The organism is Pseudomonas sp. H1_F01 (genome assembly GCF_054681425.1).
This window is the reverse complement of record NZ_CP162823.1, coordinates 5,388,065-6,310,810: the sequence shown is the minus strand read 5'-3', so window position 1 is coordinate 6,310,810 and position 922,746 is coordinate 5,388,065. Positions and strand designations below refer to the sequence as shown.

Sequence of the window (922,746 nt, the reverse complement as noted above, 5' to 3'; positions counted from 1 at the left end):
CCAATGAAACCGTCGCGCCCCTGTATCTGGAACGTCTGACCCGCAGCCTGTCGGCCTTCTCGGTCATTTCCGTGGTATTGCCCGACGGCGAAGCCTTCAAGAACTGGGAAACCCTGCAACTTATTTTCGATGGCCTGCTGACTGCGCGCCACGATCGCCGCACCACGGTGGTTGCCTTGGGTGGCGGTGTGATCGGCGACATGGCCGGTTTTGCAGCCGCCTGCTATCAGCGCGGCGTCGATTTCATCCAGATCCCCACCACGCTGCTGTCGCAGGTCGACTCGTCGGTGGGCGGCAAGACCGGGATCAACCATCCGCTGGGCAAGAACATGGTAGGTGCTTTCTATCAGCCCAACGTGGTGCTGATCGACACCGCCACCCTCAATACCTTGCCGGCTCGCGAACTGTCTGCGGGGCTGGCGGAAGTCATCAAGTACGGGCTGATCTGCGACGAGCCGTTCCTGGGCTGGCTCGAGGAGAACGTCGACCGCCTGCGGGCACTGGATCAAGTGGCCCTGACCTACGCCATCGAACGCTCCTGCGCCGCCAAGGCTGCCGTGGTGGGGGCCGATGAGCGTGAGTCGGGGGTGCGCGCCACCCTCAACTTGGGGCACACCTTCGGCCATGCCATCGAAACCCACATGGGCTATGGTGTCTGGCTGCACGGTGAAGCGGTTGCGGCCGGTACGGTCATGGCCCTGGAGATGTCTGCGCGCCTGGGCTGGATCAGCGAACAGGAGCGTGATCGCGGTATTCGTCTGTTCCAGCGCGCCGGGTTGCCGGTGGTTCCGCCCGAGGAAATGAGCGAGGCGGATTTTCTTGAACACATGGCAATCGACAAAAAAGTGATCGACGGTCGTCTGCGTCTGGTGCTGCTGCGCCACATGGGCGAAGCGGTGGTGACCGACGATTATCCGAAAGAAGTTCTACAGGCCACGCTGGGAGCGGACTACCGCGCCCTGGCTCAGCTTAAAGGTTAATAAGATCCGATGACTAGTTTGCATGCCGACGAGGCTTTCCTCGGCCATTTCCAATTGAGTCATGACCCTTTTGCACCGCGGGTCCCGGGCTTCAAGTTCTTCCCTGCTCAGCGCAAACCGGTACTGGGCCAGTTGCATCACCTGGCGCGCTACAGCCAGTTGCTGCTGGTGGTCACCGGTCCCCAGGGCAGCGGCAAGACCTTGCTGCGCCAGGCCCTAGTGGCCAGCACCAACAAGCAGTCCGTGCAAAGCGTGGTGGTATCGGCCCGTGGCGCCGGCGATGCAGCCGGTATATTGCGTCAGGTGGCCCAGGCGCTGAACGTCGCGCAGGCCGAAGTCGGTGCAATTCTCGATCAGATCGTGCAACTGGCGCTGACCGGGCAGGAAGTCTATCTGCTGGTGGACGATGCCGAGCAACTCGACGAGTCGGCCCTCGAGGCCCTGCTGGCCTTGGCGGCCGGTGCGCCGGAGGGTCGCCCTCATGTGTTCCTGTTCGGCGAGTCGTCGCTGATCGCTGATCTGGACCAATTGAACCTTGAGGAAGAGCGCTTCCACGTCATCGAGCTGGCGCCCTACACCGAGGAAGAAACGCGTGAATACCTGGCCCAGCGTCTTGAGGGTGCGGGCCGGGGTATCGAACTTTTTACCGCCGATCAGATCTCTGAGATTCACGAAAGCGCCGACGGTTGGCCTGGCAACATCAACCAGGTCGCCCGCGATGCTCTGATCGAAGTCATGATTGCCAGCCGCTCAGCGGTGAAGCGTCCAAGTATGGGGTTCAACATGCCGAAGAAACACGTATTGGCAATTTCCGCCGTCGTCGTGGTCGCGGTTGCCGCCGCCTGGCTGATGCCGGGTCGCACCAAGGCACCCACCACGGGTGCCCCTGCCAACGAACAGGCGCAACTGCCTCTCGGCCAGGGGACGCCGCAACCCAACGGTGGTGCGCCGGCAGTGGAATTCGCCGGCAACACTCAGCCGATGCCACTGCCGCTGGTCGGCCAGTCGCAACCGGTCATGCGCGGTCCGCTGGCTGAAGCGGCCGGTGGCATCACCGAAGGCGACGACGGCGCAGCGCCACCGGTCGACGACAGCAGCGACGTGCCGCCGACCGTGACCACCACCGCACCGCCTGTGGGCGTGCCCGCCGGTCCTGCCCCGACGCCTGCCCCGGCCGCCAAGCCGACTCCGGCGCCCACCCAGGTGGCCACCGCCAAGCCTGCCCCGGTTCCAACGCCTGCCAAGCCGGCGGCGCCAGCACCCGCAGCCAAGCCTGCTGCTCCGGCCAAGGCCACGGGCGGTAGCTGGTACGCTGGCCAGGCACCGGGCAACTACGTAGTGCAGATCCTCGGCACCAGTTCCGAAGCCGCGGCACAGAACTTCGTCAAGGAGCAGGGCGGCGAGTACCGCTATTTCAAGAAAGTCCTCAATGGCAAGCCGCTGTATGTCATCACCTATGGCAGCTTTGCCAACCGTGATGCAGCCGTTTCCGCCATCAAGGCCTTGCCAGCGAAGGTTCAGGCTGGTAAACCTTGGCCTCGCACTGTCGCCAGCGTCCAACAGGAACTGGCAGCAACTCGCTGAAGATTCGGCGGCCTTACCCAGGCCGCCTCTCCCGGCAACCTCAAAATTTCCGCAGGGGCGGGCGACCTTTCAGGCCGCGCGCCTTGTGGTGTCTGCGTCACAGTAGTGTTTGAGTCGTAGCGGTCGAACCCAAAAAAGTTTTGACTAGCACAGCATATAGCTTTAAACCTTTCACAAATGCGACATGGATTTGCGACAGTTCGTCGTCAAATTTGTGAGCCTCTGTGTCGGTGTGTACAATGACCTCCCTTTTGCCCCCGCAAAGCTGGCGTACGTTCGGCGCGGCATGCAACTGGTTGAATTGAAAAGAAATTTGCCTCGATTAGAGGCAGCCTGGTGAGAAAGTGTCTATGAAAGCAGGTCTGTACCAACCAGATGAATTCAAGGATAACTGCGGTTTCGGCCTGATAGCTCATATGCAGGGCGAGCCCAGCCACACCCTTTTGCAAACGGCCATTGAGGCCCTGACCTGCATGACCCACCGTGGTGGGATCAACGCCGACGGCAAGACCGGCGACGGTTGTGGCTTGCTGATTCAAAAACCCGACGAGTTCCTGCGTGCCATTGCCCAGGAAACGTTTGGCGTGACCCTGCCCAAGCAGTACGCCGTGGGCATGGTGTTCTTCAACCAGGATCCGGTGAAGGCCCAAGCGGCTCGCGAGAACATGAATCGCGAGATCCTGGCCGCCGGCCTGCAACTGGTAGGCTGGCGCAAAGTGCCGATCGACACCAGTGTCCTCGGCCGTCTGGCGCTCGAGCGCCTGCCGCAGATCGAACAGGTGTTCATCGCCGGCGACGGCCTGAGCGACCAGGACATGTCGATCAAGCTGTTCAGTTCCCGTCGTCGTTCGTCCGTGGCCAATGCCGCCGACACCGATCACTACATCTGCAGCTTTTCCCACAAGACCATTATCTACAAAGGCCTGATGATGCCGGCGGACCTCACCGCCTTCTATCCGGACCTGAGCGACGAGCGCCTGAAAACCGCGATCTGCGTGTTCCACCAGCGCTTCTCCACCAACACCCTGCCGAAATGGCCGCTGGCCCAGCCATTCCGCTTCCTCGCCCACAACGGCGAGATCAACACCATCACCGGCAACCGCAACTGGGCCGTGGCCCGTCGCACCAAGTTCGCCAACGACCTGATGCCCGACCTTGAAGAACTCGGCCCGCTGGTCAACCGCGTGGGCTCGGACTCCTCGAGCATGGACAACATGCTGGAACTGATGGTGACCGGTGGTATCGACCTGTTCCGTGGCGTGCGCATGCTCGTGCCGCCAGCATGGCAGAACGTCGAGACCATGGACCCGGACCTGCGCGCGTTCTACGAATACAACTCCATGCACATGGAACCGTGGGATGGCCCGGCCGGTATCGTCATGACCGACGGTCGCTACGCCGTGTGCCTGCTGGACCGTAACGGCCTGCGTCCGGCGCGTTGGGTCACCACCACCAACGGGTTCATCACCCTGGCGTCGGAAATCGGCGTCTGGAACTATCAGCCTGAAGACGTCATCGCCAAGGGCCGCGTAGGCCCGGGCCAGATCTTTGCCGTGGACACCGAGACCGGCCAGATCCTCGACACCGACGCCATCGACAACCGCCTCAAGTCCCGTCATCCGTACAAACAATGGCTGCGCAAGAATGCCCTGCGCATCCAGGCGACCATGGAAGACAACGACCACGGCTCGGCTTTCTACGACGTCGACCAGCTCAAGCAGTACATGAAGATGTACCAGGTGACGTTCGAAGAGCGTGACCAGGTGCTGCGTCCGCTCGGCGAGCAGGGTTACGAAGCGGTCGGCTCCATGGGTGATGATACGCCGATGGCCGTGCTGTCGCAGCGCGTGCGTACGCCGTACGACTATTTCCGCCAGCAGTTCGCCCAGGTGACCAACCCACCGATCGACCCACTGCGCGAAGCGATCGTGATGTCCCTGGAAATCTGCCTCGGTGCCGAGCGCAACATTTTCCAGGAGTCGCCGGAACACGCCTCGCGGGTGATCCTCAGCTCGCCGGTCATTTCCCCGGCCAAGTGGCGCTCGTTGACCAACCTCGACCGCCCGGGTTTTGCGCGCCAGGTCATCGACCTGAACTATGACGAAAGCGTCGGCCTGGAAGCGGCGATCCGCAACGTTGCCGATCAGGCTGAAGAAGCCGCGCGCGCCGGTCGTACCCAGATCGTGCTGAGCGACCGTCACATCGCGCCGGGCAAGCTGCCGATCCATGCCTCGCTGGCCACCGGCGCGGTGCACCATCGCCTGACCGAAAAAGGCCTGCGCTGCGACTCCAACATCCTGGTGGAAACCGCCACCGCCCGCGATCCGCATCACTTCGCGGTGCTGATCGGTTTCGGTGCCTCGGCGGTGTATCCGTTCCTGGCCTATGAAGTGCTGGGCGACCTGATCCGTACCGGTGAAGTGCTGGGCGACCTCTACGAGGTGTTCAAGAACTACCGCAAGGGCATCACCAAGGGGCTGCTCAAGATCCTGTCGAAGATGGGTATCTCGACCATCGCCTCGTACCGTGGCGCGCAACTGTTCGAGGCCATCGGCCTGTCGGAAGAAGTCTGCGAGCTGAGCTTCCGTGGCGTGCCGAGCCGCATCAAAGGTGCGCGTTTCGTCGACATCGAAGCCGAACAGAAAGCCCTGGCGGCCGAAGCCTGGAGCCCGCGCAAGCCGATCCAGCAAGGCGGCCTGTTGAAGTTCGTCCATGGTGGCGAGTACCACGCCTATAACCCGGACGTGGTCAGCACCTTGCAAGCCGCCGTGCAGCAGGGCGACTACAGCAAGTTCAAGGAATACACCTCGCTGGTGGACAACCGTCCGGTGTCGATGATTCGCGACCTGCTCAAGGTCAAGACCCTCGACACGCCGCTGGACATCAGTGAAATAGAGCCGCTGGAATCGGTGCTCAAGCGCTTCGATTCGGCCGGTATTTCCCTGGGCGCCTTGTCCCCGGAAGCCCACGAAGCCCTGGCCGAAGCCATGAACCGCCTCGGTGCGCGTTCCAACTCCGGTGAAGGCGGCGAAGACCCGGCGCGCTACGGCACCATCAAGAGTTCGAAAATCAAGCAGGTGGCAACCGGCCGCTTCGGTGTGACGCCGGAATACCTGGTCAACGCTGAAGTGCTGCAGATCAAGGTTGCCCAGGGCGCCAAGCCCGGCGAAGGCGGCCAGTTGCCCGGCGGCAAGGTCAACGGCCTGATCGCCAAGCTGCGCTACGCGGTACCTGGCGTGACCCTGATCTCGCCACCGCCGCACCACGACATCTACTCGATCGAAGACTTGTCGCAACTGATCTTCGACCTCAAGCAGGTGAACCCGAAGGCGCTGGTCTCGGTGAAACTGGTGGCGGAAGCGGGCGTTGGCACCATCGCGGCCGGCGTGGCCAAGGCCTATGCCGACCTGATCACCATCTCCGGCTACGACGGCGGCACCGGCGCATCGCCGCTGACCTCGATCAAGTACGCTGGCGCGCCGTGGGAACTGGGCCTGGCTGAAACCCACCAGACCCTGCGCGGCAACGATTTGCGCGGCAAGGTCCGGGTGCAGACCGACGGTGGCCTGAAAACCGGCCTGGACGTGATCAAGGCCGCCATCCTCGGCGCCGAGAGCTTCGGCTTCGGTACCGCGCCGATGATCGCCCTGGGCTGCAAATACCTGCGCATCTGCCACCTGAACAACTGCGCCACCGGCGTGGCGACCCAGAACGACAAGCTGCGCAAGGACCACTACATCGGTACCGTCGACATGGTGGTGAACTTCTTCACCTACGTGGCCGAAGAGACCCGTGAGTGGTTGGCGAAGCTGGGCGTGCGCTCGCTTGAAGAGCTGATCGGCCGTACCGATCTGCTGGAAGTGATCGAAGGCCAGACCGCCAAGCAGCAACACCTGGACCTGACCCCGTTGTTGGGCAGCGATCTCATTCCGGCAGACAAGCCACAGTTCTGCCAGGTCGACCGCAACCCGCCGTTCGACAAGGGGGAGCTGGCCGAGAAGATGGTTGACATGGCCGCTGCGGCGATCAACGACCTGAGCGGTGCCGAGTTCGACCTGGACATCTGCAACTGCGACCGTTCCATCGGCGCACGGATCTCCGGCGAAATCGCGCGCAAGCACGGCAACCAGGGCATGGCCAAGGTGCCGGTCACCTTCCGCTTCAAAGGCACCGCAGGCCAGAGCTTCGGCGTCTGGAACGCCGGTGGCCTGAACATGTACCTGGAAGGCGATGCCAACGACTACGTGGGCAAGGGCATGACCGGTGGCAAGCTGGTCATCGTTCCGCCCAAGGGCAGCGTCTACAAGACCCAGGACAGTGCCATCATCGGCAACACCTGCCTCTACGGCGCCACGGGCGGCAAGCTGTTCGCCGCCGGCACCGCAGGCGAGCGTTTTGCCGTGCGTAACTCCGGGGCCCACACTGTGGTGGAAGGCACCGGCGATCACTGCTGCGAGTACATGACCGGTGGTTTTGTCTGCGTGCTGGGCAAGACCGGTTATAACTTCGGCTCTGGCATGACCGGCGGTTTCGCCTACGTGCTCGACCAGGACAACACCTTCGTTGACCGGGTCAACCACGAACTGGTGGAAATCCAGCGGATCAGCGGCGAGGCGATGGAAGCCTATCGCAGCCACCTGCAAAACGTGCTGAACGAGTACGTCGCGGAAACCGACAGCGAGTGGGGTCGTGAACTCGCCGAGAACCTCGATGACTACTTGCGCCGTTTCTGGCTGGTCAAGCCCAAGGCTGCCAACCTGAAATCGTTGCTTTCCAGCACTCGTGCCAACCCGCAGTGATATGCGCCTGAAGAGTTTGATGAGGTTTTAACAATGGCTGAACGTCTGAATAACGACTTCCAGTTCATCGATGTCGGGCGCAAGGATCCGAAGAAGAAACTGTTGCGTCAACGCAAGAAAGAGTTCGTGGAAATCTACGAACCTTTCAAACCCCAGCAGTCGGCCGACCAGGCCCACCGCTGCCTGGGCTGCGGTAACCCGTATTGCGAGTGGAAGTGCCCGGTGCACAACTTCATTCCCAACTGGCTGAAACTGGTGGCCGAGGGCAACATCCTCCAGGCCGCCGAGCTGTCCCACCAGACCAACACCCTGCCGGAAGTCTGCGGCCGGGTGTGCCCGCAGGATCGTCTGTGCGAAGGTGCGTGCACCCTCAACGACGGTTTTGGCGCGGTGACCATCGGTTCGGTGGAGAAGTACATCACCGACACCGCGTTTGCCATGGGCTGGCGTCCGGACATGTCCAAGGTCAAGCCGACCGGCAAGCGCGTGGCGATCATCGGTGCCGGCCCGGCGGGCCTGGGCTGTGCCGATGTGCTGGTGCGTGGTGGCGTGACCCCGGTGGTGTTCGACAAGAACCCGGAAATCGGCGGTCTGCTGACCTTTGGCATTCCCGAGTTCAAGCTGGAAAAGACTGTGCTGAGCAATCGTCGCGAAGTCTTCACCGGCATGGGCATCGAGTTCCGCCTGAACACCGAGGTGGGCAAGGACGTGACCATGGAGCAACTGCTCGAAGAATACGATGCGGTATTCATGGGCATGGGCACCTACACCTACATGAAGGGCGGCTTTGCCGGTGAGGACCTGCCAGGTGTCTACGACGCACTCGACTTCCTGATCGCCAACGTCAACCGCAACCTGGGCTTTGAAAAGTCGCCGGAAGATTTCGTCGACATGAAAGGCAAGAAGGTCGTGGTACTCGGCGGTGGCGACACGGCGATGGACTGCAACCGCACCTCGATTCGCCAGGGCGCCAAGTCGGTGACCTGTGCCTACCGTCGTGACGAAGCCAACATGCCCGGTTCGCGTAAAGAGGTGAAGAACGCCAAGGAAGAAGGCGTGAAGTTCCTCTACAACCGCCAACCGATCGCCATTGTCGGTGAAGACAAGGTCGAAGGCGTGAAGGTGGTCGAGACCCGTCTCGGCGAACCGGACGCCCGTGGCCGCCGCAGCCCCGAGCCGATTCCCGGTTCCGAAGAGATCATCCCGGCCGACGCCGTGGTCATCGCCTTCGGCTTCCGCCCAAGCCCGGCGCCGTGGTTCGAGCAGTTCAGCATCCAGACCGATAGCCAGGGCCGCGTCGTGGCCCCAGAGCAGGGCCAGTACAAGCACCAGACCAGCAACCCGAAGATCTTCGCCGGTGGCGACATGGTCCGGGGTTCCGACCTGGTGGTGACGGCGATCTTCGAAGGCCGCAATGCGGCGGAAGGGATCCTGGATTACCTGCAAGTCTGATCAAGCGACACCAAACCCTGTGGGCGAGCTTTGTGGGAGCAAAGCTTGCTCGCGATCCAGGCGCCTCGGTACTCAAGAGACCGCGGTGTCTTCATCGCGGGCAAGCCTTGCTCCCACAAAAAAAGCTCCCACAGTTGTTTTGTGGTGCTGCTGAACTTCATTGCACCGCGACAAATTGCCCCGATAGATAAAAGGCACGGCTCTTGCCGTGCCTTTTGCCTCGCGCTCTGAGAAAATGCCCGCACTTTTTTTCCGGATGCCGACATGACTGCCCTGAAGAACGACCGTTTCCTTCGCGCCCTGCTCAAGCAACCCGTAGACGTCACCCCGGTGTGGATGATGCGCCAGGCTGGTCGCTACCTGCCGGAGTACCGCGCCAGCCGCGCCAAGGCCGGTGACTTCATGAGCCTGTGCATGAACCCCCAGTTCGCCTGCGAAGTGACGATGCAGCCGCTGGATCGGTATCCGCAGCTGGACGCGGCCATCCTGTTCTCCGACATCCTGACCATTCCCGATGCCATGGGCCAAGGCCTGTACTTCGAGACCGGCGAAGGTCCGCGCTTCAAGAAAGTCATCAGCACCCTGGCCGACATCGAGGCCCTGCCGATCCCAGATCCGCAGAAAGACCTGGGCTACGTCATGGACGCAGTCAGCACCATTCGCCGTGAACTCAACGGTCGCGTGCCACTGATCGGCTTCTCCGGCAGCCCATGGACCCTGGCCACCTACATGGTCGAAGGCGGCTCGTCGAAGGACTTCCGCAAGACCAAGGCGATGCTCTACGACAACCCGCAGGCCATGCACCTGTTGCTGGACAAACTGGCCCAGTCGGTCACGTCCTACCTCAACGGCCAGATCCTGGCCGGTGCGCAAGCGGTACAGATCTTCGATACCTGGGGCGGCAACCTGTCGGCGGCGGCGTACCAGGAGTTCTCCCTGGCCTACATGCGCAAGATTGTCAGCGGCCTGATCCGCGAGCACGAGGGGCGCAAAGTCCCGGTGATCCTGTTCACCAAGAACGGCGGCCTGTGGCTGGAAAGCATCGCCGATGCCGGCGCCGACGCTCTGGGCCTGGATTGGACCTGCGACATTGGCAACGCTCGCGAGCGCGTCGGTCACAAGGTCGCTCTGCAAGGCAACATGGACCCGACCGTGCTCTACGCCAAGCCTGACGCCATTCGTGCTGAAGTCGGGCGTATCCTGGCCAGCTACGGCAGCGGCAGCGGCCACGTGTTCAACCTAGGCCATGGCATTACCCCGGAAGTCGACCCCGAACACGCCGGTGCCTTCCTGCGGGCGGTGCATGAGTTGTCGGCGCAATATCACGTCTGATTGCAACCCTGTCACCCAGCCTGTCCGGCCTCGTGTCGGACAGGCTTTTTATTGCCCGGTCGTTGATGTTTCCGGCGCCTGCGCCACCCAGCGGGAGCAAGCTCCCTCGCCACAAAGGGTCCACGCTGTCCCTGGTTGGGTCGTGAAGTCGTGATGGCTTAAACCTGCACATTTCCCGGCAGCAACGGTAATTTCGCCAGCTTCACCGCCACCCACAATGCGACCACCAGCAAGCCACCGATGAACAAGCCGACACCGTTCCACCCACCCAGGTGCCAGGCCACGCCGCCCGCCGTACCCGCAACGCTGGATCCGGCGTAATAGCTGAACAGATAAAGTGACGAAGCCTGGCCCTTGGCCTTGAGGGCGCGGCGGCCGATCCAACTGCTGGCGACCGAGTGGGCGCCGAAGAAACCGAAGGTGAACACCAGCATGCCCAGCACTACCAGCCACAGCGGGGTGGCCATGGTCAGCGTGAGGCCGGCCAGCATCAGTGCAATGGTCGCCCAGAGCATTTTGCGTCGGCCGAGCCTGTCCGCCAGTGCACCGACTTTTGCCGAGCTGTAGATGCCCGACAGGTACACCACCGACAGCAACCCGACAAAGGCCTGGTCCAAGTGATAAGGCTCGGCCAGCAGGCGGTAGCCGATGTAGTTGAACAGCGTCACGAACGCGCCCATCAATACGAAAGCTTCAAGAAACAGCAGCGGCAAGCCGGCGTCGCGAAAGTGCATGGTGAAGCCGTCCAGCAGGCTGCGCGGGTGCAGCGAACGAGGACGGAAGTTGCGTGACTCAGGCAGGATTCTCCAGAACACCGCTGCCGCGATCAGCGCCAGGCCGCCAATCACCAGCATCGCGGTGTGCCAGCTGACAAAGTCGATCAAGACCCCGGTGATCAGGCGTCCGCACATGCCGCCGATGGCGTTGCCGGCGATGTACAACCCCATCGCCAGGCCGATGTGCTTGGGATGGATTTCTTCGCTCAAATACGTCATCGCGACCGCTGCCAACCCGCTCAACGACAGCCCCACCAAGGCACGTAGCAGCAATACACCCTGCCAGGTCGGCATCATGGCGCTGGCAATCGTACACGCCGAGGCGGCGAACAGCGCCGCGACCATCACCGACTTGCGCCCGATGCGGTCGGAAATCGGGCCGGTGATCAACAGGCCGATGGCGAGCAGGCCGGTCGCCACTGACAGGATCAGGCTGCTCTGCGCCGCGTTGATGGAAAATTCCTTGGACAACAGCGGCATCATCGGTTGCACGCAATACAGCAGGGCAAAGGTCGCAAAGCCACCGCTGAACAGCGCCAGCACCGTGCGCATGAACATCGGCGTGCCCTTCTCGATATAGATGTCCTTGAGTTCGGCGACGACATCATCCTGCACACGCGGCGGGATTTCATGGGTCAGTGGAGCGACAGCAGTTTTCACGGTGGACCTCGCAAGGGCACGTTCTGGCAGGCAATGAAAAAAGCATATAGCCGGCTAATGATTCTATCCAATATATTGTTCGACCTGTTTAAGACGTTATACGACCTATTGGATTGCCCATGGAATTGCGACACCTGCGTTACTTCATCGCCGTTGCCGAAGAACTGCATTTCGGCCGTGCCGCGCTGGCCCTGGGCATCTCCCAGCCGCCCTTGAGCCAGCAGATCCAGGCGCTGGAGCAGGAGATTGGCGCACGGTTGTTCGAGCGTACCAATCGTCGGGTCGAATTGAGCGAGGCCGGGCGGTTGTTCCTTGAAGAAGCGCGACGGGTATTGGTCCAGGTCGATAAAGCCGCTGACGTCGCCCGCCGCGCCCAACTGGGGGAGTTGGGCGAGCTGAAAATCGGCTTCACCTCCTCGGCGCCTTTCAACTCCACCATCCCCCAGGCGATTTTTTCATTCCGGCAACGCTTCCCGGCGGTGCACCTGAACCTGCGGGAAATGAGCAGTACCCAAGTGGCCGACGCACTGGTGGATGAAGAGATCGAGGTGGGCATCATGCGACCCTTGCCGTTGCCCGACTCCTTGGTGGAAATCGAACTCAGCCGCGAACCGCTGGTAGCCGTGCTCAGTGCCAAGCATCCCCTGGCCCAGGGCAATGAAGACGGCCTGTTCCTCTCGGCCTTGGCCCAGGAGCCGTTCGTGTTCTTCCCCCGCAGCTACGGCAGCGGCCTCTATGCCCAGCTCCTGAACCTGGCCCGCGACGCCGGCTTCAGCCCGCACTTCGCCCAGGAAGCCGGCGAAGCCATGACCATCATCGGCTTGGTGGCGGCGGGGCTGGGTGTCTCGGTATTGCCGGCGTCTTACCAGCGCATGCGTATCGATGGGGTGGTGTATCGACCGCTACTCGATCCGGCAGCGGTGTCGGCGGTGTGGCTGGTCCAGCGCAAGGACCAGCGTTCGCCGATGGCGAAGGCGTTTGTGGCGTTGTTGACAGGTAATACCGAGTAGCGGGTCAAGCGGAAAAACGCCTGTGGGAGCGAGCTTGATCGCGATGCAGATATTGGATGTGCCGACGCCATCGCGAGCAAGCTCGCTCCCACCCTTGATCGTCGGTGGTCGCAGAACCTTCAATCACCGCAAATCTCCTGTGGGAGCGAGCTTGCTCGCGTTAGCGGTGCATCAGCCACCAAAGATGTTGGACGTGCCTACGCCTTCTGGGCTCTCTATCTCAATCCCCCCAGACGGTCGCCGGTTTGTTTACGTGATAATTATAGAAACCCTGGAGTGTCCACGTATCGCCCTGGCGTTCGAACGCGGCGCGCCACAAGCCCCGGCCACCTCCTGGAACCAGTCGAGCCATGTCGTACCAGTAATACTGATTGATTTTCTTCGTCGTCACCCTGCCAGCACGAATGTCATCCATGATTTCTACTACTTTCGCCCTGGCTGTTTCAGGGAAGTTATCGTAGGACATTTGCGTGTCCGCCAGTGGGCTGGTATCGACCATGAACTTGTCGGCCGCAGGCGACGGAACCGCTGAAGTAGGTGGCGTGGTTGGAGGTCGGATGCCGGTCACCCTGTTTGTCCGGGCCTGTGTCACGACCTCGATGTCGAACGCATCATAGCGGGATAAGTTTCGGGTGAATTTTGTAATCTCCTCTTCGGTAACAACCATCATCCTGCGTTGCGACTTGCCTTTGTTGGCGATGATGTAAGGGATTTCATGTTGCCTGATTTCTGTCAGTAGCCCGAGTCTGTTTCTGCGGCGCATTTCCGTACTGAAGGCATTGATGAATTTTCTTTTGTATTCGTCTTGGCGTTCGGCGGCGTTAACGTATCTTCTCCTGGCGGCCTCTACATCCGGGCCGCTCCCTGGGAATAGCGGTTCCAGCTCGGCGAGGAGTTTGGCTTGTGCGACTTCCAATATTTCGGTATGGGTATCTGCAATATTACGGACGGCGTCTCGCTTTTTTCCTCGTTCGGGGGTGATCGCTAGAAATACAGCCCCGGTGACGTTATCTGGCAATATGGTGATGGCCGTATTGAACTCACCTCGGTGATTGAACAGCTTTGGACCAAGTATTTCTATCTTGTCAAATATCAGTATTTGTTGGGCGGCTGTAAGGTTGAAGCCATCACCTCTTGATTCGATGACTTTGGTCGCAGTATCGACGTGCATCCATATGTTGATTTTATGCTTCATGTTTGCGTGGGGAATTACCTGCGTTTGATAGAGGGAGGTTATTTGTGCGCGATAAGAATCCAAGTCGCGCATGCCAACATCCTCCATGCTCTCATGGAGTATTCGTACAACCAGCTCATCAGGCATTGAATCAACAAGATTCTTTACGGTGTTGACCAATTCAACGGAGGGCCTGCGTTGGTCCGCCAAAGCACCTTCCAGCAATATGTTGCATCGCTTCTGTTGCAGGGTCTCTGGAGATCGACCGATCAGACTCTGTAAAGCCCCGCCACCCAGCAACCGCTGTCGTGCTTCAACCTGCCAACTGCCGTTTTTCCAGGTCACCGTCCGCTGGTTTGTACGGTTGTTAGGCGCGTAGATAATCCGTTCGCCTCCCTGAATCGCCGATTTGTAGAAGTACTTTCCTATGGTCAGGTAACCCTGCCCGCTGGTGTCCCTGTACCGATTGCGGCCTTCGGGGATCAACCCCTTGCTGTCAAAGCCCCTGAGGTGAAAAGCCTCCAACTCCGGATCCGGCATGCGGGGCAGGGAGGACAGCGCCGGGCGTGCCTGATGACGCCTTGCACGCGCCATGATCAGATCCTGCCCGGCTTCGGCGATGACCTCGCCCAGTCCGCTGATAAAATCACGTGTCCACTGGCTGAAGTGACCGTCTTCGACATCGATTGCCGCCACCGCCGTCCCTCCGGCCATCGTTGGCAGGATCGCACGTCCCAGTATTCCGCCCAGCCGGCCCGCAGGCGCCATCGACATCGCCCCGGTCAACAACATGACGCCGTTTCTGCGCCCCTCCCGCGCGGCTGCGCTGTCGCGTTCGGCGTTGGTCACCGTCAACATGTCCGCGGTTTTCATCGCGTGGGTTATTTGCGTTTCATACAGTGCTTGGAGCAAGTTCCCTCCAACCACGGGCGAGGAGATTTTCGTCGCAAAGTCGTTCTGTGCCCTGGTCCTCGCCCAGACGAAAGCCGACTGTGTGACTTTTCTTATCTTCTCCTCGAACGTCAGCTTTTCCGAGGCCGGCACCATGCTGGCAAGCTGTACGGCCTGCTCCAGCAGCGGCAGTTGCGAAATGAGCCAGCGGGTCATTTGTGGCGTGGCAGTGAGCGTCTGCGCCAAGGTGCTTTCCAACGTTCGACCGCTGGCCGCATCCACGTCCCTGAACACCTTGCCGTCCGGTGCTCCCGGCGTGTACAGCGTCAGCGACGGGCGGCTCGACACGGTTTTCACCCCAAACGCCAGTATCGACCTGAGCACGCTGTTGCCCCACTGCAGTTGACGGACCACCACGTCGTGCCCGTTGACCTTGGCGCGCCGATCCGGTGTCGGACTGTCCAACGCTGCCAGCACCAGGTTCAGTCCGATACTGTCCTTGTCGTGCCTCAGGTCGCCCGAGATATGGGCGGTCCACGCCTGGGCCCGTATCTGTTGCGCTTTCAGGGTCATCCATTGCGCTTGTGATTGGCGGGCGGCGAGTTGCACATCGGTCGCCAGCCGGGTGCCGATGTCTGCCCGCTCGATGGTCTCTATAATCTGCGCAAAGCTCAGCGGCCCGACGACGCTAGGCTGAGCGGCGTTGCGTTCGTCCTGGGTCAGGTTGGACATCGCCCACTCGGTCATGGAACGGCGGTCATCCATGACCCCCCTCACGCCACCTTGCGAAACCCCGGACCCGAACGGTGAGGCGCCCGTTGGTGCATGCGGGTCAGTCAGTTGTTTTCTGATACTCAGCGACACATCTTCAGGGTCGGCTGGCGGGTATTTCTCCCCGATGAAGCCGGCGAGCAGGCGACGGGTCCGCTCCCGAAGCGCCTGCGCGGTGGCCAGCGTCACCGGGTCCGCTGGGGGCGGTGTATCGACCAGGCTGCTGTGCAGGGCCTGCGCCGCCCGCCACCATGCCAGGCGGTCGTCACCGGTGATGTGGGGGAGGTCGTGCAGCCAGTCATTCAAGTTTTTCAGGTTCAGCCGCAGCTCGCGCTCGTCCATGGCGCCCGCCAGGTCCAGCTTATCGCCGATGTCCGCCGCGGCATCCAGCCTGCTCACCCAGGCGGCGATTTCCTCTTCCTCGGTCGGGCCGTTCAACAAGGTATTGCTCACGGCTGCTTTCTGCACCGCCCGCAAATCGCTGACCAAATGAACAAGGAAATTCCCTGCTATTGGTGCGGTGTCCAACCGGTCCTCAACGTTATCGTCCTCCATCAGGCTGGCCTTCAGTTCCGTCAGGCTGCCATGCACCTCCAGCGGATGACCCGGACGGTACAGCACGGCGTCCGCCGAATGATCGGTATGGTCGGGCCGTGTCAGCACGACGGCACCCGGCACCGGCAGGCTGAATCCCCAACCTTGGAGAGTGAGGCTCAGGTTGAAAACCCCGGGTCTGGTGGCCTGCGCCGCCAGATGGTCTGTCACTGCCTTGTGCATTGCCTGGCTCAGCGTTGTATCCAGCAAATGAAGATCCGCTTGTACCTGCAGTTGCGTGCCCAGTTCTTCCGCCAGCCAGTCACCGACGTTGCGGCCTCGGGTGAAATCGGCCGGTTTACTCCAGAAGTCGTCCAGGACCCGCGCCAGCAGCCGTTCATAAGACGCTGGCGTGGTGTTCAGCAGGCGTTTGATTTCCTCCTTTGCTTCACGACTGTTCAGGGCGCTGGGCACTTGGGTGATGTTGTCTTTCGTCACGACAACCTCGAGGTTGTCGATTTCGAGGAAAAACTCACGGGTATTCATCTGACCGGCAACGGCGCGCCAGAAAAGGGTCTCGAGGAAAACGATATCTTTCACTGTCCGCCGGGACATCGGCCCGTCGGGGACTCGTTTCGAAGGGGGGATAGGCTCCTCTTGCAGCGTGCACACCGACAACGTTTCGACGGCCATGGTGCCCGCCAAGGCGGGGAAGGTTCTTTTGAACCAGTAGTCCAGATGCTGTCTCGTGGCCGTCGAGGGCCAGGGAACGGCACTGTTCAAGCGGATCATGTGCTGCTGCGAGGTCGTGAGCCGGCTTGTCAGTAGGGCGCTGGCGTCAGTGACGCTATCGGCCTGCGGAAGGTTGAAAGACGGTATGGGGGCGGTATCTTCCTGCATGTGCTCTTCCTGAGAGTTTTTCGGAAGGGCAACCTATTGAAGGCAGGCGACGATAGGGTGGTAGATAGATACCGCACATACAAAGGAAGGTGCTGTACGAGCGCCTGTGACAAAGCGAATTTGACTGATTGTTTATTGTGCAAGAAAGGTCAGGATAGCGTCGCGGGTAGCCTGCGGTTGTTCTTCCAATACCCAATGTCCGGTATTGACCAGTATTAATGAGTGCGGTTGCGTAGCAATGTGCAAGGCCTGCTCGGCCAAGGTTTTACCTCTCGAATTGTCGCCGCCGATGGTGAGCAGCGGAACCGTCAACTTATTCTGGGCAAAAGCCAGGTTGTCATTCACATCATGCTCTACCCAGGCCGAATAAAGCTTGAATGCCGCCTCCATGCGCCCAGGTCGGGAGTAGTCCTCCACCAGCGCCTGGCGCACCTCTTCACGTACCGTACCGTTGCCCGCGAAGACAAAATTATCAAAAAACATGTCCAGGTAGGTTTTCTCCTGCCTCTGGATCATGGACAGGGCCGTTTTACCAAAAAAGCGAAAGTGCCATTTACTTGCCACGCCCGCTTCAATATTTCCGTTGTAAGCGGTTTCCCATCCAGGGATGCCAGGAATGAATCCATCCATCAAGATGATATGTTTGGTTTCATCGGAGTAAAGCGCGCCGTAGGCATAGGCAATGATTAAACCCATGTCGTGACCAATAATATCGACCTGCTTGATGTTCAGGAGGGATACCAGTTGGTGTAGGTCATGCGCCATGCTTTTTTTGTCATAGCCACCTGTTGAAATATCAGTTTCGCCAGCACCGCGATAATCAGGAACGATCGGGGTAAAACCAGCACGCACCAATGGCCCCATCAACGTCTCCCAGCTGCGCCAACTTCCCGGAAACCCATGCACCAGCAAAACCGGGTGTTCGCCATTACCGCTCATAAGATAGTGAAGGCGAATGCCATTCACCTGCGCATGGGCGCGGGTAAATAGCACACCGTCCACAACAATGCCGCCTTGTTCCAAGGAGGGCGATGTGGCGTGGCGTTGAGAAGACACGGCTGTGACGCCTGACCAGGCGATCGTATTCATCAATTTTTTATCCATTTTTGAAACCGGGTTTAAACATCTGAAAATGGAAAGGCAATTTTTCAAGTGGTTAAAGCCTGATGGGATCCGGAACCCCACCGATACTGTCGAAGATGACAGTTCCGACAAACGGCAAAAACAGGATTGGACTGTCAGATTCCTCTTGGCTGTAGGAAAGTGCGCATTTTCTTTTCCGAAATTTCCTGTTCGCTCCTAATGCCGTGCTGCCGGGATTGCGACTTGCTAGCGCTGCAACGTCTTATTCATTGCTCCGAAATTCGTCCGGCTTAGCGTTCAGTCCAAAGGCCAACGGATAACGTCCCTTGAACAGGAGCCTTAGTAATGAATGAACTCTTGCTGTCCCCATACACCAACGAAGTCTCTGCTGAATACCTCCGCCATTTGGACGACTTGTACTTGGAGCAACGGCAACTCGACGGTTACAGCAAAGAAGTCGTGGCATGGATTAATCGACAAAAGGCGCACGTCCAGGCTCATCCTCCCATCGCTATTTACCGAGTGGCCACCGAGGGCAGCCAGACGCGTAACGGCGGAACGATCCAGCAAGTGTCATCGTCGTTGACGTTCACCCTGGATAATGGCTGGAAAGTACGAGCCGCGCAGAAAGGCGATCAGGTTGTGTATGCCGATGGCACCACGGCACGGATCATAACCGCCGCCGGGGAAGCCAACAGCAACATCGCACTGGTCGGCAGCCGCCTGAGCAATGGCGACGAGATCATCAATACACTTCAGAGACGTTTCCTGATCATCGTGCGTGAAGGTGTGCCGATGGCAGAGGATTTTTTGCCTGCTCTCAGGCTGGCGGATGTTCATCACCTGCACTCGAATGCGATGAAGGAGAACATCCAATGAACAGGGGTTACTTCATCGGCCAGGGTGACAAGACCACGTGCGGTGGGAAAGTGCTGGATGGCGATGGCAAGGTGAACATGTTTGGCCTGCAGCATGCCCGCGAAGGTGACCGCGTCTCTTGTGGAAAGGACGGGAACACCTATCAGATCAGGGGCGGTATCGGGCACATGGTCAGCCATGGCAGGCATATGGCCGGCACCCTGGATAGCCACGTACCTGCCCCTGCAAAGCACGACTGATCCCCTCGGTATTCTGGGTCACCTACAAAAATGCAGACCCCGCACCGCAAGCCAGCCGAGTCGCTCAACTGGCTTGACGTCCCTGTGGGAGCTGCCGAAGGCTCGGGCCGCGTTCGGACGATCTTTTGATCTTTCGCTTGGGACTCAAGTGTCTGGGGAAAGATCGCAGCCTCGTTGCACTCGACAGCTCCTACACAGTTCCTATACCCCAGCGGGGACTTCAAAAGGTGCTTTTTTATTGCACCTTCGCCAAATCCCCTTTCAACGCAACACCCGCCATGATCGCGCCGGCGTGGCATTCGTAGGTGGTGGGGTCCTTGCGTTCGTTGCTCTTGTAGAAGCTGACGATGTTGGTGACGGCATTGGCGCCGGCGTTCTTGGCGGCTTGGTGCAGGCTGATCAGGGCCGATTGCAGGACCCATTCGCAGGCTACTTCATCGGATTTGTTGAAGGCGTTGGTTTTCTTGTTGGTCACCGCCCCTGGGCTGACCACGGTGACGTTGCCGGCCGGTTTGTTGCCGGCCAGGTAGAACTTCACGCTGCCGTCGATCTTGCCGGTGCGGATGGCTTCGGCGACGACTTTGTCGAACGGCAGGAACAGCGCGGTATCACGGGCCTGGCTGAGGCTTGGCAGGGTGCTGAGCAACAGGGCGGCGGTCACGGCGATTTTCTTCAACGACATCATGGTCTCCTTGACGAGGGGTAACAGGGTTTTGAATCCGATTCAGTGCCAGCGGCGGAAAATCAGCGAGGTGTTGACCCCACCAAAGGCGAAGTTGTTGTTCATCACGTATTCGTTGCTCATCGACCTGAACTCGTTACGCAGGTAATCGAGCTTGCCGCATTGGGGATCAACCTCATCGAGGTTGAAGGTGTGCACGTAGAGGTCGCGGTTCATCATTTCGATGCTGAACCAGGACTCCAGCGCGCCGCAGGCGCCCAGGGTGTGACCGAGGAAACTCTTCTGCGAGCTGATGGGCATGTGTTCGCCAAACAGGCTGCTGGTGGCCAGGGTTTCGGCGATGTCACCTTGTTCGGTGGCGGTGCCGTGGCCGTTGACGTAGCCGATGGCCGAGGGTTCGAGGCCGGCATCTTCCAGGGCCAGTTCCATGGCCCGGCGCATGGTGAGCAGTTCGGGGCGGGTGGCGTGCTGGCCGTCGGCGTTGCTGCCAAAGCCGACGATCTCGGCATGGATCCGCGCGCCGCGTGCCAACGCATGTTCCAGTTCTTCAAGCACGAGCATGCCGGCGCCTTCACCGATCACCAGGCCGTCGCGGTCCTTGTCGTAGGGGCGCGGGCTGGTTTGCGGTGCTTCGTTTTTCAGGCTGGTGGCGTAGAGCGCATCGAACACCATCGCTTCGGTCGGGCACAGCTCTTCGGCGCCACCGGCAAGCATCAACGGCAGGCGCCCGAATTTGATGGCCTCGTAGGCATAGCCGATGCCATGGCTGCCGCTGGTGCAGGCGCTGGAGGTGGGGATCAGGCGCCCGGTCAAGCCGAAGAAGATGCTGATGTTGGCCGCCGTGGTGTGGGGCATCATTCGCACGTAGGAGTTGGCGTTCAACCCTTCGGCCACGCTGTTGAGCAGCATGTTGCCAAAGGCCTTGATCTCGTCGGTGCTGCCGGTGGACGAACCGCAGGACACGCCCATGCGCCCGTCCTTGATCGACTCGTCGCCCAGCAGGCCGGCGTCGGCCAGGGCCTGTTCCGCCGACGCAACCGCCAGGCGCGAAACCCGGCCCATGCTGCGCAGTTGCTTGCGGGTCCAGTGGGCGGGGACCTGGAAGTCATCGATGGGCCCGGCCAGGCGGGTGTTAAGTTCGGTGAAACGGTCCCACTCATCCATGCGCCGGATGCCGCTGCGGTTGGCGGCGAAGTTGGCGGCGATGGTTTCCCAGTCGCTGCCTATGGAGGTGATACCGGCCATGCCGGTGACGACGACGCGCTTCATCAGCACAAGCCTCCGTTGACGGCCAGGACCTGCCGGGTGATGTAGCCGGCTTCGGCGGACATCAGGAAATTCACCGCACCCGCCACTTCTTCCGGGGTGCCCATGCGCTGGGCGGGGATCATTTTCATCAGTTCTTCCACGGGTACGTTTTCATCGAGCATGGCGGTGTCGATCAGGCCTGGCGCGACGCAATTGACGGTGATCTTGCGCTTGCCCAGCTCGATTGCCAACGCCTTGGCCGCGCCGATCAACCCGGCCTTCGAGGCGCTGTAGTTGACCTGGCCGCGATTGCCGATCAGCCCGGAAACCGAGGTGATGCAGACGATCCTCCCGGCGGCGCGACGACGGATCATCGGCATCATCACCGGATGCAGCACGTTATAGAAACCGTCGAGGTTGGTGCGCATCACCACATCCCAGTCGTCTTCGCTCAGGGCCGGGAAGGCACCATCGCGGGTCAGGCCGGCGTTGAGCACCACGCCGTAATAGGCGCCGTGGGTTTCGACATCGGCTTCGAGAATGGCCTTGCACGCGGCCCGGTCGGCCACGTCGAATTGCAGCACCCGGGCGTTGCGGCCCAGGGCCTGGATTTGCGCCTGGACCGTCTCGGCCTCGGCGCGGCCGCTGCGGCAGTGCAGCACGATGTCGTGCCCGGCCTGGGCCAGGCGCAGGGCGATGGCGCGGCCGATGCCACGGCTGGAGCCGGTGACCAGTACGGATTCAGTCATGACGGGTTTCCTGTTGCGGACGGTTCATGAAGGTAATGGGCGGCCTGGGGCGGACGGAATACGTTGAGCCGGGCCGAGGCATGGATGCCGGGGGCGTGGATGTGACATTCGAACACGCCCATGCCGTTGTCGTCTTCCAGGGAGCGCACGCCGTGGATGGTCAGCTCGACGCCGGCGGGAAAACACTCGACGTTGCATTCGAACTTGCGGGTGCCGAGCAAAAAGCCCAGGGCCACGGCATCACCCCGTTGGCGTGCATGGCAACCGGCAAACGCCGCGACGCTTTGAGCCATCAGCTCGATGCCGACCCAGGCCGGCAGCGCGCCGTCGTCGCGGTTGAACAAACCGCCGGGCTTGACGGTGGCGTGGGTATGGATCTGTTCGTCATCGAACGACAGGATCCGGTCGATGAGGATCATGTCGCCGGCATGGGGCAGCAGTTCGGCGAGCGGCCAGTCAATCATGGGGCGTCTCCGATAATCAGGCTGACGTTGTTGCCGCCGAATGCAAATGAATTGCTCATCAGGCGGCGCGGGGTGACCGGGTTCAGGTGGGTGCCGGCGGTGACCCAGTCCAGCGCCGGCAGGGCCGGATCGGCCTGGCCGTCCCAGACATGCGGCGGCAGGGCCAGGGCGGTGTTTTCTGCGCTCAGGGCCAACCAGCAGAATGCCGCTTCCAGTGCCCCGGCCGCGCCGAGAGTATGGCCGGTCATGGGCTTGGTGGACGAGCAGGGCACGCCCGCTGGAAACAGCCCGGCCACCGCCTGGCTTTCCATGGCGTCATTGTGTTGCGTGGCGGTGCCGTGCAGGTTCAGGTAGTCGATCTGGCTGGCCTCGAGGCCAGCGCAACGCAGGGCTTTTTCCATGGCCTGGCGGGCGCCGCGACCACTGGGTTCAGGTGCGGAAATATGGTGGGCATCGGAACTGGCACCGTCACCGAGCAAGGCAATCGGTGTCCCGTCACCTGGCGTCTTGCTCATGAGGAACAGCACGGCTGCTTCGCCAATGTTGATGCCGCTGCGGTTCACTGAAAACGGATTGCAGCGTTCGTTCGACACCGCTTCCAGTGCGGAAAAACCGTTGAGGGTCAGTTTGCACAGGCTGTCCACGCCACCACATAGCACGGCATCGCACAGGCCCAGGTCCAGCAGGCGCCGGGCGCTCATCAAGGCGCGGGCGCTGGAGGTGCAGGCCGTGGAAATCACGTAGGACGGACCGCTCAGGCCGAGCCAGTCGGAAAGAAAGTTGGCCGGCGCGCTGAGTTCCTGTTGCTGGTAGTCGTAGCCGTCGGGGAAGTGTTGCTCGCGCAGGTAATGGGCAATGCCCTGGCTGGCCTCATCGATCCCCGAAGTGCTGGTGCCCAACACGATGCCGATGCGGGCGCGACCGTAGGCCTGGATGGCCTGGTCGATCTCGGCGCGAATCTGCAGCCCGGCTTCCAGCAGCAGCTGATTGTTGCGGCTGCGGTGCGCCAACAGGGTTGGGGGGATGGGGGCGAGTTCACCCGGCACCGCGGCAACCGGTAATGCACGTTCGGCGACCCAGCCGTCCTTGATACGCACGCCCGAACAGTCGCCGGCAAACAGGTTGTGCGCGACGGTGTGCTTGTCGCGGCCCAGGGCACAGATCACCCCGAGGGCATTCAAATAGGCGGTCATGGGGCGTTCTCGGTCAACGGTGTGATGCGGTAGCGGGGGCCTTGGGGCAGGCTCATTTCAAAATCCAGCGGCTGCGTGTAGCGCACCTGCCAGCGGGAATCGAGGGTCCGTTGCGACGCTTGTTGCCGGGCGGTCGGGTAGTTGCCCGGCAGTTCGGCTTCGGGGGTCAGGGCGAACAACAGCGCGGCGAACAACTCCCGGGCTTCGGCATTGGGCGGCAGCAGACCGTCGGCCTGCCACTGGCCAGCGACCAGGCGCTGGCGGGCCACGGGAATGCCCAGCGGGTCCATCATCGACCAACGGATGCCGGCGTCTTCGCGCTGGATCACCAGCAGCCAGTCCTGGCGTTGGCCGGCCAATGTCCGCTCGATGTGCAGTTGCATCGGCAAGGCCAGGGTTGGCGTGCGCTCGGGCAGCGGCGCATGGCTGGCGCAGGCACTGAGCAGCAACAGGCAGCCGACAAGCAGGGCACGATTCATCCGATGGCCCCTTCGACGGGCTTGCGAGCCACCACATTGACCAGGGTTTCCTCGCGCTCGCCGAACGGTTTGGCGCGGCGCAGGCCAAAACGCTCCAGCAAGCCGAAGTCCTTGGCGCGGCTCCACCACAGGTACGGGTAGGAGATGTTGCGGGCTTCGAACTGGAAGCCTTGCTCGCGGATCATCTCCAGGTACTGCGCGGCACTTTTCTGTACGTGCATGGGATGGCGGAACAGCCAGCGAATCACCCAGGTGTCGATGTAGGCTTCGGTGGATTCGGCGAACATCAAATAGCCGCCGGGCTTGAGTACGCGATAGAACTCGGCGAGGGCTTTCTCCTGCTCCACCAGGTGATGGAAGGTCTGGTGGCAGAACAACAGGTCGACGCTGGCATCGGGCACCGCCAAGGTCGCGCAGTCGCTGCCGATCAGTTCCACGGCCATGCCTTGGCGTGCGGCTTCCTCCCGGCTCAGGTCCAGGCTGTGAGGGTCGGCATCCACGCCGATCAGGCGCTGTGGCGCGAACACCTGGCGCAGGTACTGGAATGATTTGCCCTGACCGCAGCCAGCGTCGAGCAGCACCGGGTTGCTCGGCAGCGGGGTGCTGAACAGGCTGCGCAGGTCGTTGATCGCCACGCGCAACACATGGTGCTGCCAGGTGTGGCTGCGCAGGAACCAGAAGCCGAAGCGGGTCTCTTCGACGTAGTTGTCGCTCAGGTAGCTCATGGTTGCTGACTCATGGCGCCGGGCTCGCGCAGATTTCCGAGAGCATGCGCAGGCGCCGCTTGGGTTCGCTGACAAACGGATTGCGCTGATCCCAGGCGTAGCCTGCCAGGATCGAGCTGATCATGCGGCGGATGTCGTCCGAACCTTCGGTGTAGAAAATCACGTCCTGGAAGGTGCCGGCGTACCAGCCCTCGACATAGCAGCGGAAGGTGTCGACGCCGCGCTTGAGCGGCTCGGCGAACTCGCTTTGCCAATCCACGCTTTCACCTTGCAACTGCCGGTGGAGCACAGCGGCGGCCATGCTCGCCGAGCGCATGGCAATGGTCACGCCGGAGGAAAACACCGGGTCGAGGAATTCCGCAGCGTTGCCCAGCAGGGCGAAGCCTTGGCCGTGCAGGGTCTTGACGTTGGCCGAGTAGCCGCCGATGGTCCGCGCCGGGGTATCCCACACGGCGTTCTGCAGCACGCCGGCCAGGCTTGGGGTTTCATCGATGAAACTGCGCAGGCAGGCATCGAGGTCGTCGGTGCGGCCGGCGAAATGTTCCGCCGCCGCGACCACGCCCACCGAGCAGCGCCCGCCGCTGAACGGAATGGTCCAGAACCACACGTCGCGTTTGCTCGGGTGGGTGGTGATCAGGATCTTTTCTCGATCGAACGCCGGGGCGTCGATGCGATCCTCGATGTGCGTGAACACCGCCTGGCGCACCGGGAAATTCGACGGTGCTTCAAGGTCCAGCAGGCGCGGCAGAACACGGCCATAGCCGCTGGCATCGAGCACGAAGTCGGCCTCGACGCAGTACTCGCTGCCATCTTCGCGCTGCACGCCCAGTCGTGGCTTGGCGAGGCTGAAGTCGGCGCTGGTGATCGCTTGGCCGTAGCGGATCTCCACGCCTTGCAGGGCGGCCTGGTCGGCCAGCAACTTGTCGAAGTCGGCGCGTTGTACCTGGAAGGTCGTGGGTTTGCCATTGCTGAAGGTATCGCCGAAATCGAAGGCGCTGTAGCGCTCGCCCCAGGCAAATGCGGCGCCGTTCTTGCGCTGGAACCCGGCGGCATTCACCGCGTCGAGCATGCCGGCTTCTTCGACGAAATCCAGGCAATGGGACAACAGGCTCTCACCGATGGAGAACCGGGGGAAATGCTGGCGCTCGATGACCAGCACATCGTGGCCCTTGCGCTTGAGCAGCGCGGCTGCGATGGCGCCGGAAGGGCCTGCGCCGATGATGACGACCTGTCGACGTTCCATTTCAACTGTTGGCACTGGAGCTCCTGGCCGGGACGGCAATCGAGGGAATACGGTGGAAACCGGTCACGGCCGGCAGCAATGTGGCGATCAGTCCCATCAGCATCAGCGTGAAGTACAACGCGGGGCTGATGAGCTGTTGTTGCAAGAGCAGATTGAGGAAGACGATTTCACTCAAGCCGCGAATGTTCAGCAGGACACTTTCGCGCCAGCGACTGGCGCCGGCGAATGACGCGGCGGCCCAACCCAGGCCCAGCCAGTTGCCCAGCAGTTTGCTGGCAATGGGCAACAGCAGCAACGCCGTCAATTGCACCCAGTCGAGGCTGCTCATGGCGCTGTGCACGTCGATCTGCACAATGCCGAACGTGAGGATCAGCGGGATCGCCAGGTATGTCTGCAAGCCCTGCATCCAGGCGATATTGAGCGGCAGCCTCAAGGGCACTTTGAGCGCGGCCATGCACAGCAGATAACCAATGCCGACGATCAGTGCATTGAGCCGGTAGTGCTCGGCCACCACCAGCAGGGCAAAGAACACACCGCTGTACAACAATGGCTGGCGCAGGCCAACCAGGCGCAACAGCAACGGCACACAGGCGCCGGCCAACGGCAACAGCAGGCTGCCCAGGTGGAGGCTGCCCTGGGCCAGGCCGAACAGGCTCCAGCAGGCCAGGTCGATCAGGATCGCCGTTTGCACCAGTCGCCGGGTGGCGGCGGGTGGGTAGTCGATGTGACGCAGGTACAGGTACAGCACCGGGATCGCCGTGATCGCAAACAGCAGTCCCACCGCCAGGGAGCTGATCCAGGGCTGGGGCGGCAGCAGCCAGAACGCTGTCGCCAGACCGCAGGCGAATGGAACGACGAAGCTTGGCAGGGCGATTTTCACGCTCTGGCGGTCCAGGCGCAGGTCGATCACGTCGCTGAGGATGTGCCCCAGCAACAGCGCGAACGCGAGGCTGTAGAGGTTCTTCAGCCACACCGGCGATACCAGTTGTACGCCGCTGAGTTGCCAGCCCGGTTCGATCCAGAAATACATCAGCAGCGGCAGGCCGAAGGTCGCCAGCAACAACTGGCTGACAATTGGGATCAACCCGAAGCGAGCGCCCAGGCGTGTGGCGACTGCGAACAGCCCCAGGGCCATGAGCCAGAACAGCAGGGTCATCATTGGGCGGGCTCCGCGACCGTCGCCGCGTGGGCTTGATGTCCCGCCCACGGCGCCAACATGAAGCTGAAGGCCAGCCCCAGGCTCACCGCCAGGCCGAAGTTGCTCACCGCCGGTGTGCTGGACAGCGCCAGCAGGCCGAACGACAGCCAGGTGGTGACCGCCGCCAGGAACGTGCCCAGCAGGCTCACGGCGGCACCGCCGATCTGCTCGCGCATCAGGATCGCGTAGTCGACGCCGATGGCCGTCACCAGCAACAGGCCGAACAGGCTGAACAAGGTCAGTGGCTGTCCCAGCCAGCCGAGGCTCGCCAGGCTGCACAGTGCGGCCAGCAACGGCAATGCCACGATGCGCAAGGCGCCGCCGACACCAAACGGCCAGATCAGCACCAGCACAATCAGCACGCAGGAGGCCAGTTTCAACTCGGCGGCGCTGACCTGCGTGGCGGCGAAGACTCGGTTCAGGTCGCCCAGGCGATCCACCAGTTGTACGCCTGGCAGATCCACCGCCTGTACCCGCAGCAGCGTCGCATCGTTCAAACCTTGCAAGCTGACCACCGCCGCAACGCCTTGCGCTGTTGGTCCGAGCCAGAGTGTGCGATACGGCTCGGCCAACGGACCGACCAGCGCGGCGTCAATGTCGGTCACTGGCAGGGCCTGTAATTGCTCCAGCTCTGCTTGCAGCGCAGCGACCGGGACGCCCAGGTCCAGCAGCGGTTGCCAGAAGGCTGGCAAGCGGGCCAGGGCCTCACGCACTTTCTGCTGTTCGGCGGGCGGACTGACCAGTTGGTTCAGCGACAGGTAGCCCTGGAGCTTTTCCAGGCCGATCAACTGATCCAGCCGCTCGTTGAGGGCGGTCTGGCGCTCCAGCAGTTGGGATTGATCGTCGGCGCGGATCAGGAAGAACTGACTGGTGGGCTGGAAACCGGTGATGCGCGCGATGTCGCGGGCTTCGTCGGTAAGGTGCTGGGGCGTGCCGATCCACTGGCGGATGTCGTTTTTCGTGGTCAGGTGCCAGAGCCCACCCGCGCAGAACGTCAGCAACAACATCAGCAGGACCGGCGTGCGTACCCGTTTCAGCAGGGCTTCGCGGGCCTTGAGCAGGTATTGGCAGACCTGGAGCGGCCATTGGGCGGGGCGCAACTCTGCGCCCTTGAGCAGCGCCGGCAGCAGGCAGACGGCGCTCAGGTAGGCGCCCACCAGCCCGGCGGCGGAAAAAATCGCGATCTGGGTCAGGGCCGGGAACGGCGTCCAGGCCAGGGCCAGGTAGCCGATGCAGGTGGTCACAAGGCTCAGGCTCAGCCCCGGCAGGGTCAGGCGCAAGGCCGGCCAGCTGCGCCAGGGCTTCAGGCTCCAGCTCTTGGACAGGTAGTGCAGCGGGTAGTCCACGGCTACGCCAATCAGGCTGGAACCCAGGACCAGGGTCATGACATGCATGCGGCCAAACAAGGCCACGCAGGCCACCGCGCCAAACAGCACGCCCACCAGCACCGGCACGAACGCCAGCCATACGCGCAGGCGCCGGAAGGCCAGCAACAGCAGCAGCAAGATGCCGACGGTCGCGCCACCGCCGACCCAGGTGATTTCCCGGGACGCCTGTTGCTGGCCGCTGGCGGCGTACAGCAGGCCGCTGGCCGCCAGCAGTTGACCTTGGGCCTGGTTCGCCTGGTCGCGGCTGCGTTGCAGCAGCTCGGCCACTTGCAGCGGCAGGTTCATGTCGAAGGCGTTGCCCTGGGCGCGGGCCCGCAGCATCACCCAGCTTTTACCGTCGGCATCGGCGACCAACGCACCGCTGCCGATGTCGAACTTTATCGCGCCGCGCTGTGGCTGGCTGTTCTGGATGCGCCCGGTCAGGCCCAGCCAGTCGTCCTGGTTCGGCACCAGGCTGAAGCCGCTGAACGGATCGAACAGAGCCTGCACCCGTTGTTGGATGAATGCCTGGGGCTGCTCGATCAATTGCTCCCGGTCCGCCGCCGAGAGCATCGCCAGCCTCCCGTTGAGCAATTGCGCGCGCAGCGCCGGCAAGTCGGCCTGCAACGTCCATTGCACCTTGTCGAACAGACCGCTGGCCTGCCATTGCTCGCCGAGGGTTTGCGCCAGGGCGATGGCTTGCTGGCGATCGGTGTGACCGACCAGCACCAGCACTTCGCGGTTGAGCGGCTCCTGCATGCGTTGTTCGGCGATGAGCTCCAGGGCATCGGGCGACGTGCCCGGCACCAGCTCCATGAGATTGGCCGACAGCGGCGCGCCGTTACGCCATTGCCAACCGGCGAGCGCGAGCACTGCCAGCAGCAGGATCAGAAACAGCCGGGGCAGCATCCGTTCACTCGGCAAAATCATGTTGCTCCGCTTCGCTCAAGGGTTGTGCGCTGTTGCTGTCCTGCATGCGCAGCACGGTACTGTCGCCTTGGGTTTCCAGCAGTTCGATGCGCTGCACCAGTTCGCCGCCGTCGATGTTGATCTGGTTGAAAACCTGTTTGAGCAGCACCGACCGCGGGGTCAGGGTGAGCTTCCATTGTTGCGGCTCGCCCGACAGGCTCAGTTCGAAATCCCGTTGCAGGCCTGTGCTGTCTCCTTGCAATACCGCCAGGAACAAGCGGTTCTGCTCGGCGCCGGCGCTCTTGTTCGGCAGCATCTGCCAGGCGTTACCGTCTCGCCGGGCGATGCCCTGGGCGGTGATGCGGTAGTCCTGTTGCAGCGGGGTTTGCAGCAGCCACAGCAGCCCGTGGTTTTTCGCCAGCACGAAGCGTCCCTTGCTGGTGAGGGGCTGGGGCAGGGCGCGCAGGTGTTTTTCCTGGATGAACTGCCCGTGGATCACTTCCGGGCGGGCCAGTTGGTCGCTCAACTGTTGCAAGTCGAACGCCTGGGCCACGGGTGCCAGGCAGCACAGCAACAGCCAGGCTGACAGGCGCTTCATGGCAGTTTCCTTTCCACGGCTTCGACAAAGACCCGGGGCGAGGCCAGCAGCATTTCGCGACTGGCGAGGTCCACGGCCACTTGCACCGAACTGGCACGGGTCAAGCGGTCGCCGGTGGTTGCGTCGCTGATCAGGTAATTGATCTTCAGCCGGTTTTCCCACTCCACCAGGCTGGCGCGCACGGTCAGGGCCTGGCCGAACATGGCGCTGCGCACGTAGCGCAGTTGCAGGTCGATGATCGGCCATGCGTGGCCGGATTCGAGCATGTCGTTGTAGTTGTGGCCGATCAGGTCGAGCAAGGCGCAGCGGGCCACTTCCAGGTATTTGACGTAGTGGCCGTGCCAGACCACGTTCATCGAATCGACATCGAAAAATGGCACCACGACCTGCGTGTCGACGTGCAAGACACCTTGGTTACGCATGCAGCCTCCAGTGTTGGTTGGCGATGCGTTGCAGGCACAGGCGCAGTTCACCTTCCAGGGCGCGGTCCTCGATCACTGGCGGGAAATCCTCGGCCAGTTGCTCGTGCATGGCGGCCAGGGCCGGTGGCAGTGGGCGGGCGTCTTCGGCACGGCTGCGCAGCCACACGCCCTGGTTGGCGGCCAGCAAGGTGGCGGCGGCGACTTGTTCGGTCAGCTCCAGTACGCGGATGGCGTCGCGGGCGGCGATGGTGCCCATGCTCACCTTGTCCTGGTTGTGGCACTCGGTGGAACGCGAGAACACGCTGGCCGGCATGGTGTTTTTCAGGGCTTCGGCGGTCCAGGCACTGGTGCCGATCTGCACGGCCTTGAAGCCATGGTTGAGCATCGCCCGGTCGGCGCTGGCGCCGGACAGGTTGCTTGGCAGGCCATGGTTGTAGCGCTCGTCCACCAGCAGCGCGAGCTGGCGGTCCAGCAAGTCGGCGACGTTGGCCACCAGGTTCTTCAGGCTGTCCATGGCGAAGGCGATATGCCCGCCGTAGAAATGCCCGCCGTGCAGCACGCGCTCGGCTTCGGCGTCGATGATCGGGTTGTCGTTGGCACTGTTGAGTTCGGTTTCGATGAACGCGCGCAGCCAGCCCAGGCTGTCGGCCAATACCCCAAGCACATGGGGCGCGCAGCGCAGGGAATAGCGGTCCTGCAGGCGATGCAGCGGCGCGGTTGGAGCGTCGATCGCCAGGTCCTTGCGCAGCCACGCGGCGACTTGCATCTGCCCCGGGTGCGGCTTGGCGGCGAACAGGCGTTCGTCGAAGTGTTCCGGGTTGCCTTGCAGGGCGACGACGTTCAGCGCGGTGATGCGCGTCGCCAGTTGCAGCAGGTAGTCGGCGCGGGCGAAGGCCAGGCAGGCCAGGCCGGTCATCACGGCGGTGCCGTTCATCAGCGCCAGGGCCTCCTTGGGCCGCAGCACCAGCGGGGTCCAGTCCAGTTCGCGGTGCACATCGGCGGCCAGGCGCCGTTCGCCACGGAACATCACTTCCCGCTCGCCCGACAGCGTTGCGGCAACGTAGGACAGCGGCGTCAGGTCACCGCTGGCGCCCACCGAGCCTTCTTCCGGAATCAGCGGCAGGATGTCGTGTTCGAGAAAGGCCTGCAGGCGTTCCAGCAGTTCCACCCGCACCCCCGACACGCCGTGGCACAGCGACTGCAGACGCGCCGCCAGCACCGCACGGGTGGCCTGGGCGTCGAGCAGCTTGCCCAGGCCGCAGCCGTGGAACGTGTACAGGTGACGCGGCAGGGCCTCGACGTGGTGCAACGGCACGGCCACCACGCAGGAGTCGCCGTAACCGGTGGTCACGCCGTAGATAACGCCTTCCTTGTCCAGCAAGGAATCGAGGAATTGCGCACCCTTGGCGATGCGCTGGCGGAACGCCGGGTCATCCTGCAACTGCGTCGGTGCCTGACGGTTGGCCAGGGCCAGCACATCTTCGATGCGCAAGGGGCGTTCGCCGAAGGTTACCGGCTCAAGAGTGGGCATCGTCATCGGTCTTCCAGAAAGGGTAAAAGTTGAACCACTGTTGGGGGGCCTGGAGGCAGTATTGCGCCAGACGCTCGGCATAGCGGCCAGCCCAGTGGGCGATCACTTGCTCGCGGTCGTTGCGTTTCCACACCACGGCATCGGCGAAAGGTTCGAGGGTGACGCGATAGCGCCCCTCGTGCTTGAGGCACATCAGCAGGTTGACCGGGCATTTCAGCAGGCCGGCCAGTAGCCAGGGGCCCTGGGGAAAGGCGGCCGGGTGGCCCATGAAGTCCACGGTCACGCTGCGCCCGCCGTGCAGCGGTACGCGGTCGCCGGCAATTGCCAGCCACTCGCCGCGCTCCAGGCGTTCGCTCAACTGCAACATGATCACCGGGTCCAGCTCGCTGACCTGGATCAGCCGCAGATGCGTGGCACCGGCTTCGCCCAGCAAACGGTTGAACTGCTCGGCGTGCTTGGTGTGCACCAGCACGTTCATGGTCACTTTCTCGCCTAGCTCGGCCAGGGCCCGGCACATTTCCAGGTTGCCCAGGTGCGCGCCCACCAGCATTTGCCCGCGGGTGTCTCGCAAGTGATTGCGCAGCAGCGCCTTATCGACGATTTCGATCTGGTCGATGCTCAGCTTGCCGTTCCAGACGTCGAGCTTGTCCAGCAGGGAGTCGGCAAAGGCCATGAACTGCCCGAACACCCGCCAGCGGGTCGGGCGCAGCTCGGGACGTGCGCTCCAGTCGGCCAGGCGCTGCTGATATTGCCAGGCCGCCTGGCGCGCGCTGCGGCCGAAAATGAAGAAGTACAGGACGATGCCGTACAGCACCGGGGTCAGCAAGCGCCGGCCGAGCACCTTGGCGGCGACTGCGGTGAGTTTCATCAGCCAGAAACTGCCGCGCTCCTGGCGGTCGGCCCAATGTTGCTTGTCTTGCTGAAGGCTCATGCCCGCCACCGTCGCCAGAGAATCAGGGGAAAGCGCACGAGCATGCCGAAGAACAACCGGGTGTGCATGCTGGAAATCAGCACGTTGTCGTGGAACAGGCGAAAGTGCGAGACCCCGTCCTGGGGGTAGTGGACCCGCGTGTGCAGCCAGTGCATCGGCTGATTGCGCCAGGCCAGGCGCACGAGGATGTCCGAATCGAAATCCATGCGCTTGCCGATATTGGCCGAGTCGATCAGCGCCAGGGTCGGTGCCAGCGGATAGACCCGAAAGCCGCACATGGAGTCGCGGATTTGCAAGGACAGGCTGTTGATCCAGACCATCACGTGGGTCAGGTAGCGCGCGTACAGGCGACCTTTCGGCACGCTGGCGTCGTAGCGCGGATAACCACAGATCACCGCGTCCGGGTGGGCACGGGATTGTTCGATGAAGACTTTCACGTCGCCTAGATCGTGCTGCCCGTCGGCGTCCACCTGCAAGGCGTGGCTGAAACCCAGGCGCGAAGCCTCGCGCAGGCCGGTCATTACCGCGCCGCCCTTGCCCTGGTTGACCGCCAGCCTGACCAGATGAACCCGCTCGCCCTCGGCCAGCCGATCGAGCACGGCGGCACACGCCGGGCTGCTGGCGTCATCCACCAGCACGCAGGGCAGGCCGTTGGCGAGCAACGCTTGGACCACCGCCGAGATGGCGGTTTCATGGTTGTAGACCGGTATGACGGCGCAGGGGTTATGCATGCTCATCCCTTTCCCCCAGCACAATCCGCCCGCTGGAGCAGGCCGCCGTGTCATTGCGGTAGGCGAAGTACAGCTTGCCGCGCTCGCGGTCGAAGCGCAGGTGCAGTTGGATTTCATCGCCGGGGCGCACCAGTTGCTGGAATTTCAGCACTTCCATGCCGACGAACCGGGGCGGCAGGTCCAGCAATTGACGGCCCAGGCTCAAGGCCCAATCGACCTGCACCACGCCCGGCAGTACCGGCGCGGTGGGGAAGTGGCCGCTGAAGTACGCCAGGTCTGGCGGCACGACCAGTTGCAGGCTCCACTCACCGTCGGTTTCGACGTGTTCCAACACTTCGGGAGCCTTGGGCCGTGGCGCCATCAGCAGCGCCTCGACTTCGGCCTGGGGCAGCTTGCCCTGGGCGTTGAGCGGCAACTGCCGCAACCAGCGCCAGCGCCGTGGCAGGGCGAGGGTTTCGCAATGTTCGCTCAGGTGCCGGCGCAGGCCTTCGGTAACGGCGCGCCGGCCCTGGTTGCGCAAGGCTCGCAGGCCGGCGTCGCTCAGCACCAGCAGTGCGCCGAGGGAGGCGCGGTTCTCCTGCACCACCCCCAGCCGCGCTTCGCTGACCCAGTCGTGGGCCACCAGCGCTTGTTCGAGCATCGGCAGGGAGATGCGTTTTTCTTCGAGCTTGACGATACGGTCCAGTCGCCCGAGCAACTCAAAGCGCCCATCTTCGGCGATTCGTGCCGCGTCGGCGGTGTGTTCCACATGCCCGGCCGGCAGATAGGGCGACGCGATCAGCAAGGCGCCGTCGCTGTCCTGGCTCAGTTCGACGTCGGCAAAGGGTTGCCACAATCCGCTGCCCTGGCGCCAGGCGATGCCGCCGGTTTCCGAACTGCCGAAAATTTCCGTCGGCCATTGCCCCAGGCGCTGCTGCAAGCTTTGCGCTGCCTCGGGGGGCAAGGCGCCGCCAGAGGAGAACACCCGGCGCACGCAGCTCAAGGCCGGCCAATCGAGGTTGTCGCCCATGCGCTTGAGCAGTGCCGGGCTGGCGACCCAGGCGAAGGTCGGTTGCTCGCGGCTGGCGCGTTGCAGGTCTTCCGGGAAGGCCAATTGCCGACGCACGAACGCACGCCCGGCGCACAGCGGCCACAGCACCCGGAACAGCAACCCGTAGATGTGCTGGGTAGCAACGCTGCCGATCATGCAGGCCGGGCCCAGGTCGGCGCCCCACAGGTGTTCCAGGGCCTGGACCTCGTTGCTTAACTGGCGCAGGGTTTTCTCGATGCGCTTGGGCTCGCCGCTGGAGCCGGAGGTGCACAGGCTCAGCCAGCAGTGATCGAGGTCCAGTTCGGCGGCGTCCATCGGCGCCTGTTGCAAGTTGCCGGGATGTGTATCGCCGGGCTGGTCGGTCAGCCACAGGTCCACGTCCGCCGCCCAGCGCTGGCGTGTCTGCGCTTGCAGGTCGGCCGGAAGCAGGACTCGGACCCCGGCGCGCCAGGCACCGAGCAGGGCGACGGCGAGGTCGGCGGCATCTTCCAGGTGCACCGCCACATGCCGCACGCCCCGAGCTTGCAGGCCAGCCGCCAGGCGCAACGCCGCGTCCCGCAGTTGCGAGTGATTCAGCGCCGGATCGACCGCAACGGCGCGTTCCGGCTGAGCCTTGAGCAGCATCTGCTCAAGTGTTATCCAATTCATGGGCGGCCTCTTACCCGTTGTCGTATGAGCCATTCAATGGCAAACAGCAGCCCCATCAATCCGTAGGAAATCAGGCCGGTGTACAACATCCACCAGCTCAGCGGCGCCCAGAGGGTCAGGGCGGCGGCGAGCAAACCGTTACATAGGAAAAACACACTCCAGGCCACCGTGACCTGGCGCGTATACACCACCGCCTTGGCCGGCAGCTGCGGTTCGCGCAGGCGGGCCAGGCGTTCGATCATCGGCGGGCCGTATTTCAGGCTCAGCACGAACAGCCCGAACATGAACGCGCTGATCAGCACCGGGTACCAGCGCAGCAGGAGCGGGCTGTCGAACAGCGCGAGCAATATACAAAACACGATTGCCGTGGCCGCCATCCAGCGGCTGCCGGCCCCACCCTTGCCAAGCAACGCCCGGGCCAGCCACAGGCTACCCAGCAGCAGCCCGAACTGCCACGGGGCGAAGTGCTCCATGCCGAAATACACCGCAAAGGGGTAGAGCAGGCCCGCCAGCAGCAAGCCGAGGCCAATCAGCCGGGTCATGCGGCCGGTTGAACCAGTCGATAAACTGCCTCGACCACGTCATTGACGGTGCGCACCGACTTGAATTCTTCGGCGGCGATTTTCTTGCCGGTCTGGCGCTTGATGTGGTCGATCAGGTCGACCGCGTCGATGCTGTCGATTTCCAGGTCCTGGTACAGGTTCGATTCCAGCGTCACACGCTCAGGGTCCAGCTCGAAAAGCTCGACCAGAGCATCGCGCAGGGTGTGGAAAATATCGTCACGAGTTTGCATGATCCGGTCTCAGGGGCGTTTTGCAGTGACGAAGGCCGCAAGGCTTGCCACATTGCTGAAATGGTTACGGGTGTCCTTGGCGTCGGCGTCTATCTTGATGCCGTACTTCTTCTGGATCGCCAGGCCTAGTTCCAGGGCATCCACAGAGTCCAGGCCCAAGCCTTCGCCGAACAGGGTCTGATGGTCGCCGATGTCATCGACTTCAATGTCTTCCAGGCCGAGCGCTTCGATGATCAGCTGTTTGATGTCACGGTGCAGATCGCTCATCTTCGGCGAGCTCCTTGATGTAATAGTGATGCAGAAAATCGTTGAGCCTGCGCGAAGCCTGGGGTGGCGGGCCGAGCGCGGCGAACGCCTGTGGGTCTATATCGGCCCCGACGTGAAAACTGAAGTGCACGCGGCGCTGGGGGATGCGATACCAGGGTTCAGCCTTGGTCAGGGTCGTGGGGCAGACCTTGATCGTGACGGGTGTGAGGATTTTCGCACCCCGCAGGGCGATGGCCGCCGCCCCCCGATGAAAGGCCGGCACCTGGCCTGGCTGGGTGCGCGTCCCTTCGGGGAAGACGATCAGCGTCTGGCCCTCTTGCAGGGCGTCGCTGGCGGCATCGAGCATGTCCATGCTGCCGTCGTTGCTGATGTATTGGGTCGAATGCAACGGGCCCCGGGTAAAGGGGTTGTCCCAGAGGCTTTGCTTGACCACGCAGTTGGCGTCGCGCACCAGCCCGATCAGGAACACCACGTCGATCAGCGACGGGTGGTTGGCAATGATCATCTGCCCGGGGCGCCCGAGTCGTTCGGCGCCATCGATTTTGTAGGTGAGCACGCCGGTGCGGGCCATGAACCGGATAAAGAACCAGAACAACCGCCCGACCGTGCGGCGCGCCCTTTGGCGGTGGGCCTGGGCATCGCCGGGCCACCAGGCCAGCAGCGGGAACACCAGCAAACGCAGGCACAGCCCGCCCAGCCCGAACAGGGCGAAGCTTGCAGCGGTCGCGATCAGGCGCCAGTAATAGGCGTCTCGATGTTTCCCGGTCACCGGTTGCGTTGCCAGGTCCATACACGATTCTTCCAGGCATGTTGGCAGGTGGTTTTGTCGTCCAGCAGCGTACGCAATAGATCCAGGGCATGGGGCCAGTCGCTGCCCGGCGATTGGCCGGCCTGCGCGCACAGGTCCAGTTGCCAGTCATCGCCCGGGGTCAGCAGCAGGCCCATGGCATAGGGAAACGGCACGTCATCGACCCACGGTGCATAGACTTGCGGAGGTTGTTCTTCGGTGATCACCAGCAGCACCGCAGGCGACCCTTCGTTCAACAGCGCGACGGCCTCCAGCACGCCGTGTTCCAGGCCATCGCCAGTGGCGGCCAGGGCGGTCATTTCGCTGGTTTCGCCGCGCATGATCGACCACAGGCCAATCACCGCGTTGTGCACCGACAGACTGAATTGGGTCGGCGACAAAGGCTGGTCGGCTGCCAGGTCCTTGAGAATCTCAAAAGTGCGCGGGGTTTCGCCGTGGCGGGAAATAAAGACCAACGGTAGGTCCGGCCGGCCCTCGGCCAGCGGCCAGCCAACACTGAAGGCCATCCGCGCCAGGCGGCTGAGGCGCCGGCGCTGCATGGCCGGCAGGAACGAAACGTCAGGGGCGGCATCGCTGGCCGGCAATACGACCGGCTGTCGGCTCCATGCCTGCCAATCGTCCACGCTTTCGAGCCCAGGGGCCCATGCGCGCCATTGGGCGATATTGAAATTGATCACAAAAATTCATCCCACCCCTGCGGGCTTTTATTGTCACGGTTCAGTGGCTTGACCCGCGTCCATCCCTGCATGGTCTTGAGACCCAAGTGGCGCGCATTATCCCGGTGCGACTGGCTTGTAGCAAATATTGGTTACATTTTGCCCAACGAAATGTACGAGTTGGTCCGCTCAAGGCCAGGCTTGGACCATTGTCGCGATCATCATGAGCCTGTCTGTCGGTTGTTTCTGTCACGGTCTGGACGAATTGACGCCTGAATCGTTGGAAAAGCCACTGTTGCTTGTAGTCCTTCTACGCAGAAGGTAGCTAAGCGGTGTCGCTGCCTACTACACTCGGGAATCTTTGATACACGGAGGTTTTGACATGCGGCGTGTGGTGTTCAATCAGAAAGGTGGCGTGGGCAAATCCAGTATCGCCTGCAATCTGGCGGCAGTGAGCGCCAGCGAAGGCTATCGCACGCTGTTGGTGGACCTGGATGCCCAGGCCAACTCCACTCAATACCTGACTGGTTTGACCGGCGATGACATTCCCATGGGCATTGCCGACTTCTTCAAGCAAACCCTGTCGTCCGGGCCGTTCTCGAAAAAGAACAAGGTGGATATCTACGAAACGCCGTTCGACAACCTGCACGTGATCACCGCCACGGCGGAGCTGACGGATCTGCAGCCCAAGCTTGAGGCCAAGCACAAGATCAACAAGCTGCGCAAACTGCTTGAAGAGCTGGAGGAAGATTACGACCGGATTTACCTGGACACCCCGCCCGCACTGAATTTCTATGCGGTTTCAGCATTGATCGCCGCCGATCGGGTACTGATCCCCTTCGACTGCGACAGCTTCTCCAGGCAGGCGCTGTATGGCCTGCTGGCGGAAATCGAAGAGCTCAAGGACGACCATAACGAAGGCCTGGAAGTCGAAGGCATCGTGGTCAACCAGTTCCAGGCCCGGGCCAGCCTGCCGCAGCAGATTCTCGACGAACTGATCGCCGAAGGGCTGCCGGTATTGCCGGTGTACCTGAGCAGTTCGGTGCGCATGCGCGAATCCCACCAGGCCAGCCTGCCGCTGATCCACCTCGACCCACGGCACAAGCTGACCTTGCAGTTCATGGAGCTGCATAGCCTGCTGGAAAGCGCCTGATCTGGCCTGTGTAAAACCAATGTGGGAGCAACTGTGTGGGAGCAAGGCTTGCCCGCGATGAAAACGCCGCGGTCTCTTGAGGACCGCAGCGCCTGGATCGCGAGCAAGCTTTGCTCCCACAAAGCCCGCTCCCGCATGAGCGATTTGATTCAAATCCCCTGGCTGCGCAACCAAGCCATCAACTGCGGCAACGGCAGCGCCCCACTCTGGCGCGCCACTTCCCGGCCGTTCTTGAACAGGATCAGGCTGGGAATCGAGCGGATTCCCAGCTGCGCCGATAATTGCTGGTTGGCCTCGCTGTCGAGCTTGGCCAAGCGGCATTTGCCCGACAGCTGCGTAGCGGCTTGTTCGAACACGGGCGCGAAGGACTTGCACGGCCCACACCAATCGGCCCATACATCCACCAGCAATGGCAGGTCGCCTTTGATCTGGCTGGCGTAGTCGCCTTGCTTGAGTTCGAACGGTTTGCTCAATAACACCTGGGCCTTGCAGCGCCCGCACTTGGGCTGGTCGCCCAGGCGTTCGGCGGGTATGCGATTGAGCCCGTTGCAATGGGGGCAGGGGATCAGCATCAGGTCAGTCTCCAGAAAATCATGGGTACAGATTGAACACTATATAGAAACCACCACAAAAACTTGTGGGAGCGAGCTCGCTCCCACAGGGGTAAATCGGTGTGGCTGTTATTTGGCGTTGGTCAGCGTGTTGTAGCTGGTCATCAGGTTGCGGTAGTCCGGGATGTGGTTGGAGAACAAGGTCGCCAGCCCTTCCACGTCGTTGCGCCAGTCGCGGTGCAGTTCACAAGCCAGGCCGAACCAGGTCATCAACTGAGCACCCGAGGACGACATGCGGTCCCAGGCCGATTGACGGGTCAGTTCGTTGAACGTGCCGGACGCATCGGTAACCACGAACACGTCGAAACCTTCGGCCAGGGCCGACAGTGCCGGGAAGGCCACGCAGACTTCAGTAACCACACCAGCGATGATCAGTTGCTTCTTGCCGGTGGCCTTGATGGCTTTGACGAAATCTTCGTTGTCCCAGGCGTTGATCTGGCCGGGGCGAGCGATGTACGGCGCGTCCGGGAACAGGCTCTTGAGCTCGGGCATCAACGGGCCGTTGGGGCCGGTTTCGAAGCTGGTGGTGAGGATGGTCGGCAGCTGGAAGTACTTCGCCAGATCGGCCAGGGCCAGCACGTTGTTCTTGAAACGGTCCGGGTCGATGTCGCGCACCAGGGACAGCAGGCCGGCTTGATGGTCCACCAGCAGGACGGCGGCGTTATCTTTGTCGAGACGGTTGTAGGAAGTGGTCATGGCGTAGTCCTCATTAAGTTTTGGTTGCCGAAGGTGTCGGCGTGGTTAAGGTTTTCAATGTCGGTGTAGCGATGTTCGGTGACTCATCCGGTCGAAGCGCCCCGGCTTCAACCCGTGTTGCGTTTCGATGGGTGTAGATTAAAACTGGCACCTTTGATGCGCTAGACTGCAAAAATCCGCCTTAGCGTTCTATTTGGAGAACGATCATCGAAGACCTCAACACGCTTTACTACTTCACCCAGGTGGTCGAGCACCGTGGGTTCGCCGCTGCGGGCCGGGCGCTGGACATGCCAAAGTCCAAGCTCAGCCGGCGTATCGCCCAGTTGGAAGATCGGCTCGGGGTACGCTTGCTCCATCGCACCAGCCGCCACTGCACATTGACGGAGATCGGCCAGGCCTATTACCAGCGCTGCCTGGCGATGCGGGTCGAAGCCGAGAGTGCAGCGGAAGTGATCGAGCGCAATCGCTCCGAGCCCCAAGGGCTGGTGCGCATCAGTTGCCCGACGGCACTGCTCAACAGTTGGGTCGGGCCGATGCTGACCCGCTATATGCTCAAGTATCCGCGGGTGGAGTTGTTCATCGAGAGCACCAACCGCCGGGTGGACCTGATCCATGAAGGGTTCGATATCGCCTTGCGGGTACGCTTTCCGCCGCTGGAAAACACCGACATGGTCATGAAAGTGCTGAGCAACAGTACCCAGTGCCTGGTGGGCAGTCCGGCTTACCTGGAGCGCTTGTCTTCACCGGCTTCCCCGGCAGACCTCAACGGCTTGCCCAGCGTGCATTGGGGCGCGGCGCAGCGTGAATACCAGTGGGAATTGTTCGGCCCGGACGGCACCCGTGCGCTGATCCGCCATGAACCGCGCATGGTCACCGACGACCTGCTCGCCCTGCGTCACGCCGTGCTGGCCGGCATTGGCATTGCCCATCTGCCCACCGTGGTGGTCCGCGAAGACATAGCGGCCGGCCGGCTGGTGGAGCTGGTGCCGGGCTGGACACCCAAGTGCGGGATCGTCCATGCGATCTTTGCTTCACGACGCGGGTTGCTGCCGTCGGTGCGTACGCTGATTGATTTTCTGGCCGAGGAATTCAGTCAGAGTGATATGGCGTAGGGCAGACTCCCTTGAGTGAGCGTGCTTCTGTGGGAGCTGAGCTTGCTCGCGATGAACGATAACGCGGTCTTCCGGTAGGTCGAGGGTGCCTTCATCGCGAGCAAGCTCAGCTCTCACAGGCTGTTCACCGACCTTCCTTCCGGGGTTCGCCAAAGTTATCCAAGGCTGCCATTCATCAGGTGCGCCGCACTGAAAAGGTGTCACGGCCTCAAAAAGACACCACGTACCTGCTTGCAATCTCAGGAGGTCCCATGAGCCATCCTCAAGACCCAGCCACTCCCCAGGCAGTGGACAACCCCAACGACGACGGCTTCGTCCTCGGCACCGCCGGTCGCGACGAAGACCCCAACGCCGCCCCTTCTTATGCCATCGATCGCCGCCACGACCGGGATGAACTGACCCCTGAAGACGCCCGCGGCTTGCCCGGCTACCCGGAGGAGAAGCCCGCGGCCAAACCCAAGGAGAAGGGGGTTGAAGAGGCAGAGCCGGGGATCGAGACGCCTGAGCAGGGGAACGATAAGGTTGGATGAGCAGGACTCATATCTGCTCACATTTCTTACCGAGGCCTAAAGCTTTTGGCGATTAGGCTGGAAACCAGCAAGAGCTAACCATTTGTCTAACTGGCGCTATCGCAATTTGCGATGCGCCAGATTTGTGTTTAACTTCCCCATAGCAAAATGCGATAAGGACGTTGCATGCATGTGATCACTGAGAAACGCATTTGGGAGGCCAAGGATAAATGGCCACATTCAGCGAATGCGTTGGATCAATGGTATCGGCTGATCAAGCGCAATAGTCCGGCTGATTTCGCGGCGATGAAATCCATATTTCCGGCAACCGATAAGGTCGGTCCGCTGCATGTGTTTGACATCGGTGGAAACAAGTTGCGGCTGATTGCGGTGATTCGATACCGAGCGCAGCGTCTGTATATCAAATGCGTGCTTGACCATCGGGAATACGACAGAGGCAAGTGGAAGGAGGAAAAGGGATGAGTGCACTGATCGAACAAGTCGCCGCCCATTGGGAGTTTGTGTCGCCCCTGCTGCGTAAGCCCAGGAGCGAAGAGGATTACGACCGGTTGGTTGCAGCGCTCGATGAATTGTTGGAGTTGGTTGGCGAAGAAGAAGCCCATCCGCTGATGAGCCTGGTGGACATCATCGGTGAATGGATCGAGGCCTGGGATCATCAACACCGGCCGATGCCCAAGGCCACTGGTGTTGAGGCGCTTCGTTATCTGATGCGCGAACACGGTTTGAGCCAGAGCGATTTGCCGGGCATAGGCGCCCAGTCGGTGGTATCGGAGATATTGAGCGGCAAGCGCCAGCTCAATTTAAGGCAGATCCGCTGGTTGGCGGAGCGCTTCGGCGTATCGGTTGAGACCTTTATTTGATGGCTTGGCGCGCTAACTGTGGCGAGGGAGTGGCCGCCGCGTCTTCGACGCTGCGCTGTCGCGCAGGGAACTAGAGCGACATCCACGAGGTATCTGTTTTTGATCGTTCCCACGCTCTGCGTGGGAATGCATCCCGTGACGCTCTGCGTCACACCCCAGAAGCGGAACGCGGAGCGTCCCTGGCGACATTCCCACGCAGGAGCGTGGGAACGATCAATATGTGTTTTCAGCCTTAAAAATCACATGGTTGCAATTTGTTCCATGAGAGCCTGCTCCCGCTCGGCTCTGTAGGAGCTGCCGAAGGCAGCGATCTTTTGATCTTTCGCTTGGGATTCAAGTGTCTGGGGAAAGATCGCAGCCTCGTTGCACTCGACAGCTCCTACAACGCTGCCCAGCGGGAGCAAGCTCCCTCGTCACAGGGTCATGTGTTTGGCGGCAAGGGTTACGACGAGCAACTGATCTCCAGATGCTTGCCCCACTCCGGCGGACGTTGCGCGTAGCTGTCCATGCCGGGTTGTTCCTCGAACGGCTTGCTCAGCACCGTGTGCAGGCGGCGGACTTCTTCGTAGTCGCCGGATTCGGCGGCGTCGATGGCTTTCTGCGCCAGGTAGTTGCGCAGCACATACAGCGGGTTCACCGCGTGCATCCGGGCGCGGCGCTGGTCTTGCTCGACAGCGCCGTCGCGGTTGACGCGGGCGATGTAAAGCTCGCCCCAGGCATCGAATCCCTTGAGGTCGACGAAGTCATCGCGCAGGGTGGCGATGGCTTGCTCGGGGGCTTGGTCGCCCAGCCGGCGGAAGAACAGGCTGTAGTCGACGCCGCTGTTCTGCATCAATTGCAGCAGGCGCTCCAGCAGTTTCTGGTCATCCTCCTCGGCGCGGGTCAGGCCGAGGCGGCGGCGCATCAGGTCCAGGTAGTGGGCCTGGTATAGCGGCAAGTACAGGCCAAGGGTCTCACGCAGGGCTTCGACGCTGATGAACGGCGTCAAGGCCTGGGCCAGGGCGCTGAGGTTCCACTGGCCGATGGGCACCTGGTTGCTGAACGAGTAGCGGCCCTGGTCATCGGAGTGGTTGCAGATGAAGTTGGCGTCGAAGTCGTCGAGGAAGGCGAACGGCCCGAAGTCGAAGGTGATGCCCAGGATCGACATGTTGTCGGTGTTCATCACGCCGTGGCAGAAACCGTAAGCCTGCCATTTGGCAATCAGCTCGGCGTTGCGCTCGACGATCTCGCGGAACATCGCCAGGTACGGCTCCGGTTGTTCACGGCACTCGGCAAAGTGCAGGTTCAACACGTGCTCGGCGAGGGCCGCATGCAGCTCGGGTTTCTTGGTGTAGTAGAAATATTCGAAATGCCCGAAGCGTACGTGGCTGGGTGCCAGGCGCAGCACCATGGCGGCGCGCTCCTGCTTTTCGCGCCACACCGGGGTGTCGGAGCCGATCACGCACAAGGCGCGGGTAGTGGGGATGCCCAGGGCGTGCAGGGCTTCGGAGGCGAGGAATTCGCGGATAGAGGAGCGCAGCACCGCGCGCCCGTCGCCCATCCGTGAGAACGGCGTCTGGCCGGCGCCCTTGAGGTGCAGGTCCCAGTGTTCGCCGGCCTCGTTGTACACCTCGCCCAGCAGCAGCCCGCGGCCATCGCCCAGTTGCGGGTTGTAGTGACCGAACTGATGCCCCGAATACACCATCGCCCGGGGCTCGGTTTCGGCCCAGAGCTTGTGGCCGCCAAAGATCTCGGCAAACAGCGGTGCCTCGGCTTCCACCGGGTCCAGGTCCAGCAGTGCCATGGCGGCCGGGCTGGCGACGACCAGCCGCGGATTGTCGATGGGCTCGGGCAGCACGTGGGTCGATAAACCGTCGCCCAGGCGGGCGAAGCGGTTATCGAAGGTCAAGGTTTCCAGCGTTTTCATGGCCGTCTCCGGCGCGCCGCCCTCAGGCAGCGCGCATCAGTCGAGTGTGTCTTGCGGCGGCTCGGGCACCGGTTTGATGTTGGCTACGGTCGAGGGCACGGGCGTGAGGGTCTTTTTATCAGGCTCGGCGGGCACCAGTTTGTATTCCTGGCCTTGCAGGTTCTTCAGATAGATTTCCATCTGCCGGAAGGAGATGTTGATGTGCTCCTTCTTGAACTCACGGTTGATGAACCGGTTGATCTCGTCCAATACCGGGTTGCGGTCGCCGAGGTCGCGCACGTGCATGCGCAGCTCATGGTCCAGGGTGCTTTCACCGAAGTTGAGGAAGTACACGATCGGTTCCGGTTCCTTCAGCACACGTGGGTTCTCGCGGGCGGCCTTGAGCAGCAATTCGCGCACCCGGTCCAGGTCCGAACCGTAGTCCACGCCCAGTTTCAGGGTTACCCGGGTGACGGTGTCGGTCAGCGACCAGTTGATCAGTTGCCCGGTGATGAAGGTCTTGTTCGGGACGATGATGTCCTTGCGGTCGAAGTCGGTGATGGTGGTCGCCCGAATGCGGATCTTGCTGACCGTGCCCGACAGGTTGCCGATGGTGATGGTGTCGCCGATGCGCACCGGACGCTCGAACAGGATCATGATGCCGGAGATGAAGTTGGCGAAGATCTCCTGCATGCCGAAGCCCAGGCCCACCGACAGCGCGGCCACCAGCCATTGCAGTTTGTCCCAGCTCACACCCAGGGTGGACAGGGTGGTGACGAAACCGACGCCGGCGATCACATAGGACAGCAGCGTGGTGGTGGCATAGGCACTGCCCTGGGCCAGGTTCAGTTTCGACAGCACGAACACTTCCAGCAGGCCCGGCAGGTTGCGCGCCAGGGCGAAGGTGATGCCGATGATGATCAGCGCCCCGAGCATGTCACCGATGCTGATGGGCACCATGCTCATGTTCGCGCCAGTGCCGCTGGTGTATTCGTAGAGAGTGATGTTGTCCAGGTACGAGAACACGCTGATCAGGTCCGACCAGACCCAGTACAGCGCGGCGATGAAACCGCCCAGCAGCGCCAGGCGAATCAGGCGCAGGGACTGCTCGTTGACCTTTTCGATGTCCAGGGTCGGTTCCTCGACCACCGCTTCGCCGTCGCCGGCCTCCTTGGCGGCCTGGCGCTTGGCCAGGGCACGCTGGTAGGCCAGGCGCCGCGCCGCGACCGACAGGCCGCGGACGAAGGTGGCCTCGATCACCAGCCAGAACATCAGCAGGTACAGGGTGTTGATCAACCGGTCGCTGAGCTTCAGCGCGGTGTAGTAGTAGCCGAAGCACACCGCCACGAACAGCGCGATCGGCAGGGCGGTGAACAGCACCCCGACCGCCTTGCGGAACAGCGAGGTGTTCTTGTGTGTAGGGCTGCTCAGCAGCAGGCGGCTGAGCAACCACGCCATCAACGCGTAGCAGGTCAGCACCACCGGCATGCCCAGCACGTCGTCGGCCAGGGCCGAGGGTTGCAGTTCGGCCACGGCCACCACGGCTACCAGCGCCAGCACCACCAGCCCGAGGCGGCGGATCCAGCCCTGGAGGAATTCGACCTGGGGTTTCTCCCAGCGGAAATGCAATTCGGCCACGCCGCCGGGGGCCAGTACTCGATAGGCCGTGTAGAACACCAGCCAGGCTTGGCCGATCTGCAGCAGCGCCGCGCCGAGGTTGGCGTTCTGGCCACGAGCGTCGATCTGCAGGGCGTAGCCGCACAGGGCCAGCGCCAACGCCAACGGCATCGCCAGGAGAATATTGATCAGGATCGCCTGGGGCGTGTGCCATTGGCTGTCGCGCTTGAAGTGGCCAACGTCCTGGTGAACCTTGTTCAGTCGGGCATAGAGACTCTTGCGCCGCCACAGCAACGCACCGATCAGCAGCGCCAGGGGCAGGAACAGCAACGGCCGTTGGGTCAGGCCATCGGCCAGCTCACTGAGGCTCGAAGCCCAGGGCAGTGAGTCGATCTGTTTCTCCAGGCGCAGCGGCACGCCGCGCATCCAGTCGAAATCCAATGGTTTGTTGCTGGGGATCCAGAACATCTGCTCTTCAAGGGTCTCGCGCAGGTTTTGCGCGGTGCTGAGCAGTTGTTTCTGGTTGAGCTGCAGGGTGATGGATTCGTTGAGCACTGCGCTCAATTCGCGGTTCAGGCGTTCCAGCAGGTCGACGCGGGTCAGAGCCAGTTCCAGCAAGGTCTTGCGCAGTTGCGGTGTGGCTTGCTCCGACGGCTGGGAGGCCAGCAGGCTGTCGACATAGGCGCTGGGATTGTTCAGCAGCTCGCGCTGTTGGCTGACTTCGAACTGGTACAGGCGGATGTCGGCGATCTGGTCGGCCAGGTTCTGGTCCAGCTTCAGGCGCGGCAGGGTCTGGCGTTGCTTGTAGAGGATCTTGGAGAGCAGCAGGCTGCCCTTGAGCACGCTGATCTGCTCGTCCAGGGCGGCGTCGGTCTGGGTGACGCTGTCCAACAGTTGCTTGGTCTGCAGGTTCTGCTGGGTGACCTCGTTGAGGCGGTCGGTGCTCTTGAGCAGGTAGTCGGAGAGCTTCAGGTTGGCCGCGCTTTCGGTTGCCAGCAGGCTGCTGCCGCCGGCCTTCTGGGCTTCGATGGATTGCTGGGTCACCGTTTCCTGGGACTGGGCCAGGCGCTTCTGGTTGATCAGGTTTTGCAGGTCCTGGATTTCCTGCTCCGTGCGGGCGATTTTTTCCATCAGCAAATCGTGCTGACCGTTGCCCAGGTCCTGCAGTTGGCTGTTGCCGGCCAGCTCCTGGCGGCGCAGCGGAATCAGCGCATTGAGCGCCGCCAGCTCGGCGTTGAGCTGGTCGCGCTGCTCGGCGCTCAGGGTTTTGCCAGCGTCTCGGCCGGCCTTGAGGATGGCGTTGATCTGCTGGATGCGGGTCTGGCTGTTGGAGATTTCCGCCTGGGCCCGCTCGGGGCGGGTCTGGGCGGTGATGATCAGACTGTTGGCGTCAGCCAGGGCTTTTTGCAGGTCACCCTGCTGGGTGGAGCGATCCGTGAGCATTTGCTCGAGCTGGGGAATCGGCAGGTTGGCGTAGCGTTGCGCCACCGGCACCACCGTGGTGCCCTTGAGCCGCGCCAGTTCGCGCTGGTTCTCGATGTTCTGCTTGGGCGCAGTGGCCAGTTGCTGTTTGAGCGCCTGCAGCTTCTGTTCGTAGTCGGCCTTGTTGCTGAGCTGGGTCAGCGTGTTCTGCAAGATCGCCTGCAGGGCTTTCTGCTCGGCTTCCGGCAGTTTGCGGTCGGCGATTTTGTCCAGGCTGGACTGCACTGAAGCGCTGGCGGGAAGGTCAGCGGCTTGCAGTGTGCAGACGGAGAGACTCAGGCCCAGCAGGGCGATGGCGAAAAAGGAGCGCAGGGTAGGCATAAAGACCGGTCGAGCAAGTGAGAGTGGGAGCAGTTTAGAGGAACAAGCCGGGACCCGGGCGACTTCCTTCGGGGAATCTGACGCCCACTTTGGCGATCTTGTTCCCGTCCATGACCGCGACGGTCCATAGGGTGTTGTTCCAATCCACCTGGTCGCCGACTACCGGCGCACCGCCGACCTTCTGGGCAATGAAGCGGCCCAGGGACATGTCGGGATCGATGCCGTCCAGCTTCAGTCCGTACAGCGCCGCAACCGCGGCCAGCTGGGCGTCTCCTTCGAGTACGAAGTCGCCGAAGAAACGCAGATCCAGGCCCCGTTGCGGCGCCTGGCTGAACAGTTTTCCCAGGGCCGGCAAGTCGTGTTCATGGCCGATAACACACAGTAAATCACCGACTTCCAGCACGGTACTACCCGACGGATGGAGCAATTGCTGGCCACGAAACAGGGCGGCGATGCGCGTGCCGTTCGGCATTTTCAGGTCCCGCAGGGGCGAGCCGATGCACCATTTTTCCGCGCCCAGGCGATAGATGAACAACTCCCACTCGCTGGTGACATGGACTTCCAGCGCCGCCCGGGAAATCGGCAGCGGCTCGGGCGGGACGGTCACGTGCAGCAACTTGGCGACCCACGGCAGGCTGGTGCCCTGCACCAACAGCGAGACCAGCACGATAAAGAACGCCAGGTTGAAATAGAGCTGGGCGTGGGGCAGGCCAGCCATCAACGGGAACACCGCCAGGATGATCGGCACCGCGCCGCGCAGGCCGACCCAGGAGATAAAAGCTTTTTCGCGACCGTGGAACGCCTTGAATGGCAGCAGGCCGACCACGACCGACAGCGGACGTGCAAACAGAATCATCCACAATGCCAGGCCCAGGGCGGGCAGGGCGATGGGCAGCAGGTCGTGGGGGGTGACCAGCAACCCCAGCACCAGGAACATGCCGATCTGTGCCAGCCAGGCCATGCCATCGAGCATATGCAGGATGCCGTGGCGACTGCGCACCGGGCGGTTGCCGATCACCAGGCCGCACAGATACACCGCCAGGAAGCCGCTGCCGTGCAGGGCGTTGGTCAAGGCGAATACCGCCAGGCCGCCGCTGATGACCAGGATCGGGTACAGGCCGTTGGCCAGGTTGATGCGATTGACCAGTTGCAGCATCAGCCAGCCGCCGCCCAGGCCAAGCACCGCGCCGATGCCAAACTCGCGCACCAGATGCCCCAGCAGGCTCCAATGCAGGCCGGTTTCGCCGCTGGCGAGCATACCGATCAGGGTAACGGTCAGGAACACCGCCATGGGGTCGTTGCTGCCGGACTCGATCTCGAGGGTGGCGCTGACCCGTTCGTTCAGGCCCTTGCCGCCCAGCAGCGAGAACACCGCCGCGGCATCGGTGGAACCGACGATGGCGCCGATCAGCAGCCCCTGGATCAGGTTCAGGTTGAACAGCCACGCCGCCGCCAGGCCGGTCAGCCCGGTGGTGATCAATACACCGACGGTGGCCAGCGACAACGCCGGCCACAGTGCGACGCGAAAGCTCGACACCCGCGTGCGCAGGCCACCGTCCAACAGGATGACGGCCAATGCGAGGTTGCCGACCAGGTAGGCCGTGGCGTAGTTATCGAAAAGAATACCGGCGCCGTCGACACCGGCCACCATGCCCACGGCCAGGATGATCACCAGGATCGGGATGCCCAGGCGGGACGAAAGAGAACTCACCAGAATGCTCGCACCTACCAGCAACGCGCCGATCAAGAACAGGCTGTTGATGGTCGTCGCAGTCAAAGGCGTTACTCCGGGAAAACTGAAGGGCGGGCACAGGCTGACCATGCAGTCTGCGTGCCAGCGATTCTAACCTGTTGAAATGTGATGCTGTCAAAAAAGGTTGGGAGGGAGGGGGGCTGATCGGTCCCACGCGGAGCGTGGGACCGATCATCAGGGGTTAAAGGCTGAACCGCCCAACCATGCTGTTCAGATCCACGGCCAGGCGCGACAGTTCGGCACTGGCGGCGCTGGTCTGGTTGGCGCCGGTGGCCGATTGCACCGACAGGTCGCGGATGTTCACCAGGTTGCGGTCCACTTCACGGGCCACCTGGGCCTGTTCTTCGGCGGCACTGGCGATCACCAGGTTGCGTTCGTTGATCTCGACGATGGCGGTGTTGATCGTGTCCAGGGACATGCCGGCACCGCGGGCGATGTTCAGCGTCGACTCCGCGCGTTCGGTGCTGTTGCGCATCGAATCCACAGCGTGTTCGGTGCCGCTCTGGATGCTGCCGATCATGCGCTCGATCTCGCTGGTCGACTGTTGGGTGCGGTGGGCCAGGGCGCGGACTTCGTCGGCGACCACGGCAAAACCACGACCAGCCTCACCGGCACGGGCGGCTTCGATGGCGGCGTTCAGCGCCAACAGGTTGGTCTGGTCGGCCAGGCCGCGGATCACGTCCAGCACCTTGCCGATGTCACGGGACTCATCGGCCAGGTTGCCGATCAAGGCGGCAGTGCTTTGCACATCGGCGCTCATGCGTTCGATGGCGCTGACGGTTTCCTGTACCAGGTCGCGACCATCGCCTGCGGAGGTGGTGGCGTTTTTCGAGGCTTCGGAGGTGCTCACCGCATTGCGCGCGACTTCTTCCACGGCGCTGGTCATTTCGTTGACCGCGGTGGCGGCCTGCTCGATTTCGTTGTTCTGCTGGGTCAGGCCACGAGCACTTTCGTCGGTGACGGCGTTGAGCTCTTCGGCCGCCGACGCAAGCTGTGTGGCCGACCCTGAGATCCGCTGCAAAGTGTCGCGCAGTTTTTCCTGCATGGTCGACATCGCCCGCAGCAGGCGACCGGCTTCGTCGCTGCCATCGACGACAATCGGGCGGGTCAGGTTGCCCTTGGCGATTTCCTCGGCGGCATCCAGCGCGTTGGCAATCGGCTTGGTGATGCTGTTGGTCAGCAGCCAGGCGAACAACAGGGTCAGGCCGGTGGCGATGACCAGCAGCGCGACGACCCAGTTGAAGGCCGTTGAATATTGCTGTGCCGCACCCTGATTGAAGGCCTCGGCTTGTTGGTTATTGAGATCCAGCAGACGGTTGAGAGCCGCGTTGATGGCTTCGGAGTTGCTCAGCAGTTCGGTGTTGAGCAGGGCCCGCAGTTCATCGGTCTGATTGTTGCGCGACAGGGTTTTCATCCGCTCTTCGAGCTGACGGTATTGCCCCAGCAGTTGCACATATTGATCGTAGGCGGCCCGTTCGTCCGGGGCGCTGATGAGTTTCTCGTACGTGAGCTGGGCAGCGCGGATCTGCTGGTTGCGTTGATCGAGCAGATCGAAGGTTTTCTGCTGGGTGTCCGGCTCGCGATTGGTCAGCAAGCGATAGGACAGCACGCGCAGCCGCAGGGTGAGTTGGGTGAACTCGTTCAGTGCCTTGATGCTAGGCACGCTGTTCTGGGTGATGCTTTCGCCGGATGCGCGAATGGTGCTCATCTGGGTCAGGGCAAACACCCCGAGGGCCAGCATCAGGGCGCCGATCAGGGCAAACCCCAGAAACGCCCGCGGCGCGATGTTCATATTACGTAGGGACATGGAAAGTACCGGAAGTAGCCGCGTCCGTGCGGGGCTGTGACTGGTGTTACCTGACTTATCGGTCATACGACTAAAGTCTTGAGTGACATGCGTGCTTTTGTCACAGAGCAAAGGCTGCGGTGCGACGAAGGGTCGGAACCAGATTCCCCATTTGCAGTCTCTAAAACTCGCCGCAAAGCCCTGCTACCCCGTAAAGCGTGGTATTGGCAGTGACTTTTCTTTATCGTACGCGCCCCTTGAAAATGCCTGGAAATCAATATGTTGGAAACATCCCTCAGCCAGTTGGAGCAACTGGTCAATGACCTGGTGCAACAGAACCGTCACCTCACCGGCCTGAACGAAACCCTGGGCGCGGAGCTTGCCAAGGTCAAGGATGAAAACGAAAGCCTGCAACTGAGCCTGATGGAACAGGAAGAACTGCACGGCACCACCGCCGCCCGCATCCAGGCCCTGATCGAGCGCGCCAGCGCCGGGCCTGTCAGCGCATGAAGCACGGCGCCGATGGGGTGACAGTCATCTCGATCCTGGGAGAGGACTATTCAATCAAGGCGCCGGCCGGGCAGGAACAGGCCCTGCTGGACGCCGCTTCGATGCTCAAGGCCGCACTGGCCGACACGAAAAGGAAATACCCGACGCTGATCGGTGATCGCCTGTTGGTATTGGCGGCCATGAACTTGTGTTCGCAGCAGATGGAAATGCAGAAACAACATCAAGCGGAACTCGACCGTTACCAAGAGCAAGTCAGCGCCACGGTCGATGTGATTGCCAAGACGATCCAGCAGGCCTGAAACCGCCAGTTAGGGTTGACTGTGGGAGCGAGCTTGCTCGCGAAGGCGGTATGTCAGTTGCAATTGATTTGCCTGATCCACCGCCTTCGCGAGCAAGCCCGCTCCCACAGTGGATGGTGGTGAACGCAGATGTCGTGTTCACTTGGAACCCCCTGTGGGAGCGAGCCTGCTCGCGATGGGATTCAGCCCCGCTGCATGATCCGGCTCAGAACCACTCATCCCGCATCCCCAGGCACGTATCATCCCGCGCCTCAAGAATCGCCAGCTCATGATGACAACCCGGCACTTCCCAGGTCAGGAAGTAGCGCGCCGCTTGCAGCTTGCCTTTATAGAAGTCGCTGTCTGCGGTATCCCCCTTGGCCAGGCCTTCCTCGGCACGAATCGCCTGTTCCAGCCAGCGCCAGCCGATCACCATGTGCCCAAATACCTTCAGGTACAGCGCCGAGTTGGCGAGGCTGCTGTTGACCTTGCCCTGGGCCAGGTCCGTCAGCAGGCCGAGGGTGACCGTTTGCAGGCGCGCCACCAGCGCTTCCAGCGGCTGGCGCAACGGTGTCAGTGATGCGTGCGCCTGGGCGCGTTCAGTGGTGTTGGCCACCAGGCGGATCAATTGCTTGAGCCCGGCACCGCCGTTCTGCGCCAGTTTGCGCCCCAGCAGGTCCAGGGACTGGATGCCGTGGGTGCCTTCATGGATCGGGTTCAGGCGGTTGTCGCGGTAATACTGCTCCACCGGGTATTCGCGGGTGTAGCCGTGGCCCCCCAGAATCTGGATCGCCAGCTCGTTGGCCTTCAGGCAGAACTCCGAGGGCCAGGATTTGACGATCGGGGTCAGCAAATCCAGCAGCTCATGGGCGCGCCGACGCTCGGCTTCGCTTTCCAGGGTGGTGGTGTCGTCGAACAAGCGCGCGGCGTACAGGCCCAGGTCAAACGAGCCTTCAACGTAGGCCTTCTGGGTCAGCAGCATGCGGCGCACGTCGGCGTGCTGGATGATCGCCACGGGGGCGGTGGTCGGGTCCTTGCTGTCGGGCACCCGGCCCTGCGGGCGTTCGCGGGCGTATTCCAGGGAATACAGGTAGCCGGCGTAACCCAGCATCACCGCACCCATGCCGACGCCGATCCGCGCCTCGTTCATCATCTGGAACATGTAGCTCAGGCCGTGGTGCGGTTTGCCTACGAGGTAACCGACACATTCGCCGTTGTCGCCGAAGTTCAACGCGGTGGAGGTGGTGCCACGCCAGCCCATCTTGTGGAACAGCCCGGCCAGCAGCACGTCGTTACGCGGGCCGAGGCTGCCGTCGTCGTTGACCAGGAATTTGGGCACGATAAACAACGAAATGCCCTTCACGCCCGGCGGCGCGTCCGGCAGTTTCGCCAGGACCATGTGCACGATGTTTTCCGACAACGGATGATCGCCGCCGGAAATGAAGATCTTGTTGCCCTTGAGTCGATAGGTGCCGTCGGATGCAGGCTCCGCGCGCGTACGAATATCCGACAGCGAAGAGCCTGCATGGGGCTCGGTCAGGGCCATGGTGCCGAAGAAACGGCCGTCGATCATCGGTTGCAGGAAGCGTTGCTTCTGCTCCTCGCTGCCGAAGCTTTCGATCAGGTTCGCCGCGCCCATGGTCAGGAACGGATAAGAGGTCGAGGCGGCGTTGGCCGATTGGAAATGCGCGAAGCAGGCCTGGGACAGCAACGTCGGCAGTTGCATGCCGCCCGCCTCGAAGCTGCGTGCTGCGTTGAGAAAACCCGCCTCGAGGAAGGCATCCACCGCCGGTTTTACCTCGGGAATCAGAATCGCCTCGCCGTTCTCGTAGCGCGGTTCGTTTTCATCGTTCTTGCGGTTGTGCGGCGCGAAAAATTTCTCGGCGATGCTGCGGGCCGTACCGATGGCGGCGTCGAAGGTTTCGCGATTGTGCTCGGCAAACCGCTCGCGCTGAGTCAGGCCCTCGGCATCGAGGACTTCATACAGCTCGAAAGCCAGATTGCGGGAACTGAGCAGCGTCTCGGACATGGCGGCTTACCTTTTTTTGGGGTGGGCCGAGTCTAGGCGTGGGAATGGAGGCTGAACAGGATGATTGATGACAGTGATGCAGAGGTGCGGGCGACACTAATCCCAATGTGGGAGTGGGCTTTGTGGGAGCAAGGCTTGCCCGCGATGAAAACGCCGCGGTCTCTTGAGGGCCGCAGCGCCTGGATCGCGAGCAAGCCTTGCTCCCACAAAGCTCGCTCCCACAGGGATTTCCTCCCACAGGGATTTCCTACTACCAGGCACCCATTGCAGGTGCCTGGTTTACAGCGGTTTAGCCGATAGTCATCAGGCTGGCATTACCACCCGCGGCGGCGGTGTTGACGCTCAACGCTCGCTCGATCACCAGGCGCTCCAGCGCCACGCTGGTTTCGCCCTGGGACAGGCCATGGACCCCGACGATGGCGCCGGCGCGCTTGGCAACCTGCTGGCAGACGCTGCGCAGTTGATCCGAATCGCCGTGGTGCAGGACCGCGTCGAACAGCACCTCGTCTTTGTTCCAGTCGGCAACCCGTTGGATGCGTGCCTGAATCTCCTTCGGCAAGCGTGCGAACAAAGCCTTGCTGGTGTCGGTTTCCGGCCACACGGCCGAGCCGCCCACGGCCAGTACGGCCGCCAGTTGTGTCAGCAGGTCGCCTTCCACGTCGGCCAGGCACAACACGTGCTCGCGCGGCAGGATGGCGTAGCTGTTGCGCTCGCCAGTCGGGCCGGTCAGGGTCCGGGTAATACCGCTCTGCGACTGGGCCGCGAACTGCACGCACAGGGCGCTCAGCTCGGCGAGCTTCTGGCTGTCGGCCCAGGCTTGCAGTGCGGTCAGCGGTTTGCTCATGGCGTCGCGTAAACGCAGGTCTGGCGCTGTCAGGGCGTCGCCACGGACGAAGGATTGCTGGATCGCATCGGTAGGACGTGTCGACAGCAGGCGGTACAGGTACAGCGGACCACCGGCCTTGGGACCGGTGCCCGACAGGCCTTCGCCGCCAAACGGCTGCACGCCGACCACAGCACCGACAATGTTGCGGTTCACGTAGACGTTGCCCGCATGCACATTGTCGATGACCTTGGCGATGGTCTCGTCGATGCGCGTGTGCACGCCCAGGGTCAGGCCGTAGCCGGAAGCGTTGATCTGGTTGATCAACTGATCCAGTTCCTTGCGCTTGTAGCGCACCACGTGCAACACCGGGCCGAAGATTTCGCGCTGCAGCTCGTCGAAGCTTTCCAGCTCGATCAGGGTTGGCATGACAAAGGTGCCGCGCTTGCACTCGTCGCTGTCGGCGATTGCCATCTGGTACACGGTGCGACCTTTGTCGCGCATGGCCTGGATGTGTTTCTCGATGCCGGCCTTGGCTTCGGCGTCGATCACTGGGCCGATGTCCACGGACAGACGCTCAGGGTTGCCGAGGCGCGATTCGGCCATGGCGCCCTTGAGCATTTCGATGACGCGGTCGGCGGAATCTTCCTGCAGGCACAGGACCCGCAGGGCCGAGCAACGCTGGCCGGCACTGTCGAAGGCTGACGACACCACGTCGATGACCACTTGTTCGGTCAGCGCCGAGGAGTCGACGATCATGGCGTTCTGGCCGCCGGTTTCGGCGATCAGCGGGATCGGACGGCCCTGGTTGTCCAGGCGACCGGCGATGTTGCGTTGCAGCAGGCGAGCGACTTCGGTGGAGCCGGTGAACATTACGCCTTTGACTCGCTCGTCACCCACCAGGCGGGCGCCGACGGTTTCGCCGCGACCCGGCAGCAGTTGCAGCACGCCTTCCGGAATGCCGGCTTCGAGCATCAGGCGCACAGCCTGGGCAGCCACCAATGGCGTCTGCTCGGCGGGCTTGGCCAAGACCGGGTTGCCGGCGGCCAGGGCAGCGGCGACCTGGCCGCTGAAAATCGCCAGCGGGAAGTTCCACGGGCTGATGCAGACCACCGGACCCAGTGGGCGGTGGGCATCGTTGGTGAAATCGTTGCGCGCCTGCACCGCGTAGTAGCGCAGGAAATCCACGGCTTCACGCACTTCGGCAATGGCGTTGGCGAAGGTCTTGCCAGCTTCGCGGGCCAGCAGGCCCATCAGCGGCTGGATCTCGCCTTCCATCAGGTCAGCGGCACGTTCGAGGATCGCGGCGCGCTCGGCTGGCGGCGTGGCTTGCCAGATCGGTGCGGCGTTGAGGGCGCACTGGATGGCGTTGTCGACGTCGGCGACCGTGGCTTCCTGCACATGGCCAACCACGTCGCGGTGATCGGACGGGTTCAGTACGGGGGCCGGGGTTTCTTCGCTGGCGGCACAGCCGAGCATCGGCACGGCTTTCCAATCGTTATGGGCAGTGGCAAGCAGGGCGCAGGACAGCGACGCCAAGCGATGTTCGTTGGCCAGGTCGATGCCGCTGGAGTTGGCGCGGTCGCTGCCATACAGGTCGCGCGGCAGTGGGATGCGCGGGTGCGGCAGGCCGAAACCGCCTTCCAGCGTCGCCATTTGCTCGATGCTGGCCACTGGATCGGCCACCAGCTCCTGAATCGAGATGGACTGGTCGGCGATACGGTTGACGAACGAAGTGTTCGCGCCGTTTTCCAGCAGGCGACGTACCAGGTACGCCAGCAGTGTTTCGTGAGTGCCGACCGGAGCGTACACACGGCACGGACGGTTCAGCTTGCCTTCGGAAACCTTGCCTACAACCTGTTCGTACAGTGGTTCACCCATGCCGTGCAGGCACTGGAATTCGTACTGGCCCGGATAATAGTTCTGACCGGCGATGTGGTAGATGGCTGCCAGGGTATGGGCGTTGTGCGTGGCGAACTGCGGGTAGATGACTTCCGGCACCGACAGCAACTTGCGGGCGCAAGCGATGTAGGACACGTCGGTGTACACCTTGCGGGTATAGACCGGATAGCCTTCCAGGCCTTCGACCTGGGCGCGCTTGATCTCGCTGTCCCAGTACGCGCCTTTTACCAGGCGAATCATCAACCGGTGGCGGCTACGGCGGGCCAGGTCGATGACGTAGTCGATCACGTATGGGCAACGCTTCTGGTAGGCCTGGATCACGAAACCGATGCCGTTCCAGCCGGTCAGTTGCGGCTCGAAGCACAGACGCTCCAGCAGATCCAGCGACAGCTCAAGGCGGTCGGCTTCTTCGGCGTCGATGTTCAGGCCGATGTCGTATTGCTTGGCCAGCAGGGTCAGCGACAGCAGGCGCGGGTACAGCTCGTCCATGACGCGCTCGTACTGGGCACGGCTGTAACGTGGGTGCAGGGCGGACAGCTTGATGGAAATGCCCGGGCCTTCATAAATCCCGCGACCATGGGACGCTTTGCCGATCGAATGGATGGCTTGTTCGTACGAGGCCAGGTACTTCTGCGCATCATGTTCGGTGAGTGCGGCTTCACCCAGCATGTCGTAGGAATAGCGGAAGCCTTTGGCTTCGAACTTGCTCGCGTTGGCCAGGGCCTCGGCGATGGTTTCGCCGGTGACGAACTGCTCGCCCATCAGACGCATGGCCATGTCGACGCCCTTGCGGATCATCGGCTCGCCGCTCTTGCCGATGATGCGGCTCAGGGAGGAGGTCAGGCCCGCTTCGTTATGGGTGGCGACCAGTTTGCCGGTCAGCAGCAGGCCCCAAGTGGCGGCGTTGACGAACAGCGACGGGCTGTTGCCCAAGTGTGGCTGCCAGTTGCCGGTGCTGATCTTGTCGCGGATCAGCGCGTCACGGGTGCCTTTGTCCGGGATGCGCAGCAGTGCCTCAGCCAGGCACATCAGTGCTACACCTTCCTGGGACGACAGGGAAAATTCCTGCAGCAAACCCTGAACGATACCGGCACGGCCGCCGGCACTTTTCTGATTACGCAGTTTTTCCGCAATCGAAGCAGCCAGCTTATTGGTGGCTTCGGCCATTTGCGCCGGCAGGCGGGCCTGCTCGATCAGCATCGGCACCACTTCGGGTTCCGGGCGACGGTAGGCGGCCGTGATGGAGGCGCGCAGGACCGATTGCGGCAGGATGCTCTCGGCAAATTCGAGGAAGCACTGGTGAGCATGGTCGACCTGTACATCGCCGGCATCATCGCTGTCGGTGCGAGGTGAACCGTTCAGCTCGGTCAGGGTTGCACCACCCTCGAGTTTTTCCAGGTAATTGAAAATTGCCTGCTTGATCAGCCAGTGCGGCGTGCGATCAATCGAGGTTGCGGCCGCCTTGAGGCGTTCGCGGGTCGGGTCATCGAGTTTGACCCCAAGGGTGGTGGTAGCCATATTTTTATCCTCATGTTTACCACGTATCGCGTGGCATCAGCTGGCGGCAAGATTAGCTGCGGGATGATTGAGGTGCAACCGGGTGCAACCCTTTTTTTCTCGAAATGACAGGCAGCTCATCCGGAAGCGAATGTTGCCCCGTGAATCCTGCACCGGCTTAGTGCTTTGGCTTCTAGCTGAGCGCTGGGAGCTGCACTAAAAGGGAGCAAAAAACACAGATTTTGCGATAAAACCGATCAGGTGCAACTTATTCGAGCGAAACTGGTTGCACCTTATTTGATTTGTTGAATAGCATTCGCGGCCAAGGTGCAACCGGTTAAAAACCGAGGGGCATCGGCTGATGGCTTTCCTGGGGAAACATCAGTCATAAATTCGCGGGACTGCAAATCGTCGCTACAACGTCTGTGTTGTCGACGCTTTAAACTGCCACCGCTACATAAAAACAAAGCCAGGGCGTAACTCATGAGTGTAAGTAATCCCACCTTGATCACTTTCGTGATCTACATCGCAGCCATGGTCCTGATCGGTCTGATGGCTTACCGCTCCACCAACAACCTTTCCGATTACATCCTGGGCGGTCGTAGCCTGGGCAGCGTCGTGACGGCACTGTCTGCCGGTGCTTCCGACATGAGCGGCTGGTTGTTGATGGGTTTGCCCGGTGCAATCTACATGTCCGGCCTGTCGGAAAGCTGGATCGCCATCGGCCTGATCGCCGGTGCCTACCTGAACTGGTTGTTCGTGGCTGGTCGCCTGCGGGTACAGACCGAGCACAACGGTGACGCACTGACGCTGCCGGACTACTTCTCCAGCCGTTTCGAAGACAAGAGCGGCGTGCTGCGGATCATCTCTGCGGTGGTGATCCTGGTGTTCTTCACCATCTACTGTGCTTCCGGCATCGTGGCCGGCGCCCGTCTGTTCGAAAGCACCTTCGGCATGTCCTATGAGACCGCGCTGTGGGCCGGTGCTGCAGCGACCATCGCCTACACCTTCGTCGGTGGTTTCCTGGCCGTGAGCTGGACCGACACCGTACAAGCCACCCTGATGATCTTTGCGTTGATCCTCACGCCGATCATTGTGCTGCTGGCTACCGGTGGTGTGGACACCACGTTCCTGGCCATTGAAGCAAAAGATCCTACTTCGTTCGATATGCTGAAAAACACCACCTTCATCGGCGTGATCTCGCTGATGGGCTGGGGCCTGGGTTACTTCGGCCAACCGCACATCCTGGCGCGCTTCATGGCGGCGGATTCGGTCAAGTCGATCGCCAATGCCCGGCGCATTTCCATGACCTGGATGATCCTCTGCCTGGGCGGCACCGTGGCTGTCGGCTTCTTCGGTATCGCTTACTTCTCGGCACACCCAGACGTGGCCGGTCCGGTGACCGAAAACCCTGAGCGCGTGTTCATCGAGCTGGCGAAGATCCTGTTCAACCCATGGGTTGCCGGTGTGTTGCTGTCGGCGATCCTGGCGGCGGTCATGAGTACCCTGAGCTGCCAGTTGCTGGTGTGCTCCAGCGCCCTGACCGAAGACTTCTACAAGACTTTCCTGCGCAAGGGCGCTTCCCAGTTGGAACTCGTCTGGGTCGGCCGCGCCATGGTGCTGTTGGTGGCGTTGATCGCCATCGCCCTGGCCGCCAACCCGGAAAACCGTGTACTGGGCCTGGTGAGCTACGCCTGGGCCGGTTTCGGTGCCGCCTTCGGCCCGGTTGTCCTGATCTCCGTGATCTGGAAGAACATGACCCGCAATGGCGCGCTCGCCGGCATCCTGGTGGGTGCAATCACCGTGATTGTCTGGAAGCATTTCGCCTTGCTGGGCCTGTACGAAATCATCCCGGGCTTCATCTTCGCCAGCCTGGCCATCTACATTGTCAGCAAGATGGGCTCGCCTACCGCGGGTATGCTGCAGCGCTTCGACGCGGCGGAAAAAGATTTTCGCCTGAACCAGTAAGGCCTTCGGCGAGGCCTTGATGGCTCGCAGGGCGACTTGCATAAAAACGGCCCGTCTCCAATGGAGGCGGGCCGTTTTTTTCATGGGCTCAGTCCGGGTTGGCGTCAGGCTGGTTGAGAAAGATCAACACGCCCAGGATCGCCATATAGAACCTGAATGCAGCGTCCTGGCCATTCCAGATTTCTGATTGCCACATCAGGAACCACTCGCCACCGACGACCATGAAACCAAAGAACCAGACGAAGAAGCCCACCGTCAGACCGGCAACGGCCCAGCGCTTGGCGCGGGCGAAAACCGCGGCCTCGGCCTGGCGTGCCAGCCACAGCTCCAGTGCGCCGTAGCCCAGCAACCCTGCCGTCATCGCTTCGCCGAGAATAATCAGCCAATAGGCCCCGTGCCACATCCACGGTTGATTGATAGCCCGATACCGGGCGGCATTGTCGGGAAAGGTGGTATCCATACTCAGTACGTGATGGACGAAATTGAAGTTGGAGCTGTAGTCCGTGATGTTATTGAACACGGTCAGGAAGGCGAATGCGGCGAGCGCCAGGGTCATTGCGATCTTTGCGTAACGTGTCGTCATCTCGTGCGTCCTTTGCTTTTTTTGCGACCAGCGCACGTTATCACGGCTGTCACGGCGCCGAGATCCGTCGTGTTGCAAGAAACGGCTGATTCATTCGTGGGACGGTTGCGGTTGGCTACGATGCCACGCGTGTCTATCGGAAAATGCATCGCATCTTGCCGCTTTTGGCTCATCGGCTGTAAGGCAAATCTGTTTTTCCTGACCTCCAATCCACTCCCCCTATCGCTCGTGCAGAATCGCCCGCTTCCATTTCGCAGAGGCACATCGGATGTTCCCGCCTGCCAACCAACCGCGTTTCACGCTGACGCTCGACAGCGGGCCGAATGAACTCAAGGTGCTCGAGTTCAAGGGTAAGGAAGCCATCAGCCAGCCCTATCGCTTTGATCTGGAACTGATCAGCGAGCGGTCTGACCTGGCGCTGGAAGAGCTCCTGCATCGCCAGGCATTTCTGGGGTTCGATGATTGGGGCAGTGGCGTACACGGTCAGGTCTATAGCGTGGCCCAGGGGGATTCGGGCAAACGCCTGACCCGTTATCAGATCAGCCTGGTGCCTCGCCTGGCCTACTTGCGCCATCGCATCAACCAGCGGATTTTCCAGCACCTGAGCGTGCCCGATATCGTCGCCCAGGTGTTGAAGGAGCACGGGATCCTGGCGGATGCCTGCCAGTTCACGCTTGGCGGGCAATACCCCGAGCGCGAGTATTGCGTGCAGTATGGCGAAAGCGACCTGGCCTTCATCGAGCGGATCTGCGCCGAAGTCGGCATCCATTATCACTTCAGGCATCGCCCTGACGGTCATCTGCTGGTGTTCGGTGACGACCAGACGGTGTTTCCGCGCCTGCCTGAGTCGACGCTATACCTGCCGGACAGCGGCATGGCCGTCGACGAGCCGGCCATCAAGCGCCTGGCGGTGCGGCTCCAGACCCGTACCACTGCCGTGACGTTGCGCGATTACGACTTCCGCAGGCCCGGTTTGTTACTGCAAACCCACCTCGACAATCGACAGCGCCCTGTGCTCGAGGACTATCACTATCCCGGCGGTTTCTGCGCCCGTGACGACGGCAAGCATCTGACCCGACGCGCCCTTGAGCGCCACGGCGCCGACCACTGCGTGGCAGAAGGCGGCAGCGATGAAAGCGCCTTCGTCAGCGGACACTTCATGCGGATCAAGGAACATCCGCGGGAACCGTGGAATGATCTCTGGCTCCTGACGCAGATCGACCATCATGGCCGCCAACCGCAGGTGCTGGAAGAAACGGCCGGCGCCGGCCCGGATGAATTCCAGGGCTACAAAAACACCTTTCTCGCCACGCCATGGGACGTGTTCTTTCGGCCACCCCTGCATCACGAAAAGCCCCGTGCCCATGGTTATCAGTCGGCGGTGGTGACCGGGCCGGTGGACAGCGAGATCCATTGCGATGAATTCGGACGGGTCAAGGTGCAACTGGTCTGGGATCGCGACGGTCAATGCGACGAGCATTCCAGTTGCTGGCTGCGCGTGGCCTCCGGTTGGGCTCACGATCGCTATGGCGCCGTGATGATCCCCCGGGTCGGGATGGAAGTCCTGGTGGGGTTCATCGATGGCGACGTGGACAAGCCGATGGTCGTCGGATGCCTGCCCAACGGCGCCAACCCGGTGCCGCTGGACCTGCCTGCGGACAAGACCCGCAGCGTGTTGCGCAGCCTGAGCAGCCCGGGCGGGGGAGGCTACAACGAATTGCGCATCGAGGATCGCAAGGGCGCCGAGGAGATCTACCTGCGGGCCCAGCGCAACTGGACCCAACATGTGCTGCATGACCAGCGGGTGCAGGTCGATCACGAGCGCAGCATCGTTGTCACCGGTACGGCACGGCACGAGCTCAAGGCCGATGAGCAGCGCCTTACCCACGGTCAACGCCGGGCAGAAGTGCGGCAGGACGATCATCTGCTGGTGAGCGGCGAGCGGCATATTCGTGTCACCAGCCAGGTCCTGAGTGCCAGCCAGCAGTTTCATGTCAGCGCCGGCCAGCAAGTGGTCTTGGACGGGGGCGCGAGCGTGACCCTTCAGGCCGGCGGACATTGGATCAACATCGGCGCTGGCGGGATTTTCAGCAGTGTACCCATCGAGGTCGGTGGGGCGCCGATGGCGGTCATGAGCGCGGCGTCCGGCTCTCCAGGCGGCGCCGAGAAGCTGGTCGCTGCGACGGCACCTGCGCTTTCCCTTGCGCAGATTCTCAGTTTCCAAGGTTCGGCGCCGTTCTGCGAGGAGTGTGAGCGTTGCAGAAGCGGCGCCTGCGCAGCGCCGCTGGCCTTTCGCAAACCTGTCGATCTCCGGGGGCGTGCATGAACAGCGATCAATCTCCTCGCGCCTGGCTTGAGGACTACCCCTTGCGGGCCTCCGAGCAACTTTTCGCCATTTTCAGCAATGCCAGTAGCGCCGGGGCGTTGTCGGCCTGGAGGCGCTCGATGAACTCGACAGCCAGCCCGATCTGGGCCGATACACCGTACGCCGAGTGGGAAGCGGTCATGCCCTATGTAGGGCTGGTCAGCGCAGACAGTGAATTGCTTGATTGGATCGCCGCCACCGACGCCCTCGATTGGGGCTGGCTGGCGGTTTCGTGTGTGAGCCAGGAAACCCTTGCGGAACACTTGCGAGGGCTCACACAGGTGCTGTTGCCCGATGGCAAGCCGGTCTTCCTGCGTTTTTGGGATGGGCGCTTCATGCGGCCTATCCTGCAATCGACGGCGGTGGAGGCCGGGCAACTCTTGCCGGTCATCAAGCGCTGCCTGATCAACGGGCAATCCCTTGAGGTCGTGGGAAATGTCCAGCGGCAGGCCCAGGCTTTTCCCTGGTGGCAAGTGCCCGTCGCGCTGTTGGACGCAATGGCCGAGGGCCCGACGGACTGTCTGCTGGACAACGTGCTCACTTGGCTGGGTGAAGAGCATCCGCATGTGTTCGAGCGGGTCGACGGCAGCGTCCTGCACTGCAAAGTTGCCCACTTTCTTGAGCGATCGGCGGCGGTTGAGGCGAAAATGGTGCCATTGCAGGCGTATTTGCTGCGAGAGCTGGGCTGATGGTGGCCTGTCCGCTGGGCTGCGAACCCCTGACGTCCGACGCGCTTCAAGGTAAACTCGTCGCCCTTCGCAGGAGCCGCCATGAATTATCGCCACGCCTTCCACGCCGGCAATCACGCCGATGTGTTCAAACACCTGACCTTGACCCGCCTCATCGCCTTGATGTCGCGCAAGGAGCAGCCCTTCGCCTACCTCGATACCCATGCGGGTATAGGGTTGTACGACTTGCAGGGTGACCAGGCCAACCGTACCGGTGAGTACCTGGAAGGCATTGCGCGGTTGTGGGGCGAGAGCGATCTGCCGCCGCTGACCGCCGATTACATGAAGGTGCTGCACGAGATGAACCCGGACGGGCAGTTGCGCTACTACCCGGGCTCGCCGGAGTTGGCGCGGCGCCTGACCCGTTCGCAGGACCGTGTGCTGCTCAATGAGAAACACCCTGAAGACGGCGTGTTGCTCAAGGACAACATGAAAGGCGACCGTCGCGTGGCGGTCCACCTGGGTGAGGGCTGGCATGTGCCGCGGGCGCTGCTGCCGGTGGCAGAGAAGCGTGCCCTGATGCTGATCGATCCGCCTTTCGAACAGCTGGACGAGATGCAGCGCTGCGCCGCCTCCCTCAAGGAGGCCATTGGCCGGATGCGCCAGACGGTGGCGGCGATCTGGTACCCGGTGAAGGACCAGCGGATGTTGCGCCGCTTCTACCAGGACCTGGCCGGCACGGGCGCGCCAAAGCTGTTGCGGGTGGAACTGTTGGTGCACCCATTGGCGACGCCCAACAGCCTGAACGGTTCCGGCCTGGCGATTGCCAACCCGCCGTGGGGGCTGGAGGAAGAGTTGCGTGAACTGCTGCCGTGGCTGTCGAAAAAGCTGGGGCAGACCCAGGGTGGGTGGCAGATGGATTGGTTGATCGCTGAGAGCTGATGCATCGATGGCGCCTGGAAAGGCGCCATCGCGAGCAAGCTCGCTCCCACATGGGTTGTGGGGTGTTCACAGAGCTGCAACTGACAAAAATCCCTGTGGGAGCTGAGCTTGCTCGCGATGGCATCGCCTTGGTCTATCGGATGCACCGAGGGTTTGCATCGCGGGCAAGCCTTGCTCCCACAAGCTCAGCTCCCACATGGGTTGTGGGGTGTTCACAGAGCTGCAACTGACAAAAATCCCTGTGGGAGCTGAGCTTGCTCGCGATGGCATCGCCTTGGTCTATCGGATGCACCGAGGGTTTGCATCGCGGGCAAGCCTTGCTCCCACAAGCTCAGCTCCCACATGGGTTGTGGGGTGTTCACAGAGCTGCAACTGACAAAAATCCCTGTGGGAGCTGATCTTGCTCGCGATGGCATCGCCTTGGTCTATCGGGTGCACCGAGGGTTTGCATCGCGGGCAAGCCTTGCTCCCACAAGCTCAGCTCCCACATGGGTTGTGGGGTGTTCACAGAGCTGCAACTGACAAAAATCCCTGTGGGAGCTGAGCTTGCTCGCGATGGCATCGCCTTGGTCTATCAGATGCACCGAGGTGTTTGCATCGCGGGCAAGCCTTGCTCCCACAAGCTCAGCTCCCACATGGGTTGTGGGGTGTTCACAGAGCTGCAACTGACAAAAATCCCTGTGGGAGCTGAGCTTGCTCGCGATGGCATCGCCTTGGTCTATCAGATGCACCGAGGTGTTTGCATCGCGGGCAAGCCTTGCTCCCACAAGCTCAGCTCCCACATGGGTTGTGGGGTATTCACAGAGCTGCAACTGACAAAAATCCCTGTGGGAGCTGAGCTTGCTCGCGATGGCATCGCCTTGGTCTATCAGATGCACCGAGGTGTTTGCATCGCGGGCAAGCCTTGCTCCCACAAGCTCAGCTCCCACACTGGGTCTGGGGTGTAAAGGTCAGATCGGGCAGGTCACGCCCGTACCGCCAATCCCGCAATAGCCTTCAGGGTTTTTCGCCAGGTACTGCTGGTGGTAGGCCTCGGCGAAGTAAAACGTCGGTGCTTCTTCGATTTCGGTCGTGATGGTGCCTTTGCCTGCCTTGGTCAACTCGGCCTGGAATACTTGCTCGCTGTGTTTGGCCGCCGCCAGTTGAGCCGGGTTGGTGGCATAGATCACCGAACGGTACTGGGTGCCAATGTCATTCCCCTGGCGCATGCCCTGGGTCGGGTTGTGCAGTTCCCAGAACATTTTCAGAAGCTGCTCGTAGCTGACTTTTGCCGGTTCATAGACCACCAGTACCACTTCACTGTGGCCGGTCAGCCCCGAACAGACTTCTTCATACGTCGGGTTCGGCGTGAAGCCACCGGCGTAACCCACCGCTGTACTGACCACGCCTTCGTGCTGCCAGAACTTGCGCTCTGCACCCCAGAAGCAGCCGAGGCCGAAGATCGCGAAATCCACGTCCATGGCAAACGGGCCCAGCAGCGGCGCGTCGTGGACGAAGTGTTTTTCCGGCACGGTCATTGGGGTTTCACGGCCAGGCAGGGCTTGTTCTTGAGTAGGGAGCACGTTTTTGTTCACCAGGATTTCCGAGCGCAAGACCATTTATCAGTCCTCTCAGTCAGATTGAGTTGAGCGAAATAGACCGTCAGTGTGCCCAATGCCGATTCGTTAAGAAAGCGACAACCGTGGCGAGGGGATAGACGTAGGGGGGGCTACGGCCGTCAGACGAGCGGCCCGCGGGGGTAGCGCTTGAGCTTTTCGATCAGCTCGGCGCCGGGGATCGGCCGGTCGAACAGGTAGCCCTGGCCGACATCACAGCGGTGGCGTCGCAGAAACGCCAGTTGCTGGGCGGTTTCGATGCCTTCGGCCACGACCTTGAGTTTCAGGTTGTGGGCCATGGCGATCACCGCCGAGGTGATTTCCATGTCGTCCTGGTTGTCCGGGATTTCGTGGATGAAGCTGCGATCGATCTTGATGATGTCGATCGGGAATTTCTTCAGGTAACTGAGCGACGAATAACCGGTGCCGAAGTCGTCCATGGCCAGGGTCAACCCCAAGCGCTTGAGCTGGTCGAGCTGCAAGTGGGTGTCTTCGGTGGCTTCCAGCAACAGGCCTTCGGTCAGCTCCAGTTCCAGCAGCCGGGCCGGCAGTTGTTCTTCCTTGAGGATGCTGGCGATGGAGGCGACCAGGTCCGGGTCGGAAAACTGCTTGGGTGACAGATTGATCGCCACTTGCAGGTTACCCAGGCCGGCTGCGGTCAGCTGTTTGCTCATGCGGCAAGCCTGGCGGGCGATCCATTTGCCGATGGGAATGATCAGGCCGGTTTCTTCGGCCACGCTGATGAACTGGTCCGGGCGGATCATGCCCTTTTCCGGATGGTTCCAGCGCAGCAACGCCTCCATGCCCAGCAGGCGACCGCTGCGCAGGCACAACTTGGGCTGGTAGAACACGTCCAGTTCGTTCTGGGTCAAGGCGCGGCGCAGGTTGTTTTCCACGAACAGCTTGTAGCTGGCCTCGGCATTCAGTGCTTCGGTGAACACCTGGACCTGGTGCTTGCCGTTGGCCTTGGCCTTGTGCAGGGCGAGGCCGGCGTTGCGCATCAGGGTCTGCGGATCGCGGCCGTGCAGCGGCGCGCAGGCCAGGCCGACGGAGCCGGTCACGCTGATCAACTGGTTATCGACGAACATCGGCTTGTCGAGGGTCATCAGCAACTGACTGGCGATCTGCTGCCCGGCTTCCAGGCTCGTGTCGTCCAGCAGGACCGCGAATTCGTTACTGGCGAATCGCGCCAGGCTGCCGCTGGGGCTCAAGCTGTTGCGCAGGCGCCGGGCCAGGCTGATCAGCAGTTTGTCACCGGTCTGGTGGCCGAGGCTGTCGTTGATGCGCTTGAAGTTGTCGATGTCCACCAGCAGCAGGCTGATGGGCGAATCACTGTCCCGGGCGAAGCGTTCATCGAGGTTGCGAATGAACGCCGGACGGTTGCCCAGGTTGGTCAGGTTGTCGGTGTACGCCAGGCGCTCGATGCGCTGCTGGGCCAGCTTGGTCTGGGTAATGTCTTCGTAGATGCCGATGTAGTGGGTCAGCTCGCGGTTATCGCCGTAGACCTTGGAAATCGACAACTGGCCCCAGTAGGGCTCCAGGTTCTTGCGCCGACTCTTGAACTCACCCTGCCAACTGTTGCTCTGGGCCAGCGCCGAGGGTGCGTCGAACAGCAGCTCGCTGAGATTCTCCAGGGCTGGCAGTTCGGAGAGGCGCTGGCCGTGGACTTCCTCGGTGGTGTACTGGGTGATCGCGGTGAAGCTCGGGTTGACGTACTCCACCACACCGTCGCAATTGACCAGCAGGAACGCGTTGGCGCTCTGTTCCACGGCGCGCTGGAACAAGTGCAGGGCGCTGGTGGCGGTGCGTCGGTTGTGGTTGTTGATGACCTGGGCGAACTGGTCCGCCAGCTCGCCGGCAAAAGCGATTTCATCCGACTGCCAGGCGCGGGTGACGCCCACTTGCTCCAGGCACAGCACGCCCACCACCTGGCCGTCGATACGCACGCTGGCGTCGAGAATGGCATTGACGTCACGGGCGCGCAGGCTCTCGGCCATTTCCCGGGTGCGCGGGTCGCGCATCGCATTGTGGGCGTCAATGGCGCGGCAGGTCTGCAGCGCCTCCATGTAGTCGGGAAAGTCGTTGGCATCGATCACCGCAGGCAGGAAATACGCCTGGGACGCGCGGTTGTAGGCGGAAATCGGTACCAGTTTGCCATCGTCCAGGTTCCAGAGGCTGGCGCAGTCGATCTGGTAAATGTCGCAGGCGCTGCGGGTGATGAGTTCGGCGGCTTCGAGCAGGGAGTTGTTGGCGCTGTAGCGCTGACGGGTCAGCAGCAGGATCAGGTCCTGTTGGGCGCGTACCCGGTCCAGGTGCTGGAGCTGCTCTTGCTGGGCGCGCTGGTTCAGTTCCAGGGCGATCTGCAGGCGTGAATTCTGGGTTTCCAGGTCCAGGGCCGGCATAGAGGGTTCGCCCTGCAACAAATTGTCCACCGCCAGCAGGTAGCCGCGCAACAGATGACGATTGTGTTGCTTATAGGCTTCACCCGTCTCCAGCACGTTCATCGGGCCCTTGGCGGTGTGGAGCGTGTAGCGAATCTGGTAATGCGCGGCCTGGGCCAATTGTTGCTGGATGGCGTCGTGCAACTGATAGCGTGCTTCGGGTTCCATCAAGCTGGCGTAGGGCGAACTGACCAGCGAGCACAGCTCTACCGCCGGCAGGCCGAAGTATCGCTCGCAGTTGGGATCGAGGAACAACAGCGCCCAGCTTGCTTCATTCAGCCGTTCGAAACGCAGCATACCGAGCCGCGAGGGCACCGGTAACTGCGTCACTACCTCGGCCGCCATACGGCTGGCGGCATCGGGTTGGCTTTTCATGGGGAAACTCGCTTCGAAAATGCTGATCGCGCCGGGCTGACGCCCTCGTTATTACGGATTGGCGCAAGGTTGCATCATTGCGGCACTGGCTGACAAGAGACATGAAGGCCAAGTGCTATAAACCTTTTATCGGCCGACGAGAGGATTTCTCCAGTCGCCGACCGATCAGAGGGCGTGGAAGATCATTGCAGTGGGATATCGACGGTCTGCAAAGGGTTGCCGTCCCGGTCGTGGAAGGTGACTTGAAGGCTCTGGGCCGTGACCTGCAGATGGGCGAAGTTGTCCTGGCTCACCACTTTGCTGGTCAGTTCATAGCGGTACTCACCGCTTTGGGTACGGGCCATGGGCCTGTGGAAAATAAAATCCGAGGCTTTCGCAAAAGGCAGCAATTTACTGTTGTAGAACGGCGAGGAAACCACGGTGTTGACCTCGAAATCAGGATCCTCGCTGTGACGCAGGCGGCTGGTCATGGAGCCGTGGACATCGCCCGAGACGAAAACCACGTTTTTGATCCGATGGCGACGTATGGTTTCCAGCAGGCGCAGGCGTTGTTCCGGGAAGGCCTGCCAGGCGTCACCGTCATCGTGCTTGCTGTCAGGGAAGAACATGACGCTGGTCACGACGAGTTTGACCCGGGCGGGGCTGTCGATGAGCCATTGGAGCAGGGACTGTTCCTGCTCCTCGTCGAGGATGCGCCGGTCATTCGCCGACAGGTTGCGTTGCGTCCGGCTGTCGGTGACGAACCATTGGATATCGCCGTGGGTGAAGGTGTACCAGTAGCGGGTTAACGACTTGTTCAATGTCCCGTCGCTCGACAGTTCGTGGGCGGGCCCATGGCTGGCCTGATAAAGCCCATAAGCGCCCATGGCATTGGCGTATAGAACATCGTCGTTAGCGGTTTTCCTGGCGGGCCAGTTGTCTTCGATCTCATGGTCGTCAAGGATCATGTAGGTCGGGACGCCAGACATCAGTTTCCGGATATGTGGCTGGCTAAATACCGATCGGTATCTGAAAAGGATGTTCTGATAGGTTTGGTCCGGTCCGATGACATTCAGGTCATCCAGATAAACCTGGTCGCCGGTCATCAATATCGCGCTGATCGGTGGGTCGGCCTGCGCCACGATGCGGTTGATGCCGGCAAAGGTGCGGTCCCCAAGCCCCGGTAGCAACGGGGTGCCGGCGGCGATTCGCAAGTAGCGGCAAGAGCCCACGATATAAGCGCGTGGTGCGTCGGTTTTGCTGGCCGGCGTGCGTAAGCAGTAGGTGTTCCCGGGCCATTGCAGCGGCAGTTCCTGGACGGTTTCCACGGTATGGGTCGGGCTCAAGGGGCTGAACCAGCCGGCCTGGTACTCGTAGGCGGTATCGGGTTGAAGGCCTTTCAACACGATGACATCGGACATGTCGCGGTAGGCCTTCAAATGGACAAAATGCCCTTTCGACCAGCGTGTATCGCCTTGGCGCCGGTGGCGAATACCGGCGAATACCCGGTTGTTGCCGCGATCGCCGCGCAGGAATATCCGCGCGTGGTCCGTTGTCGTGTGGCCGACGATGGGGCCAACGGTAGGTTTGAACATATTCGAATCCATTCGAAGTTTTAGTAGTGGGGGCAAGCATCAAGTTGCCTTGGCGGTCTTGATGCTAAAGCCCGGCGCGCCATAAATATCGATAGGGAAGGGGGCGCAGGTTGTGGGTAATGACTAACAGGGGGTGTAGTCATTTAAAACTTGCGGGGTAGGAAAATGCCGGGGTTGCCTGACAGACCGCCATCGCGAGCAGGCTCCCACAGGGGGAGAGATGCCAGTTTAAAGTGCTGTGCAGCGCCAAAAATCTATTGTGGGAGCGAGCCTGCTCGCGATGGGGCCGGCACAGCCAACATCCATGCACCTGGCCTGAATTCCAGGCAAAAAAAGCCCCGCCAAACGGACGGGGTTGAGGTACGAGCGTGGCGCTCGGAAAAACAGTGCTCCGAATGGCCCTCCGCAAGGGAGGGCCGCTCGGTGTTACAGCAGGATGGTGCGGATGTCGCCCAGCAGGTCGCTCAGACGCTTGGTGAAGCGTGCAGCGGCGGCGCCGTTGATCACACGGTGATCGTAGGACAGCGACAGTGGCAGCATCAGCTTCGGCTGGAAGGCTTTACCGTCCCAGACCGGCTGGATGGTGGCCTTGGAAACACCCAGGATCGCCACTTCCGGCGCGTTGACGATCGGCGTGAAGCCGGTGCCGCCAATGTGGCCGAGACTGGAGATGGTGAAGCAGGCGCCTTGCATGTCGTCGGCGGTGAGCTTCTTGTTCCGGGCTTTTTCGGCCAGGGCAGCGGCTTCGGCAGCCAGTTGCAGCAGGCTCTTCTGGTCGACGTTGCGGATGACCGGTACCAGCAGGCCTTCCGGGGTGTCGACGGCAAAGCCGATGTGCACGTATTTCTTGCGGATCACAGCCTTGCCACTCGGGGCCAGGGAGGCGTTGAAGTCCGGCAGTTCCTTGAGCAGGTGCGCACAGGCCTTGAGCAGCAGCGGCAGCACGGTCAGCTTGACGCCGGCCTTTTCCGCCACGGCCTTCTGCGCAACGCGGAAAGCTTCCAGCTCGGTGATGTCGGCCTGGTCGAACTGAGTCACGTGCGGAATGTTCAGCCAGCTGCGATGCAGGCTCGACGCGCCGATCTGCATCAGGCGAGTCATGGCCACTTCTTCGGTTTCGCCGAAGCGGCTGAAATCCACCGCCGGGATCGGCGGAATGCCTGCGCCGCCAGCAGCGCCTTCGGCTGGTGCGTTCTTGGCCTTCTGCATCATGGCCTTGACGTAGGCTTGCACGTCTTCTTTCAGCACGCGACCGTGAGGGCCGCTTGGGCCGACGGCGGACAGCTCGACACCGAATTCACGGGCCAGCTGACGCACCGCAGGGCCGGCGTGCACCTTGGCACCGCTTGGCGCAGGCGCGGCGGCAACCGGAGCAGCCTCGGCCTCGGCCTTGGCGGCTGGCGCGGCAGCCGGAGCCGGAGCGGCTTCAGCTTTGGCGGCAGGCGCTGCGGCTTGGGCGGGCGCGGCAGGTGCGGCGGCACCGGCTACTTTCAGCTTGAGGATGAAATCGCCTGTGCCCACTTCATCTTCCAGCTTGACCGCGATGCTTTCCACCACGCCGGCAGCCGGCGATGGGATTTCCATGCTGGCCTTGTCGGATTCCAGGGTGATCAGCGACTGGTCGGCTTCGACGGTGTCGCCAACCTTGACCAGCACTTCGATGATCTTGGCCTTGCCCGACGAGCCGATGTCCGGGACATGAATGTCCTGGACCGTGGCAGCGGCAGGCGCAGCAGCTGGCGCGGGAGCCGCTTCGGCAGCCGGTGCGGCGGCAGGCTTTTCAGCCGCGGCCGGGGCAGCAGCAGGGGCGGGCGCTTCAGGCGCCGCAGCGGCGCCCTCGACTTCCAGCTCCAGCAGTTCGTCGCCTTCTTTCAGGCGGTCGCCCAGCTTCACTTTCAGGCTCTTGATGACACCGGCCTTCGGCGCAGGCACTTCCATGCTGGCCTTGTCCGATTCAAGCGTCAGGATGCTCTGGTCGGCTTCGATACGGTCGCCGACCTTCACAAACAGTTCAATTACTTCACCTTCACCGCTGCCGATGTCAGGTACGCGAATGAGTTCGCTCACGAAAATTCTCCTCAGCAGTCCAGTGGGTTGCGTTTTTCCGGATCGATGCCGAACTTGGCGATGGCTTCGGCCACCACTTTAGGTTCGATATCGCCACGGTCAGCCAGGGCTTCCAGGGCTGCCAACACAACGAACTTACGGTCGACTTCGAAGAAGTGACGCAGCTTCTTGCGGCTGTCGCTACGGCCGAAACCGTCGGTGCCCAGCACTTTGAATTCCTTGGAAGGAACCCACTGGCGGATCTGCTCGGCGAACAGCTTCATGTAGTCGGTGGACGCGATGACCGGACCTTTGCGGCCGTTCAGGCATTCTTCGACGTAGCTCAGCTTTGGCTTCTGGCCAGGGTGCAGGCGGTTGCTGCGCTCTACGGCCAGGCCGTCGCGACGCAGTTCGTTGAAGCTGGTGACGCTCCAGACGTCGGCGCCGACGTTGAACTCTTCACGCAGGATCTTCGCTGCCTCACGCACTTCGCGCAGGATGGTGCCCGAGCCCATCAGTTGGACGTGGTGCGCCGCTTCGCGGGTGTCTTCCTCGAGCAGGTACATGCCCTTGACGATGCCTGCCTCGACACCGGCCGGCATGGCTGGCTGCTGGTAGGATTCGTTCATCACAGTGATGTAGTAGAAGACGTCCTGTTGCTCTTCGGTCATCTTCTTCATGCCGTCCTGGATGATCACCGCCAGCTCGTAGCCGTAGGTCGGATCATAGGTGCGGCAGTTCGGGATGGTCCCGGCCAGCATGTGGCTGTGGCCGTCTTCGTGCTGCAGGCCTTCACCGTTGAGCGTGGTCCGGCCCGCGGTACCGCCGATCAGGAAGCCACGGGTACGGCTGTCGCCGGCCGCCCAGGCCAGGTCGCCGATACGCTGGAAGCCGAACATCGAGTAGAAGATGTAGAACGGCAGCATCGGCTGGTTGTGGCTGGAGTACGAAGTACCGGCGGCAATGAAGGAGCTCATGGCGCCCGCTTCGTTGATGCCTTCTTCGAGGATCTGGCCCTTCTTGTCTTCGCGGTAGAACATCACCTGGTCTTTATCGACTGGCTCGTAGAGCTGGCCGACGGACGAGTAGATGCCCAACTGACGGAACATGCCTTCCATACCGAAGGTACGGGCTTCGTCCGGGATGATCGGAACGATGCGCTGGCCAATTTCCTTGTCCTTGACCAGTTGCGCGAGGATCCGCACGAAGGCCATGGTGGTGGAGATTTCACGGTCGCCCGAGCCGTCCAGGATCGCCTTGAGGGTTTCCAGTGGCGGGGTCGGAACGCTGAAGCTCTTGGCGCGACGCTGCGGCACGAAACCGCCCAGTGCGGCACGGCGCTCGGCCAGGTAACGGGCTTCGGCGCTGCCTTCTTCGGGCTTGAAGAACGGCAGGTTTTCCAGCTCGCTGTCCTTGACCGGAATGTCGAAGCGGTCGCGGAACAACTTCAGGCTGTCGACATCGACTTTCTTGGTGTTGTGCGCGGTGTTCTTCGCTTCGCCGGCGCCGGTGCCATAACCCTTGATGGTCTTGGCCAGGATAACGGTTGGCTGCTCTTTGTGGTTGACCGCCTGGTGGTACGCCGCGTAGACCTTGTACGGGTCGTGGCCGCCACGGTTGAGCTTCCAGATCTCGTCGTCGGACAAGTCGGCAACCATGGCCTTGAGTTCAGGCGAGTTGAAGAAGTGCTCGCGGACGAACGCGCCGTCCTTGGCCTTGTAGTTCTGGTATTCGCCGTCGATGACTTCGTCCATGCGGCGTTGCAGGATGCCGTCGACGTCCTTGGCCAGCAGTGGGTCCCAGAAGCGGCCCCAGATGACTTTGTTGACGTTCCATTGGGCGCCACGGAACACGCCTTCGAGTTCCTGGATGATCTTGGCGTTGCCGCGAACCGGGCCGTCGAGGCGCTGCAGGTTGCAGTTGATGACAAAGATCAGGTTGTCCAGCTTCTCGCGGCCGGCCAGGGAGATTGCGCCCAGGGATTCCGGCTCGTCGCACTCGCCGTCACCCATGAAGCACCAGACTTTCTGCTTGCCTGGCTGGATGAAGCCACGGGCTTCCAGGTACTTCATGAAGCGTGCCTGGTAGATCGCCTGGATCGGGCCCAGGCCCATGGAAACGGTCGGGAACTGCCAGAAGTCCGGCATCAGCCAAGGGTGCGGGTACGAAGACAGGCCGTTGCCGTCCACTTCCTGGCGGAAGTTGTTCATCTGGTCTTCGGAAATACGGCCTTCCATGAACGCACGGGCGTAGACGCCTGGCGATGCGTGCCCCTGGAAGTAGATCAGGTCGCCGCCGTGTTCGTCGGTCGGGGCCTGGAAGAAGTAGTTGAAGCCGATGTCATACAGCGTCGCGCTGGAGGCGAAGCTGGAGATGTGACCGCCCAGGTCAGAATCTTTCAGGTTGGTACGCATGACCATGGCCAACGCGTTCCAGCGTACCAGCGAGCGAATGCGGCGTTCCATGAACAGGTCGCCAGGCATGCGTGCTTCGTGGGTAACGGGGATCGTGTTGCGGTACGGCGTGGTGATGGCGTAGGGCAGTTGCGAACCGCTGCGGGTTGCGAGTTCGCCCATACGGGTCATCAGATAATGAGCACGGTCTTCGCCTTCTTTGTCGAGAACCGATTCCAGGGCGTCCAGCCATTCCTGGGTTTCGACGGGATCGAGGTCTTGCATGGCTTGCTCCAGGGCGGAAAGGCTACCAGAATCGGTTGCCTGAGTTTGCGACTGGCCTTGTGGGCAGACGATATAAATTCTTGGATTGCCGAAGGTTGTTTCGGCGGCGTGTAGTTTTACTACAAATCGTCGGCCGTTTCAGCCTTTCGAATGTATAGACGAGTAGTAAAACTACACATGAGCGGCTTATGGCCCCTCGTTTCGTTGTGAGAATAATCGTTACTGTTGGTCTTTAGCCAACTCGAACAGGTAAAAACTTGATGCCGGCTGCCAATAAAATCAGATTTTCAGCTATTTATCATCTTTGTTCGACAGTCGATCAGGTAGTGTCTTTCGAAAAAACACTACATCCAGCCTCCCCCGCGCCGATCAAGGATAGACCATGAGCCTGCCCTCGCTTGCCCCAATACTGGAAACGGTACCGGCCATTCTCCAGTCATTGGTCAGTCGTGCCGAGCAGTCGTTCCGTGCGGTGGTCGCCTTGCTCGACGACGATCACGGGCTATCGGCCTGGACCCCGCAGCGCTGGGAGGCGTTCAACCGTATTGCCGCTGCCAGCGACTTTGTCATCGAGCAGAGTCTCCGTGACCCGGTGATGCTGCTGGAGCTGGTGCGCAGCGGCGAACTGGACCGCAGCCTGGCGCCCGGAGAAATGTGCGCGCAGATCGGTGCCGCCGTGCAGGCCGCCGAGACTGAAGAAGAACTGGGCCGCGTCCTGCGCCGCCAGCGCACCCGCCAGCAGGTACGGATCATCTGGCGCGACCTGACCCGCCAGGCCGACCTGGTCCAGACCTGCCGCGACCTCTCGGACATGGCCGACACCTGCATCGACCAGGCGTATCAATGGTTGTACCGGCGCCTCAGCCAGCAATTCGGCGTACCCACCGGACGGCGCAGCGGCGAGCCGCAGCAGATGGTCATCCTGGGCATGGGCAAGCTGGGTGCCGTGGAGCTGAACCTGTCGTCGGACATCGACCTGATCTTCGCCTACCCCGAGGGCGGCGAAACCGTTGGCGTCAAGCGACCGCTGGATAACCAGGAGTTTTTCATCCGTGTCGGCCAGCGCCTGATCAAGGCCCTGGACCCTATGACCGTCGACGGTTTTGTGTTCCGCGTCGACATGCGCCTGCGCCCCTACGGCTCGGCCGGGGCGCTGGTGCTGAGCTTCAATGCCCTGGAGCAGTATTACCAGGACCAGGGCCGCGACTGGGAACGCTACGCCATGATCAAGGCGCGCGTGGTGGCGGGTGACCAGGTGGCGGGTGCGCAATTGCTCGACATGCTGCGCCCGTTCGTCTATCGCCGTTACCTGGATTTTTCCGCCATCGAAGCGCTGCGCACCATGAAACAACTGATCCAGCAGGAGGTGCGGCGCAAGGGCATGGCCGACAACATCAAGCTGGGCTCGGGCGGCATTCGTGAGGTGGAGTTCATTGCCCAGGCGTTCCAGTTGATCCACGGCGGTCGCGACCTGAGCTTGCAGCAGCGTCCGCTGCTCAAGGTGCTGGGGACTCTGGAAGGCCAGGGCTATCTGCCGGCCAAGGTGATCGACGAGCTGCGCCAGGGTTATGAATTCCTGCGTTATACCGAACATGCGATCCAGGCGATTGCCGACCGCCAGACCCAGATGTTGCCGGACAACCCGCAGGACCAGGCGCGCATTGCGTTCATGCTGGGTTTTGCCGACTGGTCGGCCTTTCACGAGCAATTGATGTACTGGCGCGGGCGTGTGGCCTGGCATTTCGGCCAGGTCATCGCCGACCCTGATGAAGAGGCGGGTGGCGAAAGCGAAGTGGTGGTGGGTGGCGAATGGTTGCCATTGTGGGAAGACAGCCAGGATGAAGAGGCGGCGTGTCGTCAGTTGGAAGAGGGCGGCTTCGTCGATGCACCCAAAGCCCTCAAGGCCTTGGCCGCCCTGCGCGGCAGCCCGCAACTGCGCGCCATGCAGCGCCTGGGGCGCGAGCGTCTGGACGCCTTCATCCCGCGTCTGCTGGCCCAGGCCGTGGAACATGCCGATCCGGACCTGGTGCTGGAGCGGGTGCTGCCTTTGGTGGAGGCGGTGGCCCGCCGTTCGGCCTACCTGGTGCTGTTGACGGAAAACCCCGGCGCCCTGCGTCGTTTGCTGACGTTGTGCGCGGCGAGCCCGTGGATTGCTGAACAAATCACCCGTTTCCCCTTGCTGCTCGATGAATTGCTCAATGAGGGCCGGCTGTTCAAGCCGCCCTTGGCACCGGAGTTGGCGGCGGAGTTGCGAGAGCGCCTGACGCGCATCCCCGAGGATGACCTTGAGCAACAAATGGAGGCGCTGCGGCATTTCAAGCTGGCGCACCGCCTGCGGGTGGCCGCCTCGGAAATCGCCGGCAGCCTGCCGCTGATGAAAGTCAGCGATTACCTGACCTGGCTGGCCGAGGCGATTCTCGAACAAGTGCTGGCCCTGGCCTGGCGCCAGACGGCCGCCAAGCACGGCGTGCCATTGCGCACCGATGGCAGCTTGTGCGATCCGGGCTTCATTATTGTCGGTTATGGGAAAGTCGGCGGCCTGGAATTGGGGCATGGTTCCGACCTGGACCTGGTGTTCATCCACGATGGCGATCCTCAGGCGGAAACCGACGGCCCGAAACCCATTGACGGTGCACAGTTCTTCACCCGGCTCGGCCAGCGGATCATTCACCTGCTGACTGCCCAGACCAACTCCGGGCAGCTGTATGAAGTGGATATGCGCCTGCGGCCATCCGGGGCGTCGGGGTTGCTGGTCAGTTCACTCGGGGCGTTTGCCCGTTACCAGGAGAACGAAGCCTGGACCTGGGAGCATCAGGCGTTGGTGCGGGCGCGGGTGTTGGTGGGCAGCCAGGACGTGGGCCAGGCGTTCGAGAAGGTCCGCGCCCTGGTGTTGGGACGCAAGCGTGACTTGCCGACCCTGCGTCAGGAGGTGAGCGAGATGCGTGCCAAGATGCGCGACAACCTTGGCAGCAAGGCCACCGCCGCCGGGACCGCGCCGAATGCCTTCGAGGCGACGGCGCCCTTCGACCTCAAGCAGGATGCCGGAGGTATCGTCGATATTGAATTTATGGTGCAATACGCGGCCCTGGCGTGGTCCGAGGAACACCCGTCGCTGGTGCGCTACACCGATAACATCCGCATTCTGGACGGGTTGCAGGAGGTCGGGCTGATGCCGGCCGAAGATGCCACGCTGTTGCGCGAAGCCTACAAAGCCTACCGCTCCGCCGCCCACCGCCAGGCCTTGCAGAAAGATGCCGGGGTGATCGCAGGCGACCAGTTCGTGGATGAGCGTCGGCAGGTACTGCGGATCTGGCGGGAGCTGGGGCTGAGCTGAAGATTTAAATGTGGGAGCGAGCTTGCTCGCGATGACGGAGTGTCAGGCGACATTGATGTTGAGTGTGCCGGCCTCATCGCGAGCAAGCTCGCTCCCACAGTGGATTTGCGGTGTTGCACCGTGCTGAAGACATATACAGACCCCTTGTGGAAGCGAGCTTGCTCGCGATAGCGGAGTGTCAGGCAACATTGATGCTGGATGTGCCGGCCTCTTCGCGAGCAAGCCCGCTTCCACAGTAGATGGGTGGTGTGTTGTAGATTAGGGCAACAGGCAACGACCTAAGCCACAGTGATTCTCGAGGCGGGGAGGCGTAGGCCTCCCCGTATCGTTTTTGGAAAGCACATGAATATTCTGATCGTTGGGCCCAGCTGGGTCGGTGACATGGTGATGGCGCAGACACTGTTCCAGTGTCTGAAGCAGCGTCATCCGCAGTGCGAAATCGACGTCCTGGCCCCCGAGTGGAGCCGGCCGATCCTTGAGCGTATGCCCGAGGTACGCAAGGCCTTGAGCTTCCCGCTCGGCCACGGCGTGCTGGAGCTGGCGACCCGCCGGCGCATTGGCAAATCCCTGGCCGGTCAGTACGACCAGGCGATCCTGTTGCCCAATTCGTTGAAATCGGCACTGGTGCCGTTCTTCGCTGGCATCCCCAAGCGCACCGGCTGGCGTGGCGAGTTTCGCTACGGCCTGCTCAACGACGTGCGCACGCTGGACAAAGAACGTTATCCGCTGATGATCGAGCGCTTCATGGCCCTGGCCTACGAGCCTGGGACCGAGTTGCCCAAGCCGTATCCACGACCGAGCCTGCAGATCGACCCGGTCACCCGCGAAGCAGCGCTGGCCAAGTTCGGCCTGAGCCTGGACCGTCCGGTATTGGCCCTGTGTCCGGGCGCCGAGTTCGGTGAGTCCAAGCGCTGGCCGGCCGAGCATTACGCCCAGGTTGCCGAGGCGAAGATTCGCGAAGGCTGGCAGGTCTGGCTGTTCGGCTCGAAAAAAGATCACCCGGTGGGGGAAGACATCCGCTCGCGGCTGATCCCGGGCCTTCGGGAAGAGTCGGTAAACCTCAGCGGCGACACCTCCCTGGCCGAGGCCATCGACCTGCTGTCCTGCGCCGATTCGGTGGTCTCCAACGACTCCGGCCTGATGCACGTGGCCGCGGCCCTGAACCGCCCATTGGTGGCGGTCTACGGTTCCACCTCGCCGGGCTTCACGCCACCGCTGGCCGACAAGGTCGAAGTCGTGCGCCTGGGCATCGAGTGCAGTCCGTGCTTCGACCGCACCTGTCGCTTCGGTCATTACAATTGCTTGCGCCAGCTCATGCCGTCGTCGGTGAACGAGGCCCTGGAGCGTCTGCAGGGCACACCCGTGGAGGTTCGGTAACTTGCGGGTATTGCTGATCAAGACCTCTTCGCTGGGGGATGTGGTCCACACCTTGCCGGCGCTGACCGACGCGGCGCGGGCGATTCCTGGCATCAAGTTCGATTGGGTGGTGGAAGAAGGCTTCGCCGAAATCCCCACCTGGCACCCGGCCGTGGGCAAAGTCATTCCGGTAGCGATCCGTCGCTGGCGCAAGAACCTCTGGCAAACCATCAAGAGTGGCGAATGGCGACGCTTCAAGCAGAGCGTGCGCGCCGAAAAGTACGACCTGGTCATCGACGCCCAAGGCCTGCTGAAAAGTGCCTGGCTGACCCGTTACGTCAAGGCCCCGGTGGCCGGTCTGGATAAAAATTCGGCGCGTGAACCCCTGGCGGCGCGCTTTTATTCCCGGCGCCTGGCGGTGGCTCGCGGTCAGCATGCGGTCGAGCGCGTACGGCAGCTATTTGCCCTGGCGCTGGGCTATGACTTGCCGCAGACGCTGGGTAGCTATGGCCTCAACGTCGACCAATTGGTGGAATTGCCACGCCCCTATCCCTACGTGGTGTTCCTGCACGGCACGACCTGGGAGTCCAAGCATTGGCCCGAGCTCTACTGGCGCCAGCTCACCGAACGCATGGGGCAGTTCGGCGTGGTGGTAAAACTGCCGTGGGGCAACCCCGCCGAGAAGGCCCGGGCCGAACGCATCGCCAACGGGTTGCGCAACGCCCTGGTGCTGCCGAAGCTGAACCTCGGCGGGATGGGCAAGGTGCTTGCCGGTGCCCAGGCCTGTGTGGCGGTGGACACCGGTCTCGGTCATCTGGCCGCGGCCCTGGACGTACCGACCATTTCGCTGCTCGGCCCGACCAATCCGGTGCTGACCGGCGCCTACGGCAAGGGCCAGATTCACCTTGCCAGTGATTTCCCTTGCGCGCCGTGCATGCAGAAACAATGCACTTACCCGCCGACCGCCGAAGATGCCCGGCGGTTTGACCTGAAACGCGAGCAGCCCCTGTGCTTCACGCGTCTGAACCCCGAGCGTGTTGCCAGCCACCTGAGCACGTTATTGGCTGAGGAGCCGCGCTGATGCAATTGGCTTTTGTCCTTTATAAGTACTTCCCCTTCGGTGGCCTGCAGCGTGACTTCATGCGCATCGCCCTGGAGTGCCAGCGACGCGGTCACCAGATCCGCGTCTACACGCTGATCTGGGAAGGCGACGTGCCGCCCGGCTTCGAAGTGCTGGTGGCGCCGGTCAAGGCGCTGTTCAATCATCGCCGCAACGAGAAGCTCAGCGCGTGGATGGAGGCCGACCTGGCCAAGCGCCCGGTGGACCGTTTGATCGGCTTCAACAAAATGCCCGGCCTGGACGTGTACTACGCCGCCGACGGCTGCTTCGAAGACAAGGCGCAGAACCTGCGCAATTCGCTGTACCGGCGCTGGGGCCGCTACCGGCATTTCGCCGAGTACGAGCGGGCAGTGTTCGCCAAGGACGCCAAGACCGACGTGCTGATGATTTCCGAAGTCCAGCAGCCACTGTTCATCAAGCACTACGGCACGCCGCTCGAGCGCTTTCACCTGCTGCCACCGGGCATCGCCCAGGACCGGCGGCGGCCCGCCGACGCCGACCAGATCCGTACGGCGTTCCGGGCCGAATTCGAGCTGGCCGATGACGACCTGCTGCTGGTGCAGATCGGTTCCGGGTTCAAGACCAAGGGCGTGGATCGCAGTCTCAAGGCCCTGGCCGCGCTGCCCGCCGAATTGAGAAAACGCACTCGGCTGTTTGTAATCGGCCAGGACGACCCCAAGGTATTCCAACTGCAGAGCGCCGCACTGGGGCTCGGTGACAACGTGCGGTTCCTCAAGGGCCGCAGTGACATCCCGCGTTTCCTGCTGGGCGCCGACCTGTTGATCCATCCGGCGTACAACGAGAACACCGGCACCGTACTGCTCGAAGCGCTGGTGGCCGGGTTGCCGGTGCTGGTCAGCGCAGTGTGTGGGTACGCTCATTACATCGCGGAGGCCGACAGTGGCCTGGTGCTGGACGAGCCGTTTGAACAAGCGCAACTCACCGAGTACCTGGGTCGCATGTTGAACGATGCCGATGCCCGGGCGGCCTGGAGCCGCAACGGTCTGGCCTTCGCCGAGACGGCCGACCTCTACAGCATGCCGCAGCACGCGGCCGATGTGATTTTGGCGGAGCACGCACAATGAAGTTGATGCTGGCCGAACCGTTCAAGAGCCTTTGGGCCGGGCGCGATGCGTTCGCCGAAGTCGAGGCGCTCAAGGGCGAGGTCTATCGCGAACTGGAAGCCCGGCGCACCTTGCGCACGGAGGTGGACGGTCGTGGATTTTTCGTGAAGATCCATCGCGGCATCGGTTGGGGCGAGATCTTCAAGAACCTGTTCACCGCCAAGCTGCCGGTACTCGGCGCAGGTCAGGAATGGAAAGCGATCCAGCGTTTGCAGGAAGTCGGCGTGCCGACCATGACCGCTGTTGCGTACGGCGAGAAGGGCAGCAACCCGGCAGACCAGCACTCGTTCATCGTCACCGAAGAGCTGGCGCCGACCGTCAGCCTCGAAGACTTCAGCATCGACTGGGTCAAGCAGCCGCCGCAACCGGCACTCAAGCGTGCCCTGATCGCCGAAGTGGCGCGCATGACCGGCATGATGCACCGCGCCGGGGTCAACCATCGTGACTGCTACATCTGCCACTTCCTGCTGCACACCGACAAGCCGGTGACACCTGCCGATTTCAAACTTTCGGTGATCGACCTGCACCGCGCCCAGACCCGTCCAGCCATTACCACTCGCTGGCGCAACAAGGACCTGGCGGCGCTGTATTTCTCGGCGCTGGACATCGGCTTGACCCGCCGCGACAAGCTGCGTTTCCTCAAGGGCTATTTCCAGCAGCCATTGCGCCGGATCCTCGCCGAAGAGGCGTCGTTGCTGGCCTGGCTCGAAGGCAAGGCCAACAAGCTGTATGCCCGCAAGCAGCGATACGGGGACGCGCTCTGATGTCAGGCTGGAAACTGGAACCGGCCTACGCCGATCTGGCGCAGGATTTCGGCAGCCTCGAGGCGGTGTTCGCGTTGCAAGGGGAGCGTTTGACCCGTGATCCGTTGTCGGAGGTGATCCGGGTGCAGCGCAATGGCGTGAATTACTACGTCAAGCGCTACGTCGGGGCCGGCAAAGGCTTGCGGCGTTACCTGGGCAAACCCCGGGTCAAGTCCGAATGGCAGAACCTCAAGCGCTTCGCCAAATGGGGCATTCCCACCGCCGAAGTCGTGGGCTGGGGCTTGGAGCGAAGCGGCGCGACCTATGCCCGTGGCGCGCTGATCACCCGCGAGCTGCCGCATACCGAAGACCTTTCGGCCCTGGCCGACCGTCGCGATCCAAGGCTGGCCGACCGGGCCTGGGTCGAAGGGGTGAGCCGGCAACTGGCCGGTTACACACGGACCATGCACGAGCAGCGCTTCACCCATAATGATCTGAAATGGCGCAACCTGCTGGTCGATGACCAGGCGAAGCTGTTCCTGATCGACTGCCCGAACGGCGACTTCTGGCGCGGCTTCTGGCTCAAGTACCGTATTACCAAGGATTTGGCATGCCTGGACAAGGTGGCCAAGTATCACTTGTCGGCCACGCAGCGCCTGCGGTTCTACCTGCAATACCGCCAGCGCGACCGGCTCGATGCGTGCGACAAGAAACGCATCCGTCACGTGGTGAGATTTTTCGAGGGGCGTGAATGACTGATTTTCTGGCCGCTGAAGACCAGGCGTTGTTGCAACGTCATGGCCTGGACAGCTTCGAGGCCTTGTGGACGCGGCAACTGGACGCGGTGGACGAACCCAACACCTCGGGTGACGGCTGGAGCAGTGTGTTCCGGTTGGACCTGGAGGGGCAGGGTTATTACCTCAAGCGCCAGAGCAATTACCTGACCCGGACCTTGTCCCACCCGTTTGGCGAGCCAAGCTTCTCCCGGGAGTTTCGCAACATCAGCCGCTATCGCCAGTTGGGCATTCCGGCCCTGCAAGCGGTGTTCTATGGTCAGCGCAAGGTGAACGGCGAGGTGCGGGCGGTCCTGCTGACCCGTGCCCTGGACGGCTGGGATGACCTGGATTCACTGGTGCAGCGTTGGTCGAGCCTGACGGCGGCGCAGCGCACCACCATCCTCAACGCCTGCGGTTTGCTGGCGCGGCGCCTGCACGGCATGCATCAGGTGCACGGTTGCTTCTATCCAAAACACATCTTCCTGCAAGCCACCGCCGACGGCTATCAGGCGCAATTGATCGACCTGGAAAAGACCCGGCCGCTATTGTTCGGCCTGCGTGATCGGGTCAAGGACCTGGAGCCTTTGCTGCGGCGCGCCTCTGTCTGGAGTGATGCCGATGTGCGCCAGTTGCTGTCCAGTTATCTGGACCAGCCGCTCGACAGTGGGCTGGTCGACCGCTGGATGACCCGTCTGAACGCTCGGCGCAGCCATAAGGAAGCCCGTTGATGCATCTGTCCGAATTGAAGAATGCCGGCCGCATCCCCAGCCTGCCCATGAGCCTGGAACTGGCCGATGCCGCCGGCCCGGCGAAGTTGCAACTGCTTTCGCTGTTACGGGTGTTGCCGGGGCAGCGTTACGTCGGCGCGGGCGTCTGGCGTGGCCGGCCGGTATTGGCCAAATTATTGGTGGGCAACAAGGCCGCCCGGCATTTCCAGCGGGAACTGCAAGGCGTTCGCCTGCTGGCAGAGCAGGGGCTGACCACGCCGTTGTTGCTGGCCGATGGACTGAAAGAGGGTGAAGGCGGCTGGTTGTTGTTCGAATTGCTCGAAGACGCCGAGAGCCTGGGGGATGCCTGGAAACAGGTCGAACACCTGCCATTGCTGGCCGACGAACAGACGGCGGTGCTGGCCGAAGCCCTGGGCGCTATCGCGCAATTGCACAGCAAAGGCCTGTGGCAGGAAGACTTGCACCTGGACAATCTGCTGCGTCACGACGGCAAGCTCTATTTGATCGACGGCGCCGGCATCCGCGCTGAAACCCCAGGGCAGCCGCTGTCGCGGCAGAAAGTATTGGAGAACCTTGGGGTGTTTTTCGCCCAGCTTCCCAAAGCCCTCCAGCCGTTCAATGAAGAGCTGTTGGTGCATTACCTGCTGGGCAACGCCGAACACGCGCTGCCCATGGAAGCGCTGCAAAAACAGATCGACAAAGTGCAAGCCTGGCGCCTGAAGGATTTCCTCGCGAAAGTCGGGCGCGAATGCAGCCTGTTCAGCGTGCAGCGCGGGGCCTTTGGCCTGCGGGCGATCCGCCGTGATGAAGAAGCGGCCATGATACCGGTGCTGGAGCAGGCCGATGCATTGCTCGACCAGGGCCACCTGTACAAGACCGGCGGCGCGGCCAGTGTTGGCAAAGTCGAGGCGAACGGTCGCACCTTGGTGATCAAGCGCTACAACATCAAGAACTTCGCCCATTGGCTCAAGCGCTTCTGGCGCCCGAGTCGCGCCTGGCATTCCTGGCGCGAAGGCCATCGCCTGGCCTTTCTCGGCATCGCTACGCCCAAGCCCCTGGCGCTGCTGGAAAAGCGTTTCCTGTGGCTGCGCCGCGGCGCTTACCTGGTAACCGAATACCTGGCGGGGCCGGACATCATCGAGCGCTTCGGCCCTTACGTGCAAAACGGTGACGCCCCCGAGGCGGAATTGCTGGCGCTGGATCGCTTGTTCGCCGACCTCATCCGTGAACGTATCAGCCACGGCGACTTCAAGGGCCACAACCTGTTCTGGCAGCACGACCGCTGGGCGCTGATCGACCTCGACTCGATGTGCCAACACCGCACCCACGCCAGCTTCGCCCAGGCCTACGCCCGGGATCGCGCGCGGTTCATGCGCAATTGGCCACAGGACAGTGCGCTGTATCGGGTGATTGATCAGCGGGTGCCCAAAACAGTCGATAGCGCCTCGTCCACCCTATGAACCACAAGTGAAGACCCAGCTGTTCACTTGAGGTCGCCGATGCATCCTCGCCACGGACTGCATAGACCTTCAGGTCGAGAAGCGGGGGCGGATTCAGGTGTGAAATGCACTGCCGCCTTCGCGAGCAAGCTCCCACACTGGGATTGGGTTCATCTGGGAGGACCAGGTCGGCTGACAGGCCGCCTCGCGAGCAAGCTTTGCTCCCTCAGATCTGACAGGTGTACGACCAGGAGAGCCAGGTCGGCCGTTAGGCCGCCTCGCGGTGGACGTTGATCTCGGCGCCCCGTTAACCGCGATGGCCGAACGCGGGCATGCCGAGCCTAGGCGAGGCGCCGAGTGGTGGGGCAAAGCGCTTTTGGTTACTTTTGGCTGGTCCGGCTCCCGGCTCTTCCAAAAGTGACCCGCTGTAAGAGCGGAGCCGTAAGCAGCCGTTACCGAAGAGACGGATATACACCCCACCCCACCCCACCCCATTCCATCCAAAAAAAGACCGTCGCAAGGTACTTCAATGTATTTCAAAAAATGTAGGAGTCTTCTACTCCATGAAAATAAAAAATCTACAGTAAAAGAATAATACCCGTTCCCTGCGTCGCGCTGAGTCAATCTTTGGTAAGGACTGTTAGGTTCCCATTGAGCGTTTTTAACGTCATAGGCGGTAAGTTGCACCCACAAATTATAGTATCCCGCTTTAATTTTTACTGTTCCGTCCCCATGATCTTGCACTTCAAAACTAATCGCCGAGCTGCCGTCTGCGGCGCCTCGTGATGACATTACTCCCCCCCCATCACCTGTTGTGGCTAATACAAGATCGCGTTCAATTGCATTGGTTTTCAAAGGGCTCGCCACTGTCAAAGTTGACAGTGGCGACAAGCAGTTGCTTGAGTTATACAGAGTTATTGATTATTCCGTTGGGCTCTGTTTTTTTGTGTGCCCAGCGCTAGCTGTCGGAATGGATCATATGGCCGTATAGGCTGTCTTTTATTTGTCTTTTGCGGATGTTCAGATACTGCATGGGGGCAGGCATCGCTCGTTGTCGAAAGTGTGTACAAGCGTTTACGTGCCCACAAAACACGACCGGTCGATGTGTTCAAGGTTAAAAATCTTTAGCGCCGTGAGCGTCAATGAGTGCCCGAGCGACAGTGCTCAACAAGCTCCCACTCACTGCTAGAGGTTTAAGGGCGCTTTTAAGCTATAATCCCGCCCTTTAGCTGCCCCGTGCCCCAGGTACGCGGCACATCAATTTTTCGAGGCGCTTGTCGCCCGTATGCAGACATAAGAGGCTAGACCCCTGTGGCATTGACGATTCTTGGCCTGTCCGGCGCCCTTAGCCATGATCCTTCCGCAGCGCTGTACATTGACGGCAAGCTGATCGCGGCGGCCGAGGAAGAGCGCTTCGTACGCGATAAACATGCAAAGAACCGCATGCCTTACGAGTCGGCGAAGTTCTGCCTGGAGCAGGCCGGCATCAAGCCTTCCGACGTCGATGTGGTGGCGATCCCCTTCGCCCCGATCAGCCTGTTCGGCGAGGCGCGCTGGCACTACGCCAAGCGCTACTGGTATGCCCCGGACCGGGCCCTCGACGCGATCCTGATGGGCAACCGTCGCTACAAGCGCTATCGCCGCAAGATCGTCTGGTGCCTGGAGCAACTGGGCTTCGATCCGAAAAAGATCAAGATCGAGCCGGTCGAGCATCACCTGGCCCACGCCTCCAGCGCCTACCACTGCTCGGGCTTCCAGGAGAAAACCGCAATCCTGGGCATCGACGGCAAGGGCGAATACGCCACGACCTTCTTTGGTTATGGCGAAAACGGCAAGATCCACAAGATCAAGGAGTTCTTCGACCCGGACTCCCTGGGCGGCCTGTACGGCGCGATCACCGAGTTCCTGGGCTTTGAAATGCTCGATGGTGAGTTCAAGGTCATGGGCATGGCGCCCTACGGCGATGCCACCAAGTACGATTTCTCGCGCCTGGCCTCTTTTGAAAATGGCGAACTGGTGATCAACACCGACTACGCCAACGTGATCGGCCTGCGTCGCTATAAAGAGAAGGGCAAGGGCTTCTACTTCTCGCCGAAGCTGATCGAATGGCTCGGCCCGAAACGTGAAGGCGACATCGCCGATGAGCCGTACATTCACTACGCGGCGAGCATGCAAGCGCTGTTCGAGAAGCTCGCGCTGCAAATGATCGATCATTACCTGGGCGACGTGCTCAAGGAAACCGGCAAGCTGGCCTTCGCCGGCGGCTGTGCGTTGAACGTCAAGTTGAACCAGAAAATCATCGCCCGTGACGACGTCAAGGAGCTGTTCGTGCAACCGGCTTCCGGCGACGCCGGTACTGCCGTGGGTGCGGCTGCTTATGTGTCCCACGCCCGTGGCGTGCCAGTAGAGAAGATGGAACACGTCTACCTCGGCCCGGCCTACAGCAACGAAGACGTGATCGCTGCGTGCGCCCGTCATCCGAGCAAGCCTGCGTGGCGCAAGATCGACAACACCCCTGAGCGCATCGCCAAGATCATGGTCGACGGCAACCCGGTGGCCTGGTTCCAGGGGCGCATGGAGTTTGGCCCGCGAGCCTTGGGCGGTCGTTCGATCATCGGTTGCCCAAGCGCCAGCGGCGTGGCAGATCGGATCAACGAACAGATCAAGTTCCGCGAACGCTGGAGGCCTTTCTGCCCGTCGATGCTCGACACCGTTGCGCCGCAGATGATCAAGGTCGACCACCCGGCGCCATTCATGACCTTCACCTTCGAAGTGGCCGAAGAATGGAAAACCCGCGTGCCGGAAGTCGTCCATGAAGACGGTACTTCCCGGGCCCAGGTGCTCAAGCGCGAATACAACCCGCGCTACTACGACATGATGAAGGCCCTGGAAGTGCTGACCGGCAACGGCGTGTCGCTGAACACCTCGCTCAACCGTCGTGGCGAACCGATGATCTGCTCGCCGACCGATGCGCTGAACATGTTCTTCGGTTCCGATCTGCAATACTTGATCATGGAAGACATCCTGGTGGTCAAAGACGGCGTGGACGCTTATGACACGCTCGGCTGAGCGACATGTGCTGCAGTTCTGCCACGGTTATGACGGGCCGTTCCTGGACTGCGCCCGTCAGTACGCCAGCCTGTTCGCGGGCACTGGCTATCGCGTGACCACGGTGTTTCTCACCGGGGCGGCGGACGCGCAAGTTGCCGCCGCTTGTGCCTCGGACGAGGTGCTGTTCATGGAGTACCGCTCCAGCGCCATTCGTGGCCTGAAGCTGGGCGCCATCAGCGACCTGCGCAAGATTGCCGCCTCGCGCAATTTCAGTTTCTGCATTGCCCATCGCTTCAAGCCGATCTACATCGCCCTGCTCGGCACTCGCCTGCCGGTGATCGGCGTTCATCATGCCTTCGGTGACTACAAGCGGCGTACCCGCCGGCTGTTCGCCCATGTTTTTCGTAAACGCCTGAGCCTGCTCGGGGTTTCCGATGCGGTGCGTGACGACATGCGCCGCTGCCTGCCGAAATGGCCGGCGGCCCGGATCCAGACTCTCTACAACCGCATCGACCTCGATGTCACGCAGGCCAGCCTGGTTTCTCGGGAGGAGGCGCGGCACACCCTGGGGCTGGACGCACATGCCTGGATTGTCGGCAATGTCGGCCGCCTGCACCCGGACAAGGACCAGGCCACCTTGTTGCGTGGTTTTGCTACGGCGTTGGCATATCTGCCGGCCAACAGCCAGTTGGCGATTCTCGGTGAGGGGCGTCGGGAGCCGGAGCTGCGGGCGTTGGCGCTGAAGCTAGGCATCGCCGACCGCGTGCTGTTGCTCGGCCAGGTGCCCGAGGCGCGTCGTTATTTCCGCGCGTTCGATGTGTTCGCCCTGAGTTCCGACCATGAGCCGTTTGGCATGGTGCTGCTCGAAGCCATGGCCGCCGGTGTACCGTTGCTGGCTACTGCTTGCGGTGGTGCCAAGGAAGTGGTCGAAGGCGTCGGCATCCTGTTTCCGCTCGGTGACGCCGAGCACATGGCTCAGGGGCTGCAACACCTGGCGGCCATGGACGATCTGCAGCGTCGCCAATGCGCCGAGCTGATGCTCGACCGCTTGCGCGAGCGCTTCTCTGATCGCGCCGTACGCGAGGCATTCTGGCGTTTGCCCCAAGTCAACGAACTGGCGCCGAGGGCCTGAATGTTCAATCGATTCCAAGGCTGGCGTGAGCGCGGCTGGACAGCCGTAGACGCGTCGATTTATGCCCAGGCCTGGCAGCGTTTTGGCGGCAGTGTGGCCACCCATCCCCTGGTGGTCGAGCGCCTGGCGGCCCTGGCCGGGATTCCCGTGCGTTATCTGGCGTTCGAGCAGAACGGTGAACTCAAGGCGGCCATACCGACCTGGGGCCGCGACCTGGCGTTGTCCAAGGACGTGCTCAAGCGCAGCGGCAAGAAGGGCTTGTTCGATCTGGGTAATGCCGAGCTGATCCTGCCGGCGGCGCCCGATGCGCAAGCACCGTTGCGTCATCGTGGACGTTACCTGTCGGCCCTCAACGAGGGGCGTTTCAGTGGCTTGAAGTTGCAGCAGGAACAATTGGCCATGGCCCGCACGCCGGAAGAGCTGTCCAAGAAGTTTCGCTACAACCAGCGCCGTGAGCTGCGCTTGCTGGAAGAGGCGGGCGGGGTGGTGCGGCCGGTCGACGAGTTTTCCAGTGCCGAGCTGGCTTCGATCTACTGCGACCTGTTCCTGCGTCGCTGGGGCTTTGCGGCCACCGGTGCCGAGCGCATGGGCGAGGTGATCGAGTTGCTGCGCGAATGGCTGATCGGTTCGGTGATCTTCCTCAACGATGCGCCGATTGCCATCCAATTGGTGTATCGCGTCGAAGCGCCCGAGTGGATCAGCGTCGAGTACATCAACGGTGGTGTCGACCCACAGACTCGCGAATTCAGCCCCGGTAGCGTGTTGAGCTTCCTCAACACCCAGAGCGCCTGGGAACATGCCCGTGCCGCCGGCAAACCGTTACGTTTTTCGTTCGGTCGGGCGGACCGGGAGTACAAGGACCGTTGGTGCAACCCCGTGCCGGTGTTTACCGTATGAATCCACCGATCAGTCGCAAGCAACAGTTGCTCAAGCGCCACCGTCGCAACAAGCGCGTGGGGCTGCTGCTCGCCCTCATCGCACTGGTCTTGCTGGGGGTGGCAGTGGCCTGGTGGTTGCCCCTGGTGTTGGCGGTGCTGGGCTGGATCGCCCATGAGGCGTGGTTCGCCGATCATCTGTTCTATTCGCCCAGGGATGATTACCAGTACAGCTTCCCGCCGTTCACCCAGCAACCCAAGGTGCACCTCAATGCCGGGCGGCTGCGGCTGGACGAAGGCGTGATTCTGGACGATGGCGCGACGTTGATTCTCGCGTTGCGGGTCAAGAGCACCTGGCTGGGGCGCTTCATCGACCCGGTTGTCGAAATGTTGGGCGGTGAAAGGGACCTGCAAACTTTCGAGCGCGGGGTCAACGGCCTGCGCTATCTCAATCTCAGCGAGCAGGGCCCGGCGTTGTCCCGAGGTGAGCTGCGCCTGCGCGGGCGCCATTGCCGTTTGCTGGGCGAGCCGACGCTATGGTCCTTCACGTCGCCGCAAGTGCAGCGCCAGCGGGTGATGGTCATCGCTCCCCATGCCGACGATGCGGAGCTGGCCGCCTACGGCTTGTACAGCCAGGCTGACGAAGCCTGGATCGTCACGCTGACCGCCGGTGAAATCGAAGCCGAACATTATCGACAGATGGGCTTGGACCGCGTTGAAGCTGCGCGGCTCAAGGGCCGTTTGCGCGCCTGGGACAGCATTGCCGTACCGCGTTGGGCGGGAGTGCCTGAAGCGCACTGTGTGCAGTTGGGTTACTTCTGCCTGCAACTGGCCGCCATGCAAGCGGCGCCGAGCCAACCCCAAGGTTCTCGCGAGGCTGACCTGAGCGATACCCGGCTGTTCCGTCAGTTGAACCCGTTCCTCCTGCCCGGCGATGCCGACGGCGCGCCGACCTGGGACAACCTGTTGGCGGACCTGCGCGAACTGCTGCTCAAGGCGCGCCCGGAGGTCATTGTGTTGCCGCATCCGACCCTTGATCCGCACCCCGACCATCTCTGCGCCCATCATGCCGTCCTGCAAGCCCTCGAAGGCCTGGAATGGCAGCCGACCACGCTGTTGGGCTACGCCAATCACTTGCACGACAACGATCGTTGGCCCATGGGCAATACCGGAGAAGGCGTGGCATTGCCGCCGGTCTTCGATCCAGGTCAGTTGATGCAACCCCTGAGCTTGCCTTTGTCATTGGCAGCCCAGCGGGACAAGGCCATGGCCTTGGGAATGATGCATGACCTGCAACCGCCTGCGCCTTTGAAGCGCCGGTTGAGGCGGTGGATACAGTATGTCCTGACCCGTAGAGTGGGGTCTGTTTATGGCGAGAACGATTTTTTCCGCAAAGCGGTCAGGCGTCACGAGCTCCTCTGGCTGCTGACACCTGCGAAGCACAGGTAACACATAAATGACGCATAACCACCTCCAGCGTCCTTCGTCCTTGGTGAATGTGAGCTTGCTGTGATCAATCCATGCCCGCGTATTCTTTTTATCATTCCGTATTTCGGACGCTGGCCGTTCTGGATGCCATTGTTTCTCGAAAGTTGCCGGCGTAATGCTGATATTGATTGGCTGTTGTTCAGTGACTGCGGTGTTCCGGAAAATCTTCCACCGAACGTGACGGTCGAAAGCACCACGTTCGAGGCGTATTGCCAGCTGGTTTCCCGGCGATTGGAGATCGAATTCAGGCCGAAACAGCCCTACAAGCTGTGTGATATCAAGCCTGCCCTCGGGTACATTCATGTCGATCGTCTCGACGGCTATGACTTTTGGGCTTTTGGCGATATCGACCTGGTGTACGGTGATCTTCGGCAGTATTTCACCGCTGAACGCCTGGCCAGCCATGACGTGTTTTCCACCCATGAGCGACGTGTCGCTGGCCATTTGTGCTTGATACGCAACAGCGCCCGTGCGCGTGAAGTGTTCAAGCTGATCAAACACTGGAAAGAACGTTTTACCGATGATCGGCACCACGCGTTGGACGAAGGGGCGTTCAGCCGTATTTTCCTGTGGCGCAAGAATTTTCCCGAGCCGCTGTTTACCCTGGTGGGTAAATTCAATCCATGGCGTCGACGCAGTGAGTTCACAGAAGCGTTCAGCACGCCGGGTGGTTGCATAAAGTGGCATGACGGTTCGGAGAATTTCCCCCTTCGCTGGTACTGGCGTAATGGTCGTCTGACGAATGATCGGGATGGGGACCGCCTTTTCCCTTATTTTCATTTCGTCTGCTGGAAGCGCAACGAGTGGTCGGCCCTGCCCGAGCCAGATCCTGCCGGGATACAACGGCTGGCGACATCGCCTGCCTGGATGATTGATGCGGCGGGTTTGCACCAAGGAGAATTATGAGTCAGCGGTTGAAGGTGCTGCAGCTGCAGCCGGATTACAACGTTAAGCAGCATGATTTCGCCGATCTTGCGGAACAGATCGTCAAGGCCCTGCCCAGTGAGCGCTACGAGGTGACAGCGGCTTTTTTGCGTGGTCGCCCGGGGCCTGGCGAAGCCGTCAGTCGGGCAGACCGTTCGGTTTATTTCGAGTTTTCCGACAAGGCGCTCAAGGGAATGCGCCTTCGAGCGATGTGGCAGTTGTACCAGTTCTGTCGCCGGGAAAAATTCGATGTTGTCGTGTGCAATCGTTTCAAGCCCGTCAACATGATGTTGCAGCTCAATCGATGGCTGAAAATCCCGCTGTGCATCGGCATTTCCCACGGGTTCGGGGAATATGACCGGTTTTATCGTCGCCGCCAGACGCAGCGGCTGGTGGATCGCCACTGGCGGTTTGTCGGCGTGTCGCCGGCCGTCAAGCAGTATCTGCTGGACTGTCGTTGCGGTTTTACCGATTCCAATACCTACGCCATCACCAACGCCATTGATATCCAACAGGCTGAAGCCTTGCAGCACCCGCGAGAGCGCGCCCGTGAACTGTTGGGTATCAGCCCTTCGGTGAGGCTGATTGGTGCCTTGGGTCGGTTGGTTCCGGTCAAGGGGCACACATACCTGCTGCAAGCCTTTGCCGCGCTCAAGGACAAATACCCTACGGCCCAACTGGCGATCATTGGCACCGGACGGGAAGAGTCCCGGCTGGCGGCGCAGATCGATCAGTTGGGGCTGAGGGATCGCGCCCACCTGTTGGGCTTCAAGGAGAACGCTCTGCAATACGTGAGGGCATTCGATATCTGGACCATGCCCTCCCTGGCCGAAGGCTTGGGCCTGGCGCTGCTGGAAGGCATGAGTGGACATCTGCCGGTGATCGCTTCGGACGTACCGGCCATGTTGCCATTGATTGAGGGGGCCGGAGGCCTGGCGGTAACACCCGCCGATGTGCCGAGCCTGATAACGGCACTCGACACCTACCTGGGGCTTTCGGACTCCGAGCTCAAGGCCTGTGGCGAGCGAGCCTATCGATACCTTGTCGAGCAGCACGATATCGAAGTATTCCGTCGGCAATACCTTGAGCTGATCGAGACCGGCCTGAATGAAGCCAAAAAGGAGCAGTCATGAGTGCCGCGCAACCTGTTGTAAGCGTGATCATCGCGTCTTATAACCATGGCCGATACATTGAGGAATGCATCCTCAGTGTCCTGGGGCAGACCTATCCGAACATAGAGCTGCTGGTCATCGATGATGGCTCCACTGATGACAGTGTCGAACGTATCCAGCGCTTGCAGGCGGTGCATGGCTTCGACTTTCGGGTCCAGCAGAACCAGGGGCTGACCAATACGCTTAACGAAGCAGTCGCCCGCTGCAGTGGCAGCTTGATTGTGCCGTTTGGTTCCGACGACATTATGCTGCCCGAGCGGATTGCCGTTCAGGTGGCCTACATGGACGGCAAGCCCGAGGTCGGTATCTGTGCGGGTAATATCGAACTGATCGATGCCGACGGGAATCTTTTTCCCGAGAGTCGTCAGAACCGCGAGGTACCCTTCCGGCGACTGGATTTCGAAGACATGTTCATGGAGCGCAAACCCTACCCGCCGGCACCGACCCTGATGATTCGTCGCGAGGCGCTGGAGAAGGTAGGTGGGTTCGATCCGCAGATTCGCCTGGAAGACCTGTTGATCGAGCTGAAAGTGACCCGGGCCGGTTATTTTATCGATGGCCTGAGCGTCTTGATGGCGCGCTATCGCAAGCACGCAACCAACTCCTACAAGAACCATCGGTTCATGACCGACAGTATTCTGCGCACCTATGCCTTGTTCAGCGATCATCCGCTTTATGACCAGGTACGCTATAAGTTTCTCAATTCCATGTTCCTGAAAACGTCCAACCGCGACCACACGTTCGCCCGTGAATTATTGGCGCAGATTCCCTTCAGGGCCTGGAATAAAAAAACCTGGCGGGGCTTGGGTCGGCTGTTTTTCTGCCCGCTGGAAAAACACTGAAGCCCGACCACCTTTGGCGGAAAAATCCAGGCCGCTACATTCGGTATCGAAGAGCGGCCTGCGCTAAAAGTCTGGGATTCGAGGGGGCATCATGCCCGGGCTGGGTTGCTTCCCGACAAAATACGCTTTTGCAGGTTATCGACGGCCGGTTTTGAGGCAACCTTGGCGTAACCGTCAAGCAGCGCCTCAAGATGTTGTTCGAAAAGCCAGCCGTAATCTTCCTTATAACGCTGCATGTGGCGCAGATTGCGCTGGCGAAGCGCGATCCTGAGGGACGACGGATAGAGATGCAGGTCGGCGACATCGATCAGGCCGAATTCACCGTTTTCCAGCACCAGCACATTGCCCAGATGCAGTGAGCGAAAGTAAACACCTCGCTCGTGCAGTTGCGCCATGAACTTACCAAAGCCTTCGACCAGGGCGTGGCGCTGCGCGGGCGTAGAAGTATCTTGCAGCGCCTGGCGCAAGGTTATCCCTGGGAGGGGAACGTAGTGCACCGCGCTGCTGCCGTCGTTCAGATGGTACACGTGGCGGATTGTCGGGCTCGGTATTCCCAGGTTTTGCAATTGTTGGCTGTGCACCGCAAAGCGCTCGGAATAAGGATTGAAGCCGCCCGAGGTGTACCAGCGGCGTGCGCGAAACAGCTTGAGAAAATCTCCCCCCTCCAGGCGCAGGACTTTTGGTCCCAGACCGTCGGATTCGATCACTTGGGCGCCTGAGGCAAGGCTGTCCAGGGCTTGCGGTGTCAGCCGTTGCACAGGCGTGACCAGCAAGCGCCTGGCGCGATAATTGATGCTCAAGGCGGCGATCAGGGCCAGGGGGATCCACAGCAGGAACCAATGTTCCTTCGGCCGGGAAAGAATGCCGCCACCTTCAGTCAGCCCCGCTGCCATGCCGTATACCAGCCAGGTGGAAGCGACCACCAACAAGGGCTGGACCCGATAACGCCAGCTGCTCAGCAAGCTCCAGGCCTGGAAAAAGATCCATGGAACAAAGCCAATAATCCCGACGTAGTACAGGACGCCGAGGGCAAAGTTATGAGGCTCCGCCAGCATGTAGCCGATGCCTGGATCCACCTCCAGGTCGGCGCCGTAGCCGTGACCGATCCAGGGATGCTCGGCTATCGCCTGCAAGATGATCTGCCAGATCTCGAAGCGGTACGAGTCCCCGCGGGCGAGGATCATCTCGTAAAACAATACGCCTGTGACGCCGCCGCCAATGATCAGGAGACTGAACAAGGCAAGCGAACGACGATTCCAGCAAAGGACGCCTATCCAGATGGCGGCGGCGCACAATGCGACCAAGGGGGTCCGTGAGCCGGTAGCGACGACTGCGGTGAACATGACCAGTGCCGCAGGGACGGTCAGCCAGAAAATATGGCGATTTTTCCAGAGCATGCTCAGGCTTAACCAGTAGACGCAGAAAAAGCCGTACAGGTGTGAGGCGAGCAGTGGATTGTCGAAGGCGCCGCCGCCAATCAGGCGCATTTCCGGCTGATATATCTGGGCAAACGCATATAAGTTGTAGAGCGTGGCGATCAGGGCGACCGTTGCCGCGCAAAACAGTAGAGGATGCAGCAGGTCGCTACGATAGCGCACCAACAGGTAACAGCCGACGAACAAGAACACGGTATGCAATGCGGTTTTGATCGGGCGTGCGATATTTTCGGCCTCGGGTGCCCACGACAGGCTGATCAGCGCCCAGCCCGCGAATATCAAGAGGGCGACGAAAACCGGCTCGCGGATCAGTTCCTTCAACGCGCTCGGCCTCAGGCACACGGCTATGAGGGCGGGGATGCTGAACAAACCGTAGAACAATTTATGGTGCTGGCTGCGCCCCGGCAGAAAGAACAAGGCGCACAGCAGCAGCAAGAAGCCAAGCGGAAGAATCCATTGGCAGATGAAGTCGAAAACTCTATTGGACGTGGCGAGGTGCTTGGATAACATGCTTAGGAATTCATTCCTGAAATCGGTTGGCCATTCAAGGTGATGGCTTTTGGGTGTTTTGCAGACGCGTAACAATAACAGCCTTAGCGGTTTGCCAGAACACCGAAGAAGCTGTGTTAAAGTCAGCCTCCTTTTTATCGATATTCGCGTGATATGGCCGACTCCAGTCTTCCCGCAAGCCCTTCGAGCTTGAAAATCTATTTCCGCCTGCTTGGCTACGTGAAGCCCTATATCGGCTTGTTCGGGCTGAGTATCATCGGGTTCCTGATTTTCGCTTCCACCCAGCCGATGCTCGGCTACATCCTCAAGTATTTCGTCGACGGCCTCTCCAATCCGAACGCGGTGCTGTTTCCGACGGTCCCTTACCTGCGTGACCTGCAGTTGCTACAGGCCGTGCCGCTGCTGATCATCGTCATTGCTGCCTGGCAGGGATTGGGTTCGTACCTGGGCAATTATTTCCTGGCCAGGGTTTCGCTAGGGTTGGTACATGACTTACGGGTGCAGTTGTTCAACAACCTGCTGACCCTGCCCAACCGCTATTTCGACAAACATAACTCGGGTCACCTGATTTCCCGTATCACGTTTAACGTGACCATGGTGACGGGGGCGGCAACGGATGCGATCAAGGTCGTTATCCGTGAAGGCATGACCGTGATCTTCCTGTTCGCGTCACTGTTGTTCATGAACTGGCGCCTGACCCTGGTGATGGTGGCGATCCTGCCATTGATCGCGCTCATGGTCCGTACCGCGAGCAAGAAATTCCGCAAGCAAAGCAAGAAAATCCAGGTTGCGATGGGCGACGTGACGCATGTCGCCTCCGAGACCATCCAGAGTTATCGCGTCGTGCGCAGTTTCGGTGGCGAGGTCTACGAGCAGAAACGCTTCCTCCAGGCCAGCCAGGGCAATACCGACAAGCAGTTGCGCATGACTCGTACCGGTGCGATCTACACGCCGGTGTTGCAACTGGTGATTTACAGCGCCATGGCGGTGCTGATGTTCCTCGTCTTGTATTTGCGTGGAGATGCTTCGGCGGGCGACATGGTGGCCTACATTACCTTGGCCGGTTTGCTGCCCAAGCCGATTCGCCAGCTGTCGGAAGTCAGTTCCACCATCCAGAAAGGCGTGGCGGGGGCCGAAAGCATCTTTGAGCAGTTGGATGTCAAGCCGGAAACCGATACCGGTACCATCGAGCGTGATGCTGTCAGCGGGCGGTTGGACGTGCGCCATCTGAGCTTCACCTACCCGGATACCGACCGGCAGGTACTGAACGACATCAGCTTCTCTGTCGAGCCTGGGCAGATGGTTGCATTGGTGGGGCGTTCGGGCAGTGGTAAATCGACCCTGGCTAATCTGATTCCGCGTTTCTACCACCATGACGAAGGCGAGATACTGCTCGATGGTGTTGAGATCGAACAGTACAAGCTATTGAATCTGCGCCGTCATATTGCCCAGGTGACCCAGCATGTAACGTTGTTCAGCGACACGGTGGCCAACAATATCGCTTATGGCGACCTGGCCGGTGCGCCGCGAGTCGATATCGAGAAAGCGGCTCAAGACGCCTATGCCATGGACTTCATCAGGCAGCTGCCTCAAGGCCTGGACACTCAGGTCGGGGAAAACGGCGTGTTGCTCTCCGGCGGCCAACGCCAGCGCCTGGCCATTGCCAGGGCCTTGTTGAAAAACGCCCCGCTGTTGATTCTGGACGAGGCGACTTCCGCACTGGATACCGAGTCCGAACGACACATCCAGGCTGCGCTGGACCAGGTGATGAAAGGCCGTACGACCCTGGTGATAGCCCACCGTCTTTCGACCATCGAAAAAGCCGATCTGATCCTGGTGATGGATCAGGGGCGCATTGTCGAGCGCGGGACCCATGGCGAACTCCTGGCGCAGAATGGTTATTACGCACGCCTGAATGCCATGGGGCTGGACGCTCCGGCCCAGGATATCGCCTGAATACAAGTGGAACCTGCGGGGCTGGGCCGGCTCAGCCCCCAAAGGCATTTGTAACAAGGTCGATACCCATATTGACCAATCCACCATAAATCTACGACTCGCGCTTGGTAAGGTTCTGGCCACAGGACTTTCCTGGACTCACCTCTGTCATCGAGGGGGCACCCTCTCGCGCGAGTACTTGAATGCTGCAACGTTATCTCTGGAAGCTACTGCCCAAGTCGCAGCGCTCCTTTCTATTGGGGCGCCTGTCGGTTGTCGACCGACAGGTCGTGAACAAATCGATGTCGGCCAATTGCCGTTTCCCCGAAGCTTTCGCCCAGCGCGGCTGCCTGTTCATCCATGTGCCCAAATGCGCCGGCAGCAGTATTTGCGTGGGGCTTTTCGATGGCTACAGCCCGGGTCACCTGCCGTTGTATTGGTACGAAGAGCAGTTCGCAAAGCAGTACGCCGCCAGTTTCAAGTTTGCCTTTGTTCGTGATCCGCTGGAACGTGCATATTCGGCCTATGCTTTCCTGCGTGGCAACACCTTGGGGCCGCGGGATCTTGCGGCCCAGAGACTGGTTGGCCAATACCGCGACTTCGATGATTTCGTCGCGCGTTGGCTGCATCCGGAGAACATCACCCGGCAAATGCATTTCGCTGCCCAGACGGACTTCCTTACCGACTCCCTCGGCCACCTGGCGATGGACTTCATCGGTTATCAGGAATACCTCGGTCGGGACTTTCAGCGAATATGCGAGCATCTGGGGCTGGCCGCGACGTTGCCTCATGTGAACCGCACCCGGCAGCGCGCTGCGGTGCCGGTAAGGGAAATCTGCTCGGTACGGACCCGTCGGCTGGTGCGGCGGGTGTACCAACGTGACTACGAGATGCTTGGTTATGAATGAAACGTCAAAGGTATCGATGCAACAGGTGCAGATTCGTCCTTGTGCGCAGGCGCTCACGCCCGAGGATCGGGCCGCCATCAAAGCCCAGCGCCCCCGCTGTATCTGGCTGACCGGGCTGTCGGGGGCGGGCAAGTCGACACTGGCCAATGCCCTGGAAGTCCAGCTCAACCAGATGGGCCTGCACACGGCCCTGCTCGATGGCGACAACCTGCGCCAGGGGTTGTGCCGGGGCCTGGGCATGGATGCCGAGGCCCGCAAGGAAAATATCCGTCGCATTGCCGAAGTGGCGCGCTTGATGATCGACGCCGGCCTGATCGTCATCGTTGCCGCCATCTCACCGTTTCGCGCTGACCGGGAAGCGGCCCGACAGCTGTTCCCCGAGGGCACCTTCGTGGAGGTTTATGTGAGTACCCCTTTCGGTGTCTGTGCCCAGCGTGACCCGAAGGGGCTGTACCGCGAAGCCCTTGCCGGGCGGATCAAGAACTTCACCGGGCTCGACAGTCCCTACGAGGCGCCGCTTGCGCCGGACTGTGAGATCAACACCAGCGAGGTGGATCTGGCCCAGGCTTGTGCGCGACTAACGGCGTTGCTGCAAATCTGATCGAGCACACATCCTGGCTTCGCGTTGCAGCCATGGACAAGCCTTCGTTCGCCCTGTGCTAATATCCCCGCCCTGTTCATTTTGTATGTGGGATGCTCCATGAAGTTGTCCATGCCGCGATTCGATCAAGCCCCTGTATTGGTGGTCGGCGATGTCATGCTCGACCGCTATTGGCATGGCGGTACCTCACGGATTTCCCCTGAGGCGCCGGTACCGGTAGTCAAGGTCGAACACATCGAGGATCGCCCCGGTGGTGCCGCCAACGTTGCCCTGAACATCGCCGCCCTCGGCGCGCCGGCTTCCCTGGTGGGCGTAACTGGCGACGACGAGGCTGCCGACAGCCTGACCAACAGTCTCAAGGGCGCCGGCGTGCGTGCGATATTCCAGCGCATCGCGCACCAGCCGACCATCGTCAAGCTGCGGGTCATGAGCCGTCACCAGCAACTGCTGCGCATCGACTTCGAAGAACCTTTCGCCACCGATCCCCTGGCCCTCGGTGCCGAGGTCGACAACCTGCTTGAAGGCATCAAGGTGCTGGTGTTGTCGGACTATGGCAAAGGCGCGTTGAAAAACCACCAGTCGCTGATCCAGGCCGCTCGTGCCCGTGGCATTCCGGTCCTGGCCGATCCCAAGGGCAAGGATTTCTCCATCTACCGTGGTGCCAGCCTGATCACGCCGAATCTCAGTGAATTCGAAACCATCGTTGGTGGTTGTGCCGATGAGCACGAACTGGTGAGCAAAGGCGCGCAACTGATGCAAGACCTCGACCTTGGCGCCTTGCTGGTAACCCGTGGCGAGCATGGCATGACCCTGTTGCGCCCCGATCACCCTGCGTTACACCTGCCGGCCCGTGCCCGTGAAGTGTTCGACGTGACGGGTGCTGGCGACACCGTGATTTCCACCCTGGCCGCGGCGATTGCTGCAGGCGAGGAATTGCCCCATGCGGTCGCCCTGGCGAACCTGGCGGCAGGCATTGTCGTCGGCAAGCTCGGCACGGCAGCTATCAGCGCCCCCGAGCTGCGTCGCGCCATCCAGCGCGAGGAAGGCTCCGAGCGAGGCGTGCTGGGCCTGGAGCAACTGCTGCTGGCCGTTGACGACGCCCGTGCCCACAACGAAAGAATCGTCTTCACCAACGGTTGCTTCGACATTCTGCACGCGGGCCACGTGACCTACCTCGAGCAGGCCAGGGCCCAAGGCGATCGCCTGATCGTCGCGGTCAATGACGATGCATCCGTGAGCCGTCTCAAAGGGCCAGGGCGTCCGATCAACAGCGTCGACCGGCGCATGGCGGTCCTGGCCGGCCTGGGTGCGGTGGACTGGGTAATCAGCTTCAGCGAGGGAACGCCGGAAAACCTGCTGCGCCAGGTCAAGCCGGATGTGCTGGTCAAGGGCGGTGACTACGGGATTGATCAGGTCGTGGGTGCGGACATCGTCACGGCCTACGGCGGTACAGTGAAGGTGTTGGGGCTGGTGGCAAATAGTTCGACGACGGCGATTGTCGAGAAGATTCGCAGCCGTTGAAGGGATCATTTTGTATTCCAGAGAAGGCCTTATATGGCAAGCGTTGCCTTTGCGGCCTGAGCTTGCTCATGGGGCCAGCTCGTTTCGTTTCGTGGTTAGTTAACTTATGAAAATCATGCTTCTGGTTATGGATGAACAGCGTGTGATCCTTGATCGATTGTATGCAGTCGTGCGAGAGAATTGCGACGACTGCACAATCTATCGCTTGAGTAAGCCGCAGCAAATGAAACTTGGCAAGTTCCTGGCCTCGGTCAATTATGAAGATTTCGATCGGGTGGTGATTTTTTCGCGGGTCAAGCGCCTGGCACCGCAATTGAGCGTATTGAAGTGTATTCCGGGGCTGATCTTCCTGGAGCACGACGCTTATCAGAACTACATGCCTGAAAGTAAATATCAGGGCGTTTACTCGCGTCTGTACCGTCGTTTGCCCAGTTGCCGCGCCTTGGTGTCAGGGGCTGTGGTGGCTCGCCGGATGCAAGCCGAGAACATCGATGCGGTGTTCGTCTCCAAAGGTTATGACGAACAGATGCTGCGCAATACCGACAGTGTCCGCGATATCCCCATTGGTTTTCTCGGCAGTCTCAAGAGCACTGAATATGCTCAACGCAAAGCGCTGCTTGAATCCCTGGTACAACGCACCGGCATGCTCGTGACACGCACCCAATCGGGGCGCGAGTATCTGGAGACACTCAACCGCATCAAGATCTTTGTCAGCGCCGACCTGGGAATGGGGGAGTTCATGATCAAAAACTTCGAGGCCATGGCCTGCGGTTGCGTGTTATTGGCCTGGAGTCAGGGCGAGGAAGATCGACTGCTGGGCTTTGAGGACATGGAAAACACCGTTTTCTATCGTTCCGAGGACGAGGCGGTGCAGAAGCTCGAGCTGCTGCAGCGTGATCCGGAACTGGCCGCGCGGATCGCCCGCAATGGCCAAGCCTTCGCCGAGAGCCGCTATTCTTTTGCGCGTGTCGGGCGGGCCCTGGCCGAGGAAATCCAGCGTGAAATGCGCCCCTGGCAAGCCCCTTCGGTATTCACTCGCGGATGGGTCAAGCTGCGTTATGGCATGAATGTGCCGGGGTAAACGACATGGCGGATCGTGTACCTCAAATCAATGATGAGATGGCGCTCGATAGATTGCCGGGCGGTCATCAATCGCTGGCGGAGGCGTTGCCCCAGGCGTTGAAGGACTGTTTGGGAAGAGCGTCACGGGTGGTGCTGGTGGCGAATAATCCAGCGATCACTGCGGCCGATTTCCAGGCGCTCGATATCGGCAGTGACGACGTGGTCGTGACCTTCAATACCTGCGTGAAGTCGGCACTGCTCAGCCCGCGCAGCGTTAATGTGTTCGTCCATGGCTTTAATGCCCCCGACGCTTATTTCTTCGGCCTGCCTTACAACGCCGAGGTCCAGCGATTGTTCGACCAGCCCGACGCACGCTGCTTCACAATGTTGGTGGGGTGCACCGGGGATATGTCGCCACTGCCGGGCGTGGCCTTGTTTTGGGAACGCATTCCATTACCGCCTTTGTGGAACTATCCGGTCAACAGGGAGGGTGGCAAGCGCTATGTCGGTCCTTCGACGGGCTTCAATGCACTGGTGCTGTTCGATTGGTTGCGCGGCCATGCCGGTTATACCTATCAAATCATGACCCTGGGTTTTTCCAACGAGGCGGGAAAGTTCTGGAGCGGGCACGCTTGGGAATATGAGCGGCAATGGCTGCTCGAGGCCGATGTGAGTGTTGTGCCGTTGCAACGCTGCCGTTGGTGGCAAAGGTGGTTTCGTCGCCCTTGAGTCGCATTGGCAAGTTGAGCCATTTGATGCGATGCCGCCGGGCAATTCTTTTTTACGACAAGGGCAGGACGCGTGTTGAAAGTTGCGCTGGCTTTTTTTGGTATTCCGAGAAACTCGGAAATCTGTTTTCCCTCTATTCAAGAGAACGTCCTGGCACAGATTCCTGCCGGGAGCGAAGTACAGTGTTTTTATCATCTGTACAAAATCGATGAAATCCGCAATCCGCGCTCGGGGGAGCAAGGTGAACTGAAAGCGGACAACTATGCGCCGTTCAGCACCATGACCGGTCGCCTCGACTCTACCGAGGGAGTCCTGGAACGCTGGGACTTCGAGCGGGTCAAGTCCTTGGGCGATACCTGGGGAGATGAGCATGCTTCGCTCAGAAATCTGATCTACCAGCTCAATTCCCTGAATGCCGTTACGGCCATGATGGAACCGTTTGATCCGGATTTCGTCGTGTTTGTGCGCCCTGACAATTTCTACCACACAGCGCTTCCGGCATATGTGTTCGCTCATCCTGATGCACGCAGATTGAATGCCTACATCCCGGACTGGCAATGGTGGGGGGGCTTGAACGACCGTTTCGCTATTTGCGGGCGTGATGCCTACCGAGCCTATGGCAAGCGTATCGAACGTATTTTCGATTTTTGCGAGGCAACGGGTAGGCAACTGCATTCCGAGCGGCTGCTCAAATACGCATTGCAACAAGCACAGGTGAAGGTTTGCACCCTGCCGACCACGGCGTCACGGGTGCGAATCGATGGCGCCTTCGCCGAAGAGTCTTTCTCGCCCAAGCGTGGCATGGGTAAGCGCGAGAATCGCTATTTCCATCTGTTTGCACGGTGGCGAACCTATCTGGATAAGCGGCGTTCCAGTTGACGCTATTTGTGTAGCGTCCCGCGAACCATGCGCATCAGGCCCATGGCTTTCTTGTGCAAGGTGGTCAGGCCTTGGCGACGAGGCGTGTGCACTTCCAAGCCTTGTTTCACCAGCCAATCCTTCCAGCGGATGCGTTCGTCGCGGACCACCCAGCCCTCTTGGCTGGCGAAGCTTTCGGCCAGGTGCAGGCCTCGGGTGCTGGCCGCAATCAGTTGATCACGTTTAAGCGTATAGAGCTCACCAATCGGCTTGCCATCTTCAAGCGGCATCAGGTACAGATCGGGCCGTTTGCGATCCAGGCGCGCGACCAACTGGTCGCCTTCCAGACGCTCATCGACGTGAAACAGGCTCAGGGACTTGGCTTCCTTGGGCACATCCAGACGCAAGTCATAAATCAGTTGCAGCGATGCCGTCGGCAGGTGCACATAGGCCCGTGGTCGCTCGATCAGTTGCAGGTTGGCGCTGCGCACCGGGCGGGCCGATCCCGAGAGTGGCGTCAGCCGAAACGGCAAGGCTTCGCGGTAATGCAGGGCCGTGGCGTAGGGGGCCGGCAGCCAGGTGTCGTTGAAACGCCCTCCGAGCCAGCCTTCCGGGGTTTCCAGCAGGCATTCTTCGGCAATTTCGCTGATGGCGGTGAGCAGCGGCAGGTTCAGCTCGTGGGCCGGGACGTAGCCGGAAATCAGCTTGAGCACCACATCGCCGCGATCCTGCCGGCGCTGGCGCACCAGTACCCAATAGTCGCGGTTCTGCCAATGCAGGGTCAGGCGCACGGAAACGCCCAGGTTTGCCAACTCCAGGGAAAAACGCTCGGTATCGGCCACGGCTACCGGGCGGCGGCGCTGCAAGGTCTGGGCGAAATTCAGCGGCATCCCGACGCTCTGGTAAGTCAGGCCTTCGGGTGTCGCTTCGACGAACAGGGGCAGGGTCTTGAAGTTGCTGGGATTCTTTCTGATGAGCGTACGCGGCATGTCGGCTCCTTCCTTAAGGCCGCGTAGGGCGGCGTCAGTTTTTACGCAGGACCTTGGCTACGGTCGCGACGTTATGGGCGAGGTGCAGCGGATTGATGGTGCCGACAATAGCACTGGCGACACCAGGATGCTCAAACAACAGTTCGAAGCTGGCGCGAACCGGGTCTACCCCGGGGCTCAGGCAGACGTGACCACTGGCCAGGGCTTTCTTCACCAGGATCGCTTTGCCGTGTTCGCTGGCGTATTCAATGACAGCCTTTTCGTTTCGTTCGTTCAGATTGTAGGTGACCATCGCACAATCGCCTTGCTCCAGGGCTTTCAAGCCACCGTCGACGGTCTTGCCGGAAAAACCGAAGCCGCCGATCTTGCCCTCGCGCTTGAGCGCCGCCAGGGTCGGGTAGACCTCGCTGTCGTTGAGGATCGCCAGGTCGTTGCCATCCGAATGTACCAGGACCAGGTCGATATAGTCGGTTTCCAGGCGCTTGAGGCTGCGTTCCACCGAAAATCGGGTATGGGCGGCACTGAAGTCGTGGCGCGATTGGCCGTCGCTGAATTCTTCGCCGACCTTGCTGACAATCACCCAGTCCTGGCGTTGGCCGCGCAGCAGCGGGCCGAGGCGCTCTTCGCTGCGGCCATAGGCCGGCGCGGTGTCGATCAGGTTGATACCCAGGTCGCGCGCCAGTTTGAGCAACATGCGCGCTTCGTCGTCATCGGGGATCTGAAAGCCGTTGGGGTATTTGACGCCTTGGTCGCGACCGAGCTTGACGGTGCCCAGGCCCAGGGGGGAGACCCGCGGGCCGTCATGGCCCAGGGGGCGATAGAGGTCATGCAGGGTCGGTTGGCTCATGGCAGCAGTTGCTCCCAGGCAGGGACGCCCATGGGCGGCTTCGGCAGGTCCGGCAGTGGGGCCGGGTGGCTTGGCTGGATACCATCGCGTTGCAGGGCATTGACCACCCGATCGGCGAAGTCCGGCGCCAGGGCCAATTTAGTCGGCCAGCCCACCAGCAGGCGATCCTGTTCGGCGAGGAAGGCGTTGTCCGGGCGGGTCAGGCCTGACTGCAACGGTTCGGCGCGGTCAACCCGCAGCGTGGCCCATTGCGCGGTGCTCAGGTCAATCCAAGGCAACAATTGGCCGAGTTCTTTCTGGGCGGCGGCGATCTGCGCGGCAGGCTCGCGGGTCACGCCATCACCTTCGGCCAGATCGCCACCCACGTACCAGACCCATTGGCCATCGGCCGCCGGGTGGGTGGTCACGGTGACGCGCGGCTTCGGTCCGCCGCCCAGACAATGGGCGTAGAGGGGCTTGAGGCTGGGGCCCTTGACCAGGACCATGTGCAACGGTCGGCGCTGCATGGCTGGCTGGTCCAGGCCCAGGGCGCTGAGCAGGTCGGCGGTGCCGCCCCCGGCGCTGAGGACAATGCGCTGGGCACGAATCTCGCGGCCATCGACCTTGAGTCCGATCAGCTCGCCACCTTCGCGCAGCGGTTCGATGTGCTGCCCGGCCAGCAAGCTGTCGCCGGCCAGTTCCGCCAGGCGCGCGATCACACTCGGCACGTCCACCACCAGCTCGGCCAGGCGATAGACCTTGCCCTTGAAGCGCTTGTCTTGCAGGGCCGGTGGCAACTGATCGCCCTTGACCTGATCGATCCGCCCGCGCACGGCCTTGCTGGCAAAGAAACTGGTGAGGTTGCCGGCCAGGGTGCCGGGGGACCAGAGGTAATGGGCATCGGACAGCATGCGCACGCCGGACAGGTCCAGCTCACCTTCACCTTTCAGGGCCTCACGCCAGCGACGCGGCATGTCGGCGATGGCTTCCGAGGCACCGGTCAGGGCGCCGTGCAGGGCGTACTTGGCGCCGCCATGGATGATGCCCTGGGATTTGACACTCTGCCCGCCGCCGAGGCTGGCGCTTTCCACCAGCACGGTCGAAAAACCCTGGCGACGCAGGCGTGCATTCAGCCAGAGGCCGGCGACGCCTGCGCCGACAATCAGAATGTCGGTGGAAATAACGGATGGCATGAGCGACCTCAATGTTCAAGACGAGGGCGCAGTATACAGACTCGATGCAGAGGGAATTTGTTGGCGATCAACCTGTGGGAGCAAAGCTTGCTCGCGATACAGGCAACTTGATTTCTTTAAGACCGCAGAGCCGTCATCGCGGGCAAGCCTTGCTCCCACACAAGCCTTGTTCCCATAGTTTCTGACTCTTGTTAGTGCCCGGCAGTCTTGGAAAAGAGTTGGATCACGACAACCCCGAGAACAATCAACGCCATCCCCAGCATCGCCGGCACGTCCAGTTTCTGCCCGTAGATGAACAGCGCCGCCACACTGACCATGACGATCCCCAGCCCGGCCCAGACCGCATAGGCCACGCCCACCGGTACGGTGCGCACCACCAGCGTCAGCATCCAGAATGCGGTGCCGTAGCCGACGATGACCAGCAGCAAAGGCAGAGGTGTGCTCAGGCCCTTGATCGCTTTCATTGAAACGGTGGCGATGACTTCGGCGCAGATGGCGATGGCCAGGTAGTAGTAGGCGTTCATGAGCGGTTCCTCTTCGACGGTTGCGTCTTTCGATGGGGCCATTCTAGAGATGGGGCAGATGCGGTAAAGTCATTACCTATCTGTAATGGAGATAGGTTGAGCCATGAACGTACAGTGGAACCTGGAGCAATTGCGGCTATTTGTCGGGGTCGCCGAGAAACGTTCGTTTTCAGCCGTGGCCCGGGATCAGCGCAAGGCCCAATCGGCCATCAGCAGTGCGATTGCGTTGCTGGAGACGGATTTGGGCGTGAGCCTGTTCGAGCGCAGCAGCGGTCGTCAGCCCAGGCTCACCGACGCTGGCGAAGCCTTGCTTGAAGAGGCCAGGGAAGTGCTGCGTCAGTGCGAGCGTCTCAATGGCCGGGCCCTGGCCCTGATGCGCGGGCAGGAAGCGTCGCTGCGCCTGGCCCAGGACGAAGCCATGCCCTATCAGCCGGTCATCGACAGCCTGGCGGCCCTGGCCGAGCAATTCCCCACCCTCGAAGTGCAACTGGCCAGCGCCGCCCAAGGCGATGTGGCGCGCAAACTGGTGGAGCGCCGCGCCGACCTCGGCTTGCTGTTCTATCACGACCAGATCCCCGAGGCGCTGGAGCGCCGGGTGCTGGGCAGCGTCGAGATGGTGACGGTGTGCGGCAGGGGCCACCCACTGGCGAACCATGCTTATGTGACCTGCCGGGAAATGGCCCGGCATCGCCAGTTGTTGATGGCGACCCAGTCCAGTGTCTATCCCGGCAGTGAGCAGGCCAGCCCGCAGGTCTGGCGGGCCGACAGTTTCTATGTGCTGGCCGAATGGCTGAGGAGTGGCCTGGGCTGGGCCTGGTTGCCTCGGCATGTGGTGCAATACCCGGCGTACCTGGGCGACATGGTCGAACTCAGCAGCGAATGGACCCCGCCGGCCCTGGTGGTGGAACTGGTCTGGCGCCGCGACGAACCCCTGGGCCCGGCCGCGCGTTGGCTGGCGGAACGTTTTGCCGTGCAGTTGCAGGCGATTGGCTGAAAAACCGATAAACTCCGCCGCCATGAACAGAACTCTCTATAGCGCGTTGTTTTACCTGGGGCTGCCACTGGTAGCGATTCGGCTGTGGTTGCGGGCCCGCAAGGCGCCGGCTTATGCCCGGCGCATTGGCGAGCGGTTCTCCTGGGGGCTGCCGGTCATGGTGCCTGGGGGCATCTGGGTCCACGCGGTGTCGGTGGGCGAGAGCATCGCCGCCGCGCCAATGATCCGCGCCTTGCTGCAACGTTATCCACAGCTGCCGATCACGGTCACGTGCATGACGCCCACCGGTTCGGAGCGGATCCAGGCGTTGTTCGCCAACGAGCCGCGCATCCAGCATTGCTATTTGCCTTACGACTTGCCCTGCGCCGCCAAGCGTTTTCTCGACCGGGTCCGGCCGTCCCTGGCGGTGATCATGGAAACCGAGCTGTGGCCCAACCATATTCACCAATGCGCCAGGCGCGGCATTCCCGTGGCCCTGGCCAACGCGCGGTTGTCGGAGCGCTCGGCGCGGGGCTATGGGCGCTTTCCCAAGCTCACCCGGCCCATGCTCGCCGAGATGAGCCTGTTCGCCGTACAGACCGAAGCCGAAGCCGAGCGTTTTCGCCAATTGGGCGCGCGGGCGGAAACCGTCGAAGTCACCGGTTCCATCAAGTTCGACCTGACCATCGACCCGCAACTGCTCGAAGACGCCAGCGCCTTGCGCCGCCAGTGGCAGGCAACCGAGCGCCCGGTGTGGATCGCCGCCAGTACCCATGAAGGCGAGGACGAAGTGGTGCTGGCCGCCCACCGTCGGTTGCTCGAGAGTTATCCCGATGCGTTGCTGATCCTGGTGCCGCGTCATCCCGAGCGCTTCGACGCAGTGCACCAACTGTGTGTAAGCGAAGGGTTGGCCACGGTGCGGCGCTCCAGCGGCCAGTCCGTGACCGCGCAGGCTTCGGTGTTGCTCGGTGACACCATGGGTGAATTGCTGTTTCTCTATGCGTTGGCCGACAGCGCGTTTGTCGGTGGCAGCCTGGTGCCCAACGGTGGGCACAACCTGCTCGAGCCGGCGGCGCTGGCGAAACCGGTGCTCAGCGGGCCGCACTTGTTCAACTTCCTCGAAATAGCCGCGCAACTGCACGCTGCCGGTGCGCTGGCGGAAGTGGACGATGCCGAAAGCCTGGCCCTGGCGGTACAGCGCCTGTTCGAACTGCCCCGCGATGCCCAGCGTATGGCCGAGGCGGGGTTGAAGGTGATGCGCAGCAACCAGGGCGCATTGCAGCGATTGCTGGAGGGGTTGGGGCGGTTGCTCGCCAGACAGTGATCATTCCCACGCAGAGCGCGGGAATGATCGGCACTTAATTACTGCGTCGGCCGTGAGCGCAATTGCGCCGCTGCCGCTTGCGCCAGGTCCGGCGGCAGGAAGTCGCGGTCCGGGTTGTAGTCGGGCTTGAGGTAGCGCGACAGGTCCTGCAGGTCCGCTGGGCTCAACGTTCCGGCCGCCTGCTTGAGACGCAGGTTGTCGAGGATGTAGTCGTAGCGGGCGTTGTTGTAGTTGCGCACCGAGGTGTACAGCTGACGCTGGGCGTCGAGCACATCAACGATGTTGCGGGTGCCCACCTGGTAGCCGATTTCCGTGGCTTCCACCGCGCTCTGGTTGGAGATGATCGACTGGCGCCGGGCCTGGACCTGTTCCACGTCGGTGTTTACCGCGCGGTGCAGGTTGCGGGTGTTTTCCACCACCTGCCGGCGCAGGCCTTCGCGTTGCTGCTCGGTCTGGGTGAGCTGCGAGTAGGACTCACGCACTTGGGAGCTGGTCAGTCCGCCGCTGTAGATCGGGATGCTCAGTTGCAGGCCGATGGTGCGTTGCTCGGCATCGCCGCCATAACGCTGGCCTGTGGGGTTCGGGTTGGTGAAGCCGAGGCCGTCGTTGTCGCCTTTTTTGTACTGGGCTATCGCATCGAGGGTCGGCGCATGGCCAGCCTTGCGTTGGCGCAGGGTGTCCTCGGCGGCATCGACGGCGTAGTTGCTGGCCAGCAGGTTCAGGTTCTGCTTGGCCGCCGTGTCGACCCAGGCTTTGGCATCGTTCGGTGTCGGCGGCAGGATCGGCAGGGTGTGGACGATGCCCTGGAGCGAGTTGTACTGGCGGTTGGTCAGGGTGATCAAGGCTTCGAAGGCATCGTCGACCTGGCGCTGGGCGAGGATCCGGTTGGCCCGTGCTGTGTCGTAGCTGGCCTGGGATTGCAGCACGTCGGTCTTGTCCGACAGGCCTACGTCGAAGCGTTCGTTGGATTGGTCGAGCTGGCGCTTGAACGCGGCCTCCTCGGCCTTGGTCGAGGCCAGGTTGTCCTGGCTGCGCAGCACGTTGAAGTAGCTCTCGGCGCTTTGCAGGATCATGTTCTGTTCAGTGGCCGACAGTTGCAGCGACGCTTGTTCGTCGACGGACTTTGCCGCCTGGAGCTGGAACCAGCGGTCGGCGCGGAAAATCGGCTGGGACAGCGTCGCCTGGTAAACCGTGGAGCTGCGGGTGGCGGTCATCGCCGGCTGGTCAAGCTCGGTACGCGTGTTGTTCAGGTCGGCGCCGGCCGAAAGGTTGGGCAACAACCCGGCGCGAGCCTGGGGTACCACTTCCTTCTGGGCGCCATACTGGGCGCGGGCCGCGGCCAGGTCGGCGTTGTTGTCCACCGCTTCCTGATACACGCTCACCAGATCGGTTTTGGTGGTCAGGGGCGCTTCGGCAGCCCATGCCATTGCGTTGGACGCACAAGACACGGCAAGGGCCAGTGAAAGTTTGCGCAGCATGAGGCTATCCCTGCTTTATAAAATGAGAGTTCACGAATGAGAGTGCGCATATCGATGTGCGCGGCGTAGCGAGTGTAGTTGCGCCTGCGCGCGGCAACAATCCTGTATATGCGCCATTCATCACGCCTTTTGCCCTGGTGATGGCGTTCTCTCGTGGTTGTGTCTAGACTGGCCGGGTTCTTGTCGGGGTGCCTTGCTATGAGGCTGAGATCGAATAATTTCGGATCCCGTTGAACCTGATCAGGTTAGCGCCTGCGTAGGGAACAAGATTTCTCGTCACCCGGCGAGTCCTCTTGTGCTTCGTCCGGGATGTTGTTCGACCATCGACTTTCGATCTTCGAACATGCTCGAGCAGCAAGCACAGCGTCCGCACTTTCGTGCTGGGACGCGTCCATTCGTTACAGGTTCGCTCCGACAAAAATCCACTGCCTGGATGTGTGTCTGGAGAGCCCGTGATGACGACAAAATCAAAAAACGCGACCAACCTGAGTGAATCGGCCCAGGTCGATCAGCAATCGGTTCAGCCCTTTACCCGCTCGCAAAAAATCTATGTCCAAGGCAGCCGCCCGGATATCCGCGTGCCCATGCGCGAAATCAGCCTCGACGTGACCCCCACCGACTTCGGCGGCGAAATCAACGCGCCGGTCGTGGTGTACGACACCTCGGGCCCCTACACCGACCCGAACGTGATCATCGACGTGCGCAAAGGCCTGGCCGATGTGCGCTCTTCGTGGATCGAAGCCCGTGGCGACACCGAGCGCCTGGCGGGCCTGAGCTCCAGCTTCGGCCAGGAACGCCTGGCCGATCCCGAGCTGACCAAGCTACGCTTCGCCCACGTGAACAACCCGCGTCGCGCCAAGCCGGGTGCCAACGTCAGCCAGATGCACTACGCGCGCAAAGGCATCATCACCGCCGAGATGGAATACGTCGCCATCCGCGAAAACATGAAGCTGGAAGTCGCCCGCGCCGCTGGCCTGCTGGACCAGCAACACGCCGGCCACAGCTTCGGCGCCAGCGTGCCGAAAGTCATTACCCCGGAATTCGTGCGTGACGAAATCGCCCGTGGTCGCGCGATCATCCCGGCCAACATCAACCACACCGAACTGGAACCGATGATCATCGGCCGTAACTTCCTGGTGAAGATCAACGGCAACATCGGCAACAGCGCGTTGGGTTCGTCCATCGAAGAAGAAGTGGCGAAGCTGACCTGGGGCATCCGTTGGGGTTCGGACACGGTCATGGACCTGTCCACCGGCAAGCACATCCATGAAACCCGCGAGTGGATCATCCGCAACTCGCCGGTACCGATCGGCACTGTGCCAATCTACCAGGCCCTGGAAAAAGTCGGCGGCGCGGCCGAAGACCTGACTTGGGAGCTGTTTCGCGACACGCTGATCGAACAGGCCGAGCAGGGCGTCGATTACTTCACCATCCACGCCGGCGTGTTGCTGCGCTATGTGCCGATGACCGCCAAGCGCGTCACCGGTATCGTCAGCCGTGGTGGTTCGATCATGGCCAAGTGGTGCCTGGCGCACCACAAAGAGAACTTCCTCTACACCCACTTCGAAGACATCTGCGAAATCATGAAGGCCTACGACGTCAGCTTCTCGCTGGGCGATGGCCTGCGTCCGGGCTCGATTGCCGACGCCAACGACGAAGCGCAGTTCGGTGAGCTGGAAACCCTCGGCGAGCTGACCAAGATCGCCTGGAAGCACGACGTGCAATGCATGATCGAAGGCCCCGGCCATGTGCCGATGCAACTGATCAAAGAGAACATGGACAAGCAGCTCGAGTGCTGCGACGAGGCGCCGTTCTACACCCTCGGCCCGCTGACCACCGACATTGCGCCGGGCTACGACCACATCACCTCCGGCATCGGTGCGGCGATGATCGGCTGGTTCGGTTGCGCGATGCTCTGCTACGTCACGCCGAAGGAACACCTCGGCTTGCCGAACAAGGATGACGTGAAGACCGGGATCATCACCTACAAGATCGCCGCCCACGCCGCCGACCTTGCCAAGGGCCACCCGGGCGCGCAGATCCGTGACAACGCCTTGAGCAAGGCGCGTTTCGAGTTCCGTTGGGAGGACCAGTTCAACCTCGGCCTGGACCCGGACACCGCCCGCTCGTACCACGACGAAACCCTGCCCAAGGACTCGGCCAAGGTCGCGCATTTCTGCTCGATGTGCGGGCCGAAGTTCTGCTCGATGAAAATCACCCAGGAAGTGCGCGAGTACGCGGCCAACCAACGCATCGAGGCTGTGGACGTGGACGTTGCCCAGGGCTTGGCGGAGCAGGCAGAGCGGTTCAAGAAGGAAGGTAGTCAGCTTTACAAGAAAGTCTGATTTGAGCTGATGGGGGCGGTGTTTTCACCGCCCCCATCGCGAGCAAGCTCGCTCCCACAGTGGGTTTCTGTTGTTCACAAGATTTGTGTTCGCAGCAGGCCCCCTGTGGGAGCGAGCTTGCTCGCGATAGCGGCCCCCAAAACAACAAATATCCCTCTGAGACAACAACCCTTGAACATCCAACCCAGCACCTACTCCCCAGACACCGCCGTGCCCCTGGACAAGCGCGTCTTCGGCGCCCGCGATCTGTTTTCCCTGTGGTTCTCCCTGGGCATCGGCCTGATGGTCTTGCAGGTCGGCGCCTTGCTCGCGCCGGGCCTGGGCTTGAGTGGTTCGTTGCTGGCGATTTTCCTCGGTACGCTGGTGGGCGTCCTGCTGCTGGCGGCCGTCGGCGTGATCGGCAGCGACACCGGCCTGTCGGCCATGGCCGCGCTCAAGCTCAGCCTTGGCGGCAAGGGCGCGAGCGTGCCGGCGGTGTTGAACCTGCTGCAGCTGATCGGCTGGGGCTCGTTCGAAATCATCGTCATGCGTGACGCCGCCAGCCTGCTCGGTGCCCGAGCCTTCAGCGAAGGCAGCCTGGGCTCCAACCCACTGCTGTGGACGCTGTTCTTCGGCGCCCTGGCGACCCTGCTCGCGGTCAGCGGGCCGTTGACGTTCGTGCGCAAGGTCCTGCGCAAGTGGGGCATCTGGCTGCTGCTGGCGGCGTGTATCTGGTTGACCTGGAATCTGTTTGCCAAGGCCGACCTGGCAGCGCTGTGGGCCCAGGCGGGCGACGGCTCGATGCCGTTGGCGGTGGGGTTTGATATCGCCATTGCGATGCCGCTGTCGTGGTTGCCGCTGATCGCCGACTACTCGCGTTTCGGCAAACGCGCCAAAAATGTGTTTGGCGGCACCGCGTTGGGGTTCTTCATCGGTAACTTCTGGCTGATGAGCCTGGGCGTGGCCTACACCCTGGCGTTCGCGCCAAGCGGTGAAGTCAATGCGCTGCTGCTGGCCCTGGCGGGCGCCGGGTTGGGCATTCCGTTGCTGCTGATTCTGCTGGATGAGTCGGAAAACGCCTTCGCCGACATTCACTCGGCGGCGGTCTCCAGTGGCATGTTGTCGGGGCTGAAGGTCGAGCACCTGGCCTTGGCGATCGGCGTACTCTGCACCTTGATCGCCTGCTTCGCGCCGTTGGCGCAATACCAGAACTTCCTGTTGCTGATCGGCTCGGTGTTCGCACCGCTGTTCGGCGTGGTGCTGGTGGACCACTTCATCCTGCGCAAACGCAGCAGCCAAGTGGTGTCAGCCGCGTTGCGCTGGCCGGCCCTGTTGGCCTGGTTGGGTGGGGTGAGCACTTATCACTTGCTGGCCAACTTCTATCCGGACATCGGCGCAACCCTGCCGTCGCTGATCCTGGCAGGGTTGCTGCAACTGTTGCTGGGCCGGGCTTTCAGCTACGGCCGGGGAACAGCTCGGGCTTGAGGATGCCATTGAGGCGTGGGTAAGCGATCTTCAATTCGATGTGGCCCAGGGCGTATGGCGCGATGGTGCTCACTTCGTACTTGAGGATCACCCCGCCGTAGGTCAGCGCCACGTGTGGGGTTTTCTGGAAGGACCACTGTTTCAGGAACTCGGGTTCCTGATCCAGCTTGGTGCTGATCAGCCAACTGTTGTGGGCGACCTGGGCGGCTTTCCAGAACGCTTCTTCCTGGCCCGGCAGGAGCATGTCCGACAGTGTCAGCACCTTGTGTTGCTGGCGCGAATAGTTGATGAAGCCACGGCCCGGCGTACCGTGGGCGCCGCCGGTGTCCAGGTAGCTGGACAATTCGATGATCACCAGGCCGTCATGTTGCTCACGTACCTTGGCCTGCAAATAGCTGCTGTTGCGGGGCGTGGCGTTGCGCAGGAACTGCTCGCGATAGGCGGCAAGCGTCGGCGCAACCGGGGCGTCCGGGGTGGTGCGGGTCATTTGCAGCAGGCGTTTTTCGACGATGCCGTCCAGGGCCGGCTCGGTGGGGAAGTGCAGGGTATCGATGTTCACCAACGGGCAGTCGGCACTGGCGCAACCTTGTTGCAGTTGTTCCGACGCATCGCGGGTGGTTTCCAGCGGTGCGCGGTAATTGGGTTGGAACAGGCTTTGGCAAGCGCCCAGGGTCAGGGCAATGGCGGCCACGGAGGCAGTTTTGAAAAGCGACATGGGCGTCCTTCATGGAACAGGGAAAGGCGAAAAGTTACCCGCTTCGACTGCCAGCAGGACAATCAGTTCGCCACTAAGCTCATTAGAGTTCTTTCACCTTCTGCCGTCCATCCCGATGAGTGGAAAGGGGCTGCATCAAAGGGTACGGGCGCGTTAGGATGGCGCGAAGCCGAGGTTGGAACCTCGTATTGATCCATTGCACACGAGGATTGTCATGACCGATTTCGCCAACGCCGCACCGAGCACCGTGGACATCGTCAAGCGCGAGAGCTGCTTCCAGGGTTTCTACAAACTCGACCGTGTGCACTTGCGTCACGAATTGTTTGCCGGTGGCATGAGCCGCGAAATCAGCCGTGAATTGTTCGTGCGCCATGACGCGGTGTGCGTGTTGCCCTACGACCCGCAGCGCGATGAAGTGGTGTTGATCGAGCAGTTTCGCGTCGGCGCCATGGACAAGATCGCCAACCCTTGGCTGGTGGAATTGGTGGCCGGCCTGATCGACAAGGACGAACAACCGGAAGAAGTTGCTCATCGTGAAGCGCAGGAGGAAGCTGGGCTTGCCTTCGCTGCGCTTTGGCCGATGACCAAGTATTTTCCATCCCCGGGCGGCAGCGATGAATTCGTCCATTTGTACCTGGGGCGTTGCGACAGCACGGGGGCGGGCGGGCTGCATGGCCTGGTGGAAGAGGCGGAAGATATCCGCGTCAAGGTCTGGTCTTTCGAAGATGCCCTGCAAGCTGTGCGCGACGGACAAATCTGCAATGCACCGAGCATCATCGCCCTGCAATGGCTGGCCTTGAACCGCGAGGAAGTGAGGGGGCTATGGTCCTGAACAAGCTGCGCGATCGCTATCGCGTCGATCTGGTGGGGTTGCAGGCCGCCTGCGAGGCCAACTACGCCCGCCTGATGCGCTTGTTGCCGGACATGCGCAACGATCCGGCGCCGCGGCGTATCGCCGTGACCCACGGCGACCAGATGCTGGGCGTGCTGGCTCTGGAAGTGTTGCAGACTTGCCCCTACACCACCACGCTGCAAGTGCGCCAGGAGCACAGCCTGCCCTGGCTGCCGGTGCCGCAGCTGGAGGTCCAGGTCTATCACGATGCGCGCATGGCCGAAGTCGTCAGCGCTGAACATGCACGACGCTTTCGCGGCATCTATCCTTACCCCAATGCGTCAATGCACCAGCCGGATGAAAAAGCCCAGTTGAACCTGTTCCTGGGCGAGTGGCTGAGTCATTGCCTGGCGCTGGGCCACGAGTTCGAAGTCGTTCGGTAGTTGTGAACCGGTTCCGGTTCGCGGGTTTCCCCTTTCGATCATCCCCCAGCATAATTGCGGCTTCATGCAACGGCGTGACTGCGCCTGGGAGAGAGCGATTTGCCGAGCGTATCCAGCTTGACCACTGCCGATGCGGCGTTGCTGGTCCAACTGTCTGACAGCCATTTGTTCGCCGAGGCCGATGCCTCGTTGCTGGGCATGAATACCCGTGACAGTTTGTGGGCGGTCATTGATTTGGTGCTCAAGCAGCAGCCGGACATTGACCTGATGCTCGCCACCGGGGATCTGTCCCAGGACGGCACGCTGGAGTCCTACGCGGCGTTTCGGCAATTGACTGCGCGAATCGATGCGCCGGCGCGGTGGATTCCCGGCAACCATGATGAGCCGCAGGTGATGCTTGAGGCGGCGGTCAAGAGCACGTTGCTCAATCCGGTGGTGGACATTGGCAACTGGCGGGTGACGATGCTGGATTCCGCCGTGCCTGGTTCGGTGCCGGGTTTTTTGGCCGAGGAGCAGTTGATTCTGTTGGCCAATGCCTTGAGCGAGGCGCCGGAGCGGCATCACTTGGTGTGCCTGCATCATCATCCTGTTTCGATTGGGTGTGCGTGGATGGAGCCGATTGGGTTGCGTAATCCTGAGGCGCTGTTTGCGGTGTTGGATCGGTTTCCTCAGGTGCGGGCGGTGTTGTGGGGGCATGTGCACCAGGAGGTTGACCGGATGCGCGAGGGGGTTCGTTTGTTGGCTTCGCCTTCGACCTGTATTCAGTTTGAGCCGGGGAGTGAGGATTTTGCGGTGGGCTCGCAGGCGCCGGGGTATCGGTGGTTGCGGTTGTTGCCGGATGGGCGGTTGGAGACGGGGGTTGAGCGGGTGGTTGGGTTTGCGTTTACCCCTGACTATGGCTCCAACGGTTACTGAGGACGAGGCGGCCTGACAGCCGGCCCGTCTCTCCCGGTTGTACACCCATCAGATCTGTTTGAGCAGGACCTGTGGGAGCAAAGCTTGCTCGCGAGGCGGCCTGATAGCCGACCTGATTCTCCGGTCATACCCCGATCCAATTGTGTGGGCTTGCTCGCGAAGACGGCGGTACATTCAGCATGGATGCAAGCAGACCCACCGCCATCGCGAGCAAGCTTTGCTCCCACAGGGATCGGCGGTGGACACTGATCTTATAAACAGCCAAAAACCTGTGTGGGAGCGAGCTTGCTCGCGATGGCGGCTGACAGCCGACCAGGGTTTGTGGGAATGGTCGGACATCCTTCCTGGTTCAAGCAGATTTTTCCGACGAGCTCTGGCGGTTGCTGGGTGGGAAGGGCTGTCGCTAACCTTTTCCCGTCGCTGAAAGTTCAGCGGCCGGGCCTGGAAACCCGAAAGTAGGAGGGCGTTATTTCAATCCTAGTGGAGCGCCAACATGTCTGAAGATAACTCTGGGCCAACAAAAAAAGATTCCATTTCTCCCGAAGCCAGCCAGATTCCCCCGATACTCGATGAAGCCGCCAAGCGCGCCATCGACCATTATCTTGACCCCAAACCTCAAGCCAAAAAGAAAAAGCCCTCAGGTCAACTGTTCACCGTCGTGGAAGGCGTCGACACCGAAAGCCTGCTGGCCAACCTCAGCGAAACCCTGGCCTCAGCCGATGCCATGGTCAGCGACCTTGCCTTCGACCTGAAAGGCTCGCGACGCCATGTTGCCCTTGGCATTCAGCAACTGATCGAGCTGGGCGCTTTATTGGCGAATCGGATGCTGGACAACGTCAATACACAATCCTGACCACACCGCGCGCAGAGGCGAGCAAGATCGCTCCCACAATTGGACCGGAGTACGACCGGGAGAGCCAGGACGGCTGTAAGGCCGCCTCGCGAGCAAGCTTTGCTCCCACAGATCTGATGGGTGTACGACTGGAAGAACCAGGTCGGCTACTAGGCCGCCTTGTGGTGGACGTTGATCTCGGCGCCCCGTTAACCACGATGGCCGAACGCAGGCATTGTGGAGTGGGCAACCCGGCATGGATGCCGGGTTAGCCGCGCTGGGCCCAGAGTGTGTAAAAACAGAAAAAACATCGTCGGCACGTAGTGCCGACAGGTGTTGGCCAACTGATTAAAACCTGAAGGGTTCCTGTAGCTCCAAGCGGCCCCTACGAACGCTAGCAAGGCTTCATAGCTTGATTAACGGGGCAAAACGGCAGGCTTTCAGGCCGCCAGCGCCTTCATCAGACCCTGCGCACCAAGGATTTTCATCACTCTTTTCCAATTGTAAGCGAGCACATTCAAGCTCATTTCAGTGCTGACCCCAGCCAGCCGCCGTGTCAGAAAATGCGTCGCTCCCATCCATTGCTTCAGCGTCCCGAAGGGGTGCTCGACCGTTCGCTTGCGGATGTTCATCATCTGCGGCTCATTGTTCAGCCGGGCCTGCATTTCCTCCAGTAACGCCTCATGTTCCCAGCGCCGAATTTTTCGCTCTCTGGCCGGTGTGCATTGCGCCTTTATCGAACAGGCTCGGCAGTTGGAGTGCCAGTAAACGTCCAGCTTCTTGCCCTTGTCGACGTAAGAGTTGCGCCAGATCAGCACTTGCTTGGCGGGGCAGACGTAGACATCTTTGTCTGCGTCGTAAACAAACTCGTCATTGCCGAAACGGCCATCAAATTTGGCCCGCGAGCTCAGTGTTTTCGGCACATAAGCTGTGATCCCTGCCTCGTGACAGGCCAGGATTTCTACGCTTTTGTAATACCCTCGGTCCGCCACCACCGACAACGATTCGATTTGCATCGCCTCACGGGCCTGCTGGGCCATCGAGCTAAGCTGATCACGGTCGTGACCGACATTGGTCACCTCGTGCGCAACGATCAAATGGTGTTTGGTATCGACTGCTGTCTGCACGTTGTAGCCCACGATGCCATGACCGCTCGTCATCATCATCGAGCGCGCGTCCGGGTCGGTTAGCGAGATCTGTTTGTCCGGCGATGCTTCAAGCTGTATTTCAATCGCTTGGAGTGCCTTCATCTGCTCCTTCAATTTGGCGATTTTCTCTTCCAGGCCGCCTTTGGGCCCTGAAGACTTGGGCTCTTCCCGATCAGCCTCATCCAGCGCCTTCAGATAACGGGCAATGCTTGACTCGATGTCTTCCATCCGGCGCTTCAGCTTGGCGCTGGTAAAATTGCGGTCGCGGTTGTTCACCGCCTTGAATTTACTGCCGTCGATGGCAACGAAATGCTCCGAGAAAAGCCCAAGTTGTTGACACAGCACGACGAACTGCCGACAGACTCCTCGAATGGCCTTTCCGTTGTCTTTGCGGAAGTTGGCGATGGTCTTGAAATCCGGCATCAGGCGACCGGTCAGCCACATCAGCTCGACGTTGCGCTGCGCCTCGCGCTCAAGGCGCCGGCTTGAATGGATACGGTTGAGATAGCCGTAGATGTAGATCTTCAGCATGACTGCAGGGTGGTAAGCCGGTCGGCCCGTTTTAGCGGGGACAGCGCTGTCAAAACCCAAGCTGATCAGGTCGAGCTCATCCACGAAGACATCGACAACGCGCACCGGATTGGTGTCGCTGACGTAGTCGTCCAAGCTCTCGGGGAGCAAGGTAGTTTGATCTCGGTGTTCACCTTGGATGAAGCGTTTCATGGGCAGCCCTTGCGATGAAGTCCTGGGGAATCATAGCAAGGGTTGGCTTCGGGGTTTTTACACACTCTGGGCCATGGATGGCCCTTCGCGGCGGGCCCACGGAGCAAATGCCTTCGTTCAGGCACACCGAGCCTAGGCGAGGTGCCGAGTGGTGGGGCAAGCCTTTTTTGCTTACTTTTTTTGGCGTTTGAAAAAAAGTGAGCCGCCGTCAGGGCGGAACCCTAAGTGGCCGTTACCGCAGAAATGGATATGTACTCAGTTAAGCCGCCATCGCGAGCAAGCTTTGCTCCCACAGGTGCTGTGATCGACGATTCATGGGAGGCAACAACACGGTCAAATCCCCCCCAATCACCGCAATCTCCCTGTAAACTCCGGCTTTTGCCCAACACCCAGGGAGTCGGCAATGTCGGGTTCGATCCTTTATATCCATGGCTTCAACAGCGCCCCGGCGTCGACCAAGGCCTGTCAATTGACCGAGGTGATGGCACGCCTGGGCCTGAGCGACCAGTTGCAGGTGCCCGCCTTGCATCACCACCCCCGCCAGGCCATCGGTCAGTTGGAGCAGGCGATTACAGAACTGGGGCGCCCGCTGCTGGTCGGCAGCTCGCTCGGCGGCTACTATGCGACTCACTTGGCCGAGCGCCACGGCCTCAAGGCCCTGTTGGTCAACCCTGCCGTCAGCCCACATCGGATGTTTGACGGTTACCTGGGCACGCAAAAGAATTTGTACACCGACGAAACCTGGGAATTGACCCACGACCACGTCACGGCCCTGGCCGAACTGCAAGTGCCGGCGCCCCGGGATCCGCAGCGGTTTCAGGTATGGTTGCAAACCGGTGACGAAACGCTGGATTATCGCCACGCCCAACAGTATTACCGCGCCTGTGCCTTGCGCATCCAGGCCGGCGGCGACCACAGTTTCCAAGGGTTTGCCCAGCAGTTGCCGGCGCTGTTGAGTTTTGCCGGCATTGGCGCCGATTTGTACCAGGCGATCGACTTCACGTCGCTGTGAGCCCATCGCCCCTTTTTCATTGAACACTGACGACGAGACCCCATGGCCACTCCCAGCGCTAGCTCTTATAACGCAGACGCCATCGAAGTCCTCTCGGGCCTCGACCCGGTGCGCAAGCGCCCCGGCATGTACACCGACACCAGTCGGCCGAACCATCTCGCCCAGGAAGTCATCGACAACAGTGTCGACGAAGCCTTGGCCGGGCACGCTCGTTCGGTGCAGGTCATCCTGCACGCCGATCACTCGCTGGAAGTCAGCGATGATGGCCGCGGCATGCCGGTGGACATTCACCCCGAAGAGGGTGTGTCGGGCGTCGAGCTGATCCTCACCAAGCTCCACGCCGGCGGCAAGTTTTCCAACAAGAACTACCAGTTCTCCGGCGGTCTGCACGGGGTGGGTATTTCCGTGGTCAACGCCTTGTCGACCCAGGTGCGGGTGCGGGTCAAGCGTGACGGCAACGAATACCAGATGACCTTCGCCGACGGCTACAAGGCCACCGAGCTGGAAGTGGTCGGCACCGTCGGCAAACGCAACACCGGGACCAGCGTGTATTTCGCTCCGGACCCGAAGTATTTCGATTCGCCGAAGTTTTCCGTCAGCCGCCTCAAGCATGTGCTCAAGGCCAAGGCCGTGCTGTGCCCGGGGTTGCTGGTCAGTTTCGAGGACAAGGCCACTGGCGAGAAAGTCGAGTGGCATTACGAAGACGGCCTGCGTTCTTACCTGGTGGACGCGGTCAACGATTTCGAGCGCCTGCCCAACGAGCCGTTCTGCGGCAGCCTGGCTGGTAACAAGGAAGCCGTGGACTGGGCGCTGTTATGGCTGCCCGAAGGCGGCGAAAGCGTCCAGGAAAGCTACGTCAACCTGATCCCCACGGCCCAGGGCGGCACCCACGTCAACGGGTTGCGCCAGGGTTTGCTCGATGCCATGCGCGAGTTCTGCGAGTTCCGCAATCTGCTGCCCCGTGGCGTGAAGCTGGCGCCGGAAGACGTCTGGGAGCGCATCGCCTTCGTGCTGTCGATGAAGATGCAGGAACCGCAATTCTCCGGCCAGACCAAGGAGCGCCTGTCGTCCCGTGAGGCGGCGGCGTTTGTCTCCGGGGTGGTCAAGGATGCGTTCAGCCTGTGGCTCAACGCCAACCCGGAAACCGGCCTGGCCCTGGCAGAGTTGGCAATCAATAACGCCGGCCGCCGCCTCAAGGCCAGCAAGAAGGTCGAGCGCAAGCGCATCACCCAGGGCCCGGCATTGCCGGGCAAGCTCGCCGATTGCGCCGGGCAGGACCCGATGCGTTCCGAGCTGTTCCTGGTGGAAGGTGACTCCGCCGGCGGCTCGGCCAAGCAGGCGCGGGACAAGGAGTTCCAGGCGATCCTGCCGCTGCGAGGCAAGATCCTCAACACCTGGGAAGTGGACGGCAGCGAAGTGCTGGCCAGCCAGGAAGTGCATAACATCGCGGTGGCCATCGGTGTCGACCCGGGCGCCGCGGACATGAGCCAGCTGCGCTACGGCAAGATCTGCATCCTCGCCGACGCCGACTCCGACGGCCTGCACATCGCCACGTTGCTCTGCGCTTTGTTCGTCCAGCATTTCCGCCCGCTGGTGGACGCCGGCCACGTTTATGTGGCGATGCCGCCGCTGTACCGCATCGACCTGGGCAAGGAAATCTACTACGCCCTGGACGAGGCCGAGCGCGACGGCATTCTCGATCGCCTGGTGGCCGAGAAGAAACGCGGCAAGCCGCAGGTCACTCGATTCAAAGGCCTGGGCGAGATGAACCCGCCGCAACTGCGTGAAACCACCATGGATCCGAACACCCGCCGTCTGGTGCAGTTGACCCTGGATGATTTCGAAGCGACCTCGGAGATGATGGACATGCTACTGGCGAAGAAACGCGCCGGCGATCGCAAGTCCTGGCTCGAATCCAAAGGGGACCTGGCCGAGGTGCTGGCCTGATGCGCAACGGTTTCGCCCTGGCGTTGTTGCTGTGGGCGGGGGTTGTGGTCGCAGGGCCTGCACCGGAGCTGAAGTTGCTGTCCGAGCATGCCGTCGATGGCATGCGCGGCGGTAATCTGTCCGGGTTGGCGCTGTGTGGCAGCGAAATGTGGACGGTATCCGATCGCGACGATGATCGGATCTATCGCCTCGCGCCCTCCGAGTCTTCGCTCTGGCAGGCCGAGGTGGTTGAAATCGAGGTGCCGGCGGTTCCCGACAGCGGTTTGCCCTGGGGTTTGAAGTCCCGAACCTGGGCAGCGTCGTTCCTGCGCGGTGGCGAGCTGGATTTCGAAGGCATCAGTTGCGACAGCGCTGGCAATCGCTATGTGGTCAGCGAGTCCCAAGCCGCCGTGTTGCAGGTACCGCCTGCGGGGCCGGCGTCGTGGTTGAAAATTGCACCAACAATGATCCGCCAGGCCCGTGCCAGCGGCATGTTGTTGCATTTCAATGCGCTATTCGAAGGCTTGGCGGTCAACCCGGCCGGTGACCAACTGTGGTTGGCGGCCGAGCGTGAGCGTCGCGGGCTTTTGTTGATCAAGCGTCAGCAAACGGTGTGGGACTGCGATGGCAACTGTGTGTTGCTGAGTGAAGCGGGGCTGGAGATGCAGCCGGCGCAGTTCCCCAAGGCCAAGGCGGTTTCGCGGGATTTTGCTGATTTGTCATTGTTCAATGGCAAGCTGTTTACCCTGGAGCGCAACGCCTTTCAGATCTGCCGGCGTGACCCGCAGACCGCCCAAGTGGAGCGGTGCTGGTCGTTCGCCGCCGAGGCGTTGCAGGACGGTCGGCGTTATTCCCAGGATTATGGGCTGGCCGAAGCGCTGGTGGTGGACACCGAGGGCGCCTGGATCGGCCTGGACAACAACGACGGTGCTCGCGCCGACGGCGAAACGCGGCCGATCATCTGGCGCTTCGCCGCGCCGGACGGGGGCTGGGGCGCCTCGCCATGAGTCAGTCGCCGCCGGGCAGGCGTGCTGGCAGGGTGTTGATGATATTGGCCTGGTGCGCGGCGCTGTTCCTGGCAACGCGGTTTTTTGCCCAATGGGAGCAGCGCCAGCAAAACCCCAATGCCCAGGTGTATTCGCAAAGAGGCGAAGGGTTTATCGAGGTGAAGTTGGTCGGCAATAGACAGGGCCATTTCGTCGCCAGCGGCCAGATCAACGGTCAGCCGGTAGATTTCATGCTCGACACGGGCGCCACCGATGTGGCGATTCCGGTGGAGTTGGCCGAGCGCCTCAAGCTGGAAAAGGGTTTCGGCGTGACGTTGAGTACCGCCAACGGTTTGAGCGAGGGCTATCGCACCCGCATCGACCGGTTGCAATTGGGTGACATCGTGTTGCGCGATGTCCGTGCCCTGGTGGCGCCAGGCCTGGGTGGCACGCAAGTGCTGCTGGGCATGAGCGCCCTGAACAAACTTGAATTTACCCAGCGCGACGGCACCATGCTGCTGCGCCAGACAACGAACTGATGAGGCCCGCATGAGCGACATTCTTGCAGACAGCTTAGACGGCGTAGAACGCCGATCGCTGGCTGACTTCACCGAAAATGCCTACCTCAATTACTCCATGTACGTGATCATGGACCGTGCCTTGCCGCACATCGGCGATGGTTTGAAGCCGGTTCAGCGGCGGATCATCTATGCCATGAGTGAGCTGGGGCTGGATGCGGATTCCAAGCACAAGAAATCGGCGCGTACCGTCGGTGATGTGCTCGGTAAGTTCCACCCCCACGGCGACTCGGCCTGCTATGAAGCCATGGTGCTGATGGCCCAGCCATTCAGCTATCGCTACACGCTGGTGGACGGGCAGGGTAACTGGGGTGCGCCGGACGATCCCAAGTCTTTCGCGGCCATGCGTTACACCGAGGCGCGGTTGTCGCGCTATTCCGAAGTGCTGCTCAGCGAGCTGGGCCAGGGCACTGCGGACTGGGGGCCGAACTTCGACGGCACCCTCGATGAACCCCTGGTTTTGCCAGCACGTTTGCCGAATATTCTCCTCAATGGCACCACCGGCATTGCCGTGGGCATGGCCACCGACGTGCCGCCTCACAACCTGCGGGAAGTGGCCACGGCGTGCGTGCGTCTGCTGGACGAGCCCAAAGCCACGGTGGAACAACTCTGCGAGCACATCCAGGGCCCGGACTATCCGACCGAAGCGGAAATCATCACCCCGCGTGCCGACCTGCTGAAAATCTATGAGACCGGCCGTGGTTCGGTGCGCATGCGCGCCGTGTATCACGTTGAAGACGGCGACATCATTGTCACGGCGCTGCCGCACCAGGTTTCCGGGGCCAAGGTCTTGGAGCAAATTGCCGCGATGATGCAGGCAAAACCGTCGAAAGCACCACAAGTGGCTGACTTGCGCGACGAATCCGACCACGAAAACCCGTGCCGCATCGTGATCATCCCGGTCAACAGCCGAGTCGACCACGACGCGCTGATGCAGCACCTGTTCGCCAGCACCGACCTGGAGTCCAGCTACCGGGTCAACATCAACATCATCGGCCTGGACGGCAAGCCGCAGTTGAAAAACCTGCGGGCATTGCTGGTGGAGTGGCTGGAGTTCCGGGTCAAGACCGTGCGTCGGCGCCTGCAATTCCGCCTGGACAAGGTCGAGCGTCGCCTGCACCTGTTGGACGGTTTGCTGATCGCCTACCTCAACCTGGATGAAGTGATCCACATCATCCGTACCGAGGAGCACCCCAAGGCCAGCCTGATCGCCCGTTTTGCCCTGAGTGAAATCCAGGCCGACTACATCCTCGACACCCGCCTGCGGCAGTTGGCGCGGTTGGAAGAGATGAAGCTGCGTGCCGAACAGGATGAACTCCTCAAGGAACAGGCCAAGCTGCAAGCCTTGCTGGGCAGCGAAGCCAAACTCAAGAAACTGGTGCGCACCGAACTGCTCAAGGACGCCGAAACCTACGGCGACGACCGTCGCTCGCCAATCGTCGAGCGTGCCGAAGCCAAGGCGCTGAGCGAGCACGATCTGCTGCCGAACGAGAAAGTGACCGTCGTACTGTCAGAAAAAGGTTGGGTACGTTCCGCCAAAGGTCATGATATTGACGCGACGGGGCTTTCCTACAAGGCCGGGGACGGCTTCAAGGCCTTGGCGGCCGGGCGTTCCAACCAGTTTGCGGTGTTCGTTGACTCCACCGGGCGCAGCTATTCGGTGCCGGCCCACACCCTGCCGTCGGCTCGTGGCCAGGGCGAACCGCTGACCGGTCGTTTGACGCCGCCGCCGGGTGCAACTTTTGAATGCGTGCTGATGCCTGATGATGATGGACTGTACGTAATTGCATCGGACGCGGGCTACGGGTTCGTGGTCAAGGGCGAGGATCTGCAAGCCAAGAACAAGGCGGGCAAGGCGTTGTTGAGCCTGCCGAACAACGCCAAGGTGATTGCGCCGCGGCCGGTGGCCGATCGGGAGAGCAACTGGCTGGCTTCGGTCACCACCGAAGGCCGGTTGCTGGTGTTCAAGATCAGCGACCTGCCACAGCTGGGTAAAGGCAAGGGCAACAAGATTATTGGGATTTCCGGCGAACGGGTTGCCAGTCGTGAGGAATATGTCACGGATATTGCAGTGTTGCCGGAAGGCGCCACGCTTGTGCTACAGGCAGGCAAGCGCACGCTTTCGTTAAAGGCGGACGATCTTGAGCATTACAAGGGTGAACGTGGTCGGCGGGGCAACAAGCTCCCAAGGGGGTTTCAGCGAGTCGATGCGCTGCTCGTCGAAAACCTCAATTAGGCGTACTAGAGGGCTCGGTCTGCGATTAAATGCCGCAGATCGATACTTTCGCGCTGGAGTCGGCGCGCATATTCACGGATGATAGGCCCTTTCAAGCGCCGGCGTGGCCGAGCGTTCTTCATAATGACCGAGTATTTTTTCACTGTGGTAAGCCTTGTGGCTGCCACCTGGACGGAACGATGACTGCTCTGCGCCTCCCTATTTTGTGGCTCGCCGGCCTGCTTGGCCTGGCGGGCTGCAGCATGAACCAGCCGGTGTCGCTGTACCAACTGGACAGCGGAACCCCGGCCCAGCCTGCGCAAAGCACAGGCATGGCTGTATTGCTGGGGCCGGTCCTGATCGCCGACTACCTGCAACGCGAAACCTTATTGCAACGCCAACCGGACGGCAGCCTGCAGGCCGCCACTGACGGTCGTTGGGCTGGCAGCCTGTCTTCCGACATCGATCAGTTGCTGCTGCGCCAGGTCGCCGGGCATCTGGACAGCCAGCGTGTAGTGCTGGCACCCGCGACCCAAGGCTTCACCCCGGATGTACAGGTGCTGCTGTCGATTACCCGCCTGGACTCGGGTAAAGCCCAGCCGGCAGTGCTCGATGCCCAATGGCGGTTGATCGACCGTCGTGGCAAGGTGCGTGAGAACCGCATCGTTCATCTGCAAGAGCAACATGCCGGCACCACGGCGGCACAGGTCCAGGCCCAGGGCGTGCTCCTGCAACGCCTGGCCGAACAGCTGTCCGTGTCGCTCAAGCCCCTGGCCAACCAGCCACCTGTCGCAGAAGTCCCACGCAAGGCCGCTCCCGCCCCGGCCAAGCCGGTAGAAAAGGATAAGGACAAGATCCCCATGGCCTTGCCGATTCGTACGGACATGGAAGTGTTCAGGTTCTGACGCCAGGACTGGATGCAAAACAAAGCCCGCGTTGAAGCGGGCTTTGTTGTTTCTGCCGGTTGGGTTTTCCGGTGCCTGTACCGGCCTCATCGCGAGCAAGCTCGCTCCCACAGGAGGATCCTGCAGCCACATATCCAATGTGGGAGCGAGCTTGCTCGCGATGGCGGCGCTAAAGGCAACAAAAAAGCCCGCAGACAATCACTCATCTGCGGGCTTCGTCATTTCAAGTCCTGAGGCTCAGGCCTGGCGCTCATGCATCCGCGCCAACTGCCGCTCCAGCATTGATGGATAAGGTTCCATCAAGCGTTCCACGCAGCACGCGCCTTCGGGGCTGGCGATGGGGCGGATGCGAGCGCGTTGGCGGATCAGGGCGTCGTCGTTGATCTTGCGCTCCACCAGCAGCAGGTTGCGGCTGTGTTGCGACAGTGCCAGGGCGTCCTGGGCGGTTTCGGTCAGCAGCAGGTCGATCTGGCTCAGGCCAAACAAGCCATCGCCCAGGGTCAGGCCCAATTGTAGTTGCAGGGTGATGCCGCTGTCGGCGACTTCGATCTGCAACTGGTGGCCCAAGGCGCGCAGCAACTCACCGCAGCAAATGGCGTTGGTCAGGTAGTCGTCACCGCTGTCTTCGGTGTGAAACAGCATTAGCGTGCTGCCATCGTTCAGGGTGTGCAGTTCGCCCTGATAGAGCGATGCGGCCTGGTCGAGGCAGTCGCGGTAGCGCTCGAGCAATTCCTTCAGGCGCGCCTGGGGCAGGCGGCGCAGTTGGTCCTGGGCGCCCAGTTGCACGGCCAGTACGGCACTGTGCTGGGGCAGGTTCGAGGCGACTGGCCTGGCGACCGGTTGAGGTGTTCCATCGACTGACTCGTCCCGCAGGTCGGCAAACGCGTCGTCGTCTTCATCGTCTTCAACCGTGCGTACCACGTGGCGTGGAGCCGGTTTGGAAGCAGGCATTGGCTGGCTTTCATCGAAGCCCGGGTCGCGCAGGTTACGCACTTCGAAGCCCGGCTCGGCATCGTCGTCGTCCACGTAGTCGATGTCTTCAGGTTCCGGCACGGGCTCAGGCTCCGGCGCGAAGCTGGCGTGCAGTTGCCGGGCCAGATCGCCGATTTCGTCCTGGCGCTGGGTGGCTGGCGTGTGTTCGTCGATGTCCCGCAGCCAGACGCGCAATTGCAACAGCGGCGTGGAGATGTGCCGCCCCAGGCGCAGGCTCAAGGCCAGTGCCAGTGCCAGCAGGATCGCGCTGAGGATACCCATGCTTTGCAGGCTGATGGTCATCGGTTGCTGGAACTGGTCCATGTCCAGGCTGATGCGCAGCTGCCCGGCGGTCACGTCCTGGAAGGTGATCTTGCTCTGGTACATGCCGCCGGACTCGCCCAGCAGGCCTGGCTTGGGACGCTGGCCGGCCTCGGCGAGGATGCGGTTGTCCACGCTGTAGATGGCGGCGTGGGCCACCAGTTTGTTCTTGGTCAGGTTGTTGAGCAGCACGTTGAGGCTGAGGATGTCGTTGGACACCAGCAGCTCGGTGGCGGACGTGGCGGTCTGGGTGGTCAGGCTTTCACCCAGGGCGTCGGCCTGCTCGTGCATCGCCTGCTTGAACTGCAAGCCCATCACGCAGGCGTAGATGACCAGGGCCAGGGCGACCAGGATCACGTTATGGCTGGCAATGCGCAATGCTATCGGCACACGACGGTGACGCAGTGCACGGAAGATCAGCAGGAAGAAGTTGTCGGTTTTGACTGGCGTGGGCCGGTTCACTGAGCTCGGCTCTTTGTCCGTGAAATTGACGCGCAGTATAGCGACAGCCCCATGACCGGCAAAGCACTGGCGGTGCCCGATGGTCACTGAATGTGGGTAGAATGCGGTTTTTTTCCACCTGCGGGGGTGCGCCTTGCGCGAAATCGTCCTGATAAACATCACTGGCAGCGACCGTCCGGGTCTGACTGCGGCCATTACCGGCGTTCTGGCCCAGGGTGGTGTGAACATTCTCGACATCGGTCAGGCGGTGATCCACGACACGTTGTCGTTCGGCATCCTGGTTGAAATCCCGGACGCCGAACAAGGCAAGTCGGTGCTCAAGGACATCCTGTTCACCGCCTACAAGCTCGACCAACAGGTGCGCTTCACCCCGGTGTCCGAGGACGATTACCGACATTGGGTGGCCGGCCAGGGCAAGAAGCGCCACATCGTTACCCTGTTGACCCGCAAGGTTACCGCCGAGCAGTTGCAGCGTGTCAGTTCGATCACCGCCAAATATGACCTGAACATCGACCATATCGACCGATTGTCCGGGCGCATGCCGCTGGACACCCCGGACGACAAGGGCAAGGGTTGCATCGAGTTTTCGGTGCGCGGCGAGCCGGCGGATCCCCAGGCGTTGCGTGCCGAGTTCCTCAGCGTGGCCCAGGAACTGAACGTCGACATCGCCTTCCAGGAAGATTCGCTGTTCCGCCGTAACCGCCGCCTGGCGGTGTTCGACATGGACTCGACGCTGATCGAAGCCGAAGTCATCGACGAACTGGCCAAGGCGGCCGGCGTGGGCGACAAGGTCTCGGCCATCACCGAGCGAGCCATGGCTGGCGAGTTGGATTTCCGGGCCAGCTTCAAGGAGCGCCTGGCGCTGCTCAAGGGGCTGGACGTCAGCGTGTTGGATTCCATTGGTGCTTCGCTGCGCCTGACCGAAGGCGCCGAGACGCTGTTCGCCGAACTCAAGCGCCTGGGCTACAAGACCGCCATCCTGTCCGGCGGCTTCACCTACTTCGCCAAGCAGCTGCAGGCCAAGCTCGGCATCGACTACGTGTTCGCCAACGAACTGGAAGTGGTGGATGGCAAGGTGACCGGCGTGGCCGTCGAGCCGATCGTCGATGCCCAGCGCAAGGCGGACCTGCTGCGTGAACTGGCTGAAAAAGAAGGCCTGCGCCTGGAACAGACCATCGCCGTGGGCGACGGTGCCAACGACTTGCCGATGCTGGCGATAGCGGGCCTGGGCGTGGCGTTCCGCGCCAAGCCGCTGGTCAAGCAGTCGGCCAGACAGGCGATTTCCACCCTGGGGCTGGATGGGGTGTTGTACCTGTTGGGCTTCAGGGATCGTGACGGGCAGCTCTGAGTCTGTCGCAATCTTTGTGGCGAGGAGATCTAGCTGTGGGAGCAAGGCTTGCCCGCGATAAACGATAACGCGGTCTATAAAAGAACCGCGGTGCCAGCATCGCGAGCAAGCTTTGCTCCACAGAGAATTCTCTCTTCACAAAGGGTTACGCGTTGGCTGCCTACAGCGACTTCCACAACGAATCAAAATTCCCTTCTTGCTCGCCGCCATCCCCGTTGGCGGTTGAGTCTTCCGGGTGATAAGCAAACTGATTGAAACTGTGGGTGCTGGTGACCCGGCGGTCCAGGCCGGCGCGGCGTTCCTGGCCGTTGGTGTTGATCAACACCCGCTGGCCCTCCTGGAACGGCAGGCGCGGGGCGATCATGGTGGGGGGGAGATCAATGGCGCTGATCTCGGGGAGTAACAGCCCGCGCAGGTAGTGACCGTGCTCATTTTCTTCGCGGACCAGTTGCAGCCCACAAGGCTGGGCATGCGGTGCGACCAGCTCGATGCCCATTTGCATGGCGCCGTTGCGCACTTGTCGGATCCAGCGCACCACGGCAACGCTCCAGGCTTGGTCGCTGGTGTCCCGGATGCCGATCATTTCCCCGGCTTGCAGTTGTTCCGGCACTTCCTTGGGCCAGCCGAGGCAGTAGCCGCCGGGGCTGTGGTTGATGATTGGCAGGTCGTAGGTGGGGAAGTGATGCTGGTTGTCGGAGCTGGTGCCATCGTCATCGGCCGGGTTGACCGGGTACTCGATTTCTTCATAGGGCAGCAGGTCGCTGTCGCCGGCGGGGGCGGCGTCGAACGCTTGCTTCCAAGTGTCGCTTGTCTTGCTTGGCGAGGCTTCGAAGCGGGCCTTGCGGGTGCCGGGGCTTTTCAGTATCTCGTTGAAAGAGCGCTCGCCGCCGAGGTAGTAGTGCAGCGCGCTCATGCCCACGCACAGGGTCAGCGTGCCGTTGCCCTCGGTGCGCTGGAAGCTGCGTTCGGCCGCTTCGCCCCAGGCGGCTTGCAGGTGATGCAAGGTGTCGACGCTCATGCCGCCCGGTATTGGCAGGCTATGCTCGGCAGGTTGTTCCAGGTGCGTGGCGATTGCGCGCACCAGGGGTTGTGGATCGAAGCCCTGCAAGGTTGGCTGCTGTTCGGCGCGGAACTTGGAGCGGTAGCGTGGCCCGACATCCAGCTCCGGAGCGACCGCGAACAGGCTGGCAGCGCTGGAGGTGGGATCGAGCTTGACCCACTGGCTCCAGGATTCGAGCGCCTGGGTCAGCCACCCGATTTGGCTCTGGCGCAGTTGATTGCTGCGTGACGCTCCCAGCAACAAGGCAACGACATAGGTCTGTTCGGGGTTCAATTGATGAACCTGGCTCGCCAGTTCGTCACTCACGCTCAGGTGCTGCAACCGGTGCAGGCAGGCGATCCGATACAACTGATGTAAATCGAGCCACAGCCCTTCAGGCACTGGGCTGTACAACTGACTGGCGCGCAGCAGCGGGCCATTGAGGGCATGCATCGCCCGTTGCAGCGCGGTGCTCAGCAGGCGGGCCCGGTCCTTGGTGTATTTCGACGCGATACGCGCCACGATCTGTTTGTAGCCCATCGCCAGCTGGGTTTGCAGCGCCTGGCACAGGTTGACGATCTTGCGCGAGCGTTCATCCAGCACGATGGCCTGTTGCAGGAAGTGCCGCTCCAGGTGCTTGCAGACGTAATACACCTCGGGCCGCAGCAGCTCGAGCAGTTGCAGGCGATTGTCGCTGGGCGTGAGCAGTTGGTTGAGTTCGCCAAGGGCTTGGTACAAAAGGCGAGCTGTTTCGCCGATGTTGGCCTTGGGCAGGTTGGCGATCCAGCGCTTGAGGTCCCGTGGCGTGGCGTCGCAGAACGACAAGCGTGCTTGCGTCGGGGTCATGACGCGCAATAGCTGGAGAGGGCTGGTCTCATTCATGCCGTGTACGGGCTCCGGCGGGAAATAAACGTGATGTTTCCAACTCTAGCAGCTGACAGGCCGGCGTGTTGGCCTGAGTGTGCTGTGTGAGCAAAGCTTGCTCGCGATGCAGGCGCCGCAGTTTCTTTTGGACCGCGTCATCGTTCATCGCGGGCAAGCCTTGCTCCCACAGGTCTTGCTCCCACAACCCTGCTTCAAAGGACGGGCGTGAATCAGGCCTTTGGCAGTGCCAGGCCCTGGCCCATCTGCACTGGCGAACCGGCCACCAGGCCTTCGGCCCATTTCACCTGGTCCGGACCGAACAGCACGATGGCTGTCGAACCCAGCTTGAAGCGACCCAGTTCGGCGCCTTTTTCCAGATGAATCGGCGCGCGGGCGGCTTCGTCATAACGGAAGGTTTTCAGCTGGCGCTTGGGAGGTGTCACCAGTCCGGCCCAGACGGTTTCGATGGACGCTACGATCATCGCGCCCACCAGTACAACGGCCATCGGCCCGCGTTCGGTGTCGAAAATGCACGCCACGCGCTCGTTGCGGGCGAACAGCTCAGGAACGTTTTCGGCGGTGGTCTGGTTGACCGAGAAAATCCGTCCAGGGATGTAGACCATCTCCCGCAGGGTGCCGGCCAGTGGCATGTGCACGCGGTGATAGTCCTTGGGGGAGAGGTAGATGGTGGCGAAATCGCCGCCCATGAACGGCGCCGCGTTGGCCGCATTACCGCCCAGCAGCTCCAGCACGCTGAAGCTGTGGCCCTTGGCCTGGAACACCCGGCCATGCTCGATCGGGCCGAGCTGGCTGACGGCACCGTCGGCGGGGCTGAGGATCGCGCCCGGGGTATCGTCCAGCGGGCGTGCGCCGTCTTTCAGGGCGCGGGTGAAGAAGGCGTTGAAGTGCTCGTAGGCAGTCAGGTCTTCCACCAGTGCCTGGGACATGTCCACTTGGTAGCGCTTGGCAAACCATGCGGTGAAGGCGTTCTTGAACCAGCGCACGCGGCATTCGGCAATGCAGCCGGCCAACCGCGACAGCAGGTGGTGGGGCAGCAGGTATTGAGTGAGGATGAACAAACGGTTTTTCATTAACTGTCCTTAAGAACCTTCAAAGCTCGATGGGTGTGTCGGGGTGGTTGCCCCATTCACCCCAGGAACCGGCATAGCCTTTGACTCGTGGATAACCGAGCGCCTTGGCCACCAGGTAGGTGAAGCCGGAGCGGTGGTGAGTCTGGCAGTGGGTGATGATTTCTTTGTCAGGCGTGATGCCCAATTGTTCGAGGATTTGCGGCATGTCCTTGCGGATGCGCAGGTTGCGCGCTTGGTCCATGCCGGCAGTCCATTCGAAATTGACCGCGCCGGGAATGTGTCCGCCTCGGGCTGCGACGACTTTCTCTCCGGAATATTCCAGCGGGCCGCGAGCGTCCCAGATCGCCAGGTCGGCAGCGCCGAGGCGGCTTTGCAGGTACTCGCGGGTGGCGGTGGGGGCTTCGTGCAGCGTCAGGCTGACCGGGCCTGCGACGGGCGCAGGCACTTCGACGGACACCGGCAGGCCTTCGTCCAGCCACGACAGCAAGCCGCCGTCGAGGTAGTGGTAGTTTGAATGGCCGATCACGTCCAGCAGCCAGATAAACCGCCCGGCCCAGCCGCCGCCTTCATCGTCATAGACCACGTAGACCGCATCGGGGTTGTGTCCGAGCTCGCCGAACAGGGCTTCGAGGTCGGCTTTGGCCGGCAGCAGGCCCGGCGCCGGCGGTTGACCGAGCTGGGTACGCTTGGGGTCGACGAAGCGTGCGCCAGGGATATGGCCGGTGCTGTAGCGGGCGGCGCTGGTCAGGTCCACCAGAATCAGTTCGCGGGTGTCGAGGCGCGGCAGCAGCTCGCTCGGCTCGATCACCAGCGGCAAGCCAGAGAAGTCAGGCATGTGAGGTCTCCAGGGGCGCAAAGGGAAAAGATTGTAGCAAGTTCAGCGGCCGCGGTTGGTAAAGGTATGCAGGGCCCGTTCGATGCATTGCACGGTTTTGCCGAAGGCTTGCACGGTCACGTCCGAGAACGGTCCGCCGCCCTGGTCCACCACCACCAGCATGATCACCCGGCCATTGCAGGTCAGCGAGCGCAGCAGCAGGTGCTCCCCGCGAAACAGGCTGCGCAGGCCCGGTGGCAGCAGCGCCGAAAACTGCGCGTTGTTGTCCGGGTTCAGGCGAACCTGGGCCTGCTGGGCCAGCAACCGCTGCACTATTTTGCTCTGGCTGATGGTAAAGCTCATGGCCGCGGCTTCTTTGGGCAGGCCGGCGGTCTGGTGTACGCGCACGCTGGTCTGGTTGCGGTCGGCCATCAGGATCATCACCCGGCGCATGCCGCAAGCCACCAACACGTCCCGTGCCGAGGTGGTCAGGTGCATGGCATTGCTGAAGGGGCTCGGTTCCACCAGCAGTGCGGAACATTGCTTGCGCCACTGGCTCAGGTCCTCGGCGCTGGGTGGGGGAGCAGGTAGCAAGCCGGGGTGGATGCGACGGCTGCCCCAGGGCCAGAGCAACGCCACGGCCGGATGCCAGAGGTCTGGCATGGCGTCATGACGGGCGCTGGTGACGGCTTGTTGGTGCAGCTGTTGCTGAACCTCATCCATCGGCATCTGCAGGTACAAACTGGTGAGGTATTGCCAGCGGGCACTGTGGGGGCCGTCCCAGGCCTGTTGCGCTGAGAGTGCCAGGCCGTTGGCCAGCAACACGGTATTGGCCGGTTGATTGAGCCAGCGCCGCAGGGTTGGGTCGTCGTCCAGGCGATTCTGCTGGCGCAGCGGGTGCTCGCTGTCCCGGGCGATGCGCAGAACCTGCACCAGCTCGCGGCGTTCATTGAGCAGCAGGCGATAACCTTGCGTCACCCAGATCGGCAGGCGCCAGGTCTCTGCCAGCGCCAGGCAGATTTTCATCAGGCTGACGCCGAACAATTCGCGCTCAACCTTGCGCGCGGGCTCGCCTTTGTGGACGACCCGCAATTCCCACTCCCCCAGCAACCGCGGGTGAGTCAGGGCCAGTGGCCAGAGCGGCGAGAGAAACAACAGGCTGCCCCAGTGAATGTCCTGCCACAGTCGCGCCAGGCGGCTGGCAAAAAAGCCATTGGCCTGTTGCGTGGCGTGTTGGCTGATCAATTGCAGCTGGCGCAAGGCGATGGGGATTTCGTGCCCTGGCAACGACGGCAGGCGAGCGAGCAGTTCCTCGGTACGTTTGAGACCGAGGCGGTTGATGGCCACTTCGAGATTTTCCGCAGGTTCAGCAAGGCTGCCATGGGTGTGATGGTTGGCCTCGCGGATGACGCTCAGGGCCAGGGCGGGGCTGTCCTGCATCAGTTCGGCGATGTCACGCAACGAGCGGCGGCTGTCGGCAATGGCCTTGCAGACCAGGTCATGGCTGACCTGGGGCACCGGCAGGTGCACGCCATCGAGCAGCTTCACCCAGCCTTCGAGGGTGGTCGGTCGTGGCGTTGGAACCTTCGTTTCGTTAGTCATGGCTGGACGTGATCATCGTATGAATTCTCTACGCCCGGAACGGGGCAAATTGGCTTTTCGCCAGAACAGCCTATAGTCTGGCGCAGTTTTGCCGATAAGTAGAAGAAGAGATTTTTCAGCTTCCGAATATGACCTTGAACCCGACTTAAATAAGTACTTTCTATCTATGGCTAAAATTATCGGCATCATCGTCGTGTTCGCGAGCGTGCTCGGCGGATACGTGCTTTCCCATGGCAAGATTGCCGCCCTGATCCAACCTTTCGAGGTGATGATCATCGGTGGCGCGGCCCTCGGTGCATTCCTGCAGGCCAACCCCGGCTACATGACGATGCACGTGCTCAAGAAATCCCTGGGCATGTTCAGTTCGCGTTTCAGCCACACCTTCTACCTCGAAGTGCTGGGCCTGATCTACGAGATCCTCAACAAAAGCCGCCGTGAAGGCATGATGGCGATCGAAGGCGATATCGAAGACGCTGCCGCCAGCCCGATTTTCGCCAAGTACCCTGCGGTACTCAAGGACGCTCGCATGACGGCGTTCATCTGTGATTACCTGCGCATCATGTCGTCCGGTAACATGGCGCCCCATGAACTCGAAGGCCTCTTCGACATGGAGTTGTACAGCCTCAAGGAAGACCTGGAGCATCCATCCCACGCGGTCACCGGTATCGCCGACGCCATGCCTGGCTTCGGTATCGTCGCGGCGGTATTGGGTATCGTGGTGACCATGGCGTCCCTGGGCGACGGCGACCAGAAGTCCATCGGCTTGCACGTTGGTGCGGCACTGGTGGGTACCTTCTTCGGTATTTTGGCCGCATACGGTTTCTTCGGCCCGCTGGCCCACTCCCTGGCCCACGACGCCAAGGAAGAACTCAACGTCTACGAAGCCATCAAGGCTTCCCTGGTGGCCTCGGCCTCCGGCATGCCGCCATCGCTGGCGGTGGAGTTCGGTCGCAAGGTCCTGTACCCGGCGCACCGTCCAAGCTTCGCCGAGCTGGAACAAGCGGTTCGCGGTCGTTAGTGCTTTGCTTTGCAAATACGTTCCTTTTTTGGCGAGTGGCTGTTGCTGCCAGACAAGGCGCCGCGACGAGTCATAGCCCGCTATGGCGAGGAGCGGCAACGCCGTATGGCAGCAACAGGCACCGTCAAAATGGAACAGTATTTGTGAAGCAGAGCACCTAGGTCATGGAAAATAACCAGCCGATTATAATCAAGCGCGTCAAGCGCATCGCCGCGGGGCATCACGGGGGCGCCTGGAAAATCGCCTTCGCCGACTTCGCGACGGCGATGATGGCGTTCTTCCTGGTGCTGTGGCTGCTGTCCACGGCAACCCCGGAACAGAAGATCGCCATCGCCGGTTACTTCAAGGACCCGGTCGGTTTTACTGAAAGCGGCACGCCGTACATCATCGACCTGGGCGGATCACCGACCCTGGCACCGGATACGACCCTCAACCCCGAAGTCAAATCCCAGCCCCAGCCCGACAAGGTGACGACGGACACCGAGCAGGTCGAAGGCATGGCCGAGCAGATCGAGCGCGAACGCCTGGAATTGTTGCTGCAGGAATTGCAGAACAAGGTCGAAGAGAACCCGCAACTGCAGAAATTCAAGGACCAGATCCTGTTCGAGATCACGCCGAACGGCTTGCGCATCCAGATCATGGACGCCGAGAACCGGCCGATGTTCGACTCGGGTAGTGCGCGCCTGAAACCTTATTTTGAAGACATTCTGCTGGCCATGGCCGACACCATCAAGGCGGTGCCGAACAAGATCAGCATCAGCGGTCATACCGATGCCAAGCCCTACGTCGGCAAAGGTGATTTCGGCAACTGGGAGCTGTCCGCCAACCGTGCCAACGCGGCACGTCGCGCCCTGGTGGCTGGCAGTTATCCGGACGAGCAGGTGGCGCGGGTGGTGGGTTACGCATCCTCGGCGTTGTTCGACCGCAAGGACCCGTTCAACCCGGTCAACCGGCGTATCGATATCGTGGTGTTGACCAAGAAGGCCCAGCAAGCCATCGAAGGTTCGCAAACCGATGACCCTGCACCGGATCCGGCCCAGGGCCAGGGCGCGCCGGGTGAAGTGCCGGCCACGCCTGGGGCTGCGGTTGATCCGAACGCCTTGCCAGCGGATCAGCAACCCGTGCCGGCCCATGAGCTGCGCGAACGCCTGAACCTGTTCGACGCGGCGCCCAAGCCGGCCGAGCCGCCGGTACAGTGATCTGACTGGCGATAGCAAACCTGTGGCGAGGGGATTTATCCCCGCTGGGTTGCGCAGCAGCCCCTCTTTTCATCTGATACTCGAGATGGAATACAAAGGGGGGCGCTTCGCGCCCCAGCGGGGATAAATCCCCTCGCCACAATTGTGTCCGGCTCACATCCGGGTCAGTAACTGCTTTCCGGCAAGCTGGCGATGATCGAGCGGTAGCTGTTCATCCGCTGCTGATGCACGCGACCTTCTTCCAGCGCCTTGAGCAGGGCACACCCGGGCTCGCGGTCGTGCTTGCAGTCGCGGAAGCGGCAGGTGCCGATCAGCTCATTGAACTCGATGAACCCGGCTTCCACATCGGCCCGGCTGACGTGGCCCAGGCCGAACTCGCGGATGCCCGGTGAGTCGATCAATTCACCGCCGCCGGGGAAGTGGAACAGCCGCGCGGTGGTGGTGGTGTGGGTGCCCTGGCCGGACAGCTCGGACAACGGCCCGACGCGCGTCTCGACGTCCGGCAGCAGGCTGTTGACCAGCGATGACTTGCCGACGCCGGACTGGCCGACGAACACACTGATGTGCCCGTCCAGTTGCTGTTGCAATTGCTCCATGCCGTTGCCGTGGTGGGCCGAGACTTCCAGTACCGGGTAACCCAGATCCCGATAGACCGACAGCAGGGCGTTCAGCGCCGGGGCGTTGTGCTCGTCGATCAGGTCGAATTTGTTGAGCAGCAACAACGGACGGATGCCGGCGTGTTCGGCGGCCACCAGATAACGGTCGATCAGGTTGGCGTGGGGTTCGGGCAGCGGGGCGAACACGATGACGATCATGTCGACGTTGGCGGCCACGGGCTTGAGCTGGCCCCGGCTGTCCGGACGGCACAGTTCGGTGTGGCGCGGCAATTGCGCGACGATCACGCCGATGCCCTGGTTGCCGGCACGCCAGACGACCTGATCGCCCGTCACCAGCGCCGGCAGGTTGGCGCGCAAGTGGCAGCGGAACACTTGGCCGGCCAGCTCGCCTTCCCGGGCTTCGACCTCGACCTGCACGCCGAAGTGGGCGATCACCAGGCCGGTCTGTTCAGGGCCCAGGTCGCCACCCTCCAGGGCTTCGACAGCACTGGATTCGCGTTTGGCGGCGCGGGCGGCGCGCTCGCCCTGGATCTTTTCGATGCGCCAGTTTTGACGACGATTGAGTTGGCGTTTGGCCATGGGTGTTCCGTATGAAGAAATGCAGCGAATAGGGTAAAACGGTCGCGAGTTTAGCACGCCCAAGGGGCGGCCTAGGCTAAACTGCGTGGCTACGCCGAGGAGCTTCCCTATGCAAAACCCGCAGAACCTGATCTGGATCGACCTGGAAATGACCGGTCTGAACCCGGACACCGACGTCATCATCGAAATGGCCACCATCGTCACCGACAGCGACCTCAACACCTTGGCCGAAGGCCCGGTCATTGCGATCCATCACAGCGACGAGATCCTGGCCGGCATGGACGAGTGGAACACTCGCCAGCACGGCGGCTCGGGCCTGACCCAGCGGGTGCGCGAGAGCAAGATCAGCATGGCCGAGGCCGAAGCCCAGACCATCGCCTTCCTGGAGCAGTGGGTGCCCAAGGGCAAGTCGCCGATCTGCGGCAACAGCATCTGCCAGGATCGTCGCTTCCTGTACACCCACATGAAATCCCTGGAAAGCTACTTCCACTACCGCAACCTGGACGTCTCCACCCTCAAGGAACTGGCCGCCCGCTGGGCACCGCAAGTACGCGACAGTTTCCAGAAGGGCGGCAGCCACCTGGCCCTGGACGACATCCGCGAGTCCATTGCCGAGTTGCAGCATTACCGTAAGCACTTCATCAAGTTCTGATTGAAGCGCACGGCGCTCTTGTGGCGCGGGGATTTGTGGGAGCAAAGCTTGCTCGCGAAACAGGCGACTGGGTCCCTGGAAGACCGCATAGCCTTCATCGCGGGCAAGCCTTGCTCCCACGGATATCCTGACCACAGATTCCTTGTTTGGCTTGGTCGATGGCTGCCCTCTTTTGGTGCCTGCCCGAAATGGCTAGACTGCGCGCCTTCTCGTAAGGACCGCCATCATGTTGCTGATGCTTTATCTGATCGCCATCACCGCTGAAGCCATGACTGGCGCCTTGTCTGCCGGGCGTCGGGGTATGGACTGGTTCGGCGTGGTGCTGATCGCCTGTGTCACGGCGCTGGGTGGCGGTTCGGTGCGTGACGTGCTGCTCGGGCATTACCCGCTCACGTGGGTCAAGCACCCCGAATACCTGGTGCTGACCACTGCCGCAGCGATGTTGACGGTGTTCCTGGCGCGCTGGATGCGCCATCTGCGTTCATTGTTCCTGGTGCTCGACGCCGCGGGGCTGGTGGCGTTCACCCTGATCGGCTGCATGACGGCCCTGGAAATGGGCCATGGCATGCTGGTGGCGTCAGTCAGCGGAGTGATCACTGGGGTGTTCGGCGGCATTCTGCGGGACATCTTCTGCAACGATATTCCGTTGATCTTCCGTCGGGAGCTCTACGCCAGCGTTTCGTTTGCCGCTGCGTGGTGTTATCTGCTGTGCGTCTTCCTGCAACTGCCAAGCGAACAGGCGATCCTCATCACTTTGTTCGGCGGTTTCCTGTTGCGGCTCCTGGCGATCCGTTTTCACTGGGAAATGCCGAAGTTCGTCTACAACGACGAGGCTTGACGCTCGGCATGTTGCCGCAACGCCCACTCCACGTGCTCGCGCACCAGCTCCGACGGGTAGTCGCGCCGCGCCTCCAGCGCTTGCAGCACGGGAATCGTTGACGGCGCATTACCCAGGCCCACTGCCAGGTTGCGCAGCCAGCGCTCGTAACCGGCGCGGCGCAGCGGCGAGCCTTCGGTGCTGCTCAGGAACGTCGTTTCGTCCCACATGAACAGCTCGGCCAGCCCGGCATTGTCCAGGTTGTGCCGTGGCTTGAAGTCGCTTTCCCCGGACGGCCGGGCGAAGCGGTTCCATGGGCAGACGATCTGGCAGTCATCGCAGCCGAACACCCGGTTGCCGATCAACGGCCGCAGTTCTTCGGGGATGGCGCTTTTCAGCTCGATGGTCAGGTAGGAAATGCAGCGGCGGGCATCGAGTACGTAGGGCCCGACGAAGGCATTCGTAGGACAGATGTCCAGGCACGCGGTGCATTTTCCGCAATGTTCGCTGGCATGGGGTGGATCCACCGGTAGCGGCAGGTCGACAAACAGCTCGCTCAGGAAGAAATAGCTGCCGGCCTTGCGGTTCAACACCAGGGTATTTTTACCGATCCAGCCCAGGCCGGCCTGTTCGGCGATGGCTTTTTCCAGGACCGGCGCGCTGTCGACGAAGGCGCGATAACCAAAGGGACCGATCACCGCCTGAATTTTTTCTGCCAGTTGCTGTACACGTTTACGGATCAATTTGTGGTAATCGCGGCCCAATGCATAACGCGAGACGTAGGCTTTCTCCGGTTGGCCGAGCATCTGCGCCATGTGCGTGTCGCCCGACAGGTAGTCCATGCGCAGGGAAACCACCCGTAGCGTACCCGGCACCAGTTCCTCGGGATGCGAGCGTTTGCTGCCGTGGGCGCCCATGTAGTCCATTTCGCCGTGGTAGCCGGCATCGAGCCAGCGTTGCAGGTGTTGCTCATGCTCGGCAAGGTCCAGGCCGCTGATGCCGACCTGCTGGAAGCCCAGCTCGCGGCCCCACTCCTTGATGGATTGGGCGAGGGCGGGGAGGTCTGTGGGAATGGCAGGCATGAGGCGAGAGAAACCAGAGCTGAGATGCGTATAATTCTGCCAGACATCGGAGCCCGAAGACGCATGCCGCACACTAAAGATGATTTTCCCGACGCGCTGTACAGCGCCGCGCAGGTCCGGGCCCTCGACGCACAACTGATCGCGGCCGGCACCACCGGTTTCGAATTGATGCAGCGCGCCGCCCGCGCCACCTGGCGAGCGATCGTCCGGCGCTGGCCTGACGCCCAGGAGCTGACGGTGCTGGCCGGGCATGGCAACAACGCTGGCGATGGCTACCTGGTCGCGACCCTGGCCCGGCGCGCCGGCTGGTCGGTGCGGGTGCTGACGGTGGGCGAACCCCGGCGCTTGCAGGGTGACGCCGCCAATGCCCACGCCGAGGCGGTGGCGGTGGGCGTGCCGATGGAACCGTGGTCGGATGAGGCTGAATTGCGCGGTGTGTTGCTGGATGCGCTGCTCGGTACGGGCTTGAGTGGTGATGTGCGCGAGCCTTATGTGCGGGCTATCGATACGATCAATGTCAGCGGTCTGCCGGTCGCAGCGGTGGATATCCCCTCGGGGTTGTGCGCCGATACCGGTCGGGTACTGGGCACGGCGGTGGTGGCCGACCTCACCGTGACCTTTATTGGCTTGAAGCTTGGTCTGTTTACCGGCGAAGCGGCGGACCGGGTCGGTGAACTGGTGTTCAACGACCTGCACGCCGATCCAGATATTGTTGACACGGCACCGGCCAGTGCCCGATTGCTCTCACCCCATAATCTGCCACGTCTGACGCCTCGTGCCGCCACGTCCCACAAAGGCAAGTTCGGTCACGTGCTGTTGATCGGTGGCGACCGGGGCTTTGGCGGCGCGATCCAGATGAGCGCCGAAAGCGCCCTGCGCTGCGGTGCGGGGATGGTTTCGATGGCGACCCGCAGCGAGCATGTATCCGCCGCGCTGACGCGTTTGCCGGAAGTGATGGTGCAAGGCACCCATTCGGCGAACCAATTGATGGGCTTGCTCCAGCAGGCCAGCGTGCTGGTGGTCGGGCCGGGCCTGGGCCAAGCCGCGTGGGGGCGCAGCCTGTTGTCGGCGGCGGCCAATGCGCCGCTGCCGCAAGTATGGGATGCCGATGCGCTGAACGTGTTGAGCAGCGGCGAGGTTCGCTTGCCTGAACAGTGTGTCATCACCCCGCACCCGGGCGAGGCGGCGCGATTGTTGGAGTTATCCACAGCCCAGGTGCAGGCCGACCGTCCGGCGGCGGCCCATGCATTGAGCCAGAAATACACCGCCACGGTGATCCTCAAGGGCGCCGGCAGCCTGATTGCCAGCCCGGACGGTCGCCTGGCGGTTTGCAGTCAGGGCCATCCGGCCATGGCCACGGCAGGCCTGGGGGATGTGCTGGCTGGCGTGGTCGGCGCCTTGCTGGCCCAGGGCATGGAGGGGTTCGAGGCCGCGTGCCTGGCGGTCTGGCTGCATGCCAACGCAGGTGCCCAGGCCGGTCGCTCGGGGCGGGGTGTGGCGGCCACCGATCTGATTCCGGCCATTCGTCAGTTGTTGGAGGAGCATTCACCGTGTCTGAAGTAACCCTGTACGTGGCGGACGAACAAGCCATGACACAATTTGGCGCCCGCATCGCGCAGATCACCGCCGGCCACGGCCTGATTTTTCTCGAAGGCGACCTCGGCGCGGGAAAAACCACCCTGTCCCGTGGCATCATTCGCGGCCTCGGGCACGTCGGCTCCGTCAAGAGCCCTACGTTCACCCTGGTCGAGCCCTACGAGATCGGCGACATTCGCGCCTTCCATTTCGACCTGTATCGACTGGTGGATCCTGAAGAGCTGGAATTCCTCGGTATCCGCGATTATTTCGAAGATGACGCCTTGTGCCTGATCGAATGGCCCCAGAAGGGTGCAGGCTTTTTGCCAAAGCCCGACCTGACCATTACCATTGGCGCGCAGAACGGCGGGCGTTCGCTGAAACTGACGCCGCAAGGCTCGCGTGGCGAGTCGTGGTGTGCCGCTTTGGCATTGGAAAACTAATTGATGATGGGGTTTGGTATGCGCTTTCGCGCGGTGGTTGCTGTCGTAGGACTGTTGCTTACGGCACTGGCCGTCGATGCTGTGGCCGAGACAAAGGTCAACAGCGTTCGCCTCTGGCGGGCGCCGGACAACACACGGCTGGTGTTCGACCTGACGGGCCCGGTGCAGCACAGCGTATTCACCCTGACCGCCCCGGATCGCCTGGTGATCGACATCAACGGTGCGTCCCTGGGCGCGCCATTGAACGTGGCGACCGCCAACACGCCGATTACCGCGATGCGCTCGGCCCAGCGTACGCCGACCGACCTGCGGGTGGTCATCGACCTGAAAAAAGCCGTGACCCCGAAAAGCTTCACCCTGGCCCCCAATGCCCAATACGGCAACCGGCTGGTGGTGGACCTGTTCGACAACCCGGCCGATGCGGCGCCACCTCCGCCGCCGCCGACCAATGTCGCCACGGTACCGGCAGTGCCGGTGACCCCGACCGAACCTGCGCTCAAGCTGCCACCGGCGCCGGCCGGCAAGCGCGACATCATCGTGGTGATCGACGCCGGTCACGGCGGCGAAGACCCGGGCGCCTCGGGCTCGCGCGGGCAGCGGGAAAAAGACGTGGTGCTGTCCATCGCCCGCGAATTGCAGCGCCAGGTCAACGGCATGAAAGGCTTCCGCGCCGAACTGACCCGTACTGGCGACTACTTCATCCCCTTGCGCGGACGTACCGAAATCGCTCGCAAGAAAGGCGCCGATCTGTTCGTCTCCATTCACGCCGACGCCGCACCTTCGGCGGCGGCGTTCGGGGCCTCGGTGTTTGCCCTGTCCGACCGCGGTGCCACGTCCGAGACCGCCCGTTGGCTGGCCGACAGCGAAAACCGTTCCGACCTGATCGGCGGTGCCGGCAACGTCAGTCTCGACGACAAGGACCGGATGCTCGCCGGTGTATTGCTCGATTTGTCGATGACAGCCTCGTTGACCTCCAGCCTGAACGTCGGCCAGAAAGTCCTGAGCAACATCGGTCGCGTCACGCCGCTGCACAAGCAGCGCGTCGAGCAGGCCGGGTTCATGGTGCTCAAGTCGCCGGATATCCCGTCGATCCTGGTGGAAACCGGCTTCATCTCCAACGCCAACGAAGCGTCCAAGCTGTCGTCTTCCAACCACCAGCAGGCGCTGGCCCGTTCCATCAGCAGCGGCGTGCGGCAGTTCTTCCAGCAGAACCCACCGCCAGGCACTTACATTGCCTGGCTGCGCGACTCCGGCAAGATCGCCCAGGGCCCGCGGGACCATAGGGTCAGCCCCGGCGAAACCCTGGCGATGATCGCCGTGCGTTACCAGGTGTCGCCCGCGACCTTGCGCAGCGCCAACAACCTCAAGAGCGACGAGCTCAAGATCGGCCAGACCCTGACCATTCCCGGCAATGACGTGGCGGTCCAGCAATGAGTGATGAAGTGATCGGCAGCAACGCTCGCATCGAACTGCTCAGCCCCCGGCTGGCGAACCAGATCGCCGCCGGTGAAGTGGTCGAGCGCCCGGCGTCGGTCATCAAGGAACTGCTGGAAAACAGCCTCGACTCCGGAGCCAAGCGCATCGACGTGGATGTCGAGCAGGGCGGCGTCAAGCTGCTGCGGGTCCGCGATGACGGTGGCGGTATTTCTTCCGACGACCTGCCGCTGGCCCTGGCGCGTCACGCCACCAGCAAGATCCGCGACCTGGAAGACCTCGAGCGGGTCATGAGCCTGGGGTTTCGGGGCGAGGCGCTGGCATCCATCAGTTCGGTGTCGCGCCTGACCCTCACCTCCCGCACCCGCGACGCCGAGCAGGCCTGGCAGGTCGAGACCGAGGGCCGGGACATGGCCTCCCGTGTGCAGCCTGCGGCTCATCCGGTCGGCACCTCGGTGGAAGTGCGCGACCTGTTCTTCAACACCCCGGCCCGACGCAAATTCCTCAAGGCCGAGAAGACTGAATTCGATCATCTGCAAGAAGTCATCAAGCGCCTGGCCCTGGCGCGTTTTGACGTAGCGTTCCATTTGCGCCACAACGGCAAGACCATCCTCAGCCTGCACGAGGCCCACGATGATGCGGCCCGCGCCCGCCGTGTCGGCGCGGTGTGCGGCGCAGGTTTCCTGGAGCAGGCATTGCCCATCGAGGTGGAGCGCAATGGCCTGCACCTGTGGGGTTGGGTCGGCTTGCCGACCTTCTCGCGCAGCCAGGCGGACTTGCAGTATTTCTACGTGAACGGTCGGGCGGTACGCGACAAGCTGGTGGCCCACGCGGTGCGCCAGGCGTATCGCGATGTGCTGTTCAATGGCCGGCATCCGACATTCGTGCTGTTTTTCGAAGTCGATCCGGCCGTGGTCGACGTCAACGTGCACCCGACCAAGCATGAGGTGCGTTTCCGTGACGGGCGCATGGTCCACGATTTTCTCTACGGCACCTTGCACCGCGCCTTGGGCGATGTGCGCCCGGAAGATCAACTGGCGGCGCCGGCGGCGGTGGGCGGCATGGTCCGGCCAACGGGGTTGGAAGCTGGCGAATTCGGGCCTCAAGGCGAAATGCGCCTGGCGGCCAATGCACTGCTGGAGCAGCCCCAGCCTCAGCCGAGCTACAACACGGCCGGGAGCGGTGCCGGCAGCGGCTATCAGTATCAATACACGCCGCGCCCGCAATCCAACGTACCGGCAGCCGAGGCCCAGGCGGCCTATCGCGAGTTCTTCAAACCCTTGCCGGAAGCCGGAGCTGCGGCGATGCCCGACGGCCAGGGCGATATCCCGCCGCTGGGCTATGCCCTGGCGCAACTCAAAGGCATTTATATCCTCTCGGAAAATGCCCAGGGCCTGGTCCTGGTGGACATGCACGCCGCCCATGAGCGGATCATGTACGAGCGGCTGAAAATCGCCATGGCCAGCGAAGGCTTGAGTGGCCAGCCGCTATTGGTGCCCGAGTCCCTGGCGGTCAGCCAGCGCGAAGCCGATTGCGCCGAAGAACATGTGGCCTGGTTCCAGCGCCTGGGCTTCGAATTGCAGCGCCTGGGCCCGGAAACCCTGGCGATCCGTCAGATCCCGGCCTTGTTGAAGCAGGCCGAGGCCAATCGTCTGGTCAGCGACGTGCTGGCGGACTTGATGGAATACGGCACCAGCGACCGGATCCAGGCGCACCTGAACGAACTGCTCGGCACCATGGCCTGCCACGGCGCGATCCGCGCCAACCGGCGCCTGGCCCTGCCGGAAATGAACGGCCTGCTGCGGGACATGGAAAACACCGAGCGCAGTGGTCAATGCAACCATGGCCGGCCGACCTGGACCCAACTGGGCCTGGACGACCTGGACAAACTGTTCCTGCGCGGTCGTTGATGAGCCAGTTGCCACCCGCGATTTTCCTGATGGGACCGACCGCCGCCGGCAAGACCGACCTGGCCATCGAATTGACCAAGGTCCTGCCCTGCGAGTTGATCAGTGTCGATTCGGCCCTGGTCTACCGGGGCATGGACATCGGCACCGCCAAGCCGTCGAAAGAACTGCTGGCCGAATTTCCCCATCGCTTGATCGACATCCTCGACCCGGCCGAGGCTTATTCGGCGGCCGATTTCCGCCGTGACGCACTCCAGGCCATGGCCGAGATCACCGCGCGGGGCAGGATTCCGCTGCTGGTGGGTGGCACGATGCTGTATTACAAGGCCTTGGTCGACGGGTTGGCGGACATGCCGGCAGCCGATCCCGAGGTGCGTGCGCAGATTGAAGAAGAGGCCGCGCGCCTTGGCTGGCAAGCCCTGCACGAGCAATTGGCGATCATCGACCCGGAATCGGCGGCGCGTATCCACCCCAATGACCCACAGCGGCTCAGTCGGGCCCTGGAGGTTTATCGGGTCAGCGGCCAGAGCATGACGGCCCTGCGCCAGCGACAATCTGCGCAAAGTACTGAAGCAGCCGCTTCGGGACTGCAACAATTGCCCTATACTGTCGCGAATCTGGCCATCGCTCCGGCGAACCGGCAAGTGCTGCATCGGCGAATTGAACAAAGATTCACATTAATGTTGGAACAGGGGTTCATAGACGAGGTCGTAGCCCTGCGTGAGCGAAGTGACCTGCATGCCGGGTTGCCGTCTATACGTGCGGTAGGTTATCGACAAGTCTGGGATTACCTGGACGGCAAGCTGACGTCAGCCGAGATGCAGGAGCGTGGGATCATTGCCACGCGCCAATTGGCGAAACGCCAGTTCACCTGGCTGCGCAGCTGGACTGACTTGCATTGGCTCGACAGTCTCGATTGCGACAATCTGCCACGCGCCTTGAAATACCTTGGGACCATCTCCATATTGAGCTGAGTCCTTGCAATTGCCGTCTATCCTTGGGGGTGTGACGGCCCAAGCCATCTGATTCCGATTTTTATTATTGATCCTTAAAGGAGTGCGGCACATGTCAAAAGGGCATTCGCTACAAGACCCTTACTTGAACACTTTACGTAAAGAGAAAGTTGGGGTGTCCATCTATCTGGTCAACGGGATCAAACTGCAAGGCACGATCGAGTCTTTCGACCAGTTCGTCATCCTTCTGAAAAACACCGTCAGCCAAATGGTCTACAAACACGCGATCTCGACAGTCGTGCCAGTTCGTCCAATTCGTCTGCCTAGCGCAACCGAATCCGAAGGCGGTGACGCTGAACCGGGTAACGCCTGATAGGAGCCTCCTTTGTTCTTTGAGCGCCACGGTGGTGGTGAACGGGCCATTCTCGTTCACTTGGATGGACAGGACCCTGAGGCGCGCGAAGATCCGCAGGAGTTTCAGGAATTGGCACTTTCGGCCGGCGCCGAGACCGTCGCGTTTTTCAACGTGCCGCGTCATCGGCCAACCGCCAAGTTCCTGATCGGCAGTGGCAAGGTCGAGGAGTTGCGCGACCTGGTCAAGGCCGAACAGGTCGATCTGGTGATTTTCAATCACATCCTCACGCCCAGTCAGGAACGTAACCTCGAACGTGTCTTCGAGTGTCGCGTGATCGACCGTACGGGGCTGATTCTCGATATTTTCGCCCAACGCGCCCGCACCCATGAAGGCAAGCTCCAGGTCGAACTGGCCCAGCTTGAGCACATGAGTACGCGGCTGGTTCGCGGCTGGACTCACCTTGAGCGGCAGAAGGGCGGTATCGGCCTGCGCGGCCCGGGTGAAACCCAGCTGGAAACCGACCGACGCCTGTTGCGGGTGCGCCTGCGCCAGATCAAGGGGCGGCTGGAAAAGGTCCGTAGCCAGCGCGAGCAGTCGCGACGCGGCCGCAAGCGCGCGGATATCCCGACGGTTTCACTGGTGGGTTATACCAACGCCGGCAAATCGACCCTGTTCAATAATGTCACCCAATCCGACGTCTACGCCGCCGACCAATTGTTCGCCACGCTCGACCCGACCCTGCGCCGGCTCGACCTGGACGACCTGGGGCCGATCGTGCTGGCCGACACCGTGGGCTTCATCCGTCACCTGCCGCACAAGCTGGTCGAGGCTTTCCGGGCTACGCTCGAAGAGTCGAGCAACTCCGACCTGCTGCTGCACGTGATCGATGCCGCCGAACCGGACCGGATGCTGCAGATCGAGCAGGTGATGGTGGTGCTGGGCGAGATCGGGGCCCAGGACTTGCCGATCCTCGAGGTATACAACAAACTCGATTTGCTCGAAGGCGTGGAGCCGCAGATCCAGCGCGATGCCGACGGCAAGCCGCAACGGGTCTGGCTGTCGGCCCGCGATGGCACCGGCCTGGACCTGCTCAAGCAGGCGGTGGCCGAGCTGTTGGGCAACGATCTGTTTGTTGGCACCCTGAAGTTGCCGCAACGTTTCGCCCGGCTGCGAGCTCAGTTCTTTGAGCTGGGGGCCGTGCAAAAAGAAGAACACGACGACGAAGGCGTCTGCCTGCTGGCTGTTCGCCTGCCTCGGGCGGAGCTCAATCGGCTGGTCAGCCGCGAAGGGCTGCAACCGATGGAATTCATCGAGCAACACACTTTGCAATAAAAGCCTGAGAAAGCTGTGTCAGGCATTCTGTAGCATTGGTCGGCGCGCCGTGGGTGCGTCTTTGCTTTATCAGATGGAGAGCGCTATGGCTTGGAATGAGCCGGGTGGCAACTCGAATAATCAGGATCCTTGGGGTGGCAAGCGTCGTAACAACGGCGACCGCAAGGGGCCGCCGGATCTCGACGAGGCCTTCCGAAAGCTGCAGGAAAGCCTGAACGGTTTGTTCGGTGGTGGTAAAAAACGCGGTGACGAGGGTGGCGGTCGTCCGGGCAAGGGCGGCGGTTTCGGCCTGCTCGGCATCGGTCTGGTCGTGCTGGCGGCTGTCTGGCTGTACAGCGCGGTCTATGTCGTGGACGAGCAGGAGCAGGCCGTGGTGCTGCGTTTCGGCAAGTACTACGAGACGGTTGGGCCGGGCCTGAATATCTATTTCCCGCCGATCGACCAGAAGTACCTGGAAAACGTCACGCGTGAGCGGGCGTACACCAAGCAGGGCCAGATGCTGACCGAAGACGAGAACATCGTCGAAGTGCCGCTGACCGTGCAATACAAGATCACCAACCTGCAGGACTTCGTGCTGAACGTCGACCAGCCGGAAACCAGCCTGCAGCACGCGACCGAAAGTGCCTTGCGCCATGTGGTGGGTTCCACCGCCATGGACCAGGTGCTGACCGAAGGTCGTGAACTGATGGCCAGCGAAATCAAGGAGCGCCTGCAGCGGTTCCTCGATACCTATCGCACCGGTATCACCGTCACCCAGGTCAACGTCCAGAGCGCGGCAGCCCCGCGTGAGGTCCAGGAAGCCTTCGACGACGTGATCCGTGCCCGTGAAGACGAGCAGCGTTCGCGCAACCAGGCCGAAACCTATGCCAACGGCGTCGTGCCGGAAGCCCGTGGTCAGGCCCAGCGCATCATCGAGGATGCCAACGGTTACCGTGACGAAGTGGTCTCCCGTGCCAAGGGTGAGGCTGATCGCTTCACCAAGCTGGTGGCCGAATATCGCAAGGCTCCAGAAGTCACCCGCGAGCGTCTGTACCTGGACACCATGCAGGAAGTCTTCAGCAACACCAGCAAGGTCCTCGTGACCGGCAACAAGAACGGCCAGAGCAATCTGCTGTACCTGCCGCTGGACAAGATGGTCGAGAGCGGGCGCAACACCAGCGCGCCGGCGACCAGTTCGGCGGCCGCCAGCAATGAAGCCAACGCTCGTGCGGCGGCGGACCTGCAGCAACAGCAAGCACGTACCAGGGAGAGTCGCTGATGAGCAATAAATCGCTGATCGCCCTTATTGTCGGTGTCGTCGTGGCGATCGCTGCCTGGAACTGCTTCTACATCGTGGCTCAGACCGAGCGTGCGGTGTTGCTGCAATTCGGTCGCGTGGTCCAGGCTGATGTCCAGCCGGGGCTGCATGTGAAGGTGCCGTACGTCAACAAGGTGCGCAAGTTCGACGGCCGCCTGATGACGCTGGATGCGCCGACGCAACGCTTCCTGACGCTGGAAAAGAAAGCCGTGATGGTGGATGCCTATGCCAAGTGGCGCGTGAAGGATGCCGAGCGCTTCTACACCGCGACCTCGGGCCTGAAGCAGATCGCCGACGAGCGCCTGTCCCGTCGTCTGGAATCGGGCCTGCGTGACCAGTTCGGTAAGCGCACGCTGCATGAAGTAGTGTCCGGTGAGCGTGATGCGCTCATGGCCGACATCACCCGTTCGCTGAACACGATGGCGGAAAAAGAGCTGGGTATCGAAGTGGTCGATGTCCGGGTCAAGGCCATCGACCTGCCGAAGGAAGTGAACCGCAGCGTGTTCGAGCGGATGAGCACCGAGCGTGAGCGTGAAGCCCGCGAGCACCGCGCCAAGGGTAACGAGCTGGCCGAAGGCATCCGTGCCGACGCCGATCGTCAACGCCGTGTGTTGCTGGCCGAAGCCTATCGTGAATCGGAAGAGGTCCGTGGTGATGGTGATGCCCAGGCCGCTGCGATCTACTCCAAGGCTTATGGCCAGGATCAGGAGTTCTACGGGTTCTACCGTAGCCTGCGTGCCTACCGCGAAAGCTTTGCGAACAAATCCGACGTCATGGTCCTGGACCCAAGCAGTGACTTCTTCCGCTACCTGGAAAAGGCCAAGCCTTGATGCGACGTTGACCTGAGGCACTCCGCCCGGCGGCTAAAGCGTCGGGCGGGGTGATCCTTTGGGAAAACGTGTGTATGATGCGGCAGCCGGGAAATTCCCGGCTTTTTTGCGTCTGCACGTTCGATTGCGGTTCACAGGTGCAGGCGTCGGGTTGAACGACTCGACAGGTTTTTCGAGGGAAGTGCTGGGCGAGGCCGATTGCGGGCCATTCGTCACGTCGCTCTTGCGCGTTTTTTGCCCATGATGCGCGCCTGGCGCAGGCATTTTCTGCTTCACTCAAGGCCAGCCCGAAAGCTGGCCGCCCGGACCATAGGGGAATGGCGTAATGGCAACGGTAGACCGCTGGCTGCTGCCAGATGGCATCGAAGAAGTACTGCCACCGGAAGCTGCGCGTATCGAAGTAGCGCGTCGGCAGGTGTTGGATCTGTTCCAGAGTTGGGGTTACGAGTTCGTCGTCACCCCGCATATCGAGTACCTGGAATCCCTGCTCACCGGCGCGGGCCAGGACCTGGACCTGCGCACCTTCAAGGTTATCGACCCGCAGTCGGGCCGGCAGATGGGCTTTCGTGCCGACATCACGCCGCAAGTGGCGCGCATCGACGCCCACACCCTGCGCCGTGAAGGTCCGAGCCGCCTGTGCTACGCCGGCAGTGTGCTGCATGCCCAGCCGCGTGCCTTGTCGTCTTCGCGCAGCCCGATCCAGTTGGGCGCCGAGTTGTATGGCGACGCCAGCCCGAGCAGCGACGTAGAAGTCATCAGCCTGATGTTGGCCATGCTGCAACTGGCTGACGTGCCGGATGTCCACATGGACCTGGGGCATGTCGGCATCTATCGCGGCCTGGCCCGTGCGGCCGGTTTGTCCGGCGAAGTGGAGCAACAGCTGTTCGATGCCCTGCAGCGCAAGGCCATCGACGAAGTCATCAGCCTGACCGAGGGCCTGCCGGCCGATCTGTCGGACATGCTGCGGGCGCTGGTGGGCCTGTGTGGCGGACGTGAAGTATTGGCCGCTGCCCGTGAACGCCTGGCCCATGCGCCGGCGCCCGTGTTGGCGGCGCTGGACGACTTGCTGGCGATTGCCGAGCGTCTGTCGGTGCGTTTCCCCGAGTTGCCGTTGTATTTCGACCTGGGTGAGTTGCGCGGTTATCACTACCACACGGGTGTCGTGTTCGCCGTGTTCGTCCCGGGCGTGGGCCAGTCCATCGCCCAGGGCGGCCGTTATGACGACATCGGTGCCGACTTTGGTCGTGCCCGTCCGGCGACCGGTTTCTCTACCGATTTGAAAACCCTGGTGACCCTGGGGCGTGCTGAAGTCGAGCTACCGTCTGGCGGTATCTGGATGCCTGACAGTACGGATGCGGCACTCTGGCAAGCAGTCTGCCAGTTGCGCAGTGAGGGTCAGCGTGTCGTCCAGGCCTTGCCTGGGCAACCTTTGGCCGCCGCCCGTGAAGCGGACTGCGACCGGCAATTGATTCAGCAGAACGGGCTTTGGCAAGTATTGCCGCTGGCTTCTTGAGTTTTCCTGCCGGCCGCGGCCGGCACCAAGTTTGCGCGAATGAGGACAAGTGTTATGGGTAAGAATGTCGTAGTCCTGGGCACCCAGTGGGGTGATGAGGGCAAAGGCAAGATCGTTGATCTGCTGACCGAACATGCTGCCGCCGTAGTGCGCTACCAGGGTGGCCACAACGCAGGTCACACCTTGGTGATCGACGGTGAAAAAACCGTTCTGCACCTGATTCCGTCGGGCGTACTGCGCGAAGGCGTCCAGTGCCTGATCGGCAACGGTGTGGTGGTTGCTCCCGACGCCTTGCTGCGGGAAATCATCAAGCTGGAAGAAAAAGGCGTACCGGTGCGCGAGCGCCTGCGTATCAGCCCGTCCTGCCCGCTGATCCTGTCCTATCACGTCGCGCTGGACCAGGCCCGTGAAAAGGCCCGTGGCGAGCTGAAGATCGGCACCACCGGTCGCGGCATCGGCCCGGCCTACGAAGATAAAGTAGCCCGTCGTGGCCTGCGCATCGGTGACCTGTTCCACCGTGAGCGTTTCGCCGCCAAGCTGGGCGAGTTGCTGGACTACCACAACTTTGTCCTGGTCAATTACTACAAAGAACCAGCCATCGACTTCCAGAAAACCCTGGACGAGTGCATGGAGTACGCCGAGCTGCTCAAGCCGATGATGCTCGACGTCACTGCCGAGCTGCACGAGCTGCGTCGCGCAGGCAAGGACATCATGTTCGAAGGTGCCCAGGGTTCGTTGCTGGACATCGACCACGGTACCTACCCGTACGTCACCAGCTCCAACACCACCGCCGGCGGCATCGCCACCGGTTCGGGTTTCGGTCCGATGTACCTGGACTACATCCTGGGTATCACCAAGGCCTACACCACTCGCGTGGGTTCGGGTCCGTTCCCGACTGAGCTGTTCGACGACGTCGGCGCCTTCCTGGCCAAGCGTGGCCATGAGTTCGGTGCTACCACCGGCCGTGCCCGTCGTTGTGGCTGGTTCGATGCCGTCATCCTGCGTCGCGCCATCGACGTCAACAGCATCTCGGGCCTGTGCCTGACCAAGCTGGACGTGCTGGACGGCCTGGAAACCATCAACATCTGCGTGGGCTACAAGAACCAGGACGGCGCCGTCATCGACGCACCGACCGACGCCGACAGCTACATCGGCCTGGAGCCGGTGTACGAGCAGATGCCGGGCTGGACCGAATCGACCGTGGGCGCCAAGACCCTGGAAGAGCTGCCATTGGCGGCCCGCAACTACATCAAGCGCGTCGAAGAGTTGGTCGGTGCGCCGATCGACATTATTTCGACGGGGCCGGACCGCAACGAAACCATCGTTCTGCGTCACCCGTTTGCCTGATAAGTCGTTGATGTAAAAAACAAAGGCCCCTCGTTTGGGGCCTTTGTCGTATCTGCCTGTCGAACGGCACGACCTTTGCTATGCATCGTTAACAATAAGTACTTCTTTGAAGTGCCATCAATTTAATGGCGTTTAGTAGAGGGATTCCCCTGTGTCGGCCGTTCTCTCACTGTTACAAAGCCGTCTATTGCGGCCTGTGTTCGTTACCCTGGGTATCGCCCTTTTGGTGCAAGTGCTCGTGGCCGTCGCGCTGACCCGAAGCACGGTCACCGCGCTGGAGGCCGAGCTAGGGGTCCGGCTGGGGGTGGATAGTCAGAAATTGTCTGGCGAACTGGAGCAGGCCGGACGCGAGGTCACCTCAAGCCTGGACAGTTTGTCTGCCAGCACTCGTCAGCGCCTCACCGCCGGTTTGTCGACGCGGCTGAAGGACGAGCAGGCGCAGTTGCGCACGACACTCGAGAAATCGCTCAAGGATTCCGCCAATGATATGGCGCAACTCCTGGCCTCGGTCGCGCCACGCGCCATGTGGGACAGCGACATACCGACCCTTTCCGAATTCGCCCGCCGGGCCCAGCGCAACCCTAATGTGTTGTTCGTTATTTATGACGACGCCAGTGGTGAGCACCTGACTCGTTACCTGAACCGGGAAAACCCGATCAACAAGGCGCTGCTGGAGAAAGGCAAGGGCGAGCGAGCGTTGGATAAAGTGCTGGATGCGGCGAAGAGCGACCCCTCGGTGTATTACCTCGAAGCCTCGATCAGCCCCAACGGCGTAGAGATTGGCAAAGTATTGATGGGCGTTTCCACGGCTTCCGTTGAAGCTGACCTGAAGGCGCTGGACCAACGCTTCTTGGCCTTGATCGCCAGCAGCGACCAGTTGGTCGGTGACAGCCTCAAGGGGGCGGCGGCCGACAGCGCCACCGCCATGCGCGGTCGTCTGGAGTCGGCCCAGGCCACCGCCACACAGATGCAGACCAATACCTCTAGCACTGTGCAGGAAGCCGCAGGCACCTTGCGCTGGCGCATCGGCCTGGGCCTGGCGTTGGTGGGCTTCGGCGTGCTGGTGCTGCTGGCCGTGGTGCTGGGGCGTCGGGTGGTCAATCGCTTGAAGTTGCTGATCGCGGCCATGAACGACTTGGCGGCGGGCGAGGGTGACCTGACCAAGCGTGTGCAAATCAACAGCAAGGACGAAATCGGCGACATGGCCTCAGCGGTCAACCGCTTTGTGGATAAGTTGCAACCCATCGTGCGCGAGGCGGGCGATGTGGCCCAGCGTACCGGTGTGGAAATCGGTGCGATGACCTTGCGCAACTCCGGTGCCGATGCGGCGGCCGGGATGCAGCGTGATGAGGTGGCCGAGAGCCTGCGTGCGCTGTCGCAAATGGCGGATGAGGCTCAATCGGAAAGCCAGGCGATGCAGGCGGCTTTGCAGCAGGTGGTGGAGATCCGCCAGGCCACCGATGAAAACACTCGCACTTCGGCCAAGGTCAGTAGCTTGATCGAGGCGTTGGCCGGGCAGGTAGACACCGGGGCGAAAGTGATCGAGCGGCTGGCGCAGCAGAGCGAACAGATCGAAGTGGTGCTGACGGTGATTCACGGCATCGCCGAGCAGACTAACTTGTTGGCCTTGAACGCGGCCATCGAGGCGGCGCGGGCCGGGGAGACCGGGCGCGGGTTTGCCGTGGTGGCGGATGAGGTGCGGGCCCTGGCGAGCAAGACCCAAAGCTCAACGGGCGATATCCAGGCGCATATCGTGGCCTTGCAGCAGGGGGCTCGCGAAGCGGTGGCCGCTATCGGCCAGGCCGGGCGCCAGGCCAGCGAAGGCTTGTTGGTGCTGCGAGACAGCGCGCGGTTGCAGCAGTCGGTGCAGGCATCCGTGGAGCAGGTGCATGCGGCCATCGGCCTGGCGACTCAGGCAGCGGCTCATCAGGCCCAGGGTGCGCAAGCGGTGCGCGGGCGGGTGGAAACCATTCATGCCCAGGCCGAGAAGGCGGCCCAGGCCGTGGTCGAGACCACCGCCAGCGGCAAGGTGCTCGACAACCTGGCGGCGCAGTTGAAGGCAAGCCTGGGGCAGTTCCGGGCTTGATCAGGCTGCTAGGCTGGCCTCATCGCGAGCAAGCTCGCTCCCACAGGTGATTTTTAGTGGATACAGATTTTGTGTCCGGCATGAATCCCTTGTGGGAGCGAGCTTGCTCGCGATAGCGATGTCAGCGGCTCAGATATATTCCCAGAGGCCAGAAACGCAAAAACCCGCTTTCGCGGGTTTTTGTGAGGTTCAAGGCCGTAACCTTGAAGCTTGAATTGGTGCCCAGAAGAAGACTCGAACTTCCACGACCTTGCGGTCACCAGCACCTGAAGCTGGCGTGTCTACCAATTTCACCATCTGGGCAGCATCTTCAGCGTTGCCGCTGTTGATGTCGCGCACTATACGGAGCGCATTTTGATCTGTAAACCCCTGTTTTTGTTTTAGTAATTGCCAAACGCAATTGCAGGGGCAAAAATGCAAAAACCCGCTTTCGCGGGTTTTTGTTGAGCATGCAGGTCATTGACCTGTTGCTCGAAATTGGTGCCCAGAAGAAGACTCGAACTTCCACGACCTTGCGGTCACCAGCACCTGAAGCTGGCGTGTCTACCAATTTCACCATCTGGGCAATATCGACATCGTGTGTACGTCGTCGATGGCGCGCACTATACGGAGCGTCTTTTTAACTGTAAACCCCTCCTGAGAAAAAAACCGCTAAATTTCACGAGCGGTGCTTTTCCGGGCTTCCAAGGCGGGCCAAATGACTTTAGAAAAGCGATCGGATGCTTGAAATTTCCCGTTTCATTAAGCCTATGCCAAACTAACCCGCATATAGACAAGGTGAAAACTCTCTAATGGCCGATTGGCAGTCCCTCGATCCCGAGGCCGCTCGTGAAGCGGAAAAATATGAAAACCCTATTCCTAGCCGCGAACTGATCCTGGCGCATCTCGCCGATCGGGGGTCGCCTGCTAGCCGCGAGCAGTTGGTCGAAGAGTTCGGTCTGACCACCGAGGACCAACTCGAAGCCCTGCGCCGCCGTCTGCGCGCCATGGAGCGCGACGCTCAACTGATCTACACCCGGCGCGGCACCTATGCGCCGGTGGACAAGCTCGACCTGATCCTGGGCCGCATCGCCGGTCACCGTGACGGCTTCGGTTTCCTGATCCCGGACGACGGCAGCGACGACCTGTTCATGAGCCCGGCGCAAATGCGCCTGGTGTTCGACGGTGACCGGGCCCTGGCCCGTGTTTCCGGCCTGGACCGTCGTGGTCGCCGTGAAGGCGTGATCGTCGAAGTGGTGTCCCGTGCCCACGAGTCCATCGTCGGCCGTTACTTCGAAGAAGGCGGTATCGGTTTTGTTGTGCCGGATAACCCGAAGGTCCAGCAGGAAGTGCTGATTACCCCGGGCCGTAATGGCGCCGCCAAGGTGGGTCAGTTCGTCGAGGTGAAAATCACCCACTGGCCAACTGCGCGCTTCCAGCCACAGGGCGATATCGTTGAAGTGGTCGGCAACTACATGGCGCCGGGCATGGAGATCGACGTCGCGCTGCGCACCTACGACATCCCTCACGTCTGGCCCGAGGCTGTGCTCAAGGAAGCCGCCAAGCTCAAGCCGGAAGTTGAAGAGAAAGATAAAGAAAAACGCATCGACCTGCGCCATCTGCCGTTCGTCACCATCGACGGCGAAGATGCCCGCGACTTCGACGATGCGGTCTACTGCGAAGCCAAGCCTGGCAAGCTGCGCCTGTTCTCCGGCGGCTGGAAGTTGTTCGTCGCGATTGCCGACGTGTCCAGTTACGTGAAGATCGGTTCGGCCCTGGATAACGAAGCCCAGGTGCGCGGCAACTCCGTGTATTTCCCTGAGCGCGTGATCCCGATGCTGCCTGAGCAGCTGTCCAACGGGCTGTGCTCGCTGAATCCGAAAGTCGACCGTTTGGCCATGGTGTGCGAGATGACCATCTCCAAGACCGGCGAAATGACCGACTACCAGTTCTACGAAGCGGTGATCCACTCCCAGGCGCGCCTGACCTACAACAAGGTCAGCACCATCCTGGAAACGCCGAAGACTAGTGAAGCCAAGACCCTGCGTACCGAATACGCTGGCGTGGTGCCGCATCTCAAGCAGCTGTACTCGCTGTACAAGGTATTGCTGGGTGCCCGTCACGTGCGTGGCGCAATCGATTTCGAGACCCAGGAAACCCGGATTGTCTTCGGTTCCGAGCGCAAGATCGCCGCAATCACCCCGACGACCCGTAACGATGCGCACAAGCTGATCGAAGAGTGCATGCTGGCGGCCAACGTAGCCACCGCGGAATTCCTCAAGAAGCACGAGATTCCTGCGTTGTACCGCGTGCACGACGGCCCGCCGCCGGAGCGTCTGGAAAAGCTGCGCGCCTTCCTCGGCGAGCTCGGCCTGTCCCTGCACAAAGGCAAGGACGGCCCGACGCCGAAGGACTACCAGGCACTGCTGGCCAGCATCAAGGACCGTCCGGATTACCATGTGATCCAGACCGTGATGCTGCGCTCCCTGAGCCAGGCGGTTTACAGCGCCGACAATCAGGGCCACTTTGGCCTGAATTACGAAGCGTACACCCACTTCACCTCGCCGATCCGCCGTTACCCGGACCTGCTCACGCACCGCGCGATCCGCAGCGTGATCCATTCCAAGCAGAACACCCCGCACGTCAAGCGCGCCGGTGCCATGACCATTCCGAAGGCACGGATCTATCCGTACGACGAAGCGGCCCTGGAACAGTTGGGCGAGCAGTGCTCCATGAGCGAGCGCCGCGCCGACGAAGCCACTCGCGACGTGGTGAACTGGCTCAAGTGCGAGTTCATGAAAGACCGCGTGGGCGAGTCGTTCCCAGGCGTGATCACTGCAGTGACAGGCTTTGGTTTGTTTGTCGAGCTGACCGACATCTACGTCGAGGGCTTGGTGCACGTCACCGCCTTGCCGGGTGATTACTACCACTTCGATCCTGTGCACCACCGCCTGGCGGGCGAGCGCACCGGTCGCAGCTTCCGTCTGGGCGACACCGTGGAAGTGCAGGTCATGCGCGTCGACCTCGATGAGCGCAAGATCGACTTCGGAATGTCTGACAAGCCCGCCGAAGCACCGACTGGCCGTAAAAAGCGTGGCAACGAGACCGCAGCGCCTGCGACCAAAGGTAAGGGTAAAGGTGCTCCTGCAAAAACCGCGGAGCCTGAGCCAGCCAGGGCCGGTCGCCGTTCGTCTGTCAAGGACAAGGCTCCCGAGGCCTACCGCCCCAGCGACGCTGCGGCGAAAAACGCCGAACTGCGCAAGAGCCGCGAGTTGAAGCAGCAGTTGCTCAACGAAGCCAAAAGCGGTGGTAAAGCGGCGTCTGGGGGAAAGTCCCACGGGGCGGAAAAACCGTCGAGCAAGCCAAGTAAACACCGTAAAGGCCCGCCAAAAGCGGGTTCGGCCCCCGCGAAAAGCGGCGGGTCGCGCAAACCTAAGGCCAAGTCATGAGTCTGGAAAAAATCTACGGCGTGCACGCCGTAGAAGCACTGCTGCGTCACCACCCTAAACGTGTCAAGCAAGTATGGTTGGCGGAAGGTCGCAGCGAGCCGCGTGTGCAGGCGCTGGTCGAACTGGCCACCCAAAACAAGGTTGCCATCGGCCAGGCCGAGCGTCGTGAAATGGACGTGTGGGTCGAAGGCGTTCACCAGGGTGTGGTTGCGGACGTAAGCCCGAGCCAGGTCTGGGGCGAGGCGATGCTCGACGAACTGCTCGATCGCACCGAAGGCGCGCCCCTGCTGCTGGTGCTGGACGGCGTGACCGACCCGCATAACCTCGGCGCCTGCCTGCGTTCGGCGGATGCGGCGGGTGCGTTGGCGGTGATCGTGCCTAAAGACAAGTCGGCAACCCTGACGCCGGCTGTGCGTAAGGTCGCCTGCGGCGCGGCGGAAGTGATTCCACTGGTGGCGGTGACCAACCTGGCGCGTACCCTGGAAAAACTCCAGCAGCGCGGCTTGTGGGTGGTTGGCACGGCGGGTGAGGCCGAGGTCAGCATTTATGACCAGGACCTGACGGGCCCGACGATCCTGATCATGGGCGCCGAAGGCAAGGGCATGCGCCGCCTGACCCGCGAGCACTGCGATTACCTGGTCAAGCTGCCGATGGCCGGTAGCGTCAGCAGCCTTAACGTTTCGGTCGCGACCGGTGTGTGCCTGTTCGAAGCGCTGCGCCAGCGCAGCGTCAAGGCTTCCGCCAAAAAGCCTTGATCTTGTTGTAACCCCTGTGGGAGCGAGCCTGCTCGCGATAGCGGTCTGACATTCGGCATCTATGTTGAATGAGATACCGCTATCGCGAGCAGGCTCGCTCCCACATTGGGTTTGTGTCTGGATGAAGATCGGCGGTTGTTCAAATAATCGCCAATTGCCTTGCACCTCCCTCGGCCCTTCTCTACAATTGCGCCCCTTGCTGTGATGGCAGGCACTTATGTGTCTAGCGTCCACAAGTCCATAAGTGTCATTCACTCCTTGTCTGACCGTTTTTGAGCGGCAGGCTACAACCCGTAAGGAGCATTCATGCGTCATTACGAAATCATCTTTTTGGTCCACCCGGATCAAAGCGAGCAAGTCGGCGGCATGGTTGAGCGTTACACCAAGCTGATCGAAGAAGACGGCGGCAAAATCCACCGTCTGGAAGATTGGGGCCGTCGTCAACTGGCCTACGCAATCAACAATGTTCACAAGGCTCACTACGTGATGCTGAACGTTGAGTGCACTGGCAAGGCCCTGGCCGAGCTGGAAGACAACTTCCGCTACAACGATGCAGTGATCCGTAACCTGGTCATCCGTCGCGAAGAAGCCGTCACCGGCCAATCCGAGATGCTCAAGGCTGAAGAAAACCGCAGTGAGCGCCGTGAGCGTCGCGACCGTCCTGAGCACTCTGACAGCGCCGATGGCGATGACAGCGATAGCGACAGCGACAACAGCGATAACGCTGACGAGTAATCCACGGACCTTTTAAGGAGCCAATCACATGGCACGTTTCTTCCGTCGTCGTAAATTCTGCCGCTTCACCGCTGAAGACGTGAAAGAGATCGATTACAAAGATCTCAACACTCTGAAAGCCTACGTATCCGAGACCGGCAAAATCGTTCCAAGCCGTATCACCGGTACCAAAGCTCGTTATCAGCGTCAGCTGGCCACCGCTATCAAGCGCGCCCGCTTCCTGGCCCTGCTGGCCTACACCGACAGCCACGGCCGCTGAGACCGGGCAGTCGACGAGTAGTAAGGGATTGAATGCATGCGCGCCTTAGCTGACTTCATCATGCGGGGACGTGTGCAGGCCACGTTGGTTGTGGCCGGATCCGCGGCATTGCCGCTGTTGTTCTGGTTGAGTGCCGCCGCTGGGTGCCTTGTGCTCCTGCGGCGCGGTTCGGACGCCTTGAGCGTCCTGGGTATCGGGATGTTGTCAGCGTTGGTGAGCTGGTACTTCCTGAAGGACCCGACAACACTTTTGGTGTTGCTCGGGGCTGGTGGCCTGGCGTTGGTTCTGCGCGCCGGACATACCTGGAATCGCGTGCTGCTGTGCAGCGTGGCCGTGGGGTTGTTGTGTGCGGTGAGCCTGGGAACTGTATTCAGTTCCTTCATCGAGTCACTGGCGCAGACGTTCGAAGACGTCCTGCCGCTGGCGATGGGTGGGGTCTACGAGACATTCTCGGCAGACCAGAAGGCGTTTTTCATCGCCCTTAGCGCTCCGCTGATGATCATCTCGATAGCGTTATCGTCGCAGATCTTTAGCGTGCTGTGCCTGATCCTTGGGCGCTATTGGCAGGCGTTGTTGTATAACCCCGGTGGTTTCGGTCGCGAATTTCGCGCCATCCGATTCCCCAAGAGCGTGGCGCTGTCACTGCTGGCCGTCATGTGTGTTGCTCCGTTTTTCGGACTGCATGCACTGATCCTGTTGCCGTTGTGCAGTGTACCGCTGGTCTTCGCCGGCCTGGCCCTGATTCACGGGCTGGTGGCGCAGAAACGACTGGCCACTTTCTGGCTGGTGGGGTTGTACGTGACGTTGTTGCCTTTCATGCACTTGCTCGGTCCGTTGCTCGTGGTCATGGCCATCGTTGACAGCCTGATTGATTTTCGCGGTCGTATGGCGTCGAAAGACGCCGACAACGCGAACGGTGAAGGTTAAAAGTTAGAGGATTTTCACATGCAACTGATCCTTCTGGAAAAAGTCACCAACCTGGGCAACCTGGGTGACAAAGTAAACGTTAAGGCCGGTTACGGTCGTAACTACCTGCTGCCTTACGGCAAAGCCACCGCTGCGACCGCTGCCAACCTGGCTGCGTTCGAAGAGCGTCGTGCTGAGCTGGAAAAAGCTGCCGCAGACCGTAAAACCTCGGCTGAAAGCCGTGCTGCCCAACTGGCTGAGCTGGAAGTGACCATCACTGCCACCGCTGGCGACGAAGGCAAGCTGTTCGGTTCGATCGGTACTCACGACATCGCTGACGCACTGACCGCCTCCGGCGTTGAAGTTGCGAAAAGTGAAGTTCGTCTGCCGAACGGCACCATCCGCAACGTAGGCGAATTCGACGTAGCCGTGCACCTGCACGCCGAAGTTGAAGCCACCGTACGCGTTGTCGTGGTAGCAGCCTAAGCAACACCTGTCGGTTGGCACCCTCGGGTGCTTGCCGGTAACATCGGGCACGATCCTGTTTACAGGTCGTGCCCTTTGTCTTTCTGCAATTCCTGATTTTCATAACCAGAAGTGGCCATGAACGAAATCACCGCTCCCGAGCAATACGATCTGCAAACCGCTGCCCTGAAGGTGCCTCCGCATTCCATCGAGGCCGAACAGGCCGTGCTCGGTGGCCTGATGCTGGACAACAACGCCTGGGAGCGTGTGCTCGATCAAGTCTCCGACGGCGATTTCTACCGGCATGACCACCGTCTGATTTTCCGTGCGATCGCCCGTCTGGCCGATCAGAACATGCCGATCGACGTCGTGACCCTGGCCGAGCAATTGGACAAGGAAGGGCAGACGTCCCAGGTCGGCGGCCTCGGTTACCTGGGCGAACTGGCGAAAAACACGCCGTCGGTCGCCAACATCAAGGCCTATGCCCAGATCGTGCGCGAGCGGGCGACCTTGCGCCAATTGATCGGCATCAGCACCGAAATCGCCGACAGCGCCTTCAACCCGGAAGGCCGCACCGCCGCCGAGATTCTTGACGAAGCCGAACGGCAGATCTTCCAGATCGCCGAGGCCCGCCCGAAAACCGGCGGCCCGGTCAGCGTCAACGACCTGCTGACCAAGGCCATCGATCGCATCGACACCTTGTTCAACACCGACAACGCCATCACCGGCCTGTCCACCGGTTACACCGACCTCGACGAGAAGACCAGCGGCCTGCAACCGTCCGACCTGGTCATCGTCGCCGGCCGTCCGTCCATGGGTAAGACCACCTTTGCGATGAACCTGGTGGAAAACGCCGTGCTGCGCAGCGACAAGGCGGTCCTGGTGTACTCCCTCGAGATGCCAGGCGAATCGCTGATCATGCGTATGCTTTCGTCCCTGGGGCGTATCGACCAGACCAAGGTCCGTTCCGGCCAGCTGGAAGACGACGACTGGCCGCGCCTGACGTCGGCGGTCAACCTGCTCAACGACCGCAAGCTGTTCATCGACGATACGGCCGGTATCAGCCCGTCGGAAATGCGCGCCCGGACCCGTCGCCTGGTGCGTGAGCACGGTGACATCGCGCTGATCATGATCGACTACCTGCAGTTGATGCAGATCCCTGGTTCCAGCGGCGACAACCGGACCAACGAGATTTCCGAAATCTCCCGTTCCCTCAAGGCCCTGGCCAAGGAATTCAACTGCCCGGTGGTGGCACTTTCCCAGTTGAACCGTTCCCTGGAACAGCGCCCCAACAAGCGCCCCGTGAACTCCGACTTGCGGGAATCCGGAGCGATCGAGCAGGACGCCGACGTCATCATGTTCGTGTACCGCGACGAGGTGTATCACCCCGAGACGGAGCACAAGGGCATCGCCGAAATCATCATCGGCAAGCAGCGGAACGGCCCGATCGGCTTCATCCGCCTGGCGTTCATCGGTAAATACACTCGGTTCGAGAACCTGGCGCCGGGTAGCTACAATTTTGACGACGATGAGTAAGCTCTTCATCGTCTGATCCGGCCTCATCGTCGGAACGCCGCCCGGAGCAGGCTCGCTCCCACCTTGGAATACATTCCTCTGTGGGAGCGAGCCTGCTCGCGAAAGGTGCGCCACCAATTTCCGACCATAGCCGTCGGAATTGGTTATTTTTTGTGCTATATTCCGCGCCCGCGATTTTTCATCTTTTATACCGGTTATCGACATGCAAGCAGCCAAGCCGTTATTTGACTATCCCAAGTACTGGGCCGAATGTTTCGGTCCGGCGCCATTCCTGCCCATGAGCAGGGAGGAGATGGATCAGCTCGGCTGGGATTCGTGCGACATCATCATCGTGACCGGTGATGCCTACGTCGATCACCCGTCGTTCGGCATGGCGATCATTGGCCGTTTGCTGGAAGCCCAGGGCTTTCGCGTCGGGATCATTGCCCAGCCGAACTGGCAGTCCAAAGACGATTTCATGAAGCTTGGCGAGCCCAACCTGTTTTTCGGTGTCGCGGCCGGCAACATGGACTCGATGATCAACCGCTACACCGCCGACAAGAAAATCCGCTCCGATGACGCCTATACCCCAGGCGGCATGGCGGGCAAACGGCCGGACCGTGCGAGCCTGGTCTACAGCCAGCGCTGCAAGGAAGCCTACAAGCATGTGCCGATCGTGCTGGGTGGTATCGAAGCGTCGCTGCGCCGTATCGCTCACTACGATTACTGGCAGGACCGGGTGCGCAACTCGATCCTGATCGACGCCTGCGCCGACATCCTGCTATACGGCAACGCCGAGCGGGCGATTGTCGAAGTCGCCCAGCGCCTGTCCTACGGCCACAAGATCGAAGACATCACCGACGTGCGCGGCACGGCCTTCATCCGTCGTGACACGCCGCAAGGCTGGTACGAAGTCGACTCCACGCGCATCGACCGTCCGGGCAAGATCGACAAGATCATCAACCCGTACGTCAACACCCAGGACACTCAAGCTTGTGCCATCGAGCAGGAGAAGGGGCCGGTCGAGGACCCGAGCGAAGCCAAGGTCGTACAGATCCTGGCGAGCCCGAAAATGACCCGCGACAAGACCGTGATCCGTCTGCCATCGGTGGAAAAGGTTCGTGGCGACGCGGTGCTCTACGCTCACGCCAACCGCGTGCTTCACCTGGAAACCAACCCAGGCAATGCCCGCGCCCTGGTGCAGAAGCACGGCGAAGTCGATGTCTGGTTCAACCCGCCGCCCATTCCGATGACCACCGAAGAAATGGACTACGTGTTTGGCATGCCTTACGCACGTGTTCCCCATCCGGCGTACGGCAAGGAGAAGATCCCGGCCTACGAGATGATCCGTTTCTCGGTGAACATCATGCGTGGCTGCTTTGGCGGCTGCACGTTCTGCTCGATCACCGAGCACGAAGGCCGGATCATCCAGAACCGCTCCGAAGAGTCGATCATTCGCGAGATCGAAGAGATCCGCGACAAGGTCCCGGGTTTCACCGGGGTCATTTCCGACCTCGGCGGCCCGACCGCGAACATGTACCGCATCGCCTGCAAGAGCCCGGAAATCGAATCCGCGTGCCGCAAGCCGTCGTGCGTGTTCCCCGGCATCTGCCCGAACCTGAACACTGACCATTCTTCGCTGATCCAGCTGTACCGCAGCGCCCGGGCCTTGCCTGGGGTGAAGAAGATCCTGATTGCCTCCGGCCTGCGTTACGACCTGGCGGTCGAGTCGCCGGAATACGTCAAGGAACTGGTGACCCACCACGTCGGCGGTTACCTGAAGATCGCTCCGGAGCACACCGAGGAAGGCCCGCTCAACCAGATGATGAAGCCGGGCATCGGCAGCTATGACAAATTCAAGCGGATGTTCGAGAAGTACACCAAGGAAGCCGGGAAAGAGCAGTACCTGATTCCGTACTTCATCGCCGCCCACCCGGGCACCACCGATGAAGACATGATGAACCTGGCGCTCTGGCTCAAGGGCAATGGTTTCCGGGCCGACCAGGTGCAGGCGTTCTATCCGTCGCCGATGGCCACGGCCACGGCCATGTACCACTCGGGCAAGAACCCGCTGCGCAAGGTCACCTACAAGAGCGACGCGGTGACCATCGTCAAGAGCGAGGAACAGCGCCGCCTGCACAAGGCCTTCCTGCGCTATCACGACCCCAAGGGCTGGCCGATGCTGCGCGAAGCGCTGACCCGCATGGGCCGCGCCGACCTGATCGGGCCGGGCAAGAACCAACTGATTCCGTTGCACCAGCCGGCCACCGACAGCTACCAGAGCGCCCGTCGCAAGAACTCGACGCCAGCCGGCAGCCACAAGGTGGGCAAGGAAACCACCAAGATCCTGACCCAGCACACCGGCCTGCCACCGCGCGCCAGCGACGGCGGCAACCCGTGGGACAAGCGCGAGCAGGCCAAGGCCGCGGCATTCGCCCGCAACCAGCAGGCCGCCAAGGAACGCAAGGACGCCGCCAAGGGCAAAGGACCGAAACCGGCGCGCAAGCCTGTCGTGCCGCGCTGATCGCCTAGCCACCTCGTAAAACGCCAGCCTAAGTGCTGGCGTTTTGCTTTCTAGCGAGGGTGCTGGCCGTTTGTTATCGTGGCGCCCGCCTTACGGCACGATGGCGGATGCATAGCCTTTGTGGCGAGGGGATAAATCCCCTCGCCACAAGGTTCAGTGTGGACAAAGATTCACCCTCCGATTCTCAAGGACGATTCATATGAGCAGCGCTTCAACGGGCATCGGCATGGACCTGAGTTTCTCCCAGTTCATGGCCCGCAAACGCATCGAAAGCCAGATCAACCTGCCACGCCTGTTTGCTGCCATCGACGCCGATCCTGGCATCGCCGGTGCGGGTGTGGTGTATATCGATTCCGAATACAACGTCGTGACCCTGCGCGAATTCAAGCCGATTTGCAGCATCGCGCCCAAGCGCATCATTCTGCGCGAGGCGAAAAAATACATCGCACCGCAGCAATTCATCGATCAGGTAAAAAGCAGCCCGCGCGAGTCCAAGCTTGGGCTTGAAGCAACCAATGCCGGCTTGTCCTGTGTCGCCGCTGTGATTGGTTGGGTGGTGGTGTTCAGTGGAAGCGTCGCCGTGCCCTTTACGGCGGGGGCAAGTGCCTTTGTCGTTGCCCTGGGCGCCGCTGCCGCGACGGCCAGCACCGCGCAATGCGTCATTGGTGGGATGCGGGTGGCCAATGAGCTGACCAATCCGACCGGCAACGATGAGATGAATGACGCTGACTGGTACAACATCGTGTCGCCGATCCTTGACGGGGTTTCCCTGGTGGGTGTTGGTGGCTCGGCGCTGACGACTGTCCGGCTACTCAAGGCCAACAAAGCGGCCGGCACTGGAAAGAGTTGGTATCAGTTGCTCAAGGGCCTGAATCGGCAAGAGCGAAGCAAGCTGACCAAGGAACTGTTGACGCTCAAGGACCCGAGCCTGACGGCGAAGTTACTCAAGTTGCAGCAACGCGCGGGGGCCATGCCCAAACGTTATTCTTCAGCTGAAATCAGGCACGCGACGCTGACTCAGATAAAGGACTCCCTCGGAGGCGCGCTGGGGATCATTGGCAGTTATACCGGCGAGGGCGCCGTGAAAACGGTTGCCGTCGGCTTGTACGAGGAGTTCACGGAATGATCGGTGGCGGATCGCTGAAGCCATTCCTCGCCCGCTATTTTCCGGTTTTCATGGGGACGATCCTGCTGGGCTGCTTTTCCGGGTCCACGCTGCTTGTGTTGGCCGGGACCACTTATTGGCGTGCCCTGGAGCCGTCAGCCAGGACCGACTATGTCGGGCTCGGTACTTTGGCCCTGGTGATCGTTCTGGTCTCGGGCAACCTCTTGATCGCTCGCGGGCGCGCCTGGGCGGTCTGGTGGGTGGCGGGGTATTTCCTGGCCTGTCTGGCGGCGGTGCTGCCGACGTTCGCTTATCGACCGCATCAGGGCGTGTACCTATTCGCGGTGTTGTTGCCACTGCTGGGGCTCTTGCTGCTCAACAGCAAGCGCCATCGGGAGATGCGCAGCAAACTCGTCGACATCCGCCGCCAACGCGCGCTGATCATCCAGGCCGCCAAGGCATCACGCCCGCGTCGCTGAGTCGATTTGCGCTGCCGGCGCCGCATTTATGTGCATTGCTTTGCAGATGAATTCGGGCAGCGCGCGTTTTTAGTGCTCTACTGCCTTGAGTAGACAAAGAAAGTGTCCGGCCTGCCTGCATGGCATAAGTCTTGCGCCGCTTTCGATAACGCCCAGGCTCGCAGGAGGCACGTCGTGTCGATTCATGTCGCATTGCATCACGTCACGCATTACCGCTACGACCGCGCCGTCGAGCTCGGCCCGCAGATCGTTCGCCTGCGCCCGGCGGCCCACAGCCGCACGCGGATTCTTTCCTATTCGCTGAAGGTTTCACCCGAGCAGCATTTCATCAACTGGCAGCAGGACCCCCAGGGCAACTACCTGGCGCGGCTGGTGTTTCCCGAGAAAACCCGGGAGATGCGCATCGAAGTCGATCTGCTGGCGGAAATGGCGGTGTTCAATCCGTTTGACTTCTTTCTCGAGCCCTACGCCGAAAAGATTCCGTTCGCCTACGCGGCCGACGAGCGCAAGGAGTTGGCGCCTTACCTGGAAACCCTGCCGCTGACGCCGAAATTCCAGGCCTATCTGGACGGCATCGACCGCACGCCGTTGCCTGCGGTGGATTTTTTGGTGGCGCTCAACCAGCGCCTGAGCGAAGACATCAACTACCTGATTCGCATGGAGCCGGGCGTGCAGACCCCGGAGCACACCCTTGAGCACGCATCCGGCTCTTGCCGCGACTCGGCCTGGCTGTTGGTGCAGCTGTTGCGCAACCTTGGCTTGGCCGCGCGTTTCGTTTCCGGTTACCTGATCCAGTTGACTGCCGATGTGAAAAGCCTTGATGGCCCGTCCGGCACCGACGTGGACTTCACCGACCTGCATGCCTGGTGCGAGGTCTACCTGCCCGGTGCTGGCTGGATCGGCCTGGATGCGACATCCGGGTTGTTCGCCGGTGAAGGCCACATCCCGTTGGCCTGTAGTCCCGATCCGTCCTCGGCGGCCCCGATCAGTGGCTTGGTGGAGCCTTGCGAGTGTGAGTTCAGCCACGAAATGTCCGTCGAGCGGGTCTGGGAAGCACCGCGGGTGACCAAGCCTTACACCGACGCACAGTGGCTGGCGATCCAGGCACTGGGGCGCCAGATTGATGCCGACCTGTTGGAAGGCGACGTGCGCCTGACCATGGGGGGCGAACCGACCTTTGTCTCCATCGATGACCCGGATGGCGCCGAGTGGAACACCGCGGCACTCGGGCCGGACAAGCGCCGGCTCTCCGCCGAGCTGTTCCAGCGCATGCGCAAGCACTATGCGCCCAAGGGGCTGGTGCATTTCGGCCAGGGCAAGTGGTACCCCGGCGAGCAATTGCCGCGCTGGTCGCTCAATTGCTATTGGCGGCGCGACGGGGTGCCGATCTGGCACAACAGCGCGTTGATCGCCGATGAGCAGGAGGACTACGGCGCCGATGGCGAACTGGCCGGACGTTTCCTGGCGAGCGTTGCCGAGCGTTTGAAAATTCCTGCGCGGTTCGTGTTTCCGGCCTACGAAGACAACTTCTATTACCTCTGGCGCGAAGGTGCATTGCCTTCGAATGTCACGGCCGAGGACCCACGCCTGGAGGACGCCCTGGAGCGTGCACGGTTGCGCAAGGTCTTCAACCAAGGCCTGGACAAGGTCATCGGCCAGGTCCTGCCGCTGGCCCGCACCGCCAAGGGCGATCAATGGCAAAGCGGTCGCTGGTACCTGCGTGACAGTCACTGCCGCCTGGTGCCGGGGGATTCGCCCCTGGGCTATCGCTTGCCACTGGCGTCCCAGCCTTGGGTGACGGCGGCCGAGTACCCGTTCATCCACCCCACCGACCCGAACCAGGACTTGCCCGAGCTGCCCGGCACCGAGCAACTGGCGCGTCACGGCGAGCCGGCGACCGAGCAGGAGCGTGTCCCGGAGATCGACAAATCCGCCGACTGGCTGACCCGCACGGCTTTCTGTGCCGAGGCCCGCGAAGGTCGGCTGTACCTGTTCATGCCGCCACTGGAGCGGGTCGAGGATTACCTGGAACTGGTCAGCGCCATCGAGGCGACGGCTGAGGAGCTGCACTGTCCGGTGCTGTTGGAGGGCTACGAGCCGCCGAGCGACCCGCGCCTGGGCAATTTCCGCATCACCCCCGACCCCGGTGTGATCGAGGTCAACGTGCAGCCTTCGGCGACCTGGGATGAGTTGGTCGAGCGCACTGAATTTTTATACGAAGAAGCGCGACAGACCCGACTGACCACCGAGAAATTCATGATCGATGGCCGGCACACAGGCACCGGCGGCGGTAACCATTTCGTACTGGGTGGCGCGACACCGGCTGACTCTCCGTTTCTGCGGCGTCCCGACCTGCTGCGCAGCCTGATCAGTTACTGGCATAACCATCCGTCGTTGTCCTACCTGTTTTCCGGATTGTTCATCGGCCCGACCTCCCAGGCACCTCGCGTGGACGAGGCGCGCAACGACGCGTTGTACGAGCTGGAAATCGCTTTCGCGCAAATGCCACAGCCCGGCGAGGAATGCCCGCCGTGGTTGGTCGATCGCCTGTTGCGCAACCTGTTGATCGACGTGACCGGCAATACCCACCGTGCCGAATTCTGCATCGACAAGCTCTATTCGCCGGACGGCGCCACCGGACGTCTCGGCCTGTTGGAGTTGCGTGCTTTCGAGATGCCACCCCACGCCCGCATGAGCCTGGCCCAGCAATTACTGCTGCGGGCGCTGGTGGCGCGGTTCTGGCGCGAGCCTTATGCGCCGGCGAAACTGGCGCGCTGGGGCACCGAGCTGCATGACCGGTTCCTGTTGCCGCACTTTATCGAGCAGGATTTTGCCGACGTCATCCATGAGCTGAACGCCGCCGGCTACCCGCTGCGGGCCGAGTGGTTCGCTGCGCACCTGGAGTTCCGCTTCCCCAAGGTGGGCGATTACGCGGTCAGCGGTATCGAGCTGCAATTGCGCCAGGCCCTCGAGCCTTGGCATGTGCTGGGGGAAGAGGGCGCGGTGGGCGGTACCGTGCGTTATGTGGATTCCTCCCTGGAGCGCTTGCAGGTCAAGCTCAGCGGCCTGGCGCCGCAACGCTACCTGCTGACCTGCAATGGTGTGCCGGTGCCGTTGCAACCCACCGGCCGGGTCGGCGAGTTCGTCGCCGGGGTGCGTTTCCGCGCCTGGCAACCGGCCAACTGCCTGCAACCGACCATCCCGGTGCATGCGCCACTGGTCTTCGATTTGCTCGACACTTGGATGCAACGTTCCGTGGGCGGCTGCCAGTATCACGTGGCCCATCCGGGCGGGCGTAACTACGACAGCCTGCCGGTGAATGCCAACGAGGCCGAAAGCCGGCGGATGGCGCGTTTCTTCCGTATCGGACACACGCCAGGGAAACTTCCGATACCCAGCCTGGCCATGGATGACGAGTTTCCGCTCACACTCGATCTGCGACGCTTTCCAGGGGCTTCAATGTAGGAGCTGTGTAGGAGCTGTCGAGTGCAACGAGGCTGCGATCTTTCCCCAGACACTTGAGTCCCAAGCGAAAGATCAAAAGATCGCAGCCTCCGGCAGCTCCTACAGGGCACGACCCAGCGTCTGGTCACACTCTTCCACCTATCCGGGCGTCATGCGCTTGCGCTAGTCTCACCTTTTATTGCCGTCTGCCGAGCTTTCCATGCCTGACCTGCTTGACCGTTACCCGCTGACGACGGGCACCTATCACGAACTGTTGGACGACAACGGTGCGGTGCGTCCGCACTGGCGGCGGTTGTTCGATCAGTTGCAGCGCAGCACGCCGGCTCACCTGATCCAGCGTCAGGCGCTGCTGGCTCGGCAGATCCAGGAAAACGGTGTCACCTATAACGTCTACGCCGATCCGAAGGGCGCCGACCGGCCGTGGGAGCTGGACCTGCTGCCCCACGTGATCGACCCGCAGGAATGGAAACATCTGTCGGCCGGGATCGCCCAGCGTGCGCGGCTGCTCAATGCGGTTCTGGCCGACCTGTATGGGCCACAGCGGCTGATCAGCGAAGGGCTGCTGCCGGCAGAGCTGGTATTCGGGCACAACAATTTCCTTTGGCCCTGCCAGGGCATTACCCCACCGGATGGCAGCTTCCTGCACTTGTATGCGGTGGATCTGGCGCGCACGCCCGATGGCCGATGGTGGGTCACGGCGGATCGGACCCAGGCGCCTTCGGGGGCCGGTTATGCGCTGGAAAATCGCATGATCGTTTCCCGCGCGTTCCCCGAGCTGTATCGCGACCTGAGGGTGCGCCACCTGTCCGGGTTCTTCCGCACCTTGCAGGAAACCCTGGCACGACAGGCACCCAGCGACGGTGAGTCGCCACTGGTGGTGCTGTTGACGCCGGGGCGGTTCAACGAAAGTTATTTCGAGCATCTTTATCTGGCACGCCAGCTTGGCTATCCGCTGGTGGAGGGGGGCGACCTGACCGTGCGGGACGCCACGGTCTACCTCAAGACCCTCAGTGGCCTGCGCCGGGTCCACGCCATCATGCGCCGGCTCGACGACGATTTCTGCGACCCCCTGGAGCTGCGTACCGATTCAGCCCTCGGCGTGCCGGGACTGCTGGAAGCGGTGCGCCAGGGCCGTGTGCTGGTGGCCAATGCCCTGGGCAGCGGCGTGCTGGAGTCACCGGGCCTGTTGGGGTTCCTGCCGAAGATCAACCAGTATCTGTTCGGCGAGGAATTGATACTGCCGTCCATCGCCACCTGGTGGTGCGGTGAGCCGCCGGTGCTGGCCCAGGCCCTGGAAAAGCTGCCGCAACTGTTGATCAAGCCGGCGTTTCCTTCCCAAAGCTTCACCCCGGTGTTCGGCCGGGACCTGAACGAGGCGCAGCGCGGCCAACTGGCGGCGCGCATGCAGGCTCGGCCCTATGCCTATGTCGCCCAGGAGCTGGCGCAACTGTCCCAGGCCCCGGTCTGGCAGGCCGAAGACGGGCACATCCAGCCTCGGGCCATTGGCATGCGCGTGTATGCCGTGTCCGGGAAGGATGATTATCGGGTGCTGTCGGGGGGCCTGACCCGCGTGGCCGCCGAGGCCGACGCCGAAGTGGTGTCGATGCAGCGCGGCGGCGCCAGCAAGGATACTTGGGTGTTGGGCGAGCAGGCCCCCGGTGGTGAACAATGGACGGCCCAGCGAACCGTAGGCGTCCACGACCTGGTTCGACGCGATCCGTACCTGCCGTCGCGGGTGGTGGAAAACCTGTTCTGGTTCGGCCGTTACTGCGAACGCTGCGACGACAGCGCGCGGCTGCTGCGGATCATGTTGGGGCGTTACGTCGATGGCGACGACCCGCAGGCCCTGCAGTCGGCGGTGTCCCTGGGCGAAAGCCTGATGCTGCTGCCTGAGGAGGGCGAGCTGCACGAGCGTTTGCTGGCGGCGCTGTTGGGGGACGATTGGTCGTTCAGCCTGCGCTCCAACCTGCAGCGCTTGCAGTGGGCGGCCTCGCAGGTTCGCGGCAAGCTGTCCCGGGAGAACTGGCAGGCGCTGGTGGAGTTGCAGCGCGAAGCGATGGAGCTGGAAACCGAGGAGCCGGATTTCGGTGAGTTGCTGGATTTCCTCAATCGGCTAGTGATGTCCCTGGCGGCGTTGTCCGGATTTGCCTTGGACGACATGACCCGCGACGAGGGCTGGCGCTTCTTGATGATTGGCCGGCGCCTGGAACGCTTGCAGTTCCTCAGCAGCAGCCTGGCGGCGTTTTTGCGCAGCGATGCAGTGTTCGACCAGGCTGGGCTTGAGTGGCTGCTGGAACTGGGCAACAGCAGCATCACCTACCGTTCGCGCTACCTGGCTGTGGCGCAACTGATCCCGGTGCTGGACCTGTTGTTGCTGGACGAACAGAACCCCCACGCGGTGCTTTTCCAGTTAAAGCTGGTGGCCCGCACGCTCAAACGCCTGAACGACGATTTTGGCGCACCGAAGGAAACGGCCTTGCCAGAGTTGGTGACGCGTCTTTCTCGCTTTGACTTGCGTTGCCTGGAAAACCCCCTGTTTGGTGAGGCCAGCCTGCGCGCAGCACTTGATGGGCTGGCCGACCTGTTGCAGGAAGTGGCCGATGTCGGTGGCCAGGTATCCGATCGCCTGGCCTTGCGTCATTTCGCCCACGTCGATGACGTCAGCCAACGTACGGTGTCCGTCTGATGAGCGCTCGTTACCAGATACTCCACGACACCCATTACCACTACGACAGCCCGGTGTCCCTGGCCCAGCAGCTTGCCCATCTGTGGCCGCGCGCCTGTGACTGGCAGCGTTGCACCGAACAGCAGTTGCTGATCAGCCCGGAGCCGACGACCCGTCGCGATGAGCAGGATGTGTTCGGCAATCCGCTGACGCGCCTGGCCTTCGAACGCCCCCACGACGAGCTGCTGGTCAATGCTCGCCTGGGCGTCGAGGTGCTGTCTCGCCCCGCGCTGGACTTCAACCTGTCCCCGGCCTGGGAGTCGACCTGCAACGCGCTGACTTACAGCGGCCGGCCACTGGCGGCGCCATTGCTGGAGGCGTGCCGTTTTCGTTTCGAGTCACCGTATGTGCACCTCAAGCGCAGCTTCGTCGAGTTTTCCGAAAGTTGCTTCCCGCCGGGGCGACCGTTGATGGTTGGCGTGCGGGCGCTGATGGAAAAGATTTTCGATGAGTTCACCTTCGATGCCGAAGCCACCCAGGTGGCCACGCCGCTGGTGGAGGTGCTGGAGCGGCGGCGGGGCGTGTGCCAGGACTTCGCCCACTTGATGCTGGCCTGCGTACGTTCTCGCGGGCTGGCGGCGCGTTACGTCAGTGGCTACCTGCTGACCCAGCCGCCACCCGGCCAACCAAGGCTGATTGGCGCCGATGCGTCCCATGCCTGGGTCTCGGTGTATTGCCCGGTATTGGGTTGGGTGGACTTCGACCCGACCAACAACGTCCAGCCGGCCTTGGAACACATCACCCTGGCCTGGGGCCGGGATTTTTCCGATGTGTCGCCGTTGCGGGGAGTGATCCTGGGCGGCGGCAATCATGACCCCGAGGTACGGGTGACGGTGATGCCGCTGGAGTCATGATCGCTGTGTGGAAAATGTGGGAGCAAGCTCGGCTCCCACAGGGTTAGGCTCCCACAGGTTGTGTGTCCTGTGGATGATGAGGTTTCACCATGTTCCCGGTTTCCATCAAAGGCGTGCTGCAATCTCCCGAAGGCCTGGTCGTGCTGATGCTCAACGAACGGGACGAATGGGAGCTGCCCGGTGGACGGATCGAGCTGGGCGAAACGGCGCCGCAGTGCCTGGCACGGGAGATCGATGAGGAGCTGGCGGTTGAGGTAAGCGTGGGGGAGCCGCTGGATTCGTACTTGTTCGAGGTCATTCCCGGCAAGCACGTCTTCATCTCCACGTACCGCTGCCAGTTGCTGGGCGGTTTCGTGCCGATGATCAGCCATGAGCACAAGCAGATCGGGTTGTTCGAGCCTGGCCAATTGCCGGCCAATCTACCTGCAGGCTATCGCCTGTCGATTATCAAGGCGCTGGGATTGTGAGGGCCGGCAGTGGGACTGCCGGCCCTGGACACAGAACCGGGGGGCCGGATCGAATCATCGGGCCCTGGGGGTATCAGGCGTCGGGAGCCTGATCTTTCGGTGCATCAACATCATCTTCTGCCGCCACTTCGCCTTCGGCATCCGGGGTCAGTGCGGCTTCTTCTTCAGCTGTGGCTTTCTTGCGCTGCAGCTTTTCCTCTTTCTTCTGCTCCTTGGCCAAGTCTCTCTGACGTTTGGCGAAGGAATAATTGGGTTTGGCCATGGGCGATCCTCTGGGGTCGAAGGTGAGGTTGAGCGGCGCATATTCTGCCCTGTATCGGGGCCGAGCCGTTAGCTGGGTTTTTGTTCGGCCCACTTTGGCTGCACTGACGGTTGCCATTCGTCCAGCGCATCGAGCAGGTTCTGCGCTGATTCGCTCACTTGCAGCATGTCACGATGGGGCGCGCGGACGAAGCCTTCGCCGACGATATGATCGAGAAAACCGGTGAGCTTGCTGTAGAAACCGTTCACTTCCAGCAACCCCAGCGGTTTGCCGTGGTAGCCGAGCTGGCCCCAGGTCCAGACTTCGAACAGCTCCTCCAGCGTGCCGAGGCCGCCGGGCAGGGCGATGAAGGCATCGCTGAGTTCGGCCATGCGTGCCTTGCGGGCGTGCATGCCGTCCACCACTTCCAGACGGGTCAGGCCGCTGTGGCCGATTTCCTTGTCCTTGAGGCTTTGCGGGATGATGCCGATGACCTCGCCGCCGGCCGCCAGGGCTGCGTCAGCGACGATCCCCATCAGGCCGACGGCACCGCCGCCGTAGACCAGGGTCAATTTTCGTTCCGCCAATGCCCGGCCCAGGGCCTGCGCCGCTTCACGATACGCTGGATCGGTGCCGGTGCTGGCGCCGCAAAATACACAAACAGACGCGATGGACATGCTTTACTCCATGATCAGTAACCGACCCAGAGTAAAGCCTGGCCTTGATCGCGCAAAGCGTTTAAACCTCGCGTTGAGGCTTTTCGTAGGTGCCACTGGCGCCGCAGGCGTAGGCGGCGAGCAAGCTGCATAACAGGCTGTTGACGTTCATGATGGGCGCTCCCGAGAGGTGGTGAGGCTGATCATAGAGCGGCGTCATCCCTCTGGCTGGTTGATTGTGTCCATCAGGCTGATAGCCTTAAGTTGTATACAATCTTTGATTCAGGTCATAGGAACTTGTCTGAAATTCAGGCAGTCTTCCCCTTTGACGGATTTTTGTTAACCATGCCTTGGAGATTCACGATGTTTGCCAAACTTGTTGCAGTATCCCTGTTGACGCTGGCCAGCAGCCAACTGATGGCAGCGGAGTGCAAGACCACCATCGACTCGACCGACCAGATGTCCTTCAACACCAAGGCCATCGAGATCGACAAGAGCTGCAAGACGTTCACCGTTGAGCTGACGCATTCGGGCAGCTTGCCGAAAAACGTCATGGGCCATAACTGGGTGCTGAGCAAAGAGGCTGACATGCAGCCGATCGCCACCGATGGCCTGGGCGCTGGCATCGACAAGAATTACCTGAAAGAAGGTGATACTCGCATCATCGCCCACACCAAGGTCATCGGAGCCGGGGAAAAAGACTCGGTGACCTTCGACGTGTCTAAACTGGCTGCCGGTGAGGCATACGGTTTCTTCTGCTCGTTCCCGGGCCACATCTCGATGATGAAAGGCACCGTTACCCTGAAATAATCAGCTTCAGGCACAAAAAAGCGGCGCTTCTTTCAGAAATGGGAAGCGCCGTTTTTTTGGGTTTTTTTCGGTGGGTGTCTGGTTGTTTTGGGGTGTATATCCGTTTTTTGCGTAACGGATATACACACCAACCCACGCCCCTCAGCCATCGCGAGCAAGCCCGCTCCCACAGTGATTACCCGTTACGGAGCGTAAGGCATCACCCGCTTGTGCTCAGTCTTGCGATAAGTCTCGCAAATGATCCTGAACGCCTCGTCCCGCACAGGCTCGCCGTGCAGGAACGCATCGATCTCGGCGTAGGTCACGCCGTGGGAGGCTTCGTCCGGCTTGCCTGGGGACAGGTCCTCAAGGTCGGCCGTGGGGATTTTTTCCACCAGCGACTCCGGCGCACCAAAGTCACGGGCAATGGCCCGGACCTGGTTTTTCACCAAGCCACTCAACGGCGCCAGGTCGCAGGCGCCATCACCGAACTTGGTGAAGAAACCCATCACCGCTTCGGCGGCATGGTCGGTGCCGATCACCAGGCCGTGCTCGGTGCCCGCGATGGTGTATTGCGCCACCATGCGCATCCTCGCCTTGGTATTGCCCAGCACGAAATCCCGCGAGACCGCTGCCTTGCCTTCGAACGCCGCGACTTGATCGGCCAAGGCCTTGACCGCCGGGCCGATGTTGACGGTATGGCGCTCGTCCGGGTCGATGAAGTCCACACAGGCTTGGGCTTCATGCTCGTCGAACTGGGTTTCGTACGGCAGGCGCACGGCGATGAACTTGTAGGCGGCGTTACCGGTTTTCTCCCGCAGTTCGCGCATGGCACGTTGGGCCAGCAGCCCGGCGGTCAACGAGTCAACGCCACCGCTGATGCCCAGCACGAGGGACTTGAGTCCGGAGTTGACCAGGCAATCCTGAATAAAGCTCACCCGACGGGCGATTTCGGCCTTGAGGGCCGCGTCATCGGTGAACGGCGGCTGGACCTTGAGCTGTTCAGCAATCTCACGCTGTACGGCTTGCATGAATTCACTCCTTGCTTGATGTGTCAGAAAGGGCGGCAGGTACTTGGAAAACATGTCGCATGTAGGCGACGAAATTCGGGTCTTTGCAGTGGGTCTTGCCGGGCTCGTCTGAAATCTTGGCCACGGGTTGCCCGTCACAGCTGATCATTTTAAGCACGATGCTCATCGGCTCTACACCTGGAATGTCACACGTCAGGTTGGTGCCAATACCGAAGCTGACATTAATGCGACCACGCAATGCCCGAAAAATCTCCAGGCATTTGGGCAATGTCAGGCTATCGGAGAACACCAGGGTCTTGCTCATCGGGTCGATGCCGAGCTTGTGATAGTGGGCAATGGCTTTTTCGGCCCAGATCACCGGGTCGCCCGAGTCATGGCGCAAACCGTCGAACAGCTTGGCGAAGAACAGATCGAAATCCTTGAGGAAGGCGTCCATGGTGATGCAATCGGTCAGGGCGATCCCCAGCAGGCCCCGGTACTCGCGCACCCAGCAATCGAGGGCGGCGATCTGGCTGTCGATCAGTCGCGGGCCCAGTTGCTGGTGGGCCATGATCCACTCATGGGCCATGGTGCCCAGGGGCTTCATGTCCAGTTCCCGGGACAGGTGCACGTTACTGGTGCCGACGAAACGCCCGGGGAAATCGTGCTTGAGCACGTTGACCACTTCTTCCTGGACGCGGAAGGAAAAACGACGACGGGTGCCGAAGTCCGCGACTTGCAGTTCGGACAGTTCTTCGGCGCTGGCGTTGGCGCTCAGCCAGTCGAACTTGCGATAAAGCTGTTCCCGCGCCTGTTCCAGGACGATTTCACGATAGCGATAACGATTGCGTACCTCGCTGACGATGGCCAGCAGCGGCACTTCGAACAGAATGACGTGCAGCCACGGCCCGCGCAGGCGGATGAACAACTCGCCGTTTTCGATACCGGTGTGCACGTAGCGCAGGTTGAAGCGAAACAGGCCCAGGAAACGCAGGAAGTCCGGCTTCATAAAGCTGATGCGCTCCAGGAAACCCAACTGGTCGGCGCTCAGGCTCAACTCGGCCAGGCGCTCGATCTGAAAGCGGATCTCCGCCAGGTACGGGCGCAGGTCTTCGCTGTTGCGGCAGCGAAATTCCCATTCGACTTCGACGTTGGGGTAGTTGTGCAACACCGCCTGCATCATCGTCAGTTTGTAGAAGTCGGTGTCGAGCAGGTTCTGCACGATACGATCGGCAAATACGCTCTCGCTCATAGGGTTCTCCAGACAGGCCGCAGCCATGGGCAGCGAGGTTCGGCGGTTTGTAGTGAAAGGGCTAGTGGCGCATATCACTCATGATGATTGCCAGTTTTTTTTGGTCACTGGGTCTTTTTCGGCAAAGAGCGTTATCTTTGGCGAGGGGATTTAGCGAAACGTCGCACCGCCCCGCTGTGGGAGCAAGGCTTGCCCGCGATACAGGCGACTCGGTTTCCGGGAGGCTGTGGCGCGTTCTTCGCGGGCAAGCCTTGCTCCCACAGGTTCGCGTCGGGTTATGCCGGTATATCCGGGGTGTCGATCTGCTCCAGCATCCACTCCACAAAAAGCCGCACCTTGGGCACTTCCGCCGAATGTTCCGGATAGGCCAGGTAATAGGCGTTGGTGCTGGGCATCGCGTGTTGCCAGGGGATGACCAGTTTGCCGTCGGCCAGTTCTTCCTCCACCAGAAACCGCGGCAGCAGGGCGACGCCGCAGCCGACCTGGGCGGCGCGGATGCACATGTAGAAGGTTTCGAAACGCGGCCCGTGGTAGCTGTGTTCGGTGTGATAGCCCTGATTGTCGAACCAATCGTGCCAGGCCTGGGGCCGCGAGGCGTTTTGCAGCAGCACCAGCTCGGCCAGTTGGGTCGGGTCGGTGAAGGGCTGGTCAGGCAGGCTGCCGGGCGCACAGACCGGCACCAGTTCTTCGCCAAACAGCTTCAGGGATTCGGTGCCGGGGCGCGAGCCTTGGCCGAAATAGAACGCCAGGTCGCTGCGCCCTTGCAGCAAATCGTCGGCCTCCTGCTCGCTGCACAGATCCAGATGAATCTTCGGATGCCGCAATCGCCAGCCCTTCAAGCGTGGGACCAACCAGCGGGCGCCGAAGGTCGGGGGCGTGGAAACGCGCAGGACTTCGGTGTCGCCGCCGTAGGAGCGCAGGTAATGGGTAGACATCTCCACCTGCGTGAGGATTTTTCGCACTTCCCCCAGGTACAAATCACCGGCTGGCGTCAGTTGCAAGCGTCGGCGCACGCGTCGGAACAGCAAGTGCTGCAGCAACTCCTCCAGTTGCGCGACCTGTTTGCTGACGGCGCTCTGGGTCAGGTTCAGCTCTTCGGCGGCACGGGTAAAGCTCAGGTGGCGGGTCACCGCTTCGAAGCATTGCAGCGCCGTGATCGACGGCAAATAGCGTTTATTGAGCATGATGAGGCCTTATTTCTTGTGGCTCTGCTTATCCGGTCATGGCCAGCATGAATAAACGGAATGATATCTCGCTTAAAGGTCGTTTGTTGGCAAGTCTCGAGCCAGCTACAACTACAGGTCTGATCAGTCGCATTCGTCCGGCTGCCAATCCTTTGTCTTTCGTGTGAGGAAATTTTCCATGGTTGCTGCATTGCTTGATCGCTTGGGCGTTGACTCGGCCCTGTACCAGAACGGCACACAACCGGTGCATTCGCCCATCGATGGCAGCCGTATCGGCGCCGTGAACTGGGAAGGCGCGGCTGAAGTCGAGCAGCAGGTCAGCCGTGCCGAACACGCCTTCGACCTGTGGCGCCAGGTGCCGGCCCCGCGTCGCGGCGAGCTGGTGCGTCAATTTGGCGACCTGTTGCGTGAATACAAGGCCGACCTTGGCGAGCTGGTGTCGTGGGAAGCCGGCAAGATCACCCAGGAAGGCCTGGGTGAAGTGCAAGAGATGATCGACATCTGCGACTTCGCCGTCGGCCTGTCCCGCCAGCTGTACGGCCTGACCATCGCCTCCGAGCGTCCGGGCCACCACATGCGTGAGTCCTGGCATCCGCTGGGCGTGGTCGGGGTGATCAGTGCCTTCAACTTCCCCGTGGCTGTCTGGGCCTGGAACACCACGCTGGCCCTGGTGTGCGGCAACGCGGTGATCTGGAAACCGTCGGAAAAGACCCCGCTCACCGCCCTGGCGTGCCAGGCGCTGTTCGAGCGCGTGCTGAAGAACTTCAGCGATGCACCGCCGTACCTGAGCCAGGTGATCATCGGCGGTCGCGATGCCGGTGAAGCGCTGGTGGATGACCCGCGCGTGGCCTTGATCAGCGCCACCGGCAGCACCCGCATGGGCCGCGAAGTGGCGCCGAAAGTCGCCGCGCGTTTCGCCCGCAGCATTCTGGAACTGGGCGGCAACAACGCCATGATCCTGGCCCCGAGCGCCGATCTGGACATGGCCGTGCGCGCCATCCTGTTCAGCGCCGTCGGCACCGCCGGCCAGCGTTGCACCACCCTGCGCCGGCTGATTGCCCATGAATCGGTGAAGGATGAAATCGTCACCCGCCTCAAGGCCGCCTATTCGAAAGTGCGCATCGGCCATCCGCTGGAAGGCAACCTGGTCGGACCGCTGATCGACAAGCACAGCTTCGACAGCATGCAGGATGCGCTGGAGCAGGCCTTGAGCGAAGGCGGGCGAGTCTTCGGTGGCAAGCGCCAGCTTGAAGACCAGTTCCCGAATGCCTATTACGTCTCGCCGGCTATCGTCGAGATGCCCGAGCAGAGCGATGTGGTGCGCCACGAAACGTTCGCACCGATCCTGTACGTGGTCGGCTACAAGGACTTTGCCGAGGCCTTGCACCTGAACAACTCCGTGCCCCAGGGCCTGTCGTCCTGCATCTTCACCACCGACGTGCGTGAAGCCGAGCAATTCATGTCGGCCGTGGGCAGCGACTGCGGCATCGCCAACGTCAACATCGGCCCGAGCGGCGCGGAGATCGGCGGCGCATTCGGGGGCGAAAAAGAAACTGGCGGCGGTCGCGAATCCGGCTCCGACGCCTGGCGCGGCTACATGCGCCGCCAGACCAACACCGTGAACTACTCGCTGGAGTTGCCATTGGCGCAGGGGATTACCTTCGACTGAGGTCGAGTCAACAAAGTCCCCTGTGGGAGCGAGCTTGCTCGCGATAGCGGTCTGTCAGTCACATAGTTATTGAATGTGCCGCCGCCATCGCGAGCAAGCTCGCTCCCACAATGAATTTGTGTGTAGTGGTTAGGTTTCTTTTTCGGAGTCTGGCAATGCCGTTACGCGAAGAATGTCTGTGGGAAAAACTGACGCCGCAAAGGCCTGAAAACAGCGCGCTCACCGGCGAAGTCACGGCTGACGTCTGTGTGATCGGCGCGGGTTTTACCGGGCTGTCGGCGGCGGTGCATTTGCTCGAGCAAGGCAAACGCGTGGTTGTGCTGGAAGCTCATCGGGCCGGGCACGGCGGATCGGGGCGTAACGTCGGGTTAGTCAACGCCGGCCTGTGGATCCCGCCGGATGACATCGAGGCCGGGTTCGGCGAGGCGGTGGGCAGCCAGCTCAATCGCATGCTGGGGGCGGCGCCGGCCCTGGTGTTCAGCCTCATCGATAAATACAACATCGATTGCCAACTGCGCCGCGAAGGCACCCTGCACATGGCTCATAACGCCCGGGGCGAGGCCGACCTGCGCAGTCGCGAAGAGCAATGGAAGCGCCGTGGTGCGCCGGTGGAATTGCTCACCGGCCAGGCCTGTGTCGATGCCACCGGCACGTCGAAAATCGCCGCGGCACTGCTCGACCGCCGCGCCGGCACGCTCAACCCGATGGCCTACACCAGCGGGTTGGCCAAGGCGGCCACGGACCTTGGCGGCCAATTGTTCGACCACTCGCCGGTGACGCGCCTGGAACGCCAAGGCCAGCGCTGGTCGGTGCAGACTGCCCAGGGTTCGGTGCTGGCCGAGCAGGTGGTGATCGCCTCCAACGCCTATACCGAGGGCGACTGGACCGAACTGCGGCGCAATTTCTTCCCCGGTTATTACTATCAGGTCGCCTCGGTCCCGCTGACCGACGAGGCCGCCCGACGCATTCTGCCGGGCGGGCAGGGCTCGTGGGATACCCGCCAGGTGTTGAGCAGCATCCGCCGGGACAAGGACGGCCGTTTGCTGCTGGGCAGCCTGGGCAACGGCAACCGCAAGCCGACCTGGTTCCTCAAGGCCTGGGCCGACCGGGTGCAGCAGCATTACTTTCCTTACCTCAAGTCGGTGGAGTGGGAGTGCACCTGGACCGGTTGCATTGCCTTCACCCCCGATCACCTGATGCGTCTGTTCGAGCCCGCTCCCGGGCTGGTGGCCGTTACCGGCTACAACGGTCGGGGCGTGACCACCGGCACGGTGGTCGGCAAGGCGTTCGCCGATTACCTGTGTCACGGTAATGCCCAGGCCCTGCCGATCCCGTTCGCACCCATGCAGCCATTGGCCGGGGTGGGATTGCGCAGTTGCCTGTATGAGGCGGGCTTTTCCCTGTATCACGCGGGCCAGTGCCTGCGGATCGTCATTTGAGTGTTGAAAATTGTTGCTGGAAGCCGCGTTTTCCGGCGTAGCGTCTAGCCTGTTATGGTGCGGGTTGTAGCAATCGCGCACCGACAGTGTGCAGTTCGGTGACGTGGGTTGTTACACAGTGGTTGCACGCCGTTTCGTGCGATGGTTGCAATGATGGCTCACGGAGGGTTTTACCCATTTAAATAAAAGGTTGCACCTCGTGCGGTTTAGACGGTTGCACGCCCTATGAAAAAGGGCTCGAAACAGTCGAAATAACAATAAAGCAGCGACTTTTTTCAGAATAAAAAACCGATGGCACGGCCCTTGCTCTGAGCTTTTCAGTGAAATGAAGTCGCAGTGCCAACTAAAAAAAACCTTGGAGCACCACCTCATGTCCCAGACGTTTTACAAGAAAGGTTTCCTGGCCCTCGCAGTGGCAACTGCGTTGGGTGTTTCTGCGTTTGCTCAAGCTGATGTGAAATTTGGTGTGGCGGGGCCGATGACCGGCGCCAATGCTGCATTTGGCGAGCAGTACATGAAGGGTGCCCAGGCGGCAGCCGATGCCATCAACAAGGCAGGTGGCGTCAACGGTGAGAAGATCGTACTGGTCGCTGGCGACGACGCCTGCGAACCCAAGCAGGCCGTGGCCGTGGCCAACCGCCTGGTTGACCAGGACAAGGTGATCGGCGTGGTCGGGCACTTCTGCTCGTCCAACACCATCCCGGCCTCGGAGGTCTACGACGAAGCCGGCATCATCGCCATTACCCCGGGCTCCACCAACCCTGCAGTCACCGAGCGCGGCCTGAACGCCATGTTCCGCATGTGCGGTCGTGACGACCAGCAGGGCATCGTGGCGGGCGACTACATCGTCGACGTGCTCAAGGGCAAGAAAGTGGCCGTGCTGCACGACAAGGACACCTACGGCCAAGGCCTGGCGGATGCCACCAAGGCACAACTGGCCAAGCGTGGCGTGAAGGAGGTGCTGTACGAAGGCCTGACCCGCGGCGAGAAAGACTTCAGCGCCGTGGTGACCAAGATCCGTGCGGCGGGTGCCGACGTGGTCTACTTCGGTGGCCTGCACCCGGAAGCCGGCCCGCTGGTTCGCCAGTTGCGCGAGCAAGGCCTCAAGGACGTGAAGTTCATGTCTGACGATGGCATCGTCACCGACGAACTGGTCACCACCGCCGGCGGCGCGCAATACGTCGATGGCGTGTACATGACCTTTGGTGCCGACCCGCGCCTGCTGCCAGACAGCAAGGCCGTGGTTGAAGAGTTCCGCAAGAACGGCACCGAGCCTGAAGGCTACACCCTGTACGCCTACGCTTCGGTCCAGGCCCTGGCCGCCGGCTTCAATGGCGCCAAGTCCAATAAGGGCGAAGACGCGGCCAAGTGGCTCAAGGCCAACTCGGTCCAGACCGTGATGGGCAAGAAGGAATGGGACACCAAGGGCGACTTGAAAGTCTCCGACTACGTGGTTTACCAGTGGGACAAGGACGGCAAGTATCACCAGCTGGAAAAACAGAAGTAAGGGCCGAAGCGACCGTCCACGCCTTCTTTGGAACCGGGCACGCCCCGGTTTACAAGGGCCGCGCGTCGGTCGTGGCTGACATTGCTCCGACGTAAATCTGTATTTTCCTTAGAAGAACCGCACACCCCAGGGTGTGCAGGTTCTCACTGCGTGAGATTGCGTTATGGATGGTATTTTCCTGCAGCAACTGATCAATGGCCTGACCCTCGGGTCGGTCTATGGTCTGATCGCCATCGGCTACACAATGGTCTACGGCATCATCGGCATGATCAACTTCGCTCACGGCGAGGTTTACATGATTTCCGCTTACCTCGCGGCAATCAGTCTGGCTCTGCTGGCTTACTTCGGTATTGAATCCTTTCCGCTTATGATCCTCGGCACCCTCGTGTTCACGGTCGTGGTCACCGGGGTATATGGCTGGGTCATCGAACGCGTCGCCTATAAACCCCTGCGCAACTCGACCCGGCTGGCACCGCTGATCAGTGCCATCGGCATCTCGCTGATCCTGCAGAACTACGCGCAGATCAGCCAGGGCGCCCGCCAACAGGGTGTCCCGACACTGCTCGAAGGCGCCATGCGCGTCGATATCGGCAGCGGTTTCGTCCAGCTCACCTACACCAAGATTTTCATCCTGATTGCCGCGTTCGCCGGGATGGGCTTGCTGACCTACATCATCAAGTACACCAAGCTCGGACGCATGTGCCGCGCCACCCAGCAAGACCGCAAGATGGCCTCGATCCTGGGGATCAACACCGACCGGGTGATTTCCTACGTGTTCATCATCGGTGCGGCGATGGCGGCCCTGGCCGGCGTGCTGATCACCATGAACTACGGCACGTTCGACTTCTATGCCGGCTTCATCATCGGCATCAAGGCGTTCACCGCGGCGGTACTCGGCGGCATCGGCTCCCTGCCTGGGGCGATGCTCGGCGGGATCATCCTCGGCATTTCCGAGTCGCTGTTCTCCGGTCTGATCAACTCTGACTACAAAGACGTGTTCAGTTTCTCGCTGCTGGTGCTGATTCTGATTTTCCGTCCCCAAGGCCTGCTGGGTCGCCCACTCGTGGCGAAGGTATAAGTATGTCTGCTGCCAATAAATCGATTGATATCAAAAAGAGCGTCATCGACGCGATCCTGGCCGGCCTGATCTCGCTGATCGTGTTCGGGCCGATCGTCGGCGTGGTGCTCGACGGCTACAGCTTCAACCTGCAACCGGCCCGCGTCGGCTGGCTGGTGGCGATCGTGATGATCGGGCGCTTTGCCTTGAGCCTGTTCCTGCAAACTCCCAAGGGACTGAAGATTCTCCAGGGTTTCGAGAGTACCGGCTCCGGCGTGCATGTGCTGCCACCGGACTACAAGTCGCGCCTGCGCTGGGTCATCCCGGCGTTGATCGTGATTGCCATCGTGTTTCCGTTCTTCGCCAACAAATACGTACTCACTGTGGTCATCCTCGGGCTGATCTATGTGCTGTTGGGCCTGGGCCTGAACATCGTTGTCGGCCTGGCGGGGCTGCTCGACCTGGGTTACGTGGCGTTCTACGCCATCGGTGCCTATGGCCTGGCGCTGGGCTATCAATACCTGGGGCTGGGGTTCTGGACGGTACTGCCACTGGCGGCCATCGCGGCGGCGATGGCGGGGTGCATATTGGGCTTCCCGGTGTTGCGAATGCACGGTGACTACCTGGCCATCGTGACCCTGGGTTTTGGCGAGATCATTCGCCTGATACTCAACAACTGGCTGTCGTTCACCGGCGGGCCGAATGGCATGCCCGTGCCGTCGCCAACCTTTTTCGGCCTGGAGTTTGGTCGAAGGGCCAAGGATGGTGGGGTGCCGTTCCATGAGTTCTTCGGCATCGACTACAACCCCAATATCAAATTCCTGTTCATCTACATCGTGCTGTTCATCACGGTACTGCTGGTGCTCTATATCAAGCATCGCCTGACCCGCATGCCAGTCGGGCGTGCCTGGGAAGCCCTGCGCGAGGATGAAATCGCCTGCCGCTCCATGGGCCTGAACCATGTGCTGGTCAAGCTCTCGGCCTTCACCATTGGCGCCTCCACGGCGGGCCTGGCAGGGGTGTTCTTTGCCAGTTACCAGGGCTTCGTCAACCCGTCTTCGTTCACCTTCTTCGAGTCGGCGCTGATCCTGGCCATCGTGGTGCTGGGCGGCATGGGCTCGACGGTCGGCGTGGTGATTGCCGCCTTCGTACTCACTGTGGCGCCGGAGCTGCTGCGCAGTTTCTCCGAATACCGGGTGCTGCTGTTCGGCGTATTGATGGTGTTGATGATGATCTGGCGTCCGCGCGGCCTGATCCGTATCAGCCGTACCGGGGTGACGCCGCGCAAGGGGGTAGCGCCATGAGCGAAGTCGTACTCAAAGTTGAAAACCTGATGATGCAGTTCGGTGGCATCAGGGCCCTCAGCGACGTCAGCCTGCAAGTCAAACGCAACTCGATCTTTGCCCTGATCGGCCCCAATGGTGCGGGCAAGACCACGGTGTTCAACTGCCTGACCGGTTTCTACAAGGCCACGGGCGGGAAGATCGAACTCAACGTGCGTGGCGAGCAAACCAACGTCATCAAGCTGTTGGGCGAGGCGTTTCGCCCGACTGATTTCGTGTCGCCGAAGTCCTTCGCCAGCCGGCTGTACTACAAGATGTTTGGCGGCACCCACCTGGTGAACCGCGCCGGCCTGGCGCGCACCTTCCAGAACATTCGCCTGTTCAAGGAAATGTCGGTGCTGGAAAACCTGTTGGTGGCCCAGCACATGTGGGTCAACCGCAGCATGGTGGCGGGTATCCTCAACACCAAGGGCTACCGCAAGGCCGAAAGCGACGCCCTGGACCATGCCTTCTACTGGCTGGAAGTGGTGGACCTGGTGGATTGCGCCAACCGCCTGGCGGGCGAGCTTTCCTACGGTCAGCAACGGCGTCTGGAGATCGCCCGGGCCATGTGTACCCGCCCGCAGATCATCTGCCTCGACGAACCGGCCGCCGGCCTCAACCCTCAGGAAACCGAAGCGCTGAGCGCGATGATCCGGCTGCTGCGCGACGAGCATGATCTGACCGTGGTGCTGATCGAACACGACATGGGCATGGTAATGAGCATTTCCGACCACATCGTGGTGCTGGACCACGGCAACGTGATCGCCGAGGGCGGTCCGGAGGCGATTCGCAACGATCCGAAGGTGATCGCGGCCTACCTGGGTGCCGATGAAGAGGAACTGGTATGAGTGGACCTATCCTCGAGCTCAAGGAGCTGGACGTGTTCTACGGGCCGATCCAGGCCCTGAAAAAAGTCTCGATGCACATTGGCGAAGGTGAAACCGTGAGCCTGATCGGCTCCAACGGTGCCGGCAAGTCCACGTTGCTCATGTCGATCTTCGGCCAGCCGCGTGCAGCAGGCGGGCAGATCATCTACCAGGGTGTGGACATCACCCACAAGTCGTCCCATTACATCGCCTCCCATGGCATCGCGCAGTCGCCGGAAGGGCGGCGGGTATTCCCGGACATGACCGTCGAGGAAAACCTGCTGATGGGCACCATCCCCATCGGTGACAAGCATGCCAGTGAAGACATGCAGCGCATGTTCGAGCTGTTTCCACGGCTCAAGGAGCGCCGCAACCAGCGGGCCATGACCATGTCCGGCGGCGAGCAGCAGATGCTCGCCATTGCCCGGGCATTGATGAGCCGGCCAAAGTTGTTGCTGCTCGATGAGCCGAGCCTGGGGCTGGCGCCAATCGTGGTGAAGCAGATCTTCGCCACCCTGCGTGAGCTGGCGTCCACCGGGATGACCATCTTCCTGGTGGAGCAGAACGCCAACCATGCCCTCAAGCTGTCGGACCGGGCCTATGTGATGGTCAACGGCGAAATCCGCCTGACCGGCACGGGCAAGGAGCTGCTCGCCAACGAGGAAGTGCGCAACGCGTACCTGGGCGGGCATTGAGGCGGTTGTTGCAATGAAAATAACCGGCGAGTGATCGCCGGTTTTTTTATATCCCCAGAACACCACCAACCCCTGTGGGAGCGAGCTTGCTCGCGATAGCGGCGTGTCAGCCACTCTCCATGGCACTGACAGACAGCCATCGCGAGCAAGCTCGCTCCCACAGGGTTTTTATGCGTTTTTGCAATTGTGGACAACAATCCTGAACCCTTGCGAAACCGCGACATAAAGTCGCCGCAAACAGTTGTTTTGTCACGGTTTTGACTTGTCCCCGTTTGCTGTGGAGCTGGCTGTGGGTAACGTGGGAGTAGCTGGCTGCGAGCCTTTGAATACGTGGCTTCCAGGGCTGTGGTTGTTTTTTGATCAGGCGTTTTTGCTCAAGCGGGAGTGACGGTTGTCAACACTTTTATGAGCGCCGCAATGGACTCGAAAATCGGTGGGCAAGCCTGTGGATAAGTCTGTGATTAAACTCTGGAAAGACCGCGCTGAGCACCGTCGTTACTGGCTTGGAGCCATCGCCCATCTCGCGTTGGCTTATAGCAGATAACTTGCGCTGCACAACCTCACTTGCAGGGTCAAGCGAAAAAATTTTCCAAATACCCCGCAAAGCCTTATGCACAGCGGCTTGCAGGTTTTGCACTTGCCCCCGATTACTGTGGACGTGCCTGTGGATAAGGTGCGGGCAACCGGCTGCGGCCCTTGTTTGGCAAGGCCTGGCGTTGATTGGTTGTTTTATGAGCAGTCGTGGGGCAAAAGCCGTGTGCAAGTCTTGCTCCTACCGTGCCAGGGCGGGCATGCTGTGGGCCGATTTCCATTCAATGGCTGTTGAAGTTCAAACAAGGAGAACACGATGTCTGACACCCTGTTTATTACCGGCGCGACGTCCGGTTTTGGTGAAGCCTGTGCCCGTCGTTTTGCCGAGGCCGGTTGGAAACTGGTGCTGACCGGTCGTCGTGAAGAACGCCTCAATGCCCTCTGTGCCGAGCTGTCGAAGCAGACTGAAGTCCATGGCTTGGTTTTGGACGTGCGTGATCGCAAGGCCATGGAAGAGGCAATCGCCAACCTGCCGCCATCCTTCGCCAAATTGCGCGGGCTGATCAACAACGCCGGCCTGGCCCTGGGCGTCGACCCGGCACCCAAGTGCGACCTCGATGACTGGGACACCATGGTCGACACCAATGTAAAAGGGCTGATCTACAGCACTCGCCTGCTGTTGCCGCGCCTGATCGCCCACGGCCGTGGGGCCGGGATCGTCAACCTGGGCTCCATCGCCGGCAACTACCCGTACCCGGGCAGCCACGTGTATGGCGCGAGCAAGGCGTTCGTCAAACAGTTCTCCCTGAACCTGCGTTGCGACCTGCAAGGCACGGGCGTGCGGGTGAGCAATATTGAGCCGGGCCTGTGCGAGAGCGAGTTCTCCCTGGTGCGCTTCGGTGGCGACCAGGAGCGCTACAACGCGACCTACGCCGGCGCCGAGCCGATCCAGCCACAGGACATCGCCGATACGATTTTCTGGGTGCTCAATGCGCCAGCGCACATCAACATCAACAGCCTGGAGCTGATGCCGGTGAGCCAGACCTGGGCCGGGTTTGCCATTGAACGCAACAAAACATAAGAGCGCGTTATCGTTCATCGCGGGCAAGCCTTGCTCCCACAGGTTTGATTCATCTCTGAGAGCAGGGCTGCTCAAATCCCTGTGGGAGCAAGGCTTGCCCGCGATAGCGGTTTGCCAATCAGCCTAGATAATCGGCTAGCCCGCGATAGCAGGTCAGCAGGTGATACGGCGTGGTGGACGGCATGTCCCGGCGGCTGACGATGCCGTCGGCGTCCAGGCATTCGTTCCAGCCCTTGGCATGCAGGAAATGCTGCTGCAGCGCCTGCAATTGACGCAGCAGCAATCCTTGGCTGCCCGGGCGCAAGGTGAGTGCCCGCAAGTATTCCGCCTGGGCCCAGATGCGTTGGGTGGCATCGCGTGGGCCTGCCTGGGACCCCAAGGCCAGCATTGCACACACAGCGCCGGAGTCCGGGGCTACGCCGCGCTGTTCGGTATGGCCGAAGCTGTGCTCCAGGGCTGTGTGCAACTTGCCGTTGCGCAACAGGGGCGATGAGGCCAGCAAGTAATACCATTCGAACTGGTGTCCCGGTTCGAACCAGTTATCCACAGCCTTGAGCGGCTTCTCCATCATCACGCGTTGCTGCGGCTCGATGAACTGCTTGGACATCCCGTCGCAAAGGCTCAGCAACGCCTGGCGGACGTTGGCGTCTTCGCGAACCGACAGGGTGGCGAGGAACGCTTCGGCCAGGTGCATCAAGGGGTTTTGCAACGGGCCGGATCCGGTCGTCGACCAGTCGCGCTTGAGGCTGGCTTCGTAGAGCCCGTCTGCGCTGGCAAAGCGCTGGGCAATGACCTCCAGGCTCGCGTTGAGCACTGACTCCACCAGCGGTTCGCGGACCTTGCCCCAGTAATGGGCGCAGGCGAACAGGATAAAGGCGTGGGTGTAGAGGTCTTTGCCGGTGTCCAGCGGCGCGCCTTGCGGGTCGATGCTGTAGAACCAGCCGCCGTGTTCGGCATCGTGGAAATGACGCTGCAGCGAGCGGAACAGTGCACTGGCTCGCTCCTCGGCCTGGGGCACTTCGCCGATCAGGCTGGCGAACACATACAACTGCCGCGCACAGGCCATGGCGCGGTAACGCTGGGGTGGCAGCGGCACATGTTCTGCATCCAGGGATTCATAGGGCAACGCCAGTTCGGCATTCCAGCCCGGGCCTTGCCACATCGGCACGATCACGTCGTGAAAATGCTGACGCACCGTTGCGAACAGGGCGGTCAATTCAGGCTGGGGAGTGGGGCGGGAAGCATGAGGCATTGGCGGACGTCGTCACGGCTGGGGGCGATTGCGCGACATGGTAGCAGAGTGACCGACTTCAGAGAGATGGCGCCTGCAAGTCCGTCATCGCGAGCAAGCTCGCTCCCACAGGGTGCGGTGTACACCGATTAAAGTGTGGAAGCAGGCTGGCTCCCACAGGGGCTGGTGTACCCGATCAACTGTGGGAGCGAGCTTGCTCGCGATAGCGGCCTGGCAGGCGCTAAAGAATCAGCCCGCCAGCAACCAGACCCCAGCCGCCGCCGAAGCTGCCCCGGCCAATCGAACCAATGGAGCCGCCGCTCGTGGCAGCACCCGCACCAGGGCAAACCCGGCGCCATGCAGCGCCGCTGTCGCCGCGACGAACCCTGCCGCATAGGCCCACGGGCTCGACATGTCCGGCAGTTCCAAGCCATGGGCCACGCCATGGAACAGCGCAAACAGTGCCGTCGCACCGACTGCCAGGCTCAACGGCGGACGCACCGCCAGTGCCACCGCCAGGCCCAGGGCGAGTACCGAGGCGGCGATCCCGCTTTCCAACGCTGGCAGGTCCAGGCCTTCAAAGCCCAGCAGGCCGCCGAGCAGCATCGTACCGACGAAGGTGCATGGCAGCGCCCAGCGCGCGGCACCTTGTTGTTGTGCGGCCCACAAACCGACCGCCAGCATCGCCAGCAAGTGGTCGAGCCCGCCGATGGGGTGGCCGAGGCCGGCGATCAGGCCATTGTCGCCATGGCCGGGATGGGCGAAGGCCAGGGCTGGGGTCAGCAGCAGGGCGAGGGCGCCGAGAATGCGTTTGAAGGTCATGGATAAGCTTCCTTGTGGTCAGTCGGAAAAAATCAGGCGGCGGTCAGCAGGCCCTGGCGCTCGATGAACGCAATGATGTCGTCCAGGCCCTGGCCGGTCTTCTGGTTGCTGAACACGAAGGGCTTGCCGTTGCGCATCCGCCGGGTGTCGCTGTCCATCATTTCCAGGGACGCCCCCACCAGCGGTGCCAGGTCGATTTTATTGATCACCAGCAAGTCGGATTTGCAGATGCCCGGCCCGCCCTTGCGCGGCAGCTTGTCACCGGCCGAGACGTCGATCACATAGATGGTCAGGTCCGACAGCTCCGGGCTGAAGGTCGCCGACAGGTTGTCGCCGCCCGACTCCACCAGAATCAGGTCCAAGCCCGGGAAGCGCCGGTTCAACTGGTCCACCGCCTCCAGGTTGATCGACGCATCTTCGCGAATCGCCGTGTGCGGGCAGCCGCCGGTTTCCACGCCGATGATCCGCTCCGGCGCCAGGGCCTCGTTGCGCACCAGGAAGTCGGCGTCTTCGCGGGTATAGATGTCGTTGGTGACCACTGCCAGGTTGTAGCGTTCACGTAGCGCCAGGCACAGGGCCAGGGTCAGGGCGGTCTTGCCGGAACCTACCGGGCCGCCGATACCGACGCGCAGAGGTTGTGTATTCATGAGTGTCTCCTAGGAACGGAACAGACGGCTGTACTGGCGCTCATGGGCCATGCACGCCAGGGACAGGCCAAATGCGGCGCTGCCGTAATGGTCGGGGTCGATGTTCGAGGCGTTGTGCTGGGCCTGTTGCAGCAGCGGCAGCAGCTCGCTGGTCAGGCGTTGGGCGGCTTGCTGGCCCAGAGGCAGGGTTTTCATCAGCACCGCCAGTTGGTTTTCCAGCCAGCTCCACAGCCAGGCGGCGAGGGCGTCCTGGGGAGCGATGTGCCAGGCGCGCGCCGCCAGGGCCCAGCACAGCGCCAGGTGCGGCTCGCTGCGTTGTTGGAGACTGAGCTGTTCAAGAAAACCGCGCGCGGCACCGTCGAGTTCCGGCAGGCCGGCAAGCAGTTGCTGCAACGAGTAGCCCATCTGCCGGCTCTCCTGATACAGCTCACGGGTTTCCCGGCTGGCGCGATGTTCTTCGCAATGCAGCAGCAGGGCGTCCCAATCGTCAGCGGCGGCTGCGCTGCAGTGCGCCAGCAACAAGGGCGCTTCGAAACGCGCCAGGTTCAGCAGCAGTTGATCGCTGATCCAGCGACGGGCGTCGTCGGGATTCTTGACCTGGCCGTTGTCCACCGCCATCTCCAGTCCCTGGGAATAGCTGTAGCCGCCAATCGGCAGCTGCGGGCTGGCCAGACGCAGCAGCGCCCAGGCCGGGTTCATGTGCGCACGCCAAACTGATGCAGGCGCGGCGCGTAGTTGAAATCTTCGTCGCCGTGCCGGGAGTGATGGTGACCGCCGCCATAGGCGCCGTGTTCCGGCTGGAACGGGGCTTCGATGGATTCGGCGCGGGCGCCCAATTGTTCGAGCATCGCCTTGAGCACGTAGTCGTCCAGCAGGCGCAACCAGCCATCGCCCACTTGCAAGGCGACATGGCGATTGCCCAGGTGATAGGCGGCGCGGGTCAGTTCGAAGGCGTTGGCGCAGGTGACATGCAGCAGTTGTTCGGCGCGGGCGCAAACGCGTACGACGCGCCCATCTTCAGCTTGCAGGCATTCGCCGTCGTACAGCGGCGGTTGGCCTCGTTCCAGGAACAACCCCACATCTTCACCCTCGGCACTGAAACAGCGCAGGCGGCTTTTGCTGCGGGCGTCAAAGGTCAGGTGCAGCTCGGCGTCCCAGCGCGGTTGAGTGTCGATTCTGCGATGAATCACCAGCATCGGAGTGCTTCCAGCAATGAACAGTGCTGTGTTTAGAGCAAGGGGCTTGCCAACCGAATGATATGTAGGAAATAGCTGGGATTGCGTTTCAGGATGGGGCGGATTGCGTGCCATGTTGGTGCGCGACGGGCTGCCGCGCACCATTTTGCGTCTTGCACAAAAAACCTGTGGGAGCGATAGCGGTCTTTCAGCGGCATTGATGGTGGCTGACCCACCGCTATCGCGAGCAGGCTCGCTCCCACAGTGGGTACATCGGGGTTATTCGGTACTGCCCAGCCCTTGCCAATGCTTGAGGCCAATAAAGATGAACCGCAGTTGCTGGGTAATCTTCGCCTGGGGCGTGAGGTGTTCGGGGAGGGCTTGAGCGGGTGGGTCGATGATGTCCGGCAGGGTGGCGAACACGCTCTTGACGATGAGATCGGCCATCACGCCCAGGGCGGCCAGGTCCAGGTGCTGCAACTTGGGCATCAAGGCCAGGTCGGCTGCCAGGTCCGAACTGATGTCTTCGCGCAGTTGGGCGATGGCCTGGCGCACCGGCAGGGAGCCGCCGTATTGCTCGCGGGCCAGGAACAGGAACTGCGATCGGTTGGCCTGCACCACATCGAGAAAGATCCGCACTGACGCGTCGATAATACCGCCCATGACGAATTCGTTGTGGCGTACCAGGCGGATGGTTTCGCGGAAGGTCTGGCCGACTTCACTGACCAGTGCCAGGCCCAGTTGGTCCATGTCGTCGAAGTGCCGGTAGAACCCGGTGGGCACGATGCCTGCCGTCTTGGCGACTTCCCGCAGGCTCAGGCTGCCGAACCCCCGGCCGCACTCCATCAAATGGCGGGCTGCGTCCATCAGGGCAATTCGGGTCTGTTGTTTCTGTTCGGCGCGGGGCAGCATCGCAAGGCTGGCTTCTGATTCACGGGAGCGACGCACTCTAGCAAATCGGCTTTGCCGACGTCGAACGGTAGAGAGGGATCAGGCGGGGAAAACGAAGTGCTTGAAAAGTCAAAAGCCCGATTGCAGGAATCGGGCTTTTTTCAGGGCCGCCATGGGCTCAGCTCACTGCGCCGTTGCGTTCGATCACACGGTCACCACCGCCTTCGGCCACGGTATCGCCCATTTTAGTGCGGGAAGAACCGTCTTCGGCGAGGGTCTGGCCTGGAGTGCGGTCGGAACCGTCAGCTGCCAAGGTCTGGCCAGGAGTGCGGTCGGAACCGTCAGCTGCCAAGGTCTGGCCTGGAGTGCGGTCGGAACCGTCGGCTGCCAAGGTCTGGCCTGGAGTGCGGTCGGAACCATCAGCTGCAACGGTATCGCTTTGTTTGGTGCGGTCATAACCGTCCTCAGCGAGACCTTTTTCTTCCAGGCGATCACGGCCGCCTTCGGCAACAGTCTGGCTGTAGACAGAATGGCTGTCCTTGACCTGTGGCGTGGCTTGTTCGGAAGCTGGCAATGCAAAGGCAGTCGAGGCCAGCAGTGAAAGGGACAGGCTCATCAGTAATTGGCGTTTCATGATCGTTGCTCCTTGGGAGGGCGATAAAGTGGGTACGAGGGCAATGCTACTCTCGATAAGTCGATATAAAAGTTCATAAACGCAATGGTAATAATCAACGGAATTGATTGTTCTGGGCGAAGGCTCTAGAACGGGCGTTTCCGAGGTGTGGTTTTGCACCGAGGTGGGTATTTTGTACCCATCTCCGCCTCGCAAATGTGCGGGCGCGGTAACGGTTTGTTGGCTGATCGGTCAGGATTGTTGCTTTTTTTTGTGCCGTTCATCGGCACCTGTGGGCCGCTTTGCCAGTCCAACCCTTCATAACGAACCGACTGCAGGGTCGTGTTCCCAGTGGCGTCGCGGTTGCGGACGCTGACTTGTCATCAGGAGCCTTGTGCATGACGCGCACCTCGAAAATCCTCGCCTGGAGCTTTGCCAGCCTTGTTGTCCTGCTGGCCGTGCTGGTCCTGGTCATCGCCTTCTTCGACTGGAACCGCATCAAGCCCACGCTCAATGCCAAGGTTTCCGAGGAGTTGCATCGCCCCTTTGCCATTAACGGCAACCTGGCGGTGGCCTGGCAGCGTGAGCCGGAGGAAGGGGGCTGGCGAGCCTGGTTGCCGTGGCCCCATGTGGTGGCCGAGGACTTGAGCCTGGGCAACCCGGAGTGGTCGAAAACTCCGCAAATGGTCACGCTAAAACGTGTTGAGTTGCGCGTGTCGCCCTTGGCCTTGCTGGCCCGGCGGGTAGCGATTCCGCGCATCGACCTGACGGAGCCCGACGCCAACCTGCAACGTCTGGCTGATGGGCGCGCCAACTGGACCTTCCAGTTCGATCCGAAAGACCCGGACGCCGAGCCGTCCAGCTGGGTGGTGGACATCGGTGCCATCGGCTTCGACAAAGGCCACGTCACCCTTGACGACCAGACGCTCAAGACCCGGCTCGACCTGTTGATCGACCCGTTGGGCAAACCCATCCCGTTCAGCGATATCGTCGGTGACAAGGCTGCCAAAAAAGCCCAGGACCAGGGCGCGATACCGCAGGACTACGCGTTCGCCTTCAAGGTCGACGGGCAGTATCATGGGCAAGCCCTGGCCGGCTCCGGCAAGGTTGGTGGTTTGCTGGCATTGCAGGATGCGTCACGACCCTTTCCGCTCCAGGCCCAGGCGAAGATCGCCGAGACCCGCGTCGAACTGGCCGGCACCCTCACCGACCCGATGAACCTCGGGGCCCTGGACTTGCGCTTGAAACTGGCTGGCAACAGCCTGGCCCATCTCTACCCGCTGACAGGCGTGACCCTGCCGGATTCGCCGCCTTATGCCACCGATGGCCGCTTGATTGCCAAGCTGCATGAGCCGGGTGGGGCGCTGTTTCGCTATGAGGCGTTCAACGGCAAGATCGGCGACAGCGATATCCATGGCGACCTGGCCTATGTCGCCAGCCAGCCTCGGCCGAAACTCAGTGGCGCGCTGGTCTCCAATCAACTGCTGTTCAGTGATCTGGCGCCGCTGATCGGTGCTGACTCCAATACCGAGCAAAAAGCCCGGGGCGGCGCCAGCAAGCAGCCGACCGGCAAGGTCTTGCCCGTGGAAGAGTTTCGCACCGAGCGCTGGAGCGTGATGGACGCCGATGTGGAGTTCACCGGCAAGCGCATCGTCCATAGCGAGCAGTTGCCGTTCACCGACCTTTACACCCATCTGGTGCTCAACGATGGGCAGTTGAGCCTCGAGCCCCTGCGCTTCGGCGTAGCCGGTGGCCGCCTCGATGCGCAGATCCGCCTCAACGGCCATACCCAGCCCCTTGAGGGCCAGGCCAAGCTGACGGCGCGCGGTTTCAAGCTCAAGCAGCTGTTCCCCGGTTTTGAGCCGATGAAAACCAGCTTCGGCGAATTGAACGGCGATGCCGATATCACCGGGCGCGGCAATTCGGTGGCGGCGTTGCTGGGCACCTCCAATGGCACGTTGAAAATGCTCATCAACGATGGCGCCATCAGTCGTGAGCTGATGGAGCTGGCGGGGCTGAACGTCGGCAACTACGTGGTGGGAAAAATCTTTGGCGACAAGGAAGTGAAGATCAACTGCGCGGCGGCGGACTTCGACATCAAGACGGGCCTGGCGACCACGCGCCTGTTCGTGTTCGATACCGAGAACGCGATCATCTACATCGACGGCACGGCGAACATGGCAAATGAACAGCTGGACCTGACCATCACCCCCGAGTCCAAGGGCTGGCGCCTGATTTCCCTGCGCTCGCCGTTGTACGTCCGCGGCCCGTTCGCCAAGCCCGCCGCCGGGGTCAAGGCGGTGCCGCTGATGCTGCGCGGCGCCGGGATGGTGGCGTTGGGTGTGATCGCTGCACCGGCCGCCGGCCTGCTCGCGCTGGTAGCGCCAAGCGGCGGTGAGCCGAACCAGTGCGCGCCGCTGCTGGAGCAGATGAAGGCGGGCAAGGCGCCGGTGACGGTCAAGCCGACCCGGTAGCCGAGCCTTGCAATGATACTGCCGGCCCCATCGCGAGCAGGCTCGCTCCCACATTCGACCGAGTTTCTTCAGGAAGAGTGCGGTCCCCTGTGGGAGCGAGCCTGCTCGCGATGGCGGTACTAGAGATCAGCCAGGATATCGGCCATGTCATCGGCATGCTCTTCTTCCTGGGCCAGGATGTCTTCGAAGATGCGCCGGGTGGTCGGGTCTTTTTCGCCGATGTACTGGATGATTTCCCGATAGCTGTCGATGGCGATCCGTTCGGCCACCAGGTCCTCGTACACCATTTCCTTGAGGGTGTTGCCCGCCACGTACTGGGCGTGGGAATTGCGGGTCAACAGGTCGGGGTTGAACTCCGGCTCGCCGCCCAATTGCACGATGCGTTCGGCGAGTTTGTCGGCGTGTTCGGCTTCCTGGTTCGCGTGCTCGAGGAATTCACTGGCCGCCACGCTGGCCTTGAGGCCGGTGGCCATGAAGTAGTGGCGCTTGTAGCGCAGCACGCAGACCAGTTCGGTGGCCAGCGCTTCGTTGAGCAGGCGGACAACTTCCTGCCGATCGGCGCCGTAGCCTTCGGTCACTGCGCCGTTCTGCACGTTCTGCCGTGCACGTTCGCGCAGGGTGGTTACATCGGATAAGTGCATGTCGCTCATCTCGTTCTCCTGGAGGCTGATCCGGTGGGAGCGTCACGCTCTGATGGCGCGATCACTCTAAGTCTGAGTGACACGGTCCTGAAAAAGTTTTACCGAGTTTTTCAGCGCATAGCCGGACAGCCGGGCTTCCTCCCCTAGCCACTGGAAGAACGCCCGTACCGGCGGATGGCGTTCGCGGCCCGGGACGCACAGGGCGCTGTAGCCGGCGCCATTGACCTGGACGTCCGGGCGATAGCCCACCAGCAAGCCGCTGGCGATGCTTTCAGAGGCCAGGATATTGCTCGCCAGCACCAGGCCCTGCCCGGCAATCGCCGCTTGCAAGGCGTAATGCTCCTCGTCGTACTCGCGCATGCATGGCTGCCGGGTGAGCCAGTTCTCCCCGGCCTGGGCGCACCAGGCATCCCAGCCGTGGGCGTACAGCTTGGAGTTGTGCCAATGCACGCTGATCAGCGTCGGCACCTGCCGTGCCGCCAGGGCCACCTGTTCAGGCGAGCCATAGACCCCGAAGCTTTCATCGAACAGGCACATGCCGTACAGGTTCGGGTAGGCGTCCAGGCTGTAGCGCACCACCAGGTCGACGCTGGCGTCCTGGTGCAGGTCGATCACTTCGCAGTGGGTGTCCAGGCGCACGTTGATGTTCGGGTGACGCGCATAAAAACGTCCCAGGCGAGGCACCAGCCACAGGGCGGCAAACGCTGCGGTGGTGGACAGTGTCAGGTGGCTGTTGCTGCGTTGCGGGCGCAGGGTGTCGACGCTTTGCGCCACCTCCAGCAATGCCCCGTGCAGGCTGTGGAACAAGCGTTGCCCGCCGTCGGTGAGGCGTACCTGGCGTGGCAGGCGCTCGAACAGCACCAGCCCCAGCCAGGTCTCCAGGGATCGAATCTGATGGGAGACCGCCGTAGGCGTCACCGACAGCTCCGCCGCAGCCGCCTTGAAACTGAGCAGCCGCGCGGCTGCCTCGAAGGCACGCAGGGCGTTGAGCGGCAGGTTGGCGAACATTCTAATTCTCCTGAAATGCGATGGATGAAATTAACTCATCCAGATGAACTAACGCTCATTTGTCCGCCAGCGGCGACGAGCTTCAAGCTGCAAGGCACAAGCAGTGTTGATTGTAGCCGCATAAAAGGAGATTCAGATGAGTAAGATTCTTGTGGTACATGGCAGTCCCCGTGGCGAGCGCTCTCATTCCCGGCGCTTGGCCGAGGCCTTCGTTTCGGCGTGGCAGGCTGATCATCCGCAATCCCAATTGACCCGCCGCGAAGTCGGGCGGGCAGTGATTGCGCCGGTCAACGAAGCGTTCATCGCTGCGGCGTTCTACCCCGAGCCTCAGGCTCGACCGTTGATCATGCAAGCGGACCTGGCCCTGAGCGATGCCTTGGTCGAGGAGTTGCAAGCCCATGACCGATTGGTGATCTCCGCGCCGATGCACAACTTCAGCGTGCCCAGCGGCGTGAAGGCCTGGATCGACCAGATCGTGCGCATCGGGCTGACGTTCAACCACAGCCTGGATAACGGCGTGTCGCACTACGAGCCGCTGTTGCTGGGCAAGAAGGCGCTGATCGTGACCAGTCGCGGCGATTTCGGTTTCGGCCCCGGCGGCCAGCTGGAAAGCATGAACCACGCCGACACGCTGTTGCGCACCGTCCTGGGGTTTATCGGCATCACCGATGTGACGGTGGTGGCGGCCGAAGGCGAGGAGTCGGCCGAGCGCAGCTTTGCGTTGTCCTGCGCCGAGGCCGAGGAGCGTCTGCTGGCGCTGGCGCGGACTTTTTGAAAAAGGGCTGCTGCACAGCCTAACGGGAGCAAGCTCCCTCGCCACGGATTCATCTGGGTGTCATAGACTGGTCATCATCGGTACCGATGCTGAGCCCTCTTGATCACAAGGATGTCGCCATGTCGCAACGCTGCGCCACTCGTTATCCGCTGGTACTGGTCCCGGGCATGCTCGGGTTCATACGCCTGGTGTTGTATCCGTACTGGTATGGGATCGTCTCGGCGTTGCGTCGCGGCGGGGCCGTGGTCGTGGCGGTGAAGGTTTCGCCGCTGCATTCTTCCGAGGTGCGCGGCGAGCAATTGCTGGCGCGGATCGAGGAGGTCCTGCGGCAAACCGGTGCGCAGAAAGTCAACCTGATCGGCCACAGCCAGGGCAGCCTCACCGCCCGCTATGCAGCCGCCAAACGCCCGGACCTGGTGGCGTCGGTCACGTCGGTGGCCGGCACCAACCACGGCTCCGAGCTGGCGGATTACCTGCAAGCCCATTACCCCGCCGACAGTGCCAAGGGGCGCGTGCTCAGTGCCGTGCTGCGCCTGATCAACGCCCTGATGAGCCTGCTGGAAACCGGTTATCGCGGGCCCAAGCTGCCGGTGGACATTCATGCGTCCCATGCCTCCCTGACCACCGCCGGGGTAGCGCTGTTCAACCAACGTTATCCACAGGGCTTGCCGCAAACCTGGGGCGGGAATGGACCGGAAGAGGTCAATGGCGTGCGTTATTACTCGTGGTCCGGCACCTTGCAGCCGGGCAAGACCGACAAGGGGCGCAACCTGTTCGACGGCACCAACCGCAGCTGCCGTTTATTTGCGCGTACGTTTGTGAGGGAAGCGGGGCAATGCGACGGCATGGTCGGACGGTACAGCTCGCACCTGGGCACCGTCATCGGCGATGACTATCCGCTGGACCACTTCGATATCGTCAACCAATCGCTGGGGTTGGTGGGCAAGGGGGCCGAGCCGATCCGGTTGTTTGTCGAGCATGCCGAGCGGTTGAAGGCTGCCGGGGTGTAACCCGCTGGACCGCGTTATCGTTCATCGCGAGCAAGCTCGCTCCCACATTGATGGTGTACACACTCCCCTGTGGGAGCGAGCTTGCTCGCGATGGCGGTAGCTCAGGCACAGAGGAGCAACCTGGTGAAGGTGTAACAGGCTTTGTCTACACTGCACCTCATCGCCACACCCTCGTGTGGCAGCCAGGAGAAACATCATGAAGATGCTGCGTGTCCCTTTGTTGATGATCGGTTTGCTACTGTGTTCCCAGGGCTTCGCCGCGACGGCGCAGCAGACCAAGATGACCACCTGCAACGCCGACGCCACCGCCAAGGCGCTCAAGGGCGACGAGCGCAAGGCCTTCATGAGCACCTGTCTCAAGGCTACCGCCGCACCGAGCACCCCGCAGGAGCGTATGAAAACCTGCAATGCCACGGCCACCACCCAGGCGTTGAAGGGCGATGCTCGCAAGGCGTTCATGAGTGAGTGCCTGAAGAAAAAATAAGCAGAGGATTTTCTGAAGCCTGTGCCGACGATAGGGTCGGCACAGCCACCGAAAAAAAACCCTGAACTGCGACCAAGGTCGGCCGATACAATCCTAGTGCTGCTAGTGGAAGGCTGGCAGACTGCCGATCCTTTCACGCCGTTTTGTCCTGAGGCTGTATGCCAACGTTTTCTCAGCGTCATGTATTGTTGGTGATCAGTTGGGTGATCATTTTTGGTGGGCTGTTGCTGGTGCTGCCGCTGCGCCTGTTGCCGAGCCTGCTGGCCGGGCTGCTGGTGTTCGAACTGGTCAACATGCTCACCCCGCAGCTGCAGCGACTGATCGAAGGCCGCCGCGCTCGCTGGTTGGCGGTAGCGTTGCTGGGCACGCTGGTGGTCAGTGTGCTGACGTTGATCTTCGCCGGCGCTTTCAGTTTCCTGCTGCATGAAGCGGAAAACCCGGGCGCGTCCCTGGACAAGTTCATGACCGTGGTCGACCGTGCCCGTGGGCAATTGCCGCCGTTCATCGACGCTTACCTGCCGGCCAGCGCTGCCGAGTTCCGGGTGGCGATCGGTGATTGGGTGAGCAAGCACCTGAGCGACCTGCAACTGGTGGGCAAGGACGCGGCCCATATGTTCGTGACGCTGCTGATCGGCATGGTGCTGGGGGCTATCGTTGCCCTGCAGCGCATCCCCGACCTGACCAAGCGCAAGCCCCTGGCCGCCGCGCTGTTCGATCGCCTGAACCTGCTGGTCAAGGCGTTTCGCAACATCGTCTTCGCCCAGATCAAGATTTCCCTGCTCAACACCTTCTTCACCGGGATTTTCCTGGCGGTGGTGCTGCCGCTGTTCGGCATCAAGCTACCGCTGACCAAGACCCTGATCGTGATGACCTTCCTGCTGGGGCTGCTACCGGTCATCGGCAACCTGATGTCCAACACACTGATCACCATTGTCGGCCTGTCGCTGTCGATCTGGGTGGCGGTGGCGGCGCTGGGTTACCTGATCGTGATCCACAAGCTCGAATACTTCCTCAACGCCCGCATCGTCGGCGGGCAGATCAGCGCCAAGTCCTGGGAATTGCTCATGGCGATGCTGGTGTTCGAAGCCGCATTCGGCCTGCCGGGGGTGGTGGCGGGGCCGATTTATTATGCGTATCTCAAGAGTGAGTTGAAGCAGGTGGGGATGGTCTGATCCGGTAGGCGTCGCCTGTTCTGACGTCATCGCGAGCCTGCTCGCGATGAACGCGCCGCAGAACTGGATCAGACCTGTGTGCCGTACCGCTTCATCGCCTCGATCGCCAACCCGCTGCCGATACTGCCGAAGATATTGCCTTCCACATGCTGCGCCTGGGGCAGCATCGCCGAGACGCTGTTGCGCAGCGCCGGGATGCCGCTGGAACCGCCGGTAAAGAACACCGTGTCCACCTGATCGACCCGCACGTTGGCATCGTTGAGCAACTGCGTGACGCTGCCGCGCACCCGCTCCAGCAAGCCGTCGATGGCCGATTCGAACAGTGCCCGGCTCAGGTCCACGCTCAGGCCCGGCTCGATCCGGTCCAGGAGCAAATGGCGCTGGTCGGCGTGGGTCAGCTCGATCTTGGTTTCTTCCACTTCCATCGCCAGCCAGTGCCCGGCGCGCTGTTCGATCAGTTTGAACAGCCGGTCGATGCCGCCAGTGTCTTCGATGTCGTAGCGCATGCTGCCCAGGGCGAGGGTGGATTTTTGCGAGTACACCGCGTTGATGGTGTGCCAGGTCGCCAGGTTCATGTGGTGACTGGTGGGCATGTAGGCGCCACTCTTCATGCGGCTGCCGTAGCCGAACAGCGGCATCAGGCCGGCCAGCGAGAGCTGCTTGTCGAAATCGGTCCCGCCGATGTGCACGCCACCGGTGGCGAGGATGTCGTCGTGGCGATTGTCGTGGGTGCGGCGCTCGGGGGACAGGCGCACCAGGGAGAAGTCCGAAGTACCGCCGCCGATGTCGACGATCAGCACCAGCTCTTCCTTCTCGATGGTCGATTCATAGTCGAATGCCGCCGCGATAGGTTCGTACTGGAACGAAACCTCCTTGAAACCGATGGCGCGGGCGACGTCGACCAAAGTGTTTTCCGCTTCCTGGTCGGCCATTTCATCGTCGTCGACGAAAAACACCGGGCGCCCCAGCACCACTTCTTCGAATTCCCGACCGGCGGTGGCTTCGGCGCGTTTCTTCAACTGGCCGATGAACAGCCCCAGCAGATCCTTGAACGGCATGGCCGTGCCCAACACGCTGGTGTCGTGCTTGATCAGCTTGGAGCCCAGCAGGCTCTTGAGCGAGCGCATCAGCCGGCCTTCGTAGCCTTCCAGGTATTCGTGCAGGGCCAGGCGGCCATACACCGGGCGACGTTCCTCGAGATTGAAAAAGACCACCGAAGGCAGGGTGATCTTGTCGTCCTCCAGCGCGATCAACGTTTCCATGCCGGGGCGCAGCCAGCCGACAGTGGAGTTGGACGTGCCAAAGTCGATGCCGCAGGCACGGGCCGGGGATGCGTTTTTCATGTCTTTCGGGTTCCAGTTGAAAAAACGGCCGCGCAGTGTATGTCAGTGTGGCGCGGATTCGAAGGCCGGTTATCTGCTAATTCGCAAACACCGACCTTGAAAGACTGGCTTATACCCCCAAACTTGCTGGCATGGGCCTGGTAGCACACGGCGGTACAAGAACCGCCACCGGCTGCCGATAAACTTCTGACGCGCCGCCCGGTCACAAACCTTGAGATTGGTCAAACTCCGGGGCTTGTACCACGAGCATGCTGTGCATGGCGGTGCTATATCGATAACGGATGGTGATCCTTCAATGGACTTCAAAGACTATTACAAGATCCTGGGTGTCGAGCCGACGGCCGACGACGCCACGATCAAGGCCGCCTATCGCAAACTGGCGCGCAAGTACCACCCGGATGTGAGCAAGGAAAAGGACGCCGAGACCAAATTCAAGGACGTCTCCGAAGCCTATGAAGCGCTGAAAAGCGCCGACAAGCGCGCCGAATACGACGAACTGCGCCGCTACGGCCAGCACGGCCAGCCGTTCCAGGGACCACCGGGCTGGCAGAGCCGTGGTGGTTTTGGCGGCCAGGACACCGGGGACTTCTCGGACTTCTTCAGTTCGATCTTCGGCAATCGCGGGCCGGGTTTCGGTGGTGGGCAGTCAGGTCGCAGTGCCGGCCGTCGAGGACAAGACGTGGAAATGGAATTACCGATCTTCCTGGAAGAGACCCTGTCGAGCGAGTCGAAAAAGGTCAGCTTCCAGGTGCCGCAGTACAACGCGGCCGGCCAGCATGTGAGCAACACCAGTAAAAGCCTGAACGTGAAGATTCCGCTGGGGGTGACCGACGGCGAACGCATCCGCCTCAAGGGCCAGGGGGCGCCGGGTATCGGTGGCGGTGCCAATGGCGATTTGTACCTGACCATTCGTTTCGCGCCGCACCCTAAGTTCGACGTCGAAGGCCAGGACCTGATCATCACCTTGCCCCTGGCGCCGTGGGAACTGGCGCTGGGCACGGAAGTGGCGGTGCCGACCCTCACCGGCAAGATCAACCTCAAGGTCCCGGCCGGCAGCCAGAACGGCCAGCGCATGCGCGCCAAGGGCCACGGCCTGCGCAACAAGGCCGGCGAGCGCGGCTACCTGTTCGTGCAGCTCAAGGCCGTGATGCCAAAGACTGGCGATGAGGCGGTCAAGGCGTTGTGGGCGGAACTGGCGAAGAAAGCCGCGTTCGATCCGCGGGAGAACTTCTGAATACATCGCATGTGGGAGCAAGGCTTGCCCGCGATGAATGCAACTCGATCTCCAGGAGTTGAGGCGCCTCTGTCGCGAGCAAGCTTTGCTCCCACAGATTGGGTGTTCACAAGGGTAGACGGGGCTAGACTCGACAGTTAAAGCATTGGGAGAAGCAGACCATGAGCAACCCGATCATTGAACTGAACCTGAGGGAGTTCTGCGAGGCCGCTTCGTTGGCGGACATCCATGTCATCGAAATCGTCGAGCATGGGATCCTCGAGCCCGAAGGCACGGTGCCGACAGACTGGCGTTTCACCGATTACGAACTGCTCCTGGCCAAGCGTGCCGCCAAGCTGCATCACGACCTGGACCTGGAGTGGGAAGGCGTCGCCCTGGCCCTGGATTTGCTGGAAGAGGTCCAACAGTTGCGCACCGAGAATCGCCGGCTGCGACAGCAATTGAAACGCTGGGTGGGATAACGGCGGCGGGTCATATCCCGTCGAAAATAGATAGATAGCGATAACCATAAATAGTTACCGCATCCAGCGCTGTGGCACTGAGTAGGCTCGGGTTTTCCAACAACAAGGATGACCCGATATGCCAGAACCGATTCTTGGCCCTGTGCGCCCGGAAAGCCGCGGCATGCACTTGGACCTGCTCAAGACCCGAATTCCCGGCTGGTACAGCGGCGCTATCGTGCAACGCCAGCAGGAACTGAGCGACCATGTGCTGGACCTTCCAGATTGGTACGTGAAGGCCTCCCACGAAACCAGGGCCCGCCTCAAGCACAGTCACGCCCGCTACCGCGAAACCCTGAACCAGATCGACAATGTGCTGGGCAATGTCCAGGACATTCGCGCCTTTGCCGAGCCGTTGCTCAACCAGGCGATCCAGGATGAGTTCAAGCGCACGCAGAACGTCAATCAGGTTTATTTCGTCCGCAAGTACGGGCGCCAGGCGCGCGGTGATTTTTTTGGCGCGTTGGTGCTCGACAGCGAGGGCAGCCATTTCGATCGCTACGAATACCACGGCACTTCGTTGCTGGAGGCCGCGCTGGCCAATTTCGACGCCGACGAAGAGCGCAAGCCTGGCTGTGACGACTGCAGCCTCATTACTACGGTGCGGCCGTTTTATACGGGCGAGGTTGTTCCGGCCATCAACGCCTTTCGCGCCGGGGCGTTGCCGATCACGCCCGAGGCTTTTGCCAGGCTGTGCCGCAAGCTGGACCTGGGGCGCCGCTATCAGGAACACATCAACGCCATCGTACGGCCGATCGACCACCAGTTGGATCGCCAACTGCGCGCGCATCACCAAGAGGGATTGGCGCTTTGTGTCGAGGTCGCCTGGGCCAAGGGCGACATCAGCCTGGCCGCTTACCGAATGTTGCAGCAGGTGGTCAGCGATCAGCGCGAGGTCATGCTCGATGGGCGGGCGGTGACGTTCACCTCATTGAGCATTTTCGGCATCGGCTTGGTTGGCCCGGTACTGATCGGGCCCGACCGGGAGAGCAGTCGGCGGGTGGAACGGGTGGTGGCCTACCTGCCGGGCGATCCTGAGCAACCCCTCAAGGAATATGCGTCCAGCGGCGAATTCATGGTCGATCTGCGCCGGCGTTTGCATCGCGTCGCCTACCGGCGCTTCTTCAGCCGCTTTGTACCGTTGCGTCAACTGGGCGGATTTTTCCAGCGCTTCAACCGCCTCTATCAGCCTGGCGCGCCAGCGGATGATCAGGCCGATTACCCGCTCAAGTCGAAATTGCCGGCACTGCCCATGGAGACGTCCTCCCTGCCCGACCCCTTGTGGGAATCGCTGCGTCGCAGGCAGATCCAGAAGATCCAGGCCGATGCCCGGGCGGTGGCGGTGCCCACCGGCGATGAAGACAAAAAAGCCCGTCTGGCGCGGCTGGACAGTTACCTGGATGCCGTGATCGATGTCTTCAACCTGGCAGCGTTCGTGGTGCCAGGGCTTGGGCCGCTGATGCTGACGGTGGGCGCTGTGCAGATGTTCAACGAAGCGTTCGAGGGCATCGAAGCGTTCGAGCGCGGCGAGACCAGGGAAATGTGGGCGCATTTCTCCAGCGTGGCCCTCAACACGGCATTCGTCGCCACCGGGGCGGCGGTGCTGCCGCACATTCAGTGGTCGAGCACGGTGGAGCAGTTGGAACCGGTCCAACTGGCCAATGGCGATTCACGCCTCTGGCGCCCCGACATGGTGCCTTACCGGAGTACGCTGGAGCCGCCGGCGACCTTGGTCCCGGATACTCAAGGGCTGTACCGGGTCGAGGGTCGAGACGTTGTGTCGTTGGACGACCAGAATTACCAGGTGCAACAGGACCCGACGACCCAGCGCTATCGCATTCGTCATCCTTCCCGCGGGCCGGACGCCTATCAGCCTGGGCTGACGGACAACGGTAGCGGTGCCTGGAGCCATGAACTGGAACGGCCGCGCAGCTGGGAAGGGGCTACGCTGATGCGCCGGCTCGGCCATCGCGTCAAGAGGTTCAGCGACGCAGAGCTGGAGCAGATCCGTACGGCCAGTGGCACCAGCGAGCAGGTGTTGCGGCGGCTGCATGTCGAGGGTGAACCGATGCCGGCCTTGCTGGCCGACACGATCAAGCGCTTCGACCTGTGCCGGCAAGTCGACGATTTCATCGGGCAACTGCAAAGCGAAGATCCGCTGCAGTATGAACACGCCGATCCGATGACCCAGTTGCATCTACTCACGGGCTACGGTCCGTGGCCAAAAGGGCTCAAGCTCAAAGTGGTCGACGGCGGGGGCAGGACGCTTTGGGAATACGTTCGCCCATCGGAAGAAGGGGACCGGGTTCGCGACGTCATCATCCCCGAGAGGAAAGTCCGCACACCCTGGGTGTTGAAGAATCTGATCGAGACGGTGGACGCTGCGGGGGGCGATCTGTTGGCGGGCACGAGCCCGGCAATTGCGAAAACCAATATGGACGCTCGGATCCAGCAGCTGCGCAAGACACTCGCCGCCGTGGTGGTGCGGGAAAAAATGCACGTGTTCAACGATTACTACGCCAAGGAAGACGTGTCGAGCGAGCCGCGTGCAGCACTGATCAAGTCGCGGTTTCCCTCGGTTCCAGCGGCGGCCATCGAACAGGTGGTGGCGTTTGCCAACCCGGCCGAGCAACAGCAAATGGCCGCTTGGGACTTCGCGGATACGACCCAGACCAAACCCATTCCACTGCGTATCGCCGAAGAGCTGCGGGACTACCAGCGAGCGCTGCGTTTGAACCGGGCCTACGAAGGGCTCTATCGCGAGGCGTTGGTTGCGGCCGACACCCCCCGACTGGTGTTGGCGACCTTGAAGAGCTTGCCCGGATGGAACGACGCGGTGCGCATCGAGCTGCGCGACGAGGTGTTTTCAGGCGCCTTGATCGACAGCGTCGGCGCCCAGGACGCAATGCAGACCAAGGTCGTGGTCAAGGACGGTGAGCGCTACAAGGCCTTCGACGACAACGGCAATGAACTGAGCCACTGGGATAGCCTCTACGATGCCGTGCAGCATGCGCTCCCCGATGCGGAGCGGCGGGCCATGGGCCGCCCTTCGGTTCATCACGGCGCCCTCTTGCAGAAGGCTGTCGGTGCAACACCATTGAGCCGAGCTTCGCTGGCGAAGCACCTGCAGATGCAACCGCGCAAGTCATCCTTCAAATCACCGATGCGCCTGGCCTCGGGCAAGGTTGGTTACCCCATGAGTGGCGTGCGGGGGTTGTTGGGCCTGGGGCGGTCCCCCGAGCGTCGGGTGCTGGATTTGTACCCGGACTATACGAGTGAGCAAGTCCAGGCCCTGTTGCGGTCCCTGGGGGATCAAGCCGTTCCCGAACTCAAGCGGCGCAAAGTCGAGCTGGATACGCTGATCCGCGATCTGGACCGCTGGGCCACCACCCCCGTATGGCTTGATGCGGGTAATGATCGTATCGAGCAACTGCTACCCGCGATCAAGCGGGGTGTGGCTAATCGAATTCAATGGTGCTGGCGGCGCCAAGGCCCGATCGTTGCGGCGGTGGATGGCAGCAGGGTTGGCTATGAGCTTAATCTGAGCGGGGTGGCGTTAGGGACGCTGCCAGGTCTGTCGGCCGACTTCAGCCATGTGGTCTCGCTGAAGCTGCGTAGCATGCGCTTGGCGGAACCCTCATGCGACAAGTTCCTCAAGAGCTTCTCCGCGCTCCGTTGGCTGGACATGTCGTTCAACCGCCTGAACGATCTTCCCCCTTCGGTGGAGTTGATGGAGGGGTTGACCCGGCTGCACTTGGCGATGAATGAAATCACCCTGTCCGCGCGCAGCATTCAGATCCTTGAAGGGCGTACCCAGCTGAAAATCCTCGACCTGAAATGGAACCCCCTGGGCCAATTACCGGATTTCAGCCGGTTGCCCGACCTGCGTGGGCTGAATCTGAACGGTACCGATATCAGCACTTGGCCGACTGGCCTGCGCGACCTGCCGCTGGAAGAACTCGATTTGCGCAACAACGAGCTGACCGAAGTACCGACCGAACTGACGGATCCACCGGCCGAGCGTGCTCACGCCACGGCACGGGTCAATGGCGTGACCTTCGTGCAGAACAATCCACTGAGCGAGGCGACCCAGCAGCGCTTGCGTGATTATTGGGCGAACCTCGCAACGTCGCATCCCGAATGGGTGACCTTTCGTTCGCCTGGCGCGTTTGAACATGTCCCAGGGGGAAGGCTATCGGATGTGGATCGATGGCTGCTAGACCTGCCCAGGGAGCAACAGCAGGACAAAAATACACTGTGGCGGAGCCTGGAGGCTGAAACGCAGTCCAGGGAGTTTTTTCAGCTGTTGAACCGATTGGCCGGCTCTTACCAGGACGTGGAAAATTATCCGGACCTCCAGGCGCGTGTCTGGCAGATGCTTGAAGCGATCAGGGACTCCACCGACTTGCGCCGTGAGCTGTTCGACCTGGCTGGCGCGCCGGCGTGTGAGGATCGCGCCGCGTTGTCCTTCAGCTACCTGGAAATCAAATTGATGATCCACAACGCCAAGGCCCTGACGGTGGGAGAACAGGAGGCTGTGGCGCTGATCCGGCTGGCCAAGGGGCTGTTTCGCCTCGATGAGGTGGAGCGTATTGCCCTGCAGGATATCCAGCAGCGGCGTGACACGATCAATGCTCGTGAGGATCTCACCGCCGCGCAAAAGAATCGGCTCATCAGGCAGATCGAAGAGGTGGAGGTGCGCCTGGCCTACCGTGTCGGTCTCAAGAGTCGACTGGAACTGCCGGGACAGCCCAAGGGTGGGCGCTTTATCCAGATGGCCGGCGTTACGGCAGAGATGCTCAATGCGGCGGCGGCCGAGATCCTGGCGCTGGATGATTCACCGAAGCAATTGCAGTCGCTGGTTGGCCGGGACTTCTGGATCGATTACGTGAAGCAAAAACGCGCGAGCCTTTTCCAGGCGATGAATGATGCCCTCATCGCCAATCAGCTTGCGCTGGATGAGGCGAAAGCGGCCGGAACCCTGGAGGAGCCTGACTATGTCAGCCAATCCGAGACACTGGGCTTGCAACACAAGGTCAAGGAAGCGGAACTCATCCAGTTATTGACCGAAGAGGAGCTGGACGCCCTGGTGGAAAGCACGGACCTGTAAGACGACCCCGAAAAAATGTGGGAGCGAGCTTGCTCGCGATAGCGGTGGTTCAGCTTGCATACGTGTTGAATGTGCCGCCGCCATCGCGAGCAAGCTCGCTCCCACAGGATCAAAACAGGAAATAGCGCTGCGCCATCGGCAGCACTTCAGCCGGTTCGCACCACAGCAACACGCCGTCGGCCTTGACCTGGTAGGTCTGTGGGTCAACGTCGATGCTCGGCAGGTAGTCGTTGTGGATCAGGTCGGTCTTCTGCACGTCGCGGCAGCCTTTGACCACGGCGATTTTCTTCTTCAGCCCAAGCTGTTCCGGCAACCCGGCCTCGGCGGCGGCCTGGCTGATGAAGGTCAGGCTGGTGGCATGCCGTGAGCCGCCGTAGCTTGCGAACATCGGCCGGTAGTGCACCGGTTGTGGCGTCGGGATCGAGGCGTTGGCGTCACCCATCAGGCTGGCGGCAATCGCCCCGCCCTTGAGGATCAACGTCGGCTTGACGCCGAAGAACGCCGGGCGCCACAGCACCAGGTCGGCCCACTTGCCCACTTCGATGGAACCCACTTCATGGCTGATGCCGTGGGTGATCGCCGGGTTGATGGTGTACTTGGCGATGTAGCGCTTGATGCGGAAGTTGTCGTTGCCTTCGCCGTCGCCGGGCAGGGCGCCGCGTTGCTTCTTCATCTTGTCGGCGGTCTGCCAGGTGCGCGTGATGACTTCGCCGACGCGGCCCATGGCCTGGCTGTCGGAGCTGATCATCGAGAACGCGCCGAGGTCGTGGAGAATGTCTTCGGCGGCGATGGTCTCGCGGCGGATGCGGCTTTCGGCGAAGGCCACGTCTTCGGCAATGCTCGGGTCCAGGTGATGGCAGACCATCAGCATGTCCAGGTGTTCGTCGATGGTGTTGCGGGTGAACGGCCGGGTCGGGTTGGTGGAACTGGGCAGCACGTTGGCGAAGCCACAGGCCTTGATGATGTCCGGCGCGTGACCACCACCGGCGCCTTCGGTGTGGTAGGTGTGGATGGTGCGGCCCTTGAAGGCGGCGAGGGTGGTTTCGACGAAGCCCGATTCGTTGAGGGTGTCGGTGTGGATCGCCACCTGCACGTCGTACTGGTCGGCCACGCTCAAGCAGTTGTCGATGGCTGCTGGTGTGGTGCCCCAGTCTTCGTGCAGCTTCAGGCCGATGGCGCCGGCCTTGACCTGCTCGATCAACGGCTCCGGCAGGCTGGCGTTGCCCTTGCCGGTGAAGCCGATGTTCATCGGGAAGGCGTCGGCGGCCTGGAGCATGCGCGCCAGGTGCCATGGGCCGGAGGTGCAGGTGGTGGCGTTGGTCCCGGTGGCGGGACCGGTGCCGCCGCCGATCATGGTGGTGACGCCGCTCATCAGCGCTTCTTCGATCTGCTGGGGGCAGATGAAATGGATGTGGGTGTCGATGCCGCCGGCAGTGAGGATCATGCCTTCGCCGGCGATCACTTCGGTGCTGGCGCCGATGGCGATGGTCACGTCGGGCTGGATGTCCGGGTTGCCGGCCTTGCCGATGGCCGCGATGCGTCCGTCCTTGAGGCCGACATCGGCCTTGACTATGCCCCAGTGGTCGATGATCAGCGCGTTGGTGATCAAGGTGTCGACGACCTCGGCGGCCAGCAGCTGGCTTTGGCCCATGCCGTCGCGAATCACCTTACCGCCGCCGAATTTCACTTCTTCGCCGTAGGTGGTGAAGTCTTTTTCCACTTCGATCCACAACTCGGTGTCGGCCAGGCGGACCTTGTCACCGACGGTGGGGCCGAACATGTCGGCGTAGGCTTGTCTCGAAATCTTCATGTGCTCGCCTTGAAACTCAATTGATAGTAAGGCCGTTCGCTGCGCTCACTTTTCGCGAGCAGGCTCGCTCCCACAGTTGACCGCATTCCCCTGTGGGAGCGAGCCTGCTCGCGAAGGGGCCAACGCAAATGCCGTGACCTAAAGGTTGCCCATGACCCGCCCGGCAAACCCGAACACCCGGCGATGCCCGGCCAGGTCCACCAGTTCCACCTCGCGGCTCTGGCCCGGTTCGAAGCGCACCGCGGTGCCGGCCGGGATGTTCAGGCGCATGCCACGGCTGGCGGCGCGGTCGAAGGTCAGGGCGTCGTTGGTTTCGAAAAAGTGATAGTGCGAACCGACCTGGATCGGCCGGTCGCCGCTGTTGGCGACGTTCAGCGTGAGCGTGCGGCGGCCGACGTTGAGTTCGATGTCGCCAGGCTGGACCTGGTATTGCCCTGGAATCATTGCGGTTGCCCCAAAGTCTTGTAGTAAATGGCGGTCGGTGTGTAGGTCCCGTCCGGGCTCTGGCAGTAGTCGGGCAGTTCGCCGACGCGGGTGTAGCCCATGGCCCGGTAGAACGCCTCGGCCTCGGAGCCGGCCTCGGTGTCGAGGTACAGCAGGCCGCGCTTGTGCTGACGGGCGCCGAGTTCCAGGGCACTCATCAATTGCTGGCCCAGGCCACGACGGCGGGCCTCGCCGCGGACCAGCAGCTTCTGCACTTCGGCGCGATTGAGTCCGTTGGGCTTCTGGCACAGGGCAAGCTGGACGCTGGCCTGCACCTGTTCATCCTTGACCACCACCCACAGCAGCAGGTGGCCCTGGTTGAGGCTGGCCTGGACCTCGTCGAAATAGGCGCGGGCCTGGACGGCATCGAGATCGGCCATGAACCCCACGCTGGCGCCGTACCCGACGGCGTCGAGCAACAGATCGATCAGGCCCTGGCGATAATGCGCAAAGCTTTCAGCGTGGACTCGACGTAACTGGGCGGGGTTCATAGGCATCACTCCTTGTCGAAGACGGGCGGTTGCGCCCCGGGATTGAGGACCAACTGCATGAAAGTCAGATCCAGCCAGCGGCCGAACTTGGTACCCACCTGGGGCATCTGCCCGGTGGTGACGAAACCGGCGCGCTCGTGCAGGCGAATCGAGGCAACGTTGCCGCTCTCGATGGCGGCGACCATCACGTGTTTGCCGCAGGCCCTGGCGCGCTCGATCAGTGCGCTCATCAACAACGGGCCGAGGCCATTGCCGCGCTGGTCGCTACGTACGTAGACCGAATGCTCCACGGTGTGCCGGAAACCGTCGAAAGGCCGCCAGTCGCCGAATGAAGCGTAGCCGAGCACGTTCTCCTCGGCGTCGACCACCACCAGCACCGGATAGCCTTGGGATTGTCGGGTACTGAACCACGCCTGGCGATTGCCCAGGTCCACTGACTGTTCGTTCCAGATCGCGGTGGTGTTCAGTACCGCGTCGTTGTAGATATCGCGGATCGCTGGCAGGTCCGGGTGTTGGGCGTCACGAACGTGGTGAGTCATTGCGTGGCCTCAGGCGATGGGCTGGTGGACGGTGACCAGTTTGGTGCCGTCGGGAAACGTCGCCTCGACCTGGATCTCGGGGATCATTTCCGGGATGCCTTCCATCACCTGTTCGCGACTCAGCAGCGTGGTGCCGTAGTGCATCAGCTCGGCGACGGTCTGGCCGTCACGGGCGCCTTCGAGCAGGGCCGCGGAAATATAGGCCATGGCCTCCGGGTAGTTGAGCTTCAGGCCACGGGCCAACCGTCGTTCGGCGACGAGGCCGGCGGTGAAGATCAACAGCTTGTCTTTTTCGCGTGGGGTCAGGTCCATGTGCAATCCATAAAGGCAGATAAAAAGTTTTCGCGGTAAACCCATTCCACTGTGGGAGCGAGCCTGTGGGAGCAAACTCTGTGGGAGCAAAGCTTGCTCGCGATAGCAGCGCCTCGGTCGATCAGAAGGACCGCGTTATCGTTCATCGCGAGCAAGCTTTGCTCCCACAGAGTTTCATTGCTTCCACTCCATTGCTTCCACAGAAAAGCAGATTCATGTGCTCCAGATCCGGGGTGGCACGGCCTCTCTTCCAAGCAATGCAGGCCTGAGCAAGCGCCACAACTCAATCAACCACCCGCGCGCCAGCAACGCCTCGCTCGCCAGGCAGCGGGCCACGACCAGGCCGGGCAATTGGGTCAGGTCGCCACGTACGTCATGGCCCAGGGATCGGCACTGCTCCAACAGCTCGCTGTCGATCTCGCCGGTCACCAATAACGTGGCAAACACTGGATCGCCGCCCAGCCCGATGGGTGAGTCGAGCAACCCATCACCGCCCACAATGCGCTGGCGCTCGTGCCACAGCAACTGGCCGTCGCGGCGAATGTCCAACCGTGACTGGAAATGCCCCAGGTCGAACCGCTCGCCGCTGGCCGGTCGGCCGAGGGCAACCATGTCCCAGTAGAACAGGCGCCCGTCGCCCTGCAGGTCGATGCAGGTGTTGAGTTCGGCCTGGGCCGCGCTGAAGACGATGGTTTCCTGGGGCAGCCATTCCAGGGTCGCGCCGGGAGCCACGCTCAGGGTCAATTGCTGATACGCAGGACCCGCGGCGCGATACCACTTGGCCGCGCCGGGGCTGGTCAACTGCGCCCAGGCGCCCGGGCCGACGTGGGCCGAGATGTCCAGTCGGTCACCGCCGGCAATCCCGCCGGGCGGGTGGACAATGATGTGCTGGCACACCTCAGGGCCTTCGGCATACAAGTGCTTCTGCACCCGCAGCGGGCCTTTATGACGGCGCTGTACCGGACGCGTGCAATCGCCGAATCGGGCGTAACCCAGTTCCAGCTCGGCATGCCAGCTGGGGGTGAAGATGGCCGAAGGCGCCAATGAACAGACAGGTAGATTCATGATTTCTGATTATCTTCAGGACGCTACAGACTAGATCGTAACCAGCCCGCGCACACCCTCGGCTTCCATATTTTCTCCGCGCCCCTGCTGCACGATCTCGCCCCGGGACATCACCAGGTACTGATCGGCCAGCTCGGCGGCGAAGTCGTAGAACTGCTCCACCAGCAAAATCGCCATGTCGCCCCGGGCCGCCAGTTTCTTGATCACCGCTCCGATCTCCTTGATCACCGAGGGCTGGATGCCTTCGGTGGGCTCGTCGAGAATCAGCAGGCGTGGACGGCTGGCCAGGGCCCGGCCAATGGCGAGCTGCTGTTGCTGGCCGCCGGACAAATCACCGCCACGGCGTTGTTTCATCTGCAGCAGCACCGGGAACAATTCGTAGATGAATGCCGGCACTTCCTTGGCTTCGGAGCCGGGAAAGCGCGACAGGCCCATCAGCAGGTTTTCTTCCACCGTCAGCCGCCCGAAAATCTCCCGGCCCTGGGGCACGTAGGCGATGCCGGCATGCACTCGTTGGTGTGGCTTGAACGTGGTGATGGCTTTGCCTTCCCAATTCACCGCGCCTTCCTTGGCCGGCAACAGGCCCATCAGGCATTTGAGCAGGGTGGTCTTGCCCACGCCGTTACGCCCCAACAGGCAAGTCACCTCGCCGACCTTGGCGTCGAACGACAGGCCGCGCAGGATGTGGCTACCGCCGTAGTACTGGTGCAGTTTGTCGACTTGCAGCATGTCTTGAATTCCCCTCAAGTCCTCTGTGGGAGCAAAGCTTGCTCCCACAGGGAACAGTGTTTGCAGGTCTACCGACCGAGATACACCTCGATCACCCGCTCATTTTCCTGCACCTGTTCCAGCGACCCTTCGGCCAGCACGCTGCCCTGGTGCAACACGGTGACGTGGTCGGCAATCGCGCCGACGAAGCCCATGTCGTGTTCCACCACCATCAGCGAATGCTTGCCCGCCAAGGACTTGAACAGCTCGGCGGTGAACTCGGTCTCGGCGTCGGTCATGCCCGCCACCGGCTCGTCGAGCAGCAGCAATTGCGGGTCTTGTACCAGCAGCATGCCGATCTCCAGGAACTGCTTCTGCCCGTGGGACAGCAACCCGGCAGCGCGGTTGACCGAGGTCGTGAGACGAATGGTCTCGAGTACTTCGCCGATGCGATCGTGCTGCTCGCCGCTCAGTTTCGCCCGCAGGCTGGCCCACACCGATTTGTCGGTCTTGAGCGCCAGCTCCAGGTTCTCGAACACGCTCAACGCTTCGAACACCGTGGGCTTCTGGAACTTGCGACCGATGCCGGCCTGGGCGATCGCCACTTCGCTCATGCTGGTCAGGTCCAGGGTTTCGCCGAACCAGGCCTTGCCATGGCTGGGGCGGGTCTTGCCGGTGATCACGTCCATCAGCGTGGTCTTGCCGGCGCCGTTGGGGCCGATGATGCAGCGCAATTCGCCGACGCCGATGTACAGGTTCAAATCGTTCAAGGCCTTGAAGCCGTCGAAACTGACGCTGATGTCTTCCAGGGTCAGGATGGTGCCGTGGCGGGTGTTCAGGCCCTGGCCGGCTGCTTGGCCGAGGCCGATGGCGTCGCGGCTGCTGCCGGCGTCCTGGCTGGGTTGCGGTGGAAAGAAGGCGGGTTCGAGCATGAATTCGGCACTCGCTGTGATTCTCATTGTTCACCTCTTTTCTTCAGCAGACCGATCACGCCCTTGGGCAGATACAGGGTCACGACGATGAACAGCGCACCGAGGAAAAACAGCCAGTACTCAGGAAACGCCACGGTGAACCAGCTCTTCATGCCGTTGACCACCCCGGCGCCCAGCAGCGGCCCGATCAGCGTGCCACGCCCGCCGAGGGCGACCCACACGGCGGCCTCAATGGAGTTGGTCGGCGACATTTCGCTGGGGTTGATGATGCCCACCTGCGGCACGTACAACGCCCCGGCCAGGCCGCACAACACCGCGCTCAACACCCAGACGAACAGCTTGAAACCACGGGGATCGTAGCCGCAGAACATCAGGCGGTTTTCCGCGTCACGCAGGGCGGTCAGCACCCGGCCAAACTTGCTGCGGGCCAGGCGCCAGCCGATGAACAGGCTTGCCACCAGCAACAACACCGTGGCGAAAAACAGCACCGCCCGGGTGCCCGGCTCGGTGATGCCAAAGCCCAGGATCGAGCGGAAATTGGTGAAGCCGTTGTTGCCGCCAAACCCGGTTTCGTTGCGGAAAAACAGCAGCATCCCGGCGAAGGTCAGGGCCTGGGTCATGATCGAGAAATACACGCCCTTGATCCGCGAACGGAAGGCAAAAAAGCCGAACACCAGCGCCAGCAAACCCGGCGCCAGCACCACCAGGCACATCGCCCAGAGGAAACTGTCGGTGCCGGCCCAGTACCAGGGCAACTCGGTCCACGACAAGAAGGTCATGAACGCCGGCAAGCCATCGCCGGCGGCCTGACGCATCAGGTACATGCCCATGGCGTAGCCGCCCAGGGCGAAGAACAGGCCGTGGCCCAGGGAGAGCAAGCCGGCGTAGCCCCAGACCAGGTCCAGGGCCAGGGCGACGATGGCGTAGCAGAGAATCTTGCCCACCAGGGTCAGGGTATACGCCGAGACGTGCAGCGGATTGTCAGCCGCCAGCAGCGACAGTAGCGGCAGGCTCAGCAGCACGGCCAGGATCAGCATGCCGACGACGAGGGTGACTTTGGGACCGGCCTTTTGCGTGGCCGTGAGCATCAGGGGCTGGTTCATCAGTCGATTACCCGTCCTTTGAGCGCGAAGAGGCCTTGCGGACGCTTCTGGATGAACAGAATGATCAGCGCGAGGATCAGGATCTTGCCGAGCACGGCGCCGATCTGCGGTTCGAGGATCTTGTTGGCGATGCCGAGGCCGAACGCAGCGAACACGCTACCGGCCAACTGGCCGACGCCGCCGAGCACCACCACCAGGAACGAGTCGATGATGTAGCTCTGGCCCAGGTCCGGACCGACGTTGCCGATCTGGCTCAGGGCCACGCCACCGAGCCCGGCGATGCCCGAGCCGAGGCCGAAGGCGAGCATGTCCACCCGCCCGGTGGGCACGCCACAGCAGGCGGCCATGTTGCGGTTCTGGGTCACCGCGCGCACGTTCAGGCCCAGGCGTGTCTTGTTCAGCAGCAGCCAGGTCAGCACCACCACGAACAGTGCGAAGGCGATGATGACGATGCGGTTGTACGGCAGCACCAGGTTCGGCAATACCTGAATTCCGCCAGAGAGCCAGGCCGGGTTGGCAACTTCGACGTTCTGCGCGCCGAACACCAGGCGCACCAGTTGGATCAGCATCAGGCTGATGCCCCAGGTGGCGAGCAGGGTTTCCAGCGGCCGCCCGTAGAGGTGGCGAATCACCGTGCGCTCCAGGGCCATGCCGATGGCGGCGGTAATGAAAAATGCCACCGGCAGGGCGATCAGCGGATAGAACTCGATGGCGTTCGGGGCGAAGCGCTGGAACAGCATCTGCACCACATAAGTGGAGTAGGCACCCAGCATCAGCATCTCGCCGTGGGCCATGTTGATCACCCCCAGCAGGCCGAAGGTGATGGCCAGGCCGAGGGCGGCGAGCAGCAGGATCGAGCCCAGGGACATGCCGCTGAAGGCTTGGCCCAGCAATTCGCCCACCAGGAGTTTGCGTTTGACCTGGCTGAGGCTGGTTTCAGCCGCGGTGCGCACAGCGGCATCGGTTTCGACGCCGGGTTCGAGCAAACCTTCCAGGCGCGTGCGGGCCAGCGGATCGCCGGTTTCCCCCAGCAGCCGGACGGCGGCCAGGCGCACACTCGGGTTGGCATCCACCAGTTGCAGGTTCGCCAGGGCCAGACTCAGAGCAGCATGCACATCTTCGTCCTGCTCGCCGGCCAGTTGCCGATCGAGAAAGGCCAGTTGCGCCGGGCGCGCGCTTTTTTGCAGTTGCTGCGCCGCGCCCAGGCGTACGCGGGCATCGACGGCGAGCAGTTGATGACTGGCGAGGGCGGTTTCGATCAGCCCGCGCAAGCGGTTGTTCAGGCGCAGGGTCTTGGGTTGGCCGTCGACGGTCAACTGGCCCTGTTGCAGGGCATTGATCAGTTCGACGCGCTCAGGCTCCGGCTGCGCGGCCCAGCTTTCCAGGAGTTTGGCCTGCTGGGTCGGGTTGGCGGCGACGAAGTCTTCGGCTTCCCCGGCGTGGGCGGCCATTGGTAGCAGCAAACATGCTAGGAGGAACAAACGATAAAGGGACATAGCTACGTCCTGTAAGGCGACGACGGACCCTGTGGGAGCAAAGCTTGCTCGCGATGGCGGTGTGTCTGGATGACCGCGATCGCGAGCAAGCTTTGCTCCCACAGAGTTAGGGGCTTGCTCCCAGGCTCAGTTGCTCTTCACCGCATAGTCAGGCTTCTTGTCGTTGCCGGCGATGAACGGGCTCCACGGTTGCGCGCGGATCGGGCCTTCGGTCTGCCAGACCACGTTGAACTGACCGTCGGCCTGGATCTCGCCGATCATCACTGGCTTGTGCAGGTGATGGTTGGTCTTGTCCATGGTCAGGGTGTAGCCCGACGGTGCGGCGAAGGTCTGGCCGGCCAGGGCTTCGCGGACTTTGTCGACGTCGGTGGACTTGGCTTTTTCCACGGCTTGCGCCCACATGTGGATGCCGACGTAGGTGGCTTCCATCGGGTCGTTGGTCACTGCTTTGTCGGCGCCTGGCAGGTTCTTGGCCTTGGCGTAGGCTTTCCATGAATCAACGAATTTCTTGTTCGCCGGGTTATCCACGGATTCGAAGTAGTTCCACGCCGCCAGGTTGCCTACCAGTGGCTTGGTGTCGATGCCGCGCAGTTCCTCTTCGCCCACCGAGAACGCCACGACCGGTACGTCGGTGGCTTTCAGGCCCTGGTTCGCCAGTTCTTTATAGAACGGCACGTTGGAGTCGCCGTTGACCGTGGAAATGACTGCGGTCTTGCCACCGGCCGAGAACTTCTTGATGTTGGCCACGATGGTCTGGTAATCGCTGTGGCCGAACGGGGTGTAGACCTCTTCGATGTCCTTGTCCGCCACACCTTTGGAATGCAGGAACGAGCGCAGGATCTTGTTGGTGGTGCGCGGGTAGACGTAGTCGGTGCCCAGCAGGAAATAACGCTTGGCACTGCCGCCTTCTTCGCTCATCAGGTATTCCACCGCCGGAATCGCCTGCTGGTTCGGCGCTGCGCCGGTGTAGAACACGTTTGGCGACATCTCTTCGCCTTCGTACTGCACCGGGTAGAACAGCAGCCCATTGAGCTCTTCGAACACCGGCAGCACGGATTTACGCGACACCGACGTCCAGCAGCCGAACACCACGGCGACCTTGTCCTGGGTCAGCAACTGCCGACCCTTTTCGGCGAACAGCGGCCAGTTCGACGCCGGGTCCACGACCACCGCTTCAAGCTTCTTGCCGTTCACACCACCCTTGGCGTTGATCTCATCAATGGTCATCAGCGCCATGTCCTTGAGGGACGTCTCGGAGATCGCCATGGTGCCGGACAGCGAATGCAGGATGCCGACCTTGATGGTCTCGGCGGCCTGGACGGTCCAGGCCATGCCCATCGCGGCAATGCTTGCCGAGAGTGTAAAAACCTTGATCAAGCTACGACGCTTCATTGTGCGATCTCCATGGACTTATGAATTTTTTTTGAGGGCAGATGCAAACGCTGAAAGCGCTTTTGCAAGGGGTGTGCCCGGTCGGGGGAAGGCTTTGAAATGCGGGGTTGGCGTGGGAGGTGCACGAGCGGTTGCACCATGAGTGAGCGCGTTGCGGGGGCTGGTGCGAAGAGGTGCGCCACATTGGGGCGAGAGAATTGCGATGCCCCTGTGGGAGCGAGCTTGCTCGCGATAGGGGAGTGTCAGTCACCGCTAATTTGACTGATCCATCGCCATCGCGAGCAAGCTCGCTCCCACAGGTGATTTTTGTGATCAGGAAAAGACGCCGCTCAGCGACGCCGCATGAGTCCGATGAAAAACAATCCGCCGATAGCGGCTGTCGCGACCCCAATCGGCAAGTCTTCCGGCGCGATCAACGTCCGCGCCGCCACGTCCACCCACACCAGGAACAGGCTGCCGAGCAGCACGCAGGCCGGCAGCAACCGACGATGCTCGGCGCCCACCAGGCGCCGGGCAATGTGCGGGACCATCAGCCCGACAAAACCAATCGAACCGCTGATGGACACCAGCACGCCTGTCATCAGCGAGGCGATCAAGAAGATCCACAATCGCACCTTCGCCGCGTTCAGGCCCAGGGTCACGGCGGTCTGTTCGCCGGCCATCAGCGCGTTCAGCGGCCGGGCCATGCCCAGCAGCAACACCAGTCCCAGCACCACACTGGCCGCCGGCACCGCCAGCAGTTCCCAGCGGGCCAGGCCCAGGCCGCCGAGCATCCAGAACATCACTGCCGAACTGGCGCGATGGTCACCGAGGAACAACAACAGATTGGCCGCCGCCATCATCACGAAGGACACCGCCACGCCGCACAACAACAGCCGATCACTTTCCAGGCGGCCCTGGCGGGCAGCGATGGTCAGCACCAGCAGCATGCTCAGCAGCGCACCGATGAACGCCGCCAGCGGCAGGGTCAGCAGGCCGACAATCTCGCCGACATGCAGCACCACGATGACCGCTCCCAGAGTCGCGCCAGAGGTGACGCCCAGCAGGTGCGGGTCAGCCAGCGGGTTGCGCGTGACTGCTTGCAGCACCGCACCGATCAACGCCAGCCCGGCGCCGACCAAGGCACCGAGCAGCAACCGCGGGACGCGGATCAGCCAGACGATATGCTCCTGGCCGGGCGTCCAATGGACGTCACCCACCCTGAAGGCCTTGTTCAGCAGGATGTCCCAGACCACGGCCACCGGCACCCGCGCCGGCCCGAAACCCAGGGACACCACACACGACACCAGCAGCAGTGCGCCGAGGACCATCAGCAGGGCGCCATAGCGACGACCGTTCATTGGCCGTGAAAACCCCGCGCCAGGGTTTGCACCGCCAGCACGTTATCGATGCCCGGCGTGGCCTGCACGTAGGGAATCACAATGAAGCGCCGTTGCTGGATCGCCTCCACCGATTGCAGGGCCGGGTTGTTCAACAGGAATTGCTGTTTCTGCTCGGCGCTGACTTCGCCGTAGTCGACGATCACGATGACCTGCGGGTTGTGCTCGACCACGTTCTCCCAGTTCACCCGGGTCCAACTGGTTTCCACGTCATCGAGGATGTTGCGCCCACCGGCTGCGTCGATCAGGGCCTGGGGCATGCCCAGGCGCCCGGAGGTCATGGCGCGGTCTTCGCCGCTGTCGTACAGGAACACCCGCGGTTGCTGGGTGGGCAGGTGCTTGCGCACTTCGGCCACCTGGGCCTGCATCGTGGCGATCAGCGCGTTGGCGCGATCCTGCACGTCGAAGATCTTCCCGAGGTTGCGCAGGTCGTTGTAGGTGTCCTCCAGCGAGGCCGCCGGACGCTTCATCACGAACGCGCAGGATTCGGTCAGTTCGTAGACATTGATGCCCAGCGGTTCCAGAGTCTGCGGGGTCAGGTCGCCGCCCACCCGCATGCCGTAGTCCCAACCGGCGAAGAAGAAATCGACGTTGGCATTGAGCAGGTTTTCCACCGAGGGGTATTTGGCGGCCAGTTCCGGCAGGCCATCAAGGATCCTGGCCATCTCGGGCGTCACCGATTTCCAGCCGCTGATGCCGCTGTAGCCGATCATGCGCGGTTTGAGCCCCAGGGCAAGCATCATCTGGGTCATGTTGATGTCATGGCTGACAGCGTGCCGAGGTGCCTCGTTGAACACCACCTGGCGATTGCAGCTCTGGATCGTCAACGGGTAGTGGGTGGCTTCGGCCAAGGCGTGGGCACTGCCCAGCAGCAGGGGTAGCAACAGCAGGGAACGCAAGGTCATGGTTGGGTTATCCAGGTGATTCGTGGGTAGCCGGACAGCGGGTGTTCATCCACCAGGGCTTCGATGCCGAACACCTCGCGCAACAGCTCGACGCTGAGGACGTCCTTGGGCGTGCCGCTGGCGACGATGCGCCCGTGTTCGATCACGTACAGTCGGTCGCAGAAGGCGGCGGCCAGGTTCAGGTCGTGGAGGCTGGCGAGGGTGCCGATGCCCAGGCCCTTGATCAGTTGCAGCAATTGCAATTGATAGTGGGGGTCGAGGTGATTAGTCGGCTCGTCGAGGATCAGCAACTGCGGTTGCTGGGCCAGGGCCCGGGCGAGGATCACCCGTTGTTTCTCACCGCCCGAGAGGGTGGCGAATGCGTGGTCGCCAAAGCCTGCGAGCCCGGCCGATTCCAGTGCCTGGCGCACCAGCCGGCGGTCGTCGTGATTGTCGCCGTCGAACAGACCTTTGTGGGGCGTGCGGCCCATGGCGACCACTTCCTCGACCGTCAGGCCGAAGGCGTCGGGAAACTCCTGCAGGACCACGGCGATGCGTTGGGCGCACCAGCGCGAGGACTGTTTCCAGACGTTGTGATGCTCGAGTTTCACCTCGCCATGTTCCGGCCGGCTGAAGCGATAGGCGCAGCGCAACAGGCTGGTCTTGCCACTGCCGTTGGGCCCGATCAACCCGACAAACTCCCCGGCCGCCACCTGCAACGTCACGTCACGCAGCTGGAACTGGTGATGACAGTGGCCATGGCCCAGGGGCGTCCAGGCGAGGTGGGAGAGGGTTAGGGAGGTCATGCAGCTACTCGGCATTTGGTGTGAAACACAGTCTCATTGTGGGAGCGGGCTTTGTGGGAGCAAGGCTTGCCCGCGATGAAAACGACGCGGTCTCTTGAGGACCGCAGCGCCTGGATCGCGAGCAAGCTTTGCTCCCACAAAGCCCGCTCCCACAGTTTGAACTGTGTTCGTGGTTTGGAAAGCGGTCGCGATTGTAGAGGTTTCGCACCGCCTTCCGTTAACGCACTGTCTTCAGCTTGAAGATGAAGCAATCTCAGGCTGGCGATTGAAACGGGTGACGAGGCGATCCAGCAACCACACCACCACCAGCGAAGCCCCCACCAACGGAAACACCACCGCCAGGGCCAGCATGATGAACACCCCGGCCTTCCAGGTCGGCAGGTCGTGACGCAGCGGCGGTACGCCGAACTTGCCCGCTGGCCGGCGCTTCCACCAAATCACCATGCCACTCACGGCGCTGAGCAGGATCATCAGGCAAATCAGCAGCACGATGATCTGGTTCAGCGGGCCGAACATCTTGCCTTCGTGCAGCATTACCCCGGTTTCGGTGGCGCGGGCCACGACGCCGTAGTGCTCCCAGCGCACATCGGCCAGGACCTTGCCGGTGTATTGGTCCACGTGCAGGGTGGCGTCGTTGCGCGGGTCGTCGGCAAACACGGCGACGGTGAACACGCCGGTGGACGTGGTCGGCAGGGTGATGCTGTAGCCGGGCGTGACCTGGCGTTCGGTGGCGATATCCTGCACCGCTTGCAGGCTGACGGTCGGGGCGGCGGGGCCTTCGTGCATGCCGCCGTGGCCCATGTGCTCGGCATGGTCGCCGGACATCGGCATCGGGGTATTTTCCACGGCCCAGGGCACGGTTTGACGATGGGCGTTGTTGAGGCTGCCGGCCTCGACGTCGGACTTGGGCACGTCATTCCACATCGCCGCCGGGAAGCGGTTCCAGAGGTTGGCGTATTGTTTGCCCCAGAAGCCGGTCCAGGTCATGCCGCTGAGCAGCATTACCAGCAGCAATGCCGCGCCCCAGAAACCGACGACTACATGCAAGTCACGCCAGAACAGCCGACCGCGCGCGCTCCAGCGCGGCCACAGCACTCCAGCTGATGATTGCCCGCGCGGCCACCACAGGTACAGCCCGGACACCACCAGCACCACGCCCCAACCCGCGGCCATTTCCACCAACCGGTCACCAACGGTGCCGATCAGCAGTTCGCCGTGAATGGCCCGGGCCATGGCTTGCAGGTTGTTCTTCGCATCCTGTTCGCCGAGGACATCGCCGTGGTACGGGTCGATGAACACATTCAGTTCCCGGCCCTGGTCGATCACCACGAATTGCGCGCTGCGCTCGGCATTGACCGGTGGCAGGTACTGTTTGACCTGGCCTTCGGGGTAGGCCTGGCGGACCTGCTTGAGCAGGTCGTCCGCCGCCAGGGTGTGATGCCCGGCCGGCACGTTCAGCAGGCTGCCATACATCAGTGGATCGAGTTGCGGCTTGAACAGGTAAATGATCCCGGTCAGGGCCAGCATCACCATGAACGGCGCCACGAACAGCCCGGCATAAAAATGCCAGCGCCAGGCCAGGTTGTAGAAATTGGGTTTCGGTTGGCTCATCGGAAAGCGCTCCGCAGGGCAAATTGGGTTGTTATGTTTTTGGCGGTTGCTGCGCAACCGATCGCGGGCAAGCCTTGCTCCCACAGGTATTCCCATTGCTGAGGGAGCACAATTTGTCCCGCAGCCATGACAAATACTGTGGGAGCAAGGCTTGCCCGCGATGCTTTTAGAAACTCATATCCACCTTGGTCCAGAGCGTGCGCCCCGGTTCGTTGATGGCCTGCGGGTCGCTCGCCGGGTAGCCGAACCCGGCGTTGCCGGCCAGGTTCAAGTGCTCGGCGTAGGCTTTGCCGAACAGGTTGTCGACGCCGCTGCTGACCTTCCAGTGCTTGTTGATGCGGTAGGCACCGTTGAGCGAGAACACGCCGAAGCCGGAGCTTTTGCCGTAGTCCTTGCCGACCACGTTGCCCTTGTTCTCGTCGACCCGGTGCTGCGCCGCCACCACCCGCCACAGGGCGCCGGCGCTCCAGCGATCTTCGCTGTAGGTCAGGCCCAGGCGTGCGTCCAGCGGCGGCATTTGCGCCAGGGCGCTGCCGTCGCTGCTGTTCTTGCCCCAGGCATAGGCCAGGGTGGCGTCGGCTTTCCAGCGCTCGCTCAGCTTGTAGGCCGCACCCAATTCACCACCCATGATCCGTGCATCGATGTTCTCGGCCCGCGAGGTAGTGCCCATCATCCCAGGGGTGTAATCGAACAGGATGTAGTCGCGCACCTGCCCGACATAACCCGATGCCCAGGCTTCGAGGGTTTCGGTCTTGTACTGCAGGCCGAAGTCGAGCTGGGTGGTTTTCTCCGGCTTGATCGCGTCGAAGGCATTCAGTGAACCGCTGGGGCCGACGTTCGCCGAGAACAGCTCCCAGTAGTCCGGGAAGCGTTGTGCGTGACCCACGCCTGCATAGAGGGTGGTGGGGCTGTCGTCCAGGTCGTGTTCGTAGCGGACGAAACCGCTGGGCAGCGTGTCGGCACGGGTGTCATCGGCGGTGGGGTTGGGCCGGGCCGACATGCCGGAACCGATGCTCTGGCGGTAGTCCTTGGCCGAGGCACGGTCGAGCCGGGCGCCGGTGATCACTCTGTCGCGGTCGGCGGCGTACCAGGTCAGTTCGCCGAACACCCCGTAATTGTGGAAATCGGCGTCCTTGCTGTACGGCAGGTCCTTGTAGGTATCCACGCCCATGCTGCTGCGTTGGCGATGCTCGTTGGTCTGCGCGTCCAGGCCGCTGATCAACTGCACATCGGCCCAGCGCCAGGTGGCCTTGATGCGGGCGCCGAGGGTGCGGCGGTCGACGTTGGAGGCCATGGGCCCGGCCATCATCCCGGTGCCGGACGGCGTGCGCAGCGTGTAGTTGTCCATCACGTGGTCGGCGTAGTTGTAGTAGACCTGGGCCTCGACCTTGTCCAGCACCTCGCCGATGTTCGAGCGCTCGAAACGCAACCCGAGGCTTTCACGCTTGAACTGCGAGCCGTCCATGCCGCGCCCGGCGTAGCGTGCTTCACCGTCGCCCTTGCCGGCGGTCAGCTCCAGCAGGGTATCGGCGTCCGGCGTCCAGCCGAGGGTGACGTCGCCATTCCACTTGTCATAGCGCGACGGCACAGTGTCGTTATTGCCGTCGCGGTAATCGTCCGAATGCGCGGTGTTGCCGATTACCCGTACATACCCCAGCGGCCCACCGGCGGCGGCATCCACCACTTTGTCGAAACGGCCGTTGGAGCCGGCCAGCACACTGGCGTTGACCCGGGTGCCGAGTTCGCCGAACTGTTCCGGCTCGCGCTCGAACAGCACGGTCCCGGCCGATGCGCCGGGGCCCCAGAGCACTGTTTGTGGGCCTTTGATAACCGTGAGCTTGTCGTAGGTTTCTGGCGATATGTACGACGTCGGTGCGTCCATCCGACCCGGGCAAGCACCCAATAGCATGCTGCCGTTGGTGAGGATGTTCAGCCGCGAGCCGAACATGCCGCGCAACACCGGGTCGCCATTGGTGCCGCCGTTGCGTACCAGGGCGAAGCCCGGAATGGTCTTGAGGTAGTCGCCGCCGTCACTGGCCGGCACCGGTTGGCGCGGGTCCTTGGGGTTGGTGACGACGGTCAGGGGTGAGCTGGGGGCGATGGCGGTGATGACCGTCGGGCTCAGTTCTTCAACCTGATTGTCGTGATGCTCGTGCTCATCGGCGAGTACGTAGGGCGTGAGCAGCAGGCCGCACAGGGCGGCAATGGTTTGGCGTAAACGAACCCGTGGTTCGTTCAGGGAGCAGCGTACCTGGGCAGCGCCCAAAGCGATGTCAGCAGAAAACCTGGACATGATGATTCCATCGAACAGACGTAGACGACACGGTCGGGCAGCATGAAGCTGTCTTGTACGACCGGGGTGAGGTAAGTGTCGGGTTTACGCGTCGAGGGGCGGTGCGCGGGGGCGGGCACCCGGGAAGAACGCTGGCCGGGCATGGCCCAGGCGTGGGGAAAGGCTGGTGTAGGTGTTGGTGTGGGGTGTGTCGAAGACCGCGAAGGTGTGACCGCCAGGCAGTGCGGGGCAATTGAACAGCAGGCTGCAATAGCCGCATTTTTCCCACAACGCATGGTGCTCGCTCTGGGGCGGGCAGTGTTCGGCTGCCGGCGCTTCGTGCGCCGACATGTCCATGCTCATCTCCATGTTCATGTCCATGGACACAGGCATGGACATGCCCTGACCCATCGGCATCGACTGGGAAATCAGCGGGCCGATAAAGATCATCAGCATGGCGAACAGGCTGATCCAACTGCCGCGGGTCAGGCTCATGGGCTGACGGCGGGGCATGGACGGCCTGGCGCGAAGTGGTTGCACGGGCGGCTACGTCTACTGGGCGTGCATGTGTGTCTTGGTGCCGTCGGGGGCTTTTTTCTGCACCGCAACGTCGACCGTGACATTCCCGGCTTTTTCGAAATGCAGGGTCATGGCAAAGCGTTTGCCATTGCTGAGCAGGCTGCGGTCCTTCAGGTCCAGCAGCATCACGTGATACGCCATCGGCGCGAAGGTGACGGTCGCACCGGGGGCGATATCCACGACGGGCACCGGTTGCATCTTCATCAGGTCGTTTTGCATCACATGCTCATGGAGCTCGGCCTTGCCGGCAATCGGCGAGTCGACGCTGAGCAGCTTGTCGGCGGTCGTGCCGCCGTTGTGGATCACGAAATACGCGGCCACGGTCGGTGCGTTGGGCGGCAACTCCTGGGACCACGGATGGGCGATCTCAAGCTCGCCCACCTTGTACTGGTGAGCCTGGGCGAAGCCGACGGGAAGCAATAGGGCAGCCAGCAGGATAAGTCTGTTCAACATGGCAATTCTCCGGAACGATTCAGGGCGCAGTTTTATGCGGGAAGAATCAGACCAGAGGCGAGGCGCGGGGATTGAGGCTGGGCCACTGCTGGCGTGGCGTGGGGCTGTCGAGCTTCGAATGGACTGCACTGCGATGGGCCAGCTGTGCATCCAGATACAACTGCGGAACATGCCCGGCGAGCGCCACCAAAGGCGCTGAGCCTGAGCAGCACCAGCAATGCTGCATCGTTGAGTGATTGTCTTTCTGTTGCGTGCTTTGTTCGAGTTTGCCCAGGGAAATCGCCAGCATCTTCGTGCCGCTGGAGGAGCAGAAACTGCCCCACAGCAGTTGCTCGGCTGGCGAATTGGCCTGCGCATTCGCCATCGTGCCACCGCTGCCGGAAAGCGGCATGGCAAGCATGTTGAACAGCACTGCGAAGCAGGCGATCCAGGCAAATGCAAGCCGTTGTCGGGACATGGGGCAATCCGCTCGATGGGCGATCAGGTGGCGGTATTTAGCCTGATCGGGGTTGAGAAGTAAAAAGGCCACGTGCGGTATAGGGTCGCAGGGCTGGTGTTAACAGTAGCAACAGATCTTCAAGTGAGTGCTTTTGTGGCGAGGGAGCTTGCTCCCGTTGGGGCGCGTAGGAGCTGTCGAGCGAAGCGAGGCTGCGATCTTTCCACAGGCGCTTGAGTCCCAAGTGGAAAGATCAAAAGATCGCAGGCTTCGCCAGCTCCTACAGAGCCCAGCGGGAGCAAGCTCCCTCGCCACAGGGCGGCGGCTGTGCGCAGGTTAGTCGACCGGGGAGTCCAGCATTACCGGCGCGCCCGAAGGCGCCCTGCGCACAACCACCATCAAGTGCAGGGATGAAATACCTGACTGACGAAGCTTGTGAACCCGCTGAAAACCTCGGGCGACTAAACCCGATCACTGAAGGGCAGTGACGGGAATCAAGTTACCGAGGGCCTCCAAGGCGCACAAGCCGGCGGATTCTGGCGTAGTTGTAGGCAGCGACGCAAGGTGATGTAGCCTGCTGACGTAGTTCTGACAGGACAGGCTTGTAGGACGGTGCAGTTTTCTGTCAGATCAACTGCCGCAGCCCCTGCAACACCTCATCCACCGTCCCAAACTCCCGATCCACCCCCGCCAACACCGGCCGCTTCAACACCAACACCGGCACCCCCCGCTCCCGCGCCGCCTCCAGTTTCGGCTCGGTGGCCGTGCTGCCGCTGTTCTTGCTCACCAGCACATCGATCTGTCGCCGTTCGAACAGCTCGCGCTCGCCCTCAATGTGAAACGGCCCACGAGCTCCAATGACTTCGCAGCGCTCATTACCGGGGTAAGCGTCCAGGGCACGCAAGGTCCAGAATTGCTCGGGCGGAATTTCATGCAGATGTTGCAGGGGGGCGCGACCTAGGGTGAAGAGGGGGCGGTGAAAGGGTTGCAGGGCCTGGATCAGTTCGGCCCAGTCGGCCACTTCGCGCCAGTCATCGCCGGCCTGGGGCTGCCATGCCGGGCGGCGCAGGGCCCAGCAGGGGATAGCGCAGGCGCGGGCTGCCTGGGCGGCGTTGTGGCTGATTTGTGCTGCGTAGGGGTGGGTGGCGTCCAGCAGCAGGTCGATGCCCTCGGCGCGGATGAATTGCGCCAACCCTTCGGCGCCGCCGTAGCCGCCGACGCGCACCTGGCAGGTCAGGTCGGTGGGAATGCGACCGATGCCGGCCAGGCTGTAGATGTGCTGGGGCCCGAGGGTGCGGGCGATGGCCAGGGCTTCGGTGACGCCGCCGAGCAGCAGGATGCGTTTCATTTCAAGGCTCTTCATGACAAGGCTCCCGCGTGGCCGACAATCCCGCCTTGGCGGTCGATGGCGAAGACTTCGACCTGGACCTGGGCCGGCACCACGCTGCGGGCGAAGGCCAACGCGTGCTCGCACACCGCGTCGCCGAGGGCGATGCCGGCGGCGCTAGCCATTGCCAGGGCTTGCTGGCTGGTGTTGGCCGCGCGGATGCCTTGCTGCAACGCCTCATCGGCACCGATGGCAGCGGCCCACTCGGCCAGTTGTGGCAGGTCGATGCTCGAGTGACGGCTGTGCAGGTCCATGTGGCCGGCGGCGAGTTTGCTGATTTTGCCAAAGCCGCCGCAAAGGCTGAGCTTTTCCACGGGGACCTTGCGCACATGTTTGAGCACGGCGCCGACGAAGTCGCCCATTTCGATCAGGGCGATTTCCGGCAGGTTGTAGACCCGGCGCATGGTGTCTTCACTGGCGTTGCCGGTGCAGGCGGCGATGTGCAGGTAACCGTTGGTTTTTGCCACGTCGATACCCTGGTGGATCGAGGCAATGTAGGCCGCGCAGGAGAACGGCCGGACGATACCGCTGGTGCCGAGGATCGACAGGCCGCCAAGAATTCCCAGGCGTGGATTCATGGTTTTCAGCGCCAGGGCTTCGCCGCCCTCGACGTTGACCGTGACTTCGAAACCACCGGCGTAACCGCTTTCCTCGGCCAGCCGACCCAGGTGGTCGTTGATCATTTTGCGCGGCACCGGGTTGATCGCCGGTTCACCGACGTTCAGCACCAACCCCGGTCGCGTCACCGTGCCGACGCCGCGACCCGCGACGAAACGTACACCGGGCTCGGCGATCAAGCGCACCTGGGAAAACAACAGGGCACCGTGGGTCACGTCCGGGTCATCGCCCGCGTCCTTGATTGTCCCGGCTTCGGCGCCTTGTTCGGTCAGCCGGCAGAACTCCAGGCGCATCTGCACTTGCTTGCCCTTGGGCAGTACGATTTCCACGGCATCGGCTTCGGTGCCGCGCAGCAGTAATCGAGCGGCCGCCAGGCTGGTGGCCGTGGCGCAACTGCCGGTGGTCAGGCCGCTGCGCAGGGGGGCGGGTTGTTCGGCGGTTTCGTCACGCATCGAGAGGCTTGACCAGGTCGAGCAAGGTAATTGGCAATGCCTGGCGCCAGGTGTCGAACTCGCCCAAGGGCTGGGCCTGGGCGATGTGGATGCGGGTCAGTTCACCGCCGTGACGTTCGCGCCAGTGCATCAGGGCCGTTTCGCTTTGCAGGGTCACGGCGTTGGCGACGAGCCGGCCGCCGGGCTTGAGTTGGGTCCAGCAGGCCTCGAGCACGCCTTCGCGGGTGACGCCACCGCCGATGAACACCGCGTCCGGCCGCTCCAGGTTCTCCAGCGCCTGGGGGGCTTTGCCGCGAATCAGTTGCAGGCCAGGCACGCCGAGGGTGTCGCGGTTGCGTTCGATCAAGCCTTGGCGGCCTTCGTCGGCTTCGATGGCCAGGGCCCGGCAACTGGGGTGGGCGCGCATCCATTCGATGCCGATGGAGCCGCTGCCGGCGCCGACATCCCAGAGCAGTTCGCCGGGCATCGGGGCGAGGCGTGCGAGGGTGATGGCGCGCACGTCGCGTTTGGTCAACTGGCCGTCATGCTCGAAAGCGGTGTCCGGCAAACCGGCCAGGCGTGACAAGCGCGGTGTCGACGGTTCGGCCCGGCATTCGATGGCGATCAGGTTCAGGTCGGCGACGGTGTCATCGGACCATTGCGCGGCGCAACCGTCGATCCGACGTTCTGCCGCACCGCCCAAATGCTCCAGCACGGTCATGGTGCTCGGGCCGAATCCCCGCTCGCGCAATAACGTCGCCACGGCGGCGGGACTGTGGCGATCGTTGCTCAGCAGCAACAGCCTGACACCGGTGGATAGGTGGACATTGAGCGCCGCCAGGGGCCGGGCCACCAACGACAGCGTGACCACATCTTGCAACGGCCAGCCCATGCGTGCCGCCGCCAGCGAACAGGAGGAGGGCGCGGGGATGACCAGCATCTGATCACTCGGCACCTGTTTCGCCAGGCTGGCACCCACGCCGTAGAACATCGGATCGCCGCTGGCCAGCACGCACACCGGCTCACCCTGCCGAGCAAGCAGCGGTTCCAGGGAGAACGGGCTGGGCCACAGCTCCCGTTGGCCGCGGATGCACAGCGGCAGCAGATCCAACTGACGCTGCGCGCCAACGATCCGCGAGGCACCGAGCAGCGCGCGGCGAGCAACCTTGCCCAGGCCCTTGAAGCCCTCTTCGCCGATGCCCACTACGGTCAGCCAGGGTGTCATCTCTGTTCCTCGAATAGATCTGTTTGATCGGCGGGCCTGTTTCCCCGCGAACCGGGTCGCCATCATACCGTGCCCCGGCGGATCAGGCGCCTGGCGCAACATCCTCTTCACAGCCAGACCGCTATCGCGAGCAAGCTCGCTCCCACAGTTTGGAATGGGGGCGTTCGGAAATTGTGTGTCCGCCGTCAGCAATCCGACCGGCAAGTTTTTCATGACCCCCGGCAAAGCAGGCATAATGGCGGTCCTTCGCCGATGTGGCGTTTCTTATTTGTCGGTTTTCCCTTGAACGAACGTCCATCCTCCAGCGTCGTACGCCCCTCCGGTTGCCCGGGGTTGCTGCGTGTCGTCCAGGCGCTGGACGGTGGGATCTGTCGGATCAAGCTCGATGGCGGTTCCATCCAGGCGGATCAGACCGAAGTCGTGGCGTCGGTGGCCGAGCGGTTCGCCGGGGGCGTGATCGAGGCGACCAACCGGGCCAACCTGCAAATCCGTGGGATCGGTCCCGGGCACGACGCGCTGATCCAGCCATTGCTGGCCGCCGGGCTTGGCCCGCGCAAGCCGGCCGGCGATGACGTGCGCAACCTGATGCTCAGCCCCGCGGCCGGGATCGATCGGCAGATGCTGTTCGACACCCGGCCGTTGGCGGCGCAGATCCTCTTCACCCTGCAAACCCACGAACGCTTCCCTGAGTTGTCGGCCAAGTTCGCCGTGCAACTGGACGGTGGCGAAGCGTTGGCGATGCTCGAACATCACCACGACCTGTGGCTGTCGGCCCTGGTCCGTGATGGCGAGCCTTGGCTGGCCTTCGGCTTGGCCGGTTCCCCATTGGATAAACCGGCGGGCAGGGTGCCCCTGGCCCAGGGGCATGCCTTGGTGGTGGCGGTGCTGGAGCTGTTCCTCGACCTGGCGCGCCCGGACCAGATCCGCATGCGCCACTTGCTGGCTGAAATTCCCACCGATGAATTCATGAGCCGATTGGCCCGCCGCGTGCCGCTGCAAGCTTGCCTGGATTGGCAGCGGGACGGCTCCATCGACGGACTGCACATCGGCGTTCATCCCCAGCACGACGACCGCGTCTACGTCGGCGCGGCGGCGCCTCTTGGTCGACTCGACGCCCGCATGCTGCGGGGGGCGGCGCAATTGGCGCGGGAGAAGGGCGACGCAAGCCTTCGTTTCACCCCTTGGCAAAGCCTGCTGCTGCCCAACGTGCGCAGCGAGGACGCCGACGAAGTGCTGGCGCGGCTTGAGGGGTTGGGCCTGTTGTGCTCGGTCGATCAGCCCCTGGCACAACTCATTGCCTGCACCGGCTCCAGTGGCTGCGGTAAAGCCCTGGCCGACACCAAGGCCGACGCCCACCAACTGGCCGAGCTGCTGCAACGCCAGGGCCAGACCCTGAAAGTCCATCTGTCGGGCTGCCCGCGTTCCTGCGCGGCAGCCCATATCGCGCCCGCCACCCTGCTGGCGGTCGCCCCCGGTCGTTACGACCTGTATTTCCGCGATGCCACGCTGCCGGGTTTCGGCGCGTTGCAGGCACACAATCTGACTATTGAAGCGCTCGGCCACTGGCTCGACGCTCGCCCCCGGAGCCCCCTTGATGCTTGATTACATCCGCGACGGTCAGGAGATCTATCGCAACTCCTTCGCGATCATCCGCGCCGAAGCCAACCTGGCGCGCATTCCGGCCGACCTGGAAAAACTCGCGGTGCGGGTGATCCACGCCTGCGGCATGGTCGAGGCCATCGATGGCTTGCAGTTTTCCGAGGGCGCGGGCACGGCCGGGCGCCAGGCGCTGGCCGCCGGGGCGCCGATCCTGTGCGATGCGCGGATGGTCTCCGAAGGCGTGACCCGGGCTCGCCTGCCAGCCAACAATCCGGTGATTTGCACCTTGCGCGACGAAAGCGTGCCGGCGTTGGCCCTGGAACTGGGCAACACCCGTTCGGCGGCGGCGCTGGAGCTGTGGCGCCCGCACCTGGAAGGCAGCGTCGTGGTCATCGGCAACGCGCCGACCGCGCTGTTCTACCTGCTGGAGATGCTCGATGCCGGCGCGCCGAAACCGGCACTGATCCTCGGTTTCCCGGTGGGCTTCGTCGGTGCTGCCGAGTCCAAGGCGATGCTGGCGGCCAACAGCCGCGGCGTGCCGTTCGTGATCATGCAAGGCCGCCTGGGCGGTAGCGCCATGGCCGCCGCCGCCGTCAACGCCCTCGCTACGGAGATTGAATGATGCAGCAGCCTGGACGTCTGATCGGCCTCGGCGTGGGCCCCGGTGACCCGGAACTGATTACGGTCAAGGCCCTGCGCCTGCTGCGCGAATCGCCCGTGGTGGCGTACTTCGTGGCCAAGGGCAAGAAGGGCAACGCCTTCGGCATCATCGAGGCCCATTTGCAGGATGCGCAAACCTTACTGCCGCTGGTCTACCCGGTCACCACCGAAGCGCTGCCGGCGCCGCTTTCCTATGAACAGGTGATCGCCGACTTCTACGACACCGCCGCCGGACAGTTGGCCGTGCACCTGGATGCCGGTCGTGATGTGGCGGTGATCTGCGAGGGCGATCCGTTTTTCTACGGCTCCTACATGTACCTGCACGATCGCCTGGCCGAGCACTATGAGGCCGAGGTCATTCCCGGGGTGTGCTCGATGCTGGGCGGGGCCTCGGTGCTCGGTGCGCCGCTGGTCTATCGCAACCAGAGCCTGTCGGTGCTCTCCGGCGTCTTGCCCCACGACGATCTCAAGCGTCGCCTGGCCGACGCCGATGCGGCGGTGATCATGAAGCTGGGGCGCAATTTCCCCAAGGTTCGCCAAGTGCTGCAGGAATTGGGCATGGACGCACGGGCGCTGTACGTCGAGCGGGCGACCATGGCCAACCAGAAAATCGTGCCATTGGATGAAGTCGAGCCGATGTCTTCGCCGTACTTCTCGCTGATCATTGTCCCGGGCGAACGGTGGCAGGGTTGATGACTTCTACCGCGCCGGCCATCGTCATCCTCGGCCCGGGCAGCCTCGCCACGGCCCGGCGGATCCAGCAACGCTATCCCGATGCCTTGATCCACGGCCTGGCCGCAAGGGTCGAGGGCGTGGATCGCCAATACCTCGAGTTCGGCGCGACGTTGCGCGAGCTCTACCAACTGAACACACCGATCATCGCCCTGTGCGCGGCCGGCATCGTCATCCGCACCCTGGCGCCGCTGTTGCTGGAAAAAGGCGCCGAGCCGCCGGTACTGGCGGTGGCCGAGGATGGCAGCGCCGTGGTGCCGCTGCTGGGCGGTCTGGGCGGGGTCAACGTCATGGCCCGGGACATCGCGGCAACGCTGCAAGTGGCGCCGGCGATCACCACCAGCGGCGAATTGCGTTTCGGCACCTGCCTGCTCAATCCGCCAAGCGGCTACAGCCTCGGCGACCTGGAGCAGGGCAAGCGCTTCGTCTCCGACCTGTTGGCCGGTGAACCGGTGCGCATCGAAGGCGCGGCGCCATGGCTGGATCAGGCGCAGTTGCCGCAAGACCCGCAGGCGCGGCGCACGATCCACGTCGGCCATGCGGAGCGTGACGCGAGCACTCACGAACTGTTGATTTATCCGCGCAGTGTCGCGGTGGTGGTGAGCGCCGAGGTGGCTGATCTGCCGGGTGCCATTCGTGCCGCTTTGCAGCAAGCGAAAGTAGCGCTTCAGAGCCTGGCGTGCCTGGTGGCGGCGGATACGCTGATGGCCAGTGTGGCCTTGCGTGAAGCGGCGCTGGAACTCGGGGTGGCGCTGCGCTTTGTGGTGATGACCGGCGATGCCGCCACCTTGGCACGCAGTTCGGTGCCGGCGGTGAACATCCTTTCGGCGACTGACAACCTGGCCATCGCCGTTGCCGCGCAACCCTTGGAGGTGGCCCAAATCGGTCGCCCGCGCGGACGCCTGGCGGTGATCGGCCTGGGGCCGGGCGCGGCCGAACTGATGGTGCCGGCGGTGAAAGCCGAACTGGCGCGGGCCACCGATGTGCTCGGCTACGAAACCTATGTGCGCATGGCCGGCCCGTTTCGCGACGATCAAGTGCTGCACTGCACCGACAACCGCGAAGAAATGCAGCGTGCGCGACACGCCTTTGAATTGGCTGCGCAAGGCCGTTCGGTGATCGTGGTGTCGTCCGGCGACCCGGGTGTATTCGCCATGGCGGCGGCGGTGCTTGAAGCGTTGCACGAGTCCAGCGATCCGGCCTGGCATCAGGTTGACCTGGAGATCCTGCCCGGTGTGTCCGCCTCCCTCGCCACCGCCGCCCAGGCCGGTGCGCCGTTGGGGCATGACTTCTGCGTGATGTCGCTGTCGGACAATCTCAAGCCATGGTCGATCATCGAGAAGCGCCTGGATCTGGCGGCCGAAGCCGACCTGGCGTTGGCTTTCTACAACCCGATTTCCCGTGCGCGGCCGTGGCAATTGGGGCGTGCGCTGGAGATCGTCGGCCAGCACCGCACGCCGGAGACGCCGGTGGTGTTGGGGCGTGACATCGGTCGTCCGGGCCAGACCCTGCGTGTCACCACGTTGGGGCAACTCACGGCCGAGCAGGTGGATATGCGCACCATGGTCCTGATCGGCTCCTCCACGACCTGTGTGTTCCCGCGCGCATCGGGTGGAAACTGGGTGTATACGCCACGCTGGTATGGGCTCAAGCCGGCCTGAGTCGCAACACAGTTCCATTGTGGCGAGGGAGCTTGCTCCCGCTGGGCGTAGGAGCTGCCGAAGGCTGCGATCTTTTGATCTTTCGCTTGAGACTCAAGTGGCTGGGGAAAGATCGCAGCCTCGTTGCACTCGACAGCTCCTGCACAGCTCCTGCTCGCAGCCCAGCGAGAGCAATCTCTGGCCCCGTTTTCGTTTCTTTCGTCTTGTTTTTCGCCTGTTAAATGAAAGAGCAATTTGTTGTCTTGATCCTCCTTTGTAATGCATTGAAAGCCTTCCCGTTTGAACTGCCGGGTGCTAAGCGTTAGTTTGCGCGCCTGATAAGTTTCCGGTGTGCGCTTGTCAGTGCTTGGCATAGGCTTTAGTTGTCGCCAAGTTAAAAAATATCAATGGAATGAACGTTCGCCAGAGCACCTTCTGGCGACAATGCTTTTATATGCCTGTTCTTTTTCTAGCGGACAGGCCGGGAGTGTCTTTTTTATGCAGGAAGCAAACGTCCAGACGCGTGATGGTGCGCTCGGATTCATCAGCCTTTTCAAACTGGCCGACCTCGAAAGGGCATTGCTGCCCTACAAAAACAATGAACAATATGACGCGGTCATCCGTTATTACTTTGCCTGTATCGGTATGCCGGATTCCCACAGGCTGCTCGAGCCGCTGGGGCTCTTGAAACAGACGCTCGCCCAGGTCCTGGGCAGCCGCAGGGTGAAGCGCAGCCTGGAGGGGCGTACGTCCGGCCCTGGCGAGACAGCGATGGATCTGCCGCGAATCTATGACAAAGTCGAACGTCATGAAGCACGCCTTCAGTTCAGCACCGAACAGATGAAGCGAGTGCCAACGGAGGTGCCCAAGACGTTGCACTTTGTCTGGCTCGGCGGCGGGCTTGGCAACATTCAGCGCGACTATCTAAATGTGTGGAAAGAAGTGTTGGCCAGGCAGGGTTATAGCCTGAATCTCTGGTATGACAGCGATGCGCTACTGGCCTGGCAAACCAACAGGTTGATTGTCGAAGCCGCCAAGACCGATGTTTTTCTACAAGGGGTTGATGAGCGTATCTCCGAAGTTGAATTGGGCGGCTTATACAACGAGCGGACCATTGTTCTGAAACAACAGATGCATGCACATATCAGTGCGGCAGTGGTGGGCGGAGGGTCAGCCGACGAGGCCCGAATGGATTTATTGTCCCGCGCCTACGGCCAGGATGTGCAAGTACTGCGCAAACAGTTGGAAGACAATCGTCGCAGTGTCTTGGATATGGACGGTTTCAAGTTGCGTGACATCGCGACAGGGGACGTTTCGTTGCAGTTGCAGGATGTCTATGAGCGGGAGATGTGTTTGCGCGGCAATATGGCGGCGGCGTCTGATGTTGTGCGCGCCGAGGTCCTGTATGCCGAAGGCGGTAGCTATACCGATGTCGACCACCTTCCGCCGTTGTCGCAAACCCTCGGCGCTGTTGATATCAGCGGTTTTGACCGTAATGCCCGCCTTGGAGTCCTGCAACTGCTGCTGAACAACAACCCCGAATGGATGCCGGGTCGCCAAGCCTCTTCCAGCCATTACACACACATTGGCGCCGAGTATTTTCCAGCGCTGCAAGCCTTCGCGCAAAGCCGGCCAAGCCTGAGCGAGGTCTTCGCGCAACCGGCGGATCGGCTTGCGCGTCCCTTCGCGCTGCGGGCCTTGGCCATGCAGCAATCGTTATCCAATGCGTTTCTGATGGCCCATCCGGGCTGTGCGGTTCTCAACAGTGTGATCGAGCGTTTGCGCGCCAACTACGCGTTGATCGATGCTTCGACCCGGTTGGCCGCTCAGCGCGATATTGCGTTGAGTGATGTTGCTGGCATGTTGAGGCTGGTGGAGGAAGTGTTCGAAAAAACCAATGGACCGCTGACTGGACTGTCGATGGAAGACGTGCCGAGAGCGATAGCGCTGATTACGGCCATCGCGACCCACTTTGGCGATGGTATTCGGTTCGAAAGCGAGGGCACCATCTACCTGACGGGGCCCGGCGCCATGCGCGATGGCATGGTCGACTATGCGAAAGCGCACTTGGGCGCCGCCATTGCCGAGAGCCTGAGCAAAGAGGCGGCCATTGCGCCCAATGGGACGGTGAACGGTGCCACCGAAGAGGAGCAGGATCACTCCTGGAAAGAAAATGAGACCGATCACGAGAAATGGGTCAGCAACGAACAGACGAGTTGGCGTGAGGGGCTGTACTCCACGCGCTACAGCGGTGATATGGCGCAGTTGCTCAAGCACTCGACCATCGAGTTCCAACAGGGCTGGCCGCTGATCGAAGGGCGAGCGGTGCTGCTGACCGATGTGCTGGAGCAATTGGTCGAGGGGCTCGGCGAGCCGTTCATCGAGGCGATGAGCCAGGGGCATGACGGTGAAATCCGCTTCGAGAAACCACTGCCGCTGAGTTTCGATGATCGCCAGCGTATCCGGCATCAGGCTGCCGATGCGCTGGTTCCGGTATTCCTGAGCGATGCAAGGATGCAAAACCTGGGGATCGATGAAGTGCTGATCGATATCGCCAGTGGCGCCCGCCGTCTCATCGAAGCCAGCCCTTTGCAAAGGGTGTCGCTGGGCCTGCTGCTAGGCTTGGATGCGCTGGATAACCAGCGTTTCAACGCGGCCACCAGTGAGCTGGAGAACCTGGCCAACAGCGTTGCCGAGCAGGGCGTGTCCGGCCGTTATGCAGTCATCGAGCGGCAATTGTTCAAGCGCAAGGCGGCCGGATTCATGGACGGCCTGTCGAGCGATCCGGCGTATGCGCCGATGCCGTCCGACAGCACGCTGGACCTGAAGAAAGCGGCCTTGAAAGAGGCGCGAACGCTGTTCCAGTGGGGCCGCCATGTTGCACGGATCCAGAAAGCGGCGACCCTTGAACATCGTGTCCAGATCGTTGAACGCTCCGCGCAGGTGCTGGATGGCTTCGGTCACAACGGCGTCCAGATGGTCCCCCAGGATTTGCTGCTCGGCAGCGATGGCGAGACGATTGGTGGGCGTTGCTATCCGTTGGCGCTGGCGATGAGCGCGGCGCTGGCCCAGGGCGATGTAGCCTCCGGGCAGTTGCGCGAGCGTTTCTTCCTGACGGTGCTCGAACCCGGGCAAGCCGACTCCCAGGCCTTTCTGCAAACCCTGGAAGCCCTGCGAGACGTGTCGCTGGGTGACGTTGGCACGCGGCTTGGCCAGGCCGACCTGGATCAGGTCACGGCCGCACTCGAAAGACACGCCGCCCCCCGTACGCTGATGCTCAACTCGGACAACCATTCGATGCTGGTGGCCAAGACCGTCAGCGGGGAACGCGCCACCTATCATTTTTTCGACCCGAACTTTGGCCTGTGCAAATTCGACCATCCGGACGGGCTGCAACGTGCGCTGGAGCACTTTTTCCAGACCGAGGGCATGGCCCGCTATTACGCTGCCTATGGTTCTGAAGCGCGACCGCAATTCGATCTGATCGACCTGCACAGCGCCAAGATCTCGGCCTTGGAGCTTTCTGACGGATTCACGGTGGAGCACCTGCTCAAGCCCGATCCTTTGCCAGGAAAACCGGCACTTGCGATTCGCCAGCGCCTGAACCGTGCCTACGGAAGGTCCCTGGTCGACAATTCGCACCTGGGCAGTAGCTTGCTGGCGCTGGACAGCCATTGGTGGGGACAGCAGATCGCCCAGGCAACGGTCGATTTGCAGGCGCTGAATGACTCGCCGACGCCGCTGGTGCCCTTGTTCGATACGCTGGAGATCACGCCCGAAGGCCAATACCGAGTGAGCCTGATCGATCCCGCGCAACCGCAACAGCAGGTCTGGGTGCTCAGTGACGATCATCGCCTGTTACGCATCAAGAACTGGCTGTCGGAACAGTTTTCGACCCTGGCGCGCCAACCTGTGCAGAGCGGTGGTGTCGTGGATCCGACCGAGGCCGGCAGCGTCCATACCCTAAACGCTGGCTTCACCATCCAGGCCTTGATGAACGCCTTGCGCGGGCGCGAAGGGGATGACCGAACGTTGACCACCGCCGTGCGCCTGCATGCCTACGTCAACTATGCGCAGTTGGTGCACGGCAATGTCATGGACGTGACGGGGTTGGTGCAGTTGGCCCGCACCGCCCTGGCGGAAGAACGGCTCATTGCCCGCACGTGTGCGCCGGTCGTTGGCCAGGCGCTGGGGCATGCGGCTAACGAGGGCGTCGGCGCGGTGTTGGGGCTGGCCAATGTCGGCTTTGATATCTATCAACTGAAGACGGCGCAAACCGGCATCGAGAAAGCGCAGTTCGGTACCCAGCTGACATTCGACTCTGCCAGCCTGGCCTTGACGGCGGGCGGTGTTGGCGCGGGGTTGGCCGGGGCGTCGACCGCCGCGGCGGTGCTCGGCGGTGCGGGTGTGATTCTTGGTGGGGTGGCGGTCGGGGTGGCCGCCCTGGCCCAGGGATTCGCCAGCATCGCGCAGCAGGCGCGGGACGTCGGTCAGTTTTTCGATGAGCTGGAGCAGGCCTATCGTGGTGACGGCTACTGCTACGATCACACGCTGGCCGCGTGGGTGGCACGGCCTTCACTGATCGTCAGAAGCATTGACCTGGAGGAGGGGACGTTGCAGCTCGACAGTCCAAAGCTGTATCCCCTGCATGATCATTTCGGTGTGCCGGGCTTCGATCCCGATGAGGCGCGGGCGATCGACATCCGTCGAGAACTGGGGCTGCCTGGACGGATCGGATTCGTCCCGCCGGCAGGACAACCCATCGTGCTGCCCTGCACGCCGCAAACCACTTACGGCTATGAATACAAGGCGCTGCCCTTTGCCCGCTGGCGGCATGATCGCGGCTTCGACACGGCCCGGCGGCTGGAGAAAAGGCAAGCGGACGGGACCTGGCTGTTTTTGTTCTCGTTCTATTCGTTTCCGTCCGACTACATTCTCAATCGCCTGAGTCCGGTGTACGGCGAAACGGTCATCCGGGTGTACCTGGATGCAGTAGAGCGGACACTGGTGGTTCCCGTGATGCCGGAAGCCTGGCAAGGCAAGTTGTCCTATTGGCTCCGAGGGGCCGACTCGCGTTGTACCGTGACGCTCAATCCCGGGGTCGATATCAGCCTTGTCTCACCGAACCTCATGTATTGCCGCTGGGTGTTGCAGGCCTCCTGGGCCAATGACCGGGATATCCGGATCGAGCCTTCCGGCGAGCTGTACATCGGCACCGTTCATGTGAGCCGTGTCGGCCAGCAGGAGGTGCTGATTCGCACGGCCGACCAGCTGTTCAGAGTCCCCCAGGGTAAACGCCAGCTGGATATCCTCGAACAGACGGCGCCGGAAGGGCTCGATGAACAGGCGCTGCTTGACCACTACAAGGGCCTGGCGCGCGAGCATCGATTGGCGCTGCCGTATACGCCGGTCCATCACTATCTGATCCCGTTCGAGGATCCCCGGCAACCGCGCTACACCACGGCCTGGTATGACGCGGGCGAGGACCGCTTTCTCTACATTCGTGACGACCTGGCCGTGCTCGGTGAGCCGCAGCTGTCGGTCGTCATGGGTGAGTCCGCCTATTTCTACGATCCCGACGGGTTCCAGATCTGGCAGACGGATTGCGCCACGGGTTTGCTCAAGTGTCGCTACCTGTTACTGCTTCAAGAGGGGCAAAGCACGATTCGCAGCCTGGAAGCGGATGCGCAAGGGGTGATTCATGTCGTGCAGGAATACGTCCTCGACAACCAAACCGTCCGGCAATATCGCTACCTGATTCATGACAGCCAATTGCTGTTGAGTTCCGTCACCTACGACACGGCGCCGCAACTGCAGGCGCTGCTGTTGACCAGCGATACCCTGGCCGGGTGGTCGTCCGTACTGGGCGACTTTCTGCGGCTGCCCCTCGGGCCTTCGCATAACGGGGCGACGACCGTCGATTGGCAGCCGGCTTCGTACGTTTCGATCTGCTGGACGATTGCGCCCGATTCCCGAGACCTGGCATGGGTACGCCGCAGCGATCGACGTCTGATCCTGGCGCCACCCGCCAGGCATCATTTCCGTGGCTGGGATGACTCGATCAAGAACCTGGACGGGCTGATGCTATTGCCCATGGCCGACGACAGCGAGGTGTTCTTCGTTTACCAGCGAGTCACCGCCAACCAGACGCTCTGCCGACTGCAACGCAACGTGAACGACGGCAAGGCGCAATGGACCCGGCAATGGGTGCAGCCGGAGGGGCTCAAGCAGATCCTGGCCGTCGACGGGGGGTATGTGGCGCTCGATGAAAACGGGCTGTTTTTCAACCTGGGCGCGCAAGAAACGTTGCAGTTTGCCGGCGTGAGCGAACAGTGGCTCAAGGGGCGTAGTCGGTGGTGGCAGGCGCTTGAGCCGTTGGCCAAGCGTTACCCGGGCAGGGATTTTGCCATTGCCGGTCTGCGCAATGTCGCTGGTGACGGCAACCTGTGTGCCTGGTACGTGAATAACCGCTTGCTGTTGTGCGATCCGGGACTCGACAAGGAAGTTCGCTTGCTCGGCATGACGCCCGATAATCAGTCGGTCTGGCTGTTCGATCGGTCGAGTGGTGAAGTATTGAGCCAGGCATTCTTCGACCCGCAGCGGCTTGACCAGGCTTTCGGCGCCGGCTCGCAATTGCTGGCGGGCGACAGCCTGCCGACGTATCAGCGGGAGTGGGCGAGCTGGCGCTTCGCCGATGTCACGCTCGAAGGCAGCGGCTTGCGCGGGATAAGCGTGGACGGCCTGTCGCTGGCGCTGCGTCATCAGGAAGCGGGGACCATCACTGGGGTCAATCACGACTGGGTGAGCGCCCAGGGCGAACACCTGATCGAAGCTCTCCAGCGGTTGCTGGAGCAAGCGCAGCATACCGAGTTCGTGTCGGTGGAATCCGAGCCTGGGAGCCTGCAATGGTATGACGTGCAAAGTGCCCGGCTGCTGCGGGTGACCGGCAAGAACCTGCCCAGGAACTTTACCCTGCTCGGCACTCAGGCTCAGGTCAACGTGCTGCTGCACAAGCATCAGGATGGGCGGGTGCTCATCTATCCCGACAAGCGCAGCATCGGGCCGTTCGATTATGTCCAGCGCAACGCCCAGGTGCTGGTCGTCGAAGGGGCGAAGGTCGGCCGCGATCTCCTGCCGCTGATCCCCGATGAGGTCAATACGTTGATTCTGCGCTTGGGCCAGGGCGCGGTGACGTGTCATTTGACGAAGAAGGAGTGGCTGAAACTGGACTCGGTCATTGTCGACTGTCGACATGCCCTGGATGAACCACCCGCCATGGCAAGCACATTGATCTGGGCATTCGATGAGCCTGGAAAACTCGTGTTCGAGATCGTCCAGGCGCATCTGGTCATTGTCGATCCGGACAGTGAACACTGCCTGATCCTGCGTGATGTGTGTTCCGCCGACCCGCTCTTGCGCGGTGAAATATGCCTGGGCTTCAACGCTGCGCATGCCCGCCCGGTGTCGACATTCGTGGCACGGCTACGGGACCTGGGTGGGGTTGGCAGTGCAACCCTGAAAGAGCTGCTGGCGCCGGCGCCGGTCGAAGGCCAGGTGGTCCCCCTTCAGGGCACCAGGTAGCCCTTCACCCCGGTAAAAATAATCTGCGCCGCCAAGGCGCAGACAAACAACCCCATCAGGCGGCTGACGATCTGCAAGCCCTGGTCGCCCAGGATCCGTTCGATACGGCTGGACAGGTAGAGCACGACGCCGACGGTGAAGCTCGCCAGGGCGATGCTGATGATGGCCATGAGTTTGTCGTCCCAGTGCGGCTGGCTCACGCCCATCACCAGCAGGGCACCGATGGTGCCGGGGCCGACGGTCAATGGAATGGTCAGCGGGACGATGGTCACGTCCTGCTGCACGTTGTCGGTCTGTACGGCCGACTTGCCCTGGGCCATGCCCAGTGCCGAAATGAACAGCACACTGCCGGCGCCGATACGGAAGGCGTCCACGGTGATGCCGAACACGCTGAAAATCACCCGCCCGAACAAATAGAGCAACACGCTGGAGACCAGCGTCGCGGTCGCGACTTTCCAGGCCAGGCGGCGTTGTTCCTTGCGCGAATAGCCGCGAGTCAGCCCGATAAAACACGACAGCACGAAGAAGGGGCTATAGAGCACCAGCATCTTGAGGTACACGCTGAATAGCACGTGGAGCATGGTTCAGACTCATTGCGAAAGACATCGCCGGAGTCTATCAGCCTCTGAATCGACTGTCGGCATTTGATTGGTTGAAGTGGAAAGGGTGGTGTTTTATTCGAGCGTTTTTTTGACTTTATTTGATGGCTGTTAATGGGCGGTTTTATTTTGAAGTTACAAGTAGAGAGTTGTTGAGTCTGGTTCGGTTGATTAATGTGGGGCTGCAAGTCATGGAGTGGCTTGCTTAATAATTTAAGGAGTAAGTGATGAGTTTTGAAATGTGTGATAGCGCTGTAGCCGCCTGTGTGGCGCGGTTGGAAAGTTATGATATTTACCCTGATGTCAGTCCTCGTTCGTTGTATGTGGGCGATGTTGAGCCACCGGCGAAGGGATCGGTTGTCGGTGAAGGCATCCTGGCGTTCGCCGGTGGTCTTTCTCCCCAGCATCAAGAGGATGCGCAGCATGCTTTTCTCTTTGCTTCCCTGGTCGCCAACAGGCAATACCCTCTCGAATCCCAAGGACGAGAGTGGTACTACAAGTTTGTTGAAGTCATGACGAACGCCGGTTGGGTCGCTACGCAGCGCTTCTATGATGACCTGAGCGTCGGCGGTAACACCGTGCGGATGGACAAGCTGGTGTTGGACATCCTCGCCTCCGTAGTGTCGGGTATTGCCCTCGGAAGCGCGACTTCGGCGTTGCTGTTGAGGGTCGTCGACAGTGCAATCACTGCCTTGCAGAAGAAGGAAGAGACCCTGACCCTTTTTGAGCGAAACCTGCTGGAACATGGGGTAGGCGGAATGGCAGCGGGTACCTGTGTCGAAATTGACGGTGAAGTCAGCATGATGCTTGGCACCGTGCGCTTTATCCGGCGCAACAGCGCAACCCAGGTCTTGTTTGCGGATTGGAATAGCCGCGAAGTGAAGTTATATAAAGGCGAGTCGGTTTTTCGAAAAGTTCCAAGTGTTGTCGAGCGAACTCGAGATATCATTATTGGGCGGCTGGGTAATCATGCCGTAAGCAAGATCGAAGAGTACGAAATCTAAGTTCTGTTTCAATGAGGCAATCGACTATCGGTTGCCTTTTTTTAGAAGGAGTCAGGTATGGATAAGGAATATTCGGTTTTTGTTAACGCTGCGGCGATTGTTTTAGCGCCCTGCGCACTACGGCGCACGGAAGTTGACGACCTGATGAATTCGGTCTTGCTCGCACAACTGGTTGCTGATAAGAGTCTGCAGCGTGCACCTGCGGTTGATTGGTACGCCACTTATTTGGAGGTCTTGAGTGTCGCCTGGATATCAGCTGCCAAAAGGCGAAAGGATCTGCAGCCGCAAAAAGAAGATACCCATTCGCCATTGGAGTGGGTGGCGGCCATCCCCTTGGATGATCAGGTGGATCAGCAACAGCGGATCATGGCGGTGATGGAGCGTATCGCAGCGTTACCCGGCTCGCTGCCTGCGATGGGGATTGTGCGCAAGCATGTGCAAAAACAATACGAGCCTGACGCGGCACAGAGCCCGTCATCTTCCAGCCCCGTGCGCTTGCTGGTGATCGTGGCGCAAAGCCCTGTTTCGATGGCTGGTGTCTATTTGCAATTCAACACAGCGAAAGTGATCGAGGCCAATCCTTGGAGGCAGTGCTTTGATGGCAAAGACATCGACGGTTGTGTGACGGCACGTTATTTCCGCACGCAACTGAGCGAAACATTGTTCGCGCCTGCCCGTGAGGTTATCGCCCGTAAGGTCGCGGCTGCCGTGGGTGACAACATTGTCGATATCACCAAGGCTATCGATGATTCAGGTGTTCTTCCTGCCGAAGAGGTCTGCAGATGAGGGGGCCGATTCCATCTGCCGCAGTCGTTGGCGGCAGTGTCGTTTCGTTCGCCGCCGGTCTACCTGCGTCCCATCGGGAAGATGTGTACTTGAGCACGATGTATGCGCAACGGGCCACCTGGTCAGCCTATCGCGACGGGTTGTCCGGTCACTGGTTCGACTATTTCTGCAGCCAGCTCAGATTCCTGGGCTGGGACGTACCGCGCCCGCAGACGCTGTCGACCATTGAAGGTCCGATGGGGGTGGGAGCGACACAACATATCGAGGCTCGTCTTGGCGAAGCTTTTCACGCCCCGGCCAGTGGTGCGTTGGTGGCATTGGAGAGCAATCCCAAAGCGCTAGAGCTGTTCGAATCAACCAGCCTGTCGCGCGACACAGGCATTTTCCAGATGATGCCCTGTGTGCCGAACGGCACCCATCGAATTGAAATGGGCGTTTATCACTGCCAGTTCCAGCTGCGTCGACAGGCGTCTCGATTCTTGTTCATCGAGCGAGGCGACTGGGTGCGCAACAGCGTCGAGCAAATGACCGTCATCAACTTCAATACGCTGTACTACGCCACCTTCAGGGAAAAGGTAAAACGTTCAGTGCTGTCCCAAGCGTCCACCTACCTCAGTGCCCTGGAACTCTGAAGCGTGTTTGCTCGCAGGCTTGGATCGGTTCAATAAGTCGATGCAGTCGGTTTTTGCTGATCGCGCTGGGCCACCCAGTGTTCGATCAGCTCACGCAGCTGCGACAGCTCCACCGGCTTGGCCATGTGACCGTCCATCCCGGCCTGGCGGGCGCGTTCCTTGTGCTCGGCCAGGATGTGCGCGGTGAGCGCCACCACGGGGGTGCGGGTGCGCTGGTTACCCATTTCCCAGGCACGCAATTGCTGGGTGGCGGAAAACCCATCGAGGATCGGCATTTCGCAGTCCATCAGGACCAGGTCGTAACGCTGCTCCTTCATGGCCTTGAGGGCTTCTTCGCCGTTGCTGGCGGTGTCGGGTTGCAGGTTGAGCTTGCCGAGCATGCCGCGGATGACCTTGGTGGAGATGCTGTTGTCCTCGGCCACCAGGATGCGGAAATCGCTCGGCACCTTCACCGGAATGGGAGGGCCGGCGTTTACCTGCACATTCGTTGCCTGGCCCCGGTTGCGCTGGTTCAGCTCGTCCGCCAGGGTGGTCTTGAGGGTATAACCGGCCACCGGTTTGGCGAGGATGCGCTTGACCCCGCTGTTGCGCGCCACGATCTTGCTCGGCGCGTTGCTGATACCGGTGAGCATGATCAACAGGATGTCGTGGTTCAGGCTCGGGTCTTCCTTGATCTTGGCCGCCAGTTGCATGCCGGTCATGCCCGGCATGTTCTGGTCCAGCAACACCACGTCGAAATAATCGCGCAGGTGCGCCTTGGTGCGCAGCAGCGCCAGGGCTTCCTTGCCCGATGGCACCGCACTGACGTTCAGGCCCCAGGCGCTGCACTGTTGCACCAGTACTTTGCGGCAGGTGTCGTTGTCGTCGACGATCAATACCCGCGCCCCTTGCAGCGGGCCATCGAGGTCGGAAGTTGGATGTTCGAGGCGATCCGGGTCCAGCGGCAAGGTCAGCCACAAGGTACTACCCTGGTTGCTACCGCTTTTGATACCGAATTCTCCGTGCATCAGGATGATCAACTGACGGGCGATGACCAGGCCCAGGTTGCCCCCCAGGCGCGTGGCCGACAGGAAATTCTTGCTGTGCAGTTCGGCGTGCATCAGCGTGTCGCGCTCTTCGGCGTCCATCGGCGTCCCGCTGTCCTGCACGGCGATGCGCAGGCGCGGCTGATTGCTGCGCTCGTCGAGGGCGACGACGATCAGCACTTCGCCCTCGTCGGTTTTCTTCAGGGCGTTTTCCAGCAGGCTCAGCAGCGCCTGGCGCAGCCGCGTAGGGTCACCGCTGATCACGCGCGGCACCTGGGGCTGGATGAAGCTGATCAGCTCGACATTCTGCTGTTCGGCCTTGGCACGGAAGATACTCAGGCAATCCTCGATCAGGGCATTGAGGTCGAACTGCACGTCGTCCAGTTCGATCTGCCCGGATTCGAGCCGGGAGATGTCGAGGATCTCGTTGATCAGGGTCAGCAGCTCATTGCCGGCGCTGTGGATCGTCTGCACGTAGTCGCGTTGCTTGACCGACAGCGGCGTACCCAGCAGCAGCTCGGTCATGCCCAGCACGCCGTTCATCGGGGTGCGGATCTCGTGGCTGATCTTGGCCAGGAACTCGGCCTTGGCATTGATCTCGGCATTGCTCGCCGCCAGGTCGCGGCTGATGCTGAACCGGCTTTCGTTGATCGAGCGCTGGCGCTCGCCCAGGGCGACACTCATCAACAGGCCGCTGATGCAGATGAAGATCAGCAGGGTGATGATCAGGCCTTGGGGAGGAACCTCCGTGAGCCCTTGCAGTGCCGGAAGGATGATCAACGTGCCCAGGTTGAAGACCACCATGGCCGCGACGAACAGCCGGGCCGGGCGGTAGCCCTTTTGCCAGTGCCAGGCGCTGACGAGCAGCATGCTCAGGCCGGCCAGGGCCACGAGGGCGTAGGTCATGATATTGAGCGGCAGCGTGTTGACGAACAACAGCAACAGGCTGCACAGCATGACGAGCACGATGTCCCCCAGCAGCAGCCGATTCAACGGGTGCGGCCCCAGGGGCGCAAAGAAACGGTAGGCGAACATCAGGCCGCAGGGCGCCGTCAGCAGCAAGGCCAGGTAGGCCCCGGGCGTCTGGACGGCTGGCCAGTCGGGCAGCCAGGGCCCGGCCAGGTTCAGCAACAGCGCCAGGCTGAGCATCAGCAACCCTTCACAGGCTGCCAGCCACAGGCAACTGCGTGAACGGGTGTAGGCATAGCGGGTGAGGTTGTGCAGGACCAGCATGGCGATGCAGCCGAACAGCAACCCGTAGATCAGCGTCTGGTTCTGATCGGCCGCAGCCACGACTGCCGATTGCAAGGTGATGTAGGGGCGCAGTTCATGGCGCGAGGACAGTCGCAGGTAGACGTCCAGCGATTTGTCGCTGCGTGGAAGGGGCAGCATGAAATCGCTGCTGGGTACCACCGGTTCGGTATGCGGCGTGGCATTGCCGCTGATTTGTTGGTCAACCAGGGCATCGCCGTCCAGCACATAGAGGTTCAGGCGTGACAGGTCGGGGGCGAAGATGCGCAGGATCTGTTCATGCCGGTCGGGGGCCAGGCGGAAACGCAACCACAATGCCCCGCCGGGCTCGGCGGCCTTGAGGCGGTCCAGGTCGATGGGGCTGAATTGATTGGTGTAGCGGGCAGAACGGATGTCGCTCAGCGTGAGGTCGCCCTGTTCGTCGAGCAATACCGCCCAGCCACTGCCTGGCGCGGCCTGGGCCGGGAGCATGCAGAGCATCGTCAGCAGGGTGACGGTAAGGCCTATGGCAATCCTGAGCCAGCGCACGGCGAAATCCCTTCGTAGGTTGATGCCAGATTATAACTATGCGCGGCGCCGGAACAGTCAGGCAAGGGCCGTAGACCCTTGCCTGGCTGAATGGCTGGGTTATTCCAGATTTTCGCCACGCTCGCGGGCAATGGCGCGGTAGCCAATGTCCTTGCGGTAGAAGCAACCTTCCCAGTCGATCTCGGCGGCAAGCTTGTAGGCCTGCTGCTGAGCTTCGTCGACACTGGCGCCCATGGCGGTGGCGCACAGCACACGACCACCGGCGGTGACCACTTGCCCATCCTTCAACGCCGTGCCTGCATGGAAGACCTTGCCTTCCAGGCGGGCTGCGGCGTCCAGGCCCTGGATCGCGCTACCTTTGGCGTAGTCGCCTGGGTAACCGCCAGCCGCCAATACGACACCGACGCTTGGGCGCGGATCCCACTGGGCTTCGACCTTGTCCAGTGCCTGGGCCAGTGCGGCCTCGACCAGCAGGACCAGGCTCGATTGCAGGCGCAGCATTACCGGCTGAGTCTCAGGATCGCCGAAACGGCAGTTGAATTCGATGACTTTTGGGTTACCAGCCTTGTCGATCATCAGGCCGGCATAGAGGAAACCGGTGTAGACGTTGCCTTCTTCGGCCATGCCACGCACGGTCGGCCAGATCACCAGGTCCATGACGCGCTGGTGCACTTGGGCAGTCACCACCGGGGCCGGGGAGTAGGCGCCCATGCCGCCGGTGTTCGGGCCGCTGTCGCCGTCGCCGACACGCTTGTGGTCCTGGCTGGTGGCCATTGGCAGGACGTTCTTGCCATCGACCATGACGATGAAGCTGGCTTCCTCGCCGTCGAGGAACTCTTCGATCACCACGCGGGAACCGGCGTCACCGAAGGCATTGCCGGCGAGCATGTCGCGCACGGCGTCTTCGGCTTCGGCCAGGGTCATGGCAACGATCACGCCTTTACCGGCCGCGAGGCCGTCGGCCTTGATCACGATCGGTGCGCCTTTCTCGCGCAGGTACGCCAGGGCCGGTTCGATTTCGGTGAAGTTCTGGTAGTCGGCGGTCGGGATCTTGTGACGCGCCAGGAAATCCTTGGTGAACGCTTTCGAGCCTTCCAGCTGCGCGGCACCGGCAGTCGGGCCGAAGCAGTCCAGGCCACGGGCGCGGAACAGATCGACCACGCCGGCGACCAGCGGCACTTCCGGGCCGACGATGGTCAGCGAGACGTTCTTCTCGGCGAAGTCGGCCAGTTGCTCCAGGGCCAGCACGTCGATGGCGACGTTTTCGCATTTGGCTTCGATGGCGGTGCCGGCATTGCCCGGTGCCACGAAAACCTTCTGCACACGTGGATCCTGGGCTACTTTCCAGGCCAGGGCGTGTTCGCGGCCACCGCTGCCAATGATCAAAACATTCATTTCAAAAACCTCGGATGACGCTGATTCTGGATGCAGCGCTAAAGCTGCCTTTCTGTGGGAGCGAGCTTGTGTGGGAGCTGGGCTTGTGTGGGAGCAAGGCTTGCCCGCGATAGCATCAACTCGGTTTGCCTGATGGACCGAGTTGCCTGCATCGCGGGCAAGCCTTGCTCCCACAGAGCCTTGCTCCCACACCAACCCAGCTCCCACAGTGGGTCGGTGTATCAGTGACGGAAGTGACGCATGCCCGTAAAGACCATTGCGATGCCGGCCTCATCGGCAGCCGCAATCACTTCATTGTCACGCATCGAACCACCCGGCTGGATCACGGCGGTGATGCCGACCTTCGCCGCGTTGTCGATGCCGTCGCGGAACGGGAAGAATGCATCGGAGGCCATGACCGCGCCCTGTACCTGCAAGCCGGCGTGTTCAGCCTTGATGGCGGCGATGCGGGCCGAGTTCACACGGCTCATCTGGCCTGCGCCGACACCGATGGTCTGGCGGTTCTTGGCGTAGACGATGGCGTTGGATTTTACGTACTTGGCGACTTTCCAGGCGAAGATCAGGTCGTTGATTTCCTGCTCGCTCGGGGCGCGCTTGGTCACCACTTTCAGGTCTTCGCTGCCGATCATGCCAATGTCGCGGCTCTGGACCAGCAGGCCGCCATTGACGCGCTTGTAGTCCCAGGCCGGCGCACGGTCGGCCGACCATTGGCCGCAGGCCAGCAGGCGGACGTTGGCCTTGGCGGCAACGATGGCGCGGGCTTCTTCGGTGACCGAAGGGGCGATGATCACTTCGACGAACTGACGCTCGACGATGGCCTTGGCGGTCGCGGCGTCCAGTTCACGGTTGAAGGCGATGATGCCGCCGAAAGCCGATTCGGTATCGGTGGCGTAGGCCAGTTCGTAGGCCTGGCGGATACCGCCCTCGGCGTCCGGGCTTACGGCCACGCCGCACGGGTTGGCGTGCTTGACGATCACGCAGGCGGGCTTGACGAAGCTCTTCACGCATTCCAGCGCGGCGTCGGTGTCGGCCACGTTGTTGAACGACAGCTCCTTGCCTTGCAGCTGGGTGGCGGTGGCAATGCCGACTTCGGCGGGCTTGGCTTCCACGTAGAACGCCGCGCTCTGGTGCGGGTTCTCGCCGTAGCGCATTTCCTGGGCCTTGACGAACTGGGTGTTGAAGGTGCGCGGGAATTCGCTGCGGCCTTCGGTCGACAGGGTTTCAGCGGCCTGGTTCACGGTGCCCATGTAGTTGGCGATCATGCCGTCGTAGGCGGCGGTGTGTTCGAAGGCCTTGAGCATCAGGTCGAAACGCTGGGCGTAGGTCAGGCCACCGGCCTTGAGGTTTTCCAATACGCTGGCGTAGTCGCTGGCGTTGACCACGATGGTCACGTCCTTGTGGTTCTTGGCCGCCGAGCGGACCATGGTCGGGCCGCCGATGTCGATGTTCTCGATGGCGGTCGGCAGGTCGCAGCCGGGCTTGTTGATGGTGGCTTCGAACGGGTAGAGGTTGACCGCTACCAGGTCGATCGGCTTGATGCCGTGTTCGTTCATGATGGCGTCGTCGATGCCGCGACGGCCCAGGATCCCGCCGTGGATTTTCGGGTGCAGGGTCTTGACCCGACCGTCCATCATTTCTGCAAAACCGGTGTAGTCCGCGACTTCCACTGCGGCGACGCCGTTGTCCTGCAGCAGCTTGAAGGTCCCGCCGGTGGAGAGAATCTCGACGCCCAGCTGTTGCAGCTCGCGGGCGAATTCGAGGATCCCGGTCTTGTCGGAGACGCTGATCAAGGCGCGGCGGATCGGCAGGCGGGTGGTCTGGTCGGTCATTTCAATTTCCATCAAAAGCAAGGGAAGTCAGCAAAAAAGGCGACCGTTTTTTACGCGGGCGCCTTTCTGGTTTGATTGAATGCTTACAGCAGATCGTACTGCTTGAGTTTCTTGCGCAGGGTGCCGCGGTTCAGGCCCAGCAGCTCACTGGCTTTGGTCTGGTTGCCCTTGACGTAGTTCATCACGCTTTCGAGCAGAGGCGCCTCGACTTCGGAAAGCACCAGGTTGTACACATCCGTGACGGCAGCGCCCTCAAGGTGGGCGAAATAATTGTGCAGCGCCTTCTCGACACTCCCGCGAAGGGTCTGGCCTTCTTCGCTGGGCGTATTGAGGTGCTGTTTCAAATTCACGTTGTCGCTCACGGGTGTTGTTCCACTCACTAAAGTCTCGGTCATCATCGTCATGCGGCCACCCCTTCGTCCCCTGTCAGGCTCTTGTAACGCTCAGCGAAGAACGCCTGAACGTCGGCGCATTGTGCTTGCGTACCATCCAAACGATTGAAACGGGCGCGAAACTCCCTGGCGCCCGGCAGGGTTGCGAGATACCAGCCCACATGCTTGCGAGCAATGCGTACACCCATGACTTCTCCGTAGAAGGCATGTAGCGCGGCCAGATGCTCTAGCAGAATACGTTCCACCTCGGACAACTGCGGCGGCGCGAGCTTTTCGCCCGTGCGCAGGAAGTGTTCGATCTCACGAAAAATCCATGGCCGCCCCTGTGCGGCCCGGCCAATCAACAGGCCATCGGCCCCGGTCGCGTCCAGCACGTACCGGGCCTTCTCGGGCGAATCGACGTCGCCATTGGCAAACACCGGAATCGACACCGCCTGCTTGATCGCGGCGATGGTGTCGTACTCGGCTTCGCCGGTGTACAGGTCGGCACGGGTGCGGCCATGGACCGCCAGCGCCGTGATGCCCGCCTGTTCGGCGATCTTCGCCACCACCAGGCCATTCTTGTTCTCCCGGTCCCAGCCGGTGCGTATCTTCAGGGTCACCGGCACATCCACTGCGGCGACGACCGCCTGCAGGATCTCGGTGACCAGCGCTTCATCTTTCAACAGCGCCGAGCCTGCGGCCTTGTTGCAGACCTTCTTCGCCGGGCAGCCCATGTTGATGTCGATGATCTGCGCCCCCAGCTCGACATTCGCCCGGGCCGCCTCCGCCAGCATCTGTGCGTCGCCACCGGCGATCTGTACCGAGCGGGGCTCGGGATCTCCTTCGTGGATCATGCGCAGACGCGATTTGCGGGTGTTCCACAAACTCATGTCGCTGGTGACCATTTCCGAAACCACCAATCCTGCACCCAGTCGCTTGCACAACTGACGAAAGGGCTGGTCGGTGACCCCCGCCATAGGGGCGAGAATCAGGCCGTTCTGCAATGTATATGGGCCGATGCGTACCGCCGACATAGGACTTCCCTGAAGTGGGGCCGGATCATGAGACTTCGAAAAAGGGTTGGCATGATACCCGCTCTCGATGACTGGATAAAGATCGAATTGGATAAAATCTGAACAGCTATTTTGTTATCGCCAGCGGTTTGGTCTGGGTGGGGTCAGTCAGAAAGCTGCCGTCAATTGGCCGACCCTGGCCGGCTTCATTCGGGGGAATGGAAGCTCAGACTGTAGTTTACCGCTTTGGGGCCAGGGTCCAGGATATCCAGCGCGATGTGAATGGGCGTCTGGGGCGGCATTTCGCCGCGGTCCTCGAGGTCGCCACCCAGGTACTCGCCGGGCTTGAAGCGACGGCTGGCGATCAGGTGTCCGTTGAGGTCGGCAAAGCGCAACTCCAGCAACGGAAAAGGTTGGGAGAAGGGCGCACGGTTGTAGATGATCGCGTCCACCACCAGGGCTCCGCTGAACTCCGGATGGCTGCGCACCACCAGGTTGCTGCTCTTGATCTTGGCGATGTCGACCTTGGACGGTACTTCGCAGCCGATGGTCGGACAGATTTGCAGGAACCACGGCCGGTACTGGTCCTGGCGGGCCAGTTCTTCGAAATGGTAGGCGATGTACTGGCCGCCCAAGGCCGCGCTGGCGAGCAGTATCAACAGGCCCCACAACAAGCGTCGGCCCCAGGGCGAGCGGCGTTTGCGCCAGTCCAGTTGCAGCGGGTCGTCGTCCAGGTCGTGGAGGGCTTCGGCGCGTATCCCCGGCTCCTGGCGCTCCCGTGACTTGCGCAATGGCGCCAGTTGCTCGGGTTCGTCGTCGTGGTCGTCGGTGGCAGACAGGCGCTCGAGGTGTTCGTCGGGCTCGTCGTCCGGCGCCAGGTGGAGCGGGGCGACCGGTTCGTCGTCCGGTTCCAGTGGTTCAAGGGCCAGGGACAGGGACGGCTCGGTGCGCGGTGGCCGGGCCGGTTCGTGGGGTTCGAACGGTTCGATGGGGTCCTGGAGGACGGCTTCGACGCGCTCGCTGGAAGATTCGCTGTACAGGCTGTCGGGCCAGGCTTGCTGTTCGCTGGAGAGCGAGTCGCGTTGCGCGCTGAGGTTGTCTTCCCGGCGCCGGCCGGTATTGCCTGGCGCGCGATTGTCGCGTCGCTCCAGGCGCGCCAGCTCCTTGTCCAGGTCATCCAGATCCAGCTCGGCCGCGCTCCATTGTTTCTGGCTGATCGCCCGGGGCGGGGCTTCGACCGCAGGTTTGGCGGTCGGCGCGACGGCAGGCGCCGGTTGCTTGGCAGTGCGTTGTTCCAGCAACTGTCGTGCGGCATTGAACACTTGCAGGCACGAGCCGCAACGAACCACCCCGCGGGCCACGCTCAATTGAGCATGGCTGACGCGAAAACGGGTATGGCAATGCGGGCACTGGGTGACGAAACTGTCAGTCATGCGGCAATCCGGTGGATACAGGCGCTCATTCTAGCGCCGACGTCCGGTGATGCGCACCCAGCCATCGCGATTGGCGATCGGGTCCAGGTCAAAATCCGCGGCATAAGCGGTGGCGACTTCTTCACCCTGTTCGGCCAAGATGCCCGACAGCGCCAGGCGTCCGCCCGGCTTGACCAGGCTCGACAGTTGCGGCGCCAGGGACACCAGCGGGCCGGCGAGGATGTTGGCCACCAGCACGTCGGCCTGGACCTGTGGCAAGTCCTGCGGCAAGTACAGCGGGAACAGGGCTTCGGCAATGTTGTTGCGCCCGGCGTTGTCGCGGGAAGCTTCCAGGGCCTGGACGTCGATGTCGGTGCCGACGGCTTCCCGGGCGCCCAGCAGGAGCGCGGCAATCGCCAGGATCCCCGAGCCGCAGCCGAAGTCGAGTACGTTGCAGCCCTTCAGGTCCTGGGCGTCGAGCCATTCCAGGCACAGTGCGGTGGTCGGGTGGGTGCCGGTGCCGAACGCCAGGCCCGGGTCCAGCAGCAGGTTGACCGCGTCCGGCTCTGGCGCGGCGTGCCAGCTCGGGACAATCCACAGGCGCTGGCCGAAACGCATCGGCTGGAAATTGTCCATCCAGCTGCGTTCCCAGTCCTGGTCCTCGATCACTTCGCTGTGATGCTCGGGCAGCGGGCTGCCGGTCAGCAGCTCGAGATGGGCCAGTACGCTGGCCGCCTCGGTGCCGCCTTCGAACAGGGCCAGCAGGTGGGTATGGGACCACAGCGGGGTGGTGTTGAGCTCCGGCTCGAAGATCGGCTGGTCTTCGGCGTCCATGAAGGTTACCGATACGGCGCCTACTTCAAGAAACGCGTCTTCGTAGGTTTCGGCTTGTTCCGGGCTGATGGCCAGACGTACTTGCAGCCAAGGCATGGCGGGCACCTTTGGAAAAAAATCTACAGGGGGCAGCGCAGGGCTGCAAAGGCGCGCAGTGTACGCCAGGTCGCGGGCAAAGTGGATAAGCGAGTCTCGCGCCGTCCGGGTGGGTATTTCGATATATATATGTATGCCATGGGCGTATCGCCGGGCGGATAAGGTGCCGGTCCACACAGCAGGGAGGAATGTGAATGGACATCACTGCCGAACGGCAAAGCAACATGGCGCGCACGGGGCCGGTCTCTTCCCCGCAGGCGGCGACTGCACAAATGACCCTGGAGAAATTGACGCGTTGGCAGGCGGCTATCGACGCGCGACTGCAAACCCAGATGAGTTTGCTGGAGGTGCTGGAAGAGTACCTGCTGGTCGAGCTGCGCACCCACTATCACCAAGGCAACATCGATCCGCACTTCATCGACACCCTGCTCGACACGGTGTTGCAGCGCATGATCGACCAGGCGCCTGTGGTTTATGACGAAGCGCAGGACGTGCCCTACCGTTGGCCCGAGGGGGTAGACCTGGGGTTTGCTCCCGAGCGCCGGGAGTGCGTTGCCCAGGCGGTGGAAAGCGCGGCGTCGAGGTTTGTCAGTCACTACGAGGATTATCTGCGGCGGCATTGGCGAATGGTGTCGCAGGATGTCTCGCTCGAAGCACTGGTCAGGCAAAAGCTTGACGAGCATCGGGTCGCGGTCGACGGGCTTTTTCAGCCTGACCATCTGGCCGGCCTGGACGTCGATCAGTTGCGAGAGCAGATCGAAGAACTCCAGGACGCCTGGCGCCAGACGAGTCGCTTGACGGCGTTGGCAACAACCCGTGAGCGGCGGGATCTTGGAGCGGTCGCGCGATTGCAGTTGCCGCATTGGCTGCGGGGGTTGAGCAATCCAGATCGTGAACGGCTGCGGGCTTTTGAAAACCAGACCGTGCTGGCGCAGGCACAAGTCGATGAACTGATCGATGGCCTGGGTTCGCTGCGGGCCTTCGCTCTGCAATTGGCCAGGGACTATGTCAGGGATGAATTGGACATGCTGGTCGAGCCTGACAGCATTCGCGTGCAGTTACAGTGGCGAACGGTGATGGGCCAGCCGGTGCACACCTACAGCCTGAGTGAGCTGGTGGCGGTAGGCCCGGTACGACCGGACGCGGTGTCGGTGTTCCTGGTGGAAAATGGCGGCATGCTGCGTAACCAGTCCCTTTCGCCAGCCTTCATCGGTCGATTGTTGGCAGACGTCGATGCGCCTGCCGGGTACCTGCAAGCACTGGCCGACCGATATGAACGAGCGGACCTTAAAGAGGCCATGTTCGATTGGTTTTTGGCGCGGCTGCAGCACAGTGCATTTATCGCGCGTTGCGCGGGCCAGTTGTCGGCGACCGGTCATGACTCGCTCAGTGCCCTATGGGAGAGCGACGTTGCGACGCCAACCGCCAGCGTGTGGCGTGTCGCCGACCTTGTGCTTCCCAATGGCTTGAAGTGTGCCGATCTTCTTCTGTTCTACCGCGAAGATGTGGGCGACGACGTCAGCGGTCTGCTGCTGTATGCCCCGGGCAAACCCGATGGCCATGAGTGGGTCGAATTGACCTCGCTTCGGGCGTTGAGCGGGGAGGTCGGTGCCTGGACCCAACATGAAGCTGGTCGCGAGTATCTGCTGCAGCAACTCTCTGTGATCGATCAAGGGCGGGCCCGGGAATACTTTGCCGGCGTGGCGCAGAAACCTGCCTCGTGGGACCTGGGCAGAGACCTCAGGGGAGCGGTCAGCGATTTCAGGGCTGGTCTTCGCAACGCGGTCTTGACCGGCCTGGCCAATAACCTGATGCAGGTGGAGCTGAACGAGTCGCCTCGCTGGTACTCGGCGCTGCCGCTTGAGTCTCGGCGCAACATCAGCGGCTTGAACCAGGAGTTTCTGGTTCAGCGGCAGGTGTTCGATGAGCAGATGGTCGACTATGAAGTCTTCATCGACTTCGCCAAGCGCACCTTCGCCCATTTGATTGCGCCGTACCTGCGCAGCAAGGGGGTGCTTGAAGCGGTCGATCCAGCCACTGTGCTCATCGACTACAGCACCGGGCTGGCAACCGAGAAAAAAACCGCCAGCCTGTTGGACCTGGCCATTTTTGGATACGAGCACAGCTCGGATATCGACGACCCCGCAAAAGGCGTGCGTTCTTCTGTCGGGCAGGACTTGAAGCAGGTTCGCAGCGCCGAATTGGCGTCGTACATTCGCGTGGCTTACCTGGGGGAACGATATGCCAAGCACATCCGCGCCACCTTTCTCGATGCCAAGGACCCTGAGTATCTGAAACGCCGCGAGGCATGCCGCTACATGCTGTTGGCCCGGATGGATCGCGACCTGCGTGTGGCCCATGGCAAGTCGATGTTGAACACCGACGAATTCCAGTGGCTCACCCGGCAAGTCACGCTGCTAAGCGATGGGAGGCCGGTGAGCAGCGCCACGCACCCCAGCGCCGCCGTGACGCGCGAAGGCGTGATCAAGTTGACCGTCGGCGGTCATGTCGTGCAAGGGGTCTACGTTTTCACCTACTTCGACCCTAAGGTTTTTTACTGGTTGTATACACCCGACGCTCCGGACGGGATCCTGTTTCGCAAGTACCTGGACTTCTCCGGAAGCATTGCGGCGCAACTGCATCATTACGTACTGGAGCGGATCGCACTGAGCGCGCGAGCCTCTGCAGGACGTTCGCTGGTGGCTTTGGCGAGCGGGAGCGCGCGGGTCGATACAGTGCGCGAATTCAATCGGGTCATGGACATCAGCGCTGAATTCGATGCCTGCATCGAGCGCGCTGTCACCGATGTGGAGGACATCACCACAAGCCGTGCCGAAATGATCAGGGATCAGGTGTTCAAAGGGTTGATCTTCGCGGCGGCTCCTGTGTGCATGGTCTACCCCCCGTTTGCCTTGTTGCTGGACATTGGCTTGGTGGCTGTCAGCGCCGGGCAGGCAGTCGAGGCGCATGGGCAGGGCGACACGGAAGGCGCGCTTGGCCACTGGCTGGCCGCGACCTGGGGGACGCTGTTCGCCACGCTCGGTGCCGCAAGCATGGCCAGGCTGCTAGGGCGTGCGGCCAGGAACCTGAAGCTCGCGGTGAAACCCCTGTCATTGTCCGCTCAACGCTTGAGGCGCGCGACATCGGGCATCGTCAAAGAAGCCGGGCCGGTGATCCCGCCCATACGCCTGAAGCCGCAGCAGGCGGTCAGCAGAGTACCGGAGCACTTGCAGCCGGTGACCGAAGAGGGGATTTTTTTTGGCACCTATCGCAGCCCACCCAGCGCAACGCAACCGCGAAGCGCCCACTACATACGGAGCAGGGGTCGGTACTACCAGGTGACGGAGGATCCCTACTTCGGCGGGTTGTGCCTGGTGGATGCCAGGCGTCCCGGCGCGTTGTACAAACTACCCATCCGCAGGCTGGCGAATGGCAAGTGGACCCATAACAAGGTCGGCTTGAGAGGCGGCAATGACCATGTGCGCAACCTTGGGAGAGTAGGGGATCTGCGGGAGGCGTTTCCCGGGCATGTCTTCCCGGACGCGACCAGGGGCGCGTTGCAGGGCGAGGCTGTGGTGGCAAGGTTCAGCGAGGCGGCGGACAACTATCTGTTCTCGCTGAATGCGCAAACGTGTGTGATCGCTTCGTTGTACAACCCTGCCACCAAGATGGGGGCGGTCATTCATTTCGATCACAACATCCGTGCGCTGATCGAGCGCAGCATCCGGGATGTGACGCGGCGCCTGGGGGGATCGCCCAAGGATATTCGTGCCACGCTGGTGGGTGGGGATTGGCTGACGGGGGCTGACATTGGCGAGCCGGTCCGGTTGGTAATGAGGCGCCAGGGTCTGCAACCCACCTGGGATCACTGGTCGTATTCTTCCTGCTTCGGGAATAACTATGGTGTTGCGCTGGATCTGCGCAGTGGTATCACCTCTGTGTTCAAGACCTCGCAGAGTCAGGTCGAACGCTACTACGTACCCGTGCTGGCGAGGGCGAAGCGGGGTTCTGATCCGGTATCGGTACGTGCGCGCGGGTTCATGACGCGCTTGCGCAGCGAACCGTTGGTGGCCAATGCCAACGGTGCCGTTCGCACCCATCAGGGCCGGTCGGCGACTGCGGCGCAACTTGCCTTGCAGGAATTCTCTACGGTGATGCTGGGCTGATGCCGTTGCCCGCATCGTGAGCGACAGGCAAAAAAAGACCCCGGCCAATGGACCGGGGTCTTTTTACATCACTTGAAGCATCAGTGCTGGTTGCCCAGCTTGTGTTCCAGGTAATGGATGTTGACGCCACCTTTGCAGAAGCCTTCGTCACGTACGAGGTCGCGGTGCAGCGGGATGTTGGTCTTGATCCCGTCGACCACGATTTCGTCCAGCGCATTGCGCATGCGCGCCATGGCTTCGTCACGGGTCGCCCCGTAGGTGATCAGCTTGCCGATCAACGAATCGTAGTTCGGTGGAACGGCATAACCGCTGTACAGGTGCGAATCGACACGAACGCCATTGCCGCCCGGGGCATGGAAATGCTTGACCGTGCCTGGGCTTGGCATGAAGGTTTTCGGGTCTTCGGCGTTGATCCGGCATTCCAGCGCGTGACCGCGGATGACCACGTCATCCTGGGTGAACGACAGCTTGTTGCCTGCGGCGATGCTGAGCATCTCCTTGACGATGTCGATACCGGTGACCATTTCCGAAACCGGGTGCTCCACCTGAACACGGGTGTTCATTTCGATGAAGTAGAAACGACCGTTCTCGTACAGGAACTCGAAGGTACCGGCGCCGCGATAGCCGATGTCGATGCAGGCCTTGACGCAACGCGCCAGGACTTCCTCGCGAGCCTGCTCGTCGATGCCCGGTGCCGGCGCTTCTTCGAGGACCTTCTGGTGACGACGTTGCAGCGAGCAATCGCGGTCGCCCAGATGGATCGCGTGGCCCTGGCCGTCGGACAGTACCTGGACTTCGACGTGACGTGGGTTGGTCAGGAATTTTTCCAGGTAGACCATCGGGTTGCCGAACGCCGCGCCAGCTTCGGAGCGGGTCAGTTTCGCCGAGGAGATCAGGTCTTCTTCCTTGTGTACCACGCGCATGCCGCGACCACCGCCGCCGCCAGCGGCCTTGATGATCACCGGATAACCGACTTCGCGACCGATGCGCAAAGCGGTTTCTTCGTCTTCAGGCAGTGGGCCGTCGGAACCCGGAACGGTCGGCACACCCGCCGCGATCATGGCGTGCTTGGCCGAGACCTTGTCGCCCATCAGGCGGATGGTGTCGGCTTTCGGGCCAATGAAGGCAAAACCGGAATTTTCGACCTGTTCGGCGAAGTCGGCGTTTTCCGCCAGGAAGCCGTAGCCAGGGTGAATGGCGGTAGCGCCGGTCACTTCGGCAGCGGCGATGATCGCCGGGATGTGCAGGTAGGAGTGCGCAGCCGACGCCGGACCGATGCAGACGGATTCGTCCGCCAGGCCCAGGTGCATCAGTTCTTTGTCGGCCTTGGAGTAAACGGCGACGGTCTTGATGCCCATCTCTTTGCAGGCACGCAGAATCCGCAGGGCGATCTCACCGCGGTTAGCGATCAGAACTTTTTCCAACTTCGCAGTCATCAAAGGCTCTCCGCGGTTCAAACGATGGTGAACAGCGGTTGGTCGTACTCAACCGGCTGGCCGTCTTCGACGAGGATGGACTCGATCACACCGCTGGTTTCAGCTTCGATGTGGTTCATCATCTTCATGGCTTCGACGATGCACAGGGTGTCGCCTTTCTTCACGGTCTGGCCGACTTCAACGAAGGACGGCGAGGATGGCGAAGACTTGCGATAGAACGTGCCCACCATTGGCGAACGGGCGACAGTGCCGTTGAGCGCTGGCGCAGCCGGTGCGGCTGGCGCTGCTGCGGCAACCGGGGCTGCTGCTGGAGCAGGCGCGGCGGCTGGAGCGTGCATCGGTGCCGGCGCATAGAACTGCTGGGCCGGGGTCTTGCTGTGGCGGCTGATGCGTACGGACTCTTCGCCTTCCTTGATCTCAAGCTCGTCGATGCCGGACTCTTCCAGCAATTCGATCAATTTCTTAACTTTACGGATATCCATGAATCATCAACTCCCAAGGGTCGGTCAGGGGCGTTTAACGCTTGTTGTTCAAGCTGTTGCCTGTTTTTCAAGCTGCTCTAGGGCGGCCTCCAGGGCCAGCCGGTAACCGCTGGCGCCAAGGCCGCAGATCACTCCCACCGCTACATCCGAGAAGTAGGAGTGATGGCGGAAAGGTTCGCGTTTGTGCACGTTGGACAAATGCACTTCGATGAATGGGATGCTCACCGCCAGCAGCGCGTCACGTAATGCGACGCTTGTGTGTGTAAAAGCTGCTGGATTGATCAAAATGAAATCCACGCCTTCGCCACGTGCGGCATGGATACGGTCGATCAATTCATATTCGGCGTTGCTTTGCAGATAGAGCAAATGATGGCCGGCGGTGCGGGCCCGCTGCTCCAGGTCCTGGTTGATCTGCGCCAGTGTCACGGCGCCGTAGACGCCCGGCTCGCGGGTGCCCAGCAGGTTCAGGTTGGGTCCGTGCAGGACCAATAGGGTCGCCATCTGCTGTTCCTTGTTATCTGTGAGCAGGTATCAGAACCTGGCGACTATGCCGCAAAGCCTTTGTGACTGTCCAGTTCTCTGCAATAGCCAGCACGATGACCGATGTTTGCGCGAAATTTGTGACCCAGGTCCCTGATCCGGTCATACGGTTGGAGCCGAACCCCTGTGGGAGCGAGCCTGCTCGCGATGACGGCGGCCCATTCAACATCAATGCAAGCTGACCCAGCGCTATCGCGAGCAGGCTCGCTCCCACACTGGATCTGAGGTCTAAACCCGAAACGCCTGTACTGCCGTATGCAACCGCCCGCCCAGTACCAACAGGTTGTCGCCTTGTTCGCGCCCCTGGCCGATGCGCAGCAGGTTGTCGCCGCCCAGTTGGTGAATCCGCTCGCTGTGATCGCGGATTTCGCTGACGGCGCCGCTTTGTTGGGCGGTGACGTCGGCGATGCGTACCGCCGTATCGGAGATGGTCTGGATGGCACCGACGATCTCATCCAGCGCGCCATCAGCCGCTTGCGCCTGGTTGGCGGTGGCTTCGGCGTGTTCGACCTGGGCGCGCATGCCGTCCACCGATTGGCGCGCGGCCTGTTGCAAGCGGGCGATCAGCGTCTGGATTTCGGCGGTGGCGCCGGCCGTGCGTTGGGCCAGGGAGCGGACTTCCTCGGCCACCACCGCGAAGCCCCGGCCCATTTCCCCGGCGCGGGCGGCTTCGATGGCAGCGTTGAGGGCCAGCAGGTTGGTCTGGTCGGCAATCGAGCGAATCACCGTCAACACGCCGCCGATGGTGGCGGACTCCTCGGCCAGTTGTTCGATCATCTGCGCGTTGCCTTGTACTTCTCCCACTAACGCATGCAAGCCTGTAAGGCTCAGGCCGATGACTTTCTGTCCTTGCTCCACCGCCTGCCCGGCGCTGCGGCTGGCGTCTGCGGCTTGGCTGGCATCGCCGGCCACTTGCTGGATTGTCGCTTCCAGTTCGCTGAGGGAGTCGCGGATCAGCGCCGTGTCGCCAGCCTGATGCTCGGCGCCACTGTGCAGCTCGCCGCTCAGTTCGGCCAGGGTTCGGCTGCTACCCGCGACCTGTTCGGCGTTTACTCGAATGGTGCCCACCAGGTCCACCAGGTAAGCGCGCAGGCGATTGAGCGAAGCCTCGATGTCTTGCAATTCGCGGTTGCTGGCGCCCACGTGGATATCACGGCTGAAGTCGCCCTCGGCCCAGGTCGACAGGGCTGGAGCCAGGTGCGTCAAGGTGCGGGCCAGGCGCCGCTGCAAGGTGTCGATGAGCAGCGCAATCAGCAGGATCAAGCCAATCATCACCCCCTGGATCAAGCGAACCTCTCCCTGGATCTGCCCATGCTGGGCACGTACCGCCGGCTCCATGGCATCGATCGCCTGTTGCACGTCGGCGATTTTCAGGTGCGTGGCGCTGCTCAGTTCAGTGCGTTTCTGGATAAGTTCACGGGTGCGGGCCAATTCTGCCGGGTAGCGGCCGAGCAGGCTGTTGAGTTCGCGCTTGAGGGCGATGCCAGCATCTTCGGCGGCGGTTTTTTCTTGGGTTTCCAAACCCATCAGCGCGGCGAAATCGTCGCTGCCTGATTCGCTGCTGGCGGTGACGCCCAGCAGGGGCAGGCTGTCGAGGCGTTCGGCCTCCACACGGATGCTCGCCAGTTCCCGCTCGACGTCGGCGGCCAATTCGCTACGGCCACTGCTGACCAGTTTGTCCCGGGTGAGGGATAGGCGGCCCAGGTGCTGTGACGCGGCAAACAGCGCGGGCAAGTAGGCCGGGGCGCCATTGGCGTATTGGGCCAGTTGGTCGAGGCTGGCACTCAGTTCACGCTCGGCCTGCAGCAGCAAGGCCTGCGGATCGCCGGCCAGTTTGCCGGCGGCCAGCAGATCGGTCTTGCTGAAGCCATCGAGGTTCGACAGGCTCGGGCGCAGGGGCTTGGCCAGTGCCGGGGGAAATTGATCGAGGTCTTTTTGCAGGGTCTCCAGGGCTTGGGTGGCAGCACTCAGGCGCAAGGCGTCGCCGCTGGCCAGGTAATCCTCGATATTGCGCGCTACTTCGCCCTGGAACTGCCGCGACAATCCCAGGTAGCGCTCCATCAGCAGATAGGGTCGCTCCAGGGCGATCTGCGACCACCACAGCGTGGCTCCAAGGCCCAGGCACACGGCAACTAAAAGAAGGGTGTTGAGATTGGTCAGCAGCTTCAGGCGCATTAAAGGTCTACCAGGGGCAGAATCGTAAGTGCCTGAAGTTATTGCGTTTGCGTTACAGGTTTATGACCGAATCGGTCGATTCCGATGAAAAGGTGGCACTTTGCTTTGATTGGCGGGCGCTCTGTACCCGGTTGCGCCCGGCGTGCTTGGCGCGGTACAGCGCTTCATCCGCCTGGCTGGCCATCATCAGGCTGTCGGAGTCATCGCTCATCTCCACCACGCCGGCGCTGAAGGTGCACCACAAGTCATGGGGCTGGGCCGGGTAGTGGATTTCGGCAAAGCGCTGGCGAATTTCATCCAGCACTTTGCAGGCTGCGTCGATGTCGGTGTCGGGCATGACGATGGCGAACTCTTCGCCGCCGTAACGGCCGATGAAGTCGGTCTTGCGCAGGCGCTGCTTGAGAAACAGCGCCAGGCTCTTGATCACCCGGTCCCCCATGGGGTGGCCGTGGCTGTCATTGACCCGTTTGAAATGGTCGATGTCGAGCATGGCGAAGCTCAGGGGCTTGCCTTCGCGACGAGCACGGAAGCTGCAATCCTCGAGCAGTTGCAGGATATGGGTGTGGTTGTAGAGTCCGGTGAGGCTGTCGCGCACCATCCGCGCCTTGAGGTTGCGCGCCCGGGCGGCACGGTTGCGCACCGTGGTGATCAGGTGCCGGGGCTTGATCGGTTTGGTCAGGAAGTCGTCGCCACCTTCGCTCATGGCGTCGAGTTGCTTGTCCAGGTCGTCTTCGGCGGACAGGTAGATGATCGGCACGCTGACGTAGCGGTCGTTGTGGCGTATCACCTTGGCCAGTTCCGTGCCGGTGCAGGCGGGCATATACATGTCGAGGATGATCAGGTCGGGCTGGAAGTCCGCCAGTTCGGCCATGGCCTGGATCGGCTCGATCAGTGTGCGGGTGATGATGCCGGCGCTGTTGAGCAGGCGTTCGGTGTGCATGGCCTGGGCACGGGAGTCATCGATGATCAGCACTTTGTACGGATCGTACTGGGCAACGCAGGTCAGCACTTCGATCTTTTCCAGCAGGCTCGAGGCTTCGAGGGTGCCGGTGAGAAATTCCTGCCCACCGGCGCGCACCGCGGCCAGGCGTGTCGGCGTGTCGGTTTCCATCAAACTGAAGAACAACAGTGGCAGCGGTTGCTCCAGGCCTTCCTGGGCTTCGGCGGCCAGTTTCAGGCCGGCGCCGGGGCCGCTGAAATCCACATCCATGACGATCGCCGCCGGCAGGCGCTCGACCATCGAGGCGCGGAACGCCACGACACTGTTCAGCGCCTGGGCGCTGAGGCCGAAGAACTCCAACTGCTTGGCCAGGCGCTCGGCGCGGTCATGGTCCTGCAGCAACACGTAGATGGGTTTGCGCAGCGGCGGCAGGAAGGTTTGTTCGAGCTGGTCGCCATGGCGCAGGCCAGTACGAGACAAGCGCTGCATCAGGCGGTTGATTTCAGTGATCAGGTGGCTGCTCAGGCGCCCGCGATTGGCGTCCACCGCTTGCAGCGACTGGCTGATGCCTTGGGCCAGTTGGGAGTGCTCGGGCTGTTCGAAGCGCTCGGCAAAGCGCAGCAGGCGCAGATTGGCTTCGCTGAGTTCCGACAGGTCGGTGCTTGTCCACTCACTGCGTTGCAGGCGCTGCCAAATCTCCAGGATCTGACGAGCCTGATGAATTACCCGCTGGGCAAAGTGGTGCTTGAGGCGCTCACGGCTGGGGTCTTCTGGCTCGGTCATATCCTGACTACTAGTTAGGGTGCATGCTGAGATCGACTGGTGGCTCTATGCTAGCACCTCTTTTCCTTCGCATGAGTGTCATACGTCAATATTCTGTCCAGTCGCGAAATTCAGTTTGTGACTGACCAGTCTCGTAGGCCGATGGCAACGCTTCCTTTATAGTGCTGTTCAATTACCCTGTCGCGCCCGGCATGATTGGCGCCGCATTATCGCGTTTCAAATCAGGCACGATGGCGTAGGGTTGTGGTCGAACCGAGAACTCAAGTGATTGAAGGGATATCACCATGCTGGACTGGAAAAATCGCGCGGGCAGCGCGCCTGAACGTGCCGCCGAGCCGAAATCGGACACCCGCAGCTACCTGGGTGGGCTTTTTTTCAGCCGCGCACTGGCGACGCTGATCGGCCTTTACCTGCTGGTGACCATTGCCGTCGGCTGGTATTGGAGCCAGGAGCCCGCGCTGTTCCCTGTGCAGCAGAACGCCCAGGCCGCAGCGGAGAAAGATGGCCGGCAGATGGTGGTGGGCTACACCACGGTCGAGACGCTCAAGACGGTGGCCGGAACCCTGCTGAGCAAGCCGGGTGGCTACATCTCCAACGACCGCTTCCCGCCTGGCCTGTGGATGGACAACATGCCGAGCTGGGAATACGGCGTGCTGGTGCAGGTCCGCGACCTGAGCCGCGCCCTGCGCAAGGACTTCGCCCGTTCCCAGTCGCAGTCCGCCGAGGACGCCGACCTGGCCAAGGCCGAGCCGCGCTTCAACTTCGACAACCGCAGTTGGGTGCTGCCCTCCAGCGAGTCTGAATACCAGGAGGGCATCAATTCCCTGAGTCGCTACCAGGCGCGCCTGTCCGACCCGAGCCAGAAAAGCGCACTGTTCTACGCCCGCGCCGACAACCTGAACAACTGGCTGGGGGATGTCGGCACTCGCCTGGGTTCGTTGTCCCAGCGCCTGTCGGCCAGCGTTGGCCGGGTCAAGCTCAATACCTCGCTGAAAACCGAAGTCCCGGCCCCGGGCCAGGTACCGCAGGTGGATGAAGAGGTAGTCGAGACCCCGTGGCTGCAAATCGATAACGTGTTCTATGAGGCCCGTGGCCAGGCGTGGGCGTTGTCGCATCTGCTGCGCGCCATCGAAGTGGACTTCGCCGATGTCCTGGCGAAAAAGAACGCCACGGTCAGCGTGCGGCAGATCATTCGTGAACTGGAAGCGTCCCAGGAACCGGTCTGGAGCCCGATGATCCTCAACGGCAGCGGCTTCGGTGTATTGGCGAACCACTCGCTGGTCATGGCCAACTACATTTCCCGAGCCAACGCAGCGGTCATCGACTTGCGGCAACTGCTGAACCAGGGTTGATTCATGAGCGAAAGCCCCCGGGAGGTCGCTCATCGAGTGGCCTCGGATGCCGAGCTGATTGCGTGGGTCGATGAGCACGACAATCTGCTCGGCAGCGTGGTGCGCTCAGAGCTGCGTGAGCGTGGCCTGATCGGACGCGGCACCTACATCATGCTGTTCAATTCGTCCGGTGAGCTGTGTGTACATCGGCGCACCCTGAGCAAGGCCATCTACCCAGGTTTCTGGGACGTGGCGGCGGGGGGTATGGTGCAGGCCGATGAGACCTACGCCGAATCGGCTGCCCGTGAGCTGGCGGAAGAGCTGGGCGTGAGCGGCGTGGAACTGACCGCCCACGACCATTTCTATTTCGAAGACCCTGGCAGTCGCCTGTGGTGCTCGGCGTTCTCGGCGGTATGGGACGGCCCGTTGGTCCTGCAGCCCGAAGAAGTCCTCGAGGCGCGTTTCCTGCCCCTCGAGCAGGTGCTCGATGAAATCCAGCGCAAGCCTTACTGCCCGGACTCCCTGGCGGCGCTTGAACGCTATTTGCGCGTCCATGGCAGCGGCGTCGCAAAGAAGCTATAAATTGGCGCTGATTGGCCCTTAGCAAGTCGGCTTTTTGCCGTTACACTGCGCGACTTTTCAAGCTGAACCGTGTCTGCGGTCCAGTAGCGCTGCCCCTGCCTGAGTGGGGTTTCGCGGTCGAGGCATGTTCCCCCTCGACCAGTCTTTGTCCTCTCGAGAGGATTGCCGGTGGCCAAAAAAGCCGCATCCTTCGCCGCCCTGGGCGGCCTGGTATTTTCTACCGACGCCGGTCGTCATTGTCCTGATTGCCGTCAGCCGGTGGATGCCTGCATCTGCAAACAGACCGCCATCCCTGCCGGTGACGGCATTGCGCGCGTGCGCCGTGAAAGCAAAGGTCGCGGCGGCAAGACGGTGACCACGATCACTGGCGTGCCGTTGGCCGAAGACGCGCTCAAGGAGCTGGCCACCACGTTGAAGAAGCGCTGTGGCACCGGTGGTGCGTTGAAAGACGGCATCATCGAGATCCAGGGCGATCACGTCGAGCTGCTGCTGGCGGAACTGGTCAAGCACGGCTTCAAGGCAAAGAAATCCGGCGGCTAGCAGCCTCTGTGAAAACCACCCTCGGCTTGACCCGAACTCAACGTTCGAGGTCGCCCGCATGGTTTTCACAGAGCCTGTTCTGAACGGGTTTCTAAACTCATCGCTGGGAGCAGGGTCTACCTTGCTAACAGGCAATTCGTCATTTTCACTCTCTAGACTGCCCCAGCCTCCGACCGGATGGTGCATTTTGACTTCTTTATAGGGGACTTCGATGTCCGTACGACGCACACGCAAAGACGATGGCAGCCAATGGACAGTTGCGGACAGCCGCAGTGTTTACGGGATTCGCCATTGGGGGGCCGGGTATTTCGCGATCAATGAAGCCGGTCGCGTCGAAGTCCGTCCGAACGGTCCCGACAGCTCGCCCATCGACCTGTTCGAGCAAGTCGACCAGTTGCGCCAGAGCGGCCTGTCGCTGCCCTTGCTGGTGCGCTTCCCCGATATCCTGCAAGACCGTGTGCGCCAGCTCACCGGCGCCTTCGACAGCAACATCGCGCGCCTGGAATACCAGAGCAAGTACACCGCGCTCTATCCGATCAAGGTCAACCAGCAGGAAGCGGTGATCGAGAACATCATCGCCACCCAGAACGTCTCCATCGGCCTGGAAGCCGGTTCCAAGCCGGAGCTGCTGGCGGTCCTGGCCCTGGCGCCGAAGGGCGGCACCATCGTCTGCAACGGCTACAAGGACCGCGAATTCATCCGTCTGGCGCTGATGGGCCAGAAGCTCGGTCACAACGTCTTCATCGTTATCGAGAAAGAGTCCGAAGTCGGCCTGGTGATCGAAGAGGCGGCAACGCTCAAGGTCAAGCCGCAGGTCGGCTTGCGCGTGCGCCTGTCGTCCCTGGCGTCGAGCAAGTGGGCCGATACCGGTGGCGAGAAGTCCAAGTTCGGCTTGTCGGCCGCGCAGCTGCTGTCGGTGGTCGAGCGCTTCCGGGCTGCTGGCCTGGACCAGGGCATTCGCCTGCTGCACTTCCACATGGGCTCGCAGATTGCCAACCTGGCGGACTACCAGCACGGCTTCAAGGAAGCGATCCGTTACTACGGTGAGCTGCGCAACCTCGGCCTGCCGGTGGATCACATCGACGTCGGCGGTGGCTTGGGTGTGGACTACGACGGCACGCACTCGCGCAATGCCAGTTCGATCAACTACGACATGGACGATTACGCCGGTGTCGTGGTCGGCATGCTCAAGGAGTTCTGCGATGCCCAGAGCCTGCCGCATCCGAACATCTTCTCCGAAAGCGGCCGCTCGCTGACCGCTCACCACGCCATGCTGGTGGTGCAGGTGACCGACGTCGAGAAACACAACGACGACGTGCCGGCGATCGACAACAAGCAGGAACTGCCGGAAACCGTGCAATGGCTGGTCGACCTGCTTGGCCCGACCGATATCGAGATGGTCACCGAGACTTACTGGCGCGCCACCCACTACATGAGCGACGTGGCGACCCAATATGCCGACGGCAAGCTGACCCTGGCCGAAAAAGCCTTGGCCGAGCAGTGCTACTTTGCGGTCTGCCGTCGCCTGCACAACTCGTTGAAGGCGCGCCAGCGCTCGCACCGCCAGGTGCTGGATGAGCTCAACGACAAGTTGGCCGACAAATACATCTGCAACTTCTCGGTGTTCCAGAGTCTGCCGGACACCTGGGCCATCGGCCAGGTGTTGCCGATCCTGCCGCTGCATCGCCTGGACGAAGAGCCGCTGCGCCGCGCCGTGCTGCAAGACCTGACCTGTGACTCCGACGGCAAGATCAAGCAGTACGTCGACGAGCAGAGCATCGAGACCAGCCTGCCGGTTCACGCACTCAAGCCGGATGAAGACTATCTGCTGGGCATCTTCCTGGTGGGCGCCTACCAGGAAATCCTCGGTGACATGCACAACCTGTTCGGTGACACCGACTCGGTGAACATCTACCAGAACGCCGATGGCAGCGTGTACCACGCCGGTATCGAAACCCACGACACCATCGAGGACATGCTGCGCTACGTGCACCTGTCGCCGGAGGAGTTGATGACTCACTACCGCGACAAGTGCGCCAGCGCCCGCATCAGCGCCGCTGAACGTACCCAGTTCCTCGATGCCTTGCGCCTGGGGCTGACGCGTTCGTCCTACCTGTCTTCCTGATAGAACCCTGTGGCGGGAGCAAGCTCCCTCGCCACAGGTTTATTTAACTGATCGGCAATGCCCTCCCGGGCTGTCAGAAAATGCACCGCACGCTGCGGGTTTTTTCGGACAGTCCCGGAGGGCGTTTTTATTTGTGCCGTCGTTATTTCTGAACGTCGGTGCATTTAACCGGCGATGTCCTTATTTCGTGTAGTCCCTTTCCTAACTTGTACTTGGCCCCTCTACTCGGCCATGGCTCTCGGCGAGAATCCCCGACCGCCCCTCCTGTAGAGAAACGCCGATGTCCGATCCAGCCAGCGAACCAGCCTTTCGTCTGGAGATAGCCGGTCTGCCCGAGCCTGTTGACGTCGTGGCCTTCACGGGTAGCGAAGCGATCAGCGAACCCTTTGTCTATGAAGCACAACTGTTGTTGCGCGACGCGAACCTGGACCTGGCGGGCCTGTTGTACCGCAGCGTCTGGTTGAGTTTCGGGACCCCAGGCCGAGGCATTCATGGGCAGCTTCATGAGTTGGTCCAACACCGTCATGGCGCCGGCTGCCGGGTGCGTATCGGGCCGAAGCTGGCCTGTCTGGCGCAGCGTTTCAGCCAGCGGGTCTTCAGCGCCCGTTCGGTGCCGCAGATCATTCGCCAGGTGCTCAAGGCCCATGGCATCAGTGGCCGCAGCCTGTGCCTGGACTTGAGTGGCGATTATCCGCTGCAGGATTTCTGTACCCAGTATCGAGAGTCGGACCTGCAGTTCCTGCAGCGCCTATGCGCCCAGGCGGGTATCCACTTTCATTTCGAACACACTCGGGACGGGCATTGCCTGGTGTTCGCTGATAATCCGCACAGTTTTCCCCCTGCCGGTAAGACGGGTTATGCGGACGACGATCCGATTGCCGCGGTGCGCTCCTTCAGCGTGCAAACCGATGTGTCGGGGGAGCAGGTCGCCCAGGGCCGCAGCGATTTGATGAACCTGCAGAGTGGTCAGGTGCTGACGCTGACGGCCCATCCGTTTGCCGGCTGGAACCGGCGCTGGCTGCTGACGAAGGTCGAGCACCGCGCACAGGCGGGGGTGTACGGCAATCATTTCAAGGCGATTCCCCGGGGCGTGCTGTTCGTGCCGGACGAGGTCCCTGCAAAACCACGCATGGTGAGCCGGCAACGTGGCTGGGTCGTGGCGGTGAATGAACCGCCGGAGCAGGGAGCGGGGCGCGTGGCGGTGCAGTTTGACTGGGTCTACCAGGGCGAAGGTTCCAGCCCCAGTCATTGCTGGCTGCCTTTGGCGCCCGAACTGGCCATGGGCGGGGCGGGCGCCTTGAGTGATGGCACCGAGGTGCTGGTGAGCTTTATCGAAGGCGATCCGGATCGGCCATTGATCAGTGCATTTCTGAATGCGCCTGCCCCAGTAGAGGTTGTGGATGAATCATCCACAGGCGAAACATATGGGCCGTCGGTTGCCGATCCGCGCCTGTTGTCTGCAATCCGGGACGCCGAGCCGCTGGTCTTGTTGTGCTTGTTGCCCGAAGGCGGGCCTTTCAGCCCCTGCGCCCAGCCACTGTGCACCTGCCGTATGCTCATGCGGCGCGGTGCGGGCGTTGCTCGATGAACGCCGCGGCCCTGCCTGGATCAACGCCGCAATGGCTGCTGCTCGACGTACCGAGTGCGCCTGGCGCTGGGCGGCTTGTGCGCGCGCAGTTCGCCAAGACCCGGTGCTTTGCCTTGTTTGAAAACACCGAGCTGCATGGGCTGCGAGAGCACGGTCCGCTGTTGGTGGATTTGCGCCATTCGCCTGCGCTGGCCAGCCTCTGTCATCTGGACCCACGTTCCTGGCCGGGGCTGTTGTTGGTCAGCCCATCGCCCGCTGCGCAATTGCTGGCGCATCTGCGGCGCATGCTGACGGTGACCCTGGGCCTGCATCACAAAGCGTTGTTGAGCTATTACAACCCGCACATCGCCAGCTACTTCTTCGACGGTTGCGACCCTCGGGAGCTCAGTTGTTGGCTGGGGCCGATCAGTTTGTTGCGCTGGTTTGGCGGCACCTGGGCCGACCGGGCGATCGGCAGCCAGGGTTGGCAACAACTGTCCAACCCGGGGCTGTCGGTGGCGGCGCTGGAGAAGGAGCACGGCCTCAGCGACCGACAACAGGACCAGTTGCAACGATGCCTGCTGGAGCGTCACGCCTGGCAATGGTCCCGTGCTACCGGGTGTGATTACCAGCGGCTCTGGGGGAATTTGCAGCAGGGCCTGGCGCTGGGGTTTACCGAGCGGGCGGTGCTCGATGACTGGCTGTGGCTGCGCCTGCAATACCCCGATGCGCGGCCAGTATCTGGCCTGGTGGGCGGTTCGCAGCGCGAGCGGTTCGAGCATCTGCGTCGGCGCTGGCAGGGCCGCCAGGATTGAGCGTTAGTGGGCAGATGCGCCGAGCCAGCGATCGTGTCGCTGCAAGTGCCAGGCGAAAGCACCGAGGGTCAGGCTGCGCAGGGCCATGAACAGCAGGAAGGTGATCCACAGCCCATGGTTGCCCAACCCTTGCAGCGCCCAGGCGATGGGCAGCACCAGCAGCAGGGTCAGTAGCATGCCGTTGCGCATTTCCCGGGCACGGGTGGCGCCGATGAACAGCCCGTCGAGCAAGTAACTCCAGACCGCAATCAGTGGCAGGGCCGCCAGGTATGGCAGGTAGTGATAAGCGGTGGCGCGCACGTCGGGGATGTTGGTCTGCATGTCGATGAACAGGTGGCCGGCGAGCAGGAACAGCAGTGCAAAGCCCAGGCTGGCAATCAACGACCAGCCGCACGCCACCACCAGCGAGCGACGCAGGGCCAGGCGGTCGCGGGCGCCAATGGCATGGCCGCACAGCGCTTCGACGGCATGGGCCAGGCCGTCCAGGGCATGGGCTGTCAGCAACAGGCCGTTGAGTAGCAGGGCATTGGCCGCGACGGTCGCATCCCCCAGGCGTGCGCCTTGCACGGTGATCAGGAAAAACACCGCTTGCAGCGCCAGGCTGCGGATGAAAATGTCCCGGTTCACCGCCAGCAACGGGCGCCAGCTGTGCCACAGTCCCAGGGCGGCCCAGGCGATTTGCCCGGGCCAGGCGCGCAGTGTGTTGCGGGCCAGGGCCAGGCCGACCAGCGCGCCGGTCCACTCGGCGATTACCGACGCCCGGGCCGAGCCGGTCACGCCCCAGTCCAGGCCGATCACGAACCACAGGTTCAGGGCGATGTTGACCAGGTTGGTTACCAGCAGGATCGCCAGCGGGGCCCGGGCATTCTGGGCGCCGAGGAACCAGCCTACCAGCGCATAGCTGGCCAGCGCCGCCGGCAAGCCGAAGAGCCGGGTGTGGAAGAAGTCACGGGTCAACTGGTTGAGCTCGGCGGACGGCTGCATGAAGTGCAACGCCACGTCGCTCAATGGCACGCCGACGGCACCGAGCAGTACCGCCAACCCCATCGCCAACAGCAGTCCTTGCAACAACACTTGTCGCAACGCCGCCCCGTCACCACGTCCGGCGGCCTGGGCGGCGAACCCGGTGGTGCCCATGCGCAAGAAGCCCATGGCCCACGCCAGTACCGTATACAAACTCGCCCCGACCGCCACGGCGCCCAACTGATGAGCATGGGGCAAATGGCCGATGACGGTGCTGTCCACCAAGGCCACCAGCGGTACGGAAATGTTCGAGAGAATCATCGGCGCAGCCAGCGCCCAGACCCGGCGATGGGTAAGGCGGTCGCGCCAGTCGGTGGTCAGGTTGGACATGCGGGCTCCTTGATGGAGCGCGATTGTAGCGGGTTCTCGCATTGATCGTTCCCACGCTCCGCGTGTGAATGTCCCTAGGGACGCTCTGCGTTCGATCTCAAGAAAATCTGTGGGAGCAAGGCTTGCCCGCGATGAAGATGACGCGGTCTTTCAGGGAACCGAGGCGCCTGTATCGCGAGCAAGCTTTGCTCCCACCCAGTGCTCTGGGCCCTAGTGAATGATCCAACTCAACAACCACAACCCCAGCACCAGCCAGATGATGCCCATGACGATCGAGGCCCGCATGAACGCGCGGATCGCCGAGTAGAGCAGCATCAGCCCGAGGATCAGCGCGATGATGCTGATGATCGAGGTGTCCATGCCCAGGGTGCGTGATAGCCCATCGACGAAGTTGCCGCCAGCATTGGCCAGGGTGTTGAACAAGCCGCTGAGCAGGTCGACGATGAAACGGATCACCGAACCGAGCGCCTGGCCGAGCCATTCGAAAAAGCTTTCTACCTGCATATGTGCATCCTGATGGGAGGGGATCCGAGCTGAGCCGTTGGCTCCTGATTGTAGGAGCTGTGGCGGCCGAGTTGGTTCGATTATGGGGCAAACCGTCGCTTCGTACCGAGACTCTTGCCTTCCCTGGTCATCCCCCTGAAGCTATGCGCATTCAGGAGAACCCGATGAACCTTGTTGAACTGACCGAACGCCTGCATGCCATTCGTGACCGTAACGATTGGCGGCAATTCCACAGCCCGAAAAACCTCGCCATGGCCGCCAGTGTGGAAATGGCCGAACTGGTGGAGATTTTCCAGTGGCTGACCGAGGACCAGTCGCGCCAGTTGCCGGCGGACAAACTGGCCCACGCCGGGCAGGAGGTCGGTGACATCGTGTTGTACCTGTTGCTGCTTTGCAGCGAACTGGGCCTGGACATGGACGCCGTGGTGCGCAGCAAGCTCGCCGACAGCGAACGGCGGTTCGGCCAATGAGCGACCGTCATTTCGATCAGCTCGCCACGCGCTTTGCGGAAAAAATCTACGGCGGGGCCAAGGGGGCGATCCGCCTGGCGGTGCTTCAGGCCGATCTGCTGGAAAGCTTGCCACAGCGTCCGTTGCGCGTGCTGGACATCGGCGCGGGCCTGGGCCACATGTCGTTGTGGCTGGCCGAGCGCGGTCACCAGGTGACCCTGGCCGAGCCGGCCGAGCCCATGCTCGAAGGCGCCCGCCAGCGCTTTGCCGAGGCGGGCCAGAGCGCCACGTTCATCCAGGCACCGTGGCAGGACCTGCTCGGCCAGCTCACCGAGCCTTACGACCTGGTGTTGTGTCACGCGGTGCTGGAATGGCTGGCTGAGCCCTATGCGATCCTGCCGGTGCTGCATCAACTCACAGTCCCGGGCGGCTGGCTGTCCCTGGCGTTCTACAACCGCGACGCGCTGGTCTATCGCAACCTGCTCAAGGGGCATTTTCGCAAGTTGCGCAAAAACGACATGGCCGGCGAAAAACAGAGCCTGACGCCGCAACAACCCCTTGATCCGCGAGAATTGGCGGCGCAACTTGAAGGCCTGTGGCAGGTCGAAAACCAGAGTGGTGTGCGGGTTTTCCATGACTACATGCCGGTGGAGTTCCAGGGCCGCGTGGAGCTTGCGCAGTTGCTGGAAATGGAACTGGCCCACCGTCGCCATCCGGCGTTTGCCGGGTTGGGACGTTATCTGCACTGGATCTGCCGTCCAGTGTGACCGGAGAGCGAAATGAAAGGTCGTTCAGGGTTGTTGATGCTGTGTCTGGGACTGGCGGCTTGCCAGGGCAGCAACCCCTATGTCGCCACGTCCAATCCGCTGCCGCCGGCGCCGCCCGAGGCCACCACGGTGTTTGACCGCAGTGCTTATCCTGCGCCGCCCCGTGACTACGGGCGCTACCGCAGTTGGGCCTGGCGCGACGGGCGCCTGCCGTCGGGTACCGCCTGGGCGGATTCGGCCCAGGTGGCCGAAGCGGTGAGCAATGCCCTGGACCAGCGTGGCCTGCGCCCGCTGCATGACAACCGTCCCGCCGACCTGTTCGTCAGCGCCGACCTGCGTCTGGAAACCCGCGTGCGCCAGGTCCGGGATGACTACGATGCCGGCTACTACGGCGGCTATAACCGTTATGACCGCTATGGTCCGGGTTATGGCATGTACCATCCGGTGCCGATGGTGCGCACGTATCAGGAGCAGGTCGTGGTGGTGCGGGTAGACCTGTTCGATGCCCGTACGGGGCAACCGGTGTGGAGCGCCAGCGCCGAGACCGGCCAGCGGGGCAGTCAGAGCGAGCGCACCGATGCCATTCGTGCGGCGGTGGAAAAAGCCATGTCGGCGTATCCTCCAAGTTGATTACGCAACGGAGAAAAACCATGTTTCGCCGTCTTGCTCTACTGGCCTTCACCCTGTTGCTGGGCGCTTGTGCCTCTAACCAGGTCAACCATGACTTCGACACCAGCCGCGATTTCGCGGCGTATCGCAGTTGGAGCTGGAAAGAGCCGGCGCTGCAATATCGCCCCGATGACCCTCGCATCAAGAGCGACCTGACCGAACAGCGGATCCGCCAGGCGGTTGCCGATCAACTCGACCAGCGCGGCCTGCGTCCGGCGGCTGGCGGGCATGGCGATGTACTGGTCCAGGCCTATTTGATCGTCGAGGACCGCCAGCAGCAGATCACCACCAACTACGGCGGCGGCGGTTGGGGCGGCCCTTGGAATGGCTATTGGGGCGGACCGATGTACAACGAAACCCGCAACATCAGCTACAAGGTCGCCACCGTGCAGATCGACCTGCTCGATGGCAAGGACGGCAAGCTGGTGTGGCGTGGCAGTGACGAACAACTGCTCAGCAACTCCCCCAACCCGACTGACCGCAACACGGCCGTGCGCGAGACGGTGGGACGGATCCTGTCCAACTACCCGCCGCGTTGACCACGACGTATCCAAGATGGATGTGAGCTGACCCACCGCCATCGCGAGCAAGCTCGCTCCCACAGGGATTTTGTGGCGGACACCTGTTCTGTGAACACCCCGGAACAAACTGTGGGAGCGAGCTTGCTCGCGATGACGGCAATACATTCAACCTGGATGTAAGCAGACCCACCGCCTTCGCGAGCAGGCTCGCTCCCACAGGGGAAGGGTGTGGAGACCATCATGGTGCTCAGGCAACCGGCCGCCACTCTCCTACCATATGCTCCAAACCCCCAGCCCCTACCAGTTGCAGTTGCCCACTGGACCCCGCCGCGCTCGACAGCAGTATCACCTCACTGGGCAGGCGCACCGGTTTCTTGAAGGTCACATCGATCTCGATGTTGGCCTCGGGCAGGTGGTCATCCAGCGCCGCCAGGGTCCGGGCCTTGTTCCACAGGCCATGGGCGATGGCGGTGGGGAAGCCGAACAACCGGGCGCTGATGCCGCTCAGGTGAATCGGGTTGTAGTCGCCGGACACCTTGGCGTATTGCCGGCCGATGTCCGTTGGTGCGGTCCAGCGTGCGACTTCAATCAAGGACAGGCTGGCCTGCGGCGAGTCCTCCACGAGTGCCCCGTCGAGCTGGACGCCTTTGCACAGCATCTGGCTCTGGGCCTCCCATAGCGGCCCCAACTGATCATCGAGGCGGGTCACCAGGTCGAATACCGCGCCCTTGGGGTGGGCTTGAAGATTCTCGACATTGACGCTGGCCCGCACCTGGCCAACCCCGCCCATGGGCCGCAATACACGAATGCGGTTGCTCAAGTGGATCAGCCCCAGCAGTGGGAATGGAAAATTCCGTGCGGTGAGCAATTGCATTTGCAGGGCAAACGCCAAGACGTGGGGATAGGTCGACGGCAGCAGTCCGTTATCGACGAAACCGCAGACTTTGCGATAGGCCGCCAGGCGTTGCGGGTCGACTTGAAGCACTTGACGCAGTCCTTCCTCGGGCAGGGTCGTTCCGGTGACCTTGCGCCGTGTCACCGCTTTCCAGTAAAGCCCGGACATGGAGGACGGGCTGCTGACTTCCTGCCATTGGATCGTCATGGTCACGCTCCCAGAAGGCTTTGCCCGCATACCCGCAGCGCCTGCCCGGTCACGGCGCCCGTGCCCGGTTGCGCGAGCCAGGCCACGGCTTCGGCGACATCCTGGGGCAGGCCGCCCTGGCCCAGGGAGCTCATGCGCCGCCCGGCTTCGCGCAAGGCGAAGGGGATGTCGGCGGTCATGCGGGTTTCAATGAAGCCCGGCGCCACGGCGTTGATGCTGATACCGCGTGGCTGCAGCACCGGCGCCCAGGCCTGAGCCAGGCCGATCAGTCCGGCCTTGCTCGCCGCATAGTTGGTCTGCCCACGGTTGCCGGCAATGCCGCTGATGGACGCCAGCAGAATCACCCGGCCATTGTCGCGCAGGGTGCCGCTGTCGAGCAGGGCCTTGGTCAGCACTTGCGGGGCGTTGAGGTTGACGGCCAGTACCGCGTCCCAGAACTCCGGGGTCATGTTGGCGAGGGTCTTGTCCCGGGTGATGCCGGCGTTATGCACCACGATGTCGACGCCGTCGGGCAGGTGCCCGATCAACTGTGCGGCGGCGTCTTCGGCGCAGATATCCAGCGTGACGCTGCGTCCGCTCAGGCGTGCCGCCAGGGCGTCGAGGTCGGTCTTGGCTTGCGGGACGTCCAGGAGGATCACGTCGGCGCCATCGCGGGCCAGGGTTTCGGCGATGGAGGCGCCGATCCCGCGGGCTGCGCCAGTGACCAGCGCCTTGAGCCCCGTGAGCGGTCGGGTCCAGTCCTGGACCTGGGTGTCACAGGCGTTGAGACGAATGACCTGCCCGGAGATGAAGGCGCTCTTGGGCGACAGGAAAAACCGCAGCGCACCTTCCAGCTGGGCTTCGGCGCCGTCGCCGACGTACAGCAGTTGCAGCGTCCCGCCGTGGCGCAGCTCTTTGGCCAGGGAACGGCTGAAACCCTCCAGCGCTCGCTGGGCACTGGCGGCGAACGGGTCGGCAAGTTTTTCCGGCGCGCGACCGAGGATGACGACATGGGCGCTGTGGTCGAGGTTTTTCATCAGCGGCTGGAAAAATTCCCGCAGCTGCTTGAGCTGGTCGGCCTGCACCAAATGGCTGGCGTCGTACACCACCGCTTTGATTTTCGGGCCGTGGCCAGGGATCCACTCGGTGGCCAGGGTCGGCTCGCCGCCGTAGATGAAGATGGTATCGGTCAGGCGCTTGGCAAACGTACCGATCTGCTCGGTCAACGGCCCGCCGCCCAGTAGCAATGCGCCTTCGATCGGCCGCAGGCGCCCGGCCTGCCAGCGTTCCAGGCGTACCGGCGATGGCAGGCCGAGGGACCCGACCATGCGCCGGCCAATGGGCGAGTTGGCAAAGTCGATATAACGGTCAGACATGGAACACACTCCGGCTGATGAGGTTCCAAGTGTGGACCATGATTGGCAATCAGTCGTTCGATTGGCGAGATAAAGCCTAAGCTTGAGCGGGAGCGCTTTTTCCAGGGCACCGCCCCCCTGTGGGAGCAAAGTTTGCTCGCGATGCAGACACCGCGTTTTTCAGGTACGTCGCGTCATCGTTCATCGCGAGCAAGCTTTGCTCCCACAGGGTGCGGTTGAGTGTTCTTAGTGCATTAGACCTACAGGGGAGTTCTTCATGACACAACTACGCCGCGTCGCGATCATCGGTGGTAACCGCATTCCGTTCGCCCGCTCCAACGGGGCCTATGCCACCGCCAGCAACCAGGCGATGTTGACGGCAGCCCTCGAGGGGCTGATCGAACGCTACAACCTGCATGGCTTGCACATCGGTGAAGTGGCTGCCGGTGCGGTGCTCAAGCACTCCCGCGATATGAACATGACCCGCGAATGCGTGCTTGGCTCGCGGCTGTCACCGATGACGCCGGCCTATGACGTACAACAGGCCTGTGGCACCGGATTGGAGACAGTGCTGCTGGTGGCCAACAAGATTGCCCTGGGGCAGATCGACAGCGGCATTGCCGGCGGCGTCGACACCACCTCGGATGCGCCGATCGCGGTCAATGAAGGGCTGCGCAGGATCCTGCTGCAAGCCAATCGCGCCAAGACCACCGCGGACAAGATCAAGACCTTCCTGCAGCTGCGCCCCCAGCACCTGGTCCCCGACCTGCCGCGCATCAACGAACCGCGCACCGGCCTGAACATGGGTGAGCATTGCGAGTTGATGGCCCAGACCTGGCAGATCCCCCGGGAGGCGCAAGACCAACTGGCCCTGGAAAGCCATCAGAAAATGGCCGCGTCCTATGCCGAAGGTTGGCAGAACGACTTGATGACACCGTTCCTTGGCCTGACCCGGGACAACAACCTGCGCCCGGACCTGACCCCGGAAAAACTCGCCTCCCTCAAGCCGGCCTTCGAAAAAAGCGCCAAGGGCACGATGACCGCGGGTAATTCCACGCCACTGACCGATGGTGCTTCGTTGGTGCTGCTGGGCAGCGAAGAGTGGGCCAAGGCCCGAGGCCTGCCGATTCTGGCGTACCTGCGCGACGGTGAAACGGCGGCGGTGGATTTCGTCAATGGCGCCGAAGGGCTGTTGATGGCCCCGGTCTACGCCGTGCCGCGATTGCTGGCGCGCAACGGTTTGACCTTGCAGGACTTTGATTACTACGAGATCCATGAAGCGTTCGCCGCCCAGGTGTTGTGCACACTGAAGGCCTGGGAAGACCCGGACTACTGCAAGACCCGCCTGGGGCTCGACGCACCGCTAGGGTCCATCGACCGCAGCCGGTTGAACGTCAAGGGCAGTTCCCTGGCCGCCGGGCACCCGTTTGCCGCCACGGGCGGGCGCATTGTCGCCAACCTCGCCAAGTTGCTCGATGCCGCCGGGCGAGGTCGCGGCTTGATTTCCATCTGCGCCGCAGCGGGCCAGGGGGTGACGGCGATTATCGAGCGCTGAGGACGGCGCCGTCCTGGCGGGACGCCAGTTCCCGGTGATGGCTGGCGTAGCGCTCGGCGAGGATCGAGCAGACGATCAACTGCAGCGGGTGATAGATCATGATCGGCAGCAGGATCAGCCCCAGGCCGGGATGGTTGCCAAAAATCAACGCCGCCATGGGCACCCCGGCGGCGAGGGATTTCTTGCTGGCACAGAACACCGCGGCAACTTCATCGGCGCTGCGCAATTGCAGGGCGCGGGCGGTACGGGTGGTCGCCCACAAGATGATCGCCAGCAGCACGGCACTACCAAACACTGCGCTCAATAGCACGCCGTGGCCTTGCTGTTGCCAGATGCCGGACACCATCGAGTTGCAGAACGCGGCGTAGACCAGCAGCAGGATCACCAGTTTGTCGATGATGCTGGTGTAGCGCTTGTACCTGCCGAAAAAGCCAGCCAACCAACGCCGCAGGAACTGCCCCAGCACCAGCGGCAGCAGCAACATCATGCACAGGTCGAGCAAGGTGGACCCCAGCTCGATGCCACCGGCGCCGCTGCCGACCACGAAACTGACCAGCAACGGTGTCAGGAAAATCCCCAGTACGCTGGACAGGCTCGCGTTGAGAATCGCCGCCGGCACGTTACCGCCGGCACTGCCGGTCAGCGCCACCGAGGAAGAAATGGTCGAGGGCAGGGCGCACAGGTAGAAGAACCCCAGCATCAACAGCGCCGGCACGTGGCTGCCGACTAGCCAGTGGCTGATCAGCCAGAGCAACGGAAACACGCCAAAGGTGAAACCCTGCACCATCACGTGCAGGCGGATGTTCTTCAAACCGTGGCGGATCTGTTCGCCGGACAGGTTGACCCCGTGCAGGAAGAACACCACGAAGATGCCGATGTTGACCACCCATTCGGCATGCATGGCACCGCCCGTGGCACCAAAGGTTGGAAAGAAGTACGCCAGCAATGTGGCGAGCAACATGCCGCACAGGAACCAGTCGGTCACCATGCGTTTGAGGTGTCTGAGGATATGCATAGGGCACCGCAAGTTGTAAGAAAAGTCGACTTAGCCTAACGTCGTCCCTACCAGTCGTCTTGCGACATAAGGCCAATCAATGCCGCCTAACGGACACCAACAGCTCGAACGCCGCATCCCCGACCTGGCGCAATTGCCGAGGCCGCTGTACGCCCGTGTCGAAAGTTTGAGCGCCGGTTCCTGGACGCAAGCCCATCGTCATGACTGGGTGCAGTTTTCCTACGCCATCAGCGGCGTTCTCGGCGTACACACCGCAGCGGGTAGCTTCTTTGCCCCGCCACAACGGGGCATCTGGATCCCGGCCGATCTGGAACACCATGTGGTGACCTCCACCCGAGCGGAAATGCGCAGCTTGTATGTGCATCGTCACGCCTGCCCCTGGGCCGATGAACGCTGTCGGGTGCTGGAAGTCACGCCACTGGCCCGCGAGTTGATCAAGGTGTTCTGTCAACTTCCGGTCGATTACCCGCAAGGCGACACTCAGGAGCAACGGTTGGTGCAGGTGTTGCTGGACCAGTTGGCGACTTTGCCGGAGGTGGGATTCTCCCTGCCGCTGCCGCAACATGCCCGTCTGCTGGGGCTGTGTAACGAGTTGATCGAACAGCCTGAGCAGAGCGTTACCTTGCACGCCTGGGCTGAGCGCCTGGGCACGTCGGAAAAAACCCTGATGCGCCTGTTCCAGCGCGAGACCGGCCTGAGCTTTCGCGTCTGGCGCCAGCGCATGCGCTTGTTGTCGTCCCTGGGCTCACTGGAGCAGGGCGACAGCGTCACCAGCGCTGCGTTGTCCTGCGGATATGATTCAACGTCCGCGTTCATTGCGGCGTTCAAGGGGATGTTCGGGTTTACGCCGGGGGAACTGTTCAAGCATTGAGTCGTCGCACTCTCCTACAGCCGACGGTAGACATGACTGTCAGCTCTTGTCGCAAATGCCCGGGCATTCAGTTACCAATGCCAGGTTCGGTCTCGGCTATGATTCGGCTCGGTCGATTGATCCGGCACATTGTGTGCATCACAGGTTCATAGGTCGGCAACCCCTCCCCGTGGAGGAAGGATTGCCGTATAACGACTGTCATTCGCGTGTTTGGTAATAAAGGACCCACAATAAAAGCTGATGAAGACTCCAAAACGCATTGAACCCCTGATCGAGGACGGTCTGGTCGACGAGGTGCTGCGCCCACTCATGAGTGGTAAAGAAGCAGCTGTTTATGTGGTGCGCTGCGGTAACGAGCTACGTTGCGCGAAGGTCTACAAGGAGGCGAACAAGCGAAGTTTTCGTCAGGCGGCCGAATATCAGGAAGGCCGCAAGGTCCGCAACAGCCGTCAGGCCCGGGCCATGGCCAAGGGCTCGAAGTTCGGGCGCAAGGAAACCGAGGACGCCTGGCAGAATGCCGAAGTGGCGGCGTTGTTCCGCTTGGCTAGCGCGGGTGTGCGCGTGCCCAAGCCGTACGACTTCCTTGAAGGCGTGCTGCTGATGGAACTGGTGGCCGACGAGTATGGCGATGCAGCGCCGCGTCTGAACGACGTGGTGCTGGAGCCGGACCAGGCCCGTGAATATCACGCCTATCTGATTTCCCAGATCGTGCTGATGCTGTGTACCGGTCTGGTGCACGGCGACCTGTCGGAGTTCAACGTCCTGCTCACGCCAACCGGGCCGGTGATCATCGACCTGCCGCAGGCCGTGGATGCAGCGGGTAACAACCATGCCTTCAGCATGCTGGAGCGGGACGTGGGCAACATGGCGTCCTACTTCGGCCGGTTCGCTCCGGAGCTCAAGCGCACCAAGTACGCGAAGGAAATGTGGGCGCTGTATGAAGCCGGCACCTTGCACCCGGCCAGCGTGCTGACCGGCGAGTTCGACGAGCCGGAAGAACTGGCGGATGTCGGCGGGATCATGCGCGAGATCGAAGCCGCGCGCCTGGACGAGGAGCGCCGCCAGGCCGTACGCGCCGCCGACGATGCCCCGCCCGGCAAGACCGAAGAACCACCACCGCCATGGATGCAATGATCGGTTGAACAGAAACCCGGCCATGGCCGGGTTTTTTGTGGGCACTCCAAAATCCCATACCCACCGCAGTCCCCTGTGGGAGCGAGCCTGCTCGCGATAGCGGTGGGTCAGCTTGCATCGATGCTGAATGTACGGCCGTCATCGCGAGCAGGCTCGCTCCCACAGTTTTACTTCGGCTGGCAACACCCCGACGCCAGTTCCTTGAGGATCGGGCAGTCCGGGCGGTGGTCGCCGTGGCAGTGTTCCACCAGATCCTGGAGGGTGTCGCGAAGCTCGGCCAGTTCGCGGATTTTCTGGTTCAGTTCTTCGATGTGCTGGCGGGCCAGGGCCTTGACGTCGGCGCTGGCGCGTTGGCGGTCTTGCCAGAGGGTCAGCAGTTTGCCGACCTCTTCCAGGGAAAACCCCAAGTCGCGGGAGCGCTTGATAAAGGCCAGGGTATGCAGGTCATCGGCGCCGTAGATCCGGTAGCCGCTGTCAGTACGATGGGCGGCCTTGAGCAGGCCGATGGACTCGTAATAGCGGATCATCTTCGCGCTCAGGCCGCTCTGGCGGGCCGCTTGGCCGATGTTCATCGCTTGTCCTCCAGCTGCTTGGGTGTCCAGAACTTCAACAGTAACGCATTGCTCACCACGCTGACGCTCGATAGTGCCATGGCCGCGCCGGCCAGCACCGGGTTGAGAAAACCGAACGCCGCCAGGGGGATGCCGATCAAGTTATAGACGAACGCCCAGAACAGGTTCTGGCGGATCTTGGCGTAGGTCTTGCGGCTGATGTCCAGTGCCGCCGGCACCAGTCGCGGATCGCCGCGCATGAGGGTGATGCCCGCGGCATGCATCGCCACGTCGGTGCCGCCGCCCATGGCAATGCCGATATCGGCGGCGGCCAGGGCGGGGGCGTCGTTGATGCCGTCGCCCACCATCGCCACCACCGAATGGCGCTTCAACTGTTGGACGATGGCGGATTTATCCGCTGGCAATACCTCGGCATGGACATTGGAGATCCCCAGCGCCTGGGCCACCACTCGGGCGCTGCCTTGGTTGTCGCCGGTGAGCAAGTGGCTGGCGATGTGCTGTTCATTCAAGGCCTGTACGGCGGCGAGGGCGCCGGGCTTGAGCGTGTCACCGAAGGCGAACAGGCCCAGCACCCGAGGCGTCGCGCCTTGTTCGATCAGCCAGGACAACGTGCGGCCTTCGGTTTCCCAAGCCAGTGCCGACTCGGCCAGCGAACCGGGCTCCAGGCCCAGTTCGTCCAGCAGGCGTCGATTGCCCAGGGCCAGGCGGCGCCCGTCGAGGCTGCCGGCGATACCGCGTCCAGCCAGGGACTGGCTGTCGCTGACATCCGCCACGTCCAGGCCGCGCTCGGCGCAGGTGTCCAACACGGCTTTGGCAAGAGGGTGCTCACTGCCGCGTTGCAGGGCGCCAGCCATTTTCAGCAGCGCGTCTTCATCTCCCTCCAGAGCCGTCAAGTGGGCGATACGCGGCGTGCCGGAGGTCAGGGTGCCAGTCTTGTCGAACACCACGGTGTCGACTTCATGGGCGCGCTCCAGGGCCTCGGCGTCCTTGATCAGAATCCCATGGCGCGCGGCCACGCCGGTGCCGGCCATGATCGCCGTGGGCGTCGCCAGGCCCAGGGCGCAGGGACAGGCAATCACCAGCACGGCGACGGCGTTGATCAGCGCGGTTTCCAACGGCGCGCCGTACAACCACCAGCCGATCAACGTCGCCAGGGCCAGCACCAGCACCACCGGTACGAAGACCTGGCTGACTTTATCCACCAGTTTCTGGATCGGGGCCTTGGCGGCCTGGGCGTCTTCTACCAGGCGGATGATGCGCGCCAGGACGGTTTCGGTACCCAGGGCCAGCGTGCGTACCAGCAGCCGGCCTTCGCCGTTGATGGCGCCGCCAGTGACTTTGTCGCCGGGCTGCTTGGGCACCGGCAGGCTTTCGCCGCTGATCAGCGCTTCGTCGGCATGGCTCTGGCCTTCCAGTACTTCGCCATCCACCGGGAAGCGTTCGCCGGGCTTGACCAGCACCAGGTCATTCAAGCGCAAGGCGCTGATGGCGACGTCCCGCTCCTGGCCATCGATCACCTGGATCGCCCGTTCCGGGCGCAAGGCTTCGAGGGCGCGGATGGCGCTGGCGGTTTGTCGCTTGGCGCGGCTTTCCAGGTATTTGCCGAGCAGTACCAGGGCAATCACTACGGCCGAGGCTTCGAAATACAGGTGCGGCATGCCGCCAGGGCGGGCGATCACCCATTCATAAAGGCTCAAGCCGTAGCCGGCGCTGGTGCCCAGGGCCACCAGCAGGTCCATGTTCCCGGCACCGGCACGCACGGCCTTGAAGGCGGCGACGTAGAACCGCGCACCGAAGATGAATTGCACCGGCGTGGCCAGGGCGAACTGCACCCAGGCCGGGAGCATCCAGTGCACGCCGAACGGCTGCAGCAGCATCGGCAGCACCAGCGGCACGGACAGCGCAATCGCCAGCACCAATATCAGGCGTTCACGGTTCAGACGGTTGGCCTGCGTGTCAGTGGGTTGTTCGGTCTGCCAGACTGTGGCGTCGTAGCCGGCGCGCTTGACCGCATCGATCAGGGATTGCGGATCCACCTGGCCGAGCAGTTCGAGGTGGGCCCGCTCATTGGCAAGGTTGACGCTGACGCTGTTCACACCGTCGACCTTGCCCAGGGCGCGTTCGACCCGGCCAACGCAGGAGGCGCAGGTCATCCCTTCAATGTTCAGCTCCAGGGTTTGCACGGGGACGCTATAGCCGGCCTGTTCGACGGCCTGCATCAAGGCCGGCAGGCTGCCTTCGGGGGCCTGCACGCGCGCCAGTTCAGTCGCCAGGTTCACACTGACGGCGCGGGTGCCGGTGACTTTGCTCAAGGCCCGCTCGACCCGCCCGGCGCAGCTGGCGCAGGTCATGCCGGCAATCGGTAGATCGAACGTGGTGGATTCAGACATCGGTCAGGCTCCCTGTAGTGAATGACTACAGGATCAACCTTGCCATGTTGGCAAGGTCAAGCGCCAATCCAAAAAGCGATGTCGACTCCTAATATGGGATCTGGCTCTGTGGGAGCAAGGCTTGCCCGCGATGAAAGCACCGCAGCTTTCTGAATGACCGCGGCGCCTGGATCGCGAGCAAGCTTTGCTCCCACAAAGCTTGCCCACAGGGGCAAGAGGTGTGTCAGTAACCGAGCCCGGCCTGCTTGAGGTACATGCCTTGTTCATTCATGGCGATGCGGAACTTCAGAATGTCACCAGCCCTGAGCGTGATGTTCTGCGACCCTGGCGCGAGCATGCCCGGGTTGCACCCCGGTGCCTGGCCTGGCAGCAACTTCAGGCGCAAGGAAAACTGGCCCGGCGGCAGGTTGAACGAGGTGCTTTGCTCCTGGAACAGCCTGGCCGAGAGCTGATCCTGGATGTAGATGCCGATTTCGCAACTGGTCGCCACTTCCAGGCGCTCGCGAGAAATGATCAACACGCCGTAGTCTTCGCCGGCGGCCGATGCCTGGGGCGCCACCGCTGAAATACCGAGCATGCAAAACAGGCTGAACGCTGACCAGCGCATGGCTGAACCTCCGGTGTTAAATCCTTGATGTGTGCAGCTTGGCTGAGCGCGATGCCGATTGCCAGCCCGGCAGTTTTCGTCAGAACTTGACCTTGCCATGATGGCAAGCTTGAGACTGCTGGCAACCTCAATCCCAAGGAGTCATCTCATGCAAACTTTCAATGTTCAGGGCATGTCCTGCGGTCACTGCGTCAAGGCCATCACCCAGGCTGTCCAGGCCAAGGACCCGGCGGCGGACGTGCAAGTCGACCTGGGTGCCAAGACTGTCCAGGTCCAGAGTTCGTTGCCGGCCGATGCCGTGCTCGCGGCCATCAAGGAGGAGGGCTATGAGGCCAGCCCTGCTTGAAGTTTTTTAATCGTTAGCGACCTACCGGAATGTTCAAGAGCGTCCGGCACGGCTAGACTGTCGGGCTGTCGAACGACGCCTGAGCTGGACGCCCGATGAACCTCCGTACGATTCTGATTCTTGGCGCCTTGAGCGCTTTCGGTCCCTTGGCGATCGACTTCTACCTGCCTGCCTTTCCGGCGATGGCCACGGCCTTCGGCACCGACGAAAAACACATCCAGCTGACCCTGGCGGCCTATTTCCTCGGCTTGTCCATCGGGCAACTGGCCTATGGGCCGGTGGCGGATCGCTTCGGACGGCGCATTCCATTGCTGACCGGCGTCGGTTTGTTCACGTTGGCGTCCCTGGCCTGCGCCTACGCGCCGAACCTCGAATGGCTGATCGGCGCCCGCTTCGTCCAGGCCCTGGGTGGATGCGCCGGGATGGTGATCTCGCGGGCGGTGGTCAGCGACAAATGCGACGCGGTGGGTTCGGCCAAGGTGTTTTCACAGTTGATGCTGGTGATGGGCCTGGCGCCGATTCTCGCGCCGATGCTGGGCGGGTTGCTGGTGAACCTGCATGGCTGGCAATCGATCTTCATTGCCCTGACCGTGTTCAGTGCATTGGCGTCAACGGCTGTGGCCTTGTGGCTGCCGGAAAGCTTGCCGGACTATGTGCCTCGGCAACCGTTGTCGGGGGCGTTGCGCCAATATGGCCGGTTGTTGACCGACGCTGTCTTCCTCGGCCATGCGCTGACGGGGGGCATCGCTATCGCTGGGATGTTTGCCTACATCGCCGGTTCGCCTTTTGTCTTCATCAAGCTCTACGGGGTACCGGCCGAACATTTCGGTTGGCTGTTCGGCACCAACGCGGCGGGCTTCATCCTGGTTGCCCAGGTCAACGCCCGGCTGCTGTCCAAGCGCGGCCCGGCGTTCCTGCTGAGCCGCGCGGTATGGGTCTACCTGGGCGCTGGGCTGAGCCTGCTGGCCGTCAGTTCATTGCAACCTGCGCAGTTGTGGCCGCTGTTGGTTCCGCTGTTTGTCTGCATCGCCAGCCTGGGGTGCATCCTTCCCAACGCCTCGGCTTGCGCCATGAATGGGCAGGGTGCCCGGGCCGGCAGTGCTTCGGCGATGCTGGGATGCCTGCAGTTTTCCGTGGCCGCCGGGGCAGCCTCGTTGGTGGCGGCGCTGCATGACGGCACCGCCGTGCCAATGGCGCTGGTCATCAGCCTTTGCGGGCTGTTGGTGGTGAGCGCAGCGATGCTGACCCGTCGCCTGCAAAATGCCCGGGCGCTGGCCCAGGCCAGTCGCGAGGGTTGACTCAGCCGGCCGCGCGCGGCTGTTGTTCGGGGAAATGATGGGGCGCGAGGATCCGCGCTTGCAGGGTGTTGGCGAAGGTCTGGGCTTCGGCCTCGGTACGGAAGGTGACGACGTGCTGGTCAAGGCGCACTTGCCATTGGGATTTTGCCACTTCTTTTATCAGGATCTTCATTGCTGACCTCCTCACGAAAAGATTGCGTTGCAAAGGCCTCGAGTGTAGACCCGAATGCGATCGCAATTGTGACAAGGATCAATTCTCGGACTGACGGTGCAGTTCCAGATTGATGCAACACCTGTGGGAGCGAGCTTGCTCGCGATAGCAGTAGACCCGCCGACATCAATGTTGCCTGAACTGGCCCCATCGCGAGCAAGCTCGCTCCCACAGGATTGTTTGCAGGGCGACTGCCCAGTGCTGTCAGAAACCCTCGAGCACAATCTTGCCCTTGGACTTGCCGCTTTCCAGCAAAGCATGCGCCCGGCGCAGGTTCTCGGCATTGATGGTGCCGAAATGCTCGCCAACCGTGGTCTTCAGGGTGCCGGCGTCGATCAGGGCGGCCACGCGGTTGAGCAGTTTGTGCTGTTCAAGCATGTCGGCCGTCTCGAACAGCGAGCGGGTGTACATGAATTCCCAATGCAACGACAGGCTCTTGCGCTTGAGCTTGGTCACGTCCAGCGCCTTGGGATCGTCGATCAGCGCCAGTTTGCCTTGGGGCGCGAGCGCTTCGACCAACTGGTCCAGATGCTGGTCGGTCTGGGTCAGGCTGGCGACGTGAGTCACTTGGGGCTGGCCTGCTTCTTTCAACACTTCGCTCAATGGCTGGCTGTGGTCGATCACCAGGTCGGCTCCCAGGTTGCGCACCCAGTCCTGGGTCTGCGCACGGGACGCGGTGCCAATCACCTTCAGCCCGGTGAGCTGGCTGGCCAGTTGCGTCAGGATCGAACCCACGCCGCCCGCAGCGCCGACGATCAACAGGCTCTGGCCCAGGTCGCTTTGGCCTTCCTGGATTTGCAGGCGCTCGAACAACAATTCCCAGGCGGTAATGGCCGTCAGCGGCAGCGCCGCCGCTTCGGCGAAACCGAGGGTCTTGGGCATGTGGCCGACGATGCGCTCATCCACCACGTGCAGCTCGCTGTTACCGCCGGCCCGGGCAATGGAGCCGGCATAAAACACCTTGTCCCCGGCCTTGAACAGCGTGACCTCGCTGCCCACTGCCTTGACCACGCCGGCCACGTCCCAGCCCAGCACCTTGGCTACGCCGTCTTCAGGCTGGACGTTCTGGCGGACCTTGGTGTCCACCGGGTTGACCGAGATGGCCTTGACCTCCACCAGCAGGTCCCTGGGGCCGGCGACCGGTTCCGGTAGCTCGATGTCCTGGAGCGATTGCGGGTCGGTGATGGGCAGCGAGTGGTAGTAGGCGATGGCTTTCATGAAGCGGCTCCGTGAAGTGAGTTCGATGACGGCCATGGTTAGCTATTTATCGTCGAGATAAAACCGGCTAAAAGAACAGGCTCTTTCAATAATTCTTTGATAATGGAGTCGTCATGCTTCGCTTCGATGACTTGCAGTTGTTTGTCCGGGCGGCGGACCTGGGCAGTCTTTCGGCTGCGGCCAGGGGCATGGACCTGTCGGCGGCGGTGGCCAGTGCCGCGTTGAAACGGATCGAGCTGCACCTCGGCGCGCGGCTGTTGGCCCGCTCCACCCGTAGCTTGCGCCTGACAGCCGAAGGCGAGGGCTTTCTCGAATATGCCCGTGCCGCATTGAGCAGCCTTGACGAAGGCCGGCGGTTGTTGACCAGCGGCCAGGATCAGGTCAGTGGGGTGTTGCAGTTGTCCGCGCCGTCGGACCTGGGACGCAACCTGCTGCTGCCCTGGCTGGATGTGTTCCAGCGCGAGCACCCCGGGCTGACGGTGCGGCTGTTGCTGGGCGATCGCATGGCCGATCTGTTCAAGCAGCCGGTGGACATCGCCTTGCGTTATGGCGAGCCGGAAGATTCGAGCCTGGTCGCCCTGCCCATTGCCGCGGATAACCGCCGGGTGTTGTGCGCATCGCCAGACTATCTGGCTCGCCAGGGTGAACCCCAGCAGTTGGAACAACTGGCCCAGCACAACTGCCTGTTGTACATGCTTGGCAGTCGGGTCCATGACCGATGGGGTTTTCATGACGGTAAACGGGAAGTGAGCCTTACCGTCAGTGGCGACCGTTTCAGTGACGACGCCGATGTGGTGCGACGCTGGGTGGTGGCAGGTGCCGGGATTGCCTACAAATCGTGGCTGGATGTGTCCACCGACGTGCTGGCCGGGCGCTTGAAAATTCTCTTGCCGCACCTGCAATGCGAACGCGCGCCCCTCAATCTGCTGTGTGCCCATCGGATGCAATTGAGCAAACCCATCAACCTTTTGCGGGACATGCTCCAGGCCCGCTGCGGTGAGTTGACGGCTCGTTTTCCACTCTCGACGGGGGCCGGCCATTAGTCGCGGGCAAATAGAGAATTTTCCCTCAGGAACAATCGCCTCCAAAGGTTTCCGGAGGACAGGAAAGCTCGACCGCCCCGCTTATACTAGCGACCGCCTGCGCCAGAGCAGTAGACGAATGATTCAACAGGGAGTGAATACATGGAACATGCACCTTGCATCAGCCAGATCGCCGCGCTGCTGGCTGACCCCAAGCGCAGCGCAATGATGTGGGCCTTGATGGACGGCACGGCCCGCCAGGCCGAGGAGTTGGCGTTGCTCGCCGGGTTGTCGCCGTCCTCGGCCAACGCGCATCTGGGACGCCTGTCCGCCGGAGGCCTGTTGAAAGTCGAAGCCCGGGGCCGCAAGCGGTTTTTCCGCCTGGCAGCACCTGAAATCGGCGCTGCCGTCGAAGCGCTGGCCAGCGCGACGCTGGTCAGTACGCCGCGGCAGATCCCGGATATCTTCAAGCGCCGAGTCATGCCGACCAAAGCGCCGTCGGCTCCCGCGTCGTTGATGCGGGCCAGGCTTTGCGACGATCACCTGGGGGGCACCCTGGCGGCGGACCTGTATCAGCGCCTGCTGGACGCCGGGTGGATCGAGCAGTTCGAGCCGCGGGTGATCGTCACCCACAAAGGCGCCAATCAGTTGGCCGAACGTGGCCTGTTCATCCAGGCCCTGGCCCATCGCAACGCCCGCATTGCCTGTGCCTGCCCGGACTGGAGCGAGCGTCGTCCACACCTGGGGGGCGCGCTGGGGGCGGCCCTGCTGCAACTGTTCATGCAGTCGGGTTGGCTGAGCTTGCCCAACGATTCGCGAGCCCTGCAGGTGACGATGCTCGGCCAGCAGGAAATCCACCGGTTCGCCCGGCAGGACGCGGTGGAGATGGCAATCTAGGAAACGCTCCTGGCGCGTCGCTCTGGGCTGTCGGCAGGTCGTATTCAGCAATAGCCACCTGCAAGGTTCGCGCACACTCGGTCCGGGGAATTATCGGATTGGGGGAGGCAGCATGGACACTCACGGCTACAGCGCGGCGGAACGATTGGAACGGTTACCCATCAGCGGTTACCACCGGGTCATCTTCATCATCATCGCCCTGGCGTTTTTCTTTGACTCCATGGACCTGGCGATGATGACGTTCCTGTTGGGGTCGATCAAAGCCGAGTTTGGCCTGAGCACCGCCCAGGCCGGTTTGCTCGCCAGCTCGAGTTTCTTCGGCATGGTGGTGGGGGCGTCGCTGTCGGGCATGCTGGCCGATCGTTTCGGGCGCAAGCCGGTGTTCCAGTGGAGCATCGTGTTGTGGGGCATTGCCAGTTACTTGTGCTCCACGGCCCAGGACATCGAGACCTTGACGCTGTTTCGCATCCTGCTGGGCATCGGCATGGGCATGGAGTTTCCGATTGCCCAGTCGATGCTTTCGGAACTGATCCCGGCCAAACGTCGGGGCCGCTACATCGCCTTGATGGACGGCTTCTGGCCGCTGGGTTTCGTGGCGGCGGGGGTGCTGTCGTATTTCCTGCTGCCGGTGGTCGGCTGGCGCGACATCTTTCTGGTGCTGGCGGTGCCGGCAGTGTTTGTCCTGGCGATTCGTTTCTTCATTCCCGAGTCACCGCGCTGGCTGGAACAGGCCGGTCGGGGTGACGAAGCGGACGCGGTGCTCAAGCGAATCGAAGACAAGGTCCGGACCTCGCTGGGGCATCAAAACCTGCCGGAGCCGATCCGTTTGCCAAGGGTTGAGAGTACGCCGGGCAGTTTCTTTTCCGCCTTGGCGCAGATCTGGTCACCGTTGTATCGCCAGCGCACGATGATGATCTGGAGCGTCTGGTTCTTTGCCTTGCTCGGTTTCTACGGCCTGACCTCCTGGCTCAGCGCGTTGTTGCAGCAGTCGGGGTTCGCGGTGACCCAGTCGGTGTATTACACCGTGCTGATTTCCCTGGGCGGGATTCCCGGCTTCTTGATGGCGGCCTGGCTGGTGGAGCGCTGGGGGCGTAAACCGGTGTGCGTCATCACGCTGCTGGGTGGCGGGGCGATGGCATTTCTGTATGGGCAGAGCGCGGTGTTTGGCGGCAACGTCGGCCTGTTGATAGGCACCGGGTTGCTGATGCAGTTTTTCCTGTTCGGCATGTGGGCGGTGCTCTACACCTACACGCCGGAGCTGTACCCCACCTCGGCCCGGGCTACGGGCTCGGGCTTTGCTTCGGCGGTGGGACGCGTCGGTTCGTTGCTCGGCCCGCTGGTAACCGGGCTGGTATTCCCCATCACCGGCCAGGGTGGCGTGTTCGCCCTGGGCGCGCTGTGCTTCGCCGTGGCGGCAGGGGTGGTCTGGTTGTTCGGGATGGAGACGCGGGGCAAGACGTTGGAGGAGTTGAGCGAAGCGACCGTCACCGATTAACACCATCTCCCTTGTGGGAGCGAGCTTGCTCGCGATAGCGGTCCGACATTCAACATCGATGTTGACTGACACTCCGCCTTCGCGAGCAAGCTCGCTCCCACAGGGATTTCGGTGAGGCTTAAGGTTTTACCAGGCGCGCATCCAGGCTGTTCTGGGCCAGGCGCTTGGCCTGGTCCTGGGTCATGCCCAGATGGGTATACAGCGCGTGGAAGTTCTCGGTGACGTAGCCGCCGAAGTACGCCGGGTCATCGGAGTTCACCGTCACTTTCACGCCGCGCTCGAGCATGTCGAGGATGTTGTGCTGCGACATGTCGTCGAACACGCACAGCTTGGTGTTGGACAACGGGCACACGGTCAACGGAATCTGCTCGTCGATGATCCGCTGCATCAGGCGCTCATCTTCAATGGCTCGCACACCATGGTCGATGCGCTGGATCTTCAGCAGGTCCAGGGCTTCCCAGATGTACTCGGGCGGGCCTTCTTCACCGGCGTGGGCGACGGTCAGGAAGCCTTCGTTGCGCGCACGGTCGAATACGCGCTGGAACTTGCTCGGTGGATGGCCCATTTCCGAACTGTCCAGGCCCACGGCCACGAAGGCCTCGCGGAACGGCAGCGCCTGGTCGAGGGTTTTCTCGGCTTGTTCTTCGCTCAGGTGGCGCAGGAAACTCAGGATCAGGCCGCTGGTGATGCCCAGTTGCTGCTCACCGTCCTTGAGGGCGGCGGCGATGCCGTTGAGTACCACTTCGAACGGGATGCCACGGTCGGTGTGGGTCTGCGGGTCGAAGAACGGTTCGGTATGGATCACGTTCTGCGCCTTGCAACGCAACAGGTAGGCCCAGGTCAGGTCGTAGAAATCCTGGGAGGTGCGCAGCACATCGGCGCCCTGGTAATACAGGTCGAGGAATTCCTGCAGGTTGTTGAAGGCATAGGCCTTGCGCAGGGTGTCGACGTCGCTCCACGGCAGGGCAATTTTGTTGCGTTCGGCCAGGGCGAACAGCAGCTCGGGCTCCAGCGAGCCTTCCAGGTGCAGGTGCAGTTCAGCCTTGGGCAGGGCGTTCAGCCAGTCGTACATGGTCTTTTCTCATCAGCGAATCGATGGCGGGCATTCTACAGGCGCTGGCCGCCTTGTCGGGTAAAACCTGACCGGCTGATCCACTACACGGCGAGCGACTCACGCCGGTAAGCATAGGTGTCGGCGAAGCGCGACAGCAGGAATTCGGCGCAGGTAGTCGTTGGGTACTTTGGCGGGTGGGCGTCATCCTGGCAACCGGGCAGGCATTGGATCAGCGTGTCGGGGTGCGGCTCGGCAAAGAACGGCATCGAGTACCGGTCCACCCCCAGCGGGCTGATCACCCGATGCGGCGTGGACAGGTAACGGTCGTTGCTCCAGCGCGCCATCATGTCACCGAGGTTGACCACGAAGGTGCCGTCGATGGGCGGCGCGTCGACCCACTGGCCGTCGACGTTGCGCACTTGCAGGCCGCCGGCGGCGTCCTGATAGAGCAGGGTGATGCAACCATAATCGGTATGGGCGCCAGCACCTTGCTGCTCGGCGCTACTGGCGGTGTCGCGGGGCGGGTAGTGGATCAGGCGCAGTACGCTGACCGGCTCGTTGAAGCGCGTGTCGAAAAAGTCCCGTTCGATACCCAGGGCAAGGGTCATGGCCCGCAGCAGGGTTTGCGCAAGCGCTTGCATGTCTCGGTAATGCTGCTCCATCAAGCTTTCCCAGCCAATCAGGTCCGGGTGGCGGTTGGGGCCACGCAGGGGTTTTTCCGCCAGCACGTCGGGGTGATCGGCCGGCAAGTGCAGGCCCATGTCGAAGGTTTCTTTCAGGTCGCTGGGCTTGGTCGGGTCCAATTGTTCGGTGGCGACGGCGCCATAGCCGCGGTGATGGCGGGTCTGGGTGATGTCGATCTTGAGTTTTTCTTCGACGGGCAGGGCGAAGAAGCAGTGGGCGCTGTCCAGCACCTCGGCGATGCGCGCCGGGCTGATGGGATGACCCTTGATGTAGAAAAAGCCCCATTGACGGCAGGCGCGGTCGATCTGCTTGGCGACGGTTTGCCAGGCGCCGGGGTCATCGCCGTAGAGTGGGCTGATGTCGATGATGGGAAGGCTGTTCATACTGCTTTCCTGACTTGAGATAGGAACCCCATGTGGGAGCGAGCTTGCTCGCGATCGCGGTGGGTCAGCCAATATAGATATTGAAGGTCAGTCCGCAATCGCGAGCAAGCTCGCTCCCACAGGGGTTTGGGTTGGTGTTGGGTTATTTGGGAATCTCAGCCTTCATGCCTTCGACGTAATAATTCATCGACGCCAGTTCCGCGTTGGTGGCGCTCACGCCCGCCGGGATTTTCTCGACGCCGGCCTGGTCCTTGATCGGGCCGGTGAACGGGTGGAAGGCGCCGCTCTCGATGTCGGCGATGATCTGCTCGGCTTCGCCCTTGACCGCTGCCGGCACCAGGTCGCTGATCGGCAGTTTCACCGTGCCTTCCTTCAGGCCACCCCAGTAGTCCTGGGATTTCCAGCTGTGGTCGAGCACGCTTTGGGTCGCCTGGATGTAATGCGGGCCCCAGTCATTGACGATGGACGTCAGCACCGCCTTGGGACCGAAGTGGGCCATGTCCGAAGCGTAGCCCACCGCATAGACGCCGCGTCGCTCGGCGGCCTGGATCGGCGCCGGGCTGTCGGTGTGCTGGAACACCACGTCCACGCCCTGGTCGATCAGCGCGTTGGCGGCGTCGGCTTCCTTGCCCGGGTCGAACCAGGAGTTGACCCACACCACTTTGATCTCGCTGCCGGGGTTGTACTTGTTCAGGGCCAATTGGATGGCGTTGATGTCGCGGATGACTTCCGGGATCGGGAAGGAGGCGACGTAGCCGATCTTCTTGGTCTTGGTCATCTTGGCCGCGAGGAAACCACCGACGTAGCGACCTTCGTAGGTGCGAGCCAGGTACGTGCCCAGGTTCTTGTCCTGCTTGTAGCCGGTGGCGTGTTCGAAGATCACCTTGGGAAATTGCTTGGCGACCTTGAGCGTCGGGTTCATGTAGCCGAAGGAGGTGGTGAAGATCAGGTCGTACTTGTCCTTGGCCATGTTGCGGATCACCCGCTCGGCGTCGGCACCCTCCGGCACGTTTTCCACGTAGTTGGTGGTGATCTGCTCACCGAATTTCGCCGCCAGCTCCTTGCGCCCTTGCTCATGCTGATAGGTCCAGCCGTGGTCGCCGATCGGGCCGATGTAGACGAAGCCGACCTTCAGCGGGTCGGCGGCACTGGCATTCAGGCCGGCGCCCAGGCTGACGGCGGCGACGACGGCGCAAAGCAACTTCTTCAAGGGGCGTTTGTGCATGAACTCGAACTCCATTTTGTTGTGAGGTTGGCTGTGCAGCACCAATGCAAAATGCTGACCAACAAGACAACAAAATATGCGACACCTTGATGCCGTCATCGCGGGCAAGCCTTGCTCCCACAAGTGCAAGGCCAAACAATGTGGAATAAGGCCTTGCCCCAGCAGATGGGCAGCCCAACCTCATGGGAGGGCAAGCTCGCTTCACAAGTGCGACGCAATACCTGTAGGAGCAAGGCTTGCCCGCGATGAGGCTCATGAGAACAATAAAGGTGCACCCTGCCTGCAAACGCCACCCCCTGGTGCATCACACCGAACGAAACGTTCACCGCCTCCTATAGTCAGTAACTCATGACCCCGCCCACGGTGACAGGCCCGCGATGCTCACTTTGCTCAAGCAAGAAAAACTGCTGTTGCTGGCGCTGATCGCCGCGTGTATCGCCTATCCGCTGGAGCACTGGCTGCTGGGCAGCGGGCAAGTGGTGGCGTTGGCTGGCGGCCTGGTCCTGATCGGTTTCATCGTCGCGGCATCCATGCGCGTGGCCCATCACGCCGAACTGCTGGCGGAAAAGGTCGGTGATCCTTACGGCACCATGATCCTGACGCTGTCGGCGGTACTGGTGGAGGTGGTGATCCTGGCGATCATGATGAGCAACGAGGCTTCGTCGACGTTGGTGCGGGACACGATCTACTCGGCGGTGATGCTCGACATCAACGGCATCCTCGGGCTCGCGGCGCTGATGGGCGGGATCAAGCATGGCGAGCAGGCTTACAACGACGATTCGGCGCGCACTTACAGCGTGATGATTCTCACCGCCATGGGGGTATCGATGGTGGTGCCGGAGTTCATTCCCCGCGAGAGCTGGAAAATGTATTCGGCCTTTACCATCGGCGCGATGATCGTGCTTTACACCTTGTTCCTGCGCATGCAGGTCGGGCCTCACAGTTACTTCTTCAGCTACAGCTATCCGGAAAAACGCCGCAAGAAAGAGCCGGTGGAAAACGAGCCGGAACCCATCAGCCTGACGCTTTCCATCGGCGCGCTGGTGTTTGGCGTGGTGGTGATCGGCGCCCTGGCCGAAGTCATGTCCAAGGCCCTCGACCTGGGATTGGAAGGCTCGGGTGCGCCGCCGGTGGTCACGGCAATCCTGGTGGCCGCCATCTCCGCCGCACCGGAAATCCTCACCGCCCTGCGCGCGGCCCTCGCCAATCGCATGCAGTCGGTGGTGAACATCGCGCTGGGCGCTTCGCTGTCCACCGTGATCCTGACCGTGCCGGTGATGGAGGCCATGGCCCTCTACACCGGCCAGCCGTTCCAGATGGCAATGACCCCGGTGCAGACGGTGATGATCTTCATCACCCTGATCGTCAGCGCGATCAACCTCAACGATGGCGAAACCAATGCCATCGAAGGCATGACCCATTTTGTGTTGTTTGCGACGTTCATCATGTTGTCCTTGCTGGGTCTCTAGAAGAGCATCGCGGGCAAGCCTTGCTCCCACAGTAAATGGTGGGTGTTTATGAGGGCAGCCTTGCCGCGAGACCTGTGGGAGCAAGGCTTGCCCGCGATGGCGTCCGATCAGATGCCGGCGATCAACTCCCGCGCCGCCTGGCTGTGGTCAGCAATCAAGCCCTTCAAGTCCAACCCCTCGACCTGCCCGTCGATGACCCGCCATTGCCCACCGATCATCACCCGATCCGCCCGATCCGCGCCGCACAGCAGCAGTGCGGAAATCGGATCGTGGCTGCCGGAGAAACGCAGCTCATCGAGCTTGAATAGCGCCAGGTCGGCCTGCTTGCCCACCGCCAATTCACCGATATCACTGCGCCCGAGCAGTTGCGCCGAGCCCCGGGTCGCCCAGCCCAGCACGCGCTCCGGCGTGATCGCTTGCGCGCCGTAGCGCAGGCGCTGGATGTACAGCGCCTGGCGGGTTTCGAGGATCATGTTCGAGGCATCGTTGGATGCCGAACCGTCTACCCCCAGGCCCACGGGAGCGCCGGCGGCGGTCAGGTCCAGGGTCGGGCAAATGCCCGAGGCCAGGCGCATGTTGGAACTCGGGCAGTGACAGATGCCGGTGCCGGCGGCGCCGAGACGGGCGATTTCATCTGGGTTGAAATGAATGCCGTGGGCCAGCCAGGTACGCGGGCCAAGCCAGCCGACGCTGTCCAGGTAATCCACGGTGCGCAGGCCGAAGCGTTGCAGGCAAAACGCTTCTTCATCGAGGGTTTCGGCCAGGTGCGTGTGCAGGCGTACGTCGAGTTTTTCCGCCAGCTCGGCGCTGGCGCTCATGATCTGCGGCGTGACCGAAAACGGTGAGCAGGGCGCCAGGGCAATCTGGATCTGCGCGCCGTCGCCGCGCTCGTGGTACTCGGCGATCAAGCGCTGGCTGTCGTCGAGAATCACTTGGCCCTGCTGCACGGTCTGCTGCGGCGGCAAGCCACCGTCGGCCTCGCCCAGGCTCATGGAACCGCGGGTCAGCATCGCGCGCATGCCCAGTTCACGAACACTCTGCACTTGCACGTCGATGGCATTTTCCAGGCCTTCGGGAAACAGGTAATGGTGGTCGGCCGCGGTGGTGCAGCCCGACAGCAGCAACTCGGCCAAGGCCACTTTGCTGGCCAGGGCAAGTTTTTCCGGGGTCAGCCGCGCCCACACCGGGTAGAGGGTCGTCAGCCAGGGAAACAACGGCTGGTTCACCACTGGCGCCCAGGCACGGGTCAGGGTCTGGTAGAAATGATGGTGGGTATTGATCAACCCCGGCAGGATCACATGCTCGCGCGCATCGAAGATGTCGTCACAGGGCTGGGCGGGTTGCTGGCCGGCGCTTAGCAGTTCGACGATCACACCGTCCTGCAGGACGAGGCCGCCACGGGCATCGAGGTCGTTGGCCGTGAAAATGGCGAGGGGATTTTTTAACCAGGTACGGGTCGCAGGCATGGTGGCCGGCTCCTCTGAAAGTGGGTTCAGGTTAGCCAGCTCAGTGATGCCCTGTCTGCTGATCCAGGGTCGCCGTGGGGGGCGAGGGTCGGAGTTTACTCAGGTTGCCGGACACATTTCCAGTGCCCAACTCAGGTTCCTATTAGGAGAGGGCTTGGTGGGAGTGAGCTTGCTCGCGATGGCAGCCTCACATCCAACATCGATGTCGACTGACCTGCCGCCATCGCGAGCAAGCTCGCTCCCACATGGGATTAGCGGAGTTACCAAGGGATTGTTTCGCCCCGGTAGTTGACGAAATGATGCCCACCCTTGCCGGAAAAGGCATCGACCTGGTCGATCAGCCCGCGAGTGCTGGTCTCGACATCGATGTCCGCTCCTTCGCCGCCCATGTCGGTCTTCACCCAGCCCGGGTGCAGCGACAGCACGGTCAGTGACTGCTCGCCCAGTTGGCTGACAAAGCTATTGGTCATGGAGTTGAGCGCCGCCTTGCTGGCCTTGTACAGCGCCAGTTCCGGCGCGTCGGGCATGGTCACGCTGCCCAGCACCGAACTCATGAAGGCGAGCACGCCGCTGCCGTCGCGGATCTGGCCAACGAAGCGTTGGGCCAGGTTGATCGGCGCCACCGCGTTGGTGAAGAACAACTGGCCGACTTCGGCCAGCGTCGCACCGCCCGGGCTCTGGTTGTCCGGGCCCTTGACGCCGGCATTGACGAACAGCAGGTCGAAGGTCTCGCCCTTGAGCTGTTGGCTCAGGGCGATGACCGCTTGTTGATCGTCCATGTCGAGTTTTTCGATCCGCACCGGGCCCAGCGCCTTCAAAGCCTCTGCGTTCTGCGGGTTGCGCACGGTGGCGGTCACGTTCCAGCCATCGCTGAGCAGCGTCTTCACCAGACCGAGGCCCAGGCCCCGGGAGGCGCCGATGATCAATGCGTTTCTTGCCGAATTCATGAGAGGCATCCTTGAAAGAAAAAGGTCATGGATTTAATGGACAGCGTTGTCCGAGCCGTTGTTTCAGCTCGTGACGCAACGCGTCGAGTTCGGTGATGCGGGTTTCGATCAGGTTCAGTTTGTCTTGCAGCAATTGCGTCACGGCGCAGTCCGGGTCGGGGGCGTTCCACAGGGCGGCGACGCTGGCGCCGATCTCGCCCAGGGTAAAGCCCAGGCGCTGGGCTGTCTTGATATAGAGCACCAGTTGGACCACGTCGGCGGGGTAGTCGCGATAGCCATTGGCGCTGCGCGTCGCCGCGATCAGGCCCCGCTGCTCGTAGAAGCGCAGTGTGTCTCGACTGACGGCGCAGGCCTGGGCTAATTCACCGATGCGCATTGTGGAACTCCAGAGGACTTGACCTTGGAGCATACCCCAGGCTTTAGCCTTTTCGCTCCCCAATTATCTGGAGCAAAGTGTATGTGGACTTCGATGCAATACCGCCGGGTGGTGCTTGGCAGCGCCTGGTACGACCTGATCGTGTCGGCCGCGCTGGTCACGCCGTGGAGCTTTGCGGCACTGCATGGCGTGTTGGTGAGCATGACTCAGCTATTTGACCTGCCTGGGGACCTGCCGCCGTTTGCGCCAGCGCATGTGTTGATGGTGAATTTGATGGGCTCGATTGTCTGCGTGTGGGCGGTGCTGCGGATTCGGGATCCGCAGGCGCTGTACGGGCGTTATGACGCGACGGGGCGGTTTCTGTTTTCGGCCTGGATGCTGTATGCGCTGCTTCATGGGGCCAGTGCGGTGTTGTGGGTTTTCCTGTTTTTCGAGGTGGTGTGGGGCTTGGTTCAGGTGTTGCCTGTTCGGGACTCATCGCGGGCAAGCCTTGCTCCCACAGATCACTGAAAATCTGTGGGACTCTTGAAATCTGTGGGAGCAAGGCTTGCCCGCGATAGGCGCGCCGCAGTCTATCTCAGTGCCCCGCCTGCCAAGGCTGCCCCAGGGACACCGGCGCATACAGCCGGGTGCGCACGGCGTCCCGGGACAACAGCACCAGCACCACAATGGTCGCGGCATACGGCAGCATCGCCAGCAGACTCGATGGAATCGCCAGGCCCAGCCCCTGGGCCACCAGGTGCAGGATGCTGGCGAGGCCGAACAGGTAGGCGCCCAGCAGCAGGCGCCACACCCGCCAACTGGCGAACACCACCAGCGCCAGGGCGATCCAGCCGCGTCCGGCGCTCATGTTCTCGGCCCACATCGGCGTGTAGGCCAGCGACAGATAGGCGCCGGCCAACCCGGCCATGGCGCCGCCAAACAGTACCGCCAGGGTCCTCACCCGCAACACCGGCAGGCCCATGGCACTGGCGGCATCGGGATTTTCCCCGACGGCCTGGATGATCAACCCGACGCGGCTTTTCACTATCATCCACGCCACCAGGGCAAACAGGGCGAAGGACAGGTAAACCAGCAGATCCTGGGCAAACAGCATCCGCCCGATCAGTGGAATGTCACTCAAGTAAGGAATCGCCAGCGGCTCGAATCCCGCCAGCGGTTTGCCGACCCAGGCCGCTCCGACAAAGCTCGACAGGCCCACACCGAAAATCGTCAGCGCCAGCCCGGTGGCCACCTGATTGGCGTTGAATACCAGCGCCACCAGCGCGAACAACGCCGACAACAGCATGCCGGCAGCCATCGCCAGCAGCACGCCGAGCCACAGGTTGCCGCTGTTGAATGCGACGATAAAACCGATCACCGCACCGAACAGCATCATGCCTTCCTGGCCCAGGTTGAGGACGCCGCTTTTTTCGCAGACCAATTCACCCAGGGCCACCAGCAGCAACGGCGTACCGCAGCGGACCATGGCGTAGAAAATATTGCTCAACAGGTCGATATCCATCACAGCGCTCCTGCCTGTACGGCGGTGGTTCGGGTGCGGCGGGCCCAGCGCAGGTTGAGGCGTGGCCGGTACAGAATCAGCACGTCGCAGGCCAACAGGAAAAACAGCATCATTCCCTGGAACAGTTGGGTGATTGCCTGGGGAAGGTTCAGCGACATCTGCGCGCTCTCGCCGCCGATGTACAGCAACGCCATCAACAGGCTGGAAAACAGAATGCCAATGGGATTGAGCCTCCCCAGGAACGCCACGGTAATTGCCGCATAGCCGTAGCCCGGCGACACCTGCGGCACCAGTTGACCGATCGGCCCGGTCACTTCGCAGACGCCGGCCAGCCCGGCCAGTGCCCCGCTGATCAACAACGCCAGCCACACCAACGGTTTCTGGCGAAAACCGGCGAAACCGGCGGCGCGGGCATCGAGGCCCAGTACCTTGATCTGAAAGCCAACGAAGCTTTTCTGCAGCAAAACCCACACCGCCACCAATGCCAGCAGGGCGAAATACAGCCCGGCGTGGACCCGGCCGTCCTCCAGCAGCAACGGCAGGCGACTGGCCTCGCCGAACATCGCCGACTCGGGGAAGTTGAAACCCGCCGGGTCTTTCAACGGTCCGTGAACGCAAAACAGCAACAGGTTCAGGGCGATGTAATTGAGCATGATGCTGGTGAGGATTTCATTGGCATTGAAGCGCGTGCGCAGCCACGCCGTGAGCCCGGCCCAGGCGGCACCGGCCAGGGTGCCGGTCAGCAGGATCAGCACCAGTGCCCAGCGGCTTTGCATGTCGATGATGTTCACCGCCAAGGCGCTGCCGGCCAGGGCGCCGAGCAGCAGTTGGCCTTCAGCGCCGATGTTCCAGATTCGCGCCTGATAGGCCACGGCCAGGCCGAGGGCACACAGCAGGATCGGTAGGGTCTTGACCAGCCACTCGGACACGCCGTACAGATCGCTGATCGGGGCGATCAACAGGGTGTACAGCGTTTGCAGCGGATCGTGCCCCAGGGCGATGAACAGCAGCGAGCCACAGGCCAGGGTCAACACGGCGGCCAGTAGCGGTGAGCACCAGAGCATCAGGCGCGATTGCTGGCCGCGAGGTTCGAGAGAAAGCAGCATGTAGAACTCCGTTTAAACCGGTGCGGGGGCAGGGGATTGAGGGGCGTCGAACTGGCCGGCCATCCAGCCACCGACGTCACTGAGCCGGGTCTCGACGGTGGGTCTCAAGGCCGACAGACGCCCGCCGCACAAGGCGCCGAGGCGGTCGCTGATCTGGAACAGTTCGTCGAGGTCTTCGGAGATCACCAGAATCGCCGCGCCTGCATCGCGCAGGGCAATCAGTGCGCGATGGATGGTCGCGGCCGCGCCGACGTCCACGCCCCAGGTCGGGTGAGCGGCCACCAGCAGCTTCGGCTGTTGCAGGATTTCCCGGCCGAGAATGAATTTCTGCAGGTTGCCTCCCGAGAGGCTGCGCGCCGGGGTTCTGGTGTCGGGGGTCTTCACGCCAAAGCGGCGGATGATCTCCTCGGCCAGGTGTTCGACCTTGCTGCGGCGAATCAGTCCGTGGCTGACCAGGCCCTGTTGGAACGCACTGAGCAAGGCGTTATCCGCCAGGCTCAATTGCGGCACGGCGCCGTGGCCCAGGCGCTCGGCGGGGACAAAGGCCAGCCCGAGCCGGCGACGGGCGTCGGGGCGTAGATGAGCCACGGGTTGCCCGTCGAATCGGATCGTTTCGCCTTGCTGGCGGGCAAGCGGCGTTTCTCCGCTGAGCAACGCCAGCCATTCGTCCTGACCGTTGCCCGCCACCCCGGCGATGCCGACGATTTCGCCGCTGCGCACCTCCAGGTCGATCTCCCGCAACGAGCAGCCGAACGGGTCCGGGTTGTGCCAGGACAGCTTGTTGATTTGCAGGAAGACTTTGTCTGCGCTGACCTTGGTGTAGTCCGTGATCAGTCCGGCCGCTTCGCCAACCATCAGTTGCGCCAGCTCCCGGTCCGAGCATTGCGCCGGCGTGCAATGCCCCGACACCCGTCCGCCGCGCAGCACCGTGGCGCTGTGGCACAACGCTCGCACTTCCCCGAGCTTGTGGCTGATAAACAGGATGCTGCAGCCCTCGCTCGCCAGTCGGCGCAGGGTCACGAACAGTTCTTCGGCTTCCACGGGCGTGAGCACCGAGGTCGGTTCGTCGAGAATCAGCAGGCGAATGTCCTGCATCAGGCAGCGAATGATCTCCACCCGCTGCCGCTCGCCAATCGACAGGCTGTGGACCAGCCGCTGCGGCTCCAGCGCCATGCCGTAACGCCGGGAAACCTCGCGGATCCGGGGTTCCAGCTGCGCCGGCGTACCGGCTGCCGCGCCCATTGCCAGGGCAATGTTCTGCGCAACGGTGAGGGTTTCGAACAGCGAGAAATGCTGGAACACCATGCCGATTCCCAGGCCGCGGGCCTGGGCCGGGTTGCGCAGGTTGATGCGCTGGCCTTGCCAGATCACCTCGCCCGAATCGGCAGGGGTGACGCCGTAGATAATCTTCATCAGGGTGCTTTTACCCGCACCGTTTTCCCCGAGCAGGGCGTGGATCTCCCCGGGTTGGATGCTCAGGTCGATGGCGTCGTTGGCCAGGCAACCGGGGTAGCGTTTGCTGATGTTGCACAATTGCAGGCGCGCGATGGAATCGGGGTTGGACATGACAGGCTCGGGCCGATGGACAGGAATGCCTGTGGATAAAGCAATTTCCTGGCCATCAGGTCAGGAAATTGCCTCGGCCCGCGTCGCCAAGGCTCTCTGCATGTAGCCAGGGCATCTGCCGCAGGAAAATTCTGCACCGGCTTGGAGCGTGCAAGTTTTGCGCAGGCATCGGTTTGCCCTGAAATGGGTGGTTAAAAATTGAGCAAGCGGCTGCGAGCCATGCCCTTCTTGGGGTGGCAGGAGCCATGAACGGGTTATCCACAGGTTGCTCCACAGTTATTGTGTGCAAGCGGGAAACTCGGGCATAAGCACTGCGGGGCTTTCTTCTAAAGGTGATAAACCGCCGCAAGCGTTTGTTTTATGGATGGATTTGTCGGTTCCACGGGACTTTGGCTGAAAAATGAGCAACTCTCTGAAACCCGCATGACAGAAGGGTTACAGAGGGATGTGCTCAGGTTATCCACAGTCGGGTACACAGTGGATGTGGGCAAGTTGAACGATTGCGAGGCGCCCTGAAAGGTCGCAGGCTGATCTCAACGTGCCAGCAGAATCCGGCCACGGCTCAGGTCCGCCAGATGCGTTTGCAATGTTTCGATCTGCGCTTCGCCCACGGCCAGTTGAAGGTCTACGCCGTTGGCTGTAAAGCGCTCTTCATTGACCAACCCGGCGCATTCGGCGACACGCAGTTTCACCAGGGCCAGCTCGGCGAATCCGCAGGAACAGCGCAGCGCCACGCGACTGAACAATTCGATTTTCTCGGCGTTTTGCAGGCATTTGTTCGCGCCGCCGCCATAAGCCCGGGCCAGCCCGCCCGTGCCCAGTTGAATCCCGCCGTACCAGCGAATCACCAGCACCGCGACCTGATCGCAGGCTTGTGCTTCGATCGCGGCCAGGATTGGCCGCCCGGCGGTGCCTCCCGGTTCGCCATCGTCGTTGCTGCGGTATTGGTCGCCGAGTTTCCAGGCCCAGCAATTATGCGAGGCATTCAGGTCGCTGTGCTGGTCGATAAAGGCCTGGGCGTCGGCGGGGCTGGTGATGGGCGCGGCGAACGTGATGAAGCGGCTTTTGCGAATTTCTTCGCGGTGTTCGCAAAAGCCGGCAAGGGTAAAGGGCATGGCGATCTTAGAGGGCAGGTGTCAGGCCGCAGCCTTTGAGAATGATGCGGATCAGGTTGTCGCCAGCCTCGACCATGTCCTGCTTGGTCAACTTGCTGCGCCCGGTCACGCGACAGATCTGGGTGGCGAAGTCGGCGTAATGCTGGGTGCTGCCCCATAACAGGAAAATGAGGTGAACCGGGTCGATCGGGTCCATCTTGCCGGCATCGATCCAGGCCTGGAATACGGCCGCCCGACCATTGAACCAGGCGCGATAATCCTGGTTGAAATACTCGGTCAGGCATTCGCCACCGCTGATCACTTCCATGGCAAACAATCGCGATGCCTGGGGTTGGCGACGAGAGAACTCCATCTTGGCGCGGATATAGCGGGTCAGGGCTTCGGCCGGATCATCCTCGGCTGTGAGGGTATTGAAGGTGCTGTCCCACAATTCGATGATGTTGCTCAGCACCGCCACGTACAAGCCGAGTTTATTGGTGAAGTAATAATGCAGATTTGCCTTGGGCAGCCCGGCCTTCAGGGCGATGGCATTCATGCTGGTGCCTTTGAACCCGTGACGGGCGAATTCATCTTCGGCAGCCTTGAGAATCGTCTCTTCGTTCTTTTGACGAATGCGACTGGTGGGCTTGCCACCGTGGGCAGGGACTTCAAAGGTCATGGGCGTTTCCGGGCTGGGTCTGTGGGCAAGCAAGTGCGTTGATAGCGCACCGGCATCGATCCGACAAGTGCCATCACACTAAAAGCCTGACTAAACACCTGTGGGAGCGAGCAAAGGGTTAACGGGTGGCTGCGAGGCTTTCGAGAAAACTCTCCAGCACCAGGTGAGGCCGACGCCCCTTGCGCGTGACCGACGCCAGGCTCAGGTCATAGAAACGTGCGGAGGGCTTCAGGGCCCGCAGCCGACCTTGCTGGACCCAGAGGCTGGCGTAGTGATCGGGCAGGTAACCGATGTAGCGTCCGGTGAGGATCAGGAACGCCATGCCTTCGCGGTCCGATGCGCTCGCGGTGCAATTGAGCGCCTGGTAATGGGCCTGTATTTCGGCAGGCAGGCGGAAGGTTGGCGCGATGGCGTCCTGGCTGTTGAGGCGAGCGTCCTCAAGTTGCTGGTCATCGACATAAAACAGCGGATGCCCGACCGCGCAGTACAGCAGTGATCGTTCACTGTACAGCGGTTGATATTCCAGCCCGGACAGGGCACTGGCCTGGGGAACTACGCCGACGTGCAGGCGCCCGTCGAGCACGCCTTGCTCGACTTCGTTGGGGGCGATCATGCGGATCTGGATCTGCACGTCGGGCCCGCGTTCTTTCAATTGCGCCAAGGCGTGGGTGATGCGCATGTGGGGCAGGGTGACCAGGTTGTCGGTCAAGCCGATGGTCAATTCACCGCGCAAATGCTGGTGCAGGCCGTTGACCTCGGTGCGAAAGCTTTCCAGTGCGCTCAATAGCTGCAACGCCGATTGATACACCTCGCGACCTTCCTCGGTCAGGGAAAAGCCCGCGCGCCCACGCTGGCACAGGCGCAGGCCGAGGCGTTGCTCTAGATCGCTCATCTGCTGGCTGATGGCCGAGCGGCCGATGCCAAGCACGGTTTCAGCGGCGGAAAATCCACCACATTCCACTACGCTGCGGAAAATGCGCAGCAGGCGAATATCAAAGTCGCTGACCTGGGCCAGTGGATCGGGACGACGAGCGCTCATAGTTTAGTGATCCACAGACTGAAGGTTACAAAAGTTGGATTTCACCGACTTTATCGCCGTGGCAACTTAGCTGCAAGAACGCTTTCGATTCCCTGTCGCTTATGACCTGCGAGGTTTTGTCGATGAACATGCCCGAACACGCTGCCGGTTCCCTGGCCAGCCAGCTCAAGCTGGATGCCCACTGGATGCCTTACACCGCCAACCGCAATTTCCAGCGCGATCCGCGCCTGATCGTCGCTGCCGAAGGCAGTTGGCTGGTGGATGACAAGGGGCGCAAGGTGTACGACTCGCTGTCGGGCCTGTGGACATGTGGCGCCGGGCACACCCGCAAGGAAATCCAGGAAGCGGTCGCCAAGCAACTGGGCACCCTCGATTACTCGCCGGGGTTCCAGTACGGCCATCCGCTGTCGTTCCAACTGGCGGAAAAAATCACCAGTCTGACCCCGGGCAATCTCAATCATGTGTTCTTTACCGACTCCGGCTCCGAGTGCGCCGATACCGCGGTGAAGATGGTCCGCGCCTACTGGCGTCTCAAGGGCCAGGCGACCAAGACCAAGATGATTGGTCGTGCCCGTGGCTATCACGGCGTGAACATCGCCGGCACCAGCCTCGGCGGTGTCAACGGCAACCGCAAGCTGTTCGGCCAAGCCATGATGGACGTCGACCACTTGCCTCACACCTTGCTGGCCAGCAATGCCTATTCCCGTGGCATGCCGAAAGAGGGTGGCATCGCCTTGGCCGATGAACTGCTGAAGTTGATCGAGCTGCACGATGCTTCCAACATCGCTGCGGTATTCGTCGAACCGATGGCGGGGTCGGCTGGCGTGCTGGTGCCGCCAGAGGGTTACCTCAAGCGCCTGCGGGAAATCTGCGACCAGCACAGCATTCTCCTGGTGTTCGACGAAGTGATCACCGGTTTCGGCCGCACCGGTTCGATGTTCGGTGCCGACAGCTTTGGCGTGACGCCGGACCTGATGTGCATCGCCAAACAAGTCACTAATGGCGCGATCCCCATGGGTGCGGTGATTGCCAGCTCCGAGATCTACCAGACGTTCATGAACCAGCCGACGCCCGAGTACGCGGTGGAGTTTCCCCACGGCTACACCTACTCGGCGCACCCGGTAGCCTGCGCGGCTGGCCTGGCTGCGCTGGACCTGCTGCAGAAGGAAAACCTGGTACAGAGCGTGGCCGAGATTGCCCCGCATTTCGAGAATGCACTGCACGGCTTGAAGGGCGCGAAAAACGTCATCGACATTCGCAACTATGGCCTGGCCGGCGCGATCCAGATCGCCGGGCGCGACGGCGACGCAATCGTGCGTCCATTCGAGGCCGGCATGGCGTTGTGGAAAGCCGGGTTCTATGTGCGGTTTGGCGGCGACACCCTGCAGTTCGGTCCAACGTTCAACAGCAAGCCGCAGGATCTGGATCGCCTGTTCGATGCGGTCGGTGAAGTGCTGAACAAGCTCGACTGATACGTCCTTCTATATAGCTTTCGATAACGGGCGTCCGGTCACGGGCGCCTGTGGATAAATTCTGGAGTCCCCATGAGCCTCATCCCGCATTTGATCAATGGCGAACTGCTGAGCGACAGCGCTCGCACCGCCGATGTGTTCAACCCGTCTACTGGCCAGGCCATCCATAAAGTGCCGTTGGCTGATCGCGCGACCATCCAGCAGGCCATCGACGCCGCGAAGGCGGCTTTCCCGGCCTGGCGCAATACACCGGCGGCCAAGCGCGCGCAGGTGATGTTTCGTTTCAAGCAATTGCTGGAGCAGAACGAGTCGCGCATCGCGCAGTTGATCAGTGAAGAACATGGCAAGACGTTGGAAGACGCGGCCGGTGAGCTCAAGCGCGGCATCGAAAACGTCGAGTTCGCCTGCGCGGCACCAGAAATTCTGAAAGGCGAATACAGCCGTAACGTAGGACCGAACATCGACGCATGGTCAGACTTCCAGCCTCTGGGTGTGGTGGCCGGTATCACACCGTTCAACTTTCCGGCGATGGTGCCGTTGTGGATGTATCCGTTGGCGATCGTCTGCGGTAACTGCTTCATCCTCAAGCCGTCCGAGCGTGACCCGAGTTCGACGCTGCTGATCGCACAGCTGTTGTTGGAAGCCGGTTTGCCCAAGGGCGTATTGAGCGTGGTGCACGGCGACAAGGCTGCGGTGGACGCGCTGATCGAAGCGCCGGAAGTGAAGGCGCTGAGTTTTGTCGGTTCTACGCCGATTGCCGAATACATCTATGCCGAGGGTACTCGGCGTGGCAAACGCGTCCAGGCACTGGGTGGGGCGAAGAACCATGCGGTGCTGATGCCGGACGCGGACCTGGACAATGCCGTCAGCGCACTGATGGGGGCGGCGTACGGTTCGTGCGGTGAACGCTGCATGGCGATTTCGGTAGCGGTGTGTGTCGGCGACCAGGTGGCGGATGCGCTGGTGGCCAAGCTGGTGCCGCAGATCAAGGCGCTGAAGATTGGCGCAGGTACGTCCTGTGGGCTGGACATGGGGCCGTTGGTGACGGGGCAGCATCGCGACAAGGTCAGCGGCTATATAGAAGACGGTGTGGCGGCGGGTGCTTCGCTGGTGGTCGATGGCCGTGGCTTGAGTGTGACCGGGCATGAGGAAGGTTTCTTCCTGGGTGGCTGCCTGTTTGATCGCGTGACACCTGATATGCGCATCTATAAGGAAGAGATCTTCGGGCCGGTGCTGTGCATCGTCCGGGTCAATAGCCTGGAAGAGGCGATGCAGTTGATCAACGATCACGAGTATGGCAACGGCACCTGCATCTTCACTCGTGATGGCGAGGCGGCGCGGTTGTTCTGCGATGAGATCGAAGTCGGCATGGTGGGCGTCAACGTTCCATTGCCGGTGCCGGTTGCCTATCACAGCTTTGGTGGCTGGAAGCGCTCGCTGTTCGGTGACCTGCACGCCTACGGCCCGGACGGCGTGCGTTTCTATACCCGTCGCAAGGCCATTACCCAGCGCTGGCCGCAGCGTGCCAGCCATGAGGCTTCGCAGTTCGCTTTCCCCAGCTTGTAACCGGTAAACACAGAGGCCGGCGCCCTTGGGCGCCGGCCTCTGTGTTTACGGGGCTTTTTGACTGATGTGACAGAATTATGAAAATAGGTGTTGACGGCAGATTCTGGAAGTCTATAATTCGCCCCACTTCCGGCGCAGTCGAAACGGAAAACTCCTTGAGATTCAATGAGTTAAGTAGGTTTCGAAGGTGCTGGGCTTCAGTTCATCGAAGCCCGGAAGGAGCAGATAGAGCGGTGTTGTTTGGCTCTATCAGCGGTTCGATCTTCTCGGTCGAAAGCGGTGAAAAAGAGGTGTTGACAGCAGCGAGTAACGCTGTAGAATTCGCCTCCCGCTAACGAGAGATCGGAAGCGCAAGTGGTTGAAGTTGCAAAGGAAACTTTGAAAACTTCTGAAAATAACCGCTTGACAGATACACGGGGCGCTGTAGAATGCGCGCCTCGGTTGAGACGAAAGACTCAGCCAACCGCTCTTTAACAACTGAATCAAGCAATTCGTGTGGGTGCTTGTGGAGTCAGACTGCTAGTCAACAGATTATCAGCATCACAAGTTACTCCGCGAGAAATCAAAGATGTAACCAACGATTGCTGAGCCAAGTTTAGGGTTTTCTCAAAACCCAAAGATGTTTGAACTGAAGAGTTTGATCATGGCTCAGATTGAACGCTGGCGGCAGGCCTAACACATGCAAGTCGAGCGGTAGAGAGGTGCTTGCACCTCTTGAGAGCGGCGGACGGGTGAGTAATGCCTAGGAATCTGCCTGGTAGTGGGGGATAACGCTCGGAAACGGACGCTAATACCGCATACGTCCTACGGGAGAAAGCAGGGGACCTTCGGGCCTTGCGCTATCAGATGAGCCTAGGTCGGATTAGCTAGTTGGTGGGGTAATGGCTCACCAAGGCGACGATCCGTAACTGGTCTGAGAGGATGATCAGTCACACTGGAACTGAGACACGGTCCAGACTCCTACGGGAGGCAGCAGTGGGGAATATTGGACAATGGGCGAAAGCCTGATCCAGCCATGCCGCGTGTGTGAAGAAGGTCTTCGGATTGTAAAGCACTTTAAGTTGGGAGGAAGGGCATTAACCTAATACGTTAGTGTTTTGACGTTACCGACAGAATAAGCACCGGCTAACTCTGTGCCAGCAGCCGCGGTAATACAGAGGGTGCAAGCGTTAATCGGAATTACTGGGCGTAAAGCGCGCGTAGGTGGTTCGTTAAGTTGGATGTGAAATCCCCGGGCTCAACCTGGGAACTGCATTCAAAACTGTCGAGCTAGAGTATGGTAGAGGGTGGTGGAATTTCCTGTGTAGCGGTGAAATGCGTAGATATAGGAAGGAACACCAGTGGCGAAGGCGACCACCTGGACTGATACTGACACTGAGGTGCGAAAGCGTGGGGAGCAAACAGGATTAGATACCCTGGTAGTCCACGCCGTAAACGATGTCAACTAGCCGTTGGGAGCCTTGAGCTCTTAGTGGCGCAGCTAACGCATTAAGTTGACCGCCTGGGGAGTACGGCCGCAAGGTTAAAACTCAAATGAATTGACGGGGGCCCGCACAAGCGGTGGAGCATGTGGTTTAATTCGAAGCAACGCGAAGAACCTTACCAGGCCTTGACATCCAATGAACTTTCCAGAGATGGATTGGTGCCTTCGGGAACATTGAGACAGGTGCTGCATGGCTGTCGTCAGCTCGTGTCGTGAGATGTTGGGTTAAGTCCCGTAACGAGCGCAACCCTTGTCCTTAGTTACCAGCACGTAATGGTGGGCACTCTAAGGAGACTGCCGGTGACAAACCGGAGGAAGGTGGGGATGACGTCAAGTCATCATGGCCCTTACGGCCTGGGCTACACACGTGCTACAATGGTCGGTACAGAGGGTTGCCAAGCCGCGAGGTGGAGCTAATCCCACAAAACCGATCGTAGTCCGGATCGCAGTCTGCAACTCGACTGCGTGAAGTCGGAATCGCTAGTAATCGCGAATCAGAATGTCGCGGTGAATACGTTCCCGGGCCTTGTACACACCGCCCGTCACACCATGGGAGTGGGTTGCACCAGAAGTAGCTAGTCTAACCTTCGGGAGGACGGTTACCACGGTGTGATTCATGACTGGGGTGAAGTCGTAACAAGGTAGCCGTAGGGGAACCTGCGGCTGGATCACCTCCTTAATCGACGACCGCAGCTGCTTCATGAGCTCCCACACGAATTGCTTGATTCATTGAAGAAGACGATAGAAGCAGCTTTAAGCTCCAAGCTGATAGCTCATAGCTAACAGTTACAAGCTCGAAATTGGGTCTGTAGCTCAGTTGGTTAGAGCGCACCCCTGATAAGGGTGAGGTCGGCAGTTCGAATCTGCCCAGACCCACCAATTTTGTAATGGGGCCATAGCTCAGCTGGGAGAGCGCCTGCCTTGCACGCAGGAGGTCAGCGGTTCGATCCCGCTTGGCTCCACCATAAACTGCTTCTGAAAGCTTAGAAATGAGCATTCCATCAAAGTGATGGTGAATGTTGATTTCTAGTCTTTTGATTAGATCGTTCTTTAAAAATTTGGGTATGTGATAGAAAGATAGACTGAACGTTACTTTCACTGGTAACGGATCAGGCTAAGGTAAAATTTGTGAGTGGCTCTTAGAGCCAGATCGAATTTTCGGCGAATGTCGTCTTCACAGTATAACCAGATTGCTTGGGGTTATATGGTCAAGTGAAGAAGCGCATACGGTGGATGCCTTGGCAGTCAGAGGCGATGAAAGACGTGGTAGCCTGCGAAAAGCTTCGGGGAGTCGGCAAACAGACTTTGATCCGGAGATGTCTGAATGGGGGAACCCAGCCATCATAAGATGGTTATCTTGTACTGAATACATAGGTGCAAGAGGCGAACCAGGGGAACTGAAACATCTAAGTACCCTGAGGAAAAGAAATCAACCGAGATTCCCTTAGTAGTGGCGAGCGAACGGGGACTAGCCCTTAAGCTTCTTTGATTTTAGCGGAACGCTCTGGAAAGTGCGGCCATAGTGGGTGATAGCCCTGTACGCGAAAGGATCTTAGAAGTGAAATCGAGTAGGACGGAGCACGAGAAACTTTGTCTGAATATGGGGGGACCATCCTCCAAGGCTAAATACTACTGACTGACCGATAGTGAACTAGTACCGTGAGGGAAAGGCGAAAAGAACCCCGGAGAGGGGAGTGAAATAGATCCTGAAACCGTATGCGTACAAGCAGTGGGAGCCCACTTTGTTGGGTGACTGCGTACCTTTTGTATAATGGGTCAGCGACTTATTTTCAGTGGCGAGCTTAACCGAATAGGGGAGGCGTAGCGAAAGCGAGTCTTAATAGGGCGTCTAGTCGCTGGGAATAGACCCGAAACCGGGCGATCTATCCATGGGCAGGTTGAAGGTTGGGTAACACTAACTGGAGGACCGAACCGACTACCGTTGAAAAGTTAGCGGATGACCTGTGGATCGGAGTGAAAGGCTAATCAAGCTCGGAGATAGCTGGTTCTCCTCGAAAGCTATTTAGGTAGCGCCTCATGTATCACTGTAGGGGGTAGAGCACTGTTTCGGCTAGGGGGTCATCCCGACTTACCAAACCGATGCAAACTCCGAATACCTACAAGTGCCGAGCATGGGAGACACACGGCGGGTGCTAACGTCCGTCGTGAAAAGGGAAACAACCCAGACCGTCAGCTAAGGTCCCAAAGTTATGGTTAAGTGGGAAACGATGTGGGAAGGCTTAGACAGCTAGGAGGTTGGCTTAGAAGCAGCCACCCTTTAAAGAAAGCGTAATAGCTCACTAGTCGAGTCGGCCTGCGCGGAAGATGTAACGGGGCTCAAACCATACACCGAAGCTACGGGTATCACGTAAGTGATGCGGTAGAGGAGCGTTCTGTAAGCCTGTGAAGGTGAGTTGAGAAGCTTGCTGGAGGTATCAGAAGTGCGAATGCTGACATGAGTAACGACAATGGGTGTGAAAAACACCCACGCCGAAAGACCAAGGTTTCCTGCGCAACGTTAATCGACGCAGGGTTAGTCGGTCCCTAAGGCGAGGCTGAAAAGCGTAGTCGATGGAAAACAGGTTAATATTCCTGTACTTCTGGTTATTGCGATGGAGGGACGGAGAAGGCTAGGCCAGCTTGGCGTTGGTTGTCCAAGTTTAAGGTGGTAGGCTGGAATCTTAGGTAAATCCGGGATTCCAAGGCCGAGAGCTGATGACGAGTTACCCTTTGGGTGACGAAGTGGTTGATGCCATGCTTCCAAGAAAAGCTTCTAAGCTTCAGGTAACCAGGAACCGTACCCCAAACCGACACAGGTGGTTGGGTAGAGAATACCAAGGCGCTTGAGAGAACTCGGGTGAAGGAACTAGGCAAAATGGCACCGTAACTTCGGGAGAAGGTGCGCCGGTGAGGGTGAAGCACTTGCTGCGTAAGCCCACGCCGGTCGAAGATACCAGGCCGCTGCGACTGTTTATTAAAAACACAGCACTCTGCAAACACGAAAGTGGACGTATAGGGTGTGACGCCTGCCCGGTGCCGGAAGGTTAATTGATGGGGTTAGCTAACGCGAAGCTCTTGATCGAAGCCCCGGTAAACGGCGGCCGTAACTATAACGGTCCTAAGGTAGCGAAATTCCTTGTCGGGTAAGTTCCGACCTGCACGAATGGCGTAACGATGGCGGCGCTGTCTCCACCCGAGACTCAGTGAAATTGAAATCGCTGTGAAGATGCAGTGTATCCGCGGCTAGACGGAAAGACCCCGTGAACCTTTACTATAGCTTTGCACTGGACTTTGAATTTGCTTGTGTAGGATAGGTGGGAGGCTTTGAAGCGTGGACGCCAGTTCGCGTGGAGCCATCCTTGAAATACCACCCTGGCAACTTTGAGGTTCTAACTCAGGTCCGTTATCCGGATCGAGGACAGTGTATGGTGGGTAGTTTGACTGGGGCGGTCTCCTCCTAAAGAGTAACGGAGGAGTACGAAGGTGCGCTCAGACCGGTCGGAAATCGGTCGTAGAGTATAAAGGCAAAAGCGCGCTTGACTGCGAGACAGACACGTCGAGCAGGTACGAAAGTAGGTCTTAGTGATCCGGTGGTTCTGTATGGAAGGGCCATCGCTCAACGGATAAAAGGTACTCCGGGGATAACAGGCTGATACCGCCCAAGAGTTCATATCGACGGCGGTGTTTGGCACCTCGATGTCGGCTCATCACATCCTGGGGCTGAAGCCGGTCCCAAGGGTATGGCTGTTCGCCATTTAAAGTGGTACGCGAGCTGGGTTTAGAACGTCGTGAGACAGTTCGGTCCCTATCTGCCGTGGACGTTTGAGATTTGAGAGGGGCTGCTCCTAGTACGAGAGGACCGGAGTGGACGAACCTCTGGTGTTCCGGTTGTCACGCCAGTGGCATTGCCGGGTAGCTATGTTCGGGAAAGATAACCGCTGAAAGCATCTAAGCGGGAAACTTGCCTCAAGATGAGATCTCACTGGGACCTTGAGTCCCCTGAAGGGCCGTCGAAGACTACGACGTTGATAGGCAGGGTGTGTAAGCGCTGTGAGGCGTTGAGCTAACCTGTACTAATTGCCCGTGAGGCTTGACCATATAACACCCAAGCAATTTGTATCCTCCGAGCTGAAAAGCGAACGAGACCAGATTGCGGTGTGTGAAGACGAAACGAACCGAAAGTTCGAATCTCACAAAACACCGAAGCTATCACATACCCAATTTGCTGAAGCGAGGCCAACTGGCCGCGACTCAGTACCCGAATTTCTTGACGACCATAGAGCATTGGAACCACCTGATCCCATCCCGAACTCAGCAGTGAAACGATGCATCGCCGATGGTAGTGTGGGGTTTCCCCATGTGAGAGTAGGTCATCGTCAAGATTAAATTCCGAAACCCCTATCTGCTGATGCAGGTAGGGGTTTTGTTTTTGCCCGCGGGAAAGTTCTTACGACAAGCGCGGAAAGCTCCCGGCTGTCACAACCCCCCGACAGTGCTAAGGTTCTGCCCCTAGCTTTTGCAATTTCAAGGATGCCTTTCATGCCGGACGCAACGTCCCTTAGCCCAGCTTTCATGGTGGTTCACGGGAATCGCCTTGATGAATTGCGCAGCCTGGTGATCAGCTTGATGCGGCGCTATCCGCTGGCCCCCCTTGAAAATGAAATCGCCCTGGTACAGAGCAACGGCATTGCCCAATGGCTCAAGCTCGCACTGGCCGAAGACTCGGAAGACGATGATTCCGGTGGCTGCGGTATTGCGGCTGCCATTGATGTGCAACTGCCGGGCAGTTTCATGTGGCAACTTTATCGAACGGTCCTGGGACGCGACGAAATTCCGGCCAAGTCCCTGCTGGATAAGGCTCCGCTAACCTGGCGCCTGATGCGTCTGCTGCCGCAGTTGATTGAGCAGCCTCATTTTGAACCTCTGCGCCGATTCCTTACCCAAGACACCGACTTGCGCAAGCGCTATCAACTGTCCGAGCGTCTTGCCGATCTGTTCGACCAGTACCAGGTCTACCGGGCCGACTGGCTTGAGGATTGGGCGGAAGGTCGACACCAGACCAGAAATGTCCGAGGTGAAATCAAGCCGCTTGCACCGGCAAATTGCTGGCAAGCGGAGCTGTGGCGAGCCTTGCTGCTGGATGTGGGAGAGCAAGGCATGGCGCAAAGCCGTGCCGGCGTTCATCAGCGCTACATCGAGCGTATCAACAGTCTGGAAGTCGCTCCGAAAGGCCTGCCCGCACGGGTCATCGTGTTTGGTATTTCGTCGTTGCCTGCCCAGGTACTGGAGGCGCTCGCCGGCCTTTCCCGGTTCAGCCAGGTTCTGCTCTGCGTGCATAACCCGTGTCGCCATCATTGGGCGGACATCGTCGCCGACAAGGATTTGCTGCGTCACCAATACAAGCGCCAGGCACGCAAGGCTGGCATGCCCGTCGTCCTCGATCCGCAAACCCTGCATCAACATGCCCATCCGTTATTGGCCGCCTGGGGCAAGCAAGGGCGCGACTATATCAACCTGCTCGACAGCTACGATGACCCGAACAGCTATCGCTCGGTATTTCGCGATGGGCGAATCGACCTGTTCACCGATGGGACCCCCACGACCCTTCTCAGCCAGTTGCAGGATGACATCCTGGAGCTGCGCCCCCTGGACGAAACCCGGGAACACTGGCCTGTCGTCGATACAGAGCGAGACGGCTCGATTCGCTTTCATGTGGCCCATGGCGCCCAGCGTGAAGTCGAAATTCTCCACGACCAATTGCTGGCCCACTTCAGTGCGGATCCGACCCTGCGCCCACGGGATATCATCGTCATGGTCCCGGACATCGACAGTTATGCACCGCACATTCGCGCAGTGTTCGGCCAGCTCGACAGGAGCGACCCGCGGTTCATTCCCTTCACGCTGACCGACCAGGGCCAGCGTGGACGTGATCCACTGCTGATCGCCGTCGAGCATTTGCTCAAGCTGCCGGACAGTCGTTTCCCGGTCAGCGAAATCCTCGATCTGCTGGATGTCCCGGCGTTACGCGAACGGTTTGGCATCGATGAGGCCGACCTGCCGACACTGCACCGCTGGATCGAAGGAGCAGGCATTCGCTGGGGGATGAGCGCCGAACACCGTGCCGGGTTGGGCCTGCCTGCCGAGCTTGAGCAGAACAGTTGGCATTTCGGCTTGCGTCGCATGTTGCTGGGGTATGCCGTCGGCAGTTCGAACGCTTATGAGGGCATTGAGCCCTATGACGAAATCGGGGGCCTGGATGCGGCGTTGATCGGTCCCCTGGTTGCTTTGCTGGATGCCCTGGAAGTCGCCCATCAGGAACTCACCCGGCCGGCATCGCCGCAGCAATGGGGTTCACGCCTGCAAGATCTGATGCAGCTGTTTTTCCAGGCAAGCAACGAGCATGACGACTATTTGCTGGCCCAACTCGAAGACTTGCGTGAAACCTGGCTGGAAACCTGTGAGTCGGTGGGACTGCACGATGAATTGCCGCTGACGGTGGTGCGAGAGGCGTGGTTGGCCGGACTGGATCAGGGGCGACTGTCCCAGCGTTTCCTGGCCGGCGCAGTCAACTTCTGTACCTTGATGCCGATGCGCGCGATCCCCTTCAAGCTGGTGTGCCTGCTGGGAATGAATGATGGTGATTACCCACGAGCCCAGCCGCCGTTGGACTTCGACCTGATGGGCGGCGATTATCGTCCGGGCGATCGTTCCCGCCGTGAGGACGACCGCTACCTGCTGTTGGAAGCGCTGCTTTCTGCTCGGGAAAAGCTGTACATCAGTTGGGTGGGGCGCAGTATTCGCGACAACAGCGAGCGCCCGGCATCGGTGTTGATCGGCCAACTGCGCGATCATCTCGCCAGTGGCTGGCGGTTGGCAGATGACGGCAAGCCTCTTCTCGATGCCCTGACCCAGGAGCATCCGTTGCAACCGTTCAGTGCACGTTATTTCCATCAAGGTGACGAGCTGTTCAGTTACGCCAGCGAATGGCGGATGCTCCATGACGCTTGCGATCAAACCGATAAAAACCGGATGCTGGAGCCCTATGTTCAGGAAGAGCCCTTGGGCCTCGGGCAGTTGCAGGACTTCCTGCGCAATCCTGTCCGCCATTTCTTCAGTCAGCGGTTGAAGGTGTTCTTCGAGGCCATCGAAGCGCCTTTGGCCGATGACGAACCTTTTGTGCTCGATGCGCTGCAACGCTACAGCCTGAGTGACAGTCTGCTCGAGGCCGCCCTGGTACGCCTGGACCAGCCGGATCTTGCCCTCACCGCCCACGCCAAAAGACTGCAGAACAGTGGTCTGTTACCCATGGCCGGTTTCGGTGAGTGCATGCAGCGTGAATTGATTGAACCCCTGCCGGATCTGCTCCAGCGTTACCAACAGCTTCTGGCGTTATGGCCGACACCGTCGGTCAGCGCTGTGCCAGTCAGCCTGCAATTGCAGGGAGTGAATGTCGAGGGCTGGCTCAGTGGTTTGCATCAGCGTTCCGACGGTGCGGTCCTCGCCATCACGGCCATACCCAACAGCATTGGCTCCACCAAGACCCGTAAGTGGCATCGCTTGATACGGCCTTGGGTCAACCATCTCGTGGCCTGCGCTAATGGCTTGTCGTTGACGACGGCGCTGGTGGCCAGTGATGACAGCTTGCTGCTGGCACCTTTTGACGAGCCTGTCGCACAAAGGCTACTGGGCGACATGCTGCTGGCTTGGCAGACCGGTATGCGCCAGCCGCTACCAATCGCGGTGAAGACGGCTTTCGCCTGGCTCGGCCAGACTGATCCGGACAAGGCCGAAGCGGCGGCTCGCAAAGCCTATGAGGGCGATGGACAGACGTTTGAAGGCGAACGGCGGGAAAGTCCGGCGTTGGCTCGACAGTTTCCTGATTTCGATGCCTTGATGGCTGACGAAACATTCCCCGATTGGTGCGATGCGCTTTACCGGCCGTTGCTCGAAGCCCCATGGCGTTCATTGGTCGGCGAGGAAGCCCGTTCATGAGTCGACAGACACCATTGGCCTTGGCTTTCCCGCTACATGGTAGCCAACTGATCGAGGCCAGCGCCGGTACCGGCAAGACCTTCACCATCTCGGCGTTGTACCTGCGTCTGGTGCTGGGGCATGGCGGTTCGGCGTCCGGCTTTGGCCGCGAGTTGCTTCCACCGCAAATCCTGGTAGTGACCTTCACGGACGCTGCCACCAAAGAGTTGCGTGAACGAATTCGCACCCGTCTGGCCGAAGCCGCACGCTTCTTCCGTGACGAAATTCCCGCCCCGGATTCGCTGATCGTTGCGTTGCGCGACGAGTTCAACGCCGACCAATGGCCTGGCTGCGCGAACCGGCTGGACATCGCTGCGCAGTGGATGGACGAAGCGGCCGTCTCGACCATCCACAGTTGGTGCCAGCGCATGTTGCGTGAGCACGCCTTCGACAGCGGTAGCTTGTTCACCCAGACCCTGGAAACCGACCACAGCGAATTGCTGGGCGAGGTGCTGCGCGATTATTGGCGGTTGTTCTGCTATTCGATGCAAGGCGAGGCGCTGAGCTGGGTGCGTACCCATTGGGGAGGGCCTGCTGCGCTGTTGCCGCGGGTACGAGGCTTGTTTTCCAGCGAGCGTGGCGATGGTGACGGGCTTGAGCCTGCCGAACTCATCGCCGCGGCCTTGCAGGAGCGCAGTGCCGCCTTGCTCGATCTCAAGGCGCCGTGGCGGCAATGGGCGGTGGAACTGTTGCAGATATGCCAGCAAGGCGTGGCCAGCAAGTCTGTCGACGGGCGCAAGATGCAGGCGCGTTACTTCGAACCGTGGTTTCAGAAAATCACTGCCTGGGTCGATGACGAAAGCCTTGAGCTGTTGGACATCGGCACCGGGTTCTCGCGGTTGACGCCCGAGGGCATGGCCGAAGCCTGGAAAGGTGACGTGCCCAACCATCCCGGGCTGGACGCCATGGCCAGTCTCAAGGCCAGCCTGGATGCGTTGCCCACGCCAGATGCCGCCGTATTGCAGCATGCCGCGCAATGGGTCGGGGCGCGCTTCGAGGCAGAGAAGCGTCGCCGCGCCGAGATGGGCTTCGATGACATGCTGCTGCGCCTCGACGCGGCCCTGCAGGCCGACGGAGGCGAGCGTCTGGCGAGCCTGATCCGCGAGCAGTTTCCGGTAGCGCTGATCGATGAGTTCCAGGACACCGACCCGGTTCAATACCGGATCTTCGAAAGCATCTACCGTATCGAAGATAACGACCCCGGGACCGGACTTTTCCTGATCGGCGATCCGAAGCAGGCGATCTACGCGTTTCGCGGTGCCGACATCTATACCTACCTGCGCGCTCGCGAAGCCACTGCTGGCAGGCTGCACACGCTGGGCACGAATTTCCGTTCCAGCCATGCCATGGTCGGTGCGGTAAACCATGTTTTCCAGAATGCCGAGTCCCGCCCGAAGGGGCGTGGGGCCTTTCTGTTCCGTGAACCTTCGGGCGAGAACCCGGTGCCGTTCCTGTCCGTTGAATCCCAGGGACGCAAGGAGTCCTTGCGGGTCGCAGGGCAGGTGGTCGCGGCGCTGAACATCTGGCACCTGTCGTCGGAGCAGCCGCTTTCCGGTGCGGTGTATCGACAATCCATGGCGGCCGCTTGCGCCAGTGAGATCACGGCGTTGCTCAACGGCGGCCAGTCAGGACGCGATGGCTTCACGGTCGATGGAAAAGTGCTGCGAGGCGTGCGCCCGGCAGATATCGCCATCCTGGTGCGCGATGGTAAAGAAGCGCAGGCGGTGCGAGACGCGTTGTCCGCGCGAGGCGTGCGCAGTGTCTATCTGTCCGACAAGGATTCGGTCTTTGCCTCGCAGGAAGCGCGTGATTTGCTTGTCTGGCTCAAGGCCTGTGCCGAGCCGGATGCCGAACGACCACTACGGGCGGCTCTGGCCAGCATCACGTTGAATCTGTCGCTGACGGAACTGGAGCGTCTCAATCAGGATGAGCTGGCCTGGGAAGCCCGGGTCATGCAATTCCGCGGTTATCGTACGGTCTGGCGCAGCCAGGGCGTGCTGCCGATGTTGCGGCGCCTGCTGCATGATTTCGAACTGCCCCAGGCCTTGATGGTGCGCAGCGATGGCGAGCGGGTGCTGACCAACTTGTTGCACCTTTGCGAACTGTTGCAGCAGGCAGCCGGTGAACTGGATGGCGAACAAGCCTTGATCCGGCATTTGTCCGAGCACCTGGCCTTGTCCGGGCAGGCGGGAGAAGAGCAGATCCTGCGCCTGGAAAGCGATGAGCAACTGGTCAAGGTGGTCACGATCCACAAGTCCAAGGGCCTCGAATATCCGTTGGTCTTCTTGCCCTTCATCTGCTCGACGAAACCGGTGGACGGCAGTCGACTGCCATTGCACTACCACGATGAGGCCAACAAGGCGCAGATCAGCCTCAAGCCCACTGCCGAATTGATCGCCAAGGCCGATGACGAGCGTCTGGCTGAGGATCTGCGGCTTCTCTACGTGGCTCTGACCCGTGCACAACATGCCTGCTGGCTAGGTGTCGCGGATCTCAAGCGGGGCAGCAACAATCGCTCGATCCTCCATGTGTCCGCGTTGGGGTATCTATTGGGCGGTGGTGCACCGCTGACCGAGTCGGTGGAGTTGAGGCGTTGGCTGGAAGACCTGCAACAAGGCAGCGACGCGGTGAGCTACCAGCCAATGCCCGAAGCCACCGACGAGCACTACCGGCCCCCGCGCAACGAAGCCGTGTTGCTTGAGCCCTTGGTGCCCTTGCGAAAAGCCAGCGAGAACTGGTGGATCGCGTCCTACAGTGCCTTACGCATCAGCGAAAGCCTGAGCGAAGGCAGCGATACCGCGCCAGAGAGTCCGCAGGCCCAGAAACTGTTCGACGATGAACGACTGGATCCGGACGCTCCCAGGGAGACTATCGCTATCGGTGGCGACATCCACCGCTTTCCCCGTGGCCCCAACCCCGGCACTTTCCTGCATGGTCTGCTGGAGTGGGCCGCAGGGGAGGGCTTTTCATCGGCGCCAGCGGATATCGAGGATGCCATTGCCCGACGCTGCAATCGCCGAGGCTGGAAAGGCTGGATCACCACGCTGAGCGATTGGCTGCAGCACCTGATCAAGATGCCCATGCACGTCGGCAACGACCAGGCGCCAGTGGTGCTCGAAGACCTGAGCCAATTCCAGGTCGAAATGGAGTTCTGGTTCGCCAGCCACAAGGTCGATGTGCAAAAGCTCGACCAGCTGGTTTGCCGGTTCACCCATGGCGGTGTGGCCCGAGTTGCAGCGGAGCCGGTGCTGCTCAATGGCATGTTCAAGGGCTTCATCGATTTGACGTTCGAGCACGACGGTCGGTACTACGTGGCCGATTACAAATCCAACTGGCTGGGTGTCGATGACATGGCCTACACCGTACCAGCCATGGAACAGTCGATCCTGGACCATCGCTACGACCTGCAATACGTGCTGTACCTGTTGGCCCTGCATCGCCAGCTCAAGGCACGGCTCCCCGATTACGACTACGACCGGCATGTCGGCGGCGCGTTGTACCTGTTCCTTCGCGGAACCCGCTCAGCCAGTCAGGGTGTGTATTTCGCCAAGCCGCCACGGGCATTGATCGAACAATTGGATCGTCTGTTCCAAGGGGCGCCCGAACCCAAGGCCGAGCCGGCGTGGGTACAGGGAGAATTGCTATGAGTCGTTCTTTTGCCGACCTGCTGCCCAAGTCGTCCGACGACGAAAGCCTGGTGGAGTTGGCGCCCTTGAGCCGTGCGCAGGACCTGCTGTTGTTACTGACGCGCTGGGTCGAGCGCGGCTGGTTGCGCGCCCTGGACAAGGCCTTCGTGGCGTTCCTCCATGAACTGGCACCCGACGATGATCCATTGGTCCTGCTCGCCGCTGCGTTGACCAGTCATCAACTGGGTCACGGGCATGTTTGCCTGGATGTGTTCGAGACCCTCAAGGAACCGGATTTTGCTCTGTCCCTGCCTCCCGAGGGTGACCTGCAGACGGGTGTGATGCTGCTGCCATCGCAAATATTGGCGACACTGGACGGCGTCCATTGGTGCAAGGTCCTGGCGTCCAGTCGTCTGGTGGCCCTGGCCGTGGATGGGAGCGAAGAGGCGCAGCAACGTCCGTTGGTGCTGTCTGGCAAACGTCTTTATCTGCGCCGCTACTGGGGTTATGAACGGCGGATCGATGAAGCGTTGCGTCAACGGCTTATCGAGCATGAAGCGGCGCCCGGCGACCTGCGCGAGCGTTTGGACGGGTTGTTCGGGCCGGCCAATGCCAGCGGCCCGATCGATTGGCAGAAACTGGCCTGCGCGCTGGCAACCCGCGGGTCCTTCAGCATCGTGACCGGCGGCCCGGGCACCGGCAAGACCACGACCGTTGTGCGCCTGCTGGCCCTGCTCCAGGCACCGGCCGTCGAGGCCGGGAAGCCGCTGCGGATTCGCCTGGCCGCGCCCACTGGCAAGGCGGCGGCGCGCCTGACCGAGTCCATCAGCCAGCAGGTCCGGACCCTGGATGTGGACGACGCGGTGCGCGAACGGATTCCCTGCGACGTCACGACAGTCCATCGTTTGCTGGGCAGCCGCCCTGGCACCCGGCATTTTCGCCACCATGCAGGCAATCGCTTGCCACTGGATGTGTTGGTGGTCGATGAAGCGTCGATGATCGACCTGGAGATGATGGCCAATCTGCTGGATGCTCTGCCGGCCCATGCACGGTTGGTATTGCTGGGGGACAAGGACCAGTTGGCCTCTGTAGAAGCCGGTGCGGTGCTCGGGGATTTGTGTCGAGACGCCGAGGAGGGCTGGTACAGCCCCCGGACCCGAGCCTGGCTTGAGTCGGTCAGCGGTGAAAACCTGGCGGCCGGTGACCTGCAACAGGACCTCGACGGCACTCATCCCCTGGCACAGCAAGTGGTCATGCTCAGGCATTCCCGGCGCTTCGGCGAAGGCAGCGGGATCGGTCAGCTGGCTCGCTGGGTCAACCAGCAGCAGCCTGAAAAAGCCCGTCAGTTGCTGGAGCAAGGGCAGCATGCCGATCTGTCTTCCCTGAAGTTGGCGAATGAACACGACACGAAACTGGAGAAGCTGTTACTCGACGGCAAGCCAGATGGGTCCCAGGGGTATCGGCATTACCTGAACCTGCTACGGCAGCGACGCCCGGCCATTTCTCGCCCGCTGGAAGACCGTTGCTGGACCGATTGGGCCCGGGAAGTCCTGGCGGCCTTCGACGAATTCCAATTGCTTTGCGCGGTGCGCAAAGGTCCGTGGGGCGTCGAAGGACTGAACCTGCGAATCACCGCCGCCTTGCTCAAGGCACGCCTTATCGATAGCGATCATCAGTGGTACGAAGGACGCCCGGTGCTGATGACCCGCAACGACTATGGGCTGGGGCTGATGAACGGCGATATCGGTATCGCCCTCAAGTTGCCCGAGCGTGACGGGCCTGATGCTGGAAAACAGGTTCTGCGGGTCGCTTTCCCGCGCAACGACGGTCAGGGCGGTGTGCGTTTCGTCCTGCCCAGCCGCCTGAATGATGTGGAAACCGTGTATGCCATGACGGTGCACAAATCCCAGGGCTCGGAATTCACCCATACCGCGTTGATTCTCCCGGATGCGCTGAACCCGGTATTGACCAAGGAGTTGGTGTACACCGCCATTACTCGGGGCAAGCAATGGTTCAGCCTGATAGAGCCGCGAGCGGGGGTGTTTGAGGAGGCGGTGCGGCGCAAGGTCAAGCGCCTGAGCGGGCTGATGTTGGAACTGGAGGGTGATGACTGAATGATCAGCTTTCGTGATTCAATGCTGGGGTCACGATTTTGGCTGTTTTCTGTCAGATATGTCCGTAGGGCGCCGGCTCGCTGGCTTTTTGGCACTGTGCTATCGTTCCGACACTTATCGTATTACCTAGAGATTTTCCATGAAAGTGGCGGTTCGGGAGGCTGTGCGCAGCAAGGACTGGGGGCATTATCTGCTTGCCGGTCTTCTGTGGTTGCTGTCGCCTATGGTGCTTGCCGAAGACCCGTCCTCCACGAGTCGGGCTGAACAGCGGGCCGAATCGGTCACTCAAGTCGTCTTGGGCATTCTCAGCTACGCGCGCTGGCCAGTAGAGCCTGCGCAGTTGCAACTGTGCATCGTCGGCCCGACTCAATACACCGACGACCTGGTCAAGGGCACCACTCAGGCCACCGGTCGACCGGTGACCGTGCAGCGATTGCTGGCCGATCACCCCAACATCGCCACGGACTGCAACGCCGTCTACATCGGCAGGCTGACCAGCGACGAGCGTACTCGTCTGTTTGACTCCCTGATCGGCAAGCCCGTGTTGAGCATCAGCGAAGGCGGTGACCAGTGCACCGTGGGGAGCCTGTTCTGTCTGCGGGTCGGTGATGAGCAGGTATCGTTCGAGGTCAACCTCGACTCGGTAGCGCGCAGTGGCGTGCGTATCCATCCCAGCGTTCTGCAGCTTTCCCGTCGCAGGCCGGCAGTACCATGAGCCTGTCCAAATCGCGGGTCCGTCCCACCCTGGGCTCGGTCATCGGGCGCGGCCACCTGATTGTCGCGTTGGTGGCGATCACCATGGCCAGTGTTTCCCTGACGTTGCTGGGTGTGCTTGCGTTGCGGGTCTACGCCGATCACAACCTGCACCTGATCGCCCGCTCGATCAATTACACCGTGGAAGCGGCCGTGGTATTCGATGACGCGGCGGCGGCCACCGAGGCGCTGGCGTTGATTGCCTCCACCGAGGAGGTCGCCGATGCCCAAGTGTTCAATGAGCACGGCCGCCTGTTGGCGCGCTGGAAACGTCCGGATACCGGTTTATTGTCGGAACTGGAAATGCACATTGCCAAGGCGTTTTTGGAAAAGCCCATCAGTCTGCCGATCGTTCATCAAGGGCGGAACATCGGCAGCATTCTATTGGCAGGGCATGGTGGCAGCCTGTTGCGCTTTTTGCTCAGCGGTCTGGCGGGGATCATTTTGTGCACGGCGGTGAGTGCCTGGGTAGCGTTGTACCTGGCGCGACGTCAGCTGCGGGCGATCACCGGACCATTGCGCAGCCTGGCCGAAGTGGCCCACGCGGCACGCAGCGAGCGGGCCCTGGATCGGCGCGTGCCGCCGGCCGCCATCGCCGAACTGGATAACCTGGCCAATGACTTCAATGCACTGCTCGACGAACTGGAGTCCTGGCAGACTCACCTGCAAAGCGAAAACGAAACCCTGGCACACCAGGCCAGTCACGACAGCTTGACCGGCTTGCCGAACCGGGCGTTTTTCGAGGGCCGGCTGATCCGCGCCTTGCGCAACGCCAGCAAGCTCAACGAGCAAGTGGCCGTGTTGTACCTCGACAGCGACCGGTTCAAGGGCATCAACGACAATTTCGGTCATGCTGCCGGTGACGCGGTGCTGACGGCCGTGGCAACCCGGGTCCGGGCACAGTTGCGTGAAGACGACTTGGTCGCACGCCTGGGAGGCGATGAATTCGCCGTGCTGCTGGCACCTCTGCACAAGGCCGAGGACGCCGAGCGGATCGCTGAAAAAATCATCGCCAGCATGGAAATGCCGATTCAACTGCCTGGCAATGCTTCAGTGCTGACGTCCCTCAGTATCGGCATTGCCGTTTACCCCGATGATGGTGCGACACCGGGCACCCTTCTCCATGCCGCCGATGCGGCGATGTACCAAGCCAAACGCCTCGCCCGAGGCGGTCAACATACGGCGGAGTCGGATCACTCCGTCGCTGATCTTCAAACCAGGAGCTGACTCGTGCGTTCATATCCTTCATTTTCCCTGCGCTGGTTCGCGGCGTTTTTGTTGCTGGCCGTCCTGGCCATGAGCGGTTGCCAGACGGCACCGCAGAAGGGCCTGACCCCGGCGCAAATCGCCGTACTCAAGCAACAAGGGTTCGAATTGACTGACGATGGCTGGGCGTTCGGCCTGTCGGGTAAGGTCCTGTTCGGCAGCGACGTGGAAAACCTCAACCCGGCCAGCACCGAAATCGTCGAGCGTATCGGCAAGGCACTGCTGGGGGCGGGAATCCAGCGGGTACGCGTCGATGGTCATACCGACGCATCGGGCTCCCAGGCCTACAACGAACAACTGTCGATGCGGCGGGCCGCCAGCGTGAGCAAGGTGCTGACAGCCGTTGGCATGCGCGAAGAGAACGTCCAACTGCGCGGCCTGGGCAGCAGCAAACCAGTCGCCTCCAACGACACCGCCAGCGGCCGCACCGAAAACCGCCGTGTCGCCATTGTGGTCATCGCCGACTAGTCGGCGAACACCATCTCCCGGCTGTCACCCATCAGCAGTGGCTGGTTCTGTTCAGTCACTTCGCGAATGTAATCCCACAACAACGTAATCCGCTTCAGCTTCCTCAAGTCCTCACGGCAGTACATCCAGAACTGCCGGGTGACGGTGATGTCCTCCGGCAGGACCGGCAACAGCCGTGGGTCCTGGGCGGCGAGGAAGCAGGGCAGGATTGCCAGCGAGCGGCCTTGCTGCGCTGCCACGAATTGCGCGATCACGCTGGTGCTGCGCAGGTGGGCATTGGCGCCGGGCAGTACGTTGGCCAGGTAGAGCAACTCGGAACTGAACGCCAGGTCATCCACGTAGCTGATGAACGAGTGCTTGCTCAAGTCGGCCGGGCGCCGGATGGGTGGGTGGTTGTCCAGGTATTGCTGGGTGGCATAGAGCTGCAGCCGGTAGTCGCACAATTTGCAGCATACATATGGGCCATGTTCGGGGCGTTCGAGGGCGATGACGATGTCGGCTTCGCGCTTGGAGAGGCTGATGAAGTGCGGCAGCGGGAGGATGTCTACCGAAATGGCCGGGTAGGCGTCGACGAAGTGGCTCAGTTGCGGTGTGATGAAGAAGCTGCCGAAGCCTTCGGTGCAGCCCATGCGCACGTGGCCGGACAGTGCGACGCCAGAGCCTGAAACCTGCTCGCAGGCCATGTGCAGGGTGCTTTCGATCGATTCGGCGTAACCCAGCAGGCGTTGGCCTTCGGCCGTCAGGACAAAACCGTTGGTCCGGGATTTCTCGAACAGCAGCGTGCCCAACGAGGCTTCCAGCGAGCTGATGCGTCGCGACACCGTGGTGTAGTCGACGGCCAGGCGCTTGGCGGCAGTGCTGGCCTTGCGGGTGCGGGCCACTTCTAGGAAAAACTTGAGGTCGTCCCAATTCAGCGACCCCAGGGAGGTGATGTTTTTTTGCATGTTGGACCGGCTTTTATGTGCATTCTTATTAGAAGTTTGCACATCTATACTCCAAAAACCGTCTCATCACCAAGGTGTCTATGTACCTTGGTCCCAGCGCTCTCTATAAGAACAATCCCGGAGGCCAGCATGAACGTTTCCCTTACGCCCAGCGACACCACCCTGCAAACCGTCAGACTGTTGATCGATGGCGAGTGGGTTGAATCCCAATCCAGCGAATGGCACGACATCGTCAACCCGGCCACCCAGCAGGTGTTGGCAAAGGTTCCGTTCGCCACGGCCTCGGAAGTCGATGCCGCCATCGCCGCTGCCCAGCGTGCTTTCCAGACCTGGAAACTGACGCCCATCGGCGCGCGGATGCGCATCATGCTCAAGCTCCAGGCATTGATCCGCGAGCACTCCAAGCGCATCGCCGCGGTGCTCAGCGCCGAACAGGGCAAGACCATCGCTGATGCCGAGGGCGATATTTTCCGTGGCCTGGAAGTGGTCGAGCACGCCTGTTCCATCGGCACCCTGCAGATGGGTGAATTTGCCGAGAACGTCGCCGGTGGCGTTGATACCTATACCCTGCGCCAGCCGATTGGTGTGTGCGCGGGCATTACCCCGTTCAACTTCCCGGCAATGATTCCGCTGTGGATGTTCCCGATGGCCATCGCCTGCGGCAATACCTTTGTGCTCAAGCCATCGGAACAGGATCCGCTTTCGACCATGCTTCTGGTGGAACTGGCTATCGAGGCCGGCGTGCCGGCGGGTGTGCTCAATGTGGTGCACGGCGGCAAGGACGTGGTGGACGCGCTCTGCACCCACAAGGACATCAAGGCGGTTTCGTTCGTCGGTTCGACGGCGGTCGGCACCCACGTGTATGACCTGGCGGGTCGTCACGGCAAGCGCGTGCAGTCGATGATGGGCGCCAAGAACCACGCGGTGGTGTTGCCCGATGCCAATCGTGAGCAAACCCTCAACGCCTTGGTCGGCGCCGGTTTCGGCGCGGCGGGCCAGCGTTGCATGGCCACCTCCGTGGTGGTGCTGGTGGGCGCGGCCAAGCAGTGGTTGCCGGAGCTAAAGGCCCTGGCACAGAAGCTCAAGGTCAATGCCGGCAGCGAGCCGGGTACTGACGTCGGCCCGGTGATTTCCAAGCGCGCCAAGGCGCGGATCCTCGAATTGATCGAGAGTGGCGTGCAGCAAGGGGCGAAGCTGGAGCTCGATGGTCGTGGCATCAGCGTGCCGGGCTTCGAGCAGGGCAATTTCGTCGGCCCGACCCTGTTTTCCGGCGTGACCACCGACATGCGTATCTACACCGAAGAAATTTTCGGGCCGGTGCTGGTGGTGCTGGAAGTCGACACCCTGGATCAGGCGATTGCCCTGGTCAACGCCAACCCATTCGGCAACGGCACTGGCCTGTTCACCCAGAGCGGTGCGGCGGCGCGCAAATTCCAGAGTGAAATCGACGTCGGCCAGGTGGGCATCAACATTCCGATCCCGGTGCCGGTGCCGTTCTTCAGCTTCACCGGTTCCCGCGGTTCGAAACTCGGCGACCTCGGTCCGTACGGCAAACAAGTGGTGCAGTTCTACACTCAGACCAAGACCGTGACCGCGCGCTGGTTCGATGATGACAGCGTCAATGACGGTGTGAACACCACCATCAATTTGCGTTAAGGAGCCGGACATGAACATCGCATTTATCGGCCTGGGCAACATGGGCGCCCCCATGGCGCGCAACCTGCTCAAGGCTGGCCATTCGCTGAACTTGTTCGACCTGAACCAGACGGTGCTGGCTGAACTGGCGGCGTTGGGCGGCACGATCAGCGCCTCGCCTCGCGACGCGGCCCAGGGCACTGCGCTGGTGATCACCATGCTGCCGGCCGCCGCTCATGTGCGCAGTGTCTGGCTGGGTGAAGACGGTGTGCTGGCTGGCATCGCCGCCGGCACGCCGGCGGTGGATTGCAGCACCATCGATCCACAAACCGCCCGCGACGTGGCGGCTGCCGCGGCGAAACAAGGGGTGGCGATGGCCGATGCGCCGGTCTCGGGCGGCACCGGCGGTGCGGCGGCGGGCACGTTGACCTTCATGGTTGGTGCCTCGGCCGAGTTGTTCGCCACCTTGCAACCGGTGTTGGCGCAAATGGGCCGTAACATCGTGCACTGTGGCGAAGTCGGCACCGGGCAGATCGCCAAGATCTGCAACAACCTGCTGCTGGGGATTTCCATGGTGGGCGTCAGCGAAGCCATGGCGTTGGGCGATGCCTTGGGGATCGACACCCAGGTGTTGGCCGGCATCATCAACAGTTCAACGGGCCGTTGCTGGAGTTCGGACACCTACAACCCATGGCCCGGTGTGATCGAAACGGCACCGGCGTCCCGTGGCTACACGGGGGGCTTTGGCGCCGACCTGATGCTCAAGGACCTGGGCCTGGCGACCGAAGCCGCGCGGCAGGCCCATCAGCCGGTGGTGCTGGGGGCGGTGGCGCAGCAGTTGTATCAGGCGATGAGCCAGCGGGGCGAGGGCGGCAAGGACTTTTCGGCGATTGTTAACAGCTATCGCAAGCCGCAGTAAGAGCGACGATATCGACGGGCTTTTGTGGCAAGGGCAATTATCTGTGGGAGCAAGGCTTGCTCCGTCGCCACAGAGGCTGCGCAATCTACAAAGTTGTTTTCCGAGAGACCACGTCGGGTGGTCTCTCGGTTTTTTGTTTCAGGCAAAGACGAAATATTTGCGCACGGTCTCGACCACTTCCCACGTGCCTTTCATGCCTGGCTCGACGACGAAGATGTCACCGGCGCGCAGATGGATTGGAGCCATGCCGTCCGGGGTGATGATGCAGTAGCCCTCCTGGAAATGGCAGTACTCCCACTTCACGTAATCCACACGCCATTTGCCGGGTGTGCAGATCCAGGTGCCCATGATCTTGCTGCCGTCTTCGCTGGTGTAGGCGTTGAGGTTGACGGTGTGCGGGTCGCCTTCGAGTTTTTCCCATTTGCAGGCGTCGAGTACGGGCAGCGGATGGGTGTCGCGCAGGACGGTGATGGGTGCGGTCATGTGAGCTCCGAAAGGGGCAGAAGAGAACAGGCACCCTAACGCGCGGCATGAGCGGGTAGATGTCTGTGGTCGACACCGGGCTATCCAGAAGCGCGCATCAATCGGCCAGATGCCGAGCCAGGGCCGTGGCGTAGGCCGGCAAACCGTCGAAGTTGCGGGCGCACAGCAGCAACGCCCGGTGCGCCCAGGCTTCTTGCAACGTGACACATTGATACGAAGGCTCGGGTGGGCGCCGGTCGATGGTAGCCTTCGGCACGATGGCAATGCCTGCACCATGGGCCACCATGCGAATCATCCCGTCGAAACCATCGGCACGAATGCGCACTTGCATGCGTGAGCCGATGTGCAGGGCCTGCTCTTCCAGGTGGATCGCCAAGGCGTTGGATGCGTTCAGGCCGACATAATCGTGGCTGAGGGTCTCGCTGAAACGTACGGCGCGACCGTCAGCCAGGGGGTGTCCGGTCGGTAGGATCAATACCAGCGGATCGTCGCGAAAAGGCCAGGCCTGAAGGCCCTCGGTGTCCACTGCGTCGGAAACGATCCCCAGGTCCGCCGCGCCTTGGCGCAGCGCATGGGTGATCCGTGAGCTGGGCAATTCCTGCAGGTCAATGTCGAGGTTGGGATGGGCCTGGAGAAAGCCGGCCAGCAGCTCGGGCAGGTATTCGGTCATGGCGCTGGTGTTGCACAGCAGCCGCACCCGGCCTTTGACGCCCTTGGCGTATTCGGCCAGGTCCTGTCGCAGGTGTTCGGCCTGTTGCAGCAGGACCCGGGCGTGCTCGGCCAGGGCTTTGCCCGCGGGAGTGGGCGTTACACCACGCCGCCCCCGTTCAAGCAGGTCGATGCCCAGGGACGCTTCCATGGCTCGCACTCGTGCGCTGGCCGCGGCCAGGGACAAATGGCTGCTAGCCGCACCGGCGGTGATGTTGCCGGTGTCGAGAATGTTCAGGTAGAGGCGCAGGTCGGTGAGGTCGAAGTGCATGGGCGGGGATCCTGTCTCAAGTGCTGTGGCGCCTGGTTTATCGTCATCGCGAGCAAGCTCGCTCCCACATGGGATTGCATTTCAACTGTGGGAGCGAGCTGGCTCGCGATGGCGTCGGCCGCATCAGCGAGTTCACAGCCTCTTGCCGCAAGAGAGGCAGTCTCAGTATATGACAGATTTTAAAGCCGAGGCCTCGGGTGCAGGATACCCCCATGGACACACTCATCGCTTTCTATCAAAACCTCGGCCTGGCCCTTTCCCTGCTGGTTATCGGCACCTTCCTGCTGGCCGGCACCATCAAGGGTGTGATCGGCCTCGGCCTGCCGACCATCTCCATGGGCTTGCTTGGGTTGGCTATGGCTCCGGCGCAGGCTGCGGCGCTGCTCATCATCCCAGCGACCCTGACCAATCTCTGGCAACTGGCTTTCGGCGGCCATCTGCAAGCCCTTCTCCGGCGTCTGTGGCCGCTGTTGCTGGCGATTTTCATTGGCACCGGGCTCGGTACGCTGTGGCTCGGCATGACGGGCGGGGCCTGGGTGGTGCGGGCTTTGGGCGCGGCGCTGGTGCTGTATGCGTTGAGCGGGCTGTTGCTGCCAACGCTGCGGGTCGGCGCCCATGTCGAGCCGTGGATCGCTCCGCTCTGCGGGTTGCTCACCGGCCTCATCACATCCGCCACTGGCGTATTCGTCATTCCGGCGGTGCCCTATCTGCAAGCGCTGGGCCTGAGCAAGGACGAACTGGTACAGGCCTTGGGCCTGTCATTCACCGTTTCTACCCTGGCCCTGGCCGCCGGCCTGTTGTGGCGCGGCGCACTGGGTGGGGGCGAATTGAGCGCTTCGCTGCTGGCGCTGGCACCGGCGCTGCTGGGGATGTGGCTGGGGCAATGGTTGCGCCAGCGGATCAGCGCCGTGTTGTTCAAGCGGGTGTTTTTTGTCGGCCTCGGCGTGCTCGGCGGCCATTTGCTGATCAGCGGCTAGCCGAGGACGGGCTGAGCATGTCGACGCGGCGGATTTCGAAGTCGCGCTCCAGATAATCCATGCGTTGTTCGAAGAACTGCTGCATGTGCGGCAGGTTCGAGTGCACCTCCAGGTGCGCCTGGGATGCCCAGATCTCATAGAAGATAAACAGCGTCGGATCCTGCTGGTCCCGCAGCATGTGATATTCGACGCAGCCGGGCTCGGCACGGCTTGGCTCGACGTAGGCGCGGAACAACGCTTCGAAGGCTTCGGCTTTTTCCGGACGGGTCTTGGCGTGCAGGATGAAACCGTGCAGTTCGCTCATCGAGGTGGCTCCTGAGATAAAAGAGGTCTCGAAGTCTAAGGCAATAATCGGCCGTTCATTTGTGCGTATAGGTCAAATCAGTTTTGCCGTCGGGTGGCTTATTCCCCATGAAGCTCATCGTTATTCTGCCGCCATCATTTTCAACCTTTCCATGCGGCGGCCTTTGCCGGCCCATGCCGTGGAACCCGATGAGATTCCCCATGAAAAAAGTCCTGTTGCTCAATGGCGGCAAACAATTCGCTCACTCCGACGGTCGCTACAACGCCACCCTCCACGACACGGCGCTCAGCGTGTTGGACCGTGGTGGTTTTGATGTGAAAACCACTTTCATCGACGGCGGCTACGACATCAAGGAAGAAGTCGCCAAGTTCCTGTGGGCCGACGTGATCATTTACCAGATGCCGGGTTGGTGGATGGGCGCACCCTGGACCGTGAAGAAATACATCGACGAAGTCTTCACCGAAGGCCACGGCAGCCTCTACGCCAGCGACGGCCGGACCCGTTCCGATGCCTCGCAGAAATACGGCAGCGGTGGCCTGGTCCAGGGCAAGCAGTACATGTTGTCGCTGACCTGGAACGCTCCGCAGCAAGCCTTCGACGACCCGACCGACTTCTTCGAGGCCAAGGGCGTGGACGCGGTGTACTTCCCGTTCCACAAGGCCAATCAGTTCCTCGGCATGACCGGCCTGCCGACCTTCCTGTGCGTGGACGTGATGAAGCGCCCGAACATCGAAGAAGATGTGGCGCGGTATGAGCGGCATTTGGTTGAGGTGTTCGGTCTGAAGGTGTGACCTTTCTTTTGCTGCGCATCCCGATACTATCCTGTGGCGGGTGGGTGAACCTGCACTGTGGGAGCAAAGCTTGCTCGCGAAACAGACACCTCGATTCCCGAAAGACCGCGGCGTCTTCATCGCGAGCAAGCTTTGCTCCCACATAGCGAGGATAAATCCCCTCGCCACAAGAGAGATCAGTCGACAGGGGGATACGTGAAAGCCAGATCCGACGAATTGCAGATTTTCGTCTGCGTGATCGAGTGCGGATCCATCTCCGCCGCCGCCGAGCAGGTCGGGCAGACGCCGTCGGCGGTCAGCCGCACGTTGTCGCGGCTGGAGGCCAAGCTCGATACCACGCTGATCAACCGCACCACGCGGCGCATGGACCTGACCGAGGAGGGCAAGTATTTCTTCGAGCAGGCCAAAGGCATCCTCGACCAGATGGATGAGCTGGAAGAGCGCCTGTCATCCCGCCAGAAAAATCCTGCAGGCCGGTTACGGATCAACGCGGCCTCGCCGTTCATGCTGCATGCCATCGTTCCACACATCGACGAGTTCCGCAGGCGTTACCCGGACATCCAGCTCGAACTCAACAGCAACGACCTGATCATCGACCTGCTGGAGCAAAGCACCGACATCGCCATCCGCATCGGCACCCTCACCGACTCGACGCTCCACGCTCGCTCCCTGGGTTGCAGCCCGTTGCACATCCTGGCCAGCCCCGCTTATCTGAAGCAGCACGGCACGCCGTCAAGCGTCGCCGAGCTGGCAGGCCATGCGCTGCTGGGGTTTGCCCAGAACGAGGGACTCAACCAGTGGCCGCTGCGCCACGTACACGGTGATCGTTGGCTGATCCAGCCAGCCATCAGCGCGTCCAGTGGCGAGACCGTGCGCCACTTGGCGCTGCAGGGGCAGGGCATTGCCTGCCTGTCGGACTTCATGACCCGCGAAGACATCCGTGCCGGTAGGCTGAAGGTGCTGCTGGCCGATGCCAACAGTGGATATCGCCAGCCGATCAATGCCGTGTACTACCGCAACTCGCAACTGGCCTTGCGGATCCAGTGCTTCCTGGACTTCATCCAGGACAAGCTCGCCGGCTATGCCTCGCGGGAGTTCAAGGACTGATTCGTGACTTCAAGGCAAGAGTGATTTGGGCAATGTGGCCTGTTTCGTCAGGGATGGGGCCTCGATACTTGCGCCATCACTGATCTGGCCAAGGAGTTTGTCCATGAACGTATTTGTCACCGGCGCTGCCGGTTTTATCGGCGGTTCCATCGCCACCGGCCTGGTACGCGCCGGGCATCGAGTCATCGGTCTGGTGCGCAGCGCCGAACAGGCGAACGAACTGACGGCGCTGGGCATCGAGCCGGTTATCGGCACCCTCGAAGACAGCACGCTGCTGACCGAGCAGGCCCGTGCCGCCGATGCGGTGATCAATGCCGCCAGCAGCGACCACCGCGGTGCGGTCCAAGCGTTGATCGAAGGGCTCAAGGGCTCGAACAAAGTGCTGCTGCACACCAGCGGTTCGAGCATCGTCGGCGATGCTTCGGGCGGTCGTTCCAGCGATGCGATCTACTACGAAAATGAGCTGCCGGCGCCCACCGCCGACAAGGCTGCCCGTGTCGCCATTGACAACCTGGTCCTGGATGCGGCGAAGCAAGGCGTGAACTCGGCGGTGATCTGCAACACCTTGATCTATGGCCACAGCCTGGGCGTCAAGCGTGACAGCGTGCAACTGCCGCGCCTGCTCAAGCAGGCCGGTAAAAGTGGCGTGGTGCGGCATGTCGGGCCGGGACAGAACATCTGGTCCAATGTGCACATCGAGGACGTGGTCGAGTTGTACAAACTGGCCCTGACCCGCAACCAGCCGGGCACCTTCTACTTCGTCGAAAGCGGCGAAGCCTCGTTCATCGACATGACCACCGTCATTGCCCGGGCGTTGAACCTTGGCGAACCGCAGGACTGGCCATTGGCCGATGCCGAAGCGGAGTGGGGTTACGAAATGGCCAACTATGGCCTGGGTTCCAACAGCCGTGTACGAGGCAAGAACGCCCGTGAGCTGCTGGGTTGGACGCCGAAGCGGACCTCGGTGCTAGAGTGGATTCTTGATGAGATGGTGTGAGATCCATCAGTAGAACATAGGACCTGTGGGAGCGGGCTTTGCTCCCACCAAGCCCGCTCCCACAGGGTTTGTGTTGGCATGTCGTCAGTCGTGGTGCACGCCCGCGCGCTTGAGCATTTGCTTGCAGCGCTCGGACAGGTGGAACACACGCAGGTGCTTGCCGGCTTTGCTGTAGCGTTCGCGCAGGGTCTTGAGTGCGGCGACGGCCGAGTAGTCGACGAAGCTCAAATGCCGGCAGTCCAGGGTGACCTGGGCCGGATCGTTGGCCGGGTCGAACTGGTTGAGGAACGGCGTCGTCGAGGCGAAGAACAGCGTGCCGTGCAGGCGATAGAGTTTGCTGCCGTCGGCTTCCTGGTGCGTGTCGGCGTACAGCTCCCGGGCCTGTTGCCAGGCGAAGTTGAGCGCCGCGATGACGATGCCGCAGAGCACGGCCACGGCCAGGTCGGTGAACACCGTAATGACGGTCACCGCGATGATCACCAACACATCATTCTTCGGCACCTTGTTGATCACCCGCAGCGAGGCCCAGGCGAAGGTCTGCTGTGCAACCACGAACATCACGCCCACCAGCGCAGCCAGCGGGATGCGCTCGATCAGCGGCGACAGGAACAACACGAACAGCAACACCATCACCCCGGCCACCACGCCCGATAAGCGTCCGCGCCCACCCGAGCTGAGGTTGATCACCGTCTGGCCGATCATGGCGCAACCGCCCATGCCGCCGAACAGCCCGGAGGCGATATTGGCTGCGCCCAGCGCCACGCATTCACGGTCCGGATAACCGCGGCTCTGGGTGATTTCATCCGTCAGGTTCAGGGTCAGCAGGGTTTCCAGCAAACCGACCATCGCCATGATCACCGCGTAGGGCACGACGATCTGCAGGGTCTCCAGGTTCCAGGGAAGATCGGGCCAGGCGAAAGCGGGCAAGCCGCCGGCGATATGGGCCATGTCGCCCAGCGTTCGGGTGGACAGGCCGAGCAGGTAGACCGCCAGGCCGACACCGAGGATCGCCACCAGGGCCGGCGGCACGCTGCGGGTCAGGCGTGGCAGCAGGTAGACGATGGCCATGGTCAGTGCCACCAGGCCGGCCATCAGATACAGCGGATCGCCGCTGAGCCAGGTTTCACCCTGCTTGAAATGCTCCAGTTGGGCGAGCGCAATGACAATCGCCAGGCCGTTGACGAAGCCGAGCATCACCGGGTGCGGGACCATGCGCACCAGCTTGCCCAACCGCAACAGCCCGAAGGCCATCATGATCAGCCCGCCCAGCAGCACGGTGGCCAACAGGTATTGCACGCCGTGCTGCACCACCAGCGCGATGATGACCACGGCCATCGACCCCGCCGCCCCCGACACCATGCCTGGTCGACCGCCGAACAACGCGGTCAGCGTGCAGATGATGAACGCGCCGTAGAGCCCCATCAGCGGGTTGAGGTGGGCCACCAGGGCGAAGGCGATGCATTCGGGGAGCAAGGCGAAAGAAGTGGTGAGGCCGGCGAGGGCGTCGGCGCGAAGACGTGCTGATTTCATGATTTACCTGACTGGGCGCCGGTGGAGAGTCGGCTGCCGGGGAGTGGTGCAAAAAACAGGTGCGGATGGTACGGAATTGAGTGCGGGGCGGCCAGCCGTTGGTCGGTTGTGTTGATCGTTCCCACGCGGGAGCGTGGGAGCGATCAACAAGTCAGGGCGATGAAAGTCTTGCGCTGAATTTTCATCAACGCCGTGTCGCGATGTCCGTCAGCGACAAATTTTATCTGTGCGCGAAAATTACTTTCAGTGGGTTTGAAGATTATTCGTCGAAATGATTTATGAGTTTCACAACACATCGACGTGACCCCATTCGAGGAGTAACGCATGGCCCCTGCTTTCGGTTATTGGCTACTGGTCTACGCGGCCATCGCGATCATTGCGCTGATCGTGCTGATCGCCCGTTATCGGCTCAATCCGTTCATTGTGATTACCCTGGTGTCCATTGGCCTGGCGCTGCTGGCCGGGATGCCGCCGTCGGGTGTGGTGGGGGCGTACGAGGCGGGTGTCGGCAAGACGCTGGGGCACATCGCGCTGGTGGTGGCCTTGGGCACGATGCTCGGCAAAATGATGGCCGAATCTGGCGGCGCCGAGCGGATGGCGCAGACGCTGATCGAACGCTTCGGCGAGCGCAACGCCCACTGGGCAATGGTGTGCATCGCCTTCCTGGTCGGGCTGCCGTTGTTCTTCGAAGTCGGTTTTGTGCTGCTGGTGCCCATCGCCTTCACCATCGCCCGGCGTGTGGGCGTGTCGATCCTGATGGTGGGGCTGCCGATGGTCGCCGGGCTGTCGGTGGTGCATGCGCTGGTGCCGCCGCATCCGGCGGCGATGCTGGCGGTGCAGGCGTTCCAGGCTTCGGTGGGGCAAACCTTGTTGTACGCGATCCTGATCGGCATTCCCACGGCGATCATCGCCGGCCCGCTGTACGCCAAATTCATCGTGCCGCGCATCCAGCTGCCGGCTGAAAACCCGTTGGAGCGACAATTCCTCGACCGTGAGCCGCGCGCAAACCTGCCGGGTTTCGGCGTGACCTTGGGGACGATTCTGCTGCCGGTGATCCTGATGCTGATCGGCGGCTGGGCAAACCTGATTTCCACGCCGGGCAGCGGTTTCAATCAATTCCTGCTGTTCATCGGCAACTCGGTGATTGCCCTGCTGCTGGCGACCATCCTCAGCTTCTGGACCCTTGGCCTGGCCCAGGGCTTCAACCGTGAGTCGATCCTCAAGTTCACCAACGAATGCCTGGCACCGACCGCCAGCATCACTTTGCTGGTGGGCGCTGGCGGCGGTTTGAATCGGATCCTGGTGGACGCCGGGGTCACGCAACAGATCGTCGGCCTGGCCCAGGAGTTCCAGCTGTCACCGCTGGTCATGGGCTGGCTGTTTGCCGCACTGATGCGCGTCGCCACGGGGTCGGCCACCGTGGCAATGACCACGGCATCCGGCATCGTCGCGCCTGTGGCGATTGGCCTGGGTTATCCCCACCCCGAACTGTTGGTGCTGGCGACCGGCGCCGGGTCGGTTATCTTTTCCCACGTCAACGACGGCGGCTTCTGGCTGATCAAGGAATACTTCAATATGACCGTCGCGCAAACCTTCAAGACCTGGACCGTGCTCGAAACGCTGATCTCCGTGGTCGCGTTCGCCTTGACCCTCGGGCTTTCACGCTTGTTTTGAGCGCAACGCCACCCAACAGGAGCCGCCATGGACATCCTCTACCAGATCCGCTCCCGCCAGGATTCCTTCAGCGCCGGCGAAGGCAGAATCGCCCGGCTGATGCTCGACGACGTAGGCTTTGCCGCCTCTGCCAGCCTCGATGAACTGGCCCAACGGGCGGAAGTCAGCAGCGCTACGCTGTCGCGCTTCGCCCGCACCGTCGGGTGCCGCGACCTGCGGGACTTGCGCCTGCAACTGGCCCAGGCCAGCGGTGTCGGCAGCCGTTTCCTCGACCCGGCTGGCGCGCCTGAGCAATCGGCGTTTTATGGACAGATCGTTGGCGATATCGAGGCGACCCTGCGCCAGCATTTGTCGGCGTTCGAAGAGTCGCGGTTCGGCGATGCGGTGCGGATGATCGGCAAGGCGCGGATGATCCATGCGTTCGGCCTCGGTGGCTGGTCGGCGCTGTGCGGTGAGGAATTGCAGGTGCGCCTGGTGCGTTTCGGCTACCCGATTGCCGCCTGTCGCGACCCGGTGATGATGCGCATCACCGCCACTTCGTTGAGCGACCAACATCTGCTCATTGCCTGTTCGCTTACAGGTATCACGCCGGAGCTGTTGAGCGCGGTCGAACTGGCTCGCAGCTACGGTGCGGCGATCCTGGCCATCACTCGCGCCGACTCGCCACTGGCCCAATTGGCCGACTGCGTGCTGCCCCTGCAAGGCGCCGAAACCTCGTTCATCTACAAACCCACGGCGGCACGCTACGGCATGCTGCTGGCCATCGACGTGCTCGCCACCGAGCTGGCGCTGGCCCACCCCGAAGACAATCAAGAGCGCCTGCGGCGGGTCAAACTCGCCCTGGACGATTACCGCGGCGGCGACGATCACTTGCCGCTGGGAGACTGACATGCTGTACGACACGCTTATCCGCAATGCGCTGGTCATCGATGGCAGCGACACGCCTGGCTACCGCGCCGACGTCGCCATTCGCGCCGGTCGCATCGAACGCATCGACGACTTGCGCGATGCCCGCGCGGTTGAAGACATCGACGCCGCCGGCCGCGTGCTCGCGCCAGGCTTCATCGATGTGCATACCCACGACGACACGGTGGTCATTCGCCAACCGCAGATGCTGCCCAAGCTCAGCCAGGGCGTGACCACCGTCATCGTCGGCAACTGCGGCATCAGCGCTTCGCCGGTGAGCCTGCGGGGCGATCCACCGGACCCGATGAACCTGCTCGGCACGGCCCAGGCGTTCGCCTACCCGCGCTTTACGGATTATCGCGCAGCCGTAGAGGCCGCCACACCGGCGGTCAACGTGGCTGCGTTGGTCGGGCACACGGCGTTGCGCAGCAATCACATGGACGATTTGTTGCGCACGGCCTCGGTGGGAGAAATCGCCGCCATGCGTCGGCAATTGCGCGAAAGCCTGGAGGCCGGTGCGCTGGGTTTGTCCACCGGACTGGCCTACGCCAATGCGTTTTCGGCGTCCACCGACGAAGTCATGCAACTGACCGAAGAGTTGGCCGCGTTCGGTGCGGTCTACACCACCCACCTGCGCAGCGAATTCGAACCGGTGCTCGAAGCCATGGACGAGGCCTTCCAGATTGGCCGGCACGCCCAAAGCCCGGTGATCATTTCCCACCTCAAATGCGCGGGCGCCGGTAATTGGGGACGAAGCCCGCAGGTGCTCGCGGCGTTGGAAACCGCAGCGAAATCCCACCCGGTCGGCTGTGATTGCTACCCCTATGCGGCCAGCTCCTCGACCCTGGATCTCAAACAGGTGACCGATGCCCATCGCATCACCATCACCTGGTCGACAGCGCATCCGCACATGGGCGGTCGCGACCTGGCCGACATCGCCAACGAATGGAACTTGTCGCTGCTGGAGGCGGCCCGGCGCCTGCAACCGGCCGGCGCGGTGTACTACGGCATGGACGAGGGCGACGTACGACGGATCCTCGCCCATCCGTTGTCCATGGTCGGCTCCGACGGTTTGCCCGAAGACCCGTTTCCCCATCCACGCTTGTGGGGCGCTTTCCCACGGGTACTGGGACATTTCAGTCGTGACGTCGGGCTTTTTCCGTTGCACACCGCCGTGCACAAAATGACCGGCCTTTCTGCGGCGCGTTTTGGCTTGAAGCACCGGGGTGAAATTCGTGAAGGGCATTGGGCGGACCTGGTGTTGTTCAATCCCCAAACCATTCGCGACGTGGCTGATTTCAACGAACCCCAACGGGCTGCCGACGGTATTGATGGCGTGTGGGTCAATGGTGTCTTGAGCTATCGCGAAGGGCAGGCAAACGGGCGACGGGAAGGTCGATTCCTGGCGCGCGAAGGCGATCTGCGCCAGGGATTCAGTCCATCGGGCAGCGTTAGATGGCGTGTAAGCGGCTGAAATAACGTTAATTGGCGCCACAATAATGGCACTGCGACACTCAAGAAGCCGGGCTCAAGGCCGAAGCATTGGGATCAACCCATCTACACTGGGTCTTTTCAGCCAGGGAGCAACCCATGAGCTTCGGTAAAACCACCCCAATCCTGCGGATCTTCGATGAAGCCAAGGCGTTGGCGTTCTATGTCGACTTCCTGGGCTTTACCGTCGATTGGCAACATCGCTTCGGTGACGACTTCCCGCTGTACCTGCAAGTCTCCCGCGGCGACTGCGTGCTGCACCTGTCCGAGCACCATGGCGATTGCACACCGGGCTCGGCGTTGCGGATCGAGACCGATGAATTGGAAGCGTTCCAGCAGCAATTGCTGGCCAAGCAATACCGCTACGCCCACCCCCAGATCCAGGCCATGCCCTGGGGTAGCCAGGACATGGCGATCAGTGACCCGTTCGGGAATCGGTTGGTGTTTACCAATGCGATTAATGTCTAGAGCCAGATACCCATGTTCTTTCCGGGCCGTGCTCCAGGTTCAGGGCATGGCTTGTTTCAACGTCTCGGCTCATTATTTGATTTCCGATACATGAAAGTTGTACACCCCATAGTTCCTGGGGTTGCGGCCGGTCGAGATGCGGACGTTTTCGGGAATGATGCCGCTGCAGTTGAAGCAGGCAATAAATGGCTCCGGCTGGGTCAGCTGCCCCGTCAGCTTTTCGGTGAACAGCGTCGTATCCGAAAGCACCCGTTCAGCTTGGCCCGGATACAGCGCAACAACTGAGTTCAACACGCCAACTTCGCCATGGGCTCCCGGTCCTCCGGCTCGTATGGGAATGATTGCGTTGCAGGCATCGATATGCTTTTCGATGAGCTCGCGGGTCGGACCTTGGAGTTCATACAGGTTGTCGATTGTCCTGCTCAGCGTTGGGTCGAGCTTCAGCGCTTCAGGGTCGACTTGAAATTGATGGTTTGGGTCTTTTTTCCGGTCGCGGTAATTGTCGGCCAAGTGTTCGATGTAATCAGGCGTATTGCTGATCTTGTAGCTGCCGAAGTTCAAGTAGAACTTCTCGCTGGTGGCGGAGCCGTCGTAATCCTGGTCTACCCCGCGATATCCCGTTGGGCCGGATCTGGGCGCTGGCAGGTTGTAATGCTCGTTGAGGACCATATCGTTATCGCCCGTGCGGTCCTGAATAACGCCATAGGCGTGAACGACCAGTTCCTTGCGCTTTGTCTTGCTGAAGCTGGGGCTGCTATCGAAACCCTCTCCATGCATTTGCGCGGATTGTTTCGTACGCATTGTCGGCGGGGGCAACATCATTTTTTTCGAGCGTTCGTGACCATCACGCTGGGTCCATTCGAATGGGTCAATGTCCCGCCCTTGAGCGTCAACGAGCACCAGCCCTTGATGGTCGACGAATCGCAGCGGGTTATTCCCGACCATGCAATACAGGTTCAACCCGTCCACCGCTCCCGCCGGATCCGGGCTGATCCAGCGTTGCAGCCAGGGTGCGTAATACCGGTGTCCGTAGTAATACAAGCCGCTGGCATCGCGCTCCTTGCCGCAATAGCGAAGGGTCCGATAATCGGCTTCCACGGCCGAGCGGGAGGCTATCCAGGCAGTCCCTCCAAAGGGCAGGTAGCTTTCCTGGCTGATCAGAGCGGCCTGGTCGTCGAGTTCCAGTGAGCTGGAGCCCAGATGATCGTCCAGGCTGTAGCGCATCTGATTGGCGGCAATGCCAGAGGGGCGGCCTTCAGTCCAATGCAAGTAACGCACGTTGCAACGGCCGGCTTGCAGGGTGATGACTTCCAGGCGCTCGCCATGACGGGTGCGAATCTCGAGGCCCGGCAAGTAACGGACTTCTCGAGTCTGCGTCGCTGATGAGGCGTAGGTGGTTTGTATCTTGCGCACCCGCAGGCCGCTGCTGTCGTAGCCATAGCGTTCAATGTCAGGGAGACGGTCTTCGCGCTGGACCAGTAACACGCTGTCGAGTTGATTGCGGCTGTCCCATTGCAACACCCGACCAAGGTCCAGGCTCTGTTGGTTACCGTTGGCATCGAAGTCCATTGCTGTGGCGGGCATCGAGTGGCCTGTGCGCCAGGACAGGAGCCGATTGCTTGTGGCAGCGATGTTTAGTGTCCGGGTGTAGTGGTTGCCTTCGCGAGCATGGCGCAGTTTGGTCAGGTTGCCTCCGGCGTCGTATTCATAGTGCTCGGTAAAGTTGAACAGTTGCCCGGGGTCGACCGGTGTCTTGCTGAGCGCCGCAACGCTCAATCCCGCCGCTTCACGGCCCGTCGCGCGGATCAACTGGTAGAGGCTGTCGTAGGCGAATGTGCTGATGGCTTCGACCCGCTGATTATGGCCGAACCGCGCAGGTTGGACCTTGTCCTCGATTCGCGTCACGTTGCCCACCGCGTCGTAGCTGTAGTGCAGGTCTTGCAAGGTGCGGCCAGAGACCGATGCGCAGAGCGAGGTCAGTCGACCATTGGCTGGATCGAAAACGGCGCGGCTGATGACACCATTGCCGAGGGTCTGGGATTCAACTTGGCCAAGCGCGTTGTAGACGAAATCCTTCACGATGTTTTTTTCAATGGCCGTGTTGTTTATTTTCAAACTCACGGACATCAGTTGGCCGGCAACATCAAACGCGTAGCGCTGTTGGTGCTGGGTTGCATCGGACTGTTGAATGGGCTGTGCGAGGGCGTCATAGCACCAACTCGTCCTGTGGCCTTTTCCCTCTTCAAGCAGTGAGTCTCGGTCTTTCTCATCGGCAGGCCAGTCGGGTGGCGTGATGTCAGCCAGCAAGCGCCTGGTCTGGCTCAGCGGCTTGCCGCAAAGCGCATGTTCGTCGATGAGCAAGGTGCCGGCGCTGTCATCGTGACGGATGAGCGCACCGCAGAGGTTGCGCGTCGCCGCCTCTGGCGAACTGTCGCCGTAGCGCAGGCACTCGACTCTGCGCGGGGCTTGTCCTGCTGCTCGCTCCAGGACTGCCGTCGGCCTGAGTTGGTTGTCGTAGGTCGTTCGCCAATGCTGTTCGTTTTGCTCCCAGCGGTGCACGATCTGCCCGGCATCGCCAGGCAGGTTCAGTCGCCAGCCGGCGTCGACACTGTTCACCAGCAGTGCCTTGCCGGACAGACTGTAGACGGTGACCAGATTGGCGTCGGTTGCCGTGGCAAACAGGCGAGGGTCTCGCTGCGCAACCTGTCGTCCGGCCAGGTCATGGTCTCGCTGGGTGATACGCGCCTGGACGGGCTCATCCATTTGACATCGATGGTAAGCGACGTGCCGTACCGGCAGGCCTCGGCTGTCGATGGCGTTGACCGTGGGTGTCTTGCGATGAAGGCGTGCGTTCATGCCGCACCTCCTGCGGTCGAGGGATATTCGGTCATGACGTCTTCCAGCGTGTCGTTCTCGTCCTCGTCCACGCTGTACCAGGGGTGGCGGGTAAGTCGTCGCAGATAGCAAAGGCCGTCTCGTTTGGCGAGACGGGTGTGGGTCGCACGCCCCAGCGCGTCGTAGAACTGCTGGTCGTAGTGGCCGAACTGCCGCAAGGACGCATCGTTGATGTAGCGATGCTGATCGGCAAAGTAAGGGCGGTAGATGCGGATCGCCAAGCCCTTGCTGTTGTATTCCACTCGTTCGCTGATGCGCCAGCGGGTGGCTGCGATCTGCTCCTGCGGTTTGCCGTCCTTGAGCGTCAGTTCACCGTTGGCGTCCACGACGTAGGCCATGCCCGACTCCACCCATTGCTTGCTTTGCAAGGTGCGACCAAAGCCGTCGAAGCACGTCACGGTGACGCGGATTTGCTTCTGGTGATCATCGGGGTAACGATCGGCAACCAGCGTGGTGATGTGCATCGGCTCACGTACCGAGGCGTGAAGTTCACCTTTCAGTTTTTCATCGTCGACAGAAAGTACCAAGAGGTTCGACAGTCGGGTTCGAGCCGAAGCGCAGATATGCCCGGTGGGGAGCAGGTCACGGTTTGCCACACAGCGCGCGAGCCAGTCGGCGTCCATCAATGCCGCCTTCGATACGCGACCCATCCAACTGAAGGGGGCGTAATAGGTGGCCGTGGCGGCCTGCTGTAGAGCCTCCCTGCGCGATTGGATGGCTTCTGCCGGGTCTTTGAAGAGCGCTCGGTCGAACTGCTCGAGCGGTTTGAAACCCACACGGGTGGCGTTCTCGTCGCCATAAACGCTGGTGGCCAACACTTGGCCGAACGCGTCCGCGAGGCATTCCTGTACGTTACCGTTGGGGTCGGTAATGCTCACGGGCAAAAGTGAGCGGTAATCGTAGCGGGCCCGAGTGGTACAGCCATCGGGCAGCTGTAACGCGGTGACAAAGCAGTTGTACGTGTCATAGCTGATCTCGGTCACGCCGTGGCTGCTGCTCGGCTGTAACCCCTTGGCGTTATAGAAACCCTCCAGCCCGGCATAGGTCGTGAAGCCACTTTTGACTGACCAGAGGGTTCTCGATGGCGTGCTCGCGGGAAGAAAGTCGGCCATGCGATGGTAGCCACATCGTTCAAGCAGTCTTCCCTTGGGGCGAGAGCTCGGTGGCAATAGTTGAAAGGCTTGCAGGGAGACTTCGTCCAGCTCGGCGGTTTCCAGATGATCGACCAGGGCCTCGAAATGAGCGACGCCGTCCGGCAAGGTTTCTGCGCGGGTGCTGTCTTTGTAGCGTTGTACGCAAAGGCCGGTCAGGACGCCCTGGGTCATCCAGGCCGTTTCCTTGCTGAGCCCGATGAGTTTTTCATACGTCAGGTCTTGTGGGATCAAGCCTTCGGCCTCGGGTGCCTTGGGTCGTTTCCAGGCGTTGGTGCGTTGACGATAGGGCAGGCCCAGTCGCCATCCTTGAGAGGCTTGCAGATGGATGAACTCGGCGCGGGTTTCGCTCAAGTAGTAGAACTGTTGCGCCGGATCATGAGCGTCTCGCCACCATTGTTGCTGGTCAACATCGCTGAAGGGCGGGGTATCGCTGGCGGTTTTGCGTCGAGCGTAATGGACGTTCACGCTGTGAGTCAGGGCGCCGTAGCGGTCATGCTGCAAGTTGAGGGTGTGCTGGCACTGTGGGTCGTCGCTCAGACCTTCGTACAGGAAACTGATGGACTCAAGCAGCAAGGGCAGCAGGCGCGCATAACGCCGATCACCTTCGGGCGCTTGTAGCAGACGTACCCGGTAACGGTTTTCCTGGACCGAATACAACTGGCGGCGTTTATCCCTTGCGTAGGTCTCGCAGCGCAGTAAATGGCCACTCAGGGCGCGGCACATTTCAAGGGTGGTCGCGGCGTCTGGCGGATCAATCAGTACGTCGCTATTGCTGCCAGCATCGTATTGGCACAGCAACGCCTTGCCCAGCGCCACGGCTGCCCGGTCAGCGTCGTGATAGCCGGTTCGGGCCATGTCCACCGACTGTCCGGTATGAAACCAGCTTTTTTTCAAGCAGGGTGCGGTGAAGCCTGGTGAGTCAGCATCGTCGGGATGGGCTTCGTTGTCGGTTTGCAGCAGCAAGCCGAAGCCGCGAAATTCCCGTTCGATGCCATCGTAATAACCCTGGCGATAGGAGAATCTCTGGCTCAGGCGATTACCGCTGATCTCATCCATCTGGGTCTGGCGCGACACCAGGTGCAGAGGCAACGGCAGATGACAGGCAAGGGGGGCGCGGGCTTTTACTCTTGCCGCCTTTTCATCCAGCCATTCCTGGGCCGAGCTGCGGTAGGTGATGCTGTGGGCGGCGCCCATATTGTTGTGGGTGCCGGTCAGCAGATACGGTTTTTCACGAACAAAGTCGTAGCGCCAATGTTGCGCCGGGGTCAGGTACGGCACGCTCAGTATCAGGCTGGAGCAGCCGAGCCCTTGCAGGTCGGCGATGTTCACCTGGCATAAGCGGTCGTAGCGCAGGCCTTCCGGCCAGGGCAGCGCAACCGCAGGCGCGAAGCCGTTGCCACAGCGGTTCATGAAGACCAGTGCTTGATCCGCTTGCAGGTAGATCAGGTCGGTGGCACCGGAACCATCCAGGTCCGCAAAACGGATGCGCGAGGCATCGAAGGTCTGGTGGGCAAGGCCCGGAAAGTCCAACACGATGCCTTTGCCGAAACGTCCGCGACCCAGGTTTGGCCAACACTTCACTTCGTTGTGACGAATGCGCACCAGATGCTGTTGGCCGCTGCCGAGCAGATCACTGAACGCCACTAGCTCGGAGGGTGACGCGGTGAGTACCGGCAAGGCATCGTCATCGCCGTCGTGAGGGACTTCCCGGGCCGCGGCGAAGCCTTTTCCGCGCTGATTGGCATACAGGCGAATGCTGCGTGGGCCTATCAAGGCCAGGTCGCCGAGCCCTTCGCCCATCAGGTCGGCCAGTTGCCCTTGTGGATGGAAAAATTCTGCAGGGAACGCGTGAAACACAGCGAAATCCGACCAGCTTCGATCAGCACCGAGGGAAAAAAAACCGTTGAGCCCCGGTTGGGCAACGACCCAGTCCAGCCGACCATCGCCGGTGAGGTCGCCTAGCGTCTGGCGCAGCGGCTTTGCCGTATCGGCGACGGGGATGCCGGGCAGCGCTTGCCACTGCTCGTAATCCACTTCATCCGTCTTGGTTTTGGCTCGAATGGGTTCGCGGTAATACCAGCCAGTGTCGCTTTGATAGAGCACACCGGGCAGACCTTCACCGTACAGATCCACCAGTTGAAAACCCAGGTCGCCGCTGAGGCCTGGCATGTCTTGGAAACGTTGCCAGGCGGGAGGATCTGGCAAGCGCTTGAACTCGCTGTAGCTGAACTCGAGGGGAGGGCGGTTCTGCGCCATTGCGCGATCGTCGAACGCCTGATCATGGGCTGTGCTCAGGAGGTGATATCCCAACGGCGTCTGGCGGTAATCAAGCAGCAGGCGCCGAACGAGGGCGGGGGCGGTGCCCAGTTCCTCGGGAAAATAGTGGAACATCAACACCTGGCGACACAGGCGCTCGGTGCGTAGTTCAAAACCGTAGGCAAAGGTGGAAAAAGCATCGCTACGGGGTTGCCATCGCTGGCCTTCATAGCGCGGTCGCTGGTCGTACCCGGTGCTTCGTTCGCCATAGTCGAACACCAATTCGAAATGCCATTGCACAGCCGTGGGTTGACTCGCTTTCCACAGGTAGAGGTCGGCGTCGGCCTTGAAATTGCCATAGCGCACATGGCTCAAATAGCGTTGGGCCGACGTATCCCCCGTGTATTGATAAAGAATGTGCTCGCCGCGAGCGTTCAGGCTTTCCTCCAGCAGCCATTCACCGACACGGCTTGCTTGCTGGGGATCTGCCCGGCGCGACTGGGGATTCTTGCCGAACAGATGGAGGCTGCCATCGGCACCGTGCACGAGCCAGAAACCTGGTTTGTCGTTGTTCGACGACCAATGTTCAATCCGGTCGAAGCCGCTTTCGACTCTTGGAAAATGGCGCGTCACTATGTAGGTCGTGCCCAGGGCCAGCGTGTTGTAGCGATCGATGAGGGTTGAACGGATGACGCCGTTTGCGTCGCGTTCGGGCAACCAGACCACACCGCTGGGGCCGATGATTTCGTCATCCTCGGCATAAGCCGGGACGCCCTTGTTGGTGCGTCGTGCCACGCAGGGTAACGACAGTCCCCAGCCGATACCGAACACGCTGTTGCCGACCGAGCTGTCGTAACGCAGAGACAAGGGCGGAGCAAAACCGCGCCCTGGCGAAATCGGCAACGCAATCTCGTAGGACGCGGTGCCGTGGGCGCCGACGTTTCCCCAACCTTTGCCGATGCTCTGGATGGCGCCGCCGCCCTTGGGCAGGGTCGGCGCGGTAACCGGCAATGCGGGTTGCTCGTTCATTGCGCACCCCCGGCGGCCCTGGCCGTATAGCTCACGTGCACGATGACGTCGCTCAGCGATTCCAACAGGTCTTTTTGTGCCTGAGGATTGGGGAAGGTCAGTTGCCACGTGGAGACAGCGCCGGTGTATTCGAACGGCAGGTAGCGTTCATCGTTGAAGTTCAGGGTGAACAAGCCGTTGTCGTCGACACCAGTGGAAAGGGCGATCTGTTGGTTGGCGCGCCGGTCCTCCATGACCTGTCGCGGGTCATCAGGGGCCATGAACACTTTGCTGGAGGTCTGGGTCAGCGTGGCCCGGATGTTTTCATAAGGAGCGACGACGACCGGCAGGGAAACGCTGATGGTTTTGATCCGCCGCAGGTAATGTTTCTGATCCTTGTAATCAGCGTCGAACAGTTCGTGGGGCAGCTCGAACGTGCATTGGCCTTTCTTCAGGTCGGCATGCATGTCCAGCCATGGCTTGTTGATCGTCGAGGTTGGGGTCTGGTCCTTCAATTGACGCAGTGAAATCGTCTTGCGGATCTCCAACTCTCGCTCGCTACAGCGCAGATAGCTGGCCTGCATGTTCAACAGGCTGAGTTTCAATTGCTCGCCTGCTCCTAGCCCTCGATAGGTGGTATTCCATGCGCCGGGTTGGATGAATCGCGTCGCGAACTCGGCAATTTCGTATTGCCAGCAGGTCTCGGCGGCGAAGCACAGGGCGAGCGTTGTGTCGTAGGCCTGGCGGTAGAACTGCGCGAACCGGCTGTTCAGCCATTGATACAGTTGCGTCTTTGTAAAGCGCTTGCTGAGAAAGTCGTAGTGGGACTTGGCTTGGCTCAGGCCGGTTTCAGCCAGGTGTAACTGCAGGCGGGTGGCGGTTTGCTGCTCGTTGAAGTGCGCCAGTTGGGCGTCGATCTGCGCAAGTTCGAGCTGCGCCTGATTGTGTCCCTGTATCCATTCATCCCGGCGGCGATTGAACGACTCCGTGCGGTCGATGTTTTCTGCGGCCATACGGCTGGTAATGGCGGCGCTGTGGGCTGATGCGCTGGCAGAGAGCATCGGACCTTCCCAGCGGCTGCCGCCAAAGGAGAAGCCGGCAATGTTCGGAATCACCATCAAGCCCCCTGCCGCGATCTGGCACGCCGTTGCCACGATCTCGGCCGTGCCACTGGCCAGTTGAAACTGGGTGGCCAGTCTCTCGTTTGGACTGACGTCCTTTTCCAGCAACATTTTGTAGTGGTCGATTCGGCTTTGGACAATCGCCTGGCTGGCCAGCAGCGCCTGGTGTTGCTGACGGTCGATGTTCAAGGCCTGGCGTTGCAGGTCGACCGAGATTTTCGCCAGGTTCCATGCTTGCTGCTGCTGTAGCTCCTGCAACTGGGCCTGTTCTTTGTGCTCGATCAGCGACAACAGCGAAGCGCCAAATTGGCTGAGGCTTTCCACTGCACTCAACGCCTGGCTGTGCATGATCGAGAACCGATAGTGTGGGATCGATGCACTCGGCAGCCCTCGAACCGTATTGTCCGAAGTATTCAGTACAGGGCTACCGAGCAACGCGCGAGGGCCCAGCGGCACTGTAAATACCGGCAGATGCAGCGGCTTGCCGGCAATGTCGAGGTTGTGCCGCAAGTTGTACAGGCGGCTTTCAGCGATGTCCCAGCACTGGAGCAACTGCGGGTTGAACGGCAGACGCAAGTGCGGGCTGTCGATGGCTGGCCAGGACGCGTGCAGACTGCCCCCGCGAACGGGCACCGAGGGCTGGGAGCGGGCGAGTGATCGTTCAAATGTGCGTAAGTCGTCACTGGTGGTTTCGCCCAGCGTTTGCAGGCTGAGGCTTACCCAATGATCGACCGATTGAACGGTCGGACGTGGCCCCAACAGATCCAGCACCCGCACGTACCACAGCTTTGCCTCGCTGAGGCCGTCCGGGGTCAGTTGGCGGTAGGCGGCGTCACCTCGATTGATCAGGATGTCCAGGTACAGGAAGTACAGCGCCTTGCGAAAGTGTGCCGGATGACTGAGCGCGATCTGATGAGGGTCGTGGGGCGCCTGGTCGGCATACGAAGGCGTGGTGCCATCGATTAAAGAAACGGCCCTCCAGCAATGTTTCTGGCCGCGACCTGGATCGAAGACACGGCGCAACCAGCGTTCGGCCTCCTCATAGCGCTGTTCGGCGTTCAAGCGCTGGGCGACCAGCCATGGCACGTAGAGGAACAGTTCGGTGAAGTAACGACCGTAAGGGCCGTGGAAGTCCATCCTGTCGTGAGTGCTGTCTGGTATGGCGGGTTCCGGCAGGCGTTGTGTGGTCCAGTCGAACAGCTCATCCAGACTGTTCTCGGTACGGCGGATCAGTTCTGCGGCGAAGGTGGTGTTCAACCTGATCGGTTGGCGGAGTTGGTCTCCGGCATCGCTGGTCTTGATGGCGCTATGGGTGAAATCGATAAATTGGGTGGTGCCTAGTCCGGCCGTCGATGAGGGGGTAATGCCTGGAGCTTGAAAGTGTGCAGGGATGCAGTTCAGCTTGATGGCTTTAAGGGCGGAATAGAGCTTCGTTTCCGGTTCATCGGGGTAGACAAAGGCAACCCCACACAAAAATGTATCGCCGTCTTGGCTGAGATCCTCGCTATGCCAAGTGAACTCGAAAAAATCCCTCAGGTCCGGTGCCGGGTTGGACTGCGCCACCACTGTCAGGTTTTCATACGACAGCGGTTGAGCCGCCGAGGCGGTTGGCTGACGGAAAATCACATATTGAATGTTTCGCGGCTCATCAAGAAAGACTAGTGCCTTACCAAAATTTAGCGCTGCGGAGTTGTTTGCTTGTATTGATAAGTTTTGTACCTGTCCGGAAGTGGTGCTGCCATTATTGCGTCTACTTTCGATAATCAGATGGCGCACTGCCTCTGTAGAAAGTAATTTCCCCTGAAGGTCTGTGTAGGCATGCAGCGTGATACCGCGCGAGTGTTCAGAGTCTCTGAGCACGTCGACCATGTGGTCGAACGATAATATGTGGCTCTGGTTAAGAGGTAACGGAGCGTGGCTGGTTACTTCCAGGTATGAACCTGCATCCAGTTCCACGTAGGGTGTTTCCGGCAGGCTTCGGGCGGGAAACACTAAGTGAATCTGGATTCTTGGGAACTGATCGTGTCTGGTTTCAAGCCTTAAGCGTCTTTTTTCAGGTGGTTCATAGAGGCTGGCGCGATTGTCGATGTCTGCAGTCATGTGTAGCTTGAGCGTGGAGGCGGTATGGTCATGGGTGGATCGGATTCTGATCCACTTCTGGCAACCGTCGAAGTTAGACATGGAATCGCTCATGCTCGTCGGGAGGGAAGCTTCAGCGAGAATGATTTTCGAGCGTGTTTTTGTTTGAATACGTTGCTCGACAGCGCCTGTGAGCACTTTCACGGCGGCCTCGTAGGGGAGAGATTTTTCTGTTGCCGTTTGCTCCGTGGTAGCTGAGTTATTCAACTCAGGGATGAGATTTTTATCGATACAAGCCGTTTTAATGAATCTGAAATTGTTGCCTGCCGAGTAGGGCGTGTCGGTTTTGAGTTCTCGTGCACACAAGGCTATAAACAGTGAGTCATGCGAGCCGTTGTTGTAGTGCACCGCAACAGAGCCTATCAATGCCCGGGTTGCATCAAGGTCCTTTCCGCAAAGCGCTTTGTCGTTGCAGTAACCCTGCAAGCCAACTCGCGGCGTACTCCAGTTTCCATCCTGTTTCTTGAAGCAAAAGCTCAAGCGCAATAGCGGATGACTGGTGCCCGATTGCCCGGCGGAGGTATGAGCGGTGTCAATGGTGAAGGCTCGCGGATCCTGTTGTATGCATTCTGCCCAGACAACAAACAGACGATTGTTGAACCAGACAGGACGAATCGTGTGTTCGACCGCGCTTTCGGGAATGGGCACATCGGCTTTCTCCCAATCCGACCAGGCATACGGATCCGGCTGATCCCGTTTGGCGGCGATGGCTGGGGCCTCTGGTGGCGTACCGTCCAGTGGACGTTGCGCCATGTCCAGCGAGCGCCAGAAATAAGTATTCTCCGATCGTGATTTGGCAATGAAATAGTAAGTGCTGTTGGCAAAGTCTTCGCCGTCGATGTAGCCGTTGAGAATATTCAGGTTGGCGATTTCTTCGAATCGGGTCAGGTAGGCCATGACCGCCGATTGAACCGCATCGGCCTGGATCCGGCTCTGGTTGAGGTCGTTTTCCAATTGCTGGAAGTTGCCGCTCTTGTTATTCCTCAGGGCCGGGTCCAGGTAACTTGCGGGGAAATACAGCAGCTTTTGATGAGCCGCCCAGATGGGGTACTGATGTATCTCGTTGCGCCACGTCTGCAGGTGCTCGGGCGTGATGCTTGCCTGGTCGTAGCCGGGCTCCATATTCATCAGGATGCGATTGATGTATTGCTGAAGGCTGGCGATGGCGCACGCCACAGGCGTGGTGGGCACATCCTGGCTGACCAGTACGTCCAGTAGCCAATATTCATAGAGGTCCTGGGCCGTCTTGAGCCGCACCGTCCCGGTCGGGCCATCGTCGGGCGCGACCTTGTCCAGGTAGAGCGCCAACTGTGCATCGCGCAGGCTTTCATCCAGCTGCTTTTTCATGGCAACGGTCATATTCAATCCTTGAATAAAAAATGTACGCCTCAATGGCACGCAGCGATCAGTCCTTCACCGACGATTTTCCAGTCCTGTGTCAGGCTGTCGCTATTGAGTGCGGCGGCCTTGAGCAGCTGGTTTGCCGACAGGCCTGTGCTCAAGCAACACGCCTGGCAACGCATGACCCAATCCACGGCTTGCATGGTGGTGGCGCGTTTGGGCGTCAGCAGCGCGGTCAGGCAACTCACTTGCTCGGTGCTCCAGCCCAGCAGGTGGGCCAGCAGGCCGTTGACTGTCTCTGCTGAATGTTGCGGTAGGTCTTGGTTGGCGAGTTGCAAGTAATGCAACAGGTTTTCTTCTGACTGCGCCTGATGGCGCGCGCAATGATTGAACCGTTCGAGCAAATACAGCGTTTGAGGTGTAAGCGTTCCTGAACTGTTCGAGGCTAACCACGTGGGATGATGCATTAACACCTGTAGCGTGCTGCTGCTCAGATGCAATTTCTGGCAGGCGTCAGCGGTGCGAAGCACGTGCGCCAGCAATGGCGGTGTTTTGCCGACAGTGGTCATGATGGCCTGGACTATTTCCGTGGCATTCGTGCCGGCCATTTTCATCACGCTGGGAAGATATTCGGCGGACACGTCGGCCTTGTCGTGCAGCAGTGTTTCTACCAGGCGTTGAGGGTCGTTGGTGGATTGTGTGTGCTCCCGAAGTGCGGCCAATCGCTTTTCCAGGTTCTGATCCAACGGCAAGTCATGCCTGGCACTCTCGAACAGGCGACACCACTGCAACACATCGAGATCGTTTTGCTTGAGCCAGTCCAGGGCCCAATCCATCGCCATCAGTACGTCGAGAATGTCAGGGCCGGTGGTGGTCAGCGCTCCGGTCACCAGCGCCCGACAGAACGTATCCCCTCCCAGTAACCGGGCCAGTTCCGTGCACGCCAGCGGCGACAGGCCAAACATCCGGGCGATACGGGCCTGGCGGTAGAGTGAGGAGACTGTAGGCAAATCCTTTTTTAGCGCCAGGTACTTCCCGGTCTGTTTCACCAGCAACAACAACGCGTCTTCCGTGAGGGCGAGTCCCAGGCCCGCGCCGAGATAGCTGAGGGTTTCAAGATCCGCGGGATCGAGGTCCGTCGCTTGTTTCTCCCATGCCGGGCTGTCGAGTAAACGGGTGCGATTGAATACTTGGTCGAACAACGGAACACGTTCTGCGCAAGCGCAGGTCGGCATTTCGTACAACAGCGAGGCAAACTCCTCAGGGGTGATGCCATGGCGCCGCTTCATGTACTGATAGACCCCAAGCGCGCGCAAGGTGTTGGCGCCGAGTGTCATTGCGGTGTTGCCTTCCGAATACAGGCTATTGACGATCAGCGTATCCAGTTCGGCAAAGGCAATACCGGTCCATCGTTGCAGTCGGACCATGCGCTGCATGCGGTCGAAACGTTCGTAGGACTTGTTGCCAAACCCTCGCTGGTTCGTTCTGGTTTCAAGCACCAACGCGGGGGCGGTGTCGGGGCCGTTGATGTAAGCGGCGCCCTGGAGGTTACGCGTCGGGGGCGGGTTATGGGGCGAGATGCAAGGGTTGTATCGGCCATGCGCCAGTAGCTGCTCAACCAGTTCCGTCGTCAGCCCGGTGCGCTCCTTGAAGAATGTGAAATCACCCAGGCGCTCGACATCTTCAGTGCCATAGGCTTTTTTCAAGGCATCGAAATCGGAGGCCGAAGCGAGCGGTGCGAGCAAGAGTGCCTGTTGCGCCGGACTGAGCCCTGAAAGCAGTTTTTGCGCTTCGCCAGGCGATTGCGAAACGTGTCCATACGTTGAGCCGTCCTGGCAAAACGGCAGTTTCAGGCTGATCCGATAATTGACTTCACCCAGGGCGGGTTTACCTGCGCCCAAGCCAAGCAGGCATTGGTGGTGGTGAAGATCATAGGGCAGTGAAAAGGGATAGTGTGCGTCGGCCAAGGCCTGATGGACGGTTGTGCCGTCATCGAGACTGGCCTCGATATGGCTGCGCAACGTGTCGTTGACGATGTTGAGCATCGGGCGTGCAACCAAGGCACTGTGTGGGTCGAGCATCAGCGTGTTGAGGTCCGGTCGACGTTTCTCCAGGGGGATCTTGCGGGCGTGGGTGGAGCTGTTTTCCAACTGCCTGGCAAACAGGTACAGCGCACGCAGGTAGGCCACGGGCGAGTCGATCGCGGCGATGTCACCGTCCTTGCAAAACCGATCCCAGTTTTCCTGGAACAGTGCTTGATAGCTGATCGGCCCGGATGTCGGGTCTGAGTCCAGGCTGCGTCGCACACGGAGCTTGGTGTCGCTGGAGCAGAGTTGATGCTCCAGGTACAAGCGGCTGATCTGCCGGGCGTGGCTCGACGCATTGTCGTAGGCCTGCCCGGCATCTGCATCGCAGTGCTTGGCGAGCGCCTGGGCGAACTGCGTCTTGCCCTGGCGCAGGATGTCGAATACCGACGTCAGTCCCATTCGCTGCAGGGCGGTCTTGAAATCGGTTTTTGCAGCGTCCTCTCCGTCTGGGGAGGCAACGAGCTTGTGCAACAGCGAGTCGTTGCTTACGTCCATGTGTGGTCATCTCCTGTGCGGACGGAATGTGCTTGTTCAAGCGAAAACCGTACAGGAGCGTGCAGAGAAAGGCGGTAGGACCGGGGGCGGGAGATTTGTACGAAAGAGCGATTCGTGGGCTGCGCGGATGCAAGTCCTGTGGGAGCGGGCTTGCTCGCGAAGGCGTCGGATCAGCCAGCATTAAGTTGACTGACCCACCGCCATCGCGAGCAAGCTCGCTCCCACAGTCGGCGGACGTTAGACGCGGAAGTGGCTGACCAGCATCTGCAACTGATTACCCAACCGTGCCAGTTCCACGCTGGAAGCGGCGGTTTCTTCGCTGGCGGCGGCGGTCTGTTCGGACACGTCGCGCACGTTGATGATGCTGCGGCTGATCTCCTCGGCCACGGCGCTTTGCTGCTCGGCGGCCGCAGCGATCTGCTGGTTCATCGACTGGATGTTCGACACCGTGCGGGTGATGTTTTCCAGTGACACGCCGGCCTTGCGGGTCAGGGCCACGCTGCTGTCGGTGAGGCTGCGGCTGTTGTTCATCACGGCCGCTACTTGTTGCGTGCCGTTCTGCAGCCCGGCCACCAGGCCTTCGATTTCTTCGGTGGATTTCTGCGTGCGCTGGGCCAGGCCACGGACTTCGTCGGCCACCACGGCAAAACCACGTCCGGCTTCACCGGCGCGTGCCGCTTCGATGGCCGCGTTGAGCGCCAGCAGGTTGGTCTGCTCGGCCACGGCCTTGATCACGTCCATGACGCTGCCGATCTTGTCGCTTTCCTGTTGCAGCACGGTCATGGCGTCGGTGGAACGCACCACCTCGCTGGCCAGGCGTTCGATCTGGGCGATGGCTTCGCTGACCACCTTGTCACCGGCACGGGCTTCGCCGTCGGCGGCGGCCGCGGCCTGGGAGGCCTCTTCGGCGTTGCGGGCCACTTCCTGCACCGTGGCGGTCATTTCGTGCATGGCGGTCGCGACCTGATCGGTCTCGACTTTCTGGCTGTTGACCCCGGCGCTGGTCTGCTCGGTCACGGCGGACAGTTCTTCGGCGGCGCTGGCGATCTGGGTCACGCCATCGCGGATGCCGCTGATCAGGTCGCGCAGGGTCACCCCCATGCGCGCGATGCCTTGTTGCAGCACGCCCAGTTCATCGCGGCGAGTGACGATGACCGTGTGCGACAGGTCGCCACCGGCAATGCGCTCGACCACGGCCAGGGTATCGCGCAGCGGGCCGGTGATCTGGCGAGTGATGATCACGGCTGCAATGACGCCAACCAGCAGCGCCAACAGGGTGCTGACCAGTTGCAGGGTGCGCGCCTGGGCACTTTCGGCGTCGCGGCGGTCGAGTTGGATCTGGTACAGCTGTTCGCTCAGCGTCACGATTGACGCGCCCTGGTCGGTCATTTCCTTGCGTGCCTGTACCGCGTCGGCGGTGGCCAGCTTGAAGGCCTGCACGGCGCTGCGGTATTGGGCCAGGGCGTTTTCCAGTTGGCGCAGTTCATCCTGGCGGGCACTGGAGAAATGCTCGTTCAGCGGCTTGAGCGAGGCGATGGCGGCGTCCAGCTGGGTGACGGCCTTGCGTTCGGTGTCGGCGTTGCTGTTGGCGGTGTAGCCGCGCACTTCATAGCGGGCCAGCATGAAGTCCTGCTTGGCCTGGGTGATGGCCTGGAACTGGGCGAAACGCTCGTCGCCGACACCCATTTTCCGCACGTCCGAATCCAGGGTCTCGATCAGCTTATAGGCGATCTCGGCGTTAGCGCCCATGGCATCGCGGGCGGTGTTGCCCGTGCGGTAGGCGCTGCGCATTTTGTTCAGGGACACCTGGTAGGCGCTGATGACTGCGCTCTGCTCCTTGAGCAACTTGACGTTTTCCGGGCTCTTGAAGCTGCTGAGCAGGGCGTTCTGTTGTGCCACGAAACCATCGAGGGTGGTCTGCACGTTTTGGGCGGCGGTCTCGTCACCGTTGGTCAGCATGTATTGCAGGCGCGTGACTCGAAGCTTGGTCAGGCCGGCGTTGAGCTGGGTGATGTCGCTCATCCAGTTGCTGCGGTCGATCAGCCCGCCCAGGCTGGTCCAACTGGTCAGGGCCAGCAGGCAGGTCAGTACCAGCACCAGGCCGAAGCCCAGGCCCAGTTTCATGTTGACGCTAATGTTGCCAAACCAGCTGTTCATCAAATTCCTCCAGGAACGTTGTGCTGCTTGATCGTCGGTACGCTGGAAGATTGTTGTTGTTAAGAGCCAGCAAGAGCATGTAACAGGGCTATATCGGCGGTGGGTTCAAGATCTGTAAGTTTTTTTCCGGCTATCTGTGGGAGCAAGGCTTGCCCGCGATGAAGGCGATGCGGTCTGCCACAGAATCGAGGTGTCTGTTTCGCGAGCAAGCTTTGCTCCCACACTAAGCTTTTTTTCACATCTGTTTCACCGACTGCCTACGTCGGCCTCTCTACTGTCGCGCCAACGAATGACTGGGTGGATGCCGTTGGGGCGGCTTGATGTGGAACTGAGACTGAGCCTTTTCGGCCTGAGGCGCTCGATCAATACGCGCCGCTTTGTCCGTTACCGAAACGCTGTGGTCGTGCTGGCTTCGGCGCTGCTGGTCATCCCGTTGACCCTCTGGCTGCTCAGCCCGGCGGCGATACCGGACCTGGCCCACGGCAACGTCGCCGGCGCCCGGGCCTTGGCCGCTGGCTGGGCCAAGGGCGAGATGATCGTGCTGGTGCGTCATGTCGAGCGTTGCGATCACTCCAAGGCCGCGTGCCTGAATGATCGCGAAGGCATCACTGACCGGGCCCGTGCCGTTGCGGTGGAGTTGGGCGCGCGGTTCGAGCAACTGGGCCTGGGCAACGCCGACCTCTACAACAGCCCTCTGGTGCGTGCAGTCCAGACGGCGGGCTACATGTTCAACAAGGTGAGTGCTGGTGATGATTGGCTGAGCAATTGCCGCCGCGATCTTCTGCGCAATGCCCTGGCCCACAAGGTCTCCGGGCGCAATCTGATCCTGGTCACCCACAGCGAATGCATGCAGGCATTGGAAACCGCGTTCCAGCGGCCTACCTCGACGTTTGGCTACGGCGCTTCGCTGTTCGTCTCCGCTGCCCAGCCACAAGCCCCGCAGTTGCTCGGTTTTATCGAAGCCTCTGACTGGCGCTCGGTGGCGTTTCAGTAATTTTTCCCACGATTAGGACCGCCCATGCTGACGTCTGCTCGCGCCCGTTTCTACGGGCTCAATCTCGGAATTCCCCTGGTCTGCGCCGCGGTGGTGTTCTTGCTGTTCGACTTGACCCGCATCGACATCGCCTTCAGCAATTTATTCTATGACCCAGTGCACCAGGTCTTTCCGTTGGAGCACGTGCGGCTGTTCGAGAAAATCACCCATAAATGGGCCAGGATCATCCCGAACTGGACCGGCGAGGCGGCGATTATCGGGGCGCTGCTGTCGTTTGTCTGGACGGTCTTCCAGCCGCAAAAGCGCCCGGGATTACTTCGCTTGTTGGAGAAAACCCGGTTGGCCACACCGTTGCGTTTTGCCCACAAACACCGTCGCGACTTCCTCTACGTGGTCGTCGCCTTTTCCCTCAGCACCGGGGTGATCCATTACCTCAAGGGCCACACCAGCGTGTACTGCCCGGTGGAAACCACCCAATACGCCGGCAAGATCGAGCACAAGGAATGGTTCCAGAATTTCGACCTGCTGAAAGTCGCCGGTGATGGTCGCTGCTGGCCCGGCGGTCATGCGTCCGGCGGCTTTACGATGCTGGCGCTGTATTTCGTCGCCCGCCGCTACCGCTGGCGTCATTCGAAAGCCTTGATGCACGGGGCGCTGGTCTTGGGGTTTGTCTACGGCACGACGCGGGTCCTGCAGGGCTGGCATTACATGTCACACACGTTCTGGGCGGGGATTTTTGTCTGGTTGAGTTGCTTGCTGATGGCGTTGCTGTTTTATGGGCGGGCGGCCTTGGAGCAGCCAGTGTTGAAACCACAGCGAGCGACGGCAACGGCTGCCTTGCCTGCGTCGGGCAGTGCACATTCGTCAGCCTGAATGCAGGGCAAAAAAAAGCCCGCTGGGAGAGCGGGCTAAAACCTTAGTTTCTTGAATGAGCGAGGCGACTGTACCCAATCACGCGGGGGCGTGGGGTGAAGAAAAGTTTATGAGGTCGCCTCCCTGCACGACCTCATGCCTGCGGACTCTTCTCACCGCAGATCAAACCGATCCAGATTCATCACCTTGACCCACGCCGCGATGAAGTCCTTGACGAATTGCTCCTGCGCATCCGGGCTGGCATAGACTTCGGCCAAGGCCCGTAGCTGGGCGTTGGAGCCGAAGACCAGGTCGACACGGGTGCCGGTCCATTTGACCTGGCCGGTCTTGCGGTCGCGGGCCTCGAAGGTTTCCTGGGTGTCGGAAAGGGGTTTCCATTCCACGCCCATGTCGAGCAGATTGACGAAAAAGTCGTTGGTCAACGTCCCGGGCCGTTGGGTAAAGACACCGTGCGCAGTGTGGCCAGCGTTGGTGTCCAGTACCCGCAGACCGCCGATCAATGCCGTCATTTGCGGGGCGCTGAGGGTCAGCAGTTGGGCCTTATCGATCAGCAACGCCTCGGCGGACACGCGGTACCGGCCCTTGAGGTAGTTGCGAAAGCCATCGGCGATAGGTTCGAGGAAACCGAACGACTCGACGTCCGTCTGCTCCTGGCTCGCGTCCATGCGTCCCGGCGAGAACGGTACCGTCACGCTGAGCCCGGCATTTTTCGCGGCTTGTTCAATACCGGCGCTGCCGGCCAGCACGATCAGGTCTGCCAGGGAGATTTTCTTGCCGTCGGATTGGGCGGCGTTGAACTCGCCCCGAACCTTGTCGAGGGTCGCCAGCACTTGGGCCAGTTGCTCTGGCTGGTTGGCCGGCCAATCTTTCTGCGGGGCCAGGCGCAGGCGGCCACCGTTGGCGCCGCCGCGTTTGTCGGAACCACGGAAGGTGGAAGCCGCGGCCCATGCTGTAGACACAAGCTGTGAAACCGTGAGGCCCGAGGCCAGTAGCTTGCCTTTGAGGGCGGCGATGTCACTGTCGTTGACCAGCGGATGGTCGACCGCCGGGATAGGGTCTTGCCACAGCAGTTCTTCGTTGGGCAGTTCCGGGCCGAGGTAGCGTGAGAGCGGGCCCATGTCGCGGTGGATCAGCTTGAACCAGGCGCGGGCAAAGGCGTCGGACAACTGGTCCGGGTTTTCCAGGAAGCGCCGGGAGATTTTTTCGTAGATCGGGTCGAAGCGCAGCGCCAGGTCGGTGGTCAGCATCGTTGGGTTACGCCGTTTGGACGGGTCATGGGCATCGGGGATGATGCCCGCGCCTGCCCCGTTTTTCGGCGTCCATTGGTGTGCGCCTGCCGGGCTCTTGGTCAGTTCCCACTCGAAGCCGAACAGGTTCTCCAGGTAGTTATTGCTCCAACGAGTGGGGGTGGTGGTCCAGGTGACTTCCAGGCCACTGGTGATGGTGTCGGGCCCCTTGCCGGTGCCGAAGGTGCTCTTCCAGCCCAGGCCTTGCAGCTCCAGGCCAGCGGCTTCGGGCTCGGCGCCGACATTGTCCGCAGGGCCTGCGCCGTGGGTCTTGCCGAAGGCGTGGCCACCGGCAATCAATGCCACGGTTTCTTCGTCGTTCATGGCCATGCGGGCGAAGGTTTCGCGGATGTCCACCCCGGCGGCGACCGGGTCCGGCTGACCCTCGGGGCCTTCCGGGTTGACGTAGATCAGCCCCATCTGCACGGCGGCCAGCGGGTTCTCCAGGTTGCGTCCATCGTCAGTGCGGCTTTCTTCGTTGCCAGGCTCGGCCACCAATTGGCCTTCGCCGGGGTCTTGCATGGCCGCTTTGTCGGGCTTGCTGTAGCGAACATCGCCCCCCAGCCATTTGTTTTCCGAACCCCAGTAGACGTCTTCATCCGGTTCCCAGACATCGGCGCGGCCACCGGAAAAACCGAAGGTCTTGAAGCCCATGGATTCCAGCGCGACGTTGCCGGTGAGGACGATCAGGTCGGCCCAGGAGATATTGCGGCCATACTTCTGCTTGATCGGCCACAGCAGCCGACGCGCCTTGTCGAGGCTGACGTTGTCTGGCCAGCTGTTGAGCGGTGCAAACCGCTGCTGGCCGGAACCGGCCCCACCGCGCCCGTCACCGGTGCGGTAGGTGCCTGCACTGTGCCAGGCCATGCGGACAAACAGCGGTCCATAGTGGCCGAAGTCTGCCGGCCACCAGTCTTGCGAGTCGGTCATCAGTGCATTCAGGTCTTGTTTCAGGGCCTGGAAGTCCAGGCGCTTGAACGCTTGGGCATAGTCGAAATCCTCGCCCATGGGGTCGGACAGCGAGGAGTGCTGGTGCAGGATCTTCAGATTCAGCTGGTTCGGCCACCAGTCGCGGTTTGTCGTACCACCGCCAGCGGCGTGATTGAACGGGCATTTCGATTCGTTTGCCATGAGAAGCTACCTTTGGTCGTATTCATCCAGCTATCCAGCCCGGCCGGGCTTCGAATAGCGACAGGCGAAATAGATGACACAGGGCGCAGGGCTCACAGTTCGCTCAACTGATCGTGTGCGGCCACACGGCAACGCGGGAGATGTCTGGTTACCCATTCGGTGGCCCACGGCAAGCCCAGTACGGTTCTGAACGCTTCGTATCTCTTTGTCAGGTTTCACGGGCCGGATTGCACCAGCCTGAATTCAGGCTAGTCCTCCTTTGCCAGATAGCTAATAGGCGCAGTATTAACGGTCGATAGGGATAATCTTTTATCGAAGCCAAGCGGCGAGGCAGATGATATGAATGGCGCCTGCCGTGACGGACCCAATAATGAACAAATGCCCGCGCAGCACGGCCTTCCACGAAGCCGGTCATGCCCTGGCTTTCTGGTGGAACGGCCAACCGATAAAACGCATCACCGTGCGTACCAAGGCTGAAGCCTGCACGGGTCCTCTGTTCGACCTGCGCGGCAACCCTCAATACGCAGAAGGGTGGGTGGAAGCGGACTACCTTGTCCCGTGCCCGGCATTCGACGCCCCGGGGATCGCTGAATTCCTGCCCTCGATGGTCGATGCCATTGAGCGTGACCTGCTCCATTGCTTCGCGGGGCCAGTGGCCGAAGCAGTCTACCGGCACCGTCGGTCCGACCGGTTGATCAGGGGCAGCGGCCGCGGAGACCTGGACCGGGGGCACGAATTGATCAGCCTGCTGCCACCGCGCAAATTGCTCGACGCCCAATCCCAGGCCATCTCCCGCTGCAGTTGCCTGGTGCACCGTTACTGGCCGGCTGTCAGCGCCGTGGCGGGCTTTCTGCAAGAGCACGGCACGGTTGAGGGGAACGCCGTCACAGCGCTGTTGTGCGAGATGACCGGGGAGCGTCCGATGTCGCTTGGCCATCAAGTGGCAAGCCTCGATTCGTGATCAAGGCGTTGCCACTGGCCCTATCCGACTCGGATGAAGCCACTACTCGCTAGCGCTTCACTGTTTCCTCAAGAGAGAAGCGTCCCAGTGGGTTTTGTTGGAAGTGCTCGATGTTCTTGCGCGAAATATTGATGTACGGGCTGTAGTAGAGATCGATCCAGTTGACGTCCTGCTTGGCGATCACCTGAAGATCGGTATACATCTGCTTGCGCTTGGTCGGGTCCACTTCTACCCGCGCGGCCGCGACCAGATCCTTGACCTTGTCGTTCTTGTAGCGGGTCATGTAATTCATGTTGGTGTCATGTCCCAGCACGAATGTGGTCTTCTGGTCCGGGTCGAGGATGTCGTTGGTCCAGTACATCACGGACAGATCGTAATCGCCGTCGATCAGCATTTGCCAACTCTGGGTTGGGTCGACTTTCTGCAAGGTGGCTGTCACGCCGACCGCTGCGAGCTGTTGCTGGACCAGCACGGCGATCTGCTCGTCGGCTTCATTGCCCGCATTGACCACATAGTTGAGCTTCAGGCCTGAGGCGCCTGCATCCGCCAGCATTTTCTTGGCTTTTTCCGGATCGTACGGGCGCTGCAGATTATCGGCATTGTGATAAAGCGCGCCTTTAGGAATGTAGGAATAAGCCACCTGGCCATGGCCGAATGTCACGGTATCGACCAGGGATTTTTTGTTGATCGCAAGGTCCAGGGCCTGGCGTACTTCAGGCTTGCCCAGCAGTCCGTGCGCATGGTTGATCAGCAGATGATCCTCGCGGGTGGAGGGATCCATGTGTACGACCAGGTTGGGATCTTTCTTCAGGGTTTCGACGCGCGAGAAGGGCACGAAGATCGCCGAATCCAGTTCACCGGCCTGTACCTTCAACATCCGCGTATTGTCATCGGGGATGGAGATCCATTCCACGCCATCCAGGCTCACCTTGTCGGCCTGCCAGAAGTTGGGGTTCTTCTCCAGCACCACGCGATCGCCGCGTAGCCACTCCTTGACGATAAAGGCGCCAGAGGCGACGGGGTCCTGGGCATAGGCTTCCTCCCCCATTTTTTCCATGGCCTTTTGCGACAGGATGGAGACGTTGGGCAACGCCAGCTGCGCGAGGAAGGGCACTGAAGGGCTCGTGAGTGTCACCACCAGTGTCTGCGGGTCGGGCGCCTGGGCCTTGTCGATAATCTTGTAGGAGTCGCTCCACAGCGACCCTTTGTTGTCGCGAATGCGCAACAGACTGAACGCTGCATCGCTGGCGGTAATCGGTGAGCCGTCGGAGAACTTGGCCGAGCGTAGTTTGAAGGTATAGGTCAGGCCATCGTCGGAAACCTGCCAGCTTTCGGCCAGCCCCGGCACCAGCTGGGTGCCGGTGTTGTCGACGCGCACCAACACGTCGTAGACATTGGAGAACACCCAGTTATCACGGTTCTGCGCGCTTTTGATCGGGTCGAACGTCGTACTTTCTTCACGGCAACCGATAGTCAGCACGCCTGCTGCCTGGGCGACACCGGCCGCCAGTGTGCAAACGGTCAACGTTGCGGCGGTCAGTAACTTCAAATGTTTCGATCGCATGGTCAAACTCCCTATTGATGAATGTTTTTTAGAGCAATGGCTCTCCGAGCACACAGCTATAACGATGTCCATTGATGTCATGGCTGGGGGGCGGCGTTTTCGCGCAGATGGGTTGTGCATACCGGCAGCGCGGGTGAAAAGCGCAGCCGGATGGAAGGTTCAGGGGGCTGGGTGGCTCGCCAGGCAGGGGTTCGCTCGGCAACGGTCGAGTCGGGTCGATGTGTGGAATGGACTGGATCAGCGCGACGGTATAAGGATGCCGAGGGCTGCTGAACACGGCCTCCGTGGGGCCTTGCTCGACGATCTCGCCGAGGTACATCACGGCGACCCGATCACATAACCGCCGAACGATTGCCAGGTCGTGAGCAATGAACAGAATCGCCAGGTTCATGCGCTGTCGCAGTTCCAGCAGCAGGTTGATGATCTGTCCCTGGATGGAAACGTCCAGCGCGGCCACGCATTCATCGGCGATGATCAACCGTGGCTCGATGGCCAGTGCTCGAGCGATCCCCACACGTTGGCATTGACCGCCACTCAATGAACCTGGCTTGCGGTGGGCCAGCTCCGGTCGCAGGCCGACCAGGTTCAGCAGTTCATCGACCCGCTGGCGAATCAGCGGTGCAGGAATCGCACAGCGCACTCGCAACACTTCAGCCAGGGTGTCGCCGATGCTCATTCGCGGATTGAGGGCGGTATAAGGATCCTGGAAAATCATCGCGGTTTCGTGGCGCAGTCGCTCGATGTCGATCCGCTTGCCTTGAGCCATATCCACGCCATCGAACAGGATTTGTCCGGCGCTGACCTCAGTGAGGCGCAAGATGGCCCGACCCAGGGTGCTCTTGCCGCTGCCCGACTCACCCACCAACCCAAGCACCTCCCCGGTGGCCAGACTCAGCGACACACCGTTGACGGCTTTCACCCATTGCCGGTTGATCCCGAACGGACCGCTGCCAGGGGCGGCGAAGCGCACCTGCAGATCCTTCACGTGCAACAGGGTCATGACGAGGCTCCCACCTGCAGCGGGTAATGGCAGGCGACCCGGTGTGCCTCGGCCATGTCTTGCATCTGTGGCAACAGCCGCGTGCACTGGCTGCCCTGCTGAAGGCAGCGTGGATTGAAGCGGCAACCGGTGGGCAGCGCATCCAGCAGAGGAGGCTGGCCGGCGATGGTCTTGAGCATGGCATGGCCGGCGCTGGTCGCCGGTTGGCAGTCGATCAGAGCCGCCGTATAGGGATGTCGTGGGTGAGCCAGCAGATCAAGCTTGGTGCCGTGCTCGCAGAGCCGACCGGCGTACATCACCGCGATGGAATCACAAGTCTGGGCGACGATCCCCAGGTCGTGGGTGATCATGATGATTGACAGCCCACGTTGGTCGCGCAAATCCAGGAGCAGGCGCAGGATCTGTGCCTGTACCGTGACATCCAGGGCGGTGGTCGGCTCATCGGCGATCAGCACCTGGGGGTTGCAACCCAACGCCACGGCGATCATGGCGCGTTGTCGCATGCCACCGGAAAACTCATGGGGATAACTGTCGACCCGCCTTAGCGGATCGGGAATGCCCACCTGGCGTAACACATCAATGGCCTTCGCCCGTGCTTCACGTTTGGACGCCCCCTGATGCAGGCGTATGCCCTCGCCGATCTGTTCGCCGATACGCATCAACGGGTCAAGATGACTGCCGGGATTCTGAAAAATCATCCCCAGCCGCCGACCCCGTATGCCCCGCATGTCGGCTTCATCCAGCGACAGCAGGTCCTCGCCGGCAAGGCGCACGGCCTTGCCCTGGACGCGGAGGTTTGCAGAGGGCAGCAAGCGCATCAAGGCCCGGCAGGCCATCGTCTTGCCTGAGCCGCTTTCACCCACCAGACCGAGGATTTCGCCTTCGGCCAAGTCAAATGACACACGATCCACCAGCGTGACTTCGCCCTCACCGTGGCCGGCGATCACGCTGAGGTCCTCGACGTGCAACACCGGTGTGCTCATGGGCGCTCTCCGAGGTGCTCGGCGACACCGTCGGCCAGCAGACTGAAGCCCATGGCCAGGGTGACGATCGCCAGTCCCGGGAAGGTGCAGATCCACCAGGCGTTGGTGATAAAACTCTGGCCCTCGGCGACCATCGTGCCCCACTCGGCGGTGGGTGGCTGGACCCCCAGGCCGAGGTAGCTGACCGCCGCCCCATTGAGCAGTACCAGCACCGCGTCGGACATGGAAAACACGATCGAACCGAACATGGCATTGGGCAACAGGTGCCGAAACAGAATGCGTCCATGACCGAAGCCCAGGCTTTTCGCCGCCAAGGCGAAATCGCTTTCCTTGAGTACCAGAATCTGCGAACGGATCAGCCGTGCATAGGACACCCAACCCACCAAAGCCATCGCAATATAAAAGCTGCCCAGGCCGGGGCCGAGGATGGCCATGATTGCCAACATCAGCACCAGGAAGGGGAAGGCCAGAATAATATCGATCAGGCGCATGCAGATCGTGTCGAACCGGCCACCGATATAGCCGGCCAAGGCGCCGACGCAAGTGCCGATCAAGAATGGGAAAACCACCCCGATCACGGAAATCTGCAAGTCGATGCGCGCGCCCCAGATCACTCGGGAAAGAACGTCGCGGCCGAAATTGTCCGTGCCGAACGGATGGGCCAGGCTCGGCCCCAGCAGGCGGATATCGGTGTTCTGGGCAATCGGATCGAAGGGCGCGACCCAGGGTGCGAAGAGTGCGAGCAACAGCCAGCCAAACAGAATCGCCAGGCCCAGCACGGTGGCCAGGCGCCGGTTGCGCAAGCCCAAACGCAGCGCAAGACGCCAGGTGGGACTGAGGGCCTGGCCGCTCATCGCATGTTCACCCGCGGATCGATCATCACAGTCAGCACATCGGCGAGGAAATTGACCGTGACGGTGGCGAGGGCCAGCACCATGGCCACGCCTTGGACCACCATGTAGTCGCGGGTAAAGATGCCGCGTACCAGCAATTGGCCGATGCCGGGAATGGCAAACAGACTTTCGATGACCACCGTGCCGCTGATCAACCAGCCGATGTTCACCGCCAGCAGGTTGACCGCCGGTACCAGGGAGTTGGGTAGCACATGCCGACGAAATATCGCCCGCTCGGACAAGCCCCGGGCCCGTGCGGCGGTGGCATGATCGGCTTGTAGCTCCATGAGCATGCTGGCGCGCAGATTGCGCACCAGAACGGCGGAGAGTGCCAAGGCAATGGTCAGGCACGGCAAGACCATGTGATGCAGTTTGTCCCACCCTGTACGTCCATAGCCTGAGACCGGGAACAGCCCCAACTGCACACTGAGCAGCAGGATCAACATGATGCCTAGCCAGAACGCCGGCATGCCGAGCCCTGCCGTGGTGAACAGGCGAATCAGGTGATCCTGCCAACCGCCCTTGTTGCGCGCCGCCACCGTTGCCAGTGGCACGGCAATCAGCAGAGCCAGCAGTACGCTGCCGAGCACCAGGAACAGGGTAGGCTCAATGCGGGTACTGATCAGCTTCAAGGCATCGACTTTGTAGAGCAGCGATTGGCCGAGATCGCCTTTGAGCAGGTTCTTGAGAAAGTAGAAGTACTGCATCCACAAGGGCTGGTCGAGACCGTACTGGGCACGAATCCTGATCAGCGCCTCCGGCGTGCTGCGCGAGCCCAGCAGGGCCCGGGCGGGGTCGCCGGGGATGGAGCGCACGAGCACAAAGGTGATCATGCTGATGCCAAACAGCACCGGCAATAGCTGTAGCGGGCGCGACAGTATGAAACGGTAGCGCGCCAGGTTCATGGGCTAGTTCCGGTGGCGGTGCAGAAAATCCAGCAGGACTGGGAAATAGGCGTGGGGCTCTTCGTAGAACGGCATGTGGCTGCTGTTGGGGAACACATTCAGTTGTACATCCTTGAGCGCCATTTTCATGCGCATTGCACAGGCTGGCGTCAGTTCATCATGTTGACCGGTGGTGATCAGCACGGGCATTTCGAAGCTGGCCATCTGCTCGATGCGATTCCAGTCCTTGAGATTGCCGGTATAGAGAAATTCGTTGGGGCCCTGCATGGTCATGTAGGGCCCCATGTTCCAGTCGCCCAGGGAACGTGTCACCGGCGCTGGCCACTCGTCCAGACGGCAGACATGGCGATAGTTGAGCAGGGTGATGGCTGCCTGGTATTGCGGATGATCCAGGGTGCCCATGGCTTCATGGCGCTGCATCATCGCGACGGTCTCACTGCCCAGGGCGGCCCGCAGACGCTCCAGCTCCAGGGACAGGTGAGGGATATCGCCCGCGGTATTTTCCAGGATCAGGGTTTTCAGCGCTTGGGGATGATGAATGGCGTACTCGATCGCCAGCCAGCCACCCCAGGAGTGCCCCAGCAGGTGCACTTTGCCCAGGTCGAGGGCTTGGCGGACGGTCTCTACCTCCGCCACATAACGGGTGATGTCCCACAGGGATTCGTCAGTGGGCCTGGCCGACGCGCCGGTTCCCAACTGATCGAAAGCGATGACCCGCAAGCCCTTTTCCTTGAGCCAGCCATGGCTGTCACGCAGATAATCGCAAGGCAATCCCGGGCCGCCATTGAGGCACAACAGCACCTCGTCGCCGTCGCCAAAGCCATAGGCCACCAGGTGATGACCATCGACTTCCACGTCGTACCGCTGGTCTGGCTCGATCTCACGCCACATCATTGCTCTCCTGCTCAGGTACCGCCCGTTGGCTAAACCTTACCGAGGAAGCTACGCGCCCATAAGCTAGCAATTCTTATAGGTTTGATCTGGCATTCCCTCGCTCTGGCGTGGCATTCTACTTGCACGATTTCAGGATTGAAATTAATAAGGGAGCTGAATGGATGCAGGCCAAGCTGTCTGACTTCAATACCCGTCTTTTGTCTGGCAGGAGCCTGGACGAACAGATGGACAACACCCTGGGGATGGTCCAGGCGTTAGGCTTTGAAGCCTTGGTGTACGACTACAGTCCGGTGCCACTGGATCATGATGGGGCACTGATCACCCCGACTGTGCTGAAGTTGCGCAATACCCCCCGTGATTGGCACTCGCTCTGGTGTGAAGAAGGTTATTACCAGATCGACCCCGTCCAGCATCTGGCAATCAATGCCATATCTCCTTTTGTCTGGTCCTATCGACCGGAGGCCGACACGGTGCTGCAGCCGTTCATCGGCCAGAGTCATGCACCGGTCGTGAGCTACCTGCAGGATTCGCGCATGACCTGCGGCGTGACGGTGCCGATGCATTTGCCCAAAGGCGGCTTTGCGACATTGACCGGGCTGCGCGCCGATACGAAGGGGAGCACCCTGCAGGATGTCCGGCAAACGCTGGGCGACTTCAGCCTGATTTCCCATGCCCTGCAAGAGGCGGCTTTTCCGCTGCTCGGCAAGGAAGCCCGCGCATGCCCGGTTCGCCTGACCAAACGCGAGCGTGAGTGCTTGAGATTGGCCGCTGAAGGCTTGACGGCGGCGGACATCGCCAGGCAACTGAATCGTTCCTTGGCCACCATCACCCTCCACCTGACTTCTGCAATGCATAAGCTCGGCGCCAGGAACCGGGTCCAGGCCGTGGTCAGGGCAGTGCATTATCGGTTGCTCGATAGCTGAAATCGGGCAAAAACCTATCTGTTTCTCTAGTTATTCCGCCGGCCAGTCCCCGGTATCGTGTGCCGCAGGATTCCTGGGGAGCGGCACGAAATGGATTTTCCCGTAACGCACGAAGGCTTTGCGCCTTTTGGTCCGTATCAGACCTGGTATCGCATCACTGGCGATTTCAGCAGTGGCCGTACGCCGCTGCTGATCCTGCATGGCGGCCCGGGCTGTACACACGATTATGTCGATGCCTTCAAGGATATTGCCAACAGTGGCTATCCGGTGATTCATTACGACCAACTGGGCAATGGGCGTTCCACCCATCTTCCGGAAAAAGACCCCTCGTTCTGGAACGTGGCGCTCTTTCTCGATGAGTTGGAGAACCTGCTGGATCATCTGGGCATTGGCGACAATTACGCACTGTTGGGGCAATCCTGGGGCGGCATGTTGGCCAGCGAACATGCGGTGCTCCAGCCCGCGGGCTTGCGCGGGTTGATCATCGCCAACTCCCCGGCGGACATGTCCACCTGGCTCCTTGAAGTCAATCGCTTGCGCCAGCTTCTACCCATTGAGGTGCAGCAAACACTGCTCAAGCACGAGCGGGCTGGAACCTTGACGTCTACCGAGTATTTTGATGCCGCTCGGGTTTTCTACGACCGCCATGTCTGCCGTGTCACGCCCTGGCCCGATGAAGTCGCCCGTACCTTTGCCCAGATCGATGCCGATCCTACGGTTTATCACGCCATGAACGGCCCCACCGAATTCCATGTGATCGGCAGCATGAAGGACTGGTCCATCACCGATCGCTTGCCACGGATCAAGGTGCCGACCCTGCTGATTTCAGGCCGATACGATGAAGCGACGCCATTGGTGGTCAAACCCTATGTGGATCATGTTCCCGACATTCGCTGGGCGTTGTTCGAACACTCCAGCCATATGCCCCATATCGAGGAGCGGATGGCTTGCATGGGAACGGTGGTGAGTTTCCTGGATGAGTGTCTGTAGGCGTCTGCGCAATCTGAGCCGTCGTTTTTGTTGTGTTTCTCGACGCGTCCTGTGAGACGCGTCTCTTTTTTGAGTGGAAACTTCCCGCTCTCTTGAACCGAAAGCGATATGCAGGGTCTGGTGTGCGCGCATTGCTGTGCATGCCTGCTGTCATTTCTGTATCGAGGGATCGAACATGTCCGTATTTGCCTTAGGGACGAGGCTAGTTGTTGCGTCGCTGTGTTTTCTGGCGATGAACATTGCTGTCGCCGCGCCAACCCCCGGCGACACGGATCTGATCCGTGAACGTCAGGACCGGCTGCTCGAAGAGCAGCGCCGACGCCTTGAAGAACTCAAGGACCTGCCCGGCAAGGAGGCGAAGCCGGCCCAGCCCACGGCCCCTGTCGATACCCGTTGCTTCCCGATCAAGACCATCGAGCTCAAGGGCGCCGATGCTTTGTCCGTGGCGGAGCGCGAACGCCTGCTCAAGCCCTACATCGGCCAATGCCTGGGCGTGCCGCAGCTGAACGAGCTGCTCAAAGTCATTACTGACCATTATCTCGACAAAGGCCTGGTCACCAGTCGCGCCTACTTGCCGCAACAGGACCTGTCCAGCGGTCACCTGCAAGTGCTGGTGGTCGAGGGTCGCCTGGAAGGCTTGAAAGGTGCCGAGAACAGCAAGCTGTCGGATCGCGAGTTGGCGATGGCGTTTCCCGGCAAGACCGGCGAACTGCTCAATCTGCGTGAGATGGAGCAGATGGTCGATCAACTGAACCGGTTGCCGTCCAACCGTGCACAAATGGAACTGACCCCGGGGCAAAACATCGGCGGCAGCGAAGTGCGGGTCAATAACACCCCGCAGAAACCCTGGCGCGCCGGCCTGTCACGGCATAACGATGGGCAGAAAAGCACGGGCGAGCAGCAATGGGGCGCCTCCCTGGACTGGGACAGCCCCCTGGGTCTGGCTGACCAATTGGCCTTGCGCGGCGGCCACGATGTCGTCAGCGATCACCAGAAAACCTCGCGCAACGGCATGCTCTATTACAACCTGCCGTTTGGCTGGTGGAACCTGAGCTACACCTACAGCCAGAGCGAGTACCGCGCGCTGGGCCAGGCCAACGGTTTCAATTTCAAGCAGAGCGGCGACAGCCAGAACCATCAGCTGCGCCTGGAGCGTGTGGTCCATCGCGACGCAGTGAGCAAGACCTCCCTCAACACCGGCCTTTCGTACCTGCGCACCAACAACTTCATCGAAGACAGCAAACTCGCCGAGAGCAGCAATCGCATCAGCGAGGCGCAGTTCGGCATCAACCATGGCCGGCGAGTGGGCAATGCCTTCGTCAACCTCGACCTGGGCCTGCAACAAGGTATCGGTGCCCTCGATGCCCAGGGCGATCATGAGCCGGGCCCTGGAGTGCCAGATGCGCGCTATCGCAAATACACCGCGACCCTCAGCTATTTGCAGCCCTTCATGCTGGGCGGCGAGTCCTTCAGCTTCAGCAGCCTGATGACCGGCCAGCGTAGCGAAGACGTGCTGTTCAGCCCCCAGCGCATGAGCCTGGGCGGCCTGTCGTCGATTCGTGGCTACAAGGACCAGACATTGTCCGGCGACAGCGGCGGCTACTGGCGCAACGACTTGCGTTGGAGCCGCCCGGTGACCCTGGAATGGCTGCGCCCGGTCTTCGCCGAATACGGCACCAGCCTCGGTTATGACCAGGGCGTGATCAGCGGTAATCGCTACAACGGCGATCAGCACGGGCGCATGTCGAGCAACTCGCTGGAGCTGTTCGCCCGCGGTGAGCACCTGAGCGCCAGCGTCACCTTCGCCCATTCCCTGGAACGTCCGGATGCCCTGACCGAGCGCGAAGCGCCGATCTACTTCCGCGTGGATGTATCCATCTAATTTCTGCTGCAACGAGACCTGATCATGGACGACCGCCAATACGCCTTCCTGGCTCGCCAGCCTTCTGCTGCCCTGAAAACCCGCGACGCCTTCTGGGGCATGCCCAAGCGCGGCCTGGCGTTCCTGCTGGCAAACGTCATGTTCTGGCAGCCAATGTGGGCCCAGGCGGACGGCATCGTGGTCAGCGCCCCGGGCACCAGCCTCGGCCAGGCCGGCAACGGCGTGCCCGTGGTCAACATCGCCAAGCCCAATGGCAGCGGGCTGTCTCACAACCAGTTCAAGGACTACAACGTCGGCAGCAACGGCGTGATCCTCAATAACGCCACCAACGCCGCCCAGTCCACGCAACTGGGCGGGATCATCCTCGGCAACCCGAACCTCCAGGGCACGGCCGCGAAAGTCATCCTCAACGAAGTCAACGGCGGCAACCCGAGCCAGTTGCGCGGCTACACCGAAGTGGCGGGGCAGTCGGCCCATGTGATCGTCGCCAACCCCTATGGCATCACCTGCAATGGCTGCGGGTTTATCAATACCCCAAAGGCGACCCTGACCACGGGCAAGCCGATCATCGAAAACGGCCAGGTGGGTCGCTATCAGGTGGACCAGGGCAGCGTCGCCATTGAAGGCGCGGGCCTGAACGCGAACAACGTCGACCGTTTCGAAATCATTACTCGCAGCGCCAAGATCAACGCCGAGATCCAGGCGAAGAACCTGACCATCGTGGCTGGGCGCAACGACGTCAACGCCAATACCCTGAACGCCACTGCCCGTGCCGATGACGGCAGTGCGAAACCAGAGCTGGCCATCGACTCTTCGGCGTTGGGCGGTATGTATGCTGGCGCGATCAAGCTGGTGAGCACCGAGGCCGGGGTTGGGGTGAAGCTGGACGGCAAGATGGTTGCCAGCGGGGGGGATATTCAGCTGGATGCCAATGGGCATTTGAGTTTGGCGCAAACCACGGCGGCAGGCGCCGTCGATATCAAGGCTCAAAGCCTGGAAGCCCGAGGTACGATCTATGCCGGCAGCCATGTCCAAGCGACGACCCAGGGGACCCTCAGCAACCAGCACGCCATCGCCGCGCGCGGCAATGTCACGCTGACTACCAACGGCCAACTCAACAATCTCGGCATCATCGAAGCGGGCGTCAACATCGACAATACCCGCAACCAGGTTGGCGATGTCGTGCTGACCGCGGCGAATATCGACAACCGCGGGCAGAACGTGATCGCCAGTCGCGACTTGAAAGCCACGACCACGCAGGCCCTCGACAATCGCGGCGGCACTTTTTCCGCCGGCAAGAGCCTGACGCTGAACAGTAAGGACATCGACAACCGCGCCGGCACGCTGGTCAGCCAAGGCGGCATTCAGGCACAGGCCACTGGCGCGTTGGATAACCGTGATAAAGGGATCATCGCCAGCAACGGCGAGCAGACCCTGGTCGCCGGGACGCTGAAGAACAGCGCAGGCGTCATCAGCAGCAACGACCTCCTGAAGCTCGAAGCGAAAACCCTGGATAACAGCGGCGGCAAGATTGCCTCCGATGCCGCTCTGACCCTTGGGGGCGGTAGCGTTGAAAATAGCGCAGGACAAATCACCAGCCAGGGTGATCTCGTTGCCACGCTGAAAAGCTTCAACCAGCAGAACGGCAAGTTGGTCAGCCAGGGGAAACTGACCCTGACCGCAGACCGCATCAACAACAGCGACGATGGTTATATCGCCTCGGTCAAGGCGATGAGCCTGACCGCTTACCAGCAACTGCTCAATAACGGCGAGGCGATGATCAGCACCGAGCAGGGGCTGACGATCAGCGGCGGTGGCCTCGATAACACCAAAGGCAGCCTGCTCAGCCAAGGTGATCTGAAGGTCGATATCACCGGGGATTTCCTCAACCAGGATGGCAGCGCCATCACCCAGGCTGGGAACGTGGATATCGAGGCGAGCAGCCTCGATAACCGTGGCGGTGTCCTTGCCAGTGTCGGTGGTTGGCTGAAAGCCACGCTGGACAACGTGTTGGATAACAGCGAGTCGCTTACCTCAGCCGACGCAGCTGGGTTGATCCAGGCGCAGTCCGTCGACCTCGATGCGAAACAGACGCTGCGCAACAATGGTGGGCAGGTCTCGGCCTTGTCCGGGGCCGTTGTGCTCTCCACGGCCACGCTCGAAAACCGCGACGGCGCAGTGCTCGCCAAACAGACACTGACAGTACGCGCGCAGGACTTCGACAACAGTGACGGACGCGCAGCGGCAAACGCCATTGATTTTGGTCTGACCGGGGCACTGAACAACCAGCGCGGTCTGGTGGAGGGTTCCAACGGCCTGCTGATCACGGCTGCCTCGATTGATAACCAGGGCGGCAAGTTGCGCTCGGTGGGCAAGCTGGGGACCGCGACGCTAACGGTTGATCAACTGCTGGACAACCAGGGCGGCGTCATTGAAGCGGCCACCCAGGACCTGTCCTTGCAGATGGCAGGCTTCAAGAATGCTGGCGGCAATGTTCGTCATGTGGGCACCGGCACCTTAGGCGTGGACCTCGCCAGGTTCAGCAACATCGGCGGCAGCCTGATGACCTCAGGCACCCTGACCGTCGACGCGGCGCGTTGGGACAACAGCTCGGATATCCAGGCTAATGTCCTGAACCTGAAGGTGGGCCAGCTCAATCAGACCAGTAGCGGCAAGTTGGTTGCGGTGCAAAGCCTGTTGGCTACGGGCGGCACCTGGAACAACGCGGGCATCATCAGCAGCGACGTTGATTTGGATCTGAAGCTGACCGGCGCTTATGTCGGCACCGAAAACAGCCGCCTCAGCAGTGTCGATCAATTCGATCTGAGCGCCGCCAGCCTAGATCTCTCCAGCGGCTCGCGTCTGGCTGGCGGTGGCATGACCACCATCAGCAGTCTCGGTGCGCTGAACAATGCCGGCCGGATCACTGGCGGGGGCAAGTTCTCCCTGGCCGCCACGAGCCTGGTCAATACGGGCACGCTGGGTGGCGCCGACACCGTCGAACTGGCTGCCAACGAGGCCCGTAACGACCGCGGCCTGATCTTCAGCGGCGCGGACATGGCCCTGCGTTTCAATCGCTTCACCAACTATCGTGCGGACGTCTACAGCCTGGGGGCACTGAATGTCGCGGCGCGAGATGGCGTCGCTCGCAGCACGCTGCTGGAGAACATCTCCGGCACCCTTGAATCGGCAAAGGACATGTCGCTGCGCAGCGACACCCTGATCAATCGCAAGGACGTCTTTTCCACCACCGATGAGCTGGTGTCGGGCTCCATCAGTGTCAAATGCTATGACTGTAGCGGTGATCACCACAACGTCGACTATATAGCCCGGGAGACCTACCAAAGCGCAGTGCTTGAAGACTCAGCCAGTGCCACGTTGATGAGTGGGGCGAAGCTGACCGTTGATGGCTCTGCGGTGACCAACCAATACAGCGTGATGGCCTCGGCTTCCGACCTGCTGATCACCGCAGACAACTTCGCGAACGTTGGCGCTGCTTCCGGCACAAGCGTCAGGACGCGGACCTGGAACACCGGCCGGGTCACCGATGGCACCGACGAGCGTTTTCGCGGCAGGGTCATCGTCCCCTACAACGCCCAGGCCAACCCGAAACAACTGCCCGTCGATGCGCTCAACAACTTCCGTCAGGTGGGCGACATCACGATCGTGACGCCAGGAGAGTCGCTGGCACCGTCGGTTGTTCAATCGGGCGGCAACATCAGCATCCAGGCTACGCAGCGCCTGGAGAACAGCAGTATCGTGCAGTTCCAGGCACCGCTGGCGGGTGCAACCAAGTCAGCGGCCACCGATGTGGCCAGCGCCGCACAGCCAGCGGTCGTGGTGCTCAACCCGCAGTTGCCACCTGATCTGGCCCAACAACAAGTCAACCCGACCACCATGCCCGGGTTCACCTTGCCGACTGGCGAGAATGGTTTGTTCCGTGTCGTCGACAGCGCGGCCGCAGCGCAAGACAGCCACGACCAGAGTCGGGCCACTGTCCAGGGCTCGGACGCCAGCCGGGTCATCACCGGCCCCAAATACCTGATTGAAACCAACCCCGCGCTGACCGACCTCAGGAAGTTCATGAGCTCGGACTACTTGCTGGATAACCTGGGTTATGACCCCGATACCAGCTGGAAGCGCCTGGGCGATGGTTTGTACGAACAACGCCTGATCCAACAGGCGGTGCTGGCTCGCACTGGGCAGCGTTTCATTGCCGGACAGACCAGCGACGAAGGCATGTTCAAGTTCCTGATGAACAATGCCATCGCCAGTAAGGAACAACTGAACCTGGCCGTTGGCGTAACCCTGACTTCGCAACAAGTCGCCGCGCTGACCCACGACATCGTCTGGATGGAAGACCAGGTCGTCAATGGCCAACATGTCCTGGTGCCGGTGCTTTACCTGGCACAGGCCAACAACCGGCTGATGGCCGATGGCGCGTTGATCCAGGGCAAGAACCTCACCCTGATTGCGGGCACCGACCTGAAGAACGCCGGGACGCTGCGTGCCAGCGAGAACCTCTCGGCGGCAGCCGGGAACAACCTGATCAACACGCGCCTGGCCGAGGCTGGCGAGCGGCTCAAGTTGGTCGCGGGCAAAGACCTGGTCAACATGCAAGGCGGCATCCTCAAAGGCAAGGACGTCGAGCTGTCGACCTTGACCGGCGACATCCGCAACGACCGGACCATCACCACCCTCGAGAACAGCGGCAAGGGCTTCAGTTCGAAAACCTCCGTTGTCGACAACGCCGCGCGCATCGAGGCCGGTAACAACCTCACCATGCGTGCAGCGGGCGATCTGCTCAACGTAGGCGGCGCGATCACTGCGGGCAACAACGCGGACTTGAGTGCGGGCAAAGACGTTGTCATCTCCGCGGCTCGCGAAGAAAGCGGCTCGATGCGCCAGGACAAGCGTCACTTCTGGGAGCAGAGCCAGACCGTTCAGCACGCCAGTGAAGTCAAGGCGGGCGGCGACCTGAACGTCACCGCCGGCGGCAACCTGACCGTAGTCGCCAGCCACCTCCAAGCCAAAGGCGATATCAACCTGAGCGGTAACGATGTCGCCCTGATCGCGGCAGCGAACGAGGATTCCAGCGAATACCGCTACAAGCGCAGCGGCAAGAAGATCAACAAGGAAGAAGACCATGTCTCGCAGCAGGCGAGCACCCTCGATGCCGGGGGGGATGTGAGGGTTGCTGCGCGCAATGATCTGTTGATGGTCGCGAGCAAGATTGCGGCGGGTAATGAGGCCTACCTGGTGGCGGGTAAGCAGCTGAGTCTGCTGGCTGAGCAGAATCGTGATTACTCGCTGTATGACATGAAGAAAAAGGGCAGCTGGGGCAGTAAAGCCGCACGGCGCGATGAGGTGACGCAACTCACCCATATCGGAAGCGAGATCAACACCGGGGGCGACCTGATGTTGGTCAGCGGTGGCGATCAGACCTATCAAGTGGCGAAGCTGCAAAGCGGCAACGACCTGATCATCGACAGCGGTGGGCGCATCACCTTCGAAGGGGTCAAGGACTTCCACGACGAGAGCCATACCAAGAGCAAAAGCGACCTGGCCTGGTACAAGATGAAAGGCGAGGGGCGGACTGACGAAACCTTGCGCCAGAGCGCTCTGGTTGCCCAAGGAAAGTTGGTGATCAAGGCCGTCGATGGGCTGCGCATCGATGTCAAACAAGTGGATCAGCAGAGCGTCAGCCAAACCATCGATGCAATGGTGAAGGCTGAACCGGACCTGGCCTGGATGAAAGAGGCCCAGGCGCGTGGCGACATTGACTGGCGCCAGGTGAAGGAAATCCACGACAGCTTCGAGTATGACAATTCCGGTCTGGGAGCTGGGGCCAAGATTGCCATCGCGATTTTGATGTCTTTCATCATGGGGCCGGCAGGTTTCGGACTGTCGGGCACCAATCTTGCGGTCGCCACCAGCCTGAGCACCACGGCGGTCACCAGCACCATTGAGAACAAAGGCAACCTGGGACTTGCCCTGAAGGAAACAGTCAGCGCCGATAGTTTGAAGAGTGCGGCGATTGCCGGTTTTACTGCCTATGCATCCGAATACGCGGACAAAGAATGGTTTAGCAGTGCGGAGAGCTCCAGCACGACCACTCAAGGCGTCGAGCCGTCGACGGGGTCGGCAGGTTCGGCAGGTTCGGCATCGAGCGCGAGTAATTCCTCCAAGGATATCTTCCGTTGGAACACCGCGACTGACACTGCAATCCGCACAACCGGGCAAGCAGTGATCTCCAGCAGTATCTCCACCGCGATCGGTGGTGGCAGCTTTGGCAGCAACTTCAATGCTGCCCTGCTGGGAGAGGCCGGCAATGTGGCGATGGCGACCGGCTTCAACTGGGTGGGCGATACCATCAAGTTCCCCGATGGCGGCCCACAGAAAATTGTTGCCCACGCGATCATGGGTGGCCTGCTGGCTGAGCTGACGGGCAGCGACTTCAAGACCGGTGCGGTTGCCGCCGGTTTGAATGAAGCGCTGATTCCCGGCATGGCCAAGGTGGCGGGTGAAAACAAAAATCTGCAACTGATGCTGTCGCAACTGACGGGGCTTCTGGCAGCGGCTGCGGTCGATGGCGACCTGAATACAGGTTCGACGATCGCCAAGAAAGCGACGGAATTCAACTATCTGTTCCATGCCGAACTGGTCGAAAGAGAACAGAAGCTCAATACGTGCGCCTCCCCGGCGGATTGCCAATCCGTCAGGGACTATTACAACAACCTCGATACGGCTCGGAACAAAGAGTTTGGACAGTACTGCCGGAATAACCCGGCGAGCTGTTTGCAAGTGACCAAACAGCTGGTGGATGAGATTCCGGCTAATGAGAAGATGCTGCATGACGGCAGGAGCGCCGGGCTCGATCGTTCGGCAGCGCTTTGGGAAATTACTCGAAGTAACGAGCGGGCCATCAATACCGGCATCGTCGAGAAGACGCGTACCGATAAAGGCGATGGTGCTGCATTACTGACGGAGCTTGCGGCGGATGGATTGAGTCAGGACCGGGGGCTGTTCTCGTCGACGGCTGGGGGGAAGGGTGGTACAACCGGGGTTAAGGTTGGGGTTGTAGGAAGCGATAACAAAAATGGGATGCTGGGCGCCCAAGGTGTTCAAACTGCAAGTAAGACAATCTGGAAGGGTGATGGTAAAGAGCGTTTGGATGTAGAGAACCCTAATCCTGGCCAGCGTCCAGGCCAACTCCACTATCAGGATAATAAAGGGAATAAATATCTTTATGATCCTCAAACCAAGTCATTTCCCGATGCGCCAAAATCAGTAAACCAACTTTTGAAAAGCTCAAGATTTTCGCAAGCTATCGAAAAAGGTATGTCAAAATATTTGGGGGTGAGTCATGATTAAGATGAATGGGAAAATGAAAAAGGAACTGGAGGGAGTTGATCGGGTTGAGCGCCAACTTCCTTCTTCTTTGGCTGATATTGCTGCAGCGGGCATTATTGAAAATGGTGGGTGCTTTCTTCTCTCTGCTCTAGCTAGTAAAAGCACCAATGCGGCCGAGTCTGATTTTTTGGACCGCACTGGATGGGAGTGTTTTGTAAATTCAATTCATATAGATGACTTTGCGGAATCAGATTATCTCTTTAATGCGATCCTTTTCGTTCGTTCGGTGTTCGGGGAGTGGGCGCGCAGGAGGTATGGCGGGGTTTTTCAATCGATAATCTCAAGTGATGAATTTGGATCGGTTGTAAAATTTCATTTTTTGCGAGATGGCGAGTCTTGGGTTGGAAGTGATCTTGAGAAGTATGAGGAGTCGATTTTGTTGGTTGATTCTGCCCAAGACTACAAGTCTAAGGAGCTGCTTTTTGACTGGTTTGTATGTGGCGAAAAGTAGCGAAAGAAGAAAAAGGGAGGCAGGTTTATTTTGTGAGGCGCAGAGGGTCGGGCTCATTGCTTTTCTTGGTTTATAAATAGATCTGTCCCCTTTCCTTTTAGAGCACATTCGAGTAATGCCCCCAGGTTCATCACCTGTGCCCGGATATGAAAATGGATACTGGTGTTGGCAAAACCCCGGCAAACAACCAATGAATCCCGCGACAGGAAAACCTGGGAAAGGTCAGGGCGACACACATGTTCCTCTTCCCCCCGACACTTTACCGCCGGTTCGTCGTTGAATTTTAGATTTGATATAGGTGACGTATGTACGCATTGCCAGATGATTTTGATTTTTTTCTATTGGCCGAATGCTACTTGGAAATGGTTAGTTTTGGGGTGGCAATCACCAAGTTGGAATTTGCACGTCCGCAAGCGGCCCCTGGTGTATCTCCTTATAAAGTCTCTTTCTGTATAGAGGGAGGGTTAACGTATAAGGTCGGCGGCACCTTAGGGCGGCGAGAGTTTTCTGACTCGTATACGAGTGCGCCTTTATTGGATTTTTTACTGCAAGACGTCGTGTCGGTTAAAGAGGCTGAAGGCGCGGGGTTGGAGATAACATTCCATTCTGGCGACACGATCGTCGTTGAGGCTGATAGCGAAGGTGGGTATGAGACCTATTCAATTTATTTGGATTCTGGTGATGTTGTAGTGGTTTAGTTTGCGAGTGGATCTCCATTTTCCTGTTTTTGCCACGAGTTAGGATGGGGAAGGTACAACAATCCGTACCTTTGATCTGAGCCTAGGAGGGCCATTGATGCGTCACGATATTGTTCTACGCTTTATTGCAGTAATTTTGTTTTGCTTCACGCTGACCGGGTGCATTCATTACGAACATAAAAGCGCAGAAGGAAAACCCTGGGACGAGGTCGCGACAATTCGGCAGTTCGACAAGCATTTGTCGATAGACAAAATCGATGACGATACGTCGCTATATTGGCTAGCCCGCCAAACCGAGTATCGACTAGGCGCAGGAAGGCATAAACTTTCCGTTAAGTACGCTATTGGAACCGGATATTCACGTCCAATTGAAATGACCGTGGATTTGGTCGGTGGCCGTACCTATGGGCTTTATGGCGTTTCTTCGATGAAATGGTGGTATTACGAAGTTCGTGATGTCGATACAGGGCGTTCCGCGAAAGTTATAGAGCCGGCGGTCACAACGACGCCTTCTGAATCAGCCGGGCAGGTGGACCACTAATTTCGTTATGGCGAGGGAGCAAGCGCTCATCAAACAAATTACAGCCTGCTGATTTTTAAAAATAAGAACTACTAAAAACAGTTCGGTGATGTGTCTGAGTTAGTCGAACGCCTCCCTTTGTGGCGAGGGGATTTATCCCCGCTGGGCTGCGCAGCAGCCTTAAAGCAGTGAACTCAATCTTCCTGACACACCGAGTTGCCTGGCTTGGGGCTGCTGCGCAGCCCAACGGGGATAAATCCCCTCGCCACAAAAGCCACAACGAGCTTACAGCGGGCACCACGGGTCTTCCCCCTTCGCGCTTTCCAGGATCTTCGGAAAGTTTCGCTCAAAGGCCCAGCCTGAGGCCACGGCAGTCATGGTGGTTTTGCAGGCGGGGTTCTTTTCCGAGACGATCACGTTCATATAGAACTGGCTGCCGTAGATTGTCGGCGCCCATAGCACCATGTCGCTTCTGTCGGCATTGCTGTCGACTTTCAATTGGATGGTATTGACGAGTCTCCCACCCGTCGTGAGCTCGGTCACTTGTGGGTGAAAGCAGTGGTTCAGATAGCTTTGTACCCGTTTTTCCACCTCCGCCCGCTCCTGTGTCAGGCAGTACTCGGGGCTGGTTACGCCAGTGTTCAGCAGCTCGTCCTTGGTGTACGGATGCAGTGAGCAGCCGCTCAGTAGCAGAAAAACGATCCCTGTCAATTTCTTGTACAAAACTCATGCTCCATCAGAGGTTGTGGGCTGCCAAAACTGATTGCCGCAAAGGCGGCGGGCGGGACTATACGCAATTTGTTCCTTTGTGGAATCGTTAAACAGGCTTGTTGTAGGAATCGACGGAACGAATATTCCCCATTGACTTGCAGGACATTTCCTAGAAAATTCCAGTCCCTTGCGCCTGCTGATTTCGGTGCCTAGTCTTTGTCCACCGCTGCCAATTAGCGGTCGGGTTTAGCAGCTCGGAATCACGTTAGGCGCATGGCAACTGCCTTCAATGCGGGCATTTTTATTGCTCGAATTCTTATGGCGGCTATGCGCAGGGCATCCTCGGGTGCGCCGGTTTCCTAACGTACCGGTCTGCTAACCTGCGCACGGCTGCCACCCACTCGTTTAGCAGCGAACGTGGCGGCTCTTACTTACGTTAGGAGCATTCCATGGACAAACTCATCCCCGACCCACCCGTTCCACCGCTGCATCTGGACATCGCTGCCGACGCCAACGCCGAACGTGTCATCGATTCCTATCTGAACCCCAAACCCGCCCAGCCTGACAAGAAGCCACCTCCGGAGCAGCTATTCACCGTCGTGGAGGGTGTCGATGCTGAAAGCCTGTTGGCCAATCTCAGCGAAACCTTGGCCTCCGCCAATGCCATGGCCGGCGATCTGGCGTTCGATCTGGAGGATTCTCGACGGCATGTTGCACTGGGGCTCCAACAGTTGATCGAGCTGAGTCAGCTATTGGCAAACCGGGCCCTGGATGTCATCGACCCTAGATAAACGCTGAAAACTGACAGGGGATAGGCCACGTTTGTCCAAGAGGAAGTGACAGCGCTTCTTCGAGCCGTGGCCTGTTCCTGAGGGATCTGAGAGGTCGTTCTTGTTGTGTTTTTCGACACGACCTGTGAGACGCGTCTCTTTTTCGCATGGAAAAGTCCCGCTCCCTTGAACCGAAAGCGATAGGCAGGGTCTGGTGTGCGCGTGGTTTGCGCATCAGCAACGTGAGTGTTTTGGGGGTAAGCCGGTTTTTGGCTGTTCGTCCGTTCACGAGTTTGCTGTCATTTGCATATCGAGGGATCGAACATGTTCTTACCCGCCCATTGGGTGAGGTTATGCCGGGCGCTGCTGTGCCGTTCTCCGCTAACATTCGCTTACGCCTCCGTGGCCCGCCAGCCTTCCTCCGCCCTGAAAACCCGCGACGCCTTCTGGGGCATGCCCAAGCGCGGCCTGGCGTTCCTGCTGGCAAACGTCATGTTCTGGCAGCCGATGTGGGCCCAGGCGGACGGCATCGTGGTCAGCGCCCCGGGCACCAGCCTCGGCCAGGCCGGCAATGGCGTGCCGGTGGTCAACATCGCCAAGCCCAACGGCAGCGGTCTGTCTCATAACCAGTTCAAGGACTACAACGTCGGCAGCAACGGCGTGATCCTCAACAACGCCACCAACACCGCCCAGGCGACGCAACTGGGCGGGATCATCCTCGGCAACCCGAACCTCCAGGGCACGGCCGCGAAAGTCATCCTCAACGAAGTCAACGGCGGCAACCCGAGCCAGTTGCGCGGCTACACCGAAGTGGCGGGGCAGTCGGCCCATGTGATCGTCGCCAACCCCTATGGCATCACCTGCAATGGCTGCGGGTTTATCAATACCCCAAAGGCGACCCTGACCACGGGCAAGCCGATCATCGAAAACGGTCAGGTGGGTCGCTATCAGGTGGACCAGGGCAGCGTCGCCATTGAAGGCGCGGGCCTCAACGCGAACAACGTCGACCGCTTCGAAATCATTACTCGCAGCGCCAAGATCAACGCTGAGATCCAGGCTAAGAACCTGACCATCGTGGCCGGGCGCAACGACGTTAATGCCAATACCCTGAATGCCACTGCCCGGGCCGATGATGGCAGTGCGAAACCGGAGCTGGCCATCGACTCCTCGGCTCTGGGGGGCATGTACGCAGGCGCCATCAAGCTGGTGGGCACCGAGGCCGGGGTTGGGGTGAAGCTGGATGGCAAGATGGTTGCCAGTGGGGGGGATATCCAGCTGGATGCCAATGGGCATTTGAGTTTGGCGCAGACGGCTGCCGCCGGTGCCGTCGACATCAAGGCCAAAAGCCTGGAAACCCGGGGGCAGGTGTACGCCGGCAGCCGCCTGGACGTGAAGACCCAGGGCGACCTGACCAGCCAGAGCAACCTGGTAGCCCGCGACAACGTTCATCTGGACAGCGGTGGCACGCTGAGCAACAACGGCATTATCGAGGCCGGGGTCAACGCCGATAACAGCCGCAATACCACGGGTGATGTCACCCTCACCGCCAAGCAGTTGAACAACGCTGGCAAAACCGTCATCGCCAGCCGCGACCTGAATGTCACGACCACCGTAGCGCTGAACAACCAGGGCGGCACGCTCAGTGGGCAGGGCAAGACCACCGTCACCGGCAACGTTGTGGATAACCGCAATAAAGGCCGGATCCTGGGTAACACCGAACTGCACCTGAGCGCCGATCAAGTCCTCAACAGCCAGGACGGTCTGATCAATAGCCAGGGCCTGCTGACGGCCAACCTGGGCCATCTGGAAAACAATGCAGGTGAACTCTCGAGCCTGAACAGCGCGACCCTGGTCCTCGGCAGCCTGGACAACCTGACCGGCCTGGTCATGGCCGGCAAGAACCTCGACATCACCAACGCGGGCGCGATCAATAACCGGGGCGGCGAGCTATCCAGCCAAGGCGTCATGACCGTGCGCACCGCCAGCCTGGACAACAGCAACAAAGGCACCGTCGCCGCCAATGGCAAGTTGCTGGTCAGCGCCACCGGCGCGGTCAACAACGCCGAAAAAGGCCTGCTCGCCAGCCGTGCTGCCGAGGTCGAGTTCGATGCTGCCAGTCTGAATAACGCCAAGGGCACGCTGCAAGGCGAGGGCCTGGTCACCGTGGATGTATCCGGCGACATCGATAACCAGGGCGGCAGCATCATCGCCAAGGACGCCAAGCTGAGTGTCTTCGCCACCAACCTGGACAACCGTGGCGGCGTGCTGTCCAGCGTCAAGGCGGCGCTGGAGGCACGCACCACCGGCGTGCTGAAAAACGGCTATGACGTGAACCGTCAGGGCGGCACGATCCAGGCCCAAGGACTCAGCATCCGAGCCTTGGCTGGGCTGTTCAACGACGGCGGACGCATCGCTGCACAAGCTGGCGATGTCGTGGTCACCAACGCGGCGGCGGATATCAACAATCGCAACGGCGGGATATACGCCACAGGCAAGGTCTGGATCACTGGCCGGGGCATGGACAACAGCGGCGGCGGGCAGGTCAGCGCCAGTCGTATCGACTTTGACCTTTCGGGTGCGCTGAACAACAACGCCGGCATCATCGAAAGCCAGGACAGCCTGGACATTCTGGCCGCCAGCCTGAGCAACCAGAAAGGCCAACTGCGCACCCTCGGCCAGAACAGCACCACGGTGTTCAAGATCGGTGGCCTGTTCGATAACAACGACGGCACCCTGGAAACCGCCAGTAATGATGTGGGCTTCAACACCGGCAGCGTCCAGAACGTGGGCGGCAAGCTACTGCACACCGGCTTGGGATTGTTCGGCATCAGCCAGGCCAACCTGGGCCAGGCCGGCGGTCAGCTGGTGACCTACGGCAACCTGACGGTGACGGCTGATCGCTGGACCAACAGCACGGCGATCCAGGCCGGGCACTTGGTCGTGAATGTCGACCAGTTGACCCAGACCGCCACCGGCCAACTGCTCAGTACCGACAGCATGGTGGGCCGTGGCAGCAACTGGCGGGTTGACGGCCTGATCGGCAGCGATGGGGCGATCGACCTGCAACTGACCGGCGACTATACAGGCAACGGCCGCTTGAGCAGTCTCGGCACCTTGGGCCTGAAGGCCGCGCTGATCAGTCTGGAGCAAAACGGCAGCATCGCTGGCGGCGGCAACACTACCGTCGTGGTCGATGGCGTCCTCAACAGCTACGGTCGCCTGACCTCGGCGGCGGACCTGAGCGTCACGGCCGCCACGCTCAACAACTACGGCACGCTGGGCAGTGCCGGCGCGCTCGGCGTATCGACCGGCGACCTGCTCAACGAGCACGGCTTGATCTTCAGCGGCGGCAACACCAGCCTGCGCGTCAATAGCCTGACCAACCGCTATGCCGATATCTACAGCCTGGGTGATCTGAGCATTGATCGCGATGGCCTAGGCACACGTGCCACCCGCATTCTCAACAGCTCCGGCTCGTTGCAGAGCGACGGCAACATGCGCCTGGCGGCCAGCACGATCGACAACGTCCGCGAGGTCTTGACCACCCACGATGCAGGCATCTACACCGCCTCGATCAGGGAAGTGGCCTGCATCGAAGGGGTCAACGCCGGTGATTGCAGCGGTGGCAAGGAAAACCACGTCTGGCAGATCGTCCAGCGCGACAAGTTCGAAGTCACTGCGGCCAGCGCCGCCTCCAGCATCACCACCGGCGGCAACCTGAATATCCAGGGCGACACCCTGACCAACCGGAGCAGCAGCATCGGCGTCGGCGGCGCATTGACCGCCAATCTCGTCAGCCTGAACAACATCGGCATCGAGACTGGCGAGACCGAAACGTCGCGCACCTTCATGTCCGAACGCACGCGCAGCCCGGGTGGCTGGCGCGCCGCCGCGAATGACTTCACCAACAAATACTGGTTGCAGAGCCCGGGTTACAACGCCAATGACCTGGGTGGCCTCGAAGCAGCGATGAGCCGCTTCATCGGCATGACCGAGCGTGAATTGCCGCAGTTTCGCACCCAAACCAATACCACCGATAACCAGACCTATGCCGCGATTATCCAGGCCGGCGGCGCGGTCGACGTCCGCATCCAGGGCAACGCCGACAACAGCGTCGTGCGTGGCGGCTACCACTACGTCGGCGCTGGCCCGCGCACCGACACCCAGGCCGACAACGCCTTCTCGACCCGTATCAGCGTCAATCGGCAGCTACCCCCGAGCCTGACCCAGCAACAAGTCGATCCGCTGTCCTTGCCGGGTTTTGACTTGCCCACCGGGCAAAACGGCCTGTTCCGCATGAGCGGCGACGGCTCCACCACGCCGACCCAGAGCACGGGCCTGACGCAAGTGCGTGGCCTGCCGGACCGTTCGTTCCAGGCCAACCCGCAAAAGTACCTGATCGAGACCAACCCGGCGCTGACCGACATGCGCCGGTTCATGAGCTCCGATTACCTGCTGACAAACCTGGGCTACGACCCGGATACCGCCGCCAAGCGCCTGGGCGACGGTTTCTACGAACAACGCTTGATTCAACAGGCGGTGATCGCCCGCACCGGCCAACGCTTCCTCGACGGCCAGAACTCCGACGACGGCATGTTCAAGTACCTGATGAACAACGCCATCGCCAGCAAGGACAGTCTCAACCTGTCCCTGGGCGTCAGCCTGACCGCCGAACAGGTTGCGGCCCTGACCCATGACATCGTCTGGATGGAAAACCGGACGGTGAATAATCAACAGGTGTTGGTGCCGGTGCTTTATCTGGCCCAGGCCAATCATCGTCTGGCGGCAAATGGTGCGCTGATTCAGGGTTCAGACGTCAGCCTGATTGCGGGTAAGAACCTGAACAATGCGGGCACCTTGCGTGCGTCCAGCAACCTGAGGGCTACGGCGGGCGACAGTCTGGTTAACAGCGGGTTGCTGGAGGCGGGGAATCGGCTTGAGGCGCTGGCGGGTAATGATCTTACTAACCGGGCAGGCGGGGTTATTGCTGGGCGGGATGTCAGTGTTGTTGCCGTCGCTGGTGATTTGACCAATGAGCGAACCATTACCCGGCATGCCAGCGGCACTGGCTACAAGACTGAGCAACGCGAATTTGCTGACAACGCGGCGCGGATTGAGGCGAGTCATGACCTGACGATGGGTGCAGGACGGGATATCGCCAACAAGGGGGGCGTGCTCAAGAGCGGCAATGACATGGGCTTGCAGGCGGTGCGTGATGTAAACATCACCTCCGCCGAGCAGGTGGACAGCAACACGATGGGGAGCGGGCACCGGGACCAAACCATTACCCAAAATGGTTCCAGCGCTACTGCGGGCCGGGAGATGAAGGTGACGGCCGGGCAGGACCTGCGGGTCGTTGCCAGCAACGTCATCGCCCAGAGCACCCTGGCGCTGACTGCCGGGCGCGATATCGCGATCACGTCTGCCGCCAACGAAAGCCATCGCTCGTCCCAGAGCAAAAAAGTCAAAAGCAGCAGCGACCTGGTGCGTCAGCAGTCTTCGGTTATCCAGTCGGGTGGGGACCTCAGCGCCAAGGCAGGGCAAGACCTGAGTCTCGTCGCCAGTCAACTGAAAGGGGCCAAGGACGTTGCGCTCGACGCCACGCGCGACATCAGTCTGCTGTCCGCAACGGACGAAACCGCAGAGTTCTACTCGAAGAAAAGCAAAGGCTCCTTTGGCCGCAGTAAAAGCGAACAACGGGAAAGTTATGACAGCACCAACGTCGCGTCGGTGGTTGAGGCGGGGCAAGACCTGACGGTCAATACCAGCCAGGCCGCCGGTGGCGGTGTCACGCTGGATGGCGGCCGCAACGTCACGGTGATCGGCAGCCAGTTGAACGCCGGCAATGATTTGGTGGTGGGTGCCACTGGTGATGTGGCGGTGCTCTCGGGTATCGAAGAACACGGCTCCTACAGCAAGAAAACCAAATCGGGTTTCCTGGGCTTGTCCAAGAGCGGAAAAAGCGAGCTGAAAACCACGGCCTCCCAAGTGGCCAGCGAGCTGGAAGCAGGCAACGATGTGGTGCTGGTTGCGGGCAACGACTTGCGTTTGCGCGCCAGCAAAACCACCGCCGGTAATGACGTAGAACTGCGTGCGGGCTTGGTCAAGGATAGCGGCGACATCAACCTCGTCGCGGCCAATGACACAGCTTACAGCCATAGCGAGCAATACAAGAAGAAGACCGGGCTCTCGGTCTCAGGTGGCTTCCTGTCGTTCTCCTCGGCCAAAGAGTCGGGTCGAATCGCGCAGAGCAGTACCAGTGTGGGCAGTCAGGTGACGGCTGATCGTGATGCGACTTTGCAGGCTGAGCGCGATATCAACCTGGTGGGTAGTGGTATCGATGCTGGGCGCAATGTCAGCTTGAATGCCGGACGTGATGTGAATGTTCTGGCCGCGCAGAACAGTCGTTCCGAGCGGGATTGGGAAAAGAACAAGCAGGCTGGGATCGGTGTTTCTTCGGATGCTAATGGCATCAATTTCTTCGCAGGTGCCGATAGCCTCAAGAACAAGAATCGTCTGGAACAGCAAACCGCTGCCGCCAGCCAGATCAGTGCAGGGCAAGATGTTGCCATCAACGCTCAGCGCGATATCAACCAGACGGGCTCCGATCTGCGTGCCACCCGTGACATCGGCCTCACGGCTGGACGCAATATCAACATTGATGCCGCGCGTGAAACCCAACTAACCGAGCAGGAGCGTGAAGCCAGTCGTAATGGTCTGGGTATTTCGTTCAATCATAACTACGGCAACACCAAGGATGCGGTCAACGGCGCAGGAAAAGGGGAGAACGGCGTCAGTAAGGCATCCAGCACCCTTAAAGGTATCGATGCCGTCGCCCAATTTGTCAACGGACCGACCGTCGACGTCAAATACGGCAACAGCACGCAAACCAGCAGCCAGCAGGTCATTGAGCAGACCAATCGCGCGTCGACGTTCGATGCGGGCAACGACCTAAATCTCAATGCCGGCAACGACGTCACGGTCAAAGGTGGTCAGCTAAAGGCCGGGCGGGATATCAACGTCAAAGGTCGCGACGTCACGCTGGATGTGGCGAAGGGAAGTGTCAGCCAGGAAAGCACTGATCGCCAAAGCTGGAGCGGGATTCATGGTGGCACCAGTGGCGGTTTCAAACTGGGCGTCGGTGGCAGCTACGGTGTTGCTACCGAGGACGGCGTTCACGGCAGTTCGACGGCCACTCAGGTTGCCGCTGGAAGGGATGTCAACGTGGACGCCCGCCACGACATCAACCTGGTAGGCACTCAGGTCAAGGCTGGGCGAGATATTGCGCTCGATGCCGGTAATGAGTTGAACATCAGGTCGGCGCAGAACGCCAGCGACAGTGAGAGCAATCGACACAACGGTGGTGGTGAGGGGGGCCTGACGTTCGGGTCTCAAGGCGTAGGCGTCTACGTCAGCGTGAACATCGGCAAGGGCAATCTTGATCGGGAAGGTAGCCGACAGCAAGAAGCCTACCTCTACGCGGGCAACCGTCTGGGCTTCACCAGTGGCAAAGACACCAACATCAGCGGTGCCACCCTGCGCGGCGATGAGGTTGTTGGCCGTGTCGGCGGCGACCTGAACGTCTCCTCGGTGCCTGACACCGGCGAAGTCAAAGGCAAAGAGTTCGACCTCAGCGTCACAGCGACCTTTGGTCCAGGGGCTGGCGTCAGTGGCTCTGTGGGGTATGGACAGACAACCGGTGAGACCAATTGGGTTGAGCAGCAGACCAGCATCACCGGTAAAAACAAGGTCGACATCCGCACCGAGGATCACACCCAGCTGGACGGTGCCTTGATCGCTGCCGATAACGGCAACCTCAAACTGGACACCGGAACCCTGGGCTTCAGCGACATCGCCGGCAAGGACAAGGAGCACGGCTATTACCTGAACGTTGGTGGTAGCTACTCCAAGGGGGGCGGAGGCGCCCAGGACAGTAGCCAGGTTGGCAAAGGCGAGAAGGATAAAAACGGCTGGAGCATCAGCGGTTGGGAGTATGAGAAGGATCGTCAGCAGACCGTCCGTGCCACCGTTGGGGCTGGCGAAGTCGTGGTGCGCAATGACTCTAAAACCGGGGCTGATTCGACGGCAGGGCTCAACCGGGATGTGAGCAAGGCCTACGAGATCACCAAGGATGATGAATCTCGGACCGACTTGTACGTCACCAAATCCTCGGTGGACGCGGTGATGGATACCTCTGGGACCGTGACGGCTTGGAAGAACAGCATCAAAAGCTACCCCGATAGCAGCCTGAAAGCGTATGAGGACGCACTCAAGCTGGTTAATGGGCCGGTGCAGGCCGCTGGACAGGTCTGGAACAGCATACAGGCACAGCGGGTATCAATAGAGGAGGTTCCTGCTTCCGCGAGGGCTGCGTTGGGGGATGAGGTTGCGCTGAATGTTGCGAAGAACCTGGTTCGCAATGGTAAGGATCCTGATGACATCGCGAAGCTGGAGCCTAAGGATGTAATCGCTATCCAATACTTCGCGGACCTATTCACAACGTTTGCCAAGCAACAAGAAAGCTGTGGCGCTACAGGAGACTGTGCTTCGGGTGACGAGGGCCAGAAGGATCCGGTCCACTATGTTGATGCTGATGGCAACAGCATGATTGTGAATTTTAAGCCGTTGGTACCAAGTACCTCCGGCGGAAATGTGTTGGTTCAAGCTGACGCTTTACAGACCTATCTCGATAAATTGAACCCAGCGCAAGCGCAGCTTGTACGCTTGGGGATACAAGCCGTCATGGGACCAGTCAAAGCCGCGGTGAGTCTGGCCGGTAATGTGGTGGTGGATAAGCTGTTTGGAGACAAAATCGCCGACGCTAAAGATGCTTTGTCAAAATCCCTAGCGAGCGAGCTCAGTGGTAAGAGCAAGGACGATTTGGAGCATAGCGATGATCGTTTCAAGGAGCTTTCCAAGCTTGGGGCAACTACTCAAAAAGGTGATGTATACGTTCGTGGTGCAACGACGCTGCTGGATATTGCCTTGGGGATCGCCACCAACGCTGCCGGGTCTGTAGCGGGCAAGGCCATTGGTATTGTGGGTAAGGGGTCTTCGGATGGTGTAACGAAAGGGCGCGATGAGCTGGGGGGTGGTCCGAAGGATCCTGATTGGGACAAGAAGTTTGCGGAGAATCCGCCGAAGGGGTGGGTGGAAACGGGTGGGGCAAAAGGGCCCGACCAGGCTCTGCCCAATAACCAAAGGCTGCTTTCAGGAACTCCTGGTCAAGTAACTGGCGGTAGCTCAACAAAGCTAGGGCAGAATCTGAACCAAGCAATGGGGAGAAATCGCACCGACTCGTGGGCTGGTTATCAGGCTCAGCACCTGATTCCTTCGGAGTTAAAAAATCATCCTATTCTGAAGAAGGTAGGCATTGATCTGGATGACTCCTCTAATGGCATATTTTTGCCGGCAAGCAAGGCTAAGCCAGAGGGTGCCATAAGCGGTATGCCGAGACATACAGGTAGCCATCCAAACTATACTGAGGCTGTACGAAAAAGTTTGAATGAGTTGGACCGAAATCTACCTGTGGAACAGTTGCAAAAACAGGTTTTCGACTTGCAGGGAAGGTTGAGAAATGTTACTGGGTCGGGCATGCCTGTCCGCAACGTAGATGGTGCTAAGACAGAGGTGTGGTTGAAATGGTTAGGGAAGTAGAGTTGGGTGAAAATAGCAATCTGGTAAATGAAGTTATTGGCTTTGTAAATAGTGGGTTGCTCTTGAGATCTGTCAATCAGGTTGTTTTGGGGGATGCCGAAATTGCTGATCTTGCAACGGCAAAAAAATATGCTTGGGTTCAGGTCTATGGGGAAGAATCTTTCACTTGGGCCGACTTAAGATCTGAGAAAATGAGTGAGGTTTGGGATGTTGTTTACAGTGGGGGCGAAAAATATACTGAGATGGATATTAAATTATCCGAACTTTTGGATGAGTTGAGTCGCTCAGTTCAAAAGCAGCTCCTCCCAAAGCATAGAGAACTATTGGATGATGTTGTCTCGGATCTAAAGTGCTGTTTGTATAGTCGAGCTGTTCAAGGTAAGACTAATGAGTTTTTTGAGGGAATACTTTCCGCTTATTTAAGCGGTGGGTGGCCGTGTGGATGGGTAGGTGGCTGGCCCAAGGGCAGTCTCCTTGTATATCGTGACGATGCAACAGATACGAGGGGATCGAAAGGGGACAGATTTATTTTATGAGGTGAGCAGGCCTGTTGGTTTGTACGTTGATAAATAAATCTGTCCATTTTTTCAATTGCTACTTTAATTGTGCTGCGTTCCAATGAGAGGAAACAGATTTATTAGTGTGGTGGTGCTGGCTTTTTCATTGTTGGCTATCGTGTGGGGGGTGAGTACTTTTCTTGCGATGATAGTTGCAGTGTTAATTTCACTGTTGTTTCAGACTGATTCAAATTGGGTTTTTATTTGGCTCGGGTTCCCTCTGTCATGGATATTTGCATTGTACTGGGTTGTTACTCGTTGGGACTACGTTAAGTCTTTTATCTCCGGGCGGGGGGCGTGAGAGACAAAGGAAAAAGGGGGCGGATTTATTTTATAAGGCGCTGAGGGGGCGAGTTTATTGAATTCTCTCGGTTTCAAAAAAAATCTGTCCACTTTTCTCCAGATCTATAATTTTTTAGTATGTACTTGGAGTTACTCATGAAGAAAGCATCACTACTAATGTTGAGCCTGATCCTGACGTTGCCAGGCTGTAAATCCAACGTCAGAGACTCTTCCCCCACCGTGCTCAACGACGGCATCCAACTGTACCAAAACAAAGTGACCGTAGACGCCCAGCACGCCAAGGTGATCATGAAAGCGACGGGCAATGTCGTCCCTGTGGAATTTGCAATCAGGCGAGCGACGGATCCAGACCGGCGTATGGATGTGCAGGGGACAGTGGTGGATTCCGGTCGCGGCAAAGTGTTCGGCTGGATTGCCAAACTCAACGAAACGGCCCACAGCGCGACCTTGAAGCATTTCCCTCAGTTGGAAGTGCAAGCTGATCCCGATCAGCCATTTGAGGTATCGGGTTACGCCACTGGCGAAAGTATCAACCGCGGTTATCGTTGCGGTCCGATCAGCACCATTTTCACGCCGGAGAAAGGCAAGGTTTATCTGGCGGAACTCCAGTTTGTGGGTGGAGGCTGTGAACTGCATACCTATGACATTACGCAGCCTCAGGAGCGTATTCCTGTCGTAGGTAGCGCGCAAAACGGTGGCTTCGCCAACGCAGTCCCGGGTTGCAAGTCGGCAACGACCTCGGTGAATAATCAGCCGGTCACAACACAGTTTTGCATCAAATCCATCATGCTCCAGCCTTCGCAGTATCGCGTTAGCGTCAACGATCAGACTGTTTTCAGCGGTACCGATTACGAGCGCGTTGCTTTTGTAAAAACCGTTACGGAAGGGGCCGTAACCGGTGGTTGCAATGAAATGATCGAGGCGCAGTCGGGCACTACTCAAAAGCCTGTCGCCTTTAAAGACCTGCCAGCTGATTTAGTAGCGGGCTGCCACATTACTGCGGACGCTGAGGGCAGAGCCCAACCGTTTAGTAAAGATGAAGCCTGTGACAAGGTGTTCTACAAGGCCATGATGCCGGTTTTAGGCAAGGTAGTACCCGTGGAGGTGGCACGGCAATGTGTCGTCAGAATAGGGGGGCAGACAGTATTTGAGGACCGTTTCAGTTTCTGACTTAGAAAAAAAGGGGGCAGATTTATTTTGTGAAACGCAGAGGGGCAAGTTTTTTGGTTTTGCTCGGTTATAAATAAGTCTGTCCCCTTTTTTGGAAATGAATTTCTGAAGATATCTATGTGAAAAAATATACAGAGTTAGTGGTTGATGGTCAGCTTGTAATTGCTCCCAGTGTCAGTGAATGGGAGGAGATTTTGAAAGCAGGCAAATATAAAGATGGAACTGTTTTCAATGGAAATCTTGAAATTGTTGTGCGCAATATGCTTGATTTTGTATCTGGGCGCGACGGTAAATTCTGTTTGGGGCTACATTTAACTAAATCGTTGAAACCTTGGGTGCCATTACATTTATATCGTATGGATGAACGATGGCAGCGAGTGCTCATTGAAAGGGTGACTTGCGATCAATGTGATTGGGTTGGGGAAGTTGCTAATCCCTCAGATCCGATTTTATATTTCGGAGTTGATGGTGAGTTGGGAGTTGCTTATAAGGCATTATCGCTTCCTCGCTGTAATTGCCCGAAGTGTGGTATGGCGCTACCTCGGATAGCTGTGTGGGTCGACGATATTGAAACAGGGCAGGAGTAATTTTGTTGCAGGTACAGAGGATCGAAAGGGGACAGATTTATTTTATGAGGTGAGCAGGCCTGTTGGTTTGTACGTTGATAAATAAATCTGTCCCCTTTCCTTTCCTTTTCTTTCCTTTGCCTTTCCTTTTGTCCCCTTTCCTTTTTGCACACGCATACCTATGAATATGGTCCAGGCTATGGCTCCAATGGGAAAGAGACGAGGATCAATAATGATTAGTCTTCCAGAATTGAATGAATTGCTTGTTGCTCACAACTGCTTGCGTGCAATTAGTATTCAGTTGAATGTTGACGGGATGGCTTATGATTTATCTCTATCGATTTCGGCTTCTGAAAAGGTAGGGGCTGATGTCGTGAATATCAGATTCATTGATATTTGCCAATTTACGTCCCATGATTTTGGCGGCGGATTAACTCAGTTGATGCACATGAACGTTAGTAAGCTGGATTCTGGCTTTGATAGGATGCGTTATCAGCTGAGTGATCTTGAGGATAAAAAGTTGTCGTTCTACTTCTCATCATTCTCGCTTGATTAGCTGGTGCAAAAACAACTGGGGCTGCTGTAGATGACGCGGTCAAGGCATTACCAGCTCAGAGACTGAAAAGGGGACAGATTTATTTTGTGAGGCGCAGAGGATCAGGCTCATTGCTTTTCTTGGTTTATAAATAGATCTGTCCCCTTTCCTTGTCCTGATGAGTTGGGACTTCTTTTTTCGGAAGTGTTTCACGTTGACGAAAAGTTTAAGTGTCTATTGCAGTCAGGCGTCTCTGTGCTTGAATGGGGGCACTGGTGGGAACAAGGTGTTTTAATTCGCGCTGGGGATGAGTAGCGCATACGGAATTCATGTGGAGAGTGTAGAAGTGCGGCGAAGGAATTAAAGGTGTTCGAAAAGATGACAGATTTATTTTCTGCGGAGGGGCGGGCTTATTGGATTGCTCGGTTTACAAATAAATCCGTCCCCGTTTTTGGTTACGTTTTTGGTTGAAATAGAGGGCGTATTGTGATGTATAAAAATATTCGCTATATGCTAAAAGCTATATTTTCTGCAGATCTTGGTTTTCAGGAGGAAGATGCTAAAAATATATATGTAAGAGGCTTGAGGTCAAGTGGAAAGCTGGATGAGATGAGAGCTGAACTGGCTGCAGCGTTTGAGGATAGGAGTGTGCGTTGGAGAGAAATGCTTTTAAATGATGACTATGAAGTCCAAGATTTTGAAACTGAAGAGGAATCATTGACGTATGTAAAGAGAGTGCTTTGGGATCCCTTGAGCTCTTAGGGGGGATGTCGTTAAAGTGCAAAAAGCGAACAGATTTATTTTGTGAAACACAGAGGGGCAGATTTGTTGGTTTTGCTCGGCTTATAAATAAATCCACTTTTTTGTGAGGTTATGGGAGGTGGGATGTGATTTTGAATGAGTCGGGGTACTTTAGTGATGAATTGATGGCGTTCGTTTTTACATGTCTTTTTTGTGAAGCTATAAGCAGAGATGAATTTAATGCCTGGTGTGCTCAGGCTTCGTCGCTGAATGCTGCTCCAGCATTTTTATATGACTTGAAGGATTTTCATGATGAGATTTTCAAAGTCTATAAAGTTGTTGGTTATGTGCCCTGTTGGGAGCATGAGGAGAATGACGAATATGCGTTGTACGGTATCGCCGTTTGGCGAGGATTTGAGCCGTTTGATATGCCCGTAACCCCAAGTGAAGCACTTGATTTCCTTAAAACGTCACCAAAGATTGAACTACTATTTGGTCAGGTTTTTGACTTTATAAAGCTATAGTTTTAGTGCGAAAAGAGTTAGTTGGATGCGTTTCTATAGCGGCTTTACCCTGTGCTGCCTTACCTTGCTCGATGAGTTGTCGCGTGTCGAGCTGTGAGTAGGTGTTTCCTTCCAGAGGCTGCTTTCGATCAGGTTTGCAAGGATGCGTTGCGCCGTTCGCCGGGCGATTTCAGAATGCCAGGCCAAGAGCTTTGAGAGGCTCGCCCCGCTCCTGGATGCTTGGATGCTGTTCAGTAGTCGGTGCTCGAAGGCCACGTTGCGTTGGCGCTGTTTGAGGAGATTTTGGCGCAGTTATGGCGCAGTTCTCAGAACTGCGCCATCTTCATTTACTCCGCCGCCTGCGCCCGCAATCGCTTGCCAATCACATCCATCACATCACACCCATCGCGCAGCGCGATCGTCAGCATTTTGCAGAAGTCGGAAAGCACCAGCGTGTCGGAACTGATCTCTGAACGGAACGCGATGTTTTCCAGAAGCTGGGTCACGGTACGGATACGGTAGTCGGCGGTTTCGAAGAGGACATCAAGCGGGGCTTCGGTGTCGATCAGCAGGGTAGCGGGGACGCAGTCGACGCCGGTGATGGGCATGTATCGGTTCATCGGTAGGACCTCATTCAGTTGAAAGGAGCTACCTCGTTGTCGAGTCGCCAAACCCGAGTCGCCATTGGAGCGACGAGGGACTATAGCCCCCTCCGTCCGAGCGCTACAAGACGTCACTTTCCGAGCTTCATGTAGGAATTTTGGCCCATCAATGGTTGTATTTTCTGCGTCACTTTCGACCTTGACATAGCCTGCATAGGCGAATAGATTTTCGCCCAGCAGCTCAGTACAGCGCGCAGGCAATTGTTAGAACCTGCCCAGCAGTCCTGGGCTTTTTTTTGCCCAAGGAAAAGCCAGTGAAGCGAACCGCCGTTCTCATTGATGGAGGATTTTTCTTCCAGAGGGTTATGTTTTTCGGCCGCAAATACTTCAGCAAGGAACTGCTGTTATCCGCCGACCAGATATCCCAAATCATAAAAAAGCTCGTGAAGCTTCACATCGAAGACGAACGCTCAGCGAGTCGCGAGCTTTATCGAATCTACTACTACGACTGCCCGCCCCCCTCCAATCAGGTTCGATTACCCATAATCCCTGACGGTCATAAATCTGCAGGGCATATGGATTTCAAAGCTCATCCTCCCTATAGATTGCGAAGAGACCTTCACGATCAGCTTCGATCGAGCCGAAAAACGGCGCTTCGACTGGGCGAACTGGCCAAAAGCGGTGATTGGCAACTCAATTCTCATTCCCTTAAGGCCCTGTTGCGTGGTGAGAAGGTCTGGGCAGAGCTCACGAATGACGATTTCCATTACAAAGTCGAACAGAAGACTGTCGATACCAAGTTAGGCATGGACATCACGACTCTCGCCCTTGAAAAGCTCACTGATGTCATCGTTTTGGTCGCTGGTGATTCAGATTTTGTGCCGGCTGCGAAACTGGCGAGGATGAAGGGAATCGATTTCGTACTTGATCCGATGTGGGCCAATACGACTGGAAGCTTAAGCGAGCACGTAGATGGCCTTCGCTCTTTCGATATCGTCCGTCTCATTAGAGATGTCACCGGCCAATCGGTTACCACTCGGCCCGACTGGTGGGATGCTCGGACGAAGAGTGCGGCGCAGCTATATGAGAATGTTGAGATTGCCGTTGCTGGTGATCTGGAGCCTGATCCTGGATTGATATCTCAGGGCGCTGTGCACCCACAAACAACAGGCAGATGAACCCCGTTTCGCAGCACACCCTGCGCCCGCTCAATTCGGACTACTAAACCGTGCCAACCCCCAACCGCAACGTTCTGATCACCCAACTCGCCACCAACCCCGATGACACCACCACGCGCGCTTCGCTCTATCGCGATCTGCTCGACAGCGGGGAGGCGTCACTGGAAGGTTTACGCGTCGCGGCGGGCCTGGGCGATCCGGCGGCTAAGGTGGTGGTGGCTCAACTGAACACCACCGCCCATACAAATCGCCCCGGGCCATGGCTGTCGCAACTGCATGGCCTGCCGGTCGACCATCTGGAGTTGAACGACGCCGAGCCGGATTGGTGTGACGCCCTGGCCGGGCTGCCCTTGCGCACGTTGGTGCTCAACAGCCCGAGGTTTATCTGCGGCCCGGAGACGTGGCAGCGTTTGCCCGCCAATGCCCTAGAAACCTTGGAAGTCAGTAATTTTTCCCGCGACGATAACGCCAATTGCCTCCCGTCGCCCGCACGCTTGCGTCGGCTGAAGTTGCAAACCTACGGCGAGGACTTCGACGACCGTTTCCTCCGTCAACTGAGCGACAGCCCCTTGCAGGAATTGTCGTTGAACCGTTGCGATGACATCACCGACGACGGCCTTAAAGCACTGTCACGCCTCAAGCTGCGCTCCCTGACCTTGCAACGCGTGGGCGAGCTGACGTCCCGTGGCATGGCGCACTTGGCAAGTCATCCCCTCGAACAGTTGTCCCTCAGTGGCAGCGGCGCGATCCTCGACGATCCGTCCTGGCTTGGCGACCTGACGGGGTTGCGCGGGTTGAGTCTGGATGACTGTTATGCAAGCGAGAGCGTGTTGCAGGCGATTCAAAATCTGCCCCTGGAAAAGCTTTCGCTCCAATCTGCGTTCATCTGCGAAGACGATCTTGAAGTGCTGGAGGGAATGCCGCTCACGGAGCTGGACCTCAAGTGCCTACGCCAAGTGATCGAGCGGCTCGATGTGCTGCACGGATTTCCGCTCAAGCGATTGGGACTCTCCGATGTGCAGGGCGTCTGCGCCAGTACGTTGAGTGATCTGCGCGGGTTGGCGTTGGAGTCCCTGGACCTGTCCTTGAACGACATCACCTGGAAGGAGCTGAAACAACTGGCTGGCCTGCCGCTGAAGCGGCTCAATCTGAGCTTTTGTCAGGGCGTCGACGGCAAGGTTTTGCGCAAGCTCGTCGAGTTGGGGTTGCCATTGGAGGAGCTTGAAATAAGCGGCCTGAACCTGCGCGATGCCGACCTGGCTTGTTTGCGGGACCTGCCCCTGCAGCGCCTGGGTCTGTATGACAGCCCTTGGCTGACTGACGCCGGGGTGGCCCATCTCGCTGGCATGCCGCTGCGGGACCTGACGCTTGGGGCGGATCCAGGGGAATCGCGGATCACGTCGGCCGTGGTGCCTGTGTTGGAGCAACTGCCGCTGCAAACACTGTGGTTGCCCAACTGCGCCGGGATCGATGCAAGCGGTTGGGACCGCTTGGCTAGATTGTCAGCCCACGTGACCGGTCCGGGCATCTGACGCGCTGATAGGAATAGGCAGTGGCTTGGACAACACCCTGGCGCAAGTAGCGCTTGCGGCAGGCCTTCGAAGTGCTCTCCACGGAGCATGACCGACTACGACGCCAGTTTCGATCGTCGCGCTAGGGGGGCTGGATGCTCCTACCTCGTCGTCTCCTCTCCCTGATACCGCTTATTCCTTCCCCAGTAACCAGAGCAGTAGGGTGACTCCGACTCGCAAGAGTAAAAATTGCTCTAGCGTTTAGGTGTAGAGCACGAATAACCAAAAAATTAAACATTATTAGCGTTTTTTGTGGATTTCACCGTGCGGTTGATGTGACTACGCAATTTGCATCAAGTTATGTTCATTTATGATTGGATCCAATGTTCGGTGGCGTCAGATGCCGAACCTGCCCACCTATGGACGTATCAAAAAGGATAAACGCCATGATGCTGAAGGATCCTTCCAGCAAATATCGACATTTCGCCACCGTGGATCTGCCGGACCGCACGTGGCCCGGTAAGGTCCAGTCCGTTGCGCCTAGCTGGTGCAGCGTCGATATGCGCGATGGCAATCAGGCCTTGATCGAGCCGATGAATGCCGAGCGCAAGCGTCGTTTCTTCGACCTGTTGGTCAAGGTCGGTTTCAAGGAAATCGAAGTAGGCTTTCCCGCCGCTTCGCAGACCGATTTCGATTACGTGCGCGAACTTGTCGAAACCGGTGCCATTCCCGATGACGTGACGATTCAGGTCATGACGCAAGCCCGCAGCCATCTCATCGAGCGCACGTTTGAGGCATTGAAGGGCGCTCCCCGCGCTATCGTGCATGTGTACAACGCGACCGCACCAGTGTTTCGAGACGTGGTATTCGGTGTTGACCGCGCCGGGTGCATCGAGATTGCCACCCAGGCCACTCGCGAAATCAAACAGCACATGGACGACAATCCCGAGACGCAGTGGACCTTCCAGTATTCCCCCGAGACCTTTTGTTTCACCGAGTTGGATTTTGCATTGCAAGTCTGCGAGGCGGTGACGGACGTCTTCGCACCCACGCCTTCCAACAAGATGATCCTGAACCTGCCGACGACCGTCGAAGTCTCCACGGCCAATGTTTTCGCCGATCAGATCGAATGGTTTTGCCGGCATTTCAGCCGTCGTGACTGCGTGATCATCAGCGTCCATCCGCACAATGACCGGGGCACCGGGGTTTCCACCGCCGAGCAGGCTTGCCTGGCCGGTGCCGAACGGGTCGAGGGCACGCTGTTTGGTAACGGCGAGCGAACCGGCAATGTCGATATCCTCACCCTGGCGATGAATCTCTACACCAGCGGTATCGATCCGCAGCTGGATTTCTCGGACATCCTCCACGTCCAGCGCGAGGTGGAATACTGTAATCAGCTGCCCACGCATCCTCGCCATCCTTACGCGGGCGAGTTGGTGTTCACGGCCTTTTCAGGGTCGCATCAGGACGCGATCAAGAAAGGCTTTGCAGTGCGCCAGGCCAATCCCGATGGCTTCTGGGAAGTGCCTTATCTGCCTATTGATCCGGCGGATATGGGGCGCAGTTATGAGGCGGTCATTCGCGTCAATAGCCAATCCGGCAAAGGCGGCGCGGCCTATCTGCTTGAACAGCATGGGGTCGTGATGCCGCGCCGGTTGCAGATGGAGTTCAGCACCCTGGTCCAGCAAGAGGCGGATGGATCGGGCCAGGAGATCAGTAGCGAGATGATCCTTGCGTGCTTTTCCCGGCACTATCTGGATGAGGGCACGCCCTACACGTTGTTGCAGCCTAAATTGGTCAGTGAAGGCGCTGTGACTTACCTGGAGGGTGTGCTTGACGTGGGGGGCACCAAGTTCGACCTCAGCGGTGAGGGCAACGGTCCGCTGGCGGCGCTGGTCGATGCATTTGCCCAGCGTGGCGTTCACTTCGATATCGCCGATTATCATGAGCACGCTGCTCGCGATGGGGCTCAGGCCGAAGCACTTGCCTATGTCGAGATTCGCGTGAATAACCGGCTGCTATTTGGCGCCGCGCGCGACGGCAGTAGTTTGCTGGCGTCCCTCAAGGCGGTGACAAGCGCCGTCAATCACGCATCGCGCCTGGGGCTGCTCAGCGTGATGAGCGCTGCGGTGCCTTGCTGACAGGGCTGCGTGTACAGCCCTGGCGACGTTGGCCGGTAACTACGGTCATGGGGACATAGTGGCTTCGCATCGGCATGCCGAAGGGCAACTGGTGTATGCCATCAATGGCGTGATGCCGGTCTCGGTGGCCGGTACGACGTGGGTCGTTCCCTCCGGCCATACTCTTGGGTTGGAGACGCGCAGGGGCGGGAGCAGGCGTGGGAGAGTTTTGGTATGGCACAAAAAAAGACGTCCGTGGACGTCTTTAGATGATGAAGTGGTGGAGCCGGGGGGATTTGAACCCCCGTCTATGGCAGCTAGTACGGGGCTTCTAGCTTCAAGGCTGGCGAAAAGCTGTCATTAAGAAAAGCAGAATTCTTCCTCGGTCATCTCAACCAGAGGAAGACAGTCGCTTGAGCTAACCCGAATCCAGCCAAGCATGGACAAGCTTCGAATAGCTGAAGCAATTGCTTCCCGCTTCGCGTCATTATCCCAAGCTTTTTTCCAAGATAGGACAAAGTCGAAGACCTCACGCTCGGGCACAATTGCTACCTTTTGCTCATCTTTCAATTTGCTAACCGCATAGAACACAGTAGCTACTTCTTCAGCCTGCTCAGTGTTTTTGATACGACTAAACAGGTCAACAGTTTTATGGATTTTAGACATGTTAGCCGTAAGGATATCCTGACGTTTTTCTCTCGCCTTTAGATACTCTGGTCCAGTCGATAAGGTGTTCATGCGTCCCAACTGACTCTCGGCTATCAGATTTGCATTGGCTAACGTCCCGAGTAGTTTTTTTACTTGGTCAGAAAAAGGGCCATAGCTAGCCTTCTTGAAATCAAGTTCTGTTTCTACGCCTAGCGCAGTTATCGCGTGGCATATTTTTTGGAAAATTGTTCTTCCCACTTTTGGCGAAAATTGTTGATTTTCAAGCTGATAAAGAACTTCGAGCAGTACGAACCAGTTGTCATTTATTTTCTGGTTTTTAGAGCCTTTATGGTCAGCTTCGCTAAACAATCGAGACTGTGAAGGGCTTAAAAAGTCTGGGCTTAGCTGATTGGCGGGAGTGCCAAATGGAGCATACATTTCCACTGGTATGTCTATTCTTGAAAGTGTTTTATACATAATAGGTCCTACTAGCTCCCACTCTAAGCCGCCATTCCCACATCCGAGAGGAGGGAATGCTACGGAAGTGATGTTCCATGCTTTATAGTGTTCTAAAAAAATTTCTAGGCCTTTCTCGATGTCAGCCAAACGCGATGCTGAACGCCAATGATCTTTGGTGGGGAAGTTTACAATCGAAGTTCCGAACATGTCGTTATATATGTAAGGAATCCCTGGTTTTACCAGCTTTTGGGCGCATCGTTTTTCATAGTCCTGCATGAGGCCAGGCCAGCGCTTTTTAAATTCAAGCGCAACACCTTTGCCCATTACACCAACACAATTCACAGTATTAACCAACGTTTGCACGTTGCTCTGGAACATGTCTCCTATCAGAACTTTGATCACACTATTCACCTAAAAAAAAGATGAGAATTCAACGTCACTGCTAGCCCATTGTTCTGTTGAGCGAGGACGGCCTCAACCCTTGCCTTGGCTCCAGCATCGCAAGTGTAGAACCCTGTGATGAATTCGGGGGCCACTACTCCAGGCACCAGTGTTTCCGCGCATTTCGCAGCCTTTTTTTGCCATCCAATACGTTCATCAGCGTCTTGCCAGGAGTCTGCGAATACATAGTCAAAATTGATCCATCTCAACCCCTCTGGATAGGAATAAAACCGTACCCAGTTTGACGCGGCATTCTGATCGGTGATGACCACATTCTGCAGGTCGAGGACACGACGACTGACTTGGACTACGCATAGGTCGGGGTGATTAGGTTTCCGCAGGTATAGCATCGGATTCCGTGCGCAAAAGTAGAGATTCGCGTACTGGTGCAGGCGCAATCCATTAGGCACGGTCTTACCCACGCGCCTATCTTGGATCTCTTGCTTTGCCACCGACGAGTGCGGAAGCTTCGAGGCTCTCTCATGGCTGAGAATTCCGTACTGCAGCACCGATGGAATGTTCTTTATCGGCATAATGCAATGCAGTTCAACTACGCGGTGACTCATCGGCTTCCCATCCTGACGTCGGAATGGCGGACTATACCTCAACGATAGCGTTATGCCTTTACCGTTAGTAAGATTTCATTTTGGCTATCCGAGAACCGTTCTACTGCCTTTGTCCCACTATTATCCATTTCAGGGGGCATCCACCTACCGTACACGCGGGCAATCATCGTCCAATCGGTATGCCCCATTTGTTTGGCCACCCACATCGGATGTTCGCCGGCTGACAACATCATCGACGCATAGGTGTGCCGCGTCTGGTAAGGGCGCCGGTACCGAACCCCAGCCTTTTTCATCGCCGGCACCCACATTGTTTTCCGAATCGGCCCATCGCCTGCCCAGCGCTCGAGCGTGCGCGGGTTTTGAAATACCTCAGCGTCCGCAAGAAACGTGTGGGCTTTCTGTGCCTTCAGTGCTTCCATGGCTGGCTTGAGCAGTTTTACGCTTCGGCGCCCAGCGGCTGTCTTCGTGGTTTCCGCATTTCCTTTGGAGGCCTGGGTCATGGCGCGGGTAACCATCACTTCTTCGCGCAGCCAGTCGATGTCGCCCCAGTTTAGCGCCACCAATTCACTGGTTCGCAAGCCGGTCCATAGGGCGAACTGCATCATGTAGCGCGCCTGGCCGGAGAGGGCGCCCAGCACCGCTTGCTGCTCCTCAGAGCTAAATGGATCGACGTCATCTTCCTTCGGCGGCGCAGACTTCCGGGAATAGGTCCAGCCCGCCAATGGGTTTTGCTCAATCAACTCTTCCTCGGTCGCATCGTTCAAGGCAGAGCGGAGACAGCTCTGGATATTGCTGAGCGTCTTGTTGCTCACTTCGAGGGGATCGAGCCAATCCCTCACAGCCTTGCGTTTTAGGTCAATCAGCATTGTGTCGCCCAAGGCTGGGATCAATCGCAAGGTGACCAGCTTTCGGTAGCCGTCGAAGGTGCTGCTCGCAACGTGCTTTTTCTTTGCCTCGAGCCAGCGGGTCAGAAACCCGCTCATCGTTTCTCGGGACGCTTCGGGCGCGAACTTCGCAGCCCGGGCAGAGCCTGGAAACGTCACCAAGTAATCGAAGGTGCCGATCGATATCGCATGCTCGATCGCCGCCTTGTGCTGCTCCGCTTTTTTCAGGTTAGTGGAGGTGGGCTTGAGCGTGATCCGCTCGCGGCACCTGACGCCCCGATACATGAACGTGATTTCGATGCTCGAATCGGAGACTGCCCGAACTCCCCGCCCGCCTCTACCCATGACTCATATCCCTCAATATCGAGAAGCGTCCGGCCATCCGGAGCTTTGATCCATATCTCTCCGAGCCGCCAAATCCCGTCACGGATCTTCGAGCGGATCGCATCTTCTGTGTAGCCAGACTCGCTGGCGAATTTCCTTACGGTCACATAGCGCATGTGTGGTTATTCCTGACTGATCAGGATTTGCGATTGCGCGCAGGGGGGCGTAACTACTAATCGACCCCGGCTTGCTGGAAAAGCGTTGTCTTCCGACCTGGTTTCCTGCTTGTGCAGGCAGCGGTTAACTTTGTTTTTGGTCATTATCCGTGTCCCTTTCAACTACACGGATAGCCTACGGGCGGCTGTTCAGCGTGTGTTTCGTTTTCACGCAACAAAAGCGACGGAAATCAAAAGGCGGAAAACTCCCTGCCAGGGGTGGGGCCGCAACGTGATGTGAGTCTGGTAGCTCTGTAAAACTCAAGGGCCCTTCAGGTCTGCTGCAGTTTTTTCTGCTCGTATGCGATGCGGTTCATTACGCAAACTGGAATTGCGAACCCTTGGATATTTGTTTTGAGTGTTTCGCAACCGTCTTCGACGATTCCACAGGGCACACCCCGGCGGAAACGCATTCCCTTTCCGATGTAATTGCGCAGCATGATTTCCCAGGACTCGTCATCGTAATAGAAGCCTCTGATCTCAGCCCACTTGGCCGTAACGCCTCTTCCAACAATGCCTTCAGATGTCAGGCAGAAAACTTCTACTTGGTTTTCTTGGGGGACAGGGACGGCATAAATCCGTCCGTTCGGTGCTACAGGCGGGAAAGTCTGTCCATTGCCTAAGTGACGAAACTCCATGGTGTTGCTCCGCATGCATGAGGTTGCGTGACACCATATGCCAGGCTCTGGAAATCCCAAGCCTACGGAGCTCAAGGCTTATGCCATTGGGTTTCCTGATGGCCTTCGTAAGCTGTGGCAATCAAAACAGGGAGTGGAGCTATGGGTAACAAATCAACAACGGTCCGAATCGGTTTGCTGGCAGCGACAGTAGCCCTTCTGGTTGGGTGTTCTGGCACTCCGGGAGCTAGGACTGTGCCGCTTCCTGAGCCAAAGGATGTACCGAGAGAAAAATGGTCGGATGCTATGCATGTTCTGACCTCCATGGGGATTTCCGGGCAGCGGGACGTTCCAATCGAGCTTTCGGGGGCCGCTGATGGAGCTAGCCCTGTTGGCCGCTCTGGGGCAGTGCTTGGGGATGCTGGATTAAGCGCCGTAGGCTTTGCATCTCCACCTACAGGTTTGAGTGGCGGCGCAGCAGAGGCAGTTAACTTGGGTTTGATGCTCTTGGGTGGGTCGAGTGATCCGGCGCGCACAACTCAGGTTGTCGCTTGGGTGCCCGCTGACCAGGCAAGCTCGCCGGACGGGGCCTCTGCTCATACATTGCGTAAGGTCGAAGATGCTCGTAAGAAGGTTTTTGCCAATGGACTTTCGAAGCTACCAATGCAGACGGGCAAATATCCTGATGGCCATGCCCGCGGCTATGCATCCCTGTCAGATAGCTACGCGGAGAGGCCGATTCCATACAGTGATGAGGTTGCTAAATCGCCGAGCTTTCTTAAATCGCCACTCAGCTACGGGCCGATCTTCATCCGTGACAACCAGTTCGCACTTGATGCCTACAAGAACGACATGACGACTTCGGAAGCCATGCTGCTTGCATCGCAATACCTGCCTGAGTGGATCTACATCTACCACCCTGGCCAGCGGCTGAAGAAAAACTCGATCCCTGCGGCAATCTTCAATCAGGGCAGGGCGCTCTACTTCGTAGGGAAATAATTTTGCTGGCTGTATTGCCGTGGGTTTTCGCAAACCTGCGGCGTTTTTTGGGTATGCCTGAGCTGATACGCGAAAATTCGGGTTTATTTGCCCTCTCCGCTTGATAAGTAACACTCAAAGTGCAACAGTGTTAGTAGAACACCTTAACTGATACGGACAGCACCTCATGTTCATCCGCGCATACCTCAGAGCATCGACCGAAGAGCAGGACGCCGGCCGCGCCCGGGCATCGCTCGAGCAATTCGCCACCGACCACAACAAGGTGATCGCGAGCGTGTACCTGGAGAACGCCAGCGGCGCGTCGGCAGATCGGCCTGAGCTGCTGCGCCTGCTCAAAGATGCGCGCAAGGGTGACGTCCTGCTGGTGGAGTCGATAGATCGCCTCTCGCGCCTTCCTGTGGAGGATTGGCAGAAGCTCAGGGCTGCGATCGACTCCAAGGGCTTGCGCATCGTCGCGCTCGACTTGCCGACCAGCCACCAAGGAATGCAGGACACCAAGGGGGACGAGTTCACCGGCCGGATGTTGGGGGCGATCAACTCCATGCTGGTGGAGATGATGGCCGCGATCGCGCGCAAGGATTACGAGCAGCGCCGCGAACGCCAGGCCCAAGGCATCGAGAAAGCGAAAGCTGCCGGCAAATATCAGGGCCGGCCAGTTGACGAGGATCTTCACAAGAGAGTTTCCGAATTGCTCAGCGCCGGCCTGGGGATTCGCGCAACGGCTCGGCACGCCAAATGCTCCACCACCACTGTATTGAGAATCCGCGACGCCACCGCGTCTTAGGAGACGATTTGCAGCACTTCCCTGAGTTGCATTGATCTGCGTCTGTTGAAGATTGCGCCATCAAAGTGCTAGCGTCGAATTGACTGCGCCGGAGTGGTGACGCAGGGACGATGTTTAGGCTGGCGGATGGACGCCACGCCTTTACTCAAGAGGGCTAGGTATTGCCCGCGATGGACTATGAAGGGAAGTAATCATGGGTCTTGAATACAGGGACATGGGTGCGGATGTTCGCGCAAATATGGTCCAAGAAGTCACATTTGATTTGGACAGAGGAAGCCTCTATCCGAGCCAGCGCTTGAATGAGGAAGGATTGCGAGTTTGGCCTGACACGCTAATGGAAGCAGCCAAAAATCAGACCGATTCTTGGCTAGAAAGTCAGATTCGAGATCGACGACTTCTCAAAAGCCACGAGAGTCGCAGGAAGCCCACCGGTGGGTTTACACAAGCCTTAATCCCGCATACAGCGCCACAAACTCTAGCGGAGGGCGAGTTCAATCGCTTTTACATCAGGGGTCTGTGCTTAAAAGCGTTGTCTGAAGATATCCCTTACCTCATTGCCTATCGTGCGCGTCACTCCGAAAATCCCCGGCGAGAGTCGGAAGCAATCATCGGAAAAAAATTCCACCCACAGCAACTTCTCGACGATCTGCGTGCGTCAACAGGTATAGACACAGTCCTCGGTCTACCGCCGGGGCCGAACTCAGGCCTCTCGGTCGCCATTCCTTGATTTAGTGCGATACAAAAAAGCCCCACCAGGTTGAGCCTCGGTGGGGCTTTTTAATGCCTGAGCCATTTTTTGCACCCGCTCTGCACCCATGAGAAGCAAGAGAGTAACCAAAAAAACGCTGGAAGCCTTAGATTATATGGTGTCCCAGGGCAGGTTCGAACTGCCAACCTTCCCCTTAGGAGGGGCAAAATTTTCAGGTGTTTACAACGGTCCGCCTGAAAAGGGGCTGCATGAGCGCGTTAGTGAGCTGCTTGGCGCTGGCCAGGGCATTAGGGCAACCGCTCGCCATGCAGGGTTCAGTACCACCACAGCGCTTAAATCCGCGATGAAATGATCAAGTAGCGACGCAGTTTTGCGCACTGTCGAGCAGCAGTGACATCCTTTACGAATTCTACCCAGGCTGTATTCGTCGCCTGGGTAGCATTCCGGTCGCCTGGAATGCGCTGGCTCGTCTAACGGCCCAGGTGCCGTAGCAATGCCCTGATAATTCTGGCGCGCAGGAGAAGCTTGCGACTGACACCGCAAGCGTCATACCGCCCGCCAGTTCGCCGAAACGGGCGAACGCAACGATGTTCACCAAGGCGAGAACCATGATGCCGTAGAACTCGGAATTGGCCTTGCCGGCAGCCTGAGCCTGATGTTCGGTGAGCATCCACTTCTGCGACAGGCAGAAGGGGCATACGGACGACTCCGGGTCACGGCCGCCCACGGGTATTCCATTGATGTAGAACGGCGCGCTGGTGACCACCTTCGGAACCATCATCTTCTTGCAGCACGGGCACTTAACTTTGCTCATGACGTGAACCTGCTGGACTTGGCACATGTCTGAACGTTACCCGAGCACTGGCGAATCCCAAGCCACCACCATGCGCATCTGCCGATGTGCTGCAAAATCAGTCGGTGTGATGCTTCTTGTCGAGATGATCTGCGACCTTGTAGCCAATCACCGCAGCCACCCCCAGCGTGCCGACCACGCCGATGACCGCATAAACCAGTAGCTCAATCGAGTCCATGTCTTGCTCCTTCTGGGCTGAAAATTTGCACTGGCTTCAGCTTCTCACCCGTTGTGCCAATCCCAAGGATTTCATCCTCCTCAAATCCCTTGCCGCCGGTACCTGGCTGATTGAATTCGAGGGCAACCGACGCACCGCTCATATCCGCTTCGCGACACGTGTTTTTCAAAAAAGCATGCTCACACTACCTCTATTGCTTATGGGAGTCTGACGGTTCACCTCACATAGAGAGAATCTGCCGATTTTGGCCGAAGAGGTGTCGTGGAGAGGTGTTGCCGCTGTAGCCCGCATGGTTACTGGGTTTCAGGTTTTTCAGGGTGTCTTGTACAGGTGAAGGGGTGTCGTAAAGCGGTGGTGTCGCCCAGGTAAGGGGTGTCGTGAAGAGGTGTTGCTGCTGCAACCCGCATGGTTGCTGGGGTGCAGGTTTTTCAGGGCGTCTTGTGCAGGTTAAGGGGTGTTGTAAAGGGGTGTCGTCGTCCAGGTAAGGGGTATCGAGGAAGTGTCGTCGCTACAGTCCCGGGACTAAGGGGCTTTCACAGTTACAATGTGTCGTATGACAGCGGCGGATCGACGACGGATGACAACAGAGGGTCTGAAGGCATTCGTCAGGCGCGCAGTGTGACAACAAATGGTCGATAGATGACGACCTACTCGCTGAGGGAAAGGGTGTGTTCAACGAATGTGCAACAGATGACGACGACGGCTGCGTCCTTGATTGCAGCATAGATCGATAGGTAGATATCGGCCAGAAGCTGAGGCTCATCCACTTTGCACTTTTGCGAGCTCGGCCCCCGTTGCTAACGCTTAAGCGATTGGCGCCATCGCCCAAGACTTCCCATCCTGGCAGGTCGCTCAGGGTCATCTCTATAAGTGAAATGCATTGTCCGAACGCACCGCGTCGCGCGCACGCATCTGGTTGTTCACGATTTGGGAACATTTTGTTGACCTCATGCAGGCGATGGGATAATTTGTTACCAAATTGGGAACATAGCGACGATTATGAGACTGCTTGGTAGAGAAAAGCTGCCGCCTCTTCAAGAGGAAAGCGAGCAAATCAGGAGGTGGCTGAGCGTTTGGGTAAGCGAGGTTAGCCATGCTGGGTGGAAGGTCCCAGCTGAGATACTGGAACAGTACCCGACTGCCTTTGCCACTGCCGAAGATACCTTTCTATTCTCTATCTGCGAATCAAGCATGCTCCTAGAACTAAAGGTCGCGTTTGCTCAAGGTATTGCAATCATCACTGCGATAGTGAAGAAACTATGAACATGCTTAATCTAAAAATCATTAAAACTGAGGAGCAATACCTCGAATACTTCAATGAAGTGCACTCACTAATTGTTTCAACTCCAACTCTCGGCTCGGAAGAAAGTGATCGGCTAGAGTTGCTTTCAGTACTGATTGAAGATTACGAAAAGCAAAAATACCCAGTAGAAGCACCTGACCCCATTGATGCTATTCTCTTTCGGATGGCTGAAAAAGGTTTGAAGCAAGCAGATTTGGTTCCTTATTTTGGAACTCGTAGCAGAGTATCCGAAGTCTTAGCAAGGAAGCGGCCGCTAACGGTTCCAATGATAAGGTCGTTAGCGATAGGCCTAGGTATATCGGCTGACACCTTAGTCGGACTAGATGAGGTTGAAAATAGCCATTCTAAAGCAACGGTAGACTGGGCCAAATTTCCTATCAAAGAAATGGTCGCCAGGGGCTGGATTGACAATATTACGAGTAAAGCAAAGAAGACCGTTGAGGAAATGGTTCAAGGCTTTATTAGTGATATGGGCTTGCAGGAGAGTGGAGTCGCATTCCGTCGTACGCTTTCCGGCGATTCAGCCACGCCTACTACTACACATGCGCTATATGCGTGGCTTGCGAGGGTCATACAAAAGAGCCGAGAAATTAAAGATCAACTTCCGGAATATGACCAGCAAAAAATCGGAGATGCATTGATCAAGCAGGTTGTTCAGCTTAGCCGATTTGAGGACGGCCCTCGAATGGCAATAGATTTGCTCAAAAATCATGGTATTGCTGTTGTGATCGAACCTCAACTAAAAGGTACCATGCTTGATGGTGCAGCGCTGAAAGAGTTAGATGGAACACCCATCATAGCTTTGACGCTCAGGTATGACAGGATCGATAATTTTTGGTTTACCTTAGTGCATGAGCTGGTTCATGTGTGGAAGCATATCGACGACACCAATGAAGCTATTCTTGATGACCTGGAGCACCCCAGCACCGACAAGCGAGAATCTGAGGCTAATAGGATAGCAAGAGACTCATTCATCCCTAGGTCTATGTGGAAGCGCACCGATGCGTACCTAAAGCCAAGCAGAGAGACAATTATTGCACTCGCTAGAGAGTTGAAGATTCACCCAGCTATTGTAGCTGGGCGCCTCAGGAAAGAGGCTGGTAACTATAATCAGTTTACTGACCTTATCGGCCAGGGCATGGTCCGGTCTCAACTTCTAAATCCATGAGGTGAAAAATGAACAATCAGTATTATCCTATTGTTCGAGCAAAAGGCGGCGAGCTAGAAGCACTGACGTATTTCAAAAAACTAGATAAGGCTTCATTGTCCCGATGCACTCCAATATTTGAAATTACCAAGCTTGAAGGCAGATCGTTAGAAGTAGCTAAGAAAAATAGCTCCACCCCGTATGAAGAGTATCTCGACGCGCGTGCGCATAAAATCGCTGAAATATTCAGAGGCAAGCGTGTTTTCCTGGATGTCTCCCAATGGCCAACCAGCTTTACGACTGAAGGCGGAGAGCAGGTTCTTAGCTATGTATGCCAAAGCCTCAAAGATCTGGGGGTAATCGTCTGCCCACTGATCGGTTATGACCGATGGGAATCAGCGGAGTATCGAGAGACTATAAGATCAATCGTACTCGCTGAAACCGCAGTTTTTTGCATTCGGTTAGATAGTTTGGCAATTGAAGATTTAGGGGATCTGGATCACCTTGACGAAATTGTCGAAGATATGATTCTAACGACAGGTATTAACGAGGAGCAGACGCCTGTACTTATCGACATTGGAGATGTGACAAAGATTCCGATGCAAGAGCTCATGGAGACTGTTGAAACTGCGTATAGTCACATGAAAAGCCTTGGTTTTAGCACCGTTATAATGAGTGCGAGCTCGATCCCAGACTCCATTGAAAAAGCGGTAAAGGAACGCGATTCAAGTGGAATCATTCACCGTAAAGAGATGATTGTCTGGAAAGGTTTTTTATCGGCAAATCCTACTGCGTCACTGTATTTCGGTGATTACGGGGTACGAAATCCCCGTTCCTCAGACAATATCGCACCTCATATGAACGTCAAGATTCGGCACACCATAAACAACGGATTTTATGTAGTGCGCGGCCATTCGGTGCAGGGTGATGACGGCTTTGCTCAAAGTCAAAAGCTCGCAGTCGATGTTGTGCAATCTGTTCATTATAAGCACCCTAATTTTAGTTGGGGTGATGCCATGATTAAGCAATGTAGCGTAGGTAAATTGATAGGTAACTCTACAAACTGGATCGCCTATGATACCAGTCATCATTTGAAATACGTAACTACAGAGATTTTTGAGTTTGCTACACAACTTGCGGCCATCGCTGCTCGGGTAGGGAACGACGTCAAGTCGGCAGCAGGGTCAGTTCTGCATCAGCGATAACAGTACACTATAGTCACCTCCAGCCATCAGATCCAAGTACTAATGAAAACTATATTTGAAGATGTCATTACTCGCTATGGTACAAAACGTGCGGAGTTTATTGCTGAGACCTGGCCGAAAAAGCCAAAATGGCGTGAGATTATTTTAGTCTCGGAGTCGCCGAGAGCTGAAGAGTACTTTGATGAAGAGATGGATTTTTACAGGGTTTTTGAGACGGAGCTTGATGACATACCGCGATTGAGAAATAAGGAAGTCAGTGTGGGTCAATGGGAGGAGGTCGTTCATTTTTTAAAAATCCACAATGAAAGGCTGTCATCTCAGGTCGATAACTCTACTACTCTCACCGCTACCTTTGTGTTCATGGGGTCTCTATTTCTTTTGCTTGCAAATTACGTTACGTATCTATTTTATCTTCCGTTCGTTTTCCTGGCAGTCGTTGCTATGCAGATTTTTTTACAGCGGATGGGGAGGCGACATGAGTTGGCCAGAAATAAAGAATTAGTGATCATTATTGAAAATTACATCAAAAAGCGTCGTACGGTTTCTTAAGGGCCATCTGCATAGGCACCAATTAAGGGGGGCGTAAATTAGTCCTGAAGGATGCCCGTGGCCAACTGACGGTTTTCAGCATGGGAATGATAATGAATGATCGTGAAATCCTGAAAGGATCTGGTCCGAATAGGCCATGCGGTCGATTTCGGTGATGTCCAGCTCTAAGCCTTCTCTATTCAAATCGGCATCCTCAGATGCGCTATAGACCCGTTGTGATAATCCGCATCGACACCATCTTGCTCGGTGCCGAGGGCTGAATCGCTCCTGGTTTTGTAGACACTGAGTGACTGCTCCTGGCCGATTCTGTTGAAAAAGTCGGCCATGGTTTGCGCATCAAAAAATACGCGTCCGAGATTGAAATCTTTACTTTTGGCAGAGGCTTCCAGACTCGAATTTTACGTAGCAGCGTGCAAAAAAGGCGTTTTCACCAGTCAATGATCAGGCAGTTTGGGCAGACCGACTTTTTCAACAGAATCGGCCGTTAGTCGCCGCTGGCAAATTTATATTTTTGCCTGTGGAATTCGTGTAAACAATAAGAGTGCAGATTATTCCTCCCAACCATGGAGGGGCTACCTACGAAACCTACAGAACCAAGTTTCGTAGGTTTTGTAGGTCGACCTACCGTCCTTTTGAGTAAATAAGCTGGGACGAGGCTATGTATTTCGCCAGACATATCGCGTCGATGGGCGGCCACCTTTCTCACCGGCAACCTCGTAGCCAACGATGAAGTCGTGTTCAACCAGAATTGCGAGCGCATTATTCACGGCGTCCTGCGAGCCCAATCCCGTCCAGTCCTTCTGGCGCACCTCTCGTGCGGTAAACGGCTCGGGTAATTTCTGCTGACGCTCCAGGAGCAACCGGGCCCCTAGTAGTGGGGCGTTAATTGCTGCACCGTACAACCGCTGTGCATGGCTCATCAGATAGGCTGCCCAGCCAATTGCTCGGGTAGCAGCCTCTGCACTGACCACTTGCTGCCCTCCGCCGATAAGCTCGAATAGAAGTGCTAATCCGGCAATGGTCTGCGGCATTTTTAGGAAGTGGGATTGCAATGCTGGATGTAATTCTTCCCTCCGGCTTTCCTGCATGTGACGGGTATACCAAGCGTTAAATATCTCCTGTGCCTCCGGGCTGAACCTGAGTGCAGAACTAGGCTCATCGGGTATTTGGTCGAGTTGCTCTATAACCCAATCCACGCGCTCAGTGGCGGCTTTGTTCGGCCAGCGGTCCACCAGACGCCATTCGCGGACATCGTCGGGATAAACGGCGAGTTGCAGGCGCTGAATCAGGCCGTCATCCAATTCTCCGCTGATTGCGGCGCGCACCAGCGATGCGATTCGTGACGGTTGAATGCCGCCGATCAAGGATAAACAGCATGACTCAATGAAAATGGTGCCGCGCCCAATGCGGTCGTAGGTGAATGAGCCGTTGCCATCGAAACATTCCAGGTAGAACGCTCGCGCAACAGAACCGTCCTCACTCTGTATCGTCGCCAGCCAACCCCCCAGCTCGTCACGCACGAGCAGCAGGCCGTTCGGGTTTTCGTTAAGCAGCTCGCCGAGTTTCTCGACAGTTGAGTCGTTGATGATGTACCGGCGCAGGACTGGAGCCTGCATGTCGCTGGAAAGTCTGTTCAGTTCCGCCAAAGCCGCGTTCTTGTCGCCGCTACCGAGAAGTTTTTTTGCCTTGACCTTGGCGGCGTTGCGCTCCATTTCGAGCAGCTCGCTGCAGGCCTTGTGCTCGGCCTCAGCCAGGCCGTACTGTTCTCGCGCCCTGGATTCCAGGGTATGCAGTGGACGAAGTGCCTGTTTGAGTGCTGGCGATTTCATCGCTGATGGCCGACCGATGATGACGCCCCACTGGTTGGGAACGACTATCCAATCATCGTGCTGTTTCGGGTGGATGGTAAATTTGCGCCCGACCACGGCGCTGACAGCGACCACGAGTGCGACTCCAATAAAATCTGGCGGGCACTGGGTGCGTTCAGCGACATCACGCACATATTCCCGCAGATCGGCTGGCAGTAGCTCGTCATGCCAGGGCATGACCCTCGTTAATTCACACGGGAGTGGCTTTGGCGCAATTCCTGGGCTCAGATATGAGGCACGTGCCGGTTCGGGCATTTCTGCCAAGAATGGCGTGATCTGCTCGTGTGTGGTCATTGTTCATCTCTCTTGAAGAGATCCTGAGTGACGCCATCGCGTTCGCTGATCTTACTCTCCAGCCAGGCCTCCACCTCCGTGACGACGAAGTAAACGCCAGCCTGTTTGCTCGGGCCAAATTTGATGGGGCGCGGGAAGCTGGGATCGGTTTCGCGCAGCTTTTCGAGGCCGGAGCGGCTCTTGTCAAAGCAGTGCTGCAGAGAGGTGTGACTGATCAGGTATCTCTTGGGGGCATGTGTCGGCATGTGTGGGTCTCTGTGTGTAAGCCGACACAGATTTAATACCCCTGACAGACCGCTGTGGCGCGTTTTCAAACCGGAAAAACGACGGAAAACGTTTTGTCGGTTGTTGAGGCAAAGGCGACAGCCAAGGATAGGCTTCACGGGTAAGCAGGCTGTCATAAAGCTGGCATAACCGAGCCAAAACCACCCATTCAGGCACAAAAAAGGCACTTGCGATAAACGCTAAGTGCCTGATTTGTTTAACTTATTTGGTGGAGCCGGGGGGATTTGAACCCCCGTCCGCCAGTACTCCGCTGTCGGTACTACATGCGTAGCCGTGTCTATTAAGTTAACCCTCAGCGACCCGACGGGCAGGGTGCTTTGGGCGAGTTGTGTAAGTTTTAGCCGCTTCGTCCACAACGTACTGCACGGCGATTCTGTTCTATATGACAATCACTTTGGGTTTACAGACATCCCCTAATGATTGCTGGACCCGAAGGTACCAGAAGCTCAGGTCTAAGGCTGCTTACGCAGCGATAGCGAATTCCTGGCCGTAGTTTTCGTCATTGGCAACTATAGAAGTTGCAACAGTGGATTTACGAGTTCTGTTACCAACTCGGCATGCACCTAAAGTTTCGCAACCGGCGTCGAATCCTAAACGGCCCCGAACCTGTCGCTCCATGAAGCTGGAGGAGTGGCAGGCATTTGCAGTGTACGCCAATCCGCGACTGAGGCCAACCCGAAGGTTGGCCGGACGCGACATTACTGCTGATCGCCTTTGGTGTTGTTCTGCAGTTTCTGAAGAGCTTGGGTGGTCAGCGAGATGCATTCCTTCGTGCCTTGCTCGGTACCTTTGGCCTTGGCAGCGGTGGCCTGTTGGACAGTGGCATCGATGTCAGACTTCATGCTTTCACTCATTTGCTCGCTGCTGACCTTGGCGTCCTTGATTTTTTGCAGATTTATTTGGCAAAGGTCTGCCTGGCTATCTGCAAACACCGGAGAGGCCAACATCGCAGCGGAAATGAACAAGCCAGCAAGTGCGGTGCGCTTCATGTGTATCTCCTTGAACGTATGGTCTCGGTGCCGCTGGACAGTGGCGGCCAGGCCGAGTCAGTGGATGGCCCAGCGCAGCCGGGCCTATTCAAGTGACTACAGCGACGCGCAGGAATTCGATTTTTCTTCGAGTCCCATCGCAAGGTCCTCACCGTTGACGGGCTTGGAGCGGGTGACACGGTCCACCAGATACACCAACCCGTGGTAGTCAATTGCGCCGTGTTGGGTAAGACCGATCTCACAGGTGCGGCTGGTGGAAATCCCTTCGCTGCAATGCTGTACCGCGTCCTTCAGTGAGCGCAGCGAGTGGGCGTTCAGCTCTGGCGTGGAGAAGCCCTTGTCGCCGGCGAAACCGCAACAATGGATGCCTTCCGGGATGACCACGTTTTTACTGCACTTGCGCGCCAGGTCGATCAGCGCCTGGCTTTCGCCAAGGTGCTGCGTGCTGCACGTGACGTGCACGGCGATGGGCGCCTCCTGGGGAATGAAGTCGAGCCGATCCATCAAGTGGGTACGGATGAAGCGCACCGGGTCATACAGGTCCAGGCGCACGTCGCCAAGGTCCTGGACCAGCCGCAATGTGCAGGGGCTGGTGTCACAGTAGATGGGGTCGAGCCCGCCGCGACTGGCGTGCAGCAGGGCGCCGATCAGTTCCTGGCGCTTGTGCTCGGCCTGTTCGGTGTAGCCTTTGGAGGCAAAGGGTTGGCCGCAGCAGAGGCTGTCCACATTGTCTGGAAAGACCACCTGATAACCGGCCTTTTCCAGCAGGCCGCGGGTCTTGTCGTACAGCGACATCTGCTCCTTGTCCGCTGCCGCCGGGCCCATGACCCGCGACACGCACGCCGCCAGGTACACGACTCTCGGCCGTTCGTCCGACACGGCGGGGCTGAAACGGATGGCCTTTTCCGGCTGGGGCATGGCGTTGGTCCACTGTGGGACTTGGCCTTTGGACAGCCGCGTCAACGAGGCCGACAGTTTCGCCAGGCGGGGCGCGCCCAGCAGCATGCGCGCACCGTTGACGACGTGGAGGGCGAAGCGTGCGCCTTGCAATGTGGTGGCGAAATTTCCTTCAATCCAGTTGGCGGTTTTCGTCTTTGTTGCGTCACGGCTGCGCAGTTTTTTCACCAGTTCGCCGGTATTGATGCCTACCGGGCAACGTTGTGCACACAGGCCCGTGGCGGCACAGGTATCGATGCCCTGGTATTGGTAGGCACGCTCCAGTTCGGTGGTGTCCGTGCCGGCGCGTTTCTTGGCTTGGATATCCCGCCAGATCACGATGCGCTGGCGCGGGCTCAAGGTCAGGTCCTTGGACGGACACACCGGTTCGCAGAAACCGCACTCGATGCACTTATCCACAATCTCATCGGCGGCCGGCAGCGGTTTGAGGTGTTTGAGGTGGATCTGCGGGTCTTCGCTGAGCACCACGTCCGGGTTGAGGATGCCGTTGGGATCGAGCAGGCGTTTGAGCTGCCACATCAATTGATAGGCGTCACTGCCCCATTCCAGTTCGACGAACGGTGCCATGTTGCGCCCGGTGCCGTGTTCGGCTTTCAGCGAGCCGCCGAACTCCACCGCCACCAACTGCGCCACGTCATCCATGAACGCCTGGTAGCGTGCGACTTCTTCAGGGTTGTTGAAGCCTTGGGTGAAGACGAAGTGCAGATTGCCTTCCAGCGCGTGTCCGAAAAGGATCGCTTCGTCGTAGTGATGTTTGTCGAACAACTCGATCAGGCGGTGTACGCCAATGGCCAGTTGTTCCACCGGAAAGGTCACGTCTTCGATGATCACCGTGGTCCCGGTTTTGCGCACCGCACCCACGGCCGGGAAGGTGTCTTTGCGGATCGCCCAGAGCCGGGCGTTTTCCCTTGGGTCCTCGGTAAAGTCGACCTGTTTTTCCACCGGGAAACCGGCCAGCGAGGCCATGATCCGGGCCAGTTGCTCTTGCAGTAAAGATGAAGAGGCAGCGCGGGATTCGATCAGCAAGGCGCAGGCATTGATCGACAGATGCTGTACGAAATCCGGCATGCCCGGTTTGTCCTGCACCGAGCGCAGGCTGCGGCGGTCCAGCAGCTCCACGGCCGAGACTGGCTGGTTTTTCAGCACGGTGACGGCGTTGCAGCAGGTTTCCACATCGGGAAAGACGATCAGGGCCGAGGCTTTGTTCGGGTGGTCGATGACGGTGTTGTAGGTCACCGCACTGATGAAGCCGAGAGTGCCTTCGGAGCCGACCAGCAGGTGGCTCAAGATATCCACAGGCTCATCGAAGTCCACCAGGGCATTGAGTGACAGGCCGGTGGTATTTTTCAGACGATATTTATGCCGAATTCGCGCAGCCAATTCAGTGTTGGCGCGGGTCTCGCGGCCCAGAGTCGCGAGGCGTTCCAGCAGTTCGCCGTGGCTTGTACGAAAAGCCGCCACGCTGCTGTCGTCTTCGGTATCCAGGCGCGTGCCGTCGGCCAGTACCAGGCGAATGCCGGCCAGGGTGTGATAGGTGTTCTGCGCTGTGCCGCAGCACATGCCGCTGGCGTTGTTGGCGACGATGCCGCCGATTTTGCAGGCGTTGATCGACGCCGGATCTGGGCCGATCTTGCGCCCGAACGGCGCCAGCCAGGCGTTGGCCTGGGCGCCGATCACGCCGGGCTGCAAACGGATCTGCGTGCCCTGTTCACGAATCTCGCGCCCGTTCCAGTTATCCCCGAGCACAATCAGCACCGAGTCGCTGATGGCTTGCCCGGACAGGCTGGTGCCGGCGGCGCGGAAGGTGACCGGGACCTGGTCGCGTTGGGCCAGTTTCAGCAAAGCAATCACTTCATCTTCGGATTCGACGCGTACCACCAGTTTCGGAATCAGCCGATAGAAACTGGCGTCGGTGCCGAAGGCCAAAGTCGACAGCGGATCGTCGAAACGGCGTTTCTGCGGGATCAGTTGTTGGACGTCGTGTAGAAAAGGGGCCGGAAGGGTCATTGGTCCTCCAGAATCAAAACAACCAGATCCTTCGGACCATGGGCGCCATAGGCCAGGACTTGCTCGATGTCGGCGGTTTTCGACGGGCCCGATACCAGCAGGGCATTGGTGGGCATGCCTTGGGCCCACTCGAATTCCTGCTGCACTTCATAGAAGTTGTCACGGATTTCGCTGGCCTTGAGCAGGGCGAAATGCACCGGTGGGACCAGGCTCATCAGTCGAGGCTCTTCCCGGGTTGGCCAGAGAATCAGGCTGCCGGTGGCGGCGATGGCGCCAAGGGTTCCGGTCAGGCTGGCGGGGGTGTCGTTGAACAACTCGGCTTTCCACTCTTCTACCGGGCGGTCGTAAGCCTTGAGGGTTGGCAGGTCCGGATTGTTCGCCCAGAATTTTGTGATTTTTTCCCCGTGCGCGGTGGTCGGGGCGATGAGCAGGCTCGGCAATTGACGGTCGCGCAGCAATTGCGCGAGCAGGGTCGGCCAGCCTTCCTCGGACGTCAGGTGGATTTCGGTGTGCACCGCCTCCATCAGCTTGCGCAATTGCGGGATACGTTCTTCGGGCGCATAGCGGTAGGTCTGCGTCACCAGCTCGACGTCGAAGTTGTCGGCAACGGGCGTGGCGCCGGTCAGACTTTTACGCAGCTTGGCGAGGATATTGTCCTTGGCGCTCATCGGCGGTCTCCCTGCTGGTTCAGGTGTTCGCGGGCCAGGTCATGCAATGAGCGGGCGGCGGGTTTGGGGGCGCTGTGGTTCTGGGTCCATGGCCCGACGTTGTTGGGCGTCAGGGCGCGCAGGCGCGTGGCGAGGAACCCGAACAGCCGATACAACCGTGGCGAACTGTTGAGTCGAGCCCAGGCGTTCCAGATGAAGCGTTCCTTGGGCGAGTATTTGCTGCCCTGGCCGCGCATCACCTGATGGGGGCTGTCCGGCGCCTTGACGTTTTCTTCCCGCAGCCGCCGCAGCAAAGCCGGGATCGGAATCTTCACCGGACACACTTCACCGCAGGCACCGCACAGCGAAGAGGCGCTCGGATGGTCCGGCACCTTGGCCAGGCCGACCATGTGCGGCGTGATGATTTTTCCGATAGGTCCCGGGTAAACCTCGCCGTAGGCATGACCGCCGATTCGGGTATAGACCGGGCAATGATTCATACAGGCGCCACAGCGGATGCAGTTCAGCGTCTGGCGCAATTCGCTATCGGCAAACGCCTGGCTGCGACCGTTGTCGAGCAGGACCAGATGGACTTCCCGGGGGCCGTCCAGTTCGTCAGGCTTGCGCGGGCCGGAGATCATGTTGACGTAGGTGGTGATCGGCTGGCCAAGGGCCGAGCGGGTCAGCAGCGACAGCAGCGGCACGACGTCGCGCAGGTTCTCGACGACTTTTTCGATGCCGGTCACGGCAATGTGCACCGGCGGCACGGTGGTGGACATCCGCCCGTTGCCTTCGTTTTCCACCAGCAGCAGCGTGCCGGTTTCAGCGACGGCGAAGTTGACGCCGGAGACGCCGATGTCGGCCTCGAAGAATTTCTGCCGCAATACCTTGCGACCGATCTGAATGAGTTGGTCAACGTCCTTGGTGTACTCCACGCCGAGTTTGTCGTGGAACAAGGACGCGACCTGACCGGCATTCTTGTGGATCGCCGGCATAATGATGTGTGAAGGCTTCTCGTGGTCGAGCTGGACGATGTATTCCCCCATGTCGGACTCAAGACATTCAATGTCCCGAGCCTCGAGGAAATGGTTCATCTCCATCTCTTCGCTGACCATCGATTTGCCCTTGATCACTTGCCGCGCCTCGTGAGCGCGGATGATCGAGAGGACGATGCCATTGGCTTCGTCCACCGTTTCCGCCCAGTGCACGTTCACACCGTTGCGGGTCAGGTTGCTTTCAAGTTGCTCGAGCAGGTCGGGCAGCTTCGATAACGCACGGGCGCGGACGGCATTGCCCAGCACACGCAGGTGTTCTCTTTCGTGGGCATCGCTGAAGGACGTTGCCCGCTTGGTCATCAGTGAATCCATCGCGCTGCGAAAGTTGTTTCGCAGTTGCGTGTCGGCCAGGGCCTTGTGGGCTCGGGCGCGAAAATCTTCCTGCACCTCAACGGTCGGAATCAGCGTCGGCGTGCTCATGCGACACCTCCGCTACGCTGCCAGAGGAAGCTCGCCAGGTGCTGGCCGCGTAACGCCTCCTGCTGTTTTTCCAGTGCGCCGTTGATGTTCATCAGGCAGCCACAATCGGCACTGATGACCTTGTGCGCGCCGGATTCCTTCAGCGCTCGGGTCTTGTCGGCCACCATCGCGCCGGAAATATCCGGCATGCGAACGCTGAACGTCCCACCAAAGCCACAGCATTCGCTTTCGTGGCTGTGGTCGACTCGTTCCACATTGCGTAACTGCGCCAACAACGCGCGGCCGTGCAGGTGGGTGTTCATTTCACGCCGTGCCGAGCAGGAGGTGTGCAGCGCAACCTTCACCGGCTCACCGCTGTCGTTCAACTGCACCTTGCAGACAAACAGCAGGAATTCAGCCAGTTCATAGGTCCGGGCCGCCAGGGCCTGGACCTGTTTGAGCGTGTCGGGCTCATCCTTGAACAGGTCGGCGTAATGCTCGCGCAGCATGCCGGCGCAGGAGCCCGAAGGCACCACCACCGGATAGTCTTCGGCAAACAAGGCCAACTGCGCCCGTGCCACTGTCCGCGCCTGCTCGGTGTAGCCCGAGGTGTAGGCCGGTTGGCCGCAGCAGCTTTGCCCTTGCGGGTAGTCCACCCGGATTCCTTCGCGCTCCAGCAGATGAATCGCATCCATCCCGGCTTCGGGATAGAACAGGTCCACCACGCAAGTGCCGAACAGGTAGACCCTTTGCGGTTTCTCGCTGGGGTACTGCCGAGGCTCGGGCAATGGCGGGGCGACACGGGTCGCGTTCGGCACGGCGTTGTAAAAAAGCTCGCTCATCAGGCGTGTCTCCGGGTGGTCCCGGTTATCCGTCCGCTGAGGCTGCTGAATATAGACAGGAAATCTTTCAGCAGCCTTGCAGACCCGGTGGTGAATAGCAGACGCCGAATCACGGTTCGGCGTCGGTTTTTTCAGTATTGCGTGTAGGACTTAATGAACCAGCATGCCGGTAAACCAGTAGGCCTGGGCCAACGTGATCAGGCCGACAATCGTTGCAAAGAATAGGCTGTGTTTGAGGGTGAAACGGAACAGATCCGATTCCTTGCCCACCAGCCCGGTCGCCGCGCAGGCCACCGCGATCGATTGTGGCGAAATCATCTTGCCGGTCACGCCGCCGCTGGTGTTGGCCGCGACGAGCAAGGTGTCGTTGACGCCGAGCTGGTGCGCGGTGGTGGCTTGCAGCGAGCTGAACAGGGCGTTGGACGACGTATCGGAACCGGTCAGGAACACACCCAGCCAACCCAGGAACGGCGAGAAGAACGGGAACGCCGCGCCCGTGCCGGCCAGCACCAGGGCCATGGTCGACGACATGCCCGAGTAGTTGGTGACGAACGCGAATGCCAACACCATGCCGATGGACAGGATCGGCCAGCGCAGCTCGAAAAGCGTCTCTTTAAAAGTGGTAAGACCAGTTTTGATATTGATCTTCAGCACCAGCATCGAGATCAATGCGGAGAAGAAAATCGCCGTGCCGGTGGCGGAAATCGGATCAAGCTTGAACACGGCCGGAATGGCAGTGGGGTTGATCACGATGGGCGCGACCTTGATCACCATCTGGTCCAGGTGCGGGATGGCGAAGTTGAACACCCAGCCGTACATCGAGCCGCCAGCGGCGAACATCGCCTTGAACGGCTTGAGGGTCCAGATCGTCACCAATACGGTCAGGATCAGGAACGGCGACCAGGCCTTGATGATTTCCCCCAGGCTGTAGGGCGAAGCGACGGTGCTGCGCGGTTGGCCGAAACCACCGGCGCTGGCGGTGACCGTGGTGCTGGAGGTGGCGCCGGCAATCTGGGCGCCAGCGGTACGCTTGGGCTGCCAGACTTTCAGGAACAGCGTCAGGGAAATCAGGCTGGCCAGGGCGGAGGTGATGTCCGGCAGTTCCGGGCCAATGAAGTTGGAGGTGAAGTACTGGGTGATGGCGAAGCTCAGGCCTGCCACCAGTGCTGCTGGCCAGGTTTCCCGCACGCCGCGCAGGCCGTCCATCATGAACACCAGCCAGAACGGCACGAACAGCGACAGCAGTGGCAGCTGACGACCGGTCATGGCGCCGATCTTGAAGGCGTCGATCCCGGTGACCTGACCGGCCACGATGATCGGAATGCCCAACGCACCGAACGCGACCGGGGCGGTGTTGGCGATCAGGCACAGGCCGGCGGCGTACAGGGGGTTGAAGCCCAGGCCGACCAGCAGGGCGGCAGTGATCGCCACCGGGGCACCGAAACCGGCGGCACCTTCCAAAAATGCGCCGAAGCAAAAGCCGATCAACAGCACTTGCAGGCGTTGGTCATCGGTAATCGACAGCACCGAGCTGCGAATCACCTCGAACTGGCCGCTCTTGACTGTCAGTTTGTAGAGGAATACGGCGGCGACGATGATCCAGGCGATGGGCCACAGACCGTAGGCAAAACCATAGCCGGCGGCTGCGAAGGCCATGTCGGCAGGCATATTGAACGCGAAAATCGCCACGGCAATCGCCAGGGCCAGGGTGATGCTGCCGGCCACATGCCCCTTGAGGCGAAACACCGCCAGGGCCAGGAAGAAAAATACGATGGGAATGACGGCCGCGAGTGCGGACAAGCCGAGGCTGCCGAGCGGGCTGTAGAGCTGTTGCCAGGTTTGCATAATGGGTGGGCCCCTAATTGTTGTTGGTCAGGCACTGCCAGCGGGTTTGGTTAATTGGTAATACCAATTTACAATCGCTGTTGGCTAGGGTAAAAGCCTTGGTTGTCATGTGTCAATTTGCCGCCCTGAAACTTTCGTCGAATAAGCGGTGCAGAGCGCATCTGATCCGGTTGTGCAAAACGGCTTTGATGGGTGTGGACAAGGCCCGGATGGTCCAGAATAGAGAGCCCGGCGAGCCGTCGGGATCGTGGAGAATTGAGTTATGGGGTTTGATCAGATTCGTCAGCGCCGTTTGTCTGACGATATTGTCGAGCGGCTTGAAGGCATGATCCTTGAGGGCACGCTCAAGTCCGGTGAGCGGCTGCCGGCCGAACGGACCCTGGCTGAGCAGTTCGGTGTGTCACGCCCTTCGTTGCGCGAGGCGATCCAGAAGCTGGCGGCCAAAGGCTTGTTGGTCAGTCGCCAGGGCGGCGGCAACTATGTGGTGGAGTCGCTGGGCTCGACGTTCAGTGATCCACTGCTGCAATTGTTGGAAAGCAATCCCGAAGCGCAGCGCGACTTGCTTGAGTTTCGTCACACCCTGGAAGCGTCCTGTGCTTATTACGCGGCGCAGCGGGCCACGGATGTAGACCGCGAGCGGCTGACGGCGGCATTCGACGAGCTGCAGGACTGTTACTCGCGCCACGACGAGGTGAGCCGGGCGGAGGAGGGCGCGGCGGATGCCCGGTTTCACCTGGCGATTGCCGAGGCCAGTCATAACGCGGTGTTGCTGCATACCATCCGCGGCTTGTTCGACCTGCTCAAGCGCAATGTGGTGACCAACATCGGCGGCATGTACAAGCAACGCAGTGAAACCCGCGACATGTTGATCAGCCAGCACCGGGAGTTGTACCAGGCGATCATGGGCGGGCACGCCGAACAGGCGCGGGAAGTGTCAAGCCGGCACATCTTGTATGTGCAGGAGGTTCTGGAAGAGGTGCGTCAGGAAGTGCAGCGCGTGGCGCGGGCGGAGCGGCGTAAAGGGATGTAATCGCGCCTGTGGACCCTGTGGGAGCGAGCTTGCTCGCGAAAGCGGTCTGTCTGACACATCGCTGCCGGATGTGTCGACGCCATCGCGAGCAAGCTCGGCTCCCACAGTTGATCCCGGGCTAGTCTTCCTTGCCCTTGTTGCGCACCGCGCGCTGCAGCTCGCGGCCGGCATCGCGTTCGCGTTCGGTATCGCGCTTGTCGTATTCCTTCTTGCCCTTGCCCAGGGCAATCTCGCACTTGATCAAGTGCTTGCTCCAGTACAACGACGTGCAGACGCAGGTGTAACCCTTCTGCTGCACGGAGGCGAAGAGTTTTTCCAGCTCGCGCTTGTTGAGCAGCAGCTTGCGCGAGCGCGTCGGGTCGGCGATCACGTGGGTGCTGGCGGTGGTCAGCGGCGTGAAATGGCTGCCCAGCAGCCAAGCCTCGCCGTCCTTGAGCAGCACGTAGCTGTCGACCAGTTGCGCCTTGCCGGCACGCAGGCTCTTTACTTCCCAGCCGGCCAGGACCATGCCAGCCTCGAAACGTTGTTCGATGAAGTAATCGTGTCGCGCCTTTTTATTTTGCGCGATGGTCCCTGTGGGGTGTTTCTTCTGTTTAGCCATAGGGGCGGCATTATAGGCAGTTGCGTGCGTGTCGGCTACGGTGAAGCAGCGTGCTTGAGCACGTTGAGTGAATCCCGGACAATGCGGCCTCTTTTTTGAATGCTTGGGCGTGATCACGATGTCGACAGACAAGGTTTCTGTCCACGGCAGTTGGGCTAGCCGCTGGGTTTTTATATTCGCTGCAACCGGTTCTGCGGTGGGGTTGGGCAGTATCTGGAAATTCCCCTACATGGTCGGCGTCTACGGTGGCGGTGCCTTCGTACTGATGTTCCTGGCGTGCATCGCGCTCATCGGCGCGCCGGTAATGCTGGCCGAAACCCTGATCGGTCGTCGGGCCCGGCAAAGCCCGGCCAATGCCTTGAAGGTGTTGGCGGTGGCGGCGGGGCACTCGCCCAAGTGGTCGTGGGGCGCCTTCGCCGGGATGATCACGGCGCTGTTGATTCTGTCTTTCTATAGCGTGGTCGGCGGTTGGTCGCTGGACTACATCATCGACATGGGGCGTGGGGATTTTCAGGGTGTGACGCCTGATCAGGTAGGCGCCTACTTCGGCAATGTGATTGCCGATCCCTGGAGGCTGACCCTCTGGCACACGATTTTCATGGTGCTCTCGGCGGTGGTGATTGCCCGGGGAGTGGTTGCCGGGCTTGAGCGCAGCCTGCGGATCATGATGCCGTTGCTGTTCGTGATGATCCTGGTGCTGCTGGGCTACAGCATGACCACCGGGCATTTCATGGAAGGCGTGCATTTCATGTTCGACTTCCAGCCGGAGAAAGTCCTGGATGGCCTGCTGCCGGCCATGGGGCATGCGTTTTTCTCCCTGAGCGTCGGGGTCGGTTCGATCATGATCTATGGCGCCTACATGCCCAAGAATGCATCCCTGACCCGGACCGTTGTCGGTGTCGCGCTGTTGGATACCTTCGTGTCGCTGTTGGCGGGGGTGGCATTGTTTCCGATTGTGTTCGCCGCCGGCCTGAACCCCAGTGAGGGGCCGGGGCTGATGTTTGTCAGCCTGCCTTTTGCCTTCGGCAGCATGGCGTTCGGCCAAGTGATGGGCGTGGTGTTTTTCCTCCTGGTGGCCATCGCAGCCTGGAGTTCGGCCATCTCCCTGTTGGAACCCATGGTGGCTTACCTGGTTGAACGGACCCGGCTCAGCCGCGCCTGGGTAACCTTCTGGTTGGCCTTCACCTGCTGGTTTGTCGGCCTGGGCACGGTGTTTTCCTTCAATATATGGAAGCAAGCGAAGTTTTTCGTGAACGAAGACGGGCTATTCCATCTCTACCAATGGGGCGCAATCGGAGGGCTGGATTTCTTCGGCGTGATTGATTTCTTCACCTCACGGATCATGCTGCCATTGGGTGGTTTGTGTTTCGTAGTGTTTGCAGGATGGATCATGGGGCGTGAAGCGGTGCGTGATGAATTGTCGCTGCGCAGCCCGGTATTGTTTGGTTTGAGCCTGTTCTTGATGCGCTACGTGGCGCCCATCGGCATTCTCGTAGTGTTTGCCGCCCAGCTGTGGAAGTGACGCTTACATGACGACACATATTCAACGCTCGGCCTTGCTGCCCTATCCGGCGCAGGCGCTGTATGACCTGGTCAACGATGTGGCGAGCTACCCGCAGTTCTTGCCGTGGTGCTCGTCGGCCGAGGTGCTGGAGAGCTCTGAAACCCATATGCGCGCCAGCCTCAACATTGCCAAGAGCGGCTTGAGCCAGCGCTTCGTTACGCGCAATACGCTGGTGCCGGGACAGTCCATCGAGATGAATCTGGAAGAAGGGCCTTTCAACCAGCTCCACGGTGTCTGGGTGTTCAAGGCGCTGGGTGAAAAGGCCTGCAAGATCAGCCTGGACCTGTCGTTCGACTACGCCGGTCCTCTGGTGCGGGCGACGTTGGGGCCGCTGTTCAATCAAGCCGCCAATACCCTGGTCGATGCGTTCTGCCAGCGGGCCAAGCAGAATGCAGAGCTCAAGCGTTGATTGAGATAGAAGTGGTGTATGCCTCGACGGAGCGTCAGGTCTTGCGCACCTGCGTGGTGCAGGAGGGCGCGAGTGTTCGCGCCGCACTGGCGGCATCGGGCATTGCCGATGTGTTTCCAGAGCTGGATCTGGCGACTTGCCCGGTGGGGATTTTTGGCAAGCTGGTTGCCGATCCAGAGCATCAGGTGGTGCAGGCGGCCGATCGACTGGAGATTTATCGCCCGTTGTTGGCCGATCCGAAGGAAATTCGGCGCCTGCGCGCGGCCAAGGCTGCCCAGGCACGCCAATCGGAGCAATAACCTGGCTTGAATGGCAGGCAATAAAAAACCCGGCATGCCGGGTTTTTTATTGCCGCAATTTATTGCGGCGAGGTGTCCAGGGGTTCTGGTGTCGGCACGGGTACGGTCTCGACTTTGTCCACGTCCTTCTGGATCTGGTCCAGCAACGAACCTGGCTTGACCGGTTTTTCCGGTTTCGGCTGTTCGGCCTTCTGGGTCGGGTCAGTAACGGTGTTGTCGCTGTCCTTGCCCAAGATGGCCTCGTCACGGCTCACGCCAGGCATGAAATCGCCCGACAGGCTGACGAGTTGGTCGTTGGGGCTAAAAATAACGCTGATGCGTTCCTGCTGGCGCTCACCGCCGCCTGGCTGCAAGCTGTACAGGTAATCCCAGCGATCGGCATGGAACGTGTCGGTCAGCAGGGGGTTACCCATGATAAACCGTACTTGCCGGCGGGTCATTCCCGGGCGCAACTGGTCTATCATGTCCTGCGTGACGACATTGCCCTGCTGGATGTCGATTTTGTAAACCCCGGGGAATGAACAACCGGCGAGTGCGAGCAGTCCCACAAAGGTGAAACTGGTTAGCAAGAGCTTGGTGTTTTGCATCGGTGGGCGACTTCCACTATCTTGGCTGGGACAACGTAAACGCCGATCATACCCGCATTAAGAGAAGCTGCGAAGCAGCATCGCGAGAAAGCTGACCATGGTTGAAAATAGCGAACTACGCAAAGCCGGCCTCAAAGTGACCCTGCCACGGGTCAAGATTCTACAAATGCTCGATTCCGCCGAGCAACGCCACATGAGTGCTGAAGATGTCTATAAGGCACTTATGGAGGCTGGTGAGGACGTCGGTCTGGCCACGGTTTACCGTGTTCTGACCCAGTTCGAGGCAGCTGGCTTGGTGGTGCGGCACAACTTCGACGGAGGCCATGCGGTCTTCGAACTGGACGACGGCAAGCATCACGACCATATGGTCAACGTCGAGACGAGCGAAGTGATCGAATTCTTCGACGAAGAAATCGAGCGGCTGCAGAAAGCAATCGTCGACAAGTATGGCTTCGAGATGGTTGATCACAATCTTGTGCTGTACGTACGCAAGAAAAAGTAAGCATGTCGCGCGGACTATTACGGTTCGTGAAACGAACGAAGGCGACCCCAGGGTCGCCTTCGTGCTTTCTGCCGTTCTCAGATTTTCGCGGTAACGACCATTTTTTTCGCGTGGGCCAGGGATTCCTTGGTGAGGTCGATGCCCCCGAGCATTCGCGCCACTTCTTCCACGCGCTCGTTTTTGTTGAGCTTGGAGACGGCGGTGCGAGTGGCATCCTCGCCGCGTACCTTGTGCACAAATAGATGCTGGTGTCCCTGGGCGGCGACCTGGGGCAGGTGAGTCACCGTCAGCACCTGGCCGCGTTCCCCCAGCCGGCGCAGCAACTGGCCGACAATTTCCGCGGTTGGGCCACCGATGCCCACGTCAACTTCGTCGAATACCAGCGTCGGCACACGAGAGGTCTGCGCGGTGATGACCTGGATGGCCAGGCTGATTCGTGACAGCTCGCCGCCGGACGCGACTTTGGCCAGGGCCTTGAGCGGTTGCCCGGGGTTGGCGCTGACCAGCAGTTCCACTTGCTCCAGGCCATTGGGCTGGAGCTCGTCGCCAGCGTTGGGGCGCAATTCGATGGTGAAGCGTCCGCCCGGCATGCCCAGGCGCTGGATTTCCTGTTCCACGGCGCTGGCCAGTCCTGTTGCGGCGTGCTGCCGCAGTCCGCTGAGCTCCTTGGCCTTTTCCTGGTAATGACGGGCATAAGAAGCCAGTTCGTCCCCCAGGCGCTCGATGGATTCATCGTTGGCGTTCAGGGTTTCCAGTTCTTCCAGCAGGCGCTGCTGGAGTTCGGCAACATCGGTCGGTTGGATGCGATGCTTGCGCGCCAGTGTATAGATAGTGTCCAGGCGCTCTTCCAGGTACTGCAGGCGGGCCGGGTCGGCATCGAAATGATCGAGGAACCGATTCAGTTCCCCGACGGCTTCTTCGACCTGGATCTGCGCACTCGTCAGCAGGTTGGTCGCTTCGTTCAGGGCGCCCACCGAATTGTTCACGCTGGAGAGTCGGTTCAGGCTCGCTGTCAGTGCATTGAGCACATTGCCTGAATCGCTCTCGCTGCATTGTTCGACCACTTGCCGGCAAATGCCCAGCAGTGCTTCGGCGTTGGTCAGGTTCTTGTGTTCCTGCTCCAGCTCTTCCAGTTCATTTTCACCCAGGGCCAGGTTCTCCAGCTCTTCGAGCTGGTAGCTCAATAACTGGTGACGGGCACGTTGTTCGTCGCCGGAATTGGAGAGTCGATCCAGTTCCTGGCGGGTCTGGCGCCAGCGTTGGGCCGCCAGTTGGACCTGTCGGGCCAGGTCGGTGGCGCCGGCGTATTCATCCAGCAAGCGGCGATGGGTGTCGGTCTTGAGCAGGGATTGGTGTTCATGCTGGCTGTGAATGTCGATCAGCAGCTCGCCGAGGGCCTTGAGGTCGCCCAGGGGGCAGGGCGTGCCGTTGATGTAGCCTCGGGAGCGGCCTTCAGCGGTGATGACCCGGCGCAGGATGCACAAACCGTCGGTGTCCAGGTCGCGTTCGGCCAGCCAGGCGCTGGCCTCGGGGATGTCGACCAGGTCGAACGTCGCCAGGATGTCGGCCTTGTCCGCTCCGGGGCGCACCACGCCACTGTCGGCGCGGTCGCCCAGCGTCAGGCCCAGGGCATCGAGCATGATCGACTTGCCTGCGCCGGTTTCACCGGTGATCACGCTCATGCCTCGATCAAGTTCGAGATCGAGGTGTTCGACGATGGCGTAGTTGTGTACGGACAGGTGCACCAGCATAAGGCCGCTCCCAGGCTTTAGGTCTGGTTATTTATACAGTGTTTTGTTTTGGCCTGACAATGCCCACGCTTAGCTCGATTTGCTTGGACAAATGATTTTCTTAGCGCTGCGGGGAATGGTTATGCAGCTGCTTTTTGTAAGGTTAATTCGTCAGATGGCCCTTGAAGCTGCAAAACCCGACCCCATATACCGGGGCAGAAGCGCGAGTTGAGCTCGCGGACGAAGTTGAGAGGAGAAATCTATGGCTGACGAACAGACGCAGGACACGCAAAATCTAGACGCCAATCAGGCTTCCCAGGATTCCGGTGAAGAGCTGGCGGCACGTGTACAAGTGCTCGAGGAGCAACTGGCCGGTGCGCAGGATCAGGCGTTGCGTGTAGCAGCCGACCTGCAGAATGTCCGCCGTCGCGCCGAACAAGATGTAGAGAAGGCTCATAAATTCGCCCTGGAGCGTTTCGCCGGCGACCTGCTGCCGATCATCGACAGCCTGGAGCGTGGCCTGGAGCTGTCCAACCCGGATGACGAAAACATCCGTCCGATGCGTGAAGGCATCGAGCTGACCCTGAAAATGTTCCAGGACACCCTCAAGCGTTATCAGCTCGAAACCCTTGATCCGCATGGTGAACCCTTCAACGCCGAGCACCACCAGGCCATGGCGATGCAGGAAAGTGCCGACGTCGAGCCAAACAGTGTGCTGAAGGTTTTCCAGAAGGGCTATCTGCTCAATGGTCGCCTGCTGCGCCCGGCCATGGTCGTGGTCAGCAAGACGCCAGCGCCGGTTTCGCCTTCTATTGATGAGCAGGCTTGAAATCGGTCGTAGCGGCCCCATCTATATGTCAAGCGTTTAAGTGCTACCGCAGTTAGCCACCACTGCTGCGGCAACAAAATCCAAGTTCCGGGAGAGTTAACATGGGCAAGATTATCGGTATCGACCTGGGGACCACCAACTCGTGCGTCTCCGTGCTGGAAAACGGCAAGGCCAAAGTCATCGAAAACGCTGAAGGCGCGCGTACCACGCCGTCGATCATCGCTTACGCCAATGATGGCGAGATTCTGGTTGGCCAGTCGGCCAAGCGTCAGGCAGTGACCAATCCGCATAACACCCTGTACGCGGTGAAGCGTCTGATCGGTCGCAAGTTCGACGAAGAAGTCGTCCAGAAAGACATCAAGATGGTTCCTTACAAAATCGCCAAGGCTGACAACGGCGACGCCTGGGTTGAAGTGAACGGCCAGAAAATGGCGCCGCCACAGATCTCGGCTGAAATCCTCAAGAAAATGAAGAAAACCGCCGAAGATTACCTCGGCGAAGCGGTGACTGAGGCGGTCATTACTGTTCCTGCCTATTTCAACGACAGCCAGCGCCAGGCGACCAAAGACGCCGGCCGCATCGCGGGCCTGGACGTAAAACGTATCATCAACGAACCGACTGCGGCCGCTCTGGCCTACGGTATGGACAAGGCCAAGGGCGATCACACCGTGATCGTTTACGACCTGGGTGGCGGTACCTTCGACGTCTCCGTGATCGAGATCGCTGAAGTCGACGGCGAGCACCAGTTCGAAGTGCTGGCAACCAACGGTGACACGTTCCTCGGTGGTGAAGACTTCGACATCCGCCTGATCGACTACCTCGTCGACGAGTTCAAGAAAGAAAGCGGCATGAACCTCAAGGGTGACCCGCTGGCCATGCAGCGCCTGAAAGAAGCCGCTGAAAAAGCCAAGATCGAACTGTCCTCGAGCCAGTCGACCGACGTGAACCTGCCGTACATCACTGCAGATGCCACCGGTCCTAAGCACCTGAACGTAAAAATCTCCCGCGCCAAGCTCGAAGGGCTGGTGGAAGACCTGGTTCAGCGCACCATCGAACCTTGCCGCATCGCCATGAAAGACGCCGGTATCGACGTTGGTTCGATCAACGACGTGATCCTGGTTGGCGGTCAGACCCGTATGCCACTGGTTCAGAAGCTGGTCACCGATTTCTTCGGTAAAGAAGCACGTAAAGACGTCAACCCTGACGAAGCTGTTGCCATGGGTGCTGCTATCCAGGGCGCGGTGTTGGCTGGTGACGTGAAAGACGTTCTGCTGCTCGACGTCAGCCCGCTGACCCTGGGTATCGAAACCATGGGCGGCGTGATGACCGCGCTGATCGAGAAAAACACCACGATTCCTACCAAGAAATCGCAAGTGTTCTCGACTGCCGATGACAACCAGGGCGCAGTGACCATTCACGTGCTGCAAGGTGAGCGTAAGCAAGCCGCACAGAACAAGTCCCTGGGCAAGTTCGACCTGGCCGAGATTCCACCAGCACCACGTGGCGTGCCACAAATCGAAGTGACCTTCGACATCGACGCCAACGGCATCCTGCACGTCGGCGCGAAAGACAAGGCTACTGGCAAGACCCAGTCGATCGTGATCAAGGCCAACTCCGGTCTGTCCGAGGAAGAAATTCAGCAGATGGTTCGCGATGCTGAAGTCAACGCCGAGGAAGACCGCAAGTTCGAAGAGCTGGCCAGCGCTCGCAACCAGGGCGATGCCTTGGTGCACTCGACTCGCAAAATGATCGCTGATGCTGGCGAAAAAGTGACCGCGGAAGAGAAGGCCGCCATCGAAGCGGCCGTGGTTGCCCTGGAAGCTGCCGTCAAAGGCGACGACAAGGCCGCCATCGAAGCGAAGATCGAAGAGCTGTCCAAGGTCTCCGCGCCAGTGGCTCAGAAGATGTACGCCGAACAGGCTCAGCCTGCAGAAGGCGCGGCTGCGCAGGGCGAATCGGCCGAGAAAGCCGACGACGTCGTTGACGCCGAATTCGAAGAAGTGAAAGACCACAAGTAATCGCTTGTTGGTCGGCCGGTTGACTGCATTTGTGCGGTGGCTGGTAGGATGTCGCCGCGCGGGAGCTTGCTCCCGCGTTGGCGTGTCTGGAGCCAATGAATTTTTACAGCATGCGACAACGCTCGGATGCTGGCGGTGCGTTCGGGAATGCTCCTGCTTTCCGGCGATGGGCACTGCGTTTTGGCCGGGGCCCTGGCTGAAATATTTAAAGACCAGGATCGTTGATGAATTGACGTGAGTTGGGTCCGGGCCTGTATTGGGGCTCAACGAGTTTGGCAAGGTTCAGGAGAGGTTTGCCGGACGTCCTATAAGAGTGCAAAGACTAATGGCAAAGCGTGACTTTTACGAAGTATTGGGTGTCGAGCGGGGGGCCAGCGAGGCAGACCTGAAAAAGGCCTATCGTCGCCTGGCGATGAAGCACCACCCGGACCGTAATCCCGGCGACAAAGCGTCGGAAGAGATGTTCAAGGAGGCCAACGAGGCCTACGAAGTACTGTCCGATTCGAGCAAGCGCGCGGCTTACGACCAGTACGGTCATGCCGGCGTCGACCCAAGCATGGGTGGCGGCGGTGCCGGTTTCGGCGGTCAGAACTTCTCCGATATTTTCGGTGATGTGTTCAGCGATTTCTTCGGTGGCGGTCGCGGCGGTGCCCGTGGCGGCGCCCAGCGTGGCAGCGATTTGCGCTACACGCTGGAGTTGAACCTGGAAGAGGCGGTGCGCGGTACTACCGTCAATATCCGTGTTCCAACGCTGGTCAATTGCAAGCCGTGCGATGGCTCGGGTGCCAAGAAGGGCTCCTCGCCCGTTACGTGCCCAACCTGCGGCGGCATCGGCCAGGTCCGCATGCAGCAGGGCTTCTTCTCGGTGCAGCAGACCTGTCCGCGTTGCCATGGCCAAGGCAAGATCATTTCCGATCCGTGCGACTCCTGCCACGGTGAAGGGCGTGTCGAAGAGTACAAGACGCTGTCGGTCAAAGTGCCGGCCGGTGTCGACACTGGTGACCGCATTCGCCTGTCCGGCGAAGGCGAGGCGGGTGCCCAGGGCGGCCCGACTGGCGACCTGTATGTGGTCATCAACGTGCGCGAGCATGCGATTTTCCAGCGCGACGGCAAGCACCTGTTCTGCGAAGTGCCGATCAGCTTCGTCGATGCGGCCTTGGGTGGTGAGCTTGAGATCCCGACCCTCGACGGTCGCGTCAAGCTGAAAATCCCCGAGGGCACGCAGACCGGCAAGCAGTTCCGGATTCGTGGCAAAGGCGTCGCGCCAGTGCGTGGCGGCGGTGCGGGCGACCTGATGTGCCGCGTGGCGGTGGAGACTCCGGTCAATCTGGGTCGGCGTCAGCGTGAGTTGTTGGAAGAATTCCGCAACTCGTTGGCGGATGACAACAGTCACTCCCCGAAAACCACTGGTTGGTTCGAAGGCGTGAAGCGCTTCTTCGGCGACCTGTAAGGAGTTCGCATGCGACGTATAGCTGTGATGGGCGCTGCGGGGCGCATGGGCAAGGCGCTGGTCGAGGCGGTGCAGCAACGCTCGCCGCTTTCCGGCCTGACGGCGGCCATCGTTCGGCCCGACAGTACGCTGGTAGGCGCCGATGCGGGCGAGTTGGCCTCGTTGGGGCGTATCGGCGTGCCGATGTCCGGCGGCCTGGAGAAAGTGCTCGACGAGTTCGATGTGCTGATCGATTTCACCCTGCCGGAAGTGATGCTGAAAAACCTCGCGATCTGCCGCAAGCACGGCAAGGCCATGGTGATCGGTACGACGGGTCTGGACGCTGCGCAAAAGCAATTGCTGGTCGATGCGGGCAAAGACATTCCGATCGTGTTCGCCGCGAACTTCAGCGTGGGCGTGAACCTGTCGCTGAAGCTGCTGGACATGGCGGCCCGGGTCTTGGGTGACGATGCGGATATCGAAATCATCGAGGCGCATCACCGGCACAAGATCGACGCGCCTTCGGGTACGGCCTTGCGCATGGGTGAAGTGATTGCCGATGCTCTGGGTCGCGACCTGCAGGAAGTGGCCGTGTATGGGCGCCAGGGGCACACCGGTGCGCGTGAGCGCAGCACCATCGGTTTCGCCACTGTGCGCGGTGGTGATGTGGTGGGCGACCACACCGTGCTGTTCGCCACTGAGGGTGAGCGCCTGGAGATCACCCACAAGGCGTCGAGCCGGATGACTTTCGCCAAGGGTGCTGTACGTGCCGCGCTGTGGCTGGATGGCCGCGAGCCTGGTTTGTACGACATGCAGGACGTTCTCGACCTGCGTTGATGCCCTTAAGTGCGGGGTTCAGGTTATACTGAGCCCCGTTTTACACCGCTTCGCGACGGCCTGTCGCATTCCCCTGCCTTTAAGGCTCATTAGCGGTGGACCAAAAAAGCCTTTTTCTGTAAGCTACAGCTTTAGTGTGTCCACTAAAAGCGCGCAGAATAATTCAGTGAAGAAGCGGGGTGACGTGTCCATACGTCACTCCGCTTTTTTACAACCTGCGATCGCCCTTTCAGGCTTTATTTACGGGAGGTCTTCTTGACTAAGCCAGCCATACTCGCCCTTGCTGATGGCAGCATTTTTCGCGGCGAAGCCATTGGAGCCGACGGTCAGACCGTTGGTGAGGTGGTGTTTAACACCGCAATGACCGGCTATCAGGAAATTCTTACCGATCCTTCCTACGCCCAACAAATCGTTACCCTGACTTACCCACACATCGGCAACACCGGCACCACGCCGGAAGACGCCGAGTCTGATCGTGTCTGGTCCGCCGGCCTGGTCATCCGTGACTTGCCGCTGGTAGCGAGCAACTGGCGTAACACGATGTCCCTGTCCGATTACCTGAAAGCCAACAACGTTGTGGCGATCGCCGGTATCGACACCCGTCGCCTGACCCGCATCCTTCGGGAAAAAGGCGCGCAAAACGGCTGCATCATGGCCGGCGACAACATTTCCGAAGAAGCCGCCATCGCCGCTGCCCAGGGCTTCCCTGGCCTCAAGGGCATGGACCTGGCGAAAGTCGTCAGCACCAAGAAGCAGTACGAATGGCGCTCCACGGTCTGGGACCTGAAGACCGACAGTCACGCGACGATCGAGGCTTCCGAGCTGCCTTACCACGTGGTGGCCTACGACTACGGCGTCAAGCTGAACATCCTGCGCATGCTGGTCGAGCGTGGTTGCCGCGTCACCGTGGTGCCGGCCCAAACCCCGGCCGCCGACGTCCTGGCCCTCAAGCCCGATGGCGTGTTCCTGTCCAACGGCCCGGGTGACCCGGAGCCTTGCGACTACGCGATCCAGGCGATCAAGGACGTGCTGGAAACCGAGATCCCGGTATTCGGTATCTGCCTCGGACACCAGTTGCTGGCCCTCGCTTCGGGCGCCAAGACCTTGAAGATGGGTCACGGCCACCACGGTGCCAACCACCCCGTGCAGGACCTGGATACCGGCGTGGTGATGATCACCAGCCAGAACCACGGTTTCGCGGTGGACGAAGCCACCCTGCCGGCCAACGTGCGCGCGATTCACAAGTCGCTGTTCGACGGCACGCTGCAAGGTATCGAGCGTACCGACAAGAGCGCGTTCAGCTTTCAGGGCCACCCTGAAGCCAGCCCGGGCCCGAACGATGTGGCGCCGCTGTTCGATCGCTTCATCAATGAGATGGCCAAGCGACGCTGACTGCGTGAAGCCCGAAGGCGGCCCCGAATACGGCGGCCCCTTCGGGCGCTACAAAGATTGTTCGACGGCCTAGCCGACTGACCTGCGGATTTGAGTGACAAACCCATGCCAAAACGTACAGACATAAAAAGCATCCTGATTCTCGGCGCTGGCCCGATCGTGATCGGCCAGGCCTGCGAATTCGACTACTCCGGCGCCCAGGCCTGTAAAGCCCTGCGCGAAGAGGGCTACCGCGTCATCCTGGTGAACTCAAACCCGGCCACCATCATGACCGACCCGGCCATGGCCGACGCCACCTACATCGAGCCGATCAAGTGGCAGACCGTTGCCAAGATCATCGAGAAGGAACGCCCGGACGCGCTGCTGCCGACCATGGGTGGCCAGACCGCGCTGAACTGCGCCCTGGACCTGGAGCGCGAAGGCGTCCTGGAGAAGTTCGGTGTGGAAATGATCGGCGCCAACGCCGACACCATCGACAAGGCCGAAGACCGTTCGCGCTTCGACAAGGCGATGAAATCCATCGGCCTGGACTGCCCACGCTCGGGCATCGCCCACAGTATGGAAGAGGCCAACGCCGTCCTGGAACGCCTTGGCTTCCCCTGCATCATCCGTCCGTCCTTCACCATGGGCGGCACCGGTGGCGGCATCGCCTACAACCGTGAAGAATTCGAAGAAATCTGCGCCCGTGGTCTCGACTTGTCGCCGACCAAGGAACTGCTGATCGACGAATCCCTGATCGGCTGGAAAGAATATGAAATGGAAGTTGTCCGCGACAAAAAGGACAACTGCATCATCGTCTGCTCCATCGAGAACTTCGACCCGATGGGCGTGCACACCGGTGACTCGATCACCGTCGCACCAGCCCAGACCCTGACCGACAAGGAATACCAGATCCTGCGTAACGCCTCCCTGGCGGTACTGCGCGAGATCGGCGTGGAAACCGGCGGCTCCAACGTCCAGTTCGGCATCTGCCCGAACACCGGTCGCATGGTGGTCATCGAGATGAACCCGCGGGTATCCCGTTCGTCGGCCCTGGCTTCCAAGGCCACTGGTTTCCCGATTGCCAAGGTCGCTGCCAAGCTGGCCGTGGGCTACACCCTGGACGAGCTGTCGAACGACATCACCGGCGGCAAGACCCCGGCGTCCTTCGAACCGTCCATCGACTACGTCGTCACCAAGCTGCCACGCTTCGCCTTCGAGAAGTTCGCCAAGGCCGATGCCCGCCTGACCACCCAAATGAAGTCGGTCGGTGAAGTCATGGCCATCGGCCGGACCTTCCAGGAGTCCTTGCAGAAAGCCCTTCGCGGCCTGGAAGTGGGCGTCTGCGGTCTTGATCCGAAGCTGGACCTGGCCGACCCGGAAAGCATGAGCGTGCTCAAGCGCGAGCTGACCGTGCCGGGCGCCGAGCGTATCTGGTACGTGGCCGATGCCTTCCGTGCCGGCATGACCGTCGAGCAGATCTTCGGCATGAACATGATCGACCCTTGGTTCCTGGTGCAGATCGAAGATCTGATCAAGGAAGAAGAGAAGGTCAAGACCCTGGGCATGTCCAGCATCGACCGCGACATGATGTTCCGCCTCAAGCGCAAAGGCTTCTCCGATATGCGCCTGGCCAAGTTGCTGGGTGTGACCGAGAAGAGCCTGCGTGCGCATCGCCACAAGCTGGAAGTGTTCCCGGTCTACAAGCGCGTCGACACCTGCGCGGCCGAGTTCGCCACCGATACCGCCTACCTGTACTCCACGTACGAAGAAGAGTGCGAAGCCGCGCCATCGACGCGCGACAAGATCATGATCCTGGGTGGCGGTCCTAACCGGATCGGCCAAGGCATCGAGTTCGACTACTGCTGCGTACACGCGGCACTGGCCCTGCGCGACGACGGTTACGAGACCATCATGGTCAACTGCAACCCGGAAACCGTGTCCACCGACTACGACACCTCCGATCGCCTGTACTTCGAGCCAGTGACCCTGGAAGACGTGCTGGAAATTGTCCGCGTCGAGAAGCCGAAAGGCGTGATTGTCCAGTACGGCGGCCAGACTCCGCTGAAACTGGCGCGCGCCCTTGAAGCCGCTGGCGTGCCGATCATCGGCACCAGCCCGGATGCGATCGACCGCGCCGAAGACCGTGAGCGCTTCCAGCAGATGGTCGAGCGCCTGAACCTGCGCCAGCCGCCAAACGCCACCGTGCGCAGCGAAGACGAGGCGATTCGTGCCGCCGCCAAGATCGGTTATCCGCTGGTGGTGCGTCCGTCCTATGTACTGGGCGGCCGTGCGATGGAAATCGTCTATCAAGAAGACGAGCTCAAGCGCTACCTGCGTGAAGCGGTCCAGGTCTCCAACGACAGCCCGGTGCTGCTGGATCACTTCCTCAACTGCGCCATCGAAATGGACGTGGATGCGGTCAGCGACGGCAAGGACGTGGTGATTGGCGCGATCATGCAGCACATCGAACAAGCGGGTGTTCACTCCGGTGACTCCGCTTGCTCGTTGCCGCCTTACTCGCTGCCGGCGCACATCCAGGACGAGATGCGCGAACAGGTCAAGAAAATGGCCCTGGAACTGGGCGTTATCGGCCTGATGAACGTGCAACTGGCCCTGCAGGGCGAAGACATCTACGTCATCGAAGTCAACCCGCGCGCTTCCCGGACCGTGCCGTTCGTCTCCAAGTGCATCGGTGTTTCCCTGGCGATGATCGCTGCCCGGGTCATGGCTGGTAAAACCCTGAAGGAACTGAATTTCACCAAGGAAATCATTCCGAACTTCTACAGCGTGAAAGAGGCGGTGTTCCCGTTCGCCAAGTTCCCTGGCGTCGACCCGATCCTCGGCCCTGAGATGAAGTCCACCGGTGAAGTGATGGGTGTGGGCGATACCTTCGGTGAAGCTTTCGCCAAGGCCCAGATGGGCGCCAGCGAAGTGTTGCCGACTGGCGGCACGGCGTTCATCAGCGTGCGTGATGACGACAAGCCACTGGTTGCAGGTGTAGCCCGTGATCTGATCAACTTGGGCTTCGAAGTGGTCGCCACTGCCGGTACTGCCAGGCTGATCGAAGCGGCAGGCCTGAAAGTGCGCCGCGTGAACAAGGTGACCGAGGGGCGTCCGCACGTGGTCGACATGATCAAGAATGACGAAGTCACGCTGATCATCAACACCACCGAAGGTCGTCAGTCGATCGCCGATTCCTACTCCATTCGTCGCAATGCGCTGCAGCACAAGATCTATTGCACCACGACCATTGCTGCGGGCGAAGCGATCTGCGAAGCGCTCAAGTTCGGTCCCGAGAAGACCGTGCGTCGCTTGCAGGATCTACATGCAGGATTGAAGGCATGAGCATAACCAAGTACCCGATGACAGTTCAGGGCGCGAAGGCCCTGGAAGAAGAACATGCTTTCCTGACCAAGGTCGAGCGCCCGCGCTTGAGCCAGGCTATCGGTGAAGCGCGTGAGCTGGGCGATCTCAAGGAAAACGCCGAATACCATGCTGCCCGAGAGGAGCAGGGGATGGTCGAGGCGCGTGTCCGTGATATCGAAGGTCGCATGCAGAATGCGGTGATCATCGATGTCACGACGATCCCGCACACCGGCAAGGTGATCTTTGGCACTACCGTGGAAATCGCCAACGTCGAGACCGATGAAAGCGTCACTTACCAGATCGTTGGTGAGGACGAGGCAGACATCAAGCTCGGCAAGATTTCCGTTGGTTCGCCCATCGCTCGTGCCTTGATTGCCAAGGAAGAGGGCGATGTGGTGGTGGTGAAGACGCCAGGTGGTGTCATCGAGTATGAGATTGTCGAAGTCCGTCACATCTGAACGAAGGCGCCCGCTGCGAGCGGGCGCCATGATCTGGCAGCTCACCCAGATGTTGTGGGTGGGCGGCGTCTGGTTGTTGCACATCGGTTTGCTGCCGGTGCTGGGTCGAGTCGGCCTGGCACCGCTGCTCATCGATGAAATCGCAGGCATGCTGACGGCGCTGCTGGTGGGTTTCTCCGCGGCGTGCGTAATGTTTCAGGCTTTGGTGCTGGTTCAGGCCGAGGGCCTTGCCAGTCTATGGCGCGACATTCGTGGGCAATTGTTGCTCATGTCGTTGTACGCGTGCGGGATGTTCTTTGCGGTGCGTCTCGGCTGGCCGGATGCGAGCCAGTGGCAGGCATTCAGTTACCTGGTGCTGGGTTTTTCCGGATTGGTGCTGGTGTTGCAACCGGTTCCCGGGTGGAGCGGCAGGGTGTGCGAGGCACACCCTTGACCCTTTGACATCACTTGAAGCGGTGAACGTTCGACAGTTGCTTGTTGACGCTGAAGTTCTTGCGATAAATCAGCGCCATCTTGCCGATGACCTGTACCAGGTCTGCCTTGCCGGTCTTGCACAGTTCGGCAACGGCAGCCAGGCGGGCTTCGCGGTCGAGGATGTTGAGCTTGATCTTGATCAGCTCGTGATCGCTCAAGGCGCGCTCCAGTTCGGCGAGTACACCTTCAGTCAAACCGTTGTCAGCCACAGTCAAAACCGGTTTCAGATGGTGGCCAATGGATTTGTATTGTTTCTTCTGCTCTTGAGTGAGCGGCATAATCTGACCCCTGCGTCTGATCTTGTAAAAAGCGGCGGCCAGTTTACCCGAGCAAGTCCGGGACCGCCCACTTAATCACGACCCGTTTTATTTTTGAGGTGGCCCGTGGCCCGTTCCAAGACAAGTCTTAAATGGCTGCAAGAGCATTTCAACGACCCATTCGTGAAAATGGCGCAAAAAGACGGGTATCGTTCCCGTGCCAGCTACAAGCTGCTGGAGATTCAGGAAAGAGACCGTCTGATCCGTCCAGGCATGAGCGTGATCGACTTGGGCGCCGCCCCGGGGGGCTGGTCCCAAGTGACCAGTCGTCTGATTGGTGGGCAAGGCACACTGATCGCTTCCGATATCCTGGAAATGGATAGCATCCCGGATGTGACCTTCATTCAGGGCGACTTTACCGAGGACGCCGTACTGGCGCAGATCCTTGAAGCGGTTGGAAAAAACGAGGTGGACCTTGTGATTTCCGATATGGCCCCCAATATGAGTGGATTGGCATCTGTTGATATGCCGCGATCGATGTTCCTGTGCGAGTTGGCACTGGATCTTGCGACTCGGGTGTTGAAGCCAGGTGGTGATTTTTTGATCAAGGTCTTCCAGGGTGAAGGCTTCGACGAATACCACAAAAGCGTGCGCAAGCAGTTCGAGAAGGTCACGACGCGCAAGCCGAAATCATCGCGTGATCGCTCCCGTGAGCAGTACCTGCTGGGCCGTGGTTTCCGTGGTCGCAGTGAGGAATAAGAGGTTTTTCGACCGTGGCGATAGGTTTTTCGTATTTCGTCCCGTGAGCATTAGCGAATATTGTGTAGAAAGTGTTTCACAAAGGGTTACAGACGGCGCCTGCCAGAGTCGTAGGTAATGTAGTAAGTTAGGCCGGTGAATATCATGCGAAGCGCGCGCCAGTAGCGGAGCTTGCTTCAGAGGGTAGTTAATTGAACGATATGGCAAAGAATCTGATCCTGTGGTTGATCATCGCCGCTGTCCTTGTGACCGTGATGAACAACTTCTCCAGCCCTAACGAGCCGCAGACCCTCAACTATTCCGACTTCATCCAGCAGGTCAAGGATGGCAAGGTCGAGCGCGTAGCCGTTGATGGCTATGTGATTACCGGTAAGCGCACCGATGGCGACAGCTTCAAGACCATTCGTCCGGCAATCCAGGACAATGGCCTGATCGGCGACCTGGTGGACAACCATGTCGTGGTCGAAGGCAAGCAGCCTGAGCAGCAAAGCATCTGGACCCAGCTCCTGGTCGCCAGCTTCCCGATCCTGGTGATCATCGCCGTGTTCATGTTCTTCATGCGCCAGATGCAGGGCGGCGGTGGAGGCAAGGGCGGGCCGATGAGCTTTGGCAAGAGCAAGGCCCGGCTGCTTTCCGAAGACCAGGTGAAAACCACCCTGGCCGACGTCGCGGGTTGCGACGAAGCCAAGGAAGAAGTCGGCGAGCTGGTTGAGTTCCTGCGTGATCCGGGCAAGTTCCAACGCCTGGGCGGTCGTATCCCGCGCGGCGTACTGATGGTAGGCCCGCCAGGTACTGGTAAAACCTTGCTGGCCAAGGCGATTGCCGGTGAAGCCAAGGTGCCGTTCTTCACGATTTCCGGTTCCGACTTCGTCGAGATGTTCGTCGGCGTGGGCGCCAGTCGTGTTCGCGACATGTTCGAGCAGGCCAAGAAACACGCGCCATGCATCATCTTCATCGACGAAATCGACGCCGTCGGTCGCCACCGTGGTGCCGGCATGGGTGGCGGTCACGATGAGCGTGAACAGACCCTCAACCAGTTGCTGGTCGAGATGGACGGTTTCGAAATGAACGACGGCATCATCGTGATTGCCGCCACCAACCGTCCTGACGTGCTCGACCCCGCGCTGTTGCGTCCAGGTCGTTTCGACCGCCAGGTCGTGGTGGGGCTGCCGGACATTCGTGGCCGCGAGCAGATCCTCAAGGTTCATATGCGCAAGGTGCCAATGGGTGACGACGTCGCCCCGGCAGTCATTGCGCGTGGTACGCCGGGCTTTTCCGGTGCCGACCTTGCGAACCTGGTCAACGAGGCGTCGCTGTTCGCTGCTCGTACCGGCAAGCGCGTCGTGGAAATGAAGGAATTCGAGCTGGCCAAGGACAAGATCATGATGGGCGCAGAGCGCAAATCCATGGTCATGTCGGAGAAAGAAAAGCAGAACACTGCGTATCACGAGGCGGGTCACGCGATCGTCGGTCGTGTCGTGCCTGAGCATGATCCGGTCTACAAGGTCTCGATCATTCCGCGCGGTCGCGCCCTGGGCGTGACCATGTTCCTGCCGGAAGAGGATCGCTACAGCCTGTCCAAGCGTGCATTGATCAGTCAGATCTGTTCGTTGTACGGCGGTCGTATCGCTGAAGAGATGACGCTGGGCTTCGATGGTGTGACCACTGGCGCGTCCAACGACATCATGCGTGCCAGTCAGATCGCCCGGAATATGGTCACCAAGTGGGGCCTGTCCGAGAAGTTGGGGCCGCTGATGTATGCCGAAGAAGAGGGAGAAGTATTCCTCGGTCGTGGTGGCGGTGGCCAGCATGCAAGCTTCTCTGGCGAAACGGCCAAGCTGATCGATTCCGAAGTGCGCAGCATCATCGACCAGTGTTACGGCACAGCCCGGCAGATTCTCACGGACAACCGTGACAAGCTCGATGCCATGGCCGATGCCCTGATGAAGTATGAAACCATCGATGCCGAGCAGATCGACGACATCATGGCGGGTCGCGTACCTCGCGAGCCTCGTGACTGGTCGGGTGGTACTGGCACCTCCGGTACACCTCCGGCTGTACAGGGTGAGCGTCCGGAAACACCGATTGGCGGTCCGGCCGCTGATGTCTAAGGCTTGAAATGACTTCTGTTCAGTCCTCGACCCGGTTGCCTTGCGGCAACCGGGTTCTTGATTTGGCCCATGCGCATGTCATGGGCATTCTCAATGTCACGCCTGATTCCTTTTCCGATGGTGGTCGATTCAGCCAGCTCGATGCTGCGCTGCGGCACGCCGAGGCCATGGTGGTCGCGGGCGCAACGCTGATTGATGTGGGTGGTGAATCGACCCGGCCGGGCGCGCGTGCGGTCTCGCCGACCGAAGAGCTGGAGCGAGTGGCGCCGATTGTCGAGCGTATCCATCGCGAACTTGATGTCATTATCTCCGTCGATACGTCCACGCCTGCGGTCATGCGTGAGACTGCGCGACTGGGGGCGGGCTTGATCAATGATGTTCGATCCCTGCGGCGCGATGGTGCCCTGGACGCTGCGGCGGCCACCGGGTTGCCGGTGTGCCTGATGCATATGCTCGGCGAGCCGGGGACCATGCAGAATGACCCGCACTATGATGATGTGACCAGGGAGGTGGGTGAATTCCTGGTGGAGCGTCTGGACCAGTGTGTCGCCGCGGGCATTCCCGCCGAGCGGATCATCCTTGACCCTGGGTTCGGCTTTGCCAAGACCCTGGCTCACAACCTGAGCCTGTTCAAACATATGGAAGCCTTGCATGCCTTGGGGCGGCCCCTGTTGGTTGGGGTCTCGCGAAAGAGCATGATAGGCAATGCCTTGGGCCGCCCGGTGGGCGAACGCCTGTATGGCGGTCTCGCGCTGGCTGCCTTGGCCCTTGCCAAGGGCGCGCGTATATTGCGCGTGCACGATGTAGCCGAAACGATGGATGTCGTGCGGATGATCGCAGCTGTGGATTCAGCCGAATAAGAATGACGGAGCACTTATGAGCAAGAAATACTTTGGCACCGACGGGATTCGTGGTCGGGTCGGCGAATACCCTATTACCCCTGATTTCATGCTCAAGCTCGGCTGGGCGGCCGGCATGGCGTTCCGCAAAATGGGCGCTTGCAAGGTGCTGGTCGGCAAGGACACGCGAATTTCCGGCTACATGTTCGAATCGGCACTCGAGGCCGGCCTGACGTCGGCGGGTGCCGATGTGATGCTGCTGGGCCCGATGCCGACGCCAGCCATTGCCTACCTGACGCGTACGTTCCAGGCCCAGGCAGGCATCGTGATCAGTGCCTCGCACAACCCTCATGATGACAACGGCATCAAGTTCTTCTCCGGCCAGGGTACCAAGCTGCCGGATGATATCGAGCTGATGATCGAAGAGCTGCTGGACACGCCGATGACTGTGGTTGAGTCGAGCAAGATCGGCAAAGTGTCGCGGATCAACGATGCATCGGGTCGCTACATCGAGTTCTGCAAAGGCAGTGTGCCGACCGGTACCAGCTTTTCCGGCCTGAAAGTCGTCGTCGATTGCGCCCACGGGGCAACCTATAAAGTTGCGCCGAGCGTCTTTCGCGAGCTGGGCGCCGAGGTGGTGGTACTTTCCGCCCAGCCTAATGGCCTGAACATCAACCATAACTGTGGCTCCACCCATACCGAGGCGTTACAGGCCGCGGTGCTGGCTGAGCAGGCCGATCTCGGGATCGCCTTCGATGGTGACGGTGATCGGGTCTTGATGGTCGATCACACCGGCACGGTCGTCGATGGTGACGAGCTGCTGTTCATCATTGCCCGTGACCTGCATGGGCGCGGCAAGCTGCAGGGCGGCGTGGTTGGTACGTTGATGAGCAACCTTGGGCTTGAACTGGCCCTGGCGGACTTGGATATTCCGTTCGTGCGGGCTAACGTGGGTGACCGCTATGTGATCTCGGAGCTGCTGGAGCGCAACTGGGTGATCGGGGGCGAGAACTCCGGCCACATCGTGTGCTTTGACCATACCACCACAGGTGATGCGATCATTGCAGCCCTGCAAGTGCTGATGGCGCTCAAGGCGCGTAACGAAGGCCTCGCACAGTCGCGCCAGGCATTGCGCAAATGCCCGCAAGTGTTGATCAACGTGCGTTTCGGTGGCGGTGTAAATCCTCTCGAGCATGCGAAGGTCAAGCAGGCCAGTGAGCATGTGACACAGGCGATGGCGGGGCGTGGGCGTGTGTTGTTGCGCAAGTCCGGCACAGAGCCTTTGGTGCGTGTCATGGTCGAAGGGGAGGATGAAGCGCAAGTTCGCGGTTATGCCGAAGAGCTGGCAAAACTGGTTACTGAAGTTTCTGCCTGAATTCGGCTTGCCAGTCATGAATCGGTTGGGTAACATCTGCGCCCACTTTGACCGACGAGGTACAGCATGCGTCGCCCTATGGTAGCTGGTAACTGGAAGATGCACGGTACCCGCGCCAGCGTCGCTGAGCTGATCAATGGCCTTCGTCATCTGGCCTTGCCAAGCGGTGTTGATGTTGCGGTATTCCCGCCTTGCCTGTTTATCAATCAAGTGATTGATGGCTTGAAAGGCAAATCGATTTCGGTCGGTGCGCAGAATTCTGCGGTGGAATCCATGCAAGGTGCGCTGACTGGTGAAATTGCGCCGAGTCAGTTGCTGGATGCAGGTTGCTCCCTGGTCCTGGTCGGGCATTCCGAGCGCCGCCAGATCATGGGCGAGCAGGACAAGACCTTGATCCGCAAGTTTGCTGCGGCCCAGGGCTGTGGTCTGATTCCGGTGTTGTGCGTAGGGGAAACCCTCGAGCAGCGTGAAGCGGGCAAAACCCTTGAAGTTGTCGGGCGTCAGCTGGGCAGCATCATCGAAGACCTGGGTGTCGGTGCTTTTGCAAAGGCAATCATTGCTTACGAGCCAGTCTGGGCCATTGGCACCGGGCTGACTGCTTCGCCGCAACAGGCGCAGGATGTGCACGCAGCCATCCGCGCACAGTTGGCGGCAGAGAATTCTGAAGTGGCACGAGGTGTGCGGCTTCTATACGGCGGCAGCGTGAAGGCGGCCAATGCGGTCGAACTGTTCGGCATGCCGGATATCGATGGGGGGCTCATTGGTGGAGCGTCCCTGAATGCAGATGAGTTCGGTGCGATTTGTCGCGCCGCGGGAAACTGAAAAAATGCTGGAAACAGTCGTAGTCGTTTTTCATCTGCTGGGTGCACTGGGCGTAGTTGCTCTTGTATTGCTGCAGCAGGGTAAAGGTGCGGATGCTGGTGCGTCTTTCGGTGCAGGTGCTTCAAATACTGTGTTCGGAAGCCAAGGTTCCTCTACCTTTCTTAGTAAGTTTACTGCTATACTTGCCGCCGGTTTCTTCATGACCAGCTTAGGGTTAGGTTACTTTGCTAAAGAGAAAGCTCATGAGCTGACTCAAGTAGGTTTGCCAAACCCAGCGGTACTGGAAGCGCCAAAGCAACAGCCGGCTTCTGATGATGTCCCGGTGCTTCAAGAGCAAAAGTCGGCCAACCCGGCGACTGACGTACCTCCAGCTCAAGAGCAGAAGTAAGAAGGTTTCAAACGCTGTATTGCCGAGGTGGTGGAATTGGTAGACACGCAACCTTGAGGTGGTTGTGCCCATAGGGTGTAGGGGTTCGAGTCCCCTTCTCGGTACCAATTATCAGGAGAGCCCGCGATTGCGGGCTTTCTTGTAGGTGGAAGGGTTACATTGACCCTGTAAGGGATCGGTCGTATACTTCCGCCCCAGCTTTGTCGCGGGATGGAGCAGTCTGGTAGCTCGTCGGGCTCATAACCCGAAGGTCGTCGGTTCAAATCCGGCTCCCGCAACCAGTTTCAGGGGCCCCTTCCAAGGGGCTTTTTGTTAGCTGGACACTTTATAACGCCGCTGTTCGACGGCGTTTCAGGGATGGGCGATTCGCCCATTTTTTTTTATTTGCACAGCATGCACAAACATGCACGAGGGGGTTCAGGTGTCGAGCAAGCTAGAACAGTTGCAGGCCTTGTTGGCCCCGGTGGTCGTGGCCCTTGGCTATGAATGCTGGGGTATTGAGTTCTCGGCTCAAGGTCGCCACTCACTGTTGCGCGTTTATATCGATAAGGAAGGCGGCGTGTTGGTGGATGATTGCGCCATCGTCAGCCGTCAGATCAGCGGTGTACTGGATGTTGAAGATCCAATCACCTCCGAATACACCCTTGAAGTTTCCTCGCCTGGCATGGAGCGCCCCCTGTTCACACTTGAACAGTTCGCTTCGTTTGCCGGTGAACAAGTGAAGATCAAGCTGCGCTCGCCTTTCGAAGGTCGACGCAACTTCCAAGGCCTTCTGCGCGGTGTAGAAGAGCAGGACGTCGTGGTGCAGGTAGATGACCATGAGTTCCTGTTGCCGATCGATATGATCGACAAGGCCAACATTATTCCCAGTTTTGACTGATACGTGCCAGATACTGCGGATCCCGCGGATCCAATGGCTTGCGAAAGGCGAGGCGTACGATGAGCAAAGAAGTACTGCTGGTTGTTGAGTCGGTATCCAATGAAAAGGGCGTACCGGCTAACGTTATTTTTGAAGCGCTGGAGCTGGCTCTGGCCACTGCTACCAAGAAGCGGTTTGAAGACGAAGTTGATTTGCGTGTGGAAATCAATCGCCACACCGGTGCCTACGAGACTTTCCGTCGCTGGACGGTGGTCGAGGAAGCCGACCTGGATGATCCGGCTATCGAAACCTGGCCGAGCAAGGTTGCAGAAACGCATCCGGGCGCCAAGGTTGGTGATGTAGTAGAAGAAAAAATCGAGTCCATCGAGTTCGGTCGCATCGCTGCACAGACTGCCAAGCAGGTTATTGTGCAGAAAGTTCGCGAAGCCGAGCGCGCGCAAGTCGTCGACGCTTATCGCGAGCGCCTGGGGGAAATCATCTCCGGCACCGTGAAAAAAGTGACCCGCGACAACGTGATCGTCGACCTGGGCAACAACGCCGAAGCGTTGCTGGCTCGCGAAGACATCATCTCTCGCGAAACTTTCCGGGTTGGCGTGCGTTTGCGTGCGCTGCTCAAGGAAATCCGCACCGAGAACCGCGGCCCGCAGCTGATCCTGTCGCGTACCGCGCCGGAAATGCTGATCGAGTTGTTCCGCATCGAAGTGCCGGAAATTGCTGAAGGCCTGATCGAAGTCATGGCCGCCTCCCGTGATCCGGGATCGCGTGCCAAGATCGCGGTCCGCTCCAAGGACAAGCGCATCGACCCGCAAGGCGCCTGCATCGGCATGCGTGGTTCGCGTGTCCAGGCCGTATCCGGCGAGTTGGGCGGCGAGCGCGTGGACATCGTCCTGTGGGACGACAACCCGGCTCAGTTCGTGATCAATGCCATGTCGCCTGCTGAAGTGGCGGCAATTATCGTCGACGAAGATGCCCACGCCATGGACATCGCCGTTGGCGCAGACAATCTGGCTCAGGCCATCGGTCGCGGTGGTCAGAACGTGCGTCTGGCCAGCCAGTTGACTGGCTGGACCCTGAACGTGATGACCGAATCGGACATCCAGGCTAAACAGCAAGCTGAAACCGGCGACATCCTGCGCAACTTCATCGACGAGCTTGAAGTCGATGAAGAGCTGGCGCAGGTGCTGGTGGATGAAGGCTTTACCAGCCTGGAAGAGATTGCCTACGTACCGGTGGAGGAAATGCTCAACATCGACGGCTTTGACGAGGAGATCGTCAACGAGCTTCGCGCTCGGGCCAAGGATCGTTTGTTGACCAAAGCCATCGCTACTGAGGAAAAGCTGGCAGACGCCCATCCGGCCGAAGACCTGCTCTCGCTTGAGGGCATGGACAAGGATTTGGCGATGGAACTGGCGGTGCGCGGCGTAATTACCCGCGAAGACCTGGCCGAGCAGTCTATTGACGATCTGCTCGACATCGACGGCATTGACGATGATCGTGCCGGCAAGTTGATCATGGCCGCCCGAGCCCACTGGTTCGAGTAATTAGGCGCGGCCTGAGGAGAGAAGTGCATGACGCAAGTCACGGTGAAACAACTGGCCGATGAGGTCAAAACACCGGTAGAGCGCCTGTTGCAGCAGATGCGTGAGGCAGGTCTGCCGCACACCGCCGCCGAGGAACATGTGACCGACAGTGAGAAGCAGTCCCTGCTGACTCACCTGAAGAGCAGTCACAAGGCGAAAGTGGAAGAACCGCGCAAGATCACTCTGCAGCGTAAAACCACCAGCACCCTGCGTGTTGCCGGTAGCAAAAGCATCAGCGTTGAAGTACGCAAGAAGAAAGTCTTCGTACAGCGCAGCCCGGAAGAAATCGAAGCCGAGCGCAAACGCGAACAGGAAGAACGTCGCGCAGTAGAAAATGCTGCTCGTCAGAAGGCTGAAGAAGAAGCCAAGCGTCGCGCCGAAGAAGAAGCGCGTCGCCAGCCTGCTGCTGCGCAAGCTGCTCCGGTAGAAGCCGTCGAGGCTGTTGCCCCGGTAGCCGAACCTGTGCGCGAAGCTGCTCCAGTCGTGGCTGCGGCTGCGGCTCCAGCCGATACTCGCAAGCGCGACGAACAGCGTCGTCCGGACAAACCACGTGCCGACGACAACCGTCGTGGCAGTGGCGATGGCGAGCGCAAGAACGCGCCTCATCGTGCTTCGGTCAAGGAAAAGGCACCAGCGCCACGCGTTGCACCACGTACCACCGACGAGGAAAGCGATGGCTTCCGTCGTGGCGGTCGCGGCAAGGCCAAGCTGAAGAAGCGCAACGCCCACGGTTTCCAGAGCCCTACCGGCCCTGTCGTGCGTGAAGTGAAGATCGGCGAGACCATCACTGTGGGCGATCTGGCCCAGCAGATGTCGGTCAAGGCTGCTGAAATCATCAAGTTCATGTTCAAGCTGGGTACGCCAGCCACCATCAACCAGGTACTGGACCAGGAAACTGCCCAACTGGTTGCTGAAGAGCTGGGCCACAAAGTGACCCTGGTCAGCGACACCGCCCTGGAAGATTCCCTGGCCGAGTCCCTGAAGTTTGAAGGTGAGGCGGTTTCCCGTGCTCCGGTCGTGACCGTCATGGGTCACGTTGACCACGGTAAAACGTCCCTGCTCGACTATATTCGTCGTGCGAAGGTTGCGGCAGGTGAGGCTGGCGGCATTACCCAGCACATCGGCGCTTACCACGTTGAAACCGACCGCGGCATGGTGACGTTCCTCGACACCCCGGGTCACGCCGCGTTTACCGCGATGCGTGCCCGTGGTGCCAAGGCGACCGACATCGTGATCCTGGTGGTTGCAGCGGACGACGGCGTGATGCCGCAAACCATCGAAGCCGTTCAGCATGCCAAGGCAGCTGGCGTGCCGCTGGTGGTTGCGGTGAACAAGATCGACAAGCCGGGCGCCGATCTCGATCGCATCCGCAGCGAACTGTCGGTCCACGGCGTGACCTCCGAAGAGTGGGGTGGCGACACTCCATTCGTTCCGGTCTCGGCGAAGATGGGTACCGGCGTTGACGAACTGCTCGAAGCCGTTCTGTTGCAGGCCGAGGTTCTGGAACTGACCGCTACGCCTTCGGCTCCAGGCCGTGGTGTGGTCGTTGAATCGCGCCTCGACAAGGGCCGTGGCCCGGTTGCGACCGTCCTGGTTCAAGACGGTACCCTGCGCCAAGGCGACATGGTGCTGGTCGGTTCGAACTACGGCCGTGTACGTGCCATGCTCGACGAGAACGGCAAGTCCATCAAGGAAGCAGGTCCCGCTATCCCGGTCGAGATCCTCGGCCTGGACGGCACCCCGGATGCTGGCGACGAGATGAGCGTTGTGGCTGACGAGAAGAAAGCCCGTGAAGTGGCTCTGTTCCGTCAAGGCAAGTTCCGCGAAGTCAAACTGGCTCGTGCTCACGCTGGCAAGCTGGAAAACATCTTCGAGAACATGGGTCAGGAAGAGAAGAAGACGCTCAACATCGTCCTCAAATCCGACGTCCGTGGCTCGCTGGAAGCGTTGAACGGCGCCTTGAATGGCCTGGGTAACGACGAAGTGCAAGTGCGTGTGGTCGGTGGCGGTGTCGGTGGTATCACCGAATCCGACGCCAACCTGGCTCTGGCCTCCAACGCTGTACTGTTCGGCTTCAACGTGCGCGCCGATGCCGGCGCTCGCAAGATCGTCGAGCAGGAAGGCCTGGATATGCGTTACTACAACGTGATCTACGACATCATCGAAGACGTCAAGAAAGCGTTGACCGGTATGCTGGGCAGCGACGTCCGGGAGAACATCCTGGGTGTGGCCGAAGTTCGCGACGTGTTCCGTTCGCCGAAGTTTGGTGCCATCGCCGGTTGCATGGTGATCGAGGGTGTTGTTCACCGTAACCGTCCGATCCGTGTACTGCGTGAAGACATCGTGATCTTCGAAGGCGAGCTGGAATCCCTGCGCCGCTTCAAGGATGACGCTTCCGAAGTACGTGCCGGCATGGAATGCGGTATTGGCGTCAAGAGCTACAACGACGTCAAGGTCGGCGACAAGATCGAAGTCTTCGAGAAGGTCCAGGTTGCTCGCAGCCTCTGACTCGCGCACTTCAAGAGCTGCACCGGGTAGCCGCATTAACATGCGCTGCTTCGTTGGCAGACTCTAAACGCAACGCCCGGTCTGGCTTTTGCCAGGCCGGGCGTTTGCCGCTTTCAGACCTCGCGGGTTTCACCGTGGGGCAGTAACAGGTAACAAGACATGGCAAAAGAATACAGCCGTACCCAACGAATCGGCGATCAGATGCAGCGTGAGCTGGCCCAACTGATCCGTCGCGAAGTCAAAGACCCGCGCGTCGGCCTGGTCACCATTACCGCAGTGGAAGTCAGTCGTGACGTCGGTCATGCCAAGATTTTCATCACCGTGATGGGCCAGGATAGCGCCGAAGAAATCGCCCAGAGCATCAAGGTGCTCAACTCGGCCGCCGGCTTCCTGCGTATGCAGCTGGCCCGGGAGATGAAGCTGCGCAGCGTCCCACAGCTGCACTTCCACTATGACGAAAGCGTCGTGCGTGGTGCGCATCTGTCGGCCCTGATCGAACGCGCCGTGGCTGAAGACAGCCAGCATCCGGTTGCGGCTGAACCCGAAGACACCAAGGAGTAATCGGTGGCTCAGGTCAAACGTATCCGTCGTAACGTCAGCGGTATCATCCTGCTCGACAAGCCGCTGGGGTTCACGTCCAACGCGGCGTTGCAGAAGGTTCGCTGGCTGCTCAATGCCGAAAAGGCCGGGCATACCGGTAGCCTCGATCCGCTGGCCACCGGCGTGCTGCCGCTGTGCTTTGGCGAGGCGACCAAATTTTCCCAGTACCTGCTCGATTCCGACAAGGGCTATGAAACCCTGGCGCAACTGGGCAAGACCACCACCACGGCGGATGCCGAAGGTGAGGTTTTGCTCGAGCGCCCGGTGACCGTTGGTCAGGCTGATATCGAAGCCGTGCTGCCAGCTTTTCGTGGGCAAATCAGTCAGATACCGCCGATGTACTCGGCTCTGAAGCGTGATGGCCAGCCCTTGTATAAACTGGCCCGGGCAGGCGAAGTAGTGGAGCGCGAGCCGCGTTCTGTTACTATTGCGCGCTTGGAATTGCTGGCCTTTGACGGTAATACTGCGCGGCTGGCCGTGGATTGCAGCAAGGGCACCTATATCCGGACCCTGGTGGAGGATATTGGTGAACAGCTCGGCTGTGGCGCGTACGTGGCAGAATTGCGACGGACCCAGGCCGGGCCTTTCACGTTGGCCCAGACGGTCACGCTGGAAGAGCTTGAAGCGGTACATGCCGAAGGCGGCAACGAAGCGGTCGACCGTTTCCTGATGCCATCGGACAGCGGCTTGCTGGATTGGCCGCTGTTGCAGTTCTCGGAACACAGTGCGTTCTACTGGCTCAACGGCCAGCCGGTACGTGCCCCGGATGCGCCGAAGTTCGGCATGGTCCGGGTGCAGGATCATAACGGTCGCTTCATCGGTATCGGTGAAGTGAGCGAAGACGGGCGTATTGCGCCGCGTCGACTGATTCGGTCGGAATGACCGGAACCAGCCTGCGTAACAGCAGGTTGGCGAGTGTGGCTGTTAACAGGCACGGTCACTACTCATTTATAGATACAGGGATTTGTCCCTGGCCTGTTGAAGCTGTTTCCTTGAAACAGTTTCCTGACTAAAAGGATTGCCTCATGGCTCTCGACGTTCAAGAAAAAGCTCAAATCGTAGCTGACTACCAGCAAGCTGTTGGTGACACTGGTTCGCCAGAAGTGCAAGTTGCACTGCTGACCCACAACATCAACAAACTGCAAGGTCACTTCAAGGCCAACGGTAAAGATCACCACTCCCGTCGTGGTCTGATCCGCATGGTAAACCAGCGTCGTAAGCTGCTGGACTACCTGAAAGGCAAGGACGTGAGCCGTTACAGCGCTCTGATCGCTCGCCTGGGTCTGCGTCGCTAATCAGCGATTGCGCTAGAGGTTGGTGGTCTGTCGTACGTCAGTGGGTTTCCCGCTGGCGCATGGCAGGCTCCCAGCCTCAAGTTTTATCTGGATACACGTTTTACCCTGGACAGACGTCGGGCCGATTCCCGCCATTGCCCAAGAATTTCGCAAGAAGACAAGTTCCCCAAGAGCCACAAAGAAGGTAGGACACCGTGAACCCGGTAATCAAAAAATTCCAGTTCGGTCAGTCGACCGTTACCCTCGAGACTGGCCGTATCGCCCGTCAGGCCTCCGGCGCAGTGCTGGTCACCGTTGACGACGACGTCAGCGTATTGGTGACCGTTGTCGGTGCCAAGCAAGCCGATCCAGGCAAGGGCTTCTTCCCTCTGTCTGTTCACTACCAGGAAAAGACTTACGCTGCCGGTAAGATCCCTGGCGGTTTCTTCAAGCGCGAAGGCCGTCCTTCCGAGAAAGAAACCCTGACTTCCCGACTGATCGACCGTCCGATCCGTCCGCTGTTCCCAGAAGGCTTCATGAACGAAGTGCAGGTTGTCTGCACCGTCGTCTCCACCAGCAAGAAAACCGATCCGGACATCGCTGCGATGATCGGTACCTCGGCTGCCCTGGCGATCTCCGGCATTCCTTTCGATGGCCCGATCGGTGCTGCCCGCGTTGCGTTCCACGAAAGCACCGGCTACCTGCTGAACCCGACCTACGAGCAACTGAAGGCTTCGAGCCTGGACATGGTCGTGGCCGGTACTTCCGAAGCCGTGCTGATGGTTGAATCCGAAGCCAAAGAGCTGACCGAAGACCAGATGCTGGGCGCCGTGCTGTTCGCCCACGACGAGTTCCAGGTGGTGATCAACGCCGTCAAGGAACTGGCCGCCGAAGCCGCCAAGCCAACCTGGACCTGGGCTCCGCAAGCCGAAGCCACCGAGCTGCTGGGCGCGATCCGTGCCGAGTTCGGCGAAGCGATCTCCCAGGCCTACACCATCACCGTCAAGGCCGACCGTTATGCGCGCCTGGGCGAGCTGAAAGACCAGGTCGTTGCCAAGCTGTCCGGCGAAGAAGGCCAGCCATCGGCCAGCGACGTCAAGGCCGCTTTCGGTGAAATCGAATACCGCACCGTTCGCGAAAACATCGTCAACGGCAAGCCGCGTATCGACGGTCGCGACACCCGTACCGTACGTCCGCTGAACATCGAAGTCGGCGTTCTGCCAAAGACCCACGGTTCGGCACTGTTCACCCGTGGCGAAACCCAGGCGCTGGTCGTTGCAACATTGGGCACCGCCCGTGACGCGCAACTGCTGGACACCCTGGAAGGCGAGAAGAAAGACCCGTTCATGCTGCACTACAACTTCCCTCCGTTCTCGGTGGGCGAGTGTGGTCGCATGGGTGGCGCCGGTCGCCGCGAAATCGGTCACGGCCGTCTGGCCCGTCGTTCGGTCCAGGCCATGCTGCCTGCCGCTGACGTGTTCCCGTACACCATCCGCGTGGTATCGGAAATCACCGAGTCCAACGGTTCGAGCTCGATGGCTTCGGTCTGCGGCGCTTCCCTGGCCCTGATGGACGCCGGTGTGCCGATGAAGGCTCCGGTTGCCGGTATCGCCATGGGTCTGGTCAAAGAGGGCGAGAAATTCGCCGTCCTGACCGACATCCTGGGTGACGAAGACCACTTGGGCGACATGGACTTCAAAGTGGCCGGTACCGCCAAAGGCGTCACCGCACTGCAGATGGACATCAAGATCAAGGGCATCACCGAAGAGATCATGGAAATCGCCCTGGGCCAGGCCCTGGAAGCGCGCCTGAACATCCTCGGTCAGATGAACCAGATCATCGGTCAGTCCCGTACCGAACTGTCGGAAAACGCTCCGACCATGATCGCGATGAAAATCGACACCGACAAAATCCGTGATGTCATCGGTAAAGGCGGCGCGACCATCCGTGCGATCTGTGAAGAAACCAAGGCTTCGATCGACATCGAAGACGACGGTTCGATCAAGATCTTCGGCGAAACCAAGGAAGCGGCAGAAGCAGCACGCCAGCGCGTCCTGGGTATCACCGCAGAAGCCGAGATCGGCAAGATCTACGTCGGCAAGGTTGAGCGCATCGTCGACTTCGGCGCGTTCGTCAACATCCTGCCGGGCAAGGACGGTCTGGTTCACATCTCCATGCTGAGCGATGCTCGCGTCGAGAAAGTGACCGACATCCTCAAAGAAGGCCAGGAAGTGGAAGTGCTGGTACTGGACGTGGACAACCGCGGCCGTATCAAGCTGTCCATCAAGGACGTCGCAGCAGCCAAGGCATCGGGCGTTTAATCACCCCTTCGCCTGACCGCTGAACAAGCAAACGCCCCGACTGGTTCGGGGCGTTTTGCTGTGTGGTGAAAATCCCTGTGTCGCGGGTTGCCTGGCCACAGGGGACGATGCTAGGTTTAGCCACCGCCCGTGTAGCTCAGTCGGTAGAGCAGCGCACTCGTAACGCGAAGGTCGCAGGTTCGATTCCTGTCTCGGGCACCATTCCCCTCGTTATTTCACTTTCCTGCTCAGATCCTCGACCGTGCGTTTGAGCTGATCCATCTCGCGATCCTGATCGCTGAGCTCCCGTTTCAGGGACGAAATCTCGCTGTTGCTCGAACTCGAACTGGAGCCGCTATTGCGCTTGAGTTCTTCCACTTGCTTGCCCAGATCGTTCAGGTCGCGTTCCTGTTCCTTGATGGTGCGCTTGAGCTCGTCGATTTCCTTGCTGCTGGAGGTGGAGCTGGAGCCACTGTTGCGCTTGAGTTCTTCGATCTGACGGGCCTGCTCGCTGAGGACGCGTTTCTGGTTTTCCAGTTCTTCAGCATTGTTCTTTACGGTTTTTGGCAGGTTTTCCAAGGCGCTGACGCTGACATTGGTCTTGACGAGTACGTACTTATCAAATCGGTCATAACGAAGGGCAGGAATAGCGTCGTCGGAAGACGGCCCATCAGAGGAGACTTCAACAGCTGCTTGGGCAGCGTCGACCAAAGTCAGGCTGCCGAGCAGCAAGGTCGCGGTAGCAAGCCGGGTCAACGAACGTTTCGAAAAGCTGCGCATCACTGGGGTTCCTTGTGAAGTGCCGGCATGGCACATGGCTATGACTGGTTATTTTGACAGATGTTCCCAGGCTCTCCTGGTTTCTCATGCGCATGGTTTTTTTTGTGGGATAGATGTAAAGAACCGTGTAAATCGTCGGCAAAACGTCCTATATTCATTGCCTGCATGTGCATCGCCCAGCAGTTTTCAGATGATCCCCGAATGGTTCTGAAGGCCAGATAGACCGGGCTTCACACGGTTTTTTTGCGTCAGAGAGATCCTTGATGATCCAGATCCATCTTCCATTCCCCAGATCAACGAGAACGCCATGACTGTTAAAGAATTGACCCAGGAAGCCAGGCACGAAGAAGCTCTGAAAAAGTACGTGTTGGATGCGCCCCAGTTGCTGGAAGAGATCAAGGACTTGTCTGCCGACGATCAGAAAGACCAGATCCAATGGGCGTTCGAGGACGAGGCCGAAGCCCAGGGGCTGCAGCCTTGGGAGTTGACGCTCAAGTACACCAGCACGCCTGAAGAATTCGAGACGCAGCGCCTTGCATTGCACAAGGAAGCGGCCGAGGTGCTGGGTGTGGAATGGGATGAGTACTGCGAGATGAACAATCTGGTGGTCTGAACAAAACGCCAGCCTTTCAAGGCTGGCGTTTTTTGTTGTCAGAGGCTCAAGCGCATCGACAGATCCACTGCCTTCACATCCTTGGTCATCGCGCCGATCGAGATGTAGTCCACCCCGGTCTCGGCAATCGGGCGCAACGTGCTTTCGTTGATCCCGCCGCTGGCTTCCAGCTTCGCCTTGCCGCCATTGAGGCGTACGGCTTCACGCATGTCGTCCAGGCTCAGTTCGTCGAGCATGATGATGTCGGCGTTGGCCGCCAGTGCTTCTTTCAATTCCGCCAGGCTTTCCACTTCGACTTCCACCGGTTTGCCCGGTGCGATCTTGTGGGCGGCGGCGATGGCCTGGGCGATCCCGCCGCAGGCGGCGATGTGGTTTTCCTTGATCAGGAAGGCATCGTACAGGCCGATGCGGTGGTTATGGCAGCCACCGCAGGTGACCGCGTACTTCTGGGCCAGGCGCAGCCCCGGCAGGGTCTTGCGGGTGTCCAGCAGCTTGACCTGGGTGCCGGCGACAAAGTCGGCCAGGTAACGGGCCCGCGTGGCAACGCCGGAAAGCATTTGCAGGAAGTTCAGCGCACTGCGTTCGCCGGTCAGCAGCGAGCGGGCCGGGCCTTCCAGATGGAACAGCGCTTGATCGGGGTTGACCCGGTCGCCGTCGCGCACTTGCCAATGCACCGCGACACGCGGGTCCAGTTGCCGGAACACGGCATCGACCCAGGCCGTGCCACTGATGATCGCCGCGTCGCGGGTGATGATGGTGGCCTTGGCCAGGCGTTCGGCGGGGATCAGTTGCGCGGTGATGTCGCCGCTGCCGATGTCTTCAAGCAACGCACGGCGCACGTTGGCTTCGATTTCGGCGGTCAGATCGGCGAGGCGTAGATTCGGCATAACGGGCTCCACAAACAAAGTGGCCTGATTATAGGGTGTCGAAACCTGCATTTGGTCGCGTCCTCGCAACATTTCCTCATTTCCCCGGTCACTTATTGCGCCGTATTTCGAGATGGATCACAGAGTGTGCTGGTGCGACAGGGTTGTTTTACCCGATAATCCGCCTTTCGATTGACGTCATAGCTTTGACGTTATGAGCCGCAGAAAACCGTTTCAGGAGGCCAGGATGCACAACGACGGGAATGTAGTGCCTTTGCACAAGGTCGCTACCGATCAGGCGAATCCTTCGCCGCTCGCCCGCCTGCCTGTGATTCTGCTTCAGGTTCGCGACAAGGCCGCCCAGCAGTTGCGCCTGGGTTTGCAGGGGCTGTTCGATAACGCCGACGACACCTTGTTTGAAATGGCCGACCGGGCGCGCGACGACGTCGAGCAGAACCTGTACTTCGAGGCCATGCGGGACCTGCGCCTGAAGCGCAAAAGCATCGAACGTGAATTTATCGAGCAGTTTTTCGAGACTTTCGTCAGCCTCGCCCAATACGACTTGACCCACACCAGCTTGGCGCCGAACCTGGCAGACAGCCCAATCCAGCGCTCCCAGGACGACCTGGAGCGGCAACTGGCGGTCGAGGCGATGGTCACTCGGGTGCTCAGGCGCGATGGCGTGTCGCTGGAACAACTGACGGCACGGCTCAGTGTGCTGCTGGCCCGCCCGCTGGCCAATCAGCACAATCCCTTGAGCCCGGCATTGCTGTGCGAGAAGTTCCTGCAGGCCGGGCGCAACCTGGGCGTGGAAATCAAGGTCAAGCTGATCCTGCTCAAGCTGTTCGAGCGTTATGTGCTCAGCGATTGCGACCAACTCTATACCGAGGCCAACCAGTTGCTGGCCGCCACCGGCATCCTGCCAGAGCTCAAGGTTACGCTGGCGCGCCGGGCGTCGGATCGCACCGAGGATAGCCCCAGGCCCAACGCCGAGATGGCTGCCAAGCCCAGCGATGCCGAGGTTGATGACAGCGTGCAGGAAGTGTTCGCCGCCTTGCAGAAGCTGTTGATGCAGGTGCGTGGCACTGTGGCGCCGACCCTGGAACCCAGCGTGCCGCCCCAGCCGATTTCCACCCGTGACCTGCTGCGGCTGCTCTCTCATTTGCAGCAATACGTGCCTGCACCTACCGTTCACGACGAGTTCGATTTGCGTAGCCAGCTCGAACAGCTGTTGACCCGGGTCAGCGTCAGGAGTGGCAAGTCTCGCGTGGTCGAAGGCGCCGATGAAGACGTGATCAACCTGATCTCGATGATGTTCGAATTCATCCTCGACGATCACAACCTGCCAGACTCCTTCAAGGCCCTGATCGGCCGCCTGCAAATCCCGATGCTCAAGGTCGCGGTGCAGGACAAGAGTTTCTTCAGCCGTGGCAATCATCCCGCCCGGCGGCTGCTTAACGAAATCGCAGCCGCGGCCATGGGCTGGGGTGATTGCGACGATCATCAGCGCGACAGCCTCTACCTGCGCATCGAGCAGGTGGTGCAGCGCTTATTGAATGATTTTGTCGATGACCCGGCGATCTTCTCCGAACTGCTGGCCGACTTCCTGGCCTTCACCAGTGACGAGCGGCGCCGCAGTGAGCTGCTCGAACAGCGCATCCGCGATGCCGAAGAGGGCCGGGCCAAGGCCGAACTGGCGCGCCAGCGCGTCGAAGGGGCGCTGAACCAGGTGATGTTGGGCAAAGTCCTGCCGCAAGCCGTGGTGGAGTTCGTGCAACACGCCTGGAGCCAGGTGTTGCTGCTGACGTGCTTCAAGCATGGCAAGTATTCCGCCGAGTGGCAGGCCGACGTCTTGACCCTGGAGCAATTGATCTGGAGCGTCCAGCCTCACGATGAATCCGATGCCGGCCTGCGTTTGCTGGCGATGGTGCCCGAACTGCTCAAGGCCCTGCGTGAAGGCTTGAGTCGCTCGGCGTTCGATCCGTTCGCCACCAGCGAGTTTTTCAGTGAACTGGAAGCCCTGCATGTGCAGGCGCTCGAACGCACGGGCCAAACGACGGAACAGGCCCAGTCGTTCACTTCACCGGTCATGGTCGAGGTGCTGGAAAAAATCGTCTTGCGCCCCCCTCAAAAGTCGGCGGGGGAGAGCGTGGCGGTGCATTTGCCCGCCGATGACGTGGGCCTGCTGCAGGTCGACCAGTTGCACCTGGGAAGCTGGGTCGAGTTCCAGGAGGACGATGACAACACCTTGCGTTGCAAGCTGGCGGCGATCATCGAGGCCACCGGCAAATACGTCTTCGTCAATCGTACCGGCCTCAAGGTGCTGGAGCACAGCCGCACCAGCCTGGCTCTGGAGTTTCGCCGTGGCGCGGCGCGGCTATTGGACGACACCCTGCTGTTCGACCGCGCGCTGGAGTCGGTGCTGGGCAATCTGCGCCAGCTCAATCGCGGCAAGTGATCGCGCTGCCCGGTCCGATCACGGCATACTGGCGGCATTCACCGTCGTCATCGAAGGAACCTGTATGCAGTTGGACTCCGCGAGCGGTTGGTGCGAGGGGATACGTCATTGCCCATCGCCCAACTTCAATGCGCGCCCCGAAGGCGAAATCTCCCTGCTGGTGATCCACAACATCAGCCTGCCACCGGCACAATTCGCCACGGGCAAGGTGCAGGAATTCTTCCAGAATCGTCTGGATGTCACGGAACATCCCTACTTTGTCGGTATCGCCGACCTGCGCGTCTCTGCGCATTTTCTGATCGAGCGTGACGGCGCCGTGACCCAGTTTGTCTCTTGTCTGGATCGTGCGTGGCATGCGGGTGTCTCGTGCTTCGAGGGGCGTGAGACCTGTAACGATTTTTCCCTGGGCATCGAGCTTGAGGGCACGGATGATCTGCCGTTCACCGATGCGCAATATGCCGCGTTGGTGGACCTGACCCGGCAGTTGCAAGCGGCGTTCAGGGCGATCACTGTGCAGCGTATCTGCGGGCACAGCGACATCGCACCGGGGCGCAAGACCGATCCGGGACCGGCATTCGACTGGGTGCGCTACCGCGCGGCCCTGACAGAAGGGGAAGGACAATGAGTTTTCTGGTGTTGCTGCTGGCCGTCTGGATCGAGAAGTTCTCGGCCTTGCGCCAGCGGGTCCAGCGCGACGGCGGTTGGCTGCACGAGCTGAGCAAGCTCGAGGCGAGCCCACGTTGGGTCAACCGACCCTGGCTGGTGCTGACGGTGATGGTTTTGCTGCCCGTGGCGCTGCTGGCGTTGCTGCTGTGGGTGCTGGAGCCGGTGGCCTACGGTCTGTTGGCGCTGCCGGTGCATTTGCTGGTGGTGATTTACAGCCTGGGGCGCGGTGATCTGCTGGCCGGCCTCGGGCCGTTTCGCGACGCGTGGCGTCGGGAAGACCTGCAAGCGGCGGCCCATGTCGCCAAGCGCGACCTGGACATTGAAGCCAATGACGGTGAGCAGTTGCTGGAGCGGGTCCAAGGGCATTTGTTGTGGCAGGCCTACCAGAGCTTTTTCGCGGTGATTTTCTGGTATTTCGTGTTGGGCCCGGTCGCGGCCCTGAGTTATCGACTGCTGGCGCTGGCCGCCGAGCACAGCCAGAACCCCGGTGTGGCCGAGCGGGCCGCGCAAATGCGCCATGCCTTCGATTGGGTGCCGGTGCGGTTGCTGGCGGCGAGCTTCGCCCTGGTGGGCAATTTCGTCGCGGTCAGCCGGGTCATGCTGCATGAGCTGCTGAACTGGAACATCAGCGCCGCCGACCTTATCGACAAGGTCGGCCTGGTGGCAGGCGAGATCCCCCGGCCCGTCGCCGGCCCGGACGGTATCAACAGCCTGGACCGTCTCTGGGAACTGCTGCTGCGTGCGGCGCTGCTCTGGTATGCCGGGTTTGCCTTGTGGACGGTGTTGGCCTGAGAGCAACCAACACATTTCCTTGTGGCGAGGGATTCTGTGGGAGCAAGGCTTGCCCGCGATACAAGCGATGCGGTCTTTCAGAAATCGAGGCGCCTGCATCGCGGGCAAGCCTTGCTCCCACAGATAAATCCCCTCCCACAGCTGAACCGTGTCAGTCCTTCTCGTTAACCTTAAGTTACAAATCTCCCCGCCGATTTAGGCTATACAGGGACAGCGCCCGAATAGTGGCTTTCTGCTGTCTCCGTGCGCGAACTCATAACAATAAGAACACTACCGGGAGACTTCCTTGTGAAGAGTTTGCTCTGGCCCGCCGTCGCGCTGATGAACCGCCTGAGCTTCGGCATGAAGTTCAGCCTGATCAGCGTGCTGTTCCTGTTGCCAATGCTGGTAACCAACTTCTTTCTGGTGCGCGATTCCTATCGGGAATTCCAGGGCACGCAAGTGGAGCTGCAAAGCCTCGACCTGCTGGGCAGCAGCCTGGTCCTGCGCCGCGACCTGGAAACCCTAAATAACCTGGTGCAGATCAACGCCAGCCTGGGTCAGTCCGGCAAGGCCGGTGATGTCGAAGCGAAGATCGGCAGCCTGGAACAACAGGTCCTCGCGCGGCTGCAAGGCATGACTCCCGTGGCCATCGAGCCAGAGCAGGTCAGTGCCTTCGAGGCCAAGCGCGACGAAATGATCGGAGCTTTCAAGGCCCAGCAGGCCGAAAGCTCGCTGCAGAGCAAAAGTGCGCTGATCGGCAAGTTGCTCAACAGCGCCCAGATGTTCGGCCAGCTCATCGCCAGCCAGGCGGGGCTGAGCCGCGACAACCAGAGCGACATCCGCCAGCTCAGCGAGTTGATCATCGGCACGACCCCCAAGGTCACCCAGATTCTCGGCGAAGGCCGGGCGCTGGGCGCGTCCTCGTTGGGGCTGGGGTTTCTCAACTCGGCGTCGAGCACCCGCTTCGACGAGTTGCTGGCGCAGATCGAAAAGCTCCAGGGCGAATATGACTTGAAACTGCAGGATGCCTTGGGTTCCAGCAAGGCCGCCGGGCAGGCCCTTGCCGATCAGGCCAATGGCAGCAAGAGCACCCTCAAGAAGGCCAGTGAACTGATTGAAGAGCAGGTAGTGATGGCCGACACGCTCGATGCGCCATGGCCGGCATTTTATGAGCAAGTCAGTGGCCTGATGGAGCAGACCTATCGGCTGAACGAGGCGACCCAGGGCTTTCTTGGTGTGCAGTTGCAGCAGCGTCTGGAGCAGAACCGCAGCCACATGGTGCTGCAAGCCGTGGCGCTGGTGCTGGTGTTCCTGTTGATTTTTTACCTGTACGCCGGTTTCTACGCCTCGACCCGCACCACGCTCCAGCACCTGGGCCAGATGATGGACAAGGTGGCGGCGGGGGACATGACGGTCAATTTTGTTGCCCGCAGCAAGGATGAGTTGGGCGAATTGGGTGAAGTGTTCAACGGTACGGTGGCGAAGATCCATGACCTGATCGAACAGGTCGGTCGCACCGTCGCCGAAGTCGAACGCCAGGCCGGGCAGGTGGAAACGGTATCGGCCCAGAGCAACCAGGCCGTCGCCGGCCAGCGCAGCCAGATCGAACTGGTGGCCACGGCGATGAACCAGATGTCGGCCACGGCCCAGGAGGTTGCCCGCAGTGCCGCTGCAGCTGTGAGCAGTGCCCACAGCGTGAACGACGAAACCCTCAGTGGGCGCGGGTTGGTGGAATCCCAGCAGGGCAGCATCGCCCGCTTGGCCAGCGAGATCGACCAGTCCGTGCAGGTGATCAATCAACTGGCGACCGACAGCCAGGCCATCAGTCGCGTGCTGGATGTGATCAAGAGCATCGCCGAGCAGACCAATCTGCTGGCCCTCAATGCCGCCATTGAAGCGGCCCGGGCCGGTGAGCAGGGGCGCGGCTTTGCGGTGGTGGCCGATGAGGTGCGGACCCTGGCCAAGCGAACCCAGCAATCGACCGAAGAAATCGAAGCGATGATCACCCGTCTGCATGGTGGTGTCGGCGCTGCGGTCAAGGCGATGGGCACCAGCCATGAGATGGCCAGTGGCACGGTCAGCCAATCGGAAAAGGTCCAGCAGGCCCTGGAGAATATCCTCGGCGCCGTCGGCATGATCGTCGACCAGAACCAGCAGATCGCCGCCGCGGTAGAGCAGCAGACGGCGGTGGCCCATGACATCGACCAGAACATCGTCGAGATCAACCGCGCCGGCGAACGCACCGCCGAAGGTGCCCACCAGACCGAAGACGCCAGCCGCGAATTGTCTGCCCAGGTGGTGCAGCTCAAGCAGTTGATCAATGCGTTTCGGGTGTGATTCCCAGGGCCCACCACCGATCCAATGTGGGAGCGAGCTTGCTCGCGATAGCGGAGTGTCAGGCAACCTATTTGTCGACTGATGGGACGCTATCGCGAGCAAGGGATCACCAGTTGAACAGTCGGCGCGCGTTGGCCGTGCTGGCCTCGGCCAGTTGCTCGGCGCTGATCGCCATGATCCCGGCCAACGCCTCACAAATCGCCGGCAAATGCGCCGGGCTGTTCCGTTGGCCGGGGAACATCGCCGGGGCCATGTCCGGGGAATCGGTTTCCAGCACCACCGCGTCCAGCGGCAATTTCGCCAGCACCCGGTGCATGCGCAAGGCCTGGGGCCAGGTCGCGGCGCCGCCCAGGCCGAGCTTGAAGCCGAGCTTGATGTACTCGCGGGCCTCTTCAAAACTGCCGGCGAAGGCGTGGATGATTCCTGCGCGTTTGGGGGCCATGCGCTTGAGCGTTGCGATCACGTCGGCATGGCTGCGACGCACATGGATCAGCGCCGGCAGCTCGAACTCCACCGCCAGTTGCAGTTGTGCTTCGAACAGCGCCTGCTGGCGTTCGCGGTCCAGGGTCGGGATGTAGTAATCCAGGCCGATTTCCCCCACCGCACACAATTGCCGGTGTCCGGCCAGGCGGCTCAGCCACTCGCGCAGTAGCGCCACGTCGTCGGGTCGGTGCTGATCGAGATACACCGGGTGCAGGCCCAGTGCGGCATGCAGGTCCGGGTCGCTTTGCACCAGGTCCCAGACCCGCTGCCAGTTGTCCCGGTACACGCCCAGTACCACCATTTGCCGCACGCCCACTGCGCGGCTTTCGGCCAGCAGTGCCGGGCGGTCCGCGTCAAAGTCTGGAAAATCCAGGTGGGTATGGGTATCGATCAACTCCATGCATCAATCCTGAAGAAGCTTCAGCCCTGGTGAATACGCTGCTTGAACGTCCGCGCGATGGCCTGCACGCCTGGCTGGTAGTCATCGTTTTCGATGGCCGCCAGGGCCAGCTCCAAGGCTTTTTCGGCGATCAGTTGGTGCTGCTGGGACATGGCATTGACCGGTAGCGGCAGGAAGTCCAGCAGCTGCGTGTCACCAAACGTGCCCAGGCGCAACGGCCGCGACTTGAGCGGGAAATCGTGGAGGGCGTCGAACACCCCTTGCAGCAGCACGTAGGACGTGGTGATCAGCGCATCAGGCAGATGCCCCAGGCGTGCGAGCATTTCATCCATCAACTGGCGACCGCATTCACGGCTGAACGACTCGCCATGCTCGATCAGTACCTGGCCCTCGAACCCGGCCAAGGCTTCGCGAAAACCGGCGGTCCGTTCCTGGCTGATGCTCAACTCGGGACGAGCGCTGATCAGCGCGATTTGCCGAGGGTGGGTCTGCAGCAGGCTGCGCGTCAGTTGCAGGCTGGCCTGGCGGTCGTCGCTGATCACCGAGCAGAATCGCGCAGGGTCCATGACCCGGTCGATGGCGATGATCGGAATGCCCTTGGCCTGCAACTGCAGGTAGCTGTCGTCGCCGGCCGGCAGGCAACTGGCGACGATCAGCGCATCGCAGCGCCGGGCGCGGAACAACTGCAACAGTTGCCGTTCGCTGTCGGGTGCGTCGTCGGAACTGGCGATCAGCAACTGGTAGCCCCGCGCCCGCGCCCCTTGTTCCAGCAGCTTGGCGATGCGTGCGTAACTGGGGTTTTCCAGGTCTGGCAGGATAAAACCCAGGGTGCGGGTGTGGCGACTGCGCAGCCCGGCGGCCTGGGGATTGGGCGTGAAGCCGTGTTCCAGGACCACCGCCCGCACCCGTTCGACGGTGGCGCTGCTGATGCGTTGCTGTTCGGCCTTGCCGTTGATGACATAGCTGGCGGTGGTCACGGACACACCGGCCAGTTGGGCAATATCACTGAGTTTCAACCCGGTTTTCCTTGTTTTTTCGAGTTAGCCCCGACAATAAGGGCCATCCTACCCGATTCAAGCCGACGGTCACCGTCCAAGCGCTTACGACAAGTTGCACTTCAAGGATGAGAGATTATCGAGTAACGTGCCAATCTTTCTAGATTAAACGTTTCAGCAAGCGTATTTTCAAGGCTAGCAGGATTTTTGGCCCTTCTGCCGTGATCACGCCAAAAATCATCCTGCAACGCTAAGCTGATTCATTCAAAACAATACCTGGCGCCAACCGGACGCCAAAAAGGAGAAAGCATGCTCGAGCTCACTCTAGAGCAGATATCCATGGCTCAGACGGCTGTGGATAAAGACGCTGCACTGCAACTGCTCGCCGACAAACTGGTGGCCGATGGCTTGGTGGCTGAGGGTTACCTCGCCGGCTTGCAGGCTCGCGAAGCCCAGGGCTCGACCTTTCTTGGCCAAGGTATTGCCATCCCCCATGGCACTCCGCAGACCCGCGACCTGGTTCATTCGACCGGTGTGCGCCTGCTGCAATTCCCCGAGGGTGTGGATTGGGGCGATGGTCAGATCGTCTACCTGGCGATCGGTATCGCGGCCAAGTCCGACGAACACCTGCGCCTGCTGCAACTACTGACCCGCGCCCTCGGCGAGACCGACCTGGGCCAGGCCCTGCGCCGTGCCGGTTCCGCCGAAGCGTTGCTGAAGCTGCTGCAAGGCGCGCCGCAGGAGCTGGCGCTGGATGCCCAGATGATCGGTCTTGGTGTGTCGGCTGACGATTTTGAAGAACTGGTATGGCGCGGCGCCCGCTTGCTGCGCCAGGCCGATTGCGTGAGCAATGGCTTTGCCGGGGTGTTGCAGCAAGTCGATGCGCTGCCCTTGGGCGATGGCTTGTGGTGGCTGCACAGCGAACAGACCGTCAAGCGTCCGGGCCTGGCGTTCGTCACACCGGACAAACCCATCCGCTACCTGGGTCAACCGTTGAGCGGGCTGTTCTGCCTCGCCAGCCTCGGCGAAGCTCACCAGGCCCTGCTGGAAAGGCTCTGCGCCTTGCTGATCGAAGGCCGCGGCCACGAACTGGGTCGCGCCACCAGCAGCCGCAAGGTGCTGGAAGTGCTCGGCGGCGAATTACCCGCCGATTGGCCCAGCGCGCGCATCGGCCTGGCCAATGCCCATGGCCTGCATGCACGCCCGGCGAAGATCCTCGCCCAGTTGGCGAAAAGCTTCGAAGGCGAGATCCGCGTGCGCATCGTCGATGGCCAGGACAGCGCCGTGTCGGCCAAGAGCCTGAGCAAACTGTTGAGCCTGGGCGCCCGTCGCGGCCAGGTCCTGGAGTTCATCGCCGAGCCGAGCATTGCCGCCGATGCGTTGCCGGCCCTGCTGGCGGCCATCGAAGAAGGCCTTGGCGAAGAAGTCGAACCGCTGCCGCCACCGAGTGCGCCGCGGGAAACCGTGATAGCCGAAGTGGCGACTGTCGTGTTGGCGCCCGAATCCGGCAGCCTGATCCAGGCCGTCGCCGCCGCCCCGGGCATCGCCATCGGCCCGGCCCACATCCAGGTATTGCAGGCCATCGATTACCCGTTGCGCGGTGAGTCGGCGGCCATCGAGCGCGAGCGCCTGCAAAACGCCTTGAGCCAGGTGCGCCGTGATATCCAAGGGTTGATTGAGCGCGCCAAGGCCAAGGCCATCCGCGAGATCTTCATCACCCATCAGGAAATGCTCGACGACCCGGAGCTGAGCGACGAAGTCGACACCCGCTTGAAGCTGGGCGAGAGTGCGCAAGCGGCGTGGATGGGGGTGGTTGAAGCCGCCGCGAAAGAACAGGAAGCCTTGCAGGACGCCTTGCTGGCCGAACGTGCCGCCGATCTGCGAGACGTCGGCCGTCGTGTGCTGGCGCAACTGTGCGGTGTCGAAACCCCAAACGAACCCGATCAACCCTACATCCTGGTGATGGACGAAGTCGGTCCGTCCGACGTGGCCCGCCTGGACCCGACGCGGGTGGCGGGGATTCTCACCGCCCGTGGCGGCGCCACCGCCCACAGCGCCATTGTTGCCCGGGCCTTGGGCATTCCAGCGCTGGTGGGTGCCGGTGCCGCGGTGTTGCTGCTGGCGCCGGGCACGTCCTTGTTGCTGGATGGCCAGCGCGGTCGCCTGCACGTGGACCCTGACGCCGCTACCTTGCAACGGGCAGCAGAGGAACGCGACACCCGCGAGCAGCGCCTCAAGGTCGCCGCCGAGCAGCGCCACGAACCGGCGCAGACCCGTGACGGTCATGCCGTGGAAGTGTTTGCCAACATCGGCGAAAGCGCTGGTGTTGCCAGCGCGGTGGAGCAGGGCGCCGAAGGCATTGGCCTGTTGCGCACCGAACTGATTTTCATGGCCCATACCCAGGCGCCGGACGAAGCGACCCAGGAAGCCGAATACCGCAAGGTGCTCGACGGTCTGGCCGGTCGACCGCTGGTGGTGCGCACCCTCGATGTCGGCGGCGACAAGCCGCTGCCGTACTGGCCGATCGCGAAAGAAGAAAACCCGTTCCTCGGCGTGCGCGGCATCCGCCTGACCTTGCAGCGTCCGCAGGTCATGGAAGCGCAACTGCGTGCCCTGTTGCGCTCGGCGGACAACCGTCCGTTGCGGATCATGTTCCCGATGGTGGGCAGCGTCGATGAATGGCGCCAGGCCCGGGACATGACCGAGCGCCTGCGCCAGGAAATCCCCGTGGCGGACCTGCAACTGGGGATCATGATCGAAGTGCCGTCCGCCGCGTTGCTGGCGCCGGTGCTCGCCAAGGAAGTCGATTTCTTCAGCGTCGGCACCAACGATCTGACGCAATACACCCTGGCGATCGACCGTGGTCACCCGACCCTTTCGGCCCAGGCCGATGGCCTGCACCCGGCGGTGCTGCAACTGATCGACATCACCGTGCGCGCTGCCCATGCCCATGGCAAATGGGTCGGTGTGTGTGGCGAACTGGCGGCCGACCCGCTGGCGGTGCCAGTGCTGGTGGGCCTGGGTGTGGACGAACTGAGTGTATCGGCCCGCAGCATTGCCGAGGTCAAGGCGCGGGTCCGCGAATTGAGCCTGGCGCAAGTACAAACCCTGGCCCAAGAGGCTTTGGCCGTGGGCAGCGCCGATGACGTGCGCGCATTAGTGGAGGCGCTGTAATGGCGAAGATTCTTACCCTGACCCTCAACCCGGCGCTCGACCTCACGGTGGAGTTGGCGCGCCTGGAGCCGGGGCAGGTCAACCGCAGCGACGCCATGCACGCCCACGCCGCCGGCAAGGGTGTGAACGTGGCTCAGGTGTTGGCCGATCTCGGCCATACGCTGACGGTCAGTGGTTTTCTGGGCGAAGACAATGCCCAGGTGTTCGAGACGCTGTTTGCCCAGCGTGGTTTTGTCGATGCTTTTATCCGTGTCCCCGGCGAAACTCGCAGCAATATCAAACTGGCCGAGCAGGACGGACGCATCACTGACCTCAACGGCCCCGGCCCGGTGGTTGATGAAGCCGCACAGCACGCCTTGCTTGCGCGTCTTGAGCAAATCGCCCCCGGTCACGACGTTGTCGTGGTGGCGGGCAGCTTGCCCCGGGGCGTCAGCCCGCAGTGGTTGCAGGCCTTGATCACGCGCTTGAAAACACTCGGCCTGAACGTGGCCCTCGACACCAGTGGCGAAGCCTTGCGCGTCGCCCTGGCGGCGGGGCCGTGGCTGATCAAGCCGAACACCGAGGAACTGGCCGACGCGCTGGGTTGCGAGGTGGTGAGCGAAGCGGCCCAGGCGCAAGCGGCGCAGCGCCTGCATGCCCAGGGCGTCGAACATGTGGTGATTTCCCACGGCGCCGATGGCGTGAACTGGTTCAGTGTCGGTACGGCGCTGCATGCTTCGCCACCCAAGGTCAGCGTCGCCAGCACCGTGGGTGCCGGGGATTCGCTGCTGGCGGGCATGCTGCACGGTCTGCTCAGCGCCGACACCCCGGAACAGACGCTGCGCACCGCCACGGCCATCGCCGCCATGGCGGTCACGCAGATCGGTTTTGGCATCCACGACACCGCGTTGCTGGCGTCGCTTGAACAGGGCGTGCGCGTGCGCCCCCTGACAGAACAATAAGAGGGTTAGCAAGAATGAAACTAGCCATTGTGACGGCCTGCCCCAACGGCATGGTCACCAGTGTGTTGTGCGCCCGCCTGCTGGACGCCGCGGCGCAGCGCCAGGGTTGGAGCACCAGTGTTGAAGTCCATGACACGGCCCACCCGGAAAGCCAGTTGTCGGCGGCGACCCTCGAAGCGGCCGAATGGGTCCTGCTGGTTGCCAGCGGCCCGATGGACATGTCGCGCTTCGTCGGCAAACGCCTGTTCCGCAGCACCCCGGCCCAGGCCCTGCAAGACGTCGATTCGGTGCTGCGTCGCGGCGCCGAAGAGGCCGAGGTTTTTCTCGCCTCGGATGTCGTGGAGGAGGTACCTGCGGTGTCGACCGAGCGTGCGCCGCGCCTGGTTGCCATCACCGCATGCCCAACGGGCGTTGCTCATACCTTCATGGCCGCCGAAGCATTGCAGCAGGCAGCGAAGAAGCTCGGCTACGACCTGCAAGTGGAAACCCAGGGTTCGGTCGGTGCGCGCAATCCGTTGAGCGCCGAGGCCATCGCCGAGGCGGACGTGGTGCTGCTGGCGACTGACATCGAGGTCGCCACCGAGCGTTTTGCCGGCAAGAAGATCTACCGCTGCAGCACGGGCATCGCCTTGAAACAGGCCGAAGCGACGCTGAACAAAGCGCTGGTCGAAGGTCGTCAGGAAAGCGCGTCGAGCGGTGCCAGCGCCCCGGCCAAATCGGAGAAGACCGGCGTCTACAAGCACCTGCTGACGGGCGTGTCGTTCATGCTGCCGATGGTGGTGGCCGGTGGTCTGTTGATCGCCTTGTCGTTTGTGTTCGGCATTACCGCCTTCAAGGAGCCCGGCACGCTGGCGGCCGCGCTGATGCAGATCGGCGGCGACACCGCGTTCAAATTGATGGTGCCGCTGCTGGCTGGCTACATCGCCTATTCCATCGCCGACCGTCCGGGCCTGGCGCCGGGGATGATCGGTGGGATGCTGGCGAGCACCCTGGGCGCCGGTTTCATTGGCGGGATCATCGCCGGTTTCCTGGCCGGTTACGTGGCCAAGGCGATCAACCGCTACGCGCGCCTGCCCCAGAGCCTGGAAGCGCTCAAGCCGATCCTGATCATCCCGCTGCTGGCGAGCCTGGTCACCGGCCTGGTGATGATCTACATCGTCGGCAAACCGGTGGCGGGCATGCTCGAAGGCCTGACTCATTTCCTCGACAGCATGGGCACCACCAACGCGATTCTGCTGGGCGTGCTGCTGGGGGCGATGATGTGCGTCGACCTCGGTGGGCCGATCAACAAGGCCGCCTACGCGTTTTCGGTGGGGCTGCTGGCTTCCCAGAGTTATGCACCGATGGCCGCGACCATGGCCGCCGGCATGGTGCCGCCGATTGGCCTGGGTATCGCCACCTTCATCGCCCGGCGCAAATTCGCCCAGACCGAGCGCGAGGCCGGTAAAGCCGCGCTGGTGCTGGGGCTGTGCTTCATCTCCGAAGGGGCGATTCCGTTCGCGGCCAAGGACCCGCTGCGGGTGATCCCGGCCAGCATCGCCGGCGGCGCGCTGACCGGTGCGCTGTCGATGTACTTCGGCTGCAAGCTCATGGCCCCCCACGGCGGCCTGTTCGTGATGCTGATCCCCAACGCCATCAACCATGCATTGTTGTACCTGCTGGCGATCGTGGCGGGGAGCCTGCTGACGGGGGTGGCGTATGCGCTGCTCAAGCGGCCGGAAGTGGTGGAGATGGCGTTGGAGCCGGCCAAGGCCTGATCACTGCTGTGCCTACTGTGGGAGCGAGCCTGCTCGCGATAACGGAGTGTCAGACAGCCTGTTTGTCGACTGATACACCGCTTTCGCGATCAGGCTCGCTCCCACATTTCGTTCTGCTGAGTTCATGAGGTCCTGTCACACCCACTTCACAGAGCCATGCTTAAGTTTCCCCATTTCAAGGGAGAACACCATGAGCGAATTCGACCTGGGCCGCCGTCGTGTGATGCAAGCCGTGGGGGCGGGGTTGTTGTTGCCGGGGCTGGCGCCGGCGGTGATGGCTTCGGTCAAGGATCGGCCGGTGCTCACCGACGGTGTGCAGTCTGGCGACTTGCAGGGCGACCGGGCGATGATCTGGAGCCGCAGCGACCGTCCGGCGCGGATGGTGGTGGAGTGGGACACCCGCAGCAAGTTCAGCAATCCCCGCCGCTTCGTCTCGCCCATGGTCGACGCCCGCAGCGATTTCACTGCCCGGGTCGAACTCACCGGGCTGCCCCGCGACCAGGCGATTTTCTACCGGGTGCATTTCGAAGACGCCCAGAGCGGTGTCGCCAGCGAACCCTGGCTGGGTCACCTGCGCAGCGTGCCGCAGTTCAAGCGCAACATCCGTTTTGTCTGGAGCGGCGATACCGTCGGCCAGGGCTTCGGCATCAACCCGGACATCGGCGGCATGCGCATCTACGAAGCCATGCGCCTGCGTCTGCCGGATTTCTTTATCCACAGCGGCGACACCATCTACGCCGACGGCCCGGTGCCGGCGCAAATCACCACCGAGGGTGGACGCATCTGGCGCAACCTCACCACCGAAGCCAAGAGCAAGGTCGCCGAGACCCTGGATGAGTATCGCGGCAACTATCGCTACAACCTGATGGACGAAAACGTTCGTCGCTTCAACGCCGAAGTGCCGCAGATCTGGCAGTGGGACGACCATGAGGTGGTCAACAACTGGTCGCCGGGCAAGCAACTGGACGAGCGCTACCAGACCAAGGATATCCACAGCCTCGTGGGGCGCGCGCGACAAGCCTGGCTGGAATACGCGCCGATGCGTCTGCAGAAGGCCGACGGCGGCGGACGGATCTACCGCAAGCTCGGTTACGGGCCGCTGCTGGATGTGTTCGTGCTGGACATGCGCAGCTACCGCGAAGCCAACGACGCCAACCTCGGCGCGGCCAAGCCGTTCCTGGGGCGTGAGCAGTTGAATTGGCTCAAGCGTGAATTGAAGCAATCCCGTGCCCAATGGAAAGTCATCGCCGCCGACATGCCCATCGGCCTCGGTGTGCCGGATGGCGAGGTCAGCCCCGGCGTGCCGCGCTGGGAAGCGGTCGCCAACGGTGACCCGGGCGCGGCCCAGGGGCGTGAACTGGAGATCGCCGAACTGCTCGGCTACCTGCGCAAGCATCAGGTGCGCAACTACGTCTGGCTCACCGCCGATGTCCACTATTGCGCCGCCCATCATTACCATCCTGAACAAGCCGCGTTCCAGGATTTCGAACCGTTCTGGGAGTTTGTCGCCGGGCCGTTGAACGCCGGCAGCTTCGGGCCCAATGCCCTGGACAAGACCTTCGGCCCCGAAGTGGTGTTCCAGAAAGCTCCGCCGGCCCAGAACACCTCGCCGTTTGCCGGGTATCAGTTCTTTGGCGAGGTGAACATCGACGGGCCAAGCGGGGAGATGAGCGTGGTGCTGCGGGATCTGGAAGGTGTGGCGGTGTTCGAGAAGAAGTTGCAGCCGGTTTGACTGTCAGTCGCGCCAGGAACCTCTGTGGGAAAAGCCACTGTGGGAGCAAAGCTTGCTCGCGATAACGGTACATCTGTCAATAAATGGCTGGCTGACAGTCCGCTATCGCGAGCAAGCTTTGCTCCCACAAGGGGTACTTAAGATGGGTGTCTGTCAGTAGACATCCCGTCGATACCGCCCCTGCTCGATCAGCCGCTCCACTTCCTCGCGCCCCAGCACGTTGTTGAGCACGTGATCCACCCCGGATGCCATGCCCTGCAAGCTGCCGCAGACATAGATCACCGCGCCGTCGGCCAGCCATTGCTTGAGCAGCGCGGCCGATTCCAGCAGGCGGTCCTGGACGTAGACTTTCTGCTTCTGATCCCGGGAGAAGGCCAGGTCAAGGCGTTCCAGGTCGCCTGAGGTCACCCATTCCTGCAACTCATCGCGGCAGTGGAAATCGTGTTCGCGGTTGCGCTCGCCAAACAGCAGCCAGTTGCGCTGCATGCCCTCGGTGACGCGTGCCTTGAGCAGGCTGCGCAGGCCGGCCAGACCAGTGCCGTTGCCCAGCAGTATCATCGGCACACCTTGGGCCGGCAGATGGAAGCTGCTGTTGCGGCGCAGCCGCAGGCTGACGGCGCTGCCCAGTGGTGCGTGTTCGGTCAGCCAGCCGGAACCGACGCCCAGGCTGCCGTCGGCGTGACGTTCCTGGCGCACGATCAGCTCCAGCATACCGTCGGCCGGGATCGAGGCGATGGAGTACTCGCGTATCGCCAGCGGTGCCAGGGCATCCACCAGCGCCTGGGCATGCAGGCCGACCAGATGGGCGCGGTTTTCCGGCAGTTGTCGGGTCGCCAGGGCCTGGTCGAGGCTCTGGGACAGGCCATCGACTTGCACGCGCGCGTGGCCGGAGAGGCCGAGCCCGTCGAGGAAATGCTCGATGGCCAGCAGGTCATTGCGCGGCAGGATTTCCACCAGGTCACCGGCCAGCCAACTGCTCGGGCCGGGGGCGGTGAGGCCCAGCAGGTATACGCCCGAGCCGCTGCTGTCGGGGTTGAGCAGGGTGCGCTGGCTGAGGGTCCAGTTTTCGAAGCTTGGTGCCTGCCAAGTGTCCAGCGGGGCTTGGCCGGTCAGCTCTGCCAATTGTTGTTGCCAGTGCCGCAGGGCGTAAGGATCGCCGCTGTCGACTTCCACCGGCGCGAACAGGGTCTTGCCGCCGTGTTCCGCCAGCCAGGCGTGCAGGCGCCGGGCGAAGCCGCAGAAGTGTTCATATTGCCGGTCGCCCAGGCCCAGCACCGAATACTGCAGGCGCTCCAGGCTCAGGGCCTGGCCCAGCACCTTGCGTTCGAAACCGCGGGCACTGTCCGGCCCTTCGCCGTCGCCAAAGGTGCTGACGACAAACAGCGCATGGGTGGCGTCGTTCAGGTCCTGCTCACGCACACCGGCCAGTGGCTGGACCTTCACGGGCAAGCCGGCGGCCTGGAGTTGACCGGCGGTCTGCCAGGCCAGTCGCTCGGCGAAACCGCTTTGGCTGGCGAAGCCGATCAGCCAGGCCGGCGCATTGCCCGGGTTGGCGATAATGGCCTGGCGGGCGTTTCTGACGTGGCGTTTCTTGCGGCGGCGGTCCAGGTACAGCAACCAGCCGGTGATGAAGAACAGCGGCATGGTCAGCGCGGCGACGGTCATCAGGATCCTCCCGACGAGGCCGAAGTAACTGCCGACATGCAGGGCATAGACACTGGTCAGCAACTGCGCCTTGAGGCTCTTGTCGCTGTAGCGGCTGTGCCGGCTGATGACGCCGGTGGCCGGGTCGAGGGTGAGCTGGTTCAGCGCCCGGTCGTGGGGCGAGTTTTTCAGCAGGTAGAACACGGTCGCCGGTTGCCCGGCCACGGGCGGCATGCGCACGTTATAGGCCGACAGCCCCGGGCCGGCGGCGCTGTAGATGCTGCTCCACATGGCCCGGTAATCGGCCGCGGGAAGTGGGCCGCTCGGCGCCGGGCCGCGATTGCGCACCCGTTCCTCTTTCGGTGAATCGGAAAGCAGGCGGGTCACGCCTTTGTTGTACCACTCGTAGGACCAGGTCAGCCCGGTCAGGGCCGCCAGCAGATAGAACGCCAGGCACCAGGTGCCCGCCACGGAGTGCAGGTCCCAATTGAAGCTCCGGCCTTTTTTCCCCCAGTCGAGGGTCAGCCAGGCGCGCCAGCTTTTCCATTGGCGCGGCCAACGCAGGTACAGCCCGGACAGGCAGAAAAACACCAGGATCAGCGTGCAGGCACCAGTGATTTGCCGACCGACATCATCCAGGGTCAGGACGCGGTGCAACCTGAGCATCAAGCCGAAGAAGTCCTGGCCCGTCACATCGCCCATGAACTGTGCGTTGTAAGGGTTGAAATAACGTATGGCGCCACGTTTTTCCCCAGGAGGCGCCGCAAAGATCACCCGCGCGGCGTTGCCGCTGTCGGTCTCGACCCAGAGCATGGCGACGGTCTTGCCGGAGGTGGCCTCGATCTGTTCCACCAACTCGGCGGGCGGCAGGACGCCGGCCGGCTGCTTCTCGACCATCAGAACCTGTGGATTCAAGGCCCGCAGGATTTCATCCTGGAACGACACCACCGCCCCGGTAACGCCCATCAACGCCAGGACCAGCCCGGCACTGATGCCGAAAAACCAGTGCAACTGGAACAGGGATTTCTTCAACACGTCGCTCGCCTTGTTCATTTACTGTTCATCACGGCGTGCATTATGCCGTGTGTTATCGAGAAGCATTCATAAACACACTCAAAAGGCCCGATCATTTGCATGAGCGGGCCTTTTGCCCGCCGCCGACGACGAAATCCTGTGGGAGCGAGCCTGCTCGCGAAGGGGCCGGCACATCCAAGATCTTCATTGACCGGAACACCGCTATCGCGAGCAAGCTCGCTCCCACATTGGATCTTCAGTAGACACTATATTTGTGTGCATCCAGAGCCCCCCAGTGGGAGCGAGCTTGCTCGCGAAGGGGTCGGCACATCCAATATCTTCATTGACTGGAACACCGCTTTCGCGAGCAAGCTCGCTCCCACAGGGGAAACGCGGTCTCATCGAGAGCCAGGTCGGCTGTTAGGCCGCCTCGTGGTGGACGTTGATCTCGGCGCCCCGTTAACCACGCTGGCTGAACGGAGGCGTTGTGGAGTGGGCAACCCGGCATGGATGCCGGGTTAGCCGGCCATGGATGGCCCTTCGCGGCGGCCCACGGAGCAATGCCTTCGTTCAGGCACACTGAGCCTAGGCGAGGTGCCGAGTGGTGGGGCATACAGCGTTTTGCTTACTTTTGCGCTTCTCAAAAGTGAGCCGCTGTAAGAGCGGAACCGCCTGCGGCCGTTACCGCAGCAACGGATATACACACCAACCCATCCAAAAAAAACGGTGCTTCCCATTTCTGAAAGAAGCACCGTTTTTAACTGAACAACCTTACGCGACAGGGCGAGAACTATAGGGTTCAAGCCCCAAACACATCACACGTAAAACGATTTCAGCGGCGGAAAGCCATTGAATTCCACCGCGCTATAGCTAGTGGTATAGGCCCCGGTCGACAGCCAATACAGACGATCCCCAATAGCCAGGTTCAACGGCAACCCGTACTTGTAGTTCTCATACATGATGTCGGCGCTGTCACAGGTAGGACCGGCGATGACCACTTCTTCCATCTCGCCTTTCTTCTCGGTCCAGATCGGAAACTTGATGGCTTCGTCCATGGTTTCGATCAGGCCGGAGAACTTGCCCACATCCGTGTACACCCAACGCTCGACGGCGGTACGGGACTTGCGCGCCACCAGCACCACTTCGCTGACCAGGATACCGGCGTTGGCGATCAACGAACGGCCCGGCTCCAGGATGATTTCCGGCAGGTCGTCGCCGAAGTCTTCCTTGAGGAAACGGATGATTTCCTCGGCGTAGGTTTCCAGGCTATTGGTGCGGGTGATGTAGTTGGCCGGGAAGCCGCCACCCATGTTGATCAGCTTCAGGACGATGCCGTCTTCTTCCTTCAGACGCTCGAAGATCACCTTGACCTTGGCGATCGCCGCGTCCCAGACGCTGATGTCGCGCTGTTGCGAGCCGACGTGGAACGAAATGCCGTACGGCACCAGGCCCAGGTCGCGGGCCAGGATCAGCAGGTCCATGGCCATGTCGGTCTGGCAGCCGAACTTGCGCGACAACGGCCAGTCAGCGGTGGTCGAGCCTTCGGTGAGGATCCGTACATAGACTTTCGAGCCCGGCGCGGCCTTGGCGATGTTGCGCAGGTCGGCTTCGGAGTCGGTGGCATACAAGCGCACGCCCTTCTCGTAGAAGTAGCGAATGTCGCGGGATTTCTTGATGGTGTTGCCGTAGCTGATCCGGTCCGGGCCGACGCCACGGCTCATGACCTTGTCCAGCTCATAGATCGAGGCGATGTCGAAGTTCGAGCCTTTATCCTTGAGCAGGTCGATGATTTCCACCGCCGGGTTGGCCTTGACGGCGTAGTAGACCTTGGCGAACTCGAAACCGGCGCGCAGGTCGTCATAGGCCTGGGAGATCATCGCGGTGTCGATCACCACGAACGGGGTTTCCTGCTTGTCGGCGAACGCTTTCATTTTCTGGAAGGTTTCGCGCGCAAAATAATCTTCGACCTGGATCGACATACTTGGGACTCCTACTGGCAAACATCAGGATCAATGGGTGTGAGGGCAAGCAGCCCTCGTGAACGTCCTCCGTATCCCCACTTTGGTTCGCCTACTTCCCAAGGCATGTCGCCGAAAGCAAAAAGGCCACGGGATGCGTGATTCCCTTGGCCTTGCTGTCTCGTCGTCAGTACTTGAGCCGGATGGATCGTTTCCAGCATGGACGTTCGGCGCGAACTTTAGGGCGTGAGGGGCCTGAGATCAACTAAAAATGTCGCGTTTTTGCACACATCCGTCGTGCGGCCCGCGACAGCTCATGATGTAACCGACCTGCGTGACAGATTGATGTTCCCTTGGATTGGTTTTTCAAGGCGGTTGATGATCGTTCCCACGCTCTGCGTGGGCATGCAGCCCGGGACGCTCCGCGTCCCCAGAGCCGAACGCGGAGCGTCCGTGGAGGCGTTCCCACGCAGAGCGTGGGAACGATCAGTCAAAGGCTGCTGTGCTCGATCAGGCCAACGCAGTCTCGGCCGGTGAGACAATGCTGGTCTTGCCCCCGCGCGAACGTCCGGAGCTCAGGTACTCGGCAATCGATTCCTGGGTCACTTCCCCGAGGAACACCCGCTCGGCATCCATCACCGGCAGCCACGAGCGGTTGAACTCGTACATGCGCGACAGCAGGATCCGCAGGTGTTCGTCATACGCGGCGGTGGCGTTGAATTCGCGCAGGTATTGTCCGCAGGTGCCGGTCTGGCGGTACAGGTCGCGACGGCGCACATACCCCAGGGCCTTGTTCTCGGCACAGGTGACCACCACGTAGCGACGGTCATGTTCGTCCATCAACTCCAGTGCCTCACCCACTGGCGTCTCGGGGCTGACCGACGGGGCGTTGTCCGCCGCGTCTTCGGCCTTGACCAGCAACAGGCGCTTGAGCGTGCTGTCCTGGCCGACGAAGCTGCTGACGAACTCATCGGCCGGATGGGCCAGCAGTGTGTCCGGGTGATCGAACTGGACCAGCTTGCCAGCGCGGAAGATTGCAATCTTGTCCCCCAGCTTGATGGCTTCGTCGATGTCGTGGCTGACCATGATCACGGTCTTGTTCAACGCCCGCTGCATCTCGAAGAACTCATTCTGGATCATCTCGCGGTTGATCGGGTCCACCGCGCCGAAGGGTTCGTCCATCAGCAGCAGCGGCGCATCGGCCGCCAGGGCACGGATCACGCCGATCCGTTGCTGCTGGCCGCCGGACAGTTCACGGGGGTAGCGATGCAGGTATTGCTTGGGCTCGAGCTTGATCATGCTCATCAGCTCGCGGGCGCGGTCGTGGCATTTCTGCTTGTCCCAGCCGAGCAGGCGCGGGACCACGGTGATGTTTTCCTCGATGGTCATGTTCGGGAACAGGCCGATCTGCTGGATCACATAGCCGATGTTGCGGCGCAGGGTCACTTCGTCCAGGCCGGTGGTGTCTTCACCGTTGATCAACACCTTGCCGGAGGTGGGCGGGATCAGGCGATTGATCATCTTCAGCGTGGTGCTTTTGCCACAGCCCGACGGCCCGAGGAACACGCAGATCTCGCCTTCGTTGACGGTCAGGTTCACCGAGTCCACGGCCTTGACGTCTTTGCCGTTGCTCTTGAAGGTTTTGCTGAGGTTTTGAAGTTCGATCATTTCAATAGTCCTTTTGGGGTCAGCGAGCGTTGCAGCCATTGCAGAAGCAGGTCGGCGAAGATGGCCAGGAGACTGACCAGCACGGCGCCGACGATCAGCATCGACATGTCGCTGCGGCTGATGGAAGCGAGGATGAGCACGCCCAGGCCACCGGCGCCGATGGTGGCGGCGATGGTCATGACGCCGATGTTCATGACCACGGCGGTGCGCACGCCGGCCAGGATCACCGGCACGGCGATGGGCAGTTCGACCATGCGCAGGCGCTGGCCGAAGGTCATGCCGATGCCACGGGCGGCCTCACGGATGCCCGGTTCGACGCCGGTCAGGGCCAGGTAGGTGTTGCGCATGATCGGCAACAGCGAATAGAGAAACACTGCAGTGATCGCCGGCATTGGGCCCAGGCCTTGGCCGAACTTGGAATAGAACGGCAGCAGCAGGCCGAACAGCGCAATCGACGGAATCGTCAGCAGCACCGTGGCGCTGGCCTGCAATGGGCCGGCAAGCGCCGGGAAGCGGGTCATGAAGATGCCCAGCGGCACACCGACAACAATGGCCAAGGTCACGGCGATGCCCACCAGGGTGATGTGCTGCCAGGTCAGGTGCAGTACCAGCGGCCAATCCAGATGGGAAAAGGCGTCAAGAAAATCCATGGCTTTTCCTCCAGGTCATTGGGTTGAGAGCAGCGAATGCTGGCGCAGGAAATCAGCGGCAACGGTGGAAGGGCTTTCGTGGTTGACGTCCACGCGGGCGTTGAGCTGGCGCATGGTTGCGTCGTCGAACAGCTCGGCCAGGGGCTTGAGCTGTTCGGCCAGTTGCGGGTGCGCGTCGAGGTACGCCTGGCGCACCACTGGTGCGGCGGTGTAGTCGGGGAAGTAATGCTTGTCGTCTTCCAGCAACTTCAGCTTGAACGCGTTCAACCGGCCGTCGGTGGTGTACACCAGGCCGGCGAAGACCTGGCCGTTGCGCAGGGCGGTGTAGACCAGGCCCGCGTCCATCTGCCGGATGTTCTTGCGGGTCAGGTTCATGCCGTACTGCTCGACCATGCCCGCCAGGCCGTCTGAGCGGTTGGCGAACTCGGTGTCCAGGGCCACCAGATGATCGTCATCGGCTTCGGCCTGCAGCACCGTGTTCAACTGGCTGATGCTGTTGATCTGCGGGTACTGGCGGGCGATTTTTTCCGGCAGGGCCAGGGCGTAGGTGTTGCTGAATTTCGACGGTGTCAGCCAGACCAGGCCTTTTTTCGCGTCGAGTTCTTTCACCCGGGCGTAGGACTGGGCGCTGTCGAGTTTCTCCGTGACGTGGTTGTAGGCCACCAGCGACACGCCGGTGTATTCCCAGAGCATGTCCAGTTGCCCGGTTTCATGGGCGCTGCGGGCCAGGTTGCTGCCCAGGCCACCGGTAATCTGCGCGTCGTAGCCCTTGCTGCGCAGGTATTGCGCGGTGATTTCCGCCAGCAGCGTCTGTTCGGTGAACACTCGGGCGCCAAGGCGGATCAACGGTTTTTCAGCGGCTTGGGCGAATCCTGCGAACAGCAGGACGCAGCCCAGTATCAAGCTCAACTTCTTCATAAACGATTTCCTTTATCCAGCCGGCTTATGACGGTCGCAGACCGCGTTCCAGCCAGAGGCGGCTGGCCATTGTCACCAGGCCGTCGAGCAGCAGCGCCAGCAGGGCGGTGCAGGCCGCGCCGAGCAACAGCTGCGGCTGGTTGTTCAAGGCGATGCCGGGGAAGATCAGGCTGCCGAGACTGTTGGCGCCGATCAGGAACGCCAGCGGCGCGGTGCCGACGTTGATCGCCAGGGCCACGCGCACGCCACCGACGATGATCGGCACGGCGTTGGGCAACTCGACTTTCCACAGTACCTGGCGCGGGGTCATGCCGATGCCGACGGCGGCTTCCTTGAGGGAGCCCTGGACGTTTTTCAGGCCTTCATAGGTGTTGCGCACGATGGGCAACAGCGAGGCGAGGAACAGGGCGAAGATGGCGGGACCGCTGCCGATGCCCAGGATGCCCAGGGCGATGGCCAGCACGGCCAGGGGCGGCACAGTGTTGCCGATGTTGAACACTTGCATGAAGCGTTCGGCGCGCCCGACCATGCCGGGGCGGCTGAGGGCGATGCCGGCGGGAATGCCCACGAGCAGGGCCGCCAGCATGGAGGCCAGTACCAGCAGCAGGTGCGCTTGCAGGTAGAACAGCAGATCGTCGTGGTAGCGTTGGATCGTATCGATGCCGATCCAGTGGACCAACAGGGCCAGGAGCGCGACGACGACCGCACCCCCGATAAGCCCTTTGCCATAGCGGATAGCCACAGGCGGACTCCTTTGTCTTTCAGTCGGCGCACGCTTTCCCGGGCGGCAAACCATCACTGGTTGCCGGGAAAACGTTCGCGAGAAGCAGCTCTTTTCCATACCGGTAAAACGGCAGGTAAATCGAGCCATGAGCGCAGCCTCGTCAGGCTAACTTGCTGATTTTTCAGACCCTGACGAATAGCCGTAACAGGGTGGTGGACGCCTCCACACTGCTAAAGGTTCCCATGGCGGGGAAGATCTGGCCACCCTGGATGTGCTCAACGGTTCGGTTCCTGGCACAAGTTGAGCTATAATCGCCGCCCTTTTTTGAATCACCTGCCAGGCGATTTCCCATGACCAACCAGGCCGCCGAAGTCGCGAAACGCCGCACTTTCGCCATTATTTCCCACCCCGATGCCGGTAAGACCACCATCACCGAGAAGCTCTTGCTGATGGGCAAGGCGATTGCGGTCGCCGGCACGGTGAAATCTCGCAAATCCGACCGCCATGCCACCTCCGACTGGATGGAAATGGAAAAGCAACGGGGTATTTCCATTACCACGTCGGTCATGCAGTTCCCGTATCGCGATCACATGATCAACCTGCTCGACACCCCGGGCCACGAAGACTTCTCCGAAGACACCTACCGCACCCTGACGGCAGTGGACTCGGCGCTGATGGTCCTCGACGGCGGTAAAGGCGTCGAACCACGGACCATCGCGCTGATGGACGTCTGCCGTCTGCGGGACACGCCGATTGTCAGCTTCATCAACAAACTCGACCGCGACATCCGCGACCCGATCGAACTGCTCGACGAGATCGAAGCAGTCCTGAAGATCAAGGCCGCGCCGATCACCTGGCCGATCGGTTGCTACCGCGACTTCAAGGGCGTGTACCACCTGGCCGACGACTACATCATCGTCTACACCGCTGGTCACGGGCACGAGCGCACCGACGTCAAGATCATCGAGAAGCTCGACTCCGACGAGGCGCGCGCGCACCTGGGCGACGAGTACGATCGTTTCGTCGAGCAACTGGAACTGGTGCAGGGCGCCTGCCATGAGTTCAATCAGCAGGAGTTCCTCGACGGTCAACTGACCCCGGTGTTCTTCGGTACCGCCCTGGGCAACTTCGGTGTGGACCATGTGCTCGACGCCGTGGTCGATTGGGCCCCGCGCCCGCTGGCCCGTGTCGCCAACGAGCGCACCGTGGAGCCGGTGGAAGAGAAGTTCTCGGGCTTCGTGTTCAAGATCCAGGCGAACATGGACCCCAAGCACCGCGACCGTATCGCCTTCATGCGCATCTGCTCCGGCAAATACGAAAAGGGCATGAAGATGCGCCACGTGCGCACCGGCAAGGACGTGCGCATCGGCGACGCCTTGACGTTCTTCTCCTCGGAACGCGAGCAACTGGAAGAGGCTTTTGCCGGTGACATCATCGGCCTGCATAACCACGGCACCATCCAGATCGGCGACACCTTCACCGAAGGCGAAACCCTGGGCTTTACCGGCATCCCGCACTTCGCCCCGGAACTGTTCCGCCGCGTACGCCTGAAGGATCCGCTCAAGTCCAAGCAACTGCGCCAGGGTCTCCAGCAACTGGCCGAAGAGGGCGCCACCCAGGTGTTCTTCCCGACCCGCAGCAACGACATCATCCTCGGTGCTGTCGGTGTGCTGCAGTTCGACGTCGTCGCCAGCCGCTTGAAAGAGGAATACAAGGTCGAGTGCTCCTACGAGCCGATCACCGTGTACTCCGCTCGTTGGATCGAATGCGGCGACAAAAAGAAACTCGAGGAATTCTCCAACAAGGCCGTGGAAAACCTCGCGCTGGACGGCGGCGGTCACCTGACCTACCTGGCCCCGACCCGAGTCAACCTGGCACTGATGGAAGAGCGCTGGCCGGACGTGAAATTCCGCGCGACGCGTGAGCATCACTAAGCGCTGAGTGTTGAAACCGAAACCCCGTTGCGAAAGCTGCGGGGTTTTTTATGGCTTGTCCCATGTCCTGAACATGAATAATTAACTGTGGGAGCGAGCCTGCTCGCGATAGCGGCGTGTCAGCTGGAATTGATGTTGGATGTGCCGGCCTCTTCGCGGGCAAGCCTTGCTCCCACACTGGATCTTCAGTGGACAAGAAATTTATGTTTGGCACAGTTCCCTCTGTGGGAGCGAGCTTGCTCGCGATAGCGGTGGGTCAGCTTGCCTGGATGTTGGATGTACCGGCCTCTTCGCGGGCAAGCCCGCTCCCACACTGGATCTTCAGTGGGCAAGAAATTTATGTTTGGCACAGTTCCCTCTGTGGGAGCGAGCTTGCTCGCGATAGCGGTGGGTCAGCTTGCCCGGATGTTGGATGTACCGCCGCCATCGCGGGCAAGCCTTGCTCCCACACTGGATCTTCAGTGGACAAGAAACTTGTGCTCGGCACAGTTCCCTCTGTGGGAGCAAAGCTTGCTCGCGATAGCGGTGGGTCAGCTTGCCCGGATGTTGGATGTACCGCCGCCATCGCGGGCAAGCCTTGCTCCCACACTGGATCTTCAGTGGACAAGAAACTTGTGCTCGGCACAGTTTCCTCTGTGGGAGCGAGCTTGCTCGCGATAGCGGTGGGTCAGCTTGCCTGGATGTTGGATGTACCGGCCTCTTCGCGGGCAAGCCCGCTCCCACACTGGATCTTCAGTGGGCAAGAAATTTATGTTTGGCACAGTTCCCTCTGTGGGAGCGAGCTTGCTCGCGATAGCGGTGGGTCAGCTTGCCCGGATGTTGGATGTACCGCCGCCATCGCGGGCAAGCCTTGCTCCCACACTGGATCTTCAGTGGACAAGAAACTTGTGCTCGGCACAGTTCCCTCTGTGGGAGCAAAGCTTGCTCGCGATAGCGGTGGGTCAGCTTGCCCGGATGTTGGATGTACCGCCGCCATCGCGGGCAAGCCTTGCTCCCACACTGGATCTTCAGTGGACAAGAAACTTGTGCTCGGCACAGTTCCCTCTGTGGGAGCAAAGCTTGCTCGCGATAGCGGCGTGTCAGCTGGAATTGATGTTGGATATGCCGGCCTCTTCGCGGGCAAGCCTTGCTCCCACACTGGATCTTCAGTGGACAAGAAACTTGTGTTTGGCACAGTTTCCTCTGTGGGAGCGAGCTTGCTCGCGATAGCGGTGGGTCAGCTTGCATTGATGTTGGATGTACCGGCCTCTTCGCGGGCAAGCCCGCTCCCACACTGGATCTTCAGTGGGCAAGAAATTTATGTTTGGCACAGTTCCCTCTGTGGGAGCGAGCTTGCTCGCGATAGCGGTGGGTCAGCTTGCCCGGATGTTGGATGTACCGCCGCCATCGCGGGCAAGCCTTGCTCCCACACTGGATCTTCAGTGGACAAGAAACTTGTGCTCGGCACAGTTCCCTCTGTGGGAGCAAAGCTTGCTCGCGATAGCGGTGGGTCAGCTTGCCTGGATATTGGATGTACCGGCCTCTTCGCGGGCAAGCCCGCTCCCACACTGGATCTTCAGTGGGCAAGAAATTTATGTTTGGCACAGTTCCCTCTGTGGGAGCGAGCTTGCTCGCGATAGCGGTGGGTCAGCTTGCCCGGATGTTGGATGTACCGCCGCCATCGCGGGCAAGCCTTGCTCCCACACTGGATCTTCAGTGGACAAGAAACTTGTGCTCGGCACAGTTCCCTCTGTGGGAGCGAGCTTGCTCGCGATAGCGGTGGGTCAGCTTGCATTGATGTTGGATGTACCGGCCTCTTCGCGGGCAAGCCTTGCTCCCACACTGGATCTTCAGTGGACAAGAAACTTGTGTTCGGCACAGATCCCTCTGTGGGAGCGAGCTTGCTCGCGATAGCGGTGGGTCAGCTTGCATTGATGTTGGATGTACCGGCCTCTTCGCGGGCAAGCCTTGCTCCCACACTGGATCTTCAGTGGGCAAGAAACTTGTGTTTGGCACAGTTTCCTCTGTGGGAGCAAAGCTTGCTCGCGATAGCGGTGGGTCGGCTTGCCTGGATATTGGATGTGCCGGCCTCTTCGCGGGCAAGCCCGCTCCCACACTGGATCTTCAGTGGACAAGAAACTTGTGCTCGGCACAGTTTCCTCTGTGGGAGCAAAGCTTGCTCGCGATAGCGGTGGGTCGGCTTGCCTGGATATTGGATGTGCCGGCCTCTTCGCGGGCAAGCCCGCTCCCACACTGGATCTTCAGTGGACAAGAAACTTGTGTTCGGCACAGTTCCCTCTGTGGGAGCAAAGCTTGCTCGCGATAGCGGTGGGTCGGCTTGCCTGGATATTGGATGTACCGGCCTCTTCGCGGGCAAGCCCGCTCCCACACTGGATCTTCAGTGGACAAGAAACTTGTGTTTGGCACAGTTTCCTCTGTGGGAGCAAAGCTTGCTCGCGATAGCGGTGGGTCAGCTTGCCCGGATGTTGGATGTACCGCCGCCATCGCGGGCAAGCCTTGCTCCCACACTGGATCTTCAGTGGACAAGAAACTTGTGTTTGGCACAGTTTCCTCTGTGGGAGCAAAGCTTGCTCGCGATAGCGGCGTGTCAGCTGGAATTGATGTTGGATATGCCGGCCTCTTCGCGGGCAAGCCTTGCTCCCACACTGGATCTTCAGTGGACAAGAAACTTGTGCTCGGCACAGTTTCCTCTGTGGGAGCAAAGCTTGCTCGCGATAGCGGTGGGTCGGCTTGCCTGGATATTGGATGTGCCGGCCTCTTCGCGGGCAAGCCTTGCTCCCACACTGGATCTTCAGTGGACAAGAAACTTGTGTTTGGCACAGTTCCCTCTGTGGGAGCAAAGCTTGCTCGCGATAGCGGTGGGTCAGCTTGCATTGATGTTGGATGTACCGGCCTCTTCGCGGGCAAGCCTTGCTCCCACACTGGATCTTCAGTGGACAAGAAACTTGTGTTTGGCACAGTTTCCTCTGTGGGAGCAAAGCTTGCTCGCGATAGCGGTGGGTCAGCTTGCCTGGATGTTGGATGTGCCGGCCTCTTCGCGGGCAAGCCTTGCTCCCACATAGGTTCCTGGCGTTAGTAGGTTTGGAGATAACGCTTATTCGAAACCAATCTGTCGGGCTATGGCATTTCTGTCTGTTCTGGAGCGTCCTATCTGGTGAACCGGCCTGTTCAGAACTAGATTTTCTTGAGCGCCGTCAGGTCCCGGCTTTATCCGGAAAAGAAGGAATTGGCTATGAACAAGCTGCTACGCATGATGTTTTTGCTGAAGGTCTTGGTGATGCTGTCCCTGGGCTCCACCGCCGCTTGGGCGGAATGCGATGAGCACGAGCAGCACGCATCGAGTGGCTCGGTGGCGCAGGGTGAGTTGATGCTTGCTGCGTCCGATTCGGATGCCGGTGATCCGGATGATGGCGAGGACGATGATGGCGCGCCAATCGATACGCCGGACGGTGATGAAGATGAAAATGAAGAGGATGATAGCCAGACGTAGGTCTCTAACCTAAAGAAAACCCCTCCAGCCCAACTGATACTCAGTCGTGACTGGAGGGGTTTTTCATGCCTGATGCATTACCCAGTGCATGGGTTGAACCTGTGGATGATCAGGCCTTGCTCATGCCGCGCCATCGAGGAACTGCTCGGCGTAGTGACACGCCACCAGGCGGTTATCGAGCGGCCGCAACGCCGGTTCTTCGGTCTTGCAGCGCTCGGTGGCGTACGGGCAGCGCTTGTGGAAGGCGCAGCCGGACGGTGGGTTGAGCGGGTTGGGCAGTTCGCCGACGATCTTGATCTTCGGCTTGTTCGGGTCCGGGTGGATGGTCGGGGTGGCCGACAGCAGCGCCTGGGTGTACGGGTGCAGCGGGCGGCTGTAGATGGACTCGTTGGGGCCCATTTCCACCGGGCGACCGAGGTACATCACCATCACGTCGTCAGCCACGTGCTGCACCACCGCCAGGTTGTGGGAAATGAACACGTAGGCGGTGTTGAATTCCTGCTGCAGGTCCATGAACAGGTTCAGCACCTGGGCCTGGATCGACACGTCCAGCGCCGACGTCGGTTCGTCCGCCACCAGCACCTTGGGTTGCAGCATCATGGCGCGGGCCAGGGCGATGCGCTGGCGCTGGCCACCGGAGAACATGTGCGGGTAGCGCTGGTAATGCTCGGGGCGCAGGCCCACCTGCTTCATCATCGCCTGGACTTTTTCCCGCCGCTCGGTGGCCGACAGGCTGGTGTTGATCAGCAACGGTTCGGCCAGCTGATCACCGATTTTCTGCCGTGGGTTGAGGGACGCGTACGGGCTCTGGAAGACCATCTGCACGTCTTTGCGCAATTGCTTGCGTTCGGCCTTGTTGGCGCCGGTCACTTCCTGGCCGGCGATTTTCAGGGAGCCGGAGGATGGCTCTTCGATCAGCGTCAGGGCCCGGGCGAGGGTGGATTTGCCGCAACCGGATTCGCCCACCACGGCCAGGGTCTTGCCGGCTTCCAGTTCGAACGACACGCCGTTGAGGGCGCGCACGGTCGCATGGCCCTTGAACATGCCGCGGGACACTTCGTAATGACGGGTCAGGTCACGGGCGGTAAGTACGACGGCCATCACGCCACCTCCTGGTTCAACGGGTAGAAGCAGCGGGCGAGGCTGTTGGATTTCGGGTCAAGGGCCGGGCGTTGTTGACGGCAGTTGTCCTGCACGTACGGGCAGCGCGGCGACAGCAGGCAACCTTGTGGGCGGTCGTAGCGACCGGGCACGATGCCGGGCAAGGTCGCCAGGCGCTCGGCGCCCATGCTGTGCTCCGGAATCGCCGCCAGCAGCGCTTCGCTGTACGGGTGGGCGGGGATGTCGAACAGCTGCGGCACCTTGCCCACTTCCACCGCCTGACCGGCGTACATCACACACACGCGCTGGGCGGTTTCAGCCACCACGGCGAGGTCGTGGGTGATCAGCACCAGGCCCATGTTCTGCTCTTTTTGCAGGGCCAGCAGCAGGTCCATGATCTGCGCCTGGATGGTCACGTCCAGGGCGGTGGTCGGTTCGTCGGCGATCAGCAGCTTCGGCTCGCCGGCAATCGCCATGGCAATCGCCACGCGCTGGCTCATGCCGCCGGACAGTTGATGCGGGTAGGCGTCCATGCGGCTGGCGGCGCCTGGGATCTCGACTTTTTCCAGCAGTTCGATGGCGCGCTTGCGGGCGGCCTTGCCGGACAACTTCAGGTGCAGGCGCAGGACTTCTTCGATCTGGAAACCCACGGTGTAGCTAGGGTTGAGGGCGGTCATCGGGTCCTGGAAGACCATCGCCAGGTCCTTGCCGACGATCTGCCGGCGCTGGCGGTTGCTCAGCTTGAGCATGTTCTTGCCGTCGAAGTTCAGCGCATCGGCGGTGACGATGCCGGGGTGCTCGATCAGCCCCATCAGCGCCATCATGGTCACGGATTTACCCGAGCCCGATTCGCCGACGATGGCCAGGACTTCGCCTTTTTCCACAGTCAGGTCCAGGCCGTCGACCACCGGCACAGCGGTGGCGTCGCCGAAGCGGACGTTGAGATTCTTGATTTCTAGCAGTGACATGGGAATCTCCTCAGGCGGCATTCTTGAGTTTCGGGTCCAGCGCATCGCGCAGCCCGTCGCCCATCAGGTTGATTGCCAGCACGCTGAGCAAAATGGTCAAGCCAGGCAGGCTCACGACCCACCAGGCGCGTTCGATGTAGTCGCGGGCCGAGGCCAGCATGGTGCCCCACTCCGGGGTGGGCGGCTGCACGCCGAGGCCGAGGAAGCCCAGGGCGGCGGCGTCGAGGATCGCCGAGGAAAAGCTCAGCGTCGCCTGGACGATCAGCGGTGCCATGCAGTTGGGCAGCACAGTGATGAACATCAGGCGTGGCAGGCCGGCACCGGCCAGGCGGGCGGCGGTCACGTAGTCGCGGTTCAGTTCGCCCATCACGGCGGCACGGGTCAGGCGCACGTAGGACGGCAGCGAGACGATGGCGATGGCGATCACGGTGTTGATCAGGCCTGGGCCGAGGATGGCGACGATCGCCACGGCCAGCAGCAGCGAAGGCAGGGCCAGCATGATGTCCATCAAACGCATGATGGTCGGGCCGAGCAGGCGCGGGAAGAACCCGGCGAACAGCCCCAGCAGGATGCCCGGGATCAGCGACATCACCACCGACGACAAGCCGATCAGCAGCGACAGGCGCGAACCCTGGATCAGGCGCGAGAGCAAGTCGCGGCCCAGTTCGTCGGTGCCTAACAGGAACTGGATCTGCCCGCCTTCAAGCCAGGCCGGCGGCGTCAGCAGGAAGTCGCGGTACTGCTCGCTCGGGTCGTGAGGTGCGACCCAGGGGGCGAAGATCGCGCAGAACACCACCAGGATCATGAACAGCAGCCCGGCCACGGCGCCCTTGTTGCGGGAAAACGCGTGCCAGAATTCTTTGTACGGGGACGGATACAGCAGGCTTTGATCGACTGCTACCGCGGTAGTTGGAGTACTCATGGTTTTGATCTCAGCGCTGGTGACGGATGCGTGGGTTGGCAAAGCCGTAGAGGATGTCCACGACGAAGTTGACCAGAATCACCAGGCAGGCGATTAACAGGATGCCGTTCTGCACCACGGGATAGTCCCGGGCGCCGATGGCTTCGATCAGCCACTTGCCGATGCCCGGCCAGGAGAAGATCGTTTCGGTCAGGACCGCACCGGCCAGCAGTGTGCCGACTTGCAGGCCGACCACGGTCAGTACCGGGATCAGCGCGTTGCGCAGGCCATGCACGAACACCACGCGCGAAGGCGACAGGCCTTTGGCGCGGGCGGTGCGGATGTAGTCCTCGCGCAGCACTTCGAGCATCGAAGAGCGGGTCATGCGGGCGATCACCGCCAGTGGAATGGTGCCCAGCACGATGGCCGGCAGGATCAGGTGGTGCAGCGCATCGAGAAACGCGCCGGGCTCATCGGCCAGCAGCGTGTCGATCAGCATGAAGCCGGTTCTCGGCTCGATGTCGTAGAGCAGGTCGATCCGCCCCGACACCGGCGTCCAGCCCAAGGATACCGAGAAGAACATGATCAGGATCAGGCCCCACCAGAAGATTGGCATCGAATACCCCGCCAGGGAGATGCCCATCACCCCATGGTCGAACAGGGATCCTCGCTTGAGTGCCGCGATCACCCCGGCCAGCAGGCCCAGGATACCGGCGAACAACAGCGCGGCCATGGACAATTCCAGGGTCGCGGGAAACAGGGAGCTGAACTCGGTCCATACGCTTTCACGGGTACGCAGCGATTCGCCGAGGTCGCCGTGGGCCAGTTTGCCGATGTAGTCCAGGTACTGGGCATACAGCGGTTTGTTGAGGCCAAGGCGTTCCATTGCCTGTGCATGCATTTCGGGATCGACCCGACGTTCGCCCATCATCACTTCCACGGGGTCGCCGGGGATCATGCGAATCAACGCGAAGGTCAGCAAGGTGATGCCGAAGAACGTGGGGATCAATAATCCCAGTCGGCGGGCAATAAAACTAAACATCTTCAGGTGTACCTCATCAGCCGGTTAGGCGTGCCCGGTAGCCCTCGGATAAGGGGTACCGGGCGTTTTCTTATCTACTTCACCTGGGTGGTGGCGAAGTTGTTGGTGGTGAGCGGGCTAATCACGTAGCCCTCTACGTTGTTGCGCATTGCGGTGAACATGCGGGTGTGGGCCATGCTGATCCACGGTTGGTCCTGGTTGAAAATCACCTGGGCCTGTTCATAGAGCTTGGCGCGTTCCTCGGGGTTCACTGTGGCGCGAGCCTGGTCGATCAGCGCCTGGAATTTCTCGCTGCACCAGCGCGCGTAGTTTTCGCCGTTCTTGGCCGCCTCGCAACTGAGCATAGGCGTCAGGAAGTTATCCGGGTCGCCGTTGTCGCCCGCCCATCCGGCAGAGACCATGTCGTGCTCGCCGTTTTTCGCGCGCTTGAGCATTTCGCCCCATTCCATCACGCGGATGTCGACCTTGATCCCGACCTTCGCCAGGTCCGCCTGCATCATCTGCGCGCCGAGCATCGGGTTGGGGTTGGTCGGGCCGCCGCCGTTGCGGGTGAACAGGGTGAACACGGTTCCTTCCGGCACGCCGGCTTCCTTGAGCAACTGGCGGGCCTTGTCCAGGTCGCGGGTCGGGTTCTTCAGGTCGTGGTTGAAACCCAGCAGTGTCGGTGGGTACGGGTTGACCGCCACGGTGGCGTTGCCCTTGCCGAACAGCGCGTTGACGTAGGCTTCCTTGTCGAAGGCCAGGTCGATGGCTTTGCGCACCCGCACGTCGCTCATGTATTTGTGGCTGGTGTTCAGGGCGGTGTAGGAGACGGTCATCGCGTCCAGCTCGGTGACCTTCAGGTTCGGGTCTTTCTTGATGCTGGGGATGTCATCGGGTTTGGGGTACAGCGCGATCTGGCACTCGTTGGTCTTGAGCTTCTGCATGCGCACGTTGTTGTCGGTGGCGATGGCCAGTACCAGGGCATCGGCCGGTGGCTTGCCACGGAAGTAGTCCGGGTTGGCCTTGAAGCGAACCTGGGCGTCCTTGTTGTAGCGCTGGAAGACGAACGGCCCGGTGCCGACTGGCTTGCTGTTGAGGTCACCAGCCTTGCCTGCCTTGAGCAACTGGTCGGCGTATTCGGCCGGGTAGATCGAGGAGAAGGCCATGGCGATGTCGGCCAAAAATGGCGCTTCGCGGCGGGTCAGGCTGAACTTGACTGTGTGCTCGTCGACTTTCTCGACGCTCTTGAGCAGTTCCTTGAAACCCATGCTTTCAAAGTACGGGAAGCCCACGCTCGACAGTTTGTGCCACGGGTGATTCGGGTCCAGCTGGCGCTGGAAACTCCAGACCACGTCGTCGGCGTTCATGTCGCGGGTCGGCTTGAAGTATTCGGTGGTGTGGAACTTGACGCCCTTGCGCAGGTGGAAGGTGTACGTCAGGCCATCGTCACTGATGTCCCAGGATTCGGCCAGGGCCGGAATCACCTCGGTGGTGCCGGGCTTGAAGTCGGCCAGGCGATTGAAAATGGTTTCCGCCACGGCATCGGCGGTGACTGCAGTCGTGTACTGGACCATGTCGAAGCCTTCCGGACTGGCTTCTGTGCAAACCACCAAGGGTTTGGCCGTGGCGCCAACGGCGACGCTCAGCAATGCGGCGGCGATGGCGGCGCGTAGGGGAATCATGTTCATCGTCAATCCTCTGCAATCGGGTCAATGGCAAAAGACCGGGCGGGCGACCTTGTGAGTCGACCGCCCGGTGGCAGTTTAGAGAATGTTGAACGGGATGGTGGTGACCAGGCGGAACTCGTTGAGGCTGCCGTCGGCCTGGTTTTCGCTGGCGCGGTGTGCGGTGTAGGTCGCACGGATCGCGGTGGCTTTCAGTGGGCCGCTCTGTACGGCATAGGATGCGCCGATGCCGTATTCGTAATGGTGTTCACCGTCCATCGACTGCACGCTGGCATATTCGCCACCTTTGTAATGAGTACCGTCGATGCCCCAGCCGCGCGCCTGGTAGATGTTGAACTTCAGCCCCGGCACACCATATTCGGCCATGTTCAGGCCGTAGGCGATCTGGAAGGATTTTTCGTTCGGGCCGTTGAAGTCCGACAGCAGGGAGTTGGCCAGGTAGATGCCGTTGGTTTCGTGCAGGTAGTCGAAGTACTCGTTACCGTTCACTTCCTGGTACGAGAAGGTCAGGCTGTGAGCTTGGTGCGTCAGGCCAAACGATAGGGAGTAGGTGTCGTTGTCAATGTCACCCAGGACGGCTTTGCCTTCGTCCACGGTTTTGTAGTAGTTCAGACCCGTGGTCAGGCTTAGCACGGAGCTGTCACCCAAAACATGGCTAGCGCCGAAGTAGTATTGGTTCCACATGTCCTCGGCCTGAGTTGCCCACAGACTGGTGGTCAGGCTGGCGAGAGGTTGGTAACTGATGCCGGCGGTGTATACGTGATCGATTTCAACAAGGTGATCAGCATATTCTGCACGGAACTTACGCTGGCTTTCCTCTGTACGTGGGGAGTTTCTATCGAACGTGGCCAGGTCGAATGACAGATTTTCCAGCTCTTCGCTATGCAGGCTCACACCTTGGAAGCTGGAGGGCAGAGCACGGTTGCCGATCACATCGACCATTGGGCTGCTGAAATTCTGCCGTCCCGCGGTGAGGGTGGTGTTAGAAATACGGGCCTTAACGTTTGCCAGACCCAATTTGCTCCATTGGTCCTGAGCGTCGCCGCCATTCTCAGTCAGGGTGCGGTTGTTGCCTCGGCCGCCAACACCTGGAATTGGAGCTCCGCCATTCCCGGATGCGAGGTTCTTTCGGTCTCGCTCCAGGGCGATGGCATTGTAGGCGGCTACCTCGGTGCTGAAGCCTACCGTGCCCTCAGTGAAACCCGAGTTGTACTTGATGATAGTGCCCTGCAGCCAGTTGATACGGCGGTCGGTTTGACGCGTTTCACCGTTTTGACGGTAGGACAGTTTGGCACCACGCTTGAATTGCTCATTGGCGTACCAGTTACGGGTGGACCCCGTCACCGATTGGCCTTCGATGAAACCTTTGGCTTCGCTTTGCTCGCTAGTGGTCTTGAGGGTCACCGGGGTGACCGCCTGGCTTTGGGATTCTGCAAACGCCGTTGCGCTAATGCTGCTGATGGCCAAGGCCAGTATCGCGGTGCTGCTCAGTTTCATCGGTAACGCTCCTTTCTTTCTTTTTTATGCCGATCTTTTTGGGTGATTCGGCTATCGGTTTACAACTCATTCACAGCTGGCAAACGTTTGCTGGGTGCCTGATTGGCGAATTACGGCAAGACGTCGGCGTGGGGCTTCCAAAGGAAGCCCGCGCTGTGTGGCTAACGGTTATGGGTTCAGGCTGACGCCCGAAAAGACATTGCGACCGAAGGGGCTGACTTTGAACCCTTCGACTTTGGCACTCAGCGGCTGGTTGACCGTCGAGTGGGCAACAGGGGTGATCGGCACTTGCTGTTTGAGCAACTGCTGGGCCTGTTTGTAGAGCACGGTGCGCTGGTCGCGGTCGGTGACGACCTTGGCCTGCTTGATCAGCTTGTCGTAGTCCTGGTCACACCACATGGAGTAGTTGTTGCCACCAATGGCATCGCAGCTGTACAGCGTGCCCAGCCAGTTGTCCGGATCCCCGTTGTCACCGGTCCAACCGATCAGGCTGATGTCGTGCTCGCCGTTCTTGGTGCGCTTGATGTACTCGCCCCATTCGTAGCTGACGATCTTCACCTTCAGGCCGATCTTCGCCCAGTCGGCCTGGAGCATCTCGGCCATCAGCTTGGCGTTGGGGTTGTACGGGCGTTGCACGGGCATGGCCCAGAGGGTGATTTCGGTGCCTTCCTTGACGCCGGCGGCCTTGAGCAATTCCTTGGCTTTTTCCGGGTTGTAGGGAGCGTCCTTGATGGTGTCGTCGTAGGACCACTGCGTTGGCGGCATGGCGTTCTGCGCCAGTTGCCCCGCGCCCTGGTACACGGCATTGAGAATGCCTTGCTTGTTCACCGCCATGTCCAGCGCCTGGCGCACTTCGACCTGGTCGAACGGCTTGTGGCGGGTGTTATAGGCGATGTAGCCCAGGTTGAAGCCCGGTTTTTCGATCAGTTGCAGCTTGGGGTCGTTCTTCAAGGCCGGCACGTCGGCGGGACGTGGATGCAGGGTGATCTGGCATTCGTTGGCCTTGAGCTTCTGCACCCGCACCGAGGCGTCGGTGTTGATGGAGAAGATCAGGTTGTTCAGTTTCACCCGTTCCGGCGCCCAGTACTGCTTGTTGGCGACGTAGCGGATGTTGGAGTCTTTCTGGTAGCTCTTGAACTCGAACGGCCCGGTGCCGATCGGCTTCTGGTTGATGTCGCTCGGTTTGCCGCTCTTGAGCAACTGGTCGGCGTATTCGGCCGACAGGATCGCGGCGAAGCTCATGGCGATGTTCTGGATGAACGCGGCGTCCACGCTGTTGAGGGTCATGACCACGGTCAGTGGCCCGGTCGCTTCTACCTTGGCGATGTTCTTGTTCAGGCTCATGCCGTTGAAGTAGGGGAACTCGGTGGGGTAGGCCTTGCGGAACGGATGCTGCGGGTCGAGCATGCGGTTGAAGGTGAACAACACGTCGTCGGCGTTGAAATCTCGGGTTGGCGTGAAGTAGTCGGTGGTGTGAAATTTCACGCCTTCGCGCAGGTGGAAGGTGTACTTCAAGCCGTCTTCGGAAATATCCCAGCTGGTCGCCAGGCCCGGGACGACGTTGGTCGCGCCTTTTTCGAACTCGGCCAGGCGGTTGTACAGCGGCTCGGCGGCATCGTTGTCGGTGGCCGTGGTGTATTGCGCGGTGTCGAAACCGGCGGGGCTGCCTTCGGAACAGAACACCAGGCTGCCGGCGGCGGCCTGGGCTGCGGATGTCGCGGCCAACAGGCCGGTGCCCAGCAATGCGGATAAAACCAAGGTATGGCGCATGACGCTCCCTCTCTCGTTCGGGGTGTTTTAACAGTGAACCGGTGTCCTTCCGGGGACAGGTCCGGGGCACTGAGCTCATTCCAATGCGTAGCGATGCCGCAGGGCTGGCAAATCGTCCAAGTGCCGACGGTATGAGCCGTAGGCCGGGCGGTAAATGCGTAATACCTGAAAGACTTGTGGGAAAAGGCGATACGTCCTAAACCAACTGCTGTGGTACGCAGTGCTTTTGGATGTAGGCGTTTTCCTGGGTCTTAGTCTCGGCAGATAAAGCAACGGCGACGTTGAGAACGCCGCCGTTGCCTGTCTTTATTTGCTGACGCTGACGCCGTAGAAGGAGTTCAAGCCAAAGGGGCTGATCTTGAAGTCCTGCACGTTGGCGCGCATGGGTTGATACACCGTCGAGTGAGCGATGGGTGTCATTGGCACAGCATCCTTGAGGACGTGTTGTGCCTGTTTGTACAGTTCGGTGCGTTTGGACTGGTCGGTGGTGCGCTTGGCTTCCTTGACCAGGCCGTCGAATTTCTTGTCGCACCATTTGGAGAAGTTGTTGCCGGCCAGCGAGTCGCAGCCGAACAGCACGTTGAGCCAGTTGTCCGGGTCACCGTTGTCACCGCTCCAGCCGATGATCATCGCCTGGTTCTCGCCGCCTTTGGAACGCTTGATGTACTCGCCCCATTCGTAGCTGACGATGTTGACGTTCAGGCCGATCTTCTTCCAGTCGGACTGCAGCATTTCAGCCATCAGCTTGGCGTTCGGGTTGTACGGACGCTGGACCGGCATCGCCCACAGGGTGATGTTGGTGCCTTCCTTGACGCCGGCTTCCTTGAGCAGCTCCTTGGCTTTCTCAGGGTCGTACTTGGCGTCCTTGATGGTGGTGTCGTAGGACCATTGGGTCGGTGGCATGGCGTTGACCGCCAGTTGGCCGGCGCCCTGGTAGACCGAGTCGATGATCTGCGGCTTGTTGACCGCCATGTCCAGCGCCTGGCGGACTTTCAGGTTGGCGAGCACGTTCGGCTCGTTGCTGCCCTTGATCTTGTCCATCACGTTATAGGCGATGTAGCCCAGGTTGAAACCCGCCTGGTCAGGCATCTTCAGTGTCTTGTCTTCCTTCAGGGCCTTGAGGTCGGCCGGGCGTGGGAAGAGGGTGATCTGGCATTCGTTTTTCTTGAGTTTCTGCATGCGCACCGACGGGTCGGTGGTGATGGCGAAGATCAGGTTGTCGATCTTCACGTCGTCAGGCTTCCAGTAGTCCTTGTTCCCGGTGTAGCGGATGTTGGAGTCTTTCTGGTAGCTCTTGAACACGAACGGGCCGGTGCCGACCGGCTTCTGGTTGATGTCGGGGGCCTTGCCTTCCTTGAGCAACTGGGCGGCGTATTCGGCGGACTGGATCGAGGCGAAGCTCATGGCCATGTTCTGGATGAACGCGGCGTCGACATCCTTGAGGGTGAACTTGACGGTGTGGTCGTCGACTTTATCGATCTTGGTGATGTTGGTGTCCATCCCCATGTCGGTGAAGTACGGGAATTCGGTCGGGTAGGCCTTACGGAACGGGTCGTCCTTGTTGATCATCCGATTGAAGGTGAACAGCACGTCGTCGGCGTTGAATTCACGGGTCGGCTTGAAGTACGGGGTGGTATGGAACTTGACGCCTTCACGCAGGTGGAAGGTGTAGGTCAGGCCGTCCTCGGAAATGTCCCACTTGGTCGCCAGGCCAGGAATCACAGCGGTGCCGCCGCGTTCGAACTGGGTCAGGCGGTTGAACATGGTCTCTGCAGAGGCGTCGAAGTCGGTTCCGGTGGTGTACTGACCCGGGTCAAAACCGGCCGGGCTCCCTTCGGAGCAGAACACCAGGTTAGTCGCGGCTTGGGCGAAAGGTGCGCTGGCTAATAAGCTTGCGCCGACTAAAAACGGAATGACCGCTTGTTTAAGCATGTTGGCCTCATGATTTGTTGTCATTTTTGGATTTGAGGGCGACCTCGTGAGTCGTCCTGCGGATACTTATGCAGGCCCCATACCCAATGCAAGATCCAGAGCGGTCACAAGTCCGAAACAGTGGCACGAACGTACCTTAATGTCGCATCTGTGTAACTTCCGGCGCATTTGATCGTTTGCGCGTGTTTTTTCGGGGCAAATCGCGCCCTTTCCCGGTGCGCCGCAGGGCTGTAGCGCACCGGAAATGGGCAGGTGTTACTTCTTCAAACCCACGCCGTAGAAGGGTGTGAGGCCGAATGGGCTGAGTTTGAAATCCACCACCTGCCTGTTTATCGGCTGAAATACCGTGGAGTTGGCGATCGGGGTGATCGGGACCTGTTGCTTGAGGATTTTCTGCGCTTGTTGATACAAATCGATCCGTTTCTGGCGGTCTGTCGAGACCTTGGCCTGCTGGATCAAGCGGTCATACGCCGGGTCGCACCACTTGGCGTAGTTGCTGCCCTTGACTGCCGCGCAGCTATACAGCACCCCCAGCCAGTTGTCGGGGTCGCCGTTGTCACCGGTCCAGCCGTAGATCATTGCATCATGTTCGCCATTTTTTGCACGCTTGATGTACTCGCCCCATTCATAGCTGACGATGTTGGCCTTGATGCCGATCTTGGCCCAATCCTGCTGGATCATCTGTGCAGACATTCGCGCATTGGGGTTGGACGCGCGCTGCACCGTCATCGCCCATAAATCGAGGGTGGTACCGGGCGCAACCCCGGCTTCCTTGAGTAGCGCCTTGGCCTTGGTCACGTCGTGGGGCGCGTCCTGGATGCTCGGGTCGAACGACCACTGGGCCGGTGGCAAGGCGTTCTGCGCCAGCTGCCCGGCGCTCTGGTACACGGCCTTGATAATCGCCGGCTTGTCGATGGCCATGTCCAGCGCCTGGCGGACCTTGAGCTGGTCCAGGGGCGGGTGCGTCACGTTGTAGGCCAGGAAACCCAGGTTGAAACCCGGCTGCTTGAGCACTTGCAGGTTCGGATCCTGTTCGATCACCTCGATGTCGGCCGGGCGTGGGTAGCCACTGACCTGGCATTCACCGCGCTTGAGTTTTTGCAGGCGCACGGCGGCGTCCGGGGTGATGGAGAAAATCAGGTTGTCGAGCTTCACGTCCTCGGGTTTCCAGTACGCGGTGTTGGCGGTGTAGCGGATCTGCGAGTCCTTCTGGTAGCGCTTGAACACGAACGGCCCGGTGCCGACGGGCTTCTGGTTGAGGTCGCCGGCCTTGCCTTGCTTCAACAACTGCGCCGCGTATTCGGCGGACTGCACGGAGGCAAAACTCATTGCCAGGTTTTGCACGAAGGCGGCATCGACGTTGTTCAGGTTGAAGCGCACGGTGTGTTCGTCGACTTTTTCAACGCTTTTGATCGTGGTGTTCAGGCCCATGTCGGTGAAGTACGGCGATTCGGTGGGGTAGGCCTGGCGAAATGGGTGTTGTGGGTCGAGCAGGCGTTGGAAGGTGAACAGCACGTCCTCGGCGTTGAACTCGCGGGTGGGGGTGAAATAGTCGGTGGTGTGGAATTTCACCCCGTCGCGCAGGTGGAAGGTGTAGGCCAGGCCATCGGGCGACACGTCCCAACTGGTGGCTAGTCCGGGTTCGACCTCGGTGCCGCCGCGCTTGAATTGGGTGAGGCGGTTGAACACGGTTTCGGCCGAGGCATCGAAGTCGGTGCCGCTGGTGTATTGGCTGGGGTCGAACCCGGCGGGGCTGGCTTCGGAGCAGTAGACCAGGGTGGTGGCGGCCTGGGCCATTGGGGCGCTGCTGATCAGGGCCAGGGTGAGCAGGAGGGGCTTGAAGGTGGTTCTGTCCATGAAATCCCTTGGGGGGTGGTGAGGTTTTCTGGAGAGTAGCGTTGCGGGTGGGGGTGTTGGAAATATCGAAAAGTGAGGGGGGCTGTTGGGTTTGGGTATAGCCTCTTGGACGAGGCGGCCTTGTAGCCGACCTGGCTCTCCCGGTCGTACACCCATCAGATCTGTTTGAGCAGGACCTGTGGGAGCAAAGCTTGCTCGCGAGGCGGCCTAATAGCCGACCTGGCTCTCCCGGTCGTACCCGATCCAAGTGTGGGAGCGAGCTTGCTCGCGATGAGGCCAGTAAGCTCAACATCCATGTGACTGAACCACCGCCATCGCGAGCAAGCTTTGCTCCCACAGGAGAAACGCGGTCTCACCAAGAGCCAGGTCGGCTATAAGGCCGCCTCGGGGCGGACGTTGATCTGGGGCGCCCCGTTAGCCGCGCTGGGCCCAGAGTGTGTAAAAACCCCGAAGCCAACCCTTGCTATGATTCCCCAGGACTTCATCGCAAGGGCTGCCCATGAAACGCTTCATCCAAGGTGAACACCGAGATCAAACTACCTTGCTCCCCGAGAGCTTGGACGACTACGTCAGCGACACCAATCCGGTGCGCGTTGTCGATGTCTTCGTGGATGAGCTCGACCTGATCAGCTTGGGTTTTGACAGCGCTGTCCCCGCTAAAACGGGCCGACCGGCTTACCACCCTGCAGTCATGCTGAAGATCTACATCTACGGCTATCTCAACCGTATCCATTCAAGCCGGCGCCTTGAGCGCGAGGCGCAGCGCAACGTCGAGCTGATGTGGCTGACCGGTCGCCTGATGCCGGATTTCAAGACCATCGCCAACTTCCGCAAAGACAACGGAAAGGCCATTCGAGGAGTCTGTCGGCAGTTCGTCGTGCTGTGTCAACAACTTGGGCTTTTCTCGGAGCATTTCGTTGCCATCGACGGCAGTAAATTCAAGGCGGTGAACAACCGCGACCGCAATTTTACCAGCGCCAAGCTGAAGCGCCGGATGGAAGACATCGAGTCAAGCATTGCCCGTTATCTGAAGGCGCTGGATGAGGCTGATCGGGAAGAGCCCAAGTCTTCAGGGCCCAAAGGCGGCCTGGAAGAGAAAATCGCCAAATTGAAGGAGCAGATGAAGGCACTCCAAGCGATTGAAATACAGCTTGAAGCATCGCCGGACAAACAGATCTCGCTAACCGACCCGGACGCGCGCTCGATGATGATGACGAGCGGTCATGGCATCGTGGGCTACAACGTGCAGACAGCAGTCGATACCAAACACCATTTGATCGTTGCGCACGAGGTGACCAATGTCGGTCACGACCGTGATCAGCTTAGCTCGATGGCCCAGCAGGCCCGTGAGGCGATGCAAATCGAATCGTTGTCGGTGGTGGCGGACCGAGGGTATTACAAAAGCGTAGAAATCCTGGCCTGTCACGAGGCAGGGATCACAGCTTATGTGCCGAAAACACTGAGCTCGCGGGCCAAATTTGATGGCCGTTTCGGCAATGACGAGTTTGTTTACGACGCAGACAAAGATGTCTACGTCTGCCCCGCCAAGCAAGTGCTGATCTGGCGCAACTCTTACGTCGACAAGGGCAAGAAGCTGGACGTTTACTGGCACTCCAACTGCCGAGCCTGTTCGATAAAGGCGCAATGCACACCGGCCAGAGAGCGAAAAATTCGGCGCTGGGAACATGAGGCGTTACTGGAGGAAATGCAGGCCCGGCTGAACAATGAGCCGCAGATGATGAACATCCGCAAGCGAACGGTCGAGCACCCCTTCGGGACGCTGAAGCAATGGATGGGAGCGACGCATTTTCTGACACGGCGGCTGGCTGGGGTCAGCACTGAAATGAGCTTGAATGTGCTCGCTTACAATTGGAAAAGAGTGATGAAAATCCTTGGTGCGCAGGGTCTGATGAAGGCGCTGGCGGCCTGAAAGCCTGCCGTTTTGCCCCGTTAATCAAGCTATGAAGCCTTGCTAGCGTTCGTAGGGGCCGCTTGGAGCTACAGGAACCCTTCAGGTTTTAATCAGTTGGCCAACACCTGTCGGCACTACGTGCCGACGATGTTTTTTCTGTTTTTACACACTCTGGGCCATGGATGGCCCTTCGCGGCGGCCCACGGAGCAATGCCGGAGTGAGGGCACACCGAGCCTAGGCGAGGTGCCGAGTGGTGGGGCAAAGCGTTTTGCTTACTTTTGACTGGGCCGGCTTCCGGGCTTCTCAAAAGTGAGCCGCCGTCAGGGCGGAACCCTAAGCCGCCGTCACCAAAAAAACGGATATACACACAACTCTGAAAAGGGCCGCTGCGCAGCCCAGCGGGCGCAAGCTCCCTCGTCACGGGGTTTGCAGCAAAAATCAGCGACCGGGTGTGGAAACCTGAACCTTTTAACAGTGCATGGCTGAACATCGTGTTGCCGACGTCTCGTTTCGTCTGCAAACTGCGTCTTGGCGGCTGTGCGTGGGCAGACTTCGGTCTGGCCGGGTCCTGTTAACCGGTATTTCCACCCCGCGTACCGCCGCCACCTATTGTCGCGTGGAAACGACACAGGGATGGCTCCAATTTTATACAGGAGTATTACATATGGATAAGTCAGTCCCCGATCCACCCTTCAACAAAACCAACCCCCTTTCCGGCTTTGATTCCATCGAAGACCTACTCAAAGACCGCGCCGCCGCCGAGCGCGCCCTCAATCATTACCTCAACCCAAAACCTCCAGAGCCAAACACCGACCCGCGCATCGACAGCCTGTTTTCCGTCACCGCCAAAGCTGACGCCGACACACTACTGACCAGCACCTCCGAAACCCTGGCTTCGATAAAAGCCATGGCCGAGGACCTGGCTTTCGAAGTGGAGGGCACGCGGCGCAGCGTGGCGTTGGGGATTCATCAGTTGGTGGAGTTGTGCCAGTTGCTGGTGGACAAGGCGCTGGATCAGCTTGAAGCGCCGGCCAGCCCAGCCGAAGTGTAGCCGGAGGGAAGATGCGTCCGATCCATCAACTCAAGTTGGACGCATCTGTGGCGAGGGGATAAATCTCCTCGCCACGGGTTTCCTTCTGGTTCGGCTTGTATGGGCATCCACCTGTCAGCTCTGACAGTAGACGGTCTCGGGGGCGTGGTTAGGATGCTGGATACGGGCGTGCTTTATTCAAAGCAGCAATGCCGTACCGATCTAACTTAACGGATGAGGTTCGATGATGGCCGCTAACGAAATCCGCATATCACTTAAAGATCTTGATCGTGATGATAATCCTGAGGTTCGGCTCAAGTTTTATCGGGGCGAACAGTGTTACCTCGATACGTTTGTCTCTTCCTCGCTGAAGGATGGGCGCTACGACAAGGTGGGTATAAAAACTGATCTGAACGAGGATGGCGCTCGCGATGGGCAAGATATTGAGTTGCTCACCCAACTCGCGCAGGCAGCTGTGCTTTTGCTGAAGTAAAAACGTGGCAGACAGTTTGATGATCGTTCCCACGCTCCAGCGTGGAAATGCAGCCCGGGACGCTCCGCGTCCCTTTCCAAGGCCGAACGCGGAGCGTCCGTGGCGGCATTCCCACTTGGAGCGTGGGAACGATCGGGCGGGTTACTGCATCAACACCTCAACCACCCCATCCGCCGTCATCGTCACCTGGCTGGTGCCCGCTTCAACTTCCGGCGTCACCGACTCAGCATCCATGGACGCGGCTTTCATCATCATCTGCGGGCGCATGTACGGTTGTGGATAACCGTTGGTATTGAAGTTCAGGTTGACGATTTTGTAACCCTTGCCGCCCAGGGCGTCGGTGGCCAGTTGGGCGCGGGCCTTGAAGGCGTTGACGGCGTCCTTGAGCAGGGCGTCTTCGCTGGTTTTGCGGGTGGCGGTGGCGATGGCGAAGTCCATGCCAGCCATTTTCATGTCACCCAGCAGTTCGCCGGTGAGTTTGGACAGGGCGGCGAAGTCGGCGCTTTCCAGGCGCAGTTCCGCGCGCTCACGCCAGCCGGTGATTTTCCCGCCTTTGTTGTCGTAGATCGGGTAGCTGTTGCGGCTGCCCTGGCGCAGATTGATGTCCTTGACCTCTTTGGCCTGGCCGATGGCTTTGTTCAGCGTGGTGCTGACGGCGGCGGCGAGTTTGGCCGGGTCGGTGTTCTGCTCCTCGGTGTAGAGGGTGACGATCATCAGGTCGCGGGCCACTTCCTGGCTGGCTTCGGCGCGCAGGGAAATCTGGTTGTAGTGCAGCTCATCGGCGGCCAGGGCCGGCAGGCTGGCGGCGGTGCCGAGGCTGAGGGCGAGCAGGGCGGCGGGGCGACGGAACGTGTGCATGAAAGCTCCTTGGGATGGTGCGCAGGGGTGAGGTCCGGGCCTGCGTGAACGTTAAGACTCTAGCTTTTATGGGTGGGTTCGCACAGTTACAACTTCTATACAGATGTGCATGAGTCCAATTGACAGGGGGTGTGTCATTTCGAGGCTGTGGCGCTTTGCCGCATATCTGCCGCTGCAAGCCGCGCCTTGGTTATACTCCGTGCGATTCGCCTGGAGCGCTCATCAGGAGAGCTCATGCTCGCCCCTTTGCAAATGACATCCGCCTCTCGCCAGAACCTCTGGCGCCTGACATTCATCCGCATCCTGGTCCTGGCGGCCCAGGCCGGCTCGGTGGGGCTCGCCTATTGGTTCAACCTGCTGCCGCTGCCCTGGCTGCAATTGGCGATCACCCTGGTCTGTTCCAGCGTGCTCTGCGCGCTGACGGCGATTCGCCTGCGCACCTCGTGGCCGGTAACTGAGCTGGAATACGCCGTACAGCTGGCCGGCGACCTGTTTATCCACAGCGCGCTGCTGTATTTCTCCGGCGGTTCCACCAACCCTTTCGTCTCTTATTACCTGGTGCCGCTGACCATCGCCGCGGTGACGTTGCCGTGGCGCTTTTCGTTGATCCTGTCTGGTATCGCCCTGGCGCTGTACACCTTGCTGCTGGCGCGGTTCTACCCGCTGGAAACCTTCCCCATCGCCCGGGAAAACCTGCAGATCTACGGCATGTGGCTGAGTTTCGCCCTGGCCGCGGCGGTCATCACGTTTTTTGCCGCGCGCATGGCCGAGGAGCTGCGTCGCCAGGAAGAATTGCGGGCCATCCGCCGTGAAGAGGGCCTGCGCGACGAGCAATTGCTGGCCGTGGCGACCCAGGCCGCTGGCGCCGCCCATGAGTTGGGCACGCCGCTGGCGACCATGAGTGTGCTGCTCAAGGAGATGCGCCAGGATCACCACGACCCGGCGTTGCAGGAGGACCTCAGCGTGCTGCAGGACCAGGTCAAGCTGTGCAAGGAGACCCTGCAGTACCTGGTGCGCGCCGCCGAGGCCAATCGTCGGCTGGCCATCGACATGCAAGATGTCACCGACTGGCTCGATGAGGCGTTGAACCGCTGGCACCTGATGCGCCCGGAAGCCAGTTATCGCTTCCAGCGCCTGGGCCAGGGCCCGGTGCCACGCATGGCACCGCCACCGGACCTGACCCAGGCGCTGCTGAACCTGCTGAACAACGCCGCCGACGCTTGCCCCGAAGGGCTGGAAGTGGCGTTGGACTGGAATGCCTATGAGCTGACCATCAGTATTCGCGACCACGGCGCCGGTGTGCCGCTGGCGATTGCCGAGCAGATCGGCAAGCCGTTCTATACCACCAAGGGCAAAGGTTTCGGCCTGGGCCTGTTTTTGAGCAAAGCCAGCGTGACACGCGCCGGCGGCTCGGTGAAACTCTACCCCCATGAGGAAGGCGGCACGCTCACCGAGCTGCGCCTGCCCCATGCCGACCGAGGAGACGAAACATGAGTGACGAGATCCAAGTCGACGGCGAAGAGCTGCCGCACCTGTTGCTGGTAGATGACGACGCCACGTTTACCCGCGTCATGGCCCGGGCGATGTCCCGTCGCGGTTTTCGCGTCAGCACCGCAGGTTCTGCCGAAGAAGGCCTGACCATCGCCCAGGCCGACCTGCCGGACTACGCCGCCCTGGACCTGAAAATGGACGGTGACTCGGGCCTGGTGCTGTTGCCCAAGCTGCTGGAGCTGGACCCGGAGATGCGCGTGGTGATCCTCACCGGTTATTCGAGCATCGCCACCGCAGTCGAGGCCATCAAGCGCGGTGCCTGCAATTACCTGTGCAAACCGGCGGACGCCGATGATGTACTGGCGGCGCTGTTGTCCGAGCACGCCGACCTCGACACCCTGGTGCCGGAAAACCCCATGTCGGTGGATCGCCTGCAATGGGAGCACATCCAGCGGGTGCTGACCGAGCACGAAGGCAATATCTCCGCCACGGCCCGCGCCTTGGGCATGCACCGGCGGACTTTGCAGCGCAAATTGCAAAAGCGTCCCGTGCGTCGCTGAACCTGCGCTGAACAGGTGTTGTCCACCCCCGCGACACATCGGGTCGTTGCTCTATATGATCGGCCCGAGTCTGTTCTTTTTTTTATAGAGCCTTAACCATGAATCAGAACGCTGAATATTCCGCGGTCAATGACGCGGTGCGCGGGCAGTTTTTCCGCCGTGTCTGGCAAATGACCACGCCGTACTGGCGCAGTGAGGAGAAGGGCAAGGCCTGGACGCTGTTGATCGCCGTCATCGCACTCTCGCTGTTCAGCGTGGCGATCTCGGTGTGGATCAACAGTTGGTACAAGGATTTCTACAACGCCCTGCAAGAGAAGGACAGCGCGGCGTTCTGGCAGTTGATCCTGTATTTCTGCGGCATCGCGGCGGTGGCGATCCTGGGCGCGGTATACCGCTTGTACCTCACGCAGATGCTCACCATCCGCTGGCGGGCCTGGCTCACCGAGCAGCATTTCGCCCGCTGGCTCGGTGACAAGAATTACTACCGGCTGGAGCAGGGCGGTTATACCGATAACCCGGACCAGCGGATTTCCGAAGACCTCAACAGTTTCACTACCAACACCCTGAGCCTGGGCTTGGGATTGCTGCGCACTGTGGTCAGCCTGGTGTCGTTCTCGATCATTTTGTGGGGCGTGTCAGGCAGCATCGAAGTGTTCGGCTACACCATCCCGGGCTACATGTTCTGGTGCGCGCTGGTGTATGCGGCGGTGGGCAGTTGGCTGACGCACTTGATCGGCCGACGCCTGATCGGTCTGAACAACAACCAGCAACGCTTCGAAGCCGACCTGCGTTTTTCCATGGTACGGGTGCGTGAAAACGCCGAGAGCATTGCGCTGTACAACGGTGAACCGAACGAGAACCGTCGCCTGAGCGGGCGTTTCGGCCTGGTCTGGCATAATTTCTGGGACATCATGCGAGTGTCCAAGCGCCTGACGTTCTTCACCTCCGGCTACGGCCAGATCGCGATCATCTTCCCGTTCATCGTCGCTGCACCGCGCTACTTCGCCGGCAAGATCCAGCTGGGCGAGCTCATGCAGATCAACTCGGCGTTCGGCAATGTGCAGGAGAATTTCAGCTGGTTCATCAGTGCTTATGCCGACCTCGCCGCGTGGCGCGCCACCTGCGATCGTCTGCTGAGTTTCCGCCAGGCCATGAGCGACAACGAAGACCGTGTGCCGGCCATCGATGTGCAAAACCAGGGCGATGGGTTGAAGGTTCATCACTTGGGGCTGGACCTGGCCGACGGTCGCCATCTGCTCGATAACGCCGACATGACCGTGGAGCCGGGCGAACGGGTGATGCTCAGTGGCCGTTCAGGCAGCGGCAAATCGACCCTGCTGCGGGCGATGGGGCATTTGTGGCCGGCAGGGCACGGGACGATCCGGCTTCCGGCCGCGCGTTACCTGTTCCTGCCGCAGAAGCCTTATCTACCGATTGGCAGCCTGCGTGAGGTATTGAGTTATCCACAGGCCGGCGATATCTATCCCAACGAACGTTATGCCCAGGTGCTGGAAACCTGCCGCCTGCCGCACCTGATCCCGCGGCTGGATGAAAGCAACCACTGGCAGCGCATGCTCTCGCCCGGCGAGCAACAACGCCTGGCCTTTGCCCGCGCATTGCTTTATGCACCGCAATGGTTGTACATGGACGAAGCCACGTCGGCGATGGATGAAGAAGACGAGGCGACGCTGTACCAGGCGCTGATCGACCAGTTACCGGGCCTGAGCATCGTCAGCGTCGGCCACCGAAGCAGTTTGAAACGTTTCCATCCGCGACATGTGCGTATCGAAAATGGCCAACTGGTGGAGCGCACCGTGACAGCATAAACACCCAAAACCTGTGGGAGCGAGCTTGCTCGCGATAGCGGTGTATCAGTTGATATTGATGTGGCTGACCCACCGCCATCGCGAGCAAGCTCGCTCCCACAGGGGTTTTGTGGTGAGCCGGATGCAAATGCACGCAACCGCTCTAGTGTGGGAGCGAGCCTGTTCGCGATGAAGGCGAATCGGTCTCAGCACCAGACTCGCCGCTGCACCCACGGTGATCGTACAACCACGTTGCGCTATGATGATGCCATTCAGCCGTTTACCGAGACACAACCCCATGGAAAACCCGATCGAAGTACCACGCTTTCCCCGCAAGCGCCGCAGCCTGGCGCAGGAGCTGGTGACGGTGTTGACCGAGCAGATTCGCGACGGCCTGCTCAAGCGCGGCGATAAATTGCCCACCGAGTCGGCGATCATGGAAGCCCATGGCGTCAGCCGTACCGTGGTGCGCGAGGCGATTTCCCGCTTGCAGGCGGCCGGCCAGGTGGAAACCCGCCATGGCATCGGCACTTTCGTGCTGGACACGCCGAGCCCCAGCGGTTTTCGCATCGACCCGGCCACCGTGGTCACCTTGCGTGACGTGCTGGCGATCCTGGAGTTGCGCATCAGCCTGGAAGTGGAATCCGCCGGGCTGGCGGCGCAGCGCCGCAGCGACGAGCAACTGGCCGCCATGCGCGCCGCCCTCGACGCCTTGAACGAAAGCGCCGCCCACGCCAGCGATGCGGTGGCCTCGGACTTCGCCTTCCACCTGGAAATCGCCCTGTCCACCGGCAACCGCTACTTCACCGACATCATGACTCACCTGGGTACCAGCATCATTCCGCGTACCCGGGTGAACTCGGCGCGTTTGGCCCACGATGACCAGCAGCGCTACATGAACCGCCTGAGCCGCGAGCACGAGGAGATCTACGACGCCATCGCCCGCCAGGACTCCGAGGCGGCCCGTGCGGCCATGCGTTTGCATCTGACCAACAGCCGCGAGCGGCTGCGCCAGGCCCATGAAGAGGCGCAGGCGCAGGGCTAGCTGCTGTCAGTTGAGATGAGGTGAGTCACTGTTCCTGTGGCGAGGGGATAAATCCCCTCGCCACACAGATACTGCGTTGCTGCTCGCTTACCAGCCGACAAACGCACGGAGATGGCTACTACGCCTTGATCCGCAACATTTGCGGCTCGGATATATCGGGATCCCAGCTCTCGTAGCTAACCTCGTAACGAAGCTCAACCAATTTGTCGATGTAAGCTGTCAAGTCGGCATTGGTTAGCGTCATTGTCACATCCTTGCAGGGCGTACCTTCCTCACCCTCGGTCAGCGGTGTAAACGCACCTACCGGAGTTGGAGACGTCGAGCCGACGCCCAGAGTCAGTCGGGCGTTCGAGTACGGTTCAAAAGCTGCATCCGGAATCTTCACGCTCAACGTCTTTACCTTTGACAAGCTGATCGTGACTTCCCCAGTGGCTGGAAAGTCCTTGAGCGTCGGTTTTGCATAGCTCTTCGCCATGATGTCACTCCCTGTGAGGCAGCCCTGATCGTTGCGTACGGGCGACTCACTTAAAAGATTGAGAAAAGGACTACAGCCGGGCATGACACGGCCATGCCTGGGTTATGCCCCCTTGTCGTGACGACGCCTACTGACAGAGTTGACAGTGGCGATGAGCGGTCCTGGTGCTCGGTCGGCAAGTTTTATCTGTCTTTTCCGTCCTGCTCAAAGGCCCGATTTACAAGGTTCTGCGACAAACGCCTCAACCCCTGCACCCGACAAAAGACGAAATGCAGTTGACGTTCATATTTTAAGTTGTACGATGACCTACAACTTCACGTGAAGCTGAACCGTTTCCTACAACACATCATTTGCGTCCAGGGTGTTCGAATAATGAATCCACAAGAACTGAAGTCCATCCTCTCGTCTGGCCTGCTGTCGTTCCCGGTCACCGATTTCACTGCTCAAGGCGATTTCAATCGCGACAGCTACATCAAGCGCCTCGAGTGGCTGGCCCCGTATGGCGCCTCTGCATTGTTCGCAGCGGGCGGCACCGGTGAATTCTTCTCCCTGGCCGCCAGCGAGTATTCCCAAGTCATCAAGACCGCCGTCGATACCTGCGCCACCAGCGTGCCAATCCTTGCCGGTGTTGGCGGTGCCACTCGCCAGGCCATCGAATACGCTCAAGAAGCCGAGCGCCTGGGTGCCAAGGGCCTGTTGCTGCTGCCGCATTACCTGACCGAAGCCAGCCAGGACGGTGTTGCCGCCCACGTTGAAGCCGTGTGCAAATCGGTGAAGATCGGCGTGGTGGTGTACAACCGCAACGTCTGCCGCCTGAACGCCACTTTGCTGGAACAACTGGCCGAGCGCTGCCCTAACCTGATCGGCTACAAGGATGGCCTGGGCGATATCGAACTGATGGTGTCGATCCGTCGCCGCCTCGGTGATCGCTTCAGCTACCTGGGCGGCCTGCCGACCGCTGAAGTCTACGCTGCGGCCTACAAGGCCCTTGGCGTGCCGGTCTACTCCTCGGCGGTGTTCAACTTCATCCCGAAAACCGCGATGGATTTCTACCACGCCATTGCCCGCGACGATCACGAAACCGTCGGCAAGATCATCGACGACTTCTTCCTGCCATACCTGGACATTCGCAACCGCAAGGCCGGTTACGCAGTGAGCATCGTCAAGGCCGGCGCGAAGATCGTGGGCTATGACGCAGGTCCTGTGCGCACGCCGCTGACCGACCTGCTGCCAGAAGAATACGAAGCACTGGCCGCGCTGATCGACAAGCAAGGCAAGCAGTAACAGACCCGATAAGGCCGCTGAGCAATCAGCGGCTTTTTGCGTAAGGCTCGATCGCTCCCACGCATCGCGTGGGAATGCAGCCAGGGACGCTCTGCGTTCCTAGACAGCTTTTGTAGAAGGAGTAGCTCCGTGGCAGATTCAAAGCGTTTCGATAACTACATCAACGGTCAGTGGGTGGCTGGTGCTGACTATTGCACCAACATCAACCCGTCTGACTTGTCCGATGTCATCGGTGAATACGCCAAGGCTGACGCAGCGCAAGTCAATGCCGCCATCGAAGCCGCGCGCGCCGCGTTCCCGGCCTGGTCGACCTCGGGCATCCAGGCCCGTCACGATGCGCTGGACAAAGTCGGTAGCGAGATCCTCGCCCGCCGTGAAGAACTCGGCCAACTGCTGGCCCGGGAAGAGGGCAAGACCCTGCCCGAAGCCATCGGCGAAGTGACCCGCGCCGGCAACATTTTCAAGTTCTTTGCCGGTGAATGCCTGCGCCTGTCGGGTGATTACGTGCCGTCGGTGCGCCCAGGCGTCAACGTTGAAGTCACCCGTGAAGCCCTTGGTGTGGTCGGCCTGATCACCCCGTGGAACTTCCCGATCGCCATTCCCGCGTGGAAAATCGCCCCGGCCCTGGCCTACGGCAACTGCGTGGTGATCAAACCCGCCGAACTGGTGCCGGGCTGCGCCTGGGCCCTGGCCGAGATCATTTCCCGCGCCGGTTTCCCGGCCGGTGCGTTCAACCTGGTGATGGGCAGCGGCCGTGTGGTTGGCGAAGTGCTGGTCAACAGCCCGAAAGTCGACGGCATCAGCTTTACCGGTTCGGTGGGCGTGGGGCGGCAGATCGCCGTCAACTGCGTGTCGCGCCAGGCCAAGGTGCAGTTGGAAATGGGCGGCAAGAACCCGCAGATCATCCTCGACGACGCAGACCTCAAGCAGGCCGTCGAACTGGCGGTGCAGAGTGCGTTCTACTCCACCGGCCAGCGCTGCACGGCTTCGAGTCGCCTGATCGTCACCGCCGGCATCCACGACAAGTTCGTCGAGGCCATGGCCGAGCGCATGCAGTCGATCAAGGTCGGCCATGCGTTGAAGGCCGGCACCGATATCGGCCCGGTGGTTTCTGAAGCCCAGCTCAGCCAGGACTTGAAGTACATCGACATCGGCCAGAGCGAAGGTGCTCGGTTGGTCAGCGGTGGCGGCCTGGTGACGTGCGACACGGAAGGTTACTTCCTGGCGCCGACCCTGTTCGCCGACAGCGAAGCCTCGATGCGCATCAGCCGCGAAGAGATCTTCGGCCCGGTGGCCAACGTCGTGCGCGTGGCCGACTACGAGGCGGCGCTGGCGATGGCCAATGACACCGAGTTCGGTCTGTCCGCCGGTATCGCCACCACCTCGTTGAAGTATGCCAACCACTTCAAGCGCCATTCCCAGGCGGGCATGGTGATGGTCAACCTGCCGACGGCCGGCGTGGATTACCACGTGCCGTTCGGCGGACGCAAAGGCTCGTCCTATGGTTCGCGTGAGCAAGGTCGCTACGCGCAAGAGTTCTACACCGTGGTGAAGACCTCTTACATCGGTTCGTAAACGCAACACCGGCCGGGGCTGGATTTCCAGCCCCGGTCGTACAATCTGCTGACCCGCATAAAAATAAATAGTGGGAGTACCTCTACATGCAAGCGACCAAGCCGACTCACGTCCGCTATTTGATCCTGCTCATGCTGTTCCTGGTGACGACGATCAACTATGCCGACCGTGCCACCATCGCCATCGCAGGCTCCAGCCTGCAAAAAGACCTCGGCATCGATGCCGTCACCCTCGGTTATATCTTCTCCGCTTTCGGCTGGGCCTACGTGGCCGGGCAGATTCCCGGTGGCTGGCTGCTCGACCGTTTCGGCTCGAAAAAAATCTATGCCTTGAGCATCTTCACCTGGTCGCTGTTCACCGTGCTGCAAGGCTATGTGGGTGAGTTCGGCATGTCCACGGCCGTGGTTGCACTGTTCATGCTGCGCTTTATGGTCGGTCTGGCCGAGGCGCCGTCCTTTCCGGGCAACGCACGTATCGTCGCCGCCTGGTTCCCGACCGCAGAACGCGGCACCGCCTCGGCGATTTTCAACTCGGCGCAATACTTCGCCACGGTGCTGTTCGCGCCGCTGATGGGTTGGATCGTCTATCGCTTCGGCTGGCAGCATGTGTTCATCGTGATGGGCGTGATCGGCATCGTGTTCTCGCTGATCTGGCTGAAAGTGATCCACAGCCCGCGTCAGCACCCAATGATCAACGAGGCCGAGTTCAATCACATCGCCGCCAATGGTGCGATGGTCGATATGGACCAGGACAAGGGCAAGGACAAGAAAACCGACGGTCCGAAGTGGGATTACATCCGCCAACTGCTGACCAACCGCATGATGCTCGGCGTGTACCTGGGCCAGTACTGCATCAACGGCATCACCTACTTCTTCCTGACCTGGTTCCCGGTATACCTGGTGCAGGAACGCGGCATGACCATCCTCAAGGCCGGTTTCATCGCGTCCTTGCCAGCGATCTGCGGTTTCATCGGCGGCGTCCTCGGCGGGGTGATTTCCGATTACCTGCTGCGCAAGGGCCACTCGCTGACCTTCGCCCGCAAGGCACCGATCATCGCCGGCCTGCTGGTGTCCAGCAGCATCGTGGCGTGCAACTACGTCGACATCGAATGGATGGTGGTGGGCTTCATGGCCCTGGCCTTCTTCGGTAAAGGCGTCGGCGCACTGGGCTGGGCCGTGGTCTCCGATACGTCGCCAAAACAGATCGCCGGCTTGAGCGGTGGCCTGTTCAACACCTTCGGCAACCTGGCATCGATCACCACGCCAATCGTCATCGGCTACATCATCAGCGCCACCGGTTCGTTCAAATGGGCGCTGGTGTTTGTCGGTTGCAACGCGCTGGTGGCGGTGTTCAGCTACCTGGTCATTGTGGGGCCGATCAAGCGTGTCGTGCTCAAGGAACCAACGGCCAAGGATGCCGACATCTCCAGCCTGTCTGAAGCAAAATCCTGAAGGAGCGGCGTCAATGCAACTGATTGAACATGCCGATTCGCCGCGTTACATCCGCTTGCATGAGCGGGACAACGTAGTGATCGTCGTCAATGACCAGGGTGTACCGTCCGGGACCGAGTTCCCGGACGGCCTGGTCACTGTGGACTTTGTGCCGCAGAGCCACAAGGTCACCCTGGTGGACATTCCCGAGGGAGGCGAGGTGATTCGCTATGGCCAGGTCATCGGCTATGCGCTGCAACCGATCCCTCGTGGCAGCTGGGTCAAGGAAGACCAGTTGCGCATGCCGACCGCGCCACCGCTGGACAGCCTGCCGCTGTCCACTGATGTGCCGGTGGCCGATGCGCCGCTGGAGGGCTACACCTTCGAGGGTTATCGCAACGCCGACGGTACCGTCGGCACGCGCAATATCCTGGGCATCACCACCACGGTGCAGTGCGTGACCGGGGTGCTGGACCATGCAGTCAAGCGCATCAAGGACGAGTTGCTGCCCAAGTACCCGAACGTCGATGACGTGGTGGCGCTGACCCACAGCTACGGCTGCGGCGTGGCGATCACTGCCACCGATGCCTACATCCCGATCCGCACCGTGCGCAACCTGGCGCGTAACCCGAACCTGGGGGGCGAGGCGCTGGTGATCAGCCTGGGCTGCGAGAAATTGCAGGCCGGACAGGTGATGCATGAGGGCGACAGCTCGGTGGACCTCAGCGAGCCATGGTTGTATCGCTTACAGGATTCCAGTCACGGTTTCACCGAAATGATCGAGCAGATCATGGAACTGGCCGAGACCCGCCTGAAGAAACTCGACCAGCGCCGCCGCGAAACCGTACCGGCTTCGGAGCTGATCCTGGGCATGCAATGCGGTGGCAGCGATGCGTTTTCCGGCATCACCGCCAACCCGGCGCTGGGCTACGCCTCGGACCTGCTGCTGCGGGCCGGGGCAACGGTGATGTTTTCCGAAGTCACTGAAGTGCGCGATGCGATTTACCTGCTGACCTCCCGGGCACAAACCCAGGAAGTGGCCCAGGAACTGGTGCGTGAAATGGACTGGTACGACCGTTACCTGGCCAAGGGCGAAGCCGATCGCAGTGCCAATACCACGCCGGGCAACAAGAAGGGCGGGCTGTCGAACATCGTCGAAAAATCCCTGGGCTCGATTGTCAAATCCGGCAGCAGCGCGATCAATGGCGTGCTGGGTCCGGGCGAGCGCTTCAAGCAAAAGGGCCTGATCTTCTGCGCCACGCCGGCCAGTGATTTTGTCTGCGGCACGTTGCAACTGGCGGCGGGGATGAACCTGCACGTGTTCACCACCGGCCGCGGCACGCCGTACGGCTTGGCGATGGCCCCGGTGGTGAAGGTCTCGACCCGCACCGAACTGGCCCAACGCTGGCCGGACCTGATCGACATCGACGCCGGCCGGATCGCTACCGGACGCGCGACCATCGAAGAACTGGGTTGGGAGCTGTTCCACTACTACCTGGACGTGGCCAGCGGCAAGAAACAGACCTGGGCCGAGCGGCACAAGTTGTACAACGACATCACGTTGTTCAACCCAGCACCGATCACCTGATGATTTCGTGATCGCCGGAGATCCAGTGTGGGAGCGAGCTTGCTCGCGATAGCGGTGGTTCAGCTAGCATCGATGTTGGATGTGCTGCCGTCTTCGCGAGCAAGCTCGCTCCCACAGGGGATTTGCGGAGAGTGCGGATTTTGTGTTCACTGAAGAACACATGTGGGAGCGAGCTTGCTCGCGATAGCGCTCCACCAGACGCCAATGCCGTGAGTGGCTTATCATTAGCCACCTAACGACACCCTCTCAAGGTCCCCGGCATGCTGGCAATTTTCCTCGAAACCCTGAACATCACCGCGCCGGTGTTTGCCATGCTGTTTTTGGGGGTGTTGCTCAAGCGCATCAACTGGATCAACGACAACTTCATCCACATTGCCTCGTCCCTGGTGTTCAACGTCACCATGCCGGCGCTGTTGTTCCTCGGCATCCTCCATGCCGACCTGCATGCGGCGTTGCAGCCCGACCTGCTGATCTATTTCTCCGTCGCCACCCTGGCAAGTTTCGCCATGGCCTGGGGCTGGGCGATCTGGCGCTGCCCGCGCGAGGATCGCGGTATCTATACCCAAGGTGCGTTTCGCGGCAACAACGGGGTCATTGGCCTGGCGCTGGCGGCGAGCATGTATGGCGACTACGGGATTTCCCTGGGGGCGATTCTCGCGGCGCTGGTGATCCTGTTCTACAACACCTTGTCGACCATCGTGCTGGCGGTCTACAGCCCGGTGATCAAGTCTGACCCGTGGAGCATCTGCAAGAGTGTGATCTGCAACCCGCTGATCATCAGCGTGATCGTCGCCGCGCCGTTCGCCTATTGGCACATCGGCCTGCCAAACTGGTTCGAGACCTCGGCCAAGTACCTGTCGCAAATGACCTTGCCCCTGGCGTTGATCTGCATCGGCGGCACGCTGTCGCTGGCGGCCTTGCGCAAGAGCGGCAAGATGGCCCTGAGTTCGAGCCTGGTGAAGATGGTCGGGCTGCCGCTGCTGGCCACTCTCGGTGCGTGGCTCTGGGGCTTTCGCGGGGCGGAGTTGGGGATCCTGTTCCTGTACTTCGGCAGCCCCACCGCCGCCGCCAGTTACGTCATGGCCCGGGCGGCCGATGGCAACCATGAACTGGCAGCGGCGATTATCGTCATCACCACGCTGATGGCGGCGATTACCACCAACCTGGGGATCTTTGTGTTGCAGTGGGGTGGGTGGATCTAGCCTTGGGTTTGCGCTGTTCTTGAGGTCAAAATCGCGAGCAAGCTCGCTCCCAGGTGTATCGCAATCATCTGTGGGAGCGAGCTTGCTCGCGATAGCGATCCAACGGTCACTCAGGTTTCTGATAGCTATCGATCACTTCCTGCGCCGCCCGAAACGCATCGATCGCCGCCGGCACGCCCGCGTACACCGCGCAATGCAGCAATGCCTCGCGAATCTCTTCCACCGTGCAGCCATTATTCAGCGCGCCGCGCACATGGCCTTTGAGTTCCTGCGGGCACTTGAGGGCGGTGAGGGCGGCCAGGGTGATCAGGCTGCGGGTCTTCAGCGGCAGGCCTCCGCGGCTCCAGACGCTGCCCCAGGCATGTTCGTTGACGAAGTCCTGCAATGGCTGGGTGAACTCGGTGGCGTTGCCCAGGGCGCGGTCGACGAATGCGTCGCCCATGACTTGGCGACGCATGTCCAGGCCGGTCTTTGGAGTGTCGGTCATGGCAAATCCCTCTTGTGGTGTTGGCGGCGCCAGGCGCGCAAGGAGGTGAACAGTAAAAACGCGAGCAGGGCCGGCAGCACATAAAACAGCATCAGCCGTTCCAGTTGGCCGGCCAGGGGCATGCCGGTGGTGAAGGACATCACGTGCAGCCCATAGGCCAGGTACAATCCCAGCAACAGCAGACCTTCGGCGCGGGTGACACGATAACCGGAATAGAACACCGGCAGGCACAGCACCGCCACGCCGAGCATCACCGGCAGGTCGAAATCCAGGGCGTTCGGTGAGACCGACAATGGCGTGGGGGCGGCGAGGGCGGTTATCCCCAATACCCCGAGCAGGTTGAACAGGTTGCTGCCAATGACGTTGCCCACCGCAATGTCCCGTTGGCCGCGCAGGGCGGCGATCAACGAGGTGGCGAGCTCCGGCAGCGAGGTGCTGACGGCGACAATGGTCAGGCCGATGATGCGCTCCGAAAGCCCCAGGTCCGTGGCCACTTCCACCGCCGCGCCCAGCAGCAGGTGCCCGGCGAAAATCAGCATTGCCAAGCCCAGCACGATCATCGCCAGGCTCATGGGCCACGACCCCCGGGTCACCTCGATATCCACCGTGTGCGGCCGTCCCGAGTGCCGCGACTGGCGCAACAACAGGCCCAGGTACACCGCCAGGCCCACCAGCAGCCATACGCCGTCCAGCCGGGTCAGTTCCTCATTCCAGGCCAGCACGAACACCAGCAGGCTGGCACCGATCATCAACGGAATGTCCAGGCGCACCAGTTGGCGCGAGACGCGCAATGGAATGATCAGCGCCGACAGCCCGAGGGTGACGAGGATGTTGAAGATGCTGCTGCCGATCACGCTGCCCACGGCGATGTCGGCGTTTTGCGCCAGGGTTGCCTGCAGGCTAACGGCCATTTGTGGGGCGCTGCTGCCGAACGCGACGACGCTCAGGCCGATGATCAGTGGTCGTACCTGCAAGCGTGCCGCCAGGCCCACGGCGGCGCGCACCAGCAGTTCGGCGCCGCCGATCAGCAACAGCAGGGCGCCGAACAATTCGATCAGGCTGAGCAGCGGTAGGGCGGTGAGTAGGGAAATGGCCGGGCTCCGTCTATCAATCGTCGAGGGCTTGCACGCGCACCCGTGCGGTGCCGCTGCGCAACATGCCCAGTTGCTCGGCGGCTTCGCGGGACACGTCGATCAAGCGGCCTCGGGAGTATGGGCCACGGTCGTTGATGCGCACCACCACGCTGTCATTGTTGTTCAGGTTGGTGACTTTCACCCGGGTGCCGAACGGCAACTGGCGATGGGCGGCGGTCAGGCTGTGCTGGTCGAAACGCTCGCCGCTGGCGGTGCGCTTGCCGTGGTGCCTGGCACCGTAATACGAGGCGACGCCGGTCTGGTCGTAGCCGTGTGGATCGACCGTCCCGCTCTGGCTGGCGCAACCGGCCAACAGGGACAGCAGGGCGCAGGCGCCGAGGAGACGCTTCATTCGATGACCCCATGATCGTTCCCACGCTCTGCGTGGGAATGCAGCCCGTGACGCTCTGCGTCACAAAAAGCGGACGCGGAGCGTCCAGTGAGGCGTTCCCACGCAGAGCGTGGGAACGATCACCGTCGATAAGTCAGCCCTCGAGCTTGCTTTTGAGCAGTTCGTTGACCTGTTGCGGGTTGGCCTTGCCCTTGGAGGCTTTCATGGCCTGGCCGACGAAGAAGCCGAACATTTTGCCGCGCTTGGCTTCGTCTGCCGCACGGTACTGTTCGACCTGCTCGGCGTTGGCCGCGAGCATTTCATCGAGCACGGCGGAAATGGCGCCGGTATCGGTGACCTGCTTCAAGCCGCGCTTCTCGATGATCTCGTCGGCGCTGCCTTCACCATTGGCCATGGCTTCGAACACCATCTTGGCGATCTTGCCGGAAATGGTGTTGTCCTTGATCCGCACCAGCATGCCGCCCAGTTGTTCGGCCGAGACCGGCGACTGGTCGATTTCCAGTCCCTGTTTGTTCAACAGGCTGCCCAGTTCCACCATCACCCAGTTGGCCGCCAGCTTGGCGTCGCCGCCGATGCTCACGACTTTCTCGAAGTAATCGGCCTGTTCGCGACTGGTGGCCAGGACGTTGGCGTCATAGCTCGACAGCCCGAATTGCGCCTGGAAGCGCTCGCGTTTTTGCGGCGGCAGTTCCGGCAGGGTGGCGCGCACCTCGTCGAGGAACGAGTTCTCGATAACCACCGGCAGCAGGTCCGGGTCGGGGAAGTAACGGTAGTCGTTGGCTTCTTCCTTGCTGCGCATCGGACGGGTCTCGTCCTTGTTCGGGTCGTACAGGCGGGTCTGCTGGATGACCCTGCCACCGTCCTCGATCAGTTCGATCTGGCGCTGGATCTCGCTGTTGATCGCCTTCTCGATGAAGCGGAACGAGTTGACGTTCTTGATCTCGCAGCGGGTGCCGAACTCGACCTGGCCCTTGGGCCGGATCGATACGTTGCAGTCGCAGCGCAGCGAACCTTCGGCCATGTTGCCGTCGCAGATGCCCAGGTAGCGCACCAATGCGTGGATCGCCTTGACGTAGGCCACGGCTTCCTTGGCGCTGCGCATGTCCGGCTCGGAAACGATTTCCAGCAGCGGCGTGCCGGCGCGGTTCAGGTCGATGCCGGTGGCACCGTTGAATTCTTCGTGCAGGCTCTTGCCGGCATCTTCTTCCAGGTGCGCCCGGGTGATGCCGACGCGTTTGACCGTGCCGTCTTCCAGGGCGATGTCCAGGTGGCCCTTGCCTACGATCGGCAATTCCATCTGGCTGATCTGGTAGCCCTTGGGCAGGTCCGGGTAGAAGTAGTTCTTGCGGGCGAACACGTTGTGCTGGCCGATCTCGGCGTCAATCGCCAGGCCGAACATCACCGCCATGCGCACCGCTTCGGCGTTGAGCACCGGCAGAACGCCGGGCATGCCCAGGTCGACCAGGCTGGCCTGGGTGTTGGGCTCGGAGCCGAACGTGGTGGAGCTACCGGAAAAGATTTTCGACCGGGTGGTGAGCTGGGTATGAATCTCCAGCCCGATCACGACTTCCCATTGCATGTGTTTCTCCTCAGAAGCCGGTTGGGGTGCGGGTGTGCCAGTCAGTGTTCAACTGATACTGGTGGGCAACGTTCAACAGGCGGCCTTCCTGGAAATACGGCGCGAGCAACTGCACGCCCACTGGCAGGCCATCGACGAAACCGGCCGGCATGGACAGGCCCGGCAAGCCGGCGAGGTTCGCGGTAATGGTGTAGACGTCTTCCAGGTACTCGGCGACCGGGTCACTGTTCTTGGCACCGAGTTTCCACGCCGGGTTTGGCGTGGTTGGACCGAGGATGATGTCGACCTCGTTGAAGGCGGCCATGAAGTCGTTCTTCACCAGGCGGCGGATTTTCTGCGCCTTGAGGTAGTAGGCGTCGTAGTAGCCGGCGGACAGCGCGTAGGCGCCGACCATGATCCGGCGCTGCACTTCGGCACCGAAGCCTTCGCCACGGGAGCGCTTGTACAGGTCGATCAGGTTTTCCGGGTTCTCGCAGCGATAGCCGAAGCGCACGCCGTCGAAACGCGACAGGTTCGAGGACGCTTCCGCCGGGGCGATCACGTAGTACGCCGGAATCGCGTGCTGCATGTTCGGCAGGCTGATTTCCTTGATGACCGCGCCGAGCTTCTCCAGCTCCTTGACGCTGTTGTGGACCAGTTCGGCGATGCGTGGGTCGAGGCCGGCGCTGAAGTACTCCTTCGGCACACCGATGCGCAGGCCCTGCAGCGAGCCGTTGAGGCTGGCGCTGTAGTCCGGCACTGGCTCATCGATGCTGGTGGAGTCGTTCGGGTCGAAGCCGGCCATGCCTTGCAGCAGGATCGCGCAGTCTTCGGCGGTGCGGGCCAGCGGGCCACCCTGGTCGAGGCTGGAGGCGTAGGCGATCATGCCCCAGCGCGAGACACGGCCGTAGGTCGGCTTGAGGCCTGTGAGGTTGGTGAACGCCGCCGGTTGGCGAATCGAACCGCCGGTGTCGGTGGCGGTGGCGGCCGGCAACAGGCGTGCGGCCACGGCGGCGGCGGAACCACCGGACGAGCCGCCCGGTACGTGTTCCAGGTTCCACGGGTTTTTCACCGCGCCGTAATAGCTCGACTCGTTGGCCGAGCCCATGGCGAATTCGTCCATGTTGGTCTTGCCCAGGGTCACGGTGCCGGCGGCGGCCAGCTTGGCGACCACGGTGGCATCGTACGGCGCCTTGAAGTTGTCGAGCATCTTCGAGCCGCAGCTGGTGCGGATGCCCTGGGTGCAGAACAAGTCCTTGTGGGCGATCGGCGCACCGAGCAGGGCGCCGGTTTCACCGTTGGCGCGCCGGGCGTCGGCGGCCTTGGCCTGGCTCAGGGCCAGCTCCTGGGTGAGGCTGATGAAGCTGTTGAGCTGTGGGTCGAGCTGGGCGATGCGCGCCAGCAGGACCTGGGTCAGCTCTTCGGAAGAAAACTTTTTATCGGCGAGTCCGCGGGCGATCTCGGCCAGGGTCATGTGATGCATGAGAGGCTCTTTCCCTTTAGTCGATGACTTTCGGAACCAGGTACAGGCCGTTTTCGACCGCTGGTGCGATGGACTGGTAGGCCTCGCGGTGATTGGACTCGGTCACGACGTCGGCGCGCAGGCGCTGGCTGGCTTCCAGTGGGTGTGCCAGTGGTTCGATACCGTCGGTATTGACCGCCTGCATCTCGTCGACCAGCCCCAGAATGCTGTTCAGGGCAGAAGTGATGTGTGGAAGATCGGCTTCATTGAGGCCCAGACAGGCCAGATGAGCGATTTTTTCCACGTCGGAGCGTTCAAGCGCCATGGGATTCTCCAGTGGAAAACAAAACGGACGCAGTCTGTCCGTGTGTTAGATTGTCGGAACACTACCGCATTTCTACGGTCTTACGGCCGCGATTTCGGGGTTTGGTGCACAGAAAAGCGGCCAATTTAACATATTGGCGCCTTGCCCAAAATCCCTGTCGTTGTTAGAGTTTGCCGCACTTTTTTACCCACGCGTTGCCTAGGGTCCCTTTCCCATGTTCAAGAAACTGCGTGGCATGTTTTCCAGCGATCTTTCCATTGACCTGGGCACTGCCAACACCCTTATTTACGTGCGCGAGCGCGGTATCGTCCTGAATGAACCCTCGGTCGTGGCCATCCGCACCCACGGTAACCAGAAAAGTGTCGTGGCTGTCGGTACGGAAGCCAAGCGCATGCTGGGCCGTACACCGGGCAACATCGCGGCCATTCGCCCAATGAAGGACGGCGTGATCGCCGACTTCAGCGTCTGCGAAAAGATGCTGCAGTACTTCATCAACAAGGTTCACGAAAACAGCTTCCTGCAGCCCAGCCCTCGTGTGCTGATCTGCGTTCCATGCAAGTCCACCCAGGTAGAGCGACGCGCTATCCGTGAATCGGCCCTCGGCGCCGGTGCCCGTGAAGTGTTCCTGATCGAAGAGCCAATGGCTGCTGCCATCGGTGCCGGCCTGCCGGTGGAAGAAGCCCGCGGTTCGATGGTCGTCGACATCGGTGGTGGTACCACTGAAATCGCGCTGATCTCCCTCAACGGTGTGGTCTACGCCGAATCCGTACGTGTGGGCGGCGACCGTTTCGACGAAGCGATCATCACTTATGTGCGTCGCAACTACGGCAGCCTGATCGGCGAATCCACCGCCGAGCGCATCAAGCAGGAAATCGGCACGGCCTACCCGGGCGGTGAAGTGCGTGAAGTCGACGTACGCGGTCGCAACCTGGCCGAAGGCGTTCCACGGGCCTTTACCCTCAACTCCAACGAAGTGCTCGAAGCGCTGCAAGAGTCGTTGGCGACCATCGTCCAGGCCGTCAAGAGCGCCCTGGAGCAGTCGCCGCCGGAACTGGCGTCGGACATCGCCGAGCGCGGCCTGGTGCTGACCGGTGGTGGCGCGCTGCTGCGTGACCTCGACAAGCTGCTGGCCCAGGAAACCGGGCTGCCGGTGATCGTTGCCGAAGACCCGTTGACCTGCGTTGCCCGCGGCGGTGGCCGTGCATTGGAAATGATGGACAAGCACACCATGGACCTGCTCTCCAGCGAATAAGTTGGCTGGATCGTCTATGTTGTTCGCTCCCGGGCAGCACTTTGCAGTGCTGCCCGTTGGCGTTTATCTTCTGTCATTCGTATCCAGGCCGGTTTGATGCCGTATGAATAAAGAAAACATTTGCCTGGGAGGAGCGGCCTATTAAACCGCTTTTCGCCAAAGGCCCCTCATTGGGTGTGCGCCTGCTGGTGCTGACCGTGCTGTCGGTCGCGCTGATGGTGGTCGACGCCCGCTTCACGCTGCTCAAGCCTGTGCGCAGCCAGATGTCGCTGGTGTTGATGGAGTCCTACTGGATCACCGACCTGCCGCAGCGCTTGTGGCAAGGTGTGGCCAGCCAGTTTGGCAGCCGGACCGAACTGGTCGCCGAAAACGAAAAACTCAAGACCGAAAACCTGCTGTTGCAGGGGCGCATGCAGAAGCTGGCGGCCCTCACCGAGCAGAACGTGCGGCTGCGCGAGTTGCTCAACTCTTCGGCGCTGGTCAACGAGAAGGTCGAAGTGGCCGAGTTGATCGGCATGGACCCCAACCCCTTCACCCACCGCATCATCATCAACAAGGGTGAGCGCGACGGCGTCGTCCTCGGCCAGCCGGTGCTCGACGCCCGGGGCCTGATGGGCCAGGTGGTGGAGTTGATGCCCTACACCTCCCGCGTGCTGCTGCTGACCGATACCACCCACAGCATTCCCGTGCAGGTCAATCGCAACGGCTTGCGCGCGATTGCCAGCGGCACCGGCAACCCGGAACGCCTGGAACTGCGGCATGTGGCCGATACCGCCGATATCAAGGAAGGCGACCTGCTGGTCAGCTCCGGTCTTGGCCAGCGCTTCCCGGCCGGTTATCCGGTGGCAACGGTCAAGGAAGTCATCCATGACTCCGGCCAGCCGTTTGCCATCGTTCGCGCGGTGCCGACGGCTGCATTGAATCGCAGCCGCTACCTGCTGCTGGTATTCAGCGACAACCGTACGCCCGAAGAGCGTGCCAACGACGCCGCCGTGGCCCAGGAAGCCCAGGACCGCCAGGGCGGCGAGTCGGCCGCCCCAGCGACAGCAGCGCCTGCGCCTGTCCCTGCCACTGTGCCGAAACCACAAGTGCCTGCGCCAGCGACGGCGGCTCCGGCCACCACGCCTGCGGCCACCCCGGCTACCGCACCCGCCGCGCCTGCTGTGAAACCGACCCGCTCGGCCACCCACGCGCCCGCCGCGCAGCCTGCTCAGCCAGCCCGGCCCGCCGCCAAACCGCCAGCCTCCACGCCGGCCACCGCGCCAGCCCCCAGGGGAGCACGAGAAGAATGAGCAGTACCCAATCCGGTAACGGCTGGATGGTCTGGCTGACCTTCGCCATCGGCCTGTTGCTCAGCGTTTCGCCGCTGCCGCAGTTCATGGAAATCCTGCGCCCACTGTGGCTGGCCCTGTTGCTGGCCTTCTGGGCGCTGGCCTTGCCGCACAAGGTCGGCATGGTCACCGCCTGGTGCCTGGGTCTGGCCGAGGACGTGCTTTACGGCACGTTGCTGGGGCAGAACGCGCTGATCCTGACGCTGATCACCTTCCTGGTGCTGTCGTTGCAACAACGCCTGCGGATGTTCCCCATGTGGCAGCAGTGCCTGGTGATCCTGGTGATCTTCGGCCTGGCGCAACTGGTGCAATTGTGGCTCAGCGCGCTGACCGGCAACCGCCAGCCGACCCTGGCATTGGTGTTGCCAGCCCTGGTCAGCGCCTTGCTCTGGCCCTGGGTCAGCTTCGGTTTGCGTGGCCTGCGCCTGCGTTTCAAAATCAACTGATTCGGTCAGGCATTGGCCTTGATAGGGAGATGTCTTGATGAAACCGCTTTACCTCGCCTCAGGCTCGCCGCGTCGGCGTGAACTGCTCACGCAGATCGGCGTGCCCTTTACCGCCATCGGTGCGGAGATCGACGAAACTCCCCTGGACCACGAAACCCCTTCGGCCTATGTCGAGCGCCTGGCGCGCGGCAAGGCCGAGGCGGGTCGGCAAGCCCTGGACGCCGGCGTGGATGGCTGCGTGCTGGGCGCCGATACGGCTGTGGTACTGGACGGACGAATTCTCGGCAAACCCGTGGACCAGGCCGACTCCATGACGATGCTCTTGAGCCTGTCCGGTCGCGAACATGAAGTATTGACCGCCATTGCCATACTGGATGGGCTGCGTTGCGAATCCCGCGTTGTGCGCAGCCTGGTGCGTTTTCGTTCGATCACGGAACAGGAAGCGGCGGCCTACTGGGCCAGCGGTGAACCCCGGGACAAGGCCGGCGGCTATGGTATTCAAGGGCTGGGCGCGGTGTTCGTCGCCGGGCTTGAAGGCAGTTATTCAGCCGTCGTTGGCCTGCCGCTGTGCGAAACCGCAGAACTACTGGGCCATTTCGGCATACCCTGTTGGCAAACCTTGAAGGCGCGCTGAGCGCCGTCTGACTTGATGCGGCCATAATCGTGAACATGCCTGAACGAGACCCTGCCATGAGTGAAGAGATCCTGATCAACATCACGCCGATGGAATCGCGCGTGGCGGTGGTTGAAAACGGTGTTCTGCAAGAGGTCCACGTCGAGCGCACGCAAAAGCGTGGCATCGTCGGCAATATCTACAAAGGCAAGGTGGTACGGGTGCTGCCTGGCATGCAGGCGGCCTTCGTCGACATCGGCCTGGACCGCGCGGCATTCATCCACGCGTCGGAAATTTCCATGCGCGAAGGGCCGGCCGTGGAGAGCATCAGCGCGCTGGTGCATGAAGGCCAGAGCCTGGTGGTGCAGGTCACCAAGGACCCCATCGGCTCCAAGGGCGCGCGCCTGACCACGCAACTGTCGATTCCGTCGCGCTACCTGGTGTACATGCCGCGCACCGCCCATGTCGGCATTTCCCTGAAGATCGAAGACGAAGCCGAGCGCGAGCGCCTCAAGCAGGTGGTCAGCGACTGCGTGGAAAAAGAAGGTATCAAGGAAGCCGGTGGGTTCATCCTGCGCACCGCCGCCGAAGGGGCCGGGGCCGATGAGATCCTCATGGACATCCGCTACCTGCGCAGGCTTTGGGACCAGATCGCCGCGCAGATCAAGACCATCGCCACCCCCAGCGTGATCTACGAAGACCTGGGCCTGGCGCTGCGGACCTTGCGCGACCTGGTCAGCCCCAAGATCGAAAAAATCCGCATCGACTCCCGGGAAACCTTCCAGAAAACCACGCAGTTCGTCGCCGAACTGATGCCGGAAATCGCCGACCGCCTCGAGCATTACCCTGGCGAACGGCCAATTTTCGACCTGTACGGCGTCGAAGACGAAATCCAGAAAGCCCTGGAGCGCAAGGTGCCGCTCAAGTCCGGCGGCTACCTGGTGGTGGACCCGGCCGAGGCCATGAGCACCATCGATGTCAACACCGGGGCGTTCGTCGGCCATCGCAACCTGGAAGAAACCATCTTCAAGACCAACCTGGAAGCCGCCACCGCCATCGCCCGGCAACTGCGCCTGCGCAACCTGGGTGGGATCATCATCATCGACTTCATCGACATGGAAGATGAAGAGCACCAGCGCCAGGTGCTGCGGACCCTGGAAAAACAACTCGAACGCGACCACGCCAAGACCAACATCATCGGTATCACCGAGCTGGGCCTGGTGCAGATGACCCGCAAGCGCACCCGCGAAAGCCTCGAACAGGTACTGTGCGAGCCGTGCAGCAGTTGCCAGGGCCGTGGCAAGCTCAAGACCCCGGAAACTGTGTGTTACGAAATCTTCCGGGAAATCCTCCGGGAGGCGCGCGCCTACCAGGCGACTGGCTATAGAGTGTTGGCGAACCAGAAAGTGGTGGATCGCCTGCTCGACGAGGAGTCAGGCAATGTCGCGGAGCTGGAAGCGTTTATCGGACGCACGATTCGCTTCCAGGTGGAAACCATGTATTCCCAGGAACAATACGACGTGGTGCTGCTCTGAAGAGCTTCGGAAGCGGCGGGCCCGCGGATTTGATTGTCTTTGCCAGGGGAGCCCACTGACATGGAGCGTCTGACACGTATTTTGGCGGCGCTGACTCGCTGGGGGCTGGGGCTGTGTGCGCTGCTGCTGGTGTTGCTGGCGTTGTACGTCAGCCTCGGTCGTGAGCTGGTCCCGCTGGTGGCCGAATACCGCGCCGAGGTCGAGACCCGGGCCAGCGCTGCCTTGGGCATGCCTGTGCACATCGGAAGCCTCGACGGTAGCTGGAGCGCCCTGGCGCCAATCCTGGCAGCGCGCGACGTGGTGGTCGGCGAAGGCCCCAACGCCTTGCACCTGGACCAGGTGCGAGCCGTGCCTGACCTGTGGGACAGCCTGCTGGCACGTCAGGTGCGCATTGCCCACCTGGAAGTCAGCGGCCTGAAGATCAGCCTCAAGGAAGGCGCCGACGGCAAGTGGGCCCTGGAAGGCCTGCCGGTGAAGGACGACCAGCCCCTCGATCCGCAGCAATTGCTCGAACGCATGCAGGTGGTTTCCAAGTTCTCGCTGCTCGACAGCCAGGTGACCTTGCAACCTGTCGAGCAACCACCGCTGACCCTCACCTACGTCGGTTTGAGCCTGCGCACCGGCGCCACCCGCCAACGGCTGGACGTGCGCTTGACCCTGCCTGACGGTCAGCCCGTGGCGATCAACCTGCGCACCCGTATCCGCGCCAGTGATTGGAAGAATGGCCAGGCCGATGCGTACCTGAGCCTGCCGCAAAGCGACTGGTCCAAATGGCTGCCCAAACGCCTGACCCAGCAATGGAATTTTTCCCGGATCAAGGCTGGTGGCGAGTTCTGGCTGAGTTGGGGGGACGGTACGGTGCAAAGCGCGGCCATGCGCTTGAACGCTCCTGACATCCTGGGTGCCTACGCCGAGCGCAAGCCGGTGCAGATCCATAACCTGGCGCTCAATGGATATTTCCAGCGTGGCGACCAGGGATTTACCGCGACCTTCGATTCCCTGGCGATGAACCTGGGCGAAACCCGCTGGGAATCGCGCCTTCAACTGCAACAGAGTGCTGCCACCGAAAAGGCCGAGGAGCGCTGGCACCTGCAGGCCGACCGCCTCGACTTGACCCCCCTGACGCCTTTGCTCAATGCCCTGGCACCGTTGCCCGAAGGCCTGGCGACGACCATCGACCGTCTCAAGGTGACCGGTGGCCTGCGCAACGTGCTGCTGGACTACCGGCCGCAGAACACTGGTGACCAGAAAATCAGCTTCGCCACCAACCTGGACACCGTGGGCTTTGATGCCTATCGCGGCGCCCCGGCTGCGCGCAACGTATCGGGGAGCCTGAGCGGCGACCTCGGTGGCGGCGAGCTGCGCATGGACAGCAAGGATTTTTCCCTGCACCTGGACCCGATTTTCGCCAAGCCCTGGCAGTACCTGCAGGCCAACGCCCGGTTGACCTGGAAGCTCGACAAGCAAGGCTTCACCCTGATCGCGCCGTATTTGAAGGTGCTGGGCGAGGAGGGCCGGATTGCCGGCGACTTCCTGATCCGCCTGCATTTCGACCACAGCCAGGAAGACTACATGGACCTGCGGGTCGGCCTGGTGGACGGTGACGGACGCTATACCGCCAAGTACCTGCCAGCGGTCCTCAGCCCGGCGCTGGATGAGTGGCTGCGCACGGCCATCGTCAAGGGCGCGGTGGACGAAGGCTTTTTCCAGTATCAAGGCTCGCTCAATCACGGTGCCGAGGATGCGGCGCGCAGCATCAGCCTGTTTTTCAAGGTGCATGACGCCGAATTGGCGTTCCAGCCGGGCTGGCCTTCGGTCAGCAAGGTCAGCGGCGATGTCTTCGTCGAAGACAGTGGCGTGCGCATCTTCGCCAGCCAGGGACAATTGCTCGATACCCAGGTCAAGGATGTTTCGGTGAACATTCCCCATGTACCCAGCGGGCAGAGTGTTCATCTGTTTCTGGACGGCGGGTTCGCCGGAGGACTGGGCGACGGTCTGAAAATCCTCCAGACCGCGCCGATCGGGACCGCCGAGACATTCGCCGGCTGGGAGGGCGAGGGCGACCTGCAAGGCAGCGTGAAGCTCGACATTCCCCTGGTCAAAGGCGAGCAACCGAAGATCCTGGTGGACTTCGCCACCGACAAGGCCCGTCTCAAGCTCAGCGAGCCGGTATTGGAACTGACCCAACTCAAGGGCGATTTCCGCTTCGACAGCAACAAGGGCTTGAGCGGCAAGGGCATCAGTGCCCGGGCATTCGACCGGCCCGTGACCGCGCAGATTTTCGCTGAGGGCCGCGCCGGAGCGCTCAACACACGGGTCGCGGCGTCCGGGCAGGTGGAGATCAAGAAACTCACCAGTTGGCTGAATGTCACCCAGCCGTTGCCGGTATCCGGTGTCGTGCCCTACCAGTTGCAAGTGATCCTGGACGGCGCCGACAGCCAATTGTCGGTCAGTTCCAACCTCAAGGGCGTGGCGGTGGACCTGCCAGCACCCTTCGGCATGACTGCCGATGTCGGGCGCGACACGGTGTTTCGCATGACCCTGCAAGGACCGGAGCGCCGTTACTGGGTCAATTATGGCGACCTGGCCAGTTTCACTTACGCCGCGCCGAGCGGGAAAATCGCCGACGGTCGTGGCGAATTATTGCTGGGTGCCAGCGATGCCGTTCTGCCCGGGGCCAAGGGGCTGCGACTGCGTGGCAAACTGTCGGAACTGGACGTAAGTCCCTGGCAGGACCTGGTGAACAAGTACGCGGGCCAGGATCCGGGCGGCAGTGCCAAGCAACTGCTCAACAGCGTCGATCTGACCGTCGGCAAGCTCACGGCCATGGGCACGACCCTGGACCAGGCATCGGTGCAGTTGGACCGCAAGCCGGACGCCTGGGCCTTGCGGCTTGACAGTCAGCAGGCCAAGGGCGACGTCAGCCTGCCGGATGCGAAGGCCGCCCCGATTGGTATCAAGCTTGATTATGTGCGCCTGCCGGCCACAGACCCGACGGTCCAGGCGGATGAAAACTCTCCGGACCCGTTGGCGTCGGTCGATCCCGGCAAAATCCCGGCCATGGATATTGCCATCGACAAACTGTTCCAGGGCCCTGATCTCATCGGTGCGTGGTCGCTGAAAGTGCGACCGACCGCCAAGGGCATCGCGTTGAACGATCTGGACATGGGCCTCAAGGGCATGGTGTTGAACGGCAGTGGTGGTTGGGAAGGCACGCCCGGTTCCACCAGCAGTTGGTACAAGGGCCGTATCGGCGGCAAGAACCTGGGCGACGTGCTCAAGGGCTGGGGTTATGCCCCGAGCGTGACCAGCCAGACATTCCGGCTGGATGTCGACGGCCGCTGGCCCGGCTCGCCGGCGTGGGTCGCCACCAAGCGCTTTTCCGGCAGCCTCGACGCGTCGCTGAGCAAGGGCCAGTTTGTCGAAGTGGAAGGCAGCGCCCAGGCGCTGCGGGTATTTGGCCTGCTGAACTTCAACTCCATCGGCCGACGCTTGCGCCTGGACTTCTCCGACCTGTTCGGCAAGGGGTTGAGCTACGACCGGGTCAAGGGGCTGTTGGTAGCGAGCGACGGTGTCTACGTAACCCGCGAACCCATTACCCTGACCGGGCCGTCGAGCAACCTGGAGCTCAACGGTACGCTGGACATGGTGGCCGATCGGGTCGACGCCAAGCTGCTGGTGACGCTGCCGGTGACCAATAACCTGCCAATCGCCGCGCTGATCGTTGGCGCACCGGCGGTGGGTGGGGCGCTGTTTCTGATCGACAAACTGATCGGTGACCGCGTGGCGCGCTTTGCCAGCGTAAGATACGACGTCAAGGGGCCGTGGAAAGAGCCGAAGATCACCTTCGACAAGCCGTTTTGACAGTTCGACGCCAACTCCCTTGTGGGAGCGGGCCTGTGGGAGCAAAGCTTGCTCGCGATTGCGGTGTATCAGTCAGCCTATATGTTGGATGTACCTGCCTCATCGCGAGCAAGCTTTGCTCCCACTGCCGCCTTGGGCGAGGATAAAAAAGAGGGAGGAGCCATGCCAGTCGCAGTGATTCAAATGGTCAGCCAAAGCGATGTGCTCGCCAACCTGGCTCGTGCCCGTGTGCTGCTGGAGCAGGCTGCCGCAGGCGGTGCCAGGCTGGTCGTGCTGCCGGAGAATTTCGCCGCGATGGGACGGCGGGACATTGCCGATATCGGTCGAGCCGAAGCCTTTGGTCAGGGACCGATCCTGCCCTGGTTGAAACAGGTCGCCCGAGACCTCAAGTTATGGATTGTGGCCGGCACGTTGCCGTTGCCACCGGTGGACCAGCCCGAGGCCAGGTCCCATGCCTGTTCGTTGCTGGTCGACGATCAGGGGCAGATCGTGGCGCGCTACGACAAGCTGCACCTGTTCGATGTGGATGTGGCGGACAATCGCGGGCGCTATCGCGAGTCGGATGACTATGCTTATGGCGCTAACGTGGTGGTTGCCGATACCCCCGTGGGCCGGGTGGGCCTGACGGTCTGTTATGACTTGCGGTTCCCGGAGCTCTACAGCGAGCTGCGGGCTGCCGGGGCCGAACTGATCACGGCGCCGTCGGCGTTTACCGCGGTGACCGGCGCGGCCCATTGGGAGGTGCTGATTCGCGCCCGGGCCATCGAGACCCAGTGCTACGTGCTGGCGGCCGCCCAGGGCGGCGTGCATCCGGGGCCGCGGGAAACCTTTGGCCATGCCGCGATTGTCGACCCGTGGGGCCGTGTGCTGGCACAACAGGATCAAGGTGAGGCCGTGCTGCTGGCCGAGCGTGACAGCAGCGAACAGGCGTCCATCCGGGCGCGCATGCCGGTGGCCAGCCATCGGCGCTTTTTCTCGCAGGGCGCTCGACAGCGGCCTGTCCAAGACGACGAATTCAAGGCGTAAATCATATGAGCGGGTTGTTGTCCTCAGTCAGTGAACACCTTCTAGCCCCCGGCGGCGTGACCCTCGAAAGCCTGCAAGGCGTGCTGGGCGACCTGGCCGGCCCGGGCATCGATGCGGCCGACCTGTATTTCCAAGGGCAGATCTCCGAGTCCTGGTCCTTGGAAGACGGCATCGTCAAGGAAGGCAGTTTCAACCTCGACCAGGGCGTGGGCGTGCGCGCCCAGTCCGGGGAAAAGACCGGTTTTGCCTACAGCAACGCCATCACCCTCGAAGCCCTCGGCGCTGCTGCCCGTGCAGCCCGCTCGATCTCCCGCGCCGGGCAGAACGGCACGGTCCAGGCGTTCAGCAGCCAGGACGTGGCGCAGTTGTATGCGCCGGATAACCCGCTGGAAGTCATGAGCCGCGCCGAAAAAGTCGAGCTGCTCAAGCGCATCGACGTCGCCACCCGTGCCCTCGACCCGCGTATCCAGCAAGTGTCGGTCAGCATGGCCGGGGTCTGGGAACGGATCCTGGTGGCGTCCACCGACGGCGGCCTGGCGGCGGACGTGCGGCCGCTGGTGCGGTTCAACGTCAGCGTGATCGTCGAGCAGAACGGTCGCCGTGAGCGCGGCGGCCATGGCGGTGGCGGGCGCACCGACTACCGTTATTTCCTCAGCGAAGACCGCGCCATGGGCTACGCCCGCGAAGCGCTGCGTCAGGCGCTGGTCAACCTGGAGGCCATTCCGGCCCCGGCCGGTACGTTGCCGGTGGTGCTGGGGTCCGGCTGGTCCGGCGTGCTGCTGCACGAAGCAGTCGGCCACGGCCTGGAAGGCGATTTCAACCGCAAGGGCAGCTCGGCCTACAGTGGGCGCATGGGGGAAATGGTCGCCTCGAAACTCTGCACCATTGTCGATGACGGCACCCTGGCCGGGCGTCGTGGCTCCCTGAGCGTCGACGATGAAGGTACCCCGACCGAATGCACCACGCTGATCGAGAACGGTGTGCTCAAGGGCTACATGCAGGACAAGCTCAATGCCCGGCTGATGGGCGTGGCCCGCACTGGCAACGGTCGTCGTGAATCCTATGCGCACCTGCCGATGCCGCGCATGACCAACACCTACATGCTCGGTGGCCAAAGCGATCCGGCGGAAATCATCGCCTCGGTGAAAAAAGGCATCTATTGCGCCAACCTCGGCGGCGGCCAGGTGGACATCACCAGCGGCAAGTTCGTGTTCTCCACCAGCGAGGCCTACCTGATCGAAGACGGCAAGATCACCGCACCGGTCAAGGGCGCGACCCTGATCGGCAACGGGCCGGAGGCGATGAGCAAGGTGTCGATGGTCGGTAACGACCTGGCGCTGGACAGCGGTGTGGGCATGTGCGGCAAGGATGGGCAATCGGTGCCAGTGGGCGTCGGCCAGCCGACCCTGAAGATCGATGCGATTACCGTGGGTGGCACGGGCGCATGACCGGAGCATCGGGTGGAGTGCAAGGGCCTCCACCCGTGGGCGTTACTCAGCGCAGGCCGCGTTGGGTTTCGTCCAGCTCACGGATGTACTTGAAGATTTTACGGCTCGAGGCCGGTGGCTTGTTCTGTGCCAGTTCGTGCTGGGCCTGACGGATCAGGGAGCGCAATTGCTGACGGTCAGCCTCCGGGTAGTCGATGACGAATTTTTCCAGCACGCCGTCGTCGCCTGCGATCAAGCGATCGCGCCAGCGCTCCAGGTTGTGGAAACGTTCGTTGTACTGCCGGGTGGAGGCATCGAGTTGATCGAGCAGGACCAGGATGGCGTCAGTGTCCTGATCGCGCATCAGTTTGCCGATGAATTGCAGGTGCCGTTTACGCGCGATATTCGCGGTGTGCTTGGGCGCATCGGCCAGGGCCCGGCGCAAGGCGTCGGTCAAAGGCAGTTTGGCCAGCAAGTCAGGCTTGAGTGTTGTCAGGCGCTCGCCGAGGTCAACCAGAGCATGCAGCTCGCGTTTGACCTGGGATTTGCTTTTTTCACCCTCGTAGAGGGAGTCGTCGTAAGAATCAACCATGGTGGCAGTCCGCAAAGAAACGCCGCCATGATAACCAGTCGGGGGCCGCTTGTCCGGCCCGGTCGCTCGAAGGCCAAGGGTTTGTACGAAAAGTCGCCGAGCGGCGATCAGGCAAGGCGAAAACAGGCGAGGAAGCGGAGTTTACTGGTTGTAAATGAGCATTCCGAGCCTGTTTTCAACGCAGCATGATCGTCGCGCAGGCACTTTACGTACAAAGCCTTAACCGAAAGAAGAATTTGAGTGGAGAACACCATGAGTGCAGTTCAAAGCGTCGGCCCGCAGGCATTGCCGGCACTGCAGGAACAAGTCGAGCAGATCCTCGCCGAGGCCAAGCGCCAGGGCGCCAGTGCCTGTGAAGTGGCCGTATCGCTGGAGCAGGGCCTGTCGACGTCGGTGCGCCAGCGCGAGGTGGAAACCGTCGAATTCAATCGCGACCAGGGCTTTGGCATCACCTTGTACGTAGGCCAGCGCAAGGGCTCGGCCAGCACTTCGGCGAGCGGCCCGGAGGCCATTCGCGAAACCGTCGCCGCGGCACTGGCGATTGCCCAGCACACCTCCGAAGACGAAGCCTCGGGCCTGGCTGATGCCGCGCTGATGTGCAAGGAACTGCGCGACTTCGACCTGTTCCACGCCTGGGACATCACCCCCGAGCAGGCCATCGAACAGGCACTGCGTTGCGAAGCCGCGGCATTCGAGGCCGACAGTCGCATCAAGAACGCCGACGGCACGACGCTCAATACCCACCAGGGCTGCCGGGTCTACGGCAACAGCCACGGTTTTATCGGCGGTTATGCATCGACCCGCCACAGTCTCAGTTGCGTGATGATCGCCGAGGCCAACGGCCAGATGCAGCGTGACTACTGGTACGACGTGAACCGCCAAGGCACCCTGCTGGCGGACCCGGTGAGCATTGGCCAGAAAGCCGCGCAACGGGCGGCCAGCCGCCTGGGCGCGCGGCCGGTGCCGACCTGCGAAGTGCCGGTGCTGTTTTCGGCCGAGCTGGCCGGCGGCCTGTTCGGCAGCTTCCTGTCGGCGGTGTCCGGCGGCAACCTGTACCGCAAGTCGTCGTTCCTCGAGGGCGCGCTGGGCCAGAAACTGTTCCCGGAATGGATGACCATCGACGAGCGTCCGCACCTGATGCAGGCCATGGGCAGCTCGGCGTTCGATGGCGACGGCCTGGCCACCTACGCCAAGCCGTTCGTGGAAAACGGCGAGTTGGTGTCCTACATCCTCGGCACCTATTCGGGCCGCAAGCTCGGCATGCCGAGCACCGCCAATGCCGGTGGCGTGCATAACCTGTTCGTGACCCATGGCGAAGAAGACCAGGCGGCCCTGCTGCGGCGCATGGGTCGTGGCCTGCTGGTGACCGAACTGATGGGCCACGGCCTGAACATGGTTACCGGGGACTATTCCCGTGGCGCGGCGGGTTTCTGGGTCGAGAACGGCGAGATCCAGTTCCCGGTCCAGGAAGTGACCATCGCCGGGAACATGCGTGACATGTTCAAGCAGATCGTGGCCGTGGGCAACGATCTGGAACTGCGCAGCAACATCCGCACCGGTTCGGTGCTGATCGAGCGGATGACCGTGGCAGGTAGCTAACGCTCACCGCTTGAAAAGGGCGCGTCATCCACGAGGTGACGCGCCTTTTTTGTACCCGCAAATCCTGTGGCGAAGGCGCTTTTGTGGCGAGGGAGCTTGCTCCCGCTGGGCCGCGAAGCGACCCCAAGATCTTGCGGTCGCTGCGCAACCGAGCGGGAGCAAGCTCCCTCGCCACAATGAATTTGTGCGGTCTAACAGTTGTGTTGCTTCTTATTATCATCTAATAATGAATCTCATTCGCCGAGTGAGCCCCGGTCATGAGTTCTGCCCTGCACGAACAACCCTACCTTGAAAGCTGGCGCTGGATGAGCCGCCAGATCCGTTGCGCGATGAACCCGGACGAGCCGCGGTTGATCGAGCACTACCTGGCCGAGGGCCGCTATCTGGCCTGCTGCACCGTCACTTCGCCATGGATGATCTCCGAGACCGCGTTCCGGCTGCTGCTCGATACCGCCTTGGATGTCGCGCTGCCCTGGCATTGGCGCAATCTCTGCCTCGACCAGGCCTGGCGCCCTCTGCGTGAGCTCGAACAACAATCACTGTGCCGCTGCCGCCTCAAGCGCTGGCAGAGCCATGCCTGGGCGCTGGCGACCTGCGCCCTGGAGCCGTCGATTCCTCTTATTGAACTGGTGCAAGGATCTCCCGATGAGTAATACCCGTATCGAACGCGACAGCATGGGCGAGCTGCAAGTCCCGGTGGATGCCCTCTATGGCGCCCAGACCCAGCGCGCAGTGGATAACTTTCCGGTCAGTGGCCAGCGTATGCCGGCACAGTTCATCCGCGCCCTGATCCTGGCCAAGGCTGCTGCCGCCCGGGCCAACGTAGAGCTGGAACAAATCAGCGCAGCCCAGGGCAAGGCCATTGTCGATGCGTCCCTGGGGCTGCTCGAAGGCCGTTTCATGGACCATTTCCCAGTGGATATCTTCCAGACCGGCTCCGGCACCAGCTCCAACATGAACGCCAACGAAGTGATCGCCACCCTCGCCAGTCGTCTGCTGGGGGAAACGGTCAATCCGAACGACCACGTCAATTGCGGCCAGAGCAGCAACGACATCATCCCCACCAGCATTCATGTCAGCGCGGCGCTGGCCTTGCATGAGCAACTGCTGCCGGCGCTGTCGCACCTGGTGCAGGTGATCGAGCGCAAGGCCGAAGAGGTCCACCCATTCATCAAGACGGGTCGCACCCATCTGATGGATGCCATGCCGGTGCGCCTGAGCCAGGTGCTCGATGGTTGGGCGCAGCAGCTCAAGGCCAATATCGGCCACTTGGAGGATGTGCTGCCGAGCCTGCAATCCCTGGCCCAGGGCGGTACGGCGGTCGGCACCGGGGTCAATGCCCATCCACGTTTCGCCGAGCTGTTCAGTCAACAACTGACGCAATTGACCCAGGTGCAATTCACCCCGGGCAAGAATCTGTTCGCGCTGATTGGCTCCCAAGACACCGCCGTAGCGGTTTCCGGGCAGCTCAAGACCACCGCCGTGTCGCTGATGAAAATCGCCAACGACCTGCGCTGGATGAATTCCGGGCCGCTGGCAGGCCTGGGCGAGATCGAGCTCGAAGGCTTGCAACCGGGCTCCTCGATCATGCCCGGCAAGGTCAACCCGGTCATTCCTGAAGCCACCGCGATGGTGGCGGCCCAAGTGATTGGCAACGACACGGTGATCACTATCGCCGGTCAATCGGGCAACTTCGAATTGAACGTGATGCTACCGATCATCGCCCAGAACCTGCTGAGCAGCATCGCCTTGATGTCCACCGCCAGCCGCTTGCTGGCGGACAAGGCCATCGCCACCTTCAAGGTCAACGAGGCACGGCTCAAGGAAGCGTTGTCGCGCAACCCGATCCTGGTGACCGCGCTCAATCCCATCATCGGTTACCAGAAGGCCGCTGAAATCGCCAAGAAGGCTTACCAGCAAGGTCGGCCGGTCATCGATGTCGCCCTGGAGCACACCGACCTGACACGCAGCGAACTCGAAGTCCTGCTGGACCCGGAGAAGCTCACCGCCGGCGGCGTGTAACCCCGACACCTGTGTGGAGGACTCATCATGGAACACTGGAAACGTACGATCGAACGGGCCAATCGCTGTTTCATGCTGGGCGAGCTGGTAGACGCCCGCGAAGCCTACCTGCAGGCCCTGGCGCTGGCCCAGGTGCTGTTCGAGCGTTGGGCGGATGCCGACGAAGCCGTGGCCGCGTGCGTCGTCTCCCATCACAACCTGGCAGACCTGCACTTGCGCCTGAACCAGCCGGAGGAGAGCGCCGAGTATTTGTGCGCGATCCACCAACGGTTGTTGCAGACGATGCAGGACGAACGCCTGGCACCGGCCCTGCGCACCGCCGCACGGCGTCAGAGCCACAAGACCTATGTCGAACTGCTGAGTTTCATCAGCGAGCACGGTGAATACCCACGGACCCAACGCCTGCTGCACTGCAATGCCGCTACGCCCCGGCAGCGCAATGCCCCTCTTCATCATGGAGCTCATTGAACATGGCTTTTACCTTGCCTGCATTGCCCTACGCCTACGACGCCCTGGAACCGCACATCGATGCGCAAACCATGGAGATCCACTACACCAAGCATCACCAGACCTACATCAATAACCTCAACGCAGCGGTGGACGGCACCGAGTACGCCGGGTGGCCTGTCGAAAAACTGGTGTCCAGTGTCGAGCAGTTGCCGGCAAGCCTGCAAGCCGCAGTGATCAACCAGGGCGGTGGTCATGCCAACCATTCGCTGTTCTGGGAAGTGATGACGCCCCGGGGCGGCGGCCAGCCCGATGGCGCCCTGGCGGCGGCGATCGAAGCGCAACTGGGCGGTATCGAGGGTTTCAGGGAAGCCTTCACCAAAGCGGCGCTGACCCGTTTCGGCAGCGGTTGGGCCTGGTTGAGCGTGACCCCGCAAAAGACCCTGGTGGTGGAAAGCAGCGGCAACCAGGACAGCCCGCTGATGAAGGGCAACACACCGATTCTTGGCCTGGATGTCTGGGAGCACGCCTATTACCTGCGCTACCAGAACCGTCGTCCGGAATACATCAGCGCCTTCTACAACGTGATCAACTGGCCTGAGGTCGCCCGGCGCTACCAGGCTGCGCTGGCTTCGAGCCCTTCCTGAAAGCAACCCAAGGCTGACTATGGATACTCAAACACTGGCGATTGGAAGCGGACGGATGTTCCGCTATGCCTTGGGGTCGTTGTTGCTGCTGGCCGGAATGACATTGTTGGCTGCCCAGGGCCTGGCATGGCTGGACTTGGAGCCCAGGTTGTTGCGCGCGCTCGAGGGTGGCGGGCTCTGCGCCTTGGGCACCGCGCTGGGGGCCGTGCCGGTGTTGGTCATCCGGCGCATGCCCCAGGCCGTCAGCGATTCGCTGCTGGGATTCGGTGCCGGGGTGATGCTCGCGGCCACGGCATTTTCGCTGATCGTGCCGGGCATTGCTGCGGCCGAGCAGTTGGGACTGACGCCTTGGGCCGCCAGCGGCCTTATCAGTTTCGGCATTCTATCGGGCGCGTTCGGGCTGTATCTAGTGGACCGCAAAGTCTGCGCCTGTCCCGAAAGGCTGGTCGCTGCGCCAGGCCGGCCGATCATTGCGCCGCGGATCTGGTTGTTCGTGTTTGCCATCATCGCCCACAACATTCCCGAAGGCATGGCGGTGGGGGTGTCGGCGGGCGGCGGCATGCCGGATGCCGACAGCCTGGCGATGGGCATCGCCTTGCAGGATGTACCCGAAGGGCTGGTGATCGCGCTGGTGCTGGCTGCGGCGGGGATGTCGCGGGCCAGGGCGTTCCTGATTGGCGCGGCGTCAGGGTTGGTCGAGCCCGTGTTCGCGCTGCTGTGCGCCTGGTTGGTGAGTCTGGCCGAGATGCTCTTGCCCCTGGGGCTCGCGTTGGCGGCCGGGGCGATGTTGCTGGTGGTGACTCACGAGGTTATTCCCGAATCCCGTCGCAATGGTCACGAGAAACTGGCGAGCCTGGGCCTGTTGGTGGGGTTTTGTCTGATGATGGTGCTGGATACGGCGTTGGCGTGACAAACGGCAGGCATCTAGGGTGATGTGATTTATCTGTGGCGAGGGAATCTGTGGGAGCAAAGCTTGCTCGCGATCCAGGTACCTCGGTTTTCTGAGTTACCGAGTCGCCTTCATCGCGAGCAAGCTTTGCTCCCACAAATGAATTCCCTTGCCACAATAAATCCGCCTTGGGATTTGGTCGGTTATTCGCCTTCGTCGAAGTATCTGTTGATCAGATCCACCAGGGCATCCATCGCCTCCTGTGCCTGTTCACCTTCGGTGTGCAGGTGGATCTTGGTGCCCTTGCCAGCGGCGAGCATCATCATCGCCATGATGCTTTTACCGTCGACCGCAGTCTCGGGTGTGCGGCCAACCCTGATGGTGGTGTCCTTGAACTGGCCTGCGACTCCGACGAACTTGGCCGACGCTCGGGCATGCAAACCCAGCTTGTTGATGATTTCAATTTCCTGAGCAGGCATCGCGATGTGAATCCTTTAGCTGAGGTCGCGGTGGCGAACCTGGACGTTCTTCAGGGATTGTTGCAGGAGTTGACCCAGGCGTTCGGTCAGGTAGACGGAGCGGTGATGGCCGCCGGTACAACCGATGGCGATCGTGACATAGGCGCGGTTGCTCGCGGCAAAGCGGGGCAGCCATTTGAGCAGGTAGCTGGAGATGTCCTGGTACATTTCTTCGACATCCGGCTGGGCGGCCAGGTAGTCGATCACCGGTTGGTCGAGCCCGGACTGCGCGCGCAATTCCGGCTTCCAATAAGGATTGGGCAGGCAACGCACGTCGAACACCAGGTCGGCATCGACGGGCATGCCACGCTTGAAACCGAACGACTCCACCAGGAACGCCGTGCCCGGCTCGGGTTGGTTGAGCAGGCGCAGCTTGATCGTGTCACGCAACTGATACAGGTTCAGGTGCGTGGTGTTGACCTTCAGGTCCGCCAGGTCGGCAATCGGCCCCAGTAGCTGGCTTTCATCCTCGATGGCTTCGGCCAGCGAACGGTTGGCGTTGCTCAGTGGGTGGCGCCGGCGGGTTTCGGAAAAACGCTTGAGCAGTGTCTCTTCATCGGCATCCAGGTACAGCACGTCACACTGGATATGCCGGCTGCGCACTTCCTCGAGCAGTTCAGGAAAACGCGACAGGTGGCTTGGCAGGTTGCGCGCATCGATGGACACCGCCACCAGCGGCTGCGCCAGCTCGGTGTGGATCAGGGCGCGCTCGGCCAGTTCCGGCAGCAGGCCGGCGGGCAAATTGTCGATGCAATAGTAGCCGCTGTCCTCAAGCACGTTGAGGGCCGTGCTTTTACCGGAGCCGGAGCGGCCACTGACAATGATCATGCGCATTTTTAATGACCGTTCTGCTCGTCCAGGACAACCTGGTACAAAGCTTCGTTACTCGGTGCGCTGCGCAGTTTTTCGCGCACTTCCTTGCGGTCCAGCATGCTGGCAATCTGGCGCAGCAGCTCAAGGTGCGCATCGGTCGCCGCTTCCGGTACCAGCAATACAAACAGCAGGTCGACCGGGGCGCCGTCGATGGCGTCGAAATCTATAGCGGTTTCAAGGTGCAACAGCGCGCTGATCGGCGCGGCACAACCCTTGAGACGGCAGTGGGGAATGGCGATGCCGTTGCCAAAACCGGTGGAACCGAGTTTTTCACGGGCAACCAATGCCTCGAAGACGTCCTGCATTTCCAGATCCGGTACCTCGCGGTGGATCAGGTTGGCAATGTGTTCGAGGGCTTTCTTCTTACTGCCGCCCGGCGCGTTCACCTGGGAACGGCCGGGGGTCAGGATGGTTTCTAGTCGGATCATGGATTGGGGGGGTTAACGACCGGTTGCGCCCTGGAGGAGGCTCTGGGTCTTTTCCTTATGCTTTTTGAGTTGGCGATCCAGCTTGTCGGTCAGCAGGTCAATCGCGGCATACATGTCTGTGTGCTCTGCGTTGGCAACCACTTCTCCGCCGGGGATATGCAGCGTGGCTTCGATTTTCTGCAGCAGCTTCTCGACGTTCATCGTGACTTGCACGTTGGTGATCTTGTCGAAATGCCTTTCCAATCGGTCGAGTTTTTCGCCGATGTAGGTGCGCAGGGGTTCGGTCACTTCCAGTTGGTGTCCACTGATGTTGACTTGCATACAGCTTCTCCTTCGTTGCCAGTGCATAAAGCGGCAGGCAGAAATGCCTGCCACTGGAACGCTGTGGCGTGGCCTGTTACATCAACCGCTTGCGTTCGCTCGAAGGCGCGATCCCTAGGGATTCGCGGTATTTGGCGACGGTACGGCGGGCCACCTGAATGCCTTGTGCCTCCAGTAAACCAGCGATCTTGCTGTCACTCAACGGCTTTTTCTGATTTTCCGCAGCTACCAGTTTTTTGATGATCGCGCGGATGGCCGTGGACGAGCATTCGCCGCCTTCGGAGGTGCTGACGTGGCTGGAGAAAAAGTATTTCAATTCATAGATACCCCGAGGGGTATGCATGAATTTCTGGGTGGTTACCCGGGAAATCGTCGACTCGTGCATGCCCACTGCCTCGGCAATGTCATGCAGGACCAACGGTTTCATCGCTTCATCGCCGTACTCCAGGAAGCCGCGCTGATGCTCGACGATCTGGGTGGCAACTTTCATCAGGGTTTCGTTGCGGCTTTGCAGGCTCTTGATGAACCAGCGCGCTTCCTGCAACTGGTTGCGCATGAAGGTGTTGTCGGCGCTGGTGTCGGCACGCTTCACAAAGCCGGCGTACTGGGCGTTGACCCGCAGCTTGGGCACCGACTCCTGGTTGAGCTCCACCAGCCAGCGATCATTGTGCTTGCGCACGATCACGTCGGGGACCACGTATTCGGGCTCGGTGGATTCGATCTGCGAGCCGGGGCGCGGGTTGAGGCTCTGCACCAGTTCGATGACCTGGCGCAGCTCATCTTCCTTGAGCTTCATGCGACGCATCAGTTGGCTGTAGTCGCGGCCGCCCAACAGGTCGATGTAATCGGTGACCAGTCGCTTGGCTTCGGCCAGCCATGGTGTCTTGGCGGACAACTGGCGCAGTTGCAGCAACAGGCACTCGCCCAGGTTGCGGGCACCGATGCCGGCCGGTTCGAACTGCTGGATGCGATGCAGGACGGCTTCGATCTCGTCCAGCTCGATGTCGAGCTCGGGGTCGAAGGCTTCCAGGATTTCTTCGAGGGTCTCGTCCAGGTAGCCCTGGTTGTTGATGCAGTCGATCAGGGTCACGGCGATCAGGCGATCGGTGTCGGACATTGGCGCCAGGTTCAACTGCCACAGCAGGTGGCTTTGCAGGCTTTCGCCAGCAGAGGTACGGGTGGTGAAGTCCCACTCGTCGTCATCGCTGCTCGGCAGGCTGCTGGCGCTGGTCTGGTAGACGTCTTCCCAGGCCGTGTCCACGGGTAGTTCGTTGGGGATGCGTTCGTTCCATTCGCCATCCTCGAGGTTGTCCACCGTCGGGGCGGTTTCCTGGTAGGCCGGTTCCGGGATTTCGGTGTTGGTCTTCTGCTCGACGTTGTCGGCCAGCGGATCGGTGTTGTCGAAGTCGTCGCCTTCTTCCTGGCGTTCGAGCATCGGATTGGACTCCAGGGCCTCCTGGATTTCCTGTTGCAGGTCCAGGGTCGACAATTGGAGCAGGCGGATGGCCTGTTGCAGCTGCGGTGTCATCGTCAGCTGCTGGCCCATTCTCAAGACTAGCGATGGTTTCATGGCAGGGGCTTAACACCTTATTAGCCGGCGCACATGCGCCATCCACTACAGGGCGCCGAGGCGCCAAACTTAAGCAAATTATATGCCTGAAACTGAAGTGTTTGCCTAGAGCGTCGCCATAATAAAATTAAACGACGCTCGGACAATTCGCCAGACACTTGTGCTTACAGGCGGAACTCATGGCCCAGATACACTTCCTTGACCAGGTCATTGGCCAGGATGGCTGCGGAGTCGCCTTCGGCGATCAGCTGGCCGTCGTTGACAATGTAGGCGGTTTCACAGATATCCAGCGTCTCGCGCACGTTGTGGTCGGTGATCAGCACGCCGATCCCCTTGGCCTTGAGGTGATGGATGATCTGCTTGATGTCGCCTACCGAGATCGGGTCCACGCCGGCGAACGGTTCGTCGAGCAGGATGAACTTCGGTGCGGTGGCCAGGGCGCGGGCGATTTCCACGCGACGCCGCTCGCCACCGGACAGGCTCATGCCCAGGTTGTCGCGAATGTGGCTGATGTGGAATTCCTGCAGCAGGCTTTCCAGTTCCTGGCGACGACCGGCCTTGTCGAGTTCCTTGCGGGTCTCGAGGATCGCCATGATGTTGTCGGCAACCGACAGTTTGCGGAAGATCGACGCTTCTTGCGGCAAATAGCCGATACCTGCCTTCGCCCGGCCGTGCATTGGCTGGTGGCTGACGTCCACGTCGTCGATCAGTACGCGACCCTGATCGGCCTGGACCAGGCCGACGATCATGTAGAAGCAGGTGGTCTTGCCCGCGCCGTTGGGGCCGAGCAGGCCGACGATCTGGCCGCTGTCGATGGACAGGCTGACATCACGCACGACTTGACGGCTCTTGTAGCTCTTGGCCAGGTGCTGAGCTTTCAGAGTTGCCATTACTGGGCCTTCTGCTCGTCGGTTTTCTTTTTCGGTTGGATCACCATGTCGATCCGCGGACGCGACTCGGTCACCTTGCTGCCGGTGGCGCGACCGGCGCTGGCCAGCTTCTTGACTGTGTCGTAGACGATTTTTTCGCCTTGGGTGACGTTGTTGTCCTTGTCGACGACCTTGGCGCGGTCGATCAGGACCACGCGATCCTGGGCGGCGTGGTACTGGATGGTTACCCCGTAGCCCTGCACTGGCTTGGTATCGCCTGCGGTTTGCAGTTGCTCGAAATAGGCCAGGTTGCCCACCGAAGTCACCACGTCGATGTCGCCGGACGGGGTGCGGGTGATGGTCACGGTATTGCCGGTGACCTTCATCGAGCCCTGGGTGATGATCACGTCGCCTTTATAGGTGGCGACGCCATTCTTGTCGTCGAGCTGGGCATCGTCGGCCTGGATGCGAATAGGCTGGTTGCGGTCGTCGGGAAGAGCCCAGGCGCTCGCGCTTCCCAGTGCTGCGCCCAGACTGAGCAAAATAGGGAGGGTTTTAGCGAGCTTCATACTGTCCTCTTACGTTCGATAGCAGGTGTATCCTGCTTTCCTTCAAATACGCTTTCATTCCCGTGCCGGTCGATACACCCCCGGCGCCGTCGATTCTAACGGGTTGCTCGGTCTGCGCATATTCTTGCTGTGGGAACACGGTCATGCGCGTGCTGGTGATGATGGTCGTACGGTTTTTTTCGTCGGTTCGGGCGACGCGCACCGAGTCGATCAGTTCCACTTCGGTACCGCCGGAATTGACTTCGGCGTGCTCGCTCTGCACATGCCACGGAAACTCGGTGCCGCGGAACATGTTCAGGTCGGGCTTCGTAACCAACGTAATGTCAGTGGCTTTTACGTGGTCGACCTTGTCGGACGTCATCTCGTATTGCACCTTGCCGTCGGGCAGGTACTGCAGGGTATGCGTGTTGGTCGCGTACCAGTCGATCTTTTCCTCGACCTGGGCCGCAGGCTGGTCGAGAAACCGTTCGGGGCTGATGTTCCAGTAGCCCACCGCAGCAAAAATCGCCGCGATACAGCCGAACACCACGATGGTGCGAATCTTCTTGCTCAGCATAAATGGCTCACAGGTACGCGGCGTTGGCCGCTTCGAGGCGGCCCTGGGCGCGCAGGATCAGTTCACAGAATTCGCGGGCCGCACCTTCGCCGCCTCGCGCCGTGGTGACGCCGTGGGCGTGCTCGCGGACGAAACTGGCCGCGTTGGCGACCGCCATGCCCAGGCCGACCCGGCGAATCACCGGCAGGTCTGGCAGGTCGTCACCGAGGTAGGCCACCTGTTCATAGTTTAGGTTGAGTTGACCCAGAAGCTCGTCCAGCACCACCAGCTTGTCTTCGCGCCCCTGGTAAAGGTGCGGGATGCCGAGGTTCTTCGCGCGCCGCTCGACCACCGGGGTCTTGCGGCCGCTGATGATAGCGGTCTGCACGCCGGCGGCCATCAACATCTTGATGCCTTGGCCGTCGAGGGTGTTGAACGTCTTGAACTCGCTGCCGTCTTCGAGGAAGTACAGGCGGCCGTCGGTCAGCACGCCGTCCACGTCGAAAACCGCCAGCTTGATGGCTTGGCCGCGTTGCAACAGGTCTGTGTTCATTTACATGACTCCCGCACGCAGAAGATCGTGCATGTTCAGGGCGCCCACCGGACGGTCTTCGTCGTCGACGACCACCAGGGCGCTGATCTTGTGGTCTTCCATGATTTTCAGGGCCTCGGCGGCGAGCATCTCGGCGCGGGCGGTCTTGCCGTGGGGCGTCATGACTTGCTCGATGGTCGCACTGTGGATGTCGATGGTGCGGTCCAGGGTGCGGCGCAGATCGCCGTCGGTGAAGATTCCCGCGAGCTTGCCGTCGACCTCCAGGACCACCGTCATGCCCAGCCCCTTGCGGGTCATTTCCATGAGCGCGTCCTTGAGCAGCGTGCCGCGCAGCACTTGTGGCAACTCCTGGCCAGCGTGCATCACGTTTTCGACTTTCAGCAGCAGGCGACGGCCGAGGGCGCCACCGGGATGGGAAAAGGCGAAATCTTCCGCGGTGAAGCCCCGGGCTTCCAGCAGCGCCACGGCCAGGGCGTCGCCCATGACCAGGGCCGCGGTGGTGGAGGAGGTCGGTGCCAGGTTCAGCGGGCAGGCTTCGTGTTCGACATGAACATTGAGGTTCACTTCGGCGGCCTTGGCCAGCGGCGAGTCCGGGTTGCCGGTCATGCTGATCAACTGGATGCCCAGGCGCTTGATCAGCGGCAGCAGCGTGATGATCTCATTGGTGGAGCCGGAGTTGGACAGGGCCAGGATGACGTCGTCCCGGGTGATCATGCCCATGTCCCCGTGGCTGGCTTCGGCCGGATGGACAAAAAAGGCCGTGGTGCCGGTGCTGGCGAGGGTGGCGGCGATCTTGTTGCCGATGTGCCCGGACTTGCCCATGCCGACCACGACCACGCGGCCTTTGCTGGCCAGAATCATCTCGCAGGCGCGTACGAAATCAGCGTCGATTTGGGGCAGCAAGCCTTGCACGGCTTCGAGCTCGAGGCGGATGGTACGTTGTGCCGATTGAATCAGGTCGCTGGATTGGCTCATGTCAGAAATCGTATAGCCCGATGAAAAGGCGGCGATTATAGCGGCAATGAACAATTCCCTCACGTAAGTTCGTCATGCTTTGTTCGAGGGGCCGCAAGGTTCGACATAAAATGTGGCTTTTTACCTTAAACCAGGCTTAACAGGCGGGGCGTTGGCCTTGGGCGCTTGGCTGTTGCAGTGATATAGTTCGCCGCCGGTTCGTGTGCCCGGCGGTACCGGCGCTTGTCGGCTGCCCTGGGCATTCGAATGTGAGGCTGCATCGCAAGGAGTTTAGATGAGTGCCGACAACGCCTACGCGGTCGAGCTGAAGGGACTGTCCTTCAAGCGAGGGACGCGCAGCATTTTCAATGACATCGATATTCGCATTCCGCGCGGCAAGGTCACCGGCATCATGGGGCCTTCCGGGTGTGGCAAGACCACGCTGCTGCGGCTGATCGGGGCACAATTGCGCCCCAGCGCCGGCGAAGTCTGGGTCAATGGTCAGAACCTTCCCGAGTTGTCTCGCAGCGACCTGTTCGATGCGCGCAAGCACATGGGTGTGCTGTTCCAGAGTGGCGCGCTGTTTACCGATCTCGATGTATTCGAGAACGTGGCGTTCCCGCTGCGGGTCCATACCGAGCTGCCGGAAGAGATGATTCGCGACATCGTCCTGCTCAAGTTGCAGGCCGTTGGGCTGCGGGGCGCCCTCGACCTGATGCCCGACGAGCTGTCCGGCGGCATGAAGCGTCGGGTCGCGTTGGCGCGGGCTATTGCCCTCGATCCGAAGATCCTCATGTACGACGAGCCCTTCGTCGGCCAGGACCCGATCGCCATGGGCGTGCTCGTGCGCCTGATCCGCCTGCTCAACGATGCGCTGGGCATCACCAGCATCGTGGTCTCCCACGACCTGGCCGAAACCGCGAGCATTGCCGACTACATCTATGTGGTTGGCGATAGCCAGGTGCTGGGGCAGGGCACGCCCCAGGAACTGGCGGATTCGGACAATCCGCGCATCCGCCAATTCATGAAGGGTGATCCGGACGGGCCGGTGGCGTTCCATTTTCCGGCCACGGATTACCGTACCGATCTGCTGGGGAAGCGCTGATGCGCAAGAAATCACTATTGGAAAGAGTTCGCCTGTTCGGCCGTTCCGGCATCGATGTGGTGGCGGTACTGGGCCGTTCCTCGCTGTTCCTGATGCACGCCTTGCTCGGTCGCAACTCGACGGGCGGCGGTTTCGGCCTGCTGGTCAAGCAGTTGCACTCGGTGGGCGTGATGTCCCTGGTGATCATCGTGGTCTCCGGGATCTTCATCGGCATGGTCCTGGCGCTGCAAGGTTTCAACATCTTGTCCAGCTACGGTTCGGAGCAGGCGGTCGGGCAGATGGTTGCGCTGACGCTGCTGCGTGAGCTCGGCCCGGTGGTCACGGCGCTGCTGTTCGCCGGGCGTGCCGGTTCGGCGTTGACCGCCGAAATCGGCAACATGAAGTCCACCGAACAATTGTCCAGCCTGGAAATGATCGGCGTCGACCCACTCAAATACATCATTGCCCCGCGCCTGTGGGCCGGTTTCATTTCCCTGCCGGTGCTGGCGATCATTTTCAGCGTCGTGGGGATCTGGGGCGGCTCGTGGGTGGCGGTAGACTGGCTGGGGGTCTATGAAGGTTCCTACTGGTCGAACATGCAAAACAGCGTCGACTTCCTCGACGATGTCCTCAATGGCGTGATCAAAAGTGCCGTATTCGCTTTCGTCGTGACCTGGATCGCCGTGTTTCAAGGCTATGACTGTGAGCCCACGTCAGAGGGGATCAGCCGTGCCACAACCAAGACCGTGGTGTACGCCTCGCTGGCGGTCCTGGGCCTTGACTTTATTCTGACCGCCTTGATGTTTGGAGATTTCTGATGCAAAACCGCACCCTGGAAATCGGTGTCGGCCTTTTCTTGCTGGCTGGCATCCTGGCTTTGCTGCTGCTGGCCCTGCGGGTCAGTGGGCTGGCGCCGACGGCAAGCACCGATACTTATAAACTTTATGCAAACTTTGACAATATCGCCGGTTTGACGGTCAGAGCCAAAGTGACCATGGCCGGTGTCACCATCGGCAAGGTCACGGCAATCGATCTGAATCGCGAGGATTTCACCGGTCGGGTGACGCTGCAGTTGGAAAAGCGCGTGGATAACCTGCCGACTGATTCCACTGCATCTATCCTCACGGCTGGGCTGCTGGGTGAGAAATACATTGGCATCAGCGTGGGTGGGGAAGATACCGTGCTCAAGGACGGTGGCGTTATCCACGACACGCAATCATCCCTGGTGCTCGAGGACCTGATCGGTAAATTCCTGCTCAATACCGTTAGCAAAGACGCCAAATGAGGAGCTTTTGAATGATCTCTATCTTGCGACGTGGCTTGTTGGTGCTGCTCGCCGCGCTGCCGTTGATGGCTAACGCCGTGGCTGCGCCTTCGGCCCATGACATCATCCAGGACACGACGACCCGGCTGTTGGCGGACCTTTCCGCCAACAAAGAGAAATACAAGCAGGACCCGAGCGCGTTCTATGACGCGCTGAACGGCATCGTCGGCCCCGTGGTGGACGCCGACGGCATCTCCAAGAGCATCATGACCGTCAAGTACTCGCGCAAGGCCAGCCCGGCGCAGATGACCCGGTTCCAGGAGAACTTCAAGCGCAGCCTGATGCAGTTCTATGGCAACGCCTTGCTTGAATACAACAACCAGGGCATCACCGTTTCGCCGGCCAAGGACGAAAGCGGCACCCGCACCAGCGTCGACATGCAGGTCAAAGGCAACAACGGCGCGATCTACCCTGTCTCCTACACACTCGAGAAAATCAACGACGAGTGGAAGGTGCGCAACGTGATCATCAATGGCATCAACATCGGCAAGCTGTTCCGCGATCAGTTCGCCGACGCGATGCAGCGCAATGGCAACGACCTGGACAAGACCATCAACGGTTGGGCCGGTGAGGTCGCCAAGGCCAAGGAAGTGGCCGAAGATGCCAAAGAGAAGCAGGCACAATGATCGAGTCGGTGAGTGAGTCCGCCGTTCGTCTGGGTGAGGCTGGCGTGCTAATGCTCAGTGGCGTGCTGGATTACCGCACCGGCCCGGCCCTGCGCAAGGAGGGCCAGGCGCTGATCAAGTCCGTCAGTGCCGCCGAGGTGGTCATTGACTGCTCGGCGGTGCAGAAGTCCAGCAGCGTCGGCCTGTCGCTGCTGCTGTGCTTCATGCGGGACGCCAAGGCAGCCGGCAAAACGTGGAGCATCCGTGGGATGCCCGAAGATATGCGCGAAATAGCCCAGGTCAGCGAGCTGACCGAGTTGTTGGCGCACCCCTGAGCCACATTGTTGAAAAAGTCCCCCCGTCAGAGTCCTGCTTCGCGGGGTTCGCAGGCGCGGGGCTTTTTTGTATGATGTGCGACCCGCGCGCACAGGGCGCCGATTGAGGTTGAGCATGCAGGCTGTAGAAGTGAAGAGCTTCCTAGAAGGAAAGCTGCCTGGTACGCAGGTGGAAGTTGAAGGCGAAGGCTGCAACTTCCAGTTGAACGTGATCAGCGATGAACTGGCGACGTTGAGCCCAGTGAAGCGTCAGCAGAGCATCTATGCCCATTTGAACCCATGGATCGCCGATGGCAGCATCCACGCGGTCACGATGAAATTTTTCAGCCGCGCGGCCTGGGCCGAGCGCACCTGAGCCCAAGGGCCTCGAGATTCTTATGGATAAACTGATTATTACCGGCGGCGTTCGTCTTGATGGCGAAATCCGTATTTCCGGGGCAAAGAACTCCGCCCTGCCGATCCTTGCCGCGACCCTGCTGTGCGATGGCCCGGTGACCGTGGCCAACCTGCCGCACTTGCACGACATCACCACGATGATCGAGCTGTTCGGCCGCATGGGCATTGAGCCGGTGATCGACGAGAAGCTCAGCGTCGAAATCGATCCACGCACCATCAAGACCCTGGTCGCCCCGTACGAGCTGGTGAAGACCATGCGTGCGTCGATCCTGGTATTGGGCCCGATGGTCGCCCGTTTCGGTGAAGCCGAAGTCGCCTTGCCTGGCGGTTGCGCCATTGGCTCGCGTCCGGTGGACCTGCACATCCGCGGCCTGGAAGCCATGGGCGCGGTGATCGACGTCGAAGGCGGCTACATCAAGGCCAAGGCGCCGGAAGGCGGCTTGCGCGGCGCGCACTTCTTCTTCGATACCGTCAGCGTGACCGGCACCGAGAACATCATGATGGCCGCCGCACTGGCCAAGGGCCGCAGCGTGCTGCAAAACGCCGCGCGCGAGCCTGAAGTGGTCGACCTGGCGAACTTCCTGATCGCCATGGGCGCCAAGATCAGCGGCGCTGGCACCGATACCATCACCATCGATGGCGTCGAGCGCCTGCATTCGGCTACCTACAAAGTGATGCCGGACCGGATCGAAACCGGCACCTACCTGGTGGCCGCTGCGGTCACCGGTGGCCGCGTCAAGGTCAAGGACACTGATCCGACCATCCTTGAAGCCGTCCTGGAGAAACTCAAGGAAGCCGGTGCCGAAGTCACCTGCGGCGAAGACTGGATCGAAGTGAATATGCACGGCAAGCGGCCAAAAGCCGTCAACGTGCGGACCGCTCCGTACCCGGCGTTCCCGACCGACATGCAAGCGCAGTTCATCTCCCTCAACGCCATTGCCGAAGGCACGGGCGCTGTGATCGAGACGATCTTCGAAAACCGTTTCATGCACGTCTACGAACTGCACCGCATGGGCGCCAAGATCCAGGTCGAAGGCAACACGGCCATTGTCACCGGCACCGAGAAGCTCAAGGGCGCGCCAGTGATGGCCACCGACCTGCGGGCCTCGGCCAGCCTGGTCATCTCGGCCCTGGTTGCCGAAGGCGATACCCTGATCGATCGCATCTACCACATCGACCGTGGCTATGAGTGCATCGAAGAAAAACTGCAGATGCTCGGCGCCAAGATCCGCCGCGTACCGGGCTAATTGGAAAGTGACTGCGCGGCGATCAGGCAAGGCGAAAACAGGCGAGGAAGCGGAGTTGACTGATTGTCAATGAGCATTCCGAGCCTGTTTTCAACGCAGTATGATCGTCGCGCAGGCACTTTCCGTGGGCACAAGGATGTGTCCGTTGATTTCGTTTCAGGTCGAGGGTGTTTGCACCCTCGATGTGTGTCCGGCGCCGCTTGCGACCGGGCATGAGTACCTTGATAAGGACTGACGTTTCCCATGTTGACCATCGCACTGTCCAAGGGCCGCATCCTTGACGACACCCTGCCGCTTCTGGCTGAAGCGGGCATCGTGCCGACCGAGAATCCGGACAAGAGCCGCAAGCTGATCATCCCCACGACCCAGGCCGACGTGCGCTTGCTGATCGTGCGTGCCACCGATGTGCCGACCTACGTGGAACATGGCGCCGCCGACCTGGGCGTTGCCGGCAAGGACGTGCTGATGGAATACGGCGGCCAGGGCCTGTACGAGCCCCTGGACCTGCAGATCGCCCGCTGCAAGCTGATGACCGCTGGTAAAGTTGGCGCGCCGGAGCCCAAGGGGCGTTTGCGCGTGGCGACCAAGTTCGTCAATATTGCCAAGCGTTATTACGCCGAGCAGGGCCGTCAGGTCGATATCATCAAGTTGTACGGTTCGATGGAGCTGGCGCCGCTGATCGGCCTGGCGGACAAGATCATCGACGTGGTCGACACCGGCAACACCCTGCGGGCAAATGGCCTGGAACCCCAGGATTTCATCGCCGACATCACCTCCCGGCTGATCGTCAACAAGGCTTCGATGAAAATGCAGCACGCCCGTATCCAGGCTCTGATCGATACCCTGCGCAAGGCAGTGGAATCGCGACACCGCGGCTGATTCACCTGCGCGACCTTGAGTCGCGCCCGTCTATCCGTGTCATAGCCAATTTTCTCAGGTGCCCACGCGAATGGACTGGTAGCTTAGGGCGCCTGAGCATTTGCCATTAATGAGGCCCTCGCTATGACCGCTCCCACTTCGATTCGCCGACTCAATGCTGCCGACCCGGATTTCGCACATCATCTGGATCATCTGCTGAGCTGGGAAAGCGTGTCTGACGACTCGGTCAATCAGCGGGTGCTGGACATCATCAAGGCTGTGCGCGAGCGTGGCGATGCTGCCCTGGTGGAATTCACCCAGAAGTTCGACGGCCTGCAAGTGGCGTCCATGGCCGACCTGATCCTGCCGCGCGAGCGACTGGAACTGGCCCTGACCCGGATCACCGTGCCCCAGCGCGAAGCCTTGGAAAAGGCCGCGTCCCGAGTGCGCGACTATCACGAAAGGCAGAAACAGGACTCCTGGAGCTACACCGAAGCCGACGGCACCGTGCTGGGCCAGAAGGTCACGCCGCTGGACCGCGCCGGCCTGTACGTGCCGGGTGGCAAGGCGTCCTATCCGTCCTCGGTGCTGATGAACGCCATCCCGGCCAAGGTTGCCGGCGTGACCGAAGTGGTCATGGTCGTCCCGACCCCGCGCGGTGAAATCAACGAACTGGTGCTGGCCGCCGCTTGCATCGCTGGTGTGGACCGGGTGTTCACCATCGGCGGTGCCCAGGCCGTGGCTGCGCTGGCCTATGGCACCGAAAGCGTGCCGCGGGTCGACAAGGTGGTCGGGCCGGGCAACATCTATGTCGCCACCGCCAAGCGCCACGTGTTTGGCCAGGTCGGCATCGACATGATCGCCGGCCCTTCGGAAATCCTCGTGGTGTGCGACGGCCAGACCGACCCGGACTGGATCGCCATGGACCTGTTTTCCCAGGCCGAGCACGACGAAGACGCCCAGGCGATCCTGGTCAGCCCGGACGCCGAGTTCCTCGATAAGGTCGCCGCCAGCATCGACAAGCTGCTGCCGACCATGGACCGCGCCGAGATCATCAATACGTCGATCAATGGCCGTGGCGCGCTGATCAAGGTCCGCGACATGGAGCAGGCCATCGAAGTCGCCAACCGTATCGCGCCGGAACACCTGGAATTGTCGGTCGCCGACCCGCAGGCCTGGCTGCCGCAGATCCGTCACGCCGGTGCGATCTTCATGGGTCGTCACACCAGTGAGGCCCTGGGCGACTATTGCGCAGGCCCCAACCACGTGTTGCCGACTTCCGGCACCGCGCGCTTCTCGTCGCCGCTGGGGGTGTATGACTTCCAGAAACGCTCGTCGATCATCTTCTGCTCCGAGCAGGGCGCCTCCGAACTGGGCAAGACCGCTTCGGTGCTGGCCCGTGGCGAATCGCTGAGCGCCCACGCCCGCAGCGCCGAGTACCGCATTCTTGACGAAAACTCCATTGAAGGTCAGGGGAACTGAAATGAGTAAATTCTGGAGCCCGTTCGTCAAGAACCTGGTGCCCTACGTGCCGGGCGAACAGCCGAAGCTGACCCGGCTGGTCAAGCTCAATACCAACGAGAACCCCTACGGCCCATCGCCCAAGGCCTTGGCGGCAATGCAGACCGAGTTGAACGACAACCTGCGCCTGTACCCGGATCCCAACAGTGACCTGCTGAAAGGCGCCGTGGCCCGATATTACGGCGTGCAGAGCAACCAGGTGTTCCTGGGTAATGGCTCGGATGAAGTGCTGGCGCACATTTTTCACGGCCTGTTGCAGCACGACCAGCCGCTGTTGTTCCCGGACATCAGCTACAGCTTCTATCCCGTGTATTGCGGGCTGTACGGCATCCAGTTCGATGCGGTGCCGCTGGATGAGCAATTCCGGATCGACCCGGCAGACTACGCCAAACCCAATGGCGGGATCATTTTCCCCAACCCGAACGCGCCGACCGGCTGCCTGCTGGCGCTGGAAGCGGTCGAGCAGATCCTCAAGGCCAGCCCGGATTCGGTGGTGGTGGTCGACGAGGCCTATATCGACTTCGGCGGCGAGACGGCCATCAGCCTGGTGGATCGCTATCCGAACCTGCTGGTGACCCAGACCCTGTCCAAGTCCCGCTCCCTGGCGGGGCTGCGCGTGGGCCTGGCGGTGGGCCATCCGGACCTGATCGAAGCGCTGGAGCGGATCAAGAACAGCTTCAACTCCTATCCGCTGGATCGCCTGGCGAATGCCGGCGGCGCGGCAGCGTTCGACGACCGCGAGCATTTCGACCGGACCTGCCAATTGGTCATCGAGCACCGTGAATGGGTCGTGGCCCAACTGCAAGCCAAGGGCTTTGAAGTGCTGCCCTCGGCGGCCAACTTCATCTTCGCCCGCCACCCCCGGCACGATGCGGCAGGGTTGGCGGCGAAACTGCGGGAGCAGGGTGTGATCGTGCGGCACTTCAAACAGGAGCGGATTGCCCAGTTCCTGCGGATCAGCATCGGCACACCGGAGCAGAACCAAGCGCTGGTAGAAGCCCTCGGCGAACTCTAAACCCCTGCATTGAACCTGTGGGAGTCTGTGGGAGCAAAGCTTGCTCGCGATAGCGGTTTTGTTGTCCGTGACGACGCCATCGCGAGCAAGCTTTGCTCCCACAGTTGTTCTGCTGCGTTCACAAATCGGCATGCCACCGCCCATCCCCCTGTGGGAGCGAGCTTGCTCGCGATGGGGCCTTTGGATCAGACCCTGAACTGATTGATCAACCGCCGCTGCTGCTCCGCCAGCTTGGTCAACCCGGCGCTAGCTGCACTGGACTCATCGGCGCCGCTGGCGACTTCGTTCGCTACTTGCCCGATGTTGATCACGTTACGGTTGATGTCATCGGCCACGGCGCTTTGTTCCTCGGCGGCGCTGGCGATCTGGGTGTTCATGTCGTTGATCACCGACACTGCCTGGGTGATCGTCTCCAGGGCCTGGGCCGCTTTCGCCGCATGCTGCACGCTTTCGTCGGTACGGTTCTGGCTGTCTTCCATCACCCGCACCACATCCCGAGTGCCTTGTTGCAACTGTTGGATCATCGTCTGGATCTCTTCGGTCGCCTGTTGCGTCTTCTGCGCCAGGTTGCGCACTTCATCGGCGACTACCGCGAAACCACGGCCCTGTTCACCGGCCCGGGCGGCTTCGATGGCGGCGTTGAGGGCCAGCAGGTTGGTCTGCTCGGCGATTCCGCGGATGGCGGTGAGGATCGCGTTGATGTTCTCGCTGTCCTTGGCCAGGGTCTGCACCACGCCCACCGCCTTGCCGATTTCCACGGCCAGGGCACCGATGGAGGTGGAGGTGTCCCGCACGATCTGCATGCCCTGGCTGGCAGCCTGGTCTGCATGGCTGGCGGCCTGGGCGGCTTGGGTCGCGTTGCGGGCCACGTCCTGGGCGGTGGCGGTCATTTCGTGCACGGCAGTGGCGACCTGATCGATCTCCGACATCTGCTTGTGCACGCCCTGGTTGGTGCGGATCGCGATATCGGCGGTGTGCTCCGACGAATCGCTGACGCTCTGCACCGAGGTCACCACCTGGGTGATCATGCCCTGCAACTTGCTCAGGAAGGTGTTGAAGCCCCTGGCGATCGCCCCCAGTTCATCGGCGCGGTCGCTGACCAGGCGACGAGTCAGGTCGCCTTCGCCCTGGGCGATGTCATCGAGCATCGCCACCATTTGCTTGAGCGGACGGGCAATGCCGTGGCCCACCAGCCAGATCACCAGCAGCCCGATGCCGGCAATCACCAGGCCCACTATCGCCATGCCGAAGATATCGGCCTGACGCTGATGGTCGAGGTCCTTCTGCAGCGCTTGCAGGTCGGCCATGACCGCGTTCAGCGGCAGTTGCAACATCAGCGTCCAGCGGGCGTTGGTCTCGCCGATGCCGAACGGCATGTACACCTCGATATGCCCGTGTTCTTCGTCGATGTCATAGCGCACTTCGCCGGCGCCCAGCCTGGCGAGGTTATCCAGTGCACTGGCGTCCAGCAGGTCACTGGCCTTTTCCCCGAGTTTGCTCGGGTCCTTGGTAAAGGCCACCAGTCGATTGTTGCTGGAGAGCAAGGCCATTTCCCCGGCGCCGTCGTACAACTTGCCATCGGCGGCTACGAGCATGTCCTGGATGAAGTTCACCGACAGGTCGGCACCGACGATGCCCTGGAACTTGCCATCGATCATGATCGGTTCGATGAACGAGGCGAGCATGGTCATCGTGCTGCCCACGCGATAGGGCGCCGGGTCGATCACGCAGGCTTTCTTGCTGTCCTGGGAGCACAGGTAGTACTCACTGGCACGGATGCCGGTGGAAAGCAGTTTCTGGTCGGTCACGTCGGCGAGTTTTTCCAGGCCCAGGGAGCCGTCCTGGTTACGGAACCACCACGGCAGGAAACGCCCGTTGGTTTCCATGCCCACCACCTGGCTGTTCACATAGTTGGCGTCGTCATGGTCGATGGCGTTCGGTTCCCAGGCGATGTAGGCACCGAGGATCTTCGGGTTGCGCACCACGGTTTCGCGCAACAGGCTGATCATTTGCTCGCGGGGCACCTTCAATTGCGGGTTGCCGTCCGTGCCGTTCATGCCCATCAAGGCGTTGCTGGTGGCCAGGCCGCGGGCGAGCAGCAGCGGGGCTTCCAGTTCCCGCTGGATCAGGCTCGCCTGGGTGCGGGCCAGGGCAGTGAGGCGTTGTTCGATGAGTTGTTCGAACTGCGCCTTGGTCCGCTGTTGCACCATATCCTGGGTGCGCGCGCCGGCAAACAGTGCGTACAGCACAAGGGCGGCCACCACGCTGAGCACAATGGCGCCGGCGAGGGCGGCCACGGAAAACTGGATCGATCTGAATTTCATAAAGGCTCCGGACGCGGAAATGACGTCTGGAGCCGTTATCGGCGTTTCTGTGGCGTGGCATGAGGCGCTGTTCGTCGGCTGACTGTTTTAGCTGCGTGGGTGTCGCAAATGGACTGTGTAGGGTCTGTCCGAAAAACCTGTAATCCCTCGTTCTGTATCTGGCGCCGATACAAATCAAGGCCTAGGATACGCCCACGTTTCCAGGGAGCTTCTTTTACATGAACAAGACATTGATGGTGAGTGCTCTGAGCGCGGCTCTGCTGCTCACCGGTTGCCAGTCGGTCAATACCACCAGCGGCGGAGCCGTGGGCGTGGAACGCAAGCAGTACATGTTCAGCATGCTGTCGACCGATGAGGTCAACCAGATGTACGCCCAGTCCTACCAGAAGACGATGGGTGAGGCGAAAGCCCAGGGCGCGCTGGACAAGACCAGTAACGATGCCAAGCGCATCCAGGTCATTGCCGACCGCTTGATCGCCCAGGCACCTGTGTTCCGCCCGGATTCGGCGCAGTGGAACTGGGAAGTGAACCTGATCAAGAGCGATGAGCTCAACGCCAATTGCGGTCCTGGCGGCAAGATCATGTTCTACACCGGCCTGATCGACCAGTTGAAGCTGACCGACGCTGAAATCGCCGCGATCATGGGCCACGAAATCGCCCACGCCCTGCGCGAGCACGGGCGCGAAGCGATGTCCAAGGCCTATGGCATCGAGATGGCCAAGCAGGGCGCTGGCGCCTTGTTCGGCCTGGGCCAGGACAGCCTGGCGTTGGCCGACACCGTCGCCAACTACGGCATGACCTTGCCCAACAGCCGCGGCAACGAGAACGAAGCCGACCTGATCGGCCTCGAACTGGCCGCCCGCGCCGGCTACGACCCGAACGCGGCGATCACCTTGTGGAACAAGATGGCCAAGGCCTCGGAAGGCGCACCACCGGAGTTCATGAGCACCCACCCGTCCTCGAGCAGCCGTATCGCTTCGTTGCAGGCGGCGATTCCGAAGGTGATGCCGCTTTATCAGCAGGCCAAGAAGTAAGCATCGTTGTGGGAGCAAAGCTTGCTCGCGACAGGGGCGACGCAGACGTCAATCAGGCCGCGTCAAGCTATGCTCCCACAGTTATCCTCTGCCCAAGGTGTGACACAGGGTCAAACCCACCCACTGCTCTGCATCGCCTTGTACACCGCCACGATCGCCAGGACGAAGAATGCCGAGGCGGCCAGGCGGCGGATCAGGGTCAGGGGCAGCTTCTCGGCGGCGAAATTGCCCGCCAGGACCACTGGCACGTTGGCAATCAACATGCCCACGGTGGTGCCGATGATTACCAACCACAACTCCGGGTATTGCGCGGCGAGCATCACTGTGGCGATCTGCGTCTTGTCGCCGATTTCCGCCAGGAAGAACGCAATCAGCGTGGTCAGGAACGGTCCGAACTTGCGGGCCGTGTTTGCTTCCTCATCGTCCAGTTTGTCCGGGACCAGGGTCCACAGCGCCGTGGCCGTGAAGCTTGCCGCCAGTATCCAGTGCAACACCGCATTGGAGAAAAATCCGCTGACCCAGGCCCCCACTGCCCCGGCGGCTGCGTGGTTGGCGAGTGTTGCGGCAATGATGCCGGCGATGATCGGCCAGGGTTTGCGAAAGCGAGCGGCCAGGATAAGCGCGAGCAATTGCGTCTTGTCGCCGATTTCGGCCAGCGCAACGATAGCGGTAGGTACGAGGAGTGAGTCCAGCATCAGGAATTCCTAAAGGGGCGGGTCGACACGGCTATGACACGTACAGCCTTCCCGCCCCGGGTAAGGTGTGCGTGTCATAGGTCTTGTCAAACCCAGCGACCATCTGCGTGGACGCTTGGGCCGCATACGCCATGGTCTGCTGACCAAGTATGTTGACGTATGCCGGGCGAGCATGGCGCTCGCGGGAGACTACTCCCCTAGGACGGAGCGGATTCTGCCTAGGCAAATCCGATTGAGCAAGTGCTGTTGCCTAAAAGATTTCAACCGCGCTTGGCCCGGTAGATACGAAAGCCCTGGCCTTCGGCCTTGATGGCGCAGACGCCCAGATGTTCCTCGATCAGTGGCTGGTACTTGAGGAAACTATTGGCAACCAGCCGCAGTTCGCCGCCATTTTTCAGATGTTTGGCCGCTTTTCGCAGCAGATTCTCCGTGGCGTGGTAATCGGTGTGCACACCGACATGGAATGGTGGGTTGCTCAGGATCGCGCTCAAGCCCATCGGTGCGGCGTCGATGCCGTCACCAGTCAGCACCTCGGCCTCCAGGCCGTTGGCGGCCAGGGTCAGGCGACTGCTGGCGGCGGCAAATGCGTCCACGTCCAACAGGGTGACGGTGTTGTGCGGATAGCGCCGCTTGACCGCCGCCCCCAGTACCCCGGCACCGCAGCCAAAGTCCAGCAAATGCCCGCTGGGCAGTTTATCCAGGTGTTCCAACAGCAGCGCACTGCCGCGGTCCAGGCGACCATGGCTGAACACCCCTGGCAGGCTGATGACTTTCAGCGGGCCTTCGGCCAGGGGTAATTCGTAGGTCTGGGCCAGGCTTTCCAGTGGCGTGGCCTCGGGCGCGTTGGCGACGGTGACCTGCCACAGTTGGCAATGCCGCGCGCTGTCGAGCTTGCGTGGCTTGCCGAACGGGTTGAGCTGCTTGGACGCGCCTTCGATGCCGCTGCGTTTTTCCCCCACCAGGTACACCTCGCGCCCGGCCAGGCGCGCCGCCACGGCGTTGAGGATGTAGTCGGTCAGGTCCTTGGCCTTGGGCAGGAACACCACGGCCGTGTCGAACCCACGCTCGGGTACGTTCACGCCAAAGTGGCTGCGCTCGGGGAAGCGAGCCTCCAGCGCTGCCTGATCTCCAGCATGCCAGCACCAGCCATGGGCCTCGGGCAAACGGCCGAGCAGGTCATCGGCGGGCAGGCCGGCCAACAACACCGAACCCTGGAATAACTCGGCCTGACGAAGCAGTACTTCACTGCGCGGATCCATGGTCTGCTCCTTGAAAAAAAGTGCGGCAGTTTATCAACTGACGACACGCCGCGCTGTACCGCTGAAAAAGCCCTGGGCGTTTTCGCTCATTTGCCCGACGATCCGTTGCCGCGCCTCGCGGCTGCCCCAGGCGTTATGTGGCGTGACGATCAACCGTGGAATATCGCCGGCCAGCAGCGGGTTGCCTTGGGTCGGTGGCTCCACGCTGAGCACGTCGGTAGCGGCGCCCCCCAAGTGACCGCTGCGCAGGGCTTCGGCCAGGGCCTGTTCGTCGATAAGGCCGCCACGGGCGGTGTTGACCACGAATGTACCGGGCTTGAGCAGCGCCAGTTCGCGGGCGCCGATGAAGTTCCGGGTGTGCTCATTGAGCGGGCAGTGCAGGGTCAACGCATCGACTTGCGGCAACAACTGTTCCAGCGGCAAGCGGTCAGGGCGGGCCGGGCGCCCGGGGATCTGCCCCAGCAGCACACGCATGCCAAAGGCTTCGGCCAGCCGCCCGACGGCACTGCCCAATTCACCATGGCCCAGCAAACCCAGGGTCTTGCCTTCCAGTTCGACAATCGGATAGTCCAGCAGGCAGAACTGCGAAGCCTGTTGCCAGCGACCTTCACCCACCGCTTTTTGATAATCGGCCAGGCGCGTCGCCAGGTTCAGCAACAGCATGATCGTATGTTGGGCCACCGACGGTGTGCCATAGCCCTGGCAATTGCACACGGTGATGCCGTGGCTGCGGGCGGCGGCCAGGTCGACATTGTTGGTGCCGGTGGCGCTGATCAGGATCAGCTTCAGTTCGGGGCTGGCCGCCATGGCCTGTGCATCGATCACGATCTTGTTGGTGATCGCCACGGTGGCGCCCTTGAGCCGCTCGATGACCTGGTCCGGCGTGGTCCGGGCGAACAGTTGCAGGTCGCTGAAGCAGTTGCGCAGCGGGCCCAGGTCCAGATCGCCGAGGTCCAGGGAAGGGTGGTCGAGGAAGACTGCGCGGGCGGTGTTCGTCATCAGCTGTACCTTTTATGTGAAGAACCGAAGGCGTAATGTGGCGAGCCTATCAGATGTGTGTGGGAGCAAGCTTTGCTCCCACACAGCCCCCTCACTGCACAGTTGATGTTTGTTTCGAGATTGCGTTAGCCAAGGAGCTCCACCATGTACCTCACCGAATTCCTCACCGTCGCCCTGATCCACCTGTTGGCCGTTGCCAGCCCCGGGCCGGATTTTGCCGTGGTGGTGCGTGAAAGCGTGACCCATGGCCGGCGTGCCGGGACCTGGACGGCGCTGGGCGTCGGCACGGCGATTTTCCTGCATGTGGGGTACTCGCTGTTGGGTATCGGCCTGATCGTGTCGCAATCGATCGTGCTGTTCAACGCGCTGAAATGGGCCGCCGCCGCGTATCTGCTGTACATCGGCTTCAAGGCACTGCGGGCACAACCGGCCAAGCCCGCCGAGGACAACCTGCACAAGGAGGCCGGTGAACGTACCCCTCGCGGCGCGTTCACCTCGGGCTTCGTCACCAATGGCCTGAATCCCAAGGCCACCCTGTTTTTCCTGTCGCTGTTCACCGTGGTGATCAACCCACACACCCCACTGGCTGTCCAGGCCGGTTACGGCGTGTATCTGGCGGTTGCGACGGCTGCCTGGTTCTGCCTGGTGGCGCTGCTGTTCAGCCAGCAACGGGTGCGCGCCGGTTTTGCGCGCATGGGCCACTGGTTCGACCGGACCATGGGCGCGGTACTCGTCGCCATTGGGGTGAAGCTGGCGTTTACCGAGGCGCACTGATCCCGCTCTGTGTAGGAGCTCCTACAGTCCTGGACATGGCTCAAGGCTAGTATTTGCCCACTGATCAAATCATTCCTTTGGCTGATTTGATCAGTGTATAAGCGCTCTAGAGTGCTTACTTCCAGCCAAGACCGTGCAGTCAGAAAAGGGACTCTTATGTTGCAGACTCGCGTTATTCCTCCAGCCGAAGGCGCTTATCAATATCCGCTGCTGATCAAGCGGCTGCTGATGTCCGGCACGCGTTACGAGAAAACCCGCGAGATCATCTACCGTGACCAGTTGCGCTACAGCTATCCGACGCTGATAGAGCGGGTCGCGCGGCTGGCCAACGTGTTGACCGAGGCAGGGGTCAAGGCCGGTGATACCGTGGCGGTGATGGACTGGGACAGCCATCGTTATCTGGAATGCATGTTCGCGATTCCGATGATCGGCGCGGTGATCCACACCATCAATGTGCGCCTGTCCCCGGAACAGATCCTCTACACCATGAACCACGCCGAGGACCGCTTCGTGCTGGTCAACAGCGAGTTCGTCGGCTTGTACCAGGCGATTGCCGGGCACCTGACCACGGTGGACAAGACCCTGCTGCTGACCGACCTGCCGGAGAAAACCGCCGACCTGCCGAACCTGGTGGGTGAATACGAGCAACTGCTGGCCGCCGCCGCCCCCACCTACGAGTTCCAGGATTTCGACGAAAACTCCGTCGCCACCACGTTCTATACCACCGGCACCACGGGCAACCCCAAGGGCGTGTACTTCACCCATCGGCAACTGGTGCTGCACACCATGGGCGTGGCGACCATCATGGGGTCTATCGACAGCGTGCGGCTGCTGGGCACCAACGACGTGTACATGCCCATCACGCCGATGTTCCATGTCCACGCCTGGGGCCTGCCCTATGTCGCGACCATGCTCGGGCTCAAGCAGGTCTACCCGGGCCGCTACGACCCCGAATTCCTGGTCCAGTTGTGGCGCAAGGAAAAGGTCACCTTTTCCCATTGCGTGCCGACCATCCTGCAAATGGTCCTCAATGCCAAGGGGGCCCAGGACACCGATTTCGGCGGTTGGAAAATCGTCATCGGTGGCAGCGCCCTGAATCGCAGCCTCTACGAAGCGGCCAAGGCGCGGGGCATCCAGCTCACTGCCGCCTATGGCATGTCGGAAACCGGCCCGTTGGTGTCCTGTGCCCACCTCAACGATGAACTGATGGCCGGCAGCGAAGACGAACGCACCACCTACCGGATCAAGGCCGGTGTGCCGGGTCCGCTGGTGGAGGCGGCGATCGTCGACACCGAAGGGCGCTTCCTGCCGGCCGACGGCGAGACCCAGGGCGAACTGGTGCTGCGCGCGCCGTGGCTCACCGAGGGCTATTTCAACGAGCCGCAGAAGGGCGCCGAGCTCTGGGCCGGCGGCTGGCTACACACCGGTGACGTCGCCACGCTGGACAACATGGGCTTCATCGACATCCGTGATCGCATCAAGGACGTGATCAAGACCGGTGGCGAGTGGATCTCCTCCCTGGACCTGGAAGACCTCATCAGCCGTCACGTGGCGGTACGCGAAGTAGCAGTGGTCGGCATTCCCGATCCGCAGTGGGGTGAGCGGCCGTTTGCCCTGCTGGTGATTCGCGAAGGGCATCAGATCGGGGCTCGCGAACTCAAGGAACACCTCAAGCCGTTCGTCGAGCTTGGGCACTTGAGCAAGTGGGCGATCCCGAGCCAGATCGCCCTTGTTACTGAAATTCCCAAGACCAGCGTCGGCAAGCTCGACAAAAAGCGCATCCGCGTCGACATCACCGAATGGCAGAGCAACAACAGCACCTTCCTCTCCACGCTTTAGGCCTTTTTTCCGTGCCCGAAAGGGCACGGCAGCCCCACCAAGCAAGCGCTTGCCTTGTCAAACTGAAAATTTCAGCCATCCTTGCCGTGCCGACATCTGTCGGCCTGGCGAAAGGACTGTTCCAGAGTGGTTGAGGGCTGCAAATCACACTTTAGAGGGATCAAGCCGTACTACCTGCTGGCTATAGTCCGCTCACGGATTCTCAGGAACGGGGCGCACGCACGAAAGGGCGATGCGACTTCGACGGATGTCGGGACGCTGCCGCTCCCAGCCATCGAGGTGTTCTTGAAATGTCCACTGCCATAACAATAATGCACATGGAGTAGCGTCGATGACCTCAGCAACCACGTTCTGGCGCCGGGCAAAACTGCCTCTGGCGGTCAGTCTCGCCTCTTCGCTCGCCGGGCCAGCATTCGGCGTCAGTTTCAACATCGGTGAAATCGAAGGCCAGTTCGACTCGTCCCTGTCGGTCGGTGCGAGCTGGTCCACGGCCAACGCCAACAAGGACCTGATCGGTGTCAACAATGGCGGCAAGGGTTTGTCGCAGACCTCCGATGACGGCCACTTGAACTTCAAACGAGGGGAAACCTTCTCGAAGATCTTCAAGGGCATCCATGACTTGGAACTGAAGTACGGCGATACCGGCGTGTTCGTGCGCGGCAAGTACTGGTACGACTTCGAACTCAAGGACGAAAGCCGCCTGTACAAGGACATCAGTGACAACAACCGCAAGGAAGGCGCCAAGTCCTCCGGCGGACAGATCCTCGATGCATTCGTCTACCACAACTACGCCATCGCCGATCAGCCGGGTTCGGTCCGTCTGGGCAAGCAGGTGGTCAGCTGGGGTGAAAGTACCTTCATCCAGGGCGGCATCAACTCCATCAACCCGGTCGACGTGTCCGCGTTCCGTCGTCCTGGTGCCGAGATCAAGGAAGGCCTGATCCCGGTCAACATGTTCTACGTCTCCCAGAGCCTGACCGACAATCTGTCGGCCGAGGCGTTCTACCAGTTGGAGTGGGACCAGACCGTGGTGGATAACTGCGGTACGTTCTTCTCCCAGCCGGATGTGATTGCCGATGGGTGTACCGATAACCTGCGGGTGCTGAACAAGCGTTCGACCATTCCGCTGCCGGGCGTCATTCTTCCAATATTGGAAGGCCAGGGTGTCGATATCAATGAAGAAGGCGTGCTGGTACGCCGTGGTCCGGACCGCGATGCCCGCGACAGCGGCCAGTGGGGCGCATCGTTGAAGTACATGTTCGAACCGCTGGACACCGAGTTCGGCGCCTACTTCATGAACTACCACAGTCGTGCGCCGATTTTCAGTGCCCAGGGGGCTGCGCAGCAGTTCTACACCGCGGGGCCAATCGCGGCACTGCGTCCTCTGATCGTGGCAGGTAACTCCAACTACTTCGTCGAATACCCGGAAGACATCCGTCTCTATGGCCTGAGTTTCTCCACGACACTGCCTACCGGCACGGCGTGGAGCGGTGAGATCAGCTATCGCCCGAATGCGCCAGTGCAACTGAGCACCACTGACATTCTCTTCGCCGGTGTGACGCCGCTTCCCGGTTTTGGCGATGCATCGGTGCTTCAGGGCACGCCAGGCCAGGACCTGCATGGCTATCGCCGTAAAGAGATCACTCAGTTCCAGACCACGTTCACTCACTTCCTGGACCAAGTCATGGGCGCCAGCCGCTTGACCCTGGTGGGAGAAATCGGGGTGACCCATGTCGGTGGCCTGGAGAGCAAATCCGACGCTCGCTACGGCCGCGATCCGGTGTTCGGGCCGGGCGAGCTGCCCAACGGTTTCTGTAACTCGCTCAATACCTCTACTGCGTCGGGTGGCGGCCAGACCATCAACGACGTGAACAGCAACTGCAACAACGACGGCTTCACCACCTCCACCTCCTGGGGCTACCGTGCGCGCGCCATCTGGGAATACCCGGACGTCTTCGCCGGCGTGAACCTCAAGCCCAACGTGGCCTGGTCCCATGACGTCAAAGGCTACTCGCCAGGCCCTGGCGGCAACTTCGAAGAAGGCCGCAAAGCCGTCAGCCTCGGGCTGGATGCCGAGTACCAGAACACCTACAACGCCAGCCTGGCCTACACCAACTTCTTTGGTGGCGACTTCAGTACCGTGGACGATCGTGACTTCCTGGCGCTCAGCGTCGGCGTGACCTTCTAAGCACCGAATTTCAGGACGACACACTATGAAAATAACAAAGAATCTGTTGCAGGTCGGTGTTCTGGGGCTGTCCCTGCTGGCTGCCAGCGTCATGGCGGCAGTGCCCGCCGCCGAGGCCGATAAACTCGGCAAGAGCCTGACGCCGATGGGCGCCGAGATGGCCGGCAATGCCGACGGCTCGATCTCGGCCTGGAAACCCATGGCCAAGAATGCCGGTTCCGTGGACAGCAAGGGCTTCCTCGCCGACCCATACGCCAGTGAAAAACCGCTGTTCACCATCACCGCGCAGAACGTCGACCAGTACAAGGAGAAGCTCGCGCCGGGCCAGTACGCGATGTTCAAGCGTTACCCGGAAACCTTCAAGATGCCGGTCTATCCGACCCATCGCGGTGCCACCGTGCCGGACGAGGTGTTCGCCTCCATCAAGAAAAACGCGGTCAACACCAAGCTGGTCTCCGGCGGCAACGGCCTGGAGAACTTCGAGACGGCCGTGCCGTTCCCGATTCCCCAGAGCGGCGTGGAAGTCATCTGGAACCACATCACCCGCTATCGCGGCGGTAGCGTGACGCGTCTGGTCACCCAGGCCACCCCACAGCCCAACGGTTCGTACAGCCTGGTGTATTTCCGCGACCAGTTCGTGTTCCGCGACAAGATGAAGGACTTCGATCCGGCCAACCCTGGCAACATCCTGTTCTACTTCAAGCAGCAAGTGACCGCGCCGGCGCGCCTGGCCGGTGGCGTGCTGTTGGTGCACGAAACCCTCGACCAAGTGAAGGAGCCGCGTTCGGCGTGGGTCTACAACGCCGGCCAGCGTCGTGTGCGCCGTGCCCCGCAAGTGTCCTACGACGGCCCGGGTACCGCCGCCGACGGCCTGCGTACCTCCGACAACCTGGACATGTACAACGGCGCGCCGGACCGCTACGACTGGAAGCTGGAAGGCAAGAAAGAGCTGTACATCGCCTCCAACAGCTACAAGATCGATTCGCCGCAACTCAAGTACGCCGACATCCTCAAGGCCGGCCACATCAACCAGGACCTGGCACGCTACGAGCTGCGTCGTGTCTGGCACGTGACCGCGACGCTGAAGGAAGGCCAGCGCCACATCTACGCCAAGCGTGACTTCTTCATCGATGAAGACACCTGGCAAGCTGCGGTGATTGACCATTACGACGGCCGTGGCCAACTGTGGCGCGTGGCCGAGGCCCATGCCGAGAACTACTACGACAAGCAAGTGCCGTGGTACGCCCTGGAAACCCTCTACGACCTGCAGTCCGGCCGCTACCTGGCACTGGGCATGAAGAACGAAGAGAAATCGGCCTACGACTTCGGCTTCACCGCCACCACCGCCGATTTCACCCCGAACGCCCTGCGTCAGGACGGCATCCGCTAAACCGCTTTACCCGAGGCCGCATCCTCGAAGAAACGCCCCGACTGGTTCGGGGCGTTTTTTTTGAGCAACACAACCCCCCTGTGGCGAGGGAGCTTGCTCCCGCTGGGCTGCGCAGCAGCCCCAAACCAGCCTTCTCATTGTGTCAGGTACAACGCAGTCGCTGCCTTTGGGGGTTGCTTCGCAACCCAGCGGGAGCAAGCTCCCTCGCCACAAGAGCGGTGGCTGCCTAAGTTTTTTCAAGTCGGTCGGCGTGTAGTCTTTTTGTAGCCATTTGTAGCACTCCCTTCAATACCTCCTCGTTTACCGCTAGTCTGCGGACATCTGCAACGCCGCCACCCGCATTCCAACAAGAGCCGGCCATGACTGATTTGTCTTCACTTCCGGATTCTGCCCGCGCAGCCATCGCGGTACAGGACGGGCGTTTCTACCGCCCGCCCTTGCCCGACGGCCATGTCGTGCGGCCCCGGTTGTGCGAGCGTTTGAGCGCAGGGCTCGCAGGCAGGTTGCTGTTGGTCAGTGCCCCGGCGGGGTTCGGTAAAAGCTCCCTGGCGGTGGAGTTCTGCCAGAGCCTGCCGGCCCATTGGCAAAGCCTCTGGCTGGGGCTCAGCGCCCGGGACAACGATCCCGGCCGCTTCCTGGAACGGTTGCTCGAAGGGCTCCAGGCGTTTTTCCCGCAACTGGGCGGTCGGGCCCTGGGGCTGCTGAAAATGCGTCAGCGTCATCAACCCTTTGCTTTCGAAGAATGGCTCGACGGCCTGCTGGACGAACTGTCCACGCACTTATCGCCCCACGAGCCCTTGCTGCTGGTGCTCGACGATTACCACCTGGCCCAAAGCCCGGTGCTGGATCGCTGCCTGCAATTTTTCCTCAATCACCTGCCCGACGGGTTGCTGGTCCTTGTCACCAGCCGCCAGCGGCCGGATTGGCATTTGGCGCGCTTGCGCCTGTCGCGGCAACTGCTCGAACTCAATGAGCAGGACCTGCGCCTGACCCATGACGAAGCCTTGACCCTGCTCCAGCACCACAGCAGTTCGTTGCGCGGTGAGGCGCTGGAAAACCTTATCCAGCGCAGCGAAGGTTGGGTGGCCGGGCTGCGTTTCTGGTTGCTGGCCGCCTCCGAAGCGGGTACCGAAGGCCTGCTGCCCCAGGCCTTGCACGGCGGCGAAGGGCTGATTCGCGATTATCTGCTTGAAGAGGTCATCGACTGCCTGCCCGCCGAGGTGCAGGCATTTCTCTACGACACGGCCCCTCAGGAACGCTTTTGCAGCGAACTGTGCGACGCCGTGCGCGAGGCCCATGACAGCGCCGAAATCCTGCGTTACCTGGCGGCCCACCAGGTGTTCCTGGTGCCGCTGGACGAGCACGGCCATTGGTACCGATACCACCATCTGTTTTCCGACCTGCTGCGCAGTCGCCCCAGCGCACCGGCCATGGTCCCGGCCGCGACCCTGCACTTGCGAGCCTGCCGCTGGTTCAACGCCCAGGGCCTGATCGACGAAGCCGTGGAGCAGGCGCTGCGGGCCGGGCACCTGGACGTGGCGGCGAACCTGGTGCAGAACCTCTCGGAGGAGCAACTGCTGGCCGAGCAGAACGTCGGCATGTTGCTGCGCTGGAAAATGGACTTGCCCGACAGCCTGCTCATCAGCACCCCGCGGCTGATCGTGCTCTACAGCTGGGCGTTGGGGCTGGCCTGCCAGTTGGACGCTGCCGAAGAGCTGGCGGCGCACTTGAGTCGTTTCCTGCCGGCTCCCTCGGCCACAGCGCAAAAATCCATGCTCGCCCAATGGCTGGCCCTGAGCGGGATCGTCGCCCGTGGCCGGGGCGACCGCGAGGCCACCGTGCGGTATTGCAGCGAAGCTTTGGAGAGCCTGCCGCAAAAACGCTACGGCCAGCGCCTGATGTGCCTGTCCACACTGTCGAACCTGGCGATTGCCGACGGCGACCTGTGGCGCGCCCGGAACCTGAACCGTGATTCCCTGGAGCTGGCGCAGCGGGTCGGTAATCCACTGTTCGAGGCCCTGGCCCATTATGATCGTGCCCGGGTCCTGCAGGCACGGGGGGAGATACTGCGGGCGCTGGATGAAGTGCACCGGGGCCTGCAACGTTTGCACAAGCTGTCGCCCCAGCGGCTTTATGCGGTACGGGCGCGCTTGATCATGTACGAAGGTTTTTTGCTGACCTTGTGCATGCAGCCCCAGGCCGGCCTTGCGCGGCTGCAGGCGGGCCTCACTGAGGCCCGTGCCTGCCGCGACATCAGCGTGCTGATCGGCCATTGCGTGATCGCGCGTATCGAAGGCTACAGTGGCGAGTTCGCCCGGGCCTTCGCCGAACTGGCTGAAGCCGAGCGCCTGATGCATATCTGGGATGTTCCGCCGATCTACTATCTGGCGATGATCACCCTGGTCAAGTGCGAACTTTGGTTGGCCCAGGGCCGCACCGACCTGGCCGAAGCCTGGTTGGCCCGGTTGGGCCAGACCTACACGGGCGAACGGGCCGCCGCACCACCGGAATTCCACCCGCAACTGCCGCTGCATGTCGAATTGCAACAGGCGGTGCTGGAGTCCATCCGAGGCCAACCGATACTCGCGCAAGGGCGGCTCGATGCCTTGCTTGAACACGGTCAGCAGAGTGGCCGGCAGATGCTCAGCGTGATGGCGCTCAACCAGAAAGTCGCCTTGCTGCTGAGCATCGGGCGTGAACCCGAAGCCCGTCGCACCCTGGCCCAGGCTTTCGAAGCCGCCAGCGGCGGGGTATTGCAGCCTTTCGAGTGGTTGTTCGGCGAGCACCGTGAATGGTTGCGCGAACAGCTGCTGCAGGCACCGCCCAGTACCTTGCGCGAGCACCTGCTCGAACGCCTGCCCTCGACGGTGGCCCAGCCTGCCGACCCAGCGGCACCGGTCGAAACCCTCAGCAGTCGCGAGCGGGCGGTGTTGCAGTTGATTGCCCAAGGCTGCTCGAACCAGGAAATCAGCGAGCAGTTGTTTATCTCGCTGCACACCGTCAAGACCCACGCCAGTCACATCAACAGCAAACTCGGCGTCGAGCGCCGCACCCAGGCGGTGGCGCGGGCGAAGGCGTTGGGGTTGTTGGGTTGAGCGAGATTTTGGGAGCGGTGAGAACCCCCTGTGGCGAGGGAGCAAGCTCCCTCGCCACAAAGGCTTTGACAAGGAGTCCTTCGATGTTGCCTCTCTACAAAACCATCCAATCCCCCGTCGGCCAACTGATCCTCGTCGCCCGGGAGACACGGCTGGCGGCCATCCTCTGGGAAAACGAGCGGCTCAATCGGGTGCGGCTGGGGCCTTTGGAGGAGGACCCCCAGCATCCGGTCCTGAAGGAAACCGAGCGTCAGTTGCTGGAATACTTCGCCGGCCAGCGCCGTCGTTTCGAGCTGGAGCTGGACTTCGCAGGGACTGATTTCCAGATCCGCGTCTGGCAAGCCCTGTTGACCATCCCCTTCGGCGAAACCCGCAGCTACCGCGACATCGCCATCCAGATTGGCCAACCGACGGCGGTTCGGGCGGTTGGCGCCGCCAATGGCCGCAACCCCATCTCGATCATCGCCCCATGCCACCGCGTCATCGGCAGTTCCGGCAGCCTTACCGGCTTCGCTGGCGGCCTGGCGGCGAAGCAGCTGCTGCTCAGCCTTGAAGGTCAGCAGAGCCTGCAATTGGCGTTCTGACCTGCCGACTTCCCTGTGGGAGCGACCTTGTTCGCGATAGCGGAGTGTCAGCTTGCGAAAATACTGATCATGCCGCCGTCATCGCGAGCAAGCTCGCTCCCACAGGTGTTTTTGCATCCGCTCCCACAGGTTTCAGGCTGGTGGGGATTTGGGAGGCCGCATGCGCGTCGGCGGTTGGCCGTTGGCGTTGTGCTGGTAGATCTTCGTGGGCTGGCCCTGTTCATTGAAGAACACCTGGCCAATGCCTGCGCTGTTCCACAGCCGCTCACCGGCTTCGGCGTGTTCCGGGGTGTGGGGGACGATGCGCATGCTGCGGCGCTTGGTGAACCAATTCAAGGGCGAGCGCGGCGAGTAGAGCCAGCGGTTCAGGCGGTCGAACCATTCCAGCAGCGCAGGCGGAAATTCATTCTTGATGCCACTGCTGGTGATCTGCCAGATACGCGGACCGCCCTTGCGGTGTGGGATCAATACTTCGTAAACGAAGGAATAATGCACGTCCCCGGACAGCACCACGTAATTACCGGGCGTACGCGAGTGGCGGAAAATATTCAGGATCACCTGGGCAGCGCCGCGATGGGCCATCCAGTTTTCCGCATCCACCAGCAGCGGATAACCGCACCAACTGAACACCCGCTGCACAGTCTCGATCAGCTTCACACCGAAGATCGGTGCCGGTGAGACGATGATCGCCGACGGGTGATCCAACAACTCCTGCTGCAACTCGCTCAGGGCTTCCCAATCCAGCAGGCCGGAAGGCTGCTTGAGGTTGTTCTCGCTGCGCCAGCGGCGGGTGCGGGTGTCGAGCACCACCAGGGCCGGGGTGCTCGGCAGCACGTAATGCCATTGCTGGAAAGCCAGCAGGGTGTCGATCAGTTGGTCCTGGGGTTCGCTGTCGAGGTAACGATCCCGGGCGGTGTCGCTCAGGGCCAAGGTTTGCGGGAGCACGTCAGCGAAGGCATCCGGGTTGTTGCCCCAGCCCTGGCAGAGCATGTAGGCGATCAACGCATTACCGATGATGCGTTTGGAGAACGGATGGCCGTAGGCCGTTTCCTCCCACTGCGCAGACAGGTTCCAGTCATCGGTAATGTCGTGGTCGTCGAAAATCATCAGGCACGACAGGTGCGCAAACACCCGCGCCACACCGCCCAGCCCGGTCTTGAACGCATCGATGCGCTGCTGTTCCAGGTCGTAGCGCTGGCGCCGTTCGACGGTCAGTTCGGGCGGTTGCACCGTGATCAGCGTCCAAGGCACGGGTGACCACACCAGCAGGTACATCGCCATGACCTCGGCGAAAGTCACCAGGTGATTGTCGGCGCTGCTGCTGGTGAAAATCGGCTTGCGGGCCCCGCCGAAAAATCGCTCGCGCAGGGTTTCGTTACTCTCAAGTGCCGGCAGCAAATCGGCACGATGGTAATAACTGGCCGGGTGCTGATAGAGCTTGGCGCTGTCTTCCACCACGGCACCGTCCAGGCATTCCTCGAACAGCCCCAAGCGTTCGATCAGCGCATGAATCGCCCGCAACATGGGCCCGGCGACATCGTCGGCATAGACCTGGTCGCCGCTCATCATCAGCAATGCCGGGCGCTGCTCCGGGGTTTGCGCCAATAGCCGGTCGACGCAGAGCAGGCCGTCGTTGGCTGGGTAGTGGGGTTTGCGGCAAGAGCCGTGGACCAGTTGCTCGATGCGCGAATGCAACATGAAATTCGGGCACGGTGCGCCGTCATACAGCAGATGCGGCGCCCATTCGGCGATGGGCGCGCCGTCCACCAGCAAGTCGTAGTCAATCGTCACGTCCCGGGGCAGGGGGCTGTCGAGCCGTACATCGATCAGGTGTACAAAAGCCTGCTGCCCCACCGGCACCACGGTGCAGCACGTCGCATCCAGTGCACGATCGCCCACGCCGGCCACGCGCAACGTCAACGCCAATGCTCGCGTACCCACCAGCCACATCACCAGCCGCGAGGGCTCCAGCCGTCGCAACAGTGGGCCGACCAGGACGGCGGGCAGGGCGGTGGTATCGGCGGTGGACGGCAGCATTCGCGAGTAAAAGCTCTGTTCAGGGAGAGGCGGGGATCATAACGCAATGTGCCGGGTTGCTGGGGACGGTGGATTCAACGTGGATGACCGCTTTTGTGGCGAGGGAGCCTGCTCCCTCGTCACAGGGCCGTGCTATACCTTGTTACATCACTGGGCCTTGTTGGAAGCCTCAGCCGCCTTGATCAGGTCCGGCCCGATCTCCTGTTCAAACTTCGCCCACACCGGCTTCATTTTTTCGCGCCAGGCGTTACGCTGCTCTGGTGTGAGGGTAATGATCTCGGTGGTCTTGGCGTCCAGCACATGCTGCTTGTCCTGCTGGTTGAATCGCTCCGCTTCCTGGTTGGCATGGGCGGTGGATTGGACCACGATCTTGTCCAGTTCGCTGCGGATATCCGGCGGCAGGCCGTTCCAGAAGTCCGAGGTGGTGATCAGCATGTAGTCGAGTATGCCGTGGTTGGACTCGGTGACGTATTTCTGCACTTCATTGAGTTTCTGGTTGTAGAAGTTCGAATAGGTGTTTTCCGTGCCGTTGACCAGACCGGTGCGCAAAGCCTGGTACACCACCGAGAAGATCATCGGTTGCGCCTTGGCGCCCACGGCCTGGAACTGTTCCTGCAGCACCGCGGAGGTCTGTATCCGGAACGCCAGGCCGCGGGCATCCTCGGGGGTGCGCAGCGGCTTGTTGGCCGATAGCTGCTTCATGCCGTTGTGCCAATAGGCCAGGCCGGTGATGTTCTTGCTTTCCATGGACTTGAGCAGCTTCTGGCCCTCGGGGCTGCGCTGGAAACGGTCCACGGCGGCGATGTCGTTGAACAGGAAGGGCAAGTCGAACAACTGCACCGACTTGGTGTACTGATCGAACTTGGCCAGCGACCGCGCAATGATCTGCACTTCCCCGAGGAGCAAGGCCTCCAGCTCCTTGTCATCGCCATACAGCGTGGAGTTTGGGTACACCTCCACCTTCACCTTGCCCGCCAGTCGTTCATCCACGAGCTTCTTGAACATCAACGCGCCCTGGCCTTTGGGCGTTTGTTCGGCCACGACATGGGAAAACTTGATCACGATCGGTTCCGCCGCCGTGGCCGTGCCCAACGCACTGAAGGCCAGGGTACAGGCGAGCGTTATCCACATAGGTTTGAGCATTGCCGGATTTCCTTATGCATGTGTCGACGGTGCATTAACCACACCAGGAGCTGCACCTGCGGAGTGATGAGCCAGTGCCTTCGCTCCGCAGGTCTGTGTTCGGTTGGGCTTAACTCATCCCCAACCAGTTCGGTAGCACCAGCGAGATCCACGGCACATAGGTAATCAGCACCAGGAACGCCAGCAGAATCATCAACCATGGCATGGCGGCGCGGATGGTGGCGGGCAGGGACATGCCGGTCACCGCCGAGGTGACGAACAGGTTCAATCCCACCGGTGGCGTGATCAGGCCGATCTCCAGGTTCACCACCATGATGATGCCCAGGTGGATCGGGTCGATGCCCAGCTTCATGGCGATGGGGAACAGGATCGGCGCCAGGATCAGGATGATCGCCGAAGGCTCCATGAACGCGCCCGCGACCAGCAGCACGATGTTCACCACCAGCAGGAAGGTCACCGGCGTCAACCCGGCATCGATCACCCATGCGGTGATTTGCTGCGGCAGTTGCTCGGTGGTCAGTACGTGGGCGAAGAGCATGGCGTTGGCGATGATGAACATCAGCATGATGCTCAGCTTGGCCGACTCCAGCAGCACTTTCGGCGTCTCACGGAACGTCAGGTCCTTGTAGACGAACAACGCAATGAACGCCGAATACACCGCCGCCACCGCCGCTGCTTCGGTGGGGGTGAACATCCCGGAGTAAATCCCGCCGAGGATGATGAACATCAGCAGCAGGCCCCAGATGGCCTGGCGTGCCGTGCTCAACCATTCACGGAGCGTCGCCCGGGGCAGGGCTGGGAGGTTTTTCTTCACAGCGACGATGTAGATCGCCACCATCAGGAAAAAACCCAACAACAAGCCGGGAATCACACCGGCCATGAACAGCTTGCCCACCGAGGTTTCGGTCGCCGCGGCATACACCACCATCACGATCGAGGGCGGAATCAGGATGCCCAGGGTCCCCGCGTTGCACACGATGCCTGCGCCAAACGCCTGTGGATAACCCGAGCGCACCATCCCGGCAATGGCGATGGAGCCGACCGCTGCCACCGTCGCGGGACTCGAGCCCGACAACGCCGCAAACAGCATGCAAGCCAGCACCGCCGCAATCGCCAGGCCGCCACGGATATGCCCGACGCAGGCGTTGGCAAAGTCGATCAGCCGTCGTGCCACACCGCCGGTGGTCATGAACGCACCGGCCAGCAGGAAGAACGGAATCGCCAGCAACGTGTAGTGCTCGGACGTTTCGAACAGCTTGATCGCCAGGGAACGCACCGAGTCGGGGCTGAAGAAAATGATAGTCAGCGAGCCGGCCAATCCCAGCGAAATGGCAATGGGCACGCCGATGAACATCAGCACGAACAGTGCTATGAACAGGAAGGCAATGGTCATGGCTTGTCTTCCTCATGTTCGGTCAACTTGATGGCTTCGGCTGCTTCATCGGCCAAGCCCAGACCGGTCTGGCGGTTGCGCAGGATCCGCACGAGAATTTCTGCGAAACGGATAAACACCAGGGCAAAACCGACCGGTACGATCAACCCGATATGCCACTGCATGATGCCGAAATGGCCGAGATCCTCGGCGCCGATCTGGGCAATCATCAAGGTGTTGATCCATTCGAAACTCGCCACCGCCAGCAGCCCGGCATAGCCAAGGCAGCACAGGCAAGCAATGACGCCGATGACGCGCTGCACCGGTTTGCTCGCCAGTTTCACCAGCGCATCGACGCCGATGTGCCCGGCCGTGCGCACGCCGTACGACAACCCGAAAAAGATCAGCCAGCCAAACAGGGCCTTGGTCAGTGACGTGCTCCAGGTCATGGCCTGGGCCATGCCCATGACGGTGTCACCAATGGCGAACATCGACTCGCTCGCGGCTGACCATTGGTCGCCGAGGCTATAGAAAACGGTATAGAGATTGTTGAGTACCACGTAGACGAACGTTACAAGCGTCATGGCGGCCAGAAGGAAGGCAATGAAAGCTTCCTCGAAGTGTTCCCAGATGCGCCGAAGGGCGTTCATGGCGTGACCTCTCCTGTGGGGGACGACAGGCCGGCGCTACCAGGGCGGCAGCACCGGCCAACCAATCACTGGGCCTTGTTGGAGGCTTCGGCGGCTTTGATCAGGTCAGCGCCGATATCACCTTCGAACTTTTTCCATACCGGTTTCATCTTGTCGCGCCATTCGCCACGTTCTTCTGGCGTCAGGGTGATGATCTCGGTGGTCTTGGCGTCGAGGATGCGCTGTTTGTCGTGCTCGTTCAGTTGCGCGGCCTCTTTGTTCACGTGGGCCGTGACTTCTACCAGGATCTTGTCCAGTTCAGTGCGGATGTCCGGCGGCAGGCCGTTCCAGAACTTGGTGTTGGTGATCAGCATGTAGTCGAGTACACCGTGGTTGGATTCGGTGATGTACTTCTGCACTTCATGCATTTTCTGGCTGTAGATGTTCGAGTACGGGTTTTCCGCACCGTTGACCACGCCGGTCTGCAAACCTTGGTAAACCTCGGCGAAACTCATCTTGCGCGGGTTGGCGTTCACCGCCTTGAATTGCTCTTCCAGTACCGCCGATGCCTGTACGCGGAACTTCAGGCCACGAGCATCCTTGGGTTCACGCAGGGGTTTGTTCGCCGACAGCTGCTTCATGCCGTTGTGCCAATAAGCCAGGCCGGTGATGTTCTTGCTTTCCATGGATTTGAGCAGCTTCTGGCCTTCAGGGCTCAACTGGAAACGGTCCACGGCGGAGATGTCATCGAACAGGAACGGCAAGTCAAACAACTGTACGGTCTTGGTGTATTGCTCGAACTTGGCCAGTGACGGCGCGATCATCTGCACGTCGCCCAATAGCAGGGCTTCCATTTCCTTGCCATCGCCGAACAGTGAAGAGTTGGGGTAGACCTCGACCTTCACTTTGCCTGGCAACCGTTCTTCCGCGAGTTTTTTGAACAGCAGCGCGCCTTGGCCTTTTGGTGTTTGTTCGGCGACCACATGGGAGAACTTGATCACCACCGGATCTGCCGCCATGGCCGTGCTCATCGCACTAAGGGCCAATGTGCAAGCGAGCGCTTTCCAGATAGGTTTGAACATTACGGGCTTTCCTCTTGTTTTTAGTATTTTCGTGCGGGCTCATTCAAAACACAGCGCACGGCGGAACAATGATGAGTCTAGGCAGAAAAACAACTTGTCGAGTGCGGTTAACAGGAAAACCGTCCTTTGGCTGTACATCTCGACAGGTTGCGCTAGAGCCCTCCTTGCGTCGGGCTGAAACATCACAAACGGGTCATTTCGAAAGGTTTCAGTCAATAACCGTGCTGGGGCAGGAAACCATAAAGGAGCGGTGATGGCTACTGGCTTTCAATCTTGCGCCAGCGCTTATTGAATCCATGGTGCGAGCAGGTCTGCTAGGCTATTCGTCCAGGATAAAAACCTCATGGAGAGGGCAGAATGTTTACATTCGACACGTTGTGGAAAAGCCATCCGCAGATATTTGGTGATGCCGCGCCTTGCAGAACCAATGGTGCCAAGAACTTCAGTGACCAATGCGCGATCAACCTCGGCGTGGCCCTGCGTCGCGCTGGTGCAGACATGAGTCAGCTCAAAAGCGTGCGACATTGCTGGCAACACCCCAAGAGCGACGGGCACATATTGGCCGCCGAAGAGCTCGCCAAGGCCTTGAGCCGCGCCAAGATTCCTGGCTTGCAGGCCATGAAGACCATTAAAAGCGAAGAATTCGAAGAGACCCTGAGCGGGCAGCAGGGCGTTATTTTCTTCAAGGACTTCTGGCGTCGGGCAAACGAAACCACGACCAACCGCAGCGGCGATCACATCGACCTGTGGAATGGCCGTCGCCTGACGGATTGGCTGAGCTACCCACGTATACAAATGGGTTTTTCGATCGAAGGCACGTTCTCGGACTTTCACGATTCCAAGGACATCTGGTTCTGGAAAGTCATATGAACGTCATCAAGGAAACTTTGTTTGTTCTCCTGATCATCGTGTTGGCGGTCGGTACATTTAATTTGGCGTTCATGGCCGTTGGTAGTTATTTCGGGCCGTTCTACGAGAGCGAAGCAGACCAGAGCCGCAACTTTGCGATCTGGTTGTTTGGCAATGTCGGGGTGGTGGTCGTGGCTGCGACGGTGGGCATTGTCTGGAGTCGACGGCGCAAACCTCGAATCTAGCCAGGCAGCCAAAGTCAGCACAAAATCTGTGACAGGGAGTCCACCCTCCGCAGCCACCGCCTCCCACAGTTTTTGATTGCGGCTGTTCACAAATTCGGCGTCCGCCAGAGATCCCCTGTGGGAGCGAGCCTGCTCGCGAAGACGGCGGCACATCCAGCATCACCGCCTCTGACACACCGCTATCGCGAGCAAGCTCGCTCCCACAGTTTTGATCCCAGGTGTTCACGAATCCTGCGCTCACCACAGTCCCCCTGTGGGAGCGAGCTTGCTCGCGATGCCGGCGGCACAGCCAACATCACCGTCTCAGACAGACCGCTATCGCGAGCAAGCTCGCTCCACAGTCGCCCATCCCCTGGCCCACGTCTTCAGCCTTCAAGGCACTACGTCGTCTGCGACAAGTGGTCTCACTTCACGCTGCGTGGTATGACGACATTTTAGAATTTTGCTCATGGAAATAACCTCTTCTTCGCGGAAAACCTCGTGCGTACGCAAGTTTTATTGCGTTTAAGGGGTTGACAGTCCACCGGGAACGTCAGAATAATCCGCTACGTTGTATGACGACATACAAATAAACAATAACAACATTGGTGTTCCTCCCCATGAGAATCACAGGCGTTCACGTCGACGTTTTTTCCACCCCTTCGCGCCGTGCCCAGGACAGCGCCGGCCATGCCCATCCAGGCGATGAGGTCATGATCAAGATGGCTTTGCTGCGAATCGGTTGCGACGATGGCTCCGAGGGTTATGCCTTCGGCCCGCCTGAGTTGATTCGTCCGCACATCATCGAGTCCTTTGTGCGCAAAGTGCTGATCGGTCGCGACCCGATGGACCGCGAGAGCATCTGGCAAGACCTGGCACACTGGCAGCGCGGCAGTGCCGGGCAGTTCACCGACCGGGCGCTGGCGCTGGTGGAGCAAGCCTTGTGGGACTTGGCCGGGCGTGCGCTCAAGCTGCCGGTGCACAAGTTGATTGGCGGCTATCGTGACAAGGTTCCGGCGTACGGCTCGACGATGTGCGGCGACGATTTGCCGGGTGGCCTGTCGACGCCGGACGAGTACGCTCAGTTCGCCGAGAAGCTGGTCCAGCGCGGCTACAAGGCCATCAAGTTGCACACCTGGATGCCGCCGATTTCCTTCGCCCCCAACCCGCAAATGGACATCCAGGCCTGCGCCGCCGTGCGTGAGGCGGTCGGCCCCAACATCGCGTTGATGCTCGACGGTTACCACTGGTACAGCCGCATGGACGCGCTGACCATTGGCAAGGCACTACAGGAGCTGAATTTCGCCTGGTTCGAGGAGCCGATGATGGAAGACTCGGCCGAGTCCTATGCCTGGCTGGCGGCCAACCTGGATATTCCGGTGCTGGGCCCGGAAAGCATCGCCGGCAAGTTTCACAGCCGCGCCAGTTGGGTCACCCACAAGTCCTGTGACATCCTGCGTGCCGGCGTGGCCGGGGTCGGTGGTATCGGGCCGTGCCTGAAGGTGGCGCACTTGGCTGAGTCGTTCGGCATGGATTGCGAAGTCCACGGCAATGGCGCGGCGAACCTGGCGGTGGTCGGTGCCATCAGCAACTGTCGTTGGTACGAGCGCGGCTTGCTGCACCCGTTCCTCGACTATGAAGAAGTCCCGGCGCACCTCAACAGCATCGTCGACCCCATGGACGCCGACGGTTTTGTGCACCTGTCGGATCGGCCAGGGTTGGGCGAAGACATCAACTTCGCGTATATCGAGGCCAACACCCTGTCTCGACATTGATCCTGTTCCACGCCTGAGGCTGATGACTGCCCGGGCGACAAAGTCTTTATAAATATAAGAAAGGACTGAACCATGAATCTCTGGCCCAAGCGCCTGACCAGGCTGCTATGCGTCGCCGTGGCCCTGTGCGCAGTGCAGGTGCCCGTCAGCCTGGCCCAAGGCGAAACGCCCCCCGACCAATTGGTGGTGGGCATGAGCATGATCAACCTGCTGTCCCTGGACCCCGCTGCGGCCACCGGCCTGGAGGTCGCCGAAGTCAATGCCAACGTCTATGACATGCTCCTGGAGCAGGACGCGGCGCAGCCGGACACGCTGATTCCGGCCCTGGCGAAAACCTGGGAAGTCAGCCCCGACCGCATGCGCCTGACGTTCCAGTTGCGCGACGACGTGCGTTTTCACTCCGGTGCGCCACTGACCGCGCAAGACGTCGCCTGGTCATTGCAACGGGTGGTCACCCTCAACCGCGCCCTGGCTTCAACCTGGAAAGCCTACGGCTTCACCGCCGACAACGTCGTCAAACTGATGCGTGCCGAAGGGCCGCACACCTTTGTCATGGAGCTGCCCCGCATTACCGACCCGGTGCTGGTGCTCAATACCCTGGCGACCTCTCCCAGTGCCTTCATCATCGATCGCTCGGTCGCCTTGCAACATCAGGTCGGCGACGACCAGGGCGCCGCATGGCTGGCGACGCACACGGCCGGGTCCGGCGCGTTCAAGCTCGACATCTGGCGGGCCAACGACGTCATCCTGATGAGTCGTCATGACGACTATTGGCGCGGCCCCGCGAAGTTGCGCCGGGTGATCATGCGTAACATGACCGAGTCCCAGGCACTGCGCCTGATGGTCGAGCGCGGTGACCTGGATGTCGCCCGGGGCATGGCCGCCACCGACATCAAGGCGCTGGGCAAGGTCGAAGAAGTGCGCATCCAGAGCATCGCCCGCGGCACGCTGTATTACGTGGCGATGAGCATGCAGCAACCGTTGTTCCAGGACATCCGCGTGCGCCAGGCCATCCGCCTGCTGATCGACTACCAGGGCATCAACGATGTGGTGATGCCGCACTACGGCGTGATCAATCAGCGGCCGTTGCAGTTGGGGCTGCCTGCACGCCTGGAGGATCCGGGCTATCGCCTGGATGTGGTCGAGGCCAAGCGCCTGCTGGCGGCGGCCGGACATGCCGAAGGCTTCAAGGTGACCATCCGTTCGCTGACCGATCCACCGTTCATCAACATCGCCACCAGCCTGCAGGCGACACTGGCCCAGGCGGGCATCCAGGCGACGATCATCACCGGCACTGGCAACCAGATCTATGGGGCGATGCGCGACCGCCAATTCGACATCCTCGTCGGTCGTGGCGGTGGTGGGGCGGAGCGTCACCCGCACTCGAGCCTGCGGGCCCTGGTGTACAACCCGGACAACCGCACCGAAGCCAAGCTGAGCAACTTCCAGGGCTGGCGCACCTCGTTTTTCAACCCGCAGCTCAATCAATTGATCGAGCAAGCCGAGCGCGAGCGTGACCCCGAGCACCAGCGCGAAATCTACGCGCAGATCCAGACCCTCTACGACCAACAGGCCGGGGCGATCATGCCGGTCTCACAGATGGTGGACGAAGTGGTGATCCATGCGGATGTGCGCAACTACATCGGCCACACCGCCGCCACCACGCGTCTTCGGGACGTCTACAAGCAGCGCTGAAATCGACGGCCACAGGGCCAAGGCAGGAATGAACATGTCGACTGCATCCTTTTCAATCTGGACCACCCGGGCCGCTTCGGCGACCCGGCGCGGCGGCTCGGTGGCGGTGACGTTGCTGGGGTTGCTGCTACTGACTTTTTTCATCGGGCGAGTGATGCCCCTGGACCCGGTGCTGGCCATCGTCGGCCCGGACGCCGACGCCTCGGCCTACGCCCAGGTGTACAAAGAGCTGGGCCTGGACAAACCGTTGTGGACCCAGTTCGCGATCTACCTCGGTGACCTGTTGCACGGTGATTTCGGCATGGCCTTGCTGACCGGCAACCCGGTCATCACCGACATCGCCCGGGTCTTCCCGGCTACGTTGGAACTGGCGACCCTGGCCATTCTGTTCGGCGTGTTGGCGGGCCTGCCGCTGGGTGTCTACGCCGCGACTCATCAGGGACGTGCCGGTGACCATATCGCGCGCCTGATTACCCTGTTCGGTTATTCCACACCGATTTTCTGGATCGGCATGATGGCTTTCCTGGTGTTCTACGCCTGGCTGGGTTGGGCCGGTGGCGTCGGGCGCATCGGCCTGGCCTATGACGGGCTGATCCCGAGACACACCGGGCTGTTGTTGATCGACACCGCCTGGTCCGGCGACTGGGAGGCTTTTCGCAGTGCGTTGCGCCATATCCTGTTGCCGGCGGTAATCCTCAGCTTCAACTCGGTCGCCTACATCAGCCGCATGACCCGCAGCTTCATGCTCGAGCAGCTGTCCCAGGAATACATCATCACCGCCCGGGTCAAGGGTTTGTCCCAGCGGCGCATCGTCTGGGGTCATGCGTTCGGCAACATCCGCGTGCAGTTGCTGACCATCGTCGCGCTGGCCTACGGCGGCCTGCTGGAGGGCGCGGTGCTGATCGAAACCGTGTTCGCCTGGCCGGGCTTCGGCCAGTACCTGACCAGCAGTTTGCTGCTCGGTGACATGAACGCGGTGATGGCCTGCGTGCTGTTGATCGGCCTCATCTTCGTGACGCTGAACCTGATCAGCGACGCGCTGTACAAGATCTTCGACCCGAGGACTCGCTAATGAACCTGCCCCTGGCTTCCAGCGCACCCGCCGCCGCGCTGCCCGCTTCCAGTACCGCAGCGATGGCCGCCAGCACCTTGCGCCTGCTGCGTTTCCTGCTGCGCAACCCGATGACCTTCGCCGGCCTGGTCGTTGTCTCGACCCTGATGCTGGTCGCGGCTTTTGCTCCCTGGATCGCCGGCCACGATCCGTTGCTGCAGAACCTCGCCGGCGCGTTGCAGGCACCCAGTAGCGCGCACTGGTTCGGCACTGACGAATACGGTCGCGATGTGTTCGCCCGGCTCGTCTACGGCTCGCGCATCACCCTGTACATCGTCTTGCTGGTGACGGTGATTGTCGGCCCCATCGGCCTGCTGGTCGGGACGGTTTCCGGTTACTTCGGTGGCTGGGTCGACAGCCTGTTCATGCGCATCACCGACATCTTCATCTCGTTCCCCAGCCTGGTCCTGGCGCTGGCGTTCATCGCCGCCCTCGGCCCGGGGCTGGAGCACGCAGTAATCGCCATCGCACTCACCGCATGGCCGCCGATTGCCCGGCTTGCCCGCGCCGAAACACTGCCGTTGCGCAACGCCGACTTCGTCGTCGCGGTACAGCTCCAGGGTGCATCCAGTACCCGGGTCATCCTGCGGCACATCATTCCAATGTGCCTGTCGTCGGTGATCATCCGCCTGACCATGAACATGGCGAGCATCATCCTCACCGCCGCCGCCCTGGGCTTTCTCGGCCTCGGCGCCCAGGCACCGTTGCCGGAGTGGGGCGCGATGATCTCCACCGGGCGGCGCTACATGCTCGAAAGCTGGTGGCTGGTGGCGGCGCCCGGTGCGGCGATCATGCTGGTCAGCCTGGCTTTCAACCTGTTGGGCGACGGCTTGCGCGACGTCCTTGACCCCCGCAGCCAATCCTGAGGACAGCCCCATGACTGAGATAAAACTTGCGGTACAGGACTTGTGCGTGGAGTTTCGCAACGCCGGCAAAACCTCCCTGGCGGTGCGTGACGTGTCGTTCACCCTGGGCCGGGAAAAACTCGCCATCGTTGGTGAATCCGGCTCGGGCAAATCCACCGTCGGCCGCAGCCTTTTGCGTCTGCATCCGCCGACCGCGCGGGTCACCGCCAAGACGTTGCGCTTCGCCGACATCGACCTGTTGGCCGCCAGCGAAAAGCAGATCCAGGCGATTCGCGGCGCGCGCATGTCGATGATCATGCAAGACCCAAAGTACTCGCTGAACCCCGTGGTGCGGGTCGGCGAACAAATCGCCGAGGCCTACCTGGCCCATCACAAAGTGCCCCATCGCGAGGCCCGCGAACGCGCCCTGGACATGCTCGCCAAGGTGCACATTCGCGACCCTCGGCGGGTCTATGAACTGTACCCCCACGAGGTCTCGGGCGGCATGGGCCAGCGGATCATGATCGCCATGATGGTGATCACCGATCCCCAGGTGATCATCGCCGACGAACCGACTTCGGCGCTGGACGTGTCGGTGCGCCGCCAGGTGCTCAACGTGCTGGAAGAGTTGGTCAGCGAGCGTGACCTGGGGCTGATTTTCATCAGTCACGATTTGAATCTGGTGCGGCATTTCTGTGACCGCGTGCTGGTGATGTACGCCGGTCGCGTGGTCGAGTCGATTGCCGCCGCCGACCTGGGTAACGCCACCCATCCTTACACCCAGGGCCTGTTGGCCGCATTGCCGAGCCTGGACCATCCGCGCGCCACGTTGCCGGTGCTGCAGCGTGACCCACACTGGTTGAATGCTTGAGGAGCCTGTCATGAGCATGATTGAAATCGCCGGCCTGAACCTCAGTTTTGGCTCCGGCGCGGCACTGAACGCGGTATTGCACGACGTCGATTTGAGCGTCGCCGAAGGTGAGGCATTCGGCCTGGTGGGGGAGTCCGGTTCGGGCAAGACCACCGTGCTGCGCTGCCTGGCCGGGCAGTACCAGCATTGGAGTGGACAACTGCGGGTCGCAGGGCAAGCCGTCACGCGCAACCTGCCGCTGAATCACTACCGCACCGTGCAGATGGTGTTTCAGGACCCGTATGCTTCGTTGCATCCGCGCTACACCGTCGATGCCGCGTTGCAGGAACCGCTGCGCATCCACGGCATCGACGGGCGTGCGCAGAAGGTCAGCGAGATCCTGCGCAAGGTCGGCTTGAACGACAGCTTCCGCTTCCGCTATCCGCATCAGTTGTCCGGCGGTCAGCGCCAACGGGTGGCGATTGCCCGTGCGCTGATCCTGCGTCCCCGGGTGCTGTTGCTGGACGAGCCGACCTCGGCGCTGGATGTCTCGGTGCAGGCGGAGATCCTCAACCTGCTGGCCGACTTGCGTCGCCAGGAAGGGCTGACCTACCTGATGGTCACCCATGATCTGGCGGTGGTGGCGCACCTGTGTGATCGGCTGGCAGTGATGCAGCAGGGCAGGGTGGTGGAGACGCTCGACAGTCACCTGCTGGCGAGCGACGGCGCTGTCCATGCGTACACCCGTTTGCTGGTGCAAGCCAGTCGCGACATACAACGTGTACCCATCGCTGTCTGAGTTTTTTAACTGACGAGTTGTACTTGTTTTAACCCGTAAAAGACGTTGAGCCCCAGGTATCAATGCCGCGCACGCGCTCGCCTGTGATTTGGCGTTTACCCCAACTAACTATTAAACCAACAAGAATAAAAAACATGAAAAAGTCCCTCGTAGTTCTGTCCATCGCTTCGTTGTTCACGTCGGTTGTTGCACAGGCCGATACCGGTTATATCAACGTTCGCCATCAATATGCGGAACAGTCGCGCATGCATGCCGACCGCGCCAAGTTCGGCATGCGGCTGGACAACGGCATTGGGTTGGAAGGTGAACTCAAATACAAGACCGCCGGTGATCGCGAAGACGTCGCCTTCGACAACACCGTTGGCAGCGGCCATGAATTCACCGTCAACTATCAGCACAAGATCGATGACCGCTGGACGCTGACGCCCTCGTTCGCCATGGAGAGCGATGAGGAATCCACCACCTACAAATTGGGCATGCGCCTGGGCTACAAGATCACCAAGGAACTGAGCATCGCCGGTCGCTACCGCTACGATTCGTCCAAGCTGGACCGTGACAAGGTTGATCATGACGTGCCGGACAACGGCCAGGACGATCAGAAAATCAATCGCTACGACGTCTACGTCAACTACGCCGATCAAGGGCCGTGGGCTTATGAGTATCAACTGACGTACTTCGATGCCAACTACATCCGTTATAACGGCGGCACCGATGACTATGAACAGAATGCCGTGGTCAAGTACAAGTGGGATAAGCGCTGGGCACCGTTCTTTGAAGTGGGCGATATCAAGGTCAACTCGGTCGACAGTGATCGCCAACTGCGCCTGCGGGTCGGCATTCAATACAACTTTTTCTAAGTTGTGGTAGCACTGGGATCAACTTGTGGGAGCCGAGCGTTCACAGATCAGGCGTTCACCATAGATCCCCTGTGGGAGCTGAGCTTGCTCGCGATGGCGGTGTGTCTGTGCCAATGATGTTGGATGTATCGCCGTCATCGCGAGCAAGCTCGGCTCCCACACTGGTTTTCGAGCGTTCACAGATCAGGCGCTTACCATAGATCCCCTGTGGGAGCTGAGCTTGCTCGCGATGGCGGTGTGTCTGTGCCGATGATGTTGAATATATCGCCGTCATCGCGAGCAAGCTCGGCTCCTACACTGGTTTTCGAGCGTTCACAGATCAGGCGTTCACCATAGCTCCCCTGTGGGAGCTGAGCTTGCTCGCGATAGCGGTCTGCCTGTGCCGATGATGTTGGATGTATCGCCGTCATCGCGAGCAAGCTCGGCTCCCACACTGGTTTTCGGGCGTTCACAGATCAGGCGCTTACCATAGATCCCCTGTGGGAGCTGAGCTTGCTCGCGATGGCGGTGTGTCTGTGCCAATGATGTTGGATGTATCGCCGTCATCGTGAGCAAGCTCGGCTCCCACACTGGTTTTCGAGCGTTCACAGATCAGGCGTTCACCATAGATCCCCTGTGGGAGCTGAGCTTGCTCGCGATGGCGGTGTGTCTGTGCCAATGATGTTGGATGTATCGCCGTCATCGCGAGCAAGCTCGGCTCCCACACTGGTTTTCGAGCGTTCACAGATCAGGCGCTCACCATAGCTCCTCTGTGGGAGCTGAGCTCGCTCGCGATAGCGGTCTGCCTGTGCCGATGATGTTGAATGTATCGCCGTCATCGCGAGCAAGCTCGGCTCCTACACTGGTTTTCGAGCGTTCACAGATCAGGCGTTCACCATAGCTCCCCTGTGGGAGCTGAGCTTGCTCGCGATAGCGGTCTGCCTGTGCCGATGATGTTGAATGTCTCGCCGTCATCGCGAGCAAGCTCGGCTCCCACACTGGTTTTCGAGCGTTCACAGATCAGGCGTTCACCATAGCTCCCCTGTGGGAGCTGAGCTTGCTCGCGATAGCGGTCTGCCTGTGCCGATGATGTTGAATGTCTCGCCGTCATCGCGAGCAAGCTCGGCTCCCACACTGGTTTTCGAGCGTTCACAGATCAGGCGTTCACCATAGCTCCTCTGTGGGAGCTGAGCTTGCTCGCGATAGCGGTCTGCCTGTGCCGATGATGTTGGATGTATCGCCGTCATCGCGAGCAAGCTCGGCTCCCACAGAAGGAGTGTGGGTTATTCGTTGTAGAACGCCTGGCGTTGTTGGGTTTCACACAGGCGCATGCGGCTGTTGCTCAAATGCAGGTACATGGCCGCCCGCGCTGCATCGACGTTCCCACTGACGATCGCGTCGAAAATCTGCTGGTGTTCGGCGTTGATCCCCTGAAGATAAGCACTTCGATCACTTTGCCCGGAGTAGGCAGAGTTCATGCGCGTACGCGGGATCAGCTTCGTGCCCAGGTGCTTCATGATGTCGATCAGGTAGTAATTGCCGGCGGCCTTGGCGATTTTCAGATGGAACTGGAAATCGGCATTGATGGTGGTGCCGGATTTTTCCGGGCCTTGCAGCAACGCCTCCAGGGCCTGGGCCAGTTCGGCCAGGGCTTCAGGCGTTGCGCGCTCGGCGGCCATGCCAGCGGCCTGGACTTCCAGGCTCAGGCGAAACTCCAACAGGTTGAGCACATCCGACAACGTCGCAATCGTCGCCGGCCCCAAGGTGAAGCCCTCCGGCGCCGGCATGTCGAGGACAAAGGTGCCGACGCCATGCCGCGTCTCCACCAGCCCCGCCGCCTGCAAGCGCGACAGCGCCTCACGCACCACCGAACGACTGACGCCTTCGGCCTCCATGATGTGCACTTCGGTGGGGAGCTTTTCGCCGCACTTGAGAATGCCGTCGCGCATGCGCTGGGCAAAGCGGTCGACCAGGGTTTCGGCGAGGCGGCGCGGCTTGTTCAGTGGAGATAACGCTTGATCCGTCATCGGCTTGCTCTTGAGTGATCAGCGGGCATTATAGTGCGTTTCGCCGCGAGGTCGCGGCTATAATGCCGCGATCGTCTGGCTTTAATGGATAGGTGCAATGGACCATGTCACACCCGATCGACGCCTGAGCATGACTCAGCAACTGGTGGTCGACCTGACGCAGCAGATACTGGCCGGCGAACTGCCCGCGGGCAGCAAACTGCCGACCGAACAGGTCATCATCAAGGAACGCGGCGTCAGTCGGACGGTGGTTCGCGAAGCCATGTCGCGGCTCCAGGCCGAAGGCTTGGTGGAGACGCGCCACGGCATTGGCACCTTCGTGGTCGACACCGCTCGCCCGGGGGATTTCCAGGGCAGCAAGCACGTCAAGGGCGGCGCCTACGATGCGTTGGCCGTCATCGAACTGCGCCTGAGCCTGGAAGTTGAAGCGGCCGGCATTGCCGCGCAACGGGCCACGCCGGAGCAACTGGTGGCGATGCGTGAAGCGCTGGATGCAGCGAGTGCCTTTAGCGCAACGGATGACGAAAGCGCGCGGGTCGATTTCGCGTTTCATCTGCAGATTGCCCAGTGCACAGGCAACAGTTTTTTCATCGACGCCATGGCCCATGTGGGCAATAGCCTGATCGCGGTCGTGCAACAGGCCGGGCCGGCGGTGACGGGTGAAAATCGGGCGTCGGTGGTGCGTGAGCGCGAGCAGATCTACGCGGCGTTGGCGCGACGTGATTCCGAAGCGGCGCGGGCGTCGATGCGTTTGCACTTGATCAATATGCTGCAGCGGGTTCGGGGTGTGGTCGAGTCGACGGCGCAATAACCTCCCACCGCAGAACCCTGTGGGAGCGAGCCTGCTCGCGATGACGGTGGCCCATTCGCTTGCTAGTTGCGCTTCCAGCACTCCGCAAACCGCGCACATACCCCGTAACGCTCATCCATCTGCGCCATCCTCTCCAAGTGATGACCTACCGCTTCGACCGTCACCCCATTCCCGATCCGGAAGTACTCCACCATCATCGCGACGTCCAGGTCGATCTCGGCTTTTTCCGGCTTGGCATTGGCGGTTTTGGGCAACGCCCACTGTTCCAACTGCTCGTCCTTCAACTGCCGCAGGCGCGTCTGGTATTCGTCTTTGAAGCGTTCCATCGAGTGCGCCTTGTTCTGCGCCATATCATCGCCAAACGTCTTCAGGTTTTCCCGGTACAGCGTCCAGTAGTCAGCCGGCAGGTCGAAGCCGAGCTTGGCCTTGCGTTCGCTGATCAGGGTGTCCAGCTTCTCTGGCGAATAACTCTCGACTTTTTCCTTGGCCGGATCGGTCTTCACCGTGACGACCAGGCTTTTATCGATGACCCGGCTCATCAGCTCCAGGCGATGGGGCGTGTCCGGGTAGGTCTTGGGGAACAGCGCATTGCGACCGGCGCAGGCGGGAAAGTCTTTTTTCAGGATCGGGATCGGTGTGCGCACATCCTTGCCGTCGACCCGTTGCAAGCGTTGCAACTGAGTCAGGCAGAAGTTCTTCTCGGACTTGAACGTCACCTCGTATTCGGCATTGGCCTCGGGCGTAAAGTTGAAGCCCTTGCCGCACACGGCATAACCGCTGTTCATGTTGGTGCGCAGGTGAATCTGCTCACCCGGCTTGAGCTTGACCTCCAAATAACCCCTGGCATCCTTGGGCGCCGGAACGCTCATCCCCACCCGCCGCGCGGTATCGCTCAGCAGCATATTGTTGAGAATGCCGGTGGTTTGCCCGTCGCAATGGGCCGCGTCGAAATAATCCAGCGTGGCGTTGCTGGTATTGGCGACGAACCGCAACTTGGCGGCGTCCGGTTCGATGGCATCGGGGTAACTGCCATTGACGCTGCAACCGCCGAGCAATACAAACAACGCGGACAATGCTAATAACGGGGCAGGACGGCGAGGCAGGGCGAGCATGGGTCATCCTTGAAGGATCGATAAAGTTGGCGAATGCTACTGAAGTGCCACTATTGCGTCCATCACCTGCCGCTGGGCTGTAGGCAATACTATTTTCTTCTCGACAAGGACTTATCGATGATCGACTTCAACAACAAAGGCTTCTTCAAGCTCAAGCAAAACGACGAATATGCCGAGCGCGTCACGGCGCTGCTGCTGGACGGTGAACAGGTCATCGACGCTTACAAATCGATGCGCGACGGTGTGGTCTTCACCAACAAACGCATCATCGCGGTGAACGTGCAAGGCATCACCGGCAGCAAAAAAGACTTCACTTCCTTACCCTACAAAAACATCGTCGCCTACTCGGTCGAAACCTCCGGCACCTTCGACCTGGACTCTGAACTGGAGATCTACTTTTCATCCCTGGGCAAAGTGAAATTCGAATTCACCGGCAAGACCGGCATTGTGGAAATATCCAAGGTAATCTCCAAACACCTCCTGACCTGATCGGCAAACTCAGTGTCCACCGCCAACCCCCTGTGGGAGCGCTCGCCAGTTGCTGCTCAAGGCTCCAACGCCGGCCCCTTCAACTCGATCTGGTTGCCGTCCGGATCGAAGCAGTAAATCGACCAACCCTTGCCCTCCGCGCCATAGCGCTTCTGCGCTTTCTCAACCTCCAGGCCAGCTGAAGCCAGATGCGCGAGGAGGGCTTGTTCATCAAACGGCTCGATACGCAGGCAGAGGTGATCGACGTTGTGCCCTTGCTTCCCGGCCGCCGGCCCGCCCTGGCGACCGAGAGGCCCGTCGACGGCTACCAGGTCAATCATCGAAACACCGGTGCCCAGATGAATCATGCCAAGATCGTCCCGGCGCTTCTTGAGCTCGCAACCAAGCACCGACGTGTAGAAAGCGAGGCTGCGCTCGATGTCTTTTACGCGCAGGACGATGTGGTCAATACGTTGAATCGTGAAGTTCTTCATACGGGCCTCATGTGCTCAGTGATGGACGCTACGGGTTACTTCACCTTAGCTATTCATGCTGGAATGTCATCTCAACACAAAAAACTGTGGGAGCGAGCTTGCTCGCGAAAACGGCAGCACATTCAACATCGCAGGTTAGACCGGTCGCATCGCGAACCAGCTCCCCTTTACGCCCGGTATCCTGCAGGCTAAAGGTCATCGACGTGCGGTCGATAGGGTGATTCTGGAGACGTGCGCATCCATCTGTGTTTCTCCTCATTGTTCAGTTTGGAATGGAAAAGGAAAAGGTAATGGAGCAAGAATTCGGCACAACGGACGAGAAACAGAAACCTGCCTCATTCCAACAGGATATCTACGCGGCGCTGAAATTGATGGCGGAGCATTGGGGCCTGATAGGCAGTCTGGGGGCGTTAATCAGTGCGGTGCTCAGTTTTGGAATCCTGATGACGTACGCGAAGGCGATCGATCGGATCGACCTTTTACCGCTGGTGTTCGATAAGAAGCTCTCTGCATTGCTTCCGTGGATGGGAGTGGTTGCCTTTGTCCTGTTTCTTTACATGGTGGTGATGTGTGTCACTACCATGTTCTACGCCTTAGCCGTGTCTTTTTTCAACCAGACGCCCAACCTCAGGCCAACGGTTGCTCGCTGGTTTTTCTGGGCGGCGGTCGTGGGGTCGTTGATTTTTGTGGCCTTTGCGTTCCAGGCGCCTAAGCTCGAGCATTGGATTGTCGCCTTGGTCATCCTTTCAGGCATGAGCGCGGTCTTGGGCTTATCGTTGAAATCGCAAAGAATTCGAATGGCCTTGAAGTTGGTGTCCCTCTTTAACAACCTCAAAGGCCTTGGGGTTTGGTGGCATCAGGCAGGCGTATTCTTTTTTGCCTACTCTATTTTGATAATCGCCGTTTTCGCCGCCGTCTACCCGATGTTGATATTGCTGAAGTCGTACACGGGCAAAGACACCCCGGAAGCGATCAACTCGCTGATGGTCATTTCCATGGTGGCGGTCGTCTTGCTGTTCTTACCAGCCTTGATCTTCTTCGTGAGCAAAAAACATATCGTCGCCCGCGGACTGTTGTCGTTCGGATCGGCATTGCTTGTCACCTTGGTGGTTGTCGCCACGTATCCGGGCGCGAGCTCTACCGTGGTGTTCAAGGCGGCGGGGATGATGGGGGTGCGTGAGACGACTCCACTCAAATATCGGTTGTTGAAGAATTTTGAGGCCAAAGACTTTGATCCGGCGAGCTGGGGAACGGTGGACGCGAGCCTGGATCTCCCGGTTGTAGAGGCCTTTCCACTCTTTTCCCTTGGGGATGTTCTTCTGCTGTGCCCCGGTGACTTGAGCGGCACGCACCTGGGCCAATGGCCAGAACATTCACATGTCTGCATCATCACGCAACGCAGTGACGTGGTGATATTGCCTGGCGCGACGGCCGCGCCCAAGCAAACGTAGACGCCGATCAGGCAAGGTTGCCAATCAAGGACCCCTATACCGGATACCCAGCCAAGTCGTACGCCAGCGTACACCCCATGGTGATGGCAAGATTCGCTTCCGCGCTGGCAACCTGCCTCAGTCCTATCGTGGGCTCATGACCCATTCACAGACGGGGGGAGAGAGTGAATGTCCTGGTTTGATGGGGAATCAGGATTCTGGTGAGACAAAATGCTGCGAACACTGATGATTGTGGGAGCGAGCCTGTTCGCGATGACGTCATTTTAGCCAACACCAATGCCCGGACGCGCCACCTCATGATGAAATGGTTCAATTCCCTCACTCGAACAGACGCCATTGCAACACTGGCTTTGATCGTCTCCATCGCCTCAGCCTACTTCAGCTACCAGCAATACCAGGACAGCGTCGCCAGCCGCAGAACTCCACTCATCATCCGGGTCGGCGCTGAACACAGCAAAGTGTCCTTCTACAAAGCCTACCAGGATGACCAGGAGGTGCTGTTCAAGCAGCGCTACAAAATCATCCTCACCAATAACAGCTTCAACCCGGAAAGCGTTATCGGCTGGCGAATATCGGAACGCAGGGGAAATAGCAGTGACGCGTACGCCGGCATGAATTCAAAGCTGTTCGATTCGACGGGCGAGTCCATGACTTTGCCATTCCTGATCGCCGCGAAAGAAAGCAAGGTGGTCTTCCTGGATGTCGGGCAAAAAGTATCTCCGGCGGCATGGGCAATGGTGGAGCCGCTCGTAGCCTTGCACAAGGAGATGGACTGGTATGAAGCGGAGCAACTGTTTACCAATGCAGGCTATCCGCTGTTCGGGCAGCTCGAACCCGGCGAAAGTACCCTCCACCAAAACCTGAAAGTTGACCGTTGGCGGGCCGGTCCTGCGTACCAGGAATTTCAGTTGCGCTTCAGCAAAGCCGACGGACAAGAAGTGGCGGCAAAGTTGTCGTTGAATGTGAGCGACATTTATCCACAGGGAGAGGCTGAGCGGTAGTTGCTGCTGGCCGAAAAACCTTATCGAGGCACATGAGCATGAAGGCTCCAAGAATTTTCATGATCCACGCAACCCCTTTGGCAATCGAGCCCATCACGGCGGCTTTTACCCGGCATTGGCCGCAGGCACGGATCATCAATTTGCTCGAGGACTCGTTGCCCCAGGACCGGGTGGAAGAGGGCGAGTTGACCACGAGCATGAAAGCGCGCTTCCTGACGCTGTCCCATTACGCCGTACAAAGCGCGGCGGATGCCATTCTGTTTACTTGCTCGGCCTTTGGTGATGCCATCGACCTGGTTAAACCCGAGGTGGCCATTCCCGTGCTCAAGCCGAACGAAGCCATGATCGACCAGGCGCTGAGCCAGGCATCGCGCATTGCTGTGCTGGCAACGTTCGAACCCACCATTACCTCGATGATGCCCGAGTTCAAGCAAGCGGCAGAGCGCAGTGGCCGCGCGGTGGAAGTGGTGCCCTATTTCGTTTCGGGGGCATTGCAGGCGTTGAAAGACGGCAACCCGCAAGCCCACGATGCCGCCATCGTGGAAATGGCCGCCCGGGTCGAGGGTTGCGACCTGATCTGTTTCGCCCAGTTTTCGATGACCAGTGCTGCCGAACAGGCCCAGGCTCGCTCCGGACTACCGGTATTGACCACACCCGACAGTGCCGTGCTGGCGCTGCGCAAGTTGCTCTAAACGGATGATTTCGTTTCTTCCCAGGATGGATGATTTACCCAATGCCCAAGTTCAACGCTCATCTCGGTTTTCAATTCAATGAAGTGCCTTTTCTACAACGCATCGAAGCCGCCGCTGCTGCGGGCTTTCGCGCGGTGGAATTCCCGTCGCCCTATGAGTTCGACGCCAGTCTTCTGGCCGATCATCTGACTCGACACAACCTGCCGTTGATCCAGTTCGCTGCACCGGCTGGCGTGACCAAAGGCATCGCAGCCTTGCACGGCAAGGACGAGGAGTTTCGCAGCGGCTTGCTCCAGGCTGCTCGCTATGCAAAGGCGCTGGCGTGTTCGGATGTCCACATCATGTCGGGCGTTACGACTCAGGAAGACGCCGCGCTTATCTATGGGCGCAATCTGGAGTACGCCGTCAAATTTCTCGAAGACCAGGGGTTGCGGCCGTTGATCGAAGTCATCTGCGTGCAGGAAATGCCGGACTACTACATGTCCGACTTCAGCAGGGCGCAGCAGGTGCTGGAGACGTTCCCGAGTGTTGGGCTGATCCTCGATCTTTACCATGCCCAACGGCTGACCGGGGACGCGGCGGATATCCTGGCTCGTTTCTATGACCGAACCGTCCATGTACAAATTGCCGACTGTCCGGGGCGTCATGAACCAGGGACGGGGAGCATGGATTTTGCGGCTTTGTTCGCAGACCTGGAGCGGCGTGGCTACCAAGGGTGGATCGGCTGTGAATACCGTCCCGCCGGCTCTACCGTGGCAGGCCTTGATTGGATCAAGCAGTTCAGTGCTTAACTGAAGGAGTGTGAAGGCATTATCTTGAGCGCCGGGTACTTCAAGGAAGTCATTTCCCCTTCCGATACGACGCGCTCTTTTTCGAGGAGCCAGAATCTCAAAGTCCGATTTTGCACCACAGGCCCTTAGCCAATGGGCTTTTCCATCAAGCGCAAGCGCAGTTCTGGCTTGTCCTGTCTGGGCCCGATATCAGTCCAACCATGGTGGCTATAAAACTGCGCCGCCCTCTGGTTCGTTTCGCTCACCGACAATCTCATCCGCTCGCAGCCCAGCCCCGCAAGAAAGTCGGTCGCGTAAGCCAACAGCAACTTCCCGGCACCGCGTGATCGCCAGTCAGGGATGAGATAGAAAAAGTGGATGTAACCCACTGCAGGTTCTGTCTTCAGCAGCGATATCTCTATCTGTCCCACAATCCGTGTTTCATCCCAGGCATGGACAACGCTGCCAGGAACCGCGGCTGCTTTTTCTTGCAGCGACTGAAGGTATCGCTGCCTACCATCGGGACCGTGTAGCTGTTGTGCGCAACCAAACGCACACAGCAGCATGTCCTCGAAGAAATGCACGCAAACGTCGCTGTCTTGATCAAGGTTGGCTGGACGAAAACTCAGGGACGAGTCTGAAGCGTTTTCTGTAACCATTGGGCAGCACTCAGGCCTCATTTTGGCGGGCAACGTGGAACAAGGCCCCTCGCTGGACGGTGTGAAATACGCTGTCTAGAGTGAAGTATTCGCTCTGAATGCAACATCGGGAGGGATTCCAATGAACCACCTTAACGACTACACCAATCAAGACGAAGCGCTGAATAAAAAAACCTGGCGCTGGCGCCCAAAGAACGGCGAGACGGCGTAAAAACCACATTGTTTTTTACGCCGGATACCGAGTTCGACTCTAAACCATTGACCTTGACGACCGGCAGCTATCCCTTTACCCCGATAGGAAGCCTTGGCATTACGCAGGTGAGTACCACCGGGCAGGTCTTTATTCTAGCCTCCTGTGGGCAATAAGTGCGGGGCTTGCAACCGACCATCAATGGATTCCAGGACCATGAAAAAACAAGAACAAGAAAGTTTGCTCAACACCCTGAAGGCCCGCTTCGACCAAAATCCCCAACGCCACCCAGGTATCTCTTGGGCCGACATCCAAGCCCGGCTTGAAGCCAACCCCAATGCCCTGAAGTCCCTCCAGGCCATGGAAGCCACCGGAGGCGAGCCGGACGTGATCGGCCTCGATCCGAAAACCGGCGCTGTCACCTTCTGCGATTGCGCCAAAGAAAGCCCAACCGGTCGCCGAAGCCTCTGCTACGACCGCGCCGCCCTGGATGCACGCAAGGAGAACAAGCCCAAGGGCAGTGCCGTCGAAATGGCCGAAGAAATGGGTATCGCCCTGCTGACGGAAGACCAGTACCGAGCTCTGCAAACGCTCGGTGAGTTTGATGCCAAGACATCCAGTTGGCTGGCAACCCCTCCAGCGCTTCGCTCGCTCGATGGGGCGATTTTTGGCGACTACCGTTATGGCCGGGTGTTCATCTACCACAATGGCGTGCAGTCGTATTACGCGGCGCGCGGGTTTCGCGGCGTGCTAAGTATCTAAGCAAACCTGTGGCGAGGGCGCTTGCTCCCTCGCCACAAAAGCTCCTGCGTAACCGTCTCACTCAAAAACCAAAACCTCACACCCCTTGGCCTCAACCATCTCACTGAACTCCGGCAACCGCGCCACAAACTCTGTCTCAAACGCCAGGTACCGATCCTGCGCCGGCACGTAACGAACATCCGGTTTAATACGCGGGATGTCCTTGGTCGACAGCTTCACCACCTCATTGCTGCGTTGATTCCAAAACCACGCCAGCGTCTGCGACCCAAACGTATTGGCGCGATAACTCCACACCCACCAATCCCCATGCCCCCGGGACACATGAAGCTGCCCGTGAAACGTGCGCAAGGTAATGACCTGCTTGGGCTGCGTGACGAGCAGGCGCGTGTCCTGGCGCAGTTCACTGCCGAAACCATCCAATGTCGCCTTTGTCGCAGTGCCAGTCATGAAGTTGAAGCGCCACGCCAACAGCACCGTCTCCTGATAACCCGAGTGCTCGACGTTCTGCCGCGCGCCTTCGCTGAACAGCAGGATCTCGTCACCCCCCAGGTACGCGGTTGAGGCCCGCAGCTTATAGGCCTCAGCGGGCATCGGTTTGGCGACGATGGCCTGGTGCGGCGGGTCTTGATTCCAGACCCAGCACTTCGGGCCGTTGTGCTGCATGAACAGCAAGCGGCCAGGGCCGATGGGCAGAATCGTCAGTTCATCCGCGTACTCGAAAATCACCTCGCTGCTGTCCGCCGTGATCCGCCAGATCCGCGTCAAATGCTCGGGTTCGTAAATACGCTGGCGTTCGAATATCTCCGAGCCCACCACCACGCAGGGCTGTTCAACCTCCGGCCACTGCACCCCGGCAGGTCCGAACGTCGCGATCTCATCGCCTTGCCGAATCTCGTACTGGTAACGGTCATCCGCACTGTAATCGCCGCGTACGACCCGACGTTTCCACAGGCTGCGCTGGGCATCGGCATCGATGAGCTGCAAGTCCGCGCCGTCCACGCCATCGGTCCGGTGTTCGAGCATGTCCTGTTCGGCGGGCGGCCACTGGTTGTAATCGATCAGGAAGCACAACCACTGGTCTTCGTCCTGCTCGGTGATGGCGGCCCAACCGTTGCGGTAGTTGTATTCATGCACATAGGTGGTGCCGGGATAGTCATGGACTTCCTGCAGCCAATTCAACTTGCTGCGTTTGGCCTTGGGTTTTTTGCGCTCGACTGCGACAGGTTTCGGCGGCTCGATCAACGTTGGCGTGTAGCCTGGCTCTGCGTTTTGTTCCCGCCAGTGTTGTGCAAACGCCTCGCGCTGATCGACCGGGACAATCACCGGCCGATAATCATCGCCACCGGCATCCAGGTTCCACAAGTCGTAACCCTGAGCCGCCAACACCGGCGCCAGCGCCTCGAAGCAGACCTCGGGCATCTCGTTGGACAGCTCATCCAACAACGCCTCGAATTCCGGGCCGGAAAACACACCGATGTCGGGATAGTAATGTTGCAACAGCCCGAGCAAGTCGTTGCCCGGTGTTTTCCAATCGATATGAACCAACGGATCAAATGGCGATTGCATCGCGGCTGTCTTCCTTGTGGTTTCTCTGCGCGCCATCTTAGCCGCACGCCGCCGAACTTAAGCAAACCAATTACCCCGTGGAGAGGTCTGTGCAGTGCATTGATTGTTCCCACACTCTGCGTCACCTCGCAGAAGCGGAACGCGGAGCGTCCCTGGCGGCGTTCCCACGCGGAGCGTGAGGAACGATCTTCCACCGCCGCCGCACCCTGATCGTTCCCACGCTCTGCGTGGGCATGCATCCCGTGACGCTCTGCGTCACCTCGCAGAAGCGGAACGCGGAGCGTCCCTGGCGGCGTTCCCACGCGGAGCGTGAGGAACGATCTTCCACCGCCGCCGCACCCTGATCGTTCCCACGCTCTGCGTGGGCATGCATCCCGTGACGCTCTGCGTCACCTCGCAGAAGCGGAACGCGGAGCGTCCCTGGCGGCGTTCCCACGCGGAGCGTGAGGAACGATCTTCCTCCGCCGCCGCACCCTGATCGTTCCCACGCTCTGCGTGGGCATGCATCCCGTGACGCTCTGCGTCACCTCGCAGAAGCGGAACGCGGAGCATCCCTGGCGGCGTTCCCACGCGGGAGCGTGGGAACGATCAACTCAAAGCTCCGGAAACTCAGACAAATAACAAACCGGCGAACTCCCCTCCGCCCGTTTCTCCACCTCATCCTCCAACCACTGCGCCAACACCACCGCATTGTTCTCAACCGTCGACTTGGCCGCATACACCAACGTCAGCGTCCCATCCCGCGCAATATCCACCAGCTTCCACCAATGCTCTGGCCGCGCCGCCAGCTCACGCCGATACGCCACGCTGAACTCGGCAAACGAAACCGCCCCCGCCTTGAACGCCTTGCGCAACTCATGGGAAGGCCCGACCTCCGGCAGCCACTGCGCAATCGCCAACGCATCCTTGCGGCAATTGCGCGGCCACAAGCGGTCCACCAGAACCCGTACGCCATCCTCGGCGCTGGCTGTTTCATAGGCGCGTTTGCACTGGATCATCAAAGCCTGCCTGTCGAAGTAGGATCGCCTCAGCATAGCGGCCATGGACATATCGGCGCCTTCAAGTCTTCGCCGCACCTGCCGCTATTGGTGTAACGATTTTTACCGATCCATCGATTTTGCGTTGCGATACCGTTGCTTTCCGGCAATTAATTGGCAAACGCACGATAAGAGAACGTAGCGAATGGACGACGGACGATACGAAAGGCGGGCGGCTCTGGAGGCAAGCGCGGCGGTGTCGTCCGAGCCGCCGCATATTCTGCTGATCGACGACGTCCCGGAGGATATCCGTGCGACGCTCATCTTGCTCAAGGCCCAACCCTGGCGCATTTCCCTGGCCAGCGATGCTCACCAGGGTTATCAGCGGGCACTGGCCTTGCGTCCGGATTTGATCGTGCTGGACGTGCACATGCCGCACATGAACGGTTTCAGCCTGTGCCGGCTGTTGCGCGAGGCGCCGGCGACACGGCACACGCCCATCCTGTTCCTGTCATCGGCCAACAGCTCCATCGAACGCCTGGAAGGGCTCACCGTGGGCGGGGTGGATTACATCCCCAAGTCCTGCGCGCCCGAGGAAGTGCTGGCGCGTATCAAGATCCACCTGCAATTGACCTGGCGCGCGCCGCCCACCCACCAACAGAACCCGGCGGATCCGGAGCCGGAAGGCGATGAGATCGTCCTGCGCGCCGCGATGCGGTTGATCGAAGACCACCTCGATGACATGCCGTCCCTGGTCCAACTGGCGCAAAAAGTCGGCACTCACGAGAAACGTCTCTCGCGAATCTTTCGCGAGCACCTGGGGCTGACCGTGTTCGCCTACATTCGCGACGCACGACTGCGGCGCGGCCAGGATCTGCTTTCCGAAAGCGCCATGAGCGTGCAAGACGTTGCCGAACTGGTGGGCTTTCGCAACGCCTGCAACTTCACCACGGCCTTCCGCCAGCGAATCGGCATGACGCCCAGCCAGTTTCGCCAGCAAGCCCTGGGCATCACCGAAACCGAGTTGGCCGGGCGCGCCTGATGCGGCTCCTACAGGTTTTATTGCTGACGATAGCGTTGTTATCCACAGGCTTGCTGCGCGCCGCGCCTGTGGATATCTGCCGGGCTGACCACCTGGACCTGATGCCCGCGATACAGATTTTCGAGGACACCCAGGCCAGCCTGAGCCAGGAAGAAGTCACTCAACTACCCAACACGTATTTCAACCACGCAACCCCAGGCTGGCCGACCCAAGGCTACAGCCGCTCCGCCTTCTGGTTGAAAGTGCAGCTCAGCAACTCAAGTACTGCGGCGTGTTCGCGCCTGCTGGTGGTCGGCGCGCCGCGCCTGGAAGACATCCGCGTCTATCAACCGGGTCAGGATGCCCACGCCGGCGGCGCCTATCCCTTGGCCGAATGGCCGCAGCCGGCGACACGTCAGCCGGCGTTCCCGGTCTCGCTGGCGGCAGGGGAGAGCGCCACGCTGTTCATCCGCGTGGCGAGCAATTTCCAGATGTTGCTGGAGCCGGAACTGTGGTCCGAACCGGCGCTGCTGCGCAGTCAGCAACAGACCTACCTGAGCGACGGACTCACCCTCGGCATTGTCCTGCTGGTGGTCCCGTTCGGTTTCATCGTCGGCTGGATCCTGCGCTCCCAACTGCTGACCGTGAACGCGGGCGCGATATTTAGCTACATCCTGCTGACCTGCATCCTCAACGGCTACCTGATCTATTGGCCCACCGCACTCGGCTGGACACGCGAGCTGCTGACCTGCGCCAGCGCGTTCTCGTTCGTACTCTTCCTGGCCTACATACGCGTCCTGTTGCAGGTTGCCCGTCTGCCCGGAATCATCGGCTGGAGCTATTGGGTGCCGCTGCTGGGCTGCATCCTCGGCCGACTCTGGTGGCTGAAGATCGATCCAGTCCAAGGCGCGCAGATCGTCCAGATATCCTTGATGAGTTTCTATGGCGTACTGCTTGCCACGCTCTTCATGGCTTGGCGCGCACGACTGAGCTACAACTGGATGGCCTGGCTGGTGCCGGCGCTGTTGCTTGGGCAATTGCTAATGCGGCTGTTCTTCCCCCAGGAGCAATTGCCCTGGCAGTCGCCGCAAAGCAAATACAGCCTATCGTCCACCCTGGCGGGCGTGGCGTTGCTGGTGTGTACGTTGATCATGGAAGTCGCCCGCAGTCGCAACCGTGAAAAAAACGCCCTGTCCACCCTCGACCAACAACGCCAAGCCGAACAGGAACGCCTGGAAAGCACCGTGGCCCTGCGCACGTCGCAGTTGCGCGAATCCCTGGCGGCGCGCAGTGCGTTGATGGCGCGGATCAGCCACGACCTGCGCTCGCCGCTGGTACGCATCATCGACTACGCGCGGCTGCTGCACGCCGGCCCCAACCGCGATTATCAAGCCACGATCGAGCGCAACGCCCGTCAGCAACTGGAACTGATCGACGAGATGCTCGAGTTCTCCCATGGCGAGCTGGAGCAGATGCAACTGACCCTCGCGCCGGGTTATCTGTACGGCTTCCTCACTGAGATCGCAGACGAAGCGGGCTTTCTCGCCGCACGCCAGGGCAACACCTTTGAGGCGGTGCTGGCGGATGACCTGCCGCCACTGGTAGAGGCCGATTTCAAACGCCTCCGGCAGATCCTCATGAACCTCCTGGCGAACGCGGCGAAATTCACTCGCAACGGCCAGATCCGTTTCGAAGTGAGCGCTTCTTCAGGTGCGAGCACCAATACCGTGGAACTGCGCTTCAGCGTGATCGACACCGGCATCGGCATCGATCCGCAGGAATTCGAACAACTCCTGCAACCGTTCCGCCGCGGCCGCAATGCCCAGCGCTACGAAGGCAGCGGGCTGGGCCTGTCCATCGTCACGCAACTGCTGGAACGCATGGACAGCCGCCTCGAACCCCAAACCACAGGGCAGGGCAGCCACTTCAGTTTTCGCCTGCAACTGAACTGCGCCCAAGAACACGACCTGGAAAACGGCATCGTCGACAACAACGCCACGCCATTCGACGGCCAGGGCAAACACGTCCTGCTGGTGGACGACATCGAACAGAACAGCGAATGGCTCTACGACCTGCTGGCCGGTTACGGCTTCGACGTGAGCATGGCGGCGAACGGCGAAGACGCCTTGGCCTGCCTGGCTGAACAATCGATTGACCTGCTGATCAGCGACCAGATGATGCCCGGCATGGACGGCTGGGAACTGCTGCGCCAAGTGCGCGACGGTCCGCGCGATCTACCCGTGATGCTTTATTCCGCAGTGCCGCCACGCAGACCGGAGAACTATCCACAGGACCTGGCCTTCGACGCAGTACTGCTCAAGCCCGCCGACAGCCGCGAATTGCTGGCGTGCGTCAAGGCTCTGGCCTGCGCGGACACGGCGGGTCCGGCGATGGCTCGGGAGCAATAGCGTGCAGGGTTGGGGTTACCGACTGCTTTTGCTCGGCAGCCTTTCGATGGTGCCCTGGGCGAAGGTCCAGGCCGAACAAACGGTGCCCAGCGTCCTCACGCTCGACGAAACCACCGTCACCGCCCGCCGCCGCGAGGAAGACCCGCAAAACGTGCCGATCCCGATCAACGTCCTCTACGGCGATCAATTGGACGAAGCCGGCCTGCACCGGCTGCAAGACATCCAACAACGCGTGCCGGGCTTGATAGTGTCCGGCCACGATGCCCGCTACGCCGGCTTCGGCCTGCGCGGCTTCGGCGCCACCGCCTACAACGAAGGCCTGGAAGGCAGCGTCGGCACCTACGTCGATGGCGTTTACCAGGCGCGCCAGGGCATGGCCTTCACCGAGTTGATGGACATCGAGCGCATCGAAGTTTTACGCGGGCCCCAAGGCACCTTGTTCGGCAAAAACACCACCGCCGGCGCGCTGAACATCATCACCAAACAACCGACGTTCCAGCCCGAAGCCAACCTCGAAGCCCGCTACGGCGAGCGCGGTTTGCGTGAGTATCGCGGGACGATTTCCGGGCCGCTGCAAGACGACGTGCTGGCCGGCCGCCTCAACGTTTTCGACAGCGCCTCCGATGGCGCCGTGGAAAACCTGCAAGACGGCAGCCGCCTCGGCGACGCCGACAGCCAGGGCCTGCGCGGCCAATTGCTGTGGACGCCGAACCCGGACTTCAGCGCCCGCCTGATCGCCGACTATGCCGAGCAAAACGAAGCCGGCAACGTCCTGCTGGTCAATCATTACGGCGAGCAAACCCGCAAACGCGCCAAGTTCCTCGGCTATCCACTGACCGAGCCCGACCCCTACAAACGCGAGTCCCGCATCGACGCGCCGGGCCATCCACAAACCCTGCAGAACGGCGTCTCACTGGAGTTGAACTGGGACCTCGACGAGGCGATGCGCTTCACCAGCATCACCGCCTACCGCGACTGGGACTACCGCGCCACCCGCGACAGCGACAGTACCGCGCTGTCGGTGATCCAGTCCGAAACCGAGCTGGGCCACCGGCAGTTCAGCCAGGAATGGCGCCTGTCCGGCACAGCCGGCTCGTCCGTCGACTACGTCGCCGGCCTTTACTACCTGCGCCAGCAGCTCGACCGGCAGATCGACGCCGAGTTCGGCAAGGACGCCGCGCCCTGGTTCGTCGGCGATCAACTGGAGCAACTGAAGAAACTGGGCATCAACATCACCGATCCGAGCCAGGTGCCGGCCATGCTGCTGGACGGCGCCCGGCAACGTTACGACGGCGAGCAGAAGGGCGACAGCCGGGCGATTTTCGGCCAGCTCTCCTGGCGCCCGATTGACCCGCTGGAACTCACCGGCGGCCTGCGCTACAGCCAGGAGCGCAAGGACGGCTGGATCTCCCGCGACGTCAGCAACCTCGCCCCGCTGACTGGCTTGCCCCCGGTGTTCCAGGCCGGTGGGCAATTGCTGCGCGACATTGCCCTCGGTGGTGCTTATTACCGCGAAGATTCGATTGAAGAACACAACGTCTCCAGCCTCCTCAGCGCCAGCTACCGTTTCAGCGAGGCGGTGATGGGCTACGTCAGCTGGTCGCGGGGCTACAAGGCCGGCGGCATCAACTTCGACGTGGTCGGCCCGTTCACCGCGCCGACCTTCGAACCCGAGCGGGCCACATCACTGGAACTGGGCATGAAGACGCGGTTCTGGGATGAACGCGCGCTGCTCGACCTCGCCATTTACCAGACCGACGTCGACAACTACCAAGCGCTCACCTACAGCCCGCCCACCTCGCTGTTCGCGCCACCCCTGCGGGACAATCTGATCAACGTCGGCAAAGTCCGCCTGCGCGGCATCGAACTCGATTCGGCCTGGCAACTTACCCCCAAACTCACCGGCCGCCTGGGCCTGGCCTGGAGCGATGCGCGCTACCGCAGCTTCCCCAACGCCCCGTGCCCACCGGCCTCGGGCCAATGGACCTGCGACCTCAGCGGCGAGCGCCTCTACAACGCGCCGGAATGGACCCTCAGCAGCGGCCTCGACCACACCCACCCGCTGCCCTACGGATTGGAAGCCTTCAGCGGCATCGACTACAGCTTTCGCACCGGCTACTCCGGCACCCTCGAAGGTGGCGAAGGCAGCTATCAACCCAGCTACGGCCTCACCAACCTGCGCCTGGGCCTGCGCAGCCAGGACCGTGCCTGGGAAGTCGAAGGCTGGGTGCGTAACCTCTTCGACCGCAACTACATCACAGCCGTCTATTCACTGCTCGGCACCGGCGACTACGGCGTCATGACCGGCAGCGAACGCACCCTCGGCACCACCGTCAGGCTTCGCTATTGACCGAAATAAACCGCGTCGGACAAAACGCCAAACGATTACCACCGGCCTTCTTCGACAGATACATGGCCTGATCCGCCTTACTGATCAGCCCATCGATCTCATGCCCATGCTCAGGGTAAAACGCCACCCCGATACTCGCCGCGATCTCCACCGTTTGCGCGCCAATCAAAATCGGCGCATTCGCCGCCGCCAGCATCCGCTTGAGCAACGGCTCGCAGTCCTCCACCGCCTGCAACCCCACCAGCCCGGCAACAAACTCATCACCCCCCAGCCGCGCCAACGTATCGCCCTCACGCAACGTCGCATTGATCCGCGCCGCGACAATCTGCAACACCCGGTCCCCCCAGTCATGCCCGTAGCTGTCGTTCAGCGCCTTGAACCCATCCAGATCAATAAACGCAATCGCCACCTTCTGCTGATAAATACGCGCCTTGCCCAACGCCTGACGCATCCGCTCGGCCAACAACAACCGATTGGGCAACTGCGTGAGCGCGTCATATCGCGCATCGCGCTCCAGCAACTGCAGCCGCTGCTTCATCTGCGTCATGTCGCTGAACAGCGCCACATAGTGCTGAACATTGCCGTGACGGTCATGCACGGCACTGATGCTGATTCGCGACGTCATTTCCCGGCCATCCTTGTGGTTGCTCTGAATCTCACCGGACCAATGCCCGTGGAAATCCAACGCGTTTTTCATTGGCGCGTAAAAAGCGGTGAGGCGACGGACCATGCGATGGGAGTTCAGCTCGCGGCCCTTGATCTCTTCCTGCCCGTAACCGGTGAGCCGCGTGAAGGCCTCGTTCACGGCGATGACCCGGCCGAAGGGGTCGACCAGGATGATGCCTTCGCGGGCGTGGCTGAACACAGTGGCGGCCAGCTCTGGGCACACGGTGTTGAGGCGACGGTCGAGCGTGGCTTCGTCACGGGTGGCCGGCCATATGTTGGGATCGAAGCCTTGCTGGGCCAGGTAGGCGGCCAGGGATGACAGCGCTCGGTGCAGCCGGGTCAGGGCATGCGTGGCGAGCCTGGAGTTGAGGCAATAGCTCCGGATGAAGGTGCGTAGGTTCATGGGGGGGACACGGTGCTCGGTTGCAGCGGTAGGGGGTGAGTGGAGAAGGGATTATCGACGCGGGGGATTGGAGGGGCGTTTGCTGGAGCGGATGGGAGCTTTGCGGGAAGGGATGGAGTGGAAAGATTTTCGGGACGTGACTGCGCACCATAGCGACTTACAGTGCGCAGGTTTTATCAAGGCCTTGCGTCAAGCGGGAGTCAGCGAAGTCGTAGGGTTTTCACCACGGCTTCGCCTTGTGAGCCACCAGGCCAACAGAGATCGACAGATGCCGAGGCTCCACCCGCTACGTGGAATATTGCAAAGTTCTTGTCTTCCGAGTGACTGAAAAGGTGCTCGAAATAGATGGAGTCATGACCGTTGATCTTTCCAGAATTTGCGATCCCGGTTCCGGCGAACTGCCCGGCGGGCATTCGGGAAATAGCGCTGGAGGTCACCTGATAAATACTGGCTTTACGATATTTATCATGGCTCAGTCGAAACGCAGCGGCACAGTGAACGTCGCCACTGATGAACACCAATGTCTTGCCGCTTTTGTCCAGCGCTGGAAAGATGGAATCGAGCAGAATGTTTCGCTCTGCATGGTTGCTGCTATGGTCCCACTCATCCATGCAATCATCTTTGGCGGAGTCAAGCCAGGAACCAGCCGTCAAGAGCACCGATTTCCAGTGAACGAATGGCACCGGGCTAACCACAAATAACAAGGGAGAGGATGAGTTCGCGCTACTTTTCAACCATCCTTGGAATCGTTCGATTTGTTTTGTGCCGAGAAGAAAGTTCTTCTTTTCCGGGGTTTCGACGTCGTGATGTCCACGCATGTCAAGCATATAAAATGGAATGCCGCCTTTTTCAAAACCGTAATCCCAGATACAGGTCTCTGGTTTTTTCAAAGAGCCTTTGGAAACGCCAGTCTCGGGATTGTGGCTGTGCGCATATTCAAAGTAAGCCGTCCGCGCAGCCGTCCACATTGAATTAACCAATTTTCTATCTATTACCTTGTCATCGCGTTCGAAATACCTGGAAATTATTGCGATTCGCTCTTCGTCGGTACGAGAACCCCAGCCATCCATGATTTCATGATCATCCCAGATCATGTATTGCGGGTATTTGGAGAACGCTTCCTGGAGGTGTGGAAATTTCCAATACACTCGATAGTACCAGCGATACAGATTGAGCAGGTACGCGTCGAGCTTTTTAAGGTCAAGCTTACCTTTTGTGGAACACTCTGCGATCAAGTCGTCCTTGTTGTCTTTCAACCACTCCCAGATGTCAGGAAAGTGCTTGCTTTCCTGGCAATCAACATACACCTGATCGCCACCCCCTATAGCGAATCTGGCGTTTGAAACATCCATTTTTTCCAGAAAGAGAGGCCAGGCGCCATAACTTCCATTTGCGTTGAACGGATCATGGCAACTATAGAATCCAAAGCTGAAATCAAGCATCTCGTCTGCCATGGTCCTGAAGGCGAGTGACTTATGACAACCGATTTCGGTCCTGCGGAATGTGTCCGTACCGTCTGTCTCGTCGGTCATTAAATAGTAGAAATAAGTCGTGTCTTGATCCAGGCCCTGAAGGTCGAAGGTATGGGTCAGATCATCTTCCCAGCTGAATGCGTATGAGTCATAAGCACAGTTATACGGTTTCAAAAACTCGGCCAGCGGTTTGCCATCCAGCTTTACCAAATCTCCTTCGATTGCATTCTTTGACCAAACCAGGCTCCAGTTTCCTGGTGTATAGACGCGAATCCAAATGCGTGCAGACTGGGTGGTGACGTGTCCGATAATACTTGCACTTTGTAGTTTGGAAACGTCGTACTCGTTATTTCTAGGGTCGACCAAAGCCATGGGGAATTCCTTTGTCCGAGCATAGTTGTCTCAGAACAGGAGATGAGTCCGGTTCGGATGCTTACGTCCCTCCGGCAGGATCTACGGCGAAGGATTCAAATCCAATCAGGATGGAGGCATTGTGAATATAGCCGTACCGTTTCGCTTGTCGAATCGACTCGCCTGTTTTTGGCGATAATTGAAAGTGTTGACGGCGTGCTGTTAAGTAAATGAAACACTTGGCAGGATAACAATTCGTTGAACCCTGCTTATCGACAGGCCGACAGCAACGAACGGGCCGTGGCCTCAATAAAAACTCAAGTTGCCCGGTCGCTCGCCGATAGGTTGCGCAGCAATCCCATTCGAAGGACCGGAGCATGTTTTACCCACGCGAAGCTGAAAAAGACCACCTGTATAACCGAATCGTCCTGCTTACCGTTGCTTGCTGTGTACTGCTATTTCTAGCCTCCCTGGCAAAACACTCAGGGTCCATTTATGGGGCCATTCGGTGGAGCGCTGTCGAGGTAAACGGCACCGTGACGCAACTGGAAAGCATCCCGATGAATGAAAACGGCATCATCATTCGTTACCAATATGCCGACGGTGATCAGCAAGTCCATGAAGACGAATACGTGGACCAACGCTATAACGAACATGATCAGTACGAGGTAGGGGGTGACGTTCCCCTGCTGTATTCACGTTGGTTTCCCCAAATCAGCAGCATCGCCACCGAGCTACACACTTATCGCGCCAGCTTCTTCGTCATGGCTGGCGGGGTATTGCTGACATTGGTGTTCTTCGGAATTTCCTTCATGACGTTCGGTCGCATTTACCGCATGAAAGAAGAAGACCGCTTCTGTTGAGCGGTCTGGCAACAACCGCTCAGGCAAACCGGAGTGCTGCGCGCCTCCTCATGGATAAGGAGTTATGGATGACCGCTGTCTCGACACTCAAGCAGTACTCGCTAAAAAGCTGGGCCGCGATCGTGGCGATTGTTGGCTTGTTGGCCGGGTTCCCCAGCATTTCATCCTGGTTGGCCGAAATGAGGGCCGACTACTACAAAAGCCACTTCATTGGTCGTTGGACCGAAGCGTTCAGCTATCCCAACGGCGACGGCATGAAGTTCGAGTTCAAGGGCACCATCGAATACTTCGCCAACAATCATTACAACGTCAGCGGCGTCGTCGCGCTGGTTGGGACAGAGCCTTCGAAGCCGTTCAGGCTCGAATACAGCGCCAATGGCGCCGGCACCTGGAGCGCAGACAGCGAAAACCTGTCGTTCACGCTGCAGCAGATGAAGACGTTACCCAAGACCTACTCGGTTGACGGCCAAGATATTTCGCCTTTGACAGTGGCGCAATTTATAGGCCCCAGCATGCCCAACCTCAGTGATATCTACCCCGAAGGGGGATCGGGGCAGGCGCGCATCAAGGAGGTGGATAAGAACAGGATGGTCCTGGAGCAAATGGATCTTGAGGGCAGGCCCTTTATCGTGACTGCGGATCGTCAGGTAGCAGGGCAATCCGAGCCGTAGCTTTACCATTTGCGAAAAGCGCACCGGCTAAGACAGAATCCCGCCTTCATAGACTCGATAAGGATGCGAGCATTGAAGTTTGAAACAGGCCAATTTTCTGGCAACCATGGAATTATCTTCAGCGTATCGCGCTTCACCCTGTCAGCCGATGAACGGGGTAGCCTCAGAACACTGCACTTTGGCGAAGCGAAATCCGCCCACTATGAAGTGAGCAACCAGGTGGTGGAGCTCTACGACAAAATGCTCGCCAAGGATTTACCCTGCCAAATGATGATCGGGATTTCAAAACCCCTGACCCGGCAACAAGGTGATTTACTCAACGCCCAACGAATGAGTATCGCCAACCTCACCACTGGCGTTTTCGCCACGGCGGCCGGCAAATTAATGCCCGGCGCAGCCCTTCCTGTGGGATGGGCGGTCCGCGAGTTCACACTGGGCAAGTTGCCGACCTATCACGCCGGTGATGTCATCGTTAGCCTGGATGCACAAGTTAGCGGTGGCATAGGTCCGCAACGCTCCGGATCCTCCATGATCATCAAGGCTCAAGGAGGTTAGGACTATGAGCGAATATGGCCTGTACGCCTTGGCATACGCGGTGTTCCTGCTGCTGTTCTTCTATATGAAATCCTACGACCTCAGGAAATGGCTCGGCATAACCCTGCTTGCGCTGGGATTCGCGAGTATTTTTGCGCTGCCATCCTTCATCTCGGGCTTTGATGTGGGTATCGCTTCAACCAGTGCTATTGCTATCGGTGCGGCACTGTTTTTTAGCCGGGCACGGTATGTGGCGTGAGTCTGTATTTCTCTTTAATCGACCACTCACTCCGTGGCTACCAGCTGTCTCGATAGTCGAAAGCAATCTGATAGTCGTAGCGGCTCCAATCAATTGAGTGTTGAAAGTGAGGTTGGAGGGTTTTTACCCATTCTTGGGGGACATCAAACCCTCCGTTATTTACATTGTTTTCGACTGGAATCCCTAGGGCTTCAATGACAGAGCCGTTATCACCCAAGTCTTCGGAATACTCCTCCCCCTCGTAGGATTCGGTTTGCTTGTTATACCATTCAAGTCTTAGTTTTAATCCCATTTGGCTCGGTACCGAAATGCAATTTGATAATCGAAATTTTCTGGGGCGATTGAATGCCCAAAGAAGGGCTGAATGATAGGTATCCATTCGGCGCGAACATCAAAGCCCCCGTCATATATTTCGGGTTCGCTTTCCAGATCCAATGCCGTGATTACTGACAAATCATCCCCCAAGTCGTTCGAATATTCTTTGCCTTCGCCCAATTCGGTTTTTTTGTCGTACCAATCCAATCTTATTTTTAAGCCCATCGAATCCTCACAAATATTTTTTGATGTTGCGGTTTTTTCTAGCTTTACCTACTTGCACTCCCGTCCGATGATCGAACGCGCCTAAATGACTTCCGTCGCTTGCGCGATATGCCTCTAACTCACCATGTTGGGAGTCCCATTCGTAAATGGTCCGTCCTTTAGGATCAACCCAACGTTCTCTGAGTCCAGCCCCTCCTTGTTTTGGTGTTTTCTTTTTTACCTCTTTGAGATTTGAAAAGCCGGTAATTTCTTCGGTTTCTGGTGCTGGATAGTAGTCATGGTCGGCGTTACCGCTTCGCCTGACAGAGACCACGACATAAACCGGCCGAACCCCCGAGTCCGCCGGGAACACCAGAATGAAATCCTTGTACTCCGGCGGATAAATCGGGTCGACGATAATGCTGTCGGCCATCGGCGTCGGCGGATAGATCCAGATGGGAGGCGCCTGGGGTGCTGCTTCCAAGGCAGGAATGGCGAGGGTGTCGGAAGCGTTGATGGCCGGCGTCCAGATCAGTTCGATGCCATCACCCATGTCGGCGATGAACTGATCGGCTCGCGGTGTGAACTGGACAACGTCGACCATTTCCCAGTCGCGATTCTGGCCGGTGTAGAAGCCGTAACCCTTGAGGCTGCCGTCGGGCTGCTGCTCGACGCTCAGGCGCATGCGGCTGCGAGCCTGCTTGAGATCGCGTAGCTGGTCTTCGCTATAAAGTGCGCTATCGCCCAGATTGGACGGCCAGAGCAGGGCGACGATGCCGGTCAGCAACGCTGCACCGACGGTGCCGCCGGCAACTGCAGCCGAGGAAGTCGCCGAACCGCCCAGCGCGAGCCTGCCCAAGGTAACGGGAACCGTACCCGAGCCGATCCGCTTGAGGGGGATCGTGCCGGATGGATCGGCGCTGCGACCGCCGAGCCACATGAGTTCGCCGTACTGCTTGACCAGATCTGCCGGGACGTAGCCGTTGGGGTTGCTGTAATCGATGATGCCGTTGGGGAGCTTGCAGCTCTTGGCAAACACGCTTCCGGTCACGCTGAATACGGGCTTTTTATCCACCGTGGCCCAGCGCTCTCGTTCATAGGCTGCCTGCCGGGCAAGCATGGCTTCGTGAGCCAACTGCCGGGCTTCGCGCTCGGCCAGTTCGCTGGCGGTCATGTCCCGATAGGTAACGTGATGCCCGTCGCCGCCGGGCGGGTTTCGGACCTGGGGGATATCTTTTTTGCGTGTCGCCACGTAGTGAATCTCGTCCGCTAAATGCAGCACAGACGCTAACGCGGGAAGAGAGGGGCGCGATGTAGGAGGTTTCTTGAAGTGGTCGTTCCGGTTTCCTCAAAACAGGTAGGGCTGGCTATGAGAGGCCGGAACAATTTGAAGTGTCAGATGGGGCTGTCAGTCATTGGGCAACCGCAACTCGCGAGCCGACGTCGCCTTGCGCCTTTGCCTACAACTACGCCAGAATCCGCCGGCTTGTTCGCCTTGGATTGCGTCGGTAGTTTGGGACCTGTCACTGCTCATCAGTGATCGGGTTTAGTCGCCCGTCGTTGCTAAGTCGTTCAAGCGTCCATCAGTCAGGTATCCCCATCCCTGCACTCGATGGTGGCTGTGCGCAGGGCGCCTCCGGGCGCGCCGATATCTTAGCTCGTCGGTCGACTAACCTGCGTACAGCTGCCTCCCAATCGTTTAGTCGCGAACGGGGAGTAGCCTCAACTAAAGAGAGCTAAGGCTATGGTCAAAATTACACCGAATCCTCCCGTTACAGATGAACCCACGTCTCGTGCACAGTCTGCTCGCAACAAAAAGCTCGACGACGCTGCCACTCGCGCGTTGGATTACTACCTGAAACCCAAGCCTAAGGGTGAAACGTCTGATAAGTCCGACTCCATTTTTCGGATTGATCCGGCTGTGGATTCTGAATGTTTGCTTGCGAATCTCAGTGAGAACCTGGCTTCGGCGAATGCCATGATCAATGATTTGGCGTTTGATCTGGATGGATCGCGGCGGCGTGTTGCGTTGGGGATTTTGCGGGTGATTGAGGAGAGTGAGCTGTTGGCGAATCGGGCTTTGGATATTGTTGAGGTGAGGTAGGTAGCAATATCACGTGCTACGTGAGTTGGAAAAAGGTCTTGCCCAGCAAGACCTTTTTTGTGTCGAGGAAGACTGTCGCAATGCAGTAAATTCAAGACCTCTCAGGGCAATTTTTTCGTTGTGGTACTGCTTGTCCCTGACACCGTTACCGGGCTTCTACGGACCTCAGTAATCGATTAAGCCTGGATATTGCGAAATGTATGTCATCTTGGGTATCCCCATCCCATTCCTCAATCGTTTCGAGCTCTATCTGTAGCCTTGCGATACGCTGTTTGATCTCTTCAATTTCAAGGGCACCACATTGCTTAGCGATTGCCAGCCAGCCGTCATCTGAAATTTTTTCCTGGAGAGACAAGCCTGACCGGGCATTCTCAATCAGCTTCTGTAAGTTACTCATCTACGATCTCGGGCGGGCTGCAAAAAAGGTGCTGGGAACTCTGACGATATCCTAAGAGTACGGGAGCGAAAACCCGCGTCAGCCCAGGCCGTCAGCCATTGGGCGAGCAGAACCTGCAAGCCCACATCGTCTTGCGCCTTTACCTACAACTACGCCAGAATCCGCCGGCTTGTTCGCTTTGGGCTGCGTCGGTAGTTTGGGACCTGTCACTGCTCATCAGTGATCGGGTTTAGTCGCCCAGGGTGAAACAGGTTGTGCAAGGCGTCATCCAGTCGGGATTCCCATCCTGCACTCGATGGTGGCTGTGCGCAGGGCGTCCTCGGACGCGCCGGTTTCTTGTTTCCCCGGTCGACTAACCTGCGTACAGCTGCCTCCCATCGTTTAGTCGCGAGTGGGTGATGGCTCCAACTACAAGGAAGCAAGAAAATGGCAAAAGATACTCCGAACCCTCCTGATACGAACGAACACGTCTCCCGTGCTCAGTCTGCCCGCAACAAGAAAATCGACGACGCTGCCACGCGAGCGTTGGATTACTACCTGAAGCCTAAGAGCGAAACGTCTGACAAGTCGGACTCCATTTTCCGGATTGATCCGAGTGTGGATTCTGAGTGTTTACTTGCGAATCTCAGTGAGAATTTGGCTTCGGCGAACGCGATGATCAGTGATTTGGCGTTTGATCTGGATGGGTCAAGGCGGCGTGTTGCGATGGGGATTTTGCAGGTGATTGAGGTGAGTGAGCTGTTGGCGAATCGGGCTTTGGATATTGTTGAGGTGAGGTAGGTTGGTGAGCCCAGCCTTTCAAAAATATCTGTAAGAGGGCAGATTCACTTGCCGAACTGGTAAGTAAATCTGCCCATTGAACGTGAATAGTCTTTGATCCCATCTGTTACTGAAGCGACTGCTTGGCTTTCTCGATAAAAGCACTCAGAAGCTGAGGGTTGTCATCGATCCACATTTCACATACTGATGAAAATAAACGATTAAAATCTATTCCTAGTGTAGCGCTGACGGAGTGAAAGTAGTCGTGAAAATCTTTGCCTGCAGCTACGGTTTTTGCTTGTGCAATTCGCGGTTCAGAAGTCATTAATGAAGTGGCAATTATTTTAGACGGTTTGGACTTAAAGTAATCCATCATTATTTCATCTGGAGCTTTGTTGCCAGGCAAGAAAAAGAACCTTTCACCATTACTTGGCAGTGATTTCTCGCGGCAGTCACCGTCGTATAGTCCAACGAAACTCCAGCCTTTATGAGGGAAGGCCAAACGTCTTAGGTCGGTGGTGATTTCACTTTCTGATCCGGATTTGTGATAGTAAAAACTGTCGACCGAGAAATCTTCAGCTTTATTGAATAAAGCTTTCGCAAAAAGTATTCCACCAACATCCTCTAGGAAGATCATGCCGATTTTAGGCGTGACTAGACCCAAACTATCCATGTGGGAGACGATTCCACCTGAAACTGGGTAAGTACGAACTCCATCTTCAGTGCGTAAAACAAGATGCATGCGAGAAGTTGGCATGCGACGCAAAATGTGTTCAGAATGCGTAGATAAGACCAAACTAGTACCTTGTTTGGCACAAGTCATAGCAATAAGGTTTGCTAGACGGTCTTGGCTAGCGGGAGGTAAAAAGCTTTCAGGCTCTTCAATAATGAGGATCTTACAACCCTCTACTCTATCGATGTAACCAATAAGCCACCAAAAATAAAATAGTGACAATTCTCCCATTCCCATTGCGGAACTGTTGTAGGTTACGCCTGCAGATTCAACGCAGAAATAGGGGAATGCCGGATAGTCAGAAAATTCTTCTTCAATATTGGTTACAGTGACCTTTGTATATTCATTGCCCGTTAGGTAGTTTAGGGTTTTTAAGTCTTCTTCAGATGCTATGTTTTGGCCGTGTTGTTCTAGTAGTTCTAGAATGTTACTTTGCTCTAACAGCATCTGCTGGAATAGAGGTATTAATGTGCACGGGTCAAACATAAATGATGTGGCGCCGAGAGGGGGGCCCTCTATGGAGGCGGCTACGATCGGTTCTAGGGTTCTTATAAATGTTTTTTTGTTGATTTCCAGAGCTAATTCAATTTTTGCCTTGTTTATCATTGGAGTGTCGAACGCGGCACGATTACTCCCTTCCGCAATTAAGCAGTTATAGATCAATCGAACTAGATTGCTTTTCCCTACTCCGTTCCGCCCTACAAATATATTTATGCCTCCGGAAAGTTGGATTTGTAAGTTGTCAAATACTTCATGCTCAATAAACTTTAAGTTGTTTAGGGAAATCCCATAGTTGCGTCGTGAGAGATCTTTCCAGTAATCATTGATTTTTGCCTCCTTTAGTATCGTCACAGCACGTCTCCCCAACGCAGATCTTTAGCAATTTTGGATAGGGATGCCTCACTAAAACTGATATCTTTTTGGGAGCTGAGATAGTGAAAATGTAAGTTTAATGGCGATAAGTCGTTATTTGGTTGGATTGTGGTTTGGTGGAATAGGGAGTAAAGGCCCCATAATATTATGTCTCGTAATATTACTGAGCTTGTATCAGCTACGCGAGAGCTAGCGCGGTCTTGGTATATTTGAATGGTTTTTACTAAAAAGGTCTGCGTTATGCCGTTGGGTATTAGCTCTTTCCCAATTACACCTTCGTGGTTTTCGCGCAAAGTTTCGAATTGGTCGTAAAAACTTATAACGGTATCTAAGTTAATTCCTTCATTCAATGCCTTGTAAATAAATATCAGCCATGATGAAATTGTGGCTTTGTTTAGCTTGCTGGCGCTGTTACGGTTTTCCAAGCATTCAAAAAGTAGCCTGAGGCATTCCACAGCTCTTGATGTTATTTCCGCGGAAAAGCCAGTTGATTCCCTATATCTGCTTGTTACGGTGTTTGCTGTTATTTTTTTTGTCAGAGTTCTGCTTTCGAGAGTTAATAAAAATTTTGCAAGTATATCGTCGTACGCCATGCGAGAGTTAGAAAAGCCCATTAGCTCTCGACTAAAGCCTCCTTCTTCCATGTGCTCGGTGAGATTTTTTATTTGTTGACGTGCTTCGCCAAAATAAGCATTTCGCTGTTCGGCAGATGTTAAGTTTGTAGGTTGATTTAAACGGTAGAAAAGCTCGCCTGGTTCGCGTGGTTTATAATCTGAGATGGTAAGAACTCTGATGGTGAAATCTTCGAATTTCCCTCTGATTTCTTGGCTTAAGTCACTCCAAAATAATCCATCAAGCTCCGCTATGAATTTCTCCGCCGGTTCTTGCTCACCATTTATAGGGAAGCCATCTTGCATAAAATCTCTTATCGCAGCTAAACGCTGCTGCCCATCGAGCACTTCCTGACGCTCGCTATTAGGCACCTGAATGACATGGATAGGAGGAATATGCCAGCCTCTTAAAACGCTATCGACTAATCGCTGTTTTTTTCCCTTACCCCAAACTTCGCCCCTTTGGAAGTTGGGTTGAAGGTCGAGCCTATCTGCACGAATTTTTCGATATAGGGTCGCGATATCTGGGTCCGATGGCGTTAAATGCATTTTCTAGTCCTTTATTTTCAGCAAGGGGGGAAAGAGGCAATTCACGCTACCAAAATTTTCTTGGTGGCAAAAGGCTAGCCGGAGGTTTATTTGTTGATGTTATCAAGGGCACGCCGGTCCCAGATCCCAGTAGACAAGGGGTAGGTCAATGGCTCGCAGGTGTCGTGGATCGCGGCTGTTCATTCAGCGCATACAAAGCCGACGTCGCCTTGCGCCTTTGCCTACAACTACGCCAAAACCCGCCGGCTTGTGCGTCTTGGACCGCGTCGGTAGTTGGAGTCCTGTCACTGCTCATCAGTGATCGGGTTTAGTCGTCCTGGGTGAAATAGGTTGTGCAAGGCGTCATACAGCCAGGACTCCCATCCTGCACTCGATGGGGACTGTGCGCATGGCGTCCTCGGACGCGCCGGTTTCTTGTTTCCCCGGTCGACTAACCTGCGTACAGCTCCTCCATCGTTTAGTCGCGAGCGGGTGATGGCTCCAACTACAGGAAGCAAGATAATGGCAAAAGATACTCCGAATCCCCCCTGATACGAACGAACACGTCTCCCGTGCTCAGTCTGCCCGCAACAAGAAAATCGATGACGCTGCCACGCGAGCGTTGGATTTTTACCTGAAACCCAAGCCTAAGAGCGAAACGTCTGACAAGACCGACTCCATTCTTCGTATTGATCCAAGTGTGGATTCTGAGTGTTTGCTTGCGAATCTCAGTGAGAACCTGGCTTCGGCGAACGCGATGATCGGTGATTTGGCGTTTGATCTGGATGGCTCGCGGCGACGTGTTGCGTTGGGGATTTTGCAGGTGATTGAGGTGAGTGAGCTGTTGGCTAATTGGGCTTTGGATATTGTTGAGGTGAGGTAGGGCTGCAGCGCTACGTGCCGCCTGGATTGGAAAAAGGTCTTGCCTAGCAAGGCCTTTTTTTGTGCCCGAGGCCCCAAAGGTTCCCTTTCTTCATTCATGAGGGCTTTTCTTCTACTAGCTGAGGTGTGACAAATTTTCGCAGGGCAGCAGTGGCGTTTTGCTGCTATACCTGAGTCGAGCATATATACGGCGCGGTGTAAACAGGAGTTCAGGATGAAGATTCTTGCAGGGTTGGTCGCGGGACTGATATTAGCGATTCTTGTTTCGACAGTTGTAGCCATCGCCGGGGCGGCATCCACGAGAGCCGCTGGAGGGGCTGGCGCGATTGTTTTCTTCGTAACGTGGATCATTGCACTAGCAATAGCTGTCTCCGCCCCTTCTGCTGGGAAGGCATGGCGCCGACTTTTGGTCACCTCGGGCATCGCTGCGTTCATGCTCCCCTTGGCTGGTATTGTTTTTACCGGAAGCCATATCGCGACCAACATTAGCGGCCCTCATTCAGGTGCGGAAACCGCAGGGGCCGCGATTGGTGGCACCTTGGTGAGTGGATTTCTAGGTTTCGTTGGTTTCTTTCTCGGGGTAATCTTTCTCATTATCGGTTTATTGGTCGGTCGAGATAAACAAGTGATCTGTATTCAGCCCCCACCAAACGCCTAGGAACTGAAAAAAGGTGCTGGTTAACTGGTTTGAGTACATATACGTAGCAGTTAATGTTTTGTGTTGTGAAAAGCGGGTAGCAAACTTATTTTTTAGCAGCGGGGGACGTTCTGGAATAAACCACCCTTTTGAATTTGACGCAACGGCATAGCGATAACTTTCAACGTTAGAGCACATGAACTGCTTAAACTTTGAATTGAAAGACCTATATCAAAGGGAGAATTACGACATGGCTAGATGTACAGCGCCAGTACGGGGACATAGTTCATCAGCAGCGGCTGCTGCCTGCCCAGCATGCCGTTACCGCACTAGCTACCGCTATGAGAGTTACGGCTCGTCCTACCCTGTGTCGGGTAGCAGTGGGGGGAGCTATGGTGGCAGTAGTGGCAGATCAAGTTCGCGGCCGCGCTGGTCGAAAGCGGATTCGCCCGTGTCTTACACTGCTACGCAAGTGCAGTCACTCACGCCAATCCGCGAAACCATTGAGAAGCGAGCAGCGGAGCAACCTGACCTTCGTGACGTCTTCCTGTGCCACGCGTGGGACGACCGGAGCGGGCCAGCCAAAGAGCTGCATGATCTGCTCGTGGCAGCTAATGTCAGAGTTTGGTTTAGCGAGAAGGACCTTGGCCTCGGCGTCCCGATGATGCGCGCTATCGACAAGGGCCTGGCGAACTCGCGTATAGGGCTTGTGCTGGTGACCCCTGCGCTGCTAGTGCGCCTTCCCAAGGAGAGCGTCGCCGATAAGGAACTTTCGGCACTTTTGGCTGGAAATCAGCTCGTTCCCATAGTGCATAACACGTCGTATGAGGCTCTCCGGAACGTCAGCCCTTTGCTCGCATCCCGAAGCGGTCTGGACACTGCAGAAGATTCAATGGCAGTGGTCGCGAAGAAAATCGCCGAACTTGTCGCTACCTAGTTTTCTTGCCACAAAAGGAAAAAATGTGATTTTCACCGCTAAAGAAAAAGGGCAGGGGTAGATTGTTGTTCAAGGTAATTGGCATTAAATAGCGTAGCAGTCGCTCAATAAAGAGGTGGCGTAAGCGCAAGGTAGAGGACTTGTGAATGGAATCAGCAAGTGCGTCAAACACTTCTTGGCTCGGTGCGACACTAGCCATCTCCGCGTTCATTTTCGGGGTGGTTGGGGTTGCCGCTCTTGTCTGGCAGGATAAAACAATTATTTTAGCTATAGCGGCTGGATCCTCCTTTACACTTGCGGTTGGGCTATGGGTAATAACACACCAACAAAGCAAACGCATCAGTGACCTGGAAACCGATCTAAAGGAGTCAAGGCGTCAGGCAGGAGAATGGAGTGCCACGTCCAGCAGTATTGCCACGGCGATACGCTCCATGTATGAACTGGCGGCTTTAACTCCGGAAGCTCCAGTTCGCCGAATAAGACCTCGTAATCAGGATGGTCAAAATGATAACTAGTAATGATCTTGACAGCATCAAGTATCTTCCGTGCTTTAGGTCAAGGAGAGCGGAGCTTCGTGGGTATAAGGAGCTTAGGCAAGCCACGAAGGATGGCGTGATTCCTCTCATTTCAATTGGTAAGCTCGGAACAACATCTGGCGTTCGGCAGGTTCTAGATGCGGTAAAGAATATTGTTCCTCGGGCTTTTATAGATATCAATTCACATAATCATCAGCATTGTGCGGATTTTTCAGAGTATCTTAATTCTGCTGGAAATTATGCCGCGTGGAGAGCCCTATTTCACGGTAGTGAGAACTATGTTCCGACCGCAGTTTTAGAACAGGGTGGCAATGTCCGTTCGTTTATTCGGCAAGTAATTGAAATTGAGGGGCGACATGGTGTAGTAGCTATTCGCTCGAGAAATGGTGTACACGACTTGCCTGCCTTACAAGCGGCGATTTCAGCTGTTGATGATGTAAATAACATACTGTTCGTGTTGGACTTCGGTTACGTCAGAGGGGCGATTGCACCGAGAGAATCCGAAGCTAGACGTCTAATCTCTGCTTTAAGAGCGATAGATTCAGTTGCGCGTGTCGCCGTCGTTGGATCTTCATATCCTCGTTCTGTCGCAGCCTATGGTGAAGAAAGCGGGGTGTTAGAAATTGAAGAACGGGAACTTCATGCGCAGATTGGTGGGGATCTTGTCGCAATTTATGGTGATCATTCATCAATATTTTCCGAGCCATTTGAGCCGAGTATAAGTCGATATGTGCCAAGAATTGATTATTGCTTGGATGATTCATGGATTTATCGTCGGTATAGGGAGAGCGCCGGTGGATACATGCAATGCGCGAGATCAATAATTCAGTCTCCGGATTGGGATCCAGTATTTACACAGACTTCTTGGGGGGCTGCGAAAATTGAAGAGACAGCTGTCAGTGTGCCTGCAGGCTTCGCGGCACCAGCAAACTGGATCGCAGCACGAGTCAATATGCATATTGAACGTCAATATATCGCATCGCAAGCTAGTGGTGACGATGATTTTGATGTCGATATTTAACGGCGTGATCTGGCTATCACTGGTCCTGAAGGAGAGTATATAAGGTCAGGATGTTCTGTTGGAATTGTCGGGTATTTTGTTAAGTCATCCGCCTCATAGGGTAGAGCGATTGGTCGTTTAGAACCGGTCGTTCTTCTCAGTGCAGGTATGGCTTCATAAGAATCCGTTCGCTCTCGCTGGAGTAAGAAGCGGTCGTGAACCTCTTTGAAGCGTATTTTTATAGCAGTGCGAGCGCCGTCAGCTAATATCGTTGGCGGCAGATTTTTTGCGAGGTCGACTAGGTCACTTCGATGGCTTGTTTTCTGATGCTTTATGCCGTTAGCGGTCAAGAGGCGACGTAGTTCGGTAGCTGTTATTAAGCTTATGGATGCTTCAGGTGATATTAATTTTGCCCGAGGCCGAATTTTTTCGGTTATTTCACCATTGTTCGATGCAACCCATAGACCGACACCGTTTGCATCTTTGATAAGTTCTAAAACTCGCTTCTCGAATTTTTTTGATACTACGAGAACAAACTTTTCAAAATGTCGGGAGAAAGACTTTATCTGTGCCGGAAGCCGGGAGAGAGAGTCTTTCTCAGATTTTAGCTCAAAGCCCCAAAGGCGACCATTTGCAAGAACGATATCGGTTCTATGTGTCCAGTTATCTACTGTCAGTTCTGACACTAATACAGAGTTTTCATCCAAAATTCCGGAGTTTATTAAGCGGTCAATAACGGCAGCTTTGAGGCGTGCCTCCGCGCTCTTTTCAGAGCTCATATATCCCTCCGCCATATGTTGTGTACCATTTGCGCCGGGCTGCACTCTATATGAAGCTCTACTAAGGTGGAAGGGACCTCTTCGGTCATCCGATCAACGAGGCGTAGGCTCATCCGTAGGTTAGCTTCGTTTTGAAAATCTTTAAAGACAATCGAGTGACGACGAGAGCAGAGGTAGCGGCTTTGCCGATATCGTATTTTTGATCAGAAGAAAAGGGACCGTTATGACTGTCTTCACAGCCCACTTCAGTCTTTGAAATCCGACAAAATAAACGACGTGCAGCTCGTAAGATAAACCTCAACCCTCTCCAACGACGGCATCACCTCGCTACATGACTCGTTGCGCTCCCCGTCCGCCTCCCGCATCACGCTAACGGAATACCCGCCCTCAACCCGCCGCAGGGTGCCAACATATTTAACTGCACGACCCTGTTCGTCACTTAACGACGTAGCGATCAGGTCCTTCTCCGGCAAGGCCAGCTCCGTTCGCACCATCAGCGCCTTACGCTTCGCGGCGTAATCCTTCGCGGCGATCGCGCCGACAATCGCGACGGCGATCCAGAAGAGCATTTCCAGGTTGCTAACCATTCGCCGTTTTGCTTCATGGGTTTCGGTTAGCCAACTGCCTATCGCTGTGATGATGTCGTCCATGGATTGCCTGCGTAGGAGCGTGTTTTGCCCGTTAAGTCTGCAACGCGGAACGTCGCGGGATGCGTTACCACGCGGCGTGGGAGCGAGCGCGGCGGTTTATAGAATATCTTTCACATAACCGTTAAGCGCGATGAGCGGAGCGTGAAGGTCGTCCATCTTCTGCGCAGCGCTGAAATCCGCAGCCAAACGATGCAGCTCTCGGCCCAGCACTGTATCCGCCCCGCCAATCGCCCCCAACGCTAAATCCAGGCATCGACCGATTTCGCCCTGAATCCCAGCCACATCGCCCCGCCTTATCAACAACCCAAAAACCTCCCGATCACACCCCCCCATCAACGGATCATCCCGCAGAATCGGGCTGTGACCCTCTGTCTCATAAGCCAGCTTGAGGGAGTAAAGAGCGACCGTTTCCAGCAGCAATTCCATGGGGTGAAATCCTTGGTGATTGGGTGAGGAGGGTGGGGTGATGGTTTATGCCTTGGCGGTGGCAACTCGGAGTATCGGTGAGGGTGGTGACTGCTTTGTGAGCGCTTCGCGCTCAAGCGGGAGCAAGCTCCCTCGCCACAGGTTCTTCTCCTACCACAGGATCTTCCCTGCCACCGGTTCTTCCTTGTCCCCAGGTTCTTCCTCACCATGGGGTTGGGTATTTGGGGCCGCTTCGCGACCCAGCGGGGATAAATCCCCTCGCCACAAAAGCGGATCGGGGTTTGGCTTGGATCTGCTTGGGCCCCGGCCAAACCACTTTCCTACAGACGAAAAAAAAGACCTTGAATTTCAAGGTCTTTCTTTAAGATGGTGCCCCGAGGGAGACTCGAACTCCCACTCCTTTCGAAAACGGATTTTGAATCCGCCGCGTCTACCAATTCCGCCATCAGGGCTCAATGGCGGCGAAGTATAGAGAGGTGCCTACCGTTGGTCAATCACGTTTCATGGTGAATTTTTGATATTTCCGCTAGACTTTCCGGCCCTGCTAGACGAACCCCATCATGCGTGTTGCTGACTTTACCTTCGAACTCCCGGATTCGCTGATCGCTCGCCACCCTCTGGCCGAGCGTCGCGCCAGTCGACTGTTGACCCTGGACGGGGTCAGCGGTGCCATGGCTCACCGTCAATTCACTGATTTGCTTGAGCATTTGCGCCCGGGCGATTTGATGGTGTTCAACAATACCCGTGTCATTCCCGCGCGTTTGTTTGGCCAGAAGGCCTCCGGCGGCAAGCTGGAGATTCTGGTGGAGCGGGTGCTGGACAGCCATCGCGTGCTGGCCCATGTGCGGTCGAGCAAGTCGCCCAAGCCCGGTTCGTCGATCTTGATCGACGGCGGCGGTGAGGCGGTGATGGTGGCGCGGCACGATGCGTTGTTCGAGCTGGAGTTTGCCGAAGAGGTGTTGCCGCTGCTCGACCGTGTCGGGCACATGCCGTTGCCTCCTTATATAGACCGCCCGGACGAAGGTTCGGACCGCGAGCGGTATCAGACCGTGTACGCCGAGCGCCTGGGGGCAGTGGCGGCGCCGACGGCGGGGCTGCATTTTGATCAGCCGTTGCTGGAGGCCATTGCGGCCAAGGGCGTGGAGACCGCGTTCGTGACGCTGCACGTCGGCGCTGGCACGTTCCAGCCGGTGCGCGTCGAGCGTATCGAAGACCACCACATGCACAACGAATGGCTGGAAGTGAGCCAGGACGTGGTCGATGCCGTGGCGGCCTGTCGCGCACGCGGCGGTCGGGTGGTGGCGGTGGGGACCACCAGCGTGCGCTCCCTGGAAAGCGCCGCCCGCGATGGCGTGCTCAAGCCGTTCAGTGGCGACACCGATATCTTTATCTACCCGGGCCGGCCGTTTCATGTAGTCGATGCCCTGGTCACCAACTTTCATTTGCCCGAATCCACGCTGTTGATGCTGGTTTCGGCGTTCGCCGGTTATCCCGAAGCCATGGCCGCCTACAAGGCCGCCGTCGAGCATGGATACCGCTTTTTCAGCTACGGTGATGCGATGTTCATCACCCGTAACCCCGCGCCACGCGGACCCGAGGAAACAGTATGAGTCGCACCTGTCGCATGTCCTTCGAGTTGCTCGCCACCGATGGCAAGGCTCGTCGTGGTCGTCTGACCTTCCCCCGCGGTACCGTGGAAACCCCCGCGTTCATGCCGGTGGGCACCTACGGCACGGTCAAGGGCATGCTGCCGCGTGACATCGAGGCGATTGGCGCGGAAATCATCCTGGGTAATACCTTCCACCTGTGGCTGCGCCCGGGCATGGAAGTGATCAAGGCCCACGGTGACCTGCACGATTTCATGCAGTGGAAAGGCCCGATCCTGACCGACTCCGGCGGCTTCCAGGTGTTCAGCCTGGGCGCGATGCGCAAGATCAAGGAGGAGGGCGTGACCTTCGCTTCTCCGGTGGACGGTTCCAAGGTATTCATGGGACCGGAAGAGTCGATGCAGGTGCAGCGCGACCTGGGCTCGGACATCGTGATGATCTTTGACGAATGCACGCCGTACCCGGCCGATGAAGACGTGGCGCGGGTGTCCATGGAGCTGTCGTTGCGCTGGGCCCAGCGGTCGAAGAACGCCCATGGCGACAACACCGCCGCGCTGTTCGGCATCGTCCAGGGCGGCATGCACCGCGACCTGCGCATGCGCTCGCTCGAAGGCCTGGACAAGATCGGCTTCGACGGCCTGGCGATTGGCGGCCTGTCGGTGGGCGAGCCCAAGCACGAGATGATCAAGGTGCTCGATTACCTGCCGGGTGAAATGCCGGCTGACAAACCTCGTTACCTTATGGGCGTTGGCAAACCGGAAGATCTGGTTGAGGGTGTGCGCCGCGGTGTGGACATGTTCGATTGCGTGATGCCAACCCGTAATGCCCGCAATGGGCATCTGTTCATCGACACTGGTGTGCTGAAGATCCGTAACGCGTTTCATCGCCATGATAATTCGCCGCTGGATCCGACGTGCGATTGCTACACCTGCCAGAACTTCTCCCGCGCTTATCTGCATCATTTGGACAAGTGCGGCGAAATGCTCGGCAGTATGCTCAATACCATCCACAATTTGCGCCATTACCAGGTGCTTATGGCTGGTTTGCGCGAGGCTATTCAACAGGGTACATTGGCCGCCTTTGTCGAGGCCTTCTATGCCAAGCGCGGGTTGCCTGTACCGCCCTTGGACTGAGTTTTCCGATCCCTAGATTCAATACTTGCAACTGGAGTGCTAAATGAGCTTTTTTATCTCTAATGCCATGGCTGACGCGGCTGCACCTGCTGCTGCCGGCCCTATGGGCGGCGGTTTCGAGTGGATTTTCCTGGTCGGCTTCCTGGTCATCTTCTACCTGATGATCTGGCGTCCACAGGCCAAGCGCGCCAAAGAGCAGAAGAACCTGCTGAGCAACTTGCAGAAGGGCGATGAAGTGGTCACCACCGGCGGTATCGCTGGCAAGATCACCAAAGTGGCTGATGACTTCGTGGTTCTGGAAGTGTCCGACACTGTTGAAATGAAGTTCCAGAAGGGCGCTATCGCGGCCACGCTGCCAAAGGGCACGCTGAAAGCGATCTAAGTAACAACTTCTATTCAATCGACGGGGCGCGCAAGGCGCCCCGCGTCATAAGCGGGCGGCGTGATGCTGAACAAATACCCTCTGTGGAAATATGTACTGATCCTGGCGGTGCTGGCGGTCGGTCTGATTTATTCCGCTCCCAATCTATACCCGGATGACCCGGCCATTCAGGTCAGTGGCGCAAGCACTGCGCTGCAGGTCACCCAGGCCGATCTGGACCGTGCGAGCGCTGCGCTCAAAGCGTCCAATATCGAGGTCAAGGCTGCGTCCATCGCCGAAAACGGCAAGGGCGGCCTGTTGCGTCTGGCCAAGGCCGAAGACCAACTGCCAGCCAAGGACGTGGTGCGCAAGGCGTTGGGCGACGATTACGTTGTGGCCCTGAACCTGGCCCAGACCACCCCGCAATGGCTGCGCAAGCTCGGCGCGCATCCGATGAAGCTGGGTCTGGACTTGTCCGGCGGTGTGCACTTCCTGCTGGAAGTGGACATGGAAAAAGCCCTCGATGCGCGACTGAAAGTCTACGAAGGCGACGTCAAGAGCTTGCTGCGTAAAGAGCGCGTGCGTTATCGCAGCCTGCCGCAACTCGACGGTGCCATTCAGTTGGGCTTCAGCGATACCGATACCCGCGAGCAGGCCCGTAGCCTGATCCGCAAGAACTTCAATGATTTCGACGTTGTGCCGGCCGACCTCAATGGTCAGCCAGTGCTGCGTCTGGCGATGACCCCGGCCAAGCTGGCGGAAATCCGCGAATACTCCATCAAGCAGAACTTGACCACGGTGCGTAACCGCGTCAACGAGCTGGGTGTGGCCGAGCCGATCGTGCAGCGCCAGGGCGCCAACCGCATCGTGGTTGAGCTGCCAGGCGTGCAGGACACTGCCGAAGCCAAGCGTATCCTCGGCAAGACCGCCAACCTGGAATTCCGCCTGGCCGCTGAGCCGGGTGCTTCCAAGGCGACTTCCGAGAGCTTCGAGTTCCGTGAGGGCAACCGTCCGGCGGCGCAGATCGAGCGTGGCCTGATCATCACCGGTGACCAGGTGACTGACGCCAAGGCGGGCTTCGACGAGCAGGGTCGTCCGCAGGTGAACATTCGCCTCGACGGCCATGGCGGCGAACTGATGAGCCGCGCTACGCGCAGCAACGTCGGTCGCAGCATGGCGGTGATCTTCATCGAGCAGAAGCCGACCACCACTTACACCAAGCAAGTGGTCAACGGCGTCGAGAAAGACGTCGCGGTGCAGACCTTCAAGGAAGAGAAGAAGATCATCAGCCTGGCGACCATCCAGTCGCCACTGGGCAGCCAGTTCCGCATCACCGGCCTGAACGGCCAGGGTGAATCCTCGGAACTGGCCCTGCTGCTGCGTGCCGGTGGTCTGGCCGCGCCAATGTACTTCGCTGAAGAGCGCACCATTGGCCCGAGCCTGGGTGCCGACAACATCACCAAGGGTATCGATGCTTCGCTGTGGGGCATGCTGTTCGTGTCGCTGTTCATCATCGCCATCTACCGCTTCTTCGGCATCATCGCCACCGTCGCGCTGGCAGTGAACATGGTGATGCTGCTGGCCTTGATGTCGCTGCTGGGTGCCACGCTGACCCTGCCGGGTATCGCCGGTATCGTGTTGACCATGGGTATGGCGGTGGACGCCAACGTGCTGATCTTCTCGCGGATACGTGAAGAGATCGCCGCGGGCATGACAGTTCAACGGGCAATCAACGAAGGCTTCGGCCGGGCATTCACCGCGATTCTCGACGCCAACCTGACCACGTTGCTGGTCGGCGGGATTCTCTTCGCCATGGGCACCGGCCCGGTCAAGGGCTTCGCAGTGACCATGTCCCTCGGGATCTTTACCTCGATGTTCACGGCCATCATGGTGACCCGCGCAATGGTCAACCTGATCTTTGGCGGTCGTGACTTCAAGAAGTTGTGGATTTAAGGGGCTGCCATGTTACGTACAATCAACTTCATGGGCGTTCGCAACGTTGCGTTCGGCGTCACATTGTTCCTTACCGTACTGGCGTTGTTCAGCTGGTTCCACAAGGGCCTGAACTACGGCCTGGATTTCACCGGCGGTACGCTCATCGAGCTGACCTACGAGCGTCCGGCCGACGTCACCAAGGTGCGTGAGCAGTTGGTGACCTCGGGCTACAGCGATGCCATCGTGCAGAGCTTTGGTGCGACCACCGACCTGCTGGTGCGCATGCCGGGTGCAGACCCGCAGCTGGGTCACCAGGTGGCTGAAGCCTTGCAGAAGGCGGGCGGCGACAACCCGGCCCAGGTCAAGCGCGTCGAGTTCGTTGGCCCGCAAGTGGGTGAAGAGCTGCGCGACCAGGGCGGCCTCGGCATGCTCATGGCCCTGGGCGGCATCCTGCTCTACCTGGCCTTCCGCTTTCAGTGGAAGTTCGCGGTAGGCGCGATTGTCTCGCTGATCCACGACGTGATCGTGACCGTGGGCATCCTGTCGTTCTTCCAGATCACCTTCGACCTGACGGTGCTGGCGGCGGTGCTGGCGATCATCGGTTACTCGCTCAACGACACCATCGTGGTGTTCGACCGGGTGCGTGAGAACTTCCGTGTGCTGCGCAAGGCCTCGCTGATCGAGAACATCAACATCTCGACCACCCAGACCCTGCTGCGGACCATGGCGACGTCGATCTCCACCTTGCTGGCGATTGCTGCGCTGTTGTTCTTTGGTGGCGACAACTTGTTCGGTTTCTCCATCGCGCTGTTCATCGGCGTGTTGGCGGGTACTTACTCGTCGATCTACATCGCCAACGTGGTGCTGATCTGGCTGAACCTGAGCACCGAGGATCTGATTCCTCCGGCTGCTGCTGAAACGGAAGTGGACGACCGCCCGTAAGGCTCCGGTTTCCATTCGTCACCACTGAAAAGGCGCGAGTTGAACTCGCGCCTTTTTTTGTGCTCCAAGGCTGGGAGAAGCGCGGATTAATCCGCTTGTGATGGTCAGGAGGTTCAAGTGAACAAATCGATGCTGGTTGGTGCGGTATTGGGTGCTGTCGGTGTAACAGCCGGTGGTGCGGTCGCCACCTACAGCTTGGTAAAAAGTGGCCCTGAGTATGCGCAAGTATTGGCCGTGGAGCCGGTCAAGACCCAAATCAAGACCCCGCGTGAAGTGTGCAAGGACGTCACCGTGACTCGGCAGAAGCCAGTCCAGGACCAGCACCAGATCGCCGGTACCGTCCTGGGCGCCGTAGCCGGTGGCCTGCTGGGCAACCAGATCGGCGGCGGCACCGGTAAGAAGATCGCCACCGTGGCGGGTGCGGCCGGTGGTGGTTATGCCGGTAACAAGATTCAGGAAGGCATGCAGGAGCGCGACACCTACACCACCACCCAGACTCGCTGCAACACGGTCAATGACATCAGCGACAAGGTTGTAGGCTACGACGTTCGCTACATGCTCGACGGCAAAGAAGGCAAAGTCCGCATGGACCGCGACCCGGGCAACCAGATCCCGGTGAACAAGGAAGGCCAACTGATCCTGGGCCAGAACGAACCGGCTCAGTGATCCAACCGCTATGAAAGAAGCACCCTTCGGGGTGCTTTTTTTTCGCCCGCATTTCATGCCCCACCCCAAATCCCATACTGGATGTGCCGGCCTCTTCGCGAGCAAGCTCGCTCCCACAGTGGATCTGCGGCAGGCTTCGATTTCCCGGCTACCCAAATCTTCTCTGTGGGAGCAAAGCTTGCTCGCGATAGTGGTGGGTCAGGTTGCAAGGATGTTGGATGTGTCGGCCTCTTCGCGAGCAAGCTCGCTCACAGTGAATCTGCGGCAGGCTTCGATTTCCCGGCTACCCAAATCTTCTCTGTGGGAGCAAAGCTTGCTCGCGATAGCGGTGGGTCAGGTTGCAAGGATGTTGGATGTGTCGGCCTCTTCGCGAGCAAGCTCGCTCCCACAGGGGATCTGCGGCAGGCTTCGATTTCCCGGCTACCCAAATCTTCTCTGTGGGAGCAAAGCTTGCTCGCGATAGCGGTGGGTCAGGTTGCAAGGATGTTGGATGTGTCGGCCTCTTCGCGAGCAAGCTCGCTCCCACAGGGGATCTGCGGCAGGCTTCGATTTCCCGGCTACCCAAGTCTTCTCTGTGGGAGCAAAGCTTGCTCGCGATAGTGGTGGGTCGGCTTGCATCAATGTTGGATGTGCCGCCGTCATCGCGAGCAAGCTTTGCTCCCACAGGCTTTGCTCTTGCAGATAATTGGAGGTATGTCGAAATCCGGGAATAAAAAAAGCACCCCGAAGGGTGCTTTTTTGTAGCCGGTTGCTTAGCGCTTCAGCGAAGCCGGCAGGTGCGGCTGGATGGCGGTGAGCACAGCCTTGAAGCATTTGGTGTTGCCGGCAACGATGTGGCCTTTTTCAAGGAAGTCGTGGCCGCCGGTGAAGTCGCTCACCAAACCACCGGCTTCCTGGATCAGCAGGGCGCCAGCAGCCATGTCCCATTCGGACAGGCCCGATTCCCAGAACGCATCGAAACGGCCAGCGGCCACATAAGCCAGGTCCAGGCTCGCAGCGCCGGCGCGGCGGATGCCGGCGGTCTGGCCGACCAGGGCGCGGAACATGCCCAGGTAGTTGTCCAGGTTGTCCATCTGGTCATCGCGGAACGGGAAGCCGGTACCCAGCAGGGCGCCGTCCAGGCTGGTGCGGCCGCTGACGCGCAGGCGACGACCGTTCAGTTGGGCGCCACGGCCACGGCTGGCGGTGAATTCTTCCTGGCGAACCGGGTCCAGCACGACGGCGTGTTCCAGGCGACCACGGTATTTGCAGGCGATGCTGACAGCGAAGTGAGGAATGCCGCGCAGGAAGTTGGTGGTGCCGTCCAGCGGATCGATGATCCACAGGTACTCTTCGCCTTCGATGCCAGTACCGGCGTGCATGCCGGTCTCTTCACCGAGGATGGAGTGGTTCGGGTAAGCCTTGCGCAGGGCGTCGACGATCTTTTGCTCGGCGGCGCGATCAACCTCGGACACGTAGTCCTTGGCGTCTTTTTCATCGACCTTGATGGTATCCAGGCGCTCGATGGAGCGGAAGATCAGTTCACTGGCGCTGCGGGCGGCGCGCAGCGCGATATTCAGCATGGGCTGCATGGATGTGTCACCTAAGGTTGTTAAAGAAAGCCGCGCATTCTATCAGAAAGTTTTCTCAGGAGAAGGTTGGTGTTCGCTTTCATAGCTTAACGGTAGGTGCTTATGTAAGATTTGCTCCCTTTATCGTGTTCGAGAGCGCCTCCCTTGTTGCAGAACATTCGTGTCGTCCTGGTCAATACCAGCCATCCGGGTAACATCGGCGGAGCTGCGCGGGCCATGAAGAACATGGGCCTGTCGCGCCTGGTGCTGGTCGAACCGCGCTTGTTTCCCCATCACGAAGCTGACGCCCGGGCCTCTGGCGCTGGTGACATCCTCGCCAACGCGCAGGTCGTCGCTACTCTGGAAGATGCCCTGGTGGGGTGCAACCTGGTGCTCGGCACCAGCGCCCGCGACCGACGTATCCCCTGGCCGCTGCTCGACCCCCGCGAATGCGGCACCAAAGTGGTCGAGGAAGCCGCGCAAGGCTTTGAGATTGCCCTGGTGTTCGGCCGTGAAGACTCCGGCCTGACCAACGACGAGCTGCAGCGATGTCACTTTCACGTGCATATCCCTTCCGACCCCGAGTTCAGTTCCTTGAACCTGGGGGCGGCGGTGCAGGTGTTGAGCTATGAAGTGCGCATGGCTTGGCTGGCAGCCGAAGGCAAGCCCAGCAAAATCGAAAAAACCGAGGTCACGTCGCCGCGCAGTGAGACACTGGCGACCATGGACGAACTGGAGCGGTTCTATGAGCACCTGGAGCAGACCCTGGTGGACATCGAGTTCCTCGACCCGGAAAAGCCGCGACACTTGATGGCGCGCCTGCGTCGGTTGTACGGACGAAGCTCGGTCAGCCGGGCGGAGATGAATATATTGCGCGGCATCCTCACGGAAACCCAGAAGGCGGCCCGTGGCGAGCTGATTAAGCGGAAGAAATAAAATGTTCGAACGTTTGCGTGAAGATATCCAAAGTGTTTTCCATCGTGACCCGGCGGCGCGCAATGCCTTTGAAGTGCTGACCTGCTACCCGGGGATGCACGCGATCTGGATCCACCGCCTGTCCGGCGCCTTGTGGAACATGGGCTGGAAGTGGCTGGCGCGGCTGGTCTCGAACTTCGGGCGCTGGCTGACCGGGATCGAGATCCACCCGGGCGCCAAGGTCGGTCGCCGGTTCTTCATCGACCATGGCATGGGCATCGTCATCGGCGAAACCGCCGAGATCGGCGACGACGTGACGCTATACCAGGGCGTGACCCTCGGCGGCACCAGCTGGAACAAAGGCAAACGCCACCCGACCCTGGAAGACGGTGTGGTAGTGGGCGCCGGCGCCAAGGTGCTCGGGCCGTTCACGGTTGGGGCGGGGGCGAAAGTCGGCTCCAATGCCGTGGTCACCAAGGCCGTGCCGCCTGGCGCGACCGTGGTGGGTATTCCGGGGCGGATCATCGTCAAGTCCGATGACGAGCAGGACGCCCGCCGCAAGGCCATGGCCGAGAAGATCGGTTTCGACGCCTACGGTGTCGGCGAAGACATGCCCGACCCGGTCGCCCGCGCCATCAACCAGTTGCTCGATCACCTGCAGGCCGTCGATGGGCGCCTGGAGGGGATGTGCGGCGCCCTGAAGGACCTGGGCAGTAATTACTGTGCCAAGGACCTGCCTGAACTGCGCGAGGAAGACTTTGCGTGTGTGAAGGACAAGGATGAGACCCAGGCCAGCTGAAACCCTACTGGCCTCATCGCGAGCAAGCTCGCTCCCACAGGGGGGGCTTTGGTGGATGCACAATTCGTGTACGCCGCAGATCCCATGTGGGAGCGAGCTTGCTCGCGATAAACGATAACGCGGTATCACTGGTCGCCGCCGGCCAGCCTTTGCTATGATGCGCGCGCTCTTTCGCGGGTAAACCTGAGTAAAGCACTAGGTCTTATACTTGACTTAAATACTCGGGAATTGCATACTCGCCCCCATTCCGAACTCCGTGGTAATTGTCCATGCGACTGACTACAAAAGGCCGATACGCCGTGACCGCAATGCTGGATCTGGCATTGCATGCGCAGCACGGGCCGGTGTCCCTGGCCGATATCTCCGAGCGCCAGGGCATTTCCCTGTCTTATCTTGAGCAGCTGTTCGCCAAGCTGCGCCGTAGCAACCTGGTTTCCAGCGTTCGCGGCCCTGGCGGCGGCTACCAGCTGTCGCGCGACATGCAGGGCATCCAGGTCGCCCAGGTGATCGATGCGGTGAACGAATCGGTCGATGCGACCAAATGCCAGGGCCTTGGCGACTGCCATGGCGGCGATACTTGCCTGACCCACCACTTGTGGTGCGATCTCAGCCTGCAGATTCACGAATTTCTAAGCGGTATCAGCTTGGCTGACCTTGTAACTCGTCGTGAGGTGCAAGAAGTAGCCCAGCGTCAGGACCAGCGTCGTTGCAATAGCAAGGCGCCGCACCTGGACAAGATTGAAGCGTCCGCCGTCGAATGACTGCCGCAGAGCACGCGGAACGCCAGCCAGCCTGATTTAGGAGAGAGTCCATGAAATTGCCGATTTACCTTGATTACTCAGCGACCACCCCGGTTGACCCGCGTGTTGCGCAAAAAATGAGTGAATGCCTGCTGGTCGACGGAAACTTCGGTAACCCGGCGTCCCGTTCCCACGTGTTCGGCTGGAAGGCCGAAGAGTCGGTCGAAAACGCCCGTCGCCAGGTCGCTGACCTGGTCAACGCCGACCCGCGTGAAATCGTCTGGACCTCCGGTGCCACTGAATCCGACAACCTGGCAATCAAGGGCGTCGCGCATTTCTATCACACCAAGGGCAAGCACCTGATCACCTCCAAGATCGAGCACAAGGCTGTCCTGGACACCATGCGCCAACTGGAGCGTGAAGGCTTCGAAGTCACCTACATCGAGCCAGGTGAAGACGGCATCATCACTCCAGCCATGGTCGAAGCCGCCCTGCGCGACGACACCATCCTGGTTTCGATCATGCACGTGAACAACGAAATCGGCACCGTCAACGACATCGCGGCCATCGGCGAGCTGACCCGTTCCAAGGGCATCCTGTTCCACGTCGACGCGGCCCAGTCCACCGGCAAGGTCGACATCGACCTGTCCAAGCTGAAAGTCGACCTGATGTCGTTCTCGGCCCACAAGACCTACGGCCCTAAAGGCATTGGCGCGCTGTACGTCAGCCGCAAGCCGCGTGTTCGCCTCGAAGCGACCATGCACGGCGGCGGTCACGAGCGTGGCATGCGTTCCGGCACTCTGGCGACCCACCAGATCGTCGGCATGGGCGAAGCCTTCCGTGTAGCCAAGGAAGACATGGCTGCCGAGAACGTGCGCATCAAGGCCCTGAGCGACCGCTTCTTCAAGCAGGTCGAGGACCTCGAAGAACTCTACGTCAACGGCAGCATGACCGCCCGCGTACCGCACAACCTGAACCTGAGCTTCAACTATGTTGAAGGCGAGTCGCTGATCATGGCGCTCAAGGATCTGGCCGTGTCGTCCGGTTCGGCCTGCACCTCGGCATCGCTCGAGCCTTCGTACGTACTGCGCGCCCTGGGCCGCAACGACGAACTGGCCCACAGCTCGATCCGCTTCACCTTCGGCCGCTTCACCACCGAAGAAGAAATCGATTACGCCGCGCAGAAAGTCTGCGAGGCCGTTACCAAGCTGCGCGCTCTGTCGCCGCTGTGGGACATGTACAAAGACGGCGTCGACATTTCGAAAATCGAGTGGGCGGCGCACTGAAGAAGTCGCCACCAGAGCGACTCACTGATGAGGATTAAAGCAAATGGCATATAGCGAAAAGGTCATCGACCACTACGAGAACCCGCGCAACGTCGGCAAGATGGACGCGCAGGATCCTGATGTCGGCACCGGCATGGTCGGCGCCCCAGCGTGCGGCGACGTCATGCGCCTGCAGATCAAGGTCAACGAGCAAGGCATCATCGAAGATGCCAAGTTCAAGACCTACGGCTGCGGTTCCGCGATCGCGTCCAGCTCCCTGGCCACCGAGTGGATGAAGGGCAAGACCCTTGATGAAGCCGAAACCATCAAGAACACCCAGCTGGCCGAAGAACTGGCCCTGCCGCCAGTGAAGATCCACTGCTCGGTACTCGCCGAAGACGCCATCAAGGCCGCCGTTCGCGATTACAAGCAGAAGAAAGGCTTGATCTGATCCGCGTTACGGTAAGGAGTTTTCCATGGCTATCCAGATGACAGAAGCGGCAGCTAACCATATCCAGCGCTCACTTGCGGGGCGCGGCAAGGGCGAGGGTATCCGCCTGGGTGTTCGCACCACGGGCTGTTCTGGCCTCGCCTATGTACTGGAATTCGTCGACGAAGTGGGCGAAGACGATCAGGTGTTCGAGAGTCATGGTCAGAAAGTGATCATCGACCCGAAAAGCCTGACGTACCTGGACGGCACCGAACTGGATTTCGTCAAGGAAGGGTTGAACGAAGGCTTCAAGTTCAACAACCCCAACGTGCGCGGTGAATGTGGCTGCGGCGAAAGCTTCAACATCTGAGGCAGCTTGTGGGTACTCCTTGTCATTTTGCGTTGTTCCAGATGCAGCCTGCGTTCCAGCTGGATCTCGACCAGTTGTCCGCGCGTTATCTGGAATTGGCCCGTGGTGTCCACCCGGACCGCTTTGCTGACGCCTCCGAAGCCGAGCAGCGCCGGGCGCTTGAGCAGTCTGCGAACCTCAACGAGGCGTACCAGACACTCAAGAGTCCAGCCAAGCGCGCGCGTTACCTGCTCGCCATCAGCGGCCATGAGTTGCCGCTGGAGGTCACGGTCCACGATCCCGAATTTCTTTTGCAGCAGATGCAATGGCGCGAAGAGCTCGAAGACCTGCAGGACAGCGCCGACCTGGCCGGTGTCGCGGTATTCAAGCGCCGCTTGAAAGACGCCCAGCACACATTGAACGAAAGCTTCGCAGCCTGCTGGAACGATGCCGCGCAGCGCGAACAGGCCGAACGCCTGATGCGGCGCATGCAGTTCCTCGACAAGCTCACCTACGAAGTGCGCCAGCTCGAAGAGCGCCTCGACGATTAACCCAGTGCCGCTCCGGTCGCACGCCTGATTACAGATAAGTCCTGATTACGATGGCCCTACTGCAGATCGCCGAACCCGGCCAAAGTCCACAACCGCACCAGCGTCGCCTGGCTGTCGGGATTGACTTGGGTACCACCAATTCCCTGGTCGCTGCCTTGCGCAGCGGTCTTTCCGAACCGCTGGCCGATGAGCAAGGGCAAGTGATCCTGCCGTCCGCCGTGCGCTATCACGCCGATCACGTCGAAGTGGGCGAGTCGGCCAAGCTGGCCGCCGCCACCGACCCGTTGAACACCATCGTCTCGGTCAAGCGCTTGATGGGTCGTGGTCTGTCCGACGTCAAGCAACTGGGCGACCAACTGCCGTACCGCTTCGTCGGCGGTGAATCCCACATGCCGTTCATCGAAACCGTACAGGGCCCGAAAAGCCCGGTAGAGGTTTCCGCCGACATCCTCAAGGTCTTGCGCCAGCGCGCCGAAGCGGCACTGGGCGGTGAATTGGTGGGCGCGGTCATTACCGTCCCGGCTTATTTCGACGATGCCCAGCGCCAAGCCACCAAGGATGCCGCCAAGCTCGCCGGCCTGAACGTGCTGCGCCTGCTCAACGAGCCGACGGCCGCTGCGGTGGCGTATGGCCTGGACCAGCATGCCGAAGGCCTGGTCGCCATCTACGACTTGGGTGGCGGTACTTTCGATATTTCGATCCTGCGCCTGACTGGCGGTGTCTTCGAAGTCCTGGCCACCGGCGGCGACAGCGCCCTGGGCGGCGATGACTTCGACCACGCCATCGCCGGCTGGATCATCGAGCAAGCCGGTTTGTCCGCTGACCTCGACCCGGGTGCGCAACGCCATCTGCTGCAAACCGCCTGCGCCGCCAAGGAAGCCTTGACCGACGCCGCCACGGTTGAAGTCGCTTATGGCGACTGGAAAGCCGCGCTGACCCGCGAAGCCTTCGATGCCCTGATCGAACCCATGGTCGCCCGCAGCCTCAAGGCCTGCCGCCGTGCCGTGCGCGATTCCGGCGTAGAGCTCGAAGACGTCAAGGCCGTGGTCATGGTCGGTGGTTCGACCCGCGTGCCTCGAGTTCGCGAAGCCGTGGCCGAGGCCTTTGGCCGCCAGCCGCTGACTGAAATCGACCCGGACCAGGTGGTTGCCATCGGCGCCGCGATCCAGGCCGATACCCTGGCCGGCAACAAGCGCGATGGCGGCGAACTGCTGCTGCTCGACGTGATTCCGTTGTCCCTGGGCCTGGAGACCATGGGCGGCCTGATGGAGAAGGTGATTCCGCGTAACACCACCATCCCCGTTGCCCGCGCCCAGGACTTCACCACCTATAAAGACGGCCAGTCGGCCATGATGGTCCACGTGCTGCAAGGCGAGCGTGAGCTGATCAGCGACTGCCGCTCCCTGGCTCGCTTCGAATTGCGCGGCATCCCGCCGATGGTGGCGGGTGCGGCGAAGATCCGCGTGACCTTCCAGGTCGATGCCGACGGCTTGCTCAACGTCTCCGCCCGCGAACTGGGTTCGGGCGTGGAGGCGAGCATCCAGGTCAAGCCGTCCTATGGCCTGACCGACGGCGAAATCGCCAAGATGCTCAAGGATTCCTTCCAGCATGCCAGCGACGACAAAGTCGCCCGTGTGCTGCGCGAGCAGCAGGTCGACGCCCAGCGCCTGATCGAAGCCGTGCAAGGTGCCCTTGAGGCTGACGGCGACCGTTTGTTGGATGCCGAAGAGCGCATGGTCATCGAGCTGCAGATGCAGGAATTGTCCGAATTGATCAAAGGCACCGATGGCTATGCCATCGAGCAGCAGACCAAGCGTCTGTCGCACGTCACCGACGCCTTTGCTGCCCGCCGCCTGGACTCGACGGTGAAAGCCGCCCTGGCGGGGCGCAACCTGAATGAAATCGAGGAATAACTGATGCCGCAGATCATTTTTCTGCCACACGCCGAGCATTGCCCGGACGGTATGGTGGTAGAGGCCGAAACCGGCAAGTCCATTCTTGAAGTGGCCCACGACAACCACATCGAGATCGAGAGCGCCTGCGGCGGTGTCTGTGCCTGCACCACGTGCCATTGCATCATTCGCGAAGGTTTCGACTCGCTGAATGAGGCCGATGAGCTGGAAGAAGACTACCTTGATAGGGCCTGGGGCCTGGAACCGACGTCGCGCCTGACCTGTCAGGCCAAGGTCGGTACCGAAGACCTGGTGGTCGAAATCCCGAAATATTCGCTTAACCATGCGGCCGAAGCGCCGCACTGATGGTGACACTGTCATGAGCTATGGTTGGAATGATGTACAACGCATCGCAGAAGAACTGGCCGAAGCCAAGCCGGACGTGGATCCGCTGAAGGTCAATTTCGTCGATCTGCAGCACTGGATCATGGAGCTTCCCGGTTTCGACAGCACCTCTGGCCGTTGCGGCGAGAAGGTCTTGGAAGCGGTCCAGGCGCTCTGGATCGAAGAAATCGACTGATCGACCTGGCAGGTTAGGCAATACCCCTGAACCCGCGTATAATTCGCGGGTTTAATTTTTCGCAAATTACCGTTTCTGGAGTTACACCATGGCTGTTCAACGTACTTTCTCCATCATCAAGCCTGACGCCGTTGCTAAAAACGTGATCGGCAAGATCGTTACCCGCTTCGAAGACGCTGGCCTGCGCGTTGTAGCTTCGAAAATGAAGCAACTGTCCAAAGCCGAAGCCGAAGGCTTCTACGCTGAGCACAGCGAGCGCGGTTTCTTCGGTGAGCTGGTTGCTTTCATGACTTCCGGTCCGGTTGTCGTTCAGGTGCTGGAAGGCGAAAACGCTATCGCTCGCAACCGTGAGCTGATGGGCGCTACCAACCCTAAAGAAGCTGCTGCCGGCACCATTCGCGCTGACTTCGCCGAGTCCATCGACGCCAACGCCGTTCACGGTTCGGACTCCGAAGCCGCTGCTGCTCGCGAAATCGCTTACTTTTTCGCTGCTACTGAAGTAACCGCTCGCTAAGCATTGGCTTGAGAGTGAAGGTGAATCCATGACTACATCGACTGTTAAAACCAATCTGCTGGGGCTGACCCAGCCGGAAATGGAGAAATTCTTCGACTCGATCGGGGAGAAGCGTTTCCGTGCCGGTCAGGTGATGAAATGGATTCACCACTTTGGCGTCGACGACTTCGACGCCATGACGAATGTCGGCAAGGCCCTGCGCGAAAAGCTCAAGGCTGTTGCCGAGATTCGCGGCCCCGAAGTGGTCAGCCAGGACATTTCCAGCGACGGCACCCGCAAGTGGGTGGTGCGCGTGGCGTCCGGCAGCTGCGTCGAGACCGTCTACATTCCCCAGGGCAAACGCGGCACCTTGTGCGTTTCGTCCCAGGCAGGCTGTGCCCTGGACTGCAGTTTCTGCTCCACCGGCAAGCAAGGCTTCAATAGCAACCTCACCGCCGCCGAAGTGATCGGCCAGGTGTGGATTGCCAACAAATCCTTTGGCAGCGTCCCGGCGACCGTCGACCGTGCCATCACCAACGTGGTGATGATGGGCATGGGTGAGCCGCTGCTGAACTTCGACAACGTCGTTTCCGCCATGCACCTGATGATGGACGACCTGGGCTACGGCATCTCCAAGCGCCGCGTGACCTTGTCCACTTCCGGCGTGGTGCCGATGATCGATGAGCTGGCCAAGCACATCGACGTCTCCCTGGCGTTGTCGCTGCACGCACCCAATGACGCATTGCGTAACCAATTGGTGCCGATCAACAAGAAATATCCGCTTAAGATGCTGCTCGAGTCGTGCCAGCGCTACATGTCGTCCCTGGGCGAAAAGCGCGTGCTGACCATCGAGTACACGCTGCTCAAGGATGTGAACGACAAGGTCGAACACGCGGTCGAGATGATCGAGCTGCTCAAGAACATCCCGTGCAAGATCAACCTGATTCCGTTCAACCCGTTCCCGCATTCCGGTTACGAGCGTCCGAGCAACAACGCGATTCGTCGCTTCCAGGATCAGCTTCACCACGCTGGCTTCAACGTCACCGTGCGCACCACCCGCGGCGAAGACATCGACGCCGCCTGTGGCCAATTGGTAGGACAGGTGCTGGATCGCACCCGTCGCAGCGAACGCTACATTGCCGTGCGTGAGTTGAACGCCGCGGACGATGCGGTGCAAAACGCTGCGAACAGTCACTAAGAGAGGAACTCTATGTCCCTGCGCTTCGCGCTCGTTTTGCTGTTGGCCGGCCTTTGTTCCGGTTGTGTCCTGTCGGGTGACTACAACCCGATGAGGACCAGCAAAGGGCGCGACGAGGCGCGTGTGGCCTACGTGCAACTGGGCATTGGCTACCTGCAGCAGGGCATGACCGAACGGGCCAAGGTGCCGCTCAAGAAAGCCCTGGAGCTGGACGATTCCGACCCGGACGCCAACGCGGCCCTGGCCCTGGTGTTCCAGGCCGAGATGGAACCGGAGCTGGCCGACCAGCATTTTCGCAAGGCGCTGTCTGCCCGCCCGCAAGACGCACGGATCCTGAACAACTACGGCAGCTTTCTTTTCGAGCAGAAACGTTACAAGGAAGCCTACGAGCGCTTCGAGCAGGCTGCCGCCGACACCCTTTACCCTGAGCGTTCGCGGGTTTTCGAAAACCTCGGCATGACGGCCGCGCAGCTGGGCCAGCGTGACCTGGCCCGCCAGCAGCTGGAAAAGGCGCTGCGGCTCAACCGCCAGCAACCGCGGGCGCTGCTGGAAATGGCTGAGTTGTCCTACGAAGACAGGCATTATGTGCCCGCGCGTGACTACTACGAGCGTTTTAGCCTGCTGAGCGAGCAAAATGCACGTAGTCTATTGCTCGGCGTTCGGCTGGCACATGTGTTTGAAGATCGCGACAAGGCTGCAAGTTACGGCCTGCAACTCAAAAGACTCTATCCCGGTACGCCGGAATATCAGCAATACCTGTCGGAGCAATGATGAAAGCGGCGCATCCCGAAGTTGTAGCAGCGACTCGCGTAAATCCTGGTGAGACCCTGCGTCAAGCCCGCGAAAGCAATGGTTGGTCGCTGGCCGAAGTGGCCCTCAAGCTCAATCTCACCGTGGCCTCCTTGGGCAATCTGGAAGCGGGCGCGTTCGACAAGCTGCCTGGGCATACCTTCGCCCGCGGCTATATCCGCGCCTATGCCAAGTTGCTCGGCATGGACCAGACCGTGCTGGTCCAGCAATTCGATCAATACACCGGTTCCGATGCCCAGGGCAGCAACGTGCACAGCCTGGGTCGCATCGAGGAGCCGGTTCGCGTTTCCCACACCATTTTGCGAATCGTCAGCCTGTTGCTGCTGATCGCGGTGATTGGTGGCGGTTTTGTCTGGTGGCAGGATCAGGCTTCCTTGCGCAACAAAGAGCCGGTCGCCATGAACCCTGAGCACGTTGAGGTCGAAGGCGCCGACGGCACCACCCAGATCCATCCGCTGGACGAGCCGGAAGACCAGGCTGTCGTCGAAGGCCAGGCCGAAGGCGAAACCGCCCTGGCGTTGCCACAGGGCCAGGACGCCGCCGATGCCGAAGCGGGTGCCGAGCCGGCTGTTCCAGCCCCTGTGCCAGCTGCACCAACAGCGCCGACTGCACCGATTGCCACCGCCCCTGCCGCACCGAGCACGCCAGCGCCAACCGCGGCTGCGCCTGCGACCCACGCGGCTCCAGCCGCGCCAGTTGTTCCGGCAGCCCCGGCGGCCCCGACCCCGGCTCCAGCGGCAGGTGAAGGCCAGGTACAGATTCAGTTTGTCGCCGACTGCTGGACGCAGATCACCGACGGCAACGGCAAGGTGCTGTTCAGTGGCCTCAAGCGCAAGGGCGACAGCACCTCCATCAACGGCAAGCCACCCTTTGCCGTACGCCTGGGTTATGCCCGTGGCGCGCAGGTCAGCTACAACGGCCAGCCGGTCGACATCGCTCCGTTCACCAGTGGCGAGACCGCTCGCCTGAAGTTGGGTCAATAAGTCATGCACGGCGAATCTCCAATCAAGCGTCGCGAATCCCGAAAAATCTGGGTCGGCAACGTGCCCGTGGGCGGCGATGCGCCTATCGCTGTGCAGAGCATGACCAACAGCGACACCAATGACGTGGCCGCCACGGTCGCCCAGATCAACCGCCTGGAAGCCGCCGGTGTCGACATCGTGCGGGTATCGGTGCCAGACATGGACGCCGCCGAGGCGTTCGGCAAGATCAAGCAACTGGTCAAGGTGCCCTTGGTGGCCGACATCCATTTCGACTACCGCATCGCCTTGCGTGTGGCCGAGTTGGGCGTCGATTGCCTGCGTATCAACCCGGGCAACATCGGTCGCGAAGACCGTGTCCGTGCCGTGGTGGATGCCGCCCGCGACCGGGGCATCCCGATCCGCATCGGCGTGAACGCCGGTTCCCTGGAAAAAGACCTGCAGAAGAAATACGGCGAACCGACCCCCGCGGCACTGGTGGAGTCGGCCCTGCGCCACGTCGAGCACCTCGAACGCCTGAATTTCCAGGACTTCAAGGTCAGCGTGAAGGCGTCCGACGTGTTCATGGCCGTCGAAGCCTACCGCCTGCTGGCCAAGGAAATCGTCCAGCCGCTGCACCTGGGCATCACCGAAGCCGGTGGGTTGCGTTCGGGCACGGTGAAATCCGCCGTCGGCCTCGGTATGCTGCTCGCCGAAGGGATTGGCGATACCATCCGCATCTCGTTGGCGGCTGACCCGGTCGAGGAAGTGAAAGTCGGCTACGACATTCTCAAGTCCCTGCACCTGCGTTCCCGTGGCATCAACTTCATCGCCTGCCCGAGCTGCTCGCGGCAGAATTTCGATGTGGTCAAGACCATGAACGAGCTGGAAGGGCGCCTTGAAGACCTGCTGGTGCCGCTGGATGTCGCGGTGATCGGTTGCGTGGTCAACGGGCCGGGCGAAGCCAAGGAGGCCCATATCGGCCTGACTGGCGGTACACCGAACCTGATTTACATCGACGGCAAGCCGTCGCAGAAACTGACGAATGACAATCTGGTGGATGAGCTGGAACGGCTGATCCGCCAGAAAGCGGCCGAAAAGGTCGAAGCCGACGCAGCGGTCATCGCGCGCGGTTAAGTCGAAAGATTAAGGAATACACGTGAGCAAGTCCCTGCAAGCCATTCGTGGCATGAACGACATCCTGCCCGAGCAGACGCCGCTGTGGCGCTATTTCGAGGGCACCGTGGCGCGTCTGCTGGATAACTACGGCTATCGGCAGATCCGCATGCCGATCGTCGAGTTCACCGAGCTGTTCAAACGCTCCATCGGTGAAGTGACCGACATCGTCGAAAAAGAGATGTACACCTTCGACGACCGCAACGGCGATTCTCTGACCCTGCGCCCCGAAGGCACGGCGGCCTGCGTGCGTGCGGTGCTCGAGCACGGCATCACCGGCGGCGGTCAGGTGCAGAAACTCTGGTACGTCGGCCCGATGTTCCGTCACGAGCGTCCGCAGAAAGGCCGTTATCGCCAGTTCCACCAGATTGGCCTGGAGGTGTTCAACCTCGAGGGTCCGGACATCGATGCCGAGCTGATCGTCATGACCTGGCGCCTGTGGGGCGAGCTGGGGCTTCGCGATGCGATCAAGCTTGAGCTCAACAGCCTGGGCACCAGCGAGTCCCGTGGCCGCTACCGTGAAGCGTTGGTCGAGTTTCTTTCCGCCCACCTGGACAAGCTCGACGAAGACAGCCAGCGCCGTCTGAAGACCAACCCGCTGCGTGTGCTCGACACCAAGAATGCCGAGACCCAAGCGGTCCTGGTCGACGCGCCGAAAATGGCCGACTACCTCGACGACGAATCCCGTGCACACTTCGAAGGGCTGAAGGCGCGCCTCGACGCCGTGGGCATTCCTTACGTGATCAACCCCAAGTTGGTCCGTGGCCTGGACTACTACAGCAAGACCGTCTTCGAGTGGGTCACCGACAAGCTCGGCGCCCAGGGCACCGTGTGTGCCGGCGGCCGCTACGACGGGCTGGTTGAGCAGATGGGCGGCAAGCCGACCCCGGGCGTGGGCTTTGCCATGGGCATCGAGCGCCTGGTGCTGATGCTTGAAGCCTTGGACAAGGTCCCCGAAGAACTGGCCCGTCAGGTCGACGTCTACCTGTGCGCCTTTGGCGAGGCCGCCGAGCTGGCAGCCCTGTCGTTGAGCGAGCGGATCCGCGACCAGTTGCCCAACCTGCGCCTGCAGATCAACGCCGGTGCTGGCAGCTTCAAGAGCCAATTCAAGAAGGCCGACAAGAGCGGTGCGCTGTACGCACTGATCCTCGGTGACGACGAACTGGCCCAACAAGTGGTAGGTTTCAAACCCCTGCGTGGCCAGGGCGAACAACAAAGCATTGCCTGGGATGCGCTTGCTGCACACCTGGCCACCTGCGTCGTGCAGGGTTGAAGCTGTCAAACAGCCGATTTAGCGATTAAGGAGTATTGGGGTGTCGAGTACCGAAGATGAACAGCTGGCGGATTTGAAGGACTGGTGGACGCGCAACGGCAAGCCGCTGGTCACTGGCGGCCTGTTGGCGCTGGTCATCGTGTTCGGCTGGCAGGCCTACCAGAAATACCAGAGCAACCAGTCGCAAGGCGCCTCGGTGCTCTACCAGCAATTGCTGGAAACCACCCTGACCCCGGACGGCAAGCCTGACGCTGCCCGCGTGGCGGACCTGGCCGGCAAGCTGGACAAGGAATTCGGCGGCACCGCCTACGCCCAATACGGTCGCCTGTTCGTGGCCAAGGTGGCGGTGGACAGCGGCAAGCTGGACGATGCGGCCACCGAGCTCAAGGGTATCGTCGACAAACCGGCCAACCCGACCCTGGGCGAAGTGGCGCGTCAGCGCCTGGCGCAGGTGCTGGCGGCACAGAACAAGGCCGAAGACGCCTTGAAGCTGCTCGACGGTGATGCCGACAAGGCATTCCTGGCGACCCGTGAAGAACTCAAGGGCGACCTGCTGGTACAGCTGGGCCGTGCCGATGAGGCCCATGCGGCCTACCAAAAAGCCAAGGCTGCGCTGTCGGATGAAGCCGCAGTCGGTGGCCTGCAAATCAAGCTGGACGACCTGGCCAAAGGGGATGCGTGACGTGATCCGTTGGAAACATGCAGCATTGCTGGCTCTGGCCATTCTGGCCGCGGGTTGCAGCAGCAACAGCAAGAAAGAACTGCCTCCGGCCGAACTGACCGACTTCAAAGAAGAAGTCGTGCTGCAGAAGCAGTGGAGCCGTTCCATCGGCGATGGCCAGGGCGAAACCTACAACATGCTGGTGCCGGCCATTGACGGCGACACCATCTATGCAGGTGATGTCACGGGCGTGGTGATGGCGATGGACCGCACCAACGGCGATGTCAAATGGAAGAAAGATCTTGAACTGCCTGTTTCCGGCGCCGTTGGCGTGGGTTACGGCCTGGTCATGATCGGCACGCTCAAGGGCGAGATCGTCGCCCTGGACGCGAGCAGCGGTGAAGAGAAATGGCGCGCCCGCGTGACCAGTGAAGTGCTCGCACCGCCGGCCACCAACGGTGACGTGGTGGTGGTCCAGACCCAGGACGACCGTCTGATCGGCCTGGATGCCGCTACCGGCAACCAACGCTGGTTGTACGACAGCACCCCGGCGGTACTGACCCTGCGCGGCACCAGCGCGCCAGTCGTCACCAACCGCCTGGCGGTGGCTGGTTTGTCGACCGGTAAAGTGGTGGCCCTGGATATTTCCAACGGCGTGCCGGTCTGGGAACAGCGCGTAGCGATCCCGCAAGGTCGTTCGGAGCTGGAGCGTGTGGTCGACATCGACGGCGGCTTGCTGCTGTCTGGCGGCACACTGTACGTCGCCAGCTACCAGGGCCGCGTTGCAGCATTGGACCTGGAAAGCGGTCGTCCGCTGTGGCAGCGCGATGCGTCCAGCTACGCCGGTGTCGCCCAAGGCTTTGGCAGCGTCTACGTGAGCCTGTCCTCGGGCACCGTCGAAGGTGTTGACGAGCGTTCCACCACCGCCTTGTGGAGCAACGACTCCCTGGCCCGTCGTCAACTGTCGGCCCCGGAAGTGTTCTCCAGCTACGTCGCAGTGGGTGACCTGGAAGGTTACCTGCACCTGCTCAGCCAGGTGGACGGTCGTTTCGTCGGCCGTGAGCGCATCGACAGCGACGGCCTGCGTGCCCGTCCGCTGGTGGTGGGCAACATGATCTATGTGTATGGCAACAGCGGCAAACTGGAAGCCCTGACCATCAAGTAAGACTATGCTTGGGGCTAATCCCCCAAGCGGCCTTGTTCACAAGGTTTGCAGGGCTTGCACAGACTGCCCCGAGCACCAGCCGCTGCCTCGCAGCGGCTTTTGTATTTTCTGAAATAACGAAGTGGAGAGCCGCATGGTTCCCGTAATCGCCCTGGTGGGCCGACCGAACGTCGGCAAGTCCACCTTGTTCAACCGCCTGACCAGGACTCGCGACGCCATTGTCGGCGACTTGTCCGGTCTGACCCGTGATCGCCAATACGGTGAGGCCAAGTGGCAAGGGCGTACCTATATTCTGGTCGACACCGGCGGCATCTCCGGTGATGAACACGGCATGGACGAAAAAATGGCCGAGCAGTCGCTGCTCGCCATTGAAGAAGCCGATGTGGTGCTGTTCCTGGTAGACGCCAAGGCCGGTTTTACCGCCGCCGACCAGATGATCGCCGAGCATTTGCGCAAGCGTAACAAGCGTTCCTACGTGGTCGCCAACAAGGTCGACAATATCGACCCGGACATGGCCCGCGCCGAATTCGCACCGTTGGGCATGGGCCAGGCGATCCCGATCGCCGGCGCCCACGGTCGTGGCATCACCCAGATGCTGGAAATCGCTCTGGAGAGTTTCCCGAAAGACGACGTGGAAGAGCCGGAAGAGGGCGAGGAAGAGATCGTTGCCGAAGGCGAGGAAGCCAAGCGCATTCCTGGCCCGAGCGAAAAGGACGGGATCAAGATCGCCATCATCGGCCGCCCGAACGTGGGCAAGTCGACGCTGGTCAACCGCATGCTCGGCGAAGACCGGGTCATCGTCTACGACCAGCCCGGCACCACCCGCGACAGCATCTACATTCCCTTCGAGCGTAACGAAGAGAAGTACACGCTGATCGACACCGCCGGTGTGCGCAAGCGCGGCAAGATCCACGAAGAAGTTGAAAAGTTCTCCGTGGTCAAGACCCTGCAGGCGATCAAAGACGCCAACGTGGTGATCTTCGTGATGGACGCCCGCGAAGGCGTGGTCGATCACGACTTGAACCTGCTGGGGTTCGCCCTGGAAGCCGGTCGTGCGTTGGTCATCGCGATCAACAAGTGGGACGGCATGACGCCGAGCGAACGGGATTTCGTGAAGATCGAATTGCAGCGTCGCCTGTTCTTCGTCGACTTCGCCGATATCCACTTCATCTCGGCTCTGCACGGCACGGGCGTGGGCAACCTCTACGCTTCGGTGCAGAACTCGTTCAAGTCGGCGGTGACCCGCTGGCCGACCAACCGCCTGACCCAGATCCTCGAAGATGCGGTAGGCGAGCACGCGCCACCGATGGTCAACAACCGTCGGATCAAGCTGCGCTACGCCCACTTGGGCGGTGCCAACCCGCCGATTATCGTGATCCACGGTAACCAGATCGAGAAGGTGCCCAAGTCGTACGTTCGTTACCTGGAGAACACCTACCGTCGCGTCCTGAAGCTGGTCGGCACGCCGATCCGCATCGAGTTCAAGGGCGGCGAGAACCCGTACGAAGGCAACAAGAACACGCTCACCGACCGCCAGGTCAACAAGAAGCGCCGCTTGATGTCGCACCACAAGAAGGCCGACAAGAAGCGCCGCGACAAGCGCTGATTCAGTCTGGATCTGGGATCTGGACCTGTGGACCTATGGAACTGTGGGAGCAAGGCCTTGCTCCCACAGTCTTGGCCTCACAGTCTTGCCTACCACAGCTCTGGCTCCCACAGGGCATGAGTCTTCAGCATGAGAAGGGTGCCCTGGGTGGCACCCTTTTTCATGCCCGGCGATTGGGCTATCCTCGAGCTCTCCCGCGCCGCACCAGAGCCGGGTGCAGAGCAGGGACCCTTCATGATCACCAGCAAGTTGCCGAATGTCGGCATCACTATTTTCACCCAGATGTCCCAGCTCGCCGCGCAGACGGGCGCGCTGAACCTGTCCCAGGGCTTTCCCGATTTCGATGGTCCGCAGGCCCTGCGCGATGCGGTCGGCCGGCACATTGCCCAAGGCCATAACCAGTATTCGCCCATGACCGGCCTGCCGGCGCTGCGCCAGCAAATCGCGGCGAAGATCGCCCGCAGCTACGGCGCCAGTGTCGATGCCGATCAGGAAGTCACCGTGACCCCGGGCGCGACCCAGGCGATTTTCTGTGCCATCGCGGCGGTGGTCCACAGCGGCGACGAAGTGATCGTCTTCGACCCCAGCTACGACAGCTACGAGCCCGCCGTGCTATTGGCCGGGGGGCGTTGCGTGCACGTGCCATTGGGCCTGGATGATTTCGCCATCGACTTCGAGAAGCTCGGCGAAGCCCTGAGCCCGCGTACACGCATGATCATCCTCAACTCGCCGCACAACCCCAGTGGTGCGCTGATCAGCCGCGCCGAACTGGATCAATTGGCGACGCTGATTCGCGACCGTGACATCTACCTGGTCAGCGACGAGGTCTACGAACACCTGGTGTTCGATGGCGTCGCCCACGCCAGTGTCCTGGCCCATGAAGAGCTGTACCGCCGCGCCTTCGTGGTCAGTTCGTTCGGCAAGACCTACCACGTCACCGGCTGGAAAACCGGCTACGTGGTGGCGCCAGCGGCCCTGACGGCGGAACTGCGCAAGGTGCACCAGTACGTCAGCTTCTGCGGCGTGACGCCCTTGCAGTACGCCCTGGCCGACTATATGGCCGAGCATCCGGAACACGTCGATGAGCTGCCGGACTTCTACCAGGCCAAGCGCGACCTGTTCTGCGATTTGCTGGCGCCGTCGCGGTTCAGCTTCAAGCGCGTGACCGGCACTTATTTCCAGTTGGTGGACTATTCGCAGATTCGCCCGGACCTGAATGACGTCGACATGGCGGTGTGGATGACCCGTGAGCATGGCGTGGCGACGATTCCGATCTCGGTGTTCTACCAGCACCCACCACAAGGCCAGCGCCTGGTGCGCCTGTGCTTTGCCAAACGCGAGGAGACGCTGCGCGAAGCGGCGCAAAAGCTATGCGAGATTTGAGTACATTGCCGGACCTCGACATTGCCCTGGTCCAGACCACCCTGGCCTGGCACGACCGCCGGGCCAACCTGGAGCATTTTGAAGCGCTGCTTGAGCAGGCGCGCGGGGCTGACCTGATCATCCTGCCGGAGATGTTCACCACCGGTTTCTCCATGGAGTCCGAGACCCTGGCGGAGCCGGAGAACGGCCCGACGCGCCAATGGCTCAAAGCCCAGGCTGCGAAGCTGGACGCAGTGATCACCGGCAGTGTGATCATCCAGGCCGCTGACGGCAGCCATCGCAATCGCCTGCTCTGGGCGCGGCCGGATGGAGAGGTGCTGCATTACGACAAGCGCCATCTGTTTCGCATGGCGGGGGAGCACAACCACTACACCCCGGGTGAGCGACAGGTGCTGTTCGAACTCAAGGGCTGGCGGATTCGTCCGCTGATTTGCTACGACCTGCGCTTCCCGGTCTGGAGCCGCGACGCCGAGGACACCGACCTGCTGCTGTACACCGCCAACTGGCCCGGGGCGCGGCGTCTGCACTGGAATCGGCTGTTGCCGGCCCGGGCGATCGAGAACCTGTGCTACGTGGCGGCGGTAAACCGTGTTGGCACCGACGGCAAGGGCTTCGCCTACACCGGTGACAGCCAGGTGCTGGATTTCCAGGGCGAGAGCTTGCTCAGCGCCGGCGAGGCGGATGGTGTGTTCAAGGTGTGCTTGAACGCAGCGGACCTGGCGGCGTATCGCACGCGGTTTCCGGCGAACCTGGATGCCGACTCGTTCGAATTCATCTAACTGAAACGTTTCAACCCTTCAGGAACGGTGTTGCGTGCCGATAACCGGTCAGCCAAGGAGAAGTCCCTATGACCAGTATCAGCGCAACCACCGTCAACCCTTATCCATTGTCAGCCCCTAAAGTCTCCATCCGTGGGGCTGAAGAAGAGAAAGCGGTCAGTCCAGTGGCATCGACTGACAGCAGCGAAGACAAAGACAAAGACAAGAAATTGGAAGTCGACACCAGCGGCGCGAATATCGCAGGTGCGGGTGGCAGCAGCGGCAGCGGCGATGTCATCGAACAACTGAAGAAGCAGATCGAACAGACCGAGAAGTTGCTGGCCGAACAGCAAGCCCAGCTAGCTCGGGTGCAAAAAAGCCGGGCTGATGAGGAGCAGAAAGCTCAGGAAACCATGGCGATCCAGACTCAGATCATGGCGACCCAAGCCACATTGCAGACCCTGCAGGCCGCTCTGTTGCAGGCAATGACTGTCTCGATCGATACCCATGCCTGACATTTTGGTTGTCTGACAGACCGCCATCGCGAGCAAGCTCGCTCCCACAGGGGGGGGCAGCGCCGCTATCCAAATGTGGGAGGAGCAGAAAGCTCAGGAAACCATGGCGATCCAGACTCAGATCATGGCGACCCAAGCCACATTGCAGACCCTGCAGGCCGCTCTGTTGCAGGCAATGACTGTCTCGATCGATACCCATGCCTGACATTTTGGTTGTCTGACAGACCGCCATCGCGAGCAAGCTCGCTCCCACAGGGGGGCAGCGCCGCTATCCAAATGTGGGAGGAGCAGAAAGCTCAGGAAACCATGGCGATCCAGACTCAGATCATGGCGACCCAAGCCACATTGCAGACCCTGCAGGCCGCTCTGTTGCAGGCAATGACTGTCTCGATCGATACCCATGCCTGACATTTTGGTTGTCTGACAGACCGCCATCGCGAGCAAGCTCGCTCCCACAGGGGGGGCAGCGCCGCTATCCAAATGTGGGAGCGAGCTTGCTCGCGATGAGGCCCTACCAGACCACACAAAACCATCAGCCAAACAAAAAGGCCCCAGGGTTCACACCCCGGGGCCTTTTTGATTTTTCAGCGACCGATCAGGCCGCTTTGGCTTCCGGCTGGCTCAGGGAACGGTTCAGTGCACTGAACAGCGCCTTGAAGCTGGCGGTGGTGATGTTCTCATCAATGCCCACGCCGTGCACCGCACGCTCGCCGTTGACCCGCAGTTCGATGTACGCCGCCGCCTTGGCATTGGTGCCGGCGCCGATGGCGTGTTCGTTGTAGTCCATGATCTCCACCGGAATTGGCAGGCCGGCCACCAGGGCTTCCAGCGCGCCGTTGCCCTTGCCGCGCCAGTGCAGGTTGGTCTCGCCCTGGCCCTTGCTCGCCACTTCCACTTCCACGGCGCTGTTGCCGTTTTCTTCCTGCAGGCGATGGCTGACCAGCGCGTACGGGGTGTTGGCTTGCAGGTATTCACGCTGCAGCAGGGCGTGGATCTGCTGGGCAGTCATTTCCAGGCCCAGACGATCGGTTTCGCGCTGTACCACCTGGCTGAACTCGATCTGCATGCGACGCGGCAGGCTGATGCCGTATTCCTGTTCCAGCAGGTAGGCGATGCCGCCCTTGCCCGACTGACTGTTGACGCGAATCACCGCCTCGTAGCTGCGGCCAATGTCGGCCGGGTCGATCGGCAGGTAAGGCACTTCCCACAGACCGTCCGATTTCTGCTGGGCGAAGCCCTTGCGGATGGCGTCCTGGTGCGAGCCGGAGAACGCGGTGTGGACCAGGTCGCCAACGTACGGATGACGCGGGTGTACCGGGATCTGGTTGCATTCCTCGACCACTTTGCGCACGCCGTCGATGTCGGAGAAGTCCAGCTCAGGGTTGATACCCTGGGTGTAGAGGTTCAGCGCCACGGTCACCAGGTCGACGTTACCGGTGCGTTCGCCGTTGCCGAACAGGCAGCCTTCGACACGGTCGGCGCCGGCCATCAGGCCCAGCTCGGTAGCGGCTACACCGGTGCCACGGTCGTTGTGGGTGTGCAGGCTGATGAGCACGCTGTCACGACGGGTGATGTTGCGGTGGAACCACTCGATCTGGTCGGCGTAGATGTTCGGCGTGGCGACTTCCACGGTAGCGGGCAGGTTGAGGATCACCTTGCGCTCTGGCGTCGGATTCCAGACTTCGATCACCGCGTCGCAGACTTCCTTGGCGAACTCCAGCTCAGTGGCGCTGAAAGTCTCTGGCGAGTATTCGAACTGCCATTGGGTTTCCGGTTGCTGCGCGGCGTATTTGACGAACAGCTTGGCCGCGTTCACCGCGATTTCCTTCACGCCTTCCTTGTCCTGGTTGAACACGATGCGGCGGAACGACGGGCAGGTGGCGTTGTACAGGTGAACGATGGCCTTTTTCGCGCCGCGCAGGGATTCGAACGTACGGGCGATCAGGTCTTCACGGGCCTGGGTCAGCACCTGGATGGTGGTGTCGTCCGGGATGTGGCCTTCTTCGATGAGGGTGCGCACGAAGTCGAAGTCGGTCTGCGAAGCGGCTGGGAACGAAGCTTCGATTTCCTTCACGCCCACCGCGACGAGGGTTTTCCAGAAGCGCAGCTTCTTGACCGCGTCCATCGGCTCGATCAGCGACTGGTTGCCGTCACGCAGGTCGGAGCTGCACCAGATCGGCGCGGCGGTGATGGTCTTCGACGGCCAGGTGCGGTCCGGCAGGTTGATCGTCGGGAAAGCACGGTATTTGGAAGACGGGTCTTTGAGCATGCTCATGGGGAAATCCTTATTGTCGTGGCCGGAAAGAGGCGGCCTGCCGGTGGTTCGATGGGGGTGGCTTCACAGCCGGGACGAGGTGCCGCGATTCAGCCCGGCAGTCGTGCGCTGACGAGGCACAGGCTGCGGTGCTGGCGAAGCTGAATGAGGGTGTGAGAGGTTTTCATGCCTTCAACCCTAACCGCGTGAGGAGAGGATCGCAAGCAGTCGGAAAAAATTGAGATAAGTTCTGCTTTTAGGCGGGTTTGCGAGATTTAATCGCGCATGTATCAGGTACGGATGTCAGAAATTGCGTCGATGTTTTGAGCTTGGCAATTCAAAGGAGGGGGTGATGCGGCTGCCGTCATCGCGAGCAAGCTCGCTCCCACAGGAGATCTATGTCGCACTGAAGATCAAATGTGGGAGCGAGCTTGCTCGCGATGAGGCCAGTAGCCCCACCATCCCATTCAGGGTTGGAAAGCTCCGATAAAAATCGCCGGATCCACCCGCGCATCGTTCAGGCTGATGTTCCAGTGCATGTGCGGCCCCGTCGCACGACCGGTGGCGCCGACCTTGCCCACTACGGTGCCCCGGGCCAGTTGCTGGCCGACCTTCACGTCGATCTTCGACATGTGGCAGAACATGCTGATGAAGCCCTGGCCATGGTCGACGAACACGGTGTTGCCATTGAAGAAGTAGTTGCCGGTGAGGATCACCTTGCCGGCGGCCGGGGTCTTGATCGGCGTGCCGGCGGGCACGGCGAAGTCCAGGCCGGCGTGGGGGTTGCGCTCTTCGCCGTTGAAGAAGCGGCGCACGCCGAACTTGCTCGACAGCGGGCCGTCGACCGGTTTGTCCAGCAGCAGGTTGCTGGGGATGTTCGGGCTGAAGCTGCGATAAGCCTTCAGTTGCACCGCCAGCTCGGCGTCGATGCGCTTGAGGTCCGCCGGGTTCGGGTTGACCTGGCGCTTATTCTTCAGGGTGATGTGTTGCTCGGGGTACTTCTTGTAGCCGACCACGAACGGCTGGGTGCCGCCGCCACTGCTGATTTGCTGCGTGCCGGGCTGGACCGTCAGCGGGATGCCGACAATCGCCAGCCAGTTGTCCTGTTCCTTGACCACCAGCACCGGCTTGCCCTGGTAACTGGCTTTCGGTGCCTTGGCGGCGCTGCCCAGGTCCACCACGGCCACGCCGCCGGGCACTGGTTTGTTCAGCAGGCGGGTGATGTAACTGTCGGCGTGGGCGTTGAAGGTCAGGCACAGCAAGAGCAAGGGGGCGAGATATCGCGGCATGAATCAATCCAGTAAAGAAAGGGTGACCGGCGTCAGGTGATTGTCTTCGACCCGTACCAGCAATTCGCCTTCGCCGAGCTTGGCGGTCAGGCGCTGGCCGGTCTGGGTTTGCCCGGCACTGCGGATCGCCTGGCCGCGTTCGTCGAGCAAAATGCTGTAGCCGCGGCCGAGGGTCGCCAGGGGGCTGACAATGTGCAGCGTCTGCATCTGGTTGTGCAATTGCACGCGGCGGTTTTTCAGACCTTCGCGCATGGCCCGGGGCAGGCGTTCGGCCAGGCTGTCCAGGCGCTGGCGCAGCAAGGCCAGTTGCCGGCCCGGATGTTGCCCGGCCAGGCGGGTTTCCAGGCGGATCAGGCGTTCGCGGCGGGTATTGAGGCTGCGCTCGAACGCCCGGCGCATGCGCATGTCCAGGTCGTCGAGGCGCTGGGCTTGCTGGCGCAGGCGTTCGCCGGGGTGACGCAGGCGTCGGGTGAGGCCTTCGAGACGCAGTTGATCGCGCATCAGCCGGTCACGCATGCGCATCACCAGCCGGCGATGCAGGCTTTCGACCCGACGCACCAGGTCGCCGGCATCCGGGGCCAGCAGTTCGGCGGCGGCGGACGGGGTCGGGGCGCGTACGTCGGCGACGAAATCGCTGATGGACACGTCGGTCTCATGGCCTACGGCGCTGACGATCGGCGTGACGCAGGCATCCACCGCCCGGGCCACGGCTTCTTCGTTGAAGCACCACAAGTCTTCCAGCGAACCGCCGCCCCGGGCCAGGATCAGCGCATCGAAACCACGGGCGTCGGCCAGCTTCAGGGCGCGGACGATTTGTGCGGTGGCTTCGCGGCCTTGCACGGCAGTGGGAATCAGGGTCAGGGCAATCTGCGGCGCGCGGCGACGGAACACGCTGATGATGTCGCGGATCACCGCGCCCGTGGGTGAACTGATAATACCGATGCGTTGCGGATGGGCCGGCAACGGCACCTTGCGTTCGGCGCTGAACAGGCCTTCGGCGCTGAGCTTTTCCTTCAAGGCATCGAAGGCCAGGCGCAGTGCGCCATCGCCGGCCGGCTCGACGGTGTCGAGGATCAGTTGATAGTCGCCACGGCCTTCGAACAGCGAGACCTTGCCGCGCACTTTCACCGCCAGCCCGTCTTTCAAGGCCTGGCGCACCCGCGCGGCATTCTGCCGGAACAGCGCACAACGCACCTGGGCGCCACTGTCCTTGAGGGTGAAGTACACATGGCCGGAGGCCGGACGGGCGAGGTTGGAGATTTCGCCCTCGACCCAGATGTTGCTGAACACGTCTTCAAGCAACACCCGCGCACGGCCGTTGAGCTGGCTGACAGTCAGGACCTCGCGGTCCAGGCCCAGTCGGGCAAAGGGATCTTTAATCATGGGCGGCATGATAAGGGGATTCGCCGGTGGTGTGCAGACAATTAGACCGGGTTGCCTGCATCGCGAGCAAGCTCGCTCCCACAGGAGATCTATGTCGCACTGAAGATCAAATGTGGGAGCGAGCTTGCTCGCGATAGCGATAGGCCAATCACCACAAATGCTGGAAGTACCCCCCCGCATCTGGCTAAAGTCGCCGCTTTCGCCATCAAGGAAGTGCCGGATGAGTCTTCTCCCATGGTTGGGCCAATGGGCATTTGCCCCCACGCAATGGCTGGTGATCGGCTCGGCCATTGCCCTGGCCTATATCGTCTTCGGTATCGCCGGGTTCGGCACAGCGCTGGTGGCCGCGCCCATTCTGCTGCTGTTCATGCCCCTGTCGAAAATCGTCCCGCTGCTGGTCTTGCTGGATTTTGTCGCGGCCTTCGGCAACTTGCTGCCGTCGCGTCGGGACGTGTCCCGGCCGGAGCTGCTGCGGTTGTTGCCGTGCATGGCGCTGGGCTGCACCCTCGGGGTGATTTTCCTGCTCAACCTCAAGTCCGACCTGTTGTTGCTGCTGATGGGGGTGTTCATCAGTTGCTATGCGATCTACAGCCTGCTGATCAAGACCCGGCCGACGCAGTTGTCATCGCTGTGGGCGGTTCCGATGGGCACGGTGGGCGGGATGTTCGGCGCGTTGTTTGGCAGTGGCGGCTTTTTATATGCCATCTACCTGAACAGTCGCTTGCCCAAGGACCCGGCCCGAGCCACGCAAAGTGCCCTGATCAGTTGCAGCACCGTGGTGCGCCTGAGTCTGTTTATCGTGGCCGGGGTCTATGCCGAGCTACCCTTGTTGGTACTGGCGCTGTGTTTGTTGCCGGCCATGGCGCTGGGGTTGTGGGTAGGGCGTCGCTTGACCATGAAGATGTCGCGAGAGGCATTCGTGCGGCTGGTCACCTGGCTGGTGCTTGCCAGCGGCCTCGCGTTGATCGGGCGCTACCTGAGTGCTTGACCTGGCCCCGCCAGGGATTAAGCTGCCGGCCTTTGATCAGACCCTGCCAGGGAAACAGCCAGGCCTCGCCATGAACTCGCAAAGCATCATCGTTCCGAAAATTTCCACCCTGCCGGTCCACGAGCCTCGGGCCCGGGCGATCGTGCGCTGGCTGGTGCGCAAGAATATCGTCGAAGAACAACTGACCACCTGCGGGCGCACCGGCAATCGCATGGCCCACGCCATCGCCCCCGGAGCCCGCGAGGTGGTCCTGCATCCCGAAGCCTTGCCGTTCGGTGAAGCGATCAATGGCCTGGAGATCATCACCAAGCGCTGCATCTATACACCGGCCAAGGGCTTTCTCGAAGAAGCCGGTTGCGCCGAGTGCCGCAAGGAAGTCGGCGAAGCGCTGTTCGAAAGCCTCGAAGACTGGATGCCGGCGCGCACCGACAACTTCACTTGCCCCGAATGCGGTCATGAAGACGACATCAACGGCTTCCTGTTCCTGCAGCCCTGCGGCTTTTCCAACCTGGGGTTCATCTTCAACAACTGGCTGGAGGCGGGGTTCAAGCAGGACTTTCTCGATGAGTTCGCCGATTGGCTCGATCAGCCGGTGAGTTGGGTGAAGGTGGAGTTGTAAGGACACCGATGAGCGAGTGTGGGAGCGAGCTTGCTCGCGATGGCGTCGGGTCAGTTGGTGCGGTGTTGACTGATACGCCGCCATCGCGAGCAAGCTCGCTCCCACAGGGAATGTGTTGGCAATCGGGCAGTGATTTAGCCCGTCAATCAGTCCGGCAATAATAGACAGAGTTTTACATTGAGCCAGACGGGGTCCATGAGTATAATGGCGCGCTTCCATTTTCCCGCTCGGGAGCCCCCGCGATGCTGCGTATCAGCCAAGAAGCTCTGACCTTCGACGACATTCTCCTAGTGCCCGGTTATTCCGAAGTACTGCCTAACGAAGTCAGTCTCAAAACCCGTCTCACCCGTGGCATCGAACTGAATATCCCCCTGGTTTCCGCCGCCATGGACACCGTGACCGAAGCCCGTCTGGCCATTGCCATGGCCCAGGAAGGCGGTATCGGTATCATCCACAAGAACATGACCATCGAACAGCAGGCCGCCGAAGTGCGCAAGGTCAAGCGGTTCGAGGCTGGCGTGGTCAAGGATCCGATCACCATCGAGGCTGACGCCACGGTCCGGGATCTGTTCGAACTGACCCGCATGCACAACATCTCCGGCGTTCCGGTGCTGCACGATGGCGACCTGGTCGGCATCGTCACCTCCCGCGACGTGCGTTTCGAGAATCGCCTGGATGCCACCGTCCGCCAAGTGATGACGCCTAAAGAGCGCCTGGTCACGGTCAAGGAAGGCACCAACAAGGAAGAAGTCCGCGAGTTGCTGCACAAGCACCGCATCGAGCGCGTGCTGATCGTCGACGACAAATTCGCCCTCAAGGGCATGATGACCGTCAACGACATCGAAAAAGCCAAGGCCTACCCGCTGGCGAGCAAGGACGACCAAGGTCGTCTGCGCGTCGGCGCTGCGGTCGGCACCGGCAAGGACACCGGTGACCGTGTCGCCGCCCTGGTCAGTGCCGGTGTTGACGTGGTGGTGGTCGACACCGCCCACGGCCACTCCAAAGGCGTGATCGACCGCGTTCGCTGGGTCAAGCAGAACTTCCCTGAAGTGCAGGTGATCGGCGGCAACATCGCCACCGGCGCTGCCGCCAAGGCCCTGGCCGAAGCCGGCGCCGACGCGGTCAAGGTCGGTATCGGCCCTGGCTCGATCTGCACCACCCGTATCGTTGCCGGTGTCGGCGTGCCGCAGATCAGCGCCATCGCCAACGTCGCCGCCGCCCTTGAAGGCACTGGCGTGCCGTTGATCGCCGACGGCGGTATCCGGTTCTCCGGTGACCTGTCCAAGGCCATCGTAGCCGGTGCCTCCTGCGTGATGATGGGTTCGATGTTCGCCGGTACCGAAGAAGCACCGGGCGAGATCGAGCTGTTCCAGGGCCGTAGCTACAAGGCTTATCGCGGCATGGGTTCGCTGGGCGCCATGTCCCAGGCCCAGGGCTCTTCCGACCGTTACTTCCAGGACTCCTCCGCGGGTGCCGAGAAGCTGGTGCCGGAAGGCATCGAAGGTCGCGTGCCGTACAAAGGCACCCTGAGCGCCATCATCCATCAACTGATGGGCGGCCTGCGTTCTTCCATGGGCTACACCGGCAGCGCCAACATCGAAGAGATGCGCACCAAGCCGGAATTCGTGCGTATCACCGGCGCTGGCATGGCCGAGTCCCATGTCCACGACGTGCAGATCACCAAGGAAGCGCCGAACTACCGCGTAGGTTAAGGCTTCCAGCAAAACGTTAATCACCGGGGCTGTTCATTCAGCCCCGAGTTGTTTCTGATTCACTACATGAGAATGAGTCATGGCCCTCGACATTCACGCTCACCGCATCCTGATCCTCGACTTCGGTTCCCAGTACACCCAGCTGATCGCCCGCCGCGTGCGTGAAATCGGTGTGTACTGCGAATTGCATCCGTTCGACATGGATGATGAAGCGATTCGCGAATTCGCGCCTAAAGGCGTCATCCTCGCCGGCGGCCCCGAGTCCGTGCACGAAGCCGACAGCCCGCGCTGCCCGCAAGCCGTGTTCGACCTGGGCGTGCCCGTCTTCGGTATCTGCTACGGCATGCAGACCATGGCTGAACAGCTGGGCGGCAAGGTCGAAGGTTCGGACCTGCGTGAGTTCGGTTATGCCCGCGTTGACGTAGTCGGCAAGAGCCGCCTGCTGGACGGCATCGAGGACCACGTCGACGCCGACGGCCTGTTCGGCCTGGACGTGTGGATGAGCCACGGTGACAAGGTCACCAGGATGCCGGAAGACTTCCACATCCTGGCCAGCACCCCGAGCTGCCCGATTGCCGGCATGTTCAACGATGATCGCCGTTACTACGGCGTGCAGTTCCACCCTGAAGTGACCCACACCAAGCAGGGCGGCCGCATCTTGTCGCGCTTCATCCTCGACATCTGCGAGTGCGAAGCCCTGTGGACCCCGTCGAAAATCGCTGAAGATGCCATCGCCCAGGTGCGCGCCCAGGTTGGCACCGACAACGTGCTGCTGGGCCTGTCTGGCGGCGTTGACTCCTCGGTGGTTGCCGCATTGCTGCACAAGGCTATCGGCGACCAACTGACCTGCGTCTTCGTCGACAACGGCCTGCTGCGCCTGCACGAAGGCGAGCAAGTGATGGCCATGTTCGCCGAGAACATGGGCGTCAAAGTGATCCGCGCCAACGCCGAAGAGCAGTTCCTGAACAACCTGGCCGGCGAGTCCGACCCGGAGAAGAAGCGCAAGATCATCGGCCGCACCTTCATCGACGTGTTCGATGCCCAGTCCAACAAGCTGGACAACATCAAGTACCTGGCCCAGGGCACCATCTACCCCGACGTGATCGAGTCGGCCGGCGCCAAGAGCGGCAAGGCCCACGTGATCAAGTCCCACCACAACGTCGGTGGCCTGCCGGAAGAGATGAACCTCAAGCTGGTCGAGCCGCTGCGCGAACTGTTCAAGGACGAAGTGCGTCGCCTCGGCCTGGAGCTGGGCCTGCCGTACGACATGGTCTACCGTCACCCATTCCCGGGCCCGGGCCTGGGCGTGCGGATCCTCGGTGAAGTGAAGAAGGAATACGCCGACCTGCTGCGTCGCGCCGACCACATCTTCATCGAAGAACTGCGCAAGGCCGACTGGTACCACAAGGTCAGCCAGGCGTTCGTGGTGTTCCAGCCAGTGAAATCGGTGGGCGTGGTCGGCGATGGCCGTCGTTACGCCTGGGTCGTGGCCCTGCGTGCCGTGGAAACCATCGACTTCATGACCGCGCGCTGGGCACACCTGCCGTACGAGCTGCTGGAAACCGTTTCCGGGCGCATCATCAATGAAATCGAAGGTATCTCGCGCGTGACGTATGACGTGTCGAGCAAGCCGCCGGCGACGATTGAGTGGGAATGAGTCAGGCTTAGATATCTGACTGCTGACGGCCACTATTGGCCCTGGCGCCCGTTTTGAACAAAAGCCCTGTGGATAACTTCCATGGGGCTTTTTTCATTTTGGCTCAATTCCAGGCTTCATCAGCTTCCGCCCGTGGTGACCTAGCGTGACGGTATTGGGAGGGCGGTGCCGTCACCGTTCGCTACGATTACCCGCCTTAGCGGTGTTCCGGAAACGCTTATCATCGGGCGGCATGGCCCCAAGAGTATTTCACCGTACGGTTCACGAGGACCTGTCACATGCCAACCTATCTCCTCGTTTGAGACGCTGCTGACTGGCGCCGCTTGAAGCGGATGCTTAGGTTGTCATCTGACAATCTGGCGACTCATGCGAATACTGAAGATCACGGATGATTCGTCCAACGCACCCGAAGAAAGAAATCGAAGAAGCGCTTAGGCATGCCGAAGGGCAGGGGTGGTGCATAGAAGTTGGCGGCAGTCACGCCTGGGGACGGGTTTATTGCCCGTACAACGATGAGACGTGCCGCTGCGGCGAGTTCTGCATCACCTCGATATGGTGCACGCCGAAGAACCCTGGCAACCATGCGCGAGCATGCGACGCGTCGTGGACAATTGCACTGCGCATCGCAATCGGCGTGAGGCTGATGACGATGCTGAGCAATAGAACAATGGACTATATTTTTACCTTGAAATATCAGCTTGCTGACGATGGCTGTGCCATGGATGAACTGATCGAGCGCTTGGGAGAAGCGGGCTGCGACGATGCCCTGGTCGGCATCGGGCAGCCGGGGCGACTGGCGCTTGAGTTCACTCGCGATGCTCCTGATGCGGTCAAGGCAGTGCTTAGTGCTCTGGCCGACGTCCATCGCGCGGTGCCGTCGGTCAAATTGATCGAGGTAGCGCCTGATTTGGTAGGGCTGACCGATGTAGCTGAGATCGTAGGTGTGTCTCGGCAGAACATGCGCAAGCTGATGTTGGCTCATCCAGGTAGCTTCCCAACGCCGGTGCACGAGGGGAGTGCTTCTATCTGGCATTTGGCAGACGTGCTGACCTGGCTGCAGGCCAAGGGCAGCTATTCGCTTACCAAGAATGTGTTGGATGTGGCCCAGGTGGCGTTGCAGGTCAACGTTGCGAAAGAAGGTCGACGGTTACCTGGTATGGCTTGCGAAGAGTTGGAAGCTTTGGTTGGGTGATAGTCATGCTCAGCCTCTCCTCAGTTTGACGAGCCGGTTGGCAGGAGTAATCGTTTTTGTGCGCGACTCTTGTTATCTAATCGTTTTTTTACAACCTTAACCGTTAGCTACAAGATCAGGTGCACGACATCATTTCTGGAATGCCCGCGCTGCAACAGGTAGGGGTATGGGCCGAAATCAACGCCGCGCCACATCCGAAAAATAAAACTTGTCCAGCGTATGCCGCGATTCGGTGTACTCGAACTGTCGGCCGTCCTGGAGAAAGGTCTGGTTGCTGACCACGATCACATGGCTCTGGCCGTCGAGGTCCAGGTGTTGCTGGTCGTCCTTGCCGCAGCGGACTGCTTCGATGGTGCGCTGGGCGTAGGCGATTTGCAGGTGCAGGGTCTGTTCGATGAAGGCGTAGATCGACTGCATGGCGATGTCGCGGGTCAGGCCAGGGATCACGTCGCTGACGAAGTGGTTGATGTCCAGGATCACGCGCTTGCCGTCGATTCGCCGGACCCGCTTGATGCGGGTGATCGGGCTCCCGGCGGGGGCCTTGATGTGTTCGAGCAGCGCTCCTTCCAACGGAAACTGGCTGAACTCGACCACTTCGGTGCTGACATCGTTGCCCAGGCGCGGGTAGGTCTCCTGGAAGCTGACGATGCCGCCGAGCTGGAATTCGATGGGCTGGGTCGACAGCACAAAGGTGCCCTTGCCATGGATCTTCTGGGCGAAGCCGCGCTCCTGGAGTTGTTCGATGGCCTTGCGCACCGTGCCACGGCTGGCCTGATAGCTGTCCATCAGTTCGGTTTCGGAGGGCAGGCGAGCGCCTCGCTCCAGGCGTTCGGTGGTAATGCTGGTCAGCAGATCGTTGTAGATCTGGTTGTATTTGCTCATGGAGAGGGCTCTGTACCGCGCTGTTCACCGGGGCGGAACCTTACGGGCCAAGTGGGGGAGTTGTCCATTCGGCTGTCATTATTTGACGACAGGAGCGTAGGACGTTTCCCGGTTTTCGGAGGCTTATCATAAACAAAAACAAAACTCGTCTGTACGAGTTGTTGATTTAACTCGTACAGACGAGTACTTTCTCTTCCACGTGCTGTCGACTCTCAATAACAAGAATGACGCGGAAGAAAAAAGCATGAGCCACGATTACTCCAAAATCGCCAGCGAGCTGCTGCAAAGCTTGGGTGGCGTCGACAATATCGAGCAGGCGGCCCATTGCGTGACGCGCCTGCGCCTGTCCCTCAAGGACGCGGCCCGGGTGGACAGTGCCACGCTGAACCAGATCGACCTGGTCAAGGGTTCGTTTTTTACCGGTGGCCTGTTCCAGGTGGTCATTGGCCCGGGCGAGGTGGAAAAGGTCTATGCCGCCCTGCGCGAGCTGACGGGCCTGGCCGCCGCGACCATTGCCGACGTCAAGCGCCAGGGCGCGCAGAAGGGCAACGGCATGCAGCGCCTGGTGCGGGTACTGTCCGATGTGTTCATGCCCATTTTGCCTGCCCTGGTGATCGCCGGCCTGCTGATGGGCGTCAACAACCTGTTGGGTGCCAAGGGCATGTTCATTGCCGGGCAGACGTTGCTCGATGCCTATCCGCACCTGGATGGCGTCTGGAGCCTGATCAACCTCATGGCCAATACCTCCTTTGTCTTTCTCCCGGCCCTGGTGGGCTGGTCGGCGGCCAAGCGTTTCGGCGGCAGTGAGATCCTTGGCATCGTGCTGGGCCTGATGCTCGTCCACCCGGACCTGCTCAACGCCTGGAACTACGGCAAGGCCGTGGCGGGGCTGGAAGGCCAGAGCCTGCCGTACTTCGACATCTTCGGCTGGTTCCGGATCGAGAAAGTCGGTTACCAGGGGCAGATCCTGCCGATCCTGCTGGCGGCCTATGTCATGAGCGTGATCGAGCGATGGTTGCGGGCCAGGGTGCCCAACGCCATCCAGTTGCTCGTGATCCCCATCACCACCATCGTCATCACCGGTGTACTGGCCCTTGCCATCATCGGTCCGGTCACCCGGCACCTGGGCATCCTGATTACCGAAGGCATGGTGGCGCTGTTCGACCTGGCGCCGGTGATTGGCGGGGCGATTTTCGGCCTGCTCTATGCGCCGCTGGTGGTGACCGGCATGCACCACATGTTCCTGGCGGTGGACCTGCAATTGATCTCGACCCAGGGTGGCACCTTCATCTGGCCGATGATCGTCATGTCCAACCTGGCCCAGGGCAGCGCGGCGCTGGCGGTGTTCTACATGACTCGTAATGCGCGGGACAAGAGCATGGCGTCCACGTCGGCGATTTCCGCTTATTTCGGCATCACCGAGCCGGCAATGTTCGGCGTCAACCTGCGCTACAAATTCCCTTTCTATTGCGCGCTGGCCGGCTCGGCCCTGGGCTGCATTTTCCTGTCGCTGAACAAGATCAAGGCCTCGGCGATTGGCGTCGGGGGCCTGCCGGGTTTCATTTCGATCGTGCCCGATTACATACCGATGTTCGTGGTCGGCATGGTCATCGCCATGAGCGTGCCCTTTGCCCTGACCTGCGCGTTGAGCATGAAGATCGTCCGGCCGGGGTATCGGGTGGCCTGACACCTGTGGGAGCCGGGCTTGCCCGCGATGAGGCCTGTGAGGCCGGTACAAAACAGACTGAAGGAAACGCACATGCAAGACTGGCAACGCTCGGTGATCTATCAGATCTACCCCAAGAGTTTCTACAGCCATGGCGGCCAGGCCACCGGTGATTTGCTGGGGGTGGTGGACAAGCTCGACTACCTGCACTGGCTGGGTGTGGATTACCTGTGGCTGACACCGTTCCTGCGTTCGCCGCAACGGGACAACGGCTACGACATCAGCGACTACTACGCCATCGACCCCAGCTACGGCACCATGGCCGATTGCGAATTATTGATTACCGAAGCGAGCAAGCGCGGTATCAAGCTGATGCTCGACATCGTGGTCAATCACACCTCCATCGAGCATCCCTGGTTCCAGGCCGCCCGCAGCAGCCTCGACAACCCGTACCGCGATTTCTATATCTGGCGGGACCAGCCGAACAACTGGGAATCCAAGTTCGGCGGCTCGGCCTGGGAGTACGAAGCGCAGACCGGCCAGTATTACCTGCACCTGTTCGACCACACCCAGGCCGACCTGAACTGGGACAACCCCCAGGTGCGCGCCGAAGTGTTCAAGATGATGCGTTTCTGGCGGGACAAGGGGGTGGGGGGCTTTCGTCTCGATGTGATCAACCTGATCTCCAAACCGGCCGACTTCCCTGACGACCATACCGATGGCCGGCGTTTCTACACCGACGGCCCCAACGTGCATCGCTACCTGCAGGAAATGCACCGGGAAGTCTTCGAGGGGTTCGACCTGATCAACGTCGGCGAGATGTCGTCCACCAGCCTCGAACACTGTGTTCGCTATTCGTGTCCGGCGTCCCGTGAACTGTCGATGACGTTCAATTTCCATCACTTGAAGGTGGACTACCCGAACCTGCAAAAGTGGGTGCGGGCCGACTTCGATTTTCTTGAACTCAAACGCATCCTGTCCGACTGGCAAGTCGGCATGCAGGCCGGTGACGGTTGGAATGCGCTGTTCTGGTGTAACCATGACCAGCCGCGGGTGGTGTCGCGGTTCGGTGATGACGGCGAGTACCGCGAACCTTCGGCGAAGATGCTCGCCACGGCGTTGCACTTTCTCCAGGGCACCCCGTTCGTGTACCAGGGCGAGGAGTTGGGGATGACCAATCCGGGCTTCGAGCACATCGAGCAGTATCGCGATGTGGAAACCCTGAACATCTATCGTCTCAAGCGCAACGCCGGGGTGTCGGAGGCCAACGCCATGGCATCGATCATGCAGAAATCCCGTGACAACGGGCGCACGCCGATGCAATGGAATGCCGGGCCGAACGCAGGTTTCAGCCGGGCCGAACCCTGGATCGGCGTGCCCGCCAACGCCGCGTTCATCAACGTCGAGCAGCAACAGCAAGACCCGACCTCGGTGCTGCATTACTACCGTCAATTGATCGCCCTGCGCCGCAGCGAAGCCTTGATCCAGGACGGCGTCTACCGCCTGCTATTGCCCGAACATCCACACGTGTGGGCGTACCTGCGCGAAGGGCAGGGCGAGCGCCTGTTGGTGGTCAGCCATTTTTATGGAGGCGACTGCGAGGTGGAACTGCCCGAAGGAGTCCTCACCCATGACACGAAACAACGCTGGGTGATCGGCAACTACGAGGCCGGCGAACACCGATACCGACGGCTGCGCTTGCGGCCTTACGAGTCGTTTGTGTTGCACCTGAGCGACTGAATAAAAACTTCCCCTGACCCAGGCAATGCCTGACAGCGAACACGTTGCGCCAGACGCATCGTGGGCCCTTTTTCGTCAGCCAAATGGCGGCCAAGGGGGGAAGTCATGGAGCAAAAAAACAATAAGAAATAATGGAGAGGCGTATGAAAACAATAATAAACCGTGGCCTTGCCGCGTCCTGTATCTGCCTGGCGCTGCCGTTCCCGGTTCAGGCCCTGGAGTTTTCCGGTTATCTGCGCAGCGGCGTCGGCAGCGCGACCAATGGTCGTTCACAATCCTGCTTCCAGTTGCCCGGGGCGCAGACTAAATATCGGTTGGGCAATGAATGCGAGCAGTACGGGGAACTGGAACTGCGCCAGGATCTTTTCACCCTCGACGATGGCTCGGTGTTGAGCGTGGACGGCATGGCGTCGCTGTACAACCGCTATGACCGCACGCCGACTTTCCAGGGTGAAAACGGCTCGGCACGCATGCCGCAGATGTATGCCCAATGGTCGAACATGCCCAGCCTGAACGGCGGGTCGCTGTGGGCCGGTCGGCGTTACTACAAACGTAACGACATCCATATCTCGGATTTCTACTACTGGAACCAGAGTGCTACCGGTGGCGGGATCGAGGACGTGCTGATCGGCGGGTTGAAATACAGCTACGCCTTCTCGCGCAAGGACAACCTGTACCAGAAAGACCCGGTCAACCGGCATGACTTCAACGTCGCCGGTTTCAAGGCCAACCCCGGTGGCGAGTTGGAGTTTGGCCTGAGCTTCATCGACCGGGCGGACCGTCGCGACGCCCATCGCGGCTGGGCCTTGACCGCCCAGCATGTGCAACAGGACTTCCTGGGTGGGAAGAATAAACTGGCCTTGCAATATGGCGAGGGGCCCGGCACCGGGCTGGGTTATACCGGCGACACCGGATTGGACGACAGCAACAAGAGTTATCGTCTGGTGGAGTTTTTCGATTGGCAGGTCACGCCACGTTTCGGCGGGCAGGTGCAAGCGGTGTACCAGAAGGACATCCGCCCCGATGGTGCTGACCAGGACTGGCTGTCGTTGGGGGTTCGCCCGGCATACGCCATCACCGATCAGTTCAAGCTGGTGGCTGAACTGGGCCATGACCAGGTTCAGGCCAGCGATGGAACTCGCAAGCTGAGCAAATTCACCTTTGCGCCCACCTGGTCGCCCAAGGGCCCGGAATTCTGGGCTCGTCCGGAAATACGCCTCTACTACACCTACGCCAGTTGGAACGAGGCGGCCAAGCGTGCTGCCAATGAACTGGCAGCCGGTTCGGCGCTGTCGGACACCGGTGTATTTGGCGGTGCGCGACATGGTTCCAACGTGGGCCTGCAGGTCGAATACTGGTGGAAATGACCCGTGTAGCGCGGGTCGCTGATCTCTGCGTGCCCGCGATGCCAAAAAGAACAGACAGCAGCAGGTGAAGTCTCATGAACACAACGCAACCTTTGCAATTGCTCGCACCGTTGTCCGGGGTCTTGATGCCCTTGGACAGCGTGCCGGATCCGGTCTTCTCCAGCCGAGTAGTGGGGGATGGCATCTGCATCGATCCGACCTCGCAGACCCTTTGCGCACCGCTGTCCGGTGTCATCGGCACGCTTCAGGACAGCGCCCATGCAGTAAGTGTCACCGCTGATAACGGCGTCCAGGTGCTGATGCATATTGGCCTGGACACGGTCAATCTGGCGGGCAAGGGGTTCACCTCGCGGGTGACCATGGGGCAACGGGTCGAGGCCGGCCAGCCGCTGATCGATTTCGATGCCGATTACATCGCCCTGCATGCGCGAAGCCTGTTGACGCTGATGCTGGTGGTCAGCGGCGAACCCTTCAGCCTGCTCGGGGACGGGGCGAGCTGTATCGAGAGTGGTGCTCCGTTGTTGCGTGTGTGCCCAGCGGAACAGGGGCCTGTCGACGAGGCGCAGCAGGGCTCGGTGCTGTTTTCCAAGCCGCTGATCGTGCCCAATGAAAGTGGCCTGCATGCCCGTCCTGCCGCGGTGTTCGCCCAGGCGGCCAAGGGGTTTGATGCCAATATCCAACTGCATAAGCAGCAAGCCGGCGCCAATGCCAAATCGCTGGTCGCGATCATGGCGTTGCAGACGGCCAAGGGCGACAGTGTGCAGATCAGCGCCGCCGGCCCTCAGGCCGGACAGGCCATCGAAGCGTTGGAACACTTGCTGTTGTCGGGGTGCGGCGAAACGGTGCAAGCGCCGCTGACGCCGGCGCCGACCGTCACCGACGAGCCATCGATACCTGGTCGGCTGCGGGGTGTCTGTGCGTCGCCCGGTTCGGCGTTTGGTGAAGTGGTCCAGGTCGCCTCCCAGGTGTTGGATATCGAGGAGGCGGGGGGCGGCATCGAGGTTGAGCAGGCCGCCCTGGATCAAGGGCTGAAGCAGGCAATGCAAGCCTTGAAGGCGCTGCAGGACGAGGCGGCGGGCAGTGTCCAGGCGCAGATTTTTCGCGCCCATCAAGAGTTGCTGGAAGACCCCACCTTGCTGGAGCAGGCCCAAGCCTTGATCACCGAGGGCAAGAGCGCGGCATTCGCCTGGAGGACCGCTACCGAGGCGAGCGCTGCGCTGTTCCAGCAATTGGGCAGCGCTTTGCTGGCCGAGCGCGCAGCGGACCTGGCCGACGTCGGGCAACGGGTGCTCAAGCTGATCCTGGGGGTTCAGGACAACGCCTGGAACCTGCCTGAACGGTCGATCCTGGTGGCCGAGCAACTGACGCCCTCCCAGACCGCCAGCCTCGACACTTCACGCATCGCCGGTTTCGTCACCGTGGGTGGCGGCGCCACTAGCCATGTTGCGATCCTCGCCCGTGCGCTGGGCCTGCCCTCGTTGTGTGGCGTGGCGCACCCCGTGCTGGCCCTGGATAACGGCACCCGGGTGTTGCTGGATGCCGACAATGGCGAACTGCACGTGAACCCGGATCAAGCCCTGGTCGAGCAACTCCAGGCCACTCGTGACCGACAGCACCAGCGGCATCAGCGTGACCTCGAACAATCGGCCCAGGCGGCTCGCACCCTTGACGGTCATCGAGTCGAGGTCAGCGCCAATGTCGGGTCGCTGCGGGACGTGGAGCAGGCCATGAGCCTGGGCGGCGAAGGGGTCGGGCTGTTGCGCTCCGAGCTGCTTTACCTGGATCGCGCGCACCCCCCTGGCCATGACGAGCAAGCGGCCCTGTACAGCGCCGTCGCCCGGACCCTGGGGCCGGAGCGCAATCTGGTGGTACGTACCCTGGACGTGGGCGGGGACAAACCGCTGGCCTATGTGCCGATGGCTCATGAGGCCAATCCATTCCTCGGCATGCGCGGTATTCGCCTGTGCCTGGAGCGCCCCCAGTTGTTGCGTGAACAGTTCCGGGCCATTCTCGCCTGTTCGGGGCTGGCGCGGCTGCACATCATGCTGCCCATGGTCACGCAACTGGCAGAGCTGCGCCTGGCGCGGCAGATGCTGGACGAAGAGGTCCGCCACCTGGGACTCAAACAGGCGCCGAAGCTGGGCATCATGATCGAAGTGCCGGCGGCGGCGCTGATGGCCGACCTGTTTGCCCCAGAAGTGGATTTCTTCTCCATCGGCACCAACGACCTGACCCAATACACCCTGGCCATGGACCGTGACTACCCACGCCTGGCCAGCCAGGCCGATAGCCTGCATCCCTCGGTGTTGCGCCTGATCGCCCGTACGGCCGAGGCCGCCCGTGCCCATGGCAAATGGGTCGGTGTGTGTGGTGCGCTGGCCTCGGAACCCCTGGCGGTGCCGGTGCTGCTGGGGCTGGGCGTGGATGAGCTATCGGTCAGTGTGCCGCTGATTCCGGCGATCAAGGCCTGCGTGCGTGAATGGAACCTTAGCGAGTGCCGTACGCTGGCCCAACAGGCCCTGGGCCAGGAAAGCGCCGAGCAGGTGCGTGACCTCCTGCGTACTCATTCATCCACGGCCACCCCGGCCACCCTGGCCATGGAGCATTGAACATGTTCGACAAACTGCAACAGGCATTCTGGAAAGCCCTGACCCCGGACCTGGTGCCGGAAGAGCCCAAGCGACCGGCCTCGGTAGATGGGCTGGCGCCGGCTATCATCGCTGCGTTGGGCGGTGCGGAAAACCTCAAGACCCATCAGCCCGTGGCACTGACGCGGCTGCGGGTGGAACTGCGGGATGTGGCGCGGATCGATCGGATGGGCTTGAGTGCCGCCGGTGTGGCAGGCGTGATGACGCTGGACAACGGTGTGGTGCATCTGATCACTGGTTTGCGAGGCTGAACCGAAGCTGGCACACCGCGAAGACGGTTCTGGGGCTGCTGCGCAGCCCAACGGGGATAAATCCCCTCGCCACGGGGGAACGATCAACGCCCAGGCTCTGCGCAAAGTCGGGTTTTAAATTGTGCTTAAATGCCAACTTCCCCATCGTTGCTCTTGGCTTGTCCACGTTTGTCCGTCGCTCTCTGCAAGTGAATGCGCAAAGCTGTCGGCCGCTCACAACAAGACTGCAAACTTCCATCCCAAGAACACCGTGCCGACAAACTCAGAAACGGTGTCACTGCCCTTATGTTCAAACGCATCCTGTCCGCTCTGAGCGGCAAGAAATCCAGCACGTCGACACCGGTTTCTTCCGCGCACACTGACGCGCCACCGCCCCAGCCGGACGAGAGTGAATTGATCACGGTCTACGACAGCTACGGTCGCGAGATGCAGATCACCCGCAACGAGTGGCGCAACAACGTCTTCCTGCCAAACCTGCGAGAGAAATGGAATTCTGCCGACGAGCTCTACAGCCTGATCATCTCGGGTTTGAATGATGGTTTTGTCGCTGACTTGATCCCGGCCGCGGCACAACTGGTCGAGATCGACAGCAATCCCGAGCGCAGCCATGTCATCCAGGGCATTGTGTTGCTGGAGAACGGCCAACTCGATGCCGCCGAAAACGCGCTTCGCACGGGGATGGCGAAAGTGGGCGCGACAGGCACCTTGCTGACCAACCTGGCCAAGGTCTTCAGCGACCGAGGCGAGCAGGCGCTTGCCGACGAAACGCTTTGGCACGCGGTTCAAGCCGACCCGAATCAAGAGAATGGCCTGTTGTGGTGGGCGGCCATTCAGCGGGAAAAGGCCGGCGAGGCGGGTTATCTCGAAGCACTGCGTACCGTGGCTGCGTTACCCGGCAGTTGGCGTGCGCCCTTGTGGCTGGCGCGTCATTGCCTGGAACAGAAGGATGTCGAATCGGCACGCGTGTTTTACACGCAGGTGCTGACGGCGGGTACGTTCGACGGCAGCGCGCTGATGATGATCTCGGGCGACTTGGGTAACAACGGCCAGATTCCACTGATCATCGAGTTGGTCGAGCCCGTCTACGATGAGCACAAACACGACCCCATGGCCGGTATCAACTTGCTGCGCGCCTATCAGGAACTTGGCCAAGCGGCCGAAGGCGAGGCGCTGCTCGCCCGCCTGTATGCCCTGGGTTTTGCGCCGATCAAAAACCAGCTCGACCAGTTTGCCCAAGCCTTCCAGCAAATGCACAAGCAGGACGCCCAAGGCGTGCCGGTGGATTCTGAAAACCTGCAGTTCGCGACGTTGGCATTGAGCCAGCCGATCTGGCACTACGGTTTGCGCAACGCCGATTGGTTCTTCGCGCAGAAACCGGAAGGGGCATCGGAAATCGGTTTCTTCGCGCTGTCCAAAAGCACAGACGGGGCAGTACGCGCCGAATCGCAACGGGAGGATGAACTGGGACGCTTCTCGCGCGCGATTCCTCTATACCTGGCCGAAGCCGTGCACTACTGGAGCGACCATGTAGGCACTTGCTATATCCAAATCGTGGAAGGCGGCGGTCCGGTGCTGTCGGGGTGTGAAGCCGACGGCCAAGCGCTTTTCGATATCGTGCCGCCGACGATGAAGTCCTTCATCACCGGCGAGATCGGCTGTTCGGGTGAGGGTGATCAAGCCCAATGGCAGCTTTCCCTGAGCCTCTGGGACTGCGCGACCCGCACCAGGCAAACTACCGAAAGCGGCAGCGCGGTGAAGGCTGATATCGGTGCGCTGGTACTCGACCTTGAGCAGCGCTTGCTTGCGCGCATTGGCCTGAGGCGCGAGACGCCCGTGGATTCGTTCTACCTGCACCCCACCGCCGAGGTCCTGCCGGTCTACCTGACCGAGCTGGGCCAGGCCTTCATGTTGACGCTGCTGGCGAACGGGCGCATGCCCAAATCCGCGATGTGGGGGGAGCGTGCCATGCTCGACTGGCCGCTCAACATGGCCCTTCATTGGCCCACGGTGGAGGTCGCCAAGCTGATGTACATCTCCGGGTTGGGCAAGGCCCACGATTACCAGTCGGACGTACTCGCCGAATACAAGGAGCGCAGCCTGCAGTGGCTGCGCGAGTTGGAGCAGGCGGGCAACCCTGCATCGCGCTTGGCGCCACTGATATGGAAGGTGTTCGGTATGCAGGCGGAGCTACAGGCTTACCTGCGCAACTTGCCCGACGATACAAGTGCTGCGCACAAGGCCTGGCTGGAGCGGGTGAGCGAGGCTGGATGATCGACAAGTCGCTCGGGAGGGCCCAGGCGACTGACGGCATGGGGTGGCCGGTGTGCGTTACAGGCGCGTTCTATACTCCTGGCACCCATTGCGGCGACAGCCACGCCGAAACAAGGAGCCAGCCATGAACGACACCCAACGACTCGCCGCCTTGCGTATGGTTTTGATCGTTGTCGGCCTGATCGCCGTCTTCGCGTTCTGGCCGCTGATGAACCTGTGGCCGTCTGGCTGGGCGTGGCACAGCGGCCATTCCCACTATCCGCTGATGATTGTCGGAATCTACGCCACCCTCGGAGTGTTCCTGCTGAAGGCGTCGCGCGATCCGATGAAACACCTGAGCCTGATCTGGTTCACGGTATGGTCGAGCATCGTGCACGGCGCGATCATGGCCGTGCAGTCCTTCGACGTCGAGATGGATGGGACCCGGCATATGGGGCATTTACTCGGCGATGTGCCGGCGCTGTTCATTGCCGCGGCGGCGCTGGCTTTTTTCATGCCACGCGGTAACCCGACGCACTAGCGGCTTCGAGTGGGGCGATGGTGCTCTCTTCCGGATATCGAGCATTTCGGCACAATTGTCGAGCGTTTCGGCACACTGACCATTTGGCGTTCAACCTAGACTCTGGCTTCATTTTCAGCCTCAAACGGAGTCGCGATGAACATCAGATCAATCCTGCCTGCACTTTCCATGGCTGTGGTATTCAGTGGACATGCCGCCGACTTTTCACTGACCAGCCAGGACATTGCTGACAATCGCCCATTGACCCGGCGGGAAGTGTTCCAAGGCTTCGGTTGCGAAGGCGGCAACACCTCCCCGCAGCTTTCCTGGATAAACGCCCCCACCGGCACTAAAAGCTACGCGATCACGGTCTACGATCCCGATGCGCCGACGGGTAGCGGTTGGTGGCATTGGACGGTCTTTAACCTGCCCGCTTCTGTCCATAGCCTGCCAAGAGGGGCGGGGCCGAGTTTGCCTGCCGGTGCAGTACAAGGGCGAACTGACTTTGGTCAATCCGAGTTTGGCGGCGCGTGTCCTCCAGTTGGGGATAAACCCCATCGCTATCAATTCACCGTATGGGCATTGAAAGTCGATAAGCTAGCGCTCGACAACCAGGCCAGCGGGGCTTTGGTCGGGTACATGCTCAATGCCAACGCCTTGGCCAAAGCGACCATTACTTCAACTTACGGACGTTAAGCACGATGCACCCTTGTGAGGGCGTACAGCACCGGGAAAATATTATCGATGCGTGTGTCATTCGGGCGCGCCAGCCCCTGACCTTGTCAAGGGTGCCGGTGTTCGTGACGACTTTGTGTCGAGTACGACAAGGGGAAAAGTTGTTGCAGTGGGATGGCCGGGAGATGCGCGCCGGGCCGCAACATCTGATACTGATGCCGGCCGGGCGCGAGTTGGGTCTCTCAAACCTGCCCGGTCTCCACGGCCACTACATCGCCGATGCGGTGACCTTTCCCGCCTCGACATTGCGCAGCTTCAGTACCCGTTATAGCCAGCAGATCATGAGCCGTCGCGGTGCACTGAAGAGTGATCTATGCGTTCCCCTGGACAGGCACACGATACAGGCATGGGATCAGTTGCTGACTGCTATCAGGGATGACGCCCCCCAGGTATTACGCACACATTATGGGGAAGCGGTTCTCCTGGGCCTGTGCCTTGGCGGCCGACTCGGCCCCTTGCTGATGGGGCGCAACGATCCACTTTGCGAACGTGTGCAGCAGTTGGTAATGGGCAGCCCGGAGAGAGACTGGACGGTGGCGGATGTCGCACAGCACCTGAACCTGGGGGAGTCGACGTTGCGTCGCCAGTTGGCGAATGAGGAGGACAGTTTCCGCAATATTCTGGAGGGCGTTCGATTGGCGACCGCGTTGCAATGGCTGCAGACCACTTCTCGGCCGATCGGTGAAATTGCCGGGGCCTGTGGTTACGCCTCGGCCTCACGTTTTGCAGTGCGCTTCCGCTCACGCTATGGGCTGTCGCCACGTGAATTGCGGGACGGGATTTAAGCTTTCCGGAGGTCACCTTTGGAACACAGGGGTGGTACCAACATCAAGCGCCCGAGATGTCGAAACCCTGAAAGTTGAGCTGATAGGGACTGAGAAGACCTGTGGATAATTTCTATAGGTTTTTTCATTTTTGCAGCCCTTACCGTTTCTCATCTGCGGGTGTATCGTATTCGCCTTTTGCGGGCCCAACGGTTCGCCGCGGATTCAATAGGTGGTTGCGTTCATGTCCTTTACCCGTCGCCAAATACTCGGTGGCCTGGCCGGTCTTGTTGTCGTTGGCGTGGGTGCGGGAGGTGCGTCACGGTATTGGTTGGGCAAGCGCGCCGATGCCGAGGCCGGTCATGACTATGAATTGATCGCCGCTCCGCTGGACGTCGAGCTGGTGGCCGGGCACAAGACCCAGGCCTGGGCGTTTGGCCCCTCGGCGCCGGGCACCGAGCTGCGGGTGCGCCAGGGCGAATGGTTGCGGGTACGCTTTATCAATCACCTGCCGGTCGCCACCACCATTCATTGGCACGGGATCCGTTTGCCGCTGGAGATGGACGGCGTGCCGTATGTCTCGCAATTGCCGGTGTTGCCGGGCGAGTATTTCGATTACAAGTTCCGTGTGCCAGACGCCGGCAGCTATTGGTATCACCCTCACGTCAACAGCAGCGAAGAGCTTGGGCGGGGGCTGGTGGGACCGTTGATCATCGAAGAGCGTGAGCCCACCGGCTTCAAATACGAGCAGACCCTGAGCCTCAAGAGCTGGCATGTGGACGAGCAGGGCGAGTTCGTCGCGTTCAGCATTCCCCGTGAAGCGGCGCGTGGTGGCACGGCCGGCCGGCTGGCGACCATCAACGGCGTGGCGCAAGCGGTGATTGACCTGCCGGCCGGGCAGATCACCCGGGTGCGCTTGCTCAACCTGGACAACACCCTGACGTATCGCATCAACATCCCAGGCGTAGAAGCGCAGATCTATGCGCTGGACGGCAACCCCATCGAACCGCGCCCGTTGGGCAAGGAATACTGGCTCGGCCCGGGCATGCGCATTTGCCTGGCGATCAAGGCACCGCCAGCCGGTGAAGAGTTGTCGTTGCGCAATGGCCCGGTGCGCCTGGGCACCCTGCGTTCGGTGCCTAACAGTGACGCGCCGAGCCAATGGCCGCCGGCGCTGCCGCCCAACCCGGTGTCGGAGCCGGACCTGGCCAATGCCGAAAAACTCAACTTCAATTTCGAATGGGTCGGCTCGGTGTCGGTCAATGTCGACAATGGCAAGCCGCCGAGCCTGTGGCAGATCAACGGCAAGGCCTGGGACATCACCGACAAGACCTGCGCCGACCGGCCGATCGCCACGCTGAAGAAAGGCCAGAGCTACATTTTCGAATTGAAGAACATGACCCAGTACCAGCACCCGATCCATTTGCACGGCATGAGTTTCAAGGTTATCGCGTCGAACCGGCACAAGGTCGTGCCGTATTTCACCGACACTTACCTGCTGGGCAAGAACGAACGGGCGCAGGTGGCGCTGGTGGCGGATAATCCAGGCGTGTGGATGTTCCACTGCCATGTGATCGACCACATGGAAACCGGCCTGATGGCCGCCATCGAGGTGGCTTGATGCGCCAGATTCGCCCTGCCAGGATCATCGACCGCAGCCGTGACCAGGACTTCATGCGCGAAGCCCTGGCCCTCGCCGCACAAGGCGCAGCCCTGGGCGAAGTGCCGGTGGGCGCAGTGCTGGTGCAGGACGGCGAGATCATCGGGCGCGGCTTCAACTGCCCCATCAGCGGCCACGACCCCAGTGCCCATGCGGAAATGGTCGCCATCCGCGCCGCCGCCCAGGCGGTGAGCAACTATCGCCTGCCCGGCAGCACGCTGTATGTGACGTTGGAGCCATGCAGCATGTGCGCTGGCCTGATCGTCCATTCGCGTATCGCCCGGGTCGTCTACGGCGCCCTGGAGCCCAAGGCCGGCATCGTGCAGAGCCAGGGGCAGTTCTTCAGCCAGGGTTTCCTGAACCATCGGGTGATGTACGAGGGCGGGGTGCTGGCGGAGGAATGCAGCACCGTGCTGAGTGAGTTCTTCAAGGCCCGAAGAGCCAAGCCCTCAGACTGACACCGTCCCCCTGTGGGAGTGAACCTCTGTGGGAGTGAACCTTTGTGGGAGTGAACCTCTGTGGGAGTGAACCTTTGTGGGAGTGAACCTTTGTGGGAGCAAGGCTTGCCCGCGATGAACGATAACGCGGCCTTGCTATAGACCGCGGTGCCTCCATCGCGGGCAAGCCTTGCTCCCACAGGGGTTTTGTGGTGCTTGGGTGATTCAGCTTGGGCGATTTACTTGCGCGCCACGATCACCGCCCGCATCGGCGCCGGCAGCCCTTCGATGGTTTTGCTGTGGTCGGTGGGGTCGAGGAAGTCGCTCAGCGACTGATACTTCATCCACTCGGTACTGCGCTGTTCCTCTACGGTGGTCAGGCTCACGTCCACGCAACGCACATCGCTGAACCCGGCGCGGCGCAGCCAGCGCTCCAGGGCCGGGACCGACGGCAGGAACCACACGTTGCGCATCTGCGCGTAGCGGTCCTCGGGCACCAGCACCTGGTGTTCGTCGCCCTCGATCACCAGGGTTTCCAGCACCAGTTCGCCGCCCTTGACCAGGCAGTCCTTCAAAGCCAGCAGGTGCTCGATCGGCGAGCGCCGGTGGTAGAACACGCCCATGGAGAACACCGTGTCGAAACCTTCCAGCTCCGCTGGCAGGGCCTCGAACGGGAACGGCAGGTGCCAGGCGTTGGGCTGCGACAGGTAGCGCTGCACCGCCTGGAACTGGCAGAAGAACAGCCAGTTGGGGTCGACGCCGATCACCGTGTCAGCTCCGGCGCCGAGCATTCGCCACATGTAATAGCCGTTGCCGCAGCCCACATCGAGGATGCGTTTGCCTTTCAGGTCCAGGTGCGGGGCCACTCGTGACCACTTCCAGTCCGAGCGCCATTCAGTGTCCACGTGCACGCCAAACAGGTCGAAAGGTCCTTTGCGCCATGGCGACAGGCCCATCAACGCGGTACGCATTTGCGCACGGGTTTCGTCGGAACAATCGGTGTCGAGCGTCAGGCAGTTCAGCAGGTCGACCGTGGTGGGTTGCAAGGCCGGTAGCGCATCGAGTGCGCTTTGCCAACGCTCCAGATCGCCATGGCCCTTTTCCATCTTGCTGTCGAGTTGCGTCTGCAGCGTCGCGGCCCAATCGGCCAGGGGCGTGCCGGCCAGATGGCGGGCGAGGGGGGACAGATCAATCATGGCAGGGCAATCAACGAGGCGAAGTTAAGACACTGGAACCACGGCACGACTTTCGAGAACCCGGCCGCCAGCAGGCGTTCGCGGTGTTCTTCGAGGCTGTCGGGCTTCATGACGTTTTCGATGGCGCTGCGTTTCTGGGCAATTTCCAGCTCGCTATAGCCGTTGGCGCGCTTGAACGCCACGTGCAGGTCGGTGAGCAGGGCGTGTTCCTCGGCATCGTTGAAACGCAACTTTTCCGACAGGATCAGGGCGCCACCGGGCAGCAAGGACTGGCGAATGCGGCTCAACAATGCGGTGCGTTGGTCCGGCGCGATGAATTGCAGGGTGAAGTTCAGTGCCACCACCGAGGCCGGCTGGAACGTCAGGGCGAGGATGTCGCCTTCGATCACTTCCACCGGCAGCAGCTCCTGGAACATCGAGTCCTGGCCGTTGAGGTATTCGCGGCAGCGCTCGACCATGGCCGCCGAGTTATCCACAGCGATTACCCGGCAACCGTCGGTGCGCACGTGGCGGCGCAGGGCCTGGGTCACGGCGCCCAGGGACGAGCCCAGGTCGTAGAGCACGCTATTGGGCTGGGCGAATTGCGCGGCGAGCACGCCGAGGTTTTCGACGATGGTCGGGTAGCCCGGCACCGAACGCTTGATCATGTCCGGAAACACCCGCACCACGTCCTCGTTGAAGGCGAAGTCCGGCACTTGGGCCAGGGGTTGGGCGAATAGGCGATCGGGGTCTTTGCTCACGGCGGTTCCAGCGGCATGGGTGGTGAAAAGGCCGGCATTTTAACCAAAAAAACTGTGGGAGCGAGCTTTGTGGGGCAAGCCTTGCTCCCACAGACCTTGCTCCCACATTTATCTTTGCTCAGTGCCGCTTTTGGATAAACGCCGACGCCGTAATCCCCCATTGGCCCAGCCAATAACTGACGATGATCAGGTAAGGCGCGGCATGGAAGGGCTGCACGAACCGGTTGATGCCGATCAGGCTGTCGGAGAACACAAACGCCAGTGCCCCGGCGGCGGCCAGCCAGGCCGAGCGTTTCGGCACGCCGCTGCCCAGCCGCGCCAACGCTCGCCAAAGCATGGCGCTGATGGCCAGGCCGTAGACAATCACCGGCACCAGCAACGGCCCGAGGCCGTTCGAGACCAGAATCCCCAATAGCACCGCGCCGATGCCCAAGGCCAGGGCCAATGGCAGCAGTGCCGGGCGGCGGCAGTCGCTGAGGTAGGCTTTCAGGTAGGCCAGGTGCGCCAGCAGAAACGCGCCGAGGCCGAACACGAACAGATCCCCCGGCCAGGCCAGCAACACATCACCCACCAGCGAAAAAATCAGCCCGAGGCTGATCCAGCGCCGATAGTCACTGGGCGGCGCATCGTGCAGCCAGCCGAGCAGGGCCAGGACCGGCATGGGCTTGACCAGCAGGCACAAGAGTGTGGCGTGCACGCTCAGGCCGTACAGGTAGGTGGCTGCGCCCATCAGTGCAAGGATCAGCCAGCCCACGGTCAATTCACCGAAATGGCGCAGTCAAAGGTTTCCACGGGCGGCACTTCCGGGGCCCAGGGCTGTTGATAAGTCAGGCGCAAGCGCCCGGTGCCGGTACTGAACGCTTGGAAGCGCCAGGTCGAGACACCCGCGGCGCCAACAATGCCGGCGTCTTCAGGATTGCGATAAACCTCCGGACCCAAGCCTTTGAGCACGCCACCGGCCGAATCCTGGATCGCCCAGCGATAACCGGTGGTGGGGTTGCTGGGCAAGCTCAGGATCAGGTTCTGCCCGTTATTGAGCCTTACCGGGCACTGGCTCAGTTTTTCCACGGTCACGTTGTTGCCGGTTTGCGTGGCGCAGGCGCTCAGCAGGGCGAGGCTGAGGGGGACGAGCAGGCGGGTGAGGGACATAAGGGTGGTGGCTCCGGCATTTACGACGAACGGCGAGCATAACCGAAGATGATACTGGGTGTGTCAGCTGGGCATATGTTGTTGCTGATGCCGCCTTCGCGGGCAAGCCTTGCTCCCACAATGGATCTTTGTTGCAGACAAAATCTGTGAGCGACATTTAACCCGGTGGGAGCAAGGCTTGCCCGCGATGGGGCCCGCACAAGCGCTAGAGGAACATCAGAACAACACCTTGGCCACATCCGCAAACCGCTTGGCAAAGTGCACCGTGACGCCTTCCTTGAGGTAGTCCGGCAGTTCTTCGAAGTTGCCCCGGTTGGCTTCCGGCAGGATCAGCTCGTTGATTTTCTGCCGCCGCGCCGCGATGACCTTCTCGCGCACCCCGCCAATCGGCAGGACGTGCCCGGTGAGGGTCAGTTCGCCGGTCATGGCCACGCCTTTTTTCGGCGGCTGGTTGCGGGCCAGGGACAGCAATGCGCTGGCCATGGTCACGCCGGCGCTCGGTCCGTCCTTGGGCGTGGCGCCTTCCGGTACGTGCAGGTGAACGAAGGCCTCGTCAAAGAACTTCGGATCGCCGCCAAATTGCTTCAGGTGCGAACTGACATAGCTGTGGGCGATTTCCGCCGATTCCTTCATCACGTCCCCCAGTTGCCCGGTCAGCTTGAAGCCGCGATTGAGGGTGTGGATGCGCGTCGCCTCGATCGGCAAGGTCGCGCCGCCCATGCTGGTCCAGGCCAGGCCGGTGATCACGCCGATGCCGGACAACACCTGCTCGTTGCGAAATACCGGTTTGCCCAGGGAGGCTTCGAGGTCCTTCGGCCCGAGCTTGATCACGGCCTTGGGGTCGTCGATCAGCTTCATCACCGCCTTGCGCACCAGTTTGCCCAGCTGTTTCTCCAGCTGTCGCACCCCGGCTTCACGGGCATAGCCGTCGATCAGGGCCTTGAGGGCGCTGTCGTTGATACTCAGGCTGCCCTTGGACACGCCAGCCTTGGCCAGTTGCTTGGGCCACAAGTGACGCTTGGCGATGGCGACTTTTTCTTCGGTGATGTAGCCCGACAGGCGGATCACTTCCATCCGGTCCAGCAGCGGGCCGGGGATCGAGTCCAGGGTGTTGGCGGTGCAGACAAAGAGCACTTTCGACAGGTCCAGGCGCAGGTCCAGGTAGTGGTCGAGGAATTCGACGTTCTGCTCCGGGTCGAGGGTCTCCAGCAGGGCCGAGGCCGGGTCGCCCTGGTAGCTCTGGCCCATCTTGTCGATCTCGTCGAGCATGATCACCGGGTTCATCACTTCGACATCTTTCAGCGCCTGCACCAGCTTGCCCGGCTGGGCGCCGATGTAGGTGCGCCGATGGCCCTTGATCTCGGCTTCGTCGCGCATGCCGCCGAGGCTGAAGCGGTAGAACGGCCGCCCCAGGGATTCGGCGATGGATTTGCCGACGCTGGTCTTGCCCACGCCCGGCGGGCCGACCAGCAGTACGATGGAGCCGCTGATCTCGCCTTTGTAGGCGCCGACGGCGAGGAACTCCAGGATGCGGTCCTTGATGTCGTCCAGGCCGGCGTGGTGCTGGTCGAGCACCTTGCGCGCGTGCTTGAGGTCAAGCTTGTCCTGGCCATACACGCCCCACGGCACCGAGGTTGCCCAATCCAGGTAATTGCGGGTGACGGCATATTCCGGCGAACCGGTTTCCAGGATCGAGAGTTTGTTCATTTCCTCTTCGATGCGCTTCTGTGCCTGGGCCGGCAGCACCTTGCCTTCGAGCCGCTGCTCGAACTGTTCGATATCGGCGCTGCGGTCGTCCTTGGTCAGCCCCAGCTCCTGCTGGATGACCTTGAGCTGCTCCTTGAGGAAGAACTCGCGCTGATGTTCGCCGATCTTGTTGTTGACCTCGGCGGAAATCTCTTTCTGCAGCCGCGCCACTTCGACTTCCTTGCGCAGCATCGGCAGGACTTTTTCCATGCGCTTGAGCATGGGCACGCAGTCGAGCACTTCCTGCAGCTCATTGCCGGTAGCGGAGGTGAGCGCAGCGGCAAAGTCGGTCAGTGGCGAAGGGTCGTTGGGGCTGAAGCGGTTGAGGTAGTTCTTCAGCTCTTCGCTGTACAGCGGGTTGAGCGGCAGCAGTTCCTTGATCGCGTTGATCAGCGCCATGCCGTAGGCCTTGACCTCGTCGGTCGGCTCACTCGGCTGGTGTGGATATTCGACTTCCACCAGGTACGGTGGGCGATGGTGCTTGAGCCAGGTGCGGATACGCACGCGGGTCAGGCCCTGGGCGACGAATTGCAGTTTGCCGCCTTCCCGGCTGGCGTGGTGCACCTTCACCAGCGTGCCATACAGCGGCAGTTTCGAGGTGTCGAAATGACGCGGGTCTTCCTGGGGCGAGTCCATGAAGAACAGCGCCAGGGAGTGATGGTCGGACTTGGCCACCAGCTCCAGGGTCTCGGCCCACGGTTCTTCGTTGACGATGACCGGCAACACCTGGGCTGGGAAGAACGGACGATTGTGGATCGGGATGATGTAGACCTTGTCCGGCAAGTTCTGTCCAGGCAGGGCCAGGCCGGTGCCGGAGGAGGTGTGTTCGATGTGTTCGGAGTCAGCGTATTCGTTGGTGGCTTCGGTAGAGTGCTGGTCGCTCATGGGGCACCTGCGCAATGGAGTATGGGTCTTAGATGGGGCAGGTGGGGGGTGGTTTCAATGGCGGGTGATTGTTAGCGGTTATTTCATTGACCGGTTTTGCCCCGTAGGAACTGCCGAGCGAAGCCAGGCTGCGATCTTTCCCCTGACGCTTGAATCTCAAGCGAAAGCTCAAAAGATCGCAGCCAGCAGCCGCGCCTGCGGGTTCGCGTCAGGCAACCCGGTTCAAGTCGTTATGACGCGTTTCCTTCAAGCACAGCACGGCGATCACGCTGAGCAGCGCGGCCGCTGAAACGTAGCCCCCGACATAACTCAAACCACCCATTGCCACCAGTTTCTGGGCGAAGAACGGCGCGGCCGAGGCGCCGACGATGCCGCCCAGGTTGTAGGCCGCCGAGGCGCCGGTGTAGCGCACGTGGGTGGGAAACAGTTCCGGCAGCAAGGCGCCCATGGGGGCGAAGGTCACGCCCATCAGGAACAGCTCGATGCACAGGAACAGCGCCACGCCGCCGGTCGAGCCGTGGGTCAGCAAAGGTTCCATGAGGAAACCCGAGGCAATCGCCAACACGCCGCCGACGATCAGCACCGGTTTGCGCCCGTAGCGGTCGCTGGCCCAGGCCGACAGGGGCGTAGCGGCGGCCATGAACAGCACGGCAAAGCACAGCAGGCCCAGGAAGGTCTCGCGGCTGTAGCCGAGGGTGGACACGCCGTAGCTCAGGGAAAACACCGTCGAGATATAGAACAGCGCGTAACACACCACCATCGCCGCCGCGCCCAGCAAGGTTGGCGCCCAGTACTGGCTGAACAGCTCGACCAACGGCACTTTCACCCGCTCCTGGCGGGCCATGGCATTGGCGAACACCGGGGTTTCATGGAGCTTGAGTCGAACATAGAGGCCGACGATCACCAGTACTGCACTGAGCAGGAACGGAATCCGCCAACCCCAGGCGCGAAATTGCTCATCGTCCAGGCTCATGGCCAGGGTCAGGAACAGCCCGTTGGCCGCCAGGAAGCCGATGGAGGGCCCCAGTTGGGGGAACATGCCGAACCAGGCGCGCTTGCCCTTGGGCGCGTTCTCGGTGGCGAGCAGCGCCGCGCCGCCCCATTCACCGCCCAACCCCAGGCCCTGGCCGAAACGCAGCACGCACAGCAGGATCGGCGCCCAGGCGCCAATGCTGGCGTAGCCGGGCAGCACGCCGATGAGGGTGGTGCACACGCCCATCAGCAGCAGGGACGCCACCAGCGTCGACTTGCGCCCGATCCGGTCGCCGAAATGGCCGAACAGCGCAGAGCCCAGCGGGCGGGCAAGGAAGGCGATGCCGAACGTCAGGAAGGACGACAGCATCTGTGCCGTGCCTGAGGTTTGCGGGAAGAACACCGGCCCGATCACCAGGGCCGCAGCCGTGGCGTAGACGTAGAAATCGTAGAACTCGATGGCGGTGCCGATGAAACTCGCGGTGGCCACGCGTGTGGTCGAGTTTGTCGGCTGGGCAGACACAGCCTCGTTGCAGGTAGCGGTCGTCATGCGGTTATCCCTGACAGTCATGTGCTCCATTGGAGCGAATTATTATGGTCGAACACCCAGGGATATGGGCGGGTATCCTTTCGCTGTTTCGGGTAGGAACAGTCGCAGGACTGATGCGGATTTTGCCGATGAACCGGCTGGGTGCGGGTAAGCACGAGGTTCGGGCGGGGCTGGGTAAGCGGATTGAGTATAGGAAGGAGGCTAACGATTCAACAAGTGAGCTGGCCCACAATATTGAAGCGTGCGCTGGGCTTTTTGTGGCGAGGGGATAAATCCCCTCGGCACAACTGTGTTTTACCTTGAGCCTGGGGGGATTCAGGAAGCCGTGGGCACCGAACTGTTATGCCACGCCAGCACCTGGCTGACACGGTTGTCCACGGTCTCGATGATTTCCAGTCGATAACGACCGATCTTCAGGCACACCGGGCTTTCGGGGATGGTTTCCAGGGCTTCGGTCACCAGCCCGTTGAGGGTCTTGGGGCCGTCGCAAGGCAGATGCCAGCCAAGGGTCCTGTTCAATTCGCGGATCGACGCCGCGCCATCGATCATCAGGCGACCATCGGGCTGGGGGTGCACGTGGGGGTTGTCGAGGCTGTGCTCGCTTTCGAATTCGCCGACGATTTCTTCGAGGATGTCTTCCAGGGTGACGATACCCAGCACTTCGCCGTATTCGTCCACCACCATGCCCAGGCGCCGCTGCTGCTTGTGGAAATTCAGCAATTGCAGTTGCAGTGGCGTGCTTTCAGGGACGAAGTAGGGCTCGTGGGAGGCGGCCAGTAGCGCTTCCTGGGTCAGGCTCGCATCCGCCAGCAAATGACGGATCTGGCGCGTGTTGAGCACCGCTTCGACCTGGTTGATGTCGCTGTGGAACACCGGCAGGCGGGTGCGACGGTTCAGGCGCAGCTGTTCGATGATCTCGCCGATGGGGTCGTCGAGGTTGATTCCGTCGACCTCGCTGCGGGGCACGAGGATATCGTTGACGGTGATGTTGTCCAGGGCGTGGATGCCGGAAATCGGATGCAGTCGGCTGCTGCCGTGCTCAGGTTCGTGCTCGCTGCGCGGTGGCGCGGGCATTTCGTCGTCGCTCTGTTGCACCATGCTGGCTTTGCGCGCAAAGGGGCGCAGCAACAATTGGCTGGCACCATTCAACAGCCAGGCAAACGGATAGAGGATCTTCAACGGTATGCCAAGCAAGGCGTTGCCCAGCGCCAGCACCGCTTCGGGCTGGCGGGTGGCCAAGGTGCGCGGCAGGTAGTCGGCAAATACCAGCAGGGCGGCGCTGGTGCCGAGCCAGGCTACCCAAGGGCCGTTTTCCAGCCAGGTAAAAATCGCCAGCAAGGTGCCGATGACCACGGCCAGGGTGCGACAGAGGGTATTGCACAGGATCAGGCTGGCCAGCGGGAATGTCAGCGTTGCCAGCGGTTTGTCACTGGCGCGCGAGGCCGTGCGCTGGGCCAGCAGGTGCTGCTGGGCGGCTTCGATGGCGGTGAACAGGGCCGACCAGAGGATCAGCACCACGAGCACGGCAAACAGCGGCGCCACGGGCAACGTATCCATCAGGGCCGTCCGTCACACATGCAGGATGTATTCGCGAACCAGCTTGCTGCCGAAGTACGCGAGCATCAGCAGGCAGAAACCAGCCAGGGTCCAGCGAATCGCCTTGTGGCCGCGCCAGCCGAGGCGGTTGCGGCCCCACAGCAGCACGCTGAAGACTATCCAGGCCAGGCAGGCCAGCAGGGTCTTGTGTACCAGGTGCTGGGCGAACAGGTTCTCGACGAACAGCCAGCCGGAGATCAGCGACAGCGACAGCAGGCTCCAGCCGGCCCAGAGGAAGCCGAACAGCAGGCTTTCCATGGTTTGCAATGGCGGGAAATTGCGGATCAGTCCGGACGGGTGCTTGTTTTTGAGCTGGTGGTCCTGCACCAGCAGCAGCAAGGCCTGGAACACCGCGATGGTGAACAGGCCATAGGCAAGGATCGACAGCAGGATATGGGCAAGGATGCCCGGCTCTTCGTCGATGATCTGCACCGTGCCCGACGGCGCGAACTGCGCCAGCAGCACCGTGGCCAGCCCCAGCGGGAACAGTAGCACCAGCAGGTTTTCCACCGGGATGCGCGAGCAGGCCAGCAGCGTCAGGGCGATCACGGCGACGGCGATCAGGCTGGCGGCGTTGAAAAAGTCCAGGCCCAGGCCGATCGGCGTCATCAGGTGGGTATAAAGGCTGGCCGCGTGGCCGAGCACCGCCAGCACGCCAAGCGTGACCAGCAGGCGTTTGTTCGCCTTGGCGCCGGTGGCCAGGCGGGTGCCTTGATAGAGGGTCGCAGCGGCATAAAGGCAGGCGGCGGCGAGCGTGGCAAGCAAGCTGGGTGACAAGGGGAGCATAAATCCTGTTAGGCAAGCCCGAAAGGCGCTGAGTTTGGCATAGAACCCCCTCCGCACGAAAGACCACAGCAACTGACAGTAAGGTGTACGTAGCCCGCTTCTTCGCTATAATCCGCGACCTGCCCACGCCGCAGGCTCGCCGAGCACATTTTTCACGGTCTGGGCCGCCATTATCCCGGTCTCATCTGGGCCTGAAAGGATCGCGCATGTTTGAAAACCTAACCGACCGTCTCTCGCAGACGCTGCGCCATGTCACCGGCAAGGCGAAACTGACCGAGGACAACATCAAAGACACCCTGCGCGAAGTGCGCATGGCGTTGCTCGAAGCCGACGTCGCCCTGCCGGTGGTCAAGGACTTCGTCAATTCGGTCAAGGAACGCGCCGTCGGCACCGAAGTGTCGCGCAGCCTGACACCGGGCCAGGCGTTCGTGAAGATCGTCCAGGCCGAACTCGAAAGCCTGATGGGCGCCGCCAACGAAGACCTGAACCTGAGCGCCGTACCGCCAGCGGTGGTGCTGATGGCTGGTCTGCAGGGCGCGGGCAAGACCACGACAGCCGGCAAGCTGGCGCGCTTCCTTAAAGAGCGCAAGAAGAAGTCGGTGATGGTGGTGTCGGCGGACATCTACCGTCCGGCGGCGATCAAGCAACTGGAAACCCTGGCCAACGACATCGGCGTGACGTTCTTCCCGTCCGACCTGAGCCAGAAGCCGGTGGACATCGCCCAGGCGGCTATTAAAGAAGCAAAACTGAAATTCATCGACGTGGTCATCGTCGATACCGCCGGTCGCCTGCACATCGATGAAGAAATGATGGGCGAGATCAAGGCGCTGCATGCCGCGATCAACCCGGTGGAAACCCTGTTCGTGGTCGATGCCATGACCGGCCAGGACGCGGCCAACACCGCCAAGGCGTTCGGTGATGCACTGCCGTTGACCGGCGTGATCCTGACCAAGGTCGACGGTGACGCCCGTGGCGGTGCCGCGCTGTCGGTACGCGCCATCACCGGCAAGCCGATCAAGTTCATCGGTATGGGCGAGAAGAGCGAAGCGCTCGAGCCGTTCCACCCCGAGCGTATCGCTTCGCGCATCCTCGGCATGGGCGACGTGCTCAGCCTGATCGAGCAGGCCGAACAGACCCTCGACAAGGACAAGGCCGACAAACTGGCCAAGAAGCTGAAGAAGGGCAAGGGCTTCGACCTCGAAGACTTCCGCGACCAGCTGCAACAAATGAAGAACATGGGCGGCCTTGGCGGCCTCATGGACAAACTGCCGAACATCGGTGGCGTGAACCTGGCGCAGATGGGCAATGCCCAGGGTGCGGCTGAAAAGCAGTTCAAGCAGATGGAAGCCATCATCAACTCCATGACCCCGGCCGAGCGCCGCGACCCTGAGCTGATCAGCGGTTCGCGCAAACGCCGTATCGCCATGGGTTCCGGCACCCAGGTGCAGGACATCGGTCGCTTGATCAAGCAGCACAAGCAGATGCAGAAGATGATGAAGAAATTCTCCGCCAAGGGCGGAATGGCCAAGATGATGCGCGGCATGGGCGGTATGTTGCCCGGCGGCGGCATGCCGAAAATGTAAAGAATCTGCGCCGGCTGTCATGTCGGCGTTGCCCCGCACGGATGCGGGGATCTCCAGCAAACCCGCGCTACGCGGGAGCTGACTTGCCGTTTTTCATGACGGCTCTATGGCAAATCTTGATCGCATGGCGCCAGGCGCCGGAAAAAGACATTTGCAAAAGTCCGGATATTCCTTAGAATATGCGGCCTTTCGGGCACCTATGCCCGCTGTGCATTTAGATTTGCAGCACCGACTACAGGAACGATGTTCACATGCTAACAATCCGTCTTGCCCTTGGCGGCTCCAAAAAGCGCCCGTTTTACCACCTGACCGTAACCGACAGCCGCAACCCGCGTGACGGTTCCCACAAGGAACAGGTTGGTTTCTTCAACCCTGTTGCCCGTGGTCAGGAAGTACGTCTGTCCGTGAACCAAGAGCGCGTAGCCTACTGGCTGAGCGTTGGTGCACAACCTTCTGAGCGCGTTGCTCAGTTGTTGAAGGAATCGGCTAAGGCTGCGGCCTGAGCAATATGAACGCGACGCCAAAAGATGCTGATGATTTGATCGTTGTCGGCAAGATCTACTCTGTACATGGCGTTCGCGGCGAAGTGAAGGTGTATTCCTTTACTGATCCGATCAAGAACCTGTTGGACTACAAAACCTGGACGCTCAAGCGCGAAGGTAGCGTGAAACAGGTAGAGCTGGTCAGCGGACGCGGGAACGACAAGTTCCTGGTCGCGAAGCTCAAGGATCTCGATGATCGTGAAGAAGCGCGTCTTCTGGCCGGTTATGAGATCTGCGTGCCGCGCAACCTGTTCCCTGAACTGACCGACGGCGAGTACTACTGGTACCAGCTGGTGGGTCTGAAGGTCATCGACCACCTCGGGCAATTGCTCGGGAAAATCGATCACCTGCTCGAGACCGGTTCGAACGATGTCATGGTGGTCAAGCCTTGCGTCGGCAGCCTGGATGATCGCGAACGCCTGTTGCCCTATACCGAGCAATGCGTGTTGGCCGTCGACCTTGCCGCAGGCGAGATGAAGGTGGAATGGGATGCGGATTTCTAAACGTGGCTAACTTGCGCGTTGAAGTCATCACATTGTTTCCCGAGATGTTTTCCGCCATCAGCGAGTACGGCATAACCAGCCGCGCGGTGAAACAGGAGCTGTTGCAGCTCACCTGTTGGAATCCGCGGGACTACACCACGGATCGACATCACACTGTGGACGATCGCCCGTTTGGCGGTGGTCCGGGCATGGTGATGAAGATCAAGCCCCTGGAAGATGCGCTGGTTCAGGCCAGGACGGCAGCCGGGGAGGGTGCGAAGGTGATCTACCTGTCGCCCCAAGGCCGCCGACTGACTCAGTCGGCGGTACGCGAGCTGGCGAATTCGGATGCATTGATCCTGATTGCCGGCCGTTATGAAGGCATTGACGAGCGTTTCATTGAAGCTCATGTCGATGAAGAGTGGTCGATTGGCGACTATGTACTGTCTGGCGGCGAGCTGCCGGCGATGGTCCTGATCGATGCGGTTACACGACTGCTGCCTGGAGCTTTAGGGCATGCAGATTCCGCTGAGGAAGATTCCTTTACGGATGGTCTGCTGGATTGCCCGCACTACACCCGACCGGAGGTGTATGCGGATCAGCGTGTTCCCGACGTGTTGCTAAGTGGCAACCACGCGCACATCCGGCGTTGGCGTTTACAGCAGTCCCTTGGTCGGACCTATGAACGACGCGCCGATCTTCTGGAAAGCCGCTCGCTTTCTGGAGAAGAGAAGAAGCTGCTCGAGGAATACATCCGCGAGCGGGACGATAGTTAACAACGTATCGATGGTGAGTCCGACGACTTGCCTTAGGAGCACAGCATGACTAACAAAATCATCCTTGCACTCGAAGCAGAGCAGATGACCAAAGAAATCCCTACCTTTGCCCCAGGCGACACCATTGTCGTTCAGGTGAAAGTGAAGGAAGGCGACCGTTCCCGTCTGCAAGCGTTCGAAGGCGTCGTTATCGCCAAGCGTAACCGTGGCGTGAACAGTGCATTCACCGTTCGTAAAATCTCCAACGGTGTTGGCGTAGAGCGTACTTTCCAGACCTACAGCCCGCAAATCGACAGCATGGCTGTCAAGCGTCGCGGTGACGTACGTAAAGCCAAGCTGTACTACCTGCGTGACCTGTCGGGTAAAGCAGCTCGCATCAAGGAAAAACTGGCTTAAGTCCAGCTTCCGATGCAAAAAAAGCAGCCTGCGGGCTGCTTTTTTGTTGCCTGCGATTTGCTCTTTGAGCACCCTGCATAGCTTCATTTGCCATTTTGATGCTGTGTGTGCCCGCATCCTTCAAGAGTTTTTATGCCAGCCATCGATCATCCGCTGATAGACCAGTTTCTCGACGCCCTGTGGCTGGAGAAGGGCCTGTCCGATAACACCCGCGATGCCTATCGCAGTGACCTGGCGCTGTTCAACGGTTGGCTGCAGGAAAACCACCTGGAACTGATCAATGCCGGCCGGGAGCTGATCCTCGATCACTTGGCGTGGCGCCTGGAGCAGAACTACAAACCGCGCTCGACGGCTCGGTTTCTCTCCGGCCTGCGTGGGTTCTATCGCTATTTGCTGCGGGAAAAGCTGATCGCGGTGGACCCGACCTTGCGCGTGGAAATGCCGCAATTGGGGCGTCCATTGCCCAAGTCCCTCTCGGAAGCCGATGTGGAAGCGCTGCTGGCGGCACCCGACCTCAGCGAAGCCATCGGTCAGCGCGACCGGGCCATGCTGGAAGTCTTGTACGCTTGCGGCCTGCGGGTCACCGAGTTGATCAGCTTGACGCTGGAGCAGGTCAACCTGCGCCAGGGCGTGCTGCGTGTGATGGGCAAAGGCAGCAAGGAGCGCCTGGTGCCGATGGGTGAGGAAGCGATCGTCTGGGTCGAGCGCTACATGCGCGATGCCCGCCACGAACTGCTGGGCGGGCGCCCCAGCGACGTGCTGTTCCCCAGCCTGCGCGGCGAGCAGATGACCCGCCAGACCTTTTGGCACCGGATCAAGCACCAGGCCAAGGTGGCCGGGATCAACAAATCCCTCTCGCCCCACACCCTGCGCCATGCCTTCGCCACGCACCTGCTCAACCACGGCGCCGACCTGCGGGTGGTACAGATGCTGCTCGGCCACAGCGACCTCTCCACCACCCAGATCTACACCCACGTCGCCCGGGCACGGCTGCAGGACCTGCATGCCAAACACCACCCTCGCGGTTGAATGAAATCCCCTGTCGGAGCGAGCTTGTGGGAACAAGGCTTGCCCGCGATGAACGATAACGCGGTGTAGTTGTTACACCGCGGCGCGGCCATCGCGGGCAAGCCTTGCTCCCACAGGACAGCTCCCACAGAAAAGCCTGCATCAATCTTCAAAGCGTCTTGCATCAGCGGCATTCGGTCACGCGGGCCTTATGTGGTAGGCTTTCCCGGTTTGCACAGTGGGCGGTTGGAACCCGAATCTGCGGGTCGGCGTTTCCCGTCTCATTTGTTCGCCTCAGGAGTCCCCATGCGTTTGATCCAGATGTTCACCGCCGCCGCCATTGCGCTGGCCAGTACCTTTGCCATCGCCGACGACGCGGCCGACAAGGCTATCCGCAAGAGCCTGGAAAACCTTCAGCTCGAAGTGCCGATCGAAACCATCTCGGCCAGTCCCATGGCCGGCCTGTATGAGATCAAGCTCAAGGGCAGCCGCGTGCTTTACGCCAGCGCCGACGGTCAGTACATCGTCCAGGGCAACCTGTTCGAGCTCAAGGACGGCAAGCCGGTCAATCTCACCGAGATGACCGAGCGCCAGGGCATTTCCAAGTTGATCAACGGCATTCCAGTCGCTGAAACCGTGGTCTATCCGGCGATTGGCGAAACCAAGTCGCACATCACCGTGTTCACTGACACCACCTGCCCGTATTGCCACAAGCTGCACGCCGAAGTGCCGGAGCTGAACAAGCGCGGCATCGAAGTGCGCTATGTTGCGTTCCCGCGCCAGGGCCTGGGCTCGCCGGGCGATGAGCAGTTGCAGGCGGTCTGGTGCTCCAAGGACAAGAAAGCGGCCATGGACAAGATGGTCGATGGCAAGGAAATCAAGGCCGCCAAGTGCGAGAACCCGGTTTCCAAGCAGTTCGCCCTTGGCCAGTCCATTGGAGTGAACGGCACGCCGGCCATCGTTTTGGCTGACGGCCAGGTGATTCCGGGCTACCAGCCGGCGCCACAAGTCGCCAAACTGGCCCTGGGCGCAAAATGATCATGGGCGATCCGCTTCTGAAGATCACGGCTCGGCGAAAACCTTCGTCGGGCCGTTAAACACAAAGTCGCGTTGCTGCGCGGCTGTATTTCACGGCCGACCTTGCGTCGGCCGTTTCATGGGGAGTCAAGAGTGAATCCGGTCAAAGTAGGCATCTGTGGGTTAGGTACCGTCGGTGGCGGCACCTTCAACGTACTTCAGCGCAACGCCGAGGAAATTGCTCGTCGTGCCGGGCGTGGGATCGAAGTGGCACAAATTGCCATGCGCACGCCAAAGCCTCAGTTCCAGACGACCGGTATTGCGATTACCAACGATGTCTTCGAAGTGGCCACGAACCCTGAGATCGACATCGTCATAGAGCTGGTCGGCGGCTACACCGTTGCCCGTGAGCTGGTACTCAAGGCCATCGAGAATGGCAAGCATGTGGTCACCGCGAACAAGGCGCTTATCGCTGTTCACGGTAATGAAATTTTCGCCAAGGCCCGCGAGAAGGGCGTGATCGTGGCTTTCGAAGCCGCCGTGGCCGGCGGCATCCCGGTGATCAAGGCGATCCGCGAAGGCCTGTCGGCCAACCGCATCAACTGGGTCGCGGGGATCATCAACGGCACCGGTAACTTCATCCTCACCGAGATGCGCGAGAAGGGTCGCACCTTCGAAGACGTGCTCGCCGAAGCCCAGGCCCTGGGCTACGCAGAGGCTGATCCGACGTTCGACGTGGAAGGCATCGACGCAGCGCACAAGCTGACGATCCTGGCCTCCATTGCGTTCGGCATTCCGTTGCAGTTCGACAAGGCCTACACCGAAGGCATCACCAAGCTGACCACCGCTGACGTGAACTACGCCGAAGCCTTGGGCTATCGCATCAAGCACCTGGGCGTGGCGCGCAGCACCGCCAACGGCATCGAGCTGCGCGTGCACCCGACCTTGATCCCGGCCGATCGCCTGATCGCCAACGTCAACGGCGTGATGAACGCGGTGATGGTCAACGGCGACGCCTCCGGCTCGACGCTGTTCTACGGCGCCGGTGCGGGCATGGAGCCGACGGCCTCCTCGGTGATCGCCGACCTGGTGGACGTGGTTCGCGCCATGACCTCGGACCCGGAAAACCGTGTGCCACACCTGGCCTTCCAGCCAGACTCGCTGTCGGCTCACCCGATTCTTCCGATCGAGGCATGCGAAAGCTCCTACTACCTGCGCATCCAGGCCAAGGACCATCCAGGTGTACTGGCCCAAGTGGCGAGCATCCTTTCGGAACGCGGCATCAACATCGAGTCGATCATGCAGAAGGAAGTCGAGGAACACGACGGCCTGGTGCCGATGATCCTGCTGACCCACCGTGTGGTCGAGCAGCGCATCAACGACGCGATTGCGGCGCTGGAAGCGCTCCAGGGTGTCGTTGGCCCGGTGGTCCGTATCCGCGTCGAACATTTGAATTAATTTAGCGGCAAGCGGTAAGTTGCAGGCTGCGAACGAAGGCAAACTTGCCTTTGAGTGTGTCGCCTGCAGCTTCAACGCTTGAAGCCCAAACCGAAGGTTTGCCCCATGCGCTATATCAGCACCCGCGGCCAGGCACCGGCCCTGAATTTCGAAGATGTCCTCCTGGCCGGCCTGGCCACGGACGGCGGTCTCTATGTGCCGGAAAACCTGCCGCGCTTCACCCAGGAAGAAATCGCTTCCTGGGCCGGCCTGCCGTATCACGAGCTGGCGTTCCGGGTCATGCGCCCGTTCGTCACCGGCAGCATCCCGGACGCCGATTTCAAGAAAATCCTCGAAGAGACCTATGGCGTCTTTTCCCACAACGCCATCGCACCGCTGCGTCAGCTCAACGGTAACGAATGGGTCATGGAGCTGTTCCACGGCCCCACCCTGGCGTTCAAGGACTTCGCCCTGCAATTGCTCGGTCGCCTGCTGGACTACGTGCTGCAAAAGCGTGGCGAGCGTGTGGTGATCGTCGGTGCCACTTCTGGCGACACCGGTTCGGCGGCCATCGAAGGCTGCAAGCATTGCGAGAACGTCGACATTTTCATCCTGCACCCGCACAACCGGGTTTCGGAAGTGCAACGTCGGCAGATGACGACGATTTTCGGCGATAACATCCACAACATCGCCATCGAAGGCAACTTCGATGACTGCCAGGAAATGGTCAAGGCCAGTTTCGCCGACCAGAGCTTCCTCAAGGGCACGCGGCTGGTGGCGGTGAACTCGATCAACTGGGCGCGGATCATGGCCCAGATCGTTTATTACTTCCACGCGGCCCTGCAATTGGGCGGCCCGGCCCGCTCCGTGTCGTTCTCGGTGCCGACCGGCAACTTCGGCGATATCTTCGCCGGCTACCTGGCGCGCAACATGGGTCTGCCGATCAATCAATTGATCGTCGCCACCAACCGCAACGACATCCTGCACCGCTTCATGAGCGGCAACCAGTACGTCAAGGAAACCCTGCACGCCACCCTGTCGCCGTCGATGGATATCATGGTGTCGTCGAACTTCGAACGCCTGCTGTTCGACCTGCACGGTCGCAATGGTGCGGCGATTGCCGGCCTGATGGACAGCTTCCGCCAGGGCGGCGGTTTCAGCGTCGAGCCTGAGCGCTGGACCGAAGCCCGCAAGTTGTTCGACTCCCTGGCCGTGGACGATGAGCAGACTTGCGAAACCATCGCCGAGGTGTTCGAGCAGAGCGGTGAGTTGCTCGATCCGCACACGGCCATCGGTGTCAGGGCCGCTCGTGAGTGCCGTCGTAGCCTGGACATCCCGATGGTGATCCTGGGCACGGCTCACCCGGTCAAGTTCCCGGAAGCCGTGGAGAAAGCCGGTGTAGGAAAAGCGCTTGAACTACCTGCACATCTTTCTGATTTGTTTGAGCGAGATGAGCGTTGCACCGTGTTGCCCAACGACTTGAAGGCTGTGCAGGCCTTTGTCAGCCAGCATGGCAACCGCGGCAAGCCGCTCTGAGCGCGTAAACCTGTCACATTTTGAAGCCCGTCTCCTGACGGGCTTTCTTGTTTCTGCATGCCAAACTGGTCGGGTTTTCGCCCTTGGAGGAACGGGCGAGTCATCTCGAAGGAAATGCAGATGTCGTTTTTTAGCAAAGGCAAGCCAGCCTTGGGCTGGGTAATGGGCCTGGCCCTGATGTACTGGGCGCAAGGGGGCGATGCGGCGCAGTTGGCGGCTTTCGAAACGCCGCCGTTCAATCCTGGCGAGCGGCTGGTATTGGATGCGCAGGAATTGAAGTGGATCAAGGATAACCCCCGCGTCATCGTGGCCACGATGCAGTTTCCGTTGTACCTGTTCAAGGATGAGCTGGGGCAGTGGAGCGGTCTGAACCACGACATTCTCCAACGCATTACGCAAATGACGGGCCTTGAGTTCGTGCATCGGGAGTCGTTCTCCCCCGGCGAGTTGCTGACGCTGCTGGAAAACAGCGAAGCCGACATGACAACCCTCCTGGCGATGAATGATGAACGCAGGGATTTCCTGAGTTTCAGCCATGCATTTGGTGGCTCGGGCTGGGTATTTGTTGGCCGTGACGGAGAATCGATCCTCCATTCGCTGGAGCAGCTGGAAGGGAAGGTCCTGGCGTTGCCGGCGCGGCATGCCTTGGAAGCGGAGATCAGGCGCGACTACCCGGCCATCAAATTGCGCACGACCAAGACCTATGGCGAAGCGCGGGCATTGGTCGAGAGCCGGGAAGCCTATGCCACCATCGAAAATGAAACCGGGGTGCATCTCTATCCGGCGGGTCAATTGCAAGTAGGCAGGGGCCTGGAGGGCAAGTGGGAACCCGATTACCTCGCGGTACGCCAAGACCTGACCGTGCTGCTGGGTATCTTGAATAAAGCGCTGGAAGCCTTCCCGGCCAAGGACATGCGCGCGCTGCGTTCCAAATGGGTGGCCGGTATCACACCCGTCCAGGCGCCATCGATCTGGGAGCGGGTGTCCCGCTGGGGTTACTGGTGCGTGGTCGTGGTCGTGGTGTTCGGCCTCCTGTCCCTGCTATGGAACCGCCGCCTGCAGATACAGATCGATCAGCGCCTCAAGGCCGAGGCGATCCTCAAGGACCAGTTGATGCTCCAGCGGGCCTTGATGGATGCCATTCCCGACCCGATTTTCATCCGGGATCTGGAAGGGCGCCTGATCATGTGCAACAAAAGCTACGAGGACCAGTTTGCGACCCGCTTCGAAAAGCTGCGGGGCACGCGGCTGACAGATTCGGCGGCATTCCCACCGGCCACCGCCGAGTTGCTCCATGGGGAGGTGATGGAGCAATTGCGCACCGGCCAGTCTCGGTTCGTCGACCGGCAATTGATGTTCAGCAGCGGCTTGCGGGAAATCTATCATTGGTCGGTACCCTTTTATGGAGCCGACGGGCAGTTACGCGGCATTCTGGGGGGCTGGACCGATGCCGGGCGTCGGTGGCGCCGTTGCGACAAGTTGATGGCCTGACGCCGACCGTCACCACGCCAAGGTTTCAAGAAAAGGCTGTTGTTTGCCTGTCATATTGGGCGCGCATGCTCGGTTGAACAGGTTGAAGGCGTGCCGGTTCGGTGCGCTGACGAACTTTCTGCTGCGGCTCACGGTCACTTACTGTGAACATGCAGTTGTTTTCGGACTATTGAAGGGTGAGCGAATGGAAAGTATCAGCCTATTGCTGGGTGAGGCTTTGAGCCCGTATCAGGTCACGCTGACTCCCTCCGGCGCCAAGGGCGAATGCCTGGTGACGCTGAAGAATGCCTCCGGGGCCATCATGGTCGAGCGAGTGTTCAATCAGGCCCAATTGACCGACAAGCGTCAGTTGACGGATGTGGTCGATGGCCTGCATCGCGATGTGCTGATTGCCGAGGGGCGCCTGGAGCCCTGTGTGATTGCGGCGCTGCGCAATCTGGCGCGCGACAAGGTCATGGTCGGGGCGAATTGACTGGGGTTTTGTGGGAACCTTCCTACGTCCTGATGAGTCAGACTCTTTACCAACAAGAGCGAGCATTGTGCTCCGGTGCTTGTCGCTTGTTGTACGGACCATGAGTGGTCACGTTTAACCCCGAGTCGTCTCCCCACTTCTCGGGGTTTCTTTTTGCCTGGCTTTTGTGGTTTTAGCGTGGTTTGTCAGGTGTTGGCGCCGTTGTGGGAGCAAAGCTTGCTCGCGAGGCGGCCCGACAGCCGGCCTGATTCTCCCGGATGAAGCCAAGCTTAATGTGGGAGCGAGCTTGCTCGCGATTGCGGTGTGTCAGTCAGCATCAAATCGATTGAACGGACGCTATCGCGAGCAAGCTCGCTCCCACAGTTTGATCTTCAGTGACTGCCCGTTGCGGTGTGTCAAATGGCCCCGTCACTGCGCAGCTTGGCGATCTGCTGTGCATCGTAGCCAAGTTCGCCGAGCACTTGTGCGTTGTGTTCACCCAGCGCCGGCCCGACCCATTCGGAGGTGCCCGGGGTGTCGGAGAGCTTCGGTACGATCCCCGGCATCTTGAATGCCTTGCCGTCGGGCAACTTGGCCTGCAGGAACATTTCACGGGCCAGGAACTGCGGGTCGCTGAACATATCCTCGGCGCTGAAGATCCGACTGGCCGGCACTCCGGCCTGGTTCAGTTGGTCGATAACGCTGTCGAGCGGCAGCGAGTTGACCCAGCGATCGATGATGCCGTACAGCTCGTCACGGCGGCTGTCACGGCCATCGTTGCTGGCCAGTTGTGGGTCATTGGCCAGGTCGTCACGGCCGATGATCTGCATGAAGCGCTTGAAGATCGCGTCGCCGTTGGCCCCAATCTGCACGTGCTTGCCGTCAGCGCTGGTGTGGATGGACGAGGGGGTGATGCCGGGCATGATATTGCCGGTGCGCTCGCGGATGAAGCCGAACACGTCGAACTCCGGCACCATGCTTTCCATCATGGCGAAAATCGCCTCGTACAAGGCCACGTCCACCACTTGCCCGGTTCCGCCATTGATCTCGCGGTGACGTAGGGCCATCAATGCGCCGATCACGCCCCAGAGCGCGGCGATGGAGTCGCCGATGGAAATCCCGGTGCGCACCGGCGGGCGGTCTTCGAAGCCGGTGATGTAGCGCAGGCCGCCCATGGACTCGCCCACCGCACCAAACCCCGGTTGATCTTTCATCGGCCCGGTCTGGCCGAAGCCCGAAAGCCGCACCATCACCAGTTTCGGGTTCAGTGCGTGCAATACATCCCAGCCCAGGCCGAGCTTTTCCAGTACGCCGGGGCGGAAATTCTCGATCAGGATATCGGCTTCGCCAATCAGTTTTTTCAGGATCGCCAGGCCTTCAGGGTGCTTGAGGTTCAAGGTCAGGGACTTCTTGTTGCGAGCCTGGACGAACCACCACAGCGAGGTGCCTTCGTACAGCTTGCGCCACTTGCGCAGGGGGTCGCCGCCGTCGGGCGATTCGACCTTGATGACTTCGGCACCGAATTCACCGCAGATGCGCGAGGCGAAGGGCCCGGCGATCAAGGTGCCGAGTTCGATGACTTTGACACCGGCAAGGGGTTTGGCAGTAAGCGACATGACAGATCCTGTAGGACAAAGGCAGAACGAATAGAGCGTTTTATCATAGGCCAAGGTCAGTCGCCGCAGGTTGATGGTCGGCAATTCGTGGATTGCCCGCGTCATCGGTTAGACTTGCCGCCTTTCCTCGTATCAAGAAGCCCGTTCATGGCCCAGCCGTCCACGACTTACAAGTTTGAACTGAACCTCACCGATCTCGACCGCAATGTGTATGAGAATGTGAAGCAGACCATCGCCCGCCACCCTTCGGAAACCGAAGAGCGCATGACTGTGCGCCTGCTGGCTTACGCGTTCTGGTACAACGAGCTGCTGGCGTTTGGTCGTGGTCTGTCAGACGTCGACGAGCCTGCGCTGTGGGAAAAAAGCCTGGATGACCGTGTGCTGCACTGGATCGAAGTCGGCCAACCGGATGCCGATCGCCTGACCTGGTGCTCGCGCCGGACCGAGCGCACCAGCCTGCTGGCTTACGGCAGCCTGCGGGTCTGGGAAGGCAAGGTGATCCCGGCGGTCAAGAACCTGAAAAACGTCAACATCGCCGCGGTGCCCCAGGAAGTGCTAGAAACCCTGGCCCAGGACATGCCCCGGGTGATCAAGTGGGATGTGATGATCAGCGAGGGCACGATTTTCGTGACCGACGACCGTGGCCAGCATGAAGTCCAGCTGCAATGGTTGCTGGGCGAGCGTGGTTGAGCCATTGACCCGGTATTGAATGAGCCATTGTGGGAGCGAGCTCTCCTTGCCACAATCTTCACGATTTCCAGAGAAAACTTTGTCACCCCATGCGCATAGAACCCCGCCAACTGCCCGACACCCTGCCATTCCTCGGTGACCTGCCGCCCCTGTTGACCCGCCTGTACGCAGCGCGTGGCGTGCAGTCCGAGGCTGAACTGGACAAGAGTCTGGCGCGCTTGATTCCCTTCCAGCAGCTCAAGGGGATCGACGCCGCGGTGGATCTGCTGGTGACGGCGCTGGAGCAACGCCAGCGCATCCTGATCGTGGGCGACTTCGATGCCGATGGCGCGACCGCCAGCACCGTGGGCATGCTCGGGCTGCGCCTGCTCGGTGCGGCCCATGTCGATTACCTGGTGCCCAATCGCTTCGAATATGGCTACGGGCTGACCCCGGAAATCGTCGAAGTCGCCCTGGCTCGCGAACCGCAGTTGCTGATCACTGTGGATAACGGTATTTCCAGCGTGGAAGGCGTGGCGGCGGCGAAAGCGGCGGGACTTCAGGTGCTGGTCACCGACCACCACTTGCCCGGCCTCGAGCTGCCGGCAGCCGATGCCATTGTCAATCCGAACCAGCCGGGCTGCGAGTTTCCGAGCAAGGCCTTGGCCGGTGTCGGCGTCATTTTTTATGTGCTGATGGCCCTGCGGGCGCGTCTGCGCAGCCTGGGGTGGTATGCCAGCACACCTCAGCCGAACATCGGCGAATTGCTCGACCTGGTGGCCCTGGGCAGCGTGGCCGACGTGGTGCCCCTGGACGCGAATAACCGGATCCTGGTGCACCAGGGCCTGGAACGGATTCGCGCCGGACGTGCCCGGCCCGGCATCAAGGCTATTCTGGAAGTGGCCAAGCGCGATGCGTCACGGATTACCTCCACCGACCTTGGTTTTATCCTCGGGCCGCGTCTGAATGCGGCAGGGCGCCTGGACGACATGAGCCTGGGCATCGAATGCCTGCTCACTAACGATCCGGCCCTGGCGCGGGAGATGGCGGCGCAACTGGACGGCATGAACCAGGACCGCAAGTCCATCGAGCAGGGCATGCAGCGCGAAGCCCTGGCCCAGCTCAAGGACCTGCCGGTGGAGTCGATGCCATTCGGTTTGTGCCTGTTCGATCCGCAGTGGCACCAGGGGGTCATCGGCATTCTCGCCTCGCGAATGAAAGAGCGCTATTTCCGTCCGACCATTGCTTTTGCCGATGCCGGGGATGGTTTGCTCAAGGGCTCGGGTCGCTCGGTGCCGGGCTTTCACATTCGCGATGCGCTGAGCGTGGTGGCGGCGCAGCATCCCACCCTGATCAGCAAGTACGGCGGTCACGCCATGGCGGCGGGGCTGACGCTGCCGGAGGCTAATTTTCCGTTGTTCGCCGAAGCGTTCGATGCGGAAGTGCGCCGGCAGTTGCGCGAAGAAGACCTGACCGGCCGGCTGTTGTCGGATGGCACCCTGGCGGTGGAGGAGTTCCACCTGGAGCTGGCCCGGGCACTGCGCCACGCCGGCCCCTGGGGCCAGCATTTTCCTGAGCCGATGTTCCACGGCCTGTTCCAGTTGGTCGAACAGCGCGTGGTGGGCGAACGGCACCTGAAGGTCATCCTCAAGAGCGAGTGTGGCTCGGTGAAGCTCGATGGCATCGCCTTTGGCATCGACCGCGAGATCTGGCCCAACCCTACCGTGCGCTGGGTGGAACTGGCCTACAAGCTCGACCTCAACGAGTTCCGCGGCCAGGAAACGGTGCAGTTGATGATTGCCCATATCGAGCCGCGGTAGCCGATACGCCGATCGGCCTTTGTGGCGAGGGTCGCCTTAAGTGAACTGCAGTGCGCCACACCGTCGGTTTTTAAGTTCTGAACCCTCCGTCCTTGCGGGTTGTCGACTAGGCTCTAAGCACTGCTTGATAGCCCTTGTGACGTCTTGTCGAATTTTTTGCCCGCGGGGGCGGGTGTTGCACCTTTTGTCACTCGTCGACTTTTCAAACAGAACCCTGGAGCCTGCCCACTGATTCGAGAGGTGCCCCATGAGTCTGCTGCTGGAACCCTATACCCTTCGCCAATTGACCCTGCCCAATCGCATCGCGGTATCGCCGATGTGCCAGTATTCGAGCACCGATGGCCTGGCCAACGATTGGCACCTGGTGCACTTGGGCAGCCGTGCCGTGGGCGGTGCCGGCCTGGTGTTCACCGAAGCCACCGCCGTCACCGCCGACGGTCGCATCACCGCCCAGGACCTGGGGCTGTGGAATGATGAACAGATCGAACCCTTGCAACGCATCACCCGGTTCATCACCGCCCAAGGGGCCGTGCCGGGCATACAACTGGCCCATGCCGGACGCAAGGCCAGCACCTGGCGACCCTGGCTGGGCAAGCATGGCAGCGTAAAACCGGCGGACGGCGGCTGGGTTCCGGTCGGCCCGTCGCCGATTGCCTTCGACCCGCAACACACCCCGCCGGTGCAGTTGGACGAAGGGCAGATCGCCGATGTGATCCAGGCCTTCGTGGATTCGGCCAAGCGCGCCCTCACGGCCGGCTTCAAAGTGGTCGAGGTTCACGCTGCCCATGGTTATCTGCTGCATCAATTCCTCTCGCCGTTGAGCAATCAGCGCCGCGATCAATACGGCGGCTCGTTCGAGAATCGCATCCGCCTGGTGCTGCAAGTCACCGAAGCGGTGCGGGCCGTATGGCCTGAAGAACTGCCGGTGTTCGTTCGCGTTTCCGCCACCGATTGGGTCGAGGACGGGTGGAACCCGGACGAAACCGTGGAGCTGGCGCGGCGATTCAGGGCCCTGGGGGTGGATTTGATCGACGTGTCATCGGGTGGCACGGCGGCCAATGCGGAAATTCCCACCGGCCCGGGTTACCAGACACGCTTTGCCGAGCGGGTGCGCAAGGAGTCGGAAATCGCCACCGGCACCGTCGGCATGATCACCGAACCGGCCCAGGCCGAACACATCCTGCGCACCTGCCAGGCCGATATCATCTTCCTGGCGCGCGAATTGTTGCGCGATCCGTACTGGGCCCTGCATGCCGATGATGACCTGGGCGGCCGCAAGGCCACGTGGCCGGCGCAGTACCAGCGGGCAACGCATCGGGACCAGCCGATTCATGAGTCGGATTTGCGCGATTGAGTGTTTGGTAAAACAAAAAGCCCCGGTCGTCATTGGCCGGGGCTTTTTGTTTGTTTGAAAAAAATTGGTGCTTGTACCGGCCTCATCGCGAGCAGGCTCGCTCCCACAGTGGATCTGTTGTGTGGCGTGGATAGCGTTCACAACAAGGCTCAATGTGGGAGCGAGCCTGCTCGCGAAGGCGTCATCCCTGACGCAGCAGGGCTCAGGGATATTTGCGCTTATCCGGCGCTGGCGGGAAGTACTGGTACAACCAGGTCTCGCTCAAGGTGCGGTCCTTGGTGCGAATGAACAGGCGCATCTGCACCGGCTCCACACTGTCGTCGGTCGGGTACCAGTCGAAGGTGATGCGGTAGCCCTTGATTGCATCCATCACCAGCACGTTGAAGTCTTTCACTTCACCGTGGGAACAGGTCACCACCGGTTCGATGCCGGTGCCCGGCGGCAGTTGGTCGAGGCCGCCGCCGCTGAAGTCCACGGCAAAACGACGGGCCCAGACGGTCGGGTAATGCTCGCCCGGGGCCCAGCCTTCGATGAAACCGCCCATGCCTGAGCGGGTGGCGTCGACGTGGGCCAGGTCCGTGCTGACTGGCGGCAGCGCGCTCCAGTAGAGCTTGTAGCCATAGTTCAGCGAGTCGCCGGCGGCCACCGGTTTTTTCGGCGTCCAGAACGCGACAATGTTGTCCAGGGTTTCGCCGGTGGTAGGAATCTCCAGCAGGTCGACCGAGCCTTCGCCCCAGGCCGTCGTCGGCTCGACCCACAGGCTTGGGCGCTTGCTGTACCAGTCCACGGTGTCCTGGTAGCTGGCAAAGTCGTGGTCGGTCTGTACCAGGCCGAAACCTTTCGGGTCCTTGTCGGCGAAGGCGTTGAATTGCAGGGTGGCGGGGTTGTTCAACGGACGGCACACCCATTCGCCATTGCCGCGCCACATGGCCAGCCGGTCGGAATCGTGGATTTGCGGGTGAATGGTGTCGCACATGCGCCGTTCGACGGTGCCACAGCTGAACATGCTGGTCATGGGCGCGATACCCAGCTGCTCGATTGCGGTACGGGCATTGATGTGCGCGTCGATCTCCATCACCACCCGGGTCGGCTGGCAATCGATGTCAAACCGATAGGCACCGGTGGCGCTGGGGGAGTCGAGCAGGGCATAGACCACGAACCGGGTGCTGTTCTTTTCCGGGGTTTCGAACCAGAACTTGGTGAAGTCCGGGAACTCCTCACGCTTCTTCGCATAGGTGTCGATGGCCAGGCCGCGGGCCGATAGCCCGTACTGGCCGCTGGCATCCACGGCGCGGAAGTAGCTGGCCCCCAGAAACGAAACGATGTCGTGCCGGTCCAGCTCCGGCGCCTTGAAGACGCGGAAGCCGGCGAAACCCAGGTCACCCTTCAATTGCGCGGTGTTGACCGTGGTTTTCTGATAGTTGAACAGTTCCGGGCGGAAGTGCACCTCACGGGCCATACGCGTCTTCGGATCGACGCTGTACATGCGCACCGGCTGCTTGAAGCCCATGCCGACATGGAAGAACTGCGCATCCAGTTGCCGCCCGTCGAGGTCATTCCACAGCGAGTGGTTGACGTCGTACTGGATGGCGTTGAACTGCAACGGCGACATCTGGGCCAAGGTTTCTGGCAGGACTTGCTTGGTGTCGACATAGCGGCTCTCGGCCAGCCGCCGGGCTTGATCTTTCAAACCGTTGAAGTCGAAAGGACGGGCTTCGCCGTCGGCGGTCTGATCGGCGGCCCAGGCGCGTGCGGCCATGAGTCCGGAGGCCGATAGCCCAGTGTAGGCGGCGAAGGCCATGGAGGCCTTGAGCAGATTCCTGCGGTGCATAAATACAACCTTTCTCGAAACAGTCCCGAGCCGATCCTGGCAACAGAGACTGATAAGGGAGTTCGGACATGCCATTGGCCAAACGCGACGAACGTTAGAACAGATGCCTGAGAGCTGGATCGGTTCACCGAGGGGCAAAATCATAGGGGAAATACGGGCTTTGAGAGAAAGGAAAGCGTGGCTTGGTCAAATTTTCTTACAGTTATTTCTTTTTTTATGTCGATTCCGACTTTTTTTGACTAATTACTCTAAAACTCCCTTTTCACGCTTTGAATCCTCCCTATTCTTTAGCGTGATAGGCGATCTGGCCCGGATTCAGACGGCGCTATCAGGTCAACCTCGACGTAAAGAAGGACAACTCATGACAAAAATACAGGGCATTACCGAAATGCTGGGGATCTTTCCAGGCCTGACCAACCCGCGCAGGACACGCCGGCTCAGCCTGGAAGAATTGAGACTGGTAGAGCGCTATCGGGAGTTGTCGGAAAACGACCGCATCGCCATGCGCTATCTGGTGGATGCGATGCGCAGTGTTTCGCGGTTTTGAAGCGTGGCGCAGGTGAGCGGTCGGGGCGGGGAGCACCGGCCTACATCACTCCACCGACCAGTCCTGGAGGCGTTCGGTGCGCTGGTGCAGTATCCGCAGGACCTGCAGTTGTCCATGCTTGAGCCGGTAGGGGGCTACGAATGGGTAGCGCGTCAGTACCAGCTCTCGAATATCAGGAGCGACTGACGGACGCCCCGAGCCGGGAAAGCGTTGCAGTTGGCGCAGTGTCTCCAGGATGGCGCTGATGACATCATCGGCGCCTTCTGCACCGATGGCGCTTTGGTAATGTTCGTGGATCGAGTCGAGGTCACTCTGTGCTTTGTCGGTCAGTACGATGCTCGGCACGTTTTGCCCACTTAGCCTTCACGGCGTCCAGATCGGTCAGGTTTCCAGCGTCGGCATCGGCTATGCCTTCGCTGATGGCTTGCAGATGCCAGGATTCGGCCTCCACATATCGGACCAATGCACGCTTGAGGTGATACTGACGGTCGCGGTCGGTGGCGGCAGCCAGCAAGTCCAGCTGTTGGGCCAGACCTTCTTCCACACGAAAGGACAAAACGGGCGAGGCCATGGCTGATCTCCAGGGTGTATACGTTGTAGACACCCTAGGTGCTGCCAGGATTTCCGTCAACCGGCGAGCGTGCACCGATCGACGAAAACCTTAGCAGGACGAACGCAGGGCAAGCGCAGGCATGTGTTGCCAAGGTTGTCTTGTCGTCAATGCTTGAACATCACATGCCGCACTACCGTGTAATCCTCCAGTCCATACATGGACATGTCCTTGCCATAGCCGGAACGTTTCTGACCGCCATGGGGCATTTCGCTGACGAGCATGAAGTGGGTATTCACCCAGGTGCAGCCATATTGCAGGCGTGCCGACAGACGATGGGCTCGGCCGATGTCGGCGGTCCATACCGATGAGGCCAGGCCGTAGTCCGAATCGTTGGCCCACGCCAGCACTTGTGCCTCGTCGAGGAACGGCGTGACGGACACCACAGGCCCGAAGACTTCCCGACGGACGATTTCGTCATCCTGCTGGGCGTCGGCCAACACCGTCGGCTCGAAGAAGAACCCGTTGCCGTCCACGGCCTTGCCGCCGGTGATCAGGCGAATATGCGGCTGGGCAATGGCCCGTTCGACAAAACCGGCCACGCGGTCGCGGTGCTGGGCGGTGATCAGTGGGCCCATCTCGGTGTCTGGCGCGGTTTGCGGGCCGTACTTGATACTGCCCACCGCGGCGCCGAGCTTCTCGACGAACTGGTCGTAGATGCCTTGCTGGGCATAGATGCGGCAGGCTGCGGTGCAGTCCTGGCCGGCGTTGTAGAAACCGAAGGTACGGATGCCTTCCACGGCCGCGTCAATGTCGGCGTCGTCGAAAATGATCACCGGGGCCTTGCCGCCCAGCTCCATGTGCATGCGCTTGACGCTGTCGGACGTGCTGGAAATGATGTTCGAGCCGGTGGCGATGGAGCCGGTCAGCGACACCATGCGCACTTTCGGGTGGGTGACCAGCGGGTTGCCGACGGTTTGCCCACGACCGAATATCACGTTGAGCACGCCAGCTGGGAAAATTTCCGACGCCAGTTCTGCCAGGCGCAGCGCGGTCAGCGGAGTCTGCTCCGATGGCTTGAGCACCACGGTATTACCGGCGGCCAGGGCCGGGGCGATTTTCCAGGCGACCATCATCAACGGGTAGTTCCACGGCGCGATGGAGGCGATGACGCCCACCGGGTCGCGGCGGATCATCGAGGTATGCCCCGGCAGGTATTCACCGCCCGCCGAACCACTCATGCAGCGGCTGGCGCCGGCAAAGAAACGGAACACGTCAGCAATCGCCGGGATCTCGTCATTCAGTGCGGCGCTCAAGGGTTTGCCGCAGTTGTCCGACTCCAGCTTCGCCAGTTCCTCGCCGTGGGCTTCGATGGCATCGGCCAGCTTGAGCAGCAACAGCGAACGGTCCTTGGGCGGCACTTGCGACCAAGACTCGAAGGCGGTGTCGGCGGCGCGCACGGCGGCATCGACCTGGGCCTCGCTGGCTTCATTGATTTCCACCAGCACCCGGCCCAGCGCCGGGTTGAACACCGCTTGGCCAGGGCCTTCGCCGTTCACCAGGTGGCCGTTGATCAGCAGTTTGGTTTGCATAGCATTGTCCTCATCGAAGCAGTCTTGTGTCTGCTGGAACCGATCCCTGTGGGAGCGAGCTTGCTCGCGATAACGGTCTTACAGTCGACATCTGTGTTGAATATTTGTCAGTCATCGCGAGCAAGCTCGCTCCCACAAAAAGCCCTTCTACTTCCCGCCGCTACCGGCCACGCTCTCTCCGCCTCGGGTCAGGTAATACGCGCCCAATATCGGCAACATCGTGACCATCATCACCAGCATTGCCACCACGTTGGTCACTGGTACATCGCGAGGGCGGCTGAGTTGGTTGAGCAGCCACAGCGGCAGCGTGCGTTCGTGGCCGGCGGTGAAGGTGGTGACGATGATCTCGTCGAATGACAGCGCAAACGCCAGCATTCCGCCGGCCAGCAACGCCGAGCCGAGGTTGGGCAAGATGATGTAGCGAAAGGTCTGCCAACCGTCGGCCCCCAGGTCCATCGAAGCCTCGATCAGGCTGTGGGAGGTACGGCGCAGGCGGGCGATGACGTTGTTGTAGACGATCACCACGCAAAAAGTGGCATGGCCGACGATGATGGTGAACATGCCGGGCTCGATGCCCAGGGTCTTGAAGGTCGCCAGCAGCGCAATGCCGGTGATGATGCCCGGCAAGGCAATCGGCAGGATCAGCATCAGCGAAATGCCTTGCTTGCCGAAGAAATCGCGCCGGTACAGCGCCGCCGAGGCCAGCGTGCCAAGCACCATGGCGATCAGCGTGGCGATGGCTGCGACCTGCAACGACAGCTTGATCGCCTCCAGCACATCCGGGCGCGCGAAGGCGACGCTGAACCACTTCAGGGTCAGGCCCTTGGGCGGGAAGCTGAACGCGGCGTCCTCGGTATTGAAGGCGTAGAGGAAGATGATCAGGATCGGGAAATGCAGGAACACCAGCCCGCCCCACGCCGCGATCCGCAAGCCCCACGAGGCCCGGTCTTGAGAGTCAGAGTGCATCGAAAGCCCCCAGGCGCTTGACGATAGACAGGTAGATGGCGATCAGCACGATGGGCACCAGGGTGAACGCCGCGGCCATGGGCATGTTGCCGATGGCGCCTTGCTGGGCGTAGACCATGCTGCCGACGAAGTAGCCCGGCGGGCCCACCAGTTGCGGCACGATGAAATCCCCCAGGGTCAGCGAGAAGGTGAAGATCGAGCCGGCGGCGATGCCGGGGATCGACAGCGGCAGGATCACCTGCATGAACGTCTGGTGTGGCCTGGCGCCCAGGTCTGCCGAGGCTTGCAGCAGCGATGGCGGCAGACGCTCCAGGGACGCCTGGATCGGCAGGATCATGAACGGCAGCCAGATGTAGACGAATACCAGAAAACGCCCCAGGTGTGAGGTGGACAAGGTGCTGCCACCCACGCCCGGGATTCCCAGCACGAACTGCAACACCGGCCCCAGGCCCAGGTGCTGGACGAACCACTGCGCCACGCCACCCTTGGCCAGCAGCAGCGTCCAGGCATAGGCCTTGACGATATAGCTGGCCCACATCGGCAGCATCACCGCGATGTAGAAAAACGCCTTGGTCTTGCCACTGGTGTAGCGCGCCATGTAGTAGGCAATCGGGAACGCGACGATGGCGCTGGCGATGGACACCGCTATCGCCATGCTCAGGGTGCGCAAAATGATGTCGAAGTTCGACGGCTGGAACAGCGCCGCGAAATTCGCCAGGGTCAGGTCCGGCGTGACCGCCATGGTGAAGTCGTCGAAGGTGTAGAAACCCTGCCACAGCAAGGTCAGCAGCGAGCCCAGGTAGATCGCGCCGAACCAGATCAGCGGTGGCACCAGCAACATCGACAGGTACAGGTTGGGGCGCCGGTACAGCAGGTTGGAAAATCGTCGCAACGGTGAACCGGGTGTGGGCGTTTGAGCGATGGCCAGGGTGTTCATCTCACACCTCGCCACTGACAGTGTCGTGCAACGCGACCATCGCCTCCCGCGCCCAGCGTACGCTCAGGTGCTGGCCGGTCTGGTGCTGGGCTGTGTTGTCGAGCCACTGGGTGTTGGCCTGGCTGAGGTTCAGGGTCTGGCCGTTGGCAAGTTTCAACTCGTAGCGTGTGGCGCTGCCCTGGTACTGAATGTCGTGCAGCAGGCCGTGGACTTCGATCTCACCACTGGCCAACGGACCTTCGGCGAAACGCACGTGTTCCGGGCGAATCGAGAACGGTTGTGGATAACCGCTCAGTTCCCGGGCCAGCTCGCCACGGATCACGTTGGAGGTGCCGACGAATTCGGCGACGAAGGTGGTCGCCGGTTTCATGTACAGGTTGCGTGGGGTATCGACTTGTTCGATGCGGCCCTTGTTGAACACCGCCACGCGGTCGGACATCGACAGCGCTTCGGTCTGGTCGTGGGTGACGAAAATGAAGGTGATGCCCAACTGGCGTTGCAGCTTCTTCAATTCGCCCTGCATTTGCTCACGCAGCTTCAGGTCGAGGGCGCCCAAGGGTTCATCGAGCAGCAACACCCGCGGGCGATTGACCAGCGCGCGGGCCAAGGCCACGCGTTGGCGCTGGCCGCCGGAGAGCTGCACCGGCTTGCGTTCGCCGTAGCCGCCCAGGGCAACCATCTCCAGCGCTTCGTCAGCGCGCTGGATGCGCTCGGCCTTGGCGACGCCTTTGACTTTCAGACCGTAGGCCACGTTGTCGCGCACGTTCATATGGGGGAAGAGGGCGTAATCCTGGAACACCGTGTTGACGTCCCGTTGGTACGGCGCAAGCCCGGTGGCCTCTTCGCCGTGGATGCGGATCGAGCCGGCACTGGGTTGTTCGAACCCGGCGATCAGTCGCAGGCAGGTGGTCTTGCCCGAACCGGACGGGCCCAGCATGGAAAAGAACTCGCCGTCCTGGATGTCGATGCAAACCCGGTCAACGGCCTTCACATCGCCGAACTGACGGGATACCTGGGTGAATTGGACTGCAAGCGTCATGGTGCGGGGCTCCAAAAAGTGCGACTTCTATTGGATCGTGGGTGGGTTGCCGTGCACCAGACCTGTGAGAGCAACGCTATGGGAGCAAAGCTTGCTCGCGATACAGGCGCCTCGGTTCCCCGGGAGACCGCATCATCTTCATCGCGGGCAAGCCTTGCTCCCACACAGTGAACTACACCGACTGATTGGGCTTAGCGCCCGCCCATGATCGCAATGTAGTCCTGGGTCCAGCGGCTGTACGGCACGAACTTGCCGCCCTCGGCCTGTGGGGTTTTCCAGAAGGCGATCTTGTCGAACTGATCGAAACCGTTGGTCTTGCAGCCTTCGGCGCCCAGCAGTTCGCTGCCCTTGCACGCCGCGGGCACCGCCGGCAACGAGCCGAACCACGCCGCCACGTCACCCTGGACTTTCGGTTGCAGCGACCAGTCCATCCACTTGTACGCGCAGTTGGGGTGCTTGGCCTCGGCGTGCAACATCGTGGTGTCGGCCCACCCGGTGGCGCCTTCTTTCGGAATGGTCGAGGCGATCGGTTGCTTCTCGTTCATCAGGCCGTTGACCTGATATGGCCAGGCGCCAGAGGCCACCACGCCTTCGTTCTTGAAATCGCTCATCTGCACGGTGGTGTCGTGCCAGTAGCGGTGGATCAGCGGCTGCTGGGCCCGCAGCAATTCCAACACGGCCTTGTACTGGGCTTCGTCGAGTTGGTATGGGTCCTTGATGCCCAGCTCAGGCTTGGCGGTCTTGAGGTAGAGCGCCGCGTCGGCGATGTAGATCGGGCCATCGTAGGCTTGCACGCGGCCTTTGTTCGGCTTGCCGTCGGGCAGGTTCTGGGCGCTGAACAGCACGCTCCAACTGACGGGCGCCTGCTTGAACACGTCGGTGTTGTACATCAGCACGTTCGGGCCCCACTGGTACGGGGTGCCGTAGGTCTGCTGGTTGACCACGTACCACGGTGCATCCTTGAGGCGCGGGTCGAGGTTTTTCCAGTTGGGGATCAGCGCGGTGTTGATCGGCTGCACGCGCTTGCCGGCAATCAGCCGCAACGAGGCGTCGCCCGAGGCGGTGACCAGGTCGTAGCCGCCCTTGGTCATCAGGCTGACCATTTCGTCGGACGTAGCGGCAGTTTTCACATTGACCTTGCAACCGGTTTCCTTCTCGAAACCGGTGACCCAATCGTAGGCCTTGTCGCTTTCGCCGCGTTCGATGTAACCCGGCCAGGCGACGATATCCAGTTGGCCCTCACCGGCGCCAACGGCCTTGAGCGGTTCGGCGGCCTGGAGGCTGACGCTGGTCAGCAGCGCCGTGGTGATTGCACTGAGCAATACGGTCTTGTGCGCGTACATGGAAATCCCTCTTGCTTTAATTATGGTCGGGGCAGTGTTCGAACAGGGTGAAGCGCCATGGATGGCCTGTTATTAGAGTAGTGCTGTTATCTACAGATGCTGGCCGTGGCGGGCCATGATGTGGCGCACCACGCTGTAGTCCTGGAGCGAATCGCTGGATAGGTCTTTGCCGTAGCCCGAACGTTTCAGGCCGCCGTGGGGCATTTCGCTGACCAGCATGAAATGGCTGTTGATCCAGGTGCAGCCGTATTGCAGCCGCGCCGCCACTTGCATGGCCTTGTCGAGGTTCTGGGTCCATACCGAAGAAGCCAGGCCGTATTCGGAATCGTTGGCCCAGTCCACCGCCTGGCTGAGTTCGTCGAAGCGGGTCACGGTGACGACCGGGCCGAACACTTCGCGCTGGACGATTTCATCGCTTTGCTTGCAGCCGGCCAGCAGCGTGGGTTGGTAGTAGAAACCGGCGCCGGAATGCACCGCCGCGCCGGTAATGCGTTCGATGTGTGGCTGGCCGAGGGCGCGCTCGACAAAACTGGCGACCCGGTCGCGCTGGCGGGTGCTGATCAGCGGGCCGATCTCATTGTCGGCGTCGCGCTTGCCGGCAAAGCGCAGGCTGCTGACCGCCGCGCCGAGTTCGGCCACCAGGCGGTCGTGAATCGCGCCTTGGGCGTAGATCCGACACGCCGCCGTGCAATCCTGCCCGGCGTTGTAATAACCATAGGTGCGCACGCCTTCGACCACGGCCTGGATGTCGGCGTCGTTGCACACGATCACCGGCGCCTTGCCGCCCAGTTCCAGGTGCGTGCGCTTGAGGGTTTTCGCCGCTGCCTGGAGGATCTTCTGCCCGGTGACGATATCGCCGGTCAACGAGACCATGCGCACTTTGGGATGGCTGACCAGATGGCTGCCCACACCTTCGCCGCCCCCGCAGAGGATGTTGATCACGCCCCGTGGCAGGATCTGGGCCAGTGTCGGCGCCAGGGCCAGGATCGACAGCGGTGTGTGTTCCGACGGCTTGAACACCAGCGTATTACCGGCAGCCAGGGCCGGGGCGATTTTCCACGCGGCCATCATGATCGGGTAATTCCACGGTGCAATGGACGCCACCACGCCAATCGGGTCGCGGCGCACCATGCTGGTGTAGCCGGGCAGGTATTCGCCACTGAGCTGGCCGGTCTGGCAGCGCACGGCGCCAGCGAAGAAACGGAATACATCCACCGTCGCACTGAGGTCGTCCTGGCGCGCCAGGTGCAGCGGCTTGCCGCAGTTCAGGGATTCGAGGCGGGCCAGCTCATCGGCGTTCTTTTCGATGGCGCTGGCGATGTCCAGTAGCAGGTTAGAGCGTTGTTGCGGTGTGGTGCGCGACCAGCCGTCGAAGGCCTGGTGGGCGGCGAGGATCGCGGCTTCGACCTGCTCGGTACTGGCCTCGGCGATGTGAGCCACCACTTCGCCAGTGGCCGGGTTGAGGATCGGCTCGACAATGCCTTCACCGGGAACCAGTTCCCCGTCGATCAGCAACGCGGTGCACAACGGGGTTTGCGTACCAGCCATTTTTATAGGTCTCAGTTGAAACAAAGAACCTGTGGGAGCGAGCTTGCTCGCGATAGCGGTTTGTCAGTCGAATCTATGTTGCCTGACCCACCGCTATCGCGAGCAAGCTCGCTCCCACAGGAAAGAGGCGTGCAGTCAGATTAGTGCTCAGATCCGAGGCCGACAAATTCGAAATACTCAAGGCTGCGTTCGATTAAATAGATGGCTTTCGTCCGCCATGGGGTTGTTCCCGGGCGACGGCCAGGAACGGGTCGACCGACGCCGGTCGCGCCGTGCCCCGGCGCCAGGCCAGGCCGACGTCGAGGGTCTGGTTGAGGTCGGCAATCGGTCGCGCTTCGATGATGTCGCCTTCCAGCGACCAAGGGCGGTAGGTCATGTCCGGCTGGATCGACACCCCCAAGCCTGCCGCCACCAGGCTGCGCACCGCTTCGGTCGAGGCGGTGCGCAGGGTGACCCTGGGTTGCAGACCGGCACCGCGCCACAGGCGCTGGGCGTTGCGGTCCATTTCATCGACGTTCAGCTGGATCAGCGGCTCGCGGGCCACGTCGGCCAGGTTGATGCTGTCGTGTTCCAGCAGCGGGTGCTGCGCTGGCAGCCACAAACGGTGTGGTGAATGCGTCAGCACTTCGGTCTGCAAGGCGTGGCGGTCTTCCAGGTTGGACAGGATCAACACCCCGACGTCGATTTCGCCGCTGACCAGCAAATGCTCGATATACGGCCGCTCGTCCTCCATCACCCGGATCTCCACGTTGGGATAGGCGCGCTGGAAACGGGTCAGCAGGTCCGCCAGGTAATAGCCGGCGACTAGGCTGGTGACGCCGATGGTGACCTGGCCGGCGACCTGGTCGGTGCTCTGTTGCAGGCTGCGCTTGGCGTTGTCGACGGTGGCCAGGATCAAATGGGCCTGGCGCAGGAATTGATGACCCTGATGGGTCAGGGTCATGCCCTTGGCGTGGCGGTTGAACAGGCTGACGCCGATTTCCTGCTCCAGTTGCTGGATGGCCAGGGTCAAGGTCGACTGGGAAATGAACGCCGTTTGCGCAGCGGCAGAGATGGAGCCGGTTTCGGCCACGGCGATGAAATGGCGGATCTGGCGCAGGGTCATCATGGTCGAATATCCGGTGGGCGGTTTTATCGATGTGCTGGAGTGTATATCGTTTTTTTAGAATGAAAGGGGAGTGTGTCTTGGAATGAGCCAGGCAACATCTGGAAGCAATCTCGCCAACGGCGCCGGGGCACTTTCGATCTAGGCTGGTGGCCTTACGTTGACACGAAATGTGGAGACAACAAATGAACACCCGTGGATTGCTCGATCAGCTTCTCAAGTCCGGCCAGGAAATGTTGCAGAACAAGGCTGGCGGGTCCCAAGGCAAGTCCTCCGGCGGTCTGGGCGGTCTGGGCGGTTTGCTCGGTGGCTCCGGCAACCTTGGCGGGATGCTTTCCGGTGCGGGCGGCGGCGCTCTGGCCGCCGGGGCCATGGGCCTGTTGCTGGGCAACAAGAAAGCCCGCAGCTTCGGTGGCAAGGCCCTGGCCTATGGTGGTCTCGCGGCCTTGGGCGTGATCGCCTACAAGGCCTACGGCAATTGGCAGGCCCAGCAAGGCACCGCGCCGAAAACCGAACCGCAGACCCTCGACCGCGTGCCCCCGGCGCAGGTCGAGCAGCACAGCCAGGCGATCCTCAAGGCGCTGGTGGCGGCGGCCAAGGCCGACGGCCATGTGGACGAGCGCGAGCGGCAGTTGATCGAAGGCGAATTCACCAAGCTCGACAACGACCAGGAACTGCAACACTGGCTGCACGCCGAACTCAACAAGCCCCTGGACCCCACCGACGTCGCCCGCGCTGCCAGCACCCCGGAAATGGCGGCGGAAATGTACATCGCCAGCGTGATGCTGGTGGACGAGGAAAACTTCATGGAGAAGTCCTACCTCGATGAACTGGCGCGCCAACTCAAGCTGGAGCCGGGGCTGAAGGTGGAGTTGGAGAAACAGGTGCGCCAGGCGACTGTATAGATCAGTCCCACCTCATTCCCTGTGGGAGCGAGCTTGCTCGCGATGGGGTTCGGTCAGTCACAGCCGCGTGGTCTGACACGCCGCTATCGCGAGCAAGCTCGCTCCCACGGGGGCATTGCTCATCTTGAGAAAACTACGAGCCTCGCCTTCGTCAAAAATCCCCTCAAACCGCCATACAGGCCCGGTGCCGCCCTCGGCTATACTCCCCAGCATTTCAAATGCCCGAGGTTTTACCGTGAAGAATTGGACATTGCGCCAACGCATCCTGGCGAGTTTTGCAGTGATCATCGCCATCATGCTGTTGATGGTGGTTGTCTCGTATTCACGGTTGTTGAAGATCGAGGACAGTGAAGAAAACGTCCGGGTCGATGCGGTGCCAGGGGTGTATTACAGCTCCATGATTCGCGGTGGCTGGGTTGACAGCTACGTCTTGACCCAACAAATCGTCGGCCTTTCGGGCAACCGGGAAATCACCGCTGAGGATAAGGCCCGCTACCAGGGCTTCGAGCAGCACCTGCGCGAAGAGATGCAGAACTATCAAAAACTGATCCAGAACCCCGCCGACCAAGCCTCTTTCGACGAGTTCGAGGCCAATCACCTGGCGTTCAACCAGGCTATGGCAAAGGTCCTGGACTTGTACCAGCGCAAGGACTACGAAGGGGCGCGGCAGGCTTTGGACAAAGAGCTGACGCCAGAATGGATCGGCGGCCGCGGGCATTTGAATCACATCATCGAGCGCAATCGTGAGCTGGCGGAAAACGCCACCCAGACCATCGGCGATGCGGTAACGGCGGCCAAGGTCGCCATGGGCCTGTCGTTCCTGGTCGCGTTGATCGTCGCCGTACTCTGTGGCCTGCTGTTGATGCGGGCGATCATGGGACCGATGAACCGCATCGTCGAGATCCTCGAGATCATGCGCAGCGGCGACCTGAGCGGGCGCCTGAACCTGGCGCGCAAAGACGAATTCGGTGCAGTGGAAACCGGCTTCAACGACATGATGGCCGAGCTGACCTCACTGGTGTCCCAGGCCCAACGCTCCTCCGTGCAGGTCACCACCTCGGTGACCGAGATCGCCGCCACCTCGCGCCAGCAACAGGCCACGGCCACCGAAACCGCCGCCACCACCACCGAGATCGGCGCGACGTCCCGGGAAATCGCCGCCACCTCCCGAGACCTGGTGCGCACCATGACCGAAGTGTCCACCGCCGCCGACCAGGCTTCGGTGGCCGCCGGCTCCGGTCAGCAAGGCCTGGCGCGCATGGAGGAAACCATGCATTCGGTGATGGGCGCCGCCGACCTGGTGAACGCCAAGCTGGCGATCCTCAACGAGAAGGCCGGCAACATCAACCAGGTGGTGGTGACCATCGTCAAAGTGGCCGACCAGACCAACCTGTTGTCCCTCAACGCGGCCATCGAGGCCGAAAAGGCCGGCGAGTACGGTCGTGGTTTCGCCGTTGTCGCCACTGAAGTACGACGCTTGGCTGACCAGACCGCCGTAGCGACCTATGACATCGAGCAGATGGTGCGCGAGATTCAGTCCGCGGTATCGGCCGGGGTGATGGGCATGGACAAGTTTTCCGAAGAAGTGCGTCGAGGCATGGCCGAAGTGCAACAGGTGGGTGAGCAACTGTCGCAGATCATCCATCAGGTCCAGGCCCTGGCGCCGCGGGTGTTGATGGTCAACGAAGGCATGCAGGCCCAGGCCACCGGTGCCGAGCAGATCAACCACGCCTTGGTGCAACTGGGCGATGCCAGCAGCCAGACCGTGGATTCCCTGCGCCAGGCCAGTTCCGCCATCGACGAGCTGAGCCAGGTAGCCGTAGGGCTGCGCAGCGGCGTCTCGCGTTTCAAAGTCTGATGGGCGAACTCGAGACCCGGCGTGGCGCCGCACCGACGGCCCGCCAGTCGTTGTTCCTGGTGTTCTGCATCGGCAACGAACGTTACGCCCTGCAGGCCATCGATGTGGTGGAGGTGCTGCCGCGCCTGCCCCTCAAGCCGATTGCCCGGGCGCCGTCCTGGGTGGCGGGGGTGTTTGCCTGGCGTGGCACGGTGGTGCCGGTGATCGACCTGTGCGCCTTGACCTTTGGCCAGAGCGCACAGGCCCGGACCAGTACGCGACTGGTGCTGGTGCGCTATCAGGGCGACGCGCAACAAACGGGACAGGTGCTGGGCCTGATCCTGGAACAGGCGACCGACACCGTGCGCTGTGACCCGGCCGATTTCAAACCCTATGGTCTGGACAACCGGCAGGCGCCGTACCTCGGCCCGGTGCGCGAAGATGCCCACGGGTTGCTGCAATGGGTGCGCGTCAATGACCTGCTCGATGAATCCGTTCGGGCGCTGCTGTTTCCTGCGCCGCCGCTGAACCTCGACGACCTCGAGGCAACGCCATGAACAACGACCAGCGTTTTTTCGATTTTCTCAAGGAGCGCATCGGCCTGGATGTGACCTCCGTCGGCACCGCGATCATTGAGCGGGCCGTGCGCCAACGCATCATTGCCGTGCCCGGGCGAACCGCCGATGAGTACTGGCAAGGCCTGCAGCATTCGGCCCAGGAGCAGCAAGCGCTGATCGAAGCGGTGATCGTCCCGGAGACCTGGTTCTTCCGCTACCCCGAATCCTTCGCGACCCTCGCCAGGCTGGCCGTCAAGCGCCTGGCCGAGATCAAGCACCTGCGCGCGCTGCGTATCCTCAGCTTGCCGTGTTCCACCGGCGAAGAACCTTATTCGATTGCCATGGCCTTGCTCGACGCAGGCCTGGGGCCACATCAGTTCAAGGTGGACGGCCTGGACGTCAGCCCGCTGTCGGTGGCGCGGGCCAAGGAAGCGCGTTACGGCAGGAATTCCTTCCGTGGCGCGGAGCTGGGTTTTCGCGAGCGTTACTTCGACGCCGAAGACGAGGGCTACCGCCTCAGCGAGCGGGTGCGCGAACAGGTGCGTTTGCAAGTGGGCAACCTGCTGGATCCGGCTTTGTTGGCGAACGAGGCACCTTACGACTTTGTGTTCTGTCGCAACCTGTTGATCTATTTCGACCAGCCGACCCAGCAGCAGGTGTTCGAGGTGCTCAAGCGCCTGACCCATCAGGACGGTGTGCTGTTTATCGGCCCCGCCGAGGGCAGCTTGCTCGGCCGACTGGGCATGCGCTCGATCGGGGTCGCCCAATCGTTCGCCTTCAGCCGCCAGGGGGCACCCGAGCCGCAACCGTTACCGGCCTTGATGCCGACCCCGCTGCCGGTTCGTCAGCCTCCGCCCCGTGTCGTTGCGCCGGTGATTCGGCCGCGACCGTTTGCGGCGAGCGTGACGCCGATTGTCGAGCCCAAAAGCAGCGCCGCCGCGACCTTGCTGGCCAATATCGCTGCCCTGGCCAACGGTGGTAAAAGCGCCGAGGCCCGCGTGGCTTGCGAAGCCTACTTGCGCAGCCACGCGCCAAACGCCCAGGTGTTCTATTGGTTGGGCCTGCTCAGCGACATGGCTGGCAGCGCGCTTGAAGCCCAGGGTTTTTATCGCAAGGCGCTTTATCTTGAACCGCAACACGCCGAGGCCCTGGTGCATCTGGCGGCGCTGCTGGCTTCCCAGGGAGACGCGGCCGGAGCCCGTCGATTGCAGGAACGCGCCGCCCGTAGCGGGCGCGCGGCAGACAGTGAGCACAAACGATGAGCGGTTCGGCTTCTTATACCGTCACCCATGACGATGCCCAGGCTATCGACGACTGCTGGAATCGCATCGGGGTGCATGGCGACAAATCCTGTCCTTTGCTGGTCGAGCATATCCATTGCCGCAATTGCTCGGTGTATTCGGCGGCCGCCACCCGGCTGCTCGACCGTTATGCCTTGCCGCAGGATCAGCGGGATCTGTCCCTTGCCCCCGCGGACACCGATGTGGTCACGCGCTCGCTGCTGATGTTCCGCCTCGGCGAGGAATGGCTGGGCCTGACGACGCGCAGCCTGGTGGAAGTGGCACCATTGCAGCCGATCCATTCCTTGCCCCACCAGCGCTCGCGGGCCTTGTTGGGCGTGGCGAATGTACGCGGGGCGCTGGTGGCCTGCCTGTCGCTGGTGGAGCTGTTGGACCTGGAGCCCGGCGCGGCGGTGGTTTCCGGCGCACGGGTGATGCCGCGCATGTTGATTGTCGCGGCCAAGGGCGGGCCGGTGGTGGTGCCGGTGGATGAGGTGGACGGCATCCACGCCATCGATGAGCGCATCCTGGCGAGCGCTTCGCAATCGACGGGCAAGTACACCCGTGGTGTGCTGCCCTTCAAGGGCCGCAGCCTGCGCTGGCTGGATGAAGAACAACTGCTGTCCGCCGTGGCTCGGAGCCTGTCATGACCCCTGATCAGATGCGCGACGCCTCGTTGCTGGAGCTGTTCAGCCTGGAAGCCGAAGCCCAGGTCCAGGTGTTGAGTGCCGGCCTGCTGGCCCTGGAGCGCGATCCGACCCAGGTCGATTACCTGGAGTCGTGCATGCGCGCGGCGCATTCCCTCAAGGGTGCGGCACGCATAGTCGGGGTGGACGCCGGGGTTAGCGTGGCCCATGTGATGGAAGATTGCCTGGTCAGCGCCCAGGAGCGGCGCCTGGTGCTGGGCGCTGAACACATCGATGCCTTGCTGCAAGGTACTGACCTGCTGACGCGCATCGCCACCCCGGGCAACGGCGTCGGCGCCCCGGACATCGACGCCTATGTGGCGTTGATGGGGCGTCTGCTTGATCCCAACGCGCCACAGGCCCCGGCAGTGGTCTTACCAAGCGTCGAGACACCGGTCGAGCCGCTACGCATCGAGCTGCCGGAAGTGGAACCGCTCCCGGCAACGGAGCCGGCCCCCAAGCGCAAACGGGTCACCGAAGGCGGCGAGCGGGTCTTGCGGGTCACGGCCGAACGCCTCAACAGCTTGCTCGATCTGTCGAGCAAGTCCCTGGTGGAGACCCAGCGCCTCAAGCCCTGGCTGGCGACGATGCAGCGGCTCAAGCGCCAGCAAAGCAGCGGTTTGCGCGCCCTTGAAGAGCTGAACGTGCACCTCAAGGACCATGCCCTGAGCCTGCAAGCCCAGGAAGCCCTTGGCGATGCTCGCCGTTTGCTCGCCGAAACCCAGCAATTGCTGGCGCAGAAAACCGCCGAGCTGGATGAATTCGCCTGGCAGGCCAGTCAGCGGGCGCAGGTGCTGTATGACACGGCGCTGGCCTGTCGCATGCGCCCGTTCGCCGATGTGCTTTCGGGTCAGGCACGCATGGTCCGTGACCTGGGCCGCAGCCTGGGCAAACAGGTGCGCCTGGAGATTGAAGGCGAGAAGACCCAGGTCGACCGCGATGTGCTGGAAAAGCTCGAAGCGCCGCTGACGCATTTGCTGCGCAATGCCGTGGACCATGGCATCGAATCCCCGGAGCAGCGAATACTGGCCGGCAAGCCCGCCGAAGGCCTGATCCGCCTGCGGGCTTCCCATCAGGCTGGCCTGTTGGTGCTGGAACTGGCGGACGACGGCGCCGGGGTGGACCTGGATCGGGTACGCCGCAGCATCGTCGAGCGTGGCCTTTCCCCTGAGCAAACCGCCGCCAGCCTCAGCGAGGAGGAACTGCTGACCTTCCTGTTCCTGCCCGGTTTCAGCCTGCGCGACAAAGTCACCGAAGTGTCCGGGCGCGGCGTCGGCCTGGACGCGGTCCAGCACATGGTCCGGCAGTTGCGCGGCGCGGTGGTGCTGGAGCAGACGGCGGGCGAGGGCAGTCGTTTCCATCTTGAGGTGCCGCTGACGCTGTCGGTGGTGCGCAGCCTGGTGGTGGAAGTCGGCGATGAAGCGTACGCCTTTCCCCTGGCCCACATCGAACGCATGTGCGACCTGGCGCCGGAGGACATCGTCCAGGTCGAAGGCCGCCAGCATTTCTGGCACGAGGGCCGGCATATCGGGCTGGTCGCCGCCAGCCAATTGCTCAATCGCCCGGCGACGAAAGGCAGCAGCCAGACCCTCAAGGTCGTGGTGATCCGCGAGCGCGAAACGATCTACGGCGTGGCGGTGGAGCGCTTCATTGGCGAGCGGACCCTGGTGGTCCTGCCCCTGGACGAACGCCTGGGCAAGGTCCAGGACATTTCCGCCGGGGCCTTGCTCGACGATGGCTCAGTGGTGTTGATTGTCGATGTCGAAGACCTGTTGCGTTCGGTGGACAAGTTGCTCGATACCGGACGCCTGGAGCGCATCGCCCGGCAGAACCAGGCCCAGGCCCCGCGCAAGCGGATCCTGGTGGTGGACGATTCCCTGACTGTGCGCGAGCTGCAGCGCAAGTTGTTGCTCAATCGCGGCTACGACGTGGCGGTGGCGGTGGATGGCATGGACGGTTGGAACGCCTTGCGCTCGGAGGATTTCGACTTGCTGATCACCGACATCGACATGCCGCGCATGGACGGTATTGAACTGGTGTCGCTGTTGCGGCGTGACAACCGACTGCAATCGCTGCCGGTGATGGTGGTGTCCTACAAGGACCGCGAAGAGGATCGCCGCCGTGGCCTGGACGCTGGCGCCGACTATTATCTGGCCAAGGCGAGTTTCCACGACGACGCCTTGCTCGACGCCGTGGTTGAATTGATCGGAGGGGCACGCGCTTGAAGATCGCCATCGTCAATGACATGCCCCTGGCGGTCGAAGCCCTGCGCCGCGCCCTGGCGTTCGAGCCGGCGCATCAACTGGTCTGGGTGGCGGTCAATGGGGCCGAGGCGGTGCAGCGCTGCGCCGAATACACCCCGGACCTGATCCTCATGGACTTGTTCATGCCGATCATGGATGGCGTGGAGGCCACCCGAAGGATCATGGCCGACAGTCCCTGCGCTGTTGTGATCGTCACCGGTGACAGCCAGCAGAACGTCCACCGGGTGTTCGAGGCCATGGGCCATGGCGCGCTGGATGTGGTCGATACCCCGGCCCTGGGCGTCGGTAACCCGGCAGATGCGGCGGCGCCGTTGCTGCGCAAGATCACCAACATCGGCTGGCTGATCGGTGAGCGCAACAAGCGTGAACGACCGGTGCCGACGACGCAGCGTGCGGCAGTGTCGCGCAAGAGCCTGGTGGCCATCGGGTCGTCGGCGGGCGGTCCGGCGGCGCTGGAGGTGCTGCTCAAGGCGCTGCCGCGTAACTTTGCCCCGGCCATCGTGCTGGTCCAGCATGTGGACGAGGTGTTTGCCGCGGGCATGGCCGAGTGGCTGGGCAGTGTCTCGGGCCACACGGTGCGCCTGGCCCGGCACGGCGAGACGCCGCAGAGCGGCACGGTGTTGCTGGCCGGGACCAACCATCATCTGCGTTTGTTGAAGGACGGTACCCTGGCCTACACCGCCGAGCCGGTGAACGAGATCTACCGGCCCTCCATCGACGTGTTTTTTGAAAGTGTCGCCCAGTACTGGAGCGGTGACGCGGTGGGCGTATTGCTCACCGGCATGGGTCGCGACGGTGCACAAGGGCTTAAGCTCATGCGCGAACAGGGCTATGTGACCATCGCCCAGGACCAGCGCAGCAGTGCGGTGTACGGGATGCCCAAAGCGGCGGCCGCCATCGACGCCGCCGCCCATATTCTCGCCCTGGACGCTATCGCGCCTCGGCTGTTGGAGATTTTTACCCCATGAAGAACCCCGCCAGTGTTGCCCCAGGGCGTACTCAGGTAAGCCACCATGAATGATCTGCAGCTAGACGATTTCAAGCGCGATGAGAACGCGGCCATGGTCTTGCTCATCGACGATCAGGCGATGATCGGCGAGGCGGTGCGGCGCGGGCTATCGAACGAAGACAACATCGACTTCCATTTCTGCTCCGATCCTCACCAGGCCATCGCCCATGCGGTTCGCATCAAGCCGACGGTGATTCTCCAGGACCTGGTGATGCCCGGCCTGGATGGCCTGAGCCTGGTGCGCGAGTACCGTAACCATCCGGCCACCCGCGATATCCCGATCATTGTCCTGTCCACCAAGGAGGACCCGCTGGTCAAGAGCGCGGCGTTCGCCGCCGGGGCCAACGACTACCTGGTCAAGTTGCCGGACAACATCGAGCTGGTGGCGCGCATCCGCTATCACTCGCGTTCCTACATGATGCTTTTGCAACGCGACGCGGCCTATCGGGCACTGCGGGTCAGCCAGCAGCAACTGCTCGACACCAACCTGGTGCTGCAACGCTTGATGAACTCCGACGGCCTGACCGGGTTGTCCAATCGTCGCCACTTCGACGAATACCTGGAGTTGGAATGGCGCAGGGCGATGCGCGACCAGAGCCAGCTGTCGCTGCTGATGATCGATGTGGACTACTTCAAGGCCTACAACGACAACTTCGGCCATTTGGAAGGCGACGAAGCGCTGCGCAAGGTCGCCACGGCGATCCGCGAGGCGTGCAGCCGTCCATCCGACTTGCCGGCCCGTTACGGCGGCGAGGAGTTCGCCCTGGTCCTGCCCGGCACCTCGCCGGGCGGCGCCCGGCTGATGGCCGAGAAACTGCGCCAGGGCGTCGTCGCCCTGAAAATCCCCCACACCACGCCCGACGGCGGCGAAAACCTGACCGTCAGCATCGGCGTCTCGACCTTCATCCCCCAGCAGGGTAGCGATTGCCGGCAATTGATCTCGGCGGCGGACAAGGGGCTGTACCTGGCCAAGCACAATGGGCGTAATCGGGTGGGGGTTGAATAAATCCCTGCTTGGCGAAGAGGCTTTTTGTGGTGAGGGGGATTGTGCAGATCAATCCCTGAACCTCATTACCCCTAAAGCCGCCAGGCGGGCTGCCGCTGGCGCTTGATTACGTTATACTCGCCGGCTTTCAAAAGTTCGCCAACGAGTGCTGCCCGCCATGGAAATCAACCCGATCCTTAACACCATCAAGGACCTGTCCGAGCGCTCCGAAACTATTCGGGGGTATCTTTGACTACGATCAAAAGCATGAGCGTCTGACCGAAGTCAATCGCGAGCTTGAAGATCCGAATGTCTGGAACAACCCTTCGTACGCCCAGGAACTGGGCCGCGAGCGTTCTGCGCTGGCGCAGATCGTCGAGACCCTGGACGAGTTGTCCAGCGGCCTGGCCGATTGCCGCGACCTGCTGGACATGGCTGTCGAAGAGAACGATGAGGGCGCGGTCGGCGATGTCGTCGCCGAGCTGACACGCCTCGACGAGAACCTCGCCAAGCTGGAATTCCGTCGCATGTTCAGCGGCGAGATGGACATGAACAACGCCTACCTGGACATCCAGGCCGGCTCCGGCGGCACCGAAGCCCAGGACTGGGCCAACATCCTGCTGCGCATGTACCTGCGCTGGGCTGACAAACGCGGTTTCGACGCCACCATCATGGAACTGTCGGCCGGTGAAGTCGCCGGGATCAAGGGCGCCACCGTGCACATCAAGGGCGAATACGCCTTTGGCTGGCTGCGGACCGAGATCGGCGTGCACCGCCTGGTGCGCAAGAGCCCGTTCGACTCCGGTAACCGCCGCCACACCTCGTTCTCGGCCGTATTCGTTTCGCCGGAAATCGATGACAACATCGAGATCGAGATCAACCCGGCGGACTTGCGCATCGACACCTACCGTTCCTCCGGGGCCGGTGGTCAGCACGTTAACACCACCGACTCGGCCGTACGGATTACCCACGTACCGACCAACACCGTGGTCAGCTGCCAGAACGAGCGTTCCCAGCACGCCAACAAAGACACCGCGATGAAGATGCTCCGGGCTCGCCTGTACGAGCAGGAAGTGCAGAAGCGCAACGCGGCGTCCCAGGCGCTGGAAGACACCAAGTCGGACATCGGCTGGGGTCACCAGATCCGTTCGTACGTGCTTGATGCCTCGCGGATCAAGGATCTGCGGACCAGCATCGAACGCAGCGATTGCGACAAGGTGCTCGATGGCGATATCGATGAATACCTGATCGCCAGCCTCAAACAAGGGCTGTAACGCGACACCCATGCGGCGGGCAGGCATGCTTCCATCAAGGAGCATGACTCGCCCGCAAACTCCGGCCCGGGGCCGGGGGCAACGAACCTGTGATGGAATCCTTAAAGACATGAGCGACCTAGAACTCGACCCGCAAGCCCTGCAACAGGAAGAAAACTCCCTGATCGCCCTGCGCAAGGAAAAGCTTGCTGCCGAGCGCGCCAAGGGCCAGGCCTTCCCCAACGACTTCCGCCGCGACGCCTACTGCGACGTCTTGCAGAAGCAGTATGCGGACAAGACCAAGGAAGAGCTGGCCGAGGCGGCGATTCCAGTCAAGGTGGCCGGTCGTATCGTGCTCGATCGTGGTTCGTTCATGGTGATCCAGGACATGACCGGGCGCCTCCAGGTCTACGTCAACCGCAAGACCCTGCCGGAAGAAACCCTGGCCGCCGTCAAGACCTGGGACCTGGGCGACATCATTGCCGCCGAAGGCACCCTGGCCCGTTCCGGCAAGGGCGACCTGTACGTCGAGATGACCAGCGTGCGCCTGCTGACCAAGTCCCTGCGCCCGCTGCCGGACAAGCACCACGGCCTGACCGACACCGAGCAGCGCTATCGCCAGCGCTACGTCGACCTGATCGTCAACGAAGACGTGCGCCAGACGTTCCGCGTGCGCTCGCAAGTCATCGCCCACATCCGCAGCTTCCTGATGAAGCGTGACTTCCTGGAAGTCGAGACGCCGATGCTGCAGACCATCCCTGGCGGTGCGGCGGCCAAGCCGTTCGAAACCCACCACAACGCCCTGGACATGGAAATGTTCCTGCGTATCGCGCCGGAGCTGTACCTCAAGCGTCTGGTTGTGGGTGGCTTCGAAAAGGTCTTCGAGATCAACCGCAACTTCCGTAACGAAGGTGTTTCGACCCGGCACAACCCCGAGTTCACCATGCTCGAGTTCTACCAGGCCTACGCCGACTACGAAGACAACATGGACCTGACCGAGGAACTGTTCCGCGAGCTGGCCCAGCTTGTTCTCGGGACGACCGACGTGCCGTACGGCGACAAGGTGTTCCACTTCGGCGAGCCGTTCGTGCGCCTGTCGGTGTTCGACTCGATCCTCAAGTACAACCCTGAACTGACTGCCGATGATCTGAACGACATCGAAAAGGCTCGCGCCATCGCCAAGAAGGCCGGTGCCAAGGTGCTCGGCTTCGAAGGTCTGGGCAAGCTGCAAGTGATGATTTTCGAAGAGCTGGTCGAGCACAAGCTGGAGCAGCCGCACTTCATCACCCAGTACCCGTTCGAAGTGTCGCCGCTGGCCCGTCGTAACGACGAGAACCCAAGCGTGACCGACCGTTTCGAGCTGTTCATCGGTGGCCGTGAAATCGCCAACGCCTATTCCGAGCTCAACGATGCAGAAGACCAGGCCGAGCGTTTCATGGCCCAGGTGGCTGACAAGGACGCCGGCGACGACGAAGCCATGCACTACGATGCCGACTTCGTGCGTGCCCTGGAGTACGGCATGCCGCCGACCGCTGGCGAAGGCATCGGCATCGATCGCCTGGTGATGTTGTTGACCAACTCACCGTCGATCCGGGACGTGATTCTCTTCCCGCACATGCGGCCTCAAGCGTAAGTGCTTCAACTAAAAAGCCGCCTGGAAGGGCGGCTTTTTATTGCCTGTCTGGTACAAACGTATCAATTGGTTACTTTTTCAAAGAGCGAGGAAGACCTGTCGTGAATCGTGCAATGGCTTCAGAAGGTGCAGCGGGCGTCGCCACGGCTGTCGCTGAAAGTGTTCAGTACCAGGGCCGCAAGGCCAGCCGACAGGGCAGTGAGCAGCGTCGCCAGGAGATTCTCGACGCGGCCATGCGCATTGTGGTGCGCGACGGCGTGCGAGCCGTGCGTCACCGCGCCGTGGCCGCCGAAGCGGGCGTGCCGCTGTCGGCCACCACGTATTATTTCAAGGACATCGATGACTTGCTCACCGATACCTTCGCCCAGTATGTGGAACGCAGCGCGGCGTTCATGGCCAAGCTGTGGACCAACAACGAAGGCCTGCTGCGGGAAATGGTCGCTTACGGTGACGGCAGCGCCCAATCGCGCTCGCAGCTGGCGGACGACATTGCCCGGATGACCGCCGACTACGTGCAACACCAATTGGACAGTCGCCGTGAATACCTGATGGCCGAACAGGCCTTCCGCCAGGAAGCGCTGCTCAACCCGCGCCTGGCGGTGTTGGTGCGTTCCCACCAGCAGATTTTGCTGCACGGCACCTGTCAGTTTTTCCAGGTATTGGGCTCCCGTGAGCCGCAACAGGATGCCAAAGTGTTGACGGCGATTATCGGACGGATGGAATATCAGGGCTTGCTCAATGGCGCCGAGCCGGTAGCCGATGAAGATATGCTCGGCATCCTGACCCGCTACATGCACCTGGTACTGGCGTCGGTGTAACCCCTTATGGGAGTGGGCTATGTGGGAGCAAAGCTTGCTCGCGATGAACGATAACGCGGTCTCTCGATAGACCGAGGTGTCTTCATCGCGAGCAAGCTTTGCTCCCACACACACCTGCTCCCATATGTAAGGACGAGGCGCTGTGCCATAGGGAGTTCAAATGAAAGCCTGGCGTGCCGTTGTACTGGCCGTGTCGTTGCTGCTGCTCAGTGGTTGTCTGGTGTCGTTCAAGGCGCCGTTGCCTGACAGCGAAGCGGCGCCCGAGGGCCTGCTCGGTCACTGGACCAGCACCAATGCCTGGGGCGAACCGTTGAACCTGGAGCTGACGAAGGTCGGCAAGCACCGCTACCAGGCCATCAGCTACTTCAGGGCCAGGCCCCATGAGCGCGAAGCCATCCCGCTGACCGTTTCCCGTCATGGCAGCCGCTGGTACGTGTCAGCCAAGGTGCCGGCCCGGTTTGGCGGCCATTATTTGATCGCCGGTTTCGAGTTGACCGACAAGCAAGAATTGGTGGTCTACAACCTGGACCTGGATCAGATCAACCAGGCCATCGCCCAGAAACGCCTCAGCGGCCAGCCGAACCAGAGCGAGGAAGGCGATGGCGTGCTAGTGGACAGCGACATGAACAAGGTTTTCAGTTACCTCGACGACCCGGCCAATTCCGATGTGTTCTCGGAGGCCGTGCGCTACCAGCGGCTGGTCAAATCCCAATAACAGCAACAAGCGGACGTTTTTTCACAGGAGTTCCGGGTGGACGATTACCAGCAGACGATACGCACCTTGTCCGATCGCATTGTGCTGGCGCAAACGCCGATTCGCATCCTCGACGCGGTGAAGTGGGACGAGAACATCCGCAAGGGCTTTCTCAAGGCCAAGGGCAAGGAAATGCCCGCGGTGGATCGCGACTATTACCTCAACCGGCCACTGTCCTTCGATTCGAGCAAGGTGAAGCTGGAGTTCCAGAACATCGAGCGCGACATCACCCGCCAGCTTGGGCAGTTCAACCCGGTTGGCCAGATCATGCGCCGCATGTGCAAGGAATACCGCATGGTGGTGCGCATGCTCGAGGCGCGTGGCACCGAGGATTTCGGGTTGATCTCCCAGGAGCTCTATGGCGCCGCCTCCGATGCTTTCCACGCCGGCGACCCGACCCTGGCCGACCTGGGCCTGATGCTCTCCGATTACCTGAACAACATCGATGGCCGTGGCGACCTCAAGGACGAGCCGAAAGTCCTCAGCGCCAAGGAAGCCGTCAGCCTGCTGCAACACCGCCTCAACCGGGTGTTTGGCGAAGCCGAGGAAACCATCCGGGTGTTCGAGTCCGATGGCATCGTGGCCGACGCAGCGGCGGGCGCGGACTACATCAAGATCCGCACCGATGCGATGTTCAACGAGCGCGACGTACGAGCGCTGGAAGTCCACGAAGGGTTGGTGCACGTCGGCACCACCCTCAACGGCCTCAACCAGCCGATCTGCACCTTCCTGTCCAAGGGCCCACCCTCGTCCACGGTGACTCAGGAAGGCCTGGCGATCCTGATGGAAATCATCACCTTCGCCTCCTACCCGAGCCGCCTGCGCAAACTGACCAACCGCACCCGGGCCATTCACATGGTGGAGGAGGGCGCCGATTTCCTGCAGGTCTTCGAGTTCTTCCGCGAGCAGGGTTTTGAAATGGCCGAAAGTTACGGCAACGCCAGTCGGGTTTTCCGAGGGTCGGTGCCGACGGGGCTGCCATTCACCAAAGACTTGTCCTACCTCAAAGGCTTCATCATGGTTTACAACTACATTCAGTTGGCCGTGCGCAAGGGCAAGCTGGAACAGGTGCCGCTGCTGTTCTGCGGCAAGACCACCCTCGAGGACATGCGCACGTTGCGGCAACTGGTGGACGAAGGCCTGGTCGTACCGCCCAAGTACCTGCCCGAGCAGTTCCGCGACATGAACGCCCTGTCGGCCTGGATGTGTTTCTCCAACTTCCTGAACCACCTGAGCCTGGACCGGATCGAAGCGGATTATTCCAATATCCTCTAATCGCACCACCAATCCCTGTGGGAGCGAGCTCGCTCCCACAGGGGGACTGCGTTTACTTCTGACTTGCGAGGTTTCACCGGATGCGAACCCTCGGCATCATTTGCCTGCTGCTGGCCCTGAGCGGTTGCAGCTCCCTGCTGTTCTACCCCGAGCACGGCCTGCCGTTCACCCCGGAGCGGGCCAGGCTCGAATACCGCGACGTCACCCTGACCACCGCCGACGGTCTCAAGCTCCACGGCTGGTGGCTGCCGGTCAAACCGGGTGTGGAGGTCAAGGGCACGGTCCTGCATTTGCACGGCAACGGTGGCAACCTGGCCTGGCACCTGGGCGGGAGCTGGTGGTTGCCGGAGCAGGGCTACCAGGTGTTGATGGTCGACTACCGGGGTTATGGCCTGTCCGAAGGCGAGCCGAGCCTGCCGGCGATTTACCAGGACATTGACGCCGCGTTCCAATGGCTCGACCAGGCGCCCGAGGTGCAGGGCAAGCCTCTGGTGCTGCTCGGCCAGAGCCTGGGCGGTGCGCTGGCGGTGCATTACTTGGTCGAGCACCCGCAGCGCCAACGGCAGCTCAAGGCCCTGGTGCTCGATGGCGTGCCTGCCAGCTATCGTGACGTCGGCCGGTTTGCCCTGAGCACCTCGTGGTTGACCTGGCCGTTCCAGGTGCCATTGTCCTGGCTGGTACCGGACGGTGACAGCGCGATCAGTTCCGTGGCGCAATTGAATGGCGTGCCGAAATTGATCTACCACAGCCTGGACGACCCCATCGTGCCCCTTTCCAATGGCATCCGCCTGTATCAAGCTGCGCCGCCGCCGCGGGTCTTGCAGTTGACACGCGGCGGCCATGTGCAGACATTCGCCGACCCAACCTGGCGCACCGTGATGCTGCGCTACCTCGACGACCCCCAGCACTTCGACGGCCTGCGCCGCCTGGGCGAGGTCCCGAATTACCCGAAATCACCCGTTGAATCACCAGAGAGTCCGCAATGAGCGAAGAACGTAACGCCATCCCCCTGATCATCACCGGTATCTGCAGCATCCTCGGCACCGTTGCGACGCTGTGGTACTACGGCTACCTGCACTTCGCCAAGCCCGAGGACGCGTTGCTGCTCAACCAGTTCACCATGCTCAAGACCGTACCGGGCGAGGACTACAAGGTTTCCCTGGAGCCGGCCCCCCAGGTCGCCCAATGCATCGATGGTGTGCTGGTGTTGTTCGACACCGAGCAGAAAGGCCTGACCGGCGTGCTGATCAACGAGAAGAAACGCGCGGTGCGCTGCATGGGCCAGGAAACGCCGCAGAAGCTTCAGCCATAAGCGAGACCCCTGTGGGAGCGAGCTTGCTCGCGATAGCGGTGGTTCAGCAGCATAAATAGTGCCTGACACGCCGCCATCGCGAGCAAGCTCGCTCCCACAGGGGTTGTGTACAGCCAAACCTATTCGGCCATGAAAAAAGCCCCGCCTGACTAGAAATCAGGCGGGGCTTTTTTGTTGCTCTCAGCCGATCAGTTGGCGCTCATGGTCGAACGTGGGGCCACTGGCTGGTTGTCGTTGGAGATGGTCACTTCCACGCGCCGGTTCATGGCACGGCCCGAGACGCTGGTGTTGTCAGCCACCGGGAATTCCTTGCCGTAGCCCTGGGTCACGATGCGAGCCGGGTCGACGCCCATCTTCACCAGCGCGAGTTGCACAGAACTGGCGCGGCGCTCGGACAGGGACTGGTTATAGGAATCCGAACCGGTGCTGTCGGTGTAGCCTTCGATGATCACCTTGCGGTCCGGGTTTTCCTGGAGGAACTGCGCCAGTTTGCTCACATTCGTCATGCCGCTGGCGCGCAGGTCGGACTTGTTGGTGGCGAACAGCACGTCGCCGAAGGTCACCAGCGTACCGCGTTCGGTCTGCTTGGCGTTGAGGCTGTCCTGCAGTTGCTTGATCTGCGCATTACGCGCATCGAGCAGGGCACGGGCACGTTCGTCACCGGCGTTTTTAAGCTCGGCTTCGGCGTTGCGCAGGGCGATGGTCTGCTTGGCCACTTCGACGCGCTGGTTGGTCAGGTAGGCCAACTGGTCGACCTTGGCTTCGTCTTCCTTGTCCATGTAGGCCTTGTCAGCCTTGGCCAGGAAGTCGGCGGCGTCCTTGGTTTCCAATGCAGCCACTTTGGTCGCCGCTGGATCAGCCTGCAGGCCGTTGTAGTTGGTCCGTGCCTGTTCCAGGTTCGCGTTCGGGTCGTGGGAGCAAGCGGCCAGGGCTACGCAGGCAGCGAGCAGGGCGGGCATCATCAAGTGTTTGTGCATCATAGTCTGTCGTCCTTTTATCAATGAGAAGTACGTCGTGGTGTGAACGGCTTACTGAACCTTGTTCATGCCTTCCTGACGCAGTTCCTGAACCCCTTTCTGAGAGTCCTTGAGTGCTTGTTCGGCCTTGGCGGCCTGAGCCTTGCGCTCGGCGACGCGGGCGTCCCACTCGGCCTGTTCGGCCAGACGCTTGGCTTCGTCGTATTTCTTGTCATGCATGGCGATTTCGGCCTGCTTGAGTTTGTCCTGGGCCGATTTCATTTCCACAGCCGCGAATTCGGTACCGCCGGCGCTGACGGCGCTATTGACCGCCGATTGGGTCACCGCGTACTGCTCCGAAGGTGGATTACCGGCGCAACCGGCGAGAATGAAGCTGCTACCGATCGCCAGGGCAGCCAACTTCAAGCCGCGCAGGCCAGTGGACGAGGGTTTGGCAGTGCAAGTATTCATAGGCTTCAACTCCATTGGAAAACTCCTGAAAAAACTACAAATCCATGCTGGGACCGAAGCCGTGACGTCTGGTTTGGTGCTGGCGCCAAGGCGCGTTTATTTAAACAACCGTTCCAGTATGGTTACTCGGTGTGACCCGAGGCGTTTTTCAAAAGTTCAGCGAAGATGGCCATTCGCCAAAAGAATTACTGACTGATCGGTCAGTCGCAGAAAAGCTGAACTTTCAAGGCGCGCAGCGGTATTCCGGCGCGGGTGGGAAAGCATCGCGCCGGAAAGTCGCAACCAGGAATGAAAGCGGTCAGTGTTTGGATTTGTCGTTCTGCGAGGAAAGTTCGTGCAGATGCCGCCGGGACAAGGCGAGGAATCGCGGGGTCGGACCCACGTCTTCGTACAGCGGGTCGCCTTCTTCATCGGTCGCGACGACTTGCGAACCCTTGATGTAGGGGAAGCTTGCTTCCAGCTCTTCCAGTGCCGCCCCGATCAGCTCGCCGAGCAGCTCCTCGGGCTGGCGCTTGGGGTACATGTCGCAGATCGCCGCCAGCCGTGCGGCGGCTTCCACGTCCAGATGAATCGTGTAGCCAGTCTGGGTCAGACGGCCCTTGGCGTTTTCTTCCCAATGCTGGGCAAGCTCACGAATTTTCATGATGACCTCAATAAGCCTGCTCGTGGCAGGCGCGGTGAGTGACAAGCCGTGGTGTGGCTTAATCATGAGACTAGCTTTGTCCTGCAAGGTTTAAAGTCCCTTCGTCGCTTGTCAGAAACGGTGGGCATCGGCACTCTCTAATCCAAGAGCTGTCCGGACTTTTTTGCTGGAGAAATGCTGATGACCGATATCGATGCACGCTTGCGCGAAGACGTTCACCTGCTCGGTGAGCTATTGGGCAACACCATCCGTGAACAATACGGGGACACGTTTCTCGACAAGATCGAGCAGATCCGCAAGGGTGCCAAGGCTGATCGACGCGGTTCCGTGGACGCCGAACTCAGCGCCAGCCTCAACCAGTTGAGCGAGGACGAACTGCTGCCGGTGGCGCGGGCGTTCAACCAGTTTCTCAACCTGGCCAACATCGCCGAGCAATACCAACTTATCCACCGCCGCGAAGAATCGCAGCCGGAACCCTTCGAGGCGCGGGTGTTGCCCGAGTTGCTCGCCCGGTTGCGGGCCGAAGGCCATGGCGCAGAGGCCCTGGCCCGGCAATTGGGGCGGCTGGAGATCGAATTGGTCCTCACGGCCCACCCCACGGAAGTGGCTCGCCGTACGCTGATCCAGAAATACGACGCCATTGCCGCGCAATTGGCCGCCCAGGATCACCGCGACCTGACCAGCGCCGAGCGCGCGCAGATTCACGAACGCCTGCAACGCTTGATCGCCGAAGCCTGGCACACCGAAGAAATCCGCCGCACCCGGCCGACCCCGGTGGACGAGGCCAAGTGGGGGTTCGCGGTAATCGAACACTCGCTGTGGCAGGCCATTCCCAATTACCTGCGCAAGGCTGACCAGGCGCTGCATGCCGCCACCGGCTTGCGCCTGCCGCTGGAGGCCGCGCCGATCCGTTTTGCCTCGTGGATGGGCGGCGACCGTGACGGCAACCCGAATGTCACCGCCGCCGTGACCCGCGAGGTGCTGTTGCTGGCGCGGTGGATGGCGGCGGACCTGTACCTGCGTGACGTCGATCAACTGGCGGCCGAGCTGTCGATGCAACACGCCAGCGAGGCCTTGCGTGCCCAGGCCGGCGACAGCGCCGAACCTTATCGCGCCGTGCTCAAGCAACTGCGTGAACGCCTGCGCGCCACCCGCAACTGGGCCCACGCCTCCCTGAGCGCCGCCACGCCGCCAAGCGCCGATGTGTTGCAGCACAACCGCGAGCTGCTGGACCCCCTGGAGCTGTGCTACCACTCGTTGCACGAATGCGGCATGGGCGTGATTGCCGACGGGCCGCTGCTAGATTGCCTGCGCCGGGCAGTGACCTTCGGCCTGTTCCTGGTGCGCCTCGACGTGCGCCAGGACTCGACGCGCCATACCGCTGCCATGACGGAAATAACCGACTACCTGGGCCTGGGGCGCTATGAGGATTGGAGCGAGGAGCAGCGCATCAGCTTCTTGCTGGCGGAACTGAGCAACCGGCGTCCGCTGCTGCCGGCCCATTTCAAGCCATCGGCTGACACGGCGGAAGTTTTGGCGACGTGCCGGGAAGTGGCTGCGGCGCCAGCGGCATCCCTGGGTTCCTACGTGATCTCCATGGCCGGTGCGGCTTCCGATGTCCTCGCGGTGCAGCTGTTATTGAAGGACGCCGGCGTGTTGCGGCCAATGCGGGTGGTGCCGCTGTTCGAGACCCTGGCCGACCTGGACAACGCCGGGCCGGTGATCGAGCGGCTGTTGCTGCTGCCCGGCTATCGCTCGCGGCTGCAAGGTCCTCAGGAAGTGATGATCGGCTATTCCGATTCGGCCAAGGACGCCGGGACCACCGCGGCGGCCTGGGCGCAGTATCGGGCCCAGGAGCGGTTGGTGGACATCTGCCGCGAGCAGCAAGTCGAACTGCTGTTGTTCCATGGTCGCGGCGGCACCGTGGGCCGTGGTGGTGGTCCGGCGCACGCGGCGATCCTGTCCCAGCCGCCGGGTTCGGTGGCCGGGCGTTTCCGTACCACTGAGCAAGGTGAAATGATTCGTTTCAAATTCGGCCTGCCGGACATCGCCGAACAGAACCTCAACCTTTATCTCGCTGCGGTGCTTGAAGCTACGCTGCTGCCACCGCCGCCGCCCACGCCGCAGTGGCGGCACCTGATGGACGAACTGGCGGCCGATGGCGTCAAGGCCTACCGCGCCGTGGTGCGGGAAAACCCGCAATTTGTCGAGTACTTCCGCCAGTCCACCCCCGAGCAGGAACTGGGGCGCCTGCCCCTGGGCAGCCGTCCGGCCAAGCGTCGGGCCGGTGGCATCGAAAGCCTGCGGGCGATCCCGTGGATCTTCGGCTGGACCCAGACCCGCCTGATGCTGCCGGCCTGGCTCGGCTGGGAAACCGCACTGAGCAAGGCCCTGGAGCGTGGCGAAGGTGAGTTGCTGGGGCAGATGCGCGAGCAATGGCCGTTCTTCCGGACCCGCATCGACATGCTGGAGATGGTGCTGGCCAAGGCCGACGCCGATATTGCCCGCTCCTACGACGAGCGTTTGGTGGAACCTGGGCTGCTGCCTTTGGGTGCGCATTTACGCGACCTATTGTCGCAGGCCTGCTCGGTGGTCCTTGGGTTGACCGGTCAGTCGCAGCTACTGGCACATAGCCCAGCCACGCTGGAATTCATTCGTCTGCGCAACACTTACCTCGACCCGCTGCACCTGTTGCAGGCCGAACTGTTGGCGCGCTCGCGGCAGCAGGATGTAGCCCAGGGCAGCCCCGTGGAACAGGCGTTGCTGGTGTCTGTGGCGGGGATTGCCGCCGGTTTGCGCAATACCGGCTAAGGTTAGGCAGCGCACCGAAACGGCTCGCCCGGCGTTCCCGGGCGTTGTCCGTCGGGGGAGGGAACAGGTTGGCCAGGCGACAGTTCGTTGCCCGGTTGCGACTCTCGCCACCCCCTCCGAAGGTCGTATCGGGCGCGGGTTCCTCCGACTTTCGGCGGCTTGTGTGGGTCGGGCCTGCTGTGTATCTTGATCAGCCTTTGGCCGTTTGGGCGGTCACGATCCTGTTTTTCGAAGATTGGCCCCACGAGGCGAATCCGAGCGTTTTACATAAAAAAATTGAGGAGCACATCGATGCGCGTCATTCTGCTGGGAGCTCCCGGGGCCGGTAAAGGTACTCAGGCAAAGTTCATCACCGAAAAATTCGGTATCCCGCAAATTTCCACTGGCGACATGCTGCGTGCCGCAGTCAAGGCGGGCACCGAGCTGGGCGTCAAGGCCAAGAGCATCATGGATGCCGGCGGCCTGGTGTCGGATGACCTGATCATCGCCCTGGTCAAGGATCGTATCGCTCAAGCCGATTGCGCCAACGGCTTCCTGTTCGACGGCTTCCCACGCACCATTCCCCAGGCTGAAGCCCTGGTGACTGCCGGTGTTGAGCTTGATCACGTGGTCGAAATCGCGGTCGACGACGAAGAGATCGTCCAGCGCATTGCCGGTCGTCGTGTCCACGAGCCGTCCGGCCGTGTCTACCACACCGTCTACAACCCGCCGAAAGTCGCGGGCAAGGACGACGTCACCGGTGAAGAGCTGGTGCAGCGCAAGGACGACACCGAAGAAACCGTGCGTCATCGCCTGTCGGTCTACCATTCCCAGACCAAGCCGTTGGTGGCGTTCTACCAGAATCTGTCGGCTGCCCAGGGCAAGCCGAAGTACAGCCACATCCCGGGCGTAGGCACGGTCGATGCGATCACCGGCAAGGTGCTCGAAGCGCTGAGCTGAAAAGTCTGATCAGTTGCATCAACTACGGCCCGCTTGCGGGCCGTAGTTGTTTATACTGGCGCACTTTTTTCCACCTGATTTACGGACACATCGATGAGCACCTTGCTGGCCCTGGACACCGCGACTGAAGCTTGCTCCGTTGCCTTGCTGCACGACGGCAAGGTCACGAGCCATTACGAGGTGATCCCGCGCCTGCATGCGCAGAAGCTGTTGCCGATGATCCAGAAACTGCTGAGCGATGCCGGGACGACCTTGCAGGCAGTGGACGCGATTGCCTTCGGTCGCGGGCCGGGGGCTTTTACCGGCGTGCGCATCGCCATCGGCGTGGTGCAAGGACTGGCGTTTGCCCTGGAGCGGCCGGTGTTGCCGGTGTCGAACCTGGCGGTGCTGGCCCAGCGCGCTTTGCGCGAACAAGGCGCCCGCCAAGTCGCAGCGGCCATCGATGCGCGCATGGACGAGGTGTACTGGGGCTGCTATCGCGAAACCGACGGCGAGATGCGTCTGGTGGGTGCCGAAGCGGTATTGCCGCCCGAAGCAGCGGCGTTGCCGAGCGGGGCCGACGGTGATTGGTTCGGTGCCGGTACCGGCTGGGGCTACGGCGAGCGCATCGCCGTCAGCCTGACCGGCCAGGACGCCACCTTGCTGCCTCACGCCGAAGACCTGCTGGCCCTGGCGCGCTTCGCCTGGGCCCGTGGTGAAGCCATTGTGGCCGATGATGCGCAACCCGTTTACCTGCGGGACAAAGTCGCAACGCCAAAATCCGAGCGATAAACCCAGCCTCCAGAAGCGGAACGCGGAGCGTCCCTGGCGGCATTCCCACGCGGAGCGTGAGGAACGATCTTCCACCGCCGCCGCAGCCTGATCGTTCCCACGCTCTGCGTGGTAATGCATCCCGTGACGCTCTGCGTCACCTTCCAGAAGCGGAACGCGGAGCGTCCCTGGCGGCATTCCCACGCGGAGTGTGAGGAACGATCAAAAGTCATTCCTCTTCTCAAAGTTATTTACGCCCCCAAAAGTCACACCCAATATTGCCAGTCGTCATTTTTTCAGCCCGTTTTTAAACCTTTTGGGCTTTATGTGTTCTAGTTATCACTTGCGCATTTGCGCGGCTGCGAAAGTGCCGCTAAATTGCCATCATTGATACCGAGCATTCTGTTATGCGTATAGACGGCTTTTCATCCCAGTCCTATCCCATCAAGCGCAAGCCTCGTGCAGGCAAAATCGCTGAGCAAGAATCCTTCGATGATGATATCGATGGCGAACTGGAGTTCCCGTCTGAAGAGCAATTGGCCGCCCGTGCCGCCAAAGCCTCCGCGCAACGCCTGAGCAATCTTCCCGCCCGCCAGCAAGACATGCTCTATCACCGTGCAATGAGCCGCAGTGTCGCCACGGCCCTGGCGAGCTACCTGAGCACCGCCGGTTTCGTCGATTGGGATATGGAAGTGCTGGGTCTCGATCTCTACATCTGATGGTCTTGCCTTACTACCTGGGCTGCCCCTCCTGGAGCGAAAACGCCTGGCGTGATTATCTTTATCCCCAGGACGCCAAAAGCACCGACTTCCTGAATCTCTATTCCCAAGTGTTCAATGCCGTGGAAGGCAATACGACCTTCTACGCCAGCCCGTCTGCGGCCACGGTCCAGCGCTGGGCCGAAATCATGCCCGAGCACTTTCGCTTCACCGCCAAGTTTCCCGGTGACATCAGCCACAACGGCGACTTGCGCGAGCGCCTGACGGCCACCGAAACCTTCCTGCAACTGCTCAGCCCCTTGGGTGAGCGCGTCTCGCCGTACTGGCTGCAACTGTCCAAGGCCTTCACCCCGAATCGGTTGCCGGAACTGGCGGGGTTCATCGACGCGTTGCAGCGTCCGTTGGCCGTGGAGGTCCGTCACGATGAGTTCTTCGCCAAGGGCGATGCCGAACGGCGCCTCAATCGCCTGTTGCTCGATCGTGGTGTCGAACGCATCTGTCTCGATCCCCGGGCCTTGTTCAGTTGCACCTCGCTTGATCCTGCGGTGCTCCACGCGCAATCGAAAAAGCCCCGCGTGCCGCCCCGGCCTGCGGCGTTCACCCAATGTCCGCAAGTGCGCTTCATCGGTCATCCGGTGCTGGAAGCCAATGAACCGTTCCTGACGCCGTGGGTGGAGAAAATCGCCGGATGGATCGAAGAGGGGCGCACGCCCTATATCTTCCTGCACACCGCCGACAACCTGCTGGCGGCCAAACTCGCGCAACGCTTCCACACTCGCCTGATGAGTCGTTTGCCTGGATTGCCGGCCCTGCCTGAGCTATATAGAGAGCCCGCCGCCGAGCAACTGGGTTTGCTCTGAGGCCCATTCCTTCTCTGCTCAGGAGCGAACTACATGGATGCGCAAACTCGTCGAGCCCAGGCGTTCAAGGCCTTGCACGAACGTGAAGGGGCTTTTGTCATTCCCAACCCGTGGGATGCCGGTTCGGCCAAGATGCTGGCCAGCCTCGGCTTTGAAACCCTGGCGACCACCAGCGCCGGCCACGCCTTTTCCTTGGGCCGGCCCGATGGCGCGCTGGGCCTGGAGGACACGCTGGCCAATGTGCGGGCGATTGTGGCGGCCACCGACCTGCCCGTGGCTGTAGACCTGGAGAACGGTTTTGCCGATGCCCCCGACGATTGCGCGCGTAACCTGCTCCGTGCGGCGCAGGCCGGTGCGGTGGGTGGTTCGATCGAAGATGCCACGGGGCGCGAAGACAGCCCGATCTATTGCTTCGACCATGCCGTGGCGCGGGTCAAGGCCGCCGCCGACGCGGTGCGCAGCCTGCCGTATCCCTTCCTGCTGACGGCCCGGGCGGAGAACTTCCTGCACGGCAATCCGGACCTGGACGACACCATTCGCCGCTTGAAGGCTTTCGCAGACGCAGGTGCCGACGTGTTGTACGCCCCGGGGCTGAGCAGCGCCGAGCAAGTGCTCGCGGTGGTGCGGGCCGTGGCGCCGAAACCGGTGAATGTGCTGATGTCCGGGGCGCTGGACCTGACCGTCGCGCAGTTGAGCGAGTTGGGCGTCAAGCGCATCAGCGTCGGATCGGCGTTGGCCCTGGCCGCGCTTGGCGAGTTCTTCCGCGCCGCCGAGGAAATCCAGCAGCAGGGCACGTTCACCTTCACGCGCCGCTCGATGCCGTTCAAGCAGGCCAACCAATTATTCAAGGGTTGATGCCCGAGGCAACATCGTGCGGTTTTTGAAAGTTCTTGCGGTCGTGGCACTGCTCGTTGGCGTCGCAGTGCTGGGGGTATGGCGCGGCTGGGTGGCGGTGCCGCCCCAATGGAATCCCTGGGCGCCCCTGGACGTCAACCTTGCGCCGAACCTGCTGACCCGTTTCAAGCTCATGGCCCTGCGCAACGACCCGCAGCTGTGCGACCAGGCCCTCGCCACGTCGGGGCTGCGCACCGCTCGCCAGGCTGACAGCGGCGCCAATACCGATTGCCCGCTGACCAACGTGCTGAGGGTGCAGGGCGGTGAGGTAGCGCTGAGCAGCAGTTTCCTCGCCAGTTGCCCGCTGGCCGTGGCCTTCGCGCTGTTCGAGCGCCATGGGTTGCAGCCGGCGGCAGCGGCGGTCTATGGGCAGAAAGTGACGCGAGTCGATCACCTCGGCAGTTTCGCCTGTCGCAACATGTACGGTCGTGAGAACGGCTCGCGTAGCCAGCACGCCACTGCCAGTGCGCTGGACATCGCCGGGTTTCGCCTGGCCGATGGGCGCACGGTCAGCGTGCTCAAGGACTGGCCCAAGGACAATGCCGATGCGCGCTTTCTACGTCAGGCCCGCGACGGTGCCTGCGATATGTTCAGTGTGGTCTTGAGCCCGGATTACAACGCGGCGCACCGCAACCATTTTCATCTGGATGTGGGGCCTTGGTGGATCTGTCGCTGATTTAAGCGGCGATGCGCAGGTTCTGCAGCACGATCGGACGTGCCCAGCGGGTGTCGAAGTCCAGTTGTTTCTGCTGCGCCACCAATTCCTCTTCCGGGAAGGGCGGGAACGGCTTGTCCAGCAGGTCGAGTTCGAACTCGGCAATCGGCAGGTGCAGTGGGCGCGGTTGCGGTGCAGGGCCGGGCTCCGGCAGTGGTTGGCCGGCGGTGAGGACGAGTGGGCGAACCCAATTGCTTTCGAAGGTCTGCTGTTTTTGCTGGGCGGCGATTTCTTCCGCTGGGAAAGGCGGGAACGGCTTGTCCAGCAGGTCGAGTTCGAATTCAGCGATGGGCAGGAACAGCGGCTCAGGCGGCTTGACCGGTGTTTCGGTCACTTCGCAGGTGCGCTGGCTGACGATGTGCTCCAGCAGTTCGGCGCCGAGGGTCGGTTCAACCGCTTCATCGAGGGCCACTGGCTGGTAGCTGCCAGGTGCCGGTGCGTTATCACCCAGTTGATCGGCCAGGGCCCGGGCAAAAAAATCCTGCCACAGGTGACTGACGCCGCTCAGCGCTTGGGTGTTACGCAGGCTGTAATCGCCGTAAGGGGAGATAACGCCTATCGATGTGGATTGAATGTCTGACATTTTTCTCGGTCGACGCTCAGCTCTGGCAAAATGCCGTTCACCGTTGTTATCGGCCGTTTTTGCCGATCCTTAATTTTTTGAGCATGTTTCCATGAGTGAGCAACCCGCGGCCTGCCGCATCCATGTCGAGGCCCTGGCCCCGGCCTTCCAATCGCAGGCCGAGCACTGGGCCGAGCGGCTTGGCCTGCCTTTGCAAGTGGACGATGGCGAGTTTGCCTTGCAGATCGGCGAGCAGGGATTGCAGTTGCAGCAACTGGGCCCGGACGCGCCAGGACCGGTGCGGGTGGACTTTGTCGAGGGCGGAGCAGCCCATCGGCGTTTGTACGGTGGCGGCAGCGGCCAGATGATCGCCAAGGCGGTCGGTATCGCCCAAGGTGTGCGTCCGCGGGTGCTGGATGCCACGGCCGGGTTGGGCAAGGATGCGTTTGTGCTGGCCAGCCTGGGCTGCGAAATGAGCCTGATCGAGCGTCAACCGTTGATTGGGGCCCTGCTGGAGGATGGCCTGGCCCGCGCGGCGGAGGATTTCGACGTGGCGCCGATCGTGGCGCGCATGCGTTTGCTCAAGGGCAACTCCATCGAAGTGATGCGCGACTGGGAAGGCGAACCGCCCCAGGTGATCTACCTGGACCCGATGTTTCCCCACCGGGAGAAAACCGCCTTGGTGAAGAAGGAAATGCGCCTGTTCCGCCCTCTGGTGGGCGATGACCCGGACGCCCCGGCGCTGCTCGCTGCGGCCCTGGCCCTGGCGACCCACCGGGTAGTGGTCAAGCGCCCACGCAAGGCTCCGTGCATCGAAGGGCCGAAGCCGAGTCATGGGCTCGATGGCAAATCCAGTCGCTACGATATCTACCCGAAGAAAGCGCTCAAGCCCTGATCTGTGGGAAAAGGTGTTCTGTCGGAGAAGAATGATCTGTGGGAGCAAAGCTTGCTCGCGATGAACGATGACGCGGTGTTCTGAGAGATCGCAGCGCCGCCATCGCGAGCAAGCTTTGCTCCCACAGGTCAACCTCTGTCGGGGAAAGCTTTGCTCCCACAGGTCAACCTCTGTCAGGGAAAGCTTTGCTCCCGCAGGTCCACCTCAGTCAGAGAAACCGGTGGCAGGCCTAAGGCCGATAAGCCCGCATAAACAACTCCACCACTTCCTGCACATGGGCCTCGGCCGCTTCAGGTTCCAGTGGCGCGCCGCAGCCATACAACAGGCGGAAGTTCGCTGCGCCCTTGATCAGGCAGAAGAAATGCTCGGCGGCGTTGCGCGGTTTGTCGATGCTCAGGGCGCCGTGCTGGTTGACCTTGGTCAGCAGGCGTTCCATGCCTGAGAGTATCCGTTGCGGGCCGGCTTCGAAGAAAATCGACGACAGCTTCGGGTCCTGGCTACCCAAGGCCATGATCAACCGATGCAGATTCAGCGATTCGTCGCTGTTGATCAGTTGGTTGAAACCGCGAGCGATGTTCAACAACACATTTTCGATCGGAACGCCGTCAGGCCATTCAAAAAAAAGCGTCGGTACCTGTTCCTCACACTTGGCGATCACGGCGGAGGAAAATAGCGTCTCCTTGTCCTTGAAATGGCTGTAGACCGTAAGTTTCGACACGCCCGCCTCAGTGGCGACGGCGTCCATACTGGTGCTGGCATAACCCAGATGCATGAACAGTTTCTTCGCCGCGTCGAGAATGGCCTGGCGCTTGGCCAAGTCCTTGGGACGGCCGGGGCCGGAAGGGATTGGAGGATTGTTCGACATTTCTTCGCTTTAATACTGGACTGGTGAGTTTGCTATTAATAACATACTCGCCAGTATAATTATTCCAAGCACCATTAGCGAAAGGTCACTCGCCATGTTCCGCTATGCCTTGCCCCTCGCCGTGCCAGTCACCCTGGCTTTTTTATTGTCTGCGTGCGGTCATGACGAGCCGGTCCCGGTCGCCGTGCGCCCGGCCCTGGTGGTGAAACCACAACCTTCAACCCAGGCGATGGACAGTTACCCCGGTGAAGTGCGAGCACGGTTCGAGCCCGACCTGGCCTTTCGCATTGGCGGCAAGGTGAGCCGACGACTGGTCGAAGAGGGCCAGCGGGTCAAGGCCAATCAACCACTGGCCGAACTCGATCCCGAAGATGTGCGCCTGCAACTGGAGGCCTCCCGTGCCCAGGTCGCTGCCGCCGAGGCTAACCTGAATCTGGTGCGCGCCGAGCGTGACCGCTACAAAACCTTGATGGAACGGCAGATGGTCAGCCGCTCCCAGTACGACAATGCCGAAAACCTTTACCGCTCCGGCACCGCGCGGCTCAAGCAGATCAAGGCCGAGTTCGACGTCGCCAACAACCAGGCCAGCTATTCGGTGCTGCGTGCGCCCCAGGATGGCGTGGTTGCGCGGCGTTCGGTGGAGGTCGGGCAGGTGGTGGCGGCCGGTCAAACGGTGTTCACCCTGGCGACCGACGGCGAGCGTGAAGTGCTGATCAGCCTGCCGGAACAGGGTTTTGGCCGGTTCAAGATCGGCCAGCCGGTTTCGGTCGAACTGTGGAGCCAGCCCGACCAGCGTTTCAGCGGACGTATTCGCGAGCTCTCGCCGGCCGCCGACCCCAAGTCCCGTACCTTCGCCGCCCGTGTGGCCTTCACTGCTGGCAGTGTCCCGGCCGAGCTGGGCCAGAGCGCCCGGGTGTTTATCCAGACTGCCGACAAGGTGCCGCTGTCGGTGCCCTTGTCGGCCCTGACGGCTGAAAATGGCGCGACGTACGTTTGGGTGGTCAACGCCAACAACACCCTGAAAAAAGTCCCGGTGCGGGTCGGCGCCTTCGGCGAAAAGACCGTTCCGGTGCTTGAAGGCCTCAACCCAGATGACTGGGTGGTGGCGGCCGGCGTGCATGTGCTCCTCGACGGCCAGCAGGTGCGGCCGGTGGATCGCTCCAACCGCGTGGTCAACCTGACGGCCAAGGAGTAATCCCCGATGGGTTTCAATCTTTCCGAATGGGCGCTGCGCAACCGCCAGATTGTACTGTTCCTGATGCTGTTGCTGGCGATCGTTGGCGCGCTTTCCTACACCAAGCTCGGCCAGAGCGAAGACCCACCGTTCACCTTCAAGGCCATGGTCATCCGCACCAACTGGCCGGGCGCCACGGCCGAGGAAGTCTCGCGTCAGGTCACTGAGCGCATTGAAAAGAAGCTGATGGAAACCGGCGATTACGAACGGATCGTCTCGTTCTCCCGTCCGGGCGAGTCCCAGGTGACCTTCGTGGCCCGCGACTCCCTGCATTCGGTGCAGATTCCCGAGCTGTGGTACCAGATACGCAAGAAGATCAGTGACATCCGCCACACCTTGCCGCCGGGTATCCAAGGGCCATTTTTCAACGATGAATTCGGCACCACCTTCGGCAACATCTATGCGCTGACCGGTGACGGCTTCGACTACGCCGTGCTCAAGGACTACGCCGATCGCGTCCAGATCCAGCTGCAACGGGTCAAGGACGTGGGCAAGGTCGAGCTGCTCGGTTTGCAGGACGAGAAGATCTGGATCGAGCTGTCGAACGTCAAGCTGGCGACCCTCGGCCTGCCCTTGGCGGCGGTCCAGCAGGCTCTGGAAGAGCAGAACGCCGTATCGACCGCCGGCTTCTTCGAAACCGGCAGCGAGCGATTGCAGCTACGGGTTTCCGGGAATTTTCAGTCCGTGGAAGAGATCCGCAACTTCCCGATCCGGGTTGCCGATCGTACGTTCCGCATCAGCGATCTGGCCGATGTGCGCCGGGGGTTCAACGATCCACCGGCGCCACGCATGCGTTTCATGGGCGAAGACGCCATTGGCCTGGCCGTGGCCATGAAGGAAGGTGGTGACATCCTGGTGTTGGGCAAGGCCCTCGAGGTCGATTTTGCCCGGATCCAGAACACGCTCCCGGCCGGCATGCAATTGCGCAAGGTGTCGGACCAACCGGCGGCGGTGAAGACCGGGGTTGGTGAGTTCGTCCAGGTGCTGGTGGAAGCTCTGACGATTGTGTTGCTGGTGAGCTTCTTCTCCTTGGGGTTGCGCACTGGGATGGTGGTGGCCCTGGCGATCCCGCTGGTGCTGGCAATGACGTTTGCCGCGATGTATTACCTGGGTATCGGCCTGCACAAGATTTCCCTCGGTGCGCTGGTATTGGCACTGGGGCTACTGGTGGACGACGCGATCATCGCGGTGGAGATGATGGCGATCAAGATGGAGCAGGGCTTTGACCGGATCAAGGCCGCCAGTTTCGCGTGGACCAGCACGGCATTCCCGATGCTCACCGGTACGTTGATCACCGCGGCTGGCTTCCTGCCAATCGCCACTGCGCAATCGGGCACCGGCGAATACACCCGTTCGATTTTCCAGGTCGTGACCCTGGCGCTGCTGGCGTCCTGGGTGGCTGCCGTGGTGTTCGTGCCTTACCTGGGGGAAAAGCTCCTGCCGGACCTGGCGAAAATTCACGCGGCCAAACATGGCACGGCTGACGGCCAGACCGACCCGTACGGCACGCCGTTCTATAAGCGTGTCCGGCGGATGGTGGAGTGGTGCGTGCGTCGTCGCAAAACTGTCATCATCCTGACCGTGCTGTTGTTCGTCGGCTCGGTGGTGTTGTTCCGTTTCGTGCCGCAGCAGTTCTTCCCGGCATCGGGGCGGCTGGAACTGATGGTCGACCTGAAGCTGCAGGAAGGCGCCTCCCTGAGCAACACCGCCGAGCAGGTCAAGCGCCTTGAAGCGCTGCTCAAGGACCACGTGGGCATCGACAATTACGTGGCCTACGTCGGCACCGGTTCGCCGCGTTTCTACCTGCCGCTGGATCAACAATTGCCAGCGTCCAGCTTCGCCCAGTTCGTGGTGCTGGCCAAGACCATCGAAGACCGCGAGCCTTTGCGCAGTTGGTTGATCTCGACCCTGAACGAACAATTCCCGACCCTGCGCTCGCGGGTCACCCGTCTGGAAAACGGCCCTCCAGTCGGCTACCCGGTGCAGTTCCGCGTCACGGGCGAACACATCGAAAAGGTTCGCGCCCTGGCGCGCAAAGTGGCGGAGAAAGTTCGCGAAAACCCTTACGTGACCAATGTGCACCTGGACTGGGAAGAGCCGAGCAAGGTGGTGTACCTGAACGTCGACCAGGACCGCGCCCGAGCCCTGGGCGTGAGCACGGCCAACCTGGCGAGTTTCCTGCGCAGCTCCCTCACTGGCTCCAGCGTCAGTCAGTATCGGGAAGACAACGAGCTGATCGAAATCCTGCTGCGTGGCACGGTGCATGAGCGCACCGAACTGTCGTTGCTGCCGAGCCTGGCGGTGCCGACCGACAACGGCAAGAGCGTTGCCCTGTCGCAGATTGCGACCCTGGAATACGGCTTCGAAGAAGGCGTGATCTGGCACCGCAACCGCTTGCCGAGCGTGACCGTACGGGCCGATATCTACGGCAAGGAACAACCGGCGACCTTGGTGCAGCAGATCTTCCCGACCCTGGACCCGATTCGTGCAGAACTGCCGGACGGATACCTGCTGGAGGTGGGCGGTACGGTAGAGGATTCGGCCCGCGGCCAGAAATCGGTGAACGCCGGGGTGCCGTTGTTCATCGTGGTGGTGCTGACCTTGCTGATGCTGCAACTGCGCAGTTTCTCACGCACCGTCATGGTGTTTCTCACCGCACCGCTGGGGTTGATCGGTGTCACGCTGTTCCTGTTGATGTTCCGCCAGCCGTTTGGTTTCGTCGCCATGCTCGGCACGATCGCGCTGTCGGGGATGATCATGCGCAACTCGGTGATCCTGGTGGACCAGATCGAACAGGACATCAAGGCGGGGCTGTCGCCCTGGCAGGCGATCATCGAAGCGACGGTACGCCGCTTCCGCCCGATTGTGCTCACCGCACTGGCGGCGGTGCTGGCGATGATCCCGCTGTCACGCAGCCTGTTCTTCGGCCCGATGGCCGTGGCGATAATGGGCGGGTTGATTGTGGCGACGGCGTTGACGCTGTTGTTCCTGCCGGCGTTGTATGCGGCGTGGTTCAGGGTCAAGAAAACCTGAGGCGTTCAGAGGCCAGAACAGATCCAATGTGGGAGCGAGCTTGCTCGCGATAGCGGTGTAACAGTCAACCAAGATGTTGAAGCCAATACCGCCATCGCGAGCAAGCTCGCTCCCACAGTTGTTTCGGATTGAGACTCAGAGCGTACCGAATACCTTCTTCGCCAAACTGGTCGCCGCAGCCGCCGGATTCTGGCGAATGGTGGCTTCCTGCTTGCCGATCATCTCGAACAACCCGTCCAGCGCCTGCTCGGTCACGTAGTTTTCGATGTTGGCGCTCTTGGCGTCCAGCACGCCGAAGGTCGCGGCCTGGCCGGCGAAGGCATTGTATTTCTGCGCCAGGCCGACCTTGTCGGTGGCTTGCTTGACGATGGGCAGGAACTTGGCGCGGATCTGCTCGCGGCTGCTCTTGTTCAGGTATTGCGTGGCGGAGTCTTGGCCGCCGCTGAGAATGCCCTTGGCATCGTCCACGCTCATGTTCTTCACGGCATTGACCAGGATCGGCTGGGCCTGGACCACCGCAGCTTCGGCGGCCTGGTTCATGCTGGTTTCCAGTTGATCGACCTGATCACCCATGCCGAAGGCTTTCATCTTGCTGGCGACTTTGCCGAGCTTGCCCGGCAGTTCGATCTTCACATCCGGGTTGTTGCTGAAGCCGCCGGGTGTGCCCAGTTGCTTGACCGCTACCTGCGCGCCTTGGGTCAAGGCGTCCTTGAGTCCGCCCGTGGCGTCTTTTTGCGACAGGTCGCCCAGGGACAGGGCCATGGCATTGGCGCAGATCAGCAGGCCTGCGCACAGGCTGGTGAAACGGAGGGTTGAAAGAAGCATGATGGCGTCCTTGATGAAAGTTTGAAAAAGGAATCAGCGTGCGGCGTTGACGCGGATCTTCAACGGCTGCGGATCCTTGCCATCGAGTTGCACGGCGTGTTGTTCAGTGGTGATGAACATCAACTGGCCGTCCACTTCGATGCGGGCACTCACGGCATAACGATGCCCGGGCTTGACCTGGGCCGGATCATAACTGAGGTGGAACGGCAGTGGGACCTGGCCTTTGATCGGGCCGCTCTGCTCATCGAGTACCACCGCAGGGGCGTCGGCCAGGGAAACGTCCTGCAGGCTCACGCTCAAGGTAGCGTTGGGCGGCAGGGCAATGCGTTGCAGATAGAAGACTTCGCCATCGAGGGACGCGGAGGGTGGGGTTGTCGATTGGCAAGCGGCCAGTAGCGCCATGGATGCAAGCAGAGCGAGTTTTTTCATTGGAAGCACCTGGCTCATTGACGCCAGCCACGCGGGCGTCAATGAGCATTTAGCGGATTTGCGTCCAAGCATCCATTCGTAACGTCGCGGTTCAGGAACCGAACGCGGGCGCTTGAACAGTTTCAGCCAGCGATGCTGGCGCCAGGCTCAGCAGGATGTCAACGTGTTGATTGCCGCCATCCCAGGTGAAGGCCTGTTCGGTTTCAAGAAAAAGCGCGGTGTCACCTTCGTACGCTTGTGCCTTGACCGAGAGTTCCTCCCCTACGGGCGTCGTCTTGGGGTCGAGGAGAAAGCGATATTGCCAAGGCTGCTGGGCCACTGGCTCCTTAGGCGCCATGTTGGAACCCTGGCCACCGCTGGCGCTGATCTGAGCGCCGGCAGCATTTTGCACACTGACTTCGGTGCGAGCGGCTTCCGGGAGTTGAAAGCCTTCGGGCAGTTGCAGGGTTAACGTGATGATGTTCATGCTGAATTCCTTTTCAGTACGTCGACATTGACGTGAGCCCATCCTAAAGGCCTGCTCCAAAGTTCTCTGTAGGTCTTTTCTTGGTTTGACGTCGCCTTAGCCGCTGCGCAGCGTCGGAGTAAGCTGGTTGACTGTCCCATCAACTCACCGCAAGCGTTCCATGCTTCTCGGTGAGTGATCGACAACCTTCAACTGTCGGGGCTGATGGCGACCTCTGCGGCATCTTCACTGCGATGCAGCGCCACCTGGCGGATCGACAGGCGAATTTCCGCCGGCAGCACTCGCTTGGCCGCGCCTTCGGCCAGTTCGCCCAGCAGTTCGTGGTAGCTGAGTTTGCCGGCCTCGTCGCGGCGCAGTACGTCGAGGTCGAGCATGGTCTGGATGAAGTGGCGGAACAGGCTCTTGTCGAAGAACTCCGGCGCATTCAGGCCATGCAGGATCGACAGGCGCTGGGCCATGACGGTGCAGAGGTCTTCCAGTTCTTCGGCGCTGATGGTGTTCTGGCCGCTGTTGAGCAGCAGCGAAACGGTCATGTAGAAGCGCTGCAAGGTCTGGGCGATGCTTTTTGACAGCAGAGTCAGCAGCACGAAGTGCCGCGAACTCGGCGCCGGACGCAGGTACAGGTCATTTTCGAAACGCAGCAGGCCCTGTTCGACGAATGCTTCGAGCCACTGGTCGACCACGCCATCCAGTTCTTCCAGCGACCAGCGAATGAACAGCTCCGATTGCAGGTACGGGTACAACGCATGGGTGTAGCGCAGGATCTGCTCGCGGCTCATGCGCGAGCTGCTCTGGAAGAAGCTCGCCAGCAACGCCGGCAGGGCGAAGATGTGCAGGACGTTGTTGCGGTAGTAGGTCATCAGTACCGCGTTCTGCTCATCCAGGTACAGAATCTTGCCCAGGGCATCGCTCTGTTCCGACAGCAGGTCCATGCCTTTTACATGTTCGATCAGCGCCCGGCCATCGCCTTCGGGCAGGGTGGTGTGGGGCGAGTACGGGACCTTGCGCAGCAACGCCAGGTACAGGTCGAGCACCCGGGCCATGGCGCGGTCGTCCAGGGCCAGGCGGCTGGTGGACAACAGCGCCAGGGCGACGAGGTTGACCGGGTTGATCGCCGCGGCTTCGTTCAGGTGCCGGGCCACGCGCTCGCCGAGGCGGTTGGTGGTCGCGTTGAGCCAGGCCGGTTTGAATTGCGGGCCCAGTTCCTGTTGGCGCCAATCCGGTTGTTCGCCGTCGAGGAATTCCGCCAGCTTGATCGGTTCGCCGAAGTTCACCGCCACCTGGCCGAAGCGTTGCTTGAGGGCGCCGATGACCTTGAAGATGTCGAAGATCGATTCTTTTTTCTTGCTGGCCCCGCGCAGTTCGCCCAGGTAGGTGCGGCCTTCCAGTACGCGCTCATAACCGATGTAGACCGGCACGAACACGATGGGCATGCGCGACGAGCGCAGGAAGCTGCGCAGGGTGATGGCGAGCATGCCGGTCTTGGGTTGCAGCATGCGCCCGGTGCGCGAACGTCCACCCTCGACGAAGTACTCCACCGGAAAACCTTTGGTGAACAGCGTGTGCAGGTATTCGTTGAACACGGCGGTGTAGAGCGGGTTGCCCTTGAAGGTGCGACGCATGAAGAACGCCCCGCCACGGCGCAGCAGGCCGCCGATCACTGGCATGTTGAGGTTGATGCCGGCGGCGATGTGCGGCGGCGTCAGGCCGTTGCGAAACAGCAGGTACGACAGCAGCAGGTAGTCGATGTGGCTGCGGTGGCACGGCACGTAGATGACTTCGTGGCCTTGGGCGACGTTCTGCACGCCTTCGATGTGGTTGACCTTGATGCCGTCGTAGATCTTGTTCCAGAACCAGCTCAGCACCACTTCCAGGAAACGGATCGCGGTGTAGGTGTAGTCCGAGGCGATCTCGTTGCCGTAGCGCAGGGCCTGGGCCTTGGCTTTTTCGGCGGAGATCTTTTCCCGCTCGGCTTCCTCGGCAATCGCCTGCTTGACCAGCGGCTGGTTCAACAGGCCCTTGACCAGGTTGCGTCGGTGGGAGATGTCGGGGCCGATGACCGCTGCTTTCAGATTGCGGAAATGCACCCGCAGGATCCGCTGGGCCATGCGTACAGTGCGTTCGTGGCCCTTGTCGTGTTCGATCAGCTCGCGCAGGTGGATCGGCGCGGAGAACTGCACGCGAGTCTTGCGCCCCAGAATCATGATGCTCAACAGGCGGCGCAGGCGTCCGGTGACGGCCCAACTGTCGGCGAACAACAGTTTCCAGGGACTGGATTCGCTGTCGGGCGACTGCCCCCAGAACACGCTGACCGGGATGATCTGGGCGTCTTCGGCGGCATTGTGGGTCAAGGCGTTGACCAGCCGAGTCAGGGTGGGCGGCGCACCGCGCTTGTCCTGGCGGCCGATCCAGTCCGGCGCTGGCGTCAGGTAGAAAAACGCCGCCGGTTCCAGCAGGTTGCCCACCGAGACCGGCAGCACCGGACGGGGCAGGCCGGCCTTGGTGCATTCGGTGTCGAGCACCGCCAGGTCAGTGAGCGAAGGATCTTGCAGGACGTAGAACACCGGACGACTGCGGTCGAGGTTGAGGGTGAAGGACGACTGGTTGATCGTCTCTGAGCGAACCCAGAGGTACAACAGTCGGCGCAGGGTGCCAAACACAAGACGGCGGAACGGGGAGCGGGTCATACGGCTTCTGCATGAGTGAATGGGATGGGGCGGGCGCCAGTGTGCCGGATTCGCCGAAAATCGGCAAAAAAGCGCCGAAGTAAAGTCAGTTGAGAGTTTTCTCGTGTGTCATATACTCGGCCAGTGACTGCCACGGCCTCCCTTATGGATGGCCGGAGGGTGGCTAAAATTCGTACGGCTTTGCCTTTTGCGGTTGGGCGGGAAAAGCCGACTCAAAAAATAAAAATGGGAGTGAGCATCATGGCAGCACGGGAAACCGGCAGTGTGAAGTGGTTCAACGACGCGAAGGGCTACGGCTTCATCCAGCGTGAAGGCGGGGCGGATGTGTTCGTGCATTACCGCGCCATCCGCGGCGAAGGCCACCGTTCACTGACCGAAGGCCAGCAGGTCGAGTACGCGGTCGTGGAAGGGCAGAAGGGCTTGCAGGCTGAGGATGTGGTGGGGTTGTAACCCCACTCTTGAAGCCGTGGTAGATCCCTGTGGGAGCAAAGCTTGCTCGCGACAGTGGTAGGTCAGCTTGCATCGATGTTGAATGTACCTCCGCCATCGCGAGCAAGCTTTGCTCCCACAGTGCTCCCACATTTGGATCTAGGCTGCTCCTGAGACTGGCGTCACGCCGTCTTCCAGGTAATCTCTTCTTCCCCATCGGCGCTGATGCGAATCCAGCGATCCGCCGACTCCTCGCCTTCTTCCTCGACCCATGACCCAGGCGCGCAGCGCACTTCGACATTCAGTGCGGCGAAGGCGGCGCGGGCGCAGGCGATGTCGTCTTCCCACGGGGTCTGGTCACTTTCCAGGTACAGGCTGTTCCATTTGCCCACGGCCTTGGGCAGCCAGGTCACCGGGATGTTGCCGGCCTTGCACTTGTAGGTCTGGCCTTTCTGCACCCAGTCGCTGCACGGGCCCAGGGCCTGGCCGAGCCAGGCGGCGATGGCCTTGTGGTCGACGTCGGCGTCTTTGAGGTAAATCTCGATATCGGGTTGGCGCATGGATGTCCTCGCTGCGGTCTTGAAAAATCCATTCGCGGATTTAACGGGGCCCGAGCGGTTGCCCGGGACCGGAATCAAAAGGTTATTGAAGAACGAAATAATCGTAGCGCATCGACACCGTGACCTGGAACGGCTCGGCCTGCTCGATCACGCTGGCACGGCGTTCGGCACTGGCGCGCCAGCCGTGGGGCGTCATGGCCAGCAGGTTGGCGCGGTCCTGGCCACTGTCGAGGGTCAGCTTGAATTCGAGGGTTTCGCTGTGATCCAGCACCATGCCCGGCGGCACCAGGGCCAGGTGCTTGTCGTCGGTGTACTCGCGCACTTCGTCGTACAGGCGCTCGCGCAATTCCATCAAGTGGCCGGCGGTGGGGCCGACTTTCATCAGGCCGCCGCCGGGGCTGAGCAAGCGCTTGGCCTCCTGCCAGTCCAGCGGGCTGAATACGCTGGCCAGGAACTGGCAGCAGCCGTCCGCCAGCGGCACCCGGGCCATGCTGGCGATCAACCAGGTCAGCTGCGGGTTGCGTTTGCAGGCGCGCTTGACCGCCTCGCGGGAAATGTCCAGGGCATAGCCATCGGCGTTGGGCAACGCTTCGGCGATCTGCGCGGTGTAGTAGCCCTCGCCACAGCCGATGTCCAGCCAGCGTCCGGGCGCGCGTTCGGCGGCCAGTTCCGCCAGGCGCCGGGCGACCGGGGCGTAATGCCCGGCGTTGAGGAAGTCGCGGCGGGCTTCGACCATCGCCTGGTTGTCACCGGGGTCGCGGCTGTTCTTGTGCTGCACCGGCAGCAGGTTCAGGTAACCCTGCCGCGCGCGGTCGAAGCGGTGGCCGGCCGGGCAGACCACGCCGTTGTCCACCGCGTTCAGCGGTTCACTGCAGATCGGGCAGGCGAGCATCAGGCGAGCAACTTGATCAGCGTCTTGTAGTAGATCTCGGTCAGCACATCGAGATCGGCGGCCAGCACGCGTTCGTTGACCTGGTGGATGGTCGCGTTGACCGGCCCCAGCTCCACCACTTGCGTGCCCATGGTGGCGATGAAGCGACCGTCGGACGTGCCGCCGCTGGTGGACGCCTGGGTCTCGCGCCCGGTGACGTCCTTGATGCTCGACGATACGGCGTCGAGCAGCGCACCGGGTTCGGTGAGGAACGGCAGGCCGGACAGCGCCCAGTCGATGTGCCAGTCCAGCTGATGCTTGTCGAGGATATCGGCAACGCGCTGTTGCAGGCCTTCGACGGTGGATTCGGTGGAAAAGCGGAAGTTGAACACCGCCACCAGATCACCGGGGATCACGTTGGTCGCGCCGGTGCCGGAATTGAGGTTGGAGATCTGGAAACTGGTCGGCGGGAAGAAGTCGTTGCCGTGGTCCCAATGCTCGGCGGCCAGTTCAGCCAAGGCGGGCGCGGCCAGGTGGATCGGGTTCTTCGCCAGGTGTGGATAAGCCACGTGGCCTTGCTTGCCGCGCACGGTCAACTTCGCGCCGAGGGAACCGCGCCGGCCATTCTTGACCACGTCGCCCACCAGCGTGGTGCTCGACGGTTCGCCGACGATGCACCAGTCCAGTCGTTCCTGACGGGCCTTGAGGCGTTCGACCACGGCTTTGGTGCCGTGGTGGGCCGGGCCTTCTTCATCGCTGGTAATCAGGAAGGTCAGTGAGCCCTTGTGGTCCGGGTAGTCGGCGACGAACCGTTCGGCCGCCACAACCATCGCCGCCAGGCTGCCTTTCATGTCTGCCGCGCCACGGCCGCAGAGCATGCCCTGTTCGTCGATGACCGCATCGAACGGGTCGAGCTGCCAGGCCTGCACCGGACCGGTCGGCACCACGTCGGTGTGCCCGGCGAAGCACAGCACCGGGCCGTCATGCTTGCCATGGCTGGCCCAGAAGTTATCCACATCCTCGATACGCATCGGTTCGAGCGCAAAGCCCGCGTTGCCCAGGCGCTGCATCATCAGTTTCTGGCAATCGGCATCCACCGGCGTCACGGACGGACGGCGGATCAGGTCGCAGGCGAGTTGCAGGGTCGGCGAGAGGTCGGCGTGGGCCGTCATGAAAGCTCCGGGAATATAGTGTGAACGCAAGGCTTATGCAGGCGCGGGCTGGCTCGCGCAAAATGGCGGTTATCTTATAGCAAAACGACCACCATGGGCCCCTGGTGCGGGACAGGTGGAGCACAAAACCTGTGGGAGCAAGCTCGCTCCCACAGAGGTTTTGCTTAAATTGCCGAGACAAAGCCCTATAATGCGCGCCGGTTTTTGGGGTAATGGTCATGAGTACAGAAGATCCACGGTTTGCCGGTATCGCCCGTTTGTATGGCATCGAAGGCCTGGAGCGCCTGCGGGCGGCCCATGTGGCGATTGTCGGGGTTGGCGGTGTCGGCTCCTGGGCGGCGGAAGCCATTGCCCGTTGCGGCGTGGGCGAGATCTCGCTGTTTGACCTGGACGATGTCTGCGTCAGCAACGCCAACCGTCAGTTGCACGCCCTGGACAGTACCGTCGGCAAACCCAAGGTGGAGGTGATGGCCGAGCGACTGCGCGGGATCAACCCCGACTGCACCGTGCACGCGGTGGCCGACTTCGTCACCCGCGACACCATGGCCGAATACATCACGCCGAACATCGATTGCGTGATCGACTGCATCGACAGCGTCAACGCCAAGGCTGCGCTGATCGCCTGGTGCAAGCGCCGCAAGATCCAGATCATCACCACCGGCGGCGCGGGCGGGCAGATCGACCCGACGCTGATCCAGGTTTGCGACTTGAACCGTACGTTCAACGATCCGCTGGCCTCCAAGGTGCGCTCCACCTTGCGCCGCGACTACGGCTTTTCCCGCACCGTGACCCGTCACTACAGCGTGCCCTGCGTGTTCTCCACCGAACAACTGCGCTACCCGAAACCGGACGGCAGCATTTGCTTGCAGAAGAGTTTTGTCGGCGACGGCGTCAAGCTCGACTGCGCCGGCGGGTTCGGCGCGGTGATGATGGTGACGGCGACGTTCGGCATGGTCGCGGCGACCAAGGCTGTGGATAAGATCGTGGCGGGTGTGCGGCGGCCGGCGGATAGGGTCAAGCCTCAGGTTTGAGCACTGGAGCTGATGCCTTCATCGCGAGCAGGCTCGCTCCCACATTGGATCTCAAGGAACACAAATTTTGTGTACGACACGGATCCCCTGTGGGAGCGAGCCTGCTCGCGATGGCGATCATTCAGTCAGCTCAAGCATCCGCTTCAACACTGCATTCAAGCCATTGCTACGCGACGGCGACAACTGTCGCGACAATCCCAACTGATTGAACCAGCCCGGCAAATCCACCTGCTGCAACTCTTCAGCGGACAATCCGTTGACCCGCGCCAACAGCAACGCCACCAGCCCACGGATCAACCGCGCATCGCTGCTGGCGCAAAACTGCCAATGCCCGTCGTGCAACTGACCCACCAGCCACACCTGACTTTCACAGCCGTGGACGAGGTTGGCCTCGCACTTGTCTTCGTCGCTCAGGGGCGGCAGGCGCTCGCCCCATTGCATCAGCAGTCGGGCGCGTTGTTCCCAACCTGACGCGTCCTGGAAAATCTGCAGCGCGGTGGCGGCCTCGGCGGGCAGGTTCATCGGAGCATCTCCAGGGCCTGGTCCAGCGCCTCGAAGAAACGCTCGAGATCAGCGGAGTCGTTGTACAGCGCCAGCGACACCCGAATCGCCCCCGACAGATTCAAATGCTTGAACAACGGCATTGCGCAGTGATGCCCGGCGCGCACGGCGATGCCTTGCTCGGTCAGCAGGTGGGCCAGGTCGGCGTTGTGGATGCCTTCGACCACGAAGCTGACCAGGGCCAGGCGCGGGTTGCCCACCAGGCGAACGCCGTTGCGGGCCAACAGGCCATGGAGCAGGTAGTCATGCAGCGCTGCCTCATGCTCGATGACCGCCAGCGGGTCGAGGTCGGACAGGTAATCCAGGGTCGCCCCCAGGCCGATCACGCTGGCAATCGGCGGCGTGCCCGCTTCGAAACCCAGCGGCGCCGGGCGGAAGCTGGCGCTGTGGTAATCGGCCTGTTGCACCATTTCGCCGCCGAACTGCCAATGACGCAAGTTGCCGAGGGCTTCGGTACGGCCAAACAGCACGCCCAGCCCATCGGGGCCGTAGAGTTTGTGGCTGGAAAACACGTAAAAGTCGCAACCCAGCGCCTCCACGTTGTGGCGACCGTGAACCACGCCTTGGGCACCGTCGATCACCGTCAGCGCGCCCTGGGCCTTGGCCAGCGCCAGCAGCGCCGGCACCGGCTGCCAGGCCCCGAGCACATTGGATAACTGGCTCACCGCCAGCAAGCGCGTACGCGGGCCGATCAGTTCGGCGGCGGCGCCAGGGTCGATCACCCCGTCGGCATCCAGTGGCAACACCGCCAGGGTCAATGAACGGCGTTCGGCCAGTTGCTGCCACGGCAGCAGGTTGGCGTGGTGTTCCAGGGCGCTGATGACGATCTCATCGCCCGGGTTGAATAGATGTTCCAGCCCATAGGCCAGTAGGTTCAGCGCCGAAGTGGCGCCGTGGGTGAAGACTACTTGTCCGCAGTTTCCGGCATTGAGCCACTGCGAAACCTTGAGGCGGCTGTCCTCGAACGCCTGTGTGGCATGGGCGCCCGGCAAATGTTGCGCACGGTGCACGTTGGCCGCGCCATTGACGTAGTAATGCGTCAGGGCATCCAGCAGTGCTTGGGGTTTTTGCGTGGTGGCGGCGCTGTCCAGGTAGGTCTGGCCTTGCCGTTGCAGGGCGGCGATGGCCGGGAAATCGGCACGCCAGGGGGATTGGATCAACATGCTTTCGGGCCCTGCTCGAATGACGCCGGACCCTGTGGGAGCGGGCTTTTTTTGTGGGAGCCAAGCTTGGCTCCCACAAAAAGGCTCGCTCCCACAGGTGGTGGTGTGAAGCTTAGTTGTGGGCGTGCAGTGCTTCGTTCAGCTCGATGGCCGATTTGTGCGTCTTGCATTCCACCGCACCGGTCTCGGAGTTGCGGCGGAACAACAGGTCAGGCTGGCCGGCCAGGTCGCGGGCCTTGACCACTTTGACCAGTTGGTTGTTTTCGTCCAGCAGCTTCACTTTGGTGCCGGCGGTCACGTACAGGCCCGACTCCACGGTGTTGCGGTCGCCCAGTGGGATACCGATGCCGGCGTTGGCGCCGATCAGGCAGCCTTCGCCGACCTTGATCACGATGTTGCCGCCGCCCGACAGGGTGCCCATGGTCGAGCAACCGCCGCCCAGGTCCGAGCCCTTGCCGACGAATACGCCCGCCGAAACACGGCCTTCGATCATGCCCGGGCCTTCGGTGCCAGCGTTGAAGTTGACGAAACCTTCGTGCATCACGGTGGTGCCTTCGCCCACGTAGGCGCCCAGGCGGACCCGTGCGGCATCGGCGATACGCACGCCGGCCGGAACCACGTAGTCGGTCATTTTCGGGAACTTGTCCACCGAGAACACTTCCAGCAGCTCGCCACGCAGGCGGGCTTCGAGCTGATGCTCAGCCAGTTCGCTCAAGTCGATCGCGCCCTGGCTGGTCCAGGCCACGTTCGGCAGCAGCGGGAAGATGCCGGCCAGGTTCAGGCCATGAGGCTTGACCAGGCGATGGGACAGCAGGTGCAGCTTGAGGTAGGCCTCAGGCGTGGAAGACAGCTGGGCGTCTTCGGCCAGCAGCGTGGCGACCAGCGGCTTGTGGCTTTCGGCCAGGCGGGTCAGCAGCGCGGCTTGCGCGGCATCGACACCCTTGAGTGCTTCTGCCAGTTGCGAGGCCTGGGCGGTGGTGAAGGTGATGGCCTGGTTGCCTTCGCCGTAGCCGAGAATCGGCGCGATGGCTGCGACGATGTCAGCCGACGGGTTGAGCAGCGGCTGTGCGTAGAACACTTCCAGCCAGGCGCCTTGACGGTTTTGAGTGCCGACACCGAAGGCCAGGCTGAACAGGGTAGTGGACATGAAATTACCTCTACAAAATGGACTGGGCAGGCTTACTTGATCTCTGCCGCATAAATATCTGGCTTGAAGCCAATCAGGGTTCGGTCACCGAGGTCAAGCACCGGGCGCTTGATCATCGAGGGTTGGGCGAGCATCAGTTCGATGGCTTTCGGCTGGTCGAGATCGGCTTTGCGTTCGTCGTCGAGTTTGCGAAAGGTCGTACCGGCACGGTTCAACACCACTTGCCAGCCATGCTCGTTGCACCATTGGGTCAGGCGCTCACGGTCGATGCCGGCAGTTTTGTAATCGTGAAAGTCATAGCGCACCGCGTGCTCATCGAGCCAGGTACGCGCTTTTTTCATCGTATCGCAGGCTTTGATGCCGAAAAGCTGTAAGTGCTTGTTTTCCTTGGGCATGAATGCTCCCCCAAAACGTTCCCGGTATCGTCCTGAAAATCAGCGGACGATTATGCCACGTCGTTCCTTTCAGTGCCTTGACTGTCGCGACGGATCGGACGAGGCGGAACCGATAGGAAAGAGGTGGCCACACAGCGCAGGTAAACCCAGCACTTTTGCGCACAAGAGACCCGCCCATGGATTCCATCTCCCTGACACCGCCCCATCCACTGACCAATCAGACTGAAGAAACCCTCCCGCCCCATTCAACGACATCGGCCACCGGGACCGCTGCATCTGTCCCGATCGGCCCCGTCACGGCTGAACAGGACCTGGCAAATCGGACTGGTGCAATCAAGGCCCAGCTCACCCGGGTATTCGAGCCGCATATGAACGGTGCCAATCGCGAGACCTTCGAAGCACTGATCGACGATCGTTCGCGTACCTTGGCCAATGACGGGGAAACCGCGGAAAGCGTCGATGCCGTGCTGACCAAAGGCTCGCGGCTGGATCGTGCGGCCCATGACACTGTTGGATTCCTTCGTTCGGTTCCCTTCGGCGCGGCGTCCATCGCGCTGGACTTCGTCCCGGCGGTGACCGGTAATGGCTCGATTACCGCGCCGTTGGCACTGTCGGCGATTGCCGGCCTGGTCAGCAGCGCCAGCGACACGGTCGGCAACGGCCTGATCAAGCGTGCCACCAGCGACACCCAGTGGCTGGTGGCCGAAAATGCCGATCTGGAGCCGGTCATGCAGGAAGCCGCCCAGGCGGTGAAGCCGAGCCTGACGACCCAGGCTATCGAAGGCAGCCTGACTTTCCAGACCTTCTCCGCGCGAAACGTGTTGCGTACGGTCATCCAACCCGTCGTGACGAAGACCGTCGATGCGCAAACGGGCAGCAAGGTGGACTCTGTGATAGCTGCCATCGGCTCTCCGCTTTCAGGCATGGCCGCCTATGACCTGCAACATTCCATCGATAAATCCAAACACCGGATTGGCCCGGAATACCTGTTGGGGCGTCAAGACTGGCACCAGCGTTACAAGGACCTCAAGAATTATGGCGTAGGGAGTGCTGCGATGGGCATTGCGAAGCGGGTCGGCAGTCTGCCGCTGGACGCGATGCGCGATGGCAGCAAATCGCTGCAAGCCTTGGTTACGCCGACAGGCCTGGTCAGTGGTCTCGGAGCGTTGGCCGGCGGTATTACTGCGATCGGCATGGCCCAGACCGCCGCTGTCAACGCAGCCAGGAGCGCCGGGATTTCGCCTGCGGGTGTTGCGGCGGCGGGGAAGGCGACGGTTACGGCCACGATGGCCCCGGTGCTCGCCGCCTGGGTGACAACGGGAGTGATGACCCAGCCGTTGGCGGACAAGGCCTCCGCCGCGTTGGACAGGCTATCCGCCGGTCCCGCTCATCCGGATGAGCTGCAGGGAATGTTGCCCTTGGTCGAAATGTCGACGGCCGAACAGATCGGGGAAGACAGCGACAATGAGGGTGACGGCGTCGATGTTGTCTCGGGCCGCTCGACCCTCAATGCCGCCGAGCGAGCTGTTTAGCGTCGGATAGTCGTCGGTCGCTCCTGCCGCGTGGAGGTTGGGAGCGGCCAAGGGACGCCTGCGCATTGACGCCGCTGAGGTGCGACCAATGTGCAAAGGCAGCGGTTCACCGTGGCAGTTAATATGGCACTTCACCGGCCAGCTGTTGCCGCAGATGTGTATGGCTGTCATTGGAAGTCCGTTATGCAAAGCGCCTATACCGTCCTGATCCTGTTGATGCTGGTGGGCGTGTCGCGCCTGATCGGACGGTTGATCCCGCTGCCGTTGCCCCTGGTGCAGATTGGTGCTGGCGCCGTGCTGGCCTGGCCCTCGCTGGGGCTGCATGTGGCGCTTGATCCCGAGTTGTTCCTGTTTCTGTTCCTGCCGCCGCTGCTGTTCTCCGATGGTTGGCGCATGCCCAAGCGTGAACTCTGGCGCCTGCGCGGGCCGATCCTGACGCTGGCGGTGGGGTTGGTGCTGTTTACGGTAGTTGGGGCGGGGTATTTCATTCATTGGCTGCTGCCCGGTATCCCGTTGCCGGTGGCCTTCGCCCTGGCTGCAGTCCTGTCACCCACCGACGCCGTGGCGGTCTCGGCGATTGCCCGGGACCGCTTGCCCGCGCCGTTGATGCACATGCTCCAGGGCGAAGCCTTGATGAACGATGCGTCGGGCCTGGTGACCTTCAAGTTCGCCCTGGCGGCGGCGATCACCGGCGTGTTTTCCCTGGCGGGCGCGAGCCTGACCTTTGTCCTGGTGGCGATCGGTGGATTGCTGGTAGGCGTGGCTTTGAGTTGGCTAGTGGGCCGCTTGCGGGCCTGGATGATTGCCCGGGGCTGGGACGATCCGGCCACCAACGTAGTATTCATGTTGTTACTGCCGTTCGCGGCCTATGTGCTGGCTGAACGCTTGGGCGCCTCGGGGATTCTCTCGGCGGTGGCGGCGGGGATGATGCAGAGCTGGCTCGACCTGCTGCCACGCCAGACCGGCACGCGTCTGCTCAATCGCAGTGTCTGGTCGCTGTTGGAATTTGCCTTCAATGGCTTGATCTTCCTGCTGCTGGGCTTGCAACTGCCGGACATCGTCAAGGCGGTGACCAGCCATGAGCCGACGTTGTGGCCAGCGTTGTTCTATCGCTGCCTGGACGTGGTGGCGATTTTCCTGGTGTTGTTGGTGCTGCGGTTTGTCTGGGTACAAAGCATCTGGCGCGTATCCGGGCTGTTGCGCCGCTGGCGCGGCAAGGGCGAGTTGACCCTGGTGCCGACGGCGCGTTCCTGCTGGTTGCTGACCTTCGGCGGTGTGCGCGGGGCGGTGACGTTGGCGGGGGTGTTGTCGGTACCGTTGTTGTTAAGCGCTGGTGTTGAATTCCCGGAGCGCGACTTGCTGATCTTCATTGCCGCCGGGGTGATTCTGCTGTCGCTGATTGCGGCCTGCATTGCCTTGCCACTGCTGCTGCGTGGCATCGAGAAGAGCCCCGATGACAAGCGTCGCAACGAAGTTCGCGAGGCCTGGCGCAAAACCGCTGAAGCGGCGATTCATGCACTGGAAGTGGAGGAGCCGGCCGAAGCGACCAGTACGCCGGATGCGGCCCAGGCGGCGCTGGCGACCGAGGTCAAGGCGCGGCTGATGTCTGAGTATCGCCATCAGTTGGAGGTGTTCAACGACTCCGCCGAAGCCCAGGCGCTGGCGTTCGAAATGGACCTGCTGGAACGCCGGCTGCGCTTGAAGGCTTACCGGGCGCAGCGGTTGGAGTTGTATCGCCTCAGTCGTCATCATCAGATTGGGGATGATGTGTTGCGTGAGGTGCTGGGGGAGTTGGATTTGGCTGAAGCGAATTTGGGGTTGGGTAAGTAGCAATGATGCGCCGGCCCTTTGTGGCGAGGGGAGATCCCACCACTTTGCGGAGCTTCGGCATTTCAGGCGCAACAAAGCCCGGCGTGCCTTGTTCTCATAAAAAGCAAAGCCGCCCGAAGGCGGCTTCAATCGACACGCAACTGAGCTTGCTTGGCCCCGTCTGCGTGGCTGGGTCAACCCGAAGAGGGACCCAGACTCCTGCCAGCGTTCACTGGTGACGGGGCGATCATGGCTGCCGGTAATAACGAATTCAAGCCAGCTTGATTCTTGAAACAGGGCTGTGTGAGATCTGTTGAGGTGCTTAACCAGTGAAATCAATGGCTTGCTTTATGGAGGTGCGTTTTATTTCTTTTCTTGTCTGAGCAAGTGATCGTGGTCTGTCAGACGCGCCGAAGTTTCCGACAAGTTTTTAAGGTTGTCCGTCGGAAGCGAGAGCTCTAGCCTCTGGGTGTCGCTGCCAATTCAGCGACCGGACGTGAGAATCCGAACTCCTCTAGGCGCGCAGGCGTCGACCATATAAAGTGCAGGCGCTTTTCGTCTGCGCATTATGTTATGGCGGCTGTGCGCGGGCATGCTTCGGCATGGCCGGGCTCCTAGAGGCTCGGATTCTCACCCCGCGTACGGCTGCCACCCTCCGGTCCGTGAGAAGACTCGGTGGCGGCTCCCACTTCTCTAGGAGCTATAAACATGATCAAAGAAACTCCCAATCCTCCAAAGCCGGCCTCCACTTTCCCTTACGGCGATTACGCACCCGAAAAGCTGCAAGAGGCCGCTGACCGTGTGCTGGATCAATACCTCAAACCTGACGACAGCAAGTCAGAACCCAAGCCCTCGGTACAGTTATTCACTGTGGCTGAAGGTATCGACACCGAAGTGTTGCTGGCCAACCTCAGTGAAACCCTGGCTTCGGCCAATGCAATGCTCAACGACCTTGCCTTCGATCAGGACGGCTCGCGACGACATGTAGCATTGGGGGTGGCCCAGATGATTGAGTTGGGGATGTTGTTGGCGAACAAGTGCCTGGACCGGGTAGAGCTTCGGACTTGATGTAATAAGTGCCGACCTCATCGCGAGCAAGCTTTGCTCCCACAGGGGATTTGTGGTGTTTGAACCTTCCCACGCAGAGCGTGGGAAGGTTCAAACGGAATACGTCAGGCAGATTGAGTTGACTGCTTCAGGGGCCGCTACGCAGCCCAGCGGGGATAAATCCCCTCGCCACAGCAGCGCTTAGGCGTGGGCCTCTTCCTGCTCGGGCACCAACCGTACTTCCACCCTCTGACCCAACGCACGCGCTGCGCTGGCAAGTGTTGCCAGCGTCATTCCCGCATCGTTCTGATCCAGCGCACGATCAACAGCAGTGCGACTGGTGTGCATCCGCTGTGCCAAGGCTTTTTTGGTCACTTTCTGAAGCCTCATTGCTTCGGCAATCTGCCAGGCAATAACGCGTTTGAGCGCAGCTGCGGAAACTTCTTCGGCGATACCTTGCTCGGCGAGGAAGTCGTCAAAATCAGATCCGATGTGCTTGTTCATTTGCTGTGCCTCATAGTCTTGCTTTGCGCTGCTTGGCGGTTGCCATGTCGGTGGTTGGCGTTTTTTGACTTTTCTTTATGAAAGCGTGGAGTAGAACCATGTCAGAGCCCACCACAGTGAAGAGAACGCGGGCGATGGTATCTCCAAGGTCAATTCTGACCTCCCATAGCCCAGTGTCCAGCTTGCGAACCACCGGCATACCTATAGGCCAACCAATCTGAACGGTCTTGATGTCAGTTCCGATCATCCGTCTATGCTCGCGAGGCAGGTCAGTCAGCCATTCGCGAACAGGCTCATTCCCGGCGTCTGTGCGGAAGAAACGTACGTTCAGTATGGGGGCGATATCAACCATGAGTGGAGTGTACCGAAATAGGTGCATTGCGCAACCTGGGCGTTACTAAAGATTTGTACAGGGGAGGCGGTGTTATGGATCGTTCCCACGCTCCGCGTGGGAATGCCGCCAGGGACGCTCCGCGTTCCGCTTCGGGGAGGTGACGCAGAGCGTGGGAACGATCGATGGGGTGATTAACCCCGACGTTGGATGAACGCGCGAATCCGCTCGGCCGCTTCCACGCATTCAGCCAATGGCGCAACCAAGGCCATGCGCACGCGTCCGGCGCCTGGGTTGACGCCATCCACATCGCGGGACAGGTAGGAGCCCGGTACGACCGTCACGTGTTCCTGTTCGAACAGGTCCCGGCAGAACGTCGCATCGTCGCCCGCCACGTTCGGCCACAGGTAGAAGCTGCCATCGGGGCGTTGCACGTCCAGCACCGGGCTGAGGATCTCCAGCACCGCGTCGAATTTCTCCCGGTACAGCGCGCGGTTGGCGCGTACGTGCACTTCGTCGTTCCACGCGGCAATGCTCGCCAGTTGGGTCTGAACCGGCATCGCGCAGCCGTGGTAGGTGCGGTACAGCAGGAAACCCTTGAGGATGTCCGCGTCGCCAGCGACGAAACCGGAACGCAGGCCCGGCAGGTTGGAGCGTTTGGACAGGCTGTGGAACACCACGCAGCGCTTGAAATCCTTGCGACCGAGTTCGACGCAGGCGCTGAGCAGCCCCGGCGGCGGGGTTTGTTCGTCGAAGTACAGTTCGCTGTAGCACTCGTCCGCGGCGATGACGAAGTCATATTCGTCAGCCAGGGCGATGAGTTTCTTCAGTACATCCACCGGGATCAGCGCGCCGGTCGGGTTGCCAGGGGAGCACAGGAACAGGATCTGGCAGCGTTTCCAGATGTCCGGCGATACCGCATCGAAATCCGGATTGAAGCCGTTCGCGTCCAGGCACGGCAGGTAATGCGGCTTGGCCCCGGCCAGGAACGCCGCGCCTTCGTAGATCTGATAGAACGGGTTCGGGCTGACCACCAGGGCGTCGTCGCCACGGTTGACTACGGTCTGGGTGAAAGCGAACAGGGCTTCACGGGTGCCATTGACCGGCAGCACATGGCGCGCCGGGTCCAGCCAGCCGTTTGGCACGTTGAAGCGGCGCTCGCACCAACCGGTGATGGCCTCACGCAACTCGGGGATGCCGAGGGTGGTCGGGTAGACCGCCATCTTTTCCAGATTGCTGGCCAGGGCCTCAGCCACGAAGCTGGGCGAGCGATGCTTGGGTTCGCCGATGGACAGGGCGATCGGGCGTTTGTCCGGGTTGGGCGTGACGCTGCCAAGCAAGGCGCGGAGCTTTTCGAACGGGTAGGGCTGGAGCTGGTTCAGAGCGTTGTTCATCAAGGGCCTCGTCAATGTGGGCGCGGTCCTTGTGGGAGCGAGCTTGCTCGCGATGGCGGTGAGTCAGGCAGCATCAATGCTGGATGCTCCGTCGCTATCGCGAGCAAGCTCGCTCCCACAGAGGGAGATTGTTCGTTCAGATGCTGATACGTGTCATGTGAGCATCGGGTTCCTGGTTGACGCTCAAATGCTGCACGATCGCTTCCTGCAAGCGGCTGCACAGCTGCGGATCGGACAGCGGCTGGTTATGTGCGTCGGTGATGAAGAAGACGTCTTCCACCCGTTCGCCGAGGGTGGCGATCTTGGCGTTTTGCAGCGACAGGTCGAACTCCAGGAAAATATGGCCGATCCGCGCCAGCAGGCCCGGGCGGTCCGGAGCGCTGAGCTCCAGCACGGTGACCTGGCGCTGGGCGTCGTTGTGGATCGTTACCTGCGGCGCGAAGGCGAAGTGCTTGAGCTGGCGCGGCACCCGGCGCTGGATGATGGTCGGGTAGTCCGCCGGGTTGCGCAGGGCTTCGGTCAGGCCGTCGCGGATCTGCTTGACCCGCGCCGGGTTATCGCCAATCGAGTCGCCGTCGGTGTCGAGCACGATGTAGGTGTCGAGGGTGAACTGGCTGCTAGAGGTAATGACCCGGGCGTCGTGAATGTTGAGGTTGAGCTGGTCCATCGCCGCCACGGTCACGGCGAAGAAGTCGTGCTGGTCCGGGGCGTAGATGAAGATCTGCGTGCCACCTTCGAACTCGCGCTGGGTGGTTTCCTTGATCAGCACCAGCGGCCCGCCATCGGCCGGTTGCTGGAGGATCGCGTCGCTGTGCCAGGCCACGTCGCCGGCGGTATGGCGCAGGAAATAGTCATCGCCCAGTTGCGACCAGAGCTGCTCGACGTCGTCCGGATCGGTGCCGCCGCGCACCAGGATGTCCAGGGCTGCGCTTTGGGTGCGACGGATCTGCTCTTCGCGATCCACCGGGTTTTCCAGGCCGCGGCGCAAGGCGCGCTTGGTCTCGGTGTAGAGCTGGCGCAACAGGCTGGCGCGCCAGGAATTCCACAGGGTCGGATTGGTGGCGTTGATGTCGGCCACGGTCAGCACGTAGAGGTAATCCAGACGTGTTTCATCGCCGACGTTCTGGGCGAAGTCGTGGATCACCTGCGGGTCGGACAAGTCCTTGCGCTGGGCGGTGGTGGACATCATCAGGTGGTTCTGCACCAGCCAGACGATCAGCCGGCTGTCCCACAGGGGCAGTTGATGGCGCTGGCAGAACGCCTCGGCATCCACCGCACCAATCTCGGAATGATCGCCTTGGCGGCCCTTGCCGATGTCGTGGTACAGCCCTGCCATGTAGATCAGTTCGGGCTTGGGCAACTTGGCCATGAGCTTGCTGGCCAGCGGGAATTTCTCCGACACCTGGGTGTACTGCAGCTTACGCAGGTGCTTGATCAGGTTCAGGGTGTGGGCATCGACCGTGTAGATGTGGAACAGGTCATGTTGCATCTGCCCGACGATGAAGCCGAACTCCGGCAGATAACGCCCGAGGATCCCGTAGCGGTTCATGCGTCGCAGGTTGCGGTGCACGCCGATCTTGCACTTGAACAACTCGATGAACAGGCTGGTGTTGCGGATGTCGTGGCGGAAGTCTTCATCGATCAGGTGACGGTTTTCCCGCAGCAGGCGAATGGTGTCGGCGCGTACACCCTTGATTTCCGGCTGCTGGGCCATGAGCACGAAGATTTCCAGCATGGCGAACGGCGTGCGGCGGAATACATTGGCGTTGCGCGCCTCGATGTAGCCGTCGTGCAGTTGGAAACGAGAGTTGATCGGCTGCGGCGGTTCTTCGTCTTCGGGGGCGAGGATGACTTCCTCGAAGTGCTGGATGATCAATTCGCTGAGCTGGGCAATGCTCATCACCACGCGGTAGTACTGCTGCATGAAGTTTTCGATGGTTTGCTTGGCATCCTGCCCTTCGAAACCCAACAGGCTGGCGATGGAGCGCTGATGGTCGAACAGCAGGCGGTCCTCGGAGCGCCCGGCCAGCATGTGCAGGGCGTAGCGGACCTTCCACAGAAATTCCTGGGACGAGGCCAGCAAGGCGTTTTCGCTTTCCACCAGGAAACCTTCACCGGCCAGGGCGCGCAGGTTCAGCGTGCCGTACTGGCGACGGGCGACCCACAGGATCGTCTGGATGTCCCGCAGCCCGCCGGGCGAGCCCTTGACGTTGGGCTCCAGGTTGTATTCGGTGTCGTTGTACTTGTGGTGGCGGGCCTTCTGCTCGGCGCGCTTGGCCAGGAAAAAGTCCTTGCTGGGCCACATGTGCGCCGTGCTGGTGACATCGAGCATGCGCTGGCGCAGGTGCTCGGGGCCGGCAATGGTGCGGCTTTCCATCAGGTTGGTGATCACCGTCAGGTCGGCGCGGGCCTCGTCGGCGCATTCCTGCACCGAACGCACGCTCTGGCCGACTTCCAGGCCGATGTCCCACAGCAGCGTCAGGAACCGTTCGATGGAGTCACGGAAAACTTCATGATCGGCGCTGTCGAGCAGGATCAGCAGATCGATGTCGGAGTAGGGGTGCAGTTCGCCGCGCCCGTAGCCGCCGACCGCGACCAGCGCGATGTCGGCATCCTCGCTCCAGTTGAACTGCTCCCAGGCCTTTTGCAGGATGTTATCGACGAACCAGGCGCGGTCCTCGATCAGCCGCCGAATGTCCCGGCCACTGCGAAAGCGCTGGTCGAGCACTTCGTGGGCCTGGCGGATCGCCTTCTTGAACGCCGAGATGGGGCTTGCCTTCAGGGCCAGTTCAGCCTGGAACTGGCCGCGGTCGAAGAGTTCGGGATCCACCTGCGGCATTGAATGACTTTCCTTTCTATCTATATCTATAGGCTGGGTTCGGATCAGGCGGAAACGCGAGGGATGGTGTCATCGCTGCGCAGGGTGAAGATCTCGTATCCGGTCTCGGTGACCAGCAAGGTGTGTTCCCACTGGGCCGACAGCTTGCGATCCTTGGTGATGGCAGTCCAGCCGTCGCCCAGCACCTTGGTGTCGGCGCGCCCCTGGTTGATCATCGGCTCGATGGTGAAGGTCATGCCCGCCTGCAGTTCCATGCCCGTGCCGGCACGGCCGTAGTGCAGGATCTGCGGTTCTTCGTGGAACACCTTGCCGATGCCATGGCCGCAGAACTCGCGAACCACCGAGAAGCCGTTTTTCTGCGCGTGCTTCTGGATCACTTCGCCGATGTCCCCCAGGCGGCAGCCCGGTTTCACCAGTTCGATGGCCATGTACATGCATTCCTGGGTGACCTTGGACAGGCGCTGGGCCCACTCCGGCACGTTGCCGACATGGAACATGCGGCTGGTGTCGCCGTGAAAGCCGTCCTTGATGACGGTGACGTCGATGTTCAGGGTGTCGCCATCCTTCAACGGTTTTTCGTTGGGGATGCCGTGGCAGACCACGTGGTTGATCGAGGTGCAGATCGACTTCGGGAAGCCTTTGTAGTTGAGCGGGGCCGGGATGGCTTTCTGCTCGTTGACGATGTAGTCATGGCAGATGCGGTCCAGCTCTTCGGTGGTCACGCCAGGCTTGACGTAGTCGGCGATCATCTCCAGCACATCGGCGGCGAGTTTGCCGGCGACACGCATTTTGGCGATGTCCTCGGGAGTCTTGAGGGTAACGGTCATACAGGCTCTCTCTGCGCCTGACGGCGCTGTTCAAAACGAAATGGGCGGCGGATGATGGTTCACGTGGCCCTGAAAGAGGCGATTCTAACAGACGATCAGCGCAAAGAACTCCCCAGCCCGAACTCTGTGGCAAGGGGGGCGAGTGGGAGCAAAGCTTGCTCGCGAAGCAGGCGACTCGATTTCTGAAGGACCGCGTAGCCTTCATCGCGGGCAAGCCTTGCTCCCACATTCCACTCACCGCAGAGGATTTCAGAATCCGTGTTCCGTTTTCGCCCTTGCTGTGGTATAAAATGCGCCGCTTTCCGGGGATGACCCCGTAAGCTTAAATCCACACACGTGTCGACACGATGACCTGGGTGCCTTTGGCTTTTATAGCCGCTGGTTGGTCATTGGGATACGTGGAGGCCAAACCCGACTTATCAAGGAACTATCATGTCCCAAGTCAACATGCGCGATATGCTGAAGGCCGGTGTGCACTTCGGTCACCAGACCCGTTACTGGAACCCGAAAATGGGCAAGTACATTTTCGGCGCGCGTAACAAGATCCACATCATCAACCTTGAAAAAACCCTGCCGATGTTCAACGAAGCGCTGACCTTCGTAGAGCGCCTGGCCCAGGGCAAAAACAAGATTCTGTTCGTCGGTACCAAGCGTTCCGCTGGCAAGATCGTTGCTGAAGAAGCAGCACGTTGCGGTTCGCCGTACGTCGATCACCGCTGGTTGGGCGGCATGCTGACCAACTTCAAGACCATTCGCGCTTCCATCAAGCGTCTGCGTGACCTTGAAGTCCAGTCCGAAGACGGTACTTTCGCCAAGCTGACCAAGAAAGAAGCGCTGATGCGCACTCGCGATCTTGAGAAGCTGGACCGCTCCCTGGGCGGTATCAAGGACATGGGCGGTCTGCCTGACGCACTGTTCGTGATCGACGTTGATCACGAGCGCATCGCGATCACCGAAGCCAACAAGCTGGGTATCCCGGTCATCGGCGTTGTCGATACCAACAGCAGCCCGGAAGGCGTTGACTACATCATCCCAGGCAACGATGACGCCATCCGCGCCATCCAGCTGTACATGGGTTCGATGGCTGACGCTGTTATCCGTGGTCGCAACAACGTGAATGGCGGCACCGAAGTCTTCGCTGAAGAAGCTCCGGCAGCAGCCGCTGAGTAATTGACGCCCTGGCGTTGACTCAGTAAGCAAAAAGGGGGCTTGGCCCCCTTTTTGCCACCTCGAAAACCATTTGCCGCCAGCGCAGTGACCTGTTTGTAACCTGCCGCGGCCTATAAGCAGTGGTTTTCCAGGAAGAATTGATCGCCCGTTCGATCGGGTGGAATGGTTGAAAACCTATCCAAGAGGATTTTGAAATGGCAGAGATTACTGCAGCGTTGGTCAAAGAACTGCGCGAGCGTACCGGCGAAGGCATGATGGACTGCAAGAAAGCCTTGACCAAGGCTGGCGGCGACATCGAAAAAGCCATTGATGACATGCGTGCTTCGGGCGCCATCAAGGCTGCCAAGAAAGCGGGCAACGTTGCCGCTGAAGGCGCGATCGGCATCAAGGATGACGGTAAGGCTGCCGTTATCATCGAAGTCAACTCGCAGACTGACTTCCTGGCTCTGCAAGACGACTTCAAGGCATTCGTTGCTGCCAGCGTAGAAAAAGCATTCGCCGACAAACTGACCGACGCAGCTCCGCTGATCGCCGCTCAGGAATCGGCTCGTGAAGCCCTGGTTGCCAAAGTAGGCGAAAACGTCAACATCCGTCGTCTGGTTCGCGTCGAAGGTGATGTTGTCGGTTCCTACCTGCACGGCAACAAGATCGGCGTCGTTGTAGCCCTCAAAGGCGGCAGCATCGAGCTGGCCAAGGACATCGCGATGCACGTCGCTGCCAGCAACCCTGAGTTCCTGCTGCCGTCGGAAGTTTCCGCTGATGCCATTGAGCGCGAGAAAGCCGTGTTCATGCAGCTCAACGAAGACAAGATCAAAGGCAAACCAGCCGAAATCGTTGAAAAAATGGTTGCCGGTCGTATCACCAAGTTCCTGGCTGAAGCCAGCCTGGTTGAGCAGGCGTTCGTCAAGAACCCTGAAATCAAGGTCGGTGAACTGGCCAAGAAAGGCGGCGCTGAAATCGTTTCCTTCACCTACTTCAAAGTGGGCGAAGGCATCGAGAAGCCAGTAGACAACTTCGCTGAAGAAGTTGCTGCTCAGCTGGCTGCCAGCAAGCAATAAGACAGTTTTTATAACTGTCGCCCTGAAGAGGCTGCCCGCTCACGCGCGCAGCCTCTTTTCGGATGGGGATGCCGATTTTTATTGGTTTCCTGTCGGAACTGGCTTACAAAGCCGTGTTCCGATGACGCTGTGTCAGCGTCAAGCTAGAGTGAACGCAGGCTGAAAACAGCTTGCAAAGAATTTTCGAAAATACGCCGCAGGAGAGATTCGCAATGGCTCAGCAGGGCAGTGGTTATCAGGCTCGCTATAAACGCATTCTACTCAAGCTTAGCGGCGAGGCCCTGATGGGCTCGGAAGAGTTCGGGATCGATCCGAAAGTGCTGGATCGCATGGCCCTGGAAGTCGGCCAGCTGGTCGGGATCGGCGTTCAGGTCGGCCTGGTCATCGGCGGCGGCAACCTGTTCCGCGGCGCAGCGCTGAGCGCGGCCGGCATGGATCGGGTCACGGGCGACCACATGGGTATGCTGGCCACTGTGATGAACGCCCTGGCTATGCGTGACGCGCTGGAGCGTGCCAATATCTCGGCCATCGTGATGTCGGCCATTTCCATGGTTGGCGTGACCGATCACTACGACCGCCGCAAAGCCATGCGCCACCTCAATTCCAAGGAAGTGGTGATTTTTGCCGCCGGTACCGGTAATCCGTTCTTCACCACGGATTCGGCCGCCTGCCTGCGAGCGATCGAGATCGATGCCGATGTCGTGCTCAAGGCAACCAAGGTCGATGGCGTGTATACCGCTGACCCGTTCAAGGACCCGCATGCCGAGAAGTTCGATCATCTGACCTACGATGAAGTGCTGGATCGCAAGCTGGGTGTAATGGATCTGACGGCTATCTGCCTGTGCCGCGACCACAAGATGCCGCTGCGCGTCTTTAACATGAACAAGCCCGGTGCCCTGCTGAATATCGTCCATGGCGGCGCCGAAGGAACACTGATCGAGGAAGTTCAACAATGATCAACGAAATCAAGAAAGACGCTGAACAGCGCATGCAGAAATCCCTGGAGTCCCTGGCGCACAACTTCGGTCGCATCCGCACCGGCCAGGCGCACCCGAGCATCCTTGAAGGCGTGATGGTTCCGTACTACGGCTCCGACACCCCGATCAAGCAAGTGGCCAACATCACCGTCAAGGACGCTCGCACCCTGCAGGTCGTGGCCTTTGAGCGCAACATGCTGGGCGCAGTCGACAAGGCCATCGGCAGTGCCGGTCTGAACCTGAACCCGACCAACCTGGGTGAGCTGCTGCTGATCTCCATGCCGGCCCTGACCGAGGAGACCCGCAAGGGCTTCACCAAGCAGGCCCGTGATGTGGCTGAAGACGCCCGTGTTGCCGTGCGCAACATCCGTCGTGATGCCAACAGCCAGCTCAAGGACCTGGTCAAGGAAAAGGAAATCAGCGAAGACGAAGAGCGTCGTGCCACTGGCGAGATCGACGACCTGACCAAGAAGTACGTGGCTAAGATCGACGCGGATTTGGCGCAGAAAGAAAAAGACCTGATGGCCGTATAAGGGTCTCGTTTTCATGGAAAAGACCAAGCAGGCCGTGCCGTTCGCGGTGCCGCGCCACGTGGCGATCATCATGGACGGCAATAACCGCTGGGCCAAGAAACGCTTTATGCCTGGCGTTGCCGGGCACAAGGCGGGGGTCGACGCGGTTCGTGCGGTCATCGAGGTGTGCGCCGAGGCAGGGGTCGAGGTGCTGACCCTGTTCGCCTTCTCCAGTGAGAACTGGCAGCGTCCGGCCGATGAAGTCAGTGCCTTGATGGACCTGTTCCTCAAGGCCCTGCGTCGTGAGGCCAAGCGCCTCAACGAGAACAAGATCAGCCTGCGGATCATCGGTGATCGCTCGCGCTTCCATCCTGAATTGCAGGCTGCGATGCGCGAAGCCGAATCCGCGACGGCAGGCCCTGATCGGTTTGTCCTGCAGATCGCCGCCAACTATGGTGGTCAGTGGGACATTGCCCAGGCTGCCCAGCGGCTGGCGCGGGAAGTCCAGGCCGGGCACTTGCGCCCGGAAGACATCACGCCGGAACTGTTGCAGACCTGCCTGGCGACCGGCGACCTGCCGTTGCCGGACCTGTGCATCCGTACCGGTGGCGAACATCGCATCAGCAACTTCCTGCTCTGGCAGTTGGCGTATGCCGAGTTGTACTTCTCCGACCTGTTCTGGCCGGACTTCAAACACGAAGCCATGCGCACCGCACTGGCCGATTTCGCTTCCCGTCAGCGTCGCTTCGGTAAAACGAGCGAGCAGATCGAAGCTGGAGCCCGGGTTTAATGCTTAAACAACGAATCATCACTGCCTTGATCCTGTTGCCTATCGCCCTGGGTGGTTTCTTCCTGCTCGAAGGCGCCAGTTTTGCGCTGTTCATCGGGCTGGTCGTGACCTTGGGTGCGTGGGAATGGGCGCGGCTGGCGGGTTTTCCTGCGCAGTCGGCGCGCGTGGCCTACGCGGCGGCCGTGGCGGCCATGCTGTTCATCATGTACGTGGTGCCTGGCCTCGCGCCTTGGGTGCTGGGCGCTGCGGTGCTGTGGTGGGCGACGGCGACCTTCCTGGTCTTGACCTACCCGCAGACTACCCAGCATTGGGCCAATGCCGCGACCAAGCTGGTGATCGGCCTGTTGATCCTGTTGCCGGCCTGGCAGGGGCTGATCTGGATCAAGCAAGGCCCGTTGGGCAACTGGCAGATCATGGCCGTGATGGTGCTGGTCTGGGGTGCTGACGTCGGCGCCTACTTCTCCGGCAAGGCCTTCGGCAAGCGCAAGCTGGCGCCGAAGGTCAGCCCTGGCAAGAGCTGGGAAGGGGTCTATGGTGGCCTGGCCTTGAGCCTGGTGATCACGGCCGTGGTCGGCTTCGTGCGGGACTGGACGGTCGCGCAGCTGCTGATGGGCCTTATTGGCGCCGCCTTGATCGTATTTGTGTCCGTGGTCGGCGACCTGACCGAAAGCATGTTCAAGCGTCAATCGGGGATCAAGGACAGCAGTAACCTGTTGCCCGGTCACGGTGGCGTGCTGGATCGCATCGACAGCCTTACCGCCGCGATCCCGATCTTTGCCGTGCTGTTGTGGATGGCGGCGTCGTGAGTCGCCCCCAGCAGATCACGGTCCTTGGTGCGACCGGTTCGATCGGCCTGAGTACGCTTGACGTCATTGGTCGGCATCCGCAGCGTTACCAGGTGTTCGCCCTCAGTGGCTTCACGCGCATGAGTGAGTTGCTGGCCTTGTGCATACGCCACACGCCGCGGTTTGCCGTGGTGCCTGAGGCCGCCGTGGCGCGGGCGCTGCAGGACGATCTGCGCGCCGCTGGCTTGCAAACCCGTGTGCTGGTGGGGGAGGAGGGCCTCTGCCAAGTGGCGTCCGACCCCGAAGTCGACGCCGTGATGGCGGCAATTGTCGGTGCGGCGGGCTTGCGTCCGACGCTGGCGGCGGTGGAAGCCGGCAAGAAGATCCTGCTGGCCAACAAAGAAGCGCTGGTGATGTCCGGCGCGCTGTTCATGCAGGCTGTGCGCAAAAGCGGTTCGGTGTTGCTGCCCATCGACAGCGAGCACAATGCGATTTTTCAGTGCATGCCGCAGGATTTTTCCCGTGGCCTCGGCGCGGTGGGTGTCCGGCGGATTTTGCTGACAGCCTCCGGTGGTCCGTTCCGGCAGACACCGCTGGAAGAATTGGTGCATGTTTCACCCGAGCAGGCCTGTGCGCACCCGAATTGGTCCATGGGGCGCAAGATTTCCGTGGATTCGGCCAGCATGATGAACAAGGGGCTGGAGCTGATCGAGGCCTGTTGGCTGTTCGATGCCAAGCCGTCCCAGGTCGAGGTGGTGATTCATCCCCAGAGCGTGATTCATTCCCTGGTGGACTACGTCGACGGTTCGGTGCTGGCCCAGTTGGGCAATCCGGACATGCGCACTCCGATCGCCAATGCCCTGGCCTGGCCAGAGCGCATCGATTCGGGTGTTGCGCCGCTGGACCTGTTCGCCATCGCTCGCCTGGACTTCCAGGCGCCCGATGAGCAGCGTTTCCCCTGCCTGCGCCTGGCGCGCCAGGCGGCCGAGGCGGGCGACAGTGCGCCGGCCATGCTTAACGCCGCCAATGAAGTGGCGGTTGCAGCGTTTCTCGATGGACGTGTCCGTTACCTCGAGATCGCGAGTATCATCGAGGAAGTCTTGAATCTCGAGGCCGTGGTTTCGGTCAATGACCTCGATACGGTATTTACGGCGGATGCCAGGGCTCGTGAATTGGCGGGCCAATGGCTGCGGCGCCACGGGCGTTGAAGCTGCGATACGTTAGCCAGGGTTGCCCTGGACAGGATTGCGGAGAAAACAGATGAGCGCGCTCTATATGATTGTCGGCACCCTGGTTGCCTTGGGGGTGTTGGTCACATTTCACGAATTCGGTCATTTCTGGGTCGCGCGGCGCTGTGGCGTCAAGGTCCTGCGTTTTTCCGTGGGCTTTGGCATGCCCTTGTTGCGCTGGCACGACAAGAAAGGCACCGAGTTCGTCGTAGCGGCCATCCCGCTGGGCGGCTACGTCAAGATGCTCGACGAGCGCGAAGGCGAAGTCCCGGCCGACCAGCTCGATCAATCCTTCAATCGCAAGACCGTCCGTCAGCGTATCGCCATCGTCGCCGCGGGGCCGATCGCCAACTTCCTGCTGGCCATGGTGTTTTTCTGGGGCCTGGCCATGCTGGGCAGCGAGCAGGTGCGTCCGGTCATTGGTGCGGTGGAGTCGGGTAGCGTTGCCGCCCGTGCCGGGCTGGGTGCCGGGCAGGAAATCGTCGCTATCGATGGCGAGCCGACCTCGGGCTGGGCGGCGGTCAATCTGCAGCTGGTGCGTCGCCTGGGTGAGAGTGGCTCGTTGCAACTGATGGTGCGCGAGCAGGGCTCCACGGTGGATTCGCCTCGTGAACTGGTCTTGGACAAATGGCTCAAGGGCGCCGACGAGCCGGATCCGATCCGGTCCCTGGGGATCCGTCCATGGCGTCCGGCGATGCCGCCGATACTCGCCGAGCTTGATCCGAAAGGCCCGGCCCAGGCCGCAGGCTTGAAGACCGGCGATCGGTTGCTGGCGCTCGACGGCCAGCCGGTCAGCGACTGGCAGCAGGTGGTCGATTCGGTTCGCGTACGTCCTGATAGCAAGATTGTGCTGCGCATCGAGCGCGACGGTGCTCCAATCGATGTCCCGGTGACCCTGGCCGCCCGTGGCGAGAGCAAGGCGCCGACCGGTTACCTGGGGGCGGGCGTCAAGGCTGTCGACTGGCCGCCGGAAATGATTCGCGAGGTCAGTTTCGGCCCTGTGGCGGCGATTGGCGAAGGTGCGCGTCGTACCTGGACCATGAGTGTCCTGACGCTGGACTCGCTCAAGAAAATGTTGTTCGGCGAGCTCTCGGTAAAAAACTTGAGTGGACCGATAACCATTGCTAAAGTGGCGGGCGCTTCTGCCCAGTCGGGCGTCGCTGATTTCCTGAATTTCCTTGCTTATCTGAGCATTAGCCTGGGGGTTCTGAATTTGCTGCCCATCCCGGTACTGGATGGGGGGCATTTGCTGTTTTATCTGATCGAGTGGGCGCGTGGTCGTCCCTTGTCGGATCGGGTGCAGGGTTGGGGGATACAGATCGGTATCAGCTTGGTGGTCGGGGTCATGTTGCTTGCCCTCGTCAACGATCTGGGTCGTCTGTAACGCTTCGCTGAATTGCGAATCTGCCGCATTTTGCGGCAGTTTGTTTATTGCCAGTTGGAATAAGAAAGGACTTCATGAAACGTCTGCTGCTAACTGCGGTTCTCACCGTATTGATGATCGCCGAAGTTCACGCCGAGTCCTTCACTATCTCTGATATTCGCGTCAATGGCCTCCAGCGGGTCTCCGCGGGTAGCGTCTTTGGTGCCTTGCCGTTGAACGTCGGCGAGCAGGCGGATGATCGGCGCCTGGTGGAATCCACTCGTGCGCTGTTCAAGACCGGCTTCTTTCAAGATATCCAACTGGGCCGTGACGGCAATGTCCTGGTCATCACCGTTGTCGAGCGCCCGTCGGTCGCCAGTATCGAGATCGAAGGCAACAAGGCGATCTCCACTGAAGACCTGATGAAAGGCCTCAAGCAATCCGGCCTGGCCGAAGGCGAGATCTTCCAGCGCGCCACCCTCGAAGGTGTACGTAACGAGCTGCAACGCCAGTACGTTGCCCAGGGCCGCTACTCGGCCACCGTCGACACCGAAGTGGTGCCGCAGCCGCGCAACCGCGTCGGCCTGAAGGTCAACATCAACGAAGGCACCGTGGCAGCCATCCAGCACATCAACGTGGTGGGCAACACGGTTTTCCCTGATGAAGACCTGATCGACCTGTTCGAGCTCAAGACCACCAACTGGCTGTCGTTCTTCAAGAACGACGACAAGTACGCCCGTGAAAAACTCTCCGGTGACCTGGAGCGCCTGCGTTCCTACTACCTGGACCGCGGCTACATCAACATGGACATCGCCTCGACCCAGGTGTCCATCACCCCGGACAAGAAGCACGTCTACATCACCGTCAACGTCAACGAAGGCGAGAAGTACACCGTTCGTGACGTCAAGCTCAGCGGCGACCTGAAAGTGCCTGAAGACCAGGTCAAGTCGCTGCTGCTGGTGCAGAAGGGCCAGGTGTTCTCGCGCAAGCTGATGACCACCACGTCCGAGCTGATCACCCGTCGCCTGGGTAACGAGGGCTACACCTTCGCCAACGTCAACGGCGTGCCACAGCCGCACGATGAAGACCACACCGTCGACATCACCTTCGCCGTGGACCCGGGCAAGCGTGCCTACGTCAACCGCATCAACTTCCGTGGCAACACCAAGTCCGAAGACGAAGTGCTGCGCCGTGAAATGCGCCAGATGGAAGGTGGCTGGGCCTCGACCTACCTGATCGACCAGTCCAAGACCCGCCTGGAGCGCCTGGGCTTCTTCAAGGAAGTCAACGTCGAGACCCCGGCCGTACCGGGCGTCGATGACCAGGTCGATGTGAACTACAGCGTCGAAGAGCAGGCTTCCGGCTCGATCACCGCCAGCGTCGGTTTCGCCCAGAGCGCCGGTCTGATCCTCGGTGGCTCGATCACCCAGAACAACTTCCTGGGTACCGGTAACAAGGTCAGCATCGGCTTGACCCGCAGCGAATACCAGACTCGCTACAACTTCGGTTATGTGGACCCCTACTGGACCGCTGATGGTGTGAGCCTGGGCTACAACGCCTTCTACCGCACCACCGACTATGACGAGCTCGATTCCGATATCTCCAGCTATGCGGTGGACAGCTTCGGTGTTGGCGCCAACGTGGGTTACCCGATCAGCGAGACTTCGCGCCTGACCTTCGGCCTCACCGCCCAGCAGGACAAGATCAACACAGGTAAATACACCGTTGACGAGATCTTCGATTTCGTTAACAAGGAAGGCGATAGCTACCTGAACTTCAAGGCGTCTGCCGGTTGGTCCGAGTCGACCCTGAACAAGGGCGTACTGGCAACCCGTGGTCATTCCCAGAGCCTGGTTCTGGAAACGACTGTGCCGGGTAGTGACCTGTCGTTCTTCAAGCTCGACTATCGTGGCCAGCTGTTCCAGCCGTTGACCGACAACTACACCATGCGCCTGCACACCGAGCTGGGCTACGGTGACGGTTACGGTTCGACCGACGGCCTGCCGTTCTACGAGAACTACTACGCCGGTGGTTTCAACTCGGTACGTGGCTTCAAGGACAGTACTCTTGGTCCTCGCAGTACTCCAAGTAAAGGCACCAACCCGGGCACAATTGCCGACCCAGACCAGGATCCACTGCCATTTGGTGGCAACGTCCTGATCCAGGGCGGTGCCGAAATCCTGTTCCCGATGCCGTTCGTCAAGGATCAACGCTCCCTGCGTACCTCGGTATTCTGGGACGTGGGTAACGTATTCGACTCCTCGTGCAGTGACACCACCAACGCCAACGGTACTAGCTCCAACACCAAGTGCAACGACATCAGCCTGAGCAACATGGCCAGTTCCGTCGGCGTGGGTGTGACCTGGGTCACCGCGCTGGGTCCTTTGAGCTTCGCATTGGCGATGCCGATCAAGAAACCGGATGACGCTGAAACCCAAGTGTTCCAATTCTCCCTCGGCCAGACGTTCTAAGCGTCTGACCCATGACAACGACAATGGATTTTGTAGGAGTACATCGTGCGTAAGTTGACTCAATTGGTTCTCCTGGCGACCGTACTGGTCGCTGGTCCGGCTTTTGCCGACATGAAGATCGCCGTGCTGAATTATCAGATGGCCCTGCTGGAATCCGACGCGGCGAAGAAGTACGCCGTGGATGCCGAGAAAAAATTCGGCCCGCAACTGACCAAGCTCAAGGGCCTGGAAAGCAGCGCCAAGGGCATTCAGGATCGTCTGGTGGCCGGTGGCGACAAGATGGCCCAGGGCGAGCGCGAGCGTCTGGAGCTTGAATTCAAGCAAAAGGCCCGTGACTTCCAGTTCCAGTCCAAGGAACTGAACGAAGCGAAAGCTGTTGCCGACCGCGAAATGCTCAAGCAACTCAAGCCGAAACTCGACAGCGCCGTGGAAGAAGTCATCAAGAAAGGTGGTTTTGACCTGGTGTTCGAGCGTGGCGCAGTGATCGATGTCAAGCCTCAATACGACATCACGCGCCAAGTGATCGAGCGCATGAATCAGCTGAAGTAATCCATGACCGCGACCATCAAGCTCGGCCAATTGGCCGAGTTCCTCGGCGCCACCCTGCGTGGCGACCCGGAGAAGGCAATTACTGGGCTAGCCACTTTGCAAGAGGCTGGCCCAGCTCAGTTGAGCTTTCTGGCAAATCCTCAATACCGCAAGTACCTGGCCGACAGCCGGGCAGCCGCGCTGTTGCTCAAGGCTGCTGATGCCGATGGGTTTGCCGGCGATGCCCTGATCGTGCCCGATCCGTACTTGGCGTATGCCCGTATTTCCCATCTGTTCGATCCCAAGCCGAAAGCGGTTGCCGGTATTCATCCCAGCGCCGTGATCGCTGCTGATGCCGTGGTTGACCCCACGGCCAGCATCGGCCCATTCGTGGTCGTCGAAAGCGCGGCCCGAATCGGTGCCGGCGTCACGCTGGGTGCCCATTGTGTCATTGGCGCGCGCAGCGAGATCGGCGAAGGCGGTTGGCTGGCACCACGGGTCACCCTGTATCACGATGTGCGCATCGGCAAGCGGGTCGTGATTCAGTCTGGCGCAGTACTGGGCGGCGAAGGGTTCGGGTTTGCCAACGAGAAAGGCATCTGGCAGAAAATTGCCCAGATCGGCGGCGTCACCGTTGGTGATGACGTGGAGATTGGCGTCAACACCGCGATCGACCGTGGTGCCCTGGCCGACACGGTCATCGGCAATGGCGTCAAGCTCGACAACCAGATCCAGATCGCCCACAACGTCCAGGTCGGTGACCACACCGCCATGGCCGCCTGCGTGGGCATCTCCGGCAGCACCAAGATCGGCAAGCACTGCATGCTCGCCGGTGGCGTGGGGCTGGTGGGTCATATCGATATCTGTGACAACGTATTCCTGACCGGGATGACCATGGTGACCCACTCGATTACCGAGCCAGGTGCCTACTCTTCCGGTACGGCCATGCAGCCGGCAGCCGAATGGCGCAAGAGCGCGGCGCGTATCCGCCAGCTCGACGACATCGCGCGGCGCCTCAAGCAGGTGGAAAAGCGTGTAGGGGACGTGACCCCTGGCGGTAATGCTTCATCAGATGGCTGATACCATTTCCATATCAAGTGTGCACAGCCGTTAGGGCATCTTGATTTGCTAGCGGAGTGCGCGTCACTCGTGCGCTTCCAATCTTTACATAGGCTTCCCCCCGAAATGATGGACATCAACGAGATTCGCGAATACCTGCCTCACCGTTACCCGTTCCTGCTGGTGGATCGGGTGGTGGACCTGGACGTTGAAGGCAAGCGCATTCGCGCCTACAAGAATGTCAGCATCAACGAGCCGTTCTTCAATGGTCACTTCCCTGCGCATCCAATCATGCCGGGTGTATTGATCATCGAGGCAATGGCTCAGGCTGCCGGGATCCTTGGTTTCAAAATGCTCGACGTAAAACCTGCCGACGGCACGCTCTATTACTTCGTCGGTTCCGACAAGCTGCGTTTCCGCCAGCCAGTCACCCCGGGCGATCAGTTGATCCTCGAAGCCAAGTTCATCAGTTGCAAGCGCCAGATCTGGAAATTCGAATGCCAGGCTTCGGTCGACGGCAAGCCAGTCTGCTCCGCTGAAATTATCTGTGCGGAACGCAAACTATGAGTTTGATTGACCCTCGCGCAATCATCGATCCGACGGCCGTTCTGGCCGCCGATGTCGAGGTCGGCCCGTGGTCGATTGTCGGCGCAGGTGTGGAAATCGGCGAGGGTACGGTGATCGGTCCCCACGTAATTCTCAAGGGACCGACCCGGATTGGTCGGCACAATCGCATCTACCAGTTTTCTTCGGTAGGTGAGGACACGCCCGATCTCAAGTACAAAGGTGAAGAAACCCGTCTGGTCATCGGCGATCACAACGTGATCCGCGAAGGCGTGACGATTCACCGTGGCACCGTTCAGGATCGTTCCGAAACGACCTTGGGCGACCACAACCTGATCATGGCCTACGCGCACATCGGCCATGACAGCGTGATTGGCAACCATTGCATCCTGGTCAACAACACCGCGCTGGCCGGTCATGTGCACGTGGATGATTGGGCGATCCTGTCCGGGTTTACCCTGGTGCACCAGTATTGCCATATCGGCGCCCACAGCTTCTCTGGCATGGGCACTGCCATTGGCAAGGACGTCCCGGCCTATGTCACGGTGTTTGGCAACCCGGCCGAAGCCCGCAGCATGAACTTCGAAGGCATGCGCCGTCGTGGTTTCAGCGAAGAGGCGATTACGGCGCTGCGTCGCGCCTACAAGGTCGTGTATCGCCAGGGCCTGACGGTCGAGCAGGCGCTCGCCGAATTGGCCGAGGCTTCGGCGCAACACCCGGAAGTCGCGATTTTCCGTGACTCCATCCAGTCTTCGACCCGCGGCATCACTCGCTGACCATGGCTAATTTGCGTATTGCACTGGTGGCGGGAGAGGCTTCCGGTGACATTCTGGGCGCCGGTCTGATGCGCGCGCTCAAGGTGCAGCATCCCGCTGTCGAATTCATTGGTGTTGGCGGGCCGTTGATGGAGGCCGAAGGCCTGGCGTCCTATTTCCCGATGGAACGCCTGTCGGTGATGGGCCTGGTGGAAGTACTCGGTCGCCTGCGCGAGCTGCTGGCCCGGCGCAAGAAGCTGATCCAGACCCTGATCGACGAAAAACCGGATGTGTTCATCGGCATCGATGCGCCGGATTTCACCCTCAATATCGAACTGAAGTTACGTCAGGCCGGTATCAAGACCGTGCATTACGTCAGCCCGTCGGTCTGGGCCTGGCGGCAGAAGCGGGTGCTCAAGATTCGCGAAGGTTGCGACCTGATGCTGACGCTGCTGCCGTTCGAAGCCCGGTTCTACGAAGAGAAGGGCGTGCCGGTGCGGTTTGTCGGGCACACCCTGGCCGATACCATTCCCCTGGAAGCCGACCGCGACGCGGCCCGCCAGGCGTTGGGCCTGCCCGAGGGACCACTGGTGGCCTTGATGCCCGGCAGCCGGGGCGGCGAAGTGAGTCGCTTGGGCGGTCTGTTTTTCGACGCCGCCGAACGCCTTCGGGCGCTGCGACCCGGTGTACGTTTTGTCCTGCCGTGTGCCAGTGCGCAGCGTCGCGTCCAGTTGGAAGCGCTGCTGGTCGGCCGCGATTTGCCGGTGACGCTGCTCGACGGTCGTTCCCATGAAGCGTTGGCGGCCTGCGATGCCGTGTTGATTGCCTCCGGCACTGCTACCCTTGAGGCGCTGTTGTATAAGCGCCCGATGGTGGTCGCCTATCGCCTGGCGCCGCTGACGTTCTGGATTCTCAAGCGCATGGTCAAGAGCCCCTACGTGTCCTTGCCGAACCTGTTGGCCCAGCGCTTGCTGGTGCCGGAGCTGTTGCAGGACGATGCGACCGCCGAGGCGCTGGCTACCACGCTGTCGCCCTTGATCGATGGCGGCGAGGAACAGACCCGGGGCTTTGATGAAATCCATCGTACTTTGCGTCGTGATGCTTCCAACCAGGCGGCTGACGCGGTACTGACCCTGATTGGCGCAAAACCATGAGCAACTCAAAGCTACAGATGGGCCTGGACTTCAACCTGGTCGCCGAAGTGGAAGAACTGGTGGCCGGTGTCGATGAAGTGGGGCGTGGCCCGTTGTGCGGCGCGGTGGTGACGGCGGCGGTGATTCTTGACCCGAAGCGGCCGATCCTTGGCCTCAACGATTCGAAGAAACTCACTGAAGCCCGTCGCGAAAAGCTCTACGACGAGATCTGCGAGAAAGCCTTGAGCTGGTGCATCGCCCGGGCCGAAGTCGAAGAAATCGATGAACTCAATATCCTGCACGCCACCATGCTTGCCATGCAGCGTGCCGTGCAGGGCCTGCACATCACGCCGAAACTGGCGATGATCGATGGCAATCGCTGCCCGAAACTGTCGATGCGCGCCGAAGCGGTGATCCAGGGCGACGGCAAGGTGCCGGCCATCGCGGCGGCATCGATTCTGGCGAAGGTCAGCCGTGACCGGGAAATGGCCGCTTTCGAATTGATTTACCCGGGCTATGGCATCGGCGGCCACAAGGGTTACCCGACCCCCGTTCATCTAGAAGCCCTGGCGCGCCTTGGGCCAACGCCGATCCATCGGCGTTCGTTCGCCCCGGTGCGGCTGGCTTATGAAGCTCGTGATGGCTTGATCGAAAGGATCTAGCGAAAGCGTCGCAATGCCCCGTCGTGCCCTGTAGGAGCTGTCGAGCGAAGCGAGGCTGCGATCTTTCCACTGCCGATTGAGTCGAGAGTGAAAGATCGCAGGCTTCGCCAGCTCCTACATGTTTTACCCAAGGCCCGGTACAATCCGGGCCTTGTTGTTTTCATGACTTAACGCAGGATCACTATGCCGGCTTCATTCGTTCATCTACGCCTGCACACTGAATACTCCCTGGTCGACGGTCTGGTGCGGATCAAGCCCCTGGTCAAGACCCTGGTGGGCATGAACATGCCTGCCGTGGCGGTCACCGACCAGAACAACATGTGTTCGCTGGTCAAGTTCTACAAGGCCGCCATGGGCGCCGGGATCAAGCCGATCTGTGGTGCCGACCTGTGGCTGTCGAACAAGGATCCGGACGCTCCGCTGAGCCGTATCAGCCTGTTGGTGATGAACGCTCTGGGTTATCGCAACCTCACCGAGCTGATCTCCCGTGGTTTTATCGACGGCCAGCGCAACGGCTCGATCATCATCGAGCGCGAGTGGGTGGCCGAGGCCAGCGAAGGGCTGATCATGCTGTCGGCGGCCAAGGAAGGTGAAATCGGCCTGGCGCTGCTCAGTGGCAACCCCGAGGAAGCCGAGACCCTGGCTCGTGACTGGATGTCGGTGTTCCCGGATCGCTTCTACATCGAAGTGCAGCGCACCAATCGTCCGAATGACGAAGAGCACCTGCACGCCGCCGTGGCCCTGGCCGACAAGATCGGCGCGCCGCTGGTGGCGACCAACGATGTGCGGTTCATCAAGCAGGACGATTTCGAAGCTCACGAAACCCGCGTTTGCATCGGTGAGGGCCGTGCCCTCGATGATCCGCGGCGGTCGAAGAACTACAGCAACCAGCAATACCTCAAGAGCGCCGAGGAAATGGCCGAGTTGTTCAGCGACCTGCCCGAGGCGCTGGAAAACACCGTCGAGATCGCCAAGCGCTGCAACATCGACGTGAAGCTGGGCAAACACTTCCTGCCCAACTTCCCGATCCCCGATGGCATGACCATCGACGAGTATTTCCGCAAGGTGTCCTTCGACGGCCTTGAGGAGCGCCTCAGCGTCCTGTTGCCCAAGGACACCACCGAAGATTACGAAGCCAAGCGCCAGGTCTATGTCGACCGGTTGAATTTCGAGCTGGATATCATTATCCAGATGGGCTTTCCCGGCTATTTCCTGATCGTGATGGACTTTATCCAGTGGGCCAAGAACAACGGCGTGCCGGTGGGCCCAGGCCGTGGGTCGGGTGCCGGGTCGCTGGTGGCCTATGTGCAGAAGATCACCGACCTCGACCCGCTGGAATATGACCTGCTGTTCGAACGTTTCCTCAACCCGGAACGGGTATCCATGCCCGACTTCGACGTCGACTTCTGCATGGACGGTCGCGACCGGGTGATCGATTACGTGGCCGAGAAGTATGGCCGCAACGCGGTGAGCCAGATCATCACCTTCGGTTCCATGGCCGCCAAGGCTGTGGTGCGCGACGTGGCGCGGGTGCAGGGCAAGTCCTACGGCTTGGCGGATCGTCTGTCGAAGATGATTCCGTTCGAAGTTGGCATGACCCTGGAAAAAGCCTACGAGCAGGAAGAAATCCTGCGGGACTTCATCAAGGTCGATGAAGAAGCCGCGGAAATCTGGGAGATGGCCCGCAAGCTTGAAGGCGTGGTGCGTAACGTCGGCAAGCACGCCGGGGGCGTGGTGATCGCGCCGACCAAGCTGACTGACTTCTCGCCGATCTATTGCGACGAAGAAGGCGACGGCCTGGTGACCCAGTTCGACAAGGATGACGTCGAGGCGGCGGGCCTGGTGAAGTTCGACTTCCTCGGCCTGCGCACCCTGACCATCATCGACTGGGCGCTGAAAACCATCAACCGTGACCGGGCCAAGGTCGGTGAAGAACCGCTGGACATCGCCTTCATCCCGCTGGATGACAAGCCGACCTACAGCCTGTTGCAAAAAGCCGAAACCACGGCGGTGTTCCAGCTTGAATCCCGGGGCATGAAGGAGCTGATCAAAAAGCTCAAGCCCGACTGCCTGGAAGACCTGATCGCACTGGTGGCCCTGTTTCGTCCGGGCCCGTTGCAATCGGGCATGGTGGATGACTTCATCAACCGTAAGCACGGCCGCGCCGAGCTGGCGTACCCGCACTCGGACTATCAGTACGAAGGCTTGAAACCGGTGCTCGCACCGACCTACGGCATCATCCTGTATCAGGAACAGGTGATGCAGATTGCCCAGGTCATGGCCGGTTACACCCTCGGCGGCGCGGACATGCTGCGTCGGGCGATGGGTAAGAAAAAACCCGAGGAAATGGCCAAGCAGCGCGGCGGTTTCATCGAGGGTTGCGCCACCAACGGCATCGACCCTGACCTGGCCGGTAACATTTTCGACCTGGTGGAAAAGTTCGCCGGCTACGGCTTCAACAAATCCCACTCCGCCGCCTATGGCCTGGTGTCGTACCAGACCGCGTGGCTGAAGGCGCACTATCCGGCGCCGTTCATGGCCGCGGTACTGTCGGCGGATATGCACAACACCGACAAGGTCGTGACCTTGATCGAAGAAGTGCGGACCATGAAGTTGCGCCTCGACGCACCGGACGTGAACGCTTCGGAGTTCAAGTTCACGGTGAACGACGAAGGCCGCATCATTTACGGCCTGGGCGCGATCAAGGGTGTGGGCGAGGGGCCGGTGGAAGCCATTACCGAAGCGCGCCAGGACGGGCCATTCAAGGACCTGTTCGATTTCTGCGCCCGGGTTGACCTCAAGCGCATCAACAAGCGCACCCTCGACGGATTGATCCGCAGTGGTGCCCTGGACCGGCTGGGACCTTACTTCCAGGATGAGCCCAAGGCCTACCAGGCCAATATCGACCGCAACCGCGCGGTGTTGCTGGCGGCGATGGAGGAGGCGATCAAGGCCGCCGAACAGACCGCCCGTACCCATGACAGCGGCCACGCCGACCTGTTTGGCGGGCTGTTCGTCGAAGAAGACGCCGATGTCTATGGCAACCATCGCAAGGCCAAGGAGCTGACCCTCAAGGAACGCCTCAAGGGTGAGAAAGACACCTTGGGCCTGTACCTCACCGGTCACCCGATCGACGAATACGAAGGCGAGATCCGCCGCTTCGCCCGTCAGCGCATCATCGACCTCAAGCCGGCACGCGACACGCAGACCGTCGCCGGCATGATCATCGCCCTGCGGGTGATGAAGAACAAAAAGGGCGACAAGATGGGCTTCATCACCCTCGACGACCGCTCCGGGCGCATCGAGGCCTCATTGTTCGCCGATGCGTTCCACTCGGCGCAGTCGCTGTTGCAGACTGACGCGATGGTGGTGGTGGAAGGCGAGGTCAGCAACGATGACTTTTCCGGTGGCCTGCGCCTGCGGGTCAAGCGGGTGATGAGCATGGAAGATGCCCGTACCAACCTGGCTGAAAGCCTGCGCCTGAAGTTGCAGACCCAGGATCTCAAGGGCGATCAGCTACGCTGGTTGGGCGAATTGTTCAAGCGCCATCGCGGTGCCTGCCCGATCACCATGGAGTATGTACGCCCCGACGCCAAGGCTGTGTTGCAGTTCGGCGAAGGCTGGCGGATCGATCCGGCGGATGCGTTGATTCAAGCCTTGCGTGACCAGTTCGGCAAAGACAACGTCTTCCTCCAATACCGTTGACGGCCAGGGGCCATTCTCGAAACCGGAATACCCCTGATCTCGACCCGAATTTTTAATCTCGACCTGAACGCGCCTCTCCCTTAAGGTAGGCGCGAATAGACAACCGGCCGGCCCAAGCTCTCTTGGACGTCGACCCAAGACGGACGCCTATGAACCCGAATTTTCTAGATTTCGAACAGCCGATCGCCGACCTGCAAGCCAAGATCGAAGAGTTGCGCTTGGTCGGTAATGACAATTCGCTGAATATCGGCGATGAAATCTCTCGTCTGCAGGACAAAAGTCGCACGCTGACCGAAGACATCTTCGGCAAGCTGACCAGTTGGCAGATCGCCCGCCTGGCGCGTCATCCACGTCGTCCCTATACCCTGGACTACATCGACCACATCTTCACCGAGTTCGATGAGCTGCATGGCGACCGCCACTTCTCCGACGACGCCGCGATCGTCGGCGGTGTCGCCCGCCTGGACGACCAGCCGGTGATGGTTATCGGTCATCAGAAAGGCCGTGAAGTGCGCGAGAAGGTGCGCCGCAACTTCGGCATGCCGCGTCCGGAAGGCTACCGCAAGGCCTGCCGCCTGATGGAAATGGCCGAGCGCTTCAAGATGCCGATCCTGACCTTCATCGACACGCCGGGCGCCTACCCGGGCATCGACGCCGAAGAGCGCAACCAGAGCGAGGCGATTGCCTGGAACCTGCGCGTCATGGCGCGCCTGAAAACCCCGATCATCGCCACTGTAATTGGCGAAGGTGGTTCCGGCGGTGCACTGGCCATCGGTGTCTGCGACCAGTTGAACATGCTGCAATATTCCACCTATGCGGTGATCTCGCCGGAAGGCTGCGCCTCGATCCTGTGGAAAACCGCCGAGAAGGCGCCGGATGCCGCTGAGGCCATGGGCATTACCGCCGAGCGTCTCAAAGGCCTGGGCATCGTCGACAAAGTGATCAACGAGCCAGTCGGCGGCGCTCACCGCGACCCGGCTGCGGCTGCGGCACTGATCCGCGCCGAGCTGAGCTCGCAATTGTCGATGCTCAAGAAGTTCGACAACGAAGCGCTGCTGGCTCGTCGCTACGAGCGGTTGATGAGCTACGGTCTCTGATTCAGCGCTGTACCCCTGTGTGGGAGCGAGCTTGCTCGCGATGACGGGTTAACATTCAACAGATAAGTTGACTGAGATACCGCTATCGCGAGCAAGCTCGCTCCCACATTTGATTTGTGTGAAGGCAGTTGCGATGAATCAGCCCACGATTGATCTGCCAACCCGGCTCCTCAAACACATGCTCCCCTGGCGCAACGCCGCCACCTGGCGCATCGCCTTCTCCGGCGGCCTCGACTCCACCGTCCTGCTGCACCTGCTCGTAACCCTTTCGCAACGCCAACCCTTGCCCGCGCTGAGCGCTATTCATGTGCATCACGGCCTCCAGGCTGTAGCTGAGGCGTGGCCGGACCATTGTCGTTCGGTCTGCGCGGCCCTGGGCGTGCCGCTGGACGTGGTAACTGTGCAAGTGCGCCCTGGCGCCAGTGTCGAGTGCGCCGCGCGGGAAGCGCGTTACGCGGCCTTTGTAGCGGCGATCCACAGCGATGAAGTGCTGCTTACCGCCCAGCATCGCGATGATCAGGCCGAAACCCTGCTGTTTCGCCTGCTAAGGGGGGCGGGGGTGAAGGGCTTGGCGGCGATGCCGCCGCAGCGTCCGTTGGGCCAAGGGCATTTGCTGCGGCCCTTGCTCGATGTGTCCCGTGTGGAGCTGGAAGCCTATGCGAGGCAGCAGGGCTTGAGCTGGATCGAAGATCCCTCCAACGACGATCACCGGCATGCGCGCAATTACCTGCGCCAGCGGGTTTTTCCAGTGTTGGCCGAGCAATGGCCCCAAGCTTCGACGACCCTGGCTCGCAGCGCTGCGCACATGGGTGAAGCCCAAACTTTGCTGGACGATTTGGCGCGGATCGACCTGGCCCGGGCCGCGACCCCGGGCGTGTTCGACTGGCTCGGGCTGCAATCCCTGGCGCTGGCGCCTTTGCGGGCGTTGTCGCCGGCCCGTCAGCGCAACGCCTTGAGCCACTGGCTGGCACCGATGACCCTGCTGCCCGACACCGATCACTGGTCGGGCTGGGACTCGTTGCGCGATGCCGCCGACGATGCCCGACCGATCTGGCGCCTGGCCGGTGGCGAGCTGCATCGGGCCGCCGGGCGGGTCTGGTGGTTATCCGACCACTGGCTATGTTCGCTGCCAGGCACCGTCGACTGGGCCGATCCGGCGGTTGCGCTGCGGCTGCCGGGCAATGGTCGGGTGGTGCTCGACGGCACGCCGCCTGCGGGGCCGCTCAGCGTGCGCTATCGTCAGGGCGGCGAGGTAATGGCGTTAGCGGGTCGTGGTCACCGTGACCTCAAGCGTTTGCTCAATGAAAAGGCAGTGCCGGCGTTCGTTCGAGGTCGATTGCCGCTGCTCTATCAGGGCGAGCAATTGCTGGCGGTAGCCAACCTGGCCGGGCTCGATGCACAGGCTGATGGCAGTTGGCAATTGATCTGGACGCCAGGAAGCCAAGATCTGGGTTTGAGCTGAAAGGGGCTTTCCGGTAGACTACGCTCCCTTCTTGATACAACTTCTGTGGATTCGCCTGAATTGCAGGAGTTGCCGATTACCAAGCAGTCTTTGCTGGGCGATTCCAAAAAATGTGTAGCGAGCAACGTACCGGTGATTTCACTTCCGGTCTGTCCCAACGCGGCGGTTTTTTTGAAAGGTGCACTGTGATTAATGCAGGTGATCGGGGGCTTCGGCCTTCCTTCGCTTTCCCCGGCGGCTCGGACCGCTTTAACGCAGACTTCTAGGGTTTTTCATGACGCGCTACATATTCGTCACGGGCGGTGTTGTTTCTTCATTGGGGAAAGGCATTGCCTCGGCTTCATTGGCGGCCATCCTGGAGGCGCGGGGACTTAAGGTCACCATGCTCAAGCTGGACCCGTACATCAACGTTGACCCGGGCACCATGAGCCCGTTCCAGCACGGTGAAGTGTTCGTCACCCACGACGGCGCCGAGACCGACCTGGACCTGGGCCACTACGAGCGGTTCATCCGCACGACCATGACCCAGAACAACAACTTCACCACTGGCCGTGTCTACGAACACGTGCTGCGCAAGGAGCGTCGTGGTGACTACCTGGGCGCGACCATCCAGGTCATCCCGCACATCACCGACGAAATCAAGCGTCGCATCATCAAGGGTGCGGGCGATGCCGACGTGGCGATGGTCGAAATCGGCGGCACCGTGGGCGACATCGAGTCCCAGCCGTTCCTCGAGGCCATCCGCCAGTTGCGTTTCGAAATCGGCGCCAAGCGCGCGATGCTGATGCACCTGACACTGGTGCCGTACATCGCCACGGCCGGCGAAACCAAGACCAAGCCCACCCAGCACTCGGTCAAGGAACTGCGTTCCATCGGCCTGCAGCCGGACGTGCTGATCTGCCGCTCCGATCACCCGATCGACATCTCGTCGCGTCGCAAGATCGCCCAGTTCACCAACGTTGAAGAGCGTGCGGTCATCGGCCTGGAAGACGCCGACACCATCTACAAGATCCCGGGCATCCTGCACTCCCAGGGCCTGGACGACTTCGTCGTCGAGCGCTTCGGCCTGCAATGCGCCAGCGCCGACCTGTCCGAATGGGAAGCCGTGGTCGATGCCAAGCTCAACCCGGAACACGAAGTCACCATTGCCATGGTCGGCAAGTACATGGAGCTGCTGGACGCCTACAAGTCTCTGATCGAGGCGATGAGTCACGCTGGCATCAGCAACCGTACCAAGGTCAACCTGCGCTACATCGATTCCGAAGACATCGAGAACCAGGGCACCGGCCTGCTCGAAGGCGCCGATGCGATCCTCGTGCCGGGCGGCTTCGGCCTGCGGGGCGTGGAAGGCAAGATCACTGCCGTGCAATACGCTCGCGAAAACAAGGTGCCTTACCTGGGTATCTGCCTGGGCATGCAAGTGGCGGTCATCGAGTTCGCCCGTAACGTGCTGGGCTGGAAAGACGCCAACTCCACCGAGTTCGATCGCGCCAGCGGCCATCCGGTCGTGGGCCTGATCACCGAGTGGGAAGATGCCACTGGTGCGGTGGAAGTGCGTACCGAAAGTTCGGACCTGGGCGGCACCATGCGTCTCGGTGCCCAGGAATGCCTGCTGGAAGCCGGCTCCAAGGTGCACGATTGCTACGCCAAGGATGTGATCGTCGAGCGTCACCGTCATCGCTATGAAGTGAACAACAACCTGCTGCCGCAGTTGATCGAAGCCGGCCTGAAAATCTCCGGTCGTTCCGGTGACGGCGCGCTGGTCGAAGTGGTCGAGGCCCCGGATCACCCATGGTTCGTCGCTTGCCAATTCCACCCCGAGTTCACCTCGACGCCACGGGACGGTCATCCGCTGTTCAGCGGTTTCGTGAAAGCCGCTTTGGCTCAACACCAGAAAAAGGCATAAGACGATGGCCCAGAAGATCATTCGTGTCGGCGACATCGAGATTGCCAACGACAAGCCCATGGTGCTGTTTGGCGGCATGAACGTGCTGGAAAGCCGCGACATGGCGATGCAGGTCTGCGAGGAGTACGTGAAGGTCACCCAGAAGTTGGGTATCCCTTACGTGTTCAAGGCCAGCTTCGACAAGGCCAACCGTTCGTCCGTGACCTCCTACCGTGGCCCGGGCCTGGAAGAAGGCATGCGGATCTTCCAGGACATCAAGCAAGCCTTTGGCGTGCCGATCATCACCGACGTCCACGAGCCGGCCCAGGCCGCGGTCGTCGCCGAGGTCTGCGACATCATCCAGTTGCCGGCTTTCCTGTCGCGCCAGACCGACCTGGTGGTCGCGATGGCCAAGACCGGCGCGGTGATCAATATCAAGAAAGCCCAGTTCCTCGCGCCCCAGGAAATGAAACACATCCTGAGCAAGTGCGAAGAGGCTGGGAATGACCAGTTGATCCTCTGCGAGCGCGGTTCGAGCTTCGGTTACAACAACCTGGTAGTCGACATGCTCGGCTTCGGCATCATGAAGCAGTTCGAATACCCGGTATTCTTCGACGTGACGCACGCCTTGCAGATGCCGGGCGGTCGTTCCGACTCCGCCGGCGGTCGTCGCGCCCAGGTGACCGACCTGGCCAAGGCTGGCATCAGCCAATCCCTGGCTGGCCTGTTCCTTGAAGCCCACCCGGATCCGGACAATGCCAAGTGCGACGGCCCTTGTGCCTTGCGCTTGAACAAGCTGGAACCTTTCCTGTCTCAGCTCAAGGCGTTGGACGAGCTGGTCAAGAGTTTTCCGACGATAGAAACCGCGTAAGGCGGTTTTCTCCGGTAAAGTACCGCTCGATTATCGCTCTGGCCCGCTGGCCGCACTGCTCTTGCGGGAGCATGGCTTGCCAGCGATGGCGTCCTTGAGGCCCCCATCGCCGGCAAGCCGTGCTCCCACAGCGTTTTCGTCAACTTTGGAGTGTTTACAACAATGGCAAAAATCGTCGACATCAAAGGTCGTGAAGTTCTCGACTCCCGTGGCAACCCCACTGTTGAAGCGGACGTGCTTCTCGACAACGGTATCATCGGCAGCGCCTGCGCGCCGTCCGGTGCTTCCACTGGCTCGCGCGAAGCGCTGGAGCTGCGTGATGGCGACAAGAGCCGTTACCTGGGCAAGGGCGTGCTCAAAGCCGTCGCCAACATCAACGGTCCGATCCGCGAGCTGTTGCTGGGCAAGGATCCTGCCGACCAGAAAGCCCTCGATCACGCGATGATCAAGCTCGACGGTACCGAAAACAAAGCCACCCTGGGCGCCAACGCAATCCTCGCCGTGTCCCTGGCCGCTGCCAAGGCTGCTGCCCAGGACCAGGACCTGCCGCTGTACGCCCACATCGCCAACCTCAACGGTACCCCGGGTGTCTACTCGATGCCGGTGCCGATGATGAACATCATCAACGGCGGCGAGCATGCCGATAACAACGTCGACATCCAGGAATTCATGGTGCAGCCGGTTGGCGCCAAGACCTTCTCCGAAGGCCTGCGCATGGGCACCGAGATTTTCCATCACCTCAAGGCTGTGCTCAAAGCCCGTGGCCTGAGCACCGCGGTTGGCGACGAAGGCGGTTTCGCACCGAACCTGGCGTCCAACGAAGACGCGCTGAAAGTGATCTCCGAAGCCGTGGCCAATGCTGGCTACAAGCTGGGCACCGACGTGACCCTGGCCCTGGACTGCGCCGCCAGTGAATTCTACGAAGACGGCAAGTACAACCTGTCCGGCGAAGGCCAGGTGTTCACCGCCGAAGGTTTCGCTGACTACCTCAAGGGCCTGACCGAACGCTATCCGATCATCTCCATCGAAGACGGCCTGGACGAGTCCGACTGGGCTGGCTGGAAAATCCTCACCGACAAGATCGGCGAGAAAACCCAGCTGGTGGGTGACGACCTGTTCGTGACCAACACCAAGATCCTGAAAGAAGGCATCGACAAGAAGATCGCCAACTCGATCCTGATCAAGTTCAACCAGATCGGTACCCTGACCGAAACCCTGGAAGCCATCCAGATGGCCAAGGCGGCCGGCTACACCGCCGTGATCTCCCACCGCTCCGGTGAAACCGAAGACTCGACCATTGCCGACCTGGCCGTGGGCACTGCGGCAGGCCAGATCAAGACCGGTTCGCTGTGCCGTTCCGACCGCGTTTCCAAGTACAACCAGCTGCTGCGTATCGAAGAGCAGTTGAACGGCAAGGCCAAGTACAACGGTCGCGCCGAGTTTCGCGGTTAAGCGGTAAATGGTAAAAAGACAGCGGATTAGGTCGCAAAAGTCGCCATGGCGGCGGTTTTGCCTCTAATCTGATGCCTTATCAAGCACAAGCCTGGGTTTTCCAGGCTTCGTGCTATCAGACGCTTCAAAGTTTGGCATGGCGGTCTTTTTTCACTGGATACCTGATATTCGATGCGCAGTCCCAATTGGTTGTTTCTTGTCTTGCTCCTGTTGCTGGCCGGCCTGCAGTACCGCCTGTGGGTGGGCAATGGCAGCTTGGCGCAAGTGGCCGACCTGACTCAGCAAATTGCCGACCAACACGCCGAGAACGAGGCGCTGCTTGAGCGTAATCGGGTGATGGACGCCGAAGTGACAGAGCTGAAAAAAGGCATGGAGACCGTTGAAGAACGGGCTCGACATGAACTGGGCATGGTCAAGGAGGGCGAAACCCTCTACCAGTTGGCCCAATGAGTATTCGTTTGCCGGCCTTCTGGGCCGTGATTCCTGCCGCGGGCGTTGGCGCTCGTATGGCCGCGGACCGGCCCAAGCAATACCTGCAGTTGGGCGGACGCACAATTCTTGAACACAGCCTCGGCTGTTTCCTCGACCATCCCACCGTCAAGGGCGTGGTGGTCAGCCTTGCACACGATGATCCTTACTGGCCGACCCTGGCCTGCGCCAACGACACACGCATCCAGCGTGTCGACGGTGGCGAACAACGTTCGGATTCAGTGCTCAATGCCTTGCTGTACCTGCACGAGCAGGGCGCCGACGATCACGACTGGGTGCTGGTGCACGACGCCGCCCGGCCCAATCTGGCCCGGGACGACCTGGACACACTGCTCAGCGAGTTGGCGACCGATCCGGTCGGCGGCCTGCTGGCCGTCCCGGCGCGCGACACCCTCAAGCGCGTCGACAAACACGGCCGCGTGCTGGAGACCGTTGATCGCAGCGTGATCTGGCAAGCCTACACGCCACAGATGTTCCGCCTCGGCGCCTTGCATCGGGCCTTGGCCGACAGCCTGGTTGCAGATGCGCTGATTACCGACGAAGCGTCCGCCATGGAATGGGCGGGGCAGGCGCCGCGGCTGATCGAAGGGCGGGCCGATAACATCAAGGTCACCCGGCCGGAAGATCTGGAGTGGTTGCGCCAGCGGTGGGCGAATCGGCATTAAACCGGATATGTTTCCTCGTTAGATCTTCATCGTCTGGGCCGGCGCCATCGCGAGCAAGCTCGCTCCCACAGTGGGTTGGTGTGAACACTTGACCGTCATTCGACGATAACCCTGTGGGAGCGAGCTTGCTCGCGATGGCGTCACCCCCAGACGACAAAAAACCACTGTCATCCCCGATATTCCGGTCGCCCAGCCAGCCCTTCCTTCAAAAAATCCACCAACTTGCGCACCTTCGGCGACAGATGTCGCTGCTGCGGGTACAACGCCCACACCGCCGTATTCGGCGGCTGATGAGCCTCCAGCAGCGAGATCAATGCACCGCTGTGCAAATGCTCCAATACGTAATAGTCCGGCAGTTGGCACAACCCCACCCCTTGCAGCGCCGCGTCCAACACCGCTTGCCCACTGTTGCAGCGCCAGTTTCCCTGTACCCGTTGGGAAAATTCCCGCCCGTTCTGCTCCAGTTGCCAGACGTCGGAGCTGCCGATCAGGCAATTGTGGCGGCTCAGTTCCGACAAGCTATGGGGCCGCCCGTAGCGTTCCAGGTAAGAGGGTGAAGCGCACAGGTACATGCGCCGCGGTGCCAGGCGCGTGGCGACCAGGCGGGAGTCCTGCAGGCGACCCAGGCGAATCGCCAGGTCGAGGCCTTCGTGCACCAGGTCCAGAGGACGGTTGCTCAGCTCGATGTCTACCCGCAACTGCGGGTACAGCCCCATGAACCGCGTTACCAGAGGCACGATGAACCGTTCGCCATAGGCCACGGCGCAGGTCATGCGCAGCATGCCCTTGGGTTCGCTGGTGAGATCGCCCACCGCCCGCAGTGCTTCCTCGCGCCCGTCCTGCAGGCGTTGGCAATGCTGCAAAAATGTCTGGCCGGCCTCGGTCAGGGTGACCCGCCGGGTACTGCGGTAGAGCAAACGTGTCTGCAAACGCTCTTCAAGCCGTACGATTTGTCGACTGATGTGGGAAGACGAAACCCCGAGACGTTCAGCGGCGGCGGTGAATTGACTGCATTCGGCCACGGCGACGAACTCGTCGATCCCTTCCCAGCGGTTATCGGACATGAAGGATTATCCCTGTACAGCAATAATGTTTTGCTTTTGGTTGGATTATTCATCGTCCGGCGGAGGATTACACTCCCGGTCTTGTTTTTATTTGCTGGAGAGTCCGGATGATCAAGTCGCGCGCTGCCGTTGCCTTCGAGGCCAAGAAACCCCTGGAAATCGTTGAAGTCGACGTCGCCATGCCCAAGGCGGGCGAAGTGCTGTTGCGCGTGGTGGCTTCCGGTGTCTGCCACACCGACGCCTATACCTTGTCGGGCGCCGACCCGGAAGGGATCTTCCCGTCGATCCTCGGTCACGAAGGCGGTGCGATTGTCGAAGCCATCGGCGAAGGCGTGACCTCGGTCGCGGTGGGCGACCATGTGATCCCGCTGTACACGCCGGAATGCGGTCAGTGCAAATTCTGTAAGTCAGGCAAGACCAACCTCTGCCAGGCGATTCGCGCCACCCAGGGCAAAGGCCTGATGCCGGACGGCACCTCGCGTTTTTCCTACAAGGGCGAGACGATTTTCCACTACATGGGCACCTCGACGTTCTCTGAGTACACCGTGCTGCCGGAAATCTCCGTCGCGAAGATTCAAAAAGAAGCCCCGCTGGAAAAGGTCTGCCTGCTGGGTTGCGGCGTCACCACCGGTATCGGCGCGGTCCTCAACACCGCCAAGGTCAAGCCGGGTGACACCGTGGCGATCTTCGGCCTGGGCGGCATCGGCCTGTCGGCAGTGATTGGCGCGGTGAAGGCCAAGGCTTCGCGCATCATCGCCATCGACATCAACCCGGCCAAGTTCGAAATCGCCAAGCAACTGGGTGCCACCGATTGCGTCAACCCGAAAGACTTCGACCGTCCGATCCAGGAAGTCATCGTCGATATGACTGACGGCGGCGTGGACTTTTCCTTCGAGTGCATCGGCAATGTCCAGTTGATGCGTGCCGCGCTGGAGTGCTGCCACAAAGGCTGGGGCGAGTCGGTGATCATCGGTGTGGCCGGCGCCGGCCAGGAAATCGCCACCCGCCCCTTCCAGTTGGTGACCGGGCGCGTCTGGCGCGGTTCGGCCTTTGGTGGCGTGCGCGGTCGCAGCGAGTTGCCAAGCTATGTGGCAATGGCCGAGACGGGCGAGATCCCGCTGGATACGTTCATTACCCACACCATGGGCCTGGAAGATATCAACAAGGCGTTCGACCTGATGCATGAAGGCAAGAGCATCCGCACCGTTATCCATTTCTGAGGTCGGTCATGAGTCTGGAAAACATCTCCTGCCAGAAAAGCTTCGGCGGCTGGCACAAACGTTACCGGCACCGTTCCGACGTGCTCGGTTGTGACATGGTGTTTGCCGTGTACCTGCCGCCGCAAGCCGAGCAGGGCGGCAAGTTGCCTGTCCTGTATTGGTTGTCCGGGCTGACCTGCACCGACGAGAACTTCATGCAAAAGGCCGGTGCCCAGCGCATGGCCGCCGAGTTGGGCCTGATCATCGTCGCGCCGGACACCAGCCCTCGTGGCGCCGACGTGCCGGGCGATCCGGACGGTGCCTGGGACTTCGGCCTGGGGGCGGGTTTTTATCTGAACGCCACGCAGGATCCGTGGGCACGGCACTATCGGATGCATGACTACGTGGTGCAGGAATTGCCGACACTCGTCGAAGCGCATTTCCCGGCCTCGGACAAACGCGGCATCAGTGGTCATTCCATGGGCGGTCATGGCGCGCTGGTCTGCGCCTTGCGCAACCCGGGGCGTTACCGCTCGGTGTCGGCCTTTTCGCCGATCAACAATCCGATGGATTGCCCATGGGGCCAGAAGGCTTTCTCTCGTTACCTGGGGGAAGACCGTTCGAAATGGCGTGAATGGGATGCCTGTGCATTGATTGCCGAGGCGCAGGAGAAGCTGCCACTGCTGGTGGACCAGGGTGATCGCGATGATTTCCTGGCCAACCAGCTCAAGCCCGAAGCCCTGCAACAGGCGGCCAAGGCTGCCGACCATCCGCTGGAACTGCGCCTGCAACCGGGCTACGACCACAGCTATTTCTTCATCGCCAGCTTCATTGATGACCACTTGCAGCATCATGCGCGCGCTCTAAAGGCCTAATGCAGGTAGAATCACGCCCTGACAAAAATCGGGGCGTTTTTTTATGCGTATTGGCCACGGCTACGATGTTCACCGTTTCGCTGAAGGCGATTTCATTACCCTGGGCGGCGTGCGGATCGCACACGGCTTCGGGCTGCTCGCGCATTCTGACGGTGATGTCCTGCTGCACGCCTTGAGCGATGCATTGCTCGGCGCGGCTGCCCTGGGTGACATCGGCAAGCACTTTCCCGACACCGACCCGCAATTCAAGGGTGCCGACAGCCGCGTGCTGCTGCGCCATGTGGTCTCGCTGATCCACGCCAAGGGCTGGAAAGTCGGCAATGTCGATAACACCATCGTTGCCCAGGCCCCCAAGATGGCGCCGCACATCGAAGCGATGCGCCAATTGATTGCCGAGGATCTTCAAGTTGAGTTGGACCAAGTGAACGTGAAAGCCACCACCACCGAGAAGCTTGGCTTCGTCGGTCGCGAAGAAGGCATTGCCGTCCACTCCGTTGCCTTGTTGCTGCGCCCATGACTGAACTGGAACTGTTGGGGCCGCGGGCCTACGGCGAACCGCTGGGCAGCGCGGTACTCAAGGCCACCGCTGAAGATTTCCAGGTCGATGAAGTGCTCGACATCCCGTTGACCGGCGATGGCGAGCACTTGTGGATCTGGGTTGAAAAACGTGGCTTGAACACCGAAGAAGCGGCCCGGCGAATCGCCAAGGCTGCCGGCGTGCCGCTGCGCACCGTCAGCTACGCCGGGCTCAAGGACCGTCAGGCCCTGACCCGCCAGTGGTTCAGCGTCCAATTGCCGGGCAAGGCCGATCCGGACCTGTCGGCGGCAGAGAACGACACGCTGAAAATCCTCAAGACCGCACGCCACAGGCGCAAGCTGCAACGCGGCGCGCACTCGGCCAATGGCTTTACCTTGCGCCTGACCCAATTCAAGGGCGACACGGCGGCGATCGATGCGCGCCTGCAACGGATTGTCCGCCAGGGCATCCCCAACTATTTTGGCGCCCAGCGTTTCGGCCATGACGGCGGCAACGTCGTCGATGCTCGGGCCTGGGCGGTGCGCAGGGCGTTGCCGGAACAGCGCAATGTGCGCTCGCGGCTGTTGTCCACCGCCCGCAGTTTCCTGTTCAACCGGGTGCTGGCGGCGCGGGTCGCCGACGGTACCTGGCAAAAAGCCCAGGTGGGCGATTTGCTTGCCTTCACCGACAGCCGCAGTTTTTTCCCGGCCGGCGAGGCTGAATGCAGCGACCCGCGCCTGGCCATTCTCGACCTGCACCCGACCGGGCCGCAGTGGGGCGAGGGACCTTCGCCTGCCGCTGGTGCGACGTTCGAGCTGGAACAAGCCATCGCCGCGGGCGAGGCCGATTTGCGGGACTGGTTGATAAACGCGGGAATGAGTCACGAACGTCGCATCCTGCGACTGCCCATTGGCGGGCTGTCGTGGCATTATCCCTCGCTGGACATTCTGCAACTGGAATTCGTCCTGCCGGCCGGATGTTTCGCCACTGTCTTGGTGCGCGAACTCGTCGATCTGGTGCCGGTGGGGCAGACGGACAGCCCATGCGTATTCTGATTTCTAACGACGACGGGGTGACTGCACCCGGTCTTGCCGCGCTTTATGCTGCGCTGGCGGATTTTGCCGAGTGCGTGGTCATCGCCCCGGACCAGGACAAAAGCGGCGCCAGCAGCTCGCTGACGCTCGACCGTCCGTTGCACCCCTGCTATCTGGATAACGGTTTCATCAGCCTCAACGGCACTCCGACCGATTGCGTGCACCTGGGCCTCAACGGCTTGCTGGAGCGTGAGCCGGACATGGTGGTGTCGGGTATCAACCTGGGCGCCAACCTGGGGGACGACGTGCTTTATTCCGGCACGGTTGCCGCCGCCCTGGAAGGTCGCTTCCTGGACAAGCCATCGTTTGCCTTTTCGTTTGTTTCGCGGCAGGTCGATAACTTGCCGACCGCCGCCTACTTCGCCCGTAAACTGGTCGAAGCCCACGGCGAGCTGGAGCTGCCGCCACGCACGGTGCTGAACGTGAATATCCCCAACCTGCCGCTCGATCACATCCGTGGCATCCAGCTCACTCGCCTGGGCCACCGTGCCCGCGCCGCCAAACCGATGCATGTCGTCGACCCGCGCGGCAAGGCCGGTTACTGGATCGCCGCCGCCGGTGATGCCGAGGACGGCGGGCCGGGCACTGATTTCCATGCGGTGATGCAAGGTTATGTCTCGATCACGCCGTTGCAGTTGGACCGTACCTTCAACGACGCCTTTCGAAATCTCGATGGCTGGCTGGAGGGGCTGCGCTGATGGCTCGTGAGCAAGACGATATGCTGCGCCGCGGAATCGGCATGACCTCCCAGCGCACCCGTGAACGACTGATCCAGCGTCTCTACGAAGAAGGTCTCTCCAACGCCCAGGTGTTGGAAGTCATTCGCCGCACGCCGCGCCATCTGTTCGTCGATGAGGCCCTGGCCCATCGCGCCTATGAAGATACGGCGTTGCCGATCGGCCACAACCAGACCATTTCCCAGCCATACATGGTGGCCCGCATGAGCGAGTTGCTGCTGGAGGCGGGACCGCTGGACAAGGTGATGGAGATCGGTACCGGCTCGGGTTACCAGACGGCGGTGTTGTCGCAACTGGTCGAGCGGGTGTTTTCCGTAGAGCGGATCAAGGTACTGCAGGATCGCGCCAAGGAACGCCTGGTTGAGTTGAACCTGCGCAACGTGGTGTTTCGCTGGGGCGATGGCTGGGAGGGGTGGCCGGCCCTGGCACCGTACAACGGCATCATCGTGACTGCGGTGGCCACCGATGTTCCCCAGGCCCTGCTGGATCAGCTTGCTCCCGGCGGGCGACTGGTCATTCCGGTGGGTGCCGGTGAAGTCCAGCAACTGATGCTGATCGTGCGCGAAGAACACGGTTTTTCGCGACACGTCCTGGGGGCGGTGCGGTTCGTGCCGTTACTCAATGGGCCGTTGGCCTGAGCATTTATAAACAGACGCTGAATTCCGTGGCCTGGCCTGTGTCTTACAGCGGCACCGATTTGCTGAACAGAGTCCAACGGCGTCGAGCAAACGTGTGCGGCGGCACATTGCGCTTCATTAATAGAGGCGCAGTCGTTGCCAGCTATATTTATATGAGTTCTGCCTGGATAGGCAGTTTCCAATTTTTCTGCCACCACAAAGGGAGCGGCGGGTGAGTCTCACAGTCATTGCGCAGCGTATGGGTATCACGAGCTTTCAGCGCCTGGTGACTGGCCTTGTCTTGAGCACTTTGCTGGTCGGATGTTCCAGTACGCCGTCGGGTAATGTCCGGGTTGTCGATCGCAACAACAGTGCAACACCTCAACGTCCTACAGTAACGACCGGCCAATATGTAGTCCGTCGCGGCGATACGCTGTTTTCTATCGCTTTCCGCTACGGCTGGGACTACAAAGCCCTTGCGGCGCGTAACAACATTCCTGCGCCTTATACGATTCACCCAGGTCAGACGATTCGCTTCGATGGCCGTAGCGGTTCAACGCCTACCGCAGTGGTTACGCAGTCGGGTTCGACGCCTTCTTCCTCGAGTAAAACCACGGTTATTCGCCGGCCGACGGGGGCTGAAGCGGCAACAGTACCGTCCGTCGCGAGCAAACCGACCCCCGTTCCGATGCCTCCGGCAGGCCCCGCCCCGACAGGCTGGGGATGGCCTTCTAGTGGCGTTCTCATTGGAAAATTCTCTTCAAACGGTAGTTTGAATAAAGGAATTGATATCGCCGGGGATTTGGGACAGCCTGTTTTAGCCGCGTCTGATGGCACGGTTGTGTACGCCGGGAGTGGTTTGAGGGGCTACGGCGAACTCGTGATCATCAAACACAGCGATACCTACGTCAGTGCCTACGGTCACAACCGCAGGCTGTTGGTTCGGGAGGGGCAGCAGGTCAAGGTCGGACAGACAATTGCCGAAATGGGATCAACGGGAACAGACCGGGTGAAACTGCATTTTGAGATTCGCCGACAAGGTAAACCAGTCGATCCGCTGCAATTCCTGCCACGGCGTTGATTTGATTGTCAGCCTGTTCCGTCACGTAGAGGGAACAGGCTCCAGCGTTGCCAAGGATAAAGGCGTCGCTTGAGCTTGAGGTCGAACTCACCAAAGGACTATAACAATGGCTCTCAGTAAAGAAGTGCCGGAGTTTGACATCGACGATGAGGTTCTCCTTATGGAGACCGGCATCGCTATGGATTCGATGTCGAATGATGAAGGGGCGACTCCACCTTCCGTTCGTGCCAAATCCAAACACTCCGCTTCGCTTAAACAACATAAGTACATCGATTACACCCGGGCGCTGGACGCCACTCAGCTGTATCTCAACGAAATCGGTTTTTCGCCACTGCTCTCCCCCGAGGAAGAAGTTCATTTTGCGCGGCTGTCGCAAAGTGGCGACCCGGCCGGTCGAAAACGCATGATTGAAAGCAACCTGCGCCTGGTGGTGAAAATCGCCCGACGCTATGTCAATCGTGGGCTTTCGCTGCTGGACCTGATCGAAGAGGGCAACCTGGGCCTGATTCGCGCCGTCGAGAAATTCGACCCCGAACGCGGCTTCCGTTTCTCGACCTACGCCACCTGGTGGATCCGCCAGACCATCGAACGGGCGATCATGAACCAGACCCGGACCATCCGGTTGCCGATTCATGTGGTCAAGGAGCTGAACGTCTACCTGCGGGCCGCCCGTGAGTTGACCCAAAAACTCGACCATGAACCTTCACCCGAAGAAATCGCCAACCTGCTGGAAAAACCGGTAGGTGAGGTCAAGCGCATGCTTGGGCTCAACGAGCGGGTCTCTTCGGTAGACGTCTCGCTGGGGCCGGACTCGGATAAGACCCTGCTGGATACCCTGACCGACGATCGTCCGACCGATCCGTGCGAGTTGCTCCAGGACGATGACTTGTCCCAGAGCATCGACCAGTGGCTTTCGGAACTTACGGACAAGCAACGGGAAGTGGTGATTCGCCGCTTCGGCTTGCGCGGTCATGAAAGCAGCACGCTTGAAGATGTGGGCCTGGAGATTGGTTTGACCCGTGAGCGGGTGAGGCAGATCCAGGTTGAAGGTCTCAAGCGTCTGCGAGAGATCCTGGAGAAGAACGGCTTGTCGAGCGAGTCGTTGTTTCAATAACCCAAGGCGAGTGCAGCAGAAAGGCCCTGATTGGCTGTGATGCTGTTCACTTGGAAAAAACGGTGCTTCTTTCAGAAATGAAAAGTGCCGTTTTTTTTGGCTTGGGTTTGGGGGTATATCCGTTTCTTCGGTCACGGCTACTTATGGTTCCGCCCTTACGGCGAGTCACTTTTGGAAAGAGCGCCAAAAGTAACCAAAAACGCTCTGCCCCACCACTCGACACCTCGCTTAGGCTCGGTGTGCCCTCACTCCGGCATTGCTCCGTGGGCCCGCCGCGAAGGGCCATTCATGGCCCAGCGCGGCTACCTCGGCATCCATGCCGAGGTGCCCACTCCACAATGCCTGCGTTCGGCCAGCGTGGTTTAACGGGGCGCCCAGATCAAAAGCCAGGGCGAGGCGGCCTTATAGCCGACCTGACTCCGGGTGGGACCGCGTTTCCCTTGTGGGAGCGGGCTTGCTCGCGAAGGCGGCGTTACAGTCGATGAAGATGTTGGATGTGCTGACCTCTTCGCGAGCAAGCGCTCCCACAGTGGGACTGTGTTGGATATGAATTTTGTGTCCGCTGAAGATTGAATGCGGGAGCGAGCCTGCTCGCGATGACGGTGGTTCAGTCACATGGATGTTGGGTTTGCTGGCCTCATCGCGAGCAAGCTTTGCTCCCACAGATCTGATGGGTGTACGACCGGGAGAGCCAGGTCGGCTGTTAGGCCGCCTCGCGGTGGACGTTGATCTCGGACGCCCCCGTTAACCACGCTGGCCGAACGCAGGCATTGCGCAGTGGGCATCTTGGCATGGATGCCGAGGTAGCCGCGCTGGGCCATGGATGGCCTTTCGCGGCGGGCCCATGGTTACTTTTGGCGCTCTTCCAAAAGTGACCCGCTGTAAGAGCGGAACCATAAGGCGCCGTTACCGCAGAAACGGATATACACACCACTCCTGAAACCCCCGCTCGTAAAACTATAGAACATCGCGACTGGTTCGAATCTTCTGCGTATCTGAAGAGTCGCTTTTCCAACCCCAACTCCATTTGTAGGTTCAGCGTGTAAGCCTTTGCCTAGTGTTACGTAAGCGATCAGTTCCCCATCGGCCGGACAGACCGCTATAAATACCGTGATCTTTTTGTATTTGACTGATTTATAACGAAAATTTGTTGATGAACGTAGCGTGACAGAGCAAGCCACCTGTATCAGTCGCGTTGCACTCGCCTGGGAAAATACTAATATCAGTCCTGTGTCGACGGACAGACACACCCGTCAAGGACGATGGGAAGGAAGGACATCGCAGGACGCGATTCATCAGGATGATGAAAAGGATTAAAGGGATTAGGGAAAAAATGTGGGCGGGTCAAACCGCCCCTTTTTTTTTGCCTGCGATTTCTTGACCCGAAAAAGCAAAAAGGCCCGCAAGGGGCCTTTTCCACGAAAGCAGCAACGATCAGCGTTCCAGATCCTTGAGCTTGCCTTCCTTGCCATCCCACTCTTCGGCGTCCGGCAGCGCATCTTTCTTCTCGGTGATGTTCGGCCAGATGTCCGCCAGTTCTGCGTTCAGCTCGATGAAGTTCTCCATGCCGGCCGGCACTTCGTCTTCCGAGAAAATGGCGTTCGCCGGGCATTCCGGTTCACACAGGGCGCAGTCGATGCACTCGTCCGGGTGAATGACCAGGAAGTTCGGCCCTTCGTAAAAGCAGTCCACCGGACACACTTCTACGCAGTCGGTGTACTTGCACTTGATGCAGTTGTCGGTGACGACGAAGGTCATTTCTAATTCTCTCCTCAGGCGGCGGCAGCGAAGCCCCTTCACGGTAGGGTCGCCAGGTTTGGGAGCGATAGTCTGCGAACCAGGCTAATAGTCCGCAGCATCCCAAACCGCGCGCGATTCTAACAGCTTGAAAGCCTGTGTGTTAGATCCGTGTCTTCAATGTATAGAGTAAATCCAGTGCCCGACGAGGTGTCAGGTCGTCCAGATCGAGCTTGGCCAGTTCATCGAGCACCGGATGCGGCAGGCTGGCGAACAGGTCGCTTTGCTGCGGTGCGGCCGGTTTGCCTTTGGTCGGGCGCGGCGCTTCGTGGGGCAGGCTGGTGGTTTCCAGGCGGCTCAGGTGCTCGCGGGCACGGGTAATGACTTCACTTGGCACGCCGGCCAGTTGCGCCACCGCCAGGCCGTAGCTCTGGCTGGCCGGGCCGGGCAGCACGTGGTGCAGGAAGACGATGCGTTCGTTGTGCTCGGTGGCATTGAGGTGGACGTTGGCCACCAAAGGCTGGCTTTCCGGCAACACGGTGAGTTCGAAATAATGGGTGGCGAACAGCGTGTAGGCCCGCAGGTGCGCGAGGCGTTCGGCCGCTGCCCAGGCCAGGGACAAGCCGTCGAAGGTGCTGGTGCCGCGTCCGACTTCGTCCATCAGCACCAGGCTGCGTTCGGTGGCGTTGTGCAGAATGTTCGCGGTTTCGCTCATTTCCACCATGAACGTCGAACGTCCACCGGCCAGGTCGTCGCTGGAGCCGATGCGGGTGAAGATCCGGTCCACCAGGGACAATTCGCAGCTGGCCGCCGGAACGAAGCTGCCAATATGGGCCAGCAGCACGATCAACGCGGTTTGGCGCATGTAGGTGGATTTACCGCCCATGTTCGGGCCGGTGATCACCAGCATGCGGGTGTTGTCGTCCAGGCTCAGGTCGTTGGCCACGAACGGCGTGGTCAGTACTTGCTCGACCACCGGGTGACGACCCTGGCTGATGCGCATGCACGGCTCACTGACGAAGCGCGGGCAATTGAGGTCCAGGTTCAGCGCGCGTTCGGCCAGGTTGCTCAGCACATCCAGTTCCGCTAGGGCGCCAGCAGTGTCCTGTAACGGCGGCAGTTGGCTGATCAGGTCTTCGAGCAACGCTTCATAGAGCATCTTTTCCCGGGCCAGGGCGCGGCTCTTGGCCGACAGCGCCTTGTCTTCGAACGCCTTGAGTTCCGGGGTGATGAAACGCTCGGCGCCCTTGAGGGTCTGGCGGCGAACATAATCGGCTGGTGCCTGTTCGGCCTGCTTGCTCGGCAATTCGATGAAATAACCGTGGATGCGGTTGTAGCCGACCTTGAGGTTGGCAAGGCCGGTACGGGCTTTTTCCCGGGCTTCGAGGTCGATCAGGAACTGGCCGGCGTTCTCGCTCAGCGCTTGCAGCTCGTCGAGTTCGGCGTCGTAGCCGGTTTTCAGCACGCCACCGTCACGGATCACCGCGGGTGGGTTATCGATAATGGCTTTTTCCAGCAGCGCGGCCAGCTCCGGGTAGGTGCTGGTGGTGCGCGCCAGTTGCTGCAGGTGCGGCGCTTCGAGGTCGGTCATCGCCACCTGCAATTCGGGCAACGCGCCGAGGGCATCGCGCAGGCGCGCCAGGTCGCGGGGACGGGCGTTGCGCAAACCGATGCGGGCGAGAATCCGCTCGATGTCACCGATTTCCTTGAGCTGCGGTTGCAACTGCTCGAAGCGATAACGATCCAGCAGGCAGGTAATGGAGGACTGGCGCGCCAGCAGCACGGTCAAGTCCCGCAGCGGCCGATTCAACCAGCGTGTCAGCAGGCGGCTGCCCATGGCGGTCTGGCAGCGATCGACCACCGATTGCAAGGTGTTGTCGCGCCCGCCGGCCAGGTTGGTGTCCAGTTCCAGGTTGCGGCGGCTCGCGCCGTCCAGCACCACGGTGTCATCCAGGCGTTCGTGCCGCAGGCTGCGCAAGTGGGGCAGGGCGGTGCGCTGGGTTTCCTTGGCGTAGGCCAGCAGGCAACCGGCAGCGCCGATGGCCAGGGTCAGGTTCTCGCAACCGAAGCCCTTGAGGTCCTGGGTGGAAAACTGCTGGCAGAGACTTTTCAGCGCCGAATCACGCTCAAAATCCCACGGCGCCCGACGACGCACGCCACGGCGTTTTTCTGCCGGCAGGTCTTTGGGCCAGTCATCAGGAATTAAAAGCTCTACTGGATTGACCCGTTCCAGTTCCGCCAGCAGGTTTTCCCAGCCCTTGATTTCCAGTACCGAGAAGTTACCGCTGGTGATGTCCAGCACCGCCAGGCCGAACAGGCGTTCATCGCCCAGCACTGCGGCGATCAGGTTGTCCCGGCGTTCATCCAGCAAGGCTTCGTCACTGACCGTGCCTGGGGTGATGATCCGCACGACTTGGCGTTCCACCGGGCCCTTGCTGGTGGCCGGGTCGCCGACTTGTTCGCAGATCACCACGGATTCGCCGAGCTTGACCAGCTTCGCCAGGTAACCTTCTGCCGCGTGGTAAGGAATCCCGCACATCGGAATGGCCATGCCCGCCGATTGCCCACGTGCCGTCAGGGTGATGTCCAACAGCTTGGCGGCCTTCTTTGCGTCCTCGTAGAAGATTTCGTAGAAGTCGCCCATGCGGTAGAACATCAGCTGATCGGGGTGCTGGTTCTTCAGGCGCCAGTATTGCTGCATCATCGGCGTGTGGCTGGAGAGGTCGTTCACGGCGGTATTCATGGGTGTCAGGCAAGCTCGTTGAAAGGTGTGGGGCAAAAGGAGGGGCATTGGCCCGGCTTTTCCGCGATGGGCGCAAGGTTAACATGGGTGGTCTGTGCTACCCATATGTGAGTGGTTTTTGGGATTGGGGACTTATCCGTTTTTTCGGTAACGGCTGCTTAGGGTTCCGCCCTGACGGCGGCTCACTTTTGAAGGGAAGGGCGCAAAAGTAAGCAAAACGCTTCTGCCCCACCACTTGGTGCCTCGCCTAGGCTCGGCATGCCTGAACGAAGGCATCGCTCCGTGGGCCCACTGCGCAATACCTTCGTTCAGCCAGCGTGGTTAACGGGGCGCCCGAGATCAACGTCCACCGCGAGGCGGCCTGATAGCCGACCTGGCTCTCCCGGTCGTACACCCATCAGAACTGTGGGAGCAAAGCTTGCTCGCGATGGCGGTGGCTCAGTCACATGGATGTTGGGTTTGCTGGCCTCATCGCGAGCAAGCTTTGCTCCCACAGGTGATCCTGGGTGTCCATGAGTTCTGTGTTCACTGCGGCCCATTGTGGGAGCGAGCCTGCTCGCGAAGGTGGCCTGACAGTCGGCCAGTCTCTCCGGCTATACCCGATCAATTGTGGGGAGCGAGCTTGCTCGCGATGACCGCAGCCAATACAACTTAGTTGTCACTGGACTACCGCTATCGCGAGCAAGCTCGCTCCCACATTGATTACTCGGGCTTCTCTTAGGTCTCGGCTTGCATCATGGATGCCTACCTCGGTTCAACCACATCCAGCGCCCGATTCGCCAGCAACTGGCTCAGCTCGATCATCTGTTGAACCCCCAGCAAGATATTCCGTCGCGAGCCCTTCAGGTCGAATGCCAGGTCGCTGACCATGGCGTTGGCCGAGGCCAGGGTTTCGCTGAGGTTGGCGAGCAGGCATTCGGCGTCGATGTTGGGGGCGATGATGAAAAGGGTGTCGGGTGTGTCGCAGGTTTCTTTGTCGGCTTTCGGCTTGAGGTAATAGTCCAGGGCGCGGGTGGCCGCGTCGTCGAGTTTCTTGGCGTTGGCCGATTGGCTGCGGGAGACGTGATCGTCTGGGGGATTTGGAGTGTTCTTCGGCATTCTATGGATCCTTGAAGTTGAGCCACCACTCACTCGCGACTAAACGAGGGGCGGCAGCTGTACGCAGGTTAGTCGACCGGGGATCCAAGAAACCGGCGCGCCCGAGGGCGCCCTGCGCACAGCTACCATCAAGTGCAGGAATAGAAGTACCTGACTGAATGGAGCAATGAGCACCTTGGAATACCGAGCGACTAAACCCGATCACTGATGGGCAGTGACAGGATCAAAAGTACCGAGGGGCCCCAAGGCGCACAAGCCGGCGGATTCTGGCGTAGTTGTAGGCAGAGGCGCAAGGCAAGGTAGCCTTGTGTTGCGCAGTTGAAGGACGCGATTGGAGTCTTTTCTTAGGGGCCTGTAGGGCAAATCCCGGGCGGGAGAGTTTGGCTTTTGTAGGAGCTGGCGAAGCCTGCGATCTTTTGATCTTTCGCTTGAGATTCAAGTGTCTGGGGAAAGATCGCAGCCTCGTTGCACTCGACAGCTCCTACACATTGCATATTTATGCAAAACAGCATTTGTCTTCTGCGAAAAGAACAAGCACTATGCGCGTTATGCAAAAACGCAACGTTTCTACCGTATTAAGAGCATTGCTCGATCAGCACGGGATCTCCCCCACGGAGCTTCACCGGCGTACCGGCGTGCCTCAGTCCACCCTCTCGCGGATCCTCAGCGGCAAGATCGTCGATCCTTCGGATAAACACATCTCGAAGATCGCCGAATACTTCGCTGTGAGCACCGACCAGTTGCGCGGGCGCGCGGACGTTGTGCCTGTCGGCAATGCCCGCCGCGATGAGCCGCACTCCGAACTCAAGGACATAAGCCTGTGGGACGACGAAACACCGGTCGAAGAAGACGAAGTGTCGGTCCCTTTTCTGCGCGAGGTTGAATTGGCTGCTGGATCAGGAAGATTCGTCATCGAGGAAAGCGAGCGCTCAAGCCTGCGCTTTGGCAAGCGCAGCCTGCGCCATAATGGCGTGCAGTTCGACCAGGCCAAGTGCGTGACGGTGCGCGGCAACAGCATGTTGCCAGTGCTGCGCGACGGCGCCACGGTTGGGGTGAACGCAGGCAAGTGTGGGATCGGCGACATTGTCGACGGCGACCTCTACGCCATCAATCACAACGGCCAACTGCGGGTGAAGCAGCTTTACCGCTTGCCCACCGGCATTCGCCTGCGCAGCTTCAACCGCGATGAGCACCCGGACGAGGACTACACCTTCCAGGAAATGCAGGACGAGCAAATCGTCATCCTCGGTCACGTCTTCTGGTGGGGCATGTACGCCCGTTAACCCCTCCGCTGTCAGATAAAACCCGCCGCCGTGCGGGTTTTTTTCGCCTCCTGAAAAGCCGCAACCCCCGTGTTCCCAAGGGTTTCATGCATTTGCGCACTGGTAACGCATAAATAAATGCATTTACGCATTGACTGTATATGCATCCATGCATATTCTGTGTCCAAGCCGCTCGACAAAGCGGCTGGCAACGAAGCTCTTTAGTTCCACCAACAGGCAGCGATGAACCGGCCTTAACGGTTCAGAGGGTTGGCAACTGACCCGGGTGTGCAGCGTAAAGCACCAGAAGCAGTTATCCGGCGGGCAGGGACCGCGGTCGGAGGAACAATTTGAATGGATCCGTACCGCGCCAGTCGCGCCGAAAGATCAAGCGCATTACTGAAAAGCCTGGGCAACCGGGCTTTTTGGAATGCCTGTGCCGCGAGGCACTTCAAACCGCCGCCAATGGGAGGGCTTTCGATGCTGAAGGATTTCAGATGCGGTCACTGCAAAAGACTTCTGGCCCGCATGGGCGAGAACACCGAACTCCAGATCAAGTGTTCCCGATGCGGAGCGTTGAATCATGTGAAGGCCGTTGAGCCTCGAGTGAACGCCGGCGAGCGAACAGCGTGCGGAATAGACCCTGCACGCCGTACTCAATGACATCCATCGAGGTAAGAAAAATGGAATTGCTTAAAAAAATCCTGCTGGCGACTGCGTTTCTGTCGTCCTTCGTATCCCTGAACAGTTGGGCTGATACGGCCCTGTCGTGGAACCTGGCCCGGGACATGTACCTCATGACCGAAGCGGCGCCGGCCGGTTCGCCCTGGTCGTTCATGCAAAACAAATCGGGGGTGAATGCCTCGGCCAACTACACGCTCTTTCCGACGTTCCAGGCCGGGGTATGCAATGGCAAGCCAACCACCTGCTGGCGTGACGACCTGACGGGTGCTTGGATCTCCATTCCCAACGCAAGCTTCACCTTCACCGGCTCGGGCACCAGTTTCGTGTTCAAGCAGGGCGACGTGGCCACGCATCCAGGCACCAACAGCCAGAGCATTTTCCGCTGGGCCAGTCCTGTCACCGGCAATATCAACGTGCTGGGCCGGGTCAATGACCTGCATAACGCTTGCGGGGACGGTGTCGGCTGGTCGCTCAACCTGGGTGACACCGTGCTCCAGTCCGGGAGCCTGGCAAACGGCGGCAGCGCCACGTTCATGCTGAACAGCATCGCCGTCACGCCGACGTCTTCGCTTTATCTGGTCATCGACAGGAAAGCCAACAACTCCTGCGACGCGACCAGTCTCGACATGCTCATCACTCGATAGCTTATCGATTCTCTCGTTCTTAACCATCACCCCCCAGGAAGCGTGACATGACAAACGAGCAACAAGCGTTGCTGGACATGCCGATCTGGCTGGTCATCGTGCTCGCCCTGGTGGGCGGGGTGTCCGGCGAGATGTGGCGCGCAGACAAGGAGGGCGCCCGTGGCTGGTCGTTATTGCGGCGCCTGGCCTTGCGCTCCGGTGCCTGCGTGGTCTGCGGCGTATCGGCAACCATGCTTTTGTACGCCCTCGGCATGTCGATCTGGAGCGCCTGCGCCTTGGGTTGCCTGACCGCCATGGCTGGCGCCGATGTGGCGATCGGTCTTTACGAGCGCTGGGTCGCCAAGCGGATCGGCGTTTGCGAAGTCCCTCCGCGGGACGTTCCTCCCGACCAGCAGTGACTCGACATCGCTGATCTATGCCAAAGGAGGCAATCAATGCCTGCCCTTATCGAAAAACCGTCGCAGCTGTTTGTCGCCATTGCCCAGACGCTGCGCGCCATTTATCCCGCCTTGAAAGTCGGCAGCCCCCAGGATTTCGATGGCACCGACGATCAACCCTGGGTGCTGATTGCCCTTGAGCGTGATGCGCCCGGTAACCGCGCCAATGACGGGCGTATCGCTCATGTCCTGACGGTTTCCTTGCAAGTGGTCATGGCCGTTCCAGGATGGGATGCCTGCGATCTGGCCGGGGAGTTGAAACACCTGGTCATGGATAACCGCTGGGGGCTATCGGGCGATCAATGCGACCTGCCCACGGAGCTCGATGGCCTGCCATCCACGTTCATTAACCCGGCGCGGGCGTACACCGCCTGGACCCTTTCCTTCAACCAAACCCTGTACTTGGGCCCGACGCTGTTGGAAGACCCGCTGGGCATCCCGAAGTTTGCCCGTACCTGGGAAGTGTCGAACATCGACGACCCGGACCAATACACCGCACTCGAGGGCTGACCCATGTTTGATGCGCTGTTACGGATGCATCTGGGGCCGATCATCGAGCGTCTGGCGCAGATGGAAACCGAGCTGGAAGACATGCATCGGCGGGCGGAGAGTTTCTGCCGCATCGGCGTTTGCCAGGAAGTCGACGCGGCCAGCAGTACCTGCAAAGTCAGCCATGGCGGACTGCTAACCCCGGCGATCCGCTTTTTCAACCCGAGTGCCGGGGCCCAGAGCGAGTCGCGGATTCCGTCCGTGGGTGAGCAATGCCTGTTGCTCAACCATGGCGGCGGCGAGAGCGGCGGGCAGGCGGTGGCGTTGTTCGGCCTCAACGGTGGTCAGTTCCCGCCCGTCTCGACCCAGGCCTCGCTGACGCGGCGCCTCTATCAGGACGGTACGGAAAACGGCTACGACCACGCCAGCCATGTCCTGCACTGGCAAAACGGCCCGGCGGCGTTCAGCGGTTCTCGTGAAGCCCTGCAGTTGAACATTGGCCCGTCGCGGCTGGCGATGACACCCGAGGTCATCGAATTGCAAGTCGGCGCCGTCGGCATTCGGCTCGACGCCTCCGGTGTGCACCTGAGCGGCCCGGTAGTGGATCACCAGGGACGCGTCATCAGTACCGCATAAGAGATTTCCTCATGATTGGAATCGATCGAAACACCGGCGCCACGGTCGACGACTGGCTGCAGTTCGTGCAGCGCGCCACCCGTGCATTGACCACGCCGTTGGGCACTCGCCAGAAGCGCCCGTTGTATGGCTGCGCACTCACGCAGTTGCTGGGGCAGAACCTCGGTGACGACCTGCTGATCCTTGCCCAGAGCCACGCGGCCCAAGCGTTCTACAACCCGGATAACGGCATCGATGATTTCGAGCCGCAGGTCATTGTCGCCAGCCGACAGGGGGCCGGATTGTTGTTGCGTTTCGCCGGCACCTGGAAAAACCGCAAACAGACTTTCGAGGTGGTGACATGAGCATGTTGATACCCGGCCAGAACCAACTGGCCGAACCGGCCATCGTCACCGTCGAAGCGTTTGAGGACCTGCTCGCCGAATTCAAGACCTTCGTGGTTGAGTACGTCGGCGCACGCTCTCCCGCCAGCGCGGCTAAGCTGGTGGACAGCCTCGAAAACGAAAGTGAACTGCTGACCCTGGCCCTTGAGGCGTTCTGCGTCCGACTGCAAACCCACGAACGCAAATACAACGCCCGCATCAAGCAGATGTTGGCGTGGTGGGCCACGGGCACCAACCTCGACGCTCGCCTCGCGGACATGGGCCTTGAGCGTCAGTTGCTCGATCCGGGCGATCCGGCGGCATTCCCGCCCATCCCCGCGGTCTACGAGAGCGATGACGATGCACGGTTGCGCTACTACCTGGCGCCCCATGCCCCGGCGGCCGGATCGCGCATGCAGTATCGGCGGGAGATTTTTACCTTGGGTGAACGGCCGGTGGTGAAGGTTGAAAACGCCTCGGCGGGTGTGGTGACGGTCACCTACACCTTCGACCCGGATGGTCATGCGGCGCAGGTCAAGGACGGTAATGGGCGTCGCACGGCACCGGGCGAAGTCACGGTCACAGTGCTGTCCCGTGACGGCGACGGCACGCCGACCGAGGCACTGCTCGACGGTGTTCGCCAGCATTTCGCCCGGCCGGATGTACGCCCGGAAACGGACCTGGTCATCGTCCAGGCCGCGCAGATCAAACCTTACAAAATCCGCGTCGTGGCGAAGATCAATGCCGGCCCGGATTCAGGCTTGACCCAGGTTGCCGCCGAGCAGCAGTTGCAGGCGTATGCCGAGGCGTGTCATCGCCTGGAAGGGCGGGTGGATCCGAGCTGGATCGACTACACGCTGCACAGCGCGGGCGCGGTTCAGCTGCAGATTCTCGAACCGCTTGCGCCGATTGTGACGACGGCTTTTCAAGCCCCGTACTGCACGGGCATCGAGGTCGAGGTGGATACGTTATGAGTGACGACACACCTCGCCCGAGCCTGCTGCCGGTCAACAGTTCACCGCTGGAAAGGGCACTGGATCTGGGGTTCGCGCGGTTGCTCGAACGCATCGATCCGCCGTTTCCCGAGCTGATGAACCCGGCGACCACGCCCTTGGCGTTCCTGCCGTATCTCGCGGCGGATCGTGGGGTCAACGAGTGGAGCTCCGCAGCGCCCGAGGCGGAAAAGCGCCTGACCGTTGAACTCGCCTGGCCTACCGCCCGGCAGGCCGGGACGCGAAAGGCGCTGGAAAATGCCGCCAAGGGTTTGCAACTGATGCCTGAGGTGCGCGCCTGGTATGAGCAAACACCCCCTGGCCCGCCCTACAGTTTTTCCGTCAGGGCATTTACCGAGCAGCCCTACAGCGAAGAAATCGACGCCCGTCTCGACCGTCGCCTGGCGGAGGCCAAAAGCGAGCGCGACACCTTGAAGGTGTCTGTCGGCTTGAGCGCCTTCGGCCGTCACGTCATCGGCGCCGCCACGCTGTGCGGCGAACTGACCACGGTTTATCCGATCGTCATCGAAGGGCTGGAAACCTCGGGCCAGGCCTTCATGGCCGCCGGACTCTACACCGTCGAAACCTCCACTATTTATCCACAGGGGTCCTAAATGGCCGACTACTACACCCTACTCACCGATGCGGGGATCGCCTACGAAACCGCCTGCAAGGCGGCGGGCACACCGATCAAGCTGTCGCAGATTTCCGTCGGTGACGGCGGCGGCGCAGAATACTACCCGGCTGCAACGGCGACGGCACTCAAGCGCGAAGTCTGGCGCGGGCCGCTCAATGCGTTGTTCCAGGATGAAAACAACCCGAGCTGGCTGCTGGCCGAGGTCACCATCCCCTCCGATGTGGGCGGCTGGTATGTGCGTGAGGCCGGGATCTGGACCGATACCGGGATCCTGTACGCGATTGTCAAATATCCGGAGTCGTTCAAACCGGTGTTGGCGACGTCCGGTTCGGGCAAAGAGTTCTACATTCGATCGATCTTCGAGACCAGCAATGCTGAGCTGGTGACGCTGCTGATTGACGACACGGTGGTCAAGGCGACGCGGGCCTGGGTTGCAAGTTACGTTGCTGATGAGCTTGCCAAGCTCGACAGGAAGCAGTCGGTGCGGGTGGCGACGACGGCCAACATTGTCTTGAGTGGCGCGCAGGCGATAGATGGTATTGCGGTGATCGCCGGAAATCGGGTCCTGGTCAAGTCCCAGACCTTGGCAAAGGACAACGGTATTTACGTGGCCGCGAACGGCGCTTGGGTTCGGGCAAAGGATGCCGATGCGAGTGCGGAAGTGACTTCGGGTTTGATTGTCTCGGTGGAGGAGGGCGCGACGCTTGGCAACACGATCTGGCAGTTGATTACCGATGGTGTGATTGTGCTGGGCACTACGGCGTTGGCGTTTCAGAACATCACTCAAGGGTTTGCGCCGCTCAATTCGGCCGCGTTGCTGGGCGTCCCGACGGCTCCGACTGCACCGGTCAGCACCAACAATCAGCAACTCGCGACGACTGCGTTTGTGCAGCGTGCGCTCGGCAACCATTCGAGCGTTGGTGGGCTGGACGCGAGTACCGTTCTGACTGCGGATGCGTTCGGTAAGTCGTTCATCATCAACTCGGCCAACCCAGTGAATATCACCTTGCCAAAGGCAAGCACTGGGTTCAATGGCGGCACCATTAACCTGCTGAATGTATCGACCGGTACTGCAACCATCGTCCTGCAAGGAACGGATTATGTGGCGGGTATTGCTGCCAATCAGTTGGTGCTCAAGACACTGGACAGCATCACGTTGTCGACTGGCGCGGGCATCACCTGGTATGCGGAGAACGGATCGGTGCCGGATGCGTTGTCTACTGCATTCAATGGTGGGGTTCGGGCTGTTCTGGACAAATTCGGTCTGGGCTCGGATGCAGCGAAAATCCCAGTGATCAGTGACTTCTCGGATGACATCAAGCCTGGGCTCTATAGGGCATTTACGCTGGGGCATCCTGAAGCATCTGTCGGTGGGCCGCCAGAAACGAGCGGTATTGGCGGTACGTCCATGACGGTGATCGTCGGCGGTGGCTATCTCACGTCCAGCTATAAGACATTTCTGGCAATTATCAACCTCAATGCAACCGGCCCGACGAGGATATATGTCGGTCACAAAGTCACTGCCGGGGAGCCGCCGATTTGGAATGAAATCGCGCAAAGTGTCCATCTGCCCTATCGCGCAAAAGTCTATTACAAGGCTGCCGGGGTCTACCAATGGACGGTGCCAGCGAATGTCTGGAAGGTTTTCGCAGAGGTTCGCGGTGGCGGCGGAAGCGGCGCCTTCGGGACATTGGACACCGGTGCTGGTGGCGGCGGCGCAGGCGGAATCAGCCAGCGACTCGTCTCTGTCACGCCCGGCTCAACAGTCACCGTGACCGTGGGAGCGGGAGGCGCATACGTGACAGCTGTCAACACGGTAGGCAATCCGGGTGGTTCTTCTTCCTTTGGTCCGCATTGCTCGGCAACAGGCGGCGCAGGCGGGCTGGTGGTTGGCGGTGCTGGCGCTGGTTACGGCTCTGGCGGCGACTTCAACGGTTCGCTAGGTGCCGGAAATCCACCGGTGCGTAATGCGGCGTCCAATGGCGGGATTGGCGGTGCTGGAGGGGGCGGAGAGAGCATTTTTGCCGCAGTTGACACTACCACGCTGACGCAGCCCGGTATGGGAGGGGGCGGCCGAATCGGGACTCGATCTCAGGCCGGTGCCGACGGTTGTGTCTTCATCACCTATTGAGGGGAAACTGTATGTTGTGGGCAAGAATTGAAAACGGGTCGGTGGTCGAAACTACCGACCTCGATCCCTCTGAACGTTTCCACCCGGATCTATCGTGGCAAGCCTGTCCATCCGACGTGCGACCAGGTTGGGCCATCATCGACGGGGAGTTTTCCCCACCCCCAGTGCAGGCCTCTACCGAGCAAGCCGAGGTCGAACGGGTATGGCGTAATTTTGAGTTGGGGGCCACGGAATGGTTGGTTACACGTCACCGTGACGAACAGGATTTAGGCGTGGCTCCTACGCTGACGGTGAAGCAATTCCCTGAACTGCTTTCCTACCGTCAGGCACTTCGGGATTGGCCGCAAACAGCGACGTTTCCCGGTGCTGAATTTCGGCCCATCGCACCACCGTGGATCGCCGAGCAATCCCAGTAAACGCCCCGCATCGACGGGGCGTTTTCTTACTCATCCAAAACCCAACAGCCCCTTCCTCAAGGGGCTTTTTCATATCTGGAGAAACACAAATGGCACCACGCCAAACCTACACCGTGCTCCTCCCATTCCCCACCGGGGGTGGTCACTGGTCGAGCGTCGGCCAGGAACTCGATCTGCTCGACGTCGAGGCCAACGCCTTGCGCAGCGCCGGTCGCCTGGCGTTGAAAAAAACCGAAGCCGTCGAACCGGCTTCTGTATCCACCAAGGCCTTGAAGGCCGCCACCAAAAAGGCTGAATAACCATGGCTGAGGTTTTGAACTTCGAGCACAACGGCATTACCGTCAATGCCACCGAATCTCCCGAGGCCATGGGTGGCCTGGGTGACAACGTCATCGGGCTGGTCGGCACCGCGCCGAATGCCAACGCGCTGATTCCGAAAAACACCCCGTTCCGTATCAACAGCTTCACCACCCAGGCCCAGTTGGACCCGACCGGCGCCGAGGCGGGTACGCTGTTCCAGGCGGTTTACCAGATCCTCAAAGTGGTCAAGGTGCCGGTCTACGTGGTCATCGTCGAAGAGGGCGCGACACTGGCCGACACGCAGAACAATGTGATCGGCGGCATCGAGGCGCAGACCGGTCGCAAGCTGGGCCTGGCAGCGCTGAGTGGGGTCGCTGAAGACCTGACCATCATCGGCGCGCCGGGCTTCACCGGCACCAAGGCGGTGGCCAGCGAGTTCGCCTCGTTCGGCAAGCGCATCAAGGCCCGTGTGGTGCTCGACGGCAAGGACGCCGCGGTCGCTGATCAAGTGACCTACAGCCAGGAACTGGGCGGCGCGGACCTCGGTTTCGACCGTTGCCTGGTGGTACACAACATGCCGGCGGTGTACTCCAAGGCCGCGAAGAAAAACGTCTTCCTGGCCCCGTCGAGCCTGGCCATCGCCGCCCTCGCCAAGGTCAAGCAATGGGAGAGCCCGGGCAACCAGGTCACCTACGCCGAAGACGTCTCGCGTACCGTCGAATACAACATTCTCGACACCTCCACCGAAGGCGATCTGCTCAACCGTTACGGCGTCAGCTACTACGCCCGGACCATCCTCGGCGGCTTCTCGCTGCTGGGCAACCGTTCCATCACCGGCAAGTTCATCAGCTACGTCGGCCTCGAAGATGCCATCAGCCGCAAGCTGGTGAAGGCCGGCCAGAAGGCCATGGCCAAGAACCTGACCAAGTCGTTCATGGACCAGGAGGTCAAGCGCATCAACGACTGGCTGCAAACCCTGGTCGCCGACGAAACCATCCCTGGCGGCAGCGTGTACCTGCATCCGGAATTGAACAGCGTCGAGAAGTACAAGAACGGCACCTGGTACGTGGTCATCGACTACGGCCGCTACGCGCCGAACGAACACATGATTTATCAACTCAATGCCCGCGATGAAATCATCGAGCAGTTCCTGGAGGACGTTCTCTAATGTTTACCAACCGCGTAAGACAGGCCATCGCGGCCACCCTGCAAGGCCTGCCGTTGTCGGCAACCGTGGAAGATTTCACCCCGCCGAAGATCGAATTCGAGATGGAAGAGATGCGCGGCGGCCGTTTCATTGGTGAGGAAATGGCCAAGGGCGGCAAGGTGCTGACGGCCAAGCTGACGCTGCAAGGTCTCGGCCCGGAAGTCATGCTGGCGCTGGGCGTGAGCGTGGGCGACGACATTCTGCTGAACGTGCGTGAAGCCGGCCAGGATCAGGACGGCAACACCTGGTTTACCTACCACACGGTGGGCGGCAAGTTGAAGTCCCTCGAGGAAACTCCGCTGAAAATGACCGAGAAGCCCAAGACCAACCTGGAGCTGTCCTGCCGCACCTACAACCGCCTGGAAAACGGCGTTCCGGTGATCGACATCGACGTGCGCACCCAGAAGTTCGTGCTCAACGGTGTCGACATTCTCGGTGATGCGCGCCGTGCGGTGTTGTTGCCCTAAGCCCTTACCGGCCGGCTAGATGCAATCCCTGTGGGAGCGAGCTTGCTCGCGATGGCGGCGGTTCATTCAGTATCAAGCTGTCTGACACCCCGCTATCGCGAGCAAGCTCGCTCCCACAGGATGTCCTCTGATTCACCAAGGAACCGATTTCATGTCCTGGATGCCTCCTACCCATGAGCTGTTGTCGCCGATCACCGGTGACGACGGCTCGCAGATCGAGCAGCTCCCACTCAAACCACTGTTCTACGCCGCGCAGAAAGAAGCCCTGGCCCGCGCTGGTGATGATGAAGACGACCAGTTCTTCGAGCTGGCCAAACTGGCCACCGGCCTGTCGATCAAGGAACTCGATCAGCTCAAGCGCCCGGACTACGTCAGCGTTGCGCAATACGTGCACGAAATGTCCACGCGTCCGGCGTCGTACTTTCTGGATGACCCACAGGCCGATCCCGACCAGGTGCAACTGCTGCAACCGCTCGACGTCGCGGGCCGCAGCCTGACCGCGCTGACCCTGGAAATGCCGGTGCTGCGTGCGACCAAGGCGATGAAAAAACTGAAGACGGCCAAGGAGCGCGCCGAGTTCATCACGGCCCATTGCACCGGCCTGATGATTCCCGATCTGGACCTGCTGACCGTGCCCGACTGGACACAACTTCAGGTGCGCATCGACGATTTTTTAAACAAACCGGCGGACTTCTTTCGGAGCGCGACATCGAAGTGATCCTCGATGTGGTGCCGCTCATTTACTCGGTAAGTGAGGCGGAAATCCTGGAATGGGACGCCGGCAAGGCCTTGCGCCGCTACGACATCGCGATCACTCGCCTTGGCGTGAAACAGGAGTAGAGCGGGATGGCGGACGATAGATATTCGCTCAAATACGCAGCCTTCAATGACAGTGGGTTGGCGTTCGGCAATACCAGCCTCACCAGTGGCGTGTCGGCACAAGGCGCGTTTGCCAGGGATCAACTGGCGAGCCTCGATCTGGCGCTGGAAACACTCGGGCTCAAGCTCGGCCTGCTGACCACGGCGATCGAGTCGCTGACCGTGAAGCTTTCGGCGCAACGATTGTTTTCTCAAACGATGGGCGCTGGCGCCAAGGGCGAGTCGGCCAATGAGTCAAAGGGTAAGTCGGGTGGCGGCATCGAACCACCGGTGCTGCTCAAACCCGCGATAGCGATGGATTCGGCCGTGGCCGATCTGAAGCAGGCCGGCCAACTCACGCCTCGCCAGATTGCAGAGATGGCAGAACCAACCCAGCGTATCGCCAGTGCGCCATTGGTGGCGGCCGGCGGGACCACGGCGGTTGAGTTAGTGAGGATGGAAAGTCTGGCGGCCAGGGCGGGAATCGGCAGCGACCTGCCCAATGCCTCGGACCGGCAATTGGCACTGTTGCGCTTCGCCAGTGATGCGGGCGTCACAGCATCGACGTTCAAAATGCCGGCCATGGAAGCCGCTGAAATGGTGCTCGGCTGGCGCACTTCCATGAAGCTCAGCGCAGAGAAAGCATTTGATCTGGCGGATGCAACCAACCACCTGAGCAAGATTCCCGGTGGTGCGAAAGCGAGTGAGATCGGCACAGTGCTGCAGCGTGACGGTGCGGCCGCGACCTCGGCGGGCCTGCAGCCTGCCCAAGCTGCGGCACTGACGGCGGCACTTCTCAATACCGGCGCGCAACAAGCTGAAGCGGGTGTGGCGCTCGACCACTTCACGACCGCTTTAGGCAAGGGCGATCAGGCCTCCGCGACCGAGCAAGCGGCCTGGAAGCAACTGGGGCTTGATCCCAAAGAGGTAGCGAGCGGCTTGCGTGACAAGAATGCCGCGCCGGGGACAGTGATGTCGGTCCTGGCGGCCTTGAACGCACAGCCGGCCGAAAAACGCTCGACCCTGGCCTCTTCGCTGTTTGGCACTGGGGATGCGGCGGTACTGCGCATGTCGCAGAAACTCGACGATGTGAACGCGGCGTTCTGGCAGGTGAAAGACCCAGGCCAATACGCTACATCGCAACTGGGTAACAACGGTTCGGTGCGGCAGGACGCGTTGGCCCTGTCGAACACCCGGCAGGGCCAGCTGAACGTCCTCAACGCCCGCAGCGAGCGTTTGTCGCTGGCCACGGGAAATGCCCTGATGCCCTCGGCGGATACTTCGTTCCAGTGGCTGGGATCGCTGGCCGACGGCATGAGTGAGTTGGCGGAGTCCTCACCTAAAGCCGCCGCAGCTATCGTATTGATTGGCGCAGCGATCAAACCGCTGGTGGGCGCGTTGCTCAAGGCTGTAGGGGATGAGATGTCCAATCAGGTGGCCAAGCGGGTGTTAGGTAGGGCTGCTCCGCACCTTCCCGGCCGATTGGGTGAGGTGATCTCCGAAGATTTCAGAAATCCTCGTGTGAACAAGCTGGATACACGCAGTGCCAACCAGCGTCCCGAATCCACGAACAGGCCGAAAATACGTGTCAGTACACGAGGCTCACAGGGGGCCGCAAGGCGTTTTTCACTCGGGCCAACGGCCTCGTTACGCTCGATGACTCGCAGGGCGCCCGGCCCATTGAAAGTAGTCGGCGCCGTCGCTGATGTGGCCGAGGGTGTCCTTACCGGCGACAAACGAATGATGGGCGCAGGCTTGGGCGCCGCAGGTGGCGGCTGGGCAGGCGCTGCTGCGGGGTCTGCGGCCGGTGCCGCTTTGGGGAGTGTTGTTCCGGTGCTCGGCACTGCCATTGGTGGGCTGATTGGCGGACTGCTGGGCGGCTGGCTGGGGAGCGATGCCGGCGCGTCCCTGGGTGAGAAGCTCGTCGCCCCCGCCGACAGACTCGCCGCTCCAGAACAGGTCAGCAAGGACCTGGCCAGCACCCAGACAACCACGCACCAGAACACCATGACCGCAAACATCTACATCAACGGCCAGGACCAGGCCAGCGCGACTCAGTTGGCCAACCTGGTCGTGCAGCAGCTCTCGGGCCAATTCGGCTTGACGACCATGCCCGACTCACTCGCCATGCGCAGTGACGCGGCCCTGACCGACGGAGGTACGTGATGCGTCAGCAAATGGCACTTGGCAGTTTCATTTTCGGTCTGTCGAGAAACTTTGCGTACCACAGCCTGGTACGCACCTCGGACGGTGGCTGGAAGAGCATCGACATCCTCACCAGCAAACCCAAGTCCAGCCAGGTCGGCCAAGGCCTGCAAGGGCTGACGATCACCGGCAAGTCGATGTACGCGACCGCCATGGATCGCCTCGATGAGTTGCGCGCTTTGCAGGCGCAGCGCGTGCCCGTGCCGTTGGTTGACGGCATCGGTCGCAACTGGGGCTTGTGGCAGATCAACAAGGTGACGGAAACCCAGACCGAGATCATTGATGACGGTACGGCGATGGTGGTCGGCTGGGTGGTTGAATTGACGGAGTTCGCCAATGCGTAGGGTTCGAAGTATCGCCGGTGATTCGGTGAGTCTGTTGCTGTACCGCGAGCTTGGGCGTTGTGACGATATCGTCGAGGAGGCGCTCTGGCTGCTCAATCCGGAGCTGGCCGAATGGGGCCCGGTATTGCCTGCGGGTGTCTGGGTGGTCCTGCCGGAAGTGGATCTCAAACCTGTTGCACCCACACCGGTTTCGGCCTGGGATTAAGGAGGCAACATGTCACTGGGTTTCACGCCTGCGGTGGAAATTTATGGTGCGAACGCCGCACTGCTCAACGAACGCCTGCTCAAGTGGGAGCATGTCGACGCGGCGGGTATCGAGTCCGATCAGCTGACGCTCACCATTAGCCTGGATGGGCTCGAAGGGTTGCCCAGCCTGGGCGGGAAGATCGGTCTGCGGGTCGGTTACCTGGAGTCGGGGCTGGTGGATAAAGGCGAGTTCGTCATCACCCGGCGCACACCGTTCCTGTTTCCGCTGCAACTCGTGCTGGTGGCCATGGCGGCGCCATTCAGTGCGACGGACCAGACCGGGTTCAAGCAGCGCCGATCCGTCAGTCATGGCCCGACCACACTGGGGGCGCTGTTTCGTCAGTTGACCTCCAGGCACGGGTTTTCCCCCCGTATGGCGCCGGACCTGTCGCTGATCAAAATCGAGCACATCGACCAGACCAACGAAACCGACATGGGTTTCCTCACGCGCCTGGCCCATCGTTATGACGCCGTCGCCAAGCCGATCAACGAGTTGTATGTGCTGGCTCGGCGCGGTCAGGCGAAGTCGTTGTCAGGCAAGGTCCTGCCCGAGATGAAACTGTCGGTGACGACGAATAATCGCCCGGGCGACCACGCCTTCATTTCGGCCAAGTTTGATGAAACCGCCCGGGCCAAGTACCAGGGTTGCAAGACCCGGTGGTGGGATGCGGCGGCCGGCGAGCTGCAGGTCGAGGAGAGCGGCATCGCGCCGTTCAAGACCCTGCGCCAGCGCTTCCAGAGCGCAGACGATGCCCGTGCCGCTGGAGAAGGCGAGGTACGCCGGATGGAGCGCGAAGCACTCAAGGTGACCATCGAGTGCCCTGGCAACCCGGGGCTGTCCGCCGAGGGCATCGTATTGCTGGATCCCACCTGGCCGGATTTCATGCGCGGTCGCTGGTCGATCGACAAGGTCACCGCCAGTGGCGACCGGGAAAAAAGCTACCGCTGCTTGATTCATGCAACCTGCCTGGATGCCAAGGCCTGACCCCACCACCTTCTGTGGGCGTTGCACATATCCAGCGCCCAACTGGGTCCCTCTGTGGGAGCGAGCTTGCTCGCGAAGATGCCAGTACATCCAACATCAATGTTGCCTGACCTACCGCTTTCGCGAGCAAGCCCGATCCCACAGGGATGACTCGCACCTTCAGATACTGGAGTCCCCCCATGAAGATCACGCCGATCCTCACGCAGTTGCGTGAGCAATGTCCGACGCTCGCCCATCGCGTGGCCGCAGGCTTTGACCTCGTCACGCTGCAAGCCGAGACCCCGCTGCAGACCCCCTGCGCCTATGTCCTGCCCACCGCCGACACTGCCAGCAAGAACGCGGCTCAGAACGTCACGCTGCAAGCGGTGCGTGATCGCTTCGATGCCGTGCTGGTGCTCGACGCCACTGATGCGACAAAAGCGCTGGACCTGTTGCACGACCTGCGGGCCGAACTGTGGCGCGCGCTGGTGGGGTTCAAGCCGGGCGCCGAGTACACCGGCATCGAGTACGACGGCAGCGAACTGGTTTCCATCAATAGCAGCCGTGTGTTGTACCGGCTGCACTTTTTCGCCGAGTTCCAGCTGGGCCGCAATCTGGCGAGCCAGCCTGCCGAAAGCTGGCACGAGCGTGAACTGGACGGCTTGTCGTCCTTTACCGGGGTCACCGTGCGGGTCGATGCCATCGATCCGGCGGACCCCAACCTGAAACGTCCCGGCCCCGACGGGCGCGTGGAACTGACTTTCTCTGGAGACGTAACCCCATGAGCAAACGCATCACCGTGCTGCCGGCCCCGGGCCGTGCCGTGCCGGACCCGGAAGCGGGCGATCTGTTGCCCCTCGAAGGCCGTGAAGTGCCAGACAACGCCTGGTGGCGTCGACGTCTGGCCGATGGCGATATCACTACCAAAGCCGTGAAAGCGGCAAAACCACAGGGAGCCAAATAATGGCGATCGGATTCAGCAATATTCCCGCGGACATTCGTGTGCCGCTGTTCTACGCCGAAATGGACAACTCGGCCGCCAATAGCGCGTCATCGGCCATGCGCCGGTTGATCGTCGCCCAGGTCAACGACAACGTCGCCCCGGCGGAAGTCGGCAAACTGGTGCTGGTGTCCAGCGTCGCGCTGGCCAAGAACATTGGCGGGCAGGGCTCGATGCTCGCCTCGATGTACGAGACCTGGCGCAAGACCGACCCGCTCGGTGAAGTCTGGTGCCTGCCGCTGCACAACGTCGAAGGCGCCATCGCCCAGGGCGTGCTGACCTTCACCGGCGCCGCGACTGAAAGCGGTGTGCTCAACCTGTACGTTGGCGGTGTACGCGTCCAGGCCGCCATCGTCAACGGCGCCACTGCAGCCCAGGCCGCCTCTGCGCTGGCCTTGAAAATCAACGCGGCCGCCGACTTGCCGGTGACTGCTGCGGCCGCCGAAGGTGTCGTGACCCTGCGCGCCAAATGGACCGGTGACAGCGGCAACGACATCAGCCTGCAATTCAATCGCCTGGGCAAGAGCAATGGCGAAAACACCCCGGCGGGGCTGACCACCGCCATTACTGCGATGACGGGCGGCGCCGGTGTGCCGGACCAGACCGCTGCCGTTGCGGCCCTGGGTGACGAACCGTTCGAGTTCATCGCCATGCCCTGGTCCGATGTGGCGAGCCTCAACACCTGGCAAGCGGTCATGGACGACAACACCGGTCGCTGGTCCTGGGCCAAGCAGTTGTTCGGCCATGTCTACAGCGCCAAGCGCGGCACTATTGGCACCCTGGTTGCCGCCGGTCAGGCACGCAACGACCAGCACATGACCATCCAGGCCCTGGAACTGGGCGTACCGCAACCGTTCTGGGTCCAGGCCGCTGCGTTGGCTGCGCGCACGGCGGTGTTCATCTCCGCCGACGCCAGCCGTCCGACCCAGAGCGGCAGCCTGCCAGGCTTGGACCCGGCACCGGCCAGTGAACGTTTCACCCTGACCGAGCGCCAGTCGCTGCTCAATTACGGCATCGCGACCGCGTACTACGAAGGTGGCTACGTGCGAATCCAGCGTTCCATCACCACGTATCAGAAGAATGCCTTCGGCCAAGCTGACAACTCCTACCTGGACAGCGAAACCATGCACCAGTCGGCGTTCATCGTCCGTCGCCTGCAAAGCGTGATCACCAGCAAGTACGGTCGCCACAAACTGGCCGCCGACGGCACCCGTTTCGGCGCCGGCCAGCCCATCGTGACCCCGAGCACGATTCGCGGCGAGCTGATCGCTCAATACGCCAAGCTCGAACTGGAAGGCCATGTGGAAAACGCCGAGCTGTTCGCCGAGCACCTGGTGGTCGAGCGTGACAGCCAGGACCCGAGCCGGGTCAATGTGCTGTTCCCGCCGGACTACATCAACGGCCTGCGGGTGTTCGCGCTGCTCAACCAATTCCGCCTGCAATACGACGACGCCGCCTGAAGGTCGCGTCAATCGCATGAATTCAGCCCACTTCGCGTGGGCTTTTTATTGAAGGGAGAAACACCATGGGTCAACTGATTGCGGGCACCTGCTACGTCAAAGTGGACGGCGCTCAACTGACCATCAACGGTGGCTGCGAAGCGCCACTGATGTTCACCAAACGCGAAACCGTCGTACCGGGTTTCTACAAGGAAACCGACATCGCCCCGTCCTTCAAGGTGACGGCGCTGCACACCGCGGACTTCCCGCTCAAGCAACTGGTTGCGGGCACCGACATGACCGTCACCTGCGAATTCAACAACGGCAAGGTCTACGTGCTGGCCGGCGCCTACCTGGTGGAAGAGCCTGTGTCCAAGGGTGACGACGCCACCATCGAGCTGAAATTCGAAGGCATCAAGGGGACTTGGCAATGAGCGATGTCGTGACGCTGCGCGTGGCCATCGAGGCCCACGGTGAGCCGGTGAGCGAACTGACTCTGCGCCGTCCGACGGTGCAGGAAGTCCGGGCGATCAAGGCGCTGCCGTACAAGATCGACAAGAGCGAGGAGGTGAGCCTGGACATGGACGTCGCGGCCAAATACATCGCGGTGTGCGCCGGTATCCCGCCGTCCTCCGTCAACCAGTTGGACCTGGCTGACCTCAACGCCCTGAGCTGGGCCGTCGCGAGTTTTTTCATGAGTGCGGCGTCGCAGCCATCGGCGACCTGATCGCCGCCGCCTATGACCTGGCCTGGTTCTGGAAGGTTGACCCCGAACAGATGATGGCCAGGCCACTGGATGTGCTCCGCGAATCCCTGGAGCACGCGCAACGGATCAATGCGATGCAGCAGGTGCAGTGATGGCAGACACACAAACGGTAGAGAAAAAAGCGGTGCTGCTCACGGGCATCGATGAGCTGTCACCCAAGCTCGCAGGCCTTCGTGCGAAGGTCGCGAGTTTCAAGCAGAACCTCGACGCCACGGGCCTGGGCAGCCTGGATATTTCCGGTCTGCTGCCCAGTGGCGGCCTGGCCCAACCGTTTATGGACGGGCTCAAGTCGGCGCTGGCCTTCAAGGACGAAGCGGGCTCAGCGAGCGCGGCGGCCAGTGCCGTCCAGGCGCCTGACGCGCCCCGTGTAGCGGCACAGAACCTGGATGGATTGAAGACTTCCATCAGCAACGTGTCGGTGCAGTTCGGCTCGGCCCTGGGGCCTGCGGTCAACGCGGTGGCGGTCAGTTTGCAGCCCATGGTCAGCGGTGTGGCCCAGGTACTGCAGGACAACCCGCAACTGGTACAGGGCCTGGCAAATGGCGTCGTAGCGTTCAACGCGATCCAGATGGCGGTCAGCGGCGCAAGCCAGGCGTTCGAGGTGGTGAACCTGGCCTTGAAGATGAATCCCATCGGCTTGATTGCAATGGGCGTCGCCTTGGCGGCAGGAATGATCATCGCCCACTGGACGCCGATTTCGGCGTTCTTCGCCGGGCTCTGGCAGCGGCTTGCGCCCATCGTGCTGCCGATGGTCGAGTTCTTCAAGACGATGTTCGCCTTCACCCCGATGAGGCTGGTGATCAGTAATTGGGGCCCGATCAGCAGCTTTTTTGGCGCGCTCTGGAATGTGATCGTGGCGGCGGCAACGCCGATCATCGGTTTCATGCAGACGCTGTTCGCCTGGTCACCCTTGGGTTTGATTGTTACCAATTGGACGCCCCTGACCGGGTTGTTCGCGGCGATCTGGGACCTGCTCAAGGCCTTGACCGTGCCGGTAATGGACGCTCTGAAAGGTCTGTTCGACTGGACGCCGCTGGGACTGATCATGGCCAACTGGGGCACGATCGGTGAAGTCTTCGCCGGGATCTGGGAGGGCATCCGCAATCAGGTGTCGATCATGCTGGCGGTATTCAGCGGCCTGTTCGATTGGTCACCCATTGAGGGCCTCACCCAGCAGTGGGGGCCGGTGGGCGAGTGGTTCAGCCAGTGGTGGAACGAGTTGCAGGAGGTGATCGCGCCGATCAAGGCGTTTTTCAACGGCGGCTTCGGCGAGATGATCACCTCGTTCACCGGCAAGGTCGAAGGCCTGACCGGGGCGCAGCGACAGACCAACGCCGAAGGCAAGGGAGAGCTGGCGCCGGCGTTTTTTGGCGGGGCCAGCGAGCAGCCTCCGGGCCTGTCCTCCAGTCTGGCGCCAGCGTCCGCCAACGGGCCAGCGAAAACCTCGCTGGCGCCGGGTGCGTTGCCACAAACCTCCAGTGCCCTGGTGCAACAAAGTGCTGCCAACAACCGCACGCAACTCGAAGGCGGCCTGACCGTGCGTTTCGAAAATGCCCCGGCCGGGTTGCGCGCCGATCCGCCCCAGACCAATCAACCGGCCCTGGCGGTGAGTTCGCGCATCGGCTATCGCTCACTTTCCACAGGAGGCTCCAATGAGCTGGCGTGATCGTTTGTTGCCGGCGTCGTTTCGTGGCGTCGGGTTCTGGGTCGATCAGGCGAAAACCCCGGTCGGCCACAAGGGCCAGTTGCATGAGTATCCACAGCGCGACCAGCCGTTTTTCGAAGGGCTCGGCCAGCAGGCGAAGATTCATGAGTTGACCGCGTTCATCGTCGGCCCCGATTGCCTGGAGCAGCGCGACAAGCTGCTCAAAGCTTTGGAGCAGGGCAGCGGCGAACTGGTGCATCCGTGGCTGGGGCGCATGCAGGTCAAGGTCGGCGAGTGCGACATGACCCAGACCCGCCAGGACGGTGGGCTGGTGACGTTCGCCCTGAAGTTCTACCCCGACCAGCCGCTGCAATTCCCTTCCGCCGCGATCAATAGCCAGAAACTGCTGCTGGTCTCGGCCGACAGCTTCCTCGGTTCGGCGGTGCGGCGCTTTGAAGATGCCATGACGTTGATCAAGGCCGCGCGGATCGGTATCGCGGATCTGCGCAACAGCCTCAAGGACATCTACGGCGTGATCGAGCAGGAGCTCAAGCCGTTGATCGAGACCTATCGGCAACTCAGCGATCTGGTCAAGGCGGTGAAAGAGCTGCCCAAGGACGTGGTGGCCGAGTTCAAGGGATTGCTGGGGGACATCCGCGAGCTGAAGGACTTTGCCCGTGACGGCTATCGCGGCGTGATTGCCAGCGTGTCGCAACAGGTGGAGGCCATTCGCAAGGCCGACGCGCCCAAACTCACCACAGGCAAGGACACCACGGCGGCGGCCCAGGCCGTGGCCGATCTGGTGCAGGACACGCTGCTGGTGCAGGCCGCGCAATGGATTGCGGCGATGCCGGTGGCGGCGCCTGTGGTCAAGTTGGGCGCCACGCCGTCGGTGGCGCAACAGGCCGTGCAACCGGTCCAGCGCCGGGACGTGCCGGTGGCCGACGATGTGCTGGCCCTGCGCGATGCCCTTAACGATGCGATCTGGCAGGCCTCCCTCAAGGCTGATCCGGAGCACTACCAGGCGATGAACAACCTGCGCCAGCAAATGGCCGCGCACTTGACGGCGGTGGCGTCGTCGGGTGTCAGGCTGATCAACCTGTCGTTCAAGCAAAGCCTGCCAGCGCTGGTGGTGGCGTATCAGCAATTTGCCGATGCCACCCGGGTGACTGAAGTGACCCAGCGTAACGGCGTAGCCCATCCTGGTTTCCTGCCGCCCAATGACCTGAAAGTCTCCGGGGAGTAAGCCATGAACGAGCTCGACAACGCTGTCTCGCTTACCGTCGGCGGGCTGGATTACGGCGGCTGGAAAAGTGTGGAAATCAGTGCGGACCTGGAGCGTCAGTTCCGCACCTTCAAACTCGACATCACCTGGCAATGGCCGGGGCAGACGCAAGCAGTGCCGATCCGTCCGGGCGATGAATGCCAGGTGCGCATTGGTGCCGACCTGGTCCTCAGTGGTTATGTGTTCAAGGCACCGGTCAGCTATGACGGTCGGCAGATCAGCCTGAGCATTGAAGGCGGTTCCAAGACCCAGGATCTGGTGGACTGCGCGGCGATCAACCGCCCGACTCAATGGCGTGGGCAAACGGTGTTGAGCATCGTCCAGGCCCTGGCGTCGCAATACGGCGTGGGGGTCATCAGTGAAATCCCTGAAACCGCGCGGTTGAGCGAACACAGCATCGTACCGGGGGAAACGGTCTTTCAATCCATCGACCGTTTGCTGACGTTGTTCCGGGTGTTCTCCACTGATGACGCGCAAGGGCGCGTGCTACTGGCCAAACCCGGCAGCGGCGGACGGGCCAGTGATGTGCTGGAGTTGGGCAAGAACATTCTCTCCGGTAACGCACCGATGGACTACAGCCAGGTGTTCTCTGAATACCGGGTCATCGGCCAGCACAAGGGCAATGACCAGCAGAGCGGGGCGGCGGTGAGTGAAGTCTCCGGCACCGCCACGGACCTGAGCTTCAAGCGCAAGCGGGTGACAGTGATCAGCGAGAGCGCGCAGTTGACCTTCGAACTGGCCCAGCAACGGGCCGACTGGGAAAGCGCCATCCGTACCGGCAAGGCCCTGACCACCACCTACCGCGTGCAGGGTTGGCGCCAGGCCAATGGCGACTTGTGGCGGCATAACACCTTGGTGCGAGTGATCGACCCGGTGCTGGGGTTCGACGGTGACATGCTGATTTCCAAAGTGACGTACTCGCTGTCGGCACAAGGCTCCGTCACCACCCTGCAAGTCGCTCCGCCGCATACCTTCGACGCCAACCCGGTACCGCCCAAAACCTGAGCCCGGCACCGATGCCTGTCCACCACAGATCCCCTGTGGGAGCGAGCTTGCTCTCGAAAGCGGTGGGTCAGCTTGCATCGATGTTGGATGTGCTGCCGCCATCGCGAGCAGGCTCGCTTGTATGTTTAGACTTGAAGGGGTGGGCGGGACTAAAAGCTCGATTCCGACTCTAGCCAGTACGGACCGTGGGAGACTTCTCGTCCCGCCCTTTCTACCCAAAGCGCCAATAAGGAATTCATCGGTAAACCGACGATAGAGACAAGCCAGCGCAAAGGTAGACCCCGACAAGCACCTAAACCCTAGCTCCGAGGATTCGTCATGACAATCCTTACCTCGCAGACGGTTGTTGGTATCGATATAGCCAAGGCCGAAATTGTTGTTTATCGCTCTGATCTGCAAGCCATCGACACTATCAAGAATGATCGAACAGCCCTCAAGCGCTGGCTAAAAACGTTGCCCACCCAAAGCGCTCTTGCCGTTGAAGCCACCAATATCTATCACCTGGATACCGTCGAGCTGGCTCACGCGATGGGTCATCAGGTCTATGTCGTGGATGCTTACCGGGTGAGCAACTATCGTCGCGGCATCGGCCAAAGAGCTAAGAACGATCCTTGTGATGCCCGTCTGCTGGCGCGGTATTTGACCAATGAACAGCACGAACTGCGGCTCTGGAACCCGCCACCGAAGGCTTACACGACATTAAAAAGCCTGCTTCATCGGCGCGCGACGCTGGTCAAGAATCACGCCGGTCTTATGTTGAGCTGGGCCGACGAACCCTTGTTAAAAAAAGCGCTGATTGCTCAGCAAAAAGCGTTCAAAGAGGCGATTCAGGCCATCCAGAAGTTGCTACAAAAAGTTAGCAAAGAGTCGGGAATTGAGGCGAATATCGACCGCTGCAAAGCCATCGAAGGCGTTGGTGAACTGGTCGCAACTGGGTTGGCGACGAGTTTTATGCGAGGTGATTTTGCGGACAGTGATGCATTTATCGCGTTTTTAGGGATGGACCTGCGGGTCGATGATTCTGGAAAAAAGAATGGTCCCCGATACCTGAGCAAAAAGGGGGATCCAGAAATACGCCGATTAGCTCATATCGCTGCAATGACGGCATGTCGCTCGCCTAGATGGAAACCGTTTTATGAGTCGTACCTGGTCAGAGGCTTCTCAAAAACCCAGGCATTGGTGGTGCTTGCTCGCAAGCTCTGCCGGGTGGCATTTGCCTTGATGAAAAATCAGAGCGAATACCAGCCGAAGCCTATGTTGCAGGGTTGCCCTGCAACATAGAATCTCCCACAGTATTTCGAGACCGCCTCCAAGTTTCTGCCCACCCGCAAATCCCTTGTGGGAGCGGGCTTGCTCGCGAAAGCGGTGGGTCAGCTTGCATCGATGTTGGATGTGCTACCGCCATCGCGAGCAAGCTCGCTCCCACAGTATTTCGAGACCGTCTCCAAGTTTCTGCCCACCGCAAATCCCTTGTGGGAGCGAGCTTGCTCGCGATGGCGGCAGCGCAGCCAATAGAGGTGTTGATCCGAACACCGCGTTCAAGTCCCCGATTCTCAAGGAAACCTCAATGAGCCTACTGACCCGCCTCCTGGCGCGCGGCACTGTCGTGCTCGCCAATTCGGCCACCAAGTTGCAGTCGCTGCAAATGCGCCTCACCGCCGGCGAAGTGAACGACGACATGGAGCACTTCGAACCCTACGGCTTCACCAGCAACCCGTTGGCCGGTGCCGAGGGCATTGCCACGTTCCTGGGGGGTGACCGTTCCCATGCGGTGGTGCTGGTGGTCGCCGATCGCCGTTTTCGCCTCCAGGCCCTGGCCCCTGGTGAAGTGGCGCTCTACACCGACGAAGGCGACAAGCTCCACTTCAAGCGCGGTCGTGTCATCGACATCCAGACCGCAACCCTGAACATCCGCGCCAGCAGCGCGGTGAACATCGACAGCCCGGTCATCAACCACACCGGCAAGATCGTTTCCCAGGGCGACCAGATCGCCGGCGGCATCAGCCAGATCAAACACGTGCATGTCGGTGTACAGGCCGGCAACGGTCAGACCGGCGCGCCGGCGGGAGGTCAATGATGTTCATCAGCCAGAACCTGCACGCCGCACTGACCCGCTCGGTGCTGATCAGCCTGTTCACCTGGCGCCGCGCCGCTGACGACGATGCCGTCGATGATGAAGAACGTTTCGGCTGGTGGGGCGACACCTTTCCGACCGTTGCCGACGACCGTATCGGCTCGCGGCTGTGGTTGTTGCGCCGGGTCAAGCTGACCCGCCAGACCCAACTCGACGCCGAATTTTATGCCCGCGAAGCCCTGCAATGGTTGATCGACGACGGCCATTGCAGCGCCATCGACATCATCAGCGAACGCCTCGACGCCCAGCGCCTGAACCTGCGCACGGTCCTGACCCTGGCTGACGGCGAGCGCCTGGACATCAACCCCGATAACAGTTGGCAGGTGACCTATGCCGTTTGAAACCCCTTCGCTGCCGGTGCTGATCAAGCGCGCCCAAAGCGACCTGGCCAGCGATTCGCTGCGCCAGTCCGATGCCCAAGTGCTGGCCCGCACCCTCGGTGGCGCCGCCTATGGCCTGTATGGCTACCTGGACTGGATCGCCGAGCAGATCCTGCCGGACAAGGCCGATGAATCCACCCTTGAACGCATCGCCGCCCTGCGCCTGAACCAGGCGCGCAAAGCGGCCCAGGTGGCCAGCGGCAGTGTCAGTTTCAGCGCTACCGCCGGCGCGGTACTGGATGTCGACACGCTGTTGCAATCCACCGATGGCCGCACATTCAAAGTGACCACTGCTCGCACTACCAGCAATGGCCTGAACAGCACCACCATCGCCGCGCTGGACGCTGGCAGCCTGGGCAACGCCGACGCCGGCCTGGTGCTGACGCCAGTCCAACCGATCCTCGGCATTGGCAGCAGCTTCACCGTGCTGGCGCCGGGGCTGACCGGCGGTGTTGCTCGGGAAAGCCTCGAATCGCTGCGGGCCCGGGTGATCCGCTCCTACCGCATCATCCCCCACGGCGGCTCGGCCCAGGACTATGAAACCTGGGCCCTGGAGTGCCCCGGCATTACCCGCGCCTGGTGTCGCGGCAGCTACCTGGGACCCGGCACTGTCGGCTTGTTCGTCATGCGTGACGACGATTTGCAGCCGATTCCCAATGCCGAGCAATTGGAAGAGGTGCGGGCCTATATCGAGCCCTTGCGCCCGGTGACCGCCGAGTTGCACGTGCTGGCGCCAACGCAGGTGCCGGTGAGCTACAGGCTGCGCATCACCCCGGACACCAGCGCCGTGCGCGCGGCCGTCGAGGCGCAACTGCGCGACCTGCACAACCGCGAAGCCGGCCTCGGCGAAACGCTGTTGCTAAGCCATATCACTGAAGCCATCAGCAGCGCTACCGGCGAAACCGACCACAAACTCTCCGCCCCCGTCGCCGATGTAGTCGCCGCCAGCAACCAGTTGCTGACGTTCGGAGGCTGCACATGGCTGGAATAAGAACCGCCGAACAGTACCAGGCCCAACTGCGCAGCCTGCTGCCCAGCGGCCCGGCGTGGGATCCGGAGCGCGTGCCGGAACTTGAGCAAGTGCTTGAAGGCATCGCCCAGGAGCTGGGCCGCCTCGACGCCCGTGCCGCCGACTTGCTCAACGAAATGGACCCGGCGGGAGTGAGTGAACTGGTGCCGGATTGGGAGCGGGTGATGAACCTGCCTGATCCGTGCCTGGGCGCCACACCGTTGTATGACGATCGTCGCTTGGCGGTGCGTCGGCGGTTGTTGGCGGTGGGCAGCCAGGCCATCGCTTATTACGTGGAAATCGCCAAGAGCCAGGGTTACCCCAACGCAACGATCACTGAACTGAAGGCCCCGCGCATGGGCCGCGCACGATTCGGCGAGGCTCACTTTGGCACTTGGCAGGCGCAATTCATGTGGACCCTCAACACCGGCGGTCGCCTGCTGTTGGGCCGACGTTTTGGCGCGAGCTATTGGGGAGAACGTTTTGGCGTCAACCCGGGCTCGGCTCTGGAGTGCCTGATCCACCGCAGTGCGCCGGCGCATACCAAGGTTCACATCAATTATGACTAGGGAGTAAACGGATGGATTATCCGAAGAGTGTGCCCAGCGCCGGGTTGGTGAATGGGAAGTTCGTGGATGAAAACCCATTGACCGGGACGCCGGGGTCGTTGATTCCGGCAGCTTGGGGAAATGGTGTAACGCAAGAGATTGTGAATGTCATCAAGGCGGGGGATCTGACCCCTGATGAAACCCAAAACGATCAACTGCTCGAGGCGATTCAGTCAGTTACCGCCAAGGGCTGGAACCAGGATATCGCGCTTCCGATCGCCGCTTTACCGCTGCCAACGATTGCAACGGCAGACGCCCGTCTGGCAGTAACGCCAACGGCACTATCAACCAGCGGCGGTCGCGTCTCGATTTCGGCGGGTGTGTACATCAGCATTGGACAAGAGGTGGTAAGTGGGCGGTTGGGTCGATCCCGTACTTACGTGACGACGGCCTGGAGCAGCGCCGATTTGTTGCCCAGCGCCAGCTATTTTCTTAGGGCGCAGGTCATAGGCGGCGCGCTGACGTTCTACATGCAGCGTGGAAGCCTGTATGACCTCTCGCCGGAATCGTTGAAGGGGACTGTCAACGGAGCGTCCGGCGGCGGGTTTGCATCCACGCCCCTGGACATGTGCCTGGCCTGGGTGATGACCGGGGCGCCGGGCTCCTTGCCGACGATTCGCACGATCTACAACCGTGCTCAATTGACCTGGACCCAAACTGTGAATGGCACGGGGGTGGTTTATCTGCCGCTGGATCCGCATGCACGTGCGGCGCGGCTTGTGGCGGGTAATCCAACACCCTCTCCGAGCGCCGTGACTTCGTTGGCGTTTGTTCAGGCCGGGTGGGTTGGGGGCAACTACAGCTATCTGTCACCCGCCTTACAAAGTATCGGCAACAATGCGGTGGGCTGGAGCGGCCCATACATGTGTGTGCTGTTCTCCAGTAACGTTGTCAACGACGTTACGGTTTCTACCGTCACAGCCAGCTTTGATCACTCTCAATCTCGCTCGCTTTGGCAGTGCTTTCAGGCCGAGCACACATTGGGCGCCACCAATGCCGATAGTGACGAACTGTTGCTGAGCATGGGAATCAAGGGGCACCAGGCATTGACCGATTACAGCGTGGGTATCGGCGTCAATTTTACCAACGCAATCAATGTTCACCTGTCCTGGGAGCTGATCCGATGAAAGTCATTCAAGAACTGCACCAGTACGAAGATGGACTTCGCCCGCCTGCACCTTCTTCTGCCCATACCTGGGAGGACGGCACCTGGGTGCTGACTGAAGAGAATGCTGCTGAGCTGTTGCGCCAGGAAGCCGAACGTTTGTGCGCCAAGGTCGATGCCGCTGCTGACAGCGCACGTCGCACGCTGGCCGGTGATCCACTGCGCGCCCTGGAATACCAACAAGCCGCCCTGGAGGCGCAGGCCTTCAAGGATCAAGGCTACCCGAAAAAAGCCGTTCCACTGGCCGTTTCGGCGTGGGTTGTCAAAGGGCGCACAGCCAGGCAAGCGGCGGATCAGATTCTTGCCAAGGCTGCCGAATTCGAAGCGAACCTGATGGCACTTCGCGAGCTGCGCCTCAAGGCCAAGACACAGATCCGCGCGCACATGGCCAAAGGCAAGGCGGATCTCGCGGCCCAAGTCGCTGATGACGTGCTTGCGGCTATCCGGGCGCTAACTCCTCAGGCTTGAGCTCCGCCTCACAGAGAGAAATAAAACATGGATTATCCAAAAAGTGTTCCCAGCGTCGGGTTGGTGAACGGCCGGTTCGTGGATGAAAACCCACTGGCGGGTACGCCTGGGTCGTTGATCCCTGCCGTATGGGGGAACAGTGTCACTCAAGAAATCCTGGGCGTGATCTCCTCGGCCGGTATGGCGCCGTCCGAGGCGGATAACGGCCAGTTGATCAAGGCACTGCAAACCATTCTCGGGCGTAGTAGTCCGATGCGCTCAGTCATCACGCGGCTCACGGCATCCAAGGTGTTGGCCGCCGATGAGTTGGGTCTGGTGTTGATCGATGCAAGTGCGGGTGCAAGCACTGTAACTCTACCCGCAACCAATGCGACGCTCGGTGTTCGCGATGTGATTGTGCGACGTGTGGATAACAGTGGTAACCGTCTGACGGTGCGCGCTTCCGGTAGCGACCGGATCCGATTTCATACCCATTTGGCGGCTAGCGGCTATCCATTCCTGGTGTTGATGGGCAGTGGCGATTGGTGGCATTTGCGCAGTGATGAAACCGGAGCTTGGTGGCCGATGAGCCGGTTTGATGCAACGGCGCTGGGACGGGTTTCTTTCGAGAGTACGCGCCAAGTCATTCCGGGTGGGTATGCAGTACTTAACGGAAACCTATTGGTGCGTAGCGATTGGCCGTGGTTGTGGGATCACGCGCAATTGTCCGGTGCGTTAGTGAGCGAAGCCAGCCGGCCGGGAAATGAAGGCACGTGGACAAGCGGTGATGGGGCGACAACGTTTCGGATGCCCGATATTCGCGGTGAGTTCTTGCGCGTGTTGGATGAGGCACGAGGGGTGGATATTGACCGTTCGGCGGGCAGCAGACAGATGTATGCCCTTGAAAGCCACAACCATTATTTGCCCACTAGCTCAGGTAGTGCCAATCGCCCTGGCCCTGCTATTGCTGATGCTTCTTGGGACGTCACCCGTGACGTCAATGCTGCGCCTGCAACAGGGATAGTCGGTACGACTTATCCCAATCCCCTGTTCTTTTCCAGTCCAGAGATAGTAGGCAATATCGGGAGTTTCAGCACTGAAACCCGTCCCAGAAATATCGCCTATCCCGCCCGAATCAAACTGATCTGAGGTGACTATGTTTATTTACCTGTTTGACGACACCGGTGTTTTATCAGGTCCGGTAGACCTTGTCGTAACCCCTGGGATGGGCATTCAAATCCCCAGTAATGGTATCCAACTTTCTTTCGAACTACCCCCGGCCCAAGAACATCACTCCTGGGTCATGGTGAACGGTGTTCCGAGAGAAATGGTGGACTGGCGCGGTTCGGTGTATCGCAAGGACAACGGCGCTCATTGGGAGTGGATCGAGTTTGGCGAGTTGCCGGATACCTGGACAGCCGAACCTTGGCCGGGTAGTTACTATGTGTGGCGAGAGAACATGTGGGTGTTTGACGAGGCGCTACAGCGGGCTGATCTCAAACTCGAAGCCTTGGCAAAACGCGATAAATTACTGCGTGCGGCCGTTCAAAGGATTGCTCCCTTCCAATACGCCGAAGACATCGGCGACGCCAGCGACCAGGAACAACTGGCGCTGATGGAGTGGAAACTCTATAGCGTTGAATTGAATCGTATCCAGCATCAGATCGGTTTTCCTACCGATATCAACTGGCCTGTCATGCCTGAGCCTGCCGCTTAAGCAACCCACGGCAAAACATCAGAATTCCCTTAATTTATCGTGCCACTGCGCATTAACGGTGAGGCTTTATATCGCCTTCATTTTGATCGCTGGTCAATCAGGAGCGAAAAATTGGATTATCCAAAAAGTGTGCCCAGCGCAGGTCTGTCGAACGGCAGGTTCGTGGATGAGGATCCCTTGGCGGGTACGCCGGGTTCCTTGATTCCCGCTAGTTGGGGCAATGGTGTGACACAGGAATTGCTCAATGTCATTCAAGCAGCGGGGATAGTGCCGTCTGAAGCCCTCTATAACCAATTGCTCACAGCCGTGCGTGGCAGCGGATTGTTTCTTACCGCACCGCTATTCGATAACAGCAGGGCCGTTGCAACGACTGAATACGTACTCCGCAGCGGGATGCAGTATGGCGGATTCGATGTTTACAACACCGGGGCGACATTGACCCTATCGGATGTTGGCGGAGTTGTCAGTTTCGCCAGTAATACACCGGTTACCGCGAGGCTGCCGGCTACAGCCGAAATCATACATGCCGCCACAGTAACAATTGTCAATGCTGGATCAGGCATCGTTACCGTTTCGACGGCATCCGCTGTTGATGTGCTATGCGCATCGAATGGTGCGCAGGGAACAATCACTATCGGTCTGGGCGAAACGGCGGAGTTCATCAAGCTCAATAACCAATGGCGTCTTATTGGCGGTACGGTGGCGTTGAAGTATTCGGCTATGTCCACTTCGTCATTGCAACCCAATGGTTGGAAGCGGACGCCTGATACAACGAGTCCGACGGGATATGTTATCGAGCAGTGGGGTGTTTCTTCCAGCGGGGCGGATGCCAATGGCGTTATCGTAACGTTTCCTATGTCTTTCCCTAACGCTGTTAGAAACATCGTAGTGACCGATGGAGGCCCCACCTGTGCGTCTTTTGGAGTCTCCACAGGCTCGCTGAGCCAGTTCAGACTTTATGGGCGGGACTACAATGGCGCCTATTCAAATTGGACTGGACTATGGCGAGCGATAGGTTATTGAAGGGGAGGTGAATATGTTGATTTATTACGCTCAATCCACGGGTGGGTTCTACAACTCTATCGATCACTCTGGCAGTCTTCCTGAAGACGCGATCAAGATCACCGATGAAGAATATCGAACCTTATTTGCCGCTCCCTTCCTGAACAAACGTATCGAGTCGGACGCCAAAGGTCGTCCGGTGCTCCTAGAACTGTCCGTTAATGAGCTCACGGTACGAATGACCAATGAGAAGAATTGGCGTGATGGATCGCTCACAGCAACCGACCGCCTCATAGCGAGGGATCGCGACGAAATGGACGACGGCGGCGGTACGACGCTGGATCAAACACAGTACACACAGCTCCAGGCTTATCGCCGGGCTCTGAGGGATTGGCCGCAGGATGAGCACTTTCCAGTCACTGAATATCGTCCGGTTGCGCCGTCCTGGCTGGCCGTACATCTTTGATCATGCACTTGCGATGACCTGAACATGGACCTTACGCAGCAGCAACTTATCAACATCATGCCCAACGCCCGCACCCAAGCGGGCGTTTTTATTTCCGCGCTGAACACCGCCATGTCCCACTATCGTATCGACACACCCAAACGCATGGCCGCGTTCCTGGCCCAGGTCGGTCATGAGTCGGGACAATTGCGTTGTGTACGCGAGCTGGGCGGCGAGCAATACCTTAGCAAGTACGATACCGGAACCCTGGCCGTTCGCCTGGGCAACTCGCCCCAGGCTGACGGCGACGGGCAGAAGTATCGCGGCCGAGGGCTGATCCAGATAACCGGCCATGACAATTACCTTCGCTGCAGTCAGGGGCTGTTCGGTGATGCACGTTTGCTGGCCTTGCCTGAGCTTCTTGAGCAGCCGCAATGGGCCAGCGAGTCCGCCGCTTGGTTCTGGGAGCAGAACGGCTTGAACGAACTGGCCGACCGCGATCAGTTCAACAGCATCACCCGGCGTATCAACGGCGGTTTGAACGGCTTGGAGGAGCGTCTGCAGCTCTGGGCCCGGGCGAAGGCGGTGTTATGCCAACCTTCGACCTGATGCCTTTTTCGTCTCGCGCCCTGGGCATTGTGGTGCTGCTCGCGCTGCTGGCCGGCGGTTCGGCGATGCTCGCGTGGCAGTTCCAGGACTGGCGTTACGGACAGCAGTTGGCCCGACTCGCACAGTCCCAGGCCGAGACGCTTAATCAAATGACCCAAGCGGCCGCGACGCAGCAAAAGGCCGAGCAAGACAAGCGCCTGGCCCTGGAGCAGCAGCTCGCCGCCAGCGAACAAACCCATTACAGAGCTTTGAACGATGCCCAACGTGACCAGGATCGTCTGCGCGATCGCCTTGCTACTGCCGATGTACGGCTGTCAGTCCTCCTCGACGCCGACGATGTTGCCGCCGGTTGTGCAGTGCCTGCCGCCTCCCGCGCCAGCGGCCTGGATCATGGCGCCCCACGCGCCCGACTTGACCCGGCGCATGCTCAACGAATTATCGCCATCACCGACGCCGGTGATCGCGGACTGATTGCCTTGCAGGCCTGTCAGGCCTATATCAGAGCGCTGGGTCGGTAATCCCTCGAGCCTTGCAAGCTTCCATTGCTCGTGTACGGTAGGCCTCAATTGCGTGGAATCAGGAGAGCACCATGGACGACATTACCGAACTGGCCGCTGAGTTGGGCAGGCGCCTGCAGTTGCTCAATGCCCACGTCACCACGGCCGAATCCTGCACGGGCGGCGGGATCGCCGAGGCGATTACCCGGATTCCCGGGAGTTCGGCCTGGTTCGAGGCCGGTTTTGTCACTTATTCCAATCGCCAGAAGACCCAGCAGTTGGGCGTACCGGCCGAGTTGTTCGGTACGGTAGGGGCGGTCAGCCGCGAGGTGGTCGAGGCCATGGTGCGAGGTGCCCAGCATAAAAGCCTGGCGCGTTTTGCCGTGGCGGTCAGCGGTGTAGCGGGGCCGGACGGTGGTTCGCCGAACAAGCCGGTGGGCACGGTGTGGCTGGCCTGGGGCGTTGGCGAGACGGTGATCAGCGAGCAGCGATTCTTTGCAGGCAACCGCGACGAGGTCCGCCGACAAACGGTGAAGGCCGCGCTAGAGGGGCTGCTGCAACATGCCGCTGTAGAAATCTCAAATCAGGGGTAGGCGATCCTCAATCGCTGTGGAATAATACTGGCTACTTATACAGGTGTTGGCCGTCAGGCCTTATTGATTACGTGAGGACTTTAATGGACGACAACAAGAAGAAAGCCTTGGCTGCGGCCTTGGGTCAGATCGAACGTCAATTCGGCAAGGGTGCCGTAATGCGTATGGGCGATCAGGACCGTCAGGCTATTCCTTCCATCTCCACCGGCTCCCTGGGCCTGGACATTGCGCTTGGCATCGGCGGCCTGCCAAAAGGCCGAATCGTTGAAATCTACGGTCCTGAGTCTTCCGGTAAAACCACACTGACCCTGTCCGTGATCGCCCAGGCCCAAAAAGCCGGTGCGACCTGCGCCTTCGTCGATGCTGAACACGCCCTGGACCCGGAATACGCCGGCAAACTGGGGGTCAACGTCGACGACCTGCTGGTTTCCCAGCCGGACACCGGCGAACAGGCCCTGGAAATCACCGACATGCTGGTGCGTTCCAACGCGGTTGACGTGATCATCGTCGACTCCGTGGCGGCACTGGTGCCGAAGGCTGAAATCGAAGGTGAAATGGGCGACATGCACGTCGGCCTCCAGGCTCGCCTGATGTCCCAGGCCCTGCGCAAGATCACCGGTAACATCAAGAATGCCAACTGCCTGGTGATCTTCATCAACCAGATCCGTATGAAGATTGGCGTGATGTTCGGCAGCCCGGAAACCACCACCGGTGGTAACGCGCTGAAGTTCTACGCCTCGGTTCGCCTCGACATCCGCCGTACTGGCGCGGTGAAAGAAGGTGATGAGGTTGTCGGCAGCGAAACCCGCGTCAAGGTCGTGAAGAACAAGGTGGCTTCGCCGTTCCGTCAGGCCGAGTTCCAGATTCTTTACGGCAAGGGCATCTACCTCAATGGCGAGATGATCGACCTGGGTGTATTGCACGGTTTCGTCGAGAAGTCGGGCGCCTGGTATGCCTACAACGGTACCAAGATCGGTCAGGGCAAGGCCAACTCGGCCAAGTTCCTGGCGGATAACCCGGAAGTCGCCGCCGCCCTTGAGAAGCAACTGCGTGACAAGCTGTTGAGCCCGGTGGCAGACGTCAAGTCCGTGGCTAATCGCGAGACCGCTGACGACCTGGCTGACGCTGACATCTGATCGATTCGATGACCGTCGTACTCGATACCCTCGTCGCGGTGCGGCGAACAGCAATGGACCTGCTCGCCAGGCGCGAGCACGGTCGAGTCGAGCTGACGCGTAAGCTGCGTCAGCGCGGCGCTCCCGATGAGTTGATCGACACAGCCCTCGACCGTTTGACCGAAGAGGGCTTGCTGTCGGAGTCCCGTTACCTGGAAAGCTTTGTCTCTTATCGCGCTCGCTCCGGTTATGGTCCTTTGCGAATTCGTGAGGAACTGGGCCAGCGTGGTTTGCAACGCCCGGATATCGAACTTGCCTTGCGCGAAAGCGGTATCGATTGGCAGGAGCAACTGACGGACACCTGGCGCCGCAAGTTCTCAGGACATTTACCTATCGATGCACGGGAACGAGCCAAACAAGGGCGTTTCCTGGCGTATCGAGGCTACTCCATGGAAATGATCAACCGCTTGTTCAGCGGTCGCGGTATGGATGACTAAACAAAAACGGCCTGCTATTTCGATAGCAGGCCGTTTTTTATGGGCTCAGGTTACCTTGATCGGCTCCCATGTGAGGGGATGGGGTTTTTGGGCGGGCTGGGCCCAGTTTTCCGGCAGGTTGATGTAATCCACCAGCTCCCTCAAGCGACCGTGATCCCGAGCGTTGAAGGCAAACGCCAGTCGCGTCAGATGACTGAACTGGGCTTCGTCGTGCTCTTCACCGCTGTAGTCATGTTGATGAAAACAGTCATTCAGGCACAAATCGGCGAACTCTCTCTGCATCTGTTGCAGCGCTTGTTCATTTAGCTTGTGATTCATGCGGATCACGAACTGATGCTTGAGCCAGCGACTGGAGTGGAAGTTGCGGTAGAACCGGTTGATCTCTTCCACGGCCTCTTCGGCGTTGTATACCAGGCGCATCAGCTTCATGTCGGTGGGCAGGATGTAGCGGTTTTCCTCCAATTGCTCGCGGATAAAGTTCAGGGCTCCTTGCCAGAACTTGCCGCCCGGGACATCCAGCAGGACCACCGGCACCAGCGGGCTCTTGCCTGTCTGTACCAGCGTCAGGACTTCCAGCGCTTCATCAAGCGTGCCGAAACCGCCGGGGCAGAGCACCAGTGCGTCGGCCTCTTTGACGAAAAACAGTTTACGGGTGAAGAAGAAGTGGAACGGCAGCAGGTTCGGCGTGCCTTCAACGGTCGGATTTGCGTGTTGCTCGAAAGGCAGGGTGATATTGAATCCCAGGCTGTGGTCACGCCCTGCGCCTTCATGGGCGGCGGCCATGATGCCACCGCCGGCGCCGGTGATGACCATCATGTCCGAGCGGGCCAGTGCAGCCCCCAGCTCTCGGGCCAGGCCATACAGTGGATGTTCGATAGGCGTTCGGGCCGAGCCGAAGACCGTGACCTTGCGCCGGCCCTTGAACTGCTCGAGGGTACGGAAGGCGTGTTCCAGTTCCCTCAGGGCTTGTAGCGTGATCTTGGCATTCCAACGGTTGTGATCTTCCTGGGCCATGCGCAGCACAGTCAGGATCATGTCTCGGTAAATGGGGAGGTTGGGGCTGTTGGGGGAGACCAGGTTGAGTTGTTCTTCGACCTTGCGGGTGAGGTCGTGGCCGTGGTTCTCAAAATGACGACTGAGCAGGTCATTCGGTTTGTAAGGCATTCAGCTTCTCCTTCTTAACAGGACCCCGGCCCGGACGAGAGATTCATCGAGGCCACGACACTCCGTGTGTCGTTGTCAGCCCAGGCATCGGCCTGGAGGGCGACCTGGCTTGACGCGGTCTGCAGCAAGGCGACCAAGCCATCCAGCGGGTTCTGCTTTTCCCTTTGATAAAAACAATCACACGCCAAGGTGTTGGCCGGGCAGCCTCTTTCTGCCCGATGAAAAGACTATGGATACTTTGAATCTAGACCGTCATGCCGATCTTTGCTGCCTTGATCATGGCGCTCAAAAGTGACCGTTGGCAACCGCTGATACATGCCCTGAACTATCGCACCGCTCGTCAGATCGCCGGCCGGGTGCGTGCCGCTCTGATTTACTGATAACAAGCGTGCCAATGCAATTTGACGCCCAGGGTTGGGTGCCACGTGATGGATTGAAGCGGATCGGGGCAGGGAGGCGGGAGAAATGACCAGGGTCACTCTGGAGCTCGACAGGCAGTTGTACTTGATGCTGTTGGAATCGGCACAGGCCAATCGGGTGAGTCTTGAGGAAGAATGCTGTCGTCGGCTGGGAGGGCGAGCATGGCGCTCGCGTTACTTGCAGGCGCTGGTGGCGGAGTTGCGCGCCGACGATGAGCAGCGGCGCGCAAGCTCAGGTTGATTACTTCTTCGTCTTGGCCGGTTTCGGGCAATCCGATTCCTGGAAGCGCTCGGTCGCGACCGGGCGGTTGGTCTTAACCTCGGTGAACTCGTAGCGCATGGTTGCGCCCTTGGCCATCAACTTGCGGAAACCTGGATTGGTGCACACCGTAGAGCCCAACTGGAAATATACAGCCTTGGGGTCTGCGCGCATTTTCTGGGCGTGACTGCTTTGCACGCTGAGGTGGTTGATCAGCTCGGTGCCTTCGACGGTATAACCCTGGTCGAGAATGTCTTCGTTGATCGCCCGCGGCGTACCGACGCTACTTTCCTTGGCGACGTTCTGCAGCATCTTGTTCAGTTCGAGTTCTTTCAGCGAAGCAGCCTGAGCGCTGAAGGACGTCGCCAGCAGAACGGCAACGGTAGGGACGATAAGGCGCAGCATGAAACTCTCCTGGTTCAGTGACTGGTGGTTCGACCGATCACATGACTGTGCGTTCAGTGGCGGGGAATTATAGGGGAGCCCGGGCGGACGGTACAGGCTCGTGCGCTCTGGTAGACTGCCGGCCTTTATTGCCCTGCCGAGTGTTGTTCGTGTCGAGTTTTCCTGTCTGTCGGCGTTGCCCATGATGAATCACGCCCCTAACGCCGTAGCCCGCTTGCGCGACCAGCGCATCGATGAAGGGATCAGGCCGATCCAGGCCCGTGGCTGGCGCGCGCCCCGTTGCAGCGCCTGCCGAGTGATCGAGAGCCATTGCCTGTGCGCCTGGCGTCCGAGTGTCGAGACCCGCTCCGGGGTCTGCCTGATCATGACCAACAAGGAAGTGTTCAAGCCGAGCAACACCGGTTGGCTGATTGCCGATGTGGTGCGCGACAATCACGCGTTCATCTGGTCGCGCACCGACGTCGACGAGCAACTACTGGCGCTGCTGAACGATCCGCAATGGCAACCGTACCTGGTGTTTCCGGGCGAATACGTCGAGCCATCGCGAGTTACCCACACGGTTGACCTCGATCATTCCAAGCGCCCGCTGTTCATTCTGCTGGATGCGACCTGGACCGAGGCGCGGAAGATTTTTCGTAAAAGCCCGTATTTCGACCGACTGCCGATCCTGAGCCTGCTGCCCGACAGACTGTCGCGTTACCGTCTGCGCCGTTCGACCCGCAGCGAGCACCTGTGCACCGCCGAAGTGGCGGCATTGTGTCTGGAGCTGGCGGGGGACAGCGATGCCGCTTCGGCCCTGGACGCCTATTTCGATGTGTTCAGCCAGCATTACCTGGGCGCCAAGGGCCAGCAGGAGGTGAACGTGTCGACCCCGGCCCACGCCGAGTTGCAACCCTTTATCCGTACGCCGCAAGCAGTATTGGCCCAATAGTGGCCCATACTGGACACTGTGGCGGCTGTGCTGCTTGACCACCCCGGCTTCGCTGGGCATGCTTGGCGCCGACCAGGGCGCCGCCAATGTTTGAAACGCCGTGTTTGGCGTTGAATGTGCCCCTGTGGATGCCGCTGCATGGCGGTGTCTTGAGTTGTCTTGGCGAGGCGCGAATGCATCGGGCCTGCCATTAAAAACAGGATCATTTGAAAAATGGCCACATACGAAATCCTGATTGCCGATGACCACCCGCTCTTTCGCAGCGCGTTGCATCAGGCTGTGACCCTGGGCCTCGGCCCGGCTGTCCGGTTGACGGAGGTGGCCAGTATCGCGGAACTGGAGGTCCAGTTGACGGCGAAGGCCGATTGGGACCTGGTGCTGCTGGACCTGAACATGCCCGGCGCTTATGGCTTTTCAGGGCTGGTGCTGTTGCGGGGCCAATACCCGCAGATCCCTGTGGTCATGGTCTCGGCCCAGGAAGAAGCCTCGGTGATGGTCAAGGCCCGGGAGTTCGGTGCCAGCGGATTCATACCCAAGTCCAGTTCCCTTGAGATGATTCAGAAGGCCGTGAAGGCCGTCCTGGACGGCGATGTCTGCTGGCCGCCCCAGGCGTTCGAAGCGGTGAGCGTGTCCGAGGAAGCCAAGGCCGCCAGCGAAGGGCTGGCCAGCCTCACGCCGCAGCAGTTCCGGGTGTTGACCATGGTCTGCGAAGGCTTGCTGAACAAGCAGATTGCCTACGAACTGAACGTGTCGGAGGCCACCATCAAGGCCCACGTCACGGCGATTTTTCGTAAACTGAACGTGCGCACCCGGACCCAGGCGGCCTTGCTGCTGCAACAACTTGAGTCAATTTCGCCGCAGGCTTAGTGTTCCGGTTCACGCTTTTTTGACCGGGTTTGAATTAGCTTCTCCACTCCTTTTCGATCAGTTGCCCACTCTATGTCACCTTTTAAAGGCCAGACCGGCCTGAAACGCATCCTCAACGCCTCCGGCTATTCCTTGGACGGCCTGCGTGCAGCTTTTGTCGGCGAAGCGGCTTTCCGTCAGTTGGTGCTGCTCAACGTCGTGTTGATTCCGTTGTCATTCTTCCTGAACGTCAGTCGCGTCGAGCAGGCACTGCTGATCGCCGTGTGCCTGTTGGCATTGATCGTGGAATTGCTCAACTCGGCGGTGGAGGCGGCTATCGACCGCATCTCCCTGGAGCTGCACCCATTGTCAAAAAACGCCAAGGACATGGGCAGCGCCGCCCAGTTCGTCGCCCTGACGATGATCGCGTTGGTGTGGGGCGTGGTGCTGTTGTAACGGCTCAGGCAATGGTCGGTAGCACGATTTCGTCGCTGCGCTGGGCTCCGGCGGTGAAAGCCCGGCACAGCTCAAGGAATTCGCGCATGGCCGAGGTCTGATACTTCTGTTTATGCCAGATGAAATAAAACTGCCGCGCCAGGTCCATGTCCGGTGTTTCCACTGCGACGAGGCTGCCGCGGCGGAAAGCGTCGCGCAGGGCCAGGCGTGAGATGCAGCCAATGCCCAGGCCGGATTCCACGGCGCGCTTGATCGCTTCGGTGTGTTCCAGCTCCAGGCGGATATTCAGCGCGCTGCGGTGGTGACGCATGGCCTGGTCGAAGGTCAGGCGCGTGCCGGAACCCTGTTCCCGTAGAATCCACGCCTCATGGGTCAGTTCCTCCATGGTCGCCTGGCCGCGCTTGGCCAGCGGGTGTTGAGGGGCGCAGAACACCACTAGTTCGTCCTCGACCCAGCTCTGTACCTCGATGTCCGGATGGCTGCAGTCACCTTCGATTAGACCCAGATCAATTTCATAGTGGGCAACCTGGTGCACGATATTGGCAGTGTTCTGCACGTGCAGCTTCACTTGGCTTTCTGGATGGCGCTGCATGAAACCGCCGATCAACAAGGTCGCCAGGTAATTGCCGATGGTCAGGGTGGCACCGACCGCCAGTGAGCCGAAACCGGACTTGCCATTGAGCAGGTCTTCGATTTCCTTGGCCTGGTCCAGCAGCGCCACTGCCTGGGGCAGCAGTTGTTTGCCCAGGGCGTTGAGACTCAGGCGCTTGCCGGCACGGTCGAACAATTGGCAGCTCGATTGCCGCTCCAGTTCGGTGATGGAGGTGCTGGCCGCCGACTGCGACAGATTGAGATGGCCCGCAGCGCGAGACACGCTTTCTTGCTGGGCGACGGCGACGAAGACTTGAAGTTGACGGAGAGTAAATCGCATATCGATATAACCGATAACCCTTATCTTAATAATCCATTTAACAGATATTGTCGCCGCCATTAGAATGCGATGCAATTGCGCAGATTATCGGCGCAGGCATTCTTCCCAGGAGTCCCCGTACATGAGCAACATGAACCACGAGCGTGTCCTCAGTGTTCATCACTGGAACGACACTCTGTTCAGCTTCAAGTGCACCCGCGATCCGGGCCTGCGCTTCGAGAACGGTCAGTTCGTGATGATCGGCCTGCAACAGCCCAATGGCCGCCCGCTTATGCGCGCTTACTCGATTGCCAGCCCGAACTGGGAAGAGCATCTCGAATTCTTCAGCATCAAGGTGCCTGATGGTCCGCTGACTTCCCAGCTGCAACACCTGAAGGAAGGCGACGAGATCATCATCAGCAAGAAACCCACCGGCACCCTCGTGCTGGACGATCTCAAGCCTGGCAAGCATTTGTACCTGCTCAGCACCGGTACTGGCCTGGCGCCGTTCATGAGCGTCATCCAGGATCCGGAAACCTATGAGCGTTTCGAAAAAGTGATCCTGTGCCACGGCGTGCGTTACGTCAATGAAGTCGCTTACCGCGAGTTCATCACCGAACACTTGCCGCAGAACGAGTTCTTCGGCGAAGCGCTGCGTGAAAAGCTGATCTACTACCCGACCGTGACGCGCGAGCCGTTCGAGAACGAAGGCCGCCTGACCGACCTGATGCGCAGCGGCAAGCTGTTCCGCGACATCGGCCTGCCACCGATCAACCCGCAGGACGACCGCGCCATGTTGTGCGGCAGCCCGAGCATGCTCGACGAGACCAGCGAAGTGCTCAACAGCTTCGGCCTGACCGTTTCGCCGCGTATGCGCGAGCCGGGTGATTACCTGATCGAGCGGGCGTTTGTAGAGAAGTAAGCCTCGGTTTATGCGATGGCTGACCGAAAGCTATCGCGATCAGGCTCGCTCCCACAATGGAGCATGTGTGACCACACACTCTTGTAGTCACTGCAGATCAAATGTGGGAGCGAGCCTGCTCGCGATGGTAGCGACTCGGTCCAAATGACAGACCAAAAAAAGCCCGCGCCGCCTGATAAAGGCCGCGCGGGCTTTTTCGTTTCTGGTGTCTACGGTTTCGCCGGAATCACTTCCAACACCCGAATCAACCCCGCCTGCGGGTAATGCCAACGAACATCCAGGTCCCAGAACTGCGCGCCATATTCCCGTTCGGCGGTAGGAACCTGGTACGCCGGGCGCGGGTCTTGGGCCAGGCATTGTTCAATCAGCTCCACCAGGGGCTCTCCCAGGCGCGTGGCGTGCTCGCGCGCTTGAAGCAGGGCAGTGTCCGCCCATTGCACCGGAATCAATTCAGGCGCTGCGCTGGCGATGCTGTTGGAAGCCGAGCCGATGATGTCGGCGTAGGGCACGTAGGGCTTGATGTCCAGCACCGGTGTGCCGTCCAGCAAGTCGATACCCGAGATCCACAGCCGCCCGGCTTCGATCCGCTCCAGCTTAACTACCGACTGGCCGATGCCGTTGGGGCGGTGGGTGGCGCGGGTGGCGAACACGCCCATGGACTTGTTGCCGCCCAGGCGCGGCGGGCGCACTTTCAACCGCGGCTTGTCTTCCAGCGCCTGGTGGAACAGGAACAGCAGCCAGACATGGCTGACCTGCTCCAACCCCTGCACTGCCTCGCCCTGATCAAACGGCGCCACCAGCTCCAGCACACCACGTGCGGCCGGCGCCAACTGCGGTTGGCGGGGGATGGCGAACTTCTCCTTGAAGCAGGAGCGGACGAAGCCGATGGGAGAGACGTTGTAAGTCACGGGTGTCAGCCGCGAACGCGCAGCGTCAGGCCCTTGAGGAAATTGCGCAGCAACTGGTCGCCACACGGGCGGTAGTTGGTGTGGCCGAACTTGCGGAACAGCGCGCTCAGTTCCGGCTTGGACACCGGGAACTCGGCGGCCTTGAGGATGGCGTGCATGTCGTCTTCCTTCAGCTCGAACGCCACTCGCAGTTTCTTGAGGATGATGTTGTTGGTCACCGGCACTTCGATCGGCTGCGGCGGACGGCTTTCGTCCTTGCCACGCTTGAAGATCACCAGGCCATCGAGAAAATGCGCCATGACCTCGTCAGGGCAGAATACGAAGCCTTCTTCCTCGTCTTTCTTGAGGTAGCCCGTCAGGTCCGCCAGGGAGACTTCCAGGCCGCCCAGCTTGATGATCTCGATGACTTTCTTGTCGCTGATGTCGAGCATGTAGCGCACGCTGCGCAGTACGTCGTTGTGAATCATGTGTGCAGTCCTGATCAATCGGCAGTGGGCGCCCCGGTTCGGTGCGGCGCCGGAAAATTAGAATTTCTCTTTGGCAGACAGGTAGCGCCACTGGCCCAGCGGCACCTTGCCGATGGACACGCCGCCGATGCGAATGCGGCGAATGGCGACGACCTTGAGCCCGACCGCCTGGCAAAACAGAGCGATCACGCCGGGCTGCGGGTTTTTCATGGCAAAGCGCAGGCGGTTCTCGTTCTGCCAGCTGGCCTTGACCGCCGGCAGTTCCTTGCCCTTGTAGGTCAAGCCATGGTTCAGGCGATTGAGGCCATGGGCGACCATCTCGCCTTCGACTTCCACCACGTATTCCTGCTCGATCTTGGCGGCGTCGGCGGTGAGCTTGCGCAAGATTTTCCAGTCCTGGGTGAACACCAGCAGCCCGCTGGCGTTGGCCTGCAGGTCGGCGCTGGCGGTCAGGCGCAGGAAATGGCCCTTGAGCGGGCGTTTGCCGAAGCGATGTTCTTCGCTCAGGGTCTGCGGTCCGAGGGAGGCCATGGCAGTGTCCACATCCGTGCCGGCCGGGACGTTGAGCAGGAGCGTCACCGGTTCCGGCGCGGTGGCCTTGGCCTCGGGGTCGAGTTCGACCTTCTGGGTGGTGACCTTGAACTGCGGCTCATCGATCACTTCGCCATCCACGGTGACCCAGCCGCCCTCGATGAACAGCTCAGCCTCCCGACGGGAACAGCCGACGAGTTCGATGAGGCGTTTGGAGAGACGAATCGGGTCAGTCATGACGGGGGCCGTAACAAAAAGAGGGTGGGCATTGTACCTGCCTGGCGCCGGTTAATCGCGGGTCCATTTGCCTCATGCCGCTTTTAGCCGCGCCCAGCCTTCAGGTCGGGCTGCTTGTAGCGCATGTGCAGCAGCGGGTAGGGTTGGTTCATGCCATCTTTTGCCGAACGCCCGACCACTTCGAAGCCTTGCTTGAGGTAAAAGCCCAGGGCTTGCGGGTTCTGCTCGTTGACGTCCAGTTGATCGGCGTTCAGGTGTTCCATGGCGTAGCGCAGCAGTTGCTTGCCCAGGCCCTGGCCACGGTGCTGCGGGTCGATGAAGAGCATCTCGATCTTGCCGGCCGCGACGCCGGCGAAACCGGTGATCCGCTGGCGCGCGTCCCGGGTGCAGATGAGCATCACCGCATCCAGGTAACGGGTGAGCACCAGGTTTTTCAGCAGCTCGATGTAGCTGTCCGGCAGGAAGTCGTGGGTGGCGCGTACCGACGCCTCCCACACCTGGGTCAGTTCCTGGTAATCGCTCGGTTTCGGTGTGTGGATGACCGAATGCTGACGCATGCCCGCCTGTTCCTTGTGCTGGATATCTCCATACGATAGCTGCAAAAAAGCCCCGCATCTTGTGATGATGACGGGGCTTTTCAATTTTTCGGCTTGTGAAAGCACCTGTGGGAGCCGAGCTTGCTCGCGATGGCGTCGTGTCAGCCAATATTGATGTTGGCTGATGCACCGCTATCGCGAGCAAGCTCGGCTCCCACAGGTATCACATTGAGTCTGTGAAGCCGCGGATCAACCGATCTGCTCAGCCCACAAATCGTACTCATCGGCGTCGGTCACCTTGCACCAGACTTTGTCGCCCGGCTTGAGGTTGCTGCCATTGTCGATGAAGACGTTGCCGTCGATTTCCGGGGCGTCGAAGAAGCAGCGGCCCACGGCGCCTTGCTCGTCCACTTCATCCACCAGCACTTCGATTTCACGGCCGATGCGCATTTGCAGGCGCGCCGAGCTGATGGCCTGCTGGTGCGCCATGAAGCGCTCCCAACGGTCCTGCTTGACGTCGTCCGGCACCACGTCCAGGTCCAGGTCGTTGGCCGGTGCGCCTTCGACAGGGGAGTACTGGAAGCAGCCGACGCGGTCGAGCTGGGCTTCGGTCAGCCAGTCCAGCAGGTACTGGAAGTCTTCCTCGGTTTCACCGGGGAAGCCGACGATGAACGTCGAACGGATAATCAGGTCCGGGCAGATCTCGCGCCAGTTCTTGATGCGGGCCAGGGTCTTGTCTTCGAACGCCGGGCGCTTCATGGCCTTGAGGACTTTCGGGCTGGCGTGCTGGAACGGGATGTCCAGGTACGGCAGGATCTTGCCGGCGGCCATCAGAGGGATCAGTTCGTCGACGTGCGGGTATGGGTAGACGTAATGCAGGCGGACCCAGACGCCGAGGGTGCTGAGGGCTTCGCACAGTTCGGTCATGCGGGTTTTCACCGGCGCGCCGTTCCAGAAACCGGTGCGGTATTTCACGTCGACGCCGTAGGCGCTGGTGTCCTGGGAGATCACCAGCAGTTCCTTGACGCCGGCCTTGACCAGGCGCTGGGCCTCGTCGAGCACATCGCCCACCGGGCGGCTCACCAGCTTGCCGCGCATCGACGGGATGATGCAGAAGCTGCAGCTGTGGTTGCAGCCTTCGGAAATCTTCAGGTAGGCGTAGTGGCGCGGGGTCAGCTTGATGCCTTGTGGCGGCACCAGGTCGATCAGCGGGTTATGGTCCTGGCGTGGCGGCACCACGTCGTGCACGGCGTTGACCACCTGCTCGTACTGCTGCGGACCGGTCACGGACAACACGCTCGGGTGCACGTTGCGGATGTTGCCTTCTTCCACACCCATGCAGCCGGTGACGATGACCTTGCCGTTTTCCTTGATGGCTTCGCCGATCACTTCCAGGGATTCGGCCTTGGCCGAGTCGATGAAGCCGCAGGTGTTGACCACGACCACGTCGGCGTCCTGATAGGTGGACACAACGTCATAGCCTTCCATGCGCAACTGGGTCAGGATGCGCTCGGAGTCGACCAGAGCCTTCGGGCAACCCAGGGATACGAAGCCAACCTTCGGATTGGCTGGCGCGGTAGTGGTGGACATGTCTAACCTCGGTGTAGGGGGATCGTCTCTTGCCGAGACAGGGCGCCTGGCGCGCCTCTGATCAAAAAGTGCGCAATTCTATCTGTGGCTGGGCTGCTTGACCAGCTTTATACCGGGAAATGCGACGAGTGCTGCGCTATGCTTCGCGCCTTTGCGTTCTGACGATTGCTACAGTCAACAAAACGTCTGTAACAATACGTAAAACAGCGCATGCTGCCTCAACAAAGCATAGTGCTTCGTTCAAGAAGCCAGGTCTGGAATCAGGAGTGTTGGATGGGTCATGCAAGTAGTCAGGCGGTGGGTGCCGAGCATTCGGCAGCGAAACCGCTGAGCATGCTGGTCGCGGCGGTCGGAGTGGTTTATGGCGACATCGGCACGAGCCCGCTGTACACCCTCAAGGAAGTGTTTTCCGGTGCCTACGGCGTACCTGTCAACCACGATGGGGTGCTGGGGATCCTCTCGCTGATTTTCTGGTCGCTGATCTGGGTCGTGTCGATCAAGTACATGATGTTCGTCCTGCGCGCCGACAACCAGGGTGAGGGCGGGATCATGGCGCTCACCGCCCTGGCGCGGCGGGCAGCGGCGGGGCGGGCGCGGTTGCGCAAATTGCTGGTGATCTGCGGCTTGATCGGGGCGGCGTTGTTCTATGGCGACAGCATGATCACCCCGGCGATTTCCGTGCTCTCGGCGATCGAAGGCGTTGGCCTGGCGTTCGAGGGCATCGATCATTGGGTCGTGCCACTGTCCTTGGTCGTGCTGGTAGGGCTCTTTATCATCCAGCGCCACGGTACCGCACGGATCGGCATCCTGTTCGGCCCGATCATGGTCACCTGGTTCCTGGTGCTCGGCGCGCTCGGTGTCTACGGCATCAGCCAACACCCGGAAGTGTTGCAGGCGTTGAACCCAGTCTGGGCCGTGCGTTTCTTCGTCGTCCATTCGGGCATGGGCGTGGCGATCCTCGGCGCCGTGGTGCTGGCGCTGACCGGTGCCGAAGCGCTGTACGCCGACATGGGCCACTTCGGGCGCAAACCCATTGCACGGGCCTGGTTCATCCTGGTGCTGCCGGCGCTGGTACTCAATTACTTCGGTCAGGGCGCGTTGTTGCTGGGTGACCCGGAAGCGGCGCGCAACCCGTTCTATCTGTTGGCACCGAGCTGGGCGCTGATTCCGCTGGTGGGTCTGTCGACCCTGGCCACGGTGATCGCTTCGCAAGCGGTGATTTCCGGCGCATTCTCCCTGACGCGCCAGGCGATCCAGCTCGGCTACATCCCGCGCATGTATATCCAGCACACCTCCAGCGCCGAGCAGGGCCAGATCTACATCGGTGCGGTGAACTGGTCACTGATGGTTGGCGTGGTGCTGCTGGTGCTGGGTTTCGAATCTTCCGGCGCATTGGCTTCGGCCTATGGCGTGGCCGTGACCGGTACCATGCTGATGACCACGATCCTGGTCTCGGCGGTCATGCTGTTGTTGTGGAAATGGCCGCCGCTGCTGGCGGTGCCGGTATTGATCGGTTTCCTGCTGGTCGATGGCCTGTACTTTGCCGCTAACGTGCCGAAAATCGTTCAGGGCGGCGCTTTCCCGGTGATCGCCGGTATCGCCTTGTTTGTGTTGATGACCACCTGGAAGCGCGGCAAGCAATTGCTGGTGGAGCGCCTGGACGAAGGCGCGCTGCCGCTGCCAATCTTCATCAGCAGTATTCGCGTGCAACCGCCCCATCGCGTACAGGGCACCGCCGTGTTCCTGACCGCACGTTCGGACGCCGTGCCCCATGCGCTGTTGCACAACCTGCTGCACAACCAGGTGCTGCATGAGCAAGTGGTGCTGCTGACGGTGGTGTACGAAGACATCCCCCGGGTACCGCCGCAGCGGCGCTTCGAGGTCGATGCCTATGGCGAAGGCTTCTTCCGGGTGATCCTGCATTTTGGCTTCACCGACGAGCCGGACGTCCCGCAGGCACTCAAGCTCTGCCATCTGGATGACCTGGACTTCAGCCCGATGCGCACCACCTACTTCCTCAGCCGCGAAACGGTCATCGCGTCGAAACTCGAAGGTATGGCGCGCTGGCGCGAGGCGTTGTTCGCCTTCATGTTGAAGAACGCCAACGGCAATCTGCGCTTCTTCAATCTTCCGTTGAACCGGGTGATTGAACTGGGGACGCAGGTGGAGATGTAGCGACCAGAAAACAAAAAGCCCTCGTTGCCTTGCGGCGGCGGGGGCTTTTTTGTCGGTCGCACAAATGCAAGATGACCAGTGAACCTTTGTGGGAGCGAGCCTGCTCGCGATGGTTGTGGGTCAGTTGGCAGTTATGTTGACTGTGCTGCCGTCATCGTGAGCAGGCTCGCTCCCACAAGGGGCCCTATGTGCAGTCGAGCTGGCACAAAAAAGCCCCGGTAACCGTAAGGTTGCCGGGGCTTTTCTCTGTTCTGCGTCAGATCACTGTTCGGTTGTCTTGTTCTGCCGCTTGTTGATCTCATCGATCAGGCGCTTGGCCAGGGCCGGGTAATTTTCGTCGAAGTGGTGGCCGCCAGGCAGCTTGATGGCCTCGCCCACGGCGGTCTTGTCGGTACAGCCGCTTTCGTCGGCTTCTTCACCGCCGTAGATGCACACCACTTTCTCGGCTGGCAGCTTGGCCATTTCCGGGCCGGTGGCGGCTTCCGTCCCGGCGTTACCGAGCCAGCCTTCGACTTCGATCTCGAAGCTGCCTGTGCGGGCGAAAGCCAGCAGGATGATCGCATCGACCCGCTGTTGTTCGGTGGCTGGCAGGCGATTGTAGATGGCTGGCAACACGTCGGCACCGAAGGAGTAGCCGGTCAGGACGAAGCGCTTGGTGCCCCAGACCTGACGGTAGTGCTGCATCAGTTCGGTCAGATCCGCCGCGCTTTGCTCCGGGCTCTTGTGCTGCCAGTAGTAGCGCAGGGTGTCGATGCCGACCACTGGGTAGCCAATCTTGGCCATTTCATCGGCCACGTCGCGGTCCAGGTCGCGCCAGCCGCCGTCTCCGGAGAGAAACAGGGTCACGGTATCCCGCGTCTGGCTGGCTGGGACTTCCACCACCGGGATGCTCAGGCCACCCTTGGCCTTGTCAGTGCCGACCAGGATCTTGCGCAGCTCGTTGTTCAGTACTTGCGGCAGGTTGATGTCGTAGTCGCTGATGCTGGTCTCGGCATTCCGCTGATCGCGTACGAAGCCGGCGCTGGTGTCGTCGGGGTTATCGTTCCAGGCCACCAGCCAGTGGCCGTGGGCTGCGCTTTTGGGCAGCAAGTGTGTGCAGCCGGGTTTTTCCAGGGCCAGGTCCACCGACACGGCCTTGGCCTTGTCATCCTTCTGCTCGGCCAGCCAGCGCCAGGCCAGCACGGCGCCAGGGCCGATGCCGCTGACCAGCGTGGCTGGCCCTTGGAGCTGCCGCAGGCCCGTCTGCAGGGCGCGACCTTGCAACATGCAGTCCTTGGGCAGGATCACTTGGACGATCTGCGCCGAGCCGCTGCGGCTGAGGGTCGTCAACTGCGTGTCGCTGAGCTTCTGGTCCTCATTGACCGCCACCAGCACCTGGGCGCGCGGCTTGGTGCCGGGGATGACCCGCGTCATCGCCACGCCATCGGTGGGCGCCAGCTGTTCCAGGGTTGGTTGCGGGGCCGGGCGTTTCAAGTACCAGTAACCGCCACCGAGAATTACCGCCAGCACCAGCAGGGCGGCCACTACGTATCGCCAGGAGCGTTGCATCATCAGCGTTTCACCAATCCAGTCAGGCCGCCTGCAATCAGGGCGGCGGTATCAGCCAGCGCCACCAGCGGATCGAGTCCGGCGGGCACGGCCATGTAGCGAGGTTCCCAGTCAGGCTGGAATTTGTCTTTGAAGCGGCGCAGCCCCTGGAAGTTATAGAGCTGCTCGCCACGGCGGAACACCATCGAACCCAGGCGTTGGGTCAACGGTGCGCCGCGACGCGGTTGCAGGCCCGACAGCGGGACCATGCCGAGGCTGAAGCGGGCGTAGTCATGGTTTTTGTAATGCTGGATGAGGCCGACCATCATGAATTCCATGGTCAGTTTCGGGGCTTCGGGGTGGGCGCGCATCAGGTCGAGGCTGGCCAGTTCGTGACTGTGGGTTTCCAGCAGGTTGGCGAACGCCACCGGCCGGCCCTCGAAACGAATTACCGCGATGCGGAAATGCTTGAGGTAGTCATCGCTGAAACGGCCCAGGGAGAAACCTTTCTCACGCACGTTCTTGCCGGTCAGCCAGGCATCGGAAATGACCTTGAGCTCATCCATCGGCGCCTGGCCCGGTTCGTGGATCTCCAGTGACAGGCCGTCACGGGTGCCGCGGTTCCAGGTGTAGCGCAGGTCCTTCATCTCCTTGCCCTTGGCTTCGAGATCGAAACGCTTGAGGTCGACCCGTGCTTCCTCGCCCAGCTTGATGGCTGTCAGGCCGATGTCCATGTAGTACGGCAGGTTCTCGGCACGTACCTGATAGAACACGGGGCGGGCATGGTGGATGTCACACAGGTCGCGGAACTGCCAGATCATTTCAGCCCGTTGCTGGGTAGGACCGATCGGGTCGTACAACGCCACCAGGCTGCGACCACGGCGGGCGTACATCAGGAACGCTTCGTCGTTGGGGTGAAACAGCAACGCCTTGTCGCCGGTCAGGGCCAGGCCGCCGTCGGGTTGCGAAGACGTCATGAGAATCGTCTTGGCCCGCTCCAGTTCTTCTGCCGTCGGCAAATGGATCACCGGTCGCGCGGTGCGCAGCAACCAGGTCAGGGACACCACCACCAGCAGCACCGCGGCGCCCAGCAGGGAGCGCAGGCCGCGAGGGGCGTCGGCGTCGAGAGTGAACTGCCACCAGAGTTGATGGCTGTAGGGCACATCCTGGTAAGCAAACAGCAGCAGCCAGATCGACGCGCCGAGCACGCAGATACTGGCGATCAGGAACAGCGGGGAAAAGGGCAGTTCAGTCAGGCGACTCGGACGATAGAAGGAGCGCCGGAACACCGCCAGCAGGGTGGCCGTCAGCGTCAGTAGCGTGGCTTCTTCCCAGTCAAAACCCTTGAGCAGCGAGAGCAGGGCGCCGACCAGGAGCAAGACCGTGGTCAGCATCCAGGCGGCCGACAGGCGACGGCGCAGGCCTTGGGCGAGCAACAGGCACAACACGCCCACCAGGCTGGCGCCGAAGTGCGAAGCGTCGACCAGCCGATGAGGGATAAGGAAGCCGATGTGCTCCAGGCGGGTGTCGATTTCCGGCGTTACCCCGGAAAACAACAGCACGACACCTGAGAGGAACACCAGCACCGCCAGGATTGGCGCCGCGAAACCCGATGCCGCCCGCAGGGTCTGGCGCGTCTGGAACAGCCGTTGCGCCTCATTGATCAGCAACAGTACGCAGGCCACCAGCATCGGCAGCAGCACGTAGATCAAGCGATACAGCAACAGCGCGGCGGCCAGTGGCGCGGCCCCGAGTTTGTCGGCGAACGCGGCCAGCAGGATCGCTTCGAACACCCCGACACCGCCCGGTACATGGCTGAGCACCCCGGCAGCCAGCGCCAGCAGGTACACCAGCAGGAAGGCGCCGAACGGCGGCGCTTCGGGCAGCAACAGATACAACACGGTGGCGGCGGCGGCGACATCCAGCGCGGTGATTACCAATTGCAGGAAGGTCAGGCGTCGGCCCGGCAGGCGCAGCGTGCGGCGCCCGGCTTTTACCAGCAGGCTGTCGCGATGAGGCTGTTCCGGCAGGCGTCGACGATAGATGCCGACGGCCAACACGCTGGTGAGCAGCAGCACCGCGACGGAAATGGTCCCCAGCAAAGCCGCAGGCAGGTGCAGCGCGGTGGACGCGGCGGGCAGGTTGCTGAGCGTCGCCAGGGCCGCCAGCGGCGGCAACGCGCAGCCCAGGGACAGGCTGGCGAACAGCGTCATGTGGGCGACATCCGAGGCCCCCAGGCCATGACGCGCATACAGACGGTAGCGAACCGAGCCGCCCGACAGCAGTGACAGGCCAATGGCATTGCCGATGGCGAACGCGGTGAATCCACCCAGGACCATGGTTTGTGGCGGCAGTGTCACCCCGGCATAACGGCTGGCGGACCACTCGTAGCCTAAAAGAATGATGAAGCCGGCTACCGTGGCGGCGATCGCGCCCAGCAGGGCCGGTCGTGGCACTTCCAGAATTGAATCATGCAGGGCGTAAAGATCGAGCTCGCTCAGCAAGTGGCGACAGGCAATCAAGGCAATCGCAAACAGCAGCAACGTTACCGCGAGACCAATAGGCTGGCGGTATTGACTGATCCGATCCAGCCAGCGCAATCGTTCGGCCTTGATCGGTTGTGTCGCAGTAACAGGGTCTTGCGGGTCAGACGAGTGGGCGCGCATCAATCACCTCTTGAGCTATGCGCGACAGGATGGGGGTATCCAGCCAAGTTACCAATCCCCGCGGAGGAAAATAATTACAAAATCTTTGTAATGTAGGGCTTTTTTCGCCAGACACAAAAAAGGCCACTCTTTCGAGCAGCCTTTCTTGATATTTGGTTGCGGGAGCCGGATTTGAACCGACGACCTTCGGGTTATGAGCCCGACGAGCTACCAGACTGCTCCATCCCGCGTCTGTGTGGCGGCATTCTACAGGCGAACGCCCGAGTGTCAACCGTTAAAAGGTAATGGGCTCAAATAAACCCTCGATCCGCCCCTTGTCTTCCTAAACGCTCGGAATTTAAAGGAAATTGTCCTACAACTGGTTGTGGGTAGGGTGGCGTAGGCGGCGACTCTCTGATCAGGCAGTCAAAAACGGGCACGCACAAAAAAGGCCACTCTTTCGAGTAGCCTTTTTTGATGTTTGGTTGCGGGAGCCGGATTTGAACCGACGACCTTCGGGTTATGAGCCCGACGAGCTACCAGACTGCTCCATCCCGCGTCTGTGTGGCGGCATTCTACAGAGAATCGCGCGGCTGTCAACCCTGGCTATATAAAAAACTGTTCCGCTTCAAGTGCTTAGCCTTGGAGAAAGGCATTGTGACAGCGCTGTGACGCAAGCCTGGCAAGGGCTGAAGCTCTATTGGAGGCTTCATTGCGATTGAAGAAGTAAATTTGTGTAGGCACTTTCGGGTCTCGACGAAGGATCTTTTAAACTACTGGTGCTATATACAGGTGCCGGTGCGATACTGGTGGCCCCGATTCGTCGCACACTCTGCTGCTTTATTTATGACGCAACGTAAGATCATCCATGTCGACTGTGACTGTTTCTATGCCGCCATCGAGATGCGCGATGACCCGCGGCTGGCCGGCAAACCCTTGGCGGTGGGAGGCTCGGCGGATCGGCGGGGCGTGATTGCCACCTGTAACTACGAAGCGCGGGCCTACGGAGTGCGCTCGGCCATGTCTTCCGGCCACGCCTTGAAGCTTTGCCCGGACCTCACCATCGTCAAGCCACGAATGGATGCCTATCGGGAAGCGTCGAAGGAAATTCATACGATTTTCAGCGATTACACTGACCTGATCGAGCCGCTGTCGCTGGACGAGGCCTACCTGGACGTCTCCGCCAGTGCCCATTTCGGTGGCAGCGCCACGCGCATCGCCCAGGATATTCGTCGGCGGGTTTCCAACCAGTTGCACATCACTGTGTCCGCAGGCGTCGCGCCGAACAAGTTCCTGGCCAAGATCGCCAGTGACTGGAAAAAGCCCAACGGGTTGTTCGTCATCACCCCCGACCAGGTCGATGACTTTGTTTCGGCCCTGCCGGTCAGCAAGCTCCACGGTGTTGGAAAGGTCACCGCCGATAAGCTGAACCGACTCGGCATCGTCGATTGCCTGCAGTTGCGCCAATGGGACAAGTTGGCGCTGGTGCGCGAATTTGGCAGTTTCGGTGAGCGGCTTTGGAGTCTGGCTCGTGGGATCGATGAGCGGCTGGTGCACAACGACAGCCGACGTCAGTCCATCAGTGTGGAAAACACCTACGATGTCGACCTGCCCGACCTGGTGAGTTGCCTCGCCAAGCTGCCGGAACTGATGGAAACCCTCAACGGACGCATGGCGCGGATCGACAGCAGTTATCGACCGGGCAAGCCGTTCGTCAAAGTGAAATTCCACGACTTCACCCAAACCACACTGGAACAGGCCGGGGCAGGGCGGGACCTGGGCAGCTACCAGCTGCTGTTGACCCAGGCGTTCAATCGGGGCGGCAAGCCGGTGCGGTTATTGGGGATAGGGGTGCGGCTGGAGGATTTGCGCGGTGGGTTTGAGCAGTTGGAGTTGTTTGAGCGGTGAGGCTGACGATGAGCCCCTGCTTGGCGCGGTCCTGGTGGCAAGGGAATCCTGTGGGAGCAAAGCTTGCTCGCGATGGCATCCTTGAGACCGCCATCGCGGGCAAGCCTTGCTCCCACAGGTCTTGCCCTCACAAAACCCCTTGCCACAGGGGGATTTCAGTTAACGCCAGGATCCGCCACCAACCGCCCGCCATCCTTGGTCAGTGCTTTCATGAATTCGGCCTGCAACTCCGGATCATTGCGGGTCAGTTCGATCAGGCTCTGCTCCAGTTCGCTGGCCTCTTCTTCAAGTCCCAGCTCCGACAGGCGCTTGACTCGATGTACCCATTGGCTCACCTCGTCATCTTCCAGGTCGTCGTAGATCAACGCGTGGGCTTCCAGCAGCTTGCTGCGCAAGGTGCTGCTGATGCTCAGGGATGAGTCGGTGTGCACTTCGTCCTGGGCATCCGTCACGCTGATCTGCAATTTGCCGAACTGGCTCAGGTCCTGCTCGGCGAACGGGCTTTCCAGCAGGTTCAAGCGCAGCACGCCGTTACGGTCGGTGCTCAGCTCGAAGGTCTGTCGGGCGGCCTTGACCTCCACCGGGCGTTCGCTCCAAGGCAGGCTCGAGTGTTCCGTACGCTTGTCGCGTTGGACTTCGTCGATGCCCGCCAGGTTCTGCTGGGCACGGCCATGGGAAGGGACGTTCATGAACGGGTTGAGCCCGGCGAAACCGTAGCTGATCCAGTCACGGGTCACGGTGTCCGGCAGATTGCCGAGGGCGAACACATTGACCACGTTCGCGCCGACACCCGCTACTACCGCCACCGCGCCCAGGGGGATCTCGTAAATTTCCCGCCAGGGTTGGTACGGCGTGTAGCGATCGTAATGGCGAGTGACCTCGAATTCAGTGACTTCGAAGGTCTTCTGCTCATTGATTCGCACCCGACGCTGCGGTAGGTCGAGCACCTTGGGTTCGCCCACGTCGATCTGCAGGCTGTGGTCGAGCAATTTGCGCTCGACCCGCTCTTCGTGCTCGCTGCGTTGTGACATTTGGTTGGCACAGCCGCTGACCAGCAGGGCGCCGCACAGGGCGGCGCCACCGAGGCCTAAGGTGTTTCGCTTGAACATGACGTCTCTATCTGGTGTCAGCGGCGGATACGGGCCTGGAGGAACGACAGCACGTCGGCGACCGGCAGCGCTTGCGGCTCGGCCTCGGTGCGGCTCTTGTATTCCAGGTTGCCTTCGGCCAGGCCACGATCACTGACGACGATCCGATGCGGGATGCCGATCAGTTCCATGTCCGCGAACTTGATGCCGGGGCTGGTTTTCTTGTCGCGGTCGTCGAGCAGCACTTCGAAGCCGGCGGCCGTCAGTTCGGCGTAGAGCTTGTCGGTGGCTTCACGCACCAGGTCGGTTTCATAGCGCAGCGGCACCAGGGCAATCTGGAAAGGCGCCAGCGTGTCGCTCCAGATGATGCCTTTCTCGTCGTTGTTCTGCTCGATGGCGGCAGCCACCACGCGGGAAACGCCGATGCCGTAGCAACCCATTTCCAGGGTGACCGGCTTGCCGTTTTCGCCCAGCACTTCGCACTTCATCGCCTTGCTGTACTTGTTGCCCAGCTGGAAGATGTGCCCGACTTCGATGCCTCGCTTGATTTCCAGGGTGCCCTTGCCGTCCGGGCTCGGGTCGCCGGCCACGACGTTGCGCAGGTCCGCGACGGTTGGAACCGGCAGGTCGCGTTCCCAGTTCACGCCGAAATAGTGCTTGTCGTCGACGTTGGCGCCGATGGCGAAGTCGCTCATCAGTTCCACCGAGCGGTCGATGATGATCGGCAGTGGCAGGTTCAACGGGCCGAGAGAACCGGCACCGGCACCGATGGCGTCGCGCAGGTCGGCTTCGGTAGCCATGACCAGCGGGCTGGCGACGCCTGGCTGGTTGGCGGCCTTGATTTCATTGAGCTCGTGGTCGCCACGGACGATCAGGGCAATCAGCTTGTCTTCCTCTTCGGCCCGCACGATCAGGGTCTTGATGGTGCGCTCGATTGGCAGGTTGTAGCCTTCCACCAGTTGGGCAATGGTCTTGGCGTTCGGCGTGTCCACCAGGCGCAACTCTTCGGTCGGCGCGGCGCGGGAGGTTTCCCGTGGCACGGCTTCGGCTTTCTCGATGTTGGCGGCGTAGTCGGAGCCATTGCTGAAGACGATGTCGTCTTCGCCGGACTCGGCCAGTACATGGAATTCGTGGGAGCCGGCGCCGCCGATGGAGCCGTTGTCGGCTTCAACCGGACGGAACTTCAGGCCCAGGCGGGTGAAAATGTTGCAGTACGCCTGGTGCATGCGGTCGTAGGTGATCTGTAGCGAAGCCAGGTCGGCGTGGAAGGAGTAGGAATCCTTCATGATGAATTCGCGACCGCGCATCAGGCCGAAGCGTGGACGGATTTCGTCACGGAATTTGGTCTGGATCTGATACAGGTTGATCGGCAGCTGCTTGTAGCTGCTCAACTCGTTGCGCATCAGGTCGGTGATCACTTCTTCGTGAGTCGGGCCTGCACAGAAGTCGCGACCGTGACGGTCTTTGATGCGCAGCAGCTCAGGGCCGTATTCTTCCCAGCGCCCCGATTCCTGCCACAGCTCGGCCGGTTGGGTGCCCGGCATCAACACTTCCAGAGAACCGGCAGCGTCCATCTCTTCGCGAACGATGGCTTCCACCTTGCGCATGACCCGCAGGCCCATCGGCAGCCAGGTGTACAGGCCCGAGGCGAGTTTGCGGATCATGCCGGCACGCAGCATCAACTGATGGCTGATCACGACGGCGTCGGAAGGCGTTTCTTTCTGTGTGGCGAGCAAATATTGACTGGTGCGCATGGTTGGCCGTTGTCGGTTGCTGATGACGAGAAGTGACGGAGCATTGTACGGGCGAGATGCCTTGGCGTACAGGCGCGTGGGCGGTCGCCCGATGCGAACGCCGGTTTCCCCGGCGTTTTCTGAAGTTTCCTACGACTCTTCCGCAGGCCGGGTGGGCGTCGGTTCCGCAGTGGGTGTCGAGCCCTGGCGACGGTTCTCCTGGAACCAGTGCAAGGCGATCAGCAACAGGGTCGGAACGCCCAGCAACGCGGTGATCAGGAAGAAGTTGTGATAGCCGAACTTCTCCACCATCACGCCCGAATAACCACCGATCAGGCGTGGCAGCAACAGCATGATCGAGCTGAGCAGGGCGTATTGGGTGGCGGAGAATTTCAGGTTGGTCAGGCTCGACAGGTAGGCGACGAACGCCGAAGTGGCCAGGCCGGAGCTGAAGTTGTCCAGGGAGATGGTGACAATCAACATCTTCAGGTCGGCGCCCATGTCGGTGAGCATCAGGAAGAGGATGTTGGTGCCGGCCGAGGCGACACCGCCGATGAACAGGATGGGCAGGATACCGAAACGTACGATCAGCAGGCCGCCCATGCCGGCACCGACGAGGGTCATGATCAACCCGAAAATCTTGCTGACGCTGGCGATCTGGTCCTTGGTGAACCCCTGGTCGATGTAGAACACGTTGGCCATGACGCCCATGACGGTGTCAGACATCCGATAGGTCGCGATCAGCCCGAGCAGCAGCAGGGCCTGCCAGCGGTAACGCAGGATGAAATCGTTGACCGGCGTCAGCACCGGTGCCAATCCGCGGCGGCCCACAGCCGACAGGCACAGGGCGGTCAGGATGATATAGAGGATGGCTCGCAGGAATGCGCGGTCTTCGAGCAGCAGGTCGAGCAGGCTGACGCCCTCGAACAGCACGCTGGCGAAGTCGGTGTTGTAGAGCTGGGTGAACATCGCCGGGACAGACACCAGCAGCACGATCAGCACGAACACCGACGCCAGTTGATGGGCGAACGAGTAGCGTCCGGCCTGCAGTTGAGTGCGCAGCGGCACCGGCGGTTCGCGCATGAACAGCGAGGTGAGCAGCGCCGGGACCATCAATACGCCGAACAGCAGGTAGGTGCCGGCCCAGGCCGAGTGTTTGTAGCTGAAGCCGGTGGAGCCAAACCCTTCGGCGAAGAACAGGGCGCCAGCGGTGGCCAGCAGTGCCGCGATGCGGTAGCCGGACATGTAGCTGGCGGCGAGGGCGGCCTGGCGGGTGTCGTCGGCGATCTCCAGGCGATAGGCGTCGACGGCGATGTCCTGCGTCGCAGAGGCGAAAGCCACGATAACGGCGATGGCGATCAACCATGACAGGTGTTTCTGTGGGTCGCAGAAACCCATGCCGATCAGGCCAAGGATCACCAGGCCCTGGGAGAGCACCAGCCATGAACGCCGACGCCCGAGTTTACCCAGCAGCGGCAGGCGCCATTGGTCGAGCAGCGGCGACCAGACCCACTTAAAGGCGTATGCCAGGCCGATCAGGCTCGCGTAGCCAATGGTTTCGCGGGCCACACCGGCTTCGCGCAACCAGACCGAAAGCGTGGAAAACACCAGCATGTACGGCAAGCCGGCGGCGAAGCCAAGCAGCAACAGCACGAGCGTCGAGGGACTGGCATAGGCGGCGAGGGCGGCGCGCCAGGTTTTACGGGGCATGGGCTGGAGTCTGCCTCAAAAATTGCGAAAACAAAGCGCGCACTCTAACCGCTGTGCTCTACCGGGCGCCAGCCATGGCGCTGAATATCAACACGATTGTTCAGGACGCTGATCCCTTCCATGCGCAGGCGTGCGCGCTGTTCATCCCCTGAGGCGCTGCCCACCGGCAGGCTGATCCGACCGCCGGCACCCAATACCCGATGCCAGGGCAGTTTCGTGTCGTTCGGCAATTGGCTGAGGGTCCGCCCGACCCAGCGCGCCGCGCGGCCCAGGCCGGCCATTTCAGCCAGTTGACCATAGGTGACCACCTTGCCCGCTGGCACCTGTGCCAGGGTCAGGTAAAGGGTGGTGCGGCGGATTTGGGCGGCGTTCTCGGTATCCAGGGATGCATCAGTCACGTTCAGGCGTCCGAAAAAGAGGGTATGTGGCCGTTTGTAGGTTAAGTCCTGTAAAGCTGGTTGAGAAATGAACTCATTACAAATACTTTGGTCAGTCCTTGCTGAGGTGTCGTCCCGGGGGATAATGCCGCCTTTTCACCGCAAACTTGAGCTCTTTATACGCTTATGTTGTCTAGAACCCTGCTTTGTCTGGCTGTTGCCAGTACCTCCATGCCCTTGCTTGCCGACACCGTCTGGTTGAAGAATGGGGACAAACTCAGTGGCAAGATTACCGTTTTTGATGGCGGCAAGTTGCTGATCCAGACCGATTACGCCGGCGCGATTCCCATCGACTGGAAACAGGTCAAGACACTGGAGAGTGATCAGCAGCTCTTGGTCAAGCAGGATGCTTATACCGGCGAGAAAGCCAAGGCGCTGCATGCGGCCGAGGATGGCAAGGTCACCTTGGCCAACGGTGATGCGCCCAAGACTGTCGATCTGGCCAGTATCCAGCAGATTCTCAAGCCCAAGCCGGTGGTCGAGGATCTGGTGTGGAAGGGCAACATCGATGCCGCGCTGGATTACCAGCGTGCGGAAAAAGATACCGACGACTACGACATCGACTTCAAGACTTCGGCGCGCCACGGCAGATGGCGGCACACCGCCGAGGGTGAATACAACCGTGAGTTCCAGGACGATGTGGTTTCCGCCGATAACTGGCGCCTGGAATATTCCCTCGACCGGTTCCTGACGGACAAATGGTTCTGGCAAGGCCGCCTGAACTACAAGCGCGACAAAGTCGAAGACCTGGCGCGCCAGCGCGTGGTGGGTACCGGTCCGGGTTATCAGTTCTGGGATGACGAGCTGGGCGCGTTCTCGCTGGGCTCGCTGTTGAACCGCACCGACTATGAATACCGCGACGGCGGCAAGGACAACTTCTATTCCGTCGCCATGAAGTGGGACTACAACCGCTACCTGATTGGCAAGCGCGTCGAGTTCTTCACCAACGGCGAAGTGGGCAAGCCACTGTCCGACGTGGCGGATTACGCCTATGACGCTGAAGTGGGGCTGCGCTACAAGGTTACCGATTGGGCGTCGCTCAACCTCAAGGCTGAGAAGGATGTCATTGAAGGCACCGAAGACAGCGACTTGAGCAAGACGCGCTACACGGCTGGGTTTGGCGTGACCTGGTAAACCCAGGCGAGTAACAAATCCTGTGGGAGCGAGCTTGCTCGCGATAGCGGTATGTCAGCAATATGAATGTTGACTGAAGCGCCGCTATCGCGAGCAAGCTCGCTCCCACATTATTTTTTGTGCCTGCAAAACAGACAGGCACAAAAAAGCCCCGCTTTTGAGGGCGGGGCCTTTTACTAAAGCAAGGACAAGTTAGATAACTTGAACTTCTTCAGCTTGCATGCCTTTCTGACCGCGGGTAGCGATGAAAGAAACCTGTTGGCCTTCTTTCAGGCTTTTGAAGCCGTCGGATTGGATAGCTTTGAAGTGAACGAACAGGTCGTCACCGGATTGTGGGGTGATGAAGCCGAAGCCTTTTTCATCGTTGAACCACTTAACGGTACCGGTTTGGCGATTAGACATGGTGTAACTCCTTGAACAAAGATAACTGCGACTCAGGAAGAACCCTGGCCGAGACTGAGTGCAAAGAGCAGGAAAAATTCTTGTAGATGGTTGGATCGAAATTCAACATATCGTGTAGAGATTCTCAGTGACACAAGCAGCACAGTGGCGCCACCTTAACCCTTTTTCCAGAATGTGCCAATGGTCTTTGCGAAGGTTTCTCTTATTTGGTGACTGACGGCGCGGGCGATGGCCGGCAGGACCCGGAAATCAAGGCGGATCGGCGAGATTTGCGTACCGCGCTTTGAACTCGGACCCGCGCCCCAGTAAGATGCCGGACGTATTTTTTCCACCTCGCTATTTCAGGAAACCGCCATGAGCATCAAATCGGACAAGTGGATTCGCCGCATGGCGCAAGAGCACGGCATGATCGAGCCCTTCGTCGAACGCCAGATGCGTGGCGAAGGCGCCGACCGGCTGATCTCCTTCGGTGTCTCCAGCTACGGCTACGACGTGCGCTGCGCCGACGAATTCAAGGTGTTCACCAATATCAATTCGGCCACCGTCGACCCGAAGAACTTCGATGAGAAGAGCTTCGTCGACGTCAAGAGCGACGTTTGCATCATCCCGCCGAACTCCTTCGCCCTGGCGCGCACCGTCGAGTACTTCCGCATTCCGCGCAACGTGCTGACCATCTGCCTGGGCAAGAGTACCTACGCCCGTTGCGGCATCATCGTCAACGTCACGCCGCTGGAACCCGAGTGGGAAGGCCACGTGACCCTGGAATTCTCCAACACCACGACCCTGCCAGCGAAAATCTACGCCAACGAGGGTGTGGCGCAGATGCTGTTCCTGGAATCCGATGAAGAATGTGAAGTTTCCTACAAGGATCGTGGCGGCAAGTACCAGGGCCAGCGCGGTGTGACACTGCCGCGTACCTGAATCTGACGAGCTGTTGGAATTCCTGGGCGGGCAGACACTCTATTGCGTGTACTGCCCGTTTTTGTGCGTCAGCGCAGCGGGCCTTCGCTCAGGAGTTGCTCTATGAAGATCGATCCGCGAATCAGTGCCGAACTGGCAAGGCTTGAGCCCAATCAGATCGGCGTCATGGCCTGGTCATTGCTGGCCCATCCTGTCGAAGCGGCGGGCGGCATCCCTGGCCAGCCCGATCCCGATACCCCCAACGAACAACCTACCGAACCCGGCGAGCCTACCCTGCCGGACGAGCCGCCTCCTGCGCCTGTTGCCTGATGAGACGATGGCCCGCCAGCGATAGCACAGAGTGCTTCAGTTGACGGGCCATATTTCGTTATCGCCGATGACAAAAATTCTGCAATCGCTGTCTTGCTCGACTCGATAACCGCCCGTGAACGCACCGAAGGCCGGCAGCAGGCTGATTTCGCTGCCCAGCCGAAAGCAGGCCAGGCGCAGGCGTTGCCGGCCCTTGCCGCTCAGGTGGTAGACCGGGTGCACGTGACCGGCCAGCACATGGCGGCTGGGGTGTGGGGCAGGCTCGTGTTGCACGGCGAAAGGGCCCAGAAGCAACGGCTCCGGTACGACGCGAATGTTCAGCGCTTGCGGCGGGTCACCGGCGCGTTTGTCGTGGTTGCCACGAATCAGCGTCATGGCCAAGTGCGGATGTCGCTCACGCCAGTCGGAAAGTGCCTTCAAGGTGCCGGGCGCATGAGAGCCGGGACCGTGGAGAAAATCCCCGAGAAAAATCAACTGTCGGCACGGCAGGCTGGCCAGCAATGCATCCAGTACTGCGATGTTGCTGGCGGTGGTGCCGTGGGGCACCGGTTGCCCGAGGCTGCGATAGGCGGCGGCCTTGCCGAAATGAACATCGGCCACCATCAGGGTTTCCTGGGCGGGCCAGTACACGGCTTTTTCCGGGAGCAACCAGAGTTCTTCGCCGGCCAGGCTGATGGGGTAAGGCGCTGGCATCAGGCGTCACCGCGATCGGCAGTCTTTTCCAGTTCGCTGACCATCCGCCGGATGCGGTCGGCGAGCTTTTCCGAACTCATGCTTTCCCGGAATCGCTCCACCTGCAGCGCAAACCCGAGCGGGGTGGGGCGCTTGATCACGTGCAGGTCCAGCTTCAAGGTATTGAGGCGTTGCAAGGTCTGCTCCAGTCGATGGATATCCAATTCTTCGCGCAAGACTTCCTCCCCAGCCTGGGCCAGCAAGAGATTGTTGGCGTCGTATTGCTTGAACACCTGGAAGAACAACCCGCTGGACGCCTGGACTTGCCGGGTGCTTTTCGGCGCACCGGGGTAACCGGCGAAGACCAGCCCGGCGATCCGGGCGATTTCGCGAAAGCGCCTGAGGGCCAATTCCCCGGCATTCAGGCTCGCGAGCACGTCGGTCAGCAGATGATCGACGCTCAGCAGGCCCGGGGTCAGGTATTGCGACCAATCCACTGCCGTGGCACTGAGCAGTTCCAGGCCGTAGTCGTTGACCGCAATGGAAAATGTCAGCGGCTGTTGCCGGCTGACACGCCAGGCCAGCAGGCTGGCCAGGCCCAGATGAACCTGGCGTCCGGCAAACGGGTAGAGGAATAGGTGCCAGCCTTCCCGGGACTTGAGGGCTTCGGCCAGCAATGTGCTTTGCGTGGGCAAACCGGACCAGCGTTGTTGGGTCAAGAGCAGGGGCTGTACGGCGTGCATCTCCGGGCCCTCGAAGCGGCCCGCGGCGGCTTCGCTCAGACGGGCCACGACGGCGGCGGCCAGTTCGCTGGAGAGCGGCATGCGCCCGCCGTTCCAGCGCGGCACAGCGGCCTTCCTGGCCTGGCTGCGTCGCACGTAGGCGGTCATGTCCTCGACCCGGACCAATTCCAGCAACCGCCCGGCGAACAGGAAACCGTCACCGGGGCGCAGACGGGCGATGAAGCCTTCCTCTACGCTACCCAGGATCTTGCCGCCTCCGCCCTTGCTCCAGAACTTCAATTGCAGGCTGGCATCGCTGACGATGGTGCCGATGCTCATGCGGTGACGCCGGGCCAGGCGTGCGTCAGGCACTCGCCAGATCCCGTGTTCGTCCGGTTCGACGCGTCGGTAATCGGGGTAGGCGGTCAATGACAGGCCGCCATGGCGCACAAACGCCAGGGCCCAGGCCCATTCGGCCGGGTTGAGGTCGCGGTAGGCCCAGGCACCTCGCACTTCCTCGAACAATTCGTCGGGAACGAAGCCGCCACCCAGGGCCATGCTCACCAAGTGCTGCACCAGGACATCCAGCGGCTTGTGGGGCGATTCGCGCGGTTCGATGCGCCGTTGGGCCACGGCGTCCTGCGCGGCGGCGGCCTCGATCAATTCCAGGCTGTGGGTCGGCACCAGCGTCACCCGCGAGGTCCGGCCCGGTGCGTGGCCGGAGCGCCCGGCCCGTTGCATCAGTCGGGCTACGCCCTTGGCCGAGCCGATCTGCAGCACCCGTTCCACTGGCAGGAAGTCCACCCCCAGGTCCAGGCTGGACGTGCAGACCACCGCTTTGAGCTGGCCGTCCTTCAATGCCTGTTCCACCCAATCCCGGGTGTCACGCGACAGCGAGCCATGGTGCAGGGCGATCAGCCCGGCCCAATCGGGTCGCGCCTCAAGAAGCGCCTGATACCAGATTTCCGATTGTGCCCGGGTGTTGGTGAAGACCAGGCAACTGCTGCTGGCGTCGATTTCGGCTACGACCTGAGGCAGCATCTTCAGGCCGATATGCCCGGCCCACGGGAAACGTTCGAGGGTCGGGGGTAACAGCGTGTCGACCCGCAGCGCCTTGCCATCGGCCCCCCGCACGCTGATCCCGTTGCCTTGCGGGATCAATACCTGTTCGGCGTGGGCCTGGTTGCCCAGGGTCGCGGAGACGCCCCAGACGATGAGTTCGGGGTGCCAGCGCCGCAAGCGCGCCAGGGCCAGTTGCAATTGCACACCACGTTTGTTGCCGAGCAACTCGTGCCATTCATCCACCACGACCATGCGCAGGGTCGAGACGGCGGCGTGCGCATCGGCCCGGGCGAGGATCAGGGTGAGGCTTTCGGGGGTGGTGATCAGCGTGGTGGGCAGGCGCCGGCCCTGGCGGGCGCGTTCGTTGGCGCTGGTATCGCCGGTGCGCAGGCCGACGCTCCATGGCAGGTGCAGGTCTGCCAGGGGTGCTTCGAGGGCTTTGCCGGTGTCGGCCGCCAATGCGCGCATCGGCGTGATCCACAGGACAGTCAGTGGTTCGGCCGGCGGTTTACGTTTGCGCGGTTTATCCAGCGGCGGTGCCGGCCGTGCGAAACGGTTGAGGGCGGCAAACCAGACGGCGTAGGTCTTGCCGGCACCGGTATTGGCATGCAGCAGCCCGGATTCCCCCCGCTTGACCGCGGCCCATACCTGCTTCTGAAAGGCGAACGGCTTCCAGCCGCGGGCATCGAACCACTGTTTCGCGAAATTGTTGGATGTCGCCATGCCTGCCGTGTGCGCCCTGAACGTCTTCTTTCAGTGACCACGGCGGGATGCGAAAGGTTTTATGCAGGATATCGTGGTGAGCGTCCCTGGCGACATTCCCACGCAGGAGCGTGGGAACGATCGGACCCGAGGTTTATTTCAGGTTGCCACTGAGAAACTGCTTGAGTCGTTCGCTGGTGGGATTGCCCAGCACGTCTTCCGGCCTGCCTTCTTCTTCCACCAGGCCCTGGTGCAGGAACAGCACCTGGTTCGAGACTTTGCGGGCGAAGCTCATTTCGTGGGTCACCATGATCATGGTCCGGCCTTCCTCAGCCAGGCCCTGGATCACCTTCAGTACTTCACCCACCAGCTCCGGGTCCAGGGCCGAGGTGGGTTCGTCGAACAGCATCACCTCCGGCTCCATCGCCAGGGCGCGGGCAATGGCCACGCGCTGTTGCTGGCCGCCGGAGAGGAACGCCGGGTATTGCTCGGCGACCCGTGCCGGCAGGCCGACCTTGTCGAGATAACGACGGGCGCGGTCGTCGGCTTCCTGCTTGCTGACCCCCAGCACCCGGCGTGGCGCCATGGTGATGTTTTCCAGCACGGTCATGTGGCTCCACAGGTTGAAGTGTTGGAACACCATGGCCAGGCGCGTGCGGATGCGTTGCAGTTCGTCGGCGTCGGCCACGTGCATGCCGTGGCGGTCCTTGATCATCTGGATCGGCTGGCCGTCCAGGCTCATGGCGCCGTCGTTGGGTTGTTCGAGGAAGTTGATGCAGCGCAAAAAGGTACTTTTGCCTGAGCCGCTGGCGCCAATGAGGCTGATGACGTCGCCGGTCTTGGCCTTGAGCGAAACGCCCTTGAGCACTTCATGTTCGCCATAGCTTTTATGCAGGCCTTCGATGGTCAGTTTGTACATGGAGCATGCATCCTCAAGGCGAAAGTAGGTAGCCGCTGCGATAGGCTTCGGTGCCGGCGACATGGGCGATCACCATGCCGGCCGTGGCCATGCGGCGTAGCGAACGGGCGTATAGCAGCCCGGCGTTACGGCAATGAACGGGGGTGACGGTGTCGTTGACCGGGTCGATGACTTCCGCGATCAACTGCCCCGCCTCCAGGTATTCGCCAGGCAGGGCGCTGTAGACCAGCAATCCACCCACGGGCGTTGCCACCGGCTCGACAGCGGCCAGCGGCGTGGCCGGGTAAGGCAGCTCGGGCATGGGCATCGGTTCGCCGTCGATGGCGCCGAAACGGATCAGGTATTCGATCAAGGCCTGGCAGTCCAGGCTCGCCAGCCCGTGGTTGACGTCACCCTGGCCACGCAATTCCACGGTGACCGAAAAGCTGCCCAGGGGAATCTCGAAGCGTTCGCCGAAGCGTTCCTTGAGTTGCCACCAGAGCAGGGTGAAGCATTCGTCGAACGACTGGCCGCCCGAATCGGTCGCCAGCAGGCAGGCTTCGGCGCCGATGTAGCGGGCCAGCGGTTCGACCTGTGGCCAGGCTTCGGGTGTGGTGTAGAGGTGGGCCACGGCTTCGAAGTCGCAATGCAGGTCCAGCACCATGTCGGCGTCGCAGGCCAGCCGTTGCAGGGCCAGGCGCAGGGATTGCAATTGCGTGCCTGGGGTCTGCCGGGCGAGGGCGTCGCGCAGGCTGGTGCGGATCAGCATCAGGTTGTGCTGCGGATCGTCGGTGAGCAGGTCCTGGATTTCGTTGCCGATCTCTTCGCTCAGGTCGACGAAGCGGCGGTTGAAGTTCTGCCCGCTCTCGGTTTCGTAGCGGCCCAGGGGCACGTCCATCAGCACTTGTTCGAGGCCGATAGGGTTGGCGACGGGCACCAGCACGATCTCGTGCCGCAGGTGGCCCGACGCTTCGAGTTCGGCCAGGCGCTGCTTGAGGTGCCAGGCGACCAGCATGCCCGGCAGCTCATCGGCGTGCAGGGACGACTGGATATAGATTTTGCCGACGGCTTTTTCCGGGCCGAAGTGAAAGCTGTGGATCTTGCGTGCGGTCCCCGGTACCGGGGCCAGCAGGTCATGGATCTGGTGGCGCATTTGCGTGTGTGTCCTGGAACAAAAGCCCTAGTGGGTCGGCCCGAGAAAGGCCAGCCAGCGGCGTTCGGCGAGGCGGAAGAGGCCCACCAGTGCAAAGGTGACGGTCAGGTAGATCAACGCGGCGATCCCGAACGACTGGAACGTCAGGAACGTCGCCGAGTTGGCGTCCCGGGCCACTTTCAGCACGTCTGGAACGGTAGCGGTGAACGCCACGGTCGTCGAGTGCAGCATCAAGATGACTTCGTTGCTGTAATACGGCAGCGAGCGGCGCAACGCCGACGGCATGATCACGTAGGTGTACAGCTTCCAACCGGTCAGGCCGTAGGCCTTGGCCGCCTCGACTTCGCCATGGTTCATGCTGCGAATCGCCCCGGCGAAAATTTCCGTGGTGTAGGCGCAGGTGTTCAAGGCGAAGGCCAGGATCGTGCAGTTCATCGCGTCGCGAAAGAAACTGTCGAGCATGGGCTGGGCGCGCACCGCCGCGATGCTGTAGATGCCGGTGTAGCAGATCAGCAGTTGGATATAGAGCGGCGTACCACGGAACAGGTAGGTGTAGAACTGCACCGGCCAGCGGACGTAGAACTTGGGTGAAACCCGGGCGATGGACAGCGGTATCGACACCAGGAAACCGATCAGCAGCGAGGCGCTGAGCAGCCATAGGGTCATGGCCAGGCCCGTGACGTTGACGCCATCGCTGTAAAGGAATGGCCGCCAGTATTCTTGTAGAAGTTCGATCATCGCACCGCCTCCCGGGCTCCGGCGGCGTAGCGGCGTTCAAGCCACCGCAGGATGAAGTTGGACGCGCTGGTGATCAGCAGATAGATCAATGCCGCCAGTACCAGGAAGTAGAACAGCTGGTAGGTGCTCTTGCCCGCATCCTGGGCGGCCTTGACCAGGTCGGCCAGGCCGATGATCGACACCAGCGCGGTGGCCTTGAGCATCACCATCCAGTTGTTGCCGATACCCGGCAGGGCAAAGCGCATCATTTGTGGAAACACCACGAAGCGAAAGCGCTGGCCACGTTTGAGGCCATACGCGGTGGCGGCTTCGACCTGGCCTCGGGGGACCGCGAGGATCGCGCCGCGAAAGGTTTCGGTGAAGTACGCGCCATAGATGAAGCCCAGGGTGATCACCCCGGCGCCGAATGGGTCGATCTCGATGTATTCCCATTCCATGAAGTCGGTAAGCGAGGTCAGCCAGGTTTGCAGGCTGTAGAAAATCAGCAGCATCAGCACCAGGTCCGGCACGCCGCGGATCAGCGTGGTGTAGAGCTGGGCAGGGATTCGCAGCAGTTTGACGCTGGACAGCTTGGCACTGGCGCCCAGCAGGCCGAGCAAGACGCTCAGCAACAGGGACAGGGCCGACAGCTTGATGGTCATCCAGGTGCCTTGCATCAGCAACGGGCCAAAGCCCTGCAGGCTGAAGGCGGAGAGCCCCAGATTTTGTAGGAGTTGTTCAAACATGGAAGAAAGCCTTTGGCAGGAGAAAAGCGCCCATCCGAGACCGGATGGGCGCAGCGCATTATTTGCCGCTGTACAGATTCAGATCGCCAAAGTGTTTTTTCTGGATCTCGGCGTATTTGCCGTCGTCGTGTAACGCTTTGATACCTTTATCCAAAAGTGCCTTCAGCTCACTGTTACCTTTCTTGATACCGATCGCGGTCTTGGCGGGCAACAGCTCGCTGTCCACCGGCTTGCTGATTTCATAGCCTTCGCCTTTTGGCGATTTCAGGAAGCCCAATTCGGCCTGCAGCATGTCCTGGATCGCTGCATCGAGGCGGCCGGAGGTCAGGTCGGAATAAACCTGGTCCTGGTTCTGGTAGGCCTGGGTCTTGACGCCGGCCTTGTCCAGCACGGCCTTGGCGTAGGCTTCCTGGATGGTGCCTTGCTCGTAGCCGACGGTCTTGCCTTTGAGCGAGGCAACGTCTTCGCTCAGGCCCGAGCCCTTCTTGAAGACATAGGCCGTTGGGCCGGAGAACAGCTCGCTGGAGAAGTCGATGGCTTTTTCGCGAGCCGGGGTAACGGTCATGGAGGAGATCACGCCGTCGAATTTATTGGCCTTGAGGCCTGGGATCATGCCGTCGAAATCGCTTTCGACCCATTTGCATTTGACCTTCAGCTCTGCGCAGATCGCGTTGCCCAGATCGATGTCGAAACCGACCAGGCTGCCGTCGGCGGCTTTGGACTCAAACGGGGCGTAGGAAGGATCGACACCAAAACGCAGTTCCTTGTATTCCTTGGCCGTGGCGACGCCAGCAGCCATGCACAACGCCAGTGCAGAAAGGGTCAGCAGTGCTTTTTTCATTATTCAATCCCTAAAACCAATATGAGCGCTTGTGGCGCGTAAGTATTGTTACCGGTGAAGGCGAGAACGGTATGACGGCATAAAGGTAGCAATTTCCGAACCAGAGTGCCGAACAAGTGTTTTAAAAGCTTCGACGGCTGGCAACGGAATGCGATGGTGCGCGGGGATGAGCGTACATCAAAAGATGCACCGGGATGGAGCGTGCGTTGTTTGGGAAACACTATGGGGTGAGCAATTATTTGTGGCGAGGGGATTTATCCCCGTTGGGCTGCGCAGCAGCCCCAACAGTCAGTCGCCTCGGAGTGTCAGGTTGTTCATCTCAGGCTTTTTGGGGGCCGCTTCGCAGCCCAGCGGGGATAAATCCCCTCGCCACAAAGAGCGTACCGCGCTATTTCAGCAGGTCCTGAAGCGTTGCCAAGGTATCTGCCTCTTCGACGGTTTTATCCTGGCGCCAGCGCAACATCCGTGGAAAACGCACCGCGATCCCGCTCTTGTGGCGATTGGACAGGGCGATGCCTTCGAAACCCAGTTCGAACACCAGGGTGGGCGTGACGCTGCTCACCGGGCCGAACTTCTCCACGGTGGTCTTGCGCACGATGCTGTCGACCTGGCGCATTTCTGCATCGGTCAGCCCTGAATAAGCCTTGGCAAACGGCACCAGCGTGCGCTCGCGACTGTCCGGCGGGTTGTCCCATACGGCGAAGGTGTAGTCGCTGTACAGGCTGGCGCGCCGGCCGTGGCCGCGCTGGGCGTAGATCAGCACCGCGTCGACGCTGAAGGGGTCGATCTTCCATTTCCACCACACGCCCATGTCCTTGGTGCGACCGACGCCGTATAGCGCGTTGCGAGCCTTGAGCATCATGCCCTCGACACCGAGGCGGCGAGAGGCTTCACGTTGCCGGGCGAGGTCGAACCAGTCCTGGCCGGTGACCGTCGGCGATGGCAACAACACCGGGCTGTGAACACGGGCGATCAGCGCTTCCAGCCGTTCGCGGCGCTCGGCCTGGGGGCGGCTGCGCCAGTCCTCGCCTTGCCATTCCAGCAGGTCGTAGGCCATCACCACTACCGGGGCATCCTCGAGGATTTTCTTGCCCAGGGTCTTGCGACCGATGCGCTGTTGCAACAGGGCGAAGGGTTGCACCGCCGGCTGCAACGGCGCGTCCGGGTCGAAGGCGTCCCCGGTCACCGGTCGGGCGGTTTTCCACACCACGATTTCGCCATCGATCACGGTACCGTCGGGCAGTACCTGCGCCAGGGCGTGCAGTTCGGGGAAGCGCTCGGTCACCAGTTCTTCGCCTCGAGACCAGACCCATAAATGGCCATCGCGCTTGATCACCTGGGAACGGATGCCGTCCCATTTCCATTCCACCTGCCAGTCGTTGGCCGGTCCCAGCAGGGTGTCGAATTGCTCCACTGGGGCAGACAGGGCATGGGCCAGGAAAAACGGATAAGGCTGGCCGCCGCGCTGGGCATGTTCATCGGCGGATTCGGCCGCGATCAGCTTGAGGTAACTGGCGGCCGTCGGACGATGGGACAGGTCGGTGTAGCCCACCAGGCGTTGGGCCACCCGCTTGCTGTCCAGGTTGGCCATGCCGGCCAGGGCCCGGGTTACCAGCAGTTTTGACACGCCGACGCGAAAGCTGCCGGTAATGAGCTTGATGCACAGCATCAGGCTCGGCCGATCGAGTTGCGCCCACAGCGCCGGGAGCTGTTCAGCCAGGATTTCGGGCGACTCACCGCGCAACGGCAGCAGCTTCTCTTCGATCCACAGCGCCAGGCCTTCATCGGAGCTATGGGGCGATTCGGGTAATACCAGCGAAATGGTTTCGGCCAGGTCGCCCACGGCCTGATAACTTTCCTCGAACAGCCAGAGCGACAACCCGGATACCTGGACCGCCAACTCCCGCAGGATTTTTACCGGCACCAGTTGCCGTGGTCGCCCGCCGGACAGGAAGTACACGGCCCACGCCGCGTCCTGAGGCGAGGCCTTGGTGAAATAGGCTTGCATGGCGGCAAGCTTGGCATTGCTTGAGGTGGTGGCGTCCAGTTCGGCGTACAGCTCGGCGAAGGCTTTCATGACGCCTCCTCACCGCTGTCGGTGGCCGTGGCGAGGTCTTCTTCATCGTCACCGTATTCGGTACTGAACCCCTGGGCGTCGAGGCCTTGCTCGCAGAGATGGCGCACCAGCACGCTTACCGAGCCGTGCGTGACCATCACCCGCTCGGCGCCGGTCTGTTCGATGGCCCAGAGCAGGCCAGGCCAGTCGGCGTGGTCGGACAGCACAAAACCCCGGTCCACGCCGCGCCGCCGCCGCGTACCGCGCAGGCGCATCCAGCCGCTGGCGAAGGCGTCGCTGTAGTCGCCGAAGCGGCGCATCCAGCTGCTGCCACCGGCAGAGGGCGGGGCGATGACCAGCGCCCGGCCCATGATCGGGTCGTTCTTGTTGATGTCGCTGGCATAAATTGTCGGCGGCAGGTGAACACCGGCCTCGCGGTAGACCCGGTTCAGTGGCTCCACCGCCCCATGGGCCAGGATCGGGCCGAGGCTTTCATCGATGCCGTGAAGAATCCGCTGGGCCTTGCCGAAGGAATAGCAGAACAACACGCTGGCTCGGCCGGCGGCGATGTTCCCGCGCCACCACTGGTTGATCTCTTCGAAGATCTGCGCCTGGGGCTGCCAGCGGTAGATTGGCAGGCCGAAGGTCGATTCAGTGATGAAGGTATGGCATTTCACCGGCTCGAACGGGGTGCAGGTGCCGTCAGGCTCGACTTTGTAATCCCCCGACGCCACCCAGACCTCGCCTTGATATTCCAGCCGCACCTGGGCCGAGCCCAGCACATGGCCGGCGGGGTGAAAGCTCAAGGTCACGCCATGATGCGACAGGCGTTCGCCGTAGGGCAGGGTTTGCAGGTTGATGTCCTGGCCCAGGCGTGAACGCAGAATGCCTTCGCCGGGTGCCGCTGCCAGGTAGTGTTGGTTGCCGCTGCGGGCATGGTCGCCGTGGGCGTGGGTGATGACCGAACGTTCCACCGCACGCCACGGGTCGATGTAGAAATCCCCGGGCGGACAGTACAAGCCTTCGGGGCGGGCAATGACAAGATCCATGCAGTCACCGGAGCGATGGGCTTGTCAGGTAGAGGCGAGGGTAAGGGGAGAAGTTCTATCGGATTTTCGGGGGGCAGGATCGGGTGATGGGATGGACAAATGTGGCGAGGAAATCTAGCAAAACGTCGCCCCGCCCCGCTGGCCTGTGGGACTGTAGGAGCTGACGAGTGCAACGAGGCTGCGATCTTTCCCCTGACGCTTGAATCTCAAGCGAAAGATCAAAAGATCGTCCGAACGCGGCCCGAGCCTTCGGCAGCTCCTACAGGGCAATGAACAGCCTGCTGTTATTTGCCAGGCACCAGGGTCAACCGCGACTTGCCATAGCCCCGATCGAAATTCTGCGATTGCAACGGCAGGCTCTGGTACTGCCCCTTGATCCATGGATCGATGCCATTGGCGTAGTTCGGGCTGACCGGGTTGCCGGACTGTCCGGCACCATCCTGGATCATCAACGGTTCAGGCTGGCCGAAGTCGATGATAAAGCGCATGGCTGGCGCCAGGGTGGTGTTGAAGTCCTGCCCCCCAGCGAACGCTGCGGTGTTGAGCGTGCTGGCGTCGCCACCGGCCGGCAGCGGGCCGCGTACGATCTGGCTGTTGCTGTTCTTCCACGCGTAGCGATGCAACTGGCCCCACTGCCAAGCCTTGCGATCACCGCCCAACTGGCTTTCACCGGCGCTGATGGTGGCGGCCAGGCTGCGGGCGAGGATGACGGCCTTGTCTTCTTTCTGAGGTGTGCGCACATCGTCCCAGAACGGGCTGTCTTCACGCCCCAGCAGATGATCGGCCTGGGCCGAGTAGGACAATTGGCCGTTGGCGACCAGCGCCTTCCACGCCGGGCTGCTGTCCGGGCCCAGTTCGTCGAGGAAAATCTGCTTCATGCTTTCCTGCAGGAACAGCTCATAGATCGCCGCGTCGGCGGAGGTCGGGCTGAGCCGGCCATCAAATGCCATCAAGCGAGTGTAGGCCTCGCGGGCCTTGGCCCGGTCAGCCACCGGCAGGGCTTCGATCGCCTGTTTGAGCGGCTGGGCCATGCCCGGTGCTTCGAAGACTTTCTTGAGCTTGGCCGCGAACGTCGTGCCTTGGTCATATTGCATGGCGGTCAGGCTGCGAGTGTCGTGCTTGCCCGCGCCGGCCAGCTCGGCCATGCGTTCGCCACGCTCCGGTGCGGCCCACGAGTTGGACAGCTGCATGCCATAGCCGTGTGGGATGACCCGTTGGTTGGCCGTGCCAAGCCAGCCCTGGGCCGGGTCCTGATCATAAGGGTGCAGCATCGGGTCGGCGTAACCGTCCCAATCGTAGCGACCGTCCCAACCCGGCGACGGCAACAGGCCTTCGCCTTCGCGGCGGTTTGGATAGCGACCGGTGACTTGCCAGCCGATATGGCTGGCGTCGGCAAATACCAGGTTCACCGCCATGGCGCGGATTTCCCGGCTGGCGTCGGAGGCTTTCTCGACGGTCTGCGCCCGGGACAGGTCGAAGAAGGCATCCAAAGTCTTGTCGTCGCTCAAGCTCGGCGTCTGCAAGGCCAGGCCAAAGCCGTTGGCCATGGCCGGGCCCTGGGCGCTGTTGAGCAGCGGGCCGTGACGGGTCTCGAACACCGCTTCACGAATCGGCCGCTGGCCTTTGATGAAATAGGTTTCGTTGCGCACGATCGCTGGCTGCCATTTGCCGTTGACCTCATAGGACAGGCTGTTGCCCTGGCGGCGGATTTTTTCCAGGAACAGGTCCTGGTTGTCCCCCAGTACGCTGGTCATGCTCCAGGCCACTTTGCCGTTGAACCCGGCCAGGATCATCGGGATCCCCGCCACGGAAATCCCGGCCGCCTGGTACTTGGGCGCGCGGATCTGTACGGGGCTCCACAGCCCCGGCATGCCCAGCGGCCCATGGCTGTCGCTGGCCAACAGGCTCTTGCCGCTGCGGCTGCGTTGCGGCGCGATGGCCAAGTTACTCGAAGACGCAGCGCTCAAAAGGTTCAGCTCGGCCAACTGGCTGGTGGCCTTGCTGATCTCGTTCAGGCCCGGAATCTGGCCATTGAGTCGCAAGCCCTGGAGTTTGTCGGCCTCGGCCATGGGCAGTGGTTCGTCTGGATAGGACGGGCTCAGCCAGGCGAGTTTGTCATTGGTGACGGTCTGGGCCAGTACCAGGCTGGCGATTTCTTCCGGCAGGTTGGCTGACTGGCTGAAATTCAGCAGGCAGAACATCAGCGCCGAGTCTTCCGGTTTCCAGTATTCGGGTTTGTAGCCGGTGGCGGCCAGGTCCGACGGCAACTTGTCGCGGTAGCGGAACAGGTAGGCGTTGACGCCGCGGGCATAGACTTCGAAGAAGCGCTTGAGCCGTGGCGAAGACGCCTTGTACAGCTCGTCGGCGTTTTTCTTCAGGTTGACGGCGCGCATGTAGCGGTCGACGTCCAGCCGTTCGGCGCCGGACATCTCTGCCAGCCGCCCCTGGGCCAGCAGGCGCAGGGTCACCATCTGGGTGATGCGATCGCTGGCGTGGACGTAGCCGAGGGTGAACAGGGCGTCATGGAAGCTGTTGCTTTCGATCAGCGGCATGCCCGTGGCATTGCGCCGGACCGAGACGTTCTGCGCCAGCCCCTTGAGCGGTTGCACACCGGAAGTCGGTGGGACAGTGTCCTGGGCATTCCAGGTCTGGCATCCGCTCAAGCCGAGCACACTGGCCACTGCGGCGGCAACGCCGAGCCGGGGGATAAGGGAAATAGAGGCTGGCGAGGCCATGGCAAAGCTCCTGCGGGAGGGGGGTGGCACCAATAAAGGCGCTACGTTAGTGAGCAGGAGGGGGCCGCGCAAGCGGGGCGAGGGTTATTTGTTGGTTTGGCGATGAAACTCCGGGGCTGGGGCATCGCTTTTGCTCGAAGGCTTGCCTGTAGGAAGAGGTGATGCTCAAGTGTGGAAGATTCAGTGATCGAGAAGAGAAAACCGGCATGGAGCTACAACACAACGCAGCGCTGATCCTCATCGATCAACAAAAAGGCATCCTTCATCCCAGGCTCGGCCCTCGCAACAATCCCGAGGCAGAGCTGCGCATGCTCGAGCTACTGGCTTTATGGCGACACACGGCACGACCGGTGATTCACGTCCACCACTTGTCCCGCTCGCCGGACTCGGTGTTCTGGCCGGGGCAGTCGGGCGTGGAGGTCCAGCCACGGTTCGAACCGCTGGCGGGGGAAGGGCTGGTGCAGAAACAAGTACCGGATGCGTTCAGTGGCACGCGCCTGGAGGAAGACCTGCGCAGGGCGGGCATCGGGCAACTGGTGATCGTCGGCGTGGCGACGCACAACTCGGTGGAGTCCACGGCGCGTACGGCCGGCAACCTGGGATTCGACACGTGGGTGGTCGAGGATGCCTGCTTTACCTTCGACAAGAGCGATTACTTCGGCAACGCCCGTTCGGCGGCCGACGTGCATGCCATGTCCCTGGGCAACTTGCATGGCGAGTATGCGACGGTGGTTGCTGTGAAGCGGATTTTGCAGGCGGGCTGACAGACAGGTGCTGAATGTGCCGGCCTCATCGCGAGCAGGCTCGCTCCCACATTGATTCTTCGCAAATCTCCTGTGGGAGCGAGCTTGCTCGCGATGACGGTCTAGCAGGCGAAAAGGTTTTTCGCCCGGACCCTCAAGCCCCGTGGCACTTCTTGAATTTCTTGCCATTGCCGCACGGGCAAGGGTCGTTGCGGCCGACATCCTTCAGGGCGTTGCGCACCGGTTCCTGGTGGGCGTGGCCGCAGTTCGGACCGTGGACATGGCCGTGGTCATGATCGTGATGATGGTCGTGATCGTGGTTGCAATCAGGGCCATGGACGTGGGGTTGTTGGGTCATCGGGGTTACTCCGCAATAAAATCGGCGGCGATTATCACGCCATTGCGTTCCAGGTGCACGTAGTGAGCGATGAATAATCCGGTTTCCAGCTCACCTTCCAGACGATAGGGGATCTGTTCCCGGGGTTTCTCCAGCAACTTCACCACCTGCCGCACCTGCGGCCACAGGTTGGTGCGGATCGGCACCTTGAAGTAGGCGCTGTGCCGGGGGCTCACGGTGAACCAGTGTTCATGCTCACCTTCGGTCAGCAACAGGTCGCCCAGGTGGATGCGGTATGTCAGGCCGCGAACGGTCAGGTCGCTGTCGCCGGGGTTATCGACGCGAAAGTGCAGCATGAACTTCTGTTCCAGCAGCCGGGCCCGCACCACCTCGACCTTGACCAGGTGCACCTGTGGTTCAGGGGCTTCTTCACCTTGCCAGGACGCGCAACCGCCGAGCCCGACGAACAGCAGCAGGCAGGTGATGCGCAGCAGGAGTGATGTGGCGGTCATGTCCGAGCCTCTGGTTTACCCCCAGTCTAGCCCCATGGGCCGATGGATGAGTGTCGGACATTTGCGAGATCAACGATTGAAGTAGCCGGCGCAGCACTTTTTGAATTTATGCCCGCTACCGCAAGGGCAGCCGTCGTTGCGGCCGGTCTTGACCGGTACGGTCGGGTCGATGAAGTACCAGCGCCCGCTGTTCTGTACGAAGGAGGACTGCTCGCGGTGGCTGTGCTCGCCCTGGCCGTCGTGCCAGCGTGCCGTGAACGTGACAAAGGCGTGTTCCGGTTGACCACCGAGCACTTCGCTGCTTTCCACTTCCAGCCCCAACCAGGTGCTGTTGGCGCTCCACTCGCTGATCGACTGGCGATCGAGGCCTGGCTGCTGGGCGGGCAGGGTGGTGGCGACCAGGTAATCAACCAGCCCCAGCACATAGGCGCTGTAGCGCGAGCGCATCAAGGCTTCGGCGCAGGGCGCCGGGTGACCGTCGTGGTAGTGGCCGCAGCAGGCGTCCAGTGGGTTTCCACTGCCGCAGGGGCAAATGGGTGTGTGCGGGCTTGTGTTCACGGTTACCACCAGTATTTTCCAAAATTTTCCGGGTTGGCCCAAAAGCGCGAGTTGAGCCAGTCGGGGACCTGTTTGTATTCAAGCAGATCGTAGGTAAACAGGGTCAGGACCTGATCTTCGCGCTGGAATCGCTCGCTGGCTTGCAGGGCCAGGGAAAAAAAGTCCGTCTCTTGCCAGCCGCAGGCGTTGAGGTCTGCCAGCACGGCGATGCGGCTGGCATTGAGATTGCGGATGCCACCCAACAGGTTCAGACCCTCGCGCTTGGGCAAATGCTCCAGGCAATCGAGCGCCAGGGCCAGGTCAAAACGCCGCGCCGCCACCTCCGTCGGCAGTGCGCCGGGGCTGGCGTGGACCACTTCGGTGTCGGGATGGGCCTGCTGGAATGCTTCGAGCGCGGGAAAGCCGCTGGCACCGATCAATAGCAGTTTTTGCGGGGCATAACGGTCAAGCACGGCCGCCAAGGCTTGCTGGGGCGTACGCGCAGAAATGGCAACGGTCATCGAAGTTCCTCAGTCAGAACCACCACGATAGCCTGCCCGGACATCGTGGCCTAGAGCGGTTTGTCCCTGAACGTGCGGAATCTTCGCAAACACGGGGCGAAAACCCGCGATTACTCAGGCTGGCGCAGATTCGAAGACGGGTCTTTACTCCCCTGAATCGGCGACAAGCCGATCCCTCAAGGAGAAAACCGATGAGCATAGTTCGGACAGCGTTACCCCTGGTTCTGCTAACCAGTGTGTTGACTGGTTGCGCAGGTTTGCAGAAAACCGACTGGCCGACCTGTGCCGCCGTCGGCGGTGTGATCGGCGCAGGCTTGGGCGCCACCGAAAGTAGTTCCTGGGCTGGCGGCGGCGCGCTGTTCGTCGGTGGCATGGCGGCGGCTTATTGCTGGGTGCACGGCGATGGCGATGAAGACGGCGATGGCGTGCCGGACAGCCGCGACAAGTGCCCGGGCACACCGAAGGGCGTGCAGGTCGATGCCGACGGTTGCCCACCTCCCGCACCACCGCCAATGGCTGAAGAGCCTCCAGTGGTCAAGGAAGAAACCATCGTGATCCGCGACGTGCACTTTGAGTTCAACAAAGCCACGCTGACCCCAGCCGACAAAGATGTCCTGAGCGGCGTTGCGACCCGGCTGAAACAGGAAACGTCCACCACGCAACTGCGGGTCACCGGCCATACCGACAGTGTCGGCAGCGATGCCTACAACCAACGGTTGTCGGAGAAGCGGGCCAACTCGGTGGTGCAGTACCTGGTCGACAACGGCGTACCGCGTGCCAGTTTTGTCTCGGTGTCCGGCGCCGGTGAGAGCCAGCCGGTGGCCGATAACAAGACCGCCGACGGCCGCGCGATGAACCGTCGCACGGAAATCAAGATAAACCGTTGAAACCCTTGCCATCCGCGGCTTGTGGAGTTGCGGATGCGGGTCTTTACTCCTGTGTGACCGGTATGGGCCGGTGACACAGGAGCCTTCATCATGAACGTTCTAATCAGGGCCGCCTTACCGGTACTGCTGGCGAGCAGTCTGTTGTCCGGTTGCGCCACTCACAGCGACGGCAGCGCACCTCTCAATCAACGCACCTGGCCAATCTGTAGCCTGATCGGCGGCCTGGTCGGTGGCGGGTTGGGGGCCATTGAAAGCAGCGGTTGGGCCGCCGGTGGCGCCGCGTTGGGGCTGCTGGGCGGTGGTTTGATCTGCTACGCCCAGGATGGCGATGAAGACGACGACGGGGTGTTCGACCGCCGCGACCGTTGCCCTGATACACCGGCCAATACCCCTGTCGAACATCACGGTTGCCCGGTGCCGCAATACCCGGCCAGTGCCCCACCTGTGGAGCCTGAAGCACCGGCTAGCGAGGTCATCACCCTCAACGATGCCGGCAAGGTACTGTTCGATTTCGACAAATCCGACCTCACCGCAGAAGCTCGAAGCCAGCTCGATGGGCTGATGGGCAAGCTCAGCCATGCCAATGTCGCCAGCATCCGGGTCGTGGGTCACACCGACAGTGTCGGCAGTGATGCCTATAACCAGGGGCTGTCTGAACGTCGGGCCAGCAGCGTCGTGGAGTATTTGCTGACCCAGGGGCTGGCCCCCGACAAACTCACCAGCGAAGGCAAAGGCGAAAGCGAGCCGGTGGCCGACAATGAGACCGACGAAGGACGGGCGCAGAACCGTCGGGTCGAGCTGCATATCCAGCGTTGAAGCGCGGGCCAGGGCTACCGGGTCGTCGGGAAGGCGAGCCGGGGCTCAGGTTAGATTAAATTTGCCTGACCCTCTGGCTTATCCTGCGCGCAAGCCGTTACTGTGCGCGCAAAGAATAATTCCCGATCAGGGGGGCATATGAAGGTGTTTTGGGGGCTGGGGCGCTTGCTGACCCTGTTGTTCTGGCTGGTGGTGCTGGTCAATCTGGTCGTGCCGTTCGTCCATCCGCTGCATCTGCTGGTCAACGTCGCCGGCGCGTTTTTGCTGGTGCTCCATGTGCTGGAACTGCTGTTGTTCAGGGCCAGTTTCCGTGGCCGCCCCGCGCCAGGTCGTGATCGCCTCAGAGTGCTGCTGTTCGGTATCTTCCATTTGCAAACCCTCCCGACCGCGCCAGAGGCTTCCCATGCGTAAATTGTGTCTGCTCGCCGCACTCGTATGCCCGTGGGCTTCGGCCCAGGTGGTCCAGGTCGAAAGCCATTCGTTGATGCGCCTGCCCAACACCACCAGCACCCTGGCCCTCGAGCGACTGGACGTGGCCGACTACGGCACGCTGCTGGTGCCTTCCAATGTCACTGAACTGACCATCGATCAATTGCACCTGGGACGTGAGGCGCGGATCGCCATCGTGCCGGCGCAGCAGGTATTGGAAATGAAAGTGGCCCAGGCTGAGCTGGCCGAGGGCAGCCAGATCACTTCACGCGGCGCACCGGGTACCTATACCAAGGCCGCGCGGCCTGGGCGCGATCTCAACCTGCGTTTCAATGCCTTGAATGCGCCGCTGTTGTCGGTGGATGCCCGCGGTGGTACCGGTGCGCCGGGTTTCGTCGGTCTTGACGGCGCCAATGGCCAGGCGCCGGGTTGCACCTGGGGTTCGGCCGGTCGCGGGGCCGACGGCAGCAATGGCAGCGATGGCCAGCCGGGTGCGGCCGGTGCGCTGGTACGCCTTGAACTGCCCCGCGCCTATCCTGCCGAGCAGATCAAAGTGACGGTGGACGGCGGTGCCGGTGGCGCGGCGGGGCACGGCGGCAAACCCGGGGCGGGAGGCAAGGCCAAGGGCTGCCTGGTCTATACCGCTGACGGCGGCAAAAGCGGTCGTCCTGGCGCTGACGGTCAGCCTGGGCCTGCCGGAGCGGCTGGGGTGGTAACGGTGCAGCGGTTCTGAAGAAAAACCTGATCTGAACCTGTGGGAGCGAGCTTGCTCGCGATAGTGGTATGTCAGTCACATAAGGCTGACTGATCCACCGCTATCGCGAGCAAGCTCGCTCCCACAGGGTCTTGTACAATCTTTTCAGAACATCGGTCGCGCCGCGCCAATCGCCACCACCAGCAAGCCGATCAACAGGTTGATCCCCACCAACCGCCGAATCTTCCCCAGCACCGCCGCACCCGCCGGCCAGTCCTGCGCCGTCACGGCGCTACGCAATGCCGGCAGCTGCAGGCCTTGGATGCGGATAAACAGCGCTGTCATCACCACGTACAACCCCATCATCACCTGCACGTACCGCGGCGCGGTTTCGAAACCGGCGAAGCGCACATGGATCAGGCCTACACCGCTGATCGGTAAAAGCACCACGGCGACCCAGACCCAGACGAAAAAACGCTGAAACACTTCTACCCACAGCTTGAGCCGGGCAGGGCCCTCAAGCGCCGTCATTGCGGCGGGGCGCAGGATCATCCAGGCGAAGAACATGCCGCCGACCCAGACCAGGGCCGCCAGTAAATGCAGGGTGTAGACGAGGGCAAAGGGTGTCATTGGGTTACTCCGTTCTGCGCAGGATTCATTAGCGGGGTATGATAGCCGCCGATCCGAACCACTGAAAATTTATCCAGCGTTTTTAGCGCCCGACCATACATGATCAGCACCGAACTCAAAACCACGATCCAGGGCGCCTATTCGCGTTTTCTCGAAGCCAAGAGCCTCAAGCCGCGATATGGCCAGCGCCTGATGATTGCCGAAGTGGCAAAAGTCCTGGGTGACATCGACACCGACGACGAAGGTCGGCGCAGTGGCGAGCCCGCTATCGTGGCGGTGGAGGCCGGCACCGGTACCGGCAAGACCGTGGCCTACAGCCTGGCGGCGATTCCCACTGCCAAGGCCGCCGGCAAACGCCTGGTGATCGCCACGGCCACCGTCGCCCTGCAGGAGCAGATCGTCTACAAGGACCTGCCCGACCTGATGCGCAATAGCGGGCTGAATTTCACGTTCGCGCTGGCCAAGGGCCGTGGGCGCTACATGTGCCTTTCCAAGCTCGACATGTTGCTCCAGGAAGGCCACGCGCAGACCGCCACGGCCCAGTTGTTCGAAGAAGAAGGCTTCAAGATTGAAGTCGATGAGGCCAGCCAGAAGCTGTTCACCAGCATGATCGAGAAGCTGGCCGGCAATAAATGGGACGGCGACCGCGACAGCTGGTCCACGGCCCTGGAAGACGCCGACTGGTCCCGCCTGACCACCGATCATAGCCAGTGCACCAACCGGCATTGCCCGAACTTCGGCCAGTGCGCCTTCTACAAGGCTCGCGAAGGCATGGGCAAGGTCGACGTCATCGTCACCAACCACGACATGGTGCTGGCCGACCTGGCCCTGGGCGGTGGTGCGGTGCTGCCGGACCCGCGCGACACGATCTACGTGTTCGACGAAGGTCACCACCTGCCGGACAAGGCCATCGGCCATTTCGCCCATTACACCCGGCTGCGCTCCACCGCCGACTGGCTGGAAACCACTGCCAAGAACCTCACCAAACTGTTGGCCCAGCATCCATTGCCGGGCGACCTGGGCAAGTTCATCGAGCAAGTGCCGGAGCTGGCGCGGGAAATCAAGACGAACCAGCAGTTCATGTTCACCGCTTGCGAGCAGGTGGCCGACTTCAAGCCCGGCGAAGACGTCGAGGGCCGCGAGCGGCCACGCCATCGGTTTGTCGGCGGGGTGATCCCCGAGCACATGCGCGAAATGGGCATCGAGCTCAAGAAAGGTTTCGCACGCCTGACCGACCTGTTCACGCGCCTGACCGACCTGCTCAAGGAAGGCATGGATGGCGAGGTCAACATCGGAATCGCCAGCAACCAGGCCGAGGAGTGGTACCCGCTGTTTGGCAGCCTGTTGTCCCGCTCACAAGGCAACTGGGAACTGTGGACGGCCTTCACCGCCGAAGACCCGGAAGACAACCCGCCAATGGCGCGGTGGCTGACCCTGGCCGAAAGCGGTTCGCTGTTCGATATAGAGGTCAATGCCAGCCCGATCCTGGCGGCGGAAATGCTGCGTCGCAACCTGTGGAACGTGGCCTATGGCGCGCTGGTGACGTCCGCCACGCTGACCGCCCTGGGCACGTTCGACCGCTTCCGCATGCGCGCCGGCCTGCCGAAGAAAGCCGTGACCGCCGTGGTCCCGAGCCCCTTCCACCACGCCGACGCCGGCGTGCTGCGGGTGCCGGACCTCAAGGCCGATCCGCGGGATGCCGCTGCCCACACGGCGGCGATCATCCGCGACCTGCCGGAACTGGTGGAAGGCTCACGGGGCACCCTGGTGCTGTTTTCCTCGCGCAAACAGATGCAGGACGTGTTCGATGGCCTTGACCGTGACTGGCGCAAGCAGGTGTTCATCCAGGGCAACCTGTCGAAGCAGGAAACCCTGAACAAACACAAGGCGCGGGTCGATGGTGGGGATTCCAGCGTGCTGTTCGGCCTGGCGAGTTTTGCCGAAGGCGTGGACTTGCCCGGTGCCTATTGCGAGCACGTGGTGATTGCCAAGATTCCGTTCTCGGTCCCCGATGACCCGGTGGAAGCCGCGCTGGCCGAGTGGATCGAAGCCCGAGGCGGCAACCCGTTCATGGAAATTTCCGTACCGGACGCTTCGCTGAAGCTGGTCCAGGCGTGTGGCCGCCTGCTGCGCACCGAGGAAGACCGCGGCACCATCACCTTGCTCGACCGCAGGCTGGTAACCCAGCGCTATGGCAAGGCGATCCTCAACGCGCTGCCGCCGTTTCGGCGGGAGATTTCCTGAGGCTGCTGCGATTTCACGGTGAAGCAATGTATTTGTGGGAGCAAGGCTGCCCGCGATGAAGGCACCTGAGTTTCAGAAAGACCTCGCGGGCCTCATCGCGGGCAAGCCTTGCTCCCACAGGTTCTTCTTGCCTCGGTGGGCATGCTTAGCCAGCCGTCTTGCGACGGTTCCCAAAAACCCTAATGGCTGAAACAATGCCTGCCACCTTAAAAGTGTTTGTTTCAAGGGAGTTACGGGTGCAGATTCAAGGCCATTATGAACTTCAGTTCGAGGCGGTGCGTGAAGCGTTCGCGGCGCTGTTCGATAATCCCCAGGAGCGCGGCGCGGCGTTGTGCATCCAGGTGGGTGGTCGCACGGTAATCGATCTGTGGGCCGGTACCGCCGACAAGGATGGCCATGAAGCCTGGCACAGCGACACCATCGCCAACCTGTTTTCCTGCACCAAGACCTTCACCGCCGTCACCGCCCTGCAACTGGTGGCCGAAGGCAAGTTGCAGCTGGATGCCCCGGTAGCCCGCTATTGGCCCGAGTTTGCCGCCGCCGGCAAGCAATCCATTACCCTGCGTCAGTTGCTCTGCCATCAGGCCGGGCTGCCGGCGCTGCGTGAATTGCTGCCGCCCGAAGCGCTTTATGACTGGCAAGCCATGGTCGATGCCCTGGCCGCCGAAGCACCTTGGTGGACGCCGGGCGAGGGTCACGGTTATGCCGCGATCACCTATGGCTGGCTGATCGGCGAGCTGCTGCGAAGGGCTGATGGGCGTGGTCCGGGTGAGTCCATCGTGGCCCGTGTGGCCAAGCCGTTGGGCCTGGATTTTCATGTTGGCCTGGCCGACGAGGAGTTTCATCGCGTGGCCCACATCGCCCGCGGCAAAGGTAACGTCGGCGATGCCGCGGCCCAACGCCTGCTGCAGGTGACGATGCGCGAGCCCACGGCCATGACCACCCGGGCCTTCACCAACCCGCCGTCGATCATGACCAGTACCAACAAATCGGAGTGGCGGCGCATGCAGCAACCGGCGGCCAACGGCCACGGTAACGCCCGTAGCCTGGCCGGGTTCTATGCGGGGCTGCTGGATGGCAGCCTGCTGGAAGGTGAAATGCTCGATGAACTGACTCGCCAGCACAGCTTCGGCGAGGATAAGACTTTGTTGACCCAGACCCGTTTCGGCCTGGGTTGCATGCTCGACCAGCCGGATGTGCCGAATGCGACCTACGGCCTCGGCCCACGGGCGTTCGGTCATCCGGGGGCCGGGGGCTCCTTGGGTTTTGCCGACCCGGAACATGATGTGGCTTTTGGCTTCGTGACCAACACGCTCGGGCCTTACGTATTGATGGACCCGCGCGCGCAGAACCTTGCGAAGGTACTTGCCACTTGTCTATAAAACGCCATTGAAGGCGGCGGGCACCGGAACCTCGGGGCCTTTTCAGTTTCCAAGCGACTGTTTATGCGGCCAAAACATGGCCTTTATTTTCCATTTACATCATTTTGTGGATATCCAATGTCATCGAATAAAACCCTCGCTCTGGCGCTGTGCTTCGCTATCACCGGTTGCGCACAAACCCCACAAAATGATGCCGAAGGCGGCAGTAGCTGGTGGTCGTTCGGCTCTTCCGACAAGGTCGTGGCCAAGGACACGGCGCCAGCGGCGCCTCTGAAACCGGCCGCCGTCGCACCGCAAGCCAAGGCGGAGAGCGCCACCCACTGGTGGTGGCCGTTCTCTTCCGATGATGCTGCCGACGTTGCGAAGAAAGATGACGTCAAGCCCCAGGACAAGCCTGAAGCCAAGGCGCCGGCCGTTGCCAAGGCCGAAGCCGAAAGCAACGGCAAGTGGTGGTGGCCGTTTGGCGGCAAGGATCAGGAAACCGCCAAGGCGGTGCCGATGCCCGATCCGAAAGTCACCCAGGCCTGGCTCGACGACTACGAGCCGAAGCTGCGCACGGCTATCCAGGACAGCAAGCTCCAACTCGAGCGCCGCGACAACGTGCTGGTGGTCACCGCGCCCGTGGACGGCTCCTTCAACCCGGACCGTCCGGCCATGCTGCTGCCCGTGACCCTAGGGCCGTTCACCCGCGTGGCGAAGATCCTTGAAGCCGACCCCAAGACCGCCGTGCTGATCCTCGGCCACGCCGACACCTCGGGCGCCGCACCTGCGAACCTGAAGCTCAGCCAGGAGCGTGCCCAGTCCGTGGCGGCGATTTTCCGTCTCAGCGGTCTGCAACGTGATCGCCTGATGCTGCGCGGCATGGGCGCAGTGGCGCCACGTGCGGCCAACGACAGTGTGGAAGGGCGTGCCTTGAACCGTCGCGTGGAACTGCTGGTCACGCCGGCCAACACCATGGTTGCGCTGCTGAGTAAATACAACATGCCAGCCCCCGCACCAGTGACGCTGGTGGCGGCCCAGGACGTGAAGCCCGTGGCCCCGGCCCCAGCGCCTGCGGCGAAAAAAGCCGTGACCCCGACCAGCAAAAAAGCACCGGCCAAAAAAGCCGTGGCCAAGGCACCTGCCAAGAAAGCCCCTGCCAAGGCCACTACCCCGGCGAAGAAAACCCAACCGGCCAAAGCCGCCACCGATACCAAGAAAGTCGCGGCCGCCGATACCCCCAAGCAGTGATGGGCTAACCACAAGGAACGCGCCATGACCCAACCGCTGGCTGATATGCGCCGCGACTACACCCGCGATGGCTTGACCGAGGCGCAAGCTCCGGCCGAGCCGTTTGCACTGTTCCACCAATGGTTCGCCGACGCGGTGAAAACCGAACAGGCCCCGGTGGAGGCCAACGCCATGACCTTGGCGACGGTGGATGCAGAAGGGCGCCCGCATTGCCGGATCCTGCTGCTCAAGGGCCTGGATGCCCTGGGTTTCACGTTCTTCACCAACTACGACAGCGCCAAGGGCCAGCAATTGGCCGCGAATCCATTCGCGGCCATGACGTTTTTCTGGCCGGCCCTGGAGCGCCAGGTGCGCATCGAGGGCAAAGTGGTGAAGGTCACCGCGCAGGAGTCGGACGCGTATTATCAGGTTCGCCCGCTAGGCAGCCGCCTCGGCGCCTGGGCTTCACCCCAGAGCCGAGTGATTTCAGGGCGCGCTGAGCTGGACGACTTGCTCAAGGCCACCGAACAACGCTTCAGCGACAGCCAACCGCACTGCCCGGAACATTGGGGCGGTTATCGTTTGCTGCCCGAGCGCATCGAGTTCTGGCAGGGGCGTCCGAGCCGCCTGCACGATCGCCTCAACTACCGCCTGCAAGGGGCGAACTGGACGCGCGAGCGTCTGGCGCCTTAACTTTCTGGGTAACCTGCCGCAGCGGTTTTAAGCCATTGCGGCAAGTCCCGGCGCTTGACCCCTTGCTCCCGGGCGCGGGCCAATTGTTGCAGCATGTAGGTCTTTTTCTGCTCATCCTGCCCCGCCAGGGACAGCGCCAGGTCGCGGTCCATCCAGCGTTTGATTCGTACGTACAGCCACCAGTGGAAGTACAAACCGGCCACGGTGACCGCGACGATGATGAAATAATCCATGAAAATCCCCGGGTTGATGACGCAGGTTTCGGAAATTGGCGCTACTGTTTGGTGAATTTTTCGGGTGCGCCTGTATCCCACCTGAATGAAAACAATTTTATCCCGGCGAGGCCGTGACAGGCGTCAAGCTGCGGAGTTTAATGAATCCCTGTCTTTTGGAGTTGATGCTATGCGTAAGTCTGTTTTGCTGGTTGCTTCCTTTTCCACGATGGCGATGTTGCTCACTGGCTGTCAGTCGAGCCTGACCGGTGACTCCTACTCCCGTGACGAAGCGCGTCGCGTGCAGACGATTCGCATGGGGACCATCGAGTCCTTGCGCCCTGTGAAGATCGAAGGCACCAAGACCCCGATCGGCGGTGCGGCCGGTGCGGTGGTCGGTGGTGTCGGTGGCAGTGCCATCGGTGGTGGCCGTGGCAGCATCGTCGCCGCTGTGATTGGCGCGGTAGCTGGTGGCCTGATTGGTTCTGCGACTGAGGAAGGCCTGACCCGTACCCAGGGTGTGGAAATCACCGTTCGTGAAGATGACGGTAGCATGCGCGCCTATGTGCAGCAGGTTCAGGAGAACGAGGTGTTCCGTGTGGGTGAGCGGGTTCGTATCTCCACTGTGGATGGTACGAGTCGCGTATCGCACTAAGCTTGAGTCGGTAAGAGAAAACGGCGCTTATTCCGGGAATGGAAAGCGCCGTTTTTTTATGGGGTTGGATTGGATTGGGTACATATCCGTTACCGCAGAAACGGATATACACACCATTCCTTAACCTCCCATGGCTCTCAAGACGCTAACGCAGAAGCAAGGATCAACCAGGCAATGCAGGCTGCTTGCGACTGGCCGCCGCCGTCACCGCATAACCCAACAACGCCGCCAGTATCGAACCAGTGAGAATCCCCATCCGGTCCATGCCCGCATAGTCGCTGACACCCGGCTCAAACGCGAGGGAGCCAACGAACAGGCTCATGGTGAACCCGATACCGCACAGGATCGCCACCCCCAATACCTGGCCCCAGTTGGCGCCAAGGGGCAGGCTGGCGATGCCGATTTTCACGGCCAGCCAGGTCAGGCCGAAGACGCCGACGGTCTTGCCCAGCAACAGGCCGATGGCAATGCCCATTGGCACATGATGGGTGAAGCTTTCGACGGTGACGCCGCTCAGGGACAAGCCGGCGTTGGCGAAGGCGAACAGCGGCAGGATGCCATAGGCCACCCAGGGATGCAGGGCATGTTCCAGGGTGAGCAGGGGCGAAGTCTCGGCGTTTTTCGTGCGCAGCGGGATGCAGAACGCGAGGGTTACCCCGGCCAGGGTGGCATGGACACCGCTCTTGAGCACGCAGACCCACAGAATCAGGCCCACAACCATGTAGGGCCCGAGCTTGACCACGCCCATCCGGTTCATCGCCACCAGCGCGGCGATGCAGGTTGCCGCCAGTATGAGCGACAGGCTGGACAGGGCGCCGGAGTAAAAGATCGCGATGATGATAATGGCGCCCAGGTCGTCGATGATCGCCAGGGTCATCAGGAACAGCTTGAGCGACACCGGCACCCGCTTGCCCAGCAAGGCCAGCACGCCGAGGGCGAACGCGATGTCGGTGGCCGTCGGAATTGCCCAGCCGGCGAGGGCGGGAGGATTGTCGCGGTTGAGGAACCAGTAGATCAGCGCCGGCACTACCATGCCGCCAATCGCTGCTGCACCGGGCAAGACGATTTGCGACGGTTTCGACAGTTGCCCGCCGAGGACCTCTCGCTTGACTTCGAGGCCGATGAGCAGGAAGAACATCGCCATCAAGCCGTCGTTGATCCACAGCAACAAGGGTTTGGCGATCTTCAACGCGCCGACCTGGGCGACCACCGGCGTGTCCAGCAGACCGTTATACAGCCAGGACAGCGGTGAATTATTGATGGCCAGGGCCAGCAGGGCGGCGGCGATCAGCAGCAGGCCGCTGGCAGCCTCCAGTTGGAAAAAACGTGTCAGAGAATTACGTAGAGCCACGATCGCTCTCCATTCATTGAATCAAAAAGATGGCACACCCTAACCCGTACTGTTAGTTGTTAAAACAAAAGTTATATTCTTTTTTGTTATATGTCGTTACAACGCTTGCTCCACGCAGTCAGGCAGTTATGGGCCATATTGGACCTTAGCTGTACCTGTGCGCGATGTCGGTTTTTTCCTAAGCTTGCGACTGGTTTTTCCGAGACCACGTTGCGCCTGCATGACCATCAGCTTTCCCCGCGTCGAACCGAGCCAGTGAGAAAACATCATGAACGACCATCGCCAGTGGGCGCGCGAAGCGATCCGCATCATCGAGGCTGACTTCCAGCGCAGCGCCGATACTCACCTGATTCCGCTGCCGCTGCCTGGCCTGCCGGGCATCGAACTGTATTTCAAGGATGAGTCCAGCCATCCCACCGGCAGCCTCAAGCATCGGCTGGCCCGTTCGCTGTTTCTCTACGCGTTGTGTAACGGCTGGCTCAAGCCCGGAGCGCCGGTGATCGAGGCCTCCAGCGGCTCGACGGCGATTTCCGAGGCTTACTTCGCCAGGTTGCTGGGCCTGCCGTTCATTGCGGTAATGCCGGCGACCACCTCCCGGGAAAAAATCGCACAGATCGCTTTCTATGGCGGCCAGAGCCACCTGGTAGACGATCCTACGCAGATCTACGCCGAATCCGAACGCTTGGCCCACGAGCATGATGGACACTTCATCGACCAATTCACCTACGCCGAGCGCGCCACGGACTGGCGGGCCAATAACAACATTGCCGAATCGATCTTCCAGCAGATGCGCTTCGAGCGGCACCCGGAGCCGAGCTGGTTGATTTCAAGCCCCGGCACTGGCGGCACCACGGCCACTCTGGGGCGCTACGTCCGTTATCGCCAGCACGGTACCCGCGTGCTGTGTGCCGACGCCGAGCGTTCAGTGTTCTTCGACTACTACCGCAGCGGCGATGCCAGCCTGCGCCTGGATTGCGGTTCACGCATCGAGGGTATCGGCCGGCCACGGGTCGAGGCGTCGTTCTTGCCGAAAGTCATCGATGCGATGGTCAAGGTCCCGGACGCCTTGTCATTGGCGGCCATGCATTACCTGGCCCAGCGCTTGGGACGACGGGTCGGCGGGTCCAGCGGCACCAACCTGATCGGCGCACTCATGGCGGCCCGGCAGATGGTGGATGCGGGTGAGTCGGGGTCGATCGTGGCGATTTTGTGTGACGGTGGCGAGCGCTACGCCACGACCTATTACGACCCGGTGTGGCTCAAGGCCCAGGGGTATGAGTTGAGCGGGCTGATGGACATCGTGGCGGCGTGTGTGGAACGGGGCGAGGCGCTGCCGGAGAGCGTGTTGCGGGCCAATATCTGAATCACTGAGGTCCCTTGTGGGAGCGAGCCTGCTCGCGATAGCGGTGGATCAGTCAACATCTGTGTTGATGACAGGCCGCCATCGCGAGCAAGCTCGCTCCCACAGGGTCATGCTGTTCACTCAGGCAAATTCTGCCTTGAGTGAACAGCATCGGCCCCTCAGGCCTCGAGCCCGAGGATATCCCGCGCCACCGCCTCGGCAATCCGGATCCCGTCCACGCCCGCCGACAGGATCCCGCCGGCATAACCGGCGCCTTCACCGGCCGGGAACAGGCCCTTGACGTTCAGGCTCTGCAGCGATTCGTTGCGGGTGATGCGCAGGGGCGATGAGGTGCGGGTTTCGATGCCAGTCAGCACGGCGTCGTGCAGCGAGTAACCGCGAATCTGTTTCTCGAACGCCGGCAGGGCCTCGCGGATCGCTTCGATGGCGAAATCCGGCAGGGCCAGGGCCAAATCGCCCAGGGACACCCCGGGCTTGTAGGACGGTTCGACGCTGCCCAGTGCCGTAGACGGTTTGCCGGCGATGAAGTCACCCACCAGTTGCGCCGGGGCCTCGTAGTTGCTGCCACCGAGTACGTACGCGTGGGATTCCAGGCGTTCCTGCAACTCGATCCCGGCCAGCGGGCCACCGGGATAATCCACTTCCGGGGTAATCCCGACGACGATGCCGGAGTTGGCGTTGCGCTCGTTGCGCGAATACTGGCTCATGCCGTTGGTCACGACGCGGTTCGGCTCGGACGTCGCGGCTACCACGGTGCCGCCCGGGCACATGCAGAAGCTGTACACCGAACGACCATTCTTGGCGTGGTGCACCAGTTTGTAGTCGGCGGCCCCAAGTTTCGGGTGGCCGGCGTACTTGCCCAGGCGCGCGCTGTCGATCAGCGATTGCGGGTGTTCGATACGGAAACCCACCGAGAACGGCTTGGCTTCCATGTACACGCCGCGGCTGTGGAGCATGCGGAAGGTGTCCCGGGCGCTGTGACCCAGGGCCAGGATCACATGTTTCGAATGAATCTGTTCGCCGTTGGCCAGTTCGACGCCGACCAGTTGGCCGTCTTCGATCAGCACATCGGTGACCCGCTGCTGGAAGCGTACTTCGCCGCCCAGGGCGCGAATCTGCTCACGCATGGTTTCCACCACACCTGTCAGACGGAACGTGCCGATGTGCGGCTTGCTGACGTAGAGGATTTCTTCCGGCGCTCCGGCCTTGACGAATTCGTGCAAAACCTTGCGGCCAAGGAATTTCGGATCCTTGATCTGGCTGTAGAGCTTGCCGTCGGAAAACGTCCCCGCGCCGCCTTCACCAAATTGCACGTTGGATTCGGGGTTGAGCACGCTTTTGCGCCACAGGCCCCAGGTGTCCTTGGTGCGCTGGCGCACTTCCGGGCCACGCTCGAGGATGATCGGCTTGAAGCCCATCTGTGCCAGCAGCAGGGCGGCGAAGATCCCGCACGGACCGAAGCCGACCACGATCGGCCGTTCGCTCAAGTCGGCCGGTGCCTGGCCCACCACTTTGTAGCTGACATCCGGCGCCTCGTTGACGTTACGGTCATCGGCGAACTTGCGCAGCAGGCTGGCTTCGTCGCGCACCGTCAGGTCGATGGTGTAGATGAAGCACAGTTCGGAGGATTTCTTGCGCGCGTCGTAGCTGCGCTTGAACAAGGTGAAGTCGAGCAGGTCATCGCTGGCGATACCCAGGCGCTGCACGATGGCGGGGCGCAGGTCTTCTTCGGGGTGGTCGATCGGCAGCTTGAGTTCGGTGATTCGTAACATGGTGGGATCCGGTTCGCGGGATGCACAACTGCACCAGGGCGTGAACCGGCGATTATAAGCCAAAACCGGCGAATCAGTCGTTGCGCGCACCACCGAAGTAGGCGCAGCCACGCTGGACCTGGCCGTTGACCCGCAGTTCGGCGCTCATGTGCTGCACACCGCCGGTGACGCTGTCGACGCAGCGCTGGGCGGCGAGCCAGAGCTCGACCTTCTGGCCGTTGGCTTCGGTGCTGAGATTGAAGCGACCATCGCCCAGTTGTTCTTCAAGGTAAGGCACCGCCAGTGTCGGTTGGCCTTCACGCTCGAGCACCATGCCTTTGCCGCTGGCCTTGAGGTTCCATTCCGGGCCATGACCGGCGGCACGCAAGACCAGCAGTTTGAAATTACCGTCATCGCAAGCGGTGCCCGAGCGCTCCAGGCGATACAACTGTTCCAGGTCCAACTGGCTGTCGGTGCCGGCCGCTGCGCTGGAGACGATACGGCCGCGCACATCGGCAAACAGCTTGCCCTGGTCATCGGCCAGGCTGGCGGCCTGCTGCAGCACGCTGGTGCCACCGCTGTCATTGACGATGTAGCGGCGCTGTTCCTGGCACGGCTGGAACACCAGCTTGCCGTCGGCCGCCGTGAGCTCGCCCTGCATACGCGTCTGGCCGGCGTGGGAGGCGCTCTGACGAGGGGCATCGAGCAATTGGCAGCCGGTGAACAGCGGCAGGAGGGCGACAAACAGCAGGGAGCGGGCGGCACGCATCATTGGGTCTCCAGACAAGTGCCGCCACGTTACTCAGACTGATCCTGCATCACAAGGGGGTTAGCCTACGTGAAAGGTCTGACCGGTTTGCAGGCCTTCGACACTCTTGGCGTAGGCCAATGCGACATCGACGGCCGGAACCGGTTTGTAGCCGCGGAAGTACGGGGCGTACTTGTCCATGGCTTCCAGCAACACGTTCGGGCTCACCGAGTTGACCCGCAAGCCCCGTGGCAACTCGATTGCCGCGGCGCGCACGAAACTGTCCAGGGCACCGTTGACCAGGGCCGCCGAAGCACCACTCTTGATCGGATCGTGGCTGAGCACGCCGGTGGTGAAAGTGAAGGACGCGCCGTCGTTGGCGAACTCGCGGCCGATCAGCAGCAGGTTGACCTGGCCCATCAGTTTGTCTTTCAGACCCAGGGCGAAGCTGTCTTCGGTCATGTCGGCCAGGGGCGCAAAGGTGACGTTGCCGGCGGCGCAAACCAGGGCATCAAAGCGGCCGGTCTTTGCGAACAAGGCACGGATCGAAGCGCTGTCGCTGATATCCACCTGCAGTTCACCGCTGTGGCGGCCGATTCGAACGATCTCGTGGCGCGGCGACAATTCGTTATCAATGGCCGAACCGATGGTGCCGTTAGCGCCGATCAACAGGATTTTCATGAGCTGTTCCTCAATGGGGTGAATGAGTTTTCAGTCTAGAGGGGTTCTTTCCATTGATAATCATGCTAATAGGCAACCTTTGGTTTTCAATTGGAAACAATCCAATGAGCGAAATGGATGACCTGGCGGCGTTCGCCGTGTTGATGGAGGCCGGCAGCTTCACCCAGGCGGCCCAGCAGTTAGGCTGCAGCAAGGGCCAGTTGTCCAAGCGCATCAGTCTGTTGGAGAGGCGGTTTTCGGTGGTGTTGCTGCAACGCACCACGCGGCGCCTGAGCCTCACGGCGGCAGGGGCGGCGTTGCTGCCCCAGGCCCAGGCGCTGCTGGTGCAGGTAGAAAGGGCGCGTCAGGCATTGGCCCGGTTGAAGGACGATATTTCCGGACCGGTGCGTATGACGGTTCCGGTTTCGTTGGGCGAAACGTTCTTCGAAGGCTTGCTGATGGAGTTCGCTCGTACGTATCCCAACGTGCAGATCGAGCTGGAGCTCAACAACGGTTACCGTGACCTGACCCGCGATGGTTTCGATCTGGCGATCCGTTCCGACGCCGCCATCGACGAGCGGCTGGTGGCCCGGCCATTGTTGGCGTGGCACGAAATGACCTGCGCCAGCCCGGCCTACCTGGAACGCTATGGCGAACCTGAGACCCCTCAGGCCCTGGCTGAGCATCGCTGCCTGCTCAACAGCCACTACAGCGGCCGGGAAGAATGGCTTTACCACCAGCAACACGAACTGCTGCGGGTCCGAGTGTCGGGGCCGTTCGCCAGTAACCACTACAGCCTGCTGAAAAAAGCCGCCTTGGCCGGCGCCGGAATCGCCCGGCTGCCGTCGTACCTGCTGCATGAGGAGTTGGCCGACGGACGCCTGCACTGGCTGCTGCGCGACTACCAGACCCGGCGCATGCCGATGTACCTGGTGCACCCGTACCAGGGTGGATTGCCCAAGCGCACCCAGGTGCTGGCTGACTATCTGATCGACTGGTTCAAGCGCAGCGGCGAGGCGTTGGATCGGCTTCAGCGATAGTCCATCCATTGGACAGTCCCTGTGGGAGCGAGCTTGCTCGCGAAGGCGGTGGCACATCCGGCATTTGTGCAAGCTGACCCGCCGCTATCGCGAGCAAGCTCGCTCCCACAGGAGATCTGTGTTCAGTCGTGGGCGTAACGCCTGGCAATCAGGTGGTCGATGGACAGTACCCCCGGCCCGCGCGCCATCAAGTAAAGCAAGACCGCTGCCCAGGTGCCATGGGTCGGGTAGGCGTCCGGGTAGACGAACAGCTGGATGGTCAAGGTCATCCCCAGCAAGGCCAGCGCTGAAAAGCGTGTCGCCAGGCCAAACAGGATCAGGACCGGGAACACATGCTCGGCAGAGGCTGCCAGGTGCGCAGCCAGTTCCGGTGACAGCAACGGCAGGGCGTATTCGCTTTTGAACAGGGGAATGGTCGAGTCCGCCAGCCGCGGCAGACCGATCTGGAAGGTGCCGTCGAACAGGTCGATGGCCAGGCCTTCGATTTTGGTCTGGCCGGATTTCCAGAACACCGCGGCAATCGAGAATCGCGCGATGAAGGCGATCAGGCTGTGGGGGATTTTCTCCAGCCATTGAATGGAACCGGCAATCAGCGTGTTCATGGGGATACCTGTCCAGCTAGGAGGTGAGTGATAGCTCTGTGGCGAATGAGCCCCGCCAGGGTCTGTTCCAGGTCGAGGTCGATTGAGGTTTCAATGGCGGCGGTCAGGGACCGCCCCTGTTGCAGGGCGCTGATGAACCCATGGGCCGTGTGATTGATCGCGAACACTTGCACATCGAGGCCGTCGCGCAGCACCAAGGCGTTTTGTGCAGCAGACGCCTCGAACGGTACGGGTGTCTCGTGCTGATGGGCGGCCCAGATCGTCACCACGGCGAAGGGCGATTGCAGCAGCCGCAGTGACGGGTGCAGACCGATCTTCAGGTGCCTTGTCAGCGTGGGGGATGACAGCGCCTCGACGATGCGTTCTTGCTCCATGGGCTCGGCGTCGGCGGCATGCCAGGCTTGCAGGTGCAGTCGTTCCAGGCGGGCGACGTCCGCCAGATACGGTACGCAGGCGGCGGGTTCGAAGCCTTCGATGAACCCGGCAAAATCATCCCCATAGTTGCTCATCACCGGGCTTCGCGGTGGCGCCGACTGGACGTAGACCCCAGCCATGCCTCGGAAAAATTCCTCGCCCACCAGTTGCGTCACCACCGGGTAATTGTCGGCCAGGGCGTTGATCAATGAGCTGAGCACGTTATTGCGGTACACCGCGAAGCGGCTCTGCGGGTCGGCGCCGTTGGCGCTGACCAGGCCGGGCGGACAAGCCTTGCGCGGGTCGAGCAGGGCGGCGGCGAATGTGCGCTGGTCGCTCATGACCGGGCTCCAACGGCATTTAAAAGTTGATCGGCCTGGCGCGCTTCGGCCAGCAGCACCTCCCATGGGGGGATGTGGTTGTCGCGCTCGATCAAGGTGGCTACCGGCCCGGTCTGCGCCAGAACCTTGAGGTACAGCTGCCAGACTGCGTTGTCGATTGGCGCGCCGTGGTCGTCTATCAACAGACGCTCGCCAAGGCTGTCGGTGTCTTCGGCAAAACCGGCCAGATGGATTTCGCCGGTCGCTTGCAGCGGCAGGGCGTTGAGGTAGGCCAGTGGATCGCGGCGGTGGTTGATGCACGAAACGTAAACGTTGTTCACATCCAGCAGCAGGCCGCAGCCGGTGCGCCGGATCACTTCGCTGATGAAGTGTGGCTCGTCGAGTGTCGAGGCTTCGAACGCCAGATAGGTCGCCGGGTTCTCCAGCAAGAGCGTGCGTTTGAGGCTGGACTGCACCTGGTCGACGTGTTCGCAGACACGGTCTAGGGTCGCTTCGTCGTAGGCCAGGGGGAGCAGGTCATTGAGGAACACCGGGCCGTGGCTGGACCAGGCCAGGTGTTCGGAAAAGGATTGGGGCTGATAGCGGTCGATCAATGCGGCCAGGCGCTGCAAATGCGCGATATCCAGCGGCCCCTCCCCACCGATCGACAGGCCGACGCCGTGCAGCGACAGCGGGTACTGTTCGCGTATCCGCCCCAGGAAGTGGTGAAGCGGCCCGCCGGCCACCATGTAGTTTTCCGCGTGCACTTCGAAAAAGCCCAGATCCGGTTGGGTCTGGAGCACCTCACGAAAATGCTCGCTCTTGAGCCCCAACCCTGCCCTTGGCGGCAGCCGGTTATCAGTGGCGAGGGATGGGGTATTCAACATGGTGACGGGCCTCAGGCAGATGCGATCAGGACTTGGCTTTGAACGCTTCGAGCTGGCCGAAACCAGTTGGGGAGGTTTTGCTTTCCATGGTGGTGCAAGTGCCTTTGGGTACCGATTTCCAGGAGTTGCCCTGATAGTCCATTTTTGATGTACCGGCGCAGGTGGTGCCGGCACCGGCGGCGCAGTCGTTCTTGCCTTTGAGGGCAACGCCGAAGCATTTTTCCATGTTGGCGTCGGCTGCGTGGACGGTCGAGACGGCTGTCATGCTCAGGGCAGAACCCAGGGCCAGGATCAGGGCGGTGGCGGACAGGGTGCGGGTCGAAGCAGTCATGATGATTCTCCAGTCATTCAGGGAAATGAACCGGCGTTAGCGCCGGTCTGCTGAACTAGAGAAGGGGGATGGGGAAGTGTTACAGCGGGTTCTCGATTTTTTTGTCTACTCAAAAAAAAAACGGCCCGAAGGCCGTTTTTTTACTGCGACAGACTCAACCGCCCAGGTACGCCTCGCGCACTTTCGGGTCGGTCAGCAGGGCTTCACCGGTGCCTTGCATCACCACGCGACCGTTCTCCAGCACGTACGCCCGGTCGGCGATTTTCAGCGCCTGGTTGGCGTTCTGCTCCACCAGGAACACCGTCACGCCATCCTTGCGCAGTTGTTCGATGATGTCGAAGATCTGCTGGATGATGATCGGTGCCAGGCCCAGGGAAGGCTCGTCGAGCAGCAGCAGCTTGGGCTTGCTCATCAGCGCACGGCCGATGGCGAGCATTTGCTGTTCGCCGCCGGACATGGTGCCGCCGCGCTGGGTAAAGCGTTCTTTCAGGCGTGGGAAAAGGTGCAGGACCTTGTCCATTTGTTCCTGATAGTCGCCCTTGTCAGTGAAGAATCCGCCCATGGCGAGGTTTTCTTCCACGGTCAGCCGGGCAAATACCCGACGACCTTCCGGCACCACCGCGATGCTCTTGCGCATGATCCGTGACGAGTCCTGGCCCACCAGTTCCTCACCCATGTAGCGGATGCTGCCGCTGTGGGCCTGGGGCGAACCGCAGAGCGTCATCAGCAGGGTGGATTTGCCGGCGCCGTTGGCACCGATCAGCGTCACGATTTCGCCCTGGCGGACTTCGACGTTGACGCTGTGCAAGGCCTGGATCTTGCCGTAGAAGGTGGAAACGTTTTCGAATTGCAGCATTTACGCTTCCCCCAGGTAGGCTTTGATCACTTCAGGATTGTCGCGGATCTGTTCCGGCGAGCCGTTGGCCAGAGGGGTGCCCTGGTTGATCACGACGATGTGGTCGGAAATGCTCATGACCAGCTTCATGTCGTGCTCGATCAGCAGCACAGTGACGTTGTGCTCCTCGCGCAGCACGCCGATCAGCGCTTTCAGGTCTTCGGTTTCCTTGGGGTTCAGGCCGGCGGCCGGCTCGTCGAGCATGAGGATCCGCGGACGGGTCATCATGCAGCGGGCGATTTCCAGGCGTCGTTGCTGACCGTAGGCCAGGGTCCCGGCGGTGCGGTTGGCGAATTCCTTGAGGTTGACCTTGTCCAGCCAGTACTCGGCGTACTCCATGGCGTCGCGTTCGCTTTTGCGGAACGCCGGGGTCTTGAACAGGCCGGCAAAGAAGTTGGTGTTCAGGTGACGATGCTGGGCGATCAACAGGTTTTCGACCGCCGTCATGTCCTTGAACAGCCGCACGTTCTGGAAGGTGCGCACCACACCCTTGCGGGCGATCTGGTGGCCGGGCAGGCCCTGGATCGGCTCGCCGTCCAGCA

Annotated in this window: 787 protein-coding genes, 10 tRNA genes, 3 rRNA genes, 1 other RNA gene, 11 pseudogenes and 2 riboswitches (2 of these 814 only partly in view); of the genes and pseudogenes, 487 read left to right on the top strand and 325 right to left on the bottom strand. The window is 60.8% G+C overall.

Going from position 1 to position 922,746, the window contains the following annotated elements; translation table 11 throughout:
• The 5 genes from aroB to hemE form a co-directional block, all read left to right on the top strand.
• Nucleotides 1–980: the 3' portion of a 3-dehydroquinate synthase gene (gene aroB / locus AB4O09_RS28375; RefSeq protein ID WP_003196985.1), read on the top strand. It extends 121 nt beyond the left edge of the window; 980 of the gene's 1,101 nt are visible here — the last part of the coding sequence; the start codon falls outside the window, past its left edge; the stop codon is at nt 978–980.
• Nucleotides 981–989: 9 nt separating this feature from the next.
• Nucleotides 990–2,564 carry an AAA family ATPase gene (locus tag AB4O09_RS28370; protein WP_028237525.1) on the top strand — a complete coding sequence of 525 codons (1,575 nt, stop codon included), beginning with the start codon at nt 990–992 and terminating at the stop codon, nt 2,562–2,564.
• 350 nt (nt 2,565–2,914) lie between these two features.
• Entirely contained in the window at nt 2,915–7,363 is a 4,449-nt protein-coding gene (gene gltB, locus AB4O09_RS28365; RefSeq protein ID WP_028237526.1) for a glutamate synthase large subunit, read from the top strand.
• Nucleotides 7,364–7,396: 33 nt separating this feature from the next.
• Entirely contained in the window at nt 7,397–8,815 is a 1,419-nt protein-coding gene (locus AB4O09_RS28360) for an FAD-dependent oxidoreductase (RefSeq protein WP_003196992.1), read from the top strand.
• 264 nt (nt 8,816–9,079) lie between these two features.
• The gene (gene hemE, locus AB4O09_RS28355) at nt 9,080–10,147 is read left to right on the top strand and encodes a uroporphyrinogen decarboxylase (RefSeq protein ID WP_003196993.1); all 1,068 of its coding nucleotides are present in this window, start codon (nt 9,080–9,082) and stop codon (nt 10,145–10,147) included.
• A 158-nt stretch (nt 10,148–10,305) separates the two neighbouring features.
• Here hemE and AB4O09_RS28350 read toward each other — a convergent pair whose 3' ends face one another.
• Nucleotides 10,306–11,562, bottom strand: a complete 1,257-nt coding sequence (locus AB4O09_RS28350) for an MFS transporter (protein ID WP_411738322.1) — start codon at nt 11,560–11,562, stop codon at nt 10,306–10,308.
• Between the two features lie 140 nt (nt 11,563–11,702).
• Between AB4O09_RS28350 and AB4O09_RS28345 the strand changes: the two genes are divergently transcribed.
• Nucleotides 11,703–12,593, top strand: a complete 891-nt coding sequence (locus AB4O09_RS28345; RefSeq protein WP_003196997.1) for a LysR family transcriptional regulator — start codon at nt 11,703–11,705, stop codon at nt 12,591–12,593.
• A 220-nt stretch (nt 12,594–12,813) separates the two neighbouring features.
• Here AB4O09_RS28345 and AB4O09_RS28340 read toward each other — a convergent pair whose 3' ends face one another.
• Together AB4O09_RS28340 and AB4O09_RS28335 are read right to left on the bottom strand one after the other, a co-directional pair.
• A complete protein-coding gene (locus tag AB4O09_RS28340; protein WP_460107772.1) occupies nt 12,814–16,863 on the bottom strand; it encodes a dermonecrotic toxin domain-containing protein in 4,050 nt (1,349 codons plus the stop codon).
• A 132-nt stretch (nt 16,864–16,995) separates the two neighbouring features.
• A complete protein-coding gene (locus AB4O09_RS28335) occupies nt 16,996–17,967 on the bottom strand; it encodes an alpha/beta fold hydrolase (RefSeq protein WP_235395366.1) in 972 nt (323 codons plus the stop codon).
• Nucleotides 17,968–18,291: 324 nt separating this feature from the next.
• On the opposite strand from AB4O09_RS28335, the gene AB4O09_RS28330 reads away from it, so the two are divergent.
• Nucleotides 18,292–18,825 carry a PAAR domain-containing protein gene (locus AB4O09_RS28330; RefSeq protein WP_003197002.1) on the top strand — a complete coding sequence of 178 codons (534 nt, stop codon included), beginning with the start codon at nt 18,292–18,294 and terminating at the stop codon, nt 18,823–18,825.
• Entirely contained in the window at nt 18,822–19,064 is a 243-nt protein-coding gene (locus tag AB4O09_RS28325; protein ID WP_308460552.1) for a PAAR domain-containing protein, read from the top strand. Before AB4O09_RS28330 ends, AB4O09_RS28325 begins: the two co-directional genes overlap by 4 nt.
• Before the next feature lie 235 nt (nt 19,065–19,299).
• Here the strand turns inward: AB4O09_RS28325 and AB4O09_RS28320 are convergent, their stop codons facing one another.
• Genes AB4O09_RS28320 through AB4O09_RS28220 form a run of 21 tightly spaced genes read right to left on the bottom strand, consistent with a single transcriptional unit; the run spans nt 19,300 to nt 37,763 of the window.
• Nucleotides 19,300–19,746 (bottom strand): hypothetical protein, encoded by a 447-nt coding sequence (locus tag AB4O09_RS28320; RefSeq protein WP_003197008.1) that lies wholly within the window; start codon nt 19,744–19,746, stop codon nt 19,300–19,302.
• 42 nt (nt 19,747–19,788) lie between these two features.
• Nucleotides 19,789–21,015 carry a beta-ketoacyl-ACP synthase gene (locus tag AB4O09_RS28315; RefSeq protein ID WP_003197009.1) on the bottom strand — a complete coding sequence of 409 codons (1,227 nt, stop codon included), beginning with the start codon at nt 21,013–21,015 and terminating at the stop codon, nt 19,789–19,791.
• On the bottom strand, nt 21,015–21,743 hold the full coding sequence (fabG, locus tag AB4O09_RS28310; RefSeq protein ID WP_003197011.1) for a 3-oxoacyl-ACP reductase FabG: 729 nt from the start codon (nt 21,741–21,743) through the stop codon (nt 21,015–21,017). Before fabG ends, AB4O09_RS28315 begins: the two co-directional genes overlap by 1 nt.
• Complete coding sequence (locus tag AB4O09_RS28305; RefSeq protein WP_027911936.1) at nt 21,740–22,207, bottom strand: ApeP family dehydratase; 468 nt, start codon at nt 22,205–22,207, stop codon at nt 21,740–21,742. Before AB4O09_RS28305 ends, fabG begins: the two co-directional genes overlap by 4 nt.
• On the bottom strand, nt 22,204–23,400 hold the full coding sequence (locus tag AB4O09_RS28300; RefSeq protein WP_003197015.1) for a beta-ketoacyl-[acyl-carrier-protein] synthase family protein: 1,197 nt from the start codon (nt 23,398–23,400) through the stop codon (nt 22,204–22,206). The genes AB4O09_RS28305 and AB4O09_RS28300 overlap by 4 nt, the downstream gene beginning before the upstream one ends.
• Nucleotides 23,397–23,879 carry a DUF3261 domain-containing protein gene (locus AB4O09_RS28295; RefSeq protein ID WP_069971218.1) on the bottom strand — a complete coding sequence of 161 codons (483 nt, stop codon included), beginning with the start codon at nt 23,877–23,879 and terminating at the stop codon, nt 23,397–23,399. The genes AB4O09_RS28300 and AB4O09_RS28295 overlap by 4 nt, the downstream gene beginning before the upstream one ends.
• Complete coding sequence (locus AB4O09_RS28290) at nt 23,876–24,604, bottom strand: class I SAM-dependent methyltransferase (protein ID WP_069971217.1); 729 nt, start codon at nt 24,602–24,604, stop codon at nt 23,876–23,878. The genes AB4O09_RS28295 and AB4O09_RS28290 overlap by 4 nt, the downstream gene beginning before the upstream one ends.
• 10 nt (nt 24,605–24,614) lie before the next feature.
• Nucleotides 24,615–25,862 (bottom strand): NAD(P)/FAD-dependent oxidoreductase, encoded by a 1,248-nt coding sequence (locus AB4O09_RS28285; protein ID WP_003197022.1) that lies wholly within the window; start codon nt 25,860–25,862, stop codon nt 24,615–24,617.
• Nucleotides 25,849–27,006, bottom strand: coding sequence for a sodium:proton antiporter (locus AB4O09_RS28280; protein WP_212795472.1), 1,158 nt, complete (start codon nt 27,004–27,006; stop codon nt 25,849–25,851). The genes AB4O09_RS28285 and AB4O09_RS28280 overlap by 14 nt, the downstream gene beginning before the upstream one ends.
• On the bottom strand, nt 27,003–29,342 hold the full coding sequence (locus AB4O09_RS28275) for an MMPL family transporter (RefSeq protein WP_038859601.1): 2,340 nt from the start codon (nt 29,340–29,342) through the stop codon (nt 27,003–27,005). The genes AB4O09_RS28280 and AB4O09_RS28275 overlap by 4 nt, the downstream gene beginning before the upstream one ends.
• Nucleotides 29,326–29,919, bottom strand: a complete 594-nt coding sequence (locus AB4O09_RS28270; protein WP_003197028.1) for an outer membrane lipoprotein carrier protein LolA — start codon at nt 29,917–29,919, stop codon at nt 29,326–29,328. Before AB4O09_RS28270 ends, AB4O09_RS28275 begins: the two co-directional genes overlap by 17 nt.
• Complete coding sequence (locus AB4O09_RS28265) at nt 29,916–30,341, bottom strand: acyl-CoA thioesterase (RefSeq protein ID WP_003197029.1); 426 nt, start codon at nt 30,339–30,341, stop codon at nt 29,916–29,918. The genes AB4O09_RS28270 and AB4O09_RS28265 overlap by 4 nt, the downstream gene beginning before the upstream one ends.
• A complete protein-coding gene (locus AB4O09_RS28260; protein ID WP_003197031.1) occupies nt 30,334–31,878 on the bottom strand; it encodes an HAL/PAL/TAL family ammonia-lyase in 1,545 nt (514 codons plus the stop codon). The genes AB4O09_RS28265 and AB4O09_RS28260 overlap by 8 nt, the downstream gene beginning before the upstream one ends.
• Nucleotides 31,859–32,803 carry an LpxL/LpxP family acyltransferase gene (locus tag AB4O09_RS28255; RefSeq protein ID WP_003197033.1) on the bottom strand — a complete coding sequence of 315 codons (945 nt, stop codon included), beginning with the start codon at nt 32,801–32,803 and terminating at the stop codon, nt 31,859–31,861. Before AB4O09_RS28255 ends, AB4O09_RS28260 begins: the two co-directional genes overlap by 20 nt.
• Nucleotides 32,800–33,534, bottom strand: a complete 735-nt coding sequence (locus AB4O09_RS28250; protein ID WP_013692101.1) for a glycosyltransferase family 2 protein — start codon at nt 33,532–33,534, stop codon at nt 32,800–32,802. The genes AB4O09_RS28255 and AB4O09_RS28250 overlap by 4 nt, the downstream gene beginning before the upstream one ends.
• Nucleotides 33,527–35,212 (bottom strand): AMP-binding protein, encoded by a 1,686-nt coding sequence (locus AB4O09_RS28245; RefSeq protein WP_013692102.1) that lies wholly within the window; start codon nt 35,210–35,212, stop codon nt 33,527–33,529. Before AB4O09_RS28245 ends, AB4O09_RS28250 begins: the two co-directional genes overlap by 8 nt.
• Nucleotides 35,209–35,754 (bottom strand): COG4648 family protein, encoded by a 546-nt coding sequence (locus AB4O09_RS28240; RefSeq protein WP_003197038.1) that lies wholly within the window; start codon nt 35,752–35,754, stop codon nt 35,209–35,211. The genes AB4O09_RS28245 and AB4O09_RS28240 overlap by 4 nt, the downstream gene beginning before the upstream one ends.
• Nucleotides 35,751–36,005, bottom strand: a complete 255-nt coding sequence (locus AB4O09_RS28235) for an acyl carrier protein (protein WP_003197040.1) — start codon at nt 36,003–36,005, stop codon at nt 35,751–35,753. Before AB4O09_RS28235 ends, AB4O09_RS28240 begins: the two co-directional genes overlap by 4 nt.
• 9 nt (nt 36,006–36,014) lie before the next feature.
• Nucleotides 36,015–36,272 (bottom strand): phosphopantetheine-binding protein, encoded by a 258-nt coding sequence (locus AB4O09_RS28230; protein ID WP_003197042.1) that lies wholly within the window; start codon nt 36,270–36,272, stop codon nt 36,015–36,017.
• Nucleotides 36,253–37,062 carry a lysophospholipid acyltransferase family protein gene (locus AB4O09_RS28225; protein WP_003197044.1) on the bottom strand — a complete coding sequence of 270 codons (810 nt, stop codon included), beginning with the start codon at nt 37,060–37,062 and terminating at the stop codon, nt 36,253–36,255. Before AB4O09_RS28225 ends, AB4O09_RS28230 begins: the two co-directional genes overlap by 20 nt.
• On the bottom strand, nt 37,038–37,763 hold the full coding sequence (locus AB4O09_RS28220) for a beta-ketoacyl synthase chain length factor (protein ID WP_027911932.1): 726 nt from the start codon (nt 37,761–37,763) through the stop codon (nt 37,038–37,040). Before AB4O09_RS28220 ends, AB4O09_RS28225 begins: the two co-directional genes overlap by 25 nt.
• A 355-nt stretch (nt 37,764–38,118) precedes the next feature.
• Between AB4O09_RS28220 and AB4O09_RS28215 the strand changes: the two genes are divergently transcribed.
• Nucleotides 38,119–38,889 carry a ParA family protein gene (locus AB4O09_RS28215; RefSeq protein WP_003197050.1) on the top strand — a complete coding sequence of 257 codons (771 nt, stop codon included), beginning with the start codon at nt 38,119–38,121 and terminating at the stop codon, nt 38,887–38,889.
• Nucleotides 38,890–39,038: 149 nt separating this feature from the next.
• On the opposite strand, the gene trxC is transcribed toward AB4O09_RS28215, so the two are convergent.
• Nucleotides 39,039–39,461: a thioredoxin TrxC gene (gene trxC, locus AB4O09_RS28210; protein WP_003197051.1), complete on the bottom strand. Its 423-nt coding sequence runs from the start codon at nt 39,459–39,461 to the stop codon at nt 39,039–39,041.
• Nucleotides 39,462–39,569: 108 nt separating this feature from the next.
• A complete protein-coding gene (gene ycaC / locus AB4O09_RS28205; RefSeq protein WP_003197053.1) occupies nt 39,570–40,196 on the bottom strand; it encodes an isochorismate family cysteine hydrolase YcaC in 627 nt (208 codons plus the stop codon).
• 206 nt (nt 40,197–40,402) lie between these two features.
• Between ycaC and AB4O09_RS28200 the strand changes: the two genes are divergently transcribed.
• From AB4O09_RS28200 to AB4O09_RS28185, 4 genes are all read left to right on the top strand, one after another.
• The gene (locus tag AB4O09_RS28200; protein WP_193384111.1) at nt 40,403–41,308 is read left to right on the top strand and encodes a LysR family transcriptional regulator; all 906 of its coding nucleotides are present in this window, start codon (nt 40,403–40,405) and stop codon (nt 41,306–41,308) included.
• Nucleotides 41,309–41,559: 251 nt separating this feature from the next.
• Nucleotides 41,560–41,838, top strand: coding sequence for a hypothetical protein (locus tag AB4O09_RS28195; protein ID WP_028237531.1), 279 nt, complete (start codon nt 41,560–41,562; stop codon nt 41,836–41,838).
• A gap of 165 nt (nt 41,839–42,003) precedes the next feature.
• Nucleotides 42,004–42,300, top strand: coding sequence for a type II toxin-antitoxin system HigB family toxin (locus AB4O09_RS28190; protein ID WP_003197059.1), 297 nt, complete (start codon nt 42,004–42,006; stop codon nt 42,298–42,300).
• Nucleotides 42,297–42,698 (top strand): helix-turn-helix domain-containing protein, encoded by a 402-nt coding sequence (locus AB4O09_RS28185; RefSeq protein ID WP_003197061.1) that lies wholly within the window; start codon nt 42,297–42,299, stop codon nt 42,696–42,698. The genes AB4O09_RS28190 and AB4O09_RS28185 overlap by 4 nt, the downstream gene beginning before the upstream one ends.
• A gap of 442 nt (nt 42,699–43,140) precedes the next feature.
• On the opposite strand, the gene selO is transcribed toward AB4O09_RS28185, so the two are convergent.
• From selO to AB4O09_RS28160, 5 genes and pseudogenes are all read right to left on the bottom strand, one after another.
• Entirely contained in the window at nt 43,141–44,604 is a 1,464-nt protein-coding gene (gene selO, locus AB4O09_RS28180) for a protein adenylyltransferase SelO (RefSeq protein WP_003197064.1), read from the bottom strand.
• Nucleotides 44,605–44,640: 36 nt separating this feature from the next.
• Nucleotides 44,641–48,003 (bottom strand): mechanosensitive channel MscK, encoded by a 3,363-nt coding sequence (gene mscK, locus AB4O09_RS28175; protein WP_003197066.1) that lies wholly within the window; start codon nt 48,001–48,003, stop codon nt 44,641–44,643.
• Between the two features lie 34 nt (nt 48,004–48,037).
• A complete protein-coding gene (locus AB4O09_RS28170) occupies nt 48,038–49,780 on the bottom strand; it encodes a potassium/proton antiporter (protein WP_013692106.1) in 1,743 nt (580 codons plus the stop codon).
• A 157-nt stretch (nt 49,781–49,937) separates the two neighbouring features.
• A pseudogene (locus tag AB4O09_RS28165) lies at nt 49,938–50,537 on the bottom strand (methyl-accepting chemotaxis protein); the annotation flags it as partial.
• Between the two features lie 303 nt (nt 50,538–50,840).
• A pseudogene (locus AB4O09_RS28160) lies at nt 50,841–51,497 on the bottom strand (MCP four helix bundle domain-containing protein); the annotation flags it as partial.
• Nucleotides 51,498–51,821: 324 nt separating this feature from the next.
• Here AB4O09_RS28160 and AB4O09_RS28155 point away from each other — a divergent pair.
• A complete protein-coding gene (locus AB4O09_RS28155; protein ID WP_003197071.1) occupies nt 51,822–52,052 on the top strand; it encodes a hypothetical protein in 231 nt (76 codons plus the stop codon).
• Entirely contained in the window at nt 52,049–52,351 is a 303-nt protein-coding gene (locus AB4O09_RS28150; RefSeq protein ID WP_003197073.1) for a cell division protein ZapA, read from the top strand. The genes AB4O09_RS28155 and AB4O09_RS28150 overlap by 4 nt, the downstream gene beginning before the upstream one ends.
• Nucleotides 52,352–52,556: 205 nt before the next feature.
• On the opposite strand, the gene AB4O09_RS28145 is transcribed toward AB4O09_RS28150, so the two are convergent.
• Together AB4O09_RS28145 and putA are read right to left on the bottom strand one after the other, a co-directional pair.
• Nucleotides 52,557–54,359, bottom strand: a complete 1,803-nt coding sequence (locus tag AB4O09_RS28145) for an acyl-CoA dehydrogenase (protein WP_027911928.1) — start codon at nt 54,357–54,359, stop codon at nt 52,557–52,559.
• 289 nt (nt 54,360–54,648) lie between these two features.
• Nucleotides 54,649–58,602 carry a trifunctional transcriptional regulator/proline dehydrogenase/L-glutamate gamma-semialdehyde dehydrogenase gene (putA, locus tag AB4O09_RS28140; protein ID WP_003197076.1) on the bottom strand — a complete coding sequence of 1,318 codons (3,954 nt, stop codon included), beginning with the start codon at nt 58,600–58,602 and terminating at the stop codon, nt 54,649–54,651.
• 462 nt (nt 58,603–59,064) lie between these two features.
• On the opposite strand from putA, the gene putP reads away from it, so the two are divergent.
• Nucleotides 59,065–60,549, top strand: coding sequence for a sodium/proline symporter PutP (gene putP / locus AB4O09_RS28135; RefSeq protein WP_013692110.1), 1,485 nt, complete (start codon nt 59,065–59,067; stop codon nt 60,547–60,549).
• Between the two features lie 88 nt (nt 60,550–60,637).
• Here the strand turns inward: putP and AB4O09_RS28130 are convergent, their stop codons facing one another.
• The gene (locus AB4O09_RS28130) at nt 60,638–61,132 is read right to left on the bottom strand and encodes a DUF2165 family protein (RefSeq protein WP_028237532.1); all 495 of its coding nucleotides are present in this window, start codon (nt 61,130–61,132) and stop codon (nt 60,638–60,640) included.
• A gap of 268 nt (nt 61,133–61,400) precedes the next feature.
• Here AB4O09_RS28130 and AB4O09_RS28125 point away from each other — a divergent pair, with 268 nt between their 5' ends.
• From AB4O09_RS28125 to AB4O09_RS28115, 3 genes are all read left to right on the top strand, one after another.
• Entirely contained in the window at nt 61,401–63,458 is a 2,058-nt protein-coding gene (locus tag AB4O09_RS28125; protein WP_460107768.1) for a type VI secretion system Vgr family protein, read from the top strand.
• The gene (locus AB4O09_RS28120) at nt 63,455–64,186 is read left to right on the top strand and encodes a DUF4123 domain-containing protein (protein WP_003197084.1); all 732 of its coding nucleotides are present in this window, start codon (nt 63,455–63,457) and stop codon (nt 64,184–64,186) included. The genes AB4O09_RS28125 and AB4O09_RS28120 overlap by 4 nt, the downstream gene beginning before the upstream one ends.
• An 81-nt stretch (nt 64,187–64,267) precedes the next feature.
• Complete coding sequence (locus tag AB4O09_RS28115; RefSeq protein WP_003197086.1) at nt 64,268–65,107, top strand: 23S rRNA (adenine(2030)-N(6))-methyltransferase RlmJ; 840 nt, start codon at nt 64,268–64,270, stop codon at nt 65,105–65,107.
• Nucleotides 65,108–66,057: 950 nt separating this feature from the next.
• Here the strand turns inward: AB4O09_RS28115 and msrA are convergent.
• The 5 genes from msrA to aceE form a co-directional block, all read right to left on the bottom strand.
• On the bottom strand, nt 66,058–66,705 hold the full coding sequence (gene msrA / locus AB4O09_RS28110; RefSeq protein ID WP_003197088.1) for a peptide-methionine (S)-S-oxide reductase MsrA: 648 nt from the start codon (nt 66,703–66,705) through the stop codon (nt 66,058–66,060).
• 119 nt (nt 66,706–66,824) lie between these two features.
• Nucleotides 66,825–69,518 carry a putative bifunctional diguanylate cyclase/phosphodiesterase gene (locus AB4O09_RS28105; protein ID WP_003197090.1) on the bottom strand — a complete coding sequence of 898 codons (2,694 nt, stop codon included), beginning with the start codon at nt 69,516–69,518 and terminating at the stop codon, nt 66,825–66,827.
• 182 nt (nt 69,519–69,700) lie between these two features.
• Nucleotides 69,701–71,092 carry an alkaline phosphatase D family protein gene (locus tag AB4O09_RS28100; protein ID WP_013692113.1) on the bottom strand — a complete coding sequence of 464 codons (1,392 nt, stop codon included), beginning with the start codon at nt 71,090–71,092 and terminating at the stop codon, nt 69,701–69,703.
• Between the two features lie 426 nt (nt 71,093–71,518).
• A complete protein-coding gene (gene aceF, locus AB4O09_RS28095) occupies nt 71,519–73,159 on the bottom strand; it encodes a dihydrolipoyllysine-residue acetyltransferase (RefSeq protein ID WP_028237535.1) in 1,641 nt (546 codons plus the stop codon).
• A gap of 11 nt (nt 73,160–73,170) precedes the next feature.
• Nucleotides 73,171–75,816 carry a pyruvate dehydrogenase (acetyl-transferring), homodimeric type gene (gene aceE, locus AB4O09_RS28090; protein WP_003197095.1) on the bottom strand — a complete coding sequence of 882 codons (2,646 nt, stop codon included), beginning with the start codon at nt 75,814–75,816 and terminating at the stop codon, nt 73,171–73,173.
• Nucleotides 75,817–76,198: 382 nt separating this feature from the next.
• On the opposite strand from aceE, the gene glnE reads away from it, so the two are divergent.
• From glnE to AB4O09_RS28015, 15 genes are all read left to right on the top strand, one after another.
• A complete protein-coding gene (gene glnE, locus AB4O09_RS28085; protein WP_013692115.1) occupies nt 76,199–79,150 on the top strand; it encodes a bifunctional [glutamate--ammonia ligase]-adenylyl-L-tyrosine phosphorylase/[glutamate--ammonia-ligase] adenylyltransferase in 2,952 nt (983 codons plus the stop codon).
• 342 nt (nt 79,151–79,492) lie between these two features.
• A complete protein-coding gene (gene waaF, locus AB4O09_RS28080) occupies nt 79,493–80,527 on the top strand; it encodes a lipopolysaccharide heptosyltransferase II (protein ID WP_003197099.1) in 1,035 nt (344 codons plus the stop codon).
• Between the two features lies 1 nt (nt 80,528).
• Entirely contained in the window at nt 80,529–81,587 is a 1,059-nt protein-coding gene (waaC, locus tag AB4O09_RS28075) for a lipopolysaccharide heptosyltransferase I (RefSeq protein WP_013692116.1), read from the top strand.
• Nucleotides 81,587–82,711: a glycosyltransferase family 4 protein gene (locus AB4O09_RS28070; RefSeq protein WP_003197103.1), complete on the top strand. Its 1,125-nt coding sequence runs from the start codon at nt 81,587–81,589 to the stop codon at nt 82,709–82,711. The genes waaC and AB4O09_RS28070 overlap by 1 nt, the downstream gene beginning before the upstream one ends.
• Nucleotides 82,708–83,514: a lipopolysaccharide core heptose(I) kinase RfaP gene (rfaP, locus tag AB4O09_RS28065; RefSeq protein ID WP_003197105.1), complete on the top strand. Its 807-nt coding sequence runs from the start codon at nt 82,708–82,710 to the stop codon at nt 83,512–83,514. The genes AB4O09_RS28070 and rfaP overlap by 4 nt, the downstream gene beginning before the upstream one ends.
• Nucleotides 83,514–84,248 carry a lipopolysaccharide kinase InaA family protein gene (locus AB4O09_RS28060; RefSeq protein ID WP_003197110.1) on the top strand — a complete coding sequence of 245 codons (735 nt, stop codon included), beginning with the start codon at nt 83,514–83,516 and terminating at the stop codon, nt 84,246–84,248. The genes rfaP and AB4O09_RS28060 overlap by 1 nt, the downstream gene beginning before the upstream one ends.
• The gene (locus AB4O09_RS28055; protein ID WP_003197112.1) at nt 84,245–84,997 is read left to right on the top strand and encodes a lipopolysaccharide kinase InaA family protein; all 753 of its coding nucleotides are present in this window, start codon (nt 84,245–84,247) and stop codon (nt 84,995–84,997) included. Before AB4O09_RS28060 ends, AB4O09_RS28055 begins: the two co-directional genes overlap by 4 nt.
• Entirely contained in the window at nt 84,997–86,457 is a 1,461-nt protein-coding gene (locus tag AB4O09_RS28050; RefSeq protein WP_028237536.1) for a lipopolysaccharide kinase InaA family protein, read from the top strand. The genes AB4O09_RS28055 and AB4O09_RS28050 overlap by 1 nt, the downstream gene beginning before the upstream one ends.
• A gap of 1,290 nt (nt 86,458–87,747) precedes the next feature.
• Entirely contained in the window at nt 87,748–89,505 is a 1,758-nt protein-coding gene (locus AB4O09_RS28045) for a carbamoyltransferase family protein (RefSeq protein WP_003197115.1), read from the top strand.
• On the top strand, nt 89,489–90,619 hold the full coding sequence (locus AB4O09_RS28040; RefSeq protein ID WP_003197117.1) for a glycosyltransferase: 1,131 nt from the start codon (nt 89,489–89,491) through the stop codon (nt 90,617–90,619). The genes AB4O09_RS28045 and AB4O09_RS28040 overlap by 17 nt, the downstream gene beginning before the upstream one ends.
• Nucleotides 90,620–91,516 (top strand): antimicrobial resistance protein Mig-14, encoded by an 897-nt coding sequence (locus AB4O09_RS28035; protein ID WP_003197118.1) that lies wholly within the window; start codon nt 90,620–90,622, stop codon nt 91,514–91,516.
• Nucleotides 91,517–91,524: 8 nt separating this feature from the next.
• A complete protein-coding gene (locus tag AB4O09_RS28030) occupies nt 91,525–92,943 on the top strand; it encodes a PIG-L deacetylase family protein (RefSeq protein ID WP_038856476.1) in 1,419 nt (472 codons plus the stop codon).
• A 60-nt stretch (nt 92,944–93,003) separates the two neighbouring features.
• Nucleotides 93,004–93,888, top strand: coding sequence for a DUF6625 family protein (locus AB4O09_RS28025; RefSeq protein ID WP_003197122.1), 885 nt, complete (start codon nt 93,004–93,006; stop codon nt 93,886–93,888).
• Complete coding sequence (locus AB4O09_RS28020; protein ID WP_028237538.1) at nt 93,885–95,039, top strand: glycosyltransferase family 4 protein; 1,155 nt, start codon at nt 93,885–93,887, stop codon at nt 95,037–95,039. The genes AB4O09_RS28025 and AB4O09_RS28020 overlap by 4 nt, the downstream gene beginning before the upstream one ends.
• Nucleotides 95,036–95,920 carry a glycosyltransferase gene (locus AB4O09_RS28015; RefSeq protein WP_003197127.1) on the top strand — a complete coding sequence of 295 codons (885 nt, stop codon included), beginning with the start codon at nt 95,036–95,038 and terminating at the stop codon, nt 95,918–95,920. The genes AB4O09_RS28020 and AB4O09_RS28015 overlap by 4 nt, the downstream gene beginning before the upstream one ends.
• A gap of 89 nt (nt 95,921–96,009) precedes the next feature.
• On the opposite strand, the gene AB4O09_RS28010 is transcribed toward AB4O09_RS28015, so the two are convergent.
• Complete coding sequence (locus tag AB4O09_RS28010) at nt 96,010–97,866, bottom strand: O-antigen ligase family protein (protein ID WP_028237539.1); 1,857 nt, start codon at nt 97,864–97,866, stop codon at nt 96,010–96,012.
• A gap of 153 nt (nt 97,867–98,019) precedes the next feature.
• Between AB4O09_RS28010 and msbA the strand changes: the two genes are divergently transcribed.
• The 7 genes from msbA to AB4O09_RS27975 all read left to right on the top strand — a co-directional run bounded on the left by msbA (nt 98,020) and on the right by AB4O09_RS27975 (nt 105,501).
• On the top strand, nt 98,020–99,822 hold the full coding sequence (gene msbA / locus AB4O09_RS28005; RefSeq protein ID WP_003197131.1) for a lipid A export permease/ATP-binding protein MsbA: 1,803 nt from the start codon (nt 98,020–98,022) through the stop codon (nt 99,820–99,822).
• A gap of 182 nt (nt 99,823–100,004) precedes the next feature.
• Nucleotides 100,005–100,709 carry a sulfotransferase family 2 domain-containing protein gene (locus AB4O09_RS28000; protein WP_003197133.1) on the top strand — a complete coding sequence of 235 codons (705 nt, stop codon included), beginning with the start codon at nt 100,005–100,007 and terminating at the stop codon, nt 100,707–100,709.
• Complete coding sequence (gene cysC / locus AB4O09_RS27995) at nt 100,702–101,310, top strand: adenylyl-sulfate kinase (protein ID WP_027911959.1); 609 nt, start codon at nt 100,702–100,704, stop codon at nt 101,308–101,310. Before AB4O09_RS28000 ends, cysC begins: the two co-directional genes overlap by 8 nt.
• 99 nt (nt 101,311–101,409) lie before the next feature.
• Entirely contained in the window at nt 101,410–102,831 is a 1,422-nt protein-coding gene (gene hldE / locus AB4O09_RS27990) for a bifunctional D-glycero-beta-D-manno-heptose-7-phosphate kinase/D-glycero-beta-D-manno-heptose 1-phosphate adenylyltransferase HldE (RefSeq protein ID WP_003197139.1), read from the top strand.
• Between the two features lie 106 nt (nt 102,832–102,937).
• Nucleotides 102,938–103,912, top strand: a complete 975-nt coding sequence (locus AB4O09_RS27985; RefSeq protein WP_003197141.1) for a glycosyltransferase — start codon at nt 102,938–102,940, stop codon at nt 103,910–103,912.
• 5 nt (nt 103,913–103,917) lie between these two features.
• Nucleotides 103,918–104,622 carry a hypothetical protein gene (locus tag AB4O09_RS27980; RefSeq protein ID WP_013692123.1) on the top strand — a complete coding sequence of 235 codons (705 nt, stop codon included), beginning with the start codon at nt 103,918–103,920 and terminating at the stop codon, nt 104,620–104,622.
• Between the two features lie 72 nt (nt 104,623–104,694).
• Nucleotides 104,695–105,501: a hypothetical protein gene (locus AB4O09_RS27975; protein ID WP_003197145.1), complete on the top strand. Its 807-nt coding sequence runs from the start codon at nt 104,695–104,697 to the stop codon at nt 105,499–105,501.
• 2 nt (nt 105,502–105,503) lie between these two features.
• Here AB4O09_RS27975 and AB4O09_RS27970 read toward each other — a convergent pair whose 3' ends face one another.
• The 4 genes from AB4O09_RS27970 to AB4O09_RS27955 all read right to left on the bottom strand — a co-directional run bounded on the left by AB4O09_RS27970 (nt 105,504) and on the right by AB4O09_RS27955 (nt 109,012).
• Nucleotides 105,504–106,469 carry a hypothetical protein gene (locus AB4O09_RS27970; protein WP_003197147.1) on the bottom strand — a complete coding sequence of 322 codons (966 nt, stop codon included), beginning with the start codon at nt 106,467–106,469 and terminating at the stop codon, nt 105,504–105,506.
• A gap of 34 nt (nt 106,470–106,503) precedes the next feature.
• A complete protein-coding gene (locus AB4O09_RS27965) occupies nt 106,504–107,316 on the bottom strand; it encodes an aldo/keto reductase (RefSeq protein ID WP_038856474.1) in 813 nt (270 codons plus the stop codon).
• Nucleotides 107,313–108,488 (bottom strand): NAD(P)/FAD-dependent oxidoreductase, encoded by a 1,176-nt coding sequence (locus tag AB4O09_RS27960; RefSeq protein ID WP_460107765.1) that lies wholly within the window; start codon nt 108,486–108,488, stop codon nt 107,313–107,315. Before AB4O09_RS27960 ends, AB4O09_RS27965 begins: the two co-directional genes overlap by 4 nt.
• A 191-nt stretch (nt 108,489–108,679) precedes the next feature.
• Nucleotides 108,680–109,012 (bottom strand): DMT family transporter, encoded by a 333-nt coding sequence (locus AB4O09_RS27955; protein ID WP_003197153.1) that lies wholly within the window; start codon nt 109,010–109,012, stop codon nt 108,680–108,682.
• 103 nt (nt 109,013–109,115) lie between these two features.
• Between AB4O09_RS27955 and AB4O09_RS27950 the strand changes: the two genes are divergently transcribed.
• Together AB4O09_RS27950 and waaA are read left to right on the top strand one after the other, a co-directional pair.
• Nucleotides 109,116–110,006: a LysR family transcriptional regulator gene (locus AB4O09_RS27950; RefSeq protein ID WP_003197154.1), complete on the top strand. Its 891-nt coding sequence runs from the start codon at nt 109,116–109,118 to the stop codon at nt 110,004–110,006.
• Nucleotides 110,007–110,028: 22 nt separating this feature from the next.
• Nucleotides 110,029–111,309 (top strand): lipid IV(A) 3-deoxy-D-manno-octulosonic acid transferase, encoded by a 1,281-nt coding sequence (waaA, locus tag AB4O09_RS27945; protein WP_003197156.1) that lies wholly within the window; start codon nt 110,029–110,031, stop codon nt 111,307–111,309.
• Between the two features lie 38 nt (nt 111,310–111,347).
• Here waaA and AB4O09_RS27940 read toward each other — a convergent pair whose 3' ends face one another.
• Nucleotides 111,348–112,787, bottom strand: a complete 1,440-nt coding sequence (locus AB4O09_RS27940; protein ID WP_003197157.1) for a TolC family outer membrane protein — start codon at nt 112,785–112,787, stop codon at nt 111,348–111,350.
• Nucleotides 112,788–112,961: 174 nt separating this feature from the next.
• Nucleotides 112,962–113,067: riboswitch (TPP riboswitch) on the top strand.
• 175 nt (nt 113,068–113,242) lie between these two features.
• Here AB4O09_RS27940 and thiC point away from each other — a divergent pair.
• Entirely contained in the window at nt 113,243–115,132 is a 1,890-nt protein-coding gene (gene thiC / locus AB4O09_RS27935; RefSeq protein ID WP_003197160.1) for a phosphomethylpyrimidine synthase ThiC, read from the top strand.
• 171 nt (nt 115,133–115,303) lie between these two features.
• On the top strand, nt 115,304–116,596 hold the full coding sequence (gene cytX, locus AB4O09_RS27930) for a putative hydroxymethylpyrimidine transporter CytX (RefSeq protein ID WP_013692126.1): 1,293 nt from the start codon (nt 115,304–115,306) through the stop codon (nt 116,594–116,596).
• Here the strand turns inward: cytX and AB4O09_RS27925 are convergent.
• A complete protein-coding gene (locus tag AB4O09_RS27925) occupies nt 116,565–117,311 on the bottom strand; it encodes a DUF3298 domain-containing protein (protein WP_003197166.1) in 747 nt (248 codons plus the stop codon). The two genes, cytX and AB4O09_RS27925, sit on opposite strands and share 32 nt — an antisense overlap.
• 214 nt (nt 117,312–117,525) lie before the next feature.
• On the opposite strand from AB4O09_RS27925, the gene AB4O09_RS27920 reads away from it, so the two are divergent.
• The 4 genes from AB4O09_RS27920 to AB4O09_RS27905 all read left to right on the top strand — a co-directional run bounded on the left by AB4O09_RS27920 (nt 117,526) and on the right by AB4O09_RS27905 (nt 120,354).
• On the top strand, nt 117,526–118,143 hold the full coding sequence (locus AB4O09_RS27920; RefSeq protein ID WP_003197169.1) for an NUDIX domain-containing protein: 618 nt from the start codon (nt 117,526–117,528) through the stop codon (nt 118,141–118,143).
• Nucleotides 118,134–118,586 (top strand): DUF1249 domain-containing protein, encoded by a 453-nt coding sequence (locus tag AB4O09_RS27915; protein ID WP_003186471.1) that lies wholly within the window; start codon nt 118,134–118,136, stop codon nt 118,584–118,586. The genes AB4O09_RS27920 and AB4O09_RS27915 overlap by 10 nt, the downstream gene beginning before the upstream one ends.
• Before the next feature lie 99 nt (nt 118,587–118,685).
• Nucleotides 118,686–119,501 (top strand): 3',5'-cyclic-AMP phosphodiesterase, encoded by an 816-nt coding sequence (gene cpdA, locus AB4O09_RS27910; RefSeq protein ID WP_003197172.1) that lies wholly within the window; start codon nt 118,686–118,688, stop codon nt 119,499–119,501.
• Between the two features lie 493 nt (nt 119,502–119,994).
• Nucleotides 119,995–120,354: a DUF6124 family protein gene (locus AB4O09_RS27905; protein WP_003197174.1), complete on the top strand. Its 360-nt coding sequence runs from the start codon at nt 119,995–119,997 to the stop codon at nt 120,352–120,354.
• A 419-nt stretch (nt 120,355–120,773) separates the two neighbouring features.
• On the opposite strand, the gene AB4O09_RS27900 is transcribed toward AB4O09_RS27905, so the two are convergent.
• Complete coding sequence (locus AB4O09_RS27900; protein ID WP_212795278.1) at nt 120,774–122,204, bottom strand: IS1182 family transposase; 1,431 nt, start codon at nt 122,202–122,204, stop codon at nt 120,774–120,776.
• 403 nt (nt 122,205–122,607) lie between these two features.
• On the opposite strand from AB4O09_RS27900, the gene AB4O09_RS27895 reads away from it, so the two are divergent.
• From AB4O09_RS27895 to AB4O09_RS27870, 6 genes are all read left to right on the top strand, one after another.
• Nucleotides 122,608–123,216, top strand: coding sequence for a YqiA/YcfP family alpha/beta fold hydrolase (locus tag AB4O09_RS27895; protein ID WP_003197175.1), 609 nt, complete (start codon nt 122,608–122,610; stop codon nt 123,214–123,216).
• Between the two features lie 42 nt (nt 123,217–123,258).
• On the top strand, nt 123,259–125,163 hold the full coding sequence (gene parE, locus AB4O09_RS27890; RefSeq protein ID WP_003197177.1) for a DNA topoisomerase IV subunit B: 1,905 nt from the start codon (nt 123,259–123,261) through the stop codon (nt 125,161–125,163).
• Nucleotides 125,163–126,149: an esterase-like activity of phytase family protein gene (locus AB4O09_RS27885; RefSeq protein ID WP_003197179.1), complete on the top strand. Its 987-nt coding sequence runs from the start codon at nt 125,163–125,165 to the stop codon at nt 126,147–126,149. Before parE ends, AB4O09_RS27885 begins: the two co-directional genes overlap by 1 nt.
• On the top strand, nt 126,146–126,667 hold the full coding sequence (locus AB4O09_RS27880) for a retropepsin-like aspartic protease family protein (RefSeq protein WP_003197180.1): 522 nt from the start codon (nt 126,146–126,148) through the stop codon (nt 126,665–126,667). Before AB4O09_RS27885 ends, AB4O09_RS27880 begins: the two co-directional genes overlap by 4 nt.
• Nucleotides 126,668–126,677: 10 nt before the next feature.
• Nucleotides 126,678–128,942, top strand: a complete 2,265-nt coding sequence (gene parC / locus AB4O09_RS27875; RefSeq protein WP_003197182.1) for a DNA topoisomerase IV subunit A — start codon at nt 126,678–126,680, stop codon at nt 128,940–128,942.
• Nucleotides 128,943–129,121: 179 nt separating this feature from the next.
• Nucleotides 129,122–129,826, top strand: coding sequence for a PqiC family protein (locus AB4O09_RS27870; protein WP_003197185.1), 705 nt, complete (start codon nt 129,122–129,124; stop codon nt 129,824–129,826).
• Nucleotides 129,827–130,063: 237 nt separating this feature from the next.
• On the opposite strand, the gene AB4O09_RS27865 is transcribed toward AB4O09_RS27870, so the two are convergent.
• The gene (locus tag AB4O09_RS27865) at nt 130,064–131,581 is read right to left on the bottom strand and encodes an AhpA/YtjB family protein (RefSeq protein ID WP_003197187.1); all 1,518 of its coding nucleotides are present in this window, start codon (nt 131,579–131,581) and stop codon (nt 130,064–130,066) included.
• Nucleotides 131,582–131,714: 133 nt separating this feature from the next.
• Here AB4O09_RS27865 and serB point away from each other — a divergent pair, with 133 nt between their 5' ends.
• Nucleotides 131,715–132,929: a phosphoserine phosphatase SerB gene (serB, locus tag AB4O09_RS27860; RefSeq protein ID WP_003197189.1), complete on the top strand. Its 1,215-nt coding sequence runs from the start codon at nt 131,715–131,717 to the stop codon at nt 132,927–132,929.
• Between the two features lie 160 nt (nt 132,930–133,089).
• On the opposite strand, the gene AB4O09_RS27855 is transcribed toward serB, so the two are convergent.
• The 4 genes from AB4O09_RS27855 to AB4O09_RS27840 all read right to left on the bottom strand — a co-directional run bounded on the left by AB4O09_RS27855 (nt 133,090) and on the right by AB4O09_RS27840 (nt 138,339).
• Nucleotides 133,090–134,850 (bottom strand): hypothetical protein, encoded by a 1,761-nt coding sequence (locus AB4O09_RS27855; protein WP_028237542.1) that lies wholly within the window; start codon nt 134,848–134,850, stop codon nt 133,090–133,092.
• A 212-nt stretch (nt 134,851–135,062) separates the two neighbouring features.
• Entirely contained in the window at nt 135,063–135,923 is an 861-nt protein-coding gene (gene asd, locus AB4O09_RS27850) for an archaetidylserine decarboxylase (protein WP_460107763.1), read from the bottom strand.
• Between the two features lie 19 nt (nt 135,924–135,942).
• Nucleotides 135,943–136,758 carry a rhodanese-like domain-containing protein gene (locus AB4O09_RS27845; RefSeq protein ID WP_027911964.1) on the bottom strand — a complete coding sequence of 272 codons (816 nt, stop codon included), beginning with the start codon at nt 136,756–136,758 and terminating at the stop codon, nt 135,943–135,945.
• Nucleotides 136,759–136,800: 42 nt separating this feature from the next.
• On the bottom strand, nt 136,801–138,339 hold the full coding sequence (locus AB4O09_RS27840; protein ID WP_027911965.1) for an HDOD domain-containing protein: 1,539 nt from the start codon (nt 138,337–138,339) through the stop codon (nt 136,801–136,803).
• A 166-nt stretch (nt 138,340–138,505) separates the two neighbouring features.
• Here AB4O09_RS27840 and motA point away from each other — a divergent pair, with 166 nt between their 5' ends.
• Nucleotides 138,506–139,357 (top strand): flagellar motor stator protein MotA, encoded by an 852-nt coding sequence (gene motA / locus AB4O09_RS27835; RefSeq protein ID WP_003197198.1) that lies wholly within the window; start codon nt 138,506–138,508, stop codon nt 139,355–139,357.
• A gap of 164 nt (nt 139,358–139,521) precedes the next feature.
• A complete protein-coding gene (gene motB / locus AB4O09_RS27830; RefSeq protein ID WP_003197199.1) occupies nt 139,522–140,556 on the top strand; it encodes a flagellar motor protein MotB in 1,035 nt (344 codons plus the stop codon).
• Between the two features lie 164 nt (nt 140,557–140,720).
• Here the strand turns inward: motB and rsgA are convergent, their stop codons facing one another.
• Nucleotides 140,721–141,752 carry a small ribosomal subunit biogenesis GTPase RsgA gene (rsgA, locus tag AB4O09_RS27825; protein WP_003197201.1) on the bottom strand — a complete coding sequence of 344 codons (1,032 nt, stop codon included), beginning with the start codon at nt 141,750–141,752 and terminating at the stop codon, nt 140,721–140,723.
• A gap of 109 nt (nt 141,753–141,861) precedes the next feature.
• Between rsgA and orn the strand changes: the two genes are divergently transcribed.
• Complete coding sequence (gene orn, locus AB4O09_RS27820; RefSeq protein ID WP_003197208.1) at nt 141,862–142,404, top strand: oligoribonuclease; 543 nt, start codon at nt 141,862–141,864, stop codon at nt 142,402–142,404.
• Nucleotides 142,405–142,627: 223 nt separating this feature from the next.
• The gene (locus tag AB4O09_RS27815) at nt 142,628–143,242 is read left to right on the top strand and encodes a trimeric intracellular cation channel family protein (RefSeq protein ID WP_172681391.1); all 615 of its coding nucleotides are present in this window, start codon (nt 142,628–142,630) and stop codon (nt 143,240–143,242) included.
• Here the strand turns inward: AB4O09_RS27815 and queG are convergent.
• A complete protein-coding gene (gene queG / locus AB4O09_RS27810) occupies nt 143,224–144,303 on the bottom strand; it encodes a tRNA epoxyqueuosine(34) reductase QueG (protein ID WP_003197215.1) in 1,080 nt (359 codons plus the stop codon). The genes AB4O09_RS27815 and queG overlap by 19 nt on opposite strands.
• A 63-nt stretch (nt 144,304–144,366) precedes the next feature.
• Here queG and AB4O09_RS27805 point away from each other — a divergent pair, with 63 nt between their 5' ends.
• The 13 genes and pseudogenes from AB4O09_RS27805 (at nt 144,367) to AB4O09_RS27745 (ending at nt 159,375) form a co-directional block, all read left to right on the top strand.
• Nucleotides 144,367–145,866, top strand: coding sequence for an NAD(P)H-hydrate dehydratase (locus tag AB4O09_RS27805; RefSeq protein WP_053161780.1), 1,500 nt, complete (start codon nt 144,367–144,369; stop codon nt 145,864–145,866).
• A complete protein-coding gene (tsaE, locus tag AB4O09_RS27800; RefSeq protein ID WP_003197219.1) occupies nt 145,854–146,321 on the top strand; it encodes a tRNA (adenosine(37)-N6)-threonylcarbamoyltransferase complex ATPase subunit type 1 TsaE in 468 nt (155 codons plus the stop codon). The genes AB4O09_RS27805 and tsaE overlap by 13 nt, the downstream gene beginning before the upstream one ends.
• A gap of 3 nt (nt 146,322–146,324) precedes the next feature.
• Nucleotides 146,325–147,755, top strand: coding sequence for an N-acetylmuramoyl-L-alanine amidase (locus AB4O09_RS27795; RefSeq protein ID WP_013692130.1), 1,431 nt, complete (start codon nt 146,325–146,327; stop codon nt 147,753–147,755).
• Nucleotides 147,752–149,665 carry a DNA mismatch repair endonuclease MutL gene (gene mutL / locus AB4O09_RS27790; RefSeq protein WP_003197223.1) on the top strand — a complete coding sequence of 638 codons (1,914 nt, stop codon included), beginning with the start codon at nt 147,752–147,754 and terminating at the stop codon, nt 149,663–149,665. The genes AB4O09_RS27795 and mutL overlap by 4 nt, the downstream gene beginning before the upstream one ends.
• A complete protein-coding gene (gene miaA / locus AB4O09_RS27785) occupies nt 149,665–150,636 on the top strand; it encodes a tRNA (adenosine(37)-N6)-dimethylallyltransferase MiaA (RefSeq protein ID WP_003197225.1) in 972 nt (323 codons plus the stop codon). Before mutL ends, miaA begins: the two co-directional genes overlap by 1 nt.
• 91 nt (nt 150,637–150,727) lie before the next feature.
• Nucleotides 150,728–150,988, top strand: coding sequence for an RNA chaperone Hfq (gene hfq, locus AB4O09_RS27780; RefSeq protein WP_003186419.1), 261 nt, complete (start codon nt 150,728–150,730; stop codon nt 150,986–150,988).
• 12 nt (nt 150,989–151,000) lie between these two features.
• Complete coding sequence (gene hflX, locus AB4O09_RS27775) at nt 151,001–152,302, top strand: ribosome rescue GTPase HflX (RefSeq protein ID WP_003197227.1); 1,302 nt, start codon at nt 151,001–151,003, stop codon at nt 152,300–152,302.
• A gap of 85 nt (nt 152,303–152,387) precedes the next feature.
• Nucleotides 152,388–153,560, top strand: coding sequence for an FtsH protease activity modulator HflK (gene hflK / locus AB4O09_RS27770; protein WP_003197228.1), 1,173 nt, complete (start codon nt 152,388–152,390; stop codon nt 153,558–153,560).
• Entirely contained in the window at nt 153,560–154,429 is an 870-nt protein-coding gene (gene hflC / locus AB4O09_RS27765; protein ID WP_003197230.1) for a protease modulator HflC, read from the top strand. The genes hflK and hflC overlap by 1 nt, the downstream gene beginning before the upstream one ends.
• 325 nt (nt 154,430–154,754) lie before the next feature.
• Nucleotides 154,755–155,942 carry an ATP phosphoribosyltransferase regulatory subunit gene (locus AB4O09_RS27760; protein WP_003197238.1) on the top strand — a complete coding sequence of 396 codons (1,188 nt, stop codon included), beginning with the start codon at nt 154,755–154,757 and terminating at the stop codon, nt 155,940–155,942.
• A gap of 54 nt (nt 155,943–155,996) precedes the next feature.
• Nucleotides 155,997–157,289 (top strand): adenylosuccinate synthase, encoded by a 1,293-nt coding sequence (locus AB4O09_RS27755; RefSeq protein WP_003197240.1) that lies wholly within the window; start codon nt 155,997–155,999, stop codon nt 157,287–157,289.
• A gap of 487 nt (nt 157,290–157,776) precedes the next feature.
• Nucleotides 157,777–158,517, top strand: a pseudogene (locus AB4O09_RS27750) (HAMP domain-containing protein); the annotation flags it as partial.
• Nucleotides 158,491–159,375, top strand: a complete 885-nt coding sequence (locus AB4O09_RS27745; RefSeq protein ID WP_394351213.1) for a methyl-accepting chemotaxis protein — start codon at nt 158,491–158,493, stop codon at nt 159,373–159,375. The pseudogene AB4O09_RS27750 and the gene AB4O09_RS27745, both read left to right, overlap by 27 nt.
• 216 nt (nt 159,376–159,591) lie before the next feature.
• On the opposite strand, the gene AB4O09_RS27740 is transcribed toward AB4O09_RS27745, so the two are convergent.
• Together AB4O09_RS27740 and AB4O09_RS27735 are read right to left on the bottom strand one after the other, a co-directional pair.
• Nucleotides 159,592–159,678 (bottom strand) — tRNA-Leu (locus AB4O09_RS27740).
• A gap of 175 nt (nt 159,679–159,853) precedes the next feature.
• A tRNA-Leu gene (locus tag AB4O09_RS27735) sits at nt 159,854–159,940 on the bottom strand.
• Between the two features lie 226 nt (nt 159,941–160,166).
• Between AB4O09_RS27735 and rnr the strand changes: the two genes are divergently transcribed.
• The 14 genes from rnr (at nt 160,167) to AB4O09_RS27665 (ending at nt 179,057) form a co-directional block, all read left to right on the top strand.
• Entirely contained in the window at nt 160,167–162,803 is a 2,637-nt protein-coding gene (rnr, locus tag AB4O09_RS27730) for a ribonuclease R (RefSeq protein ID WP_003197244.1), read from the top strand.
• Nucleotides 162,800–163,558 (top strand): 23S rRNA (guanosine(2251)-2'-O)-methyltransferase RlmB, encoded by a 759-nt coding sequence (gene rlmB, locus AB4O09_RS27725; RefSeq protein WP_003197246.1) that lies wholly within the window; start codon nt 162,800–162,802, stop codon nt 163,556–163,558. The genes rnr and rlmB overlap by 4 nt, the downstream gene beginning before the upstream one ends.
• Nucleotides 163,559–163,864: 306 nt before the next feature.
• Nucleotides 163,865–164,293: a 30S ribosomal protein S6 gene (rpsF, locus tag AB4O09_RS27720; RefSeq protein ID WP_003186395.1), complete on the top strand. Its 429-nt coding sequence runs from the start codon at nt 163,865–163,867 to the stop codon at nt 164,291–164,293.
• Nucleotides 164,294–164,321: 28 nt separating this feature from the next.
• Nucleotides 164,322–164,552, top strand: coding sequence for a 30S ribosomal protein S18 (gene rpsR, locus AB4O09_RS27715; RefSeq protein WP_002551829.1), 231 nt, complete (start codon nt 164,322–164,324; stop codon nt 164,550–164,552).
• 36 nt (nt 164,553–164,588) lie between these two features.
• Nucleotides 164,589–165,479: a YybS family protein gene (locus AB4O09_RS27710; RefSeq protein ID WP_013692134.1), complete on the top strand. Its 891-nt coding sequence runs from the start codon at nt 164,589–164,591 to the stop codon at nt 165,477–165,479.
• Nucleotides 165,480–165,497: 18 nt separating this feature from the next.
• The gene (gene rplI / locus AB4O09_RS27705) at nt 165,498–165,944 is read left to right on the top strand and encodes a 50S ribosomal protein L9 (RefSeq protein WP_003197251.1); all 447 of its coding nucleotides are present in this window, start codon (nt 165,498–165,500) and stop codon (nt 165,942–165,944) included.
• 117 nt (nt 165,945–166,061) lie between these two features.
• Entirely contained in the window at nt 166,062–167,459 is a 1,398-nt protein-coding gene (dnaB, locus tag AB4O09_RS27700; protein WP_003197253.1) for a replicative DNA helicase, read from the top strand.
• A 202-nt stretch (nt 167,460–167,661) separates the two neighbouring features.
• On the top strand, nt 167,662–169,962 hold the full coding sequence (locus AB4O09_RS27695) for a YgiQ family radical SAM protein (protein ID WP_013692135.1): 2,301 nt from the start codon (nt 167,662–167,664) through the stop codon (nt 169,960–169,962).
• A 199-nt stretch (nt 169,963–170,161) separates the two neighbouring features.
• Complete coding sequence (locus AB4O09_RS27690) at nt 170,162–171,088, top strand: hypothetical protein (protein WP_003197263.1); 927 nt, start codon at nt 170,162–170,164, stop codon at nt 171,086–171,088.
• Nucleotides 171,085–171,546: a hypothetical protein gene (locus AB4O09_RS27685; protein WP_003197265.1), complete on the top strand. Its 462-nt coding sequence runs from the start codon at nt 171,085–171,087 to the stop codon at nt 171,544–171,546. Before AB4O09_RS27690 ends, AB4O09_RS27685 begins: the two co-directional genes overlap by 4 nt.
• 174 nt (nt 171,547–171,720) lie before the next feature.
• Complete coding sequence (locus AB4O09_RS27680; RefSeq protein WP_013692136.1) at nt 171,721–175,011, top strand: transglutaminase family protein; 3,291 nt, start codon at nt 171,721–171,723, stop codon at nt 175,009–175,011.
• Nucleotides 175,012–175,210: 199 nt separating this feature from the next.
• The gene (locus AB4O09_RS27675; protein ID WP_003197269.1) at nt 175,211–177,697 is read left to right on the top strand and encodes a circularly permuted type 2 ATP-grasp protein; all 2,487 of its coding nucleotides are present in this window, start codon (nt 175,211–175,213) and stop codon (nt 177,695–177,697) included.
• Nucleotides 177,697–178,590, top strand: a complete 894-nt coding sequence (locus AB4O09_RS27670) for a transglutaminase family protein (RefSeq protein WP_003197271.1) — start codon at nt 177,697–177,699, stop codon at nt 178,588–178,590. Before AB4O09_RS27675 ends, AB4O09_RS27670 begins: the two co-directional genes overlap by 1 nt.
• 89 nt (nt 178,591–178,679) lie before the next feature.
• Complete coding sequence (locus AB4O09_RS27665; protein WP_003197272.1) at nt 178,680–179,057, top strand: NUDIX hydrolase; 378 nt, start codon at nt 178,680–178,682, stop codon at nt 179,055–179,057.
• A gap of 73 nt (nt 179,058–179,130) precedes the next feature.
• Here the strand turns inward: AB4O09_RS27665 and AB4O09_RS27660 are convergent, their stop codons facing one another.
• Nucleotides 179,131–179,319 (bottom strand): hypothetical protein, encoded by a 189-nt coding sequence (locus AB4O09_RS27660; RefSeq protein WP_003197274.1) that lies wholly within the window; start codon nt 179,317–179,319, stop codon nt 179,131–179,133.
• A 68-nt stretch (nt 179,320–179,387) separates the two neighbouring features.
• Complete coding sequence (locus tag AB4O09_RS27655) at nt 179,388–179,975, bottom strand: LOG family protein (protein ID WP_003197276.1); 588 nt, start codon at nt 179,973–179,975, stop codon at nt 179,388–179,390.
• Nucleotides 179,976–180,317: 342 nt separating this feature from the next.
• Here AB4O09_RS27655 and azu point away from each other — a divergent pair, with 342 nt between their 5' ends.
• A complete protein-coding gene (gene azu / locus AB4O09_RS27650) occupies nt 180,318–180,764 on the top strand; it encodes an azurin (protein WP_003197280.1) in 447 nt (148 codons plus the stop codon).
• Between the two features lie 182 nt (nt 180,765–180,946).
• Here azu and nadE read toward each other — a convergent pair whose 3' ends face one another.
• From nadE to AB4O09_RS27635, 3 genes are all read right to left on the bottom strand, one after another.
• Entirely contained in the window at nt 180,947–181,774 is an 828-nt protein-coding gene (gene nadE / locus AB4O09_RS27645; RefSeq protein ID WP_003197282.1) for an ammonia-dependent NAD(+) synthetase, read from the bottom strand.
• Nucleotides 181,775–181,778: 4 nt separating this feature from the next.
• Nucleotides 181,779–183,005 (bottom strand): nicotinate phosphoribosyltransferase, encoded by a 1,227-nt coding sequence (gene pncB, locus AB4O09_RS27640; protein ID WP_003197284.1) that lies wholly within the window; start codon nt 183,003–183,005, stop codon nt 181,779–181,781.
• Between the two features lie 275 nt (nt 183,006–183,280).
• Nucleotides 183,281–184,189, bottom strand: a complete 909-nt coding sequence (locus AB4O09_RS27635; RefSeq protein WP_003197285.1) for a LysR family transcriptional regulator — start codon at nt 184,187–184,189, stop codon at nt 183,281–183,283.
• Nucleotides 184,190–184,367: 178 nt separating this feature from the next.
• Between AB4O09_RS27635 and amaB the strand changes: the two genes are divergently transcribed.
• The 8 genes from amaB (at nt 184,368) to AB4O09_RS27595 (ending at nt 194,359) form a co-directional block, all read left to right on the top strand.
• Nucleotides 184,368–185,858 carry an L-piperidine-6-carboxylate dehydrogenase gene (gene amaB, locus AB4O09_RS27630; protein WP_038857759.1) on the top strand — a complete coding sequence of 497 codons (1,491 nt, stop codon included), beginning with the start codon at nt 184,368–184,370 and terminating at the stop codon, nt 185,856–185,858.
• Between the two features lie 155 nt (nt 185,859–186,013).
• A complete protein-coding gene (amaA, locus tag AB4O09_RS27625; RefSeq protein ID WP_003197290.1) occupies nt 186,014–187,297 on the top strand; it encodes an L-pipecolate oxidase in 1,284 nt (427 codons plus the stop codon).
• Nucleotides 187,298–187,667: 370 nt separating this feature from the next.
• A complete protein-coding gene (locus tag AB4O09_RS27620) occupies nt 187,668–188,804 on the top strand; it encodes an ABC transporter substrate-binding protein (RefSeq protein ID WP_003197293.1) in 1,137 nt (378 codons plus the stop codon).
• A 163-nt stretch (nt 188,805–188,967) separates the two neighbouring features.
• On the top strand, nt 188,968–189,882 hold the full coding sequence (locus AB4O09_RS27615; RefSeq protein WP_003197295.1) for an ABC transporter permease subunit: 915 nt from the start codon (nt 188,968–188,970) through the stop codon (nt 189,880–189,882).
• Nucleotides 189,883–189,884: 2 nt separating this feature from the next.
• Nucleotides 189,885–191,165 (top strand): high-affinity branched-chain amino acid ABC transporter permease LivM, encoded by a 1,281-nt coding sequence (livM, locus tag AB4O09_RS27610; RefSeq protein WP_003197297.1) that lies wholly within the window; start codon nt 189,885–189,887, stop codon nt 191,163–191,165.
• Nucleotides 191,162–192,034, top strand: coding sequence for an ABC transporter ATP-binding protein (locus tag AB4O09_RS27605; protein ID WP_003197298.1), 873 nt, complete (start codon nt 191,162–191,164; stop codon nt 192,032–192,034). The genes livM and AB4O09_RS27605 overlap by 4 nt, the downstream gene beginning before the upstream one ends.
• Nucleotides 192,031–192,747, top strand: coding sequence for an ABC transporter ATP-binding protein (locus tag AB4O09_RS27600; protein WP_003197300.1), 717 nt, complete (start codon nt 192,031–192,033; stop codon nt 192,745–192,747). The genes AB4O09_RS27605 and AB4O09_RS27600 overlap by 4 nt, the downstream gene beginning before the upstream one ends.
• 847 nt (nt 192,748–193,594) lie before the next feature.
• Nucleotides 193,595–194,359 carry an SDR family oxidoreductase gene (locus tag AB4O09_RS27595; RefSeq protein ID WP_003197302.1) on the top strand — a complete coding sequence of 255 codons (765 nt, stop codon included), beginning with the start codon at nt 193,595–193,597 and terminating at the stop codon, nt 194,357–194,359.
• A 118-nt stretch (nt 194,360–194,477) separates the two neighbouring features.
• Here AB4O09_RS27595 and AB4O09_RS27590 read toward each other — a convergent pair whose 3' ends face one another.
• From AB4O09_RS27590 to AB4O09_RS27560, 7 genes are all read right to left on the bottom strand, one after another.
• A complete protein-coding gene (locus AB4O09_RS27590) occupies nt 194,478–195,611 on the bottom strand; it encodes an AGE family epimerase/isomerase (protein WP_003197305.1) in 1,134 nt (377 codons plus the stop codon).
• 228 nt (nt 195,612–195,839) lie between these two features.
• Nucleotides 195,840–196,412: a HupE/UreJ family protein gene (locus tag AB4O09_RS27585; protein WP_003197307.1), complete on the bottom strand. Its 573-nt coding sequence runs from the start codon at nt 196,410–196,412 to the stop codon at nt 195,840–195,842.
• 32 nt (nt 196,413–196,444) lie between these two features.
• Nucleotides 196,445–197,059, bottom strand: a complete 615-nt coding sequence (gene ureG / locus AB4O09_RS27580) for an urease accessory protein UreG (protein ID WP_003197309.1) — start codon at nt 197,057–197,059, stop codon at nt 196,445–196,447.
• Between the two features lie 9 nt (nt 197,060–197,068).
• Nucleotides 197,069–197,758 carry an urease accessory protein UreF gene (locus tag AB4O09_RS27575; RefSeq protein ID WP_003197311.1) on the bottom strand — a complete coding sequence of 230 codons (690 nt, stop codon included), beginning with the start codon at nt 197,756–197,758 and terminating at the stop codon, nt 197,069–197,071.
• Nucleotides 197,755–198,255, bottom strand: a complete 501-nt coding sequence (gene ureE, locus AB4O09_RS27570; protein ID WP_003197313.1) for an urease accessory protein UreE — start codon at nt 198,253–198,255, stop codon at nt 197,755–197,757. The genes AB4O09_RS27575 and ureE overlap by 4 nt, the downstream gene beginning before the upstream one ends.
• 258 nt (nt 198,256–198,513) lie before the next feature.
• Entirely contained in the window at nt 198,514–199,146 is a 633-nt protein-coding gene (locus AB4O09_RS27565) for a TetR family transcriptional regulator (protein ID WP_013692139.1), read from the bottom strand.
• A 157-nt stretch (nt 199,147–199,303) separates the two neighbouring features.
• A complete protein-coding gene (locus AB4O09_RS27560) occupies nt 199,304–199,759 on the bottom strand; it encodes a hypothetical protein (protein WP_028237493.1) in 456 nt (151 codons plus the stop codon).
• A gap of 377 nt (nt 199,760–200,136) precedes the next feature.
• On the opposite strand from AB4O09_RS27560, the gene AB4O09_RS27555 reads away from it, so the two are divergent.
• A complete protein-coding gene (locus AB4O09_RS27555) occupies nt 200,137–202,212 on the top strand; it encodes an AsmA family protein (RefSeq protein WP_013692141.1) in 2,076 nt (691 codons plus the stop codon).
• 119 nt (nt 202,213–202,331) lie between these two features.
• Here AB4O09_RS27555 and AB4O09_RS27550 read toward each other — a convergent pair whose 3' ends face one another.
• Nucleotides 202,332–202,862 (bottom strand): ferritin-like domain-containing protein, encoded by a 531-nt coding sequence (locus AB4O09_RS27550; protein ID WP_003197320.1) that lies wholly within the window; start codon nt 202,860–202,862, stop codon nt 202,332–202,334.
• A gap of 57 nt (nt 202,863–202,919) precedes the next feature.
• On the bottom strand, nt 202,920–203,861 hold the full coding sequence (locus AB4O09_RS27545; protein WP_013692142.1) for a LysR substrate-binding domain-containing protein: 942 nt from the start codon (nt 203,859–203,861) through the stop codon (nt 202,920–202,922).
• Between the two features lie 136 nt (nt 203,862–203,997).
• Here AB4O09_RS27545 and AB4O09_RS27540 point away from each other — a divergent pair, with 136 nt between their 5' ends.
• The 4 genes from AB4O09_RS27540 to AB4O09_RS27525 all read left to right on the top strand — a co-directional run bounded on the left by AB4O09_RS27540 (nt 203,998) and on the right by AB4O09_RS27525 (nt 207,302).
• The gene (locus AB4O09_RS27540; protein ID WP_013692143.1) at nt 203,998–204,636 is read left to right on the top strand and encodes an FMN-dependent NADH-azoreductase; all 639 of its coding nucleotides are present in this window, start codon (nt 203,998–204,000) and stop codon (nt 204,634–204,636) included.
• Between the two features lie 119 nt (nt 204,637–204,755).
• Nucleotides 204,756–205,646, top strand: a complete 891-nt coding sequence (locus tag AB4O09_RS27535) for an esterase/lipase family protein (RefSeq protein ID WP_003197326.1) — start codon at nt 204,756–204,758, stop codon at nt 205,644–205,646.
• Between the two features lie 196 nt (nt 205,647–205,842).
• Nucleotides 205,843–206,130, top strand: a complete 288-nt coding sequence (locus AB4O09_RS27530; protein ID WP_003197329.1) for a PsiF family protein — start codon at nt 205,843–205,845, stop codon at nt 206,128–206,130.
• A 158-nt stretch (nt 206,131–206,288) separates the two neighbouring features.
• Nucleotides 206,289–207,302 (top strand): AI-2E family transporter, encoded by a 1,014-nt coding sequence (locus AB4O09_RS27525; RefSeq protein ID WP_003197331.1) that lies wholly within the window; start codon nt 206,289–206,291, stop codon nt 207,300–207,302.
• Between the two features lie 68 nt (nt 207,303–207,370).
• Here AB4O09_RS27525 and AB4O09_RS27520 read toward each other — a convergent pair whose 3' ends face one another.
• Nucleotides 207,371–208,645: an Hsp70 family protein gene (locus AB4O09_RS27520; RefSeq protein ID WP_003197332.1), complete on the bottom strand. Its 1,275-nt coding sequence runs from the start codon at nt 208,643–208,645 to the stop codon at nt 207,371–207,373.
• 295 nt (nt 208,646–208,940) lie between these two features.
• Here AB4O09_RS27520 and AB4O09_RS27515 point away from each other — a divergent pair, with 295 nt between their 5' ends.
• The 3 genes from AB4O09_RS27515 (at nt 208,941) to AB4O09_RS27505 (ending at nt 215,489) form a co-directional block, all read left to right on the top strand.
• Nucleotides 208,941–209,879 (top strand): DnaJ C-terminal domain-containing protein, encoded by a 939-nt coding sequence (locus AB4O09_RS27515; protein ID WP_003197335.1) that lies wholly within the window; start codon nt 208,941–208,943, stop codon nt 209,877–209,879.
• A 161-nt stretch (nt 209,880–210,040) separates the two neighbouring features.
• Nucleotides 210,041–210,340, top strand: coding sequence for a chaperone modulator CbpM (locus AB4O09_RS27510; RefSeq protein WP_003197337.1), 300 nt, complete (start codon nt 210,041–210,043; stop codon nt 210,338–210,340).
• Nucleotides 210,341–210,458: 118 nt separating this feature from the next.
• Nucleotides 210,459–215,489 (top strand): NEL-type E3 ubiquitin ligase domain-containing protein, encoded by a 5,031-nt coding sequence (locus tag AB4O09_RS27505; protein WP_460107757.1) that lies wholly within the window; start codon nt 210,459–210,461, stop codon nt 215,487–215,489.
• A 109-nt stretch (nt 215,490–215,598) separates the two neighbouring features.
• Here the strand turns inward: AB4O09_RS27505 and ureC are convergent, their stop codons facing one another.
• From ureC to AB4O09_RS27395, 22 genes are all read right to left on the bottom strand, one after another.
• On the bottom strand, nt 215,599–217,299 hold the full coding sequence (ureC, locus tag AB4O09_RS27500; RefSeq protein WP_003197341.1) for an urease subunit alpha: 1,701 nt from the start codon (nt 217,297–217,299) through the stop codon (nt 215,599–215,601).
• Nucleotides 217,300–217,437: 138 nt separating this feature from the next.
• Complete coding sequence (locus tag AB4O09_RS27495; RefSeq protein WP_003197343.1) at nt 217,438–217,743, bottom strand: urease subunit beta; 306 nt, start codon at nt 217,741–217,743, stop codon at nt 217,438–217,440.
• Nucleotides 217,740–218,273, bottom strand: coding sequence for a GNAT family N-acetyltransferase (locus tag AB4O09_RS27490; RefSeq protein WP_003197345.1), 534 nt, complete (start codon nt 218,271–218,273; stop codon nt 217,740–217,742). Before AB4O09_RS27490 ends, AB4O09_RS27495 begins: the two co-directional genes overlap by 4 nt.
• Before the next feature lie 5 nt (nt 218,274–218,278).
• Nucleotides 218,279–218,812, bottom strand: a complete 534-nt coding sequence (locus AB4O09_RS27485) for a GNAT family N-acetyltransferase (protein WP_003197348.1) — start codon at nt 218,810–218,812, stop codon at nt 218,279–218,281.
• A 9-nt stretch (nt 218,813–218,821) separates the two neighbouring features.
• Nucleotides 218,822–219,124, bottom strand: a complete 303-nt coding sequence (gene ureA / locus AB4O09_RS27480; RefSeq protein WP_003197350.1) for an urease subunit gamma — start codon at nt 219,122–219,124, stop codon at nt 218,822–218,824.
• A 213-nt stretch (nt 219,125–219,337) separates the two neighbouring features.
• A complete protein-coding gene (locus tag AB4O09_RS27475) occupies nt 219,338–220,189 on the bottom strand; it encodes an urease accessory protein UreD (RefSeq protein WP_003197352.1) in 852 nt (283 codons plus the stop codon).
• Between the two features lie 30 nt (nt 220,190–220,219).
• Nucleotides 220,220–220,918: an urea ABC transporter ATP-binding subunit UrtE gene (urtE, locus tag AB4O09_RS27470; RefSeq protein ID WP_003197354.1), complete on the bottom strand. Its 699-nt coding sequence runs from the start codon at nt 220,916–220,918 to the stop codon at nt 220,220–220,222.
• Between the two features lie 68 nt (nt 220,919–220,986).
• A complete protein-coding gene (gene urtD, locus AB4O09_RS27465) occupies nt 220,987–221,856 on the bottom strand; it encodes an urea ABC transporter ATP-binding protein UrtD (protein WP_003197356.1) in 870 nt (289 codons plus the stop codon).
• Complete coding sequence (gene urtC, locus AB4O09_RS27460) at nt 221,853–222,932, bottom strand: urea ABC transporter permease subunit UrtC (protein WP_003197358.1); 1,080 nt, start codon at nt 222,930–222,932, stop codon at nt 221,853–221,855. The genes urtD and urtC overlap by 4 nt, the downstream gene beginning before the upstream one ends.
• A complete protein-coding gene (gene urtB, locus AB4O09_RS27455) occupies nt 222,932–224,428 on the bottom strand; it encodes an urea ABC transporter permease subunit UrtB (RefSeq protein WP_003197360.1) in 1,497 nt (498 codons plus the stop codon). The genes urtC and urtB overlap by 1 nt, the downstream gene beginning before the upstream one ends.
• Nucleotides 224,429–224,554: 126 nt before the next feature.
• Nucleotides 224,555–225,820 carry an urea ABC transporter substrate-binding protein gene (gene urtA, locus AB4O09_RS27450; protein ID WP_003197362.1) on the bottom strand — a complete coding sequence of 422 codons (1,266 nt, stop codon included), beginning with the start codon at nt 225,818–225,820 and terminating at the stop codon, nt 224,555–224,557.
• Nucleotides 225,821–226,149: 329 nt separating this feature from the next.
• Entirely contained in the window at nt 226,150–227,160 is a 1,011-nt protein-coding gene (locus tag AB4O09_RS27445) for a FecCD family ABC transporter permease (protein ID WP_027911808.1), read from the bottom strand.
• Nucleotides 227,157–228,104, bottom strand: coding sequence for an ABC transporter substrate-binding protein (locus tag AB4O09_RS27440; protein ID WP_460107754.1), 948 nt, complete (start codon nt 228,102–228,104; stop codon nt 227,157–227,159). The genes AB4O09_RS27445 and AB4O09_RS27440 overlap by 4 nt, the downstream gene beginning before the upstream one ends.
• The gene (locus tag AB4O09_RS27435) at nt 228,101–228,889 is read right to left on the bottom strand and encodes an ABC transporter ATP-binding protein (protein ID WP_003197369.1); all 789 of its coding nucleotides are present in this window, start codon (nt 228,887–228,889) and stop codon (nt 228,101–228,103) included. Before AB4O09_RS27435 ends, AB4O09_RS27440 begins: the two co-directional genes overlap by 4 nt.
• A 231-nt stretch (nt 228,890–229,120) precedes the next feature.
• Nucleotides 229,121–230,500, bottom strand: coding sequence for a PepSY-associated TM helix domain-containing protein (locus AB4O09_RS27430; RefSeq protein ID WP_027911810.1), 1,380 nt, complete (start codon nt 230,498–230,500; stop codon nt 229,121–229,123).
• A 166-nt stretch (nt 230,501–230,666) separates the two neighbouring features.
• Nucleotides 230,667–232,793 carry a TonB-dependent copper receptor gene (locus AB4O09_RS27425; RefSeq protein WP_003197373.1) on the bottom strand — a complete coding sequence of 709 codons (2,127 nt, stop codon included), beginning with the start codon at nt 232,791–232,793 and terminating at the stop codon, nt 230,667–230,669.
• 84 nt (nt 232,794–232,877) lie between these two features.
• Entirely contained in the window at nt 232,878–233,267 is a 390-nt protein-coding gene (locus tag AB4O09_RS27420) for a DUF2946 domain-containing protein (protein WP_013692148.1), read from the bottom strand.
• A 57-nt stretch (nt 233,268–233,324) separates the two neighbouring features.
• Entirely contained in the window at nt 233,325–233,804 is a 480-nt protein-coding gene (locus tag AB4O09_RS27415) for a copper chaperone PCu(A)C (RefSeq protein ID WP_460107751.1), read from the bottom strand.
• A gap of 46 nt (nt 233,805–233,850) precedes the next feature.
• Nucleotides 233,851–234,261, bottom strand: a complete 411-nt coding sequence (locus tag AB4O09_RS27410) for a DUF2946 domain-containing protein (protein ID WP_003197380.1) — start codon at nt 234,259–234,261, stop codon at nt 233,851–233,853.
• 604 nt (nt 234,262–234,865) lie between these two features.
• Nucleotides 234,866–235,588: a cobalt-precorrin-6A reductase gene (locus AB4O09_RS27405; protein ID WP_027911812.1), complete on the bottom strand. Its 723-nt coding sequence runs from the start codon at nt 235,586–235,588 to the stop codon at nt 234,866–234,868.
• Between the two features lie 11 nt (nt 235,589–235,599).
• Complete coding sequence (locus AB4O09_RS27400) at nt 235,600–236,697, bottom strand: cobalt-precorrin-5B (C(1))-methyltransferase (RefSeq protein ID WP_003197385.1); 1,098 nt, start codon at nt 236,695–236,697, stop codon at nt 235,600–235,602.
• Nucleotides 236,690–237,901, bottom strand: coding sequence for a bifunctional cobalt-precorrin-7 (C(5))-methyltransferase/cobalt-precorrin-6B (C(15))-methyltransferase (locus tag AB4O09_RS27395; protein ID WP_060613224.1), 1,212 nt, complete (start codon nt 237,899–237,901; stop codon nt 236,690–236,692). Before AB4O09_RS27395 ends, AB4O09_RS27400 begins: the two co-directional genes overlap by 8 nt.
• A gap of 252 nt (nt 237,902–238,153) precedes the next feature.
• On the opposite strand from AB4O09_RS27395, the gene cobG reads away from it, so the two are divergent.
• The 5 genes from cobG to AB4O09_RS27370 all read left to right on the top strand — a co-directional run bounded on the left by cobG (nt 238,154) and on the right by AB4O09_RS27370 (nt 250,113).
• Entirely contained in the window at nt 238,154–239,503 is a 1,350-nt protein-coding gene (gene cobG / locus AB4O09_RS27390; RefSeq protein ID WP_460107747.1) for a precorrin-3B synthase, read from the top strand.
• Nucleotides 239,496–240,122, top strand: coding sequence for a precorrin-8X methylmutase (locus AB4O09_RS27385; protein ID WP_003197389.1), 627 nt, complete (start codon nt 239,496–239,498; stop codon nt 240,120–240,122). The genes cobG and AB4O09_RS27385 overlap by 8 nt, the downstream gene beginning before the upstream one ends.
• On the top strand, nt 240,122–240,853 hold the full coding sequence (locus AB4O09_RS27380; protein ID WP_060613225.1) for a precorrin-2 C(20)-methyltransferase: 732 nt from the start codon (nt 240,122–240,124) through the stop codon (nt 240,851–240,853). Before AB4O09_RS27385 ends, AB4O09_RS27380 begins: the two co-directional genes overlap by 1 nt.
• Nucleotides 240,853–242,553, top strand: a complete 1,701-nt coding sequence (cobJ, locus tag AB4O09_RS27375) for a precorrin-3B C(17)-methyltransferase (RefSeq protein WP_100263859.1) — start codon at nt 240,853–240,855, stop codon at nt 242,551–242,553. The genes AB4O09_RS27380 and cobJ overlap by 1 nt, the downstream gene beginning before the upstream one ends.
• Before the next feature lie 477 nt (nt 242,554–243,030).
• Complete coding sequence (locus AB4O09_RS27370) at nt 243,031–250,113, top strand: TcdA/TcdB catalytic glycosyltransferase domain-containing protein (RefSeq protein ID WP_258636630.1); 7,083 nt, start codon at nt 243,031–243,033, stop codon at nt 250,111–250,113.
• On the opposite strand, the gene AB4O09_RS27365 is transcribed toward AB4O09_RS27370, so the two are convergent.
• Nucleotides 250,098–250,694, bottom strand: a complete 597-nt coding sequence (locus AB4O09_RS27365) for a MarC family protein (protein WP_003186248.1) — start codon at nt 250,692–250,694, stop codon at nt 250,098–250,100. The genes AB4O09_RS27370 and AB4O09_RS27365 overlap by 16 nt on opposite strands.
• Nucleotides 250,695–250,939: 245 nt before the next feature.
• On the opposite strand from AB4O09_RS27365, the gene AB4O09_RS27360 reads away from it, so the two are divergent.
• From AB4O09_RS27360 to AB4O09_RS27350, 3 genes are read left to right on the top strand one after another with little or no spacing between them, the layout of a single operon-like run.
• Nucleotides 250,940–251,716, top strand: a complete 777-nt coding sequence (locus AB4O09_RS27360) for a hypothetical protein (RefSeq protein ID WP_003197396.1) — start codon at nt 250,940–250,942, stop codon at nt 251,714–251,716.
• Between the two features lie 57 nt (nt 251,717–251,773).
• On the top strand, nt 251,774–252,502 hold the full coding sequence (locus AB4O09_RS27355; RefSeq protein ID WP_038855989.1) for a hypothetical protein: 729 nt from the start codon (nt 251,774–251,776) through the stop codon (nt 252,500–252,502).
• A complete protein-coding gene (locus AB4O09_RS27350; RefSeq protein ID WP_013692159.1) occupies nt 252,499–253,134 on the top strand; it encodes a hypothetical protein in 636 nt (211 codons plus the stop codon). The genes AB4O09_RS27355 and AB4O09_RS27350 overlap by 4 nt, the downstream gene beginning before the upstream one ends.
• A 29-nt stretch (nt 253,135–253,163) precedes the next feature.
• Here the strand turns inward: AB4O09_RS27350 and AB4O09_RS27345 are convergent, their stop codons facing one another.
• The 7 genes from AB4O09_RS27345 to prmA form a co-directional block, all read right to left on the bottom strand.
• Nucleotides 253,164–255,938 carry a hybrid sensor histidine kinase/response regulator gene (locus AB4O09_RS27345; RefSeq protein WP_003197403.1) on the bottom strand — a complete coding sequence of 925 codons (2,775 nt, stop codon included), beginning with the start codon at nt 255,936–255,938 and terminating at the stop codon, nt 253,164–253,166.
• Between the two features lie 99 nt (nt 255,939–256,037).
• Entirely contained in the window at nt 256,038–257,333 is a 1,296-nt protein-coding gene (gene purD, locus AB4O09_RS27340; RefSeq protein ID WP_003197406.1) for a phosphoribosylamine--glycine ligase, read from the bottom strand.
• Nucleotides 257,334–257,554: 221 nt separating this feature from the next.
• Complete coding sequence (purH, locus tag AB4O09_RS27335) at nt 257,555–259,162, bottom strand: bifunctional phosphoribosylaminoimidazolecarboxamide formyltransferase/IMP cyclohydrolase (protein ID WP_028237504.1); 1,608 nt, start codon at nt 259,160–259,162, stop codon at nt 257,555–257,557.
• Nucleotides 259,163–259,245: 83 nt separating this feature from the next.
• Nucleotides 259,246–259,566 (bottom strand): DNA-binding transcriptional regulator Fis, encoded by a 321-nt coding sequence (gene fis / locus AB4O09_RS27330; RefSeq protein ID WP_003186237.1) that lies wholly within the window; start codon nt 259,564–259,566, stop codon nt 259,246–259,248.
• Entirely contained in the window at nt 259,563–260,570 is a 1,008-nt protein-coding gene (gene dusB / locus AB4O09_RS27325; RefSeq protein ID WP_003197413.1) for a tRNA dihydrouridine synthase DusB, read from the bottom strand. The genes fis and dusB overlap by 4 nt, the downstream gene beginning before the upstream one ends.
• Before the next feature lie 185 nt (nt 260,571–260,755).
• Nucleotides 260,756–261,982, bottom strand: a complete 1,227-nt coding sequence (locus tag AB4O09_RS27320) for a DUF3426 domain-containing protein (RefSeq protein WP_003197414.1) — start codon at nt 261,980–261,982, stop codon at nt 260,756–260,758.
• 30 nt (nt 261,983–262,012) lie between these two features.
• On the bottom strand, nt 262,013–262,891 hold the full coding sequence (prmA, locus tag AB4O09_RS27315) for a 50S ribosomal protein L11 methyltransferase (protein WP_258636632.1): 879 nt from the start codon (nt 262,889–262,891) through the stop codon (nt 262,013–262,015).
• A gap of 194 nt (nt 262,892–263,085) precedes the next feature.
• Between prmA and AB4O09_RS27310 the strand changes: the two genes are divergently transcribed.
• On the top strand, nt 263,086–267,057 hold the full coding sequence (locus tag AB4O09_RS27310) for a type III effector 1 (RefSeq protein ID WP_258636634.1): 3,972 nt from the start codon (nt 263,086–263,088) through the stop codon (nt 267,055–267,057).
• Nucleotides 267,058–267,137: 80 nt separating this feature from the next.
• Here AB4O09_RS27310 and accC read toward each other — a convergent pair whose 3' ends face one another.
• From accC to AB4O09_RS27285, 5 genes are all read right to left on the bottom strand, one after another.
• Nucleotides 267,138–268,493, bottom strand: coding sequence for an acetyl-CoA carboxylase biotin carboxylase subunit (gene accC / locus AB4O09_RS27305; RefSeq protein ID WP_003197421.1), 1,356 nt, complete (start codon nt 268,491–268,493; stop codon nt 267,138–267,140).
• Nucleotides 268,494–268,510: 17 nt separating this feature from the next.
• Nucleotides 268,511–268,975 (bottom strand): acetyl-CoA carboxylase biotin carboxyl carrier protein, encoded by a 465-nt coding sequence (gene accB / locus AB4O09_RS27300; RefSeq protein ID WP_003197423.1) that lies wholly within the window; start codon nt 268,973–268,975, stop codon nt 268,511–268,513.
• A gap of 48 nt (nt 268,976–269,023) precedes the next feature.
• Nucleotides 269,024–269,476, bottom strand: a complete 453-nt coding sequence (gene aroQ / locus AB4O09_RS27295) for a type II 3-dehydroquinate dehydratase (protein ID WP_003197425.1) — start codon at nt 269,474–269,476, stop codon at nt 269,024–269,026.
• A 267-nt stretch (nt 269,477–269,743) separates the two neighbouring features.
• On the bottom strand, nt 269,744–270,787 hold the full coding sequence (locus AB4O09_RS27290) for a methyl-accepting chemotaxis protein (protein WP_394351212.1): 1,044 nt from the start codon (nt 270,785–270,787) through the stop codon (nt 269,744–269,746).
• Between the two features lie 955 nt (nt 270,788–271,742).
• Complete coding sequence (locus AB4O09_RS27285) at nt 271,743–273,413, bottom strand: GGDEF domain-containing response regulator (RefSeq protein ID WP_013692163.1); 1,671 nt, start codon at nt 273,411–273,413, stop codon at nt 271,743–271,745.
• A 284-nt stretch (nt 273,414–273,697) separates the two neighbouring features.
• On the opposite strand from AB4O09_RS27285, the gene AB4O09_RS27280 reads away from it, so the two are divergent.
• From AB4O09_RS27280 to AB4O09_RS27255, 6 genes are all read left to right on the top strand, one after another.
• Nucleotides 273,698–274,765: a DUF2333 family protein gene (locus AB4O09_RS27280; RefSeq protein ID WP_003197431.1), complete on the top strand. Its 1,068-nt coding sequence runs from the start codon at nt 273,698–273,700 to the stop codon at nt 274,763–274,765.
• Between the two features lie 3 nt (nt 274,766–274,768).
• Nucleotides 274,769–275,326, top strand: a complete 558-nt coding sequence (locus tag AB4O09_RS27275) for an NUDIX hydrolase (protein WP_003197433.1) — start codon at nt 274,769–274,771, stop codon at nt 275,324–275,326.
• A gap of 168 nt (nt 275,327–275,494) precedes the next feature.
• Complete coding sequence (locus AB4O09_RS27270) at nt 275,495–275,866, top strand: translation initiation factor Sui1 (RefSeq protein ID WP_003197435.1); 372 nt, start codon at nt 275,495–275,497, stop codon at nt 275,864–275,866.
• Between the two features lie 211 nt (nt 275,867–276,077).
• Nucleotides 276,078–277,991, top strand: coding sequence for an arginine decarboxylase (gene speA, locus AB4O09_RS27265; RefSeq protein ID WP_003197437.1), 1,914 nt, complete (start codon nt 276,078–276,080; stop codon nt 277,989–277,991).
• 280 nt (nt 277,992–278,271) lie between these two features.
• On the top strand, nt 278,272–279,579 hold the full coding sequence (locus AB4O09_RS27260; RefSeq protein WP_043041908.1) for a type VI secretion system Vgr family protein: 1,308 nt from the start codon (nt 278,272–278,274) through the stop codon (nt 279,577–279,579).
• Nucleotides 279,576–280,373, top strand: coding sequence for a DUF4123 domain-containing protein (locus AB4O09_RS27255; protein ID WP_053161815.1), 798 nt, complete (start codon nt 279,576–279,578; stop codon nt 280,371–280,373). The genes AB4O09_RS27260 and AB4O09_RS27255 overlap by 4 nt, the downstream gene beginning before the upstream one ends.
• A 3-nt stretch (nt 280,374–280,376) precedes the next feature.
• Here AB4O09_RS27255 and AB4O09_RS27250 read toward each other — a convergent pair whose 3' ends face one another.
• Nucleotides 280,377–281,726, bottom strand: a complete 1,350-nt coding sequence (locus AB4O09_RS27250) for an MATE family efflux transporter (protein ID WP_003197445.1) — start codon at nt 281,724–281,726, stop codon at nt 280,377–280,379.
• A 210-nt stretch (nt 281,727–281,936) separates the two neighbouring features.
• Nucleotides 281,937–282,230 carry a hypothetical protein gene (locus tag AB4O09_RS27245; RefSeq protein ID WP_003197447.1) on the bottom strand — a complete coding sequence of 98 codons (294 nt, stop codon included), beginning with the start codon at nt 282,228–282,230 and terminating at the stop codon, nt 281,937–281,939.
• A 164-nt stretch (nt 282,231–282,394) separates the two neighbouring features.
• Between AB4O09_RS27245 and AB4O09_RS27240 the strand changes: the two genes are divergently transcribed.
• The 4 genes from AB4O09_RS27240 to AB4O09_RS27225 are packed head-to-tail and all read left to right on the top strand — an operon-like array spanning nt 282,395 to nt 284,654.
• Complete coding sequence (locus tag AB4O09_RS27240) at nt 282,395–282,700, top strand: MazG-like family protein (RefSeq protein WP_003186192.1); 306 nt, start codon at nt 282,395–282,397, stop codon at nt 282,698–282,700.
• On the top strand, nt 282,697–283,446 hold the full coding sequence (locus tag AB4O09_RS27235; protein WP_003197449.1) for a methyltransferase domain-containing protein: 750 nt from the start codon (nt 282,697–282,699) through the stop codon (nt 283,444–283,446). The genes AB4O09_RS27240 and AB4O09_RS27235 overlap by 4 nt, the downstream gene beginning before the upstream one ends.
• 12 nt (nt 283,447–283,458) lie before the next feature.
• The gene (locus AB4O09_RS27230) at nt 283,459–284,076 is read left to right on the top strand and encodes a DUF4136 domain-containing protein (protein ID WP_003197451.1); all 618 of its coding nucleotides are present in this window, start codon (nt 283,459–283,461) and stop codon (nt 284,074–284,076) included.
• A gap of 20 nt (nt 284,077–284,096) precedes the next feature.
• Nucleotides 284,097–284,654: a DUF4136 domain-containing protein gene (locus AB4O09_RS27225; protein WP_003197453.1), complete on the top strand. Its 558-nt coding sequence runs from the start codon at nt 284,097–284,099 to the stop codon at nt 284,652–284,654.
• Nucleotides 284,655–284,883: 229 nt separating this feature from the next.
• Here the strand turns inward: AB4O09_RS27225 and AB4O09_RS27220 are convergent, their stop codons facing one another.
• Together AB4O09_RS27220 and AB4O09_RS27215 are read right to left on the bottom strand one after the other, a co-directional pair.
• Nucleotides 284,884–285,738, bottom strand: coding sequence for a MaoC family dehydratase (locus tag AB4O09_RS27220; protein ID WP_013692167.1), 855 nt, complete (start codon nt 285,736–285,738; stop codon nt 284,884–284,886).
• A 2-nt stretch (nt 285,739–285,740) separates the two neighbouring features.
• The gene (locus AB4O09_RS27215; protein WP_013692168.1) at nt 285,741–287,093 is read right to left on the bottom strand and encodes a 3-oxoacyl-ACP reductase; all 1,353 of its coding nucleotides are present in this window, start codon (nt 287,091–287,093) and stop codon (nt 285,741–285,743) included.
• A 256-nt stretch (nt 287,094–287,349) separates the two neighbouring features.
• On the opposite strand from AB4O09_RS27215, the gene AB4O09_RS27210 reads away from it, so the two are divergent.
• A complete protein-coding gene (locus tag AB4O09_RS27210; RefSeq protein ID WP_003197458.1) occupies nt 287,350–288,627 on the top strand; it encodes an acetyl-CoA C-acetyltransferase in 1,278 nt (425 codons plus the stop codon).
• On the opposite strand, the gene AB4O09_RS27205 is transcribed toward AB4O09_RS27210, so the two are convergent.
• Complete coding sequence (locus AB4O09_RS27205; protein WP_028237506.1) at nt 288,614–289,642, bottom strand: bile acid:sodium symporter family protein; 1,029 nt, start codon at nt 289,640–289,642, stop codon at nt 288,614–288,616. The two genes, AB4O09_RS27210 and AB4O09_RS27205, sit on opposite strands and share 14 nt — an antisense overlap.
• 79 nt (nt 289,643–289,721) lie before the next feature.
• On the opposite strand from AB4O09_RS27205, the gene AB4O09_RS27200 reads away from it, so the two are divergent.
• Both AB4O09_RS27200 and AB4O09_RS27195 read left to right on the top strand, forming a co-directional pair.
• A complete protein-coding gene (locus AB4O09_RS27200; protein WP_027911819.1) occupies nt 289,722–290,513 on the top strand; it encodes an AraC family transcriptional regulator in 792 nt (263 codons plus the stop codon).
• Nucleotides 290,514–290,753: 240 nt separating this feature from the next.
• On the top strand, nt 290,754–291,647 hold the full coding sequence (locus AB4O09_RS27195) for a PA4780 family RIO1-like protein kinase (protein ID WP_014336406.1): 894 nt from the start codon (nt 290,754–290,756) through the stop codon (nt 291,645–291,647).
• A gap of 167 nt (nt 291,648–291,814) precedes the next feature.
• Here AB4O09_RS27195 and cueR read toward each other — a convergent pair whose 3' ends face one another.
• The 3 genes from cueR to AB4O09_RS27180 all read right to left on the bottom strand — a co-directional run bounded on the left by cueR (nt 291,815) and on the right by AB4O09_RS27180 (nt 295,216).
• Entirely contained in the window at nt 291,815–292,219 is a 405-nt protein-coding gene (gene cueR / locus AB4O09_RS27190; protein WP_003197466.1) for a Cu(I)-responsive transcriptional regulator, read from the bottom strand.
• Nucleotides 292,216–294,609 (bottom strand): heavy metal translocating P-type ATPase, encoded by a 2,394-nt coding sequence (locus AB4O09_RS27185; RefSeq protein WP_003197468.1) that lies wholly within the window; start codon nt 294,607–294,609, stop codon nt 292,216–292,218. Before AB4O09_RS27185 ends, cueR begins: the two co-directional genes overlap by 4 nt.
• A gap of 223 nt (nt 294,610–294,832) precedes the next feature.
• Nucleotides 294,833–295,216: a hypothetical protein gene (locus AB4O09_RS27180; protein ID WP_003197470.1), complete on the bottom strand. Its 384-nt coding sequence runs from the start codon at nt 295,214–295,216 to the stop codon at nt 294,833–294,835.
• Nucleotides 295,217–295,364: 148 nt separating this feature from the next.
• Between AB4O09_RS27180 and AB4O09_RS27175 the strand changes: the two genes are divergently transcribed.
• Nucleotides 295,365–295,562 carry a heavy-metal-associated domain-containing protein gene (locus tag AB4O09_RS27175; RefSeq protein ID WP_003197472.1) on the top strand — a complete coding sequence of 66 codons (198 nt, stop codon included), beginning with the start codon at nt 295,365–295,367 and terminating at the stop codon, nt 295,560–295,562.
• 95 nt (nt 295,563–295,657) lie between these two features.
• Nucleotides 295,658–296,860 carry a multidrug effflux MFS transporter gene (locus AB4O09_RS27170; protein ID WP_003197474.1) on the top strand — a complete coding sequence of 401 codons (1,203 nt, stop codon included), beginning with the start codon at nt 295,658–295,660 and terminating at the stop codon, nt 296,858–296,860.
• 1 nt (nt 296,861) lies between these two features.
• Here AB4O09_RS27170 and AB4O09_RS27165 read toward each other — a convergent pair whose 3' ends face one another.
• Nucleotides 296,862–297,032: a hypothetical protein gene (locus AB4O09_RS27165; RefSeq protein WP_460107742.1), complete on the bottom strand. Its 171-nt coding sequence runs from the start codon at nt 297,030–297,032 to the stop codon at nt 296,862–296,864.
• A 243-nt stretch (nt 297,033–297,275) separates the two neighbouring features.
• Nucleotides 297,276–298,289 carry a zinc-binding alcohol dehydrogenase family protein gene (locus AB4O09_RS27160; protein ID WP_013692171.1) on the bottom strand — a complete coding sequence of 338 codons (1,014 nt, stop codon included), beginning with the start codon at nt 298,287–298,289 and terminating at the stop codon, nt 297,276–297,278.
• Nucleotides 298,290–298,402: 113 nt separating this feature from the next.
• Here AB4O09_RS27160 and AB4O09_RS27155 point away from each other — a divergent pair, with 113 nt between their 5' ends.
• The 3 genes from AB4O09_RS27155 to AB4O09_RS27145 all read left to right on the top strand — a co-directional run bounded on the left by AB4O09_RS27155 (nt 298,403) and on the right by AB4O09_RS27145 (nt 301,703).
• Entirely contained in the window at nt 298,403–299,332 is a 930-nt protein-coding gene (locus tag AB4O09_RS27155; protein WP_028237319.1) for a LysR family transcriptional regulator, read from the top strand.
• A gap of 141 nt (nt 299,333–299,473) precedes the next feature.
• On the top strand, nt 299,474–300,208 hold the full coding sequence (locus AB4O09_RS27150; RefSeq protein ID WP_003197481.1) for an ArsR/SmtB family transcription factor: 735 nt from the start codon (nt 299,474–299,476) through the stop codon (nt 300,206–300,208).
• A gap of 112 nt (nt 300,209–300,320) precedes the next feature.
• Nucleotides 300,321–301,703 (top strand): MFS transporter, encoded by a 1,383-nt coding sequence (locus AB4O09_RS27145; RefSeq protein ID WP_013692173.1) that lies wholly within the window; start codon nt 300,321–300,323, stop codon nt 301,701–301,703.
• A 118-nt stretch (nt 301,704–301,821) separates the two neighbouring features.
• Here AB4O09_RS27145 and AB4O09_RS27140 read toward each other — a convergent pair whose 3' ends face one another.
• The 3 genes from AB4O09_RS27140 to AB4O09_RS27130 all read right to left on the bottom strand — a co-directional run bounded on the left by AB4O09_RS27140 (nt 301,822) and on the right by AB4O09_RS27130 (nt 305,049).
• Nucleotides 301,822–302,775: an adenosine deaminase gene (locus AB4O09_RS27140; protein WP_003197486.1), complete on the bottom strand. Its 954-nt coding sequence runs from the start codon at nt 302,773–302,775 to the stop codon at nt 301,822–301,824.
• Between the two features lie 83 nt (nt 302,776–302,858).
• Entirely contained in the window at nt 302,859–303,824 is a 966-nt protein-coding gene (locus tag AB4O09_RS27135) for a 2-oxoglutarate and iron-dependent oxygenase domain-containing protein (RefSeq protein ID WP_003197488.1), read from the bottom strand.
• A 142-nt stretch (nt 303,825–303,966) separates the two neighbouring features.
• Nucleotides 303,967–305,049 carry a BMP family ABC transporter substrate-binding protein gene (locus AB4O09_RS27130; protein ID WP_027911821.1) on the bottom strand — a complete coding sequence of 361 codons (1,083 nt, stop codon included), beginning with the start codon at nt 305,047–305,049 and terminating at the stop codon, nt 303,967–303,969.
• A gap of 377 nt (nt 305,050–305,426) precedes the next feature.
• Between AB4O09_RS27130 and AB4O09_RS27125 the strand changes: the two genes are divergently transcribed.
• Nucleotides 305,427–306,518: a calcium:cation antiporter gene (locus AB4O09_RS27125; RefSeq protein WP_003197491.1), complete on the top strand. Its 1,092-nt coding sequence runs from the start codon at nt 305,427–305,429 to the stop codon at nt 306,516–306,518.
• Between the two features lie 107 nt (nt 306,519–306,625).
• Here the strand turns inward: AB4O09_RS27125 and AB4O09_RS27120 are convergent, their stop codons facing one another.
• From AB4O09_RS27120 to AB4O09_RS27110, 3 genes are all read right to left on the bottom strand, one after another.
• Complete coding sequence (locus AB4O09_RS27120; RefSeq protein ID WP_100263866.1) at nt 306,626–307,984, bottom strand: 8-oxoguanine deaminase; 1,359 nt, start codon at nt 307,982–307,984, stop codon at nt 306,626–306,628.
• Between the two features lie 260 nt (nt 307,985–308,244).
• Nucleotides 308,245–308,931, bottom strand: a complete 687-nt coding sequence (locus tag AB4O09_RS27115) for an SDR family oxidoreductase (RefSeq protein ID WP_003197496.1) — start codon at nt 308,929–308,931, stop codon at nt 308,245–308,247.
• A 25-nt stretch (nt 308,932–308,956) separates the two neighbouring features.
• On the bottom strand, nt 308,957–309,307 hold the full coding sequence (locus tag AB4O09_RS27110) for a MerR family transcriptional regulator (protein ID WP_003197497.1): 351 nt from the start codon (nt 309,305–309,307) through the stop codon (nt 308,957–308,959).
• An 81-nt stretch (nt 309,308–309,388) separates the two neighbouring features.
• Here AB4O09_RS27110 and AB4O09_RS27105 point away from each other — a divergent pair, with 81 nt between their 5' ends.
• Nucleotides 309,389–309,817 (top strand): hypothetical protein, encoded by a 429-nt coding sequence (locus AB4O09_RS27105; RefSeq protein WP_027911822.1) that lies wholly within the window; start codon nt 309,389–309,391, stop codon nt 309,815–309,817.
• Nucleotides 309,818–309,884: 67 nt separating this feature from the next.
• On the opposite strand, the gene AB4O09_RS27100 is transcribed toward AB4O09_RS27105, so the two are convergent.
• From AB4O09_RS27100 to AB4O09_RS27075, 6 genes are all read right to left on the bottom strand, one after another.
• The gene (locus AB4O09_RS27100) at nt 309,885–310,811 is read right to left on the bottom strand and encodes an ABC transporter permease (protein ID WP_013692177.1); all 927 of its coding nucleotides are present in this window, start codon (nt 310,809–310,811) and stop codon (nt 309,885–309,887) included.
• Nucleotides 310,811–311,917, bottom strand: a complete 1,107-nt coding sequence (locus AB4O09_RS27095) for an ABC transporter permease (protein WP_003197504.1) — start codon at nt 311,915–311,917, stop codon at nt 310,811–310,813. Before AB4O09_RS27095 ends, AB4O09_RS27100 begins: the two co-directional genes overlap by 1 nt.
• 12 nt (nt 311,918–311,929) lie before the next feature.
• Nucleotides 311,930–313,483 (bottom strand): ABC transporter ATP-binding protein, encoded by a 1,554-nt coding sequence (locus tag AB4O09_RS27090; RefSeq protein WP_069971184.1) that lies wholly within the window; start codon nt 313,481–313,483, stop codon nt 311,930–311,932.
• 533 nt (nt 313,484–314,016) lie between these two features.
• Complete coding sequence (locus AB4O09_RS27085; RefSeq protein ID WP_460107739.1) at nt 314,017–314,598, bottom strand: IMPACT family protein; 582 nt, start codon at nt 314,596–314,598, stop codon at nt 314,017–314,019.
• Between the two features lie 7 nt (nt 314,599–314,605).
• Nucleotides 314,606–315,256, bottom strand: coding sequence for a TetR/AcrR family transcriptional regulator (locus AB4O09_RS27080; protein ID WP_003197514.1), 651 nt, complete (start codon nt 315,254–315,256; stop codon nt 314,606–314,608).
• Between the two features lie 118 nt (nt 315,257–315,374).
• On the bottom strand, nt 315,375–316,295 hold the full coding sequence (locus AB4O09_RS27075) for a LysR family transcriptional regulator (protein ID WP_003197516.1): 921 nt from the start codon (nt 316,293–316,295) through the stop codon (nt 315,375–315,377).
• Between the two features lie 122 nt (nt 316,296–316,417).
• Here AB4O09_RS27075 and aptA point away from each other — a divergent pair, with 122 nt between their 5' ends.
• The 13 genes from aptA (at nt 316,418) to AB4O09_RS27010 (ending at nt 337,074) form a co-directional block, all read left to right on the top strand.
• The gene (aptA, locus tag AB4O09_RS27070; RefSeq protein ID WP_003197518.1) at nt 316,418–317,767 is read left to right on the top strand and encodes an omega-aminotransferase AptA; all 1,350 of its coding nucleotides are present in this window, start codon (nt 316,418–316,420) and stop codon (nt 317,765–317,767) included.
• Nucleotides 317,768–317,839: 72 nt separating this feature from the next.
• Nucleotides 317,840–319,333, top strand: coding sequence for a CoA-acylating methylmalonate-semialdehyde dehydrogenase (locus AB4O09_RS27065; protein WP_027911826.1), 1,494 nt, complete (start codon nt 317,840–317,842; stop codon nt 319,331–319,333).
• A 625-nt stretch (nt 319,334–319,958) separates the two neighbouring features.
• Nucleotides 319,959–321,495 (top strand): 16S ribosomal RNA (locus AB4O09_RS27060).
• A gap of 123 nt (nt 321,496–321,618) precedes the next feature.
• A tRNA-Ile gene (locus AB4O09_RS27055) sits at nt 321,619–321,695 on the top strand.
• Between the two features lie 10 nt (nt 321,696–321,705).
• A tRNA-Ala gene (locus AB4O09_RS27050) sits at nt 321,706–321,781 on the top strand.
• Between the two features lie 241 nt (nt 321,782–322,022).
• Nucleotides 322,023–324,914 (top strand): 23S ribosomal RNA (locus AB4O09_RS27045).
• Between the two features lie 168 nt (nt 324,915–325,082).
• Nucleotides 325,083–325,198: ribosomal RNA gene (gene rrf, locus AB4O09_RS27040) — 5S ribosomal RNA — on the top strand.
• The 16S, 23S and 5S rRNA genes sit together here with 2 tRNA genes alongside, the layout of an rRNA operon.
• 157 nt (nt 325,199–325,355) lie before the next feature.
• The gene (gene recC / locus AB4O09_RS27035; protein ID WP_460107737.1) at nt 325,356–328,808 is read left to right on the top strand and encodes an exodeoxyribonuclease V subunit gamma; all 3,453 of its coding nucleotides are present in this window, start codon (nt 325,356–325,358) and stop codon (nt 328,806–328,808) included.
• On the top strand, nt 328,805–332,494 hold the full coding sequence (gene recB, locus AB4O09_RS27030; protein ID WP_003197524.1) for an exodeoxyribonuclease V subunit beta: 3,690 nt from the start codon (nt 328,805–328,807) through the stop codon (nt 332,492–332,494). Before recC ends, recB begins: the two co-directional genes overlap by 4 nt.
• Entirely contained in the window at nt 332,491–334,587 is a 2,097-nt protein-coding gene (gene recD, locus AB4O09_RS27025) for an exodeoxyribonuclease V subunit alpha (protein WP_003197526.1), read from the top strand. Before recB ends, recD begins: the two co-directional genes overlap by 4 nt.
• A gap of 139 nt (nt 334,588–334,726) precedes the next feature.
• Nucleotides 334,727–335,302 carry a YfiR family protein gene (locus AB4O09_RS27020; RefSeq protein WP_013692183.1) on the top strand — a complete coding sequence of 192 codons (576 nt, stop codon included), beginning with the start codon at nt 334,727–334,729 and terminating at the stop codon, nt 335,300–335,302.
• Complete coding sequence (locus AB4O09_RS27015; protein ID WP_003197529.1) at nt 335,299–336,567, top strand: diguanylate cyclase domain-containing protein; 1,269 nt, start codon at nt 335,299–335,301, stop codon at nt 336,565–336,567. Before AB4O09_RS27020 ends, AB4O09_RS27015 begins: the two co-directional genes overlap by 4 nt.
• A 69-nt stretch (nt 336,568–336,636) precedes the next feature.
• Nucleotides 336,637–337,074 (top strand): OmpA family protein, encoded by a 438-nt coding sequence (locus tag AB4O09_RS27010; RefSeq protein ID WP_223470346.1) that lies wholly within the window; start codon nt 336,637–336,639, stop codon nt 337,072–337,074.
• On the opposite strand, the gene AB4O09_RS27005 is transcribed toward AB4O09_RS27010, so the two are convergent.
• A complete protein-coding gene (locus tag AB4O09_RS27005; protein ID WP_003197534.1) occupies nt 337,071–338,018 on the bottom strand; it encodes a LysR family transcriptional regulator in 948 nt (315 codons plus the stop codon). The two genes, AB4O09_RS27010 and AB4O09_RS27005, sit on opposite strands and share 4 nt — an antisense overlap.
• 129 nt (nt 338,019–338,147) lie before the next feature.
• On the opposite strand from AB4O09_RS27005, the gene AB4O09_RS27000 reads away from it, so the two are divergent.
• Both AB4O09_RS27000 and mmsB read left to right on the top strand, forming a co-directional pair.
• Nucleotides 338,148–339,674 carry a CoA-acylating methylmalonate-semialdehyde dehydrogenase gene (locus tag AB4O09_RS27000; RefSeq protein ID WP_003197536.1) on the top strand — a complete coding sequence of 509 codons (1,527 nt, stop codon included), beginning with the start codon at nt 338,148–338,150 and terminating at the stop codon, nt 339,672–339,674.
• Between the two features lie 10 nt (nt 339,675–339,684).
• The gene (gene mmsB, locus AB4O09_RS26995) at nt 339,685–340,572 is read left to right on the top strand and encodes a 3-hydroxyisobutyrate dehydrogenase (protein WP_003197538.1); all 888 of its coding nucleotides are present in this window, start codon (nt 339,685–339,687) and stop codon (nt 340,570–340,572) included.
• A 138-nt stretch (nt 340,573–340,710) separates the two neighbouring features.
• Here the strand turns inward: mmsB and AB4O09_RS26990 are convergent, their stop codons facing one another.
• Complete coding sequence (locus AB4O09_RS26990) at nt 340,711–341,055, bottom strand: cupin domain-containing protein (protein ID WP_003197542.1); 345 nt, start codon at nt 341,053–341,055, stop codon at nt 340,711–340,713.
• Between the two features lie 97 nt (nt 341,056–341,152).
• Nucleotides 341,153–342,034, bottom strand: coding sequence for a LysR substrate-binding domain-containing protein (locus AB4O09_RS26985; RefSeq protein WP_460107734.1), 882 nt, complete (start codon nt 342,032–342,034; stop codon nt 341,153–341,155).
• A 212-nt stretch (nt 342,035–342,246) separates the two neighbouring features.
• Between AB4O09_RS26985 and AB4O09_RS26980 the strand changes: the two genes are divergently transcribed.
• The gene (locus AB4O09_RS26980; protein ID WP_003197546.1) at nt 342,247–343,011 is read left to right on the top strand and encodes a sulfite exporter TauE/SafE family protein; all 765 of its coding nucleotides are present in this window, start codon (nt 342,247–342,249) and stop codon (nt 343,009–343,011) included.
• On the opposite strand, the gene AB4O09_RS26975 is transcribed toward AB4O09_RS26980, so the two are convergent.
• Entirely contained in the window at nt 343,001–343,315 is a 315-nt protein-coding gene (locus AB4O09_RS26975) for a putative quinol monooxygenase (RefSeq protein WP_003197548.1), read from the bottom strand. The two genes, AB4O09_RS26980 and AB4O09_RS26975, sit on opposite strands and share 11 nt — an antisense overlap.
• Before the next feature lie 55 nt (nt 343,316–343,370).
• Nucleotides 343,371–343,517: a hypothetical protein gene (locus AB4O09_RS26970; RefSeq protein WP_155252634.1), complete on the bottom strand. Its 147-nt coding sequence runs from the start codon at nt 343,515–343,517 to the stop codon at nt 343,371–343,373.
• Between AB4O09_RS26970 and AB4O09_RS26965 the strand changes: the two genes are divergently transcribed.
• The 3 genes from AB4O09_RS26965 (at nt 343,516) to AB4O09_RS26955 (ending at nt 346,210) form a co-directional block, all read left to right on the top strand.
• A complete protein-coding gene (locus AB4O09_RS26965; protein WP_003197550.1) occupies nt 343,516–344,106 on the top strand; it encodes an NADPH:quinone oxidoreductase MdaB in 591 nt (196 codons plus the stop codon). The two genes, AB4O09_RS26970 and AB4O09_RS26965, sit on opposite strands and share 2 nt — an antisense overlap.
• Nucleotides 344,107–344,301: 195 nt before the next feature.
• A complete protein-coding gene (locus AB4O09_RS26960) occupies nt 344,302–345,213 on the top strand; it encodes a LysR family transcriptional regulator (protein ID WP_003197551.1) in 912 nt (303 codons plus the stop codon).
• Nucleotides 345,214–345,316: 103 nt separating this feature from the next.
• Complete coding sequence (locus tag AB4O09_RS26955; protein WP_460107731.1) at nt 345,317–346,210, top strand: NAD-dependent epimerase/dehydratase family protein; 894 nt, start codon at nt 345,317–345,319, stop codon at nt 346,208–346,210.
• 84 nt (nt 346,211–346,294) lie between these two features.
• On the opposite strand, the gene AB4O09_RS26950 is transcribed toward AB4O09_RS26955, so the two are convergent.
• A complete protein-coding gene (locus tag AB4O09_RS26950; protein WP_027912112.1) occupies nt 346,295–347,740 on the bottom strand; it encodes a SulP family inorganic anion transporter in 1,446 nt (481 codons plus the stop codon).
• Nucleotides 347,741–348,064: 324 nt separating this feature from the next.
• On the opposite strand from AB4O09_RS26950, the gene AB4O09_RS26945 reads away from it, so the two are divergent.
• The 4 genes from AB4O09_RS26945 (at nt 348,065) to AB4O09_RS26930 (ending at nt 352,279) form a co-directional block, all read left to right on the top strand.
• Entirely contained in the window at nt 348,065–349,414 is a 1,350-nt protein-coding gene (locus AB4O09_RS26945) for a GntT/GntP/DsdX family permease (RefSeq protein ID WP_003197559.1), read from the top strand.
• A gap of 27 nt (nt 349,415–349,441) precedes the next feature.
• The gene (locus tag AB4O09_RS26940; RefSeq protein ID WP_003197561.1) at nt 349,442–350,302 is read left to right on the top strand and encodes a MurR/RpiR family transcriptional regulator; all 861 of its coding nucleotides are present in this window, start codon (nt 349,442–349,444) and stop codon (nt 350,300–350,302) included.
• 1 nt (nt 350,303) lies between these two features.
• The gene (locus AB4O09_RS26935) at nt 350,304–351,794 is read left to right on the top strand and encodes an N-acyl-D-amino-acid deacylase family protein (RefSeq protein WP_003197562.1); all 1,491 of its coding nucleotides are present in this window, start codon (nt 350,304–350,306) and stop codon (nt 351,792–351,794) included.
• 116 nt (nt 351,795–351,910) lie between these two features.
• Nucleotides 351,911–352,279, top strand: coding sequence for a glyoxalase superfamily protein (locus AB4O09_RS26930; protein ID WP_003197565.1), 369 nt, complete (start codon nt 351,911–351,913; stop codon nt 352,277–352,279).
• A 72-nt stretch (nt 352,280–352,351) separates the two neighbouring features.
• Here AB4O09_RS26930 and AB4O09_RS26925 read toward each other — a convergent pair whose 3' ends face one another.
• The 6 genes and pseudogenes from AB4O09_RS26925 to AB4O09_RS26900 form a co-directional block, all read right to left on the bottom strand.
• Complete coding sequence (locus AB4O09_RS26925; RefSeq protein WP_460107729.1) at nt 352,352–355,135, bottom strand: RHS repeat-associated core domain-containing protein; 2,784 nt, start codon at nt 355,133–355,135, stop codon at nt 352,352–352,354.
• Nucleotides 355,132–359,613 (bottom strand): SpvB/TcaC N-terminal domain-containing protein, encoded by a 4,482-nt coding sequence (locus AB4O09_RS26920; protein WP_460107727.1) that lies wholly within the window; start codon nt 359,611–359,613, stop codon nt 355,132–355,134. The genes AB4O09_RS26925 and AB4O09_RS26920 overlap by 4 nt, the downstream gene beginning before the upstream one ends.
• On the bottom strand, nt 359,610–364,211 hold the full coding sequence (locus tag AB4O09_RS26915) for a Tc toxin subunit A-related protein (protein ID WP_431092788.1): 4,602 nt from the start codon (nt 364,209–364,211) through the stop codon (nt 359,610–359,612). The genes AB4O09_RS26920 and AB4O09_RS26915 overlap by 4 nt, the downstream gene beginning before the upstream one ends.
• A gap of 29 nt (nt 364,212–364,240) precedes the next feature.
• Nucleotides 364,241–366,775: a Tc toxin subunit A gene (locus AB4O09_RS26910; protein ID WP_460107725.1), complete on the bottom strand. Its 2,535-nt coding sequence runs from the start codon at nt 366,773–366,775 to the stop codon at nt 364,241–364,243.
• A 237-nt stretch (nt 366,776–367,012) separates the two neighbouring features.
• On the bottom strand, nt 367,013–367,717 hold the full coding sequence (locus tag AB4O09_RS26905; RefSeq protein ID WP_411741697.1) for a methyl-accepting chemotaxis protein: 705 nt from the start codon (nt 367,715–367,717) through the stop codon (nt 367,013–367,015).
• Between the two features lie 201 nt (nt 367,718–367,918).
• A pseudogene (locus AB4O09_RS26900) lies at nt 367,919–368,797 on the bottom strand (methyl-accepting chemotaxis protein); the annotation flags it as partial.
• 457 nt (nt 368,798–369,254) lie between these two features.
• Between AB4O09_RS26900 and pmrG the strand changes: the two are divergent.
• Both pmrG and AB4O09_RS26890 read left to right on the top strand, forming a co-directional pair.
• Nucleotides 369,255–369,926, top strand: a complete 672-nt coding sequence (pmrG, locus tag AB4O09_RS26895) for a lipopolysaccharide core heptose(II)-phosphate phosphatase PmrG (protein ID WP_460107722.1) — start codon at nt 369,255–369,257, stop codon at nt 369,924–369,926.
• A 24-nt stretch (nt 369,927–369,950) separates the two neighbouring features.
• On the top strand, nt 369,951–370,799 hold the full coding sequence (locus tag AB4O09_RS26890; RefSeq protein ID WP_003197580.1) for a phosphatase PAP2 family protein: 849 nt from the start codon (nt 369,951–369,953) through the stop codon (nt 370,797–370,799).
• 152 nt (nt 370,800–370,951) lie between these two features.
• On the opposite strand, the gene katG is transcribed toward AB4O09_RS26890, so the two are convergent.
• Nucleotides 370,952–373,216: a catalase/peroxidase HPI gene (gene katG, locus AB4O09_RS26885; RefSeq protein WP_460104822.1), complete on the bottom strand. Its 2,265-nt coding sequence runs from the start codon at nt 373,214–373,216 to the stop codon at nt 370,952–370,954.
• Between the two features lie 370 nt (nt 373,217–373,586).
• On the opposite strand from katG, the gene AB4O09_RS26880 reads away from it, so the two are divergent.
• The gene (locus tag AB4O09_RS26880) at nt 373,587–374,177 is read left to right on the top strand and encodes a hypothetical protein (protein ID WP_028237581.1); all 591 of its coding nucleotides are present in this window, start codon (nt 373,587–373,589) and stop codon (nt 374,175–374,177) included.
• A 49-nt stretch (nt 374,178–374,226) separates the two neighbouring features.
• On the opposite strand, the gene AB4O09_RS26875 is transcribed toward AB4O09_RS26880, so the two are convergent.
• From AB4O09_RS26875 to AB4O09_RS26850, 6 genes are read right to left on the bottom strand one after another with little or no spacing between them, the layout of a single operon-like run.
• The gene (locus tag AB4O09_RS26875; RefSeq protein ID WP_431092783.1) at nt 374,227–375,741 is read right to left on the bottom strand and encodes an ABC transporter substrate-binding protein; all 1,515 of its coding nucleotides are present in this window, start codon (nt 375,739–375,741) and stop codon (nt 374,227–374,229) included.
• A 28-nt stretch (nt 375,742–375,769) separates the two neighbouring features.
• The gene (locus AB4O09_RS26870; RefSeq protein ID WP_305442580.1) at nt 375,770–376,741 is read right to left on the bottom strand and encodes an ABC transporter ATP-binding protein; all 972 of its coding nucleotides are present in this window, start codon (nt 376,739–376,741) and stop codon (nt 375,770–375,772) included.
• Entirely contained in the window at nt 376,738–377,724 is a 987-nt protein-coding gene (locus AB4O09_RS26865) for an ABC transporter ATP-binding protein (protein WP_460107717.1), read from the bottom strand. The genes AB4O09_RS26870 and AB4O09_RS26865 overlap by 4 nt, the downstream gene beginning before the upstream one ends.
• On the bottom strand, nt 377,721–378,578 hold the full coding sequence (locus AB4O09_RS26860; RefSeq protein WP_003197590.1) for an ABC transporter permease: 858 nt from the start codon (nt 378,576–378,578) through the stop codon (nt 377,721–377,723). The genes AB4O09_RS26865 and AB4O09_RS26860 overlap by 4 nt, the downstream gene beginning before the upstream one ends.
• Nucleotides 378,575–379,522 carry an ABC transporter permease gene (locus AB4O09_RS26855; RefSeq protein ID WP_003197591.1) on the bottom strand — a complete coding sequence of 316 codons (948 nt, stop codon included), beginning with the start codon at nt 379,520–379,522 and terminating at the stop codon, nt 378,575–378,577. The genes AB4O09_RS26860 and AB4O09_RS26855 overlap by 4 nt, the downstream gene beginning before the upstream one ends.
• Before the next feature lie 3 nt (nt 379,523–379,525).
• Nucleotides 379,526–380,413 carry a proline iminopeptidase-family hydrolase gene (locus AB4O09_RS26850; protein ID WP_027912122.1) on the bottom strand — a complete coding sequence of 296 codons (888 nt, stop codon included), beginning with the start codon at nt 380,411–380,413 and terminating at the stop codon, nt 379,526–379,528.
• A gap of 164 nt (nt 380,414–380,577) precedes the next feature.
• On the opposite strand from AB4O09_RS26850, the gene AB4O09_RS26845 reads away from it, so the two are divergent.
• The 7 genes from AB4O09_RS26845 (at nt 380,578) to AB4O09_RS26815 (ending at nt 393,314) form a co-directional block, all read left to right on the top strand.
• A complete protein-coding gene (locus AB4O09_RS26845; protein ID WP_003197595.1) occupies nt 380,578–381,339 on the top strand; it encodes a LuxR family transcriptional regulator in 762 nt (253 codons plus the stop codon).
• A gap of 90 nt (nt 381,340–381,429) precedes the next feature.
• On the top strand, nt 381,430–382,329 hold the full coding sequence (locus AB4O09_RS26840; RefSeq protein ID WP_003197596.1) for a proline iminopeptidase-family hydrolase: 900 nt from the start codon (nt 381,430–381,432) through the stop codon (nt 382,327–382,329).
• Between the two features lie 175 nt (nt 382,330–382,504).
• On the top strand, nt 382,505–384,211 hold the full coding sequence (locus AB4O09_RS26835; RefSeq protein WP_028237576.1) for a ShlB/FhaC/HecB family hemolysin secretion/activation protein: 1,707 nt from the start codon (nt 382,505–382,507) through the stop codon (nt 384,209–384,211).
• A 24-nt stretch (nt 384,212–384,235) separates the two neighbouring features.
• Nucleotides 384,236–391,585: a two-partner secretion domain-containing protein gene (locus AB4O09_RS26830; RefSeq protein ID WP_460107714.1), complete on the top strand. Its 7,350-nt coding sequence runs from the start codon at nt 384,236–384,238 to the stop codon at nt 391,583–391,585.
• A gap of 13 nt (nt 391,586–391,598) precedes the next feature.
• A complete protein-coding gene (locus AB4O09_RS26825; RefSeq protein WP_146002243.1) occupies nt 391,599–392,075 on the top strand; it encodes a hypothetical protein in 477 nt (158 codons plus the stop codon).
• 305 nt (nt 392,076–392,380) lie between these two features.
• On the top strand, nt 392,381–392,773 hold the full coding sequence (locus tag AB4O09_RS26820) for a hypothetical protein (protein ID WP_027912220.1): 393 nt from the start codon (nt 392,381–392,383) through the stop codon (nt 392,771–392,773).
• A 97-nt stretch (nt 392,774–392,870) separates the two neighbouring features.
• Nucleotides 392,871–393,314 (top strand): hypothetical protein, encoded by a 444-nt coding sequence (locus AB4O09_RS26815; protein WP_027912221.1) that lies wholly within the window; start codon nt 392,871–392,873, stop codon nt 393,312–393,314.
• 264 nt (nt 393,315–393,578) lie between these two features.
• Here AB4O09_RS26815 and AB4O09_RS26810 read toward each other — a convergent pair whose 3' ends face one another.
• Nucleotides 393,579–394,016 carry a hypothetical protein gene (locus tag AB4O09_RS26810; RefSeq protein WP_027912222.1) on the bottom strand — a complete coding sequence of 146 codons (438 nt, stop codon included), beginning with the start codon at nt 394,014–394,016 and terminating at the stop codon, nt 393,579–393,581.
• Nucleotides 394,017–394,453: 437 nt separating this feature from the next.
• Here AB4O09_RS26810 and AB4O09_RS26805 point away from each other — a divergent pair, with 437 nt between their 5' ends.
• The 8 genes from AB4O09_RS26805 (at nt 394,454) to AB4O09_RS26770 (ending at nt 408,827) form a co-directional block, all read left to right on the top strand.
• Nucleotides 394,454–394,795 (top strand): DUF6124 family protein, encoded by a 342-nt coding sequence (locus AB4O09_RS26805; RefSeq protein WP_027912223.1) that lies wholly within the window; start codon nt 394,454–394,456, stop codon nt 394,793–394,795.
• Between the two features lie 432 nt (nt 394,796–395,227).
• Nucleotides 395,228–404,431: a hemagglutinin repeat-containing protein gene (locus AB4O09_RS26800; protein ID WP_460108447.1), complete on the top strand. Its 9,204-nt coding sequence runs from the start codon at nt 395,228–395,230 to the stop codon at nt 404,429–404,431.
• Nucleotides 404,416–404,967: a hypothetical protein gene (locus AB4O09_RS26795; RefSeq protein WP_014336514.1), complete on the top strand. Its 552-nt coding sequence runs from the start codon at nt 404,416–404,418 to the stop codon at nt 404,965–404,967. Before AB4O09_RS26800 ends, AB4O09_RS26795 begins: the two co-directional genes overlap by 16 nt.
• Nucleotides 404,968–405,426: 459 nt before the next feature.
• Nucleotides 405,427–406,461, top strand: coding sequence for a hypothetical protein (locus AB4O09_RS26790; RefSeq protein WP_426386151.1), 1,035 nt, complete (start codon nt 405,427–405,429; stop codon nt 406,459–406,461).
• 119 nt (nt 406,462–406,580) lie between these two features.
• On the top strand, nt 406,581–407,048 hold the full coding sequence (locus tag AB4O09_RS26785; RefSeq protein WP_003197604.1) for a hypothetical protein: 468 nt from the start codon (nt 406,581–406,583) through the stop codon (nt 407,046–407,048).
• A gap of 211 nt (nt 407,049–407,259) precedes the next feature.
• Nucleotides 407,260–407,583, top strand: coding sequence for a hypothetical protein (locus tag AB4O09_RS26780; protein WP_032833100.1), 324 nt, complete (start codon nt 407,260–407,262; stop codon nt 407,581–407,583).
• Between the two features lie 468 nt (nt 407,584–408,051).
• Nucleotides 408,052–408,324, top strand: a complete 273-nt coding sequence (locus AB4O09_RS26775; RefSeq protein ID WP_003197610.1) for a hypothetical protein — start codon at nt 408,052–408,054, stop codon at nt 408,322–408,324.
• 125 nt (nt 408,325–408,449) lie between these two features.
• On the top strand, nt 408,450–408,827 hold the full coding sequence (locus AB4O09_RS26770; RefSeq protein ID WP_223522855.1) for a hypothetical protein: 378 nt from the start codon (nt 408,450–408,452) through the stop codon (nt 408,825–408,827).
• A 326-nt stretch (nt 408,828–409,153) separates the two neighbouring features.
• On the opposite strand, the gene AB4O09_RS26765 is transcribed toward AB4O09_RS26770, so the two are convergent.
• Nucleotides 409,154–409,426 carry a hypothetical protein gene (locus AB4O09_RS26765; RefSeq protein WP_003197613.1) on the bottom strand — a complete coding sequence of 91 codons (273 nt, stop codon included), beginning with the start codon at nt 409,424–409,426 and terminating at the stop codon, nt 409,154–409,156.
• 296 nt (nt 409,427–409,722) lie between these two features.
• On the opposite strand from AB4O09_RS26765, the gene AB4O09_RS26760 reads away from it, so the two are divergent.
• From AB4O09_RS26760 to AB4O09_RS26745, 4 genes and pseudogenes are all read left to right on the top strand, one after another.
• Nucleotides 409,723–410,586 carry an NYN domain-containing protein gene (locus AB4O09_RS26760; RefSeq protein ID WP_003197615.1) on the top strand — a complete coding sequence of 288 codons (864 nt, stop codon included), beginning with the start codon at nt 409,723–409,725 and terminating at the stop codon, nt 410,584–410,586.
• 50 nt (nt 410,587–410,636) lie between these two features.
• A complete protein-coding gene (locus AB4O09_RS26755; protein WP_027911994.1) occupies nt 410,637–412,118 on the top strand; it encodes a leucine-rich repeat domain-containing protein in 1,482 nt (493 codons plus the stop codon).
• A gap of 425 nt (nt 412,119–412,543) precedes the next feature.
• The gene (gene leuA, locus AB4O09_RS26750) at nt 412,544–414,238 is read left to right on the top strand and encodes a 2-isopropylmalate synthase (RefSeq protein WP_460108445.1); all 1,695 of its coding nucleotides are present in this window, start codon (nt 412,544–412,546) and stop codon (nt 414,236–414,238) included.
• A 19-nt stretch (nt 414,239–414,257) separates the two neighbouring features.
• Nucleotides 414,258–414,404 (top strand): annotated as a pseudogene (locus AB4O09_RS26745) (cupin domain-containing protein); the annotation flags it as partial.
• A gap of 173 nt (nt 414,405–414,577) precedes the next feature.
• Here the strand turns inward: AB4O09_RS26745 and darG are convergent.
• The 4 genes from darG to AB4O09_RS26725 form a co-directional block, all read right to left on the bottom strand.
• Nucleotides 414,578–415,726, bottom strand: coding sequence for a type II toxin-antitoxin system antitoxin DNA ADP-ribosyl glycohydrolase DarG (darG, locus tag AB4O09_RS26740; protein WP_460107710.1), 1,149 nt, complete (start codon nt 415,724–415,726; stop codon nt 414,578–414,580).
• Between the two features lie 5 nt (nt 415,727–415,731).
• Nucleotides 415,732–416,331: a DUF4433 domain-containing protein gene (locus tag AB4O09_RS26735; protein ID WP_460107708.1), complete on the bottom strand. Its 600-nt coding sequence runs from the start codon at nt 416,329–416,331 to the stop codon at nt 415,732–415,734.
• A gap of 50 nt (nt 416,332–416,381) precedes the next feature.
• On the bottom strand, nt 416,382–417,560 hold the full coding sequence (locus AB4O09_RS26730; RefSeq protein ID WP_460107704.1) for an Arm DNA-binding domain-containing protein: 1,179 nt from the start codon (nt 417,558–417,560) through the stop codon (nt 416,382–416,384).
• Nucleotides 417,561–418,026: 466 nt separating this feature from the next.
• Nucleotides 418,027–418,392 (bottom strand): hypothetical protein, encoded by a 366-nt coding sequence (locus AB4O09_RS26725; RefSeq protein WP_460107702.1) that lies wholly within the window; start codon nt 418,390–418,392, stop codon nt 418,027–418,029.
• A 285-nt stretch (nt 418,393–418,677) separates the two neighbouring features.
• Between AB4O09_RS26725 and AB4O09_RS26720 the strand changes: the two genes are divergently transcribed.
• The 4 genes and pseudogenes from AB4O09_RS26720 to AB4O09_RS26705 form a co-directional block, all read left to right on the top strand.
• Nucleotides 418,678–419,370 (top strand): hypothetical protein, encoded by a 693-nt coding sequence (locus tag AB4O09_RS26720; RefSeq protein WP_460107699.1) that lies wholly within the window; start codon nt 418,678–418,680, stop codon nt 419,368–419,370.
• A 166-nt stretch (nt 419,371–419,536) separates the two neighbouring features.
• On the top strand, nt 419,537–420,154 hold the full coding sequence (locus tag AB4O09_RS26715) for a recombinase family protein (RefSeq protein WP_460107696.1): 618 nt from the start codon (nt 419,537–419,539) through the stop codon (nt 420,152–420,154).
• A gap of 193 nt (nt 420,155–420,347) precedes the next feature.
• The gene (locus tag AB4O09_RS26710; protein ID WP_336353903.1) at nt 420,348–420,881 is read left to right on the top strand and encodes a hypothetical protein; all 534 of its coding nucleotides are present in this window, start codon (nt 420,348–420,350) and stop codon (nt 420,879–420,881) included.
• Nucleotides 420,882–421,065: 184 nt separating this feature from the next.
• A pseudogene (locus AB4O09_RS26705) lies at nt 421,066–421,215 on the top strand (recombinase family protein); the annotation flags it as partial.
• A 57-nt stretch (nt 421,216–421,272) separates the two neighbouring features.
• Here AB4O09_RS26705 and AB4O09_RS26700 read toward each other — a convergent pair.
• Entirely contained in the window at nt 421,273–421,677 is a 405-nt protein-coding gene (locus AB4O09_RS26700; RefSeq protein WP_460107693.1) for a hypothetical protein, read from the bottom strand.
• Between the two features lie 1,476 nt (nt 421,678–423,153).
• On the opposite strand from AB4O09_RS26700, the gene AB4O09_RS26695 reads away from it, so the two are divergent.
• The 3 genes from AB4O09_RS26695 to AB4O09_RS26685 are packed head-to-tail and all read left to right on the top strand — an operon-like array spanning nt 423,154 to nt 426,098.
• The gene (locus AB4O09_RS26695) at nt 423,154–424,365 is read left to right on the top strand and encodes an ImmA/IrrE family metallo-endopeptidase (RefSeq protein ID WP_460107691.1); all 1,212 of its coding nucleotides are present in this window, start codon (nt 423,154–423,156) and stop codon (nt 424,363–424,365) included.
• A gap of 8 nt (nt 424,366–424,373) precedes the next feature.
• Nucleotides 424,374–425,549 (top strand): beta family protein, encoded by a 1,176-nt coding sequence (locus AB4O09_RS26690; RefSeq protein WP_460107688.1) that lies wholly within the window; start codon nt 424,374–424,376, stop codon nt 425,547–425,549.
• A 42-nt stretch (nt 425,550–425,591) separates the two neighbouring features.
• Entirely contained in the window at nt 425,592–426,098 is a 507-nt protein-coding gene (locus tag AB4O09_RS26685) for a hypothetical protein (RefSeq protein ID WP_431495522.1), read from the top strand.
• Nucleotides 426,099–426,754: 656 nt separating this feature from the next.
• Here AB4O09_RS26685 and AB4O09_RS26680 read toward each other — a convergent pair.
• The 9 genes from AB4O09_RS26680 to AB4O09_RS26640 all read right to left on the bottom strand — a co-directional run bounded on the left by AB4O09_RS26680 (nt 426,755) and on the right by AB4O09_RS26640 (nt 437,286).
• Entirely contained in the window at nt 426,755–428,143 is a 1,389-nt protein-coding gene (locus AB4O09_RS26680) for a YfjI family protein (RefSeq protein ID WP_460107685.1), read from the bottom strand.
• 113 nt (nt 428,144–428,256) lie between these two features.
• Nucleotides 428,257–428,505: a helix-turn-helix transcriptional regulator gene (locus AB4O09_RS26675; RefSeq protein WP_460107683.1), complete on the bottom strand. Its 249-nt coding sequence runs from the start codon at nt 428,503–428,505 to the stop codon at nt 428,257–428,259.
• A gap of 246 nt (nt 428,506–428,751) precedes the next feature.
• Nucleotides 428,752–429,147, bottom strand: a transfer-messenger RNA (tmRNA) gene (gene ssrA, locus AB4O09_RS26670).
• A 96-nt stretch (nt 429,148–429,243) separates the two neighbouring features.
• The gene (locus AB4O09_RS26665; protein ID WP_003197648.1) at nt 429,244–429,534 is read right to left on the bottom strand and encodes a hypothetical protein; all 291 of its coding nucleotides are present in this window, start codon (nt 429,532–429,534) and stop codon (nt 429,244–429,246) included.
• A 96-nt stretch (nt 429,535–429,630) separates the two neighbouring features.
• A complete protein-coding gene (locus AB4O09_RS26660; protein WP_460107681.1) occupies nt 429,631–432,498 on the bottom strand; it encodes an FAD-binding and (Fe-S)-binding domain-containing protein in 2,868 nt (955 codons plus the stop codon).
• The gene (locus tag AB4O09_RS26655; RefSeq protein ID WP_027911991.1) at nt 432,495–433,166 is read right to left on the bottom strand and encodes a LutC/YkgG family protein; all 672 of its coding nucleotides are present in this window, start codon (nt 433,164–433,166) and stop codon (nt 432,495–432,497) included. Before AB4O09_RS26655 ends, AB4O09_RS26660 begins: the two co-directional genes overlap by 4 nt.
• Nucleotides 433,163–434,620 (bottom strand): LutB/LldF family L-lactate oxidation iron-sulfur protein, encoded by a 1,458-nt coding sequence (locus AB4O09_RS26650; RefSeq protein ID WP_003197654.1) that lies wholly within the window; start codon nt 434,618–434,620, stop codon nt 433,163–433,165. Before AB4O09_RS26650 ends, AB4O09_RS26655 begins: the two co-directional genes overlap by 4 nt.
• Nucleotides 434,617–435,441: a (Fe-S)-binding protein gene (locus tag AB4O09_RS26645; protein WP_003197656.1), complete on the bottom strand. Its 825-nt coding sequence runs from the start codon at nt 435,439–435,441 to the stop codon at nt 434,617–434,619. Before AB4O09_RS26645 ends, AB4O09_RS26650 begins: the two co-directional genes overlap by 4 nt.
• A gap of 150 nt (nt 435,442–435,591) precedes the next feature.
• Nucleotides 435,592–437,286 carry a lactate permease LctP family transporter gene (locus tag AB4O09_RS26640; protein WP_003197659.1) on the bottom strand — a complete coding sequence of 565 codons (1,695 nt, stop codon included), beginning with the start codon at nt 437,284–437,286 and terminating at the stop codon, nt 435,592–435,594.
• 262 nt (nt 437,287–437,548) lie between these two features.
• On the opposite strand from AB4O09_RS26640, the gene AB4O09_RS26635 reads away from it, so the two are divergent.
• Nucleotides 437,549–438,316: an FCD domain-containing protein gene (locus AB4O09_RS26635; protein ID WP_003197662.1), complete on the top strand. Its 768-nt coding sequence runs from the start codon at nt 437,549–437,551 to the stop codon at nt 438,314–438,316.
• 118 nt (nt 438,317–438,434) lie between these two features.
• Here the strand turns inward: AB4O09_RS26635 and smpB are convergent, their stop codons facing one another.
• On the bottom strand, nt 438,435–438,917 hold the full coding sequence (gene smpB, locus AB4O09_RS26630) for an SsrA-binding protein SmpB (protein ID WP_003197663.1): 483 nt from the start codon (nt 438,915–438,917) through the stop codon (nt 438,435–438,437).
• Between the two features lie 118 nt (nt 438,918–439,035).
• On the opposite strand from smpB, the gene AB4O09_RS26625 reads away from it, so the two are divergent.
• From AB4O09_RS26625 to AB4O09_RS26615, 3 genes are read left to right on the top strand one after another with little or no spacing between them, the layout of a single operon-like run.
• A complete protein-coding gene (locus AB4O09_RS26625; protein ID WP_038856078.1) occupies nt 439,036–440,439 on the top strand; it encodes a sodium-dependent transporter in 1,404 nt (467 codons plus the stop codon).
• Nucleotides 440,440–440,446: 7 nt separating this feature from the next.
• Nucleotides 440,447–440,890: a type II toxin-antitoxin system RatA family toxin gene (locus AB4O09_RS26620; RefSeq protein ID WP_060613304.1), complete on the top strand. Its 444-nt coding sequence runs from the start codon at nt 440,447–440,449 to the stop codon at nt 440,888–440,890.
• Nucleotides 440,887–441,189 (top strand): RnfH family protein, encoded by a 303-nt coding sequence (locus AB4O09_RS26615; protein WP_003197669.1) that lies wholly within the window; start codon nt 440,887–440,889, stop codon nt 441,187–441,189. The genes AB4O09_RS26620 and AB4O09_RS26615 overlap by 4 nt, the downstream gene beginning before the upstream one ends.
• A 59-nt stretch (nt 441,190–441,248) precedes the next feature.
• Here the strand turns inward: AB4O09_RS26615 and AB4O09_RS26610 are convergent, their stop codons facing one another.
• Complete coding sequence (locus AB4O09_RS26610; RefSeq protein WP_003197671.1) at nt 441,249–441,776, bottom strand: outer membrane protein assembly factor BamE; 528 nt, start codon at nt 441,774–441,776, stop codon at nt 441,249–441,251.
• Nucleotides 441,777–441,873: 97 nt separating this feature from the next.
• On the opposite strand from AB4O09_RS26610, the gene fur reads away from it, so the two are divergent.
• A complete protein-coding gene (gene fur, locus AB4O09_RS26605; RefSeq protein ID WP_003197684.1) occupies nt 441,874–442,278 on the top strand; it encodes a ferric iron uptake transcriptional regulator in 405 nt (134 codons plus the stop codon).
• A gap of 77 nt (nt 442,279–442,355) precedes the next feature.
• Here fur and recN read toward each other — a convergent pair whose 3' ends face one another.
• On the bottom strand, nt 442,356–444,029 hold the full coding sequence (recN, locus tag AB4O09_RS26600) for a DNA repair protein RecN (RefSeq protein WP_003197686.1): 1,674 nt from the start codon (nt 444,027–444,029) through the stop codon (nt 442,356–442,358).
• A 241-nt stretch (nt 444,030–444,270) separates the two neighbouring features.
• On the opposite strand from recN, the gene grpE reads away from it, so the two are divergent.
• From grpE to AB4O09_RS26560, 8 genes are all read left to right on the top strand, one after another.
• The gene (gene grpE / locus AB4O09_RS26595; protein WP_003197688.1) at nt 444,271–444,837 is read left to right on the top strand and encodes a nucleotide exchange factor GrpE; all 567 of its coding nucleotides are present in this window, start codon (nt 444,271–444,273) and stop codon (nt 444,835–444,837) included.
• Nucleotides 444,838–444,938: 101 nt separating this feature from the next.
• Complete coding sequence (dnaK, locus tag AB4O09_RS26590) at nt 444,939–446,855, top strand: molecular chaperone DnaK (RefSeq protein ID WP_460107678.1); 1,917 nt, start codon at nt 444,939–444,941, stop codon at nt 446,853–446,855.
• 325 nt (nt 446,856–447,180) lie between these two features.
• A complete protein-coding gene (gene dnaJ / locus AB4O09_RS26585; RefSeq protein WP_003197693.1) occupies nt 447,181–448,305 on the top strand; it encodes a molecular chaperone DnaJ in 1,125 nt (374 codons plus the stop codon).
• A gap of 9 nt (nt 448,306–448,314) precedes the next feature.
• Nucleotides 448,315–449,121, top strand: coding sequence for a 4-hydroxy-tetrahydrodipicolinate reductase (gene dapB, locus AB4O09_RS26580; RefSeq protein WP_027911988.1), 807 nt, complete (start codon nt 448,315–448,317; stop codon nt 449,119–449,121).
• 255 nt (nt 449,122–449,376) lie between these two features.
• The gene (gene carA / locus AB4O09_RS26575; protein ID WP_003197697.1) at nt 449,377–450,513 is read left to right on the top strand and encodes a glutamine-hydrolyzing carbamoyl-phosphate synthase small subunit; all 1,137 of its coding nucleotides are present in this window, start codon (nt 449,377–449,379) and stop codon (nt 450,511–450,513) included.
• Between the two features lie 105 nt (nt 450,514–450,618).
• Nucleotides 450,619–453,840: a carbamoyl-phosphate synthase large subunit gene (carB, locus tag AB4O09_RS26570; RefSeq protein ID WP_003197699.1), complete on the top strand. Its 3,222-nt coding sequence runs from the start codon at nt 450,619–450,621 to the stop codon at nt 453,838–453,840.
• A 2-nt stretch (nt 453,841–453,842) separates the two neighbouring features.
• Nucleotides 453,843–454,319 carry a transcription elongation factor GreA gene (gene greA / locus AB4O09_RS26565; RefSeq protein ID WP_027911987.1) on the top strand — a complete coding sequence of 159 codons (477 nt, stop codon included), beginning with the start codon at nt 453,843–453,845 and terminating at the stop codon, nt 454,317–454,319.
• Between the two features lie 28 nt (nt 454,320–454,347).
• Nucleotides 454,348–454,752: a hypothetical protein gene (locus AB4O09_RS26560; RefSeq protein ID WP_028237551.1), complete on the top strand. Its 405-nt coding sequence runs from the start codon at nt 454,348–454,350 to the stop codon at nt 454,750–454,752.
• A gap of 10 nt (nt 454,753–454,762) precedes the next feature.
• Here AB4O09_RS26560 and AB4O09_RS26555 read toward each other — a convergent pair whose 3' ends face one another.
• Nucleotides 454,763–455,071, bottom strand: a complete 309-nt coding sequence (locus tag AB4O09_RS26555; protein WP_003197704.1) for a YhbY family RNA-binding protein — start codon at nt 455,069–455,071, stop codon at nt 454,763–454,765.
• Between the two features lie 105 nt (nt 455,072–455,176).
• On the opposite strand from AB4O09_RS26555, the gene rlmE reads away from it, so the two are divergent.
• From rlmE to AB4O09_RS26475, 16 genes are all read left to right on the top strand, one after another.
• Complete coding sequence (gene rlmE, locus AB4O09_RS26550; protein WP_003177853.1) at nt 455,177–455,809, top strand: 23S rRNA (uridine(2552)-2'-O)-methyltransferase RlmE; 633 nt, start codon at nt 455,177–455,179, stop codon at nt 455,807–455,809.
• Between the two features lie 200 nt (nt 455,810–456,009).
• Entirely contained in the window at nt 456,010–457,920 is a 1,911-nt protein-coding gene (ftsH, locus tag AB4O09_RS26545) for an ATP-dependent zinc metalloprotease FtsH (protein ID WP_013692252.1), read from the top strand.
• A gap of 8 nt (nt 457,921–457,928) precedes the next feature.
• Complete coding sequence (folP, locus tag AB4O09_RS26540; RefSeq protein WP_003197708.1) at nt 457,929–458,780, top strand: dihydropteroate synthase; 852 nt, start codon at nt 457,929–457,931, stop codon at nt 458,778–458,780.
• A 16-nt stretch (nt 458,781–458,796) separates the two neighbouring features.
• Entirely contained in the window at nt 458,797–460,134 is a 1,338-nt protein-coding gene (gene glmM / locus AB4O09_RS26535) for a phosphoglucosamine mutase (protein WP_003197710.1), read from the top strand.
• Nucleotides 460,135–460,200: 66 nt separating this feature from the next.
• Nucleotides 460,201–460,956 carry a triose-phosphate isomerase gene (gene tpiA / locus AB4O09_RS26530; protein ID WP_003197712.1) on the top strand — a complete coding sequence of 252 codons (756 nt, stop codon included), beginning with the start codon at nt 460,201–460,203 and terminating at the stop codon, nt 460,954–460,956.
• A gap of 4 nt (nt 460,957–460,960) precedes the next feature.
• Nucleotides 460,961–461,344 (top strand): preprotein translocase subunit SecG, encoded by a 384-nt coding sequence (gene secG / locus AB4O09_RS26525; protein ID WP_003197714.1) that lies wholly within the window; start codon nt 460,961–460,963, stop codon nt 461,342–461,344.
• Between the two features lie 21 nt (nt 461,345–461,365).
• Nucleotides 461,366–461,451, top strand: a tRNA-Leu gene (locus AB4O09_RS26520).
• 97 nt (nt 461,452–461,548) lie between these two features.
• Nucleotides 461,549–461,625 (top strand) — tRNA-Met (locus tag AB4O09_RS26515).
• 140 nt (nt 461,626–461,765) lie between these two features.
• Nucleotides 461,766–462,224, top strand: a complete 459-nt coding sequence (gene rimP / locus AB4O09_RS26510; protein WP_013692254.1) for a ribosome maturation factor RimP — start codon at nt 461,766–461,768, stop codon at nt 462,222–462,224.
• A gap of 59 nt (nt 462,225–462,283) precedes the next feature.
• Nucleotides 462,284–463,765, top strand: coding sequence for a transcription termination factor NusA (nusA, locus tag AB4O09_RS26505; RefSeq protein ID WP_003197716.1), 1,482 nt, complete (start codon nt 462,284–462,286; stop codon nt 463,763–463,765).
• Between the two features lie 27 nt (nt 463,766–463,792).
• The gene (gene infB, locus AB4O09_RS26500; RefSeq protein WP_003197719.1) at nt 463,793–466,312 is read left to right on the top strand and encodes a translation initiation factor IF-2; all 2,520 of its coding nucleotides are present in this window, start codon (nt 463,793–463,795) and stop codon (nt 466,310–466,312) included.
• Between the two features lie 159 nt (nt 466,313–466,471).
• A complete protein-coding gene (gene rbfA / locus AB4O09_RS26495) occupies nt 466,472–466,873 on the top strand; it encodes a 30S ribosome-binding factor RbfA (RefSeq protein ID WP_003177871.1) in 402 nt (133 codons plus the stop codon).
• A 3-nt stretch (nt 466,874–466,876) separates the two neighbouring features.
• Nucleotides 466,877–467,794 (top strand): tRNA pseudouridine(55) synthase TruB, encoded by a 918-nt coding sequence (gene truB / locus AB4O09_RS26490; protein ID WP_003197722.1) that lies wholly within the window; start codon nt 466,877–466,879, stop codon nt 467,792–467,794.
• Nucleotides 467,795–467,937: 143 nt separating this feature from the next.
• Nucleotides 467,938–468,207: a 30S ribosomal protein S15 gene (gene rpsO / locus AB4O09_RS26485; RefSeq protein ID WP_003197723.1), complete on the top strand. Its 270-nt coding sequence runs from the start codon at nt 467,938–467,940 to the stop codon at nt 468,205–468,207.
• 194 nt (nt 468,208–468,401) lie between these two features.
• Nucleotides 468,402–470,507 carry a polyribonucleotide nucleotidyltransferase gene (pnp, locus tag AB4O09_RS26480; protein WP_003197725.1) on the top strand — a complete coding sequence of 702 codons (2,106 nt, stop codon included), beginning with the start codon at nt 468,402–468,404 and terminating at the stop codon, nt 470,505–470,507.
• A gap of 125 nt (nt 470,508–470,632) precedes the next feature.
• A tRNA-Thr gene (locus AB4O09_RS26475) sits at nt 470,633–470,708 on the top strand.
• Nucleotides 470,709–470,717: 9 nt separating this feature from the next.
• Here AB4O09_RS26475 and AB4O09_RS26470 read toward each other — a convergent pair.
• Nucleotides 470,718–471,266 (bottom strand): hypothetical protein, encoded by a 549-nt coding sequence (locus tag AB4O09_RS26470; protein ID WP_003197727.1) that lies wholly within the window; start codon nt 471,264–471,266, stop codon nt 470,718–470,720.
• A gap of 307 nt (nt 471,267–471,573) precedes the next feature.
• On the opposite strand from AB4O09_RS26470, the gene AB4O09_RS26465 reads away from it, so the two are divergent.
• Nucleotides 471,574–471,879: a DUF6388 family protein gene (locus AB4O09_RS26465; RefSeq protein ID WP_003197729.1), complete on the top strand. Its 306-nt coding sequence runs from the start codon at nt 471,574–471,576 to the stop codon at nt 471,877–471,879.
• A gap of 38 nt (nt 471,880–471,917) precedes the next feature.
• Here the strand turns inward: AB4O09_RS26465 and nadC are convergent, their stop codons facing one another.
• Nucleotides 471,918–472,766: a carboxylating nicotinate-nucleotide diphosphorylase gene (nadC, locus tag AB4O09_RS26460; RefSeq protein WP_003197731.1), complete on the bottom strand. Its 849-nt coding sequence runs from the start codon at nt 472,764–472,766 to the stop codon at nt 471,918–471,920.
• Nucleotides 472,767–472,992: 226 nt separating this feature from the next.
• Between nadC and AB4O09_RS26455 the strand changes: the two genes are divergently transcribed.
• The 5 genes and pseudogenes from AB4O09_RS26455 to AB4O09_RS26435 all read left to right on the top strand — a co-directional run bounded on the left by AB4O09_RS26455 (nt 472,993) and on the right by AB4O09_RS26435 (nt 478,980).
• Nucleotides 472,993–475,203, top strand: coding sequence for a DUF1631 domain-containing protein (locus tag AB4O09_RS26455; RefSeq protein ID WP_013692255.1), 2,211 nt, complete (start codon nt 472,993–472,995; stop codon nt 475,201–475,203).
• Between the two features lie 64 nt (nt 475,204–475,267).
• Complete coding sequence (gene ampD / locus AB4O09_RS26450; RefSeq protein WP_003197735.1) at nt 475,268–475,828, top strand: 1,6-anhydro-N-acetylmuramyl-L-alanine amidase AmpD; 561 nt, start codon at nt 475,268–475,270, stop codon at nt 475,826–475,828.
• The gene (ampE, locus tag AB4O09_RS26445) at nt 475,825–476,661 is read left to right on the top strand and encodes a regulatory signaling modulator protein AmpE (protein ID WP_003197737.1); all 837 of its coding nucleotides are present in this window, start codon (nt 475,825–475,827) and stop codon (nt 476,659–476,661) included. The genes ampD and ampE overlap by 4 nt, the downstream gene beginning before the upstream one ends.
• 321 nt (nt 476,662–476,982) lie before the next feature.
• Nucleotides 476,983–478,074 (top strand): annotated as a pseudogene (locus AB4O09_RS26440) (methyl-accepting chemotaxis protein); the annotation flags it as partial.
• On the top strand, nt 478,051–478,980 hold the full coding sequence (locus tag AB4O09_RS26435) for a methyl-accepting chemotaxis protein (RefSeq protein WP_371103557.1): 930 nt from the start codon (nt 478,051–478,053) through the stop codon (nt 478,978–478,980). The pseudogene AB4O09_RS26440 and the gene AB4O09_RS26435, both read left to right, overlap by 24 nt.
• A 106-nt stretch (nt 478,981–479,086) precedes the next feature.
• On the opposite strand, the gene AB4O09_RS26430 is transcribed toward AB4O09_RS26435, so the two are convergent.
• Nucleotides 479,087–479,863: a TatD family hydrolase gene (locus AB4O09_RS26430; protein ID WP_039010506.1), complete on the bottom strand. Its 777-nt coding sequence runs from the start codon at nt 479,861–479,863 to the stop codon at nt 479,087–479,089.
• A gap of 20 nt (nt 479,864–479,883) precedes the next feature.
• Nucleotides 479,884–480,879 (bottom strand): catabolite repressor/activator, encoded by a 996-nt coding sequence (gene cra / locus AB4O09_RS26425; RefSeq protein WP_003197741.1) that lies wholly within the window; start codon nt 480,877–480,879, stop codon nt 479,884–479,886.
• 288 nt (nt 480,880–481,167) lie between these two features.
• Here cra and ptsP (AB4O09_RS26420) point away from each other — a divergent pair, with 288 nt between their 5' ends.
• From ptsP (AB4O09_RS26420) to AB4O09_RS26405, 4 genes are all read left to right on the top strand, one after another.
• The gene (gene ptsP, locus AB4O09_RS26420; RefSeq protein ID WP_003197742.1) at nt 481,168–484,032 is read left to right on the top strand and encodes a phosphoenolpyruvate--protein phosphotransferase; all 2,865 of its coding nucleotides are present in this window, start codon (nt 481,168–481,170) and stop codon (nt 484,030–484,032) included.
• The gene (gene pfkB / locus AB4O09_RS26415; protein ID WP_003197744.1) at nt 484,032–484,973 is read left to right on the top strand and encodes a 1-phosphofructokinase; all 942 of its coding nucleotides are present in this window, start codon (nt 484,032–484,034) and stop codon (nt 484,971–484,973) included. Before ptsP (AB4O09_RS26420) ends, pfkB begins: the two co-directional genes overlap by 1 nt.
• A 14-nt stretch (nt 484,974–484,987) precedes the next feature.
• Nucleotides 484,988–486,730, top strand: a complete 1,743-nt coding sequence (locus AB4O09_RS26410) for a PTS fructose-like transporter subunit IIB (protein WP_027911982.1) — start codon at nt 484,988–484,990, stop codon at nt 486,728–486,730.
• A 190-nt stretch (nt 486,731–486,920) separates the two neighbouring features.
• A complete protein-coding gene (locus AB4O09_RS26405) occupies nt 486,921–488,462 on the top strand; it encodes an alkaline phosphatase D family protein (RefSeq protein WP_003197749.1) in 1,542 nt (513 codons plus the stop codon).
• Between the two features lie 153 nt (nt 488,463–488,615).
• Here AB4O09_RS26405 and AB4O09_RS26400 read toward each other — a convergent pair whose 3' ends face one another.
• The 6 genes from AB4O09_RS26400 to AB4O09_RS26375 all read right to left on the bottom strand — a co-directional run bounded on the left by AB4O09_RS26400 (nt 488,616) and on the right by AB4O09_RS26375 (nt 497,056).
• Nucleotides 488,616–491,141, bottom strand: a complete 2,526-nt coding sequence (locus AB4O09_RS26400) for a PepSY domain-containing protein (protein WP_028237546.1) — start codon at nt 491,139–491,141, stop codon at nt 488,616–488,618.
• Between the two features lie 794 nt (nt 491,142–491,935).
• Nucleotides 491,936–493,099 carry a type III PLP-dependent enzyme gene (locus AB4O09_RS26395; RefSeq protein ID WP_003197753.1) on the bottom strand — a complete coding sequence of 388 codons (1,164 nt, stop codon included), beginning with the start codon at nt 493,097–493,099 and terminating at the stop codon, nt 491,936–491,938.
• Nucleotides 493,100–493,588: 489 nt separating this feature from the next.
• On the bottom strand, nt 493,589–494,746 hold the full coding sequence (locus AB4O09_RS26390) for an osmoprotectant ABC transporter ATP-binding protein OsmV (protein WP_003197755.1): 1,158 nt from the start codon (nt 494,744–494,746) through the stop codon (nt 493,589–493,591).
• Nucleotides 494,743–495,396: an ABC transporter permease gene (locus AB4O09_RS26385; protein ID WP_003197757.1), complete on the bottom strand. Its 654-nt coding sequence runs from the start codon at nt 495,394–495,396 to the stop codon at nt 494,743–494,745. The genes AB4O09_RS26390 and AB4O09_RS26385 overlap by 4 nt, the downstream gene beginning before the upstream one ends.
• Nucleotides 495,397–495,411: 15 nt before the next feature.
• Nucleotides 495,412–496,314 carry a glycine betaine ABC transporter substrate-binding protein gene (locus AB4O09_RS26380; protein WP_003197759.1) on the bottom strand — a complete coding sequence of 301 codons (903 nt, stop codon included), beginning with the start codon at nt 496,312–496,314 and terminating at the stop codon, nt 495,412–495,414.
• A 25-nt stretch (nt 496,315–496,339) separates the two neighbouring features.
• A complete protein-coding gene (locus tag AB4O09_RS26375) occupies nt 496,340–497,056 on the bottom strand; it encodes an ABC transporter permease (protein WP_003197761.1) in 717 nt (238 codons plus the stop codon).
• A 332-nt stretch (nt 497,057–497,388) separates the two neighbouring features.
• On the opposite strand from AB4O09_RS26375, the gene AB4O09_RS26370 reads away from it, so the two are divergent.
• A complete protein-coding gene (locus AB4O09_RS26370) occupies nt 497,389–498,972 on the top strand; it encodes a peptide chain release factor 3 (RefSeq protein WP_003197764.1) in 1,584 nt (527 codons plus the stop codon).
• Nucleotides 498,973–502,204: 3,232 nt separating this feature from the next.
• A complete protein-coding gene (locus AB4O09_RS26365; protein WP_003197766.1) occupies nt 502,205–502,462 on the top strand; it encodes a hypothetical protein in 258 nt (85 codons plus the stop codon).
• A gap of 120 nt (nt 502,463–502,582) precedes the next feature.
• Here AB4O09_RS26365 and AB4O09_RS26360 read toward each other — a convergent pair whose 3' ends face one another.
• The 9 genes from AB4O09_RS26360 to AB4O09_RS26320 form a co-directional block, all read right to left on the bottom strand.
• Complete coding sequence (locus AB4O09_RS26360; protein ID WP_028237338.1) at nt 502,583–503,563, bottom strand: peptide ABC transporter ATP-binding protein; 981 nt, start codon at nt 503,561–503,563, stop codon at nt 502,583–502,585.
• Nucleotides 503,563–504,531: an ABC transporter ATP-binding protein gene (locus AB4O09_RS26355; RefSeq protein WP_003197769.1), complete on the bottom strand. Its 969-nt coding sequence runs from the start codon at nt 504,529–504,531 to the stop codon at nt 503,563–503,565. Before AB4O09_RS26355 ends, AB4O09_RS26360 begins: the two co-directional genes overlap by 1 nt.
• A 10-nt stretch (nt 504,532–504,541) precedes the next feature.
• Nucleotides 504,542–505,453, bottom strand: coding sequence for an ABC transporter permease subunit (locus tag AB4O09_RS26350; protein ID WP_003197772.1), 912 nt, complete (start codon nt 505,451–505,453; stop codon nt 504,542–504,544).
• 10 nt (nt 505,454–505,463) lie between these two features.
• Nucleotides 505,464–506,474 (bottom strand): ABC transporter permease subunit, encoded by a 1,011-nt coding sequence (locus tag AB4O09_RS26345; RefSeq protein ID WP_003197774.1) that lies wholly within the window; start codon nt 506,472–506,474, stop codon nt 505,464–505,466.
• A gap of 74 nt (nt 506,475–506,548) precedes the next feature.
• Entirely contained in the window at nt 506,549–508,144 is a 1,596-nt protein-coding gene (locus tag AB4O09_RS26340) for an ABC transporter substrate-binding protein (RefSeq protein ID WP_053161880.1), read from the bottom strand.
• 75 nt (nt 508,145–508,219) lie between these two features.
• A complete protein-coding gene (locus tag AB4O09_RS26335) occupies nt 508,220–509,638 on the bottom strand; it encodes an OprD family porin (protein ID WP_038856860.1) in 1,419 nt (472 codons plus the stop codon).
• A 168-nt stretch (nt 509,639–509,806) separates the two neighbouring features.
• Nucleotides 509,807–511,408, bottom strand: a complete 1,602-nt coding sequence (locus tag AB4O09_RS26330) for an ABC transporter substrate-binding protein (RefSeq protein ID WP_123423128.1) — start codon at nt 511,406–511,408, stop codon at nt 509,807–509,809.
• A 306-nt stretch (nt 511,409–511,714) separates the two neighbouring features.
• Nucleotides 511,715–513,340 (bottom strand): ABC transporter substrate-binding protein, encoded by a 1,626-nt coding sequence (locus AB4O09_RS26325; RefSeq protein ID WP_123423127.1) that lies wholly within the window; start codon nt 513,338–513,340, stop codon nt 511,715–511,717.
• Between the two features lie 255 nt (nt 513,341–513,595).
• A complete protein-coding gene (locus AB4O09_RS26320) occupies nt 513,596–515,197 on the bottom strand; it encodes an ABC transporter substrate-binding protein (RefSeq protein WP_460107676.1) in 1,602 nt (533 codons plus the stop codon).
• A gap of 499 nt (nt 515,198–515,696) precedes the next feature.
• On the opposite strand from AB4O09_RS26320, the gene AB4O09_RS26315 reads away from it, so the two are divergent.
• From AB4O09_RS26315 to AB4O09_RS26305, 3 genes are all read left to right on the top strand, one after another.
• The gene (locus AB4O09_RS26315) at nt 515,697–517,127 is read left to right on the top strand and encodes an IS1182 family transposase (RefSeq protein ID WP_212795278.1); all 1,431 of its coding nucleotides are present in this window, start codon (nt 515,697–515,699) and stop codon (nt 517,125–517,127) included.
• Nucleotides 517,128–517,774: 647 nt separating this feature from the next.
• On the top strand, nt 517,775–518,161 hold the full coding sequence (locus tag AB4O09_RS26310; protein ID WP_123350764.1) for a DUF6124 family protein: 387 nt from the start codon (nt 517,775–517,777) through the stop codon (nt 518,159–518,161).
• A 226-nt stretch (nt 518,162–518,387) separates the two neighbouring features.
• Nucleotides 518,388–518,633 carry a hypothetical protein gene (locus AB4O09_RS26305; protein ID WP_148053509.1) on the top strand — a complete coding sequence of 82 codons (246 nt, stop codon included), beginning with the start codon at nt 518,388–518,390 and terminating at the stop codon, nt 518,631–518,633.
• A gap of 141 nt (nt 518,634–518,774) precedes the next feature.
• Here the strand turns inward: AB4O09_RS26305 and AB4O09_RS26300 are convergent, their stop codons facing one another.
• Nucleotides 518,775–519,491, bottom strand: coding sequence for an SIMPL domain-containing protein (locus AB4O09_RS26300; RefSeq protein ID WP_003197790.1), 717 nt, complete (start codon nt 519,489–519,491; stop codon nt 518,775–518,777).
• Nucleotides 519,492–519,725: 234 nt separating this feature from the next.
• Between AB4O09_RS26300 and AB4O09_RS26295 the strand changes: the two genes are divergently transcribed.
• The 4 genes from AB4O09_RS26295 to AB4O09_RS26280 all read left to right on the top strand — a co-directional run bounded on the left by AB4O09_RS26295 (nt 519,726) and on the right by AB4O09_RS26280 (nt 524,392).
• The gene (locus AB4O09_RS26295; RefSeq protein ID WP_003197792.1) at nt 519,726–520,985 is read left to right on the top strand and encodes an ATP-binding protein; all 1,260 of its coding nucleotides are present in this window, start codon (nt 519,726–519,728) and stop codon (nt 520,983–520,985) included.
• Complete coding sequence (locus tag AB4O09_RS26290; protein ID WP_003177957.1) at nt 520,982–521,542, top strand: response regulator transcription factor; 561 nt, start codon at nt 520,982–520,984, stop codon at nt 521,540–521,542. The genes AB4O09_RS26295 and AB4O09_RS26290 overlap by 4 nt, the downstream gene beginning before the upstream one ends.
• Before the next feature lie 98 nt (nt 521,543–521,640).
• The gene (locus AB4O09_RS26285; protein WP_003197795.1) at nt 521,641–523,368 is read left to right on the top strand and encodes an ABC transporter ATP-binding protein/permease; all 1,728 of its coding nucleotides are present in this window, start codon (nt 521,641–521,643) and stop codon (nt 523,366–523,368) included.
• A gap of 277 nt (nt 523,369–523,645) precedes the next feature.
• Nucleotides 523,646–524,392 (top strand): FadR/GntR family transcriptional regulator, encoded by a 747-nt coding sequence (locus AB4O09_RS26280; RefSeq protein ID WP_003197797.1) that lies wholly within the window; start codon nt 523,646–523,648, stop codon nt 524,390–524,392.
• A gap of 118 nt (nt 524,393–524,510) precedes the next feature.
• Here the strand turns inward: AB4O09_RS26280 and AB4O09_RS26275 are convergent, their stop codons facing one another.
• Nucleotides 524,511–524,867, bottom strand: a complete 357-nt coding sequence (locus AB4O09_RS26275; RefSeq protein ID WP_100264347.1) for a hypothetical protein — start codon at nt 524,865–524,867, stop codon at nt 524,511–524,513.
• Between the two features lie 372 nt (nt 524,868–525,239).
• Here AB4O09_RS26275 and kdgD point away from each other — a divergent pair, with 372 nt between their 5' ends.
• From kdgD to AB4O09_RS26250, 5 genes are all read left to right on the top strand, one after another.
• Nucleotides 525,240–526,151, top strand: a complete 912-nt coding sequence (gene kdgD, locus AB4O09_RS26270; RefSeq protein ID WP_003177964.1) for a 5-dehydro-4-deoxyglucarate dehydratase — start codon at nt 525,240–525,242, stop codon at nt 526,149–526,151.
• Nucleotides 526,152–526,280: 129 nt separating this feature from the next.
• Entirely contained in the window at nt 526,281–527,726 is a 1,446-nt protein-coding gene (locus AB4O09_RS26265; RefSeq protein WP_003197801.1) for an aldehyde dehydrogenase family protein, read from the top strand.
• Between the two features lie 86 nt (nt 527,727–527,812).
• The gene (locus AB4O09_RS26260) at nt 527,813–529,177 is read left to right on the top strand and encodes an MFS transporter (RefSeq protein ID WP_003197804.1); all 1,365 of its coding nucleotides are present in this window, start codon (nt 527,813–527,815) and stop codon (nt 529,175–529,177) included.
• Between the two features lie 13 nt (nt 529,178–529,190).
• Nucleotides 529,191–530,744, top strand: a complete 1,554-nt coding sequence (garD, locus tag AB4O09_RS26255) for a galactarate dehydratase (protein ID WP_460107673.1) — start codon at nt 529,191–529,193, stop codon at nt 530,742–530,744.
• Nucleotides 530,745–531,004: 260 nt separating this feature from the next.
• Nucleotides 531,005–531,946 (top strand): AEC family transporter, encoded by a 942-nt coding sequence (locus tag AB4O09_RS26250; protein ID WP_460107670.1) that lies wholly within the window; start codon nt 531,005–531,007, stop codon nt 531,944–531,946.
• Between the two features lie 106 nt (nt 531,947–532,052).
• On the opposite strand, the gene AB4O09_RS26245 is transcribed toward AB4O09_RS26250, so the two are convergent.
• The 6 genes from AB4O09_RS26245 to gatC all read right to left on the bottom strand — a co-directional run bounded on the left by AB4O09_RS26245 (nt 532,053) and on the right by gatC (nt 537,263).
• Nucleotides 532,053–532,433 carry a carboxymuconolactone decarboxylase family protein gene (locus AB4O09_RS26245; protein ID WP_444758722.1) on the bottom strand — a complete coding sequence of 127 codons (381 nt, stop codon included), beginning with the start codon at nt 532,431–532,433 and terminating at the stop codon, nt 532,053–532,055.
• Nucleotides 532,430–533,491, bottom strand: coding sequence for a calcium/sodium antiporter (locus AB4O09_RS26240; RefSeq protein WP_028237167.1), 1,062 nt, complete (start codon nt 533,489–533,491; stop codon nt 532,430–532,432). Before AB4O09_RS26240 ends, AB4O09_RS26245 begins: the two co-directional genes overlap by 4 nt.
• A gap of 49 nt (nt 533,492–533,540) precedes the next feature.
• Nucleotides 533,541–533,918: a septal ring lytic transglycosylase RlpA family protein gene (locus AB4O09_RS26235; protein WP_003197811.1), complete on the bottom strand. Its 378-nt coding sequence runs from the start codon at nt 533,916–533,918 to the stop codon at nt 533,541–533,543.
• A 133-nt stretch (nt 533,919–534,051) separates the two neighbouring features.
• Entirely contained in the window at nt 534,052–535,497 is a 1,446-nt protein-coding gene (gene gatB / locus AB4O09_RS26230; protein WP_460107667.1) for an Asp-tRNA(Asn)/Glu-tRNA(Gln) amidotransferase subunit GatB, read from the bottom strand.
• 10 nt (nt 535,498–535,507) lie between these two features.
• On the bottom strand, nt 535,508–536,959 hold the full coding sequence (gene gatA / locus AB4O09_RS26225; RefSeq protein ID WP_003197814.1) for an Asp-tRNA(Asn)/Glu-tRNA(Gln) amidotransferase subunit GatA: 1,452 nt from the start codon (nt 536,957–536,959) through the stop codon (nt 535,508–535,510).
• Nucleotides 536,960–536,975: 16 nt separating this feature from the next.
• On the bottom strand, nt 536,976–537,263 hold the full coding sequence (gene gatC / locus AB4O09_RS26220) for an Asp-tRNA(Asn)/Glu-tRNA(Gln) amidotransferase subunit GatC (RefSeq protein ID WP_003197816.1): 288 nt from the start codon (nt 537,261–537,263) through the stop codon (nt 536,976–536,978).
• Between the two features lie 214 nt (nt 537,264–537,477).
• On the opposite strand from gatC, the gene mreB reads away from it, so the two are divergent.
• From mreB to tldD, 8 genes are all read left to right on the top strand, one after another.
• The gene (gene mreB, locus AB4O09_RS26215) at nt 537,478–538,515 is read left to right on the top strand and encodes a rod shape-determining protein MreB (RefSeq protein ID WP_002555108.1); all 1,038 of its coding nucleotides are present in this window, start codon (nt 537,478–537,480) and stop codon (nt 538,513–538,515) included.
• 140 nt (nt 538,516–538,655) lie between these two features.
• Complete coding sequence (gene mreC / locus AB4O09_RS26210) at nt 538,656–539,807, top strand: rod shape-determining protein MreC (RefSeq protein WP_080560947.1); 1,152 nt, start codon at nt 538,656–538,658, stop codon at nt 539,805–539,807.
• Nucleotides 539,804–540,292, top strand: coding sequence for a rod shape-determining protein MreD (gene mreD / locus AB4O09_RS26205; protein WP_003197820.1), 489 nt, complete (start codon nt 539,804–539,806; stop codon nt 540,290–540,292). The genes mreC and mreD overlap by 4 nt, the downstream gene beginning before the upstream one ends.
• 37 nt (nt 540,293–540,329) lie before the next feature.
• Nucleotides 540,330–540,926, top strand: a complete 597-nt coding sequence (locus tag AB4O09_RS26200) for a Maf family protein (protein WP_460107665.1) — start codon at nt 540,330–540,332, stop codon at nt 540,924–540,926.
• A gap of 56 nt (nt 540,927–540,982) precedes the next feature.
• Nucleotides 540,983–542,440 carry a ribonuclease G gene (gene rng / locus AB4O09_RS26195; RefSeq protein WP_018613976.1) on the top strand — a complete coding sequence of 486 codons (1,458 nt, stop codon included), beginning with the start codon at nt 540,983–540,985 and terminating at the stop codon, nt 542,438–542,440.
• A gap of 60 nt (nt 542,441–542,500) precedes the next feature.
• Nucleotides 542,501–546,304, top strand: coding sequence for a YhdP family protein (locus tag AB4O09_RS26190; RefSeq protein WP_027911948.1), 3,804 nt, complete (start codon nt 542,501–542,503; stop codon nt 546,302–546,304).
• 162 nt (nt 546,305–546,466) lie between these two features.
• The gene (locus AB4O09_RS26185) at nt 546,467–547,330 is read left to right on the top strand and encodes a carbon-nitrogen hydrolase family protein (protein WP_041931114.1); all 864 of its coding nucleotides are present in this window, start codon (nt 546,467–546,469) and stop codon (nt 547,328–547,330) included.
• A 5-nt stretch (nt 547,331–547,335) separates the two neighbouring features.
• Nucleotides 547,336–548,778 (top strand): metalloprotease TldD, encoded by a 1,443-nt coding sequence (tldD, locus tag AB4O09_RS26180; RefSeq protein ID WP_460107662.1) that lies wholly within the window; start codon nt 547,336–547,338, stop codon nt 548,776–548,778.
• A gap of 46 nt (nt 548,779–548,824) precedes the next feature.
• Here tldD and yjgA read toward each other — a convergent pair whose 3' ends face one another.
• Complete coding sequence (gene yjgA, locus AB4O09_RS26175) at nt 548,825–549,349, bottom strand: ribosome biogenesis factor YjgA (RefSeq protein WP_003197830.1); 525 nt, start codon at nt 549,347–549,349, stop codon at nt 548,825–548,827.
• Between the two features lie 252 nt (nt 549,350–549,601).
• Here yjgA and pmbA point away from each other — a divergent pair, with 252 nt between their 5' ends.
• From pmbA to AB4O09_RS26145, 6 genes are all read left to right on the top strand, one after another.
• Nucleotides 549,602–550,948 (top strand): metalloprotease PmbA, encoded by a 1,347-nt coding sequence (pmbA, locus tag AB4O09_RS26170; RefSeq protein WP_003197831.1) that lies wholly within the window; start codon nt 549,602–549,604, stop codon nt 550,946–550,948.
• 257 nt (nt 550,949–551,205) lie between these two features.
• On the top strand, nt 551,206–551,601 hold the full coding sequence (locus tag AB4O09_RS26165; protein ID WP_003197833.1) for a hypothetical protein: 396 nt from the start codon (nt 551,206–551,208) through the stop codon (nt 551,599–551,601).
• Nucleotides 551,594–552,970 (top strand): class II fumarate hydratase, encoded by a 1,377-nt coding sequence (locus AB4O09_RS26160; RefSeq protein WP_003197835.1) that lies wholly within the window; start codon nt 551,594–551,596, stop codon nt 552,968–552,970. Before AB4O09_RS26165 ends, AB4O09_RS26160 begins: the two co-directional genes overlap by 8 nt.
• Before the next feature lie 27 nt (nt 552,971–552,997).
• Nucleotides 552,998–553,438: a hypothetical protein gene (locus AB4O09_RS26155; protein WP_003197837.1), complete on the top strand. Its 441-nt coding sequence runs from the start codon at nt 552,998–553,000 to the stop codon at nt 553,436–553,438.
• A gap of 2 nt (nt 553,439–553,440) precedes the next feature.
• Nucleotides 553,441–554,064, top strand: a complete 624-nt coding sequence (locus AB4O09_RS26150) for a superoxide dismutase (RefSeq protein ID WP_013692272.1) — start codon at nt 553,441–553,443, stop codon at nt 554,062–554,064.
• Nucleotides 554,065–554,083: 19 nt separating this feature from the next.
• The gene (locus AB4O09_RS26145; protein WP_003197841.1) at nt 554,084–554,974 is read left to right on the top strand and encodes a ZIP family metal transporter; all 891 of its coding nucleotides are present in this window, start codon (nt 554,084–554,086) and stop codon (nt 554,972–554,974) included.
• 182 nt (nt 554,975–555,156) lie between these two features.
• Here the strand turns inward: AB4O09_RS26145 and AB4O09_RS26140 are convergent, their stop codons facing one another.
• The 10 genes from AB4O09_RS26140 to AB4O09_RS26095 all read right to left on the bottom strand — a co-directional run bounded on the left by AB4O09_RS26140 (nt 555,157) and on the right by AB4O09_RS26095 (nt 562,164).
• Nucleotides 555,157–555,432: an HPr family phosphocarrier protein gene (locus AB4O09_RS26140; protein ID WP_003197843.1), complete on the bottom strand. Its 276-nt coding sequence runs from the start codon at nt 555,430–555,432 to the stop codon at nt 555,157–555,159.
• A gap of 15 nt (nt 555,433–555,447) precedes the next feature.
• Entirely contained in the window at nt 555,448–556,305 is an 858-nt protein-coding gene (gene rapZ / locus AB4O09_RS26135) for an RNase adapter RapZ (protein WP_003197845.1), read from the bottom strand.
• Between the two features lie 2 nt (nt 556,306–556,307).
• Nucleotides 556,308–556,772 carry a PTS IIA-like nitrogen regulatory protein PtsN gene (ptsN, locus tag AB4O09_RS26130; protein ID WP_003197847.1) on the bottom strand — a complete coding sequence of 155 codons (465 nt, stop codon included), beginning with the start codon at nt 556,770–556,772 and terminating at the stop codon, nt 556,308–556,310.
• Nucleotides 556,773–556,784: 12 nt separating this feature from the next.
• On the bottom strand, nt 556,785–557,093 hold the full coding sequence (gene hpf / locus AB4O09_RS26125) for a ribosome hibernation-promoting factor, HPF/YfiA family (RefSeq protein WP_003178005.1): 309 nt from the start codon (nt 557,091–557,093) through the stop codon (nt 556,785–556,787).
• Between the two features lie 76 nt (nt 557,094–557,169).
• Entirely contained in the window at nt 557,170–558,663 is a 1,494-nt protein-coding gene (locus AB4O09_RS26120; RefSeq protein WP_003197849.1) for an RNA polymerase factor sigma-54, read from the bottom strand.
• Nucleotides 558,664–558,827: 164 nt separating this feature from the next.
• Nucleotides 558,828–559,553 (bottom strand): LPS export ABC transporter ATP-binding protein, encoded by a 726-nt coding sequence (gene lptB, locus AB4O09_RS26115; RefSeq protein WP_003197851.1) that lies wholly within the window; start codon nt 559,551–559,553, stop codon nt 558,828–558,830.
• Entirely contained in the window at nt 559,553–560,101 is a 549-nt protein-coding gene (gene lptA, locus AB4O09_RS26110) for a lipopolysaccharide transport periplasmic protein LptA (RefSeq protein ID WP_003197852.1), read from the bottom strand. The genes lptB and lptA overlap by 1 nt, the downstream gene beginning before the upstream one ends.
• Complete coding sequence (gene lptC / locus AB4O09_RS26105; RefSeq protein WP_003197854.1) at nt 560,088–560,657, bottom strand: LPS export ABC transporter periplasmic protein LptC; 570 nt, start codon at nt 560,655–560,657, stop codon at nt 560,088–560,090. The genes lptA and lptC overlap by 14 nt, the downstream gene beginning before the upstream one ends.
• Before the next feature lie 7 nt (nt 560,658–560,664).
• A complete protein-coding gene (locus AB4O09_RS26100) occupies nt 560,665–561,189 on the bottom strand; it encodes a KdsC family phosphatase (protein WP_003197856.1) in 525 nt (174 codons plus the stop codon).
• Nucleotides 561,190–562,164, bottom strand: a complete 975-nt coding sequence (locus AB4O09_RS26095; protein ID WP_003197857.1) for a KpsF/GutQ family sugar-phosphate isomerase — start codon at nt 562,162–562,164, stop codon at nt 561,190–561,192.
• A 274-nt stretch (nt 562,165–562,438) separates the two neighbouring features.
• Here AB4O09_RS26095 and AB4O09_RS26090 point away from each other — a divergent pair, with 274 nt between their 5' ends.
• From AB4O09_RS26090 to hisC, 10 genes are all read left to right on the top strand, one after another.
• On the top strand, nt 562,439–563,248 hold the full coding sequence (locus tag AB4O09_RS26090; protein ID WP_003197859.1) for an ATP-binding cassette domain-containing protein: 810 nt from the start codon (nt 562,439–562,441) through the stop codon (nt 563,246–563,248).
• A complete protein-coding gene (gene mlaE, locus AB4O09_RS26085; RefSeq protein WP_003197860.1) occupies nt 563,248–564,045 on the top strand; it encodes a lipid asymmetry maintenance ABC transporter permease subunit MlaE in 798 nt (265 codons plus the stop codon). The genes AB4O09_RS26090 and mlaE overlap by 1 nt, the downstream gene beginning before the upstream one ends.
• Nucleotides 564,045–564,512 carry an outer membrane lipid asymmetry maintenance protein MlaD gene (mlaD, locus tag AB4O09_RS26080; protein ID WP_003178020.1) on the top strand — a complete coding sequence of 156 codons (468 nt, stop codon included), beginning with the start codon at nt 564,045–564,047 and terminating at the stop codon, nt 564,510–564,512. The genes mlaE and mlaD overlap by 1 nt, the downstream gene beginning before the upstream one ends.
• An 11-nt stretch (nt 564,513–564,523) precedes the next feature.
• Nucleotides 564,524–565,177 (top strand): MlaC/ttg2D family ABC transporter substrate-binding protein, encoded by a 654-nt coding sequence (locus tag AB4O09_RS26075; RefSeq protein WP_003197862.1) that lies wholly within the window; start codon nt 564,524–564,526, stop codon nt 565,175–565,177.
• An 8-nt stretch (nt 565,178–565,185) separates the two neighbouring features.
• A complete protein-coding gene (locus AB4O09_RS26070) occupies nt 565,186–565,491 on the top strand; it encodes an STAS domain-containing protein (RefSeq protein WP_003197864.1) in 306 nt (101 codons plus the stop codon).
• Between the two features lie 115 nt (nt 565,492–565,606).
• Nucleotides 565,607–565,846: a BolA family protein gene (locus AB4O09_RS26065; RefSeq protein ID WP_003197866.1), complete on the top strand. Its 240-nt coding sequence runs from the start codon at nt 565,607–565,609 to the stop codon at nt 565,844–565,846.
• Nucleotides 565,847–565,868: 22 nt separating this feature from the next.
• Nucleotides 565,869–567,134: a UDP-N-acetylglucosamine 1-carboxyvinyltransferase gene (murA, locus tag AB4O09_RS26060; RefSeq protein WP_003197868.1), complete on the top strand. Its 1,266-nt coding sequence runs from the start codon at nt 565,869–565,871 to the stop codon at nt 567,132–567,134.
• A 243-nt stretch (nt 567,135–567,377) separates the two neighbouring features.
• Nucleotides 567,378–568,013 (top strand): ATP phosphoribosyltransferase, encoded by a 636-nt coding sequence (gene hisG / locus AB4O09_RS26055; RefSeq protein ID WP_003197870.1) that lies wholly within the window; start codon nt 567,378–567,380, stop codon nt 568,011–568,013.
• Nucleotides 568,014–568,136: 123 nt separating this feature from the next.
• Nucleotides 568,137–569,474 carry a histidinol dehydrogenase gene (gene hisD / locus AB4O09_RS26050; protein ID WP_003197871.1) on the top strand — a complete coding sequence of 446 codons (1,338 nt, stop codon included), beginning with the start codon at nt 568,137–568,139 and terminating at the stop codon, nt 569,472–569,474.
• Between the two features lies 1 nt (nt 569,475).
• Entirely contained in the window at nt 569,476–570,528 is a 1,053-nt protein-coding gene (gene hisC / locus AB4O09_RS26045; RefSeq protein ID WP_013692275.1) for a histidinol-phosphate transaminase, read from the top strand.
• A gap of 185 nt (nt 570,529–570,713) precedes the next feature.
• Here hisC and AB4O09_RS26040 read toward each other — a convergent pair whose 3' ends face one another.
• Both AB4O09_RS26040 and AB4O09_RS26035 read right to left on the bottom strand, forming a co-directional pair.
• Complete coding sequence (locus AB4O09_RS26040; protein ID WP_375538592.1) at nt 570,714–571,457, bottom strand: methyl-accepting chemotaxis protein; 744 nt, start codon at nt 571,455–571,457, stop codon at nt 570,714–570,716.
• Between the two features lie 114 nt (nt 571,458–571,571).
• Nucleotides 571,572–571,772 (bottom strand): annotated as a pseudogene (locus AB4O09_RS26035) (HAMP domain-containing protein); the annotation flags it as partial.
• Between the two features lie 1,298 nt (nt 571,773–573,070).
• Between AB4O09_RS26035 and AB4O09_RS26030 the strand changes: the two are divergent.
• Nucleotides 573,071–573,886: a M48 family metallopeptidase gene (locus AB4O09_RS26030; protein ID WP_003197877.1), complete on the top strand. Its 816-nt coding sequence runs from the start codon at nt 573,071–573,073 to the stop codon at nt 573,884–573,886.
• A gap of 110 nt (nt 573,887–573,996) precedes the next feature.
• Here the strand turns inward: AB4O09_RS26030 and AB4O09_RS26025 are convergent, their stop codons facing one another.
• The 3 genes from AB4O09_RS26025 to AB4O09_RS26015 form a co-directional block, all read right to left on the bottom strand.
• Entirely contained in the window at nt 573,997–574,581 is a 585-nt protein-coding gene (locus tag AB4O09_RS26025; RefSeq protein WP_003197879.1) for a TMEM165/GDT1 family protein, read from the bottom strand.
• Nucleotides 574,582–574,669: 88 nt separating this feature from the next.
• Nucleotides 574,670–574,792: riboswitch (yybP-ykoY riboswitch) on the bottom strand.
• A gap of 49 nt (nt 574,793–574,841) precedes the next feature.
• Complete coding sequence (locus AB4O09_RS26020) at nt 574,842–575,840, bottom strand: class I SAM-dependent methyltransferase (RefSeq protein WP_003197881.1); 999 nt, start codon at nt 575,838–575,840, stop codon at nt 574,842–574,844.
• A 33-nt stretch (nt 575,841–575,873) separates the two neighbouring features.
• Nucleotides 575,874–576,839 (bottom strand): 2-hydroxyacid dehydrogenase, encoded by a 966-nt coding sequence (locus tag AB4O09_RS26015; protein WP_013692277.1) that lies wholly within the window; start codon nt 576,837–576,839, stop codon nt 575,874–575,876.
• Between the two features lie 144 nt (nt 576,840–576,983).
• On the opposite strand from AB4O09_RS26015, the gene AB4O09_RS26010 reads away from it, so the two are divergent.
• The 6 genes from AB4O09_RS26010 (at nt 576,984) to AB4O09_RS25985 (ending at nt 586,709) form a co-directional block, all read left to right on the top strand.
• Nucleotides 576,984–577,613, top strand: coding sequence for a LysE family translocator (locus AB4O09_RS26010; protein WP_003197884.1), 630 nt, complete (start codon nt 576,984–576,986; stop codon nt 577,611–577,613).
• Nucleotides 577,614–577,769: 156 nt separating this feature from the next.
• Nucleotides 577,770–579,452 (top strand): fatty acid--CoA ligase, encoded by a 1,683-nt coding sequence (locus AB4O09_RS26005; protein WP_060613371.1) that lies wholly within the window; start codon nt 577,770–577,772, stop codon nt 579,450–579,452.
• A 331-nt stretch (nt 579,453–579,783) separates the two neighbouring features.
• Nucleotides 579,784–581,640, top strand: a complete 1,857-nt coding sequence (locus AB4O09_RS26000) for a DUF1302 domain-containing protein (RefSeq protein ID WP_003197889.1) — start codon at nt 579,784–579,786, stop codon at nt 581,638–581,640.
• A 25-nt stretch (nt 581,641–581,665) separates the two neighbouring features.
• On the top strand, nt 581,666–583,030 hold the full coding sequence (locus AB4O09_RS25995) for a DUF1329 domain-containing protein (protein WP_039010547.1): 1,365 nt from the start codon (nt 581,666–581,668) through the stop codon (nt 583,028–583,030).
• A 359-nt stretch (nt 583,031–583,389) separates the two neighbouring features.
• On the top strand, nt 583,390–586,125 hold the full coding sequence (locus tag AB4O09_RS25990) for a LuxR C-terminal-related transcriptional regulator (protein ID WP_460107658.1): 2,736 nt from the start codon (nt 583,390–583,392) through the stop codon (nt 586,123–586,125).
• An 83-nt stretch (nt 586,126–586,208) separates the two neighbouring features.
• A complete protein-coding gene (locus AB4O09_RS25985) occupies nt 586,209–586,709 on the top strand; it encodes a methylated-DNA--[protein]-cysteine S-methyltransferase (protein WP_013692281.1) in 501 nt (166 codons plus the stop codon).
• Nucleotides 586,710–586,841: 132 nt separating this feature from the next.
• Here AB4O09_RS25985 and AB4O09_RS25980 read toward each other — a convergent pair whose 3' ends face one another.
• The 5 genes from AB4O09_RS25980 to dctP all read right to left on the bottom strand — a co-directional run bounded on the left by AB4O09_RS25980 (nt 586,842) and on the right by dctP (nt 592,972).
• On the bottom strand, nt 586,842–588,746 hold the full coding sequence (locus tag AB4O09_RS25980) for an alkaline phosphatase D family protein (protein WP_013692282.1): 1,905 nt from the start codon (nt 588,744–588,746) through the stop codon (nt 586,842–586,844).
• Between the two features lie 147 nt (nt 588,747–588,893).
• Nucleotides 588,894–589,889 (bottom strand): TRAP transporter substrate-binding protein, encoded by a 996-nt coding sequence (locus tag AB4O09_RS25975; RefSeq protein WP_460107655.1) that lies wholly within the window; start codon nt 589,887–589,889, stop codon nt 588,894–588,896.
• Nucleotides 589,890–589,998: 109 nt separating this feature from the next.
• Nucleotides 589,999–591,282: a C4-dicarboxylate TRAP transporter large permease protein DctM gene (gene dctM, locus AB4O09_RS25970; RefSeq protein ID WP_003197901.1), complete on the bottom strand. Its 1,284-nt coding sequence runs from the start codon at nt 591,280–591,282 to the stop codon at nt 589,999–590,001.
• Entirely contained in the window at nt 591,279–591,911 is a 633-nt protein-coding gene (locus AB4O09_RS25965; protein ID WP_003197903.1) for a TRAP transporter small permease, read from the bottom strand. Before AB4O09_RS25965 ends, dctM begins: the two co-directional genes overlap by 4 nt.
• Before the next feature lie 65 nt (nt 591,912–591,976).
• Nucleotides 591,977–592,972, bottom strand: a complete 996-nt coding sequence (gene dctP, locus AB4O09_RS25960; protein WP_123350758.1) for a C4-dicarboxylate TRAP substrate-binding protein DctP — start codon at nt 592,970–592,972, stop codon at nt 591,977–591,979.
• Nucleotides 592,973–593,329: 357 nt separating this feature from the next.
• Between dctP and AB4O09_RS25955 the strand changes: the two genes are divergently transcribed.
• The 9 genes from AB4O09_RS25955 to AB4O09_RS25915 all read left to right on the top strand — a co-directional run bounded on the left by AB4O09_RS25955 (nt 593,330) and on the right by AB4O09_RS25915 (nt 601,977).
• Nucleotides 593,330–593,842, top strand: coding sequence for a type VI secretion system amidase effector protein Tae4 (locus AB4O09_RS25955; RefSeq protein ID WP_003197908.1), 513 nt, complete (start codon nt 593,330–593,332; stop codon nt 593,840–593,842).
• Complete coding sequence (locus tag AB4O09_RS25950) at nt 593,839–594,066, top strand: hypothetical protein (RefSeq protein ID WP_003197910.1); 228 nt, start codon at nt 593,839–593,841, stop codon at nt 594,064–594,066. The genes AB4O09_RS25955 and AB4O09_RS25950 overlap by 4 nt, the downstream gene beginning before the upstream one ends.
• Nucleotides 594,067–594,665: 599 nt before the next feature.
• Nucleotides 594,666–595,820 carry a mandelate racemase family protein gene (locus AB4O09_RS25945; protein WP_038858554.1) on the top strand — a complete coding sequence of 385 codons (1,155 nt, stop codon included), beginning with the start codon at nt 594,666–594,668 and terminating at the stop codon, nt 595,818–595,820.
• Between the two features lie 72 nt (nt 595,821–595,892).
• Complete coding sequence (locus AB4O09_RS25940) at nt 595,893–597,515, top strand: ABC transporter substrate-binding protein (RefSeq protein WP_426386172.1); 1,623 nt, start codon at nt 595,893–595,895, stop codon at nt 597,513–597,515.
• A 34-nt stretch (nt 597,516–597,549) separates the two neighbouring features.
• Nucleotides 597,550–598,587, top strand: coding sequence for an ABC transporter permease (locus AB4O09_RS25935; RefSeq protein WP_013692286.1), 1,038 nt, complete (start codon nt 597,550–597,552; stop codon nt 598,585–598,587).
• Nucleotides 598,587–599,492 (top strand): ABC transporter permease, encoded by a 906-nt coding sequence (locus AB4O09_RS25930; RefSeq protein ID WP_013692287.1) that lies wholly within the window; start codon nt 598,587–598,589, stop codon nt 599,490–599,492. Before AB4O09_RS25935 ends, AB4O09_RS25930 begins: the two co-directional genes overlap by 1 nt.
• Nucleotides 599,493–599,502: 10 nt before the next feature.
• A complete protein-coding gene (locus AB4O09_RS25925; protein WP_013692288.1) occupies nt 599,503–600,342 on the top strand; it encodes an ABC transporter ATP-binding protein in 840 nt (279 codons plus the stop codon).
• 10 nt (nt 600,343–600,352) lie between these two features.
• The gene (locus AB4O09_RS25920) at nt 600,353–601,120 is read left to right on the top strand and encodes an ABC transporter ATP-binding protein (protein WP_038858553.1); all 768 of its coding nucleotides are present in this window, start codon (nt 600,353–600,355) and stop codon (nt 601,118–601,120) included.
• Between the two features lie 134 nt (nt 601,121–601,254).
• Complete coding sequence (locus tag AB4O09_RS25915) at nt 601,255–601,977, top strand: oligogalacturonate-specific porin KdgM family protein (RefSeq protein WP_013692290.1); 723 nt, start codon at nt 601,255–601,257, stop codon at nt 601,975–601,977.
• Nucleotides 601,978–603,239: 1,262 nt separating this feature from the next.
• Here AB4O09_RS25915 and AB4O09_RS25910 read toward each other — a convergent pair.
• Nucleotides 603,240–603,983 (bottom strand): FadR/GntR family transcriptional regulator, encoded by a 744-nt coding sequence (locus AB4O09_RS25910; protein ID WP_013692291.1) that lies wholly within the window; start codon nt 603,981–603,983, stop codon nt 603,240–603,242.
• 97 nt (nt 603,984–604,080) lie between these two features.
• Here AB4O09_RS25910 and AB4O09_RS25905 point away from each other — a divergent pair, with 97 nt between their 5' ends.
• The gene (locus AB4O09_RS25905; protein ID WP_053161890.1) at nt 604,081–604,794 is read left to right on the top strand and encodes a FadR/GntR family transcriptional regulator; all 714 of its coding nucleotides are present in this window, start codon (nt 604,081–604,083) and stop codon (nt 604,792–604,794) included.
• Between the two features lie 62 nt (nt 604,795–604,856).
• On the opposite strand, the gene AB4O09_RS25900 is transcribed toward AB4O09_RS25905, so the two are convergent.
• On the bottom strand, nt 604,857–605,906 hold the full coding sequence (locus AB4O09_RS25900; protein ID WP_013692293.1) for a hypothetical protein: 1,050 nt from the start codon (nt 605,904–605,906) through the stop codon (nt 604,857–604,859).
• 117 nt (nt 605,907–606,023) lie between these two features.
• On the opposite strand from AB4O09_RS25900, the gene AB4O09_RS25895 reads away from it, so the two are divergent.
• Nucleotides 606,024–606,395, top strand: coding sequence for a PH domain-containing protein (locus AB4O09_RS25895; protein WP_013692294.1), 372 nt, complete (start codon nt 606,024–606,026; stop codon nt 606,393–606,395).
• Between the two features lie 56 nt (nt 606,396–606,451).
• On the opposite strand, the gene AB4O09_RS25890 is transcribed toward AB4O09_RS25895, so the two are convergent.
• Nucleotides 606,452–606,868, bottom strand: a complete 417-nt coding sequence (locus AB4O09_RS25890; RefSeq protein ID WP_003197916.1) for a VOC family protein — start codon at nt 606,866–606,868, stop codon at nt 606,452–606,454.
• Nucleotides 606,869–607,158: 290 nt separating this feature from the next.
• On the opposite strand from AB4O09_RS25890, the gene AB4O09_RS25885 reads away from it, so the two are divergent.
• From AB4O09_RS25885 to AB4O09_RS25870, 4 genes are all read left to right on the top strand, one after another.
• The gene (locus AB4O09_RS25885) at nt 607,159–608,319 is read left to right on the top strand and encodes a hypothetical protein (RefSeq protein ID WP_456006188.1); all 1,161 of its coding nucleotides are present in this window, start codon (nt 607,159–607,161) and stop codon (nt 608,317–608,319) included.
• A gap of 296 nt (nt 608,320–608,615) precedes the next feature.
• Nucleotides 608,616–609,320 carry a hypothetical protein gene (locus tag AB4O09_RS25880; RefSeq protein WP_003197919.1) on the top strand — a complete coding sequence of 235 codons (705 nt, stop codon included), beginning with the start codon at nt 608,616–608,618 and terminating at the stop codon, nt 609,318–609,320.
• A gap of 38 nt (nt 609,321–609,358) precedes the next feature.
• The gene (locus AB4O09_RS25875; protein WP_460107651.1) at nt 609,359–610,012 is read left to right on the top strand and encodes an aspartate/glutamate racemase family protein; all 654 of its coding nucleotides are present in this window, start codon (nt 609,359–609,361) and stop codon (nt 610,010–610,012) included.
• A 41-nt stretch (nt 610,013–610,053) separates the two neighbouring features.
• The gene (locus AB4O09_RS25870; protein WP_003197927.1) at nt 610,054–610,803 is read left to right on the top strand and encodes a hydroxypyruvate isomerase family protein; all 750 of its coding nucleotides are present in this window, start codon (nt 610,054–610,056) and stop codon (nt 610,801–610,803) included.
• 125 nt (nt 610,804–610,928) lie between these two features.
• Here the strand turns inward: AB4O09_RS25870 and AB4O09_RS25865 are convergent, their stop codons facing one another.
• The gene (locus AB4O09_RS25865; protein ID WP_003197928.1) at nt 610,929–611,441 is read right to left on the bottom strand and encodes a GNAT family N-acetyltransferase; all 513 of its coding nucleotides are present in this window, start codon (nt 611,439–611,441) and stop codon (nt 610,929–610,931) included.
• 406 nt (nt 611,442–611,847) lie between these two features.
• On the opposite strand from AB4O09_RS25865, the gene AB4O09_RS25860 reads away from it, so the two are divergent.
• Entirely contained in the window at nt 611,848–612,393 is a 546-nt protein-coding gene (locus tag AB4O09_RS25860; RefSeq protein ID WP_013692300.1) for a DUF4256 domain-containing protein, read from the top strand.
• A 57-nt stretch (nt 612,394–612,450) separates the two neighbouring features.
• Here AB4O09_RS25860 and AB4O09_RS25855 read toward each other — a convergent pair whose 3' ends face one another.
• Together AB4O09_RS25855 and AB4O09_RS25850 are read right to left on the bottom strand one after the other, a co-directional pair.
• Nucleotides 612,451–613,959 (bottom strand): DUF6630 family protein, encoded by a 1,509-nt coding sequence (locus AB4O09_RS25855; protein ID WP_460107648.1) that lies wholly within the window; start codon nt 613,957–613,959, stop codon nt 612,451–612,453.
• A gap of 593 nt (nt 613,960–614,552) precedes the next feature.
• Nucleotides 614,553–614,957 (bottom strand): DUF488 domain-containing protein, encoded by a 405-nt coding sequence (locus tag AB4O09_RS25850; RefSeq protein WP_003197939.1) that lies wholly within the window; start codon nt 614,955–614,957, stop codon nt 614,553–614,555.
• Between the two features lie 184 nt (nt 614,958–615,141).
• Here AB4O09_RS25850 and AB4O09_RS25845 point away from each other — a divergent pair, with 184 nt between their 5' ends.
• From AB4O09_RS25845 to AB4O09_RS25835, 3 genes are read left to right on the top strand one after another with little or no spacing between them, the layout of a single operon-like run.
• Nucleotides 615,142–615,978, top strand: coding sequence for a response regulator transcription factor (locus tag AB4O09_RS25845; protein ID WP_223524291.1), 837 nt, complete (start codon nt 615,142–615,144; stop codon nt 615,976–615,978).
• Entirely contained in the window at nt 615,978–618,365 is a 2,388-nt protein-coding gene (locus AB4O09_RS25840) for a hybrid sensor histidine kinase/response regulator (protein WP_460107646.1), read from the top strand. The genes AB4O09_RS25845 and AB4O09_RS25840 overlap by 1 nt, the downstream gene beginning before the upstream one ends.
• A 1-nt stretch (nt 618,366) precedes the next feature.
• Nucleotides 618,367–620,715, top strand: a complete 2,349-nt coding sequence (locus AB4O09_RS25835) for a TonB-dependent receptor (protein WP_460107643.1) — start codon at nt 618,367–618,369, stop codon at nt 620,713–620,715.
• Here AB4O09_RS25835 and AB4O09_RS25830 read toward each other — a convergent pair.
• Nucleotides 620,699–621,784: a diguanylate cyclase domain-containing protein gene (locus tag AB4O09_RS25830; RefSeq protein ID WP_460107640.1), complete on the bottom strand. Its 1,086-nt coding sequence runs from the start codon at nt 621,782–621,784 to the stop codon at nt 620,699–620,701. The genes AB4O09_RS25835 and AB4O09_RS25830 overlap by 17 nt on opposite strands.
• Before the next feature lie 200 nt (nt 621,785–621,984).
• The gene (locus tag AB4O09_RS25825) at nt 621,985–623,628 is read right to left on the bottom strand and encodes an alkaline phosphatase D family protein (RefSeq protein ID WP_460107638.1); all 1,644 of its coding nucleotides are present in this window, start codon (nt 623,626–623,628) and stop codon (nt 621,985–621,987) included.
• Between the two features lie 356 nt (nt 623,629–623,984).
• Here AB4O09_RS25825 and AB4O09_RS25820 point away from each other — a divergent pair, with 356 nt between their 5' ends.
• The 4 genes from AB4O09_RS25820 to AB4O09_RS25805 all read left to right on the top strand — a co-directional run bounded on the left by AB4O09_RS25820 (nt 623,985) and on the right by AB4O09_RS25805 (nt 625,934).
• The gene (locus tag AB4O09_RS25820) at nt 623,985–624,470 is read left to right on the top strand and encodes a DUF3592 domain-containing protein (RefSeq protein ID WP_460107636.1); all 486 of its coding nucleotides are present in this window, start codon (nt 623,985–623,987) and stop codon (nt 624,468–624,470) included.
• Between the two features lie 68 nt (nt 624,471–624,538).
• The gene (locus tag AB4O09_RS25815; RefSeq protein ID WP_003197950.1) at nt 624,539–625,141 is read left to right on the top strand and encodes a hypothetical protein; all 603 of its coding nucleotides are present in this window, start codon (nt 624,539–624,541) and stop codon (nt 625,139–625,141) included.
• Nucleotides 625,142–625,213: 72 nt separating this feature from the next.
• Nucleotides 625,214–625,696: a hypothetical protein gene (locus AB4O09_RS25810; RefSeq protein WP_003197952.1), complete on the top strand. Its 483-nt coding sequence runs from the start codon at nt 625,214–625,216 to the stop codon at nt 625,694–625,696.
• Nucleotides 625,697–625,700: 4 nt separating this feature from the next.
• Nucleotides 625,701–625,934 carry a hypothetical protein gene (locus tag AB4O09_RS25805; RefSeq protein WP_003197955.1) on the top strand — a complete coding sequence of 78 codons (234 nt, stop codon included), beginning with the start codon at nt 625,701–625,703 and terminating at the stop codon, nt 625,932–625,934.
• 37 nt (nt 625,935–625,971) lie between these two features.
• Here the strand turns inward: AB4O09_RS25805 and AB4O09_RS25800 are convergent, their stop codons facing one another.
• The 3 genes from AB4O09_RS25800 to AB4O09_RS25790 are packed head-to-tail and all read right to left on the bottom strand — an operon-like array spanning nt 625,972 to nt 627,705.
• Entirely contained in the window at nt 625,972–626,226 is a 255-nt protein-coding gene (locus AB4O09_RS25800) for a colicin E3-like toxin immunity protein (protein WP_460107633.1), read from the bottom strand.
• Nucleotides 626,217–626,474, bottom strand: a complete 258-nt coding sequence (locus AB4O09_RS25795; protein ID WP_038857523.1) for a colicin E3-like toxin immunity protein — start codon at nt 626,472–626,474, stop codon at nt 626,217–626,219. The genes AB4O09_RS25800 and AB4O09_RS25795 overlap by 10 nt, the downstream gene beginning before the upstream one ends.
• A gap of 7 nt (nt 626,475–626,481) precedes the next feature.
• On the bottom strand, nt 626,482–627,705 hold the full coding sequence (locus tag AB4O09_RS25790) for a colicin E3/pyocin S6 family cytotoxin (protein WP_460107630.1): 1,224 nt from the start codon (nt 627,703–627,705) through the stop codon (nt 626,482–626,484).
• Nucleotides 627,706–628,197: 492 nt separating this feature from the next.
• Here AB4O09_RS25790 and AB4O09_RS25785 point away from each other — a divergent pair, with 492 nt between their 5' ends.
• Nucleotides 628,198–628,557, top strand: a complete 360-nt coding sequence (locus AB4O09_RS25785) for a DUF6124 family protein (RefSeq protein ID WP_460107627.1) — start codon at nt 628,198–628,200, stop codon at nt 628,555–628,557.
• Nucleotides 628,558–628,702: 145 nt separating this feature from the next.
• Here AB4O09_RS25785 and AB4O09_RS25780 read toward each other — a convergent pair whose 3' ends face one another.
• Nucleotides 628,703–628,954, bottom strand: coding sequence for a hypothetical protein (locus tag AB4O09_RS25780; protein ID WP_460107625.1), 252 nt, complete (start codon nt 628,952–628,954; stop codon nt 628,703–628,705).
• Between the two features lie 426 nt (nt 628,955–629,380).
• Here AB4O09_RS25780 and AB4O09_RS25775 point away from each other — a divergent pair, with 426 nt between their 5' ends.
• Nucleotides 629,381–629,734 carry a DUF6124 family protein gene (locus AB4O09_RS25775; protein ID WP_460107623.1) on the top strand — a complete coding sequence of 118 codons (354 nt, stop codon included), beginning with the start codon at nt 629,381–629,383 and terminating at the stop codon, nt 629,732–629,734.
• A 106-nt stretch (nt 629,735–629,840) separates the two neighbouring features.
• Here AB4O09_RS25775 and AB4O09_RS25770 read toward each other — a convergent pair whose 3' ends face one another.
• Entirely contained in the window at nt 629,841–631,298 is a 1,458-nt protein-coding gene (locus tag AB4O09_RS25770) for an ATP-dependent nuclease (protein WP_460107620.1), read from the bottom strand.
• Complete coding sequence (locus AB4O09_RS25765) at nt 631,295–632,479, bottom strand: GmrSD restriction endonuclease domain-containing protein (protein ID WP_460107617.1); 1,185 nt, start codon at nt 632,477–632,479, stop codon at nt 631,295–631,297. The genes AB4O09_RS25770 and AB4O09_RS25765 overlap by 4 nt, the downstream gene beginning before the upstream one ends.
• Before the next feature lie 501 nt (nt 632,480–632,980).
• Here AB4O09_RS25765 and AB4O09_RS25760 point away from each other — a divergent pair.
• The 5 genes and pseudogenes from AB4O09_RS25760 to AB4O09_RS25740 all read left to right on the top strand — a co-directional run bounded on the left by AB4O09_RS25760 (nt 632,981) and on the right by AB4O09_RS25740 (nt 636,471).
• Nucleotides 632,981–633,341: pseudogene (locus AB4O09_RS25760) on the top strand (DUF6124 family protein).
• 213 nt (nt 633,342–633,554) lie between these two features.
• Nucleotides 633,555–633,998, top strand: coding sequence for a hypothetical protein (locus AB4O09_RS25755; protein ID WP_460107615.1), 444 nt, complete (start codon nt 633,555–633,557; stop codon nt 633,996–633,998).
• Between the two features lie 430 nt (nt 633,999–634,428).
• Nucleotides 634,429–634,914, top strand: coding sequence for a toll/interleukin-1 receptor domain-containing protein (locus AB4O09_RS25750; RefSeq protein ID WP_460107613.1), 486 nt, complete (start codon nt 634,429–634,431; stop codon nt 634,912–634,914).
• Nucleotides 634,915–635,060: 146 nt separating this feature from the next.
• Nucleotides 635,061–635,429 (top strand): hypothetical protein, encoded by a 369-nt coding sequence (locus AB4O09_RS25745; RefSeq protein ID WP_460107611.1) that lies wholly within the window; start codon nt 635,061–635,063, stop codon nt 635,427–635,429.
• Nucleotides 635,410–636,471, top strand: coding sequence for a beta family protein (locus AB4O09_RS25740; RefSeq protein WP_460107609.1), 1,062 nt, complete (start codon nt 635,410–635,412; stop codon nt 636,469–636,471). Before AB4O09_RS25745 ends, AB4O09_RS25740 begins: the two co-directional genes overlap by 20 nt.
• Here AB4O09_RS25740 and AB4O09_RS25735 read toward each other — a convergent pair.
• The 4 genes from AB4O09_RS25735 to AB4O09_RS25720 all read right to left on the bottom strand — a co-directional run bounded on the left by AB4O09_RS25735 (nt 636,468) and on the right by AB4O09_RS25720 (nt 638,757).
• Nucleotides 636,468–637,229 (bottom strand): sce7726 family protein, encoded by a 762-nt coding sequence (locus AB4O09_RS25735; RefSeq protein ID WP_460107606.1) that lies wholly within the window; start codon nt 637,227–637,229, stop codon nt 636,468–636,470. The two genes, AB4O09_RS25740 and AB4O09_RS25735, sit on opposite strands and share 4 nt — an antisense overlap.
• Nucleotides 637,230–637,474: 245 nt before the next feature.
• On the bottom strand, nt 637,475–637,879 hold the full coding sequence (locus AB4O09_RS25730) for a hypothetical protein (RefSeq protein WP_460107604.1): 405 nt from the start codon (nt 637,877–637,879) through the stop codon (nt 637,475–637,477).
• A gap of 96 nt (nt 637,880–637,975) precedes the next feature.
• Nucleotides 637,976–638,305, bottom strand: a complete 330-nt coding sequence (locus AB4O09_RS25725) for a hypothetical protein (protein WP_460107602.1) — start codon at nt 638,303–638,305, stop codon at nt 637,976–637,978.
• Nucleotides 638,306–638,672: 367 nt separating this feature from the next.
• Nucleotides 638,673–638,757: transfer RNA gene (locus AB4O09_RS25720), tRNA-Leu, on the bottom strand.
• Between the two features lie 108 nt (nt 638,758–638,865).
• Here AB4O09_RS25720 and queA point away from each other — a divergent pair.
• From queA to AB4O09_RS25690, 6 genes are all read left to right on the top strand, one after another.
• Nucleotides 638,866–639,915: a tRNA preQ1(34) S-adenosylmethionine ribosyltransferase-isomerase QueA gene (gene queA, locus AB4O09_RS25715; RefSeq protein ID WP_028237240.1), complete on the top strand. Its 1,050-nt coding sequence runs from the start codon at nt 638,866–638,868 to the stop codon at nt 639,913–639,915.
• A 14-nt stretch (nt 639,916–639,929) separates the two neighbouring features.
• Nucleotides 639,930–641,045 carry a tRNA guanosine(34) transglycosylase Tgt gene (tgt, locus tag AB4O09_RS25710; RefSeq protein ID WP_161796642.1) on the top strand — a complete coding sequence of 372 codons (1,116 nt, stop codon included), beginning with the start codon at nt 639,930–639,932 and terminating at the stop codon, nt 641,043–641,045.
• Nucleotides 641,046–641,088: 43 nt separating this feature from the next.
• The gene (yajC, locus tag AB4O09_RS25705; RefSeq protein ID WP_003197982.1) at nt 641,089–641,427 is read left to right on the top strand and encodes a preprotein translocase subunit YajC; all 339 of its coding nucleotides are present in this window, start codon (nt 641,089–641,091) and stop codon (nt 641,425–641,427) included.
• Between the two features lie 63 nt (nt 641,428–641,490).
• A complete protein-coding gene (gene secD, locus AB4O09_RS25700; protein ID WP_027913128.1) occupies nt 641,491–643,359 on the top strand; it encodes a protein translocase subunit SecD in 1,869 nt (622 codons plus the stop codon).
• A gap of 9 nt (nt 643,360–643,368) precedes the next feature.
• A complete protein-coding gene (secF, locus tag AB4O09_RS25695; protein WP_003197985.1) occupies nt 643,369–644,283 on the top strand; it encodes a protein translocase subunit SecF in 915 nt (304 codons plus the stop codon).
• Nucleotides 644,284–644,400: 117 nt separating this feature from the next.
• A complete protein-coding gene (locus tag AB4O09_RS25690; RefSeq protein WP_003197986.1) occupies nt 644,401–644,949 on the top strand; it encodes a glycine zipper 2TM domain-containing protein in 549 nt (182 codons plus the stop codon).
• 752 nt (nt 644,950–645,701) lie between these two features.
• On the opposite strand, the gene suhB is transcribed toward AB4O09_RS25690, so the two are convergent.
• On the bottom strand, nt 645,702–646,520 hold the full coding sequence (suhB, locus tag AB4O09_RS25685; RefSeq protein WP_003185165.1) for a type III secretion system regulator SuhB: 819 nt from the start codon (nt 646,518–646,520) through the stop codon (nt 645,702–645,704).
• Between the two features lie 144 nt (nt 646,521–646,664).
• Between suhB and trmJ the strand changes: the two genes are divergently transcribed.
• The 22 genes from trmJ to AB4O09_RS25575 all read left to right on the top strand — a co-directional run bounded on the left by trmJ (nt 646,665) and on the right by AB4O09_RS25575 (nt 666,017).
• Nucleotides 646,665–647,435, top strand: coding sequence for a tRNA (cytosine(32)/uridine(32)-2'-O)-methyltransferase TrmJ (gene trmJ, locus AB4O09_RS25680; RefSeq protein WP_003197989.1), 771 nt, complete (start codon nt 646,665–646,667; stop codon nt 647,433–647,435).
• Nucleotide 647,436: 1 nt separating this feature from the next.
• Nucleotides 647,437–648,213: a serine O-acetyltransferase gene (cysE, locus tag AB4O09_RS25675; RefSeq protein ID WP_003197992.1), complete on the top strand. Its 777-nt coding sequence runs from the start codon at nt 647,437–647,439 to the stop codon at nt 648,211–648,213.
• 269 nt (nt 648,214–648,482) lie between these two features.
• Nucleotides 648,483–648,974, top strand: a complete 492-nt coding sequence (iscR, locus tag AB4O09_RS25670; RefSeq protein ID WP_003185160.1) for a Fe-S cluster assembly transcriptional regulator IscR — start codon at nt 648,483–648,485, stop codon at nt 648,972–648,974.
• Between the two features lie 50 nt (nt 648,975–649,024).
• Nucleotides 649,025–650,239 (top strand): IscS subfamily cysteine desulfurase, encoded by a 1,215-nt coding sequence (locus AB4O09_RS25665; protein ID WP_003197994.1) that lies wholly within the window; start codon nt 649,025–649,027, stop codon nt 650,237–650,239.
• A gap of 43 nt (nt 650,240–650,282) precedes the next feature.
• Entirely contained in the window at nt 650,283–650,669 is a 387-nt protein-coding gene (gene iscU / locus AB4O09_RS25660; RefSeq protein WP_003185157.1) for a Fe-S cluster assembly scaffold IscU, read from the top strand.
• A 25-nt stretch (nt 650,670–650,694) separates the two neighbouring features.
• Nucleotides 650,695–651,018: an iron-sulfur cluster assembly protein IscA gene (iscA, locus tag AB4O09_RS25655; protein WP_003185155.1), complete on the top strand. Its 324-nt coding sequence runs from the start codon at nt 650,695–650,697 to the stop codon at nt 651,016–651,018.
• Nucleotides 651,019–651,026: 8 nt separating this feature from the next.
• On the top strand, nt 651,027–651,548 hold the full coding sequence (gene hscB / locus AB4O09_RS25650) for a co-chaperone HscB (RefSeq protein WP_003197997.1): 522 nt from the start codon (nt 651,027–651,029) through the stop codon (nt 651,546–651,548).
• A gap of 50 nt (nt 651,549–651,598) precedes the next feature.
• Nucleotides 651,599–653,461, top strand: a complete 1,863-nt coding sequence (hscA, locus tag AB4O09_RS25645) for a Fe-S protein assembly chaperone HscA (RefSeq protein WP_027913130.1) — start codon at nt 651,599–651,601, stop codon at nt 653,459–653,461.
• Nucleotides 653,462–653,464: 3 nt separating this feature from the next.
• Nucleotides 653,465–653,806, top strand: coding sequence for an ISC system 2Fe-2S type ferredoxin (fdx, locus tag AB4O09_RS25640; protein ID WP_003198002.1), 342 nt, complete (start codon nt 653,465–653,467; stop codon nt 653,804–653,806).
• Between the two features lie 13 nt (nt 653,807–653,819).
• Nucleotides 653,820–654,020 carry a Fe-S cluster assembly protein IscX gene (gene iscX / locus AB4O09_RS25635; RefSeq protein ID WP_003198004.1) on the top strand — a complete coding sequence of 67 codons (201 nt, stop codon included), beginning with the start codon at nt 653,820–653,822 and terminating at the stop codon, nt 654,018–654,020.
• An 88-nt stretch (nt 654,021–654,108) separates the two neighbouring features.
• Nucleotides 654,109–654,534: a nucleoside-diphosphate kinase gene (gene ndk / locus AB4O09_RS25630; protein WP_003185145.1), complete on the top strand. Its 426-nt coding sequence runs from the start codon at nt 654,109–654,111 to the stop codon at nt 654,532–654,534.
• Between the two features lie 28 nt (nt 654,535–654,562).
• The gene (gene rlmN, locus AB4O09_RS25625) at nt 654,563–655,711 is read left to right on the top strand and encodes a dual-specificity RNA methyltransferase RlmN (RefSeq protein ID WP_003198007.1); all 1,149 of its coding nucleotides are present in this window, start codon (nt 654,563–654,565) and stop codon (nt 655,709–655,711) included.
• 12 nt (nt 655,712–655,723) lie between these two features.
• Complete coding sequence (gene pilW, locus AB4O09_RS25620) at nt 655,724–656,482, top strand: type IV pilus biogenesis/stability protein PilW (protein ID WP_003198009.1); 759 nt, start codon at nt 655,724–655,726, stop codon at nt 656,480–656,482.
• Nucleotides 656,482–657,504: a RodZ domain-containing protein gene (locus AB4O09_RS25615; RefSeq protein WP_028237238.1), complete on the top strand. Its 1,023-nt coding sequence runs from the start codon at nt 656,482–656,484 to the stop codon at nt 657,502–657,504. The genes pilW and AB4O09_RS25615 overlap by 1 nt, the downstream gene beginning before the upstream one ends.
• Before the next feature lie 3 nt (nt 657,505–657,507).
• Entirely contained in the window at nt 657,508–658,617 is a 1,110-nt protein-coding gene (gene ispG, locus AB4O09_RS25610; RefSeq protein ID WP_003185136.1) for a flavodoxin-dependent (E)-4-hydroxy-3-methylbut-2-enyl-diphosphate synthase, read from the top strand.
• A gap of 22 nt (nt 658,618–658,639) precedes the next feature.
• Nucleotides 658,640–659,929 (top strand): histidine--tRNA ligase, encoded by a 1,290-nt coding sequence (gene hisS / locus AB4O09_RS25605; RefSeq protein ID WP_460107600.1) that lies wholly within the window; start codon nt 658,640–658,642, stop codon nt 659,927–659,929.
• Between the two features lie 40 nt (nt 659,930–659,969).
• Entirely contained in the window at nt 659,970–660,611 is a 642-nt protein-coding gene (locus AB4O09_RS25600) for a YfgM family protein (RefSeq protein ID WP_003198017.1), read from the top strand.
• A complete protein-coding gene (gene bamB, locus AB4O09_RS25595) occupies nt 660,604–661,755 on the top strand; it encodes an outer membrane protein assembly factor BamB (protein ID WP_003198019.1) in 1,152 nt (383 codons plus the stop codon). The genes AB4O09_RS25600 and bamB overlap by 8 nt, the downstream gene beginning before the upstream one ends.
• Before the next feature lie 133 nt (nt 661,756–661,888).
• On the top strand, nt 661,889–663,361 hold the full coding sequence (der, locus tag AB4O09_RS25590; protein ID WP_003198021.1) for a ribosome biogenesis GTPase Der: 1,473 nt from the start codon (nt 661,889–661,891) through the stop codon (nt 663,359–663,361).
• 234 nt (nt 663,362–663,595) lie between these two features.
• On the top strand, nt 663,596–664,744 hold the full coding sequence (locus AB4O09_RS25585; protein ID WP_363808557.1) for a pyridoxal phosphate-dependent aminotransferase: 1,149 nt from the start codon (nt 663,596–663,598) through the stop codon (nt 664,742–664,744).
• Nucleotides 664,732–665,523: an amidohydrolase gene (locus AB4O09_RS25580; RefSeq protein ID WP_003198024.1), complete on the top strand. Its 792-nt coding sequence runs from the start codon at nt 664,732–664,734 to the stop codon at nt 665,521–665,523. Before AB4O09_RS25585 ends, AB4O09_RS25580 begins: the two co-directional genes overlap by 13 nt.
• A 68-nt stretch (nt 665,524–665,591) precedes the next feature.
• Nucleotides 665,592–666,017 (top strand): hypothetical protein, encoded by a 426-nt coding sequence (locus tag AB4O09_RS25575; RefSeq protein WP_039010622.1) that lies wholly within the window; start codon nt 665,592–665,594, stop codon nt 666,015–666,017.
• Between the two features lie 595 nt (nt 666,018–666,612).
• Here AB4O09_RS25575 and leuA (AB4O09_RS25570) read toward each other — a convergent pair.
• The 3 genes from leuA (AB4O09_RS25570) to xseA form a co-directional block, all read right to left on the bottom strand.
• Nucleotides 666,613–668,292: a 2-isopropylmalate synthase gene (gene leuA / locus AB4O09_RS25570; RefSeq protein ID WP_003198029.1), complete on the bottom strand. Its 1,680-nt coding sequence runs from the start codon at nt 668,290–668,292 to the stop codon at nt 666,613–666,615.
• A gap of 446 nt (nt 668,293–668,738) precedes the next feature.
• Entirely contained in the window at nt 668,739–669,560 is an 822-nt protein-coding gene (locus tag AB4O09_RS25565) for a peptidoglycan DD-metalloendopeptidase family protein (RefSeq protein WP_043042538.1), read from the bottom strand.
• Between the two features lie 3 nt (nt 669,561–669,563).
• Nucleotides 669,564–670,943 (bottom strand): exodeoxyribonuclease VII large subunit, encoded by a 1,380-nt coding sequence (gene xseA, locus AB4O09_RS25560; RefSeq protein ID WP_003198033.1) that lies wholly within the window; start codon nt 670,941–670,943, stop codon nt 669,564–669,566.
• A gap of 220 nt (nt 670,944–671,163) precedes the next feature.
• Between xseA and AB4O09_RS25555 the strand changes: the two genes are divergently transcribed.
• The 6 genes and pseudogenes from AB4O09_RS25555 (at nt 671,164) to AB4O09_RS25530 (ending at nt 677,111) form a co-directional block, all read left to right on the top strand.
• Nucleotides 671,164–671,931 (top strand): sulfite exporter TauE/SafE family protein, encoded by a 768-nt coding sequence (locus tag AB4O09_RS25555; RefSeq protein WP_003198035.1) that lies wholly within the window; start codon nt 671,164–671,166, stop codon nt 671,929–671,931.
• Between the two features lie 70 nt (nt 671,932–672,001).
• Nucleotides 672,002–672,550 (top strand): hypothetical protein, encoded by a 549-nt coding sequence (locus tag AB4O09_RS25550; protein WP_003198037.1) that lies wholly within the window; start codon nt 672,002–672,004, stop codon nt 672,548–672,550.
• Nucleotides 672,551–672,792: 242 nt separating this feature from the next.
• On the top strand, nt 672,793–674,262 hold the full coding sequence (guaB, locus tag AB4O09_RS25545; RefSeq protein ID WP_028237046.1) for an IMP dehydrogenase: 1,470 nt from the start codon (nt 672,793–672,795) through the stop codon (nt 674,260–674,262).
• A gap of 79 nt (nt 674,263–674,341) precedes the next feature.
• Nucleotides 674,342–675,919 carry a glutamine-hydrolyzing GMP synthase gene (gene guaA, locus AB4O09_RS25540; RefSeq protein ID WP_003198041.1) on the top strand — a complete coding sequence of 526 codons (1,578 nt, stop codon included), beginning with the start codon at nt 674,342–674,344 and terminating at the stop codon, nt 675,917–675,919.
• 388 nt (nt 675,920–676,307) lie between these two features.
• Nucleotides 676,308–676,582: pseudogene (locus AB4O09_RS25535) on the top strand (hypothetical protein).
• A 4-nt stretch (nt 676,583–676,586) separates the two neighbouring features.
• Nucleotides 676,587–677,111 (top strand): helix-turn-helix transcriptional regulator, encoded by a 525-nt coding sequence (locus AB4O09_RS25530; RefSeq protein ID WP_038856157.1) that lies wholly within the window; start codon nt 676,587–676,589, stop codon nt 677,109–677,111.
• A gap of 177 nt (nt 677,112–677,288) precedes the next feature.
• On the opposite strand, the gene treR is transcribed toward AB4O09_RS25530, so the two are convergent.
• Nucleotides 677,289–677,993, bottom strand: coding sequence for a trehalose operon repressor (treR, locus tag AB4O09_RS25525; RefSeq protein ID WP_003198045.1), 705 nt, complete (start codon nt 677,991–677,993; stop codon nt 677,289–677,291).
• Nucleotides 677,994–678,237: 244 nt separating this feature from the next.
• On the opposite strand from treR, the gene treP reads away from it, so the two are divergent.
• The 11 genes from treP (at nt 678,238) to tadA (ending at nt 692,052) form a co-directional block, all read left to right on the top strand.
• Nucleotides 678,238–679,680 carry a PTS system trehalose-specific EIIBC component gene (treP, locus tag AB4O09_RS25520; RefSeq protein ID WP_003198050.1) on the top strand — a complete coding sequence of 481 codons (1,443 nt, stop codon included), beginning with the start codon at nt 678,238–678,240 and terminating at the stop codon, nt 679,678–679,680.
• Nucleotides 679,681–679,752: 72 nt separating this feature from the next.
• A complete protein-coding gene (gene treC, locus AB4O09_RS25515; RefSeq protein WP_003198052.1) occupies nt 679,753–681,399 on the top strand; it encodes an alpha,alpha-phosphotrehalase in 1,647 nt (548 codons plus the stop codon).
• A 143-nt stretch (nt 681,400–681,542) separates the two neighbouring features.
• On the top strand, nt 681,543–682,766 hold the full coding sequence (locus AB4O09_RS25510) for a maltoporin (protein ID WP_013692328.1): 1,224 nt from the start codon (nt 681,543–681,545) through the stop codon (nt 682,764–682,766).
• Nucleotides 682,767–682,840: 74 nt separating this feature from the next.
• Complete coding sequence (gene ptsP / locus AB4O09_RS25505) at nt 682,841–685,375, top strand: phosphoenolpyruvate--protein phosphotransferase (protein WP_460107596.1); 2,535 nt, start codon at nt 682,841–682,843, stop codon at nt 685,373–685,375.
• 2 nt (nt 685,376–685,377) lie between these two features.
• Nucleotides 685,378–685,665: a PTS transporter subunit EIIB gene (locus AB4O09_RS25500; protein ID WP_003198057.1), complete on the top strand. Its 288-nt coding sequence runs from the start codon at nt 685,378–685,380 to the stop codon at nt 685,663–685,665.
• 285 nt (nt 685,666–685,950) lie between these two features.
• Nucleotides 685,951–687,936, top strand: coding sequence for a tetratricopeptide repeat protein (locus AB4O09_RS25495; protein ID WP_460107594.1), 1,986 nt, complete (start codon nt 685,951–685,953; stop codon nt 687,934–687,936).
• A gap of 124 nt (nt 687,937–688,060) precedes the next feature.
• Nucleotides 688,061–688,456 (top strand): DUF6632 domain-containing protein, encoded by a 396-nt coding sequence (locus AB4O09_RS25490; RefSeq protein ID WP_027913139.1) that lies wholly within the window; start codon nt 688,061–688,063, stop codon nt 688,454–688,456.
• 135 nt (nt 688,457–688,591) lie between these two features.
• Entirely contained in the window at nt 688,592–689,131 is a 540-nt protein-coding gene (locus AB4O09_RS25485; RefSeq protein WP_013692345.1) for a kinase inhibitor, read from the top strand.
• A 5-nt stretch (nt 689,132–689,136) separates the two neighbouring features.
• The gene (locus AB4O09_RS25480; protein ID WP_460107591.1) at nt 689,137–689,955 is read left to right on the top strand and encodes a helix-turn-helix transcriptional regulator; all 819 of its coding nucleotides are present in this window, start codon (nt 689,137–689,139) and stop codon (nt 689,953–689,955) included.
• Between the two features lie 223 nt (nt 689,956–690,178).
• Nucleotides 690,179–691,555 (top strand): multicopper oxidase family protein, encoded by a 1,377-nt coding sequence (locus AB4O09_RS25475; protein WP_003198067.1) that lies wholly within the window; start codon nt 690,179–690,181, stop codon nt 691,553–691,555.
• Complete coding sequence (gene tadA / locus AB4O09_RS25470; protein WP_003198069.1) at nt 691,555–692,052, top strand: tRNA adenosine(34) deaminase TadA; 498 nt, start codon at nt 691,555–691,557, stop codon at nt 692,050–692,052. The genes AB4O09_RS25475 and tadA overlap by 1 nt, the downstream gene beginning before the upstream one ends.
• A gap of 218 nt (nt 692,053–692,270) precedes the next feature.
• Here tadA and cmoB read toward each other — a convergent pair whose 3' ends face one another.
• The 8 genes from cmoB to AB4O09_RS25430 all read right to left on the bottom strand — a co-directional run bounded on the left by cmoB (nt 692,271) and on the right by AB4O09_RS25430 (nt 701,651).
• Nucleotides 692,271–693,227 carry a tRNA 5-methoxyuridine(34)/uridine 5-oxyacetic acid(34) synthase CmoB gene (gene cmoB, locus AB4O09_RS25465; RefSeq protein ID WP_003198070.1) on the bottom strand — a complete coding sequence of 319 codons (957 nt, stop codon included), beginning with the start codon at nt 693,225–693,227 and terminating at the stop codon, nt 692,271–692,273.
• Nucleotides 693,224–693,967 (bottom strand): carboxy-S-adenosyl-L-methionine synthase CmoA, encoded by a 744-nt coding sequence (gene cmoA / locus AB4O09_RS25460; RefSeq protein WP_003198073.1) that lies wholly within the window; start codon nt 693,965–693,967, stop codon nt 693,224–693,226. Before cmoA ends, cmoB begins: the two co-directional genes overlap by 4 nt.
• Before the next feature lie 118 nt (nt 693,968–694,085).
• Nucleotides 694,086–694,721: a lysoplasmalogenase gene (locus AB4O09_RS25455; protein ID WP_003198074.1), complete on the bottom strand. Its 636-nt coding sequence runs from the start codon at nt 694,719–694,721 to the stop codon at nt 694,086–694,088.
• A gap of 2 nt (nt 694,722–694,723) precedes the next feature.
• The gene (locus AB4O09_RS25450; protein ID WP_003198077.1) at nt 694,724–695,116 is read right to left on the bottom strand and encodes a protease inhibitor I42 family protein; all 393 of its coding nucleotides are present in this window, start codon (nt 695,114–695,116) and stop codon (nt 694,724–694,726) included.
• Nucleotides 695,117–695,332: 216 nt separating this feature from the next.
• Nucleotides 695,333–697,747 carry an endopeptidase La gene (gene lon / locus AB4O09_RS25445; RefSeq protein WP_003198079.1) on the bottom strand — a complete coding sequence of 805 codons (2,415 nt, stop codon included), beginning with the start codon at nt 697,745–697,747 and terminating at the stop codon, nt 695,333–695,335.
• Nucleotides 697,748–697,955: 208 nt separating this feature from the next.
• Nucleotides 697,956–699,269, bottom strand: a complete 1,314-nt coding sequence (locus AB4O09_RS25440) for an MFS transporter (RefSeq protein WP_003198081.1) — start codon at nt 699,267–699,269, stop codon at nt 697,956–697,958.
• A 315-nt stretch (nt 699,270–699,584) separates the two neighbouring features.
• Complete coding sequence (locus AB4O09_RS25435; RefSeq protein WP_003198082.1) at nt 699,585–700,826, bottom strand: HlyC/CorC family transporter; 1,242 nt, start codon at nt 700,824–700,826, stop codon at nt 699,585–699,587.
• Between the two features lie 12 nt (nt 700,827–700,838).
• Nucleotides 700,839–701,651, bottom strand: coding sequence for a cytochrome C assembly family protein (locus tag AB4O09_RS25430; RefSeq protein ID WP_003198083.1), 813 nt, complete (start codon nt 701,649–701,651; stop codon nt 700,839–700,841).
• Between the two features lie 206 nt (nt 701,652–701,857).
• Here AB4O09_RS25430 and ffh point away from each other — a divergent pair, with 206 nt between their 5' ends.
• The 11 genes from ffh (at nt 701,858) to AB4O09_RS25375 (ending at nt 712,391) form a co-directional block, all read left to right on the top strand.
• On the top strand, nt 701,858–703,234 hold the full coding sequence (gene ffh / locus AB4O09_RS25425) for a signal recognition particle protein (protein WP_003198085.1): 1,377 nt from the start codon (nt 701,858–701,860) through the stop codon (nt 703,232–703,234).
• A gap of 251 nt (nt 703,235–703,485) precedes the next feature.
• Complete coding sequence (rpsP, locus tag AB4O09_RS25420; protein ID WP_003198088.1) at nt 703,486–703,737, top strand: 30S ribosomal protein S16; 252 nt, start codon at nt 703,486–703,488, stop codon at nt 703,735–703,737.
• Between the two features lie 5 nt (nt 703,738–703,742).
• Nucleotides 703,743–704,279, top strand: a complete 537-nt coding sequence (gene rimM / locus AB4O09_RS25415; protein WP_003198090.1) for a ribosome maturation factor RimM — start codon at nt 703,743–703,745, stop codon at nt 704,277–704,279.
• The gene (trmD, locus tag AB4O09_RS25410; protein WP_460107590.1) at nt 704,261–705,034 is read left to right on the top strand and encodes a tRNA (guanosine(37)-N1)-methyltransferase TrmD; all 774 of its coding nucleotides are present in this window, start codon (nt 704,261–704,263) and stop codon (nt 705,032–705,034) included. Before rimM ends, trmD begins: the two co-directional genes overlap by 19 nt.
• 45 nt (nt 705,035–705,079) lie before the next feature.
• Complete coding sequence (gene rplS, locus AB4O09_RS25405; protein ID WP_003175895.1) at nt 705,080–705,430, top strand: 50S ribosomal protein L19; 351 nt, start codon at nt 705,080–705,082, stop codon at nt 705,428–705,430.
• 132 nt (nt 705,431–705,562) lie between these two features.
• Nucleotides 705,563–706,459 (top strand): site-specific tyrosine recombinase XerD, encoded by an 897-nt coding sequence (gene xerD, locus AB4O09_RS25400; protein ID WP_003198093.1) that lies wholly within the window; start codon nt 705,563–705,565, stop codon nt 706,457–706,459.
• A 285-nt stretch (nt 706,460–706,744) separates the two neighbouring features.
• Entirely contained in the window at nt 706,745–707,476 is a 732-nt protein-coding gene (locus AB4O09_RS25395; protein ID WP_003198095.1) for a DsbC family protein, read from the top strand.
• A 132-nt stretch (nt 707,477–707,608) separates the two neighbouring features.
• A complete protein-coding gene (locus AB4O09_RS25390; RefSeq protein WP_003198098.1) occupies nt 707,609–708,913 on the top strand; it encodes a homoserine dehydrogenase in 1,305 nt (434 codons plus the stop codon).
• A 105-nt stretch (nt 708,914–709,018) separates the two neighbouring features.
• A complete protein-coding gene (gene thrC, locus AB4O09_RS25385) occupies nt 709,019–710,428 on the top strand; it encodes a threonine synthase (RefSeq protein WP_013692359.1) in 1,410 nt (469 codons plus the stop codon).
• Nucleotides 710,429–710,548: 120 nt separating this feature from the next.
• Nucleotides 710,549–711,919: a transporter substrate-binding domain-containing protein gene (locus tag AB4O09_RS25380; protein WP_013692360.1), complete on the top strand. Its 1,371-nt coding sequence runs from the start codon at nt 710,549–710,551 to the stop codon at nt 711,917–711,919.
• Between the two features lie 184 nt (nt 711,920–712,103).
• Complete coding sequence (locus AB4O09_RS25375) at nt 712,104–712,391, top strand: DUF3509 domain-containing protein (RefSeq protein ID WP_003198105.1); 288 nt, start codon at nt 712,104–712,106, stop codon at nt 712,389–712,391.
• A gap of 395 nt (nt 712,392–712,786) precedes the next feature.
• Here AB4O09_RS25375 and AB4O09_RS25370 read toward each other — a convergent pair whose 3' ends face one another.
• The gene (locus AB4O09_RS25370; protein ID WP_038857802.1) at nt 712,787–713,986 is read right to left on the bottom strand and encodes a CaiB/BaiF CoA transferase family protein; all 1,200 of its coding nucleotides are present in this window, start codon (nt 713,984–713,986) and stop codon (nt 712,787–712,789) included.
• 147 nt (nt 713,987–714,133) lie between these two features.
• Between AB4O09_RS25370 and AB4O09_RS25365 the strand changes: the two genes are divergently transcribed.
• From AB4O09_RS25365 to AB4O09_RS25355, 3 genes are all read left to right on the top strand, one after another.
• Nucleotides 714,134–714,676, top strand: coding sequence for a YaeQ family protein (locus AB4O09_RS25365; protein WP_003198109.1), 543 nt, complete (start codon nt 714,134–714,136; stop codon nt 714,674–714,676).
• 89 nt (nt 714,677–714,765) lie between these two features.
• Nucleotides 714,766–716,475 (top strand): single-stranded-DNA-specific exonuclease RecJ, encoded by a 1,710-nt coding sequence (recJ, locus tag AB4O09_RS25360; RefSeq protein WP_003198111.1) that lies wholly within the window; start codon nt 714,766–714,768, stop codon nt 716,473–716,475.
• 247 nt (nt 716,476–716,722) lie between these two features.
• On the top strand, nt 716,723–717,829 hold the full coding sequence (locus AB4O09_RS25355) for an NADH:flavin oxidoreductase/NADH oxidase (RefSeq protein ID WP_003198112.1): 1,107 nt from the start codon (nt 716,723–716,725) through the stop codon (nt 717,827–717,829).
• Nucleotides 717,830–718,031: 202 nt separating this feature from the next.
• Here the strand turns inward: AB4O09_RS25355 and AB4O09_RS25350 are convergent, their stop codons facing one another.
• Nucleotides 718,032–719,660, bottom strand: a complete 1,629-nt coding sequence (locus tag AB4O09_RS25350) for a glucan biosynthesis protein D (protein ID WP_013692362.1) — start codon at nt 719,658–719,660, stop codon at nt 718,032–718,034.
• A gap of 361 nt (nt 719,661–720,021) precedes the next feature.
• Between AB4O09_RS25350 and AB4O09_RS25345 the strand changes: the two genes are divergently transcribed.
• A complete protein-coding gene (locus AB4O09_RS25345) occupies nt 720,022–720,207 on the top strand; it encodes a hypothetical protein (protein WP_003198116.1) in 186 nt (61 codons plus the stop codon).
• Between the two features lie 45 nt (nt 720,208–720,252).
• On the opposite strand, the gene AB4O09_RS25340 is transcribed toward AB4O09_RS25345, so the two are convergent.
• The 9 genes from AB4O09_RS25340 to AB4O09_RS25300 form a co-directional block, all read right to left on the bottom strand.
• Complete coding sequence (locus tag AB4O09_RS25340; RefSeq protein WP_003198117.1) at nt 720,253–720,552, bottom strand: type II toxin-antitoxin system RelE/ParE family toxin; 300 nt, start codon at nt 720,550–720,552, stop codon at nt 720,253–720,255.
• Nucleotides 720,515–720,778, bottom strand: a complete 264-nt coding sequence (locus tag AB4O09_RS25335; protein ID WP_003198119.1) for a CopG family ribbon-helix-helix protein — start codon at nt 720,776–720,778, stop codon at nt 720,515–720,517. The genes AB4O09_RS25340 and AB4O09_RS25335 overlap by 38 nt, the downstream gene beginning before the upstream one ends.
• Nucleotides 720,779–720,924: 146 nt before the next feature.
• A complete protein-coding gene (locus AB4O09_RS25330; RefSeq protein WP_003198121.1) occupies nt 720,925–722,349 on the bottom strand; it encodes a gamma-aminobutyraldehyde dehydrogenase in 1,425 nt (474 codons plus the stop codon).
• Nucleotides 722,350–722,496: 147 nt separating this feature from the next.
• The gene (locus tag AB4O09_RS25325; protein ID WP_003198122.1) at nt 722,497–723,315 is read right to left on the bottom strand and encodes an ABC transporter permease; all 819 of its coding nucleotides are present in this window, start codon (nt 723,313–723,315) and stop codon (nt 722,497–722,499) included.
• Nucleotides 723,305–724,252, bottom strand: coding sequence for an ABC transporter permease (locus tag AB4O09_RS25320; protein WP_013692364.1), 948 nt, complete (start codon nt 724,250–724,252; stop codon nt 723,305–723,307). The genes AB4O09_RS25325 and AB4O09_RS25320 overlap by 11 nt, the downstream gene beginning before the upstream one ends.
• A 1-nt stretch (nt 724,253) precedes the next feature.
• Nucleotides 724,254–725,291 (bottom strand): ABC transporter ATP-binding protein, encoded by a 1,038-nt coding sequence (locus AB4O09_RS25315; RefSeq protein ID WP_003198125.1) that lies wholly within the window; start codon nt 725,289–725,291, stop codon nt 724,254–724,256.
• A gap of 191 nt (nt 725,292–725,482) precedes the next feature.
• On the bottom strand, nt 725,483–726,634 hold the full coding sequence (gene ydcS, locus AB4O09_RS25310; RefSeq protein ID WP_013692365.1) for a putative ABC transporter substrate-binding protein YdcS: 1,152 nt from the start codon (nt 726,632–726,634) through the stop codon (nt 725,483–725,485).
• Between the two features lie 90 nt (nt 726,635–726,724).
• Nucleotides 726,725–728,182 carry a gamma-aminobutyraldehyde dehydrogenase gene (locus AB4O09_RS25305; RefSeq protein ID WP_003198130.1) on the bottom strand — a complete coding sequence of 486 codons (1,458 nt, stop codon included), beginning with the start codon at nt 728,180–728,182 and terminating at the stop codon, nt 726,725–726,727.
• Nucleotides 728,183–728,375: 193 nt separating this feature from the next.
• A complete protein-coding gene (locus AB4O09_RS25300; RefSeq protein ID WP_003198132.1) occupies nt 728,376–729,290 on the bottom strand; it encodes a LysR family transcriptional regulator in 915 nt (304 codons plus the stop codon).
• Nucleotides 729,291–729,472: 182 nt separating this feature from the next.
• Between AB4O09_RS25300 and AB4O09_RS25295 the strand changes: the two genes are divergently transcribed.
• From AB4O09_RS25295 to AB4O09_RS25225, 15 genes are all read left to right on the top strand, one after another.
• Complete coding sequence (locus AB4O09_RS25295) at nt 729,473–730,192, top strand: tellurite resistance TerB family protein (protein WP_038857043.1); 720 nt, start codon at nt 729,473–729,475, stop codon at nt 730,190–730,192.
• 235 nt (nt 730,193–730,427) lie between these two features.
• Entirely contained in the window at nt 730,428–732,050 is a 1,623-nt protein-coding gene (locus AB4O09_RS25290; RefSeq protein WP_003198136.1) for a methyl-accepting chemotaxis protein, read from the top strand.
• Nucleotides 732,050–732,586, top strand: coding sequence for a chemotaxis protein CheW (locus tag AB4O09_RS25285; protein WP_003198139.1), 537 nt, complete (start codon nt 732,050–732,052; stop codon nt 732,584–732,586). Before AB4O09_RS25290 ends, AB4O09_RS25285 begins: the two co-directional genes overlap by 1 nt.
• Nucleotides 732,583–733,848, top strand: a complete 1,266-nt coding sequence (locus AB4O09_RS25280) for a CheR family methyltransferase (protein WP_053161930.1) — start codon at nt 732,583–732,585, stop codon at nt 733,846–733,848. The genes AB4O09_RS25285 and AB4O09_RS25280 overlap by 4 nt, the downstream gene beginning before the upstream one ends.
• Nucleotides 733,845–734,516 carry a chemotaxis protein CheW gene (locus tag AB4O09_RS25275; RefSeq protein WP_003198143.1) on the top strand — a complete coding sequence of 224 codons (672 nt, stop codon included), beginning with the start codon at nt 733,845–733,847 and terminating at the stop codon, nt 734,514–734,516. Before AB4O09_RS25280 ends, AB4O09_RS25275 begins: the two co-directional genes overlap by 4 nt.
• Nucleotides 734,513–736,777 (top strand): response regulator, encoded by a 2,265-nt coding sequence (locus AB4O09_RS25270; protein WP_460107587.1) that lies wholly within the window; start codon nt 734,513–734,515, stop codon nt 736,775–736,777. The genes AB4O09_RS25275 and AB4O09_RS25270 overlap by 4 nt, the downstream gene beginning before the upstream one ends.
• Nucleotides 736,774–737,784, top strand: a complete 1,011-nt coding sequence (gene cheB / locus AB4O09_RS25265; protein ID WP_038859495.1) for a chemotaxis response regulator protein-glutamate methylesterase — start codon at nt 736,774–736,776, stop codon at nt 737,782–737,784. The genes AB4O09_RS25270 and cheB overlap by 4 nt, the downstream gene beginning before the upstream one ends.
• Nucleotides 737,785–737,829: 45 nt before the next feature.
• Complete coding sequence (locus AB4O09_RS25260; protein ID WP_003198149.1) at nt 737,830–738,831, top strand: diguanylate cyclase domain-containing protein; 1,002 nt, start codon at nt 737,830–737,832, stop codon at nt 738,829–738,831.
• 157 nt (nt 738,832–738,988) lie between these two features.
• Nucleotides 738,989–740,084 (top strand): peptide chain release factor 2 gene (prfB, locus tag AB4O09_RS25255; RefSeq protein ID WP_095963568.1). Its coding sequence is split into 2 segments (ribosomal slippage): nt 738,989–739,060 and nt 739,062–740,084, totalling 1,095 coding nucleotides; the frame shifts between segments, so codons are not numbered across the junction.
• A gap of 109 nt (nt 740,085–740,193) precedes the next feature.
• Nucleotides 740,194–741,696, top strand: coding sequence for a lysine--tRNA ligase (gene lysS / locus AB4O09_RS25250; RefSeq protein ID WP_003198151.1), 1,503 nt, complete (start codon nt 740,194–740,196; stop codon nt 741,694–741,696).
• A gap of 101 nt (nt 741,697–741,797) precedes the next feature.
• Nucleotides 741,798–742,514 (top strand): TetR/AcrR family transcriptional regulator, encoded by a 717-nt coding sequence (locus AB4O09_RS25245; RefSeq protein WP_003198153.1) that lies wholly within the window; start codon nt 741,798–741,800, stop codon nt 742,512–742,514.
• A gap of 160 nt (nt 742,515–742,674) precedes the next feature.
• On the top strand, nt 742,675–743,229 hold the full coding sequence (locus AB4O09_RS25240; RefSeq protein ID WP_003198156.1) for a hypothetical protein: 555 nt from the start codon (nt 742,675–742,677) through the stop codon (nt 743,227–743,229).
• A 36-nt stretch (nt 743,230–743,265) separates the two neighbouring features.
• Nucleotides 743,266–744,543: a flavohemoglobin expression-modulating QEGLA motif protein gene (locus AB4O09_RS25235; protein ID WP_003185001.1), complete on the top strand. Its 1,278-nt coding sequence runs from the start codon at nt 743,266–743,268 to the stop codon at nt 744,541–744,543.
• 80 nt (nt 744,544–744,623) lie between these two features.
• A complete protein-coding gene (locus AB4O09_RS25230; RefSeq protein ID WP_003198158.1) occupies nt 744,624–745,529 on the top strand; it encodes an alpha/beta hydrolase in 906 nt (301 codons plus the stop codon).
• Nucleotides 745,526–745,855: a hypothetical protein gene (locus AB4O09_RS25225; RefSeq protein WP_003198160.1), complete on the top strand. Its 330-nt coding sequence runs from the start codon at nt 745,526–745,528 to the stop codon at nt 745,853–745,855. The genes AB4O09_RS25230 and AB4O09_RS25225 overlap by 4 nt, the downstream gene beginning before the upstream one ends.
• A gap of 188 nt (nt 745,856–746,043) precedes the next feature.
• Here AB4O09_RS25225 and AB4O09_RS25220 read toward each other — a convergent pair whose 3' ends face one another.
• From AB4O09_RS25220 to AB4O09_RS25210, 3 genes are all read right to left on the bottom strand, one after another.
• Nucleotides 746,044–746,832 (bottom strand): OmpA family protein, encoded by a 789-nt coding sequence (locus tag AB4O09_RS25220; RefSeq protein WP_027913149.1) that lies wholly within the window; start codon nt 746,830–746,832, stop codon nt 746,044–746,046.
• Nucleotides 746,833–746,883: 51 nt separating this feature from the next.
• Nucleotides 746,884–747,297: a DUF4398 domain-containing protein gene (locus AB4O09_RS25215; RefSeq protein ID WP_003198164.1), complete on the bottom strand. Its 414-nt coding sequence runs from the start codon at nt 747,295–747,297 to the stop codon at nt 746,884–746,886.
• Between the two features lie 283 nt (nt 747,298–747,580).
• Nucleotides 747,581–747,925, bottom strand: a complete 345-nt coding sequence (locus tag AB4O09_RS25210) for a hypothetical protein (RefSeq protein ID WP_003198166.1) — start codon at nt 747,923–747,925, stop codon at nt 747,581–747,583.
• A 180-nt stretch (nt 747,926–748,105) separates the two neighbouring features.
• Here AB4O09_RS25210 and ppc point away from each other — a divergent pair, with 180 nt between their 5' ends.
• The 7 genes from ppc to AB4O09_RS25175 all read left to right on the top strand — a co-directional run bounded on the left by ppc (nt 748,106) and on the right by AB4O09_RS25175 (nt 755,574).
• Nucleotides 748,106–750,736, top strand: a complete 2,631-nt coding sequence (gene ppc / locus AB4O09_RS25205) for a phosphoenolpyruvate carboxylase (protein WP_223524194.1) — start codon at nt 748,106–748,108, stop codon at nt 750,734–750,736.
• Nucleotides 750,737–751,027: 291 nt separating this feature from the next.
• A complete protein-coding gene (gene adk, locus AB4O09_RS25200) occupies nt 751,028–751,675 on the top strand; it encodes an adenylate kinase (RefSeq protein WP_003198170.1) in 648 nt (215 codons plus the stop codon).
• 93 nt (nt 751,676–751,768) lie between these two features.
• Nucleotides 751,769–752,446: a tRNA (adenosine(37)-N6)-threonylcarbamoyltransferase complex dimerization subunit type 1 TsaB gene (tsaB, locus tag AB4O09_RS25195; RefSeq protein WP_003198172.1), complete on the top strand. Its 678-nt coding sequence runs from the start codon at nt 751,769–751,771 to the stop codon at nt 752,444–752,446.
• 386 nt (nt 752,447–752,832) lie between these two features.
• A complete protein-coding gene (locus AB4O09_RS25190) occupies nt 752,833–753,144 on the top strand; it encodes a hypothetical protein (RefSeq protein WP_003198174.1) in 312 nt (103 codons plus the stop codon).
• Nucleotides 753,144–754,004, top strand: coding sequence for a DUF72 domain-containing protein (locus AB4O09_RS25185; RefSeq protein WP_013692374.1), 861 nt, complete (start codon nt 753,144–753,146; stop codon nt 754,002–754,004). Before AB4O09_RS25190 ends, AB4O09_RS25185 begins: the two co-directional genes overlap by 1 nt.
• Nucleotides 754,005–754,037: 33 nt before the next feature.
• On the top strand, nt 754,038–754,859 hold the full coding sequence (locus AB4O09_RS25180; RefSeq protein ID WP_003198178.1) for an isocitrate lyase/PEP mutase family protein: 822 nt from the start codon (nt 754,038–754,040) through the stop codon (nt 754,857–754,859).
• Between the two features lie 16 nt (nt 754,860–754,875).
• Complete coding sequence (locus AB4O09_RS25175; protein WP_003198180.1) at nt 754,876–755,574, top strand: extensin-like domain-containing protein; 699 nt, start codon at nt 754,876–754,878, stop codon at nt 755,572–755,574.
• A gap of 1 nt (nt 755,575) precedes the next feature.
• On the opposite strand, the gene AB4O09_RS25170 is transcribed toward AB4O09_RS25175, so the two are convergent.
• Complete coding sequence (locus AB4O09_RS25170) at nt 755,576–756,196, bottom strand: hypothetical protein (RefSeq protein ID WP_003198181.1); 621 nt, start codon at nt 756,194–756,196, stop codon at nt 755,576–755,578.
• 91 nt (nt 756,197–756,287) lie between these two features.
• Between AB4O09_RS25170 and AB4O09_RS25165 the strand changes: the two genes are divergently transcribed.
• A complete protein-coding gene (locus AB4O09_RS25165) occupies nt 756,288–757,070 on the top strand; it encodes a class I SAM-dependent methyltransferase (protein WP_003198183.1) in 783 nt (260 codons plus the stop codon).
• A 229-nt stretch (nt 757,071–757,299) separates the two neighbouring features.
• Here AB4O09_RS25165 and AB4O09_RS25160 read toward each other — a convergent pair whose 3' ends face one another.
• A complete protein-coding gene (locus AB4O09_RS25160; RefSeq protein ID WP_003198185.1) occupies nt 757,300–757,935 on the bottom strand; it encodes a TetR/AcrR family transcriptional regulator in 636 nt (211 codons plus the stop codon).
• A 94-nt stretch (nt 757,936–758,029) separates the two neighbouring features.
• On the opposite strand from AB4O09_RS25160, the gene AB4O09_RS25155 reads away from it, so the two are divergent.
• On the top strand, nt 758,030–759,130 hold the full coding sequence (locus AB4O09_RS25155; protein WP_003198187.1) for an efflux RND transporter periplasmic adaptor subunit: 1,101 nt from the start codon (nt 758,030–758,032) through the stop codon (nt 759,128–759,130).
• A gap of 6 nt (nt 759,131–759,136) precedes the next feature.
• Nucleotides 759,137–762,202, top strand: a complete 3,066-nt coding sequence (locus AB4O09_RS25150; RefSeq protein ID WP_003198188.1) for an efflux RND transporter permease subunit — start codon at nt 759,137–759,139, stop codon at nt 762,200–762,202.
• Nucleotides 762,203–762,337: 135 nt separating this feature from the next.
• On the opposite strand, the gene AB4O09_RS25145 is transcribed toward AB4O09_RS25150, so the two are convergent.
• The 4 genes from AB4O09_RS25145 to plsB all read right to left on the bottom strand — a co-directional run bounded on the left by AB4O09_RS25145 (nt 762,338) and on the right by plsB (nt 766,609).
• On the bottom strand, nt 762,338–763,027 hold the full coding sequence (locus AB4O09_RS25145) for a DUF4197 domain-containing protein (RefSeq protein WP_027913152.1): 690 nt from the start codon (nt 763,025–763,027) through the stop codon (nt 762,338–762,340).
• Nucleotides 763,028–763,060: 33 nt separating this feature from the next.
• Nucleotides 763,061–763,456 (bottom strand): YbaY family lipoprotein, encoded by a 396-nt coding sequence (locus AB4O09_RS25140; RefSeq protein ID WP_003198192.1) that lies wholly within the window; start codon nt 763,454–763,456, stop codon nt 763,061–763,063.
• Between the two features lie 91 nt (nt 763,457–763,547).
• Nucleotides 763,548–763,922, bottom strand: a complete 375-nt coding sequence (locus AB4O09_RS25135; protein WP_013692378.1) for a hypothetical protein — start codon at nt 763,920–763,922, stop codon at nt 763,548–763,550.
• Between the two features lie 188 nt (nt 763,923–764,110).
• Nucleotides 764,111–766,609: a glycerol-3-phosphate 1-O-acyltransferase PlsB gene (gene plsB / locus AB4O09_RS25130; RefSeq protein WP_003198195.1), complete on the bottom strand. Its 2,499-nt coding sequence runs from the start codon at nt 766,607–766,609 to the stop codon at nt 764,111–764,113.
• Between the two features lie 240 nt (nt 766,610–766,849).
• Between plsB and AB4O09_RS25125 the strand changes: the two genes are divergently transcribed.
• The gene (locus AB4O09_RS25125) at nt 766,850–767,059 is read left to right on the top strand and encodes a cold shock domain-containing protein (protein WP_003198198.1); all 210 of its coding nucleotides are present in this window, start codon (nt 766,850–766,852) and stop codon (nt 767,057–767,059) included.
• 161 nt (nt 767,060–767,220) lie between these two features.
• Here AB4O09_RS25125 and AB4O09_RS25120 read toward each other — a convergent pair whose 3' ends face one another.
• The 3 genes from AB4O09_RS25120 to dapE form a co-directional block, all read right to left on the bottom strand.
• A complete protein-coding gene (locus tag AB4O09_RS25120) occupies nt 767,221–767,598 on the bottom strand; it encodes a hypothetical protein (RefSeq protein ID WP_003198200.1) in 378 nt (125 codons plus the stop codon).
• 82 nt (nt 767,599–767,680) lie between these two features.
• The gene (locus AB4O09_RS25115) at nt 767,681–768,490 is read right to left on the bottom strand and encodes a putative RNA methyltransferase (RefSeq protein ID WP_003198202.1); all 810 of its coding nucleotides are present in this window, start codon (nt 768,488–768,490) and stop codon (nt 767,681–767,683) included.
• The gene (dapE, locus tag AB4O09_RS25110; protein ID WP_003198203.1) at nt 768,490–769,641 is read right to left on the bottom strand and encodes a succinyl-diaminopimelate desuccinylase; all 1,152 of its coding nucleotides are present in this window, start codon (nt 769,639–769,641) and stop codon (nt 768,490–768,492) included. The genes AB4O09_RS25115 and dapE overlap by 1 nt, the downstream gene beginning before the upstream one ends.
• Nucleotides 769,642–769,859: 218 nt before the next feature.
• Between dapE and tcdA the strand changes: the two genes are divergently transcribed.
• On the top strand, nt 769,860–770,672 hold the full coding sequence (gene tcdA / locus AB4O09_RS25105) for a tRNA cyclic N6-threonylcarbamoyladenosine(37) synthase TcdA (RefSeq protein WP_003198205.1): 813 nt from the start codon (nt 769,860–769,862) through the stop codon (nt 770,670–770,672).
• A 117-nt stretch (nt 770,673–770,789) separates the two neighbouring features.
• Here the strand turns inward: tcdA and AB4O09_RS25100 are convergent, their stop codons facing one another.
• The 4 genes from AB4O09_RS25100 to AB4O09_RS25085 form a co-directional block, all read right to left on the bottom strand.
• Nucleotides 770,790–771,194 (bottom strand): SufE family protein, encoded by a 405-nt coding sequence (locus AB4O09_RS25100; RefSeq protein WP_003198207.1) that lies wholly within the window; start codon nt 771,192–771,194, stop codon nt 770,790–770,792.
• The gene (locus tag AB4O09_RS25095; protein WP_460107584.1) at nt 771,191–772,396 is read right to left on the bottom strand and encodes an aminotransferase class V-fold PLP-dependent enzyme; all 1,206 of its coding nucleotides are present in this window, start codon (nt 772,394–772,396) and stop codon (nt 771,191–771,193) included. Before AB4O09_RS25095 ends, AB4O09_RS25100 begins: the two co-directional genes overlap by 4 nt.
• A gap of 112 nt (nt 772,397–772,508) precedes the next feature.
• The gene (dapD, locus tag AB4O09_RS25090; protein WP_038859007.1) at nt 772,509–773,543 is read right to left on the bottom strand and encodes a 2,3,4,5-tetrahydropyridine-2,6-dicarboxylate N-succinyltransferase; all 1,035 of its coding nucleotides are present in this window, start codon (nt 773,541–773,543) and stop codon (nt 772,509–772,511) included.
• Between the two features lie 32 nt (nt 773,544–773,575).
• Nucleotides 773,576–773,938 (bottom strand): ArsC family reductase, encoded by a 363-nt coding sequence (locus AB4O09_RS25085; protein ID WP_003198212.1) that lies wholly within the window; start codon nt 773,936–773,938, stop codon nt 773,576–773,578.
• A gap of 176 nt (nt 773,939–774,114) precedes the next feature.
• Between AB4O09_RS25085 and AB4O09_RS25080 the strand changes: the two genes are divergently transcribed.
• The 3 genes from AB4O09_RS25080 to AB4O09_RS25070 all read left to right on the top strand — a co-directional run bounded on the left by AB4O09_RS25080 (nt 774,115) and on the right by AB4O09_RS25070 (nt 778,347).
• Nucleotides 774,115–775,470, top strand: coding sequence for a hypothetical protein (locus tag AB4O09_RS25080; RefSeq protein WP_003198215.1), 1,356 nt, complete (start codon nt 774,115–774,117; stop codon nt 775,468–775,470).
• Between the two features lie 183 nt (nt 775,471–775,653).
• On the top strand, nt 775,654–777,300 hold the full coding sequence (locus tag AB4O09_RS25075) for a Na+/H+ antiporter (RefSeq protein WP_460107582.1): 1,647 nt from the start codon (nt 775,654–775,656) through the stop codon (nt 777,298–777,300).
• Between the two features lie 687 nt (nt 777,301–777,987).
• Nucleotides 777,988–778,347, top strand: coding sequence for a DUF6124 family protein (locus AB4O09_RS25070; RefSeq protein WP_003198218.1), 360 nt, complete (start codon nt 777,988–777,990; stop codon nt 778,345–778,347).
• Between the two features lie 180 nt (nt 778,348–778,527).
• On the opposite strand, the gene AB4O09_RS25065 is transcribed toward AB4O09_RS25070, so the two are convergent.
• The 5 genes from AB4O09_RS25065 to map all read right to left on the bottom strand — a co-directional run bounded on the left by AB4O09_RS25065 (nt 778,528) and on the right by map (nt 784,221).
• On the bottom strand, nt 778,528–778,830 hold the full coding sequence (locus tag AB4O09_RS25065) for an XRE family transcriptional regulator (RefSeq protein WP_003198220.1): 303 nt from the start codon (nt 778,828–778,830) through the stop codon (nt 778,528–778,530).
• Between the two features lie 10 nt (nt 778,831–778,840).
• Complete coding sequence (locus AB4O09_RS25060; protein WP_028237030.1) at nt 778,841–779,182, bottom strand: type II toxin-antitoxin system RelE/ParE family toxin; 342 nt, start codon at nt 779,180–779,182, stop codon at nt 778,841–778,843.
• A gap of 173 nt (nt 779,183–779,355) precedes the next feature.
• Nucleotides 779,356–780,555 carry a succinyldiaminopimelate transaminase gene (gene dapC, locus AB4O09_RS25055; RefSeq protein ID WP_027913158.1) on the bottom strand — a complete coding sequence of 400 codons (1,200 nt, stop codon included), beginning with the start codon at nt 780,553–780,555 and terminating at the stop codon, nt 779,356–779,358.
• 136 nt (nt 780,556–780,691) lie between these two features.
• Nucleotides 780,692–783,394 carry a [protein-PII] uridylyltransferase gene (locus AB4O09_RS25050; RefSeq protein ID WP_003198227.1) on the bottom strand — a complete coding sequence of 901 codons (2,703 nt, stop codon included), beginning with the start codon at nt 783,392–783,394 and terminating at the stop codon, nt 780,692–780,694.
• Between the two features lie 44 nt (nt 783,395–783,438).
• The gene (map, locus tag AB4O09_RS25045; RefSeq protein WP_003198229.1) at nt 783,439–784,221 is read right to left on the bottom strand and encodes a type I methionyl aminopeptidase; all 783 of its coding nucleotides are present in this window, start codon (nt 784,219–784,221) and stop codon (nt 783,439–783,441) included.
• A gap of 432 nt (nt 784,222–784,653) precedes the next feature.
• Here map and rpsB point away from each other — a divergent pair, with 432 nt between their 5' ends.
• From rpsB to ispD, 23 genes are all read left to right on the top strand, one after another.
• Nucleotides 784,654–785,391, top strand: coding sequence for a 30S ribosomal protein S2 (gene rpsB / locus AB4O09_RS25040; RefSeq protein ID WP_003198231.1), 738 nt, complete (start codon nt 784,654–784,656; stop codon nt 785,389–785,391).
• Nucleotides 785,392–785,585: 194 nt separating this feature from the next.
• Nucleotides 785,586–786,449, top strand: a complete 864-nt coding sequence (gene tsf, locus AB4O09_RS25035; protein ID WP_003198233.1) for a translation elongation factor Ts — start codon at nt 785,586–785,588, stop codon at nt 786,447–786,449.
• Nucleotides 786,450–786,661: 212 nt separating this feature from the next.
• The gene (gene pyrH / locus AB4O09_RS25030; protein WP_003198235.1) at nt 786,662–787,405 is read left to right on the top strand and encodes a UMP kinase; all 744 of its coding nucleotides are present in this window, start codon (nt 786,662–786,664) and stop codon (nt 787,403–787,405) included.
• Nucleotides 787,402–787,959 carry a ribosome recycling factor gene (frr, locus tag AB4O09_RS25025; RefSeq protein ID WP_003198238.1) on the top strand — a complete coding sequence of 186 codons (558 nt, stop codon included), beginning with the start codon at nt 787,402–787,404 and terminating at the stop codon, nt 787,957–787,959. Before pyrH ends, frr begins: the two co-directional genes overlap by 4 nt.
• A 13-nt stretch (nt 787,960–787,972) precedes the next feature.
• Complete coding sequence (uppS, locus tag AB4O09_RS25020) at nt 787,973–788,728, top strand: polyprenyl diphosphate synthase (RefSeq protein ID WP_003198241.1); 756 nt, start codon at nt 787,973–787,975, stop codon at nt 788,726–788,728.
• Nucleotides 788,728–789,534, top strand: coding sequence for a phosphatidate cytidylyltransferase (locus tag AB4O09_RS25015; RefSeq protein ID WP_028237029.1), 807 nt, complete (start codon nt 788,728–788,730; stop codon nt 789,532–789,534). Before uppS ends, AB4O09_RS25015 begins: the two co-directional genes overlap by 1 nt.
• Nucleotides 789,531–790,721, top strand: coding sequence for a 1-deoxy-D-xylulose-5-phosphate reductoisomerase (gene ispC / locus AB4O09_RS25010; protein WP_003198244.1), 1,191 nt, complete (start codon nt 789,531–789,533; stop codon nt 790,719–790,721). The genes AB4O09_RS25015 and ispC overlap by 4 nt, the downstream gene beginning before the upstream one ends.
• Nucleotides 790,722–790,773: 52 nt before the next feature.
• A complete protein-coding gene (gene rseP, locus AB4O09_RS25005; protein ID WP_027913160.1) occupies nt 790,774–792,126 on the top strand; it encodes an RIP metalloprotease RseP in 1,353 nt (450 codons plus the stop codon).
• A gap of 74 nt (nt 792,127–792,200) precedes the next feature.
• On the top strand, nt 792,201–794,576 hold the full coding sequence (bamA, locus tag AB4O09_RS25000) for an outer membrane protein assembly factor BamA (protein ID WP_013692383.1): 2,376 nt from the start codon (nt 792,201–792,203) through the stop codon (nt 794,574–794,576).
• Nucleotides 794,577–794,621: 45 nt separating this feature from the next.
• On the top strand, nt 794,622–795,125 hold the full coding sequence (locus AB4O09_RS24995) for an OmpH/Skp family outer membrane protein (protein ID WP_003184901.1): 504 nt from the start codon (nt 794,622–794,624) through the stop codon (nt 795,123–795,125).
• Nucleotides 795,126–795,128: 3 nt separating this feature from the next.
• Nucleotides 795,129–796,184, top strand: coding sequence for a UDP-3-O-(3-hydroxymyristoyl)glucosamine N-acyltransferase (lpxD, locus tag AB4O09_RS24990; protein WP_003198250.1), 1,056 nt, complete (start codon nt 795,129–795,131; stop codon nt 796,182–796,184).
• Nucleotides 796,185–796,289: 105 nt separating this feature from the next.
• Complete coding sequence (fabZ, locus tag AB4O09_RS24985) at nt 796,290–796,730, top strand: 3-hydroxyacyl-ACP dehydratase FabZ (RefSeq protein ID WP_003184897.1); 441 nt, start codon at nt 796,290–796,292, stop codon at nt 796,728–796,730.
• Nucleotides 796,727–797,503 carry an acyl-ACP--UDP-N-acetylglucosamine O-acyltransferase gene (gene lpxA / locus AB4O09_RS24980; RefSeq protein WP_003198252.1) on the top strand — a complete coding sequence of 259 codons (777 nt, stop codon included), beginning with the start codon at nt 796,727–796,729 and terminating at the stop codon, nt 797,501–797,503. Before fabZ ends, lpxA begins: the two co-directional genes overlap by 4 nt.
• Nucleotides 797,504–797,505: 2 nt before the next feature.
• Nucleotides 797,506–798,636 (top strand): lipid-A-disaccharide synthase, encoded by a 1,131-nt coding sequence (lpxB, locus tag AB4O09_RS24975; protein ID WP_013692384.1) that lies wholly within the window; start codon nt 797,506–797,508, stop codon nt 798,634–798,636.
• Nucleotides 798,633–799,277, top strand: coding sequence for a ribonuclease HII (gene rnhB, locus AB4O09_RS24970; RefSeq protein WP_013692385.1), 645 nt, complete (start codon nt 798,633–798,635; stop codon nt 799,275–799,277). Before lpxB ends, rnhB begins: the two co-directional genes overlap by 4 nt.
• 183 nt (nt 799,278–799,460) lie before the next feature.
• Entirely contained in the window at nt 799,461–802,982 is a 3,522-nt protein-coding gene (gene dnaE, locus AB4O09_RS24965; RefSeq protein WP_003198259.1) for a DNA polymerase III subunit alpha, read from the top strand.
• 149 nt (nt 802,983–803,131) lie between these two features.
• Nucleotides 803,132–804,079, top strand: a complete 948-nt coding sequence (locus AB4O09_RS24960) for an acetyl-CoA carboxylase carboxyltransferase subunit alpha (protein ID WP_003198261.1) — start codon at nt 803,132–803,134, stop codon at nt 804,077–804,079.
• A gap of 133 nt (nt 804,080–804,212) precedes the next feature.
• Complete coding sequence (gene tilS / locus AB4O09_RS24955) at nt 804,213–805,541, top strand: tRNA lysidine(34) synthetase TilS (protein WP_100264192.1); 1,329 nt, start codon at nt 804,213–804,215, stop codon at nt 805,539–805,541.
• 274 nt (nt 805,542–805,815) lie between these two features.
• Complete coding sequence (locus tag AB4O09_RS24950) at nt 805,816–807,447, top strand: CTP synthase (protein WP_003198266.1); 1,632 nt, start codon at nt 805,816–805,818, stop codon at nt 807,445–807,447.
• Nucleotides 807,448–807,451: 4 nt separating this feature from the next.
• The gene (kdsA, locus tag AB4O09_RS24945) at nt 807,452–808,297 is read left to right on the top strand and encodes a 3-deoxy-8-phosphooctulonate synthase (RefSeq protein WP_003198268.1); all 846 of its coding nucleotides are present in this window, start codon (nt 807,452–807,454) and stop codon (nt 808,295–808,297) included.
• Nucleotides 808,298–808,459: 162 nt separating this feature from the next.
• Complete coding sequence (gene eno, locus AB4O09_RS24940; RefSeq protein WP_013692387.1) at nt 808,460–809,749, top strand: phosphopyruvate hydratase; 1,290 nt, start codon at nt 808,460–808,462, stop codon at nt 809,747–809,749.
• Nucleotides 809,750–809,920: 171 nt separating this feature from the next.
• Complete coding sequence (gene ftsB, locus AB4O09_RS24935; RefSeq protein WP_003184873.1) at nt 809,921–810,199, top strand: cell division protein FtsB; 279 nt, start codon at nt 809,921–809,923, stop codon at nt 810,197–810,199.
• Nucleotides 810,196–810,903: a 2-C-methyl-D-erythritol 4-phosphate cytidylyltransferase gene (ispD, locus tag AB4O09_RS24930; protein WP_003198271.1), complete on the top strand. Its 708-nt coding sequence runs from the start codon at nt 810,196–810,198 to the stop codon at nt 810,901–810,903. Before ftsB ends, ispD begins: the two co-directional genes overlap by 4 nt.
• A 167-nt stretch (nt 810,904–811,070) precedes the next feature.
• Here the strand turns inward: ispD and AB4O09_RS24925 are convergent, their stop codons facing one another.
• A complete protein-coding gene (locus tag AB4O09_RS24925; RefSeq protein ID WP_003198274.1) occupies nt 811,071–811,967 on the bottom strand; it encodes a LysR substrate-binding domain-containing protein in 897 nt (298 codons plus the stop codon).
• 107 nt (nt 811,968–812,074) lie between these two features.
• Between AB4O09_RS24925 and AB4O09_RS24920 the strand changes: the two genes are divergently transcribed.
• From AB4O09_RS24920 to rpoS, 8 genes are all read left to right on the top strand, one after another.
• Nucleotides 812,075–813,187 (top strand): S-(hydroxymethyl)glutathione dehydrogenase/class III alcohol dehydrogenase, encoded by a 1,113-nt coding sequence (locus AB4O09_RS24920; RefSeq protein ID WP_003198276.1) that lies wholly within the window; start codon nt 812,075–812,077, stop codon nt 813,185–813,187.
• A gap of 8 nt (nt 813,188–813,195) precedes the next feature.
• On the top strand, nt 813,196–814,041 hold the full coding sequence (gene fghA / locus AB4O09_RS24915; RefSeq protein WP_003198277.1) for an S-formylglutathione hydrolase: 846 nt from the start codon (nt 813,196–813,198) through the stop codon (nt 814,039–814,041).
• A 43-nt stretch (nt 814,042–814,084) separates the two neighbouring features.
• The gene (ispF, locus tag AB4O09_RS24910) at nt 814,085–814,558 is read left to right on the top strand and encodes a 2-C-methyl-D-erythritol 2,4-cyclodiphosphate synthase (RefSeq protein WP_003184863.1); all 474 of its coding nucleotides are present in this window, start codon (nt 814,085–814,087) and stop codon (nt 814,556–814,558) included.
• Complete coding sequence (gene truD / locus AB4O09_RS24905) at nt 814,555–815,613, top strand: tRNA pseudouridine(13) synthase TruD (protein WP_013692390.1); 1,059 nt, start codon at nt 814,555–814,557, stop codon at nt 815,611–815,613. Before ispF ends, truD begins: the two co-directional genes overlap by 4 nt.
• Nucleotides 815,601–816,350 carry a 5'/3'-nucleotidase SurE gene (gene surE, locus AB4O09_RS24900; RefSeq protein WP_038856712.1) on the top strand — a complete coding sequence of 250 codons (750 nt, stop codon included), beginning with the start codon at nt 815,601–815,603 and terminating at the stop codon, nt 816,348–816,350. Before truD ends, surE begins: the two co-directional genes overlap by 13 nt.
• A 41-nt stretch (nt 816,351–816,391) precedes the next feature.
• Nucleotides 816,392–817,027 carry a protein-L-isoaspartate(D-aspartate) O-methyltransferase gene (locus tag AB4O09_RS24895; RefSeq protein WP_170862085.1) on the top strand — a complete coding sequence of 212 codons (636 nt, stop codon included), beginning with the start codon at nt 816,392–816,394 and terminating at the stop codon, nt 817,025–817,027.
• A gap of 211 nt (nt 817,028–817,238) precedes the next feature.
• Nucleotides 817,239–818,087, top strand: a complete 849-nt coding sequence (locus tag AB4O09_RS24890) for a peptidoglycan DD-metalloendopeptidase family protein (protein ID WP_100264191.1) — start codon at nt 817,239–817,241, stop codon at nt 818,085–818,087.
• Nucleotides 818,088–818,193: 106 nt separating this feature from the next.
• Nucleotides 818,194–819,201, top strand: a complete 1,008-nt coding sequence (rpoS, locus tag AB4O09_RS24885) for an RNA polymerase sigma factor RpoS (protein ID WP_003198289.1) — start codon at nt 818,194–818,196, stop codon at nt 819,199–819,201.
• Between the two features lie 1,434 nt (nt 819,202–820,635).
• Here the strand turns inward: rpoS and fdxA are convergent.
• The gene (fdxA, locus tag AB4O09_RS24880; protein ID WP_003198291.1) at nt 820,636–820,959 is read right to left on the bottom strand and encodes a ferredoxin FdxA; all 324 of its coding nucleotides are present in this window, start codon (nt 820,957–820,959) and stop codon (nt 820,636–820,638) included.
• Nucleotides 820,960–821,101: 142 nt separating this feature from the next.
• Nucleotides 821,102–823,669 (bottom strand): DNA mismatch repair protein MutS, encoded by a 2,568-nt coding sequence (gene mutS, locus AB4O09_RS24875; RefSeq protein ID WP_167331288.1) that lies wholly within the window; start codon nt 823,667–823,669, stop codon nt 821,102–821,104.
• A gap of 299 nt (nt 823,670–823,968) precedes the next feature.
• Between mutS and AB4O09_RS24870 the strand changes: the two are divergent.
• Nucleotides 823,969–824,046: pseudogene (locus AB4O09_RS24870) on the top strand (nucleoid-structuring protein H-NS); the annotation flags it as partial.
• A 379-nt stretch (nt 824,047–824,425) separates the two neighbouring features.
• Here AB4O09_RS24870 and AB4O09_RS24865 read toward each other — a convergent pair.
• A complete protein-coding gene (locus AB4O09_RS24865) occupies nt 824,426–824,779 on the bottom strand; it encodes a DUF6124 family protein (RefSeq protein ID WP_003198296.1) in 354 nt (117 codons plus the stop codon).
• 548 nt (nt 824,780–825,327) lie between these two features.
• Here AB4O09_RS24865 and AB4O09_RS24860 point away from each other — a divergent pair.
• The 43 genes from AB4O09_RS24860 to recX all read left to right on the top strand — a co-directional run bounded on the left by AB4O09_RS24860 (nt 825,328) and on the right by recX (nt 859,418).
• On the top strand, nt 825,328–826,062 hold the full coding sequence (locus tag AB4O09_RS24860; protein ID WP_028237204.1) for a LexA family transcriptional regulator: 735 nt from the start codon (nt 825,328–825,330) through the stop codon (nt 826,060–826,062).
• A 459-nt stretch (nt 826,063–826,521) separates the two neighbouring features.
• Nucleotides 826,522–826,704, top strand: a complete 183-nt coding sequence (locus AB4O09_RS24855) for a Com family DNA-binding transcriptional regulator (RefSeq protein ID WP_080587817.1) — start codon at nt 826,522–826,524, stop codon at nt 826,702–826,704.
• Nucleotides 826,705–826,724: 20 nt separating this feature from the next.
• The gene (locus tag AB4O09_RS24850) at nt 826,725–827,369 is read left to right on the top strand and encodes a hypothetical protein (protein ID WP_003198300.1); all 645 of its coding nucleotides are present in this window, start codon (nt 826,725–826,727) and stop codon (nt 827,367–827,369) included.
• Nucleotides 827,370–827,416: 47 nt separating this feature from the next.
• The gene (locus AB4O09_RS24845) at nt 827,417–827,767 is read left to right on the top strand and encodes a phage holin family protein (RefSeq protein WP_038855972.1); all 351 of its coding nucleotides are present in this window, start codon (nt 827,417–827,419) and stop codon (nt 827,765–827,767) included.
• Nucleotides 827,768–827,803: 36 nt separating this feature from the next.
• Nucleotides 827,804–828,316, top strand: coding sequence for a hypothetical protein (locus tag AB4O09_RS24840; RefSeq protein WP_038855973.1), 513 nt, complete (start codon nt 827,804–827,806; stop codon nt 828,314–828,316).
• Between the two features lie 3 nt (nt 828,317–828,319).
• Entirely contained in the window at nt 828,320–828,931 is a 612-nt protein-coding gene (locus tag AB4O09_RS24835) for a phage baseplate assembly protein V (protein ID WP_460107579.1), read from the top strand.
• A gap of 11 nt (nt 828,932–828,942) precedes the next feature.
• A complete protein-coding gene (locus AB4O09_RS24830) occupies nt 828,943–829,275 on the top strand; it encodes a hypothetical protein (protein ID WP_018607976.1) in 333 nt (110 codons plus the stop codon).
• Nucleotides 829,272–830,267, top strand: a complete 996-nt coding sequence (locus AB4O09_RS24825) for a baseplate J/gp47 family protein (protein WP_038855975.1) — start codon at nt 829,272–829,274, stop codon at nt 830,265–830,267. The genes AB4O09_RS24830 and AB4O09_RS24825 overlap by 4 nt, the downstream gene beginning before the upstream one ends.
• On the top strand, nt 830,264–830,899 hold the full coding sequence (locus AB4O09_RS24820) for a phage tail protein I (RefSeq protein ID WP_038855976.1): 636 nt from the start codon (nt 830,264–830,266) through the stop codon (nt 830,897–830,899). Before AB4O09_RS24825 ends, AB4O09_RS24820 begins: the two co-directional genes overlap by 4 nt.
• Nucleotides 830,900–833,053: a phage tail protein gene (locus AB4O09_RS24815; protein ID WP_241768649.1), complete on the top strand. Its 2,154-nt coding sequence runs from the start codon at nt 830,900–830,902 to the stop codon at nt 833,051–833,053.
• 11 nt (nt 833,054–833,064) lie between these two features.
• Nucleotides 833,065–833,469, top strand: a complete 405-nt coding sequence (locus AB4O09_RS24810; RefSeq protein ID WP_038855977.1) for a phage tail assembly chaperone — start codon at nt 833,065–833,067, stop codon at nt 833,467–833,469.
• A gap of 89 nt (nt 833,470–833,558) precedes the next feature.
• Nucleotides 833,559–833,768, top strand: a complete 210-nt coding sequence (locus AB4O09_RS24805) for a hypothetical protein (RefSeq protein WP_038855978.1) — start codon at nt 833,559–833,561, stop codon at nt 833,766–833,768.
• 2 nt (nt 833,769–833,770) lie between these two features.
• Nucleotides 833,771–834,937 carry a phage tail sheath protein gene (locus AB4O09_RS24800; RefSeq protein WP_038855979.1) on the top strand — a complete coding sequence of 389 codons (1,167 nt, stop codon included), beginning with the start codon at nt 833,771–833,773 and terminating at the stop codon, nt 834,935–834,937.
• The gene (locus tag AB4O09_RS24795; RefSeq protein WP_038855980.1) at nt 834,937–835,443 is read left to right on the top strand and encodes a phage major tail tube protein; all 507 of its coding nucleotides are present in this window, start codon (nt 834,937–834,939) and stop codon (nt 835,441–835,443) included. Before AB4O09_RS24800 ends, AB4O09_RS24795 begins: the two co-directional genes overlap by 1 nt.
• 151 nt (nt 835,444–835,594) lie before the next feature.
• Nucleotides 835,595–836,161, top strand: coding sequence for a phage tail assembly protein (locus AB4O09_RS24790; RefSeq protein ID WP_039010719.1), 567 nt, complete (start codon nt 835,595–835,597; stop codon nt 836,159–836,161).
• Nucleotides 836,162–836,289: 128 nt separating this feature from the next.
• A complete protein-coding gene (locus AB4O09_RS24785) occupies nt 836,290–838,467 on the top strand; it encodes a phage tail tape measure protein (RefSeq protein ID WP_038857208.1) in 2,178 nt (725 codons plus the stop codon).
• A complete protein-coding gene (locus AB4O09_RS24780) occupies nt 838,467–838,850 on the top strand; it encodes a phage tail protein (RefSeq protein ID WP_038857206.1) in 384 nt (127 codons plus the stop codon). Before AB4O09_RS24785 ends, AB4O09_RS24780 begins: the two co-directional genes overlap by 1 nt.
• On the top strand, nt 838,843–839,055 hold the full coding sequence (locus AB4O09_RS24775) for a tail protein X (protein ID WP_038857204.1): 213 nt from the start codon (nt 838,843–838,845) through the stop codon (nt 839,053–839,055). The genes AB4O09_RS24780 and AB4O09_RS24775 overlap by 8 nt, the downstream gene beginning before the upstream one ends.
• Nucleotides 839,056–839,064: 9 nt before the next feature.
• On the top strand, nt 839,065–840,081 hold the full coding sequence (locus AB4O09_RS24770; protein ID WP_038857201.1) for a contractile injection system protein, VgrG/Pvc8 family: 1,017 nt from the start codon (nt 839,065–839,067) through the stop codon (nt 840,079–840,081).
• Between the two features lie 179 nt (nt 840,082–840,260).
• A complete protein-coding gene (locus AB4O09_RS24765) occupies nt 840,261–840,845 on the top strand; it encodes a phage tail terminator protein (RefSeq protein ID WP_038857199.1) in 585 nt (194 codons plus the stop codon).
• Nucleotides 840,842–841,024 carry a DUF2635 domain-containing protein gene (locus AB4O09_RS24760; protein WP_003198311.1) on the top strand — a complete coding sequence of 61 codons (183 nt, stop codon included), beginning with the start codon at nt 840,842–840,844 and terminating at the stop codon, nt 841,022–841,024. The genes AB4O09_RS24765 and AB4O09_RS24760 overlap by 4 nt, the downstream gene beginning before the upstream one ends.
• On the top strand, nt 841,024–842,520 hold the full coding sequence (locus AB4O09_RS24755; protein ID WP_038857195.1) for a phage tail sheath subtilisin-like domain-containing protein: 1,497 nt from the start codon (nt 841,024–841,026) through the stop codon (nt 842,518–842,520). Before AB4O09_RS24760 ends, AB4O09_RS24755 begins: the two co-directional genes overlap by 1 nt.
• A gap of 65 nt (nt 842,521–842,585) precedes the next feature.
• Nucleotides 842,586–842,933 (top strand): phage tail tube protein, encoded by a 348-nt coding sequence (locus AB4O09_RS24750; RefSeq protein WP_003198314.1) that lies wholly within the window; start codon nt 842,586–842,588, stop codon nt 842,931–842,933.
• Complete coding sequence (locus AB4O09_RS24745) at nt 842,930–843,226, top strand: phage tail assembly protein (protein ID WP_003198316.1); 297 nt, start codon at nt 842,930–842,932, stop codon at nt 843,224–843,226. Before AB4O09_RS24750 ends, AB4O09_RS24745 begins: the two co-directional genes overlap by 4 nt.
• 130 nt (nt 843,227–843,356) lie before the next feature.
• Nucleotides 843,357–844,931: a phage tail tape measure protein gene (locus tag AB4O09_RS24740; RefSeq protein WP_038857194.1), complete on the top strand. Its 1,575-nt coding sequence runs from the start codon at nt 843,357–843,359 to the stop codon at nt 844,929–844,931.
• Nucleotides 844,918–846,156: a DNA circularization protein gene (locus AB4O09_RS24735; protein WP_038857192.1), complete on the top strand. Its 1,239-nt coding sequence runs from the start codon at nt 844,918–844,920 to the stop codon at nt 846,154–846,156. The genes AB4O09_RS24740 and AB4O09_RS24735 overlap by 14 nt, the downstream gene beginning before the upstream one ends.
• 3 nt (nt 846,157–846,159) lie before the next feature.
• Nucleotides 846,160–847,200, top strand: coding sequence for a phage baseplate assembly protein (locus AB4O09_RS24730; RefSeq protein WP_028237199.1), 1,041 nt, complete (start codon nt 846,160–846,162; stop codon nt 847,198–847,200).
• 318 nt (nt 847,201–847,518) lie between these two features.
• Nucleotides 847,519–848,481 carry an IS110 family transposase gene (locus AB4O09_RS24725; protein ID WP_003199432.1) on the top strand — a complete coding sequence of 321 codons (963 nt, stop codon included), beginning with the start codon at nt 847,519–847,521 and terminating at the stop codon, nt 848,479–848,481.
• 286 nt (nt 848,482–848,767) lie between these two features.
• On the top strand, nt 848,768–849,277 hold the full coding sequence (locus AB4O09_RS24720; RefSeq protein WP_028237198.1) for a phage baseplate assembly protein V: 510 nt from the start codon (nt 848,768–848,770) through the stop codon (nt 849,275–849,277).
• The gene (locus AB4O09_RS24715; RefSeq protein WP_028237197.1) at nt 849,277–849,675 is read left to right on the top strand and encodes a phage GP46 family protein; all 399 of its coding nucleotides are present in this window, start codon (nt 849,277–849,279) and stop codon (nt 849,673–849,675) included. The genes AB4O09_RS24720 and AB4O09_RS24715 overlap by 1 nt, the downstream gene beginning before the upstream one ends.
• Nucleotides 849,665–850,705, top strand: a complete 1,041-nt coding sequence (locus AB4O09_RS24710) for a baseplate J/gp47 family protein (protein WP_028237196.1) — start codon at nt 849,665–849,667, stop codon at nt 850,703–850,705. Before AB4O09_RS24715 ends, AB4O09_RS24710 begins: the two co-directional genes overlap by 11 nt.
• Entirely contained in the window at nt 850,693–851,292 is a 600-nt protein-coding gene (locus AB4O09_RS24705; protein WP_028237195.1) for a YmfQ family protein, read from the top strand. Before AB4O09_RS24710 ends, AB4O09_RS24705 begins: the two co-directional genes overlap by 13 nt.
• Nucleotides 851,293–851,303: 11 nt before the next feature.
• Nucleotides 851,304–852,458 carry a hypothetical protein gene (locus tag AB4O09_RS24700; protein ID WP_038858949.1) on the top strand — a complete coding sequence of 385 codons (1,155 nt, stop codon included), beginning with the start codon at nt 851,304–851,306 and terminating at the stop codon, nt 852,456–852,458.
• On the top strand, nt 852,455–852,964 hold the full coding sequence (locus AB4O09_RS24695; RefSeq protein WP_038858950.1) for a hypothetical protein: 510 nt from the start codon (nt 852,455–852,457) through the stop codon (nt 852,962–852,964). Before AB4O09_RS24700 ends, AB4O09_RS24695 begins: the two co-directional genes overlap by 4 nt.
• 27 nt (nt 852,965–852,991) lie before the next feature.
• Nucleotides 852,992–854,092, top strand: coding sequence for a phage tail protein (locus AB4O09_RS24690; protein WP_038858951.1), 1,101 nt, complete (start codon nt 852,992–852,994; stop codon nt 854,090–854,092).
• A 7-nt stretch (nt 854,093–854,099) separates the two neighbouring features.
• The gene (locus tag AB4O09_RS24685; RefSeq protein WP_038858952.1) at nt 854,100–854,660 is read left to right on the top strand and encodes a tail fiber assembly protein; all 561 of its coding nucleotides are present in this window, start codon (nt 854,100–854,102) and stop codon (nt 854,658–854,660) included.
• Between the two features lie 111 nt (nt 854,661–854,771).
• A complete protein-coding gene (locus AB4O09_RS24680) occupies nt 854,772–855,683 on the top strand; it encodes a gp53-like domain-containing protein (protein ID WP_460107575.1) in 912 nt (303 codons plus the stop codon).
• A 13-nt stretch (nt 855,684–855,696) separates the two neighbouring features.
• Nucleotides 855,697–856,128 carry a phage tail assembly chaperone gene (locus AB4O09_RS24675; protein WP_038858953.1) on the top strand — a complete coding sequence of 144 codons (432 nt, stop codon included), beginning with the start codon at nt 855,697–855,699 and terminating at the stop codon, nt 856,126–856,128.
• Nucleotides 856,129–856,152: 24 nt separating this feature from the next.
• The gene (locus AB4O09_RS24670; protein WP_460107572.1) at nt 856,153–856,716 is read left to right on the top strand and encodes a glycoside hydrolase family 19 protein; all 564 of its coding nucleotides are present in this window, start codon (nt 856,153–856,155) and stop codon (nt 856,714–856,716) included.
• Nucleotides 856,698–857,234: a lysis system i-spanin subunit Rz gene (locus tag AB4O09_RS24665; RefSeq protein ID WP_013692402.1), complete on the top strand. Its 537-nt coding sequence runs from the start codon at nt 856,698–856,700 to the stop codon at nt 857,232–857,234. Before AB4O09_RS24670 ends, AB4O09_RS24665 begins: the two co-directional genes overlap by 19 nt.
• A 71-nt stretch (nt 857,235–857,305) precedes the next feature.
• Entirely contained in the window at nt 857,306–857,806 is a 501-nt protein-coding gene (locus tag AB4O09_RS24660; protein WP_027912188.1) for a CinA family protein, read from the top strand.
• 83 nt (nt 857,807–857,889) lie between these two features.
• Nucleotides 857,890–858,942, top strand: coding sequence for a recombinase RecA (gene recA / locus AB4O09_RS24655; RefSeq protein WP_003198351.1), 1,053 nt, complete (start codon nt 857,890–857,892; stop codon nt 858,940–858,942).
• Between the two features lie 8 nt (nt 858,943–858,950).
• The gene (gene recX / locus AB4O09_RS24650) at nt 858,951–859,418 is read left to right on the top strand and encodes a recombination regulator RecX (RefSeq protein WP_003198353.1); all 468 of its coding nucleotides are present in this window, start codon (nt 858,951–858,953) and stop codon (nt 859,416–859,418) included.
• 45 nt (nt 859,419–859,463) lie between these two features.
• Here recX and AB4O09_RS24645 read toward each other — a convergent pair whose 3' ends face one another.
• Nucleotides 859,464–860,582, bottom strand: coding sequence for an LOG family protein (locus AB4O09_RS24645; protein WP_003198355.1), 1,119 nt, complete (start codon nt 860,580–860,582; stop codon nt 859,464–859,466).
• Nucleotides 860,583–860,836: 254 nt separating this feature from the next.
• Here AB4O09_RS24645 and AB4O09_RS24640 point away from each other — a divergent pair, with 254 nt between their 5' ends.
• Both AB4O09_RS24640 and AB4O09_RS24635 read left to right on the top strand, forming a co-directional pair.
• A complete protein-coding gene (locus AB4O09_RS24640) occupies nt 860,837–860,962 on the top strand; it encodes a hypothetical protein (RefSeq protein WP_256212898.1) in 126 nt (41 codons plus the stop codon).
• Nucleotides 860,963–861,047: 85 nt separating this feature from the next.
• On the top strand, nt 861,048–861,242 hold the full coding sequence (locus tag AB4O09_RS24635) for a hypothetical protein (RefSeq protein ID WP_003198357.1): 195 nt from the start codon (nt 861,048–861,050) through the stop codon (nt 861,240–861,242).
• On the opposite strand, the gene AB4O09_RS24630 is transcribed toward AB4O09_RS24635, so the two are convergent.
• A complete protein-coding gene (locus AB4O09_RS24630; protein WP_003198359.1) occupies nt 861,243–861,665 on the bottom strand; it encodes a quorum-sensing-regulated virulence factor family protein in 423 nt (140 codons plus the stop codon).
• 184 nt (nt 861,666–861,849) lie between these two features.
• Between AB4O09_RS24630 and AB4O09_RS24625 the strand changes: the two genes are divergently transcribed.
• From AB4O09_RS24625 to AB4O09_RS24615, 3 genes are all read left to right on the top strand, one after another.
• Entirely contained in the window at nt 861,850–862,596 is a 747-nt protein-coding gene (locus tag AB4O09_RS24625) for a tRNA-uridine aminocarboxypropyltransferase (RefSeq protein WP_003198361.1), read from the top strand.
• Nucleotides 862,597–862,809: 213 nt separating this feature from the next.
• Nucleotides 862,810–863,463, top strand: coding sequence for a response regulator transcription factor ErdR (gene erdR / locus AB4O09_RS24620; protein ID WP_003198362.1), 654 nt, complete (start codon nt 862,810–862,812; stop codon nt 863,461–863,463).
• A 72-nt stretch (nt 863,464–863,535) separates the two neighbouring features.
• On the top strand, nt 863,536–863,898 hold the full coding sequence (locus AB4O09_RS24615) for a diacylglycerol kinase (protein WP_003184792.1): 363 nt from the start codon (nt 863,536–863,538) through the stop codon (nt 863,896–863,898).
• Between the two features lie 4 nt (nt 863,899–863,902).
• Here the strand turns inward: AB4O09_RS24615 and AB4O09_RS24610 are convergent, their stop codons facing one another.
• Nucleotides 863,903–864,829 carry a LysR family transcriptional regulator gene (locus AB4O09_RS24610; protein WP_003198364.1) on the bottom strand — a complete coding sequence of 309 codons (927 nt, stop codon included), beginning with the start codon at nt 864,827–864,829 and terminating at the stop codon, nt 863,903–863,905.
• Between the two features lie 121 nt (nt 864,830–864,950).
• Here AB4O09_RS24610 and fpr point away from each other — a divergent pair, with 121 nt between their 5' ends.
• A complete protein-coding gene (gene fpr, locus AB4O09_RS24605; protein WP_003198368.1) occupies nt 864,951–865,730 on the top strand; it encodes a ferredoxin-NADP reductase in 780 nt (259 codons plus the stop codon).
• Between the two features lie 209 nt (nt 865,731–865,939).
• Here the strand turns inward: fpr and tsaA are convergent, their stop codons facing one another.
• From tsaA to rimO, 5 genes are all read right to left on the bottom strand, one after another.
• Nucleotides 865,940–866,638 carry a tRNA (N6-threonylcarbamoyladenosine(37)-N6)-methyltransferase TrmO gene (tsaA, locus tag AB4O09_RS24600; RefSeq protein WP_003198370.1) on the bottom strand — a complete coding sequence of 233 codons (699 nt, stop codon included), beginning with the start codon at nt 866,636–866,638 and terminating at the stop codon, nt 865,940–865,942.
• A 5-nt stretch (nt 866,639–866,643) separates the two neighbouring features.
• Nucleotides 866,644–867,105, bottom strand: coding sequence for a YehS family protein (locus AB4O09_RS24595; RefSeq protein ID WP_003198373.1), 462 nt, complete (start codon nt 867,103–867,105; stop codon nt 866,644–866,646).
• A gap of 57 nt (nt 867,106–867,162) precedes the next feature.
• The gene (locus tag AB4O09_RS24590) at nt 867,163–867,873 is read right to left on the bottom strand and encodes an rRNA pseudouridine synthase (protein WP_003198375.1); all 711 of its coding nucleotides are present in this window, start codon (nt 867,871–867,873) and stop codon (nt 867,163–867,165) included.
• An 83-nt stretch (nt 867,874–867,956) separates the two neighbouring features.
• Nucleotides 867,957–868,430, bottom strand: coding sequence for a GNAT family N-acetyltransferase (locus tag AB4O09_RS24585; protein WP_003198377.1), 474 nt, complete (start codon nt 868,428–868,430; stop codon nt 867,957–867,959).
• Nucleotides 868,431–868,658: 228 nt separating this feature from the next.
• Nucleotides 868,659–869,999: a 30S ribosomal protein S12 methylthiotransferase RimO gene (gene rimO / locus AB4O09_RS24580; RefSeq protein ID WP_003198379.1), complete on the bottom strand. Its 1,341-nt coding sequence runs from the start codon at nt 869,997–869,999 to the stop codon at nt 868,659–868,661.
• Between the two features lie 333 nt (nt 870,000–870,332).
• Between rimO and AB4O09_RS24575 the strand changes: the two genes are divergently transcribed.
• Nucleotides 870,333–872,174 carry a potassium transporter Kup gene (locus AB4O09_RS24575; RefSeq protein ID WP_371916757.1) on the top strand — a complete coding sequence of 614 codons (1,842 nt, stop codon included), beginning with the start codon at nt 870,333–870,335 and terminating at the stop codon, nt 872,172–872,174.
• 261 nt (nt 872,175–872,435) lie between these two features.
• Here AB4O09_RS24575 and AB4O09_RS24570 read toward each other — a convergent pair whose 3' ends face one another.
• The 4 genes from AB4O09_RS24570 to AB4O09_RS24555 form a co-directional block, all read right to left on the bottom strand.
• On the bottom strand, nt 872,436–873,725 hold the full coding sequence (locus AB4O09_RS24570; RefSeq protein ID WP_003198382.1) for a virulence factor family protein: 1,290 nt from the start codon (nt 873,723–873,725) through the stop codon (nt 872,436–872,438).
• On the bottom strand, nt 873,725–876,367 hold the full coding sequence (gene mprF / locus AB4O09_RS24565) for a bifunctional lysylphosphatidylglycerol flippase/synthetase MprF (RefSeq protein ID WP_003198384.1): 2,643 nt from the start codon (nt 876,365–876,367) through the stop codon (nt 873,725–873,727). The genes AB4O09_RS24570 and mprF overlap by 1 nt, the downstream gene beginning before the upstream one ends.
• Nucleotides 876,368–876,520: 153 nt before the next feature.
• Nucleotides 876,521–876,597 (bottom strand) — tRNA-Met (locus AB4O09_RS24560).
• Nucleotides 876,598–876,828: 231 nt separating this feature from the next.
• Nucleotides 876,829–876,905, bottom strand: a tRNA-Met gene (locus AB4O09_RS24555).
• A 287-nt stretch (nt 876,906–877,192) separates the two neighbouring features.
• Between AB4O09_RS24555 and dinB the strand changes: the two genes are divergently transcribed.
• Complete coding sequence (gene dinB, locus AB4O09_RS24550; RefSeq protein WP_003198386.1) at nt 877,193–878,254, top strand: DNA polymerase IV; 1,062 nt, start codon at nt 877,193–877,195, stop codon at nt 878,252–878,254.
• Nucleotides 878,255–878,409: 155 nt separating this feature from the next.
• Here the strand turns inward: dinB and AB4O09_RS24545 are convergent, their stop codons facing one another.
• The 4 genes from AB4O09_RS24545 to AB4O09_RS24530 form a co-directional block, all read right to left on the bottom strand.
• Nucleotides 878,410–879,363: a hypothetical protein gene (locus tag AB4O09_RS24545; RefSeq protein ID WP_013692408.1), complete on the bottom strand. Its 954-nt coding sequence runs from the start codon at nt 879,361–879,363 to the stop codon at nt 878,410–878,412.
• Nucleotides 879,364–879,380: 17 nt separating this feature from the next.
• On the bottom strand, nt 879,381–881,096 hold the full coding sequence (locus tag AB4O09_RS24540; RefSeq protein ID WP_038859585.1) for a proline--tRNA ligase: 1,716 nt from the start codon (nt 881,094–881,096) through the stop codon (nt 879,381–879,383).
• Nucleotides 881,097–881,225: 129 nt separating this feature from the next.
• The gene (locus AB4O09_RS24535; protein ID WP_003198391.1) at nt 881,226–882,785 is read right to left on the bottom strand and encodes an AmpG family muropeptide MFS transporter; all 1,560 of its coding nucleotides are present in this window, start codon (nt 882,783–882,785) and stop codon (nt 881,226–881,228) included.
• Between the two features lie 44 nt (nt 882,786–882,829).
• Entirely contained in the window at nt 882,830–883,183 is a 354-nt protein-coding gene (locus AB4O09_RS24530) for an MGMT family protein (protein WP_003198393.1), read from the bottom strand.
• Between the two features lie 165 nt (nt 883,184–883,348).
• Between AB4O09_RS24530 and AB4O09_RS24525 the strand changes: the two genes are divergently transcribed.
• Nucleotides 883,349–884,356 (top strand): DUF481 domain-containing protein, encoded by a 1,008-nt coding sequence (locus AB4O09_RS24525; protein WP_003198395.1) that lies wholly within the window; start codon nt 883,349–883,351, stop codon nt 884,354–884,356.
• Between the two features lie 192 nt (nt 884,357–884,548).
• On the opposite strand, the gene AB4O09_RS24520 is transcribed toward AB4O09_RS24525, so the two are convergent.
• On the bottom strand, nt 884,549–884,758 hold the full coding sequence (locus AB4O09_RS24520; RefSeq protein WP_002554837.1) for a cold-shock protein: 210 nt from the start codon (nt 884,756–884,758) through the stop codon (nt 884,549–884,551).
• A gap of 354 nt (nt 884,759–885,112) precedes the next feature.
• Between AB4O09_RS24520 and dcd the strand changes: the two genes are divergently transcribed.
• Nucleotides 885,113–885,679: a dCTP deaminase gene (gene dcd / locus AB4O09_RS24515; protein ID WP_003184751.1), complete on the top strand. Its 567-nt coding sequence runs from the start codon at nt 885,113–885,115 to the stop codon at nt 885,677–885,679.
• Nucleotides 885,680–885,781: 102 nt separating this feature from the next.
• Nucleotides 885,782–885,988: a hypothetical protein gene (locus AB4O09_RS24510; protein ID WP_003184748.1), complete on the top strand. Its 207-nt coding sequence runs from the start codon at nt 885,782–885,784 to the stop codon at nt 885,986–885,988.
• A 36-nt stretch (nt 885,989–886,024) separates the two neighbouring features.
• On the opposite strand, the gene pdeM is transcribed toward AB4O09_RS24510, so the two are convergent.
• From pdeM to AB4O09_RS24460, 10 genes are all read right to left on the bottom strand, one after another.
• A complete protein-coding gene (pdeM, locus tag AB4O09_RS24505) occupies nt 886,025–886,681 on the bottom strand; it encodes a ligase-associated DNA damage response endonuclease PdeM (RefSeq protein WP_013692411.1) in 657 nt (218 codons plus the stop codon).
• The gene (locus AB4O09_RS24500) at nt 886,681–889,167 is read right to left on the bottom strand and encodes a ligase-associated DNA damage response DEXH box helicase (protein WP_003198399.1); all 2,487 of its coding nucleotides are present in this window, start codon (nt 889,165–889,167) and stop codon (nt 886,681–886,683) included. The genes pdeM and AB4O09_RS24500 overlap by 1 nt, the downstream gene beginning before the upstream one ends.
• 133 nt (nt 889,168–889,300) lie before the next feature.
• The gene (locus AB4O09_RS24495) at nt 889,301–890,065 is read right to left on the bottom strand and encodes an ABC transporter ATP-binding protein (RefSeq protein WP_003198401.1); all 765 of its coding nucleotides are present in this window, start codon (nt 890,063–890,065) and stop codon (nt 889,301–889,303) included.
• A 13-nt stretch (nt 890,066–890,078) separates the two neighbouring features.
• The gene (locus AB4O09_RS24490; RefSeq protein ID WP_003198402.1) at nt 890,079–891,197 is read right to left on the bottom strand and encodes a succinylglutamate desuccinylase/aspartoacylase family protein; all 1,119 of its coding nucleotides are present in this window, start codon (nt 891,195–891,197) and stop codon (nt 890,079–890,081) included.
• Between the two features lie 27 nt (nt 891,198–891,224).
• Nucleotides 891,225–891,935, bottom strand: coding sequence for an ABC transporter permease (locus tag AB4O09_RS24485; protein WP_003198404.1), 711 nt, complete (start codon nt 891,933–891,935; stop codon nt 891,225–891,227).
• Nucleotides 891,932–892,660 carry an ABC transporter permease gene (locus AB4O09_RS24480; protein ID WP_003198406.1) on the bottom strand — a complete coding sequence of 243 codons (729 nt, stop codon included), beginning with the start codon at nt 892,658–892,660 and terminating at the stop codon, nt 891,932–891,934. Before AB4O09_RS24480 ends, AB4O09_RS24485 begins: the two co-directional genes overlap by 4 nt.
• Before the next feature lie 58 nt (nt 892,661–892,718).
• On the bottom strand, nt 892,719–893,501 hold the full coding sequence (locus tag AB4O09_RS24475; RefSeq protein WP_003198409.1) for a transporter substrate-binding domain-containing protein: 783 nt from the start codon (nt 893,499–893,501) through the stop codon (nt 892,719–892,721).
• 388 nt (nt 893,502–893,889) lie between these two features.
• Nucleotides 893,890–895,578, bottom strand: coding sequence for an ATP-dependent DNA ligase (locus tag AB4O09_RS24470; RefSeq protein WP_027912087.1), 1,689 nt, complete (start codon nt 895,576–895,578; stop codon nt 893,890–893,892).
• Nucleotides 895,575–896,606, bottom strand: a complete 1,032-nt coding sequence (locus tag AB4O09_RS24465; RefSeq protein WP_003198413.1) for a ligase-associated DNA damage response exonuclease — start codon at nt 896,604–896,606, stop codon at nt 895,575–895,577. Before AB4O09_RS24465 ends, AB4O09_RS24470 begins: the two co-directional genes overlap by 4 nt.
• Before the next feature lie 284 nt (nt 896,607–896,890).
• Nucleotides 896,891–899,341, bottom strand: a complete 2,451-nt coding sequence (locus AB4O09_RS24460; protein ID WP_038856013.1) for a penicillin acylase family protein — start codon at nt 899,339–899,341, stop codon at nt 896,891–896,893.
• Nucleotides 899,342–899,547: 206 nt separating this feature from the next.
• Here AB4O09_RS24460 and AB4O09_RS24455 point away from each other — a divergent pair, with 206 nt between their 5' ends.
• On the top strand, nt 899,548–900,105 hold the full coding sequence (locus tag AB4O09_RS24455) for a cysteine hydrolase family protein (protein ID WP_003198418.1): 558 nt from the start codon (nt 899,548–899,550) through the stop codon (nt 900,103–900,105).
• A 133-nt stretch (nt 900,106–900,238) separates the two neighbouring features.
• Here the strand turns inward: AB4O09_RS24455 and AB4O09_RS24450 are convergent, their stop codons facing one another.
• The 4 genes from AB4O09_RS24450 to AB4O09_RS24435 all read right to left on the bottom strand — a co-directional run bounded on the left by AB4O09_RS24450 (nt 900,239) and on the right by AB4O09_RS24435 (nt 901,991).
• Nucleotides 900,239–900,442 (bottom strand): SEC-C metal-binding domain-containing protein, encoded by a 204-nt coding sequence (locus AB4O09_RS24450; protein WP_003198420.1) that lies wholly within the window; start codon nt 900,440–900,442, stop codon nt 900,239–900,241.
• Nucleotides 900,443–900,447: 5 nt separating this feature from the next.
• Nucleotides 900,448–900,933 (bottom strand): LEA/WHy family protein, encoded by a 486-nt coding sequence (locus AB4O09_RS24445; RefSeq protein ID WP_003198422.1) that lies wholly within the window; start codon nt 900,931–900,933, stop codon nt 900,448–900,450.
• A gap of 69 nt (nt 900,934–901,002) precedes the next feature.
• Nucleotides 901,003–901,491 carry a YchJ family protein gene (locus tag AB4O09_RS24440; protein WP_003198424.1) on the bottom strand — a complete coding sequence of 163 codons (489 nt, stop codon included), beginning with the start codon at nt 901,489–901,491 and terminating at the stop codon, nt 901,003–901,005.
• Nucleotides 901,492–901,493: 2 nt separating this feature from the next.
• Nucleotides 901,494–901,991, bottom strand: coding sequence for a DUF6231 family protein (locus tag AB4O09_RS24435; protein WP_003198426.1), 498 nt, complete (start codon nt 901,989–901,991; stop codon nt 901,494–901,496).
• A 191-nt stretch (nt 901,992–902,182) separates the two neighbouring features.
• Between AB4O09_RS24435 and AB4O09_RS24430 the strand changes: the two genes are divergently transcribed.
• The 4 genes from AB4O09_RS24430 (at nt 902,183) to AB4O09_RS24415 (ending at nt 904,856) form a co-directional block, all read left to right on the top strand.
• Nucleotides 902,183–902,878, top strand: a complete 696-nt coding sequence (locus AB4O09_RS24430) for an OmpA family protein (protein ID WP_003198428.1) — start codon at nt 902,183–902,185, stop codon at nt 902,876–902,878.
• A gap of 90 nt (nt 902,879–902,968) precedes the next feature.
• Nucleotides 902,969–903,694 (top strand): OmpA family protein, encoded by a 726-nt coding sequence (locus AB4O09_RS24425; RefSeq protein WP_003198431.1) that lies wholly within the window; start codon nt 902,969–902,971, stop codon nt 903,692–903,694.
• A gap of 138 nt (nt 903,695–903,832) precedes the next feature.
• Nucleotides 903,833–904,105: a DUF1145 domain-containing protein gene (locus AB4O09_RS24420; protein ID WP_003198434.1), complete on the top strand. Its 273-nt coding sequence runs from the start codon at nt 903,833–903,835 to the stop codon at nt 904,103–904,105.
• Nucleotides 904,098–904,856, top strand: a complete 759-nt coding sequence (locus AB4O09_RS24415; RefSeq protein WP_003198436.1) for a hypothetical protein — start codon at nt 904,098–904,100, stop codon at nt 904,854–904,856. Before AB4O09_RS24420 ends, AB4O09_RS24415 begins: the two co-directional genes overlap by 8 nt.
• Before the next feature lie 126 nt (nt 904,857–904,982).
• Here AB4O09_RS24415 and AB4O09_RS24410 read toward each other — a convergent pair whose 3' ends face one another.
• Nucleotides 904,983–905,447: a CopD family protein gene (locus AB4O09_RS24410; protein WP_003198438.1), complete on the bottom strand. Its 465-nt coding sequence runs from the start codon at nt 905,445–905,447 to the stop codon at nt 904,983–904,985.
• A gap of 99 nt (nt 905,448–905,546) precedes the next feature.
• On the opposite strand from AB4O09_RS24410, the gene dinG reads away from it, so the two are divergent.
• The 4 genes from dinG to pdxH all read left to right on the top strand — a co-directional run bounded on the left by dinG (nt 905,547) and on the right by pdxH (nt 910,975).
• Nucleotides 905,547–907,691, top strand: a complete 2,145-nt coding sequence (gene dinG, locus AB4O09_RS24405; RefSeq protein ID WP_003198440.1) for an ATP-dependent DNA helicase DinG — start codon at nt 905,547–905,549, stop codon at nt 907,689–907,691.
• A gap of 236 nt (nt 907,692–907,927) precedes the next feature.
• Nucleotides 907,928–909,073, top strand: coding sequence for an EstA family serine hydrolase (locus AB4O09_RS24400; RefSeq protein WP_003198442.1), 1,146 nt, complete (start codon nt 907,928–907,930; stop codon nt 909,071–909,073).
• A gap of 117 nt (nt 909,074–909,190) precedes the next feature.
• A complete protein-coding gene (locus AB4O09_RS24395) occupies nt 909,191–910,303 on the top strand; it encodes an OmpA family protein (protein ID WP_003198444.1) in 1,113 nt (370 codons plus the stop codon).
• Nucleotides 910,304–910,327: 24 nt separating this feature from the next.
• Nucleotides 910,328–910,975 (top strand): pyridoxamine 5'-phosphate oxidase, encoded by a 648-nt coding sequence (gene pdxH / locus AB4O09_RS24390; RefSeq protein ID WP_003198446.1) that lies wholly within the window; start codon nt 910,328–910,330, stop codon nt 910,973–910,975.
• Here the strand turns inward: pdxH and AB4O09_RS24385 are convergent.
• Nucleotides 910,972–911,208 (bottom strand): hypothetical protein, encoded by a 237-nt coding sequence (locus AB4O09_RS24385; RefSeq protein WP_003198448.1) that lies wholly within the window; start codon nt 911,206–911,208, stop codon nt 910,972–910,974. The two genes, pdxH and AB4O09_RS24385, sit on opposite strands and share 4 nt — an antisense overlap.
• 169 nt (nt 911,209–911,377) lie before the next feature.
• Between AB4O09_RS24385 and AB4O09_RS24380 the strand changes: the two genes are divergently transcribed.
• A complete protein-coding gene (locus AB4O09_RS24380; RefSeq protein WP_003184697.1) occupies nt 911,378–911,842 on the top strand; it encodes an outer membrane lipoprotein in 465 nt (154 codons plus the stop codon).
• 163 nt (nt 911,843–912,005) lie between these two features.
• Here the strand turns inward: AB4O09_RS24380 and nhaA are convergent, their stop codons facing one another.
• Nucleotides 912,006–913,193 (bottom strand): Na+/H+ antiporter NhaA, encoded by a 1,188-nt coding sequence (gene nhaA, locus AB4O09_RS24375; protein WP_003198454.1) that lies wholly within the window; start codon nt 913,191–913,193, stop codon nt 912,006–912,008.
• A gap of 265 nt (nt 913,194–913,458) precedes the next feature.
• On the opposite strand from nhaA, the gene AB4O09_RS24370 reads away from it, so the two are divergent.
• The gene (locus AB4O09_RS24370) at nt 913,459–914,556 is read left to right on the top strand and encodes a PLP-dependent cysteine synthase family protein (protein WP_172681393.1); all 1,098 of its coding nucleotides are present in this window, start codon (nt 913,459–913,461) and stop codon (nt 914,554–914,556) included.
• A gap of 158 nt (nt 914,557–914,714) precedes the next feature.
• Here AB4O09_RS24370 and AB4O09_RS24365 read toward each other — a convergent pair whose 3' ends face one another.
• The 3 genes from AB4O09_RS24365 to AB4O09_RS24355 all read right to left on the bottom strand — a co-directional run bounded on the left by AB4O09_RS24365 (nt 914,715) and on the right by AB4O09_RS24355 (nt 917,736).
• Entirely contained in the window at nt 914,715–916,328 is a 1,614-nt protein-coding gene (locus AB4O09_RS24365) for an NAD(P)/FAD-dependent oxidoreductase (RefSeq protein WP_013692417.1), read from the bottom strand.
• A 73-nt stretch (nt 916,329–916,401) separates the two neighbouring features.
• Nucleotides 916,402–917,076: a COG3650 family protein gene (locus tag AB4O09_RS24360; protein WP_003198460.1), complete on the bottom strand. Its 675-nt coding sequence runs from the start codon at nt 917,074–917,076 to the stop codon at nt 916,402–916,404.
• Nucleotides 917,077–917,136: 60 nt separating this feature from the next.
• Nucleotides 917,137–917,736: a short chain dehydrogenase gene (locus AB4O09_RS24355; RefSeq protein WP_003198462.1), complete on the bottom strand. Its 600-nt coding sequence runs from the start codon at nt 917,734–917,736 to the stop codon at nt 917,137–917,139.
• Nucleotides 917,737–917,840: 104 nt separating this feature from the next.
• Here AB4O09_RS24355 and AB4O09_RS24350 point away from each other — a divergent pair, with 104 nt between their 5' ends.
• Nucleotides 917,841–918,755, top strand: coding sequence for a LysR family transcriptional regulator (locus tag AB4O09_RS24350; protein ID WP_003198464.1), 915 nt, complete (start codon nt 917,841–917,843; stop codon nt 918,753–918,755).
• A 122-nt stretch (nt 918,756–918,877) separates the two neighbouring features.
• Here AB4O09_RS24350 and AB4O09_RS24345 read toward each other — a convergent pair whose 3' ends face one another.
• From AB4O09_RS24345 to livG, 6 genes are all read right to left on the bottom strand, one after another.
• The gene (locus tag AB4O09_RS24345) at nt 918,878–919,357 is read right to left on the bottom strand and encodes a DoxX family protein (RefSeq protein WP_013692420.1); all 480 of its coding nucleotides are present in this window, start codon (nt 919,355–919,357) and stop codon (nt 918,878–918,880) included.
• The gene (locus AB4O09_RS24340; RefSeq protein ID WP_038859718.1) at nt 919,354–920,112 is read right to left on the bottom strand and encodes an HvfC/BufC N-terminal domain-containing protein; all 759 of its coding nucleotides are present in this window, start codon (nt 920,110–920,112) and stop codon (nt 919,354–919,356) included. Before AB4O09_RS24340 ends, AB4O09_RS24345 begins: the two co-directional genes overlap by 4 nt.
• Nucleotides 920,109–920,978, bottom strand: a complete 870-nt coding sequence (bufB, locus tag AB4O09_RS24335; protein ID WP_027912093.1) for an MNIO family bufferin maturase — start codon at nt 920,976–920,978, stop codon at nt 920,109–920,111. Before bufB ends, AB4O09_RS24340 begins: the two co-directional genes overlap by 4 nt.
• Nucleotides 920,979–921,003: 25 nt before the next feature.
• Complete coding sequence (locus AB4O09_RS24330; RefSeq protein WP_003198472.1) at nt 921,004–921,309, bottom strand: BufA1 family periplasmic bufferin-type metallophore; 306 nt, start codon at nt 921,307–921,309, stop codon at nt 921,004–921,006.
• Between the two features lie 154 nt (nt 921,310–921,463).
• On the bottom strand, nt 921,464–922,165 hold the full coding sequence (locus tag AB4O09_RS24325; protein WP_003198474.1) for an ABC transporter ATP-binding protein: 702 nt from the start codon (nt 922,163–922,165) through the stop codon (nt 921,464–921,466).
• On the bottom strand, nt 922,166–922,746 hold the 3' portion of the coding sequence (gene livG / locus AB4O09_RS24320; RefSeq protein ID WP_003198476.1) for a high-affinity branched-chain amino acid ABC transporter ATP-binding protein LivG. The gene runs 187 nt beyond the window's last position; only the last 581 of its 768 coding nucleotides appear in the window; the start codon falls outside the window, past its right edge; its stop codon occupies nt 922,166–922,168.

Bases quoted from the DNA above. Each gene is read 5' to 3' on its own strand.
- AB4O09_RS28370 (WP_028237525.1), top strand. From the start codon at position 990: ATGACTAGTTTGCATGCCGACGAGGCTTTCCTCGGCCATTTCCAATTG.
- AB4O09_RS26660 (WP_460107681.1), bottom strand. From the start codon at position 432,498: ATGACCCTTCCGGCCCCTTTTCTACACGACGTCCAACAACTGATCCCG.
- lptA (WP_003197852.1), bottom strand. From the start codon at position 560,101: ATGAAGCTCGCTAAAACCCTCCCTATTTTGCTCAGTCTGGGCGCAGCA.
- AB4O09_RS24845 (WP_038855972.1), top strand. From the start codon at position 827,417: ATGACAAACGAGCAACAAGCGTTGCTGGACATGCCGATCTGGCTGGTC.
- AB4O09_RS25870 (WP_003197927.1), top strand. From the start codon at position 610,054: ATGCCCAAGTTCAACGCTCATCTCGGTTTTCAATTCAATGAAGTGCCT.
- iscR (WP_003185160.1), top strand. From the start codon at position 648,483: ATGCGACTGACTACAAAAGGCCGATACGCCGTGACCGCAATGCTGGAT.
- AB4O09_RS27220 (WP_013692167.1), bottom strand. From the start codon at position 285,738: ATGACGATCCAATGGCAGGAAGTCAGCAGCCCGTCCTCCATGTCCGGG.
- AB4O09_RS24645 (WP_003198355.1), bottom strand. From the start codon at position 860,582: ATGCCTTACAAACCGAATGACCTGCTCAGTCGTCATTTTGAGAACCAC.
- bamA (WP_013692383.1), top strand. From the start codon at position 792,201: ATGAAACGTCTGCTGCTAACTGCGGTTCTCACCGTATTGATGATCGCC.
- AB4O09_RS28230 (WP_003197042.1), bottom strand. From the start codon at position 36,272: ATGAGCGATCTGCACCGTGACATCAAACAGCTGATCATCGAAGCGCTC.
- AB4O09_RS26625 (WP_038856078.1), top strand. From the start codon at position 439,036: ATGTCGACAGACAAGGTTTCTGTCCACGGCAGTTGGGCTAGCCGCTGG.
- ptsP (WP_460107596.1), top strand. From the start codon at position 682,841: ATGAACACAACGCAACCTTTGCAATTGCTCGCACCGTTGTCCGGGGTC.
- AB4O09_RS27745 (WP_394351213.1), top strand. From the start codon at position 158,491: ATGGCCTCAGCGGTCAACCGCTTTGTGGATAAGTTGCAACCCATCGTG.
- AB4O09_RS26410 (WP_027911982.1), top strand. From the start codon at position 484,988: ATGAAACTAGCCATTGTGACGGCCTGCCCCAACGGCATGGTCACCAGT.
- AB4O09_RS25900 (WP_013692293.1), bottom strand. From the start codon at position 605,906: ATGCTCGCCCTGCCTCGCCGTCCTGCCCCGTTATTAGCATTGTCCGCG.
- rapZ (WP_003197845.1), bottom strand. From the start codon at position 556,305: ATGCGCATGATCATTGTCAGTGGCCGCTCCGGCTCCGGTAAAAGCACG.
- tadA (WP_003198069.1), top strand. From the start codon at position 691,555: ATGCGCCAGATTCGCCCTGCCAGGATCATCGACCGCAGCCGTGACCAG.
- AB4O09_RS24745 (WP_003198316.1), top strand. From the start codon at position 842,930: ATGAGCGATGTCGTGACGCTGCGCGTGGCCATCGAGGCCCACGGTGAG.
- AB4O09_RS24730 (WP_028237199.1), top strand. From the start codon at position 846,160: ATGAACGAGCTCGACAACGCTGTCTCGCTTACCGTCGGCGGGCTGGAT.
- ureC (WP_003197341.1), bottom strand. From the start codon at position 217,299: ATGAAGATTTCGAGACAAGCCTACGCCGACATGTTCGGCCCCACCGTC.
- tpiA (WP_003197712.1), top strand. From the start codon at position 460,201: ATGCGTCGCCCTATGGTAGCTGGTAACTGGAAGATGCACGGTACCCGC.
- AB4O09_RS28100 (WP_013692113.1), bottom strand. From the start codon at position 71,092: ATGTTCAAACCTACCGTTGGCCCCATCGTCGGCCACACGACAACGGAC.
- AB4O09_RS26920 (WP_460107727.1), bottom strand. From the start codon at position 359,613: ATGAACGAGCAACCCGCATTGCCGGTTACCGCGCCGACCCTGCCCAAG.
- dcd (WP_003184751.1), top strand. From the start codon at position 885,113: ATGAGCATCAAATCGGACAAGTGGATTCGCCGCATGGCGCAAGAGCAC.
- lpxA (WP_003198252.1), top strand. From the start codon at position 796,727: ATGAGTTTGATTGACCCTCGCGCAATCATCGATCCGACGGCCGTTCTG.
- AB4O09_RS25440 (WP_003198081.1), bottom strand. From the start codon at position 699,269: ATGACGACCGCTACCTGCAACGAGGCTGTGTCTGCCCAGCCGACAAAC.
- purD (WP_003197406.1), bottom strand. From the start codon at position 257,333: ATGAATGTTTTGATCATTGGCAGCGGTGGCCGCGAACACGCCCTGGCC.
- AB4O09_RS27420 (WP_013692148.1), bottom strand. From the start codon at position 233,267: ATGAGCCTGACCCGCGGCAGTTGGATCAGCCTGTTCGCCATGCTGATG.
- AB4O09_RS25775 (WP_460107623.1), top strand. From the start codon at position 629,381: ATGGCAAAAGATACTCCGAACCCTCCTGATACGAACGAACACGTCTCC.
- AB4O09_RS24850 (WP_003198300.1), top strand. From the start codon at position 826,725: ATGGAATTGCTTAAAAAAATCCTGCTGGCGACTGCGTTTCTGTCGTCC.
- AB4O09_RS28325 (WP_308460552.1), top strand. From the start codon at position 18,822: ATGAACAGGGGTTACTTCATCGGCCAGGGTGACAAGACCACGTGCGGT.
- AB4O09_RS24810 (WP_038855977.1), top strand. From the start codon at position 833,065: ATGTTGTGGGCAAGAATTGAAAACGGGTCGGTGGTCGAAACTACCGAC.
- AB4O09_RS26715 (WP_460107696.1), top strand. From the start codon at position 419,537: ATGTTCATCCGCGCATACCTCAGAGCATCGACCGAAGAGCAGGACGCC.
- AB4O09_RS25850 (WP_003197939.1), bottom strand. From the start codon at position 614,957: ATGATCCAGTGCAAACGCGCCTATGAAACAGCCAGCGCCGAGGATGGC.
- AB4O09_RS25735 (WP_460107606.1), bottom strand. From the start codon at position 637,229: ATGAGCTCTGAAAAGAGCGCGGAGGCACGCCTCAAAGCTGCCGTTATT.
- AB4O09_RS26865 (WP_460107717.1), bottom strand. From the start codon at position 377,724: ATGAGCACACCGGTGTTGCACGTCGAGGACCTCAGCGTGATCGCCGGC.
- AB4O09_RS28260 (WP_003197031.1), bottom strand. From the start codon at position 31,878: ATGACGATGCCCACTCTTGAGCCGGTAACCTTCGGCGAACGCCCCTTG.
- aptA (WP_003197518.1), top strand. From the start codon at position 316,418: ATGAACATGCCCGAACACGCTGCCGGTTCCCTGGCCAGCCAGCTCAAG.
- AB4O09_RS27275 (WP_003197433.1), top strand. From the start codon at position 274,769: ATGAGCGAAAGCCCCCGGGAGGTCGCTCATCGAGTGGCCTCGGATGCC.
- AB4O09_RS27665 (WP_003197272.1), top strand. From the start codon at position 178,680: ATGTTCCCGGTTTCCATCAAAGGCGTGCTGCAATCTCCCGAAGGCCTG.
- xseA (WP_003198033.1), bottom strand. From the start codon at position 670,943: ATGATTAAAGATCCCTTTGCCCGACTGGGCCTGGACCGCGAGGTCCTG.
- ureA (WP_003197350.1), bottom strand. From the start codon at position 219,124: ATGGACCTGACCCCACGCGAAAAAGACAAGCTGTTGATCTTCACCGCC.
- yjgA (WP_003197830.1), bottom strand. From the start codon at position 549,349: ATGGTTGATTCTTACGACGACTCCCTCTACGAGGGTGAAAAAAGCAAA.
- lpxD (WP_003198250.1), top strand. From the start codon at position 795,129: ATGACCGCGACCATCAAGCTCGGCCAATTGGCCGAGTTCCTCGGCGCC.
- AB4O09_RS26435 (WP_371103557.1), top strand. From the start codon at position 478,051: ATGACGGTCAATTTTGTTGCCCGCAGCAAGGATGAGTTGGGCGAATTG.
- AB4O09_RS26160 (WP_003197835.1), top strand. From the start codon at position 551,594: ATGAGTAATACCCGTATCGAACGCGACAGCATGGGCGAGCTGCAAGTC.
- AB4O09_RS26365 (WP_003197766.1), top strand. From the start codon at position 502,205: ATGAACAAGCTGCTACGCATGATGTTTTTGCTGAAGGTCTTGGTGATG.
- AB4O09_RS25345 (WP_003198116.1), top strand. From the start codon at position 720,022: ATGACAAAAATACAGGGCATTACCGAAATGCTGGGGATCTTTCCAGGC.
- AB4O09_RS26815 (WP_027912221.1), top strand. From the start codon at position 392,871: ATGCGTCACGATATTGTTCTACGCTTTATTGCAGTAATTTTGTTTTGC.
- AB4O09_RS24385 (WP_003198448.1), bottom strand. From the start codon at position 911,208: ATGGATTATTTCATCATCGTCGCGGTCACCGTGGCCGGTTTGTACTTC.
- AB4O09_RS27655 (WP_003197276.1), bottom strand. From the start codon at position 179,975: ATGTCCATCGCGTCTGTTTGTGTATTTTGCGGCGCCAGCACCGGCACC.
- recC (WP_460107737.1), top strand. From the start codon at position 325,356: ATGCCGGACGCAACGTCCCTTAGCCCAGCTTTCATGGTGGTTCACGGG.
- AB4O09_RS25855 (WP_460107648.1), bottom strand. From the start codon at position 613,959: ATGCAATCGCCATTTGATCCGTTGGTTCATATCGATTGGAAAACACCG.
- AB4O09_RS27015 (WP_003197529.1), top strand. From the start codon at position 335,299: ATGAGCCTGTCCAAATCGCGGGTCCGTCCCACCCTGGGCTCGGTCATC.
- AB4O09_RS27010 (WP_223470346.1), top strand. From the start codon at position 336,637: ATGAGCGGTTGCCAGACGGCACCGCAGAAGGGCCTGACCCCGGCGCAA.
- AB4O09_RS24795 (WP_038855980.1), top strand. From the start codon at position 834,937: ATGTTTACCAACCGCGTAAGACAGGCCATCGCGGCCACCCTGCAAGGC.
- speA (WP_003197437.1), top strand. From the start codon at position 276,078: ATGTCCGTACGACGCACACGCAAAGACGATGGCAGCCAATGGACAGTT.
- AB4O09_RS25280 (WP_053161930.1), top strand. From the start codon at position 732,583: ATGAACAACGACCAGCGTTTTTTCGATTTTCTCAAGGAGCGCATCGGC.
- murA (WP_003197868.1), top strand. From the start codon at position 565,869: ATGGATAAACTGATTATTACCGGCGGCGTTCGTCTTGATGGCGAAATC.
- AB4O09_RS24860 (WP_028237204.1), top strand. From the start codon at position 825,328: ATGCAAAAACGCAACGTTTCTACCGTATTAAGAGCATTGCTCGATCAG.
- AB4O09_RS24670 (WP_460107572.1), top strand. From the start codon at position 856,153: ATGGACCTTACGCAGCAGCAACTTATCAACATCATGCCCAACGCCCGC.
- AB4O09_RS24785 (WP_038857208.1), top strand. From the start codon at position 836,290: ATGGCGGACGATAGATATTCGCTCAAATACGCAGCCTTCAATGACAGT.
- gatA (WP_003197814.1), bottom strand. From the start codon at position 536,959: ATGCATCACATGACCCTGGCCGAGATCGCCCGCGGACTCGCCGATAAA.
- gatB (WP_460107667.1), bottom strand. From the start codon at position 535,497: ATGCAATGGGAAGTCGTGATCGGGCTGGAGATTCATACCCAGCTCACC.
- AB4O09_RS28315 (WP_003197009.1), bottom strand. From the start codon at position 21,015: ATGAAGCGCGTCGTCGTCACCGGCATGGCCGGTATCACCTCCATAGGC.
- AB4O09_RS24420 (WP_003198434.1), top strand. From the start codon at position 903,833: ATGAAGGTGTTTTGGGGGCTGGGGCGCTTGCTGACCCTGTTGTTCTGG.
- AB4O09_RS24360 (WP_003198460.1), bottom strand. From the start codon at position 917,076: ATGCGTGCCGCCCGCTCCCTGCTGTTTGTCGCCCTCCTGCCGCTGTTC.
- AB4O09_RS25575 (WP_039010622.1), top strand. From the start codon at position 665,592: ATGACCAGTATCAGCGCAACCACCGTCAACCCTTATCCATTGTCAGCC.
- AB4O09_RS27950 (WP_003197154.1), top strand. From the start codon at position 109,116: ATGAACGTACAGTGGAACCTGGAGCAATTGCGGCTATTTGTCGGGGTC.
- tgt (WP_161796642.1), top strand. From the start codon at position 639,930: ATGTCCTTCGAGTTGCTCGCCACCGATGGCAAGGCTCGTCGTGGTCGT.
- AB4O09_RS24465 (WP_003198413.1), bottom strand. From the start codon at position 896,606: ATGGATCTTGTCATTGCCCGCCCCGAAGGCTTGTACTGTCCGCCCGGG.
- AB4O09_RS25580 (WP_003198024.1), top strand. From the start codon at position 664,732: ATGCGAGATTTGAGTACATTGCCGGACCTCGACATTGCCCTGGTCCAG.
- AB4O09_RS26730 (WP_460107704.1), bottom strand. From the start codon at position 417,560: ATGGGTAGAGGCGGGCGGGGAGTTCGGGCAGTCTCCGATTCGAGCATC.
- AB4O09_RS26680 (WP_460107685.1), bottom strand. From the start codon at position 428,143: ATGCCCTGGCATGACGAGCTACTGCCAGCCGATCTGCGGGAATATGTG.
- AB4O09_RS24800 (WP_038855979.1), top strand. From the start codon at position 833,771: ATGGCTGAGGTTTTGAACTTCGAGCACAACGGCATTACCGTCAATGCC.
- rpsR (WP_002551829.1), top strand. From the start codon at position 164,322: ATGGCACGTTTCTTCCGTCGTCGTAAATTCTGCCGCTTCACCGCTGAA.
- AB4O09_RS27175 (WP_003197472.1), top strand. From the start codon at position 295,365: ATGCAAACTTTCAATGTTCAGGGCATGTCCTGCGGTCACTGCGTCAAG.
- AB4O09_RS26330 (WP_123423128.1), bottom strand. From the start codon at position 511,408: ATGCGCCATACCTTGGTTTTATCCGCATTGCTGGGCACCGGCCTGTTG.
- AB4O09_RS24830 (WP_018607976.1), top strand. From the start codon at position 828,943: ATGATTGGAATCGATCGAAACACCGGCGCCACGGTCGACGACTGGCTG.
- AB4O09_RS25240 (WP_003198156.1), top strand. From the start codon at position 742,675: ATGAAAGCCTGGCGTGCCGTTGTACTGGCCGTGTCGTTGCTGCTGCTC.
- AB4O09_RS28130 (WP_028237532.1), bottom strand. From the start codon at position 61,132: ATGACGACACGTTACGCAAAGATCGCAATGACCCTGGCGCTCGCCGCA.
- AB4O09_RS27965 (WP_038856474.1), bottom strand. From the start codon at position 107,316: ATGAGCCAACCGACCCTGCATGACCTCTATCGCCCCCTGGGCCATGAC.
- AB4O09_RS24705 (WP_028237195.1), top strand. From the start codon at position 850,693: ATGGCTGGAATAAGAACCGCCGAACAGTACCAGGCCCAACTGCGCAGC.
- putP (WP_013692110.1), top strand. From the start codon at position 59,065: ATGAGTGTAAGTAATCCCACCTTGATCACTTTCGTGATCTACATCGCA.
- AB4O09_RS25480 (WP_460107591.1), top strand. From the start codon at position 689,137: ATGCACCCTTGTGAGGGCGTACAGCACCGGGAAAATATTATCGATGCG.
- AB4O09_RS24590 (WP_003198375.1), bottom strand. From the start codon at position 867,873: ATGACTGACCCGATTCGTCTCTCCAAACGCCTCATCGAACTCGTCGGC.
- AB4O09_RS24660 (WP_027912188.1), top strand. From the start codon at position 857,306: ATGGACGACATTACCGAACTGGCCGCTGAGTTGGGCAGGCGCCTGCAG.
- AB4O09_RS27670 (WP_003197271.1), top strand. From the start codon at position 177,697: ATGAGCGCTCGTTACCAGATACTCCACGACACCCATTACCACTACGAC.
- AB4O09_RS24835 (WP_460107579.1), top strand. From the start codon at position 828,320: ATGTTTGATGCGCTGTTACGGATGCATCTGGGGCCGATCATCGAGCGT.
- kdgD (WP_003177964.1), top strand. From the start codon at position 525,240: ATGAATCCACAAGAACTGAAGTCCATCCTCTCGTCTGGCCTGCTGTCG.
- AB4O09_RS26965 (WP_003197550.1), top strand. From the start codon at position 343,516: ATGAAAAAAGTCCTGTTGCTCAATGGCGGCAAACAATTCGCTCACTCC.
- recB (WP_003197524.1), top strand. From the start codon at position 328,805: ATGAGTCGACAGACACCATTGGCCTTGGCTTTCCCGCTACATGGTAGC.
- AB4O09_RS26235 (WP_003197811.1), bottom strand. From the start codon at position 533,918: ATGAAGCGTCTCCTCGGCGCCTGCGCCCTGCTGTCCCTGTTGGCCGGT.
- AB4O09_RS27515 (WP_003197335.1), top strand. From the start codon at position 208,941: ATGGACTTCAAAGACTATTACAAGATCCTGGGTGTCGAGCCGACGGCC.
- AB4O09_RS24540 (WP_038859585.1), bottom strand. From the start codon at position 881,096: ATGCGCACCAGTCAATATTTGCTCGCCACACAGAAAGAAACGCCTTCC.
- rpsP (WP_003198088.1), top strand. From the start codon at position 703,486: ATGCTAACAATCCGTCTTGCCCTTGGCGGCTCCAAAAAGCGCCCGTTT.
- AB4O09_RS26945 (WP_003197559.1), top strand. From the start codon at position 348,065: ATGGCCCCTGCTTTCGGTTATTGGCTACTGGTCTACGCGGCCATCGCG.
- hfq (WP_003186419.1), top strand. From the start codon at position 150,728: ATGTCAAAAGGGCATTCGCTACAAGACCCTTACTTGAACACTTTACGT.
- AB4O09_RS24715 (WP_028237197.1), top strand. From the start codon at position 849,277: ATGTTCATCAGCCAGAACCTGCACGCCGCACTGACCCGCTCGGTGCTG.
- AB4O09_RS25550 (WP_003198037.1), top strand. From the start codon at position 672,002: ATGAACTCGCAAAGCATCATCGTTCCGAAAATTTCCACCCTGCCGGTC.
- AB4O09_RS24685 (WP_038858952.1), top strand. From the start codon at position 854,100: ATGTTTATTTACCTGTTTGACGACACCGGTGTTTTATCAGGTCCGGTA.
- AB4O09_RS27540 (WP_013692143.1), top strand. From the start codon at position 203,998: ATGAGTAAGATTCTTGTGGTACATGGCAGTCCCCGTGGCGAGCGCTCT.
- AB4O09_RS25430 (WP_003198083.1), bottom strand. From the start codon at position 701,651: ATGCTCCCCTTGTCACCCAGCTTGCTTGCCACGCTCGCCGCCGCCTGC.
- AB4O09_RS26990 (WP_003197542.1), bottom strand. From the start codon at position 341,055: ATGACCGCACCCATCACCGTCCTGCGCGACACCCATCCGCTGCCCGTA.
- rnhB (WP_013692385.1), top strand. From the start codon at position 798,633: ATGAGCAACTCAAAGCTACAGATGGGCCTGGACTTCAACCTGGTCGCC.
- AB4O09_RS27360 (WP_003197396.1), top strand. From the start codon at position 250,940: ATGAGTTTTGAAATGTGTGATAGCGCTGTAGCCGCCTGTGTGGCGCGG.
- AB4O09_RS25210 (WP_003198166.1), bottom strand. From the start codon at position 747,925: ATGAAAATTCGTGAGCTTGCCCAGCATTGGGAAGAAAACGCCAAGGGC.
- fur (WP_003197684.1), top strand. From the start codon at position 441,874: ATGGTTGAAAATAGCGAACTACGCAAAGCCGGCCTCAAAGTGACCCTG.
- AB4O09_RS24430 (WP_003198428.1), top strand. From the start codon at position 902,183: ATGAGCATAGTTCGGACAGCGTTACCCCTGGTTCTGCTAACCAGTGTG.
- AB4O09_RS25015 (WP_028237029.1), top strand. From the start codon at position 788,728: ATGCTTAAACAACGAATCATCACTGCCTTGATCCTGTTGCCTATCGCC.
- mutL (WP_003197223.1), top strand. From the start codon at position 147,752: ATGAGTGATGAAGTGATCGGCAGCAACGCTCGCATCGAACTGCTCAGC.
- thrC (WP_013692359.1), top strand. From the start codon at position 709,019: ATGCGCTATATCAGCACCCGCGGCCAGGCACCGGCCCTGAATTTCGAA.
- AB4O09_RS26030 (WP_003197877.1), top strand. From the start codon at position 573,071: ATGAACAAGACATTGATGGTGAGTGCTCTGAGCGCGGCTCTGCTGCTC.
- AB4O09_RS28015 (WP_003197127.1), top strand. From the start codon at position 95,036: ATGAGTGCCGCGCAACCTGTTGTAAGCGTGATCATCGCGTCTTATAAC.
- AB4O09_RS25825 (WP_460107638.1), bottom strand. From the start codon at position 623,628: ATGGCTTTGGTCGACCCTAGAAATAACGAGTACGACGTTTCCAAACTA.
- AB4O09_RS27355 (WP_038855989.1), top strand. From the start codon at position 251,774: ATGGATAAGGAATATTCGGTTTTTGTTAACGCTGCGGCGATTGTTTTA.
- AB4O09_RS26720 (WP_460107699.1), top strand. From the start codon at position 418,678: ATGCATGTTCTGACCTCCATGGGGATTTCCGGGCAGCGGGACGTTCCA.
- AB4O09_RS28125 (WP_460107768.1), top strand. From the start codon at position 61,401: ATGTTCCCGCCTGCCAACCAACCGCGTTTCACGCTGACGCTCGACAGC.
- AB4O09_RS27130 (WP_027911821.1), bottom strand. From the start codon at position 305,049: ATGCACAAACGCCCCTTGAAGAAGTTGCTTTGCGCCGTCGTCGCCGCC.
- dnaK (WP_460107678.1), top strand. From the start codon at position 444,939: ATGGGCAAGATTATCGGTATCGACCTGGGGACCACCAACTCGTGCGTC.
- AB4O09_RS28240 (WP_003197038.1), bottom strand. From the start codon at position 35,754: ATGACCCGGCTGATTGGCCTCGGCTTGCTGCTGGCGGGCCTGCTCTAC.
- guaB (WP_028237046.1), top strand. From the start codon at position 672,793: ATGCTGCGTATCAGCCAAGAAGCTCTGACCTTCGACGACATTCTCCTA.
- AB4O09_RS24760 (WP_003198311.1), top strand. From the start codon at position 840,842: ATGAGCAAACGCATCACCGTGCTGCCGGCCCCGGGCCGTGCCGTGCCG.
- AB4O09_RS25800 (WP_460107633.1), bottom strand. From the start codon at position 626,226: ATGGGATTAAAACTAAGACTTGAATGGTATAACAAGCAAACCGAATCC.
- AB4O09_RS24490 (WP_003198402.1), bottom strand. From the start codon at position 891,197: ATGCGCCACCAGATCCATGACCTGCTGGCCCCGGTACCGGGGACCGCA.
- AB4O09_RS24610 (WP_003198364.1), bottom strand. From the start codon at position 864,829: ATGCGATTTACTCTCCGTCAACTTCAAGTCTTCGTCGCCGTCGCCCAG.
- AB4O09_RS25475 (WP_003198067.1), top strand. From the start codon at position 690,179: ATGTCCTTTACCCGTCGCCAAATACTCGGTGGCCTGGCCGGTCTTGTT.
- treR (WP_003198045.1), bottom strand. From the start codon at position 677,993: ATGAGCAAATACAACCAGATCTACAACGATCTGCTGACCAGCATTACC.
- AB4O09_RS28050 (WP_028237536.1), top strand. From the start codon at position 84,997: ATGCATCTGTCCGAATTGAAGAATGCCGGCCGCATCCCCAGCCTGCCC.
- AB4O09_RS27290 (WP_394351212.1), bottom strand. From the start codon at position 270,787: ATGATTGGCTTGATCCTGCTGATTGCGCTGCTCATCGACACCTTGCAG.
- AB4O09_RS27145 (WP_013692173.1), top strand. From the start codon at position 300,321: ATGGACACTCACGGCTACAGCGCGGCGGAACGATTGGAACGGTTACCC.
- AB4O09_RS27525 (WP_003197331.1), top strand. From the start codon at position 206,289: ATGCCAACGTTTTCTCAGCGTCATGTATTGTTGGTGATCAGTTGGGTG.
- AB4O09_RS27225 (WP_003197453.1), top strand. From the start codon at position 284,097: ATGTTTCGCCGTCTTGCTCTACTGGCCTTCACCCTGTTGCTGGGCGCT.
- AB4O09_RS28115 (WP_003197086.1), top strand. From the start codon at position 64,268: ATGAATTATCGCCACGCCTTCCACGCCGGCAATCACGCCGATGTGTTC.
- AB4O09_RS24805 (WP_038855978.1), top strand. From the start codon at position 833,559: ATGGCACCACGCCAAACCTACACCGTGCTCCTCCCATTCCCCACCGGG.
- AB4O09_RS25875 (WP_460107651.1), top strand. From the start codon at position 609,359: ATGAAGGCTCCAAGAATTTTCATGATCCACGCAACCCCTTTGGCAATC.
- nadC (WP_003197731.1), bottom strand. From the start codon at position 472,766: ATGCCGAATCTACGCCTCGCCGATCTGACCGCCGAAATCGAAGCCAAC.
- urtC (WP_003197358.1), bottom strand. From the start codon at position 222,932: ATGAACCAGCCCCTGATGCTCACGGCCACGCAAAAGGCCGGTCCCAAA.
- AB4O09_RS26005 (WP_060613371.1), top strand. From the start codon at position 577,770: ATGTTGCAGACTCGCGTTATTCCTCCAGCCGAAGGCGCTTATCAATAT.
- AB4O09_RS25490 (WP_027913139.1), top strand. From the start codon at position 688,061: ATGAACGACACCCAACGACTCGCCGCCTTGCGTATGGTTTTGATCGTT.
- AB4O09_RS25905 (WP_053161890.1), top strand. From the start codon at position 604,081: ATGGACCATGTCACACCCGATCGACGCCTGAGCATGACTCAGCAACTG.
- bamB (WP_003198019.1), top strand. From the start codon at position 660,604: ATGCGTGACGTGATCCGTTGGAAACATGCAGCATTGCTGGCTCTGGCC.
- dapE (WP_003198203.1), bottom strand. From the start codon at position 769,641: ATGACGGCCCACGCCGACCTCTCGCCGACCCTGCAACTCGCCTGCGAC.
- AB4O09_RS25120 (WP_003198200.1), bottom strand. From the start codon at position 767,598: ATGCGCCAACCCGATATCGAGATTTACCTCAAAGACGCCGACGTCGAC.
- fdx (WP_003198002.1), top strand. From the start codon at position 653,465: ATGCCGCAGATCATTTTTCTGCCACACGCCGAGCATTGCCCGGACGGT.
- AB4O09_RS28255 (WP_003197033.1), bottom strand. From the start codon at position 32,803: ATGAGCCTTCAGCAAGACAAGCAACATTGGGCCGACCGCCAGGAGCGC.
- AB4O09_RS25965 (WP_003197903.1), bottom strand. From the start codon at position 591,911: ATGAACGCCCTTCGGCGCATCTGGGAACACTTCGAGGAAGCTTTCATT.
- lysS (WP_003198151.1), top strand. From the start codon at position 740,194: ATGAGCGACCTAGAACTCGACCCGCAAGCCCTGCAACAGGAAGAAAAC.
- AB4O09_RS24525 (WP_003198395.1), top strand. From the start codon at position 883,349: ATGTTGTCTAGAACCCTGCTTTGTCTGGCTGTTGCCAGTACCTCCATG.
- AB4O09_RS28020 (WP_028237538.1), top strand. From the start codon at position 93,885: ATGAGTCAGCGGTTGAAGGTGCTGCAGCTGCAGCCGGATTACAACGTT.
- AB4O09_RS26120 (WP_003197849.1), bottom strand. From the start codon at position 558,663: ATGAAACCATCGCTAGTCTTGAGAATGGGCCAGCAGCTGACGATGACA.
- map (WP_003198229.1), bottom strand. From the start codon at position 784,221: ATGACCGTTACCCTCAAGACTCCCGAGGACATCGCCAAAATGCGTGTC.
- AB4O09_RS26040 (WP_375538592.1), bottom strand. From the start codon at position 571,457: ATGTCGGAGATCGATCAGGTCGCCACTGCCGTGCACGAAATGACCGCC.
- AB4O09_RS25530 (WP_038856157.1), top strand. From the start codon at position 676,587: ATGGACTATATTTTTACCTTGAAATATCAGCTTGCTGACGATGGCTGT.
- yajC (WP_003197982.1), top strand. From the start codon at position 641,089: ATGAGCTTTTTTATCTCTAATGCCATGGCTGACGCGGCTGCACCTGCT.
- AB4O09_RS25910 (WP_013692291.1), bottom strand. From the start codon at position 603,983: ATGACGGATCAAGCGTTATCTCCACTGAACAAGCCGCGCCGCCTCGCC.
- AB4O09_RS24960 (WP_003198261.1), top strand. From the start codon at position 803,132: ATGAACCCGAATTTTCTAGATTTCGAACAGCCGATCGCCGACCTGCAA.
- AB4O09_RS27675 (WP_003197269.1), top strand. From the start codon at position 175,211: ATGCCTGACCTGCTTGACCGTTACCCGCTGACGACGGGCACCTATCAC.
- AB4O09_RS24415 (WP_003198436.1), top strand. From the start codon at position 904,098: ATGCGTAAATTGTGTCTGCTCGCCGCACTCGTATGCCCGTGGGCTTCG.
- AB4O09_RS24450 (WP_003198420.1), bottom strand. From the start codon at position 900,442: ATGACCCAACAACCCCACGTCCATGGCCCTGATTGCAACCACGATCAC.
- AB4O09_RS26395 (WP_003197753.1), bottom strand. From the start codon at position 493,099: ATGTCGATCCAGGTCGAAGATTATTTTGCGCGCGAAACCTTCCAGAAA.
- AB4O09_RS27970 (WP_003197147.1), bottom strand. From the start codon at position 106,469: ATGCCGCGTACGCTCATCAGAAAGAATCCCAGCAACTTCAAGACCCTG.
- gatC (WP_003197816.1), bottom strand. From the start codon at position 537,263: ATGGCGCTTGAACGCTCCGACGTGGAAAAAATCGCTCATCTGGCCTGT.
- hflC (WP_003197230.1), top strand. From the start codon at position 153,560: ATGAGCAATAAATCGCTGATCGCCCTTATTGTCGGTGTCGTCGTGGCG.
- AB4O09_RS26825 (WP_146002243.1), top strand. From the start codon at position 391,599: ATGAAAAAGGAACTGGAGGGAGTTGATCGGGTTGAGCGCCAACTTCCT.
- AB4O09_RS27535 (WP_003197326.1), top strand. From the start codon at position 204,756: ATGTCGCAACGCTGCGCCACTCGTTATCCGCTGGTACTGGTCCCGGGC.
- AB4O09_RS26950 (WP_027912112.1), bottom strand. From the start codon at position 347,740: ATGAAATCAGCACGTCTTCGCGCCGACGCCCTCGCCGGCCTCACCACT.
- AB4O09_RS24475 (WP_003198409.1), bottom strand. From the start codon at position 893,501: ATGAAAAAAGCACTGCTGACCCTTTCTGCACTGGCGTTGTGCATGGCT.
- dctM (WP_003197901.1), bottom strand. From the start codon at position 591,282: ATGACCATTGCCTTCCTGTTCATAGCACTGTTCGTGCTGATGTTCATC.
- leuA (WP_003198029.1), bottom strand. From the start codon at position 668,292: ATGAGCATGCTCAAAGACCCGTCTTCCAAATACCGTGCTTTCCCGACG.
- AB4O09_RS27095 (WP_003197504.1), bottom strand. From the start codon at position 311,917: ATGCTGCTTTCTCTCGAACCTCGCGGCCAGCAATCGCGCCTGATGCTC.
- AB4O09_RS26325 (WP_123423127.1), bottom strand. From the start codon at position 513,340: ATGCTTAAACAAGCGGTCATTCCGTTTTTAGTCGGCGCAAGCTTATTA.
- AB4O09_RS24380 (WP_003184697.1), top strand. From the start codon at position 911,378: ATGCGTAAGTCTGTTTTGCTGGTTGCTTCCTTTTCCACGATGGCGATG.
- AB4O09_RS27410 (WP_003197380.1), bottom strand. From the start codon at position 234,261: ATGTCCCGACAACGGCTTGCATTTGCCTGGATCGCCTGCTTCGCAGTG.
- AB4O09_RS27490 (WP_003197345.1), bottom strand. From the start codon at position 218,273: ATGAACCCCGCCCAGTTACGTCGAGTCCACGCTGAAAGCTTTGCGCAT.
- AB4O09_RS24630 (WP_003198359.1), bottom strand. From the start codon at position 861,665: ATGCTGCGCCTTATCGTCCCTACCGTTGCCGTTCTGCTGGCGACGTCC.
- fabG (WP_003197011.1), bottom strand. From the start codon at position 21,743: ATGACTGAATCCGTACTGGTCACCGGCTCCAGCCGTGGCATCGGCCGC.
- AB4O09_RS28225 (WP_003197044.1), bottom strand. From the start codon at position 37,062: ATGGACCTGGCAACGCAACCGGTGACCGGGAAACATCGAGACGCCTAT.
- infB (WP_003197719.1), top strand. From the start codon at position 463,793: ATGACGCAAGTCACGGTGAAACAACTGGCCGATGAGGTCAAAACACCG.
- AB4O09_RS25140 (WP_003198192.1), bottom strand. From the start codon at position 763,456: ATGAAAAAACTCGCTCTGCTTGCATCCATGGCGCTACTGGCCGCTTGC.
- AB4O09_RS28060 (WP_003197110.1), top strand. From the start codon at position 83,514: ATGTCAGGCTGGAAACTGGAACCGGCCTACGCCGATCTGGCGCAGGAT.
- AB4O09_RS25510 (WP_013692328.1), top strand. From the start codon at position 681,543: ATGAAAACAATAATAAACCGTGGCCTTGCCGCGTCCTGTATCTGCCTG.
- AB4O09_RS26910 (WP_460107725.1), bottom strand. From the start codon at position 366,775: ATGGACGTAAGCAACGACTCGCTGTTGCACAAGCTCGTTGCCTCCCCA.
- AB4O09_RS24445 (WP_003198422.1), bottom strand. From the start codon at position 900,933: ATGACCGCCACATCACTCCTGCTGCGCATCACCTGCCTGCTGCTGTTC.
- AB4O09_RS26820 (WP_027912220.1), top strand. From the start codon at position 392,381: ATGTACGCATTGCCAGATGATTTTGATTTTTTTCTATTGGCCGAATGC.
- AB4O09_RS26800 (WP_460108447.1), top strand. From the start codon at position 395,228: ATGCCCAAGCGCGGCCTGGCGTTCCTGCTGGCAAACGTCATGTTCTGG.
- der (WP_003198021.1), top strand. From the start codon at position 661,889: ATGGTTCCCGTAATCGCCCTGGTGGGCCGACCGAACGTCGGCAAGTCC.
- leuA (WP_460108445.1), top strand. From the start codon at position 412,544: ATGATGCTGAAGGATCCTTCCAGCAAATATCGACATTTCGCCACCGTG.
- AB4O09_RS28155 (WP_003197071.1), top strand. From the start codon at position 51,822: ATGTTGGAAACATCCCTCAGCCAGTTGGAGCAACTGGTCAATGACCTG.
- AB4O09_RS26845 (WP_003197595.1), top strand. From the start codon at position 380,578: ATGCAGGCCAAGCTGTCTGACTTCAATACCCGTCTTTTGTCTGGCAGG.
- rbfA (WP_003177871.1), top strand. From the start codon at position 466,472: ATGGCAAAAGAATACAGCCGTACCCAACGAATCGGCGATCAGATGCAG.
- parE (WP_003197177.1), top strand. From the start codon at position 123,259: ATGGCCACTCCCAGCGCTAGCTCTTATAACGCAGACGCCATCGAAGTC.
- nadE (WP_003197282.1), bottom strand. From the start codon at position 181,774: ATGCAAGCCGTACAGCGTGAGATTGCTGAACAGCTCAAGGTCCAGCCG.
- AB4O09_RS28360 (WP_003196992.1), top strand. From the start codon at position 7,397: ATGGCTGAACGTCTGAATAACGACTTCCAGTTCATCGATGTCGGGCGC.
- AB4O09_RS27905 (WP_003197174.1), top strand. From the start codon at position 119,995: ATGTCTGAAGATAACTCTGGGCCAACAAAAAAAGATTCCATTTCTCCC.
- AB4O09_RS26065 (WP_003197866.1), top strand. From the start codon at position 565,607: ATGCAGGCTGTAGAAGTGAAGAGCTTCCTAGAAGGAAAGCTGCCTGGT.
- AB4O09_RS26315 (WP_212795278.1), top strand. From the start codon at position 515,697: ATGAAACGCTTCATCCAAGGTGAACACCGAGATCAAACTACCTTGCTC.
- lpxB (WP_013692384.1), top strand. From the start codon at position 797,506: ATGGCTAATTTGCGTATTGCACTGGTGGCGGGAGAGGCTTCCGGTGAC.
- AB4O09_RS26305 (WP_148053509.1), top strand. From the start codon at position 518,388: ATGGCCGCTAACGAAATCCGCATATCACTTAAAGATCTTGATCGTGAT.
- AB4O09_RS27565 (WP_013692139.1), bottom strand. From the start codon at position 199,146: ATGCTGCCCCGCGCCGAACAGAAACAACAGACCCGAATTGCCCTGATG.
- plsB (WP_003198195.1), bottom strand. From the start codon at position 766,609: ATGACCCGCTCCCCGTTCCGCCGTCTTGTGTTTGGCACCCTGCGCCGA.
- AB4O09_RS27090 (WP_069971184.1), bottom strand. From the start codon at position 313,483: ATGTCCAACCCCGATTCCATCGCGCGCCTGCAATTGTGCAACATCAGC.
- pdeM (WP_013692411.1), bottom strand. From the start codon at position 886,681: ATGCCAGCGCCTTACCCCATCAGCCTGGCCGGCGAAGAACTCTGGTTG.
- AB4O09_RS27235 (WP_003197449.1), top strand. From the start codon at position 282,697: ATGAGCGACCGTCATTTCGATCAGCTCGCCACGCGCTTTGCGGAAAAA.
- AB4O09_RS25155 (WP_003198187.1), top strand. From the start codon at position 758,030: ATGTTCCGCTATGCCTTGCCCCTCGCCGTGCCAGTCACCCTGGCTTTT.
- ispG (WP_003185136.1), top strand. From the start codon at position 657,508: ATGCACGGCGAATCTCCAATCAAGCGTCGCGAATCCCGAAAAATCTGG.
- AB4O09_RS28150 (WP_003197073.1), top strand. From the start codon at position 52,049: ATGAAGCACGGCGCCGATGGGGTGACAGTCATCTCGATCCTGGGAGAG.
- AB4O09_RS25955 (WP_003197908.1), top strand. From the start codon at position 593,330: ATGTTTACATTCGACACGTTGTGGAAAAGCCATCCGCAGATATTTGGT.
- AB4O09_RS25585 (WP_363808557.1), top strand. From the start codon at position 663,596: ATGATCACCAGCAAGTTGCCGAATGTCGGCATCACTATTTTCACCCAG.
- tilS (WP_100264192.1), top strand. From the start codon at position 804,213: ATGAATCAGCCCACGATTGATCTGCCAACCCGGCTCCTCAAACACATG.
- accB (WP_003197423.1), bottom strand. From the start codon at position 268,975: ATGGATATCCGTAAAGTTAAGAAATTGATCGAATTGCTGGAAGAGTCC.
- AB4O09_RS27925 (WP_003197166.1), bottom strand. From the start codon at position 117,311: ATGTCGCTTTTCAAAACTGCCTCCGTGGCCGCCATTGCCCTGACCCTG.
- gltB (WP_028237526.1), top strand. From the start codon at position 2,915: ATGAAAGCAGGTCTGTACCAACCAGATGAATTCAAGGATAACTGCGGT.
- AB4O09_RS26260 (WP_003197804.1), top strand. From the start codon at position 527,813: ATGCAAGCGACCAAGCCGACTCACGTCCGCTATTTGATCCTGCTCATG.
- aroQ (WP_003197425.1), bottom strand. From the start codon at position 269,476: ATGGCGACCCTATTGGTCCTGCACGGACCCAACCTGAACCTGCTGGGC.
- AB4O09_RS26320 (WP_460107676.1), bottom strand. From the start codon at position 515,197: ATGGACAGAACCACCTTCAAGCCCCTCCTGCTCACCCTGGCCCTGATC.
- uppS (WP_003198241.1), top strand. From the start codon at position 787,973: ATGGAAAAGACCAAGCAGGCCGTGCCGTTCGCGGTGCCGCGCCACGTG.
- AB4O09_RS26880 (WP_028237581.1), top strand. From the start codon at position 373,587: ATGAACAAATGCCCGCGCAGCACGGCCTTCCACGAAGCCGGTCATGCC.
- AB4O09_RS25315 (WP_003198125.1), bottom strand. From the start codon at position 725,291: ATGACGCTTGCAGTCCAATTCACCCAGGTATCCCGTCAGTTCGGCGAT.
- AB4O09_RS27615 (WP_003197295.1), top strand. From the start codon at position 188,968: ATGGATGGTATTTTCCTGCAGCAACTGATCAATGGCCTGACCCTCGGG.
- AB4O09_RS27585 (WP_003197307.1), bottom strand. From the start codon at position 196,412: ATGACCTTCAAACGCATTCTCGGCGCCCTCGCCCTGCTGCTGACCCCA.
- AB4O09_RS28070 (WP_003197103.1), top strand. From the start codon at position 81,587: ATGCAATTGGCTTTTGTCCTTTATAAGTACTTCCCCTTCGGTGGCCTG.
- AB4O09_RS27595 (WP_003197302.1), top strand. From the start codon at position 193,595: ATGTCTGACACCCTGTTTATTACCGGCGCGACGTCCGGTTTTGGTGAA.
- AB4O09_RS25975 (WP_460107655.1), bottom strand. From the start codon at position 589,889: ATGCTCAAACCTATGTGGATAACGCTCGCCTGTACCCTGGCCTTCAGT.
- AB4O09_RS28000 (WP_003197133.1), top strand. From the start codon at position 100,005: ATGCTGCAACGTTATCTCTGGAAGCTACTGCCCAAGTCGCAGCGCTCC.
- AB4O09_RS26735 (WP_460107708.1), bottom strand. From the start codon at position 416,331: ATGAGTCACCGCGTAGTTGAACTGCATTGCATTATGCCGATAAAGAAC.
- AB4O09_RS25095 (WP_460107584.1), bottom strand. From the start codon at position 772,396: ATGTTGATCCAATCCCCCTGGCGTGCCGATTTCCCGGCCATCGCCGCC.
- AB4O09_RS25755 (WP_460107615.1), top strand. From the start codon at position 633,555: ATGAAGATTCTTGCAGGGTTGGTCGCGGGACTGATATTAGCGATTCTT.
- AB4O09_RS26840 (WP_003197596.1), top strand. From the start codon at position 381,430: ATGGATTTTCCCGTAACGCACGAAGGCTTTGCGCCTTTTGGTCCGTAT.
- secD (WP_027913128.1), top strand. From the start codon at position 641,491: ATGCTGAACAAATACCCTCTGTGGAAATATGTACTGATCCTGGCGGTG.
- rsgA (WP_003197201.1), bottom strand. From the start codon at position 141,752: ATGGCCAAACGCCAACTCAATCGTCGTCAAAACTGGCGCATCGAAAAG.
- AB4O09_RS28295 (WP_069971218.1), bottom strand. From the start codon at position 23,879: ATGAATCGTGCCCTGCTTGTCGGCTGCCTGTTGCTGCTCAGTGCCTGC.
- tsf (WP_003198233.1), top strand. From the start codon at position 785,586: ATGGCAGAGATTACTGCAGCGTTGGTCAAAGAACTGCGCGAGCGTACC.
- AB4O09_RS26890 (WP_003197580.1), top strand. From the start codon at position 369,951: ATGCTGACGTCTGCTCGCGCCCGTTTCTACGGGCTCAATCTCGGAATT.
- AB4O09_RS26155 (WP_003197837.1), top strand. From the start codon at position 552,998: ATGGAACACTGGAAACGTACGATCGAACGGGCCAATCGCTGTTTCATG.
- ptsP (WP_003197742.1), top strand. From the start codon at position 481,168: ATGCTCGAGCTCACTCTAGAGCAGATATCCATGGCTCAGACGGCTGTG.
- trmD (WP_460107590.1), top strand. From the start codon at position 704,261: ATGGGATGCGGATTTCTAAACGTGGCTAACTTGCGCGTTGAAGTCATC.
- AB4O09_RS25150 (WP_003198188.1), top strand. From the start codon at position 759,137: ATGGGTTTCAATCTTTCCGAATGGGCGCTGCGCAACCGCCAGATTGTA.
- AB4O09_RS25565 (WP_043042538.1), bottom strand. From the start codon at position 669,560: ATGCCGCGATATCTCGCCCCCTTGCTCTTGCTGTGCCTGACCTTCAAC.
- AB4O09_RS24460 (WP_038856013.1), bottom strand. From the start codon at position 899,341: ATGGCCTCGCCAGCCTCTATTTCCCTTATCCCCCGGCTCGGCGTTGCC.
- AB4O09_RS25375 (WP_003198105.1), top strand. From the start codon at position 712,104: ATGGAAAGTATCAGCCTATTGCTGGGTGAGGCTTTGAGCCCGTATCAG.
- AB4O09_RS25880 (WP_003197919.1), top strand. From the start codon at position 608,616: ATGATGAAATGGTTCAATTCCCTCACTCGAACAGACGCCATTGCAACA.
- AB4O09_RS24340 (WP_038859718.1), bottom strand. From the start codon at position 920,112: ATGAGCGACCAGCGCACATTCGCCGCCGCCCTGCTCGACCCGCGCAAG.
- AB4O09_RS26150 (WP_013692272.1), top strand. From the start codon at position 553,441: ATGGCTTTTACCTTGCCTGCATTGCCCTACGCCTACGACGCCCTGGAA.
- motB (WP_003197199.1), top strand. From the start codon at position 139,522: ATGGAAAATAACCAGCCGATTATAATCAAGCGCGTCAAGCGCATCGCC.
- msbA (WP_003197131.1), top strand. From the start codon at position 98,020: ATGGCCGACTCCAGTCTTCCCGCAAGCCCTTCGAGCTTGAAAATCTAT.
- AB4O09_RS26405 (WP_003197749.1), top strand. From the start codon at position 486,921: ATGAGCGAATTCGACCTGGGCCGCCGTCGTGTGATGCAAGCCGTGGGG.
- AB4O09_RS26655 (WP_027911991.1), bottom strand. From the start codon at position 433,166: ATGAGCGCCAAGGACAATATCCTCGCCAAGCTGCGTAAAAGTCTGACC.
- AB4O09_RS27985 (WP_003197141.1), top strand. From the start codon at position 102,938: ATGAAAATCATGCTTCTGGTTATGGATGAACAGCGTGTGATCCTTGAT.
- treP (WP_003198050.1), top strand. From the start codon at position 678,238: ATGAGCCACGATTACTCCAAAATCGCCAGCGAGCTGCTGCAAAGCTTG.
- AB4O09_RS27805 (WP_053161780.1), top strand. From the start codon at position 144,367: ATGCCGCACACTAAAGATGATTTTCCCGACGCGCTGTACAGCGCCGCG.
- AB4O09_RS24575 (WP_371916757.1), top strand. From the start codon at position 870,333: ATGCTGGTCGCGGCGGTCGGAGTGGTTTATGGCGACATCGGCACGAGC.
- AB4O09_RS24780 (WP_038857206.1), top strand. From the start codon at position 838,467: ATGCGTCAGCAAATGGCACTTGGCAGTTTCATTTTCGGTCTGTCGAGA.
- AB4O09_RS28280 (WP_212795472.1), bottom strand. From the start codon at position 27,006: ATGATGACCCTGCTGTTCTGGCTCATGGCCCTGGGGCTGTTCGCAGTC.
- AB4O09_RS25785 (WP_460107627.1), top strand. From the start codon at position 628,198: ATGGTCAAAATTACACCGAATCCTCCCGTTACAGATGAACCCACGTCT.
- kdsA (WP_003198268.1), top strand. From the start codon at position 807,452: ATGGCCCAGAAGATCATTCGTGTCGGCGACATCGAGATTGCCAACGAC.
- motA (WP_003197198.1), top strand. From the start codon at position 138,506: ATGGCTAAAATTATCGGCATCATCGTCGTGTTCGCGAGCGTGCTCGGC.
- AB4O09_RS25895 (WP_013692294.1), top strand. From the start codon at position 606,024: ATGATCGACTTCAACAACAAAGGCTTCTTCAAGCTCAAGCAAAACGAC.
- AB4O09_RS26355 (WP_003197769.1), bottom strand. From the start codon at position 504,531: ATGTCACTGCTAGAAATCAAGAATCTCAACGTCCGCTTCGGCGACGCC.
- pfkB (WP_003197744.1), top strand. From the start codon at position 484,032: ATGGCGAAGATTCTTACCCTGACCCTCAACCCGGCGCTCGACCTCACG.
- AB4O09_RS25985 (WP_013692281.1), top strand. From the start codon at position 586,209: ATGTTGCCTCTCTACAAAACCATCCAATCCCCCGTCGGCCAACTGATC.
- AB4O09_RS24585 (WP_003198377.1), bottom strand. From the start codon at position 868,430: ATGCGTCAGCATTCGGTCATCCACACACCGAAACCGAGCGATTACCAG.
- erdR (WP_003198362.1), top strand. From the start codon at position 862,810: ATGGCCACATACGAAATCCTGATTGCCGATGACCACCCGCTCTTTCGC.
- glmM (WP_003197710.1), top strand. From the start codon at position 458,797: ATGAGCAAGAAATACTTTGGCACCGACGGGATTCGTGGTCGGGTCGGC.
- AB4O09_RS27920 (WP_003197169.1), top strand. From the start codon at position 117,526: ATGACCGATTTCGCCAACGCCGCACCGAGCACCGTGGACATCGTCAAG.
- smpB (WP_003197663.1), bottom strand. From the start codon at position 438,917: ATGGCTAAACAGAAGAAACACCCCACAGGGACCATCGCGCAAAATAAA.
- AB4O09_RS25330 (WP_003198121.1), bottom strand. From the start codon at position 722,349: ATGCAAACCAAACTGCTGATCAACGGCCACCTGGTGAACGGCGAAGGC.
- ndk (WP_003185145.1), top strand. From the start codon at position 654,109: ATGGCTGTTCAACGTACTTTCTCCATCATCAAGCCTGACGCCGTTGCT.
- AB4O09_RS26090 (WP_003197859.1), top strand. From the start codon at position 562,439: ATGAGTGCCGACAACGCCTACGCGGTCGAGCTGAAGGGACTGTCCTTC.
- AB4O09_RS27605 (WP_003197298.1), top strand. From the start codon at position 191,162: ATGAGCGAAGTCGTACTCAAAGTTGAAAACCTGATGATGCAGTTCGGT.
- AB4O09_RS28265 (WP_003197029.1), bottom strand. From the start codon at position 30,341: ATGCGTAACCAAGGTGTCTTGCACGTCGACACGCAGGTCGTGGTGCCA.
- AB4O09_RS24330 (WP_003198472.1), bottom strand. From the start codon at position 921,309: ATGACTGCTTCGACCCGCACCCTGTCCGCCACCGCCCTGATCCTGGCC.
- AB4O09_RS27955 (WP_003197153.1), bottom strand. From the start codon at position 109,012: ATGAACGCCTACTACTACCTGGCCATCGCCATCTGCGCCGAAGTCATC.
- AB4O09_RS26350 (WP_003197772.1), bottom strand. From the start codon at position 505,453: ATGAGTACTCCAACTACCGCGGTAGCAGTCGATCAAAGCCTGCTGTAT.
- AB4O09_RS27240 (WP_003186192.1), top strand. From the start codon at position 282,395: ATGAACCTTGTTGAACTGACCGAACGCCTGCATGCCATTCGTGACCGT.
- AB4O09_RS27425 (WP_003197373.1), bottom strand. From the start codon at position 232,793: ATGTCCAGGTTTTCTGCTGACATCGCTTTGGGCGCTGCCCAGGTACGC.
- cobG (WP_460107747.1), top strand. From the start codon at position 238,154: ATGTGGCGTTTCTTATTTGTCGGTTTTCCCTTGAACGAACGTCCATCC.
- AB4O09_RS28320 (WP_003197008.1), bottom strand. From the start codon at position 19,746: ATGTCGTTGAAGAAAATCGCCGTGACCGCCGCCCTGTTGCTCAGCACC.
- AB4O09_RS27685 (WP_003197265.1), top strand. From the start codon at position 171,085: ATGATCGGTGGCGGATCGCTGAAGCCATTCCTCGCCCGCTATTTTCCG.
- AB4O09_RS26000 (WP_003197889.1), top strand. From the start codon at position 579,784: ATGACCTCAGCAACCACGTTCTGGCGCCGGGCAAAACTGCCTCTGGCG.
- AB4O09_RS25125 (WP_003198198.1), top strand. From the start codon at position 766,850: ATGGCAGCACGGGAAACCGGCAGTGTGAAGTGGTTCAACGACGCGAAG.
- carB (WP_003197699.1), top strand. From the start codon at position 450,619: ATGCCAAAACGTACAGACATAAAAAGCATCCTGATTCTCGGCGCTGGC.
- AB4O09_RS24690 (WP_038858951.1), top strand. From the start codon at position 852,992: ATGGATTATCCAAAAAGTGTTCCCAGCGTCGGGTTGGTGAACGGCCGG.
- AB4O09_RS24455 (WP_003198418.1), top strand. From the start codon at position 899,548: ATGGAGCTACAACACAACGCAGCGCTGATCCTCATCGATCAACAAAAA.
- AB4O09_RS24615 (WP_003184792.1), top strand. From the start codon at position 863,536: ATGTCACCTTTTAAAGGCCAGACCGGCCTGAAACGCATCCTCAACGCC.
- AB4O09_RS25275 (WP_003198143.1), top strand. From the start codon at position 733,845: ATGAGCGGTTCGGCTTCTTATACCGTCACCCATGACGATGCCCAGGCT.
- AB4O09_RS26250 (WP_460107670.1), top strand. From the start codon at position 531,005: ATGCTGGCAATTTTCCTCGAAACCCTGAACATCACCGCGCCGGTGTTT.
- AB4O09_RS27215 (WP_013692168.1), bottom strand. From the start codon at position 287,093: ATGTCTGACCGTTATATCGACTTTGCCAACTCGCCCATTGGCCGGCGC.
- rpsO (WP_003197723.1), top strand. From the start codon at position 467,938: ATGGCTCTCGACGTTCAAGAAAAAGCTCAAATCGTAGCTGACTACCAG.
- AB4O09_RS25395 (WP_003198095.1), top strand. From the start codon at position 706,745: ATGCGTTTGATCCAGATGTTCACCGCCGCCGCCATTGCGCTGGCCAGT.
- AB4O09_RS26955 (WP_460107731.1), top strand. From the start codon at position 345,317: ATGAACGTATTTGTCACCGGCGCTGCCGGTTTTATCGGCGGTTCCATC.
- AB4O09_RS24725 (WP_003199432.1), top strand. From the start codon at position 847,519: ATGACAATCCTTACCTCGCAGACGGTTGTTGGTATCGATATAGCCAAG.
- AB4O09_RS25370 (WP_038857802.1), bottom strand. From the start codon at position 713,986: ATGTCGCTTACTGCCAAACCCCTTGCCGGTGTCAAAGTCATCGAACTC.
- dnaE (WP_003198259.1), top strand. From the start codon at position 799,461: ATGCCGGCTTCATTCGTTCATCTACGCCTGCACACTGAATACTCCCTG.
- glnE (WP_013692115.1), top strand. From the start codon at position 76,199: ATGAGCCTGCCCTCGCTTGCCCCAATACTGGAAACGGTACCGGCCATT.
- AB4O09_RS25065 (WP_003198220.1), bottom strand. From the start codon at position 778,830: ATGAACAAGCACATCGGATCTGATTTTGACGACTTCCTCGCCGAGCAA.
- dinG (WP_003198440.1), top strand. From the start codon at position 905,547: ATGATCAGCACCGAACTCAAAACCACGATCCAGGGCGCCTATTCGCGT.
- AB4O09_RS27870 (WP_003197185.1), top strand. From the start codon at position 129,122: ATGACTGCTCTGCGCCTCCCTATTTTGTGGCTCGCCGGCCTGCTTGGC.
- AB4O09_RS25170 (WP_003198181.1), bottom strand. From the start codon at position 756,196: ATGTCAGACATTCAATCCACATCGATAGGCGTTATCTCCCCTTACGGC.
- AB4O09_RS28120 (WP_003197084.1), top strand. From the start codon at position 63,455: ATGAACAGCGATCAATCTCCTCGCGCCTGGCTTGAGGACTACCCCTTG.
- AB4O09_RS27880 (WP_003197180.1), top strand. From the start codon at position 126,146: ATGAGTCAGTCGCCGCCGGGCAGGCGTGCTGGCAGGGTGTTGATGATA.
- AB4O09_RS26975 (WP_003197548.1), bottom strand. From the start codon at position 343,315: ATGAGCGAACTGCACGGTTTCATCCTGCACGCCAAGACCCGTCCGGAA.
- AB4O09_RS27000 (WP_003197536.1), top strand. From the start codon at position 338,148: ATGAACGTTTCCCTTACGCCCAGCGACACCACCCTGCAAACCGTCAGA.
- AB4O09_RS27510 (WP_003197337.1), top strand. From the start codon at position 210,041: ATGAGCAACCCGATCATTGAACTGAACCTGAGGGAGTTCTGCGAGGCC.
- dapC (WP_027913158.1), bottom strand. From the start codon at position 780,555: ATGAACAACGCTCTGAACCAGCTCCAGCCCTACCCGTTCGAAAAGCTC.
- AB4O09_RS27895 (WP_003197175.1), top strand. From the start codon at position 122,608: ATGTCGGGTTCGATCCTTTATATCCATGGCTTCAACAGCGCCCCGGCG.
- AB4O09_RS28290 (WP_069971217.1), bottom strand. From the start codon at position 24,604: ATGAGCTACCTGAGCGACAACTACGTCGAAGAGACCCGCTTCGGCTTC.
- rimM (WP_003198090.1), top strand. From the start codon at position 703,743: ATGAACGCGACGCCAAAAGATGCTGATGATTTGATCGTTGTCGGCAAG.
- AB4O09_RS25885 (WP_456006188.1), top strand. From the start codon at position 607,159: ATGGAGCAAGAATTCGGCACAACGGACGAGAAACAGAAACCTGCCTCA.
- iscX (WP_003198004.1), top strand. From the start codon at position 653,820: ATGAGCTATGGTTGGAATGATGTACAACGCATCGCAGAAGAACTGGCC.
- mreB (WP_002555108.1), top strand. From the start codon at position 537,478: ATGTTCAAGAAACTGCGTGGCATGTTTTCCAGCGATCTTTCCATTGAC.
- AB4O09_RS25100 (WP_003198207.1), bottom strand. From the start codon at position 771,194: ATGAACCTGCCCGCCGAGGCCGCCACCGCGCTGCAGATTTTCCAGGAC.
- urtB (WP_003197360.1), bottom strand. From the start codon at position 224,428: ATGTCCCTTTATCGTTTGTTCCTCCTAGCATGTTTGCTGCTACCAATG.
- mmsB (WP_003197538.1), top strand. From the start codon at position 339,685: ATGAACATCGCATTTATCGGCCTGGGCAACATGGGCGCCCCCATGGCG.
- AB4O09_RS25435 (WP_003198082.1), bottom strand. From the start codon at position 700,826: ATGGATACGTTGCCCGTGGCGCCGCTGTTTGCCGTGCTCGTGGTGCTG.
- AB4O09_RS27440 (WP_460107754.1), bottom strand. From the start codon at position 228,104: ATGACCTTGCGTTCCCTGCTGTTGCTACCCCTGCTGCTGGGCAGTGCC.
- AB4O09_RS26610 (WP_003197671.1), bottom strand. From the start codon at position 441,776: ATGCAAAACACCAAGCTCTTGCTAACCAGTTTCACCTTTGTGGGACTG.
- AB4O09_RS25305 (WP_003198130.1), bottom strand. From the start codon at position 728,182: ATGGCTGGTACGCAAACCCCGTTGTGCACCGCGTTGCTGATCGACGGG.
- AB4O09_RS27260 (WP_043041908.1), top strand. From the start codon at position 278,272: ATGTCCGATCCAGCCAGCGAACCAGCCTTTCGTCTGGAGATAGCCGGT.
- AB4O09_RS27660 (WP_003197274.1), bottom strand. From the start codon at position 179,319: ATGGCCAAACCCAATTATTCCTTCGCCAAACGTCAGAGAGACTTGGCC.
- AB4O09_RS25730 (WP_460107604.1), bottom strand. From the start codon at position 637,879: ATGGACGACATCATCACAGCGATAGGCAGTTGGCTAACCGAAACCCAT.
- AB4O09_RS26635 (WP_003197662.1), top strand. From the start codon at position 437,549: ATGGGGTTTGATCAGATTCGTCAGCGCCGTTTGTCTGACGATATTGTC.
- AB4O09_RS26380 (WP_003197759.1), bottom strand. From the start codon at position 496,314: ATGAAGAAGTTGAGCTTGATACTGGGCTGCGTCCTGCTGTTCGCAGGA.
- AB4O09_RS26685 (WP_431495522.1), top strand. From the start codon at position 425,592: ATGAAAACTATATTTGAAGATGTCATTACTCGCTATGGTACAAAACGT.
- rpsF (WP_003186395.1), top strand. From the start codon at position 163,865: ATGCGTCATTACGAAATCATCTTTTTGGTCCACCCGGATCAAAGCGAG.
- AB4O09_RS27255 (WP_053161815.1), top strand. From the start codon at position 279,576: ATGAACGCCGCGGCCCTGCCTGGATCAACGCCGCAATGGCTGCTGCTC.
- ispF (WP_003184863.1), top strand. From the start codon at position 814,085: ATGCGTATTGGCCACGGCTACGATGTTCACCGTTTCGCTGAAGGCGAT.
- AB4O09_RS26020 (WP_003197881.1), bottom strand. From the start codon at position 575,840: ATGGATCCGCGCAGTGAAGTACTGCTTCGTCAGGCCGAGTTATTCCAG.
- pdxH (WP_003198446.1), top strand. From the start codon at position 910,328: ATGACCCAACCGCTGGCTGATATGCGCCGCGACTACACCCGCGATGGC.
- hisG (WP_003197870.1), top strand. From the start codon at position 567,378: ATGTTGACCATCGCACTGTCCAAGGGCCGCATCCTTGACGACACCCTG.
- dnaJ (WP_003197693.1), top strand. From the start codon at position 447,181: ATGGCAAAGCGTGACTTTTACGAAGTATTGGGTGTCGAGCGGGGGGCC.
- AB4O09_RS27760 (WP_003197238.1), top strand. From the start codon at position 154,755: ATGGCAACGGTAGACCGCTGGCTGCTGCCAGATGGCATCGAAGAAGTA.
- AB4O09_RS26310 (WP_123350764.1), top strand. From the start codon at position 517,775: ATGGATAAGTCAGTCCCCGATCCACCCTTCAACAAAACCAACCCCCTT.
- AB4O09_RS26725 (WP_460107702.1), bottom strand. From the start codon at position 418,392: ATGGAGTTTCGTCACTTAGGCAATGGACAGACTTTCCCGCCTGTAGCA.
- AB4O09_RS26710 (WP_336353903.1), top strand. From the start codon at position 420,348: ATGGGTCTTGAATACAGGGACATGGGTGCGGATGTTCGCGCAAATATG.
- AB4O09_RS27855 (WP_028237542.1), bottom strand. From the start codon at position 134,850: ATGAATGAGACCAGCCCTCTCCAGCTATTGCGCGTCATGACCCCGACG.
- cysE (WP_003197992.1), top strand. From the start codon at position 647,437: ATGTTCGAACGTTTGCGTGAAGATATCCAAAGTGTTTTCCATCGTGAC.
- AB4O09_RS28345 (WP_003196997.1), top strand. From the start codon at position 11,703: ATGGAATTGCGACACCTGCGTTACTTCATCGCCGTTGCCGAAGAACTG.
- AB4O09_RS27430 (WP_027911810.1), bottom strand. From the start codon at position 230,500: ATGAGCCAACCGAAACCCAATTTCTACAACCTGGCCTGGCGCTGGCAT.
- AB4O09_RS25925 (WP_013692288.1), top strand. From the start codon at position 599,503: ATGACTGAGATAAAACTTGCGGTACAGGACTTGTGCGTGGAGTTTCGC.
- hscA (WP_027913130.1), top strand. From the start codon at position 651,599: ATGGCCCTACTGCAGATCGCCGAACCCGGCCAAAGTCCACAACCGCAC.
- pmbA (WP_003197831.1), top strand. From the start codon at position 549,602: ATGAGTGCAGTTCAAAGCGTCGGCCCGCAGGCATTGCCGGCACTGCAG.
- lon (WP_003198079.1), bottom strand. From the start codon at position 697,747: ATGAGCGACCAGCACTCTACCGAAGCCACCAACGAATACGCTGACTCC.
- AB4O09_RS27560 (WP_028237493.1), bottom strand. From the start codon at position 199,759: ATGAAACGCCAATTACTGATGAGCCTGTCCCTTTCACTGCTGGCCTCG.
- prmA (WP_258636632.1), bottom strand. From the start codon at position 262,891: ATGCCTTGGCTGCAAGTACGTCTGGCCATCAGCCCGGAACAAGCCGAA.
- fdxA (WP_003198291.1), bottom strand. From the start codon at position 820,959: ATGACCTTCGTCGTCACCGACAACTGCATCAAGTGCAAGTACACCGAC.
- AB4O09_RS27230 (WP_003197451.1), top strand. From the start codon at position 283,459: ATGAAAGGTCGTTCAGGGTTGTTGATGCTGTGTCTGGGACTGGCGGCT.
- AB4O09_RS25485 (WP_013692345.1), top strand. From the start codon at position 688,592: ATGAACATCAGATCAATCCTGCCTGCACTTTCCATGGCTGTGGTATTC.
- AB4O09_RS24395 (WP_003198444.1), top strand. From the start codon at position 909,191: ATGTCATCGAATAAAACCCTCGCTCTGGCGCTGTGCTTCGCTATCACC.
- queA (WP_028237240.1), top strand. From the start codon at position 638,866: ATGCGTGTTGCTGACTTTACCTTCGAACTCCCGGATTCGCTGATCGCT.
- lptB (WP_003197851.1), bottom strand. From the start codon at position 559,553: ATGGCAACTCTGAAAGCTCAGCACCTGGCCAAGAGCTACAAGAGCCGT.
- AB4O09_RS27310 (WP_258636634.1), top strand. From the start codon at position 263,086: ATGGACATCACTGCCGAACGGCAAAGCAACATGGCGCGCACGGGGCCG.
- AB4O09_RS25915 (WP_013692290.1), top strand. From the start codon at position 601,255: ATGAAAAAGTCCCTCGTAGTTCTGTCCATCGCTTCGTTGTTCACGTCG.
- AB4O09_RS25365 (WP_003198109.1), top strand. From the start codon at position 714,134: ATGGCCCAGCCGTCCACGACTTACAAGTTTGAACTGAACCTCACCGAT.
- suhB (WP_003185165.1), bottom strand. From the start codon at position 646,520: ATGCAGCCCATGCTGAATATCGCGCTGCGCGCCGCCCGCAGCGCCAGT.
- AB4O09_RS27710 (WP_013692134.1), top strand. From the start codon at position 164,589: ATGCGCGCCTTAGCTGACTTCATCATGCGGGGACGTGTGCAGGCCACG.
- AB4O09_RS24950 (WP_003198266.1), top strand. From the start codon at position 805,816: ATGACGCGCTACATATTCGTCACGGGCGGTGTTGTTTCTTCATTGGGG.
- AB4O09_RS26665 (WP_003197648.1), bottom strand. From the start codon at position 429,534: ATGAAGCGCACCGCACTTGCTGGCTTGTTCATTTCCGCTGCGATGTTG.
- AB4O09_RS25190 (WP_003198174.1), top strand. From the start codon at position 752,833: ATGCGTATAGACGGCTTTTCATCCCAGTCCTATCCCATCAAGCGCAAG.
- ptsN (WP_003197847.1), bottom strand. From the start codon at position 556,772: ATGATCCGACTAGAAACCATCCTGACCCCCGGCCGTTCCCAGGTGAAC.
- AB4O09_RS24790 (WP_039010719.1), top strand. From the start codon at position 835,595: ATGTCCTGGATGCCTCCTACCCATGAGCTGTTGTCGCCGATCACCGGT.
- livM (WP_003197297.1), top strand. From the start codon at position 189,885: ATGTCTGCTGCCAATAAATCGATTGATATCAAAAAGAGCGTCATCGAC.
- AB4O09_RS27210 (WP_003197458.1), top strand. From the start codon at position 287,350: ATGACACAACTACGCCGCGTCGCGATCATCGGTGGTAACCGCATTCCG.
- AB4O09_RS27415 (WP_460107751.1), bottom strand. From the start codon at position 233,804: ATGTTGAACAGACTTATCCTGCTGGCTGCCCTATTGCTTCCCGTCGGC.
- recX (WP_003198353.1), top strand. From the start codon at position 858,951: ATGACCGTCGTACTCGATACCCTCGTCGCGGTGCGGCGAACAGCAATG.
- AB4O09_RS28010 (WP_028237539.1), bottom strand. From the start codon at position 97,866: ATGTTATCCAAGCACCTCGCCACGTCCAATAGAGTTTTCGACTTCATC.
- AB4O09_RS28215 (WP_003197050.1), top strand. From the start codon at position 38,119: ATGCGGCGTGTGGTGTTCAATCAGAAAGGTGGCGTGGGCAAATCCAGT.
- thiC (WP_003197160.1), top strand. From the start codon at position 113,243: ATGACGACAAAATCAAAAAACGCGACCAACCTGAGTGAATCGGCCCAG.
- waaA (WP_003197156.1), top strand. From the start codon at position 110,029: ATGAACAGAACTCTCTATAGCGCGTTGTTTTACCTGGGGCTGCCACTG.
- AB4O09_RS27530 (WP_003197329.1), top strand. From the start codon at position 205,843: ATGAAGATGCTGCGTGTCCCTTTGTTGATGATCGGTTTGCTACTGTGT.
- mlaD (WP_003178020.1), top strand. From the start codon at position 564,045: ATGCAAAACCGCACCCTGGAAATCGGTGTCGGCCTTTTCTTGCTGGCT.
- AB4O09_RS27635 (WP_003197285.1), bottom strand. From the start codon at position 184,189: ATGCTCAATAAACGCTATTTGCCGTCGATCACGGCGCTGCAATGCTTC.
- AB4O09_RS28330 (WP_003197002.1), top strand. From the start codon at position 18,292: ATGAATGAACTCTTGCTGTCCCCATACACCAACGAAGTCTCTGCTGAA.
- fis (WP_003186237.1), bottom strand. From the start codon at position 259,566: ATGACGATGATGACCGAGACTTTAGTGAGTGGAACAACACCCGTGAGC.
- pyrH (WP_003198235.1), top strand. From the start codon at position 786,662: ATGGCTCAGCAGGGCAGTGGTTATCAGGCTCGCTATAAACGCATTCTA.
- cysC (WP_027911959.1), top strand. From the start codon at position 100,702: ATGAATGAAACGTCAAAGGTATCGATGCAACAGGTGCAGATTCGTCCT.
- AB4O09_RS25795 (WP_038857523.1), bottom strand. From the start codon at position 626,474: ATGGGCTTAAAAATAAGATTGGATTGGTACGACAAAAAAACCGAATTG.
- AB4O09_RS26790 (WP_426386151.1), top strand. From the start codon at position 405,427: ATGAAGAAAGCATCACTACTAATGTTGAGCCTGATCCTGACGTTGCCA.
- accC (WP_003197421.1), bottom strand. From the start codon at position 268,493: ATGACTGCGAAGTTGGAAAAAGTTCTGATCGCTAACCGCGGTGAGATC.
- AB4O09_RS27280 (WP_003197431.1), top strand. From the start codon at position 273,698: ATGCTGGACTGGAAAAATCGCGCGGGCAGCGCGCCTGAACGTGCCGCC.
- rplI (WP_003197251.1), top strand. From the start codon at position 165,498: ATGCAACTGATCCTTCTGGAAAAAGTCACCAACCTGGGCAACCTGGGT.
- AB4O09_RS28335 (WP_235395366.1), bottom strand. From the start codon at position 17,967: ATGGATAAAAAATTGATGAATACGATCGCCTGGTCAGGCGTCACAGCC.
- AB4O09_RS26470 (WP_003197727.1), bottom strand. From the start codon at position 471,266: ATGCGCAGCTTTTCGAAACGTTCGTTGACCCGGCTTGCTACCGCGACC.
- AB4O09_RS26775 (WP_003197610.1), top strand. From the start codon at position 408,052: ATGTATAAAAATATTCGCTATATGCTAAAAGCTATATTTTCTGCAGAT.
- AB4O09_RS25160 (WP_003198185.1), bottom strand. From the start codon at position 757,935: ATGTCGAACAATCCTCCAATCCCTTCCGGCCCCGGCCGTCCCAAGGAC.
- AB4O09_RS25145 (WP_027913152.1), bottom strand. From the start codon at position 763,027: ATGCTTCTTTCAACCCTCCGTTTCACCAGCCTGTGCGCAGGCCTGCTG.
- AB4O09_RS24735 (WP_038857192.1), top strand. From the start codon at position 844,918: ATGAGCTGGCGTGATCGTTTGTTGCCGGCGTCGTTTCGTGGCGTCGGG.
- AB4O09_RS27900 (WP_212795278.1), bottom strand. From the start codon at position 122,204: ATGAAACGCTTCATCCAAGGTGAACACCGAGATCAAACTACCTTGCTC.
- AB4O09_RS27110 (WP_003197497.1), bottom strand. From the start codon at position 309,307: ATGCGCATCGGTGAATTAGCCCAGGCCTGCGCCGTCAGTCGAGACACA.
- AB4O09_RS27155 (WP_028237319.1), top strand. From the start codon at position 298,403: ATGCTTCGCTTCGATGACTTGCAGTTGTTTGTCCGGGCGGCGGACCTG.
- rplS (WP_003175895.1), top strand. From the start codon at position 705,080: ATGACTAACAAAATCATCCTTGCACTCGAAGCAGAGCAGATGACCAAA.
- AB4O09_RS24825 (WP_038855975.1), top strand. From the start codon at position 829,272: ATGAGCATGTTGATACCCGGCCAGAACCAACTGGCCGAACCGGCCATC.
- AB4O09_RS27495 (WP_003197343.1), bottom strand. From the start codon at position 217,743: ATGATTCCAGGGCAATACCAGGTCCAGCCTGGCGACATCGAACTCAAC.
- dapD (WP_038859007.1), bottom strand. From the start codon at position 773,543: ATGTCCACTACCCTGTTCAGCCTGGCCTTCGGTGTCGGCACTCAAAAC.
- AB4O09_RS26385 (WP_003197757.1), bottom strand. From the start codon at position 495,396: ATGGATTTTCTTGACGCCTTTTCCCATCTGGATTGGCCGCTGGTACTG.
- AB4O09_RS28185 (WP_003197061.1), top strand. From the start codon at position 42,297: ATGAGTGCACTGATCGAACAAGTCGCCGCCCATTGGGAGTTTGTGTCG.
- AB4O09_RS25815 (WP_003197950.1), top strand. From the start codon at position 624,539: ATGACCGCTGTCTCGACACTCAAGCAGTACTCGCTAAAAAGCTGGGCC.
- AB4O09_RS28035 (WP_003197118.1), top strand. From the start codon at position 90,620: ATGTTCAATCGATTCCAAGGCTGGCGTGAGCGCGGCTGGACAGCCGTA.
- AB4O09_RS28340 (WP_460107772.1), bottom strand. From the start codon at position 16,863: ATGCAGGAAGATACCGCCCCCATACCGTCTTTCAACCTTCCGCAGGCC.
- AB4O09_RS27100 (WP_013692177.1), bottom strand. From the start codon at position 310,811: ATGGATATCGACCTGTTGAGCAATATTTTCTACGCCATGGTCCGCTGC.
- AB4O09_RS25945 (WP_038858554.1), top strand. From the start codon at position 594,666: ATGAGAATCACAGGCGTTCACGTCGACGTTTTTTCCACCCCTTCGCGC.
- AB4O09_RS27445 (WP_027911808.1), bottom strand. From the start codon at position 227,160: ATGAACGGTCGTCGCTATGGCGCCCTGCTGATGGTCCTCGGCGCACTG.
- AB4O09_RS25355 (WP_003198112.1), top strand. From the start codon at position 716,723: ATGAGTCTGCTGCTGGAACCCTATACCCTTCGCCAATTGACCCTGCCC.
- ycaC (WP_003197053.1), bottom strand. From the start codon at position 40,196: ATGACCACTTCCTACAACCGTCTCGACAAAGATAACGCCGCCGTCCTG.
- AB4O09_RS27435 (WP_003197369.1), bottom strand. From the start codon at position 228,889: ATGACCTCCCTAACCCTCTCCCACCTCGCCTGGACGCCCCTGGGCCAT.
- AB4O09_RS27185 (WP_003197468.1), bottom strand. From the start codon at position 294,609: ATGTCTGAATCCACCACGTTCGATCTACCGATTGCCGGCATGACCTGC.
- AB4O09_RS25050 (WP_003198227.1), bottom strand. From the start codon at position 783,394: ATGCCGCAGGTGGATCCCGAACTCTTCGACCGCGGCCAGTTCCAGGCT.
- AB4O09_RS25215 (WP_003198164.1), bottom strand. From the start codon at position 747,297: ATGGAGTTGAAGCCTATGAATACTTGCACTGCCAAACCCTCGTCCACT.
- recN (WP_003197686.1), bottom strand. From the start codon at position 444,029: ATGCTGGTGCACCTGTCCGTACACAACTACGCCATCGTCGAACACCTC.
- AB4O09_RS26200 (WP_460107665.1), top strand. From the start codon at position 540,330: ATGAAACCGCTTTACCTCGCCTCAGGCTCGCCGCGTCGGCGTGAACTG.
- AB4O09_RS27165 (WP_460107742.1), bottom strand. From the start codon at position 297,032: ATGAAGATCCTGATAAAAGAAGTGGCAAAATCCCAATGGCAAGTGCGC.
- AB4O09_RS25940 (WP_426386172.1), top strand. From the start codon at position 595,893: ATGAATCTCTGGCCCAAGCGCCTGACCAGGCTGCTATGCGTCGCCGTG.
- AB4O09_RS24545 (WP_013692408.1), bottom strand. From the start codon at position 879,363: ATGTTCAAGCGAAACACCTTAGGCCTCGGTGGCGCCGCCCTGTGCGGC.
- AB4O09_RS24765 (WP_038857199.1), top strand. From the start codon at position 840,261: ATGAAGATCACGCCGATCCTCACGCAGTTGCGTGAGCAATGTCCGACG.
- recA (WP_003198351.1), top strand. From the start codon at position 857,890: ATGGACGACAACAAGAAGAAAGCCTTGGCTGCGGCCTTGGGTCAGATC.
- AB4O09_RS27005 (WP_003197534.1), bottom strand. From the start codon at position 338,018: ATGCAAAAAAACATCACCTCCCTGGGGTCGCTGAATTGGGACGACCTC.
- AB4O09_RS26010 (WP_003197884.1), top strand. From the start codon at position 576,984: ATGTACCTCACCGAATTCCTCACCGTCGCCCTGATCCACCTGTTGGCC.
- folP (WP_003197708.1), top strand. From the start codon at position 457,929: ATGACTTCTGTTCAGTCCTCGACCCGGTTGCCTTGCGGCAACCGGGTT.
- AB4O09_RS25780 (WP_460107625.1), bottom strand. From the start codon at position 628,954: ATGAGTAACTTACAGAAGCTGATTGAGAATGCCCGGTCAGGCTTGTCT.
- AB4O09_RS26985 (WP_460107734.1), bottom strand. From the start codon at position 342,034: ATGCACTTCGACCTCACCGACCTGCGCCTCTACCTGAACATTCTCGAC.
- hisC (WP_013692275.1), top strand. From the start codon at position 569,476: ATGAGTAAATTCTGGAGCCCGTTCGTCAAGAACCTGGTGCCCTACGTG.
- AB4O09_RS25820 (WP_460107636.1), top strand. From the start codon at position 623,985: ATGTTTTACCCACGCGAAGCTGAAAAAGACCACCTGTATAACCGAATC.
- urtA (WP_003197362.1), bottom strand. From the start codon at position 225,820: ATGAAGCGTCGTAGCTTGATCAAGGTTTTTACACTCTCGGCAAGCATT.
- AB4O09_RS26835 (WP_028237576.1), top strand. From the start codon at position 382,505: ATGTCCGTATTTGCCTTAGGGACGAGGCTAGTTGTTGCGTCGCTGTGT.
- AB4O09_RS25070 (WP_003198218.1), top strand. From the start codon at position 777,988: ATGATCAAAGAAACTCCCAATCCTCCAAAGCCGGCCTCCACTTTCCCT.
- dctP (WP_123350758.1), bottom strand. From the start codon at position 592,972: ATGTTCAAACCTATCTGGAAAGCGCTCGCTTGCACATTGGCCCTTAGT.
- AB4O09_RS26465 (WP_003197729.1), top strand. From the start codon at position 471,574: ATGACTGTTAAAGAATTGACCCAGGAAGCCAGGCACGAAGAAGCTCTG.
- secG (WP_003197714.1), top strand. From the start codon at position 460,961: ATGCTGGAAACAGTCGTAGTCGTTTTTCATCTGCTGGGTGCACTGGGC.
- AB4O09_RS27125 (WP_003197491.1), top strand. From the start codon at position 305,427: ATGCTCACTTTGCTCAAGCAAGAAAAACTGCTGTTGCTGGCGCTGATC.
- AB4O09_RS26640 (WP_003197659.1), bottom strand. From the start codon at position 437,286: ATGCAAACCTGGCAACAGCTCTACAGCCCGCTCGGCAGCCTCGGCTTG.
- amaB (WP_038857759.1), top strand. From the start codon at position 184,368: ATGGTTGCTGCATTGCTTGATCGCTTGGGCGTTGACTCGGCCCTGTAC.
- AB4O09_RS25865 (WP_003197928.1), bottom strand. From the start codon at position 611,441: ATGGTTACAGAAAACGCTTCAGACTCGTCCCTGAGTTTTCGTCCAGCC.
- AB4O09_RS27385 (WP_003197389.1), top strand. From the start codon at position 239,496: ATGCTTGATTACATCCGCGACGGTCAGGAGATCTATCGCAACTCCTTC.
- AB4O09_RS25325 (WP_003198122.1), bottom strand. From the start codon at position 723,315: ATGCACTCTGACTCTCAAGACCGGGCCTCGTGGGGCTTGCGGATCGCG.
- AB4O09_RS25285 (WP_003198139.1), top strand. From the start codon at position 732,050: ATGGGCGAACTCGAGACCCGGCGTGGCGCCGCACCGACGGCCCGCCAG.
- recJ (WP_003198111.1), top strand. From the start codon at position 714,766: ATGCGCATAGAACCCCGCCAACTGCCCGACACCCTGCCATTCCTCGGT.
- AB4O09_RS24520 (WP_002554837.1), bottom strand. From the start codon at position 884,758: ATGTCTAATCGCCAAACCGGTACCGTTAAGTGGTTCAACGATGAAAAA.
- AB4O09_RS25745 (WP_460107611.1), top strand. From the start codon at position 635,061: ATGGAATCAGCAAGTGCGTCAAACACTTCTTGGCTCGGTGCGACACTA.
- AB4O09_RS24770 (WP_038857201.1), top strand. From the start codon at position 839,065: ATGTCACTGGGTTTCACGCCTGCGGTGGAAATTTATGGTGCGAACGCC.
- garD (WP_460107673.1), top strand. From the start codon at position 529,191: ATGCAACTGATTGAACATGCCGATTCGCCGCGTTACATCCGCTTGCAT.
- rfaP (WP_003197105.1), top strand. From the start codon at position 82,708: ATGAAGTTGATGCTGGCCGAACCGTTCAAGAGCCTTTGGGCCGGGCGC.
- AB4O09_RS25860 (WP_013692300.1), top strand. From the start codon at position 611,848: ATGAAAAAACAAGAACAAGAAAGTTTGCTCAACACCCTGAAGGCCCGC.
- AB4O09_RS25230 (WP_003198158.1), top strand. From the start codon at position 744,624: ATGCGAACCCTCGGCATCATTTGCCTGCTGCTGGCCCTGAGCGGTTGC.
- AB4O09_RS27380 (WP_060613225.1), top strand. From the start codon at position 240,122: ATGCAGCAGCCTGGACGTCTGATCGGCCTCGGCGTGGGCCCCGGTGAC.
- AB4O09_RS26855 (WP_003197591.1), bottom strand. From the start codon at position 379,522: ATGAACCTGGCGCGCTACCGTTTCATACTGTCGCGCCCGCTACAGCTA.
- AB4O09_RS27080 (WP_003197514.1), bottom strand. From the start codon at position 315,256: ATGACCTTTGAAGTCCCTGCCCACGGTGGCAAGCCCACCAGTCGCATT.
- AB4O09_RS25060 (WP_028237030.1), bottom strand. From the start codon at position 779,182: ATGGTTGATATCGCCCCCATACTGAACGTACGTTTCTTCCGCACAGAC.
- AB4O09_RS26560 (WP_028237551.1), top strand. From the start codon at position 454,348: ATGATCTGGCAGCTCACCCAGATGTTGTGGGTGGGCGGCGTCTGGTTG.
- AB4O09_RS27320 (WP_003197414.1), bottom strand. From the start codon at position 261,982: ATGACTGACAGTTTCGTCACCCAGTGCCCGCATTGCCATACCCGTTTT.
- adk (WP_003198170.1), top strand. From the start codon at position 751,028: ATGCGCGTCATTCTGCTGGGAGCTCCCGGGGCCGGTAAAGGTACTCAG.
- AB4O09_RS24720 (WP_028237198.1), top strand. From the start codon at position 848,768: ATGAGCCTACTGACCCGCCTCCTGGCGCGCGGCACTGTCGTGCTCGCC.
- AB4O09_RS24740 (WP_038857194.1), top strand. From the start codon at position 843,357: ATGGCAGACACACAAACGGTAGAGAAAAAAGCGGTGCTGCTCACGGGC.
- AB4O09_RS26285 (WP_003197795.1), top strand. From the start codon at position 521,641: ATGAATCAGAACGCTGAATATTCCGCGGTCAATGACGCGGTGCGCGGG.
- cueR (WP_003197466.1), bottom strand. From the start codon at position 292,219: ATGAACATCGGCCAAGCGGCCCGCCAGAGCGGCCTGAGCGCGAAGATG.
- AB4O09_RS24700 (WP_038858949.1), top strand. From the start codon at position 851,304: ATGGATTATCCGAAGAGTGTGCCCAGCGCCGGGTTGGTGAATGGGAAG.
- nusA (WP_003197716.1), top strand. From the start codon at position 462,284: ATGAGCAAAGAAGTACTGCTGGTTGTTGAGTCGGTATCCAATGAAAAG.
- AB4O09_RS26275 (WP_100264347.1), bottom strand. From the start codon at position 524,867: ATGGCGAAGAGCTATGCAAAACCGACGCTCAAGGACTTTCCAGCCACT.
- AB4O09_RS26940 (WP_003197561.1), top strand. From the start codon at position 349,442: ATGGACATCCTCTACCAGATCCGCTCCCGCCAGGATTCCTTCAGCGCC.
- AB4O09_RS27695 (WP_013692135.1), top strand. From the start codon at position 167,662: ATGCAAGCAGCCAAGCCGTTATTTGACTATCCCAAGTACTGGGCCGAA.
- AB4O09_RS26935 (WP_003197562.1), top strand. From the start codon at position 350,304: ATGCTGTACGACACGCTTATCCGCAATGCGCTGGTCATCGATGGCAGC.
- AB4O09_RS26780 (WP_032833100.1), top strand. From the start codon at position 407,260: ATGATTAGTCTTCCAGAATTGAATGAATTGCTTGTTGCTCACAACTGC.
- AB4O09_RS26025 (WP_003197879.1), bottom strand. From the start codon at position 574,581: ATGCTGGACTCACTCCTCGTACCTACCGCTATCGTTGCGCTGGCCGAA.
- AB4O09_RS27200 (WP_027911819.1), top strand. From the start codon at position 289,722: ATGCCGCCTAACGGACACCAACAGCTCGAACGCCGCATCCCCGACCTG.
- AB4O09_RS27250 (WP_003197445.1), bottom strand. From the start codon at position 281,726: ATGTCCAACCTGACCACCGACTGGCGCGACCGCCTTACCCATCGCCGG.
- AB4O09_RS27795 (WP_013692130.1), top strand. From the start codon at position 146,325: ATGATGGGGTTTGGTATGCGCTTTCGCGCGGTGGTTGCTGTCGTAGGA.
- hpf (WP_003178005.1), bottom strand. From the start codon at position 557,093: ATGCAAGTCAACATCAGTGGACACCAACTGGAAGTGACCGAACCCCTG.
- ureG (WP_003197309.1), bottom strand. From the start codon at position 197,059: ATGAATACACAACCTCTGCGCGTCGGTATCGGCGGCCCGGTAGGTTCC.
- mlaE (WP_003197860.1), top strand. From the start codon at position 563,248: ATGCGCAAGAAATCACTATTGGAAAGAGTTCGCCTGTTCGGCCGTTCC.
- AB4O09_RS26620 (WP_060613304.1), top strand. From the start codon at position 440,447: ATGACGACACATATTCAACGCTCGGCCTTGCTGCCCTATCCGGCGCAG.
- AB4O09_RS24535 (WP_003198391.1), bottom strand. From the start codon at position 882,785: ATGCCCCGTAAAACCTGGCGCGCCGCCCTCGCCGCCTATGCCAGTCCC.
- AB4O09_RS27075 (WP_003197516.1), bottom strand. From the start codon at position 316,295: ATGAGCGCTCGTCGTCCCGATCCACTGGCCCAGGTCAGCGACTTTGAT.
- AB4O09_RS27590 (WP_003197305.1), bottom strand. From the start codon at position 195,611: ATGCCTCATGCTTCCCGCCCCACTCCCCAGCCTGAATTGACCGCCCTG.
- dusB (WP_003197413.1), bottom strand. From the start codon at position 260,570: ATGTCGGCGGTACGCATCGGCCCATATACATTGCAGAACGGCCTGATT.
- urtE (WP_003197354.1), bottom strand. From the start codon at position 220,918: ATGCTGCAAGTCGACAAACTGCACCAGTACTACGGCGGTAGCCACATC.
- AB4O09_RS24865 (WP_003198296.1), bottom strand. From the start codon at position 824,779: ATGCCGAAGAACACTCCAAATCCCCCAGACGATCACGTCTCCCGCAGC.
- AB4O09_RS25500 (WP_003198057.1), top strand. From the start codon at position 685,378: ATGTTCGACAAACTGCAACAGGCATTCTGGAAAGCCCTGACCCCGGAC.
- AB4O09_RS27115 (WP_003197496.1), bottom strand. From the start codon at position 308,931: ATGAATTCGGCAAGAAACGCATTGATCATCGGCGCCTCCCGGGGCCTG.
- AB4O09_RS26145 (WP_003197841.1), top strand. From the start codon at position 554,084: ATGGATACTCAAACACTGGCGATTGGAAGCGGACGGATGTTCCGCTAT.
- AB4O09_RS24855 (WP_080587817.1), top strand. From the start codon at position 826,522: ATGCTGAAGGATTTCAGATGCGGTCACTGCAAAAGACTTCTGGCCCGC.
- AB4O09_RS25830 (WP_460107640.1), bottom strand. From the start codon at position 621,784: ATGAACCTACGCACCTTCATCCGGAGCTATTGCCTCAACTCCAGGCTC.
- rlmB (WP_003197246.1), top strand. From the start codon at position 162,800: ATGAGTCTGGAAAAAATCTACGGCGTGCACGCCGTAGAAGCACTGCTG.
- AB4O09_RS27555 (WP_013692141.1), top strand. From the start codon at position 200,137: ATGACGCGCACCTCGAAAATCCTCGCCTGGAGCTTTGCCAGCCTTGTT.
- AB4O09_RS26095 (WP_003197857.1), bottom strand. From the start codon at position 562,164: ATGAGCCAATCCAGCGACCTGATTCAATCGGCACAACGTACCATCCGC.
- ydcS (WP_013692365.1), bottom strand. From the start codon at position 726,634: ATGTACGCGCACAAGACCGTATTGCTCAGTGCAATCACCACGGCGCTG.
- AB4O09_RS26140 (WP_003197843.1), bottom strand. From the start codon at position 555,432: ATGCCTGCTCAGGAAATTGAAATCATCAACAAGCTGGGTTTGCATGCC.
- AB4O09_RS24570 (WP_003198382.1), bottom strand. From the start codon at position 873,725: ATGATGCAACGCTCCTGGCGATACGTAGTGGCCGCCCTGCTGGTGCTG.
- ffh (WP_003198085.1), top strand. From the start codon at position 701,858: ATGTTTGAAAACCTAACCGACCGTCTCTCGCAGACGCTGCGCCATGTC.
- hemE (WP_003196993.1), top strand. From the start codon at position 9,080: ATGACTGCCCTGAAGAACGACCGTTTCCTTCGCGCCCTGCTCAAGCAA.
- AB4O09_RS24495 (WP_003198401.1), bottom strand. From the start codon at position 890,065: ATGTACAAACTGACCATCGAAGGCCTGCATAAAAGCTATGGCGAACAT.
- AB4O09_RS26165 (WP_003197833.1), top strand. From the start codon at position 551,206: ATGAGTTCTGCCCTGCACGAACAACCCTACCTTGAAAGCTGGCGCTGG.
- AB4O09_RS26370 (WP_003197764.1), top strand. From the start codon at position 497,389: ATGACCAACCAGGCCGCCGAAGTCGCGAAACGCCGCACTTTCGCCATT.
- asd (WP_460107763.1), bottom strand. From the start codon at position 135,923: ATGAAAAACCGTTTGTTCATCCTCACTCAATACCTGCTGCCCCACCAC.
- purH (WP_028237504.1), bottom strand. From the start codon at position 259,162: ATGACCGACCAGACCACCCGCCTGCCGATCCGCCGCGCCTTGATCAGC.
- AB4O09_RS28105 (WP_003197090.1), bottom strand. From the start codon at position 69,518: ATGAAAAGCCAACCCGATGCCGCCAGCCGTATGGCGGCCGAGGTAGTG.
- pilW (WP_003198009.1), top strand. From the start codon at position 655,724: ATGTCCCTGCGCTTCGCGCTCGTTTTGCTGTTGGCCGGCCTTTGTTCC.
- ureE (WP_003197313.1), bottom strand. From the start codon at position 198,255: ATGCTGGTGATTCATCGCAGAATCGACACTCAACCGCGCTGGGACGCC.
- AB4O09_RS27755 (WP_003197240.1), top strand. From the start codon at position 155,997: ATGGGTAAGAATGTCGTAGTCCTGGGCACCCAGTGGGGTGATGAGGGC.
- AB4O09_RS25165 (WP_003198183.1), top strand. From the start codon at position 756,288: ATGAGTGAGCAACCCGCGGCCTGCCGCATCCATGTCGAGGCCCTGGCC.
- waaF (WP_003197099.1), top strand. From the start codon at position 79,493: ATGAATATTCTGATCGTTGGGCCCAGCTGGGTCGGTGACATGGTGATG.
- AB4O09_RS26190 (WP_027911948.1), top strand. From the start codon at position 542,501: ATGGAGCGTCTGACACGTATTTTGGCGGCGCTGACTCGCTGGGGGCTG.
- AB4O09_RS25845 (WP_223524291.1), top strand. From the start codon at position 615,142: ATGGACGACGGACGATACGAAAGGCGGGCGGCTCTGGAGGCAAGCGCG.
- AB4O09_RS25980 (WP_013692282.1), bottom strand. From the start codon at position 588,746: ATGCTGCCGTCCACCGCCGATACCACCGCCCTGCCCGCCGTCCTGGTC.
- tcdA (WP_003198205.1), top strand. From the start codon at position 769,860: ATGAGTACAGAAGATCCACGGTTTGCCGGTATCGCCCGTTTGTATGGC.
- truD (WP_013692390.1), top strand. From the start codon at position 814,555: ATGACTGAACTGGAACTGTTGGGGCCGCGGGCCTACGGCGAACCGCTG.
- AB4O09_RS25335 (WP_003198119.1), bottom strand. From the start codon at position 720,778: ATGGCCTCGCCCGTTTTGTCCTTTCGTGTGGAAGAAGGTCTGGCCCAA.
- AB4O09_RS25135 (WP_013692378.1), bottom strand. From the start codon at position 763,922: ATGAACATCATCACGTTAACCCTGCAACTGCCCGAAGGCTTTCAACTC.
- AB4O09_RS26645 (WP_003197656.1), bottom strand. From the start codon at position 435,441: ATGAGCGAGCTTTTTTACAACGCCGTGCCGAACGCGACCCGTGTCGCC.
- ampE (WP_003197737.1), top strand. From the start codon at position 475,825: ATGAGTTTTCTGGTGTTGCTGCTGGCCGTCTGGATCGAGAAGTTCTCG.
- AB4O09_RS26075 (WP_003197862.1), top strand. From the start codon at position 564,524: ATGATCTCTATCTTGCGACGTGGCTTGTTGGTGCTGCTCGCCGCGCTG.
- AB4O09_RS25740 (WP_460107609.1), top strand. From the start codon at position 635,410: ATGGTCAAAATGATAACTAGTAATGATCTTGACAGCATCAAGTATCTT.
- AB4O09_RS24480 (WP_003198406.1), bottom strand. From the start codon at position 892,660: ATGTTTGAACAACTCCTACAAAATCTGGGGCTCTCCGCCTTCAGCCTG.
- AB4O09_RS26905 (WP_411741697.1), bottom strand. From the start codon at position 367,717: ATGACCGCCACGGTGCAGGAAGTGGCCCGCAACGCCGAAGAGGCCTCC.
- AB4O09_RS27400 (WP_003197385.1), bottom strand. From the start codon at position 236,697: ATGCGTGACGAAACCGCCGAACAACCCGCCCCCCTGCGCAGCGGCCTG.
- dnaB (WP_003197253.1), top strand. From the start codon at position 166,062: ATGAACGAAATCACCGCTCCCGAGCAATACGATCTGCAAACCGCTGCC.
- cobJ (WP_100263859.1), top strand. From the start codon at position 240,853: ATGACTTCTACCGCGCCGGCCATCGTCATCCTCGGCCCGGGCAGCCTC.
- AB4O09_RS26345 (WP_003197774.1), bottom strand. From the start codon at position 506,474: ATGTTTAGTTTTATTGCCCGCCGACTGGGATTATTGATCCCCACGTTC.
- AB4O09_RS24470 (WP_027912087.1), bottom strand. From the start codon at position 895,578: ATGAAAGCCTTCGCCGAGCTGTACGCCGAACTGGACGCCACCACCTCA.
- AB4O09_RS27160 (WP_013692171.1), bottom strand. From the start codon at position 298,289: ATGAAAGCCATCGCCTACTACCACTCGCTGCCCATCACCGACCCGCAA.
- AB4O09_RS28275 (WP_038859601.1), bottom strand. From the start codon at position 29,342: ATGATTTTGCCGAGTGAACGGATGCTGCCCCGGCTGTTTCTGATCCTG.
- AB4O09_RS26100 (WP_003197856.1), bottom strand. From the start codon at position 561,189: ATGAACACAGACCTGTTGCAACGCGGCCAAGCCATCAAGCTGGCGGTT.
- urtD (WP_003197356.1), bottom strand. From the start codon at position 221,856: ATGAGAATCACAGCGAGTGCCGAATTCATGCTCGAACCCGCCTTCTTT.
- frr (WP_003198238.1), top strand. From the start codon at position 787,402: ATGATCAACGAAATCAAGAAAGACGCTGAACAGCGCATGCAGAAATCC.
- AB4O09_RS27205 (WP_028237506.1), bottom strand. From the start codon at position 289,642: ATGCATATCCTCAGACACCTCAAACGCATGGTGACCGACTGGTTCCTG.
- guaA (WP_003198041.1), top strand. From the start codon at position 674,342: ATGGCCCTCGACATTCACGCTCACCGCATCCTGATCCTCGACTTCGGT.
- katG (WP_460104822.1), bottom strand. From the start codon at position 373,216: ATGGCAAACGAATCGAAATGCCCGTTCAATCACGCCGCTGGCGGTGGT.
- AB4O09_RS26295 (WP_003197792.1), top strand. From the start codon at position 519,726: ATGCTCGCCCCTTTGCAAATGACATCCGCCTCTCGCCAGAACCTCTGG.
- AB4O09_RS26850 (WP_027912122.1), bottom strand. From the start codon at position 380,413: ATGTGGCGTGAGATCGAGCCAGACCAGCGGTACGACGTGGAAGTCGAT.
- AB4O09_RS25115 (WP_003198202.1), bottom strand. From the start codon at position 768,490: ATGCTCGCCTGCCCGATCTGCAGTGAACCGCTGAACGCGGTGGACAAC.
- AB4O09_RS25220 (WP_027913149.1), bottom strand. From the start codon at position 746,832: ATGCACAAACACTTGATGATGCCCGCCCTGCTCGCTGCCTGCGTAGCC.
- AB4O09_RS27140 (WP_003197486.1), bottom strand. From the start codon at position 302,775: ATGTACGACTGGCTGAACGCCCTGCCCAAGGCTGAACTGCACCTGCAC.
- AB4O09_RS24815 (WP_241768649.1), top strand. From the start codon at position 830,900: ATGGCCGACTACTACACCCTACTCACCGATGCGGGGATCGCCTACGAA.
- mreD (WP_003197820.1), top strand. From the start codon at position 539,804: ATGAGCAGTACCCAATCCGGTAACGGCTGGATGGTCTGGCTGACCTTC.
- AB4O09_RS25495 (WP_460107594.1), top strand. From the start codon at position 685,951: ATGTTCAAACGCATCCTGTCCGCTCTGAGCGGCAAGAAATCCAGCACG.
- AB4O09_RS27350 (WP_013692159.1), top strand. From the start codon at position 252,499: ATGAGGGGGCCGATTCCATCTGCCGCAGTCGTTGGCGGCAGTGTCGTT.
- AB4O09_RS28190 (WP_003197059.1), top strand. From the start codon at position 42,004: ATGCATGTGATCACTGAGAAACGCATTTGGGAGGCCAAGGATAAATGG.
- AB4O09_RS25075 (WP_460107582.1), top strand. From the start codon at position 775,654: ATGCAAAGCGCCTATACCGTCCTGATCCTGTTGATGCTGGTGGGCGTG.
- AB4O09_RS27405 (WP_027911812.1), bottom strand. From the start codon at position 235,588: ATGAAACGCATCCTGCTGCTCGGCGGCGTCACCGAAGCCCTGGCCATC.
- rpoS (WP_003198289.1), top strand. From the start codon at position 818,194: ATGGCTCTCAGTAAAGAAGTGCCGGAGTTTGACATCGACGATGAGGTT.
- dinB (WP_003198386.1), top strand. From the start codon at position 877,193: ATGACGCAACGTAAGATCATCCATGTCGACTGTGACTGTTTCTATGCC.
- rimO (WP_003198379.1), bottom strand. From the start codon at position 869,999: ATGTCCACCACTACCGCGCCAGCCAATCCGAAGGTTGGCTTCGTATCC.
- AB4O09_RS26915 (WP_431092788.1), bottom strand. From the start codon at position 364,211: ATGACCGTTGCCATGAAAAAGCAGCTGGATGAAAGCCTGCGCGATGCA.
- AB4O09_RS24485 (WP_003198404.1), bottom strand. From the start codon at position 891,935: ATGATCGAACTTCTACAAGAATACTGGCGGCCATTCCTTTACAGCGAT.
- AB4O09_RS27960 (WP_460107765.1), bottom strand. From the start codon at position 108,488: ATGCCATCCGTTATTTCCACCGACATTCTGATTGTCGGCGCAGGCGTC.
- AB4O09_RS26930 (WP_003197565.1), top strand. From the start codon at position 351,911: ATGAGCTTCGGTAAAACCACCCCAATCCTGCGGATCTTCGATGAAGCC.
- AB4O09_RS25765 (WP_460107617.1), bottom strand. From the start codon at position 632,479: ATGCATTTAACGCCATCGGACCCAGATATCGCGACCCTATATCGAAAA.
- AB4O09_RS27520 (WP_003197332.1), bottom strand. From the start codon at position 208,645: ATGAAAAACGCATCCCCGGCCCGTGCCTGCGGCATCGACTTTGGCACG.
- ftsB (WP_003184873.1), top strand. From the start codon at position 809,921: ATGCGCAGTCCCAATTGGTTGTTTCTTGTCTTGCTCCTGTTGCTGGCC.
- AB4O09_RS24925 (WP_003198274.1), bottom strand. From the start codon at position 811,967: ATGTCCGATAACCGCTGGGAAGGGATCGACGAGTTCGTCGCCGTGGCC.
- rseP (WP_027913160.1), top strand. From the start codon at position 790,774: ATGAGCGCGCTCTATATGATTGTCGGCACCCTGGTTGCCTTGGGGGTG.
- AB4O09_RS27885 (WP_003197179.1), top strand. From the start codon at position 125,163: ATGCGCAACGGTTTCGCCCTGGCGTTGTTGCTGTGGGCGGGGGTTGTG.
- AB4O09_RS26555 (WP_003197704.1), bottom strand. From the start codon at position 455,071: ATGCCGCTCACTCAAGAGCAGAAGAAACAATACAAATCCATTGGCCAC.
- AB4O09_RS26700 (WP_460107693.1), bottom strand. From the start codon at position 421,677: ATGAGCAAAGTTAAGTGCCCGTGCTGCAAGAAGATGATGGTTCCGAAG.
- AB4O09_RS25380 (WP_013692360.1), top strand. From the start codon at position 710,549: ATGTCGTTTTTTAGCAAAGGCAAGCCAGCCTTGGGCTGGGTAATGGGC.
- AB4O09_RS25260 (WP_003198149.1), top strand. From the start codon at position 737,830: ATGAATGATCTGCAGCTAGACGATTTCAAGCGCGATGAGAACGCGGCC.
- AB4O09_RS24755 (WP_038857195.1), top strand. From the start codon at position 841,024: ATGGCGATCGGATTCAGCAATATTCCCGCGGACATTCGTGTGCCGCTG.
- AB4O09_RS28145 (WP_027911928.1), bottom strand. From the start codon at position 54,359: ATGTCCGAGACGCTGCTCAGTTCCCGCAATCTGGCTTTCGAGCTGTAT.
- AB4O09_RS28250 (WP_013692101.1), bottom strand. From the start codon at position 33,534: ATGCATAACCCCTGCGCCGTCATACCGGTCTACAACCATGAAACCGCC.
- AB4O09_RS24695 (WP_038858950.1), top strand. From the start codon at position 852,455: ATGAAAGTCATTCAAGAACTGCACCAGTACGAAGATGGACTTCGCCCG.
- AB4O09_RS27505 (WP_460107757.1), top strand. From the start codon at position 210,459: ATGCCAGAACCGATTCTTGGCCCTGTGCGCCCGGAAAGCCGCGGCATG.
- AB4O09_RS27020 (WP_013692183.1), top strand. From the start codon at position 334,727: ATGAAAGTGGCGGTTCGGGAGGCTGTGCGCAGCAAGGACTGGGGGCAT.
- AB4O09_RS26805 (WP_027912223.1), top strand. From the start codon at position 394,454: ATGGACAAACTCATCCCCGACCCACCCGTTCCACCGCTGCATCTGGAC.
- AB4O09_RS24500 (WP_003198399.1), bottom strand. From the start codon at position 889,167: ATGGCGACATCCAACAATTTCGCGAAACAGTGGTTCGATGCCCGCGGC.
- AB4O09_RS27150 (WP_003197481.1), top strand. From the start codon at position 299,474: ATGGAACATGCACCTTGCATCAGCCAGATCGCCGCGCTGCTGGCTGAC.
- AB4O09_RS25270 (WP_460107587.1), top strand. From the start codon at position 734,513: ATGACCCCTGATCAGATGCGCGACGCCTCGTTGCTGGAGCTGTTCAGC.
- eno (WP_013692387.1), top strand. From the start codon at position 808,460: ATGGCAAAAATCGTCGACATCAAAGGTCGTGAAGTTCTCGACTCCCGT.
- surE (WP_038856712.1), top strand. From the start codon at position 815,601: ATGCGTATTCTGATTTCTAACGACGACGGGGTGACTGCACCCGGTCTT.
- AB4O09_RS25950 (WP_003197910.1), top strand. From the start codon at position 593,839: ATGAACGTCATCAAGGAAACTTTGTTTGTTCTCCTGATCATCGTGTTG.
- trxC (WP_003197051.1), bottom strand. From the start codon at position 39,461: ATGCTGATCCCCTGCCCCCATTGCAACGGGCTCAATCGCATACCCGCC.
- AB4O09_RS26430 (WP_039010506.1), bottom strand. From the start codon at position 479,863: ATGGAGTTGATCGATACCCATACCCACCTGGATTTTCCAGACTTTGAC.
- dapB (WP_027911988.1), top strand. From the start codon at position 448,315: ATGCGACGTATAGCTGTGATGGGCGCTGCGGGGCGCATGGGCAAGGCG.
- AB4O09_RS27545 (WP_013692142.1), bottom strand. From the start codon at position 203,861: ATGTTCGCCAACCTGCCGCTCAACGCCCTGCGTGCCTTCGAGGCAGCC.
- AB4O09_RS25615 (WP_028237238.1), top strand. From the start codon at position 656,482: ATGAAAGCGGCGCATCCCGAAGTTGTAGCAGCGACTCGCGTAAATCCT.
- tsaB (WP_003198172.1), top strand. From the start codon at position 751,769: ATGAGCACCTTGCTGGCCCTGGACACCGCGACTGAAGCTTGCTCCGTT.
- AB4O09_RS27135 (WP_003197488.1), bottom strand. From the start codon at position 303,824: ATGAACAGCCTTCCCATCATCGACATCAGCCCACTCTACGGCGATGAC.
- AB4O09_RS25995 (WP_039010547.1), top strand. From the start codon at position 581,666: ATGAAAATAACAAAGAATCTGTTGCAGGTCGGTGTTCTGGGGCTGTCC.
- AB4O09_RS28055 (WP_003197112.1), top strand. From the start codon at position 84,245: ATGACTGATTTTCTGGCCGCTGAAGACCAGGCGTTGTTGCAACGTCAT.
- msrA (WP_003197088.1), bottom strand. From the start codon at position 66,705: ATGGTCTTGCGCTCGGAAATCCTGGTGAACAAAAACGTGCTCCCTACT.
- AB4O09_RS24775 (WP_038857204.1), top strand. From the start codon at position 838,843: ATGCGTAGGGTTCGAAGTATCGCCGGTGATTCGGTGAGTCTGTTGCTG.
- AB4O09_RS25320 (WP_013692364.1), bottom strand. From the start codon at position 724,252: ATGAACACCCTGGCCATCGCTCAAACGCCCACACCCGGTTCACCGTTG.
- AB4O09_RS27180 (WP_003197470.1), bottom strand. From the start codon at position 295,216: ATGCGCTGGTCAGCGTTCAGCCTGTTTTGCATGCTCGGTATTTCAGCG.
- AB4O09_RS25185 (WP_013692374.1), top strand. From the start codon at position 753,144: ATGGTCTTGCCTTACTACCTGGGCTGCCCCTCCTGGAGCGAAAACGCC.
- hisD (WP_003197871.1), top strand. From the start codon at position 568,137: ATGACCGCTCCCACTTCGATTCGCCGACTCAATGCTGCCGACCCGGAT.
- AB4O09_RS26765 (WP_003197613.1), bottom strand. From the start codon at position 409,426: ATGAACCGATACATGCCCATCACCGGCGTCGACTGCGTCCCCGCTACC.
- cmoB (WP_003198070.1), bottom strand. From the start codon at position 693,227: ATGATTGATCTGTCCCCCCTCGCCCGCCATCTGGCCGGCACGCCCCTG.
- AB4O09_RS26675 (WP_460107683.1), bottom strand. From the start codon at position 428,505: ATGCCGACACATGCCCCCAAGAGATACCTGATCAGTCACACCTCTCTG.
- AB4O09_RS24350 (WP_003198464.1), top strand. From the start codon at position 917,841: ATGAGCGAAATGGATGACCTGGCGGCGTTCGCCGTGTTGATGGAGGCC.
- AB4O09_RS25890 (WP_003197916.1), bottom strand. From the start codon at position 606,868: ATGAAGAACTTCACGATTCAACGTATTGACCACATCGTCCTGCGCGTA.
- aceE (WP_003197095.1), bottom strand. From the start codon at position 75,816: ATGCAAGACCTCGATCCCGTCGAAACCCAGGAATGGCTGGACGCCCTG.
- AB4O09_RS27845 (WP_027911964.1), bottom strand. From the start codon at position 136,758: ATGCCTGACTTCTCTGGCTTGCCGCTGGTGATCGAGCCGAGCGAGCTG.
- pncB (WP_003197284.1), bottom strand. From the start codon at position 183,005: ATGAGCGAGAGCGTATTTGCCGATCGTATCGTGCAGAACCTGCTCGAC.
- xerD (WP_003198093.1), top strand. From the start codon at position 705,563: ATGCCAGCCATCGATCATCCGCTGATAGACCAGTTTCTCGACGCCCTG.
- AB4O09_RS24635 (WP_003198357.1), top strand. From the start codon at position 861,048: ATGACCAGGGTCACTCTGGAGCTCGACAGGCAGTTGTACTTGATGCTG.
- AB4O09_RS27550 (WP_003197320.1), bottom strand. From the start codon at position 202,862: ATGAGCGACATGCACTTATCCGATGTAACCACCCTGCGCGAACGTGCA.
- AB4O09_RS27940 (WP_003197157.1), bottom strand. From the start codon at position 112,787: ATGCTGCGCAAACTTTCACTGGCCCTTGCCGTGTCTTGTGCGTCCAAC.
- rpsB (WP_003198231.1), top strand. From the start codon at position 784,654: ATGTCCCAAGTCAACATGCGCGATATGCTGAAGGCCGGTGTGCACTTC.
- AB4O09_RS26690 (WP_460107688.1), top strand. From the start codon at position 424,374: ATGAACAATCAGTATTATCCTATTGTTCGAGCAAAAGGCGGCGAGCTA.
- tldD (WP_460107662.1), top strand. From the start codon at position 547,336: ATGAGCGGGTTGTTGTCCTCAGTCAGTGAACACCTTCTAGCCCCCGGC.
- hldE (WP_003197139.1), top strand. From the start codon at position 101,410: ATGAAGTTGTCCATGCCGCGATTCGATCAAGCCCCTGTATTGGTGGTC.
- fghA (WP_003198277.1), top strand. From the start codon at position 813,196: ATGAGTCTGGAAAACATCTCCTGCCAGAAAAGCTTCGGCGGCTGGCAC.
- AB4O09_RS24640 (WP_256212898.1), top strand. From the start codon at position 860,837: ATGCCGATCTTTGCTGCCTTGATCATGGCGCTCAAAAGTGACCGTTGG.
- recD (WP_003197526.1), top strand. From the start codon at position 332,491: ATGAGTCGTTCTTTTGCCGACCTGCTGCCCAAGTCGTCCGACGACGAA.
- AB4O09_RS25180 (WP_003198178.1), top strand. From the start codon at position 754,038: ATGGATGCGCAAACTCGTCGAGCCCAGGCGTTCAAGGCCTTGCACGAA.
- AB4O09_RS26870 (WP_305442580.1), bottom strand. From the start codon at position 376,741: ATGACCCTGTTGCACGTGAAGGATCTGCAGGTGCGCTTCGCCGCCCCT.
- AB4O09_RS26980 (WP_003197546.1), top strand. From the start codon at position 342,247: ATGGACACACTCATCGCTTTCTATCAAAACCTCGGCCTGGCCCTTTCC.
- AB4O09_RS24895 (WP_170862085.1), top strand. From the start codon at position 816,392: ATGACCTCCCAGCGCACCCGTGAACGACTGATCCAGCGTCTCTACGAA.
- AB4O09_RS27600 (WP_003197300.1), top strand. From the start codon at position 192,031: ATGAGTGGACCTATCCTCGAGCTCAAGGAGCTGGACGTGTTCTACGGG.
- ppc (WP_223524194.1), top strand. From the start codon at position 748,106: ATGACCGATATCGATGCACGCTTGCGCGAAGACGTTCACCTGCTCGGT.
- AB4O09_RS28300 (WP_003197015.1), bottom strand. From the start codon at position 23,400: ATGACCGCCTATTTGAATGCCCTCGGGGTGATCTGTGCCCTGGGCCGC.
- AB4O09_RS25225 (WP_003198160.1), top strand. From the start codon at position 745,526: ATGAGCGAAGAACGTAACGCCATCCCCCTGATCATCACCGGTATCTGC.
- AB4O09_RS24425 (WP_003198431.1), top strand. From the start codon at position 902,969: ATGAACGTTCTAATCAGGGCCGCCTTACCGGTACTGCTGGCGAGCAGT.
- AB4O09_RS27285 (WP_013692163.1), bottom strand. From the start codon at position 273,413: ATGACCGAGCCAGAAGACCCCAGCCGTGAGCGCCTCAAGCACCACTTT.
- AB4O09_RS26390 (WP_003197755.1), bottom strand. From the start codon at position 494,746: ATGATCGAACTTCAAAACCTCAGCAAAACCTTCAAGAGCAACGGCAAA.
- iscA (WP_003185155.1), top strand. From the start codon at position 650,695: ATGGCTATCCAGATGACAGAAGCGGCAGCTAACCATATCCAGCGCTCA.
- AB4O09_RS28235 (WP_003197040.1), bottom strand. From the start codon at position 36,005: ATGCAAACTCGTGACGATATTTTCCACACCCTGCGCGATGCTCTGGTC.
- AB4O09_RS27690 (WP_003197263.1), top strand. From the start codon at position 170,162: ATGAGCAGCGCTTCAACGGGCATCGGCATGGACCTGAGTTTCTCCCAG.
- putA (WP_003197076.1), bottom strand. From the start codon at position 58,602: ATGGCTACCACCACCCTTGGGGTCAAACTCGATGACCCGACCCGCGAA.
- rng (WP_018613976.1), top strand. From the start codon at position 540,983: ATGAGTGAAGAGATCCTGATCAACATCACGCCGATGGAATCGCGCGTG.
- AB4O09_RS28195 (WP_028237531.1), top strand. From the start codon at position 41,560: ATGAGCCATCCTCAAGACCCAGCCACTCCCCAGGCAGTGGACAACCCC.
- AB4O09_RS28245 (WP_013692102.1), bottom strand. From the start codon at position 35,212: ATGAATTGGATAACACTTGAGCAGATGCTGCTCAAGGCTCAGCCGGAA.
- AB4O09_RS28270 (WP_003197028.1), bottom strand. From the start codon at position 29,919: ATGAAGCGCCTGTCAGCCTGGCTGTTGCTGTGCTGCCTGGCACCCGTG.
- amaA (WP_003197290.1), top strand. From the start codon at position 186,014: ATGCCGTTACGCGAAGAATGTCTGTGGGAAAAACTGACGCCGCAAAGG.
- AB4O09_RS27365 (WP_003186248.1), bottom strand. From the start codon at position 250,694: ATGCTCCACGTGCTATTCAGCGTGTACCTCAAGATGCTGGTGCTCTAT.
- mscK (WP_003197066.1), bottom strand. From the start codon at position 48,003: ATGCCTACCCTGCGCTCCTTTTTCGCCATCGCCCTGCTGGGCCTGAGT.
- AB4O09_RS26795 (WP_014336514.1), top strand. From the start codon at position 404,416: ATGGTTAGGGAAGTAGAGTTGGGTGAAAATAGCAATCTGGTAAATGAA.
- AB4O09_RS25555 (WP_003198035.1), top strand. From the start codon at position 671,164: ATGAGTCTTCTCCCATGGTTGGGCCAATGGGCATTTGCCCCCACGCAA.
- treC (WP_003198052.1), top strand. From the start codon at position 679,753: ATGCAAGACTGGCAACGCTCGGTGATCTATCAGATCTACCCCAAGAGT.
- AB4O09_RS27085 (WP_460107739.1), bottom strand. From the start codon at position 314,598: ATGCCCTTTACCCTTGCCGGCTTTTGCGAACACCGCGAAGAAATTCGC.
- AB4O09_RS24665 (WP_013692402.1), top strand. From the start codon at position 856,698: ATGCCAACCTTCGACCTGATGCCTTTTTCGTCTCGCGCCCTGGGCATT.
- rnr (WP_003197244.1), top strand. From the start codon at position 160,167: ATGGCCGATTGGCAGTCCCTCGATCCCGAGGCCGCTCGTGAAGCGGAA.
- AB4O09_RS27395 (WP_060613224.1), bottom strand. From the start codon at position 237,901: ATGACACCCTGGCTGACCGTAGTGGGCATCGGCGAAGAGGGCTTCAAG.
- AB4O09_RS26925 (WP_460107729.1), bottom strand. From the start codon at position 355,135: ATGAACGCACGCCTTCATCGCAAGACACCCACGGTCAACGCCATCGAC.
- AB4O09_RS26340 (WP_053161880.1), bottom strand. From the start codon at position 508,144: ATGAACATGATTCCCCTACGCGCCGCCATCGCCGCCGCATTGCTGAGC.
- AB4O09_RS27980 (WP_013692123.1), top strand. From the start codon at position 103,918: ATGGCGGATCGTGTACCTCAAATCAATGATGAGATGGCGCTCGATAGA.
- AB4O09_RS26360 (WP_028237338.1), bottom strand. From the start codon at position 503,563: ATGGCCGTCGTACTTACCGCCCGTGACCTGACCCGTCATTACGAAGTG.
- AB4O09_RS25935 (WP_013692286.1), top strand. From the start codon at position 597,550: ATGTCGACTGCATCCTTTTCAATCTGGACCACCCGGGCCGCTTCGGCG.
- selO (WP_003197064.1), bottom strand. From the start codon at position 44,604: ATGAAAACGCTGGAAACCTTGACCTTCGATAACCGCTTCGCCCGCCTG.
- AB4O09_RS27370 (WP_258636630.1), top strand. From the start codon at position 243,031: ATGCAGGAAGCAAACGTCCAGACGCGTGATGGTGCGCTCGGATTCATC.
- ispD (WP_003198271.1), top strand. From the start codon at position 810,196: ATGAGTATTCGTTTGCCGGCCTTCTGGGCCGTGATTCCTGCCGCGGGC.
- AB4O09_RS24510 (WP_003184748.1), top strand. From the start codon at position 885,782: ATGAAGATCGATCCGCGAATCAGTGCCGAACTGGCAAGGCTTGAGCCC.
- AB4O09_RS26300 (WP_003197790.1), bottom strand. From the start codon at position 519,491: ATGCACACGTTCCGTCGCCCCGCCGCCCTGCTCGCCCTCAGCCTCGGC.
- AB4O09_RS24355 (WP_003198462.1), bottom strand. From the start codon at position 917,736: ATGAAAATCCTGTTGATCGGCGCTAACGGCACCATCGGTTCGGCCATT.
- secF (WP_003197985.1), top strand. From the start codon at position 643,369: ATGTTACGTACAATCAACTTCATGGGCGTTCGCAACGTTGCGTTCGGC.
- ftsH (WP_013692252.1), top strand. From the start codon at position 456,010: ATGGCAAAGAATCTGATCCTGTGGTTGATCATCGCCGCTGTCCTTGTG.
- AB4O09_RS25450 (WP_003198077.1), bottom strand. From the start codon at position 695,116: ATGTCCCTCACCCGCCTGCTCGTCCCCCTCAGCCTCGCCCTGCTGAGC.
- AB4O09_RS24625 (WP_003198361.1), top strand. From the start codon at position 861,850: ATGAATCACGCCCCTAACGCCGTAGCCCGCTTGCGCGACCAGCGCATC.
- AB4O09_RS25085 (WP_003198212.1), bottom strand. From the start codon at position 773,938: ATGCCCAAGGAAAACAAGCACTTACAGCTTTTCGGCATCAAAGCCTGC.
- AB4O09_RS24920 (WP_003198276.1), top strand. From the start codon at position 812,075: ATGATCAAGTCGCGCGCTGCCGTTGCCTTCGAGGCCAAGAAACCCCTG.
- AB4O09_RS26970 (WP_155252634.1), bottom strand. From the start codon at position 343,517: ATGGGGAATCTCATCGGGTTCCACGGCATGGGCCGGCAAAGGCCGCCG.
- AB4O09_RS24325 (WP_003198474.1), bottom strand. From the start codon at position 922,165: ATGCTGCAATTCGAAAACGTTTCCACCTTCTACGGCAAGATCCAGGCC.
- AB4O09_RS25665 (WP_003197994.1), top strand. From the start codon at position 649,025: ATGAAATTGCCGATTTACCTTGATTACTCAGCGACCACCCCGGTTGAC.
- AB4O09_RS27245 (WP_003197447.1), bottom strand. From the start codon at position 282,230: ATGCAGGTAGAAAGCTTTTTCGAATGGCTCGGCCAGGCGCTCGGTTCG.
- AB4O09_RS26185 (WP_041931114.1), top strand. From the start codon at position 546,467: ATGCCAGTCGCAGTGATTCAAATGGTCAGCCAAAGCGATGTGCTCGCC.
- orn (WP_003197208.1), top strand. From the start codon at position 141,862: ATGCAAAACCCGCAGAACCTGATCTGGATCGACCTGGAAATGACCGGT.
- AB4O09_RS27485 (WP_003197348.1), bottom strand. From the start codon at position 218,812: ATGACTCACCACGTTCGTGACGCCCAACACCCGGACCTGCCAGCGATC.
- AB4O09_RS27195 (WP_014336406.1), top strand. From the start codon at position 290,754: ATGAAGACTCCAAAACGCATTGAACCCCTGATCGAGGACGGTCTGGTC.
- fabZ (WP_003184897.1), top strand. From the start codon at position 796,290: ATGATGGACATCAACGAGATTCGCGAATACCTGCCTCACCGTTACCCG.
- AB4O09_RS25920 (WP_038858553.1), top strand. From the start codon at position 600,353: ATGAGCATGATTGAAATCGCCGGCCTGAACCTCAGTTTTGGCTCCGGC.
- AB4O09_RS24365 (WP_013692417.1), bottom strand. From the start codon at position 916,328: ATGTTACGAATCACCGAACTCAAGCTGCCGATCGACCACCCCGAAGAA.
- AB4O09_RS24820 (WP_038855976.1), top strand. From the start codon at position 830,264: ATGAGTGACGACACACCTCGCCCGAGCCTGCTGCCGGTCAACAGTTCA.
- AB4O09_RS26290 (WP_003177957.1), top strand. From the start codon at position 520,982: ATGAGTGACGAGATCCAAGTCGACGGCGAAGAGCTGCCGCACCTGTTG.
- AB4O09_RS25805 (WP_003197955.1), top strand. From the start codon at position 625,701: ATGAGCGAATATGGCCTGTACGCCTTGGCATACGCGGTGTTCCTGCTG.
- AB4O09_RS26335 (WP_038856860.1), bottom strand. From the start codon at position 509,638: ATGAAACTGAGCAGCACCGCGATACTGGCCTTGGCCATCAGCAGCATT.
- AB4O09_RS25840 (WP_460107646.1), top strand. From the start codon at position 615,978: ATGCGGCTCCTACAGGTTTTATTGCTGACGATAGCGTTGTTATCCACA.
- AB4O09_RS27575 (WP_003197311.1), bottom strand. From the start codon at position 197,758: ATGAACCCGGCCTGGGCGCTGCTGCGTCTGGCCAGCCCGCAGCTGCCG.
- AB4O09_RS26695 (WP_460107691.1), top strand. From the start codon at position 423,154: ATGAACATGCTTAATCTAAAAATCATTAAAACTGAGGAGCAATACCTC.
- AB4O09_RS24675 (WP_038858953.1), top strand. From the start codon at position 855,697: ATGTTGATTTATTACGCTCAATCCACGGGTGGGTTCTACAACTCTATC.
- AB4O09_RS28305 (WP_027911936.1), bottom strand. From the start codon at position 22,207: ATGATTGACTGGCCGCTCGCCGAACTGCTGCCCCATGCCGGCGACATG.
- lptC (WP_003197854.1), bottom strand. From the start codon at position 560,657: ATGCTGAGCAAGAAGATTCGCACCATCGTGGTGTTCGGCTGTATCGCG.
- mprF (WP_003198384.1), bottom strand. From the start codon at position 876,367: ATGCGCGCCCACTCGTCTGACCCGCAAGACCCTGTTACTGCGACACAA.
- azu (WP_003197280.1), top strand. From the start codon at position 180,318: ATGTTTGCCAAACTTGTTGCAGTATCCCTGTTGACGCTGGCCAGCAGC.
- AB4O09_RS26245 (WP_444758722.1), bottom strand. From the start codon at position 532,433: ATGACCGACACTCCAAAGACCGGCCTGGACATGCGTCGCCAAGTCATG.
- AB4O09_RS25930 (WP_013692287.1), top strand. From the start codon at position 598,587: ATGAACCTGCCCCTGGCTTCCAGCGCACCCGCCGCCGCGCTGCCCGCT.
- AB4O09_RS24710 (WP_028237196.1), top strand. From the start codon at position 849,665: ATGCCGTTTGAAACCCCTTCGCTGCCGGTGCTGATCAAGCGCGCCCAA.
- AB4O09_RS24750 (WP_003198314.1), top strand. From the start codon at position 842,586: ATGGGTCAACTGATTGCGGGCACCTGCTACGTCAAAGTGGACGGCGCT.
- AB4O09_RS24435 (WP_003198426.1), bottom strand. From the start codon at position 901,991: ATGACCGTTGCCATTTCTGCGCGTACGCCCCAGCAAGCCTTGGCGGCC.
- rlmN (WP_003198007.1), top strand. From the start codon at position 654,563: ATGACTACATCGACTGTTAAAACCAATCTGCTGGGGCTGACCCAGCCG.
- AB4O09_RS26280 (WP_003197797.1), top strand. From the start codon at position 523,646: ATGGAAAACCCGATCGAAGTACCACGCTTTCCCCGCAAGCGCCGCAGC.
- queG (WP_003197215.1), bottom strand. From the start codon at position 144,303: ATGCCTGCCATTCCCACAGACCTCCCCGCCCTCGCCCAATCCATCAAG.
- AB4O09_RS26015 (WP_013692277.1), bottom strand. From the start codon at position 576,839: ATGACGAACACCGCCCGCGCAGTCTTCCTCGACCACCCTTCCCTGGAC.
- AB4O09_RS24410 (WP_003198438.1), bottom strand. From the start codon at position 905,447: ATGACACCCTTTGCCCTCGTCTACACCCTGCATTTACTGGCGGCCCTG.
- fpr (WP_003198368.1), top strand. From the start codon at position 864,951: ATGAGCAACATGAACCACGAGCGTGTCCTCAGTGTTCATCACTGGAAC.
- AB4O09_RS25725 (WP_460107602.1), bottom strand. From the start codon at position 638,305: ATGGAATTGCTGCTGGAAACGGTCGCTCTTTACTCCCTCAAGCTGGCT.
- AB4O09_RS26650 (WP_003197654.1), bottom strand. From the start codon at position 434,620: ATGAGCACGCCGACGCTGATTCCGACCGTTGAGGTGCAGGAAGATTTT.
- iscU (WP_003185157.1), top strand. From the start codon at position 650,283: ATGGCATATAGCGAAAAGGTCATCGACCACTACGAGAACCCGCGCAAC.
- AB4O09_RS28040 (WP_003197117.1), top strand. From the start codon at position 89,489: ATGACACGCTCGGCTGAGCGACATGTGCTGCAGTTCTGCCACGGTTAT.
- AB4O09_RS27120 (WP_100263866.1), bottom strand. From the start codon at position 307,984: ATGCCTGCGACCCGTACCTGGTTAAAAAATCCCCTCGCCATTTTCACG.
- bufB (WP_027912093.1), bottom strand. From the start codon at position 920,978: ATGTTGAATACCCCATCCCTCGCCACTGATAACCGGCTGCCGCCAAGG.
- AB4O09_RS26830 (WP_460107714.1), top strand. From the start codon at position 384,236: ATGGACGACCGCCAATACGCCTTCCTGGCTCGCCAGCCTTCTGCTGCC.
- AB4O09_RS27620 (WP_003197293.1), top strand. From the start codon at position 187,668: ATGTCCCAGACGTTTTACAAGAAAGGTTTCCTGGCCCTCGCAGTGGCA.
- AB4O09_RS26875 (WP_431092783.1), bottom strand. From the start codon at position 375,741: ATGCGATCGAAACATTTGAAGTTACTGACCGCCGCAACGTTGACCGTT.
- AB4O09_RS24840 (WP_038855973.1), top strand. From the start codon at position 827,804: ATGCCTGCCCTTATCGAAAAACCGTCGCAGCTGTTTGTCGCCATTGCC.
- AB4O09_RS24345 (WP_013692420.1), bottom strand. From the start codon at position 919,357: ATGAACACGCTGATTGCCGGTTCCATTCAATGGCTGGAGAAAATCCCC.
- AB4O09_RS27475 (WP_003197352.1), bottom strand. From the start codon at position 220,189: ATGAATCTACCTGTCTGTTCATTGGCGCCTTCGGCCATCTTCACCCCC.
- AB4O09_RS24595 (WP_003198373.1), bottom strand. From the start codon at position 867,105: ATGATTCACAACGACGTACTGCGCAGCGTGCGCTACATGCTCGACATC.
- AB4O09_RS27915 (WP_003186471.1), top strand. From the start codon at position 118,134: ATGGTCCTGAACAAGCTGCGCGATCGCTATCGCGTCGATCTGGTGGGG.
- AB4O09_RS25080 (WP_003198215.1), top strand. From the start codon at position 774,115: ATGGATTCCATCTCCCTGACACCGCCCCATCCACTGACCAATCAGACT.
- AB4O09_RS25295 (WP_038857043.1), top strand. From the start codon at position 729,473: ATGAACACCCGTGGATTGCTCGATCAGCTTCTCAAGTCCGGCCAGGAA.
- AB4O09_RS25350 (WP_013692362.1), bottom strand. From the start codon at position 719,660: ATGCACCGCAGGAATCTGCTCAAGGCCTCCATGGCCTTCGCCGCCTAC.
- ampD (WP_003197735.1), top strand. From the start codon at position 475,268: ATGCAGTTGGACTCCGCGAGCGGTTGGTGCGAGGGGATACGTCATTGC.
- grpE (WP_003197688.1), top strand. From the start codon at position 444,271: ATGGCTGACGAACAGACGCAGGACACGCAAAATCTAGACGCCAATCAG.
- miaA (WP_003197225.1), top strand. From the start codon at position 149,665: ATGAGCCAGTTGCCACCCGCGATTTTCCTGATGGGACCGACCGCCGCC.
- AB4O09_RS27840 (WP_027911965.1), bottom strand. From the start codon at position 138,339: ATGACTAACGAAACGAAGGTTCCAACGCCACGACCGACCACCCTCGAA.
- AB4O09_RS27170 (WP_003197474.1), top strand. From the start codon at position 295,658: ATGAACCTCCGTACGATTCTGATTCTTGGCGCCTTGAGCGCTTTCGGT.
- hflK (WP_003197228.1), top strand. From the start codon at position 152,388: ATGGCTTGGAATGAGCCGGGTGGCAACTCGAATAATCAGGATCCTTGG.
- AB4O09_RS25990 (WP_460107658.1), top strand. From the start codon at position 583,390: ATGACTGATTTGTCTTCACTTCCGGATTCTGCCCGCGCAGCCATCGCG.
- parC (WP_003197182.1), top strand. From the start codon at position 126,678: ATGAGCGACATTCTTGCAGACAGCTTAGACGGCGTAGAACGCCGATCG.
- AB4O09_RS27065 (WP_027911826.1), top strand. From the start codon at position 317,840: ATGAGCCTCATCCCGCATTTGATCAATGGCGAACTGCTGAGCGACAGC.
- AB4O09_RS25300 (WP_003198132.1), bottom strand. From the start codon at position 729,290: ATGATGACCCTGCGCCAGATCCGCCATTTCATCGCCGTGGCCGAAACC.
- AB4O09_RS26455 (WP_013692255.1), top strand. From the start codon at position 472,993: ATGCACAACGACGGGAATGTAGTGCCTTTGCACAAGGTCGCTACCGAT.
- AB4O09_RS27105 (WP_027911822.1), top strand. From the start codon at position 309,389: ATGTGGACTTCGATGCAATACCGCCGGGTGGTGCTTGGCAGCGCCTGG.
- AB4O09_RS26860 (WP_003197590.1), bottom strand. From the start codon at position 378,578: ATGAGCGGCCAGGCCCTCAGTCCCACCTGGCGTCTTGCGCTGCGTTTG.